Raw genomic sequence first — 915,903 nt, 5'->3', positions numbered from 1 at the left:
TCAGCGCCGATGGTACTGCAGGGGGGACCCTGTGGGAGAGTAGGACACCGCCGGACACCATTCACGATGGCCACCCAGACACTGGGTGGCCATCGTTGTTTAACCACCCGGATCCGCACTCGACGAGGAGTCTGCGGCGCTTCGGACAGACGCTCGAGACAGGCGAAGGCGAGGACCGATGACGGGCCAGGACGAGAACGCGGAATCGGCGGCTGACGGACTGGTTGACCGACTCGCGGTCATCGAGGATCAGCCGCTCGAGTCCAGGGCTGCCTCCTACGCGGAGCTCCAGGAGCGACTGCGAGCGCGACTCGAGGGCGCGGACTCCCCCCGATGACGGAGCCGGACGGCGTGCGTCTCGACACCGCTCTCGCCGAGCGGGGTATCGCCCGCTCCCGGACTCACGCTGCGCGGCTCATCGCCGACGGGCGCGTGACGGTCGCGGGGGCGCCGGCCCTCAAGGCCTCCCTCCGGGTGCGCGCCGATCAGGAGGTCGCCGTCGCCGGGCTCGACCACTACGTGAGCCGGGCCGCCCACAAGCTGCTCGCGGCGCTCGAGAGCTTCCCGACCGTGCGGGTGTCAGGCGCGCAGGCGCTGGACGTCGGCGCGTCGACGGGCGGATTCTCGCAGGTGCTCCTCGAGCGGGGGGCCGCCTCCGTGATCGCACTCGACGTGGGCCACGCGCAGCTCGCACCTCGGATCCGGTCGGACGACCGCGTGCACGTCGTCGAGGGCTTCAACGCTCGCGACATGACCGCGCAGTCGCTCGCCGCGGCCTCCGGAACGGCGGTTCCACCGGACCTGGTCGTCTCGGACGTCTCGTTCATCTCGCTCACGATGGTGCTGCCGGCCGTGGTCGCCTCCGTGTCGCCGACGGCGGACTTCGTCGTGCTGGTGAAGCCGCAGTTCGAAGTGGGTCGCACGGGTGTGCGCGAGGGGATCGTGCGGGACCCGGAGTTGCGCAGGGAGGCTCTCTCGGACGTCCTCTGGTCGGCGTGGGACGTCGGCCTCGGGGTCGTCGGACTCGCCTCCTCCCCATTGCCCGGAAGCGCTGGGAATCACGAGTATCTGGCGCACCTCCACCGCGACCGCGGAACGATTCCGACAGAATGGAGGGACGCGGTCACCGCGCTCACCACCGGATGACGCGACCGTGTCCGCCGCCATCGACCACCACCGGTCGACCAGTACTGAAGGACACCTCCTCGATGCAGTCCCCTCCTGACGAGCGCAACATCCTCGTCGTCGCCCACACCGGTCGGGCGGACTCCCTCGAAGCGGCGATCCTCGTGGTCGAGCGCCTCCGCGGCTCCGGGGCCCGCCCCGTCCTCTGCGCCGACGACAAGGACGTCATCGTCGCCTCCGCTCCCGGCCTCTCGGACGTCCCCGTGCTCGGCGGCGACATCCCGCTGTCGTCGATCGAGCTGGTGTTCGTGCTCGGCGGCGACGGCACGATCCTCCGGGCGGCCGAGATCGCGCGCACCGGCACGGCTCCGCTGCTCGGCGTGAACCTCGGCCACGTCGGGTTCCTCGCCGAGAGCGAGCGCGACGACCTCGATGACGCTGTCGCGCGCGCCCTCGACGGCGACTACCGGGTCGAGGAGCGCCTGGCCCTCCAGGTCCGCGTGAAGATCGACGATGTCGTCGTCTACGAGACCTGGGCGCTGAACGAGGCGACGGTCGAGAAGGCGAGCCGCGAGCGGATGCTCGAGGTGATGGTCGGCGTCGACGGCCGCCCGCTGTCGAGCTTCGGCTGCGACGGGATCGTCGTGTCGACTCCCACCGGCTCCACGGCCTACGCCTTCTCGGGTGGCGGACCCGTGGTGTGGCCGACGCTCGAGGCGATGCTGCTGGTCCCGCTCAGTGCTCACGCGCTGTTCGCGAGGCCGCTCGTGGTCGGCCCCGACTCGAGCCTCGCGATCGAGGTCAAGGAGCGGACCGACGGCGTGGGCGTGCTGTGGGCCGACGGCCGACGCACCTACGAGCTCCCGCCCGGCGCGCGGGTCGTGTTCCGCCGCTCGCCCGAGCCGGTGCGGTTCGCGCGTCTGCACGACGCCCCGTTCACGGACCGCCTCGTGCACAAGTTCGGTCTCCCCATCCGCGGATGGCGGGGGTCGGCCGAAACGGAGTAGCACCATGCTCGAAGAACTGCAGATCCGCGACCTCGGCGTGATCGCCGAGGCGACGCTGCCGCTGGGACCCGGGTTCACGGCCGTGACGGGCGAGACCGGCGCCGGCAAGACGATGGTCGTGACCGCGCTCGGGCTCGTCCTCGGCGCGCGCTCGGACGCGTCGGCAGTGCGGGCGGGCAGCGCTCAGGCCTGGGTGTCCGGGCGCTGGCTCGTCCCGGAGGACGGCGCCGTCGCCGACCGGGTGCGGGACGCCGGCGGCGACCTCGACGGCCCCGAGCTCCTGCTCGCCCGCTCGGTGTCGGCGGAGGGGCGCGGTCGGGCCGTCGTCGGCGGTCGCAGCGCACCGGTCAGCGTGCTCAGCGAGCTCGCCGACCAGCTGGTGGTCGTGCACGGCCAGTCGGACCAGATCCGCCTGCGGTCCGCTGCCGCGCAGCGCGACGCGCTCGACCGTTTCGGCGGTGCCGAACTGGCGGAGGCGCTGCGCGACTACGCGAGCGCCTTCGAACGCTGGCGCGCCAACCGCGAGGAGCTCGGCGAGCTGACCACGGCGCGCGAGGCGCGGGCGAGGGAGGCGGAGCGCCTCCGGAACGCCCTGGCCGAGATCGAGGTCGTCGCGCCGCAGCGCGGCGAGGACGCGGAGCTCGCCGCCCAGTCGGAGCGGCTCGGCAGCATCGAGCAGCTGCGGGTCGCGGCAGGGGAGGCGCGCGAGGCGATCTCGTCGGAGGAGCTGGACGGGCGCGACGCGCTCGGCCTCCTCGACTCCGCCCGCCGCGTGCTCGACCGCGCCGCCGAGCACGACGCCGCCCTGCGGCCGACGGTGCAGACCCTCGACGAGGCCTCGGTGCTGCTGGTCGACGCCGCGGGGAGCCTGTCGTCGTACCTCGCCGAGCTCGACCTCGACGGCGCGCACGACCTCGAGCTGATCGAGAGCCGGCGTGCCGAGCTCTCGGCCCTCACCCGGACGTACGGGCCCACGCTGGACGACGTGCTCGACCTCGTCGACTCCTCGGGGCTCCGGCTGCTCGAGCTCGACGGCGACGACGAGCGGATCGCGGCGCTCGAGTCGGACACCGCGGCCGACGCCGATCTCGTCGACCGTCTCGCGACCCGCCTCACCGAGCTGCGCACGGCGGCGGCACTCGACCTGGGGGAGCGGGTGAGTGACGAGCTGACCGCCCTGGCGATGGCCGACGCGCGACTCCGGGTGCAGGTCACCGGTACGGGCGAGCCCGCGGCGCACGGCCGGGACTCGATCGAGATGCTGCTGCAGCCGCACAGCGGCGCGACTCCGCGGCCGCTCGCGCGCGGCGCCTCCGGCGGAGAGCTCTCGAGGGTGATGCTCGCGATCGAGGTCGTCGTCGCGGCCAACGATCCGGTGCCCACCTTCGTCTTCGACGAGGTCGACGCCGGAGTGGGAGGAGCCGCGGCGATCGAGATCGGGAGGCGCCTCGCGAAGCTCGCGGAGACCTCGCAGGTGATCGTCGTCACCCACCTGGCACAGGTCGCCGCCTTCGCGACGAACCACCTGCGCGTCGAGAAGGGATCGGACGGCTCCGTGACCTCGAGCGCGGTGACTCAGCTCGAGGCCGAGGAGCGCGTCTCGGAGATGGCGCGGCTGCTGTCGGGTCTGACGGACTCGGCCAACGCCCTGGCGCACGCGCGCGAGCTGCTCGAATCGAGCCGCCGGAGCTGAATGCAGCGCCGCCTGCGAGCCGCCCCGGAACTGCTGTTAGGGTGGAAGCCCGTGGTGGACATTTCGAACTCGGGCCCTTCTTCTTCTCCTGACAGTTCTTCCCAGGACCGCTCCTCGCTGGAGCGCCGCGGCGGCGGCTCCTCGAAGGTCACGAAGCACATCTTCGTCACCGGCGGAGTCGTGTCCTCGCTCGGCAAGGGACTCACGGCCGCCAGCCTCGGCAACCTGCTGACCGCTCGCGGGCTGCGCGTCGTGATGCAGAAGCTCGATCCCTATCTCAACGTGGATCCCGGGACGATGAACCCGTTCCAGCACGGCGAGGTCTTCGTGACCGACGACGGGGCCGAGACCGACCTCGACATCGGGCACTACGAGCGCTTCCTCGACATCAACCTCAATCAGGCCGCGAACGTCACGACCGGCCAGATCTACTCCCGCGTCATCGCCCGCGAGCGCGCCGGCGAGTACCTCGGCGACACGGTGCAGGTCATCCCGCACATCACCGACGAGATCAAGCGGCGCATGCGCCTCCAGGCCGAGGACGACCCTCAGCCCGACGTGATCATCACCGAGATCGGCGGCACTGTCGGCGACATCGAGAGCCAGCCGTTCATCGAGTCGGCGAGGCAGGTCCGCCACGAGCTCGGTCGCCGGAACGTCTTCTTCGTCCACGTGTCGCTGGTGCCGTTCATGGGCGCCTCCGGCGAGCAGAAGACCAAGCCGACGCAGCACTCCGTCGCAGCGCTGCGCTCCATCGGGATCCAGCCGGACGCGCTGGTGCTGCGGAGCGATCGACCGGTCTCGGAGTCGAACAAGCGCAAGATCGCGCTGATGTGCGACGTCGACGAGCAGGCTGTCGTCAATGCGAAGGACGTCGCCTCCATCTACGAGATCCCCGAGATGCTCAACGAGCAGGGGCTCGACGCCTACATCATCGACCAGCTCGGGCTCCCCGCGGGCGAGGTCGTCTGGGACGGCTGGTCGAAGCTCCTCGAGGCGGTCCACGAGCCCAAGCACGAGGTCACCATCGGCCTGGTCGGCAAGTACATCGACCTGCCGGACGCCTACCTCTCGGTGACCGAGGCGCTGCGCGCCGGCGGATTCGCGCAGCAGACGAAGGTCGCGATCCGCTGGATCGCGTCGGACGGACTCGAGGATCCGGAGGCGGCGTCGAAGGCGCTCTCGGAGCTCGACGGGATCTGCGTGCCGGGAGGCTTCGGCATCCGCGGCATCGAGGGCAAGCTCGGAGCACTCCGCTTCGCGCGCGAGAACGGCATCCCGACCCTCGGGCTGTGCCTCGGCCTCCAGTGCATGGTCATCGAGTACGCGCGGAACGAAGCGGGACTCGAGGGCGCCTCCTCCTCCGAGTTCGACCCGGAGACGGCCTTCCCCGTCATCGCGACGATGGCGGAGCAGGTCGAGATCCTCGCCTCCGGCGACATGGGCGGGACGATGCGGCTCGGACTGTACAACGCCTCTCTCGCCGAGGGGTCGATCGTGGCCGAGGTGTACGGCGCCCCCGAGGCGGCCGAGCGCCACCGCCACCGCTACGAGGTCAACAACAGCTACCGCGACCGCATCGCCGAGGCGGGACTGTGGTTCTCGGGCACGTCCCCCGACGGCCACCTCGTCGAGTACGTCGAGCTGCCCCGCGACAAGCACCCGTACTACGTCGGCACCCAGGCGCACCCCGAGCTGCGCTCGCGGCCGAACAACGCGCACCCGCTCTTCCGCGGGCTCGTGTCGGCGGCGCTCGAGCGCCAGGAGGCGTCGCGCCTGTTCCCGGCCTCGGAGGCGGGCGCCGATGAGTGACCGGGAGCTCGCGGACGAGCTCGTCGAACCCGAGATCCTCACGAGCGAACGGGTCTTCGACGGGATGGTCTGGGGCGTCAGGGCCGAGACCTTCCGCTACGGCGACGGCGAGCTGCGCCGCGAGTTCCTCGATCACACGGGAGCCGTCGCGGTGCTCGCGCTCGACGACGAGGACCGCGTCGCGCTGATCAAGCAGTACCGGCACCCGGTCAGGGCCCGCGAGTGGGAGATCCCTGCAGGCCTCCTCGACATCGAGGGGGAGGACGCTCTGGTGGCGGCCCAGCGGGAGCTGGCCGAGGAGACCGACCTCCGGGCCGACCGCTGGGACCTGCTCTCGGAGTTCGCCACCTCGCCCGGTGGCAGCGACGAGGCGATCCGCATCTACCTCGCGCGCGACCTGTCCGCGACCGACTCCGTGTTCGACCGCGAGGCGGAGGAGGCCGACATGGAGCTGCGCTGGGTCGATCTCGACGAGGCCGTCGACGCCGTGCTCGCGCGCCGCGTGCAGAATCCGTCGCTGACGATCGCCGTGCTCGCCGCGCACGCCTTCCGCTCGCGCGGATGGGTCGGCCTGGGCGACGCCTCCTCGCCGTGGACACGGCACCCCCGGGTCCGCCACCCCCGGGGGTGAGCCCGCGGGCCTGCGCCGACGCCTTCCTCCGGCAGGCGAGCGTCGAGAGAGGGCTGTCGGCGCACACGATCGCCGCCTACCGCCGCGATCTCGAGCTCTACCTCGGCTGGCTGGCCGAGAAGGGGGTCGACGATCTCGCGACGCTGCGGCGCGCGGACGTCGGCGCGTTCGCCTCGTGGCTCGCCTCCCGCGTCGAGCGGCCGCTCGCGCCGAGCTCGCGGGCGCGGATCCTGTCGAGCGTGCGGGGACTCCACCGCTTCGCCCTCGAGGAGGGGATCGTCGCCGACGACGTCGCCCACGACGTGGTGCCGCCCAAGCTCCCGATGACCCTCCCGAAGGCGATCACGGTCGAGCAGATGGCCGCGCTGCTCGACGCGGCGCGGGGCGAGGAGCTCGCGGATCTGCGCGACCGCGCGCTGCTCGAGCTGCTCTACGCGACCGGTGCCCGCATCTCGGAGGCGGTCGACCTGAACGTCGACGACGTGTTCGACGCGGAGGTGGTCCGGCTGACCGGCAAGGGCTCGAAGCAGCGGATGGTGCCGCTCGGGCGCTTCGCGCGGGAGGCGGTGGACGACTACCTCGTGCGCGCTCGACCGGAGCTCTCGCGGCGCGGTCGTGCGACACCGGCGCTCTTCCTCGGCGTCCGCGGGAGTCGGCTCTCGCGGCAGAGCGCCTGGCTGGTGATCCGCGCCGTCGCGGAGCGGGCGGGGCTCGACCGCGAGATCTCGCCGCACACCTTCCGGCACTCCTTCGCGACGCACCTGCTCGCGGGCGGGGCGGACGTGCGCGTGGTCCAGGAGCTGCTCGGGCACGCGTCGGTCGCGACCACCCAGATCTACACGCTGGTCACGGCGGACACGCTGCGAGACGTGTACACGACCGCGCATCCGCGAGCCCGGCGCTGACGGCGGGCGCACTCTGTCGGCGGGTCTCGAGACGCCTCCCGAGGGCGGCTGCCCGACCAGCAGGTCGGACGGCGGGGCGACGCGGCGGCGGGACGGGCCGCCGGTACACTCGGTGCAGGCCGCGCGGGAGCGCACGCCGACAGGGAAGCGAGGCGACGCAGGTGACACGCAAGACGGACGACACGGCCGAGCTCACCGGTCTCGAAGCCCCGGTCCTCGGCCCCACCGGACGCCCCCTGCGCGACTTCCCGCTGCCGGTCGAGCTGACCGGGCACGGCCCCGCGCGCATCATCTCGCTCTGCAACCAGAAGGGCGGCGTCGGCAAGACGACGACCACCATCAACCTGGGCGCGACCCTCGCCGAGTACGGCCGCCGCGTGCTCGCCATCGACTTCGACCCCCAGGGCGCGCTCTCGGCCGGCCTCGGCGTCGCGACCTACGACGCGATCACCGTCTACGACCTCCTCCTGGGGACCGTGAAGGACCCGGCCGAGGCGATCCAGTCGACGAACGTGCCCGGCCTCGACATCATCCCCGCCAACATCGACCTCTCGGCCGCCGAGGTGCACCTCGTCAACGAGGTCGCGCGAGAGCAGATCCTCGCCCGCGTGCTGCGCAAGGTGAGCGCCGACTACGACGTGATCCTCATCGACTGCCAGCCCTCGCTCGGGCTGCTCACCGTGAACGCGCTGACCGCGAGCCACGGTGTCCTCATCCCGCTCGAGTGCGAGTTCTTCGCCCTGCGCGGGGTGGCGCTGCTGATCGAGACGATCGACAAGGTGCGCGACAGGCTGAACCCGGTCATCGAGCTCGACGGCATCCTCCCGACCATGTACGACTCGCGCACCCTGCACTCGCGCGAGGTGCTCGACCGCGTCGTCGACGCCTTCGGCGACAGCGTGCTCGAGACGGTCATCGGGCGGACGGTGAAGTTCCCCGACGCCAGCGTCTCGGGGGTGCCGATCACCCAGTTCGCGCCCGAGCACGCCGCCGCGAAGGCGTACCGCAAGCTCGCCAGGGAGCTGATCTCGCGTGGCGCGGTCGCCTGAGGCCGTGCTGGTCGAGGAGGCGGCGGTCGCCGCCTCCGGACCGGAGCCCGGCTTCCGCGTCGCGCTCTCGAACTTCGAGGGCCCGTTCGACCTGCTCCTCAGTCTGATCGCGAAGCAGCAGGTGGACATCACCGAGATCGCCCTGAGCGCGGTCACCGACGAGTTCCTCTCCTACCTGCACGGGATCGACACCGCGGAAGGGCTCGATCGGGCGTCGGAGTTCCTGGTGGTCGCCGCGACCCTCCTCGATCTCAAGATCGCGGGACTGCTGCCCCAGGGCGAACTGGTCGACGCGGAGGACGCCGCGCTGCTCGAAGCGCGGGATCTGCTGTTCGCCCGACTCCTGCAGTACCGCGCGTTCAAGCAGGTGTCGAGCTGGTTCGCCGAGCGGATCGACGTCGAGACGACGCGGCACGTCCGTCAGGTGCCGCTCGAGGAGGAGTTCCGGGCGAAGAAGCCCGAGCTCGTCTGGACCCTGTCGGCGGAGGACTTCGCGGCCCTCGCCGCCTTCGCGCTCGCGCCCCGCGAGATCCCCACGGTCGGGCTCGACCACCTGCACGCGCCCCTGATCAGCATCCGGGAGCAGGCGGCCTACGTGGTCGGCGTGCTCCGCGAGCACACCACCGCGACCTTCCGCGAGCTCATCGCGAACGCCCCCGAGAAGGGAGTGGTCGTCGCGCGCTTCATCGCCGTGCTCGAGCTCTACCGGCACGCGGCCATCGCCTTCGAGCAGCCGGAGCCGCTCGGCGAGCTCACGCTCCAGTGGGTCGCGGAGTCGTGGAGCGACGCGAACCTGGCGCATCTCGGAGCCGACTATGACAGCTGAGCCGTCCGTCGCGTCTCCCGGAACGGTCGCCTTCGAGATCGACCGGGCGGTCGAGGCGATCCTGATGGTCGCCGACGAGCCGCAGTCGCTCGTCGCGATCGCCACCGCGCTCTCACGGCCGATCGCGGTGGTGCGCCAGTCGATCGAGCGGCTCGTCGCCGACTTCGACGGCGAGGACGGCGGCGTGCGGCGCGGATTCGAGCTGCGCGAGGTCGGCGGAGGGTGGCGGGTCTACGTCCGCCGCGAGTACGACTCCGTGGTCTCGGACTTCGTGCTGACCCAGAACCCGACGAAGCTGTCGCAGGCGGCGCTCGAGACGCTCGCGGTCATCGCCTACAAGCAGCCCGTCTCGCGCGGGCAGGTCGCCCAGATCCGCGCGGTCAACGTCGACTCCGTCGCGCGCACCCTCCTCGGCCGCGGCCTGATCGCCGAGGTCGGCAACGACCCCGAGACCGGAGCGATCCTCTACGGCACCACCGAGCAGCTGCTCGTGCACCTCGGCCTCACCTCGCTCGATGAGCTGCCGAAGATCTCACCACTTCTGAGCGACGGACGGGACGGATTCGATGAGCACCTCTGAGCACGCGCCGGAGGGCGAACGACTGCAGAAGGTCCTCGCGGCGGCCGGGGTCGCCTCCCGTCGCGTCGTCGAGGAGATGATCGTCGCGCGGAGGATCCGCGTGAACGGCGAGGTCGCCGACGAGCTCGGCCGCCGCATCGACCCGGCCTCCGACCTGATCGAGGTCGACGGAGTCGCGGTGCAGCTGGACACGTCCCGGCGCTACGTGATGCTGAACAAGCCGATCGGCGTCGTCAGCTCGCTCGCCGACGAGAACGGCCGCCCCGATCTCAGCACCTACACCCAGAACTTCGAGGAGCGGCTGTTCAACGTGGGCCGTCTGGACGCCGAGACCTCCGGGCTCCTGGTGCTCACCAACGACGGCGAGCTGGCGCACGTGCTCGCGCACCCCTCGTTCGGAGTGACCAAGACCTACATCGCGAAGGTCCACGGACAGGTCCTGCCGCAGACCATCGCCGCGCTGACCGCCGGGATCGAGCTCGAGGACGGGCCGGTCGCCGCGGACAAGACCCGCCTGCTCGGGCGGCCCGAGGGCCGGTCGAACGCCTCCCTCGTCGAGATCACGCTGCACTCGGGACGCAATCGCATCGTGCGCCGCATGATGGCGGCGGTGGGTCACCCGGTGCTCGAGCTCGTGCGCCGGCAGTTCGGTCCGCTCCACCTCGGCACCCTGCGCTCGGGCGATCTGCGCGACCTCACCCGCGACGAGCTGGGCGCGCTGCTCACGATCTCGCGGCAGGGCGGGGAGAAGCCGGACGACGCCCGCCGTGCCGGGCCCGACGCGGGCGGCACCTCCGGAGCCGAGCGCCGCGAGGCACGACCTGCGCGCACCGAGGCGCCGGGCCGCCGGCCCTCGCCCCGGACCTCGTCGTCGACGGATCGGCGGGAGGCGCCTCCTCGTCGCACCGGGCGCGACAAGCAGCGACGACCGGATCGGTAGGCTGTCGGGGTGAACGAGCTCCTGCACCCCGCACCGCCCGCGATGCGGACGACGGGGACGGTGCGGGTTGTCGGCTCGGGACTCCTCGGTGCCTCCATCGGACTCGGACTCGCCTCTCGCGGGGTCGACGTCGTCCTCGACGACGCCTCTCCGGCCAGCCTCTCGCTCGCCGTCGACTACGGGGCCGGCCGCACCGCCTCCGACGACGACCGACCGGCGCTGATCGTCGTCTGCGTCCCGCCCGACGTCGTGGCGAGCGTGGTCGAGCGCGAGCTCGCCGCGTACCCCGACGCCGTCGTGACCGATGTCGCGAGCGTCAAGATGCAGCCGCTCCGCGAGCTGCGCGAGCGCGGGATCGACCTCGTCCGCTACATCGGCTCGCACCCCATGGCCGGGCGCGAGCGCGGCGGCCCGGTCGCGGCCCGTGGCGACCTGTTCGTGGGTCGGCCGTGGGTCGTCTGCCGCGACGGCGAGACCGCGCCCGACGCCCTCGCCCGGGTGGAGGCGCTCGCCCTCGACCTCGGTGCCGCGATCGTCGAGATGGACCCGGAGGAGCACGACCTGTCGGTCGGTCTCGTCTCGCACGCGCCGCAGGTGATCTCGTCGCTGCTCGGTCAGCGCCTGCTCGACGCTCCCGATGACGCGCTGCGGCTGGCGGGCCAGGGCGTGCGCGACGTCACCCGTCTCGCCTCCTCGGCCCCCGAGCTGTGGGTGCAGATCCTCGCCGCCAACCGCGCCCACGTCGTCGCTGTGCTCGACGCCTTCCGCGACGACGTGGCGGCCGTGGCCGACGCGCTGCGCGAGCTCGACGCGCCGGGTGCGCGCCGCCTCCTCGCCGAGCACCTCGCCGCCGGCAACGCGGGCGTCGCCCGCCTGCCGGGCAAGCACGGCCAGGCCGAGCGGTTCTCGACCCTGATCGTGCTGATCGACGACGTTCCGGGAACCCTGGCGCGCCTCCTCGTCGAGATCGGCGAGGCCGGGGTCAACCTGGAGGACGTGCGCCTCGAGCACGCGGAGGGGCGCCGCGTGGGCCTCGCCGAGATCTCGGTGGTGCCGGAGGCGGTCGCACCGCTGACCGACGAACTGACCGCACGCGGCTGGAGGATCGCCGGATGAGCACCGAGCAGAGCGCATGAGCACCGAGCAGAACAGACAGGACGGCGGCCTGAACCGCATGACTCCCGCGCGCCGCGCGCAGCAGAGCATCCCGGAGGACGGGGGCGCCGCTCCCGAGCGCTCGCGCGGACCGCGGACGGAGGGCAGCCAGGACTTCGGCGACGTCCTCGTCGTCGCGGTCGACGGGCCCGCCGGCAGCGGCAAGTCGAGCGTCTCGCGGGAGGCCGCCCGCCGGCTCGGCTTCGAGTTCCTCGACACGGGCGCCGCCTACCGGGCACTCGCCTGGCACGGGCTCGACACCGGGCTCGACTTCTCGGACGAGAACGCGATCGTCGACGCGCTCGACGGCTTCGACTACTCGATCGGCACCGACCCCGAGACCTACTCGGTCTGGGTCGGCCGGACCGAGGTCACGGCGGCCATCCGCGAACCGCGGGTGACCGCGCAGGTGTCGGCCGTCGCGAAGGTGCCGGAGGTGCGCCGCAGGATCACGCTCCTCTTCCGCCGCATCATCGGCGAGACCCGGCAGGCGGGGATCATCGTCGAGGGACGCGACATCACGACCGTCGTCGCTCCCACCGCAGCGGTCCGGATCCTCCTGACCGCGAGCGAAGAGGCTAGGATGGCGAGGCGTTCGCGCGAGGTCACCACGCAATCCGCTGAGGCGACGGGTCAGGCACTGCGGTCGAGGGACCGCGCCGACTCCCAGGTGGTCGACTTCATGAACGCCGCAGAAGGAGTCACTCTTCTCGACTCCACTCATCTCGACTTCGAGCAGACCGTCGATGCGGTCATCGCCGAGGTCCGAACTTCGAGAGCAAGGGCCGATCATGGCACAGGACACGCGCGTCGGTGACGACGAGCTGAACTTCCCGGACGACGATCTCGTCGAGCGTCTCGGCGACGTCGACGAGCAGCTCGCCGCCTCCCGCGCACAGGCGCTCCGCAGCGGACTCGAGGACTACGACCTCGACGAGGAGGACCGCGACCTCCTCGAGTTCGCGACCGGCGACTCCGACGAGGTGCGCTACCTCCCGGCGCTGCCGGTCGTGGCGATCGTCGGCCGCCCGAACGTCGGCAAGTCGGCTCTCGTGAACCGCATCCTCGGTCGCCGCGAGGCCGTCGTCGAGGACACGCCGGGCGTGACCCGCGACCGCGTCTCGTACAAGGCGGAGTGGATCGACCGGGCGTTCACCATCGTCGACACCGGCGGGTGGGAGCCGGATGCGCGCGGGATCGACGCCTCCGTCGCCATGCAGGCCGAGATCGCGATCGATCTCGCCGACGCCGTCATCTTCGTGGTCGACGCGAACGTCGGGGCGACGGCGACCGATGAGCACGTCGTGCGGCTGCTGCGCAAGACGAAGAAGCCGGTGTTCCTCGCCGCGAACAAGGTCGACGACGTGCGGCAGGAGCCGAACGCCGCGTCGCTGTGGTCGCTCGGACTCGGCGAGCCCTACCCGGTCTCGGCCGTCCACGGTCGCGGGGTCGCCGACCTGCTCGACACGGTGCTCGCGAAGCTGCCGCTCGAGTCGGCCGTCGCCAAGCGCGAGGTCGGCGGACCGCGCCGCGTCGCGATCCTCGGACGCCCGAACGTGGGCAAGTCGAGCCTCCTGAACAAGGCTGCGGGGGAGGAGCGCGTCGTCGTCAACGAGCTCGCCGGCACCACGCGCGACCCGGTCGACGAGCAGGTCGAGATCGCGGGCAAGGTGTGGCGCTTCGTCGACACCGCCGGCATCCGCCGCCGCGTGCACCTGCAGCAGGGCGCCGACTTCTACGCGTCGCTGCGCACCTCCACCGCGCTCGAGAAGGCCGAGGTCGCGGTCGTCGTGATCGACGTCTCGCAGCCGATCTCGGAGCAGGACGTCCGGATCATCGACCTCGTCCTCGAGTCGGGCCGTGCGCTCGTGCTCGCCTTCAACAAGTGGGACCTGCTCGACGACGAGCGGCGACGCTACCTCGAGCGCGAGATCGAGAAGGACCTCGCGCACGTCGCCTGGGCACCGCGCGTCAACATCTCGGCCCGCACCGGCCGGCACCTCGAGAAGCTGGTGCCCGCTCTCGAGCTCGCCCTCGAGTCGTGGGACACCCGCATCCCGACCGGCAAGTTCAACGCGTTCCTCGCCGAGCTCACCGCGGCGCACCCGCACCCGCTGCGCGGAGGCAAGCAGCCGCGCGTGCTGTTCGGCACCCAGGCGTCGTCGCGCCCGCCGACCTTCGTGCTCTTCACGACCGGGTTCCTCGACCCGGGCTACCGTCGCTACATCGCGCGGCGCCTCCGGGAGATCTACGGGTTCGAGGGCTCGCCGGTGAACGTCAACATGCGCGTGCGCGAGAAGCGCGAGCGCTAGGCGCTCCGGCTCGTCGTTCCGCCTCCGGCTCGCGGGAATCCTCGGATCCCGCGAGCCGGACGTGTCTGTGCGAGCCGGAGGTGGCGGCGGGCGGTTCGGTTCTAGGCGAACGGCCACCACGGCGGCAGCAGCCGTCGGTAGGCGGCGAGGTAGGTCTCGGGGCGGCGGGGAGCCGGGAGGCGCAGCCACGCCTCCATCAGGCCGGTGGATCCGGCGGCGAGGTAGGCGGCCGTCCCGTCCGCGAGGAAGGCCCCGAGCCCGTCGTCCTCGGGGATCTCGAGCATCCCGGTCTCGATCGTGGCGACGACCGAGAAGCGGAAGTGGACGGTCAGCATCTCGCGCAGGCCCGAGTCGCCTCCGGCTGCATCGAACGCGCGGAGGTAGAGCTCGCGGTGGCCCTCGAGGTGCCCGAGGATCCTGGCGGTCCCGGTGCGGATCGTCGCGGCCGTCGTGGCTCCCGCCCGGAGCTCGGCGAGGTACCCGTCGCGAATGGTGTCGAGCTCGGAGCGGAGCGCCGCGCAGAGCAGCTCGGCCGCCGACGCGGCGTGAGCGTAGAAGGTCGAGCGGTTCACCCCTGCGCGATCGGTGATGTCGGAGACGGTGAGCGTCGAGACGTCGCGGGCAGTGGCCAGGTCGATGATGGCTGCGTGCAGTGCCGTCTGCGACCGTCTCTGCCGTGCGTCCACTGCTTGGCCCTTCTCGTCCCGGCGCACCCCGTGCGACCCTGCTCTGCGCCGCTCGGCGCCCCGCGAGTCTACGGGCGCCGAGCACCGGTCGTTTTCACTTCCGGAGGCGGGATCCGCTAGGGTAGTCGAGTTGCCCGGACCTCGGTCCGGACTGCCACGGGCTGTGGCGCAGCTTGGTAGCGCACTTGACTGGGGGTCAAGGGGTCGCAGGTTCAAATCCTGTCAGCCCGACAGAAAGCCCTGATGAGACGCTGTTCTCATCGGGGCTTCGTCATGTCTGCGGCCGGTCTGGACTTCTCTGCGCGGCAGGACGCGCCGCTTCCGGCCGCTCCCGAGGGCATGTCGCAGATCGATGCCGCAGGCGCCTCGAGCAGCGCGGGTGTCCGTTCCGGGTGCCTCCTCGTGCTGCGGCCGTGCCCGACCGGGCCCCGCGGACGAGGCCGCGGGACTAGCCTTCGAGCATGCACAGGATCTTTGCGACGAGCGTCGCCTCGGTGTACCCGCACTACGTCGCCAAGGCGGAGCGGAGGGGGCGGACGCAGGCCGATGTCGATGCGGTCATTGCGTGGCTGACCGGATACTCGGACGAGGAGCTGCGCGAGCACCTCGAGAGCGGCACGACCTTCGAGGAGTTCTTCGCTTCGGCGAGGATGAACCCGAACGCTGAGCTGGTCACCGGAATGATCTGCGGGGTGCGGGTCGAGGAGGTCGAGGATCCCCTCATGCAGAACATCCGCCGACTCGACAAGCTCGTCGATGAGCTCAGGACGAGCCGGTCGATGGAGAAGGTGCTGCGCGCCTGACCCATGGTGCCCGGAGCTCCTCAGCGCTTAGCCCCCCACCGGGGGTGATCAGGCGTCGGGTGCCTCGGCCCCGCTGCTCTGGGGAGGACGGGGAGGGCCGCGGCGGCGCCGGATGGCGACGACGATCAGGGCGACGACCCCGACCACGGCGAGCCAGGGGAGCAGGAAGCCGATGCCGATCAGCGCGCCGTTCGCGGCGGCGATCAGGCCGTTCCAGCCGGCGAGGAGACCGTCGATGAAGCCGGCGGGCTCTGCGGAGGTGGGGGGCGACTCCGGCACCGCGGTGACCGTGAGCGAGGCGAGGGAGACCTGACTCTCGAGTGCCGTGAGCTGCTGCTGGTAGGACTCGAGGGAGGCCTGGCGGTCGGCGAGGGCGGACTCCGCGGCCAGGAGATCGGCGAGGCTGCCGGCCTGGGCGACGAGCTCGGTCAGCCTGTCGACCGAGGCCTGCGCGGAATCGACCCTGGCGCGCAGGTCGATCGCCTGCGTCGTGACGTCTTGGCGGCTGATCGAGGTCGCGGTCACCGCCCCCAGGGAGGCGAGCGATCCGCGTGCATCGGCGAGGCGATCGGCGGGCACGCGGATCGTGATGACTCCGGCCCCGTCGGGCAGCGGCTGGAAGAGGTAGGGATCGACAGCCATCGAATCGGCGCTCATCGAGTCGGCACCCATCGCGCCCGTGCCCGTCGAATCGCTGCCTGTCTCGAGTGAGGACGTGGTCGAGCTCTCGACGTAGCCGCCGAGCTCGGTGGCGGTGGTCGTGAGGGCGGCGAGCGCGTCGGCGACCGAGTCGACCTCGACGGTGGCCGACGCGCTCGAGACGATCTCACGGGTCGATGCCGCGTCGCCGGACGCATCACCCGCCGCGCTGTCGGCCGACTCGGGGGCGACCTGCGGGTTCGAGACGGCGCCGCTCTCTCCGGAGACCGCGGCCCCGTCGGCGGCCGAGCTGCCCGCGCTCGAGGACGCGCCGAGGCCCGCGCCGCCGACGAGCGGACCGATGACCACCGCGACGACGAGGAGCCCGGCGGCGACCCCTCCGAGAGCGGCCGCCCGCCGGCGTCGGGTCGCTCGTGCTGCGCGGGAGGCGGCGATCGAGCGGAAGACCCGCGCCTCGAGGGCGGAGACGCGCACGTCGTCGAGCGGGGGGAGGGTGAGGGGTTCTGTCATGGCTGCTCGGCTCCTCGGAAGTCGTCGACCACCAGGCGGAGGCGTCGTCTGACGCGCGAGAGGCGGTTGCGGACGGTGGCGTGCGAGACGCCGAGGGCGGCCGCTGCCTCGTCGTAGGCGCGGCCCTCGGTGGCGCAGAGCCGGAAGATCGCCCGGTCGAGCTCGGCGAGCCCCTCCGTCTCGCGGAGGATCGCCTCGGTGAGTGCCGCCGTCACCATCTGCTGCTCGAGGTCGTGCGGGGAGGCCAGGTCGTCGTCGGCCTCGACCGTCTGCTCGCGATCGCGCCGGCGGGAACGGGCCCGGTTCGCGGCCTGGAACCGGCAGATCGTGGCGAGCCACGGAAGGATCGAGTCGCTCACGAGGTCGAGGTCGCCGAGCTTCCTCCAGGCGACGACGAACGTCTCTTGAGCGACGTCCTCGGCATCGCCCGCGTCGTGCAGCAGGCCGTGCGCGAGCCAGTAGACCGGGCGGATGTAGGCGCGATAGAGGGTGCGGAAGGCGACCTCGCTGCCTGCCGCGGCTCGCCGCACGAGCTCGGCGTCGGACTCCTCGACGATCGTCACGGCCGCACCTCCTCCCGCTCTCACTCTGACAGTGTCGCGAGAGACGCGATCGTCTCACCGTGATCCGGATCGGGGCACCCGGCCCCGTCGCCTCTCGGTACCTGGACAAGTCGGCCACCCAGGAGGAGACTCCAGCTGCCCCTCGTCCGGCGCTCAGCGCCGGATCGCACGCGTCGCCGACGATGCCGCCTCTCCGGCCGCCGACCACGGCGTGCTGCCGGAAGAGATCGTCAGCGGATCCCGCACCGCCTGCGCGTGCGGGTCGACAGGGTGCGCTCGGCGCGCCCGGAAGGGCGGGGCGGCATGCCCGCACAGCTCGTCGCAACAGACTTCACCGAGATCGTCGGACTCGACTACTCGGAATCACGGCAGGTGGTCGTGGTGCTCGAACGGTCGGGTCGCGTGAGCGTCGTCGATCTCCTCCGGGAGGAGGACGGGCTCTACGAGACCCGGTCGATCGGCTCGGGCTACACCGCGCCGATCGGGGTCGCGGTGCACGGGCCGAGTCGCCGGGTCGCCGTCGCGGCCGGCGACGGGCTCTGGCTCGGCAGACTGTCGGGGGCCGACCGCGCGGCGGCGACGGGCCTGCCCGAACCGGCCGGGCCGGTGCGCGCCCTCGCCTTCCTCCGCGACCCCGAACCCGATCCGGGACTGGCCGTGCTCTCCTCGGGTGGGACGCTCCTCGAACGTCTCGCGATGCCGCCGGCGGCCGGATCGGCGGTCCTGGTCCCGGGTCTCGACGGCGTCTCGGCTCTCGCCGTGGACGCTGCGGCGACGACCGTGCATCTGCTGGTCCCCGTCGCAGGAGGCGTCCACGTCGACGTCGCGGACCTGGGCGCGGCGACGGTGCGGCGTGCGACGCAGGCGCCGCTGACGTTCGGCCACCGCATCGCCGATCTCGGAACCGGCTGGTGCCTGGTCGTCGGCGCTGGGGGCGAGGTCGCGGCGGTCTCGGACGCGGGACTCGTGCGGAGTCTTCCTCCGATCGGCGCCGGCGCTCCCGTCACCGCCGCGATCGCGCTCGGCCCGGACCGCGCGATGATCGCGGCCGGTGGATCCCTCTTCGACTACCCGGTCCCGCTCGGGACGACCGACCCCGTCCGTCTCGTCATCGATCCGGCTCCGCTGTTCCTCGGCGCCTACACGCCCGTCCGGCTGGAGCTCCTCGGCAGTGGACTGTCGGTCGACGACGTCGTCCTGAGCGTCGAGGACGAGGACCACGGCTCCGTCTCGCCCTCGCGGGACGACACGTTCGATGCCTCCGACCCGCACCTCCTCCTGCTCGCCGGCTGGAGGCCGGGCGAGTCGACGGTGATCGCGACCGACAGCTCCACCGGCGAGACCGTCGGCCGGGCCCGCTTCTCGGTCGACGACCGGTGGGCGGATGCGACGGCCGGTCCGTCGTTCAGTGTCACGGGCGCGGTCGACGCACCCGTCGTGCGCCACGCCTGGGGAGGGGGGAGCGCGGGACCGCAGAACATCGGCGTGTACCCCGTCGGCCCGGTCTGGCGGGTCGGCATCGTGCTGGTGGACACGACGACGGCGACCTATCCCGCGGCCGACCTCTCGGCGATCAGGAAGGACTGGAAGGACGCGATGGTGGACGGCGTGACCCTGGGAGGCGTCACCCGGTCGGTGTCCGATTACTTCGCCGAGACGTCCTACGGCAAGCTGTCCGTGCGCCTGGTCGGGAACGCGATCGCCGGGCCCCTGCACACGACCGGCCCCTGGGAGGACTACTTCGAGGTCGAGACCGAGCCGGATCCGGCGAACCCGGGGATGACGCGACCCCGGCGATGGAACCCGAAGCCCGACACGTGGAAGGCCTTCGCTTCCCTGGTCGCCCAGGCCAACGCCGACGCCGCCTCGGCGACTCCGCCGAGGCCACCGGTGCTCGACCTCTCGAAGACGGATGCCGTCGCGTTCGTGGTCCGCACGGCGAGCGCGCCGGACGGCACCGTCTCTCCGCCGACTCCGATGAGCATCGGCCGCTACGTCTGGCCGCAGCAGTCGACGCAGACGGTCAAGCTCGACGGCGTGGACCGCACGATACCGCTCCTGTTCATGCCGGCCGACTGGACGGCACTCGACGGCCGTCAGCTGTACGAGACGCTCGCCCACGAGCTCGGGCACACCCTCGGGCTGCCCGACCTCTACCTCTACCCGTGGATGAACGCCGGCAACGCCGAGCGCGCGCTGCGGGACTGGGATCTGATGCATCGAGACCGGGGTCTGCCGCAGCTCAGCCTGTCGATGCGGATGGCGCTGGGGTGGATAGCACCCGCCGAGATCCGCTCGTTCGACTTCGCCGCCGCCGGAGGCGCCCCCGTCCTGCAGCCCGTGACGCTGCAGGCGCTGCAGACGAAGACGATCCCGCCGGGGTCGCTCCGGGGGATCGAGGTGCGCATCGCGAACGGCCGCAACTACTACTTCGAGTACCGCAGCCGACAGGGCGCCTCGCTCGGTGACGCGCAGCTGCCGATGAACGAGGTCGTCGTGGGAGTCGACGTCGTCTCGCCGATCGGCGGGCAGAACTACGACTCGAGACCGATGACGCTGAGGCTGTACGACGATCCGGACGCGATCGACGACACCGACGGGATCCTCCGGCAGGGCGCGTTCCTCTCGCCCGGCGACGACTACCGCGAGAAGGACTTCACCGAGGGAGCCCCCAAGGACTTCGTCGCGAAGGTCGTCGCCGTAAGACCCGACAGCGCCGACCTGCAGATCCGCTACGACTCGGAGGCGCGCCCCGAGCTCTCCATCCGGCCGTGGCCGAACGGCGACAAGCAGTGGCAGAGCCCTGACATCGAGGTGCGCAACGCGAAGAGCGACGCGGACGCCCGGTGGCTGAACGTCCCGTGGGGCGGCAACCCGAACCGTCTGGTCGCCCGTGTGCGGAACCGCGGGGGTGTCGACGCCCGCGACGTCCGCGCCTCCTTCTCGATCAAGAACCTGACCACGAACGGCACCGACGCTCCGCCGCCGGCCCTGGAGCCGCTCGGCGTCTCCGATCCGGTGACCATCCCGGCGGGGCAGGTGCGAGAGCTCGGGATCACCTGGGTGGCGCCGGGGAGCGGGCACCACTGCATCGTCGTCGACATCCCGCTCTACGAGGAGCCCGGCGACCCGGCGATCCACGAGAGCAGCGACCGCGACAACACGGCGCAGTCGAACTACGACCGGTTCTGGTCGGAGAGCGCGTCTCCTTCGGCGCGCAAGCGCTTCACCGTGAGGCTCGAGAACCCGACCGATGAGACGGCGATCGTCTACCCGCGCGTGAGGCAGACGTCGCCCTTCTACCGCACCTACCTCGAGCACGCCTGGCTGTCCCTCCCCGCGCGGCAGTCGCGTGAGATCGAGGTCATGACGGAGTCGCTCGACGGCGACCCGGTCTGGCAGGGGTTCGTCGAGCAGCATCGCGGCCTGATCTGGGAGCAGTCGAACGTGCTCGAGATCTCGGGGTGGGTGTCCGGCGTGTGCGCTGCGCTCTGCACCGGGGGCGCCACCCTCGAGGTCGACTCCGGCCGGGCCACCCGCATCGAAGACGTCGCGTTCTTCGCCGAGCCGGGCGCCTCCGGGGTCGTGCTGCGAGCCGACGGGAAGCCGGCCGACAACGGCACGGTGCTGATGACCGCCCTGGCCGAGGGCGAGGAGCTCGATCGGCAGCGCACGGCGACGTCGGAGGTGAGCGCGGACGGCTCCTTCTTCGTCTTCCTCCGGAGCCTCGAGCCGGGAATGGCGGTCACGCTGCACTTCCTCGGCGGGTACGGTGTCGCGCCGACGGAGGCGGGGCCGTTCCGAGCCGAGTTCTGATGCCGTCCGGCGGCCCGCGATCCCGGGCCGCCGGCAGGCTCAGCTCGGGTACACGATCTGCTGGAGCGCCCAGGTGTTGCCGTCGGGGTCGGCGAAGTACACGAACTCGCCCCACGGCTGGGAGTCGATCTCGGACACCGGCGCGCCGCGGCCGAGCAGCTCCTCCCGGGCCTGCTCGGCGTTCTCGACCACCATCTGCAGTCCCTTCTGCGATCCCGGCTCCATCTCGGTGATGCCGACGCCCAGCACGATCGAGCAGGCCGAGCCGGGCGGGGTCAGCTGCACGAAGCGCAGACCCTCGTTCACCACGTGGTCGTGATCGGCGACGAAGCCGATCGAGGTCACGTAGAAGTCCTTCGCGCGGTCGACGTCCGTCACCGGCACGGGGACCAGCTCGAGCTTCATGTCCATGGGTCTCTCCTTCTCGTCGTGATCCCGGAGCCGATGACCGCCTCCGCGTCTGGTCATGACCGTAGAGGTCCATCAGGTCGCTTCCTGTCCTGATTGCCGAGCAGAATCGACACATGTCCGAGACCACCTCGCGCGTCCTGTCACTGCTCGACCTGCTGCAGACCCACCAGCAGTGGTCGGGACCCGCACTCGCCTCGCGGCTCGGGGTGACCGAGCGCACCCTCCGCCGCGACGTCGAGCGGCTGCGGAGCCTCGGCTACCGGGTGCTGGCGGCCAGGGGCGCTGCCGGCGGCTACCGGCTGGAGGCGGGAACGCGCGTCCCGCCGCTCCTCCTGAGCGACGACGAGGCGGTGACCGTGGCGGTCGGGCTCCGTCTCGCGGCGGACGAGGGTCTGGTGGACGGCGAGCGCACGACACTGAGCGCTCTGGCGAAGTTCGAGCAGGTGCTCCCGGCCGCCCTGCGCGAGCGCGTCGCCGCCGTCAGCGGCCTGCAGCGGTGGGGGCGCCGCCGCGAGGCGGTGGTGCCGCAGGAGCTTCTCGGGAGGCTCGCGCTCGCCTGCCGCGACCAGGAGCGGATCCGGTTCCACTACACGGCGGCGGACGGCACCGAGACCGATCGGCTCGTCGATCCGCACGCCGTGGTGTCCACCCACCGCACGTGGGTGGTCGTCTGCTGGGATCTGCGCCGCGAAGGGTGGCGGACGTTCCGGCTCGATCGGATGAGCCGTGTCGTCGGCACGAGAGTGCGTTTCGAGGCGCGCGTGCCGCCGGACGCGCAGACGGACGCGGGGCTCGACGGGCGGTTCCGCCTCGACGTGGTGCTGTCGCTCCCGCTGCGGGAGGTGATCGAGGTGCTCGGTCGGTGGTCGGCCGGAGCCGAGGCGCTGGATGCGAGTCGGACGCGGTGGCCGGTCGAGTCCGAGACGGTGGAGGGCCTGCTGTCCGCCCTCGTCTGGATCCCGACGGAGGTCGACTACCGGCTGGACGGCGAGCCGGCGGTGCTCGACGGCCTGTCGACCGCGGTGGAGCGCGTGCGGGGAGCGCTCGACTCGGCCGGAACCGAGCCGAGGGGCGCCCGGAGGAGCTGACACGCTCTCCTCCCCAGGCGGCGAGCGAAGCACTCCGTCCACGGATGCTGCTGCGCGCTCCCCGCCGGTGGCACCGGTGGAGGACGGTGTCCGCCATGACCAGAACCGAGCACCCCGCGTCAGGCCCCTCCCACCGAGTCCCCGATCGAGAACCCGAGCTGCTCCGTGCGAGCGGCTTCGAGGATCTGCTCTCGGCCGTCCCGTCGATGATCGGGATGCGACCCGAGAACTCGCTCGTCGTCGTTCCGTTCCTCGGCAGGAGAGCGAGTGGCGGCTTCCGGATCCCGCTCCCGGAGCGCCTCCGACGAGCGGAGATCGAGGAGCTGGCGCGCGGGTGCGTGCGCATCATCCGGTCCGTGCCGCACGCCGGCTCCGTGCTCGCCGTGGTCTACACCGCGGCCTCGTACGAGCAGTCGGGAGGCGTCCCGATGCTGGAGCTGGGCCGGGCGATCCTGCGACGGGTCGAGCGCACCGACTTCGGGATCGTCGGTGTGGCCTGGGTCGCAGACGACGGCTGGGGGCGCTACACCGTTCCCACGGAGACCCGGCGTCCGCGGCCGCTCTCCGAGATCGAGACCAGCGAGACGGGTCTCTTCGCCCGTGCGGCGACTCCGGAGCCGCTGGACGTCGTCGCCCTCGCCTCGCTGCCCGCGGTGGACGACGACGACCGCGCCGTCGTCGCGGCGGTCCTCGCGCGAGGTGCGGTGGATCGGGAGCGGAACGTGATCCCGACGGTGGAGCGCTGGCTGGAGGGCGGGGTGACGCCGCAGTGGGAGGCGCGGATCATCCGGATCCTGCAGTCGCCGCCCCTGCGCGACCAGCTGACGATCCAGATCGCGCTCGGGCGGGAGGCGGCGGAGGAGTCCCGTCGCCGGCAGCGCCGGTTGGAGGCGGTGCAGGCGTTCACCGGCGAGACCATGGACGAGATCGTGGAGCGCGAACTCGCATCGGAGGACGCGGACGCGCATGACATCGCGGCCGCGGCGCTCCTGATGGGGACAGGCTCCGGGCCCGATCGCGACAGGATCGGTCCGGCCACCGACGCTCTGGCTCGGCTGGCCGCGCTCGCTCCCCTCGAGTCGCGACCGGCGGTCCTGACCGTGCTCGCCTGGTGCTGGTGGTCTCGCGGTGTGGCCTCACTGGCCGCGGTCCACCTCGACTCGGCGCTGCGGATCGACCCCGGCTACTCGATGGCTCAGCTCTACACCTCGGTCTTCAACTATCGATCCCTCCCGGACTGGGTGATCGACGAGGCGTCGCGATCACTCGTCTCGGCCTCCGAGCGCCCCTGAGGCGGAGTGGCACCGCTCGAGAAGCGCACCATCACCGTTCTGGACTCCGTGCAGGACGCCGTCGATCTCTCCAAGGGCCAGATCGACGCGCTGCCGCGGAGTGAGGAGTGCCGCCGGCCGAGACTGAGCGGGCACCGACCGCCGAGCCTATCAGGCCTGAGCGGAGGAACTCGGAGCGCCCGGGGTCAGCTCCGCGGCATACGCGGCTGCCGAGCGCTGGTAGCGGGGGAGGGTGGGAACGAGCGCCTCGAGCGCGGTGCGGAGGGCGTCGTCCGGTCGGCCGGCGCTGTGCAGGGCGAGCGCCAGGAAGAACTCGCGGGCAGGGCCGATCGCAGGGTGAGGAGGAGCCGACTCGAGGAGGACGACCGCCTCCTCGGTGCGACCCAGGTTGCGCAGCGTGGAGGCGAACTGGATCGTGAGGCGCGCGCGACGCTCGTCGTCGAGGCCCGCAGCGAGCGCCAGCGCGTACTGCTCGGCCGCCTCCTCCTCGTGGCCGGCGCTGTCGAGTGCGCCGCCCAGCTCGAAGTGGGCGGAGCCGTCGGTGCCGGGGAAGCGGGCGGCGAGGATCCGCATGCGGTCGACGACGTGCTCGGGGTCCTCGTGCTCCCACAGCCGGTCGACGGCGCGCTGCCAGAGGTCGGGGGTGTCAGGATCGGCGGAGGTCATGCTGCGACGGTAGCGGGCGGGCGGGTCCCGATACGCCCCCGCGGCGACTGCTCGACCGCCGGCCGCGACCGTGTGCCTCAGGCGGTGCCGTCGGCGGCGGAGGTGGGGGAGTCGGGCGAGGTGAGGGTCTCGCTCGCGGTGCCCTCCTCCGGAGCCGCGGCGGCGCGGCGGCCGGCCTCGATCGCGGCGGTGGAGGCGGCGGCCCCGGCGACCAGGGCGATCAGCGCCCAGCCGGCGCCCCACTTCTTCTTGCCGAGCAGCCCGTCGAGCGACAGGGCGCCGGGGCCGTCGGCGACGATCGCCGTCGTCACCGCGACCAGCACGCCGTTGAACTCCCAGCCGCCGCCCGCATTCCACAGGCCGTTGCTCCAGTGCACCTTGCGCACGGCCGTGATCATCGTGGCGATCAGGCCGGCTGCCGCGAGGGGCGTCACCGCGCCCAGCGCGAGAGCGGCGCCTCCGGCCGTCTCGGTGACCGCGGCCGCGACGGCGTTGCGTCGGGGCGGGTGCATCTCGAGGCTCTCCATCATCTGCGCGGTGCCCTCGAGACCGGGGCCGCCGAACGAGCCGCGGAGCTTCTGCAGTCCGTGCCCGACGAAGAGTCCGCCGACGGCGAGACGGAGAACGAGTGAGCCGACCTTCATGGTGACCTCCGGGAAGCGAGTGGTGTGGGACGAGTAGAGCGAGCGTGGCGGCTCGGCGAGGGGCCGGTCAAGGGGTCGCGGAGGGGGAGCGCTCGTGCCGCGGACGAGAGCTCCGACGAGCAACGCGCCGCGGAACTGGTGCGGTCAACCGGTTCGCCTCCTAGGATCGGTCCAGATCGACTCGAAGGAGAGCACACATGACCGGACGTCTCACTGGCAAGACCGCCCTCGTCACCGGAGCCGGCTCCGGCATCGGCCGGGCCGTCGCGGAGCGCTTCGCCCGGGAGGGTGCACGCGTCGCCTTCACCGACCGCGACCTCGCCGCGGCCGAGAGCGCCTCCTCCGCCTTCGACGGATCCGTGGCGGTCGCCCTCGACATCTCGGACGAGACGAGCGTCGAGGAGGCCTTCGCCCGTCTCGCCGCCGACGGCCTCGCGCCGGACGTCGTCGTCGCGAACGCCGGAGTGCAGCTCTTCGGGCAGGACGCGAAGATCGCCGACCTCTCGCTCGAGGCCTGGCGCCGGACGATCGACATCAACCTCACCGGCACGTTCCTGACCGTGAAGCACGCCGTGCGCGCACTGCTCGGCCGGGGAGGGTCGATCATCCTCACCGGCAGCCCGACCGGTCTCAACGGCGAGGGTCAGGACTTCACGGCCTACAGCAGCTCGAAGGCCGGGATCCACGGCCTGGCGCGCACCGTCGCCGCCGCCTACGCCCACGAGGGCATCCGGGTCAACACCGTCGTGCCGGGCTACACCGAGACTCCGCTCGTCACCGCGATCTCGGGCGACGCCGAGGCGCGCGCGGCGATCACCTCGCGCATCCCGCTCGGCCGCCCCGGATCGGCGGAGGACGTCGAGGGGATCATGGTCTACCTCGCCAGCGACGAGTCGAGCTACGCGACCGGCGCCCTCTTCCGCGTCGACGGCGGCATGACGACACTCTGAGCATGACCTCGATCCGCCTCGTGCCGTCGGCCCCCTCCGTCCCCGACGACCTCCTCCAGCCCTCGGAACGCGACGAGCGGCTCCTCCGCGCGGGCGACTGGTCGATGCGCCTGTCCGACGGCCGCATCGACGACATCCGGTTCGGATCGGCGCGGATCCTGCGGGGCGTGCGCTTCGTGGCGCGCGACCGCGACTGGGGCACGCTGCCGACCACCCGCAGCAGCGCGGTGGCGGCGGGCGGAGGCCTCCTGATCGAGGGCGAGAGCTCGGACGGCGCGGCGCGGATCCACTGGACCCTCCGCGTCGGCGTGGAGGACTCGGCGCTCACGGTCGCGCTCGAGGCGATCGCCGTCTCCTCCTTCCTCCGGAACCGGCTCGGCCTGATCGTGCTGCACGGTCCGGAGTCGGCCGGTGCGCCGCTCGAGGCGCGTTGCACCGACGGGGTCACCCGTTCGCTCGCCTTCCCCGAGCGCATCGCCGCCCACCAGCCCGCCCGCGACCTCGCGGGGCTCGCCTGGGTCGCCGACGCGGTCCCGGTCTCGCTGGCGTTCGAGGGCGACGTCTTCGAGATGGAGGACCAGCGCAACTGGACCGACGGCTCGTTCAAGACCTACTCCACTCCGCTCGACCTGCCCTTCCCCGTCGCGGTCGACGAGGGCGAGACGATCCGCCAGAGCCTCCGCCTCGAGTGCGGCCGCGGGGCGTCGCGCTTCTCCGCGGCCGAGGAGCCCGTTCCCGAGGTCGCCACCGCGGTGACGATCCGCACAGGGGAGGCGCGACACCCGCTCCCCGAGATCCTCACGGCCGCGTCGAGCGCACCGGAGGCCGAGCGCCCGGTTCGCACCAGCAAGCTCGGACTCCTGGTCGAGTGCGATCCACGCTGGACAGGGTGGCGCCGGGCACTGCGCCGAGCGCTCGAGGACGCTCCGGGAGCGGTCGACCTGCGCATCGTGGCGGCGACCCCCGACGACATCGCGGTCGTCCTGGCCGAGGCGGGCGACGCGCCGCTGCTGCGGCTGGGGGCCTTCGGCGCGCAGAGCCACCTCAGCGAGCCGCTTCTCTTCGAGGAGGCGCGTCGCGCGGCGGGGGAGCGGGGCATCGTCGTCGTCGGCGGCGTCCGTGCGCACTTCACCGAACTCAACCGGGGGGCGGAGGCACTCGCTCCGGTCGACGCCGCGCTCGCCTTCAGCATCACCCCGTTCATGCACGACCGATCGGGGCACCAGCTCGTCGAATCGCTCGCGGTCCAGCGGACCGTGGTGCGCGACGCGCGCGCGATCGCAGCCGGACGGCGCCTCCACATCGGCCCGGTGACGCTCGGCGCGCGAATGAACGCGGTGTCGACCTCGCCGTTCGATCCGGGTGATCCCGATGTCGACGGCGGAGGCTACGGGCCCCAGCACGTCTCCGGGGCGACGGACGAGCGCCAGGAGGCGCCGGCGCTGGCCGCCTGGGTGGTGGGCAGCCTCGATGCGCTCGCGGTCGAGACCGTCGACTCCCTCGCCTACTTCGAGCAGTGGGGTCCGCGCGGAGTCGTGTCACGGGGCGGAGCGACGGCCGCCGGCCGCGTCCTCGAGTGGGCGGCGGAGCTCAGCGGGTCGGCCCGCCTCGACGTCGACGCCCCCGGGCTCGCGGCGATCGGCGGGACGCACGCCGGGAAGCGCGTCGTGCTCCTCGGCAACCTCGGTGGCGAGGCCGTCGACGTCGCGACCGACGGGGTGGTGCGGTACCGGCGGGCGAGCGTCGAAGCTCCGGACGGCGGGCCGCTGCGGCTCGCGCCGGGTGACGCCGTGCGCCTGGAGCTCGCACCCGGGCCGAGCCGGGCGTCCCGGTAGAGGGTCCGTGGGCCGTCGCGCGCCCGGGTCAGCTCCCGGTGTCGGCGAGGCGGCGGGAGGCGGTGCTCATGTGCGCCTCCATGGCCCGCGCGGCTGCGGCGGGGTCGCGCGCCTCGATCGCCTCGAGCACGGCGCGGTGCTCGGTGAACGCGTCGAGCGCCTGCTCCGGGCTGCTCAGTGCCCGCTCGACCCAGAGCCGCAGCAGGGAGCGGATGGTCTGCAGCAGGTCGCGCAGGACGACGTTCTCGGCGCTGAGGGCGATCTGCAGGTGGAAGCGCACGTCGGCGTCGACGAAGGCGCTGATGTCGTCGAGATGCGACTCCATCGCCGCGAGATGCGCGCGCAGCTTCTCGAGTCCCTCGTCGTCGATCCGGATCGCGGCCAGCATGGCGGCCTGGATCTCGAGTCCGCCGCGGACCTCGATGAGCTCGGCGGTGCGTCCGGCGGACAGCATCAGGCCCCAGCTGAGCGTCGTCGGCAGGAGCTCGGAGGTGCTGTCGCGCAGGTAGGTCCCCGAGCCGGGTCGCACCGTCACGATGCCGAGGATCTCGAGGGCGGCGAGCGCCTCGCGGACGGCCGAGCGGCCGACTCCGAGGCTCTCGGCGAGCTGGCGCTCGGGCGGCAGCCGCGAGCCGGGCACCAGGTCGCCGCGGGTGAGGAGGGAGGTGAGCTGCTTGGCCACCTCGGCGACCGCGGTGCCGCGCGGCAGCGTCTGCAGCTCGAGGCGCACGAGGGACGGGTCGTCTTCGGGGTACGCCGGCATGCTCCGACGCTAGCAACCGCCGGAGCCCGCGGACGCCCGCGACGCGAGACCCGAACCGGTTGACAGGAGATCGGCGGAGGAGCATCATCTAATTGGTCAACCGGTCAGCCAATTCTCGCCGATCGGGCCCCAACACAGTCGTTGACATGGATCAGGAGATCGACGTGGACCTTCCCCCTCAGACCGGCACGCGGCCGGCGGCCGACGCCGCCGTCGAGAAGAGTGCGATCAGGAAGATCTCGGTGCGCCTCGTGCCGTTCGTCGCCCTGATGTTCTTCATCAACTACCTCGACCGCACCGCGATCGGCTTCGCCGCTCCCAACGGCATGGAGGCGGACCTCGCCCTCTCGGCCGCCCAGTTCGGCTTCGCCTCGGGCGTGTTCTTCATCGGCTACATCCTCCTCGAGGTGCCGAGCAACCTGGCGCTGCACCGCTTCGGCGCCCGCCGCTGGCTCGCCCGCATCATGGTCAGCTGGGGCATCGTCGCGCTCCTGTTCACCTGGGTGCAGAACTTCGAGCAGCTGGTCGCCCTGCGCTTCCTCCTCGGAGTCGCGGAGGCCGGCTTCTTCCCCGGCGCGATCCTCTTCCTCAGCCTCTGGGTCCCGGCGAAGCACCGCTCCAAGATCCTCGCTCTCTTCTACCTGGCACAGCCCCTCACCACGGTGATCGGCGCCCCGCTCGCGGGCCTGCTGATCGAGCAGGACGGCATCTTCGGTCTCGAGGGCTGGCGCTTCATGTTCCTCGGCGTCTCGATCCCCGCGATCCTCGTCGGCGTGATCGCCTGGTTCTACCTCAAGGACAAGCCCTCCGACGCGAAGTGGCTGACCCGCGAGGAGCAGGTCTGGCTCACCACCGCCCTGCAGCGCGAGGAGGACGTCAAGACCAAGGGCGTCACCACGCACCCCAGGATGTCGTCGGCCTTCACGAGCGGCCGCGTCTGGATGCTGAGCTTCGTCTACTTCGGCTTCATCTACGGCCTCTACGCGCTCGCGTTCTTCCTCCCCACGATCATCGAGGGCTTCCAGGAGCAGTACGGCACCACCTTCGGCATCTTCGAGAAGGGGCTGATCACCGCGATCCCGTACGTGCCCGCCGCCATCGCGCTCTACCTCTGGTCGCGCGACGCGACCCGCCGCGGAGTCCGCACCTGGCACATCGTCATCCCGGCGATCGCCGGCGGCCTGAGCATCCCGCTCGCGCTCTTCGCCGGCTCGCCGGCGGCGACGATCGCGGTCATCACCGTCACCGCGATGGCGATCTTCTCGGCGCTGCCCAACTTCTGGACCTTCCCGACGCGCTTCCTCACCGGAGCAGCGGCGGCCGCGGGCATCGCGCTGATCAACACGGTCGGCAACCTCGCCGGCTTCTCGGCGCCGTACATCACGGGTGCGCTGAGGGACGCGACGGGGGGCTACGAGGTGCCGATGTTCTTCGTCGGGTTCTTCCTCCTGCTCTCGGCCGTGCTGATGTCGCTGCTGGCCCGCAAGTACAAGGACGCACCGCTGGACGCGCCGAGCGTCGACGTCATCGCGCACTGAACTCGTCGCGCACCGACGCCCGAGCGCACTGACGCCCGAGCGCACCGACGCCCGCCTCCCGACACCGCACCGAACAGGACTGAACGCATGACCCGGCTCTACAACGACCCGTCCGACTTCGCCGACGAGATGATCGACGGCTTCGTCGCCGCGAACCGCCGCTTCGTGCGGCGGGTGCAGGGAGGCGTGGTGCGCTCGACCGCGAGCGAGCCCGGCTCGGTCGCGCTGGTCGTCGGCGGCGGCTCGGGTCACTACCCGGCGTTCGGCGGGCTGGTCGGTCAGGGGCTCGCGCACGGGGCGGCGATGGGGAACCTCTTCGCCTCCCCGTCGGCGCAGCAGGTGCACTCGGTCGCGAAGGCGGCCGAGCACGGCGGAGGCGTGCTGCTCAGCTACGGCAACTACGCCGGGGACGTGCTCAACTTCGACGCGGCCGAGCGCCGCCTCCGGTCGGAGGGGATCGACGTGCGCACCGTGACGGTGACCGACGACATCTCGAGTGCCGCACCGCACGAGAAGCACAAGCGCCGCGGCATCGCGGGTGACCTCACCGTCTTCAAGGTCGCGGGAGCCGCGGCCCAGGAGGGTGCGTCGCTCGACGAGGTCGAGCGGATCGCCGCCCTCGCGAACGAGCGCACGCGCTCGTTCGGCGTCGCGTTCTCGGGCTGCTCGCTGCCCGGAGCGTCGGAGCCGCTGTTCGAGGTGCCGGAGGGTCGCATGGCGGTCGGCATGGGCATCCACGGCGAGCCCGGCATCCGCGAGGACGACGTCCCGTCGGCCGACGGCCTCGCCGGGCTGCTGGTCGAGTCGCTGCTCGCCGAGCGGCCCGACGACGTCGAGTCGCTCGACGGCGCCCGCCTCGTGGTGATCCTCAACGGGCTCGGCTCGGTCAAGTACGAGGAGCTGTTCGTCGTCTACTCGGGCGTCGAGCGGCGCCTGCGCGCGCTCGGCGTCGAGGTGCTCGAGCCCGAGGTCGGCGAGCTCGTCACCAGCTTCGACATGGCAGGCGTCTCGCTCACCCTCTTCTGGGTCGACGACGAGCTCGAGCGGCTGTGGGCGGCTCCGGCCGAGACCCCGGCCTACCGCAAGGGCGCCGTCCGCACCGCGGCCCCGGCGGTCGACACCGCGGAGGAGACCGCGGGGCCGGTCGCGATCGCAGAGGCGTCCGACGACTCCCGCGCCGCCGCCGCCACCGTCCTCGCCGCCCTCGAGGCGACCGAGCGCGTCATCGACGAGAACGCCGACGAGCTCGGCCGCATCGACGCGGTCGCCGGAGACGGCGATCACGGCATCGGGATGCAGCGCGGTGTGCACGCGGCCGTCGCTACCGCTCGCGCCGCGCTCGAGGCCGGCGCGGGCTCGGGAACGGTGCTCGCCCACGCGGGCGACGCCTGGTCCGATCGCGCGGGCGGCACCTCCGGGGCCCTCTGGGGCGCTGCCCTCGACGCCGTCGGAGCGGCGCTCGGCGACAGCGAGCGGCCCAGCGCGGAGTCGGTGCTCGCGGGAGTCGAGAAGGCGCGGACCGCGATCCTCGGGTTCGGCGCGACTCCGGGCGACAAGACCATGGTCGACTCCCTCGTGCCCTTCGCCGACGTGCTCGGCGCAGAGATCGCCGCAGGCGCACCGCTGGCCGACGCCTGGCGCACCGCCGCCGTCGCCTGCACCCGGGCCGCCGCCGCCACCGCGCAGCTGCTGCCGAGGATGGGCCGCGCCCGTCCGCACGCCGAGAAGAGCCTCGGCACCCCCGACGCCGGCGCGCACTCGCTCGCCCTGATCGTCACCGCGATCGGCGCGGTGCTGGTCGAGAGCGCCTCCCGTACCGGCGCGTAGCGTCGACACCGCCCCTATTCCACGAGCACGAGGAGAACATCCATGAGCGCACCGTTCCGTCTGGTCGTCGGCTCCGACGACGCCGGCTTCGACTACAAGCAGATCATCAAGGCCGACCTCGAGAAGGACCCGCGCGTCGCGAGCCTCGTCGACGTCGGAGTCGACGCCGAGTCGCACACGCCCTACCCGAGCGTCGCCATCGCGGCCGCCGAGATGGTGGCGCGCGGCGACGCCGACCGCGCGATCCTGATCTGCGGCACGGGACTCGGAGTCGCGATCGCCGCGAACAAGGTCGCGGGCATCCGCGCCGTCACGGCGCACGACTCGTTCTCGGTCGAGCGCTCGATCCTCTCGAACGACGCGCAGGTGCTCTGCATGGGCCAGCGCGTGGTGGGCATCGAGCTGGCCCGCCGTCTCGCGAAGGAGTGGCTGGGGTACGAGTTCGACACCTCCTCCGCCTCCGCCGAGAAGGTGCGGGTCATCGAGGCCTACGAGGCCGGGCACCCGGCCGATTCGGCAGCCTCGCCGAGCTCGTGCTGACCACTCCGGCCGGACCGGCGCCGGCGTTCACGATCGGCGTGAGCCTGAAGATGTACTTCGGTCACGCGCGCACCCTCGACTGGGCGACCAGCGTCTCGGAGCTGGCGCGGACGCATCCGGCGATCACCTCCGGCGCCGTCGAGCTGTTCGTCGTGCCGACCTTCCCCTCCCTCGTGCCCGTCGGCACGCTGGCGGCCGAGGCGGGCATCGCCGTCGGCGCGCAGGACCTGTTCTGGGAGGACGCGGGAGCGTTCACCGGCGAGGTCAGCGGCGCCGAGCTGCGAGAGGTCGGCTGCCGTCTGGTCGAGATCGGCCACGCCGAGCGCCGAGCGCTGTTCGGCGACGACGAGGAGCGCATCCGGCTGAAGGTCGCCGCCGCGTTCCGCAACGACCTCGTGCCGCTGCTCTGCGTCGGCGAGACCGAGCGCGGCAGCGTCGAGGACGCCGTCGAGCTGGTGCTCGCGCAGATCTCCGCCGCACTCGAGGCGGCCGACGACGCGGGAGCCCTCGGGCCGATCCTCGCGGCGTACGAGCCGGTGTGGGCGATCGGAGCGCCCGAGCCCGCCGAGCCCGCGTTCATCGCCGGAGTCGTCACCGCCCTCGAGGTGGCGCTCACGGCGCTCCCCGGCCGAGCGGGCAGTCGCGTGATCTACGGAGGAAGCGCCGGGCCGGGCCTGCTGACCGCGCTCGAGGGCCGCGTGCCCGGGCTCTTCCTCGGCCGCTTCGCGCACGATCCGGAGGCGGTGCGCACGATCCTCGACGAGGCGCTCGCGCTCGCGGAGGCCAGGCCGTGAGCGGCAGGAGCAGCATCGGACTCAGCAGCTACGCCTTCTTCTGGCGCTCCTCCGACCGCGTCCCCGAGCCGCTCGGCATCGAGGACATGGTGCGCGAGACCGCGGCGCTCGGCGTCGGGCTGCTGCAGCTGTGCGACACCCCGGCCATCGAGGAGTTCGACGCGGAGCGACTCGAGGCGCTGCGCCTGCTCGCCGCCGCGGAGGGCGTCGCCCTCGAGCTCGGGACGCGCGGCACCGACCCCGCGCACCTCCGGCGCTACCTCCACCTGGCCGCGGCCCTCGACGTGACGCTGCTGCGCAGCATGTGGACCTCGGGGGAGGACCGGCCCGACCGAGACGAGACGCTGCGCCGCCTCCGCGAGATCGGGCCGGAGCTCGAGGAGGCGGGGGTGACCCTCGCCCTCGAGACCTACGAGCAGGTGAGCACCGGGGATCTCGTCGACGTGGTCGCGACCCTCGATCACCCGCGGATCCGGATCTGCCTCGATCCCGCCAACACCGTCGCGAACCTCGAGCTGCCGGCCGACGTGACCGCGCTCTGCGCCCCCTACGTCGCGAACTGGCACGTGAAGGACTTCGACTTCAGCCGCAACCCCGGCTGGGTCGGCTTCGTCTACACCGGCACCGCGCTCGGCGACGGCCGGCTCGACTACGACGGCATGCTCGCGCTGCTCGAGCCCGAGGCGCGCGGCATCACCCAGATCATCGAGTTCTGGCTCCCCTGGCAGGACTCCGTCCCGGCCTCGGAGCAGGCACTCGTCACCACCCGGCTCGAAGCCGAGTGGGTCACCACCACTCTCGACCATCTGAGGAGAAGGAACCCATGACCGACACCACCGTCACCACCCCGGGCACCGCCGCCCACTCGCTCACCGTCGCCGTCATCGGCGCCGGGGGGAAGATGGGCATGCGGGTCTCGAACAACCTGCAGAAGTCCGACTACACCGCGCTGTACAGCGAGGCCTCCCCGGCCGGCCAGGAGCGCACCCGCGAGGCGGGCCGCGAGATCACCTCGACCCCGGAGGCGGTCGCCGCTGCCGACGTCGTCATCCTCGCCGTCCCCGACGTCGTGCTCGGCGCGGTCTCGGAGGACGTCATCCCGCAGATGAAGTCGGGCGCGATCATCCTGACGCTCGACCCGGCGGCCGCCTACGCGGGCCTGCTGGCGAAGCGCGACGACATCCACTACGCCGTCGCGCACCCCTGCCACCCCTCGGTGTTCCTCGAGCGCACCACTCCCGAGGAATGGGCCGACACGTTCGGCGGCATCGCGGCCCCGCAGGAGGTCGTCGCGGCCCTCGAGGAGGGCGACGACGAGGTGCGGGCCATCGCCGAGGGCGTCATCTCGACGATCTACGCGCCCGTCATCGCCGTGCACTGGGTGACCGTGAAGCAGCTCGCCGTGCTCGAGCCGACCCTCGTCGAGACCATCGCCTGCATGATCGGCGAGTTCCTCAAGGAGGCGCTCGACGAGACGGTCAACGGCGTCGGCGTTCCCTACGAGGCGGCGCGCGCGATGCTCTACGGCCACACCTGGATCGCGCTGACCAACGGCCTGCGCGGCTCGAACCCCTTCTCGGAGGCGTGCCACATCGCCATGGGCTACGGCCGCGAGGCGCTCATCAAGGACGACTGGAAGAAGATCTTCGACGACTCCGAGCTCGACTCGGTCATCGCGAAGATGCTGAAGATCGACGCCGTCAAGCGCTGAGTCCTTCTCGGCGAGGCGTCCCCGGACCGTTGAGACAGCCCGGTGCAGCCGGCCGTCCCGACCGTCCGGGGACGCCTCACTGTCCGCCCTACAGGCGGACGACCATCTTGCCGGTGTTGGCGCCGCGCATCATCGAGAGGAACGCGTCGACGGCGTTCTCGATGCCGTCCACCACCGTCTCGTCGTAGGCGATCCGGCCCTCGGCGAACCAGCCCGCCATGTGGCGGTTGAACTCTGCCGCGTGATCCAGGTAGCCGCTCAGCGTGAAGCCGCGGAGGGTGAGCCCGCGCGTGATGATGTTCGCCATGTTGTCGGGGCCGGGCACGCTCTCGGTGCTGTTGTAGCCGGCGATGGCGCCGCAGAGCGCGGCACGCCCGCCGTCGCGGAACGCATCGAGCGCGGCCTCGAGGTGGTCGCCTCCGACGTTGTCGAAGTAGACGTCGATGCCGTCGGGCGCCGCCGCCGCGAGCTGCTCGCGCACGGGAGCCGCGTGGTAGTCGAACGCGGTGTCATAGCCGTACGTGCCGGTGAGCAGTGCGACCTTCTCGGCTGAGCCAGCGGATCCGATCACGCGGGAGGCCCCCAGCAGGCGCGCGATCTGCCCGGCGGCCGAGCCGACCGCTCCTGCGGCGCCCGAGACGAAGACGGTGTCGCCCTCCTTCATGCCCGCGATCGCGGTGAGCCCGACGTAGGCGGTGAGCCCGGTCATGCCGAGGACGCCCAGCCGGAGCGAGAGCGGCGCTCCGGGGATCTCGTCGACGACCCGGAACTGCGAGGCCGGTCCCTGGGCGATGTCGCGCCAGCCGCGCTGGTGCAGCACGACGCTGCCGACGGGCACGGCGGGGTCGGCGGAGGCGGTGACCCGGCCGATCGCTCCGCCGGTCATGGTCTCGCCGAGAGCGTAGGGCGGGGTGTAGCTCTTCACGTCGTTCATGCGCCCGCGCATGTAGGGGTCGACCGAGAGGAACGCGTTCTCGACGCGGACCTCTCCGTCGGCCGGCTCGTCGTACGGGACTTCGACGGTGCGGAAGTCGTCGTGGACGGGCCAGCCGTCGGGGCGGCGGACGAGCTGGATCTGAGTGCTGGTGATCATGAGACCTTTCGGGATGGAGCGGCGGTTCAGGAGGCGAGGAGGCCGATCGCGAGGGCGAGGACCGCGAGCAGACCCGGCGTCATCTGGGTCAGGGCTGCGCGCCGCTTCGCGGGCGAGGAGAGCAGCAGGACCAGCCCGGCGGCGACCATCGAGCCGGTGCCGGTGAAGACCAGGGCGGCGCCGACCGCCGTCCCCCCGGAGGCGAGCGCCACGACTCCGACGATCGTCACGATCGCGAGGAACAGGTTGTAGAAGCCCTGGTTGAACGCGAGCTGCTTCGTGATCTCGGCCTCGCTCGGCGTCGTGCCGAAGGTCGAGCGGGCGCGCGGAGTGGTCCAGAGGAGCGACTCGAGAACGAAGATGTAGACGTGCAGCAGGGCGGCGAGAACCGCGAGCACGAGTCCGATGACGATCACGGGAGCCTCCTGATTGTGTAATGGTCGGTCCAGAACATACTGGATCGAGCGTTACACAACCGAGGAGGCGCGATGGGTCGGCTGCAGGGCTTCGAGACCGGTGCGGTCGTCCGGGCCGCGCGCGCCGTCTTCTGGGAGCGCGGCTTCGAGGAGGCGTCCCTCCCCGAGCTCGAGATCGCCACCGGCGTCGGCCGCTCGAGTCTCTACCACGCGTTCGGCAGCAAGCGCGGGCTGTTCGACGCTGCGGTGCAGAGCTACCTCGACGAGGTGGTGCGGCCTCGGCTGGCGCCGCTCGTGACGGGAGAGGTCGCCTCCGGAGCGCTCGAGGACTACTTCACGGGGCTGCGCGGCGCACTCGCCGACCGGGCCTCGATCTCGGCGCGGAGCGGCTGCCTCCTGCTGAACGCGGCCGGCGCGCCGATCGCGCGCGACGACGCGGTGCGCGAGGTCATCGCCGACTACCGCGCCGAGCTGCTGGCCGCGATGCGCGCGGGGGTCGCCTCGCGCTGGCCGAGCGCCGACTCCGACTGGCGGGCGCAGCAGGCCGACGTGCTGGTGTCGCTGCTGGTCGCGGCGCTGGTGCTGGCGCGCGTCGACTCCGCGCAGTCGGTGGCGACGGTCGACGCGGCGCTGGCCCTGCTGCGCGAGTCGCGCGACTCCTGACCCACCTCCGGCGCGCGGAACCGCGATCGGCTCGCTCAGTCCGGCGACTCCTGCGAGCCGAACGTGTCTCTGCGAGCCGGAGGTGCGGATCGACCCGCGCGTGCACGACAGAAGCCCCCGTGCACGCCAGACTCCGAGGAGCGGCGTGCACGGGGGCTTTCGGCGTGCAGGGTGTCAGTCGGTGCCGGCGTCGAACGCGGCGCCCTCGGAGGCGAGGTCGGTCGCCCGGCCGAGCGCGTCGGCCGCGGCGGAGCCGCCACCCTCGGTGATCGCCTCGCCCTCGCCGATCTCGAGGTGCCCGACCAGCTCGGCCGTCGAGCCGCCGACGAGGCCCGCGGCGGCGTACTGCTCGAGACGCGAGCGCGAGTCGGCGATGTCGAGGTTGCGCATCGTGAGCTGGCCGATGCGGTCCTCGGGGCCGAACGCCGCGTCGCCCACGCGCTCCATCGACAGCTTGTCGGGGTGGTAGCTCAGCGCCGGTCCGGTCGTGTCGAGGATCGTGTAGTCGTCGCCTCGGCGCAGGCGCACGGTCACCTCGCCGGTGACGGCCGAGCCGACCCAGCGCTGCAGCGACTCGCGCAGCATGAGCGACTGCGGGTCGAGCCAGCGGCCCTCGTACATCAGGCGGCCGAGGCGGCGGCCCTCCGCGTGGTAGCTGGCGAGGGTGTCCTCGTTGTGGATCGCGTTCAGCAGGCGCTCGTAGGCGAGGTGCAGAAGGGCCATGCCCGGCGCCTCGTAGATCCCGCGGCTCTTCGCCTCGATGATCCGGTTCTCGATCTGGTCGGAGGAGCCGAGGCCGTGGCGCCCGCCGATCGCGTTCGCCTCGAGGACGAGGGCGACCGCATCCGTGTACTCGGTGCCGTTGATCGCGACGGGCCGGCCGGCCTCGAAGCGCACGGTGACCACTTCGGAGGCGATCTCGACGTCGTCGCGCCACGACGCGACTCCCATGATCGGCTCGACGAGCTCGATGCCGCTCGAGAGCTCCTCGAGGCGCTTGGCCTCGTGGGTCGCACCCCAGATGTTGGCGTCGGTCGAGTACGCCTTCTCGGTGGCGTCGCGGTAGGGGAATCCGCGGGCGACCAGCCACTCCGACATCTCGGTGCGGCCGCCGAGCTCGTTGACGAACTGCACGTCGAGCCAGGGCTTGTAGATGCGCAGACGCGGGTTGGCGAGCAGTCCGTAGCGGTAGAACCGCTCGATGTCGTTGCCCTTGTAGGTGGAGCCGTCGCCCCAGATGTCGACGCCGTCCTCGCGCATCGCGCGCACCAGGAGCGTGCCGGTGACCGCGCGGCCGAGCGGGGTGGTGTTGAAGTAGGTCCTGCCTCCGGAGCGGATGTGGAAGGCGCCGCACTGCAGGGCGACGAGGCCCTCCTCGACCAGAGCGCTCTTCGCGTCGACGAGACGCGAGATCTCGGCGCCGTACTGGGCGGCGCGCGAGGGCACGCTCTCGATGTCGGGCTCGTCGTACTGGCCGATGTCGGCGGTGTAGGTGCAGGGGATCGCACCCTTCTCGCGCATCCAGGCGACGGCGACGGATGTGTCGAGGCCTCCCGAGAATGCGATTCCGACACGCTCGCCCACGGGCAGACTGCTCAACACTTTCGACATGGCTCCGATTTTAGGAGACTCGCGGACCCGCTCCGCGCCAGTCGCCCCGAGCGCTGCGGGGCCTGCCCGGATCCGCCGACGGTCGGGGACCGCCGCCGCTCGGTCCTCGGCGGTGCTCGAGGGGACGCGGTGGTTCTACTCAGGAGGGATGGACCGTCGCGACGAGCGCGTGCCAGGCTCCGCATGCCGCCCGATGACGAGCGGCGATCGCCCCCACCTGCACCGTGAAAGGGCCCCCCGTGCCACAGCTCCACCACCGCCGCCTCGCGGCGCTCACTCTGGCCTGTCTCCTCGCGACGGGAGGTGCGGCGGCCCTCGCTCCGAGCGCCTCGGCTCTGCCGTCCGTCGTCGCCCCGACCGAGAGCCCAGAGCCTACCCCGACGGCGACGGCGACACCGACCGCCGAGCCGACGGCGACCGCGACGCCGACCGCCGAGCCGACGGCCACCCCGACTCCGACGCCGACGCCGACTCCCACCCCGACTCCGACCCCGACGGCCACCCCGACGCCGACCCGGACGCCCACGCCTCCGCCGGCCGTGCGGAGCGACCGCCTCACCGCCGGTCAGTCGCTCACCCCGAACCAGAGCATCACGTCGACCAACCGCTTCTTCCGCTTCACCCTGCAGTCCGACGGGAACGCCGTCGTCTACGACGACACCCTCAACGCGCGGTGGAGCACCGGCACCGCGGGCTCGGGCGGTTCGCGCATCGTCATGCAGAGCGACGGCAACCTGGTGATCTACACGCCCACGAGCCGTCCGGTGTGGAGCTCGGGGACGGGCGGCAACCCCGGCGCCTACCTGGTCATGCAGAACGACGGCAACCTGGTGATCTACCGCAGCAACGGCACCGCCGCCTGGGCGTCGTCGAACTCGACCCCTCCGGTGGTCAGCGGAGACACTCTGCGCGGGGGATCCGAGCTGCGCTCCGCTCAGCAGATCCTCTCGACCGACGGAGACTCGCGCGCCGTCATGCAGTCCGACGGGAACTTCGTGGTCTACCGCGGCGACTCCGTCCGCTGGAGCGCCGGGACCTCCGGAGCCGACAACCGCCTCGCGATGCAGACCGACGGCAACGCGGTCGTCTACTCCTCGGGCGGCGGCGTCCGCTGGCAGTCGGGCACCTCCGGAAACCCGGGCGCGCGGATGGTCGTGCAGAACGACGGCAATCTGGTGATCTACTCCGCCTCGGGTCGCGCGCTGTGGTCGAGCTACACGCCCCCGGCGCCTGTCCTGCGCGACGTGCTCTCGGGAGGCGGTGAGCTCCGCTCGGGCCAGCAGCTGCTCTCGAGCGACGGCGGTTCGCGCGCGGTGATGCAGGGCGACGGCAACTTCGTCGTCTACAGCGGGAACTCCGTGCGCTGGAGCGCCGGCACCTCGGGCGGAGGCAACCGCCTCGCGATGCAGACCGACGGCAACGCGGTGGTCTACTCCTCGGGCGGTCGTGCGCTGTGGCAGTCGGGGACCGGCGGCAACGGCGGCGCCCGCATGGTCATGCAGAACGACGGCAACCTGGTGATCTACTCGGCCTCGGGTCGCGCACTCTGGTCGAGCTACACGCCGCCGGCACCGCCTGCTCCCGCCATCGAGGACACGCTGTTCTCGGGCAACGAACTCGGCTCGGGTCGCAGCCTCCGCTCGACCGACGGCGGCAGCGAGGCGGCGATGCAGACCGACGGGAACTTCGTCGTCTACAGCGGCGGATCGGCACGCTGGAGCGCCGGCACCTCGGGTGGCGGCAACCGCCTGGTGATGCAGACCGACGGCAATGCGGTGATCTACTCCGCTAGCAATCAGGTCAGGTGGCAGTCGGGCACCAGCGGCAACGGAGGCGCCCGCATGGTCATGCAGAACGACGGCAACCTGGTGATCTACTCCGTTTCGGGTCGACCGCTGTGGCAGAGCAATCAGCCGGCGCCGGCGCCGCAGCCGGGTCCCGGACCAGCGCCTGCTCGGCCCGCTGATGTTGACTGCCCCGATTTCGATAGCCAGGCGGAAGCGCAGAACTACTTCCTCTACTGGGGGCAGTGGTACGGCGACTTCGCCCGGCTGGACGGAACTCCCGAGAACGGTCAGGCCTGCGACTCGTACGACTACTGACGTGACTGCGTAGCGAAGGCCCGCCTCCCAGTAGGAGGCGGGCCTTCGCCCGTCCGCTGAGCCTTTCGATGCCACTGCGTCGAAGGACGCAGCATCACTCCCCGCTGCGCAGCCCCACCGCGGGCAGCAGGATGTCGTCGACGAGCGAGACGAGGTAGGCGCGGTCGACCGGCTCGCGGAGGAGCAGGACGCGGTAGGCGACCATCGACGGCGTGAGCAGCGCCAGCAGCTCGATGTCGATGTCGCGCGTGATCTCGCCGCGCGAGACCGCCCGGCGAAGCAGGAAGGCGTTCGCTCGCGCGCGCGGCTCGACGATCGCGGCCCGCACGGCGTCGGACAGCTCGGGCGACTTCGTGATCATGGCGACGACTCCGGCCATGATCTGCAGCTTGCGCTCGGCGTCCTCCATCGTGCGCGGCTTGATCAGTGCGACGAGGTCGCCGCGCAGGGTGCCGGTGTCGGGGAGTGCGTCCTCCGAGAGGTCGGCGCCCTTGAGGCAGGCGAGGGCCTCGACGACAAGCTCGGCCTTCGAGTCCCAGCGCCGGTAGAGCGTGGCCTTGCCGGCGCGGGCTCGGGCGGCGACCATGTCGATGGTCATCCCGTCGTAGCCGGTCTCGGCGAGCACGTCGAGGGCGGCCGTGAGGATCTCGACGTCGCGCTGGGGATCGCGGCGACGGCCGGGGCGCGCGGGCGCCTCCGACTCGAGGGAGGGGGAGGGGGGCGGCGTCATCGCGGCTTCTCCTGTCGGTCTCTCGGCCGCCCGGATGACGGCCTGTGTGAATTCTACGACAAATACTGAACTACGCAGTTCCGAAACTCGCGAGTCTCGTATATGGTCTCCCTCATGTCGCAGACCTCCTCACTGCCGGTAGTCACCGCCCCCGCGGTCCCGGCCCCCTCGAACCGCCGCTGGTGGACGCTCGTCGCCGTCGGACTCGCCCAGCTCATGGTGGTGCTCGACTCGACCGTCGTGAACATCGCCCTCCCCGCCGCCCAGGCCGACCTCGGCTTCTCCGACGGCGATCGCCAGTGGGTGGTCACCGCCTACTCGCTCGCCTTCGGCAGCCTCCTCCTGCTCGGCGGGCGCCTCTCGGACCTCATCGGCCGCAAGCGCACCTTCGTGATCGGCCTGATCGGCTTCGCCATCGCCTCCGCCCTGGGAGGCGCCGCACCGAACTTCGAGCTGCTGATCGCGGCTCGCGCGCTCCAGGGCGTCTTCGGCGCCCTCCTCGCACCGACCGCCCTCGCGGTCCTCACCACGACCTTCACCGTTCCGAAGGAGCGGGCGCGCGCGTTCGGCGTCTTCGGCGCGATCGCGGGTGCCGGCGGCGCCGTGGGCCTGCTCCTCGGCGGTGTGCTGACCGAGAGCTTCGACTGGCGCTGGAACCTCTACATCAACGTGATCATCGCCGTCGTCGCGGTGATCGGCGCGATCGTCTTCGTCCCGGCCATCGACCGCACGGGCCCCCGCCCGAAGCTCGACGTCCCCGGCACGATCCTCGTCTCGGCCGCTCTGTTCGGCCTGGTCTTCGGCTTCGCGAACGCCGAGACCGACGGCTGGGACTCGCCGATGACCTGGGTCCCGCTCGCCGCGGCGGTCGTGCTGCTCGTCGGATTCGTGCTGCGCCAGCGCACCACCGAGCACCCGCTGCTGCCGCTGCAGATCGTGCTCGACCGCGATCGCGGCGCCGCCTACCTGTCGGTGCTGATCGCCGGTGCCGGGATGTTCGGCATCTTCCTCTTCGTCACCTACTTCCTGCAGGTGTCGCTGGGCTACTCGCCGATCCAGACCGGGCTCTCCTTCCTCCCCATGATCGGCATGCTGGTGCTCGCCGCGCAGCTGTCGACGAACCTGCTCCTGCCCCGCTTCGGTCCGAAGATCATGGTGCCGTTCGGCATGGTGCTCGGCGTGATCGGGATGCTGCTGCTCACCCGCCTCGACCTCGACAGCGTCTATGCGGCCGATGTCCTGCCGGCGCTGATGGTGCTCGGCTTCGCGATGGGCTCGATCATGCCCGGCTCGATGCAGACGGCGACCCGCGGGGTCGACATGCGCTTCGCCGGAGTCGCGTCGGCGATGGTCAACACGAGTCAGCAGGTCGGCGGATCGATCGGCACGGCGCTGCTGAACACGCTCGCCGCGACGGCGGTCACCGACTACCTCGCCTCGCACGCTCCCGCGACCGCCACGACAGCGGCGGAGGCAGCGGTGCAGAGCTACGCGGTGGCCTACGGCTGGGGCGCGGGCTTCTTCGCCCTCGGCGCGGTGCTGTCGGTGCTGCTGTTCCGTCGGAAGTCGGACGCGATCGCGCCGACAGCAGGGGCGGAGCCGGTCGTCGCGCACTGAGCCCCACCGTGGGAGCGGGAGCGGACGGGATCCTCGGGGGTCCCGTCCGCTCCCGCGTCGGCCGCGTGGTGGATGGCACGCAGGCCCGCAGCTGTGAGGATGAGGGGCCCGCGATGACGCGGTCCACGCACGAAGGGGGATCTTCATGACCTTGTCCACCCGCAGCCGCATCGCGGCCGCCGTCCTCGCCACCACGCTGAGCTGCGGAGTCGTCGCAGCGCCGGCGCTCGCGGCTCCCGCCACCCGGGTCTCGACGGAGGCCGCATCCGCCGCCGTGGCCGTCGGTGATCGCCTCGAGGTCGGAGGAACTCTGAAGGCCGGCGAGCAGCTCGTCTCTGCCGCGGCGAACGAAGGGGGCACGTACACCTTCGCCCTGCAGACCGATGGCAACGCCGTCGTCTACAACCCGAGCGGTCGGCCCGTCTGGGTCAGCTCGACCCAGGGCGCGGGGAACACCCTGACTCTCCAGAGCGACGGCAACATCGTGATCTACTCCGCGCAGGGCGCAGCACTCTGGTCCAGCGGCAGCGCCGGGCGCGGCGCGCCGGCCTTCCTCGCGATCCAGAACGATGGCAACCTCGTCTCGTACTCGGCGTCGGGTGCAGCTCTCTGGGCGAGCCGCGGCGAGGACACCCTGCTCGACGGCCGCCAGCTCGATCGAGGGCAGGCACTCGTCTCGGCCGACGGTCGATACCGCGCCGTGTACCAGAACGACGGGAACTTCGTGGTCTACGCACCCTTCGGACTGAGCTGGAGCGCGGGCACCAGCGGGGGGACGAAGCTCGTCCTGCGGGCGGGCGACCTGGTCAGCGTCGCCGGGCAGGGCGCCGTCTGGTTCACCGGTACCTCGGGCTACAACGAGGACCGCCTCGTGATGCAGACCGACGGCAACCTCGTCCTCTACTCCAGAACCGGCCAGGCAATCTGGTCGACCCAGCAGTTCCCGCCGGCGCCGACGTACCGCAACGCGCTGGCCGCCGGGTCTCAGCTCGTCGCCGGTCAGTCGCTGACATCGCTCGACAGCTTCCTCTTCGGAGCGATGCAGAGCGACGGCAACTTCGTCGTCTACACGAGGGGGTACCCCGGCAACCCGCAGCGCGCCCTCTGGAGCACCGGCACCAGTGGGGCGGGCAACCGTCTCGTCATGCAGGCGGACGGCAACGCCGTCGTCTACAGCGCCGGTGGCCGCGCGCTGTGGTCGACCGCGACGGGAGGCAATCCGGGTGCGGTCCTCGTGCTCCAGAGCGACGCCAACCTCGTCGTCTACAGCGCGAACGACCGGGCCCTCTGGAACCGGCAGCCGAGCGGTTACGTGGCTCCCTCCGGCGCCTGACCTCGCGGCAGCTCGATCCTGCAGCGAGAGCGTCGAGCGGACGAGATCCTCCGGGGTCTCGTCCGCTCCTGCATCCGCGGCAGATGTCGGCGTGTTGCGGCGGCGACCTCGGCGAGCGAGGGCCCTCAGTACCGTCGGGGGATGCCCGAGACCCTCGACATCGTCCACCTGCGCACGCTCGTGGCGATCGCCGACTGCGGCGGGTTCGGGCGGGCGGCCGTCGCGCTGCACATCAGCCAGCCGACGGTGTCGCAGCACGTCCGCACCCTCGAGCGCCGGCTCGAGCGCACCTTCATCGAGAAGGTCGGGCGGAGGGCCCGCTTCACCCCGGCCGGCGAGCGCCTCCTCGTGCAGGCCCGGCGCATCCTCGCCGTGCACGACGACGCGCTCGAGACCCTCGACGCGGCGAGCGAGAACCCGCTGGCCCTGGGCCTGACCGAGCCGGCCGCCGAGCAGCTGCTGCCGCGCCTCCTCGAGACCCTGCGCCGCGCCTTCGACGACCGGCCGCTGACCTTCTCTCTCGACCGCTCCACCCATCTCGCGGAGGCGGTGGCCCGCGGGGTGCTCGACCTCGCGGTCATCCTCGGGGTCGGCGGCGATCTGCCGGGCCGCCAGGTCGCCACGCTGCCGCTCGACTGGTACGCGGCGCCCGGCTGGCTGCCTCCCGAGGGCGCCCCGATCCCGCTCGTCGCCTACTCGGAGCCGTGCGGGATGCGCCAGCGCGCCCTGCAGCAGCTCGGCGCGTTCGGGCACGAGGTGCGGGTCGTCGCCGAGTCCGCGGGGCTCGAGGGGGTGATCGCCGCGGCGAGAGCGGGCGTCGGAGTCGCGGTCCTGCCGACCTCGCACCGGGGCTCCGTCGCCGACGGACTCGAGGTGCGGCGCGACCTGCCCGCACTGGGCTCGGTGAACCTCCGCCTGGTCTCGCGGCGGGGCCTCGCGCCGGACGTGGAGGACACGGCGCTCACTGCGCTCGCCGAGCTGTTCGGCCCCGCCCGCCCCCGGACTCCGCTCCACGAGGTCCGTTCGTGATGCCCGTGCGACGCGAAGATGACGAAGTCTTACCAACGATCGGGTTCGCCGATCGGAACGCATCCGGAATCATCGTTGGACGCCCGAGCGGCCCCGACCGTAGCGTCGACGACATGACCTCCCCGCGTGCCCTCGTCTCGACTGCGCCCTCCGGCGCGGTCCGAGCGGTGCGCGTCGGAGCCCCGGCCGGGCGAATGCTCCAGCGTCGAATGCTCCTGGGCGGGAACCGCTTCGCGTCGGTGCGCGGATGTTCCTGTCCGGCCCCTCGCTGACTCTCCGGCGCTGACGCCTCCGCGTCGCCCGCACTGACACGGCGCCTCCCGCCGCACGCGACCCGCGCTCCTCGAGCAGCGCCGTCGACTCCCTCCTCCGGGCTGCTTCGCCGCGCCCGCGCACCATCTCCGCGCCCTCGCGCACCTCCCTTCGAAAGGACCACCACCATGGCCGTCGAGTTCATCTCCGCGATCAACGTCAACAGCTCCAACGAGGTCAACGGCCTCGCCCAGCCGGGCATCGACGTCGCCTACCTCCGCCGCTACTCGCGGATCCTCGAGGACGGCGGTTTCGACTACACGCTCGTCCCCTACGGCTCGGCCGGGCACGACCCCTTCACCATCGCCTCGGCGCTCACGCAGTACACCGAGCACCTGAAGCCGATCGTGGCGCTGCGGCCGAACACGGTCTACCCGACGGTGGCCGCCAAGGCGCTCGCCACCCTCGACCAGCTCTCGAACGGCCGCGCCGTCGTGCACCTCATCGCCGGTGGCAACGACCACGAGCAGGCGCGCGAGGGCGACCGCCTCGGCAAGACCGAGCGGTACGCCCGCCAGGAGGAGTACATCCGGATCCTGCGCCGGGTCTGGTCGGCGACGGAGCCGTTCGACCACGATGGCGCCTACTACCGCTTCGAGGACTTCGTCTCGCGGGTCCGGCCGGTGCGCGGGAGCATCCCCGTCTCGGTCGGCGGCTCGAGCGACGAGGCCTACCGCCAGGGCGGCGCGCTCGCCGACATCTTCGGGCTCTGGGGTGAGCCGCTCGCCGACACCCAGCAGCAGATCGACCGGATCGCCGACGCCGCCCGCGAAGCCGGCCGCCCCGACACTCCGCGCACCTGGGTCACCTTCCGGCCGATCATCGCGCCGACCGAGGAGCTCGCGTGGGAGAAGGCGCACCGGATCCTCGGGATCCTGCAGAGCCGCTCGGCGACGACCTCGAACCCGCGGAAGGGCGAGAAGGGCCTCTGGGTGCAGACGCCCGACGCGGAGGGACCTGCGAACGTCGGCTCGCAGCGTCTGCTCGACATCGCGCGCCGCAAGGATCTGCACGACCGCGCCCTCTGGACGCCGACCGCGACCGCGACCGGCGCGCAGGGCGCCTCCACCGCCCTCGTCGGCACGCCGGAGACCGTCGCCGCGGCGATCCTCGACTACGTCGACCTCGGCGCCGATCTGATCTCGATCCGCGGCTACGACAACCTGAACGACGCTGTCGACTACGGGCGCTACCTCATCCCGCTGGTCCGGGAGGAGCTCGCGCACCGCGAGGCCACCGGCCGCCGCGGCGAGATCGTCGCGCAGCCGCCGCTCGAGAGCACCGAGCTGGTCGGAGCGATCGCGTGACGCTCCTCGACGCGCCCGCCCGCCTCGTCCCCGACCTCTCCGACCGGGCGCTCGGCCGGCTCACCGCCCGCCTCGCCGAGACCGCCGAGCATTACGACCGCACCGCCGAGTTCCCGTGGGAGGGGATCCGCGCCGTCCACGACGCCGGGCTCCTCACCGTCGCGGTCGGCTCCCGCTACGGCGGGACCCCGCCCTCGACGGTCGATCTCGTCCGGATCTTCGAGGCGCTCGGTCAGGGCGACCCGGCCGTCGCGCTCATCTCGGCGATGACCGTTCTGCAGCACGCGGCGCAGGACCGAGGGGCGACTTGGCCCGACCAGCTCTACCGCACCGTCCTCGCCGACTCCGCCGAGCGCCCGGTGCTGCTGAACGCGGTGCGGGCCGAGCCCGAGTGGGGCGCGCCCGCCCGCGGCGGACTGCCCGCCACGACGATCCGCCCCGACGGCGACGAGTGGGTGCTCGAGGGGCGCAAGGGCTTCGCCACCGGCTCCGAGGGGCTCGCCTACCACCTCGTCTGGGCGGTCGACCTGCAGGGCGCCTCGGGCGAGCCCGAGCTCGCGCACGCGATAGTGCCGGGAGACGCTCCGGGTGTCCGCATCGAGAAGACCTGGGACCACCTGGGCCAGCGCGCCTCGAGCACGCACGACGTGGTCTACGAGCAGGTCCGCCTGCCGCTGGAGCACTTCCGCGGCACCCCGCGCTCGCAGCTCGCTCCGGAGGCGGGGGCGGGCGGAGGATTCGGCCTCGCGGTCGCGGCGCTCTACGTCGGTATCGGGCGGGCGGCGCAGAGCTTCTTCGTCCAGTTCGCGAACGAGCGGATCCCGACCTCGCTCGGACGCCCGATCGCGACGACGGAGCGCATCCGCTCGGTCGCCGGCGAGATCGAGGCGCAGCTCGTGCAGGCCGAGGAGGTGCTGCTCTCGCTCGCCGCCCGCGTCGACGCGGGAGATCCGCGGGCCGCGGAGCGCCTCGTCGTCGGCAAGCTGCTCGCCACCCGCTCGGCGGTCGCGGCGGTCGAGACCGCCGTCGCCGCCCTCGGCAACCCGGGGCTCACGCGGCACAACCCCCTCGAGCGCCACCTCCGCGACGTCCTCGCCTCGCGGGTGCACCCGCCGCAGGACGACGCCGCCCTCCTGATCGCCGGCACGCGCACCCTTGCCGCGTTCTGACCCTCTCTTCTTAGGACACACAGCCATGACTCATCGACGATCCCGCTGGGCCGGCGCCGCCGCGCTCACCCTCGCCGCCTCCCTGGCCCTGACCGCCTGCTCCGGATCCTCCGACGCGGGCACCGCCTCCGACGACGCGACCCCGGTGGCCGGTGGCCGCCTCTCGCTCGCGTTCTTCCCCGACAACGCCGCGTTCTCGTGCGTCGACCCGTTCCAGACCTACTGGATCGAGCACCGCACCGTGATCCGGAACGTCGCCGACTCCCTGACCGACCAGGACCCCGAGACGGGCGAGATCGAGCCCTGGCTCGCGACCGACTGGAGCGTCAATGACGAAGGCACCGAGTACACCTTCGATCTGCGCACCGACGTCACGTTCTCGGACGGCACCGCCTTCACCGCCGACAGCGTGAAGACGGCGTTCGACAACGACGAGGCGACACTCGAGCAGCTGCCCGCGGCCTACGGTGGCGTCTACCTGGCCGGCTACTCGGGCACGGAGGTGGTCGACGCCGACACGGTGAAGGTGACGTTCTCGACGCCCAACGCCGCGTTCCTCCAGGGCACGTCGACCACCAATCTCGCGATCCTCGCCGCCTCGTCGTACGAGAAGACGCCCGAGGAGCGCTGCCTCGGGGCCGTGGTCGGCTCCGGGCCCTTCACCCTCAGCGACTACACGCCGGGCACCGGCATCACCCTCGACAAGCGCGCCGGCTACGCCTGGGGCTCCGGCCTCCGCGACAACCCGGGGGAGGCGTACCTCGACGGCATCGACGTCACCTACGTCGCCGAGGACAGCGTCCGCGTCGGCCAGCTCACGAGCGACGAGATCGACATCGCCTGGGGCCGGAACCCGATCTCGGAGAACGACCAGGCGGTGATCACCGGCAACGGCGACACCGTCGAGAGCCGGTCGCTGCCGGGCCCCGCGAGCGACTACTACCCGAACGTCTCCGAGGGGAAGATCCTCTCGGAACAGAGGGTGCGCGAGGCCGTGCAGAAGGCGATCGATCGCGAGACCTACGCCTCGACGATCTTCGGCGCCGACTACCCGGCCGTGACGAGCGTCTACAACACGACGACGCCCTTCTACCAGGACGAGTCCTCGAAGCTGGCCTTCGACGCCGACGGAGCGGGCGAGCTGCTCGACGAGGCGGGCTGGGCGCTCGGCGACGACGGCTACCGCTACAGGGACGGGCAGAAGCTCACCCTCTCGGTGCCGATCGTGGCGCAGTTCGGAGCGGGCGACCAGCTGATCCAGGACCAGCTCAAGCAGGTGGGCATCGACCTCGAGCTGAACGTGATCACGAACGCGCAGCGCGCCGACGTGCTGAACAGCGGTGACTACGACCTGATCTCGACCTACTACACGCGTGCCGATCCGGGAGTGATCCAGTGGATCATCGACTCCCGGTACGCCGGATCGAAGGCTCAGGCGGTCAACAACTTCACCGCCGAGCAGGCGACCGAGGTGCAGGCGCTGCTCGACGAGGGCGTGCAGACTGTCGACACGACGGCGAGAGCGGCGGTCTACGCCGAGCTGCAGGACTACCTGCTCGACAACGCGCTGGTGTTCCCCTTCGCCGAGCGCGTGCAGCTCGCGGGCGTGTCGTCGGCGGTGCACGGCTTCCGCTTCACCTCGGAGGCGTTCGGCGACTTCGCCGGGACCTGGATCCAGCCGTGACGACCCTCGCGACCGCGGCGGCACCGGGGAGGCTGGGCACCCGCTCGGCCCCCTCGGGCCTCGGCCGCTACCTCGCCGGCCGGCTCGGGCAGGCGGTGCTGGTGCTGTGGGCCGCCTACACCGTGACCTTCGCCGTGCTGTGGCTGCTGCCGAGCGACCCGCTCGCCCTGCTGCTCTCGGCCAACAACGTCGAGCTCGACTCCCTGACCCCTCAGCAGCTCGCCGAGGCGCAGGCGCGCTACGGGCTCGACCAGCCGGTCTGGCAGCAGTACCTGCACATGCTCGGCAGTGCTCTGCGGGGAGACTTCGGCACCTCCATCACCAAGGGGATCCCGGTCACCGAGCTGATCGCCGAGAAGCTGCCGGGAACCCTGCAGCTCAGCGCCCTCGCGATCGGGCTCGCGCTCGTCGGCGGCACGACGCTCGCCTACCTGGCGGCGTACGTGCGGTGGCGTCCGCTCAAGGTGGTGCTGAGCCGGCTGCCCTCCGCGGGCGTCGCGTTCCCCGGGTTCTGGATCGGCCTGCTGCTCATCCAGTTCTTCGCCTTCACCCTGCACCTGCTGCCCTCCACGGGCAGCGCGACGCCGGCGAGCCTGATCCTGCCGGCGGTGACGATGGCGATCCCCACCTCGGCGATGCTCGCGCAGGTGCTGACCCGCAGCTTCGCCGACGTCGAGCGGGAGGCGTACATCACCACCGCGCGCGCCACGGGGCTCTCCCGCGGTGCCGTCCAGTGGCGGCACGCGTTCCGCAACGCCTCGCTGCCGACGCTCACGATCCTCGGCGTCCTGGCCGGCAACACCGTCACCGGCGCGATCGTCGCCGAGACGATCTTCGCCCGGCAGGGCATCGGCACGCTCGCCCAGGAGTCGGTGCTCACCCAGGACGTGCCGGTGGTGCAGGCCGTCGTGGTTCTGGCCGCGGCCGTCTTCGTCGGGATCAACCTCCTCGTCGACCTGCTCTACCCCCTCCTCGATCCGCGCATCACCACGACAGCGAAGGCGAGCCGGCCATGACGCTCGAACTGACCCGCGACGAGACAGCCGTGACGGCCGCCTCCCCGCCCCGCGAGCGCGCCGCGCACGGGAGGAGCGCACGGCGCCTCAGAACGCTCCGGCTCCTCCTCCGCCGCCCCGGATTCGTGATCGCGCTCGCCTTCGCCGTCTTCGTGCTGGTGTCGGCGATCGCCCCAGCGCTGTTCACCGGCTACGACCCGTACGCGACCGCGCCGGCCGACAAGCTCCAGGCACCCGGCGCCGCCCACCTCTTCGGCACCGACGAGCTCGGCCGCGACCTGTTCGCGCGGGTCCTGCACGGCGGGTCGCTGACCATCCAGGCCACGGTGATCGCGATCGCGATCGCCCTGGTCGGCGGTCTCGCGCTCGGGGTGGTCTCGGGCTACGCGGGCGGAGTCGTCGACGCGGTCGTCATGCGGATCGTCGACGTGCTGCTCGCGATCCCCGGGCTGCTGCTGGCGCTCGCGATCGTCACCGCGATCGGCTTCGGCACGCTGCCCGTGGCACTCGCCGTGGGCATCGGGATCCTGCCGGGCTTCGCGCGGACCACCCGCGCCGAGGTGCTGCGGGTGAAGACGCTGCCCTACGTCGAGGCCGCCCGCACCGGAGGCGCCACCCGCCTGCGCATCCTCGCGCGGCACGTGCTCCCGAACTCGTGGGGCCCGGTCGCCGTGCTGGCGGTGCTCGACCTGGGCACCGCGATCATCGCCGTGGCCGCGCTGAGCTTCCTCGGCTTCGGAGCGGCGCCGCCCGCCGCGGAGTGGGGCACGCTCATCTCGAGCGGCCGCAACTACCTGGTGACCAGTCCGTGGCTCTCGCTCCTGCCCGGTCTGTTCGTCGGCCTCCTGGTGTTCTCGCTGAACCACGTGGCGAAGACCGTCGAGGAGGTGCAGCGATGAGCGCGCTCGTGCGGCTCGACCGCCTCTCGGTCGCCTACGACGCGCAGATCGTCGTCCGCGAGCTGTCGCTCGAGATCGCGCCGGGCGAGATCGTCGCCGTGGTCGGCGAGTCGGGGTCGGGCAAGTCGACGACCGCGAACGCCGTCCTGGGGCTCCTGCCCACCGCCGGGCGCATCACCGGAGGCTCGATCGAGATCGCCGGCGACGACGTGACGCGCGCCTCCGAGAAGGAGCTGCGCCGCCTCCGCGGACGGTTCGTCGGCCTGGTGCCGCAGGACCCGATGGTCGGGCTCGATCCGACCCTCCGGATCGGCGCGCAGATCGCCGAGGCCGTGCGCCTGCGCGGCGTCGACCGCCGCTCGGTCGACGCCGAGGTGCTCGAGGCGCTCGGGCAGGCGGGCATCGACGATCCGGAGCTGCGGGCGCGGCAGTACCCGCACGAGCTCTCCGGGGGCCTCCGCCAGCGCGCGCTGATCGCGATCGCGCTGGCGGGGAAGCCGCGGCTGATCATCGCCGACGAGCCGACCTCGGCCCTCGACGTCACCGTGCAGAAGCGGATCCTCGACCACCTGCAGTCGCTCGTCCGCGACCAGGGGATCGCGCTGCTGATCATCACGCACGACCTCGCGGTCGCGGCCGACCGGGCCGATCGCGTGCTGGTGATGCGCGCGGGCGAGGTGGTCGAGCAGGGTCCGCCCGCCGAGATCCTCGTCGCGCCCCGGCAGGAGTACACGCGCGCCCTCCTCGCCGCCGCCCCCGGCCTGGGGCACGGCGGGAGGATCGTGCCGCGATTCGAGCACGTCGAGCCGGCTCCCGAGATCCTGCGCCTCGAGAACGTCGAGCCGGCTCCCGAGATCCTGCGCCTCGAGAACGTCGTCAAGGAGTTCTCGCTCCCGGGACGGCGCGCCGACTTCCGGGCGCTCGACGACGTCTCGTTCTCGGTGCGCGCCGGGCAGACGCTGGCGCTGGTGGGGGAGTCGGGCTCGGGCAAGACGACCGCGCTGCGCATCGCGCTGGGCCTCGAGCGCTCCACGAGCGGCCGGGTGCTCGTCGAGGGCGCCGACCTCACCACGGCGCGCGAGAAGCAGTGGCGGCCGCTCCGGCGGCGCATCCAGCTGGTGCACCAGAACCCGTTCGCGGCGCTCGACCCTCGCTTCACGGTGCTCGAGTCGGTCGTCGAGCCGCTCGTGTCCTTCGGCGTCGGCGACCGCGTCGCCCGCCTCGCCCGCGCCCACGAGCTCCTCGACCGCGTCGGGCTGCCCGACTCCTTCCTCGCGCGCCTGCCCGCCGAGCTCTCGGGCGGCCAGCGGCAGCGCGTGGCGATCGCCAGAGCGCTCTCGCTGGGCCCCGACCTGGTGCTGCTCGACGAGCCGGTGTCGGCGCTCGACGTGTCGGTGCAGGCGCAGATCCTCGAGCTGCTGGTCGAGCTGCAGCGCGATCTCGGCGTCGCCTACCTCTTCGTCTCGCACGACCTCGCGGTCGTCGCCGAGGTGTCGCACGAGATCGTGGTGCTGAACCGCGGCAGGGTGGAGGAGGCGGGCAGCACCTCCCGCGTCTTCCGCTCGCCGGAGGCGGAGTACACCAGGGCGCTCCTGGCGGCGATCCCCGGAACCTCGGCGGTGGCCTCGTGAGCGGGCGATTCCTCGTCATCGGCGGCGGGGCGGTGGGCTCGGTCGTCGCGGCGCAGCTGCACCTCGCGGGGGAGGACGTCGTGCTGATCGCGCGCGGCGAGCACCTCCGCCTGGTGCGCGAGAACGGGCTCCGCCTCCGACGGCCGGCGGGCGACGAGATCGTGCGCGTGCAGGTCGCGAGCGGGCCTCTCGAGGCAGCGCCGCGGCGCGGAGACGTGCTCGTCCTCACCGTGAAGGCGCAGGACGCCGAGACGGCGCTCGCCGAGTGGGCGTGGACGCCGCTGGCCGACGGGGGAGCGGGCAGCGAGCTGCCGGTGCTCACCTTCCAGAACGGGCTCGCCGCCGAGGACCTGGCGCTCCGCCGCTTCGCCGACGTGTTCGGCGTCTCGATCGGCATCGCGGCCAGCTTCCTCATCCCCGGCGAGGTCGTGTCGCCGTCGTTCCCGACCGTCGGCGCGCTCTGGATCGGCCGGCACCCCGACGCCGACGACGCCCTGGCTCCGGTGCTCGCCGCGACGTTCCGCGACGCGGGCTTCGCGGCCCGGGCCGTGCCCGACATCGGCGCGTGGAAGGCGCGGAAGCTGCTCGCGAACGCGGTCAACGGCCTCGACCTCTTCACCGGCCCCGACGACGAGCGGGCCGCCCTGCGCGAGCTGCTCGTCGCGGAGGCGCGCCTCGCGCTCACCGCGAACGGCCGCACGATCGCCGACGACGACGGCACTCGCCTCCGGGTCGAGCCCGTCACCGGTCACACCGCCGGCCGCCTCTCGACCTGGCAGAGCTTCGCCCGCGGCGCCGGCAGCGAGGTCGACCACCTCACCGGCGAGGTCGTGCTGCTCGCCCGCCGAGCCGGCGTCCCCGCTCCCGTGAGCGAGCGCCTCCAGTACCTCCTCGGGCTCCGCGGGCGGGAGGCGGCCGCCGCGCCGCTCCCGCTCGCCGAGCTCTCCGTCCCCTCTCCCGAAGGAGTCCCCGCATGACCGTCACCACCCCTGTCCTCCTCGCCCGCAGCTTCGACGAGCCCGAGGGCATCGCGCCCCGCGGCACGCTGATCGTCCTCGGCGGTCGCGGCGAGACCCCCGCCGTCTACGAGCGCTTCGGCACCCGCCTCGCCCGCGACGCCTACCGCGTCCGCGCCCTCGGCGACGCGACGGCCGAGGTCGTGCGGGAGGCGGCGCTCGACCTCCTCCGCGACCCCGCCGCGGTCACGCCCGTGGTCCTCGTCGGCTCCGACGCGGGCGCGGCCGTCGCCCTCGAGATCGCCGCCACCCACCACGACGCGGTCGACGCCGTGATCGTCGCCGGTCTGCCCGTCCGCGCAGAGGGAGGCGAGGGCATCGCCGAGCGGACCGCCTGCCCGAACCACGCGGGGGTGCTGGCGCGCGAGACCGACGCGGGTGCGCGCGACGCGGTGCTGCCTCCGGAGCTGCTCGCCGTCGCGGCGAGCGCCGTGCGCGTGCCGCTGCTCGCGCTGCACGGAGGGGCCGACGCGATCAGCCCCGTCGCGGAGGCGGTGGCCCTCTACCGCACTGCCCCGCGGGCCGAGATCCACCTCGTCGCCGACGGGCGGCACGACGCCCTGAACGACGCGACGCACCGCTCTGCCGCCGCGACCGTGGTGCTCTTCCTCGAGCGGGTGAAGGCGTCGGCGGCGACCGCGCCGATCATCACGCGGGTGGAGGCGTGAGCGCCGCCGCGCCGACCATCGCCCCCGTCGTCGCCCGCGCCGACCGCTCGGGCTGGTCGCCGGCCGGCGAGCCCGTCGGAGTCGTGCGCGCCCGGGATGTCGACGAGGTCCGCGCGACGCTCGCCTACGCCTCCGCACACGGGATCCCCGTGGTGACCCGTGGTGCCGCCTCCGGACTCGCGGGCGCCGCCAGCGCCGGGGAGGGGGCGATCGTGCTCGACGTCTCGGGGCTCGACCGGATCCTCGCGATCGACGCCGTCGACGGCATCGCGCGCGTCGAGCCGGGAGTGATCACCGCCGACCTCGATCGCGCCGCGGCCCGCCACGGCCTCCTCTACGCCCCCGACCCCGGCAGCGTCGAGATCTCGACCATCGGCGGCAACATCGCCACCAACGCGGGCGGCCTGCGCGGCGCCAAGTACGGGGTGACCCGCGACGCCGTGCTCGCCCTCGACGTGGTGCTCGCCGACGGCTCCCTCGTGCACCTCGGGCGCGACACCGTGAAGGGCGTCGTCGGCCTCGACCTCACCGCTCTCGTCGTGGGGTCGGAGGGGAGTCTCGGCGTCGTCGTCGGCGCGACACTCCGCCTCCTGCCGCGCCCCCGCGTCACCGCGACCGCCGCGGCGTTCTTCGCCGATGTCGCCGCGGGAGCCGAGGCGGCGGTCGCCCTCGGGCTCGCCGGGCTCCGCCCGAGCGTCCTCGAACTCGTCGACGACCGCACCCTCGAGGCGATCGACGCCCTGCGCGGCTCCGACCTCGCCTCCCGCGGAGGCGCGTTCCTCCTCGTGCAGACCGACGGCTTCGGCGCGGCGGAGGAGATCGAGGCGGTGCGCGCCGTGCTCGCGCTGACCGCCACCGGTGTCGAGACCACGCTCGACGCCGCAGAGGGCCTCGCCCTGGCCGCCGCTCGCCGCGACGCCCTGCCGGCCATCGAGGCGCGCGGCCGGGTCCTGATCGAGGACATCGCGGTGCCCCGGTCGAGGCTCGCCGAGGCGATCCGCCGCATCCACGCGATCGCCGCCCGCACCGGAGCCGACGTCTACGTCTTCGCGCACGCGGGCGACGGCAACCTGCACCCGATCATCCGGGTGCGAGACGAGTCGGAGGCGGCACGCGCCCAGGCCGACGCCGCGGCCGAGGCGGTCTTCGCCCTCGCCCTCGAGCTCGGCGGCACCGTCAGCGGCGAGCACGGCGTCGGCGGTCTGAAGCGCGAGTGGGCCCGGCGCGAGCTCGGCCCCGACGTCGTCGCCCTGCAGCGCGCGGTGCGGCGGCTCTTCGATCCGCAGGGCATCCTGAATCCCGGAACCGCGCTGTGAGCGCACTCGAAAGGACGGACATGACCGACACTGCTTCCTCCGACACCGACATCCCCGACGAATCCGCCATCCCCGATCGCAGCGACGTCCTCGTGACGCCCGACGAGCTGGAGGCGGCGCTCGCGTCGCCCGAGCCGCCGCTCGTCCTCGACGTGCGCTGGCGCCTCGACCGCCCCGACGGCCGTCCCGCCTACCTCGAGGGGCACCTCCCCGGTGCCGTCTACGTCGACCTCGACCACGAGCTCGCGGCGCACGGCGACCCCGGCGACGGGCGGCACCCGCTGCCTCCGATCGAGGCGCTGCAGGAGGCGGCGCACGGCTGGGGCCTGCGCCGGGGCCAGGCCGTCGTGGTCTACGACGACCTGAAGAACCTCTCGTCGGCCCGCGCGTGGTGGCTGCTGCGCGCGGCCGGAGTCGCCGACGTGCGCCTGCTCGACGGATCGCTCCGCGCGTGGACCGGCTCCGGTCGAGCGCTCGAGACCGGGCCGGTCACGCCCGCGCCCGGCGACGTCGAGCTCGCCTACGGCGCGCTGCCGGTGCTCGACATCGAGGAGGCGGCCGAGTTCCCCTCGCTCGGCGTGCTGCTCGACGCGCGGGCGCCCGAGCGCTACCGCGGCGACGTCGAGCCGATCGACCCGCGCGCCGGGCACATCCCGGGGGCGCTGAACGCGCCCGCGACCGAGAACGTCGGCTCGGACGGGCGCTTTTTGCCGTCGTCGGAGCTCCGTGCGCGCTTCGAGGCGGTCGGCGTCCGGGCCGACGCTCCCGTCGGCGTCTACTGCGGCTCCGGAGTGACGGCCGCGGCCGACGCGGTCGCGCTCACCCTCGCGGGCTTCGCGCCGGCCGTGTACCCCGGCTCGTGGTCGCAGTGGTCGAACACCCCCGGCCGCGCCGTCGCGACGGGCGCGGAGGCCTAGAGTCCGCTCGGCGTGCGGGCGCGGGCACCCTCGCTCCCGCCCGGTCCAGAACGCAGGAGTTGTCGCACTCGATGGTCGAGTGCGACAACTTCTGCGCACTCGCGGTCCCGCCCGTGGCGGACGGGCCGCCCTGAGCGACTCCGGGTTCGCGACAACGCGAAAGTTGTCGCCGTCGACGTCGAGTGCGACAACTTCTGCGCATTCGCGGTCCGACCTTGGCGGGGACGGGCCGCCTGAGCGACTCCGGGTTCGCGAAAACGCAAGAGTTGTCGCGGTCGTGGTCGAGTGCGACAACTTCTGCGCATTCGAGGTCCCGCCCGTGGCGGACGGGCCGCCCTGAGCGAGCCCGGGTTCGCGAGAACGCGAAAGTTGTCGCGGTCGTGGTCGAGTGCGACAACTTCTGCGCACTCGCGGCCCGAGTGGGGCGGGGACGGCGCGTCCTCAGCGACTCCGGGTTCGCGAGAACGCGAGAGTTGTCGCCGTCGACGTCGAGTGCGACAACTCTTGCGCGGTCGACGCGGTCGCGGACGGCCGGGCGTTCAGCTCAGGCGGGAGTGCTCGCCGAGGTGGTGCCAGGTGCGGTTGTGGTAGACGAGCGGGGCGGTGGCGTCGGAGTCCTCCGGCACGTGCGCCTCGAGCGCGTGCACCGCGACGATCGTCGACGAGCCCGCCTCCATGCGGTTGATGACGGTGCCGCGGATCCACGCCGCCGCGTTCGGGAAGTAAGGCTCGCCCGTGGGCAGTCGCGACCAGATCGCGGTGTCGGCGAAGCGATCGATGCCGCTGGTCGAGCCGAGGCGGGCGAGATCGAGCTGGCCGGCCCCGAGGAGGTGCACGACGAGCGTCTCGGACGCCTGGATGGCCGGCGAGCTCGACGAGGCGGAGGAGAGCGAGAAGACGAACAGCGGCGGCTCCGCGCTCACCGAGAAGACGGAGGTGGCGGTCAGCGCCACGGGACCCGTGCCGGGGTCCGCGGTGATCAGAGCGACGCCGGCGGCGTGGTTGCGGAACGCGAGCTTGAACTCCTCCGGGGACAGCCCCGCGAAGGCGCGCGGGCGGGACTCGTCCGAGACGTCGGCACTGGTGGCGAGATTCTCACGGCTCATCGGAGACTCCTGATCGTTGGAGGGTGCGGCTCGGGAAGGGCCCGCCTTCGCGCCGCAGCACGGCCCCTCCAGCCTGTCGTACCGCCGGTCGGGCCTCCGCCGCATTGCGGAGTATGACACCGCCGGCTGCGAATGCGGCGTCCGTCCCGCCTCCCCTGCTCGGAGGCGGAGAGTGATCCCGGAGGCGGAGCGCGAGCCGGAAGGCGGGGTGTGCGATTCGCAGGAGTCGCGCGCCGGAGTCTCCGCCCCGTCGATCGGTGAGGAGTCGCACGATCTCCTGCAGACCGCACCGTCTCCTGCGGACGGCACCGCCTCCTGCGGATCGCACCGCCCCCTCCGGATCGCCCACAGCGCAACCCGTCGCGCCTCCCGACCCGCGCGCGCAGACTCGACGTCATGGCCCACCGCGTCCGCGAGTCCTCCGCCCGCCCCGAGAACAAGACCTGTGCCTCCTGCGGTCGCGAGATCGAGTGGCGCGCGAAGTGGGCGCGCGACTGGGAGAACGTCCGCTACTGCTCCGACGCCTGCCGCCGTCGCGGCGTCGGTCCGGAGGAGGCGCGGCTCGAGGAGGAGATCCGCTCGGTCCTGCTCGCGAGGGCCGCCTCGTCGACGGCGTGCCCGTCCGAGGTGGCCCGCAAGGTCGGCGTGGACGACTGGCGTCCCCTCATGGAGCCGGTCCGCCGTGCGGCCCGCCGGCTCGTCGACCGCGGCGAGATCGACATCGTGCAGGGCGGGCAGATCGTCGATCCGTCGCGCGCGAAGGGCCCGATCCGCCTCCGCCGCCGCCCCGGCGGGCCCCTGTCGCCCGGCGGCACCGCGGGATAGCCTCACAGGATGCCCAGCAGCGACGCCGTCGTCCTCACCGTCCCCGGTCCGCACGGTGACCGGGAGGTGCGGATCTCGAGTCCGGGCCGGGTGCTGTTCCCGGAGCCGGGCATCACGAAGCGCGAGGTCGCCGAGTACCTGATCGCGATCGGCGAGGCGTTCGTCGCCGCCAACGGCGACCGGCCCGTGTCTCTGCAGCGGTTCTCCTCCGGGATCGACGGCGAGCAGTTCTTCTCGAAGAACCCGCCGAAGGGGGCGCCGGAGTACGTGCGCTCCGTCCCCGTGACCTACCCGAGCGGTCGGGTGCATCCTCAGCTGGTCATCGACGAGCCGGCCGTGGCCGTGTGGGCCGCGCAGATGAACACGATCGTCTTCCACCCGTGGGCGTCGAAGGCCGGCGACCCCGACCAGCCCGATCAGCTGCGCATCGACCTCGACCCGCAGCCGGGCACCGACGTCGCCGACGCGGTGCGGGCGGCGCACTCCCTCCGCGAGGTGCTCCGCGAGGCCGGGCTCGAGTCGTTCGTGAAGACCTCGGGCAACCGCGGCCTGCACGTCTTCGCGCCGGTCGTCCCCGAGCACGAGTTCCTCGAGGTGCGGCACGCGGTGATCGCCGCGGCCCGCGAGCTCGAGCGGCGGATGCCCGAGCAGGTGACGACGGCCTGGTGGAAGGAGGAGCGCGGCGAGCGCATCTTCGTCGACTTCAATCAGGCCAACCGCGACCGGACCATGGCGGGCGCCTACAGCCCCCGCCCTCTCGCGCACGCACCGGTGTCCTGCCCGCTCGAGTGGGACGAGCTCGACGGAGTCGACCCGCAGGAGTTCACCATCCGCTCGGTCCCCGACCGACTCCGCTCGCAGGGCGACCCGTGGGCACGGATGCACGACTCTCCCGGGCGCCTCGACGCGCTCCTCGGCTGGTGGGAGCGGGACGTGGCCGACGGACTCGGTGAGCTGCCCTTCCCGCCCGACTTCCCGAAGATGCCCGGCGAGCCGCCGCGCGTCCAGCCGAGCCGGGCGAAGAAGCCCGCCGCCGAGTAGCGCGGCGTGGTCAGCCGAGCACGTCGTCGAGGTCGTACGCCGCGGGCTGCTCGAGCTGCTCGAAGGTGCACGAGCGGGCCTCCCGGTCGGGACGCCAGCGCTCGAACTGCACCGTGTGGCGGAACCGGTCGCCCTCCATCTGGTCGTAGCGCACCTCGAGCACCCTCGTCGGTCGCAGCCGGACGAAGGAGGTGTCGCGGCCGCCGGAGAAGCGGCTGCGCTCGCCGTCCCCGCGCACGGGATCTCCCGCCCCGTCGCGCTCGACGACGTCGGCGAGCTCCTCGATCAGCTCGACGCGGCGCACGTCGGTGAAGGCCGAGGCGCCGCCGACCTGGCGCAGTGCACCGGCGGCGTCGTGGAGCCCGAGCAGCAGGGAGCCGACTCCGGGCTTGGACGTGTGCTCGCGGTAGCCGATCGCGATCACGTCGGCCGTGCGGTGGTGCTTCACCTTGAGCATCGACCGCTTCCCCGGGGCGTACGGCGAGGCGAGCGGCTTCGCGACGACTCCGTCGAGACCTGCGCCCTCGAACCGGTCGAGCCAGTCGCGGGCGAGGGCCTCGTCGGAGGTGGTGCGGCCGAGATGCAGCGGATGCGGGACGCCGTCGAGGAGGTCGGCGAGCGCCGCTCGACGCGACGAGTAGGGCTCGTCGAGCAGGCTGCGGCCGCCGACGGCGAGCAGGTCGAAGGCGACGAGCATCGCGGGGGTCTCCGCGGCGAGCAGGGCGACCCGGCTCGCGGCCGGGTGGATGCGCTGCGAGAGCAGCTCCCAGTCGAGGCGCTGTGCTCCGGGCTCCCCGGTCGCGAGCACGATCTCGCCGTCGAGGACGCATCCGTCGGGCAGCAGGCGCAGGAACGCCTCGACCAGCTCGGGGAAGTAGCGGGTCAGCGGCTTCGATCCGCGGCTCCCGATCTCGCACGCACCGCCCGAGACGGACACGATCGCGCGGAAGCCGTCCCATTTCGGCTCGTACGAGAAGCCGCCCGCCCCGCTGTCCTGCGCGGGTACCGAGGGCACGGCCTTGGCGAGCATCGGGGCGATCGGGAGCGCGAACGGGAGGTCCATCCTCCGATCATCCCGGGCGCGCGGGGGAGCCGCACCCCCTTGCCCGACGTCCGCCGCGGAGGCGACACGCCGGTTCCGCGCGCGAAGAGCGTTCGTCTCGCGCCACCGCACCCAGGAGACTGGGGCCATGGACAGGTGGGGACGACGTTCCGGATCGTATGACGGACCAGACCGGACGGCCGGGGGGCTCCGAAGAGCAGGTATGACCTCTTGCAGTCGGCGCGCGCGCGGACGGAGCTCGCGCTGATGGCGCGGGGCACCGCCGGCGTCGGGCGACGACTGCTGGGGCTCGGCCGTCGTCGGGACATCGCGGAGGAGCAGCACGAGGTCGACGACCTCCCCGTGCGGGAGGCTCCGGCACGCGAGAGCTCCGGCGCTCCGGCGCCCTCAGCGGCCCACGGGCCTGCCGATCCGTTCCTCCGCACGGTCGAGGTGCTCGCGCCCTCGATCGGCGAGTACTGCGAGCTCGATCCGGACGCGATCGAGTTCCCGCACCCCGGAGTCGCCGACTTCGTCCCTGACCTCACCCGGCACCGCGGGTCCGGCGCCCGCTCCACTCCTGCGCCGCGCGTCGAGCGCGCTCCCGCTGCGCCTCCGCTCGTGCCGCCGGCCGGTCCGCCGGCCCCCGTCTCGGCCCTCGCTGCCGTGTCCGCGCAGGAGCGCACGGCTGCAGCGGACCGCGCCGGCTATCTCGATCGTCTCGCCGAGGAGGAGCGCGCCGAGGCTGAGCGCGTTGCGGAGGCTGAGCGTCTCGCCGAGGTCGAGCGGGTCGCGGAGGTGGAGCGTGTTGCGGAGGCTGAGCGCCTCGCTGAGGCCGAGCGTGTGGCGGAGGCTGAGCGTCTTGCTGAGGCTGAGCGTGTCGCGGAGGCTGAGCGTGTCGCTGAGGCTGAGCGTGTCGCTGAGGCTGAGCGTGTCGCGGAGGCTGAGCGTGTCGCGGAGGCTGAGCGTGTCGCGGAGGCTGAGCGTGTCGCGGAGGCTGAGCGTGTCGCTGAGGCTGAGCGTGTCGCGGAGGCTGAGCGTGTCGCGGAGGCTGAGCGTGTCGCGGAGGCTGAGCGTGTCGCGGAGGCTGAGCGTGTCGCTGAGGCTGAGCGTGTCGCGGAGGCTGAGCGTGTCGCGGAGGCTGAGCGTGTCGCGGAGGCTGAGCGTGTCGCGGAGGCTGAGCGTGTCGCGGAGGCTGAGCGTGTCGCGGAGGCTGAGCGTGTCGCGGAGGCTGAGCGTGTCGCGGAGGCTGAGCGTGTCGCGGAGGCTGAGCGTGTCGCGGAGGCTGAGCGTGTCGCGGAGGCCGAGCGTGTCGCGGAGGCCGAGCGTGTCGCGGAGGCCGAGCGCCTCGCGGAGGCCGAGCGCCTCGCGGAGGCTGAGCGTGTGGCGGAGGCCGAGCGTGTGGCGGAGGCCGAGCGTGTGGCGGAGGCCGAGCGTGCGGCTGAGGCTGAGCGCCTCGCCGAGGCTGAGCGTGTCGCGGAGGCGGAGCGCCTCGCGGAGGCTGAGCGTGTCGCGGAGGCGGAGCGTCTCGCGGAGGCCGAGCGCCTCGCGGAGGCCGAGCGCCTCGCCGAAGCCGAGCGCCTCGCCGAAGCCGCGTGGATCGCCGAGGCCGCCCGTCGTGTCGAGGCCGAGCGCGTCGCGCGGGCCGAGCGGCTCGCGGAAGCCGCGCGTGCCGCAGAGGACGCGCGAGTCGCCGAGAACGAGCGGCGCGTCGAGGCCGAACGCGTCGAGAGGAGTCGGCGTGCAGCCGGGATCGAGCGCTTCGAGCGCGCCCGGCGCGCAGCCGAGGTCGTCCGTCTCGCCGAGGCGGAGCGGGTCGCGGAGGCTCAGCGCGCAGCAGAGGCTCGGCGTACGGACCGCGCTTCCGAGGCGGAGGACGCCCCCCGGAACCGGCCCGACGCCGCCGAGCCCGCCCGACCCACCGCCTTCGAGCGCAGCGCCGCTCCCGTGGCCCCCGTCGCCTTCGCGACGGTGCTCGGACTCGCTCCGGCGATCGGCGAGATCTGCACCCTCGATCCCGATGCCGTCGAGTTCCCCCACCCCCGCGCGGCCGCCTTCGTCCCCGAGGCCGAGCCGTCCGCCGCATCGGAGGCGGGCCACGCGCTCGCGACCCATCCCCGCCACTCGGACCGGAGCGAGCCGCCCGCCGACCTCCGCGGCTTGGACGACGCCCGCTCGGCCACCGCTCCGCCGTTCCCGGGGATCGTCCCGGTCGACGTCGAGCCCGACGACCGTGACGACGCCGACCTCCCCCGCTCGCGGCGCGGCCTCCTCGCCGTCGGCATCGGCATCGGAGCGGCGGTCCTCGTCATCGGAGGAGCGCTCGTCGCCGTCCCGCTGCTCTCGGGCGGAGGCGCCGACGACGCACCGGCCGCCGACCCCGGGACGACCACCGCGGCCGTCGCGTGGATCGCCTCCTCCCTCGACCCCGCCTCAGTGCTGGTCGTCGAGGACGGACTCGTGGACCAGGTCTCCGAGGCCGGCTTCCCGGCCGACACGATCATCCCTGAGTCGACGCTCGCCGCCGCGGCGCCCGACTCGGCCTGGCGAGCGGCCGACTACCTCCTGGTGACCCCTGGGCTGACCGACTCGGCGTCGGGCGAGGTCGAGACCGCGCTCGCGAACTCGCAGCCGGTCGCCGCCTTCGGCAGCGGCGACTCCTCGATCGAGGTGCGCCGCGTCCTCGATCAGGGCACGGAGGCGGCCGCCGCGTCCGCCGCGGTCCTCACCGCCGCGCGGGCCTCCGCCGGCGGCCAGCTCGCGGGCAACCCGGCCCTCACCACCACGCCCGCCGCCCGCGCACTGCTCGAGGCGGGCCAGGTCGACGCGCGGCTGCTCCTGCTCCTCGGCCAGCAGCTCGCCGCCGCACCGCTCTCGGTCACCGACTTCCCCGCCGGCGCGAACGAGACGGAGGGAGTGCGGCACCGCCTGCTCCTCTCCGGCTACAACGGCGCGAGCGTTCCCGCGGATGCGGTCGCGACCACCGAGGCCACGGCCTGGCTCGGGAGCCAGACCGGCGACTTCGTCCCCACCTCCGTCGAATCGACCTCCGCGGGCCTGCTCGTGACGTTCGACCTCGACGAGCCGTCCGGGCTCCTCCCGGACGCGCCGTAGACCACCCACCCGAAGGACGCACCATGGACCCGATCACCCGCTCCGCCCGCCCGCTCCGACGGCTGCCGCGGGCGGCGATCGCGCTCGCGGCCGTCGCCGCGCTGGCCGCTCTCGGCGCGGCACCCGCGTCCGCCGAGGAGGCGGCTCCCGCGACGGGCTGGGTGCGGGTCGCTCACCTCTCTCCCGACACGAAGTCGGTCGACGTCTCGCTGACGGCGCTGGCCGGCGGAGGCGCAGCCTTCGAGCTGGACGACGTCGCCTACGGCGCGGTCTCTCCCTACTGGACGCTGACGCCGGGCACCTACGTCGTCTCGATGGTCCCCTCCGATGCTCCGGAGGGCTCGGCGCCCGTGATCCAGCAGTCCGTCGATGTGACCGCGGGCACCCCGCTGACCGTCGCCGCGCTCGGCCGGAACGCCGTCCTCAACACCACCGTCTTCACCGACGACCTCACCCCGCCGGCCGACGGCCAGGCCAGGGTGCGCGTCATCCAGGCCTCCACCACCGCCTCTCAGGTCGACGTCGTCACCACGACCGGTGCGATCATCGCCAGCGGTGCGCAGCAGGGGAGTGCGACGCCCTACAAGAACGTCCCGGCGGGACCGTGGACCCTCGACGTCAGCACGGCCTCGGCCACGGCGAAGGCCGATCTCGACCTCGCGGCCGGCTCGGTCGCGTCGCTGTTCGTGCTCGACGACGCCGCCGGCGGACTCGTCGTCTCGCCCGTCCTCGACTCCGCCGCGGTCGGCGACCTGCCGACCGGCGGCATCCAGACCGGAGGCGGCGCGACGGCGGTCCACGTCGGCTCGGCCGGGGCGCCGCTCGTCCAGGGCTTCGTCGGCATCGGCTCGGTCGTCGCCCTGCTGCTGGCCGGGGTCGCCTTCTTCGCGCGTCGCCACGCGGTCGGCGCTCGACGCGCCGGCTGATGCGCGCGGTCGCGCGCGTCGGCGTCGCTCTCGCAGTGGCCCTGACGCTGACCGGGTGCTCGACCGCGGCACCCGTGCCGACGAGCACCGGCTCGGCTGCTTCGGAGAGCACCCCCACGAGCGCCCCCACGAGTACGCCGACCGCGGCGGCCGCTGCCGCAGGGCAGCTGCAGGACCCGGTCGCCGCCGACGCGAGGAGCCGCTCGACCGTCGTCCCCGAGCGGGTGGTCATCCCCGCGCTCGGCGTCGACTCGACGCTCGAGTCGCTGACCCGCGACGAGACCGGCTGGATCCAGCCTCCCGTGCTCGTCGACGAGGCCGGCTGGTACCGCGACGGAGTGGTGCCGGGCGACATCGGCCCGTCGGTCATCGCGGGCCACGTCGACTCCCGGATCGGTCCCGGCGTCTTCCTCCGACTCTCCGAGCTCGCGCCGGGCGACACGGTCGACGTCATGCTCTCGGACGGCAGCACCCGCACCTTCGCCGTGACCGGCTCCGTCACGGTGCCGAAGGAGGACTTCCCGACGGAGGACGTCTACGGGCCCACGCCCACGGCGCAGCTGCGCCTCATCACCTGCGGGGGCGTGTTCGACGACTCCTACGGCCACTACGTCGACAACGTCGTCGTCTCGGCCGAGCGCATCGCCTGACGCCAGCGCCCGGATCGGGTGATTCGCAGCCGCCTCGGCGTTTCGGCGCGTACCCTCCCGGGGTATGAGCACCTCTTGGAAGCGCTGGACCCCGTTCGCCGCCGTCCCCCTGGTCGTCGTCGCCGCGGCCGTCGCCCTTCCTCTCTCGGCCAGCGCCGCGGGAGACCTCCCCGAGAAGTCCGCCGCGGACCTTCTGAGCTTCGTCGCCGAGAGCGACGTCACGGCTTTCTCCGGCGAGATCGAGCAGTCCTCCGACCTCGGCCTCCCCGATCTCTCCGCCCTCGGCGGCGGCTCCGCGTCCGGGTCGACCGACTCCGCGTCGCCGACCGACGCTCTGCTCGAGCTGGCCACCGGATCGCACCAGGCCCGGGTGTTCGTCGACGCCGAGAAGGGCGCGCGCCTCCAGGTCCTCGACCGGCTCGCCGAGCGCGACATCGTCGCTGCGAAGGGCGAGGGAGTCTGGGTCTACGACTCCTCCGAGAACACGGCCACCCACTTCCTCGCCCCCACGGGCGAGACGGAGGAGCCGGCGCCGATGACCGACGTCCCGACCCCGTCGAGCATCGCCGAGCAGTTCCTGTCGTCGATCGACCCGACGACGACGGTGGCCGTCGGCTCCGACGTCCGGGTCGCCGGACGCGACGCCTACGAGCTCGTGCTCACGCCCCGCAGCTCCGACACCCTCGTCGGCTCCGTCACCGTCTCGGTCGACGGTGAGACCGGTCTGCCCCTCGGCGTCGCCGTGACCGCGAGCGGAGCGACCGCTCCCGCCTTCAGCGTCGCCTACTCGAGCATCGACTTCTCCGCGCCCGACGCCGGCATGTTCGCCTTCACGCCCCCCGAGGGCGCCGAGGTGACCGAGGAGGCGGCGCCCACCCACGAGGGCACCGCACCCGAGACCGCGACTCCCGACGGTGCGACTCCCGACAGGGCCGCGCCGGCCGACGACTCCGGCGTCACCACCACCGGCACCGGCTGGAGCACCGTCGTCGAGGTCGCCGCCGGAGACGCGGAGTCCCTCGCCGCTCTCGACGCCGTCACCACTCCGGTCGACGGTGGCCGCGTGCTGTCCTCCTCGCTGCTCACCGTCCTGTTCACCGACGACGGGCGCGTCCTCGCCGGCGCGGTGCCGACCAGCACCCTGCTCGACGCGGCTGCCGGGCGGTGACGACGGGCGAGCTCGCGGTCGAGACCCGCGGTCTCACCAAGCGCTTCGGGCGGCAGGAGGCCGTGTCGGGTCTCGCCCTGGCCGTCCCCCGGGGGGCCGTGTTCGGGTTCCTCGGCCCGAACGGCTCCGGCAAGACCACGACCATCCGGATGCTCCTCGCCCTCGCGGCGCCGACGGAGGGGACGATCACCGTCCTCGGGTCCGCCATGCCGCGGCGGGCGGCCGACGTGCTGCCCCGGGTGGGCGCCCTCGTCGAGGGGCCGGGCTTCTACCCGTTCCTCTCGGGGGCCGCGAACCTCCGCCGCTTCGACGCCGCCGAGCCGGGGACGTCGTCGCGGACCAGGGACACCCGGGCGAAGGAGGCCCTCGCCAGGGTCGGCCTCTCGGCGGCGGCCGGCAAGCGCGTCGGCTCCTACTCGCTCGGCATGAAGCAGCGGCTGGGCATCGCGGTGGCCCTCCTGTCCCCGCGCGACCTGATCGTGCTCGACGAGCCGACCAACGGTCTCGACCCGCAGGGCACCCGCGAGGTGCGCTCGCTCGTCCGCGGGCTCAACGAGGACGGGACGACGGTCCTCGTCTCGAGCCACCTGCTGGCCGAGATCGAGCAGCTCTGCACGCATGCCGCCGTCATGCGCGCCGGTCGCCTGGTCGCGCAGGGCGGGCTGGACGAGCTGCGAGGTGACGCGGCCTCGGTCGAGGTGCTGACGCCCGATCCCGAACGGGCCTCGCGAGAGCTCGCCGGCAGGGGCCTCGTGCCGCGGACCGTCGCGGCGCCCCATCCGACCGATCCGCCCCTCGTCGCCGCCGACCTGCCGCCGGGCACGGCTCCGGAGGCGATCGTCGCCGCGCTCGTGGCCGCAGAGGTCCGCGTCCGCGGCTTCGCCGTCCGCCGTCCGTCGCTCGAGGAGCGCTTCGTCGAGCTGACGGGGGAGGGCTTCGATGTCGAACGCTGAGACCTCGGCCCGCCGACGGGGAGGCGCGGGATCGCTCCTGGCCTCTGAGCTCGCCCTGCTCTTCCGTCGCCGGCGCACCTGGGCGCTGCTCGCCGCACTCGCGGCCATCCCGATCCTGCTCGCCGTCGCGGTGCGACTGTCGAGCGGAGACGGCGGTGGCCCGTCGTTCGTCGGCCAGATCGCCGGGAACGGGCTGTTCACCGGATTCGCGGCGATCACCGTCGCGATCCCGCTCTTCCTCCCGCTGACCGTGGGAGTCGTCGCCGGCGACGCCATCGCGGGGGAGGCGTCGCTGGGCACTCTCCGCTATCTGCTGGTCACCCCGGTCGGGCGGATCCGGCTGCTGGCGGTGAAGTTCGCGGCGTCGCTCGCGTTCTGCCTCGCGGCGGCGCTGACGGTCATGGTGGTCGGCGTCCTGATCGGGCTCGCGCTGTTCCCCGCCGGCCCCGTGACGCTCCTGTCGGGCAGCACGGTCCCGCTGGCCGACGCGATCGGGCGCGCTCTCGGGATCGCCGTCTACGCCGCGCTCTCGCTCGCGGGGCTCGCCGCGATCGGACTGTTCATCTCGACGCTGACCGACGTGCCCGTCGGCGCGATGGCGGCGACGGTCGTCGTGTCGATCGCCGCGCAGATCGTCGGCTCGCTCTCGCAGCTCGACGCCCTGCACCCGTTCCTCTTCACCGACCGCTGGTTCGACTTCGCCGATCTGCTGCGCGACCCGATCGCGTGGGGCTCGTTCGGCGAGAACGCGCTGCTCCAGCTCGCCTACGTGGCGGTCTTCGGCTCGCTGGCCGTCGCGCGCTTCACGACGCGCGACGTGCTGTCCTGATCCGCGATTCGAGCTGATCCGCGGCCCTGACGACGGAGGCCGCCCTCCCGCTCGTGCGGTGAGGGCGGCCTCCGTCGGGCGCCGAGCCGTCAGCCCTGGGGAGCCACGCCGAAGCTGACCGATCCGCCCTCGTCGACCTGGGCGTCGAGCACCTTGTCGCCGAGGGCGACGGAGGCGGCGACGTCGAGGAACACGCGCGCACCGTCCTGCTCGACGACGGCGTCGGTGATCTCGGGGGCCGCCACGACCGCGACGGCGAAGTTGCGGGCGTCGAGGTCGTCTCCGGTGATGCGGAGCCCGCCCTCGACCGGGGTCTCGGTCTGGCTGGCGATGGTCTTGACGACGGTGCTGGCGTTGTCGGTGAGTGTGAGCATCGGGTCGTTCCTTCCGTCCGTGATCGATGAGGGGGCCACGCTTCCGAGATCGCGCTCGCACCGCAAGCCGCTCCGCCCGACGCGGAGGGAACGCACACCTGGCCGCCGCCGCCCCTTGCCGGTCGGGCAGCCCCTGTCGACGGCGGATCGAGCCCCCTCGCCTGCCGCGTCGCGCTGCACCCCGGCAAACTTTGCCTTGACGCAGAAATTTGCCGCAAGTAGCGTGATACCGGCGCCCGGCCTTCCCCCTGCCCGCCGGCCGACACGCCGCTGAGAGGACCGCCTCGTGAGCTTCCCCTCCCGCCGCGTCACCCTCAGCGACGTCGCCGCCGCGACCGGAGTCTCGATCGGCACCGTCTCGAAGGCTCTGAACAACCGCGGGCAGCTCCGCGGCGACACCCGGGAGCGCATCGTCGCGGCCGCCCGCGAGCTCGGTCTCGTCCTGCCCTCCGCCGTCGAGGCGACTCCGGTGGAGCGTCGCGTGCTGACGATCGGACTCGTCACCTCCGACGACATCGGACGCTTCAGCATCCCCGTGATGTGGGGGCTGGAGGACGCGTTCCCCGCAGAGACGGCCTCGGTCCTCCTGAGCAACTCGCGCGGCGACCGGGTGCGCGAGCGGCACTGCATCGACATCCTCGCCGCGCGGGGAGTCGACGCGATCGTCGTCATGACCACGCTCACCGGTCCGCGGCCCGCACTGCCGGCGTCGAGCGTCCCGATCGTCTACGTGATGGGCTCCTCCGACGACCCGGCCGACATGTCGGTCGTCGTCGATCAGACGCAGGGCGTCCTCCTCGCTCTCGAGCACGTCGCCGCGCTCGGCCGTCGCGACATCGCCTCGGTGGCGGGCCCGCGGCTCGACTACTCCGCCCGCGTCCGCGCCGAGGCCGTGCAGGAGCACGCGCCGGCCTTCGGCCTCCGGCTCGTCGGCGACCGCTCGCTCTACGGCACCTGGTCCGAGACCTGGGGGCGCCAGGCGGCGCAGATGCTGCGCCAGCGCGTCGAGCCGATCGACGCGGTGATCTGCGGCAGCGACGAGATCGCCCGCGGAGTCGCCGACGGCTTCCGCGAGGCCGGCATCGTCGTCCCGCACGACGTCGCCGTCGTGGGCTTCGACAACTGGGCGGCCGCCGCGCTCAACTCGCGCCCTGCGCTGACCACGATCGACATGAACCTCGAGGAGCTGGGCCGCGCCGCGGGCGCACGCGCGCTCGAGGCGATCGAGGGCCGCCCCCGGCCGGGGATCGAGGCGCACCCGTGCCAGCTGATCGTCCGCGACTCCACCTGACGGCCGACCACGTCCTCCGCCCGCGTCGACACCCCACGGCCTGAGAGGTCTCCCGATGACTGCGATCCACCGCTTCCCGCTCGACACCGTCCGGCTGCTGCCCAGCGCCTTCGCCGACGCGCAGGCGACCGGTCTGCGCTACCTGCTCGAGCTCGATCCCGACCGGCTGCTCGCCCCGTTCCTCCGCGAGGCGGGGCTGCCGACCGGGCCGGGCTACGGCAACTGGGAGTCCGGCGGACTCGACGGTCACATCGGCGGGCACGCGCTCTCGGCGAGCGCGATGATGGTCGCCGCGACCGGTGATCCCTCCGCGCGGGAGCGGATGGAGACCCTCCTCGACGGCATGGAGCGCGCCCAGGAGGCGGTCGGCACCGGCTATCTCGGCGGTGTGCCGGGCGGCCGGGCCCTCGGCGAGGAGCTCGCCCGCGGAGAGGTCGACGCCGATCTCTTCAGCCTCAACGACCGCTGGGTCCCGCTCTACAACCTCCACAAGACCTTCGCCGGGCTCCTCGACGCGGCGCATCACGGCGGCTCCGCGCGCGCACTCGGCATGGCGGTGCGGCTCGCCGACTGGTGGCTCGGCGTGTCGGCGGGACTCGACGACGAGGCCTTCGAGGCGATGCTGCACGCCGAGTTCGGGGGCATGAACGACGCCCTGGCCGAGCTGGCCGAGGCCGTCGACGACCCCGCGCGGGCCGCCGCCTACCGCGCCGAGGCGCGCCGCTTCTCCCACCGAGCCCTGCTCGACCCTCTCCTGGAGGGCCGCGACGAGCTCGACGGGCTGCACGCGAACACGCAGATCCCCAAGGTCATCGGCTATGCGCGTCTCGCCGGCGAGCTGCTGCCCGCCGCCCGGTTCTTCTGGGAGTCCGTGACCGGCGGCCGCACCGTCGCCATCGGAGGCAACAGCGTGCGCGAGCACTTCCACCGCGCCGTCGACTCGGCGCCGCTGGTGATCGACCGCGAGGGACCCGAGAGCTGCAACACCTTGAACATGATCGAGCTGAGCGGCAGCCTGTTCGAGCACAGCGGCGACGCCCGCTACCTCGACTACATCGAGCGGGCGCTCTACAACCACATCCTCTCGTCGCAGCACCCCGACGGCGGCTTCGTCTACTTCACGTCCCTGCGTCCTGCGCACTACCGCGTCTACTCGACTCCGGATGAGTCGATGTGGTGCTGCGTCGGCTCCGGGCTCGAGAACCACGCCCGCTACGGCGAGTTCGTCTACGGCCGCGCCGGCGACGATCTGCTGATCGGCCTCTACCTCCCCTCGACCCTCGACTCGGCGGAGTCGGGGATGCGAGCGCGCATCCACACCGGCTTCCCCCACTCCGACGAGGCGGCGATCACGGTCGATCTCGCGCGCTCGGGGGCCGTCCGGCTGCGGCGGCCGTCGTGGGCGGAGTCGTTCGCGGTGACCGTCGACGGGCGCGAGATCCGCGACCAGGCCGTCGACGGCTTCCTCCGGGTGGCCGACCTCGCGCCCGGGCGTCATGAGATCCGCGTCCGGCTCGGGATGGGCCTTCGCGCCGAGGCGCTCCCGGACGGGTCCGCCTGGTCGTCCTTCTCCTACGGGCCGATCGTCCTGGCTGCCCGCGCGGGCACCGACGATCTCGACGGGCTCCGCGCGGGCGGCGAGCGGATGGGTCACGTCGCCGCGGGACCGTTGCGCGATCTGGCCGACACCCCCGTCGTGACCGCTCCCCGGCCCCTCGACGCCGTCGCTCTCGTCGATCGCTCCGTGCTGACCGCCACCCTCACGACCGACGCAGGTCCGGTCCTCCTCGAGCCGTTCGCCGGGATCCACGACAGCCGCTACACCGTCTACTGGCCCCTCGGTGCCGATGCCGACGTGCGCCGGGCGGAGCTCGCGGCGGCCGACCTGATCGCCGGGGCCGCTGCCGCGGTGATCGACTCGGTCGCTGCGGGGGAGCAGCAGCCGGAGTCGGACCACTCCTTCGCCGGGCGGGGCACCCGGGCCGGCGGCGCGGACGGTGTGCACTGGCGCAGCGCCCAGGGCCCCGACGGCTGGTTCGGCTACACCCTCGTCGATCCGGAGCAGCTCGCCGCGGTCCTCCGGGTGCGGCTGCGGGCCGTCGCGCAGGGGCAGCAGGAGTTCCGGATCGACGACCGTCCGCTCGGTGAGCCGATCGCGTCCCGCGACAGCGACGGAGCCCTCGAGCTCGACTTCGCCGTCGAGCCGGAGCCCGGCCGCGACGGGCGGGTCGTCTTCTCGGTGCACGCCTCGGCGGCGGGGCCCACCGGCGACGTCCTCGGCGTCGCCCTGCTGAAGGCCGCTCCGTAGCGGGCGCGGGCGCCGGCGGTCCCTGCCACACTGACCGGATGCATCCCGCCGACGCCTGCCCCTGCGGAAGCCGCCGCCACTACGCCGACTGCTGCCGACCGGCTCACCTGGGCGAGACCCCGTCGCCGACGGCCGAGCGGCTCATGCGCAGTCGCTACAGCGCGAACGTCCTCGGCAGCGCCCCCTACCTGCTCGCCAGCTGGCACCCGTCGACGCGTCCTCCGCGGGTCGATCTCGACGACGACATCCGCTGGCGCCGCCTCCAGATCGTCGACACGGCGCGGGGCGGCGTCGACGACCAGGAGGGCCTCGTCGAGTTCCGCGCGTCCTACCGGTCCTCCGGCGGGCCCGGCCTGGTGCACGAGCGCAGCAGGTTCGTCCGCGAGGACGGGCGCTGGTTCTACGTCGACGGCGACGTGCTCGGCGAGGACGACTGAGGTCGAGCTTCTCTCGGCACGCCCTCCCCGCGCGGTTCTATCGTGGAGTCATGACCAAGGACTTCCGACGGGCCGACGACGCGTCGCGCTACGAGCTGCACCTCGACGGGGCGCTGGTGGGCGTCCTCGACTACCACGAGAACGGCGAGAGCGTCTCGCTGGTCCGCTCGTTCACCACTCCGCCGTTCCGCGGTCGCGGGCTCGCCGGCGAGCTGGTCGCCTTCGCCGTCGACGACATCGAGTCCTCCGGGTCGCGGAGCGTGGTGCCGATGTGCTGGTACGTCGGCCAGTGGTTCGAGGAGCACCCCGAGAAGGCGCACCTGCTCAGCCGCGCCGCCACGGCGTGACGCGGGGCGCGGTCAGACCGAGACGAGCGGATCGACCCCCGCGAGGTCGGGACCGAGCCCGATGTCGATGAGCCGGATCCTGCCCGCGTAGGAGCCACCGGGCGGGAGGAGCAGACCCGCCTTGATGGCGCCGAAGGTGACCGTCACGTCGGCCCGCAGCACGGTCGGATCCGGCACGGAACCGTCGTCCGGACCGATGCCGCTGGGCAGATCGACGGCGACGACGACCGGCGGGACCTCGCGCCGGCGGACGGCCTCGATGACCGCGGCCACCACGTCCCTCGGGCGGCCGCGCAGCGCCGGCTCCGCGGTGCCGATGCCGAGGATCCCGTCGACGACGACGTCGGCGCGGGAGACTGCGGCGGCCAGCGCCGCCGGATCGTCGGCGCGCACCGTCCCGCAGCCGTCGTCGAGGGCGACGGCGAGTCCGCGCTGGTGGGCCTTGCCGGCGGTGAGCACCAGGTTCACATGGCTCCCGGAGGCGGAGATCTCGGCCGCGGCGTAGAGAGCGTCGCCGCCGTTGTTGCCCGGGCCGACGAGCACCAGCACGTTCCCCGGACCGCGGCGGTCCGGTCGGGCGGCGAGCACGGCGCGCAGCTCGCGCGCGAGACCGTCCGCCGCCCTCTGCATCAGCGGTTCGCGCCGCGCGAGGTGGGGCGCCTCAGCGGCCCGCACCTGCGCGGAGGAGTATCCCTCGGCCATCCCTCCACTGTGCGCCCCGGCCGCACCATCGGCAAGCCCGCCGGCCACGCGCGCAGCGGACCCGAGGGTCTGCGTCAGGTCGCCTGCACCGCCGCGTCCGCCTCCTCGACGATCGCGCGCATGGCCTCCTCGGCGGCGCGCCCGTCTCCTGCGGCGACGGCCGTCGCCACCGCACGGTGCAGTCGCACCGCCTCCGAGTCGGCCTCGCGCGGCATCAGGGCGTTCCGCGTCCGCCCGGCCAGAACCTCCGCGACCAGATCGGCGAGCCCGGCGAGCAGCCGGTTGCCCGAGGCCTCCAGCAGCGCGCGGTGGAACGCCGTGTCGTGGCCGAGGTACCCGGCCTGATCGGCCGTGCGCGACTCCACCGACATGCCCCGGACCGCGTCGAGGAGCGCGGCGCGCTGCTCGGCGGACGCGTGCTCGGCCGCGAGACGGGCGGCGAGCGGCTCGACTCCCAGCCGCAGCTGGCTGAGCTGGTGCAGCTGCCGCTGGCGGTCCGGTCCGTCCAGGCTCCAGGCGACGACGCGGGTGTCGAGCGCGTTCCAGAGCTCGGGAGGCTCCACTCGCGTTCCGGCGCGGCGGCGCGACGTCACGAGGCCGAGGGACTCGAGCACCCTGACCGCCTCCCGCATCACCGACCGCGACACTCCGCGCTGCTCGGCGCGCTCGTCGGCGCTGAAGGTCGTCCCCGGAGGCAGCTCGCCGCGCACGATCTGCGCGCCGAGCTCGTCGAGCACCGACAGGTGCAACGAGTGCGGAGCGGTCTCTCCCATGCCGTCAGTATTTCGGAGAGGGCTCGCGGACGCCTCCCCGGATCAGACATAATCGTCCGGAACGCCGATTATGTCCGACATATAGATCCGCCAGGAGTCCGCCGATGCCCGAGCAGCCCGCCCCCGTCCGCGCCGTCGTCGTGATGGGCGTCTCCGGCAGCGGCAAGTCGACCGTCGCCACGCTCCTCGCGAGCCGCCTCGGCTGGGACTTCCTCGAGGGCGACGACGTGCACCCCGTCGCCAACGTCGAGAAGATGGCGGCCGGCATCCCGCTCACCGACGACGATCGCGCCCCGTGGCTCGCCGCGATCGCCAGCGCCGTCGACGAGCGCATCCGCTCCGGCGCCTCGGTCGTCGTCACCTGCTCCGCACTGCGCCGCCGCTACCGCGACGTCCTCCGCCGCGACGACCTCGTCTTCGTGCACCTCGCGGGCTCGCGCGAGACGGTCGCGGGCCGCCTCTCCTCCCGCGTCGACCACTTCATGCCGAAGGCCCTCCTCGACTCGCAGTTCGACACCCTGGAGCCGCTGGGCGCCGACGAGCGCCACGTGACGATCGACGTCGGGCGGCCGCCGGAGGAGGAGATCGCCGAGATCGTCGACGCGCTGGCTCTGGACTGAGCGGCCGCGTCAGGCCAGGAGCGACGCGAGGCTCGCGACCGGCAGATCGAACGCCGCTGCCACGGCCTCGTTGACCACGCGTCCGTCGTGGGTGCTGAGGCCCTTCGCGAGCGCGGCGTCGGCGGCGAGGGCGTCCTTCCAGCCGCGGTCCGCCAGTGCGACGACGTAGGGGAGCGTCACGTTGGTGAGCGCGCGGGTCGAGGTCTCCGGCACGGCTCCCGGCATGTTGGCGACGCAGTAGTAGACGCTGTCGTGCACCGCGAACACGGGATCGTCGTGCGTGGTCGGGCGGGACCCCTCGAAGCAGCCGCCCTGGTCGATCGCGATGTCGACCAGCACCGAGCAGGCCTTCATGGTCGCGACCATCTCGTCGGTGACGAGCTTGGGAGCCTTCGCCCCGGGGATGAGGACCGAGCCGATCACGAGATCGGCGTCGGCGACCTGCGCCGCGATCTCGTAGGTCGAGGAGGCGCGGGTCTGGATGCGTCCGTCGAAGCGGTTCTCGAGGTCGCGCAGCCGCGGGATCGAGAGGTCCACGACCGTGACGTCGGCGCCCATGCCGAGGGCGTTCGCCGCGGCGTGCTCGCCGGCGACGCCTCCGCCGATCACGACGACCTTCGCCTTCGGGGTGCCGGGGACGCCGCCGAGGAGGGTGCCTCGCCCACCGGCTGCCCGCATGAGGTGGTAGGCGCCGACGGTGATCGACAGGCGGCCGGCCACCTCGCTCATCGGCGAGAGCAGGGGGAGCTGCCGGTTCGGCAGCTGCACCGTCTCGTAGGCGATCGCGGTCGTGCCCGCGGTGAGCAGCGCCTCGGTGCAGGGGCGCGACGCGGCGAGGTGGAGGTAGGTGAAGAGCACCTGTCCCGACCGCATCCGCGGGTACTCGGCCTCGATCGGCTCCTTCACCTTCAGCACGAGGTCGGCCTCGCGCCAGACCTCGTCGGCATCGGCGGCGATGCGCGCGCCGGCCGCGCTGAAGTCGTCGTCCGACAACCGCGAGCCCAGGCCCGCTCCCGACTGCACCAGCACCTCGTGCCCGCGGCGCACGAGCTCGTGCACCCCGGCCGGAGTCGCGGCGACGCGGTTCTCGTTGTTCTTGATCTCGGTGGGGATGCCGATGCGCATGACGACTCCTTCGCTCGAGCCCGCCCGCGGGCCTCTGCGCCGATCCTGCGCCGGCGCTGCTCCTATCGTGCGAAGATCGTGTTTCCTGCGCGTGACAGTCCGCAGGATCGCGGGAACCAGAACGCTTTTCCGCAGGATCGTCGATCCGGAAGGCAGTGACGCGCATGAGACCGAAGGATCTGCACGACCTGGGCGACCTCGACCCGGTCGATCGCACCCTCGTGCGCCTGCTGCGCGCCGATGCCCGCACGCCGAACAGCCGCCTCGCCGAGCAGGCGGGGATCGCTCCGTCGACCTGCGTCTCGCGGGTGCGATCGCTCGTCGACCGCGGGATCATCACGGGCTTCACCGCCGAACTCGACCCGGCGGCGCTGGGGCTGACCCTGCAGGCGCTCATCAGCGTCAGCATCCGGGTGGGTCAGCGGCAGGCGATCACCCGCTTCGCCGACGAGATCCGCGCACTTCCCGAGGTGGTGCAGCTCTTCTTCCTCGGCGGCTCGGAGGACTTCATCATCCACGTGGCCGTGCGCGACTCGAACGACGTGCGCGACTTCGTCGTGTCGAACCTGTCGGCGCATCCGGCCGTCGCGTCGACCCGCACGAGCATCGTCTTCGACCACCACCGCAAGGGGCCCGCGGTTCCGGAGTAGTCGCGTTCCGTCCGCGGAGCGGGACGCCAGAGGAGGGGGATCGCCGCAGATCCCGCGCTTCCGCGCGATCGGCCTTCCTGGTGGAACCGATTCCGGGAGTCAGTGCGCTCCGGGGCTCAGATCGCCGCCGCCGCGCTGCATCAGGCCGGGGATCCGCTTCGCCAGGCCCGGGATGCTCGCCTCCGGGATCTCGATGCGCGTGTCGCGCAGCCGCTGCCGCAGGAGCGCTTCGACGTCCTCCTCCGGCCGCAGCTGGGAGTCGCCGGCGACCTGCAGCAGCACGCCGCGCAGCTTCTCGTCGAGGAGGGCGTCGTCGCTGCCGTGCTGGATCGGGTGGTCCTGGGATGCGTTCGTCATGCCTCCATGCTCACACTCGGCCCGAGCGACGGCGAGACCTTGCGGTGGCGGCGCGACCCACCCCGCGAGGGCAGGATGGAGCCATGCCCTTCACCCGCGCGGAGCTCGCGTCGTACCGCGACCGCACCGTCGAGGACCTCCTCGGCGGCGACGTGCGGCTCCTGTTCGTCGGCATCAACCCGGGTCTCTGGACCGCGGCCACGGGCGCCCACTTCGCGCACCCCGGCAACCGCTTCTATCCCGCCCTGCTCGCCGCCGGCATCCTCGAGCACCCGCTGCGCGTCTCGGAGGGGATGAGCGCGGCCGACCGCCGCATGCTGATCGAGCGCGGCGTCGGCATCACCAACCTCGCCTCGCGGGCGACCGCACGGGCCGACGAGCTCGCGCCGGAGGAGCTGCTGGCGGGTGCGCAGCGCCTCGTCGCCACCGTGGAGCGGGTGCGGCCCCGCGCCGTCGCGATGGTCGGCATCACCGCCTACCGCGCGGCGTTCGGCCGGCGCAGTGCGGCGCAGGGACGCCAGGAGGAGGGGATCGCCGGGGTCCCGCTCTGGGTGCTGCCGAACCCGAGCGGCCTGAACGCCCACGACACCGTCGCCTCGCTCGCCCGCGCCTACCGCGAACCGGCCGTCGCCGCCGGGATCGTCCCCGAGGAATAGCCGACGACCGCAGGAGGTTGCAGAAGTCCATGAGTACGCATGAAATCAAGTTCGGTGTCGACACCTTCGGAGACGTCACGGCGGATGCCGACGGCACCCCGCTCCCGCACGGACAGGTCCTCCGCGACGTCGTCGAGGAGGGCGTCCTCGCCGATCAGGTCGGCCTCGACTTCTTCGGAGTGGGCGAGCACCACCGCGCCGACTTCGCCGTGAGCGCCCCCGACGTGGTGCTCGCCGCGATCGCGGCCAGGACCGAGCGCATCCACCTCGGCTCGGCGGTCACCGTCCTCTCCTCCGACGACCCCGTGCGGGTCTACCAGCGCTTCGCCACCCTCGACGGCATCTCGAACGGCCGCGCGGAGGTCATCCTCGGCCGCGGCTCCTTCACCGAGTCGTTCCCGCTGTTCGGCTTCGACCTCTCGCAGTACGAGCTTCTCTTCGAGGAGAAGCTCGAGCTCTTCCACGCCCTCGTCCAGGGCGGCCCCGTCACCTGGCAGGGGAAGACCCGCCCCGCGCTGACCGAGCAGAACGTCTACCCCACGGTCGAGAACGGCCCGCTGCGCACCTGGATCGGCGTCGGCGGCAGCCCGGAGTCGGTGGTCCGCGCCGCGCGCTTCGGCTTCCCGCTGGTCCTCGCGATCATCGGAGGCTCGCCCGCACGGTTCCGTCCCTACGTCGACCTCTTCGGCCGCGCGCTCGACCAGCTCGAGCAGCCGCGCCTCCCGGTCGCCGTGCACTCCCCGGGCTTCATCGCCGACACCGACGACGAGGCGCGCGAGCTCTACTACCCGCACCACAAGGCGATGATGGACGCCATCGGCCGCGAGCGCGGCTGGTCGCCGATGACCCGCGACCGCTTCGACGAGGAGGCGGGCCCCGACGGCGCCCTGCACCTCGGCTCGCCCGAGACGGTGGCGCAGAAGATCGCGAGCACGGTCGACGCGCTCGGCATCGACCGCTTCGATCTGAAGTACAGCGCGGGCACGCTCCCGCACTCCGCGATCATGCACAACATCGAGCTCTACGGGACGCGGGTCGTCCCGCGGGTGCGCGAGCTCCTCGCGGCTCGCTGATCCGGAGTCGATGACTTCGCTGGCCCCTCGGCCGGTTCCGAGCGTCCGTGGTGCTCGCTCCCATCGGGCGCTCGGAGGGCTCCGATACACTCGAGGACCCGGTGCCCGCACCGCCCTCGACCCTCCGGAAGCACATGCCAGACAGTCACGCCGCCCGCACTCCCTACGAGGTGCTGGGCGTCGCCGCCACCGCGTCCGACGACGAGCTGCGCCGGGCCTACCGCCGCCTCCTGCGCGAGACGCACCCCGACACCGGAGGCGACGCCGCCTCGTTCCACGCGGTCCAGCTCGCCTGGGAGCGCATCGGCAGCGCGAACGCCCGCAACGACTACGACCGCGGTGCTCCCGCCGCGGGCCCGCAGTCGCCCCAGCAGCCCTACACGGGGTCGTCCCGCCCGACGGCGTCCGCCGTGCGCGCCCGCTCCTACGGCCACCCGGGAGGCGCGGCCCGCGAGTACTACCTCCGGCTGGTGCGCGAGTGGGCCGGTCGAGGTGTCGAGCTCGAGGATCCGTTCGACCCGGCTCTCGTGCGCTCAGCCCCCCGGGAGGTGCGCTCCTGGCTCGCGAAGGCCCAGGCCGAGGAGGCGACGGCCGCCCTGGTCGGCGCGCTCGGCATCGCCTACACGATCTGGAACGACGTCGCCGTGGGCGACGGCGGTCTGAAGATCGACCACCTGGTCCTCGGCCCGTCCGGCCTCCTCGCGCTCACCTCCGCCGACTGGGGCGATGCGGTGCGCCTGCGCAAGGGCGAGCTCGAGGGCCCGGGCATCGCCGAAGACGAGAAGCCCCTCGCCTCCCTGTCGAAGGCGGCCCGCCGCCTCGGCCGCGAGCTCGGCGTCCGCTTCTCGGCGAGCGTCGTGGTCGTGCCCGACGACGCGCTCGACCAGCCCTTCGAGCAGGTCGAGCGCGGGCGCCACCAGGGAGCGGTCGTCATCCGCCGCTCCCTGCTGCCGCAGCTGCTGCGCTCCGGCACCGACGACCCGAGGCTCGGCGGCTACGGCGAGTCGTTCGAGGTGCGCACGCGCGTGCAGAGCCGCGTCCGCTTCGTCTGACGCGCGGATAGCCTCGCCGCCGCGTCACTGCAAGGGGTACCCGCCCCCGACTCCGCCGCCGACCATGGTCGAGTGCCCACCGGCACCCACCGACGAGCGGAACGAGGACGGACCATGGTGCGCATCGGCTACATCCTGATGACCGAGCAGAGCGGCCCCAAGCAGTTGGTCGGCTACGCCGTCGACGCCGAGAGGCTGGGCTTCGAGTTCGCGGTCTCGAGCGATCACTACTCGCCGTGGCTGACGGAGCAGGGGCACGCCTCCTACGCCTGGACGATGCTCGGCGCCGTCGCGCAGGCCACGTCGACGATCGACCTGATGACCTACGTCACCGCGCCGACCGTCCGCTACCACCCGGCGGTCGTCGCGCAGAAGGCGGCGACGCTCGCGATCCTCTCGGACGGCCGCTTCACGCTGGGGCTCGGTTCGGGGGAGAACCTCAACGAGCACGTCGTGGGCGAGGGCTGGCCGGTCGTATCGGTCCGCCAGGACATGCTCGAGGAGGCGGTGCACATCATCCGCGCGCTGCACACCGGCGAGCTCGTCACCTGGGAGGGCGCCTACTTCCGCGTCGACTCCGCCCGCATCTGGGACCTCCCCGACGCGCCCGTCGAGATCGGACTCGCCGTCTCGGGCGAGAAGTCGATCGAGCGCTTCGCCCCGCTCGGCGACCACCTCGTCACCACCGAGCCCGACGCCGACCTGATCGCGCAGTGGACTGCGGTGCGCGGGGCCGACGCCGCTCCGTCGCGCACGATCGGCCAGATCCCGATCTGCTGGGCTCCCGACAAGGAGCAGGCGGTCGCACTCGCGCACGAGCAGTTCCGCTGGTTCGCCGGCGGCTGGTCGGTCAACGCCGACCTGCCGACCCCCGCCGGGTTCGCGGGAGCGAGCCGGTTCGTCCGGCCCGAGGACGTCGCCGAGCAGATCGCGTGCGGCCCCGATCTCGACGAACTCGCCGAGAGCTTCGTGCCCTACCTCGAGGCCGGATTCACCGACATCGCCCTGGTCCAGGTGGGCGACGCCCTGCAGCAGCGCTTCCTCGACGAGGTCGCGGAGGACCTGCTGACGCGAGTCCGAGCGCTCGCGCCCTGACGTCAGAAGCCGCGGAGCCTCTCGATGTCGCGACGATCACGCTTCGTCGGCCGGCCGGCGCCGCGGTCGCGCGCGATCACGGCGGGAGCGGCCTCGCGCGGCGGGGGCGGGGGAGTGCGGTCCTCGAAGCACTCCGCGGCGACCGGTGCGCCGACCCGCTTCACGACCAGACCGCGGACCACGAGCTCGCGATCGAACCCGCCGATGCGCGCGCGCACCTCGTCGCCGACGCGGACCGTCTGCGCGGCCTTGGCCCGCTCGCCGTTCACCCGGATGTGGCCCGCACGGGCCGCGGCGGTGGCGGCGGACCGGGTCTTGTAGATCCGGATCGCCCACAGCCAGGCGTCCACCCGCGCCGCGCCTGTCACCGGGATCTGCATCCCGACAGTCTACGAAGCACTCTCGGGGCGGGACACGCCCCGGGTGCCCACACCACGCGGTCCTACACTGGCCGCCGACAAGGAGGTTCCACCATGAACGAGGTCTCAGCATGAGCGACGTAGGCATGACAGCGGACGGCGACCCCGGGATCCCCACCCGCGGCGCCCCCGAGCACAGCGGCTCGCCGTCCGAGCTCCGGCCCACCGCCTTCGATCGCGCGGGGACGGAGTACTCCCTGGTGCCCTCCGCTCACGAGGAGTGGACGATCCGTCACCCCGACGGTCGCTCCGTCGGCGTGCTGGCGATCATCTCCCACTCCGGCGAGGAGTCGGAGGCGGTCTTCGTGACCCGCAGGATCGGCTCCGACGACGCGGTCGCCGAGGGAACCGACTGGCGGGGCCTGGTCACGGCCGTCATCAACGACGAGGCCGCCGACCAGCGCGAGGGCGTCCAGCTCGATCCCACGGTCCAGGAGGTGCGCGGCGGCCTGATCAGCCGTGGCCCGGCCGACGTCGACGGACTCTCCTGACCGAGGTCCTCCAAGCGGGATGCCCGCCCGCAGGGCGGTGCGTCCCGCTGGTCGCCGTCAGCGGCCGAGCAGCGCCGCGTTGATCCGCGCCGAGAGCGCGGAGTCGACGGCGCGCGGGCGGCCGTCGACCTCGCGGATCGGCGCCGCGTTGCGCGCGCTCGAGACGAGCCACGCCGACTCCGCGGTCTCCAGATCCCCGGCGCGGACGGGCCGGTAGGCGCTGCCGAGGCCGAGCCCTCCGGCCAGCGCGAACAGGTCGGCCTGGGTGGTTCCCGGCAGGAGCCCGAGGGTCGGCGGCGGAGTCACGAGCGCGCCCCCGAGCAGCAGCACCAGGTTCGAGGTCGGCCCCTCCAGGAGGAAGCCGTCGGTCGAGACGAAGAGGGCGTCGTCCGCTCCCCGTCGCACCGCCTCCCTCGACGCCGCCCTGTTGACGGCGTACGAGAGGGTCTTCGCGCCGGCCAGGAGCCAGGGCGAGGTCTCCTGCACGTCCGAGCGCAGCCCGCGGTCCAGCAGCACGATCCGCACGCCGTCCCGCCGGGCGGCCGTGAAGTCGGGGCTGGTCTGCACGAACACCAGGCCCGTGGGCCGGTCGTCCCCCTCGACACCGCGGGTCAGGACGGTCTTCACCATCGCCTCCGGAACGCGCGGGTGCTCGGCCACCGCGAGCCCGATCGCGTCGAGCCACGCCGCGCGGTCCGGTCGGGGCAGCTCGAGCATCGCGGCCGACCGCTCGAAGCGGTCCAGGTGCGCGTCGAGCGCCTGCAGGCGGCCGTCGACGAGGTTGATGGTCTCGAAGACGCCGTCGCCGCGCGTGAAGCCGAGGTCGGTGGCGTCGATCCCGCCGGTGCCGCTCGGATCGAGGGTCGACCCGGAGGCGGCGTCGTCTCCGCCGGCGTCGAGGGAGGGGCGGGCGAGTCGGACGAGGGTGTCAGCGGGCATGGTCGGTGCGGTCCTTCCGGAGGGCGAGTCGGGGGAGCAGGGCAGCGGTCAGTGCGGCGCCCACCAGCGATCCGAGTCCGTTCGAGATCAGGTCGCGGACGTCGGCGACGCGCGAGGGCAGGAGGAGCAGCTGCGCCGTCTCGATCAGCACCGACACGCCGAGGCCGATCACGGCAGCGAGCAGCCGGCGCCGCGCGGGCAGCTGCGCGGCGAGCAGCGCTCCGAGCGGCACGAACATCAGCACGTTCGCCGTGAACTCGGCCACGTCGTAGTCGAACCACGCGGTGAGCGGAGTCGAGCCCAGGAACGCGATGATCGCGCGGACGATCGCGGAGGGCTCACCCGGCGGGTACGGGGCCGGCGTGAGCGTGATCAGCGCGATCACGACGAGGTAGGCGAGCGTCGCGAGGGGGAGGACTCTCGAGCGGCGCATCGTCCGATTCTGCCATCGGAGCCGACGATCGACGGTCCGGCCGACCCGGCCCGGTGTGGGAGGCTGGAGGGCATGACGGGCGACGACACCGGCGGTGACGCCGTGTTCCCGCGCCCGCACTTCGACCCCGCTCTGGGCGACGGCTGGGTCGAGATCGGCGACGGGCGCCGGTTCTGGGGCCGCTTCGGAGCCGCGGGACTCCTGCTCCGCGACCCCGACGGCCGTGTCCTCCTGCAGCACCGCGTGAGCTGGAGCCACTTCGGCGACACCTGGGGGCTGCCCGGCGGTGCCCGGCACCCCGGCGAGTCGGCGTTCGAGGCGGCCCTCCGCGAGTCGGCGGAGGAGGCGGGCGTCCCCACCGCGCTGATCCTGCCGCTGGTCGCGAGCGTCGTCACCATCGCCCCGTGGAGCTACACGACCGTCCTCGCGGAGGCGCTCGAGCACTTCGAACCGCGGATCACGGACGCCGAGAGCCAGGAGCTGCGCTGGGTCGCCCCGGACGACGTCGACGCGCTCCCGCTGCACCCCGGCTTCGCCGCCGCGTGGGCCGGTCTCCGCCGGCTCGACGACGACCTGCCCGTCCTCGTCGTCGATGCGGCGAACGTCGTCGGCTCCCGGCCCGACGGCTGGTGGCGCGATCGCGCGGGAGCCGCCCGGCGCCTCCTCGAGTCGCTCGGCCGTCTCGCGGCGACGGGTGTGCCGGGCGCCACCCTGGGCGTGGCCGTCGACACCGTCTGGCCGCGCATCGTCGTCGTCCTCGAGGGGCAGGCGCGCGGAGCGGATGCGGTGACGGCGATCGCGTCGGCTCCGAGGGGCCGCCTCGCGGTCGAGTCGGCGAGCGGGTCGGGCGACGACGCGATCGTCGACCTCGTCGCGGCGCTGGACGCTCCCGCCCGCGTCGTCACCGCCGACCGCGGACTGATCATCCGGATCGAGGCGCTCGGCGCCTCGGCTCTCGGCCCCCGCACGCTGCTCGAGCTCCTCGACGGGGAGCGGATCCGCGGGGAATAGCTCGCGCTCCGGCCCGGTTGCACCCCTCATGGCCACGACCGCGATGACTCTCGACTCCCACGACCAGACCGTCTCCGACGGCATCGTCCTCATCGACTTCTGGGCCGCCTGGTGCGGCCCGTGTCGTCAGTTCGCCCCCGTCTTCGAGGCGTCGAGCGAGAAGAACTCCGACATCACCTTCGCGAAGGTCGACACGGAGGACCAGCAGCAGCTCGCCGCGAGCTACGGCATCTCGTCGATTCCGACCCTCGTCGTCTACCGCGACGGCATCCCCCTGATGGCGCAGCCCGGCGCTCTGCCCGCGCCGGCGCTCGACAACCTCATCGAGCAGGTCCGCGGCCTCGACATGGACGACGTCCGCCGCCAGTACGAGGAGGCGAAGGCCGCCCAGGAGGCCGGCGCCCCGCAGACCTTCGACGACGGCGCCCAGATCTGACCCAGGAGCCCGATACGACGGAACCCCCGGCAGCCGCACAGGCCACCGGGGGTTCCGTCGTTCCGGGGGCGCCGATCACCCCGTGTTCTGCAGTCCCGCCGCCACGCCGTTGACGGCCAGCAGCAGCAGCCGCTGGTTCTGCTCGGTCCCCGAGCCGCCCGGGTCGGTGCGGAGGGCCCGCAGGGCCCGCAGCTGCAGCAGCGACAGCGCGTTGACGTAGGGGGTGCGCAGCCGTACGGCGCGGCCGAGCACGCGGTGCCCGGTCAGGAGGCTCTCCTCGCCCGTGATCGAGAGGACCCAGCGGCGGGTCAGCTCCATCTCGTCCAGCACCAGCTCGGCAAGGTCCTGTCGCGAGTCGAGCGCGAGGTAGCGCCGGGCGATCCCCTCGTCGGTCTTCGCCAGCGACATCTCGACGTTGTCGATCATGGTCGTGAACAGCGGCCAGGAGGCGTAGGCGGCCTGGAGCAGCTCGAGGTCGCCGACGGCGTCGAGCGCGGTGCCGAGACCGAACCAGCCCGTCAGATTGACGCGCGCCTGCGTCCACGCGAAGACCCACGGGATCGCGCGCAGGTCCTCGAGCGACTCCACCGAGAGCCCGCGACGCGCCGGGCGCGAGCCCAGAGCGAGCAGGCCCACCTCCTCCTGCGGCGTCACCCTGGCGAACCAGGGCGCGAAGCCGTCGGCCTTGACGAGCTCGAAGAAGCGGCGGCGCGACTCCCGGTCCATCGTCTCGGCGACGTCGCGGTAGCGGTCGGCGGCCGAGGCGTTCCGCTCGCCGACCGAGGGCGAGGAGGCGAGGAGGGTCGCGCCGGCGACCTGCTCGATGTGCCGCGTCGCGATGTCCGGGTTGCCGTAGCGGGCGAAGATGACCTCGCCCTGCTCGGTGAGCTTGAAGCGGCCGTCGACCGATCCCGGCGGCTGCGCGAGGACCGCCCGGTTGGCCGGCCCGCCGCCGCGACCGAGGGCGCCGCCGCGGCCGTGGAAGAGGGTCAGCACGATGCCCTCGTCGGCCGCCCACTTCGCGATCCGCGCCTGCGCGTCGTAGAGCGCGAGGGTGGCCGACACCGGGCCGACGTCCTTCGACGAGTCGGAGTAGCCGAGCATCACCTCGAGCCGGTTCCCGGTCGCCTCCAGGCGCGCGCGCACCTGGGGGAGCCTGATCATCTCGGTGAGGATGTCGACCGAGGCGTCGAGGTCGGCGAAGGTCTCGAACAGCGGGATCGCGTCGATGATCGGCGGGTGCCCGTCGGTGGCCGCGTCGGCGAGCTCGAACACGGTCCGCAGGTCGTCTGCCGACTGCGTGAACGAGACGATGTAGCGCCGCGCCGCCTCGGTGCCGAAGCGCTCCTGGACGGTCGCGATCGCGCGGAACACCGAGAGCACCTCGGCGCTGCGCTCGTCGAGCTCGCCGCCGGCCCTGACCGCGGCGATGGTCTCGCGGTGCACCTTCGAGTGCTGGCGCACCTCGATCTCGGCGAGGTGGAACCCGAAGGTCTCGACCTGCCAGACGAGGTTCTGCAGGTCGCCGTAGGCCGAGCGGACGTCGCCCGCGGCGACGAGCGACTCCTGCAGCGTGCGCAGATCGGCGAGCAGCTCGGCGGCCGATCCGTAGGCGAGGGCGCCTCCGGAGCGGGTCGCCGCGAGGCGGTCCGCCGTGAAGAGCAGCACGCGGCGGTGCGTCTCGCTGGGCGAGCGCTCCGCGATCACGGAGGCGAGCCCCGCGTCGCGCTCGCTGCACGCGGCCCAGAGCGCCTCGACGTCGGCCGAGGGGGGAGTGGTTGCCGCGTCGAGGGTCAGCGCGCGACCCACCCGGCGCGCGACGCGCTCGAGCCCGATCAGCACGTGCTCGGAGGCGATGTCGACGGCTTCGAGCGTGGTGGCGGCGGTGACGAACGGGTTGCCGTCGCGGTCGCCGCCGATCCAGGTGCCCAGGCGCACGAAGGCCGGCGCGATCGGCGTCCTCGTCCCGGAGGCGTCGCCCAGCAGTGCGTCGTCCAGGCGCCGGTAGACCCGCGGCAGCACCGAGAAGAGCGACTCGTCGAACACGCTCATCGCGGTCCGCACCTCGTCCAGCGGCGAGGGCTTCGACTCCCGCAGCGGTGCGGTGCGCCACAGGGTGTCGACCTCGGCGAGGAGCCGGCGCCGGTTCTCGACGAGGACGACGCCGCCCATCCGCGGGTCGTCGCGCTGCTCGAGGAGCGCACTGATGCGGCGGATGGTCGAGGCCACCGCGCGACGCCGCGCCTCCGTCGGGTGCGCGGTGAGCACCGGGCGGAACTCGAGCCGCGAGAGGCGCTCGAGGGCCTCCTCCTCGCCGAGCTCGTCGGTGAGCCTCGTCATCGACGCGGTGATCGAGTCCTCGGGCGACTGCGCGCCCGCGTCCGCCTCGCGGCGGCGGAGCACGCGCACGCGGTGGAACTCCTCGGCGACGTTCACGAGGTGGAAGTAGCAGGTGAAGGCGCGGGCCACCTCCTCGGCGCGATCGAGGGTCAGCGACGCGACGAACTCCTCCGCCGTCGCCATGTCGGCCGCCTGCTCGCTGTCGTAGGCGCTGATCGTGAGGGCCCGGAGCCGCTCGACGTCGTCGTAGAGGGACGGATCCCCCGATTCGCGGAGGACCTGGCCGAGGAGCTCGCCCAGGAGATGGACGTCGCCGCGGATGCGGTCGTCCATCGGCGGAGCGACGGTCCCGTCGGCGGAGGGGACGGGTGCTGCGGGCGCGTCTGACGCGTCGGAGAACGGAGGCACCCGACAGACTTTAGCGATGCTGTGTATCCGGCGGATGACGCGGCCGTCATGATCCGACCACCGCCGCGAGCCACCACCTCCGGCGGGCGACCTGGGATGATCGACGCGTGACCGTGACTCCCGCACCCCCCACGCCCGCAGTCCAGACCGAGCAGGCCGCGCCCCACGTCGTGGTGCTCTTCGGCGCGGTCGGCGATCTGTCCCGTCGGAAGCTCATCCCGGGCATGGCGCACCTCGCGCTCTCCTCGCTCGCCCCCGATCTCCAGATCGTCGGCACCTCGCTCGAGGAGCACGACGACGAGTCCTTCCGCGCGTTCGCGAAGCTCGCCTACGACGAGTTCGGCAGCCGCTCGCTGACCCCCGCGCAGTGGGACGAGTTCGCCTCGAAGCTGCGCTACGTGCCGCAGTCGGCGGGTCCGGCCGCCCTCGCCGCGGCGGTCACCGACGCCGAGAAGGTGCTCGGGCCCGACGTCAGCCGCCTGCACTACCTCAGCGTCCCGCCCAAGGCGGCACTCTCGGTGGTGCGGATGCTCGCCGAGGCCGGCCTGGTCGAGCGCTCCCGGATCATCATGGAGAAGCCGTTCGGCGTCGACCTGGCGAGCGCCGTGATCCTCAACGCCGAGCTGCACGAGACGTTCGACGAGGAGCAGATCTTCCGGATCGACCACTTCCTCGGCAAGGAGCCGGCCCAGAACATCCTGGCGTTCCGGTTCGCCAACGGCCTGTTCGAGCCCATCTGGAACCGCAACTTCATCGATCACGTCCAGATCGACATCCCCGAGAAGCTGACCCTCGACCGCCGCGCCGAGTTCTACGAGTCGACCGGCGCCTACAAGGACATGGTGGTCACGCACCTCTTCCAGGTCCTGGCGTTCATGGCGATGGAGCCGCCGACCGCGCTGGAGCCGCAGGCGATCAGCGAGGAGAAGAACAAGGTCTTCCGCTCGATGCGGCTGCTGAACCCCGAGAACGTGGTGCGCGGCCAGTACATCGGCTACCGCGAGGAGCCGGGAGTCGCGCCCGACTCCGAGACCGACACGTTCGTCGCCCTCAAGTGCGAGATCGACAACTGGCGCTGGGCCGGAGTGCCGTTCTACCTCCGCACCGGCAAGCGGATGGCCGAGGGGCAGCGCATCATCTCGATCGCGTTCCGCGAGCCCCCGAAGAGCATGTTCCCGCAGGGCTCGGGAGTCGGTGCCCACGGACCGGACCACCTCACCTTCGACCTGGCCGACGCCTCCAAGGTCTCGCTCTCCTTCTACGGCAAGCGGCCGGGCCCGGGGATGCGCCTCGACAAGCTGAGCATGCAGTTCGCCCTGCAGGAGACGGATCGCGCGGGCGACGCCCTCGAGGCCTATGAGCGCCTGATCCTCGACGCGATGCGCGGCGACCACACCCTCTTCACCACCGCCGAGGGCATCGAGCGCCTGTGGGAGGTGTCGGCGCCGCTCCTCCAGGACCCGCCGCCCGTGCGCCTCTACGCTCCCGGCTCGTGGGGACCGAACGCGATCCACCAGCTGATCGCACCGCACGCCTGGCGGCTGCCCTTCGAGCGCGTCTGGCGCGACAAGCGCTGAGGCCCCGCTCCCGAGGCGCCCCGCTCGCGTCGCGCGCCGGTCGCGCACCGCGGGGCGGCCGTAGGCTGACGGCATGGTGCGTGCGGCGGAGGATCGGATCTGGACGGTCCCGAACATCCTGAGCATGGTGCGGCTCGCGCTGGTCCCGGTGTTCCTGGTGCTGATCATCCGCGGCGAGGACGCACTCGCGCTGGTCACCCTCGTCGTCTCGAGCCTCACCGACTACCTCGACGGCTGGATCGCCCGCCGCTTCGACCAGATGACGCGCCTCGGCCGCGTGCTCGACCCGGCCGCCGACCGCCTCTACATCTTCGCCACCGTCATCGGACTCGCGTTCCGCGACCTCGTCCCCTGGTGGCTCGTGGCGGTGCTCGTGGCGCGCGACCTGCTTCTGGTCGTGCTCGCGGTGATCCTCGCGAACCACGGCTACGGACCGCTGCCGGTGCACCACCTGGGCAAGTTCGCGACGTTCTGCCTCTTCTACGCCCTGCCGCTGATCATGCTGGGTCAGGCGTTCCCGGCGCTCGCCCCGGCGTCGCTGCCGATCGCCTGGGCGTTCGCGCTCTGGGGAGCGTTCCTCTACTGGTGGGCCGGGATCGTCTACGCCGTGCAGACGCGCGATCTCGTCCGGGGGGCGCGCGGCGCGATTCCGGCGTCCGGGCACCCCTCCGATTCGGATACGCTGGACCGATAGGAGGTACGTCTTGGTCGAGCCCGTGCGTGGAGCATCATCCACCGAACCGCTGAAGTCCGAGTCCGTCGAGCCCTCGACAGACACGACGCTCACGTTCACCGACGACATCGGCGCGCAGCTGGCTGCGCTCGACAACCGCGCCTCCCGCGAAGAGGCCGAGGCGGTCGGAGCGCTCCCCTCGGGGTCCGCGCTTCTCGTCGTGCGCCGCGGCCCCAACACGGGCGCGCGCTTCCTCCTCGACATCGACTCGACGACCGTCGGCCGGCACCCCGACGCGGGAATCTTCCTCGACGACGTGACCGTCTCGCGGAGGCACGCCGAGTTCGTCCGCCGCGGCACGTCGTTCGAGGTCCGCGACCTCGGGTCGCTCAACGGCACCTACTTCGACGGGGTCCGGATCGAGTCCGCGCTCCTCACCGACGGCTCCGAGGTCCAGGTCGGCAAGTTCCGCCTCACCTTCTACGCGTCCCGCGCCGACCTCGTCGCCGCTCCGGACGCGTAGACCGTGGGCCGTACCACCGCGAGGGCGCTCCCGTCCGGCTCGGCCGCACTTCTGAGCATCGGGCAGGTCCTGTCCCGGCTCACCTCCGAGTTCCCCGACGTCACGCCGTCCAAGCTCCGATTCCTCGAGGAGCAGGGGCTCGTGTCTCCCGCTCGCACCGACTCCGGGTACCGCAAGTTCTCCGCGACCGACGTCGAGCGGCTCCGGATGATCCTGGCGCTCCAGCGCGACCACTACCTGCCGCTCAAGGTGATCCGCGGCTACCTCGACGACGTCGACGCCGGGCGCGAGCCCTCCCTGCCGGCCGGGGTGGGCGGAACGGCGACGTCGATGCTCGCCCCTGCGACCAGGCTCACCCGCGATCGCCTCGCGACAGAGTCGGGTGCCAGCGCTGCGCTCGTGGCCGAGGCGATCGCCGCCGGGCTCGTGCGCGGTGGCGAGTTCTTCGGCGACGAGGCCGTCACGACCCTGAAGGCGCTGGTCGAGCTCGGGCGCTCGGGTATCGAGCCGAGGCACCTCCGGCCGCTGCGTGTGGCGGTGGAGCGCGAGATGTCGCTCATCGAGAGCGTGGTCGCGTCGAGCGCGCGCCGCGGCGACGCCTCCGGTTCGGCCGGCGCCGCCGAGACGGCGATGGCGATGGCCGCGCAGCTCGGCACGATCCGCGGCGCGATGGTCCGCAGCGCTCTCACCCGCCTGTCCCGCTCGTGAGAGGGCCGACGCCCCTCGTCCGACCGGCGGCGGCGAGCGGACGACACGCCGCGGCCTCGGAGCGGATGTCGTTTACTCGGCACCCGCGGGTGAGTACCGTAGGGAGCGCGTTCGGAGGATCCGGCGAACGGAACCGAGAGGCAACGGAATGAGAGAAGTCAGCCGCGACACCAGCGGCCAGCGCGACCTCGTCCTGTTCACCGACGGACTCCCCGATCTCGACGCGAACGCCGGCTACCGCGGCGCCGTCGCCGCACGAGCGGCGGGCATCACCTACCGCCAGCTCGACTACTGGGCTCGCACCGAACTGGTCGCCCCCACCGTCCGCGGCGCCTCCGGCTCGGGGACGCAGCGGCTCTACGGCTTCCGCGACATCCTCGTGCTCAAGCTCGTCAAGCGCCTCCTCGACACCGGCATCTCGCTGCAGCAGATCCGCACCGCGGTCAACCAGCTGCGCGAATCGGGAGTCGACGACCTCGCGCAGACGACGCTCATGAGCGACGGGGCCAGCGTCTACCTCTGCACCTCCAACGACGAGGTCATCGACCTCCTCAGCCGGGGTCAGGGCGTCTTCGGCATCGCCGTCGGCAAGGTCCTGCGAGAGGTCGAGTCGAGCCTCGTCGACCTCGACCACCAGTCGGTCGACCCGATGGACGAGCTCGCCCAGCGCCGCGCCTCCCGCAAGGTCGGCTGACCGCACCCTCCGTCCGCACGCAGGATGAGGTGGATCTCGTTGAGTCCGCTGCGCGGGTCACTCGATCAGCGGGCTGCAGCGCCTGCCGCGAGCCTGCTGGTCGGATAGCCGCCGCAGGAGGCGTGCCGAGGCCCGTCTCGCGACGAGCGTCGGTCCCGTACCCGTTCCGCGGCGGCCGCACCCTCACGACGCCGCGAACGACGACGGCGCCGCGGCTCCCGCCGCGACGCCGCCCGATGCCGTGCGTGCTACTTGGCCGCCGTCACCTGCTCGCCGATGCGACCGGTGCGGATGACGCGGTCGAGCAGCAGATCGAAGTTGTGCGCCATCTCCTGGGCGCTCTCACCCGGCCAGACGTGCACGGGCTTCGCCGCCCCCTGCGCCTGCTGCAGCGAGGTGCGCTCGGGCAGCTGGGGGCTCAGCACGAGCGGGCCGAACATGTCGCGCAGCTCCTTGATCCGGAACTGGTGCTCGAGGGACTGCACTCGGGCGCGGTTGACGATGATGCCGAGAGGCTGGAGCCGGGGACTGAGGCCGCGGCGGATCTCCTCGATGGCGCGCAGCGCGCGGTCGGCGGCCGCCACCGAGAACAGGCCCGGCTCGGTCACGACGGCGACGCGGTCGCTCGCCGCCCACGCCGTGCGCGTGAGGGCGTTCAGCGACGGTGCGCAGTCGATCAGGACGAGGTCGTAGTCGGCCTCGACGCTCGCCAGCGCCTCCTCGAGCTTCCAGATGTCGCGGATGCTGGGGTGCGGTCCGTCGAAGTTGATCGCGGAGGGACTCCCGATCAGCACGTCGATGGTGCCGTGGTGCTCCTTCGTCCAGCCGGAGGGAGCGATCGCCGAGCGGACGATCTTCTCCTTCGGCGACGTCAGGACGTCGGCGATGTTCAGGTGACCGGCGACATTGATGTCCATGCCGGTCGAGACGTCCGACTGCGGATCGAGGTCGACGACCAGCGTTCGCAGACCCTTCGAGAACGCCGCGGAGGCGAGGCCGAGGGTCACCGTCGTCTTGCCGACGCCGCCCTTGAGGGAGCTCACGCTGAGTACATGCATGGCTGACTACTTTACGTTCACTAGGGTGGGAGAACCTAACCGTTCCCTGCGTGCCTGCCCGGCCCGGGATGCGGAAGCGGGGCTCGCACCGTCGCGACTCCGGCTCCCTCGTCGCCCGCGGAGGACCGACCCGAAGGACTGCCATGTTCTCGAAGATCCTTGTGGCCAACCGCGGCGAGATCGCGATCCGGGCGTTCCGCGCCGCGTACGAGCTGGGGGCGCGGACGGTCGCGGTCTACCCCTACGAGGACCGCAACTCGATGCACCGCCTGAAGGCGGACGAGGCCTACCAGATCGGCGAGCGGGGCCACCCGGTCCGCGCCTACCTCGACGTGTCCGAGATCATCAGGGTCGCGCGCGAGAGCGGCGCCGATGCGATCTACCCGGGCTACGGCTTCCTCTCCGAGAACCCCGAGCTGGCGCGCGCCGCCGCCGACGCCGGTATCGCCTTCATCGGCCCGCCCGCCCGGGTGCTCGAGATGGCGGGCAACAAGGTCACCGCGAAGGAGCACGCGGCGGCGGCGGGCGTCCCCGTCCTGCGCTCGACCCCCGCGTCGCGCGATCTCGACGAGCTGCTCGCCGGGGCCGAGGCGATCGGCTTCCCGATCTTCGCGAAGGCCGTCGCGGGTGGGGGCGGCCGCGGGATGCGCAGGGTCGACGTCCCGGAGGATCTTCGTCCGGCACTCGAGGCGGCCATGCGCGAGGCCGACAGCGCCTTCGGCGACCCGACCATGTTCCTCGAGCAGGCGGTCGTCCGCCCCCGGCACATCGAGGTCCAGATCCTGGCCGATGCGACCGGCGAGACCGTGCATCTCTTCGAGCGCGACTGCTCCGTGCAGCGGCGCCATCAGAAGGTCGTCGAGATCGCCCCGGCTCCCAACCTCGACGAGACGACGCGGCAGGCGATGTACCGCGACGCCATCGCCTTCGCCCGGTCGATCGGTTACGAGAACGCCGGCACGGTCGAGTTCCTGCTCGACACCGCGGGGGAGCGGGCGGGCGAGCACGTCTTCATCGAGATGAACCCCCGCATCCAGGTCGAGCACACGGTCACGGAGGAAGTCACCGACGTCGACCTCGTCGCCAGCCAGATGCGGATCGCCTTCGGCCAGACCCTGGCCGAGCTCGGCCTGACCCAGGACCGGCTGCGGCTGCACGGCGCGGCGCTGCAGTGCCGGATCACCACCGAGGACCCGTCGGCGGGGTTCCGGCCCGACACCGGCAAGATCACCACCTACCGCTCGCCGGGCGGCGGCGGGATCCGTCTCGACGGCGGCACGATCAACCCGGGCGCGCAGATCAGCCCCCACTTCGACTCCATGCTCGCGAAGCTCACCTGTCGCGGCCGCGACTTCACCGCCGCGGTGGGGCGGGCGAAGCGGGCACTCGCCGAGTTCCGGATCCGCGGCGTGTCCACGAACATCCCCTTCCTCCAGGCCGTGCTCGACGATCCCGCCTTCGCGGCGGGCGACCTGAGCACCTCCTTCATCGACGAGCGGCCGGGGCTGCTCGCGGGCCGCGAGTCGCGCGACCGCGGCACGAAGCTGCTGACGTGGCTCGCCGAGGTGACGGTCAACCAGCCGAACGGCGCACGTCCTCCCGGACTCCCGCCGCTCGAGAAGCTGCCCGCCTTCGACCCGGCGTCGCCGGCGCCGGCCGGTTCGCGCCAGCGGCTCCTCGAGCTCGGCCCCCGAGGCTTCGCATCGGCTCTCCGAGCGCAGACCGCGCTCGCCGTCACCGACACCACGTTCCGGGACGCCCACCAGTCGCTGCTCGCGACCCGGGTGCGCTCCCGCGACCTGATCGCGGTCGCTCCGGCCGTGGCGCGGCTGACTCCGGAGCTCCTCTCGGTCGAGGCCTGGGGAGGCGCTACCTACGACGTCGCGCTGCGCTTCCTCGGCGAGGATCCGTGGGACCGCCTCGCGGCCCTGCGCGAAGCCCTCCCGAACATCGCCGTCCAGATGCTGCTGCGCGGGCGCAACACCGTCGGCTACACGCCGTATCCGACCGGGGTGACCGATGCGTTCGTCCGCGAGGCGGCCTCGACGGGCGTCGATGTCTTCCGCATCTTCGACGCCCTGAACGACGTCTCGCAGATGCGACCCGCGATCGATGCGGTCCTCGAGACCGGCACGACCGTCGCCGAGGTCGCCGTCTGCTACACCGGCGATCTGCTCGATCCGGCGGAGGAGCTGTACACCCTCGACTACTACCTCCGCCTCGCCGAGCAGATCGTCGAGGCGGGGGCGCACGTGCTCGCGGTCAAGGACATGGCCGGACTCCTGCGTCCCTACGCCGCGTCGAAGCTCGTCTCCGCCCTCCGCGAGCGCTTCGACCTCCCCGTGCACGTGCACACCCACGACACCCCGGGTGGCCAGCTGGCCACGCTGCTGGCCGCGGCAGAGGCGGGTGCGGACGCGGTCGACGCGGCCTCGGCCCCCATGGCCGGCACCACCAGCCAGCCGTCCCTGTCGGCGCTCGTCGCCGCTCTGGCGCACACACCGCGCGACACCGGGCTCAGCCTGGCGGCCGTCTCCGACCTGGAGCCCTACTGGGAGGCCGTGCGGCGCCTGTACCGGCCCTTCGAATCGGGACTGCCCGGTCCGACGGGACGGGTCTACCGGCACGAGATCCCGGGCGGGCAGCTCTCGAACCTGCGTCAGCAGGCGATCGCCCTCGGTCTCGCCGACCGGTTCGAGGTGGTCGAGGACCTCTACGCGGCGGCCGACCGGATCCTCGGGCGGGTCCCGAAGGTGACTCCCTCCTCGAAGGTCGTCGGAGACCTGGCGCTGCACCTCGCCGCTGTGGACGCCGATCCTGCCGACTTCGCCGAGCACCCGCAGAACTACGACATCCCCGACTCGGTCGTCGGCTTCATGGCGGGCGAGCTGGGCGAGCTGCCGGGCGGATGGCCGGAGCCGTTCCGCTCGCGCGTGCTCGAGGGCAGGGACGTCCGCATCGGAGTCGCCGAGATCTCGGCGGAGGACGCGGGGGTCCTCGGCGGCGACGACTCCGCGGCACGCCGCGCGACCCTCAACAGGCTCCTCTTCCCCGGACCGGCCGAGCAGTTCCTCGGCGTCCGCGAGACCTACGGCGACGTCTCCGCCCTCGACACCGCCGACTACCTCTACGGTCTGCGTCAGGGCGAGGAGCACGTCGTCGAGATCGCCCGCGGTGTCCGCCTCTACGTCGGCCTCGAGGCGATCGGCGACGCCGACGACCGCGGCATGCGGACCGTGATGACCACCCTGAACGGGCAGCTGCGCCCCGTGTTCGTGCGCGACTCGACCATCGCCGTCGACACGGTGAGCGCCGAGAGGGCGGATCGCTCCGATCCCGGCCAGGTGGCGGTTCCCTTCGCGGGCGTCGTCACTCTGAAGGTCGCCGTCGGCGACCGGATCGCGGCGGGCGCGGCGGTCGCCACCATCGAGGCGATGAAGATGGAGGCCGCGATCACCTGCCCGGTCGCCGGAGTGGTCCGGCGCCTCGCCGTGCCCGTCACGCAGCAGGTCGACGCGGGGGATCTGCTCGTGGTGATCGACCCGTCCTAGCAGCACGCCCGGCGGGGCTCCAGCCCACGGGGACCGCCGGACGGCCGTCGATAGACTGACCATGAGCGGAAGGAGTCTCGTTCGCATGGATGAGCGCAACGACGAACAGCCCGACACCGACACCGGCCCCACCCCGAGGACCGCGCTCGACGCGGCCCGGGACTCGGTGCAGTACGAGCCGCGAGCGAGCGACACCGCGCCCACTCCGATCCCGGAGGGGATCCGCCTCGATCCGCCGGCACCGCGACGCTCGACCGCGCCCGCACCGCTCGACGAGGACTCCGTCGATGTCGGTCGCCTCGGGATCCCGTCGACCCGACCGGTCTCGATCGTCCCACCGGAGCCGACTCCCGCCGACGTCCCGGGGGCGATCCGCCCGGTCTCGGCCGGCTACAGCTCCCGCGACGACGTCTCGGTGCTGCCGGAGGACTCGGGGGAGCGGCCCCGGGGCCGCGGCGAGGGACGTCAGCCGGAGAGCGTCGAGACGGAACCGACACCCGGCGCGACGAGGCGGGACCGCCTCCGGGCAGAGTCCGGCGCCGTCACCGGCTCCTCGTCGCCCGAGTCGTCCTCGATGCTCACTCCCGACCGGCTGCTCGAGATCAACCGCAAGACCCGGCCCGCGCCCACCGGAGGCTGGAACCGCTTCGTCTACGGCCTCACCTTCCGCACCGTGAACCTCGGCGACTCCGCCAAGGTGCGGGCCTGGAAGGCCGTCGACGAGCGGATCGGACGGCAGTTCGAGGGCGGGACGCGCTTCGTGCCCGTGATGACCCGCAAGGGCGGCGTCGGCAAGACGACGGTGACGACCCTCCTCGGCATGGCCCTCGCCGACTCGCGCGAGGACCGCATCATCGCGGTCGACGCGAACCCCGACCGGGGAACGCTGGCCGAGCGCGTGCCGAAGCAGACCCGCTCCACCGTCCGCGACGTCGTCAACCGCGCCTCCGGCGTGGCCGGCTTCACCGAGTTCTCGACTATGGTCTCGCGCGACGAGACCCGCCTCGACGTCCTCGCCTCCGACACCGACCCCCAGCTCTCGGAGGCCTTCGACGAGGACGACTACAACGTCGTCGCCGACCTCGTCGAGCGCTTCTACTCGATCATGCTCACCGACTGCGGCACGGGCATCGTCCACTCGGTCATGCGCCCGACGCTGCAGCGCGCGGACACCGTCGTGATCGTCTCCGGAGGCAGCATCGACGAGGCCCGGCTCGCCTCCGAGACGCTGACCTGGCTGGACGCCAACGGCTACGGGTATCTCGTGAAGAACGCCGTCGTCGCGCTCAACACGGCGACCGAGGGCACCAGCCTGGTGAAGCTCGATGAGATCGAGTCCCACTTCCGCTCCCGGGTCCGCGACATCGTCCGGATCCCGTACGACCCGGTGCTCGCCGCCGGTTCGGTGGTGAGGTGGGAGCAGCTGCGCCCCGGGACGAAGGAGGCCGCGCGCCTGCTGGCCGCGCTCGTGGTCGAGGGCATGCCGGTCAGACGTGCCTGAGGTCCTCGACGCGACGGTCGGGCCGGAGACCGAGGAGCCGCGCGCCTTCGACCTCATCGTGATCGGGGCCGGCTCGGGTAACTCCATCATCGGGCCGGCGTTCGACGGGCTGCGGGTCGCCCTGCTCGACGACGGGGAGTGGTTCGGCGGGACCTGCCTGAACGCCGGCTGCATCCCCACCAAGATGTTCGTGCACGTGTCGGACGTGGTGACCGATGTCGATCAGGGAGACCGGATCGGCGTGCACTCCCGACCGCAGCGCCCGTCGTGGGCCGAGGTCCGCGACCGCGTGTTCGGCCGGACCGACTCGATCAGCGAGTCGGGGCACGACTACCGGGCGCACCGCTCGCCCAACGTGACGCTCTTCCGCGAGAGCTTCGGCTTCGAGGCACTCGGAGGAGAGGACCGGCCGCACGTGCTGGCCAGCGCGAGCGGCGCCCGGATCAGTGCGCCGCGTGTCGTCATCGCCGCGGGATCGAGGCCGCGGCCCCTCCTCGCCTCGTACGAGCCCGATCCCGACATCCACGACTCGTCCTCGATCATGCGCGTCGACGAGCTCCCCGCTCGCCTCGTCATCCTCGGGGGAGGCGCGGTGGCCGTCGAGTTCGCCCACATCTTCTCGGCGTTCGGCACGGCGGTGACGGTCGCCGTGCGCAGCGACCGCCTCCTCCGAGCGCTCGACGAGGACATCGCCCGGCGGTTCACGGCTATTGCGAGCGACCGGTGGGACGTCCGCACCGGAGTGTCGGCCGAGAGCATCGACCGCACCGCGAGCGGTCTCGTCGTCACCTTCGACGACGGCACGACGGTCGAGACCGACACGGTCCTCGTCGCACTCGGGCGCGACCCCAACAGCGACACCCTCGCCGCAGCCTCGGTCGGCATCGACCTGCACCCCGACGGACGAGTCGCGGTCGACACCGAGCAGCGAGTGCTCTCCGTCGGACGCCCGGTGCCCGGGCTCTTCGCGCTCGGCGACGTGTCGTCCGAGTGGCAGCTCAAGCACGTCGCCAACCACGAGGCCCGGATCGTCGCGCACAATCTCCTGCACCCGACCGAGCTGCTCTCGAACACGCTCTCGCCCGTGCCCTCGGCGATCTTCGCGCATCCGCAGCTCGCCTTCTTCGGCTTGACCGAGAAGGAGGCGGGGGAGGCGGGCATCGAGACGGTCTCGGTCACGCAGGAGTACGGCTCCACGGCCTACGGCTGGGCCCTCGAGGACGACTCCAGCGTGTGCACCCTGGTCGTCGGGCTCGACGGGGAGCTGCTGGGCGCCCACATCATGGGGCCGCAAGCGAGTATCCTCATTCAGCCGCTCGTCCAGGCCGCCAGCGCCGGAGTCGGCATCCGCGGACTCGCCCGCAGCCAGTACTGGCCGCATCCCGCAGCGAGCGAAGTCGTCGAGAACGCCCTCCTGTCAGCGGAGGAGGCCCTGAGGGAGCGCACCACATGACCGAACGCCAGATCCGAATCTTCGGGGACCCGGTGCTGAAGACGCCGTCCGATCGCATCGACGCCGTCGACGACGGAGTCCGCGGGCTGGTCGAGGACCTCCTGGACAGCGTCCGCCCCTCCGGTCGGGCGGGCGTCGCCGCACCGCAGATCGGCGTGAACCTGCGCGCCTTCAGCTACAACGTCGACGGGGTCATCGGCTACATCCTCAACCCCGAGATCGTCGAGCTCAGCGGCGAGCCCGAGCCCGTCGACGAGGGCTGCCTCTCGGTCCCGAACCTCTGGTACCCCGCCATCCGCTACCCGCACGCGAAGGTGCGCGGCACCGACCTCGACGGTGCCGAGGTGGTCCTCGAGGGCGACGGTCTGATGGCCCAGGCCCTCCAGCACGAGTGCGACCACCTCGACGGCCGCCTCTACCTCGACCGCCTCTCGAAGGAGGACCGCCGGGCCGCCATGAAGGACGTCCGGTCGCAGCCCTGGTTCTGAGTTCGTTGCTGAGCCGGTCCCTGCCCGGCTCAGCGCAGTCGGCTTCTCGAGGTGGTCGCGTTCCTGGGAGCGGGTTGCGTTCGCCGACGGGAAAGCGCTCGGACGCGCTTTCCCGGATACGGCTTGTGCGGTTCGTTTCTGCGCCGGTCCCTGCCCGGCTCAGCGCGGTCGGCTTCTCGAGGTGGTCGCGGTCGAGGGAGCGGGTTGCGTTCGCCGACGGGAAAGCGCTGGGACGCGCTTTCCCGGATGCGGCTTGGGAGGTTCGTTGCTGAGCCGGTCCCTGCCCGGCTCAGCGCGGTCGGCTTCTCGGGGTCGTCGCGATTTGGAGAGGGTGTTGCGTTCGCCGACGGGAAAGCGCTGGGACGCGCTTTCCCGGATGCGGCTTGGGCGGTTCGTTGCTGAGCCGGTCCCTGCCCGGCTCAGCGCGGTCGGCTTATCGGGGTGGTCGCGCTCCCGGGAACGTCGAGCGTTCCGGATACAGCTCCCGCTACCGCAGGCTGATGCCCTCGGTGGCCGGCGCCGCGGAGTAGACCGCACCGATGGTGTCCGCGAAGTCGGCGAGGATCACGTTCCGCTTGATGCTCATCTTGGGGGTGAGGTGCCCGCTCGCCTCGGTGAACTCGGTCGGGAGGATCACGAACTTGCGGATCGACTCGGCGCGCGAGACGTGGGCGTTGGCGGCGTCTACCGCGCGCTGCACCTCGGCCAGCACCGCCGGGTTCACCGCGGCGTCCTCGAGCGAGAGTCCCGAGTCCTGCCCGTTGTTGCCGAGCCAGGTCGGCAGCATCTCGGGATCGAGTGTGACCAGAGCCGCGATGAAGGGGCGCTGATCCCCGACGACGACGACCTGGCCGACGAGCGGATTGGCTCGGATCGGGTCCTCGAGAGCGGCGGGCGCGACGTTCTTGCCGCCCGCAGTGACGATGATCTCCTTCTTGCGGCCGGTGACGCGGAGGTAGCCGTCCTCGTCGAGCGTTCCGAGGTCGCCCGTGCGGAACCACTCGCCGTCGAAGGCCTCGGCCGTCGCCGCCTCGTTGTTCCAGTAGCCCCCGAACACGTCGATGCCGCGGACCTGGATCTCACCGTCGTCGGCGATGCGCACCGAGACTCCGGGCATCGCGGGGCCGACCGTGCCGATCTTGAATCGCTCGGTCCGGTTGACCGTCGCGGGCGCCGTCGTCTCGGTCAGGCCGTAGCCCTCGAGGATCTTGATGCCGAGGCTGTGGAAGAAGTGACCGAGCCGATCTCCGAGAGGCGCGGATCCGGAGACGGCGAAGCGGACGTTGCCCCCCATCGCCGTGCGGAGCTTCGAGTAGACGAGGCGGTCGAACAGGAGGAACTGCAGCTTGAGCGCGAGCGGGACGGAGCCCGCCTCCACGGCGATCGAGTGCGCCACCGCGACGTCCGCCGCCCTGCGGAAGATCTTGCCCTTGCCGCCCGCCTCCGCCTTCTGCTCGGCGGAGTTGTAGACCTTCTCGAAGACGCGGGGCACGGCGAGGAGGAAGGTCGGCTGGAACGATCCGAGGGAGGGCAGCAGCTGCTTCGTGTCGGCCTGGTGCCCGACCTTCACCCCGCCGTGGACGCAGAGGATCGCGATGAAGCGGGCGAACACGTGCGCAGTCGTGATGAAGAGGAGCGTCGACGCACCCGGCTGGTGGATGAGCTCGGTGAGGGCGACGGCCGAGTTGCGGCTGAGCTCGACGAAGTTGGAGTGCCGGATGATGCAGCCCTTGGGGCGGCCCGTCGATCCGGAGGTGTAGATGATCGTGGCGATGTCGGAGCCGGTGGCGAGGGACCGGCGGCGCTCGATCTCCGCGTCCGGCACGTCGACTCCGCGCGCGGCGAGCTTGTCGAGGTCGCCGAGCCCGATCTGCCAGGCCGAGCGGACGTCGGGCAGGTCGGCGCGCACCTCGTCGAAGCGTGCGAAGTGGTCGGCCGTCTCGACGATCACGGCGTGAGCGCCGGAGTCGGCCAGGTTCCACTGCACCTGGGCGGGGGAGGACGTCTCGTAGACCGGGACCAGCACGCCCCCTGCGAACCAGACGGCGAAGTCGATCAGCGTCCACTCGTAGCGGGTCTTGCAGATCAGGCCCACCTTCTCGCCGGGCTCGATGCCTGCGGCGACCAGGCCCTTGGCGAGCGCGGTGACCTGGTCGAGGAACTCGCGCGCGGTGACATCGCGCCAGCGTCCGCCCTCCGGCAGGGCGAAGAGGGGCCGATCGGGCGTCTCGCGCACGCGGTCCAGCAGGAGCGCCGTCGTGTTCGCTTGAGGGTCGGGCGCCACCACGAGGGGTGAATCGAACTGTTCCACGGCAACTCCTTCGGTACCTGAACGAACGTCGGATCCACTCTACCCGTGGGGCCGAAGCTGTAGATCCACTCAGGGTGTGAATCGGGACAGAGGGATGGATCCCCTGCGGTGCGGGACCGGAGGACGATCCACCATCGCTCCTGCCGGGCGGTGCGACGAGGCCGCTGGGGCCGCCGGTCACTACACTCGTTGTGGTCGCCGATCAGGGCGGATCGACGGCGCCCGGGCGCCGACGGCGAGGGAAGGGCGGTTCGCGTGCACGCGATCGGGATCGACATCGGCGGCACGAAGATCGCGGGAGCACTCGTCGACGAGTTCGGCGGCATCCTCCGCGAGGACCGGCAGCCGACCCCCGCCGGTCATCCCGAGCTGATCGTCGACGTCGTGGTGGACATGGTCGAGCGCCTCCGAGAGGGTCTGGCACCGGGCGAGGTCGCCGCGGTCGGAGTGGCCGCCGCCGGCTTCATCGACGCCTCGCAGTCGATCGTCTACTACGCCCCCAACATCAACTGGCGCAACGAGCCCTTTCGCGAGAAGCTCTCGGCTCGGATCGACCTGCCCATCATCATCGAGAACGACGCGAACGCCGCCGGCTGGGCGGAGTTCCGCTACGGCTCCGGCCGCCTCGTCAGCGACATGCTCATGCTGACGATCGGCACGGGCGTCGGCGGCGCCATCGTCATCAACGACCGCCTCCTGCGCGGCGGCTTCGGCGCGGCGGCCGAGATCGGGCACATGCGCGTCGTGCCGGGCGGCCTCCCCTGCGGGTGCGGTGCACGCGGCTGCATCGAGCAGTACGGCTCCGGTCGCGCTCTGCAGCGCTTCGCGGGCGAGCTGGCCGACGCGGGCGGGATCGGCCAGGGCATCGCCGACGCGCGCGCCCGGAACGGCGGCCAGCTCGACGGACGCATCATCTCGGAGCTCATCACGGGCGGCGACCTCGGCGCTCTCGCCGCGCTGCGTCAGCTCGGGCACTGGCTCGGCGAGGCCGCCGCGAGCCTGAGCGCCGTCCTCGACCCGCAGATGTTCGTGATCGGAGGCGGGGTCGCCCAGGCGGGCGAGCTGCTTCTCGAGCCGATCCGCCAGGCGTATCTCGACAATCTCCCCGCCCGGGGGTACCACCCCGAGCCGGAGTTCCGCATTGCGGAGCTGGTCAACGACGCCGGAGTCGTGGGGGCGGCCGACCTGGCCCGCCTGCACGCGAGCACTCTCTGATCGCGGCTCGGGAGCCGGTTCGAGATGATGTCCAGAGAGATTCGCTGAGGAGTCGACCGTTGTTCTACTGGTTCATGAAGCACATCGTCGCAGGACCACTCCTGAAGACGATCTTCCGCCCCTGGGTCGTCGGCGCCGACCGCGTGCCCGCCACCGGAGGCGTCATCCTGGCGAGCAACCACCTCTCGTTCATCGACTCCGTCTTCCTGCCGCTCGTGATCGAGCGCAACATGGTCTTCCTCGCCAAGAGCGACTACTTCACCGGCCGGGGCCTCAAGGGCTGGGCGACGAAGCTCTTCTTCACAGCGACCGGCATGCTGCCGATCGACCGCTCGGGCGGCAAGGCCTCGGAGGCGTCCCTCAACACGGGCCTGCGGGTCCTCGCCCGAGGCGAGGCGCTCGGCATCTATCCCGAGGGGACGCGCAGTCCCGACGGGCGGATGTACCGCGGCCGGACGGGCGTCGCCCGGATGGTCCTCGAGGCACGGGTGCCGGTCATCCCCGTGGCGATGATCGACACCGCGCGCATCATGCCGATCGGCAGCAGGCTCCCGAAGCTCGGGCGGATCGGCATCGTCTTCGGTGAGCCGCTCGACTTCAGCCGCTTCGAGGGCATGGAGGGCGACCGCTTCATCCTTCGCTCGATCACCGACGAGATCATGTACGAGCTCCTCGCCCTCAGCGGCCAGGAGTACCTCGACGTCTATGCGACGTCGGTCAAGGAGAAGCGCGCCGCGCTCACTCGCTGAGCGCCCGCCGAGCGCCTTCCCGCGCGACCCGGGGAGGGCCCTCCCGAGGCGATAAGCTCGTCAACCGCTGCCGTCCGTCCGGGTGGCACCGCTCCCGCGCCCCGCGCGCCCGTCAGAACCAGGAACCCTCGTGGTCATCGATCCGAACGAACCGTACGTCCTCGCCGCCCCCTCCGTGGTCGCCGGCCTGGACTATTGGCGCGAGCTCGAGATCAAGCAGCAGCCGCAGTGGCCCGACCGCGAGGCGGTCGCCGCCGCGTCCGCCGAGATCGCGGGGCTTCCTCCCCTCGTCTTCGCCGGCGAGGTCGACCAGCTGCGCGAGCACCTCGGCAACGCGGCGCGCGGCGAGGCGTTCCTCCTCCAGGGCGGCGACTGCGCCGAGACCTTCGCGGGGGCCACGGCCGACCAGATCCGCAACCGCGTGAAGACGGTGCTGCAGATGGCCGTCGTGCTCACCTACGGCGCGAGCATGCCCGTCATCAAGATGGGCCGGATGGCCGGCCAGTTCGCCAAGCCCCGCTCGAGCGACCTCGAGACGCGCGGCGACGTGACGCTGCCCGCCTACCGCGGCGACATCGTGAACGGCTACGACTTCACCCCGGAGTCGCGCGCGGCGGACCCGCGCCGCATCGTGCAGGGCTACCACACGGCCGCCTCGACGCTGAACCTCATCCGCGCCTTCACGCAGGGCGGCTTCGCCGACCTCCGGCTGGTCCACTACTGGAACAAGGGCTTCACCGAGAACCCGCAGAACCAGCGCTACGAGCAGCTCGCCCGCGAGATCGACCGTGCGGTCAAGTTCATGATCGCCTGCGGTGCCGACTTCGAGGCGCTCCGCCGCACCGAGTTCTACACCGGTCACGAGGGCCTGCTCATGGACTACGAGCGCCCGATGACGCGGATCGACTCGCGCACCGGCACGCCGTACAACACGTCGAGCCACTTCATCTGGATCGGCGAGCGCACCCGCGACCTCGACGGCGCGCACGTCGACTTCCTCTCGCGCGTGCGCAACCCGATCGGGGTGAAGCTCGGGCCCTCGACGACGCCCGAGACGATGCTCGAGCTCATCGAGAAGCTCGACCCCGACCGCGAGCCCGGTCGCCTGACCTTCATCACCCGGATGGGTGCTGGGAGGATCCGCGACGCGCTTCCCCCTCTGCTCGAGGCGGTCAAACGGAGCGACGCGCTCCCGCTGTGGGTCACCGACCCGATGCACGGCAACGGCCTGACGACGCCGACCGGGTACAAGACCCGTCGGTTCGACGACGTGGTCGACGAGGTGAAGGGCTTCTTCGAGGCTCACCGCGCGGCGGGCACCCACCCCGGAGGCATCCACGTCGAGCTCACCGGCGACGACGTGACCGAGTGCCTCGGCGGCTCGGAGCAGATCGACGAGGCCACCCTCGCCACCCGCTACGAGTCGGTGTGCGACCCGCGCCTCAACCACATGCAGTCGCTGGAGCTCGCGTTCCTCGTCGCCGAGGAACTCAGGCAGCGCTGAGCTCGATGGTGGAGGGGGCGCGAGCGCCCCCTCCACCGCGGTCGGCTCCAGGGGATGGTCGCGCTGAGAGGAGCGTCCTGCGTTCGGCTAGGGCGGATCGCTGGCACGCGATCCACCCGTTCGCCTCCGAGAGGCGCGGCTGGTCCGGCAAGTTGCTCGTCGGGTGGCCACGGAGCGGCGTCTCGCGACCCTGGCTCACGACGGAACGCGGTTCCCCTCAGACCGGAGCGTTCCGTCTCCGGACCGCCCGTTACCTCCGAGGCGAACGGGCGGATCGCGTCTCAGCGATCCGTCCTGGCCGACCGCAGGACGCTCTCGAGAACGCGACCGTGCCGACAGCCGACCGCGGCGGAGAGGGCGCCCGCGCCCTCTCCACGAAGGGGCACAGCTACGTCGTGATCGTGATCGAGAGCTGGATGGTGGTGCCGCGCTGCACGGGGTCGCCCGCCTTGTTCGACTGGTTGGTCACCTTCGTGAGCTCGTCGGGGGCGGCGTCGATCAGCGGCCCGAGGGTCGAGAGGGAGTAGCTCCAGGTCAGATCGACCGCGTCGAGCGCCGCCTTCGCCTGATCACGGGTCATGCCGACCACGTTCGGGACGGCGACCGGCTCCGGTCCCTTCGAGAGCACGACCGAGATCGTGTCACCGGTCGTGGCGGGCGCCTCGGGATTCGCTTGGGTCAACACGATCCCGGCGGCGACGCTGTCGCTCCAGTCCTCGCCGCTGCTGTCCAGGGCGAGCCCTGCTGCCTCCGCCGCGACCGTCGCGTCCGCCTCCGAGAGCCCCACGACGTTCGGGACGGCGCCGAGGCTGACGACGAGATCGATCGTGCTCGTCTCGGGCAGGACCGCGGGCAGCTCGCCGCCGTCGGGGAGGGACGCCGAGATCACCCGGTCCCTCTCGACGTCGGCGTCGAAGATCTTCGTCGTGCTGCCGACCGTCAGAGCCTGCGTGGCGATCGCCGCCGTCGCCTCGCCCTCGGTCAGCCCGGTGAGCGCGGGCACCTCCATCTGACGGGGCCCGCTCGAGACCACCAGCGTCACGACGGAGTCCTTGTGGATGCCGGCGTCCTGCGGTGGGTCTGAGCTCATCACCGTGCCGGCGGGCACGGTGAGGTCGGGGGTCTGCTCCGTCTCGGCTCGCAGGCCACTGGACTCGAGGAGCGCGGTCGCGTCGTCCTGCGAGAGGCCGACGACCGTCGGGATGGTGCGGATCGCGCCCGGGCCCTCGCCGAACCACCACGCGGTGCCTCCGCCGAGCAGCGCGAGCAGGAGGACGACCACCGTGAGGATCACACCGCGCCGGCGGCGGACGCGTCGCCGAGCCTTGAGGAGCGCCACCGCGTCGTCGTCGACGACGGCCTCCCCCGTGTCCGCGCCCTCGAGCACGGTCGTCTGGCCGGGCGTCGCGGGGTCGAAGAGGGCGGCGGTCGCCGGCGCCGAGTCGGGGAGCGGCGCGATCGCCTGGGTGTCCCCACGCCGATCGGTCGGGGTGATCCCCATCAGGCGCTCGGCCTCGAGGAGCTGGGAGAGCATGACTCCGGCGTCGCGGGGTCGCATGTCCGGGTCCCGCTCGGTCGCCCACAGCACGAGCTCGTCGAGCGAGGTCGGGACGGACGGGACCTTCGCGCTCGGATACGGCACCGAGTCGTTGGCGTGCTGGTAGGCGATCTGCATCGGCTGCTCACCCGTGAAGGGCTGCTCGCCGGTGAGCATCTCGTAGATCATGATGCCGATGGCGTAGATGTCGCTGCGTGTGTCGGCCGTGCCGCGAGTGACCAGCTCGGGGGAGAGGTAGGCGATGGTCCCGAGCAGCGCCTGACCGGAGGCGGTGTTCGCGGTCGCCGCGCGGGCGAGGCCGAAGTCGCCGATCTTGATGCGGCCGTCGTCGGCGAGCAGCACGTTCTCGGGCTTGAGATCGCGGTGGAGGATCCCCGCCCGGTGCGCCGCGGCCAGCCCGGACAGGACGGAGTGCATGACGTCGACGACCTGCTGGGCGGTCAGCCTGCCGCGCTCCTTCAGGAGGTCGCGGAGCGTGATCCCCGGGAGGTACTCCATGACCAGATAGGCCATGTCCGAGTCCTGACCCTGGTCGAAGACGCTGACGACGTTCGGGTGCGCCAGGCGGGCCGCCGATCGCGCCTCCTGGACGAAGCGGTTCTTGAAGGTCTGGTCGTCGGAGAGGTGACCGTGCATGACCTTGATCGCCACCCGGCGCTCCAGGCGCTGGTCGTTCGCGAGATACACCGTCGCCATGCCGCCGCGCGCGATCCTCGAGCGCACCTCGTACCGGCCGTCGACGAGACGGCCGAGGAGGGGGTCGAGCTGGCTGGTGGTCACGCGATGAGTCTAGGCAAGAGCGTTCCGGGAACCGGTGAGCAACGCGGGCGGTGCCGGCTCGGAGCCCCAGCCCTCGTGCGGCGTGTTGGACGGCCTCGGCCGCCGTGGCAGTCTTGACGGGTGACCGACTCGTCCGCTGCCTCCGCCTCCTCGTCCGCCTCCGAGATCGAGTGGCTGACGATCCCCGATCTCGTCGAGCGGACGGGGCTGACGGTCAGTCGCGTGCGCCGCCTCCTCGACGAGCGCCACCTCATCGGCGCGCGCAGGGGCGGGATCATGATGGTTCCCGCGCTCTTCCTGCGCGACGGCGAGCCGATGACCGAGATCCGCGGCACCGCCATCCTCCTCGGCGACTCCGGCTTCACCGACGACGAAGCGGTCGAGTGGCTCCTCTCGGACGAGGAGAGCCTCGGGACCAGCCCCGTCCTCGCGCTGCGAGCGGGGCGCAAGGCCGAGGTCCGTCGCGTCGCGCAGGCGCTCGCCTGATCGGCCGCTCCTCGGGAGGGGCCGCAGGAGTCCCCGCCGAGAAACGCCCCGCAGAGAGCCGCCGGCTCAGGCCGCGCGCACGCTGACGCGGTCCGCGAGCTCTCGCAGCTCCTCGGTGCCCTCCTGGCGCAGCGGCGCGTCGGGCAGCACCGCGAGCGCGCTCTCGACCTCGCGGAGGATGCGCTCCTCGAGCCGGTCGAGCGCACCGCTGGCCGCGACGATCTCCTGGGCGCGGGTGATGTCGGCGGTGGAGGCGTCGCTCCGGCCGATGACGGCGTCGAGGGCCGAGCGGTCGGTGTCGGAGGACGCCGCGCGGGCGAGGCCCAGCAGCACCGTCCTCTTACCCTCGCGCAGGTCGTCCCCGGCGGGCTTCCCCGTGACGGCCGGGTCGCCGAACACCCCGAGGACGTCGTCGCGGAGCTGGAACGCGACACCCAGCGGCAACCCGAAGCGCCGCAGAGCGTCGAGCTGCTCGTCGTCGCCGCCGCCCAGCGAGCCCCCGATCGCGAGGGGCGCCTCGATGCTGTACTTCGCGCTCTTGTAGACGACGACCCGCTCGGCCCGGGCGAGGTGCTCGTGCTCGGGGTGGCCGACCCACGCACCCTCCTCGAGGATGTCGAGGTACTGGCCGAGGGTCACCTCCGTGCGCATCAGGTTGAACTCGGCCCGCGCGCGAGCGGCGCCGGCGCGGTCCTCGAGGGACCACTCGGCGTCCGCGAACAGCTCGTCCGACCACACCAGGAGCAGGTCGCCGAGGAGGATCGCGGAGGACCGCCCGAACTCGTCGGAGCTGCCCGCCCACCCGCCGGTGTCGTGCAGGCGGGCGAAGCGTCGATGCGCAGCGGGAGCACCGCGACGGGTGTCGGAGTTGTCGATCACGTCGTCGTGCACGAGGGCTGCGGCGTGGAAGAGCTCGAGGCTCGCTCCGACCCGCGCGACCGGGTCGGACCCGCTCGGATGCGCCTCGCTCGCGACCGCTGAGACCGCCGTCCAGCCCGCCTCGCAGAACCGTGCCCGGAACCGCTTGCCCCCGCTGAGAAAGTCCCGCGAAAGGTCGCCGAGGGCGGAGACGTCCTCTCCTATGGAGCGCAGAATTGGCGTGCGCCCGGTGAGGAATTCATCGATTCGGAACTGGACGCGATCGACCAGACGGGTGCTGTCATTCACCAGACCAGCCTATGCATCTGCGGCGCCTAGCGCCCGTGCCGGGCTCGGTCTACACTGAAGCGCCACCCGCCGGGTCGTGACCTGCACTGTCCACGCCACAGCCCGCTGACGCTACACCTTGCCGACGCCACACCCTGAAGGGGTCACGATGCCGCTTTCGGAACACGAGCAACGGCTCCTCGACGAGATGGAGCGCAACCTCTATCAGAACGACGCCGATTTCGTGGCGGCGGTCAGCAAGGGGCGCGGCGGCACGAACTACCGGGCCCTCGTGCTCGGCATCCTCCTCGCGATCGTCGGCCTGGCCGTCCTGGTGACCGGCGTCGCCGTGCGGCAGCCCCTCGTCGGGGTGGGCGGCTTCGTGCTGATGCTCGCCGGCGTCGTGGTCGCGATGCGCCCGGCCGCCGGAGCGGCGGAGGGCTCGGGTCTGCCGACCGCGGGTCGCCCGGCGAAGCCCCGCTCCTCCTCCGGCCGCCAGGGCTCCGGATTCATGGACCGTCTCAACGAGCGCTGGGACAACAGGGGCGACGGACGCGGCTAGCCCCACTCCGCACCATCCCCAGGGTCGATCCTCACGGATCGGCCCTTTTTTTTGCGTCCGGACGCTCCCTGGGGCGCCCTTCTCCCTCCACTCCGCTCCACCGGCGCCGATCCGCGGAATCTCGCGGATGACCGGGCCCGATGCGGCGCGCCGCAAGCGCGCCTGGGGTTGTGAGTGGGGCGAAGTGGAGTACTGTGGAGGACACACCATCCTTGGCCGGAAGAAGTGGGGGGCAGCCTGTGTTCCTCGGCACCTATTCCCCCAAGCTCGACGAGAAGGGCCGCGTGATCCTCCCCGCCAAGTTCCGCGACGAGCTCTCCTCCGGAGTCGTCGTCACGCGCGGCCAGGAGCGGTGCCTCTACGTGTTCAGCCAGAGCGAGTTCGAGGTGATGCACGAGAAGATCCGCCAGGCGCCGGTGACCAGCAAGCAGGCCCGCGACTTCCTCCGCGTCTTCCTCTCCGGCGCCAGCGCCGAGACCCCCGACAAGCAGAACCGGGTCACCCTCCCGGCTCCGCTGCGCGCCTACGCCGGGCTCGACCGTGATCTCACCGTCATCGGTGCGGGCAATCGCGCCGAGATCTGGGCGCAGGGCGCCTGGGAGAGCTACCTGCAGGAGCAGGAGTCCGTGTTCTCCGACACCCAGGAGGAGGTGATCCCCGGACTGTTCTAGCTCCTGCCGCGCGACTCCCAGCCACTCGGCGCCCGGACGCACCTTCCCCGGTGTCCGGTCGCGAGATGGATGGGGATCGGACGGCAGGAACCGGAACGGCGGGACCGCCATGACCGACGACTCCGAGAAGAACCGGGTGCGACCCACGGAGGAGCGCCACCTCCCCGTGCTGCTCGAGCGCTGCATCGAGCTGCTCGGACCAGCGCTGCAGCGCGACGGCGCCGTCGTCGTCGACGCGACCCTGGGGATGGGCGGGCACTCGCTGGCCCTCCTCGAGCGCTTCCCCGGGATCCACCTCGTCGGCCTCGACCGCGACCCCGAGGCACTCGAGCTCGCGGGGGAGCGGCTCGCCGCGCACTCCTCGCGCATCGACCTCGTGCACGCCGTCTACGACGAGCTGCCCGACGTGCTCGACGAGCTCGGCCTCGACGAGATCGACGGCGCCCTGTTCGACCTCGGCGTGTCCTCCCTCCAGCTCGACGAGACCGAGCGCGGCTTCTCCTACTCGAAGGACGCACCGCTCGACATGCGGATGGACGCCACGGCCCCGCTCACGGCGGCGACCGTGCTCGCCGAGTACGACGAGGCGTCGCTGCGCCGCATCTTCCACGAGTACGGGGAGGAGCGCCTCGCCCCCCGCTACGCCAAGCGCATCGTCGAGGCGAGGCAGCAGGCGCCGATCGAGCGCTCGGGCCGGCTGGTCGAGATCATCCAGGCGGCCACCCCGGTGGCGATCCAGCGCAACGGGCACCCCGCCAAGCGCGTGTTCCAGGCGCTGCGCATCGAGGTCAACCAGGAGCTGTCCGTCCTCGAGCGCGCGATCCCCGCAGCTCTCGACCGGGTCGCCGTCGGCGGACGGATCGTCGTCGAGGCCTACCAGTCGCTCGAAGACCGCATCGTCAAGCGCGCCCTCCAGGCCGCCTCCTCCTCGACCGCTCCCGAGGGGCTGCCGATGGAGCTGCCCGAGCACCGACCCGAGTTCCGACTCCTGATCCGCGGCGCCGAACTCGCCTCGGACACCGAGAAGGCGAACAACCCCCGAGCAACACCCGTGCGCCTGCGTGCGGCCGAGAGGATCAGGAGGACCGCATGAGCGCCACAGCAGTCATCGAACCGGCAGTCGTCGAGCACGCGAGGCCCGCCCGCCCGGCCGGTCCCGCCGACCCGGGGTCCCGGCCCCGCATCGAGGCCGTCCCGGAGAGCGCGAGGGCCCCGCGTCCCAAGCTCGTCTACGGGATCGTCGCGGTCGCGGGCCTGTTCGCGATCATCGTCATCCAGCTGCTCGTGAGCGTGGGTCTCTCGCAGGGCGCCTACCAGATCGCCGCGCTGCAGACCGAGCAGAAGACCCTCACCCGCAGCAACGCCGAGAAGCAGGACGCGGTCGACGCGCTCAGCTCGCCGCAGAACCTCGCGACGGCGGCCCAGGGACTCGGGATGGTGGCCAACACGGCGCCCGTCTACCTCCGCCTCTCCGACGGCGCCGTGCTGGGCGACCCCGCGTCGGCCTCCGCGAGCGAGGTCGGCACCGCAGCCGCCTCCTCGCTGGTCCCCAACGCCCTGATCCAGCCGGCGGCTTCCGACGGCGCAAGCGCGTCCTCCGGGGCCCCGTCGACCACCGCCGTACCTTTGCAGGGCGAGCTGCCGGCTCCGATCACCCACTGATCGGCTCGGCCGCCCCGGCCGTCCGACGACAGGCCGGACACGACGAAGGACGGCAGAGCCGCCCGGAGGAAGAAGGACACCGCCGCCGTGAGACACCACCGCTCCAGCAGACGCCGCACCGCCGTCACCTTCGTCATCATCATCGCGGTCGTCGGACTGTTCATCGGCAAGCTGGTCGACATCCAGATCGTCCGGGCGAACGAGCTGACCGACGAGGCGGCGCAGAACCAGTCGAACAGCGTGGTCACCTACGGCACGCGCGGGACGATCGTCGACCGCTCCGGAACCGTCCTGGCGGACACCACCACGCGCTACCGGCTGACGACCTCGCCGAAGAACGTGGCCGAGTTCCTCCGCGAGATGCCCGACGGTCAGGAGGTCGTGGTCAGCGTCGAGCAGGCCGCCTCCGAGATCGGCGCCGTCACGGGGCAGACCGTCGAGCAGATCACGACCGCCGTCTCCGGTGCTCTCGCCGCGGACGCGAAGGCCAACTACCTGATCCTCTTCGAGGGTCTCGACCTCGAGGCCTACCAGAAGCTCCTCGCGCTCGACATCCCGTGGGTCTACTTCGAGACGCAGCAGGGACGCACCTACCCCAACGGCGCGGTCGCCGGCAACCTGATCGGCTACGTCGGCGCCGACGGCGCAGCCCAGGAGGGGATGGAGTACGCCGAGAACACCTGCCTCGCCGGCACGAACGGCTCGGAGAGCTACGAGCGCAGCGCCGACTACGTCCGCATCCCCGGGAGCACGGTGTCCGAGACGCCCGCGGTCGACGGCGGGCAGCTGCAGCTGACCATCGACTCCGACCTGCAGTACTACTCGCAGCAGGTCCTCTCGGACCGCGTGGCCGAGGTCGGCGGGAGCTACGGGATCGTCGTCGTCCAGGAGGTGAAGACCGGCAAGCTCCTCGCGGTCGCCGAGACGCCGACGGTCGACCCCAACGACGTCGAGGCCAGCCCCGCGGACGACCGCAGCTCGCGCGCCTTCCGCGCGCCGTTCGAGCCCGGCTCGACCTTCAAGCCGATGACGGCCGCGATGCTCATCGACCAGGGGCTCGCGACGCCGACCACGCAGGCGGTCATCCCCGACACCTTCGAGAAGGACGGGGCGTCCTTCAGCGATGACTTCGCGCACACTCCGACCAACTACACGCTCACCGGCATCCTCAAGGACTCCTCCAACGTCGGCATCGCGACCCTCGGGTCGAAGCTCTCGGCCGAGACCCGCTACGACTACCTGAAGAAGTTCGGGCTCGGCACGCCCACCGCCTCCGGGTTCCCCGGGGAGGAGGGCGGCCAGCTCGCCGACTACCAGGACTGGGACAACCAGACGAACTACACGACGATGTTCGGTCAGGGAGTCTCGGCGACCGCCATCCAGGTCGCCAGCATCTACCAGACGCTGGGCAACGGCGGAGTCCGCCTGCCGTCCCAGCTCGTCGAGGGCTGCACGACGTCCGACGGCTCGGTCGTCGACGTCCCCGACTCGACGGGGACCGAGGTCGTCTCGGCCTCGGCGGCGAAGGACGTCGTCGACATGCTGCAGACCCACTACACCGACGGCTGGCTGGCCGACTACATCCACGTCGACGGCTACAACATCGCGACGAAGACCGGAACGGCGCAGCAGCCGGACGGCAACGGAGGCTACTCCTCCAGCTACACGGTGTCCCTCGCGGGTCTCGCTCCGGCGGAGGACCCCGAGTACGTCGTGACGGTCACCATCGCCGATCCGGTTAAGATGAACACGTCCCAGGCGACAGCCCCCGTCTTCCAGCAGGTCATGACCCAGGTGCTGAAGACGAACAGGGTGGAGCCGTCGACGGTACCTCCCGTGGAGTACCCGACCACGTGGTGATCGCACCCGGCAGGGCGCACCACGGACACGACGTCGGAGCACACGACCGCGACGCGCACGAACCAGAACCACACGCACCGGAACGAGAGAAAGAGCGGGCATTGCACGTCACTCGCCCGCAGTCCTCCCTCCGACCGGAGCATCCGGTCCCGCGCTCGCTCTCGCAGCTGGTGTCCGAGTTCTCGCTCGACCAGGTGCGCGGTGTCGAGGGGGTCGAGGTCAGCGGAGTGACGCTCGACTCGCGTCAGGTCGAGGCGGGCGATCTCTACGTCGGCCTGAGCGGGCGCCGCGTGCACGGCGCGGCCTTCGCGTCCGACGCGGCCGCGTCCGGCGCCGTGGCCGTCCTGACCGATCCGGACGGAGCCGCGCTCGCGGCGTCGTCGGGGCTGCCCGTGCTGGTGACTCCCGATCCCCGAGCGGCCCTCGGCGATGTCGCCGCCTGGATCCACCGCACCCGCGAGGACGTGCCCACGCTCTTCGGCGTCACCGGCACGAACGGCAAGACCAGCGTGGTGTACATCCTCGACGCGCTCCTGCGCCGCCTGGGCGTCGTCTCGGGCCTCAGCTCGACGGCGGAGCGGCGGATCGGCGACGTCGCCGTCACCAGCTCGCTGACCACCCCCGAGGCCAGCGAGCTGCACGGCCTGCTCGCCCGGATGCGGGAGTCGGCCGTCAGGGCCGTCTCGATCGAGGTGTCGGCGCAGGCGCTCAGCAGGCACCGGATCGACGGACTCGTCTTCGACGTGGTCGGCTTCACCAACCTCAGCCACGACCATCTCGACGACTACGCCGACATGGAGCACTACTTCGAGGCCAAGGCCGACCTCTTCCAGCCCGAGCGCGCCCGCCGCGGCGTGGTCACCGTCGACAGCAGCTGGGGGACGCACCTCGCCGAGCGCAGCCGGATCCCGGTCACGACCCTCGCCAGCTCGCGCGTGGTCGGCCGCCCGCCCGAGGCCTCGGCCGACTGGTCGATGACCGTCGTCGACGGCTCCTCCGACGGCACGAGGTTCCGCCTGGACGGGCCGGAGAACCGCTCGGTCGAGGTGAGCGTCCCGCTGATCGGCTGGTACATGGCCGCCAACGCGGCGCTGGCGATCGTGATGCTGGTGGAGTCGGGCTTCGACCTCGAGGCGATCACGCACGCTCTCGAGGAGAGCCGGCTCGACGTCTACATCCCCGGCCGCGCCGAGCGCGTGTCGGGCGATCGCGGACCGCGCTTCTACGTCGACTACGGCCACACCCCCGACGCCTTCGCGAACGCCCTCGAAGCGCTGCGGGCGCTCACTCCCGGACGCCTGATCATGGTGTTCGGTGCGGACGGCGACCGCGATGCGACGAAACGCGCCGAGATGGGCGCCATCGCGTCGCGCCTGTCCGACGTCGTCGTCGTGACCGACTTCCACCCGCGCTGGGAGGACCCCGCGGCGATCCGCTCGGTCCTCATCGCGTCGGCGGCGTCGGCCGTCCCCGACCGGGAGATCCACGAGATCGCCGACCCCCGCGCCGCCGTGCGCGCCGCCATCGCGCTCGCGCGCGAGGGAGACTCGATCCTCTACGCCGGACCCGGCCACGAGGACCACCAGGAGATCGCAGGAGTGCACATGCCGTATTCGGCCAGAGACGACGTCCGTCAGGCCCTGCACGAGGCGGGCTGGCTCTAGATGATCGCCATGACCCTCGCCGAGATCGCCTCCGCCGTCTCCGGCCGCCTCCACCTGGCGGGCGCCTCCTCGACCGCGACGAGCGTCGTCGACGGCGCGACCGAGACCGACTCGCGGGAGATCGCGCCCGGCGGCATCTTCGTCGCCAAGCGCGGCGAGCACACCGACGGGCACCTGTTCGCCCCGGTGGCCGTCGAGCGCGGCGCCGCGCTGCTGATCGTGGAGCGCCCCCTCGACCTCGACGTGCCGCAGGTGCTCGTCGACGACTCCGTCGAGGCGCTCGGCGCCCTGGCGACCGAGGTCGTCCGGCGCGCCCGTGCCCTCGGAGGCCTGACCGTCATCGGCGTCACCGGCTCGAACGGCAAGACCACGACCAAGAATCTCCTGCGGACGATCCTCGAGCGCGTGGGCGAGACCGTCGCCCCCCGCGGGTCGTTCAACAACGAGGTCGGCGCCCCGATCACGATGCTCCAGGTCTCGGAGACGACGAGGTTCCTCGTCGCCGAGATGGGCGCCAGCGCGGTGGGCGAGATCCGCCGGCTGGTGCGGATGGCGAAGCCCGACGTCGGTATCGTCCTCGCGGTCGGACTCGCTCACGCGGGCGAGTTCGGCGGCATCGAGCGGACCCTGGAGGCGAAGACCGAGATGGTCGCCGACCTCACCGCCGACGACGTCGCCGTCCTCAACGCCGACGACGGTCGCGTCGCCTCGATGCAGACCCGCACCGCCGCGCCGGTCCTCTGGTTCGGCCGCGGCGAGCGTGCCGACGTGCGCGCGGTCGACGTCGAGTCCTCGGCCGACGGCACGCGCTTCACGATCGAGGTCAGCGCCGGTCGAGGTCTCGCGGGCCGCGAGCGCGAGGCCGCGAGCGCCGAGCTCTTCCTCCGCGTCCTCGGCGAGCACCACGTCATGAACGCTCTCGCGGCGACCGCCGCGGCGCTCTCGGTCGGCGTGCCGCTCGAGGACGTCGTCGCGGCGCTCTCCACCGTCACCCTCGCCGAGCGGTGGCGGATGCAGGTCCTCGGCGGCGACGAGGTGACCGTCGTCAACGACGCCTACAACGCGTCCCCCGACTCCACCGCCGCCGCGCTGCGGACCCTGGCCCAGATCAACCGGCCCGGCGGTCGCACGGTCGCGGTGCTCGGCGAGATGAGCGAGCTGGGAGAGTGGGCCGACGAGGAGCACGACCGCATCGGCCTCCTCGCCGTGCGCCTGAACATCGCGCAGATCGTCGTGGTCGGCGCCGGAGCGCGGCGCATCCACGTCGCCGCCGAGCGCGAGGGATCGTGGAGCGGGGAGTCGGTCTTCGCGGAGTCGGCCGACGACGCCTACGAGTTCCTCGAGGGCTATCTGCAGAGCGGTGACACCGTCCTGGTGAAGTCGTCCAACTCGGCGGGTCTCCGGTTCCTCGGCGACCGACTCGGGGAGCGTCACCGATGAGAGCACTCCTGCTGGCCGGCGCCTTCTCGGGCGCCTTCACCCTCCTGCTGACGCCCCTGTTCATCCGGCTCTTCCACCGGCTGCAGTGGGGGCAGTTCATCCGCGAGGACGGACCGAAGTCGCACCACGTGAAGCACGGGACGGCGACGATGGGCGGCATCGTCATCATCATCGCGACGGTCGCGGGCTACTTCCTCGGGATGCTCTTCGGCAACCGGGCGCCCGCTCCGTCGGCCCTGCTCGTCATCTTCATGATGGTCGGCCTCGGATTCGTGGGGTTCGTCGACGACTTCCTCAAGACCCGGAACCAGCGCAGCCTCGGCCTCGGCGGATGGGCGAAGATCGCCGGCCAGGTGATCGTCGCGGCCGCCTTCGCCGTGATCGCGATCATGGTGCGCGACTCCAACGGTCTGACGCCCGCCTCGACCTCGATCTCCTTCATCCGCGATCTGCCGTTCGACTTCGCGACGCTGGGCTGGGTCGGCATCGGCCTCTTCGTCCTGTGGATCTGCGTCATCGTCACGAGCACGTCGAACGGGGTGAACGTCGCCGACGGTCTCGACGGACTGGCCACGGGGTCCTCGATCCTGGCGATCGGCTCCTACGTGATCATCGGCTTCTGGCAGTCGAACCAGTGGTGCTTCGACGCCCAGCTCAATCCCGAGGTCGCCGACAAGTGCTACCAGGTCAGCGACCCCTTCGATCTCGCGATCATCGCCGCGGCGATCTCGGGCGCCCTCGTCGGATTCCTCTGGTGGAACACCTCCCCGGCGCAGATCTTCATGGGCGACACCGGGTCGCTCGGCCTCGGCGGGGCGCTCGCGGCTCTCGCGATCCTCACCCGCACCGAGCTCCTGGTCATCCTGATCGGTGGCCTCTTCGTCATCGTCACCGGCTCGGTCATCGTCCAGCGGATCTACTTCAAGCTCACCAAGGGCAAGCGGATCTTCCTGATGAGTCCGCTCCACCACCACTTCGAGCTCAAGGGCTGGGCCGAGATCACGGTCGTGGTCCGCTTCTGGATCATCGCAGGGATCTTCGTCGCGGCCGGAGTCGGGCTCTTCTACCTCGAATGGCTCTCACTGGCATGACCGATCCCGCACTCGCCGCACGGCTCGACTCGCTCCGGAGCTGGCACTCCGACTGGAAGGGCCTGCGCGTCGCGGTGCTCGGTCTCGGGGTGACCGGGTTCTCGGTGGCCGACACCCTGGCCGAGCTCGGCTCCGACGTCCTCGTGCTCGCCGACCGCGCCGACGAGCAGCGGGAGCGCCTCCTCGAGGTGATCGGCGCCCGCCTGCACCGGGCCGAGCACCTCGACAGCGTCCCGGACGAGCTGACGGCCTTCGACCCCGAGCTGGTGGTCGTCTCGCCCGGGTTCCGTCCGACGCATCCCGTCGTCGAGTGGGCTCTGAGTTCGGGTGTCGCGCTCTGGGGCGACATCGAGCTCGCCTGGCGGGTGCGCGACAAGGTGACCCGGCCCGACGGCTCCCCGGCCGACTGGGTGGCGGTGACCGGCACCAACGGCAAGACCACCACGGTCCAGCTCACCGCGTCGATGCTCGTCGCGGGTGGACTGCGCGCGGCGCCGTGCGGCAACATCGGCGTCCCGGTGCTCGACGCGGTCCGCGACCCTCAGGGCTTCGACGTGCTCGTGGTCGAGCTCTCGAGCTACCAGCTGCACTACCTCGGCGCCATCGAGCCGCTCGCGAGCGCGTGCCTCAACATCGCGGACGACCATCTCGACTGGCACGGCTCGTTCGAGGCGTACCGGGAGGCCAAGGCGAAGGTCTACTCGAACACCCGCGTCGCCTGCGTCTACAACAGGGCGGACGCCGTGACGGAGCAGATGGTGGTCGACGCCGAGGTGATCGAGGGCGCCAGGGCGATCGGCTTCGGCCTCGGAGTGCCCGGCCCGAGCGACTTCGGCATCGTGGACGGGATCCTCTGCGACCGCGCTTTCCTCGAGGACCGTCGGACGAGTGCGATCGAGATCGCCACGGTCGACGAGCTCGCCGCCCGGGGTCTCGCCGCCCCGCACATCGTGCAGAACGTCCTCGCCGCCGCCGCGCTCTCGAGGGCCTGCGGCATCGAGCCCGGCGCGATCCGTCGAGCCCTGGCGGGTTTCGAGCTCGATGCGCACCGCATCCAGGTCATCGCCGAGAGCGCCGGAGTGACGTGGGTCGACGACTCGAAGGCGACGAATCCGCACGCCGCCGACGCCTCCCTGCGCTCCTACCCCTCGGTCGTCTGGCTGGTGGGCGGGCTGCTCAAGGGGGTCGACGTCGACTCGCTCGTCGCCTCCCACGTCGCGCGCCTGCGCGGTGCCGTGGTGATCGGAGTCGACCGCGTCGCGGTCCTCGAGGCATTCCGGCGACACGCGCCCGCGCTCCCCGTGACCGAGGTGGTCCCGGACGACACTGGTCCGGTGATGCAGGCGGCCGTCGAGGCGGCGGCCGCGCTCGCCCGTCCCGGCGACGTCGTCCTGCTCGCACCCGCCGCGGCGTCGATGGACCAGTTCCGCGACTACGCGGAACGGGGCCGCTCGTTCGCGGTCGCGGTGACGACGTATCTGGGAGGAGGGGCCGATGACCGCTCCGACGACGAGCAAGGCCCCGAGCCGCTCCCGCTCTGAGCCGCGCGAGAAGGATCGCGGGGGAGTGCGCACCGCGAGGATCGTGCTCTCTCGGGTCTTCGCCTCCGAATCGCCCAACTTCTACCTCCTCTTCGGCACCACGCTCTTCCTGGTGCTCTTCGGGCTGACGATGGTGCTGTCGTCGTCGTCGGTGACGTCCTACGTCAGCAGCGACGACTCGTTCGGCGGGTTCTACCGTCAGGGGGGCTTCGCGCTCCTCGGCGTCCCGCTCATGCTCGTCGTCTCCCGTCTCCCGATCGCGTTCTGGAAGCGGGCGACACCGCTGCTGCTGCTCGCCGGGTGCTTCCTGCAGGTGCTCGTCGTCTTCACGCCGCTGGGCTACTCCGTCGGCGGCAACACCAACTGGATCCTCCTCGGCGGGTTCACGATGCAGCCCTCCGAGATCATCAAGCTCGGCCTGGCGCTCTGGCTCGGTCTGCTCCTCGCCCGCCGCTACCGCGGTCCGAAGGACTGGAAGGACGCGCTGATCCCGGTGCTGCTGGTCGGCGGTGCGTCGATCGGGCTGGTCCTCCTCGGCGGCGACCTCGGGACCGTGGTGATCATGGCCGGGATCGTCCTCGCGGCGCTGTTCTACGCGAACATGCAGCTGCGCGTCATCGTGCCCCTGGTGCTCATCGGCGCTGTCGGAGCCGTCCTCTTCGCCGTGTCGAGCGACAATCGGCTCACCCGCATCCTGTCCTTCCTCGGCGACTGCTCGAACATCGAGGACTACCAGAACTCGTGCTGGCAGCCGGTGCACGGCACCTGGGCCATGGCGTCCGGCGGCATCTTCGGAGTCGGCCTCGGCAACTCCAAGGCCAAGTGGTCGTGGCTGCCCGCGGCCGACAACGACTACATCTTCGCCATCATCGGCGAAGAACTCGGCCTCATCGGCGCGATCGTCGTCCTCGCCCTGTTCGTCGTCCTGGCTGTGGCCTTCTTCCGGGTCATCCACGCCTCGACCGACCCCTTCGTCCGCATCAGCACCGGCGCCGTGATGGTGTGGCTGATCGGCCAGGCGTTCGTCAACATCGGCGTGGTGCTCGGGGTGCTCCCGGTGCTCGGAGTGCCCCTGCCCCTCATCTCCTCGGGCGGCACGGCACTGGTCAGCTCGCTGATCGCGATCGGCGTGGTGCTCTCGTTCGCCCGGACGCAGACCACGGGTCTGCCCGGCGCCCCGAGCGACAAGCCGGTGCGCGCCTCGTGACCCGCTTCCTGCTCGCCGGCGGAGGCACCGCCGGTCACGTGAACCCGCTGCTCGCGACGGCCGACGAGATCCGATCCCGGCGCGCCGACGACGAGGTGCTCGTGCTGGGCACAGCGGAGGGTCTGGAGGCGCGGCTCGTCCCCCTCCGCGGCTACGAGCTGTCGGTGATCCCGCGGCTGCCGTTCCCGCGCCGTCCGAACGCCGCAGCGCTCCGCTTCCCCTCCGCGTTCCGCGCGACCGTCGACGGGATCGTCGCCACGATCCGCGACCGCGGGATCGAAGCGGTCGTGGGATTCGGGGGATACGCCGCCGCTCCCGCGTACCTCGCGGCCCGCCGTGCCCGGATCCCCTTCGTCGTGCACGAGGCGAACGCGCGGCCGGGGCTCGCCAACCGGCTCGGTGCCCGGACGACTCCCTGGGTCGGCGTCGCGTTCGACGGAACGCCGCTGAGGCACGCCCGCACCGTCGGGATGCCGCTCCGGCGCGAGATCGCCCGGCTCGACCGGGCCGCGGTCCGCGAGGAGGCGGTGCGCGCCCTCGGTCTCGACCCCTCCCGCCCGACCCTGCTGGTCACCGGCGGGTCCCTGGGGGCTCGGAGGATCAACGCCACGGTCCACGCCGCCGTCGCCGACATCGTGGCGACCGGCTTCCAGGTGCTGCACATCACGGGCGACCGGGCCGAGATCACCGATCCCGGAGTCGAGGGCTACCACCTGCTGTCGTACTGCGACCGCATGGATCTGGCGCTGTCCGCGGCGGACGTCGCCGTGTCCCGCGCGGGAGCGGCGACGGTCAGCGAGCTCAGTGCGCTCGGTCTGCCGGCGGTCTACGTGCCCTACCCGGTCGGCAACGGCGAGCAGCGCTTCAACGCCCGCGGGGTGGTCGAGGCCGGAGGCGCGCTGCTCGTCGACGACGCCGCCTTCGTCCCCGAGTGGGTGCGGAACTCGCTCGTCCCGCTCCTCGAGGACACCCCCCGGCGCGAGGAGATGGGTCGGCGCGCCGCCTCCGTCGGCGTCCGCGACGGCTCGGAGCGACTCGTCGACCTCATCGAGCTCGCCCTGCGGTCGCCCCGGTGATCGACTCCCGCGCGCTGCGGATCCGGCCGCCTGACCACCGTCTACACTGATCCGGCGCACGGCGCGCAGCACCTCGCGCGCCCCGTCGACCACCCGAAAGCGAGAGCCCCGTGATCAAGCCCGACCTCGGCATCACCGTCCCCGACGAGCTCGGCTCGGTCCACTTCATCGGCATCGGCGGGTCGGGGATGAGCGGGATCGCGCGCCTCTTCCACCACGCCGGCCACCGCGTCACCGGCTCGGACGTCCGCGAGTCGCACCCGATCGAGCAGCTGCGCGAACTCGGCATCCCCGTCGCGATCGGGCACGACGCCGCTCACCTCGGCGACGCCGAGGCCGTCGTCGTCACGTCCGCTCTCTGGCAGGACAACCCCGAGTACCTCCTCGCGAAGGAGCGCGGTCTGCCCGTCCTGCACCGCTCGCAGGCGCTCGCCTGGCTCGTCCGCGGGCACAGGCTCGTCGCCGTGGCCGGAGCGCACGGCAAGACCACCTCGACGGGGATGATCGTGACGGGTCTGCTCGGCCTCGACGCCGACCCGAGCTTCGTCAACGGCGGCATCATCGAGAGCCTCGGCACGTCGTCGGCCGCCGGCGCGGGCGAGGTCTTCGTGGTCGAGGCCGACGAGTCCGACGGCAGCTTCCTCCTCTACGACGCCGCGGTGACCCTGATCACCAACGTCGACCCCGACCACCTCGACCACTACGGCTCGCTCGAGGCGTTCGAGGAGGCGTTCGTCACGTTCGCCTCGAACGCCGGCGAGCTCGTGGTCATCTCCTCCGACGATCCCGGCGCCGTGAGCGTGTCGAAGCGGCTCTCCGGCAAGCGGGTGCTCAGCTTCGGCGAGGCGGAGGGCGCCGACGTGCGCGTGGTCGATCTCGAGCTCGTCGGACCCGTCCGCTTCACGCTCGAGTACGAGGGGCACCGGTACTCGGCGCGACTGCGGATCCCGGGCCGCCACAACGCCGTGAACGCGGCGGGGGCCTTCGCTGTCCTGGTCGGCCTCGGCTTCGAGCCCGCCGCCTCGCTCGAGGCGATCGCGTCGTTCGGCGGGACGGAGCGGCGCTTCGAGCTGCACGGCTCGGTCCGCGGCGTGAGCGTCTACGACGACTACGCGCACCACCCGACCGAGGTCGCCGCGGCCCTCTCGGCGGCGCGCACCGTGGTGGGCGAGGGCCGGATCATCGCCGTGCACCAGCCCCACCTCTACAGCCGGACCCGCCTGTTCGCCCGCGAGTTCGCCGAGACCCTCGAGCGCTACGCCGACGAGACCGTCGTCCTCGACGTCTACGGCGCGCGCGAGGACCCGGAGCCCGGCGTGACCGGCGCCCTCGTGAGCGGCAAGTTCGCCGACCCGTCGCGGGTGTCGTTCCTCGCCGACTGGGACGAGGCGGCCCGCCGGACCGCCGAGATCGCTCGGGAGGGCGACTTCGTGATCACGCTCGGCTGCGGAGACGTCTACCGGATCATCCCGCAGCTGCTCGAGTCGCTCCGCGCGAGCGAGGGCGCCGCGGTCGCCCGATGACGGTGACGCCGAGCGCTCGTCCCAGCGGGCCCCTCCCGTGAAGCGACCGGACGGGGTCCGCACCCCGCGGTCACCGGGTCGCGCCGGGCGCGGACCGGAACCGGCGGGTCCCCCCGCGGGCGGTGAGCCGACGGAGCCCATCAGCATCGTCTCGACGCTCCGCGTGCGGTCCGAGTCCGCTCCACGCCCTGACCCCTCCGAGACGGGCGGTGCCGGCAGAACGGCGGACGCCGATCGCGCGGGAGAGGGTGCGGTGTCCCGCGCGGCGGCTGCTCTCGGCCGCGTCCGCCTCCCGGGCGGGGAGCGCCGTGCTCTCTCCCGGGCCGCGAAGGAGCGGCGGCGCTTCGAGCGCGGCGAGGTCAGGCGCTTCACGAAGCGCGCTCGACGGCGCAGGACCATCGCCCTGGTCACGGCCGGCTCGCTGGTCGTCCTCGCGCTGGTCGTCGCGATCGCCGCGTACTCGCCCCTGATGGCCGTCCGCACGATCGAGATCGTCGGGACGCAGCGGGTGAGCGCCGAGGACGTCCAGGCCTCCCTCTCCGACCAGCTCGGGGTGCCCCTGACCCTGGTCGACCGGTCGGCCGTCGGAGCCGTCGTCGGCGAGTACCCGCTCATCCAGAGCTACTCGGTCCAGACCCGGCCGCCGAGCACCCTCGTGGTGACCGTCGTCGAGCGCACACCTCTCGCCGTCATCGCGAACGGGAGCCGCTTCGACCTCGTCGACGCCGCGGGGGTCGTCATCGAGACGGCCGACGCGCCTCAGGCCGGCTACCCGGTCGTCACCACTCCCACAGGAGGCGCCACCGGTGCCGCTTTCCGCGTGATCGGGGAGGTGCTGCGCTCCCTGCCCGACGACCTCGCCGGCCAGGTCGTGGCCGCCAGCGCGACGACCGGGGACGACGTCTCGGTGACTCTCTCCGACGGCGCGGTGGTGATGTGGGGCGGCGCCGACGACTCCGCCCTCAAGGCCGTCGTCCTCGACAAGCTGATGGCGGCGACCGATCCCGCGACGGTCGCGTCCTACGACGTGTCGTCGCCCCAGGCCGCGGTGGTCGCGCCCCGATGAGCACGTCGCCGAGCGGGCTGCGCGCGGATCCGTCCGGTTCTTTCTCGAATGCGGGCGTGTCAGCTGGGGGCGGCGCCGCACTCCGCTTACCGTCAGACGAACCCCAAATGCATACTCAGCATAACTTTAAGCCTCAACTACAGGTTTAAGGTTCAGCCCGGAGGCCGGACACGTGACTTCAAACCAGAACTACCTCGCCGTGATCAAGGTCGTCGGCATCGGCGGAGGCGGCGTCAACGCCGTCAACCGCATGATCGAGCTCGGCCTGCGAGGCGTCGAGTTCATCGCGATCAACACCGACGCCCAGGCGCTCCTGCTCAGCGACGCCGACGTGAAGCTCGATGTCGGCCGCGAGCTGACCCGCGGTCTCGGCGCCGGTGCCGACCCCGAGGTCGGCCGTCGCGCCGCCGAGGACCACGCGGAGGAGATCGAGGAGGTGCTGGCCGGCGCCGACATGGTCTTCGTCACCGCGGGCGAGGGCGGCGGCACCGGCACCGGTGGCGCCCCGGTCGTCGCTCGCATCGCGAAGTCCATCGGTGCGCTCACGATCGGTGTCGTCACGAAGCCGTTCGGCTTCGAGGGCCGACGCCGCCAGACCCAGGCCGAGGCGGGAGTCGCGACCCTCAAGAACGAGGTCGACACCCTCATCGTCGTGCCGAACGACCGGCTGCTCGAGATCAGCGATCGCGGCATCTCGATGCTGGAGGCGTTCGCGACGGCCGACCAGGTCCTCCTCGCCGGTGTCCAGGGCATCACCGACCTGATCACCACTCCGGGCCTGATCAACCTCGACTTCGCCGACGTGAAGTCGGTCATGCAGGGTGCGGGCTCCGCGCTGATGGGCATCGGCTCGTCGCGGGGCGCCGACCGCGCGATCAAGGCGGCCGAGCTCGCCGTCGCCTCCCCGCTGCTCGAGGCCAGCATCGACGGAGCGCACGGCGTGCTCCTCTCGATCCAGGGTGGCTCGAACCTCGGCATCTTCGAGATCAACGACGCCGCCCGCCTGGTGCAGGAGGCGGTGCACCCCGAGGCGAACATCATCTTCGGTGCCGTCATCGACGACACCCTCGGCGACGAGGTGCGCGTCACCGTCATCGCCGCGGGCTTCGACGGCGGGGAGCCGGGAGCGCAGGCGCCGGCTCAGGTCGCGCAGCCCCGGGCGCAGCAGAGCCTCCCGGCGGAGGCCGCGGCCGAGCCGGCCCCCGCCCCGGTCGCCGCTCCCGCCGCCGGCTCGATCTGGTCGAGCACGCCCGTCGCCGCACCCGCTCCGGTCGCCGACCCGTCGTTCGACGACGACGAGAGCGACCTCGACATCCCCGACTTCCTCAAGTAGTCGTGGCCGGTCCGGAGCTGGCCGAGCGCTGGGCCTCGGTCTCCGCGCGGGTCGCCGACGCGGCCCGTGCCGCCGATCGCGATCCGGAGTCGGTGACGACGATCGTCGTGACGAAGTTCCATCCCGTGTCGCTCCTGCGCGAGCTGCTGGACCTCGGTGTCGCCGACTTCGGCGAGAACCGGCACCAGGAGGCGCAGGAGAAGTCGGTGGAGCTCGCCGGCACAGCCGCGCGCTGGCACTACATCGGACAGCTCCAGAGCAAGAAGGCGCGGCAGGTGCGCCGCTATGCGAGCTCGGTGCACTCGGCTGACCGGCTCGCGCTCGTCCCGCTCCTCGACACGGGCGAGGAGGCTCTCGACGTGTTCCTCCAGGTCAACCTGACGGACGATCCGGAGCGCGGAGGGGCCGTGCCCGACGACGTGGACGCCCTCGCGGAGGCGATCGTCGCGGCCGGGAGTCTCACTCTCCGCGGCGTGATGGCGGTCGCACCTCTCGACGAGGAGCCCCGCCCCGCGTTCGCACGACTGCGCCGGATCTCGGAGCGCGTCCGCGCCATCGACCCGGCAGCGTCCGCCATCTCGGCGGGCATGTCGAACGACTTCGCGGAGGCGATCGCCGAGGGTGCGACACACCTGCGAATCGGTTCGGCAATCACCGGCAATCGGCCCGCCCGCACGTAATCTCGTCGTGACCCACCTGCGCACGATCCACCAGTGCCGGTCCACCAGTGGGAGCGACGACAACACGGAGGATACTGATGGCCAACCCGCTGAAGAAGACGATGGTCTACCTCGGACTCGCTGATGAAGAGATCGAGTACGAGCGTGCCGACACCGTCGAGGCGGCTCCTGCCACGGCCCACCGCGCGCCGGTCTCCCCGGTCCAGCCCGTCCCGCCGGTCGAGCACCCCGCTCAGCCCCGCGCGACCGTCACCCCGCTCCGCAAGCCCACCCCCCAGACTCCGAAGGCGACGGCCCACGCCGAGATGAACGAGATCCTCACCGTCCACCCCAAGCAGTACCGCGACGCCCAGGTCATCGCCGAGAACTTCCGCGACGGCATCCCCGTGATCATCAACCTCTCGCAGATGAGCGACGCCGACGCCCGCAGGCTCATCGACTTCGCGAGCGGTCTGTCGCAGGGTCTGTACGGCCGGATCGAGCGCGTGACGAGCAAGGTCTTCCTGCTCTCGCCGTCGCACATCACGGTCGCCGGCGATTCGGCCTCCGCCGAGAGCGACGCCGATGCGTCGTTCTTCGCGAAGTCCTGATCCCGGGAGCACTGTTCCGCGGTGAACATCATCTCGCTCCTCGCGAGCGTCCTCTACTTCGCCCTCCTGCTGTACTTCTTCGCGATGTGGGGCAGGTTCGTCCTCGACCTGGTCAGGGTCATCCGTCGTGACTGGCGTCCTCGCGGCGTCGGCCTGGTCGCGGCCGAGACCGTCTACACGGTCACCGACCCGCCGATCTCGTTCTTCCGCCGTCTGATCAAGCCGGTGTCGATCGGCCCGATCGCGCTCGATTTCGGCTGGAGCCTCACGATGCTCTGCGTCATCGTGGGCATGTACGTCGCCACCTGGCTCCAGCGCGCCTGACGCGCGCCGGGCTCCCGCCGTACCTGTATCGTTGGCGGCGACCGGACGTTCTCCGTGGCGCTCGCACTGCGCCGCGCGCTCGAAGTTGCTAGCTTTAGTCGAACGTTAACAAACGTGTACCTACTTGAAATCGAAGGTGGAAAGCCATGGCGCTCACTCCCGAAGATGTTGTCAATAAGCGGTTCCAGCCGACCAAGTTCCGCGAGGGATACGACCAGGACGAGGTCGACGACTTCCTCGACGAGGTCGTGGTCGAGCTGCGTCGTCTGAACCAGGAGAACGAGGAGCTGCGCCAGCGCCTCTCCGCAGGCGACTCCCGGATCTCCGACCTCCAGCGCGACGGCGGAGCAGCCGCAGCGCCGGCTCCGGTCGTCGACGAGGCACCCGAGCCCGAGCCCACTCCGGAGCCCGAGCCCGAGCCCACCCCGGCACCCGCTCCCGTCGCTGCCCCCGCCGCCTCGCAGTCCGCGCCGGTCGATGAGGCCGAGAGCTCCAGCGGGCTCCTGCAGCTCGCCCGCCGTCTCCACGAGGAGCACGTGCGCGAGGGCGCCGAGAAGCGCGACGCGCTCGTCGCCGAGGGTCGCGCCACTGCGGCCCGCATCGTCGCCGAGGCCGAGGCCAAGCAGCGCCAGCAGATCGCCAAGCTCGAAGAGGAGCGCGCGGCGGTCGAGGAGCGCATCGACGGTCTCCGCACCTTCGAGCGCGAGTACCGCCAGAAGCTGAAGAGCTACATCGAGGGCCAGCTCCGCGATCTCGACGCCCAGCCGGTGTCGGCCGAGGCGTCCTCCTTCCCCGGTTTTGGGGCGTAGCACCACCGCAGCGAACGTCAGGCCGAGGGTGCTGGTCACCCTCGGCCTCGTTGCGCTCGCGGTGTTCGCGATCGACCAGATCGCGAAGCACCTGGTCACGACGACCCTCGTCCTCGGCGAGGACGTCCACATCCTGGGCGACGTCCTGATCTTCCACTACGTGAAGAACCCGGGAGCGGCCTTCTCGCTCGCGAGCGGCTCCACCTGGATCTTCTCGATCATCGCCGCCTGCGTGGTCGTCGCCGTGATCTGGTTCTCGCGGCGCATCCGCTCGACCGCCTGGGCGATCTTCTTCGGGCTGCTGCTCGGAGGCACCCTCGGCAACCTGTTCGACCGGCTCTTCCGCGAGCCGTCGTTCGGGCTCGGACACGTCGTCGACTTCATCTTCACTCCGTGGCTCCTGCCCGCCATCTACAACGTGGCCGACATCTCGATCTGCAGCGCCATGGCGATCTTCGTGATCCTAAGCCTGCGCGGCATCGGCCTCGACGGCACCCGAGCCACCCGCGGTTCCGACGATCGGGAGGCCTCCGACACCGTCGGCGAGCAGCAGGCGAGTCCGACGGCTTCACCCGGTGCGGCCTCGACCGAGCGCGTCTCCCGCGACGACGATCCCCGCGGCGTCCTCTGATGGTCCAGTCCCGATCCCTTCCCGTCCCCGACGGGCTCGAGGGCCTGCGGGCCGACGCCGCCGTCGCCAAGCTGCTCGGCTTCTCGCGGACCTTCGCTGCCGAGGTGGCCGAGGCCGGGGGAGTGAGCGCCGACGGGCGCGTGCTCGACAAGAGCGACCGCGTCTCGGCGGGCGCCTGGCTGAGTGTCGAGTGGACTCCGCGCGAGGAGCCCCGCATCGTGCCGATGTCGGTCCCCGACCTCGGGATCGTCCACGACGACGACGACATCGTCGTGATCGACAAGCCAGTCGGAGTCGCAGCGCATCCCGCAGTAGGATGGGAGGGGCCGACCGTGCTCGGCGCTCTGGCCGCCGCCGGCTTCACGATCGCCACCTCCGGAGCCGCGGAACGCGCGGGGATCGTGCATCGCCTCGACGCGGGCACGAGCGGCCTGATGGTCGTCGCGAAGTCGGAGCGGGCCTACACGCACCTGAAGCGCGCGTTCCACGACCGCACGGTCGAGAAGGTCTACCACGCCGTCGTGCAGGGGCATCCCGATCCGCTCGCCGGGACCATCGACGCTCCGCTGGGTCGCCATCCCTCCTCCGACTGGAAGTTCGCGGTCAGAGCCGACGGCAAGCCCTCGGTGACGCACTACGAGACGATCGAGGCGTTCCCGTTCGCGTCGCTCCTCGAGATCCACCTCGAGACCGGGCGCACCCACCAGATCCGGGTGCACATGGCCGCTCAGCGCCACCCCTGCGTCGGCGACGCCATGTACGGCGCCGATCCGACGCTGTCGAAGCGCCTCGGGCTGACCCGCCAGTGGCTCGACGCTGTCCGTCTCGGCTTCACCCACCCCGGGTCGGGGGAGTGGGTCCAGTTCGAGGCGTCCTACCCCGACGACCTCGCCCACGCGCTCGAGGTGCTCCGCGGCGAGTGATCCAGGCGTGCTCGGCCGGGTCGCCCCCTCGCGCGGTTAGACTTTCTGCCGCTGCCGTGTCGACTCTCCCCGGGTCCGCGGCCCCCTCGCCCGCAGTCCGTCGGAGGCGCATCCTTGCCGAGTAACGATTCCTTCGTCCACCTCCACGTGCACAGCGAGTACTCGATGCTCGACGGTGCTGCGCGGGTTAAGCCGCTCATCGACGCGGCGGTGGAGGAGGGGATGCCCGCGATCGCAGTCACCGACCACGGCAACGTCTTCGGCGCCTTCGACTTCTGGCGCACCGCCACGGCAGCCGGGATCAAGCCGATCATCGGCACCGAGGCGTACCTCAGTCCGGGCACCCACCGCTCCGACAAGACGCGCATCCGCTGGGGTGACGGCGGTCAGGACGACGTCTCGGGGTCGGGCGCCTACACGCACATGACCCTGCTCAGCTCGACCACGACGGGGATGCACAACCTCTTCCGGCTGTCCTCGCGCGCCTCGATCGAGGGCTACTACTTCAAGCCGCGCATGGACCGCGAGATCCTCGCCGAGCACTCGGAGGGCCTCATCGCCACCACCGGCTGCCCGAGCGGCGAGGTGCAGACGCGCCTCCGACTCGGGCAGTACAAGGAGGCGCGCCAGGCCGCCGCCGACTACCGCGACATCTTCGGCAAGGAGAACTTCTTCGCCGAGATCATGGACCACGGGCTCGACATCGAGCGTCGCGTGATCGGAGACGTCATCCGGCTCGCGAAGGACCTCGACCTCCCGCTCGTGGCGACCAACGACCTCCACTACACGCACGCCCACGACGCGACCTCGCACGCGGCCCTGCTCTGCGTGCAGTCGGGCACGACGCTCGACGACCCGAAGCGCTTCAAGTTCGACGCCGACGAGTTCTACCTCAAGTCGCCGCGCGAGATGCGGCAGGTGTTCCGCGACCACCCCGAGGCCTGCGACAACACCCTCCTGATCGCCGAGCGCTGCGACGTGCAGTTCGACACCTCCGCGAACTACATGCCCCGCTTCCCCGTGCCCGAGGGCGAGACCGAGGACACCTGGTTCACCAAGGAGGTCGAGCAGGGGTTGCTCGAGCGCTACCCCGGAGGCGTCACGCGCGAGGTCCGCGAGCGTGCGGACTACGAGATGGGCGTCATCCGTCAGATGGGGTTCTCGGGCTACTTCCTCGTGGTCGCCGACTTCATCAACTGGTCCAAGCGCAACGGGATCCGGGTGGGTCCCGGCCGCGGCTCCGGAGCGGGCTCGATGGCCGCCTACGCGATGAGGATCACCGACCTCGACCCGCTGCACCACGGCCTCATCTTCGAGCGGTTCCTCAACCCCGACCGCGTCTCGATGCCCGACTTCGACGTCGACTTCGACGACCGTCGCCGCGGCGAGGTCATCCGCTACGTCACCGACAAGTACGGCGACGAGCGCGTCGCGCAGATCGTGACCTACGGCACGATCAAGGCCAAGCAGGCGCTGAAGGACGCCTCGCGGGTGCTCGGCTTCCCCTTCGGCATGGGCGAGAAGCTGACGAAGGCGATGCCGCCGGCGATCATGGGCAAGGACATCCCGCTCACGGGCATCAACGACCCCGAGCACGCCCGCTACAAGGAGGCGGTCGACGTGCGGAACGTCATCGCCGAGGACCCGCAGGCGAAGCTCGTGTTCGACACCGCCCTGGGCCTGGAGAACCTCAAGCGCCAGTGGGGCGTGCACGCCGCGGGCGTGATCATGTCGAGCGATCCGCTCAAGGACATCATCCCGATCATGAAGCGGGAGCAGGACGGCCAGATCGTCACGCAGTTCGACTACCCGGCCTGCGAGTCGCTCGGACTGATCAAGATGGACTTCCTGGGGCTGCGCAACCTCACGATCATCGACGACGCCCTCGACAACATCCACGCGAACCGGGGCGAGGACCTCGTGCTCGAGGATCTGACGCTGGACGACCCCGCCGCCTACGACCTGCTCGCCCGCGGCGACACGCTGGGCGTGTTCCAGCTCGACGGCGGTCCGATGCGCGGGCTCCTGCGCCTGATGAAGCCCGACAACTTCGAGGACATCTCGGCCGTCCTCGCGCTGTACCGGCCGGGGCCCATGGGCGCCGACTCCCACACGAACTACGCGCTCCGCAAGAACGGCATCCAGCAGATCACCCCGATCCACCCCGAGCTCGAGGAGCCGCTCGCGGAGGTGCTCGGCGGGACCTACGGCCTGATCGTGTACCAGGAGCAGGTGATGTCCATCGCGCAGAAGCTCGCGGGGTTCACGCTCGCGCAGGCCGACCTGCTCCGCCGCGCGATGGGCAAGAAGAAGAAGTCCGAGCTCGACAAGCAGTTCGAGGGCTTCTCGGGGGGCATGACCGCCAACGGCTACTCGATGGCGGCAGTGACGACGCTCTGGGACATCCTGCTGCCCTTCTCCGACTACGCCTTCAACAAGGCGCACTCGGCCGCCTACGGAGTCATCTCGTACTGGACCGCCTACCTCAAGGCGCACTACCCCGCCGAGTACATGGCGGCGCTGCTCACCAGCGTCGCCGACTCCAAGGACAAGATGGCCGCCTACCTCAACGAGTGCCGGCGCATGGGCATCAAGGTGCTGCCGCCGGACGTCAACGAGTCGATCGGCTTCTTCGCCGCCGTCGGGACGGACATCCGCTTCGGACTCGGGGCGGTGCGCAACGTCGGCTTCAACGTCGTCGAGGGCATCCGGGCCGCCCGTGAGGAGAAGGGCCGCTTCGAGAGCTTCCACGACTTCCTGCGGAAGGTGCCGCTGCCCGTCGCCAACAAGAGGACCATCGAGTCCCTCATCAAGGCGGGGGCGTTCGACTCGCTCGGATCGACCCGCCGAGCGCTCGTCGAGGTGCACGAGGACGCCGTCGAGGCCGCCGTCGGCGAGAAGCGCAACGAGGCGAACGGGCAGGTCGGCTTCGACTTCGACAGCTTGTGGGACGAACCGCAGGCGGCGATCCAGGTGCCCGACCGCCCGGAGTGGGCCAAGCGCGACAAGCTCGCCTTCGAGCGCGACATGCTCGGCCTGTACGTCTCCGACCACCCGCTCGCCGGACTCGAGACCGAACTGGCGAAGCACTACAGCACGACGATCGTCGACCTCCTGGGCTCCGACACGATCGGCGACGGCGAGACCGTCGTCGTCGCCGGACTCGTCACGAGCGTCCAGCACCGGATGGCCAAGACCTCGGGCAACCAGTACGGCCTGATCCAGGTCGAGGACTTCGGCGGCGAGATCACCGTCATGTTCATGGGCAAGGCCTACCAGGAGTTCGCGCCGGCGCTCACGAACGACTCCATCGTCGTGGTGCGCGGCCGCGTCAGCATGCGCGACGACGGGATGAACCTGCACGCGTTCAGCCTCTTCGCGCCCGAGCTGAACCAGGACGGCGACTCCGGACCCCTGACCGTCTCTATGCCGGAATCGCGAGCCACGACCGACACCGTCTCGCAGCTCAGCGACGTGCTCATCCGCCACTCCGGCCAGACCGAGGTGCGCCTCAAGCTCATCAAGGGAGACACCGCCCGCGTCTTCGAGATCCCGTTCCCCGTGCGCATCACCCCCGACCTCTTCGGCGAGCTCAAATCGCTCCTGGGGCCGAACTGCCTGTACTGAGCTTGTTTTCGAGCCCGTCCCGGCCGGGCTCGGCGCGGTCGGCTTGTGGAGGTGGTTGCGCGGGTGGAGCGGGTCGCGTCCGGCTACGCCGATCCGCTGGGACGCGGATCGACGGTTCGCCGGTGCTTCTTGCCGAGCCCGTCCCTGCCGGGCTCGGCGCGGTCGGCTTGTGGAGGTGGTCGCGCGGGTGGAGCGGGTGGCGTCCGGCTACGTCGATCGGGCGGTGCCTGTTCCGAGCCCGTCCCTGCCGGGCTCGGGGCTGTCGGCTTCGCGAGGTGGCCGCGCGGGTGGAGCGGGGTGCGTCCGGCTACGTCGATCCGGCGGTGCCTGTTTCCGAGCCGGTCCCTGCCCGGCTCGGCGCGGTCGGCTCGTGGAGGTGGTCGCGCGGGTGGAGCGGGTCGCGTCCGGCTACGTCGATCCGCTGGGACGCGGATCGACGGTTCGCCTCGAACGTGGCGCTCGCGCCAACCCTGTTGGTCGAGTAGCGCCGCAGGGGCGCATCGAGACCCATCTCCCGACGACGCCGGGGCGGGAGGTGACCCGTCCGACTCCTTCGGGCGGGAAGGGGACGGCTCGGGCGACGGCCGGGACGCCGCCGGGGTGGCGACGGCGGGCCGGTAGACTGGGGCGGCCATGATCCAGACCCTCGACCTCCGCGGCCGCCGTCCGTCCACCGCCGAGCTGCTCGCGCTCGTGCCCCGCAATCCCGGCACCTCCGCGAACGTCGGGCCCGTGGTCGCCGAGCTGATCGCCGATGTCCGCGCCCGCGGAGCTGAGGCGCTCCTCGAGCAGTCCGAGCGGCTCGACGGCGTCCGCCCCCCGCACCTGCGGGTCCCGGAGGAGCACATCGCCGACGCGGTCCGCGATCTCGACCCCGCGATCCGGCGGGCCCTCGAGGAGGCGATCTCCCGCGTGCGCCGGGCGAGCGCCGCCCAGATCCCCCCGGCGCGCACCACCGTGCTCGAGGACGGCGCGACCGTCACCCAGCGCTGGGCGCCCGTCGCCCGCGCGGGCCTCTACGTTCCCGGCGGCAAGGCCGTCTACCCGTCGAGCGTGATCATGAACGCCGTGCCCGCGCAGGCGGCAGGAGTCGCCTCCATCGCCCTCGTCTCCCCTCCGCAGAAGGCGTTCGGCGGCGCGGTCCACCCCACGATCCTCGCCGCGGCGGGGCTCCTCGGCATCGACGAGGTCTACGCCGCCGGAGGAGCGGGCGCCGTCGCCGCGCTCGCCTACGGGGTCGAGTCGATCGGCCTCGAGCCCGTCAGCATCGTCACCGGACCGGGCAACATCTGGGTGACCACCGCCAAGCGGCAGGTCCTCGGACAGGTCGGCATCGACTCCGAGGCGGGACCGACCGAGATCCTGGTGATCGCCGACTCCAGCGGCGACCCGCGACTGATCGCAGCCGACCTGGTCAGCCAGGCCGAGCACGACGAGTCCGCGTCCGCCGTCCTCGTCACCGACGACGCGGCCCTCGCCGCTGCCGTCGAACGAGAGGTCGAGCAGCAGGCCGCGCGGACCCACCACGCCGAGCGCGTCGCGATCGCGCTCTCGGGCCCGCAGTCGGCCCTCGTGATCGTCGACGACCTCGAGGTCGCCTGCGCGTTCAGCGACGCCTACGGCCCGGAGCACCTCGAGCTGCACACATCCGACCCGGAGGCGACCGCCGCCCGCATCCACGACGCCGGCGCGATCTTCCTCGGCCCGACGTCGCCGGTGAGCCTCGGCGACTACCTCGCCGGCTCGAACCACGTGCTGCCGACGCTCGGGCAGGCGCGCTTCTCCTCCGGACTCGGCGCCTACACCTTCCTGCGGGCGCAGCAGCTGATCTCCTACGACCGCTCAGCCCTCGAGCGCGTCGCACCGCACATCCGCGCCCTCAGCGACGCCGAGGCGCTGCCCGCGCACGGCGACGCCGTCGACGCGCGCTTCGCCTGACCTCGAGAGGCACCCTGCGATGTTCTGCCCGTTCTGCCGGCACCCCGACTCCCGCGTCATCGACTCCAGGACGAGTGACGACGGTCTCTCGATCCGCCGCCGCCGCCAGTGCCCGTCGTGCGGGCGCCGCTTCTCGACGACCGAGACCGCGAGCCTCGTCGTGATCAAGCGCAGCGGAGTCGTCGAGCCGTTCAGCCGGGAGAAGATCGTGAGCGGGGTGCGCAAGGCGTGCCAGGGTCGACCGGTGACCGACTCCGACCTCGCCGTCCTCGCTCAGCGGGTCGAGGAGAACATCCGCTCGACCGGCGCCTCGCAGATCGACGCGAACGACATCGGACTCGCCATCCTCGCCCCGCTCCGGGAGCTCGACGAGGTCGCCTACCTCCGCTTCGCCAGCGTCTACCAGGCGTTCGACTCGCTCGACGACTTCGAGGCGGCGATCACGCTCCTCCGGGCGGAGCGCTCGAGCGTCGCGCAGATCGTCGACGAGGTCTGACCCCGTGTACCCGCTGCTGTTCTCGACCCTCCTGCGCCGGATCGACCCCGAGCGGGCTCACCACCTCGCCTTCCCCGTCATCCGTGCGCTGGGTGCGATCGCTCCGGTCGTCCGCCGCTTCACCCTCCCGAGGGCCGATCTCTCGGTCGAGGCGCTCGGTCTGCGGTTCGAGACGCCCTTCGGAGTCGCTGCGGGCTTCGACAAGGACGCCACGGCGGTCCTCGGGCTCGGCGCCCTGGGTTTCGGTCATGTCGAGGTCGGCACGCTGACGGCTCAGCCCCAGCCGGGGAACGACCGGCCGCGTCTGTTCCGCCTGATCGCCGACCGGGCCGTCATCAACCGGATGGGGTTCAACAACCACGGGGCTCGCGCCGCCGCCGGACGGCTCGCCCGGCTCCGCAGCGCGCGGGGGCGGCCCGTCATCGGGGTCAACATCGGCAAGAGCCGAGTGGTCTCCGTCGACGACGCGATCGACGACTACCTCGTCAGCGCGCGGATGCTCGCTCCGCTGGCCGACTACCTCGTGGTCAACGTCAGCTCTCCGAACACTCCCGGGCTCCGAGGACTGCAGGAGATCGACAAGCTCGAGCCTCTGCTGGCCGCCGTGAAGGACGCCGCCGACACGACCCCGCTCCTGGTGAAGATCGCCCCCGACCTCTCGGACGACGAGGTGGAGCGCGTCGCTGAGCTCGCGGTGCGACTGGGCCTGGACGGCATCATCGCGACGAACACGACTCTCTCCCGCGACGGCCTCCGCACCGATGGCGCCGTCGTCGATCGCGCAGGGGCGGGCGGACTCTCGGGAGCACCCCTCGCCCCGCGCTCCCTCGAGGTGCTGCGCGTCATCCGCGCGGTCGTCCCCTCCGGCTTCTGCGTGATCTCGGTCGGCGGAGTCGAGACCGCCGCCGACGTCGAGGAGCGCCTCTCCGCCGGTGCCACCCTGGTCCAGGGCTACACCGCCTTCATCTACCGCGGCCCCCTCTGGGCCCGCGAGATCAATCGCGGGCTGCGCTCCCACTGAGCCGTCGGCTCGCTGCGCGTGCACACGCTGCTCGTGCCGACGCCGACGGGCATCCGGTCCGCAGGGCCGGGTCCGCGACCCTTCCCGCTGCCTGCTGCAGCCGGCGGGGCCGGGTCTCAATGCACCGCTGCGCGGCTGGTCGACCGGCAGGGGGAGCAGACGCGCGGGCGCGGTCGCGAGGGGGGAGCCGAACGCCTGAACCGCGTGTCAGCGATTCCGGCCAGGCAGACACACGACGCTCTGCGGTGCGCCACCACCCCGGGGAGCCGCCCGCGCTGAGCCCGACAGGCGCGGGCTCAGGAGTCAGCTCGGGTACGCGCGGCGCTTGACCTGCGGCTTGGGGAGGCGCATCACGCGCAGCTGCAGCGCGCGCATCGCTGCGTACCAGCGGATGCCCTTCTCGACCTTGTCCGCACCGTAGCGCTCGGCCAGCTTCCTCCGGAGTCGGAGGCCCAGCAGGATGCAATCGATCACCGCGAGGGCGAAGAACACCCAGAGCAGGATGAGGGTGGCGTACTGCAGCTCGGGCTGCGGGAAGAAGCTCAGCAGGAGCACGACGACCATGACGGGGATGAGGAACTCGCCCAGGCTGAAGCGGGCGTCGACCCAGTCGCGCACGAACTTGCGCTGGGGGCCCTTGTCGCGCAGCGGCAGGTAGCGCTGGTCGCCGGCGGCCATGCCGACGCGCGCCTGCTCGCGCTGGACCGCGGCCTTCTCGCGGGCATCCTTCGCCGCCTGCTTGCGATCGGTGACGACGAGCGGACGCTTGCGAGCGAGCTCCTGCTCCCGCCGCGTCGGCGTCGGCCGCCCCTTGCCGATCGCCGAGGGCTCGGCGTCGTCGGGGCTGTCGGTTGCGATCGGGTGCTTGGCCACGGGGAACGTCCTTGGAATCGGGGGTCTCTTAAGATTACCTCCATGCCTCTCGACGCTCCGACTCCGTCCGCCACACTGTCCGCGGGGGAGGAGGCGATCCTCTCCGCCGTCCGCGACAACCTCCCGCGCTCGCTCGCCGAGCTCGGACGTCTGGTGCGGATCCCCTCCGTCTCGTGGGACGGCTTCGACGCCACCCGCGTCGCTGCGAGCGCGGACGCGATCGCGGAGCTGGCCCGCGAGACCGGCGTCTTCGACGACGTGTCCGTCCGCCGGTCGACCATCGGCGACTCGGGGATGCTCGGGCAGCCGGCGGTGCTCGCCACCCGGGCGGCGCGCAACGGCGCCCCCACCGTCCTCCTCTACGCCCACCACGACGTGCAGCCGCAGGGCGCGGAGGCGTCGTGGGAGACGCCTCCGTTCGAGCCGACCGTCCGCGGCGACCGTCTCTACGGCCGGGGCGCGGCCGACGACAAGGCGGGAGTCGTCTCGCATCTCGCGGCGGTCAGAGCGCTGCGCGAGGTGGCCGGCGACGACCACGATCTCGGCCTGGTCCTCTTCATCGAGGGCGAGGAGGAGTTCGGCTCGCGCTCGTTCCCGACGTTCCTCCGCGAGCACCACGACGCGCTGCGCGCCGACGTGATCGTCGTCGCGGACAGCGACAACTGGGACATCGACACTCCCGCGCTGACGGTGGGCCTGCGCGGCAACGTCACGTTCACGCTCACGGTGCGGACGCTCGACCACGCCTCCCACTCGGGCATGCTCGGCGGAGCCGTGCCGGACGCGATGCTCGCGACCGTGCGACTGCTCTCCACTCTGTGGACCGAGAACGGCGAGGTCGCCGTCGAGGGTCTCCTCGAGCACGACGGAGTCGTCCCCGACGTGCCGGAGGAGGAGTTCCGCCGCGACGCCGGTGTCCTCGACGGCGTCTCGCTGATCGGCGACGGCCCGATCCTCTCGCGCGTCTGGTCGAAGCCCGCGATCACCGTGACGGGTATCGACGCCCCGAGCGTGGTCGACGCCTCGAACACGCTGAGCCCGTCGATCAGGGTGAAGATCAGCGCCCGCATCGCTCCCGGGCAGCCCGCCTCCGAGGGTTTCGCTGCGCTCGAGCGGCACCTGCTCGCGAAGGCGCCCTTCGGCGCTCGAGTCGAGATCGACGACGTCGACACCGGAGACCCGTTCCTCGTCGACACCTCGGGGTGGGCCGTCGGCCTGGTCAAGGACTCGATGGCCGACGCCTGGGGGCGCGAGCCCCTCGAGACGAGCGTCGGGGGGAGCATCCCGTTCATCGCGGACCTGGTGAGGGAGTTCCCCGCCGCGCAGATCCTCGTCACCGGGGTCGAGGACCCCGACTCGCGCGCCCACAGCCCGAACGAGTCGCTGCACCTCGGCGTCTTCAAGCGCGCGGCGCAGACGGAGGCGCTCTTCCTCCTCCGCGCGGCCGCGCACCGCGACTGACCGCGGATCCGGAATACCCCGGTGGATCCCCGGGTTGCCCCCGTAGAATCTGATCTTCAGACGTCCGATCCCGCCCGTTCCCCCGAGGAGTGACATGTCCGACACGACACTGACAGCCGAGAAGACCACGGCGGCCGAGACCGCGGCAGCCGATCAGGCGGCTGCGGCGCACGGCGTCTCGATGACCCCGACGGCCGCGGCGAAGGTCAAGAGCCTCCTCGAGCAGGAGGGACGCGACGATCTGCGTCTGCGCGTCGCCGTCCAGCCCGGTGGCTGCTCCGGCCTGATCTACCAGCTCTACTTCGACGAGCGCACGCTCGACGCCGACGCCGTGGTCGAGTTCGAGGGAGTCGGCCTGGTCGTCGACAAGATGAGCGTCCCCTACCTCGACGGTGCCTCGATCGACTTCGAGGACACCATCCAGAAGCAGGGCTTCACCATCGACAACCCCAACGCCGGCGGCAGCTGCGCCTGCGGCGACAGCTTCCACTGAGAAGGCGCGGCCGCGGGCCGCACCACTCGCGCGACACGGCGCCCGACACCCCCTGAGACGAGGGAGTCGGGCGCCGTTCCGCGTCCCTGGCACCCCTCGGGCCGCAGGTCAAGAGCGGGGTCGATGCACCGGGGCCAGGAAGCGGCGAGGTAGGCTGGGGCCGGTCTAATACAGTTTCGTGTGAACTGGTCCCCAGTCTTCCGAAAGGTCACCGGTGCGCTTCAATCGCCGAATCCGCAGATGGGTCGCTGTACCCGTCGCAGGAGCCCTCAGCCTCGTCCTCGCGGGCTGCACGCAGGAGCAGCTCCAGGGCTGGCTCCCCACCGAACCCGGCACGACGAACAACGTCGACCGGGTCATCGGACTCTGGGTCACCTCCTGGATCGTCCTGCTCGCCGTCGGCGTGGTCACCTGGGGTCTCACCATCTGGGCGGTCGTCGTGTACCGCCGTCGGAAGGGCCAGACCGGCCTCCCGGTGCAGCTGCGCTACAACATGCCGATCGAGATCTTCTACACGATCGTGCCGCTGATCCTCGTGATCGGCTTCTTCGCCTTCACCGCGCGGGACCAGGCGGCCATCGAGGAGCCCTACGCCGACCCGGACGAGACCATCCAGGTGTACGGCAAGCAGTGGGCGTGGGACTTCAACTACGTCGACGAGGACGTCTACTCCGCCGGCATCCAGGGTCAGTACGAGTCCAGCGCCGACGCCGCCGGCTCGCTCGTCGAGTCGGAGGTCCCGACCCTCTACCTGCCCGTCGGCCAGAAGATCCAGATCCAGCTCGACGCGCGCGACGTGATCCACTCCTTCTGGGTCGTCGACTTCCTCTACAAGAAGGACATGATCCCCGGCAAGACGAACTTCATGTACGTCACGCCGCTCAAGGAGGGGACCTATGCGGGCAAGTGCGCCGAGCTCTGCGGCGAGTACCACTCCGCGATGCTCTTCAACGTCAAGGTCGTCTCCGAGGGCGAGTACCAGGACTACATCCAGTCGCTCCGTGACGCCGGCCAGACCGGACAGCTCGGCGCCGAGTACGACCGCAACAGCAACCTGCCCGGCACCGACGCGCCGGCCCGCACCGAGAACGAGGAGTAAGGGAGCATGAGCACCGCCACAGCACCCGCCCCGTCACGCGCCTTCGGCACGCCGCCGGTCGAGCGCAAGGCGAACGTCCTCGTTCGCTGGATGACGTCCACCGACCACAAGGTCATCGGGTACATGTACCTGATCACCTCCTTCATCTACTTCTGCATCGCGGGAGTGATGGCGCTGGTCATCCGCGCGCAGCTCTTCGAGCCCGGACTCACGGTCGTCGAGACGCGGGAGCAGTACAACCAGCTCTTCACGATGCACGGCACGATCATGCTGCTGATGTTCGCGACGCCGCTCTTCGCCGGATTCGCGAACGTCCTCATGCCGCTGCAGATCGGCGCCCCCGACGTCGCCTTCCCGCGGCTGAACGCCTTCGCCTACTGGCTCTACAGCTTCGGCTCGCTGATCGCCGTCGCCGGCTTCGTCACGCCCCAGGGCGCCGCCTCGTTCGGATGGTTCGCCTACGCGCCACTGTCGAGTACGACGTTCTCTCCAGGGTTGGGCGGGAACCTCTGGGTCTTCGGCCTCGCCCTGTCCGGGTTCGGCACGATCCTCGGCGCCGTGAACTTCATCACGACGATCATCACCATGCGCGCGCCCGGAATGACGATGTTCCGCATGCCGATCTTCACGTGGAACATCCTCGTGACGTCGATCCTGGTGCTGCTCGCGTTCCCGGTCCTCGCGGCCGCCATGTTCGCGCTCGGTGCCGACCGCGTCTTCGATGCGCACATCTACGACGCGGCGAACGGCGGAGTGCTGCTCTGGCAGCACCTGTTCTGGTTCTTCGGGCACCCCGAGGTCTACATCATCGCGCTGCCCTTCTTCGGCATCGTCTCGGAGGTCTTCCCGGTCTTCAGCCGCAAGCCGATCTTCGGCTACAAGACGCTCGTGTACGCGACGATCTCGATCGCCGCCCTCTCGGTCACGGTGTGGGCCCACCACATGTACGTGACGGGGTCCGTGCTCCTGCCGTTCTTCTCGCTGATGACGATGCTCATCGCGGTGCCCACCGGCGTGAAGATCTTCAACTGGATCGGCACGATGTGGCGCGGCTCGGTGACGTTCGAGACTCCGATGATCTGGGCGATCGGCTTCCTGATCACCTTCACGTTCGGCGGACTCACCGGCGTCATCCTGGCGTCGCCGCCGCTCGACTTCCACGTCTCGGACTCGTACTTCGTCGTCGCGCACTTCCACTACGTCGTCTTCGGCACCGTCGTCTTCGCGATGTTCTCGGGCTTCTACTTCTGGTGGCCGAAGTGGACCGGCAAGATGCTGAACGAGACGCTCGGCAAGTGGCACTTCTGGCTCCTGTTCATCGGGTTCCACACCACCTTCCTCATCCAGCACTGGCTCGGCGTGGTCGGCATGCCCCGCCGGTACGCGAGCTACCTGCCCGAGGACGGCTTCACCTGGATGAACCAGCTGTCGACGATCGGCGCGATGATCCTCGCCGTCTCGTTGATCCCGTTCTTCCTGAACGTCTACATCACGGCCCGCAAGGCGCCCAAGGTCACGGTCAACGACCCGTGGGGCTTCTCGCGGTCGCTCGAGTGGGCGACGTCGTGCCCGCCTCCCCGGCACAACTTCACCTCGATCCCGCGGATCCGGAGCGAGGCCCCGGCCTTCGACCTGAACCACCCCGAGGCCGGCATCCCCGTCGGAATCGGTCCGGCGAAGGACGCCCCGGACGCCCCCACCTACGACAAGTCGGAAGGAACGGTGAAGTAGCCGGATGCGCGCCAACACGAACATCTTCTGGATCCTCTCCGGGTTCTTCCTCCTCGCCGACATCGTCTACGTCGTCTGGTCGCTGCTGGACACCGGCCAGGTGGAGTGGGTCGGCGGCGTCGGGATCTTCCTCTCGGCCGTGCTGGGGGCGTTCATCGCCTTCTACGTCGGCCGCGTGCACAAGGCGCAGGGCGCCGAGCTGCCCGAGGACCGTCTCGACGCCGACATCGACGACGGCGACCCCGAGCTGGGCTTCTTCAGCCCGTGGAGCTGGTGGCCGCTGATCCTCGGAGGGTCTGCCGCCCTGGGGTTCCTCGGGCTGGCTGTCGGCTTCTGGATCACGTACATCGCGGTCGGGCTGTTCCTCGTCGCGATCGCCGGCTGGGTGTACGAGTACTACCGCGGGTACTTCGCCCGCTAGACACGACGCACGGCCTCGAGGGCCGGGTGCAGAGGATCCACTCCTCCTGCACCCGGCCCTCTCCTCGTTGCCCAGGGGCGCTCCTCCGGGACTGCCCGCGGGTACGAGGCCGCATCCGCACGCGACGGTGACGGCATGCCTGAGTAGCCTCGGTGCATGACCGACCGTGCCGCGCCCAATCTGCCGTCCCGCGACCTCGACGCCACTGCGGCGTTCTACGCGGCGTGCGGGTTCGTGCCGGGCTACCGCGACGACGGCTGGCTGATCCTGCACCGAGACGGAGTCGAGCTCGAGTTCTTCCTGTTCCGCGATCTGGATCCGGAGACGAGCTCGTTCCGCTGCAGCCTCCGGGTCGACGACGTCGACGAGCTGTACCGGCGGATCCTCGACGCCGGCGTCGAGGAGGGGACCGTCGGTCGTCCGCGCCTGCACCCCGTGCGGAGGGAATCGTGGGGACAGCGCGTGGGCTACCTGATCGACCCCGACGGAACCCAGCTGCAGCTGATCGAGAACAGCCCCGCGTCGAGCCCGCCGTCACTGCACGAGCGGCCCCGCGGTGCGGTTCCCTACCTGTTCCTCCCCGGGTCCGCTCGCGAGGCACTGGGTTTCTACAGCAGCGTCTTCGGCGGCGAGCTGGAGCTGCACACCCGCGCCGGGTTCGGGCGCGAGGACGGATCGCCGGAGGCGATCGCCCACGGTGCTCTTCACGGCCCGGTCCCGCTCTTCGGCGCGGACGAGGACACGTCTGCACCGATCCGGACGGGCGGAACGGTGCTCTCCCTGCTCGGGGCGGCCGACCCGGAGACGACCGAGCGGTGGTTCTCGCGGCTGTCGGAGGGAGCGATCGAGGTGGACCCGCTGCAGCAGCGCGCCTGGGGCGACCACGACGGGCAGGTGACCGACCGGTTCGGCGTCCGCTGGTTGATCGGCTACTCGGCCTGACCGGCGGAAGCGGGGAGAGGGCGAGGCATCCGACCTCCGCGAGCTGGCCGACGCGGTCTGCACGACGGAGGTGTCGCTCGTGACCTGCGCGGTCCGCAGCGACCGTATGCGAGGTGCGGCGCCCAGCACCTCGCCTTCGACGAGATCGGACGTTCAGGGCGCCTGTGGCGCGCGGAGAGCGCCCGTCGCTCCTTCGGGGGCCCCGGGTGCGCGGCGCAGACGATGATCGACGAGGCGGTCGCGCAGCTGCTGAGCCCGCCCCACGAGCGCAATGCGGGCGTCACGTCGCCGGGAACGCCGAAGGGCCCGGATGACGGATCGTCCGGGCCCTTCGGCGAGAGGGAGTGTCAGTGCTCGCTGTGCGAGCTCTCGAGCTCCTTCTGGGTGACGGGGGTGATGCGGTCCTCGAAGAACCAGCGGGAGAGACCGGCCCTGACGCGCTGCGGGGCGGTGATGCGCCCGCGGGAGTCGGGGCGGATCATCAGCGGCTGGTACTCGTCCTGGCTGACCAGCTTCCAGCGCTCGTACTCGTCGAGCTGCTGGTGCACCTCGATGAACTCGCCGCCGGGGAGGCGGACGATGCGACCGGATTCGAAGCCGTGCAGGGCGATCTCGCGATCCTTCTTCTGCAGTGCGAGGCAGATGCGCTTCGTGATGAAGTAGGCGATCACCGGGCCCGCGAACAGCAGGAACTGGAGCGAATGGATCACTCCCTCCATCGTGAGGTGGAAGTGCGTCGCGATGATGTCCGACGAGGCCGCGGCCCAGAGGACGGCGTAGAAGGACACTCCGGCGGCACCGATGGCCGTGCGGGTCGCGGCGTTGCGCGGGCGGTCGAGCAGGTGGTGCTCGCGCTTGTCACCGGTGATCCACGCCTCGATGAACGGGTAGAACATGACGGCGGCGATGAACCCGCCGAGCACGGCGAACGGGATGAGGATGTTGAACGAGATCGTCCCGAGACCCGGGATCGCCCACTCGAGCCCCGGCGGCACGAGGCGCAGGGCGCCGTCCGCGAAGCCGATGTACCAGTCGGGCTGGGTGCCCGCGGAGACGGGGGAGGGGTCGTACGGGCCGTAGTTCCAGATCGGGTTGATCGTGAACAGCGAGGCGATGAGGACCACGACACCGAAGACGATGAAGAAGAATCCACCGGCCTTGGCCGCGTAGACCGGCATGACCGGGTAGCCGACGACGTTCTGCTCGGTCTTGCCGGCTCCGGGGAACTGGGTGTGCTTGTGCACGACCACGAACACGAGGTGCAACGCGATGAACGCCAGCACGAGCGCCGGGAGCAGCAGGATGTGCAGGGTGTAGAGGCGGCCGACGATGTCGGTGCCCGGGAACTCTCCGCCGAAGAGGAGGAAGGAGATCCAGGTGCCGACGATCGGGATGCCCTTGACCATGCCGTCGATGATGCGGAGGCCGTTGCCCGAGAGCAGGTCGTCGGGGAGGGAGTAGCCGGTGAAGCCCTCGGCCATCGCGAGGATGAAGAGGACGAACCCGATGACCCAGTTCAGCTCGCGCGGCTTGCGGAACGCGCCGGTGAAGTAGATGCGCAGCATGTGCAGGCCGATGGCGGCGATGAACAGCAGCGCGGCCCAGTGGTGGATCTGCCGCATCAGCAGTCCGCCGCGGATGTCGAACGAGATGTCGAGCGACGAGGCCATCGCCGCGGACATCTCGATCCCCTTGAGCGGGAGGTAGCTGCCCTCGTAGTCGACCTCGACCATGGAGGCCTGGAAGAAGAACGTGAGGAACGTGCCCGACAGCAGGATGATGACGAAGCTGTAGAGCGCGACCTCGCCGAGGAGGAAGGACCAGTGGTCGGGGAAGATCTTGCGGCCGAACTCCTTGACGACCGCGGCGATGCTCGTGCGCTCGTCGATGTAGTTCGTGGCCGCGCCGACGTACCCCTTCTGCAGCTTGCCGCTTCCGAGGATGACGCCGTCGCCGGGCTCCGCGGGGGAGGCTGCCGGGCGGGAAGGTGTGGTGGTGGACATGTGTGTCATCGCTCCCAGAAGGACGGACCGACGGGCTCCGTGAAGTCGCTTCGCGCGATCAGGTAGCCCTCGTCGTCGATGGTGATGGGCAGCTGCGGAAGCGGGCGCTTCGCGGGTCCGAAGATCACAGCGGCTTCGCGCGTGATGTCGAACTGCGACTGGTGGCACGGGCACAGCAGGTGGTGGGTCTGCTGCTCGTACAGTGCCACGGGGCAGCCGACGTGCGTGCAGATCTTGGAGTAGGCGACGATCCCGTCATAGCTCCAGGTCTCGCGACCCTCGCTGATGATGAGATCCTCCGGCTTCAGCCGCATCACGAGGACGGCGGCCTTGGCCTTCTCCTCGAGAACGTGCTCGGACTCCTCGAGTCCCTCGGGGATGACGTGGAAGGCGGATCCGAGGGTGACGTCCGACGCGAGGATCGGAGCACCTGAGGGGTCCAGGGTGAGTCGAGTCCCCTCGCGCCACAGCGTGGTCTTGAGGAGCTCGACGGGATTCTCGTCCTGCGGGCCGAGGCCCCGGAAGAGGATCACGGCGGGCAGCGGGAAGACGAGGAGCGAGGCGAGGAGGCTGTTGCGGACGAGCGAGCGGCGGCCGAAGCCCGACTCCTTGTTCGACTGGTCGGCGATCTCGAGCGCGCGGGCCCGGGTCTCCTCGGAGCTGCGGACGGGGTGGCGGATGTCGATGCCCTCGTGATCGGACATGAGCTGCTTGCCCCAGTGGACCGCGGCGATGCCGATCCCCATCAGGGCGAGCGTCATGCCGAGGCCGATGAAGAGGTTGTTCAGCCGGACGGACTCCGGGTCCTCCGTGATCGGGAAGGCCATGTACGCGGCGACCGCGAAGATGGACCCCGCGAAGGAGAGGTAGAAGAGCGTGTACACCGTGCGCTCGGCACGCTTCTCGACCTTGGGGTCGAGGTCGGTCATCCGCGGACGGTGCGGCGGGAGGCCCGGGTCCTGGACGCGGCCCCGCGTCACGACCGCGGTGCCGGCCTTCGCCGACCCGTGCCCGGTCGCCGACGAGGTGGCGAGGTCCGTGCCACCCTCATCGTGCTCTGCCATGGTTCTCCTTTTCGCGCCTGATCGGCACCGCTCGGCGCCGGGGGATTGTCGCGCCCGTCGGGGCGCCGGTGTTCGCTAGTTCGATCGGGCGGTGATCCACACCGTCAGCGCCACGATGGCGCCGAGACCGAAGATCCAGAGGAAGAGGCCCTCCGCGACCGGCCCGAGGGAGCCGAGCGCGAATCCGCCGGGAGACGGGTTGGCCTCGATGTACTTGAGGTACGAGATGACGTCGCGCTTGTCCTCGGGCGAGATGTTGAGGTCGTTGAAGACCGGCATGTTCTGCGGGCCGGTGACCATCGCCTCGTAGATGTGCTTCTCGCTGACGCCGTCGAGGGACGGGGCGAACTTGCCCTCGGTGAGGGCACCGCCGGCTCCCGCGACGTTGTGGCACATGGCGCAGTTGATGCGGAACAGCTCGGCGCCGTTGGCCGTGTCGCCCTCGGCGTCGAGGACCTCGCCCTCGGGGATGGCGGGGCCGGGAGCGAGGGACGCGACGTAGGCGGCCAGCTCGGCGACCTGCTCGTCGGTGAACTGCACCGGCTTCTCGAGGGCCTGCGGGCCCTGCATCTGCATCGGCATGCGGCCGGTGCCGACCTGGAAGTCGACCGACGCGGCTCCGACCCCGATGAGGGACGGAGCGTTGTCGGTGCCCGCGGCGTCGAGGCCGTGGCAGGTGGCGCAGTTGGCCGAGAAGAGCTTCGAGCCCTCGTCGATCGTCTGCTGGCTCGTGGCGGAGGTCTCGGCGGAGGCCGAGGTGGCGACTCCGACGGCCGCGTAGGTGCCGCCCGTCAGTCCGAGGCCGATGGCGATCAGGGCCAGCGTGGCCAGAGGGTGACGGCGACCCTTCTTGGCGCGGCTCTTCGTCTTCGGGGAGGCCATCGAGGCAACCTTCCTGCGGGGTTCGGGGGAGTGGTGGTTCATCGGCGCGCCGGTCACTTGAGGAAGTAGATGACGACGAACAGGGCGACCCAGACGACGTCGACGAAGTGCCAGTAGTAGGAGACGACGATCGCGCTGGTCGCCTCCTTGTGGCCGAAGTTCTTGACCGCGAACGCGCGGCCGATCACGAGGAGGAAGGCGATGAGGCCGCCGGTGACGTGCAGGGCGTGGAATCCGGTGGTGATGTAGAACGCGGAGCCGTAGGCGTTGCTCGAGAGGCTCACGCCCTCGGAGACGAGGGTCGCGTACTCGAAGACCTGACCGGAGACGAAGATCGCACCGAGGGCGTAGGTGAGGAAGAACCACTCGACCATGCCCCACTTGGTCGGGCTCAGACCGGTGGCCCGCGACTGCAGGCGCTCGGCCGCGAAGACGCCGAACTGGCACGTGAAGGAGGAGGCGACCAGGATGATCGTGTTCACCGTGGCGTAGGGGACGTTGAGGATCCCCGTCTCGGCCGCCCACAGCTCGGAGGACGTGCTGCGGAGGGTGAAGTAGATCGCGAAGAGACCCGCGAAGAACATGACCTCGCTGCCCAGCCAGACGATCGTTCCGACCGCGACCGGGTTGGGTCGGTTCACTACGGGCGCGGTGGCCGTGGGGGAGAGAGAGGTGCTCGTCACGTAGTCCATTATGGACGATGGCAAGGGGGCGAACTCGCACTTCCCGTGGGGCTGTCGTAGTCGCATAATCTGAGAGCCATGTCGGAAACCCTGTCCTGGCCGCGCATTCTCGGCTCGCTCCTCGAGTCCTCCGATATGAGCGTCTCGGAGGCCACCTGGGCCATGGAGCAGGTGATGCAGGGGGCCGCGACCCCCGCGCAGCTGGCCGGACTGCTCGTCGCCCTGCGGGCCAAGGGCGAGACCGTCGACGAGATCGTCGGATTCCGCGACGCGATCCTCGAGCACGCGCTGCCGCTCGACGTGGATCCGATGGCTCTGGACATCGTGGGCACGGGGGGCGACCGCTTCGGCACGGTCAACATCTCCTCGACCGCGTCGATCATCGCGGCCGCCGCCGGCACCCCTGTGATCAAGCACGGGAACCGCGCCGCCTCGTCGGCGTCGGGATCCTCCGACGTGCTCGCCGCGCTGGGGGTCGACCTCACGCTGTCGGCCGAGCGCGTCGCCGAGGTGTTCCGCCGAACCGGGATCGCGTTCGCCTTCGCGGCGATGTTCCACCCGGGGTTCCGGCACGCCGGGGCGGTCCGCGCCGAGCTCGGGGTGCCGACCGTCTTCAACTTCCTCGGCCCGCTCTGCAACCCGGCGCGCCCGGAGGCGTCGGCGGTCGGCGTCGCGCAGCTGGACCGCGTCCCTCTCTTCGTCGGGGTGTTCCAGACCCGCGGGGCGACGGCGGTGGTGTTCCGCGGCGACGACGGCCTGGACGAGCTCACGACCACCGGCCACAGCCACATCTGGGAGGTCTCGCGCGGGTCGGTCGTCGAGCACGACCTCGACCCGCGCGATCTCGGGCTGCGCCGCGCCGGCATCGACGAGCTCCGCGGGAGGGACGCCGCCTACAACGCGGGTGTGGTGCGCTCCGTGCTGGCGGGCGAGGAGGGGCCGGTGCGCGACATCGTCCTGCTCAACGCGGCGGCCGGGCTCATCGCGTTCGATCTCGCCCGGGATCCGTCGCTCATCCGGACCGCGATCCTCGACCGTTTCCGTGACGCGATGGCGCGAGCGGCCGAGGCGGTCGACTCCGGCGCCGCGACCGCGAAGCTCGAGCAGTGGGTGCAGGAGACGCGGCGCGTCGACTGAGCACGACGCGCCGCGAGGCGCCCGACGACTCCTGCCCGCCGAGGGGCCCAGGGCGTAACGTGGGAGCGCTGTCCGCGACGGTGCGGACCGCGCTCCACCACCCGCAGGATCGCCCGCAGGACACGGGACGCCCGAGTGGTGGCCGGACCCTGGAGGAGACCTCGATGAAGAAGCTCATCAACGACCCGAAGAACGTCGTCACGGAGTCGGTGGCCGGATTCGGCCTCGCGCACCCCGATCTGGTGCGGGTGGAGACCGACCCGCTGTACATCGTCAGGGCCGACGCCCCCCGACCGGGCAAGGTCGGCATCGTCAGCGGAGGCGGCAGCGGGCACGAGCCCCTGCACGCCGGCTTCGTCGGGTTCGGGATGCTCGACGCGGCCGTGCCCGGCGCGGTGTTCACCTCGCCGACGCCCGACCCGATCGTGGCGGCGACGCAGGCGGTCGACGGCGGAGCCGGCGTGCTGCACATCGTGAAGAACTACACGGGCGACGTCCTCAACTTCGAGACGGCCGCCGATCTCGCGGGCGCTGAGGGCGTCGAGGTCCGCGCCGTCGTGATCGACGACGACGTGGCCGTGAAGGACTCCCTCTACACGGCGGGGCGTCGCGGGGTCGCCGGCACCGTCCTCGTCGAGAAGATCGCCGGAGCGGCTGCGGAGCGCGGCGACTCCCTCGACGAGGTCGCGGGGATCGCCGAGAAGGTCAACGCCAACGTGCGCTCGATGGGCGTCGCTCTGACGCCCTGCATCGTCCCGCACGCGGGCGAGCCGAGCTTCGAGCTCGGCGAGAACGAGATCGAGATCGGCATCGGCATCCACGGCGAGCCGGGTCGCGAGAAGATCGCCCTCGAGCCCGCCGACCGGATCGTGGACCGGATCCTCGGTCCGATCCTGGAGGACCTCCCCTTCTCCTCCGGCGACGACGTGCTGCTGTTCGTGAACGGGATGGGCGGGACTCCGCAGATCGAGCTGTACATCGCCTACCGCCGGGCTGCCGAGGTCCTCGCCGAGAGGGGGATCCGGGTGGTCCGCAGCCTCGTCGGCAACTACGTCACCTCGCTCGAGATGCAGGGGTTCTCGCTCACGGTGCTGAAGCTCGACGACGGCCTCACCGAGCTCTGGGACGCGCCCGTGCAGACGGCTGCGCTGCGCTGGGGACGATGAGCGGCATCGACGCCGGTACCCGAGGAGAGGACGCCGACGCGCACGCGCCGGCAGGAGGAGGAACCAGGATGCAGGACGGACAGGGAGCTCGAGCGCTCGACGGGGCGTGGGCGACGGACTGGATGCGCCGGGCGGCGGCCTCGATCGCGGAGCACCGCGTGGAGCTGATCACCCTCGACCGGGCGATCGGTGACGGCGACCACGGCGAGAACATGGACCGCGGGTTCCAGGCGGTGCTCGCCAAGCTCGACGCTGCTGCGCCGGCCGCGACTCCGGCCGAGGTGCTCAAGCTCGTGGCGACCACCCTGATCTCGACGGTCGGCGGAGCCTCGGGGCCGCTGTTCGGCACGGCCTTCCTGAAGGCGTCGGGCGCCGTGACGGGCAAGGAGGCGCTCGAGGGCGCCGACGTGGTCGCTCTGCTGACGGCGGCTCGGGACGGCATCGTGCTCCGGGGCAAGGCGGAGACCGGCGACAAGACGATGGTCGACGCGTGGTCGCCGGCCGTCGACGCGGCCGGGGCGGCCGCCTCCAGCGGCTCGACCCCCTCCGCGGTGCTCGAGGCCGCCGTCGCGGCGGCGCAGTCGGGCTCCGAGTCGACGGATCCGCTGGTCGCGCGGAAGGGGCGGGCGAGCTATCTGGGGGAGCGCGCGATCGGCCACCGGGATCCTGGGAGCGTCTCGACGGTCCTCCTCCTGCGCGCCGCCGCCGAGGCCGCCGCGTGAGCGTCGGGCTCGTGCTCGTCTCGCACAGCACCCTGATCGCCGAGGGGCTGGTCCAGCTCGCCGCGCAGATGGCCCCGTCGGTCGCGCTGATCGCAGCCGGCGGGACGGACGACGGGGGGATCGGCACGAGCTTCGACAGGATCACGGCGGCACTCGGCGAGGCCGACTCCGGGGACGGCGCCGTGGTGCTCTGCGATCTCGGCTCGGCGATCATGACGGCCGAGACGGCGGTGGAGTTCCTCGACGACGAGGCGCGCGAGCGGGTGCGGATCGTCGACGCGCCGCTGGTCGAGGGAGCGGTCGCGGCCGCGGTCGCCGCAGGGACCGGCGCGGGACTGGCCGACGTGGTCGAGGCGGCGGAGTCGGCGAGGGGGTCGTTCACGGCGCCCGCGGCCGCCCCGGTGGAGCAGGTCGACGCCGCGCGCCGCAGCGTGCGGCTCATCAATCCGAACGGGCTCCACGCGCGCCCGGCGGCCGACTTCGTCACGCTCGCCACGACGTTCGACGCGCGCATCGATGCGAACGGCAAGGATGCGACGAGCCTGCTCGGGGTCATGTCGCTCGGGCTGAACCGCGGTGACGAGGTCGTCATCTCGGCGACGGGCCGCCAGGCCGAGGAGGCGGTCGGCCGACTGGCCGCCCTGGTCGAGTCGGGCTTCGGCGAGGCCTGATCGCCCAGCCTCCGCGAGTGGAGTGCCCCTCCAGCGGGGGCACTCCGCGGCGGTCGCATGGCACTGTGGGGGCATGGCACTGCGCGGAACCCGACACCCGACCGTCCTGCTCCGGCGCATCCTCGCGATGCCGCGGGCGGTGCGCCGCATCGACGCGCGGGCGGCGCGACGGCTGAACGCGCGCCGGTCGTCCGCTGCACTCGACGGGCTGCTCGTGGGCGCCTCCCGAGCCGCCGACCACGGCGTGCTGTGGTTCGGGCTCGCCGCGCTGCTGGTCGTCGCCGGGCGCCCGCGGGCGGCCGTCCGCGGTGCCGCCTCGCTGGCGGTCGCCAGCGCGCTTGCGAACGCCGTCGGCAAGAACGTCTTCGGAGGCGTCCGGCCGCTGGTCGTCGACGTGCCGGTCGGGCGTCGCCTCGCTCGGGTCCCCTCCTCACCGTCCTTCCCCTCCGGGCACGCGGCGAGCGCCGCGGCCTTCGTCGTGGGAGTCGCCCTCGAGTCGCCGCGGACCGGTGCCGCCCTCGCGCCGCTCGCGGCGACCGTGGCCTTCTCGAGACTGCACGTCGGGGTGCACTGGCTCTCGGACGTCGTCGGGGGTGCGGCGCTCGGCGCGGCCGTCGCGGTCGTGGGCAGGGTCGTCGTCCCGGCGGCGCCCCGGCACGTCCCGGTGTCGGAGCGGGCGAGCCGGCCTCCCGTCGACCGCAGGCCTCTCGGTGACGGCGCGGAGCTGCTCGTCGTGCTCAATCCCGGAGCGGGTCGCGACTCGCACCGTCCGGACCCCGAGCCGCTGATCCGCGAGCGGTTCCCCGCCGCGACCGTGCACCGGCTGACGGAGGACGAGGACCTGGGCGAGGTGGTGCGGGCGGCCCGGGCCGGCGACGGGGCGCCCCGGGTGCTCGGGATCTACGGCGGTGACGGCACGATGTCGGTCGGCGCGGCGCTGGCCCGTGCCGAGGGGATGACCCTCCTCGTGCTTCCCGGCGGGACCATGAACCACTTCGCCAAGGCGCTCGGCCTGGTGACGCTCGAGGACGCGCTCGACGCCGCGGCGGTGGGCGAGCGGCGCGACGTCGACATCGCGGAGGTGGTGGCCGGCGACCGGGAACCGGTGACGGTCCTCAACACGGTGTCGATCGGCGTCTACCCGGAGTTCGTGGCGGCGCGCGAGAAGCACGAGAAGTCGATCGGGAAGCCGCTCGCCTCGGTGCTCGCCGCGTTCCGAGTGGTGCGCGGGACGGACCCCTTCGAGCTGCGCCGCGACGGGCGGACGGAGAAGGTGTGGTCGTACTTCGTCGGCGTGAACCGCGAGCACCCGAAGACGGCCGCGCCGCTCGCCCGGCGCCGCCTCGACGACGGACACCTCGACGTGCGCATCCTGCATGCCGGCCGGACCCCGCGCACGCGCGGAGCGTTCTCGCTCGCGCTCGGCCGCACGGCCACGTCGGTGGTCGGCCGGGTCCCCGGGTGGCGCAGCCCCGTGGTGGAGTCGTTCTCGACTCCGGAGATCGCCGTGCAGGCCCGCCGGCCCGACGGCGAGGACCCCGGGTGGGCCCACGACGGCGAGACCGAGGTCTTCGACGGAGAGCGCGACGGCTTCGAGCGGGCGAGCGTGCGCGTGGTGCCGCTCGGGCTCCGGGTCTACTCGAGCGCCGACTGACGAGCCCCTCGATCCACGCCCCGCCGCCCGTGTAAAGCCCCCCGCCGATGTCGGGATCGGGGCGGGTCGGCAATGGAGCGCGTGCGACTCTGGAGTGCAGGCGGGAGCGGATCCCACCGCGGAGGAGGCAGCTCATGAGACGCATCCACTATGCGGAGGAGAGCATCGTCACGGGGGACGACATCGCGTTCGCGGTGATCGAGTACGCCCGCATGCTCGCCATGACGTCCACGGCCGACACGGTCGAGGTTCCGACGCTGCACGACGAGGCGGTGCGGCGGGTCAGGATGCTGCTCGGGCCCGCGAGCCAGATGCTCGTCTCGGAGGAGCACACGCCCGCCGTCGAGATCGTCGACGAGACGCTGGTGGCCGATCTGCGCTCCCGCGCGAACCGGCTCAACGGTCCGTCGCCGGTGTACACGGCGGACGACGTCTCGGTGCCGCTCGCGCTGGTCGACGGGGAGCTGTACTGACCGCTGAGGTTCGGAGCACCTCCGGCTCGTCGGAGGCGTCTCCGCCTCAGTCGGCGAGGGCCTGCTCGAGGGTGTCGAGGGCGGGCAGCTGGCCGGCCACGATCAGGTCCCGCGCCTCCGCGAGCGGCAGCCAGCGCGCGGTCTCGATCTCGGGGTAGGCGCGGACGACGCCCGATCCGCGCGGCCACTCCAGCTCGAACGTGTTGCTGGCGACGAAGGCGACCCGCTCGTCGCCCGCTCCGGTGAAGACCGTGACGAGCTTGCCCGAGCTCTGACGGAAGGTGCCGAGCAGCGCGTACTCGACCGCGGGCGGCGGCGCTCCGATCTCTTCCTCGAACTCGCGGCGGGCGGCGGCGAGCGGCGGCTCCTCGGGCGTGTGCAGCCCCTTCGGGATCGACCACGCGCGCGGTCTGCGGACCCAGAACGGGCCGCCCATCCGGCCGAGGAACACCTCGACACCGGCCGGACCGCGACGGTGCAGGAGGATCCCCGCGCTGGTCGCCGCCGTCACCGCCTCCACCCGCTCACGGGTCCATCCTGCACCGGCGGCCGTGGAAGGATCGGAGGAAGCGACCGCGAGCCTCCGGAGTGGACATGACGAGCACCGAGATCCTGCGCGAGCTGAGCGAGGAGCTCGGCTCCGCCGTCGTGGTGGAGGGCCCGGAGTTCGAGGCCGTCCACACCGACAAGTCGGGCTGGACGAGCGCGGAGCGGGCACTCGCGCTGGTGCGGGCGCGCTCGGTCGAGGACGTGCAGGCGGCCCTGCGGATCGCCACGAGGCACCGGGCGCCGGTCGTTCCCCGCGGGGCGGGGACGGGACTCGCCGCAGGGGCCGTGGCCACCTCCGGAGCGATCGTCGTGTCCACCGCCGCGATGAACCGCATCCTCGAGATCTCGCTCGAGGACGAGCTCGCTGTGGTCGAGCCCGGCGTGCTCAACCAGGCGCTCTCGGACGCGGTGGCGGCCGACGGCCTGATCTTCTCGCCCGACCCCGCCAGCAAGGCGATCTCGAGCATCGGCGGCAACATCGCGACGAACGCGGGCGGCCTCCTCTGCGCGAAGTACGGGGTCACCAGGGAGGCGGTGCTCGGCCTCGCCGTCGTGCTGCCCGACGGCCGGCTCGTGCGGACCGGCGGGCGCAGCGTCAAGGGCGTGACCGGGTACGACCTCACGGCGCTCCTGACCGGCTCGGAGGGGACGCTCGGCGTGATCGTGGAGGCGACGGTGAAGCTGCGCCCGATCCCCAGCGGCACGGTGGTCACCCTGGGCGCATACTTCCCGAGCGTCGTGGCGGCGGCCTCGGCCTCGGCGGCGATCATGGCGGCGCGACTGCGCCCCGCAGTGATGGAGCTGATGGACGAGGCGTCGCTCGCGGCGATCTCGCGCTGGACCGGAACCCCTATGGATCGCGGGAGCGCCTACCTGCTCGTGCAGACCGACGGCGGGGGAGCGGCGGAGGAGGCGCGGCGCGTGATCGAGATCGTGACCGCCTCCGGGGGCGACGCCGAGGCGACCGACGACCCCGTGGCCGGCGAGGCGTTGCTGGCGGTGCGGCGGGCGTTCCACCCCGCGCTCGAGGCCGAGGGCGAGGTGCTGATCGAGGACGTCTGCGTGCCGCGCTCGGCGCTTCCCGCGATGTTCACCGCGATCCGCGGCATCGAGGAGCGGACGGGCCTGCGGATCCCGACGGTCGCGCACGCGGGCGACGGCAACCTGCACCCCAACTTCGTCCTGCCCGCGGGGTCGACCGCGGTGGGCGAGGAGGTCTGGGAGGCGGCCGCCGAGCTGTTCCGCACCGCCGTCTCGCTCGGCGGGACCCTGACCGGCGAGCACGGGGTGGGCCTGCTGAAGCGGCGCTGGCTGGCGGAGGAGCTGGGGGAGGACTCCCTCGCGCTGCAGCGCGGGATCAAGGCGGTCTTCGACCCGCTCGGGATCATGAACCCCGGGAAGGTGTTCTGACGGCGCTCGCGGGCCGGTGGTCTCCGTGAGCGTCAGGCGAGCTCAGCGGCGACGACGGACGCCGTGAGCACGATCGTCGCCGCCGACATCAGCCAGTAGAGGACCGTCTCGCGCCAGGAGCCGGCCGAGCCGAGGACGGGGATCGCCGCGTAGCCTCCGGAGGTCCAGAGGTGGCGCAGCGGCGTGCGGCGCACCCACCGCGGCGAGCGCAGGCGGAGCGGCCAGAGCCAGTTGATCCCCTCGGTCGTGAGGGCGTCGCCGGCGACGTGCACGAGGTAGCCCAGTGTCGCGGCGACCCGGAGCCACGCCCAGGTGCCGTCGGCGAGGGCGATCAGCAGGACGGTGACGACGCCCGCACCGGCCCAGGCGACCGGCCACGACGGCGCTGCACGGACGGCTCTCGCGGCGAAGGCGAGCGCGGGGAGCGTGAGGAGCGCCGCGACGGAGACGGGGCCGACCACGGGTACCGGGAAGCGGAGGTCGGTCAGGACGGGGACCAGTGCCCAGACGATCGCGACCGCGAGGAGCGAGTGCATCCCGTGACGGTGCCCGCCGCTGATGCGCCCGGCGGTCGCGGTGAGGATCGAGGCTCCGGGTGCCGAGCGGGAGACGGTCGCCCGCGCGTGATCGGCGTCGGGAACGAGCGCCCACCCGGCCGCGACGCCGAGGCCGACCAGGTGGAGATCGAGGGGCAGCTCCGCGATGCCCAGCGGTCCCGCGAGCGCGGGGACGGAGGTGGCGACCGCCCAGGCGAGCGCGCCGGAGACGGCGTGGGAGCGGCCCATCATCGCGGGTTCGACCCTCCGGCGGCACGAGAAAACCCCCGGCGGGAGGCCGGGGGTGCGGGTGGGCGATACCGGACTCGAACCGATGACCTCTTCCGTGTGAAGGAAGCGCGCTACCAACTGCGCCAATCGCCCAGAAGGCCGTCTTGTGGACGACCCGAGTGACGATCGTAGCGGATCCGGCGGGGCGTCGTGGACGACCGGTGGGCGCCACGCCCGGGTGAACGGCGTGTGTCCGGCCGGTTTCGCACGGAAAGACGGGGCCGGTGCGACGGAGGTCGTCATCGGGGGCCGTTCGATTTGGTTTCTCGTGCGGCGGTCGGATACAGTCTTCTAGGTCGAGCCGGGGAGCGAAAGCGCCGGGGCACGACAGATACAACACAGGAAACACACAACACAGTTCGACAGAAGTGCAAGCACGACCTACATGCGGATGTGGCGCAGCGGTAGCGCATCACCTTGCCAAGGTGAGGGTCGCGAGTTCGAATCTCGTCATCCGCTCGAACACCGGTCTCACGGCCGGCGTTTCCAGGAGGACCCCTCGGGAGTCCTCCTACCTGGTCGGCCCTCGGGCCGCCGACACCGAATCCCGTACACGGTGGATTGGCCGAGAGGCGAGGCAGCGGCCTGCAAAGCCGTATACACGGGTTCGAATCCCGTATCCACCTCGATCGTTCACCGAACGAGGCGCTCCCCACGGAGCAGCGGGCGATTGGCGCAGCGGTAGCGCGCTTCCCTGACACGGAAGAGGTCACTGGTTCGATCCCAGTATCGCCCACCACCTGGAACCCCCGGCCCTCGGTCGGGGGTTCCGTCGTTCCCGGGCACCCGAAGGCTCTCCGCGGACCCCCGGATCCTCGGCCGACTCGTCTGCACGGCGAGCAGGAACGGAGAAGCGCCGACCGCGACCGCGCCCCTACGGTGGTCGCAGGGCGGCCGGATCGACCGTCCCGGCAGAAGGGACGCGCCGTGCTCGGACGCAAGGACTACGACCGCTCGGAGCTCGAGGCCGCACGGGCGGCGATCTCGTCGCAGCTCGCCCACTACCGAGCGCTGGAGTCGGCGATCGGCGACAGCGGGGCGAGAGCCGCCTTCGACGCGTTCTCCCCGGGCTTTCTGCGCGGCCTCCTCCTGCAGCTGGACCGGTACTTCGTGCACCGGGTGCGGCCCGTCTCGGGGAAGGACACCAACCCGCTCACCGAGCTCGAGCTGCTCGTCGACGCCCTCCTGCTGAACGACGGCGTCCTGCGCACCCTCGGCGCGATCCGCTACGACCCGTCGAAGGCCGTCCTCGGGCTCCGGCCAGGGGACACCGTCGCACCGTCTCCGGAGGACCTCGAGCGCTTCAGCGCGGCGTTCTTCGCGGTGCTCGAGGAGCGATTCGTCGGGCCGGACGCGGGCTGAGCCCGACCGGGTCTCGTCGCTCGCGGCCCTGCGGGCTACTGTCGGTGCGATGCCCGTTCCGATCCCCGTCGACGACTCCACGACGCTCCGCCTGGTCGCCCGCGGCGACGGGCCCGCGCTCGCGAGCGCCTACCGCCGCAACCGCAGGCACCTCGCGCCCTGGGAGCCGCTGCGCTCGACGCGCTTCTTCGAGGCGGGAGGTCAGACCGACGCGATCGCCGACGTGCTGTTCGCCTACCGCGCCGGCACGGTGCTCCCGCTCGTCCTCGAGCGCGGCGGCGAGATCGTCGGGCGGCTCACCCTCTCGAACATCGTGCGCGGCGCCTTCGACAGCGCCGACCTCGGCTACTGGCTCGACGCCTCGCTGCAGGGTCGCGGTCTGATGACGAGATCGGTCGGAGAGGCGCTGCGGATCGCCGGGGAGGAGCTGCGTCTGCACCGTGTGCAGGCGGGCACCCTCCTCCACAACGTCGGATCGCAGACGGTGCTCGAGCACAACGGGTTCGAGCGGATCGGGACGGCCCGCCGCTACCTCAGGATCGCGGGGGAGTGGCAGGACCACCTGCTCTTCCAGGTGCTGCTCGAGGGCGGCCCGCCGGCTCCGCTCGACCCACCGGAACCCGTCGGGTCGCCTCCGATCGGGCTCGTCTAGGGTGGGCGGCGCCGACGACCGATCGGCGCCGACGGCCCGGAGGGACGACTGGACGATGACGCGCAGCATCGGCGGACGCGAGTTCGACTTCGATCGGCAGGTCGCCGTGATGGCGGTCGTGAACCGCACCCCCGACTCCTTCTACGACAGGGGGTCGACGTTCGCACTCGACCGCGCGGTCGCCGCGTCGGTCGCCGCCGCCGAGCTCGGCGCCGACTGGGTCGACATCGGCGGGGTGCCGTTCGGCCGGGGGCCGGCGGTCTCGCTCCAGGAGGAGATCGACAGGGTGGTCCCGGTGGTCGCCGGGATCCACGAGCGGAGCGACGTGGTGATCTCGGTCGACACGACGCGTGCCGAGGTGGCCCGCGCGAGCATCGCCGAGGGCGCCTCCGTCGTCAACGACACCAGCGGGCTGCACGACCCGGAGATGCTCGACGTGGTCGCGGGGTCGTCGGCCCAGCTCGTGATCACCCACAGCGTCGGTGCCCCCCGGAGCGGGCCCTCGCGCCCCGAGTACGACGACGTGGTCGCGACGGTCGTGGGCTTCCTCCGCGACAGGGTCGACCGGGCTCGCGCGGCGGGGGTGCCCGGCGAGCGCCTCATCGTCGATCCGGGGCACGACCTGAACAAGAACACGCTGCACACCCTCGAGCTGACCCGCCGGCTCGGCGAGGTGGCGGCACTGGGGTACCCGGTGCTGGCGGCGGTGTCGAACAAGGACTTCATCGGCGAGGCGCTCGACCGGCCGCAGGGGCAGCGGCTCGAGGGCTCTCTCGCCGCCGCGGTGATCTGCATCCTGAACGGCGCGCGGATCGTGCGGATGCACGACGTGCGGCAGGCCGTCGACGCGGTGCGGCTGACAGAGGCGGTGCTCGGCTGGCGGGCACCCGCCTACCTGCGGCACAACGTGGAGGCGGACGCGTGAGCACCGTGATCGACCTCGTGCACCCGGCACCGCGATCGGCGCTCGACGACGACGCGCTGCTGGCGCTCTACTCCGAGGGCGCCGCCGAGCGGTGGCTGCGGGTCAACTTCGTCTCGAGCATCGACGGCGCGGTCACCCGCGACGGGGTCTCCGGCGCGCTGGGCGGCGAGGCCGATCTGCGCGTCTTCGACCTGCTCCGGCGACTGGCCGACGTGGTGCTCGTCGCGGCGGGCACGGTGCGCACGGAGGGCTACGGGCCGATGGTGCTCGGTGACGACGCTGCGGCGGCGAGAGCGGCGGCGGGCCTCCCTCCGCACCCGGTGTTCGCCGTCGTGTCGGGCTCGCTCGACCTCGATCCGCGTTCGCGGCTGTTCACCGAGGCGCCGGTGCGACCGATCGTGGTGACCACCGGTGCGTCCGACCGGCGGCGGCGCGCCGAGCTCGCCGAGGTCGCCGACGTGCTCGTCTGCGGCGAGGAGGCGCTGGACGCTTCTCGGATGCGGGACGCGCTCGCCGAGCGCGGGCTGACCCGGGTGCACTGCGAGGGCGGCCCCGGGCTGCTCGGCACGCTGCTCGCCGCCGACGCCGTGGACGAGCTGTGCCTGACGCTCAGCCCGACGCTGGAGGCGGGCGCGGCCGGACGCATCGCGCGCGGAGCGCTGCCCGAGGGCCGGCAGCAGCGCCTCGCGCACGTGCTGGCCTCGGGCGACACGCTGCTGCTGCGCTACCTGCGCGACCGCTGACGTCTCCGCGCTCTCAGTCGGCGCGGGCGAACTGCGGTGACACGGCCCGCGGCGCCAGCCGCTGCAGCTGGGTGACGTGCGCCGGGGAGAGCTCCTCGAGCGAGGTCACGCCCAGGAGGCGCATGGTGCGCGTGATCTGATCGGAGAGGATCTCGATCATGCGGTTCACGCCCGCCTCCCCGCCGGCCATCAGACCGTAGAGGTAGGCGCGGCCGACCAGCGTGAAGCGGGCGCCGAGGGCGACGGAGGCGACGATGTCGGCCCCCGACATGATCCCGGTGTCCAGGTGCACCTCGGTGTCGGAGGACTCGAGCTCGCGCGCCACCTCGGGGAGCAGGTGGAACGGGATGGGGGCCCGATCGAGCTGGCGGCCGCCGTGGTTCGAGAGCACGATGCCGTCGACGCCCAGCTCGGCGACGCGGCGGGCGTCGTCGACCGTCTGGATGCCCTTGACCACGACCTTGCCCGGCCACTGGTCGCGGATCCAGGCGAGGTCGTCGAAGCCCACCGTCGGGTCGAACATCGTGTCGAGCAGCTCGCCGACGGTGCCCGACCAGCGGTCGAGGGAGGCGAAGGAGAGGGGCTCGGTCGTGAGGAAGTCGATCCACCACCACGGGCGCGGCATCGCGTTCACGACCGTGCCCAGCGTCAGCTGCGGCGGGATCGAGAAGCCGTTGCGCTTGTCGCGCAGGCGCGCGCCGGCGACCGGCACGTCGACCGTCACCAGCAGGGTGTCGAAGCCGGACGCGGCGGCCCGGTCGACGAGCGCCATCGAGCGGTCGCGGTCCTTCCACATGTAGAGCTGGAACCAGTTGCGGCCGTGGGGGTTCGCGGCCTTCACGTCCTCGATCGCGGTGGTGCCCATCGTCGACAGCGAGAACGGGATGCCCCACTTGGCGGCGTTGCGCGCGCCGGCGATCTCGCCCTCGGTCTGCATCATGCGCGTGAAGCCCGTCGGCGCGATGCCGAACGGGAGCGAGACGGGTGCGCCGAGAACGTCCCAGCCGGTGCGCACCTCGGAGACGTCGCGCAGGATCGCCGGATTGAACTGGATGTCCTCGAAGGCCTCGCGGGCGCGACCGAGCGAGATCTCCGCCTCCGCCGCCCCCTCGGTGTAGTCGAAGGCCGCCTTGGGCGTGCGCCGGCGCGCGATGCGCTGCAGGTCGTGGATCGTCAGGGCTCGATCGAGCCGGGCCTTCTTGAGGTCCAGCTCGGGCTTCTTGAACTGCATCAGGGGCGCGAGATCGCGCACCTTCGGGATTCGACGCTCGACCATGGTCAGTCCTTCTTCGTGGGGGCGGTGAGGTGGGTCTCGGCGTAGTAGCCGGAGATGTGGGACTCGACGAGCGCGCGCGCCCGATCGGGATCGGCGGCATCGAGGGCGGCGACCAGGGCGCGGTGCTCGCGCCGGAGCCGGTCGCGCGTCGCCGGCCAGTCGGGCAGCGAGCGGGCGGCGCGGAGGACGTAGCTCTCGACCGCGTCGCGCAGGCCCGCGGTCATGGCGGCGATGACCGCGTTGCCGGAGGCCTCGGCCAGCGAGAGGTGGAACTGCTGGTCGAGGGCGAGGAACGCGTCGTGGTCGAGACGCTCCCCGTCCATCGCATCGAGCAGTTCGCGGCTCTCGTCGAGCGGCCGGTGCGGGGTGCGGGCGAGATCGTCGACGACCGCCGTCTCGAGTACGAGCCGGGTGCGCACGACGTCCTCGACGGCGAAGCCGCTCGCCGCGACCTGGAGGCGCAGCAGGGCGCTCATCCCGCCGGTGGGCCGGGCGACGATCACCGCGCCGGCGGACGGGCCGGAGCCCGCCCTCGTGCGGACGAGCCCCATCACCTCGAGGACGCGCACGGCCTCGCGGACGGAGGAGCGGCCGACTCCGAGCTCGAGGGCGAGGGTGCGCTCACCGGGGAGGCGGTCGCCCGGCGCGAGAGCACCGGTGAGGAGGAGGCCCTCGACATGCGCGAGGACGCTCTCCCAGGCCCGATCACCGTCGCTCACTCCCGCACCTCCCTGTGGTCTGACCACACCGTACCCTGTGGTCCGACCACAGGCAAGACCGGGTCGTAGGCTGGCCCGATGACCGGACCCGACCTCTCGCGGCAGTACTCGCTCGAGGGCGTCGCCGTCCCCGCGGTCGCGGTGAGCCTGAACGGCGGAGTCCCTCCGGCGCTCGTCTGGCGGAACCAGCTCGACGGGCTCACCTTCCGGGTCGCGGACGGCTACCTGAAGTGGAGTCCCGACTCCGCGGGAGTCGATCTGGAACGCGAGGCCCTGCGGCTCGACTGGCTCGCGGGCCGGCATCCGGCGCCCCGGGTGCTCGGGACCGGCGAGGACGGGAGCGGGCAGTGGATGCTCACCGCCGCGCTCCCGGGCCGGAGCGCGGTCTCGGAGGAGTGGCTCGCGCGTCCCGTCGTCGCCGTGCGCGCGATCGCCGCGGGGCTCCGGGCGCTGCACGCGCTGCCGGTGGCGGAGGCGCCCGACTCGATCCGCGGGGACTCGTGGTTCGATCGACGACCCGCGGCCCTCGGACCGCCTCCCGCGGTCACCGACCCCGTCGTGGTGCACGGCGACGCCTGCGCGCCGAACACGCTGATCGACGAGGGCGGCGCCTGGAGCGGGACGGTCGACCTCGGCGACCTGGGCGTCGGCGACCGCTGGGCCGACCTCGCCGTCGCGGCGATGAGCCTGGCCTGGAACTTCGGAGAGGGCTTCGAGCCGCTCCTGCTCGAGGCGTACGGCATCGACCCCGACCCGGAGCGCGCGGCCTACTACCGGGCGCTGTGGGCGGCGGAGTCCTGAGCGGTCAGCTCGAGCGCGCCTCGTCGTCGTCCTGCGCGGTCGCCTCGGGGGAGCGGTTCTCGTTCGCGAGCCGCAGCCAGGTGCCGTCGCGGACGTCCTGCTCGTGCACCGCCTGCTTCTTCTCGCTCGCCGCCGTGTCGCGCGGCGGGAGCTGGAGGGTCTCCTCCGCCTCGATGCCGGCCTGCAGCTCCCGGCCGCGCTCGAGCTCGGAGTCGAACTCGGCGCCGAAGAGCAGGGCGATGTTCGTGATCCAGATCCACAGGAGGAACACGATCACGGCACCGAGCGACCCGTAGGTCTTGTCGTAGTTCGAGAAGTTCGCGACGTAGAAGCCGAAGCCGACCGAGGCGATCAGCCAGATCGCGAGGGCCACGATCGAGCCGGTGCTGATCCAGCGGAACTTCGGCTGCCGGATGTTGGGCGCGAAGTAGTAGAGGACCGCGATGATCACGACGGCGATCACGAGCAGCACGGGCCACTTCGCGATGTTCCACACGGTGAGCGCCGCGGGGCCGAGGCCCACCACGTCGCCGACGGCCGACGCGACCGGGCCGCTGAGCACGAGGATCAGAGCCGCGACGACGATCATGAGCACGATCGAGACGGTGACGCCGAGCATCGTCGGGCGGAGCTTCCAGAAGGGGCGGCCCTCGTCGATCTGGTAGATCCGGTTCATCGCGCGGCCGAACGCGCCGACGTAGCCGGAGGCCGACCAGATCGCGCCGACGATGCCGGTGACGAACGCGACTCCGGCGGCGGGGGAGCTGGTGAGCGACTCGATCGGGTCGCGGAGCAGGTCGACGACCTGCGGGGAGGCGAGACCGCCGATCAGCTCGAGCACGGTGTCTGTCGTCGCCTGCGCCTGCCCGAACAGGCCCAGGACGGAGACGATGGCCAGGAGGGCGGGGAAGAGGGCGAGCACCGCGTAGTAGGTCAGCGCCGCAGCGAGGTCGGTGCACTGATCGGCGCCGAACTCGCGCACGGTCTTCTTGAGCACGTAGAGCCACGAGCGCTTGGTGATGTCGGTGATCTCATCGGGCTTGCGGGAGTCGTCCGGCTCGGGTGCGGTCTTCTCACGGGTCGTGCTCTTCTCGGCCATGCCGACACGCTACGGCCAGGCCGCTCGGCCGGACGAGCCCTTGACGTCGGGAGCGCGCTCGGTCCGGCGGGACGCGTCAGACGCGCCGGCCCTGACGGGCGGCGGCGAGCACGCCGAAGAGGAGGAAGGAGCAGGTCGCGCCGAGGACGACCGCGAGCGGGGCGTCCCACCCGCCGCTGGCGTCGTGGGCGACTCCGAGCACGGTGGGAGCGGTCGCGGCCACCGCGTAGCCGATGCCCTGCACGGTCGCCGAGAGGCGGGAGGCGTGCGCGTCGGACTGCGAGAGCCGAACGACGAGGACGAAGACGACCGTGAATCCGCCGCCCTGGGCGATGCCGCCGAGGATGCACCACAGCGCCCACAGCTGCGGGGCGATCAGCAGACCGGCGGGCACGGTGCACCAGAGCGCGCCCACGAGCACGATGCTGCCGAGCGGACGGAGCCGTCGGACCACGAGCGGGACGCCGATCGCGCCGACGACCGCGGCGAGCTGGAAGACGGAGGAGCTGGCTCCCGCGGCCTCGACCGAGAAGCCGTTGCGATCGACGAGGAGCGTGGGCAGCCACGCCGTGACTCCGTAGTAGGAGAACGCCTGGCTCGAGAAGCAGACGGCGAGGGCCAGTACGGTGGCGCTCCGCCAGATCCTCGGGGCGGGTCCGGCCGGACGGTCGCCTCTCGTCGGGCGCGGCGCCGGCCGGAGGGCCCGCGACGGACCGACGGCGAGCAGCCAGCCGAGCAGTGCCAGGGCGTTCAGCACCAGCCACACCAGCAGTGCTCCGCGCCAGCCCACGGCGAGGGCGAGCGGCGCGGTGCCCAGGGAGGTGATCGTCGACCCGATGTTGAGCGCTGCGGTGTAGACGCCGGTCGTCAGATCGACGCGGTCGGGCGAGACGTCGCGCCGGATGACGACGGGGACGACGACGTTGCCGATCGTGATGAAGACGCCGATCACGACGGTCCCCGCGACCACGGCGACGACATCGCCGGCCGAGCGGAGGATCGTGCCGAGCGCGACTCCGACGACCGTCACGACCACGGCCGCGTCGGGGCCGGCACGGCGGATCACCACGAGGGCGAGCGGAGTCGCGAGCGCGAAGCACAGCACGGGGATGCTGGTGAGGATCCCCGCCTGGCCGGAGGACAGCGCGAGGTCGTCGCGGACGGCGTCGATGACCGGCGCCACGGCGACGATCGGCCCGCGGAGGACGAACGCGACGAGGGCGACGGCGACGACGAAGAGCCAGGGGGCGCTCCGACGCGACGTCATCGTCGCATCAGGGGCACGGCGCAGGAGCTGCCGCGCACCGGATTCAGCCGGTGAGCCCGGCCAGGCCGGACAGGTTGCCGAGGAAGGTGATCGCACCGGTCACGATGCCGATGATCCCCGTGACCAGGCCCGCGGTCGCGAGACCTCGACCGAGGCCCACGGCCGCCGCCACCGCTCGGCCGCGCACGCCGAAGACGATCGCGAGGATGGAGGGGACGAAGAGCGGGTTGATCAGGATGCTCAGGATGCCGAGGACGAGGCTCGCGACCGCGAGGGGGTTCCGCCCCGCGGCGGTGGGGGCGAGGTAGGGGTTCGGCTGCTGCTCCCCGGGGACCTGCCCGTAGGCGGACGGCGGGGTCGGAGTGCCAGAGCCCTCGGGCGTGCCGTAGAGCGGGACCGAGGGAGCCGGGGGAACGGCCGGGCGCGACCGGTCGGTCCACGCCGCGCCGTCCCAGTAGAGCTCGGCCCCGATGTCGGCCGGGTGGGGGTACCAGCCGGGCGCGGGAAGGGGAGCGGAGTCGTCGGGCATGCGCCGATTCTAGGGGCGGCGCTCCGCCTCCGATCACCGCGGGGCAGCTCGCTCCGACTCCGGCCACCACCGCCACGCCGCCCAGACGCTGCCCCGGTCGGCGATGCCGTTCTCGGTCCGCAGCTCGTCGGTGTCGTAGTCCTCGGGGATCACGCCGCGGGCGGCCAGCTCCGCGAGCTCCGCGCGCAGATCCTCGACGCGCCAGGCGGCCTTCGTCTGCTCGTCCTTCGAGCCGACAGTGCTGGTGGTCACGGTGAGGCGGGTGCCTCCGGAGGCGTAGGCGATCGCCGACTCGCTCTCCTCGAGGATCTCGAGTCCGAGCGTGCCGGCGTAGAAGGCGCGGGAGGCGGCGAGGTCGGTCGTCAGCAGGACGGGGCCGAGGGGGTGGTCGGAGAGCACGGGATGCCTTTCGTCGGAGGGAGCGCGAGGGGCGCGCCTCCAGCGAAGGCCTCGGGCGGGCGGTCGGCAAGGGGTTGCCCGGGCGATCGGGGAGACTGGTGCCCGGTCGCCGTCGAGCGATCGGGACATCATCGGATCGGCAGGAGAGGCGGAGGACGGCGGATGAGCTGGAGCATCGAGGAGGTCGACTGGACCCACCCGGCGGCGGAGGCGCTCCGGGCCGCGCAGCGGCGCGAGCTCGACGAGCGCTACGGCCGCGACGACCACGAGCCGGGAGCGAAGCCCTCGGCGGCCGACGTGCCGGTCTTCCTCCTCGCTCTCGACGAGGCGGGGGAGGCGGTGGCCTGCGGCGGGCTCCGCCCGCTCGGCGAGGACGTCCTCGGGCCGGGGGTGATCGAGGTGAAGCGCATGTTCGTCGCCCCGCACGCCCGCGGGACGGGCGTCGCACGGGCGGTGCTGCGAGCGCTCGAGGAGCGGGCGCGCGAGCGGGGCGCCGTGCGGCTGGTGCTCGAGACCGGCACCCTGCAGCCGGACGCGATCCGCTTCTACTCGCGCGAGGGCTACGCGCCCGTCCCGCTCTTCGGGGCGTACGCGGGGTCGGACATCTCGGTGTGCTTCGGCCGGGACCTGTAGCGCGCTCCTCCGGGAGTGGCAGGCCGTGACCGGCCGGTGGGACACTGCCGCTATGCCCGAGGAGACCGCCCGCATCCACCCGTCCGCCGACGTCGACCCCCGAGCGCAGGTGGGGGACGGGACGCTGATCTGGCACCTCGCTCAGGTGCGGGAGGACGCGCAGGTCGGCCGGGACTGCGTGATCGGCCGCGGCGCCTACCTCGGGCCGGGCGTCGTCGTCGGCGACCGCTGCAAGATCCAGAACCACGCGCTCGTCTACGAGCCGGCCGTGCTCGGCGACGGCGTGTTCGTCGGCCCGGCCGTCGTCTTCACGAACGATCTGCGGCCGCGAGCCGTCACCCCCGACGGCGCGCTGAAGTCGGCGGACGACTGGCACGCCGTCGCGGTGACGGTCGAGGAGGGAGCCGCGATCGGCGCCCGCGCGGTCTGCGTGGCTCCGGTGCGGATCGGTGCGTGGGCGATGGTCGCCGCGGGGGCGGTCGTCGCCTCCGACGTGCCCGCCTACGCCCTCGTCGTCGGCGTGCCGGCGCGGAGGGTCGGCTGGGTCGGTCGCGCGGGCGCCCGGCTCGAGGCGACGGGCGAGAGCGGTCGGTGGCGGTGCCCGGAGTCGGGGGACGAGTACCTCGAGCGCGACGGCCTGCTCGAACCGGCCTGAGCGCCGCGGGCCGCTCTCACCGGCGGGTGAACGCCAGCGCGCGGCGCCGGTCGGCCGCCGAGGGCCTCCTCCTGCCGGGGGCGGGCGGAGCGACCGCCACGGTCGGGGTCGGCGGTGCGGGCGGGACGATCGCTGCCGGCGCGGTCGGGGTCGCCGGCCCCTTCCTCCGGCCCTCGATCGACCGGGCGATCGACACGGCGGCGAACAGCAGCACGAACCCGCCGACTCCGACCATGATCACCGCGCGAAGCCTGTCCGAGATCTGCTCGGTCGCCCTCTGGGGCGTCTGCACCTCGAGAGCCGTGAAGAGGTAGCGGTCGTCGGCTCCGTTGACCGTCTGGATGCTCCTCAGCGTGTCGACGAGCATGCCCCCCAGCGCCGCGGTCGTCGCGAGCGACTGGTCGGCCGTCGGAGCGTCGGAGGTGACGCTGAGCAGGAGGCCCTGCCCCGACCAGGCCGACCGCTCGACCGCGAACTCGGTGCTGAGACCCTGCGCGAGCAGTGCATCGGCCGTCTCGTCGCTGTTCAGCACCGTCACCAGGACCTGCGCCGCCAGGGAGTTGTCCGAGGAGCGCAGGTAGGGATTGTCGGAGTTGAGCGCCCGCAGACCCGCATCGAGCTCGAGCTCGGCGCTGGTCGGGACCTGCGGATTGACGAGGGCGTAGGTCGCGGTCGACGCGTAGGTGCGAGGAGAGAGCACGAGCACGTAGGCCATGCCGACGACGGTGAGCGTCAGCACCACGGCCGCGAGGAGGCGATGGCGCCAGAGAGTGCGGAGAACGGAGACGGGGTCCATCAGGACTGCCTTTCTGAGGAGTGGTCGATCTCGCCGCTGCGTCGGACGGGAGCGTCCTGGCGCAGGGCGGAGGGGAGCCCGAGCTCGGCGCGGACGAGGAGCCAGCAGCTCCCCGAGAGGCCGAGCACGAACGGGAACAGCAGGGCGAACACCGGGAAGCCCAGTGAGTCGAAGGTGACGGAGGCGACCGCGGCGACGGTCGCGGCAGCGGCGACGCTCCCGGTCAGTGCGCGCAGCCGGGGGTCGCGGGCGAACTGGGCGGCGATCAGTCCGAAGACCGCCGGCACCCCGAAGTAGGCCACGACGGCCGCGGCCCCCAGCAGGCCGAGCGTGATCGCCGAGCCGAGGTACTGGTTGTCGAGGATGAGCTTGGCGCTATCGGGCAGGTAGGTTCCGGGACCCGTGCCGAGCAGCGGGTGCTCGGCCACCAGCGCGGCGACACGGGGGTAGTTGTCGAGCCGGTTCACGATCGAGGTGTCGGCCGTGCCGGCGCCGATCGAGCCGGTGAGGGTCCCGAGCAGGCCGGGGGTGACCACGAAGAACGCCGCCACCGCGACCGGAGCCAGCACGTACCCCCACCGGCGCGCGGCCCTCGGGAGGAAGACGAGCGCGACGCCCATCCCGACGACGAGGGACAGCACCCCCGATCGCGAGACGGTGAGGGCGACCGCCGAGAGCAGCAGCACGCACGAGCCGACGCGCAGCAGACGCGGGGCCGTGCGGTCGTAGATCAGCCGCCAGACGGCGAGCGGCAGCAGCATCGCCGAGACCACGGCCAGCTCGATCGGGTGGAAGGTGGTGCCCGCCACCCTGGTGAGCCCGTCGCGCTCCTGGAACGGTGTGCTGCCTCCGTTGTCGACGAAGCCGACCATGACGCTGCGGATCAGCTCGACGGGATCGGTGTGGGTCGTGAACTGGATCACGGCCACGACGGCGCAGAGGGTGGCGGCGTTCACGAGCGAGCCGATCAGCACCCGCGCATCGTCGAGGGTGCGGACGCTCTGCGTCGTGACCAGCGCGATCCCGGCCGAGGCGAAGAGCAGCAGCAGCCACCGGTCGGCGCTCAGCTGCCCCTCGCCCGTGCGGGTGATGGTGTCGCCGCTCGTGTAGCGGACGTAGGAGACGATGCTCGCCCCGAGCAGCAGTGTCAGTGCGAGCCGGCCGGGGTGCCGCATCGGGACGGGATCGTGCAGCCCGAGGAGCGCGGAGGCGAGCCAGGCCACCGCGAGGAGGAGGGCGAGCACCATCGCGACGGAGCCGGACGCGCCGAGGGGCGCCAGCACCTGGTCGGCGGGGGTCAGGAAGAGCGCGTAGGCGCTGAGGCGCAGGAGGGTCGGCGGTCCTGTCCTCTCGATCGGCGAGTCCACGGCTCACGCCCCCCTGCGCTGCGCCGGGCGGGGGGCGGCGACGCGGGTCGTGTCGTCCCGCGTCCACCCCGTCGACCGCCCGGTCCGCACGCGACTCGCGAGGGCGAACCCGGCGTAGACGACCGCGTCGGCGAGCTCGAGCGGGCCCTGCGCCGATCGCGCGAGGTCGACGGCGGTCGTGCTCGAGCGGCGCTCGCCGACGCCTGAGCTCTCGGCGAGCTGGACGGTGCCGCGGTGCGACCGGCGGAGCACACCCGCGAGGCTGGCGGCCGTCCGCGGCACCCGGACGACGGCGGGGGCCGTCGCCACCACGGCGCGCTCCGACTCGGCGAACCGGCCGTCGACGTACTCGTCGTCGGCGACGAGCGAGGGGAACGACCCGATCCGGTCGTGGCCGGACCCGCTCACGGCGTACCCACCCGCTCCCCAGAGCGAGGTGTGCAGGGAGGGGATGCGCGAGCGGGCCCGGTAGTACGCGCGGACCAGCGGGTCGGCTCCGGTGACGTCGTAGACGGCGGTCGGACGCGCCGCGAGCAGTCCGCCGCGGGTGAGGGCGTCGAACACGGTCCAGACGGCCTCGGGCGTGACATCCACGTCGGCGTCGAGGTAGAGCCGCGGCCAGGTGGTGGCGATCGCGTCGCCCGCGTTCAGGGCGGCGGTCTTCGACGCCTCCTCGATCTCGACCACGGTGACGCCGGCGAAGGAGCGGGCGACGTCGGCCGTGGCGTCGGTGCACGCGTTGCAGACGACGATCACCTCGAGGGCGCCGGCCGCGGCCGCCGGCGCGAGGGGCTCGAGGGTGCGCTCGAGCACGGCCGCCTCGTCGTGCGCGGGCACGATCACGGAGCCGCGCGGGTGGGGGAGGGTCGTCGCCGTCGAGACCGCGGCGGAGGGCACGCCGGCCCGTCCGCCTCCGAGAGCGAGGGCGGCCGCCGCTCGGCGGTGCCCGCGGCCGCGCTCGCCCGGCAGCACGCACCTGACCGCCTCCGCGGCCAGGACGACGAGACGGAACGTCGCGGAGTAGAGGGTGCCGTGGAACTTCTCGACGTAGCGGACGCGGTTCACCGCGAGCAGCGCCGCGAGGGCGCTCGACTGCCCGGAGCCGCCGCCCTCGTGCACGACCTGGGCGGTCGGCTCGAACCACGCCTCGGCGCCGAGCTCGCGCGCCCGCCGGAAGTAGTCGGTCTCTTCGGAGTAGAGGAAGAAGCGCTCGTCCCAGTCGCCCAGCCGCGCCGCGACGAGGGAGTCGATCAGCAGCGCCGCTCCGGTCGCCCACTCGATCGCATGGGCGTGCCGGTAGCTCTCGGGGTCGCTGTCGGTCTCGCTCGAGAAGGCGGGCCGGTCGAGCACCCGGTCGCCCAGGATGGCGTCGCCGAGCGCCCGGAGCCGGGTGGGCTCGCGGCGGAGCGAGCGCGCGGGCTCACCGGAGGCGTCGCGCAGGAGCGGCACCACGATCCCCGCCTGCGAGGCGTCCCTGCGGGCCAGGAGCCGAGAGACCGCCCCGGGGAGCACGACGAGGTCGGGGTTGAGGACGAGCAGCGCACCCGCGTCGCCGGCGTGCCGGCGGGCGATGTTGAGGGCGGCGGCGTAGCCGACGTTGCCGCCGGCGTCGATGGCGACGACATCGGAGTGGGCGGCGGCGACGGCGAGGGAGCCGTCGTCGGAGGCGTTGTCGACGACCACCACTCGGAGGCGCACCCCGCCCCGCGCCTCCTCGCGGAGGCTCGCGAGGAGGCGCTCGAGGCTCTGCGCCGAGCGGTAGCTGACGACGAGTGCCGCGACGTCGGCGCGCTCGCCCGGCGCGGCGAAGCGGCCCCGCTGGTCGATCGGTGCCGGTGCGAGGGCCGGGAGCCGCGGAGCGCGAAGACCCGGGCTCCGATCGGGAGTCGTCGTGCTGTGCATCCGCAGCCGGCCGTAGGCCAGGGGCCCCTCGACGAGATAGCGGCGCGCGAGCCTGCGCGGCTCCAGCGCGAGTCGCCACAGCCACTCGACGCCGCGGTCGGCGACCCACTGAGGCGCCCGGCGGACCGAGCCGCCCAGGAAGTCGACGGCCGCTCCGAAGGCGAGCAGGACGCGGGCTCCGGTCTGCGGCCCGTTCTCGTCGATCCAGAGCTCCTGGCGGGGCTTGCCCAGCCCGACGATGAGCAGATCCACCGCTGCTCGGCGGATCGCGTCGACGAGACCCGCGTTCGCCTCGGGGTCGGCGAGCTCCTCGCGGCTCGGCGACCACAGGCCGGCCAGCACCAGGTCGGGGCGCTCCTCGGCCAGCCGCTCGCGCAGCCGCTGCTGGGCCGCGACCGAGCCGCCGAGGACGCCCACGCGCACCCCGTCGACCGCGGCGCGGTCCAGGAGCGGGCCGATCAGGTCGCTGCCGGCCAGCCGCGGCCAGCGCGTGCCGGTCAGGCGCCGCGCCTCGGAGGCGATGGGGGAGCCGTCGATGAGCGACAGCCATTCGACGGGTCGTCGCTCGGAGCGTCCGTCGGGTGCGGTCGCAGGCGCGTCCGTCCACTCCGGAGCGCGACCGGGGACGAGCACGAGTGTCCGCGGGCTCGGGGCGTCGGGGTCGCCCTGGTCGGACGGACGCCGGTCGAGGACGTGCTGCCATCGGGCGCCGTGCCCGAAGTGGTTGACGTGGTCGACGTTCACCGAGAGGACGCCCAGTGGCGCGTGGTCGGTCGACAGGGCGCGATCCGCGATGGTGCGGACCGCCTCCTCGTGCTGCGCGAGGTCGACGGGGGTGCCGCCGAGGACGACGCGCCGGTTCTGCTGCGGGGACATGCTTCAGTTCTCCAGTCGAGCGAAGGTGGGTGCGAGGGGGCGGCCCGCGGGCCGGCGGAGCTCGTCGAGCACGACCCGCTCGACCACCTCCTGCGCCGGCGCCCAGCCGTGGCGGACGCCGGCGGCGATCTCGCGGCCGGGTCGGGCCGCGTCGACGGCCCGCCCGAGCGCGTCGGCGATGCCCGCGGGGGTGGGCGCGGCCCAGGCGGCGCCCGGGTGCGGGAGGTCGGCCCGCGCGTCGACCGAGTCGTTGACCACCGCGACCGTGCCGCAGGCCAGGAGCTCCTCAGCGACGAGCGAGATGTTCGTGAACGACAGGGCGATGCCCGCCGAGCATCGGTTGTAGAGCGCGGCGAGATCCGTCGGCGCCAGGGTGCCGTGCTCGATCACCGGGACGTCCCACGCCTCCGGAGCCGTCCCGTAGACGTGGATCGGCACCGAGGGGCGGGCCGCGTGGAAGAGCGACAGCGCCCGCCGGCCGAGGAGGTAGCCGCGCCGGTCGGCGGAGGGCTTCGCGTAGAAGACGATGCCGGAGCGCTCGCCGTCGGGGTTCTCGAGCGTGTAGGTGCGGGTGTCGCAGCCGAACGGTGCGAGGTCGCTCTCGACGCCCAGCTCGTCGAGGTGGCTCTGCACCATCTCGCCCAGCGCGATCGTGCGGAAGCCGAAGCGGTAGCTGTCCTCCGCGAGGGCGGCCAGGGTCCCCCTCGGGTGGAAGAACGGCTCGTAGTCCTGCACGAAGTACAGGCGCGCCATCGGGGCTGCTCCGCGGGTGGCGAGGACGTGCGCCGTCTCCCACGAGGTCGCGACCGCCGCGTCGACGCCGACGATCCCGCCGTCGGCACTGCGGATCTCGACGTCGAGCCAGGGCCAGGAGTCGCGGATGATCGCCGCGCGCCGCTCGAACTCGGCGCCGTGCCGGTCGTAGAGGAAGAGGACGCAGCGGTGGCCGCGTTCGACGAGCCCCTGCACCATCCGGAACAGGGTCGTGTGACCGCCCGAGCCGCGGTCGGGCGGCGTGCAGACGAAGCCGATGGTCGCGGGTCCGTCCACCGGAGCCGCGGCGGGCGCGAGATCCAGCAGAGCGGAGTCGGCGATGTCTGCGGCGAGCAGAGGCGTGTCGAGCTCGCCGACACCGACCCGGTCGCCGAGCACGCGGACCGCGCGCTGCAGCAGGTCGCGGCCGCCGGTCGTCCGCAGCCGGCGGACGAGCTCGCGGGGGAGGCGATCGGGGCGCATCAGAAGCTCCCCTCGCGGTGCCAGCGCCGCCAGGAGCGGTCGGTCCGGAGGCGCCGGGCGACGCGTTCCGCCAGGAACCGCGGGGCGAACCGGCCGCCGGGCTCCGAGGACAGCAGTCGCGACTGCAGCCGCTCCCACTCGGGCAGCCACCCGGCCTCCCGGTGCACCGACCGGGCGAAGGCGAGATGCTCCTCGAGCTCGGCGCTGCTCGCACCGCCGCTGTCGAAGCGCTGGGCGCCGGCCTCGAGCGCGCCGCGGGCGAGGGCTCGGCGTGCGAGCTCCTCGAGCTCTCCGGCCCCGGTGAGAGGCCCCCCGGGAGCCGCGAAGAAGGTCTCGAAGGCGAGGAGTCGCTCGCGCAGATCGCGCAGCGGAGTCACGACCTCGGAGCGGCTGCCCGGGTGCTCGCGGTGCCAAGCCTGATCGACTCCCCGGATGTAGGCGACGTCGGCCGCTGCGGAGAGCCTCAGCCAGAGCTCGAGGTCGTAGGTGTGCGGCAGCGGGCGCGGCCAGCCGACCCGGTCGAGCACCGACCGGCGCACGAGGACCTCGGGGGAGGTGATGACGTTCACTCCCGTGCGGCAGCGCTCGTGCAGCCAGTCCTGCCCGCGCCAGAGGATCCACGCGGAAGGGACCGTCCGGGCCTCGGGCAGGGGAGAGCCGTCGGTGAAGTGCAGGGGGTGCCCGTAGACGAGACCGACCGACGGATGCGTGCGCGCGACGGCGACCGCGCGAGCCAGGGCGCCGGGCGTGATCACGTCGTCGGCGTCGAGGTACCACGAGAACTCGCCGGTGGCGGCGGCCAGTGCCACGAGCACGCTGCCGACCGGTCCGCGATTGCGGGGACTCGCGATCACCGTGACCCGCGGGTCCTCGGCGGCGAGGGCCAGGGCCACGTCGAGGGAGTCGTCGGTCGAGTGGTCGTCGACGATCACCAGCTGCACCGAGACGTCCTGCTGGCCGAGGGCGCTCGCCGCGGCCTCGCGGAGGTAGCGGCCGTAGTTGTAGAGGGGGATCAGCACCGAGACGGTCGCCGGAGCGGTGTCCGCGGTCGCGACGGGGACGACGCGCCCCGCGCGCGCCTGCGTGTCGGGAGGAGAGGCGGAGCTCATCGCAGGGCTCCGACCCGGAGGGCGCCCACGAGCGCCTCCGCCACGTACTCCTGCTGAGCCGCCGTGATGCCCGGGAACAGCGGCAGGGTGAGCAGCTCGCCGGCGAACGCCTCGGCGGTGGGCAGCGCGCGCGGGCGGCCGGACTCGGGCAGGAAGGGAGCCATCAGGTGGACCGGCGCGGGGTAGTGGACGCCGGTCGCGACTCCCGCCCCGCCGAGTGCGGCGCGCACGCGGTCGCGCTCGGGGGTCCGCACCACGTAGAGGTGGTGCACGTGCTCGTTGCCGGGCGCCGTCCGCGGGAGGGTGAGGCCTCCGACGCCGTCCAGGAGCTCCGCGTAGCGCGCGGCGGCGTCCCGGCGCTGCTGGTTCCAGTCGTCGAGGTGGGCGAGCTTGGCGCTCAGCACGACGGCCTGCAGCGAGTCGAGGCGGGAGTTGGTGCCGAGCACGTCGTGCCGGTAGGCGGTGAGGCCGCCGTGATTGCCGAGGCGGCGGACGGCCGCGGCGAGCTCGTCGTCGTCGGTCATCACTCCGCCGGCGTCGCCGTAGGCTCCGAGGTTCTTCCCCGGGTAGAAGCTCGTCCCCGCGATCGTGCCGAGCGAACCCGCCCGGGCGCCGAACCGCCGTGCCCCTTGAGCCTGCGCCGCGTCCTCGACGATCGTCACGCCGGGGCCGAGCGCGGCAGCCAACTGCTCGACGGGAGCGCACTGGCCGTAGAGGTGCACCGCCATCACCGCGCGAGTGCGGGGGGTGACAGCGGCCGCCGCGGAGGAGACGTCGATGAGGTAGTCGTCGTCGCAGTCGACGAACACCGGGCGCGCGCCGGCGCGGACCACGGCCTCGGCCGTCGCGACGAAGGTGTTCGCGGGCACGAGGACCTCGTCGCCGGGCCGCAGGTCGAGGGCGAGCAGGGCGAGCTCGAGGGCGTCCGTCCCGTTGCCGACGCCGACGGTGTGGCGCACGCCGCAGTAGTCGGCGAACTCCCGCTCGAAGCGCGCCACGTCGGGCCCCCGCACGAACGAGGAGTCGGCGAGGACGCGGTCGAAGCCCTCTCGGATCACGTCGGCGACGACGAGGTGCTGCAGGTGCAGGTCGGCGAGCGGGACGATCGGCTCGGAGCTGATCGGCTCGGTGCTGGTCGGCTCGGTGCTGGCCGATGCGGTGCTGGTCGGCTCGGTGGTCATGACGGGTTCCTTCGGTCGGAGGCGGAGAGTTCGCGGACGCGGCGCAGCAGCCAGGTCCGCAGGAGGAGGAGGTAGACGAGGGCGCCGAGTGCGCCACCGCCGACGAGTGCGAGCCAGTCGGCCTCGAGGCCGGCCGCACCCAGGGCGACCGGGACGAGCGCTGCGGCTCCGGCCGCGGCGGTGGCGGCGAGCGCCGGCGGGAGGAGCGAGCGGCCGAGCGCGGCCAGATCGGTGCCGATCGTGCGCAGCAGCCAGACGAAGACCGGGCCCACGACGAGCGCCGCGACCGCGATCTGCGCCCAGGCGGCTCCGACGAAGCCGCCGAGGAGGACGCCGGGGATCAGGGCGAGGGTGAGCGCCGCGAACCACACCCCCTGCACGATCGCGACCCGTCCCGACCCGCCCTGCGCCAGAGCCGCCGAGCTGAAGAGGTCGTAGACGACCCGCAGCGCGCCGACGAAGCCCAGCAGCGCGAGCGCGCCGGCCGCGGGAGCCCAGCGCTCGCCGTACACGAAGCCGACCAGCGGCCCGGCGAGCGCCGCGAGGAACGCGCCGAGGGGAGCGGCCAGCGCCCAGGTGAGTCCGGCCGCCGCGGGCACCGGGAGCGGCCGCCCCTCCTCGTGCGCGCGGGAGAACGCGGGCAGGGCGACCGAGCGCACCACCTGCCCGACCGCGGTCATCGGCCAGGTCGAGATGTTGAAGGCGAGCACGTAGTAGCCGAGCGCGACCGGGTCGATCAGGCCGGCGATCACCACCTTGTCGGTGCCGAGCACTCCCCACGAGATCAGGTTCGCGATCGCCACCGGCAGCCCGAAGCGGAGCGCGGAGGGGGCGACCGAGCGGTCCCAGCCGAAGCGGGGCCGCTCGCGCGCGGCGACGAAGAGGAGGACGAGCGTGCAGATCTGCGCCGCGACCCGCGCGATCGCGAGCGCGATCACTCCGGTGCCCGCAGCGAGCAGCGAGAGCGTGATCGCGGTCGAGACCGCGAAGTCGACGGCGGCGATGCCGAACAGGGGCCGCTGCGCGAACCGCCGCTGGAGTGCCGCGTACGGGGCGACTCCGGCACCCGCGAGCGGCAGCGTGATCGCGAGCACCGCGATCACTCCTGCGGTCTCGGGCGAGCCCGCGAGGGAGGCGACGACCGGTGCCGCCGCGGCCATCGCCGCGCCGAGGGTGGTGCCGATCACCAGCGCGAGCACCGACACCGTCGGGGCGCGGCGCTCGGGCTCCGTCGAGCGGATCAGATCGGTGCTGAGCCCGAAGTCGGACAGCGCCATCAGCACCGACTGCACGGTGAGCGCGAGCGCGTAGACGCCGAAGGCCTCCGGCGCCAGGATCCGCGCGAGCACGATGCCGAGCCCGAGGCTGCTGAGCCGGAGCGCGATCGTGCTGAGCGCGCTCCAGCCCAGTGCCGAGGCGACCGTCCGCCGACCGACGGCGACCGGAGGCGTCTGCGTCGCGGTCACGAGTCCGCCCTCCGCCACGGCAGAGCCGCGCGCACCCGGTCGGCGCCGAGCTCGAGCGCCCGCCGCGACGGCGTCTGCTCGCGTTCGCCGCGCCGGACGAACCGGCGCCACTCGCGGGAGTCGACGACGCTCGGCCAGCACTCGGCGGCGACGGAGGCGAAGCGCGCGCCGTCCGCGCGCTCCCCGGGGTCGGCCGAGGCGCGGTGCAGGAGCGCCCAGCCCATCGCCTCGTGCGCCAGCGCCCGCGCCGCTCGCTCGCGGCGGTCGCCGCCGTGGGCCGTGCGCCCGCTCGAGTCGTGGCCGAAGCCGGTGAAGAACTGCTCGATCGTGTCGTGGCGCTCGCGCAGCTCGGTGAGCGGGTCGCCGGAGGGAGCGGGGCGGCACGCGGTCTGGGCGACGCCGTTGACCCGCGCGATCCCGCTGATCGCGGCGAGCCGGAGCCCGTAGTCGAGATCGGCCGTGCGCGGGAGGTCGGGCGCGTACCCGCCGAGCTCGTCGGCGACGCTCCGCCGGACGAGCGCGGCGTGATCGACCAGGGGGTCGGCGCCGTGCCTGCTCGTCCGCTCGATCCAGTCCGATCCGCTCCAGAGGGTCCAGTCGACGCGCGAGGGCACCGCTCGACCCGCCTCCTCCGAGACCTCTGCCCCGCCGTGCACGGCGCCGACCCACGGGTGGGCCTCGAGCACCGCGGCGGCGCGCTCGAGCGCACCCTCGGTCAGCACGTGGCTGGAGGGGAGGACCATCACGGCCTCCCCGCGCACCAGCGCGAGCCCCGAGTTGCGCGCCGCGACGGTGCTCGTACCGGCGGCGACCGCGAGGACGCGGACGCGCGGGTCGTCCGGAGCGATGTGCGCCGCCGCCCCCCTGACGGTCACGACGACCACGTCGAGGTCGACGCCGCGCTGTGCGAGTGCGCTCGAGAGCGCGGGCCCCGGCTGCTCGTCCTCGACGGCCGTGATCACGACCGAGACGACCGGACGGGTGCTCAGGGCGACGGCCGCGGTGCGGTGCCCGCGTCCGGCGCTCATGCGCTCGCTCCCTCGAGTGTCGTGCCGGCGCGCGAGAGCGGCGCTGGTCCGGGGCGAGCCGCCGCGGGCACGCCGATCCAGGTCTCCCCGGCCGGCTGGTCGCGGAGGAGGACGGCACCCATCCCGAGCGTTGCGCGGCGGCCGATGCGGGCCCGCTCGCGCACCGACGCGCTCATCCCCAGGTACGCCTCCTCGCCCACCCGCACTCCTCCGCCGAGGGTGACCCCGGCGCAGAGAGTGGCGAAGGAGCCGATGCGGTTGCCGTGGGTGAGGGTGACGTTGGGCATCGCGACGACGTGGCGCCCGAGGGACACGTCGGCGGTCAGCACGACGCCCGCGAACAGGATGCTCCCGGCGCCGATGCGGCAGTCGTCGGGCACGTGGACACCGGGGTGCACCAGGCGCGCGTAGCGGGAGTCGACGACTCCCACGGCGCGCAGCCGGTCGACCAGGCGGGCCCGGGCACTGCCGTGGCCGACGCACACCACGATCTCGGCGCGGGGGTGCTGGTGCACGGCGTCGAGCCCGCCGATGACGGGCACGCCCGCCAGCTCGGACCCCCAGCGGGCCGCGCCGTCGTCGACGACGGCCACCGGGCGGTGGCGGCCGGCCGCCGCGATGAGCGCGAGAGCCTCGCGAGCGAGTCCGCTCGCGCCGACCAGGATGAGCTCAGGCATGCGCGGGCGCCTCCGTCAGGCGGGCCGGCGCGAGGACGGCGTCGATGACGCGGTCCTGCTCCTGCTCGGTGAGGGCGTGGAAGAGCGGCAGGATCAGCGTCCTGTCCGTCAGGCGCTCGGTCGCGGGCAGCCGATCGGCGCCCGGGTGGCCGCGGTACGGAGGCTGGCGGTGGGCCGCCATGATGCCCCTCCGGGCCGAGATGCCGCGCGAGGCGAGCTCGGCCATCAGGGCATCGCGATCCAGCGGGTACTCCTCGCCGACCTCGATCCAGAACGACTGGACGTTGCCGGTCCCGTGCGCGGGATCCGCGACCGTCCGGAGCCCGGGGACGCCGGAGAGCGCCTCGGTGTACCTCGCTGCGAGGGCGCGGCGCCGCTCGACGAGGGCCGGCAGCCGGCCGAGCTGCACGAGGCCCAGGGCCGCCTGCAGGTCGGTCATCCGGTAGTTGAAGCCGACCTCGTCGTAGTGCTCGGGCGGCGCGAGGACGCTGCCGTGGCGGTCCGCGGCCGAGACCGACATCGAGTGCTCGCGGAGGCGCCGCGCACGGGCGGCGAGAGCCGGGTCGTTCGTCGTGAGCATTCCGCCCTCGCCGGTCGTCAGGAGCTTGCGCGGGTGGAAGGACCACGCCGTGAGCACCGCCCCCGCACCGACGCTCCGGCCCCGGTAGCGCGACCCCGCGCCACAGGCCGCGTCCTCGAGGACCACGATCCCGAGCGGGTCGCACAGCGCGCGGATCGGGTCGAGATCGACCGGCACCCCGCCCTGGTCGACCGCGATGACGGCGCGGGTCGCGGGTGTGATCGCCGCCGCGATCGTCTCGGCCGTCACGTTGCCGGTGACCGGGTCGACATCGGCGAAGACGGGTCGGGCGCCGGCGTGCACGACGGCGTTGGCCGTGGCGATGAACGAGAAGGAGGGGACCACCACGTCGTCGCCGGCCGCGACGCCCGCGACGACCAGACCCAGGTGGAGGGCCGTGGTGCAGCTCGACAGGGCGACGGCGTGGGCGACGTCCATCGAGGAGGCGAACGCCTCCTCGAAGCGCGCGACCCGCGGGCCCTGCGCGATCCAGCCCGAGGCGACGACCTCGGCGAGGGCGTCCACCTCCTCCTGGCCGAGCCACGGCCGCATCACGTCGATGCGTGGCAGCGCGTCGATCGCCGGGCTCATCGGGCGACTCCGGTCAGCGTCGGCGCGTCGGTGCGCTCGCCGCGCCACCAGTGCACGAGCGAGCGGAGGCCGCTCTCGAGATCGACGTCGGCGGCGAAGCCGAGCTCGTCCCTGGCGGCGCGCGTGTCGGCCAGGCGCCGGGTGACGCTGTTGACGGTGCGCGCGGGCGCGAACTCGACCTCGAGGTCCGACTCCATGACGTGCAGGAGCGTGCGGGCGAGGTCGAGCAGGCTGGTCTCGACGCCCGAGCCGATGTTGAAGGCCCCGTCGCGCCCCGCGGTGGCCGCGATCACATTCGCGCGCGCCACGTCGTCGACGTGCACGAAGTCCATCGTCTGGCTGCCGTCGCCGAGGATCAGCGGAGGCACCCCCGACTCGATCCGCTCCATCCAGCGCACGAGCACCTCGGTGTAGAGGCCGTGCACGTCCATCCGAGGTCCGTAGACGTTGAAGTAGCGCAGCGCCGTCGAGGGCAGTCCCGACATGGCGCCGAAGCTGGTGAGCATGCCCTCGTTGAACGCCTTCGCGGCGCCGTAGATGGTGTCGTTCGCGTAGGGGTGGTGGCGCTCGTGGGTCGGGAAGCGGGTCGCGAGCCCGTAGATCGACGCGCTCGACGCGGCGACGACGCGGCCGACCCGGTGGGCGGCGGCCGCCTCGAAGACGGTGAACGATCCCTGCGCGAGCACGTCGAACGCGAGGCGCGGATCCTCGGCGCACTGGGTGATGCGGATCGCCGCCTGGTGGAACACGACGTCCTTGCCGCGCACGAGAGCGTCGACGACCTCCCGGTCGCGGATGTCGCCCTCGATCAGGCGCACGCGACCGTCGGCCAGCGCGCCCTCGAGGTTCTCGCGACGGCCGCGGACCAGGTTGTCGAGCACGTCGATGCGGTTCACGCCGGTCGCCAGGAGTCGGTCGACGATCGTCGAGCCGATGGTCCCCGCGCCGCCGGTGACGAGCACGTCCGCTCCGTGGAGCGAGTCGAATGAGGGGGTCAGCTCAGCCACGACGCCTCCTCGAGACGGAGCGCCGGAGCGCTGGTGCGGCTGACCTGGCCGGCGTCCTGGAGTCGGTCGCTGACCTGCTCCAGCACGCTGAGCACGCGGAGCGCCGCGCGTCCGTCGGTGCGCGGCGCGCGACGCTCCGCGATCGAGGTCGCGAACTCCGTGACCATGTCGGCCAGCGGCTCCCGCTCGGGCAGCGCCGGCGACCACGTGTCGCCGAGGCGGTACGAGATCGCGGCGTCGCGGCGCGAGGCACCGGCGCGGAGCGTGGAGTTCAGGTCGACTCCGCGGTCGAACACGCTCAACCGCTGCTGCGGGTTCACGTCGTCCCAGACCAGGGTGCGCTTCGAGCCTCCGATCACCATGCGGCGGATCTTGGTGGGGCTCAGCCAGTTGACGTGCACGTTCGCGATCGCTCCGTCGCCGAGCGGCACGGTCAAGTAGCCGACGCACGAGCGCCCGGAGCCGAGCGGGTCGGAGCCCTGCGCCGCGACGGCGCCCTCGCGAAGGCCCCCGGGGATGATGAAGTCGAGGATCGACAGGTCGTGCGGCGCGAGGTCCCAGAACACGTCGACATCGGGCTGGATCAGGCCGAGGTTGATGCGGACCGCGTCGACGAAGAGCACGTCGCCGAGTGAGCCGGCGGCGATGAGCTCCTTCATCTTCAGCACCGCCGGCGTGTAGCAGTAGGTGTGGTCGGCCATCAGCACGACTCCGGCACGCTCCGCGGCGCCGACCATGTCGATGCCGAGGATGCTGGAGTCGGCGAGGGGCTTCTCGACGAGCACGTGCAGACCCGCGGCGATCGCGGCCATCGCGATCGCGTAGTGGGTCCTGGCGGGGGTCGCGATCGCGATTGCGTCCAGGCCCGGCAGGTCGAGGACGTCCGAGAGCGAGCAGAGGACGGGCACTCCGCCGTTCGCCCGGGCGACGTTCTCCGCCCGGATCGGGTCGAGGTCGCAGACCGCTGCCAGCTCCCAGTCGGGACTGGCGGCGAAGTTGCGCGCGAGGTTGGGACCCCAGTAGCCGGCGCCGACGAGCGCGACGCGGAGCCTCCGGGAGGGGATGGTGGTTGTCATGGCGGGTTCCTTCGGGTGAGGAGGGTGGCGCGCGGGCGCGCCGAGGGGACCGCGCTCCCCGACCAGGGAGAGGGGGAGCGCGGACGGAGGGGGACGGCGCGGCGAGCGCGCCGGAGACGACGCAGGGCGTCGGGGGAGGAGGGACCGGGAGGTCCGCGGGATCGGAGGGAGGCGGGTGCGGCGTCAGTAGGCGCCGACGGGCCGCAGCATCACGCGCAGCGTCCGCCAGAGGATGAGCAGGTCGCCGGTCAGGGACCAGTTCTCGACGTAGTAGAGGTCGAGTCGGATCCCGTCCTCCCAGTCGAGCTCGGAGCGGCCGCCGGTCTGCCAGAGTCCGGTGATGCCGGGCTTGATGTACAGGCGCCGGTTGACGGTGTCGTCGTAGCGCGCGACCTCTGCCGGCAGGGGCGGCCGGGGTCCGACCAGGCTCATGCTGCCGCGCAGCACGTTCCAGAACTGGGGGAGCTCGTCGAGCGAGTAGCGCCGGAGCACCCGGCCCAGCGGTGTCACCCGCGGGTCCTCGCGCAGCTTGAAGAGCAGCCCCGCGCCCTCGTTCGCCGGTTGCAGCTCGGCGAGCCTCGCCTCGGCGTCGACGGTCATCGACCGGAACTTGAGCATGGTGAACGTGCGACCCGCTCGCCCGACGCGCTGTTGGCGGAAGAGTGCGGGCCCGGCGCTGTCGCGACGGATCAGCACCGAGAGCACGACCAGCAGCGGCGAGAGCACGACCAGCGCGGCGGAGGCGACGATCACGTCGACCGCCCGCTTGAGCGCGTGCCTCGGGCCGGAGTAGCGCGGCGGCTCCACCCGCATCAGCGGCAGTCCGTCGACCGGTCGCCAGTGGATGCGCGGTCCCGCGACGCTGCTGAGCCCCGGTGCGAGCACGAGCTCGACCGCGAAGGGCTCGAGTGCCCAGCAGAGGTGTCGGAGGAAGGCGTCTCCGCCGTCGACCGGTCCGGCCACGACGACCGCGTCCGCACGGCGCTCGTCGACCGCGTGGGCCACGTGCTCGACCGCGCTGACGATCGGGATCGAGCGTCCGTGCACGGTGATCGAGCGCTGGTCGCCCGCGCCGGCCACGGCGACGCCCACGACGTCGTACTCGACCCGTCCGCGCCGGCGGTCGATCTGCGAGACGACGTGCGCGACGTCGCTCTCTCGACCGAGCACGATCACCCGGGACAGGGCGCGACCGGCCCGACGCTCCCGCGCCAGGTGACGTCGGCTGAGGGCGTGCGCGGCGAGCATCCCGCCCAGCCCGATCGGCAGGGCGACCAGGACGTGCAGCCGGGGCAGGTCGATGCGGGTGAGGACCGAGGCGACCGAGGCGATGCCGAAGGTCAGGATCGTCGCCGACAGGAGGCGCCGGAACTCGTCCGCGCCCTCGCCGATCAGGTGGGGGAGGCGGCGCTGCGCAAGCAGGACCGCTCCGGTCCAGAGGGCGGCGAGGAGTGCCGCGACGGCGAGATCGGTGCTCAGCGACTCACTCGAGAACCGCAGTGCTGCGGCGAGCGAGACCGCGCCGAGCACGATGAAGACGTCCGCGGCCAGGACCCTGCGCGAGTAGCGCCGTCGCCAGCTCGATGCCGCGGCTTTCGGCGCGGGGACGAGGACGAGGTCGCCGGGGTCGCGACGGGGGGACCGGGCCGCGGTGGAGACGGCGGTCACCGCCGGCTCCTGCTCTCACCGCCGCTCGTATCTCGGGTCGCCGGGGGGTGGCGACGGGGAGTCGAGGGTGGACAGAGCCGGGGGGAGGGCGCGCCGAGGAGGCGCACCGATGGTGCGTACACGTGGATCAACCTGCATTTCGGGTTTACAGGGAAAGGGGTTTCTCGGGTGGGCGCGGATGGCACCTCGGCTTCGGGGCCGTAGTGCGTCGTTGCCTCGTCGACCTCATGCCGATCGTCGTGCTCCCAGGAATGAGCAGGACGTGCGGAATGCTGCCTCGTGTCGGTCGGCGGCTCCGCGTCAGGGTTCGCGGGCTCCGCCGGATCCGGTGGTCCGGTAGTGCTCTGCTGAACATAGCGGTAGAGATGTCGCGCGCTGCGACCCCACTACGAGGGTCACACTTTCTGGGACACAGTGGGCCGCGCTCTCGGCTCGCCTCCGATCTTCTAGAATCGACTCGGGGTCGGTCGCGCGATCGGGTCGCGCGTCGGCGTCGAGGGTTCCCGAAAGCCCCCGACCGCCAGGAATCGAGACGGAGCCTCAGGGAGCCCGGCGCGGTTCGGAAGGTCACCTTCCGAACCGCGTTCTCCTTTCCGAGGCCGAGTCCACGTCTTCTCCGGCGCTGTTCCGCCACGGAATCGAAGCGCTTCCGCGGTGCCGGTCCCTCGGGTCCCCGGGCGGCGGTACGAGCGCAGACGGGCCGCCTGATCAGGATCTTCCCGTAATCCGAGCTCGAGAGGGTCCTCCCATGGAATTCCTCGAGAGATCTCGATGCGATCCTCGCGACAGACGGCCGCTCGGCCGTTCGTCCCGCTTATCGGAGAATCCCCGGAAGTGCCGGCTGATATCTCCTCCTCTCCCGATCGGCAGTCCCGCGGCACTCCTTCCGGCGTGCCGCCGACTCTCCCCGCACGCGCGTCCGGCCGCGCCGCGCGGGCGACTAAAGTCGAGGGGTTGGCGAAGCCTGAGGAGTGTCCGCGCGTGTCGAACGAATCGTCGAATCCCCCCGAGAACGAGTCGTCCCTCGAGGTGACCGAGGCCGGAACGGGGTTCACGCACTTCACCGACCGGGCCGTCGTCGCCCTCCGAGTCAACGGGGAACTCCGCGATCTGGCCGCCGATGTCGTTCCCGGCGACCGGATCGAGCCGGTGCTGATCTCCTCGCCCGACGGGCTGGACATCCTCCGCCACTCCGCCGCGCACGTGCTCGCGCAGGCGGTGCAGCAGACCAACCCGGAGGCGAAGCTGGGCATCGGCCCGCCCGTCACCGACGGCTTCTACTACGACTTCGACGTCGAGGAGCCCTTCACGCCCGAGGCGATGAAGGCGCTCGAGAAGGCGATGGACCGGATCATCCGGCAGGGCCAGCGCTTCGTGCGCCGCGTCGTGACCGAGGACGAGGCCCGCGCCGAGCTCTCGGCCGAGCCCTACAAGCTCGAGCTGATCGGGCTGAAGGGCGGCGGCTCCGACGGCGAGTCCGTCGAGGTCGGCGGTGCCGAGCTCACCATCTACGACAACGTCGACCCGCGATCGGGCGAGACCGTCTGGAAGGACCTCTGCCGCGGCCCGCACCTCCCTAACACCCGGATGATCGGCAACGGCTACGCGCTGACGCGCAACGCCGCCGCCTACTGGCGCGGTTCTGAGAAGAACCCGCAGCTCCAGCGGGTCTACGGCACCGCCTGGCCCACGAAGGACGAGCTGCGTGCGCACCAGGCGCGCCTCGACGAGGCGGCCCGCCGCGATCACCGCAAGATCGGGCACGAGCTCGACCTCTTCTCCTTCCCCGACGAGATCGGCTCCGGTCTCGCGGTGTTCCACCCCAAGGGCGGCATCATCCGCTACGAGATCGAGCAGTACATGCGCGAGCAGCTGCTCGCGCACGACTACGAGCTCGTCTACTCGCCCCACATCACCAAGGGCGACCTCTTCATGACGAGCGGCCACCTGCAGTGGTACTCCGAGGGGATGTTCCCCCCGATGCACCTCGACGAGCTGCAGGACGAGGACGGCACGATCACCCGTCAGGGCCAGGACTACTACCTCAAGCCCATGAACTGCCCCTTCCACAACCTGATCTTCCGCTCGCGGGGGCGCAGCTACCGAGAGCTGCCGTTGCGCCTGGCCGAGTTCGGCACCGTGTACCGCTACGAGAAGAGCGGCACGCTGCAGGGGCTCACCCGCGTCCGCGGCCTCACTCAGGACGACGCGCACATCTACGTCGCCCAGGAGGACGTGGCGGCCGAGCTCACCCGCAACCTCGAGTTCGTGCTCCAGGTCCTGCGCGACTACGGCCTCGACGACTTCTACCTCGAGCTGTCGACGAACGAGGAGGGCAACCCCAAGTTCGTCGGCGCGGCCGAGCAGTGGGAGGAGGCGATCGAGTCGCTCCGGGCGGTGGCGGTCGCGTCCGGCCTCGAGCTGGTTCCCGATCCGGGCGGAGCCGCGTTCTACGGTCCCAAGATCTCGGTCCAGGCCCGCGACGCCATCGGCCGCACCTGGCAGATGTCGACCATCCAGCTCGACTTCAACCAGCCCGAGCGCTTCGAGCTCGAGTACACCGCGTCCGACGGCACCAAGAAGCAGCCGGTGATGATCCACCGCGCCCTCTTCGGATCGATCGAGCGCTTCTTCGCGATCCTCACCGAGCACTACGCCGGCGCGTTCCCGGTCTGGCTCTCGCCCGTGCAGGTGATCGGCATCCCGATCGCCGACGAGTACCTGCCCTACCTCGAGGGGGTCATCGGCGAGCTGAAGAAGTCCGGCGTCCGCGCCGAGATCGACTACTCGAGCGACCGCATGCAGAAGAAGATCCGCAACGCCACGCTCCAGAAGGTGCCCTTCCAGCTCATCGTCGGCGAGAAGGACCGCGACGCCGGAGCCGTCAGCTTCCGCTTCCGCGACGGGACGCAGGAGAACGGCATCCCCGTCGCCGACGCCGTCGCCCGCATCCGCGAGGCGATCGCGACGAAGGCGCAGGTCTGATGCTCGACGAGCCGGGCGCGGACGAGCAGATCCCCGAGGGCGCGGAGGGATCCGCTCACCTCGCGGGGGTGCCGGACGAGTTCCAGCGGCTGTGGACCCCGCACCGGATGGTCTACATCCAGAAGGGCCAGCCGGGCGCCCACGACTGCCCCTTCTGCGTCGCCCCCACGCTGAGCGACGAGGAGGCGCTCATCGTCGCCCGTGGCACCCACGCCTACGTGCTCCTGAACCTCTTCCCCTACAACTCCGGTCACCTGCTGGTCTGCCCGTACCGCCACATCCCGCTGTACGACGAGGCCACCCCCGAAGAAGTGGCCGAGATCGGCTCCCTCACCCAGACCGCGATGCGGGTGATCCGGCAGGTCTCGAACAACGACGGCTTCAACCTGGGCATGAACCAGGGCGCGGTCGCCGGAGCCGGGATCGCCGCGCACCTGCACCAGCACGTGGTTCCGCGCTGGGCGACCGACGCGAACTTCTTCCCGATCATCGCCCGCACGAAGGCCCTCCCGCAGCTGCTCGGCGACGTCCGGACGAGCATCGCCGCGGCCTGGCCCGCCGGCTAGACCCCCGGCGCCCCGCCTGTCCAGAGCCGCGGGCATCCGGCGCCGTCTCGTAGACTCGTGGCTGCCGTCGGCGGAAGACGCCGCACAGAACAGGACACTGCGAACATGACTGACACCACCACTTCGTCCTCGTCCGCCCCGGAGCAGTTCGGCTCGAGCCGCGTCAAGCGCGGGCTCGCCGAGATGCTCAAGGGCGGCGTCATCATGGACGTCGTCAACGCCGAGCAGGCCCGTATCGCGGAGGACGCGGGAGCGGTCGCCGTGATGGCGCTCGAGCGCGTCCCCGCCGACATCCGCTCGCAGGGCGGCGTCGCGCGGATGAGCGACCCCGACCTCATCGACGGCATCGTCGCTGCCGTCTCCATCCCGGTCATGGCGAAGGCGCGTATCGGCCACTTCGTCGAGGCGCAGATCCTGCAGGAGCTCGGAGTCGACTACATCGACGAGTCCGAGGTCCTCTCGCCGGCCGACTACGTGAACCACATCGACAAGTGGAAGTTCACCGTCCCCTTCGTCTGCGGTGCGACCAACCTGGGCGAGGCGCTGCGCCGCATCACCGAGGGCGCGGCGATGATCCGCTCCAAGGGCGAGGCCGGCACCGGAGACGTCTCCGAGGCCACCAAGCACATCCGCACCATCTCGGCCGAGGTCAACCGCCTGAAGTCCCTCACCCACGACGAGCTCTACGTCGCGGCCAAGGAGCTGCAGGCGCCCTACGACCTCGTCGCCGAGATCGCGCGCACCGGCAAGCTCCCCGTCGTCCTCTTCACCGCCGGCGGCGTGGCGACCCCGGCGGACGCGGCGCTCATGATGCAGCTGGGCGCCGACGGCGTCTTCGTCGGCTCCGGAGTCTTCAAGTCGGGCGAGCCGGCCAAGCGCGCGGCCGCGATCGTCAAGGCGACCACGTTCTTCGACGACGCGAAGGTCGTCGCGGAGGCGTCGCGCGGGCTCGGCGAGGCCATGGTCGGCATCAACGTCGCCGACGTGCCCGCGCCGCACCGCCTCTCCGAGCGTGGCTGGTAGCGCCGACGCGCCCGTCGCGGGAGCCGGCGAGACGCGCGAGTCCCTCGAGGGGCTCCGCGTCGGCGTCCTCGCCCTCCAGGGCGACTTCCGCGAGCACGCGCACGTGCTGCGCGAGCTGGGGGCCGAGGTGGTGCTCGTCCGCCGCCCGTCCGAGCTCGCCTCCGTCGCCGGACTGGTGATCCCCGGAGGCGAGTCCACGGTGATGGACAAGCTCTCGCGCCTCTTCGGCCTCGCCGAGCCGGTCGCGGAGGCGATCGAGGCGGGACTCCCCGTCTACGGAACCTGCGCCGGGCTGATCATGCTGGCCGACCGGGTGCTCGACCGCATCGACGGCCAGTCGAGCTTCGGCGGGCTCGACGTGACCGTGCGCCGCAACGCCTTCGGCAACCAGCTCGACTCCTTCGAGACCGATCTCGACATCCCCGTGATCGGCGACCCGCCGATGCACGCGGTCTTCATCCGCGCGCCGATCGTCGAGGAGTTGGGGGAGCGGGCGACCGCCCTCGCCTCCGTGGCCGACGGCCGCGTCGTGGCGGTCGAGCAGGGCAACCTCCTCGGCACGTCGTTCCACCCCGAGATCACGGGCGACTACCGCTTCCACGAGCTCTTCCTCCGCAAGGTCGCCGCGACCCGCTTCGGCGCCTAGCCGCGGCACACTCCGCCAGGGGTGGACGGTGTCGGAGGCGCGGTCCACAGTGGTCGCATGCCCGAACTCCCTGAAGTGCAGGCGCTCGCGCGCGACCTCGATGAGCGCTTGGGCGGCCGCGTCCTCGAGAGCCTCAGCGTCTACGCCATCTCGGCGCTCAAGACCGTGGCGATCCCGACGTCCTCCCTCGCCGGGCAGACGATCCACGGAGTCGCGCGGCACGGCAAGTTCCTCGATCTCTCGATCGGCGACGCCCACGTCCTCCTGCACCTCGCGCGCGCCGGCTGGGTGCGCTGGCGCCCGGAGCGGCCCACCGCGCCGGTCAAGCCGGGCCGCGGACCGCTCGCGGCGCGCCTGGTCCTCGACGACGGCTCCGGGTTCGACATCACCGAGGCGGGCACGAAGAAGAGCCTCGCCCTCTCGATCGTCGCCGACCCGCGCGACGTCCCCGGAGTCGCCCGCCTCGGGCCCGATCCGCTCGACCCCGCCTTCTCCCGCGAGATCCTCGGTGCGATCCTCGCGACGGCCGGTCGGGCCCAGCTCAAGGGAGTGCTCCGCGACCAGTCGCGCATCGCCGGCATCGGCAACGCCTACTCCGACGAGATCCTCCACGTCGCCCGCATGTCGCCGTTCAAGCCGGCCACGCTCACCGACGACGAGCTCGACCGGCTCTACTCCGCCCTCCGCTACACGCTCGAGGAGGCGCTCGGGCGCGCCGAGGGGCTGCACGCCGCCGACCTCAAGCGCGAGAAGAAGCTCGGCATGCGCGTCCACGGCCGAACCGGCGAGGCCTGCCCCGTCTGCGGCGACACCGTCCGCCAGGTGATCTTCGCCGACTCCACCCTCCAGTACTGCCCGACCTGCCAGACGAACGGGAAGCCCCTCGCGGACCGTGTTCTCTCGCGGTTGCTCAAGTAGCGAACCCGCCGACGGCGGGCTCGCTACTCGAGCAACCGCGTCTGCGCCGGTCCCTGCCCGGCGCAGCGCAGTCGGCTCCCGGGGGTGGTCGCGCAGGTGGAGCGTCGTGCGAACGGCTACGCCGATTCGCTCGCACGCGAATCGTCGGTCCGCCTGTGCTTGTGTGCGAGCCGGTCATCGCCCGGCTCGCCGCGGTCGGCTCGCGGAGGTGGTCGCGTGGGTGGAGCGGGTTGGGACGGCTACGCCGATTCGCTGGCACGCGAATCGCCGGTCCGCCTCGGAGGGGGTCGCCGATCTGCAGGCTGATCTCCGGAGACCGGATGATCTTCGGAGACGTCGTGCAGCGATCGATCGGTCGAAGACGGCCCGTGTGCGCGACTCCCACGGGCCTTCTCCGACGGATCGATCGGGGCGAGCCGGCTTCGGCGGCCGACACGGCGAGGCGCGGGCGCTCGGTACCACTCGCGGCTCCGGTGGTCGGTGGTCCGCCTCGGTCATGCGGGCCGTTCGCGAAGCGAACAGGCGGATCGCCGTAGCCGGACGCGACACGCTCCACCTGCGCGACCATCTCGACAGGCCGACCGCGCCGGGCCGGGCAGGGACCGGCCCGGAAGTTAGACTGGGTCAGCTATTGGGCGGCGCCTGCGGGGGTCGCGTCGAAACAGATTTCCGAGGGAGCACCGTGTCCGGGCATTCCAAGTGGGCCACGACCAAGCACCAGAAGGCGATCAAGGACTCGCGTCGCGCGAAGTCCTTCGCCAAGCTGATCAAGAACATCGAGGTGGCTGCCAAGATCGGCGGCGCCGACCTCTCCGGCAACCCGACGCTCGTCGATGCCGTGCAGAAGGCGAAGAAGACCTCGGTCCCGAACGACAACATCGACCGCGCGATCAAGCGCGGCGCCGGCCTCACCGGCGAGGTCATCGACTACACGACGATCATGTACGAGGCGTACGGCCCGAACGGCATCGCGCTGCTCGTCGAGTGCCTGACCGACAACAAGAACCGTGCCGCGGCCGACGTCCGCACGGCGATGACCCGCAACGGCGGCACGATGGCCGATCCGGGCAGCGTCGCCTACAACTTCGCCCGCAAGGGCGTCATCACGGTCCCGCACGGCGACGGCGTCACCGAGGACGACGTCCTGGGCGCCGTCCTCGACTTCGGAGTCGACGACGTCATCGATCACGGCGAGAGCTTCGAGGTCCGCACCGAGCCGAGCGAGCTCGTCCCCGCCCGCTCCGCCCTCCAGGAGGCGGGGATCGACTACGACGCGGCCGACGTCGAGTTCGTCGCCTCGCTGCAGGTCGAGGCCGACGCCGAGACCGCCCGCAAGGTGTTCCGCCTCATCGACGCCCTCGAGGACTCGGACGACGTGCAGAACGTCTACACGAACCTCGACATCACGCCCGAGGTCCGCGCCGAGCTCGAGACCGACGAGGACTGACGCGGTGCGCCCGATCCGTCCCGGCGGGGCGCGCTGATGCGCGTCCTCGGGATCGATCCCGGGCTCACCCGCTGCGGCGTCGGCATCGTCGACGTCGCCCGGGACCGCCGCGCGACGCTCGTGCACGTGAGCGTCCTGCGCACGCCCACCGACGACCCGCTCGAGCGCCGGCTCCTCGCGCTCGGCGACGGCATCGAGGCGCTGCTCGACGAGCACCGTCCCGACGCGGTCGCGATCGAGCGCGTGTTCGCCCAGAACAACGTGCGCACCGTGATGGGCATCGCGCAGATCAGCGGAGTCGCGCTCGTCGCGGCCGCTCGGCGGTCTCTTCCGGTCGGCATGCACACGCCCTCCGAGGTGAAGGCCGCGGTCACCGGCTACGGAGCCGCCGACAAGCGACAGGTCACCGCGATGATCCAGCGCGTCCTGCGCCTGGACACCCCGCCGAGCCCTGCCGACGCCGCTGACGCCCTCGCCCTGGCCGTCTGCCACGCCTGGCGGGCGCCGCTCGCCGCCGGACCCGCCGCGGGCGGCGACGAGACCCCTGCTCAGCGTGCGTGGCGCGCCGCGGAGGCCTCCACTCGAACGCCTGTTCGAGCACCTAGACTGACGCGGTGATCTCCTCCCTCCGCGGCACCGTCCTCTCCGCCCGCGGGAGTCTGGCCGTCGTCGACGTCCACGGGGTCGGCTTCGCGGTCAACGTCACCCCGCAGCACGCGCTCGAGCTGCGGGTCGGCGACGAGACGACCCTGACCACGACGATGATCGTGCGCGAGGACTCGCTCACCCTCTACGGCTTCCCCGATCAGGAGCAGCTCGAGATCTTCGAGCTGCTGATCGGAGTGACGGGGGTCGGCCCCAAGTCCGCCCTCGGCGTCCTCGGGGCGGTCGAGCCCGACCGCATCGCGCAGGCCGTCGCCGACGAGGACGACGCGGTCTTCCGCAAGGTGACCGGCATCGGACCCAAGACCGCCAAGCTCATCGTGCTGAGCCTCGCCGGCAAGCTCGCCGTCCGCCCGCGCGCCGCCCGCGGCACCGGTCCCGGCGCGACCGCCGCGCAGAGCGTGCTCTCAGCCCTCGTCGGCCTCGGCTGGCCCGAGCGCACGGCGGCCGAGGCGGTCGACGAGATCCTCCTCGACGCGCAGGCGTCCGACGCCGCGAGCGTGCAGGCGCTGCTCCGCCTCGCTCTCGCCCGTCTCGGCCCGGCGGCGCGCTCGTGAGCGACGACGTCCTCGGCCCCGAGGTCGCCTCCGAGGCCGAGATCGCCTTCGAGGGGGCCCTGCGCCCGAAGAGCCTCAGCGAGTTCGTGGGGCAGCGCAAGGTCAGGGGCCAGCTCGAGCTGCTCCTCAAGGCGGCCGCGATGCAGGGCCGCACGCCCGACCACATCCTGCTCGCCGGCCCGCCCGGGCTCGGCAAGACCACCCTCGCGATGATCGTGGCCGAGGAGAGCTCGTCGCCGCTGCGCCTCTCGAGCGGCCCGGCGATCCAGCACGCGGGCGACCTCGCGGCGGTGCTCTCGTCCCTCCTGCCCGGCGAGATCCTCTTCATCGACGAGATCCACCGCATGGCGCGCGCCGCCGAGGAGATGCTGTACCTCGCGATGGAGGACTTCCGCATCGACATCATGGTCGGCAAGGGTGCCGGAGCAACCTCGGTCCCGCTCGATCTCGCCCCGTTCACGCTGGTCGGTGCCACGACCCGTTCGGGTCTGCTGCCCAATCCGCTGCGCGACCGATTCGGATTCACGGCCCATCTCGAGTTCTACGCCGAGGACGAGCTGCGGCAGGTCCTGATGCGTGCCGCGCGCCTGCTCGATCTCGACATAGACGGCGAGGCGATCGCCGAGATCGCCGGCCGCTGCCGGGGCACTCCGCGCATCGCCAACCGGCTCCTGCGGCGCGTCCGCGACTTCGCCCTCGTCCACGGCGGGCGCGCCGACGTGACCGCCGTCCGCGCGGCACTCGAGCTCTACGACGTCGACTCGCTCGGACTCGACCGTCTCGACAGGGCGGTCATGGACATCGTCCTGACCCGCTTCGACGGCGGCCCGGTCGGTCTCAACACCCTCGCGGTCTCGGTGGGGGAGGAGGCGGACACCGTCGAGTCCGTCGTCGAGCCCTTCCTGGTGCGCATCGGTCTGCTGACGCGCACGCCGCGCGGTCGCGTGGCGACCCCCGCCGCCTACCGGCACTTCGGGATCGTTCCCGGCGGAGGGGCGGTTCAGAGGGGGGCCGAGGCTCCGTCCCAGCAGTCGCTGTTCGGAGATGACCTATAATCTTCAAGGCCCGACAGGCCGCTCGATCCACTCGCGCCGGGGCTGACGCCACGTGGGGGATCACCACCCACTCCGGAAGGCTCACCCATGGATCCGACGATCATCCTGCTCGTCCTGCTTCTCGCCGTGATGATCATCTTCATGTTCCGCAACAACAAGAAGCGGCAGCGCGACGCCGAGAAGATGAAGAGCGGTCTCGTCCCCGGGGTCGAGCTGATGACCGGCTCTGGTCTGTTCGGCACCGTGGTCTCGATCGATGACGACGAGAACAAGATCGTGATCGAGTCGACCCCCGGCACGCTGCTGACGATCCACCGCCAGGCGATCGCCCGGCTGATCGACCCGGCCGAGAACGCCGTCGCCACCGACGACTCCGAGACCGAGACCGTCGCCGCCGTCGAGTCGCCCGCGTTCGGCGAGCGCGACGCCGCGCACCAGGCCGACCCCGTGGTCGACCCCCTCGAGCGCGACCGCAAGCCCGACGCGCAGTAGTCTCCGGGGCGGGCCGGGCGCGCGAGCGCCTCGCCCGCCCTTCCACGTCCGGGGCACGACTCCCGGGCCGATCATCGTCGAACGAAGAGAAAGCTGAGCCCTGGGTGGCCGCATCAACCCCCGTCCGCAAGGCCCGGCGCTCTCTGAGCTGGCTCGGTGTCCTGATCCTCGCACTCGTCGGACTGAACACCGCGGCCGTCCTCTGGGGCGGCGGCTCCTGGACCCCGAAGCTCGCCCTCGACCTCGAGGGCGGCACGCAGATCGTCCTGCAGCCGCAGCTCACCGACGGTGAGAGCGTCTCGTCCGAGCAGCTCACCCAGGCCGTCTCGATCATCCGCCAGCGCATCGACGCCTCCGGAGTCTCCGAGGCCGAGATCACCACCCAGGGCTCGAGCAACATCGTCGTCTCGATCCCCGGAACGCCCGACGACGAGACCCTGCAGCGCATCGAGGCGTCCGCGAAGCTCGACTTCCGCCCCGTGCTGGTCGCCAGCCAGGCGACGAACTCGTCGGTCGGCGGCGACTCGACCGCGTCTCCGACGCCGACCCCCGTCGACCCGTCGCTCTCGACCGAGCCGACCGCGTCTCCGACGAACGCGAGCGATCTCGCCTACATCACGCCGGCGCTCGAGGCGCAGTACACCTCGTTCGACTGCGCCTACCTCAGCAGCCAGGACCCGAACCTCGCGCCCGCCGACGAGCCGCTGATCACCTGCGACGACACCGGGACGGTCAAGTACATCCTCGGTCCGGTCGAGATCACCGGCGAGGACATCGCCGACGCGTCGAACGGCCTGATGACCACCTCCTCCGGCGCCAGCACCGGCACCTGGGCGGTCAACCTCTCGTTCGACGACCAGGGCACGGAGGCGTTCGGCGCCGTCACCTCGCGCCTCGTCGCGCTCAGCGGCTCGCAGAACCAGTTCGCGATCGTCCTCGACGGCCGCGTCATCTCGGCTCCCTCGACGAACGCCGCGATCACCGACGGCAACGCGCAGATCTCGGGCTCCTTCACGCAGGAGTCGTCCAAGACGCTCGCCGACCAGCTCAAGTACGGCGCGCTGCCGATCGGCTTCCAGGTGCAGAGCTCCGACAGCATCTCGGCGACCCTCGGCTCGACGCAGCTCGCGAGCGGCCTGCTCGCGGGTCTGATCGGCCTGATCCTCGTCGTCGTCTACTCCATCGCGCAGTACCGCGTCCTCGGCGCCGTCACCATCGCCTCGCTCATCGTCGCGGCTGTCGTGACCTACCTCGTGGTGACGATCCTGTCCTGGCGCGAGGGGCTGCGCCTCTCGCTCGCGGGAGTCGCGGGCCTGATCGTCGCGATCGGCATCACGGCCGACTCCTTCATCGTCTACTTCGAGCGCATCCGCGACGAGCTGCGCGACGGGCGCGGGCTCGAGTCGTCCGTCGAGGCCGGCTGGAGGCGCGCCCTGCGCACGATCTTCGCCTCGGACATGGTCAACCTGCTCGCGGCGGTCGTGCTCTTCGCCCTCGCGGTGGGCAGCGTCCGCGGATTCGCGCTCACGCTCGGCATCACGACCCTCATCGACCTCGTGGTCGTGATCCTGTTCACACACCCGATGCTGCAACTGCTCGCCACGACGAAGTTCTTCTCGGAGGGGCATCGCGCCTCCGGCCTGGACCCGCGTGCCCTCGGAGCCGTCTACCGCGGTCGGGCGGCGTTCCGTCCGCAGGACGCGGTCGCCGCGGGCAAGGGCTCATCGGCCGCGCGGGAGGCCGCGAAGCGTCAGACCATCGCCGAACGCAAGGCCGCCGAGGCGGCCCGGGCCTCCGGTTCCAACGACTCGAACGGGAAGGACGCGTGATGGCCAGCTTCTCGCAGTTCGGAAACGACCTCTACACCGGCAAGCGCTCCGTCGACTTCGTCGGACGGCGACGCACCTGGTACCTGATCTCGATCGCGATCATCCTGCTGACCGTCCTCGGGACGGCCGCGCGAGGAGGCTTCAACTTCAGCATCGAGTTCACCGGCGGCTCCGAGTTCACGGTGACCTCGCCGTCGAGCCTCGACCAGAGCACGGCGACCGACGCGGTCACCTCGGTGTCGCCCGAGACCGTTCCGCGCGTCTCGATCGTCGGCGACGACTCCATCCGGGTGCAGACCACCCAGCTCTCGACCGACGAGTCGACCGCCGTGCGCAACTCGCTCGCCGAGGCGTACGGCGTCGCGAACGACCAGGTCGCCTCGTCGTTCATCGGCGCGGCGTGGGGATCCGACGTGACGCAGCAGGCGGTCCGCGGCCTGATCATCTTCGTGGTCCTCGCGGCTCTGGCGATGTGGGCCTACTTCCGCACCTGGAAGATGTCGCTCGCCGCGATCGTCGCGCTGCTCCACGACCTGGTCATCGTCGCCGGCGTCTACGGCATCACCGGCACGGAGGTGTCGCCCGCGGCGGTCATCGGCCTCCTGACCATCCTCGGCTACTCGCTCTACGACACGGTCGTGGTCTTCGACAAGATCCGCGAGAACACCGCGGAGGCGCTCGGCAGCACCACCCGGACGTTCTCCGAGACCGTCAACCTCGCCGAGAACCAGACCCTCGTCCGCTCGATCAACACGTCGATCGTCGCCGCCCTGCCGGTCGCGGCGATCCTGGTGATCGGAGCGTTCGTGCTCGGCGCGGGTACCCTGCGCGACATCTCGCTCGCGCTGCTCATCGGCATCATCGTCGGCACCTACTCGACGATCTTCGTGGCGGCTCCGCTCTACGCCCAGCTGCGCAGCCGGGAGCCCGAGGTGTCCAAGCACGACAAGCGCGTCGAGTCGGCCCGCGTCCGCGCGACCACTCCCGTCGTGCAGGGCTCCTAGGAGGCGTCGTGGCCGACTACGCACAGGTCACCGCCGCCGATGCGATCGGCCTCGTCCAGCGCGACGAGGTCTGGCTGCTCGACGTCCGCGAGCCGCACGAGTGGGCACTCGGGCACGCTCCGTCGGCGCACCACATCCCGATGGGGGAGCTCGGAGCGCGCCAGGACGAGCTGCCGGACGATGCGCCGATCCTCGTCGTCTGCCACTCCGGCGTCCGCTCGGCGCGGGTCGTCCAGGCCCTGGACGGCGCGGGCTACGAGACCGCGAACGTCGAGTCGGGCATGACGGCGTGGGCGGCGGCCGGCGGCGAGGTCGTCGACGGGAGCGGCCTCCCCGGACGCATCGACTGACGACCGAGCGCGGCCGCTCGACGTCCACGACGGGTCCCGCTCCGTTCGCCTCCGGCGGAGCGGTCACGGGCGCCCCTCGCACGGGCGATAATGGGGCGATGGAGATGCCCGCGTGACGGAGACCACGACCACGTCCTCGACAGCCGCGCTGCGCAGACTGGTCCCCCGGATCTTCTCGCGCGCGCAGCCGTCCGGTGCGGTCGACACTTTGGTGCGCACGGTGCGGATGCACCACCCCAAGACCGACATCGCCCTGATCGAGCGGGCCTACTCGGTCGCCGAGCGCGCGCACACCGGTCAGAAGCGCCGGAGCGGCGAGCCCTACATCACGCATCCGCTCGCGGTCGCGCAGATCCTCGCCGATCTCGGCATCGGCTCGAAGACGATCGCCGCCGCCCTCCTCCACGACACCGTCGAGGACACGGAGTACACGCTCGACGAGCTGCGCGCCGACTTCGGCGACGAGGTCGCGATGCTCGTCGACGGCGTCACCAAGCTCGACAAGGTCAAGTACGGCGACAGCGCCCAGGCCGAGACGGTCCGCAAGATGATCGTGGCGATGTCGAAGGACATCCGCGTGCTGATCATCAAGCTCGCCGACCGCCTCCACAACGCCCGCACCTGGGGATTCGTCCCCGCGGAGTCGGCGGCCCGCAAGGCGACGGAGACGCTCGAGATCTACGCCCCGCTCGCGCACCGCCTCGGCATCCAGGCGATCAAGTGGGAGCTCGAGGACCTCTCCTTCGCGGTCCTGTACCCCAAGATCTACAACGAGATCGAGAACCTCGTGAAGCGCCGCACCCCGCAGCGCGAGGAGTTCGTCCAGAACGTCATCGACCTGATCTCGGAGGACCTGCGCGCGGGCAAGATCCGCGGGCGGGTCGTCGGCCGCCCGAAGCAGTACTACTCGATCTACCAGAAGATGGTCGTGCGCGGTCGCGAGTTCGACGAGATCTACGACCTGGTCGGCATCCGCGTCCTGGTGAACTCGGTCCGCGACTGCTACGCCGTCCTCGGCTCGATCCACGCCCGGTGGACGCCGATGCCCGGTCGCTTCAAGGACTACATCGCGACCCCCAAGTTCAACCTCTACCAGTCGCTGCACACGACCGTGGTCGGCCCCAAGGGCCGCGCCGTCGAGATCCAGATCCGCACGAACGAGATGCATCAGCACGCCGAGTTCGGCATCGCGGCCCACTGGAAGTACAAGGAGCAGATGGCCACCGGCAAGGTGCCCACCGACGGCTCGAACGACACCGACCTCGCCTGGCTCGCGCACCTCTCGGACTGGCAGTCCGAGACGACCGACCCGAACGAGTTCCTCGACTCCCTCCGCTTCGAGATCGGCGCGAAGGAGGTCTACGTCTTCACGCCGAAGGGTCGCGTGATCGGCCTGCCCACGGGCGCGACTCCGGTCGACTTCGCCTATGCCGTGCACACCGAGGTCGGCCACCGCACCATGGGCGCGAAGGTCAACGGCCGCCTCGTCCCGCTCGAGTCGGCGCTGACCACGGGTGATGTTGTCGAGGTCTTCACGTCGAAGAACCCCGACTCCGGCCCGAGTCAGGACTGGCTGCACTTCGTCCAGAGCCCGCGGGCGCGCAACAAGATCCGCCAGTGGTTCACGAAGGAGCGGCGCGACGAGGCCATCGAGCAGGGCAAGGACTCGATCGCCCGCGCGATGCGCAAGCAGAACCTGCCACTCCAGAAGCTGATGAGCCAGGACACGTTCACCGAGGTGGCGAGCCAGCTGCGCTACAACGACGTCGAGGCGCTCTACGCGGCGGTCGGCGAGGGGCACGTCTCGACCCAGTCGGTGCTCGAGAAGGTCGTGGCGTCGATCCAGGGCGACCCGGAGTCGGACGAGAACGAGGTCACCCTCCCGCGCTCTCCGCGCCCCCGCAGCCGCAGCAGCGAGTCGGGAGTGCTCGTGAAGGGCGCGCCCGACATCCTGGTGAAGCTCGCCAAGTGCTGCACGCCCGTGCCCGGTGATCAGATCGTCGGATTCGTGACGCGCGGTGCGGGCGTCTCGGTGCACCAGGCCAACTGCCACAACGTGCAGGAGCTGCTGAAGGAGCCGGAGCGGATCGTCGACGTCGAGTGGGCGCCCTCCTCGAAGAGCATCTTCCTGGTGCAGATCCAGGTGGAGGCGCTCGACCGCTCCGGGCTGCTCAGCGACGTCACCCGCGTCCTCTCGGAGCACCACGTCAACATCCTCTCGGCCACCGTCTCGACCTCGAGCGATCGGCTGGCCATCAGCCGCTTCGTCTTCGAGATGGGCGACACGACCCACCTCGACCGCGTGCTGAACGCGGTCCGCCGGATCGACGCCGTCTACGACGTCTACCGGGTCAACGCGGGCTGATCCGCGCCCGCGCGCTCCGTCGTCTGCGCGGCGGAGAGCGCGGTCGTCAGCCGCTCGAGGGCGATCCTGCGCCCCGCGACGACGGGCCGGGCGGGCTCGAGCCGGAGGAGGAGCTCCTCGAGCGACGTCTTCGTGACTCGCGCGAGGGAGCGGAGCAGCTCGTCCTCGCACTCGTCCCGCGTCCGTGCGAGGTCGATCAGGGTCCGCACGGGCGAGGTCACCGGGCAGCCGCCCCGGGTGACCGTGTCGCCGGGGCCGAGGCGCACCTCGTGGAAGCGCAGTCGCGAGAGCAGCGGCGGGTGCAGCCGGTTCCGCCGGTCGATCGACGCGCTGTGCACGGAGGGTGGATCCGCCGTGGCGCCGTGGACCCAGGCCGCCGACCGCCGGTCGGCGACGGTCCCGCTGGGGAGGACCGCGAGCAGGGCCGCTCCTCGCTCGGCGGGCCCGAGTGGCAGATCGGCGACGAGGAACGCCTCGTCGAGGGCGATCAGCTCGCCGTCGAGGCGGGCGGCGCAGAGCTCCGCGAGCGGGAGCTCACCGGGGAGCAGAACAGAGGGGAGGCGCGTCATCCACTCATCGTGGACGAGGCGCCTCCCCTCTGCGGTGCCGACGGCCGACCTGTGGAGGGATCGGCCGACGGCGGTGGTCGTGAGGCGTCAGCCCAGGGCGTCGAGCCAGACCTTGCGGGCGTCGAGCGCCTCCTGGGCCTGCGCGATCGCCGCGCGGTCGCCGCGCTCCTTCGCCTCGTCGAGCTCGTCCTGCAGCTTCTGGATCGCGGCCGTCAGCTGCGAGGCGAGCCCCTCCGAGCGCGCCTTGCGCTCGGGGTTGCTGCGGTTCCAGTGCTCCTCGTCGAGCTTGCGGACGTGGGCCTCGACCTTGCGCAGGCGGTCCTCGACGGTGCGCACCTGCTCGCGGGGAACCCGGCCGATCGCGTCCCAGCGCTCCTGGATCCCGAGCAGCACTCGCTTCGCCTTCTCGCGGTCCTGCTCCTCCAGGAGCGGCTCCGCCTCCTCGAGCAGCGCCAGCTTGAGGTCGAGGTTCTCGGTGTACTCGACGCTCTCCTGAGCGACGATCTCGGCCTTGGCGCCGTAGATCGCATCGCCGGCGGCCTTGAAGCGCGCCCAGAGGGCGTCGTCGAACCGCTTGCCCGCGCGGCCGGCGACCCGCCACTGCTCGAGCAGGGCGCGGTACTCCGGGATCGCGTCCGCGCCCCGCGACACCAGCGACTCCGCCTGGTCGATCAGCGCCTGCTTGGCCGACTTGGCCTCGCGGTGCGAGGAGTCGAGCTCGGCGAAGAAGGCCTTCCTGTTCTGCTCGATCGTCGTGCGGGCACCGCGGAACCGGCGCCACAGCTCGTTGGCCTCGTTCTTCGGGAGTCGCGGCCCCTGCTGCTGGTGGCTCTGCCAGCGCGCGAACAGGTCGTCGATCGCGGCGCTCGCCTGCTTCCACTGCGTCTTGGCCGGGTCGACGGCGGCCAGCGCCTCCGCCTCCGCGACGATCGCCTCGCGGTGGGCGAGAGCCTCGGCGAGCGCAGCCTTGGTCTCGGCGGCCTGCTGCTCGGTCAGATCCTCGACCGAGCCGCTGAGCGCGCTGACGCGGGTCTGCAGCGCCTCGAGGTCACCGACGGCGTGGGCCTCGGCGATCGCCGCGGTCAGCGACTGCACCGCGCGGGCGACATCTCCCGCCGGTGCACCGCGCTTCGCGCGCTGCTCGAGGAGCGAGACCTGCCCCGCCAGCTCGGTGTACTTGCGCTCGTAATAGGCGAGCGCCTCCTCGGGAGTCGCATCGGGGTACTGGCCGACCTCGCGCTCCCCGTCGCCGACGCGGACGTAGACCGTCCCGTCGTCGCCGACCCGTCCCCACGGCTGCTGGTCACTCATCGCTCGGAGCCTCACCTTGCTGTTCGATGTCGTGCTGTTCGGTGTCCGTGTCGTCGGCCGGTGTGGCACGACGGCCGGTCGGCCGGTGACCGCGCTCGGCCGCGAACGGGCAGTGACGATCAGCCTATTGCACTCCCCGCACCGCGGGCTCGTGCCGGTGCGCGGGCCGACTCGGCGGCGCAGCGGCTACTGGAGGGTGAGCGACGTGATCGAGACGGGCTCGGCGGGGGAGCCGTCCCCGGATCCGTCGGCCGTGCCCTTCGAGATCACGTCGGCGGTCAGAGCGTCCAGGCCCGAGGTGACCTGACCGACGACGGTGTAGCCGCCGGCGGCGTCGGCCGACAGCGTGGTGTCCTGGTAGACGATGAAGAACTGGCTGCCCTGGCTGTAGCCGTTGCCCGACTGCCGGGCCATCGCGATCGTGCCGGCCGGGTAGACGCCGTCGGCCGGTGCGTTCTCGACAGGGCCGTAGCTGTAGCCCGGGCCGCCCGTGCCGTCGCCGTTCGGGTCGCCGCACTGCAGCACGAAGATGCCCTCGGTGGTGAGGCGGTGGCACGACACTCCGTCGTAGAAGCCGGACTGGGCCAGGGAGATGAAGGACGAGACCGCCCGCGGAGCGGCGGCGCCGGTCAGCGTGATGTCGAGCGGGTCGGCGTTGACGGTCATGGTGCCGGTCCAGTCACGACCCTCCGCGAGGTCGCTCGACGGGACGTCTCCGGTGTTCTGACCGGTGGCGGCGGGCGTGGGCGTCGCGCTCTCCGACGAGGTGGGCTCGGCGACCGGGGTCCCGGGGCCTGCGGAGAAGTAGAGGAGCTGGGCCACGACCGCGAGGCCGATCACGACGACCCCGGCGACGGCGGCGACGATGTTGTCGCGGGTGCGCCGCTGGGCGCGACTCCGGTGGAGGCTCTGGCGGGCCTGGTAGGCCCGGAGCCGGGTGCGCGCCTCGCGGTCGTTCGACTTGCCCTGGGCCACGTGTTCCTCCGCCGTCGGTGATCGCGCCTCGTCCGGCGCGGCGGCCCGCGCGAGCGCGGACGGCGTCGAGCCTACGAGAAGCGCACGAGGGTCGACAAAACGCAGCGCCTGGGAGTCTCGCAAGAGTCGGCCCCACCGGCGCCCCGGCCGCTGTCGGACCGCGTCGTTACGCTGGACGCCATGACCATGCAGCAGGCCGGGCTCCGCTCCGGGGCGACTCCGCTCGCCGTCCGGATGCGGCCGCGCAGCCTCGACGAGGTCGCCGGTCAGCGGCACCTGCTGACCCCCGGTTCGCCGCTCGTGGCCCTGGCGGCCGACACGACCGGCGAGCGCGGCGCCGTGTCGGTGATCCTCTGGGGGCCGCCCGGCACCGGCAAGACCACGCTGGCGCAGGCCGTCGCCCACTCGAGCGGTCGCCGGTTCGTCGAGCTCTCGGCCGTGACCGCCGGAGTGAAGGACGTGCGGCAGGTGATGGAGGAGGCGCTCTCCACTCGCGACCTGTACGGCACCTCCACCGTCCTCTTCCTCGACGAGATCCACCGCTTCACGAAGGCCCAGCAGGACGCGCTGCTCCCGGGGGTCGAGAACGGCTGGGTGATCCTGATCGCCGCCACGACCGAGAACCCCTCCTTCTCGGTGATCGCCCCTCTCCTCTCGCGGTCGCTGCTGCTCACCCTCGAGCCGCTCAGCGACGACGACCTCGGGATCCTCGTCGACCGGGCGCTCGTCGACGAGCGCGGGCTCCGCGGCTCCGTCGTCCTCGATCCCGAGGCGCGCGCGAGCATCGTCCGGCTCGCCTCCGGAGACGCCCGGCGGGCGCTCACCGCGCTCGAGGCGGCAGCGACCTCGGCCCGCTCGGAGGCGCGGGAGGCCGACCGGATCGCCGTCGCCGCCCGCGCCGAAGGCGGGGACGAGGAGGAGGACGACGACGAGGAGGAGCGCCCGGCCGCCGAGGACCCCGCCCTCCCGCTCATCACCACCGAGGTCGTGGCACGAGCGGTCGATCGCGCACTGCTGCGCTACGACCGCAACGGCGACGAGCACTACGACGTCATCAGCGCCTTCATCAAGTCGATCCGCGGCTCCGACGTCGACGCAGCGCTGCACTACCTGGCGCGGATGATCGAGGCGGGGGAGGACCCCCGCTTCATCGCCCGGCGGATCATCGTGTCCGCCTCCGAGGACATCGGCATGGCCGACCCGCAGGCGCTGGTGGTGGCGATCGCCGCCGCCGACGCGGTGCAGTTCATCGGCATGCCCGAGGGCCGCATCCCCCTGGCGCAGGCGGTCGTGCACCTGGCCACCGCTCCGAAGTCGAACGCCTCCTACTCGGCGATCGACGCCGCGATCGCCGATGTGCGCGCGGGGAAGGCGGGCCGCGTCCCGGCGCACCTGCGCGATGCGCACTACCCGGGCGCCAAGCGGCTCGGGCACGGCAAGGGGTACCGCTACCCGCACGACGCCGAGCTCGGCGTGCTCGAGCAGCAGTACCTGCCCGACTCCCTGCAGGGCGCGCGCTACTACGCCCCGACCGAGCACGGCAACGAGCGCGACGTCTCGGCGCGGCTCGCGAAGCTCCTGCGCATCATCCGCGGATCCCGGGCGTGACGGCGGGGGCGCCGAGTGGTAGTCTTGCGAGGTTGCCCACCGCTCTGTAGCCGAGCGGCGCAGCGATCCCTCTGAATCGCGCAGTTCGCCACCGCGGTCACCCTTCCGCTCGCACCCGCGAGCGGACACGACCACGGCGGCCGCCCTCCTCCCGGAGCCGGCGGCCGAGAGCTGCGACCGAACCTCTCAGACCTTGGAAGGACCACAGTGTCGACCACCTCACGTACCCGTTCGAAGACGCGCCTCTCGCGCGCCCTCGGCATCCCCCTGACCCCGAAGGCCGCCCGCTACCTCGAGAAGCGTCCCTACGCTCCCGGTGAGCACGGCCGCTCCAAGCGCAAGGCCGACTCCGACTACGCGGTGCGTCTTCGTGAGAAGCAGCGTCTGCGCGCCCAGTACGGCATCCGCGAGAAGCAGCTCCGCATCGCGTTCCAGGAGGCGCGCCGCACCCAGGGCCTGACCGGTGAGAACCTGGTCGAGCTCCTCGAGATGCGCCTCGACGCCCTCGTGCTCCGCTCGGGCTTCGCCCGCACGACCGCGCAGGCCCGCCAGTTCGTCACCCACCGCCACATCATGGTGGACGGCAAGACGGTCGACCGCCCCTCCTTCCGCGTGAAGCCGGGCCAGGTCATCCACGTCAAGACCCGCTCCGAGGGCACCGAGCCCTTCCAGGTCGCGGCCGCCGGCGGACACGTCGACGTGCTCCCCAAGACCCCGGGCTACCTCGAGGTCGAGATCGACAAGCTCCAGGCGACGCTCCTGCGTCGCCCGAAGCGCGCCGAGGTCCCCGTGACCTGCGAAGTGCAGCTCGTCGTCGAGTACTACGCGGCTCGCTGAGCCACCCCTGACGCGGTCCTCGGCCGCCTCTCCCCGAAGGCCCCGGCACTGCGCCGGGGCCTTCGTCGCGTCTGGGGCGCCGGCGTGTGCTCGGCGAGGAGGCTCGTCCGGCCGCTGTCCGGCCGCGCGCGCGTGCGATTCGCAGGCGATCCGCCTCCTCCGCCGGCTTCCAGGCGGAGGAGAGCGTTCTCCGGCCGCGCTCGCCTGCTGATCGCACGGTCTCCTGCTGATCGCACGCCCTCCTGCAGATCGCGCGCCGGCACGGGCGGCTCGCACCCGGAGGCGCAGCCGCGGGGCCCGGGCTCCCGCCGCGGCGTCGCTAGGCTGGGGTGCCGCACTCGAGCGGCGTCGAAACGGAGGTCACCGTGTCCGGTGGAGACATCGCGGGACTCATCGCCGCTGGCGTGTTCGCGATCCTGGTCGCGATCGCGGCGATCCCCCTCTGGAAGCTCGGTCGCGTGTTCGACAGCACCAGCGAGGCGATCAAGCAGGCCAGCGACGGCCTGACCCCGATCCTCGACGAGTCGGCCTCGACCCTCCGCGAGGCGAACCAGCAGCTCGCCCGCGTCGACACCATCACGAAGGACGTCGCCGAGGTCACCGGCAACGTCAACGCGCTCGTCGCCCTCACCGCCGCCACCGTCGGCGGACCGCTGATCAAGCTCGCCGGCTTCACCGCGGGAGTGCGCGCCGTCCTCGTGGCAGGGCGAACCGCCGAGAAGGTCGGCGACTCCGTGAGTCGCGGCACCGCGAGAAGCTCCCGGCGCACCCGCAGGTCCTCCTCCAGGTAGGCCGGGGCTCGCGCTCTAGAATCGACAAGGCCCGCGCTCCCCGCCGCCGTGGAAGGAACACCCGTGAAGAACCTCGTCCTGATCGTCGTCGGGATCGGCCTCGGCTTCGCCCTCGCGCACCAGGTCGCCCGGACCGCCGCCGGCGCCCGGCTCTTCGAGGACCTCAACCGCACGGCCAAGGAGCTCGGCGAGGCCGTCTCCGACGGCTACCACCAGCGCGAGGCCGAGCTCAAGGCCGCCATCGGCGCGGGTTGACCCCCGCCTCGCCCCGACACCCGCGTCGACACCGACCGAACCGTAACGGAACCCATGCAGACCGCTGACATCCGCAACCGCTGGCTCGACTTCTTCGGAAGCCGGGGACACACCGTGGTCCCCTCCGCCTCCCTGGTGAGCGAGGACCCGAGCCTCCTCTTCACCGTCGCGGGCATGGTGCCGTTCGTGCCCTACCTCACCGGAGTGGTACCGGCGCCGTATCCGCGCGCCACGAGCGTGCAGAAGTGCATCCGCACCAACGACATCGAAGAGGTCGGCAAGACGCCGCGTCACGGCACCTTCTTCCAGATGAACGGCAACTTCTCGTTCGGCGACTACTTCAAGGAGGGAGCGATCGGCTACGCCTGGGAGCTCCTCACCGGCGCCGAGAGCGACGGCGGCCTCGGCTTCGACGAGAAGGACCTCTGGGTCACCGTCTACAAGGACGACGACGAGGCCATCGCGCTCTGGAAGAAGATCGCCGGTCTGCCCGACGAGCGCATCCAGCGCCTCGACAAGGACACCAACTACTGGTCGACCGGGCAGCCGGGCCCCGCCGGCCCCTGCTCCGAGATCTTCTTCGACCGCGGCCCCGCCTACGGCATCGACGGCGGCCCCGCCACCGACGACGACCGCTACGTCGAGATCTGGAACCTCGTCTTCATGCAGTACCTGCGCGGGGAGGGCACCAGCAAGGTCGACTTCGACATCCTCGGCGAGCTGCCGCGCAAGAACATCGACACCGGAATGGGGCTCGAGCGCGTCGCGTTCCTCAAGCAGGGCGTCGAGAACATGTACGAGATCGACCAGGTGCGCCCGGTCCTCGACCGCGCGGCCGAGCTCTCGGGCCGCCGCTACGGCGCCGTGCACGAGGACGACGTCCGGATGCGGGTCATCGCCGACCACGTCCGCTCGTCGCTGATGCTGCTCTCCGACGGCGTGACGCCGTCGAACGAGGGCCGCGGCTACATCCTCCGCCGCCTGATGCGCCGCACCGTGCGGGCGATGCGCCTGCTGGGAGTCGACACGGCCACGTTCCCGGAGCTGTTCGCGGCCTCGCGCGACGCGATGGCCGCCGCCTACCCCGAGGTGCAGGACGAGTACGAGCGCCTCTCGACGAGCGCCTTCGGCGAGGAGGAGGCGTTCCTGCGCACTCTCGCCGCCGGCACCGAGATCCTCGATCTCGCGGTGCTCAAGACCAAGAAGGCCGAGGCGGCGACGCTGCCCGGCGACACCGCGTTCCTCCTGCACGACACCTTCGGCTTCCCGATCGATCTGACCCTCGAGATCGCCGAGGAGTCCGGGCTCAGCGTCGACCGCGAGGCGTTCGACTCCCTGATGTCGGCTCAGCGCTCGCGCGCGAAGGCCGATGCGAAGTCGAAGAAGTCGGCCCTGGCCGACCTCTCGGTCTACGCCGACTTCCGCGCCCGCGGCGAGACCCTGTTCACCGGCTACGACGTCCTCGAGACCGAGTCGCGCATCGTCGGCCTGATCGTGGGCGGTCACGTCGTCACGAAGGCCGTCGCCGGCGACATCGCCGAGGTCGTCCTCGAGGCCACGTCGCTCTACGCCGAGTCGGGTGGACAGGAGGCGGACGCGGGCCGCATCGTCGGCTCAGGCTTCGACCTCGAGGTGCTCGACGTGCAGAAGCCCGTCAAGGGGCTCATCAGCCACACCGTCCAGGTCGCGAGCGGCGAAGTGGGAGTCGGCGACGCCGCCACCTCCGTCGTCGACCGCGACTGGCGTCGGGGTGCGACGCAGGCCCACTCGGGCACGCACCTCATCCACGCGGCGCTCCGCCAGGTGCTCGGCCCGCAGGCCCACCAGTCGGGCTCGTACAACAAGGCCGGCTACCTGCGCCTCGACTTCTCGTGGAACCAGGCGCTGTCGCTCGAGACCCGCACCGAGATCGAGGACATCGCCAACACCGCGATCCGGGACAACCTCGAGGTGGTCACCCGCGAGCTCCCGCTCGACGAGGCGAAGGCGCTCGGGGCGATGGCGCTGTTCGGCGAGAAGTACGGAGACGTCGTGCGGGTCGTCGACATCGGCGGTCCCTGGTCGCGCGAGCTCTGCGCCGGCACCCACGTCGGCACCTCCGCCGAGGTCGGCCTGATCAGCCTCGTCAGCGAGTCGTCGGTCGGATCCACGAACCGCCGCGTCGAGTCGCTCGTCGGCCGCGAGGCGTTCAAGGACCTCGCCGCCGAGCGCGCCCTGGTCAGCACGATCTCGTCGTCGCTGAAGACTCCGCGCGAGCAGCTGCCCGAGCGCATCAGCGAGCTCGTCGCGAGCCTCAAGGCCGCCGAGAAGAGGATCGCGGCGTTCGAGGCCCGCGCCCTCGCCGACCGCGTGCCAGCGATCGCGGCGAACCGCCGCACGATCGGAGGCGTCACCGTCGTGGCCGAGAACATCGGCACCGCGGGCTCCACCGACGAGCTGCGCTCCCTCGTCACCTCCGTGCGCGAGCGCCTGGGCCAGGAGGCGGCGGTCGTCGCCCTCGCTGCCGACGTCTCGGGCAAGCCCGCCGTCATCGTGGCCACCAACCAGGCGGCCCGCGACCTCGGCCGGAAGGCCGGCGTCCTCGCCCGCCGCGCCGCGGGGATCCTCGGGGGCGGCGGGGGCGGCAAGGACGACCTCGCCCAGGGCGGCGGCTCCGACGTGTCGGCGATCGGCACCGCCCTCGACGCCGTCGTCACGGAAGCGACCAGCTGAATGGAGCGGTTCGGCGTCCGGCTCGGCATCGATGTGGGTCGCTCCCGCATCGGAGTCGCACGCTCGGACGCCGACGGGCTCCTCGCCCTGCCGGTCGAGACCGTCGCCCGGGCGACCGACGGCTCCGACGTCGCACGGATCGCGGCGATCGCGGAGGAGTACGCGGCGGTCGCACTGGTCGTCGGCCTCCCGCTCTCGCTGTCAGGAGGCGGGACCGCCTCGACCGACGACGCGCGGGAGTTCGCCGGACGGCTGGAGGCCGCGGTCCCCTCCGCGCCGGTGCGGCTCGTCGACGAGCGCCTGTCGACCGTGACCGCGCAGAGCGCCCTGCACCTCTCCGGCCGCAGCACCCGCGGCTCCCGCTCCGTGATCGACCAGATCGCCGCCGTGGTGATCCTGCAGCACGCCATCGATTCCGAGCGCTCCTCCGGTTCCCCGGCTGGCATCGCGCTCGAACCGAACGAAGGACGACCAACCCGTGGCCGACGTCCCCCCGAGCCGCCGCGCCGCCCGCGCCGCCGAGGCCGATCAGCAGAACCCGCCGAGCCGGGAGGATCCCGTCACGTCGACTGAGGACGGGACGACGACGTCCGCCCACGATCCGCTCGACAAGCTCTTCTCGGGCCCCGAGGTGCCGGCCCCTCGCGACCGCGGCGAGGCCGTCGCGCCCGCGCATCCGGATGCCGCCGTCTCGCCGAAGCGACGCCGCCGGCAGAAGAAGCAGCGCAACCACCGCGGGCTGATCGGCGGACTCCTCGCCTTCGGCGTCTTCATCGCCCTCGTCGCTGTCGCCGTGACGATCTTCATCGAGCCGGTGCGCGCCCTCTTCGCCGAGCCGGAGCCGACCGACTTCGCCGGCACCGGCACGAGCGAGGTCGTCTTCACGATCCACCAGGGCGACGACGGGAGCGACATCGCGAACAACCTCGTCACCGACGGCGTGATCAAGTCCTACGCGCCCTTCTACGAGCTCCTGGTCTCGCAGAGCCCCGAGCCCGTGTTCCAGCCCGGCGCCTACTCGCTGAAGGCCGAGATGAGCTCGAAGGCGGCGCTCTCGGCGCTGCTCGACTCCGAGTCGACCCGGCTCGCCAACACCTTCGTCATCCCCGAGGGGACGGCTCTCGCGGCCGCGCTGCCGCTGATCGCCGACGGATCGGGAGTTCCGCTCGCCGACCTGCAGGCGGCGGCCGCCGACTGGGGCTCCTTCGGCCTCCCGGCCGAGGCGACCAGCCTCGAGGGCTTCCTCTTCCCCGCGACCTATGACATCGATCCGAGCACGTCGGCGCACGACATCCTGCAGACGCTCGTGAACCGGATGTACCAGTCGCTCGACGCCGCGGGAGTGCCCGTCGACCAGCGCTACCGCACCGTGGTCTTCGCCTCGCTCGTGCAGCGCGAGGCGCGCGTCGCGGAGGACTTCCCGAAGGTCGCCCGCGTCTTCCAGAACCGCCTCGATCAGGGCTGGCGCCTGCAGTCGGACGCGACGGTCGCCTACGGCACGGGAGCGACCGACCGGGTCACGACGACCGACGCCGAGCGCGACGACGCGAACAACCCCTACAACACCTACCAGCGGGACGGCCTGCCGCCCGCCCCGATCTCGAACCCGGGCGACGTCGCGATCGATGCGGTCCTCCGCCCCGCCGACGGCACCTGGATGTACTTCGTCACGGTGAACCTCGAGACCGGCGAGACCGTCTACTCGACGACCGACGCCGAGCACGAGGCCGCCGTCGCCCAGTGGCAGGCCTGGATGCGGGACCACCCGGAGTACCAGTGACGACGGCCGGGAACCGCCTCGCGGTCCTCGGCTCGCCGATCGCGCACTCGAAGTCGCCCGCACTGCACGCGGCGGCCTACCGGGTGCTCGGCCTCGACTGGAGCTACACCGCCGTCGAGACGACGGAGGCGACCCTCGCCGAGGTCGTCGCGGGCAGCCCCTGGCACGGGCTCTCGCTGACGATGCCGCTGAAGCACGCCGTCCGCCCCCTGCTCGCCGAGGAGGATCTCGTAGCGCGGGTGACGGGCGCGGTCAACACGGTCCTGGTCGAGCGCGGATCGGGGGAGTCGCGCCTCCTCGGCTTCAACACCGACGTCGCCGGGATCGTGCGCGCGCTCGGCGAGGCGGGAGTCGCCTCCGCCGACCGCATCGAGGTTCTCGGGGGAGGGGCGACCGCCGCCTCGGCCCTCGCCGCCGCCGCGGAGCTCGGCGCGGCCCTCGTCACCGTGACGACGCGCTCTCCCGAGAGGGCGGCGGCGCTCGAGCCGGTCGCCGCCGCGGTGGGAGTCGCACTGGCGATCCGCCCGCTCTCGGAGTGGGACCGGGGGGAGCCGCATCCGCTCGTCGTCTCGACGCTGCCGGGGGGCGCCGCCGACGCGCTCCGCGTGCCCGACCCGGTCGCCGCCTCCTCGACGCTCTTCGACGTGGCCTACTCCCCGTGGCCCAGCCGCCTCGCCCTGCTCTGGCAGGAAGCCGGCTCACCGGTCGTGTCGGGCTTCGGCATGCTGCTGCACCAGGCGCTGATCCAGGTGCGGATCTTCGTCGGAGGGGACCCGAGCCTCCCTCTACCCCGGGAGGACGAGGTGCTCGCGGCCATGCGGGTGGCGGTGGCGGAGGACCTCGCGGGCTGAGAGCGTGTGCGAGAATCGTGGGATGCTCCGTTGGCTCACGGCCGGGGAATCCCACGGTCCCGAACTCGTCGCCGTCCTCGAAGGACTCCCCGCGGGGGTCCCCGTCTCGCTCGACGACATCCGCGCCGATCTGGCCCGCCGCAAGCTCGGCTACGGCCGCGGTGCGCGCATGAACTTCGAGCAGGACGAGCTCGCCGTCTCGTCGGGCATCCGCCACGGCGCGACGATGGGCAGCCCCATCGCCCTGCGGATCGGCAACACCGAGTGGCCGCGGTGGGTCGACGTCATGTCGGCCGAGCCGCGCGACCCCGAGACCCTGCCCAAGGGCCGGGGAGCCGCGCTCACCCGGCCGCGTCCGGGCCACGCCGACCTGGTCGGCATGCAGAAGTACGGCTTCGAGGAGTCGCGGAACGTGCTCGAGCGCGCCTCCGCCCGCGAGACGGCCGCCCGGGTCGCGCTCGGCGCCGTCGCCCGCCGGTTCCTCGGCGAGCTCGGCATCACCCTCGTCAGCCACACCCTCGCCATCGGGCCGGTGCGCGTCCCGGAGGGCTCGCCCCTGCCGACCCCGGCCGACGTCGCCACCCTCGACGCCGATCCGCTCCGCTGCCACGACGCCGCCACGAGCGCGCTGATGGTCGCCGAGGTCGATCGCGCGCACGACGACGGCGACACCCTCGGCGGAGTCGTCGAGGTGCTCGCCTACGATCTGCCGCCGGGGCTCGGCTCCTACGTGCACTGGGACCGCCGTCTCGACGCCCAGCTCGCGGCCGCCCTCATGGGCATCCAGGCGATCAAGGGCGTCGAGGTCGGCGACGGCTTCCTCACCACGACGCGTCGGGGGTCGGAGGCGCACGACGAGCTCTTCGCCTCCGCCGCGGGCATCGGGCGCTCGAGCGACCGCGCCGGAGGCACGGAGGGCGGCATGAGCACCGGCACGGTGCTGCGCGTCCGCGCCGGCATGAAGCCGATCGCCACCGTCCCGCACGCGCTCCGGACCGTCGACGTCGCGACGGGGGAGGCCGCCGGCGCGCACCACCAGCGCTCCGACGTCTGCGCCGTCCCCGCCTCGGGTGTCGTCGCCGAGGCGATGGTCGCCCTCGTGCTGGCCAACGCGGTCCTCGAGAAGTTCGGCGGCGACAGCGTCACCGAGACGCGCCGCAACCTCGACGGCTACCTCGCCGCGATCCCGGAGGAGCTGCGCACCCTGCCGCTGAGCGATCCGGCGCTCGGCCTCGCATGATCCCGCGCGATCGCCGGGCGCGGGTGCGCTGATGGCGGGAGACGATACCGGCGCGGTCCGCGCGCGGGTCGTCTTCGTCGGGCCCATGGGCGCCGGGAAGACGACGATCGGCAAGCGGGTCGCGCGAGCGCTGGGGGCCGAGTTCGTCGACTCCGACACCGAGTTCGTCCGGCGGCACGGCCCGATCGCCGCCTACTTCGATCTGCACGGTGAGCCGGCCTTCCGCCGCGAGGAGCGCGCCGTCGTCGAGCGCGAAGTGCGCCGCGACGTGGTGCTGAGCCTCGGCGGCGGAGCGGTGCTCGACCCCGCGACCCGGGCCGATCTCGCGGAGGTCCCGGTCGTGCTGCTCACGACCACGGCCGAGGCCGTCGCCGGGCGACTCGGATCCGGGGTCCGCCCGCTGGTGCGCGGGGGAGTCGCCGACTGGACCCGCATCCACGAGGAGAGACGCCCGATCTACGAGGCTCTCGCCGACACGGTCGTCGACACCTCGCGACGGCCGATCACCGCCCTCGCGGCCGAGATCGCCGCCTGGGTGCGCGAGGGCCGCCCCGCGCAGACGGAGCGCCCGAGAACAGACCACGGGACCGCCGCCGGCGGACCCGCAGCGACAGGATCGGCGGCCACCACAGGCCGCCCGAGTGGAAGACAGTCATGAACGACGGCACCACCGCCATCACCGTGTCCGGAGAGAACGGCTACGACATCACCGTCGGCCGGGGGCTCCTGGACGGACTCGCCGACGCGATCGGTCCGCGCGCGGCCAAGGTGCTGATCGTGCACCCGCCGACCCTCGCCGTGCTCGCCGCCGAGATCCGCGAGAGCCTCCTCGAGCGCTACGACGTGCTGCTCGCCGAGGTGCCGGACGCGGAGGCGGCCAAGCGGGTCGAGGTGGCGGCGTTCTGCTGGCAGGTGATGGGCCAGTCCGACTTCACCCGCACCGATGTCGTCGTCGGCTTCGGCGGCGGCGCGATCACCGACCTCGCGGGCTTCGTCGCGGCGACGTGGCTCCGCGGAGTGGATCTCGTACAGGTGCCGACGACGGTGCTCGGCATGGTCGACGCCGCCGTCGGCGGCAAGACGGGGATCAACACGGCCGAGGGCAAGAACCTCGTCGGCGCCTTCCACGCGCCGCGCGCCGTCGTCGCCGATCTCGACGTGCTGACGAGCCTGCCGCGCAACGAGATCCTCGCCGGCTTCGGCGAGATCGTGAAGTACGGCTTCATCGCCGAGCCCGAGATCCTCGACATCATCGAGTCCGACGTCGATCTGTCGACCGATCCCTCCTCGGAGGAGTTCCGCCGCCTCGTCGAGCTGTCGATCGGCATCAAGGCCCGGGTGGTCGGCGAGGACTTCACCGAGCAGGGAGTCCGCGAGATCCTGAACTACGGGCACACCCTCGGCCACGCCATCGAGCACGCCGAGCGCTACCAGTGGCGCCACGGTGCCGCCGTGTCGGTCGGCATGGTCTTCGCCGCCGAGCTCTCGCGCCTCACCGGCACGCTCAGCGACGCGGTCGTCGACCGGCACCGCAGCGTCCTCGAGTCGCTGACCCTCCCGACGAGCTACCCGCTCGGCCGGTGGGAGACGCTCCTCGCGGCGATGCAGCGCGACAAGAAGTCGCGTGCCGGCATCCTCCGGTTCGTCGTGCTCGACGATCTCGCGCGCCCGAGCATCCTGCAGGGGCCCGAGACGTCGCTGCTGTTCGCGGCCTATCAGGAGATCGGCTCCTAGGAGCCCAGCGCTGCCGACCTCGCGGCCGTGTACTCGGCCTCGGTGATCGTGCCCGCGGCCCGCAGGCCCTCGAGCTCGGCGAGGCGGTCGGCCAGAGGCCGGTCGCCGCCGACGCCGTCCTTCACGAAGCGCGCGGCGACGTCGGTCTGCAGGGTGAGCGGGTTCACTCCGAGCTTCTTCGCACGGCGGACGTTGACGACGACGAGCACGATCGCGAGGACGATCACGGCGACGACGAACAGGGGCACGGCGGCGGCGACGATGCCGAAGAAGACGGGGACTCCTGGATTCGTGACGATGTGCATGGTGCGACTCCTTCACTTCCTGTCCCTCCACCGTCCCGCGGGAGAGGGAGCCGGTCAACACACTCGGATGCGGCGTCCAGGCTCGGTCGACGGCCTGCTCCGATCGCTCCCTCGGCTTCGCGGGGCTCTTCGACTACACTCGACGGGTTGGCCGTACCGGCCGAACATCGCCGTGCCCGCGGAGTCGGGCCACACGGCAGCAGACTTCCACCGAAACGGATCCCCCTTCGCATGGCCTCTACCACCGACATCAAGAACGGCACCGTCCTCAACATCGACGGTCAGCTCTGGAACGTCATCGACTTCCAGCATGTCAAGCCCGGCAAGGGCGGCGCGTTCGTCCGCACCAAGATGAAGAACGTGCTGACCGGCAAGGTCGTCGACAAGACCTTCAACGCGGGCGCCAAGATCGACACCGCCAACGTCGACCGACGCGACTTCCAGTACCTCTACCGCGACGGCGCGGACTTCGTGTTCATGGACACCAGCGACTACGACCAGATCACGGTCCCCGAGGCCGTCGTCGGCGACGCCGCGAACTTCATGCTCGAGAACCAGAACGTCACGCTCGCGCTGCACGACGGCGACCCGCTCTACATCGACCTGCCCGCCTCGGTGGTCCTCGAGATCACCTACACCGAGCCGGGCCTCCAGGGCGACCGCTCGACCGGAGGCACCAAGCCGGCGACCGTCGAGACCGGCTACCAGATCCAGGTCCCGCTGTTCCTCGAGCTCGGCACGAAGGTCAAGGTCGACACCCGCACGGGCGACTACCTCGGCCGCGTCAGCTGAGCCGGCGCTCCGATGAGTGCTCGCACGAAGGCGCGCAAGCGCGCCCTCGACATCATCTACAACGCCGACGTGCGGCAGATCTCGTTCTCGGAGTCGCTCCGCGCCGAGGCGGAGCGCGCGGCGAACGAGCCCGCCCGTGAGGCGTCGTGGCTGTACGCGCGCGAGATCGTCGACGGGGTCATCGACAACGCGGAGGAGATCGACGCGCTGATCGCGCAGCTCGCGAAGGGCTGGACGCTCTCGCGGATGCCCCTCGTCGACCGGGCGATCCTGCGGATCGGCGTCTGGGAGATCCTCCACAACGACGCGGTGCCCGACGGCGTCGCGATCGCGGAGGCGGTCGAGGCGGCCACGGTCCTCTCGACGGACGACTCCGCCGGCTTCATCAACGGGCTGCTCGCCTCCGTCGTCGAGACGCGCGCGACCGCCTGATCGGCCCAGGTCCCCATCTCGGGCTCGTGGAATCGCGTTCGGCTAGCGGATTCGGACGATTCCGGCGAGCCGGAGCTCGTCCCGCGGGCCCGAGATCTCGCCCGTGCCGAGAGCACGGTCGTACAAGAGCGGGTCGGAGCCCGGGAGGACGGGCAGCACGGGCCTCCCGCAGCCGATGGCGTCCACTCCGTCACCACGCCAAGTGGCGTCGAGGTCGCCTGTCGCTCGGCGCCCGCCTGGTGGTTGCATGGGTCCGGCAGGCGGATCCGCCGACCCTGCCGTCGCCGTCCGAGAGGCAGTCGTGGCCGTCACCGTTCTGATCGTCGTCCTGGCGGTTCTCTCCTCGATCGCGGTCGGCTCGGTCAGCCGGCGCATCCTCGGCACTCCGGTGGGGTGGCCGAGGAGCGTCGTCGTCGGGCTGCTGGTGTTCGTCGCCGGTCTGCCGTTCGGAGTCTGGGTCGCCCGGGAGACCGGGATCGTCTCGGGGGACCGCGCGACCGTCGAGAGCTCGGCCTGGGTCGCGCTCCTCACGATCCTGCTGTCGATCGGATGGGTCTTCGCCCTCGGGGTCGGCCTCCTGGTCGCCCTCGAGCTCTTCTGGCCGACCGCCTCGCTCCGGAACCCGATCGATGTCGTGCGCGGCGCCCTCCGGCAGCGCCGGCGCACGAGGCGGTACCTGCAGATCCTCGCGATCGCCTCGCGGCACGGCCTCGGCTGGGTCTTCCACAGCCGCGCCCGCATCGAGGGGGATCCGACCACCGCCGAGCAGCGCGCCGAGGCGGTCGTCGACACCATCAACGCCTCGGGGGTCACCTTCGTGAAGCTGGGGCAGGTGCTCTCGACGCGCCGGGATCTCGTCCCGGAGCCCTACCTCAGCGCGCTCTCCTCGCTGCAGTCGGGTGCGACGACGCTGCCGTGGGAGACGATCCGCGCCGAGATCGCCGACGAGCTCGGCCGCCCGATCGAGGAGGTGTTCGCCTCCGTCGACGAGACTCCGCTCGCCGCGGCCTCGGTCGCGCAGGTGCACACGGCTCGGCTCCTCGACGGCCGGGACGTCGTGATCAAGGTGCAGCGCCCGACCGCGCGAGCGCAGGTGGAGGCGGACGTCGACATCATCCTGCGGCTCGCCGAGCGAGCCGAGCTGCACACCCGGCAGGGGCGCGACCTGCGCGCCACCTCCGTCGCCCGCGGCTTCTCGAGCACCCTGCTCGACGAGCTCGACTACGGCATCGAGTACCGCAACACCGAGATGATCCGGGCCACCCTCGTCGAGATCGCCGAGCACGGCGAGCGGGACGACGTCGTGATCACCGTCCCCGAGGTGCACGCGGAGGCGAGCAGCAAGCAGATGATCACGATGGACCGCGTCGACGGGCGGCCTCTGAGCCGCGCGGACGACCGCCTGGCGGAGCTCTCGATGCAGCAGCGGGACGCGCTCGCCGTCGGGCTGATGAACGTCGTGCTGGAGCAGATCCTCGTCCACGGCGTCTTCCACGCCGATCTGCACCCCGGCAACGTGATCCTCCGCGAGGACGGCACTCTCGGGCTGATCGACTTCGGCGCGATCGGGATCGTCGAGCGCAGTCAGCGCGAGTACCTCGCCGCGCTGCTGCTCGCGGCGGCGAGCGAGGACGACATCGCCGCGACGGACGCCCTGCTGCTGATCGTCGACGTGCCGGACGGCGCCGACCTCGACGCCTTCCGCCACGACATCGGGCAGGTGCTCACGACAGTGCGCTACCGGCCGGGCAGCGACGGCTCCATCTTCACGATGATGCTCGACGTCATCCGGCAGCACCACATCGCCCTTCCCGCGACGCTGAGCTCCGCCTTCCGCAGCTTCGCGACGCTGGAGGGCTGCCTCCACGTGCTCGTGCCCGACTTCGACATGGTGGAGCGGGCGCTCGAGCGGGTGCCGAAGCTGATGAAGCGGATGCTGAGCCTGCGCCGGGTCGCGGCCTCGGCCCAGGCGCAGGCCGCCGTCGGGGCGGCGTACGCGCGCAGGATCCCGAGGCGGGTGGAGTCGCTGTCCCAGCAGCTCGAGCGGGGCACCCTGGGCGTGCGGCTGCGGACCTTCGCCGACGGCGGCGACCGCGGTTTCGTCGGCGGCCTGGTCGCCGAGGTGGTCTCGGCGCTGATCTCCCTCACCGCGGTGGTCCTGGCGATCGTGCTGGTCGTCAGCGACTCCGGGCCCTCGCTCGCTCCCGACCTGCGCCTCTTCGACCTGGGCGGGGCGTTCATCGGGCTTCTCGGATTCCTCGGGATCCTGCGCCTCGTGCGCCGTCTGCTGCGGGCACCCTGATCGCGGCCAACCTCCCGCGGCTATCTGCTCAGCCGGCTCGCGACGTCGGCTTCGGCTCGCGGATTCCGCCGGGTCCGACGAGCCCAACAAGCTCCTGCGAGCCGGAGGTGCGCCGGCCGACGCCGGCGGCGCCCCTATACTCATCGAGGCTTTTCCTTTAACAGCCGTCCAGTGAGGCGGGGAAGGAGGTCGGTGTGGCGGCACGCATCGTGCTGAACGGCGCTGACATCGCGCGTGCGCTCACGCGCATCGCTCACGAGATCCTCGAGTCGAATCGCGGCGCGCAGTCGCTCGTGATCCTCGGGATCCCGACCCGCGGCGTCGTCCTCGCCCGGCGCATCGCCGAGACGATCGCCCGCATCGAGCCGGGCGCCGGCCCCGTCTTCGCGGGCTCGCTCGACGTGACGATGTACCGCGACGACCTCTCCCGCCATCCGGTGCGGACGCCCTCGCCCACGGCCGTCCCGGCGAGCATCGACGGACGCACCGTCATCCTGGTCGACGACGTCCTCTTCTCGGGGCGCACCATCCGGGCGGCACTCGACGCCCTGAGCGACATCGGCCGCCCGCGCGCGGTGAGGCTCGCCGCGCTCGTGGACCGCGGGCACCGCGAGCTGCCGATCCGCGCGGACTTCGTCGGCAAGAACCTCCCGAGCAGCCTCAGCGAGCGGATCAACGTGCGCCTCGTCGAGACCGACGGCGAGGATCTCGTCGCGATCGAGTCGACCCCCGACGCGACGACCACGACCGAGCCCGCGACCCCGACCCCGACCGACGGGAGCCCCTCGTGAAGCACCTGCTCTCGACCCGCGATCTCGGGCGCGCCGAGGCCATCGCCCTCCTCGACATCGCGGAGGACATGGCCGACGTGCAGAACCGCGAGGTCAAGAAGCTGCCGACCCTGCGCGGGAAGACGGTCGTGAACCTCTTCTTCGAGGACTCGACCCGCACCCGCATCTCGTTCGAGGCGGCGGCGAAGCGGCTGTCGGCCGACGTCATCAACTTCAGCGCCAAAGGCTCGAGCGTGTCGAAGGGGGAGAGCCTGAAGGACACCGCGCAGACCCTGGCCGCGATGGGCGCCGACGGCGTGGTCATCCGGCACAGCGCCTCCGGAGCCCCCGCCGTGCTCGCAGCGAGCGGCTGGATCGACGCGTCGATCCTGAACGCCGGCGACGGCACGCACGAGCACCCGACCCAGGCGCTGCTCGACGCGTTCACGATCCGCCGGCGCCTGCACGGTGCGCAGGCCTCGCGGGGCAAGGGCCTCGACGGCGTCGCGGTGACGATCGTCGGCGACATCCTGCACTCGCGCGTCGCGCGCTCGAACGTCTGGCTGCTGACGACCCTCGGCGCCGAGGTGACCCTGATCGCCCCGCCGACGCTCGTGCCGGTCGACACGAAGGACTGGCCGGCCACCATCCGCTTCGATCTCGACGACGCGATCGACTCCGGCCTGCCCGACGTCGTCATGCTCCTGCGCATCCAGCTGGAGCGCATGTCGAGCGGCTTCTTCCCCAACGGCCGCGAGTACGCGCGCATCTGGGGCCTCGACGACGAGCGGCTGGCCCGGCTGGGCCCGGATACGATGGTGATGCACCCCGGACCCATGAACAGAGGCGTCGAGATCTCCTCGGCCGCCGCCGATTCGAGCCGCTCCACGGTGCTCGAGCAGGTCGCGAACGGGGTGTCCGTCAGGATGGCCGCGCTCTATCTGCTGCTGTCCGGCGAACGGGAGGTCTACTGATGAGCCAGAACCCGACAGCCGACCGGTCGCGGATCCTGATCTCGGGAGCGACGCTCGCCGACGACAGCACGGCCGACGTCCTCGTCGACGGCGGAGTCGTCGTCGAGATCGGCACGGACCTCGACTCCCGGGGCGCGAGGGTGATCGACGCCGACGGCCTGCTCGCCCTGCCCGGTCTGGTCGATCTGCACACGCACCTGCGCGAGCCGGGCTTCGAGCAGAGCGAGACGGTGCTCACCGGGTCGCGCGCGGCCGCGGCCGGAGGCTTCACCGCCGTCTTCGCGATGGCCAACACCTCGCCGGTGCAGGACACCGCGGGCGTGGTCGAGCAGGTGCAGAGCCTCGGCGAGGACGCGGGCTACGCGACCGTCCGGCCGATCGGCGCCGTCACCGTCGGGCTCGCGGGGGAGTCGCTCGCCGAGCTCGGCGCGATGGCCCGCAGCCGGGCCGCCGTCCGCGTCTTCTCGGACGACGGGAAGTGCGTCTCGGACGCCCTGCTGATGCGCCGTGCGCTCGAGTACGTCAAGGCGTTCGACGGAGTCGTCGCCCAGCACGCGCAGGAGCCGCGCCTCACCGTCGGCGCGCAGATGAACGAGGGCGCGGTCTCGAGCGCCCTCGGGCTCCAGGGCTGGCCGGCGGTCGCCGAGGAGGCGATCATCGCCCGCGATGTGCTCCTCGCCGAGCACGTCGGCTCGCGGCTGCACGTCTGCCACGTCTCGACGGCGGGCTCGGTCGACGTCATCCGCTGGGCGAAGGCGCGGGGGATCGACGTGACCGCCGAGGTCACGCCGCACCACCTCCTCCTCAGCGAGCAGCTGATCGCGGGCGGCGCCGGCGACGAGGGAGCCGTCGGGCACGCGAGCTACGACGCCCGCCTCAAGGTGAACCCGCCGCTGCGCCGCGACGAGGACGTGCTCGCGCTCCGCGAGGCCCTCGCCGACGGCACGATCGACATCGTCGCGACCGACCACGCGCCGCATCCGGTCGAGGCGAAGGACTGCGAGTGGGACGCCGCCGCCTTCGGCATGGTCGGCCTCGAGAGCGCCCTGAGCGTGGTGCACGCCGCGGTCGTCGACGACGGGCGGATGACCTGGTCGGACGTCGCCCGCGTGCTCTCTTCCGCCCCCGCGCGCATCGGCCGGCTCGACGGCTACGACCGCGGTCTCGCCGTGGGCGCTCCCGCGAACGTGGTCCTCTACGACCCCGAGGTGCAGCGCCGGTTCTCGACCGGCGACCTGCGCGGGCGCAGCGTCAACTCGCCCTACCTCGGGCGGCAGCTGCCGGGTCGCGTCGTGGCGACCCTCCACGCCGGCTACCCGACCGTGCTCGACGGCGCGCTCGTCGACCAGGAGACGGTCGCCGCGGCGGCGAGGTCGGCCCGTGGATAGGTCCGTCATCACGATCGTCTTCATCGTCTTCGTCGTGCTCGTGTTCGGCGGGATGATCCTGTCGTGGCGGGCTCGCCGACGCCGGTCGGCCGATCTCGCCCCGGAGGCGGTGCCCGCCGAGTCGCTCGGCGCCGAGACCGAGGCGGTCGAGCTGCCCTACGTCGCCACGACCCGCTTCGAGCAGCCGCTCGAGCGCGTCGTCCTCCCGGGGCTCGGCTTCCGCGGCCGCGCGACCCTGCGCCTCCACGAGCGCGGAGTCGTCATCGCCCCGGTCGGCGAGCGCGTGACGGTCATCCCGGCGACCCTCCTGCGGGGAGCCGGCGAGGGCAGCTACGTCATCGACCGCGCGGTCGAGGAGGGCGGCCTCCTCGTCGTCTCCTGGTCCCCCCGCGGGGGCGAGACGGTCGACAGCTACCTCCGGGTCGCCGAGCCGCGCCTGCGTGCGCACCTCGTCGCCGAGATCCGCCGCCTCGCCGGCCCCGATGCCTCCCCCTCCCACCCCGGGGCCGCCGACGGCGGCTCCGCTCCGACCCAGAAGGGCTCCTAGTCCGTGCCAACCACACGCCTCAGCACCGAACCCACCGCCGTCCTCGTCCTCGAGGACGGGCGACGATTCTCGGGTCAGGCCTACGGCGCGCGCGGCCGCACGCTCGGTGAGATCGTCTTCGCGACCGGCATGACCGGCTACCAGGAGACCCTCACCGACCCGTCCTACGCCGGCCAGATCGTCGTGCAGACCGCCCCGCACATCGGCAACACGGGCACCAACGACGAGGACAGGGAGTCGCGCCGCATCTGGGTCGCCGGCTACGTCGTCCGCGATCCCTCCCGCGTCGTGTCGAACTTCCGCGCCCAGCGCTCGCTCGACGACGATCTCGAGGCCGACGGCATCGTCGGGATCTCGGGGCTCGACACCCGCGCCATCACCCGGCACATCCGCTCCGCCGGCTCGATGCGCGCCGGCGTGTTCTCGGGGGAGGACCTCGCGATCCCCGCCGACGAGCAGCTCGAGCTGGTGCTCGGCGGTGCGCAGATGGAGGGGCTCAACCTCTCCTCGGAGGTCTCGACCGACGAGCAGTACACGGTGCCGGCGCAGGGCGAGCGGGTCGGCTCCGTCGCGGTCATCGATCTCGGCGTCAAGACGTCGACCGTGAACTACCTCTCGGAGCGCGGCTTCGACGTGCACGTGCTCCCCGAGTCGGTGACGGCCGAGCAGGTCCTCGAGCTCGACCCCTCCGCCCTCTTCTTCTCGAACGGGCCCGGCGACCCGGAGGCGTCCGACCGTCACGTCGAGCTGCTGCGCACCACCCTCCGCGCCGACCTGCCCTTCTTCGGGATCTGCTTCGGCAACCAGCTGCTCGGGCGCGCGCTCGGCTTCGGCACCTACAAGCTGCCCTTCGGCCACCGCGGCATCAACCAGCCGGTGCTCGACAAGCTGACCGGCCGCGTCGAGATCACGGCGCAGAACCACGGCTTCGCGGTCGACGCGCCGATCGAGGGCGAGCTCGACTCGCCGGAGGGCTTCGGCCGCGTCGAGGTCAGCCACTACAGCCTGAACGACTCGGTGGTCGAGGGGCTGCGCTGCCTCGACATCCCGGCCTTCTCGGTCCAGTACCACCCGGAGGCGGCGGCCGGTCCGCACGACTCCAACTACCTCTTCGACCGCTTCCGCGCCATGGTCGTGCAGCGCACGGCCGAGCAGGGCGGCGCGGTCCCCGCCACCACCACCACCACCGGAGAGCAGAACTGATGCCCCGCAGGGAAGACATCCAGAGCGTCCTCGTCATCGGCTCCGGCCCGATCGTCATCGGTCAGGCCGTCGAGTTCGACTACTCGGGCACCCAGGCCTGCCGCGTGCTGCGCGAGGAGGGCGTCCGCGTCATCCTGGTCAACTCCAATCCGGCGACGATCATGACCGATCCCGACTTCGCCGACGCGACCTACGTCGAGCCGATCACCCCGAAGGCGATCGAGGCGATCATCGCCAAGGAGAGGCCGGACGCCATCCTGCCGACCCTCGGCGGCCAGACCGCGCTCAACGCCGCGATCCAGCTGCACGACCTCGGGATTCTCGAGAAGTACGACGTCGAGCTGATCGGCGCGAGCTTCGAGGCGATCAACCGCGGCGAGGACCGCCAGATCTTCAAGCAGCTCGTGCTCGACGCGGGCGCCGACGTCGCCAGGTCGCACATCGCGCACACGGTCGACGAGGCGGTGGAGTACGCCGAGGACCTCGGCTACCCGCTCGTCATCCGGCCCTCCTTCACCATGGGCGGCCTCGGCTCCGGCTTCGCGTACACCCGCGAGGAGCTCGTGCGGATGGTCACCGACGGGCTGCACCAGAGCCCGACCACCGAGGTGCTCCTCGAGGAGTCGATCCTCGGCTGGAAGGAGTACGAGCTCGAGCTGATGCGCGACACGGCCGATAACGTGGTGGTCGTCTGCTCGATCGAGAACGTCGACCCGGTCGGCGTGCACACGGGCGACTCCATCACGGTCGCGCCGGCGCTCACGCTCACCGACCGCGAGTACCAGAAGCTCCGCGACATCGGCATCCAGATCATCCGCGACGTGGGCGTGGACACCGGCGGCTGCAACATCCAGTTCGCGGTCGACCCGGCCGACGGGCGGATCATCGTCATCGAGATGAACCCGCGGGTCTCGCGCTCCTCCGCTCTGGCGTCGAAGGCGACCGGGTTCCCGATCGCCAAGATCGCGGCGAAGCTCGCCATCGGCTACCGACTCGACGAGATCCCGAACGACATCACCAAGGTGACCCCGGCGAGCTTCGAGCCGACCCTCGACTACATCGTGGTCAAGGTCCCCCGCTTCGCCTTCGAGAAGTTCCCGGCGGCCGACCCCACGCTCACCACGACCATGAAGTCGGTCGGCGAGGCGATGGCGATCGGGCGCAACTACGCTCAGGCGCTGCAGAAGGCGCTCCGCTCGCTCGAGAAGCGGGGCTCGTCGTTCCACTGGGGCGCTCAGCAGCGCTCGGTGGAGGAGCTCCTCGAGATCGCGAAGACCCCGACCGACGGGCGCATCGTCACCGTGCAGCAGGCGCTGCGTCTGGGCGCGAGCGTCGAGCAGGCGTTCGAGGCGACGAAGATCGACCCGTGGTTCCTCGACCAGATCGTGCTGATCAACGAGATCGCCGAGCTGGTCCACGAGCACCCGTCGCTCGACGCGGGCGTCCTGCGCCTCGCGAAGGACCACGGCTTCTCCGACATCCAGATCGCCGAGCTGCGCGGACTCGACGAGGCCGAGGTGCGCCGCACCCGCTACGAGCTCGACGTGCGGCCCGTGTACAAGACCGTCGACACGTGCGCGGGCGAGTTCCCGGCCCTCACGCCGTACCACTACTCCTCCTACGACGAGGAGACCGAGGTCGTCGCGGCCGACCGCCGCAAGGTCGTCATCCTCGGCTCCGGCCCCAACCGGATCGGGCAGGGAGTGGAGTTCGACTACTCCTGCGTGCACGCCTCCTTCGCGCTCTCGGCGGCGGGCTACGAGACGATCATGATCAACTGCAACCCTGAGACGGTCTCCACCGACTACGACACCTCCGACCGCCTCTACTTCGAGCCGCTCACGCTCGAGGACGTGCTCGAGGTGATCCACGCCGAGTCGCAGTCCGGCGAGCTCGTCGGCGTCGTCGTCCAGCTCGGCGGCCAGACCGCGCTGGGCCTCGCGGCGGGCCTCGAGGCGGCCGGCGTGCCGATCCTCGGCACCACTCCCGCGGCGATCGATCTCGCGGAGGAGCGCGGCGCGTTCTCGCGGATCCTCGACGAGGCGGGCCTCCTCGCCCCGAAGAACGGCACCGCGACAGACCTCGCCGGCGCGCTCGACGTCGCGGCCGGCATCGGCTTCCCCGTGCTCGTGCGCCCGTCGTTCGTCCTCGGCGGCCGCGGCATGGAGATCGTCTACGCGACGGAGCAGCTCGAGGACTACTTCGAGCGGATGGCCGATCAGGGGATCATCGACGCCACGCACCCGCTGCTGGTCGACCGCTTCCTCGACGACGCGATCGAGATCGACGTCGACGCGCTCTACGACGGCGAGCAGCTCTACATCGGCGGCGTCATGGAGCACATCGAGGAGGCCGGCATCCACTCCGGCGACTCGGCCTGCACCCTCCCGCCGGTGACCCTCGGCCGCACGCAGATCGACCGCGTCCGCGAGGCGACCCTCGCGATCGCCGAGGGAGTCGGGGTCCGCGGGCTCCTGAACGTGCAGTTCGCGATCGGCCAGGGCGTGCTCTACGTCCTGGAGGCGAACCCGCGCGCCTCGCGCACCGTCCCGTTCGTCTCGAAGGCGCTCGGCATCCCGCTCGCGAAGGCCGCCTCGCGCCTGATGGTCGGCGAGACGATCGCCGAGCTCAAGGCCGAGGGGCTCCTGCCCGAGCGCGACGGCTCCGATGTGCCGATGGACTCGCCGATCGCCGTGAAGGAGGCGGTGCTGCCCTTCAAGCGCTTCCGCACCAAGGACGGCCAGATCGTCGACTCGCTGCTCGGCCCCGAGATGCGCTCGACCGGCGAGGTGATGGGGATCGACCGCGACTTCCCGCGCGCCTTCGCCAAGAGCCAGGACGCGGCCTACGGCGGCATGCCCGCGAGCGGCACGGTGTTCATCTCGGTCGCCGACCGCGACAAGCGGGCGATCGTGCTGCCGGCGCTCCGCCTGCGTCAGCTCGGCTTCGAGATCCTCGCGACCCAGGGCACCGCGGAGGTGCTCAACCGCAACGGCATCCAGGCGCGCGTCGTCCGCAAGTACAGCGAGGCGGCCGTCGACGACGCGCCCTCGATCGTGGAGCTCGTCAGCCGCGACGAGGTCGACGTCGTGATCAACACGCCCAGCGGAGGCGCCTCCCGCGCCGACGGCTACGAGATCCGCGCCGCCGCCGTGGCCGCCGACAAGCCGCTGTTCACCACGATCGCCCAGCTCGCGGCCGCCGTGGCCTCGCTCGACGCGGCCGCCGAGCCCTTCGAGGTGACCAGCCTGCAGGACTACGCGCTGCGCCGGGCGGAGCGCACGGCGTGATCGACGCGACCCGCGGCGCCTCCTTCGGCGACCGGCTCGAGCGGGCGTTCGAGGCCCACGGGCAGCTCTGCGTCGGGATCGACCCGCACGCCTTCCTCCTCGACGCCTGGGGGCTGGCCGACGACGCCTCGGGTCTCGAGGCGTTCGGCAGGGCCGTCGTGGAGGCGGCCGCCGGTCGCGCGGGCATCGTCAAGCCGCAGGTCGCGTTCTTCGAGCGCCACGGCGCGGCCGGCTACCTCGCCCTCGAGCGGATCCTCGCGGATGCGCGGGCCGCGGGTCTCGTCGTCATCGCCGACGCCAAGCGCGGCGACATCGGCACGAGCGTCACCGCCTACGCCGAGGCGTGGCTGCGCCCGGGCTCGCCGCTCGAGGCCGACGCGATGACCGCCTCCGCCTACCAGGGCCTCGGCTCGCTCGAGGGCATGCTCGAGCTCGCGGAGGAGGCGGGCAAGGGCGTCTTCGTCCTCGCCGCCACCTCGAACCCGGAGGCGGGCCCTGTGCAGCGGGCGGTCGTCCAGGACGGACCCCGCAGCGGCTCCGCCCTGGCGCGCGCGGTGCTGGAGGACGTGGCATCCTGGAACGAGGGACACGCGCACTCGTCGATCGGCTCGATCGGCGTCGTGCTCGGAGCCACGGTCGCCCTCGGCGACTTCGGCATCGACACCTCCTCGCGGCCGAGCCCGGCGCTGCCGGTGCTCGCCCCCGGCTTCGGCCACCAGGGGGCGGAGGTCGCCGACGCGACGCGGCTGTTCGGAGAGCTGGCCGCCGCCGCGATCGTGAGCGAGTCGCGCAGTGTCCTCGGCGCGGGACCCCAGGGGATCGCCGCAGAGATCGACCGCCGCGCCACACACATCCAGGAGACCCTTGTCCGCTGAATCGCTCAGCCCCGTCAGTCCCGAGACGGACGCCTCCTCCGGAGCGCTCGGACGCCGCCCCTCGCCCCCCGAGGTCGATCGGCGCGCCGCCTCGGCGGCGGCGATCGCCGCTCGACGCGCCCGTGCCGGGGTCAAGAAGGACATCGCCTCGGGCGCCCGCGCCGCCACGGCCGTGCTGGCCGCCGCGCAGGCCGACCCCACCGGGGTCGAGGGGCGGATGCGCGTCACCGAGCTCCTGCGCGCCGTGCCGGCGCTCGGCGTCGTCAAGACGCCGCGAGTGATGGAGCAGCTGCAGATCGCGCCGTCCAAGCGCCTCGGCGGTCTCGGACGCCGGCAGGTCGAGGGCCTGCGGTCCTTCCTCGAGCAGCGGGAGGCGCGTCAGCGCCGGTCCGATCGCAACCGCCTCCTGGTGCTCGCCGGTCCCACCGCCGTCGGCAAGGGCACCGTCTCGACCTACATCCGCGAGAACTACCCCGACGTGCTGCTCTCGGTCTCGGCGACGACCCGCTCGCCGCGCCCGGGCGAGATCGACGGAGTCAGCTACTACTTCGTCGACTCGGCCGAGTTCGACCGGATGATCGAGGCGGGGGAGTTCCTCGAGTACGCCACCGTGCACAACGCGCACCGCTACGGCACGCCGCGCGGTCCGATCGAGGCGGCCCTCGCCGAGGGACGCCAGGTCATGCTCGAGATCGACATCCAGGGCGCGCGGCAGGTGCGCGAGCGGATGCCGGACGCGCGACTCGTCTTCCTCCTGCCGCCCAGCTGGGACGAGCTGGTGCGCCGCCTGGTCGGCCGCGGCACCGAGAGTCCCGAGGAGCAGGAGCGCCGTCTGGCGACCGCGCGCGTCGAGCTCGCCGCGCAGGACGAGTTCGATTTCGCCGTCGTGAACAGCACCGTGCCCGAAGCGGCCCGCGAGGTCGTAGAATTGATGTCGCCTCGTGCCGACGGCGCACCCGCCGACGCGGGTCGCTGAAGCCCCGGCCACCGACCACCTCCGGGCCGACGCCCCGACCTCGACAGGGTTCCCGCCACAGGGCTCCCGACTCCGGTCGCCGCGTCCCGCAGCTCCGGAGCCGCAGATCGGCGCTGATGCGCCACGCAAGGAGACACCATGGCCAACAACCTCGGCATCATCGACCCGCCCATCGACGAGCTCCTCTCGAAGGTCGACTCCAAGTACGCCCTCGTCATCTTCGCGTCCAAGCGCGCTCGCCAGATCAACGACTACTACGCCGACCTGCACGAGGGCAGCCTGTTCGACAACGTCGGACCGCTCGTCGACTCGACCATCGACGACAAGCCGCTGTCGGTCGCTCTGCACGAGATCAACGAGGACAAGCTCGTCGCCCAGCCGCTCGCCGAGTAGCACGGCTCGCGTGCGCACCTCGCGGAAGGCCGTCCGGCGGCTGAACGTCGTCGTCGGCATCACCGGCGGGATCGCCGCCTACAAGGCCGTCGGGGTGGTGCGCGCGCTCGTCCTCGAGGGTCACGACGTCCACGTCGTGGCCACCGAGGCGGCACTGCGCTTCGTCGGCAAGCCGACCCTCGAGGCGATCTCCCGCAACGCGGTCCACACCGAGCTCTACGAGGGGGTCGCCGAGGTCCGCCACGTCGCGATCGGCCAGGCGGCCGATCTGATCGTGATCGCCCCGGCGACCGCGCACACGCTCGCCAAGCTCGCGACCGGCCTCGCTGACGACCTGTTGGGCAACACCGTGCTCGCGAGCACGGCCCCGGTGGTCGTGGCTCCGGCGATGCACACCGAGATGTGGGCGAATCCGGCGACCGTCGCGAACATGGCGACCCTCCGCTCGCGCGGGGTGCACGTCGTCGGCCCGGCGGTGGGGCAGCTCACCGGCACCGACTCCGGAGCCGGCCGCATGGAGGAGCCCGCGACGATCGTCGCCGAGGCGCTCGCGGTGCACGCCCGCTCCTCCGGTGCCCGCCGCGACCTCGAGGGCCTCCGCGTCCTCGTGACCGCCGGCGGCACCCGGGAGCCGCTCGACCCGGTCCGCTTCGTCGGCAATCGCTCCAGCGGCCGGCAGGGCGTGGCGCTCGCGCTCGCGGCCGCGGCGCGCGGGGCCCGGGTGAGCGTCCTCGCCGCGAACCTCGACATCGAGGTGCCCCGCGGGGTCGAGGTGAGTACGGTCGGCACGGCTCTCGAGCTGCGCGAGGCGGTCCTCGCCGCCGTGAAGGACGCCGACATCGTGATCATGGCCGCCGCGGTCGCCGACTACCGGCCCGCGAGCGTCGCCGAGTCGAAGATCAAGAAGGAGCAGCAGGGCGATCGGCTCGTCCTCGAGCTCGTGAAGAACCCCGACATCCTCGCCGAGATCTCCGCGGCGAAGACCGACGGTCAGCTGGTCGTGGGGTTCGCCGCCGAGACCGAGCCCGACCGCGAGGCGATGCTGGAGCTCGGGCGGGCCAAGATCGCGCGCAAGGGCTGCGATCTGCTCGTCCTCAACAGGGTCGGCTGGACCGAGGGTTTCCAGAGCGACAGCAACGCCGTCGTGGTCCTCGATCGGGCCGGCGATATAGTGATCGAGGCTTCCGGCACCAAGTCGTCGGTCGCCGATCGCGTCCTCGACGTGGTCGCGCGCTAGTCGGCACGCCGCCCTCCCGACGGGCAGGTCCGCCGGCTCCGGGAGGTCCGCGCCGCGTCGCCGAGCGGCGCGCACAGGCTCCGGTGCGTGACGACCGACTCGGGTGCTCATCGACTCCGGTGGTCATCGACTCCGCTGCCCACCGCTCGCGGTGCTCACCGATCAGGTGCTCATCGACTCCGTACGAAAAGAGACGCCAGCCATGACCACCTCCGGTCCCCTCCGCCTGTTCACCTCCGAGTCGGTCACCGAGGGCCACCCCGACAAGATCTGCGACCAGATCTCCGACCGGATCCTCGACGCGCTGCTCCGCGAGGACCCGCACAGCCGCGTGGCGGTCGAGACGCTCGTGACGACCGGTCTCGTGCACGTCGCCGGAGAGGTGTCGACCTCGGGGTACGTCGAGATCCCCAAGATCGTCCGCGACACGATCGTCGAGATCGGCTACGACTCGTCCGAGAAGGGCTTCGACGGCCGCTCGTGCGGGGTCTCGGTCTCGATCGGCCAGCAGTCGCCCGAGATCGCCGCCGGTGTCGACACCGCCCTCGAGGTCCGGACCGACGCCTCCGACGACGACGTGTTCGACCGGCAGGGCGCGGGCGACCAGGGTCTGATGTTCGGCTTCGCCACCGACGAGACCCCCGAGTACATGCCGCTGCCCAGCTGGCTCTCGCACCGCCTGGCCGAGCGCCTCGCGGCCGTCCGCAAGTCGGGCGAGCTCGACTACCTCCGTCCCGACGGCAAGACGCAGGTCACGATCGGCTACGAGGGCACGACGCCCCGCTCGATCGACACCGTCGTGCTGTCGACCCAGCACGCCGAGCACGTGAGCACCGAGACGATCCACGCCGACATCGAGGCGCACGTGATCCGTCCGGTCCTCGAGACGGTCGACCTCGACTCCTCCGCGGTGCGCCTGCTGATCAACCCCACCGGCCGCTTCGAGATCGGCGGCCCGCAGGGCGACGCCGGGCTCACCGGCCGCAAGATCATCGTCGACACCTACGGCGGCGCCTCGCGGCACGGCGGCGGGGCCTTCTCGGGCAAGGACCCGTCGAAGGTCGACCGCTCGGCCGCGTATGCGATGCGCTGGGTCGCGAAGAACGCGGTCGCCGCGGGCCTCGCCTCCCGGATGGAGGTGCAGGTCGCCTACGCGATCGGCAAGGCGGCCCCCGTCGGCCTCTACGTCGAGACCTTCGGCACCGGCACCCTTCCCGACGAGATCATCACGGAGGCGATCCGCTCGGTGTTCGATCTGCGGCCCGCCGCGATCATCCACGCCCTCGATCTCCTGCGTCCGATCTACTCGCAGACCTCGGTCTACGGGCATTTCGGCCGCGAGCTGCCCGACTTCACCTGGGAGCGCCTCGACCGCGTCGACGACCTCCGCTCAGCAGCGGGTCTCTCGTAGCGGGCGCGGCGGAGGTGGTGGTCGAGGTCGGTCGCGTCACCGCCGTCGCGCGCGTCCTCCTCGACTCACCGCTCCCGCAGCTCGATCGGCTGCTCGACTACGCGATCCCCGAGCGGATGCTCGAGGAGCTGCGGCAGGGCGTGCGCGTCCGCGTCCCGCTGCGGACGGGCGGCCGCATCGCCGACGCCTTCGTGGTCGAGGTGGGCGAGGGCTCGCAGCACGCGGGTGCGCTGAGCGAGATCGAGGAGCTGGTCTCGCCCGTCGTGGTGCTCACCCCGGAGGTGTGGGCGCTTGCCCGGCGCGTCGCCGACCGGGCGGCGGGCGGGGCGAGCGACGTCCTGCGCCTCGCCGTCCCCCGGCGGCACGTGCGCGTCGAGCGCGCCCACGTCGCCGCCGAGCCGGCGGCTCCCGCACCCCCGATCGAGCCGGGCGGCGTCTCCGGCTACACTCCGGAGGCGTTCGACCCGCTCGCGGACGGCGGCCGACTCGCCGTCGGCGCCGTCCCGACCCCGGTGCAGCTCGCCTCGGGGGAGTGGGTGGGCGGCTGGGCGCTCACCCTCGCCGAGCTGGCCCGCACCGCGCTCGCCACCGGGAGGGACGCGATCCTCGCGGTCCCCGACTACCGCGATCAGGAGCAGCTCGAGCTCGCCCTCGCCGGCACGGTTCCGGCGGAGGCCGTCGTGCGCCTGGACGCCCGCCAGAAGGGCGCCGAGCGCTACGCCGCGTTCCTGCGCTGCCTCACTCCGGGCCCGCGGGTGATCGTCGGCAACCGCTCCGTGCTCTACGCGCCCTCGTCCACCCTCGGGCTGATCGCCCTCTGGGACGACGGCGACCCCCTCTTCGCCGAGCCGCTCACCCCCTACGCGCACGCCCGCGACGTCGCCCTCGTGCGGCAGGAGCAGAGCGGCGCAGGGCTGGTGCTGCTCGGCAACAGCCGCACCGTCGAGGTCGAGCGCCTCGTCGAGATCGGCTTCGCCGCGGAGGTCGAGCCGCGCCCGGCCAGGCGGCCGCACGTGGTGCCGACCGCTCAGCAGTCCGCCGCCGACGAGCACGACGCCGCGGCGCGCATCCCGTCCTCGGCGTGGCGCCAGGCGCGCGTCGGCCTCGACACGGGGCCGGTGCTCGTGCAGGTCGCCCGCCCGGGCTACGCGCCGGTCGTCGCGTGCGCCCGCTGCCGCACCGTCGCGCGCTGCAACCGCTGCCAGGGTCCGCTCGCCGTCCACTCCGCGGGCGCGGCTCCGAGCTGCGGCTGGTGCGGGCTGATCGCGGCGGAGTGGACGTGCCCCGTCTGCGAGGCCACCTCCCTCCGTCTCGTCACCCTCGGGGCCGGGAGGACGGCGGAGGAGCTCGGCCGCGCGTTCCCGGGAGCGAAGGTGATCGTCGCCGACGGCCAGCGGCCGGTGCTCACGCTGCCCGCCGAGCCGGCGCTCGTCGTCGCGACGCGGGGGGCCGAGCCCCGGGCCGACGGCGGCTACCACGCCGTGCTCCTGCTCGACGGCGAGCGGATGCTCGCCCGCGAGAGCCTCCGCGTCGCCGACGACGCCCTGCGCACCTGGTCGAACGCCGCGTCTCTCGCCCGCCCCGGCGCCCCCGTGCTCCTGGTGGGGGTCGGCGGCCGCCTCGCGACCGCGCTGGCCACGTGGCGTCAGGCCGAGTACCTGCGCGGCGAGCTGGTCGAGCGGCGCGCCCTCCGCTTCCCGCCCGCGGTGCGGCTCGCGACGGTCAGCGGCGACTCCGCGGCCGTCGAGGAGGCGCTCCAGGCGCTCGACGAGGCCGATCGCCACGAGGTGCTCGGGCCGGTCGGGCTCGAGGACGGCACGGTCAGGGCGATCGTGCGCTTCGACTACGCTCGCGGTGCGGAGGTGGCCGCCCGCCTCCGGTCGGCGGTGATCCGCAACGCCACCCGCCGCCGCCGCCCGCCGACCACGCCGGGCCGCTTCCGGCCGGCCCCGAAGCTGCGCGTCCGCCTCGACGACCCCGACATCCTCTGATCCCAGGAGCCCCTCGTGCGCCTCGTCTTCGCCGGCACCCCGGCCGCCGCCGTCCCGACCCTGCGCGCCCTCGCCGCCACGGAGCACGAGATCGTCGAGGTGGTGACGCGGGAGGACGCTCCGGTCGGCCGCAAGCGCGTGCTCACGCCGTCACCGGTGGCGACGACGGCGGACGAGCTCGGTCTCGCCGTGATCCGCGCGAACCGTCTCGACGAGGCGGTGACCGATCGGATCGCCGCCCTCGAGCCCGACCTCGGGGTCATCGTCGCCTACGGCGGACTCGTGCGCACCCGCCTCCTCGCCGTGCCGCGGCTGGGCTGGATCAACCTGCACTTCTCGCTCCTCCCGCGCTGGCGGGGAGCCGCCCCGGTGCAGCGGGCGCTGATGGCGGGGGAGCGGACGATCGGCGCGAGCGTGTTCCAGCTCGTCGCCGAGCTCGACGCGGGCGACGTGTTCGCCGAGATCACCGAGGAGGTCGGCGACCGCTCGGCGGGGGAGCTGCTCGACGTGCTCGCGGTCTCGGGCGCCGCGCTCACCGCCTCCGTCGTCGGCGATCTCGCCGCGGGCCGAGCCGTCGCGGTGCCGCAGACGGGAGAGGTCACCCTCGCACCCAAGCTCGACGTCAGCGACGGGCGGATCGACTGGACCGCCCCGAGCGGCCGGGTCCTCGATCTCGTCCGCGGCGTCACTCCCGAGCCGGGGGCCTCCACCGCGGTCGGCGAGCAGCGCCTCAAGGTCCTCTCCGCGCGGCCGGCCGACGCCCCGGCACCGCTCGACGCAGGGCGGGTGCGCCTCGAGGCGGGGCGCGCACTGGTCGGCACGGGCGACGGCGCGGTCGAGCTCGTGACCGTCCAGCCGGCGGGGAAGAACCCCATGCCGGGTGCCGCCTGGGCGCGCGGCCTGCGCGAGAGCACGGTGCTCGCGTGAGCGCGCGCGCCTCGGTCGCGCCCGCGCGCAGGGTCGCCTACGACGTCCTCCTCGCCGTGAGCGGCTCCGACGCCTACGCCAACCTCGTGCTCCCCGCCCGCATCCGCGCCGCCGGCCTCTCGCCCGCCGACGCGGGCCTCGCGACCGAGCTCTGCTACGGCACCCTGCGGATGTCCGGCTACTACGACCGGGTGATCGCGCTGGCGGCCGGCCGCGCGGTCGAGGCGATCGATCCTCCCGTCCTCGACGCCCTGCGGCTCGGGGTGCACCAGCTCCTCGGCACGCGGGTCGCGCCGCACGCCGCCGTGAACGAGAGCGTCGCCCTCGTCGCCTCCGGCTCGTCGAGGGGAGCGGTCGCCTTCGCGAACGCGGTCCTCCGGACGGTCTCGCGCGAGAGCGCCGAGGAGTGGAGCGCGCGTGTCTCGGCCGCGGCCTCCTCCGTCGACGACCGTCTCGCCGCGCTGAGCTCGCACCCGGTCTGGATCGTGAGGGCGCTGCGTCGCGCCCTCGCCGCGGAGGGCGCGGCGGGCGAGCTCGAGGCGCTGCTCGCCTCCGACAACCTCGCCCCCCGGGTGAACCTGGTGGCGCTGCCGGGTCTCGCCGAGCCGTCGGAGCTGCCCGAGGCGACCGCCGACCGCTACTCGCCGGTCGGCGCGGTCAGCATCGGCGGTGATCCGGAGGCGGTCCCCGCGGTCCACGAGGGCCGCGCGCGCGTCCAGGACGAGGGCTCGCAGCTGGCGGCCCTCGCCCTCTCGCGGGCTCGCCCGATCGTCGCCGGCGAGCGCTGGCTCGACCTGTGCGCCGGTCCGGGCGGCAAGGCCGCGCTGCTCGCCGCGGAGGCGCGCGGCGGGGGAGCGACGCTCCTCGCGAACGAGGTGGTGCCGGGACGCGCGGGTCTGGTGCGCCAGGCGCTGGCGGCCGTGGATCCGAGCGTCGAGGTGCGCATCGGCGACGGCCGCGACATCGGCCGCGAGCACCCGGAGGAGTTCGACCGCATCCTGCTCGACGCCCCGTGCACCGGTCTCGGCGCCCTGCGCCGCCGGCCGGAGGCGCGCTGGCGCAAGACCGCCGCCGACGTCGAACCGCTCGCGACCCTGCAGGGCGAGCTGCTCGACGCGGCGCTGCAGGCCCTCGCGCCGGGGGGACTGCTCGCCTACGTCACCTGCTCGCCGCACCTCGGCGAGACGCGACGCGTGCTCGCCCTCGCCCAGGAGCGGCACGCGCTCGAGCTCCTCGACACCCCCGCGATCCTCCGGACCGTCACCCGCGAGCCCCTCCCGCTGCGCGACGGCACCTCGCACGTGCAGCTCTGGCCGCACCGCCACGGCACCGACGCCATGTTCATCCAGGTCCTGCGCCGCTCCGGCTCCTGACCGGGGCGCGCCTAGGCTGGGAGGCATGCCCGCACGGATCAACCCCAGCATCCTGTCCGCCGACTTCGTCAACTTCGAGGCCGAGCTGCAGCGGATCGCGTCGGCCGATCTCGTGCACGTCGACGTGATGGACAACCACTTCGTCCCCAACCTGACCTTCGGACTGCCGATGGTGCAGCGCCTCCAGGAGGTGTCGCCGCGCCCGCTCGACGTGCACCTGATGATCGACGACCCCGACCGCTGGGCGCCCGGCTACGCCGAGACCGGCGCCTACTCGGTGACGTTCCACGCCGAGGCGGCGCGGGACGCCGTCGCCCTCGCCCGCCGCCTCCGCGAGATCGGCGCGCGCGCCGGCATCGCTCTCAAGCCCGGCACGATGGTCGACGACTACCTCGACCTCCTGCCCGAGTTCGACCAGGTGCTCGTGATGACCGTCGAGCCCGGCTTCGGCGGCCAGTCCTTCATGGAGGAGACGATGCCCAAGCTGCGCACCCTCCGCCACGTGGTCGACCGCACCGGGCTCGACGTCTGGCTCCAGGTCGACGGAGGCATCGCCTCCGGCACGATCGAGATCGCCGCGGAGGCGGGCGCCGACACCTTCGTCGCCGGCTCCGCCGTCTTCGGCGCCGACGACCCGGAGGCGGCCATCGCCGCCCTGCGCGACACCGCCACCGCGCACCTGCACCACTGACGCCTGCCCGTGCCGTCTGCAGGTGTGCTGGTGCGACTGCACCTCCTGCAGATCGCACCGGCATCTCCTGCAGACCGCACGGCCACCCCTCCCGGCCCGCACACCGACCGAGCCCCCGCGCCCCGTATAGACTTCCCCGGTGAAAACTTTCGACGACCTCTTCGCTGAACTCGGCGAGAAGGCCGCCGCGCGCCCCGAGGGCTCGGGCACCGTCCGCGAGCTCGACGCCGGCGTGCACTTCATCGGCAAGAAGATCGTCGAGGAGGCCGCCGAGGTGTGGATGGCCGCCGAGTACGAGGGCGACGAGCGCACCGCCGAGGAGATCTCGCAGCTGCTCTACCACCTCCAGGTGCTCATGCTCGCGAAGGGCCTGTCGACGGCCGACGTCTACCGACATCTGTGAGCGTCCCCCCGGTCACCGGGCTGCGTCGCCGCTCCGCTGCGTCGCGCCCGCACACTCAGAGAGGCTCTGCGCCTCCGCTCACCGAATCCCCGTCGAGTCCCAGAGGACGTCTCACCGTGATCCCCGCTGCCACCGCCTTCCGCGCTGACGCCACCGCTCCCACAACCACCGCGCTCCTGCGCGTCGCCGTGCCCAACAAGGGCTCCCTCTCCGAGACCGCCGCCCAGATGCTCGCCGAGGCCGGCTACTCCGGACGCCGCGACCCCAAGGAGCTGCACGTCGTCGACGAGCGCAACGGGGTCGAGTTCTTCTACCTGCGCCCCCGCGACATCGCGACCTACGTCGGCTCCGGCGCGCTCGACGTGGGAGTGACCGGTCGCGACCTCCTCATCGACTCCGGCTCCGAGGCCCGCGAGATCGCCAGCCTCGGCTTCGCCGACTCCACGTTCCGCTTCGCCGGCCCGGCCGGCCGCTACACCGCGCTCGAGCAGATCGACGGCCTGCGCGTCGCGACGAGCTACCCCGGCCTCGTGGGCCGCTTCCTCCGCGAGCACGGCGTCGACGTGACGCTCATCCGCCTCGACGGCGCGGTGGAGTCGGCCATCCAGCTCGGCGTCGCCGACGTGATCGCCGACGTCGTCGAGACCGGGACCACGCTGCGCAAGGCCGGTCTCGAGATCTTCGGTCCGGTCATCCTCGACTCGACCGCGGTGCTCGTCTCGGCCGCGGCGGGTGACGCCGATGGGATCCCCGTCCTCCTCCGCCGGCTGCAGGGAGTCCTGGTCGCGCGCGAGTACGTGCTGCTCGACTACGACTGCCCCGTGTCGCTGCTCGAGGACGCCACCGCGATCGCGCCCGGCTTCGAGTCGCCGACGGTGTCGCCCCTGCACGACGCGGAGTGGGTGGCCGTCAGGGTCATGGTGCCCCGCGCCGACATGAACCAGGTGATGGACCGCCTGTACGACCTGGGCGCCCGCGCGATCCTGGTCACCTCGATCCACGCCGCTCGCCTGTAGGGGAGGAGCCATGACTCTCGCCGTCCGCGTCATCCCCTGCCTCGACGTCGCCGCCGGGCGCGTCGTCAAGGGCGTCAACTTCCAGAACCTGCGCGACGCCGGCGACCCCGTCGAGCTCGCGCGCCTGTACTTCGAGCAGGGGGCCGACGAGCTCACCTTCCTCGACGTCACCGCGACGGTCGACGACCGCTCGACCACCTACGACGTCGTCCGCGCGACGGCCGAGCAGGTGTTCATCCCGCTCACCGTCGGAGGCGGCGTCCGCGGGGTCGACGACGTGTCGCGCCTCCTCGCCCACGGAGCCGACAAGGTCGGGGTCAACTCGGCCGCGATCGCGCGCCCCGAGCTGGTCGGCGAGATCGCCGACGTCTTCGGGGCCCAGGTGCTCGTGCTCTCCCTCGACGTGAAGCGGAGCGACGCCACCGCCTCCGGATTCGTCGTCACCACGCACGGCGGTCGCCGCGAGACGACGCTCGACGCGCTCGCCTGGGCGGCCGAGGCCGTCGAGCGCGGCGCCGGCGAGCTGCTGGTCAACTCCATCGACGCCGACGGCACCAAGCAGGGCTTCGACCTCGAGCTGATCACCGCGATGCGCGAGCTGAGCACCGTCCCGGTGATCGCCTCCGGAGGCGCCGGCGCTGTCGAGCACTTCGCCCCCGCCATCCGGGCAGGGGCGGACGCCGTCCTCGCCGCCTCCGTGTTCCACAATCGGGAGCTGACGATCGGCGACGTCAAGCACGCCCTCGACGACTCCGGGATCGAGATCCGCCGATGACACCCTCCGCACTCGGCGAGGTCCTCGACCGCGCCGCCTTCGACGCGAACGGGCTGCTGCCCGCGATCATCCAGCAGCACGACTCCCTCGAGGTGCTGATGATGGGGTGGATGGACCGCGAGGCCCTCCGTCGCACCCTCACCGAGGGGCGGGTCACCTTCTGGTCGCGGTCGCGACAGGAGTACTGGCGCAAGGGCGACAGCTCCGGGCACGCCCAGTACGTGCGCGGCGCCGCCCTCGACTGCGACGCCGACACGCTCCTGGTCCAGGTCGAGCAGATCGGAGCGGCCTGCCACACGGGCGCGCACGCCTGCTTCGACGTCGACCCGCTCGACCCGGTCTCGGATCTGAGGCCGGGGGAGTGAGCGCTCGGCGCCTGAAATCCTCGGCGATCCTCGCGATCGTCGTCCTCGCCGCGCTCGAGCTGACCTCCTCCACCCAGCCGTGGTTCACGCTGGTTCTCGTCGCCGCGACCGGTGACGGGGAGCGGCTGGAGGTGGCGGGCACCGTCGCGGCGCCGGCGCTGTCGGCCCTCGCCCTGGCCGGGCTCGCCCTGGCCGCGGCCCTCGCGATCGCCGGTCCCGCCTTCCGGATCGTCCTGGGTCTGCTCCAGATCGTGCTCGGCGGATCGGTCGTGCTCGCCGCGAGCACCGCGCTCGGCGACCCGGTGCGGGCGGGCTCCTCGCTGGTGACGGGGGCGACGGCCATCGCCGGTCAGGAGTCGGTCGCGGCTCTCGTCGACTCCAGCTCGTCGACCGCCTGGCCGGTCGTCGCCCTCGTCGCGGGCGCGCTGACCTCCCTGGTCGGGATCGTGGTCCTGGTGACCGTGCGCCGGTGGCCGGATGCGCGCAGGAAGCGCGCCTCCCGGTTCGTGCCGGCCGACGGCTCCGGGCACGGAGGGACCGCCGAGCCGGCGGTCGACGCCGCGGACGGCGAGCGCCCGATCGACCCCGTCGTCTCGTGGGACGAGCTGTCCCGCGGAGACGATCCCACCTCGGGCCGCTGACCCGCGTCCCGGCGGGGCTCCCGGGCACCGCACGCTAGACTGCTGGGGTCCCGATGCACGTCCAGGAGGAGACCCATGAGCACCGAGCACGACGACGACAACCACGGCCACTCGCCTGCAGCGTGGACGGCCGTCGTCATCATGCTGGTCGGCTTCACGATCGGCACGGTCGCGTTCTGGTTCGACGTGCCCCTCGTGGTCTGGCTCTCCGCCGGTCTCGTCGTCGTCGGCCTCCTCGTCGGCATCGTGCTCGCGAGGCTGGGCTACGGCGTCAACGGCGCGAAGGCGAACCCGAAGGCGCGCGCGTAGAGTGCTCGCCGATCTGACCGCGGGCGCGCTGGCCGATGCGGCCCGCCGCCGCGAGAGCGTCCCCCTCGAGATCCTCGAGCGCCGAGCGATCGAGCGCACTCCCGCGCTCGATGCGCTGAGCGCGCTCGCGCCCGCGGACCGGGTCCGCATCATCGCCGAGGTGAAGCGCTCGAGCCCCTCCCGGGGCGCGCTCGCCGCGATCCCCGATCCCGCGCTGCTCGCGGCCCAGTACGAGCTCGGCGGTGCGAGCGCGATCAGCGTCCTCACCGAGGAGCGCCGGTTCAAGGGCTCGCTCGCCGACCTCGAGGCCGTGCGCGCCGAGGTCTCGATCCCGGTGCTGCGGAAGGACTTCGTCGCCGAGCCCTACCAGGTGCTCGAGGCGCGGGCCGCCGGCGCCGATCTCGTCCTGCTCATCGTCGCCGCGCTCGAGCAGAGCGTGCTCGCCGAGCTGCACGAGCTCGTCCTCCAGCTCGGCATGACCCCGCTGGTCGAGACGCACTCGGGCGACGAGCTCGAGCGCGCCGCCGATATCGGCGCCCGCCTCATCGGGGTGAACGCCCGCGACCTCTCGACCTTCGAGCTCGACCGCGACCTCTTCGGGCGCCTCGCCGACCGCTTCCCGTCCGATGCGGTGAAGGTCGCCGAATCGGCGGTCCTCTCCTCCGACGACGTCGCCCACTACCGCCGCTCCGGCGCCGATGTCGTCCTCGTCGGCGAGGCGCTCGTCACCGGCGGCGACCCTGTTTCCACCCTCGCCGGCTTCCTGGCGCACTGATCACTGTTTGGCGGTATCCCCATGGCTCTCCGAGATGAACTCGGACCCTACTTCGGCGACTTCGGCGGGCGCTACGTCCCCGAGTCGCTCGTGGAGGCGCTCGACGAGCTGAGCGCGGAGTACGAGCGCACGAAGGTCGACCCGGGGTTCCAGGCGGAGCTGGCCGAGCTTCACCGCAGCTACACCGGCCGCCCGTCGATCATCACCGAGGTACCCCGGTTCGCCGAGCACGCCGGCGGTGCGCGCATCATCCTCAAGCGCGAGGATCTGAACCACACCGGCTCCCACAAGATCAACAACGTGCTCGGGCAGGCGCTGCTGACGAAGCGGATCGGCAAGACCCGCGTGATCGCCGAGACCGGCGCCGGGCAGCACGGCGTCGCCACGGCGACGGCCGCCGCACTCTTCGGGCTCGACTGCGTCGTCTACATGGGCGAGGTCGACACCGAGCGCCAGGCGCTCAACGTCGCGCGGATGCGGCTCCTCGGCGCCGAGGTGATCCCGGTGACGACCGGCTCGCGCACGCTGAAGGACGCGATCAACGACGCCATGCGCGACTGGGTCACCAACGTCGAGACGACCAACTACATCTTCGGCACCGTGGCGGGCCCGCACCCGTTCCCGGCACTCGTGCGCGACTTCCAGAAGATCATCGGCGAGGAGGCGCGCCAGCAGGTCCTCGAGCTGACCGGCTCCCTGCCCACGGCCGTCACGGCCTGCGTCGGCGGCGGATCGAACGCGATGGGGATCTTCCACGCCTTCCTCGACGACCCGGAGGTGCGCCTCGTCGGCTTCGAAGCGGGCGGCGACGGCATCGAGACCCCACGTCACGCGGCGACCATCAGCAAGGGCCGCCCCGGCGTCCTGCACGGCGCCCGCACCTTCCTCCTCCAGGACGAGGACGGGCAGACGACCGAGTCGCACTCGATCTCGGCCGGCCTCGACTACCCCGGAGTCGGTCCCGAGCACTCCTGGCTCGCGAGCATCGGCCGCGCCGACTACCGCGCCGTGACCGACGCCGCCGCCATGGACGCCCTCATGCTCCTCAGCCGCACCGAGGGCATCATCCCCGCCATCGAGTCGGCCCACGCGCTCGCCGGCACCCTCGAGCTCGGGCGCGAGCTCGGCCCCGAGGCGACCATCCTCGTCAACCTCAGCGGTCGCGGCGACAAGGACATGACGACGGCCGCCCACTACTTCGGTCTGATGGACCAGGGCGCGGTGCAGTCGTGAGCGGGATCGGACCGAGCGTCCTCGACACCGTGCGGCGCCGGAACGACGAGGCGGCGGGCGCGCTGATCGGCTACCTCCCCGTGGGCTTCCCCGACCTCCCCACGAGCATCGACGCCGCGGTCGCCCTCGCCGAGAACGGCGTCGACGCGATCGAGCTCGGTCTGCCCTACTCCGATCCGGTGATGGACGGCCCGGTCATCCAGGAGGCGACGCAGGCCGCGATCGCCGGTGGGTTCCGACTCCGCCACGGCTTCGAGGCGGTGCGCGAGATCCGCGCACGCGTCGACGTCCCCGTGCTCGTGATGACCTACTACAACCCCGTGCTGCAGTACGGGGTCGAGCGCTTCGCCACCGATCTCGCCGAGGCGGGGGGATCGGGTCTGATCACCCCCGACCTCATCCCCGACGAGGGAGCCGAGTGGATCGCCGTGTCGGAGCGCCTCGGCCTCGACCGCGTCTTCCTCGCCGCGCCGTCGTCGACCGACGCTCGCCTCCGCCAGACCGTGGGGGCGAGCCGCGGTTTTGTCTACGCGGTCTCGACCATGGGCATCACCGGTGCCCGCGCCGATGTCGACCGCGCCGCCCGCACGCTCGTCGAGCGTCTGCGCGGAGCCGGCGCCGAGAGCGCCTGCGTGGGAGTCGGCGTCTCGACCGGCGCGCAGGTCGCCGAGATCCTCGCCTACGCCGATGGAGCGATCGTCGGGTCGGCCCTCGTGCGCGCCCTCGCCTCCGGAGGGGTCGACGCGGTCGCCGAGACCGCCAGGGGCCTCGCCGAGGGCACGCGCCGCTGATCGGCGCGCCGACCAGCTCCCACTACAATCGGGATGCCCGCCGGGGCGCGGCAGCGCCGTGCCCCAGGGAAGCCCCCTCTGAAAGGTCGACGTACCGGTGTCCGTACCGCTGAGCATCCCGAGTCCGCCCGAGGCGTGGAGTCAGTACGACTTCTCGCTGTTCGGCCTGACCTTCTCGATCCACACCTACGCCGTGTGCATCCTCCTCGGGATCGTCGTCGCCACGATCATGACGAACGCCCGCCTGGTGCGTCGCGGCGCGGAGCCGTGGGTGGTCCTCGACATCATCATCTGGGCCGTCCCGCTCGGCATCGTCGGGGCTCGCATCTTCCACGTGCTGACCCACCCCGGCGACTACTTCTACTCGGGCGCGGATCCGTGGGAGGTCGTCCGGATCTGGAACGGCGGCAACGCGATCTTCGGCGGACTGATCGGCGGAGCCGTCGGCGCCTGGATCGGCTGCCGTTGGACGGGAGTGCGCTTCTGGACCTTCGCCGACGCCCTCGCCCCCGGGATGCTGGCCGCGCAGGCGATCGGGCGCATCGGCAACTGGTTCAACCACGAGCTCTTCGGTCTCCCGACGACGCTGCCGTGGGGGCTCGAGATCGAGTCGAGCAATCCCGCCTTCCCCGTCGGCCTGCCCGCGGGGACGCTGTTCCACCCGACGTTCCTCTACGAGATCGTCTGGAACGTCATCGGCATCGCGGTCATCCTGCTGCTCGAGCGCCGGCTGAAGCTGCAGTGGGGAACCGTCTTCGCCGCGTACCTGATCTGGTACGGCGTCGGCCGCACGTGGTTCGAGTCGATCCGGATCGATCCCAGCGAGATCTTCTGGGGCATCCGCACGAACGTCTGGGCGGCGCTCGTCGCCGTCGTGATCGGACTGCTGCTGATCGTCATCCAGCGCCGCGAGCACACGGGTGGCGAACCCTCGCCTTACCGGCCCGGACGCGGGTGGACGCCCGCCCCGGCTGCGGTAGAATTCGAGGACGTCGACTCCGATTCGGCCGAACCCACCACTGCAGATTCCGGCGACGACGCCGAGAAGACGACGGTCTCCCGCACCTGACGGAGGCCACGGGAGAACCCGTGACCCCCGCCCGATGCCCGACAACCGCACGGTCGACCCTCGGGGCCGGCGCCACAAGCGCCGACCCGGGTCCTGGCCACGCGGGCGCGCCCGACGGCGCGCGATGCTCACGCCGTGCCACCCACGACGCCAGCTGCTTCACGGAACGGCACGACACGGCCCTCGCGATCGGGGAGCCGCTCCCCATCACCACCGCGGGCCAGCGACGTCCCGATCCGCCACAACTCTCGTGAGGACGGTTCCCATGGCACCCGCCCAGCCCTCGCCCCGTGTCCCCGCCGTGCCGTTCCTCGGCACCCCGGCGGCCCAGGGGATGTACGACCCGTCCGCCGAGAAGGACGCGTGCGGCCTGGCGATGGTCGCCACGATGCGCGGCACCGCCGGACACGACATCATCGACCTCGCACTCGAGGCGCTCCGCCACCTCGAGCACCGCGGCGCCGTCGGCTCCGACGCGGGCACGGGTGACGGGGCGGGCATCATCACGCAGATCCCCGACGACTTCCTCCGCGCCGTCGCCCCGTTCGACCTCCCGGTCGTCGGCCGGTACGCGGTGGGCAACGCCTTCCTCCCGGTCGACGTGTTCGAGCGCGAGCGGGTCAAGTCGACCATCGCCGAGATCGCCCGCGAGGAGAACCTCTCGGTCCTGGGCTGGCGGTCCGTGCCCGTGCAGCCCGACGAGATCGGCACCCTCGCCCGCGCCGCGATGCCGGCGATCGAGCAGCTCTACGTCATGAGCGAGCTGACCGACGACAGCGGCTCGCCGCTCGCCTCCGTGCGCCTGGACCGGCTGACCTTCCGCCTCCGCAAGCGCGTCGAGCGCGAGCTCGAGGTGTACTTCATGTCTCTCTCGAGCCGCACGATGGTCTACAAGGGCATGGTGACGACCCTCCAGCTGGAGCCGTTCTACCCCGACCTCTCGGACGAGCGCTTCGCGTCGAAGCTCGCCCTGGTGCACTCGCGCTACTCGACGAACACGTTCCCGTCCTGGCCGCTGGCCCAGCCGTTCCGGATGATCGCGCACAACGGCGAGATCAATACGGTGCAGGGCAACCGCAACTGGATGCGCGCCCGCCAGTCGCAGCTGAAGAGCCCCGCCCTCGGCGACCTCTCGCCGCTGTTCCCGATCGTCTCGCCCGGTCGCAGCGACTCCGCCTCGTTCGACGAGACCGTCGAGCTGCTCAACCTCGCCGGCCGCTCGCTGCCGCACGCGATCATGATGATGGTCCCGGAGGCGTGGGAGAACCAGGCCGCCGCCATCGACCAGAAGCGCCGCGCGTTCTACGAGTACCACTCGATGCTCATGGAGCCGTGGGACGGCCCGGCCGCCATCGTCTTCACCGACGGCGAGCTCGTCGGCGCCACCCTCGACCGCAACGGCCTGCGCCCCGGCCGCTACGTCGTCACCGACGACGGCCTCGTCGTGCTCGCGAGCGAGATCGGCGTGCTCGACATCGACCCCGCGAAGATCGTCCGCAAGGGGCGCCTCCAGCCGGGGCGCATGTTCCTGGTCGACACCGAGCAGGGCCGCATCGTCGAGGACGAGGAGATCAAGGCGCAGCTCGCCGACTCCGCGCCCTACGAGAAGTGGCTCGACGACGGCCGCATCAACCTCAAGGACCTGCCCGAGCGCGAGCACATCGTGCACACCCCCGCCTCGGTCAACCGCCGTCAGCGCACCTTCGGCTACACCGAGGAGGAGGTCCGCCTCCTCCTGCTGCCGATGGCGAAGGCCGGAGCCGAGCCGCTCGGCGCCATGGGGTCCGACACCCCGGTCGCCGTGCTGTCCAAGCGACCGCGCCTGCTCTTCGACTACTTCACCCAGGCGTTCGCGCAGGTCACCAACCCGCCGCTCGACTCCATCCGCGAGGAGGTCGTCACCTCGCTGCGTCTCGGCCTGGGGCCGGAGCGGAACCTCCTCTCCTCCGGTGCCGAGCACGCCCGCCAGGTCGTCCTCGACTTCCCGGTGATCGACAACGACGAGCTCGCCAAGATCCAGCACATCGCGCCCCGCCCGCTGAGCCACATCACCACGACGATCCGCGGGCTCTACCGCGTCGACGCCGGCCCCCGCGCCATGCAGGACCGGATCGACGAGATGTGCACCGAGGCCGACGAGGCGATCGCGGCCGGTGCGCAGTTCCTCGTGCTGTCCGACCGCGACTCCACGAAGGACCTCGCGCCGATCCCGTCGCTGCTGATGCTCGCGGCCGTGCACCACCACCTGATCCGCACCGAGAACCGGATGCGCGTCGGGCTGGTCGTCGAGGCCGGGGACGTACGCGAGGTGCACCACGTCGCCACGCTGATCGGCTACGGCGCCTCCGCGGTGAACCCCTACCTCGCCATGGAGACCTGCGAGGACCTGGTGCGCAGCGGCATGCTCTCGGACATCTCGCCCGAGAAGGCCGTGAAGAACGTGATCAAGGCGCTCGGCAAGGGCGTGCTGAAGATCATGTCGAAGATGGGCATCTCGACCGTGTCGAGCTACGCCGGAGCGCAGACCTTCGAGGCGGTCGGCCTCAGCCAGCAGTTCGTCGACCAGTACTTCACCGGGACCGTCTCGAAGCTCGGCGGCATCGGGATCGACGTGGTGGCCGAGGAGAACGCCGCCCGGCACCGCGCCGCCTACCCCGAGGACGGCGCCGTCATCGCCCACGAGCGGCTCGCCGTCGGCGGCGAGTACCAGTGGCGCCGCGACGGCGCACCGCACCTGTTCAACCCCGACACGGTATTCCGCCTGCAGCACTCGACCCGCAACCGTCGCTACGACGTGTTCCGCGAGTACACGAAGATGGTCGACGACCAGTCGACGTCGCTGATGACGCTGCGCGGCATGTTCGCGCTCGACACCGCGGGCCGGACGCCGATCCCGATCGACGAGGTCGAGCCGGTCGAGGCGATCGTCAAGCGCTTCTCGACGGGGGCGATGAGCTACGGCTCCATCTCGCCGGAGGCGCACGAGACGCTGGCCATCGCGATGAACCGCCTCGGCGGCAAGTCGAACACGGGCGAGGGCGGCGAGGACACGGAGCGCCTGCTCGACCCCGAGCGCCGCTCCGCGATCAAGCAGGTCGCCTCCGGCCGCTTCGGCGTCACCAGCATGTACCTGACCCACGCCGACGACATCCAGATCAAGCTCGCGCAGGGTGCGAAGCCCGGCGAGGGCGGTCAGCTGCCGCCGACGAAGGTCTACCCCTGGATCGCGCGCACCCGCCACGCCACCGCGGGCGTCGGCCTCATCTCGCCGCCCCCGCACCACGACATCTACTCGATCGAGGACCTCAAGCAGCTGATCTTCGACCTCAAGCGGGCGAACCCCTCGGCGCGCATCCACGCCAAGCTCGTCAGCCAGTCGGGCATCGGAGCGGTCGCCGCGGGCACCGCGAAGGCCCTCGCCGACGTGATCCTGGTCTCGGGCCACGACGGCGGCACCGGCGCCAGTCCGGTGAACTCGCTCAAGCACGCGGGGACCCCGTGGGAGCTCGGACTCGCCGAGACGCAGCAGACGCTCATGCTCAACGGCATGCGCGATCGCGTCGTCGTGCAGGTCGACGGGCAGATGAAGACCGGTCGCGACGTCGTCATCGGCGCGCTCCTGGGCGCCGAGGAGTTCGGCTTCGCGACGGCTCCGCTGATCGTCGAGGGCTGCATCATGATGCGCGTCTGCCACCTCGACACCTGCCCGGTGGGCGTCGCGACGCAGAACCCGGAGCTGCGCAAGCGCTTCTCGGGCAAGCCGGAGTTCGTCGTCAACTTCTTCGAGTTCATCGCCCAGGAGGTGCGGGAGTACCTCTCGCAGCTCGGCTTCCGGAGCATCGACGAGATCGTCGGCCACCGCGAGCTGCTCGACGTGAACCAGGCGATCGAGCACTGGAAGGCGAGCGGTCTCGACCTGACGCCGATCCTCGTCGGCCCCGTCTTCTCGGCCGAGGAGCCGCGCCGCCACGGCCGCGCTCAGCAGCACGAGCTCGAGCACCACTTCGACAACGAGCTGATCCGGCGCGCAGCGAACGTGCTCGACCACCGCGGCACCGTCGTGATCGAGCGCGAGATCAGGAACACCGAGCGCGCCGTCGGCACGATGCTCGGGCACGAGGTGACCGTCCGCTACGGCGAGAACGGGCTGCCGGCCGACTCGATCACGGTGATCCTCCGGGGCTCCGCCGGTCAGTCGCTCGGCGCTTTCCTGCCCGCGGGGATCACGCTGCGGCTCGAGGGCGACTCGAACGACTACGTCGGCAAGGGGCTCTCGGGCGGCCAGATCGTCGTGCGGCCCGACCGTCTCAGCACGTTCGACGCGTCGGCCAACGTCATCGCGGGCAACGTCATCGGCTACGGGGCGACCCAGGGCACGATGTTCATCCGCGGCATGGTCGGCGAGCGCTTCCTGGTCCGCAACTCCGGAGCGACCGCGGTCGTCGAGGGCGTGGGCGACCACGCGCTCGAGTACATGACGGGCGGTCTCGCGGTGATCCTCGGGGCGACCGGGCGCAACCTCGGCGCCGGCATGTCCGGTGGCACCGCCTACATCCACGACCTGCAGCGCGAGCTCGTCAACCGCGACGCTCTCGCGTCGGGCGAGCTGACGCTCTCGGAGCTCGGCAGCGCCGACGTGGAGATCCTGCGCGACCTGCTCGAGCGGCACGTCGCCGAGACCGAGTCGACCCTGGCCCAGGGGATGCTCGACGATTTCGACGGAACCGTCTCGCGTTTCGTCAAGGTACTGCCCCGCGACTTCGCGGCGGTGCTCGCTACGCGGGCATCGGCGCTGGAGGAGGGGCTCGATCCCGACGGCGAGGTCGTCTGGGGACGGATTCTGGAGGTGACCGGTGGCTGATCCCAAGGGATTCCTGAAGGTGCAGGACCGGGAGCTGCCCAAGCGGCGCCCGGTGTCCGTCCGCCTGATGGACTGGAAGGAGGTCTACGAGCAGGGCGACTCCGCCGTCCTGCGTCGGCAGGCCGGCCGCTGCATGGACTGCGGCATCCCGTTCTGCCACAAGGGCTGCCCGCTCGGGAACCTGATCCCCGAGTGGAACGACCTGATGTGGCGCGGCGAGGGCCGTCAGGCGATCGAGCGCCTGCACGCGACGAACAACTTCCCCGAGTTCACGGGCCGGCTCTGCCCGGCCCCGTGCGAGTCGTCGTGCGTGCTGGGGATCAACCAGCCGGCGGTCACGATCAAGCAGATCGAGGTCTCGATCATCGATCAGGCCTTCAACAACGACTGGGTGCAGCCGCACCCGCCGGAGCGCCTCACCGGCAAGACCGTCGCCGTCGTCGGCTCCGGGCCCGCCGGTCTCGCCGCCGCGCAGCAGCTCACCCGCGCCGGGCACACCGTCGCGGTCTACGAGCGCGACGACCGCATCGGGGGCCTCCTGCGCTACGGGATCCCCGACTTCAAGATGGAGAAGAAGCACCTCGAGCTGCGTCTGAACCAGATGAAGGCCGAGGGCACGCGCTTCCGCGCCGGCGTCGACATCGGCTCCGACATCACGTGGGACGATCTCCGCGCGCGCTACGACGCCGTCGTGGTCGCGACGGGAGCACTCGTGCCGCGCGACCTGCCGATCCCGGGGCGCGACCTCTCCGGAGTGCACTTCGCCATGGAGTACCTGGTGCAGTCGAACCACGCCATCGCCGGCGACCGGGTGTTCGAGCAGATCTCGGCCGAGGGCAAGCACGTCGTGGTCCTGGGCGGAGGCGACACCGGAGCGGACTGCATCGGCACCGCCCACCGCCAGAAGGCCGCCTCCGTGACCAACCTCGCGATCGGCAAGCAGCCGCCGTCGGAGCGCCCCGAGGGCCAGCCCTGGCCGATGGACCCCACAGTGTTCGAGGTCTCGAGCGCCCACGAGGAGGGCGGCGAGCGGATGTTCCTCGCCTCCACCGTCGAGTTCCTCTCCAACGAGGTGGGCGAGGTCCGCGCGGTCCGCGTGGCCGAGACCGAGTACCTCGACGGCCGACGCGTCCCGAAGGCCGGCACCGAGCGCGAGATCCCGGCCGACCTGGTCCTGCTCGCCCTCGGCTTCACGGGACCGGAGTCGCACCAGCTCTCCGGTCAGCTCGACGTGCCCTTCACCGACCGCGGCAACGTCGACCGCGGAGCCAACTTCGAGACCAGCGTCCCCGGCGTGTTCGTGGCCGGCGACGCCGGTCGCGGGCAGTCCCTGATCGTCTGGGCGATCGCCGAGGGCCGCTCCGTGGCGGCCGAGGTCGACCGCTACCTCGAGGGCACGACCCAGCTCCCCGCACCCGTCGGCCCGAACGACCGGGGCTTCACGCTGTAGTCGCGGGGACGCGATAGTCTCTGCCCGCCAGCATCCAGCTCACCCTCCCCGCTAACGACGCGCCTCCGGGCGCAGAACAACGGAGCACCCCCTCAATGAGACGAGCGAAAATCGTCGCCACCCTCGGCCCGGCAACGTCGTCGTACGAGACCATTCGTGCGATCATCGACGCCGGCGTGGACGTGGCCCGCATGAATCTCAGCCACGGCAGCTACGACGTCCACGAGGCCGTCTACCGCACCGTGCGCCAGGCGGCCGACGACGCCGGACGCGCCGTCGCGATCCTGGTCGACCTCCAGGGTCCCAAGATCCGCCTCGGCAAGTTCGAGGGCGGCCCCTACCCCCTCCACGAGGGCGACGTCTTCACCATCACCACCGAGGACGTCCTGGGCACCAAGGAGCTCTCGGGCACCACGTTCAAGGGCCTGCCCGACGACGTCAACCCGGGCGACATGCTCCTCATCGACGACGGCAAGGTCGCGGTCCGCGTCACCGCCGTCGAGGGTCCCCGCGTGATCACCGAGTGCGTCGTCCCCGGCAACATCTCGAACAACAAGGGCATCAACCTGCCCGGAGTCGCCGTCAACGTCCCCGCGCTCTCGCAGAAGGACGAGGACGACCTCCGCTGGGGCATCCGCCTCGGCGCCGACATCATCGCGCTCTCCTTCGTGCGCAACGCGAGCGACATCGTGCGCGTGCACGAGATCATGGCGGAGGAGGGCCGCAAGGCACCCGTCATCGCCAAGATCGAGAAGCCGCAGGCCGTCGACAACCTGCAGGAGATCATCGACGTCTTCGACGGCATCATGGTCGCCCGCGGTGACCTCGGCGTCGAGCTGCCCCTCGAGGCCGTCCCGATCGTGCAGAAGCGCGCCGTCGAGCTCGCCCGCCGCTGGGCCAAGCCCGTCATCGTCGCGACCCAGATGCTCGAGTCGATGATCGAGAGCCCGCGCCCCACCCGCGCCGAGGCCTCCGACGTCGCGAACGCGATCCTCGACGGAGCCGACGCGGTCATGCTCTCGGGCGAGACCAGCGTCGGAGCCTGGCCGGTCGTCACCGTCCAGACCATGGCCCGCATCGTCGAGTCGACCGAGGAGCACGGCCTCGAGCGGATCCCCCCGCTCGGCAGCAAGCCGCGCACCCAGGGCGGCTCGGTCACGCTCGCCGCCGCCGAGGTCGCCGAGTTCGTCGAGGCCAAGTTCCTCTGCGTGTTCACCGAGTCGGGCGACTCCGTCCGCCGCATGACGCGCCTGCGCCACGGCATCCCGATCATCGGATTCACGCCCGAGCCGGCGGTCCGCCGCCGCATGGCGCTCAACTGGGGCGTGCAGTCCTTCGTGACGCCGCGCGTGAACCACACCGACGCGATGTTCGCGCAGGTCGACGAGGTGCTCCTCCGCGAGGGCCTCGCCGAGCCCGGCGAGACCGTCGTCGTCGTCTCCGGATCCCCTCCCGGACGCGCCGGCACCACGAACGACATGCGCGTGCACGTCGTCGGCTCCTCCACCTCGGTCGAGCCCGTGGAGAACTGGGACCACTGAGTTCCTGCAAAGGGCCCGGCCGCACAGCGGCCGGGCCCTCTGTCGACGGGCTCCTCGCTGCGCTCGTCGCCCGTCGCGCGGTCGGCTCCCCGGGTGGTTGCGCTGCAGAGGGCGTCCTGCGTTCGGCTAGGTCGAATCGCTGGGACGCGATTCACCCGTTCGCCTGAGAGGTGGTCGGCTGGTCTGCCGATCGACCTCTTCGGGTCGGCAGCTGCGCTGCGAGGCCGTGGGGGGCGGCTCCTCGCTGCGCTCGTCGCCCGTCGCGCGGTCGGCATCCCCGGGTGGTTGCGCTGCAGAGGGCGTCCTGCGTTCGGCTAGGTCGAATCGCTGGGACGCGATTCACCCGTTCGCCTGAGAGGTGGTCGGCTGGTCTGCCGATCGACCTCTTCGGGTCGGCAGCTGCGCTGCGAGGCCGTGGGGGGCGGCTCAACAGCTGCACCCGGGGCCGAGCGGCGGGTACGGAGTGCTTCCGGGTGGAGTGAGGGAGGATCTCCCGGGTGAGGATCGATTCGTCACGAACGGCTCCCTCGAGCGAGATGAGGGAGCCAACTGTGACGGGTCGACTGGGCCGGACGAGCGCACGCGGTGACCTTCCGCGGAGATTCCGCCTGCCTGCGAGCGTCGATCCCTTCACCGACCGGCGCTGACGCCGATGGTGCGCGATCGGAAGGCTCCGCCGGCTCAGCGCCCCGGGTAGAAGCCGGACTCGATGTCCTCGAGCAGGGTCGGACCCGTCGGGGTCCAGGCGAGCGTCTCGCGGGTGAGGGTGCTCGAGGCGGCGGCGTCCATCCCGAAGAACGTGCCGATCCAGCCGAAGTGCGCGGTCGCCTCCGCGGGGTCGATCGACCGCACGGGGACGCCGAGGGCCGCGCCGAGTGCTTCGGCGATGCGCCGCGTCTCGACGCCCTCCTCGGCTGCCGCGTGCACGGCGGACCCGGCGGGCGAGGACTCCAGAGCCAGTGCCACGAGGCGGCCGGCGTCACTGCGGTGCACCGCGGCCCACCGGTTCCCGCCGTCCCCGACGTAGCCGGCGACACCCGTCGCCCTCGCCACGGCGGCGAGCGTCGCGGTGAATCCGTGGTCGCCCTCCCCGTGCACGGTCGGTGCGAAGCGGAGGCGGACGGTGCGGACTCCGCGCTCCGCGTACTCCTGGGCGAGGCTCTCGCCTCCGCCGCGCGGCGCATCCGGCCCGCTGAACGGTGACGCGTCCTGCTCGGTCGCCGGCCGCCCGCTCGTGATACCGGCGAGCCCGGAGGCGAAGAGGAGCGGCCGATCGGAGCCGACGAGAGCGTCCCCGAGGGTCGTCATCGCGGCGCGCTCGGTGCGGCCGGCACCGGCGTAGTCCGAGAAGTCGTGCTTGAAGGCGAGGTGGATCACGCCGTCGGCGCCCTGCGCCCCGGAGCGCAGGCTCTCGAGATCGTCGAGGCTGCCGGGGTGGGGCGTGGCACCGGCCGCGAGGAGAGCGTCGGCTGAGGCCTGGGAGCGGGCGAGGCCGATGACCTGGGGGCCCGCTCCGAGCAGTTCGGGGACGACGGCGGAGCCGATCCATCCGGAGGCACCGGTGACGAAGACGCGCATGAGGACTTCCTTCCGTCCGAAGACCCGGACTATGTCAGTGAATGACATGACCGTACACCCTGATGACTGCCTCTGACATCACTAGACTCGGAGAATGGGACGATGGCAACCCGGAGCGCGGGGCCGGCTGAGTGCGGCTGCCCTCAAGCTCTACAGCGAGCGCGGCTTCGACGAGACGACGGTCGGCGACATCGCCGAGCGGGCCGGTGTCACCGAGCGCACGTTCTTCCGCTACTTCGCCGACAAGCGCGAGGTCCTGTTCGGGACGTCGGCACTGCTGCAGTCCACTGTCATCGAGGCGATCGCGGCAGCGGATCCCTCGTCATCCCCCCTCGAGACGGCGATGGTCGGGATGGACGAGGCCGCCGCGATGGTGGGGGAGAGTCATGAGCACGGGCGGCGCCGCGCCGCCGTGATCGCCGGCCACAGCGGCCTCGAGGAGCGGGAGCTGCTGAAGATGGCGCGCATCGCCCAGGCCGTCGCCGGCGCGCTGCGCGACCGCGGAGCCTCCGCTTCCGGAGCTCGTCTCGCCGCAGACCTAGCGGTGCTGGCATTCACCACCGGCTGGAACCGCTGGGCGACGGCGACGGATCCGGACGACCTGCGCGCGGTCGTCCGCGCCACGTACGACGAGCTGCGCGAAGCCGTCTCGACGGCCTGAGGCTCCTCGCCGGCGCGGGGCGCCGCGCCGCCCGCGCTAGCGTGGGCGCATGCGACTCGGCGTGCTCGACATCGGCTCCAACACGGTCCACCTGCTCCTCGTCGACGCTCACCCCGGTGCCCGGCCCGTGCCGTACCGGTCGCACAAGCGCAGCCTCGCGCTGGTCGCCTACCTCGACTCCTCCGGCGACATCACCGAGGAGGGGCAGCGCGAGCTGATCTCGTTCGTCGCCGAAGCGCACGAGGTCGCCCGCCAGCACCGCGCGGAGGACCTGCTCGCGTTCGCCACCTCCGCCATCCGCGAGGCGGGCAACGGCGCAGCCGTCCTCGAGCGGGTCCGCGCGGAGACGGGCGTGCACCTCCAGGAGCTGGGCGGTGAGGCCGAGGCGTCGGCGACCTTCCTCGCGGTGCGGCGCTGGTTCGGCTGGGGAGCGGGCACGATCCTCGACCTCGACATCGGCGGCGGCTCCTTCGAGCTCTCGATGGGAGTCGACGAGGTCCCCGAGCTCGCCGTCTCCGTGCCCCTCGGTGCGGGCCGCGTGACCCGCGACCTCCTCGTCGGCGATCCTGCCTCGGCGACCAGCGTCAAGGCCGCCCGCCGTCACGCGCGCGACGTGCTCGCCGAGCCGGTGCGCGCCTTCCTCGCTCTCGGCCGCCCCAATCTGGTCGCCGGAACCTCCAAGACCTTCCGCTCGCTCGCCAGGATCGCGGGCGCCGCCCCCAGCGCCGCGGGGCCGCTGGCCCGGCGCGAGCTGCACCTGGTCGACCTCCGGCTGTGGTCCTCCCGACTCGCCGCGATCAGCGCCGCCGACCGTTCTGCGCTGCCTGGAGTGTCGGCGCTCCGCGCCCCGCAGCTGCTGGCCGGCGCCCTCGTCGCCGAGGCGGCGATGGACGCCCTCGGCGTCGAGACTCTCGTCATCTGCCCCTGGGCGACCCGGGAGGGGCTCATCATCCGGCGCTTCGAGCTCCTCGACGCCCGGCTGCAGCGCGAGGACCTTCAGGCGAGCGTGATGCTGTAGGCGAAGGCCCGCTGCTCGCCGGGGTCGAGCACGAACTGCCCCGGCTTGTCGACGATGTCGCCGTCCCAGCCAGCGGGCGTCGGGATGCTCCGCCACGGTTCGATGCAGACGAAGGGCGCCCCGACGGGCTTCCACACCCCGACGACGTCGAAGTCCCCGGAGTCTACCTCGATCGAGCGCGCCCCGTCGGCCTCGAGCCGCAGGGTCCTTCGACGCCGCTCGTCGAAGATCATCACGCCGTCCTCGAAGTAGCTGTCGTCGACGGCGAGCACTCCGTCCGTCAGCGGGGCGGGGTGGCGCTCCTCGATCAGCAGGTTCTCGGGGGCGCGGCGGAACCCCTCGGGCTCGGGCTGGGCGAAGCGGATGCGGTGCTCGCCGGTCGCCCCGGGGAGCGGCAGCGCGAAGGCCGGGTGGTTGCCGACCGACGCCCCGAGCGGCGCCCGGCCGCGGTTCTCGACCGTCTGGGTGATCCGCAGGGTCGATCCGGTGACCGCGTAGGCGATCAGCAGCGTCCAGTCGAAGGGGAACACCGCCCGGGTGGCGTCGTCGCTGCGCAGCCGGAACACCGCCTCGTCGCCCGAGACACCGGCCAGCTCGAAGACGCGGTCGCGCGCGAAGCCGTGCTGCCCCATCCGATGGTCGACCCCGTCGTGATGGAGGGTGTCGCCGGGGAGGCGCCCGATGATGGGGAAGAGAACGGGTGCGTGCCGACGCCACTCCGGGCCGGCCTGCCAGAGGTACTCGCGACCGGCGTCGTCGCGGAGCGAGGTCATCTCGGCGCCCGCGGTCGTCAGGGCGACGCGGAGGCCGCCTCCGCCGATCGCGAGGACAGTGGGTTCGGGGGAGTCGCTGCTCGTCATGCTCCGATTGTGCCCCTCCCGGCCCGCGCCGACCGAGGCGTCCGCCGTGTCGGAGGGTCGTGACAGCATGGACCGATGCCCCCCGATCCGACCCCGTCCGCCTGGCGCGCCCGCGTCGGCGAGCTGAGCGGGGGAGCGGAGTCCGCGGACACCCCTCCGCTCACCCCGATCGGTCTGCAGTTCGAGCTCCGCAGGCTCGTGCGCCGGGCCGACGATCCGTGGCGCGCCCCCGCGAGCGAGCGCGTGACGGCGAAGGGCTACGACCCGGCCGACCGCGACGACCACCGTCTGGCCACCCGTCCGGTGGTAGCCGGGCGCGGCGGGGCGTGGAACCGCACCACCCTCACCTGGAAGTCGCTCAACCACCAGACTCACCGGCTCTCGCTCGATCCCGTGCACCAGCGCTGGTTCGCGGAGTACGCGGCCCTCCACCGGGCGACGCGGACAGTGCATCTCGGGCAGGATCCCGACTGGATCCACCTCGACGACTACGAGAGCCCCCTGCTCTGGCAGCTGCTCGAGCAGGCCGAGGCCCTGCGCATCCCGCTGCTCGCCCCCGACAAGGGGAGCATCGCCGTCGGCTCCGCCGCCCATCTCGCGCTCGTGGCCTCGAGTGACGCCGGATCGCTCGAGCTGCGTCCCGCACTCTGGGCCGACGGCGCGGAGCGCCCGATCGAGTCCGCCCGCCCCATCGCGCGCCACGGCGTCTACGTCGTCGAGGCGGGCGACCCGTCGTCGCTGCTTCTTGCCCCGATGCGCCGCGCCCTCGACGACGAGGAGCTGCGGCTGCTGCGCCACCCCGAGCGCACGCTCGTGCCCGGAGACGACGTCGAGGAGTTCCTCCGCGACCACCTGCCGAGCCTCCGCGGTCGCGTCGCGGTGCGCGCCGACGGCTCCGGTATCGAACTGGACGAGCCGGAGCCGCCCCAGCTGATCTGCACGGTCTCGTTCGAGCCCCGGCGGGTCGTCCGCGTCGCGTGGCACTGGCGGCGCACCCCCGATCGCGCGAGCGAGCTCGACGGTGTCGGCGACGAGGGGCTCGAAGCGTCGATCCTGCGCCGGGCGCGCACCGTCCTGGCCGAGGCCGGCTCCTCCGTCGTCCCCGATCCCGGGAGCCCCGCCGTCCTCCGCGGCGCGGACGCCGCCGTCTTCGTCGTCGAGCAGCTGCCCCTCCTGGGGGCGGTGGGCGGGGTCCGCATCGAGCGGGAGGGAGTGCCGCCCGACTACCGCCTGCTCACCGGTCCGCTCACGCTCACCCTCACTGCGGTCGACACCGAGAGCGCCGACTGGTTCGATCTCGGCGTCGTGGTGAGCATCGGCGACGCCTCCGTCCCGTTCGGCCCTCTGTTCCGGGCCCTGGCGTCCGGCGGCACCAGGATCCGCCTCGTCGACCACTCCTACCTCTCCCTCGACCATCCGGGACTCGACCGTCTGCGCGAGCTGCTGAACCGCGCCGACGAGATCGACGAGTGGGAGACCGGAGCGCGCATCGGCCGTCATCAGACCGCCCTCTGGGACGAGCTGGAGGAGCTCGCCGACGAGACCGTCGCCTCCGATGCCTGGCGGACGGTGCTCGAGACCGCGCTCACCGCCGGCGCGCCGGAGCCGGTGCCGCCACCCGCCGGGCTCGTCGCCGAGCTGCGCCCCTACCAGGCCGAGGGCTACGCCTGGCTCGTGCACCGGAGGCGGCACGGGCTGGGCGGGATCCTCGCCGACGACATGGGGCTCGGCAAGACCCTGCAGGCCCTGGCGATGATGCTCGAGGCGGTCGAGGAGTCGCGCGCGAGCGGCGAGCGGCGCCCGCCGTTCCTGGTCGTCGCCCCGACCTCCGTCGTCCCGGGCTGGGTGTCGGAGGCGGCGAGGTTCGCTCCGTCCCTCCGCGTCCACGCCGTCACCAGCTCGCGGGAGGGTCGCGGATCGACTCTCGACGCGATGCCGCCCGGGACCGACGTGGTCGTGACCAGCTACGCCGTGCTCCGACTGGCGGCGGAGGCGTGGGGCGGCCGCGAGTGGTCGGCGCTCATGCTCGACGAGGCGCAGTTCGCGAAGAACCCAGGCTCGCAGACGCATCGCGCGGCGCGGAGCGTGGGCGCGCCCATCACGCTCGCCCTCACCGGGACCCCGCTCGAGAACTCGCTCGACGAGCTGTGGGCGATCCTCGCGCTGGTGGCGCCGGGGCTGCTCCCGCCGCTCCGGCGCTTCAGGGAGGAGTACACCCGACCGTTGCAGCACGCCGACGCGCCGGTCGGGATCGCGTCGCCGGATCACTTCGAGGGCCGGACGGTGCCGCAGAGCGTGGGCGCGCGTCGGCGGCTGGAGCGGCTGCGGAGCCGGATCCGCCCGTTCCTGCTGCGGCGCACGAAGGAGGCGGTCGCGCCGGAGCTGCCCGAGAAGCAGGAGCAGACGCTCGAGGTCACCCTCGCACCGGCTCACCGCGTGCTCTACGACACCTACCTGCAGCGCGAGCGCCGCAAGCTGATGGGGCTGGTCGAGGATCTCGACCGGCAGCGCTTCACCGTGTTCCGCTCGCTGACGCTGCTGCGCCTGCTCGCCCTCGACGCCTCCCTCGTCGATCAGGCCTACCGGCACGTCCCCTCGGCCAAGCTCGACGCGCTGCTCGAGCACCTCGACGACGTGCTGGCCGAGGGGCGGCGTGCGCTCGTGTTCAGCACCTTCACCTCCTATCTCGAGCGCGCCGCCGAGCGGTTGCGGGCGCGCGGCATCCCGTTCGTCCAACTCGACGGGTCGACGCGCGACCGGGAGGCGGTGATCGCGTCGTTCCGCGCCGGCCGCGCTCCTGTGTTCCTGATCAGCCTCAAGGCGGGAGGCACCGGCCTGACGCTCACCGAGGCCGACCACGTCTTCATCCTCGACCCGTGGTGGAACCCGGCCGCCGAGGCGCAGGCGGTCGACCGCGCGCACCGCATCGGGCAGGAGCGGAGGGTCAACGTCTACCGGCTCGTCGCGAAGGACACGATCGAGGAGAAGATCGTGCGGCTCAAGGAGCGCAAGTCCCGCCTCAGCACCGCCGCTCTCGACGAGGGCGAGCTCTTCGCCCAGGCGCTGACCGCCGACGACGTGCGGGAGCTGCTGCGGGAGTGAGCTCGCGGCCTGGCGAGCCCCCTACGAAGGGGGACGCCAACGACCAGCCCCGACCCAGGATCCGGGCGCACACTGAGCGGATGAGCCAGCGCCGCCCCCGCCCCCGACCCGACTGGGTCGCCGCCCTCGAGACGGGCGAGGACGCAGGGCTGTTCGGTCCGGGAAGCGCCGTCTGGGCGGTCAACGGCGGAATGCCGACGATGGTCGCCGGCGTCCGCGCGCTGCTGATGCAGACGCTGCACGCGGGTGCGATGGCAGGGGTGCACGACCACTCCCGCTACCGCGAGGACCCGATGGGGCGCCTCGACAACACCGTGCGCTGGGTGCTCACCACGAGCTTCGGAGACACGGCGGCCGCGAGCGGGGCGGCGCGCTGGGTGACCGGCGTCCACGAGCGCATCGTCGGCTCCTACGAGGACGCGGCGGGCGCCGAGCGCGACTACTCGGCGCAGGATCCGCGGCTGCTGCTCTGGGTCCACGACGCGTTCACCGACGCCTTCCTCGGTGCGCACGAGATCTGGGGCCGGGCGATCCCTGGCGGCGCCGACGCCTACGTCCGCGAGTGGGCCGCCTCCGGCCGCCTGCTCGGCGTCGACGACCCTCCGGAGAGCCTGGCCGAGCTGCGCGAGCAGCTCGCGGGATTCGCCGACGAGCTGAAGCCCGACGAGCGCGTCCACGCGGCCGTGCAGTTCCTCCGCCGGGTGAAGCTGCCGGGCCAGGCCGGCCTGGTCTATCCGCTGCTGTTCGCCGGAGCCGTCGCCTCGCTCTCCCCGGAGGTGCGCCGACTGCTCGGGCTGCGTCGCGCCTGGTGGCCCGCCATCACCGCGACCCGCGTCCTGCTGCGCTCGCTCGAGGTCTACCTCGGCCGCGTCTCACCGAGCGAGCAGGCCGCTCTGAACCGCCTCGCCCGTCTCCGGGGAGCTCCCGCCGAGGCCGTCTGATCCTCCTTCTCGTACACCTGTCCGGGAAGTGCTATACTCTCCTGGATGACTTCCGCTCGCCTCGTCTCCCTGCACGGAGCGGATCCGCACCTCGCCCCGAATCCGGGGGATCCCCGCGCCCGTCGCACCCGCCGCCGCGTCTTTGACGCCGTCGAGCGGCTCGTGATGCAGGCCGAGGGCGAGCGCGCTGAGGGCATCGCCGTGAGTGACATCGTGCGCGAGGCGGGCATCAGCCGCAGCTCCTTCTACGCGCACTTCGACGACGCGGCCGCCGTCGCCTCCGCGCTGCTCCGCGAGGATCTCGTCGTCGCGGACGTGGCCGAGGGAGACGCCGAGGACGCCACCGGCGCCGTCGCGCTCCGCCGCGGATACGCCCGCCTCGTCGAGCGCCTCGTCGACCGGCACGCGTTCCACGCCCGACTCCGAGCCCGCGCCTCCGCGCGCGTGGCCTCGGACGACGCGGTCCTCGACACCGTCCTCGCCCTGCACCGCGAGGTGCTCGCCCGCGTCGACGCTCCAGCCTCCGTCGACCCCGAGCTGACCGCGACCTTCGCCGCAGGCGGCGTCCTCGCCGTCGCCGGCGCCTGGCTCGCCGGTTCGATCGACGGCACCGACGAGGAGCTCGTGGAGCACCTCGTCGCCCTGCTCCCTCCGTGGCTCGCCGAAGCGCCGCTGAGGACACCGGATCCCACCACAGGCCCCACGAGGAAAGGCACGACATGATGACATTCGAGGTCGGCGAGACCCTGGTCTACCCGCACCACGGAGCGGTGACGATCACCGGGCTCGAGAAGCGCTCGGTCAAGGGCGTCGAGAAGACGTTCATGACGATGAACGTCCACACCAGTGAGCTCACGATCACCCTGCCCGTCGAGAACGCCGAGCTCGTCGGCGTCCGCGAGATCATCGACGACGCCGGTGTCCAGGCGGTCTACGACGTCCTGCGCAGCGACGTCGCCGAGGAGGCGAGCAACTGGTCGCGCCGCTTCAAGGCCAACCAGGAGAAGATGGCCAGCGGCAGCGTCTACCGCGTCAGCGAGGTCGTCCGCGACCTGTGGCGCCGCGAGCAGGCGGGCGGAGTCTCGGCCGGTGAGAAGCGGATGCTGCTCAAGGCCCGCCAGATCCTGGTGTCCGAGCTCTCGCTCGCCCTCAAGGGCACCGACGAGGAGGCCTCGGCCAAGCTCGACGAGGTCCTCGCCTCGGCGATCTGATCGACCGTCGCGGCGTGCACGGTCACTCGGCCCTGCACGCCGCGACGACCCGTCGCGCGACCTCGTCCTGCGCGGCGCTGCCGTCGATCCTGACCACGAGTCCGGAGTCGGCGTAGACCTTCTCGAGCGGCGCGGTCTCGCGCTCGTAGACCGCGATGCGGTGACGGATCACCTCCGGGTCGTCGTCGGCGCGGTTCTGCTCGGCCGCTCGCGCGAGCAGCCGCTCGACGACCACGTCGGTGTCGGCCGCGAGCATCACGACCCGCTCGATCCGCGAGCCCCTCGCCTCGAGCATGCGGTCGAGCTCGTCGACCTGCGCCAGCGTGCGCGGATAGCCGTCGAGGATGAAGCCGTCCCGAGCATCCGGCTCGTCGAGCCGTTCGGCCACGAGCGCATTGGTCATCTCGTCCGGCACGTAGGCTCCGGCCTCCACGATCGCGCGGAGCCGGGTGCCCAGCTCGGTGCCGTCGGCGACGTGCGCCCGGAAGAGCTCCCCGGTCGAGATCGCGGGCACTCCCAGGGCCTCGGCCAGGACGGCCGCCTGCGTCCCCTTGCCCACGCCGGGCGGCCCCATCATGATGACGCGCATCGCGTCCTCCCTCAGTGTCGTCAGGTGATCGTAACGGTGCCCGGCGGGCAGCCGCGGCGATTCCGGACCTGCGCGTCACCCGTTCTAGGCTGACGTCGACGGACCGAGGAGAGAAGATGACCGAGTCGCGTGACGCGCAGCACGCGTCGACCCGAGTGGCCCTCCTGCTCGCCGATGTGTCCGCGGAGCTCGTCCGCCGGGGTGTCGACGATCAGGCACTCGCGGAGCTCCGCCGACCGCGCGCCTTCCTCGGCTTCCGCCGCGCACCCGTGATGGCGCCCGTGACGAGGGCCTGGCGGCTCGGCGTCCTGCTGCTCGAGCGCGACGGGGGACTCTTCGCGACGGGGTCGGTCACCCGCGCCGTCGCTCCCCTCCATGCGAACAACCAGTCCGAGTCGCAGGAGGCGCGGAGGGAGATCCGGCGCGCGGCCTTCGACGGACCGTTCCGCGAGGGCGAGATCGTGAACTACGGCTGGCGCCGACTGTCGATCGACGCCGAGGGCCTGCTGGCCGGTCAGGAGCCGCTCGCGCTCCGGGGGAGCGAGGTCCTCGTCCGCTGGGCGCCGGGCCTCGGAGACCAGGGGCTGATGCCTCTCGACCGCTACCTCGCCGATCGGATGGAGCTGATGGGCGCCCGCGAGGGCTAGCGACCGCTCGCGGTCACTCCTCCTCGGCCACCGGGTGGAACCACGGCGGGTAGACCGCGACGCGCGGCGACGCGGGGCTGTCCTCGAACAGCGCCTTGACCTTGTTTCGGGCCGTGACCGACGGCACGCCGACGACGGCGATCTCCTCGAGCGGGAACCGGTCGGGCACGAGCGCCTCCGCGCTGCGCAGCGCCGGCTCGTCGACGAGGAGTCGCGCGAAGGTGCGCACGAGGGCGTCGCCCTCGGTGAAGCGGGTGAGGACGTGGGAGGCGTCGCCGTCGCTCAGGACGGGAGCCGAGGCCAGCGAGCCGACGAGCACGACGTACTGCGACGCGGTGGTGCCCTGCGCGCGGGGGGACCAGTGCGGCGCGACCCGCTCGCCGCGCAGGTCGGCCCACAGAGCGGCGTCGGGGGAGAGGAAGAAGGGCACGAAGGCGGCGACGCTCGCGCCGTCCTTGACCTGCACCGCACGCCGGTGCTCGCGGGTGGTCTCGGCGCTCACGTCGATCGCGGGGCGCTCGGTCAGGTGCTGGTCGGCGATCAGGGCGCCGGAGGCGACGATCGCCGCGAGGTTGTCCATGTGGGTCACGTGGTAGATGCGCTGCGCAGCGATGTCGACCTTGGGCAGGGGCTTCTCGCGCGCCGTGCCCCTCGCCGCGGCCCTGGCCGTCGCCGCGCGGGAGGTCCCGGGGACGCGCGCGGGGGTGCGCGTGCTGCGCCCCACGGGCTCGGGGAGCTTGGCGGGGGAGCAGACGTCGCAGAGCGCGATGTCGAGGCCGTGGATGCATTCGGTGGGCACTCTGGATTCCTTCTGCGCTCGGTCTCGGGGTTCCGGCGCAAGAACGACGTTACGCGACCACGGGGTGCTCGCGCGGTTCAGGCGGCGATCCGCGGACCGGGGACCGGGAGCCGCCGGGCATCGGCTGGGAGCGGGGCCGGGGTGCGGGGGCGCCGCGTAGCGTGGACGGCATGAAGCGCGCAGTGCCCGCCGAGGGCCAGGAATCGGTCTGGGACTACCCGAGGCCGCCGAGGGTCGAGCCGACCTCCGAGCACGTGGTCGTGCGTCTGGGCGGCGTGGTGGTCGCGGAGTCGCGGGCCTCGTTCCGCGTCCTCGAGACCAGCCATCCGCCCGTCTACTACCTGCCCCGCGGCGACTTCGGCGACGGCGTCCTCTCGCCGGCGCCCGGCCGCAGCATCTGCGAGTTCAAGGGTGCGGCGTCGTACCTGTCGGTCCAGGGCGGCGGGGTCGTCGCCGAGGCGGCCGGATGGATGTATCCGGAGCCTCTGCCCGGCTTCGAGATCCTGCGCGGCACGATCGCGCTGTACCCCGGGCGGATGGACTCGTGCACCGTCGACGGCGAGCCCGTGGAGCCGCAGCCCGGCGACTTCTACGGCGGCTGGATCACCTCCCGTGTCGTCGGCCCGTTCAAGGGCGCGCCGGGCACGATGTTCTGGTGACGCCCGCGGGCCCGCGCGCGATCTGAAGGCTCTCGTGCGGTCTGCAGGCGATCGAGGGTCACCGCCGACGATCCGGCGGAGGAGAGCGCTCTTCCGTCGGCATCGCCTGCGGATCGCACCTCCGCCGCCGTCGTAACGCCGGGTAACGCCCCACCGGCGCGTCCTCCTCCCGTGCCACTGTGGTGCGCGCCGGAGACCGGCGGCGAGGAGGCGGATGACCATGGACGCGGACGACGCGCGCGACGAGAGCCGGTGGGGCTTCTCGACCCGGCAGCTGCACGCGGGAGGCGCGGAAGACCCTCTCCAGGCGCGGCGCACCCCGATCTACCTCACCGCGGGCTTCAGCTTCGACTCGTTCGACCAGGCCCGCGACCGCTTCGCCGGCGCCGACGGCTACACCTACACCCGGGTCGGCAACCCGACGACGGAGGCGGTCGAGCGCCGCATCGCCGCGCTCGAGGGCGGGCGCGACGCCCTCCTGGTCGGCAGCGGGCAGGCCGCCGTCTCGGTCGCGCTCCTCACGCTGGCCTCGGCCGGCGACCACGTGGTCGCCGCCGCGAGCCTGTACGAGGGAACGCGGAACCTCCTGCTCGAGAACCTCGCGCGGCTCGGCATCACGACGACCTTCGTCGAGGAGGCCGACGACGCGCAGGCCTGGGCCCGAGCGATGACGCCGCGCACCCGCGCCGTGCTGGTCGAGTCGATCCCGAACCCGCGCAACGACGTCATCGACGTCCGCCTGGTCGCCGAGGTCGCCCACAACGCGGGCGTCCCGCTGGTCGTCGACAACACCTTCGCCACGCCCTACCTCCTCCGGCCGATCGAGCACGGTGCCGACGTGGTCGTGCACTCGGCGAGCAAGTTCCTCGCCGGTCACGGAGCCGTCATCGCCGGTGTGGTCGTCGACGCCGGCCGCTTCGACTGGCGCCAGCCGGGCGAGCGGTTCCCGCATCTGGCCGGGGTGGCCGGCGACGGTGCCTTCCTCGCCTACGCGCGCGACGTCGTCGCGGGGCGGATGGGTCCGACGGTCTCGCCACTGACGTCCTTCCTGCTCGAGCAGGGACTCGAGACGCTCTCGCTGCGGGTCCGCCACCAGTCGCGCAGCGCGCTCCTGATCGCGCGCTGGCTCGAGGGCCGCCCTGAGGTCGAGAGCGTCGACTACAGCGGACTCGCCTCGAGCCCGTCGCACGCGCTGGCGCAGCGCTACCTGCCGCTCGGCCAGGGGTCGGTCTTCTCGTTCACGCTCCGCGGCGGTGTGGAGGCTGCGCGGCGCTTCTCGGACGCGCTCCGGATCTTCACGCGGATGACGCACCTCGGCGACGTCCGCTCGCTCGTCCTGCATCCGGCCTCGACGACGCACACCGGGCGCACCTCCGAGCAGCTGGCGGCGGCGGGCATCGGCCCGGGACTCCTGCGGTTGTCGATCGGCATCGAGGATCTCGAGGATCTGCTGGCCGACCTCGAGCGGGGCCTCGCCGCCGTGTCCGCCGTCGGCCCGCTCGAGCTCGCGGAGGCGTCGTGAGCCGGCCGCAGCACTTCGCCTGGTTCCTCTCGCGCGGCTTCGGCCCGCAGGCGTGGGGGCAGCCGAACTGGGACTGGGACCGCTCGTGGACCGAGCCGGAGCTCTACCGCCAGAGCGCACGCGAACTCGAGCAGGCCGGCTTCGACCTCGTGATCATCGAGGACGCCCTCTCGCTCGGGAACGCGAGCACACTCGACCTCCGGGTGCGCAGAGCCTACGGCGGCCCCAAGCACGACCCGATGATGCTCGCTCCCTACCTCTTCGAGGCCACGCAGACGCTGGGAGTCGCTCCCACCGTGAATCCGATGGCCTACAGCCCCTACCAGGCGGCGCGCCAGTTCGCGACGCTCCAGCATCTCAGCGGAGGGCGCCTCGGGCTCAACGTCGTGACCGACGTGGGCAGCAGTCGTCACTTCGGGTTCGAACCGCTCGCCCACGACGCCGCCTACGATCGCGCGCACGAGTGGCTCGACTCGATCCGAGAGCTCTGGCACAGCTGGGACGACGGTGCGCTGATCCGCGACGCGGCGTCGGGGCGCTTCGCCGACGGCACCCGACTGCGACCGGTGCGGCACCGCGGTGCGCACTTCGTCTTCGACGGGCCGTTGAACGCCCTGCCGTTCGAGGGAGGCGATCCCGTCATCGTCTCGCCCGGAGGATCGCCTCGCGGGATCGACTTCGCCGGCGCGCAGTCCGAGATCCAGCTGGCACTGGCCTCGCTCGACACCGCCACCGTGCGCTCGTACCGCGAGCGCGCCAGGGCGGCCGCGGCCGCTCACGGCCGCGACCCCGACGACCTCACGATCCTGTTCGTCGTCAAGCCCGTCGTGGTCTCGAGCAGGGAGGAGGCCGAGCGCCTCGTCGCCGCCTCGGCCCATCCCGACGAGGAGGCGCTGCTCGCCATCGCCGCCGCGCAGTCCAGCGATCTCGAGACCGACCTGACCGCGCTCGATCTCGACCGCCCGATCGACCCCTCCGTCTTCGGCGAGCACGTGTCGCGCGGCAGCATCGCCGGTCTCTACGGCGGAGCGGACGCGGACGCCCCGCTGCGCGAACTACTCACGGCGAAGGCGCGGCTGGGGTTGATCGCCGACCGACGCGGAGTCGTCGGCACGGCGGAGGAGGTCGCCGACTTCGTCCAGGAGCTCGGCGACGACGCCGACAACGACGGCATCGCCTTCTCGGGCGACTTCCATCCGGTCACGCTGCACCGGATGCTCGACGACCTCGTGCCGATCCTCCGGCGCCGGGGGATCCTCCGTCGCGACCACCCGGGCGGCGGGCTGCGAGGGAGCCTGGCGCGGTTCTGACCCGTCAGACCGGAGCAGGCGGCTCGAGTGCCGCGCGCGCCGCCTCGACCCCCTCGACCTCGAGCGACCAGTCGGGTCGGCGGAAGTCCGCGGCGCTCAGTCGGAACCGCGTCTCCTCCACAGCCGCGCCGTCGGCTCCGACCGTGCGCTGCGTGCCGTTCGGCCGGTAGCCCAGCGCCGTCGAGACACCGATCGAGGCCGTGTTCCACTCCAGTGCGCTGCTCTCCGCCACCTCGGCGCCGAGGTGGTCGAAGGCGAACACGAGCACGGCGGCACGCATCTCGCGTCCGAGCCCTCTGCCCTGCGCTCCGCGCGTCAGCCAGGAGCCCGACGACACCGTGCGGGTCGCCGCGAAACGGTCGGCGACGAGGTCCTGGCAGCCGATCACGGCTCCGTCCTCGAGGATCGCGAAGGCGATGCGCCAGGAGTCGGCGGTCGTGGCAGCGCGCAGCGACCAGTGGTAGCGCGCGAGGTCCGCGGGGAGCCTCTCGGGCGGCGCCTCCGCCCAGGGAGAGGGGAACGGCGAGCGCCCCGGCTCGTGGATCCCCGCCGAAGCGGCGGCCGCCAGAGCGGGCAGATCGTCGTCGCGGACCGGATGCAGTTCGAGCCGCGGGGTGCGCAGGACGAGCGAGAAGAGGGGCCAGACACTCGAGGGATCGCTCATCCGACGACGCTAGCGAACCGGATGCCGTCGCCGCGTCGGCAGCTGTGCCGGTGGCGGGACTCGAACCCGCACGCCCTCTCGGACAGAGCATTTTGAGTGCCCCGCGTCTGCCATTCCGCCACACCGGCGCACAACAAGCCCGTTGAGAATACCGTAGGCTCTCCGGCGTGACAGACCAGGAACCCACGTCGACCGCACCCCGCCGGGTCGTCGTCGCCGAAGACGAATCGCTCATCCGCATGGACATCGTGGAGATCCTCCGCGACAACGGCTTCGAGGTCGTCGGTGAGGCCGGAGACGGCGAGACGGCCGTGGCCCTCGCCACCGAGCTCCGCCCCGACCTGGTCATCATGGACGTCAAGATGCCCCAGCTCGACGGCATCTCGGCCGCCGAGCGTCTCTCGAAGGCGCACATCGCCCCGGTCGTCCTCCTCACGGCGTTCAGCCAGAAGGAGCTCGTCGAGCGCGCCAGCGAGGCCGGTGCTCTCGCCTACGTCGTGAAGCCGTTCACCCCGAACGATCTGCTGCCCGCGATCGAGATCGCGCTGTCCCGCTACGCCCAGATCATCACCCTCGAGGCCGAGGTCGCCGACATGGTCGAGCGCTTCGAGACCCGCAAGCTCGTCGACCGCGCCAAGGGCCTGCTCAACGAGAAGATGGGCCTCACCGAGCCCGAGGCGTTCCGCTGGATCCAGAAGGCGTCGATGGACCGTCGCCTGACCATGCACGACGTCGCTCAGGCGATCATCGAGCAGCTGAGCCCCAAGAAGTAGGTCCGTTTCAGCGGATCACGGCCAGAGGCGGGTGCGCTCCCACGCGGAGGCGCCCGCCTCCGTCGTTCCCGGGCGGTACTCGAGCCGGACGTGGTCCTGCTCGGCGGCTGTCGAACCCTGCCAGAACTCGATCCGCTCGGGGACGACGCGGTAGACGGCCCAGTCGCGGTCCAGCGTCGCGGGCGAGCAGCCCACGGCGACGCTCGTCTGCAGGGTGACCAGGCCGAAGTCGGCGGAGCTGCGCATCGGCTCGCTCTGGCGGCCGACGAGCAGGGCGGTGCGCGCCGCCTCGGACCGACGGCGGAAGTCGTCGGCCGATTCGTCGGCGGTGCCCCTCTCGGCGCGGCCCTCGACTCGGACCTGGCGTCCCTGCACAGGCCAGAAGAACGTGAGCGACGCGTGCGGGTTCTCGGCCATCGCCCGGCCCTTCGGGCTGGAGGCGTGCGTCGAGAACGCCCAGCCGCGCTCGTCGACGTCGCGCAGCACGAGCACGCGCGCCGTGACGTCCCCCTCCTCGTCGGCGGTCGACAGCGTCGCGCCGTGGGGGAGCAGCTGCCCGGCCGCCGCCGCCTCCTCGAGCCACTGCGAGAACAGCTCGACGGGGTCGGTCGGCGCCGCCTCCGCGTCGAAGGCGGGCAGCTCGGACGGCATGGACGGCATCGAACGCAGCAGATCACGGAAGGTCACGTCCCGAGCCTAGGTCGCCCCCGACACCCCGTCCCGGGCTTGCGCACTCAAGAAATCACTGTCGCCGACGATCCATCCGAATCCGAGCGTGCGCCGTCACACCAGCCGAGTTCCACGAGGCGAACCGGGAGAACGCGTGTCAGCGTTCTCCCGTAGCCGTTCGCGACCCGCTCCACTCACCGCAACCACCTCGCACAGCCGACTGCGCCGCGGCGGGCGGGCACCGCCGCGTCCGATGGCGCCGCGACTGCGCCGCGGCGGGCGGGGACCGCCGCGTCCGATGGCGCCGCGACTGCGCCGCGGCGGGCGGGGAGCGCCGCGGTCAGCGGCTCCGGATGATGTTCGTGATGCGGACCGTCGAGAGGCGGCGCCCCTCCTCGTCTCGGATCACGATCTCGTGGGTGACGAGGGTCGAGCCCAGGTGGATCGCGTCGCAGGTGCCGATGACGAAGCCCGAGCGGGTCGAGCGGCTGTGACTCGCGTTCAGCTCGATGCCCATCGCGATCCGGCCCTCGCCGGCGTGGACGTTCGCGGCGATCGAGCCCATCGACTCCGCGAGCACCACGTGCGCGCCTCCGTGCAGGATGCCGAACGGCTGACGGTTGCCTTCGACGGGCATCGAGGCGACGGAGTGCTCGGGGGTGAGCTCGTGCCAGACGATGCCCATGGTGTCGGCGAGCTCGCCTCCGCCGCGGCCTATCGAGGCGACCAGATCGAGCGCGGGCGGGCGGCTCCAGACGGTGTCGCGGGGCTCGGGATCGGTCACGGTACTCCTTGTTCTGGAGCCTCGCGCGGGCCTCGGCCAGCGGGTGCAGCGGGCCGGATCCCGTGTCGGAGGCGCTGTGTAGTCTGGCCCTGTGTCAGATCCGGATCAGCCTACCCTCCTGCTCGTCGACGGTCATTCGCTGGCCTTCCGGGCGTTCTACGCGCTTCCGGTCGACAGTTTCCAGACCCGTGACGGGCAGCACACCAACGCGATCCACGGCTTCCTGTCGATGCTGATCCTGCTGCTCAAGAACGAGAAGCCCACGCACCTCGGCGTCGCCTTCGACATCTCCCGCTACTCCTTCCGCACCCGCGAGTACCCCGAGTACAAGGGCACCCGCGGAGAGACCCCTCCCGAGTTCAAGGGCCAGGTCCCTCTTCTCGAGGAGGCGCTGCACGCGATGAACATCCGGACCGTCTCGAAGGAGGACTTCGAGGCCGACGACATCCTCGCGACACTGGCGAAGCAGGGCGCCGAGGCCGGGTTCCGGGTGCTCGTCGTCTCGGGAGACCGCGACACCATCCAGCTCGTCACCCCCGAGGTCACCCTGCTCTACCCGTCCACCCAGGGCGTCTCGCAGCTCACCCGCTACGACCGCGACAAGGTGTTCGAGAAGTACGGTGTCGAGCCGCACCAGTACCCCGAGATCGCCGCCCTCGTCGGCGAGACCAGCGACAACCTGCCCGGAGTCGACAAGGTCGGCCCGAAGACGGCCGCCAAGTGGGTCAACCAGTACGGCACCGTGGCCGACATCATCGCCCACGCCGACGAGATCAAGGGCGTCGTCGGCGAGAAGCTGCGCGAGCAGAAGGAGAACGCGCTCCGCAACCGCCGACTCAACCGCCTCGTCACCGACGTCGAGCTGCCGCTGGGTCCCGCCGATCTCGATCGCCGCCCGATCGACGTCGACGCCGTCCGCGAGATCTTCAGCCGACTCGAGTTCAAGACTCTGCAGGAGCGGGTGCTCACGATCGCAGCCGAGGAGGGCGTCGAGGGTGCGGCCTCCGCGCTGGCCGGCGACACCGTCGTGACCGCCGCTCCCGCCGTGCGCACCCTCGTCGACGAGGAGCTCGCGCACTGGCTCGACCGCGTCTCGACCAGGGGGACGACGCCGGTGGCCGTGCAGGTGCAGGTCGGAGTCGACGGGCTCGACGGGCTCGGCCTCGCGACCGAGACCGAGTCGGCATTCGTCCCGTGGGCCGCCGGCCGCCCCGACTACACCGCGCTCGAGGAGTGGCTCGCGAGCGAGGCGCCCAAGGTCTTCGCCGACGCCAAGCCGCAGGTCAAGGCGCTGCGCCGTGCCGGGCTGAGCGTCTCCGGTCTCGCCTTCGACACGAGGGTCGCGGCCTACCTCCTGCAGCCCACCGGTCACGCGGCGACCCTGCCGGCGCAGACCGCGCAGTACCTCGACGAGACGATGGCCCAGGGCGACCCCGATCAGCTCGTGCCGAGCGTGGAGCCGATCGGTCCGGCGACCGAGGCCTGGTACGCCTTCCGTCTGGTCGCCCCGCTCACCGAGCTGCTCGGCGAGGGCATGCTCTCGGTGCTCGTCGACATCGAGCTGCCCATCGTCCAGGTGCTCGCGACGATGGAGCTCACGGGCGTCGCGATCGACTCCGCGGTGCTCGCGCGCCTCCGGGGCGAGCTGACGACCACCGCCGCCGAGCTGGCGAGCCGGGCGTTCGCCGAGATCGGGCACGAGATGAACCTCGGCTCGCCGAAGCAGCTGCAGCAGGTGCTCTTCGAGGAGCTCGCCATGCCGAAGACCCGGGCGACCAAGACCGGGTACACGACCGACGCCTCCGCGCTCGCCGATCTGCAGGACTCGCATCCGCACCCGTTCCTCGGCCTCCTGCTCGAGCACCGCGATGCGACGAAGCTCAAGCAGATCATCGAGACGCTCGAGAAGTCGGTCACCGCCGACGGGCGGATCCACACCAGCTACGACCAGACCGGGACGGCGACGGGACGCATCTCGTCGAACGACCCGAACCTCCAGAACATCCCAGTGCGCAGCGAGGTCGGCCGCCGCATCCGCACCGCCTTCGTGCACAGCCGCGAGGCGAGCACGCTGCTCACGGCCGACTACTCGCAGATCGAGATGCGGATTATGGCGCACCTCTCGGGCGACGCCGGTCTCATCGAGGCCTTCCACAGCGGAGAGGACCTGCACCGCTTCGTCGGTGCCCGGATCTTCGGCGTCGAACCGGCCGATGTCACCTCGGCGATGCGCAACAAGGTGAAGGCGATGTCCTACGGTCTCGCATACGGCCTCAGCGCCTTCGGGCTGTCGAAGCAGCTGCGGATCTCGAGCGCCGAGGCCAAGCAGCTGATGACCGACTACTTCGTGCGCTTCGGAGCGGTGCGCGACTACCTGCGCACCGTCGTCGAGGAGGCGCGCGAGACCGGCTACACCGAGACGATCTTCGGGCGCCGCCGGCCCTTCCCCGATCTGCAGAGCGCCAACCGCGTCCTCCGCGACAACGCGGAGCGGGCGGCGCTCAACTCTCCCATCCAGGGGTCGGCCGCCGACATCATGAAGCTCGCCATGATCGGTGTCCAGGCCGACATCGACGAGCAGGGGCTCGGCTCCCGCATGCTCCTGCAGGTGCACGACGAGCTCATCTTCGACGTCGCACCCGGAGAGGAGGAGGCGCTCGAGAGCGTCGTGCGCGGTCGCATGGCCGGTGCGGTCGAGCTCCGCGTCCCCCTCGAGGTCCAGGTCGGCCACGGCGCCGACTGGGACGACGCCGCGCACTGACCCCGCGCCGAGTGGGCCTGGCTAGGCTCGGGCGCATGACCTCCGACACCCCCCGTCAGCCGACCGCCGTCGATCTCGTCGCCGAGCGCTGGGTCGACACGCTGGTCGAGCTCGACCCCACCATCGGCACCTACATCGGGCGGGTGGAGTCGAGCGGTCGCCTCGGCGATCTGTCACCGGAGGGTCGCGCCCGGTCACGGGATGCGGTGGCGGCCGCGCTGACCGAGCTCGAGAGCGCGGTCCCGGTCGACGCGGTCGATCGCGTCACGGTCGCCGACCTCGGCTCGGAGCTCCGCCTCACGCTCGAGGCCCACGACGCCCAGCTGCCGCTGCGCGATCTCAACGTCATCGCCTCCCCGCCCCAGGAGCTGCGCGACGTCTTCGATCTCATGCCCACCGACGAGGTCGCCGACTGGGAGGCCGTCGCCGACCGGCTGCACGCCGTCCCCGCCGCCGTGGCGGGCTACACCGAGACGCTGCGGGAGGGCATCCGGTCGGGAGTGGTGCCCGCCGTCCGCCAGGTGCGGCTCGTCGCCGAGCAGTCCGACGCCATCGCGGCGCCGCGCGGTTTCTTCGCCGGCCTCGCGGCAGAGGCGGCGCCCTCCTCCGGCTCCCTGCCCGCCTCGCTCGCCACCCGACTCGAGGAGGGCGCTCGTCGTGCCGGTGCGGCCTACGGGGGCCTCGCGGCCTTCCTCCGCGGCGAGCTCGCCCCGGTCGCGGGCACGGAGGACGCTGTCGGCCGCGAGCTGTACGCCCTGCAGTCCCGCCGCTTCCTCGGCGCCGTCGTCGACCTCGACGAGACCTACGAGTGGGGGATCGAGGAGCTCGCGCGGATGACCGCCGAGCAGGAGGCGATCGCGCGCGAGATCCTGCCTGGGGCGTCCGTCGCCGAGGCGATCGCGCACCTCGACCGTGATCCGTCCCGCACGCTGCACGGAGTCGACGCGCTGCAGCGGTGGATGCAGGAGACCAGCGACCGGGCCGTCGCCGAGCTCGCCGGCACCGCCTTCGACATCCCCGCCGAGCTCCGCCGGCTCGAGTGCCTCATCGCTCCGACGCACGAGGGCGGGATCTACTACACCGGGCCGAGCGACGACTTCGCGCGACCGGGGCGGATGTGGTGGTCGGTCCCCGAGGGCGTGACCGAGTTCGCGACCTGGCGCGAGCTGACGACGGTCTACCACGAGGGCGTGCCCGGCCATCACCTGCAGGTGGGGCAGGCGGTCGTCAATCGCGCGCGGCTGAACACGTGGCGTCGGCAGCTCGCCGGCAGCTCGGGGCACGCCGAGGGCTGGGCGCTCTACGCGGAGCGGCTGATGGAGGGCTTCGGCTACCTGGACGACCCGGCCGACCGGCTCGGGATGCTCGACGGCCAGCGGATGCGCGCCGCGCGCGTCGTGGTCGACATCGGCGTGCACCTGCGCAAGCGCCTGCCCGGCTCGACCGAGGTGTGGAGCGCGGAGTCCGCGCTGGCGTTCATGCGCGCGAACGTGAACATGGACGACGCCTTCATCCGCTTCGAGGTGAACCGCTACCTGGGCTGGCCCGGTCAGGCGCCCTCGTACAAGATCGGGCAGCGGATCTGGGAGGAGCTGCGCGACGAGGCTGCGGCCCGCGAGGGCGCGGCGTTCTCGCTCGCGGGCTTCCACCGCCGGGCGCTCGACCTCGGCGGGGTCGGTCTCGACACACTGCGGGCGAGCCTCGCGAGCTGAGACCGGGCGCGGCGGGAACCGCACGAGCGACGCCTCCGATCGGGGCCCGCGGAGATTGCCACCACCCTCCCGGGTTAGGTAGTCTTGAACGTCACGTTCGTGGCGCCGCCGTGCCCACGGTGAGCGACGAGGCCCCGGATCACAGCCCGGGGCGTCCGAGTGTCACCCTCTGCCCCGGCACATCCCCTCACCTCCGCGGTGATCCCCATCAGGCATGCCTCACGGCCCGCCGGTGGTCGCCGCCCGACATCCATCCATCCTGGAGCATCCCTTAATGACAACCGCAACGACCGAAAAGGCAACCAAGCAGGTCGCGATCAACGACATCGGGTCTGCTGAAGACTTTCTTGCCGCGGTCGAAAAGACTCTGAAGTTCTTCAACGACGGAGACCTCATCGAAGGCACCGTCGTGAAGATCGACCGCGACGAGGTCCTCCTCGACGTCGGATACAAGACCGAGGGCGTCATCCCCTCGCGTGAGCTCTCCATCAAGCACGACGTCGACCCCTCCGAGGTCGTCAACGTGGGCGACAGCGTCGAAGCCCTCGTCCTGCAGAAGGAGGACAAGGAGGGTCGCCTGATCCTCTCGAAGAAGCGTGCGCAGTACGAGCGCGCATGGGGCGACGTCGAGAAGATCAAGGAGTCCGACGGTGTCGTCACCGGTTCGGTCATCGAGGTCGTCAAGGGCGGGCTCATCGTCGACATCGGCCTCCGCGGCTTCCTCCCTGCCTCGCTCATCGAGCTGCGCCGGGTCCGCGACCTCACGCCGTACCTCGGCCAGGAGATCGAGGCCAAGATCCTCGAGCTCGACAAGAACCGCAACAACGTGGTCCTGTCGCGTCGCGCGCTCCTCGAGCAGACGCAGTCCGAGAGCCGCACCACGTTCCTGAACAACCTGCACAAGGGTCAGGTCCGCAAGGGTGTCGTGTCGTCGATCGTCAACTTCGGTGCGTTCGTCGACCTCGGCGGCGTCGACGGTCTCGTCCACGTCTCCGAGCTCTCCTGGAAGCACATCGAGCACGCCTCCGAGGTCGTCGAGGTGGGCCAGGAGGTCACCGTCGAGATCCTCGAGGTCGACCTCGACCGCGAGCGCGTGTCGCTCTCGCTCAAGGCGACCCAGGAGGACCCGTGGCAGGTCTTCGCCCGCACCCACGCGATCGGTCAGGTCGCACCGGGCAAGGTCACGAAGCTGGTCCCGTTCGGTGCCTTCGTCCGCGTCGCGGACGGCATCGAGGGCCTCGTCCACATCTCGGAGCTCTCGGGGAAGCACGTCGAGCTCGCCGAGCAGGTCGTGTCGGTCGGTGAAGAGGTGTTCGTCAAGGTCATCGACATCGACCTCGACCGCCGCCGCATCTCGCTCTCGCTCAAGCAGGCGAACGAGAACATCGACCCCGAGGGCACCGAGTTCGACCCGGCGCTCTACGGCATGGCCACCGAGTACGACGACCAGGGGAACTACAAGTACCCCGACGGCTTCGACCCGGAGACCAACGAGTGGCGCGAGGGCTTCGAGTCGCAGCGCGAGGCCTGGGAGCAGGACTACGCCGCGGCGCAGGCCCGCTGGGAGGCCCACAAGGCTCAGGTCGCCAAGTCGCAGGAGGAGGCGGCCACCGTCTCCGAGGGCGTCTCGGTCGGCGGCGGCTTCACCAACGAGTCGACCGGAGCCGGCACCCTCGCCGACGACGAGTCGCTCGCCGCGCTCCGCGAGAAGCTCTCCTCGAGCAACTGATCGAGTGCACGCACACGAACGGCCGGTCCCCTCGGGGGCCGGCCGTTCGGCGTTCCCCCCTCCGGCACCCCGGCTGAGTAGGGTGTGCGCGTGCATCTCGTAGCCCTGACCGGAGGCATCGCCTCCGGCAAGTCGACCGTCGCCCGCCGTCTCGCCGAGCACGGAGCGGTGGTCGTCGACGCCGACGTGCTGGCCCGCGAGGTCGTCGAGCCCGGGGAGCCGGCCCTGCAGGCGATCGTGGAGCGGTTCGGCCCGGCGATGCTGCGAACCGACGGGTCCCTCGACCGGGCGGCCCTCGGCACGGTCGTCTTCGCCGACGCCTCTGCGCGGGCCGATCTGAACGCGATCACGCATCCGGCCGTGGGGGAGCGCTCGAAGCGGCTGTTCGCCGAAGCCGAGGAGGCCGACCCGGACGCCGTCGTCGTCTACGACGTCCCTCTGCTGGCCGAGGGACGCGGAGCGGAGGAGTTCGACGAGGTGGTCGTCGTGCACGCGCCGGAGTCGACGCGCGTCCAGCGCCTCGTGGCGCTGCGAGGCATGTCCGAGCCGGAGGCGCGCGCCCGCGTCGGCGCGCAGGCGACCGACGAGCAGCGGCTCTCCCTCGCCGACGTCGTCGTCGACTCCTCCGGAACCCTCGACGAGACGCTGGCCCGGACCGACGCGCTCTGGGAGCACCTGCGCGGGTCCTGAGGGACTGGGGCCGACGATCAGCAGTCGTCCGTAGGGTAGGGAGTCGCGTCAGGGACACCCAGGAGGATGACCGCATGAGCCCCCACGGACCTGGTAGGCCCGCCTCGGATTCGCGCCGGATCCTCCTCGCAGCAGGCGCCGGCGCCGTCCTCGGAGCGGGCGCCCTGGCAGCCAGAGGCTCTTCGCCGATACCGGATCCGATCGTGCGACCAGCCGGGACGTCCCGCGTCGTGGACGTCCACGACTACATCGACCCCTCGGCACCGCCCGGCGCCGCGCGGGACACCGCTGCGTGGAAAGCGGCGCTCACCGCGGCAGCGATTCCGGATGAGGGCGTGACCCCGGAGGAGCACCACGCTGTCGTCACCGCGTACGGAGGAAGCTTCACCGTCGAGGAGACGCTCTCGTGGGACACGCGGATCAGCATCGACGGGCACTGCGAGATCGTGAACTCGGGTCCCGGCTTCCTCCTGGAGACGACCAGCCCTGTCGTGCAGAAGACCGGCGCAGGATTCACACGGCAGCATCAGACGGTCCTCAGCAATCTGCATCTCGTCGGCGATGGCACGAACAGCGGCGTCGCCATCGGCGCGGAGCCCCACCTCCGTCAGCCCGGACCGAAGCCCGCCTACCTGACGCTGGTGAACGTGGTCCTCCGCTCCTTCGACACGGCGGTGGAACTCGGATCGCACGCCTACTTGCTCGAGTTCCGCTCATGCTCGATACAGGGGAACCGGATCGGCATCGTGGCGACAAGGGATGCCGTCGACTCCGGCGAGCGGATCTCGATACAGAGCTGCGATCTCACCAGCAACACCCAGAGTGCGATCGAGATCCACGGGGACCAGGAGTTCTTCGTGAACCAGTGCTCGTTCGACACCTTCTCGACCAATCAGAGCCGAGTCGTGAGTGTCGCCCTGGGTCAGATCTACTTCACGAACTGCCATTTCGAGATGCAGATCCCCGACCGCAACGGCTGGTTCGAGCTCACGGGGTGGGGGGCTCTCGTGACACTGACCGACTGCCGATACCTCGTTCGGGGACGAGTGGAGGTCTCGACCGAGGCGCAGTGCGGGCTCATCGAGTTCTCGGGCGCACGAGGACAGCGTGCGGTGATCAGGGGCGGCCAGTTCCAGGGCGGCACGTCGCTCCTGCCTTTCCTCGCTCGCGGCGACGGGACCCTCACAGTCTCCGAGACCTCTTCGCTCCCATCGACCGCGCTCCGCCCTCATTCGGGGGAGCGCGAGCGTGGAATCCTCGATCCGGACGGCGACCGTTCGTCGCTCGCGGACGACTGGGTCACGACCGGGAAGGCGACGGTCAGCGGTGGGGAATCGCCGGTGTCGGGCGTGCGCGCGTTCTCCGTCGGAGACGACACAGGAGTGGGCGCGGTGTACCTGTTCGTGCCCATCGAGCGGGGCGCACGAGTACTGGTCGGGTTGGAGGCGCTCTTCGCCGGGGAGGGCACCGCCGCGGTTGATCTGGGCTTCTCGACAGCTCGCCGCTCGGGCGGACTCGGCAGTCAGTGGTACTCGCGGACGGAGATCGCGGCGTCGGAGAGGTTCGAGTCCTTCCGGCTCGACGGCGCGTACTCGCTGCCCGCACCGGACTGGGCGGTCTTCGTCGTCCTCAGAGTGCGGACCGCGGGGATGGCCGCCGCCGACCGGCTCTTCCTCCGCGATCTGCGGTTCTCGCGACTCTGATCGCTCGTTCGCGGCCAGCGCACGCCGGGTTCCGTGTCGGTGGTCACAGCTACGCTTCGAGCATGGAGCCCACCCGTGCCGTCCACCCCTTCGAGGTCGTCAGCGAGTACAAGCCGAGCGGCGATCAGCCGGCGGCGATCGCCGATCTGAGCGCGCGCATCCGGGCCGGCGAGGCCGACGTGGTGCTGCTCGGCGCGACCGGCACCGGCAAGTCGGCGACCACCGCCTGGCTGGTCGAGGCGGTGCAGCGCCCCACGCTCGTGCTCGCGCACAACAAGACCCTCGCCGCGCAGCTCGCGAACGAGTTCCGCGAGCTGTTCCCGAACAACGCCGTCGAGTACTTCGTCTCCTACTACGACTACTACCAGCCCGAGGCCTACGTCCCCCAGACCGACACCTTCATCGAGAAGGACAGCTCGGTCAACGCCGAGGTCGAGCGGCTCCGGCACTCCACCACGAATTCGCTGCTCAGCCGGCGAGACGTGATCGTCGTCTCCACCGTCTCGTGCATCTACGGCCTCGGGCAGCCCGAGCAGTACCTCGAGGCGATGGTCGCCCTGCAGGTCGGCCAGCGCGTCGACCGCGACCGGCTGATCCGCAAGTTCGTGTCGATGCAGTACGCGCGCAACGACGTCGACTTCGCCCGCGGCACCTTCCGGGTCAGGGGCGACACGATCGAGATCATCCCCATGTACGAGGAGCTCGCGATCCGGATCGAGATGTTCGGCGATGAGATCGAGGCGCTCTACACGCTGCACCCGCTCACGGGCGACATCGTGCGCAAGCTCGAGTCGGTCTCGGTCTTCCCCGGCTCCCACTACGTCGCGAGCCAGGACGTCATGCACCGGGCGATCGACACGATCCAGCAGGAGCTCGAGGTGCGGCTCGCCGACCTCGAGAAGCAGAACAAGCTCCTCGAGGCACAGCGGCTCCGGATGCGGACCACGTTCGACCTCGAGATGATGCAGCAGATCGGCTTCTGCTCGGGCATCGAGAACTACTCGCGCCACATCGACGGCCGGGAGTCGGGCGAGGCGCCGCACTGCCTCCTCGACTACTTCCCCGACGACTTCCTGGTCGTCATCGACGAGTCCCACGTCACGGTCCCGCAGATCGGAGCGATGTACGAGGGGGACGCGTCCCGCAAGCGCACCCTGGTCGAGCACGGCTTCCGCCTGCCCTCGGCCATGGACAACCGACCGCTCAAGTGGGAGGAGTTCAAGCAGCGGGTCGGGCAGACCGTCTACCTGTCGGCGACGCCCGGCCGCTACGAGATGGGCATCGCCGACGGCATCGTCGAGCAGATCATCCGCCCCACCGGTCTGATCGACCCCGAGATCGTCGTCAAGCCGACGAAGGGCCAGATCGACGACCTCCTCGAAGAGATCAAGCGCCGCACTGAGCGCGACGAGCGCGTCCTGGTGACCACTCTGACGAAGAGGATGGCCGAGGAGCTCACCGACTTCCTCACCGAGGCCGGCGTCCGCGTCCGCTACCTGCACTCCGACGTCGACACACTGCGGCGCGTCGAGCTGCTGTCCGAGCTGCGCGCGGGCGTCTACGACGTGCTCGTGGGCATCAATCTCCTCCGCGAGGGCCTCGACCTCCCCGAGGTGTCGCTCGTGGCGATCCTCGACGCCGACAAGGAGGGCTTCCTGCGCTCCTCGACGTCGCTGATCCAGACGATCGGACGCGCGGCCCGCAACGTCTCCGGCGAGGTGCACATGTACGCCGACAAGGTGACCGACTCGATGCGTCTCGCCATCGACGAGACCGACCGTCGGCGAGAGAAGCAGGTCGCCTACAACCTCGAGCACGGGATCGACCCGACTCCGCTGCGTAAGAAGATCGCCGACATCACCGATGCCCTCGCCCGCGAGGGGGCCGACACGGCGAAGCTCCTCGCCGGGCGCGACTCCAAGAAGAAGAGCCCGACCCCCAACCTCCGCCGGCAGGGGCTCGCGGCCAACGGCGGCAACGACCTCGAGGCGATCATCTCCGACCTCAACGGCCAGATGCTGCAGGCGGCGGGCGAGCTCAAGTTCGAGCTCGCGGCGCGCCTGCGCGACGAGGTCCAGGAGCTCAAGCGGGAGCTGCGCCAGATGGAGAAGGCGGGCCACCTCTCCTGATCGCCGCGGGAGCGGCCGCCCGCGACGGGGGCGGCGCCGGGGCCGGAGGAGCGTCCGATCCGCAAGGGCGAGCCGCCGGGATCAGCGCCCAGCGAACGGCCCGGGCGATGTCGGTGGCTCCGCATACACTTTCGAGGTGTCGATCGTGAATGCCGTGACGGACCCGTCTCCCGCCCCCGCTCCCTCCTTCCACCGCTTCGTCTCCTCGCTGGACGAGTCGGTCTCGAAGCTGGTGGTCAGCGGCGCCCGGGTGCACAACCTGCGCAACGTCGACCTCGAGATCCCCCGCGATTCGATGGTCGTCTTCACCGGTCTCTCGGGGTCGGGCAAGTCGTCCCTGGCCTTCGACACGATCTTCGCGGAGGGGCAGCGCCGCTACGTCGAGTCGCTGTCCGCCTACGCCCGGCAGTTCCTCGGGCAGGTCGACCGCCCCGACGTCGACTTCATCGAGGGCCTGAGCCCGGCGGTGTCGATCGATCAGAAGTCGACCAACCGCAACCCGCGCTCGACCGTCGGCACGATCACCGAGATCTTCGACTACATGCGCCTGCTCTGGGCCCGGATCGGCGTCCCGCACTGCCCGATCTGCAGCGAGAGGATCTCGGCGCAGACCGTGCAGCAGATCGCCGATCAGCTGATGGAGCTCGAGAGCGGCACCCGCTACCAGATCCTCAGCCCGGTCGTCTCGCAGAAGAAGGGCGAGTTCGTCGACCTCTTCAAGGAGCTGACGGCCGGAGGCTACTCGCGGGCGATGGTCGACGGCTCCCTCATCCAGCTCAGCGACCCGCCGACCCTCAAGAAGCAGTACAAGCACGACATCTCCGTCGTGGTCGACCGCCTCGTGGCGGGCCCCGACATCCTCGGCCGGCTGACCGACTCCCTCGAGACGGCTCTGCGCCTGACCGACGGCATCGTCCAGATCAACTTCGTCGACGGCGAGGGCGAGGGAGCGTGGACGACCTTCTCCGAGAAGCTCTCCTGCCCCAACAACCACCCGATCTCGCTGACCGAGATCGAGCCGCGCACCTTCTCGTTCAACGCGCCGTTCGGCGCCTGCCCCGAGTGCTCCGGCCTCGGCACGCGCATGTCGGTCGACGACGAGCTGCTCCTCGGCGACCCCGACCTCAGCATCGCCGAGGGCGTCATCATCCCCTGGACCACCCAGGGCAAGGGCCTCTTCCAGTACTACGAGAAGCTGCTCGACGGGCTCTCCCGCGACCTCGGCTTCAAGCTGACGACCCCGTGGAAGCGCTTGAGCTCCGAGGTGCAGCAGGCCGTGCTCCACGGCGACAACTTCGAGGTCAAGGTCAAGTGGAAGAACCGCTACGGCCGCGAGATGAGCTACACCTCGGGCTTCGAGGGCGTCGTCCCCTACATCGAGCGCCAGTACGTGCAGGCCGAGACCGACGTGCAGCGCACCCGCTGGTCCGAGTTCCTCCGCGAGATCCCGTGCCCGGTCTGCAAGGGCTCGCGTCTCAAGCCCGAGGTCCTCGCGGTCCTCGTGCACGGGGCCAGCATCGCCGACGTCGCCGACCTGAGCCTCGGCGACGCCCAGGACTTCATGAGCCGTCTCGAGCTGACCGACCGCGAGGCGCACATCGCCGCACAGGTGCTGCGCGAGATCCGGGCGCGCCTCGACTTCCTCATCGAGGTGGGGCTGAACTACCTCAACCTCTCCCGCGCCGCCGCCTCGCTGTCCGGCGGTGAGGCGCAGCGCATCCGGCTCGCCACGCAGATCGGCTCGGGACTCACCGGCGTGCTCTACGTGCTCGACGAGCCGAGCATCGGGCTGCACCAGCGAGACAACCGGCGTCTCATCGACACGCTGCTGAAGCTGCGCGACCTCGGCAACACGCTGATCGTCGTCGAGCACGACGAGGACACCATCCGCACCGCCGACTGGATCGTCGACATCGGGCCCGGAGCCGGCGTCAACGGCGGCAAGGTCGTGCACTCGGGCTCCTACGACGCGCTCCTCGAGAACACGCACTCGCTCACCGGCGACTACATCTCGGGGCGCCGCTCGATCGACATTCCGAAGAAGCGGCGCAAGATCGACCGCAAGCGGATGATCAAGGTCATCGGAGCGAACGCCAACAACCTGCGCAAGGTCGACGCCGAGTTCCCGCTCGGCACCTTCGTCGCCGTGACCGGCGTCTCGGGCTCCGGCAAGAGCACTCTGGTCAACGACATCCTCTACAGGGTGCTCGCCAACCAGCTCAACGGCGCCCGCAAGGTGCCGGGCAAGCACACCCGCGTCACGGGCCTCGAGAACCTCGACAAGGTCGTCCACGTCGACCAGAACCCGATCGGCCGCACCCCGCGGTCGAACCCGGCGACCTACACCGGCGTGTTCGACCGCATCCGCACTCTCTTCGCCGAGACGACGGAGGCGAAGGCGCGCGGCTACCTGCCCGGGCGCTTCAGCTTCAACGTCAAGGGCGGCCGCTGCGAGGCGTGCTCGGGCGACGGAACCATCAAGATCGAGATGAACTTCCTGCCCGACGTCTACGTCGCCTGCGAGGTCTGCGGGGGAGCGCGCTACAACCGCGACACCCTCACCGTCCACTACAAGGGCAAGAGCATCGCCGAGGTCCTCGACATGCCGATCGCCGAGGCGGCCGACTTCTTCGAGCCGATCACCTCGATCCACCGCTTCCTCAAGACGCTGGTCGACGTCGGTCTCGGCTACGTCCGACTCGGGCAGAGCGCGACGACCCTGTCCGGCGGAGAGGCGCAGCGCGTCAAGCTGGCGACCGAGCTGCAGCGCCGTTCGAACGGCCGGAGCGTCTACGTGCTCGACGAGCCGACGACCGGCCTCCACTTCGAGGACGTCCGCAAGCTGCTCCTCGTGCTCAACGGGCTCGTCGACAAGGGCAACACAGTCATCACGATCGAGCACAACCTCGATGTGATCAAGTCCGCCGACTGGCTGATCGACATGGGCCCCGAAGGCGGAGCAGGCGGCGGTCAGGTCGTGGCCGTCGGCACCCCGGAGCACGTGGCGAAGGTCGCGGGGAGCCACACGGGCGGGTTCCTCGCGGAGATCCTCGGGTGATCGCGCGAGCTGACGAGCGAACGGCATGACGCAGACACTCGACTACCGGCCCAAGGCCGGCGAGATCCCGACCCTCCCCGGGGTCTACCGGTTCAGGGACGCGCGAGGCCGGGTCCTCTACGTCGGCAAGGCGAAGAACCTGCGGGCGCGCCTCAGCAACTACTTCGCGCCCCTCCCGAGCCTGCACGAGCGGACGAGGCGCATGGTCACCTCGGCGGCGGGAGTCGAGTGGACCGTCGTCGGGACCGACGTCGAGGCCCTGCAGCTCGAGTTCACCTGGATCAACGAGTTCGACCCGCCGTTCAACGTCAAGTTCCGCGACGACAAGTCCTACCCCTACATGGCGGTGACCCTCGGAGACGAGGCACCGCGGGTGATGGTGACGCGCAACTCGAAGATCCGCGGGGCGCGCTACTTCGGCCCGTACCCGAAGATCTGGGCCATCCACGAGACCATCGACCTGATGATCAAGGCCTTCCCGATCCGCACCTGCAACGACTCCAACTACAAGCGCGCGATGCAGAGCGGCAAGCCCTGCTTCGCCTCGCAGATCGGTCGCTGCGGCGGCCCGTGCTCGCACCGGGTCACCTTCGCCGAGCACCGCGAGATGGTCGATCGCTTCGTGGCCTTCATGGGGAGCCACGACCGGAGGATGATCGGCGAGCTCGAGAAGGAGATGCGCGAGGCCGCAGCGGCGATGGAGTACGAGCGCGCGGGCAAGCTGCGCGATCAGGCCGCGGCGCTCGACGCCGTGCTCGCGAAGAGCGCGGTCGTGCTGAAGGACAACGTCGACGTCGATCTCTATGCGATCGTGCACGACGAGCTCGCCGCGTCCGTGCAGCAGTTCCGCGTCCGGGGCGGTCGCATCCGCGGCGAGCGAGGCTGGGTGGTCGACAAGGAGCTCGACATGACCACCGCGGAGCTCGTCGACACCGCGCTCCAGGCGGCCTACGAGAACGGCGACATCCCGCCCCGCGAGGTCGTCGTCCCCGAGCTCCCGGAGGACAGCGAGGCGCTCGAGGAGTGGCTCTCGAGCATCCGCGGGGCGAACGTCCGTCTGCGCGCGGCGCAGCGGGGCGACAAGGCTGCCCTGCTCGAGACCGCGACGCAGAACGCCGGGCACTCGCTGATGCTCTACAAGACCCGGCGCTCCGCGGACTTCACCGCGCGGACCCAGGCGCTCGAGGACATCCGCGACGCACTCGGCATGGCCGAGGCGCCGCTGCGGATGGAGTGCTACGACGTGTCGCACCTGAGCGGCACGAACATCGTCGCGTCGATGGTCGTCTTCGAGGACGGTCTCGCCCGCAAGGACCAGTACCGGCGCTTCACGATCGCCGAGTCGACCGACGACACGGAGTCGCTCCACCAGGTGCTCACGCGCCGCCTCGCCTACCTCCGCGAACCCGTCGAACCGGCGGAGGTCGACCCCGAGACGGGCGAGGCCAAGCGCCGCAAGTTCGCCTACCCGCCGAACCTCCTCATCGTCGACGGCGGGCAGCCCCAGGTCGCCGCCGCCCAGCGTGCGCTCGACGAGTCCGGCGTCACCGGGATCACCCTCTGCGGCATCGCGAAGCGGCTCGAGGAGATCTGGCTGCCCGACTCCGACTTCCCGGTGATCCTGCCCCGCAACAGCGACGCCCTGTTCCTGTTCCAGCGCATCCGCGACGAGGCCCACCGCTTCGCCATCACCCATCAGCGCCAGCGCCGCAAGCGCGACATCTCGTCGCAGCTCAGCGAGATCCCCGGCCTGGGGGGCACCCGCGTCCGCGATCTCCTGAAGCACTTCGGGTCGGTCGCGCGGCTGCGCGAGGCCGCCGCCTCCGAGATCGCCGAGGTCAAGGGGATCGGGCCGACGCTCGCCGCCGCCGTCCACGGCCATCTGCACGCCGACGATCGGCCGCGCGAGACCACGCCCTAGGCTGGAGACCCGGCCCTCGAAGGAGGGATCCGAGACCGAGACACGAGCACGGAGAACCCATGAGCACGGAGAGCGAGCAGCAGGACGTGCTGATCGTCACGGGAATGTCCGGCGCCGGGCGGTCCACGGCCGCCAATGCACTGGAGGACCTCGGCTGGTACGTGGTCGACAACCTCCCGCCGCAGATGCTCCGACCCCTGGTCGACCTCGCGCAGCGCGCGGGGGACACCCTCCCCAAGATCGCGGCCGTCGTCGACGTCCGCGGCCGCGACTTCTTCGCCGATCTCGGCGAGATCGTCCGCGAGCTGCGCGCGGGGGTCGACCTGCGCGTCGTCTTCCTCGAGGCCACGGATGCGGCGCTGGTCCGCCGCTTCGAGCAGGTCCGTCGTCCCCACCCCCTCCAGGGCCGGGGCACGCTGCTCGACGGGATCTCGGCGGAGCGCGGGCGTCTCGCCCAGCTGCGCGAGTCGGCGGACATCGTCATCGACACCTCCGACCTGAACATCCACCAGCTCGCGACCACGATCACGGAGCGGTTCGCCGAGGCGGGTCGAGCCGGGCTGCAGATCACGGTGATGAGCTTCGGCTTCAAGTACGGGCTGCCGACCGACGCCGACATGGTCGCCGACGCGCGCTTCCTCCCGAACCCCTACTGGATCCCCGAACTGCGACCACACACGGGGCTCGACGAAGAGGTGAGAGAATACGTGCTGGCCCAGCAGGGTGCGGAGGAGTTCATCGACTCCTACTCGCGTGCGCTCCGGCCGGTGCTCGACGGCTACCAGCGCGAGAACAAGCGCCACGCGACCATCGCCATCGGATGCACGGGAGGCAAGCACCGCTCGGTAGCGGTCGCCGGCCGCATCGCGGCCCGACTGGCCGAGCTGCCCGGAGTCGCCGTCAACGTGGCGCACCGCGACCTGGGCCGAGAATGAATCCCGCGCGCTCCGCCGCGCACCCGACGTAAGGAAGACTCCGTGGCCCTCACCGCAGACGTCAAGGGCGAACTGGTCGCGATCGTCTCGCGCAAGAACACCGTCCGTGCCGCTGAACTGGCGACCGTCCTCCGCTTCTCCGGCGGACTGCACATCATCTCGAACCGCCTCGCGGTCGAGGTCGAACTCGACTCGGCGCCGCTGGCGACCCGGGTGCGTCGAGACCTCGCCGAGCTCTACGGCGTCCGGAGCGAGGGGACGATCGTCTCCGCCGGAGGCTCTCGTCGGACCACGAGCTGGCTCGTCCGCGTCGTCGAGGGCGGCGACACCCTCGCCCGCCAGACGGGGCTCCTCGATCAGCGCGGCCGTCCGGTGCGCGGCCTGCCCAACCGCCTGACCACCGGCTCCCGGGACGAGCTCGCCGCCGTCTGGCGGGGCGCCTTCCTCGCTCAGGGGTCGCTCACCGATCCCGGCCGCTCGGCTGCTCTCGAGATCGTCTGCCCCGGAAACGAGGCCGCGATGGCCATCGTCGGCGCGGCCGGTCGCCTCGGTGTCCAGGCCAAGTCGCGGGAGGTGCGCGGCGTCCACCGCGTCGTCATCCGCGACGGCGAGAGCATCAGCGCGATGCTGACGCTGATGGGCGCCACGTCGACCGTCGCGAGCTGGGAGGAGCTGCGCCAGCGCCGCGAGGTGCGCGCGACGGCGAACCGGCTCGTCAACTTCGACGACGCCAACCTCCGTCGTTCGGCTCAGGCCGCGGTCGCCGCGTGCTCCCGGGTGGAGCGGGCGATGGAGATCCTCGGCGACGACATCCCCGAGCACCTCCGCTACGCCGGGACGCTCCGCCTCGCGCACCGCGACGCCAGCCTCGACGAGCTCGGCCACCACGCCGACCCGCCGATGACCAAGGACGCGGTCGCGGGCCGCATCCGACGCCTCCTCGCGATGGCCGACAAGCGCGCCTCGGACCTCGACATCCCCGGCACCGACGCGAACCTGCCGGCGGAGCTCCAGGACCTCTGAGCCGGCGCGGCCACCGCCGGGCGCGGTGGGGACGCGGCGTCTCCGGTGACGGCTGCGTGTCCGGCGACGGAGAGTCTTCTGCGAACGCTGAGTGTCTGCTGGTTGAACGGGGGAAACCCTCCGAGCGCGAAGGGGGCCCCTCACTAGACTGGAAAGGTCGTTCAGGACACCCCGGCAGCCGCTCCACCGCCGTGCGCGGACGCGGATCGAGTCCGGTGGGACGCCTGAGACCGACGACCACGAACAGGAGATCGCACATGGCTGACTACACGCTCGCCGAACTGCCCTACGACTACTCGGCTCTCGAGCCGAACATCAGTGGGCGGATCATGGAGCTCCACCACGACAAGCACCACGCCACCTACGTCGCGGGCGCGAACACCGCCCTCGCCGCGCTCCAGGAGGCCCGCGACAGCGAGAACCTCGCGAACGTCAACAAGCTCCAGAAGGATCTGGCGTTCAACCTCGCCGGTCACGTGAACCACACCGTGTTCTGGAACAACCTCTCGCCCGACGGCGGCGACAAGCCCGTCGGCGAGCTCGCTGCGGCGATCGACGACAACTTCGGCTCGTTCGACAAGTTCCGCGCCCACTTCACCGCCTCCGCGCTGGGCATCCAGGGCTCCGGCTGGTCGATCCTCGCGTGGGACTCGCTCGGCGAGAAGCTCATCATCGAGCAGCTGTACGACCACCAGGGCAACCTCGCCGCGGCGACCGTGCCGGTCCTCCTGCTCGACATGTGGGAGCACGCCTTCTACCTCGACTACGTCAATGTGAAGGCCGACTACGTCAAGGCTTTCTGGAACATCGTCGACTGGGCGGACGTCTCGGCGCGCTTCGAGAAGGCCCGCGAGAAGACTTCGGGCCTGCTGCTACTGTCGTAGCGATCTCGGCGTCCCGGGCTCCGTGCCCGGGACGCCCGGACCGGGTTCCCGGTCCTCTGCGATCCACCCCTCCACTGCACCGTCGAGGTGCCCTTCCTCATCAGGAGATATCTGTGTCCGTCAAGATCGGCATCAACGGCTTCGGTCGTATCGGCCGTAACTTCCTCCGTGCGGCCCTCGCCAAGGGCAGCGACCTCGAGATCGTCGCGGTCAACGACCTCACCGACAACAAGGCGCTCGCGCACCTCCTGAAGTACGACTCCATCACCGGCCGCCTCGACGCGACGGTGGAGCTCGACGGCGACAAGATCGTCGTCAACGGCAAGCCGATCATCGTGCTCGAGGAGCGCGACCCCGCGAACCTCCCCTGGGGCGAGCTGGGCGTCGACGTCGTCATCGAGTCGACCGGCCGCTTCACCAAGTCGGAGGACGCGCGCAAGCACATCACCGCCGGCGCCAAGAAGGTCATCGTCTCGGCCCCCGCGAGCGGCAGCGACGTCGCGACCATCGTTCTCGGCGTCAACGAGGGCACCTACGACCCCGAGGTCCACGACATCGTCTCGAACGCGTCGTGCACTACGAACTGCCTCGCGCCGCTCGCCAAGGTGCTGCTCGACAACTTCGGCATCGAGCGCGGTCTCATGACGACGGTCCACGCCTACACCGCCGACCAGAACCTGCAGGACGGCCCGCACAGCGACCTCCGTCGCGCGCGCGCCGCCGCCGTCAACATCATCCCGACGTCGACCGGTGCAGCCAAGGCCCTCGGCCTCGTCATCCCCGAGCTCGTCGGCAAGCTCGACGGCTACGCCCTCCGCGTGCCGGTCCCGACCGGCTCGATCACCGACCTCACCGTCGAGCTGACGAACCCCGCCACCGTCGAGGAGATCAACGCCGCCTACAAGGCCGCCGCAGAGGGCGACCTCAAGGGGATCCTCAAGTACACCGAGGACCCGATCGTCTCGAGCGACATCGTCACCGACCCGCACTCGTCGATCTTCGACTCGGGCCTGACCAAGGTCATCGGCAACCAGGTCAAGGTCGCCTCCTGGTACGACAACGAGTGGGGCTACTCCAACCGCCTCGTCGACGTCGCCGAGCTCGTCGCCGGCAAGCTCTAGGCCTGACTCCGTGACGTTCCGCACTCTGGACTCACTGGGTCCCCTGTCGGGCAAGCGCGTCGTCGTCCGCTGCGATCTGAACGTCCCCCTGAAGGACGGTTCGATCACGGACGACGGCCGCGTGCGCGCGTCGGTGCCCACGCTCCAGCGGCTGACCGCCGAGGGCGCCCGAGTCGTGGTCGTGAGCCACCTCGGGCGCCCCGACGGGGAGCCCGACCCGAAGTACAGCCTCGAGCCGGTCGCGAAGCGACTCGGTGAACTGATCGACGCGCCCGTGTCGTTCGCCGGGGACACCGTCGGCGACGAGGCGTCCGCAGCGGTCGACGCCCTCGCCGACGGCGAGATCGTGGTGCTCGAGAACCTGCGCTTCAACGCCGCCGAGACCAGCAAGGACGCGGACGAGCGCCGCGCCTTCGCCGAGAAGCTGGCCGCCTTCGGCGACGCCTTCGTCTCGGACGGCTTCGGCGTCGTGCACCGCAAGCAGGCGAGCGTCTACGAGCTCGCCCAGCTGCTGCCCAGTGCCGCCGGCACCCTGATCGCGGCCGAGCTCGAAGTCCTCGACCGCCTCACCGAGAAGCCGGAGCGCCCCTACACGGTCGTCCTCGGCGGCTCGAAGGTCTCGGACAAGCTCGGCGTGATCGAGCACCTCCTCCCGAGGGTCGATTCGATCCTCATCGGCGGCGGCATGCTGTTCACCTTCCTCAAGGCCCAGGGCCACGAGGTCGGGGCGAGCCTGCTCGAGGCCGACCAGGTCGACACGGTGCTCGGCTACCTCGCGAAGGCGAAGGAGCTGGGCGTCGAGATCGTTCTGCCGACGGACGTCGTCGTCGCCTCGAAGTTCGGAGCCGACGCGGAGTACGAGACCGCGCCGGCCGACGCGATCGAGGGCACTCCCTTCGGATCCTCCGGTCTCGGCCTCGACATCGGACCGGACACCGCGAAGCGGTTCGCGGAGATCGTCGCCGCGTCGAAGACCGTGTTCTGGAACGGGCCGATGGGCGTCTTCGAGCTCGAGCCGTTCGCGGCCGGAACGAAGGCCGTCGCCCAGGCCCTCACCGAGGTCGACGGGCTCAGCGTCGTCGGGGGAGGCGACTCGGCCGCGGCCGTCCGCGCCCTCGGCTTCGAGGACGGCCAGTTCGGCCACATCTCGACGGGAGGCGGCGCGAGCCTCGAATTCCTCGAGGGCAAGCGACTCCCCGGACTGGAGGTCCTCGGATGGCAGTAGACAGCACGGGAGGCGTCCCCTCCTCGCTCGAGCGGACGCCGCTGATCGCCGGCAACTGGAAGATGAACCTGGACCACCTCCAGGCCATCGCCTTCGTCCAGAAGCTCGCATGGAGCCTCAAGGACGCGAACCACGACTTCGACGGCGTCGAGGTCGCGGTGTTCCCGCCCTTCACCGACCTCCGGCCGGTGCAGATCCTCGTCGACTCCGACAAGCTGCCGCTCAAGTACGGCGCGCAGGACCTGTCGAAGTTCGACAGCGGGGCCTACACGGGCGAGATCTCGGGTCAGTTCCTGAAGCAGCTCGACTGCGACTACGTGATCGTCGGCCACTCGGAGCGTCGCACGCTCCACGGCGAGACGGATGCGGACATCGCGGCGAAGTCGGCCGCGGCGGTCAAGCACGGAGTCGCACCGATCATCTGCGTCGGTGAGACCGCCGAGGACCTCGAGAAGCACGGCCCCTCGGCCGTTCCCGTCGGCCAGCTGAAAGAGGCTCTCACCGGCCTTCCCTCGGACGCCGACCTCGTGGTCGCCTACGAGCCCGTCTGGGCGATCGGCTCCGGACAGGCCGCGACGCCCGACCAGGCGCAGCAGGTCTGCAAGGCGCTTCGCGACGTCGTCTCCGAGGTCCTCGGAGCCGACACCGCGGCGAAGACCCGCATCCTCTACGGCGGCTCGGTGAAGTCGGGCAACATCGCCGGCTTCATGCGCGAACCCGACGTCGACGGCGCCCTCGTCGGAGGCGCCAGCCTCCAGGTCGAGGAGTTCGCGGCGATCTGCCGGTTCCGCAATCACGTGGGCGTCTGAGTTCCTGCGACGAAAGGGCGGGCCCGTCGGGCCCGCCCTTTCGTCGTCCACGCCGCTCCCCGCGCGGCGTGGCGCAGTCGGGCTGTGCTGTATCCATGCCGCTCCCCGCGCGGCATGGCGCGGTCGGCTTCTGGGGGTGGTCGGATTCCGCAGAGCGTCCTCCGTCCGGCTACGTCGATTCGCTGTCACGCGAATCGCCGGTTCGCCTCATCCCGAGTGGCGATCTGCAGACTGACCTTCAGGAGACGTTCCGCAGCCTGCCTGCTGGTCGAGTAGCCCCGGCGAGCCCCACCCGCATCAGGGGGGCGGTGTGGAGGCGGCCGTGCTGGCGGTGGGGGGGATCTCCATCCTCCCTCTGCGAGGGCTACTCGATCAGCAGGAGGCCACACGGCCGCGCTCCGGCTGCTCGGACGCCATCCGGCGCCGCCTTCCCCGTCTCCGCCGTCCTCCGGACGCGGGACGGGAGGGGTGGCCTCGTCGCAGCGCCTGGCTCGGGTCTGGCGGGCACCGCGCAGCGGTGCGGGATGGCGCTGTGACGAGGCCACCCCTCCCGTCCCTCTCCAGAGCGCCACGTCACCATTCGCCGCGTATACCGCCGCACCAAGAGGAGGCGTGGTTTCGTCGGGGGATTCGCAGGCGCCCGTTATACTCGACGGGGCGCGCAACGCGTCAGAACTTCGAAAGGTACCGCGTGGACATCCTCCAGGTCGTGCTCCAGGTCGTCCTGGGCATCACGAGCCTCCTGCTCACCATGCTGATCCTGCTCCACAAGGGGCGCGGCGGCGGTCTGTCCGACATGTTCGGCGGTGGGGTCACCTCCAACCTCGGCGCCTCAGGCGTCGCGGAACGCAACCTGAACCGCATCACCGTGATCCTCGGACTTGTCTGGGTCGCCAGCATCGTGGTTCTCGGTCTCATCACCAAGTTCGACACCGGAGCATAGGGGTACACGGAATGGCATCAGGCGGCAGTGCAATCCGCGGTTCGCGCGTCGGCGCGGGACCCATGGGCGAGCAGGACCGGGGCTTCCACGCGGAGCGCGTCGCGGTCTCCTACTGGGACGCCCTCGGCAACGAGACGGTGCGCCACTTCTCGGCGGCCCTCCCCGAGGACGAGATCCCCGAGGTCATCGACTCTCCGCAGTCCGGCCTCCCGGCCGGTCGCGACCGGGCGAACCCGCCGCAGGTCGCGAAGACCGAGCCCTACAAGACGCACCTCGCCTACGTGAAGGAGCGCCGCACCGAGGCCGAGGCCGCGCAGCTCCTCGAGGAGGCGCTCCAGCAGCTCCGTGCCCGGCGCGGAACCGCGACCCCGTCCTGATCAGGCATCGCTGACGAGCGAAGGGCCCGACTCCTCTGCAGGAGTCGGGCCCTTCGTTCGTGTGGGCGCCTCAGTAGCTCGGGGCGATGAGCGCCTCGGGGACCTCGGCCGCGGCCTCCTGGTCGACGAAGAACACGGTCCGCTTGCGTCCGAACGCTCCGGACGCCGGCACCTCGTTGGTGCTCGCTCCGGCGAGGGCGAGGCCGAGCGCCGAGGCCTTGTCCGCGCCCGCGAGGACCATCCAGATCCGGTCGGACTGGTTGATCAGCGGAAGCGTGAGGGTGAGGCGCTCCGGCGGCGGCTTGGGGGAGTTGCGCACCGGCAGGACACCGGGCTCGGGGTTCCTGATCGCGGATCGCTCGGGGAAGAGGGAGGCGATGTGGCCGTCGGGTCCGACCCCGAGGAACGTGATGTCGAAGCGCGGGTAGTCGCGCCCCTCCGTCGCGTGGGCACGGAGCTCGGCGTCGTAGACGGCCGCGGCCGCATCGAGGTCGATCCCCTCGTCGGAGGCGGGGTAGGAGTGGACGTTCGCCGCCGGCACGTCGAGCCGGGTGAAGAGGTCGCCCGCCTGCACGTCGTTGCGGTCCTCGTGTCCGCGGGGGACCCAGCGCTCGTCCCCCCACCAGAAGTGCACGCGCGACCAGTCCACGTTGCCCGCGGCCGAGGAGGCGCCGATCTCCTGCAGAGTCGCCGCCCCCATCGTGCCTCCGGTCAGCACGACGTTCGCCGAGCCCAGATCGTCGAGGATGTCGATCGTCTTCGTCAGGAAGCGCGCGGCCACCGAGCCGGCGAGGGTCTGCTTGTCACGGTGGACGAGCACACGACGTTCAGTGGTCATGCAGGGTCTCCTTCAGGTGGTCGCCGATCGGCGGGTGCTCGACTCCGGTGAGGAAGCGCCGGTCTGCGCTGCAGGCCGGTGTGGATCAGGACGCGCTGCGCGCCTCGGACTTCTCCGAGAGCATGTCCACGCCGCGCGAGATCACCTCACCGTACAGGTCATCCGGGTCGAGTCTGCGCAGCTCCTCGGCCAGGCAGTCCCGCAGGCTCCTGCGCGGGAGGGAGATGTCGTGAACGGGCTGATCCGGCTGGGTCAGCGTCGCCACGTTGGGAATCGAGCGCTCGAGCTCGATCACTCCGGACTCCCGGAACAGGCGCACCCCGTGGATCCCGGAGGACCCCGTCGCGCTGATGGTGAGCTCGTGGTCGACGGGGATGTCGAGCTCGAGCTGCAGCCACGCGGCGAGCAGGATCGTCGAGGGGGAGTCGGGGGCGCCCGACACCTCGACCGCGTCGATCGACTCGTACGGCGGCTGGTCGAGGACCGCTGCGAGCTGAGCCCGCCAGAGCGTGAGGCGGGTCCAGGCGAAGTCGGTGTCGCCGGGGGCGTAGGTGGAGGCGAGGTGGTGCAGCGCCTCCGCCGGGTTGGACTGCGCGGAGGCGTCGGTGATGCGACGCGTCGCGATCCGCCCGATGGGCGACTGCGAGGCGCTGTCGGGGGCGCTGTTGGGCCACCAGGCGACGACGGGAGCGTCGGGCAGGAGGAGACCGGTGACGAGGCTCTCCTCGTCGCTCGCGGCGTCTCCGTAGGGGCGGAGGACGACGACCTCGCTCGCGCCGGCGTCGCCGCCGACCCGGATCTGCGCGTCGAGGCGGGCGGTCGCGTCGACGGAGACGGTCGTCAGTCCGTCGTCCTTCGAGACGACGATCACGCGCATGGGGTGCTCGCGGGAGGCGTCGTTCGCGGCGTCGATCGCCTCCTCCTCGTGACCGCGCGAGGTCGCGATGATGAGGGTGAGGACGCGGCCGAGGGCGACGGCGCCGCCCTCCTCGCGGATCTTGACGAGGGTCTTCGAGACCTCGCTCGTCGTGGTGTCGGGCAGATCGACGATCATGGGCGCCTCCAGGTGCGGCCGTCGCGGGCGAGGAGCTCGTCGGCGGATTCGGGGCCCCAGGTTCCGGGGCGGTACTGCTCGGGCTGGCCCTGCGTGCTCCAGTACTCCTCGATCGGGTCGAGGATCTTCCAGGACAGCTCGACCTCCTCGTGCCGCGGGAACAGCGGCGGCTCGCCCAGCAGGACGTCGAGGATGAGGCGCTCGTACGCCTCCGGGCTGGCCTCGGTGAACGCGTGGCCGTAACCGAAGTCCATCGTCACGTCGCGCACCTGCATGCCGGCGCCGGGGACCTTCGAGCCGAAGCGCATGGTCACTCCCTCGTCGGGCTGCACGCGGATGACGAGCGCGTTCTGACCCAGCGAGGTCGTCTGGCTCTCGGCGAAGAGCTGCTGGGGAGCGCGCTTGAAGACGACGGCGATCTCGGTCACGCGGCGGCCGAGGCGCTTGCCGGCGCGCAGGTAGAAGGGGACGCCCGCCCACCGGCGGGTGCCGATGTCGAGGCGCATCGCGGCGAAGGTCTCGGTCGTCGAGGTCGGGCTCATCCCGTCCTCCTCGAGGAACCCGAGGACCTTCTCCCCGCCCTGCCAGCCGCCCGAGTACTGACCGCGGGCGGTGATGGTCGACAGATCTTTCGGCAGTCGGACGGCGGCGAGGACCTTCTCCTTCTCGGCGCGCAGGTCGGCGGCGTCGAACGAGATCGGCTCCTCCATCGCGGTCAGGGCGAGGAGCTGGAGGAGGTGGTTCTGGATGACATCGCGAGCGGCGCCGATCCCGTCGTAGTAGCCGGCCCGGCCGCCCACTCCGATGTCCTCGGCCATCGTGATCTGCACGTGGTCGACGTAGTTCGAGTTCCAGAGCGGCTCGTACATCATGTTGGCGAAGCGCAGCGCCAGGATGTTCTGGACGGTCTCCTTGCCGAGGTAGTGGTCGATCCGGAAGACGGAGTCGGGCGGGAAGACCGACTCGACGACGCCGTTCAGCTCACGGGCCGTCTTGAGGTCGCTGCCGAAGGGCTTCTCGATGACGACCCGTCGCCACTGCCCCTCCTTCTGCTCGGCGAGCCCGGAGCTGCGCAGCTGCTCGGTCACCTGCGGGAACGACTTCGGCGGGATCGAGAGGTAGAAGGCGAAGTTGCCGTTCGTCCCGCGCTCGCGGTCGAGCTCGTCGACGGTCGTCTTGAGGCGGGCGAAGGCGTCGGGGTCGTCGAACTCGCCCTGCACGAAGCGGATGCCCTGCGCCAGCTGGGTCCACACCTCCTCGTGGAACTCGGTGCGCGCGTACTTCTTGACGGAGTCGTGCACGACCTTCTCGAAGTCCTGGTCGTCCCAGTCGCGCCGGGCGAAGCCGACGAGGGCGAAGCCCGGAGGGAGCAGACCGCGATTGGCGAGGTCGTAGACCGCCGGCATCAGCTTCTTGCGGGAGAGGTCGCCGGTGACTCCGAAGATGACGAGGCCGCTGGGTCCCGCGATCCGGTTCAACCGACGGTCGAAGCTCAACCGCAGGGGGTTGAACTCGGGGGTGATGTCCACAGACATGTGCAGTGTCCTTCTGTGTGCCGGGCGGGCCGGCGCACTGCGATCGGTGACGAGGGGGAGGAGGCGCCGCGCCGGCCGGGATCGGAGGACGCGGCGCTCCTCCGCAGAGGGGTGACGGACGACGGGCACGCCCCTCGCCGCCGTGACGGCGGGAGGGACGTGCCCGGCGGATCAGGTGTTGAGCGCCTCGAAGAGCGCCTCGAGGTCGGCCTCGGGGTCGGTCAGCGTCAGCGTGAGCACGGGACGGCCGTGCTCGGCGAGCACGCTCGCGTCGCCGGCGGCCTGAGCGAGGATCAGCTGGCCGAAGGTGAACGGGCTCTCGGGGATCTCGAGGTCCACGCTCGCGCGCTCGGTGATCTGGAGGAAGACGCCGGTCGGCGCTCCGCCCTTGTGGTACTGCCCGGTCGAGTGCAGGAAGCGCGGGCCCCACCCGAAGGTGACCGGGCGCTGCGCCTGAGCCGCCAGGAGGTCGCGGACGCCCTCGAGCTGCGGGAGCGCGAGGCGGTCGACGTAGGCCTGGATCGACACGTAGCCGCCGTCGCCCAGCTGGGCGAGGAGCAGGTCGACGGCCTGCGCGACCGTCGTGGCGCCCTCGGTCACGGCGGGCGTGCCGGTGACATCGATGCCGGCGTCCGTGAACGCCGGAGTTGCCGGCTCCGGACGCTTCTCGAGCAGAGCACGGGTCGCGATCTTCGCCGACTCGACGTCGGGCTGGTCGAACGGGTTGATCCCGAGCAGTCGACCCGCGACGGCCACGGCGTACTCCCACGTGAGCATCTGCGCACCGAGCGAACCGGAGAGGAGGATCTCGCCCTCGTGCCGGTCGCGCGGGAACAGGTGCAGGGCGCTGGCGTCGTCCACGAGGCGGACGACCTGCACGTCCGGCAGGTCCTCCGACAGCTCCGGAGCGAGCGTCCCGAGGACGACGGGGAGGATGCCCGTGCCGTCCTTGCCGGTCGACTCGGCGATCAGCTGCTCCGCCCAGTCGGCGAAGCCCACGATGTGGGTGCCGTCGGCGACGATCGCGAGCTTGTCGCGGCGCGGGCTGGTAGCGGCGATGGCTGCTCCCAGGATCAGTCCCGGGTTCTCGGGGGAGTCGACGGCCAGGCCGAGCGACGCCTCCGAAGCCTCGTCGAGGAGGGCCTCGATGTCGGCACCCGCGAGCCCGGACGGCACGAGACCGAAGGCCGACAGCGCCGAGAAGCGGCCGCCGATGTTCGGGTCGGCGTTGAAGACGCGGTAGCCGGCCTCGCGCGCGGACGTGTCGAGCGGCGAGCCCGGGTCGGTCACGATCACGATGCGGTCCAGCGGGTCGATGCCGGCCTCGGTGAAGGCCTTCTCGTACGCCTTCTTCTGGCTGGCGGTCTCGACGGTGGATCCCGACTTCGACGAGATCACGACCGCGGTCGAGGCCAGCCGGTCGTTCAGGGCGGCGAGCACCTGACCGGGAGCGGTCGAGTCGAGCACGGTGAGCTCGACGCCCGCGGTGCGCGTGATGACCTCGGGAGCGAGGGAGGAGCCGCCCATGCCGCCGAGCACGATGTGATCGACGCCCTTCGCGTGGAACTCCTCGCGGAGCGCGACGATCTCGGGGATCAGCGGGCGGGAGACGGTGGTCGACTCGGTCCAGCCGAGTCGCTTGGCCGACTCCTCCTCGGCCTCGGCGCCCCAGAGCGTCGGGACCTGCGCGGTGATGCCGGAGGCGACCTCGTCGGCGACGAGATCGGGGACGACGCGGTCGACGGCCTTCTCGGCGTCGCCGCTGACGTGGATCTGGATCGCCATGCTCAGGCCTTCGCCTTCGCGCCCTCGAGCGCGCCGGTGACGGTGTCGAGCAGCTCGTTCCACGAGACGACGAACTTCTCGACGCCCTCCTTCTCGAGGAGCTCGGTGACGTCGGCGTACGAGACGCCCTGGGCGGCGACGGCGTCGAGCACCGCGTTCGCCTCGGCGTAGGAGCCGGTGACGGTGTCGCCGGTGATCTCGCCGTGGTCGAAGGTCGCCTCGAGGGTCTTCTCGGGCATCGTGTTGACGACGCCGGCCGCGACGAGCTCGGTCACGTAGAGGGTGTCGGGCAGGTCGGTCGACTTGACGCCGGTCGAGGCCCAGAGCGGGCGCTGGCGGTTCGCTCCCGACTCCTGGAGCAGCAGGGCGCGCTCGGTGGCGAACGCCTCGACGAACACCTCGTAGGCGAGCTGCGCGTTGGCGACGCCCGACTTGCTCTTCAGAGCGCGGGCCTCGTCGGTGCCGACGGCCTCGAGGCGCTTGTCGATCTCGGTGTCGACGCGCGAGACGAAGAACGAGGCGACGGAGTGGATCGTCGACAGGTCGATGCCCGCCTCCTTGGCCTTCTCGAGCCCTGCCAGGTAGGCGTTGATGACCGCGCGGTAGCGGGCGAGCGAGAAGATCAGGGTGACGTTGACCGAGATGCCGGAGCCGATGACCTCGGTGATGGCCTCGAGGCCCTCGACGGTCGCCGGGATCTTGATCATGGCGTTGGGGCGGTCGACCTTGGCCCAGAGGGCCTTGGCCTGCTCGATCGTGCCCTGCGCGTCGTGCGCGAGGCCGGGCTCGACCTCGATCGAGACGCGGCCGTCGTAGCCGTTCGTCGCGTCGTAGACGGGGCGGAAGATGTCGGAGGCGGCGGCGACGTCGTCGGTGGTGATCTCGAAGACGGCGTCGGTCACCGAGGTGTCGGCGGCGGCGAGCTCGCGCACCTGGGCGTCGTAGGACTCGCCGTTGGCGAGGGCGGCGGCGAAGATCGTCGGGTTGGTGGTGACTCCGACGACGTTCCTCTCCTCGATCAGCTTCTGCAGTCCGCCGGACGAGATGCGGGTGCGAGAGAGGTCGTCGAGCCAGATGCTGACGCCGGCGGCGGAGAGCTCTGCGGTGGGGGTGTTCTCAGTCATGTCTCTTCTTCTTCGTGCGTAGGTGGTGCGGGTCGTGGGGGGAGTCGTCGGGCTGACGGCGAAGGCCGCGTCCGTGGTGGACGCGGCCTTCGGGGTCAGGAAGCCTCGATCGACTCCTTCGCGGCGGTGAGTGCCGCGTCGGTCGTGATCCCGAACTCGCGGAACAGGGTCTTGTAGTCGGCGGAGGCACCGAAGTGCTCGATCGAGACCGAGCGGCCGGCGTCGCCGACGTACTTCTGCCAGCCGAGGCTGAGGCCGGCCTCGATCGAGACGCGGGCCTTGACGGAGGAGGGGAGCACCTTCTCGCGGTACTCGGCGTCCTGCTCCTCGAACCACTCGAGCGACGGCGCCGACACGACGCGGGCGTTGATGCCCTCGTCCTTCAGCAGCTGGCGCGCCTCGACGGCGATCTGCAGCTCGGAGCCCGTGGCGATGAAGATAACGTCGGGCGTGCCGTTCGGCGCCTCGGCGAGCACGTAGGCGCCCTTGGCGACGTTCGAGGCGTGCGCGAAGGTCTCGCCCTCGGCCTCGCCGTCTCCTCGCTCGAACACCGGGATGTTCTGGCGGGTGAGCGCCAGGCCGGCCGGGCCCTCGCGGCGCTCGAGGATCGTCTTCCAGGCGTAGGCGACCTCGTTCGCGTCCCCGGGGCGGACGATGTCCAGTCCCGGGATCGCGCGGAGGGCGGCGAGCTGCTCGACCGGCTGGTGCGTCGGGCCGTCCTCGCCGAGAGCGACGGAGTCGTGGGTCCAGACGTAGATTGCGGGCGCCTTCATGAGCGCGGCGAGACGGACCGCCGGGCGCATGTAGTCCGAGAAGATCAGGAAGGTGCCGCCGAAGGGGCGCGTGTTGCCGTGCAGCACGATGCCGTTGAGGATCGAGCCCATGGCGTGCTCGCGAATGCCGAAGTGCAGCACGCGGCCGCCCTTCTTGCCGGTCCACTCGTGGGTCGAGAACTCGGTGGGCACGAAGGAGCCGGCTCCCTCGATCGTCGTGTTGTTCGACTCCGCGAGGTCGGCGGAGCCGCCCCAGAGCTCGGGCACGACGCCGGCGAGGGCGTTGATGACCTTGCCGGACGCGGCGCGGGTCGACACCTCCTTGCCGGGCTCGAAGACGGGCAGCGCCTCCTGGACGCCCTCGGGCAGCGCGCCGCTCAGGACGCGGTCGAGGAGGACCTTCTTGTCGGGGTTGGCCGACGCCCAGGCGTCGAACTGCTCGTTCCACTCGGCGTGCGCCGCCTGGCCGCGCTCGACGGCCTTGCGGGTGTGCTCGATGACCTCGTCGGCGACGTCGAAGGTCTTCTCCGGGTCGAAGCCGAGGACCTCCTTGAGGCCGCGCAGCTCGTCGGCGCCGAGCGCCGAGCCGTGGATCTTGCCGGTGTTCTGCTTCTTCGGCGAGGGCCAGCCGATGATCGTCCGCAGGATGATGAGCGACGGCTTGTCGGTCTCGCCCTTCGCGGCCTCGATCGCGGCGTGGAGCTCGGCGACGTCCTCGTGGTACTCGCCGGTCTTCTTCCAGTCGACGACCTGCACCTGCCAGTCGTAGGCCTCGTAGCGGGCCCTGACGTCCTCGGTGAAGGCGATGTTGGTGTCGTCCTCGATCGAGATCTGGTTGGAGTCGTAGATGACGACGAGGTTGCCGAGCTTCTGGTGGCCCGCCAGCGAGGAGGCCTCGCTGGTGACGCCCTCCTGGAGGTCGCCGTCGCCGGCGATCACGTAGACGAAGTGGTCGAAGGGCGAGGTGCCGGCGTCGGCCTCGGGGTCGAAGAGGTCGCGCTCGAAGCGGGACGCGTAGGCGAAGCCGACGGCGGAGGCGAGGCCCTGGCCGAGCGGGCCCGTCGTGATCTCGACGCCGTCGGTGTGTCCGTACTCGGGGTGCCCGGGGGTCTTGGAGCCCCAGGTCCGCAGAGCCTTGAGGTCGTCGAGCTCGAGTCCGTAGCCACCCAGGTAGAACTGGACGTACTGGGTCAGCGAGGAGTGGCCGACCGAGAGGATGAAGCGGTCGCGTCCGATCCAGGTCGCATCGGAGGGGTCGCGGCGCATGACCTTCTGGAACAGGAGGTAGGCGGCGGGCGCGAGGCTCATGGCGGTTCCGGGATGGCCGTTGCCGACCTTCTCGACCGCATCCGCGGCGAGGACCCTCGCCGTGTCGACTGCCTTCTCGTCAATGGATTCCCATTGCAGTTCTGACACTTGGTACTGACCCTTCTCGAGACGTGGGGCAGACGGGGACCGTCCGCCCTCTCGCATGGTGGAGCACGCCGCATGACGACTTCGGCACGATGCTCCGGCGACGGCCCTCTCGGCCGCGTAGGACCGATCGGTCGGACGGGCTCGGGTGCGTGCCGGGCGCTCTGGCGAGCAGTACCGATCCTACCGACGGGAGGGTCCCGCCCCGCGGGGGTTGCGGCTTCGCATATGTCGGCGCTCGTTTGGGCAAGCGTGCACTCGCGGCTCCCGTGCGGCGACGGCGCATTACACTCGTTCGGGATCATCGATCGTTAGAGGAGCAATGGACGTAGCCGTAGAGACCACCGCCGTCGAGCGAGGCGGACCCTCGCGGTCGGCGCTCTCTCGCAAGGTCAGGGCGTTCGTCTCGTTGACCAAGCCCCGGGTGATCGAGCTGCTCCTCGTCGTCACGGCGCCGACGATGATCCTCGCGCAGGGCGGCATCCCGGACCTGCTCCTCGTGCTGAACGTCCTCATCGGCGGAGCGCTGAGCGCCGGGTCGGCCGGCGCGTTCAACTGCTACTTCGACCGCGACATCGACCGCATCATGAACCGGACGAAGAACCGGCCCCTCGTCACGGGCGAGATCTCGGATCGCGCCGCGCTGGTGTTCGCGACCACGATCGGCGTGCTGTCGATCCTCTGGCTCGGCCTCACGGCCAACTGGCTCGCGGCCGCCCTCTCGCTCGCGGCGATCCTCATCTACGTCGTCTTCTACACGCTGTTCCTCAAGCGCCGGACGCCGCAGAACATCGTCTGGGGCGGGATCGCGGGCTGCATGCCCGTCCTGATCGGCTGGGCGGCGGTGACGGGCTCGCTCGACTGGGCGCCGGTCATCCTGTTCTCGGTCATCTTCCTCTGGACGCCGCCGCACTACTGGCCGCTCTCGATGAAGTACCGCGACGACTACCAGGCCGCCGGTGTCCCGATGCTGGCCGTGGTGCGCGGGCGGACGATCGTCGGCCTCCAGGTGATCCTGTACGCCTGGGCGACCGTCGCCTGCTCGCTCCTGCTGATCCCGATCGCCGGGATGGGCGTCGTCTACACCGTGGTGGCCCTTGCGAGCGGAGTGTGGTTCGTCGCCGAGACGCACCGGCTCTACAACCTCGCCATCCGCCACGAGCACGTGTCGCCGATGCGCGTGTTCCACGGCTCGATCGGCTACCTGACGCTGCTGTTCCTCGCCGTCGGCATCGACCCGCTGCTGCCCTTCTGATGGTGACGCCGTTCTCCCTCCTCGCCGAGCGCGTCACGCTGACGCCCCGGGCGCTGCGCTGGGGCACGACCGCCGCTCTGGTGGCGAGCATCCTGATCATCTTCTTCGGGGGAGTGGTGCGGCTCACCGGCTCGGGTCTCGGCTGCCCGACCTGGCCGGCCTGCGAGGCGGGGTCGTTGACCTCGACGCCCGAGCTCGGGATCCACGGGTTCATCGAGTTCACCAATCGCGCCTTCACCGGCGTCCTCATCGTCGCCGTCGGCTGGGCGATCACCGCCGCGCGGCTCCAGAGGCCGCGCGACCGGACGATGACCCGGCTGGCCTGGTCGCAGTTCTGGCTCGTCGTGGCCAACGCGCTCGCGGGCGGCGCGACCGTGCACTCGGGTCTGAACCCGTACATCGTCGCGGGGCACTTCGTCCTGGCGATCGCGCTGCTCACGACGACCTCCCTGACCTGGCACCGGGCGCACCGCTCGCAGTCGACGTCGTTCGAGCCCGACGCCCTGACGCGCGGCATCAGCATCGCCGTGGTCGTCGCGACCCTGCTCGTGATCCTGGTCGGCACGCTCGTGACGGGCACCGGTCCCCATGCGGGCGACTCGGCGGAGGTGCCGCGCATGCAGTTCCACTGGGAGAGCGTCACCGTCGTCCACGGGATCCTCGGGACCGCCTCGCTCGTGCTGGGGATCGCCCTCTTCGCGCTGCTCGCGCGCGCCCCGGGATCGGAGCTCGCACGACGCCGGGTGCTGACCTTCGTGATCGTCGTCGTCCTGCAGGCCGTCGTCGGTGTCGCGCAGTCGCTGCTCGCCCTCCCGGAGGCGCTCGTCGCCGTCCACCTGCTCGGATCGGCGCTCGTCTGGGTCGGTGCCGTCCGGGTGCTCCTCGACGTCAACCCGCGGCTCTTCACCGTGCGGTCGCAGCGGCGTCAGGCCGCGGAGGAGCTCCAGCCCACGCGCTGAGCGTCACCCGCGGCTCGACGTGTGCAGGTGGTGCCGGAGCCGGAGGAGCGCCATCGGCAGCGCGCGGCCGGGCAGCTCCCGGGCGAGCGCCTCGGCGAGGTGCGTGAAGACGGGCGCCTCGTCGCGCGCGAGGCGCAGGCGCGTCAGCGCGATGAGGAGGCGAGGGAGTCGGGGGAGGCGGTCGTCGTTCTGCATGGCTGCACTCCACCACGGACCACTGACACGCGTATGGCCATGCGCGTCTGACGTCGCGACGCGCTCTACCCGGCCGACACCCAGGTGCGGAGGTTCCGCTCGGCTCGCACCGTCCGTAAGATGAGTAGCTGGTTCAGGTTCGGCGCGGGACGCGCCCTCCGCGCAGATCGCGGGAGCCGGGACCGACGGCCCGATGGAGCGCCGCAGCACGCCTCAGGACATCCCAGGGACGCACATCACCCGCTCCGCGCATCTCTCCGATCGCGCGACCGGCCGGAACGCACCTCACGGGTCCACCCCGGGGGAATGACTCCGGAGCCCGACCGGTTAGCAGTGGGTAGGAAACGAGGTACACATGTCAGACATCCTGATCGACCGCCCCGAGCTCGAGAGCCTCGGCGTCTACGAGTTCGGCTGGTCCGACTCGGACTCCGCCGGTGCGTCCGCGCGCCGCGGCATCTCACCCGAGGTCGTCTCCGACATCTCCGCGCTGAAGAACGAGCCCGCCTGGATGCGCGAGCGCCGGATGAAGGCGCTGAAGCTCTTCGAGCGCAAGCCCATGCCGACGTGGGGAGCCGACCTGTCGGCCATCGACTTCGACAACATCAAGTACTTCGTGCGCTCGACCGAGAAGCAGGCGCAGACCTGGGACGACCTCCCCGACGACATCAAGAACACCTACGAGCGACTCGGCATCCCGGAGGCCGAGCGTCAGCGACTCGTCGGCGGCGTGGCCGCCCAGTACGAGTCCGAGGTCGTCTACCACCAGATCCGCGAGGATCTGGAGGAGCAGGGCGTCATCTTCATGGACACCGACACGGCGCTGCGCGAGCACCCCGAGATCTTCCAGGAGTACTTCGGGACCGTCATCCCCGCCGGCGACAACAAGTTCGCGGCTCTGAACACGGCGGTCTGGTCGGGCGGCTCCTTCGTCTACGTCCCCAAGGGCGTCCACGTCGACATCCCGCTGCAGGCCTACTTCCGGATCAACACCGAGAACATGGGCCAGTTCGAGCGGACGCTGATCATCGCCGACGAGGACAGCTACGTCCACTACATCGAGGGCTGCACCGCGCCGATCTACAAGTCGGACTCGCTGCACTCCGCCGTGGTCGAGATCATCGTGAAGAAGAACGCCCGGGTGCGCTACACGACGATCCAGAACTGGTCGAACAACGTCTACAACCTGGTCACCAAGCGCGCCATCGCCCACGAGGGCGCGACGATGGAGTGGATCGACGGCAACATCGGCTCCAAGGTGACGATGAAGTACCCGTCGATCTTCCTCGTCGGCGAGCACGCGAAGGGCGAGACCCTCTCCGTCGCCTTCGCCGGTCCCGGTCAGCACCAGGACGCCGGCGCCAAGATGATCCACATGGCTCCCTACACGCAGTCGTCGATCGTCTCGAAGTCGATCGCCAGGGGAGGCGGGCGCGCCGGGTACCGCGGTGAGGTGCGGGTCGATGCGAACGCGCACCACTCCGCCAACACCGTGCGGTGCGACGCTCTGCTCGTCGACACCATCTCGCGCTCGGACACCTACCCCGCGATCGACATCCGGGTCGACGACGTCCAGCTCGGCCACGAGGCCACCGTCTCGAAGGTCAGCGAGGAGCAGCTCTTCTACCTGATGTCCCGCGGGATGCCCGAGGACGAGGCCATGGCCATGATCGTCCGCGGCTTCATCGAGCCGATCGCACGCGAGCTGCCGATGGAGTACGCCCTCGAGCTCAACAAGCTCATCGAGATGGGGATGGAGGGGAGCGTCGGTTGATCGCTCTCCCCGTCTCCACCGGGGCGCCCACCAGGGGCGCCCTGCACACTGCGAAAGGAACCACCGCCTGATGACGGTCCCCACGAGCGCCGAGACGACCCCCGCGGTCGACGGCGCGGACGCCGCTGCGCGCCTGGGCATCACCGCCCACTCCGACGGGGCGTTCACGCCCGTGCAGACGCGCTCCGAGCGCTTCGCCTCGACGGACGTCGACGCGTTCGAGACGGTCACCGGCCGTGAGGTCGCCTGGAAGCTGACGCCGGTGGCGCGGCTAGGCGATCTGATCGGCGGCGACCTCGACGGCTCGGCCACCCCGCTCGAGACGGCCCCCGTCGAGGGAGTCGACGTCTCGTGGGTCGGGCGCGACGACCAGCGGATCGGCACCGCCGGTCTGCCCGAGGACCGCGCGGCGGCGAACGCCTGGTCGCAGTTCGAGCAGGCGCTCGCGATCCGCGTGAGCGGCGAGGACGAGAAGGTCGCGACGCTGATCCGCTCGGGCCTCGGCTCCGGGCCTCGCGCGGCGCACACGATCATCGAGGCCGCTCCCTACGCGCGCGGTGTCGTCGTCCTCCAGAACGAGGGTGCGGCGACGCTCGCCGAGAACGTCGAGATCCTCGTCGGCGAGGGCGCGCAGCTCACCGTGGTGACCCTCCAGGAGTGGGACGACGACGCCCGGCACCTCGCCAACCACTTCCTCCGCATCGGCCGCGACGCGAAGGTCAAGCACATCGTCGTCACGCTCGGCGGCTCGGTCGTCCGCGTGAATCCGTCCGCCCACCTCGTCGAGCGCGGAGGCGACGCCGAGCTCTTCGGCCTCTACTTCGCCGACGGCGGTCAGCACCTCGAGCAGCAGGTCTACGTCGACCACGACGCCCCCGACACCCGCAGCCGGGTGACCTACAAGGGTGCCCTGCAGGGCGAGGGAGCGCGCACGGTCTGGATCGGCGACGTCCTCATCCGCAACCGCGCCACAGGCACGGACAGCTACGAGCAGAACCGCAACCTCGTCCTCTCGGACGGCACGCGCGCCGACTCGATCCCGAACCTCGAGATCGAGACCGGCGACATCGCCGGTGCCGGCCACGCCTCCGCCACCGGCCGCTTCGACGACGAGCAGCTCTTCTACCTGCAGTCCCGCGGCATCGCCGAGGACGAGGCGCGCCGCCTGGTCGTCCGCGGGTTCCTCAGCGAGATCGTGCAGCAGATCAAGGTCGCCGAGCTCGAGGACCGCCTCCAGCTCGCGATCGAGGCCGAGCTCGCGAACAGCGCCGGCCAGACCGGCTCCCGCCCGTCGGAGGTCTCGGCATGAGCAACGCCGCCATGATCTGCTCGGTGTCCGAGCTCGTGCCGAACCAGGCCATGCGCGTGGAGGTCGACGGCGTCGCCATCGCCGTCGTCCAGGACTCCGCCGGCGAGATCCACGCCATCGGCGACACCTGCACGCACGGCGAGATCTCGCTGTCCGAGGGGTTCGTCGAGGGCGAGACCCTCGAGTGCTGGGCCCACGGGTCGCAGTTCTCGCTCCGCACCGGTGCCCCGCTCAACCTGCCGGCCTACGAGCCGGTCCCCGTCTTCGCCGTCGAGATCATCGACGGCGACGTCTACATCGACCCGACCGTCACGAAGGAAGTCTGAATGTCCGTTCTCCAGATCAGCGATCTCCACGTCAGTGTCGAGACCGAGCAGGGGACCAAGCAGATCCTCCGCGGTGTCGACCTCACCATCAACCAGGGTGAGATCCACGCGATCATGGGCCCGAACGGGTCGGGCAAGTCGACGCTCGCCTACACGATCGCGGGTCACCCCAAGTACCACGTCGACGGCGGCTCGATCACCCTCGACGGCGTCGAGGTGCTCGACATGACGGTAGACGAGCGCGCCCGCGCGGGTCTCTTCCTCGCGATGCAGTACCCGGTCGAGATCCCCGGAGTGACGAACACGAACTTCCTCCGTACCGCGAAGACCGCGATCGACGGCGAGGCGCCGGCGATCCGCACCTGGACGAAGGACGTCAAGTCGGCGATGTCCAATCTCAAGATGGACCCCTCCTTCGCCTCGCGCAACGTGAACGAGGGCTTCTCGGGCGGTGAGAAGAAGCGCAACGAGATCCTCCAGCTCGAGCTGCTCGCGCCCCGCTTCGCCGTCCTCGACGAGACCGACTCCGGCCTCGACGTCGACGCGCTCAAGATCGTCTCGGAGGGCGTGAACCGCGCCCACGCGACGACCGGACTCGGCGTGCTGCTGATCACGCACTACACGCGGATCCTGCGCTACATCGAGCCCGACTTCGTGCACGTCTTCGTCGCCGGCCGCGTCGCCGAGCAGGGCGGCAAGGAGCTGGCGACCCGACTCGAGGACGAGGGCTACGACCGCTTCCTCATCCCGGCGACGGCCTGATCATGGCCGTCACCACACTCGAGCCCAAGCTCTTCGACCAGGTCGAGGAGGCGCTCAAGGACGTCATGGATCCCGAGCTCGGGGTCAACGTCGTCGACCTCGGCCTCATCTACGACCTGGGCTGGGACGACGAGAACGACGCGCTCGTCATCCACATGACGCTCACCTCCGCCGGCTGCCCGCTCACCGACGTGCTCGAGGAGCAGACCGCCGAGTCGCTCGACGGGATCGTCGAGGCCTTCCGGATCAACTGGGTCTGGATGCCGCCGTGGGGCCCCGAGCGCATCACCGAGGACGGCCGCGACATGATGCGCGCTCTCGGCTTCTCGATCTAGCCACGCGAACGACGAAGGGCCCGGAGGCGAACCTCCGGGCCCTTCGTCGTTCGCTGCGCCGCGATCAGCGAGTGCGTCGCGAGAGCAGGGCCCAGCCGGCGGGGAGCAGCGCTGCGGCGAGGAGCGCCTTGAGCAGGTCGCCGACGAGGAACGGCACCAGACCGGCGTTCAGCACCGAGCCGAGGTCGGCCGGGTAGCCGAGCGAGCCGAGCGCGGTGGCGAGCCAGGGAAGGCCGACGAGGTAGATCGTGGCCGTCCCCGCGAGGAAGGTGACCAGGGTGCCGACGACGCGGCGGTCCCACTCGCGCTGGGCGAGCCAGCCGGTGACGACCGCGGCGAGGAGGAAGCCGACGATGTAGCCGCCGGTCGGCCCGGCGATGACGGACCAGCCACCGGAGGCCTCGGTGAAGATCGGAGCGCCGAGCGCACCGACCAGCGCGTAGACGAGCATCGACAGCGCGCCGCGGAGGGCTCCGAGGGTCGTGCCGACCAGCAGCACCGCGAAGGTCTGCCCGGTGAACGGCACGGGCCACATCGGGATGTAGAGCTGCGCCATGGCGGCGGTGAGGCCGGCGCCGGCGACGACGAGGATCAGATCGGTGGCGATCGAGCGCGCGAACAGGCGGTCCGCGAGGACCGGACGCGACGGAGCGAGCGAGTAGTCGGACATGTCTGTTCTCCCAAGACCGGGTCGCCCGAGAGCGAGGATCGAATGCGTCCGCGGGAAGCGGACGTGAACCGGCCCCGCGGCTCAGGAAATATACTAGGGGGCTGCCGCATCGCGGCCTCTTGCCCCACACCTCCCGAACGGACCGCCATTTCTTGGCGAGAACGGACAGCACAGTGCTCAGCGTGCACGACCTCGAACTCCGAGTCGGCGCCCGACTCCTGATGGAGAACGTCTCCTTCCGGGTCGGCGACGGCGACAAGGTCGGCCTCGTCGGCCGCAACGGAGCCGGGAAGACGACGCTCACCAAGGTGCTCGCGGGTGACCTGATCGCGGCGAAGGGAACCGTCGACCGCGGCGGCGAGATCGGCTACCTCCCGCAGGACCCGCGCTCCGGCGATCCCGAGGAGCTCGCGCGCACGCGCATCCTCGACGCCCGCGGTCTCGGTCAGCTGGTCCTCGGCATGCAGGAGGCGACCGTCGCGATGTCGAGCGCCGACCCCGCCGAGAGCGAGGCGGGGATGAAGAAGTACGGCAACCTCACCGATCGCTTCCTCTCGCTCGGCGGCTACGCGGCCGAGGCCGAGGCGGCGTCGATCGCGAGCAACCTCAACCTCCCCGACCGCATCCTCGACCAGCCGCTGAAGACGCTCTCCGGAGGTCAGCGCCGACGCATCGAGCTCGCGCGCATCCTCTTCTCCGACGCCAGCACGCTCATCCTCGACGAGCCGACCAACCACCTCGACGCCGATTCCGTGGTCTGGCTCCGCGAGTTCCTGAAGGGCTACCGCGGCGGCTTCATCGTCATCAGCCACGACATCGAGCTCGTCGGCGAGACGGTGAACCGCGTCTTCTACCTCGACGCCAACCGCCAGGTCATCGACGTCTACAACATGAATTGGAAGAACTACCAGCGCCAGCGCGCCGCCGACGAGGAGCGCCGCAAGAAGGAGCGCGTCAACGTCGAGAAGAAGGCGGGCGCCCTCCAGCTGCAGGCGGCCCGCTTCGGCGCCAAGGCCTCCAAGGCCGCCGCGGCCCACCAGATGGTCGCCCGCGCCGAGCGGATGCTCAGCGGGCTCGAGGAGGTGCGCGCGGTCGACCGCGTCGCCAAGCTCCGCTTCCCGACGCCCATGCCGTGCGGCCGCACGCCGCTGCAGGCCGAGAACCTCTCGAAGAGCTACGGCTCGCTCGAGATCTTCACGGCGGTCGATCTCGCCATCGACCGCGGGTCGAAGGTGGTGATCCTCGGGCTGAACGGTGCGGGCAAGACCACGCTGCTGCGCATCCTCGGCGGCGTGGACGCTCCCGACACCGGCTCGATCGAGGCCGGCCACGGGCTCCGGATCGGCTACTACGCACAGGAGCACGAGACGATCGACGTCAAGCGCTCGGTGCTCGAGAACATGGTGTCGGCGAGCCCTAACCTCACCGAGACCGAGGCGCGCCGGGTGCTGGGCTCGTTCCTCTTCACGGGCGACGACTCCCACAAGCCAGCCGGCGTGCTGTCGGGTGGCGAGAAGACCCGCCTCGCGCTGGCGATGATCGTCGTCTCGGGGGCGAACGTGCTGCTGCTCGACGAGCCGACGAACAACCTCGACCCTGCCAGCCGCGACGAGATCCTGGATGCGCTCGCGCACTACGAGGGCGCGGTCGTGCTGGTCAGTCACGACGAGGGCGCGGTCGAGGCGCTCAACCCCGAGCGGGTGCTGATCATGCCCGAGGGCACCGAGGACCACTGGACCGCCGACTACCTCGACCTGATCACGCTCGCCTAGCTGTACTGCCTGTTCCGGGCTCGCGGAAGCCCGTCCGGCTCGCCGGATCGGCCGATCCTCGCGAGCTGACCGCGGTTCGACGAGCGGGAGGTGCCCCGGGCGTCAGCGGGACGCGTCGAGCAGCTCGTCCTCGATCTCGGCGTCGGTGCGCCCGCGGCGGAGTCGTCGCTCCTCGCGGCGCTCCTCGGCAGCGATGACGTCGGGGTCCTCGGCGTTGCGGATGCGGTACTCGTGCCGGATCGCCCAGCCCAGTCCGCCGAACCCCATCAGGGCGAAGAGGACCCACTGGATGGCGTAGCTGATGTGCAGCCCCTCGTCTGCGACCGGCTTGATCGCGGCGAGCGGAGGCGCGTCGACGGGTGCCGGCTCCTCCGCGACGAGGAGGCCGTAGGCCGATGTCCTGATCGGCTCGTCCAGCTGCGCCGAGAGGTCGTCGAGCTGGATGGTGGCGATCTGACCGGCGGGAGCGGAGCGTCCCTCGATCCGACCCTCTCCGGGCTTGAGGCGCACCGTGACCGTCACCTCGCCCTCGGGCGGAGCCGGGATGACGTCGGGGGAGTCCTGCTCCGAGCCCACGGGCACCCAGCCGCGGTCGACGACGAAGACGCTGCCGTCCGCCAGGCGGAGCGGCGTGAGGATCTCGAAGCCGGGGTTGCCGTTGTAGGGCCGGTTGCGCACCAGCGTCTGGTCGTCGGTCTCGTACTCGCCGGTCACCTCGACGAGGCGGTACTCGAAGGCGTCGTCCCAGTCGGCGTCCGCGCCGAGGAGGCTGTCCAGCTGCACCGGATCCGCGGTCCAGTTCGCACTGACGAGCCGGTTCGTCGACGAGGCCTCGTCGAGACGCGCGACCTGCCAGCGGCTCAGCAGCACACAGGCGACGGCGAACACGACGGTCAGCGCGAGGTAGCCGAACCAGCGGCGCGAGAAGGCGAACCGCCAGGACGCCTTCGGCGCGACCCCGCTCACCGGGCCGTGCCCTTGTCGAGCGTGTGGAGCGGCTTCACCTCGAGCGGGAACTCCCGCGCGGCGAGGAACTCGCGGAGGTAGTCGAGGTGCTCGCCGCAGGCGAGCCAGGTCTTGCGGCGGTCCTCCGTGTGGATCCTGGGGTTCCGCCACTCGAGGGCCCAGCTCGCGATGAGGGTGCATCCCGCCCGCGAGCAGGTCTGCGCCTCCGGCTGCGAGCCGAGGGAGATCATCGCCGGCCCTCCGCCGGATCGCCGCCCCGGGCGGAATCCGCCGATCCGTCGGCGCGGGGTTCGCCGCCCGTCGGGTAGCCCGGCATCGGCGGGACCGGTCGAGCCAGGACGACGGCGCCCGGTCGCTCGACGTTCCCGCTCTCGCCCGAGCTGCCGACATTGGCGAGCACGACGGCGAAGTAGGGGAGCACGATGGCGCCGAGTGCGAAGAAGAGCAGCCACCATCCCTGCGCGAAGATGAGGCAGAACACGCAGATCATCCTGATGCTCATCGCGATCGAGTACTTGATCAGGCGGGAGCGCCTCTCGGCGGTCGGTGACGGCGGGAGAGTGGTGAGCGATTCGCGGGGTTTCACAGCCCTGCAAGCCTACGTCGCCGGGCAGGGCACGAGGCCCGCCCCCCGGCTTCCCGGAATCTGTTGCGCGAGGCGCCTCTAGGATGTACGGGTCGTCCGGCGCTGCCCGTGTGCCGGCAGGAGGGACACCATGACCACGCCGCGCACCGTTCTCGTCACCGGAGGCAACCGAGGGATCGGCTACGCCATCGCCGAGGAGTTCGTGGCGGCGGGTCACCGGGTGGCGGTCACCGCGCGGTCCGGCTCCGGCCCTGCGGGCTCGCTGACGGTCGTCGCGGATGTGACGGACACCGCCTCCATCGACGCGGCGTTCACCCAGGTCGAGGCGGAGCTCGGCTCGGTCGAGGTCGTCGTCGCGAACGCGGGGATCACCCGCGACACGCTCCTGCTGCGGATGTCGGAGGAGGACTTCACCTCGGTCATCGACACGAACCTCACCGGGGCCTTCCGCGTGGTGAAGCGCGCATCGAAGGGCATGCTCAAGCAGCGCTTCGGCCGGATCGTCCTGATCTCGAGCGTGGTGGGGCTCTACGGATCGCCCGGTCAGATCAACTACTCCTCCTCGAAGGCGGCGCTCGTCGGCTTCGCCCGCTCGCTCACCCGGGAGCTCGGCGCCCGCAACATCACCGCCAACGTCGTGGCCCCGGGATTCATCGAGACCGACATGACCGCGGAGCTCTCGGCCGAGCAGCAGGCGGAGTACCGCTCGAGCATCCCGCTCGCCCGCTACGGCACGGCCGCCGAGGTCGCTCGGGTGACCCGCTGGCTGGCGGGGGAGGAGGCCGACTACATCTCCGGCGCCGTCATCCCCGTCGACGGCGGCCTCGGGATGGGTCACTGACTCGCCTGGACGCTCGCGTCGGCCTTCGGAGACCGAGCGTCAGCCGCGCAGGCCGAGGACCGGCAGCAGCTGGCTGAGGTCGATGCCCCCGACGACGAGGTCGGCGCTCGCCCGCACGACGGGCTTCGCGTTGAACGCGACCGAGAGCCCGGCGACCGCCATCATCTCGAGGTCGTTGGCGCCGTCTCCCACCGCGATCGTCCGTCGGAGGGGGACGCCGGCCCCGCTCGCCCACTCCCGCAGCGCGGCGGCCTTGGCGGAGGCGTCGATGACCGGTCCGTCGACTCCTCCGGTCAGGCGGCCGTCGGTGCTGGCGAGGCGGTTCGCGCGGATGTGATCGAGGCCGAGCTCCCCGGCGACCGGGTCGAGGACCTCGTGGAAGCCCCCGGAGACGACTCCGATCCTGCCGCCCGCCGCGTGCACACCCGCGACCAGCTGCTCGACGCCCGGCGTGACGCGGACGTCGCCGCTGACTCCCGCGCAGATCTCCTGCGGCAGACCCGCGAGGGTCGCGACGCGCTCGCGCAGACTCTCGCCGAAGTCGATCTCGCCGCGCATCGCGCGCTCCGTCACCGCGGCGACCCTGGCCCCCGACCCGGCGTGAGCGGCGAGGAGCTCGATCACCTCGTCCTGCAGCAGGGTCGAGTCGGCGTCGAGGACGACGAGGAAGCGGGCAGGCGCCAGAGGACGCTCACTCATGGGCGGGCCAATCGGTCGGTCCGCGTCGCCGGCGCGCGGACGCGGTGCTCCCGGAGGAGCGGTGCTCTCGGCCCGCGGGGGTGCTACGGGCGGACGACGACGCCCTTGCCGACGACGGTGATCCCCGACTCGGTGACGGTGAACCCGCGCTCGCGGTCGTGGGCGTGGTCCACACCGACACGGGCACCGGGCTCGACGACGACGTCCTTGTCGAGGATAGCGCGCACCACCAGGGCGTCCGGGCCGATCCGCACCTTGTCGAAGACCACCGAGTCGGCGACGGTGGCGTTGGACTCGATGACGGTCCACGGCCCGATCACGCTGCGCTCGATGTGCGCTCCCGAGATCACGGTTCCGAGCGAGACCACGGAGTCGACGGTCGAGCCCATGTTGCCGCGGCCGTCGCGCACGATCTTCGCTGGAGGCGAGTTCAGCTGCGACGAGAAGATCGGCCACTGCTGGTTGTAGAGGTTGAACACCGGCAGCGCCGAGATCAGGTCCTGGTGCGCCTCGTAGAACGAGTCGATCGTCCCCACGTCGCGCCAGTAGTAGCGGTCGCGATCGGTGGAGCCGGGGACCTCGTTGAGCTTGAGGTCGTAGACGCCCGCCTCGCCGCGCGCGACGAAGTCCGGGATGATGTCGCCGCCCATGTCGTGGTCGGAGGTCGAGAGCTCGCCGTCGCGGATGACCGCGTCGATCAGCGCGTCGGCGTCGAAGACGTAGTTGCCCATCGAGGCGAGGACCTCGTGCGGGGAGTCGGCGAGCCCGACGGCGTCCTTCGGCTTCTCGAGGAACTCCGCGATCTTCGTCGGGACGATGCCGTCGCCCGCCTCGTCGCCCGCGAGCTGGATGACTCCGAACTGGTCGGCGAGCTCGATGGGCTGGCGGATCGCCGCGACGGTCGCCTTGGCGCCGGAGGCGATGTGCGCCTGGATCATCTGCGAGAAGTCCATGCGGTAGACGTGGTCGGCGCCGACCACGACGACGATGTCGGGCTTCTCGTCGCGGATGAGGTTGAGGCTCTGCAGGATCGCGTCGGCGGATCCGCTGAACCAGCGCTTGCCCAGGCGCTGCTGCGCGGGCACCGACGCGACGTAGGAGTTGAGCAGCCCCGACAGGCGCCAGGTCTGCGAGACGTGGCGGTCGAGCGAGTGCGACTTGTACTGCGTCAGCACGACGATCTGGGTGAGCCCCGAATTGATGAGGTTCGACAGCGCGAAGTCGATCAGTCGGTACTGCCCGCCGAACGGGACAGCGGGCTTGGCCCGGTCGGCCGTGAGGGGCATGAGCCGCTTGCCCTCGCCGCCGGCGAGGACGATGCCGAAAATCTTCTTTGACTGCATGGCTCAACAGTAGGGGTGCCGACCCTCCGCGCGAACCCGGGTATCAGCCGTCGCGGGGCTGTACTACGGTTCGGATGTGCGAGTCGATCTGCTGACCAAGGAATATCCGCCCGAGGTGTACGGGGGAGCCGGCGTGCACGTGGCCGAGCTCACCAAGGCGCTGCGCAGCGACATCGAGGTCGTGGTGCGCTGCTTCGGCGCACCTCGCGACGAACCGGGCGCGTTCGCGTACCCCGTTCCCTCCGAGCTCGCTCACGCCAACGGCGCGCTGCAGACCCTCGGAGTCGACCTGCAGATCGCCCAGGACACGGCGGGTGCCGATCTGGTCCACTCCCACACCTGGTACGCGAATGCGGCGGGCCGGCTCTCGCAGCTGCTGCACGGCATCCCGCACGTGGTCTCGGCGCACAGCCTCGAGCCGCTGCGCCCGTGGAAGGCCGAGCAGCTCGGCGGAGGCTACCGCGTGTCGAGCTGGATCGAGCGGGAGGCGTACGAGAGCGCCGACGCGGTCATCGCGGTCTCGGGAGGCATGCGCGCCGACATCCTCCGCTCGTACCCCGCCCTCGATCCGGCGAAGGTGCACGTCGTCTACAACGGCATCGACCTCGACGCCTGGCACCCCGTCGACGACGAGGCCGTGCTGCACGAGCTCGGGATCGACCCGTCCCGTCCGTCCGTCGTCTTCGTCGGCCGCATCACCCGCCAGAAGGGTCTGCCCTACCTGCTGCGCGCGGCGGCGACCCTGCCTCCGGAGGTGCAGCTGGTGCTCTGCGCCGGCGCGCCCGACACCCCCGAGATCATGGCCGAGGTCACCGCCCTGGTGCGCGGGCTGCAGGAGGAGCGCACCGGCGTGGTCTGGATCGACCGCCACCTCCCGCGCCATCAGCTCTCGGCGGTCCTCACCGCGGCGACCACCTTCGTCTGCCCGTCGATCTACGAGCCGCTGGGCATCGTGAACCTCGAGGCGATGGCGTGCGGCGCCGCCGTCGTCGGCACGGCGACCGGAGGCATCCCCGAGGTCGTCGTCGACGGCGTCACCGGCCGGCTGGTGCCGATCGAGCAGGTGACGGACGGCACCGGGACACCGGTGGACCCCGATCGCTACGTCGCCGACCTCGCGGCGGCCCTCGCGGAGGTCGTAGCCGACCCCGCCGCGGCCAAGCGGATGGGCGCCGCCGGGCGCGAGCGCGCGCAGAGCGACTTCAGCTGGACCCAGATCGCCCGCGACACCCGCGCGATCTACGCCTCCCTCGTCTGACCCGGCCGCTCGTCCGGCCGGGTCACTCCCTCCGCTTAGGATTGGACGCATGCCCAGCGTTGTCTCGTTCGTCGATGTGTCCTTCGTCCGGAACGGCAAGCGGATCCTCGACCACGTCGAGTGGGCCGTCGCCGAGGAGGACCGCTGGGTGATCCTCGGCCCCAACGGCGCCGGGAAGACCTCGATCCTGCAGATCGCGGCAGCGCAGAACTACCCCTCGACCGGGCAGGCGCACCTGCTCGAGGAGACGCTGGGGCGCGTCGACGTCTTCGAGCTGCGCCCGCGCATCGGCTACGCGTCGACCGCGATGGCCCGGCGGCTGCCCGCGGGCGAGTCGGTGCTCGATGTCGTCATGACGGCCGCCTACGCCGTGACCGGACGCTGGAACGAGGGCTACGACGAGATCGACGAGCGTCGCGCCCGTCGCGTCCTCGCCGAGTGGAAGCTCGACCACCTCGCCGACCGCACCTTCGGCACCCTCTCGGACGGCGAGCAGAAGCGCGTCCAGATCGCCCGCGCGATCATGACCGACCCCGAGCTGCTCCTGCTCGACGAGCCCGCCGCGAGCCTCGACCTCGGGGCCCGCGAGGAGCTCCTGCAGCTGCTCGGCGGCTTCGCGAAGGACCCCGCCTCGCCCGCGATCGTCATGGTCACCCACCACGTCGAGGAGATCCCCGACGGCTTCACGCACGCGCTGCTCCTGCGCGACGGCGCCGTCGTGGCGGCCGGACCTCTCGACGAGGCGCTCACGGAGGCGACGCTCGCCGAGACCTTCGGGCTCGACATCGCGCTGACCCGCGAGAACGGGCGCTACTCGGCCCGCGCGCGCGGCTGACCTCGTCGGCCGCTCCTTTCCGCGGGGCGGACGATCTGGTATCCTCGATAGTCGGTTCGGGCCCGTTCTCCGTGCGCCCACCACACTTCCACCCGTTCCCGTCGACGACAGGTGCGGTTCAGGACCATTCAGCGACAGGAATCCATCATGAAGTCCGACATCCACCCCGTGTACGAGGCGATCGTCTTCCGAGACCTCGCGTCCGGTGAGACCTTCCTCACCCGTTCGACGGCGAAGAGCAGCAAGACCATCGAGCTCGACGGCGTGACCTACCCCGTCATCGACGTCGAGATCTCCTCCGCCTCGCACCCGTTCTACACGGGCAAGCAGCGCATCATGGACTCGGCCGGCCGCGTCGAGAAGTTCAACAGCCGCTACAAGAACTTCGGCAAGTAGCACGCCTCACGAAGGGCCCTCGACCTCGCGGTCGGGGGCCCTTCGTCGTTCCGGCCTCCGAGCGGCCGGGCCGCGGGAGCCGGGCGTTCCGGTCGGGGAGCCGGTGCGGTAGCGTCCGGGCATGGTGTCCTGGGCCGACAAGCCGATCCTCCCGTTCGTCACCGCCGACGAGTGGGACGCGTATCTCAGCGGCGATCCCGACCCCGGGGGAGTCCGCCTGAAGATGCGCAAGAAGAACGCGGTCGACCCCGGCATCACCTACGCCGAGGCGCTCGACGTGGCGCTCTGCCACGGCTGGATCGACGGGCAGGCCGGCGCGTTCGACGAGCAGTTCAGCCTGCAGGCGTTCACGCCCCGCCGGAAGGCCAGCCCCTGGTCGCAGGTCAACCGCGAGCACGTCGCGCGCCTCATCGAGGAGGGGCGGATGCGGCCGGCGGGCCACGCCGAGATCGAGCGCGCGAAGGCCGACGGGCGCTGGGACGCCGCGTACCGCCAGAAGGGAGCCGAGGTGCCCGCCGATCTGCGGGCGGCGCTGGACGCGAACCCCGCGGCGTCGGAGTTCTTCGCGAGCCTCGGCGCGCAGCAGCGGTTCGCGTTCCTCTTCCGCCTGCAGCAGCTCAAGCGCCCGGAGACGCGGACCCGTCGGATCCAGGAGTACGTCGCCATGCTCGCCGAGGGCCGCGGCCTGGTCTGAGAGCCGTGGCGCGCGCGGCCACTGGTCAGTGGCGGACGGGCCAGCCGCCGTCGGCCACGAAGCCCTCGTCGCGGACGCGGCGCATGTACTCCTGGAACGACTCCGCCTGGGTGCGGGACCACTCGACCTGGAGCCCGTGCAAGGTGGGAGCGTCGACTTCGAGCTCGTCGGCGTAGGCCCTGCCCAGCGCCTGCGCGAGACGGCCGGCCGCCACGGCGTCGGCTCCGGCGTCGTGCGCCTCGGTCAGCGAGACGCCGTAGTGCTCCGCGGCGTGCACGAGGGTGCGCTTGCCCCTCCGGTAGCGGTCGAGCGCCTTGTCGATCACGAGCGGATCGATGATCGGGCAGGGGTCGAGCAGGACGGGCACGCCCCAGCGGCGGGACTCGTGGGCGAGGAGCGAGAGGTCGTAGGGGGCGTTGTAGACGACCACGGGGATCTCGCGCGCGAGGAGGGAGCGCAGCGCCTCCGAGACCTCGGCGACGACCTCTCCGGCCGGCCGGCCGTGGGCTCGCGCGTACCGGGTGGTGATGCCGTGCACCGCGCTCGCACCCTCGGGGATCTCGACTCCGGGGTCGGCGAGCCACGTGGTCGACTCGACGGGCTCGCCGGCTGCGTCGAGGACCCCGACGTGCGCGGTGACGATCCGGCTCGTGCGGACGTCGATCCCCGTGGTCTCGAGATCGAAGACCGCGAGCTCGTCGAACCACCGCCGGCCCGCCGGCTGCTGGAGGACCGGATCGGACGTCAGCGCACGGCCGAATCCGGGGTCGAGATCGAACAGGGTCGGCTCCGCGCTCGCTTCGGTGATGCTCACCCGATCAGAGTAAGCGGGGCCTCCGACATCGCCAGGAGGCCCCGCGGTGCACGGCGGATCCGGTCGTCAGCGGGACTGGGGCGCCTTCGCGACGTGCAGCCAGAAGAAGCCCTGCGTGCCCAGCGTCATCGTGAGCGACCCGTCGTCCTGGAAACCGGGGAAGCGTCCGCCGCCGAAGAGGTCGGTGAGGGTCGAGCCGCCGTTCTCGGGGTCGGTGATCGTCACCGAGACCGGGTTGTGGTTGAAGCTGAAGACGCAGAGCACGTCCTCGGGCTGGTCGCCCATCGCGCTGCCCGAGCCGGCGTACTCGCGGACGAAGGCGAGCACCGACTCGTGGTCGGTCTCGAGGACCCGCATCGAGCCGAGCCCGAACGCGGGGTGACCGCGCCGCACGTGCAGGACGTTGCGCATCCAGTGCAGGAGCGAGCGGGACTGCGCGAGCTGCGCCTCCACGTTGACCTGGTTGTAGTGGTAGACGAGCGACTGCACGACCGGCTGCACGAGCTTGCCGGGGTCGGCGGCCGAGAACCCGGCGTTGCGGTCGGGCGTCCACTGCATCGGCGTCCGGGAGGCGTCGCGGTCGTTGAGCCAGATGTTGTCGCCCATGCCGATCTCGTCGCCGTAGTACAGGAACGGGCTGCCGGCGAGCGAGAAGAGGAGGGCGTTGATCAGCTCGAGCTCGGCGCGCGAGTTGTCGAGGAGGGGGGCGAGCCGGCGCCGGATGCCGATGTTCGAGCGCATCCGCGGGTCGTAGGCGTACCAGCCGTACATCGCCTGGCGGTACTCCTCCGAGACCATCTCGAGGGTGAGCTCGTCGTGGTTGCGGAGGAAGACGCCCCACGCGGCTCCCGAGGGGATGTCGAAGGTCTCGGAGAGCACCTTCTTCAGCTCGTTCGCCGTCTGCGCGCGGAGCGAGTAGAAGATGCGCGGCATCACGGGGAAGTCGAAGGCCATGTGGCACTCCGGCTCCTCCTCGGTGCCGAAGAACGCGGCGACCTCGCGCGGCCACTGGTTCGCCTCCGCGATGAGGATGCGGCCCGGGTAGTCGCGGTCGACCATCGTGCGCAGGTTCTTGATGAAGTCGTGCGTGGGCGGCTCGCCCTCTCCGTTGCCCTCGTCGGACTCGTAGAGGTAGGGGATCGCGTCGAGCCGGATGCCGTCGACTCCGAGGTCGAGCCAGAAGCGGACGATGTCGTGGATCGCCTCGTGCACGGCCGGGTTCTCGAAGTTCAGGTCGGGCTGGTGCGAGAAGAAGCGGTGGAAGTAGAACTGGCGGCGCTCGGAGTCGAACGCCCAGTTCGAGTCCTCCGTGTCGACGAAGATGATGCGGATGTCGGGGTATCTCTCGTCGGTGTCGTTCCAGACGTAGAAGTCGCCGTAGGGCCCCTCGGGGTCGGAGCGGGACTGCTGGAACCACTCGTGCTGGTCGCTCGTGTGGTTGAGCGGGAAGTCCATCACGATGCGCATGTTGCGCTCGTGAGCCTTCCGCACCAGGTCGCGGAAGTCCTCCATCGTGCCGAACTCGGGGAGGATCGCCTTGAAGTCCGAGACGTCGTAGCCGCCGTCGCGCAGCGGCGACATGTAGAAGGGCGGCAGCCAGAGCGCATCGATCCCGAGCCACTGGAGGTAGTCCAGCTTGGAGGCCAGACCGTTGATGTCTCCGGCACCGTCGCCGTTCGAGTCGACGTACGTCCGGATCATCACCTCGTAGAACACCGCCCTGCGGTACCACTGCGGGTCGAGGGCGAGCCCTGGGAGTTGGATCGGCGACGTGAAGCTCACGGTGCTCCTTCTGCTGCTTCCTGAGCGGATGACCGTCATGGGGACGGGGCGGTGCGTCGCGGCGCGAGCGCGTCCTCATGCTCCCGGGTGGGATCGGGTGAGGCAAGGCGTTGCGGCGAGAAGTTCACCGGGCGGTGCCTACGATGGGGAACGCCATGACCACTGCCTCACCCTATGCGGACGACCTCGCACGCCTCGCCATCAGCGAGGGTGTCGTGAGCGTGTCCGGGGCGACCACCGCCTACTGGACCTACGGGTCGCCGTCGGCGAGCACGGTGCTCGTGCTGGTGCACGGCTTCCGCGGCGAGCACCACGGCCTCGAGCCGGTGATCGCGCGGCTGCTCGCGGGCGGCGCCGACGTCCGTGTCATCGCTCCCGACCTGCCCGGGTTCGGCGCCTCGCCGCCCATGACGGCCCACGCCCACGACGTCGACGGCTACGCGGCGTGGCTCGGCGAGTTCCTCGACGCCCTGGAGCTGCGAGGGCGCGCGGTGGTGCTGGGACACTCCTTCGGTTCGATCGTGGCGGCCGCGGCCGTGTCCGGTGGCCTGCCGACCCCCCTCCTCGTCCTCGTGAACCCCATCGCGGCACCCGCTCTCGCGGGGCCGCGGGGTGTTCTGACACGGCTCGCGGTGCTCTACTACCGGCTCGGAGCCGTGCTGCCCCGGGTGCTGGGCTTCGGCCTGCTCCGCGATCGGCGCATCGTGCGCGTGATGAGCCTGTCGATGGTGAAGACGAAGGACCCGGCCCTGCGCCGCTTCGTCCACGACCAGCACGACCGCTACTTCAGCGCCTTCGCCTCGCGGGACACGGTCCTCGAGGCGTTCCGCGCCTCGGTGTCGCACGACGTGAGCGAGTACGCGAGCCGGATCGAGGTGCCGACCCAGCTGATCGCCGCCGCGCAGGACGACATCACGCCGCTCCCCGCTCAGTACCGGCTCCTCGAGCAGCTGCCGCACGGGCGTCTGCACGTGATCGACGGAGTGGGTCACCTGATCCACTACGAGACGCCGGACGAGGCCGCCGCGGTGCTGCGTGCGGCCCTGGACGAGGGGATCGACCGATGAGGATCGTCGTCGACTGCCGATACACCCGCCTCGAGCGTCACGACGGCATCAGCCGCTACACCGCCGAGCTCGTGCGAGAGCTCGCGGCGCTGCACGACGTCACGATGCTGATCAGCGATCGCCGGCAGCTGGCGATGCTGCCCGCGCTGCCCTGGGAGAAGGTGACCGGCCCCACGAGTGCGTTCGAGCCGTTCGTCGCGCTCCTCGTCAACCGGCTGAAGCCCGACGTGGTCTTCTCGCCGATGCAGACGATGGGCACGCTCGGCCGCCGCTACCGTCTGGTCCTGACCGTGCACGACCTCATCTACTACCGCCACCGCACCCCGCCGCGGGATCTGCCGGCTCCCGTCCGCGGGCTGTGGCGGCTGTACCACCTGGCCTGGTGGCCGCAGCGGAGGCTGCTGCAGCGCGCGGACGCCGTCGTGACGGTGTCGGAGACCACGCGCGGCCTCCTCCGGAGCCACCGCCTGACGACGCGGCCCGTCGTGGTCGTGCCGAACGCCGCCGGAGCGCCGGACGAGGCGAGCGCGGCGCTGTCCGCGACGCTCCCCGACCGCTCAGGGGCGCGCACGCTCGTCTACATGGGCTCGTTCATGCCGTACAAGAACGTCGAGACGCTGGCGCGCGCCATGCGGCTGCTGCCCGACTACGAGCTGCATCTGATGAGCCGTGCGAGCGAGGAGACAGTGGAGACCCTCCGCTCGCTCGCGCCGACGGCGAAGCTCGTGTTCCACCAGGGCGCCGACGACGCGGAGTACCGCGCCGTGCTCGCCAGGGCGACCGCGCTGGTGACCGCGAGCCGGGACGAGGGATTCGGCATCCCGCTCGTCGAGGCGATGGCGCTCGGCACACCGGTCGTCGTCAGCGACATCCCGATCTTCCGCGAGATCGGAGGGGACGCCGCCGTCTACGTCGATCCGTCGAGTGCCAAGGCGGTCGCGGACGGGGTCCGCGCTCTCGAGGAGCCGGGGGAGTGGGCGGAGCGGTCCCGCCGGTCGCGGGAGCGGGCGTCGGCGTACTCGTGGCGCGACTCCGCCCGGGTGCTGCTCGACCTGCTGCTCGAGGTCGGTCGGCGCTGACCGGAGGCCGGTGCTGGCAGGAGGCGGAAGGGGCTCGGCCCCGCCGCGTCTCAGCTGCCGGGGACCGGGCTCAGCACGTCCTCGAGGTCGTCGTCGGCGACGACCACGTCTCCGGAGCCGTCGAACGCGACGATCTGCAGCCCGCCGTCGACGATCGAGAAGTCGTGCCGGGAGCCGTTGCCGACGGTGATGCCCTGCGGCGGCAGCTCGTCGGCGCTGAGGAAGCGCAGGAGGCTGCCGATGACGGCTCCGTGGGTAGCGACGATCACCCGCGCGCCGGGGAAGCGATCGGAGACCTCGAGCAGCGCCGCCGTCGCGCGCTCGACGACCTGGGCGCGGGTCTCGCAGCCGGGGACGCCCTGGCCCTCGATGCCCCCGGGGAACAGCTCGCGCAGATCCGCCGCCGTCATGCCCTCGGCCTCGCCGTAGGCGCGCTCGGCCAGCCCGGGGACGACCAGGGGCTCGTCGAGGCCGAGTCCCCTCGCGATGATGGCCCCGGTCTCGTAGGCGCGTCCGAGGGGACTCGCGACGACCGCGTCCCACTCGCGCTCGCGGAGGAGGCGCGCAGCGGCCCTCGCCTGCGAGCGCCCGATCTCGTTCAGGGGGATGTCGCTCGCGCCCTGGATGCGGCGCGCGGCGTTCCAGTCGGTCTGTCCGTGTCGGACGAGGGTCAGCTGGGTCACGGGGGCCTCTCGGGTGACGGGAGTCGGGGCGCGGGCGGTCAGAGCGCGGGCAGGCGGTCGGCGAGGGTGCGGAGGACCTCGCTGGTGCCTCCGTCGATCTTGATGCTCGCCCGGGAGTCGCCCTTGGTCGTCCCGCGGTTGACGATCACGATGGGCAGCTTGCCGCGGCGGGCGATCTCGAGGAATCGGATGCCGGAGTTCACGACGAGAGACGAGCCGGCCACGAGGAGGGCGTCGGCACCGGCGACGATCGCCCGTGCCTCCTGGAACTTCTCGGTCGGGATGAACTCCCCGAAGAAGACGATGTCGGGCTTGAGGATCCCGCCGCAGACCGTGCACTCGGGCACGATCATCGCCGAGACGTCGTGCACCTCGGCGTCGCCGTCGGGGTTGAGGGAGGAGATGTCGGGGTCGTCGAGCCAGGGGTTCAGGCTGTCGATCCGTTCGGCCACGGCATCGCGGGCGAAGTACTGCCCGCAGGTCATGCAGCGGACGCGGTCGGCGGAGCCGTGCAGGTCGACCACGCGGCGCGACCCGGCTCGGACGTGCAGGCCGTCGACGTTCTGGGTGACGACGCCCGCCAGCACGCCGCGCTCCTCGAGCCGGGCGAGCGCTCGGTGGCCGTCGTTCGGCAGCGTGCTCGTGAAGCGGCGCCAGCCGAGCTGGCTGCCCGCCCAGTAGCGACGGCGGTAGTCGGGGTCGGCGACGAACTGGGAGTAGGTCATCGGGGTGCGCACCGGGGCACCCGCTCCGCGGTAGTCGGGGATCCCGGAGTCGGTGCTGACGCCGGCGCCCGTGACCGCCGCGACCCGGCGCCCGCCGAGCAGCTCGACGGCCTGCTCGATCGCCTCGGCCCTCGTGCCGTCGGCGACCGGTGTCGGACTCGACTCCATCCGCGCCTCCCGTCAGGAGGGCCTCCGCGAGCGGGCGGCCCCCGGACGAGTTTAGTGCCGCCCGAGCGGGTGCCGGACGAGCGCGGCGAGCCCGGTGCCCTAGGGTGCCGGGATGCCGATCGTGCACATCGAGGACCTCGACCACCCCCTCCTGGCCGACTACCACCGTCTGACCGACGTCGCCCTCCGCCGTGTGCTCGAGCCCGAGGGCGGCCTCTACATCGCGGAGTCGGGGAAGGTGATCGGGCGCGCGCTCGACGCGGGGCACCGGCCCCGCTCGGTCCTCGTGCAGGAGAAGAGGCTGCCCGACGCCGCCGCAGTGCTCGAGCGGTTCCCCGACGTGCCCGTGTTCGTAGGGCCGGATGCGGTGCTCGAGGAGCTGACCGGCTTCCATCTGCACCGGGGCGCCCTCGCCTCGATGCACCGGCCCGCGCTCCGCGCGATGGGCGAGCTCCTCGTCGGCGCCCGCCTGGTCGTCATCCTCGAGGACATCGTCGACCACACGAACGTCGGCGCGGTCTTCCGGGCCGCCGCCGGCATGGGGGCGGACGCCGTACTGGTCACGCCGCGCTGCGCCGATCCGCTCTACCGCCGCAGCGTGAGAGTGAGCATGGGGACGGTCCTCCAGGTGCCGTGGACGCGGATGCCCGAGTGGGCGCCTGCGCGGGCCGAGCTCGTGGCGGCGGGCTTCTCTCTCGCGGCGCTGGCCCTCTCTCCGGAGGCGGTGCCGCTCGACGAGTACGCCGCCTCCCGACCCGAGCGGGTCGCGGTCGTCCTCGGGACGGAGGGGGACGGCCTGTCGCGGGCTGCGCTCGATGCGGCCGACACGGTCGTCACGATCCCGATGCTGCACGGCGTCGACTCGCTGAACGTCGCGTCCGCCGGAGCGGTGGCGCTGTGGGCGCTGACCCGCCCGCCCCTCGCCGCACGCTAGCGAGCCGCTCGGATCCTCCCTGGGCGCCGCCCTACGATGACCGGGTGACCTCTCCGACGCGCCCCGACGCCTCGCCGCTCGACATCTTCGGCGTTCCCGAGTCGGAGTCGCCCGCCGCAGCGCCGAGACGGCGGAGCCGGCGGCCCGCCGTGATCGCCGCCGTCGTGGCCGGTGCGGTGATCCTCAGCGCAGGAGGCGCCTACGGGGCGAACGCGGCGACCGCCGAGCTGCCGGCGGCGAGCGCCGTCGTCGAGGAGACGGCCGGCACCGTCCTCGACGCCCCGGTGCTCGCGTGGCCCTCCTACGGCTCGGGCGCCGTCGCCGCCGTCGGCCTCGACGGGGCGGGGGAGGGGGGAGTGCTCGCGAGCTACGGGTCGACGGATCCGGTGCCGACCGGAAGCATCGCCAAGGTCGTGACCGCTCTGGTGGTCCTCGCCGCGAAGCCGATCGCCGAGGGCACCGACGGTGAGACGATCACCTTCACCAGCGCCGACGTGGGCTACTACGACGAGTCGGTCGCCGAGAACGGCTCGGTCGCCCCGGTGTCGGCGGGCCTCGAGCTGACCGAGCGCCAGGCGCTGACGGTCCTCATGCTCCCCTCGGCCAACAACTACGCGAAGTCGCTCGCGATCTGGGCCTACGGCTCCGAGGACGCCTACCTCGCCGCCGCTCGCGCGTGGCTCGACGGGCAGGGACTCGTGCGGACCGTCGTCACCGACACCAGCGGGCTCTCACCGGACACGGTGAGCACGACGGCCGAGATGGTGCGGCTCGGCGAGCTGCTCGTGGCCGACCCGGTGCTCGCCCCGATCGTCGCCCTGCCGTCTGCCGTGATCCCCGGAGTCGGGCTGATCGAGAACACGAACACGCTGCTCGGCAGCGGGGGAGTGGACGGGATCAAGACGGGCACGACCGACGAGGCCGGCGCGTGCCTCCTGTTCTCGGTCGACACGACCGTGGACGGGCAGCCAATGACGCTCGTCGGGGTGGTGGTCGGTGCCCGCACGCACCCGCAGCTGGCCTCCGATGTCCTCACGCTCCTCCCGACCGTGGAAGAGGGGTTCCACACGGTCCCCCTCACGACGGCGGGGCAGGACTACGGCTCGTACACGAGCGCGTGGGGCGAGTCGGCCGTCGCCGAGACCGAGGAGGCGCGGTCGGTGCTCGTCTGGGGCGCGGTCACGACGAGCACCACCGTCGCCCTCGACCCCGTCGAGGTGGTCGCCGACGGCGCGTCGATCGGCACGGCGACGGTCGACGTCAACGGCACTCCCTACGAACTGCCTCTCGTCGCGGACGGGGAGATCGAGGATCCGGGCTTCGGCTGGCGCGTCTCGCACCCGGCCGAGCTGTTCGGCTAGCGCTTCGACCCGTCGTCGACGACGATCCGCACGCCCGCCGTGGCGATGTCGGCGGCGACCTGCTCGGGGGTGGCGTTGCCCTCGACAGCGGTGCCCGGCTCGCTCTGGGCGAGGTACGGCTCCGCGGACGGGCGCTTGGCGGTGATGAAGTCGCCCGACGACTGGTGCCGGACGCGGCGGACGACCCACGGCACCAGGTACTGCCTCGCCCACTGCAGATCCTCGGTGCGGGCGGATCGCCAGGTCGTCTCGTGGAGCGGCTCGGGTGCGAGAGGCCGGAGCGAGTTCTCGACGCCCAGCGCGTCGAGCACCATGCGCGCCACCTCGTGGTGGCCGTGCGGGTTCAGATGCAGCCGATCGGGCGCCCACATCCGCACGTCCTGGATCTCCTGGAGCGACCACTGGTCGGCGACGACGCAGTCGTAGCGCTTGGCGAGGGCGCGGAGGTTCTCGTTGTAGATGGCGACCTTGCCGCGGATCCGGCTGAAGACGGGCGAGAACCCGACGTCGACACCGGTGAAGAGGACGACCGTCGCCCCGCCGGACCGCAGCCGTGCCAGCCCCTCCTCGAAGCGCGCGGCGATGTCGTCGGGGTCGGTCCGCGGGCGGATGACGTCGTTCCCTCCGGCCGAGATGGTGATCAGGTCGGGTCGGAGCGCGAGGGCCGGCTCGATCTGCTCGTCCACGATCTGCTGCAGCAGCCGGCCGCGCACGGCGAGGTTCGCGTAGGTGAAATCGTCGTTCAGGCCCCCGAGCACCTCGGCGACGCGGTCGGCCCAGCCGCGATGACCGCCGGGGCTCGCGGGCGCCGGATCGCCGATGCCCTCGGTGAACGAATCGCCCAGGGCGACGAAGCGGGACCACGGATGAGGCTGATCGACCATCCCTCCATTCTGCTCCCGGGATCGACCGCGGGGATCCGTCGGAAGACCGATCACGACACGCCGGTGCCCCCGCGGCGGCGTGCGGAGGAGGGCCCCGTGTCGGTGGTGTCGCGTAGCCTTGGCCCACGTGAACAGTCCCTCGAGCTTCGGTCATCCGGTCGGCACCTCCGCCGCCGAGCACCTGTCGCCGTCGTTCCCGGGCCGCGCCCCCTGGGGCACCGCCGACAAGCTCCGCGCCTGGCAGGCCGAGGCGCTCGAGGCCTACTTCCAGCACGAGCCGCGCGACTTCCTCGCTGCCGCGACACCCGGTGCGGGCAAGACGACGTTCGCCCTCCGGCTCGCCGCCGAGCTGCTGCACAATCGCACCGTCGACCGCATCACGGTGGTGGCGCCGACCGAGCACCTCAAGCGCCAGTGGGCCGAGGCGGCGCACCGCGTCGGCATCCGGCTCGACCCGACCTTCACCAACAGGATGGGGCGGCACGCCCGCCACTACCACGGCGTCGCGGTCACCTACGCGCAGGTCGCCGTGCGCGCCGAGCTGCACCGCGAGCTGACGCTCTCGGGCCGGACCCTCGTGATCCTCGACGAGGTGCACCACGCCGGCGATGCGATGAGCTGGGGCGACGCGGTGCGGGAGGCGTTCGAGCCGGCCGTCCGCCGCCTCTCGCTGACCGGGACGCCGTTCCGCTCCGACACCGCGCCCATCCCCTTCGTGAGCTACCTGGCCGACGACGAGGGGATCCGCACCTCCCTCACCGACTACGCCTACGGCTACGGGCGGGCCCTGGCCGACGGAGTGGTGCGGCCCGTGCTGTTCATGGTCTACGCCGGCCAGATGCGCTGGAAGTCGAAGGCCGGCGACGAGATGGAGGCGCGGCTCGGCGAGGGCAACACGAAGGACATCACCTCGCAGGCCTGGCGCACGGCGCTGGACCCGAAGGGGGACTGGATCCCCTCGGTGCTGCGGGCGGCGAACACGCGCCTGACGGAGGTGCGGCGCGCGATCCCGGATGCGGGCGGGCTGGTCATCGCCACGGACCACTACAGCGCTCGCGCCTACGCCGCCGCGCTCCGCGAGATCAGCGGAGAGCCCGTCACCGTCGTCCTCTCGGACGAGAAGGAGGCGAGCGACCGGATCGAGTCCTTCGCGAAGGACACCTCGCGCTGGATGGTCGCCGTGCGGATGGTCTCGGAGGGCGTCGACGTGCCGCGACTGGCCGTGGGCGTCTACGCGACCTCGGCCTCGACTCCGCTGTTCTTTGCCCAGGCGATCGGGCGCTTCGTGCGGGCGCGCCGCCGCGGGGAGACCGCCTCGGTGTTCCTCCCGAACGTCCCCGGCCTGCTCGCGCTCGCCGGCTCGATGGAGCTCCAGCGCGACCACGCCCTCGACCGGCGCACCTCCGACGACGAGGAGTACCCCGAGGCCGATCTGATGGCCGATGCCGAACGGAGCGAGAAGGCGTCGTCCGAGCTCCTCGACGAGGGACGGTTCGAGTCGCTCGGGTCGGAGGCGACGTTCGACCGCGTCGTCTACGAGGGCGCGGAGTTCGGGATGGAGGTGGAGGTCGAGAGCGAGGAGGAGCTCGACTTCATCGGGCTCCCCGGGCTCCTCGAGCCCGACCAGGTGCGGGAGCTGCTCCAGCACCGGCAGCAGCGCCAGGCGAAGCGCGCCGGCGCGCGCTCCGCCTCCGAGGCGCCGGGAGAGCCGAAGGCGAGCGAGATCCCGGCGCCGCTCTACCGCACGCTCAAGGAGCAGCGGAGCCTGCTCAACTCCCTCGTCGGTCTCTGGGCGCGCAACACCGGCGAGACGCACGGAACGGTCCACTCCGAGCTGCGGCGGCTCTGCGGCGGCCCGGCGGTCGCGCAGGCGAGCGTGACGCAGCTGCAGGCCCGCATCGACCTGCTGCGCAGGCGCCTCGGCTCGCACTGACCGCAGGGTGCGCCGGTCGGCGGGTCCTACCCGATCGGCACCGCGCGGCGCCAGCCCTCCCGGCGCGATCGGGCCCTCCGTACTGTTCGAGCGTGACGGCGTGGAGCCACCACGTCGCTCCCGCCCGCCCCGGCGACGGCCCTCCCCGAAGAGGGGCCGAAGCCTGCCGCCGCAGTACACCCGTTCGGCCGTGAGGAAGCCCCGCCGGAGATCACGGAGACGGCTCTCGCTAAGCTGGGCAGTCGGTCCGTCGCCCAGGCGCTGGACCATCACCCCCGACGTCGGGCATCCGCAGACCGCACGACGGCCTCCCACGGATCGCCCGAGACCAGAACCCAGAGGAGTCTCGTGGAGACCTGGCCCGGAACCGCCTACCCCTTGGGCGCCACCTTCGACGGAAGCGGCACGAACTTCGCTCTCTTCAGCGAGATCGCCGAGCGCGTCGAGCTCTGCCTCTTCGAGGAGGACGGCACCGAGATCCGCGTCGACGTGCTCGAGTCGGACGCGTACGTCTGGCACTGCTACCTCCCGCAGGTCCAGCCGGGCCAGCGCTACGGCTACCGGATCCACGGGCCCTACGACCCCGAGGCGGGTCAGCGGTGCAACCCGAACAAGCTGCTGCTCGACCCCTACGCGAAGGCGGTCGCGGGAGAGATCGACTGGGACCAGTCGCTGTTCTCGTACACCTTCGGCGACCCCGACTCCACCAACGACGAGGATTCGGCGCCGCACATGATGATGGGCGTCGTCATCAACCCCTTCTTCGACTGGGCGGGCGACCGGCGCCCCCGCACCTCGTACGACAGCACGGTGATCTACGAGGCGCACGTGAAGGGGCTCACCAAGACCCACCCCGACATCCCGGAGGAGCTCCGCGGCACGTACGCGGGCGTCGCCCATCCGGCGGTCATCGCCCACCTCAAGCACCTCGGCATCACGGCGATCGAGCTCATGCCGGTGCACCAGTTCGTCAACGACTCCACGCTGATCGACAAGGGCCTCTCGAACTACTGGGGCTACAACACCATCGGCTTCTTCGCCCCGCAGAACACCTACTCCTCCACCGGGGATCACGGCCAGCAGGTGCAGGAGTTCAAGAGCATGGTCCGGGCGCTGCACGCGGCCGGCATCGAGGTCATCCTCGACGTGGTCTACAACCACACGGCGGAGGGCAACCACCTCGGCCCGACCCTGTCGTTCCGCGGCATCGACAACGAGGCCTACTACCGCCTCGTCGACGACGACAAGCGCTACTACATGGACTACACCGGCACCGGCAACACGCTGAACGTGCGTCACCCGCACTCGCTGCAGCTGATCATGGACTCCCTCCGCTACTGGGTGACCGAGATGCGCGTCGACGGCTTCCGCTTCGACCTCGCGTCGGCCCTCGCGCGCGAGTTCTACGACGTCGACCGCCTCTCGACCTTCTTCGAGCTCGTGCAGCAGGACCCGGTGGTCTCGCAGGTCAAGCTGATCGCCGAGCCGTGGGACGTCGGTCCCGGCGGCTACCAGGTCGGGAACTTCCCGCCCCAGTGGACGGAGTGGAACGGGAAGTACCGCGACACCGTGCGCGACTTCTGGCGCGGCGAGCCGTCGACGCTGGGCGAGTTCGCGTCGCGGCTGACCGGGTCGGCCGATCTGTACGCCCGCTCCGGCCGCCGTCCGGTCGCCTCCATCAACTTCGTGACCGCTCACGACGGCTTCACCCTGCGCGATCTCGTGTCGTACAACGAGAAGCACAACGAGGCCAACGGCGAGAACGGCAACGACGGCGAGTCGCACAACCGCTCCTGGAACCACGGGGTCGAGGGGCCGACGGACGATCCGAAGGTCCTCGGGCTGCGCGCCCGTCAGCAGCGGAACTTCCTCGCGACGATGCTGATCTCGCAGGGCGTGCCCATGATCCTGCACGGCGACGAGCTGGGCCGGACCCAGGACGGCAACAACAACACCTACGCCCAGGACAGCGAGCTGACCTGGATCGACTGGTCCACCGCCGATCGGCCCCTCCTCGAGTTCACGGCCGCGCTCATCCGGCTCCGCGCCGAGCACCCGACGTTCCGCCGCGGCCGCTTCTTCGACGGCCGGCCCGTTCTCCGCGGGTCCGAGGAGCCGCTGCCCGACATCGTCTGGTTCAAGGCGGACGGCACCGAGATGACGCCGTCCGACTGGGACTCGGGCCTGGACCGCTCGGTCGGCATCTACCTCAACGGCAACGGGATCCGCGAGCGCGACGAGCGCGGCCAGCCGGTGATGGACGACAGCTTCCTGCTCTACTTCAACGCCGACGACGTCGACGTGGAGTTCACTATCCCGAGCGACGAGTACGCGCTCGAGTGGGCCGTCCTCGTGGACACGGCAGGAGCCGAGGCCGACTCGATCCCCCGCCCCGCCGGCGCGATCCTCACCGTGCAGGCGAAGTCGCTCGTGATCCTGCAGGAGCACAGCGCTCCCGAGCCCGAGGTGGACCACTCCGTGGCCGCCTCCCTCGCCTCGCAGGCCGCCACCTCGGCCATCCCGATCATCACCAGCCACATGAGCCCCCACGCGGAGTCGACCGACGCCGCGACCGCCCCTTCGACAGGAGCCTGACGTGCGACTGCCCGCTTCGACCTACCGACTCCAGATCCGCTCCGGCTTCGATCTCGACGAGGCGGCGCAGATCGCCGACTACGTGCGCTCGCTGGGCGCGGACTGGCTCTACTTCTCGCCGCTGCTGCGTGCGGAGCCGGGATCGGACCACGGCTACGACGTCGTCGATCACGACCGGATCGACCCCGACCGCGGGGGTGCCGAGGGACTCGCGCACGCCTCGGCGGCCGCGAAGGCCGAGGGCCTCGGCGTGCTGATCGACATCGTGCCGAACCACATGGGTGTCGCGACGCCGATCGAGAACGCGTGGTGGTGGGACCTGCTCGAGAACGGGCGCTCCTCCCGCTACGCCACGTCGTTCGACATCGACTGGGAGGCCGGAGGCGGCCGCCTGCGCGTGCCGATCCTCGGCGACGGGGCGAGTGAGGGTGACAGCGACAGCGAGCTCGACGCGCTCGAGGTCGTCGGCGACGAGCTGCACTACTACGACAACCGGCTGCCGATCGCGCCCGGGACCGCCGAGCCCGGCGACTCCGGCCGCACGGTGCACGCGCGCCAGAGCTACGAGCTCGTCAACTGGCGCCGCGCCGACGCCGAGCTGAACTACCGCCGGTTCTTCGCGGTGAACACGCTCGCGGCGATCACGGTCGAGCGCCCCGAGGTCTTCGACGCCTCGCACCGCGAGATCGTGCGCTGGTTCACCGAGGGGCTCGCCGACGGCCTGCGGGTGGACCACCCGGACGGACTGGCCGACCCGGGCGGGTACCTCGACGACCTCGCCCGAGTCATCGGCGGCGCGCCGGTCTGGGTCGAGAAGATCCTCGAGGGCGACGAGCAGCTGCCCCCGCACTGGGCGACGGTCGGCACCACGGGGTACGACGCTCTGGCCGACATCGACCGGATCCTGGTCGACCCGGATGCCCGCCCCGTGCTCGAGGGCCTCGACGCGGAGCTGAGCGGCGGCGGCTCCCCGGTCGTCTGGGCCGATCTCATCCACGACACGAAGCGCGGGATCGCCGACGGCATCCTCCGCTCCGAGGTCCTCCGGCTCGCTCGACTGATCCCCGAGGTCGACGGAGCGGACGACGCGCTGGCCGAGCTCCTCGCGACCTTCCCCGTGTACCGCAGCTACCTCCCGGTCGGCGCGGAGCACCTCGAGCACGCGCGGGTGGACGCCGTCCACCGCCGCCCCGAGATCGCCCCGATCATCGACCGGGTCGCGGAGCTGCTCGGCGAGACGGGCACACCGGTGTCGGTCCGCTTCCAGCAGACGTCGGGCATGGTGATGGCGAAGGGCGTCGAGGACACCGCGTTCTACCGCTACAGCCGACTCACCTCGCTCAACGAGGTCGGTGCCGATCCGGACGAGTTCTGGATCGACCTGGACGAGTTCCACCGTCGCCAGTCGGTCCGCCAGGCCTCCTTCCCCGCCTCGCTGACCACGCTGTCCACCCACGACACGAAGCGCGGCGAGGACACCCGCGCGCGCATCACCGCGCTGGCCGAGGACCCGGAGGCCTGGGCGACGACGCTGCGCTCGCTCCACGGGCTCGTCGGCTTCGGCGACGGCCCCGTCGAGCACCTGCTCTGGGAGGCGATCGTCGGATCCTGGCCCGCGTCCCGGGAGCGCCTCCACGCCTACGCCGAGAAGGCGTCGCGCGAGGCGGGCAGCTCGACGCGCTGGACCGCTCCGGACGAGGCGTTCGAGAAGCGCATGCACGCCGCGGTCGACGCGGCCTTCGACGAGCCTGCTGTGCGCGGTCTGATCGTGGACACCGTCGAGCGGGTGAAGGCCACCGGGTGGTCGAACAGCCTCTCGGCGAAGCTCGTCCAGCTGACGGCTCCCGGCATCCCCGACGTGTACCAGGGGAGCGAGCTGTGGGAGACCTCGCTGGTCGATCCCGACAACCGGCGTCCTGTCGACTTCGTCGAGCGCCGGGCGCTGCTCGAGCGCCTCGACGGCGGATGGCTGCCCCCGATCGACGAGGAGGGGGCGGCGAAGCTGCTCGTCACCTCGCGGGCGCTGCGTCTGCGCCGTGATCGGCCGGAGCTCTTCACGCGCTACGCCCCCGTCACTCCGGTCGGACCCGCCGCCGAGCACATCATCGCCTTCGACCGGGGCGGCGTCGTGAGTGTCGCCACGCGCCTGCCGGCGGGCCTGGCTGCAGCCGGCGGCTGGGGCGACACGCTGATCGTGCTGCCGGGGCACCCCCTCGAGGACGTCCTGACCGGGCGCACCTTCGGGGGCGGACCGACCCCCGTCTCGGAGATCCTCGTCGATCTGCCCGTCGCGCTCCTCGCGCCGGTCGCCTGACGCACGTCCTCCCTCTCGCTCCCACCTGCACCAACGACCCTGGAGACCGCCGTGAAGAGCACGACTCCCTACCGCTACGCCCTGCCGACCTCCGGACCCGAGCGCTTCGACGTCTGGGCACCCGAGGCCTCGTCGGTCGAGCTGGTGATCGGCGGCGGTGCCGCCGTCCCGATGGCGGCCTCCGAGGAGGCGGGCTGGTGGCGCGCCGCCGGCCCCGTCGCCGGGACGGGCGAGGTCGACTACGGCTACCGGATCGATGGTGCCGGGCCGTTCCCCGACCCGCGGTCCCGGCGCCAGCCGGCGGGAGTCCACGAGCTGTCGCGGACCTTCGACCCCGCCGTCCACACCTGGACCGATGAGGAGTGGACCGGTCGTCAGCTCGCGGGCGCGGTGATCTACGAGCTGCACATCGGCACCTTCACTCCCGAGGGCACCCTCGACGCGGCGATCGGGAAGCTGGGACACCTGCGCTCGATCGGAGTCGACTTCGTCGAGATCCTGCCGGTCAACGCGGTCAACGGGACGCACAACTGGGGCTACGACGGAGTGCTCTGGTACGCCGTCCACGAGCCGTACGGCGGACCGGAGGCGTACCAGCGCTTCGTCGACGCCGCGCACCGGGCGGGAATCGGCGTGGTGCAGGACGTCGTCTACAACCACCTCGGCCCGAGCGGCAACTACCTGCCCGAGTTCGGCCCCTACCTCAAGAGCGAGAAGGCCAACACCTGGGGCAGCTCGATCAACCTCGACGGTTCGGGCTCCGATGTCGTCCGGGGCTACATCATCGACAACGCGCTGATGTGGCTCCGCGACTACCACGTCGACGCGCTCCGTCTCGATGCGGTGCACGCGCTCTCGGACGAGGGCGCGGTGCACGTGCTCGAGGAGATGGCGGGCGAGGTCGCCGTTCTCTCGGCGCACGTGGGGCGGCCGCTGACCCTGATCGCGGAGTCGGATCTGAACGATCCGAAGCTGATCACTCCGCGGGAGGCGCGAGGCTACGGACTCGACGCCCAGTGGAGCGACGATTTCCATCACGCGGTGCACGTCGCGCTGACGGGCGAGACGACCGGCTACTACGAGGACTTCGCGCCGCTCGGCGCACTCGAGAAGGTGCTGACACGCGGCTTCTTCCACGACGGCACGCTCTCGACCTTCCGCGGTCGCCACCACGGCCGGCCGATCGACCTCGAGCACCTGCCCACCTGGCGGCTCGTGGTCTGCAGCCAGAACCACGACCAGATCGGCAACCGAGCGATCGGCGACCGTCTGACGGCGACCCTCGACGAGGGCCGACTCGCGATCGCGGCGGCGCTGACCCTGCTCAGTCCGTTCACGCCGATGCTCTTCATGGGCGAGGAGTGGGCGGCGTCCACTCCCTGGCAGTTCTTCACCTCGCACCCCGAGAAGGACCTCGGCGAGGCCACCGCGAAGGGCCGGATCGCGGAGTTCGCCCGGATGGGCTGGGACCCCGAGGTCGTGCCCGACCCGCAGGATCCGGAGACCTTCACCCGCTCCCGCCTCGACTGGTCGGAGGTCGAGGAGGGGCGTCACGCCCGCATCCTGGAGGTGTACCGCGAGCTCGCCGTTCTGCGTCGGCGCTTCCCCGAGCTGACCGACCCGCGGTTCGGTTCTGTGCGGGTCGCCTTCGACGAGCAGGAGCGCTGGCTCACGCTCGGACGCGGCCGTGTGACGATCTCGATCAACGTCGGCGACGCCGCTGCGCGAGTGCCTCTGCCCGAGGTCTCGGAGTCGCTGCTCGGCGTGGGCGAGTACGCGGTCCAGCCGGGTGACTCCGAGGTCGATCTCGGTTCCTCGTCGCTTCTGATCACGCTCGCCGCCGGCGCCTGAGGCACCCGCACCTCCGGCGGTCGCCTCCTCACCGCGCGGCCGTCGCGTACTCCGATGCGGCGATGATCCGGACGCCCTCGTCGTGGACGAGCAGGAGGGCGCGGAGGGGGATCGCCCGCCGGTGGCAGGCGGCGGCGAGGTGCCGAGCGAGGACGCGGTCGGTCTCGCCGAGGAAGGCGCGACCCGGGCGCTCGAGAGCGAAGGCGAGCGCTCCCACGTCCTGGTGGGCGACGGCCTTGGCGAGTGTGGCGACGATGCGCTCCGTCTTCTCCTCGTCCGGGTGGACGGGGAGCCCGTCGACCGGGTAGAGGATCGGCAGCTGGACTCCCTCGCGGTCGAGGAAGATCGGCCACAGTGCTCGCCGGTAGGCGGGTCCGATCAGCGAGGAGACGCGGTCGCGCAGCTCCTTGTCGTCGAGGAGGGGTGCGTCGAGGGGCGAGGGAGGGGCGGCGTGATCGGTGTGCGTCATGGGTGTCGCTTTCTCGTGGGTGGATCGTCCGGCGGAGCGGTGGACCCCGGTGATCATCGGAAGTTGCGGGAGGTGGTGCGCGCGTTGACCGTGAGGGCCTCGAAGCGATCGGCGAGCAGGTTCGTGACTCCCTCGTCCGAGCGCTCGAGGATGCCTCTGATGAGCAGTGCCGGAGCTTCGCGGGCGACCCGCCGGTAGCGGTTCCATACTCCGACGGAGCAGATCACGTTGAGGATCCCGTGCTCGTCCTCGAGGTTCATGAAGGTCACTCCGCCGGCTGTGGAGGGACGTTGGCGGTGGATCACGACCCCGCCGACCTCGATCCGGGTGCCGGAGGGTGTGCCCAGGAGGTCGGCCGTGGAGCGGGAGCCCCGGGCGGCGAGGCTCTCCCGCAGGTGCCGCATCGGGTGGTCGTCCGGCGAGATCCCGGTGGCCCAGAAGTCGAAGACGACCCGCTCCTGCGCCGAGAGCATCGGAAGCAGAGGAGGCTGCACGGCGACCACGGAGCCGGGGAGGAACTCCTCGCGGTCCGCCGACGCGGTCCCCGCCTCCCACAGGGCCTGGCGGCGCTCGAGCCCGAGCGAGTCGAACGCCCCGGCCGCCCCGAGCGCCTCGAGCTGACCCGCGGTCAGCCCCGCCCTGCGCGAGAGGTCGGCCATGCTCGTGTAGAGCCCGCCGCGCTCCCGCTCGGCGACGACGTGCTCGGCGAGCGCCTGCCCGATGCCCTTCACCTCGGCCAGCCCCAGGCGCACCAGGAAGGCGCCGTCGCGCCGGTGGTCGTCGGTGTCGAAGTGCTCCGAGCGGTCGAAGAGTCCGGTCGGGGGCTGGTCGGCGGCGAGGCATGCGTCACGACCCGCGGGTGCGCCTCCGCGGGGGGAGGCGTCGCCGAGCGGTTCGAGCCCGGGGTGGGAGAGGGACAGGTTGACGTCGGGGGAGCCGATGCGCACGCCGTGGCGGCGGGCGTCGGCGACCAGCGTGTGCGGGGCGTAGAAGCCCATCGGCTGGGCGCGCAGCAGGGCTGCGGTGAAGGCGGCCGGGTAGTGCAGGCGCAGCCAGGCGCTCGCGTAGACGAGCAGGGCGAAGCTGATCGCGTGGCTCTCGGCGAAGCCGAAGTTGGCGAAGGCCTGGATCCTCAGGTAGATGTCGTCGGCGACATCGCCGGTGATGCCGTTGCGGGCCATGCCCTCGTAGAGGCGCTCGCGCAGGGTCTCGATCTTCTCCGTGCCCCGCTTGGACCCCATCGCCCGGCGGAGGAGGTCGGCGTCCTCCGCGTTGCAGTCGCCGACCGCGACCGCGACCTGCATGAGCTGCTCCTGGAAGAGCGGGACGCCGAGCGTGCGCTTGAGAGGCGTGACCAGCAGGGGGTGCTGGTAGCTGACCGGCTCCTCGCCGAGCTTGCGCCGGATGTAGGGATGCACCGCGCCGCCCTGGATGGGTCCCGGGCGGATCAGGGCCACCTCGATGACCAGGTCGTAGAAGCGCCGCGGCTGGAGTCTGGGCAGGGTGCCCATCTGGGCTCGGCTCTCGACCTGGAACACCCCGATGGAATCCGCTCGGCACAGCTGGTCGTACACGCCCTTCTCCTCTCGGGGGATCGTCGAGAGGTCCCATTTCTCGCCGACGTGCTCGGCGACGAGGTCGAAGGTGTACTGCAGGGCGGCGAGCATCCCGAGGCCCAGGAGGTCGAACTTGACCAGGCCCATCCACGCGCAGTCGTCCTTGTCCCACTGCAGGACGGTCCGCTTCTCCATCCGGGCGGGCTCGATCGGGCAGACCTCGCCCACGGGACGGTCGGTGAGCACCATCCCGCCGGAGTGGATGCCCAGGTGACGGGGTGCACCGAGCACCTGCGTGGCCAGCGCGATGACGTCGTCGGGGATGTCGTGATCGGTGCTCTCGGTGATGGCGCCCCACCTCTCGATCTGCTTCGACCAGCCGTCCTGCTGGCCGGCGCTGTAGCCGAGGGCCTTGGCCATGTCTCGCACGGCGAACTTCGGCCGGTAGGTGATCACGTTGGCGACCTGAGCGGCGTTGAGTCGCCCGTACTTCTCGTAGACGTGCTGGATGACCTCCTCGCGCCGCTCGGAGTCGAAGTCGACGTCGATGTCGGGCTCCTCGTCGCGGATGCTGGAGAGGAACCGCTCGAAGGGGAGGTCGTAGAAGATCGAGTCCACCGCGGTGATCCCCAGGACGTAGCAGACCGCGGAGTTGGCGGCCGAGCCGCGCCCCTGGCAGAGGATCCCCCTGCCTTTCGCGAAGTGGACGATGTCGTGCACGATCAGGAAGTACCCCGGGAAGTCCTTGGCCTCGATGACCGCGAGCTCCTTCTCGAGGCGGTCGAGGACGTCGGAGTCGGCGTCGGGGTACTTCGCCGGTACGGCGCGCCCGACCAGCTCGCGGAGCCAGCTCATCGGCGTGTGACCCTCCGGGACCTCCTGCCGGGGCAGTCGCGGTCGCACGCGACCCAGCTCGAAGGCGATCTCGTCGGCGACACGGACCGTGTTCTCGACCGCGCCCGGATAGCGCGCGAAACGCTCGGCCATCTCGGCGCCGGAGCGCAGGTGCGCCCCGGCCGCCGCGGGGAGCCAGCCGTCCATCTCGTCGAGGCTCCGCCTCGCGCGGACGGCGGACAGCGCCGTCTGCAGCGGACGGTCCTGGGGTCGGGCGTAGTGCACGTTGCCGGTGGCGACGAGGCGCAGGCGCAGGCTCCCGGCGATCTCGGCGAGCAGGTCGTTGTGCAGGGAGGCGAGCGGGTCGCCGTGGTCGTAGAGCTCGACGAGGACGTTGCCCGCTCCGAACAGGCTCACGAGCTCGCGCACCTCGGCCTCGGCCGCTGCTCGTCCTCCTGCGACCAGGGCGCTGCGGACGCGTCCCTTCCTGCAGCCCGTGAGCACGATCCAGTGCCCGCCCGCCGCACGGGCGAGCTCGTCGAGGTCGTAGCTGGGCTTGCCCTTCTCGGCTCCGGCGAGCTGCGCCGTCGTGATCGCCCTCGCCAGCCGGTGGTAGCCCTCCTCTCGGCGCGCGAGGACGAGGAGGTGGGATCCCTCGGGGTCGGCGACGCCGTTCTGGGGCGCGCTGAGGCCGAGCGAGAGCTCGGCACCGAAGGCGGTGCGCACGCTCTGGCCCTGCGCCGCCTCCGCCATCCTCACGATCCCGTAGAGGCCGTCGTGATCGGTGAGGGCGAGGGTGTCGATCCCGAGGCGGACCGCCTCCTCGACCAGCTGCTCCGGCCGGTTGGCGCCGTCGAGGAAGCTGAAGTTGGAGTGGGCGTGCAGTTCGGCGTAGGGGACCTTCTCGTCGGGCGGCCGGACGTCGTCGCCGGGGGAGTAGGCGGGGCGCTTGTGCGACCAGGCGGGGCTGTCCCCGCCGTCGCCGCGGACGACGGTCCCGTCGCCGCGGCGGCCGGTGGAGAGGCGCCGTTCGAACTCCGACCAGGGGATCGGCGGGTTGTTCCAGCCCATGAGGCTCCTTCGGTCGTCGTTCGGCGTCGCACCGGTTCGTGCGGTTCGTGCGGATCGTGAGGTGAGGGACGTGTCAGGAGAGGACGCCGTGCGGTCAGTCGTAGCGGGCCTCGGCCGCCCACTCGCCGTCCAGGCAGAGCAGCAGCCAGGCGACCCCTCCGGAGTCGACCACCTGGAAGCGGTCGTAGCGGACGGCCGTCCGCGCGTCCCACCACCGCTCGTCGATCGGCCAGGGACCGGCCCAGCCCGCCACCGGCTCGAGGCGTGCCTGGGAGGTGCCGGGAGTGAAGTAGGCGGGGACCGAGGTGAGCGTCCCGCGGTCGTCGACCGAGACCGGTTCGCCCCGCGGCCCCCGCACCAGCACGGCCGCGGGCTCGGGGAAGACCGTCGGCGGCAGGGGCGGCGGCAGGGAGCCGGGCCACGGCAGCCCCCGCGGGCGGGAGTCCCCGGGTTCGCGATCCCCCCACGGGACCAGGTGCTGACGGTCCCGCAGGGCCCGCCCTCCGCCGACCGACGCCGTGACCACCGCCTCGTGGCCCAGCATGCTCTGCACCCGGCTCAGACCGTGGTGCACCCGCTCCTCGGGGGCCGTGCCCCACAGACCCTGCTCGTGGTTGCCGATGGCGTCCACGGCCTCCGGCTCGACGCGGATGCGGGAGAGGGGGGAGCTCAGCCCGGAGTCGACGGCTCCGCTGCCCTGGAGCTGCCAGCGCACGCGATCGAGGACGTCGCCCGGGGTGAACCAGCGCGGATGCAGCCAGCTCCGGGACGAGACCTCTCCGCTGTCGCTCGTGACCTCGATGCGAATGGCGGTGGCCACCAGCTGGGCGCGGGTGAGCCCGTCGACGAACTCCTCCGCAGGGACGCGGAAGGCGAAGGCCGCCTGATCGATCCGATCCAGCGGCGGCTCGAACTCGAGTTCGCGATCGAGCCGCTCGGGGGGGAGCCGCGGGACCACCGTCTCCGTCTCGGCGCCCGAGGCGAGCAGGTGCGCGCGGGCTCCGTCGGGACCGAACCTGGCGGCCACGTCTTCTCGGGGGAGACCCGCGAAGGCTCCGAGCGTGCGCACACCGAGTCGGCGCAGGAGGGTCACCAGGTCTTCTCCTCTGACCGGTGGTCGTGTCCTCATCCCGACGGCCTCGGTTTCGAGAGCGTCGAGGGGGAGGCGGGAGAGGAACTCCGCCGTCCGGCCGGCGGGCACGATGGCGAGGGACTCGCCGGAGTGCTTCGCCGCGAGCTCGGAGGCGAAGAGGCCGTCGGCGATCCCGATGCGCGCCCGCGCGACACCCAGCTCGGCGAGGCGGTGCAGCACGGCCTCCGCTGCCGACTGCTCGCTCCCGTAGTAGCGACGAGGACCTCTGGCCCTGAGCGCACACAGGCCGGGACGGATCAGCTGGACACCGGGGGTGATCTCCTCGAGCGCCTGGATCAGGGGCTCGAAGGCGCGGTGATCGAGCACCGGGTCGTAGGGGAGCACGGTGAGACCGGTGCAGCGCGACTGGGCCTCGCGGATCCGCATCCCCCGTCGCACTCCTTCGCCGCGCGCCGACGGGGAGCAGGCGAAGACCCTGCTCTTCTCGGTGAGGGCCAGCGGGGCCTCCGCGGCGATCCCCGCAGCAGCCGCGGCCGCCGAGGACGGCCAGTCCGGGCACCAGACGAGGATGGTCCGCCGCAGCTCGGGTGCGCTCGTCATCTCACACCGCCCGTTCGTGCAGCCGCGAGCGCTCGTCGAGGACCCCGAAGGCGCCGGCCGTTCCCGGCATGCTCATCCGGACCGTGCGGACCCTGGTACCCGCGCGACCCACGACGTCGACGAGCGCGTCCCTGGTGCGCAGATAGCCGTGTCCGGCGCCCAGCCCCTCCCACCGGCTGCTGCGCAGGCTCAGGCGCGCCTCGGCCTGCGGCCACTCGCCGAGCACGATGAGGGCCGCCCCCCGCTGCCGCAGCCGAGCACTCAGCCGGGAGACGTCGGCCGAGGAGACGGAGGCGGGCGGGCGGGTGAGCACGACGGTCAGGACGTCGACCAGTGCGGCGGTGACCGTGAGCCAGTGCTCGGCGGGGGAGGGGACGAGGACCAGCCTCTCGAGATCGATCCCCATGTCCGCCGCCGCCTCGGCTCCGAACTCGGGCACGCCCACCACACCGCACCACGCGCCGTCGGCGGAGGGGCCGGCGAGCAGGCCCATCGCGAGACTCATCGAGCCCTCGACCGAGTAGGCGGCGCCCTGCTTCAGAGATCCTCCCGGGAGGGCGGAGGCGAAGGCCGGCAGGGTCGCCATGCTCTTCGTCTCGAGCGTGGTCGCCTGCATGTCGCGAATCCGGGACTGCAGCTCCTTCACCGACGCGAGCTGCCGCAGAAGGGGTTCTGCAGCCTCGGCCGTCCCCGCGGAGAGGGGTGGGGAAGGGGGGCTCATCTGCCCATGTTCGAACATGTGTTCGAGTATGTCAATCGCCACCGACATCCGCCGCGAGCTCTGCTCGCCCCCGGGGAGGAACCCCTGTCCAGGCGGCTGTGGAGGACCGATCCGCCTGCTGACCGGCCTCCCGGCCGACCCTAGATCGTGAGCCCGTGACCGAAGTGGAACAGCGGATCCGCGGTGTCGAACGGGACGTCCGGCCGTCGCTCCGCCGCCGCCGCCATCGAGCGGGGCAGATCCATCGGAAGCCTCCCACGCGCCGCCGACATCCCGAAGACCACGTCCAGCAGTGCGGCTCCCGAGGCCCCGAAGTCGCCGAGCAGAGCGGCGACGCTCCCGACGAACGGAGTCAGGATCGCGGGCCGGTCCAGGAACACGTCGACGACCGTCGGGACCCTCTCCGCCACGGCGGCGACGTGGTCGAGCACCTCCTCGGGGAAGTCGAGAGACCCCGCGTGGAAGAAGCTCTCGAACGCCGTCTCGCGCTGCTCGAACGGCGCCTGGAGCCGGACCACCGCCAGATCCGCCTCCTCCGGCGAGTCGACGACCGTGCCGTAGGCGGAGGCGGTCACCGGGTCCACTCCCTCCACGTAGAGCCGGAGCCCCCGACGCGCCGGCAGGACACCGTCGTTCGCCAGCACGGTGATCGCCGCCCGCTGCGCGTCCTCACCCGCTGCGCGGAACTCCGCCGAGCCGACCACGGCCTCCGCCGCCTCGGGGTCGACGATCCGCTCGTCGAACAGCCCGAGCACGAACTTCTCGCGCAGCAGCCGGCGCACCGAGACGTCGAGCCGCTCCTCGGCGATCGTCCCCTCCTCGACCAGCGCGATCAGCACCTCCGGGATCGCCTCTCCGCCGAACTGGTCGACACCCGCCCCGATCGCCTTCGCCATCCGCTCGGGGACCGACAGGTGCTCGACCCCCCAGGCGCGCGCAGGATGCAGGTCGCCCATGATCCAGGCGTCCGAGAGGAGCCCCCAGTCGGTGCAGACGATGCCGTTGAAGCCGAACCGCTCGCGCAGCAGGCCCGTGATCACCGAGCGGTTGAAGCCGAAGCCGACCTCCTCGAGCGAGGTCCCGACGGGCATCCCGTAGTACGGCATGATCTGGCTCGTGCCCGCTTCGAAGGCCCGCTCGAACGGCGTCAGGTGGTACTCGGCGTTCCCGCCCGGGTACACCTGCTCGCGGCCGTAGGGGAAGTGGGGGTCCTCGCCGTCCTTCTGCGGGCCTCCGCCCGGGAAGTGCTTGGTCATCGTGGCCACGGACTGCGGACCCAGCGTGTCGCCCTGGAACCCGCGGATGTAGGCGGCCCCCAGTCGCCCGGTGAGCTCGGCGTCCTCGCCGAAGGTGCCCACCTGCCTGGCCCAGCGCGACTCGGTCGCCAGGTCGATCTGCGGGTGCAGCGCGACGCGCAGTCCCACGGCGAGATACTCCCGCCGGGCGATGTCGCCGAACCGCCGGACGAGCTCCTCGTCGCCGATCGCGCCGAGTCCGAGTGGCTCGGGCCACTGCGAGAACGCCGCCGACTGCGCGCCGGTCCCCGGGTTGTCGGTGAAGGAGTGGCGCGGGTCGGTCGAGAGGGTCACCGGGATCCCGAGCCGGGTGGAGGAGGCGAGCTCCTGCAGTCGGTTGTGCCACTCGGCGATCTCGCGGGCCGTGGCCGTGGCGCCGCCGAGGAGGTTGAAGTGCGACATCCGCTTGTCGAGGACCATCGCCGAGGTCGACGGGAGCCCGAAGGCTCCGTCCGCTCCGGCGAGCGCGCCGCCCTCGCCCATCACGATCATCGTCTGGAAGAACAGCCCTGCCTTCTCCTCCAGCGTCATCTGCGCGAGGAGGATCTCCACCCGTTCCGAGGTGGAGCGCAGCGGATCGAGGTAGCTGCGGTCGACCGAGGGGCCGGTGTCCGAGGGTGCTGACGACGGTGTCATGGGGTTCCTTCCGGGGCGGGAGCCCTCGTCGGCTCCACAGGCAGGGTACCGCCAAAACCGATCGACACTCGGTAATCGGTGACGGGCTCCGGCCGGCCCCGACCGCGCCTCTACCATGGGAGCCATGCCCGACGCCCTCCCCGACTCCGCCGAGCCCTCCACGCCGCGGCGGCGGACGCTCGTCGTGAAGATGGGCTCCAGCTCGGTCACCAAGCAGTCGGGGCCCGATCCCGTCCTGCTCGCGAGCGCGCTCGAGAGCGCCTTCACCGCCCGCGACCTCGGCTGGGACGTCGTCCTGGTGTCCTCCGGAGCCGTCTCCTCCGGGCGTGCCCTCTTCGCCCGCTCCCAGGACGCGCCGATCAGCCCCCGCCTCGCCGCGGCGGTGGGGCAGACCGTCCTGATGGGCTTCTACCGCTCGGTCGCCGAGCTCTCGGGCGAGCTGGTCGCTCAGATCCTGATCGGCGAGTCCGACCTCGCCTCTCCCGCGCAGATGGCGCACGTCGCGGAGGCGATCCGTCACGCCCTCGACGCCGGAGTCGTGCCGATCGTGAACGGCAACGACACGATCGACTCGGCGGGTTCCGACAACGACGCGGTAGCGGGAGCCCTCGCGATGCTCCTCGGTGCCGACCTGCTGATGCTGCTGACCGATGTGCCGGGGGTCTTCGCCGGCAGCATCGCCGAGGGCGTCCACCTCGAGGAGCTCGGGATCGCGCAGCTTCGCGGCATCGGGGTCCAGAAGGGTGGAACGGGCCGCGGCGGCATCCGCTCGAAGCTCAGGGCCGCCGAGCTCGCCGCCCACAACGGCGTCTCGACCAGGATCGCGGGGTCGCGGACTCCCGAGGTCATCCTGGGAGCCCTCTCCGACCCCGGTCCGGGCACGCTCGTCCGAGCGGTCCACACGCACCCCGCGGTCGAGCAGCGCTGGATCTCGGGTGTCGCGACCGCCCGCGGGCGCGTCGAGATCAACCTCGAGGCCGAGCGCAGCATCGGCTCGGGGTCGAGCCTGTTCGCGTCGGGGATCAAGCGCGTCTCGGGCGACTTCGTCGGGGGCGACGTGATCGAGGTCCGCGCGCTCAGCGGCGAGCTGCTCGCGCGGGGTGTCTCCCGGGTGTCCTCGCGCCTGCTGACTCTGGTCCGAGCGCTCCGCGTCGACGAGATCGCCCGGGTGTTCGTCGCCGTCCTCGCCCACGCGGCCGACTCCGGGTCGGCCTCCGCCCCGACCGACGGGGAGCGCCCGCAGCTGACCCGCGCGATCGAGTACGCCCACGGGCTCTCCTTCGAGCACGCTCGAGCGGTGGCGATGGAGATCGTCGGCCTGTTCCCCGCCGAGAGCATCGCAGCCCTGGTCGGCCAGGCGTCGGAGGAGTCGGAGCTCGTCGAGCGCTACACGCGGCTCGTGCGCACGCTCGCGATCGTCGAGAACGAGCAGCTCGCCGTCTTCCGCGACTGACCTCGCCGCAGCGGCACACTCGCGCCACCAGGAGGGTGCATTCCGCGCCAAAGCGTCATGAACACCCGCCCCGCATGTCTCTCTGGGGACGGCGCCGACCCCGGGCGCCCCGATGGATCGGAACATGATGAGCATCCACGCCCCCGCCACCCGCCACCCGTTCGACGACCGCATCACCGTCGAGACCTTCGAGTCCGATCGGCTCGCACGTCGACTCGCGCTGCTCGAGGAGTCGATCGCCGAGGGGGAGCGGGCTCTCCGCGGCTTCGTCGATCCGCGATCCGGCGAGATCGTCCCCCCTGCTCGCGGCGGCCACCGCGAGCAGGTGCTCAGCAATCTGGTGGTCGAGCGCGTCCTCGCCGAGCAGATCAGGAGCTCGATCCGCTCCCCGCGCTGACGGAGCCGGATGCGGCACGATGGAGCGATGGTCACCATCACCGTCTCCGGTCTCGCTCAGCACTTCCTCCCTGCCGAGCGGGGAACCGTCCGCCTCGAGATCCGGCGCGAGTCCCGCTCGCGGTCGCAGGCGCTCTCCGAGGTGACCGCGGAGCACGGGAGGGTGCGCGGCGAGGCGGCCGCAGAGCAGTCCTCCGGAGTCGCGACCTGGTGGTCGGCCGATCAGGTGTCGGTCTCGACCGTCCGCCGCTACCTCAAGGACTCCGACGTCACGGAGCTCTTCCACGTCGCCGCGGCGTCCGTCCGCGTGAAGTACCGCGACTTCGACGCGCTCGGCCGCTGGGTAGGGTCGGTCTCCGAACGTCCGGGCGTGGTCGTCGCCGGAGTCGACTGGGACGTCACGGCCGCGCGCCGCGCGACCGCCGAACGCGAGGTGCGGATCGCCGCGGTGCGCGATGCACGGGAGCGTGCCGCCGCCTACGCCGCGGCTCTCGGCCTCGGCGACGTGCGCGTGCTGACGCTCTTCGAGCCCGGACTCCGGCCTCACACCCGGATCGAGGGCGGCGCGGCGCTGATGAGCCGTGCCGCGAAGTTCGGCGGGCAGGAGGAGCTCGCCCTCAAACCCGAGGACATCGAGGTCTCGGCCGCGGTCTCCGCCGACTTCGAGGCCGTCTGAGCTGCTCCGCTAGAGGCCGTGCGCCGTCGCCCAGATGCGGCCGGGCAGCCCGAAGAGATCGATGAACCCGGTCGCGCTGCCCTGATCGAACGTGGAGCCCTCGCTGTAAGTGACCAGGTCGCGTCGGTACAGGGGAGTAGGCGCCCCGCGCCCGACCACTGTCGCCGACCCCTTGAACAGGCGCAGCCGAATGGTCCCGTCCACGTACCGCTGGGTGAAGGAGACGAACGCGTCGAGCGCTGAGCGCAGCGGGCCGTGCCAGAGCCCGTCGTAGACGAGCTTCCCGTAGAAGAAGAGGTGTGCCTGTCCGAGGGAAGCCGCCGGACTACTTGGGCGAGCAGGCCGACACCCGTTCCTTCGTCGCGGTGAGAGTCTCGGACGACCTGCCCGGCCACTCCGCTCCGGCCGCCGATCAGTCGGTGGACGAGTGCCGCACCGACGAGCGCTCCCCGGCAGTTCTCGGCGCGCTCATCCCGCCACCGCTATCGTGACGACGGCACCGGAGGCGAGCGCCAGGCCGGCCCACTGGCCAGGCCCGAGGCGCTCGCGAAGTACGACCACGGCGAGGCTCACGGTGACGGCGGGGTAGAGGGCGATGAGCACGCTCACCAGCGAGAGCATGCCGTCACGGAAGGCGTAGAGCATGCCGATATTGGCGACGACGTCGAGAAGCCCGACGCCGACGGCGAGCACGAGGAGCCGCCCGCGGAGCGGTGCCGTCCGCGTCGTCCGCATCGTCGCGACCGCAACCAGGTAGGAGGCGACCACCCGCGCGGCCACGAGCGCCCAGAGCCCTGAGCTCTCGTCGATGCGGTCGGTGAAGACGAAGCTCAGTGCGAAGCAGGTGCCCGCTCCGAGGGTGAGTCGTGCGACCCGCGGCGTGAAGCGACGCGCGTCTTCGGGTGTCGACGTCTCGCGGCTCACGAGGACGATCGCAGTGACGGCCAGGAAGATGCCGATGAGCGAGACCGGGGACGGCCGCTCGCCGAGAGCGACTCCCACTACGACCGGCACGCCGGCGACCATCACGGCCGTCACCGGCGAGACGATGGTCATGGGACCTTCGGCGAGGGCCAGATAGAAGCACCACATGGCCACGGCCATCACGGCGCCCGAGGCCGCTCCCCACAGCAGCGACGGCGTGTCGAGGCGACCCCCGGCGAACGGCGCCAGAGCGGCGATCACCAGGGCCGAGACGGGGTACGAGACCAGGACGACCCGGAGTGCGGCGACCCGACGAGAGGCGAGCCCCCCGAGGAAGTCGCTGACACCGTACGCGGTGGCGGACACGAGGGCGAGCAGAAGAGCGGCCATGGGATTCGATCCGATCGTTCGACCCGCGGAGCGCGGCTGGGAGGCAGGAGGCGCGGGATCCGGACACCATACGGGTATCGAACGGGTCTCGACTGGTCTGTCACGGAGCGTCTGCGTGCGGAAGACGGTAGGAACCGCGGGGGAGCCTCCGGGGTCGAAGAAGCGATCTGTGGACGATTAGCCTGATGTCGGCGTTGTGGAGGAGCCTCCGCGGGAATAGCACCGGCCACCGCGACGCTGACCTCCACATGGTCTCGCGCATCGGCTTCCTCTCCTTCGGCCACTACCAGGCGGTGCAGGGCTCCCTGACGCACACCGCCCGGGACGTCCTCCTGCAGACGATCGAGCTCGCCGAGGCGGCGGAGGAGATCGGCATCGACGGCGCCCACGTCCGCGTGCACCACTTCGCCCCGCAGCTCGCGTCCCCCTTCCCGCTGCTCGCGGCCATCGCCGCCCGCACGCGCCGCATCGAGATCGGCACGGGAGTCATCGACATGCGCTACGAGAACCCCCTCTACATGGCGGAGGAGGCGGCGGCCACCGACCTGATCTCGGGCGGCAGGCTCGAGCTCGGCGTGAGCCGGGGGTCACCCGAGACGGCGCTGCGCGGCTCCGAGGCGTTCGGCTACGTGCCCGAGGAGGGCACGACCGACGCCGATCTGGCTCGCCGCAAGGTGCAGCTGTTCCGTGAGGCGCTCGCGGGCGCTCCCGTCGCCCAGTCGGACCCGGCCATGACCCGCCAGGCGATCCCGCTCGCGATCGAACCCCGCTCGCCCGGTCTGGAGGACCGCATCTGGTGGGGTGCCGGCAGCTTCGCGACCGCGCGCTGGGCGGCAGAGCAGGGGATGAACCTGCAGTCGTCCACCCTGCTGCTCGAAGAGGAGGGGATCCCGTTCGACGAGCTGCAGGCGCGCCAGATCCGCGAGTACCGGACGGCATGGGCCGACGCCGGCTGGGAGCGCACCCCGCGCGTCTCGGTCTCGCGGAGCGTGCTGCCGATCACGAGCGACCTCGACCGCCTCTACTTCGGCGGCCGCGGCGAGCGCGACCAGGTCGCCTCCCTCGAGGGCGTCCGCGCCCGCTTCGGCCGCAGCTACACGGGCGAGCCCGACGTGATCGCCGCAGAGCTCGCGGCGGACATCGCTGTGCAGGAGGCGGACACGCTGCTGCTCACCGTGCCGAACCAGCTCGGCGTCGACTACAACGCGAGGCTCCTCCGGACCGTCGCGGAGTCGATCGCTCCCTCGCTCGGGTGGTCGTCGGCGGCGCTGACGCCCGCCTCCTGACGGAGGAGCGACCACTTCTCGGCGAGACACCGCCTCCGGTGCGGTGTCCCGCCGAGATCGCGTTCCCCGGGCGACGCGGGACGCCGCCGGAACACGAAGAACCCCCGCACCTTCTCACGAAGATACGGGGGTTCTGATCTGTGTCCGAGGGGGGACTTGAACCCCCACGCCCTATACGGGCACTAGCACCTCAAGCTAGCGCGTCTGCCATTTCCGCCACCCGGACAGGTGTTGCTCCGGCCTGCGTTTCCGCGGCCGAAGAAGACATTAGCACGCTTTCAGAGCCCCGGACGACGCCGGAGAGGGGCCGCAGGAGCAGTGCCCCGACCGGGTGCATCGACCCGCCGCGGTACCGTTGCTCGCATGACGACGCCCGACCGCGACGACCTCCCCGAGCTCGACGAGACCGCGCTGATCGCGCGCGACCTGATCCGCTTCGACACGAGCAACTACGGCGAGGGGCGGGCCGAGCCCGAACGCGAGGCCGCCGAGTACGTCGCCGCGCATCTGCGCGACCTCGGCCTCGAGCCGCTCCTCGTCGACTCCGATCCCGGCCGGACCAGCGTCGTGGCGCGGGTGGCGGGGGAGGACCGCGACCGCGGCGCGCTGGTCGTCCACGGGCACCTCGACGTGGTGCCCGCCATCGCGGACAACTGGAGCGTCGACCCCTTCGGCGGTGTGATCAAGGACGGCATGCTCTGGGGCCGCGGCGCGGTCGACATGAAGAACATGGACGCGATGATCCTCGCCTCCCTCGGCGACATCCTCCGCTCAGGGCGGAAGCCCTCGCGCGACCTGGTCGTCGCGTTCTTCGCCGACGAGGAGGCGGGCGGCGTCCGCGGCTCGGGCCATCTCGTCCGCACGCAGCCGGAGCTCTTCGCCGGCGCCACCGAGGCGATCAGCGAGGTCGGCGGCTACTCGATCGAGCTCGGCGGCAAGCGCGCCTACCTCGTGCAGACCGGGGAGAAGGCGCTGATGTGGCTGACCCTCCGCGCTCACGGCACCGCCGGCCACGGGTCGCAGATCAACAGCGAGAACGCCGTCACCCGCCTCGCCGAGGCGATCGCGCGCATCGGCAGCGAGGAGTGGCCGACCCGGCTCACCGACACGACCCGTCAGCTCCTCGACGAGGTCGCGCGCATCCTCGGCCACGACCCGCAGCGCAGCACACCGGAGGAGCTCGCCCTCGCCACGGGGACGGCCTCCCGCTTCATCTCCGCGACGCTGCGCACCACCGCCAACCCCTCGATGCTGTCGGCGGGCTACAAGGCGAACGTCATCCCCGACACCGCCGAGGCGACGATCGACGTCCGCGTGCTGCCGGGGGAGGAGGACTCGGTGCTCGAGCGCATCAGGGTCCTCGCGGGCGAGCACGTCGAGATCCTGGTGCAGCACCGCGACATCGGCCTCGAGGTCCCCTTCGCCGGCCCGCTCGTCGAGAGCATGGCCGAGTCGCTCCGCCGCTTCGATCCGGAGGCGGAGGTGCTGCCCTACCTGCTCTCCGGAGGCACCGACAACAAGGCCCTCTCGACGCTCGGGATCACCGGCTACGGCTTCGCTCCGCTGCAGCTCCCGGGCTCGCTCGACTTCCCCGCGCTGTTCCACGGGGTCGACGAGCGGGTTCCGCTCGACGCACTAGTGTTTGGCAGGAAGGTCCTGACGGACCTCCTCCTGCGATCCTGACGCCCGGATCCGACCCGCCACCGACCGCCTGCTGGCCGACGACGCCCCAGCCCTCCTCGAAAGTGACGCATGGGCCTGCTCGACGCGCTGATCCTCGGACTCGTCCAGGGTCTGACCGAATTCCTCCCCATCTCCTCCAGCGCCCACCTCAGGATCGTCAGCGAGCTGCTGCCGAGCCTCGACGGCCGGGACACCGGGGCGGCGTTCACCGCCATCACGCAGCTGGGCACCGAGACCGCGGTCATCATCTACTTCTGGCGCGACATCGTGAAGATCGTGTCGAACTGGGCCCGCTCGCTGGTCGGCAGGGTCCCGCGCACCGATGCGAACGCGCGGATGGGCTGGCTGATCATCATCGGCAGCATCCCGATCATCGTGCTGGGCCTCGTCTTCCAGGACGCCATCGAGACCACCCTCCGCTCGCTCTGGGTCGTCGCGACGACCCTGATCGTCTTCGGCATCCTCCTCGGCATCGCCGACGCGGTGGGCGCGAAGAAGCGCCGGCTGCGCGACCTGAACGTCCGCGACGGCCTGATCTACGGAGGCGCGCAGGCGCTCGCCCTGATCCCCGGAGTGTCCCGCTCGGGCGGCACCATCACCGCCGGCCTCTTCATGGGCTACGAGCGGAAGGCCGCGGCGAGGTACTCCTTCCTCCTCGCGATCCCGGCGGTGTTCGGCAGCGGCCTCTACCAGCTGTACAAGAGCATCAGCGACCCCGAGGTGCTGCCGAACCAGATCCAGGTGGGCGGTCTCGAGACGCTCGTCGCCACGATCGTCGCGTTCGTCGTCGGCTTCGTCGTGATCGCGTTCTTCATGGGCTACATCTCCCGGCGCAGCTTCCTGCCGTTCGTGATCTACCGGATCCTCCTGGGCGGCGTCCTCATGGTCGCCCTGGCGACCGGCGCCATCGCCGCCTAGATGCGAGCCTGGCCCGCGCCCTCCGTCCCCGTCCTGCCCGGCCGCGGAGCCGCGCCCCGCGTGCACGACACCTCCTCGGGTGACCGGGTCGAGCTGTCCGGCACCGACGGCGTCGCCCGCCTGTACGTCTGCGGGATCACCCCCTACGACGCGACCCATCTCGGCCACGCCTCGACCTATCTCGCGTTCGACACCGTCCAGCGGGTCTGGCTCGACGCGGGCCTCACCGTCGACTACGCCCAGAACGTGACCGACGTCGACGATCCGCTCCTCGAGCGCGCCACAGCGACGGGCGTCGACTGGCGCGCGCTGGCCGAGGAGCAGGTCGAGCTCTTCCGCGGCGACATGGCCGCGCTGCGCATCCTGCCGCCCGCGCACTACGTCGGCGTCACCGAGACCATCGCCCCGATCGCGGAGGCGGTCGCCCGCCTGGAGCGCGACGGCATCGCCTACCGCGTTGCCGCCCCCGATGCCGCGGTCGCGGGAGCCGAGGACCTCTACTACGACATCGCGGCCGCCGAGGGAGCGGTCTGGCACCTCGGCGCCGAGAGCGCCCTCGATCGCGAGACGATGGCCGAGCTGTTCGCCCTCCGCGGCGGAGACCCCCAGCGGGCGGGCAAGCGGCACCCGCTCGACCCGCTGCTCTGGCGCGCCGAGCGCGCGGGCGAGCCGGCCTGGGACGCCGGCGTCGGCCGCGGCCGTCCCGGCTGGCACATCGAGTGCTCGGTCATCGCCCTCGATCGTCTCGGCCCCGACTTCACGCTCCAGGGCGGAGGCAGCGACCTGGTCTTCCCGCACCACGAGTTCAGCGCCGCACACGCCGCCTCCCTCTCGGGGCGGCCGCTCGCAGGCGCCTACGCGCACGCCGGCATGGTCGCCTACGAGGGCGAGAAGATGAGCAAGTCGCTCGGGAACCTCGTCCTCGTCTCCCGCCTGCGCGCCGACGGCGCCGACCCGCGGGCGATCAGGCTCGCCCTGCTCGCCCACCACTACCGGAGCGACTGGGAGTGGCTCCCCACCGATCTGCCCGCGGCCGTCGCGCGCCTCGCCGAGTGGGAGGCGGGCCTCGCCGCTCGCGGACCGGAGTCGGCGATGGACGTCCTGACGCGACTCCGGGCCGCTCTCGCCGACGATCTCGACACCCCGGCCGCACTCAGCACCCTGGATTCCGCGGTGATCGAGGGCGTGGACGACCCGGCGCTGCTCCGCGACGCCGTCGACGCCCTCCTGGGCGTCCGGCTCTCCTGACGAGGCGAGGGACAGCGACCCGGACGCGTCAGGGGCGCCAGGGCTCCTCGCCCGAGCGCCCGTCGCCGCGACGGCGGAGGTAGCGCTCGAACTCCTGCGCGATGGCCTCTCCGCTCGCCTCGGGCGAGTCGACCGTGTCGCGCGCCTGCTCGAGCTGGGCGATGTAGGCAGCCATCTCCTCGTCGTCCGCGGCGAGCGCGTCGATGCCGCGCTCCCACTCCTCGGCCTCCTCGATGAGCTCGCCGCGCGGCACGGTCAGGCCGACGACCTCCTCGAGCTTCTCGAGCAGGGCGAGCATGGCCTTCGGCGACGGGGCGTTGTGCACGTAGTGCGGCACGGAGGCCCAGATCGAGACGGCGGGGATGCCCACCTTCTGCGCGGCCTCCCCGATGACGCTGAGGATGCCGACCGGACCCTCGTAGCTCGAGCGCTCCAGCTCGAACTCGCTGCGGAGCTCGGCGTTCTCGCTCGAGGCGAAGATCGAGATCGGCCGCGTGTGCGGGACGTCGGCGAGCATGGCGCCGAGGAACACGACGGTCGAGATGTCGATCGCGAGCATCGCGTCGACGACCTCGGCGGCGAAGCTCTTCCAGCTGCGCGACGGCTCGGTGCCGATCATCACGTAGAGGGCGCTCTCGGCGTCGACGGAGGTGTCGGCGGGGCCGAAGATCTGCGTGCCGGGCCACGACAGCGTGCGCCGGCCGTCCTCGCCGATCGAGAGCATCGGCCGGGTGTACTGGAAGTCGTAGTACTGCTCGGCGTCGACGGCGAAGAGCGGCACGTAGTCGCCGTCGTCCTTGACCAGGCGGACGGCTCCGCTGGCTGCATCGCCTGCGTCGTTCCAGCCCTCGAAGGCCACGACCAGGACGTTCCCCTTGATCACGTTCATAGGCACGGTCTCCGCGTTCGGCTCGGTGTCCGGGGTGCGCGGGCTGCGCCCGCCCCGTCGGTCCAGGATAGGACCCGGCCTCCGACCGCTCCGCACGGCCCCCGGCCTTTCCGCTGTCCGCGTACGGGGCCGCCGCACCGGGGTCCCGGTACCATGGTCGCTCGTGACTTCCGACGCCTCCGCTCCGACGACCAGGGACCGCGCCTCCACGACGGAGGGGGCGAGCGTCCCCGCCGCGGTCCTCTGGGACATGGACGGCACCCTCGTGGACACCGAGCCGTACTGGATGGCCTCCGAGCACGCGCTGGTCGCCTCCTTCGGCGGAGTGTGGACGCACGAGGACGCGATGAGCCTCGTCGGCTCCGGCCTGCCCGCGTCGGCCCGCATCCTCCAGGGCAAGGGGGTGGATCTCCCGGTCCAGGCGATCATCGACCGGATGACCGACGAGGTCGTCGCGCAGCTCGCCGGCGGTATCCCGTGGCGGCCGGGTGCCCTCGAGCTGCTCTCCGCGGTGCGGGAGGCCGGAGTCCGCCAGGCACTGGTCACGATGTCGATCGGGCGCATGGCCCGCGCCGTCGTCGACCGCCTCCCGTTCGCGGCGTTCGACGCCGTCGTCAGCGGGGACATGGTCGAGCGCAGCAAGCCCGACCCGGAGGCGTACCTCCTCGCCGCGCAGACGCTCGGCGTCGACATCGCGGACTGCGTGGCGATCGAGGACTCCCACGCCGGCCTCGCGTCCGCCGTCGCGGCCGGAGCCGCCGTGATCGGCGTCCCGCACCAGCTCGAGCTCGTCGTCGACGGACCCTACGCCCACTGGCCCACTCTCGCGGGCCGCACCGTCGCGGATCTCGCGCAGGTGTCCATCGACCACCGCGGCTCCCGGCCGCACCCCACCGAGACGGAGGCCCGCCGATGACCGGTGAGGCACTGCAGCATTCCGGCCCTTTCCGCGCGGGCGACCGCGTTCAGCTCACGGGGCCGAAGGGGCGGATGAACACCATCACCCTCGTGCCGGGCAAGGTCTTCCACACCCACCGCGGCGGTATCGAGCACGACACGGTGATCGGCCTGCCCGACGGCTCGGTCGTCGAGAACACGGTGGGAGTCGAGCACCTCGCGCTCCGCCCGCTGCTCGCCGACTTCGTGATGTCGATGCCCCGAGGAGCAGCGATCGTCTACCCCAAGGATGCGGCGCAGATCCTCGCTCTCGCCGACGTCTTCCCCGGCGCGCGCGTCGTCGAGGCCGGTGTCGGATCCGGAGCGCTGTCGCTCTGGCTCCTGCGCGCGGTCGGCCCCACGGGTCGTCTCTCGTCCTTCGAGCGCCGCGAGGAGTTCGCGGAGGTCGCGCGGGGCAACATCGAGACGTTCCTCGGCTACACGCCCGACAACTGGAGCGTCACGGTGGGCGATCTCGTCGACGCCCTGCCGGAGGCGGTCGCACCCGGAGAGGCCGATCGCGTCGTCCTCGACATGCTCGCTCCCTGGGAGTGCCTCGACGTGGCCGCTGATGCGCTGACTCCGGGCGGCGTGCTGCTCTGCTACGTCGCGACGGTGACGCAGCTGTCGCGGACGGCCGAGGCGATCCGCGCCTCCGGGCTCTTCACCAACCCCGCGTCGAACGAGACGATGGTGCGCGGCTGGCACGTCGAGGGTCTCGCGGTGCGTCCCGACCACCGGATGATCGGGCACACCGGCTTCCTGATCACCGCGCGCCGGCTCGCCCCCGGCGCTGTGCTGCCCGAGCTGAAGCGCCGCCCCTCGAAGAGCGACTTCAGCGACGAGGACGTCGAGGCGTGGACGCCCGGTGCCCTCGGCGAGCGGGTGGTCAGCCCCAAGAGCCTGCGCAAGCGGGTGCGCGAGTCGGCGACGAGCGCCGAGCTGTCCCGCGCCCGCGGCTTCAGCGAGGGCGAGGCCGCCGCACCCGGCGACGACGAGGGCATCGTCTAAGCTGAATCCGGCCCTCGGGCCTCCTCCCGATCGTCTCGCACTCGGGCCCCACCACTCCCACTCCGACGAATAGAGGACCCGTGCGCAGGACCGTCGCGCTCATCGCCAGCATCGGCATCGTGGCCGCACTCGCCGGATGCACCGCGTCGTCCTCGGTCGCCGACTGCGACGCGCCCTACGGCCCGGGTGACTCCTCCGCCGCCGTCGATGCGACGGGCGACTTCGGCTACCAGCCCGACGTGACGGTCCCCACCCCGTTGAACGCCGACGGAACGCAGGTCAGCACTCTGATCGAGGGCTCCGGCGACCCGCTCGAGAAGGGCCAGCTGGTCACGATCGACTACACGCTGGTCAACGGCGCCGACGGGACCGTCCTCGAGGCGTCGCCCTACGACGGCGAGAGCACCGCGCGCTTCACCGTCGGCGGTGCCGGCCTGATCGGCCTCAACGAGGGCCTCCTCTGCACGCAGGTCGGCTCGCGGGTCGCCATCGCGATCGCCCCGGAGGACGGCTTCGGAGACGCCGCGTCCCAGCTGGGCATCACGCCCGAGGACACCCTCGTCCTCGTCGCCGACGTGCAGAGCGCCTCGCTCGCCCGCGCCGACGGCGACCCGCAGCCGGCGCCGAACGGCTTCCCGATCGTGACCCTCGACGAGAACGGCACCCCCGGTCTCGCCAAGCCCTCCGGAGACGCCCCCACCGACCTCCGGATCGCGCAGCTCAAGAAGGGCGACGGCGCCGTCGTGGAGGAGGGCGACCAGGTCGTCGTCAACTACACCGGCTGGCTCTGGAGCGACGGCAGCGTCTTCGACTCCAGCTGGGAGAACGGCGCGCCCGCCGTCTTCACCGCGGCCGACGGCAGCACGACCCAGGGCGGCGTCATCGCCGGCTTCGCGGAGGCGCTGATCGGTCAGCCGGTCGGCTCCCAGGTGATCGCGATCATCCCGCCCGAGGACGGCTACGGCGACACTGCGCAGGACGGCATCCCCGCCGGCTCCACCATCGTCTTCGTGGCCGACGTGCTCGGGATCGCCTGACCGGGCCCGGCCCTAGACTGGAGAGCGTGCCTGCAGACGTCTCGTCCTCGAGCCGCATCCCGGCCGAGGAGCGTCTCTTCAACCTCGTGCTCGCGCTCGTCGCAGCCGAGAACGGGCTGACGAAGAGCGACGTGCTCTCGACGGTGCAGGGCTACCGCCAGCGGTCCGACCGCGGCGACCGCGCCTCCCTCGAGCGGCAGTTCGAGCGCGACAAGGACGACCTGCGCGAGCTCGGCATCCCGATCGAGACCGTCGACTCGCCCGGTGACCCCGGCAACACCCAGACCGTGCGCTACCGCATCGCCAAGCGCAGCTACGACCTCCCGGCCGACATCTCGTTCGACCCCGAGGAGGTCGCGCTCCTCCGCCTCGCCGGCGCCGTCTGGCGCGAGGGGACGCTCTCGGCGGAGTCCCGCCGCGCGCTGATCAAGCTGCGCTCGATCGGCGTCGAGTCGGTCGATCCGGTCATCGGAGTCAGCCCGTCGATCCGCGTCCGCGAGGCGTCGTTCGAGCCGCTCAGCGCGGCACTCGACCGCGGCCAGGTCGTCCGCTTCCCCTATCTCAAGCCGGGAGGGGAGCAGCCGCGGGTGCGCACCGTCCACCCGCGCGCTCTCGTGAACCACCAGGGCCGCTGGCACCTGCACGCCTGGGACGAGAAGGCGGAGGGCACCCGCACCTTCCTCCTCGCCCGGATCGTCGGCCCGGTCTCCTCGACCGGCCGGACGGCGCCGATCGAGGAGGGCGACCACGCCGCGACCGCCCTCGCGCAGCTCGACGAGATCCTGCGACGCAACTCGGCGCTCCTCCGGGTCGCCGTCGACTCCGACGCGGCGCTGCGCCTCGGTCGCCGGGCGGAGGCCGAGGGGGAGGGGGCGCACCTGCTGCGCCTGCACTTCACCGACGCCGACATCCTCGCCGATGAGCTCGCCGGCTACGGTCCCGAGGTCGTCGTGCTCGAGCCCGCGAGCCTGCGCCGCAAGGTCGTCGACCGCCTGCGCCGCTCGCTGTCCGACCACGGAGGAGCTCTCGATGGCTAGACCCCGCTCGCTGCAGGCGCGCGACCGACTCGCCGTGCTGCTCTCCCTCGTGCCCTACCTCCTCGACCGCGGTCGCGTCGGGGTCGCCGAGGTCGCCGAGCACTTCGACATCGCCGAGGAGGAGGTCCGTCGGGCCGTGCGGCTCATCGCCGTCTCCGGCGTGCCCGGAGAGACGGCGCAGTACCAGGCCAACGACCTCTTCGACATCAGCTGGGACGACTTCGAGGAGAACGACCACATCGTCCTGACCCAGCAGGTCGCCATCGACGACTCGCCGCGCTTCTCGGCGCGGGAGGCGGCGGCCCTGATCGCCGGGATGCAGTACCTCGCCGCTCTCCCCGAGAACCAGGGCAACGACCGCATCGCCGCGCTGATGGGCAAGCTGTCCCGAGGCGCCTCCAGCGCTCCGAGCGCCGTCGCCGTCGCGAGGGGCACCGGAGCCGACGAGGCGGTCGCGACGATCCGCACCGCTCTCTCCGCGGGGACGCAGCTCGCCTTCGACTACCGCAGCGGCCGTGGCGAGACGGAGGCGCGGGTCGTCGACCCGTTCCTGCTCGAGTCGGTCGACCGCGACTGGTACCTCCGCGGCTGGTGCCACCTGCGCGAGGGCGTCCGCACCTTCCGCGTCGACCGGATGCGCTCGCTCGCCGACACGGGTGCGCCCATCGTGCGCAGGCGCAACGAGGTCACCCTGCCCGAGCGGCTCTTCGAGGCTTCGGCCTCCGACCTCGTCGTCGATCTGCGGGTGGCGCCGAGCTCCGTCGCCCTCCTCGGCGACTACGCGGCCGACGCCGAGTTCCCGCCGGTGGCGTCGGGGGAGGAGTCAGTCGTGGTCCGCATCCGCGTCGCGCATCTCGAGGGGCTGACGCGACTGGTCGCCTCCCTGCCCGGACTCGTCGCCGTCGTGGCTCCCGACGGGGCGAGGCGCGCCGTCGCCGAGTGGACGCGCGCCGCCCTGCGCGCCAACGACGAGGAGGCCTGATGACCTGGTGGTCGTGGATCCTGATCTGGCTCGGCCTCGCGCTCGCTGCCGTGGGCGTGCTCGTGCTGTTCGCGCTCTCCTACTGGCGGAAGGGCCGAGTCCTGCTCCGGCAGCTCGACGAGCTCACCGCGCAGCTCGACGCGATCCAGCCCGCATCCGACCTGCCGGTGGCGCCCCGTCCTCCGTCCTCCCTGTTCGCCGATCGCGACGACGTGAGACGCGCACACGAATCGCGGCGCGACTCCTGCCGCGACAGAGCTGAGGATCGACGGTCAGCCCGCGTCGAACGAGGTAAGCTCCTCGTACACCGCAACCGACAAGTGAAGTGAGTCTGCAATGTTCGCTGGCCTCCAGGGGTGGCACCTCCTCATCATCCTCGCCGTGATCCTCCTCCTGTTCGGTGCGCCCAAGCTCCCGCAGCTCGCCCGCAGCGTCGGGCAGTCGATGCGGATCTTCAAGAGCGAGGTCAAGACCATGAAGGACGAGGACGGCGCTGAGCGCAAGGACTCGACGGACGGCACGGTCACCGGCACCGGTACGACCGCGACCGGGACGACGACGTCCAGCGCGACCACGCCGCCCGAGACCCCGATCAAGTAATGACCTCCGTGGCAGCGAAGAAGCCACGGACGAAGCGCTCGAAGAAGGACCCCGAAGGGCGCATGTCGCTCGGGGCCCATCTGATCGAGCTTCGCAATCGGCTCTTCATCTCCGCCATCGCGATCGCCATCGCCTGCGTGGGCGGCTGGTTCCTCTCCGACTGGGTCTTCGAGGCGCTCAAGGCCCCGATCGCCGTCGTCGCGGCGACGCAGAACAAAGAGGCCGTCCTCAACTTCCCGACGATCACGGGTGCCTTCGATCTCAAGCTCCAGATCGCCATGACGATCGGCGTCGTCATCGCGAGCCCGGTGTGGCTCTACCAGGTCTGGGCGTTCCTCGTTCCCGGGCTGACGGGCAAGGAGAAGCGCTACGGGATCGGCTTCATCCTGACGGCCATCCCGCTGTTCCTCGCGGGCTGCCTGTCCGGCTGGTTCGTCTTCCCGCACATCGTCGAGCTCCTCACGGGCTTCACGGGAGGCGACGCGGCGAGCTTCCTCGATGCGAAGGTCTACTACGACTTCGTCCTCAAGCTGGTGCTCGTCGTCGGCATCGCCTTCGTCCTGCCGGTGTTCCTCGTGCTGCTCAACTTCGTCGGCATCCTCCCGGGGATGACGATCCTGAAGTCGTGGCGCGTGGCCATCATGGTGATCGTCCTCTTCACCGCTATCGCGACCCCGGCCGCCGACCCGATCTCGATGTTCCTGCTCGCGATCCCGATCATCATCCTGTTCTTCGCCGCATGCGGCATCGCGATCCTGCACGACAGGCGCGTCGCCAAGCGCCAGGTGGTCTTCGACGGCACCCCGTCCGACCTGCCGGCGTGATCGAGCAGTCACCCGCCGAGCGCTTCGCTGCGTTCCGCACGCGCCAGGGGCACGCCAGGGTCGAGACGTTCCGCTCGACCCTGGCGTTCGACCTCGACCCGTTCCAGTACGAGGCGTGCAGCGCACTCGACGACGGGCGGAGCGTCCTCGTCGCGGCGCCGACCGGCGCGGGCAAGACGGCGGTCGCCGAGTTCGCGATCCACCTCGCCATGCAGGACCCGGCGGCGAAGGTCTTCTACACGACGCCGATGAAGGCGCTGAGCAACCAGAAGTTCCAGGAGTTCGTCGCCGAGTACGGGGCCTCGGAGGTCGGGCTGCTCACCGGCGACTCCAACGTGAACGCCCGGGCCCGGATCGTCGTGATGACGACCGAGGTCCTGCGCAACATGCTCTACGCCGACTCCGATCTGCTCCGCGATCTCGCCTACGTCGTGATGGACGAGGTGCACTACCTCGCCGACCGCTTCCGCGGAGCCGTCTGGGAGGAGGTCATCATCCACCTCCCGCAGCGGGTGCGCCTGGTCTCGTTGAGCGCGACGGTCTCGAACGCCGAGGAGTTCGGGGACTGGCTGCAGACCGTCCGCGGCGAGACCGAGGTCATCGTCTCGGAGGAGCGGCCCGTCCCGCTCGATCAGCACGTCCTCGTGGGCGGCAAGCTCCTCGACCTGTTCGACTCCTCCGGACGCGCCGCGACGAACCGGGTGAACCCGGAACTGGCACGACTGGCCCAGGGCGGTACCCGCGTCGAGCGCGGCGGTCGCGGTTCTCAGCGCGGTGGTCGCGGTGGGCGTTTCCACGAGTCGCGGACCGAGGATCTCGTCCCGCGGTCCGAGGTCGTCGAGATCCTCCGCGGCAAGAACCTGCTGCCCGCCATCTTCTTCGTCTTCAGCAGGGCCGGCTGCGACCAGGCCGTGCGGCAGGTCCTCCGCTCCGGCGTCCGGCTGACCGAGCGGCACGAGCGCGACGAGATCCGCGCGATCGTCGAGGAGCGCTGCCGGACCATCCGCGACGAGGACCTCGCGGTCCTCGGCTACTGGGAGTGGCTCGACGGCCTGCAGCGCGGCGTGGCGGCCCACCACGCGGGCATGCTCCCCGCGTTCAAGGAGGTCGTGGAGGAGCTCTTCCTCCGCCGTCTCGTCCGGGTGGTCTTCGCCACCGAGACCCTCGCCCTCGGCATCAACATGCCCGCGCGGACCGTCGTGCTCGAGAAGCTCGAGAAGTTCAACGGCGAGGCGCGCGTGCCGATCACGCCCGGGGAGTACACGCAGCTGACCGGGCGCGCCGGTCGACGCGGGATCGACGTCGAGGGCCACTCCGTCATCCAGTGGCGCGGGGGGATGAATCCGCAGGCGGTCGCCTCCCTCGCCTCCCGCCGCACCTACCCTCTGAACTCCAGCTTCCGCCCCAGCTACAACATGGCGGCGAACCTGATCGAGCAGTTCGGCCGGACCCGCACCCGCGAGATCCTGGAGTCGTCCTTCGCTCAGTTCCAGGCCGACCGCTCCGTCGTCGACCTCGCCCGCCGGGTGCGCCAGCAGGAGGAGTCGCTCGAGGGCTACGTCACGGCGATGCAGTGCCACCTCGGCGACTTCGAGCAGTACGCGGCCATCCGTCGCGAGATCGGCGAGCTCGAGCGCCGCGGTGCCGTCCGCAAGGAGTCCGCGTCGCACAGCGAGCGCGAGAAGCGGCAGGGCGAGCTGAACACCCTCCGGCGCCGGATGAAGGCGCACCCCTGCCACGCCTGCAAGGACCGCGAGCAGCACGCGCGCTGGGCCGAGCGCTGGTGGAAGCTGCGCCGCGAGACCGACGAGATCGAGCGCCAGATCCGCGCGCGGACAGGCGCCGTGGCGCGGATCTTCGACCGCATCACCGAGGTGCTCCTCGAGCTCGGCTACTTCCGCCGCGACGACGCCGGGGAGCTCTCGCTCACCCCGAACGGACGCACCCTGCGCCGCATCTACGGCGAGCGGGACCTCCTGATCGCGGAGTGTCTCCGCAAGCAGGCCTGGACCGAGCTCGACCCGGCGGGGCTCGCCGCCATGGCGTGCTGCCTGGTCTTCGAGCCGCGACGCGAAGAGGGGACCATCGGCGAGAAGTACCTGCCCCGCGGCACCTTCCCCGAGGCGCTCGAGAAGACGCAGCTGCTCTGGGCGAAGCTCGACGACGTCGAGCGCGATCACCGCCTCCCGGGCAGCAACCCGATCTCGACGAGCCTCGCCCTCGCGATGAACATGTGGGCACGCGGGATGCCGCTCGATGCGGTGCTCCGCGAGGCCGACATGGCGGCGGGCGACTTCGTCCGCTGGTCGAAGCAGACCATCGACCTCCTCGACCAGCTCTCCGTCGTGGCCGACGGCAAGGTCGGTCGCGCCGCCCGGACCGCGCTCGAATCCGTCCGCCGGGGGATCGTCGCCTACTCCTCGGTCGCATGAGGGACCTGATCGCACCGCCCGCGGGGCGGATCGCTCCGCTGTGGCTCGCGCTCCCTCTCGCGGCTCTGGGCGGCGCCGTCCTCGACCAGGGCTTCCCCGACACCGACGTGTGGCCGCTGGCGATCGTCGGCGCGGCCGCGATCCTCCTCGCGCTCGCCGGTCGCTCCTTCTGGAGCGGCGCGCTCGTCGGGCTCGTCGGCGGAGGCGTGTTCTGGGGTATCCACATCTCGTGGCTGACGCTCTACCTCGGCCCGATCCCCTGGCTCGCCCTCGCCGGTCTGCAGGCGATCTTCTTCGCCGTCTCGGCCGGAGCGATGGCGGTCGTGTCGACCCGCGGGAACCGCGTGTGGACGGGTCCGCTCGGCCGGATGGTGGGCATCCCGGCGCTGCTGGCGGCTCTCTGGGCCGGTCGCGAGACGATCACGAGCGTGTGGCCCTACGGAGGGTTCGCCTGGGGGCGTCTGGCGCTCTCGCAGTCGACGGGGCCCCTCGCCGACCTCGCCGCCTGGGTCGGCTTCACCGGGCTCAGCTTCGTCGTCGCGTTCCTGGCGGCCCTCCTGGCGCAGGCCGTGCGGGTGGTGTCCGTTCCCGCGACCGCGCGGATCGCCACGGTCGCGGGCTTCGCCGTCGCGGCCCTCGTCTTCCCCGCCTGGCCGGCACCGACCGAGGGCGGGACCCGGATCGCGGCCGTCCAGGGCGACTCCGATGCCGGCCTGTTCTCACAGAGCTACCGAGGCCAGATCCTCGAGGACCACACCTCGGCGACGCTGCCGATCCTCGACGAGGACGTCGACATGGTCGTCTGGCCCGAGAACGGCGTCGACATCGACCCGACCCGCAACGAGCAGTCAGCCGCGGTCCTCGACTACCTCAGCCGCGAGATGGACGTGCCCTTCATCGTCGGGACGATCACGAATCCCGAGGAGGACGTGTTCTACAACAGCTCGCTGCTGTGGAAGGCGGGGGAGGGAGCGACCCAGATCTACGACAAGGTGCATCCGGTCCCGTTCGCCGAGTACGTCCCCGATCGCTCCTTCTGGCGGATGTTCGCACCGGACCTCGTCGACCTCGTCAGCCGCGACTACTCCATCGGCACCCGCTCGAACGTCTTCGACATCGACGGCGTCCTCGCCGGGATCGCGATCTGCTTCGACATCTCGGACGACGCCCTGACCAACGCGATGGTCGACGGGGGCGCCCAGGTGATCCTCGCTCAGACCAACAACGCCGACTTCGGGCGGACCGACGAGAGCGTCCAGCAGCTGGCGATCGCGCGGCTGCGGGCGATCGAGACCGGTCGCAGCGTGGTCAACATCTCGACCGTGGGGACGAGCGCGATCATCGGCCCCGACGGCGGGACGATCGACTCCCTGGAATGGTTCGAGCCGGGTGCCATGGTGGACGAGGTTCCCCTTGCATCCACCACGACCCCGGCTCTGGTGTGGGCCCGTGACCTCGGCTGGTACTTCCTCGCCGCCGGTCTCGTCGCTCTGGTCTCGTTCGTCCTCCGGACGCGCGAGCCCCGACGACGTCGGGTCCGCTGACCGACGCTAAGCGCCGATCTTGTGCTCACCGCGCCGCGCGCGGAGGAAGGCGAGCCGCTCCTCGAGCAGCTCCTCCAACTCGGCGCGGGTGCGTCGTTCGAGCAGCATGTCCCAGTGGGTCCGGACGGCCTTCTGCTCGCCCCGATCCACGACGACGGGCTTCGAATCCACCATCAGGATGGCTTCGTGGCCGCAGGAGCGGCACTCCCAGGTCTCCGGCGCCTCGGCGTCGGCTGAGAACACCATGTCGGTGTCGTATCCGCAATTCGAGCAGTGGTACTCGTACGTCGAACGCGGTGAGAAGACGACGCCTTCTTCGCTCTGCAGGCTCTGGGATCCGAGCCTCATGCCGCGCAAGCTTCGATCTGCCATTGTGTGGTCTCCTCTCGCTGTGCTCCGACCAGTGTCGACCGCGTACCTGGAGGTGGTCCCGGGCGCCCTGCCTTTGCCAGAGAACCCTCAGGTCGCGGCCGATTTCCGTGCGCGTCGTGCGGTCGCGCCGGTGCCGCTCCGGAGGTCGTCGACGGCCTCGCGAGCGAGGTCGGTGCGGTCGGTGATCAGGCCGTCGACACCCAGCCGGAGGAGCTCCCGCATCCGGTCGGGATCGTTCACCGTCCAGAGGTGGATCTCGCAGCCGGTGGAGCGCAGCCGTCGGAGGATGCGCGGCTCCGCGACGGCCAGACCGAGCACCCGTTCCGGGACCTGCAGGGCGTCGATCCCGTGGAGGGCGTACTCGATCAGGGGCGTCGCTCCGAGGTGGGCGGCGACCAGTGCGAGGACGAACCGGAGCGCCGAGGCGGACGTCGCTGCTCCGGGGAGGGCGCGCAGGGTCCGTGCTCGGCGCGCCTCCGAGAAGGAGGCGACGAGCACCCGGTGCTCGGCGCGTGCCTCCCTCACCGCGCGGACCGTCGGCGCGATCGCGTCGGCCGACTTCACGTCGAGATTGAACCGGGCCAGGGGGAGGAGGCGCAGGGCGTCGGCGAGCGAGACCGGGTGCTCACCACCGACGAGTTCCAGCTTCGAGAGCTCCTCCGCACGCAGGCGGTCGACGCGGTGACGGCGACCGCCCCGCTCGACGATCTCGCCGTCGTGCTGGAGGAAGGCGACCCCGTCGACGGAGCTGCGCACATCGGACTCGAGCAGGTCGGCACCGGCGTCGAGCGCGCGTCGGAAGGACTCGAGCGTGTTTCCCGGCCCGTCGAGGTCGAAGCCCCGGTGGGCGATCACGCGGGGCCGCGGCCCCGACAGGTAGGGGACGCGGCCCGGGTCGCTCATCGAGGGTGGGAGCGAGTCAGAACGACGGAGTCGGGGGAGTGGTCCCGGCGTCCTGCTGGTCGGTCGGTCGGGGAGCGGCGTTCTGCCCGAACGCCTGGCCGACGCCCTTCAGCGCCTCCGTCAGCTCGCTCGGGACGACCCAGAGCTTGTTGGCGCTGCCCTCGGCGATCTTCGGGAGGGTCTGCAGGTACTGGTAGGCGAGCAGGCCGCTGTCGGGGCGTCCGTCGTGGATCGCCTGGAAGACGGTCGTGATCGCCTTGGCCTCACCCTCGGCCCGCAGGACCGCGGCCTTGGCCTGGCCCTCCGCGGCGAGGATGGCCGCCTGGCGCTGACCCTCGGCGTTCAGGATCTGCGACTGCTTGGTCCCCTCGGCGGTGAGGATGACGGCGCGGCGATCGCGCTCGGCGCGCATCTGCTTCTCCATCGAGTCCTGGATCGAGAGGGGCGGGTCGATCGCCTTGAGCTCGACGCGTCCGACGCGGATGCCCCACTTGCCGGTGGCCTCGTCGAGGACGATGCGCAGCTGGCCGTTGATGTTGTCGCGCGAGGTGAGCGCCTCCTCGAGGTTCAGACCGCCGACGACGTTGCGGAGCGTGGTGGTCGTGAGCTGCTCGACCGCTCCGAGGTAGTTGGCGATCTCGTAGGTCGCGGCGCGCGCGTCGTTCACCTGGAAGTAGACGACCGTGTCGATCGAGACCACGAGGTTGTCCTCGGTGATCACGGGCTGCGGCGGGAACGAGACGACCTGCTCGCGGAGATCGATCAGGGGGCGCACGCGGTCGACGAACGGGACCACGAGGTTCAGACCCGGGAGGAGCGTCTTGTGATACTTGCCGAGGCGCTCCACGACGCCGGCGGTGGCCTGCGGGATGATGCGGATCGAGCGGAAGAGCACCACCAGTGCGAAGAGCACGATGGCGGCGACGATGACCGTCGTCACGATGGCGGAGGTGTTCACGAAGAGCTCCTTTCGGCAGGGACGACGACAGCGGTCGCGCCGTCGATGGCAGTGACGACGACGCGCTCGCCGACTCCGAGCGGGCGGTCCTCGACGAGCGGCGACAGCCGCGCGGTCCAGGTCTCGCCGTTGGCGAGCTTGACCTGGCCGGGACCGGAACCTGCGATCACGACGCTCCCGGCGAGTCCGAGGAGGGCGTCGGAGCCCGACGGAGTCGGATCACCGCCGCGCTTGAGGAGCCGGAGTAGCGAGGGCCGCACCGTGAACAGCAGCAGGGCCGCGAGCACGGCGGCGAACGGGACCTGGACCCAGAACGGCGCGCCCACGAGGCCGGTCAGCAGACCGCCGACGCTTCCGACGGCGAGCATCAGGAAGGTGAATTCGAGAGTGATCATCTCGACGATCACGAAGATCAGAATGAGCGCGAGCCAGAGGATCCACGCGTACTGGGTGACAGCATCCATTGCCGTTGCTCCTTCCCCACGATGAGCGACTTCACCGTAACAAGGCCCGCCGCGAGCGGGCTGGGAGGGGGAGCGCTAGGCTCCTCAGTCGGGCTGTCGCCCGTCATCGTGCCCGTTCCGGACCAAGCGCCGGCGTCCTGGAGGAACTCCTCGTGTCCAACCCCCTCGCTCCCGGTTCGCTCGACGGCAAGCGGATCCTCGTGACCGGCTCCTCGCGCGGCATCGGCGCCGACACCGTCCGCTACTTCGCCGAGGCGGGTGCCCGGGTGGTCGTCAACTACCGCTCGAAGGCGCCGCGCGCGAACAAGCTCGTCGATCAGATCGTCGCGGCCGGAGGCTCGGCCTTCGCGGTGGGCGCCGACCTCACCGATCCCGCGTCGCGCTCCGAGATGTTCGCGCGCATCGAGCAGGAGCTCGGCGGACTCGACGTCCTCGTCCTCAACGCCTCGGGCGGCATGGAGAGCGCCATGGGGGAGGACTACGCGATGGTCCTGAACCGCGACTCGCAGGTCGCGACCCTGGAGGCGGCGCTCCCGCTGCTCGGCGCCGGCTCGCGGATCGTCTTCGTGACCAGCCACCAGGCCCACTTCATCCGCACCACGCCGACGATGCCCGAGTACGAGCCGGTCGCCCTCTCGAAGCGCGCCGGCGAGGACGCCCTGCGCGAGCGGATCGCCGAGCTCTCGGAGCGCGGGATCGAGTTCGTCGTCGTCTCGGGCGACATGATCGAGGGCACGATCACGGCGACGCTGCTCGAGCGCTCCAACCCGGGCGCGATCAGCTCGCGCCGCGAGTCGGCGGGCAAGCTCTACAACGTCGGCGAGTTCGCGGCGGAGGTCGCTCTCGCGGCGGTCGAGCCAGTGCCGGCGGACAACACCCGCCTGGTCGGCGACACCTCGGACTTCGTCGCCGAATAGCGGGGAAACGCTCGGCGGGCGGCCCGGCACGACTCAGCGGCGACCGGAGTCGCCCGCCTGCGCAGGAGCGGCCGGGGTGCTGCCTCCGTGGCCCGTCGTCCCGGCGGGACGGTCGGGCGGCTCTCACGACGCGATGGGCGCCGTCGACTCCCGGACGATGAGCGCGGAGGCCAGCCGCACGGTCGGAGTGTCGACCGCTTCGCCGGCCGCGAGCTTGAGGAGGAGCCGGGTGGCCTCGGAGGCCATGCTCGCGAGCGGCTGGCGGACGGTGGTCAGCTGCGGACTGACCCACCGGCAGAGATCGACGTCGTCGAAGCCGACGACCGACAGGTCCTCGGGGATGCGGATGCCGCGATCCCGGGCCGCCAGGTAGACACCGTAGGCCTGCTCGTCGGAGCCGCTGATGATCGCGGTGGGGCGGTCCGGAAGGTCGAGCAGCTCGCCGCCGTACCTCTGACCACCGCTGATCAGCGAGTCGCCGTGTCGCACCAGATCCTTCTGCGGCGCGACATCGGCGCGACCCAGCGCGCTCATGTACCCGTCGAGACGGTCCTGGTGGCACTCGAGCTCCATGGGCCCGGTGACGAACCCGATGCGCCGATGCCCGAGGGCGAGCAGGTGCTCGGTGGCCTCTCGACCGCCCACCCAGTCGGTCGCTGAGACGGTCGCGAACGACTCGGTGTCGTTCCCCAGCGGGTCGATGGCCACGACGGGCAGCTTGAGCTTCGCGAGTCGCTTCCGCGCGTCCGGCGTCCACTCCGACACGACGAGCACGATGCCGTCCGATCCGCGGGAGGCGATGCGATCGATCCAGTCGGGCGCGCCCGCCGGCGTGCTGTGCGTGACGTTGAGCACCATGTCGACGCCCGCGCGCGCCGCCTCGGCCTGAGCCCCCCGGAGGAGCTCCGTCGCCCACTGGGTCTCGAGGCTGGAGACCACGAAGTCGATCAGCGACGCCGTGCGCTTCGTCTTGCGCCGGGCGTAGCCGAGATCCTCGATCAGCTGCTCGATCTCGTTGCGCTTGAGGGGGGAGATGCCGGGCTTGCCGTTGAGGACACGCGACACCGTCGGTATCGAGACGCCCGCGGCCTCGGCTATCTGCGCGAGTGTTGCGCCGGAATCAGCCACGAGACCCCCCTTGCTCCGCGTTCGTCCTGGTCTTGACGATGAGCTTCACGCTACTTTACACTGCAAACCGTACGCAAGTTGCGTTGTAACTTGCAGGTAAGTTGATCGCGAGTCACCCGAGGCGGGGACTCCGCACCTGTATCCCATGAACACTCCGCGACGACGCGGAGCTTGGAGGAGTAGCTCGATGTCGAAGAAGACGTTCGGACGGCAAGGCGGTCTCGCGATGGTCGCGGCCGGCATCCTGGCGGTGTCGCTCGCGGCCTGCAGCGGTGGAGGAGGCACGAGCGATCCCGGCTCCGCCACAGAGGGATCGATCACCTGGTGGGGGTGGACGCCGGACAAGCCGCTGGCGGACAAGCTCATCGCCTCGTTCAACGAGGAGTACCCGGACATCGAGGTGGAGTTCGTCTCGAAGCCGATCGACAGCTACGACTCGGTCCTCGGCCCGGCGATCACCTCCGCGGACGGCCCGGACGTGTTCAACGTCGCACCGGGCTCGGCCAACGGCGGAGTGGAGACGTTCCAGGCGGGTGCCATCGATCTCGCTCCCGCTGTCGAGGCGGAGCTGGGGTCGGACTGGAAGGACAAGCTCGCGGCGTCGGGCGTCGAGGGCCTCGCCGTCGACGACAAGGTCGTCGGCCTCTCGGCAGGTGCCGTCTACTCCGGGAGCATCTGGGTCAACCAGGACATGCTCGACGAGGTCGGCGTGACGGCGCCCACCACCTACGACGAGTGGCTGCAGGCGTGCCAGGCCCTGGAGGCCGCAGGCAAGGGATGCTTCGTCCAGGGCGCCGGTCAGTGGGCGTTCGACATGGACACCTTCGAGGCGATCATGCAGAACATCGAGCCGGGCGCCTACGCGAAGGCCTCCCTCGGCGAGATGGACTACACGGATCCTGCTTTCGAGCAGGGGATGGAGATCTGGAAGAGCCTCTTCGACGACGGCATCATGCAGGAGGGGGCGATCGGGCTGCAGCAGTACCCCGACGCGAACAACGCCTTCATGTCCGAGAAGTACGCGATGATCATGATGGGCAGCTGGTACACGCAGTACACCGTGCGCGACGCGATGGTCACGGCCATGGAGGCCGCAGGCGTGGCGAACCCCGAGCCGTTCACGATGGTCCCGATCCAGTTCCCCGACGTCGCGGGCACCGGGAACGTCGGCGAGATGTTCGGCGACGCCGACTACGGACTCGCGGTGAGCACGAAGTCGGACGCGCAGGCAGCGGCCACGACCTTCGCGGTGTGGCTGACGACGTCCGAGGCCGGCCAGACGGCGGTAGCGAACACCCTGAACGACATCCCGTCTCTGACGGGAGTGCAGCCCGACTGGGACAGCATCGACCTCGTCGCCCCGGATGCTCAGCTCGACGCGCTCAAGGAGTACACGGCGACGGCCAGCGAGGCCACCGACCCCCGCTTCGCGACGGTCAGCGCCGATCTCAACACGGCCTTCCGGGACGCGCTCATCGGCGTCGCCTCCGGTGACAGGACCGTCGATGAGGCCCTCGAGGGCCTGCAGTCCGTCTCGGACGCCCAGAAGTAAGACCCACCGCGTGCCGTGGGTGGTCCGTGCGGATCACGTCCGAGCGGACCACCCACGGCACGGCATCAGGCAATGGAGCTGACATGACAACGGCCATCGCGAGATCCGGCGCGGGAGCGCCCGACAGCGCCGCTCGAGGCGTCGAGCCCTCCCCGGGGCGACCGCGGAAGAGGGTGATCTTCGGCCCCGGGATGATCTGGATCCTCCCGGCGATCATCCTGGTGCTGGGCATGATCTACTTCGCGATCGGCTACACCGGCTACGTCTCGACCCTCGACTGGAACGGATTCATCCTCAGCCCGTCGGAGTCGGTGGGCGCGGCCAACTTCGTGCAGATGTTCCAGGACGACGTCTTCTGGCGCGCGATCTGGCACACGGCGATCTTCTTCGTGGTCACCTTCGCAGTGCAGACGGCGATCGGCTTCACCTTCGCGGCGATCATGCACTCGAGGATCCGTCTCGCGCCTCTCTACAAGGTGCTGATCTTCGTGCCGACCGTCCTCGCGCCGGCGTCCATGGCCCCGGTCTTCCGAGCGATCTTCGATGTCGAAGGCCAGTTCAACTCGATCCTGCGCACCGTGGGACTGGGCGATCTCGCCCATCCCTGGCTCGCGGATCCGGCGACCGCGATGCCCGTCGTCATGGCGATCACCGTCTGGCAGTGGACCGGACTCACGTTCATCCTCTTCTACGCCGCGATGGCCCAGATCGAGCCGGAGGTCCTCGAGGCGGCCCGCATCGACGGTGCGAGCAACTTCCGCTCGCTCGTCTCGATCGTCTGGCCGATGTGCAAGGGCACCACGATCGCTCTCGCCACGCTGGGCATCATCGGGGCGCTCAAGACCTTCGACGTGCCCTACCTCGTGACCAAGGGCGGTCCGAATCACGCGACCGAGTTCCTGGGCACGTACATCTACCAGACGATGGTCGCCGAGAAGCACTTCGGATACGCCGCCGCCATCTCGATCGCTCTCCTCGTCCTCGCGGTCGGTGGCGGAGTGCTCATGAACCTCCGGCGCCGCGCCGACGAGAGCTGAGGCCGTCGTGTTCGAACTCCGATCGATCCGCTCCCGCATCGGCGTGCAGCTGCTCGCGACCGTCATCGTCATCCCCTACCTCTTCGCCCTCGTGGCGATGGTCCAGGGCTCGCTGGCCGGACAGGGCTGGGGAAACTACGTCAAGGTCTTCGCGACCGGTGTGGTCCCCGTCTACTTCCGGAACTCGATCATCGTGGCGGCCTCCACCGTCGCGCTGGTCTACGTCTGCACCATGCTCGCCGCCTTCGGGTTCGCCAAGCTGCGCATCCGCGGCAAGGAGGTGTGGTTCTGGCTCCTGATCGCCGCTCTGACGATGCCGGAGGCGGTGCTGCTGACGCCCCTGTTCGTCACGGCGTCGACGCTCGACGTGTACAACGAGCTCATCGCGGTGATCCTGCCGCTGGCCGCTCTCCAGATCCCCTTCACGGTCCTGCTCGCGCGGAGCTTCTTCGCCGGGATCCCCTCGGAGCTGATGGACGCAGGGCGAGTCGACGGAGCGGGCATCGGGAAGGTCTTCTGGTACATCGTCCTGCCGCTGACCCGGCCGATCGCCGGCGCGATCGTGGTGCTCACGCTGATCAACAGCTGGAACGCGTTCCTCCTCCCGCTGCTCATGCTCAACGACCCGGACAAGCAGGTCGTCACGCTCCTGCCCTCGTTCTTCACCAGCCAGTACACGAACGACCAGACCGGCGTCCTGGCCGCAGCGGTGATCACCGCTGTGCCGGTCATCGTCGCCTACCTCCTCCTCCAGCGCTCGTTCGAGCGCGGCCTGGCCGCCGGAGCGCTCAAGTGACCGCGGCGAGCGGGAGCCTGAGTGGGAAGCTGGCCGTCGTCACCGCCGGTACCGCCGGGATCGGTCGGGCCGTCGTACTCCGCCTGGTCGCTGAGGGGGCCGACGTCATCGCGACGGGTACCAGTGCGGAGCGCGCGGAGGCGCTCCGTCGCGAGACCGACGGCTCCGTGCGCACCGTGGTCGGAGACGGCTCGCGGCTCGAGCATCTGGAGTCGCTGGCGCGGGCCGTCGGCGAGGACGGTCGCGGAGTCGACATCCTCGTCGTGAACGCGGGACGGGACGTCGAGGCGACGCCGATCGTCGACACGACGCCGGAGATGTTCGACCACGTGAGCGATCTGAACTTCCGCGGGGCGTTCCTGACCTCCCGCGCCATCGTCCCGCTGATGGCGGACGACGGGCGCATCGTCCTCGTCTCCTCGATCGCCGCGCACAACGGCGGTGCGGGACACGCCGTCTACAACGCGACCAAGGCCGCCGTGCGCTCCCTGGCGCGCACGCTGACCGCAGAGCTCGCCGACCGTCGCATCCGCGCCAACGCGGTGAGTCCCGGCCCGATCGCGACCGCCGGCTTCGACAGGTTCACCGGAGGCTCCGTCGCCGTCGAGCAGGCGGTCGCCTCGCAGATACCGGTGGGGCGCATCGGCCGGCCCGAGGAGGTCGCCGCAGCGGTCCTCTTCCTCGCGAGCGACGAGTCCAGCTTCGTCGCCGGCGCCGAACTCGTCGTCGACGGCGGGATGAGTCAGATATGACCACCCGTTCTCCGTACCCCTGCACGATCCCGTCCACGAAAGAGAAGGTCCGAGATGACTGAGCCCGTGAAGTTCGCTGTAGTGGGGACGGGGTGGCGGTCGGAGTTCTACCTCCGCCTGGCGAACGCTTCGCCCGCGAGGCTGCAGGCGGTCGCCGTGGTGGCGAACTCCGCCGAGGCCGAGGCGCGGATGTCTGCGAGATGGGACGCTCCTGTCGTCCGGACCCTGGAGGAGGCGCTCGCCCTCCGTCCGGACTTCGTGATCGCCGCCGTCTCGTGGTCGTCGATGCCGACCGTCACCACTCGCCTCGTGGAGCTCGGGATCCCGGTGCTCGCCGAGACTCCGCCCGCGCCGACGGCCGACGGGCTGCGCGAGCTGTGGTCGGCCGTCGGCTCGTCGGGCCGCGTGCAGGTGGCGGAGCAGTACATGCTGATGCCGGGTCACGCGGCACGGAAGTCGGTGATCGACAGCGGCGCCATCGGTGCTCCGACAGCCGTTCAGGTGGCCTCCACGCACCTCTACCACGCGACCAGCCTGATGCGCGGGTTCCTCGGAGCAGGCATGGCGGAGGCCGTCGTGAGCGCACGCGCCTTCACCGCTCCCCAGGCCGACCCGCTGACCTTCGACGGCTGGCGCGAGGACCCGACACCGGAACCGCGCACCACCACCATCGGCACGCTCGACTTCGGCGACGGTCGGATGGGCCTCTACGACTTCGTGGACAACCAGTGGTGGAATCCGCTGCTGAGCCGGCGGATCGTCATCAGGGGCTCGCTGGGCGAGATCTCCGACGACACCGTCACGCACCTCACCGACGAGGGAGTCGTCGTCTCCCCGATCTCCTACCGCCGCACCGGCGTCGACATGAACCTCGAGGGCAACGAAGTGGTGTCCGCCTCCTTCGAGGGCCGGTTCGTCTGGAGGAACGCCTGGATCGGCACACGACTCTCCGAGGACGACCTCGCCGTCGCCGACTTCCTCGAGGCGACGGGGCGGTGGGCCCGCGACGCCGGGCCGGAGCCGTACCCGCTCGCGGAAGCCTGCCAAGACCACCTCCTCGGTCTCGCGATCGAGGAGTCCGTACGAACCAGCGCCGATGTGCGCGTGAGCAAGGAAGCGTGGGCCTGATGCCTCTCGTCACCATTGAAGTAGCCGACACCGTCTCGGTGGAGAAGAGGTTCGCCTACGCGGAGGCCGTCAACGCCGGTCTCGTCGAAGGCCTGGGCATGGATGCGGAGGACCGCTTCCAGGTCATCCACCCCCTGCCCGCCGACCACATCATCGCCGACGCCCACTACCTCGGCGGGGACCGGCGGGACGTGGTCTACGTCCGCGTGCTGATGGTCCGCATGTACGACCAGGAGGCGAAGTCGGCGATGTTCGAGGCCGTGGCCCGGCGGCTCGAGGCGGAGGGGGTGCGCCCGGACGACGTGTTCATCGCGATCACCGAGAACACGCTCGAGGACTGGTACCCCGGGGCGAGGGGCGAACGATGACGGTCGCTCCGCCGCACGACGCGACGACGCGGAGGTTCATCCGTGCCTGATCTCTGCCATCGCACCCTCACGACGGACGTCCTCGTCGTCGACGACCAGGGCCGGCCCGTGCCGGACGTGGCCGTGACGACGACGCAGCTCGCTCACGCGTTCGGCTTCGGCAACATCGGATTCGACTTCGTCGACTGGCTGGGAGGCCCTCCGCTGGCCACCGGCGGCGACGCGTCGCAGTTCTTCGGCGGCCGGCTCTCGTCCGACCCCCGGATGCTCGCGGACGCGTGGCTGGAGGTGTTCAACACGGTGACGCTGCCCTTCTACTGGCGCGGGTTCGAGCCCGAACGGGGGCGTCCCGAGACGGCACGCCTGAAGAAGACGGCGGAGTGGTTCGCCGAGCGGGGGGTGCGGGTGAAGGGACATCCGCTCGTCTGGCACACGCTGGCGCCCGAGTGGCTGCTCCCGCTCGACGACGCGGAGGTCGAGGAGGTCCTCCGGGCCAGGATCCGCCGCGAGGTCGCGGACTTCGCCGGGATCGTGGACCAGTGGGACGCCATCAACGAGACCGTGATCATGCCGCGCTTCACGGCGGAGGCGAACGCGATCACCGGTCTCGCGACACGTCTCGGACGCGTCGGGATGGTCGCGCTGGCGTTCGAGGAGGCGCGCTCCGTCGGAACGGCGGGCCGCTTCGTGCTCAACGACTTCGACCTCTCGAGCGACTACGAGCACCTCATCGAGGACTGCCTCGACGCGGGGATCCCGATCGACGCCATCGGGCTTCAGACGCACATGCACCAGGGGTACCGGGGGGAGGACCGGATCAGCGAGGTCCTCGAACGGTTCTCCCGCTTCGGGCTCCCGTTGCAGATGACGGAGACGACCCTGCTCTCCGGTGATCTCATGCCGAAGGAGATCGAGGACCTGAACGACTACCAGGTCGAGTCCTGGCCCAGCACCGAGGACGGCGAAGCCCGTCAGGCGGACGAGCTCGTCCGCCACTACCGGAACGTCCTCGCGCATCCCGCGGTCGAGTCGCTGACCTACTGGGGTCTCACCGACGACGGCGCCTGGCTGGGTGCTCCGTCCGGTCTGCTGCGGCGCGACGGGAGCAGGAAGCCCGGCTACGACGCGCTGCACGACCTCATCCGCCGCCAGTGGTGGCACGACGGGACCACCGCGAGGACCGGAGCGGACGGGCGGGTGCCACTGCAGGGGTTCGCGGGGCGGTACCGCATCGCGGCCGGAGGCGCCTCCTCCGAGGTGGAGCTGGCGGCGGGCAGCGGTCCGATCACGGTCGTGGTGGAGCGATGACCATCGAAGCGCACGAGGAGCTCGTGCACGCCGCCGCCGGCACGCGCATCGTCGAGGACCGCGTCCTCGCGGCTGCGGGTGCGGTGCCGGCGGCGCTTGCGTCGTCCAGGGCCGAGCGCGCGCGCTGGCTCACGCGGATCGCTCTGCGGCTCGACGAGGCTCGTGACGACCTGGTCGCGGTGGCGGAGGGGGAGACGCACCTGGGTGCGGACCGGTTGAGAGGCGAGGTGGCGCGCACGAGCGGCCAGTTGCGCCTGTTCGCCGAGGTCGTCGAGGAGGGCTCCTACCTCGAGGCGTCGGTGGACGTCGCCGGCACGATCGGCGGCGACGGCTCGCAGGAGATCCGACGGTACCTGCGCCCCCTCGGCGCGGTCGCGGTGTTCTCGGCCTCGAACTTCCCGTTCGCCTTCTCGGTCGCCGGCGGCGACACGGCGTCGGCACTCGCGGCGGGCTGCCCGGTGGTCGTGAAGGCGCATCCCGGGCATCCCGAGCTCTCGCGACGGACGGCTGCCGTCGTCGATCGGGCGCTGGAGGAGGCGGGTGCACCGCGCGGCGTCTTCGACCTGGTGGAGGGGCGTGCGGCCGGGCTGGCCCTCGTCGCCGACCCGCACGTGCGCGCCGTCGCCTTCACCGGCTCGCTCCGGGGCGCCGAGGCGCTGATGAGCGCGATGTCCGAGCGCGAGGAGCCGATCCCGTTCTTCGGAGAGCTCGGCAGCGTGAATCCCGTCGTGATCACCCCCGGAGCGGCGCACAGCCGCACGTCCGAGCTCGCCGCGGAGCTCGTCGCCTCGTTCACGCTGGGCGGCGGGCAGTTCTGCACGAAGCCCGGCGTGGTCTTCGTCCCGGCGTCGTCGACGTTCGCCGATGCGGTGACGGAGCGGGTCGACGCCCTGCCGAGGATGACGCTGCTGACCGAGCGCATCTCGGAGTCCTTCACCGAGTCCACGCGCCGGGTGGAGTCGGCGGGCGACGTGCGTGCTCTCGCTCGCGGATCGGCGGACGGGGTGCTCGCGCAGTCTCCGGTGGTCCTGACGACGACGCTCGACGACTTCCTCGAGCACAGCGATCTGCTCCTCGAGGAGTGCTTCGGGCCGTCGACCCTGCTGGTGGAGTACCGCTCCCCGGACGACGTCGTCGCGGCGCTGGCGCGGGTGAGCGGCTCCTTGACCGCCACGGTGCACAGCGAGCCGGGCGAGGACATCGACGGGCTGGTCGCGCTGATGGCGGAGCGCTCCGGCCGCGTCGTCTTCGACGGGTGGCCGACCGGTGTCAGCGTCACCTGGGGGCAGAACCACGGGGGACCCTGGCCGGCCTCGACCTCGCAGCACACCTCGGTGGGAGCGACCGCGATCCGCCGCTTCCTCCGACCGATCGCCTACCAGGGGGCGCCCCAGCGCGTCCTGCCGGCGGATCTCACCGACGCGGGCCTCGCCCGCCTCCCTCACCGCCGCGACGGCAGACAGGTCCCTCGATGAACGACCAGGGCTCCACACCTCCGTCCGGCCTGGGCCCGGTGATCAGGACGGGCCGACCCGTCCGCAGCGCCCAGTGGTACGGCGGCGACGACCGGAACACCTACCTCCACCGGGCGTGGATGCGGCGAGGCACTCCCGACCACGCGTTCGACGGCCGGCCACAGATCGCCATCGCGAACACCGCCTCCGACCTGTCGCCGTGCAACTCGCACCTCGACGAGGTCGCCCAGAGTGTGAAGAACGGCGTGTACGAAGCCGGCGGCATCCCCTACAACCTTCCCGTGATCTCCCTCGGAGAGACGACCGTCCGGACCACGGCGATGCTGTGGCGGAACATGGTCGCGATGGCTGCGGAGGAGCTCTTCCGGGCCAACCCCGTCGACGGCCTGGTGCTCCTCGGCGGGTGCGACAAGACGATCCCCGCGCTGCTGATGGCCGCCGCCAGCGTCGGGATCCCGGCGATCGTCGTCCCCGGAGGTCCGATGCTCAACGGCACCTTCCGCGGCAGCCCGCTCGGCTGTGGCACCGACGTCTGGCGGCTGAGCGAGGAGGTGCGGGCGGGCCGGCTCGACAGCGACTACTTCGTGCAGTCGGAGTCGTCGATGATCCGCAGCCGCGGACACTGCAACACCATGGGAACCGCGTCCTCCATGGCGTGCGTCGCGGAGGCTCTCGGCATGACGCTGCCGGGTGTCGCGGGGGTCCCCGCCTCCGACAGCCGGCTGCTGCAGTTCGCCCACGCGACCGGGAACCACATCGTGACGATGGTGGGGGAGGAGCGGACGCCGGCGGACGTCATGACCAAGGCGGCGTTCCACAACGCGATCGTCGCTCTCGCGGCGATCGGCGGTTCGACGAACGCCGTGGTGCACCTGCTCGCGATCGCGGGCCGGCTCGGCGTCGACCTCGACCTCGAGGACTTCGACCGCATCGGCGCCGACGTGCCGCTGCTCGTCGATCTGCAGCCGGCCGGTGCGCACCTCATGGAGGACCTGTTCCGGGCGGGCGGGTTCCTCGCCGTCATGAACGAGGTGAGGGCGATGCTCGACCCGACCGCCGTGACGGTGCTCGGCCGGCCCTTCGTCGAGGAGCTCGCCGGGCACGAGGTCTGGGACCGCGAGGTGATCCGACCGGTCGATCAGCCGCTCCTCGCCGCCGCCGGGATCGCCGTGCTCCGCGGGAACCTGTCGCCCACCGGCTCGATCATCAAGCCGGCCGCCGCCACCGCGGCCCTGCTGCACCATCGAGGCCCGGCGGTCGTCTTCGACTCCGTCGAGGACATGCACGCGAGGATCGACTCGCCGGAGCTCGACGTCACCGCCGACTCGGTCCTGGTCCTGCGCGGGTGCGGCCCGCGCGGGTACCCGGGCATGCCCGAGGTGGCGAACATGCCGCTTCCCAAGCGCCTGCTCGACGCAGGCGTCCGCGACATGGTCCGCATCTGCGACGGACGCATGAGCGGCACGGCCTACGGCACGATCGTGCTGCACGTGACCCCGGAGTCGGCGGTCGGCGGAGCCCTCGGGCTGGTCCAGGACGGCGACCTCATCGAGCTCGACGTCGCGTCGCGCTCCCTGACGCTCCTCGTGGGCGACGAGGAGCTCGCCTCCCGTCGGCAGCCCGCCGCCACCGTCGCCGCGTACGCGACACCCGTGCGGGGCTGGGAGCGGCTCTACGTGGACCACGTCGAGCAGGCCGAGCGGGGAGCCGACCTGGACTTCCTGACCGGCTCGACCGGTCCCGACGTGATGCGCGAATCCCACTGAGCCCGTGAGAAGACCGAGCTGTGAGAAGGAAGAGACGATGACGCGGACGACCAGACGGGGACCCCGATGAGCACCCGGGCGCGCGCAGCGGTGCTGCGGGAGTTCGGAGCGCCGCTCTCGGTGGAGGAGATCGACATCAGCGACCCCGGTCGGGGCGAGCTCCTGGTCGAGATCGAGGCGGCGGGCGTCTGCCACTCCGATCTGCACTACCTCCGCGGCGATCTGCGCTGTCCGCTGCCGGTGGTTCCGGGCCACGAGGGTGCGGGGCGCATCATCGGCCTCGGGCCCGATGTCCGCGAGGGATTCGAGGTGGGGGACCGGGTGGCGCTGCTCTGGCGCCCCAACTGCGGCAGGTGTCGGCAGTGCGTCGCGGGCAGGCCGATCATGTGCGAGTCCGGCCCGATCCAGGCGGCGTCCGGTGGCCTCCTCGACGGCACGAGCCGCCTCAGCCGGGACGGCGAGACCATCCACCACCTCCTCGGGGTGTCGTGCTTCGCCGAGCAGGTGGTCGTGCCCGAGCGCAGCGTGGTGCGCGTTCCCGACGACGTCCCCGCGGAGATCGCGGCGATCGCCGGCTGCGCGGTCATCACGGGAGTCGGGGCGGTGCTGAACGTGATCGGCGCGTGCCTCGGCGATGCGGTCGTGGTGATCGGCGCCGGCGGTGTCGGCCTCTCGGCCGTCATGGGCGCCCGAGCCGCGGGCGCGAGCACCGTCATCGCGGTCGACGTCGACGACAGTCGGCTCGCGCTCGCGACCACACTGGGTGCGACGCACGTGGTCGACGGCGCTCGAGGCGACACGGCCGAGCAGGTCCTCGCCCTCGTGCCCGGCGGGGTGCCGTGGGTCGTGGAGGCGGTGGGCCGGGCGGAGACACTGGCGTCGGCCGTGGCCGTGCTGCAGCCGGGAGGAACAGCGATCGCCGTGGGACTGGGCCGGGTCGGGCAGCGCTTCGACATCGGCATCAACGATCTCGTGCAGAAGCAGAAGCGCGTGGCCGGGTCGCTGTACGGGTCCTCGATCCCGCAGCTGGACCTCCCGAGGATCTTCGACCTCTACCGCAGCGGCGCACTGCCCCTCGATCTCCTGATCGGCGAGCGGTTCACCCTCGATGCCATCGACTCGGCCTTCGACGCGCTGCAGCACGGCAGCGTCGGGCGCTCGATCGTCATCCCCGCCCAGGGCGCGACCCGATGAGCTCGTACGCCATGTACCCGAGCCTGGTCGACAGGACGGTGGTCGTCACCGGCGGCGCCTCCGGCCTGGGCGCCGAGTTCGTCCGCCAGTTCGTCGCTCAGGGGGCGCGGGTGGGGTTCGTCGACCTCGACGCCGAGCGGGGCGAGGATCTCGCTCGCGAGCTCGGCGAGGGCGTGCGGTTCGAAGCGTGCGACGTCCGCGACGTCGCGGCCCTCGAGCGCGCCGTCGGGCGGCTCACGGCCGATCTCGGCGCCGCCCATGTGCTCGTCAACAACGCGGCGAACGATGCGCGCCACACGATCGAGGACCTCGATCCGGAGTACTGGGACGACCGCATGGCCGTGAACCTCCGGCACCAGTTCTTCGCCGCGCGACTGGTGTCACGGCAGATGCTGCGCGCCCGGGCGGGCTCGATCATCAACCTCGGGTCGATCAGCGCCCACATCGACCTCGTCGACCTGGTCGGCTACATCACGGCCAAGGCCGGGATCGAGGGCATGACGCGCGCTCTCGCGCGCGAGCTCGGTGCCGGGGGAGTGCGCGTCAACTGCGTGATCCCCGGGTGGATCATGACCGAGCGGCAGCTGCGGCACGTCGTCACCCCGGAGGCGGAGCTGCACATCGACGAGAGCCAGTGCCTTCCCGGCCGCCTCGTGCCGGAGGACGTCGCGCGTCTCGTCCTCTGGCTCGCCGCGGACGACTCCGCGATGTGCACGGCGCAGAACTGGGTCGTGGACGGCGGCTGGCTCTGAGCCGGCCTCAGTTGTACGCCACGTCACGAGCCGTCGCCCGGGGAGCGTTCTCGGGACGGTAGGAGAGAGCGACCGTGCTCGAGTCCTTCCAGGTGCGCACTCCGAGCAGCGTGAGGTCGATCCGGGGGAGTCCGGTGAAGGCACGGGCGTCGCCTGCGACGATCTTCGGCCCGACGAGCAGGTGCATCTCGTCCACCAGGCCGTGAGCGAGCAGGTCCGTCCAGAGGGTGCGGCTGCCGAAGACGAGGATGTCCTCGGCCTCGGTCTCGCGCAGCCTCCTCAGATGGGCGTGCGCCTCCGGGCGCGAGACGATCTCGGTGCGGTCGCTCCACACGGTGACGTCGGCGCGGGTCAGGCTGTCGGACACCACGGTGATGCCGAGATCGGTCGCGTACCGGGAGGCGATGTACCGGTCTTCGGGGATCGCCTCCTCGTTGTCGACCTGGTGGGGCCAGTACTGCATCATCCCGACGTAGCTCCTCGCTCCGAACAGCAGACGGCTCGCCGAACGGACCCGGTCGGCGTTGTGCTCGGCGAACGCGAGGTCCATGGGCATCTGCGACACGTCACCGCCTGAGCCCTCGGTGAAGCCGTCGATGCTCACCATGCTGCTGACGACGATCTTCCCCATCTGATCCTCCTGGTCCGCCGAGAACGCCGGAGACTCCGGCTCCACCCAGCGTCGCGCCTCCGGGGGATCCGATCAACAGTGCCCCTGCGCCGGCCGGCTTCCCGTCGAGCAGATCGCATCGACGGAGGGTTCCCCAGGTGGTGGCGGCAGCGCGGAGTGGAGTGGGCGAGGAGGCGATTCCTGACAGTTGTTCCGAGGTAGACCGGCCGATCCAGTTGCCGTCCTTGTCGAACAAGAATTCTTCATTGGGTCGTCGCCGAAACGCCAGCGGTCCTTTTCTGCCGCTAGCGATAGGCCTCCGATATGAGCAAGATACGTCGGTTCGAAGCTGGTATGTTCGCACGAGGTGCGACCCGTTCAGATACAGCGATCAGATTCACACAGAGGCACGGTGTCTGAGGTGCGTGCCCTCCCGCGGGGCCTGGTATGCGCTGCGATCGTGGGCGCATGCTCATCAATTCGAGATATTGCTCTGGTAGTGCAAGTGACCCGACGCTAGATTGGCGCAGATCAAGCCGAGCACTTGGGACAACGAACACTCAACAGAAGCGGGTTCACTCTCAACTCGCAAGAGTACATTTCAATACCGAAAGCAAGATATCAAGGCGGCAAGAGCAAGCGCCGGTCGAACATCTCGACCGGGATGCACCACGCGAGATTCATGTCCCGAATCGACACCTTTCGACAGGTTCGAGCCGGGTGCGGATCACACAAGATGGAGGAAGCCCGATGGCGACACCGAAAGAGCAAGCACAGGCCGCACTCAGGCGACTTGAGGGAGAGCTCAGCGCTGCTAGAGCGGTTCTCGGCGTCCATCTCAAGACCGAGAAGGAAGACCTGGCGAGGGGCTTCGACAAGGTGGGACCGGCGCGGTCAGCCGTCAAGAACGCGAAGCGCGCTGTCGACATCGCCAAGGACGATCTCCGGCGTCTCAGCTAGTCGAGAAGAACGCTCGGCGGGCCGTCTGAGCTTCGACGTGACCGGCGGTGGCGGCGAGACCCCCTCTCGGCATATCCGATAATGCACATTATGTCAATTCGCGGACTGGCGGCATTCATCCCTGGTGTCTTCTGCACTTACGCGGACTCCCGCTGAACGAGGTGGGTGGCCAGGATCGGCTGCCGGTCCACCTCGCGTCCGTGCAGGATCGCGACGACCGTTTCGGCGGCGACGCGGCCCATGTCCGCGAGGGGCTGCCGGATGGTGGTGAGCGGTGGATTCGTGGTGATCGCGATGGCGACGTCGTCGAATCCGACGACCGAGACATCGGTCGGCACGTGCCGTCCGGACGCCTGGAGGGCGTGGATCGCGCCGTTGGCCATGAGGTCCGAGGAGGCGAAGACGCCGTCGAGGTCGGGGTGGCGCTGCAGGAGACGCACCATCGCCGACAAGCCGCTCTCTATCGTGAACGCGCCGTGCACCAGCGGCGTGTAGTCGATGCCCAGGTGCACCAGCTCGTCGCGCCAGCCGCGCAACCGTTCGCGTGCCGGCTTCATGTCATGGGGACCGGCGATGATGCCGAGTCGGCGACGGCCGGATTCCGCCAGTGTTCGCGCGGCGAGCCTCCCGCCCCCGTAGTTGTCCGCGTCGACCACGATCGCGTTCTCGGCGAGACCGACGCGCGGCCGTCCCACCCAGGCGATCGGGGCGGAAGAGTTCGCGAGCGTCTGGGTCACCTCCGTCATCTCGTTCTGGAGAATCACGATCGCTCCGTCGATCGCGCGCGAGCGAAGCAGCCGAGACACCCGTCCGCTGTCGTTGTGATCGGCAGGCAGCAGGATGGGTTGAATTCCCTGGGCGTGGAGGGACGCAGCGGCGCCCTTCAGGACAGCCGTGAGGATGGTCCCGGGCAGACGGTCGAGATCGTGGAAGGCCACGATCAACGCGATCGAGTCCGCGCGTCCCCCGCGCAGCATCCTCGCGGCACCGTTCGCCTCGTAGCCCAGTTGCTTCGCCGCGTGCTCAACGGCCGCGGTCATACCGGCATCGACGTTGGTTCTGCCTGCAAGAACTCGAGCGGCGGTCGCGCGAGACACCCCGGCGACTCGCGCGACGTCCACGAGTGTCGGTTCCGCCATCAGGAATCCTTCTCTTGAGGAAGAGCGCCCCCACCGCGGTGGCCGACGCCTCTGCCCGGGCTCGCTCCTACGGGCTTTCGGGAAGCGCCAGGAGACACGTTCGGGTGCTCCCTCTGACACAGGATGCCAGAGTCTGCGCAGCTCGCGGTGAGGCCGCTGGGTCGTCGGCGGCTGAGCTTTTCGCGGCCCGTGCGATGTCGGTGTACACGGTCAAACGGCACGAGACGTTCTCCTTCCACGTGTTCACCAGTCGTGATGCCCGCGCTAGGGACAAGCCGAAGAATTGATGGGTTCCGCTCGAACCTGTCGCCACCTGAGTCGACCGCAGGCGCCGTACACCTCGCCGCTCCCCCGACTGATGGACCGCTCGTCGGAGGGCTACGTCGCCGGTCTGCTCGGCGGTGCCCTGAAGTGATCGGACCGGCCATCGCGACGGATGTCGCCGTCCCGCTCCCGCTCGCGGCGGGACCCCGACCTACGCCGCGTGCGGCTCGGTGCGGAGGAAGAAGCTCGCGACCGCAGCACCGACGATGAGCACGGCCGCTGTACCGAGGCTGAGCTGCAGGCCAGGGACGAAGGAGTCGCTGTCGGCGATGAAGGCGCCGAAGACGGCGATCGCCACCGCGCCTCCGACCTGACGGAAGGTGTTGAACACCGCGCTGGCCGTTCCCGCCCGAGCGGGCGGGACGCTGCTGAGCACCACCGAGGTCACCGGCGGCATCGTGACCGCGCCTCCGAAGCCGGTGAGGCAGACCGCCGTCCCGACCAGCACCGGCGAGGCCAGGGGCGCCGTGAGGACGGCGAGGACGAGACCGGACGCCATCAGGACCAGCCCCGAGACGATCGGCACGCGGGTGCCGAAGCGGTTGGCCAGCGTTCCGCTGAGGACGTTGCCGAGGATGCTGAACCCGGCTCCGGGGAGGAACACGAGACCGGCGAGGAGCGGTGGCAGGCCGAGCTGCTGCTGGAGGAAGAGGCTCAGGACGAAGACCGTGCCGAAGTTGCTCACCATGAAGGCGAAGCCGACTCCGAGCGAGATCCGCATGCCGCTCGAGCGGAACAGGTCCAGCGGCATCATCGGGTGCGGGACTCGCGCCTGGATCGCGAGGAAGAGGGCGATCGCGGCGACGGCAGTGACGAGGCTCGCGAGGACGAGCGGTGCAGTGAATCCGACTGCACCGCCCTCGATGAGGCCGAAGACCAGCGCGGTCAGCCCGACGACGGAGGCGACCTGACCGGCCCAGTCGAACGGCGAGCTGTGGACCGGGGATCGGCCCACGGCGCGCAGCAGGACGAGCATCAGTGCGCAGACGGGCAGGTTGATCGCGAACACGAGCCGCCAGTCGCCGGAGGTGAGAGCACCGCCCAGGACCGGGCCGACGGCGGTCGCCACGGCGCCGCCGACGGCCCAGATCCCCAGCGCCCTCGTGCGTTCGCGATCGTCGTCGTACGCCTCGCGGATCAGCGCCATGGAGGCCGGCAGCATCACAGCGGCTCCGGCTCCCTGGACGGCACGGGAGGCGATCAGCAGCTCGATGGAGGGAGCCGTGGCGCACGCGATCGACGCCGCGGCGAACAGGATGATCCCGATCCGGAAGGCGCGCTTCGCGCCCAGGCGCTCGGACAGGTTGCCGGCGAGGAGCAGCAGGGCCGCGAACACCAGCGTGTAGCTGTCGATGGTCCACTGGAGGGCGACGGTGTCACCGCCCAGATCGCGGCCGATGGCGGTCAGAGCGACGTTCACGATCAGGATGTCGAGCGTGATCAGGAAGAAGCCGGACGAGCACAGCAGCAGGGTCAGTCGATGACGCCGCCGCGGCGACGCCTCCGTCACGAGGTGCGCGAACGGTCGGACCGCTCCGATCGGGCCGTCCGGAGTGCGGAGGGCGGCACGGTCGGCGACGTCGCCGCCCAGCTCGCGAGCAGGCGCAGCCGCTCGGCGGTGGCCGATCCCGCTTCGGCGCTGTAGATCAGGAAGTTCAGACCCGGCGAGTCCATCGGCTCCATGGCCTCGTAGACCAGGTGCAGGTCGCCGACGACCGGGTGGCGGAAGTGCTTCTGACCGGCGACGTGGTGCCGCACGTTGTGCGCGCCCCACCGCGTCCGGAACTCGTCGCTCCTGGTCGAGAGCTCTCCGACGAGGTCCTGCAGCTGCCGATCGTGCGGGTTCCGGCCGGCCTCCGTCCGGAGGATCGCCACGGTGATGTCGGCTGCCTGGGACCAGTCGGGGTAGAACTCCTCTGCGCGCTCCCGGTGCAGGAACACGTAGCGCGCGAGGTTGACCGGGCGCTCGGGCGACCCGTACATGTCGGTGTAGAGGGCGCGGAAGAGAGCGTTCTCGGCGAGGACGTCCATCCGGCCGTTGCGGACGAACGCGGGTGCCGCAGTGACGGCGTCGAGGACGAGCTGCATGCTCGACCTCAGCTTCTTCGGCGCAGCGCGCCGAGTGCGCAGGGGCGACTCGTTCGCGGCGCGCGAGAGGTCGACCAGGTGAGCGCGTTCGGCGTCGTCCAGCAGCAGCGCCGACGAGATCGCGGCCAGAACAGTGTCGGACACCCCACCGAGATCGCCGCGCTCGAGACGCGAGTAGTACTCCACGCTCACGCCCGCCAGCATCGCGACCTCGCTCCGGCGCAGACCCGCCACCCGACGGTTCGGGCCGCCCGGCAGCTGCACCTGCTCGGGTTGCACGCGAGCGCGACGCGAGGTCAGGAACTCGCGCACCTCGTTCCGGTTGTCCATGACGGACACGCTACGGCCGCACCCGGCCGCCCGGGGTGCTCCTGCAGGACACCTCTCGCCGGAGCGCCTCGGGGAGCGGGTCTGTGCGCGGACCGTGTCGCGGGATGCTCTGGTGAGAGGTGTCCGGGCAGAGCACCCCGCGATGCCGACGGAGACCCTACGGTCGATCGTGAACCGCAACGGCGAGACGAAGGAGTTCCCATGCATCTGCGCACACTCGGTGACGGCCTGCGGGTGTCCGCGATCGGTCTCGGTGCGATGGGCATGTCGCAGAGCTACGGTCCCAATCCCGGCAGCCGCGACGACATGATCGGCGTGCTCCGCGGCGCGGTCGAGGTGGGAGTCACCTTCTTCGACACCGCCGAGGTGTACGGGCCCTACGAGAACGAGGAGCTCGTCGGGGAGGCCCTCGCCCCCGTCCGGGACCAGGTCGTCATCGCCACCAAGTTCGGGTGGGACATCCGGGACGGGGTGAGCACGGGCCTCGACAGTCGCCCGGAGCAGATCCGCCGCGTCGCCGAAGCGTCCCTCGCCCGCCTGCGCACCGACGCGATCGACCTCTTCTACCAGCACAGGGTCGACCCGGACGTGCCCATCGAGGACGTCGCCGGGACCGTGGGCGGGCTCATCGAGGAGGGCAAGGTCAGGCACCTCGGGTTGTCCGAGGCGTCCGCCGAGACGATCCGCCGTGCGCACGCCGTGCACCCGGTGGCGGCCGTCCAGAGCGAGTACTCGCTCTGGACGCGCGATCCGGAAGCCGAGGTGCTTCCCGTCCTCGCAGAGCTGGGCATCGGCTTCGTCCCGTTCAGTCCTCTCGGCAAGGGCTTCCTCACGGGAGGCGTCACGGCGGGAGCGTCCTTCTCGGCGGACGACATCCGTCGCCGGGTCCCCCGCTTCGAGGCGCAGAACCTCGCCGCGAACCAGGCCCTCGTCGATCACGTCTCCGCCCTCGCGGCCTCGAAGGAGGTCACCCCCGGGCAGATCGCGCTGGCCTGGCTGCTCCTGCAGCAGCCCTGGATCGTGCCGATCCCCGGAACGCGACGCGCCTCGCGCGTGCAGGAGAACGCCGACGCGACGACCGTCACCCTCTCCCCCGACGAGCTCGCCGACCTCGACGGCCTCGCCGACCGCGTCGGCGTGCACGGCGACCGCTACAACGCCCAGCACATGGGCTACCTCGACCGATGAGCACGGCACGAGAGCCCTGCCAGGCGGTCGCCCCTCCCAGCATCCCGATCGGCGAGGACGCCTTCGTGGACGACAGCGGCACCACTCTGCGGTGGCTGGGGATGGCCGGGTTCCTCCTCAACGCCCGAGGAACCACGATCCTGATCGATCCCGTCCTCCACAGCTTCGACATGCCGTTGCTCGTCGACATCCCTCTGCGCGTCGCAGACGTTCTCCGGGTGGACGCGGTCCTCGTCACCCACGGGGACAACGATCACTTCAGCGTCCCGACCTGCCGGGAGCTGGCTCCCGTGACGGCCGCCTTCCACACGACTCGGTACGTCGCGTCCGTGATGGCGGACGAGGGCGTTCCCGGGACCGGTCACGACATCGGCGACGACTTCTCCGTCGGCGGGCAGGTCCGCGTCACCGTTCTCCCCGCCGATCACGCCTGGCAGAACGCCCAGCCCGGCTACCACGGCCGCAGGTTCGCCGACGAGGACAGCTGCGGCTTCTGGGTCGAGACCGTCGACGGAGTCGTCTGGGCACCCGGCGATTCCCGCCTCATCCGCGCTCACCACCTCACGAGGCCCGCGCCCGACGTCCTCCTCTTCGACTTCTCCGACAGCGAGTGGCACTTCGGGCTCGACGGCGCCGTCGAGATGGCGAACGCCTACCCCCGCGCCGATCTGGTCCTCCACCACTGGGGTTCGGTCGACTCGCCCGAGTTCGCGCCGTTCAACGGCGACCCTGCTGTGCTCTGGTCGCGCATCGTGAATCCGTCCCGGATCCGCGTCGTCGCCCCCGGAGAGGCGTTCACCGTTCGCTCGCGGTGAGGCCCGGCTCGGCGCTCAGGAGCGGTCGCTGGCGCGGGCGAGGTGCAGCGCCATGACGTCGCGGGCGGTGGTCCAGGCGATCGGCCCGTAGCGGTCGTTGTCGATGTGGTGCAGCTGACCCTCCCCGCTGAACATGGTGACGACGTACTGCATCCCCTGCCACGCGGGGAAGGCACTCGTGGTGTCGCGCGACGAGGCACGGAGCACTCTCGTCAGCTGCGAGAGCCCGCCGACCGTCCCTGCCCACTGCAGCCGATAGGAGTCGCCCGTCAGCTCGGACATCGTCCGGGCCAGGCCGCGCGCCGTCACCCTGTCCCCTGCCACCTCCACAGCCCGCGGCGCCTCCGGGTCCAGCGCGACGAGCGCGGCGACCCGCGCGGTGTCGTCCTTGGTGGTGAAGTCGAGGACCTGATCCGGGTGCGACCAGAAGAGGACCCGGCGCAGTCGCGGCAGAATCAGCGGGGCCTGGCCGGTCAGCAGATCGGTGAACGCCCCGTTGAAGACGGAGGTCGACCGGAGGGGCGCGGCATCGAGAGCACTCGCGAACTCGCGGCGCAGTTCCAGGTTCCGATTCGTGCCCGGCCTGATGGAGCGGTAGTCGGCGGAGTAGTCCGAGGGGATGAACCGCGGAACGCCGGCGGCGACCGCCGCATCCAGCAGAGCGCGCTGGGCGTCGATGATGACGGGGCGCGCTCCGCTGAGTGCCGAGACGACGACGTCAGCGCCGGTCACCGCACGGCGGAGAGCCTCCTGGTCGCTGTAGTCGGCCTCGACGAACTCGACGTCGTCTCGCGTCGATGTTGATCCGCCTCCCCCGGACCGCGTCAGTACCCGGACGGTCGCGTCGCGATCCCGGAGACGGTCGACGATCCGAGCGCCCAGATCTCCCCTGCCACCCGCCACCACTACCGTCGCCATCAGGAGGCGCTTCCGGCACGGGAGGGGACCCGTTCGGCTCGCGCGAGGATCGAGATCGACAGCGCACGGTCGGCGAGGAACGCGGGGAAGGCGATGCCGTACGCGAATCGGTCGAGCGCTGCAGTCGCACGAGCCTCGAGCACGGCGTCCGGGTCGAGGTCGGCGACCACGAGGTCCACCGGAGCCGCGATGCCCTTCACGGTGAGTGAGCCGTGGACCAGCCATCCGTCCGCGGTGCGGTCGGCAGCGGTGGACCGGTACAGCGCGCGCGGGTGGTTCTCGACGTCGAGGACGTTCCTCTTCGCGACCGCTCTGTCCCGGGCGCGGCTGCCCGAGTCGAACGTCCGCATGTCGAGCTCCGCCTCCAGCGAGAGCAGCTCTCGAGTGCCGGCGACGACGTCCACTCCCCCGGAGGCGAGCTGAACAGTACCGGCGACCTCACCGAGCCCGAAGAGGTGCCGGGTGCGGAATAGAACGGTCGTCGCGGCCGGGAGAAGCCGGTAGCGCTCGACGGTCCCGTCCCTGTCGATGCGGTGAGCGGGGGGCCCGGGTTGGGTCATGGTGTCCTCCTGTGTCTAGGACAGCGACATTACCTGTTGTGCACAGCTATCTCCGTGAAGCGGCCCGATTCTCAGGGTTCTGACTCTTGCGATCCGGGTAGGGTCTACCCGGACTTGAGATCAGGAAGACTACTGTCGGAGGCAGCTGATGAGACCGGAGACGCGGACACCACAGGGCGTCGCGGCGAGTGAGCCCGCGGTCGAACCGCTCGACTTCGGTCCCCTCAGCCAGGCGATCATCCGTCTGGGACGCGCGCATCGAGCGCTGGCGACCCAGCTGATGGGCGAGGTGGGGCTCCATCCCGACCAGGGCGCTCTGATGATGTACCTCTGGTCGGTCGGACCAGTCCGGCAGACGGTGCTGGCGACACGATTCGGGAAGGACTCGGCATCGACGACCCGCACGGTGCAGCGACTGGAGCACGCGGGATACGTCCGGCGACGGGTCGATCCGACCGACCGACGCGCCACCCTCGTCGAGCCCACGGCGGCGGGCAACGCTCTCCGCGACCGGGTCGAGGCGATCTGGGGACGACTCGAGGCGATCGCCGACGACGGACTCACCGTCGAGGAACGGGAGCTGGTGCTTCCGCTCCTGCTGAAGATCGGGGACGCCGTCTCGGACGCGCTGACCTCGGAGCCGTCCCCGTCCCTGCGGGACATCTAGCGGCCGACGGGCGTCGAAGCCGACCGCGCTCGTGCCATTGACTCCGAGCGTCCGCACTCCTCAGGGAGATTGAAGCGATTCAGGCTCTTGCCCTGACCTCCCCCACGATCCTCGGCGCATCGGGTGCCAGCGCTGTGGTCGCCGCCGACTGCTCGACGGTCGCCTGGATGGATGCCGCGAAGACGCCGGAGCAGCGGGCCGATGCCCTGCTCGCCGCGAGCTCGCAGCACCAGAAGTACCGCTGGCTCGTGGAGCAGCCGGCCGATGCACCACAGCAGACGGACTTCGAGGGCGTGGTCTACCTCGCGCAGCTCCCGTGCACGCCGCAGGTCACCTACACCGACGGACCGGACGGCGTCCGCTTCACCGAGGGAGTCACCGCCTTCCTTACCGTTATGTCGGCTTCTGAACGCGTGCATCCAATCCGCGTTCATCGCGTCGAGAACGTGCCCGATCTCACGCTCGAGGCGGGGAACCTTTGTCCGCCTCGCGCGCGCCGCACAACCGTGTCGATTCCTATCGACGTCTGAAGAGGTACAGCGCAACGACGAGCGTCGAGATCCCGACGGCGGCCGCTGTCACGCCACCGACAATCCACCCTGCTCGCACATCGGGCGCCACCGCTAGGCCGACAGCGACACCGACGAAAGCGACGGCGAGGGGAACAAGACCAACGCCGACCACTCGCTGCGCATTCAACCCCATGCGTTCAGCGTACGGATTCCCGGCTGATCCCCGGCACGCACGAACCTCGTGAGGAAAGTTTCTCGGCACCTGAAGAGCATGTTTCTCCGGATGGCAGACGCGAGCGGCCGCCGACGTGGTGCCGGCGGCCGCTCAGTCGATCAGAACGGTCAGGCGCAGCGGGCGAGGTACTGCTTCACATCGGCGCGAGTGAGGTCCTTCAGCGCCCCGAGTTCGGGGTGGCTGCGAAGGTAGGCGCGGGCGGCGGCGGTGGCCTTTGCGACGGTCAGCGTCGAGCGGTCGAGGCAGGGGGCGGAGTCGAGCGGGTTCGTGCTCGGGGTGGCGCGGAGGTCGGCGTCGATCCCGGTGACGGCCTGGCCCAGGCTGGTGATGACGATGGGCTGGGCGTCGTCCTGGTTCGGCGTGTTCGGCCACCACTGCTGCGGGTCGCCGGTGCGGTCGTCGAAGGACACGGTGTAGGTGCCGAGGTCGAGTCCACGGATCGTGTAGTCGCCGTCCGCATCCGTCACGGTCTCGACGTAGTAGAAGGGCTGCTGAGCGGTGACGGGAACGGACGCACCGTCGTCGGTCTCGACGTGGCCGCTGATGGTCGCGCCCAGCGGCAGCACGTACTCGGGAAGGAGGAGCGTCTCGCCGGCGGCGACCGTGAAGACGGTCCCCGAGTCGGTGCGTGTGGTGCCGCCGAGGCTGCGGGGCACGTGCACGCCGTCCTCGACCTGCGCGAGGACGGTGTAGTCCTCGTCGGCCACGACCTCGGCGCTGAAGTCGCCGTCGGCGTCCGTCGTCGCGATGACGGTGGGAGTCGCGTCGCTCACGGTCGCTGGGAGCAGGTACACCTCCGTGCCCGCGGCGGGAGGAGCGTCGGGAGTGCCCTCGAGCAGGAACCGGCCGCTCATCGTGCCGGTCTCCTCCAGCGTGTCGGCGTAGGCGGGGGTAGCGAGCGCGGAGCCGACGATCAGGACGGCCGCGACAACGGCGAGCGACCGCCGGGCGGCGCCGCGTGAGAACAGTGACATGAAGATCCCCTCAGCGGGAGCGCAGTGCCCCCATCGATCCCGACACTAGGGGGCCCCTGTGAACGGGCGCTACACGCCTTGTTGTGCGGAGCAATCGAACTCCAGTCTGCGGAAGGACGGCCGACCAAGGCGAGCGCGGAGAGCAAAGTGAACGGTGCCAGCACTCACTGCTGCCCGTCCCTCCTGCGGAGGCGCTGCGCTCGTCGGACGAAGAAGACGACTCCCCAGGCTGCGACTCGAGCCGCGATCGACCGCTTCTCCCCGGGAACCGGGGAGCTGCTCGGGGGCACTCCCTCGATCATCGCCGGTTTCGAGGCCGACCTGCGAGCCTCCGGGCTCGTGGACACCGTCCATCGCGTGGCCGGAGTCGACCGGCACGACACCAGCCGTCTTCTCAACGACCGTTTCCCGCCGACGGAGTTCACCGACGTCGTCTATCTGGCATCCGCGACGAACTTCGCGGATGCCCTGGCTGCCGGGCCGGCGGCGGCCGACCATGGCGCCCCGCTGTATCTCAGCGAGCCGACCTGCATCCCGCAGGCCACCCGCGCGGCGCTGCAGGAGCACGACCTCGATCACGTCACTCTGCTCGGCGGGTTCCCACCCTCGGACCGGCCCTCGAGTCTCTCGGAACCTGCTAGCCACGCCCCGGCGCTGCGTGCTGCCCTGAGCGTCAGCGGTCGGCTCCTCCCGGCGCCGCCCGCCGCCCGGCACCCGCGACCGCAGCCTCGTCGTCGTCCCGGCCCTGATCGGCGAAGCCGAACAGCACCTCGGCACCTCGGCTGCGCCCTCGAGAACGGCGCCCGGCTCCACCGGTATCGCGCGCGTCAGGACGTCCGCGCTACGGTGGCCCCAGCAGGGCCAGGTCGCGGATCCGTTCCGCCCGTACTGTCTCCCCGTGCCGATCTCCGCTGCGCACCCTGAGGGAAGGGCGATCCATGCTCGCAGAACCGCTGGTCACTCTCGACGTCCCCTACGGGTCGACCGCCTCGGACTCGCGATCGGTCGACGTCTACAGCCGGAGCGTGTCGGCTGAGGCGGATGCGTCGAGAGCAGCCGTCGTGCTCATTCACGGGGGCGGCTGGTTCCGCGGTGACAAGAGCAAAGGAGCACGCACTGGCGATGATGCTGGTCGAGGCCGGCTACCTCGTCTTCGCCCCGAACTACCGGGAGGCACCGGCGTCCACGTTCCCCGCCAGCCGGGACGACGTGCTGGCGGCCGCTGAGTGGGCGCTCGCCTCGGAGTGGGCGTTCGATCGCACGAAGGTCGCGTTCTTCGGCGGGTCGGCCGGAGGGAACCTGGCTGTCGAGGCGAGCATGGCCACCGGTCGACCGGCCGTCAGCTGGTCCGGGATCTTCGATCTCCTCGCCATCGTCGAAGCCACCGATTCGCTTCCCGCGACGACCACGACCCAGGACGTGGACGCCATGAAGAGCGCCGACATCAACCAGACCGGGCGGGACGACGCCTTCCTGCGGTGGACCATCCTCGGAGAGGTCGGCGGCGACCGCGGTCTCCTCGCCGCCGCCTCGACGACGCGCCGCGCTTCTGCGCAGTGCGGGCCGGTGTTCCTCGCGAACTCGCTCGCAGAGTTCGTCCCGGTCAGCGATCCGGTGTCGCTCCAGTCCGCCCTCTCCGCTGTCGGTGTGGCCAGCACGCTTCAGCTGATCCCCGGGACCCGTCACGCGGAGGGGTACACGCAGCACGCCATCGGGCCGTCCCTCGCGTTCCTGCAGTCGGCGCTCGCAGCGGATCCGGCATGAGCGGACCACCGACTGCCGGAGTGGGCAACGTGTTCTCCTTCGTCGACGACCTCGACGCCGCTGTCGAGTGGTACACGGCCCGGCTCCAGCGCGAACCCGCGGTGCGCGGCGGAGCGCTCGTCGCCTTCGACCTCGGAGGTACGAGGCTCACGCTGCATCGGACAGACGCACTGAACACACCCGGCCCTGCAGGCGCGAGTCCGTACTGGACGATGCCCGATGTCGACGTCGTCGTCCAGGAGTGGACCTCTCACGGGGCGACGGCTCATCGCGGCCCGAAGACCGTGTTCACCGGGGAGAGGCTGTGTCAGCTCCTCGATCCGTTCGGCAACCTCTTCTCGGTGCGGGAGGAGCCTCGCGGTGACTGACGCCACGACGCCGGCGCCCGAGCCGGCCGACGCGAGTGCACTGCCGACGGCGGACGAGGCTCTCGAAGCGCTGTCGGACCGTGCAGGAGCGTTCTACAGCGCCCTGCTGACCGAGCACTTCGTGCTCGAATCGGCGCGGGGCATCACGGTGAGCGAGGCCAGCAGCCGCGCAGCCCTCTACCTCACGACTCTCTCCAGCGCTCTGGTCGCTTTCGGCTTCCTCGCGCAGACCGACTACGCCCTCGGCTTCCTGACCGTGATCATCCCGGTGATCGTGCTCCTCGGGATCTTCACCTACGAGAGGCTCGTCGAGACGTCCCTCGAGGACGTCGCTGCACTCGATGCCATCCAGCGCATCCGAGCGGTCTACTCCGCGACTCTTCCGGGCGCCGCGAAGTACTTCCCCCGACCGAGCGGGCCGCACGCTCCGAACGAGATGCTGCCGATCGGGCGTCGCGCGAGCTGGATCGGCGTGTTCTTCACGACGTCCACCGCGATCGCGATCGTCAACTCCATCGTGGCGGGCGCCGGAGTGGCGATCATCACCGTGCAGGCCTCGGGTGAGGCGTCACCGGCCGTCCTCGCCGGACTGGCCACGGCCGTGCTGCTCGCCGTGCTGCACGGGGTCTATCAGGAGCGCCGTTACTCCTCGCTGCGCGAACTCCTCCGCTCCCAGGAGAGGTGAGCTCCGGGCCGACGCCCTCCTGTCGGCCGTCGACCCTCTGTCGAACGAGGGAGGCGTGAGCGACGCCACGCGCGTCTCTCCGCCGCCGTACCGCGGGTCGCACGCAGCGGTTCCCCCTCTTTGGGTGTCGCAGCTGCGGAGCTTCAGTTCAGGCGGCCGTCCGTGACCTGGCGGCCGATAGCGTCACACCAGGCAGCCGCGGGTCAACCCCCTCGGCGTCGGCGGCCGTCGGGACCGTCGTGGCGAGAGCTGCCGAAGCTGCGGCCCGCCGGCGCTTCGAACCCGTGACCGTCACGATCAGAGGACTCGACCGCCCGCAGCACCATCGTCTCCGCCCCTGATTCACAGCATCAGAGGTGGGCGACGTCCCGCACGATCCGCCCGGAACGCAGTGACGCGTAGGCCCGCGGTCCACTCCCCTCGTGGGAGCGGTGCCGCTCCGCCACCCGCTTCGAGCCTCCCGCCGCGACGCGTCCCGGGCACTTCCCTCCCCCGCAGCACGAGTCGATCGGAAGACACCCCATGGCCAGAGCCACTCCCTCCCGCACCTCACCGCCCCGGACTCTGAGCGCGGAGGTCGCGCGGCGTGCGAGGAGGACCTTCGTGCGGGTCCTCGCGGTCACGGCCGCCGTGGGGATCGCCGTGACGGCGACGTCCATCCTGGAGGCGCCGCCCGCGTCCGCCGCCGTGGGCAGCTCGACCTACGGCCCGGACGGCACGCACTACCCGTCGGACACCCCCGACATCCGCTCCGAGCGCTCCAGCTACACCGTCGTGGACGTCGCGGCCTCGGGCACGGCGATCCGGAAGGCGCTCAACGCTCTCAAGCCGGCCGAGATCGCGGCGGGAGCGGTCATCCGCGTGGCGCCGGGGCACATCGCCGACCTCTCCGCCCTCAACGGGTACAAGAACGCCGGAGGCACGAAGGTGCTGATCACGGCGCGCGACGGCTTCCAGTCGGTGACCGGCGGCAGGTGGGCCCTGAAGTCGGTCACGGGCATCACCCTCATGCGCTTCGACGTCGAGTCGATCGATGTGAAGGGGGCGACGCACTCGTCCTTCGCCTGGCTGCGGGTCAGGGGGAACTGGGTCGGCCTCGCCGCCATGACGAACGTTCCGGTGCGCGACGTGGAGCTCATCGAGGTCGTCGAGCCCGAGTCGAGGCTGCAGAGCGGCGACTCGTCGCAGATCAAGGCGTACGCGCCCAACGTGATGAGCGATGTGCTGATCGAGGGCGGCTACATCGCCCCGTCGTACTACGTCGACGCGCGGTACGGCGGCTCGAACCCGCCGCGCCCTCACACCGACAGCCTCCAGATCGAGGGCAGCGGGGTCACCGGCCAGGTCACGGTCAGGGACACGGTCGTGTTCGGCTCGAACAACACCGCCGTCATCATCGGCGGCGTCAGGAACGTCGCGTTCGACCAGTCGCTGATCGTCGGGAGCACCGTCACCGCCAAGCGCTACCCGTTCCTCAAGGGCGGTGCCGGATACCCCGGAGCGATCAACAGCGCGGGCAGCCTCAGCGCCGTCCAGGGCTCGGGCGGTGGCAACGTCGACGCGTCCGGCTCGACCTTCATCGGCTCCCTGCAGCCGACGTGGGACGCCGTCTCGAACTCCCGCACGAACATCCCCGGCAAGGTGGCGCGATCGGGTGGCTTCACGCTCGACCCGACGCTCAGCTCGATGACGGCCGACGACCTCGACGCGCTGAGCACGCGGCCGACGACGGCCTATCTCGCCGACATCTGGGACGACGTCGAGTGGGCGAGCGTTCCGGCGCCCGCGCCGACCGCAGTGCCCACCCCGAGCGCGACGCCCACGTCCACGCCGATCGCAGAGCCCACTCCGACCGCGACGCCCACGCCCACTGCAACGCCGACGCCCACTGCGACGCCGACCGCGACCCCGGAGCCGACCCCGGCTCCCGAGGCGCCGGACGAGTCCGAGGAGCCGGACGAGCAGCCGGAGGCGCCCGTCGCCGACACGACCGCTCCGACGGTCGCGATCACCTCACCGCAAGCCGGCGCCGTGCTCAGCGGCATGACCACCGCCACCGTCACCGCCGCCGACGACACCGCCGTGACAGGTGTGACGTTCTTCGTCGGCAGCTTCCCGGTCGGCGACGCCGTCCGGACCGACGCGTCCACCTGGTCGCTGACCACGAGCACGACGGGCCTGCGCGGAACCTTCCCGCTCACCGCCCGCGCGACCGACGCGGCGGGGAACACCACCGTGAGCACTCCCGTGACGGTGACCCTGAAGTAGCGTCTCCGGCCCGCGCCGACCCCCCTCTCCGTGCTCGGCGGGAGGGGGGCGGCGTCGTCAGCACCCCTCCCCGGGGGCACCGGTCGGTGCAGAAGCGTCGGTGACGAAGGCGGCAGAGCGCCGCGCACTCGCCCGTGTCAGCCGCAGGGCCCGTCGGCCCGGGACCGCTCGCGGAGCGTGTCCGGACTCTGCGATCTACCGGAACCGCGGGGTCGACGGCCGTGCCGGCTCACCCATCCCTGCCCGACCGCAGTGGCCCGGATCCGCTGCGCTCGTCGCACGAGAGCGGCGTTCATGCCGGTTCGGCCCAGCCCCGGTAGGCGCGGAGGAAGGCCTCTGCGCCGGCTCTCGCGGTGCTGTCGATGGTCGCGCTGCTCGGTCCTGCGGCGTCGAAGAGCGCTCGATCCAGAGTGGCCCCCAGGACGAGGTAGGCGAAGTGCTCCGCAGCTCTCTCGGAGTCCGCGACTCGCAGCAGACCGAGTGAGTCGTACCGCTCGAGGCGTTTCGCGATCGCGTGCATGACGGCGGTGGGCACTCGGTCGAAGTAGTCGACCGCGAGCTCAGGGAAGCGGTGCGTCTCACCGATGAGCAGCCGCCGGGTGGCGAGCACCCGCGGAGCGAGCACGGCACGAGCATGAGCCAGCGCGAGCTCGTGGATCTCGTCCTCCACGTCGCCGGCACCGATACCGGGGTCGACGTGCACGGCCACGAACGTCTCGGCTGTGGCAGTGGCGCGCTGGACGACGGCGCGGAAGAGGTCTTCTTTGCCGGGGAACAGGTTGTAGACCGTGCGCTTGGCGAGCCCGGCCTCCGCAGCGATGCCGTCCACGGTCGCGGCGGGATAGCCCCGCGCGAGGAAGTGCGCGAGCGCCGCGTCGAGGATCACGGCACGCGAGCGTGCGGGGCGGGGGTCAGGGGTCCGCTCCGAAGCGGTTCTTGCCGAGAAGGACGCCACCCTGCGATTATGCACCGGGGAGTGCAGAAAGTCGCGGACACAGCGACGGCCCCCGCAGAGGAGGCACCGTGACGGATGCACAGAGAACCGGGCTGGACCGCGGTGCGGCCGTGTCCCGCTCACTGCTGGGCTGGGGAGTCGTCGCCGGGGTGTTCTACCTCGTGTTCGGGCTGATCCTCGCCGTCACCCGGCCCGGGTTCGACATCACCCGGGATGCGCTGAGCATCCTGCTCCTCGGAGACCTCGGCTGGCTCCAGGCCCTCAATCTGATCCTCTCGGGCGTGATGACGATCACCGCGGCCGTCGGGCTCGCCCGAACCCCCGACATGAGCCGCGCAACGCCCGCGCTCGTCGGCATCTACGGCCTCGGACTCGTGCTCAGTGCGTTCGCCGCACCCGACCGCCCCGGAAGCGGCACCGGCACCGTGGGCGGGATCCTCCACCTCGCCTTCGGAGGACTGGGATTCCTCGCCCTCGCTGTCGCAGCCCTCTCGGCGGCCGGATGGTTCCGCCGACGAGGCTCGGGCCGCGGACGCGCGCTCTCGATCCTCGCGGGCAGTGTCGTACTCCTCGCGTTCCTCGCCGGCGGCGCGCTCTCCGCCGGTCCGGCCGGCGTGGCACTGCTCTGGCTCGCCGTCGTCGTCGGCTGGGCATGGCTCGCCGGCACGAGCGTCGCGGCGTACCGCGCCGTCCCGCATCCGCTGTACTCGCGGCGGTGATCTGAGCGAGGTGCCTGACGCTCTCTCCGTCCGGGAATCCGCGGCGGAGGGCCGGTGCGGTCTGTCACGCTGGGGGCGTGATCACTCTGCTCTCCGCGCCGAGCAACCTCGGACTACGACCTCCCGTCGGCGGCGGCGTCCCGGGCACGAGCAGAGCCCCGGAGGCGCTGCGCGACGCCGGTCTCCACGAGCGCTTCGTCAGCAGGGGAGCTCAGGACGCGGGAGTCGTTCGTGCGGGTCGCTACCTCGACGACGATGCGACTCGTCCGAGCGGGCGTCTCCGCAACGAGGCGACGATGATCGCGCACGCTCGTCTCCTTGCCGCTCGCCTCGGAGCGGTCCTCGACCGCGGAGGCTCCCCGCTGGTTCTGGGCGGCGACTGCAGCATCCTCCTCGGCATCGGTCTCGCGCTCGCGAAGTGGGGCCGGACAGGTCTCGTGCACATCGACGGTCACACCGACTTCCGCCGACCCGCGACAAGTGACGACTGCGCAAGTGTTGCCGGCGAGGATCTCGCGGCCGCAGTCGGGCTGCACGTGTCGGCGATCGCTGACATCGAGGGCGCCGGCCCGTACTTCCACCCGGCGCAGGCCGTGCTCATCGGGCACCGCGAGAACGATGAGTACGCCGCCGACGCTCGGGACCATCTCGGCCTCCTGATCCCGGCGAGCGAGGCGGTCATCGAGGGAGCGGCCTCGACAGCGGGTCGCGCGCGCCGCGTCGCGGGGAGCGGCTACTGGCTCCAGCTCGACGTCGACGTCCTCGACCCGACGATCATGCCGGCGGTCGACAGCCCCGATCCGGGCGGGTTCGATGCGGGCCAACTCGTCGACCTGCTCGGCTACCTGGCCCCGGCCGCCATCGGGGCCTCGGTGACGGTCTTCGATCCCGACCTGGACCCGTCCGGGGACTACGGACGGCTCCTCACCGAGATCCTCGCGACAGGCCTCGCTGAACTCGGCTCCGGAGTCGCAGGCGACCGAGGGAGGAGTGAGACTTCGTCTCGAAGGGCAGAAGACCCTTGGAAGGAGCGCTAGGAGTGCCGCACCGCGATCCCCGGATAGTCCACGATCAGGCCCGTGACGTCGTATCGCAGCTCACACTCGAAACCGAACGTCGACGACTCGTAGTGGAACACGATCCCTTGGCACGTCTCGCCCACGAGGGTGTACGTCTGCTCCAGACGCTCGACCCTCAGATCCTCTGCGCGCACGAACGCCGCCGGCACGTCGACCGGTTCGCCGGGCGTGAAATCGAGGCGGTGGATCGGGAGTGTGTTGGTCACGGCCGACGACTCGAGGTCGGCGTCGACGCAGCCGTCGAGATCCGCTCGGACGTCGCCGTTGACGCTCCAGGAGCTCTCTGACCGGCGGATCAGCACGAGTCGTGCGAGTCCGCCCGGGCCGAGAGTCGTGGCTCTCACACTCCGAGTCGCCCACGTGCTCTCGAGCGCGACGTCGTAGCCCGTGGACCAGGAGGAGGAACCTTCTACCGCAGTGGTGTGGCCGGTCATACGGTGGCCGCCACTCGATTCCGCGAAGAACGCCACCTCGAATCCCACGCGGGCGCTCCGATGGATCCAGCTCGCGGCCCCTGGCAGAGAAGAAAGCCTCACAGTGCGAACAGTAGCCCTCAGCGCGAAGCGCGCGAGAACTCGCTCTCGATGGCGTTCTCGGTTCTCGGGGCTCGTGGCGAGGACCTCAGGACGAGCCTGATCGATCGCTCGCGTCGAGATCGACGAGGAGCTGGTCATCGAGCTCTGACACGCCCCCTCGAGACGCGGGAGGCCCCCGCGACCGCAGTGGTCGCGGGGGCCTCCCCAGGCAGCGCTTCCGATCAGAAGTCGAACTCGGCGATGTTGTCGGCGTCGAACACGAACGGGTCGCCGAGGAGCACGGTCGCGTCCTCGCCCACCTCGAAGGTGCCCAGGTCGCCGGCCTCGAACGAGTCGCCGGTCTCGCCGGTGATGTCTCCGTCGATCAGGGCCTTCGCGGCGTAGGCCGCGAGGTAGCCGAGGTCTCCCGGGTTCCACAGCGCGAACGCGGTGACGGTTCCGTCCTCGACGTACTCGCGCATCTGGTTCGGCGTGCCGAGACCGGTCAGCGCGACCTTGCCCTTGTAGTCCGAGGTGGACAGGTAGCGGGCGGCCGCCGCGATGCCGACCGTGGTGGGCGAGACGATGCCCTTGAGGTCGGGGTGCGACTGCAGCAGCGCGGCGGTCTTGTCGAACGAGGTCTGGTCGTCGTCGTCGCCGTAGACGGTGTCGACGAGGGTGACGTCGGGGTGGTTCGCCTCGAGCTCCTCCTTCATCAGGTCGATCCAGGTGTTCTGGTTCGTCGCGTTCGCCGAGGCCGACAGCACGGCGATCTCGCCCGAGTCGCCGATCTGCTCGGTGATCAGGTCGACCTGCGCCTTGGCGATGCCCTCGGCGGTGGCCTGGTTGATGTAGAGGTCGCGGCAGTCGGCGTTCGTGTCGGAGTCGAACGTGACGACCTTCACGTCGTTGTCGCGCGCCTCGTTCAGCGCGTCGCAGATCGCCTTGGGGTCGTTCGCCGAGACGATGATCGCGCCGGCGCCCTGCTGGGTGAGGGTGTTGATGTAGGAGACCTGGGCGTCGGGGGTCGCCTCCGACGGGCCGACCTCGGCGTAGGTGCCGCCGAACTCGCCGATGGCCTTCTCTCCGCCGGCGTCGGAGGTGTCGAAGTACGCGTTGCCGAGGTTCTTGGGAAGGAAGGTGATCGCGTAGTTCGCGTCGCCTCCTTCGCCGCCGCCCGAGCCGGAGTCGCTGTCGCCGCCGGCGGAGCAGCCGGTCGCGACGAGGGCGAACGCCACCGCCGCCGCGGTCACTGTGCCGAGGCGCCGGAGCCCGCGGCCCTTCGTGGAACTGTGGCAGCGAGCATCCGCGATGTCGCGCAGCACGCGGGAGTGTCCGTCGGCACCGTGTCGAACGTCCTCAACCGTCCCGACGAGGTCTCGGCTGAGAACCTGGCGCGGGTGAACCGCGCCATCGAGGAGCTCGGCTACGTGCGCAACGACGCCGCGCGCAAGCTCCGCAACGGCGTGAGCTCGACCGTCGGCTTCGTGGTGCTCGACGGGCGCAACCCGTTCTTCGGCGACGTCGTGCACGGCGCGGTCGACGAGGCCTCCCGCACCGGGATCGCCGTCCTGCACGGCAACACCGATGAGGACGTCGCACGCGAGCGGCTCTACCTCGACCTCTTCGAGGAGCAGCAGGTGCGCGGCGTGCTGATCTCGCCGCACGGAGACATCACCCGGCGTCTCGAACGGCTCCGGGAGCGCGGGATCCCCGCCGTGCTCGTCGATCGCTTCAGCGGCGACGGCCGGTTCAGCTCGGTCTCGGTCGACAACGTCGCCGGCGGGCGGATGGCCGTCGATCACCTGATCGCCACGGGGCGGCGGCGGATCGCCTTCGTCGGCGGGCCGTTCGAGATCCGCCAGGTCACCGATCGACTCGCCGGCGCCCGCGTGGCCGCGGAGGACAGCTCGCCGCCCGTCGACATCGAGGTCGTGGCGACCTCGGCCCTGACTGTCGCCGAGGGGGTCGCGGCGGGTGAGCGCCTCCTCCTGCGCCCGCGACGCGACCGCCCCGACGCCGTCTTCGCGGCGAACGACCTGCTCGCCCTCGGGCTCCTCCAGTCGCTCACGGTCGACGGGCGGATGCTCGTGCCCGCCGAGATCGCGCTGATCGGCTTCGACGACATCTCCTTCGCCGCGGCCGCCGCCGTCCCGCTCTCGTCCATGCGCCAGCCGAGCGTCACCATCGGCCGGACCGCGCTGCGGGTTCTGCTCGAGGAGGCCGCGGATCCTGGACTGATCCCTCGACAGACGGTCTTCCGGCCCGAGCTCGTCGTCCGACGATCGACGTCCGCGGGCCCTTCACGGTCGATCTAGGGCATCGGGTCCTCCCGGACGACGGACGCCGGCACTCTCGTGACGTGCGCGGCCGTCGTCGCCCGGGTCTGCTCGTGCGCTGGGGGCCGGGTCTGCTCCGTCGCGCACGCGCGATCAGCCGCGCGCCCGACCCGCGCCCGCTCCGACGGGAGGAGCGCCTCGGGGTGTCGGCCGCCTCCATCGGTCGCACCGGGGCCGACCGCCAGATCGTCCATGGTCTGGGAACGTCGGCGTGCGGCCGCCTCCGGTAGAACAACATCTGATCACCTCCGCGAGACCGCGCAGCCCGCCGATGCGGGCGCCGCGGCCGGAGCTCGCCACCCAGCGTTTCGTCCAGGAACTCCGCCAGATCGGCCATGGGCCCGTACCTGTCCCTCTCCTTACGCTGACCCCATGCTCATCGACGAGTACGACTCCCGCATCCAGCCCGTGCCGCTCGCACCTCAGGTTCCGGACCGTCTGACGATCACCCTCTGGGACTTCTCCTGGTACGTGCGCACCGGCCCGGGAGAGCCTTTCGAGGATCTCGACGCCGCCTTCGCCGGCGCCCTCGAGCGCGGCTACAACACGATCCGCATCTGCGCGATGCCTTTCCTGCTCTTCGGCACCGACCTCGACACGAGCGCCCTGGAGCTCGGCCCCCTCGGCGGCGGGTACGCCCAGCGCGTGCGCTGGTACGACGTCGATGCCCCCACCGTCATCGACGCGCGGCGGCACCTCCTCGCCCTGTTCGAGGCGGCGAAGAGGCACGACGTGTTCGTGATCGTCTCGTCCTGGGAGTACCAGCAGTCCTCCTCCTTCGCCGCGGATCGCGCCTGGTTCGACGCGCTGATGGCCGTTCCGCCTGAGGAGCGGGCCGAGCGCCTCGCCGAGGCGCACGCAGGGCTGGTCGCCCTCCTCCGCGAGCACGGGCTCGACGACCGCATCGCCTTCGTCGAGCTGCACAACGAGGTGCAGGCCGGGCACCTGACCGAGGGACTCGACTACGACCGCTCCGACCTCGACGCCGCGACCCTCGCGCTCCGGCCGCGGCTGACGCGAGGCATCGACCGCTTCCACGAGCTGGCGCCCGGGGTGCCGTGCTCGGTGAACTACGCGCACGTGCCCGTGGGCGGCATGCGCGGGATCCCGTGGAACTCCGACGTCCTGGTCGTGCACCCCTACATCTACGGAGTGCTCGACGACTTCATCCGCGACTTCGCGCTGCGGCGGCCGATCGACGAGTTCGAGCAGGAGGCGGCCGGGCGGACCTTCCTGCTCGACGGGGCGCCTCCGATCGCGGAGTGGACGCTGCCGCCCCAGGCGCAGTGGAAGCTGACCGCGACCATCGTCGGCAAGGGCGAGATCTACGCGCACGACTGGGGCGACGCCGAGAAGATCGACCGCTTCCTCTACGAGCACTACGGCCGCCACCAGCTCGAGATGGAGGCGACGCTGCGGACGTGGATCGCCGTCGCGGCCGATCACGCGGCGATGCGCGGCATCCCGCTCGTCTTCGGCGAGGGCTGGGTCGGCTACACGCCGCTCGAGGGCCGCTTCGAGGAGGGGCCCGTGGGCGCCGAGTACTGCCGCCTCGCCATGCGCGAGTCGCGGCGGGTCGGCGCGCGGGGCTCGATCGTCTGCTCGAATGCGGCTCCGCAGCACCCGATGTGGGACGACGTCGCCCTCCAGCTCGAGTGCAACGCCATCTTCTCCGGCGAGCGCTGAGCGCCCCGACAGCACCAGCACCCGGCATCATCACCGCACGGCATCACCACCGCGCAGCATCACCGAAGCACAGCATCACCACCGCGCAGCATCACCGAAGCACAGCATCACGGAGTCGAGGAGGACACCATGACCACCCAGCAGCAGCAGTTCCCGCATCTCACCCGCAGAGGCTTCCTCTACGGAGCCACCGCGCTCGGCACGACCGCCGCGCTGACGGCCTGCATGAGCGGAGGAGGCGGAGGCGCGAGCGGGGGCGGCGGCATCGTCCTGCAGTCCTCGCTCTCCGACCCGGCTCCGAAGGCGGCACTCGAGGCGCTCGTCGAGAGCTACTCCGAAGGGACCGTGACGCTCAACACCGTCGCGATCGAGCAGTTCCGCGCGCAGCTCTCGACCTACCTCACCTCGGGCAACCCGCCCGACGTGCTCACCTGGTACGCCGGCTCGGTCGCCCGCGACTACGCGAGCCAGGATCTGCTGCTCGACCTCTCCGACATGTGGACGGGCGACGGAGCGGCGGCGAACTACTCCCCCGCGCTCAAGGACCTCTCGACCGACGGCAGCGGCAAGCAGATCTTCCTGCCGACGAACTACTACTGGTGGGCCGTCTTCTACCGGAAGTCCGCCTTCGAGGAGTGGGGCGTCGAGGTGCCGACGACGTGGGACGAGTTCATGGCGCTCTGCGAGACGCTGCAGGGCAAGGGCATCGTCCCGCTCTCGAACGGCATCGGCTCGACGCCGTGGATGGCCTCGGGCTGGTTCGACATCCTCAACCTCCGCGTCAACGGCGCGGACTACCACAAGGAGCTGCTGGCGGGGAACTCGTCGTTCGACTCGACCGAGGTCAAGAACGTCATGAAGTACTACGCCGACATCGTCCCCTTCATGGACCCGAACGCCCCGTCGTACGCCTGGCAGGACGCGGTCACCCCGCTCGTGCAGAAGAAGAACGCGATGTACCTCGTCGGCGCGTTCATCAGCCAGAACATGCCCGAGGGCGAGGGCGACGACCTCGACTTCTTCTCGGTCCCGGTGATCGACGCGTCGATCCCGACCGCCGAGGAGGCCCCCACCGACGGCTACTTCGCCAGCGCGAAGACGAAGGACGCGGAGGCGACCAAGGCGTTCCTCGCCTACCTCGCCGGCGCCGAGAGCCAGTCGGCCTACATCGCGGCGTCGCAGTCGTCGAACCTGCCCACCTCCCCCGACGTCGACACCTCCGGGTTCTCGCCGCTCGTGCAGAAGGGCGTGGAGCTGCTCTCGAGCACCGATCAGATCACGCAGTTCTTCAACCGCGACTCCTCCGACGACCTGCAGACGACCGCCGACGCCGCGCTCACGAAGTTCATCGCGCAGCCCGGGGAGGTCGACAGCATCCTGAAGGAGTGGCAGACGGCCGCCGACAAGGTCTTCAACCCGTGACGACGCCGTCGCAGACCGCTCCGGCGCCGCAGTCGGCGGCGCCCGGCGCGGTGCCGGAACGGACGACCCCCCGCAGGCCGGTCCGTCCGCGCGGCACCCGGCGCATCACCCGGGTCCCCCTGGCCGTCTGGCTGTTCCTGCTCCTCCCGCTCGCCGTCGAGCTCGCCTGGGTGTTCTGGCCGGCGATCAACTCCTTCTACCTCTCGCTCACCCGCTGGAACGGCATCGGCGACCCCGAGTTCATCGGCCTCGACAACTTCGTCGATCTCGGCTCCGACCCGATCTTCGCGACCGCGCTCGTCAACAACGTGATCTGGGTGATCGGCTTCGGCGGGCTCTCGGTCGCGATCGGCCTCGCGCTGGCCGTCGCACTCAACAAGCCCCGTCGCGGAGTCGGCTTCTACCGCAGCGCGATCTACCTGCCGATGGTGTTCTCGCTCGCCGTCACCGGTCTCTTCTGGCGGGTGATCTACCAGCCCGACGGAGTCGTCAACAGCTTCCTCGGCGTCGTCGGGCTCGGCGATCTCGAGCGGCAGTGGCTCGCCGATCCGACGCTGGCCCTGTACGCCGTCCTGGTCGCGGCCGTCTGGCGGCAGTGCGGCTACATCATGGTGCTCTACCTGGCGGGTCTGAAGGGCGTGGATCCGACGCTCGAAGAGGCGGCCGCGGTCGACGGCGCCTCCCGCAGCCAGCGCTTCTGGCGCATCGTGATGCCGCAGCTCAAGGGCGTGAACGGAGTGGTGTTCGCGGTCACCGTCATCGACTCGCTGCGCACCTTCGACATCGTCTGGGCGATGACCAGGGGCGGGCCCTACAACTCGACCCAGCTGCTCTCGACCTACATGTTCCAGGAGAGCTTCACCGTGCTGAACCTCGGCTACGGCTCCGCGATCGCCGTGGTGATCTTCCTCCTCGCGATCGTCTTCATCATCACGTACCTCGTGCGTGCCACGAAGGAGGACTGAGATGGCCGTCATCGCGCCGATCATCCCCGCCGGTCCCGACGCCGCGCCCGCGGCGAGCTCGCGGCCGCGCCGGGTGAAGGGCTCCTGGATCTTCCACGCGGTCATGGCGCCGATCGCGGTGCTGTGGGTGCTGCCGATGGTCTTCGTGCTCTTCGTCGCCGTCCGCAGCTTCGACGACATCACGAGCAACGGCCTCGGGGCGCTGCCGTCGAGCTTCTCGCTGGACGGCTTCGTCACGGTCTTCACCGCCGGCCTCGTCGGCGAGGCCCTCGTCAACAGCGTCATCGTCACCGTCTTCACGGTGCTCCTGTCGCTGCTGCTCGCCTCGTGGGCCGCCTTCGCGCTCAGCCGCTTCGCGATCCCGTTCCGCCGCGGGATCCTCCTGCTGATGCTGGCCGGCAACCTGCTGCCTCCGCAGATCCTGCTCATCCCGGTGTCGCGGATCACCGAGAGCCTCGGGATCTACGACACCCTCTTCGCGCTCGTCGTGGTGCAGGTCGGCTTCGGGCTCGGCTTCTACACGTTCGTGCTGCACGGGTTCATGCGCTCGATCCCCGCCGAGATCTTCGAGGCGGCCCAGGTCGACGGAGCCGGCGCGATCCGCACCTACTGGCGCATCATCCTGCCGCTGTGCCGCCCCTCCCTCGCGGCTCTCGGGGCGCTCGCGACGACCTGGATCTGGAACGACCTGATCTGGGCCGTGACCGTGCTGCGCACGGAGACGAACTTCCCCATCACGGCGGCGCTGCTCAACATCCAGGGCGGCTACGTCAGCCAGTGGAACGTCGTCGCCTCGGGAGCGGTCGTCGCCGCGATCCCCACCGCGATCGTCTTCTTCGCCTTCCAGAAGCAGTTCGTCTCGGGCCTCACGCTCGGGTCGGGCAAGTGACGGGGGCCGGCGGATGACCCAGTGGCGCCTCCGCACCGCGTCGACCCTCTACGTCGTCTCGCTGCTGCGCGACGACGACGGGAGCGGCGACGGACTGGCGCTCGACTACTGGGGCGCGGCGACCCCGGAGGCGATCCCGGAGTGGAGCGAGCCCGAGCGGTTCGCGGGGTTCGCGACCGCCGCCGACGCCGCTCCCCTCGAGTACGCCTCCGCGGGTCAGCGGCACGTCGCCTTCAGCGAGCTGCTCGTCGACCGCGGAGAGGGGCGGACCGGTGCGCGCTGGCGGGTCGTCGCCGACGAGGTGCGGCAGACGGAGGCGTCGCTCGGCGTTCCGTTCGTCGACGAGACCGGGACGCTCCGCCTGACGCTCCACTACGTCGTCTCGGACGCGCACGACGTGGTGCGGCGCTCGGTGACGCTCACCAACTCCGGCCCGACGACGATCGAGCTGCGTCGGGCGTTCTCGGCGGGGTGGAACGTGCCCGTCGGGCAGTCGGCCCGGATCGACTACCTCGCCGGGGCCTGGGCCTACGAGACGAACCGGCGCTCGGTCGATCTCGAGTGGGGCACCTTCGGCCTCGGCAGCCGGCAGGGAGTGACGGGCATGACCTTCGCGCCGACGATGACGCTGACGGCGCGGCCGGGCGGCGACTCCTTCAGAAGGCCCCCGGGCGAGGCCTACGGCGTCGCGCTCGACTGGAGCGGATCGTGGCGCCTCCAGGCCGACTCCACGCCGCTCGGCCAGAGCATCCGCGTCTCGGGAGGCGTCGACGACGACACGACCGTCGTGACGCTGCTCCCCGGCGAGACCTTCACCGCTCCGGACGCCCTGGGCGTCTTCAGCGCGGGCGGCGCTCAGGGCGTGTCCGACGCGTGGCACGTGTTCCAGCGGACCCTCGCCAGGAGCCTCACGCCCGAGCACCGGCCGATCGTCTACAACTCGTGGATGGCGACGCGGTTCGACGTGCGCGTCGAGCACCAGGCGCAGCTCGCCGCGCTCGCGGCCGAGATCGGCGTCGAGGTGTTCGTCGTGGACGACGGCTGGTTCGCCGGACGCGACGACGACGACGCAGGGCTGGGCGACTGGCGACCCGACCCGGCGAAGTTCCCCCGCGGCCTCACCGAGCTGTCCGACCGGGTCCTCGCGGCGGGGATGCGCTTCGGTCTGTGGATCGAACCGGAGGCGGTGAATCCCGACAGCGACCTCTACCGCGAGCATCCCGACTGGGTCTACCGCGCCGCCGATCGGTCGCCGATCGCGATCCGCCACCAGTACGTGCTCGATCTGGGGCGGCCGGAGGTCGTCGACTGGATCTGCGCGACGCTCCGCGAGCTCCTGACGACGACTCCGATCACCTATCTCAAGTGGGACATGAACCGACCGGTCACCGACGGCGGCCGCCCCGGGGACGTGCACGGCCGGGAGTGGCCGCTGCAGCACACCCGCGGCTACTACCGCGTGCTCAGGATGCTGCGGGACGAGTTCCCCCGGGTCACCGTCGAGGCCTGCGCGAGCGGAGGCGCGCGGATCGACACCGCGGTCCTCGCGCTGGCCGACGTGGTCTGGACGAGCGATCAGGTGGGCGCCCGGGATCGCCTCGTCATCCAGGACGGCTTCCTGTCGGCCTACCCGCCGCACGTGATGAGCTCGTGGGTATCGGACGACCCCGGGCATCGCGACCGCTCCCCCGTCTCGCTCGGCTACCGCTTCACCGTCGCCATGGGCGGCGTGCTCGGCATCGGCTCCGATCTGCTCGCCTGGACGGCGGACGAGCGCGAGGAGGCGGCGTCCCGCGTGGCCGCCTACCGCGGGATCCGCGACGTGGTGCTGACCGGCGACGTCACGGTGCACGGCGACCCCACCGCTCCCCTCTACTCGACCGAGTACGCCGGCGCCGACGGCCGCATCGTCGTCTTCGTCTTCGACCGCGATCGCGATCGCCATCGCGATCGGGAGTCGCCGCGGGTGTTCCCCACCCGCCTCGCTCCGGGCGTCCGCTACCGCCTCCGCGGCACCGACCTCGTCGTCAGCGCCGAGACCGCCCGGGGAGTCGGGCTGCCGGTCGCCTTCGCGTGGGCTCCCGACGCCGACGTCCTCGTGCTCGAGCCGCAGGACGGGTGAGGGCGCTGTCAGCCCTTGCGCTGCCTCCGGTACCGGATCGGCGGGACGCCGTGCACCGACGTGAACTGCCGCGCGAAGTAGAAGGGATCGGCGTAGCCGACCCTCGCGGCGATCTGCGCGACGGGCAGATCTGTGGTGTCCAGCAGCTCCCTCGCCCGCGACATGCGCAGCTGGGTCTGGTACTTCAACGGCGACGACCCGGTCTCCTGGCGGAAGCGCGCGGCGAAGTGCGACGGGCTCAACCGCGCCATCCTCGCGAGCTCGTCGATCGAGACGTGGTCGGTGACGTGCTGACGGAGGTACTCGATCGCCTGGTCGATCGCCGACACGCGGGGCGCCCCCGTGGTGCGCTCGGAGCAGAGCAGGGCCATCAGGTGCCAGGCCGCTCCGGAGGCGGCGAGCGTGCTCGCGAAGGTCTGGTCGCGCTCCATGGCCTGCACCACCTCCTCGACGAGGGCGACGATGCGGTAGGTGTCGGACAGCTCGCGAACCGGTGCCGCCGCCGTCACGCCCGCGACCCTGAGGAACTCCGCGAGGTCTCGGCCGACGACGTGCAGCCACCACAGCGTCCAGGGAGTGGCCGTGTCGGCACCGTAGGTGTGCGGCGCGCCCGGCGGCACGATGACCACCTGACCCGCCCGGACGGGGTGCCTGACGCCGTCGACCTCGCACCATCCGGAGCCGCGGGTGCAGACCAGGATGACGCACTGCGCGACGCCCTCCCGCCGCGTCATCCCGTGTGCTCGCGCCTCGGGGAAGTAGCCGGAGTCGGTGACGACGAGGTGGGAAGTACCGGGGCTGGCGAGCGCCGACCGCACTCTCGGGCGCGGCATCACCAGCAGCCGCTGCCCGGGGAATCCGTCCTCGACCACCATCCGGCCAGCCTGCCGGATGATCATCGTTTCGTCCAGGCTTGTCGCCGGATCGGGCGTTCCGCCCCCCGTGACCCTGTTCCTACGATGTGCGCATGCTCAACGCCGAGTCGAAGCTGATCCTCCCTCCCGTGCCCGCCGACCAGGCCGACGCCGCCGTCGCCGTCTGGTCGGAGCCGCTCGTGATCGACACGTACCTGCCGGGAGAGCCGGACCGCTATCCCGCGTTCCTCGACTCCCGCGTCTACCAGGGATCGTCGGGACGGGTGTTCCCCCTCCCCTTCCACGAGCGGATCGCCGCCGAGAAGTCGCCGCACCCGTGGGACGCGGTGCATCTCGAGAACCGCTGGCTGCGTCTGGTCGTGCTCCCCCAGCTCGGCGGCCGGCTCCACATCGCTTACGACAAGAGCGCCGAGTACGACGTCTTCTACCGCAACAACGTCATCAAGCCGGCCCTGGTCGGGCTCGCGGGCCCGTGGATCTCGGGAGGGATCGAGTTCAACTGGCCGCAGCACCACCGGCCGGCGACCTTCCTCCCCACCGACGTCTCGATCGAGCACGAGGCCGACGGCTCGGTCACGGTGTGGTGCTCCGACCACGATCCCTTCGCCCGGATGAAGGGGATGCACGGCATCCGCCTCCGTCCCGACTCCTCGCTCATCGAGGCGCGGGTGCGCCTGTTCAACCGCAGCGACGAGACGCAGACGTTCCTCTGGTGGGCGAACGTCGCGGCGGCCGTCAACGACGACTACCAGTCGTTCTTCCCGACCGACGTCGAGTACGTGGCCGACCACGCCAAGCGGGCTGTCGTCTCCTTCCCCCGGGTCGAGGGCGAGTACTACGGCGTCGACTACCCGTCGCGGGTCGACGCCGAGCATCCGGATGCCGACCGGCTCGACTGGTACCGCAACATCCCCGTGCCGACGTCGTACATGGTGACCGAGACGGCCGACGCCTTCTTCGGCGGCTACGACCACGGGCGCCGCGCCGGCTTCGTGCACTGGGCCGACCGCGCGATCTCACCCGGCAAGAAGCAGTGGACGTGGGGCGACGCGCCGTTCGGCCACGCCTGGGATGCGAACCTCACCGACACCGACGGGCCGTACGTCGAGCTGATGGCGGGCGTCTACACCGACAACCAGCCCGACTTCTCGTTCCTGGCGCCCGGAGAGACCAAGGCCTTCAGCCAGTACTGGTACCCGATCACCGAGATCGGACCCGCGCAGCAGGCCACCCGCGACGCCGCCCTGCGCCTCGACCTCGTCGACGAGTCGGTGCTGCGGATCGGCGTCGTCGTCACGGCGGTCCGCACCGGCCTCGAGATCGTGGTCCACGGCGCCTCCCCTGATCGCTCCCTGCACGACGCGGAGCCGGGCTCCCCCGTCGTCGTCGACCGCGAGCTGCCGCCCGGCGTCCGGCTCGCCGATCTCGTCGTGGAGGTGCGGCACGGCGGGCGCCTGCTCGTCGCGCTCCGGGGATCCGCGGTCGACCGCGCCGAGCCCCGCGGCGAGGCCCCGGCGCCCGCGGTCGCGCCGCCGGCGCCCGCCGAGGTCGGCACGACCGAGGAGCTCTTCCTCATCGGGCAGTACCTGCAGCAGTACCGCCACGCCACGCGCTCGCCCGAGCCGTACTGGGAGGAGGCGCTGCGCCGCGACCCCTCCGATGTGCGCAGCAACGTCGCGCTGGCCGCCCACCGCCACTCCGCCGCCCGCTACGACGAGGCGCGAGCCCTCCTGACCACTGCGCTCCAGCGCCAGCTCGCCTGGGCGCCGAACCCCGCCGACGGCGAGGCGCTCTTCCGCCTCGGGCTCGCGCTGCGGCGGCTGGGGCGCGCACCCGAGGCGTCGGAGGCGTTCGCGAAGGCCGCATGGAACGCCGCCTGGTCCGGTCCCGCCTCGCTGGCCCTCGCGCGACTGGTCGGCGCCGCCGACGCCGCCCGCACCGAGGAGCTGCTGCGCACCGTGCTGAGGCACGACGCCGAGAACCTCCAGGCGCGGGATCTGCTGGTGCTCGCCCTCCGGGCCCTCGGCCGATCGGACGAGGCGGGGCGCCTCCTCGCCGAGACCCTCGCGCTCGATCCGCTCGACCAGTGGGCGCGGCACCTGGCCGGTGAGTCGATGACCGCCGATGCCCCGACACTGCTCGACATCGCTCTCGAGTACGCGTCGGCGGGCTGGGACGAGGAGGCGCTCGAGGTCCTCGACCGCGCCGAGAGCGCCGCCGCCGCGACCGCGCCCGGCCAGGTGAACGTCGGCCCGCTGGTGGGCTACCACCGCGCGTCGCTGCTCGCCCGGTCGGGGCGGGCATCGGAGGCCCGGGAGGCGAGAGCGCGGGCGAGCCGCAGCGACGCCACCCACTGCCTCCCCTCGCGGCTCGACGACGTCGCGGTGCTCGAGGAGGCGGCGCGCCTGGATCCCCGCGACGGCCTGGCCCGGTCGCTGCTGGGCAGCTGGCTGTACGACCGGGGCCGGGGCGGCGAGGCGATGGAGGCGTGGCGGTCGGCGCTCGACGCCGGCCTCGACGACTCCCGCGCGGCGCTCGTCGAGCGGAACCTCGGTGTCGCCTCCTACAACGTGCTGCACGACGCCGATCTCGCCGCCCGCTACTACGCCTCCGCCCGCACGCGCCTCCCCGACGACGCCCGGCTGCTCTTCGAGGCCGACCAGCTGGCCGAGCGCCGGGGAGAGAGCCCCGCGGCACGTCTCGCGACGCTCGAGGCTCGCCCGGCCCTCGTCGAGGAGCGGGACGACCTGAGCGTCGTCTCGGCGCGGCTGCTCACGGCCGTGGGCCGTCACGGCGAAGCGCTGCGCGCGCTCGCGTCGCGGCGCTTCCAGCCCTGGGAGGGCGGCGAGGGGGAGGTGCTCGGCGCGTGGGACGACGCCTCGCTCGCGGCGGCTCGACACGCCCTCGCCTCCGGGGATCCCGACACGGCCCGGTCCGCGGTGCTGGCCGCGCTGACGCCTCCGTCGACTCTCGGCGAGGCCAGGCACACGCTCGCCACGACGGCCGAGCTGCACCTCGCGCTCGGCGACGCGCTCGCGGCTCACGGCGACTCCGAGGGGGCGCGCGCGGCGTGGAGGGAGTCGTCCCGCGCCACCGGGGACTTCGCCGGCATGGCGGCGCAGCCCTTCACCGAGCGCAGCGCGGCGGCGATCCTCGCTCTCGCCCGCCTCGGCGACGCGCGGGCCGCCGGCGAGGTCCTCGACCGCTTCGAGGCCTACGTCGACGACCTCGCCGCCGCGCCCGGCGAGGTCGACTACTTCGCGACCTCGCTGCCGGCGATGCTGCTGTTCCACACCGACCCGCAGCTGCTCCGCGACGAGGAGGTGGCTCGGCTGCGCCGCGTCGTCGCCGAGCTGCGCGCCGCGCTGCCGGCCGCCGTTCCCGACGCCTCGTGAGCATCGTCGTCGAACGGCGCGGCAGCCCGGAGCTGCCGCTGCTGGCCGTGACGACACCCGAGCTGGCGCTGGTGTTCGCGCCCGCCTGCGGCGGCCGGCTCCTCTCTCTGAGAGCCTCGGGGCGCGAGCTCCTCTGGCAGAACCCCGAGCTGATCGACGCAGCGCTCGGCCCGGCCGTCCCGGTGGCCGCCTGGCCGGCGGGGACGGGCGGCATGTCGACCTGGGCGAATCCCGGCGGCGCGAAGACCTGGCCGGCTCCCCAGGGCTGGTCGGGGCCGGACGAGTGGGCAGGGCCCCCCGATCCCGTCCTCGACTCCGGCGAGTGGTCGGCGGAGTGGACGCGCGAGCCGCACGTGGTCGAGGTGGTGCTGACGAGCCCCGACGATCCCCGCTCCGGGCTCAGGGTGACGCGGCGCTTCAGAGTCCCCGCGACGGGCTCGTCGTTCCTCGAGCGCGTGACGTTCGAGAACGTCTCCGCGCTCGACCGGAGGTGGGCGATCTGGGAGGTGTGCCAGGTCGCGACCGCGCCGGAGGGCCGTCCCGTCGAGGGTGCCGCCGTCGTCGTTGCGCACGATCGGGATCCGCTCGAGCTCGACCTGGGCTCCTACGAGGGCGCGGTCTCCTCGCACACCGAGGGGCAGGACGTCCTGCTCCCCCTGGGCACCGGAGTCGCGAAGCGCGGCTACCCGCGAGCCTCGGGATCCGCGGAGTACCGGGAGCCCTCCGGCGCCTCCCTCCGGCTCGCGACCGACCAGGAGGCCGGCGGCGAGTGGCCCGACGGCGGCTCGATCGTGGAGGTCTGGCTGCAGCGCCCCACCGCCGCGCCGATCGACGCGCTCGCCGGCCTGCACCCCTCGGCCCACCTCGTCGAGCTCGAGGTGCTCGGGCCGCTGACCGCGCTGCCGCCCGGCGCCCGCAGCGAGCTCGAGATCACCTGGACCGCCTCCGGCCCGCGCTCTCCCGCCGGAGGCCGATGACCTCGCAGGGCCCTCGTCGGTCGGGGCTGCGGGCGCGATACAGTGCGTCGATGCCCCGCTCGAGACAGCTCCCCCGATGACCGTCCGCTTCGTCGCGATCGGCGATTCCTTCACCGAGGGCGTGGGCGACGAGCTGCCCGACGGCACGGCCAGGGGATGGGCCGACCTCACCGCGCAGGGCTGGGCCGACGCCACCGGCGAGCGCCTCCTGTACGCCAACCTCGCGATCCGCGGGCGCCTGATCGGGCCGATCGTCGACGAGCAGCTCGAGCCGGCCCTGGCACTGAAGCCGACGCACCTGTCGTTCAACGGCGGAGGCAACGACATGCTCCGGCCGCGGGCCGACATCGATCGCATCGCCGACTCCTACCTCCGGGTCCTCGAGCGCTGCGACGAGGAGGGCGTGACGCTGATCGCCCTCGCGGGTGCCGACCCCTCGGCACGGCTCCCCCTGGGCCGCCTGATCAAGAGGCGCGGCGACGCACTCACCACCGCGGTCCTGCGCCGGCTCGATCAGCGGACCGACGTCGTCGTCGCCGACAACTGGAACGATCCGGAGTTCGCCCGGCCGGAGCTCTGGTCGGAGGACCGCCTGCACATGGGCCCGCGCGGCCACCACCGGGTCGCGTCCCGCGTGCTGTCCTCCCTCGGCCTCACTCCCCCGGCCGACTGGCGCGACGCCCCCGCTCAGACGGCGGCGGCCAGGGGAGGCTCGGCCGAGTACTACCGGCGGCACGTCGCCCCCTGGGTCAGGAGGCGCCTGACCGGGACCTCCTCCGGTGACGGCCGGACGGCGAAGTACCCCGGCTTCGTGCCGATCGATCCGATCGGCTGAGGTCAGCGGCACCCGTGGCGGTCGGAGAGTCCTCGGAGCGCGCCGACGAGCCGCCCGCGATCGCGTCCCTCAGTAGCGCACGAACGGACCGGAGCCGAGGGAGAGACCGTACTCGTCCATCAGGCGACCGGCCTGCGCGAAGATCTCCTGCTCGCTCGCGCCCCGATGGGCGTCGATCCACGTCTGGAACGACCTGCGGAAGTCCTCCAGGTGCTTGCCCTTGCCGTGGATGACCTTGTGGGTCTCCCGATCGATCTTCAGTGTGTACTCGTCGATCGCGATCCCCTTCGATGCGAACCACTTCCGCTCCTTGTCGGGGAACACGTGGTGCTTCTCCGCCTTGCCGACGAGCCCGCCGCGTGTCTTCGAGACGGCGGTGCCCAGGTCCTCGACTCCCTTCCACGGCGACTTGTAGGCGCCCGCGATCGTCGCCGCGCCCGCGACGACGTTGCCGAGGCCTCCGACCGCGACTGCGGCGGAGACGGCGACGACCGGCACCCCGATCGCCGCGCCGGCGCCGGTGAAGCTGAGGCCGGTGCCCACGAAGGCGCCGCCGACGGAGGAGACACCGAGGTAGAACCCCCCGATGATCTGGCCCACGCCCTTGCTGACCTGGGCGGCGCGCGTTCCCCGTGAGACCACACCGGTCTCGGTCGCGACGAGATCGGCGTCAGCGCCGAACGGCATCACTCCCTCCCCCACGCCGACGAGGAGTCCGACCGCGACCTGCACCGGCAGGCTCTCCCGCCAGGGAGCGTCCTGCTCCTCGGGATCCTGCGGCGCGGCCTCCGGGCCCGAGTCCTCCTCCTCCGTCTCCGGGTCCACGGGCGGCTCAGGCGTCGGCGGAGGGGGCAGCGGCCGAGCTCCCGCCTCGGGAGCGGGCGCCGTCGCCGCGGCCGGTTGCGCGCCGGGCCGCGGCTCGGGGTCGACCCGCTCCTGCAGGACGAAGTCGCCCGCGAAGGTCGAGTACTGGCGGTACCGGACACCGTCGATCGTGACGATCCCCTGCAGCACGAGATCGTCGGCGCCGACGCTCTGGCGCCCGTTGCCGTCGGTGCGCGTATGCGGTGCTCCCCGCGCGTACGCGAACCGGTTGGTGCCGTCGGAGATGCCCGCCGGGTCCGCGCTCGCCCAGCGGCCGAGCCACGGAACGAGCAGCCGCTCCCCCAGCCTCGCCAGTCCGGTCTCGTCGTCGCACTCGCGAGCGAGGAACCGGTAGCGCTTCCGGCCCGCCCCGGGCCGAGCGGAGGCGTAGGCGGTCGTGCCCCACGGATGGAACTCCTCCCGAGTGAGCGGCGCCCCCGCGTCGTCCACCTCGATCGAGGCCGAGCCGAGATGGTCGGGAAGCTGGTACCGCACCACCCTCCGCGCGACGACGCCGTCGTCGCGGTAGCTGCGCTCGAGCACGGCCGTCACCGCACCGCCCGCGTCGATGCGCAGCGCGCTCTCCTCAGCGGGGGGCCCACCCCCGCTCCGGACCGAGACGGTCTCGAGTGCACCGACGATGCGGCGCTCCTCGCGGCGCCCGGCCGCCACCAGCAGCGTCCGGGTGCGGTGACCGGCGGCGTCGACCCGGTAGTGCGCCGTCAGCGACCCGCTCACGACTGCGCGCTCGAGCACGTCGGCTGCGCCCCAGGTCAGCTCGCGGGCGCCGAGCCGGGTGATCCGACCCCGGCGGTCGGTGGAGACCGGCTCCGACGCGCCTCCGACGATCGTGGCCGAGACCCTGTTGGCGGATGCCTCCGCCGCGATCTCCCGCGTCCAGGACGCGCCGCCGAGCACCTCCTGCACGTGCGTGATCCTGACCAGGGAACCCGAGTCGTCGTGGTCGTAGCGCTCGCGGTACCGCACGACCACGTCGCCGTCGGGATCGGGCAGATCTCGCAGACCCGGATGCCGCCTGCTGTCGGCGGTCGTGTGATCGGTCCCCGGCGCCTCCCGGCCGGTCGCCTCGACGAGGCGCCCGAGACTGTCGGAGCGGTACTCCCGGTCGGCGGTCACGACCGAGTTGGCGAAGAAGCGGGTCGGCACGGCCGCATCCGTCACCCCGATGACGATCCCGCGCACGTCGTACCGGATGGTGAGCCGCTGAAGGGTCGTGGCCGCGCCGGTGCTGGTCACCTCGACGACGCGCTGAGTGAGCGGATCGACGTGCCACTGCGTCTCTGCAGCGCCCCCGCCCGGCCCGCAGCGCACCAGCTCGCGCCGCCCGTGCGCGTCGTAGCGCGCGGTGTCGAGCACGGTCAGCGGCGCATCGCCCGGAGTCGTCACGGTGACGGAGGCGACCTGGTCGCGCGGTGTGTAGCGGGTCGCGATGACGGATCCGTCGGGCGCGGTCGCCGAGACGACACGGCCCAGAGCGTCCGTCGTCGTGCGAGAGACGGCCTCGCCCGCCTCCAGCAGCCCGGCCGCCGCGCTGACCGCATCGGGAGCGGCAGCGGCGGCCGACCAGTCCGGGCGCGCGGTCGCATCGACCGCGAACCGGCGGGCCGTCTCGATCGGCCGTCCGCGCTCGTCGCAGCGCTTCACAGTCGCGAGCCCCGAGCCGTCGAGCACCCGGTCGGCGAGCCCGAGAACGCGCCGCGCCCGGCCGCTCACCGGGTCCTCGTCGCCGTAGAGGGTGACGACGGAGCAGCGCGCCGCACCGTGCTCCGTGTGCCACAGCTCGCGTTCACGCCCGAGTCCGTCGCGGACGATGCGGCTCTCGAGCTCGGCGTCGGGCCAGACGCCGACACCCGCCCACGCCCGCAGCACGCGCCCGGCCGCATCGCTGGCCACTCGGGAGTCGCCCGAATCCGCGCTCGCCTCGCGCAGCGGCCGGCCGAGCAGGTCGAGCGTGCGCTCGAGAACGGTCGCTCCGCGCGGATCCACGACCGCGACCACCCGGCCCTGCACATCGTGACGCAGGGTCGTCGAGAGCACGCGCCGGCCGGCAGTCGTTCCCAGGATCTCCACCGCCACCGTGCCTCGGCCCAGCGCGTCGAGGAGGGTCGTGCTCGGCGTGCCGGCGTGCGCGGCGCTCGCCACGGCCTCCGGAGCCGCCGGGTCGCGCGCGGCGTACCAGTCGCTCTCGAGAACGGTGTCCGAGCGGTCCTCCACCACGACCGACCAGGGCGCGTAGGTGGTCCGCTCGAACGACCCGTCGGCGAAGACGATGCGGACGGGCCGACCGAGCGGGTCGTAGTGCAGCTGCGCCGGAGCCCCCTGCTGCACCAGCGCGGGGTCGACGTCGTAGCGCTCATCGGGCGCGAAGTACGGATCGAAGCGGGACACGGGGCGGCCGGCGCCGTCGAAGACCGCCCGGCCCGTGCCGACCCAGCGGCCGTCGGTCTCGCGCCGCTCGGGGCGGCCGTCCGGCGTGCGGGCCAGGGACCCGTCCACCGAGTAGAACGACGACGGTCCCGCCTCGGCCTGCACCTTGACGAGCACCTCCCGACCGTGTCCGTCGAGGTGCGACACCGAGCGGATGCGCTCGGTGTCGCTCACCCGGCGCGTCACCTCGACGCGCAACGGCGCCGAGACGAACGGACCGAGGTCGACGGAGTGCTCCGCATCCCACGAGTCGGCCGGCCCGCCCTCGCCGTTCTCCCCGCGGACGCGCGAGCGCACCAGCATCCCGAGTGCGTCGTACTCCGCCTCGGTGACCGTCCCGTGCGGGTCGACCAGCCGACGCGGGAGGGAGCACCGCTCGTCCCAGTGCGCGCGCACCCGGTTCCAGGCGGGCGCGGCGGGGTCCGGGCGGAGGTCGTCGGTGCTGAGCGTCGCCAGCACCGCGGCGGGCAGCCGCGAGAGAGCGTCGTACTCGACGAAGGTGCCGCGGCCGAACGCGTCCACGAACGCCACGGGCAGGAGGAAGCGATCACGGTCGGGCCGCACGACGCCGCCCGGCGCCCACAGCAGAGGGCCGCCAGGACCGTCCTCGACCCGATAGCCGCCCTCCGCGGTCAGGGTCCCGGAGCCGAGCAGCGGTTCGAAGAACGCAGCCTGACCGGCGGTCAGCGCGGCGTCGAGCTCGCGGCGGGCGTAGCCGCGCCTCCCCACCTCGCCCTGCGGCAGCTCGCCGTCGAGGGCGTCGTCCCAGTACCGCGTGCGGGTCGCCGTGAGCAGCCGTCGCGCCGGTCCGGCCGGGGCCGCGGCGTCCGGAGCGATCATCGGCGCCGTCTCGACCAGCGAGAGGAACGCGTCGCCCGGTGGAACGGCGGGAACCGGTGCTCCGATCAGTTCGAAGACGCGCTCCTCGACCGCAGCGGCGACCACGAGCACAGCGGGGTCGTCCAGTCGATCGACCGCGTCGGACTCGACGACGAGCACCGCGCCCGTGCGCTGCGTCTCGTGGGCCCCGCCGTCGGTCCGGCCCCAGGCGATCGCGACCGACCGCTCAACGCGCCCGAGATCGGAGACGCGGGTGACCGCCTCGTACCGCACCCGCATCGGGTCGAGCGGGTCGACGGTCTCGGCGAGCACCCGATGCTCGGGATGGTGGAACCCGGGTGGGCAGGGGACGCGTTCCACCGTCCACGCCAGCGTCTCCGCCGGCAGCGCGGCGCAGACGACGCCACCGGCGTCTCCCTCGGCGAGCACCCGCACCCGGCGGCTGACCTCCGTCACGGCGTACGGCCGGTGCGCCCGCTCGCCGTCGTCGAGCGCGTACACCGCGGTGCGGACGAGCGTGCCGCGCAGTGCGCGCAGGGCCTCCCGGTAGTGGCTCTGCGCGCCGCCCTCGAAGCGGTCGCGGAGTGCGCCGTCGGGAGCGGTCGCGGTCGGGGCGCCCGTCCGGTACCAGGAGATCGACGTGGAGAGCCGGCCGTCGCCGACGTCGTCGTGCTGGGTCGTGTCCACGCGCGCGAAGCCGCGGAACTCCCGGTCGTCGGTGTCGAAGTACCCGTCCCGGTAGCCGTAGCTCCGGCGGGTGCGGACCCCGGTGACGAGATCCGACTCCACGGTCTCGGCGACGACGTGCACGGGGACGGGCAGCGGTGTCGACCACGGCCGGCCCGCCGCCCGCGCGGCCACCGCCTCCCGGGCCGAGGTGCTGTAGCCGAGGACGACCTCGCGCCCGCGACCGTTGGTCGCCCGCCTCAGCAGATCGGGCTTGCCGTCGGGGCACAGCTCCACCATCCGCATCGGCGGTCCGCCGGGCAGATCGCTCGAGATCACCAGGCAGGCGGTCCCTGAGCCGAGGACATCGACCAGCTCCACGGAGTCGACCTCGGTCGCGAGCACCGACGTGTCGATCAGGCGCGACGGCCCCCATCCGTTGCCCGAGAGGTTCTGCCAGCAGCGCACCCCGTCGTCGCCGAGGTAGAGCAGATCGCACGGGCCGCTGCCGTCGGTGTCGCCCAGGAGCACTCGGCGGGGGTCGAACCTCCCGCCGAGCTCGGGCGGATGCTCCGTCACGACCGGACCGGCGAAGCGGCCGTGCCCGAGGGCGGGCCAGTAGACCACCGAATCCGAGCGGACCACGACGAGGTCGTCGAGGCCGTCACCGGTGAGGTCGGCCGAGAGCACCGCGGCGGTCGGATCATCGAGCGCGACGCGCGGTCCGTCGTCCGCGAGGACGCGCCGTCGCTCGGGGGCGAAGCCCTCGGGACCGAGGAACCGGTTCCACGCGATCGTGTCACCGCGGTGCTCGACCGCCTCCGCCAGACCGTCGCCCTCGAGGTCGATGCTGAGACGTCTGCCGCCGCTGCCGACCGGGACCGCGTCGAAGTCGTACCAGGTGTTCCACTCACGGGTCAGCGGGTCGCGCACGGCGTAGCGCACCGCGCCGTCCGCCGTCGTGGCGACGAGGCGGCCGTCGCCGAACATCGCACCGACACGGACCGCGCCCGCGGGAGCGGAGGAGACGGTGCGGCTGGCAGCGAACCGGCCGTCTCCGAGATTGGAGGCGAAGCTCCACGCCACCTCGGACGCGCTGAGCAGTCCGGGCGCGCCGACGGCGTCGAGGTCGGCCCACTGCACGCCGTGCCTGGTGCCGGCGGGAGCGTCGGCGAGGCAGGCGCTGTCGACGGGACGCACCGGGCCGGGTGCGCTCGACGGGGTGTACTCGAAGTCGAGAGGAGGCAGCGCCCGCTCCGACCCGTCAGCAGCGGAGCCGCGATAGCGCGCTCGGACGAGCAGCGACGACGTCGGGCGATCCGCGTAGGTGAGCTCGGTCGCCCCGACGAGCGTCCACTCGACCTCGTCGACGTTCCGCTGGAAGCCCAGCACCCGCGAGCACCGCCGCTGCGTGCGCACCTCGAAGCCGGACCGGTGATCGGAGAACCGATCGGGTCGCGCGGTCCAGGTCCCCGACCCCTCCAGGAGGCCGTCGGCCCGCTCGCCGTGGTCGAAGGCGAGCGCACGGTGGAAGGGGGCGCGCCAGCCCGCTCCGGAGTGGTCGATCGGAGCGGCCGCGAACCGGTCGGGCACCGGGTCCCGCACCAGATAGAGGATCTCGCTCAGCACCCGCTGGGCGGGCTCCGCCCGGTGCGCCTCCGACACGGTCCGGGGTACACCGGACCGGTCGTCCGACACCCAGCGGTAGTGCATCCGCTCGCCCGCGCCGTCGAAGACGTCCTCCAGGAGCCACACGGCGACGCGGGCCGGGTCCCCCGGGTCCGCGATGCGCGCGGACGCACTCCGCCCGAAGACGGAGAGCACGTCGGTGGAGTCGAGCACGCTCCAGAAGACGGAGCCGTCGGCCCGGGTGTGCCGCTCGATCCGGGCGTACTGCGTCTCGGTGCGCGGACGGTACCGGTCGGTCACGACCGGCGGGCCGGAACCGCCCCACGGCGCCGGGCGCTCCCCTCGCGACACGCGGACGAGATCGTCCGCGCCGTCGAGGAAGGCGGTGTCGCCGCCCGCGTACTCGGGCACACCGCGGTCGGTGCGCAGGCGGACCGCCGGCAGCCCGAGCGACCAGCCCAGTCCGAACGGTCCGTTCCCCTCGCCCGAGGAGTAGCGCAGGGCGAGGTCGGGCTGCAGTCGACGGCCGTCCGGCGCCCGCAGGGGCACCTCGAAGCCTGCGGTGCCGTGCAGCGAGACCGGGGTGAGCGCCTCGCCCATCCCCCGGAGCGACCCACCCCCGCTCGGGATCTCGAGCGTGGGCGGTTCGGCGAACGAGCGCGGACCGGAGGGCGAGGCTCCGAGCGAGAACGACGACCGTGTCGTGCCTCCGGCCGCGCCGGAGCCGGTCGTCTCCTCCTCGCGCCCGGTCATCTCGCATCCCCTCCGCGCGCTGTTCTCACGCGTGCAGCACGATGCGCACGTCACTCACCGAGGCGAGCGCTCCGCGGGGACCGGCGAGCGTATGCGTTCCGACAGCCGAGCGGGCCGCCGGCAGGGGAACGGAGGCGCGCACATCGCCCGTCTCCGGGTCCGTGGTCCAGGCGGCGAGGACGCCGTCGACACGGAGGGCGGGCGGCGCCCCGCTCGGTGCCACGAGCGAGAGCTCGATGCGCGAGACGGGCAGATCCTCCTCGGCGAGGAAGTACGGGAAGTGCCGCTGCGCGACGGTGAGATCGGCGGTCACCTCTCCTGCAGGCCCGTCGGTCCTGGTGAGCTGCGCGAGCGCCTCCGGGAAGTCGCCGCGCAGGCTGAACGTCTTCGTGAAGCCGCCGGCCGCGACCACCTTCGACAGTTCGGCGCGGATGCCCGCCTCCACCGCCTCGGCGGCGAGCGCGTCGGCCTTCGCGGTGTACTCGTAGGTGAGCAGCGCCTCTGAGATCGAGTCGTAGTCGAAGGAGCGGACCGCCTGCGGGAAGCGGATGGTCACGGTGCTGTCGACGGCACCGAGACCCTCGAACGGGCGATAGCGCTCCTCGGGGACGCCGCTCTCGAGCCGTCCGTCCTCGCCCGGCCCGCCCGCGCCGCCTCCCCGGCCGCTGGTCGAGATCGACGCGGTGATCGCACTCGGCACGGGGCGCGCCGTCGCGGGAGCACCCGGATATGCGATCGGCGGATCCAGCCGCACGGCACCGCTCTGGTAGCTGAGCGTCGCCGCGATCGAGGTGTGCGGGCCGGCGAGCCCGGGCGTCGCGAGCCGGATCCCGCGAAGAACGCGGTGGTAGTGGCCGGGGTGCACGATGTCGAACAGCAGCTCGGGGATCGTGATCGTGCAGCTGCCGGTGCGACGCAGGCGCTCGAGCGCGTCGCCGAAGAGCGAGAGGGGGAAGGTCTGCGTGATCTCGCGGCGGCGTGCGTCGCGGTCGAGCGCCGCGTCCTCCATCATGGTGACCTGCAGTCGCAGCCGGGCGGCCGCTCCGACGCCGAGGCGCGCGGCGTCCCAGCCGTCGGGCGTCACGAACACGGTCGAGTCGTCGTTCTCGAACGCGTACGCCTGCTGCAGCTTCTTCGCCCTCGCCATCGCAGCGGTGTACGCCTGACGGTGCAGCGTCGAGAGCGCCTGCGCCTGGTAGGTGTACAGGCCGAGCCCCGTGAGCTTGCCTCGGAGGAACTCGTCGAGCTCCTGCGCGAGCTCGATGCCTCTGCGGTGTGCGGCAAGTTCCCGCTCGGCGGCGACCACGCGCCGTCCGGCGGCGGCGGCCGTCGACGTCAGCTGGTCGAGGTCGCCCTGCGACCGGGCGAGCTGCTGCCGCCACTCCTCGAGTCGGCGGAAGCGGGAGGCGGTCAGTGCGGCAGAGAGCGCCTCGCCCTCCTTGGCGTTCGCGTTCGTGTCGTTCACCCCGGCGGCGGCGGACAAGGATCCGCCGAGCTGCTGGCCACCGAAGGTCATCGCCAGCGGAGAGCCGACCTGCGGGATCAGATAGGCGATGACGGCGCTGACGCGGAAGACCTCTGCGGTCGCGCGCAGGCTCCGTCCCTCCGCGCGCTTGTCGACCTCCAGGTCCTCCTCCGCGAGCAGTCCCGCCGTGATCCGCTCGGTCAGTGCGTCGACGGACGCCCGGGCGGTCGCCTCCGCGGAGAGCGCCGCCGCCTCGTGCAGCTGGGCCTCCTCGAGCTGCCGTTCGCGCACGCTCGTCGCGAGCCCCTGCAGCGTGCGCTCGTGGGTCGAGCGGAGCAGGGCGAGCTCCTCTCCGTCCTTGCGCTCGAGTGCCTGCAGCAGCTCCGACTCGAGTGCGCCGACCGCCGCGATGGCCTCCTTCACCCGGGGCAGAAGGGCAGCGAAACGGTGCACCGGCACCTCGGCACCCGAGACCGCCGCAGCGGCCTGCGCCGTGGACAGTCCTGCAGCTCGTGCGCGGACGAGCGCCATCGGGTCGATCGGCGGCCCGAACAGCGGGACGTCGCTGCGCTGCCCGGTGATGTCGAGGCCGTTGCGGATCTTGTGGAGCCGGTCGTCGATCCGGTCCCAGAGCGCGAGCAGAGTCTCGTCGACAGGCAGATGGAAGGCGAGAGTCTGCTCGAGCAGGCCGGCCGCCACCGAGGGCGGCGTCGGCGACCCGGTCAGCGTGCCCAGCCGCTCGGCCAGGGCGTCGGTCGCCGCGACGGCGGACGCTCCGTCCGCGAGCGCCGCGGCGGCACCCGGAGCGGGCGACTCCGCCAGCACGTTCTCGAGCACGACCACCACGTCCTCGTCGTCGTCGATCTGCGCTTCGAGATGCTCGTAATCGAACGGGTCCGGCGGAGGCGGGCACGGCGCCCCCTCGCGCGGCCGCTCCCCCGCGATCTGCGAGGCCAGCGTGTACCACCGCAGCGCCTCGCGGACGTCCTCCTCCGAGGAGACCGACGAGAAGGCCGCGTCCCCGGCGTCGAGGCACAGCGTGATGAGGTGCCGGTAGAGGGCCTTCTGCACAGCGACCGGACGCACCGCGGCGATGGCGAAGGGATTGAACGGGTCCGAGCGGTACACGGCCACCGCCCTCGGATCGGTCAGGGATGCGAGGAGGGAGTCGGCGGTGAGACCGCGGAGGCCGATGAAGCGCCACGGCCGCTCGGGGTCCGCGGGCGCCGCGAACGGGTCCACCACTCGCCGGGCCCACCGCAGCGCCTCGGTGTAGAGACCTGCGGCGCGCAGGGTGTCCGAGATCAGCCAGGGTGCGTCACGGAAGACCTCGCGGTAGTAGTCGCCGAGAGACCCCTCCAGGTCGAGCCGATCCGGTGTCTGCGGGGGCGCGAGCACGGCCGCGTCGGTGAAGGCGACCGGCACGCCGTCGACTCCCGGGGGCGGCTCCTTCGCCGCGAGCTGCGTCGCGAGGTCGAAGAGCCCGTCGAGCCCGCGCGCAGCGAGAGCCTCGCCGAGCCGGTCGGCGGTCGTAGCGGTGAGCCGGACCATCTCGCTCGCGCGCACGTCCCGCACGCCGAAGGACACCGGAGGGTGGCGGACCGCCGCGGCGTCGACGGCGGGACGGACGAGGCTCGGCTTCTCGGCGACGACGAGACCGAGACCGGGGCCGAGGGGGCGTGTGGAGGAGACGTTCAGCGATGCGGTCAGCACCGGACCGCCGACGACGGCCGACTGCTGCCAGACGCGCACGTCGCCGAACATCGGAAGCACCGACGGAGGCAGCGCGGCGACCGTCGCCTGCTGCAGCGCGGAGGTGCTCGCCGTCGCCGGATCGACGTGCGTCGCCGCCTCGGCGAGTGCCGCAGCGACGAGGTCGACCCGCTCGTGCACGGCGTGATCAACGACGATCCACGGGTCGATGCGGGTGGCGGCACGGCCGAGGGAGTGCAGGAGGTACTGCTGGTCCCCGACAGTGATGACCGTCTCCAGGTCGCCGCCGTGCACGACCTCGACCAGGTCCGTGACGGGTCGCCCGACCGGGTGGGCCCACGTCCCCGTCACCGGATCGTCCTCGGTCGATGCGGGGCGCAGATCGAGCAGCGCCGACGAGCGCCGCATCGGATCGACCACGAGGCGCGCCTTCCCGTTCCGGCCGGAGAGCCGGATCGCCTGCGCCTCGCCCGTCATCGCGAAGTCGACGGCCGGCAGGAGGACCCGCCGCCAGAGGTCGAGACGCTGTCGGACGACGGGAGGGTCGGCCCACGGGGTCAGGTCGAAGAGCGGATCGACGGTGTCGATCAGGATCCGTCCGGCCGAGGCCCGCGGGTAGGCGCGCCAGAGGGCTTTCAGGCCCTTCGACGCCTCGCGGTCGACGGACGGCGGGATCGCACGGCTCGCCGAGCCGTCGAGGGGCAGCAGCCCGCGCACGCGCTGCGGTGCCGTCCATCCGCCGTCGGCGGTGCGGGAGGCGAAGACCAGCGCGACGTCCACCGTCGAGAACGCCTCGTGCTGCGACCCTCCCGAGATCGTCGAGTTCTTCGTGATCGTCGCATCGGTCCAGAACACGTGCAGCCGACCGGCCGAGGTCGCGAGCGAGACGGCGGGGGCATCGATCGGCAGGTCGAGTCGACGCCAGGGCGACCACGTCGTCCCGTCCCACGACCGCAGGTGGTGCACCGGCGGATCGTCCGTCGTGCGCCCGACGAGCCAGTAGACACCGTCGGGGTCCTTGTGCGCGCCGACGATGCGCAGGTGCGCGAGTTCCGAGAGGCCGCGGAGGTAGCGCAGGAGAGCATCCGTCATCCGCTCCTCGGTCACCTCTCCCTGCAGGATCTCGGCCTCGAGCTGCTCGAAGAGCGGCGTCTTGCCGACGCGCAGTCCCGGCAGCATGAAGGCGTCGGGGTGCAGGAACGCGCTCACCGCGGCCGAGTCGATCCGGAACCGCCCGATGCGGGCCCACTCCTCCTCCGGGATGCGGGTCGGGGACACGGCGTCGGTGCCGTCGGCCGAGCGCTCGTAGCCGGTGCGGACGCGCTCGCCGTAGTGCTGCAGACTGCCGATGGCGCACGAGACGGGCGACGTCGTGACGATGCCCTGCGTCCTGAGATCGAGCAGGTAGTAGCTGAAGAGATCGTCGAGGGAGCCGAAGCCGCGGCCGGAGGCGTCGATGAGGAAGGCCGCGAGCACATCGCGGCGGATCTCGGCCAGTCGATCGTGCATCCGCTCGGCGTCCTCGGGCGTCAGCGTCCCGCTCTCCGCCGCGGCGTCCACCGCTCCGACGGCGAGTTCGGCCGCCGCGGGGACCTGCGCGGGGTCGCCGATGATGCTCGCCTCGGCGGGCGAGGTCCCCAGCCGCGTCGCGAGCTCCGCGAGGCGATCGACGGCGACGAGCGCGGTGAGCGGATCCGCGGCCGGAGCGGGCAGCACCGCGGCCGCGGCCGACGGCTCCCAGCCGAAGAGCGCAGCGACGTCCTCGGCCGCGGAGTCGGGCAGGCCCGCTCCGCCTGCGGCACCCGCTGAGAGCAGCAGGCGGCGGATCACGACCGCGGCCGGGTCGCCCGCACCGGGTTCAGTGATGCCGTGCACCCCCGTCGCCGGCGGGCGGGCACCGAGCCGGCCGAGGTGCCCGAGGGCCAGCACCGCGCGGCGGTCGAGGACGCGGCCGGGCAGGCCGAGCAGAACCGGGTGCGCGGTCGCGAAGACCAGTGCAGCGTCGTCGAGGCCCGCCGTGTCGACCAGGAACGCGATTCGTTCCACCGCGCGGAGCAGGTCCCTGACCTCCAGGCGGAGCGCGTCCCGCCCCGCGTCGTCAGCGGGAAGCATCACCGTCGCGGTCGCGATCGCCGCGGCTCGCGCGTCGGCGTCGCCCCAGGCGAGGCACGCCCGCAGGGCGGTCGAGGAGAGACCGAACCCGCGCTGGAGCGCGTCGTCGAGGGCTGGCCTCGCCGCCGCGGAGGGGTCGGTCGCCGATCGCACTGCGGTGAGGACGGACTCGAGGGCGGTCTCGGCCACGTCGAGGGTGGAGGAGAAGCGCACCGACGCGCTCTCCACGCCGTCCGCGGCGAAGAGCACCGCCTCCGCACCGAGGCCGGCGGCGCCCACCTCGTCTGCTGCGTCCTGCGCGGCCGCGAGCCCGGCCGGATCGATGCTCGCCGCGAGCCCGAGGACGACCGCCGGTGTCAGCGCGTCCGCCCGCGCTGCCCGGAGGAACGGACCGACGGCGGCCAGGACGGTGTCGAGGTCTCCGCCGTTCGTCGACTCGACGAGGGAGATCGTCTCGGGCAGGCCCCAGCCGAGGGCACGGCCGAGGCGCACGAGCCGGTGCAGGCGGTCGGCGAGGTCGGCCGTCAGTCCGTGCAGAGTCTCGGCGCCGGTGATCGGATCGACGGTGATCGTCAGCGCCGCGAGCAGCGGATCCGCCGTGGTTCCGCTCCACTCTGTCCGGCTGAGCCGCGCGCGGTCGAGGATCGTGGTCAGCGGCACCGGGTCGAGGGCGACGACGCCGAGGCGGGCTGCGGCGCTGCCCGGATCGGGCGTCGTGATCAGAGCGGCGTCGATGTCCGGCACTCCCGAGTCGGAGACGTCCGTGCCGCGGCCGAGCATCCGGTACACCTCGGGCGGGGTGAGACCGAAGCGGGCGAGGGCGGCGACGAGTCGCCGGGAGGGGTGGTCGGCCGGCAGCTCGAACGAGGACGCCGCGGCTCCCCCCGCGCCGCCGATGGCCGCGTAGACGTCGGCGATCGTGCCCGCACCGCCCGGGAGGTGCTCGGCGGCGTCGGCTTCGAGCACATCGCAGGCGATGTCCAGGTAGCGCACCCGGTCGTTCGTGTTCGCGCAGTCGAGGCGCAGCCGGCGGATGTCGGGTCGACGCACTCGCAGGCTCAGCGGTGACGACGCTCGCGCTCCCGTGAAGACGGCGTCCGTCACGCAGCGATCGAGGAAGCGCAGCAGGCGGACGAGGTAGGCCGGAGCACCGAGGACCGTGCGGCACTCCGGGCAGCGGTGGAACGACTGGTCGCCGAACAGCTCCGCGTAGCCCTGCACCTGGAGGAGCTCGGTGCGGGCCGTGGCGGTCGCGGCTGTGGCGGCGAGCGCTGTCGGCATCGATCCGCCCAGGAGGTCGATGCCCGCGCCGAACGCCGTTCCCGCGGCCAGTCGGAGCCGGGTGGCCTTCGCGTAGACGGTGCGCGCGACTCCGAGCCTGAGCTCGGAGCGCACCACGAAGGCCTCCTCCGAGAGCGCCGTGATCGCTCGAGCAGAGGTGAACCCGGTGCGCAGCAGCGTCGCGCGGGTCTCGGCGGAGTCGCCGAGAGCGATCACCCGCTGGATGCCGCGCATCCGCCGGAGCGTGCCGGCGCGCTCGACCTCCGGCACTGCGCCCCAGTCGAAGGCGACGGGCGCGCCGTCGCGCAGGACGGCGGTCGCCAGCTCCAGCTGGGGATTCGCCGCCAGCACCGCGGACACCGCCGGCGTCTCGTCCGGGGTCCCCGAGAGCCGGGCCTGCAGCGCCGCGGTCGGATGCGCCCGATCCAGGGCCGTGACGATGCTGCGGACGTACGCCTCCCGGGTGGAGCCGCCCGGGAGTGCACCGTCTCCGATCGCGTCCGCCCACCGCTCCGGTGACCATCCGGCCAGCGCCCGGTTGTCGGTCGCGTGCGCATCGGCAACGGCACGGACGAGCGGGAGATGGTGCCCGAGTGCGGTCGACACCTCGCGGACGGCGCGGAGGCGGGTCACCGACCCTTCGTCGATCCCGCTGTCGCGCATCCGGCGCTCCGCCAGGGCCGGGCGGGTGAGCAGCGACTCCGCCACAGCCTCGGCGACCAGCACCTCGTCACCCGACCAGCCGGCCGTCTCGGCCAGCGACCGTGCGATCGCGGGCTGCACGACGCGCGAGAGCAGCGGATTGTCCTGCACCCGCTTCTCGAGGGAGAGCAGTTCGGCCACCGTGCGGTCGTCGGCCCTTGTCGTCCCGGCAGCGGCGAGCGCCTCGCCGGCGACGGTGGAGTCGTCGCGCAGGCCGCGCAGAGCCGCGACCACGACCTCGGTGAGGGTCGTCCCGGCCGCACGATCCGCCCGCGCACGCGGGACGCGCGCCGCGAGCGCCGCGGCGAGACGCGGCGATGCCTGCGGCACACTCGCCAGGACCGCGGAACGCAGGGCCGCGTCGAGCGCGTCGTCCACGGCGAGCGCTTCGGCCACGGCCGTCTCGGCGAAGAGCACGTCCGGTTCCGCGACCGGGGAGCTCCGATCACGATCCCGCGCGGCGGCGTCGCGGGCGGCGGTGACCACCCGCTCGGCGATCGCGGAGGCGTCGGCGCGGATCCTCTCGGGAACGGCGGCGTCGTCGACGGCGCTCTCGATGTCGGCGGTCAGCCGCGGGACTCCGCGGGCGGCGACCACCGACGCCGCTCGTGACGCGGCCCCGGGCAGCGCGTGCGCCAGGGCGTAGCAGCCGACGATCGGGACGTCGGCCGCGATCGCGTCCGCCAGCGCTACGCCCCCGAGCAGGGTGTCGACGAGACGCTCCGGGAGGCGCGTCTCGCCCAGGAGGAACGTCCGCTCCTCGGGGAGGATCGTGCGCAGGCTCTCCTCGTCCGCCGACTCGAGCAGCGGCAGCACTGCCGCGACGAGGCGCTCCCAGTCGGAGCCGAGGAGCTCCCCGCTGACGACGACGAGGTCGACCACCTCCTCCTCCCCCGCGTCGAACAGGATCGGCGACGCTGCGACGACCTCCCCCTGTGCCCCGAGGGCACGGATCTGCAGGTCGGCGCCGCCCCTCTCGGCGCGGCTGACCGACGACGGCGCGTAGGAGATCTCGTACCGCCCGTCGGCCGCCGTCCGAGTCTCCTCCCGGAAGTCAGGAGCGAGAGGACCGAGCGGTGTCTCGCTGCGCAGATCGCGGTCGACGGCTCGCACGACGACGCCGCGCAACGGTCTGCCGGCCGTGTCGGTGACGATCCCCCGGACGACGCGCTGCCCCGACGTCTCCGGAGCCGGCCGCTCGACCAGGTCGACCGGCGGCCGCAGCTCTCCCTGGGCGTCGGCGTCCGCCACCAGAAGCGCCCGGCGCATCCGGCGCGGATCGTTCGACCAGGCGCGGACCCGCCCGTCCTGATCCGCGAGCACGAGAGAGAGCAGCGACAGCAGGCGCTGGTCGTCGACCTCGATCGCGAAGGCGCCGTCCTGGTCCGGGTGCGTCCCCGACAGGATCTCCGGCGGTGCTCCGTCGTCCCAGGTGAGGGCGTGGACGGACCACTCCCGCGGATCCTGTCCGGCCGGCACACGCACCGAACCACGAGCCACGAGCACGGCCGACTCCCCCCAGCTGTGGGACGGACAGACTCGACGCCGGGCCTGTCGAGCGGCATTCTAGGCCCGCTCGTCGTCGAGGTGCACGTCCTGATCGGGGGACAGATGCCGGATCGGAGGTCTCCGGTCTGCTGAGGTCGGCGGTGCCGTCACGTCGCCGACGATCGCGGGTCAGCGCCAGCCGTAGCGCTCCGCGATCTCGCGGGCCACGACGTCGAACCGCGGCCGATCCAGAGCGGCTCCTTCGCGGCGCATGCCGGCGGGATGCACGCGGAACACGCGTTCGGGATCGACCCAGCTCGGTCGTCCCTCCTGGTCCCAGGGTCCCGTGCCGATCGGGAGGTAGCCGTCGTGCTCCTTCGAGCTCAGGCGCACGGCGAGCACGGTCCCGGCCTTCTCGACGGCGAGCACGAGGACGGGGCGGTCCTTGCCCCGGCCGTCGTCCTCCTCGTAGGGGACCCAGGTCCAGACGATCTCCCCGGGGTCGGGATCCCCGTCCGAGGAGGGGGCGTAGCCGAGGTGGACTCCCCTGACGCGCCCCGGATCGATCTCGGCGGTCCGCCCGACGCCGCTGGCGCCCGGAGTCGTCGCCGTCGTGGTCAGGTACGGCCGCCGCGGGGCCTGGACCGGGTCGGGTCGCGACGCGCTCGCGCGACCGAGCAGTCGGAGGAGCAGGGACGCGACCGAGCGTGAGGAGGGCACTCCGGAACCCTAGCCCGGGCGGGCGGCCGGAGCGTGGACCGCGGAAGGGGTGCCGGCTCCGAGGAGCCGGCACCCCTTCCGGTGCTGTGGTGTGCTGCGAGTGCTAGTCGGCCAGGACGTAGCCGTTCTCGCCGTGGATCGCGGTGTCGATGCCCGCGACCTCGTCCTCGTTCTTGACGCGGAACCCGATCGTGCGCTGGATGATCCAGCCGATCGCGTAGGTCAGGACGAACGAGTAGATGAGGACCGAGAAGGCTGCGATGGCCTGGCGGCCGAGCTGCTCGAAGCCGCCGCCGAGGAACAGGCCGACGTCGGTGCCGAAGAAGCCGATGTAGAGCGTTCCGATCAGACCGCCGACCAGGTGCACGCCGACCACGTCGAGCGAGTCGTCGTAGCCGAGCTTGTACTTCAGGTCGATCGCCAGGGCGCAGACGGCACCGGTGATGATGCCGAGCACGATGGCCCAGAACGGCGAGAGGCTGGCGCAGGCCGGGGTGATCGCGACCAGACCCGCGACGGCTCCGGAGGCGGCGCCGATCGAGGTGGGCTTGCCGTCCTTGATCTTCTCGACGACCAGCCAGCCGAGGATGGCGGCGGCGGGAGCGGCGATGGTGTTGAGGAAGGCGATGGCCGCGAAGCCGTCTGCCGCGAGCTCGGAGCCGGCGTTGAAGCCGAACCAGCCGAACCAGAGGAGACCGGCGCCGAGGAGGACGAACGGCGGGTTGTGCGGCTGGTGCGCGCCCTTGGTGAAGTTGACGCGCTTGCCGAGGACCAGGGCGAGGGCGAGGGCCGCCGCACCGGCGTTGATGTGGACCGCGGTTCCACCGGCGAAGTCGATCGCGCCGACGGAGTAAGCGATCCAGCCGCCGTCGGTGACGCCCTCCTCGCCGAGGGTGAAGTTGAAGACCCAGGAGGCGACCGGGAAGTAGACGATCGTCGCCCAGACCCCGGCGAAGACCATCCACGCGCCGAACTTGGCCCGGTCGGCGATGGCGCCCGAGATCAGCGCGACGGTGATGATGGCGAAGGTCGCCTGGAAGGCGGCGAAGGCCAGCGTCGGGAACGCGGTCTCGATGTCGCCCTGAGCCTCGGCGTAGGCGCCGGCGAGGCCGAGCTGGCTGAGGTCGATGCCGAGGATGCCGTCGATGCCGACGAAGTCGCCCACACCCGCATTGGAGAAGGTGATCGCGTAGCCGTAGAGCACCCACAGCACGCCGATGAGTCCCATCGCGCCGAAGCTGAGCATCATCATGCTGATGACGCTCTTCGCACGAACGAGTCCGCCGTAGAAGAAGGCGAGCCCGGGGGTCATGAGCAGGACCAGCGCCGCCGCCAGGAGCAGGAACGCGGTATTGCCTTGATCCATAGTTGAACCTCTCGTGATTGTGCAGGTCGTGATTGTGCAGGGATGAACCCGATGCGGGAGTGCTGGAGGCGCACATCCCAGAGACACGCGGGTGTCGGGTCACCTCGGGTAGCCCACAGTCTGGCGGCGTGAGGTTTCGTCTCGTGCGGCACGAGGTTTCGCGCAGGTTACGAGCGGACCGGCTGTGTAAATAGCGCGTTACAGCGCGCTGCCGATCACCCCGGTGCCCGCCGACCGATCGCCGTGTGCCCGCTCCCTCAGGCGCGGAACGTACGAACGCCTCGGATCAGGCGGTGGCGAAGGGCGTCATCGAGGTGAGCGCGATGAGACGCGACATCGAGCGGAGGTACTTCTTGCGGTAGCCGCCGCTGAGCATGTCGCCACCGAAGACCTCGTCGAGCGGCACGCCGGTGGCGAGCACGGCGATCTGCGCGTCGTAGACGCGGTCGATGAACGCGACGAGGCGCAGCGCATCGGTCTGGTCGGTGAGCGCCGTGACGTCGCGGAGGACGATGGCGTCGACGCCCTCGATGACCTTGATGTAGCGCGAGGGGTGGACGGTGCCGAGGTGGTCGACGGCCGAGCGGAAGGCGTCGTCCGTGACGACGGCTCCCGCGGGGGCGGCAGCGAGGAGCTCGCCGATCTCGTCGTCGCTCCGCGAGAGCGCATGCCCCTCGATGTCGCGGCGACGGTAGTCGGTGCCGTCGATCCGCATCGTCTCGAAGTGCTCGGCCATCGCGTGGATCTCGCGGAGGAAGTCGGCCGCGGCGAATCTCCCCTCGCCCAGAGCATTCGGGGGCGTGTTCGACGTCGCGGCGATGCGCGTCCCGGAGGCGACCAGCTCGCCGAGCAGCCGGGTCATCAGCATGGTGTCGCCCGGGTCGTCGAGCTCGAACTCGTCGATGCACAGCAGCGCGGAGCCCTTGAGGAGCGAGACGGTCGCCGCGTAGCCGAGCGCGCCCACGAGGGCGGTGTACTCGATGAAGGTGCCGAAGTAGGTGCGGCCGGGCACCGCGTGCCAGATCGCCGCGAGCAGGTGGGTCTTGCCCACTCCGAAGCCGCCGTCGAGGTAGACGCCCGGCTTCACCTCCGGAGCCTTCTTGCGGCCGAACCCGAAGAAGCCGCCGCCCCCGCCCCGCGAGCCGCCTCCCGCAGCGAAGGCGCGCAGCGCCTCCACCGCCTCGGCCTGCGAGGGGTACTCCGGGTCGGGGCGGTAGCTCTCGAAGGTCGCCCCCTCGAACTGCCGCGGCGGGACGAGCGTCGATGCGATCTCATGACCGCTGATCTGCGGCGAGCGCGTCGTGAGACTGCTCGTGGATCGGACGTCGTCGGGGGTCACGCGCACCTCGCATCATGCGTCCGGAGAGGGCCGGCCACGGGGGTCTGACAGTGTGTCGAACTCTTACGCCGCCTTCCGTGCACCCGCGCTCGCGGGCGCGTACTGTCGCTGAAGGGCGGGCTCCAGCGTAGCCCGCCCAAGGAATCACGCCTGCGCTCCGCGCACCACCCTGGAGGTCCTCCTTGTCCGTTGAACTCGATCCGTCGCCGAAGTTCGCCGCTTACGCGCACCCCGAACGACTCGTCAGCGGTGAGTGGCTCGAACAACGACTCGGCACGCCCGGTCTCGTCGTCGTCGAGTCCGACGAGGACGTCCTGCTCTACGAGACCGGCCACATCCCCGGCTCCGTGAAGATCGACTGGCACACCGATCTCAACGACCCTGTCGAGCGCGACTACATCGGCGGCGAGGCCTTCGCCGCGCTGCTCGGCGGCAAGGGCATCGCCCGCGACACCACCGTCGTCATCTACGGCGACAAGAACAACTGGTGGGCCGCCTACGCCCTCTGGGTGTTCACGCTCTTCGGCCACGAGGACGTCCGCCTCCTCGACGGAGGCCGCGACAAGTGGATCGCCGACGGTCGTCCGATCACCACCGACGCCTCGAGCCCGGAGCCGGTCGAGTACCCGGTCGTCGAGCGGCGCGACGGAGACATCCGCGCGTTCAAGGAGGACGTGCTCGCCCACTTCGGCAGCCCCCTCATCGACGTGCGCTCCCCCGAGGAGTTCTCGGGCGCGCGCACGACGGCGCCCGCCTACCCGGAGGAGGGCGCCCTCCGCGCCGGCCACATCCCCAGCGCGCAGAACGTGCCGTGGGGCAAGGCGGCCGCCGAGGACGGCACCTTCCGCCCGCTCGACGAGCTGAACGGCATCTACCGCGACGGCGCGGGGCTCGAGGAGGGCGACTCGGTCATCGCCTACTGCCGGATCGGAGAGCGCTCCTCGCACACCTGGTTCGTCCTGACCCACCTGCTCGGCTTCGAGGGCGTGCGCAACTACGACGGCTCGTGGACCGAGTGGGGCAGCGCGGTGCGCGTCCCGATCGCCACCGGCGCCGAGCCCGGCGAGGCACCCGCGCCCCGGTGAGGACGAGGCCGGAGGACCTCGGGCGCCCAGCGTCCGGGGTCCTCTCCTCTGAGAGGATGACCGTGATGACTTCCGCCGAACTCCCCTCCGCGCTCCGCGACATCCGTGACGAGTTCCTGGCTCTCGACAAGCCCGAGCGGCTGCAGCTGCTGCTCGAGTTCTCGAACGAGCTGCCCGAGCTGCCCGAGCGCTACCGCGACCACCCCGATCTGTTCGAGCGGGTCGAGGAGTGCCAGGCACCGGTGTTCATCGTCGTCGACTTCGACGGCGACCTGGTGCACCTGCACGCGACCGCTCCCCGGGAGGCGCCGACCACCCGCGGGTTCGCCTCGATCCTGGCGCAGGGGCTCGACGGGCTGACCGCCGAGCAGGTCCTCGCCGTGCCGGACGACTTCCCCCAGACGATCGGACTCTCCGAGGCCGTCTCGCCGCTGCGCCTGCGCGGGATGAGCGCGCTGCTCGGCCGCACCAAGCGGCAGATCCGCGCGCACCTGGCCGCGTGATCCTCCAGCCCCTGCTCCCCGTCGGCGATCGCGTGCGCCTCGGCGACGACGGGGCGCGGTCGGTCATCGAGGACGCCTACCGTCCCGATGTCGCGGTGCGGGTGCGACTCAACATGATCGCGAGCGTGAACGGCTCGAGCATCGGCTCCGACGGCACGAGCGAGACCCTCACCAATCGGGTCGACCGCACGATCCTCGGCGTCATCCGGGCCCAGGCCGATGTCGTGGTCGTGGGAGCGGCGAGTGTCCGCGCCGAGGGCTACCGGGTTCCGAAGCGGGTGCCGCTGGCGGTCGTCTCGGCCTCGGGCGACCTCGCCGGTCATCGGCTGGAGCTGCAGGAGGGCGCCCGAGTGCTGCTCCTGGTGCCGGAGTCGTGGCGGGAGGGCCACTCGCTCCCCCGCGGTGTCGAGATCGTCCGCGTCGCGGCCGACGGCGATCGCCTGAGCGTCGACGCGATCCTCGATGCGCTCGCCGGGCTCGGTCTCGAGCGGGTCGTCTGCGAGGGCGGTGCGACGCTCTCGGGCCAGTTCCTCGCCTCCGGCCGGGTCGACGAGATCTGCCTGACGACGGCTCCGCGCGTCGTCCTCCCCGGGCTCCCGGTCGCCCTGGCCGACAGGGCGGTCGACGACCGCTACTCCCTGACCTCGCTCGCGGTCGACGACTCCGGATTCACCTATGCGCGCTGGAGCCGGAACGGCTGAGGCCCCGCCGGGCGAGCCAGAGCTCGACCGACGACTCCCACAGCAGGCGGTCGTCGTTCCACAGCCGGGTGTGCCGGGCGCCGCGGAAGAGCACGAGCTCGACCAGGTCCGGCCGGGCGGCGGCCAGCGCCTCCGAGGGGCCGCTGGGCACGAAGTCGTCGTCGACGCTGTGCATCAGCAAAATCGGCGTCTCGAGCTCTGCAGCGCGGGCGACGAGATCGAGCCCGGCCAGCGGGATCGGCGTGCTCTGGCCGGTGAGGGCGGTCGACCACGGGCGCTGCATCACGGTCATCGCGAGGGCCGCGACGACCGGCGGGATGCGCCGCAGTCGCGCCTGTCCGCGCAGGGTCTCGAACCAGTCGATCACGGGCGAGTCGAGCACGAGCCCGGAGACGACGCCGCGTCGGGAGGATCGGAGGACGGTCTGCAGCGCGATCGCACCGCCCATGGACCAGCCGACCAGGACGACGGACCGCGCGCCGCGCCGCTCGGCGAACCGGATCGCGGCGTCGACGTCGCGCCACTCGGTGTCGCCGAGGCCGTAGCGGCGGTCGGGGCTCGCCGGCGCATCGCCGTCGTTCCGGTACGAGACCACCAGCGAGGTCAGACCGGAGCGGTGGAAGGCGTCGATGCCGCGCAGCGTCTCCTCCCTCGTCGTGCCGCGGCCGTGCACGTGCACGGCCCAGACGTCGGCGTCGGGGTCCTGCGCCGGGAAGAGCCAGGCCGGGGCCGCTCCGAACTGGGTGGGCACCTCCTCCGCCGAGAAGGGGAGGCCCCTTTCGCGCGGGCTGAGGAACAGCCAGCCGTTGATCCTCGCCCGCACGCCCGCGCGGAGCCGGCCGCGGTCGACAGGTCCGAGCTCGCGCACGACGCGTCCGGGCCCGGTGGCCAGCAGCCGACCGACCCGCGCGTGCCCGCGGCCGCCGTCGAACCACAGGCTGAAGGAGCCGCGCACCGAGGAGTCGGCGTCGGCCGCGAGGACGATCTCCCCCGCCTCCTGGCGCACCGCGAGGACACGGGAGTCCTGCGAGCGGCGCGAGGGCGGGATCACCACGCCCCGCACGAACGCCGTGACCAGCGCCGAGGCGCCGACCGCTCCGGCGAGCACCAGGGCGGGGATCGAGAGGATGCCGACGAGGAGGAGGCCGGCTCGACGCCCGCCTTCCGCGGCGTGCCTGCGGGCTTCGGGCATGCGGGAACTCTAGTCTGCGGACGTGTCCGATTTCTCAGCACCGTCTCAGCTCCCGGAGGCGTTCCGGGCCGCGACGGAGTCGATCCGCGCGGTCTCGACGCGATCCGAACTGACGGTCTCCGAGATCGCCTCGCCGACCGGGCTCGCGCCCTGGGCCCTCGCGCTCTCGGGCGACGTGTCACCGCGGGCGCACGGCCGCGACTCCGAGCTGGGCACCGGCCGGTTCATCCTCCTCTACGACCCGGAGGAGCCCGAGCAGTGGGGCGGACCGTTCCGCGTCGTCTGCTTCGCCCAGGCTCCCCTCGAGATCGAGATCGGCACCGACCCGTTCCTCGCCGAGGTCGCCTGGTCGTGGCTGATCGACGCCCTCGAGGTCCGCGGGGCCGCCTACGCGGCGGCGTCCGGTACAGCGACCAAGGTCCTCTCCACGGGGTTCGGCGAGCTCGCGGCGCAGGGCGACGGCGCGCAGATCGAGATCCGTGCCTCGTGGAGTCCCGAGGATGCGCAGCTCGCCGCACACGTGGAAGGCTGGGGAGAGCTGTTGTGCATGCTGGCGGGCCTCCCGCCCGTGTCGGGCGACGGCGTGACCTCACTCGCCTTCCGACGGAACAACCGTGACTGATTACCGCGTCCTCTCCACCCCCTCCGAGTTCCACGCCGCTGTCGACGCCCTCGCGGCGGGTCACGGCCCGGTGGCCGTGGACGCCGAGCGGGCGTCCGGCTTCACCTACTCGCAGCGCGCCTATCTCATCCAGATGTACCGGCGGGGGTCGGGAGCGTTCCTCTTCGACCCCCCGGCGATCGGGAGGATGGACGCCCTGCAGGACGTCATCGGCGACGAGGAGTGGGTGCTGCACGCGGCCAGCCAGGATCTGGCGTGCCTGCGCGAGGTCGGTCTCGACCCCTCCCGGATCTTCGACACGGAGCTCGCGGCCCGTCTGCTCGGTCTGCCCAAGGTCGGTCTCGGCGCCGTCGTGGAGGACCTCCTGGGCATCCACCTGGCCAAGGAGCACTCGGCCGCCGACTGGTCCACCCGTCCCCTGCCGCAGAGCTGGCTCGTCTACGCGGCGAAGGACGTCGAGCTCCTGGTCGATCTGCGCGACCGCATGGAGGAGATGCTCGTCGAGGCCCGCAAGACGCGGATCGCGCGGGAGGAGTTCGAGGCGACGCTGCGCCGGCAGCCCAAGGTCGCTCCCCCCGACCCGTGGCGCCGCCTCTCCGGTGTCCACTCGCTGCGCGGGCTCCGGCCCCTCGCCGTCGCCCGCGAGCTCTGGCTCGCCCGAGACGCCTTCGCGCGCGAGCGCGACATCGCTCCCGGGCGGCTGATCCCGGACGCCTCGATCATCGCCGTCTCGCGCAACATCCCGACGAGCGTCAGCCAGCTCTCGGGGCGTCGCGACTTCACCGGGCGCGCCAGCCGAGGCGAGGTCGAGCGCTGGTGGGCCGCGATCGAGCGCGGCATGACCACGGAGGATCTGCCGACGGCGGTCCGTCCCGCCGCGGACACGCTCCCTCCTCCCCGCGCCTGGGGAGACCGCAACCCGGCCGCCGATGCGCGCCTCAAGGCGGGTCGAGCGGTGGTGGGCGAGATCGCCGAGCTGCTCTCCCTCCCGGTCGAGAACCTGCTGACCCCCGACCTCCTCCGCCGTCTCGCCTGGAGCCCGCCCGAGCCGCTCGACGCCGCGTCGATCGCCGCCGACCTCGAACGCGGCGGCGCGCGGCCCTGGCAGATCGACGCGACCGCCGGCTCGATCGCGACCGCGTTTGTGGAAGCAGCCCAAGCGCCCGCGGAGAGCACGGAAACCGCTTCGTAGGAAGCGGCAAAGGATTCAGGTCCCCTCCGTCCCCTTCCTACGATCGACGGCGACCGTGAGTTCCTGGGAGGCATTGTGGCCGAGAGATCCGAAGTCGTTTTCGTCGATGGAGTCCGTACTCCGTTCGGTCGAGCCGGTGAGAAGGGCATGTACTGGCAGACCAGAGCCGACGACCTCGTCGTCAAGGCGATGATCGGCCTGCTCGAGCGGAACGCGGCGCTGCCGAAGGACCGGGTCGACGAGGTCGCCATCGCCGCGACGACGCAGCAGGGCGACCAGGGGCTCACGCTGGGACGCACCACCGCGCTCCTGGCGGGCCTCCCCCGGTCGGTGCCCGGCTACGCGATCGACCGGATGTGCGCCGGAGCGATGACCTCGGTCACGACGACCGCCGGCGGTATCGCGTTCGGCGCCTACGACGTGGTGATCGCGGGCGGAGTCGAGCACATGGGCCGGCACCCGATGGGCTTCAACGCCGACCCGAACCCGCGCTTCCTCTCTGAGCGGCTCGTGAGCGAGGACGCGCTCAACATGGGCAAGACGGCGGAGCGCATCCACGACCGCTTCCCCCAGCTCACCAAGGAGCGCTCCGACCGCTACGCGCTGCGCAGCCAGCAGAAGCTCGCGGCCGCGTACGAGTCGGGGCTCGTGCAGCCCGACCTGGTGCCGGTGGCGACGCGCAGCGGCTCCGGGTGGGGTCTCGCGACCGCCGACGAGGCACCGCGACCCGAGACGACCCTGGAGGGCCTCGCGGGCCTGCGCACCCCGTTCCGGCCGCACGGGCGGGTGACCGCCGGCAACTCCTCCGGACTGAACGACGGAGCCGCGGTGTCGCTGCTCGCGAGCGCGGACGCCGCGAAGGAGCTCGGGCTCACCGAGAAGATGCGCCTCGTCAGCTTCGCGTTCGCCGGTGTCGAGCCCGAGATCATGGGCATCGGCCCGGTCCCCTCCACCGAGAAGGCTCTGCGGAAGGCGGGGCTCGGCATCGAGGACATCGGCCTCTTCGAGCTCAACGAGGCGTTCGCCGTGCAGGTCCTCTCGTTCCTCGACCACTTCGGCATCGATGACGACGACGCCCGCGTCAACGAGTACGGAGGCGCGATCGCCGTCGGCCACCCGCTCGCCTCCTCCGGCGTGCGGCTGATGATCCAGCTCGCACGGCAGTTCGAGTCGCACCCCGAGGTGCAGTACGGCCTCACCGCGATGTGCGTGGGGCTCGGTCAGGGCGGCTCGGTCATCTGGGAGAACCCGCACTTCGACGGCAAGCGCGCCAAGCGGAAGGGACGCTGACTCATGCTCGACGGATTCGAGAACCTCGTCGATCTCGCCGAGGGCGAGGTCGTCACCCACTCCTACGTGCGCGACGTCCCGCTCGCCAGCGGCCGCGTCATCGCTCTGATCACCCTCGACAACGACCGCGACCACACCCGGCCGAGCACGTTCGGGCCCGCGGGTCTCTTCGAGCTGGCCGACGTGCTGCTCGCGCAGAAGGCGAGGGCCGCCGCCGGAGAGATCCAGGGCGTCGCCGTCACCGGCAAGCCGTTCATCCTGGCCGCGGGTGCCGATCTGAGCAAGGTCGGCAGCATCCCGAGCCGTGAGCTCGGCCGCCAGCTCGCCCGGCTCGGGCACCGCACCCTCGGCATGCTGAGCGAGCTCGGCGTCCCGTCGTTCGTCTTCATCAACGGCCTGGCGCTCGGCGGCGGCACGGAGATCGCGCTGAACGCCGACTACCGCACCGTCGACTCCTCGATCGCGGCTCTCGGACTGCCCGAGGTCTTCCTCGGCATCATCCCGGGCTGGGGCGGGGCGTGGCTGCTCCCGAACCTCATCGGCATCGAGAACGCCCTCAAGGTGGTCGTCGAGAACCCCCTGAAGAACAACCGGACCCTCAAGGGCCAGGACGTGTTCGATCTCGGCATCGCCGACGCGATCTTCCCGCCGGCGGCGTTCCTCGAGGACTCTCTGCGCTGGGCCGACGGCGTGCTCGGCGGCTCGGTGAAGGTCGAGCGCCCGAACGCGCCGGGCAGGCTCGAGCGTCTCGTGAAGTGGGACGTCGCGATCTCGATCGCGCGCAAGCAGCTCGAGTCGAAGATCGGAACGGTGGCGGCATCGCCGTACCGCGCCCTGGATCTGCTCAAGGCCGCGAAGAGCACGACCCGCGAGGAGGGCTTCGCCGCCGAGGACGAGGCCCTCGCCGATCTCGTCTCGGGCGATCAGTTCCGAGCGAGCATCTACGCGTTCGATCTCGTGCAGAAGCGCGCGAAGCGGCCGGCCGGCGCTCCCGACAAGGGGCTGGCGAAGCCCGTCTCGAAGGTGGGAGTCGTCGGAGCGGGTCTCATGGCCACTCAGTTCGCGCTGCTCTTCCTCCGCCGGCTGCAGGTCCCGGTCGTGATCACCGACCTCGACCAGGAGCGCGTCGACAAGGGAGTCGCGACCATCGTCCGCGAGATCGATTCGCTGCTCTCGAAGGGCCGGATCTCGACCGACGAGTCGAATCGGCTCCGTGGACTGATCACCGGGACGACCGACCGCGCCGACTTCGCCGACGCCGACTGGGTGATCGAGGCGGTCTTCGAGGAGCTCGGCGTCAAGCAGGAGGTCTTCGCCGACATCGAGCGCTACGTCTCGCCCACCGCGGTGCTGGCGACCAACACCTCCTCCCTCTCGGTCGAGCGGATCGGCGAGCGTCTCGCGCACCCCGAGCGGCTCGTCGGCTTCCACTTCTTCAACCCGGTCGCGGTGATGCCGCTGATCGAGGTCGTCCGCACGCCGCACACCGACGACGAGACGCTCTCGACGGCGATGGTGACGGCGGCGAAGCTGAAGAAGAACGCCGTGATCACCCGCGACACGCCTGGGTTCGTCGTCAACCGTGTCCTCGCCAAGGTGCTCGGAGAGGCGATGCACGCCGTCGACACCGGCACGCCCTTCGAGGTGGTCGAGCAGTCCCTCGCGCCGTTCGGCCTCCCGATGACCCCCTTCGAGCTCCTGGAGCTGGTCGGGCTCAAGGTGGGCGCGCACGTGCTCGACACCCACCACGCCGCGTTCCCCGACCGCTTCTACGACAGCGCGAACCTGCACCGGCTCGCCGAGCTGGGGCACGTCTTCGAGCGCGACTCGAAGGGGCGGGTGAAGGGAGTCGACAAGCGCGCGGTCGCGATCGTGTCGGGAGGCACCGAGCCGATGACGGCGGACGAGCTGCGCCTGCGTGTCGAGACCGGTCTCGCCGACGAGGTGAAGCGGATGCTGGACGACGACGTCGTGCACGCCGCCGAGGACATCGACCTCTGCCTCATCCTCGGAGCGGGCTACCCGTTCCAGATGGGCGGGCTCACCCCCTACCTCGACCGTGTCGGGGCGAGCGAGCGGGCCTTCGGCGACACGTTCCACCACCCGGTCATCCGCGGCGTGGCCTGAGGACTCCCGACCTCCGGTCGTTCGGCGGGTGCCGGTTCGGTTCGCAGGAGTCGGTGCGGTCTGCAGGGACCGCGCCGACTCCTGCAGCTCGCACCGCAGCGGACGCCTTCGTCGTGTCGGTGGTGCGATGGGGGCTCCACCCCGCGGGTATGACTCGCACCGTGTACGACGTCGGGTCCTCGCTCGACGTCCTCATCGCCGATGAGGAGGCGCCGATCTGCGCCTCGCCTCCGAACTGCTCCCCGCGATCCTCGAGAGCGCCTCCGGTCGCGATGTCCGGGTGGTCGGCGGCGGAGGCGTCGCGGCCCGGTTCGCCGAGGTGCCCGCTCTCGACGAGCTCCGCGTCACGGTGATGCCCGTGGTGCTCGGGAGCGGACGGCCGCTGCTCCCGTTCCGACGTACGGCTCCGCTCGCTCTGATGGGGACGACGACGTTCGGCGGGGGTGCGATCGAGCTGGCGCACAGACTCTGAGGCGGCTCGATGCCGAGGCCGGTCCGCGCCCGACGGAGTTCAGCGTCCGATGCCCGTCAGCGCGCGACGCGGATCAGTCGCTCCGCGCGTCGTCGCGGGCGCCGACCTCTTCGGGAAGCGGCCGGGCGACGGGGATCTTGCTGCCGAGCACCTGCGCCACGACGTCGCGCGCGATGTGCTGCGGGGTGAGCCCGACGTCCTCGAGGATCTCCTCGCGGAGCGCGTGGTCGAGGAACTGGTCGGGCAGGCCGAGCTCGGTCACGGCCGTGTCGACTCCGGCCTCGCGCAGATCCTGGCGGATGCGCGTGCCGATCCCGCCGACGCGGACCCCGTCCTCGATCGAGACCACGATGCGGTGGTCACGGGCGAGCTCGATGACGCTCTTGGGGACGGGGACGACCCAGCGCGGATCGACGACGGTGGCGCCGATCCCCTGTGCTGCGAGGCGGCGTGCGACGTCGAGGCCCATCGTGGCCATCGGGCCGACGGTCACCAGGAGCACGTCCTTGCGCTCGGCGCGCGACAGCACGTCGACCCCGTCCTCGAGGCGCTCGACCGCGTCGATCTCGTCGCCGACGTTGCCCTTCGAGAAGCGCACGACCGTGGGCGCATCGGTCACTCCGACCGCCTCCCTGAGCTCCTCCCGGAGCCGGACCGAGTCGCGCGGCGCTGCGAGCCGGATGTTCGGCACCACCTGGAGGATCGCGAGGTCCCACATGCCGTGGTGGCTCGGACCGTCCGGACCGGTGACGCCGGCGCGGTCGAGCACGAAGGTCACTCCCGCACGGTGCAACGCCACATCCATGAGGATCTGGTCGAAGGCGCGGTTGACGAAGGTCGCGTAGAGCGCGACGACGGGGTGCAGCCCGCCGAAGGCGAGGCCGGCCGCCGAGGTGACGGCGTGCTGCTCGGCGATGCCGACGTCGAAGACGCGGTCGGGGTACTTCTCGGCGAGCCGGTCGAGCCCGACGGGTCGGAGCATCGCGGCGGTGATGCCGACGATGGTCGCGTCCTCGTCCGCGAGCGTGACGATCTCCTCCGCGAAGACCGAGGTCCACGAGCGGGCGCCGCTCGCGCTCAGGGGTTCTCCCGTCTCCGGGTCGATCTGCCCCACCGCGTGGAACTGGTCGGCGAGGTCCTGGACGGCCGGACCGAAGCCCTTGCCCTTCTGCGTGATGGCGTGGACGATGACCGGCTGGCCGTAGTCCTTCGCCTGCTGCAGCGCCTCCTCCATCGCCGTCACGTCGTGACCGTCGATCGGGCCGAGGTACTTGATGTCGAGGTTGGAGTACAGGGCCTCGTTGTTGATGAAGCGGCTGAGGAACCCGTGCATGCCTCCGCGCACGCCGCGGTAGACGGCCGCGGCCGGTCCGCCGAGACGCTCGGAGACGGCCCGCGACCCGCGGTGCAGGGTGCGGTAGGTGCGGCGCGTGCGCACGCCGTTGAGGAAGCGCGCCATGCCGCCGATCGTCGGGGCGTAGGAGCGGCCGTTGTCGTTGACGACGATCACCAGGCCGCGCGCGTTGTCGTCGCTGATGTTGTTCAGCGCTTCCCACGTCATGCCCCCGGTGAGGGCGCCGTCTCCGACGACGGCGACGACGTGGCGGTCGGTCTGCCCGGTCATGGTGAACGCGCGCGAGATCCCGTCGGCCCACGAGAGCGAGCTGGAGGCGTGCGAGCTCTCGACGATGTCGTGCGGCGACTCCGAGCGCTGCGGGTAGCCGGCGAGCCCGCCGCGCTGCCGCAGGCCCGAGAAGTCCTGGCGGCCGGTCAGCAGCTTGTGCACGTACGACTGGTGCCCGGTGTCGAAGATGATCGAGTCGCGGGGCGAGTCGAAGACCCGGTGGATCGCGATCGTCGTCTCGACGACGCCGAGGTTCGGCCCGAGGTGGCCGCCGGTCTTCGACACCTCGCGGACGAGGAAGTCGCGGATCTCCTGCGCCAGGGTCTCGAGCTCGGCCTTGGTCAGGCGATCGAGATCGCGCGGGCCGCCGATGGTCTCGAGAACAGCCATTCGCGCCGCCTTTCCTGGTCGAGGGAGGGTGTGATCGTCTCCCGAGTCTACGCACGGAGGCGCGCAGGAACGCGTGTGCGCCTCCCCCTTGCGGGAAGGCGCACACGCGTGTCGGGATCAGACGAGGGAGCGGAGGACGTACTGCAGGATGCCGCCGTTGCGGTAGTAGTCGGCCTCGCCGGGCGTGTCGATGCGCACGACCGCGTCGAACTCGATCGGCTGCCTGCCCTCTGCCGAGTGGGCGGTCGGCACCGCGACGACGTGGACCGTCTTCGGGGTGACTCCGTCGTTCAGCGCCTCGATGCCCGAGATGCTGATCGACTCGGTGCCGTCGAGACCGAGAGACGCCCAGGACTCGCCGGCGGGGAACTGCAGCGGGATGACGCCCATGCCGATGAGGTTCGAGCGGTGGATGCGCTCGAAGCTCTCGACGATGACCGCCTTGACGCCCAGCAGGCTCGTGCCCTTGGCCGCCCAGTCGCGCGAGGACCCCGAGCCGTACTCCTTGCCACCGAGGATGACGAGCGGGGTGCCCTCGGCCTGGTAGTTCTCGGAGGCGTCGTAGATGAACGACTGCGGCGCGTCGGCCTTCGTGAAGTCGCGGGTGTAGCCGCCCTCGACGCCGTCGAGGAGCTGGTTCTTCAGCCGGATGTTCGCGAAGGTGCCGCGGATCATGACCTCGTGGTTGCCGCGACGCGATCCGTAGGAGTTGTAGTCCTTGCGGTCCACTCCGTGCGCCGCGAGGTACTGACCTGCCGGGCTGTCGCCCTTGATCGAGCCCGCGGGGCTGATGTGGTCGGTCGTGACGGAGTCGCCGAGCTTGGCGAGCACGCGGGCATCGGCGATGTCGGAGACGGGCGTGGTCTCCATCGTCATGCCGTCGAAGTACGGGGGCTTGCGCACATAGGTCGAGTCCTCGTCCCACTCGAAGATCGAGCCCTCCGGGGTCTGCAGCGCGCGCCAGCGCTCGTCGCCCTCGAACACGCCGGCGTACTGGGTGTCGAACATCGACTTGTCGATCGAGGAGTCGATCGTCGCCTGGACCTCGGCGGCGTCCGGCCAGATGTCCTTCAGGAACACGTCGTTGCCGTCACCGTCGGTGCCGAGCGCGTCGACCTCGAAGTCGAAGTTCATCGAACCGGCGAGGGCGTAGGCGATGACCAGCGGCGGGCTCGCCAGGTAGTTCATCTTCACGTCGGGGTTGATCCGCCCCTCGAAGTTGCGGTTGCCCGAGAGCACGGCGGTGACGGCCAGATCGTTGTCCTGGACCGCCGCGGAGATCTCCTCGAGCAGCGGGCCCGAGTTACCGATGCAGGTCGTGCAGCCGTAGCCGACGGTGTAGAAGCCGAGGGCCTCGAGCGACTCGGTGAGCCCCGCCTTCTCGTAGTAGTCGGTGACGACCTTCGAGCCCGGAGCGAGCGTGGTCTTGACCCACGGCTTGGCCTTCAGGCCCTTCTGCGCCGCGTTGCGGGCGAGGAGGCCCGCCGCGAGCATGACCGACGGGTTCGAGGTGTTGGTGCAGGAGGTGATGGCCGCGATCGCGACGGCGCCGTGGTCGATGGTGAAGGTCTCGCCCTTGTCGCCGAGCTCGACCGTCGTGGGCTTCGAGGCCGTCGACGGCGCGTGCGAGCGGTGGATGTGCTCGTGCGAGCTGTGCGCGTCCTGCGGCTGCAGCTCACCGGGGTCGGAGGCGGGGAACGACTCCGAGATCGTCAGGTCGACGATGTCGTGCGAGACGTCGGCGTAGTTGTTCAGATCGGACTCGAACTGCGTCTTCGCCGAGGTCAGCTCGATGCGGTCCTGGGGACGCTTCGGGCCGGCGATCGACGGGACGACGGTGCTGAGGTCGAGCTCGAGGTACTCGCTGAAGACGGGCTCGACGTCGGCGTCGTGCCAGAGCTTCTGCAGCTTCGAGTACTGCTCGACGAGCGCGATCTGCTCGTCGCTGCGGCCGGTGAGGCGCAGGTAGTCGAGCGTGACGTCGTCGATCGGGAACATGGCCGCGGTGGAGCCGAACTCCGGGCTCATGTTGCCGATGGTGGCGCGGTTCGCGAGCGGGACCTCGGCGACGCCGGCTCCGTAGAACTCGACGAACTTGCCGACCACGCCGTGCTTGCGCAGCATCTCGGTGATGGTGAGGACGACGTCGGTGGCCGTCACGCCCGTCGGGATCGCGCCGGAGAGCTTGAAGCCGACGACCTTGGGGATGAGCATCGAGACGGGCTGGCCGAGCATGGCCGCCTCGGCCTCGATGCCGCCGACGCCCCAGCCGAGGACGCCGAGTCCGTTGACCATCGTGGTGTGCGAGTCCGTGCCGACGCAGGTGTCGGGGTAGGCGCGCAGGACGCCGCCGACCTCGCGCGTCATGGTGACGCGGGCCAGGTACTCGATGTTGACCTGGTGGACGATGCCCGTTCCGGGCGGGACGACCTTGAAGTCGTCGAAGGCGGTCTGGCCCCAGCGCAGGAACTGGTAGCGCTCGCCGTTGCGCTCGTACTCGAGCTCGACGTTGCGCTCGAGGGCGTCCTCGGTCCCGAACAGGTCGGCGATGACCGAGTGGTCGATCACCATCTCGGCGGGGGCGAGCGGGTTGATCTTGTTCGCGTCGCCGCCGAGGGCCGCGACGGCCTCGCGCATGGTCGCGAGGTCGACGATGCAGGGCACGCCGGTGAAGTCCTGCATCACCACGCGTGCAGGGGTGAACTGGATCTCGGTGTCGGGCTCCGACTCCGGGACCCAGTCGCCGAGGGCGCGGATGTGGTCGGCGGTGATGTTCGCGCCGTCCTCCGTGCGGAGGAGGTTCTCGAGCAGCACCTTGAGGCTGAACGGGAGCTTCTCGTGACCGGGGACCCGGTCGATGCGGAACACCTCGTAGTCGGTCGAGCCGACCGTCAAGGTGTCCTTGGATCCAAAGCTGTCTACCGCGGACATGTCGCCCTCTCCTTCGCTGACGTCGCTCCGCCGACGGGCGGACCCACGTATCCGTCTCCATCTTGGCGACCGCGCATCGCGACCTGCCACCAAGGAGGACCTAACACCTCGACGCCGTCGCACGGCCGGATCCGCCCCGGGAGGACGGGTGGGCAGGCGTGCTATTTATCTCGACGTCGAGACAATTCTACGCACGTCCGGCGGTCGGTCCCTCGTCGGCGCGCTCCGCCGCGCCGCGGTACTCGGAGCGGACGGCGAGAACCGTCAGCACGAGCAGCGGCGCATAGAGAGGGAGACCGAGCACCAGCTTCCACGTGCCCAGTGCGGTCGTGTCCTCGGCGAGGAAGAGCGGGTACTGCACGGCGAGACGGAGGAGGAAGAGGCCGGCCCAGGCGAGGGTGAGCGCCGAGAACAACCGGCGCTTGCGCCGGTCGGCGCGCCACTGGGTGCCGTCCCCCATCAGGTAGCCGGCGGCGACTCCGATGAGCGGCCAGCGCACGAGCACCGAGACGAGGAACACGAGTCCGTAGGCCAGGTTGGTGATCAGCCCGGGCACGAAGTTGTCCACGGCGCGGCCGGTGAACAGCGCGAGCGCCGCCGAGACGACGACGCCCAGGAGGCCGCCGACCGCCTGGACGACTGGGGTGCGCCCGAGGATCCGCGCGACGGTGAAGAGAACCGCCATGCCGACGGACGCCACGAGGGAGAGCACGAGCTCTCCCGTGATCGTGAAGAGGAGGACGAAGGCGATCCCGGGCACGACGGCCTCGAGGATCCCCCGCACACCGCCCATGGTCCGCAGGAGGGCCCGCCCGTCGAAGGGCTCGCCGTCGGCGACCACGCCCAGCCCGGAGCGCCGCGCCGCCTCGGCTATCGCCTCGCCCACCTCGGGGCGGGCCGGCTCCTTCTGGCTGTCCCCGCGCTCCGGCGGGCTCGACTCCATGCGGTCAGCTCGCGCTCTGCTGGGTCTGGCCGCCGGTCGGCACCTTGAGCGGGATCAGATCCCGCGGAGGCATCGGACCCGTGCCGCGCACGACGACGATGCTCCGGAAGAGCTCCTCGACGGCGGCGGCCGCCTGCTCGTCGACCGCGCCCGCCCCGGCGATGACACCCCGGAGGAACCAGCGCGGACCGTCGACCCCGACGAAGCGCGCGACGCGGGTCTGCCCGCCGACGATCGGCAGCTCGGCGACGAGCTCGGGCCCGAACGTCCCCTCGCGCTCGGCGGTGGTGCCGCCCTGCTTGGCGATCTGATCGGCGATCTGGCCGCGGATCTCGTGCCAGAGACCCGACGACCGCGGCGCGGCGAAGGGCTGCACCTGGAGGGTCGAGCCGGCGTAGTCGAGGCCGACGGCGATGACGCGCTTGGTCCCCTCCTCGACCTCGAGGCGGATGTGCATGCCCTCGCGGGGCAGCACCTTCACTCCGCCGAGGTCGATGTAGGGACGGACCGGGTTGGCCTCGCGCTCGTCGAGGGGGCCGGCCTCTGCCCGGTCGTCGGGGGCGGACTTCTCGAAGTCCTGCTCCACGGGCTCGGCGGACGCGTCGGTCGTGCCCGCGGGCTGGATGTCGCTCATGCGGTCTCCTCAGTGGTACTGGCCTGGTGGGTGCCCGCCGTCCCCGCGACGACGTCGGCGGAGTACCCGGTCGAGCCGAATCCACCGGCCCCGCGGGCGGAGTCGGGGAGCTCGTCGACGGGGACGAAACGGGCGCGGACGACGGGGACGATCACGAGCTGCGCGATGCGGTCGCCCGCGGCGATGCGGTAGCTCTCGCGGGGGTCGGTGTTGAGCAGGGCGACCCGGATCTCGCCCCGGTAGCCCGCATCGATCGTGCCGGGTGCGTTGACGATCGTCAGACCGTGCTTGAAGGCGAGACCGCTGCGCGGGACGACGAAGCCGACGTGGTCCTCCGGGAGTGCGATCGAGACTCCGGTGCCGACGCTGACGCGCTCCCCCGGGGCGAGCACCACGTCGTCGGTGGAGCGCAGATCCGCCCCCGCGTCACCGGGATGCGCGTAGGACGGGAGCTGCTCCGCACGGATCGGGACGTCGACGGATTGATTCACGTGACGAGGGTAGTCCAGTTGTCTGGTGCAATAGAGCTATGCAGTCCTACCGGGAGAGGCTGTGGCCCGCGCCCTGGCTCTTCGTCTCCACAGCCCTCGTGATCCCCGCCAGCATCCTCGTCTTCGCGCCGATCGACCTCGTCGTCGGCGTCATCGTGGCCGTGGTGCTGTACGCGGGCTGCGTGGTGTCGCTGCTCACCCTGTCGCCGACGATCGAGATCGTCGACGGAGAGCTGAGGGCCGGACGCGCGCACATCCCTCTCGAGCTGGTGGGCGAGCCGACGGCGTACACGGGCGAGCGCGCCTTCGCGCAGCGCGGACCGCGGCTGGACGCGAGGGCGTTCCTCGTGATCCGGGGCTGGGTCAAGGACGTGGTCAAGATCCCGATCGAGGACGCGCAGGACCCGACCCCGTACTGGCTGCTGTCGAGTCGTCGCCCCAACGACATCGTCGCCGCGATCCGAGGATCACGGCGACGGAGCGGTCGTCCTTCCGAGCGAGGAGACGCCTAGGCGGCGCACTCCAGGCAGATCGGTCCGAGCTTCTCCTCGTGGTCGATCTGGGAGCGGTGCTTCACGAGGAAGCAGTTGACGCACGTGAACTCGTCCGCCTGGGGCGGAAGGACCACGACGTCCAGATCGAGGTCGGAGAGATCGGCGCCGGGCAGTTCGAATCCGCCCGGGTTGTCGGCGTCATCGACGTCGACGACTCCGGACATCTTGTCGGGGACTCGCTCCTTCAGGGCCTCGATCGACTCGGAGTCGTCATCGGTCTTGCGGGGGGCGTCGTAGTCCGTAGCCATTCCCATTCCACTTCTTATTCAGCTGTTCGAAAATTCGGCGGGGTCAGTGTGCATCAAGACGTATCGATTCGCAAACCGCATCGACGCGGTCTTGACAGGCCCTTCGGAGCACCGGTGACGGGCTCCGCGGAGCACTCCCCGACGAGGTGCGGCGCACCTCCCCCGAGGGGGTCGGCGACGCCTTCCTTCCGCCCCAACTTTCGACCCGCCCGGTGTATTCCCGGGCATCCGGCCGATCGCGTGCGATCCTTGCCCCGTTCGCGTCCAGAAGGAGGTCCAGCACGATGATGGAACTGAAGGTGATCGGCGTCGAGAGCGGATCGCTCGTCCTCGTCTCGGACGGCGGCGAACGGTTCTCGGTCCGGATCGACGAGACGCTGCAGAGCCAGCTCCGGCCCCGCGTGCACTCCCTGCCCGCCCGCGAGAAGCGCGTGTCGCCGCGGGAGATCCAGGCTCACATCCGCTCCGGCCTGTCCGCGGACGAGGTCGCCGAGCTGACGGGAGCCGCGCTGGACTACGTCGAGCGCTTCGAGGGCCCGGTGACCGCCGAGCGCGAGCACATCGTCGCCTCCGCCCTCGCCGTCCGCGTCTACACGAGCGCCGATCCCGATCCTCTCGAGGAGGGCACTCCCTTCGGCGACGTCATCCGCGAGCGCCTCGCGGCCCTGGGCGCCGAGGGCGAGCAGTGGTCGAGCTGGAAGGAGGACGAGGGCTGGGTCGTCAAGCTCCTGTTCCGCTCCGACGAGATCGACCACGACGCACGGTGGCGCTTCGATCCGAAGAAGGCGGTGCTCTCCCCGCTCACCGCTGAGGCGACGACGCTCTCGCAGCAGGGTGAGATCCGGCCGACCCTCATCCCCCGCCTGCGAGCGGTCATCCCCGCCGCCGTCGACGAGCTCGCCACCCGCTTCGACACCGACGCGTTCGCGAAGCCGGCGCCCGACGCCCCGCGCGCGCCGCGGTCCGAGCATTCTGCGCCGGGTCGTCCGTCAGCCGTACGCCAGCACTCGCGGCCGGCCGCTGTCCGTCAGTCGGACACCGAGCCGCAGCCCGCGCTGTCCGATGCACCGCGCCCCGTCTCCACGCTCCCCCGTCCGGTCTCGAGCACCACGGAGCAGCGCGAGCGCAACCTGAACGACACCGCGGATCTCCTCGACGCGCTCCGCCGCCGACGGGGCGAGCGCGATCACGCCTCGACCCTGCGCGTGCGCGAGGATCCGGAGCGCGAGGCCCCGGTCGTCGAGAAGACGCCCGAGCCCGAGCGGCCCACTCCCCCGAACGACCACCCGGCGGCCGGCTTGCGCACGGGCCTTCGCAGGGGTCGCGCGGCGATGCCGAGCTGGGACGAGATCGTCTTCGGCGCACGCAGCGACGACTGAGCCGTGTCCCGCCTCCCTGGCCGACGCTCGGGAGGCGCGCAGGCGTTCAGACGCCCGCGAGCGCCCCGAACCCCAGCAGTGGCACCTGGATCTCCTCCGGGGTCAGCGATCCGTGCTGGCCGATCATGGAGCGTCCGGAGGCGTCGTCGGCCGAGTAGTACGCGATCGCCTTCCGGGCGGCGACGAAGAGATCGCCCATGCGGTCAGCCGCTGCCGGCCCGGTGGTCCCGAACCAGCCGCTCGCCCTGACCTCGTCCCGGGTCGCGATCCACGCCCGCGAGCCCTCGGACTCGATCCATCGCGCGGCGATCGCGTCGACGTCGGCTCCGGGCTCGAGGTGGAGCTGCAGGCAGCGCGGCTCGCCGGCGAGGTGCCGCACGCCATCCAGCAGCGCGCCCTGCCCCACCAGCACGTGCGAGGACGCCGGCACGTCGAGCACTCCGTGATCCGCCGTGACGAGCGCTGCCTCTCTCGCCGAGAGACGGCGGGCGAACGCCGAGAACTCGCCGTCGAGGAGCTCGAGCGCGGCGGTCCACTCCGGTGACTCCCACCCGCGGGCGTGAGCGGTCATGTCGAGCTCGGGGACGTAGAGGTAGACGAGCTGCCGTCCGCCTGCGTCGAGGGCGTCGCGGGCCGCCGCGAAGCGCTCGGCGATCGTCCCCGCCGGCCGGTAGTCGGCACCGCGGAGGATCGCACGCGTCAGACCGGACCGCGCGTACCGGGCCGGGCCGATGACGCTCGCACTCACCCCCTCGTCGCGGGCGCGCTCGAAGACCGTGGGATGCGGCTGCCACTCCTCGGGCACCATGCCCGCGTCCCAGCCCGAGAGCTGGTTCACCAGCCGGTCCGAGGCGCGATCGAGGACGCGGTAGCCCACCATCCCGTGCTCCCCCGGGCGGAGGCCCGTCGTGAGGCTGGCCAGTGCCGCGGCGGTCGTCGTCGGGAATCCGGAGGCGAGGGTCGACGCCCGGGTCAGAGCGGGCGCGAGGGTGCGGGCGTGGCCGGCACGCTGACGCAGGCTCGAGGCACCGAGACCGTCGACCAGGACGACGACGATCCGCTCGACGCGGGGGGAGCCGAAGACTCCGGGTCGACCGAGGACGGCATCGAGGGCTCCGGGCAGGACATCGGCGAGGCTCCGCCGCCCGGCGGGGGCGACCGGTAGCATGTGGGTCATCGCGCCCAGTGTCGCACGGTGCTCCGTTCCGCGGGGCGAGCCCCGCTGCCGCGGGTCTCGAGAGATGAGCGCTCCGGCTCCGCCCAGGGCCGCCGGTCCGGTGGTGGAGAAGGCCCCGGCCGGCCGCCGCCGTCGGACCCGCGTGCGACGGGCCGCGGAGAAGAGGCGCCAACCCGTCGCCGTCGCCCTGCGCCCGCCATCGAAGTGAGTCATGAACGCTGCAGCCCCCGCCTCCGGATCCTCCCTGACCGAGCGCATCGAGGACGTCGACGTCTCCGCCGAGATGGAGGGGTCGTTCCTCGAGTACGCCTACTCGGTCATCTACTCCCGCGCCCTGCCCGACGCCCGCGACGGCCTGAAGCCCGTCCAGCGGCGCATCCTCTACATGATGAGCGAGATGGGGCTGCGGCCCGATCACGGTCATGTGAAGTCGGCGCGCGTCACCGGCGAGGTGATGGGCAAGCTCCACCCGCACGGCGACGCCTCCATCTACGACTCGCTGGTGCGCCTCGCCCAGCCGTTCACGATGCGCGTCCCCCTCGTCGACGGGCACGGCAACTTCGGCTCGCTCGACGACGGACCGGCGGCCGCCCGCTACACCGAGGCGCGCCTCGCTCCGGCGGCTCTGGCGATGACCGAGCACCTCGGCGAGGACGTCGTCGACTTCGTGCCCAACTACGACAACCAGCTGACGCAGCCGGAGGTGCTGCCGTCCGCCTTCCCGAACCTCCTGGTAAACGGCGCGAGCGGCATCGCGGTCGGCATGGCGACGAACATGGCTCCGCACAACCTGGTCGAGGTCATCGGCGCCGCCCGGCACCTGATCAGCAACCCCGACGCCTCGCTCGACGACCTGATGTCGTTCGTGCCCGGCCCCGACTTCCCGAGTGGAGGAACGATCGTCGGCCTGGCGGGGGTCCGCGACGCCTACGCCACGGGGCGCGGCAGCTTCAAGACACGCGCACGGGTCTCGGTCGAGAGCATCACCGCGCGCAAGTCCGGCCTCGTCGTCACCGAGCTCCCCTATCTCGTCGGGACCGAGAAGGTGATCGACAAGATCAAGGACGGCGTCCAGAGCAAGAAGCTCAGCGGCATCTCGGATGTCACGGACCTGACCGACCGCGACAACGGCCTCCGCCTCGTCATCGGCATCAAGACCGGCTTCAGCCCGGAGGCGGTGCTCGAGCAGCTCTACCGGTACACGCCCCTCGAGGACACGTTCGCGATCAACAACGTGGCCCTGGTCGACGGCGGACCGCGCACGCTCGGGCTCAAGGAGCTGCTGCAGGTCTACGTCGGTCACCGCGTCCAGGTGGTGACGCGCCGCTCGCGCTACCGGCTGCGCAAGCGTCAGGACCGCCTGCACCTCGTGGAGGGTCTCCTGGTCGCGATCCTCGACATCGACGAGGTCATCCAGCTGATCCGCGGCAGCGACGACACCGCCGCCGCCCGGGCGCGCCTGATCGAGGTCTTCGACCTCAGCACCGTGCAGGCCGACTACATCCTCGAGCTCCAGCTGCGACGGCTCACCAAGTTCTCCCGGATCGAGCTCGAGGCCGAGCGCGACACCCTCCTCGCCGAGATCGCCGAGCTCGAGGCGCTGCTGGCGAGCCGCGCCCGCATCGAGGAGCTCGTCTCGGACGAGCTCGACGACGTCGCGCAGCGCCTCGGCACGCCGCGCCGCACGCTGCTGACCGAGGCCCGCCCCTCCGTGGCGACGACCGGGCGCAAGACGGCCGCGGTCCTCGAGATCGCCGATGCCCCGTGCCGGATCCACCTCAGCACGACCGGTCGCATGGTGCGGGTCGACCGGGATCCGGAGGCGGCTCCCCACCCCGAGCGCGCCTCCCGCCGCAGCAAGCACGACGCGGTGCTCAGCGTGATCGACACGACCACGCGCACCGAGATCGGAGCGGTCACGTCGGCCGGGAGGCTCCTGCGCTTCTCCCCGGTCGACGTCCCGGCCGTCCCGTCGACCTCCGTCCAGCTGGGGGCCGGGGTCAGGATGGCCGACTACCTCACCCACCTCGGAAAGGACGAGCGCGTCCTCGCGCTCGTCTCTCTCGAGGACCCGCGGCCCGTCGCGCTCGGCACCCTCCAGGGCATCGTGAAGCGCGTGTCACTCGCCGACCTGCCCGATCGTCCCGACCTCGAGCTGATCGCCCTCAAGCCGAAGGACGCGGTCGTCGGCGCCGCGCCCGCCGCCGACGAGGACGAGCTCGTCTTCGTGACGGGAGAGGCGCAGCTGCTGCGCTTCAGCGCCTCCTCCGTGCGCCCTCAGGGGCGGACCGCGGCCGGGATGGCGGGAGTGAAGCTCGGCGAGACCGACGAGGTCGTGCACTTCGCCGTCGTCCCCGAGGCCGATCGCGACGAGGCGGTCGTCGCGACGGTGGCGGTCGACAGCTGGGCGCTCTCCGGGACCGACACCGGGAGCGCGAAGGTCTCGGCGTTCTCGGAGTTCCCGGCCAAGGGGCGCGCGACCGGCGGCGTCCGGGCGCAGCGGTTCCTGAAGGGCGAGACGGCGCTCGGAGTCGCGTGGGTCGGCCCGGCGCCGGCTCACGCCCTCGAGGCGAACGGCGCCGTCGCCGCCCTCCCCGAGTCCGGGATGAAGCGGGACGCCTCGGGAGTGGCCCTCGCCGCGCCGATCGCCAGCATCGGAGCAGCTCCCGAGCTGCTCTGATCGTCACCTCGCGGGAGTGGCGCTCCGAGCGACTGCGGTGCGTCGCCGTGCGATCTGCAGGGGGTGCAGCGCCTTCCTGGGGTTCCGTCGCGGAGGACGGACTCTTCGTGCGCCAGCACCCGCAGATCGCACCAACAACTGCAGAGCGCGAGCACCTGCAGATCGCACGAACACCTGCAGAGCGCCCGCGGACCTGCAGAGCGCACCGGCACCCGCGGGGTGCTGAGCCCTACACGTCGATGCGGTCGCGCGAGAGCGTCTCCGAGCCGCGGACGATGAACTCCTTGCGCGGTGCGACGTCGTTGCCCATCAGGAGCTCGAAGACGCGGCCGGCGTTCTCGGCATCGGCGACCCGCACCCGGCGGAGCGTCCTGCGCGAGCGGTCCATGGTCGTCGTCGCCAGCTGGTCGGCATCCATCTCGCCGAGACCCTTGTAGCGCTGGATCGGGTCCTGGTAGCGCCGGCCCGCCTTGGCGAGCGAGGCCAGCACCCCGGTGAGCTCCTTCTCGGAGTAGGTGTAGATCGTCTCGTTCGGCTTCTTCCCCGCGTTCATCACGACGACGCGATGCAGCGGCGGTACCGCCGCGAAGACCCGGCCGGCCTCGACCAGCGGGCGCATGTAGCGGAAGAAGAGGGTCAGCAGGAGCGTGCGGATGTGCGCCCCGTCGACGTCGGCGTCGCTCATCAGGATGATCTTGCCGTAGCGCGCGGCCGACAGGTCGAACGATCGGCCGGACCCGGCTCCGATGACCTGGATCATCGACGCGCACTCGGCGTTCGAGAGCATGTCGGCGATGCTCGCCTTCTGCACGTTCAGGATCTTGCCGCGGATGGGCAGGAGTGCCTGGTACTCGCTGTTGCGGGCGCTCTTCGCGGTGCCGAGGGCGGAATCCCCCTCGACGATGAACAGCTCGCTGTTCTCGACGTCGTTGCTGCGGCAGTCGACGAGCTTCGCGGGGAGGGAGGAGGACTCGAGGGCGTTCTTGCGCCGCTGCGTCTCCTTGTGGGCACGTGCCGAGATGCGCGACTTCATCTCGGCGACCAGCTTCTCGAGCAGCTGCGACATCTGCGCCTTGTCCTCGCGCTTGGTCGAGGAGAAGACCGCGCCGAGCGTCGAGCCGATGGTCTGCGCGACGATGGCGCGCACCGCCGGGGTGCCGAGCACCTCCTTCGTCTGGCCCTCGAACTGCGGTTCGGGGAGCCGGACGGTGAGCACGGCCGTCAGGCCGGCGAGCATGTCGTCCTTCTCGAGCTTGTCGGAGCCGACCTTGAGCCGACGCGCATTCGCCTCGACCTGCGAGCGGAGCAGTTTCAGCAGGCCCTGCTCGAAGCCGGTCTGGTGGGTCCCGCCCTTGGGAGTCGAGATGATGTTCACGAAGCTGCGCATCACGGTCTCGTAGCCGGTGCCCCAGCGCAGGGCGATGTCGACCTCGCACGTGCGCTCCACCTCGGTGGGCACCATCGCGCCGCCCGGCGTCAGCACCGGGACCGTCTCTGTGAAGGCGCCCGAGCCCGAGAGCCGGAGGACGTCGGTCACCGCCGAGTCGGGCGCCAGGAACTCCACGAACTCCGAGATCCCCCCGTCGTAGCGGAACATCTCGGCACGCCGCTCGTCCTCGCGGTCGTCGACGATGTCGATCGTGAGCCCCGGGACGAGGAAGGCCGTCTGCCGAGCGCGGGTCACGAGGTCGTCGGTCTGGAACGCCGCGCCCTTCGTGAAGATCTGCCGATCGGCCCAGTAGCGCACGCGCGTCCCCGTGACGCCCTTCGCGACCTTGCCGACGACGGCCAGCTCCGACCCGTTCTCGAACGGAGTGAACGGAGCATCGGGAGTGGGCTCGCCCGCGTCGGCGAAGCGGCCGGGCTCCCCGCGGTGGAACGACATGCGGTAGGTGCGACCGTCGCGGTCGACCTCGACGTCGAGCCGCTCCGACAGGGCGTTCACCACCGACGCGCCGACCCCGTGCAGTCCGCCCGACGCCGCGTAGGAGCCGGAGCCGAACTTGCCGCCCGCGTGGAGCTTCGTGAAGACGACCTCGACGCCGGTCAGTCCGGTCTTCGGCTCGATGTCGACGGGGATCCCGCGCGCCCGGTCGCGCACCTCGACGCTGTCGTCGGAGTGCAGCACGACGCTGATCTCGGTGCCGTGCCCCGCCAGAGCCTCGTCGACGGAGTTGTCGATGACCTCCCAGAGGCAGTGCATGAGTCCGCGGGAGTCGGTCGATCCGATGTACATGCCCGGGCGCTTCCGGACCGCCTCGAGACCCTCGAGGACGGAGAGGTGTCGAGCGGAGTAATCGGAGGAGGCCATTCCTCCAGTTTACTTTCGGGGGCTCCTCTCCCCGTGCGCGACGCGGCGAGCGTGAACGCGCATGCCGTCCAGTACCACAGAGCGCCTACGCGCACAGCGAAATGCCGCTCGATCGTCTCTGTGCGGAAACATTCGCGTGCTTTGATGGTTCCACTAAGCAGAGATCGAAGACCGAGTGCAGGAGGCCAAGTCATGTCGACCACAGCAACCCAGAACGGCGTGGACGAACTCGCTGGCGTCCACCAGCTCTCCGCCGCCGACCGCTGCGACAGCTGCGGCGCCCAGGCGTACATCCGAGTCGTGGTGAACAACGGAGAGCTTCTGTTCTGCGCCCACCACGGCAAGAAGTACCAGGAGAAGCTCTCGAGCATCGCACAGAGCTGGCACGACGAGTCCGCGCGACTCTTCGAAGAGCAGCGGCCCTGAGCCACGGCGAGACGTCGGAGCGTCGCTGAGACGCCCTACCGAACGACACCGAGCCGCTTCGCGATCACCTCGCGGGCGGCTCGTGCCGTTTCATCGGACGCCCGGATCCGCTCGTCCGTCGCCGCGTACGCGAGACCGTGGCGATCGGCCGTCCTGCGGAGGATCGCGTCGGCGAGTGCAGGATTCTTGGCCAGGACCGGTCCGTGCAGGTGCGTGCCGAGCAGCGAGCCGCTCCGGTACCCCTCGACGCCGTGACCGTCGCCGACTCCGTGCAGCACTCGCCCGAGCGCCGAGGTGGTGTCGAAGCCGTCGATCCGGCGGACGTGGTTCTCGAACCCGACGAGCACGCCGTCGGTCGACTGGACGACGAGGTCCCCGGTCGTCCGCTCACCGGTCACCGCTCTGCCCGGGAAGACCCCGAGGCCCTGCACGACCCCCGAGGGTGTCTCGAAGGACTCGGTCAGCAGTTCCCAGCCGGCTCCGACGGCCACGATCTCGACGCCGTCACCGACCCAGCCGCGGAGCTCGTCACCGACCTCCTGCAGGAGGTCGAGGACGGCCGGGAGATCCTGATCGGCGCCGGTGCCGGCCACGAGCACATCGGGTCGGACGGCGAAGTCGCCGGCGGAGCGCAACTGCACCGCCTCGGCGTCGAGACCCGCCCACCGGGCCCGAGCCACGAGGACCCGCGCGTTCGCCGCGTCGCCGTTGCTGTCGAGAGCCTCCGGCGCGAGCACGCCGATGCGGAGAGTGGTCACGAGTCCTCCTCGCGGTTGGAGGCGAGCTGAAGGTGGGCGCGGGTGCGGCGCATCGAGTCGGCCGAGAAGACGATCGTCTTCCTGCCAGAGACGGGTGTGGGCAGCGCGAGGAAGCTGTCGAGAGCTCGACCCAGATCCTCGTCGACCGCGTCGATCGCGACTCCGTCGTAGCGCAGCTGCAGGGCGGCCTCGTGGGCCTTCGACCCCGAGACGACGCGCACCCGACCGAGGCCGGAGGTGTCGACGGGCCAGAAGTAGGAGGGATCGCGCACGTCGGAGCCGATCGCGAGCATGATCTGCTCGGTGCCCTGCGGGATCTCGGCCAGGTTCAGCCGGTAGCTCGCCGGGTTCTGCACCAGCACGAACTCCACCTCCTGGCCGCGGACGGTGACCACCTCGCCGCGTCCGAAGACGGGATCGATCGAGGAGAGGGCCGCGGAGGCGACATCGGCGTCGAAGCGCTCGCTGAGAACCGCGCGCGCGGCCGAGACCGCTGCTGCGGCGTCGACGGCGTAGTGGACGCCGCGCGCCGGCAGGCGCACGTCGAGCGTGTCGCCGTCGCTCACGATCCGAGCGCTCGCGCCCGAGGTCGACTCGACGACGGTCGTGGCCCGCTCGGCTCCGCCCTCGGCCGCAGCGGCGTAGCCGAGCCCGCCGACCGCGTCCTCGCGCACCGGAGCGGACACGCCGTACCAGCGGACGCCGTCCTGCGGCAGCGCGGTCGCGATCTCGGCGACGTGGCGGTCGTCCGCGTTCAACACGACCGGGCCGGTGGCCCGCTCGGCGATGGTGCCGAGCATGCGGGCGACCATCGCGGGGTCGAAGAAGCGGTCGATCTGATCGACGACCACATTCGTCAGCAGCACGACTCTCGGGCGCATGCGCGGCGCGAGCCGAGCGCCGTGCCCTTCGTCCATCTCGAGGACGGCGATGTCAGCGTCGATCCGGCCGCGGAGGTCCGAGCGCTCGAGGAGGGCCGAGGTGAGCCCCTGTGCGATGTTGGCGGTCGAGGGATTCGTGAACACCCGCAGCCCATGTGCTCGGAGCACCGCGACGAGCATCTTGGTCGTCGTCGACTTGCCCGCCGACCCCGTGACGACGACGAGCCCCTCGGCGAAGCCCTCGAGGACAGCCGGGAGGAATCCGGGCGCGAGGCGGTTGACCACGAGTCCGGGGACGGCGGAGCCCCCGCCGGGCTTCCGGACACGCGCCGCGAAGCGGGCGGCCCTCCCCAGGAGGACCGCCGGCGCGTAGCGGATCACCGGCCTACTCGAGGTAGTCGCGCAGCGACTGCGAGCGGGAGGGGTGGCGCAGCTTCGCCATCGTCTTCGACTCGATCTGACGGATGCGCTCGCGCGTGACGCCGAACGTGTCGCCGATCTGGTCGAGGGTCTTCGGCATGCCGTCGCCGAGACCGAAGCGCATGCGGATGACTCCGGCCTCACGCTCCGACAGGGAGTCGAGGAGCGACTCGAGCTGCTTCTGCAGCATCGTGAAGCCCACGGCGTCGGCCGGCACAACGGCCTCGGTGTCCTCGATGAGGTCGCCGAACTCGCTGTCGCCGTCCTCGCCGAGCGGGGTGTGCAGCGAGATCGGCTCGCGGCCGTACTTCTGCACCTCGATGACCTTCTCGGGGGTCATGTCGAGCTCGCGGGACAGCTCCTCCGGAGTGGGCTCGCGGCCCAGATCCTGGAGCATCTGCCGCTGGACGCGGGCGAGCTTGTTGATGACCTCGACCATGTGGACCGGGATGCGGATGGTGCGCGCCTGGTCGGCCATGGCGCGGGTGATCGCCTGACGGATCCACCAGGTCGCATAGGTCGAGAACTTGAAGCCCTTGGTGTAGTCGAACTTCTCGACGGCGCGGATGAGGCCGAGGTTGCCCTCCTGGATGAGGTCCAGGAACTGCATGCCACGACCCGTGTAGCGCTTCGCGAGGCTGACGACGAGTCGGAGGTTCGCACCGAGCAGGTGGCTCTTCGCCCGCTGCCCGTCCTTCGCGACCCAGCGGAGCTCGCGGACGAGCTCCGGGCTGAGGTCGCTCGTGTTGGCGAGCTTGTCCTCGGCGAAGAGGCCCGCCTCGATGCGCATCGCGAGCTCGACCTCCTCGGCCGCGTTCAGGAGCGCGACCTTGCCGATCTGCTTGAGGTAGTCCTTGACGGGGTCGGCGGTCGCGCCGGTGATCGCCGTCGAGTAGACGGGGACCTCGTCGTCGTCGCCGCCGAAGGACAGGACGAGGGCGCCGCTCGGGAGCGGCTCCGCCGGCGCAGCCACGGCGACGGCAGGGGTCTCGGGGGTCTCGGTGTCGTCCTTGGCGTCGGCCTCGGGCTCCTCGACGACCGTCTCGGTCTCGTCGTCCTCCGTCACCTCCGCCTCGTCGGGCTCGGGCGCGTCGGGAGTCTCCTCCTCGGCGGCCGTGGCGGGCGCAGCGGTCTTCGCGGAGGCGCGGGCGCGCGGGGTCTTGGCGGCTGCGGGCTTGCGCGCGGCCGGCTTCTTGGTCGTCGTCGCGTCGTCGTCGACGGCGTCGAGCGTTGCTGTCTTGGTAGCTCTGGTGGCCATGGCGGCACCTCTCCATCCGTTGCGTCCCGGTAGCGCACGTCGCCGGGAGGGCGTCGTCCGTCGGTGGGCATTACGAGGACCCATGTCAAGTCGAGGACGTCGCACGCCCGACGTGGGCCTGGTGCTCCTCGACCCGAACGGGTCCTATTGACAATTATTGCACGCCTGAGTAGTGGGATCGCGCCGATCGGCGGGTGGCGAGCACGGATCTCCCGATCCGATCCTCACGACTCCCCTCGCGGGCGGGACATCGTGCGCGGGGCGGAGCCGAAGCGGCGGTCAGCGTCCCGAGCGCCCACGACGGAGCCGGTCACTCAGTGCAACCCAGAGAGGGGCCACCATTATTCCCTCGTCCTCGGCGAGACGGCGCCGGGTCCGCCGACGGGCGCTGACGAGTCCCACGACTCCCGCGCCCACCACGATGTACTGCACGCACCACGCGAGCCGGAAGCTGTCCATCGAGTAGAGGCGTGCCGAGTCGGCGCCGGGGCCCGCGAGCGCGTCGAGGAGGAGCCCCATCGCGAACATCATCGTGAAGGTCGCGAGGAATCCGCCGACGTTGACCACGCCGTTCGCCGCACCGAGGCTCCGCTGGGGGTTGAAGGTCCTCGCGAAGTCGAATCCGATCATGGAGCCGGGCCCGCCCGCGCCGATCACGATGAGCAGGAGGACGATCAGCCAGTACGGCGGGACACCGGGCCAGAGCAGGACGACCGTCCAGGCGACGGCCATGGCCGACACGATCCCGATCACGAGGTTGCTCCGCCGCATCGGATGCCGCGCGGTCAGCACTCCGAGGACCGGACCGACGATGATCCCCGCGACCACGACGATCGTCAGCGTCGGAGCGGCGGAGCTCGGAGGCAGGCCGATCGCGTAGACGAGGAACGGGTAGCCCCAGAGCAGCGTGAAGACCGTTCCCGAGGACTGCGTCACGAAGTGCGACCAGAAGCCGAGCTGCGTACCGGGTCGCCGGAGACTGACCACGAGCTGCGCGATCGTCGCCCGCAGTGTCGGCGGCACGATCACGATCGGCTCCGTGCGTGGAGGGACGTCGCTGATCAGGAGGAGCACGCCCAGGAAGGCGACCGCTCCGAGCCCCGCCGCGCTGAGGAACGCGGGCGTCCACCCGACGGAGTGCAGGAGCGCCGCGAACGGGAGCGCCGAGAGGATCTGCCCGATCTGGCCGATGTTCCCGATCCACTGCGAGAGCTGCGGGACGGTCGGCCCGCTGAACCAGGTCACCGTCAGACGGATGACGGAGGTGAAGATCGCCGCGTCACCGGCCCCCACGAGGACCCGGCCCAGGACGGCGATCCCGATCGAGGGGGCGACCGCGAGCACGACCTGGCCGATCATCATCAGAGCGGTACCGCTGAGGATCAGCGTCCTGGGCCCGAAGCGGTCGATCAGGATGCCGACCGGGATCTGCATCCCCGCGTACACGATGAGCTGGACGACGGCGAGGGTGGAGAGGACCGCGGCGGCGACTCCGAACCGCTCGGCGGCGTCGATCCCCGCGACACCGAGGGTCGTGCGGTTCAGGACCGCGACGAGGTAGGCGAACGAACCGGCACCGAAGACGAACCAGGCTCGACGAGATCGCACTCGCCCGAGCCTAGCAAGCGGGCCGAGGGGCTCAGGAGGCGGCGGGCTCGTCCCCGGGTCGGCGGATCGCGAGGAACTTCTCGAGCTCCGCGGCCAGCGCATCGGCACTCGGGACGAAGCCGTCCTCGTCCGTCAGCGGCGAGCGCAGGCTCGTCCCCTCCATGTAGGTGTCGTGCCGCGACTCGAGCGCCTGCACCAGCTTCTGCAGCTCCTCGTTGCCGGCGACCTGCTCGTCGACCTTCGCGAGGAACTCGCGACCGCTCTCCCGGAGGCGGTCGGTCGGGAAGATGAGGCCGGTCGAGGCGGAGATGCTCTCGAGCGCGGCGACGGCGGCCTGGGGGTACTCGGTGTCCGAGAGGTAGTGCGGGATGAGCAGGGCGAAGCCGACCGCGGGCGTCCCGCGCTCGTACAGCCGGTACTCGAGCAGGTGCAGCACGTTCGAGGGGACCTGCGTGTGCGGCTTCCAGACCGACATCGCGTCGATCAGGTCCTCGCGGTTGCCGCTCACGGTCACGCCCACCGGCCGGGTGTGCGGGACCGGCATGGGGATCGCGTGCACCCAGGTGGTGCCCGCGACCTCGAGCCGGTCGATCAGCGAGACCACGGCGCGTGTGAACCGCTCCCACTGGAAGTCGGGCTCGAAGCCGGTCAGCAGGAGGAAGGGCTGGTGCAGCTCGTCGTAGGCGATGGAGAGTCGCAGCGTCGCCGGGCGGTAGTCGGTCAGGTGGTCCTGATCGAAGGTGATGATGGGTCGACGAGCCCGGTAGTCGAGCAGCTGATCCTGGTCGAACGAGACGATCGGCCGGTGCTGGAGGGTGTCGAGCAGGTACTCGCCCACCTGTGCGACGGCACCGCCGGCATCGGCGAACCCGGTGAGCCCCGCGACCAGGTGCAGCCCGCGCGGAACCTCCGACAGGTCGCCCTCGATCTCGAACAGCTCTTCCGGATCCAGCATGCGATCAACTGTAGACGGCGCCCGTCCAGCCCCTCGGCGGCGGCGCTGAGCCCTGAGCGAACAGCGCCTACGATTGCGCGCATGCCCCTCTCCTCTCTCGAGTTCTCGACTGTTCCGGCCTCCGACATCGACTCGGACGCCCTCGTCCTCGGGGTCGCGCCGGGACCGGACGGTCCCCGTCTGGTCGGCGTCGAGGGCTTCGACGAGCTCGTGAGCGCCCTCCCTGCGCTCGGTGCCACCGGAGCGGTCGAGACCCTGGTCCGCGTCCCGTCCCCCGTGCGCGCCGGCGTCCTCGTCCTCGTCGGTCTCGGCTCGTCCGAGCCGTCGGCCACGGTCCTCCGAGCAGCCGCGGGCCTGGCCGTCCGGTCGCTCGCGGGGAGCGCCTCCGTCGCTCTCGCGCTGCCCGCCGGCGCCGACGGCGCGCTCGCCGCGGTCGCCGAAGGTGCGGCACTCGGCGCCTACTCCTTCTCGGCCTACCGCGGCAGCACCGCCGACTCGGTCAAGCGCCCGGTCCAGGACGTCGTCCTGCTCGCGCCCGAGGGCGGCGACACCGCGATCCTCGAGCGCGCGCTCGTCATCGGCCGCGCCGTCTCGACCGTCAAGGACCTCGTCAACACTCCCCCGTCGCACCTCTACCCCCGGACGATGGCCGAGGCGGTCCAGGAGGGATCCGCCGGGCTCCCCCTCGAGGTGACGGTCTGGGACGAGGAGGCGCTCGAGGCCGAGGGTTTCGGCGGGATCCTCGGCGTGGGCAGCGGCTCCTCCCGGCCGCCGCGACTCGTCAAGGTCGCCTACTCGCCCGAGGGCGCGACGGCGCACCTCGCTCTCGTCGGCAAGGGCATCACGTTCGACAGCGGCGGACTCTCGCTCAAGCCGCCGGCGTCGATGATCGGCATGAAGTACGACATGACCGGCGCCGCAACCGTCTACGCGGTCGTGCGCGCGGCAGCCGAGCTGAGCCTCCCGGTGCGGATCACCGCGTGGCTCTGCATCGCCGAGAACCTGCCGTCGGGCACGGCCATCCGACCCAACGACGTCCTCACCATCCGAGGAGGCACGACCGTGGAGGTGCTCAACACCGACGCCGAGGGACGCCTCGTGCTCGCCGACGGGATCGTCGCCGCGAGCGAGGAGCAGCCCGACGCCATCGTCGACGTCGCGACGCTCACCGGTGCGGCGATGGTCGCGCTCGGCAACCGCTACGTCGGCGCGATGGGCGACGACGAGCTGATCGGCACGGTGATCGAGGCGGCGACGGCAGCGGGCGAGACCTTCTGGCACATGCCGCTCCCTCCGGAGCTGCGTCCCCTGCTCAACTCGGACATCGCCGACATCGCGAACGTGAAGCCGGGCAACACGGCGGGCGGCATGCTGATCGCCGGGCACTTCCTGAAGGAGTTCGTCGGCACGCGCGGCGAGGGCGAGGACGCCACCACGATCCCCTGGGTCCACCTCGACATCGCGGGCGCCGCCAACAACTCCGGCGGGGCGCACGGCTTCACGGCAGGGGGGCCGACCGGAGTCTCGGTGCGGGCGCTCCTCGTGCTGGCCGAGGGCTTCGCGAGCGCGTAGTAGGGTCGACGGGGCGGGAGATCCCGCCTCGTCCCCCCTCCGCAGGCCTCGTGCGCACCGCGCCGGAGCCGCTCAGGAGGCGAGGGGACCCGCGTCGCAAGGGAGTCACTCCGTGTCGGAAGAGCGCTACGACCTCGTCGTGCTCGGTGGTGGCAGCGGCGGCTACGCGGCGGCCCTCCGTGCGGCCCAGCTCGGGATGAGCGTCGCGATCGTCGAGCGGGACAAGCTCGGAGGCACCTGCCTCCACCGCGGCTGCGTGCCGACCAAGGCCCTGCTCCACGCCGCGGAGCTGGCCGACGGCGCGAAGGACGCGCAGAAGTACGGCGTGCTCGCCGAGTTCCGCGGCATCGACATCGCCGGAGTCACGCGCTACCGCGAGGGAGTGGTCGCCGGCAAGTACAAGGGTCTGCAGAGCCTCGTCTCCGCGCGCGGCATCACCGTCGTCACCGGGGAGGGCCGGCTCACGGCACCGGGCACGGTCGTCGTCGGAGAGCACGTTCTGCACGGCGGCACCGTCGTGGTCGCCACCGGATCCTCCTCCAGGACACTGCCGGGCATCGAGATCGGCGGTCGCGTCATCACGAGCGATCAGGCGCTCGAGCTCGATCACGTCCCCGACCGCGTGGTCGTCCTGGGCGGAGGAGTCATCGGCGTCGAGTTCGCGAGCGTGTGGCGCTCGTTCGGGGCCGAGGTCACGATCGTCGAGGCGCTTCCGCACCTGGTCCCCAACGAGGACGAGAGCATGAGCAAGCAGCTCGAGCGCGCGTTCCGGAAGCGCGGGATCGCGTTCACCCTCGGGTCGCGCGTGTCGTCCGTCTCGCAGACGGACGCCGGGGTGACGGTCTCGCTCGAGTCCGGCGCGTCCGTCGAGGGCGACATCCTGCTCGTCGCGGTCGGGCGGGGCCCGGTCACCGCCGGAATCGGACTCGAGGAGATCGGCGTCCGCCTCGACCGCGGCTACGTCGTCACGGACGAGCGCCTGCAGACCTCGGTCCCGAACGTCTACGCCGTCGGCGACATCGTCCCCGGGCTCCAGCTCGCCCACCGCAGCTTCCAGCAGGGGATCTTCGTCGCAGAGGAGATCGCCGGACTCGGCCCGCAGACCGTCGCCGATCTGAACGTGCCGAAGGTGACCTACAGCGATCCCGAGGTCGCGTCGGTCGGTCTCACCGAGGCGAGGGCGATCGCCGAGTACGGCGCCGAGCGGATCGCCAGCTACGACTACGGCCTGGCGGGGAACGCCCGGAGCACCATCATCGGCACCGCGGGCTCGGTGAAGGTCGTCCGAGTCGTCGACGGTCCCGTCGTCGGCGTGCACATGATCGGCGCCCGCGTGGGCGAGCTGATCGGCGAGGCCCAGCTCATCGTGAACTGGGAGGCACACCCGGAGGACGTCGCACCGTTCGTGCACGCCCATCCCACTCAGAACGAGGCGCTCGGCGAGGCGCACCTCGCACTGGCCGGCAAGCCGTTGCACGCCCTGTAGAACCACCGGGAGCGGCGACCCGCTGCTCCCGCTTCACTAAGCTGAAGATCGAAACAACGCGTCTTAAGGAGACAGGCTCATGAGCGAATCCGTCAGCCTCCCGGCACTCGGAGAGAGTGTCACGGAAGGAACGGTCACCCGCTGGCTGAAGAACGTCGGGGACCGCGTCGAGGTCGACGAGCCCCTGCTCGAGGTCTCGACCGACAAGGTCGACACCGAGATCCCGTCGCCCATCGCCGGTGTCATCGAGGAGATCCTCGTCCAGGAGGACGAGACGGTCGAGGTCGGCGCCGAGCTCGTCCGGATCGGCGACGGCTCCGGTGCAGCAGCGCCCGAGCCCGAGGCTCCGGCCGAGGAGGCACCCGAGGTCGAGGCGGCCGAGGCCGAGCCCACCGACGTCGCGACGCCCTCCGTCGACTCGGACAGCGACGACGAGGCGCCCGCGCCCGCCGAGCCCGAGCCGGCACCCGCTGCCGAGAAGCCCGCAGCGCCCGAGGTGTCGGCTCCCGCTCCCTCGGTGCCCGCGCCCGCCGCGGCAGCGCCTGCGGCCGCTCCCGCTCCCGCAGCGACCCCCGAGCCGACCGACTCGAACCCGGGCTACGTCACGCCTCTGGTGCGCAAGCTCGCGAGCGAGCACGGCATCGACCTGGCCGGTCTCACCGGCACCGGAGTCGGCGGTCGCATCCGCAAGCAGGACGTCCTCGACGCGGTCGAGGCGGCGAAGTCCGCCCCCGCTCCAGTGTCGGCTCCCGCCGCGGCTGCTGCCAAGACGGCACGCACCCCGCTCGAGACGTCCCCGCTGCGCGGCACCACGCAGCCGATGTCGCGCCTGCGCAAGGTCCTCGCCCAGCGCGCGGTCGAGTCGATGCAGTCGAGCGCTCAGCTCACCTCCGTCGTCGAGGTCGACGTCACCGCAGTGGCGCGCTTCCGTGATTCGGTGAAGAAGAGCTTCCAGGAGAAGACCGGCGCCAAGCTGTCCTTCCTGCCGTTCTTCGCCCTCGCCGCCGCCGAGGCGCTGAAGGCCTACCCGGTGATCAACTCGACGCTCGACGGCGACTCGATCGTCTACCCCGACCACGAGAACATCAGCATCGCGGTCGACACCGAGCGCGGGCTGCTCACGCCCGTGCTGAAGAACGCGGCCGACCTCTCGCTCGCCCAGATCGCGTCGACGATCGGCGACCTCGCCGAGCGCACTCGCAACAACAAGCTCAAGCCCGACGAGCTGGCCGGCGGCACCTTCACGCTGACGAACACCGGCTCCCGCGGTGCTCTCTTCGACACTCCGGTCGTCTTCCTCCCGCAGACCGCGATCCTCGGCACCGGCATCGTCACCAAGAAGCCGGCCGTGGTCCAGGTCGACGGTCAGGACGCGATCGCGATCCGCTCCACCGTCTACCTGGCGCTGTCCTACGACCACCGCACGGTCGACGGCGCCGACGCGGCCCGCTTCCTGGTCGCGATCAAGCAGCGCCTCGAGGAGGGCTCGTTCGAGAACGACCTCGGCATCTGACGCCTCCGCCGACTCCGCGCGCTAGTCGCGGCCGTCGGCGAAGACGTCGCGGATGAACCAGCCGGCCTCCGTCCTGATGATCAGGACGGAGGCCGCTGTCGTCGTGTCGCCGGAGACCAGCCTGACGAGAGCGGAGGCGCCGTTCTCGTCGGCCAGGACGGCGTCGATCGCGGCCCCGGCCGGGAGCAGCTCCTGGACCCGTTCGGCGCCGCCCGTGCGGAGCGGCGAGTCGGCCGTCGTCAGCGCCTCGGCGCAGGCGTCGAAGCCGCCGGTGCAGTTGCTCGCCGACTCGACGAGCCCTCGGGCCGCTGCCTCCGGAGAGGAGTCGGGCGGAGGACGCTCGACGACCTCCGACGCCGACGACGGGGGACCGGACGAGCCGGCCCTGGTCGGCTGCGGGGCGGGCCCGTCGGCGGAGGGGCCCGCGCTCACTCCCGAGGCGACAACGGAGCCGAGCAGGATGACCGCCGCCGCTGCCAGAGGTCCGCGATGGCGCTTCATCAGAGACACCAGGCGCGACTGCCAGCCGTCGAGGGGATGCCCCCTGCGATGACGAGCCGGCGGGGCGGACGCCTCCGACGACGGGGCACTCGGCAGTGCCGGCCGGGTCGCCGGTCCACGCTCACCCGCCGCCCTCGGCATTCGGAGCCGGGACGAGGCCTGACGCCGCGGCGGCGCCTCGGTCGGCTCGAGCACGGGCCGAGGTCGGGCCCGGAGGAGCGGCCCGAGTGGCAGCGGCGGCGCCGTCCGGTAGAGGAACGCCTCCAGCTCCTCGAGCCCCACGTCCTCGCCGAGGACGACCAGGGGGTCGGCGCAGTGCTCGGCGCAGCGCACGATCAGGGAGCGGAGCGCCGAGGCGGGCGACTCGTCGGCCGCCGCCGAGCGGCCCCCGCTGAGCAGCAGCACCGGTGCCCCGTCGCCCGTCAGGCCGACCTGCGAGGCGTCGACGGCGAGGTCGACCCCGGAGGCGGCCGCGTCGCGGATCGCATCGGCGATCGGCGCGAGCACGGTCACGAGGTGACCCGGCGACAGCGGGTGACCCGAGTCGAGGACGCGTTCGAGCGTGGTCACCACGGGAGGCGCGGTGACGAGGACCGGACCCTCGCGGCCCACCGCGACGTCGACCAGTGTCTCGCGATGCTCGTGGTGCGGGAGTCGGGCGAGCCCGTCTCGCAGCGCGGCCGCTGCACGCTCCCGCGAGAGCACCACCGCGGAGGCCGTCTGCCCGGTGCCCGTGCGCACCAGGGGCCCTCGGAAGGTCGCTCCGACGACCTCGAAGCCCCCGAAGCGCTCCGCCTCCTCGACTCCCCCCTCCCGCGCGGCGCTCCCGGATTCCATGCCACGAGCCTGCACCCGGCCCTGCTCCCGTCGAGCGACGCGTGCTCGATCGGTGGACGGAGCCGCGGATCGACGCCTGAGGAGGAGTGCCGCTGGTCCGATCCTGACCTCCGGTCCTGCTCCCGGGGTCCGCTCGGTATCCTTGACCTCATGGCACGCAGCACGGAACCGTCGACGAAGGCGGTCAAGGAACCCGGACGTCTCAAGCAGATGTGGCAGGTGTTCCAGATGACCCGCCGCTACGACAGCAACGCGGTGTGGATCATCCTGCTCGCCGCGCTCCTGCCGGTCCTCCTCGGCGTCCTCCTCGGTGTGCTGCTCGGAGACGGCAACGGCTTCGTCATCGCCCTCTGGGTGCTCGTCGGGATCCTCGCGGGAATGGTGGCGGGCCTCGCCGTCCTCTCCCGTCGCGCCGAACGCGCCGCCTACGGTCAGATCGCCGGCCAGCCCGGAGCCGTCGGCGCGGTGCTGCGCAGCGGACTCCGCGGGACGTGGACGGGCGGCGAGATGCCGGTCGCCGTCAACGGCAAGACCCAGGACGCCGTCTACCGCGCCGTCGGCCGCGGCGGAGTCGTCCTGATCGCGGAGGGCCCGACGGGGCGGACGAAGCGGATGCTCGAGGACGAGCGGCGCAAGGTCACGCGGATCCTGCCGAACGTGCCCGTCACCTTCGTGCACGTCGGACCGGACGCGGACGCCGTCCCCCTGCATCGCGTGCCGCGCACGCTCGCGAAGACCAAGAAGGTCCTCACGAAGGCCGAGGTGCTGGCCGTGAAGAACCGCCTCGCGTCGCTCAACACCTCGCTGCCCATCCCGAAGGGCGTCGACCCGTTCAAGGTGCGACCGCAGCGCTCCCGCTGAGCCACGTCGACCTCCGCGCGAAGAGCCCGTGCCTCCGGGCACGGGCTCTTCGTCGTTCGCGGGCGGGACGGAGTCAGTAGCGGACGAGCACCGTGCCGGCGACCTTGTCGTGGAAGCCCCGCTGGTCCGAGTCCCAGACGAGGGCGGGGACGAGCACGGCGAGCATCACGGACCGCACCAGCGGCCGCCAGACGCCCACCCAGCCGCCGCCGAGCCGCACGACCCTCATGCCGAGCAGCCGGTGCCCGACGCTGCCGCCGATGGTGGGGATGAAGACCGCCTGCAGCACGATGAAGAGCACGAGGCTCGCCCAGCGGTCGTAGTCGAAGAAGGCGAGCGAGAGCAGCGCAGCCACCGCGAGGTCGACGGCGAGGGCCGCGAACCGCCGGCCGACCCGTCCGACGGACATCCGACCGTGCTCGGGGAGCCCGAGGCGCTCCCCCGGCCACGAACTCGGTCCGACATCGGCGAAGGTCCTGCGGTCGGCTCCTGGCATCCCGCGATCCTATCGGCGTCGCCCCGGAACGTCCCGTGAGCCGGAGCGACCGCTGCCCGGCCCCGTAACACGCCGGAAACAAAAGGGACACGGGAGGGAAACCCCCTGTCACTACCCTGAAACGGCTGCGCTCTGCAGCAACCCGTTATGCCATTGGAGACCTTTGCATGTTTAAAGATTCTTCCGAGGTGCTCAAGTTCATCAAGGACACGGACGTCAAGTTCCTCGACATCCGGTTCACCGATCTCCCCGGTGTCCAGCAGCACTTCAACATCCCCGCCTCGACCGTGGACGAGGAGTTCTTCTCCGTCGGCCAGCTCTTCGACGGGTCCTCGATCCGTGGATTCGCGAACATCCACGAATCGGACATGCAGCTGATCCCTGACGTGACGACCGCCTACGTGGACCCGTTCCGCGTCGAGCGCACGCTGATCCTGGTCTTCGACATCTACAACCCGCGCAACGGCGAGATCTACTCGAAGGACCCTCGCCAGGTCGCCAAGAAGGCCGAGAAGTACCTCGCCTCCACCGGCATCGCCGACACCGCGTTCTTCGCCCCGGAGGCGGAGTTCTACATCTTCGACGACGTCCGCTACGAGGTCACGCAGAACGCCGCGTTCCACGTCGTCGACTCCGTCGAGGGTGCGTGGAACTCGGGCCGCGTCGAAGAGGGCGGCAACCTCGGCAACAAGACGCCCTACAAGGGCGGCTACTTCCCCGTCAGCCCCGTCGACAAGCAGGCCGACCTGCGCGACGACATCTGCCTGAAGCTCATCGACGCCGGCCTCATCCTCGAGCGCTCGCACCACGAGGTGGGCACCGGCGGCCAGGCCGAGATCAACTACCGCTTCGACACCATGGTCCACGCGGCGGACGACATCCTCAAGTTCAAGTACATCGTGAAGAACACGGCCGAGCAGTGGGGCAAGACCGCCACGTTCATGCCGAAGCCGCTCTTCGGCGACAACGGTTCGGGCATGCACACCCACCAGTCGCTCTGGAACGACGGCACTCCCCTCTTCTACGACGAGAACGGCTACGGGGGCCTCTCGGACCTCGCCCGCTGGTACATCGGCGGCCTGCTCAAGCACGCCCCGGCGGTCCTGGCCTTCACGAACCCGACGGTCAACTCCTACCACCGCCTCATCCCGGGCTTCGAGGCGCCGGTGAACCTGGTCTACTCGGCGGGCAACCGCTCCGCGTCGATCCGCATCCCGATCACGGGCACCAACCCGAAGGCCAAGCGCATCGAGTTCCGCGCTCCGGACGCGTCGGGCAACCCCTACCTGGCGTTCGCCGCGCAGCTCATGGCCGGCCTCGACGGCATCAAGAACCGCATCGAGCCGCACGAGCCCGTCGACAAGGACCTGTACGAGCTGCCCCCGGAGGAGGCCAAGCTCATCCCGCAGGTTCCCGCGTCGCTCGGCGAGGCGCTCGACGCCCTGGCCGCCGACCACGACTTCCTGCTGCAGGGCGGCGTGTTCACGCAGGAGCTCATCGACACCTGGATCGAGTTCAAGCGCGAGAAGGAGATCAAGCCGCTCGCACAGCGTCCGCACCCCTTCGAGTTCGAGCTCTACTACGGAGTCTGATCCTCGGAACCACTGCAAGGGCCGTCCCTCCTCGGAGGGGCGGCCCTTCGCCGTGCGGCGCGTCGGCAGTGCTGACTGGTCTGGCCCGCGATACCAACCCGTCGGGCTCGGTCGTCTTCTTCGCCGACACGGGCTCACTGCCGTTCGTGCCCGAGGAGGGGCCGATCGCGAGGCGAACCGCTCAGGCCGCGACATCCTGATCGACTGCGCGACCGAGCTGGTGCAGCTGGGCGAGGACGTGCGCTGCGAGCCCGGGATGGACCGCTCCGGGGTCGAGCAGTGCGGCGCGAAGCTCGCCTGCGGTGAGCGCGACCGCGTCGGACGGTGAGGAGATCGCTGATGTCGTACGGGAGTGGTGGTTCATCACGTGCTCTCAGTCTGCGGGGTTCGGGTCCCACCCAGGGTTGAGGAGAAGCGAAAAGCATACGTGCGTATCGAACCGAAAGGTTCTCGGCAGGCCGATCCGGACGCGTCCCTCAGGAGTAGAGGTGGTTGGTGCGCGCGCACGCGGAGGAGCAGAACGGGCTCGGACGCACGGCTGGAGACGCACCGCAGGCCACGCACCGGCGAGACGGGACGAGTGCAGCGAAGAAGGAAGACATGGTCACCCCAGGGTGTCGGCGCCGCGACCGCCGTGTGGCTGCGAGCTTCGGGTGCTCACGGGTCGCTCGAAGGCGTCGTATCGATTCGTCAGCCTGCGGCGTTCGGATTGGCGAACGCCGGATCGGGGTTGCTCGAGAGCTGGAGTCTCGTCATCGGTGGACCGCACCCGCAGGCTTCCAGCTCCGTCGACTCCGCGGCACGGCGCGTGCATCGGGACCGACCACAGCACCCAGGGAGCTCTGCCACCGAGTCAAATCGTCGGAACCACGGCGCAGGTCGGCCGCGCGGCGACGGGGTCAGCGGTAGGTCGGCTGCTCGCCCTCGGCCGGGCCGTAGAAGCGGCGCTCGAAGACGGCGCGGGCCCGGCGGGTGACTCCGAGGTAGTCGTCCTCGAGCCGAGTGGCGGAGCCCGCGGGGTACTCGAGGAGGCGCGCGATCGCGTCGAGCTGCCGTCTGTCGGTCGGGAGGACGTCGCTCGTGCGGTTCGTCCACAGGGTCATCGCCGAGCGCACGCGGGAGGAGAATCGCCAGGCCCTGCGCAGACGGTCCGCATCCGGGGCAGTGATGAGGCCCGCCTCCTCCGCGACTCGGAGCGCGGTGACGGTCGAGGTCGTGCGCAGGGCGGGCACAGTGCGGGCGTGCTGGAGCTGCAGGAGCTGCACGAGCCACTCCACGTCGCTCAGCGACCCCCTACCGAGCTTGATGTGCCGCAGCGGGTCGGCTCCCTGCGGGAGGCGCTCCTTCTCGACGCGCGCCTTGATCCGCTTCACCTCGCGGATGTCGCGGTCGGAGATCGCGGAGGGATACCGGACGCCGTCGGCGAGTGCCTCGAAGTCGGTGATCAGCTCCTCGTCGCCGGCGACTCCTCGGGCGCGGAGGAGGGTCTGGGCCTCCCAGGTCAGCGACCACCGCGCGTAGTAGGCACGGTAGGAGTCGAGGGAGCGCACGAGCGGGCCGTTCTTGCCCTCCGGTCGGAGGTCGGCGTCGAGGTCGAGCGGGAGGCGGGAGTCGTCCGTGAGCCGGACGAGCTCGGCCACCAGATGCTGCGCGTACAGCTGGGCGTCCCGCGGCTCGCCGGACACCGGGCGCTGGACGTACATCACATCGGCGTCCGAGCCGAAGCCCAGCTCCGCTCCCCCGTAGCGCCCCATGCCGATCACTGCGAACCGCGCGTCGGCCCCCGGCCGGCCGGCACTCGATCGGCGCACCGCGCCGAGCACTCCGGTGAGCAGAGCGGTGATGATGTCCGTGAGGCTCTGCGCGGTCTCCTCGATCGTGTTCAGACCGAGCACGCCCCCCATCGCGGTCCGCAGCACCTCGCGTCGGCGCATCGCTCGGAGGACCGCGGCCACCGCCTCCGGGGTGTCGTGGCGCGCGAGCACGGCCCTGACCTCCTCGCCGAGGGCGGAGGCGCTCCGGGGACGCAGCGCGTCGTCGTCCTCGAGCCAGGCCGCCGACTCCGGGATGCGGTCGAGCAGCTCGCCGACGAAGCGCGACCCCGAGAGCACGGTCGTCAGGCGCTTGGCCGCCCCGGAGGAGTCGCGGAGCATCCGGAGGAACCACGGCGTCCCGCCCAGCGTGTCGCTCAGGCGCCGGAACGCGAGGAGGCCGTAGTCGGGGTCGGCTCCGTCGGCGAACCACTGCAGCATGACGGGAACCAGGTGACGCTGGATGGTGGCTCGACGCGACACGCCCGTGGTCATCGCCGCGATGTGCCCGAGCGCTCCGCGGGAGTCGGTGAAGCCGATGGCGGCGAGACGCGCCTCCGCCTGGCCGGTCGAGAGCTCCGCTCCCCCGTCGGACAGAGCGGCCACGGCCGAGAGGAGCGGACGGTAGAACAGCTTCTCGTGCAGACCGCGCACCCGGTGCTTGATCCCGTTCCAGACCACGAGCAGCTCGTCCGCGTTCGTCGCGAGGCCGCTCGAACGGGCGAGGGTCCGCAGCTCGTGCTCGTCCCGCGGCATCAGGTGGGTGCGGCGGAGCCTCCGCAGCTGGAGGCGGTGCTCGAGGAGCCGGAGGGCGCGGTAGTCGCGGGAGAACTCGTCGGCGGCCGACCGGCCGATGTAGCCGCGGTCGGCGAGGGCCCCGAGCGCGAGCAGCGTGCCCGGCATCCGGATCTCATCGTCGGTCTGACCGTGCACCAGCTGGAGGAGCTGGACCGTGAACTCGATGTCGCGCAGCCCGCCCGGTCCGAGCTTGATCTGGTAGTGCACGTCGTTCTGCGGGATGTTCTCGGTGACGCGCTCGCGCATCCGCTGCACCGACTCGACGAAGTTCTCGCGCGACGCGCTCGACCAGACCTTCGGGGCCACGGCGTCGACGTAGGCGCGCCCGAGCTCGGAGTCGCCGGCGAGCGGTCGCGCCTTCAGCAGCGCCTGGAACTCCCAGCTCTTCGCCCAGCGGTCGTAGTAGGCGATGTGCGAGTCGAGGGTCCTGACCAGGGCCCCCTGCTTGCCCTCGGGACGCAGGTTCGGGTCGACCTCCCACAGCTCCGGCTCGAGGGCGAGAGCCGACGTCCCCCGCATCAGAAGCACCGCCAGCCGGGTCGCGATGTCGATCGCGCGCGCATTCGAGAGCTCGCGCTCCGGATCGCCCTCGGCGACGAAGATGACGTCGACATCGCTCACGTAGTTCAGCTCGGAGGCACCCGCCTTGCCCATCCCGATCACGGCGAACCGAGTCGCCTCGACCTCGTCTCGCGTGAAGCGGCCCGGGCCGGAGCCGTGCACCAGATCGGCGCGTGCGACGGCGAGGGACGCCTCGAGGGCCGCACCCGCCAGATCGGCGAGCGTGCGGCTGACGCGGTCGATCGCCGCGACCGGATCGAGCTGGCTCAGATCGTGGACGACCACGCGGGTCAGCAGCCGGCGGTACCGGGTCCGCAGTGCCGTCCAGCCGGCCTCCTCGCCGAGGGTCGCGAAACCCTCGACGGCGCCGACCGAGTCGAGGAGCTCCTGCCGCAGCTCGGCCCGCCCGGGGAGGGTCGTGACGGCGTCGCGGAAGGTCTCGAGCTCGGCCGGCCGCCGGTGGAGGAAGTCGGCCAGACCGGAGGACGCGCCGAGCACCAGCAGGAGGCGGGTGAGCGCGGCGTCGTCGTCCAGGACGACGTCCATCCGGTCGCGATGACTCCGCAGCAGGTCGATCAGCGCGCGGAGTGCGGCGTCGGGATCGGCTGCGCGCGCGAAAGCGGGATCGAGGTGGTCGAGCGACCGGCCGGCCAGCTCCTCCGCCTCGGCGAGACGCGCCCCGGCCTCGCCGAGCTCAGCGAAGCCGAGGCGCGCGAAGTCGCTGAGAGTGCGGTCGCGGGCCATGGGAGGGACGGGTCAGAGCATCTCGAGGTTGCTGCGCAGCTCGTACGGAGTCACCTGCGCGCGGTACTCGGCCCAGTCCTTCCGCTTGTTGAGCAGGACGAAGTTGAACACCTGCTCGCCGAGGGTCTCGGCGACGAGCTCCGACTCCTCCATCAGCGAGATGGCGCGATCCAGGCTCGCCGGCAGAGGGCTGTAGCCCAGCGCGCGACGCTCCGCGTCCGAGAGCGACCAGACGTTGTCCTCGGCCTCGGCCGGGAGCTCGTAGCCCTCCTCGATGCCCTTGAGGCCCGCTGCGAGGAGCAGCGAGTAGGCGAGGTAGGGGTTCGCCGCGGAGTCGAGTGCGCGGTACTCGATGCGCGACGACTGGCCCTTGTTGGGCTTGTAGAGCGGCACCCGCACGAGCGCCGAGCGGTTGTTGTGGCCCCACGAGACGTAGCTCGGCGCCTCGTCGCCGCCCCACAGGCGCTTGTAGGAGTTGACGAACTGGTTCGTGACCGCCGTGATCTCGGGCGCGTGCTTGAGCAGGCCCGCGATGAACTGACGGCCGAGCTTCGACAGCTGGTACTGCGCACCCTGCTCGTAGAACACGTTGATGTCGCCCTCGAACAGCGAGAGGTGGGTGTGCATGCCCGAGCCGGGGTGTCCGGAGAGCGGCTTGGGCATGAACGTCGCATAGACGCCCTGCTCGATCGCCACCTCCTTGATCACGGTGCGGAAGGTCATGATGTTGTCGGCCGTCGTCAGGGCGTCGGCGTAGCGGAGGTCGATCTCGTTCTGACCGGGTCCCGCCTCGTGGTGGCTGAACTCTACCGAGATGCCCAGATCCTCGAGCATCCGGACGGAGCGTCGGCGGAAGTCGTGGGCCGTCCCTCCGGGGACGTTGTCGAAGTAGCCCGCGGAGTCGACCGGCTCGGGGCCCTCGGCACCGAAGGTCGAGGACTTGAGCAGGTAGAACTCGATCTCGGGGTGCGTGTAGAACGTGAAGCCGCGCTCGGCGGCCTTGGCGAGCGTGCGCTTGAGCACGTTGCGGGGATCCGCCACCGCCGGCTGGCCGTCGGGGGTCGTGATGTCGCAGAACATCCGCGCGGTCGGGTCGATCTCGCCGCGCCACGGGAGGATCTGGAAGGTCGACGGATCGGGGTGGGCGAGCACGTCAGCCTCGAACGAGCGCGTGAGGCCCTCGATCGCGGAGCCGTCGAAGCCGAGGCCCTCGGCGAACGCGCCCTCGACCTCTGCCGGCGCGATCGCGACCGACTTGAGCGTGCCGACGACGTCGGTGAACCAGAGGCGAACGAATTTGATCCCTCGCTCTTCGATCGTGCGAAGAACGAAGTCCCGTTGCTTGTCCATCAAGGCCCTTCCTGTTTCGCCCCTAAGGCTAGTGGCTCCGCCCCGGGGCCGCTGGGAGCCGGAGGCGCCCCCCGCCGCCCCGGCACGGCGCGCATAGACTTGCGGCCATGTCAGCGCAGCCCGTGAAACGCGTTCGAACCCGTCACTTCCAGAACGCCAAGGAGTCCGGGGTGCGCATCACCGGACTCACCAGCTACGACCAGCTCACCGCTCGGATCTTCGACGAGGCGGGCATCGACTTCCTGCTCGTCGGCGACTCCGCCGGGAACAACGTGCTGGGCTACGACACGACGCTGCCGGTCACCGTCGACGAGCTCATCCCCTTCGCCCGCGCGGTCGCCGGAGCCGTCGAGCGGGCCTTCGTCGTCGCCGACATGCCGTTCGGCTCGTACGAGTCGGGTCCGGACGACGCTCTGCACACGGCGTTCCGCTTCATGAAGGAGACCCACGCGCACGCCGTGAAGCTCGAGGGCGGCGTGCGCTCGGCCGAGCAGATCCGCCGCATCGTCGACGCGGGCATCCCCGTCATGGCGCACATCGGCTTCACCCCGCAGAGCGAGCACGGTCTGGGTGGCCACATCGTCCAGGGACGCGGAGACGGGCTCGAGCAGCTGCTCGCCGACGCGCGTGCCGTGCAGGAGGCGGGTGCCTTCGCCGTCGTGCTCGAGATGGTGCCGAGCGAGGCGGCGCGTCAGGTGACGGAGGAGCTGAGGATCCCGACCATCGGCGTCGGAGCTGGTCCGCACGTGGACGGTCAGCTGCTGGTCTGGACGGATTTCGCCGGCTTCACCACCGGACGGGTCCCGCGCTTCGTCAAGCAGTACGCGGATCTGCGCGGAGTGCTGACGGGTGCCGTCACCGCGTACCGCGACGACGTGGAGTCCGGCGCCTACCCGGCCGCCGAGCACAGCTACGAGTAGCGGGCACGAGCAGGACCGGAGTCAGCGGTCCTCCGCCGCGTCCTCCTCGGCCCACTTGCGACTGTTCTCGCGCAGTTTGTCGAGCGCGTGCTCGGCGTCGACGCGCGACGAGAACGGGCCCACGCGGTCGACGGACGGGGACACGAACCCCTGCTCCACCGCGCCGGACGAGAGGTTGTACCACCAGGAGTTCGCGTCACCGTCAGACATGCGGCCGATCATACGCCGACGCCCGCGGCCGGTCCCGCCCCCGTTCTGCGTGACCCCGCTTCGCTAGCATGACCGGTATGACTGCTGCGACGACCGCTATCGGAATCGACATCGGGGGGACCGGCATCAAGGGGGCACTGGTCGACCTCGAGGGAGGGACCCTCCTCACCGACCGGATGAAGGTCGCGACCCCCGAGGGCGGCCGTCCGAAGGACATCGTCGACACGGTCCAGCAGATCCTCGCGATGCTCCCGGATGCGGCTGCGGACACCCCGGTCGGGATCTGCTTCCCGGCGGCGGTCGTGCACGGTCGCACCATGTCGGCGGCGAACGTCTCGGACGAGTGGATCGGCCTCGAGGCCGAGAAGCTGTTCGAGGACGCCATCGGGCGCGACATCTTCTTCGTCAACGACGCCGACGCGGCGGGCTACGCCGAATCGCGCTTCGGCGCCGCGAAGGACAAGAAGGGCCTGGTCATCATGACCACCCTCGGCACCGGCATCGGCACCGCACAGATCTACGACGGCGTGCTCATCCCCAACGCCGAGCTCGGCCACCTCGAGATCAATGGCGGGGACTACGAGAAGAAGGCGTCGTTCGCCGCGAAGGAGCGGGACGACCTCGACTACAAGCACTGGGCCAAGCGCCTCCAGCGCTACTACTCCCACCTCGAGGCGCTGCTCTGGCCCGACCTGATCATCGTCGGCGGCGGCATCTCGAAGCACTACGACGAGTTCCTGCCCCTGCTGGATCTCCGCACCCCGATCGTGCCCGCCGAGCTGCGCAACAACGCGGGCATCCTCGGCGCCGCGGCCCTCGCCGGAGGCGGCGTGCGGCGCTGAGCCCATCCCGCGGCGGTCCCCGCCCGCCGCGGCGCAGTCGGCCCTTTGAGGTGGTGCGCTCCGCAGAGCGGGTCCCGTCCGGCTACGACGAAACGCTGGCACGCGTTTCGCCGGTTCGGCCGATCCGATGGTGCGGCGGTCCCCGCCCGCCGCGGCGCAGTCGAGGTGCCTGTTCCCGCGGCGGTCCCCGCCCGCCGCGGCGCAGTCGGCCAGATGGGGGCGGTGGCGTTCGGTAGAGCGTCCTGCGTTCGACTACGACGAAACGCTGGCACGCGTTTCGCCTGTTCGTCTTGCAGAGGGCGGCGGGTCCGACAGTGCGCCGCTGGAGAGACGGATGGTCTTCCGCTCGCCAGCCTCAGGGTCGGCCTCCCCTCCTCTGCTGGTCGAGTAGCCGTGAAGGGCCGTATCGAGACCCGCCATCGTCGGCAGGTCACGTCCGGACGTGTCCTGCCCTGACGCCGGCGTATCTCGATACCCCCGCTCCTCGGGCTACTCGACAGCAGGCAGAGCCCGCCCCATCAGCATGCCGCTCTGCGAGGAGTCGATAGCACAGCCGAGCCCGCAAGGAGTCGACGGCGGAGCCGAGCCCGCAAGGAGGTTCGATGGCGCAGCCGAGTCCGTAGGGAGTCGACGGCGGAGCCGAGCCCGCAAGGAGGTTCGATGGCGCAGCCGAGTCCGTAGGGAGTCGACGGCGGAGCCGAGCCCGCAAGGAGGTTCGATGGCGCAGCCGAGCCCGCAAGGGGTCGACGGCGCAGCCGAGCCCGCAAGGGGTCGACGGCGCAGCCGAGCCCGTAGGGAGTCGACGGCACAGCCGAGCCCACCTGCGAGGGAGGCCTTCACCCTCAGGGTCGAGGCGAATCGAGAAAACGCGTGCCAGCGTTTTCTGGGAGCCGGCCGCAGGACGCTCTCCGGAACGCGACCACCTCACGAAGCCGACCGCGCCGCGGCGGGCGGGGACCGCCGCGGAAGAAGAACACTCAGCCGACCCCGAAGCCCCAGAATGCCCCGCCGAGGCGGGGCATTCTGGGGCGAAGGGGTCGGCTGATACGCCGGGTTCTGTTCACGCCGCGCCTCTCGGCGGGCGCTGGACGGCCATCTCTCTCGGAGTCACGTTGCCGTGACCCTCCAGCGGTCTACCCGAGGACCCGACGAGCAGCCGCATCGTCCTCTGTCTGACCTTGCTCCGGGCGAGGTTTACCGAGCGGGCAGGATCACTCCTGCCCCTGGTGGTCTCTTACACCACCGTTTCACCCTTACCGCGGGCCGGGGCCCGTGGCGGTCTGCTTTCTGTGGCACTGTCTCGCGGGTCGCCCCGGGTGGGTGTTGCCCACCGCCCTGCTCTGCGGAGCCCGGACGTTCCTCGGCGCCGGGGCTCTCGCTCCGGCGACGCGACCGTCTTGCCGGCCCGTTCGCCCGTTCAGTGTAGGGCCCGATCAGGCGAGCGTCGACTCGTCTCCGCGGACGAGGATGCATCCGCTGTCGGGGCAGAGGACGACCTCGTCGGGTGCTGCGGCGCGGATCCAGGACAGGTCGGACTCGGTGAGGGCGACTCCGCTGCCCTCGGACACCTTGCCGCGCAGGAGCGCTGCGCCGATCCCGTAGCGGCTGCGCTGCTTCTCGTAGAGCTCGACGAGGTCCTCCGGGATCGTCGCGACGAGCGAGGCGCGGTCGCGGGCGAGCGCCTCCTGCTTGCCGGCCAGCTTCTCGGCCTGCGCGTCCTTCTCGTCGGCGAGGGTGCTGAGGGCGGCGACGACGTCGTCGCGCTCAGCCTGAGCGGCGGCGACCTCGGCCTCGATCCCCTCGATGCGCTCCATCAGGGTGAGCTCGATGTCCTCGAGATCGCTCCGGCGCTTGATGAGCGAGGTGATCTCGCCCTCGAGGGCCGCGATGTCCTTCGACGATGACGCGGTCTGCAGGCGCTCCCGGTCGCGCGCGAGGCGCTTCTCGACGACGGTCACGTCGGACTCGATGCGGCCCAGCTCGGTGCGCACGTCCTCGAGGCGGCCGACCCGCTCGGCCAGCGTCCGTCGGGTCTGGCTGTCGCGCGCCTGCATCGCCTGGATCTTCGCGATCTGCGGCAGGGTCGCGATGGCGTGGCGCAGCTGCGCGCCTCGCGTGTCGAGACTCTGCAGGGTCAGGAGTTCGCGCTGGTCTGCGGGGCTGGCTTTCACGTCGCGGTCCTCGTTCCCGGCACGGAGGGTGGCGTGCCGCGACCATTCTCCCGTGCCGGCGGGCGCCTAGTGGACGATCGCGAAATCCCACGGGTCGGTGCGGGTCTCGCTCACATCGATGGCCAGCGTCGGGAGTGCCCGCCGGAGTGCGGCGGCGGCGACATCGAGCCACAGCCACTCGCTGGCCCAGTGCGAGACGTCGATGAGTGCGGGACCGGTCCCGTGGAGGGCCTTCTCGCGCGCCTCCGAGGCCGGGTGGTGGCGCAGGTCGGCGGTGAGGTAGACGTCGCTCGTGCGGACGCCCGGAGCGTCGAGGAGGGAGTCCCCCGCGCCACCGCAGAGCGAGACCCGCCTGACGGGCGTCTCGTAGTCTCCTGCGACGCGCACTCCCCCGGCCGTCGCGGGCAGCAGGTCGGCCACGGCGCGGGCGAGGCGTCCGAGGGGCACCTCCTCCGGGAGGTCGCCGACTCGTCCGAGACCGACCGACGGGTCCTCACCCGGCACGATCGGAGTCGTCCCCGAGAGTCCCAGTCGGGTGGCGATGACGTCCGAGACGCCGTCGGCGACGATGTCGGCGTTGGTGTGGGCCGAGATCACCGCGCACCGGCCGCGGATGAGCTCGGCGAGCAGACGGCCCTTGTAGCCGTCCTCGGCGATCGTGGTGACCCCGCGCAGCAGCAGCGGGTGATGGGCGAGGAGGAGCTGGTACCCGCCCTCGACCGCCTCCGCGACGGTGTCCGAGACCACGTCGACCGTGAGCAGGATGCGCTCGACGGAGGCGTCGGGATCGCCGGTCACGAGACCGGGAGCATCCCAGCTCTCCGCCGCTCCCTCGGGCCAGAGTCGGTCGATGACGGCGTGGACGTCGCGGAGGCTGGGCATGGTTCCAGGGTAGGGGCGGTCAGTGTGCGTGGTCGGTCTCGACGGCGCGGATCGCGGCGTCGGCGACCGAGGCGTCGTCCTCGAGGTCGGCGGCCAGGTAGTCCTCGGACTCGGGCAGCCGCACCGTGATGCCGCCGTACTGCTCGACGGCGAGCTCACCGTGCAGTCCGGAGGCGGCGAGCACGTGGCCGCCGACCGTCCCGCTCCCGTCGACGAAGTGCGTGTGCAGACCCGCGACGCTGATGCCCTGGAACGGCCTCGGTCCGATGAACCCGATCAGGGTGCCCTGCACCCCGGTCAGGTGCATCTCGCGCTGATCGTGCATCGCGTCGGCGAGCCGGAGGTACGGCTTGACCTGGGCGATCGGCTGCCGGAGCGTCAGTCGGTCGAACCGCCCGCGCACCCGGACGCCGACGAAGACGTTCGGACTGGGGATGATCCGTCGCACGGCCTCGAGCAGACCCTCGAGGGAGGCGGTGGCATCGAGGTCCGCCGTCGCGTCCGGCGTGAACAGCGCGATCTCGGCGAAGGCGATGGTGTCCTCCGGCGCGAGGACGCGGACCGATCCGTCCCCGCGGAAGAGGCGGTGCACGCCGTCCAGGACAACCAGCTCGCCGTCCATGTGGTCGCCGCAGCCGAGCCCGAAGTCGCCGGCGAGGTCGGCCTCGGACCGTGAGACGACTCCGTCGAAGAGGCCGGCGAGCAGGGCGTCGACGATCGAGAACTGGGTGATGAGGCCGCGCGGGGCGGTCGGAGTCGGCATGGACTCAGTCTGGCGGAGGAGATCCGGGCCGCCGTGGCCCCTCTTCGTGCGCAGGGTTCGGGTGAGGCGCTCAACGAGAAGAAGCCGCCCGCGGGCGGCTTCTTCATCTCGGTGGATCCGAGGGGATTCGAACCCCTGACCCCCTGCATGCCATGCAGGTGCGCTACCAGCTGCGCCACGGACCCTCGTCGTCGTCGGATCTCACGATCCGGTCCTCCGCCCGGCGGAAGCAACTCGAACAACTTACAACACCGAGCGCGCCGGAGGAAATCGGTCGGCGTCGCCGGGCGTGTTCGTCAGTTGGACGGTGCCGCGGAGTCGACCCGGACGGGATGGTCGACGGTGAACGGCACGACCGGGCAGTCCTTCCAGAGCCGCTCGAGGGAGTAGTACATCCGGTCCTCCTCGTGGAAGACGTGCACGACGAGGTCGCCGAAGTCGAGGAGGATCCAGCGGCCCTCTGCTCGACCCTCGCGGCGGAGGAGCTTGGCCCCGGAGTCGTGGAGCCGATCCTCCACCTCGTTGGCGATCGCCACGACGTTGCGCTCGGAACGACCGGTCACGAGGAAGAAGATGTCGACGAGCGGCAGCGGACCGGAGACGTCCAGTGCGACCAGATCCTCCCCGCCCTTGGAGTCGGCGGCGGTTGCCGCGATGTCGAGCAGTGCGCGGGCGGAATCGGTCGCAGTCATGAAGCCTTCAGAGTCGGTGATGGGTCAGAAGATGTTGAGGACGAAGCCGCCGATGAACAGCGCGATCGACGCCACCAGGAGGACGGCCGCCGTGATGGCGAGCACGACCGGAGTGCTGATGCCGCGCCGCTTCTGCGGGGCGATCATGGCGGTGCCCGCGGCGTGCGTCGAGACGGCGCTCGACGCACGGACGGGCTCGGAGTCGGCGGCGGGCTGCTCCCGGTCGATGCGGTCGACGTAGCGGTCGACGTCCGGGGAGTCGTAGAGGTTGGGGTGCTGACCGGTCGAGCCGAGGCTGCGCGGGAGGTCGAACGAGCCGGTCACCAGCACCTCGCCGGTGTCGGCCTTCGCGTCGCCCGAGGTCGGGAGGATGAGCGCGTTCGTCGTGGTGACCGCCCCGGTCGAGGCGACGCCGCTCGCGATCAGCGAGTCGAACGACGCGTCCACCTCCTCCTTCGACTTGCTGTCGAGCTCGTCGGTGATGGCCAGGTGCTCGATCGGCGGGTGGAAGCTGCCGGTGATCTCGGTCGCCTTCTCGTCGGCGATGTCGAGGGAGCCGCCGACCGTGGCGAAGAGGGCCGTGTTGAGCTTGGGCTGCTCGACGACCACCGCCTCTGCGACGGGGCCGGTGGCGGGGAGCGACGAGGCGCGACCCAGTGCACGCTCGACCTCGGTCTGCTCGCGCTCCTCGGCCCCGTCGGAGGGAACCGGCTCGGGACCGTCCGCCCCCGGCGCAGTGGAGCTCGGCCCGGAGTGGTCGGCCGGAGCCGGCGCGGCATCGACCGCCGGAGTCGCGGCGACCTGCTCGGCCTGCTGCTTGGCGAGCAGTGCGCGCAGCTCGCGACGGGTGAGGGGGCGCTCACCGTCGGCACCGACGATGTCGATAGACGACGTGCGCAGCTCCGGCTCACCGGCGGGAGTGGGCTCGACCGCGGTGATCCGGATCGCCTGGGTCGCCGTGAGGACGGGCATCTCGCCTGCGGCGGTGACGGTCGCCGTCGCGGCCCGCCGGGAGGTCGTGGGCACGGCGGCGGGGGCGGCACCTGCCTCACGTCGCTCGCGCTCGCGGATCTCGCGCCGGGTGAGCGGCTTCTCCTCGGGCTGAACTGTCATGACGTACTCCGATACAGGTGGTGCTTCGAGATGTACTGGACGACACCATCGGGAACCAGATACCAGACCGGATGACCCCGGTTCACGCGGCTCCGACAATCCGTCGAGGAAATCGCTAGCGCCGGAATTTCCAACAAGGATACGTCCTGGGCCGGCAAACCCGAAACGTTGAGCACGTGGCCGGGGCGGCTGACCGCGACGAAGTGCGCCAGCTCCCAGAGCTCGTCGTAGTCCTTCCAGCTCAGGATCTGGGCGACGGCGTCCGCTCCGGTGATGAAGAAGAGCTCGGCGTCGGGATGCGCCGCATGGATGTCGCGCAGCGTGTCGATCGTGTAGGTCGTGCCGATCCGGTCGACGTCGACCCTGCTGACGGTGAAGCGGGGGTTGGCCGCCGTCGCGATGACCGTCATGAGGTAGCGGTGCTCGGCCGAGGTCACCGTCTTCTTGTGCCAGGGCTGGCCCGTGGGGACGAACACGACCTCGTCGAGGTCGAAGGACTGGGCTACCTCGGAGGCGGCGACGAGGTGCCCGTGGTGGATCGGGTCGAACGTGCCGCCCATCACGCCGATGCGGGGACGCCGCGGGTCACCGCTGACGGCGGACGTCACGATCGCGGGGCCGCCGGACTAGTGGCCGTGGCCGTGCTGGTCGTGCGAGGCACCGGCGGTCTTGTGGGAGTGGCGGTTCGCGACGTCGCGGTAGCTCCACGTGACGAAGCCGAGCGCCGAGAAGGCCACCACGGCGATCAGGCCGAAGACGAGGGCGGGGAACGGCAGCTCGACGTGCGTCGAGGCCTCTGCGAGGACGGTCGTCGCCAGGGACATGCTGTGCTCCTTGAAAGTCGGGGGTGCCCGCGCGGGGCTTCGACGAGTCTACCCGGACGCTGTCGCGCTAGGCGCGGACCTGGCCCGCGCCCCGCAGGAGCCACTTGGTGCTGGTCAGCTCGGGGAGGCCCATCGGGCCTCGGGCGTGCAGCTTCTGCGTCGAGATGCCGACCTCGGCGCCGAAGCCGAACTCGCCTCCGTCGGTGAACCGGGTGGAGGCGTTGACCATGACCACCGCGGAGTCGACCTCGGCGAGGAAGCGCTCGGCGCTGCCGAGGTCGTTCGTGACGATCGACTCGGTGTGGTGGGTCGAGTAGCGCGCGATGTGGTCCATCGCGGCGTCGAGGTCGTCGACGACGGCCACCGCGATGTCGAGCGAGTAGTACTCGGCCGACCAGTCCTCCTCCGTCGCGGGCACCGCGTCGGGGAAGAGTCTGCGGACCCTCTCGTCGCCGTGCACCGTCACTCCGGCGCGCACGAGACGGCCGAGGACCGGCGGGAGCAGCCTCTCGGCGGCTGCGCGGTGGACGAGGAGCGTCTCGAGAGCGTTGCAGGTGCTCGGCCGCTGGGTCTTGGCGTTGTGGACGATGTCGATCGCCCATCGCTCGTCGGCGGTCTCGTCGAGGAAGACGTGCACCACTCCGGCGCCCGTCTCGATGACCGGAACCGTCGACTCGGTGACGACGGACTCGATCAGGCCGGCGCTCCCCCGCGGCACCAGGACGTCGACGTAGCCGCGGGCGCGCATCAGCGCCCTCGCCCCGTCGCGCCCGTGGTCGTCGACCGTCTGGATCAGCTCAGCCGGGAGGCCGACGGAGGCGACGGCCTCCTGGAGGAGCTCGACGAGGACGCGATTGGTGTTCTCGGCCGCCGAGCCTCCCCGGAGGACGACGGCGTTGCCGCTCTTGAGAGCCAGCGCCGCGATGTCGATGGTGACATTGGGTCGCGCCTCGTAGATGGCTCCGACGACGCCGAACGGCACGCGGACCTGGGTCAACGAGGCGCCGTTGGGGAGGAGGGAGCCGCGGACGGTCTGCCCGACCGGGTCGACCAGGCCGGCGACGGCGACGACCGCATCGGCGAGGGAACCGAGCCGCGCCTCGTCGAGACGGAGCCTGTCCTGGAGGCCGGCGCTCATCCCGCTCTCGCGTCCGGCGGCCAGGTCGAGGGCGTTCGCGGGGACGATGCGGTCGGTGCCTGCGCGCACGGCGTCCGCGATGGCGAGGAGAGCGCGGTTCTTGAGGTCGGTCGTGGCGCTGCGGAGAGAGCGCGAGGCCAGACGGGAGGCGGCGAAGCGCTCGGTCAGTTCGGCGCTGCGGTCGAGGGTCGTCTGCGGCATCGGACCAGTGTATTCGGTGCCGAAGGCGGGCGGCGGAGGTGCGATCTGCAGGCGATCAGGCTTCGCGGAGCGAGTCCTGGCCGGTGGCTCGATCGCCGGCGAAGCCTGCAGATCGCGCAGGCACCTGCTGATCGCGCAGGTGCCTGCTGACCGCACCCGGACCGGCAGATCGCCCAGGTGCCTGCTGATCGCTCGCGGGCCGGGTCAGTCTTCGGAGGGCTCGCCCTCGTCGGCCACGCGCCAGACGCCGCCCTGGCGCTCGCGCTCCAGCTCGGCACGGGCCGCGGCCTTGGCGTCCATCCGCTCGAAGTAGTCCTCGCGGCGCTCGTTGCGCGTCTTGCGCTGGTTCTCGTCGAGACGCATGTCGGTGCCGCGCGGTGCGCTGATGAGCTCGGCGGTCGAGGTGAGCGTGGGCTCCCAGTCGAAGACGACTCCGTCGCCCTTGCCGATGACGACGGTGGAGCCGGCGACGGCGCCCGCCGAGAACAGGCCGTTCTCGACACCCAGCTTCGCCAGGCGGTCGGCCAGGAAGCCCACCGCCTCGTCGTTCGTGAAGTCGGTCTGGGCGACCCAGCGCACGGGCTTGGTTCCGAGCACGCGGTAGACGTTGCCGTAGGAGCCTCCCTCGACGCGGATCTCGAAGTCCTTCTCGTCGACGGCGCGCGGACGGATCGTGATGCGCTCGACCTTGGGGACGGCGGCGAGCTCGAGGCGGTGCTGCTCGACGATCTCGCCGAGGGCGAAGGTGAGCTGGCGGAGGCCGGAGTGGCTGACGGTCGAGATCTCGAACACGCGGTACCCGCGGGCCTCGAGATCGGCGCGCACGAAGGCCGCGAGCTCCTGCGCCTCGGGAACGTCGACCTTGTTGAGGGCGATGAGCTGCGGGCGCTCGATGAGCGGGACCTGGCCGTCGCCGACGGGATAGGCGGCGAGCTCGCCGAGGATCACGTCGAGGTCGGTCAGCGGGTCGCGGCCGGGCTCCAGCGTCGCGCAGTCGAGCACGTGCACGAGGGCCGTGCACCGCTCGACGTGGCGGAGGAACTCGAGGCCGAGGCCCTTGCCCTCGCTCGCGCCCTCGATGAGACCGGGGACGTCGGCGACCGTGTAGCGCGACTCCCCTGCCTGGACGACGCCGAGGTTGGGAGCCAGCGTGGTGAACGGGTAGTCGGCGATCTTCGGCTTCGCGGCCGAGATCGCGGCCACCAGGCTCGACTTGCCGGCGGAGGGGAAGCCCACCAGGGCGACGTCGGCGACCGTCTTCAGCTCGAGGACGACATCGCCCTCCCAGCCCGGGGTGCCGAGGAGAGCGAATCCGGGCGCCTTGCGCTTGGTGGTGGCCAGCGAGGCGTTGCCGAGCCCGCCCTGCCCGCCGGGCGCGATGATGTAGCGCAGGCCCGGCTCGTCCATGTCGATGAGCTCGTCGCCGTCGGGCGACTTGACGACCGTCCCCAGCGGGACGGGCAACTCGAGGGTCTCGCCGTTGCCTCCTGCGCGGTGGTCGCCCATGCCGGGTCCGCCGTTGTCGGAGGAGCGGTGGGGGTGGCGGTGGTAGGCGAGCAGCGTGGTGGTCTGCGGGTCGGCGACGAGGACGATGTCGCCTCCGTGACCGCCGTTGCCGCCGTCGGGGCCGGCCAGAGGCTTGAACTTCTCGCGGCGGACGGAGACGCAGCCGTTCCCGCCGTGGCCGGCACGCAGGTGCAGCGTGACGTTGTCGACGAAGGTGACCATGGTTGTGAATTCCGTCCGATGTGATGTGGTGGCGTCGGGGTGCCGAGCGCCGGGAGGCGAGTCGCGGCTGGAACGCGCAAGGGGCGAGCCGAAGCCCGCCCCTTGCGTCCTGTGCCTGCTCGGCCGAGGAGGTCGACCCTGACTACTGGGCGGCCGCCACGATGTTGACGACCTTGCGGCCGCCCTTGCTGCCGAACTCGACCGCGCCGGCCGAGAGGGCGAACAGCGTGTCGTCGCCGCCGCGTCCGACGTTCGCGCCGGGGTGGAAGTGGGTTCCGCGCTGGCGGACGATGATCTCGCCCGCGCTCACGACCTGACCGCCGAAGCGCTTGACGCCGAGACGCTGCGCGTTCGAGTCGCGACCGTTGCGAGTGGAGCTCGCGCCCTTCTTGTGTGCCATTTCTCATCTCCTCGAGACCGGGGGGCCGCAGCCCCGTGCTGGTGTCCTGCGGGCGATGGCTCGCTCCGCAGGTCAGCTCTTGTGCCTGGACGGCACGGTGTGCCTGACGGCGGGGTTACTTGATGCCTGTGACCTTGACGCGCGTGAGGTCCTGACGGTGCCCCTGGCGCTTCTTGTAGCCGGTCTTGTTCTTGAACTTCTGGATGATGATCTTCGGACCGCGGAGATCCTCGAGCACCTCGGCCGTGACCGAGACGCTCGCGAGGGCCGCTGCGTCGGAGGTGATCGACTCACCGTCGACGAGGAGCACGGCAGGAAGCTGCACGGTGCTGCCCTTGCCGGCCTTGATGCGGTCCATCGTCACGATGGTGCCGATCTCGACCTTCTCCTGCCGACCGCCGGCGCGCACTACTGCGTAAACCACTTCTCGTACCTGTTTCTCGTCTGGACGGGCGCATGGGCCATCCGGGGGCTTGTATGGACGGGGCGGAGCCCCGGTCTTCCGATTCGTTCCCGTCTCCCACACGACACGAGGGAACCGGCACCGCGGCCCGTCCTCCCGGAGGAGACGAGCGACGACGGAAATCTGCGTGAGCACATGGATCGCGCCACACCAACGGTCAAGAGTACGGGATGCGGGGCCACCGGTCAAACGCGGCGGGATGGCCACGGGATGCCGGGAGGTCTTCGCACTCGCGAACGGACGACCCCGTCACGATAGTCGAGGAGGCGCGGCCGTGGTCTGCGGCGCGCCGCCTACGATCGACGGATGGCGATCCTCCTCGACGCGGCGCGCTGGCCGGCCCACGACACGCTCTGGGCGCACCTGGTGAGCGACACCTCGCTGGAGGAGCTGCACGCCTTCGCCCGTCGCGTCGGCCTCCCCGAGCGCAGTTTCGACCTCGATCACTACGACGTGCCCGAGGAGCGGCGTGCGGCGCTGATCGCGGCCGGGGCCGTTCCGGTCGGCGCTCGCGAGCTGGTGGAGCGACTCCGGGACAGCGGACTCCGGGTCAAGGGGCGGGACCGCGAGAGCGAGAGGGCCCGGCGCCGGCTCTCGCCGGGCGCCGGGCCCCACTGAACGCTCCGGGCTGATCGCTCCGGGCGTGCGCTACTGCTGCTCGGCGCGGCGCGGCGTCTGCTCGGGGATGACGGCGACGCCGGTCAGGGCGGCGGTCGTCACGCGACGGCTCTTCGCGCGCCCCTGACCCGGCTGCTTCGGCGCCGGAAGGGCGTCGAGCACTGAGTCGAGCAGGTGCTCGGCGACCTCGCTCGGCACCCGACGCTCGACGGGCGCAGCGGGCGTGAGAGGGATGTCGAGGATGGGGACGGCGGCGGGCTCGACCGGCGTCGGCGCGGCCTCCTCCTCGGCGGGGGCGTCGGTCGCCTCGGCACGCGGCTCGCGGTCGCGTCCTCGCCGACGGCGCTCACCGCGGGCGGGGCGGTCACCTCGCCGGCTCGAGGGCTCGCGCTCGGCGCGCGGCGCCCCCTCGGACTCGTCGGCAGAGGGTGCAGACGGTTCGGCCGTCGCGGTCTCGTCCGTGAGCGACTCGGCCGCGTCGTCGACGAGTGCCACCGCCTCCTCCGCGACCTGCCGGACGGCCGGCGGGTGGATGGTGCTCGCGGCGATCTGGGCGAGCGCGTTCTTGGCGTCGTCCGTGATCGCGTGCGTGCTGACCGACTTGACGCCTCCGGAGCCGTTCTGCCCGTTCGAGCGGCTGGACCCGCCGGACGGAGCCTGGTCGCCGGACGCGGGCTTGCCGCGGCGGCGCTCCTGCTGCGGCGCCGCGGTCGAGCGGTGCTTGAGCACGGGGTCGTGGTGGACGATCACGCCGCGGCCGGCGCAGACCTCGCAGTTCTCGCTGAAGGTCTCGAGGAGGCCGAGGCCCAGCTTCTTGCGGGTCATCTGCACCAGACCGAGGGAGGTGACCTCGGCGACCTGGTGCTTCGTGCGGTCACGGCTCAGGCACTCCACGAGGCGGCGGAGCACGAGGTCGCGGTTGGACTCGAGGACCATGTCGATGAAGTCGACGACGATGATGCCGCCGATGTCGCGCAGACGCAGCTGCCGGACGATCTCCTCCGCGGCCTCGAGGTTGTTCTTGGTGACCGTCTCTTCGAGGTTGCCGCCCGAGCCGACGAACTTGCCGGTGTTGACGTCGACGACCGTCATCGCCTCGGTGCGGTCGATCACGAGCGACCCGCCGCTGGGCAGCCAGACCTTGCGCTCGAGGGCCTTCTCGATCTGCTCCGTGATGCGGAACGCGTCGAACGCGTCCTCCTCGCCGGCGTAGATCTCGACGCGCTCGAGCAGATCGGGGGCGACCTGGCTGAGGTAGAGCTCGATCGTCTCGCGGGCGTCGTCCCCGGCGATGACCATCTTCTCGAAGTCCTCGTTGAAGACGTCGCGGACGATCTTGATGAGCAGGTCGGGCTCGCTGTGCAGGAGCGCGGGAGCCTGCCCGGTCGCCGCCTTCTCGCTGAGCGCCGTCCACTGCGCGGTGAGGCGCTCGACGTCGACGGTGAGCTGCTCCTCGGTGGCGCCCTCGGCTGCCGTGCGCACGATGACGCCGACGTTCTCGGGGAGGACCTCCTTGAGGATCTTCTTGAGGCGCGCCCGCTCGGTGTCGGGGAGCTTGCGCGAGATGCCGTTCATGGAGCCGTTGGGTACGTAGACCAGGTAGCGGCCCGGGAGCGAGATCTGGCTCGTCAGGCGGGCGCCCTTGTGCCCGATCGGGTCCTTCGTGACCTGCACCAGGACGCGGTCGCCCGGCTTCAGCGCGAGCTCGATGCGGCGGGGGCCGCCGGCGTTGTTCGCCGCGTCCCAGTCGACCTCTCCGGAGTAGAGCACGGCGTTGCGACCGCGCCCGATGTCGACGAAGGCCGCCTCCATGCTCGGCAGGACGTTCTGCACCCGGCCGAGGTACACGTTCCCGATGAGGGACGCCTCCTGCGAGCGGGCGACGTAGTGCTCGGCGAGCACGCCGTCCTCGAGGACGCCGATGCGGATGCTGTCCTGCTTCGAGCGGACGACCATGACGCGGTCGACGGCCTCACGACGGGCGAGGAACTCGGACTCGGTGACGACCGTGCGGCGACGACCCGCATCGCGACCGTCGCGGCGGCGCTGCTTCTTGGCCTCGAGGCGGGTCGAGCCCTTGATCCGCTGGGGTTCGGTGATGAGCTCCGGCTCGCGGGGCTCCCTCTGCTCGCGGGGCTGGCGGACCCGGACGACGGTGTTCTCGGAGTCGTCCGCTCCGCTCCGATCACCCTCGCCGCTGCGGCGACGGGTCCGGCGGCGGACCGAGCCCTGCTCCTCCACCGGCGCGTCGCGCTCCTCGCGGACGCCCAGCGGCGCACCGCGGGGCGGGAGGGGCGCCAGCTCGACGTAGTCGGGGAGCTCGGGCGCCTGGAAGAGGAGGGACGTGCTCGGGAGGGCCGGCCTGCTCGGCCGCCCGTCCGCCTCCTGCGTCGCCAGCGGCGGCAGAGCGTTGAAGAACACGGCACCCGTCGACGTCGACGGCTCGTCGGCCGCCTCTGCGCCGGGAGTCCCCTGCTCGGTCTGGTCGGTCTCGTCGGTATCGATGATCGTTCCCCCTGTCGCTGGCGCGCTCGACTCGGTCCGCCGGGTCGCCCGACGGCCACCGAAGAGGCGGCTGATCTTCCTGGCCCCGCTGCGGGGCTCGTCGCGGTCCGGATCGGATCCGCTCGTGTTGTTCTCTTCCACCATTACTGGTGCACTCCTCGGCCGGGTCGTCCGCCGCGCCTTCTCACCCGGATGCTCTTGTCGTGCGAGCGGACCGCCTGGGGCCCGTCGCGAATCCTTCCGCTCCCCCGGTTCCGTCGCTCACGTGGCGCGGACTCTGGGTGCAGCTTCACTCTCGGAACTGACTATCCGACACGTGCCCCGCCGCGGTGCGACCTCGGTCGTCTCGCGGAGGAGCTCTGATCAGTCACGTCCATTCGCGGAACGCTGTCGATCTTCTGTGGCCCGGTGCTCGCCCGGTAAACCTTCTTCTCGTCGGAGCGGGATCTCCCTGACCGACGGAACCGATTATCGCACGCATTCCCAGAGCCGCCGATCCGGCGCATGCCATAATCCCCCGGTGTCCAGCGATCCCGCGGTGCCCAGCACCGCCACTCCCCCTCGCCCGACCGTGTTCGCGGTCCTGCTGATCGTGCTCGGAGCCGTGGGCTGGACCGCGGCGTTCGCGCTGACCATCGACAAGTTCACCGCCCTGACCGACCCGACGACGGGCCTCGGGTGCGACTTCAGCCTCCTCGTGCAGTGCAGCGCGAACCTGAACTCGCCGCAGGGCGCGGTCTTCGGCTTCCCCAACCCGCTCATCGGAGTCGCGGCCTGGATCGCGCCGATCGTGGTCGGCGCGGGTCTGCTCGCGGGGGCCCGCTTCGCCCGCTGGTTCTGGGCGCTGTTCACTCTCGGCTTCGTCTTCGCGCTCGGCTTCGTGATCTGGCTGATCGGCACGAGCCTGTTCGTGCTGGGTACCCTCTGCCCCTGGTGCATGCTCACGTGGGCAGTCGTGATCCCGAGTTTCTGGCTGGTGACGCTGCGCACGCTCCGCGACGGCCTGTTCCCGGTGCCCGCAGCGGTCCGCCGCGCGGCCGGAGCCGCCTACGGCTGGATCCCCTTCATCACGCTCGTCTGCTACCTCGCGATCGCCGTGCTGGCGCAGGTCCGCCTGGACGTGCTGTCGTACCTGTGATCCTGTGCACCGCGGCGATCCGCGGTGCCGCGGCCGGCTTCCCGGCGTGGCCGCGCTCCGTCGTGCGTCCTGCGTGCGCCGACAGGACCGCGCGGGAGGCGCTCTCCCGCACATGCCTCGGGCGTGGCCGGTGGCCTCGGAGCCGAGCGCCCGGCTGAAGCGGTCGACTGTCCAGAAGTTGTCGTACTCGGCACACGAGTGCGACAACTTCTGAGGTCTCGGTCGCTCTGCGACCGGACCAGCGCCTCGATGACGCGCGGAGCACCGACGGGTGCGCGCGACTCCGGCCACGAGAGTCCAGAAGTTGTCGTAGTCGCCACTCGAGTACGACAACTCCTGGACACTCGACCCAGAGAACGGCCGCGGTCAGTTCTCCGCCCATGTGTCACTCTCCAGAGTCGGTGACCAAGTCGGAGGCGTATCCGGGAAAGCGCGTCCGAGCGCTTTCCCGTCGCCGCACGCAGGACGCTCTCGGGAGGGCTACCGCCTCGGAAAGACGACCGCGGCGCCGCGGATCACCGCGGCGCGAAGAGGAACGGCGTATCCGGGAAAGCGCGTTGGAGCGCTTTCCCGTCGCCGCAGGCAGGACGCTCTCTGGAGCGCTACCGCCTCGGAAAGACGACCGCGGCGCCGCGGATCACCGCGGCGCGAACGAGCTCAGGCGAACCAGAGTGAGAGCTCGCGCTCCGCGGATTCCACACTGTCGCTCCCGTGCACGAGGTTCTGCTGGACCTTCAGGCCCCAGTCGCGGCCGAGGTCGCCGCGGATGGTGCCAGGGGCCGCGGTGGTGGGGTCGGTGGTGCCGGCGAGGGAGCGGAAGCCCTCGATGACGCGGTCTCCCGCGATGCGGAGGGCGACGATGGGTCCGCTTTCCATGAACTCCACGAGGGGCTCGTAGAACGGCTTGCCCTCGTGCTCGGCGTAGTGGGCGGCGAGCAGCTCGCGGTCGGCCTCGACGAGCTTGATGTCGACGAGCGAGTAGCCCTTCGCCTCGATGCGGCGGAGGATCTCGCCGGTGAGGTTGCGGGCGACGCCGTCGGGCTTGACGAGGACGAGGGTCTCCTGGATGGCCATGGTTCAGCGGTCTCCTTCGATGGGGTCGGTGGTCCCGGCCGCCGGTGGGCGGCCCTGGGCGTCGAGTCGGGCGCCGGTCACCATGCAGTACGCCCACAGCGCGACGAACGCCGCGCCGATGAGGAACATGATCGGGACGAGCAGGCCCGTGGCCACGATAACGAACTGGAGGACCCAGCCGATCCGGAATCCGATCGGCCGGTTCAGCAGGCCGAGCGTCGCGACGAGGGCGAGGCAGAGGACGGCGCCGCCCACGAGCACGACGACCGGGTCGGCGGTCTTCAGGCCGAAGGCGACGAGGGTCGCCAGGAACACGATGACCGTCTCGAAACCGAGCACGATCGAGCCGAGGCTCTCGCGGACCGTCCTGCTGCGCCGCGGTCGCCCCGCCCTCACGAACCGAGCCAGTTCTCGTCGCGGGAGACGGTCAGGGTGGTCCCGACCAGGGTGATCGATCCGGTGACGATCAGCGCGCCCTTGTCGGTGCGCGCGGCGAGGAGCCGGCCTGCCGTCAGCGCTGCGTGCGGGTCGTCGGCGACGTGCACCGCCTCCTCCGGGAACACCGTGCGGGCCAGGGCGGCGAGATCGGCCGAGGGGAGCGCCCGGGCGCTCGGCGCCGTCGTGATGATCAGCTCGTCGACGACGGGCCGGAGCTCGCGGAGGATCCCCTCGGCGTCCTTCTCGGCGAGCACTCCGAGAACGGCGGTGACGCGGTCGAAGTCGAAGTAGCGGCCCAGAGCGGCGGCGAGGGACGCCGCGCCGTGCGGGTTGTGGGCGGCGTCGACGATCGTGCGCGGCGACAGGCCGACCAGCTGCAGGCGGCCGGGCGAGGTGGCGGAGGCGAAGCCCTCGTCGAGGACGTCGCCGGTGAGCTGCTGGGTGCCTCCACCCAGGAACGTCTCGACGGCGGCGACCGCCACGGCCGCGTTCTCGGCCTGGTGATCACCGAAGAACGGCAGCAGCAGCTGCTCGTAGGAGGTGACGAGTCCCCGCACCGAGACGAGCTGTCCGCCGACGGCGACGGTGGTCGAGGAGACGTCGAAGTCGGCGCCCTCGAAGACGATCGTCGACTCGGTCGCGGACGCGGCGTTCCGCAGCACCGCCTCGGCCTCGGCGGTCTGCTTGGCCGAGACCACGGACGCCAGCGGCTTCACGATCCCCGACTTGGTCCGCGCGATCTCCTCGATCGTGGAGCCGAGCCGGTCGGTGTGGTCGAGGGCGATCGGAGTGAAGACGGCGACCTGCGCGTCGGCCACGTTCGTCGAGTCCCACTCGCCGCCCATCCCCACCTCGACGACCGCCACGTCGACGGGAGCGTCGGCGAAGGCGGCGTAGGCGAGCACGGTGATCGCCTCGAAGAACGAGAGCGGAGTCTCGCCCTGCTCCGCGAGCTCGGCGTCGGTCATCCGGATGTAGGGCTCGACGTCCTGCCAGTTCGCGACGAGGCTCTCGTCGGAGATGGGCTCGCCGTCGATCACGATGCGCTCGTTGAAGCGCTCGAGGTGCGGACTCGTGAACAGGCCCACCCGCAGACCGTGCGCGCGCAGGAGGCTCTCGATCATGCGGCTGGTCGACGTCTTGCCGTTGGTGCCCGCGATCTGGATCACCGGGTAGGCCCGCTGCGGGTCGCCGAGGATCTCGACGGCGCGCCGCGTGGGGGCGAGGCGGGGGCGGATGCTCGCCTCGCCGAGACGCTCCAGGAGCGTCGCGTAGACGGCGTCGGCAGCGCGCCGATCGCCTCCGTCGTCGAAGAGATCAGACATCGGCTCCCTCGACCTTCTCGATGCGGATGATGGCGGTGCCGGCGGGGCCGAAGGTCACTGCTCCCTCGCCGCCCTCGAGGGGGACCGTGAGCGGGGCGAAGGCGAAGCCGGTCGCGAGAGTCTCGTCGGCGATCCACACGGCGTGCGGTTCGAGCGCGGCGAGGCTCGGCTCGTCGAGCACGATCTCGAGGACGATGCGGTCGCTCACCTCGAGGCCGGCCGCCTTGCGGGCGTCCTGGACCGCGCGGACGAGGTCGCGGGCGAGTCCCTCGGCCTCGAGCTCGGGGGTCGTCGCCGTGTCGAGCAGCACGAAGCCCCCGCGCGGGAGCAGCGCGATGGCGCGGTCGTCGGCACCGGAGCCCGAGACCTCGAGGGTCAGCTCGTACTCGCCCTCGACGAGCTCGACGCCACCGGCGGTGACCACGCCGTCGGATTCGCTCCAGTCGCCCGCCTTGGCCGCCCTGATGACGGTTTGGACGCCGCGGCCCAGGCGCGGGCCGGCGGCGCGAGCGTTGACCGAGAGCCGCGAGGTGACGCCGTAGTCGGCGGCGCTGGAGTCGACCAGCGGGACCAGTGCCACCTCCTTCACGTTCAGCTCATCGCGGAGGATCGCCTCGAACGGGGCGAGCTCGTCCGCCTCCGCCACGACCACCGTCAGGCGGGCGAGCGGCAGCCGGACGCGCAGCCCCGCCTGCTTGCGCAGCGAGAGCGCCGTCGACGAGATGGCGCGCACCGCGTCCATCGCGTGTACCAGCTCCTCGTCGACGGGGAACTCGGACGCGTCGGGCCAGTCGGCCAGGTGGACGCTCCGACCGCCCGTGAGGCCCTGCCAGATCTCCTCCGAGATCAGCGGGAGCAGCGGTGCCGCGACCCGGCAGACGGTCTCGAGGACCGTGTACAGCGTGTCGAACGCCTCGGAGCCGCGGCCCTCGTCGTCGACGCCCTGCCAGAAGCGGTCACGCGAGCGGCGGACGTACCAGTTGGTGAGCACGTCGGCGAAGTCGCGCAGCGCGGCGGCCGCGAGCGTGGAGTCGAGCGCCTCGAGGTGCCCGGTGACCGTCTCGACGAGGTCGTGCGTCTTCGCGAGCAGGTAGCGGTCGAGGACGTCCTCGGAGTCGGTGCGCCGAGCCGCGCTGTAGCCGCCCGACCCGGAGGCGTTGGCGTAGAGCGAGAAGAAGTACCACGTGTTCCACAGCGGCAGCAGCACCTGGCGGACGCCCTCGCGGATGCCCTCCTCGGTCACCACGAGGTTGCCGCCGCGCAGCACCGGGCTCGACATCAGGAACCAGCGCATCGCGTCGGAGCCGTCGCGGTCGAACACCTCGGCGACGTCGGGGTAGTTGCGCAGCGACTTCGACATCTTCTGGCCGTCGTTGCCGAGGACGATGCCGTGGCTGACCACGTTGCGGAACGCCGGCCGGTCGAAGAGCGCGGTCGAGAGCACGTGGAGCGTGTAGAACCAGCCCCGCGTCTGCCCGATGTACTCGACGATGAAGTCGGCCGGGTTGTGGGTGTCGAACCAGTCCGCGTTCTCGAACGGGTAGTGCACCTGCGCGAACGGCATGGACCCCGAGTCGAACCAGACGTCGAGCACGTCGGTGATGCGGCGCATCGTCGAGCGGCCGGTCGGGTCGTCGGGATTGGGCCGCGTGAGCTCGTCGATGAAGGGGCGGTGCAGATCCTCCGGACGAACGCCGAAGTCGCGCTCGAGCTCGTCGAGCGAGCCGTAGACGTCGATGCGCGTGTACTCGGGGTCGTCGCTCTTCCAGACCGGGATGGGCGAGCCGAAGTAGCGGTTCCGGCTGATCGACCAGTCGCGGGCACCCGAGAGCCACTTGCCGAACTGGCCGTCCTTCACGTTGCCCGGCACCCAGGTGATCTCCTGGTTGAGCTCCTCCATCCGGTCGCGGATCGCGGTGACGCGGACGAACCAGCTCGAGACGGCCTTGTAGATCAGCGGATTGCGGCAGCGCCAGCAGTGCGGGTAGGAGTGCTCGTAGCTCGCCTGGCGCAGCAGCCGGTGCTCGGCGCGCAGCAGCTGGGTGAGCGGCTTGTTGGCCTCGAAGACCTGGAGGCCCGCGACCTCCTCGATCTGCGGGAGGAACCGGCCGCCGTCGTCGACGGAGATGATGACGGGGATCCCCGCCGCCTCGCACACCTTCTGGTCGTCCTCGCCGTAGGCGGGCGCCTGGTGCACGATGCCCGTGCCCTCGCTGGTCGTCACGTAGTCGGCGACGAGGATGCGCCACGCGTTCTGCGTGCCCCAGACCTCGGTGTCGGCGTAGTGGTCCCAGAGGCGGTCGTAGCTGATGCCCTCGAGCTCGCGGCCGCGATGGGTGCGCGAGACGGCGGCGAGCGCCTCCCGGGTGTCGGCGTAGCCGAGATCCTTCGCGTAGGCGCCGACCTGGTCGATGGCGACCAGGTACTCGGCGGCGAGCTCGCGCTCCTCCGGCTCGCCCTTGCCGTCGGCGGCGCCGTTCGGGCCGGCCGGCACGACGGCGTACTCGATGTCGGGACCGACAGCGAGGGCGAGGTTGGTCGGCAGGGTCCACGGGGTCGTGGTCCAGGCGAGCGCGCGCACGGCGGTGAGTCCGAGCGCCTCGGCGGTCTCGCCGACGAGCGGGAAGGTCACGGTGACCGTCTGGTCCTGACGCATCTTGTAGACGTCGTCGTCCATCCGCAGCTCGTGGTTCGAGAGCGGGGTCTGGTCGCGCCAGCAGTAGGGCAGGACGCGGTAGCCCTCGTAGGCGAGGCCCTTGTCGTAGAGCTGCTTGAACGCCCAGATCACCGACTCCATGAAGGAGGGGTCGAGCGTCTTGTAGTCGTCGTCGAAGTCGACCCAGCGCGCCTGACGGGTGACGTAGTCCTGCCACTCCCCCGTGTAGCGCAGCACCGACTCCTTCGCCGCGGCGTTGAACGCGGCGATGCCCATCTCCTCGATCTGGGACTTGTCGGTGATGCCGAGCTGCCGCTCCGCCTCGAGCTCGGCGGGGAGCCCGTGGGTGTCCCAGCCGAAGCGGCGGTGCACCTGCTTGCCGCGCATGGTCTCGAAGCGCGGGAAGACGTCCTTGGCGTAGCCGGTGAGCAGGTGCCCGTAGTGCGGCAGGCCGTTGGCGAACGGCGGGCCGTCGTAGAAGACCCACTCGGGAGCTCCCTCGCGGGCGCGGATCGACTCCTGGAAGGTGTCGTCGGCCTTCCAGTAGGCGAGGACGCCCTCCTCGATCTTGGGGAAGCGCGGCGAGGCGCTCACCCCGCGGCCGAAGGCGGAGTCGCCGGCGTCGCGGCGGGCGGGCGGGGTCAACGGATAGCTCACGTGCGTTCTCCTGGCAATGATGCTGGTCTGCACGAGGACGGCCCGCCCGGATCTCTCAGCCCGGGCCGGGTCGCGGTACCACCTCGCTTGGTCCGCTCAGCACAGGCTGCGGCGTTCCCACTCGATCGGCTGTCACGGGCCGTACCCGTCCGGTTCTACTGGGCCTCGGCCGGAGCCGGAGCCGTTCTTCCGGAGACTCGCCGGTGATGGCCGGGTCGATGTCGTCCAGCCGATATCCTAGCGCGTCGGCGGAGGCGGGGCAGGAGCGGTCATGGCGCGAGCGGCAGCACGGGGACGGCCCCGCGCCTCCTCGAGATCCATGCTCGAGGACGCGGCGCTCGACCTCTTCGTCGAGCAGAGCTACGCCGGCACGACGGTCGAGCAGATCGCCCAGCGGGCTGGGGTCTCGCGCAACACCTTCTTCAACTACTTCGAGTCCAAGAGCGACGTCTTCTGGGTCCTCGTCGACGACCGCCTCGCCGAGCTCCCGGGGGCGCTCGCGGCGGCCGATCCCGCGCTTCCCGTGATGGAGGCGCTCCGCGGGGCGCTGCTGGCGGTCGGCGCGGGGTTCGGTCCGTCGACCGTGCCCTGGGCGCTGACCCAGTCGGAGCTGATCGGCAGCGTGCACGAGCTGCAGGCGTCCGCCCTGTCGCGCCTGGTCCGGCAGGCCGCGGTGGTCGCGGCGTTCGTCGAGCGGCGGTCCGCGCATCCGCTCCCCTCCCACCTCACGCGGGCGGTCGCCTACGCGAGCGTCGGGGCCGCTGTCGCCGCCGTGCAGGCCTGGGCGTCCGCGGGGCCGACCCGGGGAGAGCTCGTGCCCTATCTCGACGAGGCGCTCGCTCCGGTCTGCAGCGGCTTCGCGCCGGTGGTCGGCTGACGGTCGGCTCGATCAGCAGGGGAGGCGCCGCTCGACACGCAGCGGCTGTCGAGCAGTCGCGGGAGACGGCGTCTCGAGACCCACCCCGCCCGGACACCGTCCGCGCCCGCGCCCCGTAGAATCGATGCGGCCCGAGAGAGATCCGCTCCAGAGCCCCCATCCAGGCATCATCACCACCGACACGGTGCCGCCCATATCGAACCGGAGAACCATGACCGTCGCCGCGCACCTCCCCGCCAAGCCCGCCCTCGAGGGTCTCGAGAGCAAGTGGGGCCTCGTCTGGAAGACCGACGGCACCTACCGGTTCGATCGCACCGGGCTCACGCGCCAGGACGTCTACTCGATCGACACCCCGCCCCCGACCGCCTCGGGGTCGCTGCACATCGGCCACGTCTTCTCGTACACGCACACCGACGTGGTCGCCCGGTTCCAGCGGATGCGCGGCCGGAGCGTCTTCTACCCGATGGGCTGGGACGACAACGGCCTGCCGACCGAGCGCCGGGTGCAGAACTACTACGGGGTGCGCTGCGACCCGACGCTGCCCTACGAGGCCGGATTCACGCCTCCCTTCGAGGGCGGCGACAACAAGAGCAGCAAGGCCGCCGACCAGAAGCCGATCTCGCGCCGCAACTTCATCGAGCTGTGCGAGCGGCTGACCGTCGAGGACGAGAAGCAGTTCGAGGACCTGTGGCGCACACTCGGCCTCTCAGTCGACTGGTCGCAGAGCTACCGCACCATCGGCGAGGAGTCGCAGGCCGCCTCCCAGCGTGCGTTCCTGCGGAACCTCGCCCGCGGCGAGGCGTACCAGGCGCAGGCGCCGACACTCTGGGACATCACGTTCCGCACCGCGGTCGCGCAGGCCGAGCTCGAGGACAAGGAGCAGCCCGGCGCCTACCACCGCATCGCGTTCCACCGCGACGGAGCCGACGACGTCTTCATCGAGACCACGCGCCCCGAGCTCCTCCCCGCCTGCGTCGCGCTCGTCGCGCACCCCGACGACGAGCGCTACCAGCCGCTGTTCGGAACCACGGTGCGCACCCCGCTCTTCGACGTCGAGGTGCCGGTGCTCGCGCACCACCTCGCGCAGAAGGACAAGGGCTCGGGGATCGCGATGATCTGCACGTTCGGCGACGTGACCGACGTCGTCTGGTGGCGCGAGCTCGACCTCCCGAACCGCGCGATCATCGGCTTCGACGGCCGCATCGTCTCGGAGGCCCCCGCCGCGATCACCAGCGACTCCGGCCGCGCGGCGTACGAGCAGCTCGCGGGCAAGACCGTGTTCTCGGCGAAGCAGGCCGTCGTCGCGCTGCTCCAGGAGTCGGGCGAGATGGTCGGCGAGGCGCGTCCGATCACGCACCCCGTCAAGTTCTTCGAGAAGGGCGACAAGCCCCTCGAGATCGTGTCGACCCGGCAGTGGTACATCACCAACGGCGCCCGCGACGCGGCGCTCAAGGAGCGCCTGCTCGAGCTGGGCCGCGACGTGCGGTTCGTGCCCGAGTTCATGCGTGTCCGCTACGAGAACTGGGTGAACGGCCTCTCGGGTGACTGGCTGATCTCGCGCCAGCGCTTCTTCGGCGTGCCTATCCCCGTCTGGTACCCGCTGGACGGCGACGGCAACCCCGTCTTCGACGAGCCGCTGGTCCCCGACGAGTCGGCGCTGCCGGTCGACCCCTCCTCCGATGCGGCACCCGGCTACTCCGAGGACCAGCGCGGAGTCCCCGGCGGCTTCCAGGGCGAGCTCGACGTCATGGACACCTGGGCGACCTCGTCGCTCACCCCGCAGCTCGCGGGCGGCTGGGAGCGCGACGACGAACTGTGGAAGCTTGTCGCGCCCTACGACCTGCGCCCGCAGGGTCAGGACATCATCCGCACCTGGCTCTTCTCGACCCTGCTGCGCTCGCAGCTCGAGGACGGCCGCGCTCCCTGGGGGAACGCGACGGTCTCGGGCTTCATCGTCGACCCCGACCGCAAGAAGATGTCGAAGTCGAAGGGCAACGTCGTGACTCCCGCCGGGATGCTCGAGCAGCACGGCTCGGACGCAGTCCGCTACTGGGCCGCCTCCTCGCGCCTGGGCACCGACGCGGCGTTCGACCCGCAGAACCCGACGCAGATCAAGATCGGGCGCCGCCTGGCGATCAAGGTCCTCAACGCGGCGAAGTTCATCCACGGCTTCCCTCTGCCCGAGGGCGCGCAGGTCACCGATCCTCTCGATCTGAGCATGCTCGCCACCCTCGACGCGGTCGTGGCCGAGGCGACGACTGCTCTCGAGAACTACGACCACGCCCGTGCGCTCGAGAACACCGAGGCGTTCTTCTGGACCTTCTGCGACGACTACCTCGAGCTCGTCAAGGAGCGCGCCTACGGCGAGGACGGCGCCTCCGCGGCCGCCGCGCTGCACCTGGCGCTCGACACGCTCCAGCGGCTCTTCGCCCCGTTCATCCCGTTCGCGACGGAGGAGACCTGGTCGTGGTCGCACGACGGCTCGGTGCACGTGCAGCCGTGGCCGGTGGCGAGCGGGCTGGGAGGCGACGCGACCGTTCTCAGCGCGGCCAGCGCGGTGCTCACGGCGATCCGCCGCGCGAAGACCGATGCGAAGGCCTCGCAGAAGACCCCGGTGCGCTCGGCCGTCGTGACGGCCCCCGCCGAGGCCGTCGCGCCGCTGCGGCTCGCGGCGGGCGACCTCGCGGCCGTCGGCCGCATCGCCTCCCTCGACGTGGTCGAGGGGGCGGCGCTGGCCGTCGCGATCGAGCTCGAGACCGAGAGCTAGAACCGGAGGCGGGCCGCGACGACACCGCGCGGCCCGCCCTGACCAGAGGAGCCCCTCATGCAACTCGGAACACGCTGGCCTCTCGGCCAGCAGCCGCCGCAGACCCTGCCCGAGATCGTCGTGACCGCCGTCCGCGACGTCGAGGAGGAGCTGGTCTCCTCCGGGACCGACACCGCCCAGTGGCGCTGGCAGCTGACCTGGCTCGAGGGCAGGCCGGTCGTCGAGCTCGACGACGGCACCACCATCACCTACCGTCCCGACGAGGATGCGGCGTACATCACGCAGCCGCAGGGCCGCGTCGAGGGTGAGGACGACGACGACTGGGGCTGACGGCGGCAGGGCCGCCGTCGCCCCTAGGCTCGCAGGATGAGCGCCTCCGATCCCGTCGCCGTCCTGCTCGAGCCGAGCACTCTTCCGCACGGACTGCCCGACTTCGCGGCGGTCGACCCGAACGCCTACCGCGGCGCCTTCACGGAGGCGCTGCGCCGGCACCGCGCCGAGGTCGAGGCGATCGCCGGCTCGCCCGACGAGCCCACCATCGAGAACACCCTCGTCGCGCTGGAGAGATCGGGCCGCGCCCTCCGCCGGGTCAGCGCCGTCTTCTTCACCGTCGCCGCCTCCGATCGCACCGAGCTGACCGACGCGCTCGAGGAGGAGCTCGCCCCGCTCCTCTCGGCGCACGACGACGCCATCACCCTCGATCCGCGTCTCGTGCGGCGCCTCCGCAGGCTCGCCGACACGGCGGCGGCGCTCGACCTCGGCGCCGAGACCGCCTACCTCCTCGAGCGCGTCCTCTCGCGCTTCGAGCGCGCTGGTGCCCTGCTCGACGACGACGGGAAGGCGCGTCTGAGCTCGCTCAACGAACAGCTCTCGACCCTGACGACCCGGTTCGAGAAGAACCTCCTCGCCGAGACCAACGAGCGCGCGGTCCTGCTCGAGTCGGCCGCCGACCTCGACGGCCTCGACGCGTCGGAGATCGCCGCCGCCGCCCGCGCCGCCGAGGATCGGGGCGCCGACGGCTACCTCGTCACCCTCCCCCTCTACTCCGGGCACCCCTGGCTCGCACGTCTGCGCGACAGAGCCGTCCGCGAGCGCATCCTGCGCGCCTCCGTCGGTCGCGCGGCGGAGGGAGGACCGCACGACAACCGCGGAGACCTCCAGCGGATCGCCGCTCTGCGGGCCGAGCGGGCGCGACTGCTCGGCTTCGCGTCCCACGCCGAGCTCGTCGTCTCGGGGCAGACCGCGGGCTCGCCCGAGCGCGTCCGCTCGCTCCTCGAGGAGCTCGCCGTCCCGGCGTCGCGCAACGTGCGGGCCGAGCTCGAGCGCTCGCAGGAGCTCGCCGACGCCGAGCAGGACGCGGCCGGCGGGCCGCGCTTCGCGCTCGAGGCCTGGGACCGCGCGTTCTACGAGGAGCGCGTGCGTGCCGCGAGCTACGCCGTCGACTCCAGTGCCCTGCGCCCCTACTTCGAACTCGAGCGGGTGCTGCGCGACGGCGTGTTCGCTGCTGCCGCCGGTCTCTACGGAGTCCGCTTCGAGGAGCGGAGCGACCTCGTCGGGTACAGCGCGCACGTCCGCGTCTTCGAGGTGCTCGAGGAGGACGGCTCCGCCCTCGGCCTCTTCCTCTTCGACCCCTTCACTCGCGATTCAAAGCGCGGAGGCGCATGGATGAACTCGCTCGCGACGCGGACCACCCTTCTCGGCGACTCCGCCGTCGTCGTCAACAACCTGAACCTCTCGGACCCCGGTCCGGGGGAGCACGCGCTCCTCAGCCTCGACGAGGTCGAGACGCTCTTCCACGAGTTCGGCCATGCGCTGCACGGCCTCTTCGCGACGACGCACTACCCCCGCTTCGGCGGGACGAGCGTCTTCCGCGACTTCGTCGAGTTCCCGAGCCAGGTGAACGAGATGTGGGTGCGCTGGCCGTCGCTCCTGCCCGAGTACGCCCGCCACGTCGAGACCGGCGAGGCGCTCCCGGCCGAGATCATCGAGCAGCTGGAGGCCGCGGCACTCTGGGGCGAGGGCTTCGCGACGAGCGAGTACCTCGCCTCCGCCCTGCTCGACCTCGCCTGGCACGAGCTGCCGGCGCCGGTCGAGGAGCGCGACGTCGCCGAGTTCGAGACCCGGGTGCTCGGCGAGGTCGGTCTGCTCCTCCCGGCCGTCCCGCCGCGGTACCGGAGCAGCTACTTCGCCCATGTCTTCTCCGGCGGCTACTCGGCGGGCTACTACTCCTACATCTGGAGCGAGATCCTCGACGCGGACACCGTCGAGTGGTTCGCCGAGAACGGCGGGCTCGATCGCGCCGCGGGCGAGCGCTTCCGCAGGATGATCCTCGGGATCGGCGGCTCCCGCGATCCCCTGGCGGCGTACCGCGAGTTCCGCGGGCGGGAGGCGCGCACCGAACCGCTCCTGCGTCGTCGCGGCCTCGTCTGAGGCGGCCGGGCTCAGACTCGAGCCGCGCGGCGCGGCAGCAGCCACGCGAGGAGGACGAGGCCGACCACCAGGCCCCAGAAGGCCGAGCCGATCCCCGCGATCGAGGTCCCGGAGGCGGTGACCAGCAGGGTCGCCGCGGCCGGGAGGCGCAGCCGGACGTCCTCGACCGCCGCCTGGACGGCCGAGACGAAGACCCCGAGGAGCGCGAGTCCCGCGACGGCCTCGATCAGCAGGGGGCTGGCAGAGGAGACCAGCGCGGTCGCCGCGCCCGCGACCCCTCCGAGCACCAGGTAGGACGCGCCGGCGCTCACCGAGGCGATCCACCGTCGCTCCCGGAGCGGTGACGCCTCCGGACCGGCGGTGAGCGCCGCGCTGAGCGCCGCCAGATTCACCGGCACTCCCCCGAAGACCGCCGCGACGCCCGAGAACGCTCCCGACGAGACGATGGCCGGCCGGGAGTGGGACTCGTAGCCGAAGCTCGAGAGGACGGCGATGCCCGGGATGTTCTGCCCGGCCATCGTGACCACGTAGAGCGGCAGGCCGATCCCCACGACCGCGCCGAACTCGAACACCGGAGGGACGAATTGCAGCGTCGGCAGCAGCGGCGCACCGGCGAGGGCTGCTCCGTCGGTCACCAGGAGCAGGACGACGGCCAGCGCGATGGCCGCCGGGACCGCCCAGCGCGGGAGCAGACGCAGGAGGATCAGCCAGAGCAGGATCACCGGCAGGGCGAGCATCGGGATCTCGACCGCCGCCGTCACCGGGGCGAGCACGAGCGGGAAGAGGATCCCCGCGAGCATGGCGTTCGCGATCGGGCGCGGGATGCGTGCGACCAATCGGCCGAGCGCCGGCCACAGGCCCGTGACGACGAGCAGGGCGGACGCGACCAGGAACGCGCCGACGGCGCGGTCGAATCCGCCGGGCAGCGTCGCCGTCGCGGCCAGGAGGGCTGCCCCGGGCGTGCTCCAGGCGAAGGTCAACGGCACCCGGTAGCGGACGCTGAGCACGATGCAGAGCACGCCCTGGAGCACGCAGACCGCGAGAAGACCCGACGCGGCCTGCTCGTCGGTGGCACCGACGGCCACGACACCGGCCAGGACGATCGCGAACGAGCTCGAGAAGCCCGTCAGCGCGGCGACGATCCCGGCGAGGAGCGGCTGGACGATCACGAGGCCTCCGGTCGCTGCTTCCGCTCGGATCACCCGGCGGGCGCCCCTCCGGGGGCGCTCAGCCAGAGTAGGGAACGGGGACTGCGCCCTCCGACGATCGAACGGGCCAATCCGACCCGATTGGCGGATCGGTCAACGGCACCGGCCCGATCGGGTCAGGCGCTCTTCTCCTGGCGTCGGGGGGCGTGCGGGACGATCGTCGGTGCCGCGTTGTCGAGAACGGCCGCACGGGTGACGACCACTCTCGCGACCTCGTCGGAGGACGGGACCTCGAACATGATCGGCCCGAGGACCTCCTCGAGGATGGCGCGGAGTCCGCGGGCACCGGTCTGGCGAAGAACGGCGAGATCGGCGATCGCCTCGAGGGCACCGCGGTCGAACTCGAGCTCGACGCCGTCGATCTCGAACATCCGCTGGTACTGCTTCACGAGCGCGTTGCGCGGCTCGGTCAGGATCTGCATGAGGGCGTGCTGGTCGAGCTGGGTCACCGTCGTCACGACCGGGAGCCGGCCGATGAACTCCGGGATCAGGCCGAACTTGTGCAGGTCCTCGGGGAGCACCTCGCTGAAGATGTTGATCTCGTCGTCCTTGTTGTGCAGAGGAGCGCCGAAGCCGATGCCCCGCTTGCCCGCCCGCGACGAGATGATGTCCTCGAGCCCGGCGAACGCTCCGGCGACGATGAACAGCACGTTCGTGGTGTCGATCTGGATGAACTCCTGGTGAGGGTGCTTGCGACCGCCCTGCGGCGGAACCGAGGCGACCGTTCCCTCCAGGATCTTCAGCAGCGCCTGCTGCACGCCCTCGCCCGACACATCCCTCGTGATCGAGGGGTTCTCGGCCTTGCGGGCGATCTTGTCGACCTCGTCGATGTAGATGATGCCGGTCTCGGCGCGCTTGACGTCGTAGTCGGCGGCCTGGATGAGCTTCAGGAGGATGTTCTCGACGTCCTCGCCGACGTAGCCCGCCTCGGTGAGGGCCGTCGCGTCGGCGACCGCGAACGGCACGTTCAGCCGCTTGGCGAGGGTCTGCGCGAGGTAGGTCTTGCCGCACCCCGTCGGGCCGATCAGCAGGATGTTGCTCTTGGCGATCTCGACCTCGTCGTGGATCGCATCGGCGGCCGTGATGGTGTTGCGGGCCCTGACCCGCTTGTAGTGGTTGTAGACCGCGACCGCGAGCGACTTCTTCGCCGCCTCCTGGCCGATGACGTACTCCTCGAGGAAGCCGAAGATCTCCTTCGGCTTCGGGAGGTCGAACTCGTGGCTCGTCTCCTCGCTCGACTCGGAGAGGCGCTCCTCGATGATCTCGTTGCAGAGCTCGACGCACTCGTCGCAGATGTAGACGCCGGGCCCGGCGATGAGCTGCTGGACCTGCTTTTGGCTCTTGCCGCAGAACGAGCACTTCAGCAGGTCGGCGCTTTCGCCAATACGTGCCACGGGAATGCCCCACTTCCTTGTCGTGCGTCGGTGTCGTCGTGCCTCGGCGTGCGTCGGGGCCCGCGGGCTCCGGCAGAGACGCCGCGGGTCCCCGGGACCTCGGATCTCTGGGTCGAGCCTAGCCGCTGAGCCGCGGGGGCTCGGCAGGCGGGCCGGATTCCCCCGTCTTCGCTCGTGCGGCGAAGGATCGCCGCTGTCCCGCGGCTCGTGTCCACGGCCGGTGCCGCGGACACGGAAGGGCCGGGAGGCGGATCACTCCGCCTCCCGGCCCTTCCTGATCGTCGACTACGCCGTGAGAGCGGGGAGGCTCTTGCGGCTGGTCAGGATCTGGTCGATCAGACCGTACTCGAGCGCGTCGTCCGCGCCGAGGATCTTGTCGCGGTCGATGTCCTTCTTGACCTGCTCCGGAGTGCGGTTCGAGTGGTGGGACAGCGTCTCCTCGAGCCACTCGCGCATGCGCATGATCTCCGCCGCCTGGATCTCGATGTCCGAGGCCTGGCCTCCGCCCTGCTGCACGGCGGGCTGGTGGATGAGGATGCGCGCGTTCGGGAGCGCGAGGCGCTTGCCCGGGGTGCCCGCAGCCGTCAGCACCGCTGCGGCCGAGGCCGCCTGACCCAGCACGACCGTCTGGATGTGCGGGCGGATGTACTGCATCGTGTCGTAGATCGCCGTCATCGCGGTGAAGGATCCACCGGGCGAGTTGATGTACATCACGATGTCGCGGTCCGGGTCCTGGCTCTCGAGCACGAGGAGCTGCGCCATGATGTCGTCGGCCGACGCGTCGTCGACCTGGACGCCGAGGAAGATGATGCGGTCCTCGAACAGCTTGGCGTAGGGGTCCTGGCGCTTGTAGCCGTAGGCGGTGCGCTCCTCGAACGTGGGGAGGATGTAGCGCGAGGAGGGAGCGGCTCCGGAGCCGAAGGCCGTCCCGCCGAAGGTGGGTGTGTTCATTGTCAGTTCCTGATCTCTCGGCGCGTCTGTGTCATCCGTCGGTGTGGGGGTCAGTCGTCGATGGCGGTTCCGCCGCCGCCGGCCACGTCGGTCGCGGAGGCTCGGATGTGGTCGACGAAGCCGTAGGCGAGCGCCTCCTCGGCGCTGAACCAGCGGTCGCGGTCGCCGTCCTCGTTGACCTGCTCGACGGTCTTGCCGGTCGCCTTGGCGGTGATCTCGGCGAGGCGCTTCTTCATGTCGAGGATGAGCTGCGCCTGGGTCTGGATGTCGGACGCGGTTCCGCCGAAGCCGCCGTGCGGCTGGTGGAGCAGCACCCGGGCGTTCGGGGTGATGTAGCGCTTGCCCTGGGTCCCCGCGGTGAGCAGGAGCTGACCCATCGAGGCCGCCATGCCGATGCCGACCGTCACGATGTCGTTCGGGACGAACTGCATGGTGTCGTAGATCGCCATGCCCGCGGTGATGGAGCCGCCGGGCGAGTTGATGTAGAGGAAGATGTCCTTCTCGGCGTCCTCGGCCGCGAGCAGCAGCAGCTTCGCCGCGATCTCGTTCGCGTTCTCGTCGCGCACCTCAGAGCCGAGCCAGATGATCCGGTCCTTCAGCAGGCGGTCGAAAACACTGTTGGGCATAACCATGTCGGCCATGTGTCGCTCCGTTTCAGTTGTCGCTTCGGAGGCGAATCTATCGGACGGTGCCGACGCGACCCGGCCGTGTTCGCCGGGGGCGGAGCGGGAGGGGCCGGTGTTCGCCCGGGGCGGATCCGCGGCGGTGCCGCGACGCAGAGGAGCCGCCCCCGACGGATCGGGGGCGGCTCCTGTGCGTGCGGTCGGTCGCCTACTCGGCTGCCGGCGTCTCGGCGGCGTCGGCCTTCTTCTTGGCGGGCGCGCGCTTCTTCTTCGGAGCGGGCGCGGCCTCCTCCTCGACGGGGGCGTCGACCTCGGCCGCGGGCGCTGCCTCGACCTCGTCGGTCGCGACCTCGTCCGCCTCGACCTCGACGGTCGCGGCGTCGTCGTCGGTGGCCTCGTCCTCGCCGGGGACGGCGGTGAAGTCGGTCAGGTCGACCGGGTTGCCCTCGGTGTCGACGACCGTGGCCTTGCCGAGGACGATCGCGAGCGCCTTGTTGCGGGCGACCTCGCCGACCATCTGGCCGATCTGGTTGTTCTCGGACAGGATCTTGATGAACTCGTTCGGCTCCATGCCGTACTGCGCCGCACCCTGGATGAGGTACTGCGTGAGCTCGTCCTGGCTGACCTGGACCCCCTCCTGCTCGACGACGTGGTCGAGGAGGATCTGGGTCTTGAAGGTCTTCTCGCTAGCCTCGGTCACCTCGGCGCGGTGCTCGTCGTCCTCGAGGCGGTTCTCGCCCTCGAGGTGGCGGTGCACCTCGTCCTCGACGAGCGACGCCGGCACGGGGACCTCGACGAGCTCGAGGAGCGCCTCGACGAGCTTCTCGCGCGCCTGTCCGCCCTGGCCGAAGGTCTTCTGCTGCGCCGCCTGCTCCTTGAGCGACTCGCGCAGCTCGGCGATGGTGTCGAACTCGCTCGCGATCTGGGCGAAGTCGTCGTCGGCCTCGGGGAGCTCGCGCTCCTTGACGGCCGTCAGCGTGACCGCGATCTCGGCCTGCTCGCCGGCGTGGTCGCCTCCGAGCAGCGGAGCGGTGAAGGTCGTGCTCTCGCCCGCGGTGAGCGAGTCGAGCGCCTCGTCGATGCCCTCGATGAGCTCGCCGGAGCCGAGCTCGTAGGAGATGGCGTTGGCGGTGTCGACCTCGACGCCGTCGATCGTCGCGATGAGGTCGATCTGGGCGAAGTCGCCCGTGGTCGCGGGGCGGTCGACCGTGACGAGCGTCCCGAAGCGGCTGCGCAGGCGGTCGAGCTCGGCGTCGACGTCGGCGTCGGTGACCTCGGCGGCGTCCACCGTCAGCTCGATGCCCTCGTAGTCGGGGACGGTGATCTCGGGGCGCACATCGACCTCGATGGCGAGCTCGAGGTCTCCGGTGAAGTCCTTGTCGCTCGGCCACGCGACGATGTCCGCCTGGGGGCGGCCGAGGGGGCGCACCTCGCTCTCGCGGACGGCCTCGCGGTAGAAGCCGTCGAGGCCCTCGTTGACCGCGTGCTCGAGCACGGCGGCCTTGCCGACCCGCTGGTCGACGATGGCGGGCGGGACCTTGCCCTTGCGGAAGCCGGGGACGTTGATCTGCTCGGCGATGTGGCCGTAGGCGTGCTTGATGCTGGGGCCGAGCTCGTCCGGGGTGACCGAAATCGCGAGCTTCACGCGGGTTGGGCTGAGCTGTTCTACCGTGGTCTTCACGTGAGGGGATCTCCTGTGCTGGTTGGTGTCGGCGCCGTGTGACCGGTCGTCACGGGTCGAGGTCGTCACGATGAGTACTCGTGGTCGGGGCGACAGGATTCGAACCTGCGACCTCCCGCTCCCAAAGCGGGCGCTCTAGCCAAGCTGAGCTACGCCCCGGATGCCCGGGCCGGTGGACCGTGCCGTGAGGACTCTCGTCGAGCCCTTCCCGCACGTCCGCTCGCGCGACACGCCGAAATGGCCTTCGCAAGTGTACTGCACGGCGGCTCGAGCGTCCGGAACGCCTCCCCGGGGACGCGCGGAGGCAGGCGTCGACCGTGGCGCCCGGCATGTACTACGCTGACGTGGTGCTCGACGGTGGTCTCCCGCCGGCGGGCGGCGAAGCGCAGTACCGGTCCTCCGGACGCTGCGATTCGGGGCTGTAGCTTAGTGGTAAAGCCTCTGTCTTCCAAACAGATGATGCGAGTTCGATTCTCGTCAGCCCCTCCGTTGCTCGTTCACTCGTGAGACCCTCGCGTTCCTGAGGCCCTCGCGTTCCCGAGGCCCTCGCGTTCCCGAGGCCCTCGGTGCGCCGGGGCCCTCAGTGCCTCTCCCTGCGAACCCGAAGTGTCGCCGGGCACCGGGTCCGCTCAGCGGACGGTGACGGTCACAGCAGGGCTCGTCGAGGCGTTGCCCGAGCGGTCGACCGCCTTCGCGACGACCGGGTGCGGCCCCTTCGCGAACCCGATCGTCGACACCGTCAGCCTCCACGTGCCGTCGGCGGCCTGCTTCGCGGTGCCGATCCTGATCGAGCCCGTCCAGTAGACGACCGAGGCGGTGTCGGAGTCGGAGGCGGCGACCAGCGTGACCGTGCCGGACACCGTGCTGCCGGAGGCCGGGCTGGTGATGCGCACCTGGGGCGCGGTGGTGTCGCGGGTGGGAGTGGGTGACGCCGTTGCGGTGCCTGTCGCTGTCGGCGTAGGCGCTGCCGTCGGTGTCGGCGTCGGTGTCGTCGGTGTCGGCGCTGTCGTCGGCGGCGGAGTGCCGGTCGGCGACGCCGTGGGGGTGGCCGACGGAGTGGGCGACACGGTCGGGGCAGGCGACACGGTGGGAGTAGGCGTGGCGGACGGAGGAGGCGTCGCAGACGCAGCGGGGGTCGGGGACGGGGTAGACGTCGGCGACGCGCTAGGGGTCGGGGTCGCAGTGGGGGTCGGGGTCGCAGTGGGGGTCGGGGTCGCAGTGGGGGTCGGGGTCGCAGTGGGGGCAGGGGTCGCGGTGGACGACGGGGTCGCGGAAGGCGCTGCCGACGGAGTGGGCGAGACCGTCGCAGTGGCCGACGCCGACGGAGAGGGCGTCACGGTCGGGGTGGGCGACGCCCACGGGGACGGCAGCGCGGTCGGGGTGGGCGACGCCGACGGAGCCGGCGACACGGTCGGAGTCGGCGACTCCGAAGGAGTCGGAGTCGCGGCCGGCGTCGGCGACGCGGACGCCTCCGGCGAAGGGGTCGCCGTCGCAGACGCAGACGCCTCGGGAGTCGGCGCGCCCGACGGCCCCGGAGTACTCGATGCCGTCGGCGAAGCGGTCGGCGAAGCGGTCGGCGTCGGAGCGCCTCCGGGCACTGCCCACGCCGGCACGGCCTCGGGACCCCAGAGCACGCCCGCGATCAGCGCCTGGCCGCGGACGTTCGGGTGGAACCAGTCGACGGTCGACACGATCTCCGGCGGCAGCGGCGTGGCCGTGAGCGCCCCTCCGTCCCAGACGCACCGCGGTCCGACCGACGCGCAGGCGGCCGCGAGAGCGCCGTTGTACTGCCGGGTCCGCTCCGCCGCTGCGGCCACCGACGCGGCGTACGCGTCGCCGGTCAGAGCGACGCCTTCAGGCGTCACACCGCGCGTCGTCCGGCACAGCTTGCCCTTCGACCACTCGGCATCAGCGGGCCCGCCCCGCAGTCCCGCCCACTCCGAGGCCACGTCCGGTGTCGAGCTGAGGAGGATCGTCGCGGTCGGCCAGGTGGTGCCGATCTGCCGCAGAAGACTCGACGCCGATGCGGTGAACGCCGTCGAGGGCGTCATCGTGTAGCCGTCGGACGCCGCCCTGATGTCGCGGTGGCAGAGGTCGTTGCCGCCGACCAGGACGGTCACGTAGTCGGCCTCGATACGAGCGGCGGCGGCGGTGGAGACCATCGCGGAGACCGCGCGGATCATGCTCCCGGCCTTGGCGTAGTTCGCCGTGGTGACGACGCTTCCCGGATTCACCTCCTGCAACCGCTGGGCGATCGAGCGGACTGCGGGGGCCGACCCGGTCGCCCAGGAGTTGACCGGGCAGTCCGCCCTCGAGGTGCAGCTCGCCGTGCCGCGGGTGACCGAGTCACCGAACGACACGACCGAGATCGTGCGCGGTTCTGCGGCGACGGGCACCGCGACTCCCCCGGCGAGCACGAGCAGCGCGAGCACCGCGACCAGCGGGCGGAGGACCGAGCGAGGGGGTCTGTCGGCCATGTCACTGCTCTCGGGATGCGCGGAGGGCGCGAGCGGAGTGGAGATCTGGGTGCCTGTGGACGGAGGCGGGGATCCGAGCGGGCGGCGGGGGCCGTCGATCGAGAGGGGGTGCCGGAGACCAGGGGGCGGTCAGCACGAGTGTGACGCGATCGGATCGCCGCGGCAAGTACCCCGCGGTCGTCAGTCGGCGGCGCGGGCCTCCCGGTGCAGCTCGGTCAGCTCGAGGTAGGAGGCGGCGTTCCGGCGGATGCCGGCGCGCTCCTCGTCGGTCAGGTCGCGGCGGACCTTCGCGGGGACTCCGGCGACCAGCGAGCCGGGCGGCACCACCGTTCCCTCCAGGACCACGGCGCCCGCCGCGACGAGCGATCCCGTGCCGATGACCGCTCCGTTCAGGACCGTCGCGTTCATGCCGACGAGCACGTCGGACTCGAGCGTGCAGCCGTGCAGCACCGCGTGGTGCCCGACGGACACGTCCTCGCCGATCGTGGCGTCGAAGCCGGCGTCGACATGGACGACGACTCCGTCCTGGAGGTTGCTGCCGCGACCGAGCGTGATCCTGGCGTTCTCGGCACGCAGGACGGCGCCGTACCAGACGCTCGACCGCTCCCCCAGCTCGACGGATCCGACGAGAGTCGCGCCGGGCGCGACCCAGGCGGTGGTGGCGATCACGGGTGCACGGCCGCCCGGCAGGGTGAGCACGCGCGCGCCGTCGGATCCGCTGGTCGACATCGTCGGTCCTCTCGTCGCAGGTCGGGTCGACTCGATCCTGGCAGCTGCGACCGAGGCGCGCACGAGCACAGCCTGCCGGCCGCAGGTCTGCGGACCGCCTCCGAGAGGCCGATCGGATGTCACCGCCCGAGGCACGCGCGGCGGCAGCCGGACGACCTAGGCTGTCCCCGTTACGGGGGATCCCGTGGGGGCGGACGGGGCTGGCGATGACGCGCACGACGAAGGACGGCTCCCGAGGGCGGCGGACGACGCTCGCAGCACTGGCCGGCCTCCTGCTCCTGTCGCTCGCCGTGGGATCGACGGGAGGCTCTGCGGTCGCCGCGACGGACACGACCAAGCCGGTCGTCCGCATCACCGCTCCGACTGCGGGATCGACGGTGACGGGAACGACCGTGCTGCGCGCCTCCGCCACGGACGGCACCGGGGTCAGCGCCGTCTCGTTCTGGGAGGGATCGCGCCGGCTGGGCTATGCCGCCGCCGACTCCGGATCGTGGCGGCTCGACCTCGACACCCGCTCGCTGCAGGAAGGACCCCTGGTGCTGACAGCGAAGGCGCGTGACGCCGCGGGCAACATCGGCACCAGCAGCGCGGTCAGAGTCGTCGTCTCGCACGCGGGCCCCACGCCGGGACCGACCGCGACGCCTGCACCGTCACCGACTCCGACGGCGACTCCGACGCCGACCCCGTCGGCGACCGCGACTGCGACGCCCACCGCACCGGCACCCACGCCCTCGGGGACCCCGCGGCCCGACACGAAGAAGCCCACCGCCGTCATCACGGCGCCGAGGAGTGGAGCCACGGTCTCGGGGAGCACGACGTTCATCGCGACGGCGACCGATGACGTGGCCGTGACCGCGGTCTCGTTCTGGTCGGGATCGACGCGCCTGGGCAACGCCGTTCAGCGCGACGGCGGCGACTGGGTCCTCGTCACCTCGGCGCGGGCGCTCGACGCCCGGTCCCACACGATCCTCGCGAAAGCCCGTGACGCCGCGGGCAACATCGGGAGCAGCGCGGCGATCACGATCGTGGCCGTCGCGACCGCGTCCCCGACGCCCACCTCCAGCCCGACCGCGACGCCCGCTCCGTCGGTGACGCCGACGGCCACTCCCACTCCGGCACCGACCGTCTCCCCGACGGCCACGCCGACCCCGACACCGCAGCCCCCGACTCCGGGAGTGCCGGTGCCTCTCGCGCAGTGGGACTTCTCGGAGGCGGCCGCGCCCTACCGGACGACCGTCGGCGACCTGCCTCTCACCCAGGCGGGCCGGACGGCCGCACTGTCGACGACGACTCCCTGGGGAACCGGCATCCGGATGACCGGTACGAGCTATCTCCGCATCCCCGCGGCGTCGACCGGACGGCTCACCGTCGGGGCGACCGGGAACGCCGTGACCGTCGCCGCCTGGGTCGACATGACCGACACGAACGCCGGGTTCATCGCGGGACCGTGGAAGGAGAACTCCGCGAATCCGGGTCGCTCCTACGGCCTCTTCTACGACCTGAGCATGTACGGCGGCGACGAGCGCGCGAACTTCCACGTCTCCCGGACCGGCGGACCGACCCCGGGCTACCCCTACTCGCGGGATTACTCGGCATCGGGCCAGAACTTCACGCGGAACGTGTGGCAGCTGCACGTCGGGACCTACGACGGCACTCAGGCCGTCTCGTACCTCGACGGCGCCGCGGTCGCGATCCCGCGTTTCGTCGACAACCAGAAGAACGTCTACGCCAAGAACCCCTACCTGTTCCCCGACGGGCTGAACCCCACGCCGGGCGACTTCACGGTGGGAGCGGTCGAGCTCTCGACCGGTCCGGGCAACTACGCGCAGGGCACCTTCGCGAAGCTCCGCGTATGGGACAGGGCGCTCACGGCCGACGAGGTCCGCGCGCTCTACGAGGCCGAGCGGACCGCACTGGGCTGACGCGCCGTCATCGACCGGCGCGCAGCCAGGCGAGGACGGCGAGGACCCGGCGGTGGTCGGACCCGGAGTCCTCGAGCCCGAGCTCCTGGAAGATCGACGTCACGTTCTTCTCCACCGCTCCCACCCCGACGAACAGGGCGGAGGCGATGCCCGCGTTCGTGCGGCCCTGGGCCATCGCCTCGAGGACCTCGCGCTCGCGCGGCGTCAGGGCCGCGAGCGGATCGCGATTGCGCTGGAGCAGCAAGGCGACGACCTGCGGATCGAGGACGGTGCCGCCCGCCGCGACCCGCTCGACGGCGTCGCGCAGCTCGTCGACCGACGCGACGCGGTCTTTGAGGAGGTAGCCCATCCCACCCTCCCCCGAGCCCAGGAGCTCCTGCGCGTAGGTGACCTCGACGTACTGACTCAGGATCAGGACGGCGACGCGGGGATGCCGCCTGCGGATCTCGAGGGCCGCCCGGACGCCCTCGTCGCGAAAGGTGGGCGGCATCCGCACATCGAGGACGGCGACATCGACGGCGTCCGGGGCGCCCTCGAGGGACGCGAGGAGCCCCTCCGCATCGCCGTGGGCTCCCACCGCGTCGAACCCGGCGTCCTCGAAGAGGCGGACCAGGCCCTCGCGCAGCAGGACGGAGTCCTCGGCGATGGCGACGCGGAGAGGAGCGGAGGCGGGCACGCCCTCAGACTAGGCCGCGGAGGCGGGAGCCCCCGGATCCACGGGGTCCGCCGGTGCGGTGGGGCGGAACGGCACGTGGACGCCGATCGTCGTCGGCCCGCCGCGCGGCGACTCGACCGTGAGGAGTCCGCGGAGCCCCCTGACCCGGCCCGCGACCCCTTCGAGGCCGTGCCCGGCGACCGGAGCGGCGCCGCCGACTCCGTCGTCGATCACCCAGGCGTCGAGCCAGCGCTCCCCTGTCGAGCCCGCGTCGCGCACATCGAGGTGCACCCGCACCGTCTGCGCCGATGCGTGCTTCGACGCGTTCGCGAGCAGTTCCGCGACGACGAAGTAGACGCTGCGCTCGACCTCCGGGGGGACCCCCTCGACGGGGTGCTCGGTCAGAACCTGGACCGGCACGGGGCTCATCGCCGCGAGGGAGTGCACGGCCGCCTCGAAGCCGCGGTCCTGCAGGATCGGCGGCGCCACGCCGCGCGAGAGGGCGCGGAGCTCGTCGAGGGCCGCCCGCACGTGCTCGCGTGCCTCGTCGATCAGGGCCGCCGCCGCCTCCGGATCGGAGCCCACCCGGCTCTTCGCCGACCCGAGGTCCATCTGCACCCTGATCAGCCGCTGCTGCGGGCCGTCGTGGATGTCGCGCTCGAGCTGGCGGAGCGCGCGGTCCTCGGCCGCGACCGCCGCGCCGCGCGAGGCGCTCAGCTCGGCGACCTCGCGCTGGAGTGCCTCCGACCCCCAGGGACCGAGCAGCAGCCGGTCGACGAGGTAGCGCGCCAGCGTGAGCCCGCGCGTCGCGAACGGGAGGGTCGACACGAACAGCACGATCATCGCGACGGCAGCGAGGGCGACGAGCGCCGGGGGCGGGTCGGGCAGGCCGAGCAGCGTCGTCGCTCGCTCCACGACCCACTGCACCGCCGTCGTCGTCCCCCCGGCCGTGCCGCCGAGCACGGAGACGAGCGTGCCGAGACCGGCGAGCGTCCAGCCGAGCAGGACCGCCGCGAAGACCGTCGAGAGCAGCGGTGCGACGACGAGGGTGTGCAGGAGGGCGAGCCAGTAGTGGCCGTCGATCACCGGCCCGTACAGGGAGAAGGTGGCCGGAGTGACGGAGGCGGGCGCGCGGCGCCACTGCGGCTCGGGGATCACCGGGCGACCGGCGAGCAGGTCGAGTGCCCTCGCCGCTCGGCCGAAGAAGCGTGCGATCACCAGGGCGAGAGGCAGGAAGACGAGGCCGATGAGGACGCCGATGAGACCGAGCGCGAGAGCGAGAGCGGCGCCCGCGGCGAAGGCGCCCGCCAGGCTGAGCGGCACCGCGATCACCAGCGCCAGCGCCTCCCGGGGCAGGTCGCGCCAGAGCCGGAGGTAGGACCGGGTCGCCTCGCCCAGAGCAGACGGTGCAGACCGTGCAGGCGGAGCAGACGGTGCGGCGCGCATCCGCCCCTCCTCCCGGCGCGCGAGCGGTCGCCCGGCGCCTCGTCGAGCGTAGCCGCGAGCGCTCGCCGGGGCCCGGGGGCAGACCCCCGTCCCGACCCGTGCGATCACCCGCCGGCTCAGGCGAGGCTCCCCTTCGCCCGCGTTAGCGGAGCCTCTGCTTCCTTGCGGTCGCTGGGCTGCGGCGTACAGTTGACGATCAGTCACCCCCTCTCGAAAGGACCCGATGATGTCCACCGCATCCGTCACGTCGCTCACCTCGTCGAACCCGGATGTCGCATCCGGAGTCGCTCAGTTCCTCAGCCCGGTCGTCATCGAGATGACCGCCCTCGCCGTCAACGGCAAGCAGGCGCACTGGCACGTCCGCGGCGCCAACTTCATCGGCGTGCACGAGCTGCTCGACGCCATCGTCGGTCGCGCGATCGAGTGGGCCGACCTCGCCGCCGAGCGGGTCGTGGCCCTCGGACTCCCCGTCGACGCGCGCATCCAGACCGTCGCCTCCGCGACGCGGTCGGCGCCGCTCACCCCGGGCTTCCAGCGCTCCGAGAACGCGATCGTCGAGATCATCAACCAGATGGACGTCGCGATCACCACGGTCAACACCGCGATCGCCGAGCTCGCCGACATCGACGCGAGCAGCCAGGACGTCGCGATCGAGATCGGCCGCGGACTCGAGAAGGACCGCTGGTTCCTCTTCGCGCACGTCAGCGAGAGCTGAGCGCACTCCCCCTGACGGCCCGCTGGATCCCCGGATCCTGCGGGCCGTCCGTCGTTCCCCGCCCGTCACTCCGCTGATCGATGGTGGACCGACGCCCGCGACCCTGCTGGTCGAGCAGCCGCGCGGGGGCGTCTCAAGACCCGCCGATCACCGAGGCGGTTCGCGAGCACACGAGAGCGTTCGCCCCCCGGCCCGGAGGGACGTCACGCCTCGTGGGTGAAGCGCCCCGAGAGGAGGGTGGCGGCGACCGGCATGGTCCGCAGCTCCTCCGGATCGGCGGCGAGCGGGTCGCGGTCGAGCACGACGAGGTCGGCCGGATCGCCCCGGCGCGGCCTTAGGCGGCGCGTCCTGGTCGAGGCGGAGATCGCCTCGGCCGTGCTGAGGCGCTGCTCGGGGTGCCACGGCTCGTCGCCCTCCCGCGCGCGCGAGACGGCGGCGGCGATCGCCACCCACGGGTCCAGCGGAGCCACGGGCGCGTCGGAACCGAGGACGACCGAGGCCCCGGAGTCGATCAGCGAGCGAAGAGCGAACGCCCGGCCGGTCCGTCCCGGCCAGTAGTGCTCGGCGACCTCCCGGTCATCCAGGGCGTGGGCCGGCTGGACTCCGGCGACGACCCCGAGCTCGGCGAACCGGGGGATGTCGGCTCCGGCGAGCAGCTGCGCGTGCTCGATCCGTCCGCCGCCGACCCGCGCGAGGGCGTCCAGCGCGATCGTCGCCGCCGCGTCGCCGATGGCGTGCACCGTCGACCGGATGCCCGCTCCCGCCGCCCGGGCGAGCAGGGCGTCCAACTCGCCGGGGTCGACGGTGAGCACCCCGCGACCCGCGCCGTCGCCCGGGTACGGATGAGCGCAGTACGCGGTCCTGGTGTTCAGGGACCCGTCGATCAGCACTTTCAGCGGCCCCATCCGGAGGAGCCCCTCGCCGCCGACGAGGTCGTCCCCCGTCCGCAGACCCTCGGCGATCGCCCGCTCCAGGTCGTCGCGGTAGACACCCGTGTCCACGCGCAGCGAGCGGTTGCCGCCGTGCACGCGGCGCTGCCAGTCGCCGACGTTCCAGCGCATCTCGAGATCCACGACGCCGACGACTCCGCGTGCGGCAGCTCGCCTAGCGGCCTCGTCGACGAGGCCGTCGAGCTCGTCGTCGCTCAGCGCGCTCAGAGCGGTGACGAGCTCGAAGCACGGGTCCTCGCGCAGGATGCCCTCGCGTTGCGCGAACCCGTAGCGGCGGAGGGCGGCGGAGTTGACCCAGGCCGAGTGCAGGTCGCCGCTGACCAGGACCACGGGACGCTCCGGCGCGACGGCGTCGAGCAGTGCTGTCGTCGGGAGGTCCGGCCACAGGCCGTCGCGGAACCCGAAGCCGACGAGCGTCGCGGCGGAGTCGGCGGTGGAGGCGAGGCGCCCGCGCACCGCCTCGACCACCTCCCGGGCCGACTGCGCCGCCGAGACATCCAGGCGCGGCGCCGTCATCGCCCACTGCGAGAAGTGCACGTGCTCGTCCCAGAGCCCCGGGATCAGCCATCGACCGTCGAACTCGCGGACGGTGTCGGCTTCGAGCGACCCGTCGGGACCGATGGCGGCGACGCGACCTGCGTCGAGCAGGATCGAGACGGGCTCCTCGGCGCCGAGCAGTCGGGCGCCGCGGAGGAGGAGGCCGCCGCTCACCGGTCGCCCGGTTCCCGGCGGGCGCGGCGCATCTCGCGGGCGAGTGGCGCGGAGGAGTACGGCCCGTCCCCGTCGAGTTCGGCCAGGACGCGGTCGACGATCGCGGCGGGCTTGTTCTGGCTCATCTTCCGCTTCGCGACGATGCGGGTCGGTCGCAGCCGGAAGCCGACCGTTCCGCTCGAGATGCGGGCCGCGTAGGCGGCGTCCTCGGGAGTGCCCTCCATCCGGCGCGGGTCGGGCAGCACCTCCTCGAAGCGGTCGACGAGATCGGCGAGCGCGCGGAGGTTCTCCGTCGGCGACAGGATCTCCGGCGTCCCGGACAGATGAACGGTCACGAAGTTCCAGGTCGGGACGGCCGGGTCGGCGTCGTACCAGCCCGGTGAGATGTAGCCGTGCGGGCCCTGCACGATCATCAGGATCTCGTGCTCGCCGAGCTCGTGCAGCAGATCGTCGGGGCGGCCGACGTGGCTGAACACCACGACGTCCTCCTCGTTCTCGTCGAGGACCACCGGGTAGTGCGACGCGACCAGCTCCCCCGACGACGTCGAACTGACGATCGTCGCCCACGGGTTCTCGCGGATCAGCTGCTTGATGTCGTCCCTGTCGCTCAGCAGGAAGCTCGGGTTCTGGCGCATCGAATCCTCTCGTCGATCAGGTCGTCAGGACTGGCAGACCGGGCACCAGTAGAGCTTGCGCGCACCGATCTCCTCGAGCAGGACGTTGGTCCCGCAGACCCGGCACGGCAGGCCCTCGCGCTTGTAGACGTAGTTGCGCTCGGCGCGGCTCCTGACCGCCTTCGAGCGCTCGGTCGCGGTCAGGCCGCGGCGGGTGATCATCATCCCGGTGCGGATGCCGTCCTCGAGCAGCAGCGCCCAGTCGTCCCAGAGCTCGCGCGCCAGCTCGAGCGGCACCTGCTTGCCCGGCGTGTGCGGGTCGAGTCCGGCACGGTAGAGCAGCTCCGCGCGGTAGATGTTGCCGATCCCGCTGACCACCGACTGGTCCATCAGCACGAGGCCCACCGGGGTCGCGGTCTTGCGCAGACGGTTCACGAAGCGATCGCGCGCGGCGTCGGAGGCGTCGGCGGCCGGATCGGGGCCGAGTCGCGCGAGCAGCGCCTCGACCTGGGAGGGGTCCATCACCTCGCAGGCGGTCGGTCCGCGCAGATCGGCGACGGTCTCCTCCGTCTGGATGCGCACGCGCACGGCGCCGATCGGAGGCGGCGGGAACTCGTCGAGGTCGGTGTCGGTCTCGTGCTCCGTCTCGGACAGCCGCACGGCCCGGCGGCGACGGGGCGCACCGATGCTGCTGCCCGCCTTCCCGTCGGGGAACAGCGGGGAGACGCGGCCGAGGAAGTCCCACGCGCCGTAGAGGCCGAGGTGCACGTGCAGCGTCGCGTCGCCCTCGAACCGGAGGAGGAGGTGCTTGCCGACCGCGGTCGACTCGAGGACCGTGCGACCGTCGAGCAGCGCCGCGCCCTCCGTGAAGCGGCCCTGCGGACTGCTGGTGGCGACGGCGTGCCCGACGATGTCGCGCTCGAACTGCAGTGCGATCCGGTGGACGGAATGCCCCTCCGGCACTCAGCGGCCGTCCGCGGCGGAGTCGACGACGCGCCCGGCGATGTCGCCGGTGGCCTCGTACTCGGCCAGCTGGGCGATGCGGCGGACGTGCCGCTCCTCGAACGAGAAGGGCTCGGCGACGAAGGCGTCGATGAAGCCCGTCGCCTCCTCGACCGTGTGCTGGCGGGCGCCGATCGAGATCACATTCGCGTCGTTGTGCTGGCGGGCGAGGACCGCCGTGCTGAGACTCCACACCAGCGCCGCGCGGACGCCCGTCACCTTGTTCGCGGCGATCTGCTCGCCGTTGCCCGAGCCGCCGAAGACGATGCCGAGCGCCTCGACCCCCGCCTCCTGATCGCGGACGACCGCGGCGGCCGCATTGATGCAGAAGGACGGGTAGTCGTCGAGCGGGTCGTAGGAAGTGGGACCGTGGTCGACGACCTCGTGGCCGGCGGCGCCGAGGTGGTCGATCAGGTGCCGGCTGAAGTCCAGCCCTGCGTGGTCCGTTGCGATGTGGATGCGCACGCGCTCGTCCTCCGGAAGTGCCGTCTGATGCCCGTGGAGCCGGGGCCGGATGTCAGGGTACCGCCCGCGCGGCGGGCGCCGGTGCGGTCAGTCGAAGATCGGATCGCGGGTCCGCGAGCGCTTGAGCTCGAAGAATCCGTCGTAGGACGCGGCGGCCACGATGCCGTCCCAGAGGGTCAGCGCCTGCTGGCCGCGGGGAGTCGGTGAGAGGACGGGGCCGAAGAAGGCGACGTCGCCGATCGCGATGACCGGAGTCCCGACGTCCTGCCCGACGCGCTCGATGCCGTCGAAGTGCGAGGCGCGCATCGGCTCGTCGTACTCGTCGGTGTCGGCGTACGCCGCCAGCTCGGCCGCGAGGCCGAGCTCCGCGAGCGACTCGGTGATGACCTCGTCGACATCCTTCCGCCCCCCGACGTGGATCCGCGTGCCGAGCGCGTCGTAGAGCGGCTTGACGTGCTGCTGCCCCTCGCGCTCGGCGACCGCCGCGACGAGGCGGGTGTAGCGCAGGGCGCGCGGGAAGAAGGCACGGTAGGAGTCGTCCACGTCCTTGTCCTCGTTGAGGACGGCGAGGCTCATGATGTGCCAGCGCACGTCGAGCTCGCGGGCGGGAGTCACCTCGTCCACGAACCGCGAGGTCATCCAGGCCCAGGGGCAGGAGGGATCGAACCAGAAATCGACGGTGGTCATGGCTCCACGCTACGCCGCTCGGGGCCTCCCGCCGCTCACCCCCCAGGCGGCTCTAGGGTAGATCGGTGGCGCCGGCACCCCGGTGCCGACGGCCGCGCCCGAGACGAACGGATGGAGCACCACGTGCCAGGAGACAACCTCACCCGGAGCGAAGCGCAGGAGCGCGCCTCACTGATCCAGGTCATCGACTACGACGTCGCCCTCGATCTCACCCGGGGCGCCGAGACCTTCCTCAGCTCGACGACCGTGCGGTTCACGGCGACCGAGGGAGCGTCGAGCTTCATCGACGCGATCACGAAGACCGTCCACTCGGTGACGTTGAACGGCGCCGACCTCGACCCCTCCGAAGTGGCCGACGGAGTGCGCATCCGCCTCGACTCGCTCGCGGCCGACAACGAGCTGACCGTCGTCGCCGACGCGCTCTACACGAACACCGGAGAGGGCCTGCACCGCTTCGTCGACCCGGTCGACGGCGAGGTGTACCTCTACTCGCAGTTCGAGGTCCCGGATTCGCGGCGCATGTTCGCGGTCTTCGAGCAGCCCGATCTGAAGGCCGCCTTCCGCTTCACCGTGACCGCACCCGCGGCCTGGCAGGTCGTCTCGAACCAGCCCACGCCCGAGCCGGTCCCGGCGGGCGACGGGATCGCCACATGGAGCTTCGAGCCGACTCCGCGCATCTCGTCCTACATCACCGCGCTCATCGCGGGGCCCTACGTGGTCGAGACCGACTCCCTCGTCTCCTCCGACGGCCGCACCGTCCCGCTCGGAGTCTTCGCCCGCGCCTCCCTCGCTCCGTACCTCGACGCCGACTACGTCTTCGAGAAGACCAAGCAGGGCTTCGCCTTCTACGAGGAGAAGTTCGGTGTCCCCTACCCGTTCGACAAGTACGACCAGCTCTTCGTCCCCGAGTTCAACGCCGGGGCGATGGAGAACGCGGGGGCCGTCACCTTCACCGAGACCTACGTGTTCCGCTCGAAGGTCACCGAGGCGGTCAAGGAGCGGCGGGTCGTGACGATCCTGCACGAGCTCGCGCATATGTGGTTCGGCGACCTCGTGACGATGAAGTGGTGGAACGACCTCTGGCTCAACGAGTCGTTCGCCGAGTACGCGTCGACGCTCGCGACCGCGGAGGCGACCGAGTGGACCGAGGCGTGGACCACCTTCGCCGCCATGGAGAAGAGCTGGGCGTACCGCCAGGACCAGCTGCCCTCGACCCACCCGATCGTCGCGACCATCAACGACCTCGAGGACGTGCAGGTCAACTTCGACGGCATCACCTACGCCAAGGGCGCCTCGGTGCTCAAGCAGCTGGTGGCCTGGGTCGGCGAGGCGGAGTTCCTCGCCGGCGTGCACGAGTACTTCGTGAAGCACGCCTTCTCGAACACCGAGTTGCGCGACCTGCTCGTCGAGCTCGAGAAGACCAGCGGTCGCGACCTCACCGAGTGGTCGTCGCTGTGGCTCGAGACGGCCGGGGTCAACACGCTCCGCCCCGAGATCTCCGTGGACGAGTCGGGAGCGATCGCCTCCTTCGCGATCCTGCAGACGGCCGTCGAGGAGTACCCGACCATCCGCCCGCACCGCCTCGCCATCGGCCTCTACGACTTCGAGGGCGACCGTCTCGTGCGCGTCGACCGGCTCGAGCTCGACGTCGACGGCGAGCGGACAGAGGTCCCCGAGCTGATCGGCCGCACGCGCCCCGCTCTCGTGCTGCTCAACGACGACGACCTCGCCTACGCGAAGATCCGCCTCGACGAGGAGTCGCTCGCCGTCGCGATCGAGCACCTCGCGAGCATCGAGAGCCCGCTCGCCCGCTCGCTCGTCTGGGGCTCCGTCTGGGACGCGACCCGAGACGCCGAGTCCGCCCCGCGCGACTTCGTCCGCCTCATCCTGGGCAACATCGCGACCGAGACCGAATCGACGACCCTCCGCACGGTGCTCAACCAGCTGGTCGCGACGGCCACCCAGTACGTCGCGCCCGAGCACCGCACCGAGGTCGTCGGCGAGGTCGGCGACCGGCTCTGGGCGATGGCCCGGGAGGCGGAGGCGGGCAGCGACGCGCAGTTCCAGTTCGTCAAGTTCTTCGCGGCCGTCTCGTCCACCTCCGAGCACCTCGACGCGGTGCAGGCGCTGCGCGACGGCGCCACGACGCTCCCGGGCCTCGAGATCGACACGGATCTGGCGTGGGAGCTGCTGATCGCGCTCGTCGCGGGAGGTCGCGCGGGGGCCGCCGAGATCGACGAGGCGCTGGCGGCCGACAACACGGCGACCGGAGCGCAGTCGGCCGCGAGCGCTCGCGCCGCGATCCCGACTCCGGAGGCGAAGCGCGCGGCCTGGGACTCGGTCACCACCGACGACTCGGCGCCGAACACGATCGTCCGCTCGACCGGTCTCGGCTTCCAGCGCGCCTCCGATCCCGCGGTGCTCGACGCGATGGTGCCGGTCTACTTCGGTGCGCTCCGCGAGCTCTGGGAGAGCAAGAGCTACAAGATCGCCGAGTACCTCGTCGTCGGCTTCTACCCCGCCGCGACTCCGACGACGGCGATCGTCGAGGCCACTCGCGAGTGGCTCGCCGCGAACCCGGAGGTGCCGGCGCTGCGCCGTCTCGTCATCGAGAACCTCGCGGGTGTCGAGCGTGCCCTGCGGGCGCAGGAGCGCGACGCGCGAGCCTGAGTCGACGGGTCTCGAGACGCCGCTCAGCGACTGCTCGACCAGCAGGCAGTGGACCCTGCTGGTCGAGCGGCCGACGCAGGCCTCTCGAGACCGACCTCCTAACAAAGCCACGCCTCCCTCAGACCGCCAGCATCACCGCGCCGGCACCGCCCGCCGCGCGGGTCCGTCGTACGCGGACAGCGGTCGGATGAGCGCGTTCGACGCCCGCTGCTCGCGCACGTGCGCTGTCCAGCCCACCACCCGGGCGGCGACGAAGAGCGGCGTGAAGATCTCGGTGTCGAACCCCATCAGGCGGTACGCGGGCCCCGACGGGTAGTCCAGGTTCGGCAGGATCCCGGTGCGCTCCGCCATCGCCTCCGCCAGTGCGTCGTAGAGCTCGACCATCTCGGCGGCGCCCTCGTACTCCGCGACGCGGCGCATCGCCGCCTCCATCGTCGGGACCCGCGAGTCGCCCGACTTGTACACGCGGTGGCCGAACCCCATCACCTTGCGACGCTCGCCGAGCGCCGCCTCGAGCCACTCCCTCGACCGCGTCGGCGCCTCGGGACCGAGCCCGATCTCGTCGAAGACGTGCAGCACCGCCTCGTTCGCGCCACCGTGGAGCCGTCCCTTCAGAGCCCCCACGGCCGCCGTCACTGCGGAGTAGACGTCCGAGAGCGTGGAGGTGACGACCCTCGCCGTGAAGGTCGACGCGTTGAACGAGTGCTCGGCGTACAGGATCAGGGACACGCGGAACGCGTCGACCACGATCGGGTCGGGCACCTCGCCGAACGTCATCCAGAGGAAGTTCTCGCAGTAGTCGAGGTCCCTCCGCGGCGAGATCGGCTCCTGGGCGCGCCGCCGCCGCTGCGCGTAGGCGACGATCGCGGGCAGGGCCGCCCAGAGCCGCATCGACCGGTCCAGCACCGCCTCCGGATCGTCCGCGTCCGGCTCGGGGTCGAGCGCGCCGAGCACGCTGACGGCGGTCCGGACGACGTCCATCGGGTGCGCGCTCGTCGGGAGGACGTCGATCACCGACTTCACCTCGGCGGCGAGGCCGCGGTGCGAGCGCTCGAACGCCGTCAGCGACGCCCGTTCGGCGGTGGTCGGCAGCTCGCCCTGCCACAGCAGCCAGGCGACCTCCTCGAAGGAGCGGTCCGCCGCGAGCTCCTGGACGGGATACCCCCGGTACAGCAGCGAGTTCGACTCCGGGTCGACCTTCGAGATCGCCGTGGTGTCGACGACGACGCCCACGAGTCCCTTCCGGATGTCGTGATCGGTCGTGCTCATGTCCGCTCCTTCGCGAGATGGGCTGGTGCGCAGGGGTCTGCGCGGAGTCGTCAGGCGCCGTGGTGCTCGGCGAGGCTGAAGTCGAAGACGCCCTCGTCGAAGCGGCTGTAGGACGCGTAGTCGAGCAGCTCGTACAGCTCGGCCCTGGTCTGCATCCCCGGCACCTCGGCACGGAGGGAGCCGTCGGCCTTGAGCGTGTCGAGCGCTCGCATCGCGGCGCCCATCGCGATGCGCAAGAGCGAGACCGGGTAGATCACGATGTTCACGCCGACGTCGGCGAGCTGGCGGGCCGTGAACAGCTCGCTCTTGCCGAACTCGGTCATGTTCGCGAGCACCGGCACATCCACCGCCGCGCGGACCGCCTCGAACTCGCCGAGGTCGCGCATCGCCTCCGGGAAGATCGCGTCGGCTCCGGCGTCGACGAGCCGCTTGGCGCGGTCGATCGCCGCGTCGAGTCCGTCGATCGCCCGGATGTCGGTCCTCGCCATGATCACCAGGCCCGGATCGCGGCGCGCGTCGACCGCCGCGGCGATGCGGCGGACTGATGTGCTCTCGTCGACGACGGCCTTCCCGTCGAGGTGGCCGCAGCGCTTCGGATTGACCTGGTCCTCGATGTGGAGACCTGCGACTCCGGAGTCCTCGAGCATCTGCACGGTGCGCGCCACGTTGAGCGGCTCGCCGAAGCCGGTGTCCGCGTCGACGAGGACGGGCAGATCGGTCATGCGCGCGATCTGCTGCCCGCGCCCCGCGACCTCGCTGAGGGTCGTCAGGCCGATGTCCGGGAGGCCCAGCTCGGCCGACAGCACGGCGCCCGACACGTAGACGCCGTCGAAGCCCTTCTCCTCGATGAGGCGGGCCGAGAGCGGGGTGAACGCGCCCGGCAGCTGCAGCAGCTCACCCGTCGCGAGCCTCTCGCGGAAGAGTCGGCGCTTGTCGGCGGGAGTCCGGGTGGAGTGGAGCATCGGGGTCCTTCCCCTGAGGGCGAGGTCTGAGAGCTGCGGGGCGTGAGGCCCTCGTCGAATCTATACGCGCCGGGCCCGGGCCGGACGAGCGCTGGGAATCGGAGCTGCGGACCCCTCGGGATCGGCGGAGCCGGCCCGACCGCCCGCGGAGCGTCCCTTAACCTGGAACGGTCATGCTGCTTCTCGAGACCTCCACCCCCGATCCCGTGGCCGCCACCATCTCGTTCTTCGACTCCGACGCGTTCTGGACGATCATCCAGGTGGTGAGCATCATCGTCGGCGCCCTCGTCGTCCGAGTGATCGCGCACTTCGTGATCGGCCGCGTGGTCGATCAGATCGTCTCGGGAGTCAAGAAGCGCCAGCGCGTCGAGGACACTCAGGCGATCGCCGCGTCGCCGCTGGCCGCGGTCAGGGTCGTGCAGCGGACCAGGACGCTCGGGTCGATCCTGAACAACATCACCTCGATCCTCATCGTGATCATCGCGCTGGTGATGCTCGTGGGCGCGATCAGCCCCGATCTGATCAGCTCCTTCGCCCTGCTCACCGCGGCCCTCGGCGCCGGTCTCGGCTTCGGCGCCCAGAACATCGTCAAGGACGTACTGAACGGGCTCTTCATGGTCGCGGAGGACCAGCTCGGCGTCGGCGACGTCGTCGACACGGGCCAGGCGACCGGAGTCGTCGAGTCGGTGGGCGTGCGCATCACCCAGATCCGAGACGTGAACGGCACGCTCTGGTTCGTGCGGAACGGCGAGATCATCCGGGTCGGCAACATGTCGCAGGGCTGGTCGCGGGTCATCATCGACCTCGCCGTGCCCTACGAGACCGATCTCGAGACGGTCCAGTCGGCGATCCTGCAGACCGCCAACGAACTCGCGGCGAGCAGCCGCTGGCGGGCGCGCATCATCGACAAGCCGGAGCTGTGGGGCCTCGAGTCGATCGCGGACGACGCCCTGGTCATCCGACTCGTCCTGAAGACGCGGACGACGGCCAGGGACGACGTCGCCCGCGAGCTCCGGATCCGCCTCAAGCGGTCGCTCGACGCGCTCGATGTGAAGCTCCCCTCCCTCTCGGCGGTCGTGCTGAGCGGGTTCGAGGGGGCGGCGAGCGTCGGAGGCGCGAAGGGGCCGCGCACGACTCCGTCGCCCACCATCACCACCGAGCACGGCAAACCGGTGCGACTCCCCCGTGCGCTCCGCAGATCGAAGGAGCCGAGCCCGCCGGCCGACGGCGCCCCCACTCCTCCGGCTCAGGGGCCGCGCTCGTGAGCGGCCTGCAGATCGGCGGGACCCCTCCGCTGCGCAGCTTCTGGGAGCACCTCGGCGGCCGACCCACCTTCGAGCGGCTGGTGCGCCGCTTCTACGAGGGCGTCCGCGAGGACGAGGTCCTCTGGCCGATGTACCCCGAGCACGACCTCGAGGGCGCGATCCAGCGTCTCACCGGGTTCCTCGAGCAGTACTGGGGCGGCCCCAGCACCTACAGCCAGGAGCGGGGGCACCCGCGACTCCGGATGCGCCACCAGCCGTTCCGCGTGAACCCCGAGGCGCGGGACCACTGGCTCCAGCACATGCGGGTCGCGGTCGACGAGCTCGAGCTGGCGCCGGCCGACGACGCGATGCTCTGGGACTATCTGGAGCGCGCCGCCCACGCGATGGTCAACACCTTCGAGGAGTAGCCGGGACGCGCGCGCCGGCCGTCGGTGCCCGAACGGGGGAGGCGCGGGCCCGGATGCTCAGGAAGGGGTGCGCACGAGGACGTGTCCGCGCTTGGACGTCAGTCGGCGCCACGCCCCGCTCTCGAGCAGGGCGACGGGGTCGTCGGCTCCGAGGAAGCCGAGCGCGAAGAGCGCGAACGCCGCGCCGGCGGGGACGTCCTCGAGGCCCTCGAGCGGTCGTCCCCACACCGACGAGCGCACCCTCGAGACGATCTGCTCACCGGTCTGGGAACCGACCGCCGCGGCGATCTCGTCGATCCCCTCCCGGGCGACTCGCTCGAGGAAGACCGGATCGATCGGCTCGCGCCGGGTCCATCCCCCGCGCGGCGGGGCGATCCCCGCCCAGGCGCCGGCGGTCGCGTCGTCGCCGTCGGGAAGGGTGACCGGCTTGCCATCCGCGCCCCCCGGCTCCCACTGCAGCCGCGCGAGTCGATCGGAGAGCGCGCGGATGGGGACGACGCGGTCGAAGGAGGTCGGCTCGTCGAGCGCGAAGACCCGGAGACCCAGGACCGTCGAGGAGCGGTCGAGGATCCCGCGGGGCTGGAGGATGGCCGTGTAGGCGGCGAGGATCCGGTCCTGCGCCAGGAGCCGTACGGCGCCGTCGTCGACTCGGGCGGACCTGCCGAGGAAGACCCGCAGATCGGACAGGCTCGGAGGATCCGCGAGCGAGAAGGACGCACTCATCGCGTCGATAAACTTACCCGCAGCCGGTCGCGAGATCGGTCGACACCCCGGAGGTACCGTGCCCGATCCCCTGTCCTCCTTCCTGGCCGCGCTCGATCTGACGGACACGGGTGCTCGGACCAGCGAGGACATCTTCACCGGCCCGTCGCAGTGGATGCCCGAGGGACGCGTCTTCGGCGGACAGGTGCTCGCGCAGTCGCTGATTGCGGCGGGGCGCACGGTCGAGGAGGGCCGGAGTGTGCACTCGATGCACGGCTACTTCCTCCGGCCGGGCGACGTCGCCCACCCGATCACGTTCTCGGTCGATCGGATCCACGACGGGCGCTCGTTCTGCACCCGGCGGACCCAGGCCTACCAGAACGGAGCGCCGATCCTCTCGATGATCGCCTCGTTCCAGACCGACGACGAGGGCCTCGACCACCAGACGCCGATGCCCGAGGGGGTGCCCGATCCGGAGTCGCTGCCCAGCACCGCGGAGGTGCTCGCCGGCGTCGACCACCCGGTCGGCAGCTTCTGGGCGACCCAGAGGCCGTTCGACGTCCGCCACGTCGAGCAGCCCGTGTACCTCCGCGCCGATCCGCAGCGCATCGCGCACCAGAGCGTCTGGATGCGCGCGCTCGGCCCGCTGCCCGACGACCCGATGCTGCATCGCGCGGCGCTCGCCTACGCGAGCGACTACACGATCCTCGAGTCGGCGCTCCGCCGTCACGGCGCGGCCTGGATCACGCCGGGCCTGCGGATCGCGAGCCTCGACCACGCCATGTGGTGGCACCGGCCCGCGCGGGTCGACGAGTGGCTGCTGTACGTGCAGGAGGCGCCGAGCGCCTCGGGTGGGCGCGGCCTGTCGCTGGGCCGCATCTACTCCCGCGACGGCGTGCTCGTCGCGAGCGTCGCCCAGGAGGGCATGGTGCGCGTCCCGCGCGCCTGACCTCCGGCTCGCAGGACCGCCGCCCGGCTCACCTCCGCCTCGCGGAACCGCGTCCGGTTCGCAGGAACCCGTCCGGCTCGGAGAAGTCCGCCGTTCAGCCCCGCTTGGAGAACGTCACCGGCTCGTCGACGTAGGGAGCCCAGATGCTCCGGAGCTCCTCCGGGATCCGCTCCGGCCGCCCGGTCGCGGCGGTGACCATGACCAGCGTGGTCGCGGCCTTCGTGTAGAGCACCCGCGGCGCCACGCCGACGGGCGAGTAGAGCTCGTAGCAGACCTCGAGGCTGGCACCGCCGATCCGGCCGATCCACAGCTCGATGTCGATCGGAGCCCGCATGTACGGGATGGGGGCGGAGTACTCGATCTCCTGCCGGGCGATGAGGCTGATCGTGCGAGCACCGGGGCGCGCGTCGAGCACCGCCGTCGCCATCCCACCGGCCTCCGGCGAGTCCGGCCGCCAGAAGGCCTGGATGCGCGCCTCCTCGAGCAGGCGCAGCATCTCGGCGTTGTTGACGTGCGCGTAGGCGTCGAAGTCCGACCAGCGTAGCGGGATGGCGACGTGCAGGCGCATCAGTCGCGGGTGAGCTTGCGGTAGGCGGAGCGGTGCGGCTTGGCGGCGTCGGGGCCGAGGCGCTCGATCTTGTTCTCCTCGTACGCCTCGAAGTTGCCCTCGAACCAGTACCAGTTGGCCGGGTCCTCCTCCGTGCCCTCGTGCGAGAGGATGTGCGTCGCGATCCGGTCGAGGAACCAGCGATCGTGGGTGATCACCACGGCGCAGCCGGGGAACTCGAGCAGGGCGTTCTCGAGGCTGCCGAGGGTCTCCACGTCGAGGTCGTTGGTGGGCTCGTCGAGCAGGAGGAGGTTGCCGCCCTGCTTGAGCGTCAGCGCCAGGTTGAGGCGGTTGCGCTCTCCACCCGAGAGCACGCCGGCCTTCTTCTGCTGGTCGGGGCCCTTGAACCCGAACTGCGACACGTAGGCGCGCGAGGGGATCTCGGTCCGGCCGACCGTGATGTAGTCGTGGCCGTCCGAGACGACCTCCCACAGGTTCTTGTTCGGATCGATCCCGCCGCGGCTCTGGTCGACGTAGGAGATGTCGACCGTCTCGCCGATCTTGAGGTCGCCGGAGTCGAGCGGCTCGAATCCGACGATCGTCTTGAAGAGGGTGGTCTTGCCGACGCCGTTCGGGCCGATGACGCCGACGATCCCGTTGCGCGGGAGGGTGAAGCTGAGGTCGTCGATGAGCACCCGCTCGCCGAACGACTTGTGCAGCTTCTTGGCGTCGATGACCTGGGCGCCGAGGCGGGGGCCCACGGGGATGACGATCTCCTCGAAGTCGAGCACGCGGGTCTTCTCGGCCTCCGCTGCCATCTCCTCGTAGCGGGCGAGGCGCGCCTTCGACTTCGCCTGACGGCCCTTGGCGTTGCTGCGCACCCAGTCGAGCTCGGTGGTGAGGCGCTTGGCCAGCTTCGCGTCCTTCTTGCCCTGGACCTCGAGGCGAGCGCGCTTCTTCTCGAGGTAGGTCGAGTAGTTGCCCTCGTAGGGGTAGAGGTGTCCGCGGTCGACCTCGGCGATCCACTCCGCGACGTTGTCGAGGAAGTACCGGTCGTGAGTGACGGCGAGGACGGCGCCCGGGTACTTCGAGAGGAACTGCTCGAGCCAGAGCACGCTCTCGGCGTCGAGGTGGTTGGTGGGCTCGTCGAGCAGCAGCAGGTCGGGCTTCTGCAGGAGGAGCTTCGTCAGGGCGACCCGGCGCTTCTCTCCTCCGGAGAGGTTCGTGACGAGCGAGTCGCCGGGCGGGGTGCGCAGGGCGTCCATCGCCTGCTCGAGCTGGGAGTCGAGATCCCAGGCGTCGGCCGCGTCGATCGCCTCCTGCAGGACGCCCATCTCGGCGAGGAGCGTGTCGAAGTCGGCGTCGGGGTCGGCCATCGCCAGCGAGATCTCGTTGAAGCGGTCGATCTTGCCCTTGATCTCGCCCACGCCCTCCTGCACGTTCTCGAGGACCGTCTTCGTCTCGTCGAGCTCCGGCTCCTGCATGAGGATGCCGACGGAGTAGCCGGGGCTCAGCCGCGCCTCTCCGTTGCTCGGGGTGTCGAGCCCGGCCATGATCTTGAGGATCGTCGACTTGCCGGCACCGTTCGGGCCGACCACGCCGATCTTCGCGCCGGGCAGGAACGACATGGTGACGTCGTCCAGGATCAGCTTGTCGCCGACAGCCTTGCGGGCGCGCACCATCGAGTAAATGTATTCAGCCACTTCAGTCCCTCAACCGCTCGTACGTTCTCGGAGCCCCGCAGTCCGCCGGGCACGTCCCGGTGATCGGGAGGCCCTCGGCCGGATGCTGCCGTCTGCCGACCGCTCTGCCGCTCGAGAGGAGCGGGCGGTCCGGTGTCCGGGGCCGGTTCGAGGATACCGGCTGACGGCTGCGAGCGGGTCAGCCGTCGAGTGCGACGGTGCGGCCGACCAGGCAGGCGCCGGTCGCGATCGGAGCCGCGACGATCACGTGGACCCCGCCGCTCTTCGGCCCGTACTGGCCGATGAGGCACGCGTCCGACATCTTCACCGAGACCTGGACCGAGTCGGCCTCGAGGCCGACGGAGGTCTCGTCGGCGGTGAGCTGCATCGACTCCTTCGCGAAGCCGTTCGCGACGAGCGCGTCCACGACGCTCAGTCCCGGTGCCTCGGGATCGGCGTCCACGACCCCTCGGAGCACCTGCTCGAAGAACGGACGGTTCTCGTCGGCGGTCCCGCCGGGGACGAGGGCGATGGGGGCCGCCGGCGCCTCGGATGCGGTCTCGGCCGACGCCGACGAGGAGGCCGAGGCCGACGGCTCGGACGGCGCCGGCTCGGTGCAGCCCGAGAGCACCAGCAGGGACATCAGTACCGCCGCAGCGCGAGACATCGTGTGGCCGGCCGTCGCGGTCCGTGTCGTCACAGCGCTCCTTGCGTCAGGGCTCGTGCCGGCGGCAGCGGATCCCGCGCCGGACCCCCTCAGAACGGAGTGTCGATCGATTCTAACGACGGCTCGGCGGGCGCGATGGACACGTCGGACGGACCGGGCGACGCCGCTCCCCAGTCTCCGGAGGCCGAGGAGTCGGCCGAGGCCGGAGCATCCTCGCTCCATCCCGGCTCGGCGCTCGGGGCCGCCGGCGTCGTTCCCCGCCCGACCGTCCTGCTGTAGTTCGTCGTTCCCCAGGCGAGGTCGTGCCCGATCCCTTCTGCGGTGAGCGCCACGTCGGTCCCCGTCTTGCCGCCCGCCTCCCAGGCGCGGACGGTGAGTCGCCCGGTAACGATGATGCGATCGCCGCGCGCCAGCGAGGCGAGGGCGTTGCCCGCGAGCGAGTTGAACGTGTTCACGGTGTACCAGTTGGTCGCCCCGTCGACCCAGCGCTGGGCCGCGCGGTCGTACCTGCGCTGGGCGGACGCCAGGCGGAAGGTCGTCATCGCCGTGCCCGTGGTGGTGTCGATGCTGCGCGGATCGGTGCCGATGACTCCGATGACGGTCAGGGTGTCGGTCATTGTCGTGTCCTCTCGTCGGTGATCGCGAGTGCGATCGAGGCGGCGCCCGGGCGGAGGGGGCTGGTACCACCCGGGCGCCGCAGGAACAGTGTCACGACGAACGGCCCGCCTCCGGAGGGAGTGCGGGCCGTTCTGTGGACGGCGTCATGACGACGACGCCTGGGGAGGAGAGCTACGACGCCGTGATGTAGCGCGAGTAGGACTTGCGGATCTTGTTCACCTTCGGGAGCGCCACGGCGAGGCAGTAGCCCTGACCGGGGTTCTTCGCGAAGAAGTCCTGGTGGTAGTCCTCGGCCTCGAAGTAGACGCCCAGGGGCGAGATCTCGGTCACGATCGGACCCTCCCACCACTCGGCGGCGCGGTCGCGGGCCTCCTCGAAGAGCTCCTTCTCCTCATCGGTGGAGTAGAACATCGCCGAGCGGTACTGCGTGCCGACGTCGTTGCCCTGGCGGTTCAGCTGCCGCGGGTCGTGGAGCGTGAAGAAGACGTCGAGGATCACCGACTCCGGGATCACGTCGGGGTCGAAGGTGACCGCGACGGCCTCCGCGTGCCCGGTCCGACCCGTGCAGACGGCCTCGTAGGAGGGGTTCGGAGTGGATCCGCCGGTGTAGCCGGAGACGACGTCGGTGACGCCGTCGAGGACGCGGTAGACGGCGTCGAGACACCAGAAGCATCCTCCGGCGAGTACGAATGTGCGCATTGCGTGTGACTCACTTCCTGTCGCATCGACGCAGCCGGGGCGCCGGATGCGTCACACGAGTCAACACCCTGGCGGGTCCGCGCATTCCGCGGGGCGGAGCCGCTGGAATAGAGTCTGCGCGTGAGCTACGACGCCGCCCCTGACCGCTACGACCGCATGGACTACCGACGCGTGGGACGGAGCGGGCTGCTGCTGCCCGCCCTCTCCCTCGGTCTGTGGCACAACTTCGGTTCCGACCGCCCGCTCGACACCCAGCGCTCGATCCTGCGCCGCGCGTTCGATCTCGGGATCACGCACTTCGACCTCGCGAACAACTACGGCCCCCCGTACGGTGCGGCGGAGACCGCTTTCGGGAGGATCTTCGCCGAGGACTTCCGCCCCTACCGCGACGAGATCGTCCTCTCGTCGAAGGCCGGCTACGACATGTGGCCGGGACCCTACGGCGACGGCGGCTCGCGCAAGTACCTGCTCTCCTCGCTCGACCAGAGCCTCGAGCGCCTGGGAGTCGACTACGTCGACGTCTTCTACTCGCACCGACCCGATCCGGCGACCCCGATCGAGGAGACGATGGGTGCGCTCGCCTCCGCGGTGCAGCAGGGCAAGGCGCTCTACGTCGGCATCTCGAACTACGACCCGGAGCAGACCCGCGCCGCCCAGGCCGCGCTCGCGGCGACCGGGGTGCCCCTGCTCATCCACCAGCCCCGCTACTCGATGTTCGACCGGCACATCGAGGACGGCCTCTTCCCCGTCCTGCAGGAGCTCGGAGCGGGCTGCATCGTGTTCTCCCCGCTCGCTCAGGGCCTGCTGACCGACCGCTATCTCGACGGCAGCGTCCCGGAGGGGTCGCGCGCGGCCACCTCGCGCTTCCTGTCCTCCGACCGGATCGACGAGGTCTACCTCGAGCGCGTCCGGGGTCTCGCGGCGATCGCCGAGTCCCGCGGGCAGTCGGTGGCGCAGCTCGCCCTCAGCTGGGTGCTCCGATCTCCCGCGGTCACCAGCGCCGTCATCGGAGCCTCGAGCGTGCGCCAGCTCGAGCAGAACGTGGCCGCTCTCGACGCGGGCCCGCTCACTGCGGAGGAGACCGCGGCGATCGAGGAGTTCGCCGTGCACGGGACGGCCCTCTGATCCGGCCCGGGAGGCGTTGAGCCGACCCGTCAGCGCTCAGCCGACCCGTCGGGAACGCGGTGTCGGTGGTCGCTCGTAGTCTGCGAAGGCACTCGGCCGGCGGGTGCATCCGAGCACTCGAGCAGGAGGTACCGATGTCCCTGTCCACTCTCCACGCCACGCGGGTCCCCCCGACTCTGACGCGGGTCAACGCCCGCCTCTGGCGCGTGAGCACCTCGTCCGGCGCGGTCGTCGGCCACATCGAACTGGTCGACGATCCGCGCGGCGAGAAGTTCCGAGCCCGCCTCCTCCGCGCGGGGATGCCGTCGGGCGCCGAGATCGGCGAGTTCTGGAGCGTCGACGACGCCGTCGAGGTCTTCCGCGTCGCCTGACGAGGGGCGCCGCGCCGATCGTCGACCGGTCGGCGCGTCAAGCCGCCGCTCCGGCCGCTGCGGGCTAACGTTCCGCTCATGCAGTGGTGGAACGAATTCGTGACATGGGTCCAGACGACCGACGGGCACCGATCGGTGTTCCTCGCCGTGATCATCCTGCTCGCGGTCGTGATCGGGGTGGTGGTGACCGCCGCCGTCTTTCGCGCCTCGATCGCGCGCCTGATCCGTCAGCAGGAGCACGAGCGCAAGAACGCGGTGATCGCGACGCTCATCGACGCCGCGGTCGACGCGTCCGCGTGGAACGTGCTCAGCCAGTCCGAGCGCATCCTGAGCGACCGTGCGGCCGCCCAGGCCGAGACGCACCTCCGTCTGCTCCCGATCAAGGGGTCGGGCGTCGCCGCGAACTGGGCGGCGCACGAGCTCGCCGAGCTCAAGCACACCTCCTCGACCGGCGGGTACCAGACCCAGGCGAGCGTGGGCGAGTTCCGCGACCGTCTCGTCCAGTGGCGCGACAAGCCGAACCGGGCGCGGAAGCTGTTCCTCGCCGATCTCGAGCGCTGGCGCTTCTCCGAGACCTCGCGAGGCGAGACGCGTCCGGCACCCGCCGGCACCGAGTCGTCATCGACCGACGGCTCGTCCGCCGAACGCACTCCGGAGCCGGCGGCCCCGTCCCCCGCGCAGGCCGGCCCGGTCGTGGTCGGCACCGGAGCGAGCGACTCGGACGACTCCTACCAGCGCCCCTCGACGCCGACCATCGTTCTCCCGCCCGCGCCGGCGGGTTCCTCCCACGACGAAACGCGTCAGCTTCTCGACGACGTCGACCGTCTCGACGTGCCCTCCCGCGAGCGCACCGTCGAGGAGCTGCCTCCCGTCGACAGCACTCCGACCGCGTCGGAGGGGGACGCGGACGAGGAGCGGGCCGAGTCTCCGAAGACGGCGACCGCCGTGCGCACGGCCGACTGACCACCGTTCACGCAGAGAAGGCCCCGACCGCTGGTGCGGTCGGGGCCTTCTCCGTGGTGCGGGTGGTGCGGGTTGTACGACTCAGACGTGTGCATCACGTGCACGAGCGACTCGGCCGACCAGCACGGCGAGGGGCGCCGCGACGATCGTCCACGCGACGGCGATTCCACCGAGAATGGCGAGGAGCAGCATGGTCATACCTCCGTTCCTTACGTCGTTGTAATTCCGGACACCCCAAGACTAGGTGCCTGATTCACAGTGGAGTCGCCGTTCCTCCGAAACACGCCGGTGTTGCCTCGAAATTGACGGTGTGTTAGGGGATTCCGAGTGCATGCGCGGCTCCGGCGACCCGGCGCCCGGACCTCGGCTCCTACCGCTAGTACGGTGCCCCCGGCAGGAATCGAACCTGCGGCCAAGAGATTAGAAGGCTCCTGCTCTATCCGCTGAGCTACGGGGGCGTCGGGCAACCAGAGTACCGGGCGCGGGCCGCCCGGGCCGGAGCGACTCCGCAGGCCTGCCGAGGAGTCGTCACGCTCCTCGGACGAGACCGACGACGCCGACGACCAGCGACACCGCGGCGAGAGCGAGGGAGACGCCGATCAGGATCGTGTGGACGCGGAGGAACGCCGTCGCCCTCCCGCTCGCGTCGCGGGCCCGCGGATCCTTGCGGATGCGCCGGAGGAACGGCGGCCAGACCACCGCGTTCCACACGGCGTTGGCGATCAGGATCCAGCAGACGAGCGTCATCACGGTGTGCCAGTGTAGGTCGGCGGCTGGCGGGCGCCCGGAGCGTGTCGGCTCCCGCGGATAGACTTCGGGCATGAGTAGCGCGCCCGACCGTCTTGTCTGGATCGATTGCGAGATGACGGGGCTGGACCTCGCTGTCGACGAGCTCGTCGAGATCGCCGTCATCGTCACCGACTTCGAGCTGGAGCCCCTCGACGAGGGACTCTCGATCGTGATCCGGCCCGATTCCTCGGCACTCGAGAACATGGGCGACTTCGTGCGGACGATGCACGAGACCTCGGGGCTCCTCGACGAGATCCCCTCGGGCAAGAGCGTCGCCGAGGCCGAGTACGAGGTGCTCGAGTACGTCCTCAAGCACGTCCCCGCCGAGCAGCACGCGCCGCTCGCCGGCAACTCGATCGGGACCGATCGCTCCTTCCTCGTGAAGTACATGCCCAAGCTCGACTCCCACCTGCACTACCGCAACGTCGACGTCTCCACGGTGAAGGAGCTCGCGCGACGCTGGTTCCCCCGCGTCTACTTCAATGCTCCGGCCAAGAACGGCGGGCACCGCGCCCTGGCGGACATCCTCGAGAGCATCCGCGAGCTGCGCTACTACCGGCGTGCCGCGTTCATCGGCGAGCCGGGCCCGACGACGGCCGAGGTGCAGGCCGTGTCGGCCGCCGTCGTGGACGAGTTCGCTTCGCGGATGTAGTACTCTCGTACAGTTGCTTCGCGGGGTCAGCCCCGCGGAACGCGATCCTGGTGGGTATAGCTCAGTTGGCAGAGCGCCTGGTTGTGGTCTAGGAGGTCGCGGGTTCGAGCCCCGTTACTCACCCCAGTTATCAGGAGCACCGGCATCAGGAGCACGGGCATCAGGAGCACCGGCCGCGTCGCGGATCAGTGTTCAAGAGATCGGTGTCCAAGAGATCAGTGTCCAGAAGATCGGTGCTGCAGAGTAGGTGCCGGCGAGAGGCCCGGAGTCGAAGGACTCCGGGCCTCTCGCGTTCCGTCACTGCCGTCAGAGGAGGAGGGCGTCATGCTCCAGCTGGACGAGGCGGCCTTCGAGGCCCTCGTCGTCGCCGAGCTCGACGCGCTCCCCGACGACATGGTCGACGGGCTCGACAATGTCGTGTTCGTCGTCGAGGACCGGCCGGAAGACGGCTCGCTCGATCTCCTCGGGATCTACGACGGGGTCGCGCTGACCGAGCGCGAGAGATACGGATTCGGCGAGATGCCCGATCGCATCGTGCTCTTCCGCGAGCCGCACCTCGCCGCCTGCGACGACCTCGACGAGCTGCGGGACGAGATCCACGTGACCCTCGTGCACGAGATCGCGCACTTCTACGGGATCGACGACGACCGCCTCCACGAGCTCGGCTGGGCCTGAGGCTCAGGCCACGACGCCGCTGGTGTCGAGCACCAGGTCGGCACCAGCACGGGGATCCTCCCGTTCGCTGTAGCGCCGGAACTGGCCGTCCCAGTCGTCCCAGTGCGCCTCGAAGAGCGCGCCGTCGCGGGCGAGCGCGCGCCGCCTCCGCTCCTCCTCCCCCGCCTCCACCCACAGGGTGAGCCCGGCCCTGGCGCGATTCGCGACTCCCGCGGCCCCGCACCCCTCGAGCAGGAGCAGCGGCGCCCGCACCACTCGGGAGCCCGCTGTCGTGCCCGCCGCCCAGTTCCACGGCTGCCAGTGGGCCGGGAGCCCGAGCGAGTGCGGACGCACGAGCTGCCGGTGGCTGGCGTCGACGGCTCGGTCGAGACCGGACCACCCCGGGTAGAGATCGTCCATCCGCACGAGGGCCGCCTCGGGGGCGCCCGGTGTCGCCCTCACCTGGCGCAGGAGCTCGACCGCGAGCGTCGACTTCCCGGAGCCGCTCGGCCCGTCGACGAGGATCGTGCGCACCCTGCGGTCGACGACTCTGCGCGCCAGAGAGCGGAGCACACGGGAGGCGGGTGTCGCGCCGCCCGCGCCCGGATCAGACATCGAGCAGGAAGCTCCAGGTGCCCGCGAGCACCGCTGACGCGACCGCGAGACCGGCGACGACGACGCCGCCGAGGATCAGGAGCAGGTCTCCCGCACGCAGGCGCGACTCCCGCGCCCAGGTGCGGGGAACATCCGACCCGAAGCCCTTCGCCTCCATCGCCGTCGCGAGCCGGCTGCCGCGACGGATCGCGAGCACCAGGAGGGAGAACGCGCGGGACGCGAGACTCCGCAGTGCGTGGACCGGACCTCTGCCGTCGGCGACCCCGCGAGCGCGCCGGGCCATCGCGAGCGTCCGCCAGTCCTCGACCAGCAGGCCGACGAGCCGCATCCCGGCCAGTCCGCCCAGGACGAACCGGGACGGCAGCCGGAGGATCTGCGCCAGGCCGTCCGCGAGGTCGGTGGGATCGGTCGTCGCGATGAGCACCACGCTCGGGAGCCCGATCGCGAGTACCCGCAGTGCGACCGCGGCGCCCAGGGCGACCGACCCCTCCGTGACGCTGACGATGAGGAACTGGGCGAGAACCGCTCCCTCGTCGCGCCCGTAGAGGACCGTCGTGGCACCCGCCAGCGGCGCGGCGATCCACAGCGGCGCCGTGCGCCGGAGCAGGTCCGGCAGACGGAGCCCGGCGAACGGCAGCACCAGGAGCTCGAGGGCGAGCGCTGTGGCGGCCGACACCGCGTCGACCGTCAGCACGAGGACGACGGCGATCACGAGGCTCGCGAGGAGCTTCGCGACGGGGTTGGCGCGGGCGATCGCGCCGCGGGCGGGGACCGCGTCGAGGAGGGTCATCGCGGTGCTCCCGCCGGAGCGCCGATCAGGACGGTCGCATCCGCGAGGGCCGCGACCAGGTGCTCGTCGTGCGTCACGGTGAGGATCGCGCGGCCGTCGTCGCGCAGTTCGGCCAGCAGATCGACGAGGACCTGCCACGTGTTCCGATCCTGCCCGAAGGTCGGCTCATCGAGGACGACGGCCAGCGGGCGTCGGACGAGGGCCGACGCGACCGCCAGCCTCCGCTTCTCCCCTCCGGAGAGGGTGAACGGGTTGGCCTCGGCCAGAGCGTCGAGCCCGAGCCGCTGCAGCACCTCGTCGGCGCGCCGCCGCTCGGCGCCGTCGCGTGCGCCCAGCTCCAGCTCGTGCCGGACGCGGGCGGTGAGGAACTGGTGCTCGGGCTCCTGGAAGACCATTGCGACACGATCGGCGAGCTGCGCCGAGCTCCAGCGGTGCGGATGGCCGGAGGCTCCGTCGGCCAGTGCCGCCGACGCGCGTACCTCGCCCGCGACCGGCGGGAGGAGCCCGGCGAGGGTGAGCGCGAGCGTCGACTTGCCCGCTCCGTTCGGTCCCAGGACGGCGGTCACCCTCCCCGAGTCGATCTCGACGTCGAGGCCGGAGGCGACCGGTGCCGGACGACGACGGCCGAAGACGGGCCGCGCCACCGCCAGGGACTCGGCGACCAGCGCGGCGGGTGCCGGACACCCCGTCGCCGCCCGCCGCTCGGGAACGTCGCCGGGCAGCCACACACCCGCAGCGACGAGAGTCGCTCGGGCTCCGGCGAGCACCGCGTCGGGTGCACCGTCGGTGAGGACCGAGCCGTCCGCTCCGAGGACGACGATGCGGTCGACCAGGTCGATCCACACGTCGACGCGGTGCTCGACGACGACCAGCGTCGCTCCGGACCGACGGGTGCTGCGCTCGACGGCCGCGCGCACCTCCTGCACGCCCACCGGATCGAGATTGGCCGTCGGCTCGTCGAGGAGGAGGAGGCGCGGCTGCATCGCGAGCACGCCCGCGAGAGCCAGCCGCTGCTTCTGCCCGCCCGACAGGGCCGACGTCGAGCGGTCGAGCGGCACGTCGAGCCCGACGTCGTCGAGTGCCCGGCGCACGCGCTCGGGGATGTCGCCGCGAGGGACCCCGAGGTTCTCGCAGGCGAAGCCGACGTCGTCGCCGACGCGTGCGAGGACCGCCTGCGTGTCCGGGTCCTGGAGGACGAGGCCGGCGGTGCCCCGTCGATCCAGCGGCGAGGCACCGTCGAGCGACAGCTCACCCGAGGATGCACCGTCCTCCTCGCCGCCGAGCACGCCGGCGAGGGCGTGCAGGAGGGTGCTCTTGCCCGCTCCGGAGGGCCCCAGCAGCAGGATCCGCTCCCCCGGGCCGACGTCGAGATCGAGGCCGGTCACCGCGGTGCTGGAGCGGCCGGCGTGCCGCCAGCTCCAGCCGCGGGCCCGGATCGACGCGCCCGTCATCGAGAGCCGACGCCCGCTCCCTCGACCACGCGGCCCTCGCGGCCCGATGCGAACCGATCGAGTGCTCCGGAGGCGGCGAGTGCGCGGACCGCGAACCAGGGCAGGAGACCGGCCAGGACGACTCCGGACACGATCGACGAGACCACGTAGACGGTCGCGAAGAGACCGTCGACGCCGGGGTAGTAGACGATCAGGTCGTTGATCGCGAGCGCGAGACCTGACGCGGCGCCCGCCAGCATCGCGACGATCGGGCGTCCGCTGCGGTACAGGAAGAGGGCGAGCACGATCTCGGCGCCGAGGCCCTGGACGAGGCCGGACAGCAGCACGAAGAAGCCCCACTGCGTGCCGATCAGGCCCGAGACGAGGGCAGCGACGAGCTCGGTGAAGAGGGCGGCGCCGGGCTTCCTGATGATCAGGCCGCCGAGCACACCGGCGAAGAGCCAGCCGCCGCCGAGGATCCCGCCGAGGCCGGGGAGGAAGTCGAAGGCGATGCCGAGGACGTTCGTCGCGAGGCCCCAGGCCCAGAAGACGATGCCGCTCGCGACGGCGATGACGCTCGCGACCACGATGTCGACCACCCTCCAGCGGAGGGTGCGACCGGAGCGGCGCGGAGAGGAGGAGGAGACTGCTGTGTTCTGCACTGACGTGCCCTTTCGTGTGAGCGAATGGAGGGCACGGGTATCAAGAGGAGATCGAAACGTTCCTTCGCTGGCATGACCCAGATCAGGTTCGACGGTCGAAGGCTGCGTGCCTTCCTCTCAGCCCGGTGCACCGGACTCCCGTGTTCGTCAGCAATCATAGACAGCATGTCGTGGTCGGTGGTGCTCGTCCTCGCAGCGGTGCTCCTCGTCCTGCTGCAGGCACTGCTCTGGCAGCGGAGGCGGCGGATCCGGCGAGAGCTGCTGACCTACGGCACCTGCGTACCCGGACGCGTCCTCGCGCACGACCCCGCGCGCGGTGATCGAGCGGCGGCCGCCGAACTGGGCAGGCTCCTGGTGGAGTACCGGCTCGACGACGGGCGCGAGCGCCGTGCTCTCAAGGTCCCGCAGAGGCGGGGAGACGCGTGGATGGCCGGCGAACCGGTCGCGGTGATCTACGACCCGCGCCGCCCGGACGACGTCGAGCGCCTGATCGTCGGATTCGGGCGCACGCAGAAGAAGTGGTTCACGGCCCGCCAGCAGCGCGTGCGCTGAGCGGCCGCGCTACTTCTTGAGAGCTCGGATGATGCGGGCGAGCGCCTTGCCGGTCACCCAGACGAAGGGGATGCCCACGGCGAGCACGGAGACCACGTTCGGCTGGAAGCGCAGGCCGAGGTCGTCCTTGATGTAGGCGCCGATCGGGACGACCGCGCCGCCTCCGCCACCGCCCCCGCCCTCCTGGCCGTCCTCCGAACCGCTGCCTCCGCCGAAGCCGAACCAGCGCAGGGACACCGGGACCAGCGACACGCCGTCGACCGTCACGGGCTCCCCGTAGATCGTCGCGGCACCCGCAGAGGTGACTTTGTCGGCCAGGGACACAGCGATGTTGGGCATGTCCGAACGCTACTCCGCGCCTCTCCGGAGCGACAAGCGCCGGGCCGACCCGCACAGGACTCCCCCACCCCTGGCGCCGTGCCACCGGTCATACTCGACGGATGCCTCCGCGCGCCCGCCGCCCCCGCCCCGCCCGCACCGCGGGCGTGGTCGTGGTGAGCGCGGTGCTGAGCGCGTTCCTCGCGTTCCACCGCGTGCTGTCCGACGCCGCCGGCTGGCTGTCGGTGCTCGAGACGGCGATCCCGTGGACGGGGCTCGCCGTCGTCCTCCTGATGGCGGGCGCGGTGGCGCTGCGCTCCCGCATCGCCGGAGCGGCCGTGACCGTTCTCGCCACGGTGTACGGCGTCCTCGTCCTCCCCGTCGCGGTCCCGGTGGACGACGTGCGGTCGGGCGCGTTCACGATCGTCAGCCAGAACCTCGGGGCGAGCGAGGACGCCGGGCCCCTCGTGGCCGAGCTCGCCGCTCGTGGACCGGAGGCGATCGCACTCCAGGAGCTGACCGGCGAGGCCCGCTCGGCGGTCGACGCCGAGCTGTCCGAGGCCTACCCCTACTCGTACGTCGTCGGGACCGTGGGCATCTGGAGCAGCACGGAGCTCTCCAGCGGCACTCCCCTCGACCTCGGTCTGGGCTGGGACCGCGCTCTCGCCGTCGACGTCGACACCCCGATCGGACCGACGCGCCTGCTGGTGGTGCACCTCGCCTCGTTCCGGCTGGGCGACCACGGGGAGCGGGACACCATGCTCGGCGGGCTCGCCGGAGCGCTCGCCGAGGACGACTCCGAGCGGACCGTCGTCGTCGGGGACTTCAACACGGCCACCGACGACCACCTCCTCGCGCCGGTCCTGGCGGAGGCGGGGCTGGTCCGCACGTCGGGTGTCGGCTTCCCCGCCACCTGGCCGGCGCTCCTGCCGCTCGTCCCGCTCGACCACGGGCTCGCCGACGGCGTCCCGGCGGCCGCGCTGCGGGTGCTGCCGTCGAACGGCTCCGACCACCGGCCGATCAGTCTGACGATCGGTTCCGCGTAGCCAGAGTGTCGCTGATGTCGATGCCCTTGGCCGACTCGGGAGCCGATCTCGCGATCAGCGAGGCCGGGCGCACGGCACCGCTGCCGAAGCGCGCGGCGACGCCGTCGACCGCGAGCTCGGCGTCGCGCCAGTCGTCGGAGTCGCTCCAGAGCGAGAAGGCGACGTCGTCGCCGTCGACCAGCTGCTCGCCGCGCACCCCGATGAGCCGCACCGGGCGTCGGAGCGGATTCGCCGACTCCAGGAGCGCTGAAGACGCCTCGTAGAGGACCCGGGCGACGTCGGTCGCCTCGGGGAGGGTGCGCGATCGCGTGAGGGTGCTGAAGTCGCCGAAGCGGACCTTGACCGCGACCGTGCGGCAGCGCACCCCCGACCGCCGCATCCGGACGGCGACCTTGTCGCACAGCCGGAGGAGCTCGCGGCGCACGAGCTCGGGATCGCCGACGTCGTCAGCGAAGGTGATCTCGTGCCCCGCGCTCTTCTCGACCTGACGCGTGTCGACCGGGCGCGGATCGACTCCGTTCGAGAGAGCGTGCAGACGACGGCCCGTCGCCTCGCCGAGAGAGGACATGAGCACCGGCAGCGGTGTCGCGGCGACATCGGCGACGGTCCGCAGCCCCCTCCGCAGCAGCGCCTCCTCGGTGCTGGCCCCGACTCCCCAGAGCGCGCTGACCGGCAGCGGGTCGAGGAACGCCCGCACGCCGTCGGCCGGAACCACGAGGAGCCCGTCGGGCTTGGACCGGCCGGAGGCGAGCTTGGCCACGAACTTGGTGCTCGCGATGCCGACGGAGCAGGTGAGCCCCAGCTCGGACTGGACCCTCCGGCGGATCTCGGTGCCGATGGCGAAGGGCGATCCCGAGATCCTCCGGGCGCCCGCCACGTCGAGGAACGCCTCGTCGATGCTGAGTCGCTCGACCAGGGGCGTGAAGGAGTCGAAGATCGCCATCACCCGTCGGGACGCCTCGCGGTAGCGGTCCATGTGCGGCTCGAGCACGATCGCCTGCGGGCAGCGGCGCAGGGCCACGGCCATCGGCATCGCGGAGTTGACGCCGTAGCGCCGGGCCTCGTAGGTCGCGGCGGTGACCACCGAGCGCGACCCGATGTGCCCGACGATCACCGGGCGCCCACGCAGCTCGGGATGCTCGAGCAGCTCGACGGAGGCGAAGAACGCATCCATGTCGATGTGCATGATGCTCGCGCGGGGGTCGTCGAAGGGCTCGGTCGTGACCTGCCGCCCCGTACCGTCCTGTTTGCTCACGCGCCGTCCTGCTCGCTCACGTACCGCCTCCGCTCGCATCGATCGTCGCACGCACCACCGACACGAGGGGCCGGAGCGAGGGAATGGCCGGGCGCCCACCGCGGTTGACCCGAGCATCGACGACGACGCTCCGGAGAAGACATGACGCACGAGCAGCCCGCCACCCCCACCGCCATCGAGATGAGCCGCTGGCTCGACCTGCAGGAGCGGGCGCACGCCGCGTTCGACGCCCGGCTCGCCCTGGTCGCCGACTGGTCGGCACCGACACCCGACACCGAGTGGGACACGCGGGCCCTCGTCCTGCACGTCGTCCGTGAGCAGCAGCGGGCCTACACCCTGCTCTCCGGCGGGGACGAGTCGCCGATCCGGCTCGAGCCCGTCGGCGCCGACCTGCGCAGCGAGTGGCGCCGCGTGACGGACCGAGCGCGGACCGCGGCGCAGGCGGTCGACCCCGAAGCGGTGCTGCGGCTCGGACGCGACTCCGTCACGGCACTCGAGTTCATGCGCGAGTGCGTGTCCGACGTCACCATCCACGCCTGGGATCTCGCGCGGGCGACGGGCGGCGACGAGACCCTCGACGAGGAGCTGGTCGCAGCGGTCTGGGAGCTCTTCGCCCCCCAGGAGGCGACGCTGCGCGCGAGCGGGCTCTACGCCCAGCCCGTGCCGGTCGACCAGCAGGCGCCTCTGCAGAGCAGGCTCCTCGCGATCACGGGTCGCGACGACCGCCTCGCCGCCTAGGTGCGGGCGGCTCTGAGCCGCCCGACCAGCCGAACCCGAGCCTCCTGCGGCTTGAGCCGCCTCCCATCCGCCGTCGGCAGGATGGACCCCTGCGGTCCCCGCGCACGACGCGGGAGCCGCACCCGCCATCGACGAGAGGAACCAGCCATGACACGCGTCGCCGTCATCGGAGCCCACGGCAAGATCGGACAGCGGATCCTGCACCTGCTGTACGACGCCGGACACGACTCCGTCGGGGTGATCCGCAATCCGGATCACGCCGAGGACATCATCCGACTGGGGAGCGAGCCCCTCGTGCACGATCTGGAGTCGTCCACCGCGGCCGACCTCGCCGCAGCGCTGGAGGGTGTCGACGCCCTCGTCTTCACCGCCGGGGCGGGCCCGGACTCGGGCATCGAGCGCAAGCGCACCGTCGACCTCGGCGCCTCGGTCCTCAGCCAGGAGGCGGCGGCGATCGCCGGGATCCGCCGCTTCGTGCAGATCAGCGCGATCGGCGTCGACGAGCCGCTCGCCGAGGACACGGACGAGACGTGGCGCGCCTACGTCGAGGCGAAGCGCGACGCAGACACCGCACTGCGCGGCACCGACCTCGACTGGACGATCCTGCGCCCCGGCGCCCTCACCTCGGACGAGGGCACCGGCGCGATCGCGCTCGGCGACACCGTCGAGCGCGGCAGCATCCCGCGCGCCGACGTCGCGGCGACGGTCGTCGCGGTGCTCGAGGAGCCCGCATCGATCGGCCGGACCTGGGAGCTCGTCTCGGGGGACGTGCCGATCGCAGAGGCAGTCTCGAGCGCGTCCTGACCTGGTCCCGCCGACGTCGGCGGTGCTGAGGGGTGCACCTAGAGTGGGGCGGGTGAGCACTCACCCGCCCCGTCCCTGGACCAGGAGCTACGCACCCGGAGTGCCGACCGACCTCGAGCCTCCGACGGGCTCGCTGGTCGACATCGTCACCGAGTCGGCCGCGCGCTATCCCGAGAAGGTCGCCCTCGAGTTCTTCGGCCGGTCGACCAGCTACTCGCAGCTCGCCGACGACGTCGAGCGGGCCGCGGAGGGTCTGCGCCGTCTCGGAGTCAGCGCCGGCGACCCCGTGGCACTCGTCCTGCCGAACTGCCCGCAGCACGTCGTGGCCTTCTACGCGGTGCTCCGGCTGGGAGCCGTCGTCGTCGAGCACAACCCGCTCTACACGCCGAGGGAGCTCCGCCACCAGTTCGAGGATCACGGCGCCCGCGTCGTCATCGCCTGGGACCGCGTCGTCCCGACGGTCCAGGACCTCCCCTCCGATCTCGGCGTCGAGACGGTCGTCGCGGTGGACCTCACCCGGGCCATGCCGGCGCCGATGCGCGCTGCGCTGCGCCTCCCCCTCAAGAAGGCGCGGGAGTCGCGCGCCGCGCTGACCGGCCCGGTGCGCGGCGCCGTCGACTGGGAGTCGCTCCTCCGTCGCCGCCTCGACCCCGCCCACCCGCGGCCCGCCGCCTCGGACCTCGCCGTGATCCAGTACACCAGCGGGACGACGGGCACCCCCAAGGGGGCAGAGCTCACCCACGCGAACCTGACCGCGAACGCCGCGCAGTCGCGCGCCTGGGTCCCTCAGGTCAGGCGCGGGGACTGCGTCGTCTACGCCGTCCTGCCGATGTTCCACGCCTACGGCCTGACCCTCTGCCTCACCTTCGCGATGAGCATGGGCGCACGTCTCGTGCTCTTCCCCAAGTTCGACCCCGATCTGGTCCTCACAGCGATGCGCAAGCATCCGGCGACGTTCCTGCCGGCGGTCCCGCCGATCGCCGAGCGGCTCGCCGCCCGGGCCCGCGAGCGCGGCGCCTCGCTGCAGGGAATCGAGATCGCCATCTCGGGCGCCATGCCGCTCGACCCCGCCCTGGTCGAGGGCTTCGAGGAGCTGACCGGCGGCACACTGGTGGAGGGCTACGGCCTCTCGGAGACGTCGCCGGTGCTCATGGCCAATCCGGTCAGCACCGCGCGGCGGGCGGGCACGGTCGGGCTGCCGCTGCCCGGCACGGACGTCCGCATCGTCGACCCCGAGAGCCCCGAGACCGAGGTGACGCCGGGTTCCCAGGGCGAGCTCGTCGTGCGAGGGCCTCAGGTGTTCCGCGGGTACCACCGCAAGCCCGAGGAGACCGCGGCGTCCTTCACCGCCGACGGCTGGTTCCGCACCGGCGACATCGCCACCGTCGACGACGACGGCTTCGTGCGCCTGGTCGACCGCATCAAGGAGCTGATCATCACGGGCGGCTTCAACGTGTCGCCGTCGGAGGTCGAGGAGGTTCTGCGTCGCCTGCCCGCCGTGCGGGACGCGGCCGTCGTCGGGCTCCCGGACGCCCACAGCGGTGAGTCCGTCGTGGCGGCCGTCGTGCTCGAGCCGGGCGCGTCGTTCGACCCGGCAGAGGCGCGGGCGGCCGTCCGGGAGGCGCTCACGCCCTACAAGGTCCCGAAGCGGATCGTCGTCGTCGACGAGCTCCCGACGAGCATGATCGGCAAGGTGCTCCGCCGCCAGGTGAAGGCGATGCTGCTCGACGACTGACCGCTCGCGCGCCCACGGAGAGGCCCCGGTCCCCCGAGGGGAACCGGGGCCCGCGGCTCACATGTCGAAGCCGCCGCCGAAGTCGCCGCCACCGCCGAAGTCGCCACCGCCACCGAAGTCGCCGCCGCCACCGTCCGCTCCCCAGTCGCCGCCCCCGGAGTCGGCACCCGAGTCGGCACCGGCGTCACCGGACTCGCCGCCCCCCTCGCCGCCGTCGGCCGAAGCGGTCTCGCCTCCTGCATCGGGGAGGAAGGCGTCCGCGATCGCGGATCCGATCACGAAGCCCGCGATCGTCCCCAGCATCGAGGAGGCGAGCACACCGCCGAAGCCCATCCCGCCGCCGCCGCCCGAGAACCGCCGCTCCATGAAGCCGGGCTGCCGGAGCTCGCTGCGGGTCGCCGACTGGGCGAGAGCCTGCGGATCGTCACTCCGCGGGGCGTCGCCGGCGGGTGCTCCCTCGCTCAGCTCGCGGAACACCTGCTGGCGCTGCTCCGGCGTCAGCTGCTCGAACGCCTCGCGGTGCACCTGCTCGATCGCCTCGGGCGGCGCCGTCTTCAGCAGGTAGCGGTAGCGCTCGATCGCGATCTCGTCCTCGCTGCGCGCCGATCGCCCGGGTGGCGTGCCGTAGGCGGGGCGGGGCGCTCCGCCTGACGGTGCGCCGTAGCCGGACGCGGAGCGCCCGTCGTCGGGGCGCTCCTCGCGCCCCAGCAGTCGGTCCAGGAATCCCATGATCTCCTCCTCGGCGCCGCAGGACGCGCGCGCACAGCGCAACGCTATGCCTCCCTCCGCCGCGCGCGCTGAAGGTTCTCTCAGAGCGGCCGGAGAGTCATCGACCGGCGGGCCCGGGCCTCAGGCCGATTCGCGGACGATCAGCTGGTGCCCCACGGTGCGCACGACCTCGGGGCCCGACCTCGGCAGCTCCCCCGCGATCATCTCGATCGCGAGCCCGAGCGCGTGCTCGGCCAGCTCGTCGAGGTCGACCGCGAGGGTGGTGAGGGCCGGTGCGAGGAGTCTGCCGAGTGCGAGACCGTCGATCCCGACGACGCGGACCTCGCGGGGCACGTCGACCCCCGCGCGCCGGCAGGCGGACAGGACCCCGATCGCGCACAGGTCGTTGAACGCGACGATCGCATCCGCGGTGCGGGGCCGCGCGACGATCCGCTCGGTCGCCTCCGCCGCCGCTTCGGCCGTCGCCGTCGACGCCCGCACCACGGACGCCTCGAGTCCGTGCTCGGCGAAGGAGTGCACCAGCCGCCGGGCGCGCGGGCTCGCCGCCGGCCCCGAGGCGACGTCGAGGACCACCGGGTGCCCCACTCCGGAGCGCACGAGGTGCTCGGTCAGCGCGTCGATCGCCTCGGAGGGGTCGAGCAGCACAGCCGCGCGCTCCGGGGCCGCCGGCGGGTCGAGCTCGACCACCGGGACGGAGCCGAGATGCCCGACCCACTCGGCCGCCCGTCCGCCGAAGGTGCCGATGACGGCGTCCGACTGCGCCCCGAGCGCCCGCACCAGGCGGTCCGAGTCGCCGGTCGAGCTCACGTCGGCGAGGGACACGTTCCATCCCCTCGCCGCCGCGAGCCGGACGACCGCGGACGCGAGCTCGGGCGACCATGGGTTGCGCAGATCGTCCACGACGAGACCGAGCTGGCGGTCGCCTCCGGTGACCAGGCCGCGACCGAACCGCGACGGCCGGTACTGCAGCTCCTCCGCGGCGTCGAGCACCCGCTGCTTCGTGGCCTCGCTGATGCCGGGCATGCCGTTCATCGCCCGGGTCACGGTCTGCCGCGAGACACCGGCCGCCGCCGCGACGTCGCGGATCGTCGCTCGACCGGACCCGTCGGAGCCGCTCAGCCTCGCAGATCGAGCCACGCCGTCTGCTCCGGAGTCAGCTGGATCGACAGGCCCCGCATCGAGGAGCGGACCTCGGTCAGGGTGCGCGGACCGAAGAGCGGGAACGTCGGGAACGGCTGCGCGAGGACGTACGCGAGGGCGATCGCCGTCGCACCGACTCCGTACTCGGCGGCGAGCTGCTCGGCCCGGCGCAGGCGCTCGAAGTTCTCGGGTCCGTAGTAGCAGCGCACCAGTTCGGCGTCGCTCGTGTCGTCGGGCCGGGCCCGCCCGGTGAAGAAGCCGCGCGCCTGCGACGACCACGGCAGCAGAGGGATCTGGCGCTCCATCAGCCACGCCTTCGACGCCGGATCGGTCACGTGCACGCAGCCCTCCCACGGCACGTCGTACGCCTCGGCGAGACCGAAGTGGTCGCTCAGAGCCTGGAACCCGGCGCGACCGTTGGCCCGGGCATAGGCCTGCGCCTCGTCGAACCGCTCGGGAGTCCAGTTCGAGACGCCGTAGGCGCGGATCCGCCCGGCACGCTGATGCTCGTCCATCACGTCGACGAACTCGCCGACCGGCACGGCCGGATTGTCGCGGTGCATCAGGTAGATGTCGGCGTAGTCGGTGCCCTGGCGCTCGAGGCTCTCGAGCAGCTGCCGGGTGAGCGAGTCGGGGTCGCAGTACGGCGTGTGCGCACCCTTGGTGATGACGACGACGTCGTCGCGGATGCCGCGGTTGCCGATCCACCGACCGAGGCGACCCTCGAGCTCGCCTCCGCCGTAGATGTAGCCGGTGTCGAAGGCGTTGCCGCCCTGCTCGACGAAGAGGTCGAAGATCGCGGACGCGTGCGCGAGATCGGGCTGGTTGTCGACTCCCATCACGAGGCGGGACATGCGCTTGCCGACACCCGGGATCTCGCCGTAGAGCATCGGGGCGTCGTCCGCCGCGTGCAGCGCGCGCCCCGAGACGGTGAGGATGTCGGCGTCCTCAGCCTCGAAGGGATAGCGGAGGCCGATCTCGGCGCGCCAGCGGTCGAGCGTGCGAGCGGTCGCGAGCGTCTCGTCGAGCGTCATCCTCGGGTCGTCGACGGCACCGGCCGCGAGAGCGTCGGTCGTCGCGTCGGCCTCCCTGGCATAGGGATCGGAGGAGGCGAAGCTCAGCGAGCGCGGCTCCTCCCCCACCACATCGATCTCGATCGTCGACTCCGCGCCGAACCAGGGATCGCGCAGGCGGAGCCGGCCGCGCGAGCCCAGGACGATGAGCTCGTTCGCGTCCTGCAGCCCCACACCGGTGCGGAGGGTCGCCGTGATCCCGCCGCGATACGTCAGGCGTGCGACGCTCCACTCGTCGACTCCCGTGGGTCCGATGCTGCCGCTCGCCTCGAGCTCGACGGGCTCGGCCACCGAGACGCCCGTCGCGGCCTGCACGACGGCGGCCGCGGCGGTGACCGTGTAGCCGCCGACGTCGAGGATCCCGCCGCCGGCCGTTGCGACGTCGTACAGCCGACCGGTGCGGGAGCCGGTGCGGAACGAGAAGGAGGCGTCGATGTGGAGCACGTCGCCGATCGCGCCCTCGCGGAGCAGGTCGACGAGCGCCGCCGTCTGGGGGTGGAACCGGTACATGTAGGCCTCGACCAGCGGCAGCCCGGCCCGGCGAGCCGCGTCGACCAGCACCATGGCCGTGCCGTGATTGACGGCGAGCGGCTTCTCGCAGAGCACGGCCTTGCCCGCCTCGAGTGCCTGGAGCACGAGTGCGGCGTGGCCGGTGTGCACCGTCGCGATGTAGACCGCGGTGACGCGGGGGTCGGCGAGGGCCGTGGCGTAGTCGCCGCTCGTCACCTCGGTGTAGGAGAGCTCGGCGGCCTCCGCGGCGAAGGCCTCCGCGCGCTCCGGGTCGGAACTGCCGACGGCGACGAGTCGCGCACCGCGCTCGCTCGCGGGCAGCTGCGACAGGAACCGGCGCGCGATGCCGCCGGGACCGAGTACGGCCCAGCCCGTCTCGGTCGTCGTGGGGGTGGTGTCGGTCATCTCGGCCTCTCGCATCGTCGTCGACGTGAACGTTCACGCAGGACGATACGAGGGAGTGACAGGAGGCGTCAAGCTCGCGGGCGGTGCGGACCGTGAACGTTCACGTCGCGCGCGAGCGCCTCCCTCGCCGTCCGGTCGGTCGACCACGGGCGAGGGAGGCGCCGCGTCACCTCTGCTTGGGGATCAGGATCCACATCACGATGTACGCGATGATCTGCGGCCCGGGGAGCAGGCAGGACAGCACGAACAGGAGCCGGACCAGGAAGGGGCTCCAGCCGAAGCGGTGGGCGAGTGCGGCGCAGACGCCGGCGATGATCTTGCCCTGACGAGGGCGGACGAGAGTAGCCATGGCTCTACTCTGACGGAACCTCGTCGACGACGGCATCGGGGGAACCCCCTAATGAGGGCTGGGGCTGGCGGCGATGCTTCGCGGGAACTCGGCGGCCCGCTCGGCGTCCTCCCGCGGCCAGACCAGCACGAAGCGCTCGAACACGACGTCGCCGATCCCGTCGGGCGCCTCCCTCGCGAAGTAGCGGCGGTGACCGGTGAGCCAGGCGTCACGAGAGCGGTCGCCCTCGCCCTCCGCCCGGGCGAAGTCGTCGTCGACCGACTCGAGCGATCCGATGCGGACGTCGACGGTCCGAAGGACGACGCGCGCCACTCCCGCCCCGTCGCAGACGATCCAGTGATCACCGGGATCCGGGATCGGGTCCGGCCCCACGAGGGAGGCGGTCGCCGTCTTCACTCCGCGGCGCACGAGCGCGAGGAGCTCATCGGCCATCTCGACGCAGTCGCCGAAGGACTCGACCGGAGGCGGTGCCTCCGGCGCGTCCGCAACCGCGCGGTACTCCGCCCACAGTCGGTCGACGCTCCCGGCGTCGGGAGCCGGGAGCGGCGTCCGGTCGGGCTGCTCGGGCAGGAGGGGCACCAGATTGGCGCCCGCGATCGCGGCCGGATCCTCCGGGTGGTTGTCGGGCGTGTCGATGTCGTCGAGCGACCAGCGCAGCCGCAGCCACTGCCTCGCGTAGGCGTCGAGCTCCTCCTCGAGGCGCGAGGCCTGCAGCGAGGGGACGACCCACCACGACACGACAGCTGCCCCGCCGTCGACGGGACGGACGCTGAGAGCGCCGAGCGCCTCGGTCCATCCGGCGTCGACGAGGAGGTAGGCGAACGCGGACCCGGCGCGCGCCGCCTCCTCGAGGAGGGCGAGCGCGCGGAGGTCGTCGCCGGGAGACGCCGACGGCAGCGCGCTCGGGTGCCCCTCCGGAAGCAGATCGGCCAGCCATGCGCGCTGCTCGCCGAGCGCGGGGTGCAGCAGCTCGAGATCGCTCGTGACGAGCGGGCGGAGGAACGCGCCGCCCGGGAGGTCGAGCCGCGCGGGGACGGAGTCGGGAGGAGTGCCCACGTCGATCCGTCCCCGCGCACCGGCTCAGCCGGCGGCGCGCTCCAGCACGAGCTCGCGGACGCGGGCCGCGTCGGCCTGGCCCTTCATCGCCTTCATCACGGCGCCGATGACGGCACCGGCCGCCTGCACCTTGCCGTCGCGGATCTTCGCGAGGACGTCGGGCTGCGAGGCCAGAGCGGCGTCGATGGCCTCGATGAGCGCGCCATCGTCCGAGACGACCGCGAGCCCGCGGGCGTCGACGACCTCCTGCGGGGTGCCCTCGCCGGCGATGACGCCCTGGAGCACCTCGCGTGCGAGGCGGTCGGTGAGCACGCCCTTCTCGATCAGGCCCGCCAGCTCGGCGACCTGCTCCGGGGTGACGAGTGCCGCGGCGTCCTGCCCGGCCGCGTTCGCGAGCCGCGCGATCTCTCCGGTCCACCACTTGCGTGCGGCCGGCGGAGTCGCGCCCGCGGCGACGGTCGCGGTGATCTCGGCCAGCAGGCCGCTGTTCGCGACGTCCTGGAACTCGAGATCGGTGAAGCCCCAGTCGGCCTTGAGGCGACGGCGGCGGACGGCCGGCTTCTCGGGCAGGGCTGCGCGCAGCTCCTCGATCAGCTCGGGGCTGGGCACCACCGGCAGGAGGTCGGGCTCGGGGAAGTAGCGGTAGTCGTCGGCGTCGCTCTTGGGGCGGCCCGCGGAGGTACGGCCCGTGTCCTCGTGCCAGTGGCGCGTCTCCTGCGTGATCGTGCCGCCTGCGGCGAGGATCGCGCCCTGACGCTGGATCTCGTAGCGGACCGCGCGCTCGACCGAGCGGAGCGAGTTGACGTTCTTGGTCTCGGTGCGGGTGCCGAGCTTCTCCTGGCCGATCGGCCGGAGCGAGACGTTGGCGTCGCAGCGCAGGTTGCCGCGTTCCATCTTCGCGTCCGAGATGCCGAGCGCGAGAACGATGTCGCGGATGGTGGCGACATAGGCCTTCGCGAACTCGGGAGCGCTCTTGCCGGCTCCGTAGATCGGCTTCGTGACGATCTCGACGAGCGGGACGCCGGCGCGGTTGTAGTCGACGAGCGAGTACTCGGCGCCCTGGATGCGGCCGGTCGATCCGCCGACGTGCGTCAGCTTGCCGGCGTCCTCCTCCATGTGCGCGCGCTCGATCGGGATCTCGACGAGCGTGCCGTCGGCGAGCTCGACCTCGACCGAGCCCTCGAACGCGATCGGCTCGTCGAACTGCGAGATCTGGTAGTTCTTCGCGAGGTCGGGGTAGAAGTAGTTCTTCCGCGCGAAGCGGCTCGACGGCGCGATCGAGCAGCCCAGCGCGAGGCCGAGGCTGATCGAGTAGCGGACGGCCTGCTCGTTGACGACGGGAAGCGAGCCCGGCAGCCCGAGGTCGACGGGGGTGACGTTCGTGTTGGGCTCGGAGCCGAACTCGTTCGGCGCGTCCGAGAACATCTTGGTCTTCGTGTTGAGCTCGACGTGCACCTCGAAGCCGAGGACCGGCTCGAAGGTCTCGAAGACCTCGTCGTAGTCCATCAGCTCGGGGGCTGACGTGTGCGCGGAGGCCATCAGACGGCACCTTCCTCGGTCGCGGAGAGCACGGAACGGGACAGATCGGGCGCCTGCGCGAGCAGCGGGTGTCCCCACTTCTCCTCGAGGAGCGCCTCGAGCGCCGCGCCGACGGTGTAGAGGCGGGCGTCCTCGCGCGCGGGCGCCAGGAACTGGACGCCGACGGGCAGCCCGTCCTCGTCGGCGAGACCGGCGGGCACCGAGACACCGGGGATCCCGGCCAGGTTGGCCGGGATGGTCGCGATGTCGCCGCGGTACATCGCCAGCGGGTCGTCGAGCTTCTCACCGAGCCGGTAGGCGGTGGTCGGCGCGGTCGGCGAGGCGATCACGTCGACGGAGGCGAACGCGGCGTCGAAGTCGCGCTGCACGAGGGTGCGGACCTTCTGTGCGCTGCCGTAGTAGGCGTCGTAGTAGCCCGCCGAGAGGGCGTAGGTGCCGAGGATGATGCGGCGCTTCACCTCCGGGCCGAAGCCCTGCTCGCGCGTGGCCGCCATGACCTGCTCGACGGTGCCGCCTCCGGGAGGGGTGACCCGCAGGCCGAAGCGGACCGAGTCGAACTTGGCCAGGTTGCTGGACGCCTCCGCGGGGAGGATCAGGTAGTAGGCGGCGACCGCGTGCTCGACGCTCGGCGCGCTGACCTCGACGATCTCGGCGCCGGCGCCTTCGAGGATGGCGAGCGCCTCGTGGAAGCGCGCGAGGACTCCGGGCTGGAAGCCCTCGCCCCCGTCGAGCTCCTTGAGCACGCCGATGCGCAGCCCCGTCACGTCCGCACGGCGGACGGCCTCGGTGAAGGACGGCCACTCGTCGCGGAGGGAGGTGGAGTCGCGCGGGTCGTGCCCGGCGATCACGTCGTGGAGCATCGCGGCGTCGAGGACCGTCCTCGAGACGGGGCCGATCTGATCGAGGCTCGAGGCCAGGGCGATCGCGCCGTAGCGGGACACGCCTCCGTAGGTCGGCTTGACGCCGACGGTGCCGGTGACGTGCGCGGGCTGACGGATCGATCCTCCGGTGTCGGAGCCGAGCGCCAGCGGCGCCTCGTAGCTCGCGACGGCCGCGGCGGAGCCTCCGCCGGAGCCGCCGGGGATCCGGTCGAGATCCCACGGGTTGTGGGTGGGACCGTAGGCCGAGCGCTCGGTCGTCGAGCCCATCGCGAACTCGTCCATGTTGGTCTTGCCGATCGGCACGAGCCCGGCCGCGCGGACCTTCTGCATCACGGTCGCGTCGTAGGGCGGGCGCCAGCCCTCGAGGATCCGGGATCCGCTCGTGGTGGGCATGTCGTTCGTGACGATGACGTCCTTGACCGCGAGCGGCACACCGGCGAGCGGGTGCAGGGCCTCTCCGCCGGCCCTGCGGCGGTCGACGGCGTCAGCGGTCTCGATCGCCGCGTCGCCCGCGACGTGCAGGAAGGCGTGCACCGCTCCGTCGACAGCGGCGATGCGGTCGAGGTGGGCGCGCGTCGCCTCGACCGAGGAGACGGATCCGTCGGCCAGCCGCTCGGAGAGCGCCGAGGCGCTGAGACGGACGAGCTCGTCGCCGTGCGCGCTCACTGCTCCTCCCCCAGGATCGCGGAGACCTGGAAGCGGCTGCCGTCGTGCTCCGGCGCTCCCGAGAGCGCCTGCTCGCGGGTCAGCGTCTCACCGACCACGTCGGGCCGGAAGACGTTCTCGAGGGGGATCGGGTGGCTGGTCGCGGGGACGTCGGGGGTGGCGACGGCCTGCACCTGGCGCACGGAGTCGACGATCTGGCCGAGCTCCCGGGTCATCGTCTGGATCTCCTCGGGTGAGAGGTCGATCCTGGCCAGCTGGGCCAGATGGGCGACCGTGTCGGCCGTGATCTCGGACATGCGTCTCCGTCTGGTGGTTCGTGAGGATTCGGCGACCAGTCTACTCGGGGCCTCTCCACCGGACGCCGCGCGGGGACCCGCTCGCGCCCTCCCGCGGAGGGGGTCAGGGCGTGGGGGTCGGGGTGGCGGAGATGCCGAACAGACTCGTCCCGTGCTTCAGCAGTGCGTTGTAGGCGCCCTCGTAGGTGGTCGGCAGCTCCTCGCCCGGCTCCCCGTAGCGCGCGAGCAGCAGGCCCATCAGCCCGAGTGCCGGCGGGCTGAGCGGCTTGTCCCGGTTCGCGTTGGCGGGGTGCGGAGGCGTCGCCTCCGGATTCGGCGGGAGGTACTGCGGCACCGTGGTCGGCCAGTCGCCGATCTGCCGGGGCGCATCGAGCGTGACGGCGCCGAAGAGGTCGGGGGCCGAGGCGTCGCGCTCCGTCAGCGGCTCGAGCCCGTGCAGTCTGCTCAGGGTGCGGATCAGAGCGCCGTGGTGCATCTCGTCGTGCAGGATCGTGCCGGCTCGGGTGTACGCCGAGATCGCGATCGCGGGGACCCGGCAGCCCAGGCGGTCGAAGCCGAAGCCCATCTCGCCCTCGCGGCCGTCTCCGGGCGGCGTCGCCGAGGGAGGCGGCACGTGGTCGTAGAGACCGCCGTGCTCGTCGAAGGTGACCAGCAGCAGGGTGTTGATCGCGTTCGATCCCGTCTCGCTCGCACTCTCGCGGATCGCCGAGTAGACCTGGTGCAGGAGGAGCTCGCCCGCCCGCACGTCGGACAGCGCGCTGTCGTAGAGCGGCCGGCCGTCGAGCTCGTCCTCGTGGAACGACCCGGTCGGCGGGTGCATGTCGTTGTGGTCGAAGACGAGCCGGGGCTCGATGAAGGCGTAGTCGGGGAGCTCTCCGTTCGCGACATCAGCGGCGAACTGCTCCATCGTCGCGAAGTTCGTCGTCCAGTACTTCTCGAGGACCGGTGCGTGCAGGAATCCCGTGTAGGAGACGACCTGCAGGGCGTCGAAGTAGACCCGCCAGCTCTTCCCCGCCTCCTCGAGCCGGTTGAAGACCGTCGGAGCATCGGCGAGATCGTCGGCGAGCCACTTCTCGTAGCCGCCGCCGTGCTTGTTGGTGACGAAGCCGTGCGAGGTTGAGGCGTGGAAGAACGAGCGGTTGCAGAACGTCTGCGACGGGACCGCGGCGAACCAGTGGTCGAAGACGGCGAACTCCCGCGCGAGCGTCGAGAAGACCGGCAGCATCTCGGGCGAGAAGCCGCCCATGATGGTGCCGTACTCCTCCGCCGTGGGCTCGTGGCCCTTCTTCATCGCGCGGAGGTTCTGGATGTAGTCCTCCAGGAATCCCTCCATCGTCGGGGCGGAGTCGTCGGCCGGGGCGTTGAAGGGTGCCGTCATCTCACCGACCCCCTTCCCGGCGTTCGAGGGCGGATCGATCGTGCCGAAGAGCTGGGTGTTCACGTGCGGGTACTCCTCCCCCGGGTCGGGGTCGGGCTGGCGCATCACCGTGTCGGTGGCCCCCTCGTAGACGTGAGCGGCCACGGTGTCGCCCGCGGCGCTCGTGTTCGAGTGCTCGCCGGTCTCGAGCCCCTCGAAGCTCTCCCCCGCCGGCAGATCGCCGTCGGCGTAGAGGCGGCCGAGGATGTTGTCGAACGAGCGGTTCTCGAACATGACGACGACGACGTGGTCGAAGCCGGGCTCGCCCCTCTCGGGCAGGGGCGACTCCTCGTCGCGCGCCCGGCCGGAGGCGACGGCGGCGCCGATCGCACCTCCCGCGAGAGCGCCCGCCGCGACCCCGCCGGCCACGGCGCTCCCGGCCAGGAAGCGTCGGCGGGACGGCGATCCGGACGCCCTACCCGGCTCGGAGCGGGGCGCGTCGTCCCCGGAGCGGCCGCCCTCCGGCGTGCCGTCGGTATCGGTGCTCATGCTGTCCGTCCTCTCCGCGTGTCGCGCGATCGCTCCCGCCGGGGGTGCACCGTGGCGCCGGGAGAGGCGGCTCGGAGCCGGTCGAGCGCCTCGTCGACGCTCTCGTGGGCACGGGGGTCGCCGAGTCCGGCGCGCAGGAGCGCGGCGTGCAGGCGGGGCGGGACGCCGCCGCCGCGCGACGACGGCAGGAAGGCCGGGGAGGTCAGCGGCCAGCGGGACAGCGGCCGGAGCGGAGCGCTCAGCGCCTCCGCGAGCGCGAGGACTCCGGGGTCGGCCAGGGCGCGGGGATCGCGGGCGAAACGGGCGCGGACGAGGTGCGGGAGCGTCGACGGGCCCAGCGGCGTCTCGATCCGGGAGGCGGCCCGCACGCCGGACGCGATGACGAGCACCGGGACCTCACCGGGATCGGCCGCGCTCCCGCGCCCGACGACCACGAGCAGCATCCGCCGGCCGGAGCGCTCGCCGACGCGCACCGCGCTGTAGACGGTGTGGAGCAGCTCCTCGGCGGCGCGCGCGTCGGCACCGCGGGCCTCGCCGAGCTCGACGGCGGAGGCGAGATCGGCGGGATCCACGAGGGAGCGCGGCTCGACGAGGACGACCGGCGGGAGCGCACCGCCGAGGACCCGGTCGTGGAGCTCCCCGAGCGGCACGAGCTCCCCGCCCTCGCGTTCGACGGAGTGCGGCTCGTCGACGGGCCGGCCGGCTGCGAGGAGGGTCGTCGAGACACCCTGCCGGTCGTCCACGACGAGTGCCCACGGCGTGCCGGCGGTGCGGGAGGCGGCGATGAGGTCGACCAGCGGATCACGGCCGTCGGCGCTCCAGTGGCCGGCCCGCGCGAACGCGAGCGCGAGAGCCGTGTGCACGGGGAGCATCTCGGGAGCGAAGCGCCCGTCGGCCCGGTCGTCGGCGGCCCGAGGGGTCATCACCTCGTCGGTGCTGCCGTTGAAGTCGATCCCCTGCTCGCCGTCGAGGGCGCCGAGCACCTGCCTGCGGCCTCGGTCGGCGAACCCGAGGACGACGAGGTGGTCGACGCCCGCGACGACCTCGGCCGCCGCGCGCCTCCGGGCGGCCTCGTCGGAGCGGCGCGCGATCGCGTCGAGCGCGCCCGAGGCGGCCTCGGCGAGGGATCGGCGCAGGAACGCCCGGCGATCGCGGCCCGCCGGATCAGGCGTGGTCGTCGGCGGTCTCCTCCGTGCTCGGGACAGGATCGCCCTGACCCTCGTGGGGCTCCGCGTCGGCGGACACGGAGTCGGCGGACTCCTCGACGGCCGCCGGCAGCGCGATGGCCTCCGGACCCTCCGTCACCAGGAGGTGGAACTCGGCCGCCGTGATGATCCGCACCCCGAGCTGCTCGGCCTTGCCGAGCTTGCTCCCCGCGCCCGGGCCCGCGGCGACGTAGTGGGTCTTCTTCGACACGCTCGAGCCGGCCTTCCCGCCGGCCTGGAGGATCGCCTCCTGCGCGCCTTCCCGGGAGTAGCCCTCGAGGGACCCGGTCGCGACGACCGTCAGCCCGGCGAGCACGCCCCCTGCGGCATCCGCGGCTCCCGGACCGGGGTGGCCGGGCGTCGTGAACTGCACGCCGGCCGCCGCCCAGCGCTCGACGATCTCGACGTGCCAGTCGACCTCGAACCACGCGAGGACAGCGTCGCCGATGATGCCGCCCACGCCGTCGACGGCGGCGAGCTCGTCGCTCGTCGCCGCGCGGATCGCGTCGAGCGAGCCGAAGTGGCCGGCCAGCGCACGGGCGGCGACGGGGCCGACGTGCCGGATGCTCAGCGCCACGAGGAAGCGCCAGAGCGGGGAGGTCTTCGCCTTGTCGATGTTCGCGATGAGCTGCAGTCCGCTCGTGGAGGGGACGTACTCGGCGTCGCCGGAGAACACCGCCGCCTCGGGATCGAAGGGGCCGTCGCGCTTCTGCCGCTTGCGCTTGAACGGGCCGACGACCTTCGCCTCCCCGCGCTCGTCGAGCTTCTGCAGGCCCGTCTCGCTGTCGCGGACGACGACCTCGATGGGGAAGACGTCCTCGATCCGGAGCTCGAAGAGCCCGGCCTCGGTGACGAGCGGAGGCTCCGCGGGCACGAGCGGCTGGGTCAGCGCGGCGGCCGTGACCTCGCCCAGCACCTCGATGTCGAGAGCACCGCGCCCGCCAATGTGCTCGACGCGTCCGCGCACCTGCGCCGGGCAGGAGCGTGCGTTCGGGCAGCGCAGATCGACGTCGCCCTCCTTGGCCGGAGCCAGGGTCGTCCCGCACTCGGGGCAGACGGTCGGCATGACGAACTCGCGCTCCGAGCCGTCGCGCAGCTCGACGACCGGGCCGAGCACCTCCGGGATGACGTCGCCGGCCTTGCGGAGCACGACCGTGTCGCCGATCAGCACCCCCTTCGCCTTGACGACGTCGGCGTTGTGCAGCGTCGCCTGGCGGACCTCGGACCCGGCGACCTTCACCTTCTCCATCACCGCGAACGGGGTCGCCCGACCCGTGCGCCCGACGCTCACCACGATGTCGAGGAGCTTCGTGTGCACCTCCTCGGGCGGGTACTTGTAGGCGATGGCCCACCGCGGTGCGCGGCTGGTCGCCCCGAGCTCGTCGTGGAGCTCGAGCTCGTCGACCTTGACGACGACTCCGTCGATCTCGTGCTCGACGGAGTGGCGCTCGCGTCCGTAGCGCTCGACGAACGCGAGCACCTCGTCGACCGACTCGGAGACGCGGTTGTGCGCACTGACCGGGAGCCCCCACGAGGCGAGCAGGCTGTAGACCTCGGACTGCGCGGCGACCGGCGGGTCGGGCCAGGCGCCGATGCCGTGCACGTAGAGCGCGAGGGAGTCGACCCTGGCCTCGCCCGCCCGCAGATCGAGGCCTGACTTCTTGTCGAGCTGCTGGCGGAGGCCGCCGCTCGCGGCGTTCCGCGGGTTCGCGAACGTCGGGAAGCGGCGCAGGGCGCTCTCTCTCGCCCGCTCCTCGTCGAACGGCTTGCGACCGGCCTCGGGCCGGGACGACCAGCGGGCCCGCGCCTCCTCGACCGCGTCGTCGCGGAGCGACTCCTGCAGGCGGTTGAGGGCGGCGAACGCCGCGACCGGGATGAACACCTCGCCGCGGACCTCGACCAGGGCCGGGTGGCCCTCGCCGGAGAGCTCGAGCGGGATGCCCGCGACGCGCAGGGCGTTGACCGTGACGTCCTCGCCCGTGCGCCCGTCGCCGCGGGTGGCGGCGGTGACCAGGTGCCCGTGCTCGTAGTGCAGCGAGATCGCGAGACCGTCGATCTTGAGCTCGGTCAGCCAGCGGATCGGGCGGGCCGCTGAGGCGACGGTCTTCTCGCACCACTCGCGCAGCTCGTCGGCCGAGAAGACGTTGTCGAGCGAGAGCATCCGCTCGGAGTGGTCGATCGGCGCCAGGCCCGCTCCGACGATGCCGCCGACCGTCTGCGTGGGCGAGTCGTCGCTCGCGAGCTCGGGGTGGGCGGCTTCGAGATCGGCCAGCTCGCGCACCAGAGCGTCGTACTCGGCGTCGGCGAGCGGCGAGGCGTCTGCGGCGTAGTAGTCCTCGCTCGCGGATCGGATCCGCGCACGGAGCTCGTCGACGCGGGCCTCGTCGACCCCGGCGCTCTGCCCGGCCGCCTGCTCGGCGGTCATCGGAGCACCGCGGCGAGCTCGGCGTCGGAGGAGACGGTCCGATCGATCGTGCACTGACCGAGCACGCGGGTGCCGAGATAGACGACGGCCGTCTGGCCGGGGGCGACGCCGTCGAGCGGCGAATCCGGAGTGATCACGAGCTCGACTCTGCCATCGACCTCCGACACCACGGCCGAGGCCGGGACCGGGTCGGCGTGCGCACGGATCTGGACCTCGCAGCGGAACGGACGGGTCGCCTCCAGCGGCGCCGCACCCGCCCAGGTGAAGCGCGATCCGGCGATCTCGCCGATCCGCAGCGCCTCCCGCGGCCCGACCACCACCTCGTTCGTCTTCGGACGCACCTCGAGGACGAAGCGCGGCCGACCGTCCGGTGCCGGCACTCCGAGGTGCAGGCCCCTGCGCTGCCCGACGGTGTAGCCGTGGGCGCCCTCGTGGGCACCGACGACCGCGCCCTCGCGGTCGACGATCGCGCCGGCCGCGGGCGCGACCCGCTCCGAGAGCCAGCCGCGGGTGTCGCCGTCGGGGATGAAGCAGATGTCGTAGCTGTCCGGCTTGCTCGCGACGCTCAGGCCCCGGCGCGCCGCCTCGGCCCGGACGATCGCCTTCGACGGCGTCGAGCCGAGCGGGAACATCGAGTGCTCCAGCTGCTGCGTGGTGAGCACCCCCAGGACGTACGACTGGTCCTTCGCCTCGTCGCTCGCCCGGTGCAGCTCGGGACCGCCGTCGGGGCCCGTCACGAGGGAGGCGTAGTGACCGGTGCAGACGGCGTCGAAACCCAGGTCGAGGGCCTTCTCGAGCAGGGCCGCGAACTTGATCCGCTCGTTGCAGCGCATGCAGGGGTTGGGTGTCCGGCCGGCCGCGTACTCGGCGACGAAGTCGTCGACCACGTCGAGCTTGAAGCGCTCCGAGAAGTCCCACACGTAGTAGGGGATCCCCAGCACGTTCGCCGCCCGCTGCGCATCCATCGAGTCCTCGATGGTGCAGCAGCCGCGACTCCCGGTGCGCAGCGTCCCCGGCATCCTGCTCAGCGCCAGGTGGACGCCGACGACCTCGTGGCCCGCCTCCACCGCGCGCGCGGCAGCCACCGCCGAATCGACACCACCGCTCATCGCCGCCAGAACCTTCACCGTCCGAGTCTACGAGCGGCCGGGGGAGGCGCCCAGCCCCTCGGACGACGACCGGCCCCGCGGACGGCAGAGACGAGCCGATCAGGCGGGGAGGACGGCCCTGCTCGAGAGCCCGGCGCGCGCGGCGCGGGTGTAGGCGGCGGGCAGCGCGGCGACGATCGCGTCGACCTCCTCGGCGGTCGTGGTCCGGCCGAGGGTCAACCGCAGCACCCCGCGCGCCTCGTCCTCGCTGCGACCGAGCGCGAGGACGACGTGGGACGGCTCCGGGATCCCCGCGGTGCAGGCCGAGCCGGTCGAGACCGAGAAGCCGGCCGTGTCGAGGAGGAAGAGGAGCGAGTCGCCCTGCGCGCCCGGGAAGGCGAGGTGGGCGTTGTTCGCGACGCGCCGGCCGGAGTCGACGGCGGGCCCGGTGAGCGTGGCGCCGGGGATCGCGCGGAGCACCCCCTCGACGAGACGGTCGCGCAGGCCCGCGAGCCTGGTCGTCTCCTCCGGCATCTCGCGGACCGCCTCAGAGACGGCCGCCGCGAACGCCGCCGCTCCCGGCACGTCCTGCGTGCCCGAGCGCACGCTCCGCTGCTGTCCCCCGCCGTGCAGCACCGGGACGACTCTGGCGTCCCTGGCCAGGACGAGCGCGCCCGTCGCGATCGGCGCGCCGACCTTGTGGCCTGAGACGCTGACGGCGACGAGACCGGCTCCGCCCCGCGACCCGGAGGCGCGGCGGACGTCCCCGATCGCGAGGGGGACGTGGCCGAGGGCCGCGACCGCGTCGAGGTGGAGCGGCACTCCGGCCCTGGCGCAGACGGCGGCGAGCTCGGCGACCGGGGCGATGGTGCCGATCTCGTTGTTCACCCACAGAGCGCTCACGAGCGCCACGGAGGCGGGGTCGCGGTCGATCGCCGCGGCGAGGACCTCGGGGCGCAGCGCCCCCTCCGCATCGAGAGGCAGCAACTCGATCTCCGCGCCCTCGTGCGCCGCGAGCCACTCGACACTGTCGATCGTCGCGTGGTGCTCGCCGCCCGGGACGAGGAGGCGGGTCCGCGCGGGATCCTCGGCGATGCGCTGCCAGAAGAGCCCCTTGAGGGCGAGGTTGATCGCCTCCGTACCGCCCGCGGTCAGGACGACCTCGATCGGCTCGCAGCCGAGGGCCGCGGCGATGTCCGAGCGGGCGTCCTCGAGGCGCCGTCGCGCCTCCTGGCCCGCGCCGTGCACCGACGAGGGATTGCCGGGGTTCGCCGACGCCTCGGCGAAGGCCGCGAGGGCGGAGGCCCGGAGCGGGGTGGTGGCGGCGTGGTCGAGGTAGATCACGGCAGCCCCCGTCCCACGTCCGGGGCGCGGAGGAGACCCGCGCCCGTTACTACTGTAAGTCGCATGACTTCTCGCGACCCCCTGGCCCGGCTCGGCGTCACCGTGGACGCGGACGGCGGCGAGCTGCGCGTCTGGTCGGCCCATGCGAGCGCGATCGACCTCCTCCTCTACGACGAGAAGGATCCGACGTGGATCGCGCGGACGGTCCCGCTCGAGCGCGACGGAGACGGAGTCTGGTCGGCGCGCTCCCCTCAGCTCTCGCCCGGTCGCCGCTACGCCGTCCGCGTCGACGGACCGACCGGCCCGCGCAACCGCTTCGACCCGCGCACCGCGCTCCTCGAGCCGTACTCGCGGGGCCTGCACCGGGTGGCCGAGAACGAGTGGCGCTCGGTCGTCGTCGACGACGCGTTCGACTGGGGCGCCTCCGAGAAACCGGGGACGCCGCTGGACCGGACGGTCGTGTACGAGGCGCACGTGAAGGGCCTCACCAAGCTGAACCCCGCACTGCCCGTCGAGCTGCGGGGCACCTACGCCGGACTCGCGCACGAGTCGACGGTCGCCTCCCTCCTCGACCTCGGGGTCACGGCCGTCGAGCTGCTGCCGGTGCACGCCTTCGTGTCGGAGCAGCGGCTGCTGCGCCAGGGGCTCACCAACTACTGGGGCTACAACACCCTCAACTTCTTCAGCCCCCACGCGGCCTACGCCTCCCCCGCCGCCCAGCGCGGCGGCCCGACGGCGGTGCTCAGGGAGTTCAAGGGGATGGTCAAGCTGCTGCACGAGGCGGGGCTGGAGGTGATCCTCGACGTCGTCTACAACCACACGGCGGAGGAGGGCCCGTGCGGTCCTCGCTCGAGCCTGCGCGGCATCGACGACGCGAGCTACTACCGCCAGACCGACGAGGGCCGCTACATCGACGTGACGGGCTGCGGCAACACCGTCGACTTCGGCCACCCGGTCGCGCAGCGGCTCGCCCTCGACTCGCTGCGCTACTGGTCGTCCGAGGTCGGGATCGACGGATTCCGGCTCGACCTCGCAGCGACGCTCGGGCGCGACGAGATCGCGCACTTCCGCTCCGACCACCCGCTGCTGCGGGCGGCGGTCGAGGACCCGGCGCTCGCGGGGGTGAAGATGATCGCGGAGCCGTGGGACGTCGGCATGGGCGGGTGGCAGACCGGCAACTTCCCCGACGGCTGGTCGGAGTGGAACGACCGCTACCGCGACCGGGTGCGCAACTTCTGGCTGTCGGACATCGACTACTCCCGGCGGGCGGGCACCGCCCCCGTCGGCGTGGGCGGTTTCGCCACCCGCCTCGCGGGCTCGTCGAACACCTTCTCGGCCGAGCGCGGACCGCTGGCCTCGGTCAACTTCGTCACCGCGCACGACGGGTTCACCCTCGCCGACCTCGTCTCGTACAACGTCAAGCACAACATCGGCAACGGGGAGTCGAACCGCGACGGCGCCGACAACAACCGCTCGTTCAACCACGGCTTCGAGGGGCCCTCCCCCGACGAGGCGATCACGCTGGTGCGACGGAAGGCGATGCGGAACCTGCTGGGCACCCTCCTCCTGTCGGCCGGCGTGCCGATGATCACCGCCGGAGACGAGTTCGGTCGGAGCCAGCGCGGCAACAACAACGCCTACTGCCAGGACTCCGACCTGACCTGGCTGCGCTGGGAGGGCCTCGGCGAGTGGCAGCTGCACCTGCGCGCGCACACCCGCACGCTCCTCCGACTCCGCCGCGAGCACCCCGCCCTGCGCCCCGCCCGGTACGGCCGCAGCGGCGAGGTCACCCCCGGCGCGAGCAGCATGCGCTGGTTCGACGCGCACGGGCACGGCATGTCCGACCACGACTGGACCTCGGCCGAGAACCGGACCCTGCAGTACCTCGCCTCCTCCACCCCGGAGTCCGAGGCGTTCGACCGCATCCTGCTGGTCGTCCACGGCGTCGAGCACGAGACGAGCGTCGTCCTCGCCGAGAGCGACGGTGTGACGGGCTACACCCGGCTCTGGAGCAGTGCCGAGCCCGAGCCCCTCGAGCACGGGGAGTCGTTCGAGCCGGGCCAGGTCATCCGCGTCGCCGGAACCTCGATGCAGCTCTTCGCCGCGCACGGCACGGAGCCGGGCGATCCGCCCGGGGACGGCACGCTCTGATGTCGACGCGGCAGGGCCCCGGCACTCCGGCGACTCTCGCCCTCGCCTCCGCCGGGATCGCGTTCGTCCCCCGCGAGTACCGGCACGATCCCGCCACCGCGAGCTACGGGACCGAGGCGGCCGAGGCGCTCGGCGTCGAGCCGGAGCGGGTCTTCAAGACCCTGCTCGTCGACGTCGACGGCGAGCTCGTCGTCGGCATCGTGCCGGTGACGGGGTCCCTCGGACTCAAGGAGCTCGCGGGCGCGGTGGGCGGCAAGCGCGCGGCCATGGCCGATCCGGCGCTCGCGCAGCGGCGGACCGGCTACGTCCTCGGCGGGATCTCGCCGGTGGGGCAGAAGACCCGGCACCGCACGGTGCTCGACGAGACGGCCGAGCTGTTCGACACCGTGCTCGTCTCGGGCGGCCGGCGCGGCTTCGACATCGAGCTCGCACCGGCCGACCTGATCGCGGTGACCGGCGCGATCCTCGCCGACATCGCCCGCTGACCGGCCCGACGTCGATCGACGGCTCGCCGGCCCTCCGTCCTCTGTGCCGGATCCCACCCGGATGCGACGGGGTCAGCGGTTCGGGAGCACCCGGTCCAGGAACGGTCTCAGCAGCCGGACGCTCTCCTCGAACCGGGTCTCCAGGATCCAGTGCCCGGCGTCGAGAAGATGGAGCTCCGGGAGGTCACGCAGATAGGCGCGTGCGGCGGGCTCGGGTACGCAGCAGTCGTGCGGGCTCCACGACAGCAGGGTCGGGACCGGAGCGCCCGCTGGTCGATCGCCGCGCGGTGCAGTTAGCGCGCGGGGGTCAGTGCTGATGTGAGCGCTGAGACGAGCCGCGGCAGCGCGGTGGGGTCCGAAGACGCGTGAGCCGGGTCGAGCTGTCCGAGCGAGAGACCCAGACAGTCGGGGGCCTGGAGGAGTTCGGAGAGGGCGCGCTCGAGGACAGCGATCGTGGGTCCGCTGTTGCGTCCGTTGACGTTCTCGGCGATCGGGGCATCGAGGAAGTCGAGGACGTCGACGTCGAGGTGCACGATGAACGGCCCTCCGGCGACCCCGTCACGTGCGTGCCGCGCCGCGCCGCGCGGGTCGTCGCAGAGCGCCGCCTGGTCGATGATCGCGAGACCGAGCGCTGCGGCCTGGTCGCGTTCCCACTGCGTCGCCCTCGTCGGGTCGGCTCCGAGGAACACGAGATCCGCCGGCTGCAGCAGCGGCGGGCCGCCTGACGCTCCCGCGAGCTCCGGTGCAGCGCCTTCCAGAGCCAGAGCGTGAGCCATGCCCATCCAGCTGAGCGAGCCTTCGGTCGTCGAGTGCGGAGTGTTGAGGTCCAGGTGCCGGTCGATGTAGACGAGACGAGGTCGTTCCCCTCGGCGCCTCATCGCCGCGCACAGGCCCACGGCGACCAGGCAGCTGCCGCCGAGCACGAGCAGCCGATCACCCTCTGCGAGCAGCTCGGCCGCAGACACGGACAGCTCGAGCATCGACTCCGCTTCATCGCCCAGGTTCTGCGCGAACGGACTGTCCCGGTCAGGGCTCCACAACCGCGTGGTCAGATCTCCTGCGTCGACGACGTCGACGCCGGCAGAGAGCAGCGACTCGACGAGCCCCGCGTCCCGCAGAGCTGCCGGCGCTCGCTCCACACCGACGCAGTACGCCCCGGTACTGCTCGGCACGCCCAGCACAGTCACCTTCATGAGACTCCCCTCTCGCGGATCCGCACTCCGACCCGCCCTCCACACTCGTCGCGCGCACCCTCCTCCTGCAACCGGGCCGGGCCTCGCGACGTCCGTCTCCGGCGCTGCACATCTCGCGCCGGTCCGGGAGTGAGCTCACGAGCATCCTCCCCGATTCGCACTGCATCGACGGTCCGTGTCCGACGGGCGATCAGGAGAACGTCCCGCGTCGGCGCTCGACGGAGTACTGCGCGATCAGCACTCCCGTCGTCGTGGCGACACTGCGCTGCAGGACCAGATCCGCACGTTCGGACTCTCCGAACAGACGCTGCCCCGAACCGAGGAGGATCGGGTGGATCTGGAGGATGTACTCGTCGACGAGGCCCGCGCGGTGGAGGTCGCGGAGGAGCGCGCCGCTACCGAGGACCGTGAGGTCTCCGTCGAAGGACTCGTGGAGAGCGCCGACCGTCTCCACCGCGTCGCCCGCGAGCAGCGTCGAGCCCGGGTACGTGAGCTCCGTGCCGGCCGAGCGGGACACCACGAACTTCTGAGCGTGAGTGAGGTAGTCGGTGAAGGGGTTCGGCGTCGCCGTCGTCGTCCAGAAACCGAGGAGATCCTCATAGGTTCGGCGACCGAAGAGCATCGCTCCCTCACCGGTCATCCCCTCGGACACGAAGCGCATCGACACGTCGTCCTGGTAGCCCTCACCCCACCCGCCGTGGGCGAAGTCGTCGCGAGTGTCCTCGTCCGGGCGTCCGAGTCCCTGCATCACTCCATCGAGGCTGATGCTCTCCATCGCGCTGATCCGTCCCACGGTCCTCTCCTTCTTCCTCGTGATGAGTGCGTGCCTCGACCGTGGACTGCCCGCGATCCAGCGGCGGATCGGAGTCAGGGCACCAGGTCCGATGCCGCCAGCGGCTTGCGCAGTTCGACCTCGACGTAGTGGCGGCCGTGGATCTCGCCGTTCCGCCGCTCGCCGGTGGGCGTGTAGCCGGCGGCGGCGTAGACGTGCTGAGCGCGGGTGTCGGCGTCATGGGTCCACAGGAAGACCTCGTCCCGTCCGCGAGCGCGGAGATCCTCCTCCGCGGCCGCGAGCAGACGTCGCCCGATCCCCCGCCTACCGGCAGCGGGATGGACGAAGAGCACGTACAGCTCACCTGCTTCGCCGTGGGTACCGGAGTATCCGACGACCCGCCCGTCGATCTCGGCCACGAGCAGTACGTCCGCCGGTCCCGTCTCGGTCGCGGCCTCAACCCAGAACTCCGGCGGGAACATCGGCACGATCTCCTCGACGTGCTCCAGGTGCGTCCACCCCTCGAGCACCGCCGCATCGAAGACTTCACCCAGCGCCGGTGCGTCGCTCGCGACTGCGCTCCTCACCACTGCGCCACCGTCGATCACCATGCCTCGACGCTACGACGGTCGCCGAACAGGCGCCACCTGCACGGGGGACTCCGGCGCTGCTCACGCCGGGATCCCTCGACATCACGGGGACCGGATCGTAGATGGGGCGAGCACGACGGCGGCGGCCCGGAGTCTGGAATCGGGCGAGGTGGACTCGCTAGCGTCGGGGCATGAGCAGACTCGTCGTCTCCGTCCTCACCTCCCTCGACGGCTACTACGAGGGCCCCGATCACGACCTCTCGACCCTCCCGTTCGAGGACGCGTTCAACGACCACAATCTCGCTCTGCTGAGACGGGCGGGCACTCTCGTCTACGGGAGCCGCTGGTTCCGCGACAACTGGGACAGCTGGAGCGCCGTCGCCGCCGACGACTCCGCGGGCGACCGCGATCGCGAGATCGCCCGCCTCGTCACCACGCTCGACTCCCTCGTCATCAGCGACTCCCTGTCCCACGAGGCCGGCGCCGCCTGGGCCGCGAGCACCCGGATCGTCCCGCGCGAAGGCGCAGCCGCCGAGATCCGCGCGCTGAAGGCGGCCGGCGACCGCGACCTCCTGATGTTCGGCAGCGGGACGACCTGGAATCCTCTCCTCGAGCTGGGACTCGTCGACGAACTGATCGTCCTCGTCGGAGCCGGGCTCGCCGGCGGCGGGTCGCCTCTCTACTCCGGCCCACCGCATCCCGGACTCACACTCCTCGACGCCGCCGCTCTCCCCGGGTCCGAACTCGTCCGGCTCCGCTACGACGTGAGCAGCCGATGACGGCCACTGACACCTGGGACGTCTTCTCCACGCTCGACGGCTACGGTTCCTACGACACGGGCCCGGAGGGCGTGGACTGGGGCGGCTACTGGTCTCAGCAGGGTCCGGAGTTGCTCGAGTGGCGGGCGGGGCTCTTCGCCGAGCCGTTGCGCATGGTCTACGGGGCGACGACGTTCCGTGAGGTCGCAGGGATCTTCGCCGCGGGTATCGACCCGAACGCTCTCGACGAGTGGAACCTCCGGCTGCACTCGATGCCGACGACAGTCGTGTCCTCGACACTGCACGACACGCTGGGATGGCGCGACGCGACGATCGAGTCCGGTGACGCGGTGGAGATCATCGGACGACTCAAGGAGTCCTCGGATCTGCCGCTCCGGTCTCAGGCCAGCCTGTCGCTGAACTGGTCGCTCCTCGCCGCCGGCCTCGTGGACCGCATCGAGGTGACAGTCTTCCCGGTCATCACCGGCCGCACCGGGGTGAGCCCGATCTACGCGGGACTGGCCGACCACGACCTCGAGCTGCTCGACACGCGCACTCTCGACTGGCGGACGGTGGTCCTGACCTACCGGCCGTCGCCGCACACCTAGCGCGCGAGATCGGGGTGGAGGCGTCGCAGTGCCGATGACGCCGGCGGCTCGAAGCCGAGGGCGCGGTAGATCCGTTCAGAGTCCGGAGTGGCATGGAGATCGACGACCTCGCATCCGGTGAGATCGAACCAGTGCAGGGCGGCGCGCACGAGTTCCGTGCCTCGCCCGACTCCGCGGTGAGGGAGCTCGACGTAGACGCTCGAGAGCTCCCCCGAGAGGCCCGTCGAGAAGCCGGGCCCGGGCAGGCGTCCGATCAACTGAGCGACCGCGCAGCCGATCAGTCGCGGGGAACGGGAATCGGGATCGTCCACCACGAAGGCAGCGAGGGAACCGACGCCCATCCGGGCCGCGAGCTCGCGTTCCGCGGCCCCGTACCACTCGGTGCCGTCGACCTCCCGCGGCCGTGCCGCGGAGCCGGTGCCCGCCATGTCTCGGAACATCGCATGGCGCAGCCGTACGAGCTCGCCCGCGTCGCGACCTGTCGCAGCGCGAGGGGAACCTCGCGGAGCCTCCGCAGCACCCATGTCGCCTCCTCTTCGGTCAGCAGTCCGACCCGACCTCTCCTCGGCCACCGAAGCGATCGCAGACCGCTGCTCCGGACGGGACACCTGTACTGACCGGTGCGCCCGCAGAGCTCGGATCAGGTCGCGGCCGCGACCAGACCGAGCTCCGCCGATCGCGCGAGCAGCGGGTGCTGCGGCACCACCCGCACGGTGTAGCCGAACGAGCCGCTGCGGTCGAGCGTGACCACGCCCGCGTAGGGCACCCGCCCCACCGAGTCCGCGGGGACGACGCCGCCCGCCGACTCGACCACCTCGAGCTCCTGGTGCCGCACCTCGGTCAGCGTGCCGTCGGAGGCGGGAGTGCCGTAGACGACCTGCACGGTCACGTCCTCCGGGCGCAGATCGCCGAGGAGGACTCCGGCCCGTAGCGCGAGCCGGTCGCCCCGCTGCGGCACCGCGTCGATCCCACCCGACTCGACCGAGGGGACGGAGACACCCGGCCAGCCGGCGCGGACCCGCGCCTTCCACGCCGAGAGCTCCTTGGCGGGCTCGAAGTGGTCCACCGCGACCGAGCGCCCGGCCTCCGCCGCCGGACGGTACAGCGTCTCGACGTACTGCCGCACCATCCGCTCGGCCGAGAGCTCGGGCGACAGCGTCGCGAGCGTGTGACGGATCGAGCGCACCCAGCGGCGGGGGACGCCGTCGTGATCGCGCTCGTAGAAGCGCGGGACGACCTCGGTCTCGAGCAGCTCGTACAGCGCGTCCGCCTCGAGGGTGTCGCGCGCCTCCGGGTCGAGCGCCCGGTCGGAGGAGGGGATCGCCCAGCCGTTCTCGCCGTCGAAGTACTCGTTCCACCACCCGTCGAGGATGGAGAGGTTGAGCGAGCCGTTCAGCGCGGCCTTCATCCCGGAGGTGCCGCACGCCTCGAGAGGCCGGAGCGGGTTGTTCAGCCAGACGTCCGTGCCCGGGTAGAGCAGCTGGGCCATGGCGATGTCGTAGTCGGGGAGGAAGACGATGCGCCGCCGCACGTCGGCCTCCTGAGCGAAGCGGACCAGCTTCTGGATCAGCCGCTTCCCCTCCTCGTCGGCCGGGTGCGACTTGCCCGCGATCACGATCTGGATCGGGTGCTCGGGATGCGTGAGCAGGGCGCGCAGCCGCTCCGGGTCGTGCAGCATCAGCGTGAGGCGCTTGTAGGTGGGGACGCGCCGGGCGAAGCCGATCGTCAGCACCTCGGGGTCGAGCAGCTCGTCGAGCCACCCCGGCGCGAGTCCTCCCGGGTTCTGCTCGCGCCACGACCGCGCCGCCCGGCTCCGCGCATCGCGGACGAGCTGCTCGCGCATCGTCCGCCGCGCCTGCCAGATCTCGCCGTCCGAGAGCGCGCCCGACGCCCAGTCGGCCTGGGTCGTGTCGTCGGTGCCGAGCCGGTCGCGCGCCAGGGCGGTGAGGACGGGATCGGTCCAGGTGGCCGCGTGCACGCCGTTGGTCACCGAGCCGATGGGGACCTCGGTCGTGTCGAAGCCCGGCCAGAGCGCCGAGAACATCGACCGGCTGACCTCGCCGTGCAGCTTCGACACGCCGTTCGAGCGCTGCGCGAGCCGGAGCCCCATGAACGCCATGTTGAAGACCTGGTCCGACCCTCCGGCCGACGCCTCGGAGCCCAGGGCGAGCACGTCCTCGACCTGGACGCCCGGGAGGAGCTCCGTCGAGAAGTACTGCTCGATCAGCCCGCGGTCGAAGCGGTCGATGCCGGCCGGAACCGGGGTGTGCGTCGTGAAGACCGTGCTCGCCCGCACCACCTGCAGCGCCTGGTCGAAGTCGAGACCCGCGCCGATCAGCGCCGAGATGCGCTCGAGACCCTGGAAGCCGGCGTGCCCCTCGTTGGTGTGGAACACCTCCGGGACCGCCTTGCCCGAGACCTCGGCCCACAGCTCGAGGGCCCGCACACCGCCGATGCCCAGGAGCAGCTCCTGCAGGAGACGGTGCTCGCCACCGCCCCCGTAGAGGCGATCGGTGACGGAGCGCAGGCCGTCCTCGTTCTCGCGGATGTCGGTGTCGAGGAGGAGGAGCGTCACGCGCCCCACCTCGGCCCGCCAGACGCGCGCGTAGAGCGCTCGCCCGTCGGGGAGCGCCAGCACGATCCGCGCCGGAGAGCCGTCGGCCAGGCGCACGACCCGCAGCGGCAGGCCGTCCGGGTCGAGCGAGGGGTAGGACTCGAGCTGCCAGCCGTCGGCGGAGATCCCCTGCGAGAAGTATCCGGAGCGGTAGAACAGTCCGATTCCAGTGAGCGGGACGCCCAGATCGGAGGAGGCCTTGAGGTGGTCGCCCGCCAGGATGCCCAGGCCGCCGGAGTACTGCGGTAGCGCCGCGGCGATCCCGAACTCGGGCGAGAAGTACGCGATCGACCGGGGCGCCGACTCCGGGAGCGACTGGTACCAGCGGGGCTCGGTGCGGTAGCGCTCGAGCTCGTCGCGGAGTCGCCAGACGTCGTCCACGAAGCCCTGATCCCGCGAGAGCTCCGCGAGGCGCTCGGGGCTGACCGCGCCGAGCAGCGCCGTGGGGTCGGCTCCACCGCGCTGCCACAGCTCGGGATCCACCCGCTCGAAGAGGCGGCGGGTGGGCTCGTGCCAGGCCCATCGGAGGTTGCCCGCGAGCTCCCCGAGCGCCGACAGCTCGGGCGGCAGGACGGACCGGACGGTGAAGCGGCGGATCGCCTTCACGGCACTCCTCGACTCTCTGCGGACCCCGGCGGACACAGGCGCGGAAGCGCCGGGGCGGTCGCGCGAGCACACCCTAGCGGACGGCGTCGACGGGCGAGAGCGCTCGTCGCCGGTCGTTTGCACAGGCCCGCTCGCGGGCGCAACCGGCGTGCCAAAGGCACCGGCGGTCGCTACTGTCGAGACGTGGCTCAGACACCTTTCGGCAAGGCTCCGCACGGCAACGACGCACGAGGGACGGAGCGCGGGCGACCCGCGCCGGAGGAGGTGTCGACGCCTCCGGAACCGGCTCTCCCGGCCTCCCTTCCCGATTCCGCGGCGACCCCCGCGGCGGGCAGCGGCTACCGCGCCCGCGCCGAGCGCATCCCGATCATCGACCCCCAGCCCCGGCTCGAGGACGACCGCTGGCCGGCGAAGGCCTTCGTCGGCGAGGTCGTGCCGTTCGCGGCGACCGCGTTCCGCGAGGGACACGACCTCATCGGGGTCGATCTCGTCCTCACCTCCCCCTCCGGCGCCGAGTCGTCGCACCGGATGTCGCTGCTCGCGACGGGGACCGACCGCTACGGCCGCCTGGTCCTCCTCGATGCCGAGGGCGCCTGGAGCTACCGCATCCGCGCGTTCGCCGACGACTGGGAGACCTGGCTGCACACCGCCGAGGTCAAGATCCCGGCCGGGCTCGACCTCGAGGTGACCTTCGCGATCGGCCAGGGGCTGCTCCGCACCGCCGCCGACGACGAGTCGCGCACGGCGGAGGAGCGCACGCTGCTCGCCGAGACGGCGACGCGCGTCGGAGACGGCTCGCTCGACCCCGCCGAGCGCCTGAGCGCGGCGACCGACGCCGCCGTGCACGGAGCGTTCACCGCCCGCCCGGTGATGAGCCTCGCCAGCCTCTCGGAGCCGCGCATCGTGCACGTCGAGCGCACCCGCGCGGGCGTGGGCGCCTGGTACGAGTTCTTCCCCCGCTCGGAGGGAGCCGTCCGCCACGAGGACGGCTCCGTGACCAGCGGCTCGTTCCGCACCGCCACGGCGCGCATCCCCGCGGTCGCGGCGATGGGCTTCGACGTCCTCTACCTCCCCCCGATCCACCCCATCGGCCGCGCCTACCGCAAGGGCCCGAACAACACGCTGAACGCAGCCGAGACCGACCCGGGCTCGCCCTGGGCGATCGGATCCGCCGAGGGCGGCCACGACGCGATCCACCCCGACCTCGGCACGGTCGACGACTTCCGCGCCTTCCACACCGCCGTCACGGACGCCGGGCTCGAGCTGGCGCTCGACTTCGCCCTCCAGGCCTCCCCCGACCACCCGTGGGTGACCAGCCACCCGGAGTGGTTCACGACTCTCCCCGACGGCACGATCGCCTACGCCGAGAACCCGCCGAAGAAGTACCAGGACATCTACCCGATCAACTTCGACAACGACCCGGTGGGCATCCGCCAGGAGTCGCTGCGGATCCTCGAGTACTGGATCTCGCTCGGCGTGACGATCTTCCGCGTCGACAACCCGCACACGAAGCCGCTCGACTTCTGGGAGTGGGTCATCCACGAGGTCAACGCGAAGCACCCCGAGGTGGTGTTCCTGGCCGAGGCGTTCACCCGCCCGGCGATCATGCGCGCTCTCGGCAAGGTGGGCTTCCAGCAGTCGTACTCGTACTTCACCTGGCGCAACACCAAGGAGGAGCTGGCCGAGTTCTTCACCAGCGTCTCGCAGGACACGGCCGACTACATGCGGCCGAACCTCTTCGTGAACACTCCGGACATCCTCACCGAGTACCTCCAGTACGGCGGCCCGTCGGCCTACAAGGTGCGGGCGGCGCTCGCGGCGACCGCGTCGCCGCTCTGGGGCGTCTACGCCGGATACGAGCTGGTCGAGAACGTCGCGCGCCCGGGCGCCGAGGAGAACATCGACAACGAGAAGTACGAGTACAAGACGCGCGACTGGGCAGAGGCGGAGGCCTCCGGCCGCTCGCTCGCGCCCTACATCACCCGTCTCAACGAGATCCGGCGGGCCCACCCCGCCCTCCGCCAGCTCCGCAACCTGCTGGTCCACGGCAGCGACGACGAGGCGATCCTCGTCTACTCGAAGCACCTCCAGGCGCCCTTCACCGGGACGGGCTCGGCCGACACGATCATCGTCGTCGTCAACACCGACCCGCACTCCGCGCGCGAGACGACCGTGCACCTCGATCTGCCCGCGATCGGGCTCGACTGGGGCGCGAGCTTCGAGGTCGAGGACCTCGTCACGGGCGCGGTCTGGACCTGGGCGAGCGACAACTACGTTCGTCTCGACTCCTTCGTCGAGCCGGTGCACATCCTGAGCGTGAAGGCGGACGAGCGATGAGCGGAACTGTTCCCGAGAACGACGCGACGACCGGCGCCGCCGAGTCCGCCGGCCTGAGTCCGCGCGTCGAGACGGTCGTCACGACCGGCACGAGCGCGGCGACGACCACCGGCACGGCGCCCCGCCACGCGGCGTCCGACGTGGCCGAGGCTCCCGCCGAGGAGGCCGAGGCTCCCGCCGAGGAGGCCGAGGCTCCCGCCGAGGAGGCGGCCACCACGGCGGCGACCCCGCCGGTCGAGGGCTCGGCCGCGATCGATCTGCCCGAGATCCCGGAGTGGATCCTGCAGCAGATCGCCACCGGCAGCAACGCGCTCCCCCACGACGTCCTCGGACAGCACGTGGTCTCCACCTCGGGTGTCGCCGACGAGATCACGGTGGTGCGCACCCGCCGCCCGCTCGCCGAGCGGGTCGTCGCCGTGCTGTCGACGGGAGCCCGCGTCGAGCTCGCGCACCTGCGCGACGGCATCTGGCAGGGCTTCCACATCCTCGGCCCGCAGGCCTACATGATCGAGGCGAGCTACGGCGACGGCGGCTCGTGGACGGCGGAGGACCCCTACCGGTTCTCGAAGACCGTCGGCGACTTCGACCTCTACCTCATCGGCGAGGGCAGGCACGAGCGGCTCTGGGAGGCGCTCGGTGCTCGGCACCGCGAGCACGAGGGAGTCTGGGGCACCTCGTTCTCGGTGTGGGCACCGCACGCGCAGGCCGTCCGCGTCGTGGGCGACTTCAACGAGTGGAGCGGCGAGGGCCACTCCCTCCGCAACCTCGGCGTCACCGGCGTGTGGGAGATCTTCGTGCCCGGCCTCGAGCCCGGCGCCTCCTACAAGTTCGACCTGCTGTCCCGCGACGGGCGGTGGGTCCGCAAGGCCGACCCGATGGCCCGGTCCACCGAGGTCCCGCCCGCCACGGCGTCGCGCATCCCGGTCTCGCACCACCACTGGAACGACTCAACGTGGATGGACCGGCGCGCCTCCGTCGACCCGCACACCCAGCCGCTGAGCGTCTACGAGATCCACCTCGGCTCGTGGAAGCCGGGACTCGGCTACCGCGACATCGCCGACCCGCTGATCGAGTACATCACCGCCCTCGGCTTCACGCACGTCGAGTTCATGCCCCTCGCCGAGCACCCCTTCGGAGGCTCGTGGGGCTACCAGGTGACCGGCTACTTCGCCGCCTCCAGCCGCTTCGGCACAGCCGACGATCTCAAGTACCTCATCGACCGCCTGCACCAGGCCGGCATCGGCGTGCTGGTCGACTGGGTCCCCGGTCACTTCCCCAAGGACGACTTCGCCCTCGCCCGCTTCGACGGCGAGCCCCTCTACGAGCACCCCGACTGGCGCCGCGGCGAGCAGATGGACTGGGGCACCTACGTCTTCGACTTCGGTCACACGCAGGTGCGCAACTTCCTGGTCGCGAACGCGCTGTTCTGGCTCGAGGAGTTCCACGTCGACGGTCTGCGGGTCGACGCCGTCGCGTCGATGCTCTACCTCGACTACTCGCGCAAGGAGGGCGAGTGGCTGCCGAACGAGCACGGCGGGCGCGAGCACCTCGAGGCGATCAGCTTCCTGCAGGAGGTGAACGCCACCGCCTACAAGCTCTACCCCGGCATCATGATGATCGCCGAGGAGTCGACGAGCTGGCCGGGCGTCACCCAGCCCACCGCGTCGGGCGGGCTCGGCTTCGGGCTCAAGTGGAACATGGGCTGGATGCACGACTCGCTCGACTACATGGCGAACGACCCGCTCTGGCGGCAGTACCACCTGGGCGAGATCACGTTCTCGTTCGTCTACGCCTTCAGCGAGAACTTCGTCCTTCCGATCAGCCACGACGAGGTCGTGCACGGCAAGGGCTCGCTCATCAACAAGATGCCGGGCGACCACTGGCAGCAGCTGGCGAACGTGCGCGCCTACCTCGCCTTCATGTGGGCGCACCCCGGCAAGCAGCTGCTGTTCATGGGGCAGGAGTTCGGGCAGTACTCCGAGTGGAGCGAGGAGCGCGGCCTCGACTGGTGGATCCTCGACCAGCCGAGCCACCGCGGGCTCTGGAGCCTCGTCGGCGAGCTGAACCGGGTCTACCGCGAGTCGCCGGCGCTCTGGGAGCTCGACAGCGACCAGGCAGGCTTCGAGTGGATCGACGGCGGTGCCGCGGCACCGAACGTGATCTCGTTCCTCCGGAAGGACCGCGAGGGACGCCCGGTCGCCGTGATCGCGAACTTCTCCGGCTCGCCCGTGCACGGCTATCGCGTGAGTCTTCCGACGGCCGGTCGGTGGGAGGAGCTCGTCAACACCGACGCCGAGACCTACGGCGGCAGCGGTGTCGGCAACTTCGGAGCCGTCGAGGCGCGCAACGAGCCGTGGGCGGGCCGTCCGGCCTCCGCCGAGCTGGTGCTGCCTCCGCTCGGCGTGCTGTACCTGCGCCCCACCGACTGACGCCCGAGGGAACCCGGACCGTCGAGTCCGCCCGTCGGTCCGGGGCTCCCTCACCAGTTCGGGTTCCTCCACCCGATACACGAGACTGTCGACGAGTGGATGCGACGTCTCCGCCGCTTCTCAGCGCGCGAGGCAGACAGGTCGTCCGTCACCGTCCGGTCAGTCGCACCTGGGGTAGGAGGCGACGGTGAGAAACGCGTTCCAGCGTCTCTCACGAGCCGGACGCGACCCGCTCCTCGGTACGCGACCCGTCGTGAAGCCGACCGCGGCAGGGTGAGCGCTCGCGCTCACCCTGCCGAACAACTCAGTAGAGCAGCCCCGTGAGGCGTGCCCTGGCCTTGTTCACGCGGGGGTCGGTGGTCCCGACGATCTCGAACAGCTCGAGGAGCCGCGCTCGCACGGTCGCCTTCCCGTCGGCGTCGAGCCGCGGGAAGATCGACAGGAGGCGGTCGAACGCGTCCTCGACGTGACCGCCGGACACGTCGAGGTCGGCGACCGACAGCTGCGCCTCGAGGTTCGAGGGCTCGGCCGCGGCCGTCGAGCGCACCTCGTCGAGCGTCTTCCCCTGGAGTCGCTGCAGGAGCTTCACCTGCGCGAGACCGGCGACGGCCAGATCGTCGCGCGGATTCTGCGCGATCGCGGTCTCGTACTCCGAGATCGCGGCGGAGTAGTCGCCGCGATCGATCGCGTCGTACGCCTCCTGGTGGTGCGGCGGCAGCGGTGCGGGTGCCGGCTCGCCCTCCGGCGCCTCCGCGTCCACCGGGATCGAACCGGTCACGCCGTTGGTGGCCGCGAGCTGGAGCACCTGCTCGAGCAGATCGCGCAGCTGGTCCTCGGCGATGAGCCCGCTGAACAGCGGGACGGGTCGGCCGCCGATGATGGCGGCGATCGTGGGGACGGACTGCACCTGGAAGGCCTGGGCGAGCTGCGGGCTCGACTCGACGTCGACCCCGACGAGGACGAACGCGCCCGCGTACGAGACGATCACCCGCTCGAGGAGCGCGGTCATGCTCGTGCTCTGCTCGGCCCACGACCCGCGGAGATCGACGATCACGGGAACGCGCGAGGAGAGCTGGACGATCTGGTCGAACTCCGCGTCACCTGCGGTCAGCAGCAGCGGGTTCGCGGCGGGCGCTCCGCCGGAGGCGTCGGCGCCCGCGGGGGCCGACGGAGCGGGTGCCGCCCGCCGGTTCACGAGGGAGGACAGGTCGATTGCGCCGCGGAGGTTTCCGGGCAGGGGCGGGACGGTGCTCACGGCAGCTGCACCACCGAGACGAGTCCCTGGCTCCATCCGAGCATGACGATCTTCTCCTCCGATCCGACGGGCGGAACATAGAACAACAACTGATAACCGTAGGTGGTCTCGATGCCCGTCGTGGACTTGTCGGTCCCGAGCAGGGTCTGCGAGGCGCCGGAGGTCGACACGGTCGATCCCTCGGCGGTCGGGCGCACCGTCGACACCTCGGCGATGCTCGCGGCGACGAGGGCGCCGGAGTCGTTCGTGGCGAGGGCGATGGTGGACGACGTGCCCGCCTTGTTCGAGAACTCGATCGACGCGGTGTCGGGCAGGGCCTCGCGGTCGGCGTTCTTCTTGTCGATGCCGACCTGCCCTCGGAGCGTGTCGCCGTCGGCCGAGAACGTCTCGGCGTACTGGCTCGCGTCGCCGTTCGCGAGGATGTCGGCGTAGGCCGAGCCGACCTCCTCCGGAGCGAGCTTCATCAGCTTCGAGTCGGGTGCGACGATCGAGGTGCCGACGGTGACCGGGGCGACGTCCGGGATCCGCGCGTTGGCCTCGAGCGAGATCGCGTAGTCGACCTTGTAGTCGACCCGCGGGCTGGCCTGGCTCATGACCAGGGCGATCGGCGCCTGCGTCGAGTCGGCCGAGTTCTGCACGACAGCGGTGACCAGGCGCGGCCAGGACTCGGTGTCCTGCGGGAGGACGAGGCTCACGGGCGAGGCCGGGATGGTCTGCGGCGGGTCGATGGTGCCGCCCTTGACCACGACCTCGTAGTTGGTGGTGCGCTCGGTCAGGGCCTCGCCCTGGAACCGCTCGGCGAGGGCGGTCGCGTCGTGGGCGGCGTCGGCGGCCGAGGCGACGTCGGCGATCGAGGCGATGATCGCCTCCGCCTGCTGGGTCGTGACCACCGGAGTCGCGACCTCGGCGGCGGGCTCGGCGGTCGAGGTCTCGGAGGCGGTCGGCGTGACGGTCGCTCCGGCGGCCAGATCGGGCCAGTAGTCGGAGCTGCAGCCCGAGAGGAGCAGGCTCGCACCGACGACCGCCGGGAGCACCAGGAGGCCGCGGCGGCGGGCGGGGCGCGGGGCGGCGACGGAGGCCTGGATGCCGGCGCGCGCTCGCGGCCGGCGGGCCCCGCGCGGGATCTTGCCCTGCGGACCCTTCCGCCTCGGGCCGTGCTGCCGGCGAAGGTGCAGGAACGCCCAGATGTAGAGCGCGATCCCGATCAGGAGGAAGACGGCGCCCCCGAGCAGGAGCGGGCCGGCCAGCGGAGTCGCGGTGTCGACCGGCCAGCTGACCCGGACGTCGCTGGCCGCCGGAGCGGTCCCGTCGCTCGCGATGAGGATCGAGACGTCGTCGGGCACGTCGAGGGCGACGGTGATGCTGCCCGCCCCCTCGAACTGCTCGAGCCAGAGGTCGGAGCCGCGCGGGTCGGTGACCGCGGCGTCGGCGGTCGCGACGTCGGCGGACAGGTCCAGGGCGGTGCCGGTGTCCTGCGAGGCCGTCAGCGCGGCGGGCTCGGGCTCGCTCCGGTAGCCGATCTCGTCGTACTCGGATCCGCCGACCCAGCCCATCACGTCGGTGGTGCGGGCGTAGGCGAGGACCAGGTCGCCGTCGCCCTCGACGGTGATGGTCTGCCGTCCGGGATTGGCGTCGAGGGTGCTCCCGTCGATGACCGCGTACGGCGCCCCCGACTCGAGAGCGGTCTCGGCGGTGAGGGACTCGGGGGGAGCCCAGACCGTCCGTTGACCGATGCCGAGCACGATCATCGCTGCGGCGATGACGGTGGCGATGATGGCGAAGACGAACCGCACGAAAGAACTCCTCCTGCGTTGCCGGATCAGGGTGGCGGCCTCAGCCGGTTCGGGTGACACGGCCGGACCGGGGCGCGACGGCAACAGACAAAGACAGTCCACGATAGCCGATGGCCCGAGTCGATCCCAGGGGATCCACCGAGAGGCGCGCCCGGCCGCGCCGGGTGCGGGTGTCGCCCCGGGCCGGGAGGCCCCTGCTGACTAAACTTCCCGGAGTGCGGCGACCCCAGCGCACACCCATCCCGGAGGAGACGACGTGGCAAGCGACGAGGCCGAATTCACCCAGGTGTTCCGTGGCTACGACCGGGACGAGGTCGACAAGGCCATCCAGGGGCTGCGCCGCGAGCTCATCCACGCGAACACGCAGGCCTCCGAGAGCACTCGCGAGGTGAAGCGGCTCTCCTCCCGCGTCGAGGGCCTCGAGAAGGAGCTCCAGCAGGTCGGCACGCCCACCTACGCCGGGCTCGGCGCGAAGCTCGAGCACACGCTGCGCGTCGCCGAGGAGCAGTCGGAGCGCCTGATCGCGCAGGCCGAGAACGACGCGTCCGCTCTGCGTCGATCCACGCGCGACGAGGGCGACCGCATCCTCCAGGAGGCGCGCGACGAGGCCGAGCGTCTCGTGACCGAGGCCCGCCGCCGAGCCGACCGCACGCGGGAGGAGTCGGAGGCGCAGGCCGCCGCGACGCTCGGGAAGGCGGCGGACGACCGCGACGTGATGACGCAGGACGCGGTGCGCGAGGCCGCGGCGATCCGCGGCACCGTCGCCACCGAGGCGGCGGAGACCCGCGCGACCGCGAAGCGCGAGGCGGCCGCGATCCGCTCGGAGGCGGAGCGCGAGGCCGCCGAGATGCGCGCCGTCGCCGCACGCGAGATCGAGGTGGCCCGCGCCGAGGCCGCGCGGCTCGCCCAGAGCAACGAGCTGCTGCGCGCCGAGGTCGCCTCGGAGGTCGACCGGCTGCGTGCGGCCGTCGCGGCCGAGGTCGCCGAGGCCCGCTCGGCCGTCGAAGCCGAGATCGTGGCGGCGCGGGCCGATCTCGATGCCGAGCTCGCCGGCGGGCGCGCCGACGCCGCCCGGGAGCTCGCCGACCAGCGCACCCGTCTCGCTCACGAGCGTGCGGAGGCGACGGCCCTGCTCGACGCCGAGCTCGCCGGACTGCGAGCGGCCGCGACCGATGAGGCCGCAGCGCTGGCCAGGGAGGTGGAGCAGGCGCGCATCGACCTGGTCGTCGAGCTCGCCGCCCGCCGCGAGGAGGCGGACCGCGAGGATCTCATCCGCCACCAGGAGGCCGTGGCGCAGACGCAGCGCTACCTCGACGAGTCGAATCTGCAGCTCGCCGACGCCATCCGCCGCGCCAACGACAAGCGGCTGGAGGCCGACGAGCTCCGCAGCGACGCCCTCGACGAGACGACGCGACTGCGGCGGAAGGCGCAGGACGAGTCCGACGCCCTGCTCGACGATGCGCGCGAGCGCGCCCAGGCGATGACCGCCGACGCCGAGCGCCGGACGCGCGAGCTCGTCTCGTCCGCCGAGAGCCGGCTCGACGAGATCCGCACCGAGCGCGACGCGATCGCGGGCTACGTGACCGGCCTCCGCGGCCTCATCGGCCACATCGACGGGATGTCGGAGGACTCCTCGACGTCCGAGGACTGACGACGGGGCCCCCGAGCGGCGGCTCAGCCGAGCTCGCCCTCCCACTCGGTCGGCAGCGGGGACGACTCCGGCGCCACCACACGGACGATCTCGTCGAGCACGCGCCGCGTCTGCGCCTCGCCCACCCAGAGGTGCTTCCCGCCCTCGACGGGGACGAGCTCGAGCTGCGGCACCGCGGCGAACCGCTCAGCCGCTTCCGCGGGTCGGAGGTACTCGTCGAACTCGGGGATGAGCGCCACGATCGGGCGGCCGTCGCCCGCCCAGGCCGCGACCTCCTCCGCTGTGGCGCGGTGGAGCGGCGGCGAGAGCAGGATCGCCCCGTCCACGGGGTGCTCCCTCCCCCACTTCAGCGCCAGCTCCGTGCCGAAGGACCAGCCCACGAGCCACGGATGAGGCAGCCCGCGCTCGGCGACGAACGCCATGGCGGCGGCGACGTCGGCGCGCTCGTCGACTCCGTGGCCGAACTCCCCTTCGCTCGTCCCCCGCGGCGAGCTCGTGCCGCGGGTGTTGAACCGCAGGACCGCGAGGCCGGCCAGGGCGGGCAGCCGGGCGGCGGCCTTCCGCAGGATGTGCGAGTCCATGAACCCGCCGTGCGTGGGCAGCGGATGCAGCGTCACGAGCGTCGCCACCGGCTCGCGCTCGAGCGGAAGAGCGAGCTCGCCGACCAGCACCAGGCCGTCGGAGGTGCGCAGCTCGATGTCCTCGCGTCGGGCCGGGAGGACCACTCCGCCGCGGATCTCGGTCGTCATCGTGCTCCTTCGATTCTCCAGCAGTGGGTGTGCCAGTGCCGTCGACCGGCGAGATCCGCCGCGTCGCCGAGCGCTCCGTCGGCCCGCCAGACGACGAGGTGGGGCATCCCGATGTCGATCGTGAGGCCGCAGCCGGGGCAGAGGTAGTTCTTCACGGCCCGGGCGGCGGAGACGGGCTGCACGTTCCACTCGCGGCCGCCGTGCGACTCGGTGCGGCGCCAGCCGGCGAGCATCTGCGAGAGGTCGCGCTGCTCGTCGCCGTCGTCGTCGCGCCTGCTCCCCCGGGGTCTGTTGCTGCGCGGCATCGCACCAGTCTAGGAGCCGCTCGAGTCGCCGAGCCGCGCGCTCCGACTGCGTGCGCGACGACTCCGTGCGCCACGACTCAGTGCGAGCTGTCGTCCATCTCGAGCCGGGTCTCCTCGGCGTCGAGCATCAGCTGGGCGCGGCGGACGATCCGCGAGGAGTAGATCCCGCGGCCGCGCGCCTCCAGGAGCGCCTCCCTCTCGGCGAGCAGCACCGCGCGGCGCAGGTGCAGGTACTGCGCCTGCGGACCGAGCGGAGCGTCGTCGTGGCGCTCGACCTGCTCCCATGCCACCTGCGACCGCGTCAGGGTGTCGCGGCGGACCCGCTCGAGCACCCGCGGTGCGACGCTCCCCTCCGGCAGCTCGGCCACGGCTCCCGGGAGCGCCTGGATGCCCGTCGCCGCCACCTCGTCGAGCAGGGTCGCCAGCTCGCGGCGGTCGGTCTCGCCGTCGCTGCCCTGGATCCCGGTGAGTCGGATCAGCGCCGGGAGCGTCGCCCCCTGCAGCAGCAGCGTCACGACGGCGACCGTGAACGCGATCAGGATCAGCTGCTCACGGTAGGGCGTCTCGCCGGGCAGCGACTGCGCGGCCGCGAGCGTGACCACGCCGCGCATCCCCGACCACGAGAGGATCACGCCGCCCCGCCAGCCGAACTCCTCGTTGGAGGTCGCGGCGAGGTCGGACTCGCGCCGCTGGTACAGCCGCTCGGCGCGCACCTGCCGACGGCGGAACCTCTCGTCGCTGGAGGCGCTGTTGCGCAGCCGCATCACCCCGACCGCTAGCCGCCGGTTGATGCGCTCGGCGCGGCGACCGGAGTTGCGCAGCCACAGCAGGAGGGGCCAGACGAACAGGGTCCGCAGCGCGACGAGGATCACGACGGTCACGAGCCCCAGGAGCACCGCGGTCTCGGCGCCGAGCTCGTCGGACTCGACCTCGTCGACGATGAGCTTGATCTCGGCCCCCATCACGAGGAACACGCCGTTCTCGAGCAGGAACTGCGCGGTGCGCCAGTTGATGCGCTCGCTGAGGCGCGACTGGGGGCTGAGGTACCGAGCGCTGTTGTGCCCGGTGTAGATGCCGGTGACGACGACGGCGAGCACTCCCGAGGCCCCCAGCTCCTCCGCCGGGATGTAGGCGAGGAACGGCACCGCGAACGAGACCGCCGTGTCGAGCACGGGGTCGCTCAGCTTCGAGCGCACGAAGACGGTCAGCACGCCCATCACCAGGCCGAGAGCGATCGCCATCACCACGGAGTAGATGAAGAGGACGCTCACCTCCCCGATGTCGATGGCGTCGGCCGTCACGGAGGCGCCCACCGCTGCGGTCGCGGCCGTCGCGGCCCGCAGCAGCACCAGCGCCGACGCGTCGTTCACCAGGCTCTCGCCCTCGAGCACGGTGACGAGGCGCGGAGGCAGCCCCAGCTTCTTGCCGATCGAGGTCGCGGCCACCGCGTCCGTCGGGCTGACGACCGCGCCCAGGGCGATGGCGGCGGGCAGGCCGAGATCGGGGAGCACGGCGTAGAGGAACAGGCCTACCACGAGTGCCGTCACCACGACGAGGAGCACCGACAGCCCGAAGATCGAGCGGAGGTTGCGCCGGAAGTCGGTCAGCGGCACCTGGATGGCCGCGGAGTAGAGCAGCGGCGGCAGGACCCCCGCGAGGATCAGCTCGGGCTCGACCTCGATGGCCGGGACCCCGGGCAGGTAGGAGGCGCCGATGCCGACGACCACGAGGATGAGCGGAGCGGCGATACCGAGGCGGCCCGAGAACCGCGCGACGGTGACGACGGTGATGATCCCGGCGACCCCGAGCAGCGCGTAGTCCACGGCACCAGGGTAGCGAGAGGGTCAGTCCGCGCAGTCGGGCCGCGCGGCCGGGCTCAGTACCAGCCGACGGCCTCGGAGTGGGACCACGCGCCGCACGGCGAGCCGTAGCGGCCCGAGATGTAGCCGAGGCCCCAGGTGATCTGAGTGCTGGCGCTGGTGGCCCAGTCTCCGCCGGCCGTGGCCATCTTGCTGCCGGGCAGGGCCTGCGGGATGCCGTAGGCACCGCTCGACTTGTTCTCGGCGTAGACGTTCCAGCCGGACTCGCGGTTCCAGAGGAGGACGAGGCAGTCGTACTCGCTGTCGGCCCAGCCTCGCTGCACGATCATGTCGTAGGCGATGGCCTTGGCCGAGCCGGGATCGGGAGCCGCGGCCCGCGCGACCGGAGCGGCCACCTCGGCCGACTCCGTCTCCTCCTCCTCCGCCTCTTCGGTCTCGGTGGGGGTCGGCGTCGGAGTGGGCGTCGGAGTCGGCTTGGCCTGGGCGTCGAACGTGTCACGCTGAACGGTGCGCTCGACGGCGCCGGCCACGACGAGACGCTGCGCGGGATCGCCGTCGAAGCGGGCGGGAGCCTGGTAGTACGGCGAGGCGATCGCTCCGCTGGAGGGATCGACGACGTTCACCATCACGAATGCGAACGACGCCGCGAAGGCGAGGACCGCCAGAGGCACCCGGGCGCGGGAGCGAGGCACAGGGGGGCGGGATCGGACCGGAGACACCGCAGCCGAGGGCCGCGAAGCGGGTGGCTGGGTGTTGGAACGTTCTTGATGCATACCCACGATTACGAAAGCATAACGGACGAAGGCCTGATCGGCCAGGAGATCGGCTCGTGCGTCAGCGCACGGCCAGCATCACGTCGACGACCGTGTCGAGAACGGCGTCGACCTGGGGCTCGGAGTAGCCGCCCCGCTGAGGAGCGAACGAGACCGTCCTCACGTCGTCGACGGTCAGCACCGAGCCGTCGCGGAAGTAGCCGGACACGCGGTCGGCGAAGGCGTCCACCTGACGGACGTTGTAGCCGGTGGTGAGGGCGCCGGCCCTGTCGAAGCGCTCGCGGGCCGGACGGGCGAGGCGGTTGACGATCTCCTGCGCCGTCTGCCTGGCGCCCCGCAGCCACGCCTCCTCGCCCTGATCGGCGATCGCGTACTGCCGCTCGCGCAGCGCGAACGCGTCCTCGAGCCGCTCGAGCGCGGCGTCGACGTGGGGAGCGGAGTAACCGCCCTTCTTGAGCGAGAACGCCCTGTGCCGGAGATCGGCCGCCCGCAGATCGGCCGGACCGCCCGAGAGCTGGGCGTACGCCTCCCGCGCCGAGGCCAGGAACGCGTCGACCTCAGCGGTGTCGTAGCCGGGCCGGGACTCGCGCGCGTAGGGGAAGGGAGCGTCCATCCCGCCATTCTGCCAAGACCGGCGCGGAGCGGTGGACAGCGGCGAGTCGCCGCCAGCGCCCCGTCCTCAGTTCGCGAACACGAAGTAGAGGACGTAGGCGGCGGCCGCCGACGGGAGGATGGAGTCGAGCCGGTCGAGGAACCCGCCGTGCCCCGGCAGCCAGGAGCTCATGTCCTTGATCCCGATGTCGCGCTTGATCAGCGACTCCGCCAGATCGCCGACGGTCGCAGTGAGAAGGATCACGACTCCGAAGACGGCACCGACCCACCAGGGCTGCCCGAGCAGCAGGACCGCGAGGAGGACGCCCGCCAGGACGCCGGCGACTCCCGCACCCGCGAAGCCCTCCCACGTCTTCTTCGGGCTGATCCGGGGCGCCATCGGGTGCTTGCCCCAGGTGAGCCCGCTCGCATAGGCGCCCGTGTCGACGACGATGGCGAGGGCGAGGAACGAGAGCGCCCAGAGCTGGCCGTCGGGCTCGGCCACGAGGCGGATCGCGAAGGCGCCGAGGAACGTGACGTAGGCCTGCACGAACGCGCCGAGACCCAGATCGAGGAGCAGATCGCGACGGCTCGACGAGGTCTTCTCGAACAGCTGCTCGGCGAGGCGCCAGAGGCCGACGAAGACGGAGCCGCCGAGGACGGCGAAGAAGCCGCCGGAGATCCCGCCGTAGTACGCCGCCGGAACGGCGACGACCGCGACGATCCCGGTCGGGATGCGCGGGATGTCCCTCCCGGCGTGGCGAAGCGCCATCGACAGCTCGAGGGCGGCGAAGAGGACGAGGACCCCGGCGAGCACCATGAAGAGCTCTTTGATGACGAGGAGGCTCACCAGCATGACGCCGACGCCGACCAGGCCGATGAGGGTGGCCGAGACCAGGTTGCGGCCCGACCGCGCGTTCAGGCGATCGTTCGTCGCCTCCAGCTGGGCCCGGGTCGCCTCGAGCTGACGCTCGACGTCGGCCCGGCCCTGCTGGGCGCGCGCGCGCAGAGCGTCGCGAGTGACCATCCGCGACCCCCGGGCACCCGGGACATGCGGACCGGGCTGCTCCTCGCCGCCCTCGGGGTCCCCAGGGTTCTCTGCCACGGCCGACTACACCTCGAGGAGTTCGGATTCCTTGCGCTTGAGCGCCTCGTCGATGGCGTCGACGTGCTGCTTCGTGAGCGCCTCGAGCTCCTTCTCACCGCGCGACAGCTCGTCGTCGCCGATGTCGCCCTTCAGCGCGTCGAGGTCGTCCTTCGCCTTGCGGCGGATGTTGCGGACGGCGATCTTCGCATCCTCGGCCTTGGTGCGCACGACCTTCACGAACTCCTTGCGGCGCTCGGTCGTCAGCTCGGGGAGGGTGACGCGGATGAGCGAGCCGTCGTTGGTGGGGTTCGCGCCGAGGTTCGGCATGTCCCGGATGGCCTGCTCGATGTCGCGCAGCGAGCCCTTGTCGTAGGGCGTGACGAGGAGGGTGCGCGCCTCCTGGTTCTGCATCGAGGCGAGCTGCGACAGCGGGGTCGGCGTGCCGTAGTAGCTCACCAGGACCTTCTGGAACATGCCGGGGTTCGCGCGGCCGGTGCGCACCGACGAGAAGTCCTCCTTGGCGACCTCGACGGCCTTGCCCATCTTGGTCTTCGCGTCGGCCAGTACATCCGAGATCACAGGGGACTCCTTAAGAGAGGGAAGTGGTCAGTCTAGTTCGAGACCAGGGTGCCCAGCTGGGCCCCCCGGATGGCCTTGGCGACGTTGCCGGCCGGTTCCATGCCGAAGACCTGCATCGGCATGCCGTTGTCCATGCACAGGCTGAATGCGGTCGAGTCGACGACCTTGAGTCCGCGCTGCAGCGCCTCCTGGTAGGTCAGCGCATCGAGCTTCCGGGCGTCGGGATTCGTCCGCGGATCGGCGTCGTAGACGCCGTCGACACCGTTCTTCGCGACGAGGACCACATCGGCGTGGGTCTCGAGAGCGCGCTGCGCGGCGACTGTGTCGGTCGAGAAGAACGGGAGTCCGGCGCCGGCGCCGAAGATGACGACGCGGCCCTTCTCCATGTGCCGGATGGCGCGACGCGGGATGTAGGGCTCGGCGACCTGCGTCATGGCGATGGCCGACTGGACCCGCGTCTCCGCTCCGGCCTGCTCGAGGAAGTCCTGCAGGGCGAGGGCGTTCATGACGGTGCCCAGCATGCCCATGTAGTCCGCTCGTCCGCGGTCCATCCCGCGCTGCGAGAGCTCAGCACCGCGGAAGAAGTTGCCGCCGCCGACCACCACCGAGATCTCGACCTCGGTCGCCGCGTCGGCGATCTCGCGCGCCAGAGCGCTGACGACATCGGGATTCACGCCCAGCGTCCCGGCTCCGAATGCCTCCCCCGACAGCTTCAGAAGCACCCTGCGGCGCTTGCCCGTCGTCATCGCATCCGTCTCCGTCATCGACGTTTCCTCCCGTAGACCCGTACAAACCTATCCCGCGCGGGTCATGCCCGCGACCACGCCCGGAGCACCCGACTCCGGGCAGAGCGAAGGGAGTCCGGGTCGACTGAACGACCCGGACTCCCCTGCTGTGTCTTACGCGCCGACCTTGAAGCGGGCGAAGCCCGAGACGGTCAGACCCGCGTCGCTCAGGACCTTGCTGACGGACAGCTTGTTGTCCTTCGCGTAGTCCTGGTCGAGCAGCGCGACCTGCTTGAAGTAGGCGTTGACCCGGCCCTCGATGATCTTCGGGAGGGCGGCCTCGGGCTTGCCCTCGCCGCGGGAGATCTCCTCGACGATGCGGCGCTCGGTGTCGACCTCGACCTGCGGCACGTCCTCACGGGAGAGGTAGGTCGGGTTGGCGAACGAGATGTGCTGAGCGACGGAGCGAGCGGTCTCGGCGTCGTCCCCCGAGTAGCCCACGACCACGCCGACCTGCGGGGGCAGGTCCTTGTTGGTCTTGTGGAGGTACACGGCGAAGTGCTCACCGGTCACGGAGGCGACGCGGCGGAGCTCCACCTTCTCGCCCAGGATGGCGGCCTCGTCATTGATGATGTCGGCGACGGTCTTGCCTCCGGCGGGGGCCGCGAGGGCCTCCTCGACGGTCGTCGCGCCCGCGGCGACGACGGCGGCGAGCACTGCGTCGGCGAGAGCGATGAACTTGGTGCCCTTGGCGACGAAGTCGGTCTCGCAGGCGAGCTCGATCATGGTCGCGACTCCGCCGTTCTCAGCGGCGGCGACGAGGCCCTCGCTCGTGGAGCGGTCGGCGCGCTTCGCGTTGCCCTTGGCGCCCTTGAGGCGGAGGATCTCGACCGCCTTGTCCAGGTCGCCGTCGGCCTCGACGAGAGCGTTCTTCGTGTCGACCATTCCGGTACCGAGCTGCTCGCGCAGCGTCTTGACGTCAGCGAGGCTGAAAGTAGCCATAGTTCTGCGAACTCCTCTGTGGTTCTGCGGATCCGGTCGCCGTCTCAGCGGGCCGGTCCCCCAGCGATTCTGTTACGTGGATGTCGTGCTCCTACCGAACGGGGGCCGAACGTTCTGCATCCGCAGTACGTCCGACCCCCGGTTCAGGAGGTGGTGTCAGGCCTTGGCGGTCTCGTCGGTCGAGGCCTCGGCGGGCGCGTCGTCGGTCGACTCGGCAGGAGCCTCCGTGACGGTCTCGTCGGCGGCGGTCTCGTCGGCAGCGGCCACGTCTGCCGGGGTCTCGGCGGCGGCGACGGCCTCGTCGATCGTCTCGGCCTCGGCGTCGGCGACCTTCTCGGTCTCCGCGCCGGCCTGCTCGTTGGGCTCCTCGACGTCGGCAGCCGGGGCGCCCGACGTGAGCAGCTCCTTCTCCCACTCGGCGAGGGGCTCGACGGCCGAGACGTTGCCCTCGGCCTCGGGCTTCTGGTGACGCTGGATGAGGCCCTCGGCCGCGGCGTCGGCGACGATGCGGGTGAGCAGGCTCACCGAGCGGATCGCGTCGTCGTTGCCCGGGATCGGGTACTGGACCTCGTCGGGGTCGCAGTTCGTGTCGAGGATGCCGATGACCGGGATGCCCAGCTTCTTGGCCTCGTCGATCGCGAGGTGCTCCTTCTTGGTGTCGACGACCCAGAGGGCCGACGGCGTCTTCGAGAGGTTGCGGATCCCGCCGAGCGACTTGTGCAGCTTGTCGAGCTCGCGCTTCTTGATGAGGAGTTCCTTCTTCGTGAACCCGCTCTTGGCGGTGTCGTCGAAGTCGAGCTCCTCGAGCTCCTTCATGCGCGCGAGGCGCTTGGAGACCGTCTGGAAGTTGGTCAGCAGACCACCGAGCCAGCGCTGGTTGACGTAGGGCTGGCCGACGCGGGTCGCCTGCTCCGAGATCGCGTTCTGCGCCTGCTTCTTCGTGCCGACGAAGAGGATGGTGCCGCCGTGGGCGACCGTCTCCTTGACGAAGTCGTAGGTCTTGTCGATGTAGGCCAGCGACTGCTGGAGGTCGATGATGTAGCTGCCCGAGCGCTCCGTCAGGATGAAGCGCTTCATCTTCGGGTTCCAGCGACGGGTCTGGTGCCCGAAGTGGACGCCGCTGTCGAGCAGCTGGCGCATGGTGACGACTGCCATGAGTCGTTCTCCTTGTCTCGGGGCCCGGGCGCACGACGGCGCCGAACTCCCGTTCGGTTGTCTGCGACGGCCGGTCGGCACGTCGCCCTGGCGCCCGGCGTGCTCCCGCCTCGCCCGCTGATGCAGGAGAGGACCGAGGGGAGCGGAGGCCGAATGGGCGCGCGTAGTCACCCCGACGAGCGAGGTGCTCCGAAGATCTTAGCACCGGGGCGGGGTCTGCGACGGCGGACGCTCGAGCGGGTTCCCCTGCCCCGCGCACGCTCGGCTCGCAGGAACACGTCCGGCTCGCAGGAAATCGAGGATTCCGACCAGCCGGGCGTCGCTCTGCGAGCCGGAGGTCGGCCCGCGAGGAGGCTACTTGCGCGCGGACTTCATGACCGTGCGGATGTGCAGCGTGTCCATCTCCTCCAGTGAACGGCCCTTGGTCTCGGGGACGAACATGAACACGAAGACGAACGAGAGCGCAGCGAAGGTCGCGTAGAGACCGTAGGCGAGGGTCAGCGAGACGTCCTGCGAGAGGATCGGGAACGTCACGGTGATGGCGAAGTTCGCGATCCACTGGGCGGAGGCGGCCAGGCCGAGCGCCGCGGCGCGGATCCGGTTCGGGAAGATCTCGCCGAGGAGCACCCAGACCAGCGGTCCCCAGGTGGCGCCGAAGAAGACGACGAAGGCGTTGGCCGAGACGAGGGCGATCGGGCCCCAGGCACCGGGCAGCGAGACGTCCTCGCCGCTGATCGTCGACTGGCTGAACGCGATCGCCATCAGCGCGAGCGAGATCGCCATGCCGGCGGAGCCGACGAGGAGCAGCGGCTTCCGGCCGACCTTGTCGACCAGGAAGATCGCGACGAAGGTCACGACCACGTTGACGACCGAGGTGAACACCGAGATGGCGAACGAGTTCGACTCGTCGAAGCCGACCGCGCTCCAGAGCGAGGTGGAGTAGTAGAAGATCACGTTGATGCCCACGAACTGCTGGAACACCGACAGCAGGATGCCGACCCAGACGACCGGCAGGAGCCCCAGCGCCGGGCCGCGGAGGCTCGACTTCTGCGCGTTCTCGGCGTCCTCGTCGATCTTCTTCTGGATGTCGTCGAGCGCGTCGTCCACCTCGTCACGGGGCGTGACGGTCGCGAGGACCTTGCGCGCCTCCTCCGACTTGCCGCGGGTCGCGAGGTAGCGCGGCGACTCGGGGAGGGTGAGTGCGAGCAGACCGTAGATCACGGCCGGAACGGCGCAGGCGATGAACATCCAGCGCCAGGCGGCCACGCCGAACCAGTAGGGCTCGGAGGCGCCGTCGGCCCCGTTCGCGATCAGGGTGTCCGAGAGCAGCGCGGCGAAGATGCCGAGCGTGATCGCGAGCTGCTGGAGCGAGGCGAGAGCGCCGCGGATCGCCTTCGGAGCGATCTCGGAGATGTAGGTCGGCGCGATCACCGAGGCGATGCCGATCCCGAGTCCGCCGACGACGCGCCACAGCACGAGATCCCAGACCGCGAAGGCAGCGCCCGCGCCGATCGAGGAGACGAGGAAGAGGACGGCACCGAGCAGCATCACCTTGATGCGACCCCAGCGGTCGGCCAGGCGCCCCGCGAGGTAGGCGCCGAGTGCGCAGCCGAGGAGCGCGGAGGCGACGGCGAAGCCGATGAGCGCGGCCGAGAGCTCGAACTCGCCCTGCACGGCCTCGACGGCTCCGTTGACGACGGAGGAGTCGAAGCCGAAGAGGAATCCACCGACCGCCGCCGCGATCGCGAGGCCGATCACCTTCCTCCGCAGTCTGGCCGCCGAGGGGTTCGGGGTGGTGTCAGATCGTCCGCTGGTCATGGTCGTCTCCGATTCTCGCCGCCGGTGGGTGCGCTGGTCTCGCCCCGCTCCGGATCACAGGCACGTTACTCCCGGCTGCGAGAATCCCGGGACGGGTTGTGCCCGCGCGGATTCTCAGTCCCTCCTCCCCCGCCTTCTCTCCTGCCTGCTTCTCCCCCGATCGGGCCGCCGGTCCACGGACGGCCGACCCCGATCGCCAGGGTGGGCGGATGACGTCACCGCTCCTCCCCCGCCCGGGCGTGTTCCTCGTGATCGCGCTGCTCGCTCCGACGCTGTGGACTCCTCCGGTGGGCGAGTTCTCGGTGGTCGCCCCGTGGGCCGCTCCGGCGCACCGCTATGCGGCCGGCCACCGCGGCATCGATCTGGCGGCAACGCCCGGCACCCCCGTCGTCGCGGTCGCTGCCGGGACAGTGTCGTTCGCGGGGCGCGTGGTCGATCGCGGGGTGGTGAGCATCGCGCACGCCGACGGACTGGTGTCGAGCATCGAGCCGGTCGATGCGACGGTCTCGGAGGGGCGGACGGTGACCGCGGGCGAGGTGATCGGGGTGGTCGGGGCGGGCGGCCACTGCGACGGCGCGTGCGTGCACCTCGGTGTGCGGGAGCACGGCGAGTACGTCTCGCCGATGCGGTTCTTCGGCGGGATCCCCCGGGCCGTCCTGCTGCCGATGGACGACCTCGCGTCAGGCGCGCGGGTGCGCGAGCCGATAGGCCTCGCGGATGCGCTCGGTCGAGACGTGCGTGTAGATCTGGGTGGTGCCGAGGCTCGCGTGGCCGAGCAGCTCCTGGACCGCCCGCAGGTCGGCTCCGCCGTCGAGCAGGTGGGTCGCGGCCGTGTGGCGAAGGGTGTGCGGGCCGGAGGGGCCGGAGCCCTGCCCGCCGTCGAGGAGCCGGGCGACGACTCCGTAGACCGTGCGCGGGGTGAGCCGGGCGCCACGCCGTCCGAGGAGGAGCGCGCCGGTTGGAGCGGAGGACGACGCGAGGAGGGTCGGCCGGGCCTTCTCGAGGTAGGCGACGAGCGCCTCCTTCGCCGGCACGCCGAAGGGCACGACCCGCTGCTTCGATCCCTTGCCGGTGACGAGGACGGTCAGACGGGACAGGTCGAGGTCGCCGACATCGATCGCGACCAGCTCCGAGACGCGGATCCCGGAGGCGTAGAGGAGCTCGATGATCGCGAGGTCGCGGATCGCGACCGGGTCGTCGGTCGATCCGCGCGCCGCGACCACGTCGATCACGTGCTCGGCCTGCGGCTGCGTGAGCACCCGCGGCAGCGTTCGCCCGGCCTTCGGTGTGCGGAGGCGTGCTGCGACGTCGGTCGGGATCCGCTCGGAGCGCAGCGCCCACGACGAGAAGGAGCGGACGGCGGCCGTGCGTCGAGCGAGCGTCGCCCTCGCGACTCCGGTCTGCGCCTCGTGCCAGAGCCAGTCCCGGAGCAGATCGAGGTCGAGCTGCTCCAGCCGGTCGGCGTGCCTCGTGCCCGCGAACGCGACCAGGGTGGTGAGGTCGCCGCGGTAGCCCTTCGCGGTGGCGGGTGAGAGCGAGCGCTCGTCGAGGACGTAGCGGAGGAAGTCGTCGACGGCGGCGGCGAGGGACTGCGAGGACATGGTCAGGCGTCGCCGGAGGGCATCCGCGACCAGAGGTCGATGCGCCCCTGCTCGTCGAGCGCTTCGAGTCGCTCGATGAGGTCGGTGCCGAAGCGGGTGGCGAGCGGAGCCGTCGCGGTCGGGACGAGCGAGGTCGCGACGGTCTCGGGGTGCACGTGGACGAGTGAGAAGCTCTGGGCGCCGTCGATGCCCGCGAGCTCGCGCTCCGGGGCACCGAGATCCATCGTGTAGCTGGTCGCGCCGGCCACGAAGACGGGAGCACCGGCGAAGGTCGCGGCCGTCGGGTAGTGCAGGTGGCCGCCGAGGATCGCCCGGACGTCCGTGCCGCGGACGACCTCCTCGAGCCGGTCCATGCCGCGGAGCTCGAGCACCGTCATCGCTCCGAGCGGAGTCGGCAGCGGCGGGTGGTGCAGGGCGAGGACGGTGCCGAGCCGCGCCGGGGTGGCGAGCTCCTCGGCGAGATTCTGCAGCTGCTCGTCGGTGAGAGCACCGTGGTGATAGCCGGGCACGGCGCTGTCGAGCGCGATGACCCGCAGCCCGTCGAGGTCGACGACCTGGTCGAGGGGTGTCTCGGAGTCGCTGTCCGTGTCGAGCAGGACGCGCCGGAACGCCCGACGCTCGTCGTGGTTGCCCATGACCCAGACGATCGGGCAGCCGAATCGGTCCGCGAGCGGGTCGAGAGCGGCGCGCACTCGCCGGTAGGCGTCCTCCTCACCCCGGTCGGCGACGTCGCCGGTGACGACGATCGCGTCGAGGGCTCCCCCGCGCTCGACCAGGCGCTCGATGGCCTGGGCGAGTCGTGCGACCGTGTCGACCCGTCCGTAGAGGGGAGCACCTCCCGCGAGGAGGTGCGTGTCGCTGAGGTGGGCGATCACGCGATCGGCCGGCGCGAAGCGGCCGAGCCGCGGATGCCCCGCGGTCGCCGCCGTGTCGTCGCTCATGCCACTCCCCCTGCCGATGCGTCGCCGGCCCGTGCCGAATCGTCTTCAGAGTAGGGCCGACCGCCGACAGCGACCGCGCCGGTCGCGGCGCGCCCGGCATCAGCGCCTCACTGCCTCCCACCCGCCGTCGTCGGTCCGGTGGACGTGGCCGTCGGCGAGCAGGGCCCCGAGCACCGCGAGCGTGTCGGCGACCGAGCAGCCCGAGTGCCGGGCGACGGACTCCGAGTCGTGCGGCCCTCTGCCCCGGAGCGCATCCATCACCCGGGAGGCGGGTCCGAGCGGCTCCGAGTCCGCGACGGGGGTCTCGGCGAGTCCGAGCAGCTCGAGGACGTCGGAGGTGGAGGTGACGCACGTCGCGGCGTACTCGCGCAGCAGGCGGTGGCACCCGGCGGAGGAGGCGCTCGTGACCGGCCCCGGGACGGCGCCCAGCGGTCGCCCGAGTGCCGCAGCGTGTCCCGCGGTGTTGAGCGAGCCGGACCTCGCACCCGCCTCGACGACGACCGTGACCGCGGTCGACGCCGCGATCAGCCTGTTGCGCTGGAGGAAGCGCCAGCGGGTCGGGGTCGTGCCCGGTGGCACCTCCGTCACGACGGCGCTGCCGGGGGTCGCGATGATCCGGTGGAGGAGGTCGGAGTGGGCGGTCGGGTAGAGGCGGTCGGCGCCTCCGGCGAGGAACGCGACGGTGCGGCCGCCCGTGCCCAGGGCGGCGCGGTGGGCGACGGCGTCGATCCCGAAAGCCCCGCCGGAGACGACGAGCGCGCCGCGATCGGCCGCCCCGGCCGCGAGCTCGGCTGCGACGTGCTCGCCGTAGCCCGTGGCGGCCCGCGCCCCGACCACGGCGACGCGGTGACGAGCCGAGAGTGCGGAGGGATCGCCGCGGATCCAGAGGACGAGGGGCGCGTGCGGGCCGAGGTCGTCGAGCGACTCCGGCCAGCCTTCGGATCCCGGGATCAGCAGGCGGGCGTCGAGTCGACGTGCGATCTCGACGCGGCGCCGCAGCAGCGCCCGGTCGACCCGCGGGCGCCAGCGCTCGAGGCCCGCTGCGAGAGTGGTGAGCTCGTCGGCCGACCCCTCGATCTCGGCGAGGATGTCGGCGGCCGACGAGGAGCGGATCACGTGCGCGAGTGCCGCGGGCGCGCCCACGCTGTCGATCAGCGTCGCGGCGACCGCGTCCCCCGGCTCCGCGAGCGAGCTCCACGCGGCTCTGGCCAGCGCCTCGAGCGGATCCGCCTCGTCCGCGAGCAGGGGCCGTGCCGCGCGGAGCTCGGTGCGGTCGAAGAGCTCCGAGGTGCGCATCACGCGGCACCTCCGCGGAGCACGAGTGCACGCCCGAGGTGCGACGCAGTCGGGCGGTCGACACCGTCGAGGTCGGCGAGCGTCCACCCGAGACGCAGGACGCGGTCGTACCCGCGCATCGTGACCAGCCCCCGCTCGAGGGCCCTGTCGAGCGTGCGCGACTCGGTCGGGGTCGGTCGGTACTCGGCGGAGCGGAGCCAGCTGCCGGCCACCTCGGCGTTGGTGGACCAGGGTGTGCGGCGCAGTCGGTCGGCCGCGCGGGAGCGCGCCGAGACGACGCGCGCCCGTGCCTGCGCCGTCGACAGCCCCGGTTCGTCGCGGCGAGCGGCCAGCTGCGCCGCCCCGATCCGGCGGACCGTCAGTCGGATGTCGACGCGATCGAGCAGCGGGCCGCTGAGCCGCGCCAGATAGCGACGGCGGAGGCTCGGCGCACACGTGCAGGTCTCTCCCGGGATGCCGTGCCGACCGCACGGGCAGGGATTCGCCGCGAGCACGAGCTGCACCCGTGCCGGGAACTCGGCGACAGCGTTGGCCCGGTGGATGCGGATCACCCCCGACTCCAGCGGCTGCCGGAGTGCGTCGAGTGCGACGGCCGAGAACTCGGGCGCCTCGTCGAGGAACAGGATCCCGCGGGTGGCCCTGGCGACCGCGCCCGGTCGGATTCGTCCGCTGCCGCCCCCCACGATCGCCGCGGCGGACGCCGAGTGGTGCGGGCTCTCGAACGGCGGCCTGCGTACGAGGTCGCCCCCGGTCGGAGCGCCCGTGAGCGAGCGCATGCAGGTGGCCTCGAGTGCGGCCTCGTCATCGAGGTCGGGGAGGATCCCCGGCAGTCGGGAGGCGAGCATCGTCTTGCCTGCTCCGGGCGGTCCGAGCAGGAACACGTGGTGACCGCCCGCCGCCGCCGCGATCATCGCCTCCGCCGCCTCCTCGTTGCCGATCACATCGGCGAAGTCCAGTCGCGACTCCGGCTCGACCGGGGTGATGCGCGTCGCCGCAGGCTCGGGCAGCACCGGCACCTCCCACTCCGCGCCGTGCCAGACCGCTGCCGCCGCGAGCGACGAGACAGCGATCACCTCGACCCCCTCGACCAGCTCGGCCTCGAGCCGGTCCTCGGAGGGGACCATCACCCGCCTCCGCCCCTCGCGCGCCGCCGCGAGCACCGCGGGCAGCACCCCGGGCACCGAGCGCAACCGACCGTCGAGACCGAGCTCGCCGACGTGCACGACGGACGCGACCGACTCGCCGTCCACCTCCCCCAGGGCCGCCAGCGCCGCCAGCCCGATGGCGAGGTCGAACGCCGACCCGTGCTTGGGCATCGCCGCCGGCGACAGGTTGACCGTGATCTTGTACTCCGCGATCACGCTGCCGGAGTTGATCGCCGCCGAACGCACCCGCTCCTTCGCCTGCGACAGCGCCGCATCGGGCAGACCGATGATCATCACGCCCGGCGTGCCGTCAGCGGAGTGAGCCTCGACTCCGACGAGCGCGCCCGCGAAGCCGACCAGCCCGACCGAGGTGGTTCTCCCAATGCCCATCACGCCACCGCTCGCAGATGCCGCACCTGCGTCGGCACGCCCTCGGGCGCGATGATCCCGACCGCGTCGATCCGCAGATGCCGCGACTGCTGATGATGCTCGTGCGCCCACGCGTACGCCAGCCGCCGCAACCGCTGCGCTTTCGCCCGCGTGATCGCCTCGACCGGCAACCCGAACCGCGTCGACGACCGCGTCTTCACCTCGACCACCACCAGCGCCACACCCTCGCGCGCCACGATGTCGAGCTCGCCCTCGCGCACCCGCCAATTGCGATCCAGGATCTCGAAACCGTGCGCCCTCAGATGCGCCGCCGCGATCTCCTCGCCCCGCCGCCCCAACTCGTCCTTGTCCATGCAGAACCTCCCGCACGCACCCTGACGGAGTGCTTCAGGGCGTGGCGGGTGCCCCTGCAGTTCTCGGGAGAGATCGTCGGAGCTGCGCTTGTGGAGGAGCACCATCTCAAGACAAGAGCCGCAGGCGCACGCCGGGAGCGCCTCCAGATTGCTCCTGAAGAACGAAGCGACCACTCGATGATCAGACGGTGACGACACCCTGCTTGCCGACGACCGACCGAACGGGCGCGGAGGAGGCAGCCAGGAATGCAGGGACGGAGCAGCAGGGTTGCTGGAGTCGTACTTCGCCCTCATCCCCGTCTGTGTGGCCGCGGAGACAGGAATCGTTGCGTCAGAGGTCTTGTCGACGACGTCGAGGCCGACGTCGGCCGTGGAGAGGCCGACACGGAAGAGGCGGCCGACGTCGGACTTCAGTGCGGTGTCAGGCGGGACACCAGGAGATTTCTGGCTCCCGACCGTGATCGTCTCGATCTGCGTCCCGTCGACGCTGACGACGTCTTCGAGTTCGCGGAGTCTCGTTATCCGGTTCGGCATTCAGGATACTGCTCATGTGCCTGCAGGCCGAAGTAAGGCGACCTACGCCGTAGTGAAAGACCTTGAGACTGCGATCAGGCGCGGAACATGCGCTCGACTCCGTTTCTGATCGCGTCCTTCAGCGGAACTCCTCCATAAGATGTCACAAGCTTGTCATCGAAGAAGACGAGCCCGATCGAATCGCCGTTCGTCATCTGAACAGCGACCTCTCTCGGTTCGAGATGACCTTCATCATCGAGCATGGTATGAAGATGGTTCTCGCTCACGAACGTGAACGGCAGGGATATGGGCTGCTGAGCCTGCCACCCCAGATACCAGACCCCGTTCTCATCGAGGAATACATTCCAAGGGTTCTCGCCGGCCGTCTCCACGTCGATGTACCAGACTCCGTCATAGCGGACGGGCCTCCGATCCGACACCCACCGCTTGGCGATCTGTTGCACTCCGGCTCTACTCAGCGCCGTTGCGAGCTCTCTGCCGAGATCGGCGAACTCCGAAGAAGCTGCTTGAAGTCTGGGCCTCAACACCGCAGACACCTTCGCCGACTTATCGCCGTCCGAGAGCTTCTTATTCTGCAGAGACGCGATCAGGTCATCCCACTCGTTGGACACGCGGCCATACTATGGCCTCGGATCACGGTGACGGATCAGGAACTGCCTCCCGTGGCGTGATGACGGTTCGCGATGGCGACCTGAAGCCCAATGGGCGTCCTCCCCCTGCGAGCACCCGGTTCGCTCGAGCAGGGGGTGGGGGCGTTCGGAGGAGATCGCCGGTTCGACGACCGCGAAGCGCGACTAGTCCTCGAGGACCCAGAGCGCGGGAACTCCGAAGGAATCGTCCGACTTCACGGTCGCCCCCGACTCGAGTCGGACGGTGATCCCCTCGTCATTCCACTCGATGTAACGGACCACCTCAGCTCGGAAGCTGTTGCCTCTGCCGATCAGGATCGGCTTCCCGACATTGAGGATGGAGAGCTCCGACCACTCGATTCGTCTCTGGTTCGCCACGACGGGCACCATACAGGAGGTCCAGTTCCGATGCGCCGAAGGAACGGCGAGTCTGCTCGGGCGACGGACTCACCGAAGCCGGAGACGGACGGAGCGCTACTCGTCGAGCGCGAGCTCCTTGGGCAGCTCGAACTCCTTGCGGGAGAGCTCCTCGACGTTGACGTCCTTGAAGGTCAGCACGCGCACCGACTTCACGAAGCGGTCGGAGCGGTAGACGTCCCAGACCCAGACGTCGCGCATGGTCAGCTCGAAGTAGAAGTCGTGCTCGGTGTCGCGGCGGACCAGCTCGACCTCGTTCGCCAGGTAGAACCGGCGCTCGGTCTCGACGACGTACGAGAACTGCGAGACGACGTCGCGGTACTCCCGGTACAGTGCCAGCTCGACCTCGCGGTCGTAGTCCTCGAATTCGTCCTCATCCATCGTCCGTCAATCCTACGCCGGTGCGGAGGCGCCGGACGCCGATGAGGAGAGCTCCTCCGAGGGTTCCGCGACGGCCTCGCGCGAGCGCGACAGCCAGGTCACCCTGTGCAGCGGGGACGGACCCACACGGTCGAGACCCGACCAGTGAGCGGCGCTCCCGTAGCCCTTGTTGCTGTCCCAGGCGTAATCGGCGAAGTCGTCGTGGTGTCGCACCATCTGCCCGTCGCGACCGACCTTCGCCAGCACGGAGGCGGCCGAGACGGAGGCGCAGTCGCGGTCGGCCTTGATCCGGGTCACGATCGTCAGCTCCGCCGCCCAGGGCCCCAGGGCAGGGCTGAGCCAGTCGTGCTTGCCGTCGAGCAGGACCACCGACGTCGCGAGGTCGACGCCCTGGTCGACGAGGCGCTCGATGCCGCGCGAGGCCGCTCGACCGAGACCCGCGATGATCCCGGAGTCGTCGATCTCGTCGGCGGACGACTCGCCGATCGCCCAGCCGGAGACCCACTTCACGACTCCCGGGAGCAGCGCCTCGCGCCGAGCGGGTGCGAGCAGCTTCGAATCGCGCAGTCCCTCGGGGAAGCGGCCGCAGCGGGAGCCGATCGAGACGACTCCGACCGAGACGGGGCCGGCGATCGCGCCGCGCCCGACCTCGTCGCACCCGATGACGCTCTCGTAGCCCTGGCGGAACAGCCGCCGCTCCATGGTCAGCGTCGGATCGGCGACGACCACCTAGCCCTCGCCGCTCTCGGTGTCGTCGAGGCTCTCCTGTGAGGTGTCGGTCTCGACCCCGCGGAACACCGAGGGGTAGTCGTCGAGCCAGGCCCACTGCTGGATCGGCCAGGTGACCAGGATCGCGCGACCGACCACGTTGTCGATCGGGACGAAGCCGTCGCCCGGCTTATCGGTGTTGTAGCGCGAATCGGCGGAGTTGTAGCGGTTGTCGCCCATCACCCAGAGCGAGCCCTCGGGGACGACCACGTCGAACGGGGTCGCCGAGACGGCCGTCACTCCGTCGGGCAGCTTCACGTAGGGCTCGTCGATGGGGTTGCCGTTGATCTCGATCTGGCCGAGAGGAGTGCAGCACGTCACCCGGTCGCCGGGGAGGCCGATGACGCGCTTGATGAGGTGGTCGTTGCTGTCGGGAGCCGTGAGCCCGACGACCGCGAGGGCGGAGTCGACGGCGGCCTGGAAGGCGGGGACGTCGGGCTCGCTGCTGGGCGAGAGCCATCCGCCCGGGTCGCGGAAGACGACGACGTCGCCGCGAGAGAGGGGCATCACGTCGGGGACGAGCTCGTTCACGAGGATCCGGTCGTTCTCGACGAGCGTCTGCTCCATCGAGGAGGACGGGATGTAGAACGAGCGGATCAGGAACGTCTTGACGAGGAAGGACACCAGGACCGCCACCACGAAGATGATGAGCACGTCGCGGAGGAAGAGCAGGACGCCGCGTCGCCGACGCGGGCGGCGGCCCTCGCCCGGCTCGGCGGAGTGGCGGGCGTGCTCGCCGTCGCCGGGGAGGCGGACCGGCGTCGTGCTGTCTGTCATCGCGTGCGGTCGCCCCTACTGTGCATCACCGGGGCCGGAACCCCCGGAGAGGGCCGGAACCCTCGATGGGTCGGCTCCCGGAAAAGGGTCGGACCCCGGTCCATCATAGATGGGCCGGGGTCCGGGAAGAGCTGAGCGGAGTGCGCCCTAGGAGCGCTTCTCCTTGATCTTCGCCTTCTTGCCGCGGAGGTTGCGCAGGTAGTAGAGCTTCGCGCGGCGGACGTCGCCACGGGTGACGACCTCGATGTGGTCGATGACCGGGGAGTGCACCGGGAAGGTGCGCTCGACGCCGACCTGGAAGCTGACCTTGCGGACCGTGAAGGTCTCGCGGACGCCCTCGTTGGAGCGGCCGATGACGACGCCCTGGAAGACCTGGATGCGCGAGCGCGAGCCCTCGACGATGTTCACGTGGACCTTGACGGTGTCGCCGGCTCGGAAGTCGGGGATGTCGGTCCGGAGGGACGCCGCATCGACGGAATCGAGGATGTGCATGATGTATCGCTCTCCGTGCCCGCCACAGGTCGAGCACCGTTTCGTTGATGGGAGTCGGTGCGCGCCTCGCGTCGTCGCGGCTCCCCTGTGGCAGAGCCTGCGCCAGGCACAAGCGCTTATTCTGTCATGCCGCGCGAGCCCGCGTCAAAGCAGACCGTGCTCGGTGGTCCGCCCCGGGCAGAGACGGGTCAGAGGACGATCGTTTGACCGTCCTGCGGACGCTCGGGGTCGAAGCCGTCGCCCGCGACCGGGCGTGGACCGCCGGCCCCCTGCACGGAGGTCGCCTCCGCGAACGCGAGGAGCGTCGCTCGCGCGTCGGTGACGAACCGCCAGGTGGAGTGCCAGAACGCGACGAGACCGAGGACCATCGAGAGGAGCCCGATCGCCCAGGCGCCGGGAGGGAAGAACCCGAACGCGAGGAGGGAGGCGTGCCACGCTCCGACCGCCGCGACGTCGCCCCACGCGGGAGTGCGCGTCGGCCGCACAGTCACCCGGAAAGAGACGATCGCGGCCACCACGGCGAGGCAGACCGCCAGAATGGGGAGGGCGACGACGAGACCGAGGACGGTCCACCCGCTCGATCCCCCGAAGAGTCCGTACCCGAGGAGGATCCACAGGGGCAGGACGATCGCCGCAGGATACTGCCAGGAACCGAAAGCCCGTCGCGTGCGCATGCACCGACCGTACCCACCACCGCTGAACGACGCCTCAGCGGATGCCGAGAGGATCAGCATGATCGAGCTACGCACCCCCGCCGAGATCGAGGAGATGCGCCCCGCCGGCCGCTTCGTCGCGGACGTGCTGAGGGCGACGTCCGCGGCCGCCGGAGTCGGTGTGAACCTCCTGGAGCTCGACCGCCTCGCCCACGACATGATCCGCGAGGCGGGCGCCGAGTCGTGCTACATCGACTACCACCCCTCCTTCGGAGCCAGCCCGTTCGGCAAGGTGCTCTGCACCTCCGTGAACGACGCCGTGCTGCACGGTCTGCCGTTCGACTACCGACTGCGCGACGGCGACCTGCTCACCCTCGACTTCGCGGCGTCGGTGAACGGCTGGGTGGCCGACTCCGCCGTCAGCATCGTGGTCGGCACGCCGCGCCCCGAGGACCTCGCGCTGATCGACACCACGACCCGCGCGCTGGACGCGGGCATCGCGGCCGCCCGGCCCGGCGGGAAGATCGGCGACATCTCGGCCGCCATCGCCGCCGTCGCGCGGGCCGACGGCCTCTCGATCAACACCGACTTCGGCGGGCACGGGGTCGGGCGCACCATGCACGGCGATCCGCACATCGCCAACGACGGACGGGCCGGGCGCGGCTATCCGCTCCGGCCGGGGCTCGTCGTCGCGATCGAGCCGTGGTTCCTGCAGTCGACCGACAAGATCTTCACGGACAAGGACGGCTGGACCCTCCGCAGCCGCGACGGATCGCGCGGCGCCCACATGGAGCACACGATCGCGATCACGGAGACCGGCGTCGAGGTGCTGACAGCGCGCAGCTGACTCTCCGGCTCGCGGAGAGCGATTCGGCTTGCAGGAATCCGAGGATCCTGCGAGCCGCACCGGTTCGTCCGGGCCGAACGCTCCGGTGTGCTGGACAGCGGCACTATCAGATAGCCATACTCTCCACATGCGCATCTCCGAGCTCAGCGACGCCAGCGGCATCAGCGTGGCGACGATCAAGTACTACATCCGCGAGGGGATCCTCGCCCCGGGGGTCTCCTCCGGCCCGCAGCGGGCCGACTACGGCGACGAGCATCTGGCGCGACTGCAGCTCCTGCGTGCACTGATCGAGAGCGGCGGAGTCGGCATCGCCGGCGCCAAGCGCATCACCACCGTCCTCGATCGCGGTGATCCCCCATCGGTCGCGTTCGAGGTCGCACAGGACGTGGTCTCGGCGAACGCCGACTCCGCGACCCCCGCGTCGCCCGAGTCGATCGGGCGGATCCACGCCCTCGTCGGCGAGACCGTCTGCGAGCACCCCGCGGTCGCCACTGCGGCTCGCGCTCTCGACGCGCTCGAGGTGTCGGGCGGTGCGATGACCCCGGCGTGGCTCGAGAGCTACGCGGAGGCGGCTCGCCTCGTGGCCCGCGCCGATCTCGACGAACTCGAGGCGCGCAGCAGCGTCAGCGAGCAGGCGTCGATCGCCGCCGTCGGGACGGCGCTGGGCGACGTGGTGCTGCAGTCGCTCCGCCGCATCGCCCAGGCGCGCGAGACGCAGACGCGCTTCGAGGCGGCACGATGAGCGCCACCACCGAGGACCGCGCGACCGCCCGCGAGTCCGAGCGGCCCGCTCCGCACCGACCGCTCCTGGTCCTCGCGGTCGCCATGGCCGTCGGCGCCGCCCTCTGCGTCGTCGCTCTGATCATCGATCCCCGCGAGCTCGGCGGACAGCCGCTCTGGGCGAAGCCGCTCAAGTTCTGCCTCTCGATCGCGGTCTACTCGGTGACCCTCGCCTGGCTGATCGGCCTCCTCCCCCGCCGCCGGCGCCTCGCCTCGGCTCTGGGCAGTATCGCCGTCGCCGGCCTCGCGACCGAGATGGTGATCATCGCCGGCGCGGCAGCCTTCGGAGTCACCAGCCACTTCAACGTCTCAACGCCCCTCCACACCGCGCTGTGGGGCGCGATGGCCGTCTCGATCGTGGTCGTCTGGCTGGTCACCCTGGTGATCGCGGCTCTGCTCGTGCGAGTGCCGCTCCCGGATCCGGCCCTCGCTCTGGCAGTGCGCGCGGGGCTCGCCATCGGACTCGTCGGCATGGCGCTCGCGTTCCTGATGACGGGTCCAACGGCGTCGCAGCTCTCGGACTACCACGGCATCGTCGGTGCGCACGCGGTCGGCGTCGCCGACGGCGGAGCCGGGTTGCCCCTCCTCGGCTGGAGCACCAGCGGCGGCGACCTCCGCATCCCGCACTTCGTCGGCATGCACGCGCTGCAGGGCCTGCCGCTCCTGGCGATCGCGCTCGACCGCCTCGCACCCGGGGTGCGCGCGCTGCGGGATCCGGCCACCCGCCTCCGTCTGGTCGCGATCGCCGCGATCGCGTGGGCCGCCGCGGTCGCGCTGACCTGCTGGCAGGCGCTGCGCGGTCAGTCGATCGTCGCTCCGGATGCGCTCACGCTCACGTTCGGCGGAGTCGCGGTCGCGCTGCTCCTCGGCGGCACGGTGGTCACGCTGACGCGGCGAGCGGAGGCGGCACGATGAGCGCGTTGCGCCGCGGCTGGACACCGCTCGCCCTCGTCTACCTCGTGCTCGCGATCGCCGGCCTGATCGGGACGTGGTCGTGGAACATCCGCGCCGTGCTCGAGAGCGTCGACTTCCTCGGAGATCTCTCGGGTGGCGGCCCCGCGGTGTCGTCGATCACGACCGACCTGCTCGTCGTCGCGATCGCGGCGGTCGCGTTCATGGTGGTCGAGGGGCGCCGGATCGGGATGCGCCGGGTGTGGATCCTGGTGCTGCTCGCGCCGCTGGTCGCGCTCGCCTTCGCGTTCCCGCTGTTCCTCGCGCTGCGCGAGCGGCATCTCGCGCTGAGGAGGAGCCGCGACGACTAGGGGAGCAGCTCGGGGCGCACGCGGCGGGTGCGCTCGACGCTCTGCTCGTGCCGCCAGGCGGCGATGGCTCCGTGGTTGCCGCTGAGCAGCACCGGAGGAACCTCGAGACCGCGCCACGAGGCGGGCTTGGTGTAGCTCGGGTACTCGAGCAGGCCGTCGGAGTGGCTCTCCTCGACCAGGCTCGCCGGGTTGCCCACGACGCCGGGGACGAGTCGCCCGATCGCCTCGATCATCGCCATGACGGCGACCTCTCCCCCGTTGAGGACGTAGTCGCCGAGGCTGATCATCCGGACGCGCGCTCGCTGCGCGGTGTGGTCGATGACGCGCTGGTCGATGCCCTCGTACCGGCCGCAGCCGAAGACGAGGGACGACTCGAGAGCGAGCTCCGCCGCGGTCGCCTGCGTGAAGAGCTCGCCGGCGGGCGACGGGAAGACGACCACCGGATCGGCCTCGGGGACGACCAGGGCGTCGAGCGCCTCGCCCCACGGCTCCGGACGCATCACCATGCCGGCGCCGCCGCCGTAGGGAGTGTCGTCGACGGTGCGATGCCGGTCGTGGGTGAACTCCCGCAGGTCGTGCACGCCGAGCTCGATCAGTCCGCTCTGCCGGGCGCGCCCGAGCAGGCTGATGTCGAGCACTCCGAAGAACTCGGGGAAGATCGTGACGATGTCGATCCTCACGACCGGGGCTCCTCCTCGGAGGAGTCGGGCTCGGAGTCGATCGACGAGGCGTCGGGCTCCGCGCCGGTCGCCGGGGCGTCACTGTCCGCGTCGGTCTCCGGCGCGACCGGCTGGCGCGCGCTCAGCGCCGGATCTGCGAGATCCACGCCCGAGAGGTCCACCTCGGCCGGCTCCTCCTCGGGCGCCTCCTCGAAGAGCCCCACCGGAGGCGTCACCGTCACGACTCCCGCGACGGGGTCGATCGACGGGACGATGGCGTTCACGAACGGCACCATCACCTCTCCGGCGGGCGTCGCGACGATGAGGAGGTCCTGCGCGGGGAAGTGGTCGACGCGCCGGACGGTGCCGACCTCGACGCCCTCGCGGACGACCTTGAGGCCGACGAGCTGGTAGTCGTACCAGCTGTCGTCGTCGCCCGGCTCGGTCTGCACGTCCTCGTCGATCCAGAGGATCGCCTTGAGGAGCGTCTCGGCCGCGCTGCGGTCCTCGATGCCCTTGAAGAACGCGACGGCGTGGCTGTTGTACCAGCGCAGCTCGACCAGCTCGAGCTTCTTCCCGTGCCACTCGGAGGTGCGGGGCACCTGCAACGTGAAGGCGGCACCGGGAGTGAAGCGCTTGTCGGGCTCATCGGTGTAGAGCTCGAGCTTGATCGCGCCCTTGAGGCCGTGGGCCTTGGTCAGTCGGGCGACGCGGAGCTGCGTCGTGCCCGGTTCGGGGATCGACACCTCTACTTGTCGGTGTCGACGACGTCGACGCGCACGCGGCGACCGTCGGCGAGGGCGGCGACCAGGGTGCGGACGGCCTTGGCGGTGCGACCGGAACGTCCGATCACGCGGCCGAGGTCCTCGGGGTGCACGCGCACCTCGAGGACCTCTCCGCGTGGGGAGCTCGTAGCCACGACACGGACCTCATCGGGGTTCTCGACGATCCCCTTGACGAGGTGCTCGACGGCAGGAGCGAGCATGGACTACGCCTCGGTGGAGGTCTCGTCGGCGGCGGCCTCGGGCGCGGCGGCCTTGGCGGGAGCCTCGGACTTCGGCTTGAGGACGGGCTTCTTCTTCGCGTCGACGACGAACGGAGCCTTCGGCTCCTTCACCTTGACGGTGCTGACGGCGTCGGCGTCGCCCTTGAAGCGGCCCCAGTCGCCGGTCAGCTTGAGGATCGCCGCGACCTGCTCGGTCGGCTGCGCGCCGACTCCGAGCCAGTACTGCGCGCGCTCCGAGTCGACCTGGATGAACGAGGGCTCCTCGGTCGGGTGGTACTTGCCGATCTCCTCGATCACGCGGCCGTCGCGCTTGGTGCGCGAGTCGGCGACGACGATGCGGTAGTAGGGCGCCCGGATCTTGCCGAGGCGCTTCAGACGAATCTTGACAGCCACAATTCTCCTGTGTGGTCGTTGACCATGAGTGGTCGAGATGGATGAACTGAGCCGTGAGCGTGGGGGCACACCCGGCGGAAGCTCGAGGGGGTTTCGTCGGCGGTGAGTAGAGGGTCGACCGCCTCGGACCCGACGGATCATTCTGCCAGAAAAAGTCCCGGTCCGCGGGCTCGACACCCAGTCGGTTCGTTCCGGCGCGCCTCCGGACGCCCGGGAGGGCCGCTGGACGAGCGCGGGGGCGCGTCCCGGACGCCGGTCCGGCGCCGGATGCGAGGATGTGGAGGCGCGCTCCGATCCTCCGGGCGCCGGATCGACGAGGACGCCGTCATGGAGATCAGCTTCGCCACTTCCGACCGCTCGACCCTCGGGATCGAGTGGGAGGTCGCCATCGTCGACCGGCAGACGGGCGACCTCGCCAACGTCGCCGACGTCGTGCTCGAGGCGCTGCGCGACGACGACGGCGCGCCGCACCCCCACATCACGGGAGAGCTGCTGCGCAACACGGTGGAGCTGGTCTCCGGTGTCCACCGAACGGTGCGCGACGCCGTCGCCGATCTGCAGAACCAGCTGCGTCAGGTGCGCGAGATCACCGATCCGATGGGCCTGGACCTCGTCTGCTCCGGGACCCACCCCTTCGCGCAGTGGTACGACCAGAGCATCACCGACAAGGAGCGGTACCACCGGCTCATCGACCGCACGCAGTGGTGGGGTCGCAACATGATGATCTGGGGCATCCACGTGCACGTGGGCATCGAGGACCGCGACAAGGTCCTGGCCATCCTGAACTCCCTGCTCGACTACTACCCCCACCTGCAGGCCCTGTCGGCCTCGAGCCCGTTCTGGGGCGGAGTCGACACCGGCTACGCGTCGAACCGCGCGCTGATGTTCCAGCAGCTGCCGACGGCCGGCCTGCCGCCCCAGTTCGGCGCCTGGGCGAACTACGAGGAGTACGTCGACGACATGATGCGCACGGGCGTCATCGACGACCACACGGAGGTGCGCTGGGACATCCGCCCCTCGCCGCAGTGGGGCACGCTCGAGATGCGGGCCTGTGACGGGCTCTCCTCTCCGGAGGAGATCGGCGCGGTCGCCGCCCTCATCCAGTGCCTGGTCGAGCACCTGTCGTCGCGGCTGGACGCCGGCGAGGCCCTGCCGACGATGCAGCCCTGGTACGTCCGCGAGAACAAGTGGCGCGCGGCGAGATACGGCCTCGATGCCGAGATCATCCTCGACGCGACCGGTGCGGAGCGGCTGGTCACCGACGACATCCGCGAGCTGCTGCAGACGCTGGCTCCCGTCGCCGAGCGGCTGGACTGCGCGAAGGAGCTCGCCGACGTCGAGCTCATCCTGGTGGCGGGCGCGAGCTATCAGCGGCAGCTGCGGATCGCGGCCGAGAACGACGGCGATCTGAAGGCCGTCGTCCGCGCACTCGCGGGCGAGCTGCGGGACGGACTCCGGGACCCGAGGGCATGAGACGGGCGGCTCCGCCCCTCGTCGCGGCGGCCGGCGTCGTCGTGGCCCTGCTGCTCTCGGGGTGCTCCTCGGCCGACGCACCGGACGGCGAGGGAACGTCGGCGCCTCCGGTCTCTCCGTCGGAGGCGATCACCGCGGACCCGGCCCCGCTGGCGCTCGGGGGCGCCGTCCCCGTCGGCGCCCGCGTCACCTTCGTCGGCGACAGCATCGTGCGCGGGTACGGGCTCGAGGCGGAGGCGGCCTGGCCGGTCCTGGCCGGAGACGCGTTCGGCTGGACGGTCACCAATCTCGGCTGCGACGGCGGCGGCTTCGTCCGACCCGGCGCCTGCGGTGAGCCGATCGGCGAGCGGGGAGACGACATCGCCGAGACCGAGCCCGACGTCGTGGTGGTGATCGCGAGCAGCAACGACCTCGGGTCTCCGAGCGACGACGTCACCGCGGCGATCCCCCCGGCGATCACGGCGATCCGGGAGGCGGTGCCGTCGGCTCAGCTCATCGCGCTCGACTCGGTCTGGGGACCGGATCCGCGGCCCGACGATCTGGACGCCTACGACGCGGCGCTCGTCGAGGCCGTGACGGACGCGGGAGGGGCGGCGCTGGAGTACCCGGACCCGCTGCGCACCGACGGCCTCCTCGCCGAGGACGGGGTGCATCCCACCGAGGCGGGGCAGCTGGCGCTGGCGGAGGCGTTCGCCCTCGCGGTCGAGAAGGCAGGGCTCGCGCAGTCGGCCCCGACCGACGTGCGGGCGACGGACGCGCCGGACTGAGGGGTGCGGAGAGCGGCGCCGGGCGGGTCTCAGACGCCGCTGCGCGGCTACTCGACCGGCAGCGCGTCCCGGGCCCGCAGCGTGCGGACCCGGGAGCGGCACGGGGCCGCGATCAGGCGTTCTTGCCGTCGCGCCAGGAGAGCAGGTCGCGCACCGGGGCGAGGTCGATGTCGGGGCCCGTGATGCCCAGGGTGAAGAGGGTGGCGCCGAGGTCGAACTGCTCGTCGAGCACGCCGAAGGAGGCGTCGCCGACTCCCCCGCGCACGCTCGCGCCGGTCGAGATCTCCATGGCGGCCCGGTCGCGGTCGACCCTGCCGCACCACTCCGACAGCACGCCGAGCTTGCGCTCGAGGGTCGGCACGTCCGAGAAGCTGTGCCAGATGTCGGCGTGCTCGGCGACGATGCGCAGCGTCTTCTTCTCGCCACCTCCGCCGATCATCACCGGGATGTCGCGGGTGGGAGCGGGGTTCAGCTTCTCCCAGCGGCTGCGGATGCGCGGCATCGCCTCCGACAGCTCGTCGAGCCGCGAGCCGGCGGTCCCGAACTCGTAGCCGTACTCGTCGTAGTCGCGTTCGAACCAGCCCGAGCCGATGCCGAAGATGAGACGACCCTCCGCACCCTTCGCGCTGATGTGGTCGACCGTGCGCGCCATGTCGGCGAGCAGATCGGGGTTGCGGTAGCTGTTGCAGCTCACGAGCGGCCCGAACTCGATGCGGCTCGTCTGCTCGGCCCAGGCGGCGAGCATGCTCCAACCCTCGAAGTGCAGGCCGTCGGGCTCGCCGGAGAGGGGGAAGAAGTGGTCCCAGTTGAAGGCGATGTCGACGCCGATGTCCTCGAGCTCGGCGAGCGTGTCGCGGATGACCTCGTAGGGGACGTGCTGAGGGGCGATCTGGACGCCGATGCGGACGGGGCGCGCGGGTGCGGTTGTCATGCCTTCACGCTAGCCCTCGCCGATGGCGTCGCGGTGGAGCGGAACCGCCCCTACTCGCCGGCGGGGTCGGGCGCGGCGGTCGGCGCCTCGTCGGTCGTCGAGCGTGCGAGCTTGACGGTGGTGGCGCCGGCGTCGTCGAAGAGGCGGAGGCGCCCTCCGTCGATCGAGGCCATCGCGGAGTCGGTGAAGATCGTGGGCAGAGCGACTCCGTCGCAGGCGATCTCCGTGCTCATGCCCGCCTCGACCGTGAGACCCCCCTGCTCGTCGATCGACCACTCCCCCTGGGCGCCGTTGCAGCCGTCGGACCCGGTCCAGGTGCCGTTGTCGGCGATCAGGAGGAAGGGCACCTCCGGGGAGTCGTAGGACAACCCGGTCACCCAGCGGCCGACGAGCTCGTCGGGCGCGGGCGCCGACGCCGCGTCGACTCCCGAGCCCTCTGCGCAGCCCGCGAGCCCGAGCACGACGACGAGTGCCGCGGCGGCACCGAGCACCCGCCGCGTCGGCCGGGTCATCGGCCGAGGAGCTTCTGCAGCTGCTCCAGCTCTTCGGGAGTGGGCTGCGCCGCGCCCTTGCCGGCACCGCCGCCCAGGCCGAAGCCCGAGCCGCCGGCTTCGGTCGGACGCGCACCCGCGGTGAGCGCGGCGTTCTCGGCCGCGCGCTTGGCCGGGTTGCCCGACTTCGAGCTCTTCTTCTTCTGCGGCTTCGGCTTGCCGCCGTAGCCCGCCCCGGGGACCGGACCCATGCCGGGAACGTTCGGCATGCCGCCCTTGGCGACCGTCTTCATCATCTTGGCGGCCTGGTCGAAGCGGATCACGAGCTGGTTGACGTCGGTCACGGTCATGCCCGAGCCCCGGGCGATGCGCAGGCGGCGCGAGCCGTTGAGCAGCTTCGGGTTCTGGCGCTCGGCCTTCGTCATCGACTGGATGATCGCCTCGGTCCGCACGATCTCGCGCTCGTCGAACTGGTCGAGCTGCTCGCGCATGCCTTTGGCACCGGGCAGCATGCCGATCATCTTCTTGATCGAGCCCATGTTGCGCAGCTGCTGCATCTGGCTGAGGAAGTCGTCGAGCGTGAAGGAGTCGCTCATGATCTTCTCGGCGACCCGGCGCGCCTCGTCCTCGTCGAACGCGGACTGCGCCTGCTCGATGAGGGTCAGCACGTCGCCGAGGTCGAGGATGCGGCTCGCCATGCGGTCGGGGTGGAACTGCTCGAAGTCGTCGAGCGACTCGCCCGTGGACGCGAAGAGGATCGGGCGGCCGGTCAGCGAGGCGACCGACAGGGCCGCGCCTCCGCGGGCGTCGCCGTCGAGCTTCGAGAGCACGACTCCGGTGAAGTCGACGCCCTCCTGGAACGCCTTCGCGGTCGCCACCGCGTCCTGGCCGATCATCGCGTCGATGACGAAGAGCACCTCGTCGGGGTTCGTGACGCGGCGGATGTCGGAGGCCTGCTTCATCATGTCGGCGTCGACACCGAGGCGTCCCGCGGTGTCGATGATGACCGTGTCGTACTGCTTGTCGGTGGCGTAGCGGATCGCCTCCTGGGCGACCTTGACAGGGTTGCCGACCCCGTTGCCGGGCTGCGGGGCGAACACCGCGACTCCGGCCTGCTCGCCGACGACCTGCAGCTGCTGCACGGCGTTCGGGCGCTGGAGGTCGGCCGCGACCAGCAGCGGCGTGTGGCCGTCCTTGCCGAGGTACTTGCCGAGCTTGCCCGCGAGGGTCGTCTTGCCCGCGCCCTGGAGGCCGGCGAGCATGATGACGGTCGGCGGGCGCTTCGCGAACTCGAGGCGGCGCGACTGACCGCCGAGGATCGCGACGAGCTCCTCGTTGACGATCTGCACGACCTGCTGGGCCGGGTTGAGCGCCTTGTTGACCTCGTCTCCGAGGGCGCGCTCGCGCACCTTGCCGGTGAACTCCTTGACGACCTCGAGCGCGACGTCTGCGTCGAGCAGCGCGCGACGGATCTCGCGGACGGTGCCGTCCACATCCGAGGCGGAGAGCTTGCCCTTGGTGCGGAGGTTCTTGAACGTCTCGACGAGTCGATCGGAGAGGGTGCCGAAAGTAGCCATGATGCCCGGAATTCTACCGGAGCCGCGGACCGGCCCGATCGGCGTCGAACGCCGCCGATTAACTGTACCGAGTGCAGGAATGTCACTAGGGTGGCCCCGTGATCGAGACTCTCGTAGCGGGCGACTCCGCAGAACCCCTGGACTACCGAGACGGCTGGCAGCTGCAGCGCCGCCTGCACGCCGAGATTGTCGCCGGCGCGCGGCCGAGCACCCTGGTGCTGTGCGAGCACGCCTCCGTCTACACTGCGGGCAGGCGCACTGAGCCCCACGAGCGGCCGAGCGACGGCTCACCCGTCGTCGACGTCGACCGTGGCGGACGCATCACCTGGCACGGGCCGGGCCAGCTGGTGGGGTACCCCCTCGTGCGGCTGCGCGAGCCGGTCGACGTGGTCGCCTACGTCCGGTCGCTCGAGGGCGTGATCATCGAGGTGCTCCGCGATCTGGGCGTCGAGGGCGGGCGGGTCGACGGGCGCTCGGGGGTCTGGGTCCAACGCGATTCCGGAGCCGACAAGATCGCGGCGATCGGGATCCGCGTCGCGAGCGGAGTGACGATGCACGGCTTCTCGCTGAACGTGTCGAACAGCCTCGAGCCCTACACGCGCATCGTGGCGTGCGGCATCGCCGACGCGGGCGTCACGACGATCGAGCGCGAGCTCGGCAGTGCACTCCCGATGGCCGTGGTGCGGGCGCGGGTCATGGCGAGGTTCTCGGAGGCGGCACCCGCCTTCGCCGCGGACGTCAGCGCCTCCGAGGGGCTCGCCGCGTGAGCGCCGACACCGGTGGGCGCAAGCTGCTGCGCCTCGAGGTCCGCAACGCCGAGACCCCGATCGAGCGGAAGCCGCCGTGGATCCGCACGAAGGCGACGATGGGCCCCGAGTACCAGAAGCTGCAGTCGCTCGTGAAGAACGAGGAGCTGCACACCGTCTGCCAGGAGGCGGGCTGCCCGAACATCTTCGAGTGCTGGGAGGATCGCGAGGCGACGTTCCTGATCGGCGGCGCGCAGTGCACACGGCGCTGCGACTTCTGCCAGATCGACACCGGGAAGCCGGCCGACTACGACGCCGACGAGCCGCGACGGGTCGGCGAGTCGGTGGCGCGGATGAACCTCCGCTACGCCACCGTCACCGGGGTCGCCCGCGACGACCTGCCCGACGAGGGCTCCTGGCTCTACGCCGAGACGATCCGGCAGATCCACGAGCAGTCGCCGGGCACGGGCGTCGAGATCCTCGTGCCCGACTTCACGGGCCGTGCCGAGCACCTCCGCCGCGTGTTCGACGCGGAGCCCGAGGTGTTCGCGCACAACGTCGAGACGGTGCCGCGGATCTTCAAGCGGATCCGGCCGGCGTTCCGCTACGAGCGCTCGCTGGAGGTGCTGACCCAGGGGCGCGAGGCGGGGCTGATCACGAAGTCGAACCTCATCCTCGGCATGGGCGAGGAGCGCGAGGAGATCTCGCAGGCGCTGCAGGATCTGCACGACGCGGGCACCGACATCGTCACGATCACGCAGTACCTGCGGCCGACGGCGCGGCACCTCCCGGTCGACCGCTGGGTGCATCCGGAGGAGTTCGTCGCGATCAAGGAGGAGGCGGAGGACATCGGCTTCCTCGGCGTGCTGTCGGGGCCGCTCGTGCGCTCCTCCTACCGGGCGGGGCGGCTGTGGGCGCGCTCGATGGAGTCGAAGGGACTGCCGGTGCCGGAGCACCTGCGGCACCTGGCCGACGCGGCCCTCGGGTTCGCGCAGGCGGTCTGACGCCTTCCGCGAGATGCCGCTTCGGTACGCCTCCCGCAGCGTGTCGCGCACCGGAGAGGCATCTCGCGGCGGGGGAAGCGGCCCGGGTCAGCCGACGAGCTGCTGCGCGAAGACGTGGGGCGTGAAGCCGGTGAGATCGCCGATCTTCTCGCCCTGGCCGACGAGCTTGATCGGGATGCCGGTCTTCTCCTGCACGGCGAGGACGAAGCCGCCCTTCGCCGAACCGTCGAGCTTCGTGATCACGAGGCCGGTGACGCCGGCGTGCTCGATGAAGGCCTCCGCCTGGCTGAGGCCGTTCTGCCCGGTCGTCGCGTCGAGCACCAGCAGGATCTCGGAGATCGGGGCCTGCTTCTCGATGACGCGCTTGATCTTGGTCAGCTCGTCCATCAGACCGCCCTTGGTGTGCAGGCGGCCGGCGGTGTCGATGATGACCATCTCGATGCCGTTGTCCTTCGCGAACTGGACGGTCTGGAAGGCGACGGACGCCGGGTCCTGGCGCTCCTGCTGCGGGCGGACGATCTGCGCGTCGGCGCGCTGGGCCCAGGTGGCGAGCTGGTCGACGGCGGCCGCGCGGAAGGTGTCGGCTGCTCCCACCACCACGCTGCGATCGAAGTTGCGGAGGAACCTGGCGAACTTGCCGATGGTCGTCGTCTTGCCGACGCCGTTGACTCCGACGACGAGGATCACCGCGGGGCGCTCGCTGAGCTTGAGGGTCGTGTCGTACTTCGACAGGCGCTCCTCGAGCGACTCGCGGAGCATGCGCTGCAGGTCGCGCGGGTCGGTCGTGCTGTAGCGCTCGACCTTGGCCCGCAGGTCGGCGACCATCTCCTCGGTGATGTCCGGACCGAAGTCGGCGGTGATCAGAGCGGTCTCGAGGTCGTCCCACGTCTGGTCGTCGATCGTGCGCTTCTCGAACAGGCCGCGCAGTGCGCGACCGAGCGACCAGGAGGTGCGTTCAGCCATGCGCCCAGGGTACCGGCGCGCGGTGGGCGAGCTGCGGCGCGGGCCGGGTGCGGGCTGCGGGAGGGTGCGGCTGGGGGCGTGGTGTGCGATCTGTAGGGGTATGCGGATTCTGCAGGGAATGTGCGACCTGCAGACCTGGGTGTGCGATTCGCAGGGGTTGGGGGCCATCCAGGGCACGCGAGGCGGAGGAACGCCTCCTCCCCGTGCGATCCCCTGCTGATCACACACGCAGGCCCTGCCGATCCGGGCGGATGTCTGATCATCGGCCTCGGCGGTCGGGCGGAACGATTCGTCGACGTCGCCTCGCACAGCGCGGCCGCGGTGCGGTCGATGGTCCACCACATCGGCACGCGGTCGCGGGCATCTGCGATGAACCGAGCGAGGTGCGACGAGCCGAAGGGTGACCGAGGCGGGCACCCGCACCTCCCCTACGCCGCGCTCACCGACACCTCCACGACCGCCCACGACAGCGCGGGCAGCGCCAGTGTGAGGACTGAACCGTCGACCACCACTCCCGCGAGCGGCACGAGCCCGACAGCATCCTGCGCGTCGAGCGTGTTCGCCGTGTGGCGCGTGCCACCCGACGGCACCTCCAGCAGTTCGGCGCGCAGCACCCGGCCGCCCGTGAAGCCGCGCAGCGAGATCGAGACGGCCGATGCGCCGTCGAGTCCGCGGTTGGCGAGGAAGAACGCGACGACGCCACGGTCGGCGTCGTAGGTCGCGGAGACGTCGACCTGGTCGGCGTCGCCGAACGTTCCCGCGTCGACCTTGTCGGAGGTCACTGCCGTGCGCAGGATCTGCCCCTGCGCGAGCGCCGCCATACGGGCGAACGGCCAGAAGATCGTCTGCTTCCACGCCGGCCCGTTCTCCTCCGAGCGGATCGGCGCGATGACGTTGACGAGCTGCGCCTGGTTGGCGATCGACACACGATCGCCGTGACGCAGCAGCGAATTGAGCAGGGTGCCGACGACGACGGCGTCGGTCACGCTGTACGTGTCCTCGATGAGGCGGGGATGCTCTCGCCACGACTGCGAGACAGCGCTCGGCTGGTCGTCGGTGTCGAGCCCCGACTGATACCAGACGTTCCACTCGTCGAACGAGAGGTTGATGTACTTCTTCGCCTTGCGCTTGGCCCGCACCGCATCGCAGGTCGCGACGACCGACTCGATGAAGTAGTCCATGTCGACGGAGGAGGCGAGGAATGACGCCGCATCGCCGTCGTGCTCCTGGTAGTAGGCGTGCATCGACATGTAGTCGACCTCGTCATAGGCGTGCGAGAGGACGGTGTGCTCCCACGAGCCGAAGGTCTCCATCCCCGAGTTGGACGATCCGACGGCCACGAGCTCGATGGACGGATCGACGAAACGCATGGCCTTGCCGGCCTCCTGAGCGAGCCGACCGTACTCGTCGGCTGTCTTGTGGCCGATCTGCCACGGGCCGTCGAGCTCGTTGCCGAGGCACCAGAGCTTGATGTCGAACGGATCCGCGGCGCCGTTGGCGATGCGGCGATCCGACAGGGCGGTGCCGCCGGGGTGGTTGGCGTACTCGACGAGCTCGCGTGCGGCGTCGACGCCGCGGGTACCGAGGTTGATGGCCTCCATGATCTCGACGCCGGCCTCTTTCGACCAGTCGACGAACTCGTGGAGCCCGAAGGCGTTGCTCTCCACCGTGTGCCAGGCGCCGTCGAGGCGGCGGGGGCGCTCCGATGCGGGGCCGACGCCGTCCTCCCAGTTGTAACCGGAGACGAAGTTGCCGCCCGGGTAGCGGACGACGGTGGCGCCGAGCTCCTTGACGAGTTCGAGGACGTCCCGGCGGAAGCCGCGCTCGTCAGCCTGCTCGTGGCCGGGCTCGTAGATGCCGGTGTAGACGCAGCGTCCCATGTGCTCGACGAACGAGCCGAACAGGCGACGCGGCACCGGCCCGATCGTGAAGTCGCGGTCGATGACGATGTGTGCCGTGGGCATGGAGTTCCTAACGTAGGTGTGAAGGAAGATTGCGCACCCACCCGCAGGCGGGGGTGCGGAGGTCAGCCCTTGAGGCCCGAGCCGGTGACGCCTTCGACGATCTGACGCTGGAACGCCAGGTACATGATGATCAGCGGGAGTGCCGCCAGCAGGGCGCCGGCCTGGATGTCGGCGAAGCGCTGGCCGAACGAACCCTGCACGGTGGCGAGGCCGACCGGGATGGTCATCAGGTTCGGGTTGGAGAGCACGAACAGCGGCAGCAGGAGGTTGTTCCACACCCCGACGAACGTGAGGATCACGACGGCCGCGATCACGGGGCGCGAGAGCGGCATGATGACCGACCAGTAGATCTTCCACAGGCCGGCGCCGTCGATGCGGGCGGCCTCCTCGAGTTCCTTCGGGATCCCGTCGAAGAACTGCTTGAAGATGAACACCGCGATCGCGGCGGGAACCTGCGGGAAGATCACCGACCAGTAGGTGTTGAGCAGGTCGAGGGCGCCGAGCTCCTGGAAGATCGGGATGATCAGCACCTGGCCGGGGATCATGATCCCGAACAGGATGAGCAGCAGCACGACGTTCGAGCCGCGGAACGTCAATCGCGACAGCGCGAAGGCCGCCATCGAGGCGAAGAGGACGGTCAGCACGGCCGTGACGACCGAGGTGATGCCCGAGGCGAGGTACCAGTTCCAGATGTCGCCGGCTTGGAAGAGCGTGGCGTACGAGTAGAGGGTGGGGTTCAGGTCCTTCATGATCTCCGGGGCACCGAGCGCAGCCACCCCGTTCGCAGTCAGCGACGTCTTGAGCGCGAACAGGCTGGGGATGAGCCAGATGATCGCGAAGACGATGAGCACGGTGGCCGAGACGATGCTGAAGGTTCGGTTGCCCGTGCCCACGCGGGCTGCGGTCGGCCTGGCCAGAGGAGCGGCGCCGGAGATCGGCGACTTCGTGGCGCGAGGAGCGTCGGTGATGGCCATGATCAGGCCGCCTTTCGGGTGGCAGCGCGGTCGATGTACTGACGGATCAGCGCGATGGCGACGATGACGATGAGGAGGAGGACCGATGCGGCGGAGGCCGCGCCCAAGCGGTTGTCGGTGAAGCCGACGTTCGTGACGAGTCCGAGTGCGACCTGGGTCGAGATGCCGGGGCCGCCGGACGTCATCAGGTAGACCTGGTCGAAGATCTTCAGGGACGCGATGATCTGCAGCAGGATCACGAGCGTCGTGGTGCGGTTCAGCAGCGGCAGCGTGATGAAGCGGATCTGCTGCCAGGGCGTTGCCCCGTCGATGGCCGCGGCTTCGTACAGCTCACGCGGGATCTCCTGGAGTCCGGCGAGGTAGAGCACGAAGTTGAAGCCGAGAGTCCACCAGACGGTGGCGACCGCGATACCGATCATCGCGGTGTTGGGGTCCGCCAGCACGCCGGTTGCGCCGGTGATACCGAACCAGCCCTGCGCAGTCGCCCACAGGCCCGTGCCCGGCGTGAAGATGAACAGCCAGATCAGCGAGATGGTCGCCGACGGGAGGATGTACGGCAGGAAGAACGCGAGGCGGAAGAACCACTGCCCGTGCCGAACCCGGTTGGTGAGGATCGCGAAGACGAAGGCGATGATCACGAGCGGAGGCACCGTGTACAGCGTGAACTGGAGCGTGTGCCACATCGCGCTCCAGAAGTCGGCGCGCGAGAGCATCTCGGTGTAGTTCGCGAAGCCGGCGAACGAGCCCAGGCCCGTTCGCACTGTCGAGGTGTTGAAGAAGCTGGAGATGGCCATCCAGACGGCCGGCCCGAGGAGGAAGGCCAGATAGAAGAGTCCGAAGGGAGCGATGAAGAGCCAGGCTCCCCGGCTCTCGCCGCGGGTGCGGCGGGATCCCGTGGTGCCGCGACTCGATGGCGATGTCGGGGCGGGGCGGATGAGTGCAGGTGCGGCGGTCACGTCGTTGTACCTCCAGGGGTCAGCGGTCGAGAGCGGGTCAGAGAGGGCTGGGGGTGTTCGTGTAGATCGCGAGCTGATCCTTGATGGCCTTCAGGGCACCCTCGGGCGACAGCGACAGCTGCTGGACGAGTGCGAGCTGCGCGCCCACGGTGACCTCGAAGGTCGATCCTGATCCGCCGTACCAGGCCGGGTCGTCGTAGACGGCGTAGTCGGCCGCGGACGAGTAGTCGGCTTGAGGCTCGAGCGCCTTGTAGTCGGCGCTCTCGAGGGTCGGAAGATACGCGGGCACGTGGCCGCCCATCGCCCAGGTCTGGCCTTGGTCGAGCATCGACTTGATGAAGCCCATCGCCTGCAGGCGCTGCTCCGGGGTGCGGTCCTTGCGAGGCAGAACGAAGGTGTGGGAGTCGGCCTGCACGGCCGGTCTGTCGAACAGTTGCGGAACCGGCACCATCCCGAAGGTGAGGCCCTCGATCGACTGCGCCGTGGTGATCTCCCACTCCCCCTGGAGGAAGATGCCGGACTGTCCCGTGAACATCGCCGTCTGCGCACCGGCGTAGTCGAGGCCCGTGTTCAGCCAGCCCTTGTTCACCCAGTCCTGGATCTTCGTGGTCACCAGGAGGAAGGCATCCTCGTCGACCGAGATCGTCGCTCCGTTGTCGGAGAGGAACGGCGTCACGCCGTCGATCTGGTTGTAGAGCGTCCAGAACACACGCCAGGGAGTCGCGGTCTCATTGACGTTCCCGAAGGTGATCGCCGTGCCGCCGGTGACCCTGGCGATCGCGTCGAGCGCGGATTCGAACGTCTCGAGGCCGGTGAGGTCTTTCAGCTTCCCGTCGGGATCCAGCAGCCCCGCCTGGCCGCAGATGTCGGAGTTGAAGAACATCACGAGCGGGTGGGTGTCGAGCGGGATCGCTATGTTCTTGCCGTCTGTCTTCTGGGCGTCCCAGGAGGCCGGGTTGAAGTCGGTGGAGGACATGCCGACCGATGCGAGGTCCTCTTCCGTGATCGGGTCGAGGATTCCGCCTTCGTACAGCGGCTTCGCCCGCGTGAGGTGCGCGACCGCGACGTCCGGCGGCTTGTTGCCTACGGTGGCGAGCGTCAGTTTGGAGTAGTACGGGTTGCCCCACGCGAAGACGGTGGACTGGAGCGAGCCGGGGCCGCCGTTCTCTTCCGCGTAGCCTGCCTCCATCTCCTGCATCCGGCTGCCGTCGCCGCCGCCGAAGAGGCTCCAGAAGATGAGCTGTTCGGGGTTCAGCGGGCTGCCGAAGAGCCCGGCTCCGACCGGACTGCCTGCGCAGCCGGCGAGCGCAAGAGTGCTCGCCGCGGCGAGAGAACCGCCCAGAAATGCCCGTCGGGTGAATTGTGACACCATGTCGACCTCCTCGTCGTGTGGCAGCGCGAGTGACGGAACTGTGTTCGACGGCCCGCGAGCGAGTCGGTCATAGCGCTTGATCAGCAGCGTTACATCGTTGTAACGGGAGGTCAAGGACTTCTTGCGAAACTCCTCGCAGAATCAATCCGTGGCGGCTCAGTCCGTCGCGGTGGACGCCCGCGCGATGATCTCGTGCGGGATGAAGATCTGGCGCGGTGGGAGGGACCGGTCGGCGATCCGCTCCGCAAGCATCGACAGCGTGGTCTCAGCGAAGGCGCGCTTGTCGAAGGAGACCGTGGTCAGCGGCGGGGAAGCGAAGCGGCCGCCGCGCACGTCGTCGAAGCCGGCGACGGCGATCTGCTCCGGCACCCGGATGTGCCGAGCGAACAGGATGCTCAGAACTCCCACCGCCATGGAGTCGGTGAAGCAGAAGACGGCATCCATCTCGACTCCCGCGTCGAGCGCGCGGGCGAACGCTTCCCCTGCCACGCTCGGAACCCAGTCCTCCGTCATGATCTCGAGGGCCCGGTCGTTCGGCACACCCGCGGCCGCCAAGGCCTCGCGGTAGCCCTGCGTCCGCGCTCGCGCTGACGCCCGATCGGAGTCGGGGCCGTCCGTTCCGACGACCGCGATACGCCGATGGCCGCGCGCGAGGAGGTGCTCGGTCATCTCCCGAGCGGCGGCGACGCTGTCGACGGCGACCCTGTCGACGAGATCCTGCTCCACCTCGCCGATCACGACGATCGGTGGCAGCTCGGCGGTACCGACGATGGCGCTCAGTCTCAGGCTGACCGGGTTGAGGATGAGGCCGTCGATGAGGTGCTCGCGCGCACGCGAGAGCAGTTCCCCTTCGCGGTCGGGACGCCTGCCGGTCTGCTCCATCTGGATCGACCACCCGCGCTCATGGGCAGCCTCGACGAAATTGTCGAGCATGGCGGCGGAGTACTCGGTGGTCAGGTCGGGGAACGCGAGGGCGACCGCACCGGTGCGGCCGTTGCGCAGACCACGCGCGCTGAGGTTGGGCACGTAGTGCAGGTCGGCGATGGCGGCCTCGACGCGCTCCCGGGTGCCGGGCCTCACGAAGACGACGCCGTTGATGACGTTCGAGACGGTCTTCGGGCTCACCCCGGCACGAGTGGCGACGTCCCGGACGGTTGCGCGCATGCGGCCCAGATTAGCGCGGCGCTCGGCCCGGACGCCGCGGCGGAGAGTGCATCCTCGTCGGACTCGACTCGGCGGGTGCGGAGGATGAGGGAGAGCTGAGCACGCTCGCGCGGCCGGTGTCGGTGCGGGTCGTGATCTGTTCGTCCGCTCGGCGAGCTCGGCTTGGTAGCGGGACAGTCTCGCGTACTCGTTGACGCCCCAGATCCCCGGGACAGGTCAGACAGGCTCGTGCCTGCACACCGCACAGGCACCTGCGAGCCTCACAGACCTGCACAACCGCACGGGTGCCCGCACACCGCACGTGCTCCGTCAGCCCGCCGGCGCCTCCACCCGCTGCCCGACCACGGCCGACACGCCGTCCTGGCGCATCGAGACGCCGTAGAGCGCGTCCGCGATCTCCATCGTGCGCTTCTGGTGGGTGATCACGATCAGCTGACTCGAGGTCCGGAGGTCCTGGAAGATGCTCAGGAGGCGCCCCAGGTTGGCGTCGTCCAGCGCCGCCTCCACCTCGTCCATGATGTAGAACGGGCTCGGCCGCGACTTGAAGATCGCGACCATGAAGGCCACCGCCGCGAGCGAGCGCTCGCCTCCCGAGAGCAGCGACAGCCGCTCGATCTTCTTGCCGGCCGGGCGCACCGCGACCTCGATGCCGGTGGTCAGCAGGTTGTCGGGGTCGGTCAGCCGGATGCTCCCCGTGCCGCCCGGGAAGAGCACCGGGAACACGTCGGCGAAGGCCGCCTGGGTGTCGTCGAAGGCCGAGGCGAACACGGTCTGCATGGTCTCGTCGAGCTCGTCGATGATCGTCAGCAGATCGCGGCGGGTGTCGGTGAGGTCGGTGAGCTGCTCCGTGAGGAAGAGGTGGCGCTGCTCGAGTGCGGCGAACTCCTCGAGGGCGAGCGGATTGACGCGGCCCAGCTGCGCGAGCTGCCTCTCGGCCTTCTCGAGGCGCCTGCGCTGCTCGTCGCGGACGAACGGCCGCGAGGGCGCCTCGTCGTCGGTCTCGTCGGGGACGGCCACCTCGGGGCCGTACTCGGCGACCAGCACGTCCTCGACCAGACCGAGCTCCGACCCCGCCCGCTCGAGCAGACCGGACAGCTGCAGGCGCTTCTCGTAGATCTGCAGCTCGAGTCCGTGCACGCTCTCGGTCACCGACTGGAGGCGGTCGCGGAGCGCCCCCTCCTCCCGCCGCAGCGCGTGGAGCTCCTCGTTCTGCTGCGACCGCGCGGCCTCGGCCTGCACCAGCTCGGCGCGGGCCTGCTGCACCGAGCGGTCGACGGAGGCGAGCACGGCCGGGATCGCGCCCGTCACGTCCGTGGCGGCCTCGAGACGACGGCGGCGGACCACAGCGCGTCGGGCGGCCTCGTCGGCGGCGGCCCTGTCGGCGGCGAGCTGGCGCTCGAGCGCCTCGCCGCGGGACTGCTCGGCCCGCACGCGCTCCTTGGCGGTCTCGACTCCGAGTCGCGCCTCGATCTCGCGCTCGCGAGCGGCGTCGACGTCGCGCTGGAGTCCGTCGCGCGCGCTCACGTCGAGGATCGGCCTCGGACGGGAGCGCGCGACGTCGAGCTCGCTCTTCGCCTTCTGGGCGGCGCGCTCCGCATCGCCGACCCGCTCGGAGGCGATCGCGAGCGCCTTCTCGCCGCGTCCGTGCTCGCCGGCCGCCGCCTCGAGTTGAGCGCGCACGCGCCCGAGCCGCTCGGTGTGCGCGGCTCGCGCCGCGTCGTGCTCGCGCAGCGCCGAGAGGGCGGCGCGCGACTGCTCCTTCGCCCCCGTGAGCGCCCCCGTCTGCTCGGCGAGCTCGAAGCGGAGGCGGTCGATGCTCCCCTCGACCTCGTCGAGTCGGCGCGCCGCGGAGTCGCGATCGGAGACGAGCTCGAGTCGGCTGCGCTGGCCGCCGGATCCGCCGCTCAGGACGACGTCGGAGAGCACCGCGCCGTCGCGGGTGACCACGGTGACGGGGTGGGCTCCTCCGGCGAGCGCCGGCCAGACCCGTCGCGCCGCGTCGAGATCGTCGACGACGACGATCTGCTCGAGGAGCGCGAGAACGCCCGCCGGGGCGGTGACGACGTCGCCCGCGCGGACCGCGCCCGCCGGCACGGCCAGCTCGAGCGGTCGACGCGACGCGTCTGCGATGAGGAGCTCCACCCGGCCGAGCTCGCGTCGGGCCGCCTCGTCGAGCGCGGCCTCGGCGGCGTCGGCGGTGAAGGCGAGGACGGCGTCGGCGGCGGCCCCGAGCGCTGCGGCGATCGCGGCCTCGTAGCCGGCGCGCACCTGGATGCGCTCCGCCACGCGCGCGCCGATGCCGTCGAGTCGGAGGCCCATGAGCTCCGCCGACCCGTCGGAGACGTCGAGGGCGAGCGAGAGCGCGCTCCTGCGCGCGGCCAGCGCATCGCGCTCGCGCTCGAGCGTGTGCAGCTCCTCGCGGAGCCGCTCGATCTCGCCCTCCGCCTCGAAGACCGCCGACTGCGCGAGCTCGTAGCTCTCGTCGAGGGAGGCGTCCGTGCCGCCGCCTGCCTCCCCGATCTCGTCCTCGAGGGCGTCGAGCTGCCGCTGGGCCGACTCCCTGCGCTGCACCGCGGAGTCGAGCGTGTTCTGCGCGCGCAGGACCTCGCCGCGGACCGCCGCCAGCCGGGAGGCGGCCGTGTCGGCCTGACCGGTGAGCTTCGAGATCTCGAGGTCGTGACGCGAGACCAGGGCCGACTGCGCCGAGATCTCCTCGTCGACGGCGTCCAGCGCCCGTCGGGCCCGGAGGGTCGCCTGCTGCGACGCGGTCCACGCCGCCTCGGCGTCGAGCACGGCCTGCCGCAGCCGGTCCAGCTCGTCGCGCGCCTCCTCGAGCATCGCCGGGGTGACGCGGGGCTCTGCCGACGGCCGCTCCTCCTCTGCTTCGAGCAGGGCGAGGCGCTGGCCCGCGAGTGCGGAGAGGTTGCGCAGCCGCTCCTGCACCGACTCGAGCTCGAACGTCGTGCGCCGGGCGTCGTCGACCGCGTCGCCGACCATCGCGGACTCGATGCGCGCCATCCGCAGCGTCGACTGCTCGAGCCTCTCCTGCAGCACGATGCGCTCACTGTGCCGCTCGCTCTCGGAGCGGGCGAAGCCGTCGAGCGCGGTGCGGAGGGTCACCACGTCGTCGGCGAGGAGGCGGGCGCGCGCGTCGCGGACGACTGCGGCGATCGTCTGCGCCTGGCGTGCCACCTCCGCCTGCCGCCCCAGGGGCTTCAGCTGGCGCCGGATCTCACCGGCGAGATCGGAGAGCCGCGTCAGGTTCGCCTGCATGGCGTCGAGCTTGCGGAGGGTCTTCTCCTTGCGGCGGCGGTGCTTGAGGATCCCGGCGGCCTCCTCGATGAAGCCGCGGCGCTCCTCCGGGGTCGCGTGCAGCACCGCGTCGAGCTGGCCCTGTCCGACGATGACGTGCATCTCGCGGCCGAGCCCGGAGTCGCTCAGCAGCTCCTGAACGTCGAGGAGCCGGCACGAGCGGCCGTTGATCGCGTACTCGCTGCCGCCGTTGCGGAACAGCGTGCGCGTGATCGTCACCTCGGTGTACTCGATCGGCAGGGCGCCGTCGGCGTTGTCGATGGTGAGCGCGACCTCCGCACGGCCGAGCGGCCCGCGGGTGGAGGTGCCGGCGAAGATGACGTCCTCCATCTTGCCGCCGCGGAGGGTCTTCGCACCCTGCTCCCCCATCACCCAGGCGAGAGCGTCGACGACATTGCTCTTGCCCGAGCCGTTCGGGCCCACGACGCAGGTGACTCCGGGCTCGAAGGCGAACGTGGTCGGCTGAGCGAAGGACTTGAACCCCTTGAGGGTCAGGCTCTTCAGATACACCCGCCCGCCTCGCTCCCGGTCGAAAACGCTTCCTACGGTAGTCGACGGTGCCGCTCCGGCCCGGGAGGCGGGCGCGCTCTCCTCACGGCGACCGGTCGATCCGGCACGAACGCCCCGACGGACGGAGTCGAGCGGGCCGTCTGCGCCAGATCGATCGGCCGGTCGGCGTGCAGACTGGACGGGTGACTCGCACCCCGCCGCTCCGGATCCGCGCTCTCGCGATCCCGGAGCGCCCCGGCGCCGCCGGCTGGGACGACTTCGTGGCACTGACCGCGATCGGGAACGCCGTCGAGGCCGAGGGCACGGGGACCGACGAGCTCGGCTATCCGCCCGAGACGAACCTCGGGGAGTGGCAGCAGCTCGACTTCTCCCCCCGGCGCGCGTACCTGGCCGAGGCCGGCGGGCGCGCCGTCGGCAGCGGCGAGCTGCACTGGAGCGCGGAGCCGGGGGACGACGCCGCGTGGCTGTCGCTCGCGGTGCTCCCCGACGAGCGCCGTCAGGGCGTCGGCACAGCGCTGCTCGAGCGGCTCAGCGCGGACGCCGTCGGGCTCGGCCGGCGGGTGCTGCAGACCTGGACGGCGCACCGGGCCGACGCGCCGGGCGACCGGCTCGAGCCGCTGTCGGGTGCCGGCTCCGTCCCCTCCGACGACCCCGGCACGCGCTGGCTCGTGGCGCGGGGGTGGGCGCTCGAGCAGGTCGAGCGCGTGAGCGTCGTCCGGCTCCCCCTCGATCCGATCGAGACCGAGGAGCGGCGCCGCGCGGCCGTCGTGCACGCCGAGGGCTACGAGGTGCTGCACTGGCACGGCGCGACTGGGGAGGAGTGGATCGACGACCTGCTCCGCCTCCGCTCCGCGATGTCGATCCAGGCGCCGACCGCCGGGCTGTCGGTGACGGAGGAGACCTGGACCCGCGAGCGCCTCCTCGCCCACGAGCGCGGCGCCGCTGCCGGTGGGCGGATCGAGCTCGTCTCCGCCGCCCTGCACCGTGCCAGCGGCCGGCTGGCGGGCTACTGCACGATCGACGTGCTCCCCGGCCGGCCCGCTCTCTGGGGCGACACGCTCGTCGTGCCGGAGCACCGGGGTCACCGGCTCGGGATGCTCCTCAAGCTCGACGCGCTCGAGCACCTCTCGGCGACGGCGCCCGGGTGCCCGGCCGTCTACACCTGGAACGCGGAGGAGATCCGGCCGATGCTCTCGGTGAACGAGTCGGTCGGGTTCACCGCCGTCGCCCTCGAGGGCCAGTGGAAGAAGGTCCTCTCATGACGACGCCGACCGAGCCCGGGGCTCCCCTCGATGCGCACGAGCGCGAGCGCTTCGCCCGTCAGATCCGGCTCTCGCCGTTCGGGGAGGCGGGGCAGCGTCGGCTGCGGAACGCTCGGGTGCTGGTGCTCGGAGCGGGCGGGATCGGCTCGCCGGTGATCACGGCGCTCGCCGCTGCGGGAGTCGGGCGGCTGGGGATCGTCGACTCCGATGTCGTCGAGCCCTCGAACCTCGCCCGGCAGACCGCGCACGACAGCGACTCCCTCGGGCGGTCGAAGGCGGAGTCCGCGGCCGACACCGCGCGCCGCCTCTCGCCCGGGATCGACGCGCGCGCCTACTCCGTCGCGTTCACCTCGGCGAACGCCGACGAGCTGGTCTCGGGCTGGGACGTCGTGGTCGACGGGTTCGACACCTTCGGGTCGCGCTACCTCGCGTCAGACGCGACCACCCGCGCCGGGGTGCCGCACGTCTGGGGGTCGGCGCTCGGCTTCGACGGGCAGCTCTCCACGTTCTGGTCGGACGCTCCGGGCGGAGGCGTCACGCTGCGGGCCCTGCATCCCGAAGCGGAGGACTCCGCCGACAGCTGCGCGAGCGTCGGGGTGCTCGGGACGCTGTGCGCGACCATCGGGTCGGCGATGGCGAGCGAGGTCGTGAAGCTGGTCACCGGCGTGGGCGAGCCGCTGTTCGGGCGGGTCGTGGTGCACGACGCCCTCGACGGCAGCTGGGCCACGCTGCCGCTGGCCCGTTCGGTTCCTCCCGTTCCGCGCGTCGCCGCCGCGGCCGGGTCCGTGACGGCGGCCGAGCTGCGCGAGCGGCTCGCGGGGCCGAATCCGCCGACCGTCGTGGATCTGCGAGAGGACGACGAGGACCGCACGACCACCGTGCCGGGGGCGGTGCGGATGCCGATGTCGCGGTTCGACCCGGCGTCACTGCCGGCGGGGCCCCTGGTGCTGCACTGCGCCTCCGGGGTGCGCTCGCGGATCGCGGCCGATCGTGCGGCGGCGGCGGGGATCGCGGCTGACTCGCTGGTCGGCGGAGCGGCGGCCTGGGGGCGCTGACCGCGTCGCTTCGTGGGGAGGTTGCGGTCACTGCAGTGCACGTGCGCCGACCCGTAGTGGCGAGCGGTGAGCCTCAGCCGCCCGCGAACGGAGGCAGCACGTCGACCGCGGCGTCCGCGGCGAGCGGCGTCGCGCGGTCCGTCGTCGACACTCCGCCCACGAGGTAGGTGCACCGGGCGAGCACGTCCTCGGCGCCGGGCGCGGAGGCGACCAGTCGCGCCTCCAGATCGGCCACGTCGGTCACGCCCTCGAAGTCGTCCGACGCGCGGCCGAGAGCCGCCTTCGCCGCGGCGAAGTAGCGGACCCGCACGCTCATCCGCCGATCGCGCTCATGGTGCGATCGGGCTGCACGAAGCCGACGCGGTTCATCTCGTGGCCGGCGGGCTTCGCCCACATGGCCCCGCGCCACAGCTGCGCGACCTCGTGGTCGTCGGCGCCGGCACGCATCGGTCCGAGCAGGTCGGTCTCGTCGTTCGAGAAGAGGCAGCTGCGCACGCCGCCCTCGGCCGTCAGTCGCGTGCGCCGGCAGTCGTCGCAGAACGGCTCAGTGACGGAGGCGATGATGCCCACCTGGCCGAGGACCGGCCCGTCGGGCGCTCCCGCCTCGCGCACGTCGAACAGCTCAGCCGGGGCGCCGTCGCGGGGGGCGGGGTGCGCAGTGAGGGCGAAGCGCTCCGAGAGGATCGCGCGGATTCCCGCGGCCGTGATCATGGTCGAGCGGTCCCAGCCGTGGTCGGCGTCGAGGGCCATCTGCTCGATGAAGCGCAGCTGGTGGCCGCCGGCGAGCGCCCACGCGAGCAGGTCGGGCGCCTCCTGGTCGTTGATGCCCGGGAGGAGCACCGCGTTGATCTTGGTCTGCGCGAGGCCCGCGGGCCCGAGGGCGTCGATGCCGGCGAGCACGCGATCGAGGAACGGCCGGCGCGTGACCTTCGCGAAGGTCTCGGCGCAGATCGAGTCGAGCGAGACGTTGACGCGGTTCAGGCCCGCCGCGGCGAGCGCCTCCGCACGGCCCGAGAGGCCGATCGCGTTGGTGGTCAGCGAGATCTCCGGGCGCGGCACCAGCGCGGCGACGTCGCGGATGATGTCGACGAGGTCCTTCCGCAGCAGCGGCTCGCCGCCCGTGAAGCGGATCTGGCGGACGCCGAACTGCTCGACCGCGATCCGCGCGAGGCGCACGATCTCGTCCCGGGTGAGCAGCGAGGCCGGAGGCAGGAACGGCAGTCCCTCGGCCGGCATGCAGTAGGTGCAGCGCAGGTTGCACTTGTCGGTGAGCGAGATGCGCAGGTCGTCGGCGACGCGCCCGTAGGTGTCGAGCAGCAACGGCGTGGCCGGTCGATCGGCGGGGAGGACGGAGCCGGACTGCCGGGGCCGGAAGCCGGGGATCCCGAGTGCTGTGCTCATCCCGACAGACTACGCGCCGGATCGGCGCGCGACCCGGCAGGATGGACACCGGTCCCGCCTCCCGTCGGGGCGAGCGCCGGAGAGGACGCGATGACGTCGATCGACATGCACGCCGCCCGGGTCCGCGCCCTCCTCGCGCCTCTCGCGGAGCGCGGCGCTCACGAGACGCTGCCGCTGGACCCGTCGTCGGTCGCGGCGGATCCCGGCGCCTACGACCGCCGCGTGCTGGCGCGGTCGGTCCCTGCCCCGCTCGACCTGCCCCGCTTCGACAACTCGCAGATGGACGGCTTCGCCGTGCGGGCGGCCGATCTCGACCGGGCGGCGCCCGATGCGCCGGTCGTGCTGCCGGTCGTCGCGCCGATCCCCGCCGGCGACCGGGCACCGCGGCTCGAGCCGGGCACCACTGCTCCGATCATGACCGGCTCGCCCCTCCCCTCCGGTGCGGACGCCGTCGTGCCCGTCGAGCGGGTCGACCCGCCGCGGTTCCCCGGCGCCGACGCCGCCGACGCCCGGGTGGCGTTCTCGGGCCCCGTGGTCGCCGCGACGTTCGTGCGCGCCCGCGGCAGCGACGCCCGGAGCGGCGATCTCGTACTTCCCGCCGGCACGGTCCTGCGCGCGGCGCACTACGGCCTCCTCGCCTCCCTCGGGCTCACCGAGGTCGAGGTGCTCCCCCGACTCCGCGTGCTCGTGGTCCCGACGGGCCACGAGATCCGGCCTGCCGGAGCCGTCCTCGAGGACGCGCAGATCTACGACGCGAACGGCTCCCTGCTCGCCGAGGCCGTCCGCGAGGCCGGAGCCCTCCCGATCGTCGCGCCGTGCACGAGCGACCGCGCCGAGGAGCTCCTCGCACTCCTCGAGGAGCACGCCGCGGAGGCCGACCTGGCCGTGACCGTCGGCGGAGTCAGCGCGGGCGCCTACGAGGTCGTTCGCGACGCCCTCGGGCCGGCGGGCTCGGAGTTCGGCCACGTCGCCATGCAGCCGGGCGGCCCCCAGGGGCTCGGCCTCGTGCGCATGCCCGACGGCGCGCACCTCCCGATCGTCTCGCTGCCCGGCAACCCGGTGAGTGCGCTGGTGTCGTTCGAGGTCTTCCTCCGCCCTGTGCTGCGCTCGCTCGCCGGCCGATCGCCCGCCGAGCGTCCGCGGCTGCGGGCCCGGCTCGGCGCGGCTCTCGACTCCCCTGCGCACCTGCACCAGATCCGCCGCGGGGTCCTCGACGACGAGGGCCTCGTGCATCCGGTCGGGGGGCCGAGCTCGCACCTTCTCGCGTCCTACGCACGGTCCACCGTGCTCATCCACGTCCCGGTCGGGACGGAACGCGCAGCGACCGGCGACACGGTCCAGATCTGGAGGATCGATGACTGAGGGCGGCGAACTCACCCACGTCCGCGGCGACGGGGCCGTGCACATGGTCGACGTCGGGGGCAAGGAGGTGACCTCGCGCACCGCCGCGGCCGAGGGGTTCGTCGTGACGACGCCGGAGGTCGTGCGGCTGCTCGCGCAGGGCGAGCTGCCCAAGGGCGAGGCTCTCGGAGTCGCCCGCATCGCGGGGATCATGGGCGCGAAGGCCACCTCGACGCTCATCCCGCTCTGCCACCCGCTCGCCCTCGACGGCGTCGACATCGATCTCGAGCCCCTGGGCGACCGGGTGCGGATCGAGGCGCGGGTGCGCACCAGCGGTCGCACCGGAGTCGAGATGGAGGCTCTCACCGCCGTGACCGTCGCCGCTCTGACCGTCTACGACATGCTCAAGGCGGTCGACCGCTCCGCCGTGATCACCGAGGTGCGGGTGCTCGCGAAGTCGGGCGGACGCAGCGGTTCGTGGAGCGCCCGGTGACGCGGCGGGCCGTCGCGGTGGTCGCCTCCACCCGGGCCGCCTCCGGCGTGTACGAGGATCGCACGGGGCCGGCCCTGCTGACCTGGTTCGAGGGCCGGGGCTGGAGCGGCAGCGTCGTCGTGGTCGCCGACGGCGATGCGGTGGGCGAGGCGATCTCGGACGCGATCGCCTCCGGAGTCGACGTGGTGATCACGACCGGCGGGACGGGAGTCGCTCCGAGCGACGTCACGCCCGAGCAGACGGCGCCCCTGATCGAGCGCGTCCTGCCGGGGCTGGCCGAGGCTATCCGGGCGAAGGGCGCGGCGCACGTGCCGACCGCCGTCCTCAGCAGGGGCACGGCCGGAGTCGCCGGCTCGAGCGTCGTGGTGAACCTCCCGGGCTCGCCCGGCGGGGTCCGCGACGGGATCGACGTGCTCGATCCGATCATCGGGCACCTGCTCGACCAGCTCGGAGGCGGCGATCATGCCCGCTGATCCGGTCGCCCTCGCGCGCCTCTCGGTCGAGCCGATCACGGTCGACGAGTGCGAGCACGCGGTCGACTCCCCCGCGCACGGCGCCGTCGTGACGTTCGCCGGAGTCGTCCGCGATCACGACGAGGGGCGCGGGGTGGTGCGGCTGAACTACGAGGCGCACCCGGACGCGCCCGCCGCGCTGCTCGCCTCCGCCCGGCGGATCACGGAGCGCTTCCCGGAGGTGCGGGTGGCCGCGGTGCACCGGGTCGGCGATCTCGTGGTCGGCGATCTGGCGCTCGCCTGCGCGGTCGCCTCCCCGCATCGCGCGGCCGCCTTCGAGGCGTGCGCGGCGCTCGTCGACGACATCAAGGCGACGGTGCCGATCTGGAAGGAGCAGTCGTTCGTGGACGGCAGCTCGGAGTGGGTCGCGTCGCTCGGCTGACGACCGGCGGGCGAGGCGACCCGGTGCGGCACTGGCGGATCCGCCAGCGTTCCGACGCCTCCGAGTGGGATGCGCCGAGCACGGGTAACACGGGCGTCACACGTGTGGGGTTCACTGGAGGGGCGCGCCGTTCGCGCGCACGGTCGAGAGGTGCGGCATGGACCTGAACACGATCCAGCGCGTGCGGGTCGTGCGCGAGCGCGCCGAGCTGGCCGCGATGGGCGAGCGCACCGCGGTGATCGGAGGCGGCTCCTGGGTCTTCTCCCTCCCGCACGACCACCTCGACGAGCTGCTCGACCTCCAGGGGTTCGGCTGGGAGCCGATCGTCGAGTCGCCGGAGGGGCTCTCCGTCGCCGCGACCTGCACGCTCGCCGAACTGGCGGGGATGCGCGACAGCGGCAGGCCGTCGCACCCGCTCTTCTTCCAGTGCTGCACGGCGCTCCTGGGCTCCTTCAAGATCTGGAACACGGCGACCGTCGGCGGCAACATCGCCAACGCCCTCCCGGCCGGCCCGATGATCAGCCTCGCCTCCGCGCTCGACGCCCGCGCGCTGATCTGGCGCGCCGACGGCTCCGACGAGCTCGTCCCGGTGGCCGAGCTCGTGACGGGCGACATGACCACGACCCTCGGGCACGGCGACGTGATCCGCTCGATCGAGTTCCCGCTGCGGGCCCTGGAGGCTCGGACCGCGTTCCGCAAGATCGCGCTGTCGCCGCTCGGCCGCTCCGGAGCCGTCGTCATCGGGCGACTCGACGTCGACGGGGCGTTCGTCCTCTGCGTGTCCGCAGCGACCGTCCGGCCCGAGGTGCTGCGGTTCGCCGCGGCACCCACCGCCGACGAGCTCGCCTCCGGCATCGACGCCGTCGCGAGCTGGTTCACCGATCCGCACGGCGCCGCCGACTGGCGTCACGGGGTCGTGCTCGTCCTGGCCGAGCAGATCCGCCGAGAGCTCGGAGGGAGCGGCGCATGAGATTCACCGTCAACGGCGAGCAGGTCGACGCGTCCCCGCGGCCCGGTCAGGTGCTGCGCACGCTGCTGCGCGACCACGAGCACTTCGAGGTCAAGAAGGGCTGCGACGCCGGCGACTGCGGCGCCTGCGCGGTGCTCGTCGACGGCACGCCGTTCCACTCCTGCATCTACCCCGCCCACCGGGTCGAGGGGCGCGAGGTGACCACCGCCTCCGGCCTCGGCACACCGGAGGAGCCGGGCGCCGCCCAGCAGGCGTTCGTCGACTCCGCCGCGTTCCAGTGCGGCTTCTGCACCGCGGGCATGGTCGTCACGGCCGCCGCGATCGAGGGGGCGCGCCTCGAGGACGTCCCGCGGCTGATGAAGGGCAACCTCTGCCGGTGCACCGGCTACCGCCCGATCCGCGAGGCGGTGACGCGGGTCGCCTGCGAGCACCCGCCCGCGCCGAGCGGTCTCGCCCCCGTGCGCCGCACCGGTCGGCCCACCGCCGAGGAGTCGCGGGTCGGCCGCTCGCTCGGCGCCCCCGCCGGTCGGCGCATCGTCTCGGGCCGGGAGCCCTACACGCTCGACGTCGCCGTCCCCGGCCTGCTGCACCTGAAGGTCCTGCAGAGCCCGCACGCCCACGCGCGGATCCTCTCCATCGACACGCGGGCGGCCGAGCGGCTGCCCGGCGTCGTCGCGGTGCTGACCGCCGCCGACGTCCCCGACATCCTGTACTCGACGGCCCGCCACGAGTCGCGACTCGACGACCCCGACGACACCCGGATGCTCGACACGGTCGTGCGGTTCCGCGGCCAGCGCGTCGCCGTGGTGGTCGCCGAGTCGGTCGGCCAGGCCGAAGCCGCCTGCCGCGCGATCGACGTCGAGTACGAGCTGCTGCCCGCCGTGTTCGACCCGGAGCTGGCGCGCACAGCAGGCGCCCCCCTCCTGCACGGCGACAAGGATCCGATCGCCTCGCGCATCGCGAAGCCGGAGTCGAACGTCGTCGCCGAGCTGCACGGCGAGTACGGCGACGTGACCCGCGGACTCGCCGAGGCCGACGTGGTCATCGAGGGCCGGTGGTCGACGTCCCGGGTCGCGCACACCGCGCTCGAGACGCACGGCACCATCGGCTGGCTCGAGGGCGACGAGCTCGTGCTGCGCACCTCGACCCAGGTGCCCTTCCTCGTCCGCGACGAGATCGCGCGCATCTTCGACCGCGACCCCTCGACGGTGCGGGTCTTCACGGCCCGGGTCGGCGGCGGTTTCGGCGGCAAGCAGGAGATCCTCACCGAGGACGTCGTCGCGCTGGCGGTGCTGGCCACCGGGCGACCGGTGCAGTTCGAGTTCACCCGCAGCGACGAGTTCACGATGGCGCCCTGCCGGCACCCGATGCGGGTGGGGGTGACGCTCGGAGCCCGCCGCGACGGACGGCTGACGGCGATGAGCGTCGACGTCCTCTCGGACACCGGCGCCTACGGCAATCACGGCCCGGGAGTCATGTTCCACGGCACCTCGGAGTCGGTCGCCACCTACTCCGCCCCGAACAAGCGCGTCGACGCCCAGGCGGTCTACACGAACAACATCCCCTCCGGCGCCTTCCGCGGCTACGGCCTGGGGCAGGTGATCTTCGGCATCGAGTCGGCGATGGACGAGCTCGCCGGGAAGCTCGGCATCGACCCGTTCGAGCTGCGGCGGATCAACGCCGTCCGCCCGGGCGACGAGCTCGTCGTCACACACGTCGAGGGCGACGACATCGGCTTCGCCTCCTACGGACTCGACCAGTGCCTCGATCTGACCGAGGCGGCGCTCCTGCGCGGGCGCGCCGAGGCGACGCCCGACGGGACCGACTGGCGAGTGGGAGAGGGCATGGCGGTCGCGATGATCGCCACGGTCCCGCCGCGCGGCCACTTCTCGGAGGCGACGGTGACGGTCGACGCGGAGGGCCTGCTCACGATCGGGGTCGGCACCGCGGAGTTCGGCAACGGCACGACCACGGTCCACACGCAGCTCGTCGCGAGCGCGTTCGGAGCCTCGGCCGACCGGGTGCGGATCCGCCAGTCGGACACGGACGCCGCCCGCTACGACACCGGCGCCTTCGGCAGCGCGGGCACGGTGGTCGCGGGGAAGGCGGTCTACAGCGCGGCGGTGCGCCTGCTCGCCGAGCTCCGCTCCCTCGCCAAGCGGATCACCGGGCACGACGGCGGCGAGTTCGAGCCCGACGACGAGGGACTCGTCGCCGAGGACGGGACCCGGGTGTCGTACGGCGACCTCGCCCGTGCGGCCGGGGGCCCCATCACGGCCACCGGGACCGAGGACGGCGCTCAGCGCTCGCTCGCGTTCAACGTGCAGGGGTTCCGCGTGGCGGTGCACGTGCCGACGGGCGAGATCCGGATCCTGCAGTCGGTGCAGTCGGCCGACGCCGGCTTCGTCATCAACCCGGCCCAGTGCCGCGGCCAGGTCGAGGGCGGGGTCGCGCAGGCGATCGGCTCGGCTCTCTACGAGGAGATGATCCTCGACGACGAGGGCACCGTCACGACGACGATCCTCCGCAACTACCACATCCCGCAGATGGCCGACGTGCCGACGACCGAGGTGCTCTTCGCCGAGACGGCCGACGAGCTCGGGCCGTTCGGCGCGAAGTCGATGAGCGAGGCGCCCTACAACCCGGTCGCGCCGGCCCTGGCCAACGCCGTCCACGCCGCCATCGGCGTGCGTCCGCACGAGCTGCCTCTCTCACGCGACCGCATCTGGCGGCTGCTGCACCCCGACGCGGCGCCGATCCGCACGGTCCCGGCGCAGGCACCGCAGGGCTGAGCGGGCGGACCGGACCGAAGGAGTCGCGCGGCGGCGAGCCGACGGTGGATCTCGAGACGCCCGCTCCGCGGGCTGCTCGATCAGCGGCCCGCTCCCCTGCCTGCTGGTCGGGCAGCCGTGCAGCGGCGCATCGAGACCCGCCGTCAGACCCGCGACGCGAGCTCCGCGCTCGCGCTCGCGACCTCGCGCGCGATCGCGTCCTCGTCGGCGTTCACGAGCCGCCCCTCCGACACGGCGGGCCGCCCGTTCACGAGCAGCAGCGTGAGCGGCGGCTGCGAGCCGAGCGCGAGCGCGGCGACGGGATCCGCGATGCCCGCGTGCTCGATCCCGTCGACCCTCCAGAGCGCCAGGTCGGCGAGCTTGCCGACCTCGATCGAGCCGATCTCGTCCTGCCGTCCGAGCACCCTGGCGCCTCCGATCGTGGCCACCGAGAGCGCCTGCCGAGCGCTCATCCTGTCGGCGCCCGCGCGCAGCCGGTTCATCAGCACCGCCTCCCGGATCTCGATGCCGAGCTGCCCCGACTCGTTCGACGCCGAGCCGTCGACGCCCAGCCCGACCGGGGCACCGGCCGCGAGCAGCTGCGGGATGGGGGCGATGCCCGCCGCGAGCCGGCCGTTCGACGACGGGCAGTGCGCGACTCCCGTGCCCGTGGCCGCGAACTTGGCGATCGCGTCGTCGTCGAGGTGCACGCAGTGCGCCATCCAGACGTCGTCTCCGAGCCAGCCCAGCGACTCGAGGTAGTCGGTGGGCGACATCCCGAACGCCTCGCGGGTGTACGCGTCCTCCTCGATCGTCTCGGAGCAGTGCGTGTGCAGTCGCACGCCCAGCTGCCGGGCCAGGACCGCCGACTCCCGCAGCAGGTCCGGCGTCACCGAGAACGGCGAGCACGGCGCGATCGCGACCCGCACCATCGACTCGAAGGAGGCGTCGTGGTAGCGCTCGACCGCCGCGGCGCTCGCCTCCAGGGCCGCACCGGTCGTCTCGACGGCGAAGTCGGGCGGCAGGCCGCCCTGCGACTCGCCGAGGTCCATCGAGCCGCGGGTCGCGTGGAGGCGGAGCCCCAGGGTCGAGGCCGCGTCGACGATCCCGCCGACGATGTCGCCGGAGCCGCGCGGGAAGACGTAGTGGTGGTCGCCGACGGTGGTGCAGCCGGAGCGCGCGAGCACTCCCATGGCGCCGAGCGAGGCGGACCGGGTGAGGTCGGCGTCGATCCGCGACCAGGCCGGATACAGCGCCACCAGCCAGTCGAAGAGGATCGAGTCCTGCGCCCAGCCGCGCGTGAGCCACTGGTAGAGGTGGTGGTGCGTGTTCACGAGGCCCGGGGTCAGCAGGTGGCCGCGCCCGTCGACGCGGACGACCGTCACGGGTTCGGTCGCGGGGAGCCCCGTGGGCGCCCGCCCCTCGAGCGCCCAGGCAGGAGGCGCTCCCGCGCCGACCGCGGTGATCAGGTGGTCGTCGACGACGACGTGGCCGCCGGAGTGCTCGGTCCCTGCCGCGTCGACGGTCGCGACGTGGGCCCCGGTGATGATGTGACGCTGCATCCCCCGAGCATGCCAGCGCCGTGTTTCCCGGCCGTTTCCGACTCAGGGACGCGGTCGAGCGGGTCAGCCCGCCGCGTGGATCGGGCCGGTCCTGCCGGCGAGGGGGCTGCCCGACGCTCCCGCGCGCACCGCGAGCACCTCGGCGAGGATCGACACCGCCGTCTCCTCGGGGGTGGACGCGCCGATGTCGAGGCCGATCGGCGAGTGCAGCCGGGCGAGAGCCTCCTCGGCGACTCCCGCCTCCCTGAGGAGCCGCAGGCGCCGCTCGTGCGTGCGGCGCGACCCCATCGCCCCGACGTAGGCGACCGGCAGCGTGAGCGCCACCTCGAGCAACGGGATGTCGAACTTCTCGTCGTGGGTCAGCACGGCGATGACCGTGCGGGCGTCGACCGGGGTGACGCCGAGGTAGTCGGAGGGCCACTCCACCACCACCTCGTCGGCGGCGGGGAAGCGCTCGGCCGTGGCGAAGACGGGCCGCGCGTCGCACACCGTCACCCGGTAGCCGAGCAGCGACCCGGCCGCGCAGAGAGCGGCCGAGAAGTCGACGGCGCCGAAGACGATCAGGCGCGGCCTCTCGGCGGTCACGATGTAGGTGACCTCGAGTTCGACGCCCTGGCAGGTGATCTCGACGCTGTCGGAGCGGCCGGACAGCATGCGCGCCGCACGCTCGGCGAGGATCCTGCGCACCGTGTCGTCGTCGAGGAGCGGTCCGACCACGTCCTGCGCCCGCGTGGCGCCGGTGAGCACGAGCCCGACGAGCAGCTCCGGCCCGCCGACGATCATCGCCAGCCCGGCGGGTCGCCCCGCTCGCGCGGCGCGCAGCTCGGCGAGCACCGCGCCCGAGGTCGCGTCGACCGCGTGCCCGAAGACCCGCAGCTGCCCCCCGCACGACAGCCCAGCCGCGAACGCCGCCTCGTCGTCGAAACCGAAGTGCTCCGAGGCGCTCGCACCCGCGCCGAGCACCTCCTGCGCGAGCGCATAGGCCTGTGCCTCGACGCAGCCGCCCGAGATCGAGCCGATCGCCGCCCCCTCGACGTCGACCGCCATCGACGACCCGAGCGCCCGGGGCGCCGACCCGAAGACGTGCGTGACGGTGACGACCGCGACGCGCTCACCCGCCTCGACGCGCTCGAGGATCGGCACGGCGAGTTCGAGCACGGCGGCCTCCTCACGGGGCGGGCGGGAGGCGTCGCTGCCGGGGGCGCTGGAGCGGCCGGCGGGCGCTCACACGCAGGAAACATGCCGAGTATAGGGTCGATCCATGCCTTCCGACGCCCCCTCGCTCGACCTCGTGATCCGCTCCTCCGCCGTGCTGACCGAGAACGGCTGGCAGCCGGGCAGCGTCGCGATCGCGGAGGGGCTCATCGTGGCGGTCGGCGAGTTCGACGCCCCGTGGCAGACGGCCGAGGAGGTCGTGCTGCCCCAGGGCCAGGTGCTGATCCCCGGGGCGGTCGACACCCACGTGCACGTCAACGAGCCGGGGCGCACGGAGTGGGAGGGCTTCGCGTCGGCGACCCGCGCGGCCGCCGCCGGTGGGGTCACCACGATCATCGACATGCCGCTGAACTCGATCCCGCCGACGACCACCGTCGCGGGACTCGAGGCGAAGCGCGCGGCCGCCGCACCGCAGGCGCTGGTCGACGTCGGCTTCTGGGGCGGGGCGATCCCCGAGAACCTGGGCACCCTCCGCGAGCTGCACGACGCCGGCGTCTTCGGCTTCAAGTGCTTCCTGTCGCCGAGCGGTGTCGACGAGTTCCCGCACCTCAGCACCGAGCAGCTGTTCGAGGCGATGCGCGAGATCGCCGCCTTCGACGGTCTGCTGATCGTCCACGCCGAGGACCCGGGCGAGCTCGAGTCCAGCGCGAACGACGGAGGCGCCTCCTACGGCACCTTCGTCGACTCGCGTCCGCCCGCCTCCGAGAAGAGCGCGATCCTGCACGTGATCGAGGCGGTCCGCGAGACCGGAGGGCGGGCGCACATCCTGCACCTCTCCTCGGCCGACGCCCTCCCGCTGCTGCGCGAGGCGAAGGCCGAGGGGCTGCGGATCACGGCGGAGACCTGCCCGCACTACCTCACCTTCGACGCCGGATCGATCCCCGACGGCGCCACCGAGTTCAAGTGCTGCCCGCCCATCCGCGACGTGCGCAACCGAGAGCTGCTCTGGAAGGGGCTGCTCGACGGCGCCATCGACATCATCGCCTCCGACCACTCCCCCGCCACGGCCGAGCTGAAGTTCGCGCACGACGGCGACTTCGGGCTCGCCTGGGGCGGCATCTCGGGCCTCGAGCTCAGCTTCCGGGCGATCTGGACGGGGGCGCAGGAGCGCCGCATCCCGCTCGAGCAGGTCGTCGCGTGGATGTCGACCGGCACCGCCGCCTTCGCCGGGCTCGGCCAGAAGGGGCTGCTGCGCGCGGGGGCCGACGCCGACCTCGTCGCCTTCGATCCCGATGCGGAGTCGCGGGTCGACGTCGACGCGCTCGCCCACAAGAACAGGGTGTCGGCCTACGACGGCCGCGTCCTCCGCGGTGCCGTCGTGGCGACCTGGGTCGGCGGAGTCGCGGTGACCGCCTCGACGCAGGCGCCCGTCGGCCGCCTCCTCGACCGCCCCGCTCTCTGACCGCTGCCGCGAGAGGCCGCTCCGGCCCGCGGCGCACCGCCGGACGCGTCCCGGAGACGCGTCTCGAGAGTCGTGTTCCGGGCACGTTTCGGGTGTGTGAACTCGCGCGCTCCGCGGCGCTCGGGCGGGCGGATCGCACAAGACTGGCGGAGCGGCGCCGTCGTCTTCGGCGCATCGGGAGGCGCGGGCGGTGCACCCGCCGCGGCATCCTGGCAGACGGGCGACCGGACGCCCACCACCACCCGGACAGGAGCGGACATGTCGATCATCCTCGGAGACCACCAGTACGGGAAGGCCGAGAACCGCGTCGTCAGGATCTACCGCGACAGCCCGCGGCACGAGATCCACGACGTGAACGTGTCGACGGCGCTCCGCGGCGACTTCGAGGCGGCGCACCTCGAGGGCGACCAGTCGGCGGTCCTGCCCACCGATACGCAGAAGCAGACCGCCTACTCGTTCGCGAAGGAGAAGGGGCTGCGCTCGATCGAGGCCTACGGTCTCGAGCTGGCCCGCCACTTCGTCGACGGCTACGCGCCTGTGCACGGCGCCCGCATCGAGATCGAGGAGTTCGCCTGGGAGCGCGTCCTCGTCGACGGCGAGGAGCACGACCACACCTGGGTCCGCAAGGGCCAGGAGGTGCGCATCGCCTCCGTCACGGTCGAGGGCACCGGGGACGAGCAGCGCGTCTGGGTCACCGGCGGCTTCAAGGACCTGACGATCCTCAAGTCGACCGGCAGCGAGTTCCACGGCTTCCTCACCGACCCCTACACGGTGCTGCAGCCCACCAACGACCGGGTGATGGCGACCTCCCTGGTCGCCAAGTGGCGCTTCGCCCTCACCGAGGAGGAGCTCGCCGCGACAGACTGGGAGGGCCTGTACGCCGGGATCAAGGCGCTGATGATCAGCCGCTTCGCGACGGTGCACTCGCTCGCCCTGCAGCAGACGCTCTTCGAGATGGGCCGGGCCGTGCTCGAGCAGTTCCCGCAGCTCGTGGAGATCCGGCTCTCGGCGCCCAACAAGCACCACTTCGTCTACGACCTCTCGCCGTTCGGAGTCTCGAACGACAACGAGGTGTTCCACGCCGACGACCGCCCCTACGGGTTGATCCAGGCGAGCGTCACGCGCGACGACGCACCCGACGCCGGGCCCGCCTGGTACGCCTACACGGGTCTGGTGTGATCGCGGGCGGGCCTCGAGGGGTCCGCCGCGCGATCGCCGCCACTCCGGCGAGGGCTCGCGTGCGTGATCTGCAGGGGTCGCGGGTCCGATGTGCAGGGGTCGCGTCCGATCTGCAGGTGTTCCGGAGGGGAAGACCCTTTCCGCCGCTGGCGCGACGTGCGGTCGAACGGGCAGCAGCACCTGCAGATCGCGCGAGCACCTGCAGATCGCGCGAGCACCTGCAGATCGCGCGAGCGCCTGCAGATCGTGCGCGCGCCTGCAGATCGTGCGCGCGCCTGCAGATCGCGCGCGCGCCTGCAGATCGCGCGCGCGCCTGCAGATCGCGCACCGACCTGCGAGTCGCGCGGGCACCTGCACGGCGCGCGCCGCGCCTCCCGAACTCAGCGCAGCTGCAGCGCCAGGAACAGGTCCGCCCGGTCCGACGTGTTCGACAGGTCGCGCTGGGTCAGCTCCTCCACCCGCGCGATCCGGTAGCGGACCGTGTTGAGGTGCAGGTGCGTCTGCTCCGCGGTGCGGACCCACGAGCCCCCGCAGTCGAGGAACGCCGAGAGCGTCGCGACGAGCTGGGAGTTGTAGCGCGCGTCGTGCTCGATCAGCCGGCCGAGGACGAGCTCGACGAAGACCGTGCGGAGGTGGTCGGGCACCGCGGTCAGCAGCTGCACGGCCGACGTGACCTCGCCCGCGTCGCTGATTCGCACGGCCGCGCCGTCGCCCGGAGCGCCGGGCAGCAGCATCCCGTAGCGCGCCGACCGGAGGGCGCCGCCGAGTGCCGAGACCGAGCTGGCCGCGCTGGTCCCCACCCACAGCACCGGGCCGCTGAGCCCTGCGCCCGCCCGGCGCAGCGCCGAGGTGACGACCGCGAGCGGATCGGCGCCGACCGGGATCGACGCGGACGCGTCGCCCTCCACCGGCACGATCGCCACCACGCAGCCCTGCGCGTCCCTCCCCACGACGGCCCGGCCGAGGTGGGAGGCGGCGTCGGTCAGCAGCCAGCGCGCCAGCTCGGAGGCGGTCGGGTCGTCGCCGGCGAAGCCCGCGACGATCACGGCGCAGCGTCCGGCGCCGCCGAGACCGAGCTGGCGCAGGTACACGGCCGTCTCCGGCTGCTCGCTGTCCTCCTCGATCAGCTCGAGGAGGCGGTCGGCGAGGGCCGAGTCGGCGAGCATCGCGGCGTCGCGCTGCAGCCGGTAGAGACCGACGACTCCCGTGAGCTCGGTGACGGCGTCGAGCAGCGAGGGGTGCCACTCGTTCCAGTCGCCCGCGACGACGACGAACCACGAGGTCGCCCGGTGCTCCTCGGCCCCGGCGACGACGAAGACCGAGAGCACTCCGCCGTGGGAGTCCGGCACCGTCACCGGGTTCCTCCGCGCGGTCAGCCCCGCGCGCACGATCCGCTCGACGTCGGCCAGCCCGAGCGGCGCGGCGGAGGCGGCGGCGCGGCCGGTCGCGGTCAGCACGCGGACGCGTCGCCCGAGCTCGGTCGACGTGCGCGCGATCAGCTCGTCGAGCAGCTGGCCCCGGTACACCTCGGCGAGGAGCTCGCGCTGCCGGGCGAGACCCGCGGTGAGCCGGGCCACGCGGTCGCCTGCGAGCGTGTTCGAGAGGTGCGCGGTGATCGAGGCGAACGAGACGTCGGCGGGCACCGCGAACAGCGCGACTCCGTGGGCACGGCAGGCGGCGATCACGTCGTCGGGGACGAAGCCGTAGAGGCCCTCGCCGGCGAGGAGCGCGACGGCCCCGGCCTCGGCGACCGCCGACACGAACGTCTCGCTGTCCTCGGGCGTCCGGCGCCAGACCATCCCGGTGAGCACGAGCTGGTCGCGCGCGAGGTAGCGGCGCGGGTCGAGCAGATCGGTCGTGAAGGTCCAGTTCACCGGTCGCGCGAGCGCCTCCGGTGTCGTGTAGACGGCGCGGATCCGGAGTTGCGGCGCGTCGAGGACGTCCTGGAGCTGCACCGTCAGCTCCCGCGGTAGGTCGAGTAGGCGAACGGGCTGAGCAGCAGCGGGATGTGGAAGTGCGCGGTCACGTCTTCGAGGCGGAAGGCGACGACGACCTCGGGGTAGAACGAGTCCGTTCCCGAGCGTTCGAAGTAGGCGGCCGTGTCGAAGACGACACGGTAGACCCCGGCGGGCAGCGCCTCCGGGCCGAAGGCGGCCACGCGCCCGTCGGCGTCGGTGCGGGCCTCGGCGACGGGCTCCCATCCGGAGGCGGTGCGCGCCTCGAGCGCGACCGGGACCTCGCGCGCCGGCCGCCCGAGCACCGCGTCGAGGACGTGGGTGGTGACGTGGCTCGCGTGCGCGCTCACGACCGCGCCTCCGCCGTGATCGCACCGGTCTCGGGGCCGAGCGCCCGCACCCGCAGCACCGTGATCTCGCGGAGCTGGTCGGCGACGACGGCGCGCTCCGTGTCGTCGTCGAGTCCGAGCCGGCGCTCGAGCTCGGCCACGATCTGGGCGCGGTCGCGACCCGCGGCGCGGATCAGGAAGACCCTCCCGAACCGCTGCTCGTAGGCGCGGTTCCCCTCGAGGAGCCGCTCCGCGAGGGCTTCGTCGGGCGACAGGCTCGCGGCCTGCTCGGCGGCCGAGAACTCGGAGGAGCGACCGGTGCCCGCATGGCGCTCGCCGATCCTCGGGTGATCGGCGAGGGCGGCCTCGACGTCGTCCGCGCTCAGCGCGCGGACGGCCCGATCGGCGGCGTCGGCGAGAGCGTCGGTCGAGGCGTAGGGGGCGCCGGCGGCGACCTCGTCGACCCAGCGCGGAACGGCGAGGCAGGCGAGCAGAGCATCGCGAAGGGCAGTGGGGGCGGGCATGGTGTCTCCTCGTCGAGCGGCGGGGTGGTGCACGATGGGCTGATGGAGGCGAGAGCGGTGACCGGCGTGGTGCTCGCGGCCGGCGCGGGCCGGAGGGCAGGCGGGCCGAAGGCGCTGCGTCGCGACGCGGACGGCGTGCCCTGGCTCGAGGCGGCGGTCGCCAGGCTCGAGGCGGTCGGCTGCGCTCGGGTGCTGGTGGTCCTGGGCGCCCGGGCGCAGGAGGCGCTCCCGCTCGTTCCCGGCGGCGCCGACGTCGTCGTGGCGGAGGACTGGGCCGAGGGGCTGTCCGCCTCTCTCCGGGCTGCTCTGCTGGCGGTCGACGGCGACACCGTGCTGGTGACGCTGGTCGATCTGCCCGACGAGCCCGTCGCCGTCGGCGCGCGCGTGCTCGCCGCCGCGCCGATCTCGGCCACCGCCCTGGCCCGCGCGGTCTACGACGGTCGGCCGGGTCACCCGGTGCTGATCGGCTCCGCGCACTGGGAGGCGGTGCTGACCAGGGTGACGGGAGACGCCGGCGCCCGCGACCTCCTCCGCGAGAGGGGCGCGATCGAGGTCGAGTGCGGCGACCTCTCGCGCGGCCTCGATCACGACGGACCCGGCTGAGCGGTTCATCGGAGCTCCGCCTCGTCGAGGGCTCCGAGCAGCGCCCGCCAGGCGAGCGTCGCGCAGACCGAGCGGACCGGGTTGCCCGCCACGGCGAGCAGCGCCGACTCCTGACCGAGCACCGGATCGGTCTCCCGTCGGGTCATCGCGCCGAGGAACGCCTCGACCCGCGCTCGGATCGCTCCCGCCGCGAGACCGTCGAGCTCGTCGGCCAGGAGCGACGCCGACCCCTGCGACACCTCGCAGCCGCGGCCGCTCCACGCGATGCCGACGCTGTCGGCCCCTCCGACGACCCGCACCTCGAGGCGGTCGCCGCAGGTCGGGGTGATCAGCTCGCACCGACCCGCGACGGCCCCGGAGGCGTCCGCACGCCCGACGGGATGCCGCGCGTGGTCGCGGATCAGCTCCGCGGCTCCGATCGCGGCGGTCACGGCCGGTCCTCGATCTCGGAGAGCTCGGCGTAGGCCGTGCTGATCCCCGCGATCCGCTCCCTCGCCTCGCGGGGCGACGCCCCGAGCACGCCCGACGCGAGCAGGGCCGCCGCGCTCATGGCCGACGCGTAGCTGTCGAAGGCCGCATCGCTGTCGACCGGGCACTCGAGCCACACCGCCGCGCGATCGGCGAAGCGCCGCGCCTGCGAGTCGGCGACGAGCACCACCGGCACGTGCCGTGCGGCGAGGGTGTCGACGAGCGCGGTGAAGGAGGCGGGGCGACGGCGGAAGCCGATCAGGACGACGGCGTCGCGGGGACCGAGCCCGGCGAGCTCCTCCCCCAGCGACTGGCCGGGCTGCGGGGCGATCCTGACCCGTGCGCGGGCCTGCGCGAGCTGCTGCCGGAGGTGCAGGGCGACGGGGTAGCTGTTGCGCATCCCGATCACGACGACCTCCTCCGCCTCGGAGAGCAGCCGCACCGCGGCCTCGAGACGGCCGTCCGAGAGCGTCGCGGCAAGGCGGAGGAGGTTCGCCCGCTCGCTGTCGAAGTGCGCCGCCAGGGCGTCGCCGGGGTCTCCCGCCGGCGAGGCGGGACCGACGGGGACGCCCGAGCTGCGGAGGGCGCGGGCGTGCTCGCGCACCTCCTGCGAGTTCGAGAACCCGAGTCGGCGGTACAGCCGCGACACGGTGGCCTTCGACACTCCGCTGTGCTGGGCGAGCTCGGTCGCGGTGTAGATGGCCAGGTCGCCGAGGTGATCCAGGATGAAGTCCGCCGCCCGCTGCTCCTGCCGCGACAGCGAGGCGTAGCTCGCGTCGATCCGGTGCCCGATCGTGGGCGTCGGAGCCTCGGAGGCGGTCATCGTCACGCCCGGCTCTCCTGGGCGGCGGCGAACGCGTGGACGGCGGCCTCGAAGGCGTCGAGCGCGGTGGCCACGTCCTCCTCCGTCACGTTCTCGTCGGGGTGGTGGCTGACACCGCCCTCGCAGCGGACGAAGAGCATCGCGTACTCGGTGAGGTCGGCGATCGCCATCGCGTCGTGGCCGGCCTTCGAGAACAGCACCATCGGCTCCGGGTCGCCCGTCGAGCGGATGCCCTGCCGGACGACGTCCTGCAGCCAGTCGGCGGCGACGACGGCCGGAGCCTCGTGGGTCTCCTCGACCGTCAGCACGAGGCGGCGCCGGCGCGCCGACTCCGACATCGCGTGCTGGATCTCGTCCCAGACGCGATCGCGGACGTCGTCGAACTCGGCGCGCAGGTCGAGGCTGAACTCGACCCGGCCGGGGATCACGTTCACCGCGCCCGGGAAGGCCTCGAGCCGGCCGACGGTCGCGATGCAGCCGTGCTCGCGGGCGATGCGCTCGACGGCCAGGACGGCCTCGGCGGCACCCGTCAGGGCGTCGCGGCGACGGTCGAACGGGACTCCGCCGGCGTGCCCCGCCTTGCCCGTGAGGGTCAGCGCGAAGCGGCGCGCGCCCGCGATGGAGGAGACGATGCCGAGCGCCCGGTCGGCCTCCTCGAGGTACGGTCCCTGCTCGATGTGCGTCTCGAGGTAGGCGAGCACGTCGGCCGCGTCGCGCGCCGCCGTCGTGATGCGGGACGGATCGAGCCCGAACTCGTGGAAGGCCTCGACGAGCGTCGTCCCGTGCGCGTCCTCGAGCTCCCACCAGTGCTCGTCCCAGGTCCCTGCGACGGCGCGGGAGCCGAGCAGGGCGGTCCCGAACCGGGTGCCCTCCTCGTCGCCGAACGCGACGACCTCGATCGCGAACGGCAGGCGCGTGCCGGAGGCGTTCAACCGCGAGACCACGGCGATCGCGAGCACGACGCCGAGGATCCCGTCGTAGCGGCCCGCGTTGGGCACGGTGTCGAGGTGCGAGCCGAGCAGCAGCGCCGGGAGGCCGGCCGTCGCGCCCTCGTAGCGGCCGCACTGGTTGCCCGCGGCGTCGTGCCACGTGCGCATGCCCGCCTCCTCCATCCATCGCGCCGCCATCGCGTTGACGCGGGCGTGCTCGGGAGAGAGGTAGACGCGCTCGATCGCCCCACGGGTGCTCGAGACCGCCGCGAGCTCGTCGCAGCGCGCCATGATCTCGGCCGCGGTGGTCATGCGCCGACTCCGCGAGCGGCGTCGTAGACCCCGTAGGCACCGGCGACGCCGCTCCCCGCAGTGACGGAGGCGCCGGCTCGGCGCAGCACCGCCTCCAGGGCCGCGAGCGTCGTCAGCACCGCGTCGGTGCGGGCGTTGTAGCCCATCGTGCCGATCCGCCAGACCTTCCCGTGCAGGGGGCCGAAGGAGGTGCCGATCTCGATGCCGAAGTCCTCCAGCATCGCGCCGCGCACCGCGTCGCCGTTCACTCCCTCGGGGATGTGCACCGCGACGACGTTGTTCATCTTGTGCGCGACGTCGCCGAAGACCTCGAGCCCGAGGCCCCGCACGCCCTCGAGCATCGCCTCGCCGTGCAGGACGTGCCGGGCGACGGTGTTCTCGAGGCCCTCCTCCACGATGATGCGCGCGCACTCACGGGCGCCGAACAGCATGGTGGTCGCCTCGGTGTGGTGGTTGAGGCGGCGCGGGCCCCAGTAGTCGAAGATCATGCCGAGGTCGAAGTAGTTGGAGCGGACGGGGTGCGCGCTGACGGCGTCGCCCTCGTCGCGGATGCCCGCCTCGATGCTCTTGCGCGCCTCGATCACGGCGACCGCCCGCTCCGAGAAGGTGGCCGGGGCCGAGCCCGACGGCCCGCCGAGGCACTTCTGCAGGCCCGCGGTGACCGCGTCGAGCCCGAGCTCGTCGGTGTGGAAGTCGTTGCCGGCGAGCGACGCGGTGACATCGGTGTAGAAGAGCACGCCGTGCTTCTCGCAGAGCGCGCCGAGCTCCTCGAGCGGCTGCGCCATGGTCGTCGAGGTGTCGCCGTGGACCACGGCGAGCACCTTCGGTCGCACCCGCTCGATCGCCTCGGCGATCACCGACACCGGGAACACCTGGCCCCACTCCGCCTCGATGACGTGCACCTCGGCCTGGCAGCGCTCCGCGATCTCGCGGAGGAGGTGGCCGAAGCGGCCGAAGACGGGAACGAGCACGCGGTCGCCCGGCTCGAGCATCGAGACGAGCGCCGCCTCGATCCCGGCGCGACTGGTGCCGTCGACGAGGAGCGTCTTCTCGTTCGCGGTCTGGAAGACGCGGCGGTACAGCTCCTGCGTCTCGTTCATGTAGGCGGTCATCGCCGGGTCGTACTGGCCGACCAGCTGGGCCGACATCGCCCGGAGGACGCGGGGGTCGGCGTTGATCGGGCCGGGTCCCATCAGCAGGCGCGGCGGCGGGTCGATCGGGAGGAACATCGAGGGCGCGGTCGGGCTCGGCATGGGAACCACCTCTTCACAGACGGACGGCAGGAGAAATCCCTGTTTCAGTGAGTCATCCTACGCAACAGACGTTTCTCCGGTGTTTCGGGATCGACGCGCGACCGGGGCGGATCTCGATGAGCCCGCTGTGCGAGGTACCCGATCAGCGGGCACGCGTCCGCCTGCTGGTCGAGCAGCCTCGACGGGGCGCATCGAGACCCACCATCGTCCGAGGGTGGCTCCGAGGACCCCGCCTCCCGCAGGACGTCACTCCTCCCGGGAAGTGCTCACTCCTCCGGAGCGGACAGCGAGACGAGGGCGCGCAGGTCCTCCGCAACGCCTCCGAGGTCGCCGCCGAACCGGTGCCCGCCTGTCAGCGTGCGCGTCAGCGCCTGCGGGATCGCCGCGGCGTAGAGGTCGCGATGCGCGAACGGGACGACCTCGTCGTCCTCGGCGGCGTAGAGGAGCACGCGCGCGCCGCTCGGCAGTCGGTCGCCCAGATCGTCGGGCAGATCGAAGCCGTCGAAGGTCCAGTCGTCGTCCCCGCCCGGGAAGGGCGCTGCGAGGATGCCGATCGCGAGGATCCTCCGGTCGACCCGCGCCGTCGCCAGGTGCTTGAGCAAGAGGTACCCGCCGGCGGAGTGGCCGACCACCGCGAGCGGGCCCTCGGAGCCCGCGAGAGACGCGCCGATCGCGTCGAGCCAGCGCTCGTCCGCCGCGTCGTCCTCCGGCAGGCGCGGGTAGGCCACGCGGAAGCCGTCACCGAGGTGCGCCACCAGGCTCTCGACGAGCGCCGCGTCCTCGTCGTGAGCACCGTCCCCTGCTCCGTGGAGGAAGACGACGTCGACGGTCACGACCTCGTCCCCGTTCCGGTCGACGGAGCGGGCAGAGCGGCGGCGAGGTCGACCAGCGCGAGATCCGATCCGCGGGGTCCGACGAGGCACAGACCCACCGGGCGGCCGCCGACCGCGAGCCGCGGCACCGACAGCGCGGGATAGCCGCCGATCCCCGCGAGGCAGGTGATGCCGAGCGTCGCGGTCCGTGCCGCATCGATCTCCTCCGGAGAGGCATCGAGGGCCGGGGCGACCGACGAGGCGGAGGGGACCAGCAGCACCCGGCCGTCCAGCACGGCGTCGAGGCGGGAGCGGTACGCGGCGACCCGCTCCCGCGCCGCCCGCTCGGTCGCCGCGTCGACCCGCGATGCGGCGTCGAAGCGCGCCTGCACGTCCGGCGCGAGCACCCCGGGGTGCGCCGTGACCCACTCGCCGTCCGAGTCCCACGCCTCCGCCGCCTGCACGAGTCGGAACGCCTCGAACATCTCGGTCACCGGCGGGAGCTCGATGCGCTCCGGGGCGGCGAGGGCACCGGAGGCGACGAGTTCGTCGACCGCGGTCGCGAACGCGGTGCGCACGGCCGGCTCGACCTGCGCGAGCAGTGCCTCCGCGACGACGAACCGAGGGTCGACGCTCACTCGGGGAGCACCGGTCAGCCCGACCTCCGCCACCCGCAGCAGGGTCTGCGGGTCCCGGGTCAGCCAGCCGACCGTGTCGAAGCTCGGCGCGAGCGGCAGCAGCCCCACCACCGGCACGGCGCCGTGCGTCGTCCGGAGGCCCCACAGCCCCTGGTAGGAGGCGGGCACGCGGATGGACCCCGCGGTGTCGGTCGCAAGACCCACGGCGGCCTGCCCGAGCGACACCGCGGTGGCGGGACCGCTCGAGGACCCGCCGGGGATCGCTCCCGGAACGGCGGGGTTGGGAGGGGTGCCGTAGCCGGAGTTGCGCCCGGCGATGCTGTAGGCGAACTCGTCGGTCTGCGCGATGCCGCGTACCGATGCGCCGGCGTCGAGCAGCATCCCGACGGCGGGGGCGGTCGCGGTCTCGATCGGAGCCTCGGCGAGGCGGACGGGCAGTCCGGCTCCGATCCGCTGCCCCTCGAGGGCGAAGAGGTCCTTGACCGCGACGTCGAGCCCGTCGAGCACCCCGGAGGCGGTGGCCGGCACCAGCGGCGCACCGACCGCACGCCAGACCCGCGGGTCGAGCGCGGGCGCGGGAGCCTGCACCTGCGCAGCGCGCACGCGCCACACTCCGCGGTCGCGCGACCAGAGCTGCGTGACGAGCCCTCGCCCGCCCCGCGCAGGCAGGTTGACCGTCACGACCAGCGCCGTGAGCTCATCGATCACCCGAACGTGCAGCTCGGCGATCGCCCGCGGAGGCGTCCCTCCGCGCCTCCCGCGGAAGCCGGTGATCGCCTCGTGCCCGACGAGGAGCCCGGAGGCGTCGCCCCGCAGCGTCGTCGGCTCGCGGACGAACGCCTCCGCGAGGGCCGCCACGTCGTCGGCCGCGAGCGCCGCCTCGTAGGCCTCGACCGCGTCGACGAGCCCGTCGGGCAGCTCCCCCTCGAGCGAGCTCACGCGCGGATCAGTCATCGAAGTCGCCGATCCGGACGCGGGCGTGCACGCCTTTCACCAGATCGACGACCTGCGAGATGTTGAAGTCGGTCGCGGCGCTGAGGTAGGCGTAGGCGAGGCTCGCGTCCATCCCGAAGCGCGCCTGCAGCAGCGCGATCGCCGCTCGCACGCAGTTCTGCACCGCTACGTCGAGGTCCTCATCCATCCCCGTCGGGACGAGGAACTCGGTCGTCTCACCGAGCGGCCCGACGAGAGCGCCGAACGCCTCGAGCGCCTCCGCCTGCGGCACGACCTCGAAGCGCACCCGCACGCGCAGGCTCGCCTCCATCGCCGTCAGCGCCACCTCCCCGTCTCCCTGCGCGAAGTGGGGGTCGCCGACGTAGGCGAGCGCGCCCTCGACCTGGACGGGCAGGTAGAGGCTCGTCCCCTCGGTGAGGAGCGAGATGTCGATGTTGCCGCCGTGCGCGCCCGGGGGCACGGAGTGCGGCCGGACGTCGCCCGCGACCGCGACCCCCATGATCCCGAGGAACGGGTGCAGCTCGAACCGCGCCGAGCGCCCGCCGCCGGCGACCAGGGGCAGGACGCCGCGTTGGACGCCGTCGGCACCCTCCTCGACGCTCGCGAACGCGCTGAACGTGCCCTCGTGGAGTGGGTACTCGCCCGGGAGCGCGCCACGGCCGTGCCGGTTCGAGATGACTCCGTAGGGCACGCGAGGCTCGGCCTCCAGCAGTGTCATCCGCAGCAGGTCCCCGGGATGCGCTCCCCTGACCGCGATCGGACCCGTGACGACGTGCGGCCCGTCGACCGCGGGATCGCGGAAGGGCCCGGAGGAGGCGAGCTCGATCGCGTCGCGCAGCACCGCCTCCGGAGCGACGCCGTGACCGCCGAAGAACGCGAGCGGATCCCGACCCTGATCCTCCAGCACGCCCTCGTGGCTGAGGGTGTCGATGACCACCTCGGCACCGGAGTCGATCGTCAGCGCCGGCCGATCGGCCCCGCACGGGAGCCGCCCCCACAGCACCGACTGCGGGGTCGCCGCCAGGTACTCGACGCCCTCCGGAACCGCTTCTCCGGGCTGGATCGCCCACTCCGCCTGCCGCATCCGCGGACCGCCTTCCCGCGCGGGAGCGCCCCGCGATCGCTTCGAGGCTACCGGCGCCGTGTTTCGGCGCCGTGGCGCATCCATGGCAGGATCGGCGGCGCACACCCCGGTCACCACCGGCATCCCGCGAGCCCCCTCCCCTCCGACGACAGGACTCCCGTGTTCCGACGCCTGCGCACGCGCCCCGACAACGTCCACCTCGGGCTCATGCTCGCCCTGACCTTCTCGACGGGCATCATCGATGCCGTCGGCTACCTCGGGCTCGACCGGGTGTTCACGGGCAACATGACCGGCAACGTCGTCATCCTCGGCATGGCCCTCGCCGGTGCGGACGACCTGCCCGTGGTCGGCCCGATCATCGCGCTGCTGGGCTTCATGCTGGGTGCCGCGATCGGCGGTCGCGTGCTGCGCCCGGTGAAGGCGGGATGGACGACCCGCTCGACCTGGCTCTTCACCGTCGTCGGCCTCGTGATGGCCGTCCTCGCGGTCGTGCTCGCCGTCGTCCCCGAGCATCCGGAGCCGCTCGCCCTCACGGTCACCGGCGTCCTCGGCCTCGCCATGGGACTCCAGGCAGCGACGGCGCGGCACATCGCGGTGAAGGACGTCACGACCGTCGTCGTCACCTCGACCATCACCGGTCTCGCGGCCGACTCCTGGCTCGGCGGCGGCAAGGGCCAGCCCTGGTTCCGCCGCCTGGCCGCCGTCGTGCTGATCGGCGCCGGTGCGGGGGTCGGCGCTCTGGCCCTGAACGTCGGGCTCTGGCTCGGTCTCGCGATCGCCGCCGTGATCACCCTGATCGCGTCCCTGTTCGGCCACCTCGTGGCACACGCGAAGCACGCCCCCGTCGCAGAGACGGTGACTGCCACTCCGTAGTGCCGAGGGAACCCGTTCGCGCCGAGACACCGCGCAGGAGGCGGTGTCTCGGCGGCAACGGGTTCCCCCGCGGCCGACCACTCAGCGCGGCAGCTGCTGGCAGTGCGGGCAGAGGTGCGACGAGCGGTTCATGAACGGCACCCGCACGACCGGCTCCCCGCAGCGCGGGCACGGCTTGCCGGTCTGCCCGTAGGCGTTCAGGCTGTGCGAGAAGTAGCCCGACGCGCCGTTGACGTTCACGTACTGCGCATCGAAGCTCGTCCCGCCCTCGGCCAGCGCGCGCTCGAGCACCGAGCGCACCTCGGCGAAGAGCCGGCGGATCCTCGCCTCACCGAGCGACGAGCTCGGCCGCTCCGGATGCAGCTCGGCCGCCCACAGCGACTCGTCGGCGTAGATGTTGCCGATCCCGCTGACCAGGGTCTGGTCGAGCAGAGCGCGCTTGATGCCGCTCGAGCGTCGCGAGAGCGCCGAGACGATGCCGGAGAGATCGAAGGAGGGATCGAGCGGATCGCGGGCGATGTGCGCGACCTGCGAGGGGACCGACCGCAGCCAGTCGCCGCCGTCGGCGTCGTCGCCCGCGAATCCGCCGGGTGCTCCGTCGCTCGTGGGCACCAGGGCGTCGACGGCCATCGAGCCGAAGATCCGCTGGTCGACGAAGTGCAGGGCCAGCTCCCCGTGGTCGGGGTTCTCGATCGCGATCCGGATGCGCGTCAGCCGCGCGAGCGGCGCGTCGGCCGTCCGCAGCAGCACCTGCCCGCTCATCCCGAGGTGCACGAGCAGCGCCTCCTCCCGCCCCGCGGGCAGCCAGAGGAACTTGCCGCGCCGCACCGCACCCTGCAGCCGTCGCCCGACCAGCAGCCGCTCGAACGGGTGCGCGTGCACGTGGCGCTTCAGCGAGCGCTCGTCGACGATCTCGACTCCGGTGACGAGCGCACCGGTGACCGCGGGAGCGAGGCCGGCGCGGACCACCTCGACCTCGGGGAGCTCCGGCACCGTCAGTCCCCGGAGGCGGCGGCGTCCGTCGCGGAGGCGGCGTCCGACGCGGCGCCGGCGGTGGAGCCGTTGACCGCGTCGCCGGGCGCGGTGGCGGCGAGCCGCGTCCAGGCGTCCAGAGCGGCGGCCATCTCGGCGGCCTTCTTGCTGGTGCCCTCGCCTCGGGCGGTGACGAGTCCGCCGACGATCACCGTCGCCACGAAGACCTTGTTGTGGTCGGGCCCCGTCGCCGCGATCTCGTAGCGCGGAGCCGCCGCACCGCGCTCGGCCGCCGCCTCCTGCAGGCTCGTCTTGGGGTCCATCGAGACGCCGAAGCGCAGCGGGTCGGCGCGGAGGGGGGCGATCAGGCGCAGCACGAGGTCGCGCGCCGCGTCCGGCCCGGTGCCGAGGTAGACGGCACCGATGATGGCCTCGACGGTGTCGGCGAGGATCGACGCTTTGTCGCGCCCGCCCGTGAGCTCCTCACCGCGCCCGAGGCGGAGGTGCTCGCCGAGCCCGATCCCGCGGGCGATCTCGGCGAGGGCCACGGTCGAGACCAGGCTCGCCCGCCTCTTCGCGAGGTCGCCCTCGCTGAGCGAGGGGTACTCGGTGTAGAGCATCACGGTGACGGCCTGCCCGAGGATCGAGTCGCCGAGGAACTCGAGGCGCTCGTTGTGCGGGAGTCCGCCGTTCTCGAAAGCGAACGACCGGTGCGTCAGGGCGAGCTCGAAGAGCTCGCTGTCGAGGCTCACGCCGAGCGTGGCCTCCAGACGCGACCGGTCGTCGCTGGAGGGTGGTGCGGAGGTCTGCTTCACCATGGATCGCACGGCATCCGTCACGGGGCGTCGAGACGCCGCCGGAACGGACGGCACGGCAACGGGATCAGACGTCGGCGACCTTGCGGCCCTTGTACTCGAGGAACAGCGCGGTGCCCGCGGCGTCCTCGACGACCTTGGCGCGGTGGGGGAGGCTGTAGACGACCTTGCCGTTGGGCTCGATGGTCTTGACCAGGGCGGGAGCCGTGGCCTTCCACTGCGAGCGGCGCATGTGGGTGTTCGCGCGGGACTTCTTCCTCTTGGGAACAGCCATGATTCTCTCTTCTCTACCTAGTCAGTCTTGGTCGGTTTCGGTGCGGGCGTTCGTGCCTGCTCCGCTGTCTGCGGAAGCTCCGGGCGCTGTGGCCCCACCGGTCCCCGCGTCACCCAGCCCGGCGAGCGCGGCCCACCGGGAGTCGCGCGGCGCCTCGGGCTCGGGCGCAGAGGATTCGGCCAGCCGCTCCCCCGTGACGGGGTCGAGGCCCGGACAATCCGGCCGGCACACCGGCTGGAACGGCAGCGACAAAACCACCGCATCCCTGACCAGAGGTTCAAGATCCACGTGGTCGTCGTGAACCTCATAGTCGAAAGCTTCGTCAGAAGAGTACGCGAAAAGTTCCTGGAACTCGACTTCGACAGGCAGGGAGATGTCGATGAGGCACCGGCTGCACTCGCCGACAGCCTCGGCCGACACCTCGACCGAGGCGAGGATGCCCTCGTGCACCGACTCGAGGCGGACGTCGAGATCGAGTGCCGCTCCCTTGCGCAGAGCGACGATCCCCTCGCCGAACTGCTCCGGCGCGTCGAGGTCGAGACGGTGCTCGCGCATCTCCCCCGGGCGGCCGAGGAGGTCGCGCACGTTCACAGTGAACGGCGTCTTCTTGAAAGTAGTCACGAGGATCCAGCCTACTCCCCCGGACTGAGCCGAGACGGGGCGGTGCGCGATCCGCAGGCGCCGGTGCGATCTGCAGGAGCTCGTGCGATCCGCAGGAGGTCAGAGGAGGAAAGCCTCTCCATCCGCTCGGGCGGCACGGATGCCGGGTCGACACCTGCCGACCGCACCAGCACCTGCAGACCGCACCACCTCCTGCCAACCGCACGACACCGCCCCGGGACGACCGGAAGCCGCGGTGGACGTGACAGCCCACCGCGGCTTCTCGAGGTCGGTTACCGGCCGCCGCCCGGAGGCGCGTCAGGCGCCGCCCTCCTGCAGGGTCACCTCGATCGGCTCGTAGTCGGCGCCGCTGGTGTCCACGCCCTCGTCGGCGAGCTCCGAGAGCGCCTGCTCGACGTAGTCGTTCGAGTAGGCGGTCGCGGGCGGGTCCTCGCTGATGATGGTCGCGCCGGTCTCGTTGGTCGTCTCCTTGGCGATGTCGACCGTCTGCTGCCATGCGGCCTCGTCGATCATGCCGACGCCGTTCGTCGAGGGCCAGATCAGCTTGTTGACCTCGTTGGTCATCCAGAGCTGGTGGCTGGTGCCGAGCGTGGAGCCGGCGGCGGTGACGATGTCGGCCGCCTCCTCCGGGTTGTCCTTCGCATAGATCCAGCCCTTGATGGACGCCTTGATGAAGGCCACGGTCTGGTCGGCGTAGGCCTCGTCGCTCTCGAGCTTGTCGGCGTCGGCCCAGATCGCGTCCTGGAGCATCGCGGTGCCGACGTCGTTCCAGTTGATGACGTTGAGGTCGTCCGGCTGGTACAGCTCGCCGGTGTCCGGGTTCACCGTCTCGAGCACCTGCGCGTACTCGTTGTAGGTCATCGCCTGCGCGGCGTCGATGTCACCGGCGAGGAAGCCGTTCATGTCGAAGAGCTGCGTGACGAGCGAGATGTCGTCGAGGTCGACTCCGTCCTTCTGCATGCCGGCGAAGAGCTCCCACTCGTTGCCGTAGCCCCAGCTGCCGACCTTCTTGCCCGACAGATCCGCCGGCGAGGTGATGTCCTTGTCCTTGAACGAGATCTGCGTGGTCGCGCTGCGCTCGAAGATCTGCGCGACGTCGGTGATGTTCGCGCCCTGCTCGATCGACCCGAGCACCTTGGGCACCCACGAGATCGCGTAGTCGGCGTCTCCGGAGGCGAGAACGTCCTGCGGGACGATGTCGCCGCCTCCCTCTGCGATCGTCACATCGAGGCCCTCGTCCTCGTAGTAGCCCTGGTCGACGGCGGCGTAGTAGCCGGCGAACTGGGCCTGGGCGACCCACTGCAGCTGCAGGGTCACGGGGGCGAGGTCTCCCGACGAGCCGGAGCCCTCGGAGTCGCCGCCGGATGCGCTGCATCCGGTGAGCGCGAGTCCGACGGCGGCGAATCCCGCCGTGGTCGTCATCGCGATGCGCGTGCGTCTGTTCACTGTTCCTCCTGGTGCGGTGTGGTGCAGGGATGTGCCCGGTTCGGGCGGTGCTGTGGAACGGGCGGTGCTGTCGATCGGGCGGTGCGGCCGGGAGACCCGGGTGGTGCGGCTGGAGAAGTCGAGGAGCGGCGCGGAGGGATCAGCGCGCGCGACTGCGGCGGAGCGCGACGGCCTCGAGGCCGGCGGTGACGCAGTAGAACAGGAGCCCGACGATCACGGAGCCGAGCACGTAGGCGTAGGCCAGGGCGTAGTCGCTCCCCGAGGCCGCGGTCGTGATCGACTTGCCGAGGCCGCCGACCGGTCCGCCGAAGTACTCGGCGACGAGCGCCGAGATGACGGCGAGCGAGGAGGCGATGCGCAGTCCCGTGAAGAAGAACGGCACCGCGCCAGGCAGCGTGATCATCCGCGTCGTCTGCCAGGGCGATGCAGCGTAGGCGCGCATCAGGTCGCGGTGGACGGGAGCCGCCTGGCGCAGACCTCGCAGGGTGTTGATGTACACGGGCACGAAGACCGCCAGTGCGGCCACGAGCTGCCGGGCCGTCTCGACGCTCGCGCCGAACATCGTGTACAGCACCGGCGCCAGAGCGACGATGGGCACGACGGCCGCTGCGGCGACGATCGGAGCGACGAGCCCGTCGAAGACGCGCACCAGCGCCGAGAGCCCGGCGACGAGCACCGCGACCACCGCACCGGCGATCAGTCCGACGAGTGCGTTCCGCCCGGTCACGATGCTCCCGGCCACCACGGAGCCGAGGTTGCCGCCGAACTCCGTCCCGATCGCGACCGGCGACGGGAGGACGAACGGCTTCACGTCGAGCGCCGTCACCCCCAGCTGCCAGAGCAGGACCGCCGCGATCCCCAGCAGGAGCGGGGCGAGGACCGTCCGGGCGAGCGCCTGCGTGCTCACCGGTTCTCCACTCCGCGCGGCACAGCGGCCGCGTCGCCGTGCAGCAGCTCGCGCACGGCTCCGACGTCGCGGAAGAACGCCGTGTCCTCACGGACTCCGGCATCGCGCTCGGAGGAGTCGGGGAGCGCGATGTCCAGGACGTCCCGGATGCGACCCGGCCGCGGCGACATCACGACGACGCGGTCCGAGAGGAACACCGCCTCCGGGATCGAATGGGTGACGAACACCACGGCGGCGCCGGTCTCGCGCCGAATGCGCAGGAGCTCCGTCTGCATCCGCTCGCGCGTCATCTCGTCGAGGGCGCCGAAGGGCTCGTCCATCAGCAGCAGGCGAGGGCTCTCGGCGAGAGCGCGGGCGATGGCGACGCGCTGCTGCATGCCTCCGGAGAGCTGATCGGGGTACGAGTCGGCGAAGTCGCCGAGGCCGACCAGCGCCAGGAGCTCGTCCACCCGGGTCCGCCGGGCCGCGGGGGCGACACCGTGCAGCTCGAGCGGCAGGGCGATGTTCGCCCGGATCGTGCGCCACGGCAGCAGACCGGCCTGCTGGAAGGCGATGCCGTACTCCTGGTCGAGGCGCGCCCGCCTGGCTGTCTTGCCGAAGACGGTGATCGCGCCCGAGCTCGGCTCGTCGAGATCGGCGATGAGGCGCAGCAGGGTCGACTTGCCGCACCCGGAGGGTCCGATCAGCGACACGAACTCGCCGGGAGCGATCTGCAGGGAGACGTCCTGCAGCGCGGTGACGCTCGCCGCCTTCTTCGTGGCGAAGGTCTTCGTGACGGCGTCGACGACGACCGCCGGTTCTGCGGTGCTCGTACGGGCTGCCGTGCTCATGCGGGCTGCTCCCCTCGACGGAACGGACGGAGGGCGGTGCCGATCAGCGCGACGGCTCCGGCGGCCGCGAGACCCACCAGCACCGCCCCGAGGATCGGGGCCCAGGGCTTGGCGGGATCGCCGCCGGCGGCGGAGGCGAACTCGATGATCATGCGGCCGATCCCGCCGCGCAGGCCGATCGAGACCTCGGCGACGACCGTCCCGACGACCGCGCTGACCGCGCCGAGGCGCAGCGCCGGGATCAGGTAGGGCACGCTCGCCGGCAGCCGGAGGCGCACGAGGGTCTTCCACCAGCCGACGCCGTAGACGCGCATCAGCTCGACCTGGTTCGTCGTCGGAGAGCCGAGACCGCGGAGCGCGCCGATCGAGACGGGGAAGAAGGCGAGGTAGGAGGCGATCAGCGCCACCGACATCCAGTTCTCCCAGGTGAACGCGCCGAGTTCGAGCTGCGAGCCCCAGCGGCGCACGAGCGGGGCGATCGCGATGAGCGGGACCGTCTGGCTGAGCACGATCCACGGCAGCACGGCCGACTCCGCGGTCCGGAAGCGCTGCATCAGCAGCGCGAGCAGCAGCCCCACGGCGACTCCGACGACCCAGCCGACGGCCGCGACGCCCAGCGAGAACGCGCTCGCCTGCAGCACCGCGAGCCACAGCGCGGGAGCTCCGCGAGCGCCGGTCACCGGCTCGACGAGCCGACCGGCGATCTCCCAGAGGTGCGGCATGGCGATGGCGCTGGTGCGCGGGAGCACGGTGACGCCGCCGACGACCACACCGGCCTCGGGACCCAGCGCCTTGTACGCCTCCCAGATCAGAGCGAGCAGGAGCAGACCGGCCGCGCCGAGGAGGACGCTGCGCGTCGCGGTCCGCGAGATCATGCCTTCGCCACGATGTGGTCGGCGAGCGCCGGGATCACGGCCTCGCCGTACACCCGCAGCGTCTCCTCCTTGTTGTCGTGCTGGAGGTAGCCGGCGAACTGCGTGACACCGATCTCGGCGAGCGCCTTCAGCTTCTCGATGTGCTCGTCGGCGGTCCCGAGCACGCAGAAGCGCTCGACGATCTCGTCGGGCACGAAGGCGGTGTGCGTGTTGCCGGCCCGCCCGTGCTCGTTGTAGTCGTATCCCTCGCGCCCCGCGATGTAGTCGGTCAGGGCCTGCGGCACGGCCCCCGAGGTCCCGTAGCGGCCGACGATGTCGGCGACGTGGTTGCCGACCATCCCGCCGAACCAGCGGCACTGGTCGCGCATGTGCTCGCGGTCGGTCCCGATGTACATCGGCGCCGCGACGCAGAACTGCAGCGACTCCGGGTCGCGGCCGACGTTCGCGGCCGCCTCCTTGACCGTGCTGATCATCCAGCGCGCGATGTCGAGGTCGGCGAGCTGGAGGATGAAGCCGTCGCCGACCTCGCCGGCGAGCTTCAGGGCGAGCGGCCCGTAGGCCGCGACCCACATCTCGAGGGACGAGCCGCGGCTCCACGGGAACTGCAGGGTCGAGCCGTTGTACTCGACAGAGCGGCTGTTCGCGAGCTCGCGGATGACGTGGATCGACTCCCGCAGCGTCTTCAGCGTCGTGGGGGCGCCGCCCGTCACCCGAACCGCGGAGTCGCCCCGCCCGATCCCGCAGACCGTGCGATTGCCGTACATCTCGTTCAGCGTCGCGTGCAGGGAGGCGATCACCGTCCAGTCGCGGGTGGCCGGGTTGGTCACCATGGGGCCCACGGTGATCCGGTGGGTCTTCTCGAGGATCTGCGAGTAGATGACGTACGGCTCCTGCCAGAGCAGGTGCGAGTCGAAGGTCCACGCGTAGTCGAAGCCGTAGGTCTCGGCCAGGACGGCGAGGGCGACGGTGCGCGACGCGGGCGGGTTGGTCTGGAGGACGACTCCGAAGTCCATGGGGGTTCCTTTGCTGCAGGGGGCTTGCGGATCGCCTAGATCAAATACTGAGAGAGGCCCCGCTTGATGTACTTGCCGTCGCCCTTGGCGCCGATGTAGTCGCCGCCGTCGACGACGACCTTGCCGCGCGAGATCACCGTGTCGACGTGCCCGTCGATCTCGTAGCCCTCCCAGGCCGAGTAGTCCATGTTCATGTGGTGCGTGCGCCCCTCGCCGATGCCGATCGAGGTGTGGCCGTTCGGGTCGTAGACCACGACGTCCCCGTCGGCGCCCGGCTGGATCACGCCCTTCTTCCCGTACATCCCGAACATCCGCGCAGGAGTCGTCGACGTGAGCTCCACCCACCTCGGCAGCGTGATCTGCCCCGAGACGACGCCCTGGTACATCAGATCCATGCGGTGCTCGACGGAGCCGATCCCGTTCGGGATCTTCGAGAAGTCGCCGAGGCCCATGTCCTTCTGGCCCTTCATGCAGAAGGGGCAGTGGTCGGTGGAGACCATCTGGATGTCGTTGGTGCGCAGCGACTGCCACATGTGGTGCTGGTGCCCCTCCGCCTTCGAGCGCAGCGGAGTGGAGCAGACCCACTTGGCGCCCTCGAAGTCGCCCCACTCCTCGCTGGACGCGCCGAGCTGCTCCTCGAGCGAGAGGTAGAGGTACTGCGGGCAGGTCTCGCCGAACACGTTCATCCCGCGGTCGCGCGCCGCCGCGATCTGCTCGACCGCCTGCTTCGCCGAGACGTGCACCACGTAGAGCGGAGCGCCCGTGAGATCGGCGATCATGATCGCCCGGTGGGTCGCCTCCTCCTCGGCCTGCCACGGCCGGGTGAGCCCGTGGAAGTAGGGCGAGGTCCTGCCGGCGGCGACCGACTGCTTGACCAGCTCGTCGATGATCGCGCCGTTCTCGGCGTGCATCATCATCATCGCGCCGTTCTCGGCGCCCTTCTGGAACGCCCGCAGGATCTGGCCGTCGTCCGAGAGGAACACGCCCTTGTAGGCCATGAACAGCTTGAAGCTGGTCACTCCCTCCGCGATCAGCTCGTCCATCGCGACGAGCGACGAGTCCTGCACGTCCGACAGGATCTGGTGGAACCCGTAGTCGATGGCGCAGTTGCCGGCGGCCTTCTCCTGCCACGCGCCGTAGCGCTCGACGACGCTCTCGCCCGGGTACTGCACGGCGAAGTCGACGATGGAGGTGGTGCCTCCCCAGGCCGCGGCCCGCGTGCCGGTCTCGAAGGTGTCGGAGGCGTTCGTGCCGCCGAACGGCATCTCCATGTGCGTGTGCGCGTCGATCCCGCCGGGGATGACGTACTTGCCGGTCGCGTCGATCACGCGGTCGACGTTCGCGGCCAGGTCGAACCCCAGCAGGGTCGAGCCGGGCGCGAGCACCGCGGCGATCGTCTCGCCGTCGATCAGGACGTCGGCGGTGGCGGTGCCGGTCGCGTTGACGACCGTGCCGTTCGTGATGAGGGTCTTCATCGATGCTCCTCGGTTCTCGCGGCTCGTCGTCAGGGCTGGGGGATGCTGGTGTACGACTCGGGACGGCGGTCGCGGTAGAACTGCCAGTCGTCGCGCATCTGCTGCACCATGTCGAGATCGAGGTCGCGGATCACGATCTCCTCGCTCTCCCCCGACCCCTTCTCGCCGACGAAGTTCCCGCGCGGGTCGATGACCTGGCTCGTCCCGTAGAAGTCGACGGCGAGCTCGCCGTACTCGTTGTCCTCGCGCCCCACGCGGTTGGGCTGCAGCACGAAGTAGCCGTTGGCCACGGCGGCGCACGGCCCCTCCACCTCCCACAGGCGGTTCGAGAGACCGGGCTTGGTCGCGTTGGGGTTGAAGACCAGGTGCGCACCGTTCAGGCCCAGCTCGCGCCAGCCCTCCGGGAAGTGCCGGTCGTAGCAGATGTAGACGCCGACCTTGCCGACGGCGGTGTCGAAGACCGGGTAGCCGAGGTTGCCGGGCCGGAAGTAGAACTTCTCCCAGAAGCGGTCGAGGTGCGGAATGTGGTGCTTGCGGTACTTGCCGAGGATCGTGCCGTCGGCGTCGACCACCACGGCCGTGTTGTAGTACACGCCCGTGATGTCCTCCTCGTAGATCGGGAGGATGGTGACGAGGTTGAGCTCTTTCGCGAGAGCCGCGAAGCGCTGCACGATCGGTCCGTCGGCGGGCTCGGCGTAGCGGTAGTACTTCTTGTCCTCGGTGATCCCGAAGTACGGGCCGTAGAACAGCTCCTGGAAGCAGATGATCTGCGCCCCCTGCGCCGCCGCGTCGCGGGCGAACTGCTCGTGCTTGTCGAGCATCGACTCCTTGTCGCCGGTCCACGTGGTCTGCGTGATTGCCGCTCGGACGATGGTCATCGGTACCTCCATGCCTTGGGCGACCCGGCGCGGGTCTCCGCGGTGCTGTCATGTGCGGATGCGGAGCCGAGGGGCCGTGGTCCCACTGTGGTCCGCGGTCGGCCCGAAGGCAATCGCGGTCCCCGTCCGACTCCGTGGACAGGGGTCCATCGTCGTCCTCCGACGTTTCCCGGGTGTTTCCGGCGGAGATCCGCAGCATTAAGGCATCGAGAACAAGGAATCCGTCGCGGGGCACTGCTCGCGGTACCGTGACCGGATGCGCATCACGATCCTGGCCGGCGGCGTCGGCGGCGCCCGTTTCACCTCGGCCGTGCGGGAGCACCTCCGCGATCTCGAGGCGGCGGGAGGCGAGACCTCCGAGATCACGGTCGTCGCGAACACCGGCGACGACATGTGGCTCGCGGGCCTCAAGGTCTGCCCGGACCTCGACTCCCTCACCTACGCCCTCGGGGGCGTGAACGACACCGAGCGGGGCTGGGGCCGCGCGGGCGAGACGGAGCGGGTCTCGGCCGAGCTCGCGGCGTTCGGCGTCGGCTGGCCGTGGTTCACCCTGGGCGATCTCGATCTCGGCACGCACATCGCCCGCACCTCGATGCTCCGCGACGGCCTGACGCTGTCGGAGGCGACCGCGCGCATCACCGCCCGCTGGCCGCTCGGCGTCCGCCTCCTGCCGATGTCCGACGACGACGTCGAGACCCACGTCGAGGTCGACCTCCCCGGCGAGGGGATCCGCGAGCTGCACTTCGAGGAGTGGTGGGTGCGGCTGCGCGCCTCCTCCCCCGCCCGCCGCTTCGTCCAGACGAACGTCGAGCGGTCGCGCCCCGCCCCCGGCGTCCTCGAGGCGATCGCCGACACCGACGCCGTCCTCGTCGCCCCGTCGAACCCGGTCGTCTCGATCGGCACGATCCTGGGGATCCCCGGCATCGCCGAAGCGGTCCGCCGCACGGCGGCCCCGGTCGTCGGCGTCTCGCCGATCATCGGCGGTGCGGTCGTCCGCGGAATGGCCGACGCCTGCCTCCCGGCCATCGGAGTCGAGACCTCGGCCGAGGCGGTCGGCCGCCACTACGGATCCCGCACCGCGGGCGGCCTGCTCGACGCCTGGCTGGTCGGCGAGGAGGACGCGGCCTCGGTCCCCGCACTCGAGTCGACCGGCCTCCGGGTGCACTCCGTACCGCTCTGGCTCCGCGACCGCGCGACCTCGGTCCGTCTGGCGGCCGACGCCCTGGCGGCCGCTCGCGCCTGACCCGCGTCCGGCGGGGTCGGGCGTACGATAGTGCGCTATCCATCGGAGGAGCCCGGATGCAGATCTCAGAGCTGGTGAGCCGATCGGGCGTCACGCTGGCGAGTGTCAAGTTCTACCTGCGCGAGGGGATGCTGTCGCCGGGCGAGGCCGTCCATGCGCGACGAGCCGAGTACGGGGACGCTCACCTCGAGCGGCTCCTCGTCATCAAGGCCCTGACGACGGTCGCCGGCCTCCCCCTCGCGCGGACCAAGAGGATCCTGCAGGTCCTCGACCACCCCGACGGCGCTCTCACCGAGCTGCTGGCGGAGGCGATCGGGGCCACTGCCGACGACCGGGACGACGTGATCGTGGCCGAGGAGGACCTCGCCGAGGAGTACCCCCGTGCGTTCCGGGCGACGGCGATGCTGGGGCCGGTCTTCCGTCCCCGGATGCCCGCGGTCGCGCAGCTCGATCGTGCGCTCGAGGCGGCGGAGGAGGCGGGCTTGGCCGCGGTCGAGGAGAGGGCCCGCTCCTACGGTCCGTCGATCCAGGCCATCGCTGAAGCGGAACTCGCCGACCTGCCGGCCGATGATCCGGCTGCGGCGGTGCAGTACGCCGTCCTCGGCACGACTCTCTACGAGCCGGTCCTCGCAGCGCTGCGCCGGCTCGCACACCAGAACATCGTCTCGACGCGGCATCAGGTCTGAGGGATCGTCTCCCTGCGTGCCCCCGGCGGGGCCGATCCGGGGCAGATCCGACGAGCGGCGCCCCCGGATCCCTTGTACCGTCGTCGTCTGACGGACCCGGACCCGACCCGCCCGTCAGGAGGACTCATGGAGCTCAGCACCGAGAAGATCGAGCCCGACATCGTCGTCGTCCGACCGGTGGGGCGACTGGATCTGTCGACCGCGCCCGAGTTCGAGGCCGTGGTGCTGCGGGCCGTCACCGACGGAGACCTGCGCATCGTCATCGACCTCGCCGGGATCGAGTTCCTCGACTCGTCGGGTCTCGGCGTGCTGGTGGCGTGCCTCAAGGAGGCCCGTCGCGCCGGCGGTGACCTGCGGGTCGCCGCGCCCGCCGAGCAGCCGGCCATGGTGCTCGAGCTCTCGAACCTCGACCGTCTCCTCGGCACGGCCGAGAACGTCGAGGACGCCTACCGTGTCTGAGCGCTCGTTCGTCATCCGCACGCCCCCGGACGACGGGCTGACCGCGGTGCACGAGGCCCTCGGCGAGATCTGGGCGGAGTCGCCCGGCGTGGGCTCCTGGGATCGGATGGCGTTCGAGACCGCGCTCTCCGAGCTGACCTCGAACGTGGTCCAGCACGCGCGCTCGACCCGGCACGTCATCTGCCTCGTCGAGATCAGCGTCGACGACCGGGAGCTGCGGGCGGTGCTCAACGACTCCGCGTCGGCGCCCGATCTCGACGTGACCGCACCGCGCGACATGCCGGACGAGTGGGCGGAGGCGGGGCGCGGCATCCCCTTCATCCAGGCGCTGGTGACCCGCTTCGAGTACAACCGGGTCGACGGTCAGAACATCTGGTCGATCGTGCGCGAACGGCGCCGGTCGTGACGGACGAGCGCGAGCGGGTCCGCCTCGCGGCCGTCGCCTCCCTCGACTTCTCCGGGTCGGGACCGCAGGAGCGCTTCGACCGCATCACCCGGGTCGCCCGCCAGCTCCTGCGCGTCCCGTCGGCCGAGATCAACATCATCGAGGAGTCGACGCAGTACACGAAGTCGCCGCAGCGGCCGCCGCTGACGAGCCGGATCCCCCGGGCCGACTCGATCTGCGACGTCACGGTCCAGCAGCCCGACCTCCTGGTGATCGAGGACGCCTCCGCCGACGCCCGCTTCGCCGATCGCGGATCCGTGACCGGCGACCCGCACCTCCGCTTCTACGCCGGTCGACCGCTCACGGTCGGCGACGGCGTGCGGGTGGGCACGATCTGCGTCTACGACCAGGTCCCGCGCGACTTCACGGAGGAGGAGGGCCGCGTCCTCGAGGAGCTCGGACGGTGGGCCGAGAGGGAGCTGCGCGAGATCGCGTCGTCGAGCCGGGCCGCGGAGCTGCAGCGGCGGTTGAAGCCGGCGGCACTCGTCCTGGACGACTGGAGCGTCGCCGGGTCGACCCTGCCCGCGCAGGACGTCGCCGGCGACTACGCGTCGTGGCGGTTCAGCGGAGACCGCCTCGCGCTCGAGGTGGTCGACGTGATGGGCAAGGGGACGGGAGCGGCCATCATCGCCTCGGCGATCCGCTCGGCCTTCCAAGCGCGGCCCGACGCGGCTCCGGCCGAGGCCGTGTCCGCGGTGAACAGGCAACTGCTGCAGGACCTCACCGCGACAGCGACGTTCGCGACCGCGTTCATCGCCGGGCTCGACACGGTCGACGGCCGGCTCTCCTTCGTCGACGCGGGTCACGGACTGACGATGCTGCTGCGGGCCGACGGCTCCGTCGAGCGGCTCACCACGGCGGGTCTGCCGATCGGGATCGCCGACGACGTCCAGTGGGAGGAGCACTCCCGGATCCTCCAGCGGGGCGACACGCTGTTCTCCTGCAGCGACGGGGTCCTCGATCTCTACGACGGCACGCTCGCGGCTCTCGACCGCCTCGCCGAGCTCGTCCGCCACCTCGACGACGAGGCGCTGTTCGAGCACCTCGCCGCACTCGCGCTCAGCGCGGGGGCCCAGGACGATGTGACAGCGTTGGTGCTGCGGCGGCGCTGACCGCGACCGCCCCAGACACCTGCACTGATCGAAAGCGCCCGTACCTATCGAAAGGAACGTCCATGCCCGGAGCCCTCGTCCTCGCCGGTGGCGGCCTCGCCGGAATCGCCTGGGAGCTCGGCATCGTCCGCGGCATCTCCGACGCGTCACCGGAGGCGGCACGGCTCCTTCTCGACCCCGCGACCACGTTCGTCGGCACCTCGGCGGGCTCGGCGGTCGCCGCTCAGCTGAGCACCGCGGTGGGCCTGGACGAGTCCTACGCCGCCCAGCTGCGCGAGGAGTCGGCCGAGATCGGCGCCGACGTCGACTCCGAGAAGCTGCAGGCCCTGTTCGCCGCGGCCGTCGAGGGCGCGACGTCGCCCGAGGACGCGCGCAGACGGATCGGCACCCTGGCACTCGAGACCGAGACCCTGACCGAGGACACCCGGCGGGCCGTCATCGCCGCCCGCGTAGCGGAGGCCGACTGGCCCGAGCGCCGCCTCCTGATCACCGCGGTCGACACGGCCACCGGCGCGCTCGCGGTGTTCGACCGCACGAGCGGCGTCGAGCTCGTCGACGCGATCTCGGCGAGCTGCGCGGTCCCCGGAGTCTGGCCGCCGGTCACCATCGGCGGCGTCCGCTACATGGACGGAGGCGTCCGCTCCGGCAGCAACGCCGATCTCGCCGCGGGTGCCGACTGGGTCCTCGTCGTCACGCCTCTCTCCGGCGTCGGTGCCCCCGGGGTCGGGACCATCCCGAACGCCGAGCTCAACGCCCTCGGCGACTCCCGGGTCGAGGTCGTCTACGCCGACGGGGCGTCCGTCGCGGCCTTCGGACCGAACTCGCTCGACCCCTCGGTCCGCCGGGCATCCGCCGAGGCGGGCCGGGCGCAGGGCGCGCGGATCGCTCCCCTGATCGCCGAGCTGGTGGGTGCCGTCGCTCCCGGTCAGCGCCTGACGGCGTAGCGGAGGTAGACGGTCCCGTCGGCGAAGCGGCGCTCCTCGCGCAGGTCGAGCTCCAGTCGGAGCCCCCTCGGGAGGAACGTCGTCCCTCCTCCGACCGTCACCGGCAGGACGAACCAGCGGATCTCGTCGACGATCCCCGCATCGAGCGCCAGCGCCGCGAGGCCAGGTCCTCCGATCGAGACGTCCTGCTCGCTCTCGCGCACCAGCGCCGCGACGGCGATCGGGTCGAACTCGCGCTCGAGCCGCGTCCGTCGTGTGCGCACGGAGGGGAGCGTTCTCGAGTAGACGATCTTGTCCGCCGCCTGCCAGTGGCTCTGGAAATCGCGGATGAAGGCGAACTCCTTCGCGAGGTCGTACTCCGTGTCCCAGCCGCTCATGGTCTCGTACATGCGCCGCCCGTAGAGGAAGGTCGCGACCGACGCCTCGCTCTCGTTGATGAAGCGGTGCACCGCCGGGCGGGGCTCCGCCCAGGCGAAACCGCCCGACTCGTCGACCGTGTAGCCGTCGAGCGACGCGAGAGCGCTGTAGACGAGCGCGCCCATGTGGGCCTCCTCTGCGGCCGGCTTCGGGTTCCGCCCACGCCGCGAGAGTAGGACTGAGAGCGCTCTCCTACAAGGTCCCCCGAACGAGGAGTCGGGAATGGACGGCCTCCCCCTCTGCGGGGCGGGCGCCGCGACCGCGTACGGTGGAGGCGCCGCAGAGCGCGGCCGGTGGAGGATTCCGGATGAAGATCAGTCAGCTGCGCCACTTCGTGGTGGTCGCCGAGGAGCTCCACTTCGTGCGCGCCGCCGAGAAGCTCGGCATCTCGCGGCAGAAGCTCGACTCCTCCGTCGAAGCCGTCGAGCTCGACGACGGACGCGTGCTGTTCGAGCCGGGAGCAGCCGCGACGACCCTCACCGCGGCGGGCCGTCAGCGCCTCGCCTCGGCACGCGAGGAGCTCGCCGCCCTCGGCGACGAGGAGGCGGCACCTGCGAAGACCGGAGGCAAGGCCAAGGCCTCGAAGGGCACCGGCCGCGCCCCGATCGTCAAGGGCCAGCCGAAGCCCTACAAGCGCCGTCAGTCGCGCTGACGCGACACCGTCCGGCGCGTGAACTGCGGCAGAGCGACGAGCGTCTAGGCGGGGCCCCGCGCCTCGGGAACCGGGTGGGCCCTACCGGGCTCGAACCGATGACATCCACGGTGTAAACGTGGCGCTCTACCAACTGAGCTAAAGGCCCCCGCCGCGGCCGAGCCACGAACGATCGCCTCGATCCTACGACACGGCCGTTCCCCTCCGACCCGCCGCGAACCGCGCCCTGCTCGGAGCGGGAGGACCCGTGCGGGGGCAGGGGCCGCACGCCGGCGGCGCTACTCTCGGCACATGGCCGACAGCAGCGACGAGGGCACCCGCGCCAGGCGCCGAGCCGAATCCCGCTGGCCGGCATCGGCGGCCATCATCGTCGCCGTCGCCCTCAACGTGGTCGGGCACACCGACGACACCTCGGTCGTGCGGCTCGTCGCCGCGGGCCTCACGCTGGCCCTCCTGGTGCCGCTGTTCATCGTCAACCCGCACCGGCTCGACTCCGAGACCCGGTGGTCGCGCGGAGTGTCGATCGCACTCGCGGTCGTCCTCGCCGCCGCCAACCAGGTGAACGTCGTCTCGGTGATCATCGCGCTCGTGGACGGTTCGACCGACGGTCCGCTGCTCCTGCTCACGGCGCTGCAGGTCTGGGTGACGAACGTGGTCGCCTACGCCCTGCTCTTCTGGGAGCTCGACCGCGGGGGCCCGCTGGCCCGAGGCACGCTCCCCCGGGCTCAGCTGCCGCCCGCCGACTTCGCGTTCCCGCAGGACGCCTACCGGGACACGGTCGCGGAGGTGTCGGTCACCTCCTCCGAGCGCGCCGACTGGCGCCCGGGCTTCGTCGACTACCTCTACGTCTCGACGACGAACACGATGGCGTTCAGCCCCACCGACACGATGCCGCTGTCGAGCCGGGTGAAGCTCCTGATGTCGCTCGAGGGCGTCACGGGGTTCGTCCTGCTCGCGCTGGTCATCTCGCGCGCGGTCAACATCCTGAACTGACTGCACGGGACGCCCTGCGAGCGCGCCGGTCGACTCCTGCCGAAACGGCGTCCCGACTGTTCGTCGAGGTGGCGTCAGGCGTGCGCGGGAGCGAGAGCGTCGATGGCGGCGCGGTAGGCGTCGATGGAGCGCGCCTCGCCCGGAGCCGTGATGAACGTCTCGCGGATCACGCCCTCCTTGTCGATGAGGAACGTCGCGCGCGTGGCGTAGCCCTTCCCCTCCAGGAACACCCCGTACTGCTTGGCGACGTCGCCGTGCGGCCAGAAGTCCGACAGGAGGGTGAAGTCGTAGCCCTGCTTCTCGCCCCAGGCGCGCAGGGTGTGCTTGGAGTCGACGGAGATGCCGATCAGCTCGACCTCCGCGTGCTCGAAGAGAGCGAGGTTCTCGCGCAGGACGCAGAACTCACCGGTGCAGGTGCCCGAGAAGGCCAGGGGGAAGAAGACGAGGGCGACGTTGCGCCGCCCGTGGAAGTCGCCCAGCTGGATGCGCTCGCCGTACTGGTTCGCGAGTTCGAAGTCGGGAGCCAGTGTGAGCTTCTCGAGAGCCATCGGTCCGATGTCCTTCCGTGCGCACGAGAATCGAGCGAGCACGAGGGGCAATGCTAGACCCGCTCCGGGCATCCACCAAGGGAAGCAGTGAACCGGGCCGGCAGTGGTGAATTCCCACAGTGACCTGAGGGTTCGCTCGTGGATCGTCACAGATCGCTGGAATCGCTAGGCTGATCCAGGTGCCCGCGCGCGGCTCGTCATCCGAGCCCTGCACGTGCGGATCCGCACCGCTTCATGAGAGTGATGTCTCGGGCACGATCTGCCCCCAGAGAGAGGTCGAGGGTGACTGTTAACGATCAGGACCCGTATTCCGTCGGTCACGTGGACTCGGACCCCGAGGAAACGTCGGAGTGGAACGAGTCGCTGGACGCGCTCGTCGAGGAGCGGGGGGCGGGCCGCGGACGTGACGTCATGCTCAGCCTCCTCAAGCGCTCCAAAGAGCTGCACCTCGGTGTGCCGATGGTCCCCACCACGGACTACATCAACACGATCGCTCCCGAGAACGAGCCCGAGTTCCCCGGAGACGAGGACATCGAGCGCCGCTACCGCGCCTGGATCCGCTGGAACGCGGCCATCCTGGTCCACCGCGCCCAGCGGCCCGGCATCGGCGTCGGCGGCCACATCTCGACGTACGCGTCGAGCGCCTCGCTCTACGAGGTCGGCTTCAACCACTTCTTCCGCGGCCAGGACCACCCGGGCGGCGGCGACCAGATCTTCATCCAGGGCCACGCCTCCCCCGGTCCCTACGCTCGCGCCTTCCTCGAGGGACGCCTGACCGAGCACCAGCTCGACGGGTTCCGCCAGGAGAAGTCGCACCAGGGCGGCGGGCTCTCGAGCTACCCGCACCCGCGCCTCATGCCCGAGTTCTGGCAGTTCCCGACCGTGTCGATGGGCCTCGGTCCGATCAACGCGATCTACCAGGCGCAGGCGAACAAGTACCTCACCAACCGCGGCATCAAGGACGCCTCCGACCAGCAGGTCTGGGCGTTCCTCGGCGACGGCGAGATGGACGAGGTCGAGTCGCGCGGTCAGCTGCAGGTCGCGGCGAACGACGGCCTCGACAACCTGAACTTCATCGTCAACTGCAACCTCCAGCGCCTCGACGGACCGGTCCGCGGCAACGGCAAGATCGTGCAGGAGCTGGAGTCGTTCTTCCGGGGTGCCGGCTGGAACGTCATCAAGCTCATCTGGGGCCGCGAGTGGGACGACCTCCTCGCGCGCGACACCGAGGGCGCGCTGCTGGATCTGATGAACAAGACGCCCGACGGCGACTTCCAGACCTACAAGACCGAAGACGGCGCCTACGTCCGCGAGAACTTCTTCGGCCGCGACCCGCGTGCCAAGAAGCTCGTCGAGGACTACACCGACGAGCAGGTCTGGGGCCTGCGCCGAGGTGGTCACGACTACCGCAAGATCTACGCCGCCATGAAGGCCGCGAGCGAGCACAAGGGCCAGCCGACCGTCATCCTGGCGCACACCATCAAGGGCTACGGTCTCGGCCGCAGCTTCGAGGGACGCAACGCGACCCACCAGATGAAGAAGATGACGCTCGACAACCTCAAGGGCTTCCGCGACACCATGCGGATCCCGATCACCGACGCGCAGCTCGAGGAGAACCCCTACCTCCCGCCGTACTACCACCCGGGTCAGGGCGACGAGGCGATCGAGTACCTGCAGGAGCGCCGCCGTGCGCTGGGCGGCTACGTCCCGGAGCGACGGACGAAGTACACGCAGCTCAACCTGCCCGACGACTCCGCCTACGCCATCGGCAAGAAGGGCTCCGGGACGCAGGAGGTCGCCACCACCATGGCGTTCGTCCGCATCCTCAAGGACATCCTCCGCTCGAAGGACTTCGGCAACCGCGTCGTCCCGATCATCCCCGACGAGGCGCGCACCTTCGGCATGGATGCGTTCTTCCCGAACGCGAAGATCTACAACCCCCGCGGGCAGCACTACACCTCGGTCGACCGCGAGCTGCTGCTCGCGTACAAGGAGAGCCCCCAGGGGCAGATCCTGCACGTCGGCATCAACGAGGCGGGCGCCCTCGCGGCGTTCACCGCGGTCGGCACCTCGTACTCGACGCAGGGCGAGCCGCTCATCCCGGTCTACGTCTTCTACTCGATGTTCGGGTTCCAGCGCACGGGCGACGCGATCTGGGCGGCGGGCGACATGATGACCCGCGGCTTCATGATCGGCGCCACGGCCGGGCGCACGACGCTGACCGGTGAAGGCCTCCAGCACGCGGACGGCCACTCGCCGATCCTCGCGGCGACCAACCCGGCCGTGGTCAGCTACGACCCGGCGTACGGCTACGAGATCGCGCACATCGTGCAGTCCGGTCTCGACCGCATGTACGGCGGGAAGCACCCCGACCCGAACGTCATGTACTACATCGCGGTCTACAACGAGCCGATCGTGCAGCCCAAGGAGCCCGAGGACGTCGACGTGGACGGCATCGTCCGCGGCATCCACCGGATCTCGTGGGGTCAGTGGGACGGGCCGAAGGCGCAGCTGCTCGCCTCCGGAGTCGCCGTGCCGTGGGCGATCGAGGCGCAGAAGCTCCTCGCCGAGGACTGGGGCGTCTCGGCCGACGTCTGGTCGGTGACCTCGTGGAACGAGCTGCGGCGCGACGGCATCAAGGCCGAGCACCACAACTTCCTCCACCCCGAGGACGCGGCGCAGGTCCCGTACGTCACGCAGAAGCTGGCCGACGCGAAGGGCCCCTTCGTCGCCGTCTCGGACTTCTCGCACCAGGTCCCCGACCAGCTGCGCCAGTTCATCCCGGGCGACTTCGCGACGCTCGGAGCGGACGACTTCGGCTTCTCGGACACCCGTGCGGCCGCGCGGCGCTTCTTCAAAATCGACGGACCGTCGGTCGTGGTGCGCACGCTGCAGCTGCTGGCCAAGCGCGGCGAGGTCGACCCCTCGCTCGCCGTCCAGGCGATCGAGAAGTACCGGCTGCTCGACGTCAACGCCGGCACCACCGGCAACGCGGGCGGCGAGAGCTGACGGACGGCGCGGTGCTCTCCTCCGACGACGCATCGTCGGTCGCGCGAGATCTGCCCTCGGAGCGCTCGGCCCCCCGGCCGGGCGCTCCGAAGACCAAGGAGCAGACGCTCGCGTGGCTGCGCACGATCGCGGGCGAACTCGCGACGCAGACCATCAAGCGCCTCGAGGACACGCTGCCCTGGTACGGCAGCATGCCGCCCGGGCGCCGCTCCTCCGTGGGGCTGGTCGCCCAGGCCGGCATCACGTCGTTCATCTCGTGGTTCGACGATCCGTCGGCCACGGCGTGGATCGCGGCGGACGTGTTCGGCGCGGCTCCGCGCGAGCTGCTGCGCTCGGTCTCGCTGACCCAGACGCTCCAGCTCATCAAGGTCACCGTCGAGGTGGTCGAGGACCGCGTCAAGAACGGCGGAGTCGACCTCCGCGAGGCGATCCTGCTCTACTCCCGCGAGATCGCCTTCGCTGCGGCCGACGTCTACGCCCGCGCCGCCGAAGCCCGCGGCCTCTGGGACGCGCGCCTCGAGGCCCTCGTCGTCGACTCGATCCTCACGGGAGAGGCCGACGACGAGCTTCCGAGCCGCATCGCGGCGCTGGGCTGGCACGGCCACGGCGAGGTGGCGGTGCTCGTCGGCACGGCGCCGAAGATGCTCGACGTCGACCAGCTGCGCCGCACGGCCCGCCACATGGCCGCCGATGTTCTCATCGGCGTCCAGGGCAGCCGCCTCGTCCTCGTCATCGGCCGGGCCGAGCCGAGTGAGAACGCGACGGAGGAGACCGGCCCGCCGGTCGCCTTCCTCGAGATCGCGGAGGCGCTCGAGCCGGGATTCGGCACGGGTCACCTCGTACTCGGCCACGAAGTCACGACCCTCGTGGAGGCATCGCGCAGCGCCCGCGCCGCGCTCGCCGGCTTCGCGGTCGCCCGCTCCTGGCGCAACGCCCCTCGTCCCGTCAGCGCCGATGACCTTCTGCCCGAGCGAGCCCTCGCCGGCGACCCCCTCGCTCGTCAGAGCCTGATCACCCAGATCTACCGCCCGCTGCAGAAGCACTCGACCGAGCTCCTGACGACGCTGTGGGCCTACCTCGACAACGGGCGCTCCCTCGAGGCGACGGCACGGGAGCTGTTCGTGCACCCGAACACGGTGCGGTACCGCCTCAAGCGCGTCGCCGAGGTCATCGGCTGGGACGCGACGGGGGCGCGCGAGGCGCTCATCCTCCAGTCCGCGCTCATCCTCGGATCGATGAGCGATCCCGACGGAGCCGTCCGCAGGCGTCCCGCCCGGAAGTGAGTCCGTTGTAGAACCGCCACAAGCTCTTTGTGGTTTGTCAGTACCTCAGCGCGCCGCACTCCGCGGCGCAGATCGGAAGACTGATTCTGTGATCGTCGTCGTCGCCCCGGGTCAGGGCTCCCAGACCCCCGGATTCCTCGCACCCTGGCTCGCCGACCCCTCGGTCGCCGAGCAGGTCGCCGCGCACTCGGAGGCGGTCGGCATCGATCTCGCGGCGCACGGCACCGAGTCCGATGCAGATACCCTGCGCGACACCGCGGTCGCCCAGCCTCTGATCGTGTCGGCCGGGCTCGTCACGCTCTCCCTCCTCCTCGAGGGCGGTCGCCGCGACCGCATCGCCGGCATCGCCGGCCACTCCGTCGGCGAGATCACCGCCGCCGCCGGCGCGGGAGTGCTCAGCGAGTCCGACGCCCTCGTCTTCGTCCGCGAGCGCGCCCGGGCGATGGCCGCTGCGGCCGCCGAGACCCCGACCGCGATGAGCGCGGTCCTCGGCGGCGACGAGCAGGCCCTCCTCGCCCGGCTCGACGAGCTCGGCCTCGAGTCCGCGAACTACAACGGCGGCGGGCAGATCGTGGTCGCGGGATCGACGGAGGCGCTGCAGGCGCTCAAGGACGAGCCCGTCCCCGGCACGCGGGTCATCCCGCTGCAGGTCGCCGGCGCCTTCCACACCCGCTACATGGCGCCGGCCCGCGACGAGCTCGCCGCCGTCGCCTCCCGGATCACGCCGGCCGACCCGAGCCTCCGCCTCTGGACGAACCGCGACGGCTCCGTCGTCACCTCCGGCCCGGCGTTCCTCGACCTGCTCGTCGGGCAGGTCGCCTCCCCGGTGCGCTGGGACCTGTGCATGGCGGCCTTCGCGGAGGCGGGGGTCACCGGCCTGATCGAGCTGGCGCCCGCGGGCGCCCTCGTGGGTCTCGCCAAGCGCGGCCTCAAAGGCCTCCCGACCCTCGCGGTCAAGACACCCGACGACGTGGACTCCGCCCGCGCCTTCCTCGACGAGCACGCCGCCTAGCAGGAGAGACAGATGACCACCCCCACCCTCACCCAGTCCAGCGGCAGCGCCTACACCCGGATCCTCGGTCTCGGCGCGGCACGGGGCGACCTCGTCGTCCCCAACGACGACCTCGTCGGCCCGATCAACTCCTCCGACGAGTGGATCCGCCAGCGCACCGGCATCATCGAGCGCCGACGCGCCTCGGCCGACGTCCAGGCCGTCGACCTCGCGACCACCGCCTCCCTCGAGGCGATCGAGAAGGCCGGCATCCGCCCCGACCAGATCGGCGTCGTCCTCGTGTCGACCATCAGCAACACGGTGCAGACGCCGTCGCTGGCCGCGCTCCTCGCCGACCGGATCGGCGCGAACCCGGCTCCCGCCTACGACATCTCCGCCGCCTGCGCCGGCTACACCTACGGCATCGCCCAGGCCGACTCGTTCGTCCGCTCCGGCCTCGCCGAGTACGTCCTCGTCGTCGGCACCGAGAAGCTGTCCGATCTCGTCAAGTCGACCGACCGCAGCATCTCCTTCCTCCTCGGAGACGGCGCGGGCGCCGCGGTCGTCGGGCCGAGCGACTCCGCTGGCATCTCGAAGACGGTCTGGGGCTCGGACGGATCCAAGTGGGACACCGTCGGCATGGACAACCCGCTGCAGGCCTACCGCGACGGCGTCGCGGAGTGGCCGACGCTTCGTCAGGACGGCCCGTCTGTGTTTCGCTGGGCGGTCTGGGAGATGGCGAAGGTCGCGAAGCAGGCGCTGGCGGAGGCGGGCGTCGAGCCCGAGGACCTCGCCGCATTCATCCCGCACCAGGCCAACATGCGCATCATCGACGAGCTCGCCAAGCAGCTGAAGCTGCCCGAGACCGTCGCGATCGGCCGCGACATCGAGACGACCGGCAACACCTCGGCCGCCTCCATCCCGCTCGCCACCCACCGCCTGCTCGAGGAGCACCCCGAGCTCAGCGGCGGACTCGCCCTCCAGATCGGCTTCGGCGCCGGACTCGTCTTCGGCGCGCAGGTCGTGGTGCTCCCGTGAGGGTCGCGACCCCACCCCTAAACTGACCACGGTCACACGACGAACACCTGTTTTCGACGAACGCCCGAAACACACCCTCAAGGAGAGAACCATGGCACTGTCCACCGAAGAAGTCCTCGCCGGCCTGGCCGAACTGGTCAATGACGAGACGGGCATCGCGACCGATTCCGTCGAGATGGACAAGTCGTTCACCGACGACCTCGACATCGACTCCATCTCGATGATGACGATCGTCGTCAACGCCGAGGAGAAGTTCGACGTGAAGATCCCCGACGACGAGGTCAAGAACCTCAAGACGGTCGGCGACGCGGTCACCTTCATCGTCAACGCCTCCGCGTAGCCAGCGCCCGCGCTCCCCGCCCTCGAGGCGGACACCCCGGCCCGGGCCAGAGCCCGGCCGGGGTGCGCCCGGCACCCACCCGTCACGGAACAGAGATCGTCGTCATGAGACCCAAGAAAATCGTCGTCACCGGCATCGGCGCCAGCACTCCCCTCGGAGGAACGGCCAGGGAGTCGTGGACCGCACTCCTCGCCGGCGAGTCGGGTGTCAGCACCATCGAGGCCGACTGGGTGTCGGAGCTCGAGATCCCGGTCACCTTCGCCGGGCAGGCCAAGGTCCGCCCCGAGGAGGTCCTCTCCCGTCCCGAGGCCAAGCGCCTCGACCCGTCGAGCCAGTTCGCGCTGATCTCGGCCCGCGAGGCGTGGGCCGACTCCGGCATCACCGACGTCGACCCGCTGCGCGTCGGAGTCGACTACTCGACCGGCATCGGCGGGCTCTGGACCCTCACCGACGCGTGGGACACCCTCCGCGAGCGGGGACCGCGCCGCGTGCTCCCCATGACGATCCCCATGCTGATGCCGAACGCCGCCGCCGCGGCCGTGAGCATGGCGATCCCCTCCCGCGCCTTCGCCCGCACCGACGTCTCGGCCTGCGCCTCGAGCACGGAGGCGATCGCCAACGCCTACGAGCACCTCCAGCGCGGCCTCGCCGACGTCGTCCTCGCCGGCGGCACCGAGTCGGTCGTGCACCCCCTGCCGATCGCCGCCTTCGCCTCGATGCAGGCCCTCTCGCGCCGCAACGACGACCCCGCCCGCGCCTCCCGCCCCTACGACGTGTCCCGCGACGGCTTCGTCCTCGGCGAGGGCGCAGCCACCCTCGTCCTCGAGACCGAGGAGCACGCTCTCGCCCGCGGCGCGCGCATCTACGCCGAGCTCGCCGGCGGAGCCGTCACGAGCGACTCGTACCACATCACCGCACCCGACCCCGAGGGCTCCGCGGCCGCCCGCGCCATGATCGAGGCCCTCGAGCAGGCCGGAGCCGCGCGCACCGACGTCGTGCACGTCAACGCCCACGCGACCAGCACCCCCGTCGGCGACATCGCCGAGTACCGCGCCCTCCTCCGGGTCTTCGGCGACCACCTCCCGAACATCGCCGTCTCGGCCACCAAGGCGGCCACCGGCCACCTGCTCGGAGGCACCGGCGCCCTCGAGGCGATCTTCACGGTCCTCGCCCTCCACGAGCGCATCGCCCCGCCCACGATCAACCTCACCGAGCAGGACCCCGACATCCCCCTCGACGTGGTCACCACCCCCCGCCCCCTCGGCGACGGGCCCCTCGTCGCCCTCTCCAACTCGTTCGGGTTCGGGGGGCACAATGCTGTTGCCGCGTTCAGGTCGGTGTAGCGGGGCGTAGCCCCGCTCCACCGAGCTGAACGCGGGCTGCGCCGCGCATCGCGCGGCGCAGGCGCGTCCGCTTCATGGGGGGTTGCGTTCCGCAGGGCCGGTCGCTGTCCGGCGACGTCGATTCGCTGGAACGCGAATCGCCGGATACGCCTCCTACCGCGAGGGTGGTCGTCCACCCCGACACCGAGGATCAGGGCGCACCGCACCTCGAGGATCGTGGTGCGGGTGCACGTCGCTGATCAGGTCGCGGGCTTCGCCGCGTTACTCGCTGGTCAGGTCGCGGGCTACGCCGCGTTACTCGCTGGTCAGGTCGCGGGCTACGCCGCGTTACTCGCTGGTCAGGTCGCGGGCTACGCCGCGTCGCTCGCTGATCAGGTCGCGGGCTACGCCGCGTCACTCGCTGGTCAGATCGCGGGCTACGCCGCGTGGCCCGTTGGTTGACGGGTGGGTGCTTTCGGCTCGTGAGGACGAGTTGAGCTCGTTGGATCGGCCGGAATCCGAGAGCCAGGGCGGGTTCGGCGAGCCGGAGCGGCCACCGGCGGACCTCCGACCTCGGGCTCACACCCCGCAGGGGGGAGGCGTATCCGGCGATTCGCGTTCTAGCGAATCGGCGTCGCCGACCGCGACCCGCTCTACACGACGCGACCATCCCGATAGGCCGACCGCGCGATGCCTCGCACAGCGAGGCATCCAGACGAACACCGCACTGCTCAGCCGACGCCGTGGAGCCAGACGACCGGCGCGAAGTCGCTCGCGGCGCGGAAAGGCTCGAGCTCGTCCTCCCAGGCCTGGCCGAGGGCGAGGCGGAGTTCACGATGGAGCTCGATGGGGTCGGCGCCCGCGTTCTCCATGGCGGCGCGCACACGATCCTCCGGGATCACCGTGTTGCCCACGCTGTCGGTCTGCGCGAAGAAGATGCCGAGGGCCGGGGTGTGCATCCAGCGTCCGCCGTCGGTGCCGGGCGACGGCTCCTCCGTCACCTCGTAGCGGACATCGGCCCACCCCCTGAGAGCGGAGGCGATCGTCGCGCCGGTACCGGCCGGGCCCTCCCACTCGAACTCCGCCCGCTGCGTGCCTCGGAGAACAGGCTGCTCGATCCATGGGAAGTTCACGGCACGACCGAGAGCGCGTCCTGCTCCCCACTCGAGGTGGGGGCAGAGCGCGCGGGGGGCGGAGTGCACGAAGAGCACACCCCGAGTCTGCTGCGCCACCATGCTGTCCTCCGTTCGTCCCGGTGCGTCTTCCCCAACGACCCGGACCACGAAACGACTAGCGGTGCCTTATTCGATTAGACGGTGGACGAGCCACCACGACGAATTATGCAGGAGGCCCCTCCCCTCGACAAGACGGCTCGCCGCGCCGACCGCCGGTGGGCCCGGATCCCCTGTTTATACTCGGGATCGTCCGTGCCGCCCGCGATCCTGTGCTCCCGCGGATCCGTCCGAGAGGAGCTCCGTGTCGGTCCGTGACGGCCTGCTCGCCCTCCTCACCCTCGGTCCCGCCTACGGGCTGCAGCTGCACGCCGAACTGCTCGACCGAGCCGCGCACCGGCGACGGGTCAACGTCGGTCAGATCTACTCCACGCTCGAGCGCCTCCGCGAGCGGGGACTGGTCGCGGGCGCGGGAACCACCGACGACGGTCTCCCCCTGCACGCCCTGACCGACGAGGGCCGCGCCGAGGCGACCGCATGGCTGAGCGGCGACGGCGCCTCCGCCGAGGAGGACTGGGACGACGTCCTCGACCGCGTCCTGCTCGCCTCCAGCCTGCCGGGCGCCCACCTCGGCACCGTCCTCGACGCGTACGAAGCGGCGTCGGTGGGCGCGGCCGACCCCGAGCTCGACGACGAGCACCCCCAGCGCCGGCTCGCCGCCCGCGCCGTCCTCGTCCGCGAGGAGGCACTGCGCAGCCTCCTGTCCGCCGCGCGCGAGGAGCTCTCGGGCGGTGCGACCACTTCGGGGGTGCGCGGGTTCGCTCTCGAGCGCCCCCGCCGAGGCCGTCGGGCCGTTCCGCGAGACGAGACAGGGACAGGAGCCGTCGCTTAGGCTGGTCCGCATGTCCCGCTCCCCCTTCGGCGTCCGCGCACCCTCGCGCGCGCGTCGACGCCTCGTCGCGGCGGGTGCGGGCACTGTTCTCGTGCTGTGCGCCGCGCTGGCCTCCCCCCTGACCGCGTCGGCCGCCTACGATCCCTCCGACTACCCGTCGTGGTCGGATGTGGAGGCGGCGAAGTCGAGCGAGAGCGCGACCGCCGCCGAGGTCGACCGCATCACCGCGTTCCTCGCGGATCTGCGGGACCAGGCCGCGACACTCACGGACGCCGCCATCGCCCGCGCGGCCGAGGCCGATGCGGCCCGGAGCGCTCTCGACGAGGCGACGCAGCGCGTGAGCGCCCTCGAGGAGCGCGCCGATGCCGCACGTGCGGACGCCGACGCCGCCAAGGAGCAGGCGGGGCGCCTCGCCGCTCAGCTGTACCGCAACGGCGGGACCGACACGACACTGAACCTCCTCATCGGCGGACAGGAGTCCGACGAGCTCCTCTACCGTCTCGGCACGATGAGTCAGCTCACCCTGCAGACGAGTCGCCTGCAGACCGCGGCGGAGTCGACCGAGAACGAGGCGGGCTCGCTCGCCGCCCAGGCCGAGCAGGCGCGCAGCGAGCGGGTCTCGCTCGCGACGGCGGCCGAGGACGCCCTCGCGACGGCGCAGGAGGCGCAGGCCGCGGCCGACGCGAAGGTCGCCGAGCAGGAGCAGTACAGCTCACAGCTGTACGAGCAGCTCGCCTCTCTCAAGGACACGACGGCGGAGCTCGAGGAGGAGTACGCCACCGGCCAGGAGGCGAAGGCCGCGTTCGAGGAGCAGGAGCGCCTGTCGCGCCTCGCCGCCGAGGACGAAGCCCGCCGTCAGCAGGCCGCGAACGCCCCGGCGCCGGCCGCCGGCCCCGCACCCGCCGCGCCGGCCTCCGGAGGCGGACCGGTCGAGCTCGGCGACGACGATCAGAGCGGCAAGGACAGCACGGCCAAGACGATCGCAGCGCTCAGTACCTACGCCGGTCGCACCGACGGCATGTCCCCCGCGCAGGCGCAGTCGTACGCTCGCTCGGCGATCGGCCGCTACGGCTGGGGCCAGGACCAGATGGACGCGTGCCTCGTGCCGCTGTGGAACGGCGAGTCGGGGTGGCGCTGGAACGCGCTGAACCGCTCCTCCGGCGCCTACGGGATCCCGCAGGCGCTGCCGGCGAGCAAGATGGCGGCCTACGGCTCGGACTACCAGACCAACGCCGCGACCCAGATCGACTGGGGCCTCGCCTACATCGCGGACCGCTACGGCTCGCCCTGCAGCGCGTGGTCGTCGTGGAACTCGAAGACCCCGCACTGGTACTGATCCGCACGATCGCCGCACCGGTCGCGGCCGTGCCGGTCACTTCGCCTGGTCGTAGGAGTCGACGACGACGACGGTGACCGGAAAGTCGACCTCGGAGTCGCCGAAGAGCGCTCGACCTGCACGCACGGCCGACTCGCGCACGATCCCGGCGACATGCTCCGCCGCCTCCTCGGGCGCATGCACGATGACCTCGTCGTGCAGGAAGTAGACGAGGTGGGCGCGGGCCACGGGGTCCGCGCTCGCGCGCAGTCGGGCCCGCAGCTCCCCCATCCAGCAGAGCGCCCACTCGGCCGCCGTGCCCTGCACGACGAAGTTCCGGGTGAAGCGGCCCCACTCGCGGGCGCGCTGGCCGCTCTTGGCGTCGGCCGGGGTGTCGACGTCGATCGCGGCTCCCGGAGGCGAGCTGCGGCCGAGCCAGGTCGACACCGGCTCCCCCCGCTCACCGGCGCGAGCGGCGGCCTCGACGTGGGCGACCGACACCGGGTAGGCGCGCGCCAGCCTCGGGAGCAGGCGACCCGCCTCCCCACTCGTCGCGCCGTACATCGCGCCCAGCATCGCGACCTTCGCCCGCGCGCGGTCCGGGACGACACCGGCGTCGACGATCCCCTGATAGAGGTCGCGGCCCCTTCCCGCCGCAGCCATCGCCGAGTCGCCCGACATCGCCGCGAGGATCCGCGGCTCGAGCTGGGCCGCGTCCGCGACGACGAGCTTCCACCCCGGATCCGCGACCACCGCGGCGCGGATCTGCCGCGGGAGCTGGAGCGCGCCACCTCCGGAGGTCGCCCAGCGCCCGGTGACCACGCCGCCCACCACGTACTCGGGCCGGAAGCGGCCGCCGTGGACCCACGCGTCCAGCCACGCCCAGCCGTTCGCGGTCAGCAGCCGCGAGAGCTTCTTGTACTCCAGCAGCGGAGGGATCACGGGGTGATCCAGCGCTTTCAGCTCCCACGAGCGGGTCGACTCGACGGCGAGCCCCCCGCGGCGCAGCGAGCGGATCAGCTCGGCCGGCGAATCGGGATTCAGCTCCGGAGCCGCCAGCTCGTCGCGGATGCGGTTCGCCAGCGCCTCGAGCCGCTCGGGGCGCCCGCCGAAGAACGGTCTCGGCCCCAGCGCCTCGGTGAGGACGCGATCGTGCACGTCGGCCCGCCACGGCAGGCCGGCCGCGGCGATCTCCCTCGCGATGAGGGCGCCGACGGATTCCGCTGCGAGGAGCAGCCGCAGACGGCCGGCCTCTCCCGCGCGGGTGAGCGCCTCCTCCTGGCGGGCGAGCTCGGCGAGCGGGTCGAGCGCGCCGACGTCACCGGGCGCCTCCTCGAAGCCCAGCAGGGTGTCGCCGGAGGCGGGAGGGGCGGCCTCCGCGTCCCACGCGTCGCGCGGCGCCCGCGCGAGCTCGGATCCGGCCGCCGCGACCGAGCGCCGGAGGATCGCCCTGGCCAGGCGCAGGTCGTGGCAGCGCGCGACGGGGACGCCCTCCGCGAGCAGCGCGGGATACCAGCGCGCGGTGTCGTCCCACACCCAGCGCGGTCGCTCCGCCTCCCGACCGCGCACGAAAGCGGCGAGATCGGCGGATCCCCGTCCCCCTGCCACCACCGACCCGGACTCGACCGCCACGGCCGTCCACTCCCCGGTGGGGCCGCCGGTGAGCGCGAGGAGCATCCGTCCATTGTCCTCCGCACGAGCGGGCTCCGGCGCCGCCGTCGACGTGATCACGATGCCGTCTGAGACGGCGGATAGCCCGGGAACGGCTTCTCCTGGGCGGTCGGCGGCTGCCGCTCCCAGAGAGCCTTCGCGATCGTCTCCATCGAGGGCGAGTAGCCGACGAGGTCGCGACCGCTCGGCTCGGCCGACCAGGTGACGGCCCTGAACCAGGTCTCGCGGTAGGGGCCCATCTCGATCCGGCGGACGAGACCGATCCGGCCCGTCCGCATCGCGTCGACCATGACCCACTCGTCGGGACCGCTGCTGCGCAGCATCTGCAGAGGACTCCACTCGATCATCGCGCCTCCTGCCCGTTCGATCCGAGGCCGTGGCGAGCTCGATCACCGCGGCGTACACTCGCAGACTATCGAACACATGTTCGAACGACCAACCGGTGCGGCGGGTCGAGCGGAGCGAACGGGAGCGCGACGATGGCGGTGATCGACGAGACGGCTCTGGTGTCCACCGACGACGACGGCGTGCCCGTCGCACTCGAGTGGAGGGGGAGCCGCTACCGCGTCTCGGACCGTCCGACGGTGTGGACGTGCACGAGCGAGTGGTGGGCGCCGCTCGAGGGCTTCCCCCCGACCTTCGGAGGCGCGCCCGTCAGCATCGGCGGCTGGCGGTTCCAGGCGACCGATCTCGAGACCGGTGGGGCCTTCGTGCTCGACGTCGTGGCGTCGACGGAGCCGTGCTGGAGCGTCGTGCGGATCTACGAGTGAGGGCCGACCGGCCGCTCGCTACTTGTCCGACCAGGGCGACTTCGTCATGGCGATCAGGGCGGCGGTCCCCGAGACGATGCCGACGCCTGAGATGGCGGCGATGACGAGCCAGAGCACGAGTTCCATACGACGAGTCTACCGAGCCCGTCGAGCCCTCATTCCATACCCCGGCTCTGCAATAGCGTGGGGGGAATGACCGACGCCCCCACCCGCGCGAGCGTGGGACTGCGCTCCGAGCGCGGTCCCGTCCTGCTCGCCCTCATGATCTCGACCGCTCTGGTCGCCCTCGACGCCACGATCCTCTCGACGGCGGTCCCCTCCATCGTCGAGGACCTGGGCGGCTTCGACCAGTTCCCGTGGCTGTTCTCGATCTACCTGCTCGCCCAGGCCGTCTCGGTCCCGCTCTACGGCAAGCTGTCGGACGTGATCGGGCGCAAGCCGATCATGCTGATCGGGATCGGCCTGTTCCTCGCCGGCTCGCTCCTGTGCGGCCTCGCCTGGAGCATGCCCGCCCTGATCGCGTTCCGCGCCCTGCAGGGCCTGGGTGCCGGAGCGATCCAGCCGATGGGCATCACGATCGCGGGTGACATCTACACCGTCGCCGAGCGCGCGAAGACGCAGGGCTACCTTGCGAGCGTCTGGGGCATCTCCTCCGTCGTCGGTCCCACGCTCGGCGGGGTGCTCTCCGATCTGGGCGCGTGGCGGGGCATCTTCCTCGTCAACATCCCGCTGTGCCTCCTCGCGGCGTTCCTCCTCATCCGCAACTTCCGCGAGACCACCCGCGGCGAGCGCCAGCCGCTCGACGTCGGCGGTGCCTGCGTCCTGGCGGTCGGGACCGCCCTCCTGATCCTCGGTCTGCTCGAGGGCGGGAACGCCTGGCCCTGGCTCTCCCCCGCCGGCGTCGGCGTCTTCGTGCTGTCGGCCGTCACCTTCGCGGTCTTCGTCGCCATCGAGCGCCGCGCCGTCGCCCCCGTGCTGCCCCTCTGGGTCCTCTCGCGCCGGCTGCTGCTCTCGACGAGCCTCGTCTCGGTCGCCGTCGGAGCCATCACTCTGGGCGTGACCTCCTACTTCCCGACCTTCGCGCAGGGGGTCCTCGGCAGCTCGGCACTCGGCGCCGGTTTCGCCGTGGCGGCGATGACCCTCGGCTGGCCGGTCGCCGCGAGCCTCTCGGGGCGGCTCTACCTCCGGATCGGATTCCGCAACACCGGATTCCTCGGGGTGGGACTCGTGGTGATCGGGACGGCCCTGACGATCCTGCTCGGCGCCTCCTCGTCGCTCTGGGAGATCGCGGGGTACTGCGTGGTGATCGGCGCGGGCATGGGGCTGGTCGCGACCCCGACGCTCATCCGCGCGCAGTCGAGCGTGGAGTGGAACGAGCGCGGCGTGGTGTCGTCGACGAACTTCTTCGCCCGGAACATCGGCAGCGCCGTCGCCGTGGCCGTCTTCGGCGCCATCGTCAACGCGGCTACCGGCGACGGGACTCCCGCGGCCGCCGACCTCGCGGCGGGCACCCGCTCCGTCTGCATCGCCTTGACGGTGCTCGCTCTGGGCATGCTCGCCGCCGTCTGGGCGATGCCGAAGGAGGAGCGGCCGACCGGCTCCTAGTCCGATCGGCCCCGTCGCGCGGCCGCGAGGCGCTGCAGACGATCGCGCCGCACCCGTCGGACACGGTGGGTCCAGCGCTGCACGGGTCGACCGAGCCCACCATGGCGCCGGAGGGTGTGCAGCGCGCGATCGAGGCGCCTCAGCATGTCGGCCGGCGCACCGAACGGACGCGCCGAGATGCCGACCTCGAGGTGCCGGTCGAGAACGATCCGGTGCCTCAGCCCGAGGTGGACGCTGATCTCGATGTCGTCGTGGACGTAGGGGTCGTGGCGGTGCATCTCATCGGCGATCTCCTCCCACGCCGAGCGGCGGACGGCGCAGTTCGAGCCGAACAGCGGCCAGTTCGCCAGAGCGGAGCCCATCAGGGCGAAGTACGCGTCCATGTAGACCAGGCGTGCGGCCGCTCTGGCGACGGAGCCGAGCTCGACGAAGCGTCCCGGCCCGGTCACGGCGCCCACGGAGGGGTCGGCGAAGTGCCCCGCCACACGGGCGACCCAGTCGGGCCCCGGCTGCGAGTCCGCGTCGAGCCGGGCGAGCACCTCGCCCTCGGCGACGTCGAAGCCGTGGGCCGTGCTCGCCGGGATCCCCGCGCCGGCGTGCACGACGACGCGGGCACCGGCCGCTCGCGCGATGTCGGCGCTGTCGTCGGTGCTGCCGTCGTCGACGACGACGATCTCGAAGGGGGCGAGGGTCTGCTCCTCGAGGAGGGCGAGCAGCCGCTCCAGGTGCCGGGCGTCGTCCTTGACGGGGACGACGACCGAGATGCGCCGGTGATCCATCCGCACAGTCAACGCGATGGAGGTGCCGCGAGCAGAATCCGCCACGCCGACCGGCAGGTGCCGCGACGCCTGCGCACCCGACCGTCGGACCCTCCCGACCGGTACTCTCGAAGGGGTGTTCCGGCGAGCGGGGCGCCGTGCTCGGGATGTAGGTGACGCGCGTGTGGTTCCGCCGTCGACGCAGGTTCAAGATGGAGCCGTTCGATCCCGATGAGAACCCCGTCCGCGACCCGGTCTCGGTCGAGGAGGCCGCGGAGGAGGGGCTGATGCTCGCCCAGTACGCGAGCCGCATGGCCGTCAAGAACCGCGTGCTGATGGACGGACTCACCGCCGACGTCCCGTTCGACGTCGGGCACTACTCGGTCGTCGCAGCGGCCGAGCTGGAGAAGCTCGCGGCCGAGTCCGAAGCGGCGGCGGCCCGACTGAGCACCATCGCCGCCGATGTCACGTATGTCGACGGCCGCTCCGACCACGTGCACGACTACCGCTCCGCCGACATCGACAACCTCGACCATCGCGAGAAGCTCTCGCTCGCCGTCGCCGACGCGCTCCGCCGACGCGCACAGGACGCGGAGTACCTGGCGGGCCTCGTCGACGACGCGCGCCTCGACGCCTGGCGGGAACTCGCTCAGTCGATCGAGGAGACGCTCGACCGCGCGCCGCGGATCGACGCGGACGATGAGGAGTACCGCCGCGATCGCTCCGTGCGGATGGCGCTCGTCATCGTCGATGACCTCGCGCGGCTCGCCGAGGAGCGCGGCGTCGCCCTCGACGACTGAGACCGGAGGCGGTCAGGCCCAGCCGGCCCTGAACGACTCCGTGGCCTCGGCCGAGCGCTCCCGGACCGCCACCAGCATCTCCTCCATCGACGTCGCGCGGAGGAAGGCGAGACGGTCGAGCTCGTTGACCGGCGCGACCCCCGCGAGCTGCCACGCGTGGGCGGCCGGGTCCTCCGCGAGCTCGACGACGGCACCGTAGCGCTGCTCGACGAACTCGCTCGCGACCGCGAGCGCGGTGCGGACGGCGGACTCCGCCGCGTCGAGCTCGCCACGCAGCTCCGGGTCCCACTCGAGCGGCGGGAGCAGGCGCACCTCCGCGCGCGGATAGGGATCGTCCTCGTGCCAGCGGACGACCTCGAAGCGGTCGTCCCCCACCGAGTCGAGGGTGATGAACGACTCCTCGCCGTTGATGTTCAGGATGCGCGCGACGGTCCCGACCGTGAAGCGCTGGTCGCCGCCGCCGACCTCCTGGCCGCGCTCGATCAGGACGACGCCGAACGAGGGGGCGTCGTCCTCGAGGACGTCGCCGAGCATCCGCAGGTACCGCGGCTCGAACAGCCGGAGCGGGAGCGGCATGTGCGGCAGGAGCACGGAGCCGAGCGGGAACATCGGAAGGTCAGGCACGAGTTCAGGCAATCACGTCCGGCAGGGTGCAGCCAGTACGGGCATCCGGAGGTCGGACGTGCTAGCGATCACGCCTCCGGCGCTGTCGCCTGCCCGAGCACGACCGCGATGAGTTCCCGGGCGTCCGCGAGGTAGCCGGCCAGCGTCTGCGCGTCGCGGGCCGCAGCGAGCTCGGCGACCGTCGGCGACACGAACACGCCATCGGCGGGGTCTCGGAGGAGGATCCCCCCGCGGGCCAGCGCCACCGCCGTCGCCTCGTCGAAGCACCACGCGTTCACGCCGGTCGTCTGGACAGTGTCGTCCTCGGTGCGGCGGCGACCGCCTCCGCGGCGACTCGGCGTGGGAGCCACGGAGCGGACCGGCAGCGGCGAGACCCTCAGGTCGCCCCGGTTGACGGCGCGCGTGACGGCGTCCGACAGCGTCCGTCTCGCCAGTGCGTGCAGCGTCGAGGCGAGCTCCATGCGATCCACGTGGTCCTCCGTCGTCCGTCTCGACCACCGGAGGGGAGGCGACGCGGCCGTCTCGTCGCCCGCCGTCGTCGTCCGCCGCGAGGTCGTCGTGCTGTGCGGCCGAACGCACCGTCGCATTCGGATCAAGGGTAGGCAGTGCCTCCCCGTCGCCGCGCCCCCACTAGTGGACTCAGCAGCGCGTCAGGGATTCTCGGAAGCTCTCGCTGCACCTGCTGTTAACCATTCGGGTGCATGATCCCGAGGTGGCTACCGAAGTGAACCTCGACGAGATCGCATCCGAAGTGTCGGCGCGCCTGAAGGGCCGCTTCCCCGACCTGTCCGCCGAGGAGGTCGAGTCGGTCGTCCGCGCCGAGCTCGACTCGCTCGCCGACCGCCCGGTGCAGGACTACCTCTCGGTACTGACCGAGCGCGCTGCGAAGATCCGCCTCAAGAAGGCGCACCGCGACGACTGAGTCCGTGAGTCGGCGGTGCGTCCCGTGCCACGGGAGCGTCTCACGAGATCCGGGTGATCGACAGCGCGACCGAGCCGCTGTTGTTCCCGTACATCAGCCGGGCGTCGTTGGCGAAGCACAGCAGCGGGCCGCCGTGGGCGCACAGCCAGGTCAGATCGCTGCCGATCAGGAACGCCGCCCGCTTCCTCCGCTCCGTCGCACCCAGGAGAGCGAACCAGGGCAGGTCTCGGCGCCTGCGCACCCACGGGAGGAGCCGGTGGATCGCGGTCAGCTCGTCGAGTCCGTCGGGCCCCCCGGGGCTGCGAAGGTCGAGCCAGCGCCCCTCCGCGACGAAGCGGTAGCTGCCGCCCGCCTCGACGTCGATGCCGGTGTCGTTCCAGACCCGGTCGGCCTCGACGGTGGCGACCGCGGTTCGGCCGATCGCGAGCGTGGTCCGAGCCGTCGCGGCCGTCACGTCAGCCCCAGCCACTGCGTCAGCTTCTCGGTGACCTCGCGCTGAGCGAAGTAGGCCGAGTGGTCGATCGACCGGTCGGTGGTGAAGCAGTACGGGTCGACCGGGGCGAACTCCTGCAGGGACGGGATGACGGAGACTCCCTCGGTCGGGACGACGAGGTCGTTGTCCGCGCCGCCGAAGACGACGTCGAGTCCGGCGTCGCGCGCGATCCGGCCGAACGGCGAACCCGGTGCCGGTTCGAAGTCGGAGGCGATGGTGTGGAAGACCGTGCTACCCACCGACTCCGGGACGTTCAGAGTGGCGAGGTAGTTCCCCGCTTCCGGCGCCTGCATCGCGGTCAGGCCGGTGAGGCCGTCCGACACGCCGACCGCGAGATGCTTGACGACGGTGAGGATGATCGCGAGCACGTCGCCCGGTCCCTCGATCAGGGAGACGAGGTTCGCCGCCCGATCCACCCAGTGCGAGAGGTTCTCGAACTCGGCGAGTGCCGTTCCGGCGTTGGGCGTGGCGACGAGCGTGACCGAGCGGATGCGGACTCCCGGACCGAGACCGACTCCGGTGACCTGCCTGCGCACCAGCTCTCGCGCGACGAGACCCCCGCGCGAGTGAGCGACGATGTCGAGCTCGACGTCGAGGCCGTCGGGCACGAGCTTCTCGAAGGCGGCGGCATTGCTGTCGGGAGCGACGGAGACAGTCGGGTGATCGAAGGCGAGGATGCCCGCGTAGCGCCTGGCCATCGCTCCGACGATGCCGGGCGGGAGCCCGCGGAAGGCTCCGGCCGTCGTGCTGAACGTGCCGTGCAGGAGCAGCAGTGCGCGTCTCCCGTCGATCGCCGCCCATTCGGGATGATCCGCCCCTCGGACGTTCGGTGCGTCCTCGCTGTCGTAGTCGTCCTCCGTGACCGTACGGAGGCGGTGCAGCGCGTGCGTCGACTCCCACTCCCTCGCGAAGTACCCGCCCACGGAGCGGAGAGCCGGCCGGAGCGGGAAGAAGACGATCTTCAGCAGCTTCGCCGCGATCCGACTGCCCCACCGTCGCGTCTGGTCGCCCCGATCCCGACCCGCGGCAGTGGAGGCGACCAGTGCCCGCGGCACGCGGTAGACCGTGCGACCGGGTGCTCGGAGGTCGTCGCCGATGCCGGAGTCGTCGGTCGGCTCCGGGAAGTGGAAGGACACGACGTCGTCCTCCGACACGTAGACGAGGAACTCCCCGTAGGTCGATGGAGGCGACGGGACGGAGACGTCGATGGTCGGTGCCGCCGCGACGCGGGGAGCGCGGGAGTCGCCGTCCGCGTTCGGACTCGTCGCGCGGAGGCCGTCGAGGACGATCGTGTACTGGTGCTCGGCGCCGACGGCCTCCAGTGCCCGAGTCAGACGGAGTGATCCGTCGAGGGACCGACGCTGCCCGCCCGCACCCGTCGCCACCACCGTCTCGATCGTGCCGGTCATCCCCGGAGTCGTGATCCTCACGTTCCTGTACTGGACGGTGCCCGTCGGTCGCAGAGGCGCGCTCATCGCCGTGCGCCCGCCGAGTCGGAGGCGGATCGCCGCAGTCGGAGATTCGGATGCCCGAAGAGGACGTACGCCAGAAGCGTCGCGCTGGGCGAGACCCCGGTCTCGGGGTCGGCGACGTAGCGGGCGCGGACACGGCGGAGGATCTCGCCGGCCGTCAGTCCCTCCTCGGCCTGCTCGTAGAACGTCGTCGAGATCTCGCGCGCCACCGAGTCGGTCACGTCCCACAGAGTGCCCACCACGCCCGACGCCTCCGCCGAGATGAACGCGGGAGCGATGCCGTCGGCGGATCCGAGTGTCATCGACGTGCGGCCGAGCTGGCAGGCGTTGACGAAGACGAACGGGTGGGACCGGAACTCCTGTCCCCGGATCCAGTTCGCGGTGAGCGGCGACGGGAGCACCCCGCCCGGCACGTTCGGATCGGATCTCGCGATCAGGATGCCGCTCTCCTCGACACTCACCTCCGCGGATCCGTGCAGAGCGAAGTGGAGGACATCGGCGTCCAGTTCTTCGAGAGCCCTCGTCACCGCGTCGTCGATCGGATCCACGTGCTCGAACGGGAGATATCTCGTCGCCATGATCTCCACCTCCTTCTCGCCCTCCAGGAGCCGGTACTCGCTCCACCCCTCCGCTTCGAGCCGGGTCGACACACCGACGGTGAAGGAGACGGTCTTCACGGCGACCGGTCTGCGACGCTGCGAGCTGGGCACCGGCCATCGGCCGATCGCGGCGTGGGCGCCGAGGAACCGGGGCCGCCGGTCGCCGATGCGGTCGTCACCGCGGAGGACCGCGAGCTCCCACGGGATGCTCGGCTCGTCGGTCAGGACGAGGATGCTGGGTGCGGGGCGGTCGTCCGGCGCGCGGTCGGAGTCTGTCACGATGCGCTGGATCGCCCGGCGGATCGCGGCGGGGATCGCGTCGCCGATGAGCTTGCCCCGTCCCTCCATCGCGCTGATCGCCCGCAGCTGACCGGAGTCGGTCTGGAAGCCGGCGACGAAAGACGCGATGTCGGTCAAGTCGAAGGTCAGCGCCGCCGACGCCACCACGGGGGCACCGAGCGACTCGTCGCGGGGGAACGCGCCCCACATGTAGGTCCGGGCTCCCTCCGAGGAGCCCAGATACACGGTCAGGAGGAGATCGGGCGCGTCCTCGTCGAGCAGCGGTTCGAGGTCGATCGGCTGACTGCCACCGGTCGACGTGCTCAGCACCTGATGCGACCGGATCCCGGCTCGCCCGATCGTCACCTCCCGGATCGCGATGGCCCTCAGCTGGTGGTCGACGAGGAAGTGGGCCGCGATGCTCCGGTTCAGCGGACGGCTCCCCGCTGCCGCCGGATTGCCGTTGTCGTGCCGGGGCGTCAGAGGGAAGTCGATCGACGGGTAGCGATCATCGGGAGACATCGTCATCGTGCGGACGGCGGGTCCGCGGAGATCGAAGGAGTCGCTGTCGTAGGCGAGGGCGACGTCGATCTCCATCGACCGCCCGGTGTAGGTGATCGAGCCGCCGGCGAGCTGGTCGGGACGGTTCTCGGCGAGGCCGACGGTCACGAGGAACTCCTCGCCGGGGAGCAGGCTTGTCTCGGGGAGCGTCACGACAGGGAAGACGGCGGTCTGCGGCGGCGGAGCAGCATCGTCGTGGGGTCGGGCGAGCAGGGGCGGACGGGTCACCGCGAGGCGCCGGACCGCGCCGTCGGGATCCGCCCAGATCTCGCGCTGGTAGGCGTCCGCGACCGCCGTGGCCGGATCGAGCGGGCCATCGTCGACGAGGACGGTGGAGAGGTCATCCCCGCGGAAGAGGGACGCGCCGACCGACCACGGGCTCGCAGCGGGCCAGCCCCCGTCTCCGGCCGGGGCCACGATGTACCTCGCCGGCCCCGAGGTCGGAGGATCGTCGAGCAGCTCACCGAGGACGCGGAAGGCGATCGGCTCCTCGAGACTCGAGAACCTGAGCGGCACCGAGAGCACGTTCCGTCCCGACTCGAACGCCTCCAGGAGCAGTCGCACCGTCTCGACCTCGGTCAGCCACCTGCTCCCGCTCGGCGAGTGCGCGATCACGCTGACACCGAGCACGTCGTCGATGGTGGTGCGGGGCGCCTCCGCGACGTGATTGAGTGCGACGAGGGTTCGCAGCCGCTCCGGCAGAACACCACGCGCCGCCACCGCATCGTCCGGTACGTCGAGGACGATCAGCCCCGGGATCCCGCTCTCCCGACGACCGACGACCGTCGACTGCGCGCCGAACGCCGCGACGACCTCGTCGGCGTCGTCCGAGCGGGTGAGGAGCTCCAGTGGCACGAAGTGGACGGGCGGCCCGCTCGACTCGACGAGAGTACGGAAGAACGTCTCCATGGTCACCCCAGCGTGGTCGTGGCGGCGCGCGACTGCGCCTGTGCACGATTTCTACACCCCTGGTGCTCTGCGGGATAGGTACACCTGAACCGCTGCGGCGAAGCCGACGCGGTCGACCCGGGTTCGGCCTAGCGCTCACTGCCGGCTGCGTCGTGGCACACCGGGGTTCGACTGATGTGTAGGGCGTACGGGACTTGAACCCGTGACCGACGGATTATGAGTCCGCTGCTCTGACCGGCTGAGCTAACGCCCCGCGGCGATCGCGGGGACGGGATCCGTCAGGAGGCGGATCGGCCGGCCGGAGCGGACGCTGCGTCGGCGGCCGGATCGGCCACCGGCTCCCCACGATACAGGCTCTCGAAAGTGCTGATCGTGCGGTTGATGTCGTGCGCGGCGACGATCCGGAGGGAGGCGCGCTTCATCGATTCGAGGGTCTCGTCGTCGGCCGTGAGGACGTCGGTGAGCCGGTCGGCCAGGGCCTGGGCGTCTCCCGGTGCGAACAGGTAGCCGTTCTCGCCCTCGTGGACGAGGTGCGGGAGCGCCATCGCGTCGGCGGCGACCACGGGGAGGGCCGAGGCCATCGCCTCCATGGTCGCGATGCTCTGCAGCTCGGCGATCGACGGCATGGCGAAGACGGTGGCCCGCGTGTACGCCTCCTTGAGCTCGGCGTCGGAGACGTAGCCCGTGAAGTGCACGCGGTCGGCGATCCCGAGGGTCGACGCGAGCTGCTGCAGGTTGCGCATCTGGTCGCCTCCGCCGACGATCTCGACCTTCGCGTCGAGCGAGGGGTCGAGCAGGGAGACCGCGCGCAGCAGGACGTCGATGTGCTTCTCGCCGGTCACCCGACCGACGAAGAGGATGCTGTTGCCGGCGCGCACCGAGAAGTCGGGGTTGTAGTTGTCGGCGTCGATCCCGCACGAGATCGCCTGGACACCGCGGAGGCCGGTGTACTTCTCGAGGAACTGGGCGGCCTTGCGGGTGGGCGTCGTGACCGCCTCGGCGCGACCGAACGTGCGGCGAGCCGCGCGCCAGGCCATCTGGATCGCCTTCGCCTGGACGGCCGTCGGGAGGAGCGTGAACTCGAGCAGGTTCTCGGGCATGAAGTGGTTGGTCCCGATGATGCGGATGCCGCGCTCGGCCGCTTCGATGCTGAGACCGCGGCCGACGATCATGTGCGACTGGAAGTGCACGACGTCGGGCTTCACCTCGTCGAGGATCCGCGCGCTGTTCTGACGGATGCGCCACGGCATCGCGAAGCGCAGCCAGTCGTGCGGGAACCAGCGCCAGCTGTAGAGGCGGTGGACGATCATCCGCTGGCCCTCGTGGGTCTCGACGCGGGTTCCGCTCCAGCCGTCGGCAGACGGTGCGACGACGTGGACCTCGTGGCCGCGCTGCACCAGACCCGCGGCGAGACGCTCGGCGAACTTGGCGGCTCCGTTGACGTTCGGCGCGAAGGTGTCGCAGCCGATCACGACGGTCAGAGGTCTCGCATCGGCACTCGTCGGCGACGCTGGTCGTGACGCGTCGCGGGGATCTGACACGGAGTGATTCCTAACGGGTCGTGCCGCTCCTGACAGGGAGAGAGGAGCGATCGGCTTCTGGTCGGTGTCGTGGCGTCTCGGCGCGGGCCCAGTGTACCGAGCGGGTTGGCGGGATCAGGGATTGGCGGCGGGAGGCGTCCCGCGCCCCCGCGTCTCAGTGCGCCTGCGGGTGGTGCTTGGCGAGCAGGAAGACGCCCCAGATGGCGACGACGCCCGCCAGGATGAAGAGCGGGATCGCCCAGGGAGCCGCGTACTGCGCCTCCCCCAGCACGATGATCCCGATGGCGACGGCGACGAGCGGGTCGATGACGGTCAGGCCCGCGACGACGAGGTCGGGCGGGCCGGACGAGTAGGCGTTCTGCACGAAGTAGCCGCCGAGTGCGGTGCCGGCGACCAGCGCGACGATGCACACGACGGTCAGCGGATCGAACTCGCCGAACTTGATGCGGTTGAGGACGACCTTCGCGAGGGTCGCGACGAAGCCGTAGACCACTCCGGCGCCGAGGATGTAGAAGATGGCCCGCGCGCGCTTGCGGAAGACGCCGAACGCCACGCCGAGGACGACCAGCACGACGGCGAGGATCACCAGGATGGTGATGAGCTGCGAGGTCTGGATCGACCTGTCGACCGCGTTGAAGGCGGCGACGAGGACGAAGGTCCCGACGCCTCCGACGCACAGCATGATCGCCCGGATCGACGCCTTGTTGAGGCGCACCTTGCTGACCCGCGCGTTCACGACCGCGGTGATCACGAGCGCGACGGCACCGAGCGGCTGGACGACGATCAGCGGGGAGAAGCCGAGGCTCGTGAGCTGGAACACGATCGCGAGCGCGAGCATCAGGGTGCCCACGACCCAGGAGGGGCGCGAGAGCAGCGCGAACAGCTGCCCGCCGCTGAGCCCGGAGGATCCGGACCGCTTCGAGAAGCGCTCGACCTTGACGACCCCGCGGTGCTGGAACTGCGCACCCAGAGAGAGGAACACCGCGCCGACGAGCGCGATCGGGATCCCGATGAACTGCGCCGGATCGAGCGTGAACTGCTCGGTCAGCTCGGCGAGGTCGGAGGACATGGCCTCGACCCTACCCAGATTCGATCGGGGGGTCCTCCGACGCACGGGTGACGCTCGAAGACCAGCGGATGAGCGTCCGGACGGCCCGCGCGGAGCCCCGCGATACCCTGGAGACCATGGCCGTCCTCCCCATCCGCATCGCCGGCGACCCCGTCCTCCACTCCCCCGCCTCGCCCGTCACCGACTTCGGCGAGACGCTCCGGACCCTGGTCGCGGACATGTTCGAGACCATGGACACCGCTCCCGGAGTCGGGCTCGCGGGGCCGCAGGTCGGCGTGCCGCTGCGGCTCTTCGTCTACGACTACGCCGACGACGACGGCACGCCCCGGCGCGGCGTCGCCATCAACCCGGAGCTGTTCGTCACGCCGACGCCGCTGGGCGAGGCCGACGAGGACACGGAGTCGGAGGGATGCCTCTCGTTCCCCGGCGAGCGGTTCCCGCTGCGGAGGTCGGAACGGGCGATCCTCCGCGCGGTCGACCTCGACGGCACGCCGTTCGAGATCGAGGCGTCGGGATGGTTCGCCCGCGTCTTCCAGCACGAGTTCGACCACCTCGACGGGATCCTGTACATCGACCGCCTGGAGCACGACTACCAGAAGCCGGTCGCGAAGATCACCCGCAAGCGCGGGTGGGGGGTCGCCGGCGTGTCGTGGACGCCCGGGATCGAGCACCTGGAGGACTGAGGGCCGGCCGGGTTGCGGCGGTCTCGACACGCCGCTGCGCGTCTACTCGACCACCGGGTTCCGAGCGACGGTTCAGCGGCCCGGTCGTCAGGCCAGGTCGACGCCGTGCACGCCGTTGTGGTGGCGGATCGCCGGGAACGAGGCCGTGACCGCGCGGCCGATGCCGGGCGTCCTCTTCTCGGCGATGTCGCCTCCGAACAGGGCGGCGCGCTCGCGCAGCTCGGCGAGCGCAGGGCTGTCGATGCGCTCGGTGAGCGCGCGGAGGTCGGCGTCGACGGCGTTCTCGTCGGTCTCGGCACCTCCGTGGCGCTCGCGGTCGTCCTCGACCTCGACCCGCAGGCCCGTCGTCGTCCAGCGCGAGCTGACCCGCAGCTGCGTCCCGGTGCCGCCGGCGGACAGGGCGGAGTCGAAGGCGTACTCGAGCACGCGCAGGATGGCCACCTCTGCTCCGTCCTGGAGCGGGAACGGCTCGCCGAAGGTCTCCTCCGCGATCACGAGACCGCGCTCGCGAGCCTCCTCGATGAGCGGCTCGGCGCCTCCGGTCACGGGCAGCTCGCCCGGGTCGACCGCGGCGACGGTCGCGATGCGGCGCAGCTGGGCGAGCGACGCCTCCGCCGCGCGCACAGCACGGGTCACAGAGCGGGACGCGGCACCGGGATCGCGCTCGAGGGTCAGTCGGATGCTCTCGGCCTCCTCGACCACCCGGGAGGCGCTGCGGACGGCGAGCTGCTCGAGCTCGCCGACGATCCGGAGTCTCGCCTCCTGCTCGCCGACGATCATCTCGAGCCGCGCGGTGCGAGCCGCTGCGGCGCGCTCGGACTCGACGGCGCGACGCTCGGCCGCGAGGGAGCGGCGCCAGAGCACGACGGCCGCCACGGCGGCGATCAGCGCGAGGACGAGGACGACTTCGAGCACGACGGCCTCCTTCGTGAGTCGGGGAGATCGGCGCTGGGGACGCCGGAGAGCGATGGTACTCGGGACCGGCAGGCGGCGCCTGACGGGCGGATGGGGCTTGCGGTCAGCGGCCGAGAACGCGGGTGGACCGCGTCACGGTGAACTTGCGGTCCCGCGCGAGGACCGACGTCGGTCCGACGGAACGGCGCAGCTCCGCCGGGTGGGCGAGGTGGGAGTTGAAGACGGTGACGAGCTGTCCCCCCGGACGAAGGAGGCGACCGGCCGCGCGGATCATCCTGCGGGCGACGAGGTCGGTGACGGCTCCGTCGGAGTGGAAGGGCGGGTTGCACAGCACGACGTCGACCGAGCCGTCGGCGAGCGTGGACGCGTTGTCGTCGCGGAGGACGCGCACCCGATCGGCGAGTCCGTTCGCGGCGGCCGTCGCGCGGGCCGACTCGACGGCGATCCGCGAGGAGTCGGTGGCGATGACGTCGAGGTCGGGGCGCGCCCGGGCCAGGAGCGCGGCCAGGACGCCGGTTCCGCAGCCGAGGTCGACGGCGGTGCCTCCCGGCAGCGTCGCGAGGTCGAGCGCCGCGACGAGCGCCCGGGTGCCGAGGTCGAGACGGGCGCCGGAGAAGACGCCGGGGACGGCCACCACCTCGAGATCGAGTTCGTCGAGCCTTCGCCGTTCCGCCTCCGGTGCGGGGGGCTGATCGGCGCGGGCGGCACTCGCGAGGAGGGCGCGGGACTTCTGCCGGGCGAGGCTGACGTCCACGCGCTCGTAGCGGGCGCCCAGCACGTCGTTCATGCTGTGCGACATGTGCTTGATCCGGCCGGCGCCGACGAGCACGGCGTCCGGTGCGGCGAGGGCGGCCTCCGCCGCGATCGACGCCAGAGCATCGAGCGAGCGAGGCAGGCGCAGCAGCAGCACCCCCGCTACCCGGGCCGCCTCTCCGACGGAGTCGACGAGCTCGAAGGGCGCGAGCTCGACGCCCGCCTCCCGGACAGCTCCGGCGTTGGACTCGAGGGCGCGCTCGGCGGTCACCGTGTCCTGGACGACGCGGACGGCCGCTCCCTCGGCCGCGAGAGCGAGGGTGAGGGCGCCGTAGGCGTCGCCGACGACGCCGACCGGGCGGTGCTCGCCGACCAGATCGAGCAGGAGGCGGTCGGTCGCGTCGACCGCGACCAGGGACACGCCCTCGACATCGGGCCGTCGGCGGAGGAGTGCGAGGACGTCGTCGCGCATCGCGTCTCCGTTCGGTGTCGACGTAGCTCAGGGTCGACGTAGCTCAGGGTCGACGTGGTTCGGGGTCGAACTGGTCCGGTGTCGACGTGGTCGATGCCCGCCTCGACCGGTGCCTGCACGACAGGCTCGCGGGCCGCATCCGGGCAAAGAAAAAGGGCCCGAGAGTGGAGTCCCAGGCCCTTCGCTCCCCGACTTGGACTCGAACCAAGAACCTACCGGTTAACAGCCGATTGCTCTGCCAATTGAGCTATCGAGGATCATCCGCCCACCCGGAGGCGAACAGCGCTCCACTACTTTAGCAAAGTCTGCGCCCAGACCAAATCGACGCGGTGCCTCCGTGAGACGTCGCACGGGAGGCACGAGACCGCTCGGGACCGACGCGGAGCGCGCTCAGTACCCGGCCGACGGGTCGACCAGCCCGACGAGCTCCTGTCCCGCTGCGAACGCAGCGACGTTCCGCCGCACCCGCTCGGCGAGGAGCGGCGCCGTCATCTCGGGGGTGTCGGCGGTGTGCGGGGTGATCAGGCACCGCGGCTCGGCCCAGAGGGGATGGCCGTCGGGCAGCGGCTCCGGGTCGGTGACGTCGAGGGCGGCTCCCGCGAGGCGACCCTCGGCGAGGGCCGACACGAGGGCGTCGGTGTCGACGAGGCTCCCCCGGGCGATGTTCACGAGCACGGCGCGGTCGGGCAGCGTCTCGAGCAGCGCCGCGTCGACGAGTCGCGACGTGCTCCCGGTCGCCGCGGCCGCGAGGATCAGCACGTCGGCGTCGCGGACGACCTCGCCGAGACGGTCGGCGGTGACGGTGCGCGCGGCACCCGTCATCGGCTCCGCGGTGCGCCGCACGACGGTGACGTCGGCGTCGAACACGCCGAGCAGCCGGAGCAGCTCCCGGGCGATGCCTCCCGCGCCCACGATGACGACGCGCGAGCGATGCAGGGTCGCGGCCCGCTTCTCGCCCCACGACTGCGCCCGCGCGCGCTCGGGTAGCGAGCGCAGCAGGGCCAGGGTGAGGGCGAGGGCGTGCTCGGCCACCGGCTCGGAGTAGGCGCCCTTCGCGCTCGTCCAGCGAAGGCCCGGCCGGTCGGCGCTGCGGAGGATCGACGCGAACGCGTCCACTCCGGCCCACGGCAGCTGCACCCAGCGGATACCGGGGTGCGCGGCGAGCACGTCGCCGAGCTCGTCGGTGCGGCCGTACGAGAGCCAGAGCACGCCGTCCGGCGCGTCGTCCAGCTCGACGACCCTCCCCCCTCCCGACTCGATCGCGTCGGTGAAGATCTGCTTCGGTCGCGGCAGCACGGCGATCCGCGGGACGCTCACGCCTGCTCCGGGCCGGGGGTGACGCGGAGCGCGCGCGAGGCGTCGAAGCGCTCGTACTCGGCGAAGGCGGCGCCGAGCTCGCGCACGTAGGGGTGGCGCGCCTCCGTGAGCACCTCGAGCAGCGGGCCGTAGGCGACCACCTCGCCGGCGACCAGGACCGCGATGCGGTCCGTCGCGCGGTTCAGCACGTCGATGTCGTGGCTGACGACCACGGCCGCGAACCCCTCCTGGCGGCGCAGATCGGCGAGGAGATCGACGATCGACTCGCGGACGGTCGCGTCGATCCCCGAGGTGGGCTCGTCGGCGACGAGCACCTTCGGCCCGAGCACCAGCGCCCGGGCGATCGCGACGCGCTGGCGCTGCCCGCTGGACAGCTCGTACGGGAAGCGGTCGAGCAGGAACAGCGGCAGGTGCACGGAGTCGAGCAGGGTCGCGACCCGCACCGCCGCGCTGCGGGGGTCGTAGTGACGGTCGCGGAGGAAGATCGGCTCGGCGATCAGCTCCGACACGGTCAGCTCGGGTCGCAGGGCCGCACCCGCGTCCTGGGCGAGGGAGGCGACGTCGAAGGTGAACCGCTTGATCTCGCGCGCCGGCAGATGGCGGAGGCGGTGCCCGGCGACGGTCGCGTCTCCCCCGACGATCACCGGGCGGGTCCTCGCCGACTCGCCTGTCAGGCCGTCGCCGCCGAGGACCCTGGCCAGGGTGGACTTGCCGGAGCCGCTTCCGCCGAGGATCCCGAGGACCTCACCCGGCTCGACGCGGAGGCTCACCCCGCGCAGAGCCGTCCAGCGCCCGCTGATCCCCCGCGGCGGGTACTCGACGCTGAGATCGTCGACGACGATCGGCGCCGCCTCCGCCGTGCTCACGCGTCCCGCTCCGCGTGCGTGATCCTGCGGAGCAGCTCGCGGCGCTCGGCCTGCTCGCCGGGGTCGGGCACCGGGAGGGAGGCGAGCAGACGCTGCGTGTAGGGGTGCTTCGGCGCCGAGAGCACCTCCTCGCCCGTCCCCTCCTCGACGAGCTCCCCGCGGTAGAGCACGGCGATCCGGTCGGCGAGGAGGTCGACCACGGCCAGGTCGTGGCTGATGAAGAGCGAGGCGAACCCGAACTCCCGCTGCAGCTCGGAGAAGAGCTCGAGCACACGGGCCTGCACCGACACGTCGAGCGCCGAGGTGGGCTCGTCGGCGATCAGCAGCTTCGGCTCGAGCGCCAGCGCTCGGGCGAGGCTCGCACGCTGACGCTGACCGCCCGAGAGCTCGTGCGGGTAGCGGTCGCCGTAGGAACGGGGCAGCTGCACCGCCTCGAGCAGCTCGTCGACGCGGTTGCGGGCGGTGCCGGCGTCGCGGGAGCGCCCGTGCACGATCAGCGGTTCGGCCACGCACTCGGCGATGGTCAGCAGCGGGTTGAAGCTCGACGCCGGATCCTGGAAGACGAAGCCGATGTCACCGCGGACCGGGCGGAAGCTCCGCTCGCGGATCCCCCGCATCTCCTTGCCCAGCACCCGGAGCGAGCCGCCGGTGACGGTCGTGAGCCCGGCGATGGCGCGCCCGATCGTGGTCTTGCCCGACCCGCTCTCGCCGACGAGGCCGAGCACCTCGCCCGCGCGGATCCGGAACGAGACGCCGTCGACGGCGACGAACCCGGGCCGGCCGAGGCGCCCGGGGTACTGGATCCGCAGGCCGTCTGCCTGGACCAGCGTCTCCGCCTCCGGCGCGACCGCCCGCGCTATCGCCCGGTCCTTCGCCCTCGCCACTCCCTGCCCCACGTGCGGCACAGCGGCGAGCAGCTTCTTCGTGTACTCGGCCTTCGGCGAGGCGAAGAGCTCGGCGACGGGCGCCTGCTCGACGAGCTCGCCCTGGTACATCACCGCGACGCGGTCGGCGAGGTCGGCGACGACTCCCATGTTGTGGGTGATCAGCACGATCGAGGTGCCGAAGTCGTCGCGGCAGCGGCGGAGGAGGTCGAGGATCTCGGCCTGCACGGTGACGTCGAGCGCGGTCGTCGGCTCGTCGGCGACGATGAGCCCCGGATCGAGCACGAGCGCCATCGCGATCACGACGCGCTGCTTCTGCCCGCCCGAGAACTGGTGCGGGTAGTAGTCGACCCGCTTCTCCGGATCCGGGATGCCGACCGTGCGGAGCACGTCGATCGCGCGCGCCCGCGCCTCCTTCTTCGAGACCGAGCCGTGGGCGCGGATCCCCTCGGCGATCTGCCAGCCGACGGTGAACACGGGGTTGAGCGCCGTCGACGGCTCCTGGAAGACCATGGCGACATCGGTGCCGCGGATCTCGCGCAGGCGCGACTTCGGCACCGAGACGACGTCGGTGGAGGCGCTCCCGTCCTTCTTCGAGAGCAGCACGACGCCCGAGGCGGTCGCCGTCTCGGGCAGGAGGCCGAGGATCGTCTTGGCGGTCACGGTCTTGCCGCTCCCCGACTCGCCGACGATGGCGAGCACCTCGCCGCGTTCGACCCGGAGGCTCACCCCCGCGACCGCGCGCACCGCCCCGCGGTCGCTCGCGAAGGCCACTTCGAGATCGGTGATGTCGACGATCGGGCGCTGGTCGCTCATCGCGTCTGCTCCGTTCCGGCGCTGGGATCGTGTCCCGGCGTCTCCAGGCCGTCGGCGACGAGGACGCCGCCGGGGACGACGGACGTCGCGGCGATGTCGCCCGCTCCGGCGGCCACCGCGCGGCGGCCGCGCAGGCGCGGGTCGGCGAGGTCGTTCAGGCTCTCTCCGACGAGGGTGATGCCGAGCACGACGAGGACGATCGCGAGACCGGGGAAGACGGAGGTCCACCAGATCCCGCTCGTGACGTCGGACAGGGCCTTGTTGAGGTCGTAGCCCCACTCGGCGGCCGAGGTCGGCTCGATGCCGAATCCGAGGAACCCGAGACCCGCCAGCGTCAGGATCGCCTCGGACGAGTTGAGCGTGAAGATCAGCGGCAGAGTGCGGGTGGCGTTCCGCAGAACGTGGCGGAACATGATCCGCGGGGTCGAGGCTCCGATGACCTTCGCCGACTCGACGAAGGCGTCCCCCTTGATCCGCACCGTCTCGGCGCGGATGACCCGGAAGTACTGCGGGATGTAGACGACGGTGATCGAGACGGCGGCGGCGAGGATGCCCGCCCACAGGTCGGACTGGCCGCCCGAGATGACGATCGACATGACGATCGCGAGAAGCAGGGTCGGGAACGCGTAGATCGCATCGCAGATCACGACGAGGACGCGGTCGAGCCAGCCGCCGAGGTAGCCGGAGACGAGGCCGAGGAAGACGCCGAGGAAGATCGAGAGGACGACGGCGACGACGATCACGAGGAACGCGGTCTGGGCGCCCCAGACGACGCGGGACAGGACGTCGTAGCCCCCGACCGTGGTGCCGAGCAGGTGCTCGGCGCTCGGGGGCTGCTGCGCGCCGAACGCGTCGTCGCCCGAGCGCAGCTGCGAGTAGCCGTAGGGCGCGAGCAGCGGCGCGAACAGGGCGACCAGGAGGAACGCGCCGGTGATCACGAGGCCGGTCACGAGCATCCCGCGCTGGAGGCCGACGCTCTGCCGGAGCTGGTGGACGACCGGGAGCCGGTCGACGAGGCGGCGGCGCGGGCGCGCCGGAGCGGTGGTGTCGCTCATGATCAGTACCTCACTCGCGGGTCGATGAGCGCCGCGATGACGTCGACGATGAAGTTGGTGAGCGCCACGATCACCGCGAGCAGGGCGACGATGCCCTGCACCGCGACGAAGTCGCGCGCCTGGAGGTACTCGGCCAGCTGGAAGCCGAGACCCTTCCACTCGAAGGTCGTCTCGGTGAGGACCGCGCCGCCGAGGAGCAGCGCGATCTGCAGGCCGATGACCGTGATGATCGGGATGAGCGCAGGACGGTAGGCGTGGGTGCGCACGAGGCGGAACTCGCTGACACCGCGCGAGCGCGCCGCGTCGACGTAGTCGGTCCCGAGCGTGCCGATGACGTTGGTGCGGACCAGGCGGAGGAAGATGCCGGCGGTCAGCAGACCCAGGGCGACGGCCGGGAGGACCGCGTGCGAGAGCACGTCGGCCACGGCGGCCGGATCACCGGTCTGGATCGCGTCGATCAGGTAGATCCCCGTCTTGTTCTCGAGGAACTGCAGCGAGAGCTCGGTGCCGGTCGACGCGCGCCCGGCGACCGGGAACCACTTGAGCCACACCGAGAAGACGAGCTTGAGCAGCAGGCCCGCGAAGAAGACGGGGGTCGCGTAGCAGAGGATCGCGAAGATGCGCAGGATCGCATCCGGCGTGCGGTCGCGGTGGTAGGCGGCGAGCATCCCGAGCGGGATGCCGACGAGGAAGGCCACGATCAGGGCGTAGAACGCCAGCTCGACGGTGGCCGCGCCGTAGGTCAGCAGCACCTCCGTGACGGGGCGGTTGTCGCTGAGCGTGGTGCCGAAGTCGCCGGTCAGCAGCTGACCGAGGTACTCGAAGTACTGCACGATCAGCGGGCGGTCGTAGCCGGCCTCGGCGACGCGCTCGGCGAGCTGATCGGCGCTCAGGCGCCCGCCGAGCGCCGCCGTGATCGGGTCGCCCGTCGTGCGCATGAGGAGGAACACCATCGTCACGAGGATGAAGACGGTCGGGATGATGAGCAGGAAGCGGACGAGCAGGTAGCGCCCGAGTCCGCCTCCTGAGCCGCTCGTGCGCCGGGTGGGCGCCGTCGCCGCAGCCGTCGTGGCTGTCGTCACGTGATGCCTTTCGTGGAGAAAGGCCGGCGCCCCCCCGCGAGGGGAGGCGCCGGCCCCGGGGTGGATCAGCCCTTGCTGAGCGCTCCGTAGCGGAACTTGAACGAGGCGTCGAGGGTGTCCTCGGTGCCCGTCACCGTGCTGCCGACGACCGCGACCTGCGAACCCTGGAGGTAGGGGACGGTCGACAGCTGGGCCGCGACCTTCTCCTGGATCTCCTCGATGATCGCGGTGCGCGCGTCGGGATCGGTCGTCGAGACCTGCTCCGCGATCAGCGACTGCACCTCGGCGTCGTCGAAGTGGTTGGCGAGGAAGTTCTCCTTGATGAAGAACGGCGACAGGTAGTTGTCCGCGTCGGAGTAGTCGGGGAACCAGCCGAGCTGGTACGCCGGGTAGACGTCGCTCGAGCGGTCCTTCGAGTACTGGACCCACTCCGTCGTCTGCAGGTTCACGGTGAACAGGCCCGACGACTCCAGCTGGTCCTTGATCAGCGCGTACTCGTCGCCCGAGGACGGACCGTAGTGGTCGTTCGAGTACTGCAGGTTCAGCGTCACCGGACCGGTCACGCCGGCGGCATCGAGGGTCGCCTTGGCCTTGTCGGCGTCGGGGCCGCCCTCGCCGTCGCCGTAGAGGCTCTTCAGCGGTTCGGTCGCACCGGTGAGGCCCGCGGGGACGTAGGAGTACAGCGGGGTGTAGGTGCCCTTGTAGACCTGGTCGGCGATCTCGTCGCGGTCGATCAGGTCGGCCACGGCCTGGCGCACGGCGAGCGACTTGGTCGCGTCCGCCTCCGGGGTGGTCGCGCCGAACGGCTGCGTGTCGAAGTTGAAGACGATGTAGCGGATCTCGCCGCCGGGGCCGTCGACCACCTTGACGGAGTCGTTGCCGCGGAGGTCCTCGACGTCGGTCGCGGAGAGGCTCCGGAACGCCACGTCGATGTTGCCCTCCTGGATGTCGAGCTTGAGGTTCGACGAGTCGGCGTAGTACTTGACGTTGATCGTGCCGGTGCGCGCAGCTCCGAGCACGCCCTCGTAGCCCTCGTACGCCTTGTACTGGATCAGGTTGTTCACGTCGTAGTTCGTGATCGTGTACTGACCCGCGAAGGCGTCGCCCGCGACGATGTCGGCGTCGGAGGTGAGCGCGTCGGCCGAGAAGACGTCCTCGTCGACGATCGGTCCGGCAGGGCTCGAGAGGATCTGCGGGAAGGTCTGGTCGTTCTCGGACTTGAGCGTGAAGACCACGGTCGTGTCATCGGGAGCCGCGACGCTGTCGAGGTTCGCCAGGAGCGAGGACGGGCCGTTCGCGTCGGCGATCGCGAGCTGGCGGTCGAAGGAGAACTTGACGTCGGAGGAGGTCAGATCGTTGCCGTTCGCCCACTTCAGTCCCTCCTTGAGGGTCACCGTGTACTCGGTCGGCGAGCTGAACTCGGCCGACTCGGCGATGTCCGGCTCGACGTCGGGAGTGCCGTACGGCGTGTTCATCAGGAACGGGAACACCTGGTTCATCACGGCGAACGAGCCGTTGTCGTACGAGCCGGCGGGGTCGAGCGTCGTGATCTTGTCGGTGGTGCCGATGGTGAGCGTGCCCCCGGCGGCGCTGTCGCCCGACGAGTCGTCACCGCCGGCGGAGCAGCCCGCCAGCACGAGCGCGACCGCGGCGAAGCCTGCGGCCGCGGCCAGTGCGCGTGTACCCCGGGTGGATGCGGATGTCATCTCCGTCTGCCTCTTCCTGTAAGGGATCGGATGCGGGCGCGCATCTCGCGCAGGGCGTCACGGCGCACAGGTGTCCCGTGCTCCGCCACGCTGCGGCGCCGGGCGCCCGCATTGCTGTTCCTCAGTCGTAACACAGTCGGGAGCGCTCTCAGCACCGGGAGCGGGCGGCCGCCGAATTCTTCACACGACCGCAACACGCACCCGGGCGTCGGTCACTCCGTCCGCAGTGCGCGCTTCTGGCGCTCGAGCTCGACCAGTCTGACCTGCACGGCGCGGGACATCACCGGGTCTGCGGACGCTCGCTGGAGCGCGCCCCGCAGCTCGGCGATCTCGCGGAGGAGGTCGCGCTCGATGAGCGAGATCGCGACGTCGCGGGCGTACCTCGAGAGTCCGGCCTCGTCGGCCGCCGGGATCGGCGCCACGGCGAGCTGGCGCACGAGGGAGGCGAAGGGCGCCGGCACGTCGGCCGCGACGTGCTCGACCCAGTCGCGGTCCTGCGCGCGCTCGAGGTTGGCGACGACGGCGTCGCGCACGACGCGGAGGGTCTCGTTCGTGACGGCCGCGTGCGCCGCCCGCGCGAGCAGATCATCGCCCATCATCTGCGGGAGCTGCAGCATCGCCATCAGCGCCTCGCGCTCGATGCGCGTCACGACGTCGAGCGGGAGGTCGGCGAGCCGGGCGCCCGCCGGAGCCTCCGGCGCGGCGGTCTCGGCGTCGCGCTGCTCCGGTCGAGCCGCGGTGGGGCGCGAGCGCGCGCCGGCCGAGCGGACCGCGGAGTTGACCTCGGCCATGTCCAGTCCGAGCATCCGAGCGAGCTCGCGCGAGTAGCCCGGGCGCAGCGCGGGGTCGCGGATGTCGGCGACGACCGGCGCGGCGGCGCGGAGTGCGGCGATCCGGCCCTCGACCGTGTCGAGGTCGTAGCGGGCGAGGAGCTGCCGGATCACGAACTCGAACATGGGCTTCTTGTCGTCGATCAGCCTGCGCACGGCGTCGTCGCCCCGGTTGAGGCGGAGGTCGCACGGGTCGAGACCCTCGGGTGCGACCGCGACGAACGTCTGCGCGGCGAAACGGTGCTCCTCCTGGAACGCGCGCATCGCGGCCTTCTGACCCGCCGCATCGGGGTCGAAGGTGAAGACGACCTCGCCGATCCCGGTGTCGTCGCCGAGCACGCGGCGCAGCACCTTGATGTGGTCGACGCCGAAGGAGGTGCCGCACGTCGCCACCGCGGTGGTCACGCCCGCCAGATGGCAGGCCATCACATCCGTGTACCCCTCGACCACGACGACCTGGTGCCCGCGCGAGATGTCGCGCTTGGCCAGGTCGAGCCCGTAGAGCACCTGCGACTTGTGGTAGACGGGCGTCTCGGGGGTGTTGAGGTACTTGGGGCCCTTGTCCTCCTCGAGGAGGCGCCGCGCGCCGAAGCCGACCGTCTGCCCGGTGACGTCGCGGATCGGCCAGACGAGCCGACCGCGGAACCGGTCGTACACGCCTCCGCGGTTGCTGCTGCTGACGAGCCCGGCCGCCGTGAGCTCCGGCTCGGTAAAGCCCCTGCGCTTGAGAGCGGTGGTGAGGCCGTCCCAGCCGTCGGGGGCGAAGCCGACTCCGAAGCGGTCGGCCGCCGCGCGGTCGAAGCCGCGCTCGCCGAGGAACCGGCGCCCGACGTCGGCGCCGGGAGTGGCGAGCTGCTCGCGGAAGTACTCCTCGGCCGCGTCGTTCGCCGCGAGCAGGCGGGCGCGTCCGCCGGTCTCCGGCGCCTGACCGCCGCCCTCCTCGTACTGGATGGGGAAGCCGATCCTCTGAGCGAGGCGCTCGACCGTCTCGCTGAACGAGGTGTGGTCCATCTTCATGATGAAGCTGTAGACGTCGCCCGACTCCTGGCAGCCGAAGCAGTGGTAGAAGCCGGCCTGCGGGCGCACGTGGAAGCTCGGGCTGCGCTCGTCGTGGAAGGGGCAGAGCCCCTTCAGCGAGCCGACGCCGGCCGACTTGAGCGTGACGTACTCGCCCACCACGTCGCCGATGTTCACTCGGGCTTTGACCTCTTCGACATCTTGTTGTCGGATCCGAGGCATGGGGACCATCGTATCCGCGGCGATGAGCCCACCGGCCGGGTGCCCGATCTTCGGCACGCAGAGCCGCAGCGAATCGCCCTAGGAGCTCAGCCGCTCATACAGCGCGAGCGCGCTCTGGTCGGTGAGGTTGGCGACCTGGTCGACGACGACGCGGCGGCGGGCTGCGTCGGAGGGGGCGGCGTTCCAGTCCTCGGCGAAGCCCGGTTCGAGGGCGCCGGGGCCGCGGTCGAGGAGGGTGTCGGCGAGGCGGGTGAGCACCTCGCGCTGCTGGGCGTAGATCGGCTGGCGGGTGTTGCGCGACATCACGAAGGTCGCGACGATGCCCTTGAGCACGGCGATCTCGGCCTGCTGCTCGCGGGGCACGACGACGTGGCCGCCGAACCGGACGAGGTCGGGGTGCGCGTAGGCGTCGCGGGTCGCCTCCGTCGCCGCCCCGGCGAAGCGGCCGATCAGCTGGCTGGTGAGGTTCTTCAGGCGTGCCTGGTCGCGGCGGGAGCCGTCCCAGGAGTCGACCCACACCTCGAGCGAGTCGAGGCGGTCGAAGGCGGCGACGAGCTCGTCGTGCGCGATCTCGCCTCCCACCCAGGCGTGCATCGACTCGACGAGGTCGTCGTGGTCGACCCGTGAGCCGAGGGCTTCGACGTCGATGTAGCCCGAGAAGACCGCGTCCTCGAAGTCGTGCACCGAGTAGGCGATGTCGTCCGAGAGGTCCATGACCTCGGCCTCGATGCAGCGCACCCCCTCGGGTGCACCCTCCCGCATCCATGTGAACGCCGGTGCGTCGTCGTCGTAGAACCCGAACTTGGCCCGGCCGGACGGATCGGCGACCGAGCGCGTGTCGGGCCACGGGTACTTGCAGCTCGCGTCGAGGCTCGCGCGGGTGAGGTTGAGCCCGTAGGGGCGGGAGTCGTCGCCGAAGACCTTCGGCTCGAGGCGCGTGAGCAGACGGAAGGTCTGAGCGTTACCCTCGAAGCCGCCGATCCCCTCGGCCCAGCTGTTGAGCGCTCGTTCGCCGTTGTGACCGAAGGGCGGGTGGCCGATGTCGTGGGCGAGGCAGGCGGTGTCGACGACGTCGGGATCGAGGTCGAGGCTCGTCGCGAGCTCGCGGCCGATCTGCGCGACCTCGAGCGAGTGCGTGAGGCGGTTGCGGGCGAAGTCGACGCCTGAGGTCGGGCTCAGCACCTGGGTCTTGGCGGCGAGGCGGCGGAGGGCGCTGGAGTGGAAGAGCCGAGCTCGATCGCGGGCGAAGTCGGAACGGCGGGTGGAGTGGTCCTCCGGGAGGAATCGCTCGACGTCGACGAGCGAGTACCCCCAGAGCGCACGGTCATCCACCGCTGTGGTGGATCTCGGCGGCCGAGACGGCGTCGCGCTGGGCGGCGTTCAGCTCTCGGGACTCGAGCCAGCGGTCGGGCAGCGACGGCACCTTCGGCGAGCCGGCGCGACCGCGCTGACCCTCGGCGTCGACGCCGGGGTAGGGCACGTCGGGGTCGAGGGTCGCCAGCAGCTCGTCGAGCTCGGCGAGCGTCACGACCGACGCCATGCGCGCCCGCAGGTCGCCGCCGACCGGGTAGCCCTTGAAGTACCAGGCGACGTGCTTGCGGATGTCGCGGCAGCCGCGCTCCTCGCTCTCGAAGAACTCGACGATCAGCTCGGCGTGCCGGCGGAAGGCCGAGGCGACCTGGCCGAGGGTCGGCCGGAAGCGCTCGTCGGATCCGGCGAACGCGGCGGCGAGGTCACCGAAGAGCCACGGACGACCGAGGCAGCCGCGCCCGACGACGACGCCGTCGCAGCCCGTCTCGCTCATCATCCGCAGTGCGTCCTCGGCCGACCAGATGTCGCCGTTGCCGAGCACGGGGACGTTCGTCACCGCCTCCTTCAGCGTCGTGATCGCCGACCAGTCGGCCTGACCGCTGTAGAACTCGGAGGCCGTGCGCGCGTGCAGCGCGATGGAGGCGACTCCCGCGCCCTCCGCCGCCCGGCCTGCCTCGAGGTAGGTGAGGTGGTCGGCGTCGATGCCCTTGCGCATCTTGATCGTCAGCGGCACCTCCCCCGCGGCCTTCACGGCCCCCTCGACGATCGAGCGGAACAGGGGCAGCTTCCACGGCAGCGCGGCGCCCCCGCCCTTGCGCGTCACCTTGGCGACGGGGCAGCCGAAGTTGAGGTCGATGTGGTCGGCCCGGTCCTCCGCGACCAGCATGGTGACGGCCTCGGCGACCGTGCGCGGGTCGACTCCGTAGAGCTGGATCGACCGCACGGATTCGCTCGGGTGGTGGCGGATCAGGCGCATCGACTCGGGCGTCCGCTCGACGAGGGCGCGGGAGGTGATCATCTCGCTCACGTAGAGCCCGGCGCCGTACTCGCGGCAGAGGCGGCGGAACGCGGTGTTGGTGATCCCGGCCATGGGGGCGAGGACGACGGGAGCGTCGAGTTCGAGGGGGCCGATGCGCAGCGCCGGAGCGGTCTGCGCGCGAGGGGCGGCCGTGAGAGTGGAGGACATCGGTAACGATTCTCCCAGATCCTGTGTTGGGGAAGGCGAGTCGAGCGGAGAGGGTGGAGCGATGGACGCGATCGATCGTGTGGAGGACGGACCGGAGCGGTTCGAGGCGGACGCCGCGGCGCGAGGTCTCGAGGTCGAGATCGTCGAGCGCCCGGAGGCCGGGAGCCTGGCCGAGGCGGCCGGCCTGCTGGGCATCGATCCCGGCGACATCGTGAAGTCGCTGGTCGTGAAGCGCCACGACGGCGAGTACCTCTTCGCCCTCGTGCCCGGCGGCCGGCAGATCTCGTGGCCGAAGCTCCGCGCGGTCGTCGGCGTCAACAAGCTGCGCCTGCCCGACGAGACGGCTGCGCTCGGGGCGACCGGCTACCGACGGGGAACCATCACCCCGATCGGCTCGACCACGGCCTGGCCGATCGTCGCCGACGAGCTGATCGTCGGTCGACGGATCGCCATGGGCGCCGGTGCGGGCGGTCGCAGTGCGTTCGTCGACGCGGACGCGCTGATCTCCGCCTACGGAGCGACGGTCGCCGACATCACCGTCGAGGAGACTCCCCGCTGACGGGAGCCGCCGGAGGCACGACGCACACTCCGTCCTCGCAGACGGGCACGTCGGCGGCACCGAGCATCTCGAACTGCGTCACGAGGCGGCCACCCGCTGGGTGAGCACGTGCTCGAGGACCTCCGTGAAGGCCGCGGGCTCCTGGGCGCCGGACACGCCGAAGCGGCTGTCGAGCACGAAGAACGGCACGCCGTTGATCCCGTACTCGCGCGCCTGGGCGATGTCGGACTGCACGTCGCCGAGGTGGCGCTGCTCGTCGAGGACCCGCCGGGTCTCGGCGGCGTCGAGACCGACCTCGCCGGCGAGCGAGGCGATCACCTCGGGGTCGGCGAGGTCGCGTCCCTCGACGAAGTAGGCGCGCAGCAGGCGCTCCTTCAGCTCGAGCTGCAGTCCGTTCGCCTTCGCGTGGTGCAGAGCCTGGTGCGCGGTGACGGTCTTCACGTGGCGGACCGTCTCGAAGTGGTAGTCGAGTCCGACGCTCGCGGCAATCGTAGTGACGGAGTCGAGCATCTGCTGCGCCTGCGCCTCCGGGATGCCCTTGTGCTCGGCGAGGTAGGCCGCCTCCCCGCCCCGGTAGTCCTCCGGGGTGTCGGGTGAGAGCTCGAAGCTGCGGTACTCGACCGCGACCTCGGGGGCGTCGGGGTGGGCGAGGCGGAAGGCCTCGAGCCCGCGTTCGAACTTGCGCTTGCCGATGTAGCACCAGGGGCAGGCGATGTCCGACCAGATGTCGACGGTGATGGGGGTCTGCGCGTCACTCACTCCAACGACAACCCGGACGGGCCGCGACTATTCCCCGAGGACCCGGACGAGCTCGTCGACGTCGGAGGCGTCGTTCCAGACGTGGAAGGCGACCCGGAGGCGTCCTCCGCGACCCGAAACTCGCAGCCCGGCCGCCGTCAGGCGGGCGAGGTCGGCTCCGTCGGGATCCGGCCAGGAGACGAGCGCGCGGTGCTGGGGCTCACGACCGAGGCGCTCGCTGAGCTGGTCGCCGAGGCCGGAGGCGTGCTCCCAGACGGACTGGAGGTCGAGCGAGCGGAACAGCTCGAGCGAGGACTCCGCGCCGACGAACGCCTGCCAGGCCGGCGAGACGTCGAAGCGGCGCGCGGTCTCGGCGAGGTGCATCGCCGGTCCGTAGCAGGAGGACCACACGTCCTCCCCCGAGTACCAGCCGGCCTGCACCGGCACCAGCTCCGCGGCGTAGGAGGGCGACACGGTGAGGAACGCGACTCCGCGCGGCGAGCAGAGCCACTTGTAGGCGTGGGTCAGGGTGGCGTCGAAGCGCGACGCGTCGACGGGGAGGACGCCCGCGGCCTGCGTGAGGTCGCAGGCGGTGCGCACCCCGTGGCGGGAGGCCGCGTCGAGGACCGCGTCGAGGTCGGCGAGGGCGCCGCTGCTCGACTGCACGGCCGAGAAGACGACGAGGTCGTCGCCCGGCCCGACGGAGTCGGCCAGCGCGTCGAGCGCGACGCTGCGGACCTCGACGCCACGGTGCGCCTGCGCCAGGAAGGGGAACACGATCGAGGAGAAGTCGCCGTCGACGCAGAGCACCCTCGCGCCGTCGGCGAGGGACGCCGCGAGGACCGCCGCCATCGCCGAGGTCTGCGAGCCGATGGCGACCTGCGCGACGGGCACCGAGACGATGTCGGCGAAGGCAGCTCGCGCCCGCTCCGCGACGGCGCCGTACCCGGCCGCGGTGTTCTCTCCCGCCGACCAGCTGCCGAGATCGGCGCGGAGCGCCTCGACCGTCTCGCGCGGCGGCAGTCCGAGGGTGCACGCGTTGTGGTAGCCGCGCGCACCGGCGAAGCGCTCTCGCAGCTCGGTCGGGCTCAGGGGGGCGGTGTCCATGCTTCGAGGATCCCGCGGGTCGCGCCGATGGCCAAGAGCGCGCCGCGGTCGGGCGCGTCGCCCCGGCGCAGCGCCTCAGCGGGCGGCCAGGGCGTGCGCCTGCTCGATCACGGCGACGACCGCTCGGGCGTCGCGCACGTCGACAGGAGGCGCCGCGCCCTCGAGGAGCGAGCGGGCGACTCCCGCGGCGAAGGCCGAGTAGCGGCCTCGCTCGCTCGGAACGCTCCGGCTGCCCTCGTCATCGGTGAGGACGCCGTCGGCCTCGCCCGGGACGACGCCGAAGCCGGGATCATCGGGGCGCGATCCGCCGTGCCGGAGCGCTCCCTCCTGCGGGTCGAGTCCGTCGACCGAGAAGGCGGCGCGAGTGCCGAGCACCCTGAACCGCGGCCCCGTCGATCTCGCGACCCGGCTCATCGCGAGGTGCGATCGGACTCCCCCGGCGTGCAGGAGGGAGACGAACGCGTCGTCCTCGCTCGCGCCTCCGGGGTGCACGACCCGCGTCTCGGCGGCCGTCACGGTGGCCGGTCCGAACAGGACGAGCACCTGATCGACGAGGTGGCTGCCGAGGTCGAACAGGATCCCGCCGCCCTCGTCGGCGCCGATCGTCGTCTGCCAGCGGCCCGTCTTCGGTGCGCTCCAGCGCTCGAACGACGACTCGAAGCGGATGACGTCGCCCAGCGCCCCGTCGCGGAGCAGCCGCTGCACGGTCAGGAAGTCGGCGTCCCAGCGCCGGTTCTGGAACACGAAGACGGGCGCTCCGCCGGCCTCGGAGGCGGCGATGATCGCGTCGGCGTCGGCGACGCTCGGCGCGAACGGCTTGTCGATGATCACCGCGACGCCGACGCCCAGCACGGCCTCCGCCTGCGCGCGGTGCACCGAGGGAGGCGTCGCGAGCACGACGAGGTCGGGCCGTTCGGCCAGCACCCCGTCGAGGTCGGGCACGACCCGCGCCGCGGGGTAGGCGGCGGAGGCGGCCCCTGCACGCCCCGGGTCGCCGGTCGCGATCGCGACGATCGAGAACGACGGATCCGCGGCCAGGAACGGCGCGTGGAAGACACTGCCCGCGAGCCCGTAGCCGAGGATCCCGACCCTGATCACGACGACGCGCCCGGCACGTCGACCGCGGCCCCGAACCGGCGCGTGCGACCGGCGTAGTAGTCGATCGCCTCCCACAGGTCGGTGCGGGTGAAGTCGGGCCAGAGGCGGTCGAGGAAGACCATCTCGGCGTAGGCGCTCTGCCAGAGCAGGAAGTTGCTGGTGCGCTGCTCGCCGGAGGAGCGCACGAAGAGGTCGACGTCGGGCATCTCGGGGACGTAGAGGGCCCGGGCGATCGTCTTCTCGGTGATCCCGGAGGGCTTCAGGCGGCCGGCCGCGACGTCGACGGCGAGCCGCTGCACGGCGTCGGCGATCTCGGTGCGGCCGCCGTAGTTGACGCACATGGTGAGGGTGAGGACGTCGTTGCCCTCGGTCAGCCTCTCGGCGAACTGCAGCTCGTTGACGACCGACGCCCAGAGCCGCGGCTTCCGCCCCGCCCAGCGGATCCGCACTCCCCACTCGTTCAGCTGGTCGCGGCGCCGGTGCAGGACATCGCGGTTGAAGCCCATCAGGAAGCGCACCTCGTCGGGCGAGCGCTTCCAGTTCTCGGTCGAGAACGCGTAGACGCTGAGGTGCTTCACGCCGATCTGGATCGCCCCCGCGACCACGTCGAGCAGCGCCGCCTCGCCGCGCTTGTGCCCCTCGACACGGGTGAGGCCGCGGGAGTTGGCCCACCGGCCGTTGCCGTCCATCACGATCGCGACGTGCCCGGGCACGGCCTTGCGCGGGAGGTCGGGCGGGTGCACGCCCGTCCAGTCGAGAGGGCGGTAGGGCTCGGCGTCCTTGTGGGTGAAGGGCTTCATCGGGTGACGTGCTCCAGGGATCTCAGTCCGCGTTCGAGGTGGAACTGCGTGTAGGCGGCCACCACTCCGCTCGCCCGCGACCGGGTCGAGGGCTCGGTCGTCTCGGCGTGCCCCCAGTCTCCCGTGAGCAGCGCGCCGAGCAGGACGACGACCTCGGGCGCGACCCTCGGGGCTCCCGGCGGCGTGCAGTCCGGGCAGACGACTCCTCCGAGCTGCACCACGACCGCGCCGTGCGGACCGGGAGCGCCGCAGCGCGCGCAGTCGTCGAAGCTCGGGGCCCAGCCCGCTATCGACAGCGCGCGCAGCAGGTAGGAGTCGAGGGTCAGCACGGGCTCGTGCTCGCGACGCGAGAGCGAGCGCAGCGCCCCCACGAGCAGGAGGTACTGCTGCAGGGAGGCGTCGGCGTCCGTGAGCCGATCGGCCGTCTCGACCATGGCGTTCGCCGCGGTGTAGCTGTCGTAGTCGGCGGCGATCAGGGCACCGTAGGCCCCGATGGACTCGGCCTGCGTGACGATGTCGAGACTCCGGCCCTCGTAGAGCTGGAGGTCGGCGACCATGAACGGCTCGAGCCGGGAGCCGAACTTGGAGCCGGTCTTGCGGACGCCCTTGGCCACCGCGCGGATCTTGCCGTGCCCGCGCGAGAGCATCGTGACGATGCGGTCGGCCTCGCCCAGCTTGTGCGTGCGGAGCACCACGGCTTCGTCGCGATAGGTGGGCATGCGCTCGATTATCCTCCCCGCCACCGACACCGGCCTGGACGCGGGGCCGGTCGACTCCGGGGCGTGGAACGATGAACGGGTGGCAGCGTCCCTCTTCGTGATCCCGGCCTGGGCCGATCTGCTCGCGATCGCCATCGGCTGCCTGCAGGGCGCGATGTTCGCGGGCGAGTTCCGCGACCGCAGGATCGATCTGCTCGGCGTCACGATCATCGGCACGGCGACCGGCCTCGGCGGCGGCGTGCTGCGCGATCTGCTCCTCCAGACGCCGCTCGCCGCGCTGCACACCAACGCCTACCTGCTGGTCGCCGTCGCGGCGTCGCTGCTCGGGATGCTGCTCCAGCACGTGCTGAACCGCGTCGACGGCACGATCACCGCGCTCGACGCCCTGACCCTCGGGCTGTTCGGCGCGATCGGGACGACCAAGGCGCTGTCGCTCGGCGTGCCGGAGGTGCCCGCCGTGTTCGTGGGAACCGTCTCGGCCGTCGGCGGATCGGTCGTGCGCGACGTGCTCCTCAACCGGCCGATCGCGCTGATGCACGTCGGCTCGCTCTACGCGATCGCCGCGACCGCGGGCACCGTGGTGCTCGTGACGGGCCTCCGGTTCGGCATGGTCATCGACTACGCCGCGCCGCTCGCCGTCGCGGTGACCACGGTGATCCGCCTGCTGGCGGTGCGCTACGGCTGGAGCCTCCCCGAGCAGCGGGCGCTCAGCCGGGTGCCGCGCCTGCGCTGGCGCCGCTCCTCCTGACGCCGCGGCCGCCGAGGGGACCCGCGCCCGTCGAGGGAGCCGCGGAATCGTCGCTCCCCCGACGGTCCGCGGCTCCCTCGCCGGAGGGTCAGGCGGAGGCGGTGGCCAGCTCGGCGACGGGCGTCTCCTCGCGGATGGCGCGGTTGACGGCCGAGACGATCGCCTTGAGCGAGGCGGTCGAGATGTCGGCGTCGACGCCCACGCCCCACAGGGTCCGTCCGTTCACCGAGCACTCGACGTAGGAGGCGGCCAGCGCGTCGCCGCCGGCGCTGAGAGCGTGCTCGACGTAGTCGAGGACGCGCACGCCGACTCCGTGCTGCGCCAGCACGGACTCGAAGGCGTTGATCGGGCCGTTGCCGGAGGCGCTCGCGGTCACGGTCTCGTCGCCCACCCGCAGGACGGTGTCGAGCGCGATGCTGCCGCCCAGGTCGCTCGAGGTGCTGGTCCGGGTCAGCTCGAACCGGCCCCACCTCTCCTCGGAGCGGTGTGCCGGCGCGGGCAGGTACTCGTCCTGGAAGATCGCCCAGATCTGCTCGCTGGTGACCTCGCCGCCCTCGGCGTCGGTCTTGGCCTGCACGACTCCCGAGAACTCGATCTGGAGGCGGCGCGGCAGGTCGAGCGCGTGGTCGGTCTTCAGCAGGTAGGCCACGCCGCCCTTGCCCGACTGCGAGTTGACGCGGATGACCGCCTCGTAGGAGCGGCCGAGGTCCTTCGGGTCGACGGGCAGGTACGGCACGGCCCAGGTCAGCTCGTCGACGCTCCGGCCGGTGCGCTCGGCCTCGGCCTCCATCGCCTCGAAGCCCTTCTTGATGGCGTCCTGGTGCGAGCCGCTGAACGCCGTGAACACCAGGTCGCCCGCCCAGGGGCTCCGCTCGGGGACGGCCAGCTGGTTGCAGTACTCGGCGGTGCGCTTGATGCCGTCCATGTCGCCGAAGTCGATCTGCGGGTCGATGCCCTGCGTGAACAGGTTGACGCCCAGCGCCACCAGGTCGACGTTGCCGGTGCGCTCGCCGTTCCCGAAGAGGCAGCCCTCGATGCGGTCGGCGCCGGCCAGGTAGCCGAGCTCGGCGGCAGCGACGGCGGTGCCGCGGTCGTTGTGCGGGTGCAGCGACAGGATGATGTTCTCGCGCTGGGCGAGGTGGCGGCTCATCCACTCGATCGAGTCGGCGTAGACGTTGGGAGTCGCCATCTCGACCGTCGCCGGCAGGTTGATGATGACCTTGCGGTCGGGGGTCGGCTCGAACACCTCGACCACGCGGTCGCAGATCTCGAGGGCGAAGTCGAGCTCGGTGCCGGTGTAGCTCTCGGGCGAGTACTCGTAGTAGACGGTGGTGCCGGGAACCGACGACTCCATCGAGCGGCACTTCCGGGCGCCGGCGAGGGCGATGTCGATGATCCCCTGGCGGTCCTTCCGGAAGACGACCTCGCGCTGCAGCACGCTCGTCGAGTTGTACAGGTGCACGATCGCCTGGCGCGCGCCGCGGATCGACTCGTAGGTGCGCTCGATCAGGTGGTCGCGGGCCTGGGTCAGCACCTGGATGGTGACGTCCTCCGGGATCGCCCCCTCCTCGATGAGGCTGCGGACGAAGTCGAAGTCGGTCTGGCTGGCGCTGGGGAAGCCGACCTCGATCTCCTTGTAGCCCATCCGGACCAGCAGGTCGAACATGATGCGCTTGCGCTCCGGGCTCATCGGGTCGATGAGCGCCTGGTTGCCGTCACGCAGGTCGACGGCGCACCAGCGCGGCGCCGCGGTGATGCGCTTCGTCGGCCAGGTCCGGTCGGGCAGCTCGACGGTGATCTGCTCGTGGAACGGCGTGTACTTGCCGATCGGCATGGGCGACGGCTTCTGGGTGTTCTTCATGGGGTGCTCTCCTGCGCGGGGACGCGCGTGTCTGTGCTCGCCCGTGTCCGGTCTCGCGGGGATCCGGATGCGGATCCGACCTCGCGGGCGAAGATGTGTGGTCAGCCGACGACGAACACCGCGACGAGGGAGGCCTGAGGATCAGATCTCGTCGCGGCGGCTAAGAAGGAGCAGACCGGAACGCACGGAGCCAGGGTAGCACTGCCCTCCCGGCCCGCGTCGTCAGGCGACGAGGCCGTTCTCGTAGGCGAAGACCACCAGCTGGACGCGGTCGCGCAGGCCGAGCTTGCCGAGCGTCCGGCTGATGTGGGTCTTGACGGTCGCCTCGCTGAGGAACTCGGCGCGGGCGATCTCGGTGTTGCTGAGGCCGCGCGCGGCGAGGTGGAAGATCTCGCGCTCGCGGTCGGTCAGCGTCCCGAACGCCGCCGGCGTCTCGCGACCGCTGCCGGGCGCACCGAAGTGCTCGAACAGCTCGCGGGTCGCGGAGGCGGCGACCACCGCGGTCCCGGCGTGGACCGTCCGCACCGAGGCGAGCAAGAACCCCGGCTCCGTGTCCTTGAGCAGGAACCCGCTGGCGCCGGCGCGGATGGCCCGCGCCGCCGCCTCGTCGAGATCGAAGGTCGTCAGGACGAGGATGCGCGGGGGCTCGACGCCGGCCTCCGCCGCATCCGCGAGGATCCGCCGGGTCGACTCGATGCCGTCGACTCCCGGCATGCGGATGTCCATGAGCACCACGTCGGGTGACACGCGACCCACCAGTGCCGCGCCCTCTGCGCCGTCGGACGCCTCGCCGACCACCTCGAGGTCGGGCTGGGAGCTGAGGAGCATGCGGATGCCGGCGCGGAAGAGCGCCTGGTCGTCGACGAGGACGATGCGGATGGTCTCGGTCATGCGGGGCGGCCTCCAGAGGCGACGGGCAGTGCGGGGGCCGGCGACGACGGTGCCGGGCCGATGATCGGGACCGGCGACGTGGCGCCGGCCGGAAGGCGCGCGTCGACGACGAAGTCCTCGCCGTCGGGGCCCGCGAGGAGGACACCGCCGACGAGAGCCGCCCGCTCGTGCATGCCGACCAGTCCGTGCCCCTCCCCCGGCTCGGCGTCCGCGCCGACGTCCCCGCACCGGGCGTTCCTGACGGTCAGCACGATCTCGCCGGCGTCGCGCCGGAGCGCGACGTCGAGCGGTGCTCCAGGCCGACCGTGCCGGAGCGCGTTCGTCGTCGCCTCCTGCGCGATGCGGTAGAGGGCGATGCCGGTGGCGCGAGGGACCGAGTCGAGATCGACGTCGAGCTCGGCGTGCACCTGCGCGCCCGCTCCGGACACGCTGTCGAGCAGCGCCGGCAGGTCGTGGGCGGCGGGCTGCGGTCCGTCGCTCTGGCTGTGCCGCAGCTGCGCGAGCAGGACGCGGACGTCGCCGAGAGCGTCTCGCGCGACGCTCGAGATCGTGAGCAGCGCCGCATCCGTCTGCTCCGGGCTGGACGCCCCGAGGTAGCGGGCGCCGTCGGCCTGGGCGATGACGACCGCCAGGGAGTGGGCGACCACGTCGTGCATGTCGCGCGCGATCCGGTTGCGCTCCCCGACCGCGTCGAGCTCCCGCTGTGCGCGAGCCCGCTCGCGCTCGGCCTCGGCGCGGAGGCTCTGCCCCTCGCGCGCACGGCGGACGGACCGCGACAGGAGGCCGACCGTCCAGGACAGGCCGAGCGTCGCGAGCAGCCCGCTGAACGTCGCCGTGACGGTGAGGACGACGTCGGTCGTGTTCGCGACCAGGTCGAAGGCCAGCACGAGGTAGGCGACCGCCACGACGGAGCCGACGACCGCCGAGACCGCGCCGGCGGTCCTGACGCGCCGCGACTCCGCAGCCCCGGTGCCGAAGAGCACCACGAAGATCGCGAGGTCGGCGAACCCCGGCGGGAGGACCAGCGCCATCTGCAGGATCGCGCCGATCCAGGCGACGCCGAGTGCCACGGCTGGCGCTCGGCGGTGGAGCACGAGGGCCACGGAGAGCACGCCCGCGACGAAGACCTGCAGGGAGCCGTCGACGACGCTCAGCGGCACGCAGGCGATCGCGAGGAGGAGGACCGCCTGGCCGCCGGCGGCACCGACGGCGAACGGGTCCTGCGGCCCGGCGACCCGGACGAGGAGCGCGTCGATCGGGTCGTCCGGCCCGACGGGTGAGCGGATCCCCAGGACCCAGGCGAGCACGAGCAGCCCGCCGAGGACCGAGGCGACGAGCAGAGCGGCGAGGGCTCGCACCAGCAGCTCCACCTGGCCCGACGCCGCGCTCGGGTCGAGCGCGCCCGAGAGCTGCGACGCGACGACGAGGCCGCCGACAGCGGAGAGGAGGAGAGCGGCGGCGAGTGCCAGCGAGCGCGTCCACGGGCCGAGTCGCCGCGCGGTCGACCAGAGGACGACCATGCCGACGACGACGCCGTCGACGGGCACCCCGACGATCGTGAGTCCGCCGCCGGTGATCACCGCGAGGGCGACCAGCGACGGAGCGACAGCGGGGAGGAAGCCGGCGACAGCGAGGGCGAGTCCGAGCAGCAGCCCTGCGGGGAGCGCCTCCGTCGGCAGCAGCCCGGCGCCGCCGCCGGCCAGGTACCCGACCGCGAGGGCCGCTCCCGCGACCGGGAGGGTCGCCGGTCGATCCAGGAGCGCACGCATGCCTCCCACGCTAGAGGCCCCGCCGCCCGCTGTCGTCGTCCTCCGGAGTGATCGCCCTCACCCTGCCCGGGTACGGCGGCGGGCCCGGGAGCCCGTGATCAGAACCCGAGGCGGCCGAGCATCTTCGGGTCGCGCTGCCACTCCTTGGCCACCTTGACGCGGATCGAGAGGAACACCTGGCGGCCGAGGAGGCGCTCGATCTGCTCGCGCGACACGGCGCCGACCTCGCGCAGCCGCTGGCCGCCCTTGCCGATGATGATGCCCTTCTGGCTGTCGCGCTCGACGAAGACGTTGGCGTAGATGTCGATCAGCGACCCGTCCTCGCGCTCGACCATGTCGTCGAGGGTGACGGCGAGGGAGTGCGGGAGCTCGTCCGAGACGCCCTCGAGCGCGGCCTCGCGGATGAACTCGGCGATGCGCGAGAAGAGGTCCTCATCGGTGACGGCCTCCTCAGGGTAGAGGGCGGGCGAGACCGGCATCAGCGCCAGCAGCTCGGAGGCGAGCACTTCGAGCTGCTCGGACGTGACGGCCGAGATGGGGACGATCGTGTCCCACTCCCGCAGCTCCGACACGGCGAGCAGCTGCTTCGCGACGGACTTCTTCGAGGAGAGGTCGACCTTCGAGACGATCGCGACCTTGCGCGCGCGGGGGAACGACTCGAGCTGCTCGTTGATGAACCGGTCGCCGGGGCCGATGGGCTCATCGGCGGGGAAGAGCATCCCGATGACGTCGACATCGCCGAGGGTCGAGGTGACGAGGGAGTTGAGGCGCTCTCCCAGCAGGGTGCGCGGACGGTGGATCCCGGGGGTGTCCACCACGATCAGCTGCCCGTCCTCGCGGTGCACCACTCCGCGGATCGCGCGCCGCGTCGTCTGGGGCTTGGAGCTCGTGATCGCGATCTTCTCGCCGACGAGAGCGTTCGTCAGGGTCGACTTGCCGACGTTGGGGCGGCCGACGAACGACACGAATCCCGCCCGGTAGGGCGTCGGGGTGCTGCTGGTGTCGGTCATCGTGCGTCCTCGTCCTGTGGCTTCGTGGTCTTCGACTTCGTCGTGGAGGTCTTCGTCGTGGAGGTCTTCGTCGTGGAGGTCTTCGTGCCGGAGTTCTTGGTGCTGGAGGTCTTCGTCGGTCCGGTCTTCGCGGCTCCGGTCTTCGCGGCGTCCGCCTTCGCGACGGCCGTCTTCTTGCCCGCGGCCCCGTCGGTCGGCGATGTGTCGCTCGCCGGTGACGTCGACGACCTCCCACCGGCCTTCTTGCCGCGCGGCTTCTCCGAGGTGGTCGCGCCGCTCGGTCCGGAGCCGGCCTCGACATCCCCGGTCGGCTCCGCGGAGCCGAGCCTCGGGCCCTCGTCGTCCTGCGGTTCGCCGCTCTCGTCGATGACGACGATCGGTCCGGTGGTCGGCTCCCGCGTCGGGTCGTAGTCGGGGTCGCGCCGGACGATCACCGTCGAGATGGTGCCTCGCCGCGGGTCCGCCTGCTCGGCCTCGAGGATCACGCCGTCGATGCGCGCCGTCGCTCCGCGCTCGGGGAGGCGGCCGTAGGCCTTCGTCAGCAGGCCTCCGACGGAGTCGACGTCGTCGTCCTCGAGGTCGAGCTCGAACAACTCGCCGAGCTCGCCGACGGGCAGTCGGGCCGACACGCGGTAGACGCCGGGCGCCGTCTCCTCGAAGAGGTCGACGTCGCGGTCGTACTCGTCCGAGATGTCGCCGACGAGCTCCTCGATCAGATCCTCGAGGGTGACGAGCCCGGCGATGCCCCCGTACTCGTCGACCACCATGGCGAGGTGGTTCGACTCGAGCTGCATCTGGCGCAGGAGCTCATCGGCCTTCTTCGACTCCGGGACGAAGAGCGCGGGGCGGGCGAGCTCGGCGACGGCATCGGCGTCGTCGGGGCGCTCGTAGGTGTGCCGGGCCACGTCGCGCAGGTAGAGGACGCCCACGACGTCGTCCGCGCCGTCGCCGATGACCGGGAGGCGCGAGATCCCGCGGCTCAGCAGCAGACCCATCCCCGCGCCGACCGAGGCGGTGGACTCGATGGTGACCATGTCGGTGCGGGGCACCATCACCTCGCGGACGAGTGTGTCGTTGAACTCGAAGATCGAGTGGATGAGCTCGCGGTCGTCCTGCTCGAGGACGTCCTGCTCGGTCGCCTCGTCGACCATGCTGAGCAGCTGCTCCTCGGACGAGAACCCCGCCGACCGCCCGGTACCGGGGGTCACCCGGTTGCCGAGGGCGACCAGGCCGTGCGCGACCGGACCGAGTGCGACGCGCAGGACGTGGACGGCCGAGGCGCTGGTGCCGAGGACGGCGCGCGCGTGGGCCCGACCCACGCTGCGCGGGCTCGAGCCCACCAGCACGAACGAGACGGCGGCCATGATGAGGATCGCCAGCAGGAGGGCCAGCCAGAGCTGGTCGACGACGACCACGAGGACGGCCGTCACGAAGACCGCCGCGGTCGTCTCGGCGGCGATCCGGGAGAAGTTCACGACGTTCACGTGCGCGCTCAGGTCGCCCGCGATCGCCCGGAGTGCGTTGGCGCTCCTGGAGTGGTTCGCCATGTCGAGCAGATCGCTGCGCGAGAGCACGCCGAGAGCGGCATCGGTCGCGGCGAGCCACCCGCCGACGGCGACGAGGGCGAGCGCGGCGATGAGCAGCTGGACGGTCAGCACGCGCGGGCCCTAGCGCCGTCGTTCGCTGATGTGGAAGCCGACGAGGATGTCGCGCTGGATGCCGAACATCTCGCGCTCCTCGTCGGGCTCGGCGTGATCGAAGCCGAGGAGGTGCAGGAGTCCGTGGGCCGTGAGCAGCTGGAGCTCGTCGAGCACCGAGTGACCCGCCGCCTCGGCCTGGGTCTGCGCGACCTGGGGGCACAGCACGATGTCGCCGAGCAGGCCCGCGGGGGTCTGCTCGTCCTCGGTGCCGGGGCGCAGCTCGTCCATCGGGAAGCTCAGCACATCGGTGGGGCCCGGCTCGTCCATCCACTGCACGTGCAGCTGCTCCATCGCGCCCTCGTCGACGAGCACGATCGCGAGCTCCGCATCCGGATGCACGTGGAGCGAGTCGAGCGCGTAACCGGCGAGGCGCAGAAGCGCCGCCTCGTCGACGGGGACGCTCGACTCGTTGTTGATCTCGATGCTCACGGGTGGCTGTGTTCCTTCGGTGGGGAGGGGGCGGCGGTCAGCCGCGCGGGCGCTTGGGCAGGGGGTCGCCGGCGGAGCGGGCGGGAGCGCCCCTCCGCTCGGCGCGGTTGGCGAACTCGCGAGCCTGCTCGCGCTCGAAGTGCTGCGCCTGCTTCTGCTGGTCGTACTCGGTGTAGGCGTCGACGATCCGGCCGACGAGGCTGTGCCGCACGACGTCCTCGCTGCCCAGACGCGAGAAGTGGATGTCGTCGATGCCGTCGAGCACGCGCGTCACCAGCCGGAGCCCGCTCGCACCGGTCGGCAGGTCGACCTGGGTGATGTCGCCGGTGACGACCATCTTCGAGCCGAAGCCCAGACGGGTGAGGAACATCTTCATCTGCTCGGGCGTGGTGTTCTGCGCCTCGTCGAGCACGACGAACGAGTTGTTCAGCGTCCGCCCGCGCATGTAGGCGAGAGGAGCGACCTCGATCGTCCCCGCCGCCAGCAGCTTCGGGACGTTCTCCGGGTCCATCATCTCGTTCAGCGCGTCGTAGAGCGGCCGCAGGTAGGGGTCGATCTTGTCGGTCAGCGACCCGGGGAGGTAGCCCAGCCGCTCCCCCGCCTCGACCGCCGGGCGGGTCAGGATGATCCGGTCGACCTCCTTGCGCTGGAGGGCCTGCACCGCCTTCGCCATCGCGAGGTAGGTCTTGCCCGTGCCGGCCGGACCGATGCCGAAGACGATCGTGTTCTCGTCGACGGCGTCGACGTACTCCCGCTGCCCGAGCGTCTTGGGCCGGATGCTCTTGCCGCGAGCGGTGAGGATCGCCTGCCCGAACGCCTCGGCCGGGCTCACCGGTCCGCCGTTCTGGAGGATCCGCGCGGACTCGCGGACTCCCTCGGGATCGAGGTCGTGGCCGCCTGCCGTCATGAGCACCAGTTCTTCCACCAGGCGCGCCGCCGCGGCGACGGGGTCGCGCTCGCCGTCGAGCGTCACCTCGTTGCCGCGCACGTGCACCCGGACATCGGGGAATCGTCCTTCGACCGCTCGGATGAGCCGGTCCTGAGGTCCGAGGAGGCGCACCATGGCGACTCCGTCGACGGCGATGACGCGGTGCGTCGCGCCGGTGGGCGTCCCGGCTGCGGTCGAGCCGGGCGCGGTCGAGCCCGCTGCGGTCGAGCCGGCGGGAGAAGTGCTGGAGGAGGGTAGCCCGCCGGAGTCGGCGGGCGTCGGAACGGCGGAGCTGTCGCCCGCGTGGTCAACCGGTGGCAAGGGAGCCTTCCGTCAGGTGTCCGCCCAGGACGTGGGCGTGGACGTGGAACACGGTCTGGCCGGCCTCTTCGCCCGAGTTGAAGACCAGGCGGAACTGGCCGCCCGAGTGGGCGTCGGCCAGGGTCTGCGCGACCTGCACGATCTCGGCGAGGAGGGCGGGGTCGGCAGCGGCGAGGGCGGCGACGGTCGCGTACTCCTGGGTCTTGGGGAAGACCAGCAGGTGGACCGGCGCCTTCGGCGCGATGTCGGTGATGGCGAGGACCCGTTCGTTCTCGAACACCACGTCGGCAGGGATCTCGCCCTGGACGATGCGGGTGAAGACGGTGGGTTCGCTCATGCGACCATCGTAAAGGCGGGCACCGGCACTCGGGCGCGCCGTTCGCCGAGGGCGCTCGCGGGGACGACGCTCACCAGCGCCCCAGGCGGGCCGAGAGCACGGCGATCGCCGCCGGTCCCGCCGTCGAGGTGCGCAGGACGGACTCGCCGAGCGAGACCGCCTCGGCCCCCGCCTCCACGAGCCCGCGAAGCTCCTCGGGGGCGATGCCGCCCTCCGGACCGACGACGAGGACGATGTCGCGCTCGTCGGGCACGACGGCGCTGAGGCGCGCCGCGGCTCCCGGCTCGAGCACGAGCACCCGGTCGGCGGAGGCGCGCTCGACGAGAGCGCGCAGGGCGGCCAGCGGAGACACCTCCGGCACGCGGGCGCGCAGCGACTGCTTGCTCGCCTCGCGGACGATGCTGCGCCAGCGCTCGCGGCCCTTCTCCTCCTTGCCGCCCGACCAGCGGGAGACCGAGCGGGCCGACTGCCACGGCACGACCTCGTCGACGCCGAGCTCGGTGGCGGCCTGGATCGCGAGCTCGTCGCGGTCGCCCTTCGCGAGGGCCTGCACGAGGACGAGCCGCGGCGAGGCGGCGGCCACCTCCTCGACCGACGAGACGAGCAGCACGACCCGCGACGCCTCCGAGCTCTCGACGACCGCCGTCGCGACGCGGCCCCGACCGTCGCCCACCCGCACCGTCTCGCCCGCGCGGATCCGGCTCACGGTGGCGGCGTGGCGCGCCTCAGCCCCGGTGAGCGCGAGCCGGCCGCCCGCGACGAAGTCGCCGGAGTCGAGCGACTCGTCGATGTAGTGGTGCGCCATCGAGAGCCCGCGCTCAGCCGAGGAAGCGGTCGCGGAGCTTCGAGAACAGCCCCTGCTGGAAGTGGGTGAGCGCCGGCTTCTGCGGCTTGTAGTGCTTCGCGAACTCCTGCACGAGCTCGCGCTCGCGGTGCCCGAGCTTGGTCGGAGTGACGACCTGGATGCCGATGCGGAGGTCGCCGCGGCCGTTCCCGCGCAGGCGCGTGACTCCGCGGCCCTTGATCGTCACGATCTCGGTGCTCTGCGTGCCCGGCTTGACCTCGATCTCGATGTCTCCGTCGAGAGCGGCGAGCGTCGCGGTCGAGCCGAGGATCGCATCCGTCATCTGCACCTCGAGGGTGCAGAGCAGGTCGTCGCCGTTGCGGCTGAAGACGTCGTGGTGCTTGACCTTGATCTCGAGGTAGAGGTCGCCGTTCGGGCCGCCCGCGGGGCCCACCTCGCCGCTGCCGGGCATCTGCAGGCGGAGCCCGGTGTCGACGCCCGCGGGGACGTCGACCGGGATCGTCCGGCGCGCGCGGACGCGGCCCTGGCCCTGGCAGGTGGAGCACGGGGTGGCGATGACGGTGCCGTAGCCGCGGCAGGTGCCGCAGGGGCTCGCGGTCATCACGTTGCCGAGCAGCGAGCGGACCGTGCGCTGGATCTGACCCGAGCCGTGGCAGATGTCGCAGGTGACAGGCGAGGTGCCCGGCTGGCAGCACGAGCCCTGGCAGGTCTCGCAGAGCACGGCCGTGTCGACCTCGAGGTCGCGGTGGGTGCCGAAGATGACCTCGTCGAGCGAGACCTCGACGCGCAGCAGCGCGTCCTGTCCGCGCTCGCGGCGCGACCGCGGACCCCGCGACGAGCCCTGACCGCCCTGGCCGAAGAACGTCTCGAAGATGTCGCCGAACCCGCCGAAGCCCTGGGCTCCTCCGGGGAAGCCCTCCTGCGGGCCGCGGTCGTACTGCTGGCGCTGCTGCGCGTCGCTCAGGACGTCGTAGGCGTGGGTGACGAGCTTGAACCGCTCCGAGGCGTCGGCGCTCGGGTTGACGTCGGGGTGCAGCTCGCGCGCGAGTCGGCGGTACGCCTTCTTGATCTCGTCGGCGGAGGCGTCTCGATCGACGCCCAGCACTTCGTAGTGATCGGCCACAGGGGGCTTCGTCCTTCGTTCGTGGGTCGGTGCACCGGACGCGACGGACCGGGCGGGAGCCGGAGCGACCGGCGGAGGTGGGGCCTATTCCTCGCCGAGGAGGCGGGAGAGGTAGCGGGCGACGGCGCGGACCGCCGCGATGTTGCCGGAGTAGTCCATCCTGATCGGCCCGAGCACCCCCAGGCGCGACACCTGGCCGCCCGCTGTGTTGTAGCCGCTGGTGAGGACGGAGGTCTCCTGCAGGCCGAAGGGTGCGTTCTCGCGACCGATGCGGACGGAGATGCCGCGCGGATCCGGGGACATCTCGGCGAACAGTCGCAGAAGCTCGACCTGCTCCTCGATCGCCTCGAGAACGGGGTAGATGCTGCCCGAGAAGTCCTCCTCGGTGCGCACCAGGTTCGCGGCGCCCGCCATCACGAGGCGGTCCTGCCGGTTCGCGCCGACCTGCTCGAGCAGCGTCTGGACGATCGGTGCGAGGGTCTCGCGCCGCTCCGGAGCGAACTGCTCCCCCGCGCCCTGCAGCGTCTCGGCCGCCGCCTGCAGGCCCAGGCCGAGCACCGCGGTGTTGAGCTTGGCCCGGATCTCGCCGAGGAGCTCGTCGTCGACGTCGGACGGGGTCTCGAGCACGCGCTGATCGACGCGACCGGTGTCGGTGATCAGCACCGAGAGCAGGCGGCGCGGGGCCAGTGCGACGAGCTCGACGTGGCGGATGCGCGCGGCACCGAACGAGGGGTACTGCACGAGGGCGACGCTGTTGGTGAGCTGCGAGAGCAGCCGCACCGTCTTCACGAGGACCTCGTCGAGGTCGGGACTCTGGCCGAGGAACGTCTCGATGGCCTGCCGCTGCGCGGCGGTCAGCGGGCGCAGGTCGGTGAGCTGGTCGACGAAGAGGCGGTAGCCCTTGTCGGTGGGGACGCGACCGGAGGAGGTGTGCGGGGCCGCGATCAGCTCCTCCTCCTCGAGCTGCGCCATCTCGTTGCGGATGGTCGCCGCCGACACCCCGAACGCGTGACGCTCGACGATCGACTTCGAGCCCACCGGCTCCCGGTGAGCCACGTAGTCCTGCACGATCACGCGCAGGACCTGCAGACCGCGCTCCGTCACCATGCGATCGACCTCCCGCGGATCCGTGTGCCTGCGGCACGACCGACGGCGCTCGCGCGCCGGGCGGAGCCTGGCACTCCGCAACATTGAGTGCCAATCATAACCGCGACGGAGGGAGGCGGACGGGGTTGCGCACGGATCGGCGTGGTGCTCCGATGCGGACGCAGGCGAGGAACTCTCCCGCCGGGCCGAGCCGCGTGCCACGATGGACGCCGAGCGCACGGGGGTCGCCCGGGGCGCTGACATCCGGAACGGAGACCATCATGTCGGCCACCCCTCCCCCGCCCCCCGCCTACGGAACCGCCGCCCCGCCGCTGAACCCGGCCGACGAGAAGACGTGGGCGATCGTCACGCACGTGCTCGGCATCTTCTTCAGCTTCCTGCCGTCGCTGATCGTGTACCTCGTCTTCAAGGGCCGCGGCCCGTTCCTCGAGGCGCACGCGAAGTCGGCTCTGAACTTCCACCTGACGACGCTGATCGCCTACGTCGCGGGGACGATCCTGACGTTCGTGTTCGTCGGCATCATCGTCTTCTTCGTCGTGCCGATCCTCGTCATCATCTTCGGGATCATCGCCGCGGTGCGGGCGAGCGCGGGCGAGTACTACACGTACCCGCTCAGCATCCCGTTCTTCAAGTAGGGGTGGCCGCACAACTGAGGCTGGAAGCCCGGTTCTCGCAGATTCCTCGCGATTCGCAGCTTCCAGCCTTCGTTGCGCGACTCACCCGTCGGTGAGGCGGCGGACGACCGCGTCGGCCAGGAGCCGCCCGCGCAGCGTCAGCACGATGCGGCCGCCGAGTGCCGACCTGCCGTCGACGAGCCCGTCGGCGATGAGTCCCGCGACCTCGCGCCGGTACTCGAGATCGATCGCGTCGAGCGGGAGCCCGTCGGAGAGCCTCGACCGCAGCAGCACGTCCTCGACCCGGCGCGTAGCCGCGTCGAGAGTCTCGCGCCCGGCGGCCGGCGAGGCACCCGCCCGCAGGCGGTCGGCGTACGCCGCGGGATGCTTGACGTTCCACCAGCGCACCCCGCCGACGTGGCTGTGCGCGCCCGGCCCGACACCCCACCAGTCGTGCCCCAGCCAGTAGGACAGGTTGTGCCGCGAGCGGTGCGCGTCGTCGCGCGACCAGTTGCTCACCTCGTACCAGGAGTATCCGGCGGCGGCGAGGCGCGCATCCGCCAGCTCGTACATGTCGGCCGTGAGGTCGTCGTCGGGAGTCGCGACCTCGCCCCGGCGGATCTGGCGGGCGAGCTTCGTGCCGTCCTCGACGATCAGCGCGTAGGCCGAGAGGTGGTCGGGGCGGTTCTCGAGCGCCGAGTCGAGCGAGCGCTCCCAGTCGGCGAGCGACTCCCCCGGGGTGCCGTAGATCAGGTCGAGGCTGACCTGCAGCCCCGCCTCGCGCGCCCACTGCACCACGAGCGGCACGCGCTCGGGGTCGTGCGTGCGCTCGAGCGTCGCCAGCACGTGCGGGACGGCCGACTGCATGCCGAAGCTGACCCGCGTGAAGCCGGCGCCCGCCAGCCTCTCGAGGTAGGCGGCGTCGACCGAGTCGGGATTCGCCTCCGTGGTGATCTCTGCGCCGTCGGCGACTCCGAAGGTCGAGCGCAGCCCGTCGAGCATGCGCACGAGGTCGTCGGCGGGCAGCAGCGTCGGGGTGCCGCCTCCGAAGAACACCGTCGCCGCCGGCCGGCGGGGCAGCCCCGCGCGCTCGAGGACGGAGGCGCCGAGCACCATCTCGCCGATCGCCTGGTCGGCGTAGTCCTGCTGCTTCGCCCCGCGCAGCTCCGTCGCCGTGTAGGTGTTGAAGTCGCAGTAGCCGCAGCGCACCCGGCAGAACGGCACGTGCACGTAGAGACCCAGGTCGCGCTGCTCGACTCCGTCGACGACGCCGGCGGGCAGGAGGCCGTCGAGCGGGGCGGGATCGGCGATCGGGAGGGCGCTGCCCACGTCAGCTGACGCGCGCCGGGAGCAGCGCGCGCAGGTACTTCTTGACCTGGCGCTTCTGCACGGCGCGGAGCACCGGCGTGCCGAGGCGGTAGAGAGCCGAGGAGGGGCGGGAGAAGACGCGGATGACGAGCCAGACCGAGTCGTCGGCGCGCTTCTCGACGACGAACGACTCCTCGCCGCTCTCGGGGTGGCCCTCGAGGGTGCCGTAGGCGAAGCCGACCTGGTCGGGTTCGTCGACCACGTAGACCACGCGCACCGGCGCGTCGACCGTGCGGCCCAGGAGGGTGATCTTGAGCACGGCGGTGACGCCCGCGGTGATGTAGGGGGTGCCGTCGGGCGCGAAGTGCTCCTCGGTGGGGCGGCTCGCGAGGTCGATGGGGGTGCCGGCGGAGTCGAAGTTGACGCCGGTGTACTGCACGCCGCTGCCGCTCGTGATGTCGGTGACCGCGATGCCGCTGCCGCGCTGCACGCCCCAGGTCATCAGCGACGCCGTGGTGATCGCGAAGCGCTCGGCTCCGGAGCCGAGGCGGGCCTCGAAGCGCTCGGCGGTGAAGCCGTCGGGCGGGTACTCGAGGAGGTCGGGTGCGAGGGTGCCGCCGACGGCCGCGTAGGTGACCTGGGGCTGGCCCTCGAAGCTGGAGCGGCGGATGCTCATTTCTTGTCCTTCGTCTCGACGTCGCCCGAGAGCGCGGCGATGAACGCCTCCTGGGGGACCTCGACGCGGCCGACCATCTTCATGCGCTTCTTGCCCTCCTTCTGCTTCTCGAGGAGCTTGCGCTTGCGGGTGATGTCACCGCCGTAGCACTTGGCGAGGACGTCCTTGCGCATCGCGCTGATCGACTCGCGGGCGATGATGCGGGCGCCGATCGCGGCCTGGATCGGCACCTCGAACTGCTGCCGCGGGATGAGCTTGCGCAGGCGCCCCGTCATCAGCACGCCGTAGGCGTAGGCCTTCTCGCGGTGCACGATCGCGCTGAACGCGTCGACCTGCTCGCCCTGCAGCAGGATGTCGACCTTGACCAGGTCGGCCTCCTGCGAGCCGGCGGGCTCGTAGTCGAGGGAGGCGTATCCCGCGGTCTTCGACTTGAGGTTGTCGAAGAAGTCGAAGACGATCTCGCCGAGCGGCATGTGGTAGCGGATCTCGACGCGGTCCTCGCCCAGGTACTCCATGCCGATCAGTGTGCCGCGACGGCTCTGGCACAGCTCCATGATCGTGCCGACGTAGTCCTTCGGCGCGAGGATCGCGGCCTTGACGATCGGCTCGGTGACCGAGGCGATCTTGCCGACCGGGAACTCGCTCGGGTTCGTGACGGTGACGGTCTTCTTGTCCTCCGTCGTCACCTCGTAGATGACCGAGGGCGCCGTCGTGATCAGGTCGAGGCCGAACTCGCGGTCGAGGCGCTCGGTCACGATCTCGAGGTGCAGGAGCCCGAGGAACCCGCAGCGGAAGCCGAAGCCGAGAGCGACGGAGGTCTCGGGCTCGTAGACGAGCGCGGCGTCGGAGAGCTTGAGCTTGTCGAGCGCCTCGCGGAGGTCGGGGTAGTCGCTGCCGTCGATCGGGTAGAGACCCGAGAAGACCATCGGCAGCGGCTCGGTGTAGCCGGGCAGCGCCTCGGTCGCGGGCTTGGACGCCGTGGTGACCGTGTCGCCGACCTTCGACTGGCGCACGTCCTTCACGCCGGTGATCAGGTAGCCGACCTCGCCGACCCCGAGGCCCTTGGTCGACGTCGGCTCGGGGTTCGACACTCCGATCTCGAGGATCTCGTGCGTGGCGCGCGTCGACATCATCTGGATCTTCTCGCGCGGCGAGAGCTGACCGTCGATCATCCGGACGTAGGTGACGACGCCGCGGTAGGAGTCGTAGACCGAGTCGAAGATCATCGCGCGGGCGGGGGCGTCCTTGCGGCCCTGGGGCGCCGGGACGAGCTCGGTGACGCGGTCGAGCAGCGCCTCCACTCCGACACCGGTCTTGCCCGAGACGCGCAGCACGTCGGAGGGGTCGCCGCCGATGAGGCTCGCGAGCTCGGCCGCGTACTTCTCGGGGTCGGCGGCGGGCAGGTCGATCTTGTTGAGCACAGGGATGATCGCCAGGTCGTTCTCGAGCGCCAGGTAGAGGTTCGCGAGGGTCTGCGCCTCGATGCCCTGGGCGGCGTCGACGAGGAGGATCGCGCCCTCGCACGCGGCGAGCGAGCGGCTCACCTCGTAGGAGAAGTCGACGTGGCCGGGGGTGTCGATCATGTTCAGGGCGAAGGTCCGGCCCTCGTGCTCCCACGGCATGCGGACGGCCTGCGACTTGATCGTGATGCCGCGCTCGCGCTCGATGTCCATCCGATCGAGGTACTGCGCGCGCATCGCCCTGTCCTCGACCACGCCGGTGATGCCGAGCATCCGGTCGGCGAGCGTCGACTTGCCGTGGTCGATGTGGGCGATGATGCAGAAGTTGCGGATGGACGCCGGATCGGTCGCGGCGGGCTCGAGGGCGGTGTGTGCACGTGGGGACATCGTGGGTCCAGTGTCCCATGCTCCGGCCGGGCCGCCCCGCGGAGAGGGGCTAGAGGTCGAGGCCGTAGGTGCGGGTCGGCTCCACGCCGGGCGGGTTCTCGCGCTCGGGGAGGCGCACGAAGCCCATCCGCTCGTAGAGGGCGTGCGCCGTCGTCATGTCGCTGCCGCTGTTCATCACCACGCGCTCGAGGCCACGCTCGGAGGCGAGCATCACGACGAACCGGGTGAGGAGGCGGCCGAGACCGCGCCCCCGCGCCTCCGGAGCGACCGCGAGCAGGCGCCAGTCGAGCTCGCCCGGCCGGCCGAGCTCGTAGAGGTTGCGGCCCGAAGCGGCGGTGGTCACGGTGGCGACGACGCGTCCGTCGCGATCCTCCGCGACCCACACCTCGCCCTCGCGGTCGTGCCGGGCGACGTCCGCGACATCGGCGGCGTACTCCTCCCCCAGCTCGTAGTCGTGCGCGTAGGCTCCGAGACGGAGGCGGGACACCTCGTCGTACTCGCTCGCCCGCACCCGGCGGACGAGGACGTCGTCGGTGCTCACGCGGGCGCGGGGAGGGTTCGGAGGCCGTGCTCGATGTCGGCCGGGTCGGCGGCGAGGCAGATGCGGATCCAGCCCTCCCCCGTGCGGCCGAACGCGCTGCCCGGCGCGACGGCGACCAGGGTCTCGAGGAGGAACGCCTCGGCCCAGCTCGCGACGTCGCCGTCGCTCGCGTGCGAGACGTCGACCCAGAGGTAGAAGGCGCCCTCGGGCTCGCGGAAGCGGATGCCGCGCTCGTCGAGCAGGGCGGTGGCGAGCCTCAGGTTCGCGAGGTAGTGCGCGGAGGCGGCGGCCACCGCGTCCTGCGGCCCGGTCAGCGCCGCGAGGGCCGCGCGCTGGTCGGGCGTCGCGACGCAGCTGATGGCCGCCTCCTGCACGGTGACCATGGTCTTCGTCATACCCGGAGGCGTGACGAGGTAGCCGACGCGGACGCCCGTCATCGCGTAGGTCTTCGAGAGCGAGAAGACGCTGAAGACGCGGTCCTCGTCGTGACCGAGCTCCTCCGCGAGGGCCGCGAGACTCACGTGCGGGCGGCCGTAGGTGAAGTACTCGTAGACCTCGTCGCTGATGACCCAGAGGTCGTGGCGGCGGGCGAACTCGAGGAGGCGCTCGAGGAGCGGGCGCGGGAAGACGACTCCGAGCGGATTCGACGGGCTGTTGATGATGATGACGCGCGTGCGGTCGGTGACGATGCGCTCGAGCTCGTCGAGATCGGGGAAGAAGCCGTTCTCCGGCCGCAGCGTGTAGGGCACGGGGACGGCGCCGATCATCCGGGCGTTCATGGTGAAGGTCGTGTAGCCGGGATCGGGGAGGAGGACCTCGTCGCCCGCGCCGAGCGTGAGGGTCATCGCCTGGTAGAGCGCCTGCGTGCCGCCGATCGTGAGCCAGACCTGCTCGACGTCGACGTGGACGCCGTTGTCGCGGGCCAGCTTGTCGACGATCGCGCGCCGCAGCTCGAGGATGCCGCCGTTCGGTCCGTAGTTCGTGTCGTCGGCGGCCCACGCTGCGCGCGCCGCCTCGATGATGTGCGGAGCGAGCGGCACGTCGGGCTCGCCGACAGCGAGGAAGGTGACGCCCTCGAGGCGGAGGGCGATCTCGAAGAGTCGGCGGATGCCCGAGGGCGGCACCGCGGGGATGTGATCGGCGAGTCGTGGCATCGCTGGCCAGAGTACTGCGGGCGCTCGTGCGCGGGACGCCTCACGGGTGCGCCCCCGCCCGCGTGTCGCGTCCCGGAGCGGCCGCTCGCGGAACCGGCCGTGGCACGAGCACGATGCAGTTGAAGGGCGGCCCCGGGTGCGCTAAAGTTCCTTGTTGGCTTGCGCTCCCCTCCGGTCTGCCGGAGTCGTGGAGCGATCAGAAGCCGGCGACCTCCAGTCGCACCGCACGGCGATCGATCCGACGCCTGCGGAAGGGGCACTCCGTCGAGTAGCCGGCTGCACACACGCACATCCGAGAAGAAGGTAATCCACGTGGCAAACATCAAGTCGCAGATCAAGCGCAACCTCACCAACAAGAAGGCGAACGAGCGCAACAAGGCCGTGAAGAGCGAGCTGAAGACCGCCGTCCGCGCGGTCCACACCGCCATCGCCGCCGGCGACTCCGAGAAGGCCGCCACCGCGCTCGCCTTCGCCGCGAAGAAGCTCGACAAGGCCTCGAGCAAGGGCGTCATCCACAAGAACCAGGCCGCGAACCGCAAGTCGGCCATCGCGAAGCAGGTCGCGGCGCTGTAATACTGCGCGTCACTGCGACGAAGAAAGGGTCCGGCCTCTGGCCGGGCCCTTTCTTCGTCTCCGCTCCGCGTCGACGGACTCCTCGTTCCTCGTCGTCCGTCGCGCAGTCGGCTTCCCGGGATGGGGCGTTGGCAGGAGCGGGGTGCGTACCGGGTACGACGATCCGCTCACACGCGGATCGCCGGTGACCCGGCGTTTCCGTCGACAGGCTCCTCGTTCCTCGTCGCCTGTCGCGCAGTCGGGCTGTGCTTCGTCAGGACCGCGCTGCGCACGGTCCTGACGAAGGGCTCCTCGTTCCTCGTCGTCCGTCGCGCAGTCGGCTTCCAGAGATGGTCGCGCGGGGAGGAGCGGGGGTGCGTACGGGTACGACGATCCGCTCACACGCGGATCGCCGGTGACCCGGCGTTTCCGTCGACAGACTCCTCGTTCCTCGTCGCCTGTCGCGCAGTCGGCTTCCCGAGAGGGGCGCGCTGGCAGGAGCGGGGTGCGTACCGGGTACGACGATCCGCTCGAACGCGGATCGCCGGTGACCCTCGACCTTTCGGTTGAGCATGCTGGTCGAGTAGCCCCGCGTCGGCGGAACTCGATGCGTCGCTCCGTGGGCCGCTCGATCAGGAGGCACCGGACGACCGGCAGCTAGACGCCGCGGGCGGAGACGACCGAGACCATGCGCTCGAGGGCGTAGACGGGGTCGCGGGTGGCGCCCTTGACGTTGGCGTCGGCGTCGGCGACCGTCTCGATGGCGGTGCCGAGGCCGTCGCCGGTCCAGCCCTGCAGGTCGCGGCGGGCGCGGTCGACCTGCCAGGGGGCGAGGCCGAGCCGGGAGGCGATCTGCCCGGAGCCCTCACGGGAGCCGGCGACCTTGGCCATGGTGCGCAGCTTGCTGGCGAAGGCGGCGACGATCGGGACCGGGTCGGCTCCCGAGGCGAGCGCGTGGCGGAGGCCGAGGAGCGCCTCCCCGTGCCGACCGGCGATCGCGGAGTCGGCGACGCTGAACGCGGTCGTCTCGACGCGGCCGCCGTAGTACTTCGCGACCGTCGCCTCCGTGATCTCGCCCGCGGCATCGGAGATGAGCTGCTGACAGGCCGAGGCGAGCTCGTCGAGGTCGTCCGAGAAGGCCGAGACCAGGGCGCGGATCGCGCCGGTCGTCGCCGTGCGGCCCGCGGTGCGGAACTCGGCGACCGTGAAGTCGATCTTGTCGCTCTCGCGCTTGAGCTCGGCGCAGACGATCTCGACGCCTCCCCCGCTGCCCGCCCGGATCGCGTCGAGGAGCTTCTTGCCCCGGTTGCCGCCGCCGTGCCGGAGCACGAGGGTCGTGCCGTCGGCGGGAGTGGCGAGGTAGTCGAGGGTCTCGAGGAGGAACGCATCGGTGCACTTCTCGACGTTCGAGACGCGGATGAGGCGGGGCTCGTCGAAGAGGGACGGGCTGGCGAGCGTGATCAGCTCGCCGGGCGCGTAGCCGCCGGCGTCGATGTCGCTGACCTCGAGACTCGGGTCCTCTGCGCGGAGGAACTCGCGGAGGAACCGCAGCGCGCGGTCGGCGAGGAACTGCTCGGGGCCGGTGATCAGCACGATCGGGGCGGGCCTGGTCTCGTTCCACGCGAGTTGCGGGATCGCGGCCTTCGAGGGCGCCGCCTTCGCGCGCGCCGGTGCCCTGCCTGCCATTCGATCGTCCTTCCGTGCCCTGCCGCTGCGTCCGCGCTCACACCCTACGGTCCGCCGGCGACCGCGCGTCTCGCACCGCTCGGCACGACGCGTCGCTCATCGTCTACCGCGAGAACGACGGTACCGCCGACGTCCGACAACGACTCCGTGGTCGAAGGGGGACGCCTGGGGCCGCCGGTCACGGCCGCAGCGGAGCGGAGCCCCGACGGCGGACCCCTGGACTCGATCGTCGGGCCGCAGGAGGCGCGAGGCTGCGGCAGAATCTCGGGAGAACGACCTCCGCGGATCCGGCGTGCTCCGCGCGCTCCGAGCGATGGCGGAGGTCTGCACGCGAGCGACGGACGACGGGGGACGCAGATGACACCGGTGGACTGGGCAGAACGGCGGGCCGCCTACGACGCGTCGTCCATCGACTGGGGTCGTCTGAGGACGTATGCGGCGAGGGTGGCCGGAGAACTCCGAGCTCGGGACCCGCAGTCCGGCGACTGGCTCCTCGACAGGAGGCACTGGACGAAGACCGAGAAGAACCGCCACTTCACCGAGGTCAGCACGACGCGCACGTCCTACCTCCTGACGACCGGTGGTGAGCTCGTCGGCGAGATCGAGTCGTGGACGGAGCATCACAGCCCCGGGTGGAGCACGACGCCGCACGAGACCCGTCGCTTCCCGCTGGACGAGTGGGCCGTGACCCTCTTCGACTTCGATCGGCGGAATCATCGCTCGAGGAGCGGCGCCGTCGAGGTCGAAGCGAACGACGGCCGGAGCGAGAAGCTGCTCGTGAGGGCGAAGGGCGTGGGCCTGTCGATGCGGCTCAAGAAGCTGCTCGACGGCTGAGTCACGGGTCGCTCGACCACACGGTCACTCCGTCGCCGCGCGAGGACAGCGCGACCGTGCCCTCCACATCGGTCCTCAGCGTCTCGACTCCGCGCTCCTCGAGCAGGGCCAGCAACGACGGGTTCGGGTGACCGTAGTCGTTGTCCGCACCCACCGAGATCAGCCCGATCCGCGCGCCCAGCGCGTCGTACAGCGCCGGCGCCTGGTCCGAGGATCCGTGATGGGCGACCTTGACTACGTCGACCCGTCCGACGTCGAGGCGGGCGACCCGGCCCTGCTCCTCGGCTCCGAGATCGCCGAGCAGGGCGACGGAGAGGGGCGCACCGACTCGGTCAGCGTTGATGTCGACCCGGAGGGTGACGCTCGCCGGATTGCCGGTCAGCGACGTCCCCTGCTCCGGCCACTCCACCCTCCAGCGCAGTGAACCGAGCGACCCCGAGTCGCCGCGCACCGCCTCGCGCACGGTCGCGCCGCCCCGCTCGAGCGCACTCCGGTCCCCCTCGTCCTCGGCGTCGGAGGACGGGCCGACGAGAGCCGTGTCGACCCGCCCGACGGCCGCATCGAGTCCGCCGACGTGGTCGAGGTCGTAGTGCGTGAGGATGAGGAGCGCGACGCGGTCGACGCCGAGGAGCCGGAGGCAGACGTCGAGCGGCTCCGGGAGCGGGCCCGTGTCGACGAGGAGCACGCCGGCGTCTCCGCGGAGGAGCAGCGCGTCGCCCTGCCCGACATCGCACATCGCGATCCGCCAGTCGGCGGGGACGGCCGCCGACCGCAGGAGGGGCGTCGCGACCGTCGACGCTCCCCCGACGACCAGCGCGCCCGCGAGCGCGAGCGCCGCCACACGACGCAGCGGCGCCCCTCGGGGCGATCGCGTGACGAGGAGCAGCGCGAGCACCGTCAGCACGCTCAGCGCCAGCACCCCTTCGGCGCCCGGCCACCAGGCGAGGCGGGGCGAGGGCCAGGAGGCGACCGCGCGCGCGATCGACGCGATCCACCAGGCGGGTACCGCTGCGAGGCCGATCGCCACGTCGGCCGCATCCGGCCACCACGGCGCGAGCAGGCAGCCGATGAGACCCAGTCCGGTCGCCGCGGGAGCCGCCGGCTCGGCGAGCAGGTTGGCGAGGACTCCGTAGACCGGCACCGAGGGGTCGACCAGCAGGACCACCGGCTGGCAGACGAGCTGCGCGGCCGTCGGCACGGCGATGAGGAGGGCGAGCGGTCGCGGCAGCAGATCGCCGAGACGACGCGCGATCGGCTCCGCGAACAGGAGGAGCCCCGCCGTGGCCAGGACCGACAGGACGAAGCCCAGCCGTCCCGCGATGCTCGGATCGAGCACCACGAGCACGACGACGCTCGCGAGGAGCGAGGGGACGGCCGCTCCTGACCGGCGACCGAGCCGAGCGAGCAGGACCACCGTCGCCATGGTCGCTGCTCGCACGACGCTCGGCTCCGGGGTGACCAGCACGACGAAGGCGCCGAGCGCCAGGAGCGCCGCCCAGGTCCGGAGGCGGCGACCGGCCCCGAGCAGCGCCGCGACGACCCAGCCCGCCACGACCACCACGGCGCAGTTCGCCCCCGACACGGCGGTGAGGTGCGTCAGCGACGCCGTCCGCATGTCCTCCTCGAGGCCTGCGTCGAGGGCGGAGGTGTCTCCGGTGGCGAGCCCCGGCAGCAGTCCCGCGACGTCGCCTCCGAGCCGGCCCGCGCGCTCGAGGAACGTCGACCGCAGCAGTTCGGCGACGGCGGAGACGCCCGTCGGCGGCGACCGCTGAGCGACGGTCGAGGCGGTCAGCAGCGTGCTCTCGCCGACCAGGCGCTCGTCGGCACCTCCCCCGTCGGCCCTCGCCTCGAGCACCAGTTCGGAGGCGACCGGCAGTCGTCCGCCGGGGTCGGCGAGGAACACGCGCACCGGCGCGTCGATCGGGTCGCCGTCGATCCGGAGTGCCGTGGCGTCGAACCAGACCCCGCCCGTGGCGAGCGGCCGCGCCGCCGTCTGGACGCGGACCACCGCCGTGAACTCCGCTCGAGACTCCGCCGCCTCGACCAGCGACTCGGGATGCCGGTGCTCGGTCGACAGCGAGACGGCGCTGACCGCGAGAGCCGCTCCGGCGAGCGCGACGACGGCGGCCGCGAGGATGCTCGACGCTGCCCGATGACGCAGCGCGACGGCCGCGCCGAGCATCAGCGCCACGGCCAGCCAGCCCGCACCGGCGAGTGCGACGCCCCACTCGAGAGCCGCCGAGATCGGGAGGAGCCCTGCCAGAGCCGCCGCGGCCCAGGTGGTGAGAGCGGCGGGCAGGAGGCGGAGGTCGTGACTCCGGATCCCGGTCACGGCGCGACCATATCGCGGAAGGCCTCGAGCGTCTTCTCGCCGATCCCCGGCACCTCGAGCAGCTGGTCGACGGAGGTGAACGGGCCGTTCGCCTCGCGGTAGGCGATGATCTTCGCCGCGGTCGACGGACCGATCTCGGGCAGCTCCTCGAGCTGCGCGGCCGTCGCGGTGCTGAGACTGACGACGGAGCCCGCGCCTGCTCCGGCCCCGCCCGGCACAGCGCCGGCCGCCGGCGCCGCCCCCTGCGCCGGCACCAGGATCTGCTCGCCGTCGACCAGCCGCCGAGCGAGGTTCACCCCGGCGCGCTCTGCGCCGTCGGTGAAGCCCCCCGCGGCGGCGAGGGCGTCGGCGACCCTCGCGCCCGCATCGAGCAGGTAGAGGCCCGGGGTCGCGACCTCGCCCGCGACGTGAACGTAGAGCATCTCGCCCTCGGCGCCCTCGCCGCCGGCACCCTCGCCATCGCCATCGCCACTCTCACCGCCGGCACCCTGCACCGTCGGAGCTGCCGTGCTGCCCTCCTCGGCCGGCGCGAGCACCCTCGTGCGCCCGCTCGCCTGCGCCCCCGCGAGCAGCACCGCGACGACCGCCGCGGCGAGGACGAGCACGACGGCGGCGCCGAGTGGGAGGCGCCAGCGCGGTCGGGACCGGCGCGAGCGCCGCACGAGCGCGGGAGGCACCTCGGTCCCGGTCCCGCCCTGCTGCTGCATCCGAGAACGGTAGGAGGCGCAGGACCGCACCCGCGGACGGCGGCGCCCGATCCGTGGACGCCGAAGGGGCCCCTCCGCTGTGGAGGAGCCCCTTCGGGACCGACTACGCCGGCTTCGTCACCAGGTTCACCAGGCGCGGAGCCCGCACCACGGCCGTGACGACCTCGCGGCCCTGCAGCGCGCGAGCGACGCCGGCCGCCGCCCGCGCTTTCTGCTCGAGCTCGTCCGACGAGATCTTCGGCGACACCTCGAGGCGGTCGCGGACCTTGCCGTCGACCTGGAGGATCGCGGTGACCTTCTCCTCGACGAGGAGCGACGGATCGGCCTTGCGCCACAGGACGTGCGCCACCGTGCCCTGGTAGCCCAGGCGGCTCCACATGTCCTCGGCCGTGTACGGCGCGAACAGGTTGAGCGCCATGGCGATGACCTCGGTCGCCTCGCGCACGGCGGGGTCGCCCGCGCCGGCTCCGGAGTCGATCGTCTTGCGGGTGGCGTTGACGAGCTCCATCAGGCGCGCGACGACCACGTTGAACTTGAACGCCTCGATCAGCGACGGCGACTCGGCGAGGAATCGGTGCGTCTGGCGGCGGAGAGCGGCGTCGCCGTTCTTCCACTCGACGTCGGGCTTCGAGGTGACGTCCTTCGCGAGGCGCCAGGCGCGCGCGAGGAACTTCGCGCTGCCCGAGGGCGACACGTCGGCCCAGTCGATGTCGTCCTCCGGCGGGCCGGCGAACGCCATCGTCAGGCGCACGGCGTCGACGCCGAACTCGTCCAGCTGGTCCGACAGGCGGACGATGTTGCCCTTCGACTTCGACATCGCCGCGCCGTCCATCTGCACCATGCCCTGGTTGAGCAGCGCCGTGAACGGCTCGGTGAACGAGACGTAGCCGAGGTCGAAGAGCACCTTGGTGATGAACCGCGCGTACAGCAGGTGCAGGATCGCGTGCGTGACGCCTCCGACGTACTGGTCGACCGGTGCCCACTTCTCGGCGAGCTTCGGGTCGAACGCCTGCGAGTCGTCCTTCGGCGAGAGGAACCGGAGGAAGTACCACGACGAGTCGACGAAGGTGTCCATCGTGTCGGGGTCGCGGCGGGCCGGCGTGCCGTCGTTCGGGTTCGTGACGTTCACCCAGTCCTCCGCCGCACCCAGCGGCGACGAGCCCTTCGGCTGCAGGTCGAGCCCGTCGGTCGAGGGCAGCACCACCGGCAGCTGATCCTCGGGGACCGGGATCAGCTCGCCGTCGGCACCGTGGATGATGGGGATCGGCGTTCCCCAGTAGCGCTGACGCGAGATCAGCCAGTCGCGGAGGCGGTAGTTCTTGGCCGAGCGGCCGCGACCGCGCTCCTCCAGCAGCTTGATGACGCGCTCGATCGCGGTGCGCTTGGAGAGCCCGTCGAGGGGGCCCGAGTTGATCAGGCGGCCGTCGCCGGTCAGCGCCTCGCCGGTGACGACGGGGTCGACGGAGTAGCGCTTCTCGAGCTCGGCGAGCTCCTCCGGATCCTCGGGGATCACCGGGATCGCGCCGGTGACGGGAGCCGTGGTGTCGACGACGACCCGCACGGGAAGGTCGAAGGCGCGGGCGAAGTCGAGGTCGCGCTGGTCGTGCGCGGGCACGGCCATCACCGCGCCGTGGCCGTAGTCGGACAGCACGTAGTCGGCGGCCCAGATCGGCAGGCGCTCGCCGTTGACCGGATTCACGGCGTAGCGGCCGAGGAAGACGCCGGTCTTCGGGCGGTCGACCGTCAGCCGCTCGATCTCGCTCGACTTCTGCACCTTCTCGAGGTAGGTGCGGAACGCGTCGCGCACGTCCGGCTCGGCGTTCTCGACGAGCTCGGACGCCAGATCGGAGTCGGGAGCGACGACCATGAAGGTCGCCCCCCAGAGCGTGTCGGGACGGGTCGTGAAGACCGTGACCCGCTCGTCGCGGCCCTCGATCTCGAACTCGACGTCGGCGCCGATGGAGCGGCCGATCCAGTTGCGCTGCATCGCGATGACCTTCGACGGCCAGGAGCCCTCGAGCTGGTTCAGGTCGTCGAGCAGGCGGTCGGCGTAGTCGGTGATCTTGAAGTACCACTGCGTGAGCTTCTTCTTCACCACGACCGCGCCCGAGCGCTCGGAGGTGCCGTCGGCGAGGACCTGCTCGTTCGCGAGGACGGTCTGATCCACCGGGTCCCAGTTGACCCAGCTGTCCTTGCGGTAGGCAAGGCCCTTCTCGTACATCTTGAGGAACAGCCACTGGTTCCACTTGTAGTACTCGGGGTCGGAGGTGTGCAGGACGCGGTCCCAGTCGAAGGAGGCGGCGTAGCGCTTCATCGAGCGCTTCTGCTGCTCGATGTTGTCGTAGGTCCAGGAGACGGGGTTCAGGCCCCGCTTGATCGCCGCGTTCTCGGCGGGCAGGCCGAAGCTGTCCCAGCCGATCGGGTGCAGGACGTTGAAGCCCTGCTGGCGCCAGTAGCGGGCGATCACGTCGCCCAGCGCGTACGCCTCGGCGTGACCCATGTGCAGGTCTCCGGAGGGGTAGGGGAACATGTCGAGCACGTACTTGCGGGGGCGCTTGTCGCCCTCGGCGTCCGTCGCGAACGGGCGCGTCTCCTCCCAGATCGGGAGCCACTTCTCTTGGAGCGCTCGGAAGTCGTAGCGGTCCTCGTCGTGGGCGCCGGTGTGCGGGGAGGTCTCTTCTGCCACGGGTGTGTCTCACTTCTGAAGGGTGGGGATGGACGCGCGCGACACGGCGCCGGCGTCCGACGAACCACCCTACTGGCCTCTAGCGACCGGGCGACGAATCCTCCGCGTGCTCGGTGGCGACTCCGAGGACGGCGAGCAGAGCGCGGGCTTTGAGGCGCGTCTCCTCCACTTCCTCGAGGGGGTCGGAGAGGGCCGTGATGCCTCCTCCCGTGCCGATGCGGGCGCGATCGGAGTCGAGCACGAGGGTGCGGATGGTCATCGCGAGATCGAGCGATCCGTCGGAGCCGAGGCGTCCGAAGGCACCGGAGTAGACGCCCCGCGGTCCTCCCTCCCACTCGCGGAGCAGCTCGACGGCGCGGCGCTTGGGCGCCCCGGTCATCGAGCCGGCGGGGAACAGTGCGGCCAGCAGGTCCCCGACACCGACGCCGGCTCGGCGCCGCGCCGACACCTCGCTCACGAGCTGGTGCACGTGCGGGTAGCTCTCGATCTCGAGGAGGCGGTCGACCCTGACGGTCGACGGCTCGGCGATCCTCGCGAGGTCGTTCCGCACGAGGTCGACGATCATCACGTTCTCGGCCCGCTCCTTGACGCTCGCGAGCAGCTCCGCCCGCAGCCGGGCGTCGTCGTCGGGATCGCTCCCCCGCGGTCTCGTGCCCTTGATCGGATGCGTCGCGACACGTCCGTCGGTGTCGCCGCTCAGGAACCGCTCGGGCGACGCGCTGACGAGAGCCAGGTCGCCGACGCGGATCAGCCCGCCGTGGTGGCTCGGGCTCGACCGCCGGAGCCTGCGGTAGCACTCGGTGGGATCGAACCGCCCCTCGACCACGACCTCGGTGGTCAGGCACAGCTGGTAGGCGTCACCGGCCCGGATCGCGCGCTGGCAGCGGGCGATCAGGTCGGCGTAGTGAGCGGAGTCGTGGCGCCAGCTGACCTCCCCCGCCTGCTCGGCCGGCGCGGGCGACGCCGGGGCGTCGTCGGACGCGGCGAGCGCCGTCACCGCGTCGGCGAGGCGGTCCGCCTCCTCCCGGCGCTCCGCACTCGCCACGAGGCGCACGGTGCGCGCCGCGTGGTCGAACTCGAGCACGGGATCACCCCGGAGGAGCACCAGGGCGGGCGCGACCGCCCCCTGCACGGCCGGGAGGGCGACGAAGGTCGAGCCGGCCTCGTAGGACAGGAAGCCGTAGCGGCCGAGCGCGCGGTCACGGCCCGTCGACTCCGCCTCGACGAGCGCGAGGGCAGCGGCGGGATCGTCGCCCGCCCCGACGACGAGGGCCTCCGTGAGAGAGCTCGCGCCGAGGTAGGAGCGGCCCGCTGTCGCATCGATGCCGGAGTCGAGCCAGAACGAGGCGTCGCAGTCGCGGAAGAGGGCGAGGTGGACCCGCTCCGGATCGATCCACGGAAGGGGGACCTCGTGCGGGCCTTCCGGGAGTGCGCCGCCGACCACTGGGCTAGCGTAGGCCGTCGTGGACGGCGAGCAGGTGCGGGAGTGGAACGGGCAGCTGCTCGGTCCGCCTCTCGAGCCCGAACCGACTCCGCTCCTGGCCGCCGACTCCTGGCTGGTGACCGAGGGCCGCGTGCGCGGGCTCGATCTGCACCGCGAGCGCTTCCTCGCCGCGGTCTCAGCCGCGGACGGCCCGTCGGACGCGGGCACCTTCTTCGACGCGGCGGTGGCGGCACTCCCCCGGCAGGGCGATCTCTTCCCCCGCGTCGAGCTCGACGCCTCGGGTCTGCGCCTGCGGCTCCGGCCCGCTCCGCCGCGTTCGCGCACCGTCGTCCTCTGGACGAGCCCCGTCGATCCCCGGCGCGTTCCCGCGCACAAGGGTCCGGACATCGCGAGGCTGGCGCTCCTGCGCTCGCGGGCGATCGCGAACGGCGCCGACGAGGCCGTCATCCTCGACGGCGAGGGCGCGATCCTCGACGGGGCGACCAGCGCCGTGCTGTGGTGGCTCGGCGACTCCCTGGTCGTCCCGCCTCCGACGAGCACCCGGGTGCCGAGCGTCACGGCGCGCACGATCTCGGTCCTGGCCGGGGCGATGGGCGTCGACGTCCTCGAGGCGCCGACCGCGCCGGAGTCGCTCGACGGACGCGAGGTCTGGGTCGTCAACGCCCTGCACGGCGCCCGCCTGGCCACCTCGTGGGTCGGCGGACCGGCGCTCGCCGCGGAGCCCGGGAGGCTCGATGCGTGGCGCCTGCGCCTGGATGCGCTGCGGCGTCCGCTGCCCTGAGCAACGAACGGGACACGATGTCCGCCGCCGCCCCTGCCTCGTCCTGAGCTGTGGAAGAGTCCGGGAGACTGCTCCACCGACTCCCGAAGGACCCGCGATGACCCTCCTCCCCTCCGCCCGCTCCGTCGCCTCGGGAGCCGTCGCGCTCCTCGCGACCAGTGCCCTGCTCCTCGGCGCGACACCTGCGCTCGCCGAGGAGTCGTCGCCCGGCCCGCTCTCGTACTCGCACGACGCACCCGCGGCACAGGCGACCAGCGACTCGCCGGCCGTCGCCGAGGCGGAGGCCCAGCGAGCGGCCGAGACCTACTACAACGCACTCGCCCCGGGCGAGGAGCTCGCCGGTGGCGAGAGCATCGTGTCGACGAACGGCGCGTACACGTTCGTGATGCAGACCGACGGGAACGCCGTCACCTACGACCTGAGCGGCCGCGCGACCTGGAGCACCGGCACCCAGGGACGCGGCGATCACCTCGCGATGCAGACCGACGGGAACGTCGTGATCTACAGCGGCGAGGACCGCCCGGTGTGGAGCACAGGCACCGACGACGATCCGGAGGCTGTCCTCACGATCCAGGACGACGGCAACCTCGTCGTCTACCGTGCGGACGGATCGCCTGCCTGGGCGAGCAGCGTCGGGCGCACCATCGCGCCTCCGGCAGTGCGGAAGCTGGAGCCGGGGCAGACCCTGACGGCGGGAAAGCAGCTGACGTCGAACGACGCCGTCCACCGCGCGGTGATGCAGCGCGACGGCAACTTCGTCGTCTACGGCCCCGGCGGCGCTGTCTGGTCCTCGAAGACGTCGGGTGAGGGCAACCGGCTCGTCATGCAGAGCGACGGCAACGCGGTCATCTACCGAGCGAACGGCTCCGCGGCGTGGTCGTCCCGGACGGGTGGCAGCATCGGCGGGATCCTCGAGCTCCAGGACAACGGCAACCTGATCGTCTTCTGGGGTGACGCGCACATCTCGTGGAGCAGCCGCTCCGAGCTGCGCTTCGACACCCTGTACTCCCCCGACAGCCTCTACGCCGGCGAGCAGCTGACCTCGGCGGACGGATCCTGGCGCGCGGTGATGCAGGCGGACGGCAACTTCGTCGTGTACGGCTCCCGCGGGCCCACCTGGTCCACCGGGACCGGAGGGCTGCCCACCCAGCCCGACAGCTGGTCGCCGACCTTCTCCCTCGATGAGCGCGGCACCCTGAGTACCGCCAGCGCCTCCTTCTGGATCGCATCGCCGCGGTACTTCGTCAACGACGGACCCGCGGTCGCCCCCTTCCGGCTGGTGATGCAGAACGACGGCAACCTCGTCGAGTACGACGGCCGCGGTCGGGCCGCATGGGCCAGCCGCGGGCTCTGACCCTTCGACGCGATCGCCGGGATCCCCGGGCCGCTTCCGGGCCCGGGGATCCCTCCGTGTGTCGCCCCTCATCGCCGCCCCGGACAGGGGGCCCGGCGCGCCGCCGAACGCGGTGCGCCGTTCGCCGACTGCAGGAGGCGCCCGTGAGACCATTCCCCCAGATCCTGCTTCGGCGCTGCCGACCTCTCGAGAAAGACCTGCGATGACGCCTCCCTCCCCCCGTTCGCTCGCCTCCGGGCTGGTAGCACTCGTCGCGACAGGGGCTCTGCTCCTGGGCGCGACCCCGGCCCTGGCCGAGGACACCACGCGAGCGCCGCTGTCCACCTCCCGGGTCGCACCCGAGCCGCCCGCGCTCACCGACTCGGCCCCGGCCGAGCAGTCGCAGATCGCGCGCGCACCCGAGACCTACTACAACGCGCTGATCGGAGGCGAGGAGCTGGCCGGTGGCGAGAGCATCGTCTCGACCAACGACGCCTACACCTTCGTCATGCAGACCGACGGCAACGCCGTCACCTACGACGCGAGCGGACGCCCCGTCTGGAGCACCGGCACCCAGGGCCGCGGTGACCACCTGGCGATGCAGACCGACGGCAACCTCGTCATCTACTCCGCCGAGGACCGCCCCGTGTGGAGCACCGGGACCGGCGACGAGCCGAACGCCGCCGTCATCATCCAGGACGACGGCAACCTCGTCGTCTACCGCGAGAACGGCTCGCCCGCGTGGGCGAGCAGCGTCGGCGGCAGGATCGCCGAGCCCGCGATCGACACCCTCTTCGCCGGTCAGACCCTCCGCGCCGGACACCAGCTCACCTCGGCCGACGGACGCTTCAAGGCCGTGATGCAGACCGACGGGAACTTCGTCGGCTACGGGCCGTACGGGGTCGTCTGGAACACCGGCACCCGCGGCAGCGGCAACCGCCTCGTGCTCCAGGAGGACGGCAACGCCGTGATCTACGGGCCCGACGACTCCGTGAAGTGGTTCTCGGGCACCTCGGGCAGCGACCTGCGGCTCGGCGTGACGAACGTCGGCTCGCTGATCATCGTCGAGCAGGACGACACCGTCCTCTGGACGAGCCAGGCCGAGCTCCCCTCGAGCACCCTGTGGGCCGCGAACGGCCTCGCGGCGGGCAGCCTGCTCCGCTCGGCGAACGGCGTCTACCGCGCGGTGATGCAGGCCGACGGCAACTTCGTCGTCTACGGCCGCACCGGTCCGATCTGGTCGACCGGCACCTCGGGCGCCGGCAACTCGTTCAACCTCTACGACGACGGCTTCCTCGCGGTCGTCTCGAGCGACGGCTACGGGAAGTGGACCGCCTCGTCCCGTGCCGTCGCCACGCCGACGTACCGCCTGGTGATGCAGGACGACGGCAACCTCGTCGAGTACGACGGTCAGAACCGCGCCAGCTGGTCCAGCCGCTGACAGACCGGGACGCCCGGGCCGCTCGCCGGCCCGGGCGTCCGCTGTTCCGGGGGCCGGCGCGCTCGTCCGCTCCGCTCGGCGGGACCGGGATCGTCCAGCCCTTCCGCCTCGTGATGCAGGTCGACGGCAACCTCGTCGAGTACGACGGACGGGGCCGACCCGTCTGGGCGAGCCGCGGCCTCTGACCCGCTGAGGCCGGCGTCTCGACTCCGGACACCCCGGCACGCCCCATGATGGACGGATGAGCGACGCCGGCGACTTCATCCGCGCCGCGCTCGAGTACGAGGGCGACGTCTGGCGCGCGCAGGACGTCGGAGACAGGCTCGGCCAGGGCCTCGGTGCGACCGGCGCGTCCGTCGGCGCCGTCCGCGGGACGGTCCGCGACGCTCTCACGAAGTTCTCGGCGCTCGGCCACGACGAGATCACCGCGCTGTCGTCGGAGCTGTGGACGCCGCCCGTGTTCGAGCCGCGCCTCGCCGCCGTCGTGCTGCTGCAGTCGCGGGTCGCACTGCTGCGCGCCTCGGATCTGACCCGGCTAGAGGGCTTCGTCCGCGACTCCCGCGTCGATGCGCTGACCGACCCGCTGGCGCACGACGTCGTCCGGCCGCTGCGCGCGGGCGTCGAGGGCAGGGCCCGGTCGCGCGTCGACTCCCTGCTGGATCGCTGGACGGTCGAGGGCGGCCGTCTCGCCCGTGCCGCGGAGATCGTCAGACGCTGACGGCCGTGCCACCGCCGACCGCGATCGTGCGGTCGAACACGAGCGACGGATCCACGCGGTGCGCGATGAGGACGATCGTGCGCCCGCCTGCCGCCCGCAGCAGATCGGCGAGCAGGGCGTCGGCCACCGGGGCGTCGACCGACGCCGTCGGCTCGTCCAGGATCAGCACGTCGAAGTCGGCGAGCAGCGCACGGGCGAGGGCGAGCCGCTGCGCCTGGCCGCCCGAGACGAGAGCGCCGCGCTCTCCGACGCGCGCGTCGAGACCCCCGCGGGCGGCGGTCCAGGAGGCGAGACCGACGCGGCCGAGGACGTCCTCGAGAACCGCATCGTCCGCCTCCGGGCGCGCGAACAGCAGATTCTGGCGGATCGTGTCGTCGAAGAGGTAGGGCTGCTGCTCGACGAGCCCGACGAGGCGGCGGACCTCGGCCTGGGGCAGCGTCCGCGCCTCCGCTCCCCCGATCAGGTAGGAGCCCGAGTACTCGAGGAAGCGCACGAGCACGTGGGCGAGCGTGGTCTTGCCCGAGCCGCTGCCGCCGGTCACGAGGACGCGGGCGCCCGCGGGCAGCTCGAGGGTGACGCCGTCGAGAGCCGGCGACGCCGCTCCCGGCCACCCTGCGGAGAGGTCGCGGAGGACGACGTCGCGCCCGCTCGGCGCCGGCGCTCCGGGGTCGACCGCGTCGTCGGTCGCGAGGGCCGGCGAGGACGCCTCCCGGTCGAGGTCGGCCAGGCGCTGGGCGCCGGAGAGGGCGGTGCGGGCCGACTGGACGGCGAGCGGAGCGGCGGCGACGACCTCGAACACCGCGAGCGGCACCAGCACGATCACGCCGAGGGCAGGACCGCCGAGATCGGCGATCGACGGCACTCCGAGAGCGAGGGCCGCCCAGACCGCGCCGCCCGAGCACAGGGCGAGGACGGCCGCCGTGAGGCCCGCCGAGGCCGCTCGCCGGCGCGCCGTGCGAGTGAGTTCCGCCTCCGCCTCCGCCACGCCGGCGAGCGCCTGCTCGGCGGCGTCGAAGGCGATCAGCACGTCGAGCCGCGTCACGAGCAGGTTCACGCGCTCGGCCAGCTCGCCGCGCAGCGGTGCCAGCTCGCGATCGGCCCGCGCCGACAGGAGGCCCGCCCCCGCGGCCGACCCCGCGAAGCCGAGCACGAGCAGCACGAGCAGCACGAGACCCATCGCCGGGAGGAGCAGCCACACGCCGACCACCGCTGCCGTCGCCACGACGCCCGAGACGATCAGCGGCTGCACGACCCGGAGCGGCACGTCCTGCTGGGAGTCGACGTCGGCGATCACCCGCGAGACGAGGTCGCCGCGGCGCACCCGCCCCAGGCCGTCGGGGGCGACCGGCACCAGGCGCTCGTACACCCCGACCCGCAGGTCGGCGAGCGCGCGGAACGCCGCGTCGTGCCCGCTGAGCCGCTCGAGGTAGCGGAAGAACGCCCGCGCCAGCGCGAACGCGCGGACGCCGACCACGGCCATCGAGAGGAAGAGGATCGGCGGCTGCTCCGCGGCCCGCACGATCAGCCACGCCGAGCACGCGAGCAGCGCCACGACGGAGGCGGAGGAGAGCAGACCGAACGAGAGCCCGGGGAGGAAGCGGCGCGCCGGCGGCATCGCGGCGCGGAGGACGTCGGCGCGCCTCATCGGAGCACCGCCTCGACGGGCTCGAGCGAGATCGTCGCGTCGGCCGCGGCGAGGGTCGCCGGGCGGTGGGTCGCGACGATCACGATGACTCCCCCGTCGGCGAGGGTGCGCAGGCCCGCGAGCAGGGCGCGCTCCGACTCGGCATCGAGCGCGGCGGTCGGCTCGTCGAGCGCCAGGACGCGGCAGCCCCGCTCGAGCACTCGGTGGATCGCGCGCGCCGCCGCCACGCGTGCGCTCTGCCCGCCCGAGAGACCCGTCCCCTCCGCGTCGACCCGCCGGTCGGCGTCGACGTCGGCACCGGCGAGCGCGAGGGCCCGCGCGATGCGGGCCGGATCCGGAGAGCGGGCGCCGAGCCCGACGTTCGAGGCGACCGTGCCCGGCAGCAGGTCCGGGCGCTGTCCCGACCACGCGAGCCAGTCGCGACGGCTGCCGGGGAGGACTGCCGCGCCTCCGAGGGTCACCGCACCGGACGCCGGCACGAACCCGGCGAGGGCGGCGAGCAGGGTCGACTTGCCGGCTCCGCTCGGCCCGGCGATCGCGGTGATCGAGCCGGGAGGGAAGACGGCGTCGACCGGAGCGAGCACCCGCCCGGCGCCGTCGTCGACCGCGAGAGCACGGACCTCGAGGGGTCCGGCTCCCGACGGTGGCGGAGTCGACGCGGGCAGCACCGCGGCACGCTCGATGATCGCGAACGCCTCGCCCGCGGCCTGCACCCCGTCGGCCGCCGCGTGGAACTCGGCGCCGACCTGGCGCACCGGCAGGAACACGTCGGGCGCGAGCACGAGCACGAACAGCCCGACCGCGAGGCCGAGGGAGCCGTCGACCAGCCGCAGCCCGATCGAGACCGCCACCAGCGCGACCGAGAGCGACCCGGCCAGCTCGAGCACGAACCCGCTCACGAAGGTGACCCGCAGCACCTTCATGGTGTGCACCCGGTACTCCTCGGTCAGCGCCCGGATCCGCGCCGACTGCCGCTCGGCGCGACCGAAGATCTTGAGCGTCGCCAGCCCGCCGACGGTGTCGACGAATCCGGAGGCGAGCGCCTGCAGCCGCACCCACTGCCGCTTCTGCACGGCCTGCGTCGCCCAGCCGATCAGCACCATGAAGACGGGGATGAGCGGCAGAGTCACGATCAGGAACAGGGCGCTCAGCGGATCCGCGAGGAACACGACGACGGTCAGCACCGGAGTCGCGACGGCGGTCGCGATCAGCTGCGGCAGGTAGCGCGCGAAGTAGCCGTCGAGGGCGTCGAGCCCGCCGCCGACCAGCGCCACGGCACCGCCCGACCCGCCCGCGGCGCGACCCGACGGCCCGAGCGCGACGAGCGCCTCCAGAACCGCGTGCCGCAACTGGGCCTTCGCACCGACTCCCCCGCGGACCGCGGTGACCTCGGTCGCCCACGCCAGCGCCGCGCGGGCCGCGACGACGGCGAGCAGCGCGGCCAGGAGCGGAGCGAGCTCCGCCGCCCCGCGCCCCGCGATCGCCCCCGCCACGAGCTGCGCGACGAGCCACGCGAACGCGACGATCGCGAGCGTGCGCGCCAGTGCCAGCGCGCCGCCCAGGGCCAGGAACAGCCGCGCGGAGCGGGCGTAGCGGAGCAGTCGCGGATCGAGGGGCTTCACGTCGGTGGGCGTCGACGTCAGTGCGCGTCGACCGGGATGTGGGTCCGGGTGATGCGCTTGCGGAAGATCCAGTAGGTCCAGGCCTGGTAGCCGACGATGAGCGGCACGAACACCAGCGCTGTCCAGCTCATGACGGTCAGCGTATACGGCGTGCTCGAGGCGTTCTCGATCGTGAGGCTGTTGGCGACGTCGTTCGAGGCCGGCATGACCGCGGGGAACAGCGTCGTGAAGAGGGTGAGCACCGCGAGTGCGATGGTGACCGCGAGCAGGGCGAAGGCGCGGCCCTCACGGCCGCTGACGACGGCGATCCAGGCGAGCACGAGGGCCGCCGCCGCCGCGATCGAGAGCGCCCAGGAGGCGGGCGTGCCGTTCGCCAGATTCGTCCACGCGAGGAAGACCCCGGCGACCGCGACGGCCAGGAGCCCGGCGCGAGCAGCGAGCCTCCGCGCCCGCCCGCGGATCTCCCCGTCCGTCTTCAACGACACGAAGACCACGCCGTGGGTGAAGAAGAGGAGCAGCGTCGTGGCCCCGCCGAGCAGCGCGTAGGGGTTGAGCAGGTCGAACACGGTGCCGATGTAGTTGTGATCGGCGTCGAGCGGCACGCCCTGCACGATGTTCGCGAAGGCGACGCCCCAGAGGAAGGCCGGAAGCGCCGAGCCGACGACGATCATCGTGTCGAACCGCTTCCTCCACGCCGCCTCCGGCCGCTGGTGCCGGTACTCGAACGACACTCCCCGGGCGATCAGCGCCAGGAGGATCACCAGCAGCGGCAGGTAGAAGCCGCTGAACAGCGTCGCGTACCACTCCGGGAACGCTGCGAACAGCGCGGCTCCCGCGACGATGACCCAGGTCTCGTTGAGATCCCAGACCGGGCCGATCGTGTTGATGAGCACCCGGCGGTCGGTGTCGTCCCTGCCGAGGAACGGCAGCGACATCCCGACTCCGAAGTCGAAGCCGTCGAGCACGAAGTAGCCGATGAAGAACACGGCGACGATCCAGAACCAGAGCGTGGCCAGATCGAGATTCAGCGCGAGATCCATGTCGGGCCCCTCCTCAGTAGACAGTGCCGACGAGCTGCGGGCGACCGCTCTCCTCGTCGATCTCGGGGGCGTCGTCGGGTCCGGCCTGCGCAGCCTTCAGGATGAGCCGGAACTCGACGACCGCGAGGGTGCCGTAGATCAGGGTGAACGCGACCAGCGAGATCAGCACCTCGAGACCGCTCACGCCGGGCGAGACCCCGTCCTCCGTCCGGAGCAGCCCGAAGACGAGCCAGGGCTGGCGGCCCATCTCGGTGAACACCCAGCCGACGATCATCGCCAGCAGCGGCAGCGGAGCGGCCCAGATCGCGACCTTCCACATCCAGCGCTTCGGCTCGCGGCCCTTGCGGGTGAAGAACAGGCCGGCCGCAGCGACGCCGATCGCCAGCACGCCGAGCGCCATCATCCAGCGGAACGACCAGTAGGTGATCCAGATGATGGGCGTGTAGTCGCCGGGACCGTAGACCTGCGTGTACTGGGCCTGCAGGTCGTTGATGCCCTCGACGGTGCCGGTGAAGGTGTGTGTCGACAGGAACGACAGCAGGTAGGGGATGCGGATCGAGAACAGCTCGCTCGAGCCGTCGGGCGTGCCCCAGGTGAAGATCGAGAACGAGGCGTCGGCGCCCGTCGACGTCGTGTAGAGCGCCTCCGCTGCAGCCATCTTCATCGGCTGGGTGTCGACCATCGCGAGGCCGAGCGAGTCGCCGGTGAACAGGGTCAGTCCGCCGCTGACGATCATCATCCAGGCGCCGAACTTCAGCGCCGGACGCATGGTCTCGAGGTGCTGGTTGCGCGAGAGGTGGTAGGCGGCGACGCTGATGATGACCGCGGCCGAGACCATGAAGCACGCGAAGATCGTGTGCGGGAACGCGGCGAGGGCGACCTTGTTCGTGAGCAGGGCCCAGATGTCGGTGAGCTCGGCGCGACCCTTGGCCTCGTTGATCTCGAAGCCGACCGGATTCTGCATGAACGCGTTCGCGGCGATGATGAAGTAGGCCGAGAGCGTGGTGCCGAGGGTCGTCAGCCAGATCGTGGCGAGGTGCACCTTCTCGGGGAGCTTGTCCCAGCCGAAGATCCAGAGGCCGATGAACGTCGCCTCGAGGAAGAAGGCGAGCAGGCCCTCGAAGGCCAGCGGGGCGCCGAAGACGTCGCCGACGAAGCGCGAGTAGTCGCTCCAGTTCATCCCGAACTGGAACTCCTGGACGATGCCGGTCACGACTCCCATCGCGAAGTTGATCAGGAAGAGCTTCCCGAAGAACTTCGTGAGCTGCAGATAGTGGACCTTCCCTGTGCGCACCCAGGCGCTCTGGAAGATCGCGACAGTGAGTGCCATGCCGATCGTCAGGGGCACGAAGAGGAAGTGGTAGATCGTCGTCAGACCGAACTGCCACCTCGACAGCAGGAGCGGATCCAGGAGTTCGTTCACGGCCCCGAGCATAGGTCTGCGCGAGGGGCGGGAAGGCCTCCGATCCCAGCACTGGGGCGGATGTGCGGTCATCGACGACCTCGCCGCGACACCCTTCGAGGGGGGCGTGCCGAGCGCCTCAGGACCCCTGCCGGCAGCGACTCGCTCGACGTCGAGACAGTCCGTCTCGACGTCGAGGGACCCGGGCGCGCCGCAGCGCCCGAGCAGGGCTGCGCGGCGGCGGAGGCGCGTCGACGATCCTCTCGACGCCGAGCCATCGGCGACCGTCCGGATTCTGAGACCTTCGCGGCGGTATGCACAGTGGATTCTCAGTGAGCGACGTGCGTCGGGGGTGGCCTGGGAATCCGTCCCGCGTCGCGGTCCCGTCTCCCGCCCCGGTCCGCTCCTAGCTCGCGGCCACGTACGATCGACGCATGCCGAGCAAGGGGAGCTACGCCAAAGGGGTCGCCAAGCGCGAGGAGATCCTCCAGACCGCACTCGAGGTGTTCTCCCGGCAGGGGTACCGCAGGACCTCGCTGCGCGAGATCTCCGAAGCGGTCGGCCTGACGCAGGCCGGGCTGCTCCACTACTTCGACTCGAAGGAGGAGCTCTTCGCCGAGGTCCTCCGCAAGCGCGACGAGACCGACCGCGCGAACTACGACATCGACCAGACGGGCGATCGGGCGATCGAGGAGCTCGTGCGGCTGATCCGCCACAACAGCGACGTACCGGGTCTCGTCCACCTCTACGCGACGCTCTCCGCGGAGGGGACCGACGAGGCGCATCCGGCCCACCCGTTCTTCGTCGAGCGCTACCGGACCGTCGCCGACGTGCTCGCCGCACGCGTCCGCGACGATCAGCGCGAGGGTCTGATCGCGGAGGACATCGACCCGGAGACCACCGCGCGGATGATCATCGCCCTGTCCGACGGGCTGCAGATCCAGTGGCTCCTCGACGATGCGGTCGAGATGGGCTCGATCGTCGAGACGTTCTGGGCGCTCCTCAAGCGCGTCCGCTGAGGCATCCGCCGTGAACGACGCGCTGACCGGGATCCTCGACTTCGTCGTCGGAGTCCCGCCTGTCTGGCGGACGCTCCTGGCGGGCCTCGCCATCTTCTTCGAGACGACGATCCTCGCCGGTCTCATAGTGCCGGGTGACACGGTCGTCATCGTCAGTGCGACCGGCGTGACGACTCCGCTGCAGTTCGTGGCGCTGGCGGTCACCGTCATCGTCGGAGCGCTCTGCGGCGAGTCCGTCGGGTTCTATCTCGGCAGGTGGTTCGGACCGCGCATCCGCGCCTCCCGCCTCGGCCGCCGCCTGGGCGAGAAGAACTGGCTGCGCGCCGAGCGCTACCTCGCCCGCCGCGGCGGGATCGCGGTGTTCCTCTCGCGGTTCCTCCCCGTGCTGCACTCGCTCATCCCGCTGACCGTCGGGATGAGCGGGATGCGCTACCGCACCTTCATCGCCTGGACGACTCCGGCGTGCATCCTCTGGTCGTTCGCCTACGTGGGAGTCGGTGCCGCGGCCGCCGGCGGCTACCGCGAGCTGTCCGACAGCCTGCACTACGCCGGCTACCTCTTCGTCGCCGTCATCGTCGTGTTCGCACTCCTCGTGCTCGCCGGCAAGAAGCTCGTCTCACGAGCGGAGGCGCGTCACCTCGATGAGTGACGCGCCTCCGGGTGCTGCGGCCGGGCTCAGCTGAGGAGGCCCGCCGAGGTCAGCCACTCGGTCGCGATCGCCGCGGCCGACTTCTGCTCGTTCACACTCTCGGAGTTGAGCGAGACGAGGTCCTCCGCGGTCAGCTTCGCGCTGACCTCGTTGAGCACCTCCGCGGCGTCGTCGGTCACCTTGTCGGAGACGATCGGCACGACGTTGTCGGCGACGAACAGGCCGTCGGGATCCTCGAGGGCGACGAGATCGTTCGACTGGATGTTGGGGTCGGCCGTGTAGATGTTGGCCAGCTGGATCTGGTTGCTGGTCAGGGCGTTGACGGTCGTCGATCCGCCGCTGTCCTCGATCGCCTGGAACGTCGTGGTGATGCCGTACTTCTCCTGCAGGGCGTCCGGGCCGTAGGGGCGCGTCTGCAGCTCGGAGTTGCCGCCGAGCACGATCGGGGTGGTGACGTCGGCGAGCGACGCGATGTCGGTGAGGCTCCACTCGTCGGCGAAGGCCTGCGTGACCGTGTACGAGTTCTGGTCGCTCGCGTCGGCCGCGTCGAGGGCGCGCAGGCCGTCGGGCAGCGCCTCCGTCAGTGCCGAGTAGACGTCGTCGGCCGTGGTCGCCGTCGTGTCGGGCTCGAGCGCCTGGAGGAGGCTGCCGTCGTACTCCGGGAAGACGTCGATCGAGCCGCTCTCGATCTCGGGGAGGTAGATCTCGCGCTGGCCGATGCGCAGGTCGCGCTCGACGGTGAAGCCGTCGTTCTCGAGCGCCTGAGCGTAGATCTCGGCGATGATCTCGTTCGAGTAGTAGTCCTGCGAGCCGACGACGATGGTCTCGCCGCCCTCGGAGGAGCCGGAACCCGATCCCTCGTCGAGCGGATCGCTGGAGGAACACCCTGCCAGCGCCACGACGGCACCGACCGCGAGTGCGCTGAGCGCGACACGGCCCTTCTTGGTTGCTGTGAGCATTGCTATTTCCCTTCGTCGATGGGGATTCCCACCACCGCGCGTCGTCGGGGCGACGACGAGCGGAAACCTGAGCGCCCGGAGGAGACGCGCCCGAGACCGAGCACTACGCCGCGCGGCACGGCGACCCACTGCAGCACGGCGAACAGCACCTCGCTGAGCAGCGTGAGCACGATGACGATGATCGACCCGGCCAGCATCTGGGGGTAGTCCCCCGCCTTCACGCCCTGGAAGATGTAGCGCCCGAGACCGCCGGCGCCGATGTAGTCCGCGAGGGTCGCCGTCGCGATGATCTGGAGGGCGGCGACGCGCAGCCCTCCGAGCAGCAGGGGCAGCCCGAGCGGGATCTCGACCTTCGCGAGGATCTGCCACTCCGTCATGCCCACGGAGCGCGCGGCGTCGACGGTCCTCCGGTCGACCGCCTCGAGGCCGGAGTAGGCGCCCGCGAGCACCGAGGGGATCGCCAGGATCACCAGCGCGATCAGCGGAGCGCCGAGACCCAGCCCGAGGCTCATCGCCGCCAGCACGAGCACGCCGAGCGTCGGCAGCGCGCGCAGCCCGCCGGCGACGGGCACGGCGATGCCCTTGCCACGCCCCGTGTGCCCGATCAGGTAGCCGAGGGGGATCGCGATCGCGGACGCGAGGACGAGCACGAGCAGGCTGATGCCGAGGTGCTGGGCGACGCGGGTCGGGATCCCCTCGAGGCCGGTCCAGTGCGCCGGATCGCCGATCCAGGCGAACGCCTCCAGGATCAGGTTCACGTCGTCACCGCCTTCTCGACGCGCGCCGTCCGACGCGTGGCGCGTGGCCGGTCGACGGCGGCCCAGGGCATCAGGAGGCGGCCGAGCAGCACCAGGAGGGCGTCCAGCGCGAGCGCCAGGGCGATGGTCAGCACGATGCCGGTGATGATCTCGCCCGAGATCCCCCGCTGGAAGCCGTCGGTGAAGAGCAGGCCGAGACTCTGGATGCCGAGCACGGCGCCCACCGTCACGAGGCTCACCGTGCTCACCGTCACGACGCGGAGCCCCGACAGCAGCACCGGTCCTGCGAGCGGGAACTCGACGCGCCAGAACCGCGCCCACCCGGAGTAGCCCATCGCCGTCGCGGACTGCGTCACGTCCTCCGAGACGGCCGAGAACGCGTCGGCGCTGGTGCGCACCATCAGGGCCACGCCGTAGAGGGTGAGTCCGATGATCACGTTGGCCGTCGAGCGCAGCGGGATGCCGAGGACGACGGGCAGCAGGATGAACATCGCCAGGGACGGGATCGCGTAGAGCACCCCGAGCCCGGTCAGCAGGGTGCCGCGACTCCAGCGGTAGCGGTTCGCGAACCAGCCGAACGGGAGGGAGATCACGAAGCTCAGGATGATGGGAGGCACCGACAGGAACAGGTGCGCCACGAGGTTCGTGACGATGGAGTCGACGTTGTTGACGACCCAGTTCACGCGTCGCCGCCGTCCTGCGCGCGCAGCACTCCGGTCGGCCGACCGTCGGCGTCGACGACGATCCGCGCCCCGTCGCGCTCCTCGATCCGGAGGGAGCGCTTGCCGCGGTCCGCTCCGATGAAGCCCGCGACGAAGTCGCTCGCCGGGGCGGCGAGGATCTGCGACGGCGATCCCTTCTGCGCGATCCGGCCGCCCTTCTCGAGGATCACGACCTGGTCGCCGAGCAGGAACGCCTCGTCGATGTCGTGGGTGACGAAGACGACGGTCTTGTCGAGCTCGCGCTGCAGGCGCAGCGTCTCGCGCTGCAGATCGGCGCGGACGAGAGGGTCGACGGCGCCGAACGGCTCGTCCATCAGCAGGATGTTCGGGTCGACGGCGAGCCCCCGCGCGACTCCCACCCTCTGCTGCTGCCCGCCGGACAGCTGACTCGGGTACCGCGTGGCGAGCGAGCGGTCGAGGCCGACCGTGTCCATCAGCTGGAGCGCCCGGTCATGGGCGGGCTTCTTGGCGACGCCGTTCAGCCGCGGCACGGTGGCGATGTTGTCGATGACGCGCCGGTGCGGAAGGAGCCCGGAGTTCTGCATGACGTAGCCGATACGGCGGCGGAGCGAGACCGCGGGCAGCTTCGAAATGTCCTCGCCGTCGATCTCGATGGTGCCGCCCGTGGGCTCGATCATCCGGTTGATCATCCGGAGGATCGTGGTCTTGCCGCAGCCGGACGAGCCGACGAACACCGTCGTCTGCCGTGACGGCAGGACCAGCGAGAAGTCGTCCACCGCGCGGGTGCCGTCCGTGTACTGCTTGCTCACTCCGCGGAATTCGATCACGGTCCTGCTCTTCCTCTAGGTCCCGTGGTCCCGATCAGAACCTCTGCGACAGCCAAACACCATTCGGAGACGGCTGCCAACCCGGATGGCGCAGTGTTGCGACGGAACCCGCGAACGACTAGGGCCTTGACGCCGCCCTCGGTACAACCGTCGGGCGCGCCGTGGATTCCCGCGGGAGGCTGCGCTCCCGACCCGCTTCACCCGCCCAGCCACCCGGAGAGCCGACCGCGCCGAGCCGCGCAGGGAGCGGCCGGGCGACGCGAGGCGAACAGCCGATCCGCGTCCCAGCGGATCGCCGTAGCCGATCGCGACCCGCTTCACCCGCCCAGCCACCCGGAGAGCCGACCGCGCCGAGCCGCGCAGGGAGCGGCTCGGTCATGAGCTCAGCCTTCGACGGGCCCGTAGTGCATGGAGAGGTAGTTGCGCAGGAGTGCGCGGCTCTCGTCGATGAAGCGCTGGTCGCCGTTCGGGTCCATCAGGAACGCGCGGGTGAGCATCGCGTCGGCGACCTCGACGGTGACCTCGAGGCGGAACGAGAGCTGAGCGCCTCCGGGCAGTCCGTACTCGGAGGCGAGGATCTCGGCGAAGCGGCGTGCGAAGAAGCCCGCCTCGAACGCCTCCCCCGCGACCTCGGGCGCGTGGATCGTGTCGACGAAGCGGATCGACCGGAAGCCGGGCTCGTTGCGGTGCATCTCGCAGAACGCGTCGACGGCGCAGTCGACGGCGCCCCACCAGTTGTCGGGGTGGGTCTCGCGGATCTCGGTGATGACCTTCTTGCGGAAGCGCTCGAGCGCCCGCTCGCGCAGGGCCTGGAGGACGGCGATGCGGTCGGGGAAGTAGCGGTAGACGGTGCCGATCGCGGCCCCTGCGCGCTCGGCGACCATGGCGGTCGTCAGACGGTCGAACCCGACCTCGTCGACGACGGCGGCGGCGGCATCGAGGAGGGAGGCGAGGCGCGCAGCGCTGCGGACCTGCACCGGTTCGTTGCGGACCTGGGGGGATTCGCCGAACGGTCGGTCGACGAGGTTTCCTAGAGGCACGGCGGACTCCTTCGGTGTCGGTTCCTACAATCGTACGCACGCGGACCCCGCTCCGCGTCCATTCGCCGAACGTCTCTCGTGTTCTGCGCCCCCGAACGGGCGGCGGGTGCGCGGGTGCCGCCCACCCGCTCCAGGAGGACCCATGTGCGGACGCTTCGTCCTCTCGCAGACCACCGCCGATCTCGTCGCGCTCTTCGACATCGACGACATCGGCGCCGACCTCCCGGAACCGTCGTGGAACATCGCGCCGACGCAGCGGATCGCCGTCGTCGCCGAGTCGATGAAGGGCGTCGAGGAGGGCGAGCCTCCCCGCCGCCGACTCGCGGCCGCCCGCTGGGGGCTCGTCCCCCGCTCGGCCGCCGACCCCTCGGCGGGCGCGCCGCTGTTCAACGCGCGCATCGAGTCGGTCGCCGAGAAGCCGTCGTTCCGCGAGTCGTACGCCGCGAGGCGCGCCATCGTCCCCGCGTCCGGCTGGTACGAGTGGCGGGTCGGCGCCGACGGAGCGAAGTCTCCGGTGTTCGTGTCTCCGGGCGGCGGTGCGCTCGTGCTCTTCGCCGGCATCTACGAGTGGTGGCGCTCCCGCGAGCCCGGGTCTCTGTGGCTCCTCTCGGCCAGCATCCTGACGCGCCCCTCGGCGGGAGCGGTGACCGACGTGCACGAGCGGATGCCGGTGCTCCTGGCACCGGAGCTGATCGAGGACTGGCTCGACCCGAACGCGGAGGCGGACGGCTCCCTGCTGCGCGCCGCGGCCGACGGAGCCGCCGAGCTCGCCGAGGAGCTCGAGGTCAGGCGGGTGGGCGAGGCGGTCGGGTCCGTCCGCGTCGACGGTCCCGAGCTGATCAGCGGGATCGACTCCTGACATCGACCCGGTGGACACCTGCGCGCCGCCCCGGCGCCTCCGAGCGTCTGCAAGACTGTGCGGATGCCGCTGACGCCTGAGAGCAAGCCGATGAGCGCCGGGGCGGCGGAGGTCATGCACCGTGCCGCCCGCCTCGAGGACCGCCTCCACGCGTTCCGGATGCGGCGCGTGAGACGCAAGGGCTACGTCGCCCGCGTCATCCCCTACACCGGCTACGGCACGACCGAGCAGCTGAGGGTGCTCGCGCGCGTGCTCTACACGCGTCCGACGCCGCCCGGCGCCGAAGAGGTGCGTCCGGTCGAGGGCGTGCGCGGCTGGCGGAGCTTCACCAGCGTCTTCGTCAGCGGAGCGAAGGTCTCGGTGCAGGTCGACGGTCAGCGCCACGAGATCGTCGCCGACCGCGGCGGCGTGCTCGACGCCGACATCCCGATCACCCTCGAGCCCGGGTGGCACACGATCACCTTCACGACCTCTGGTGCGTCGCCCGTCGAGGCGCCGGTGTTCATCGCCGAGCCGGAGGCGCGGATCGGCCTCGTCTCGGACGTCGACGACACCGTCATGGTCACCGCGCTCCCCCGGCCGTTCATCGCCGCGTGGAACACCTTCGTTCTCGACGAGCACGCGCGGATGCCCACCCCGGGGATGGCGGTCTTCCTCGACCGCTTCGCCAGAGGCCACGAGGGCTCGCCGGTGATCTACCTCTCGACGGGCGCGTGGAACGTGGCGCCGGCTCTCACGCGATTCCTCTCGCGTCACCTCTACCCGGCGGGAGCGCTGCTGCTCACCGACTGGGGACCCACCCACGACCGCTGGTTCCGGAGCGGCAAGCAGCACAAGGAGTCGAACCTCCGCCGTCTCGCGGTCGAGTTCCCCGACGTGCGGTGGCTCCTCGTCGGCGACGACGGGCAGCACGACGAGGAGATCTACTCGGACTTCGCGGCCGAGCACCCCGACAAGGTCGCGGCGATCGCCATCCGCCAGCTCTCGACCGGCGAGGCGGTGCTGGCGGGCGGTCGCTCGAAGGCGGCGGACCGCTCCGAGACGAGCGGCACGACCTGGGTGTACGCGCCCGACGGCGCCGGGATCTCGGAGCAGCTGACGGAGCTCGGGATCCTCTGACCCGGGCTGCCGCGGGGTATCCGCGACCTCCGGCTCGCAGAACCGCGTTCGGCTCGCCGCGGACGACGAAGCCGCCCGCACCCGGAGGGGTGGGGCGGCCTCGGTCGGACGCTGCGGGCTACGCCTGGTGCGCGGCCTGCAGGTCGAGGGTGATGGTGACCTTCTCGCCGATGAGCACGCCACCGGTCTCGAGGGCGGCGTTGTAGGTGAGACCGAAGTCGGTGCGGTCGATCGTGGTCTTGGCGGTCAGACCCGCCTTGTAGTTGCCGTAGGGGTCGGAGCCGAAGCCGCCGAACTCGACCTCGAAGGTCACGGGCTTGGTGACGTCCTTGATGGTCAGCTCGCCGTCGACGAGGAAGTCGTCGCCGTTCGCGCGGACGGCGGTCGAGATGAAGTGGATCTCGGGGTACTTCTCGGCCTCGAAGAAGTCGCCGGTGCGGAGGTGACCGTCGCGGTTCGGCTCGTTCGTGTTGACGGAGGCGACCTCGGCGGTCGCCTCGACCTTGGAGTCGAGCGGGTTCTCACCGGTGGTGAACGTCGCGGTGAAGCGCTCGAACTTGCCCTTGACCTTGCTGATCATGAGGTGACGGACGCTGAAGCCGACCTCGCTGTGCGTGGGGTCGATGACCCAGGTGCCGGCCTTGTAACCGGGGATGGTGATCGTGTCGGTCATGGTTTCTCCTCGAGAGTCGTCGTCATGGGGAGTTCTCCCCGTCCGATACATGCAAGCGTATCGACGATTCGAGTATTCCATGTAGCGACAACCTTTTTTGGTGACATCTGCGCGACGCGCAGATGTCACCGCGGTCGGCTGTCGCAGGTGGTCCGGACTCGTAGAGCGGGTTGCGATCGGCTAGACCGAATCGCTGGCACGCGATTCGGCCGTTCGCCTCCGGGGTGTGCGGCTGGTCTGACAGGTGCGCGGGCTTCGCCCGCGGCATGGTCCAGGCGGTCGGGGTCGACAGTCCACGTTGCGACGGAGTGATCGGCGAGCCCGCCTGCGGAACTGGACTCGATCAGGTGTCGGTGTGGCAGGGAGCGCGGCCAAGGCCGGCGGTGCTCCCACTCCGCTCGAGGTGATCGATTCGGCGGAGATGTACCGTTGCGGGCGGCCGGACGGTGATTCTGTGACGGACCGGGCCGGTCAGGCGCGCGGCGGGTTGCGGATGCCGACGAGGGAGACGATGCCGCCGGCGAGGAGGAGGACAGCGGTCGCCAGGGCGGCGCGGGCGAAGCCGCCGGCGTCGAGGGTGTCGCCGACGATGAGCGACGTGGCCGCGATCGCGACCAGCCCCGCGATGCGCGACACCGCGTTGTTCACGGCCGAGCCGACTCCGCTGTGCTCGCTCGACACGGCACCGAGGATCGTGGAGGTGAGCGGCGCGACGGTCACCGCGAGGCCCAGCCCGAACAGCACGATCCCCGGCAGCAGCCGCGTCAGGTAGTCGCCGGGCTCGCTCGCCCCGATCATGAGGAGGAACCCGCCGCTCGCGACGAGCGGGCCGAGCCCCATGAACAGCCGAGGGCCGAAACGCGCCGACAGCGAGCCCGCGTACTGCGACAGCAGGAGGAGCAGGACCGTCGGCGGCAGGGTCGCGACTCCCGCGAGCGTCGCCGAGAAGCCGAGGCCCTGCTGCAGGAAGAGCCCGAGCGAGAAGAACCCGAACGAGAGCGCGGCGTAGATGAGCGCGGTCGCGATGTTGCCCACCGTGAAGTTGCGGGTCGCGAAGAGCGACAGCGGCAGCATCGGATGCGGTGCGCGACGCTCCCAGAGAACGAACGCGATCAGGGCCGCCACTCCCCCGATGAGGGCGGTCAGCACGAGCGGATCGTCGAAGCCGAGGCGCTCCTGCTCGATCAGCGCGAAGACGGGGCCGCCGAGGCCGACCACGCCGAGCACCGCGCCGATCCCGTCGATCGGGACCCTGGTGCCGGCGTCGACGTGTCCGAGCCGTCGCAGCAGCACGAGGGTGACGACGATCGGCAGGACGTTCAGCGCGAAGACGTACCGCCACGACCCCGCATCGACGAGGACGCCTCCGATCACCGGGCCGGCGATGGTCGCGGTGCCGGTCCACGCCGTCCAGGCGCCGATCGTCTTCGCCTGCGCCGCCCCGCGCACCGTCGCGATGATGAGGGCGAGCGAGCTCGGGACGAGGATCGCGCCCGCCGCTCCCTGGAGCATCCGCGCGACGATGAGCACCTCGGCCGAGGGCGCCACCGCGCACAGCAGCGACGTCACCCCGAATCCGATCAGCCCGATCGTCATGCTGCGGGCGCGCCCGATGCGGTCGGCGAGCGAACCGGCGACGAGGATCAGCGCGCCGAGGGTGATCAGGTAGCCGTCGACCACCCACTGCTGCGTGACCAGTCCGCCGCCGAGCTCGCGGGAGATGGCCGGGAGCGCGACGTTCACGACGGTGCCGTCGAGGAACGCGACGAAGGAGGCGAGGACCGCCACGACGAGCACGGCGCGGCGGCTCTTCTCGGCGGGGTCGGCGGAGGCTGTCACAGTCGATCCCGGGTCACCCGCTCACCGTACTCCGAGACTCCACGGCGCGAGGCGGCACCGGGGATCCAGACTCGTCGCCTACTCTCGTAGCCATGTCTGCGCAAGGAACCGCCCGCGGCGGCGTGCTCGCCCGGGTTCTCGGCATCGTCGGAGCGAGTCTCGCCGGCGGCCTGCTGATCACCGTCGGCGTCACCCCCGCCCTCGCCGTCACCGGTCTCGCCGAGAACAATCCGATCGGGCTCTTCGAGACCGTCCCGGAGTACCTCGAGCTCGGCCAGCTCGCTCAGAAGACCGAGATCTACGCGAAGAACGCTGACGGCTCCGACGCGCTGCTCGCCTCCTTCTATGCGCAGAACCGCGAGGAGGTGGCCTTCGACCAGGTCAGCCAGTTCGTGAAGGACGCCGCGGTCGCCACCGAGGACCCGCGCTTCTACGAGCACGGCGGCGTCGACCTGCAGGGGACGATCCGCGCGGTCCTCAGCAACGTGTTCGGCGGCGACCTGCAGGGCGGGTCCTCGATCACGCAGCAGTACGTCAAGAACGTCCTCGTGCAGAAGGCGGAGTCGCTGAGCGACACCGACCCCGCCGCCTCCGAGGCCGCCTACGCCGAGGCGACGGCGACCACCCCCGAGCGCAAGCTCAAGGAGATGAAGCTCGCCGTCGACCTCGAGAAGAAGTACAGCAAGGACGACATCCTGCTCGGCTACCTCAACATCGCCGGCTTCGGCGGCCAGGTGTACGGCATCCAGGCGGCGGCCGAGTACTACTTCACGACGACGGCGGCGAACCTCACGCTCGCCCAGTCCGCCAGCCTCATCGCCACCGTGAACAACCCCAACGGTCTGCGCATCGACGTGCCCGAGAACATCCCCGAGAACAAGGTCCGCCGCGACTACGTCCTCGACCAGATGCTCCAGGAGGGGAAGATCTCGCAGGCCGACCACGACGCGGCCGTCGCGGAGGAGGTCGTCCCCGCCATCACGCAGACCCCGACCGGGTGCCAGACGGCGGGCAACGCCGCCTACTTCTGCGACTACGTCACCTGGGTGATCCGCAACGACCCCGCCTTCGGCGACGACGAGAACACCCGCTTCGCGAACTTCCAGCGCGGCGGCTACAAGATCTACACGACGCTCGACCGCGATCTGCAGGATGTGGCGACGGCCGCGACGAACCAGTGGGTCCCGAAGACCCCCGTCGACGACGTCAACATCGGCAGCGCGACCGTCTCGATGGAGGTCGGCTCCGGGCGCATCCTCGCGATGACGCAGAACAAGGACTACGACGCCGCGGGCTCGGTGAACGGCGAGAACTTCTCGGCCATCAACTTCAGCACCGACACCGCCTACGGCGGCTCGGCCGGGTTCCAGGTCGGCTCGACCTACAAGGTCTTCACCCTCGCCCAGTGGCTCGCGAACGGGCACACCATCTACGAGACGGTGAACGGCCGCGAGCGCACGTTCGACGACTTCCCCGCCTCCTGCGCACCGGGCGGCGAGTGGAACGGCGAGTTCGAGGTCAACAACGACGACAGCGAGAACGGCACCTTCAGCGTCCTGCAGGGCACGATGCGCTCGATCAACACCGTCTTCGTCGCCATGGCGCAGCAGCTCGACCTCTGCGCCATCCGCGACCAGGCGGCCGCCTTCGGAGTGAAGACCGCCTCGGGCGCCGAGCTCAGCTACTTCCCCTCGGCGATCCTCGGCTCGGCCGACCAGATCTCGCCGCTGTCGATGGTGACGGCCTTCGCCGGCTTCGCGAACGACGGCACCGCCTGCAGCGCGATCGCCATCGACTCCATCACCGACTCGGCGGGCGCCGCGGTCCAGCCCCCGGTCACGGCCTGCAACCAGGCGCTCTCGCCCGAGCTGACCGCCGTGGCGACCGACGCCCTGCAGGACGTGGTGACGGGCGGCACCGCCGCCGCCTCCGATCCGGACGACGGCATCGAGCACATCGGCAAGACCGGCACGACCGACGAGGCGGTGCACACCTGGATGGACGGTGCGTCGAAGCGGGTCGCGACCGTCGTCTGGGTGGGCAACATCACCGGCGAGGCCTCGATGCGGAACGTCCTCGTGCGCAACACCGAGACGGGCACGCGCGCCTACGCCTCGAACCTGCGCCACTACATCTGGAACGCGGTGATGACCCGCGCCGACGAGAAGTACGGCGGAGACGACTTCGCCGAACCTTCGAGTGCACTGCTCAACGGCCGTCAGGTCACGGTCCCGGACGTGACGGGTCGATCGGTCGACGACGCGACGGAGACCCTGGAGGACCTCGGCTTCGATGTCGAGGAGGGCGCGACCGTCGACTCGGCGGTCGCCGCGGGCACCGTGGCCGGCACCGATCCCGGAGCGGGCACCGCTGCGCCGAGGTACTCGAGCATCACGCTGCTCGTCAGCAACGGGGCCCTGGTCCCGGCGCCCGCGACGCAGGCTCCGAGCGCCGATCCGACGGCTGCGGCGACGGCGGAGGCGACACCGGCCCCGACGCCGACCGCCACGCCGACACCGACACCGACTCCCACGGCGACCGAGGAGGTCGAGGAGTGAGCGACCGGAGTGACGTGAGCGCGGAGCGCGACAGGAGCGCCCGGAGCGGTTTCGACCCCGGCTTCCTCGGGCCCCTCGCCCCAGCACCTGCACCGACGGACGGGCGGGAGACGCGGCTGCTCCCCTACACGCACTTCGAGGTGCTGCTCGACCCCGAGCGGCGGCTGGCGATGTCGACCGCCGTGAACATCGACGGCGACCGGCTCCTCGATCTCGGCCGAGGCGACGACTGGCACCTCGACGATCGGATCCCCGCCTCCGAGCAGACGGGGCCCGAGGTCTACTCGCGCAACGACCTCGACCGAGGGCACCTGGTGCGCCGCCGCGACCCGGTCTGGGGCGAGGCGGACGAGGCGCGGGCGGCCAACGTCGACAGCTTCTGCTACACGAACGCGGCGCCGCAGGCGAGCGGCTTCAACCAGTCGAAGGAGCTGTGGCTCGGCCTCGAGACGCTCGTCCTCGAGTACGCGCAGACCTGGCGCACGCGGCTCAGCGTCTTCACCGGGCCGGTCCTCGCGGAGGGCGATCCCGTCTACCGGGGCGTCGGCATCCCCCGGCGCTTCTGGAAGATCGCCGCGTGGAGCCCCGACGGCGAGACGCTGGCGACCAGCGCCTACCTCCTCGATCAGACCGATCTCATCGACCCCGTTGGCGAGGGGATCGTGCCGCTCGGCGGGTTCCGCACGTTCCAGGTCGCGGTCGCGGCCATCGGAGAGCTCACGGGCCTCGACGTCGACGCGCTCGCGGCGGCGGACGTGCTCGGGGCAGCCGGCGCCCGCGCGGAGGAGTCGCGACGGGAGCTGGTCACGCCCGACGACGTCGCCGCGGGGCTCCGCACCCGCTGACCTCAGCCGGAGGTCCAGGATGGGGGTCATGAGCACACCCGTCCTGGTCGAGATCGACGACTCCGGAGCCCCCCTGCTGCGCGACCCGGGCGCAGGACTCGTCAGGGTCGACGAGCCCGGCTACCTCCGCGGGGACGGAGTGTTCGAGACCCTCGCGGTGATCGGGGGCCGGCCGCACGGCCTCGACGAGCACCTGGAGCGCCTGCAGGCGTCGGCGCGCGCCGTCGCGCTCCCCCTGCCCCCGGCGGCGACCTGGTCGGCGGCCGTCGCCCTCGCCGTCGCCGAGCACGACGACGGCGACGACCTGTCGGTCCGACTCGTGGCGTCGCACCGCGACGGCGGTAGCGCCCGCTGCACGGTCCGCGTCGAGCCGACAGCCGACTCCGGTGATCTCCGCGAGCGCGGTATCGCCGTGGCCGTCCTCGACCGCGGCTACTCCCGCGGTGCGACCGACGCGGCTCCGTGGCTCCTCGGAGGCGTCAAGACCACCTCGGGAGCGGTCACCCGCGCCGCCCTGCGCGAGGCACGACTCCGGGGTGCCGACGACGTGATCTGGCGCACCAGCGACGGCTGGCTCCTCGAGGGGGCGACCTCGAGCCTCGTCCTGCTCCTCGACGGCGTGCTCACCGCGCCCTCCGCGGGCAGCGGGATCCTCGACGGGACCACCGTCTCGAGAGTGCTCGCCCTCGGCGCCGAGCGGGGCCTCGACTCCGCGCGCCGCGAGCTGCCGGTGACGGCGCTGACGGGGGCGACGGCCGGCTGGCTCGTCTCGAGCACGCGGCGGGCCGTGCCGATCCGCGCGGTCGACGGGGCTCCCGTGGCGGTCGACCGCGAGCTCACCGCCGCCTTCGAGGCGGGCCTGCTCGCGGGCTGACGCCGGACGAGCCCGGTCTCAGGCGGCGGCCGCGAGAGCCGACGCGGTGCTGGCCCCCACGCCGACCGCCTGCGCCTCGCGCAGATCGTCGACGGTGTCGACGTCGAGGCGGAGGGTCGAGTGCCTCGGCAGCTCGACGACGGAGCAGCCCGCGGCTCGGTGGCGGGCGAACGAGTCGGGACCGAACGCGGGTGGGAGCACAGTCTGGGCGTCGACGAGGAGGGCCGTGGTCCCCGTTCCTGCGCGATCCGGGACGACGGCCGGGAGGGGGCCGGCGACCGCCAGCGCCCCGTCGAGATCGCCGGAGGAGAGGGCCGGCAGATCGCCGGTCAGGGCGACGACGGGCGAGTCCGGCCTCGCGAGGAGGGCGTGCGCGATGCCCGCGGAAACCGCCGCGTTCAGTGCGCCCGGGTCGGCCAGGACGACGAGAAGCGGGTCCGCCGCGACGGCCCGCGCGGCCGCCTCCGCGTCGGAGGTGACGAGCACCAGGGTGGCGACCTCCTCCGACTCGCGGACGGCCGCCAGCGTGTCGAGCAGGAACGCCTCCGCGAGCGCGGCGCGGGCGGAGAGCGCCAGCCGCGTCTTCGACGAGCCGCGCCCCTTGAAGACGACGACCGCGCTCCAGCGGGGGCTCACCTCTCCCCCGATGCCGGTGCCGGTGCTGATACCGGTGTTGCTCCCGATGGCTCCGCGAGGCGGCCCGCCGCGAAGCCCTCGGCGTAGGCCTCGTCGGCGCCGAGACGGAACATGTCGTCGGGCCCCGTCCGGGTGAGCGTTCTCGCCCCCGGGGCGTCGAGGCCGGTGACGAGCCGTGACAGGCCGCGCACGACGGCGACGGGCCGTCCGCTGGACTTGCCCTTCACCAGGTCGCCGAGTCCCGCGATCTCGTCGGCCACGGCCGGCATGGTGACGCCGAGCGTGCGTCCGAGGGCGTCCGTCGCTCCGCGCAGGTCGTCGATCACCACCAGGCCCGCGGCACCGATCGCCGCATCGGTCTGGCCCACGCGCCACGCCCGCCCGAGGGTGTCGCTCACGATCACGGCGACCGTGGCGCCGAGCCGGTCGCGCAGCCCCGCGCAGAGGCGCCGGGCCGAGGCGTCGGGATCCTCGGGGAGGAGCAGGACGGTGCCGTCGGCGACATTGCTCGAGTCGACTCCCGCCGCCGCCTGGACGATGCCGAGGCGGTTCTCGACGATGCGGGTCACGCCGTGGTCGTGCGCGCGCGTCGCGACCACGCGGACCGTCTCGGCGGTGATCGCGTCCTCGCGGTCCTCGGCGGCCACGAGGCGCCCCTCCGCCTTCGAGACGATCTTGCTGGTGACCACGAGGATGTCGCCGTCCGCCGGCCGGTCGCCCTCGGGAGCCGAGGCGACCGAGGCGAGGATGAGCTCGAGGAGGTCGTCGCCGGGCGCCACCTCGGGGATGCCCTCGAGGGTCCAGGCCTGCACTCGCGGTGTACTCACCCTTCCATTCTCGCGGGCGGGCGGAGCGGCGACGCGCACGCGCTGCCGCTCCTCGTCCGTGGGACGCGGACACCCGCGGCGGCGACGTGTCCGACCCGGGGGGGTCTCAGGAGGTGAGGTAGGCCGCGACGGCCGGCGGCACGTAGGGCGAGACGTCGCCACCGAGTCCGGAGACCTGCCGGACGAGCGAGCTGGAGACGTGCGCGTGAGCGGGATCGGGCAGGAGGAAGACGGTCTCGACGTGCGCGAGGTTGCGGTTCACGATCGCCATCGGCGTCTCGTAGGCGACGTCGATCTGGGAGCGGATGCCCTTCACGAGGATGCTCGCACCGACATCGGTGCAGTAGTCCACGAGCAGGCCCATGCTCCACGAGGCGACGACGATGCTCCCCTCGATGCCCGCCTCCGCGATCGACTGCTCGATCAGAGCGACGCGCTGCGTGATCGGCAGCAGGGCGGTCTTGGACGGGTTGTGCACGACGACCACGTGCAGCTCGTCGACGAGGCGCGCAGCACGCTCGATGACATCGAGGTGCCCGAGGGTGACGGGGTCGAACGAGCCGGGTACGACGGCGATACGGGCCATGTCGAAAGCGTAGCGGCCGACGCCTGAGGGACTCCGAGCGCCCGTCCACCCCCGTCTGGGCAGGCCTGCGGCATCAGCTCTTCGCCAGGAACTCGCGGTCGCGCTCCTGCACTCGGCGCTCGAGCGCCGCCCGGAGGCGGTCGTGCGCCGCGAGCTCGGGGTCCTCCGCCAGGAGGCTCTCGGCCAGAGCGCGTGCCTCGACGATCACGTGCGCGTCCTGCACCACCCGCAGCAGGCGCAGGGACGACCTGCCGCCCGACTGGGAGTCGCCCAGCACATCGCCCTCGCGCCGCAGCTCGAGATCGACCTCGGCCAGCTCGAACCCGTCGAGCGTCGCGGCGACAGCCTCCACCCGCTCGCGCGCGATCGTGCCCGCCTCGGCGGCGGTGACGAAGAGGCAGACGCCCGGGACGCCGCCCCGGCCGATGCGCCCCCGGAGCTGGTGGAGCTGCGAGACGCCGAAGCGCTCGGCGTCGAGGACGACCATCATCGACGCGTTCGGGACGTCGACGCCCACCTCGATGACGGTGGTCGACACGAGCACGTCGATCTCGCCCGCCGCGAAGGCGCGCATGACTGCGTCCTTCTCGTCGCTCGACATCCGCCCGTGCAGCGCGGCCGAGCGCCGCTTGCCGAGCAGCGCGTGCGCGCGCACCCCCTCGATGGTGGCCGAGACGGTCGAGAGCGGCGTGGCGGCGGGCCCGTCGTCGGCCGCGACCGCGCCCTCGGCGACCTCGCCGGGCTCGATCGCCGGGCAGACGATGTAGATCTGGTGACCCGCGCGGATCTCCTCCTCCGCCCGCTCCCACGCCCGGGCGATGAGCCCGGGGCTGTCGGTGAGGGACACGACGTGGCTCGTGATGCCGGGGCGCCCGGCCGGGAGCTCGCGGATGGTCGAGGTGTCCAGATCGCCGAACACGGTCATCGCGACCGTGCGCGGGATCGGCGTGGCGGTGAGCACGAGCACGTGGGGCGGGCGGGCGCCCTTCCTCCGCAGGGCGTCGCGCTGGTCGACTCCGAACCGGTGCTGCTCGTCGATGACGACGAGCGCCAGATCGTAGAACGAGACCTTGTCGCCGAGCAGGGCGTGCGTGCCGACGACGATCTTCGCCGTGCCCGAGACGATGCGGAGCAGCGCGGAGCGACGCTCGGCCGCCCCCAGACCGCCCGTCAGCAGGGTGGGGACGAGCTCGGTCGAGAGCTCGGGGCCGAGGGTCCGCACGATCGAGCGCAGGTGCTGGCCCGCGAGCACCTCGGTCGGGGCGAGCAGGGCGGCCTGGCCCCCGCTCTCGGCCGCGGTCAGCATCGCCCGCAGCGCGACGAGGGTCTTGCCCGACCCGACCTCGCCCTGCACGAGCCTCGACATCGGGCTCTCCGTCGCCAGGTCGGCACCGATCTCGGCGCCGACGTCGCGCTGGTCGCCGGTCAGCGAGAACGGGAGTGCGGCGTCGAAGCGCTCGAGCAGACCGCCCGGCGACGGCACGCGAGGAGTCGCCGGCGTCGCGCGGGCCGCCGCTCGACGCTCGAGCAGAGCGAGCTGCAGGAGGAACGCCTCGTGGAAGCGCAGCGTCTCGCGCGCCTGCGCCTCCTCGCCCTCGCGCTGCGGACGGTGGATGAGCTCGAGGGCGTCGCCGAGCGGCAGGAGCGAGCGGCCGGCGCGCACCGAGTCGGGCATCGGGTCGGGGACGTCGCGCAGGCCGTCGAGCAGGACGGCGATGGCGGCCTGCAGCTGCCAGCTCGAGATCGTGCTCGTCGCCGGGTAGATCGGGATCGGCCGCTCCGCCCAGTCCTTCGCGAGAGCAGCGCCTCCGCTCGCCTCGGTGGCGGCCGCCTCCTCCTCGTCGAAGAGGCGGTAGTCGGGATGGGTGAGCTGCAGGGTGGTGCGGAACTGCGAGACGGTGCCCGCGAAGATCCCCCTCGCGCCGCGGTGCAGCTTCGCCGCGCGCCAGGGCTGCCCGAAGAAGGTGAGCGAGAGAGTGCCGGTGCCGTCCGAGATGATCACCTCGAGGAGCTTCCCGGGGCGGTTGCGCATCGGCCGCTCGTGCACCTCCCGCACCTCGGCGACGATGGTGACGCTCTCGCCGACGGGCAGCCGCGACAGCTCGGTGAGCTCGCCGCGCTTCGCGTAGCGCCGCGGGTAGTGGCCGAGGAGCTCGCCGACGGTGCGGTAGCCGAAGGCCTTGGTCACCGCGCCGGCGGTTCGCGGCCCGATCAGCGGCGCGAGCGAGGCGTCGAGAGGGTCCGGGATCACCCTGAGATCATAGGTCGGACCTCGGACGGCGGATCCTCGTCAGTGCGCCGAGAGCGGATCGCGGCAGCACCGCGGCGAACAGCCGGCGCGGGGCACCGGCGTCGGCGCGCAGGGCGGCGACGACGCGCGACGCGGCGACCCAGGCGGAGTCGCTGCCGCTCGCCTGCGGTGCGTACCGCACGCGTTCGAGCGTCCGGCGGAGTCCGCGGAGCTCGCCGCGCGCCTGCTCGTCGCCTCCGATCGCCTCCGCCACGAGAGCCTCCTGGGCCCGGGGCGTGCTCGTGGCGTCCACAGGAACGCCGAGATCCCGCGCACTCGCGAGGAGCTCCGACCATGCGGCCTCCGTCGAGCCCTCCGCGGAGGCCCGCCGTCTCGCGGTGCGCTGGACGACCCGCAGCAGCCAGGGCACGAGGAGCAGGAGCACGAGCAGGATCCACGCCGTGACCACCGGGGCCGACGCCGTCCCGGTCGCTCCGGCGGCTCCCGCAGCGGCGGAGGAGGTCGGCGCGGTCGCCGTGGGGGCGGCGCTCGCCTCGGGAGTCGCGCCAGGAGCGGTCGTGGCCGCGGCTCCCGGCGTGCTCGAACCGGTGGACGACGTCGCGCTCGGGAGCGTGTAGGACGCGGGCGCCCCGCGGCTGGGCGTCGGCTCGAACGGCAGCCAGCCGACACCCTCGAAGTAGAGCTCGGGCCAGGCGTGCAGATCGGAGGACATCACGCGGTAGCTGGTCAGATCGCTGGACTGCGACGGCACGACGGAGCCCGGCTGGTAGCCGATGGCGAGGCGCGAGGGGATGCCGATCTCGCGCGCCATGACCGCCATGGCCGACGCGAAGTGCACGCAGTAGCCCTCGCGGACCTCCAGGAACGCCTCGAGCACCCCCACCCCGTCGCCGTCGTAGCCCTCCTCGGCCGGGGTGTCCTCCGAGTAGGTGAACTCCGAGGATCGGAAGAAGGACTGCAGCGACCGGGCACGGTCGTAGGCGTTCGTGTCGTCGGCGGTCACCTCGGCCGCCGTGGTGCCGACGATCGCCGGCACATCGTCGGGGAGCGTCAGATACTGATCGACTCCGGTCGCCGCCGGGGCGTCGAGGAGCTGCTGCGGGTCGGGCTCGAGGCGCAGGGTCTCGACGTCGTAGTCGTCGCCGACGCGAGTGGTCGCGTCGCCGCGGATCGACCCGTCCTGGACGTCCTGCAGCCAGCCGTCGCCGACCCCGTCGAGCGCAGCGACGGGGTAGGGGACCGGGAGCCACTGGCTCCGGAGGGTCTCGATCGACACGTCGACCTCCTCCGTCGTGCGCGGGACGCTCTCGGCCAGGCCCTCCGGAGCGATCGGCGCGTCGATCGGAGCCGTCTCCTCCGTGTCGCTCGGTGCCCAGTTCTCGCCCTCGAAGTCGGAGACGGTGAGCACGCGCAGGTACACGGGCAGATCGGAGTCGGTCGCGTAGCGCAGGACCGTCACAGGGTCCGGCCGGCGCAGGTCGGCGCCGAGTGCCACCACCGGGTCGATCGAGCCGTTGAAGAGCGTCCCCGAGACTCCCGAGGACGCCGACGTCCGCACGTATCCGGCGGCCGATCCCGAGAGGATCGCCGCCGCGAGCACGACGACGCCGACCACGGCGATCGACGGAGCCGCCGAGGCGAGGGTGGGTCGGGGCCGCCGCTCCGGGCGGGCGCTGACCGCGAGGATCGCCGCGTAGACGAGCACCGTGACGACGAGGCTCGACCACGAGACCTCGGCCGGATCGATCACCGCGGGCACCGCGAGCAGGGCCGCCGAAAACAGGCCCGCCAGCGCCGGGAGGCGCACGGAGAAGGCGAAGAGGTCGGTCGCCCAGGCGAGCACCACGACCCCGCCGACGAGGAGGAAGGCGATGCCGTCGTCGGCGATGGCTGGCAGGCCCTGCTGCGCGATCGAGGTGAAGCCCGACTGGGCGAGCCGTTGCGCCTCCGCCACCGCGCCCGGGGTGGGGATGAGGAAGAGCAGAGCGCGGGAGGGAACGAACATCGCGGTCACGACCACGACGGCCGTGAGGCTCGCGAGAACCGGCGGGAGCACGGGATGCGCCCGGAGCGCGCGCGCCGCCGCCGGCACCGCGAGGACGAGCCCGACGGCGAGGGCGAGCTGGACGAGCCAGCCGAACCCGGTCAGCAGGCGTCCCGTCCCGGAAGCGGCGGCCACGATCGCGAGCCACAGCAGGACGGACAGCAGGACGGAGCCCGCGCGCGGGTCGCGATCGGGCCGGCGGGTCACGCGACCACCCGGAGCGCGAGGGCCTCGGCCCACGCCTCCTCGATCGGGGTGCGGGTCGAGACCGCGACCGCGTACCAGCCGAGGGCCGCAAGGGCGGCCTCCTCCTCCGGTGTGCCCTCGACCACGAAGGCGATCGCCGGCCTGGCCTGGGCGGCGAGGGAGGCGAGCGGGCCGAGGTCGTCCTCGCGCAGTCGGGAGAGCACGGCGAACACGGGCCGCACTCCCCCGGTCTCGCGCATCTCGCCCGCGATCCGTCCGACCGCCTCGACCGCCTCGGCCGCCGGCTCGATCTCAGCGAGGCGGAGGAGGACGTCGTGCGCGACCTCCCGCTCGTCCTCCGACCGGCCGAGCTCATCGGCCGACCCCGTCTCGACCAGGTGCGTCTCGAATCCACGCTCGAGGAGGTGCACGGCGAGGGAGGCGGTCATCGAGACGGCCCACTCGAGCCGGTCGTCCGCTCCGCGGCCGCCCTTGTCGAGCACGCGACTGGCCCGGGTCTCGAGCAGGATCCAGGCGTGCGGGTCGGTGTTCTGCTCGTCCTGGCGCACCTTGAGCTCGCCGGAGCGCGCGCTGGCACGCCAGTGCACCCGTCGCATCGCGTCGCCGGGGCGGTAGTCGCGCGGGATGACGTCGTCGGTACCGGCACCCGCGGTCGCGTGCGCCACCGGGCTGGATCCGCCGGCTCCGTGGGCGTCGAGCACGTCGCTCTGCAGCGGGACGGCGCGGGGGGTCACGACGAAGGGCTGCGCGGCACCCGCGACGGTCTCGCGGAGCGCGAGTCCGAGCGCGTCACCGCGCACCAGCCGCAGCGGACCGATGCGGTGGATGCCGCGACGACCGGCGGGGAGGCGGTACCGCGCCCGCACCCGGCTCGACCCGGTGCCGGCGGCCGGGACGGGCGGGAGGCCGAAGCCGCCGTGGGCGACGACGCGCCCCGAGGCCTCTCCGCGCTCGACCCGCTCCAGCCGGTCCTCCGCTCGGGCGCCGCCGCGGAGCGGACCGCCGCGGTTCTCGAGCAGCACATCGACGTCGACCACGTCGCCGACCGCGACGACCTGGGGGGCGAAGCGCCGCTGCACCTGGAGCACCGGCGCGCCGGCCGCGAGCGAGACGACGGCTCCGAGCGGCAGTCCGAGCAGCACGAGGCCGAGGAAGAGCAGCTCGCGGAAGCCGAGCAGCGGGGCGAGGACGATGGCCGCTGTCCCCAGGACGACGAACGCCCACCCGCGCAGGGTCAGGGCGACGCCCGCGAGGGCCGGGAGCGCTCCGATGCGCGTCGAGGGCGCCTCGCCCCCGTGAGGGTCAGGCGCCACGACCGCTGAAGGGCACAGGAGTGGAGGCGACGATCCGCTGGACGATCTCGGACACGGAGTGCGAGGCGCTCGTGCCCGATCGTCCCGGCAGGCGCGTCGCGGGCAGCAGACGGTGCCCGAGGACGGGGACGGCGAGGGCGTCGATGTCGTCGGGGACGACGAAGTCCCGGTCGCTGATCGCGGCCAGCGCCTTGGCCGCCGCTATGAGCTGGAGCGTGGCGCGGGGGCTCCCGCCCAGCCGCAGCTCGGGATCGATGCGGGTGGCCTGCATGATGGCGACGACGTACTCCTGCACCGGCGGCGCTACGTAGACGGACTGCACGTAGTCGATCATCCGCTCGAGCTCGTCGCGCGTCACGACCGGCCGCAGCTCCTCGAGCGGGCTGGCCGAGTCGCGGGTCCGGATCATCTCGAGCTCGGCGCGCTCGTCGGGGTAGCCGAGCGAGAGCCGGGCCATGAACCGGTCGCGCTGCGCCTCGGGGAGGCTGTAGGTCCCCTCCATCTCGACCGGGTTCTGGGTCGCCACGACGGCGAACGGCCGAGGGAGCAGGTGGGTGATGCCGTCGACCGAGACCTGCCGCTCCTCCATGCACTCGAGCAGGGCCGACTGCGTCTTCGGGGAGGCGCGGTTGATCTCGTCGCCGATCAGGACGTTCGCGAAGACCGGCCCCGGCTTGAACTCGAAGTCGCGGGTCGCCTGGTTGTAGACCGACACTCCGGTCACGTCCGAGGGCAGGAGGTCGGGGGTGAACTGGATCCGGGAGACGCTCCCGCCGACCGAGGCGGCGATCGACTTCGCGAGCACCGTCTTCCCCGTTCCCGGCACGTCCTCCATCAGGAGGTGGCCGCCCGCGAGGAACACCGTCAGGGCCATCGACACTTCGGCGTCCTTGCCGTCGATCACGCGGGTCAGGTTCGACAGGATCGCCGCGCAGTGCGCCGTGAACTCCTCCCGCGACATCGGCGACCCCGGTGCCGCACCCCGGGCGGAGAGGCCGACGGTGGAGGGGGTGGGATCGAGGGACGTCATAGTTGTGGATTCTCGCAGGGCAAGCCGGAAAACGGCTCAGGGTTCGCAGGGGTCTCCCGGGCGAGCGGGGCGCCCTATGCTCGGAACGGTGACCAGGATCATCGCCGGCTTCGCAGGATCCCTCACCCTCCGCGTGCCCCGCACCGGCACCCGCCCGACGAGCGACCGGGTCCGCGAGGCGGTCTTCTCGGCCCTCGAGGCGCGCGACGCTCTCGACGGTGCGACGGTCGTCGATCTCTACGCGGGTTCCGGTGCGCTCGGCCTCGAGGCCGCGAGCCGCGGCGCGAGCGCGATCGTCCTGGTCGAGCGCGATCCGAAGGCGGCGCGCACGGCCGGCGAGAACGCCCGAGCGATCGCGGCAGCGGCGGCGTCGAACCGGCTGCCACGGCCGAGCATCGAGGTCGCGACCGCATCGGTGCGCTCCTTCCTCGACAGCGCACCCGCGCTCAACGTCGACACGGTGTTCCTCGATCCGCCCTACGACCTGGGCGAGGACGATCTGGCCGCCGACCTCGCGGGCGTGCTCCCCCTGCTGCGCGACGACGCGGTCGTGGTCGTGGAGCGGAGCTCCCGCAGCCCGGAGCCTCGGTGGCCGAGCGGGCTCGCTCGCGAGAAGCGCAAGGACTACGGCGAGACCACGATCTGGTGGGCGTCTCCGGCGGACGACGGTGCGGCTCAGCCCGCCGCGCCGTCCCAGCCGAGGTAGGGGTCCCAGCCCCCTCGCTCCTCCAGGGCGGTGCCGTCGAGCCGCACCTCCGGCTCCCCCTCGCGCACGACTCCGAGCACCGTGAATCCCGGAGGCGTCGCGACGCCCGCGGGGAAGCAGGCGAGCATCGCGTGGTCCTCCCCTCCCCCGAGCACAAGCGTGCGGGCGAGCGCCAGGTCCACCCCGTCGACCCACGTCAGCGCCTCCGCGTGCGCGTCGACCGCGGCCGCGTCGAGGTCGATCACGACGCCGCTCGCCCGGGCGAGGCGCCGGGCATCGAGCACGACGCCGTCCGACACGTCCATCATCGCCGAGGCGGTTCCGCCTGCCGCGATCCCGGCCGCGATCGGTGGCGTGGGCCGCAGCTGCGCGTCCAGCACCTCCGGGAACAGCGTCCGCAGCTCACGGGCGAGCACCGCCGACGGCTCCCCCTCGGCCCTCGCCCGCTCGAAGAGGAGCCGGAGACCGAGGCCCGCCGCGCCGAGCGGGCCGGCCGCGGCGACGACGTCTCCCGGTCGGGCGCCGCTGCGCAGCACGGGCGCGCGGCCGTCGAGGGAGCCGAAGGCGGTGATCGCCAGAGTCAGCGTCGAGGAGGCGGAGAGGTCGCCGCCGACCACGGCGCACCCCGGCGCCATCGCCGAGCACCCGGCGGCGAGGCCGTCCGCGATGCCCTCGAGGACGTCGACTCCCAGATGCTGGGGAGCCGAGATGGCCACGACCATCGCGGTCGGCCGGGCGCCCATGGCGGCCACGTCCGAGAGGTTCGAGGCCGCAGCCTTCCAGCCGAGGTCGAACGGCGTCGACCAGGCGAGCCTGAAGTCGGGACCGTGCACCATCATGTCCGTCGTCACGACGAACCGGCCGTCGGGGGCGCGCAGCACGGCGGAGTCGTCGCCCGGCCCGACGAGCGTCTCCGATCCGGAGGCGGTGCCGAGCCTGTGCAGGACCCTCGCGAGGACCTCGCCCTCGCTGAGCTCGGCCAGGGTGGGGCTCGGATCCGGTGCCATGGTTGACACGCTAGCGTTGCGCCCGATGTCCTCCCGTCGCCTCCTCGCCCCGTTCGCCGCGATCGCGGCGGTTCTCCTGCTGTCCGGATGCTCGGCGACGGTCGCTCTCGAACCGGCCGCCGACGCGACGGACGTCGCCTGCGCCGAGGTCTCCGTCCGCCTCCCCGACGTCGTCGCCGAGCAGCCCGAGCGCGAGACGAACGCGCAGGGGACGGCCGCCTGGGGAACCCCGTCGGCGGTCATCCTGCACTGCGGAGTCGAGCCGCCCGGCCCGACGACCGACCTCTGCGTCTCGGTGAGCGGCGTCGACTGGGTCATCGACGAGACGCGGGCCGACGAGGACATCTACACGCTGACCACCTACGGTCGCGAACCGGCCGTCGAGGTCACGGTCGACCAGAGCCGGGCCTCGGGCACCTCGGCCGTCGTCGATCTGGCCAACGCCGTGTCGTACCTGCCGAAGACGGGCGAGTGCACCGACGTCTCCGACACCGACACCCTCGACCCCGAGGGCACGCCGACCGGCTGAGCCTGCGCGCCCTGTCCGCAGGCGCTCGTCCGATCTGCAGGCGTTACGCCGCTGAGAGCGTTCTCCTCCGCCTGAGACGGGCGGGGTCGCTGCGATCTCCTGCAGATCGCAGCGCGGCGAGCGGGATCCGCTCAGACGCCGAGCGACGCCCGCGCCACGCGCAGCGCCTGATCCGGCGTCGCACCCAGCGCCCGCGCCCGCTCGGCGAAGGCCGACGCCGCGAGCTGCAGCTCCCGCTCGACGCCCTCGACGCCGCCCGTGACCACGGTGCCTGCGCGTCCCCGCGTCTCGACGACGCCCGCGGCCTCCAGCTCCTTGTAGGCACGCGCGACGGTGCCCGGCGCCACCCCGAGCAGCTCGGCGAGGGACCGCACCGGAGGAAGGCGCGCGCCGACGTGCAGCCCGCCGGCCGCGACCCGCGCAGCGATCTGCTCGCGGATCTGCGCGAACGGCGCGACGGAGCCGCCCGGGTCGATCGTGATCCCGAGCGGAGCCTCGCTCACCGGACCGCCACCGGGACCCGAGCGAGCGCCAGGTCGATGAGCTCGCCGATCAGATCCGGGTACGCCACCCCGCTCGCCCCCCACATCCGCGGGAACATCGAGATCGGCGTGAAGCCCGGCATCGTGTTGATCTCGTTGACCACGAAGCCCTCGAGCGTGAGGAAGAAGTCGACGCGAGCGAGTCCCTCGGCGCCGATCGCCTCGAAGGCGCGCACCGCGAGCGATCGCATCTCGGCGAGCTCGTCGGCGGTGAGGTCGGCCGGGCAGATCAGGTCGACGCCCTCGGCCCCGAGGTACTTCGCCTCGAAGTCGTAGAAGCCGCGCCCCGACACGACGACCTCGCCGGCGACCGAGGCGCGCGCCGACTCGCCTGCGCGCGCGCCGAGCACCCCGATCTCGACCTCGCGGCCGACGATCGCGGCCTCGATCAGCACGCGCGAGTCGTGGGCGAACGCCTCCTCGAGCGCCGCGTCGAGCTGCGAGGGGTCGTCGACGCGGCTCACGCCGACGCTCGAGCCGGCGCGGGCGGGCTTCACGAAGACGGGCAGCCCCAGGTCGTCGAGGGCGGCGGAGGCGTCGCCGGGGTCGACGCGCCACTCCGCCTCGGTCACCGTGTACCAGGGTGCGACCGCGATGCCGGCGGCCCGCAGGACCGTCTTGGTGAAGTGCTTGTCCATCCCGAGCGCCGAGGCGAGGACCCCGGACCCGACGTACGGGAGGCCGATCAGCTCGAGGAGCCCCTGGACGGTGCCGTCCTCTCCCCACGGACCGTGCAGGATCGGGAACACCACATCGACGTCGCCGAGCGAGCGGACGGCGCCGTCGGCCCCGGCGACCGTGAGCTCGCGCGACAGGGCCGACTCCGGCCAGCGCACCCTCGAGCCGTTGTCGACGACCTCGGGCAGCGCCGCCGCGTCGAGGGCGAACTTCTCGGGGCGGTCCTCCTCGAGCACGAACGCGCCGTCCCGGGTGATCCCGACCGGGATCACCTCGAAGCGGTCACGGTCGATCGCCCGCAGCACCCCCGCCGCCGTTGCGCAGCTGATCGAGTGCTCGCTTGAGCGCCCCCCGAACAGAACGGCCACCGCGCGCTTGCTGGTCATCGAGGTTCCTCTCACCCTGTGGCTCGTCCGAATCCGTGGTCAGGTGCGGCGCGATGTCCTTCGGGTCGAGGGTACCGGCGAGCACCTGCGACACCTGCTGGACGATGGGCATGTCGACTCCCCTGGCACGGGCGAGCTCGAGCACCGGCGCCACGGAGGAGAGCCCCTCGGCGGTCTGCTGCATCGTCTTGACCACATCGGTGAAGCTGTAGCCCTGCCCGAGGAGGCGGCCCGCGGTGTTGTTGCGCGAGAGCGATGAGCTCGATGTGGCGATCAGGTCGCCGAGACCGGCGAGCCCCGACATCGTCTCGGCCTTCGCCCCGTAGGCGACCGCGAAGTCGGTCATCTCGGCGAGGCCGCGGGTCATGATCGACGCCTTGGTGTTCTCGCCGTAGCCGACCCCGTCGACGATCCCGATCGCCACCGCGATCAGGTTCTTCAGCACCCCGCCGAACTCGGTGCCGATCACGTCGGTGTTGACGAAGGAGCGGAAGTAGCGGTTGGTCGCCGCCAGCGCGACCTCCTGCGCCGTGACGAGGCTCTCGGAGGCGATGACCGCCGCGGTGGGCTGCTCCTTCGCGATCTCGAGGGCGAGGTTGGGCCCGGAGGCGACCGCGATCCGGTTCGGCGAGATCGGCAGCACCTGCGAGATCACCTCGCTCATCCGCTGGCCGCTCCCCTTCTCGACGCCCTTCATCAGGCTGATCAGGATCGTGCGCTCGGTGAGGAACGGTGTGATCGCCTCGAGGTTGCCGCGGAGCGTCTGCGACGGGATCGAGAGGTAGACGTGCTCGACCCCCTCCAGCGCCTCCTCGATGCGGGGGGTCGCCCGGATGTTGCGCGGCAGGTTGATGCCGGGCAGGTAGTCGCTGTTGCGCTTGGCCTCGGTGATCTCGCGCGCGAGCTCGGCACGGCGCGCCCACATGACGACGTCGGACCCACCGTCGGCGAGGATCTTGGCGAAGGTCGTGCCCCAGCTGCCTGCTCCGAGGACGGCGACGCGACGCGCGACCGGGATGGGCGTCGAGCGCCGCTCGCCCCTACTGCTCGGACTCAAAGCGCCCCGTCCCCTTCTGGTTGTGCTCGGCCGGGTTCCAGCGCTTCTCGGGCGCGGTCTCGCCGCGGAGCTCCTCGAGGAGCGCCGTGATCGCCGCCATGACGACCGCCGACGCCTCGTTCAGCGTGGCGGAGTCGAGGCTCCGGCCGCGGAAGGCCGACAGGTCGACGGGATCGCCCACCAGAACGTCGACCCGCTTCCGGCGGAAGAGGGTGATCTTCTTCGAGTAGCGGCCCATCAGCTGCTGGGTGCCCCAGTGCGCGACCGGGACGACGGGCAGGCCGTACTGGAGGGCCATCCTCACCGCGCCCGTCTTGCCGCGCATGGGCCACAGCTCGGGGTCGCGGGTGAGCGTCCCCTCCGGGTAGATGATCACCGAGCCGCCCCGGTCGACCAGCTCCTTGGCCGTCTTGAGCGGCTCGCTGCCGCGGACCGACCCGGCGCGCTCGACGGGGATCTGCCCGGAGGCGCGCAGGACGGCGCCGACGACGGGCACCGTGAACAGCGAGGCCTTGGCGAGGAAGCGCGGCGCACGACCGGCGCGCCAGAGGGTCCACCCCGTGATGAACGGATCGATCTCGCTGTAGTGGTTGGGCGCGAAGACGAACGCGCCGGAGCTCGGGATCTTGTCGATGTCGCGGACCCGCAGGTCGACGGAGGCGGTCATCGTGGGGATCACCGCTGCCGCGAGGAACCAGAAGATGGACGGACGGCTTCGTTCAGACACCCGCCCATCCTCGCATCCCCGGGCGGGCACCCCGACTGCCCGCGCCCGCCCGGGCATCCCCGGATCGACCGCACGGGTCGCGCCGGCGCCTACGCGTCGAGCGAGAAGTCGGCCCCGAGCAGCTCGAGCTTGGTGAGGAAGTTCTCGTAGCCGCGGCTGATGATGCCGACGTTCGAGACCGAGGAGGTGCCCTCGGCCGAGAGCGCCGCGATCAGGTGCGAGAAGCCGCCGCGCAGGTCCGGCACGACGATGTCGGCGCCGTGCAGCTTCGACGGACCGGAGATGACCGCCGAGTGCATGAAGTTGCGCTGTCCGAAGCGGCAGGCCTGCCCGCCGAGGCACTCGCGGTGGATCTGGATCGTCGCGCCCATCTCGACCAGCGCGTCGACGAAGCCGAAGCGCTGCTCGTAGACGGTCTCGTGCACGATCGACACGCCCTTGGCCTTGGTCAGCGCGACGACGAGCGGCTGCTGCCAGTCGGTCATGAAGCCGGGGTGCACGTCGGTCTCGATGATGACCGGCTTCAGCTCGCCGCCGGGGTGGTAGAAGCGGATGCCGTCCTCGGCGATCTCGAACGCGCCGCCGACCTTGCGGAAGACGTTGAGGAACGTCGTCATCTCCTGCTGGCGGGCGCCGCCGACGAAGATGTCGCCGTCGGTCGCGAGCGCCGCAGCCGCCCAGGAGGCGGCCTCGTTGCGGTCGAAGAGGGCGCGGTGGGTGTAGCCGGTCAGACGGTCGACGCCCTCGATGCGGATCACGCGGTCGGTGTCGACCGAGATGATGGCGCCCATCTTCTGCAGGATGTTGATGAGATCCATGATCTCGGGCTCGATCGCGGCACCCGAGAGCTCGGTGATGCCCGAGGCGCGGACCGCGGTGAGCAGCACCTGCTCGGTCGCTCCGACGCTCGGATAGGGCAGCGACACCTTCGCGCCGTGCAGGCCCTCGGGCGCCGACATCCGGATGCCGGAGGGCAGCTTCTCGACGATGGCGCCGAAGTTGCGCAGCACCTCGAGGTGGTAGTCGATCGGGCGGTCGCCGATGCGGCAGCCGCCGAGGTCGGGGATGAACGCCTCGCCGAGGCGGTGCAGCAGCGGTCCGCAGAACAGGATCGGGATGCGGCTCGAACCGGCGTGCGCGTCGATGTCGGCGAAGTGCGCCGACTCGACGTTCGAGGGGTCGAGGATCAGCTCGCCCACCTCGGGACCCTGCTTCACCTTGACGCCGTGCACCTCGAGGAGGCCCTTCACGACGCGGACGTCGCTGATGTCGGGCACGTCGCGCAGCGTCGACGCGGTCTCGCCGAGGAGCGCGGCCACCATCGCCTTGGTGACGAGGTTCTTCGCGCCCTTGAGCTCGATCCGACCCTTCAGCGGGCGTCCGCCGTGGATGGTGATCCGCTCGGTCGTCATCCCGACACGGGCTCCCGACGCCTTGGCATCCTGCAGCGCCGCCTTGGCGTCCTGGAGAAGTGTGTTCACGCTATTTCACCGGCAATGTCTTGGGCCGCCAGCTCTCGCGACGGGTCTCGAATTCGGAAATGAGCGCTTCGTCGCGCAGGGTCAGGCCGATGTCGTCCAGCCCCTCGATCAGGCGCCAACGAGTGTAGTCGTCGATCTCGAAGGAGAAGGTCTCGCCACCGGCGGTGACCGTACGGGCAACCAGATCGACCGTGAGTTCTATTCCCGGCTGCGCGTCGATGATCGCCCAGATGCGCTCGATGTCGTCCTCGGCGACCGCCGCGGCGAGCAGACCCTGCTTGCCGGAGTTGCCGCGGAAGATGTCGCCGAAACGCGAGGACAGCACGACACGGAAGCCGAAGTCGCGCAGCGCCCAGACCGCGTGCTCGCGGCTGGAGCCGGTGCCGAAGTCGGGCCCCGCGACCAGGATCTGCGCCCCGAGGAACGGCCCCTGGTTGAGGACGAAGCCCTCCTCCTGGCGCCAGCCGTGGAACAGCGCGTCCTCGAAGCCGGTCTTGGTTACCCGCTTGAGGAACACGGCGGGGATGATCTGGTCGGTGTCGACGTTGCTCCGCTTCAGGGGCGCGGCGATGCCGGTGACGGTCTCGAACTTGTCCATGATCAGGCCTCCACCAGTTCTCGAGCGGGCTCCAGATCGGACGGGCTGGAGAGGGTGCCGCGCACGGCCGTCGCCGCGGCGACCAGCGGCGAGACGAGGTGGGTGCGTCCTCCCTTGCCCTGCCTGCCCTCGAAGTTGCGGTTCGAGGTGGAGGCGCAGCGCTCGCCGGGCGCGAGCTGGTCGGGGTTCATCCCGAGGCACATCGAGCAGCCGGCGAACCGCCATTCGGCGCCGAAGTCGGTGAACACCTTGTCGAGGCCCTCGGCCTCGGCCTCGATGCGCACCCGCGCGGAGCCCGGCACGACCATGACGCGCACGCCGGGAGCCTTGGTGCGTCCCGCGATGACCGAGGCGAAGGCCCGGAGATCCTCGATGCGGGAGTTGGTGCAGGAGCCCATGAAGACGGCGTCGACCGGGATCTCCTTCATCGGGGTGCCCGCCTCGAGGTCCATGTACTCGAGCGCCCGGCGAGCGTTGGAGCGCTCGTTCGGGTCCTCGATCGCCTCCGGGTCGGGGACCGCCTGCGAGAGCGAGACGCCCTGGCCGGGGTTCGTGCCCCAGGTGACGAAGGGCTCGAGGGTGTCGCCGTCGAGGACGACCTCGGCGTCGAACTCGGCTCCCTCGTCGCTGGGCAGGGTGCGCCAGTAGGCGACCGCGTCGTCCCAGTCCTGGCCCTCGGGGGCGTGCGGGCGCCCCTTGAGGTAGGCGAACGTCGTCTCGTCGGGCGCGACCATGCCGGCTCGCGCGCCCGCCTCGATCGACATGTTGCAGATCGTCATGCGCCCCTCCATCGAGAGGGCGCGGATCGCGGAGCCGCGGTACTCGAGGACGTAGCCCTGACCGCCTCCGGTGCCGATCTTCGCGATGACGGCCAGGATGATGTCCTTCGCCGTGACGCCGTCCTTCAGGGTGCCGTCGACGGTGATCGCCATCGTCTTGAAGGGCTTGAGCGGCAGGGTCTGGGTGGCCATCACGTGCTCGACCTCGCTCGTGCCGATGCCGAACGCCATCGCGCCGAACGCGCCGTGGGTCGAGGTGTGCGAGTCTCCGCAGACCACCGTGATGCCGGGCATGGTCAGACCCAGCTGGGGGCCGACGACGTGCACGATGCCCTGCTCGACGTCGCCCAGCGAGTGCAGGCGCACGCCGAACTCGGCGCAGTTGCGACGCAGGGTCTCGATCTGGGTGCGGCTGGTGAGGTCGGCGATCGGACGGTCGATGCCGAGCGTCGGGGTGTTGTGGTCCTCGGTCGCGATGGTGAGATCGGGGCGGCGCACGGGGCGGCCCGCCAGGCGGAGCCCGTCGAAGGCCTGGGGGCTGGTCACCTCGTGCACGAGGTGCAGGTCGATGTAGATCAGGTCGGGCGTGCCGCCGTCGCCCTTGGCGACGAGGTGGTCGTCCCAGACCTTCTCGGCGAGCGTGCGGGGCCGCTCGCCACTCGGGTGTGCAGCGGCGTCGGTCGGACTGTCGTTCATGACGGTGGATTCTCTTCCTCAAGAAAGGTGGTCAGCCCACGAGAGACACCGCGACGAGAGAGGCCTGTCAGATCGAGGTCTCGTCGCGGCGGAGAAGAAGGAGCCGGCCGAACAGCATGGACCGAGCGTAGCACCGAGGCGACGGACGACCCCCGGCCTCGCGACGGCCTGTCGCGCGGTCGCGACGACTCAGGAGGTGACCAGCATGGCGATCAGAACGGCCGGCACCACGAGGAGCGCGGCCGCCCCGACGACGACCCCTCCGACGACGAAGACGGCCGCTCCGGCGGCTCCGGCCATGCCGACCAGCCCTCCACGTCGCTTCACCGGGACCGCCTCGTGCTCGAACCACTCGCCGTCCAGCGGATCGGGCGCCTCCTCGTCGCGTCGCGCCGCCTCCTCGAGTCTCTGCGGGAGCTCCGCGAGCATCCGGGCGGCGTGCGGCGACTCCGAGGCGAGTTCGAGCGGCTGCACGAGGGCGCGCTCGGCCAGCTCGAACGGATCCTCGTCGGTGCTGACCAGCGCCTGCTCGAACGCGTGCAGCTCCTCGGGGGCGGCGCCGCTCTCGACGAGGTAGCCCCAGCGGCCCGCCTCGATCAGATCGCCCGAGCGGCGGTAGAGCTCCGAGAGGAGGATGCGCGGATCGAGCCAGGTCGGATCGGCGGCGACGCAGCGCTCGAGCAGTGACACGGCACCGCGGACGTCTCCCTCTGCGAAGCGCACCTTTGCGCGATCCAGAGCTTCAGCGACATCCATCCCTCCAGTATGCCCATCCACAGCCGGGCTCTGGAGTTCTCGGGGGCACGAAGGTGAAACCCGTCCGGGGGTCACTTCGGGCGGGGAACGGTCGCGGCTCAGGCGCGCGGGTCGAGAACCGCGTCGACCACGACGACCGTGACGTTGTCGCGACCCCCGGCCTCGACCGCCTCGTGCACCAGGGACTGCGCGAGATCGACCCGGGCGATCCTGCCCGCGTCGCGCTGCTCGAAGAGGTCGGCGATCCGCTCGTCCGAGAGCTCCCGCGTCAGGCCGTCCGAGCAGAGGAGGTAGCTCGCCCGGGGCACGATCGGGAGCGTCCACACATCCGTCTCCACCTCGTCGTCGGCCCCGAGAGCACGCGTGACGATGTTGCGGTCGGGGTGCGTCTCGGCGAGCTCGCGGGTCAGCAGCCCCGCCGACACGAGCTCCTGGACCGCCGAGTGATCGACCGTGAGCTGCTCGATCCCGGAGCCGTCCCACCGGTACACCCGCGAGTCGCCCACGTTGAACAGCGCCCAGCGAGCGGGACCCTCGTCCGGCCGGACGAGCGTGAGGCCGGTGAGGGTCGTGCCGCAGAGGGCGCCGCCGACATCGAGACCCCTCACCGCGGCGTTGGCGGCCTCGACGAGGTCGAACACCGCCTCCACCGGTCCGATCGTCGCCGGTGCGTTCGCCCGGAGCGCCTCGACCGCGGTGGTGCTGGCGAGATCGCCGCGGGCGTGACCGCCCATGCCGTCGGCCACCGCCAGGACGAGGTCGTCCGCGAGGAGCGCGTCCTCATTGACCCGCCGCACGGATCCCACGTCGGTGCTGCTCGTCACCGACAGCCGCAGCACTCCCTGCGGCAGCTCGATCAGCGTCGGCGTCATCCCGGGGTCACTTGTCCTCGGCGCCCGTGCGGGTCGCGTCGCTGTCGGCCACGACCTCCGGGTGCCCGTCGTGGAGCTCGATGTGGCTGTGCTCGCGGCGCATCTTGAGCAGGCTCGCCGCGGTCGCGACGGTCATGCTCACGACGATCACGGCGAGCGACGTCCAGGTGTCGATGTCCCAGACCGGCACGGGCTCGCCCCCGTTGATGAAGGGGAGGTCGTTCTCGTGGAGGGCGTGCAGCACGAGCTTCACGCCGATGAAGGCGAGGATGAACGCGATGCCGTACTTGAGGTACTCGAGCTTGTCGATCAGGCCGCCGAGCAGGAAGTAGAGCTGGCGGAGCCCCATCAGCGCGAAGATGTTCGCCGTGAAGACGATGAACGGGCTCTCGGTGATGCCGAAGATCGCCGGGATCGAGTCGAGCGCGAACAGGAGGTCGGTCGAGCCGATCGCGAGGAACACGATCAGCATCGGCGTGAAGTAGCGCGTGCCGTCGATGGTGGTCCGGATCTTGGAGCCGTCGAACTCGTCCGAGATCTTCACGCGGCGCCGGAGGAGCCGGATGAGCAGGTTGTCGGTCCCCTCGCTCTCGTCCTCCTTGCCGAAGGCCTGGTTGTAGGCGGTGTAGACGAGGAACGCGCCGAAGAGGTAGAAGATCCAGCTGAAGCTCTCGATGAGCTGAGCACCGAGCAGGATGAAGACGCCGCGGAAGATCAGGGCGATGATGATGCCCACCATCAGCACTTCCTGCTGGTACTTCGGCGGCACCGCGAAGCGCCCCATGATGATGACGAAGACGAACAGGTTGTCGATCGAGAGGCTGTACTCCGTCAGCCAGCCCGCGAGGAACTGGCCCGCCGTCTCGCCGTCGCCCAGCACCAGCATCGCCAGAGCGAACAGCAGGGCCAGGGTCACGTAGAAGCCGACCCACAGGCCCGACTCCTTCAGGCTCGGCACGTGCGGTCGCTTGTAGACCAGCAGCAGGTCGGCGGCGAGGATCAGGCTCAGGACGACGAAGGAGCCGACCACGAACCAGACGGGCAGATCGATCATGGGCACTCGGCCTTTCGAGAGGAGGGTGGGGGTCCGGCGGTCGTGCCGGGATCGGTCTGTCACCCCGGACATCGGACCGCGGTCGCGGTCCGCGTCACCCGCACCGCCCCGGCGACGCGAGCCCGGAACGCGGCCTCGCGACGAGTTCTGCCGAGGGGTGCTGAAGCTGTGCCGAGGAGAGGCGGTCGCGCCCTCCTCGCGGATGCGATCCTATCGTCGCGCGCGGGCCGCGACCGGCGTTAAACGAGAAGAACCCCCGGTCAGACCGGGGGTTCTTCTCGTGTTGCCGTGGTGACCCCAGCGGGATTTGAACCCGCGTTACCGCCGTGAGAGGGCGACGTCCTAGGCCGCTAAACGATGGGGCCGCGTTTTTGCAACTCGAAGAGTGTCGCACACAGGCCGACACGGGTGCAAATCGGCGGCCGCCCGGGGCTCCGCTCACTCCGGTGCGCCTTGCACCGCGCGGGGGCCCGCGCTTAGCTCGGAGTCATGCGACTGACCAAGCTCGAGCACGCCGCCGTCCTCGTCGAGGAGGCGGGCTCCCGCCTCGTGATCGACCCCGGCTCCTTCACCCGCCCCGTGGAGGGGACGCCCGGCACGGTCGCGGTCGTGATCACGCACGAGCACGCCGACCACTGGACCTCCGAGCAGCTGGAGCGGCTCCGGGCGGCGAATCCCTCCCTCCGCGTCTTCGGGCCGGCCGGCGTGGCCGCCGCCGCGGTCGGCTTCGACGTCGAGACCGTCGCCGACGGGGACACGGTCGAGGTCGGGCCCTTCGAGCTCCGCTTCTTCGGCTCGCGTCACGCGGTGATCCACCGCTCGATCCCGGTGATCGACAACGTCGGCGTCCTCGTGAACGGGCGCTTCTACTACGCCGGCGACTCCTTCACCGTGCCCGAAGGCGTCGACGTCGAGATCCTCGCCGCTCCCTCCGGCGCCCCCTGGATGAAGATCGCGGAGTCGATCGACTACGTCCTCGAGCTCGCACCACGGCACGCGTTCGCGACTCACGAGGGCGTCCTCTCGGAGGCGGGTCAGAAGCTCGGCCACGACCGTCTCGGCTGGGCGACGCGCGAGGGCGGCGGCGAGTACCACGCTCTGGGCGCCGGCGACTCGCTGGGGCTCTGAGCGCACCACCGACGGGAGAAGGGACCCGAACGGAGGCCCCGCGGGTCATCCCCGGTCCTGCACTCCCCCACCACTCCACCCGGGTGCGTCGGAGGCGACGACGCTCGCCAGATCGGACCCGAACTCGAAAATCCACCGGGCGGAGTCGCCCGAGGCGAGCACGGCGGGCAGCCAGAAGCGCGCGTCGTCCCACATCGACGAGTAGGGCACGTCTGCGATCGGCACGAAGTCTGCCGCGAGCTCGCTGGAGGCGACGACGACGCCCGACCAGCGCCGGCAGACGAAGACGTGCGAGCGCTGACTCCACGCCGGGCGATGGGGGAAGTGGTAGTCGAGCCGGCCGCGCGGCTCGAGATCCCGCTCGTCGGCGATCAGCCCGACCTCCTCGGCGAGCTCCCGCACCGCCGCCCGCTCTGCGGACTCTCCCGGTTCGAGCTTGCCGCCGGGAGCGACGACCCGCCCCTGGCCGAGACCGCGGCGCTTCTCACCGAGCAGGACCTCGACTCCGCTCGGCGATTCGCGCAGCACGTACACGACGCACACCTCGGGGAGACCGCTCACCGGCACCTCCGCTCGCGGCGGCCGGGGGCCCGGAACCGCCGTCGTAGGCTAGCCGGGTGACGACGACCGCGCTCGAGCGCTTCCAGGCCCTGCTGCGGGTCGACACGGTGTCGCACTCCGATGAGACCGACACCGACTGGAGCCGCTTCCGCGTCTTCGTCGAACTGCTCGAGCAGCTCTACCCGGCCCTGCACTCCTCTCTCGAGCGCGAGATCGTCGCCGAGCACTCGCTCCTGTGGCGCTGGCGGGGAAGCGAGCAGGGCCACCCGTCCGTCCTGATGGCGCACTACGACGTCGTCAGCGTGACCCCCGAGGACTGGTCGAGCGCGCCCTTCGGCGCCGACACGGTGCTGCGGCCCGACGGGCGGACCTCCGTGATCGGCCGGGGCGCCCTCGACGACAAGGGCTCGCTGGTCTCGCTGCTCGAGGCCGTCGAGGCGGCCGTGCTCCGGGGCGAGCGCCCGCGACGCGACGTCTACCTCGTGTCGACCCACAACGAGGAGACCGCCGGCGACGGCGCTCCCTCGGTGGTGGCCCTGCTGGCCGCGCGGGGCGTCCGGCCGCGCTTCGTGCTCGACGAGGGCGGGAACGTGCGGCGTGGGATCCTGCCGGGGGTCACCACTCCGATCGCCGTCATCGGCGTGACCGAGCGGGGCATCATGAACCTCGAGCTGACCTGCCGCGATGTCGGCGGTCACGCCTCCGCTCCCCCGCCGCCCCCCGGAATGCTCGCGACCCAGCGGCTCGCGAGGGCCATCCACCGCCTCACCGAGAACCCCTTCCCCTCCACTCTCCCCGAGCCGATCGCCGAGCTCGTGCGCGCGGCCGCGCCTCACGCCGACGCCGCGCACGCAGTCTGGTACGCGCACCCCCACGAGCACCCGGAGTCGGTCATCGGCGCGCTCGCCTCGCACTCCAACCGGTCAGCGGCGATGCTGCGGACCACCGTGGCCGTCACCCAGCTCCGCGGGAGCACCGGGGCGAACGTCCTCGCGTCGACCGCGAGCGCGGTCGCGAACGTGCGGATCAACCCGGGCGGGACGGTCGCCGGAGTCGTCGAGCGCATCCGCGCGGTGATCGACGACCCGGAGGTGGAGGTCGAGGTGCAGGTGGCGCACGAGCCCTCTCCCGTCTCGCCGACCGGGGAGCCCGGCGACGGAGGACCCTACGACGTGCTCCGCGCCGTCGTCCGCGAGGTGTTCCCGGAGGCGATCGTCGCGCCCTACGTCCAGACCGGCGGCAGTGACGCCCGCCACTTCCACGCGATCAGCGACGGCGTCTACCGCTTCATCCCGTTCGAGATCAGCCCGCAGCAGCAGCTGGGCATCCACGGCGCGGACGAGTCGATCGAGGTCGACCAGTTCGAGCGCGCGATCGTGTTCTACGCGCGACTGCTCACCCGACTCTGAGCGCGGCGGCACCGGATCGCGCCTGATCCTGGGAAAAGCGTTCGATGACGCGCCGGGTCGTGTTGGCCGCTCGTTCACCCCGGGATGATGGACTGACGCTCGCGGGTGCACCTCTGGATCCCGCGGAGAAGCTCCGCTAGTGTCGATGCTGAAACATCCGATTCAGCTCCTGCAGATCGTGAAACTCGAGGATCATGACCGTCCGTCAGGCCGAGTACCCCCGGCCCAACCACTTCATCCTTCACCTCAGCGACACGCACTTCATCGCAGGAGACGGCGGCCTCTACGGCTCCGACGTCGACAGCGAGGCCCAGCTGCGCCGGCTGTTCGACGAGCTCGAGGAGTCGGGCGGGCGCCCGGAGGCGATCGTCATCACCGGCGATCTCGCCGACAAGGGCGAGCCGGAGGCGTACGCCAAGCTCCGCGCCGTCGTCGAGCCGGCCGCCGCGCGGCTCGGCGCCGAGGTCATCTGGGTGATGGGCAACCACGACGACCGGGGCGCGTTCCGCTCCGGCCTGCTCGACCAGCTGCCGACCACGCAGCCGATCGACCGCGTGCACGACGTCAACGGCCTGCGCATCATCGCTCTCGACTCGACCGTGCCCGGCGCGCACTACGGCGAGATCTCGGACGCCCAGCTCGACTGGCTCGCCGAGGAGCTCGCGAGCCCCGCGCCGCACGGCACGATCCTCGCTCTGCACCACCCGCCGGTCCCGAGCGTGCTCGATCTGTCGGTTCTCGTCGAGCTGCGCGATCAGCCGGCGCTCGCCGAGGTGCTCGAGGGGTCGGACGTCCGGAGCATCATCGCCGGGCACCTGCACTACTCCTCCACCGCGACGTTCGCCGGGATCCCCGTGTCGGTCGCTTCCGCCACCTGCTACACGCAGGACCTGAACGTGCCGGTCGGCGGGACGCGCGCCCGCAACGGCGCCCAGGCGTTCAACCTGATCCACGTCTACGACGGAACGGTGCTGCACTCGGTCGTGCCGATCGGCGCCTCCACCGAGGTGTCGTACGTCTCGGCGAACGAGACGCAGCGCATCCTCGCCGACCACGGAGTCGTCATCGCGCCGGCGACGGCCGCGCCGGTCACCCGCGACGAGGCGCTCTACCCGCCGGTGGAGCAGGTGGGCGTCAGCGCCTAGTCGTCGCGCGACCCTCGCTCCGGCGAGTCGGGTGTGCCCGGAAGGCCTGCTGCATGCGATCTGCAGGCGAGGCGGGTGCGATCTGCAGGAGATCGCGGGCGGAAGGCCCTCTCCCCCGCAGAAGTCGGTCGCAGACAGCCCTCATCGCCTGCAGACCGCACCGGCACCTGCAGACCGCACCGGCACCTGCAGACCGCACGGGGTATCACCCCGGCGGCGGAGTCAGCGGCGGGGACGGTTCCGGGCCCGATCCTTCGCGAAGAGGTGGCCGGAGAAGGCGAGCGCGGCGCCGAGCGCGATCCCGACTCCGATGCCCGCGCCCACGCCGATCCCCGGGAAGACGAGCGAGCTCGCCACCCCGAGCAGCAGCCCGAGCACTCCCCCGACGACGGCCCAGAGCACGGTCAGTCCTCGCGCTCCCAGGGAGCCGGGATCGGGTAGTACTCCTCGAGGAACCCGATGACCGCCTTGGTGCGCGCCTCCGCCGAGATCTCGGGGAAGCTGCCGTCGTTCAGGCAGAAGAAGTCGACGCCGCGGTTCTTCAGGAGCTTCTTCATGTCCTTCAGGCCCTGCAGCATCGTCGTGTCGACGTACTTCACCAGCGCGTTCTCCTGCACGACCGCGCGCCCCGTCATCAGCGCGTAGTAGTGGTAGAGCGAGTTGGTGACCGAGACGTCGCTCGACGAGCGGAACCGGCTCGCGGCCGTCGCCGTGAACTCCGGCTCGAACTCCGCCTCGAGCTCGGCCATCACGCTCTTGCGCAGCGGTGTCGCCGCGTGCTCGAGGTGGCGGGTCGTCATCGCCCCGAAGCGCTCGCGGAGCAGCCGCCGGTTCACCCGCGCCGCGTTCTCGAACCCGCTGCGGGCGGCGTTGGAGTCGCCCATGCCGATGCGGGTCGTCGCCTCGATGAACTTGGTGATGCCTCCGGGCGAGAAGAAGATCGACGGGTCGACCGGACGGCCGAAGAACATGTCGTCGTTGGAGTAGAGGAAGTGCTCGGCCAGCCCCGGGATGCGGTGCAGCTGGCTCTCGACCGCGTGCGAGTTGTGCGTCGGGAGCACGGACAGGTCGCGGAAGTGGTCCTCGCTGCGCACCAGCGTGACGTCGGGGTGCTCGGCGAGCCAGCGCGGCCGCGGGGAGTCGGTGACGATGAAGATCCGGCGAACCCACGGCGCGTACATGTAGACGCTGCGCAGCGCGTACTTGAGCTCGTCGATCTGGCGGAAGCGCGCGGGTGCGTCGTCACCCTCGCCGACGACGTAGCTCGACATCCGGGCGGCGCGGGCTCGCTGGAACTCGAGGTCGGTGCCGTCGACCCACGAGAACACCATGTCGACGTCGAAGCGGATGTCGCTGACCAGCGGCTCGAACATGCCCTCGAAGGTCGGCCAGGTGCGGCCGTACAGCTCGACGTGCGCGTCGATGGCCTCGGTCACGGGCAGGCTGTTGCGCATCAGGGCGTTCTCGGCCGGAGTCATGATCTCCTCCTCGCCGACCTTCCAGAACTCCAGGCGCACGCCGCTGCGAGCGCCGTAGCGCAGCGAGCCGTTCGAGGAGACGCGGGGCCGGAAGAGCGAGAAGACCCGGGCTCGCGGGAAGAGGGCGAGCATCCCCTCGGCCAGCAGCTGCGGCGTCGCTCCGCGCTTGTCGAGAGTCTTCGCGTAGAACGGCTCGACGGCGAAGGCGCGTGCGAGCAGCGTCGCGAGCTCGGTGCCGAGCGAGCGGTCGATCGCGAGGAAGGGCGAGCCGTCGTTGCCGCGGATGAGCCGGTAGGGGAACTCGGCCTCGTCCAGCACCTCGCCGATCGCGATCAGGTCCTCCGTCCACGCCGCGCGAGGGGTCGTACTCGAGTTCACCAGTGAGAACAGGCCGGCATGGACCACGACGTCGTCGCGGTCGAAGTGGCGCGGACGCAGGAGGGGTGAAGGCAGAGCGCGGACGGAAGGCATGCCTCACATTATCCGCCGCCGGGGTTTCCCCTGTGTCACCGGCGGTTCACCTTGACAGGGAGTGCAGTCGCGAGAGGGCCGCGTCGGACGCCGCCGTCGCCTCCTGAGCGCGATTCCCCTCGTCGGCGAAGACGATCCCGAGCACGAAGGCGGACTCGCCCCGCTCCGCCGCCGCGACGGCCGAGGCGAGGACCACCTCGCGCATCGCGATCGCGTCCCGCTCCTCTCCCAGTGCGTCGGCGACCTGCTTCGCCGCCGACTCGAGAGCGCGGTGCCGCGGCCGGACGGCGTCCGGGACGACGGAGGACCACGCCTGCACGAGGTAGCGGAGGCGCTTGGCCGCCTTGCGGATCTCGTGGCGAGCGGCGACGGCGTCCTCCGACTCCGCTCCGCGCGCCTCCTCGACCCGCGCCAGCTCCTTCGCCAGGGAGCGGCGCACCAGCTTCTTCGCGCTCGACTCGGCACCGCCGGTGCGCGGCGGATCGGCGAGGAGCGCGTCGAGCGAGGACAGCAGACCGAGGTAGCGACGGCCGTGCAGGGCCCGATCGACCCTGATGAGCGCCGCGGCGTGCCTCTGCTCGCCCTCGTCGAAGATCCGGGAGCCGACGGACAGACCACGGGGGACGCCCTCGCCCGCCGATGCGAAGGCGGCGTGCAACCGCTCGGCGAGCACCTCCTCGTCGCGCGCCGAGCCGAGCACACCGGCGAGCCAGCGGAGCTCGTCGCGGATCGGGTCGGTCACAGCTCGATCGAGCACCGAGCGCGAGCCGGCGAGTACGGTGCGCAGGCGCCGGGTCAGCACCCGCATCCGGTGCAGCGCGTCGTCGGCCTGGAGGCGCACCCGGGGGTCGATCGCGCGCAGGTCGCGCAGGAGCTCGCGGATCGCGGCGAGCGCCGCCTCCCCGCCGTCGGTGGGCGCGGGCACGGAGTCGTCGATCGGCCCGCCGGTGGCCCGGGCGAGCTTGGAGGCGCTCTCGGCAGGGCGAGCCCCCGCGGCGAGGAGCCGCTCCTCGATCGCGTCGAGCACCGCCTCGCCCTCGTCGCCGTGGGCGTCGACCAGCTCGACCTCCCACTCCCGCCAGCGGCGCTCCTCCCCGGTCCGGGCGTCGCGGGCGATGACCAGGTCGTCGGCGACCTCGGCGAGCTGACGGCCGTCGGCGTCGCTGATCCGGGTGATGCCGCGCACCGTCTCGAGCAGCGCGAGCGGTTCGAGCGGCTCGCGGCCGACGTAGCCGAGAACGGGGCGGCGGACCGCGGCGGGCACGGTGCTCGTGGTCGTCAGCGGCGCGTGGATCTCGGTGCGCCCGGCCGATCCGGGGAGCTTCACGTGCCAGCCCTCGTCCGCGCCGCCCTCGCGACGGCGGAGGGTGATCCGGCCGCGGGAGAGCGCCCTGTCGGCCGTGTCGAAGTACTCGGCGCGGAGCGTCACCGGCTCCTCCCGGTCCTCCGCCGCGGCCGGGCCGGCGCCGACCAGCTCGGGAAGCTCGGCGCCGGCCTCGACGTCGTACTTGCGCTCGACCTCCGTCTGCACGCGCTTGCGCTCCTTCGCGCTCCGTCGGGACTCCGTCGTCGTCTTCGCGTCATCGGGCATGCTCCATTGTGCGCACGCCCGCGGGTGCGCGCACACCGCGCAGTCCGGTCGCCGCGAGCGCCGCCTAGGCTGGAGGGATGACCGTGCCCGTCCCTCCCGTCGCCCGTCGTGTCCCGCTCGAACGCCGTCATCACGGCGATCTGGTGGTCGATCAGTACGAGTGGCTCCGCCAGAAGGAGGACCCCGAGGTGATCGCGCACCTCGAGGCCGAGAACGCCTACACCGACGCGCTCCTCGAGCCGCTCGCTCCGCTGCGCGAGCGCCTCTTCGACGAGATCCGCTCGCGCACGAAGGAGACCGACCTGTCGGTGCCGGTGCGCGAGGGCGCGTGGTGGTACTTCTCGCGCTCGTACGAGGGCCGACAGTACGCCGTGCACTGCCGTGCCCCGATCACCGGCCCCGACGACTGGACGCCTCCGTCGATCGCCGAGGGCGGTCCACTCGAGGGCGAGCAGGTCGTCCTCGACGGCAATGTGGAGGCGGAGGGTCACGACTTCTTCGCGCTCGGCAGCTTCGACGTGTCCAGCGACGGCCGGTACCTCCTCTTCGGCACCGATGTCGAGGGCGACGAGCGCTACACGCTCCGGATCCGCGACCTCTCGACCGGCGAGGACCTGACGGACGTCGTCGAGGGGACCGGCGGCGGAGCCACGTTCGGCGCCGACGCCCGCTTCGTCTTCTACCCCACCGTCGACGAGTCGTGGCGCCCCGACACGATCTGGCGCCACGAGGTCGGCACCGACTCCTCCGCCGACGAGGTCGTCTTCTCGGAGCCCGACGAGCGGTACTGGATCGGGGTCGGCCTGACCCGGAGCCGCCGGTTCCTCGTCATCGAGATCGGCTCCAAGATCACGAGCGAGTGCCTCCTGCTCGACGCGCACGACCCGACCGGCTCCTTCCGCTCGGTCTGGCCCCGGCGGGAGGGCGTCGAGTACGAGATCGAGCACGCCGTGGTCGACGGTCGCGACCGCCTCCTGATCGTGCACAACGACGGCGCCCTCGACTTCGAGGTCGTCGAGGAGCCGGCCGATCTCGACCGCAGTCCCGAGGAGCGGGCGCGCGAGCGACGGATCGTCGTTCCGCACCTCCCCGGCCGCCGGATCGAGGGCGTCGACGCCTTCGCCGGCCACGTCGTCGTCTCCTACCGGTCGGAGGGTGCGACGCGCCTCGGCCTGCTCCGCGAGGGCGCACTGGAGTCCGTCCTCGACGAGATCGTCTTCGACGAGCCGCTCTACGACGCGGGCCTCGCGGGGAATCCGGAGTGGGAGCAGCCGGCGCTGCGCCTGGCCTACACGTCCTTCGTGACGCCCTCGACGGTGCTGACGCTGGATGTCGCGACCGGCGAGCGGACGGTGCTCAAGCAGCAGCCGGTCCTCGGCGACTACGACCCCCAGCGCTACATCCAGCGCCGGGAGTGGGCGACAGCGGCCGACGGCACGCGGATCCCGCTCTCGCTCGTCTGGCGCCGCGACGCCGCCGATCCCGAGGCGAGCCCCGCGCCGCTCCTGCTCTACGGCTACGGCTCCTACGAGGCGAGCATCGACCCGGGCTTCTCGATCCCCCGGCTGTCGCTGCTCGACCGGGGAGTCGTCTTCGCCATCGCGCACGTGCGCGGCGGAGGCGAGATGGGCCGATCCTGGTACGAGAACGGCAGGACGCTCACCAAGCGCACCACCTTCACCGACTTCGTCGACGCGGCGCACCACCTCGTCGAGGCGGGCTTCACCACTCCGGAGCGGCTCGTCGCCCAGGGCGGCTCGGCCGGCGGCCTGCTGATGGGCGCGGTCGCCAACCTCGCTCCGGAGTCGTTCGCCGGGATCCTCGCGCAGGTCCCCTTCGTCGACGCCCTCACCTCGATCCTCGACCCGTCGCTGCCGCTGACGGTGATCGAGTGGGACGAGTGGGGCGATCCGCTGCACGACCCCGAGGTGTACGCCTACATGAAGTCGTACTCGCCCTACGAGAACGTGCGGGAGGGAGTGCGCTACCCGAGGATCCTCGCCACGACCAGCCTCAACGACACGCGGGTGCTCTACGTCGAGCCCGCCAAGTGGGTCGCCCGGCTGCGCGAGGTCGGGGCACCGGCGCTCCTGAAGATCGAGATGACGGCCGGCCACGGCGGGGTCAGCGGCCGCTACGAGCGCTGGCGCGAGGTCGCGTTCGAGTACGCCTGGACCCTCGACGTGCTCGGACTGTCCTGACGACGATCGACCGGATCCGAGGGGCGCGCCGCAAGCCCCAGCCGCACGACTCCCGCCCCGCGTAGGGTCGGGGTGCCGACGAAGGGGAGAGCCGACCAATGAGCGCAGGCCTATCGATCGACCGGGCCACGGCCTGGGTGGCGGAGCAGCGGTGGTACGCGAGCAAGGGGCGGCGCCCCGAGCTCGAGATCCGCGGGGAGTGGCTGCTGCACCGCGACGGCGGCGACGTCGTCGTGCACCTCGTGATCGACCGTGCGGGGTCCGCACCCGTTCTGTACCAGATCCCCGTGACCGTGCACTCCTCGCCGGTCAGCGGGCTCGAGGACGCGCTCATCGCGGCCGAGGGCGACCGGTTCGTCTACGACGGACCGCGCGACCCGTTCTTCGCGCGCGCCCTGCTCGAGATGATCGCGGAGGGCGGATCCTCGGACGCGGAGGGTGCCCTCGGCGGCGCCCGCGCCGACGGTCACCGGCAGCCGGGAGCGACGATCGGGTCGTTCGCGTCGTCGCGGATCCTGAGCGGCGAGCAGTCGAACACCTCGATCATCGTGCAGACCACCGCGGAGGACGGCTCGGCCGGCACCCCCGTGATCGTGAAGGTCTTCCGTGCGCTGCACCACGGCGAGAACCCCGACGTGACCGTGCAGTCGGCGCTCAACGCGGCCGGGAGCGCGCTCGTCCCGCCGGTGATCGGCAACGTCACCGGCGAGTGGGACGACCGCGGCGAGCAGACGGGACGCGCCTTCGGCCACCTCGCCTTCGCGCAGGAGTTCCTCCCGGGAGTCGAGGACGCGTGGCGCGTCGCTCTCGAGGCTGTCGGAGCCGACTCCGACTTCACCGGCCCGGCACGAGAGCTCGGGATCGCGACCGCGGAGGTGCACGCCCTGCTCGCCGAGGTCCTCCCGACCGAGGAGGCGTCGGCCGAGGTGGTCGAGCGCATGATCGCCTCGATGCGCCGCCGCCTCGCGATCGCGTCGGCCGAGGTGCCTGTCATCGCCGAGGACGCGGAGGCGATCGACGCGGTGTTCCGCGCGGCCGCCGCCGAGCCGTGGCCGGTGCTCCAGCGCATCCACGGCGACTACCACCTGGGTCAGGTGCTCTCGGTGCCCGGCCACGGCTGGGTGCTGCTCGACTTCGAGGGCGAGCCGCTCCGGCCGATGCACGAGCGGCTGATGCCCGACGTCGCTCTGCGCGACGTCGCCGGGATGCTGCGCTCGTTCGACTACGCGGCGGGCGCCTCCGAGCAGGCCTCCCCCGGGAGCTCCCGGGCCGAATGGGCCGCGGCCACCAGGGCGGCGTTCCTCGAGGGCTACACCGAGCGGGCGGGCGACGCCGTGACGGCGCACCGCGCCGTGCTCGACGCCTTCGAGCTCGACAAGGCCGTGTACGAGGCGATCTACGAGGCCCGCAACCGTCCGGGCTGGCTGTCCATCCCGGTCGCCGCGGTGCAGCGGCTCGCCGGACGCTCGTAGGGTGGCAGCATGAGCGATCGCGAGCAGACCCCGAACGAGAAGCCCCTCGATCCGCTGAGCGACTTCTCCCTCCCGGGCGACGCCGATCTGCACGTCGAGGGCGATGCCTCCGGGGCCGACGGGGCCGAGGTCGAGGAGCCGGGCGACGAGGACTGACGCGGCGGCAGCCTCCCGGCGCGGCGCCCCTCGTCCCTGCGTCTGGTTCGACTGAGGATGGAGCCGTCCGCCCGCGTCCGGAGGAGGCCCCATGGGTGAGCTCGTCGTCCAGCAGTTCGTCACCGCCGACGGCTTCGCTGCGAGCCCCGGCGGCGCCTTCGACGTCTTCGAGGGCGTCGGCACCGAGATGGCCGACTTCGAGGAGCGGAACACGGCGCGGATGCCGGGCGTCGGATCGATCCTCCTCGGCCGGGCGACCTACGAGATGTTCGTGCAGTACTGGCCGACGGCGGTGTCCGATGGCGAGCTGATCGCCGACGCCATCAACCTCACTCCGAAGCACGTCGTCTCGTCGACGCTCACCGAGGCTCCGTGGGGCACGTTCGATCCCGCCTCCGTCATCGGGATCGACGACGTCGCCGGTGTCGTCGAGAGACCGGGCGACACGCTCGTCTGGGGCAGCCTCACGCTGACGCAGCACCTGTTCGCCGCGAACGCCGTCGACCGCGTGCGGCTCGTGGTGCTGCCCACGGCGATCGGCCGCGGGATCCCGTGGTCACCGGAGGGAGTCCCCCTCGCGCTCGAGCTCCTCGACGTCGCGCGCTTCGCGAACGGCATGGTCGAGACCGAGTACCGCGTCGCGAGGCGCTGAGAGACCGCACGCTCCCGGTCGCCGCCGCCGGGCCGCCGGTCAGCCCCGCGGAGCCAGCCGCGTGACGGCGGGTCCCTCGAGCACCGAACCGTCGGCGGAGAAGCGCGAGCCGTGCAGGGGGCAGTCCCAGCTGCGCTCGGCGTCGTTCCAGGTGACGACTCCCCCGAGGTGCGGGCAGACCGCCGAGACCGCGCAGCGGCGGCCGTCGACCGTCGAGACGGCGATCGGCCGAAGCCCGTCGCGGGCGAGCTCGCCGCGGCCCTCCGCGGGGATCACCGACTCCGATCGCGGTGCCCGCATGGCGCTCCACCAGCCGCGCGCGGCCCAGGCGCCGACCGCCGCGCCGGCGCCGAGGCCCTCGACGACCACGCGCGGGAGGGTCGGGCGGCGGTGCAGGGTCTTCGCCCACGGCGGCGTCTCGCCCCGCGCGTCGCCCACCAGCGTGAGAGCGGCCTGCACTGCGTTGGTCATCCCCCACTTGTCGTAGCCGGTGGCGAGGAAGATCCTGCCCCTCCCGCGCGGGAGCCAGCCGACGAAGGGCACGCGGTGGAAGGCCTCGTAGTCCTGGGCACTCCAGCGGGCGACCGGCTCGGCGCCCGGGAAGTAGCGGCGCGTCCAGGCGATGAGGTCCTCGACCGCCTCGAGCGTCTCTCCGCGGCGCCCGACGGTGTGGCCGTTGCCGCCGATCAGGAGGAGCCGCTCGCCGTCGCGCTCGACGTCTCGGACCGACCGGGACGGCTCGTCGATCGACAGGAACATGCCGTCCGGGATCCCGTCCGCGCCACGGAAGGCGACGGCGTAGGAGCGCAGGGCGACGAGCTTGGCGAAGTACAGCCCGCGGTCGAGGATCGGCGTGCCGGTCAGCAGGTACGCCCGCTCCCCCGTCACCGAGCCGAGGGCCGTGCGGACGCTGACCGGCTTCGACGCGCGGACGCCCAGTGCGCGGACACCCTGCACCAGGACCCCGCCCGCCGCGCGGAAGTCGGCCGCGAGAGCCGTCAGGACGTCCATCGGATCGAACTCCGCCTGGTCGTCGAGGGCGACGGCCGCCGTGCTCGGGAACGGAGCCCCGAGGTCGCCGACCAGGCGCGTGCCGAGCCCGAAGCGCCGCGCTGTCCTGTGCTCCTCGAGTACCGCGGCGACTCCGTCGGGGGTCTGCGCATAGCTGTACGCCGTGCGGCGCTGCACGGGTACGCCGGCCTGGTCGAGGTAGTCGAGGAGCCAGGCGAAGCCGGCGAGATTCGCGGCGACGTAGGCCTCGGTGACCGACGCCGTGTTGCGCGCCGCGATCGTGGAGAGGTGCGCACCCTGCAGGAGGCTCAGCTTCGCCGTCGTGTTGCCCGTCGTCACCGACCCGGCCACCCTGGCCTCGAGGACGAGGACGCGGCGGCCGCTTCGCTGCAGCAGCAGCGCCGTCACGAGACCGGACAGGCCCGCCCCGACCACGACGTCGTCGTAGTGAGCGCCGCCGACGAAGGGATCGCTCGGGATCGGTGCCGCTCCGGCCCGCCAGATCGACTGCGACGGCGGCATCCGGACATCGGTTCGCTCCATCGGGCACACTCCGCTCGACCGCGCGGCGGCGGCTCGCGATCGACGCTACGCGCGGGTCCTGCGGCCGTCAGGGTGTTGACAGCGCCGCATCCGGACGACCGTCCCGACGCTCAGAGCCAGCCCCACTTCTTGAACAGCCGGTGCAGCACCACGCTGGAGGCGAGCATCGCACCCAGCGCAGCCGGGTATCCCCACGCCACGTGGAGCTCGGGCATCACGTCGAAGTTCATGCCGTAGACGCTCGAGATCATGGTCGGTGCGAAGAAGATGGCCGCCCACGCCGAGATGCGCTTGACCTCGTCGTTCTGCTGGTTGCCCGCCTCCGCCAGCTTCTTCATGTCCTCGTTCTGCCGCTGCGCGACGAGCGTCGCGTTCACCGCGAGGATCTCGCGCAGCGTCGTCCGGAAGCCGTCGACGCGCTCGTTCACGACCGCGACGTGGTCGGCGACGTCGCGGATGTAGCGGCGCAGCTCGACGTCCGACTGGAAGACCTCGAAGTCGGTCACGAGGCGGCCGAGCATGCCGACGAGCGGCGAGACCGCGCGCTGGAAGTCGAGCACCTCCTGGCTGAGCTCGTAGATGCGCCGGGACACCGCCGGGTCACCCTCGAAGACCTGCGCCTCGATCTCGTCGATGTCGTTCTCGAGGCCCGCGACGACCGGCGAGTACTGGTCGACGACCGCGTCGAGGATCGCGTAGAGCACCGCGACCGGGCCGACCCGCAGCAGCTCGGGGTCGGCCTCCATCCGGCGCCGCACGAGCGAGAGATCGGGCTTCTCGGAGTGGCGGACCGTGACCACGAAGTTCGGGCCGACGAAGAGGTGGAGCTCGCCGAAGTCGACCTCCTCGCGCTGGTCGGAGTAGCTGGCGGCCCGCAGCACGACGAACATGTCGCTGCCGTAGCGCTCGAGCTTGGGGCGCTGGTGCGCGCTGATCGCGTCCTCGATGGCGAGGGGGTGCATCGAGAACTCGTCCTCGAGCGACGAGAGCTCGGCCTCGGTCGGCCGGTAGAGGCCGATCCACGCCATCGCATCGGGGAGCTTCTGGAGCGCGGCGAGCGCCTCCGGGATGCTCCTCGGCGACACGATCCGGCGGCCGTCCTGGTAGATGGCGTTGTCGACCGTGCTGGTGCGCGCGGGCTCCTCCTCGGGGAGGATCCGCTGGATCGGGCTCGTGTCCTCGGCGACGGCGCGGGTCCGCGAGCCGATGCCGAGGATCGTCGAGGGGACGCGGGGCAGCTTCACGACGCACCTCCTCTGTCTCGACCGACGACCCATTCTGCACCCGCGGGTGAACGGGAGGTGACGGCGACCGGGAGTGCCGCGCGCCGGGTGTCGGAGGGGCTCACTAGCCTGGAGGAGCACGACAGGGGGCGACCCCGCGCTCCCTCGAAAGGACGGCTGTGAAGCTCCTCCACACCTCCGACTGGCACATCGGCCGCACCTTCCACGGCCACTCGAGCGTCGGAGCGCTGGGCGTCGTGCTCGAGGCGCTGGTCGAGACCGTGCGGGCCGAGCGGGTCGACGCGGTCCTCGTGGCGGGCGACGTCTTCGACTCCGCGGTGCCCGCGGCCGAGCACTACACGCTCCTCACCCGCACGCTCGAGGCGATCCGCGGAGCGGGCGCCGAGGTGGTGCTGATCAGCGGCAACCACGATTCGCCGGCGCGACTCGGGTTCCAGGCCGGGCTGCTGCGCTCCTCCGGCGTGCACGTGCTGACCGATCCCGACGCCTACGACCGCCCGGTGGTGCTGCGCGATGCGAGCGGCCTCGAGGTCGGCGTCTACGGCATCCCCTATCTCGAGCCGGCGCTCCACCGGCACCGGCACCCGGAGGAGTCGCTGCGCCGCCACGAGGACGTCCTCGCGTTCGCGATGCGCCGGGTCCGCGCCGATGCCGAGCGTGCCGGGCGGCCGTGGGTCGTGCTCGCGCACTGCTTCGCGGTCGGCGCTCCCGCCGCGACCCTCGAGCGCGACATCACCGCGGGCGGCCTCGACTACGTCTCGGTCGACCACTTCGCCGAGGCCGGCTACGCGGCGCTCGGGCACATCCACGGCCGGGCGACGCTGCTGCCCCACGTCCGCTACTCCGGCGCTCCCCTGCACTACTCGTTCGGCGAGGCGGCGAAGCCGCGCGGAGGCTGGCTGGTCGACATCGGGCCCGAGGGGCTCGGCGAGGTGCGCTGGTCGCCGCTGCCCGTCCCGCGGCGCCTGAGCCTCATCGAGGGGCGCCTCGACGATCTCCTCAGCGACCCCTCGCTCGCCGAGTACGAGCCGGACTGGGTGGCGGCGGTGATCACGGACGAGGTGAGGCCGCTCGACGCGATGGCGCGCCTGCAGTCGCGGTTCCCCGGCTGCGCGACCCTCGAGCACCGCCCGCCCCGAGCCGAGTCCGCCGAGGTCCGCTACGCCGAGCGCGTCCGCGGGCGCAGCGACGTCGAGGTCGTCGACGACTTCCTCGCCCACGTGCGCGGGGGCCACGGAGCCACCGAGACCGAGCGCGCCCTCGCCCTCGACGCCCTCGCCGCGGTCGACGCCGAGGCCGCGCGGTGAGGATCCACCGACTCGCCTTCGCCGGACTCGGCCCGTTCCGCACTCCGCAGGAGATCGACTTCGATCGCCTCGACGACGTCGGCATCTACCTGATCGCCGGGCGGACGGGAGCCGGCAAGTCCACCGTCCTCGACGCGATCAGCTTCGCGCTCTACGGCTCCGTGCCCCGGTTCGACGGAACGGCGGCACGGCTGCGCAGCGATCACAGCGGACCCGAGGACGAGACCTGGGCCGAGCTCGACTTCGAGGCGGCGGGGCGGGTCTACCGCATCCGCCGCTCCCCCGAGTACGAGCGTCCGCGCAAGCGCGGCGGGGGCACCACGACCCAACCGGCCAGGGTCGAGCTGCACGAGCGCATCGACGGCGCGTGGACGGGCCTGTCCTCGAGCGCCAAGGAGACGGGCGTCGAGATCGGCCGCATCATCGGGCTGACGAAGGACCAGTTCCTGCAGGTCATCCTGCTCGCGCAGAACCGCTTCCACGAGTTCCTGCTCGCGAAGAACGACGACCGTCAGCGGCTGCTGCGCACCCTCTTCGCGACCGAGCGGTACGAGCTGCTGCGCCGTCGCCTCCTCGCGCAGCGGCACGAGAGCGGCGCCGCCCTCGAGGAGGAGCGCGCCGCGATCGCCGCTCTGGCCGACGAGGCGGGTCGGCTCGCCGACGACTCCCCCGCGCCCCGCCCCGACGCAGTCGACTCCGAGTGGTTCGCGGGTCTGGTCGCGCGGATCCGGCTGCCGCTCGAGACTTCCCGCTCTGCGGTCGAGCGCGCCGACGACGAGGCGCGGGAGGCGCTCGACGCACTCGACGCGGCACGATCGCTCCGTCGCGCGCAGGAGCGCCGCGCCCGCGCCCTGCGCGATGCCGAGGAGCTCGCCGTGGCGGAGTCGGTCGTCATCGAGCAGCGCGAGCGGCTCGAGGCGTCGCGGCGGGCCGACGGGGTCGCGCCGCTCCTGCGCGCCGCGCGGACCGCCGACGACGCCGCCGACGCCGCCGCGACGGCGCTCGAGCGAGCGGCCGCGGCCTACCGCTCGCTCTTCGGGATCGACCCCGACCCCGCCGCCGCCGGGGCGGAGCGCGAGAGCATCGACGGGCGCCTCGGCGCGCTGGCCGACGCCCTCGCCGAGGAGGGCCGGATCCCGGAGGCGACCCGTCTCGCCGAAGCGGCCGACAGGGACCGCGATCGGGCAGCCGCCGCGTCGCGCCGACTCGAGGAGGAGCTCGCAGGACACCCCGTCCGGATCCAGGCCGTGGAAGCAGAGGAGTCGGAGCTCTCCGCCGACGCTGCGACGGTCCCCCTGCGGGTCGACGAGCTCGCGGGCGTCGAGCGGAGGCTCGCGGCGGCCGAGGAGCGCGAGACGGCGGCCGCGAGTCTCTCGGGCCTGCGCGCCGCCTACGCCGAGGCGGTCCGCGCGCACAGCGGGAGCGCCGAGGTGCACGCCGATCTCGTCGCGAGGCGGTTCGCGGGTTACGCCGGGGAGCTGGCGACCGCGCTCGTCCCCGGCGATCCCTGTCCGGTCTGCGGATCCCGCGAGCACCCTGTGCCCGCCCGGGACGACGATCTCGCGCCGGTCTCGAACGACGACCTCGAGCACGCCCGCGGGGCTGTCGAGCGTGCGGCGGCGGCGATGGACTCGGCTCGCGATCGCGAGAACGAGGCCGCCCTCCGTCTCGCCGCGCTCGAGGAGCGGGCGGGCCGCGAGAGCACGGAGGAGCTCCGCCTGCGGCGCAGCGAGGTCGAGCGGCTGCTCCGGAGCGCGCTGAGCGCCGCCGCGCGCATCGAGGAGCTCCGCGGCGAGCGGTCAGCGCTCCGAGCCCGGATCGAGGAGCTCGCGGCCCGCCGCGACGTGTCGCGAGCCGACCACGACCGGCTCGCGCGCGAGGCCACCATCGCCTCCGAGACGCTCCGGCACCTCCGCGAGCGGGTCGACGCCCACCGCGACGGCGCGGCGAGCATCGGGGCACGCGTGGAGGCGCTCTCGCTGCGGCGCCGGGTCGCCGACGATCTGGTCCGCGCCGACGAGGTCGCGCGGATCCGCGGCGAGGCGGTGGCCGCAGCCGAGGACCAGCTCGCCGGGACGCTGGTCGAGAAGGGCTTCCCGACCCGGGAGGCGGCGGAGGCGGCCGCCCTCACCTCCGGTGAACGCGCCCGAGCAGAGGCCGTGGTCGCCGAGCACGAGCGCCGCCGGAGCGCGGTCGAGGCCGTCCTCGCCGAGCCCGAGCTGCACGGGCTGCCGACCTCTCCCGTCGACCTCGCCGGGGCCGAGGAGCGCGCAGGAGCCGCCTCGTCCCGCCGCGACGAGGCCCGGTCGCTGCTCTCGGTGCTCGAGCACCGCGCCGCACGGCTGAGCGAGCTGGCCCTGCTCGCCGACGAGCGCCTCCTGGCGCTCGAGGGCCGGCTCGAGCGGCACCTGGAGCTGCGCGCGCTCGCCGAGACCGTCGACGGCCAGAACTCCCGGCGCATGGACCTCGAGGCGTTCGCCCTCGCCGGCCGCCTCGAGGAGATCGTGGGCGCGGCCAATCTGCGTCTGACGGCGATGACGAGCGGCCGCTACACCCTGCTGCACGACGACTCGCTCGCCTATCGCGGAGCCGCGTCGGGTCTCGGCATCCAGATCCTCGACGCGTTCACGGGTGCGCGCAGACAGGCTGCGTCTCTGTCGGGAGGCGAGACCTTCCTCGCCTCCCTCGCCCTCGCTCTCGGCCTCGCCGACGTCGTCACGATGCAGTCGGGCGGCATCACGCTCGAGACGATGTTCATCGACGAGGGCTTCGGCTCACTCGATGCCGAGACGCTCGAGACGGCGCTCGGCACCCTCGATTCGCTGCGCTCGGGTGGCCGCACGATCGGGTTGATCAGCCACGTCGACGCGATGCGCGAACGGCTCCCCATCGGTCTGCGCGTCGTGGTCGGCGACCGGGGTGACAGCACGATCGTCACCGACTGACGCACACCGCCGCACTCGCGCACCTCCGGCTCGCGGGGACACGGTCGGCTCGCAGAACCGCGTGGATTCCACGAGCCGAACGACGTCTCACGAGCCGGACGTGCAGCGGGCGCCGAGCGGGCGGGTCAGCCGATCGCCTCGCGGAGCACGTGCATGAGGGCGTCGAGCTGGACCGTGTCGGCCGAGGCGGTCTCGGCGTCCGCCCCGTCGAGCGCGCGGGCGGCGAGACCGGCCTTCGCGTCGATGAGCTCGGCGATCTTGGCGTCGATCGTGTGCGCCGCGATGATGCGCCAGGCCGTGACCGGCTCCTCCTGCCCGATGCGGTGCACGCGGTCGATCGCCTGGGTCTGCTCCGCGGAGGTCCACGAGAGCTCGGCGAGGACGACGTTCGAGGACGCCTGCAGGTTGACGCCGACTCCCGCTGCGGTCAGCGAGCAGACCGCGACCGAGACGTCGGGGTCCTCGTTGAACGCGTCGATCTGCGCCTGCCGGAAGGTCGCCGTCTGGTCGCCGCGGATCGAGACCGAGGTGAGGTCGCGCTTCTCGAACGTGTCCTCCGCCTGGTCCATCACGTCGACGTGCTTGGCGAAGAACACGACCTTGCCGACGGAGCGAGCGAGCTGGGAGGCGTAGTCGGCCGCGAGCGCCGCCTTCGCCTGACCGATGCGGCGCACCATCGTGAACACGTTCTCGCCGGTCTTGGCCGACTTCGACTCCTCGAGCTCGCTCTGCGCGACGATGCGGATGAACCGCTCCTGCTCGGTGTCGTCGAGCTCGTGCGTGATCGACGCGGTGACGGCGCGGAACCGCTGCAGCATGCGGGCTCCGAGCTCGCGCTCGGCCTTCTGGATCGAGCGGCCGAGGTCGTCGTCGAGCTCGACGGGCAGATCGACGATCCGCTTGGAGGGCAGGTCGGCCGCCACGTCGATCTTCTTGCGACGGACGATGCCGAGATCGATCACGGCCTCGCGGGCCTCGGGATAGAAGCCCGTGTCGGCCGGCGTGAGTCCCGTCTCCTCGAGCTGGCGCATGAGCTCCGGCCCGGGCTTGGTCTCGTCGATCCAGCCCAGGAAGCGCCAGATCGCGCGGAAGTCGTCGACGTCGTTGATGAGCGGTGTTCCCGTGAGGGCGATCATCAGCGGGTCGTGCCCGGGGGTCGTCTCGCGGATCTTCGCCGCGAGCGCGAGGACGCTCTGCGAGCGCTGCGAGCGCAGGTTCTTGATGAAGTGCGCCTCGTCGACCACCATGCCGCGGAACCCGAGGTTCCCCAGCCAGCCGATGTGCCGGTCGAGGATGTCGTAGTTGACGATCACGACGTCGGCGAAGGCGTCGAGCGTGCCGCCGTCGCCGTGGATGACGGTCGCGCGGCGCTGCGGTGTCCAGTGCTCGACCTCGCGCGCCCAGTTCATCTTGACGACGTTGGGGACCACGGCGAGCAGCGGGTACGACCCGGTGACGGAGGCGGCGAGGAGGCTCTGGGCCGTCTTCCCGAGGCCGGGCTCGTCGGCGAGGAGGAAGCTGCGGTGCCCCTCCCGCGCGCTCTCGATGAAGCGCGCCTGGTGCGGCATCAGCTCGCGCCCGCGCGGCGTCACGCGGTCGATGGCAGGAGGGTCCGGCAGCTCCATGCTCGCGGCGCGACCGCCGGCGCCGTACTCGAAGGCCTTGAAGAGCGGGCCGAGCAGCTCCCAGTCGTCCAGCCGGCGGCGCGGTGCGGGTGCCGGTGCCGCGATCGAGAAGTCCGGAGGGAGGAACGGGTTGGCGAGCTGGCGGGCGCGGACCGAGGGCGGGACCACCTGGTTGACGGGCACCTCCGGCTTGGGCTCGGGCTCGGTGACGATGAGCAGCTCGTCGGGGCTCAGCTCGGCTCCCGCCTCGAGCAGCCAGTCGCGGCGGAGCTTCTGCGCGGCGGGGGTGATCCCCGCCTCCGACTCGAGCAGGGCGATCAGGCTCGTGTCCCGCGCGGCGGTCTTCGCGAGGATCGTCGCGATACCGTCGAGGCGCTTCATCTCTTCTGCACGCTGCGAGTCCGAGAGCTCGGTGTCGACCTTGACCCGCTTGCGCTCCTCACGCATGAGGAGGGCGATGACCAGGAACTTCGTCCGGTTGGTCGGCCCGACCTTGCCGGTCTGCGCCTTCGCCTCGACCTCCCGCACCCGGCGGGCGAGGATCGGGATGATCCCCGAGTTGTCGACTCCGCGCGCGCGCGATCGGGGCCGGGACCCGGCCGCGTTCGTGGTTCGACGCGTCTGACCGGACTGACGCTGGCCGCTGCGAGCCATGCTCCTCCTCGACGTGTGACGGGGGCGGAGGAGGGATTCCCGCGCTCTACCGTCGCATTGCACTGCACTGTCTTGCACAGGCCGCGTCGCCTCCGCTGAGGTGACGGGCATCGGTGCGCCCGGTGGCCGTCGGGAGCTCCGAGCAACGGGTCTGAGACCCGGTCGCAGCATCCCCGGCGCGCGGGTGCACCCCGAGTGTACTCCCGGACGGGGGTCCGGCGGGGCTCACTCGGGGACGGGGACCTTGATGAGCAGTCCCGCTGCGACCACGACTCCCACCGCGGCGAGATGGAGCGAGGACCAGACCGCGTCCGGGAACGAGAAGGGCAGCACGGGGTTCCAGAGCAGCACGATCGGGACGAGACCCGCCAGCCAGTAGTAGGCCCTCCCCTGGATCGCGAACCACCCGATCACGGCCGCGAGGATCGCGACCGGATAGCGGATGAAGTCGTAGGCGTCGCCCCCCACGAGCGCGAGGCCCGCCACGAGGATGATCGCGGCCAGGATCCCCGGCGCGAGTGCCATCTTCGACGTGGATCGGGAGGGGTAGCGGTCGGCGACTCCTCCGCGGGGCGGGGGGCCGGCTTTCTTGGCATTCACTCTCCGATGCTACGGGCCGGATACCCCGCCCGGGTATCCCGGCCGGCGGCGTAGGCTGGCCGCGTGATCGAGGACCTCAAGAAACGCTCCCTGCACCGAGCCCGCATCCTGGGGGGCCAGATGCGCGGGCTCGAGAAGATGATCGAGAACGAGGACTACTGCGTCGACATCGTCACGCAGTCGCTCGCGATCCAGAAGTCGCTCGGCTCGCTGAACAAGCTGATCGTCGAGAACCACCTGCGCACGCACATCACCGACATGTTCGAGGAGGGCGGCGACGCCCGGGAGGCCGCGATCGCGGAGTTGGTGAAGATCTTCGAGCTCTCGAACAACCGCTCCTGATCCCGGCCGCCGGAGCGGCGGCGGCACCCCGTCCCGCAGGACGGCGGATCCCCGGAGAGACGCCCGCCGCCCACGGCCTGCTGGTCGGGTAGCCCCGCAGGTCGAGACCCGCGAATCGCAGACGGCAGAACGCGCACCCGATCGGGTGCGCCGGGTGCGATGCTCGAAGCAGCGCCCGGAGGGGCGCGGAGGAGGCACGATGACCACGCTCACTGCCGTCCGCGGCGACATCACCCGCGAGGACGTCGACGTGATCGTCAACGCCGCGAACTCCTCCCTCCTCGGCGGCGGAGGGGTCGACGGCGCCATCCATCGCGCCGGCGGCCCCGAGATCCTCGAGGCGTGCCGGCGCCTCCGCGCGACCGAGCTCCCCGACGGTCTCCCGGCCGGGTCCGCCGTCGCCACCACCGCGGGCAGGCTGCCCGCGCGCTGGGTCGTCCACACGGTCGGCCCGGTGTTCTCGACGCGCGAGGACCGCACCGCCGTCCTCGCCTCCGCCTACACGGAGTCGATCCGCAGCGCTCGCGCACTCGGTGCCCGCACCGTCGCGTTCCCCGCCGTCTCGGCGGGCGTCTACGGCTGGCCGATGGACGACGCCGCCCGCGTGGCCGTGTCATCGGTGCGCCGAGCGGTCGCCGAGGACGGCCCGACGATCGACGAGGTGCGCTTCGTCCTCTTCTCGACGGAGGCGCTCGACGCGTTCCGCGGGGAGCTCGGCTAGCCCCCGTCAGCTCGTCGTCGCTCCGGACGTGTCCGTCGTGCCGGAGTCGCCCGTGCCGCCCGTCCCCGAGTCGCCCGCGCCGGGCCCTCCGAACCCCGGCTGACCCCCGCCCGGGAAGCCGCCCTCGGGCATCTCGCCCAGCTGCGACGGATCGAAGCGCACCGCGGAGGAGGAGCCGACCGCGTTGCCGACCGCGTAGCCGATCCCGTAGCCGCCACCCAGCAGGAGCAGACCCGCGACCACGGCGAGGGCGATCACCCGTGACCGTCGCCGCCACCAGCGCCGCCGCGGTTCGACCGCGGGAGCCGATGCCGTCGAGGGGTTCGGCGGCGGCCATCCCGTCGCCTCCGCCGCCCGCCCGCGTTCGTCGTTCTCGACCGTGTAGCCGCTCATCGCGCCTCCGCCTCTCGTCCTCCGCCCCGTCCGGGCGCAGTCCGAGAGTGCTGGCGAGTGCTGTGGGGAGGGTGTGGAGGGGCGCTCAGCGCCCTCTGAAGCCGGCGCCTACGCCGTCTTCGGGCGGGCGAACTCGTCGAACGGCAGCGTGATGGGGCGCGTGCGGGGAGGCATGCGCAGGACCGCGCCGAGCGCCGGTCCGAGCGCCTCCCGCCATGCGGCGTAGCCGTCCTCGTTGAGGTGCAGCCCGTCCGGGGAGTACTGCGGAAGGATCCCGCCGTCCTCGCCCGCCAGTACGGGCCAGAGATCGAGGTAGCCCGCGTGCGCCGTCGGGGCGAACTGCCAGAGGTGGCGGTTGATCTCGCGGATCTGCGGCGCGAACTCGTGCCCGCGCGGCAGCACGGAGATCACGAGGATGCGCACGTCCGGGAGGTCGCGCCGGAAGGTCGCCACGACCGTCTCGATGTTGCGGACGATGTGCTCGGTGGTGCGGTGCCAGGCGAGGTCGTTCGTGCCGACCAGCAGCACGATCGTGTCCGGCGCCTGCTCGATCAGCTCGGGGAGCCGTGCCACCACGTCGGCCGTGGTCGCCCCGCCGACTCCCTCGTCGACCACCGTCGAGGCCGAGAGCCACTCGTCCCAGCCGCCCCCCTGGATGATGCTGTCCCCGATGAAGAGGGTCTTGCCCAGCTGGAGATCGCGCCCCGCGTCCGTGTCCGACCGTTCGCTCATCGTGCTCCTCTCGGTTGCGTCCGGGGCGGCGTCGCCGCCCGCGGACCCTCCCATTGTCACCTCTGCTCTCCGCGCCCGCCAGGGGACCCCTCATCGGCCGAGTCGCGGAGCCCCGCCGCGGTCGCCGTGATCCGGTTCGCCATCCCGTTGAAGATGACTCCGTGGAAGGGCAGGACGGCGAACCAGTACAGCCGTCCGGCGAGCCCCTGCGGGAAGAAGACGGCGCGCTGGGTGTAGACCGAGCCGCCGCCGTCTGCGGGCTCCGCGCGCATCTCGAGCCACGCCCCTCCCGGGACCTTCATCTCGGCGCGCAGGCGCAGCAGTGTGGGCCGCTCGATCGCCTCGACCCGCCAGAAGTCGAGCGCGTCGCCGGCGTGCAGGCGCTCGGAGTCGCGCCGGCCGCGCTGCAGTCCCACTCCCCCGACGAGCTTGTCCATCCATCCCCTGATCGCCCAGGCGAGCGGGAAGGAGTACCAGCCGTTGGTCCCTCCGATGCCCTCGATGACCCGCCAGAGCCTGGCCGCGTCGGCGTCCGTCCGACGGACCTTGCGGTCGACGTAGACCGTGTGGCCCGCCCACTCGGGATCGCTGGGCAGCGGATCGCTCGGGGCACCGACGACCTCGGAGTTCTGCCAGCTCGTCTCGATCTCGCCGGACTGCATCTTGCCCAGCGCCAGCCGCACCGATCGCCGGTACCCGGTGAGCCCGCCCTCGGGGTCGGGGATCAGCTCCCGGATGTCCTGCTCGCGCACGATGCAGTCGTACTGCAGGGAGGCGATGATCGGCACGGCGAGAGAGCGCGGGATCGGAGTCACGAGATTGACCCACTGCGAGGCGAGCCACGGAGTGAACACGGGGAGCGACGCGATGGGCCGCTGCGGGAGACCGGCCTCGACCGCGTAGCCGTTCATCATCTGGCCGTAGCGCAGCACATCGGGTCCGCCGATGTCGAAGGTGCGGTTGATCGAGCGGTCCTCGAGGGAGGCGGCGCCGATGAGGTAGTGCATCACGTCGCGCACCGCGATCGGCTGGATGAAGTTGCGCACCCACTGCGGCGCGGGCATGTAGGGGAGGATGTCGGTCAGGTGGCGCACCATCTCGAACGACGTCGAGCCCGAGCCGATGATCACTCCGGCCTGCAGCGCGATGGTCGGCACTCCCGACTCCATCAGGATGCGGCCGACTTCGGCGCGCGAGCGCAGGTGCTTCGACAGCTCCTCGCCGTCGGGGTGCAGGCCGCCGAGGTAGACGATCCGCTCGATCCCGGCGGCCAGTGCGGCCTCGGCGACGTTCGTCGCGGCGCGGCTCTCGATCTCCTCGAAGCGGGCGTGGTCGGCGCCGGAGCCCATCGAGTGCACGAGGTAGTAGAGGACTCCGACGCCCTCGAAGGCCGCCGCGAGCGACTCCGGGTCGGCGAGGTCGCCCTGCGCCACCTCGACCTGGTCGGCCCAGGGGACCTCGGCGAGCCTGCGGGGGTCGCGCACCAGCACGCGCACGCGGAATCCGGCCTCGAGGAGCCTGGGGGTGAGGCGACCGCCGATGTAGCCCGTCGCTCCGGTGACGAGGGCGAGGGGGCGCGACGGTGCCGGTGACGATTCGCTCATGCCGGCCACGCTACGCCGAGCGGGGGCGCGCCTCCCCTGCTGGTGCGCGGCCCCGCCCGCTGCTATGCCCGCGGCACCGGAACGGCCCGGCCGGGGGCTCAGGAGAGGCCGAGCACCGTCCGGATGCGACCGACGTCGTGGTTCATCTGCCGGATCAGCGGCTCGACGCCCTCGTAGGCGACCTGTCCGCGGATGCGCGAGACGAAGGCCACATCGACCACGCGATCGTAGAGGTCGAGGGTCTCGTCGAGGACGAAGGCCTCGACCTGCTTCGGAGGCACGCCCACGAACGTCGGGTTGCTCCCGACCGAGACCGCGGCGGGGTAGGTGCGCCCCTCGACGGTGAGCCGCCCCGCGTAGACGCCGTCGGCGGGGATCAGCCCCTGCGACTCCGGGGACAGGTTGGCGGTCGGGAAGCCGAGCTCGCGGCCCCGCTTCGCTCCGTGCACCACGACTCCGCGCACGACGGGCTCGTGACCGAGCAGCCAGGTCGCGTGCTCGACGTCGCCCTCCGCGAGCAGCTCGCGGATCCAGGTCGAGGAGACGCGGCGCCCGTGCTCGGGCCGGACGTCGTCGATCAGCTCGACGTCGAAGCCGTGCGTCTCTCCGAGGGAGCGGAGCATCCCGACGTCTCCGGCCCCGCGCGCGCCGAACCGGAAGTCGGAGCCGACGAGCACGATGCGCGCCTCGAGGGCGTCCACGAGCACCTGCTGCACGAACTCCTCGGGGGTCAGCGAGCGGAACGCCTCGTCGAAGGTCAGCATCAGGGTCGCGTCGACCCCGGTGCCGGCGAGGAGCTCGAGCTTCTGCTCGTTGCCGACGAGCGCGGGAGGGCACTTCTCGGGTGCGATGACGCTCAGCGGATTGCGGTCGAAGGTGACGACGACGGCGGCGAGCCCCCGCTCCCGCGCACGCTCGTGCAGGGTCCCGATGACGGCACGGTGGCCGGAGTGCACGCCGTCGAACTTGCCGATCGTCACCGCGGAGGGGCCGATCCCTGCAAGGTCCTGCGGACTGGTCTCGACGCGCATCACGCGGGTCCGGCGGCGTCGCGGCGGCTCTGCACCCGGAGCCACCACAGCCCCAGAACCGGCAGGACGAGCGGGATGAGGAGGTAGCCCGCGCCGAACGCCGACCAGACCGTGGACTGGCGGCCGAAGGGGTCGACGCTCGTGAGGCCGAGCAGCTGCGGGGCGAGCACGCTGATCGCACCGACGACCAGCACGCCGATCAGCTCGAAGGTGATCGTGACCCAGGCGACGCGCTGCCAGAGGCGGCCGGGCGCGACGAGCGCGACGGTCGCGACGATGTACACGACGGCCGACAGCGCCGAGAGCGAGAACGCGAGGGGCGCCTCCTCGAAGCGGTCGATGATCTGGAAGACGGAGCGCCCGGTGGCCGCGAGCGCGAGGATCCCGTAGACCACCACGAGCAGGCTGCCGATCCCCCTCGCTCGTCTCGAGCGGACGGGCTGGGTCCTGGTGCTTCGCGGGGTGGTCGCCCGTCGGGGCGCATCGCTGGCTTGATTCGACATCGCAGGGTCAATGGTAGGCGCTCGGCACGAGCCGCCGGGCGGCGGCCGCTGGGCTCAGGCGACCTGGAAGAACCAGATCTGGTGCATCCGGTAGACCATCACCGCGATCGAGAGGCAGACGACGCCCAGGATGACCGTGCTCCACCGGCTGCGCTCGATCAGCGCCCAGAAGCCCGCGACGACCGGGAGGATCAGCGCCGAGATCAGGTAGACGTAGTACTCCGGCAGGCTCCCCGACGGCGAGTTGCCGACCAGCGGAGAGACGATCGCCACCGCGAGCTGGACGATGAGCAGGAGCTCGACGATCGCGGTCGCCCCGACCGAGACGTCGGAGGGGCGCCGACCGAGGAGCCCGAGCACGAGGCACAGCAGTCCCGCGACGACGGCGACGCCGACCTGCAGCGTCGTGAACCACTCGATCACGGCGCAACCGCCCGCAGGTGCTCGGTGGGGAAGTTCACGACGCTCGTGAGCAGCCGGCCCCGGCGCTCGGCGAGGCCGATGAGCCGCCCGGCCGGGTCGACGGCCGCGAGCAGTCCCTTCGCGGCCAGCGCCGCCTCCGGAGCCGCGATGCGCTTGCCGTTGGCGAGATCGACGGACGCCTGGGCGTCGAGGTGCAGCAGCGGGAACAGCTCCCCCGCCACCGCGGTCGGGGTGAGCATGGCGGAGGCGACGTCCACCTCGTCGATGTCCCCCGCCGCATCGACGGAGAACGGGCCCACCGCGGTGCGCCGCAGCGCTGTGAGGTGCCCGCCGACACCGAGCGCCGCGCCGAGATCGCGGGCGAGCGCGCGGATGTAGGTGCCGGAGGAGCACGCGATGCGCGCCTCGAGATCGAGGAACCCGTCGACATCGCGGCGGGCGAGGACGTCGAAGGCCGAGACCGTCACGCTCCGGGCCGCCAGGACGACCTCCTCGCCGTCGCGCACACGAGCGTAGGCGCGGCGGCCGTCGACCTTGATCGCGCTGACCGAGCTCGGCACCTGCTCGATCGCGCCCGTGAGCGCGGCGACGACCTCGTCGACCGACTCCGGAGTGATCGACGCGACGCGACCCGGCTCCGACCTCTCGAGCAGCTCGCCCTCGCGGTCGTCCGTGGTGGTGGCGGCGCCCAGGCGGATCGTCGCCTCGTAGACCTTGTCGAGACCGACGAGGTAGGTGAGCAGCCGTGTCGACGGGCCGAGGCCGAGGATCATCAGACCCGTCGCCATCGGGTCGAGAGTGCCGGCGTGGCCGACCTTGCGAGTGCCGGCACGGCGACGCGTCCGCGCGACGAGGTCGTGGCTGGTGATCCCGCCGGGCTTGTCGAGGAGGAGGATCCCGTTCGGCGCCGTCGCTGGGTCACCGGGGGTCTCGAGCACGGGTGCGAGGATACACGCGCCGTTCGGGAGTCGGCTCCGCGCGCGACCCGCGGATCGGGTCGCCCTAGGCTTGCCGGATGAGGATCGCAGTACTCGGAGCGGGCGCCGTCGGGGGCACGATCGCCGCGCTCCTGGATCGCGCCGGACACGACGTCGAGGTCACGGCCCGGGGTGCCAACCGCACCGCCGTCCGCCGCTCCGGCATCCGCCTCGACGGCGCCTGGGGCCGGCACACCGCCTGGGTGCGCAGCGGCGAGACCCTCGACCTGGTCCCCGAGATCGCCTTCGTCTGCACCAAGGCCCAGGATGCGGAGGACGCCCTCCGCGCCAACCGCCGCACCGTCGACGGGACCCTCGTGGTCGTCGTGCAGAACGGGTTGGACGGCCTCCAGGCGGCGCAGCGACAGGTCCGCGACGCCCGCCTCGTCGGGGCGCTCGCCCTGTTCGCCGCCAGCCACCTCGAGCCGGGGCGGGTGAGCGTCACCGCGCCGGCCACCACGACCCTCGGAGTGCCCGGTCGACCCGCCGACGACGACGTCCGTCGCGCGGCCTCCGTGCTCGGGGAGGCCGTTCCGACAGCGACCACGGACGACTTCCTGGGTGCGCAGTGGACCAAGCTCCTCATCAACGAGGTCAACGCCCTCCCCGCGATCACGGGCCTCTCGGTGCAGGAGACGATCGCCGATCCGGGCCTGCGCCGTCTGCTCGCGCGGGCGATGAAGGAGGCGGCGCGCACCGGGATCGCGTCCGGCGTGAGCTTCGGCGCGCTCCAGGGTCTGACCGACGCCCGGGTGCGGGCGCTCGCGGCGGCGCCGCTCACGGTGGTCGAGCTGCTGCCGCGGCGGATGGCCTCGGGCATGGGGTCCGTCCCCAACCCGGGCTCCACGCTGCAGAGCGTGCGCCGCGGCGTCCCGACCGAGATCGATCATCTCGCCGGAGCGGTGGTGCGCACGGCGAGCCGTCTCGGACGTGAGGCGCCGGTCAACCAGCTGCTCGTCGACCTCGTCCACGAGGTCGAGCGCACGGGCGCCTTCCTCGCGCCGGCCGACGTCGTCCGGCGCGCCTCCTCCCTCTGATCGGGGCGGATCGACGGAGGTGCCGCGTCAGCAGGAGTCGGCGAAGATGCGCCGCGGATGCTCGGGGTCGCGGATGTCGACCAGCACGGGCGCCAGACGGCGCGGGTCGGTGCTCGCGCGGTAGGCCGCGTCCACCGGCGGCTCCTGGGTGTCGAGCCGGATGCTGAGGTTCCAGGCGCCGCGGAGCTCGGGCCGCAGCGCGAACTCCCCGTCCACCAGCAGCACGGCGTCCCGGCCGGCGGTGCGCCACTTGGGCTGCCGCGCCTCGTCCCGCACGGCGTCGAAGCCCGCGAGCACGAAGCCGGTGCTCCCGCCGAGCTTGAAGGGATCGAGCAGCACGCGCCGCAGCAGCTCGTAGTCGTAGCGGCCGAGGTAGGCGCGCTGCGCCTCCGGGAGCGCCGCGTCCTCTCGGTCGGCCCGAGACCGCTGGAAGTCGACCAGGTGCGCGGTGAACGCATCGTGACCGGCCCTGCGGAGGGCGTCCGCGAGATCGGCGGAGAACGCCGCGCTCACCTCGGGGTCGTCCGCGTCGATGCCGACCGCGACGCGCCCGCGCGCGTAGTTGTGCAGCACCTCCGCCGCGAGAGCGTCGAGCACATCGGCCTTCTGCGGAGCCCACTTGGTCATCCCCTCACGATACGCGGCACCCCTTAGGGTGAGCCGATGCCCGCACCCTTCTCCCCCGAGATCGTCTCCTGGTTCCGCGCGAGCGCGCGCGACCTCCCGTGGCGTCGCGAGGGCTTCCCGGCCTGGGGAACGCTCGTGAGCGAGTTCATGCTGCAGCAGACCCCGGTCGTACGGGTCGTCCCCCGCCTCGAGGAGTGGCTCCGGCGCTGGCCCACCCCCGCCGATCTCGCGGCCGTCCCGCCCGGAGAGGCGGTCAGGGCCTGGCAGTCCCTCGGGTACCCGCGACGCGCGCTCCGCCTGCACGCCTGCGCTCTGGCGATCGCCCAGGAGCACGGCAACGTGGTCCCGGAGGACGTCGACGTCCTCCTCGCCCTGCCCGGGATCGGCGACTACACGGCTCGGGCGATCGCCGTCTTCGCCTACGGCCACCGGCACCCGGTCGTCGACACCAACGTGCGCCGGGTCATCGCCCGAGCCGTGGCGGGAGCCGCAGAACCCGGCCCGCCCCGGTCAGCGGTCGACCTGGCCGCCATGGAGGCGCTCCTCCCCGTGGGTCTCGAGGACGCCGCCGCGTTCAACGCCGGGATGATGGAGCTCGGAGCGATCGTCTGCACGGCGCGGGCGCCGCGCTGCGACGACTGCCCGATCCGCGAGGCGTGCCGCTGGCGGGCCGAGGGGTATCCCGCTCACGACGGCCCCGTGAAGGCACGCCAGAAGAGGTTCGAGGGCTCCGATCGCCAGGTGCGGGGCCTCATCCTCGCCGAGCTGCGCGCCGCCCACACGCCGGTGACCGAGGCCGAGATCGACTCGCTCTGGCCCGATGCCGAGCAGCGTCGTCGCGCGCTCGCCGGCCTCCTCGCCGACGGACTCGCGGTCGGCGACCCGGCTGTCGGCTACCTCCTCCCCCACTCCTGAGTGCAGCCGCGCAGACCGGGCCGGGCGTCGGAGGCGACGGGTAGCGTGGCGCCGTGACCGATCGCCGCCTCCGCCTCCCCCGCCCCGACGACGACGTCGCCCGGGCCCTCGCCGCCGTGCGGGTCGAGCACGAGCTGCCCGGCCCGTTCCCTCCTGCCGCGCTCGCCGAGGCCGAGGAGGCGGATCGGCTCGCCGACGACGCCGGGCGCCTCGATCTGACCGCCGTCCCGTTCGTGACCATCGATCCGCCCGGCTCCCTCGACCTCGACCAGGCACTCCATCTCGAGCCCACCGCGTCCGGCGTCGTCCTGCGCTACGCGATCGCCGACGTGCCGGCGGTCGTCCGGCCCGGCGGAGCCCTCGACACCGAGACCCGCCGGCGCGGCCAGACCTACTACCTCCCCGATGGCCGCGTCCCGCTGCACCCGGATGTGCTCTCCGAGGGCACGGCGTCCCTGCTCCCCGGGCAGCCTCGACGCGCCCTGGTCTGGACGCTCGAGCTCGACGCGGGTGCCGAGCCGCGCTCCGTGCGCCTGGAGCGCGCCCTCGTGACCAGCATCGCCCGTCTCGACTACGAGACGGTCCAGCGCAGCGTCGACGCGGGTCGGCCGCATCCGTCGATCGAGCTCCTGCCCTGGTTCGGGAGGGAGCGCCTCGCCCGCGAGGCCGAGCGCGGTGGAGCGAGCCTGACCCTCCCCGAGGAGGAGATCGTCGCTGCCGACGGCGGCTACCGGGTCGAGCGTCGCGCCCCCCTCGCCGTCGAGGCGTGGAACGCGCAGGTCTCGCTCCTGACCGGCATGTCGGCGGCGGCGATGATGCTCGACGCCGGCGTCGGGATCCTCCGCACCATGCCGGCCGCAGACCCCTCGACCGTCGCCGCCTTCCGCACCCGGGCCGAGGCGCTCGGCGTCCCCTGGCCGACGGACGAGACGTACGGCGCCTACCTCCGCCGGCTCGACACCGCAGAGCCCCGGCAGCTCGCCGTCATGTACGCCGCAGCCTCGCTGTTCCGAGGAGCCGGTTACACCGCCTTCGACGGCACTTCCCCCGAGCATCCCGAGCAGGCGGCCCTCGCCGCTGCCTACGCGCACGTCACGGCACCGCTGCGCCGCCTGGTCGACCGGTTCGGACTCGCCGTCTGCCTCGCGATCTCGACGGGCGAAGACCTGCCCGACTGGCTCCGGTCAGCACTGCCCGAGCTCCCCGCTCTCATGGCCTCGAGCGACCGGCGCGCCGGAGCGGCGTCACGCTCGGCGACCGCGGTCGTCGAGGCGGCGATCCTCCGGGGTCGAGAGGGCTCGGTCTTCGAGGGCGTCGTCGTCCAGACCGCGAAGACCCGCTCGTCCGTGCAGCTGCTCGATCCCGAGATCACCGTCGACGTGCAGACGCCGCTCACGCCGGGAGCCCGTGTCGACATCGTCCTGGTCTCGGTCGATGTCGCCACGGGCTCCGCCGTGTTCAGGCTCGGCGACTAGTCCTCGTCGTCGTCCTCACGGGGCTTCACGTAGGGGTCGGCGTCGCCGGCGTAGTCCGCCGTCGCGGCGAGGGTCTGCACCTGCGAGTCCTGGTTGCGCGCCGCGGCGAGGAGATCCTCGATGTGCTTCGCGTTCTCGGGAACCGCGTCGAGGATGAACTCGAGCGACGGGGTCAGCCGGGCGGTGATGTTCTTGCCGACCTCGGTGCGCAGCATCCCGGTGGCCGCCTTCAGAGCGGCAGCCGAATCGGCGCGCTCCTCGTCGGTGCCGTAGACCGTGTAGAACACGGACGCGTGCTGCAGGTCGCCGGTCACCTGCACATCGGTGATGGTGACGAAGCCGAGCCGCGGGTCGCGGAGTCCGCGCTCGAGTCGCTTGGCGACGATCACCTGAATCCGTTCGGCGAGCTTCCTCGCCCGTGCCGGATCTGCCATGGCTGGTCCTCACATCTCTCTCGACGCGCCTCTCGGCTCGTCATCTAATCACTGTTCCGGCAGCTGCCGGGGGCCGTTGCTGGGGCTCTCGAGGGCTCCGGATCAGGCGGGGTGCCTCGTCACGGCTCCCTCCCGAGCGCCTGCGGCGCTCCCGCCAGACCCGAGCCAGGAGCCGTGACGAGGCACCCCACCTGATCCTCCTGCTCAGAAGCGCTGAGCTCTTCTGAACTGAAGCGGAGGGAGGGTGCTGTCGTCCTCTCGCGCCTGGCTCGGGTCTGGCGGGCGCCCGCAGGGCGCGGGATGGCGCGAGAGGGCGACAGCACCCTCCCGATCCCCCTCTGAGCGTCCCCAGCTCTGCTGTGAACACACCACCGGGAAAGCCGGAAGGCCCGGGCGGACCCGGGCCTTCTGGTGAGTCGGGATCAGCCTCGCGGCTTCTCCTTCATCTCGATCGTCTCGATCTCGTCGCCGATCTGGATGTCGTTGTACTTGCCGAGACCGATACCGGCCTCGTAGTCCGTACGGACCTCCGTGACGTCGTCCTTGAAGCGACGCAGCGACTCGATGGCGAGGTTGTCGCCGACGACGACGCCATCGCGGATGACGCGCGCCTTCGAGTTTCGGGTGATCGTGCCGGAGCGGACGATGACACCCGCGATGTTGCCGAACTTGGAGGAGCGGAACACCTCGCGGATCTCGGCGACACCCGACTGGACCTCTTCGAACTCGGGCTTGAGCATGCCCGTGAGCGAGTTCTCGACCTCTTCGATCGCGTTGTAGATGACCGAGTAGAAGCGGATGTCCACTCCTTCTCGAGCAGCGCGCTCGCGGGCCTTCGGGTCGGGGCGGACGTTGAAGCCCACGATGATCGCGTTGTCGATCGTCGCGAGGTTGACGTCCGACTCCGTGATCGCACCGACACCGCGGTGGATGATGCGCAGCTGCACCGAGTCGTCGACCTCGATCTTGACGAGCGACTCCTCCAGCGCCTCGACGGCACCGGACACGTCGCCCTTGATGATGAGGTTGAGCGACTCGACCTTGCCCTCTTCGAGAGCACGGGTGAAGTCCTCGAGCGAGATGCGCTTGCGGGCCTTGGCCAGCAGGGCGTTGCGCTGAGCGGCTTCGCGCTTCTCGGCGATCTGGCGGGCGGTGCGGTCCTCCTCGGTGACGAGGAAGGTGTCGCCGGCCCGGGGCACGGACGAGAGTCCCTGCACCTGGACCGGTCGCGACGGCACGGCCTCGAGCACGGCGACGCCGTTCTCGTCGGCCATCGCACGGACGCGGCCGTAGGCCGTTCCCGCGACGATCGCGTCGCCGACCCGCAGCGTTCCCGACTGGATGAGGACGGTCGCGACCGCACCGCGTCCCTTGTCGAGCTTCGCCTCGATCGCGACGCCGCGAGCCTCCTTGTTGGGGTTGGCTCGCAGGTCGAGACCGGCGTCGGCGGTGAGCAGCACGGCGTCCAGGAGGTCCTGGATGCCGGTGTTGGCCCGCGCCGACACGTCGACGAACATGACGTCTCCGCCGTACTCCTCGGCGACCAGACCGAACTCGGTCAGCTGCTGACGCACCTTGGCCGGGTTGGCGTCGGGCTTGTCCACCTTGTTGACCGCGACCACGACCGGCACGTTGGCCGCCTGGGCGTGGTTCAGCGCCTCGATGGTCTGCGGCATGATGCCGTCGTCCGCCGCGACCACGAGGATCGCGATGTCCGTGACCTGCGCACCGCGGGCTCGCATGGCGGTGAACGCCTCGTGACCCGGGGTGTCGATGAAGGTGATCGGGCGCTCGACGCCCTCGTGCTCGGCGACGACCTGGTAGGCACCGATGTGCTGCGTGATGCCGCCCGCCTCGCCGGCGACGACGTTGGCGTTGCGGATCGCGTCGAGCAGGCGCGTCTTTCCGTGGTCGACGTGGCCCATGACGGTGACGACCGGAGGACGGATCTCGAGATCCTCGTCCGTCTCGTCGTCGAGCTCCTGCTCGAGGTCGAGACCGAAGCCCTCGAGGAGCTCCTTGTCCTCGTCCTCGGGCGAGACGACCTGGATCTTGAAGCCCAGCTCGGAGCCGAGCACCTCGAAGGTCGCCTCGTCGAGCGACTCGGTCGCCGTCGCCATCTCGCCCAGGGCGAAGAGCACGGTGACCAGGTTGCCGGGGGGCACCGGAACACCGGTCATGGCCTCGATCTTGTCGGCGAAGTCCGAGATCGACGCGCCGCGGCGCAGACGGATGATCGTCTTGCCGTCGCCGCGGGGGACGCTGACGCCGCCGAGCGACGGAGCCTCCCTGAGCTCGAACTCCTGACGCTTCGTGCGCTTGGACTTCCGGGCCTTGCTCTTGCCGCCTCCGCGACCGAACGCGCCTGCGGTGCCGCCACCGGGGCCGCGACCGCGACCGCCGCCGCCACCGGGGCGCGGGGCGAAGCCGCCGCCTGCACCGGGGGCGCCGCCGGGACGCTGGAAGCCGCCGCCGGCCGGACGACCGGGGCCGCCGGGACGACCGGCTCCTCCGCCGCCGGGACCGCCGGGACGCTGGCCGAAGCCTGCGGGACGCTGACCCATGCCGGGTCCGCCGGGGCGCGGGGCACCGGGGCGGGGAGCGGCGGGACGCGGGATGTTGCTGGGAGTCGGACGCGACCCCATGCCCTGCGAGCTGGCGAAGGGGTTGTTGCCGGGCCGGGGCGCAGCGGGACGCTGACCCATGCCCTGGTTGCTCGCGAACGGGTTGTTGCCGGGGCGGGGGGCGCCACCGGGACGGGTCGAGCCGCCCGCGCCGCCGGAGCGGGGCGGGGTGGCAGCCGCGGGAGCCGGGCGAGGGGTCGCCGGCTTCGGGCCACCGGGGGTGGGTCCGCCTGCGGGCTTCTCCGCCGCGGGGGCGGAGGGCGTCTCGGCGGGGGCCGGGGCGGCAGCGGCAGCGGGGGTCGCCGGAGCCGGAGCCTCGGCGGGCGCGTTGGCGGCGTCCTGTGCACGCTGGGCGGCTGCTGCCTCCTGCGCGGCCTGAGCCGCGACCTGACGCTCGGCGACCGACATCGGCGGAGCCGGTGCCGGAGCGGGCGGCTTGGCCGGGCCGGGGGTCGGCGCGGAGGGGCGGACACCCGACGGTCGCGGGGCGCCCGGACGGGCGGTGGTGGTGCCGGGCGCGGCCGGAGCGGACGCTCCGGTGCTCGTACCGGCCTGGCCCTGGAGGGCCTGACGGAGCTTGCGAGCCACGGGGGGCTCGATGCTCGAGGACGGTCCCTTGACGAACTCGCCCAGCTCTTTCAACTTCGCAAGTGCGACCTTGCTATCGACACCGAGTTCCGATGCGATCTCGTGCACGCGTGGTTTAGCCACTTCTCTCCTGTCTTGGGCCTGCACCCAAGACGGGGCAGGCGTCACAAACGGACGGGTCTCATTTCGAGCCGCTCATCAGTCTTCGCTCATGATCAGTTCACGGGCCGTTCTGCCTGTTCTCTCGATGGTGCGATCCGCTGCGCCGGCTCCTCGGGACGAGGGGCCGAGCCGGTCGGATCGCGGGTGATGTACCGCTCCAGTTCGCTCGCGTCCACGCTCTCGCGTGTCCGGAACGCCCTGCTGAACGCTCGGCGCTTGACCGCGCGTTCGTAGCAGTCCTTCGCGTCGTGCAGCCACGCCCCCCTGCCCGCAGCAACAGCACGCGGATCGACCGCGAGGGTGTTGGAGTGGAGGACGATCCTCAGAAGAGAGGATCGCGGGGCGCGCAGACGGCAGCCGACGCACGTTCTGACGGGATCCACTCTACTCCCTCGTTCCCGGGAGCGCCTCCCCGCGGGGCGGACGCTCGGGGATCACTCCCCGTCCATCACCGAATCGGGCTGGATGTCGATCTTCGCTCCGGTGAGCTTCGCGGCGAGCCGGGCGTTCTGGCCCTCCTTGCCGATCGCGAGCGACAGCTGGTAGTCGGGCACCAGGGCGCGGACGGCCTTGATGCTCTGATCGATCACGAACGCGCTGGTCACCTTGGCCGGCGAGAGCGCACTCGCGACGAAGGTCGGCAGATCGGAGGAGTAGTCGACGATGTCGATCTTCTCGTTGTTCAGCTCCGCGGTGACGGCGCGGACCCGCTGCCCGAGCTCGCCGATGCAGGCGCCCTTGGCGTTCACCCCGGGCTCGGTCGCGCGCACCGCGATCTTGGTGCGGTGCCCGGCCTCGCGGGCGAGCGACACGATCTCGACGACTCCGGAGGCGATCTCGGGCACCTCGAGGGCGAACAGCTTGCGGACGAGGGAGGGGTGCGTCCGCGACACCTGCACCGAGGGGCCCTTGGGGCCGCGGCCGACGCTCGTCACGTAGACCCGGATCCTGCGGCCGTGGCTGTAGTCCTCGCCGGGGACCTGCTCCTCGGGAGCGAGGATCGCCTCGATCGAGCCGAGGTCGACGTGGATCATCTTCGGGTTCGGCCCCTGCTGGATGACTCCGGCGACGATGTCGCCCTCACGGCCCTTGAACTCGCCGAGGACCTTCTCGTCGCCGATGTCGCGCAGCCGCTGGTTGATGACCTGCTTGGCGGCGAAGGCGGCGATGCGGCCGAAGTCGCGCGGGGAGTCCTCGGCCTCGCCGACCACCGCGCCCTCGTCGTCGTACTCGGGCACGAAGACGGAGACGTGCCCCGTCTTGCGGTCGAGGTGGACGCGGGCGTCGACGGCGGTCGCCTTGTCGGCGTCGTCGGCCTGGCCGATGTGCTTGAGGTAGGCGGTGAGGATCGCCTGCTCGATGATCTGCACGAGTTCCTCGAAGGGGATCTCGCGCTCGCGTTCCATGAGGCGCAGAACGCTCAGGTCGATGTCCACGGGCGGGCCTTTCTCTCTATTAACTTGGTGTCGCGCACTGCGACGATGTCGAAACCGGTCCGACGTCAGGCGGGTCGGGGGCCTGGGCAGAGGCGCGGAGCCCGCGCGTCGGAACCATTGATCCTACCCGAAGGATCGACGGTCGGAGCCGTCAGGAGGCTCCGAGGCGAGCGAGGGCCTCGGCGGCGGGCAGCTGCTCGCGCTCGCCCGTGCGGCGGTCCCAGAGCTCGACGATGCCGTCGGGCGCACCCCGACCGGCGATCACGATGACCGGGACGCCGATCAGCTCGGCGTCGCCGAACTTGACTCCCGGAGAGACCTTCGGGCGGTCGTCGATCAGCACGTCGCGGCCGGCGGACTCGAGGGCCGCGCCGACGGACTCGGCGAGCTCGAGGGCGGAGGGGTCCTTGCCGGTCGCGATGACGTGGACGTCGAACGGCGCCACGTCGGTCGGCCAGATCAGTCCGCGGTCGTCGTGGTTGCTCTCGGCGATGATCGCCAGGATCCGGGTCACACCGATGCCGTAGGAGCCCATCGTGACGGTCACGAGCTTGCCGTTCTCGTCCAGCACCTTGAGGCCGAGGACCTCCGCGTACTTGCGGCCGAGCTGGAAAACGTGGCCGATCTCCATGCCGCGCGCGGTCTCGATCGGACCGGAGCCGTCGGGTGCGAGATCGCCGGCGCGCACCTCCGCGACCTCGACGACGCCGTCGGCGGCGAAGTCGCGACCGGCGACGAGGTCGAGCACGTGCTGGCCGGCGGAGTTGGCACCGGTGATCCAGGCGGTCCCGTCGACGACCCGCGGGTCGAGCAGGTAGCGGATGCCGGTCGCCGACTCCGCGCCGAGCACGGCACCCTCTGCCGACCAGGGGCCGATGTAGCCCTTGACGAGACCGGGGTGCTTCGCGAAGTCCGCCTCCGTGGCCGCTTCGATCTCGGCGGGCGCGAAGGCGACCTCGGCGCGCTTGAGGTCGACGTCGCGGTCGCCGGGCAGGCCGATGACCACGAGCTCCCGCGTGCCGTCGAGCGCGGTGAGTGCGAGGACGACGTTCTTGAGGGTGTCCGCTGCGGTCCAGGCCCGGCCGTCGTCGCGCGGCTGCCGGGCGTTCGCGAGGTCGACGAGCGTCTGGATCGTCGGAGTGTCGGGCGAGTCGAAGACGCGTGCCGCAGCGAGCCCCTCGATCGGCAGCGCGTCGGGCACCGGAGTCCGGTACGCCTCGACGTTGGCCGCGTACCCGCCGGCCGAGCGCACGAACGTGTCCTCGCCCACCGGGGTCGGGTGCAGGAACTCCTCGCTGCGCGAGCCGCCCATCGCGCCGGCGTCGGCCTGCACGATCACGTACTCGAGGCCGAGGCGGTGGAAGATCCGCTCGTAGGCGTCCCGCTGGAGCTGGTAGCTCGCGTCGAGGCCGGCGTCGGTGTAGTCGAAGGAGTAGGCGTCCTTCATGGTGAACTCGCGGCCGCGCAGGAGACCGGCGCGGGGGCGGGCCTCGTCGCGGTACTTGTCCTGGATCTGGTAGATCGCGAGCGGCAGATCCTTGTACGAGGAGTAGAGGTCCTTCACCAGCAGGGTGAAGAACTCCTCGTGGGTCGGCGCCAGCATGTAGTCCGCGTCCTTGCGGTCCTTCAGGCGGAAGACTCCGTCGCCGTACTCGGTCCAGCGTCCCGAGAGCTCGTAGGGCTCGCGGGGCAGCAGCGCCGGGAAGTGCACCTCCTGCGCACCCGCGGCCTCCATCTCGTCGCGGATGATCCGCTCGATGCGGCGCTTGACGCGGAGGCCGAGGGGCAGCCAGGCGAAGACGCCGGGCGCCTGCCTCCGGATGTATCCGGCGCGGACGAGGAGGCGGTGGCTCGCGACCTCGGCGTCGGCCGGATCCTCTCGGAGGGTACGGACGAACAGGTGCGAGAGACGGGTGACCACGAGGGACGATCCTATCCGGAGTCCTCGGGCGACCCGCTCCCGCCGCGGCTCAGTTGGCGACGGTGACGACCGGGGAGCCGGTCGAGGTGTCGTCGGCGGGCATCTCCGCGGCGAGCCGGTTCGCCTCCGCGATCAGCGTCTGCACGATCTCCGACTCCGGGACGGTCTTGACGACCTCGCCCTTGACGAAGATCTGGCCCTTGCCGTTGCCGGAGGCGACGCCCAGGTCGGCATCGCGGGCCTCACCCGGCCCGTTGACGACGCAGCCCATGACGGCCACGCGGAGGGGGACGGTCATGCCCTCGAGACCGGCGGTGACGTCGTTCGCGAGCGTGTAGACATCGACCTGCGCGCGCCCGCAGCTGGGGCACGAGACGATCTCGAGCTTGCGCTCGCGGAGGTTCAGCGACTGCAGGATCTGCAGACCCACCTTGACCTCCTGCGCGGGAGGGGCCGACAGCGAGACGCGGATGGTGTCGCCGATGCCCTCGCCGAGGAGGATGCCGAACGCGGTCGCCGACTTGATGGTGCCCTGGAACTCGGGGCCCGCCTCGGTCACGCCGAGGTGGAGCGGCCAGTCGCCGCGCTCGGCGAGCTGACGGTAGGCCTTCACCATGATCACCGGGTCGTTGTGCTTGACCGAGATCTTGAAGTCGTGGAAGTCGTGCTCCTCGAAGAGGCTCGCCTCCCAGACGGCGCTCTCGACGAGCGCCTCGGGAGTCGCCTTGCCGTACTTCTGCATCAGGCTCGGCTCGAGGGATCCCGCGTTGACGCCGATGCGGATGGAGACTCCGGCGGCCTTGGCGGCTGCGGCGATCTTGCCGACCTGGTCGTCGAACTTGCGGATGTTGCCGGGGTTCACGCGGACCGCGGCGCAGCCCGCGTCGATCGCCGCGTACACGTAGTTGGGCTGGAAGTGGATGTCGGCGATGACCGGGATCTGGCTCTTCTTCGCGATGATCGGCAGCGCCTCCGCATCGTCCCGGCTCGGGACGGCGACACGCACGATGTCGCATCCGGAGGCGGTGAGCTCTGCGATCTGCTGGAGCGTCGCGTTGATGTTGGTCGTCGGCGTCGTGCACATCGATTGCACGCTCACGGGGGCGTTGCCGCCCACGAGCACCTTGCCGACCTTGATCTGACGGGACTTGCGGCGGGGGGCGAGGGTCTCGGGGACCTTGGGCAAACCCAGATTCACTGCTGGCACGCGCTCCATCGTACGCGCGCCGTCCGCCCGTCCACCGTCCGGCCCCTCCCCGTTCAGCGACCCGCCAGCCAACCCGCCCCTCCGACGGTCGCCGCGCCGCCGCGGGCAAGCCCTGCGACCCACTCCGCAGACCTCGCCCCTCTTGCTGGTCGAAGAGCCCCAAGGGGGCGCATCGAGACCACCTTCGTTCGATCAGCGTGCTGTCGCCCCCTTCGCGTGCCGAGAAACCACCGGCGACCACCCCCGAGGCGAACGCACGAATCGCGTCCCAGCGATTCGCGCTAGCCGACCGCACCACGCTCCACCCACGCCACCTTCCCGCCAAGCCGACCACGGCGCGCCGGTCAAGGACCAGCGACCACCCCGAGGCGAACGCACGAATCGCGTCTCAGCGATTCGCGCTAGCTGACCGCACCACGCTCCACCCACGCCACCACCTCGCCAAGCCGACCGCGGCACGCCGGGCAGGGACCGGCGTGCAGATCAAAACAACCGGATCGGCTTCACGATGTCGGCGTAGATGAGCAGCGCGCTCATGCTCCCGAGGATCAGGACGACCACGTACGTCAGCGGCAGCAGCTTCGCGATGTCGACCGGGCCCGGGTCGCGCTTGCCGAAGAGTTTCGCGAGGCGGCGTCGGAGCCCCTCCCAGAGCGCGCCGGCGATGTGCCCGCCGTCCATGGGGAGCAGCGGCACGAGGTTGAAGACGAGCAGCGCGACGTTGAGCGAGGCGAGTACTCCGACCATCGTCTGCACTTTCGAGACCACGGGAAGCTGGTCGGAGGCGGCGATCTCGCCGGCGATCCGTCCGACGCCGACGACGCTGATGGGTCCGTTCGCGTCGCGCTCCTCGCTGCCGAACGCCGCCTGGGCGACGTCGTAGAGGCGTTGCGGGAGGTTCAGGATCACGTGCGCGACGCTCGTGATGTTCGTCCACACCGTCTCGGGCACGGCGGTGATCGGCTGCTGGACGAGGGCTGTGGTCGGCGAGATGCCGATGAATCCCACGGTCTGCGTCTCGGTGGCTCCGGTCGAGTCGGTGACGACGGCTCCGGAGGCGTCGGTGACGGCCACCTCGTTCTCGACGGGGGTGATGGTGAGGGTGCGGCTCTCGCCGTCGCGCTCGACGACGACGCTCAGGGGGGTGTTCGCCGACTCCCGGATGAGCGGCGTCAGGTCGTCCCAGGACGAGACGGGCGTGTCGTCGATCGACGTGATCGTGTCGCCGGGGAGGATGCCCGCGGCCGCGCCCGGGGCGAGCGGGTCGTCGGCGCTGCAGCTCTCGGTGCTCGTGTCGGTGGCGGGCACGACGCACTGCGACACGGTGGAGATCGTCGAGGTGCTCTGGGCGACGCCGATCCCGCAGAGCAGGACGGTGAACAGGACCGTCGCGATCACCAGGTTCATGAACGGCCCGCCGAACATGATGACCACGCGCTTCCACACGGCCAGGCGGTAGAAGGCCCGGTGCTCCTCGCCCTCGCCGACAGTCTCGGCACTCGCGGCGCGGGCCTCGTCGATCATCGAGGTGCGGGTCGTGGATCTCGCGTCGGAGGGCTGCGCGCCGATCCCCTTGAACATGCCGACGGCCGACTCCGTCACGGGATCGCCCTCGTGCTTCGGGGGGTACATGCCGATCATCGCGATGTAGCCGCCGAGCGGGATGGCCTTGACCCCGTACTCGGTCTCGCCGCGACGCCGGGAGAAGAGCGTGGGCCCGAAGCCGATCATGTACTGGGTGACCTTGACCCCGAAGAGCTTCGCCGGCACGAGGTGGCCGACTTCGTGGAGCGCGATGGAGAGAGCGACGCCGACGGCGATGATGACGACGCCGAGGACGAAGAGCAGCACGGATTCCACCCGGTCACTGTAGGCCGCGGTCCGGCCGGCCCGCTGGGCTGCGGCTGGACGTCCTCGATGAGTACGCCGGAGCGGCCCATCGGCCCGGCGCGTCCCTCACGGGCGGTCGAGCGGTCGCCTCCCAGGAGCTCGTCGGATCTCAGGCCGCGGCGATCCGCGCGTCCGCGGTCCGCCGCGCCCACTCCTCCGCCTCGGCCAGCGACTCGCGGGTGAGCGCGCCGTCGACGGTGTGCGCGTCGACCACGCTCTCGACCGTCTCGAGGATGTCGAGGTAGCCGATGCGTCCGGCGTGGAACGCCTGCACCGCCTGCTCGTTCGCCGCGTTGAACACTGCCGGGTACGACGCCCCCGCCGCACCCACCCGCTTCGCGAGGCGGACGGAGGGAAACGCCTCCTCGTCGAGCGGTTCGAAGGTCCACGAGTGGGCCCGCGTCCAGTCCAGCGGCTCCCCCACTCCGGCGACCCGGTGCGGCCAGTCGAGGCCCAGCGAGATCGGGAGGCGCATGTCTGGTGGCGACGCCTGCGCGATCGTCGAGCCGTCGATGTACTCGACCATCGAGTGGATGACGGACTGCGGGTGCACCGTCACGTCGATCCGGTCGTAGGGGACGTCGAAGAGCAGGTGCGCCTCGATGACCTCGAGCCCCTTGTTGACGAGGGTCGAGGAGTTGGTCGTGACGACGAGTCCCATGTCCCAGGTGGGGTGCGCGAGCGCCTGCGCGGGCGTGACGTCCCTCAGCGACGCGCGATCGCGCCCTCGGAACGGGCCCCCGGAGGCGGTCAGCACCAGCCGGCGCACCTCACGGTGCTCCCCCGCCAGCAGCGCCTGCGCGATCGCCGAGTGCTCGGAGTCGACCGGCACGATCTGGCCGGGAGCCGCGATCGAGGTGACCAGCTCGCCGCCGACGATCAGCGACTCCTTGTTGGCGAGCGCGAGCGTCCGACCCTCCTCGAGAGCGGCCAGCGTCGGGCCGAGCCCCACGGAGCCGGTGATGCCGTTGAGGACCACGTCGGCCTCGACCGACCGGACGAGCTGTTCGGCCTCCCCCGCACCGAACGCGAGGTGCTCGACCCCGAACGCCCGGGCCTGCTCGGCGACCACGGCGCGGTTCGACCCGGCTCCGAGCCCGACCACCTCGAACCGGTCGCGGTGGGCGTCGATGACGTCGAGCGCCTGCGTGCCGATGGACCCGGTCGAGCCGAGGATGATGACCCTGCGCATCCGCCCATCCTGGCACGGTGCGCCCGCGGTGCTCCGGGTCAGCTCACCGCGAGGATGTCGATCACGAAGACGAGGGTGTCGGTGCCGCTGATGCCGGCGTCGGCGTTCCCCGCCTCTCCGTAGCCCTGAGCGGGCGGGATCACCACGAGCACCTGCGAGCCGACCGTCTGGCCGACGACGGCCTGCTTGAAGCCCTCGATGACGCCGCCCGTGCTGAACGACGCCGGAGTGCCTGATCCCCAGCTCTGGTCGAAGACCTCGCCCGTGCCCCAGACGACGCCCTGGTACTGCACGATCAGCGAGTCGCCGTCGACGACGGCCTGTCCGTCGCCCTTCTTGAGCACCTCGAGCTGCAGCTCGGCGGGGGCATCGGTCTCGGGGATCGTGACCGTCGGCGTCCCGTCGTCCGCGAGGGCGACGGTCGGCAGCCCGTCGACGGGAGCCTGGGGCTCGCCGGTCGCCGTCGTGGGGACGATGCTCTCGACGTCGATGACCATGACGATCGAGTCGGTCGCTGCGATGCCGAGATCGGTGCTGCCCGCGTCTCCGAAGGCGTCGGCCGGCGGCACGACCGCGACGACCCGCGAGCCGACGGTCGCGCAGTTCACGGCCTTCACGAGGCCGGCGAGGTACTGCTCGGTGTCGACCTCGAAGGCCGCACGACCGCCCGACGCGTAGCTGCTGGCCGAGAACTCGGCCCCGCTGGTGCCGTTGTAGAGGGTGTAGTCGACGAGCACGGTGTCGCCCTCCGCGACCTCCTCGCCCGTCCCCTCGATCACGGTGGCCCGCTCCGTCGCGTCGACGCTCATCGGCGTCGGGAACACGGTGACGGGCTTCGTCGCGAAGTCGCCGCTGGTCTGGACGGCGGCGGTGGCGTCGCCCTCCGAGACGCACGAGAGCGGGGTCGCCGAGGCGCTCGGCTCCGCCTCCTCCGCCGTGCCGGTGCAGGCCGTGAGGCCCAGGGACGCGGCGACGACAGCCAGGATCGCGAATGTTCTGCGCACGGCGCACCTTTCCTCTCCGGCGGGGCCGGATACCTACGGGGAAGAGGCCATCGTCGTCGATCCGCCTTTGCGGTGCCTGGACGCTGTGCCGTCACAGGGTCCTCGGACCCCGGCGCCTAGCATGGGGGAATGCGTGAATTCTCGGTCCCCCAGTCCCGCGCGCTCGTCACCGAGCTCCCCGGCCCGCGCTCGATCGCCCTGCAGGAGCGACGCGTCGCGAGCGTCTCGCGGGGCGCGGGCACCCTCGCGAACATCTACATGGACCACGCCTCGGGCGCGGTCCTCGTCGACGTCGACGGCAATCGCCTGATCGACCTCGGCTGCGGCATCGGAGTCACCACCATCGGCCACGCGCACCCGGCGGTCGCCGCCGCGGCCGCCGCTCAGGCCGACAAGCTCACGCACACCCTCTTCACGGTCACCCCCTACGAGAACTACGTCCGCGTCGCCGAGAAGCTCGCCGAGATCACTCCCGGCGACTTCGAGAAGCACTCGATCCTCGTCAACTCCGGCGCGGAGGCGGTCGAGAACGCCGTCAAGATCGCCCGCAAGTACACCGGTCGCCGCGCCATCGCCTCGCTCGACCACGCCTTCCACGGGCGCACCAACCTGACGATGGCGATGACCTACCGGCCCTGGCCGGAGCGCGCCGGAATGGGCCCGTTCCCCGGCGAGATCTACAGCCTGCCGATGAGCTACCCCTTCCGCGACCCGGAGGGGATGACCGGCGCCGAAGCCGCCGAGCGCTCGATCGACTACATCCGCACCCACATCGGAGCCCAGGAGCTCGCCGCGCTGTTCGTCGAGCCGATCCAGGGCGACGGCGGCATCATCATCCCCGCCCCGGGGTACTTCGAGCGACTCTCGGAGTTCTGCACCGAGAACGGCATCGTCTTCGTGGCCGACGAGATCCAGGCGGGCATCGCGCGCACCGGCGCCTGGTACTCCATCGAGCACTGCGGCGTCGTCCCCGACCTGATCACGACGGCGAAGGGCATCGCCGGAGGCTTCCCGCTCGCCGCGGTCACCGGTCGCGCCGAGATCATGGACGCCGTGCAGCCCGGCGGCATCGGCGGCACCTTCGGCGGCAACCCCGTCTCGACGGCCGCCGCGCTGGCGACGTTCGAGGCGATCGAGTCGGAGGGTCTGCTGCAGGAGGCGCAGCGCGTCGAGCGCGCGCTCCTCGCCCGCATCGGCGACTGGGCCGAGCGGTTCCCGGTGGTCGGCGAGGTCCGCGGCAAGGGCGCGATGTTCGGGGTCGAGCTCGTGCACCCGGGGACGAAGCGCCAGAACCCGGAGGCGCTCGCGGCGGTCCTGAAGCACGCCACCACGAACGGCGTGATCGCGCTGGACGCGGGCAGCTGGGACAGCGTGCTGCGGATCATGCCGAGCGTGGTCATCAGCGAGGAGCTGATCGACGACGCGGCGACGGTGCTGGAGGAGGCGCTCTCGGCGCTCTGCTGACCGCTCGACACCACATGACCGCGCGGGCATGCGTCCGCCGGTAGCCTCGTCCGGATGCGGACCGACGACGATCACGAGAGGCCGACCCCGCCCGGGATCGGCCTCTCGGCGCGTGTGGCGCGATTCACGATGAGCCGCGTCGGACGGATGGTCTACCGCCCGATCGTCGAGGGGCGCGACAACGTGCCCACCACCGGCCGCGTCATCCTGGCCAGCAACCACCTCTCCTTCATCGACTCACCGGTGCTGACCCTGCTCGCACCCCGGCCGGTGCAGTTCCTCGCGAAGGCCGACTACTTCACCGGGACCGGTGCTCGCGGCGCCCTGTCCCGCTCCTTCTTCACGGCCGTCGGGGCCGTGCCGGTCGAGCGCGGAGCCGGTCAGGCTGCCCAGGAGGCGCTCGATCTCGGACGCGCGATCCTCGAGCGCGACGAGGCCTTCGCCGTCTACCCGGAGGGGACGCGATCGCGTGACGGCCGACTCTATCGAGGACGCACCGGGGTCGCCTGGCTCGCGCTCACCACGGGAGCGCCCGTGGTGCCGGTCGGACTGATCGGCACGCAGGAGCTGCAGCCCGTCGGGTCGAGCATCCCGCGTCTGCACCGGATCACCGTGCGCTTCGGCGCGCCCCTCGATCTCTCGCCGCACGGCTCCGCCGACTCCGGCCGCGCCAGGCGTCACGCGACCGACGAGGTGATGACGGCCATCCACGCCCTGTCGGAGCAGGAGGCGGCGGGCGTCTACAACGAGTCGCCGCCCGCGACGGCCGTCGAGCGCCTCAAGCGCGCCCTGCCGCACGAGCGGCTCTGACTCACTCCGTCGAGGCGTCTCCGGCCACGGTCGTCGGCTCGTGGCCGACCGGGAAGCTCACCGAGTTGGCGATGAAGCACAGGCGCGACGCCTCGGCGTGCAGCGTCTGCGCGATCTCGATCATCGACTCCTCGGCCACGCGCACCCGGGGCCGGAGGGTCACCGAGACGAAGCGGCCGCCCTCCCCCTCCTGCACCATGCGCCCGACGGCGTCGTCGGCGTAGCCCGTGACGACGACTCCGTTCTTCACGGCGACATGGAGGTAGGACAGCAGATGGCACTGCGCCAGCGCCGCGAGCAGCAGCTGCTCGGGGTTCCACCGGTCGGTGTCGCCGCGGAAGGGCTTGTCCGCCGAGGCGAGGATGGACTCGGGGCCCTCGGCACTCAGAACGGTCTGCCGCCCGTACTCGCGGTAGCCGCTCGTTCCCGTCCCCCGATCGCCCTGCCAGACGACGGAAACCGCGTAATCGTGCTCGGCTCTCAACGGAATGCTCCCTCTCGTCGGTGGATCAGGCCGGTCTCGACCGTCTGGACCCCTGGCTCCGCAGGGCCCGCCGATAGACTCGACGGACCATGACAGACACGCTCGCCCCCCAGGTTCCCACGTCGGCAGTCCCCCAGGAGCGGCGCCTCGCGACCGAGATCCCCGGTCCGCGTTCGCGGGCTCTGCACGAGCGTCGCCTCGCAGCGGTCCCCTCCGGAGTGGGCACCGCGCTGCCCGTGTACATCGATCGCGCGCACGGCGCGATCCTGGTCGACGTCGACGGCAACCAGTTCATCGACCTCGGAGCCGGCATCGGCGTCACGACGATCGGGCACACGGACGACGCCGTCGTGGCCGCCGCGACCGAGCAGCTCGGCCGCCTCACGCACACGCTCTTCACGGTCACGCCCTACGAGCCCTACATCCGCGTCGCGGAGCTGCTCGCCGAGCACACGCCCGGCGACTTCGCGAAGAAGACCGTGCTGGTCAACTCCGGTGCCGAGGCGGTCGAGAACGCCGTCAAGATCGCCCGCAAGCACACGGGTCGGCCGGGAGTGGCCGTTCTCGACCACGCCTACCACGGCCGCACCAACCTCACCATGGCGATGAACTTCAAGGCGCTGCCCTACGGCCTCGGCTTCGGCCCGTTCGCGAGCGACGTGCACCGCGCCCCGAGCTCCTACCCGTACCACGACGGCCTCTCGGGTGCCGAGGCCGCCGAGCGCACCGTCTCCTACCTCGAGAAGACGGTCGGCGCCTCCGCGCTGGCCTGCCTCGTGGTCGAGCCCGTTCAGGGCGAGGGCGGCTTCATGGTCCCGGCGGACGGTTACCTCCCGGCGCTGCAGGAGTGGTGCACCGCCAACGGGATCGTCTTCGTCGCCGACGAGATCCAGTCGGGCATGGCCAGGACCGGAGCCTGGTTCGCGAGCGAGCACTTCGGCCTCGTCCCCGATCTGGTGCTCTCGGCCAAGGGGATCGCGGGTGGGCTCCCGCTTGCGGGTGTCACCGGTCGCGCCGAGATCATGGATGCGGCGCAGGCGGGCGGCCTGGGCGGCACGTTCGGAGGCAACCCGGTCGCGGCAGCCGCCTCGGTGGCCGTCTTCGAGCGCATCGAGCGCGACGGTCTGCTCGCCGAGGCCGACCGGATCGGCGCCCGGCTCGGCGCGGCCCTCCGCGATCTGCAGACGCGCTACGACATCATCGGCGACGTTCGCGGTATCGGAGCGATGATGGCGATCGAGCTCGTCCTCGCGGGCACGGCCTCGACGTCGAAGACGCCGAACACGGCCGCCGTGACCGCCGTCATCGACTACGCCGCTGCACACGGAGTGCTCGTCCTGAGCGCCGGGACCTACGGCAACGTCGTCCGGTTCCTCCCGAGCCTCGCCCTCACCGACGAGCTGCTCGACGACGCCGTCTCGGTCCTCGCCGACGCCTTCGCGACCCTGTAGCGCACCAGAGGGAGCGGCCGCGCGCGGCGAGCGGCGGGCCGTCGGGCAAGATGGAGGGATGCCCGCAGGAACCTTCACCGTCGCCGAGTCCGTCGAACTGGCCGTCGTCGAGCGCTCGGGATTCATCGAGTCCCGGCATTCCGGCTCTGCCGTCGTGCTCGACTCCGACGGTCGCGTCACCCGCAGCCTCGGCACGCCGTCGGCCCCGATCTTCCCGCGGTCGTGCCTGAAGCCCTTCCAGGCTCTGGCGGTGATGACGGCCGGCGTCGAGCTGAACGGTGCGGAGGCGGTCATCGCGACCGCGAGCCACGCCGGCATCCCGCAGCACGTCGCCCTGGTGCAGAACCTCCTCTTCCGGGCGGGGCTCGACCACACCGCCCTGCAGTGCCCGGCCGACTGGCCCTCCGACTCCGCGAGCCGCGCCAAGCTGCTGCGCGGCGGGGCGAGTGCCGACCCGCTCTACATGAACTGCTCGGGCAAGCACGCGGCGATGCTGCTGGCGTGCGTGCAGAACGGCTGGAGCACCGAGGACTACCTCGAGCGGTCCCATCCGCTGCAGCAGCACATCGTCGACACGATCGAGCGGCTCACCGGCGAGCGGATCGTCGCGTCGGGCGTCGACGGCTGCGGCGCGCCCGTGCACGCGCTCCCGCTGACCGCGCTGGCCAAGGGGATCTCTCGGATCGTCTCCTCCTCCCCCGCGTCGCCGTTCGGGCTCTACCGTCAGGCCGGCCTGCTCACGAACGCCGTCCTCGAGAACGCGTGGGCCCTCGACGGGCCGGGGCGCGACAACACGGTGGTGATCGAGCGCCTCGGTCTCGTCGCCAAGCTCGGCGCCGAGGGTGTGCTCGTGATGGCCGCGACCGACGGCACCACGGTCGCGCTCAAGATCCTCGACGGCAGCCTCCGAGCCGCGACGGTGGTCGGCCTGAAGCTCCTCGTCGAGGCGGGCACGGTCGATCGCGCGGCCGCGAACGAGGTGCTCGTCCGGCTGAACCCCGTGGTCTCGGGAGGCGGGCGCCCCGTCGGCGCGATCCGCGCCTCCTACGTCTGAGCCGCTCGTCCGCGTGCCGCCCGTCGTGGCGTCACCTCGTCCGGCTCGGCCTCACTGGGTCCGGGCGATCCGCTTCGCTCGAGCCGCCGACGACACCTGGGTGATCACGACGATCAGGATCGCCAGGAGGAACACTGCGGAGGCGATCACGTTGGCCTCCGCGGGGATCCCGCGTGCGGCCGCGATGTAGATGTACTTCGGGAAGGTGGTCACCGAGCCCGAGTTGAAGTTCGTGATGATGAAGTCGTCGAAGCTCAGCGCGAACGAGAGCAGGGCGGCCGCCAGGATGCCCGGCAGCAGGAGCGGGAAGGTGATTCGCCAGAAGACCTGTCCGGGCGACGCGTACAGGTCGCGCCCCGCCTCCTCCAGTCGCGGATCGAGACCCGCGACGCGGGCCTTCACCGTCACGACGACGAAGCTGATGCAGAACATCGTGTGGGCCAGGATGATCGTCACCAGACCCTTCTCGGCTCCGACCGTCAGGAACTGGGCGGCGAGCCCGGCGCCGAGCACCACCTCCGGAGTAGCCATCGGGAGGAACAGCAGCAGGCTGATCGCGGAGCGGAACCGGAACCGGTACCGCACGAGGGCGAGGGCGATCATCGTGCCGAGCACGGTCGCCAGCACCGTCGCGACGGCTCCGACGAGGAGGCTGTTGCCGAAGGCGGTCATCACCTCTTCGCTGGTCCACGCCGAGACCCACTTCTCGAGGGTGAAGCCGCGCCAGGCGAGGTTGCTCTTCACGGAGTCGTTGAACGAGAAGACGAAGGTGTACCCGATCGGGATGAGCAGGAAGATCAGCGCGAGCGCCGTGTAGATCCCGAGGCCGAGGCCCGTGAAGCGGCGCGGCCCGGTGACGGGCGCAGGTGCCGGGGCGCCGAGCGCCTCCTGAGCACTCGCGACGGGCCGGTCGGTCGTGGCGGTCACAGCAGGTCCTCCGTTCCACTGCGCTTCACGTAGAAGCCGACGATGACGAGGATGACGGCCATCAGGACGATCGAGAGCGCGGCGGCCGCCGGATAGTTCTCGAGGGTGAGGAAGTTCGCCTCGATCGCGTTGCCCACCATCGAGGTCTGCGACGATCCGAGGAAGTCCCGGCTGGCGTTGATGTAGTCGCCCGCGGCGGGGATGAAGGTCAGCAGCGTGCCTGACACGATGCCGGGCATCGAGAGCGGCACCGTCACCTTCCAGAACACCGACGCCGGATGGGCGTAGAGGTCCGACCCCGCCTCGAGGAACCGCGTGTCGAGCCGCTCGAGCGTCGTGTAGAGCGGCAGCGTCATGAACGGGATGAAGTTGTAGGTGATGCCGAAGATCACCGCGAAGGGCGTCCCCGTGAGGTGGCCGTCGGCCGGGAGGATCGCCACGGTCTTGAGGGCCTGCACGAGCGGGCTCTCGTCGGCGAGGATCTGCTTCCACGCGAGCGTGCGCAGCAGGAAGCTGATGAAGAACGGCGCGATGACCAGGGTGAGCAGCAGGTTCTGGAGCAGCGGCCACGGGCGCGCCTTCACGCCGATGAAGTAGGCGAGCGGGTAGCTGATCACGAGCGCGAGGACGGTGGCGATGAGCGCGTACCCGAACGAGCGCAGAGCGTGCGGCCAGTAGTCGGCCATCACGACGAGATAGTTCTGCCAGGCGAAGCCGGGCGCGTACTCGCCGATGTCCCCGTCCGGGATCTCGACCTGCAGCGAGGTCAGGACGAGCGACACCAGCGGAGCCAGGAAGAACAGGAGCATGTAGGCGATGCCCGGCAGCAGCAGCACCAGCGCGATGGTCGACTTCTTGGTGACCGGCGGCTCGAGCGGGTCTGCCGTGCTCGAGGCGAAGGCGGCGAAGGCCATGCCTACGACCCCCCGGCCCGTCCAGCGAGGAGTCCCCGCTTCTGCAAGGCGATCGCACGGGTGGAGTCGTCGGGATCGAAGCGCGGCACCGTGCCCGGCTCGTCCGCGAGTCCGAAGCCGTGCTCGATGCTCCAGCTGACCCACACCTCGGCGCCCTCGCCGACGACGGGCCCGAAGACCATGTTCTGCGCGAAGACCACGACCGGGCCCAGGCTCGGGATCTCGATCGTGTACTGGGTGCTCACTCCGCTGAACGAGACGTCGATGACGCGACCCGGTCCGAGGACGTTGCGGTCGGGGGCGTCGACCGGGGCTTCGGTGAGCAGGAGCAGCTTCTCGGGTCGCACCCCGATGGTCATCTCGCCGGAGTCGCGCGCGGACCGAGCCGTCGGGATCACGATCCGCTGGCCGCCGACCTCGACCGTGAGCGCCGCATCGGTCGAGCCGACGACCTCCCCCGTGAAGAGGTTCGACTGCCCGAGGAAGTTGGCGACGAAGGCCGTGCGCGGGAGCTCGTAGAGCTCCTCCGGAGCGCCCATCTGCTCGATGCGGCCCTTGTTCATCACAGCCACGGTGTCGGCCATCGTCATGGCCTCCTCCTGGTCGTGCGTCACGTGCAGGAAGGTGAGGCCGACCTCCTCCTGGATCGACTTCAGCTCGACCTGCATCTGCCGACGGAGCTTGAGGTCGAGCGCTCCGAGCGGCTCGTCGAGGAGCAGGAGGGCCGGGCGGTTGACGATCGCCCGCGCGAGGGCGACCCGCTGCTGCTGGCCGCCCGAGAGCTGGGCGGGCCGCCGCTGGGCCAGATGGTCGAGCTCGACGAGGCGGAGGGCCTCGTGCGCCTTGCCGACGGGGTCGTCGATCTTGCGGCGCTTGAGGCCGAAGGCGACGTTCTCGAGGACGGACATGTGCGGGAAGAGGGCGTAGGACTGGAAGACCGTGTTCACAGGGCGCTGGAAGGTCTTCGTCGCGGTGACGTCCTCGCCTCCGATGAGGATGCGCCCGGCCGAGGGCTCCTCGAGCCCCGCGACGAGGCGGAGCGTCGTGGTCTTGCCGCAGCCCGAGGGCCCGAGGAGCGCGAAGAAGGATCCGGCGGGGATCGTGAGATCGAGCGAGTCGATGGCCGTGAAGCCCGGGTACTGCTTGCTGATCCCGACCAGCTGGAGGTCGGCGCCGCTCTCGGCGAAGGTTCCGGTCGCCATCAGATGCCCAGCAGCACTTTCTGGAACTCGGCCTGGTAGTCCTTCTCCTCGGACGCGGTGAGCGTGCGGAAGACGTGCGCCTGCGAGAGCGTCTCCTCGTCGGGGAAGATCAGCTGGTTCTCGGCCAGGTCCGGGTCGATGCTCTCCATGGCTTCCTTCGCTCCGTCGACGGGGGTGATGTAGTTGACCCAGGCGGCCACTTCCGCGGCGACCTCCGGCTCGTAGTAGTAGTTCATGAGGGCTTCGGCGTTGGCCTTCCGCTGCGAGCCCATCGGCACGACGAACGTGTCGTTCCAGAGGGTCCCGCCGGAGTCGGGGAGCGCGAACTCCCACTTGTCGCCGGCCTCGGCGTTGATGAGCGTGATGTCGCCCGACCAGCAGATCGCCGCGAGGGTGTCCTCGTTCTGCAGGTCGTTCAGGTAGGCATTGCCCTTGATGTTGCGGATCTGCCCCTCGTCGACCTGCTCCCGGAAGACGTCGATCGCGTTCATGAACTCGCCGTCGCCCCAGGTGCCCGCGATGTCGGTCCCCTGCGCCAGCATGATCAGGCCGATCGTGTCGCGCATCTCGCTGAGGACCCCGACGCGCCCGCGCAGCGCCGGGTCCCACAGGTCGTCGATGCTCTCGAGACCGTCCGGCAGCTTCTCCTTGTTCCAGCAGATGCCGGCGAACCCCGCCTGCCAGGGCAGCGAGAGGTGGCGACCGGGGTCGAAGTCGGGGTTCGCGAGGGAGGGCGCGAGATTGGCGATGTTCGGGATGTTCGCGTGGTCGAGCTCCTGGATGAAGCCGCGACGCGCCAGCCGCGAGACCATCCACTCGGTCAGGCAGACCGTGTCGGCTCCGATGTACTGGCCGAGCGCGAGCTGGTCCTTCACCTTGCCGTAGTAGGAGTTGTTGTCGTCGACGGCGACGTTGTAGGTCACCGAGATCCCGCTCTGCTCCTCGAAGGCGAGAAGCGTGGGGTAGGCGCCGTCGTCGTCCTCGTCGAGGTAGGCGGGCCAGTTGTCCCACACGAGCCGCGGGTCGGACGCCGAGCCGTCTGCAGCTGCGGTGGGAGCGGGCCGGCTCACCGGGGCGCACGCGGCGAGCGCCAGCGCTCCCGCCCCGAGGCCGATCCCGCCGAGCACCGCGCGCCGCGACAGGACCGCTCGGCGCTCGCGCTCGCGCGACCGGGCGACGGCGATGGCCTCGCGGAGGACGGGATCCCGCGGGAGGGGACGGCTCATGCTGCGACTCCTGTCTGCGTCGGTGCTCGGGCCCACCGGCGTGAACGTGAGGAAATACTGGCACAGCGCCCATCCCGTGTCGACGCCGGACTGACGAGATCGCGCATCTGGAAACACGATCGTCACGAAATCCGTCTTCCGGGCGCCCTCAGACCGCGGATTCCTCCCGTCCGAGGTCCTCGGATGAGGGCCATCGGGCTCGGTGGAGGATGCCGTCCCGCTCGAGCAGGACGCGGTCTCCTGAGGAGAGCGGTGCGGGGCCGAGCGGGCCGAGCAGGACCCGCGCCTCGCCAGGTGCCACGTCGACCACGACCGGAGCCGCTCGGCGCATCCCGAGCAGCAGAGCTCGGGCCGACGACCACTCGAGGACCGAGCCGAGCACGGCCGTGCCCTCTGCGAGGGGATCCGCCGTGAGGGCGGCCTCGACGCTCATCGAGGCGACGCCGACCGCGGCCAGGCGCGCGCGCACCGCCGCGCTGCGATTCGTGAGGACGGCGACGGGAGCTGCACCTAGGGGGACCTGCCGAACGGCCGTCGGACCGTCGACGTTCGCTTCATCGCCCGGCAGGAAGACCTGGAGCCGTTCACCGCGCCACCAGCCGCCGCCGGGCGGCAATGCCGCCACGTAGGGCTCTCCCGCGACCGCGAGCAGCTGGTGCTCCTGCCGACTCGCGGCGCGCAGGAGGAGCACGTCGTCGACGGCGTCGCGCAGCGCTGCGAGTCCGTCCGTCGGGCGGCGCGCAGTCAGCACCAGTCGACGGACCCCCGAGCGGACCTCGGTCAGCAGGGCGTCCAGCAGCCGCCGGCGCTCGTCATCGGAGCACCGACGCAGCAGCAGGTCGAGATCATCGACGAGGAGGATCCCCCGTGCCGCCGCGGGCTCGATCACCGCGTCCCATGCCGCCTCGGCGTCGTCCGCCCCGACGATGCGCGCACGATCGGACTGCTCCGCGATCGTCCGCAAGACGCCGGTCCGTCCGGAGCCCGCCGCCCCCAGGACGAGCAGCGACCGCCCCTCGAACGCGACGGCGCACTGCTCCTGCTCGTCAGGCCGGTCGACGCGACCGAGCAGGATCGACCCGCTCGATCCGGGCCGCGTGAGGACCGACGGCAGCGGATCGAGCCAGGGGCGATGAACGGCCACGGCAGTGTCCTCCGGGCGGACGGCCGCCTCGAGGTCGCCGTCCTGCGCGATCGCCGACTGAGCGAGCTGCTCGCGACCTCCGACCGCCACGATGCACCGACCCGGGGCGCCGTGCGGGATCCGTGCTGCGGCGTCGGATCCGATCAGGGCTCTCGAGTCGGCCGGGTCGTAGACCCGCAGGGCGATGCGGAGCCCGCAGTTGGCGGCGACGGCGTCGCGCACGACCCCGACCGGTCGCTGCGTGCAGAGGACGAGGTGGATCCCGAGGGATCGCCCGCGAGCGGCGATGTCGGCGAAGGTTCGATGCAGCTCCGGGGCCCGCTCGAGCACGAATGCGCACTCGTCCACGACGAGGACGAGACGGGCGAGCACCCCCGGCTCGAGGCGGGCGATGTCGGGCACGCCGTGCTCCGCGAGGACGACCTCGCGGCGCCGGAGCTCGGCCGCGATGCTGGCGAACGCCCTCGCGGCGCCTGTCGGATCGAGATCCGTGATCACTCCGGTCACATGAGGGAGGTGGGCCAGCGCCGAGAAGCCCGCCCCGCCCTTGAAGTCGGCAAGGAGGAAGGTCACCGAGGACGGACCGTGTCTCGCGGCCAGCGCGAGGATCCACGCGATGAGCAGCTCGCTCTTCCCGCTGCCCGTGGTGCCGCCGATGATGGCGTGCGGACCGTCCCGGACGAGGTCGATCTCGAGCGGACCGCTGGTCGTGCGACCGAGCGTCGCGGGCAGTCCGACCTCGTGCCCGCCGCGCCGGAGCGACCCCAGGTCAGCGAGCCGCACCGTGTCGGGGAGCGCCTCCCCCGCACCCTCGCCGAGCGCCTCGGCGAGAGCGACGGCGTACCCGCGAGCCTGCTGCACCGAGACGTAGTCGACGCTCAGCTCCTCCTCGACGCCGCTCTGCGCCCTGCCGATCACCCGATCGCCCTCGGCGCCGCCCAGGATCACCACGCATCTGCAGCCGGACGGGAGGTCGTCGGGTCCGTCCGCGAGGACGACGACCGGATCGCTCCCGCCCGCCCGATCCCGGGCGCCGCTGCTCTGCTCGAGGATCCGCAGACGGAACGGCGCCGAGGCGCGGTTCGCATGCGGGAGCGGGCGGAGGCAGTCCCAGGCCGGACCGGGCGGTAACTCGAGGGCGAGCGCGTCCGAGGGGACGAGTTCCGCGCACTGCACGAGCAGCCCGCGCACGAAGGCTCTCGTGAGCACCCGCGGTCCGACCACTCCGATACCGGCCGTCAGAGCAACCTCCAGCGGCGCGTCCGCGAGGATCGCCCCCGCGAGCGGCCCGCTCCGAACGGACTCGCGCCACCCCCGGCCGATCATCAGCCGGAGCCCGGCCGGATCGCGCCGCCAGCGGGCGTCGGCAGGGAGCGTCCTCTCGAGGACGGCGAGCGGATCGGGCGTGGCGAGACTCAGCGCGATCAGCTCCCGGCGTCTCGCCTCGACGAGTGACGCCTCGTGGTCGGCCAGCAGAAGCTCGTGTCGCTCGGCGTCGAGCCGAGCCGAGCGACGCCGCACCCGGGCAGCGTCGAGGTACGACGCGACGGCGACGACGGGCCCGAGGGCCGCGAGCGCGAGCGTGTAGGGCGAGGACGTGAGCGCATAGAGGACGACCGCCGAGAGCACGGGCGCGAGGGCGGCGATCCAGGGGAACGAGGAGCGGGGTGCCACGGCCGGCGGCACCGGTTCGCGCAGCGGTGAGGCGGTGGCCGGGAACGTCATGCGTCCACCTCAGCCGACCCGGCCGCCCCGTGGGGTCTCAGCGGGTGATCGGTGGACGGCGGGAGCCTGTGGAGGAGCCGTCCACCCGCTCGACCGCCATCTCGACGCTCGAGAGCAGGAGCCGGCTCCCGATCTTCGCGCGGTAGCGCCGTCCGGCCTCGAGCGGGAGGGGAGCCTGGGTCGGGGCGACCAGGACCGATCCGTTCGCCGACCACCGGTCGCGGACCCAGAGGCCGCCCTCGTCGAACCCGAACTCGAGATGCGTCTTCGAGAGCGACCTCGAGGCGTCGAGGATCGCGAGGATGTGCCGGAAGGTCTCGCCCGGGTCGGGCAGCGGCTGCCTGCCGATGAGACCGTTGCCCGTCACGATGGCGTGCTGCCCGGAGGCGAAGCTGAGACGGACGAGGCCCTGCGCAGGTGGGGCCATCGGCGCGCCAGGAGCGGGGCGGCGGTGACGCCCGGGGGCGAGGCCGGGGAGCCAGGCGCGCCGGGAGGGATCGAGGACCGTCGTGTCGCCGACGGTCGCGGGACGGGATGCGCCGGGAGTCGCGTGGGACGCCACCGAGGAACCGCACTCGCCGCAGAGGATCGCCCCGGAGGCGAGAGTGGAGCCACACGTGCTGCAGATCACCGAGAACGCCCTTCCGTCCTCCATCGTACCCAGGGCCCGCCGGGCCCCTCCCGGATCAGAGGGATCAGCCCGGGTCGCCCGTCACCGAGAGCACGTCCACCACGATGACCGTGATGTTGTCGCGCCCGCCGTTCTCGAGTGCCGCGTCGACGAGGGCGTCGACGGCGTCCTGCGCGCTTCCCGCCGAGGCGAGGGCGTGCTCGAGCCCGGCGTCGGTGAGCTCCTTCGTGAGACCGTCGGAGCAGATGAGCAGCCGCGACGGCGCGATCACCGGCACGAGCCGGTAGTCGGGCACGGGCGCCTCGTGGAAGCCCACCGCACGGGTGATGACGTTGCTGTGCGGGTGCACATCGGCCTCGTCCCGGGTGATCAGCCCGGCATCGACCAGCTCCTGGACGATCGAGTGGTCGACGGTCAGCTGGACGAGAGAACCCCTGATCCAGAGGTAGACCCGCGAGTCGCCGATGTTGAAGACCGACCAGTAGGGCTCTCCGCCGACCGTGGTGAGTGCGGCCCCGGTGACCGTCGTGCCGGTGCCGCCGTCGGCTTCGCCCGAGTGGCGGGCGATGTCGTCGACGGCGTCGCGCAGTGCTCGATCGATCTCCTCGGCACCGACGGTCGCCCCGGTCGCGGCGCGGGACAGCCTCGAGACGACGGCCTCGCTCGCGACCTCACCGGCCGCGTGGCCGCCCATGCCGTCCGCGACTGCGAAGAGCGGCGTCTTGGCGAGGTAGCTGTCCTCGTTCGCGCTCCTGACGAGCCCCGTGTGCGTTCGTGCAGCCCAGCCGATCGTCACCTCGGCCGACGGAGTGTCGGAGGTCCACGCGGAGACGGGGACGGTGACGGACGCGCGGCTCCTGCCGATCTGCGTCATCGCGCTCCTCGCTCCTGCTCCACTCCGCGCCGGCGGGCCGGAAGAACCTTCCGATGGTAGCGGCTGGAGGGGCTTCGGCGGCGAAAGGCCGGGACCGGGGGCGACGACCGGCGGTTCCACGTCGCCCGACGCGCGGCGTCTGCTCCACCGGACTGCGGATTCCGCCTCCACCCACCCCCGTGGCATGCGGATTCACTTGCTGGGCCCCTCCCCGACTGTCAGAATCGTCGCATGAGCCCTTCCCGCCCTCCCACCCAGCGCCCGATCCAGCTCGACGACGTGTCGAAGGCGATCATCGAGCAGCTGCAGGCCGACGGGCGGCGCTCGTACGCCGAGATCGGCAAGGCCGTCGGTCTGAGCGAGGCGGCTGTGCGACAGCGGGTCCAGAAGCTCACGGAGTCGGGGGTGATGCAGATCGTCGCCGTCACCGACCCGATGCAGCTCGGCTTCTACCGCCAGGCGATGATCGGAGTCAGGGTCACCGGTGACACGCGCGACGTCGCCGACCGACTCGCGGCGATCCCCGCGGTGGACTACGTGGTCCTGACCGCCGGCACCTTCGACATCCTCGCGGAGGTCGTCTGCGAGAACGACGACGACCTCATCGCGCTCCTCAACCAGGAGATCCGCTCGCTCCCGGGCGTGCTCTCGACCGAGACCTTCGTCTATCTCAAACTTCACAAGCAGTTCTACAACTGGGGAACGCGGTAACCGATGACCGATACAGCATTTTCAACGGCCGGCCTCGAGGTCGGCGAGACGGTGCTCGGCACCGACTCGACGGCCGGAGTCGATGACGCCGATCTGCAGAAGAAGGCCAAGGACCACCTGTGGATGCACTTCACCCGCCAGTCGGTGATGGACTCCGGCGCCGGAGTCCCGATCATCACCCGGGGAGAGGGCCACCACATCTGGGACAGCACGGGACGCAAGTACTTCGACGGGCTCTCGGGACTCTTCGTGGTGAACGCCGGGCACGGCCGGAGGCGCCTCGCCGAGGCCGCCGCGAAGCAGGCCTCCGAGCTCTCGTTCTTCCCACTCTGGTCCTACGCGACCCCGTCGGCCATCGAGCTCGCCGACCGACTGGCCGATCACGCTCCGGGCGACCTCAACCGCGTCTTCTTCTCGACGGGTGGAGGCGAGGCGGTCGAGACCGCCTTCAAGCTCGCGAAGCACTTCTGGAAGCTGCAGGGGAAGCCCGGCAAGCACAAGGTGATCTCGCGCTCCATCGCCTATCACGGCACTCCGCAGGGAGCGCTGGCGATCACGGGCATCCCCGGGATGAAGGCGATGTTCGAGCCGATCGTGCCCGGCGGCTTCCGGGTCCCCAACACCAACTTCTACCGCGCGCCCGAGCACGGCGACGACCTCGAGGCGTTCGGCGTCTGGGCGGCGGACCGCATCGAGGAGATGATCGAGTTCGAGGGCCCCGAGACGGTCGCCGCCGTGTTCCTCGAGCCGGTCCAGAACTCGGGTGGCTGCTTCCCGCCTCCTCCCGGGTACTTCCAGCGCGTGCGCGAGATCTGCGACCGCCACGACGTGCTGCTCGTCTCGGACGAGGTGATCTGCGCCTTCGGACGCATCGGCCACATGTTCGCGTGCGACGAGTACGGCTACGTCCCCGACATGATCACCTGCGCGAAGGGGATGACGAGCGGCTACTCCCCCATCGGGGCGACGATCGTGAGCGACCGGATCTACGAGCCGTTCCGGCACGGTCAGGTGTCCTTCCCGCACGGCTACACCTTCGGCGGGCATCCGGTCTCTGCTGCTGTCGCTCTCGAGAACCTCGACATCTTCGAGGAGGAGAAGCTCAACGAGCGCGTCCGCGAGAACTCCCCCGTCTTCAGGGCCACGCTCGAGAAGCTCCTCGATCTGCCGATCGTGGGAGACGTCAGGGGTGCCGGATACTTCTTCGGGATCGAGCTCGTCAAGGACAAGACCACGAAGGAGACCTTCGACGACGACGAGTCCGAGCGACTCCTGCGGGGGTTCCTCTCGAAGGCGCTCTTCGACGCAGGTCTGTACTGCCGAGCGGACGACCGGGGCGACCCCGTCGTCCAGTTGGCGCCCCCGCTGACCATCGGTCCGAAGGAGTTCGACGAGATCGAGCAGATCCTGCGCGGGGTCCTGACCGAGGCCTGGTCGCGGCTCTGACCCGGAGGCGAGCCACGGCCTAGGCTGCACGATCCGCACGAGTCGGCTCCGAGCGTTCGGCGGTGCCGTGGAGGGCTGCCTCCAGCATCCTCGCGCCGAGATCGTGCGGATCCGACCTGGTCGCCCACGCGGCGAGCTGAACGGCGTCCTCCCTGAGACCCGCCGACCACCTCAGTCCTGCGAGGAGCACCAGCACCGGGACGCGCTCGGTCGCGGGCGAGGATGCCGCGGCGACTGCGATGAGCTCGAGCAGATCGTCCGACGGCGATGGGGCCGTCGTCGCCACGAGCCTCCTGGCGTGCTCGATCCACTCCGGCCTCTGCGCGCAGACGATGAGGGCCGCGAGCTGACCCGGTCGGTGCTGACCGCCGCGTCCGGAGGCTGCTCGCCGCAGGAGAGCGTCGACACTCGATCGCACCTGCGCACCCAGGTCGGCGCGCGGGTGCCTGTCGAGGAGCACGTCGACCTGGGCCGCGATGGCGAGCGCGGTCTCGCGGCGGACGACGGGGAGCAGTCCGCCGGTCCGTTCGGAGCGCGCGGATCCGGTCGGTCCCGGATCGGAGGACCGACGCGCTCCGAGCGCTCGATCCACCATCCGCTCGGCGGGACCGACCACGACCACGTCGAATCCGCGGAGGCCCACCCGCCTCGCGCGAGCGAGCAGGGCGCCCTCGAGCTCGCTCGACCAGGAGCGCGGGGAACGGTCGCTGTAGATCACCGCGAGCGCGGCCTCGGCGCGTCCGAACCGTCCGAGCGCCCCGATGTAGGCCCGTACGCAGGGCTCGGGGTCGTGGTCGGGCAGATCGAACCGGAGGGCACCGGTCGCTCGACCGCCCCGCATCGGGACCAGCACGAGGCTCTCCCGAGGCTCGTGGCCGACGAGGAGGGGGACGGAGCGGAGGACATGGTCGGAGGAAGGGCTCGTCTCGAGTGCTGTGAGGGTCATGCGGAGATCGTGGCGCGGCCGGCCGTCGACAGTGCCCGGTGACGACGCCCGCTGGAGAGAGCTCGCGCGGGTCCCGCCTGTGGAGGCGGCTACGCGATCTCCTCGGCTGGAGCAAGTGCTGGGACGTGTGCGCAGAACGGCTCTACCCTCGGAGGACGACGAGGGGAGATCCGATGAGCCGACGGGGCGCGCAGCTCGATTCCGGAAGAGGCACCGGCGAGACTCGCCGGAGTTCGACGGGCGCCGGACCTTCGAGCGGAGTCGCCTCCACCCTCGTCCTCGTCGCGTTCCTGGCGATCTCCTTCGCCGTCGCCGCGTTCGGGACCCTGTCCACCCTCCAGAACGTGGACGGCTGGTACGCGACCGCCGCGAAGGCGCCCTGGTCGCCGCCGAACATCCTCTTCGGGCCGGTCTGGACCGTGCTCTACACGCTGATGTCCGTCGCGGCGTGGCTCGTCTGGCGGCGCCGGACCGAGCAGGGGTCCCGCCGTGCGCTGACCCTGTACGTCGCGCAGCTGGTGCTGAACTGCCTCTGGACGCCGGTCTTCTTCGGCGCCTATCCCTTCATCGGGGCGCCGGCTCTCTGGATCGCGCTGGCGATCATCGTGGCCCTCGACATCCTGGTCATCCTCACGCTGCTCGCTTTCTCCCGGCACTCCAAGCCCGCCGCGGCGCTGCTCGTCCCCTACCTCGCCTGGGTGCTCTTCGCGACGACACTCAACGCCGCCGTCGCCGTCCTCAACAGCTGATCCCTCCCCAGGGAGGCGTTCACCGGCGTTCTGCACCGGTGTCCGATTCCCGCCAGGGACACCCTCTCGCCGCGGATACCCTCGTGGCATGAGAACGATTCCCCTCCACGTCCGCCGGACGACGAGCCCGCTCGGACGCATCCAGATCGGCAGCGACGGCGAGTCGATCGTCTCCCTCGACATCGAGAAGGAGGGCGTGCTCCCCCACGATCATCTGCCTGACGCAGACCTCCCCGTCCTCGAGGCGGCAGTCGCGCAACTCGGCGAGTACTTCGACGGCGCCCGACGCCGCTTCGACCTCCCGCTCGTTCTCCGGGGCACCGCGTTCCAGCTCGAGATCTGGGAGGAGCTCCAGCGGGTCGGCTGGGGCGAGATCACGTCCTACGGCGCACTGGGCGCTGCGACGGGGAGACTCCGGTCGGGCCGACCGATCGGCGGTGCGGTGGGTGCGAACCCCATCCCGATCATCGTCGGCTGCCACCGCGTCCTGGCGGGCGACGGACGCATCACGGGCTTCAGTGCCGGCGAGGGCATCGCTACCAAGGCCTGGCTGCTCGATCACGAGGGGATCGCGCATCGATGAGTCCCGCAGAGGGCCTCGTTCTCGGAGAGGACGGCCGGACCAGGTGCGCGTGGAGCGGTGACGACCCCGAGTACCGGCGCTACCACGACGAGGAGTGGGGCATCCCCCTCCACGGCGATCGCGAGCTCTTCGAGAAGATCTGTCTCGAGGGGTTCCAGGCCGGACTGTCGTGGATCACGATCCTGCGCAAGCGCCCGCGCTTCCGCGAGGTCTTCCACGGCTTCGACCTCGAGATCGTCTCGCGGATGGACGAGGAGGACGACGACCGGCTGATGGACGATGCCGGCATCATCCGGAACCGGGCCAAGATCCTGGCCACCATCGGCAATGCACGGGCCGCCCTCGTCCTGCTCGCGGAGGAGGGCGACGGCGCGCTCGATCGTCTCGTGTGGTCGTTCCGCGACTCCCCGGTGACAGAGCGGATCGTGCGACAAGGCGACATCCCGACCTCCACTCCGTCATCCCGCGAGCTGTCGAAGGCACTGCGATCACGGAGGTTCCGCTTCGTCGGGCCCACGACGATGTACGCCCTCATGCAGTCCGCAGGCCTCGTCGACGACCACCTGACGGGGTGCTTCCGCGCCGCCTCCGCACGGTGAGAGCCGTCAGCTCTCCTGCACGACCAGATCGAGTTCCGCGGTCTCGGCATTCCGAGACAGCTCGAAGCCGCGCGTTGCCGCCCACTCGGAGACACCCTCGAGCGAATCGCCCGCGAAGCCGTCCTCGACGAGCGCGCGGACGAAGTGTCCTTTGCCCTGCTTGTTGAAGTGGTTCAGGTTCCGCAGCCGACCTGCGGAGTCTCTCGACCGGACGCGGACGAAGTGCCTCCCCTCGCCCGGTGCGAGCGGGGCGAGAGCCGCGTAGGCCTCGCTCCGCAGATCCAGCACCAGACCCGGGAGCGCTGAGATGACGGCAGACGCGTCAGCAGACCACCAGCGCTTCAGGGGGAATCCCGGCACTCGCGAGTCGTGCGACAACCGGTAGGCGGGGATCCCGTCGAGCGCACGGACCGGTCCCCAGAGCGCGGACTGGATGATCACCGTCCGTCCGAGCACGTCCCGGGCGCTCGGGTCGAGGGTGGCAGCGTCGAGCGCGTCGAACAGCACCCCGTCGAAGCGGTCGACCGCCGCCATCGCGGGCGCCGTGAGGAGTGCGGCGTTGCGGTCGACCTCCGGCAGCTGCCGCGGACCGAGCTTCAGGGCGCGTGCAGAGGCGTCCGTGTCGCCGGCCAGCTCGACGAGCGCGTCCCGGAGGAGGAGGCGGCGCTCGGTCAGTTCCGGGAACGCGAGCGACGCCAGGTGGAAGGTCGACGAACCGCCGTCGCGTTTCGTCTCGGACGGCGGCAGCAGGACGTGCACGGATCTCCTCGCATGGTCGTACGGGATGGGGACGACGAAGGGGCCGGACGATCGTGGTGATCGCCCGGCCCCTCCGGATGCCGCTGAGCGGCGGTGACTCAGGCGAGCGCCGCCTCGCGGGCGACGACCGTGACGACGTCGTTCTCGACTGAGAGGAATCCGTCCTCGGCCTGCGCGGTGATGCGCGTGCCGTCCACCGACGTCACCCGGACCTCACCCGAGGCGAGGATCGCGAGCAGCGGCTCGTGACCCGGGAGGATCCCGATCTCGCCCTCGACGGTGCGAGCCGTGAGCTGCCTCGCCTCGCCCGCCCAGACCTCCGCGTTGGCGGAGACGACGCTGACCTTCAGGGTGCCGGCCATGGTCAGCCGTTCTCCTTCTGGATCTGCGCCCACTTCTCCTCGACGTCCGAGATCGAGCCGACGTTGAAGAACGCCTGCTCGGCCACGCTGTCGAACTCGCCCTTGCTGATCGCGTCGAACGACTCGATCGTGTCCTTCAGCGGAACGGTCGAGCCCTCGACACCGGTGAACTTCTTCGCCATGTAGGTGTTCTGCGAGAGGAACTGCTGGATCCGGCGCGCGCGCGACACCGTGATCTTGTCCTCCTCCGAGAGCTCGTCGACACCGAGGATCGCGATGATCTCCTGCAGCTCCTTGTTCTTCTGGAGGATCTGCTTGACGTTGGTCGCCACGCGGTAGTGATCGGCACCCAGGTAGCGGGGGTCGAGGATGCGCGACGTGGAGGTCAGCGGGTCGACCGCCGGGTAGAGGCCCTTCGACGCGATCTCGCGGGAGAGCTCGGTCGTCGCGTCGAGGTGCGCGAACGTGGTCGCCGGCGCGGGGTCGGTGTAGTCGTCGGCCGGGACGTAGATCGCCTGCAGCGAGGTGATCGAGTGTCCACGGGTCGAGGTGATGCGCTCCTGGAGCACACCCATCTCGTCGGCGAGGTTCGGCTGGTAGCCCACCGCGGAGGGCATGCGGCCCAGCAGGGTCGACACCTCAGAGCCGGCCTGCGTGAAGCGGAAGATGTTGTCGATGAAGAGCAGCACGTCCTGCTTCTGCACGTCGCGGAAGTACTCCGCCATCGTCAGCGCCGACAGCGCGACCCGGAGGCGGGTTCCCGGCGGCTCGTCCATCTGACCGAAGACGAGGGCGGTCTTGTCGAAGACGCCCGCCTCCTCCATCTCGGCGATGAGGTCGTTGCCCTCACGGGTGCGCTCGCCCACACCGGCGAACACCGAGACGCCGCCGTGGTCCTGCGCGACGCGCTGGATCATCTCCTGGATGAGGACGGTCTTGCCGACGCCCGCTCCGCCGAACAGGCCGATCTTGCCGCCCTGCACGTAGGGGGTGAGCAGGTCGATGACCTTGATGCCGGTCTCGAAGAGCTCGGTCTTCGACTCGAGCTGGTCGAAGGCCGGCGGCTTGCGGTGGATGGGCCAGCGCTCGGTGATCTCGAACGACTCGCCGTTGATCTTGCCGTCGGCGTCGGCGTTGAGGACCTCGCCGATGACGTTGAAGACCTTGCCCTTGGTCACGTCTCCGACGGGGACCGAGATCGGCAGGCCGGTGTCGTGGACCTCCTGACCGCGGACGAGTCCGTCGGTCGGGTTGAGCGAGATGGCGCGGACGAGGTCGTCGCCGAGGTGCTGCGCGACCTCGAAGGTCAGCTTGCTCGAGACGCCCTCGACCTCGACGTGAGTGTAGAGCGCGTTGTAGACCTCGGGGATCGCGTCGTGGGGGAACTCGATGTCAACGACGGGGCCGGTGACGCGGGCGATACGGCCGACGGCCCCGCCCGGAGTCCCGGTCGCCGCCTCAGGTGCGGTCAGTGTCATTGCTTCTTCCTTCTGGGTCTCACCGCTCCCGGAGGGCGGAGTCTTCATGTCTGGGGAGGAGAGCCGTCTACTTCTTGGACGACAGGGCGTCGGCGCCGCCGACGATCTCGGCGATCTGCTGCGTGATCTCGGTCTGGCGCGCGTTGTTGGCGAGTCGCGTGTAGGTCTTGATGAGGGTGTCGGCGTTGTCGCTCGCCGACTTCATCGCCTTCTGCCGCGCCGCGTGCTCGGAGGCGGCCGACTGCAGCATCGCGTTGAAGATGCGGCTCTCGACGTACACCGGCAGGAGCCGGTCGAGGACCGTCTCCGGGTCGGGCTCGAACTCGTACAGCGGGTAGAGGTCGCTGTTCTGATCCTCCACGCCCTCGACGACCTCGAGCGGCAGCAGCCGGACGACGGTCGGCTGCTGGGTGACCATGCTGACGAAGCGGTTGTAGACGAGGTGGATCTCGTCCACGCCACCCTCCTCGTCGTCGAGGTTGTACGCCTCGACGACCGCGTCCGCGATCTCCTTGGCCGTCTCGAACACGGGCTGGTCGGTGCCGCCGGTCCAGATGCGCACGCTCGGACGCTTGCGGAACGAGAAGTACGCGTTCGCCTTGCGACCGACGAGGTAGAAGACGACCTCCTTGCCCTCGCTGCGCAGCAGCGCGGCGAGCTCCTCCGCCTCCTTGAGCACGCTCGACGAGAACGCGCCGGCGAGGCCGCGGTCGGAGGTGAAGATCACGATCGCGGCCGTGTCGAGCTTCTCGCGCTCGGTCGTGAGCGGGTGCTCGACGTTCGAGTAGGTCGCGACGGCCGACACGGCACGCGTGATCGCGTTCGAGTACGGCGCAGCGGCGGCGACGCGGTTCTGCGCCTTCTGGATGCGCGAGGCCGAGATCAGCTCCATGGCCCGAGTGATCTTCTTGGTCGTCTGGGCCGAACGGATCTTCGACCGGTAGACCCGAAGTTGCGCTCCCATGTGTCTCCTGTAGTCCTTGTGTGACGAATCGCCGGGGCGCCGCGGTTAGCGGCGGCCCTTCACGATCTTCTCCTGGCCGACCTCGTCGGCCGAGATCGCCTGGTGCTCCTCGCGTCCGACCGAGGCGAGCGGCTTGCCCTCACCGGTCTGGAACTCGAGCTTGAAGCCGTCGACGGCGCGGTTGAGCTCGGCCACGGTGTCGTCCGAGAGGACGTTCGTGTCGCGGAGCGTCGAGAGCACCTGCGTGTTGCGACCCAGGTAGTCGAGCAGCTCGCGCTCGAAGCGCAGGACGTCCGAGACGGGCACCTCGTCGAGCTTGCCGTTCGTGCCGGCCCAGATCGAGACGACCTGCTCCTCGACGGGGTACGGCGAGTACTGCGGCTGCTTGAGCAGCTCGGTGAGGCGTGCGCCACGGGCGAGCTGACGGCGGGAGGCCGCGTCGAGGTCGGAGGCGAACATCGCGAACGCCTCGAGCGAGCGGTACTGCGCCAGCTCGAGCTTCAGCGTTCCCGAGACCTTCTTGATCGACTTGACCTGGGCGTCACCGCCGACCCGCGAGACCGAGATGCCCACGTCGACCGCGGGACGCTGGTTCGCGTTGAAGAGGTCGGACTGGAGGAAGATCTGGCCGTCGGTGATCGAGATCACGTTGGTCGGGATGTAGGCCGAGACGTCGTTCGCCTTGGTCTCGATGATCGGGAGCCCGGTCATCGAGCCCGCGCCGAGCTCGTCGGAGAGCTTCGCGCAGCGCTCGAGCAGGCGGGAGTGCAGGTAGAAGACGTCTCCGGGGTACGCCTCGCGTCCCGGCGGGCGGCGCAGGAGGAGCGACACGGCGCGGTAGGCCTCGGCCTGCTTCGACAGGTCGTCGAAGATGATCAGGACGTGCTTGCCGCCGTACATCCAGTGCTGGCCGATGGCCGAACCGGTGTAGGGAGCGAGGTACTTGAAGCCGGCCGGGTCGGAGGCGGGGGACGCCACGATCGTCGTGTACTCCATCGCTCCCGCGTCCTCGAGCGCGCCCTTCACCGAGGCGATGGTCGAGCCCTTCTGGCCGATGGCGACGTAGATGCAGCGGACCTGCTTGTTCGTGTCGCCCGACTCCCAGTTGGCCTTCTGGTTGATGATCGTGTCGATCGCGATCGCCGTCTTGCCGGTCTGGCGGTCGCCGATGATCAGCTGACGCTGGCCGCGGCCGACGGGGATCATCGCGTCGATGGCCTTGATGCCGGTCTGCAGCGGCTCGTGCACCGACTTGCGCGACATGACTCCGGGCGCCTGCAGCTCGAGAGCGCGACGGCCGTCGGACGCGATGTCGCCCAGGCCGTCGATCGGGTTGCCGAGCGGGTCGACGACGCGGCCGAGGTAGCCGTCGCCGACGGGGACCGAGAGGACCTCGCCCGTGCGGGTCACCTCCATGCCCTCCTCGATGCCGGAGAACTCGCCGAGCACGACGACGCCGATCTCGTTCTCGTCGAGGTTCTGGGCGAGACCCAGGACGCCGTTCGAGAAGCGGATGAGCTCGTTGGCCATGACGCCGGGGAGACCCTCGACGTGGGCGATGCCGTCGGCGGCGTCGATGACGTAGCCGACCTCGGTGGTGGAGGCCTTGCCCGGCTCGTACGACGAGACGAAGTCCTTCAGCGCGTCGCGGATCTCATCCGGGCTGATGGTGATATCTGCCATGGGAATTCCTATTCGTTGGGTCCGTGCGAGCCGAAGCGGTCGTCGGGGCCTGACCTGGATGGTGCGGGGTCGGAGGCGGCGCGAGCCGCTCCCTGAGGATACGTGCGCCCGTCAGGACGCGAGCTGGAGCTTCAGGTCGGAGAGCCGCGCGGAGACGGTTCCGTCGATGACCTCGTCGCCGACGTGCAAACGCATGCCGCCCAGCAGGGAGGGATCGATCAGCACGTTGACGGAGACGGGGCGGCTGTACTGGCGCGAGAGCGCCGAGCGGAGCCGGTCGAGCTGCTCGGGGGCGAGCGGGGCCGCGACCGAGACCGTGGCGATGGTGAAACCGCCCTGGTCGGCGACGACGCCCGCTGCGAAACGGACCAGCTCGGGGATGCGGCGGCCGCGCGGGTGCGCGACCAGCTGACGGAGGATCGCCAGCGTCTCGGCCGACGCCTTGCCCTCGAGGAGGCGCTGCACGAGCGCCACCTTGGAGTCGGCGGCCGCAAGCTTGCTTCCCAGCGCCAGCTCGAGCTGGGCGTCCGAGGACACGACCGCCCCGAAGGCCTGCAGCTCCGTCTCGATCGACACGTCGGGAGCCGCGGCGGTCGCGATGGCGCGCACCCCGACCTCCTCGATGCCGGCGACGAGATCGGCGGGGCTCGACCAGCGGTGCCCGACGATGACCGTCAGCAGCCGGACGGCCGCGACGTCGAATCGCGCGAACACGCGGGAGACGAGCGCGCGCTTGGTGCCCGCATCGATGCTCGGGTCCGAGAGGGCCGAGCGCAGTTGCGCCTGACCGTCGATGACCCGGGCGGCCTCGAACAGCTGCTGCGCCGCCTCCAGCGGCACGTGGCCGTTGAAGGCGGAGAGCTCCGCCTTCGCGGCCGTGAGTGCCTGCCTTGACGCGCTGCCCATCAGCTGTTCGCCTTCTCCGAGGCCTCGAGGTCGGCGAGGAAGCGGTCCACGATCGCGGACGCCTTCGCGTCGTCGTTGAGGCTCTCGCCGATGACGCCGGAGGCGAGATCGATGGCGAGGGTTCCGACTTCGGAGCGCAGTGCGACCACGGCCGCCTGGCGGTCCGCCTCGATCTGAGCGTGCGCGTTGTGCAGGATGCGCTCGGCCTCGGCCTGCGCCTGCTCCTTCTTCGCCGCCACGATCGCGTTGCCGTCGGCGTTCGCCTTCTCGCGGATCACTCCGGCCTCGGCGCGAGCCTCGGCCAGCTGAGCGGTGTACTTCTCGAGAGCTGCCTCAGCCTGACGCTGAGCCTCGTCCGCCTTCGCGATGTTCCCCTCGATGGCCGCGGAGCGGTCGTCGAGCAGCTTCTGGATGCGCGGCAGGACCAGCTTCCAGAAGAAGAACAGGAGGATGAGGAAGATCACCCCCGACCAGAAGAAGTCGTAGAACTCCGGGATCAGGATGACCTCGGGAACGTCACCTTCTTCCGCAGCGATGTTCACAGCGGTGCTGAACACGACTACGCCGCGAAGATGAAGTAGGTGGCGAGGCCGATGAGCGCGAGCACCTCGGTGAACGCGATGCCCAGGAACATCGTGGTCTGGAGGCGGCCGGCCATCTCGGGCTGGCGCGCCATCGCCTCGACGGTCTTGCCTGCGACGATGCCGACACCGATGCCGGGGCCGATCGCTGCGAGGCCGTAACCGACCGTCGCGATGTTGCCGGTGAGTTCGGCGAGAACGGTGACTGAGTCCACGAGTGGGTCCTTTCAGTGGGGTGATCGTGAGAACGGGCGGGAGCCCGTGAGTTGAGGGGTCAGTGCTCTTCGGCGACGGCCAGCTGGATGTAGACCGCGGTGAGGAGGGTGAAGATGTACGCCTGGAGCACGGCGACGAGGAGCTCGAAGAGCGTGAACGCTCCGCCGAAGCCGAAGGTCAGGATGCTGAAGAGCTTGAAGCCGGGATCGACCTGCGAGCTGAAGAGGAAGAACTGCGTCGCCGAGAAGCACAGCACCAGGAGCAGGTGGCCGACGATCATGTTCATCAGGAGCCGCAGCGCGAGCGAGAGCGGACGGATGATGAACGTCTGCAGCAGCTCGATCGGCGTGAGGATGAAGTAGATGAGGACCGGGGCGCCGGGCGGGAACAGAGCGTTCTTGAAGAAGCCCATCCCGCGGTCCTTGATGCCCGCGTAGAGGAAGGTGACGTAGGCGACCAGGCCGAGGAACAGCGGCATCCCGGCGACCGAGGTCCCCGCGATGTTCAGGAACGGGATGATGCCCGTCAGGTTCATCGACAGGATCGCGAAGAAGATCGTCACGAGGATCGGGAGGAACCTACGCGCGTCCTTCTCGCCGAGGATGTCCTTGGCGATCGTCACGCGAACGAAGTCGAAGGCCATCTCGACGATGCTCTGGAAGCGGCCGGGGACGACGCGCATCTTGCGCGTCCCGAGCCAGAAGAACAGCATCAGCGCGGCGACCGCGATGAAGCGGACCAGCATGACGCGGTTGATCTCGAACGGGGTTCCCTCGAAGAGGAAACCGGGCGGGAAGAACTCGGAGATCGACGGGGTGTGGAAGTCACTCTCACCGGTCGAGGACGAGACCAACAGGGTCACAGCGTTAGCAAACAGCGCTAGCTCCTGGAATTCGGGGCGTGGCACGTTGCAGCCGACCGAATCGAATCATTCGGACGCAACGCTCTCGCGACGACGAAAGGTGGGGTTTTTCCGCGTGATCGGCGTTCATGCTCGACGGCCGACATCAACGATGAGACGATCTGAGGGCACGTTCGCCTGCGGGATTCGTCCCTACTGTAGCAAGAGAACGGCCTGAGAGCCGAATCGTGTTGTTCTCAGAAAGCGCACGGCGGGCGTTCACCGAGCGATGTCGCTGACGTTCGGCATGCGGGACCGCGAGACGACGACGACGTCGATCACGAGCGATCCGAGCACCGCCACGATGATGGTCACGAACATCGCCGTGCTGTTCAGCCACGGCTGATCGCGCAGCACGACGGCGGCGATGACGAAGAGGACGAACTTCGCCAGCCAGGTGCCGAGCACGACCGCGAAGAAGCCGCCGATGTCGAGTCGGTTCGCGACCAGGATGCTCGCTGCGGTGAGCGCGAGCATCACGCCTCCGACGACGGCCCCGAGCAGCGCGCCGATCGCGCCCTCGGCTCCCGCGGCGAGCGCGCCGACGATCGCGCCCACCACGGCCAGACCGAGGATGAAGGCTCCGCCGATGACCAGCGTCCTCCGCAGGACGGGCACCGAGGCGGGCTGGGGACGGGTCGCGGCCGGGTTCTCTCCGGTCATGATGCTTCTTTCCGCGCCGGTGACGGCGCTGTCGTGTCGCGACCGAGCGGCAGCTCGGCGGACGGCCGACCGGGCTCCGAGGAGGAGGCGCGATCGAGGGGGTCGAGGACGGGGGACGCCTCGGCGAGCTGAGCAGCCGCCTCGAGGCGCTTGCGTCGGCTCAGCGGGGCGAGCGTCGCGATAGTGCAGACGAGGAGGCCGACGGCCAGGAAGACCAGTGGCACCCAGAGGACGTCGACCACGAACATGAGGAGGCAGCTGAAGGCGATGACGGCTGTCCAGGCGTAGAAGATCAGGACGGCGTGCAGGTGCGAGTGCCCCATGTCGAGCAGGCGGTGGTGGAGGTGCTTGCGGTCGGCGCTGAACGGCGACTTGCCGGCCCGCAGCCTCCGGACGACGGCGAGACCGAAGTCCATCAGCGGGACGACCAGGATCGCGAACGGCAGGATGATCGGGATGAAGGCGGGCAGCAGCTCCTTCGCCGCCAGCTGGGCCGGGTCGATCTGACCCGTGACGGCGATGGCCGAGGTCGCCATCAGCATCCCGACGAGCAGCGCTCCCCCGTCGCCCATGAACATCTTGGCCGGCCGCCAGTTGATCGGCAGGAAGCCGGCGCAGGCCCCGACCAGGACGACCGCGATCAGGGAGGCGAGATTGAAGTAGTCGGTCGGCGAGGTCTGCTGCACGAGCAGGTAGCTGTAGAGGAAGAAGACGCCGTTGGCGATCAGGGCCACGCCGGCGACGAGCCCGTCGAGGCCGTCGATGAAGTTCAGCGCATTGGTGACCGCCACGATCGCGAGCACCGTGATGATGAGCGACATCCACGGCGACCCGACCGTCAGCCCGCCGATCGGCAACGAGACGATCTGGACGCCCTTCCACGCGATCAGGCCCGCCGCGATGAGCTGACCCGCCAGCTTGGTCGTCCAGTCGAGGTCCCAGATGTCGTCGGCCACGCCGATCAGCACGATCAGGAGGCTCGCGCCCAGGATCGCGAGGATCGGCTCCGGATTGGCGAACACCAACCGGAAGTACGGCAGCTGCGAGGCGATGCCGAATCCGACGAGGATCCCGAGGAACATCGCGATCCCGCCGAGCCGGGGAGTCGGACGCGTGTGCATGTCCCTCACCCGGATCTTGGGGTAGAGCCGGTACTTCAGGCTCAGCTTCCAGATCACGAAGGACAGCGCACCGGTCACGATCGCGACCGCGAGCGAGACGAGGGCGAAGGTGATCATCGGCTACTCACGCGGGGCGGAGTCGGAGCTCGCGGCTCCGCTCGCCGCCGGCTCGTCCTGCAGCTGCGCGCCCGAGGCCCAGTCGGGTCGCGCAGTGGGCGCCGGCTCGTCGGGGGACGGCTCGTCGGACTCCTGTTCGGTGAGCGAGGTGTCCTTCGACGCGTCGTATGAGGCGCCCTCCTGCGCAGGTGCGGCGGCATCCTCGTCGGGGAGGAGGTCGCCGACGACCTCGCGGATCCGCTCGGCCGAGACGACACCGTGGCGGAGGATCCGCAGCGTGCCATCGTCGAAGCTGAGCGCGGTCGCGTCGACGATGGTGGACGACTCGCTCGCTCCTGCCGGTCGGTCGCTGTACCGCGAACCGGCGACGCCCGCGTCGAGGTAGACGTCGACCGCGTCGCCGAGCTGCTCGAAGGCCTCCTGCGCCGTGGTGGCCGAGGCCTGCCCTGTCTTGTTCGCGGACGACACGGCGAGCGGTCCGGTCTCGGCGAGGAGCTCGATCGTGACGGGGTTGTCGGGCATGCGCAGGGCGACCGTGCCGCGGGTCTCCCCCAGATCCCACACGAGCGAGGGCTGCGCGTGCAGCACGATCGTGAGGCCGCCGGGCCAGAACTCCTTCGCCAGCTCGCGGACGGCATCGGGAACGTTCTCGGCGAGGGCGTCGAGCGCTGCCAGATCACCGATCAGCACGGGAGGCGGCGACTGGCGCGTGCGCCCCTTCGCGTCGAGCAGCCGCTGCACGGCCGCTGCGTCGAACGCGTTCGCCGCGATGCCGTACACGGTGTCGGTCGGGATCACGACCAGCTCACCGCGACCGATTGCAGTTCGAGCGAGACGGGTGCCGGTCAGGAGGTCCGTGTCGACGGAGCAGTCGTAGATGCGAGCCATAACGACGCAATGGTACCGGGCCGAGGACCGCAGACGTCGGGGCGGGCCGACGCCCTCTGCAGCGGACTCGCACGCAGCGCGATCAGAGCAGACGAATCCTGTCGCTTCTCCGTCATGCGGCCTAACCGTGCACCGAATGCCGAAACGGCAATTATCACGTTCGGGGTCTCGACGGCGGAGCCATCCGGTGCAGCCGACTCGACCTGACCGCAGACCGGTGTCGAGCGACTCCCACGCCCCACCGCAAGCACGTCGCCGGACGGTCGCGCACCGCGTCTGTCGATCAGCCGCACTCCGAGCTCGACCTTCTAGGGCATCGGATGGTGGACCAGCGCTGCTAGCCCCGAAGGAGCGACCCAGCCATCTCTACGAACTCCGGCCCGCGTGCTGAGACGAACGTTGCGGTGAGGTGGTGTGCGTCCCTGTAGACGAGTGTGTCGCCGATGATCGGCCCACATTCCTCGGTGCAGTAGAGCGGAGTCGGATCGAGATAGAGAGAACCGGACGATGCCACAGCCTCGGCTTCGAGCCTCACACCCTCCTGGTCGATCACGGACGCCCTGGGAACAGTGCACGTAGTCAGATCACTGCGATGCGCGACGACGCACTCGGCGGGAGACTCCGTGTTGAAAGGTGTGTCGGCGATCACGATGGTCGTAGGCGTGATCTTCTCCAGTGACCTCTCGACGGCATTCGCCCGCTCCTCAGCGGGAAGTACCGCACCGTCAGCATCGCGGACGACATGCAGACTGCTCGCGAGAACGACATCGACATCGCCGGCATTCAGGCGTTCGATCGCGTTCGAACGCCAGTCGACGCAGAACTGATCGATACTGCCGTCCTTGTAGGGCGCGATGTCGCTGTAGGAGCACCCCGCCTTGATGAGAACGATGAGCCGAGCATCAACAGATTCTGCGAGCGCGAGTGCGGCCGGAAACCACTGCGCGGCGTGGGAGTCGCCGAAAAGGGCGTACGTCGTCTCTGCATCGGGGTCGCCGTACTCGCAGACGACAGGCGCGGACTCGTACCGATCGGGACCGCAGCCCTCTCGAGAAGCGAGTGGCAGGTCGTATTTGGCCCGGTCGGGCGTCGGCGTGATGTTCACCGGAAGCCAGTTCGTGAAGACAGGGCCGTCGACGTCCGCGATCGGCAGCGCAGCAGGACCTGAGATGTCCAGAGCGCGAGCCTGCAGGAGAGGTCCGGTGACCAGGCCAGCCGATCCGATGGCGACAACGACGCACAGGCTGGCGACGATGAACCGTCCGCTCGGCAGACGCTTCAGGAAGCCCGAGTCTCGGACCGGATTCTCAACGAATCGATAGGTCAGGTCGGCGAGAACCAGCGAGAGCGCGGCGAGTAGAAGCTGGAAAGGCACTGACAGGTCGCGCACGGCGAGCGGAAGGATGATGACGGGCCAGTGCCACAAGTACCAGGAGTACGAACGATTGCCGATCCACTGCGCAATCGGGTGGTTGAGCACGCGAGCCGGTCCGGACTCGTTCTCGGGTGTGCTCGCGAAGATGACGAGCGCGGTCCCCAATGTCGGCACCAGCGCACGCCATCCCGGGTAGGACTCGGATGCGTCGAGAAGGACGCCGGCGAGCAGAACGCTGGCGAGACCGAGCCAACCGAGGGCTGCGGCGAGTGCTGGGCGGGAGTGCACCCGCGTCGCGAGAAGTGCAGGCGCCAGGGCGACGATCGCGCCGACAGCGAACTGCCACGCTCGTGTCGGGAGGTTGAAGAACGCGAGGATCTCGAAGGACGGGGTGAACACCACGCAGGCTGCGAAGGAGAGGATCAGCAGCGCTGCGAGCACCCCGCGCACTGCCGACCACGACTTCCGAGTCGCGGACCATACGAGGATCAGGAGCAAAGGCCAGATCAGATAGAACTGCTCTTCGACACCGAGCGACCAGTACTGCTGGAACGGCGAGGGATCGACGTCGGCGAGGTAGTCCGTCCCCGTGACCGAGAACCAAATGTTCGGGATGTATACCGCGGTCGCTGCCGCGTCCCGGCTCACCGCCTCGAACCTCAGAGGAGAGAGAACCAGGTAGCTCGCGACCAGCGTGACGATGAGCACAAGCAGCGCGGCGGGTACGATCCGACGAATGCGTCTGGCATAGAAGTCTCGCAGCCTCAGCCTTCCGGCTTGCAGCTCCTGCGCGAGGTGGGAAGTGATGAGGAACCCGCTGATGACGAAGAACACATCGACGCCGACATACCCGCCCCCGAGGACCGGGACTGATGCGTGATAGAGAACGACGAGCAGCACAGCCACGGTTCGAAGTCCCTGGATATCCGCGCGGAAGCGAGGGTTCGCAAGCCGTTCGAGCGGATCAGCCCGTCGCGTCCGGTTCATATTCGTCACGGTGAGCGACTGTAGCCGAGTAGCGAGACTCGGCGATCCTGTCCGACGGAGGCGTAGCTGGACGCGGCGCTTCGCTCGATAGAGAGCGCGCGGCCTGTCCTCGCTCCCTCGCGATGCGATCGACAGGGTCGTGAAGGACGGATCGCGCTCGGCTCGTAGTGCTCGGGCCGAATGAAGCGACCTCCGCGCGTCGTGATCGACCGCACGCATGCGACGCGCGTGGATCCGACTCGGCATCGTTGCGTCCCTTCTATTGGGGGTGTCTGCATGTCAGCCCCCATCGAGTGGCAACTGCCGTTGTCGCGGATCGTGGCGGGAGGACGTCGCCACGGCATTCAGTGCCGTTGAAGCGGTCCTGGGGACGGCGGTCTTCGCCGGCGATCCCGCGGTCGCGACGAAGCGCGACCGCGGATCTGCTGCAACTGGAGCGGGAGAGCGCACGAGCGATGACCCTGTCCGGTCGAGATGACCCTGTCCGGTCGAGATGACCCTGTCCGGTCGAGAGGAGCTTCGGCCGTAGACGGAGGATCTGCATCGCCCGGCCACCGGCGTGGGAACGCATTGCCCAGCGTCGTCCGGAGCGACTGCGAAGTATGTGCCTACCACCGAATGGAGCCTCGGATGAAGATCACTGCACGTTTGTCGGGGGGGACGGTGGAGGGAGGACACCCTCGGTCGAATCTCAGCCTCGATGTCGCCACCCCCTGTTCAGTGGGGCCGGGCTGGAGTCTGACGGCCGTGCGATACCGTCGACGCTGAGAGCCTTCGCCTCCCCTTCGGTCTTCCCCTTCTTCTCTCTCGAACCAGCAGGAGTAATCGTGCGAATCCTCGTCACCGGCGGCGCCGGCTTCATCGGCAGCAACTTCGTCCACCTGACGCTCCGTGAGCGTCCCGAATCGCAGATCACCGTCCTCGACAAGCTCACCTACGCCGGCAACCGTGATTCGCTCGCACAGGTAGCAGACAGGGTCGCTCTCGTCGAGGGTGACATCTCCGACGCCGAGCTCGTCGACCGTCTGGTCGCCGAAGCCGATCTCGTCGTGCATTTCGCGGCGGAGTCCCACAACGACAACTCCTTGAACGACCCCACCCCTTTTCTCGAGACCAACATCATCGGGACCTTCACACTGCTGCAAGCGGTGCGTGCGCACGGTGTGCGCTACCACCACATCTCGACGGACGAGGTCTACGGCGACCTACCACTGCACGATCCGGCGAAGTTCACCGAGCAGACCCCGTACAACCCTTCCAGTCCCTACTCCTCCACCAAGGCCGGAAGCGACCTTCTCGTCCGCGCCTGGGTGCGCTCGTTCGGCGTGCAGGCCACTATCTCGAACTGCTCGAACAACTACGGTCCCTACCAGCACGTCGAGAAGTTCATTCCGCGCCAGATCACCAACGTGATCGACGACATCCGTCCGAAGCTCTACGGAGCCGGCGAGAACGTCCGAGACTGGATCCATGTCGACGACCACAACAGCGGAGTCTGGGCGATCATCGACCGCGGTCAGATCGGCGAGACGTACCTCATCGGAGCGAACGGGGAGAAGAATAACCTCGAGGTGGTGAAGCTCATCCTCGATGAGTTCGGTCTGCCCGAGACGGCCTTCGACCACGTCACCGACCGCCCTGGCCACGACCTCCGCTATGCGATCGATTCGACCCGCCTGCGCACAGAGCTCGGTTGGCAGCCCCGTTACACCGACTTCGAGTCAGGACTTGCCGCGACAGTGAAGTGGTACCGCGAGAACGAGTCGTGGTGGCGCCCGCAGAAAGCGGCGACGGAAGCGAAGTACGCGGCGCAGACGGCGAATTAGCCGACGACATGCCGGAAGGAACCGCCCGAAGGAGCAGTGCATCGAGGATGCTCACTAGGCACCGATGGACGTCGTCCGCGACGGCCCCACTGATCGTCCACTGGAGTGTCCTCGTGGTGGCGATCATCGCCGTGAATCCTCTCGGCCTCACCATGCCGGCCGCTCTCAAGACGCTCGCATCGACGGCAGGTCTACCGGTTCACGCGGTCCCGACGGCGTTGATCCTCGGGTTCGTCACCGGATGCGCCGCGGTCGCTTTCGGTTGCGCCAGAGCCGTCGCCACCACCACTCGTCGACGGTGGAGGATACGCAGCCTGGTCGCGGCACTCGTCCTCCTGTCGATCCTCCGCGCGTCTGTCGCCTCGTCTTCCGGCGGTCAGAACTCCTTCGAGGGCTCGCTTCCGGCAGCGATCGGTGCCGTGGTGGGATACGGCCTCGGCTTCGCGTTACTCCGATCGAGAGGCAGGAAGCGCACCTCCGCTTCAGCGCAGGAGTCGCCCGAGTCGACGAGGCGCGATCCAGGAACCGCCCCTCGACGGCTGCTCGGGGCACAGATCGCCGTCGCCGTGACCTGTGGTCTCGTGGCCGTCGCGGGGCTCCCGGTACTCGTTTTTCCTTCGGTCGACCCTCTCGAGCGCTCCGATGTCGCAGTCGTTCTAGGACCTGCGACGCCGGAAAGAGTTGCACTCGCGCACAGCCTCGTGACGGACGGCACGGTCTCAGGGATCGTGATCTCGACTGTGGGCGACGAGGACGCGCGTCCGATCGAGTGCCGGCCCCCCGGCTCCGGTATCGTCTGCATCCACGCAGTCCCCTTCACGACTCGCGGAGAAGCAGACGGCATCAGGCTCCTGGCGAGCGAGAAGGGCTGGAGGAGTCTCGTCGTCATCACCAGTACGCCGCACATCAGTCGTGCCAAGGTCGTTTTCGATTCCTGCACCGAGCAGCGAATCTCTATGCTTCCGGTCCCGACCGGCCTCAGTGCCGCCGAATGGGTGTACGCCTACCTCTACCAGGGCGGAGCGTTTCTGAAGATGCTGGCGGTGCCCCCATGCGCGCCGGGCCAAAAGCCGCCCAGCGGGACGCAGAAGTCCGCATCGCCCGTGCACCGTGCATCGGAACGCCAGCACCGGCCTCCTACTGTTCCCGATCATCGAAACGTCAGCTCCTTCTTTCAACCCACTTTGTCAAGTTAGGTCGCGCCGTGAAAGTCCTTCTCCTCCGTGCAGATAACCAGTCGCCCAACCTGGGTGTCCGCGTCCTCGCTGAAGGAACGACCGCACTGGTGCGGGCGGCGTGGGGCGAGGACTGCATCGTGCACCTCCAGAACTACGACGGTGGCGACACCGGGGTTTCGTTCAACAAATCCGCCGTGATGCGCGATGTCCTTAGCAGGAACGGTCCGATCCGATCCACCCTCCGCAAGTACGACGTCGTAATCGACGTCTGCGGTGGTGACAGCTTCACGGACATCTACGGAATGAAGCGGCTCGCCCTCATTCTGTACTCGCAGCGTACGAGCCAGAAGTTGGGTGTCCCCACCCTTCTCGGACCGCAGACGATCGGACCGTTCACAGGACGGATCTCGCGTGCTCTCGCGGCGCGATCACTCAAGGGCATGTCACTCGTGCTCGCGCGGGACCGGGCCAGCCAAGCGGAGGCGGCAGGACTGGGACGCCCCGTCGACCTCTCGGCGACGGATGTCGTCTTCGCTCTGCCGGTACCGGAGGTGTCAAAGACCCGAAGCGTGGTGATCAACGCCTCCGGTCTTCTCTGGAACCCGAACAAGCACCTCGACCACGTCGGCTATCGTGACAACACACGAGCCCTGATCCGCGAGATGCTGTTGCGCGGTCACGACGTGTCGGTCATGCCTCACGTGCTGGACAGTGGCAACAGCGACAACGACGTACCGGTCGCGCGGGATCTTGCCGCCGAATTCGGCACCAGCATCGAAGTGATCGAGCCGAGCAGCCTTGCCGAGGCGCGTCGGATCACCGCGTCCGCGCGTCTCCTCATCGGGGCGCGGATGCACGCATGCCTCAACTCGCTCTCCACGGGCACCCCGGCGATTCCGTGGGCCTATTCCCGGAAGTTCGCACCGCTCCTCGACGACATCGGCTGGTACCACGTGGTCGATCCGAGGACCGACGACGACCCGGTGGGCAGCACGCTCGCGATCCTCGATCAGAACGGTGATCTGGACGGTTTGGCAGAGGAGGCCTCGGGGGTGCGCGCTCGTGCGACCGAGCGACTCGACGAGGTGGTGGCTATGCTGCGGACCCTCTCCGTCGAGGGGGTCTCGACACGATGAGGACCTTGGGGAACTCGATCGCTCGCGTCGTCGAGAACGGGAACTGCTCCGGCTGCGGGGCGTGCGCACTTCTCTCGGACCGCGTGTCTATGGTCTACTCCGACGACGGATGGATGCGTCCGACGATCGATCCGGACAGCATCTCCCGTGAGGAGGAGCGCCGTCACACCTCCCTCTTCGAACAGGTCTGTCCCGGCAGTCGAATGCGCCGTCAGGAGCGAGGAGACCGGAAGGACCACGAGACCTTCGGTCTGCATGTCTCCGCATGGCGCGCGTTCGCAGCGGACCCCGCGGTGCGAGACGCTGGAAGCAGCGCCGGCGTCCTGACGGCATTGACGCAGCACATCGTAACGGCGGGCATAGCGTCGACCGTCATCGGTGCCCGCTCGGATATCGAGACGCCCCGCCGCACCGTTCCGGTCCGGATCACCACCCGTGAGGAGGCGCTCGCATCGAGTGGCTCACGATACGCTCCGGTATCCGCCCTCTCGGGCTACCTCGACTCCTCAGACAGAGCTGCCCTCGTAGGCAAGCCCTGCGAGGCTACGGCCGCACGCCGCCTGCATCTCGAGAGCGGGAAATCCGAGGCGGACCTGCCGATCCTCCTCTCCTTCTTCTGCGCGGGGACTCCCAGCCAGCGCGCCACCGATCGCCTCATCGAGAAGCTCGGGGTGGTGCCGGATGACGTGACATCGCTGCGGTACCGCGGGAACGGGTGGCCCGGGCACTTCGTCGCCGAGAGCCCCTCCGCCTCGGGCAGTGTCACCTACGACGATTCCTGGGGGAAGCACCTGGGTCGGGACCTCCAGTGGCGGTGCAAGATCTGTCCGGACGGCACCGGGGAGGATTCGGACGTCTCGGTCGGTGACTTCTGGAAGGCCGATGAGAAGGGGTACCCCCTCTTCGACGACGCCCAGGGGATGTCCGTGGCCATTGCTCGAACGGATCGGGGTCACGCACTGCTGCTCGCTGCAGCGGCAGCCGGACTCATCGTTCTGGAGCCGGTCGACCTCGACGAGGTCGCTCGTATCCAGCCGCTTCAAGTGAACCGCCGTCGCACCCTTGCGGTGCGCCTGGCCGCTCGTCTCCTCGCCGGCAAGCGCATCCCCCGGTTCGAGGGCTACAGTCTCGTCCTCAGGTCCGCCAGACATCCCCGGCTCGCAGCGAAGACCTTCCTCGGAACGCTCGCCCGCTCGTGGCGGTCCCGATGACCTCATCTACGAAAGGGCAGCACATGTCGGAAGCGGGCTTCACGATGACGACCGATCCGTTGGCCGCATGGCTCGCGAGGCACTACGCCGTCCTCCCAAAGAAGTCGGCGGCACTACGGGTCATCACCTCTCGGGAGAACGGCGCAATGTACTCGAACAGTCTGCGGGAGGTGCTGAGGTCGGCCTACGGCGTAGACGTCGGCGCATACAGCTACGGATCCCTTCTCACTCCTGGATCAGCAGATCGGCACACGACGATCGGCCGGTACGTCTCGATCGGACCGAACGTCCGGCGATTCGGAGCATCTCATCCGATGGACCACCTCAGCCTCCACCCGATCTGGTACAACCCGCGGCTCTCTTACGTAGACGCCGGTGCCGACGTCGAGCGGACTCCCTGCGAGATCGCGGATGAGGCCTGGCTCGGCGCGAACGTCATCATCGTGCCCGGCTGCCGGCGCATCGGTGTCGGCGCCGTCGTCAGCGCGGGCGCTGTCGTCACGAAGGACGTGCCGGACTTCGCCGTCGTCGGCGGCAGCCCTGCGAAGCTCATCAAGATGCGTCTCGAAGAGCCCGTGCGTCAGGCCCTCCTGAAGGAGCGACCATGGGATCTCGACCCCGCGGAAGCCGACGCCCTTCTCAAGGAGATCGCGAAGAGGTTCGACGCTCCGAATCTGCATTCCGGACGCTAGGGCCGACGCCTGGAGCTGCTCCGACGGATCAGTGAGCGCGCAGGGTCAGCGCGCTCGGACGACCGCCTCGACCGCCCCCGACGTCGCGAGTAGCCGGAGGAAGACGGCCACATCAACAGCCATGTCCTCCTCGTCGACGCCGAAGCGATCGGCCAGCGCGCCGACGATGGCGGCCTCCTCGACCTCGGACCCCGATGCCAGCTGGTCCCAGACCTCGAGTGCTGTTCCGGTCAGGAGCATCGGGACCGCCGAGGGAGAGGCCACGTCGAGAAAGACGACTCGGTCCTGCGATTCGACGCTCGCCACCCGGCGTCGCCGCCAGGCGGTCACCCGACCGCCCTCCGGAGACGTTCGACGAGGTCCGCTCTGGCTTCTGCTAGTGAGCCGACGGCCTTCCCCACCGAGGACCAATACTCGGAGGGATCCTCGGTCAGTTCTGCGACCTGCGAGAGAATCAGGTCCGGCTCGAAGTCGAACACGTTGTGCACGTACTTGCTGATCCCAAGATCGTCGTATGCCCCGAATCCCTTCCGCTCGTAGCTGAGATGAATGCTCGGCACCCCGCTGCGAATGGTCTGGATCGAACCGTGCAGGCGAACGGACACCACGACCTGAGGCCGGCTCTCCGATTCTCTCGCCACGGCTGCCCGCAACGTGCGAACAGGTGCGTCGAAACCGAGAGTGCGATAGAAGGACGGGTCGTCGTTCCCCCGCGCCGTGGCTTGGGCAAGCAACTCGAACCCCGGAGAGACGGCCAGTTGCCCGATACGGGATCGGTACCGGCGAATGCGAGCCGGCGTCGAGGAGAGCTCGCGAGCGACCAGACCGATGGGCGTGCCGTTCGAGGGGGCGACGACTCCCGACGCGTCCCATTCCGACGGGAGGCCGAGGAGAGCCATGTCCGGCCTGCGGATGACGTTGTCCGAGGCGAGTTCAGCCACAGTGCGATCGTCACGGCCGACCACCAGAGTGGCGTTCCGCAGCCGTGCCGCTACCAGACGCTTGGAACCGAATCGAAGTGGTCCGATGCTCTGTGGCAGGTAGATGAAGGGAGTGCGGTCCTTCGCCCTCGGCATCTGGAGATAATGGGCAAAGATCATCTTCGCCGCTTCAACCGGGGACTTCCCTCGCAGGTAGCCTCCGCCGACTGCTACCACGAGGTCCGACCCGGCGATGATGGCCTCCAGCGGTGCGGCGCGGCGTCCGGTGGCAACCAGAGCTGCACCTCGAAGCAGAGCTTCGACGCGGCTGACGCCGGATGATCCACCCGTGGCGGGATGCAGCACAGCGGCGAAGCGATTGCCGTCGAAGCTCTGCGGATCCGTCGCGACAAGCGTGATGACCGCAGTCGGGAAGGCGTCCCGGACGAGTCCTGCAGCTTCCTCGACCAGCAGGCCGTCGCCCGAATTCGTCGAACTATAAGCGTGCACGAGCGTGATCCTCACCGGCTAGCCTCCTTGAACACCTCGGCGTGGGCGGAGATCGATTCATGCCACTGGAAGCGGGCGGCATTCGCGATCCCCCTCCTTCGCAGCTCGCCGGCGAGACTCGGCTCGTCGAGAACCCGGAGCATCTCGCGCGCAATCGATGGGCCGTCGAGCTCCTTTACGATCAGCGCGGAGTCACCGGCGATCTCAGCGAGAGAACCGCGGTCACTGCAGACGACGGGAGTCCCGCACGCCTGCGCTTCGACCACGGGGAAGCCGAAGCCCTCGTACGTCGAAGGGAAACAGAACGCAGTCGCAGCGCGGAGGAGGGGCAGCATCGCCTCGTCCGACACACGACCCAGGTATCGGACACCCGGTGTGGTCGTGATGGTCTGCATGATCGCGTCGCTGTCCCATGCCGGTGCACCGGAGATCAGAAGCGGGATACCTGTCTTCTGATGCACGATCTGCGCGGCGCGGCACAACTCGACCAGATTCTTCCGAGGATCGAGGTTCCCGAGATAGAGGAAGTAGGGACCGTCGATCTGGAGGCTCTCGAGTTCCGCCGCATCGGCTGATCCTTCCTCGGGCCGGAATTTCCCGTGGTCGATCCCGTGCAGGATCTTCACGATCTTCCCCGCCGCCTCGGGCGCGACCGAGGCTATGTCCCGCGCCGATGAGTCGGAGATCGTGATGATCCTCGTCGCCACCTTGGCCAGACGCATGACTCGATATCGCCAGATTCGATCGGCAGAAGCTGTCCGCACATGGGGAACGTGGAGAGTCGCGAGCCCGTGAATCGTGCCGACCAGAGGGACGCTCGCGGAGAGCAGCGCGCCCGTGTCTGCGGGGAAGTGCACCACATCCACGTCCTTCGGCGGCCGGAGCGGCAGGAAAACCCCCTCGTACGCCGCGTAGACGGCGCTCCGTGGAATTCGAGGGATGCGCGGAGGGCGGCCGAGGATGTGGTCGACTCCGAACTCGGACAGGCCGTCGTAGAGCGTCCTTGCATACCGGGTGTTGCCGCCGACCTGCTTGTCGATAACGCGTGCTGAAACGAGAACTCGAGTCATCTCATTGCCCTTTCTTGGAAGCCGGGACGCCGTCGTATATCCGACGCAATGCGCGCGCCTGGCCTGAGTCCGAATAGTCGGCGAGCACTTGTCTCGACTCCTGGACCAGACGGTTCCTCACGGCGGGGTCGATCAGTTCCGACCATCTCAGGCGGAGGTCTGTCGGGTCGTCGACTTTGACAGGAAGGGCTACGTCGTCGAACGCCGGAATCGCTCGCACAATGGTCGGGACGCCGAGCGCTACGGACTCCAGAACAGCGACGGGGAAGCCCTCCCAGCGGGCTACGTGCAGATAGAGGTCGGCGGTGACGAGGATCTCTAGCGCTGATTCTCTCGGCAACCATCCCGTGACGCGGACTCCGGCCTGATCGAGCAGACCCTGGATCCTGTCGTCTCTCCCTCCGCCGATCCACAGCGCATCTAGATCGTGTCCTGCGGCCCGAAGATCGGCCACTGCGGCAGCGAAGAACTCCGGCGCCTTCTGCGCGCCGAATCGGCCGGCCCCGACGACTCGGAGTGACCGCTCACTGTCCTCCGGGGCGAAGGCGCTGCGGGGCACGAGGTGGCGGGGTGGCACATTCGGAACGAAGACAGCTTTCCGCCGTCCGAGCGGCCACTTCGAGAGCGTCTCCTCGCGTCTCGAGCAGGCAGCATAAGCGGAGGTGTTGAAGGAGAGCGCGAACTCCACGGCGCGGTACGCGACTCTCCACAGCGTGGAGATGTCCCTGCGCTCGAAGGCGTAGCAGTGCGGTGTGTAGACGATCGGGCATGACGATTTCGCCCGCAGCGCCAACCTGGTGTACGCCCCGCCGAAGCTGGAGTGTGCGTGGACGATGACGTCCGGCAGGGAGGACACCACGCGCCGGATCGTTCTGATTCGTGCGAGGAAGCCGAGCGGCAGCGGCGTCACCGTTGCGAAGTCTTGAAGCTCGGACCCCGAAATCGGGGCATCCGAGCGCTGCGCGAAGATGAGGTGATGCGATCTCTCCGGCGTGTTCCTCATGTAGTCCTGGATCGCGACAGAGACTCCTCCAGCAAAGCTCTCGGCGATGTGCACCACCGCTTTACGCCCACTGAGGATGACGGTCGGGTCCGAGGAACTCCGGGCGTCATCTTGTAATCGTGACGACGCAGAAGGCACGTCATCCTCCTTATCTCGTCGGTCCGCCGCATGCTCATCGACTCCGCTCACCGGCTCCGCCTCCTGCCTTGCTCGTCCTCGGTCCACCGACGCGCGCGCGAACGCCGGAAGGCGGCACGGCTACGTCGGATCCCGCGGGCGTGAAGCCGCAGGCTTCTCACTGTCTCGGTCCAGCTCACTTCTCCTCTGACGAGAGCCGTCACAATAGGCCGGAAGGCTTTCACAAGGATACGGGGCCGCCTCGCCCACGGCCCTTTCGTCAGAGCGACCCACCAGTGGAAGGCCGTCGTCCGCTCGTTGGCAGTGAGGAGCAGCCAGGCCTCGAGCTCATGAGAAGTCAGGTCCTCGGGAAGAGGGCCGATCCCCGGCAGTCTTCGGAGAAACGGGCGCAACGTCGATCGCGCGCGGAGTCGTTCCGCAAGCTGCAGGACGTCTTGCATGTCACCGGAGTCGTTTACCAGGCGAGTCTCGAGGAGCGCGAGCTCCGAGATCGAGCGCGGGGCCTCTGGGTCGCGGAGCGCGTGAACCGCGAGGATCAGACCGCTCGCGATGCGGTCCGGCACCTCGACGTCCACGCCTGCGAGGGCGACGGACGTCCGTCGCGGCCACAGTACGGCGAAGGCCTCGCCAGGAGCGGCGAAGAAGCCCGGATACTGGTGATGCACATCGATGTCGCAGGGCCAGGCAGGGTGCGAGTAGGTCTGAGAATGGCGGGGGAAGAATCTCGGCGCATCCGATTCCACCCGGGCCTTCCATCCGCGCCGAACAAGCTGATCGACGAAGGCGTCCCACTGCGCGGGGTCGACCAGGACGTCGACATCGCTGGACACCCGAGGCTCTCGGAGCCCGAGGATCGCGGCGCTCGGGCCCTTGATGCACAGGAGCCGAATCCCCTCGGTTCGGGCGATCTCGGCTGCGAGCGCTGAAGCGAGTGGCACCGCCTCTGCGAGGAGGAGTGTCGGAGTCACGATCCACCGCCCGTGCGGTGAGAGGGATGCATCGCGGGAGCGAGGATCAGCGGGACTGTGTTCGCGCGCATCATCCGCGCTCGAGGAAGGTCTTGAAGGCCGGCCGCACGTCTCGCGGCCGCGGAACGACGGCGAGTGGGGAGATGCGAAGCGCGAAGAGCGCGAAGGCGAGCGTCACCGCATAACCCAAGGAGGAGGCCGTGGCAGCGCCCATCGGACCCCATACCGCGCCCAACGGATACAGGGCCGCGATCCCGACGGCGAGACCGATGACCTGCATGGCAGTCATGCTCATCCCCTGCTTGCGAGAGACCAGCGCCGTGACTGCGATGTAGTTCCCGACGATGAACTGGCAGCCGATGAGCGTGATCCACGCTACGGGGACCGACTCGGAGAACCTCTCGCCAAACAGCAGAGGTACGACCCAGACCGCAGCGACCCCCAGCACGATACTCACGGCGGAGGTCACGACGAAGATGTGGCGCAGTGCGGTGACGACGAGGTCCTTCGAGTCGGATCGAGCGAAGCCCTGGAAGACGGCTGCTCCGAGACCGACAGCGAGGCTGAAGGGCAGAGTTCCTATTGTGACTGCGATCGAGTAAATGCCTGTGGCAGAGGCCCCGATCACTGGAAGCACAAGCAGCTGGTCCAGCCGATAGCTCGCGATCTCGGCGGCCTGACTCCCCCACATCGTCGCACCCTCGCGGCACAGGGAGCCGAGACCACGGACCTTTCCTGCACCGGCGCGGACCCAAAACCGTCCCAGGGCGAAAGCGGCGACGGTGCCGGCCACAAAGGCGAGCAGGACGCCACCCACAGTCAGGGCCCCGAACGCCCAAAGGCAGACGATCACTGCGAAGTACACGACCGTCTGGATGGAACTGAGGCTGACGATGCGGAAGTACATCTTCTCAGCGACGAAGACATTCGCGTCTATGGTCCACAGAACGGTCAGCGCGCCCGACGCCATGGCGATGAGGAAGATGACCGAGTCCACCGGTCCCAGGCCGCCCAGGAAGAGAAGGAGGCAGGCGACTCCCACTGCCGCAGCGGGAACTGCGGTGAACCAGCCGAACAACCGCGCGGTCCGGATCAGATCTGCACGATCCGACTCCTGAACCGATCTGCGTCGAACGGCGAGCGGGACTCCCATACCGGCCGCGATGCCAATGATCTGTATCGCCGCCAGGGACCCGGCGGTCAAGCCGCGCCCCTCCGGGCCGATCGCATGAGCGATGATCGGCGCCGTCACAAGAGAAAGGGCGGCGGTGAAGACCCGGGAGAGGCTGATTCCCGCCGGGGTGTTCATGACTCGATGGATGCGCCGAAGCGGCCCCCTCATGGAGTCCGCTTCCGAGCGGACCGCGAAGCCCACTCGACCGGGTCAAAGCGGGGCGCCTCCCTCTGGACGCCCCAGCGGCGGATCTCCGGGAATCGAGCCGCACGAGCACGCCACACCTGCCCTCTGAGCAGGTTCGTCAGCACTCCGGCGGCCGTGGAGATCGTGTACTCGAGACGGGCGACCAGGGCGAACGGCAGTGGTCGGTGATGCGCGAGCAAGCGGAGATGCGCGTCGGTGCGCGCCGCTTGGACGAGTTCCGATGCTCCCTCCGAGGAGGTCCCTGCGTCGTGGTCGATGACGGCAGTGGGCACGAGGATCAGGTCGTACCCGCGGGCGCGGGCACGGAGCGAAAAGTCAACGTCTTCGCCGTACAGGAAGAAGGACGCGTCGAACGGCCCGACCTCGAGCAGGTCCGCCCGCCGGCCGAAGAGGCCCGCGCCGCAGAGACGAGGGACCGGAACCGGGATCGAGGTCTCGATCCACTCGTCAAGACGACGAGAGAAGGAGGCTTTGCGGGCGAGCAGTTCGAGGGACGACCACCAGAGATTGAACGCATGGACCTGAGCCCGCCCGTTCGTGATCAGGAGCGACCCGAAGAACGTACGAGTGGAAGGCCGAGCGTGCCTCAACAGCGACTCGAGCAGCTCCGGGCGCGCCCGCGAATCCGGATTCATCATCAACACCCATTCGCCCGACGACATCTGCACGCAGTCGTTCACCGCGTCGCCGAAGCCGACGTTGCGCCCGGCGCCGACGACTGCGGCCCGCCCGGACAACGCATCCGCATGCTGCGCCGCTCCACCGTTGTCGGCGACGAGGATCTCGACGTCGGCTCCGGCGACCTCAGCGGCACGCTCGACCGATTCGATGCTGTCCATGATCATCGCCAATGGCGTGTGATAGGCGACGTAGATCACTGTGACGGCAGACAAGAAGGCCTCTCGGTCGTTGGCGGAAGATGCAACAGGCCTCGACGTCGACACCGGGAGCGGGGCGACAATTACGCTACCGGTTCTGAGGGGTTGCGAGCACGGCCCACGACAGGGGGCGCTGTGGCGCGCGCCACTGTCAACTTCGCGCCTGGTTGCGGCACGGGGAGGCGAGTCCGACGACGGGCTACACTGACCGCGATGACCGGCCCAGACGCGAGACGAGATCGTTCAATGAAGCCTCAGGCGCGCTCGGGGGGGCTCCAGGTGCACTCGGGCCGGAAGTCCCTGACCCTTGCTGAACTCTGCCTCTTCCTCACCGTGGCGTTCGTCCCGTTCCAGCAGGTCTTCACCGTCTCCGTCGGTTTCCCGCTCAAGCTCAGCGAGATCTTCGCCGGCCTCGGTTGCTTCTTCTGCGTGGTCGGCGGAGCTCGAGCGCGATCCTCCTTCGCCGGCTGGCCCCTCCTCGCTGTCTTCACCGTGATAATCGGCGCGTCCACCCTCATCGCCGCCCTCACGCCTCTGCCGGTGGCCTCGGCGCCCGGCTACAGCCTGGGCTTCACGCTCGACCTCCTCCAGTACACGGCGTACGCGATCCTCGTGATCGCTACTGCTTATCTGATGGCGACGCGCATCGGAGCGGATGTCATCGTCCGCGCCACGTCAGTGGCGGTCCGACTCGCCGCCCTGTACGCCCTGGTGCAGATAGGCCTGTGGCTGGCGGGCTCGAGCAGTGTACTGGCGATCGTGAACGGCAACATCCAGTTCGGTCGCGCGTTCGGCACGAATCTTCCGAGGAACGGATCCTTCCTCGAGGGCAACTACCTCGGCTTCTTCGCCGCGTTCGCGTTCTTCACCTCATTGCGAGGAGCGACGGTGAGACGCCGCACCGTCGACTGCTTCCTCGCCGTCGCCCTGTTGCTGTACTCGCAGTCGACCTCCGCTCTCGCCGGTCTCATCGTCGGCATCGGGGTCATGCTCATTCTCCGGCCCGATGTCAGGGCGGGTACAGCACTCGTGGGCTCGGTCATCCCGATCCTGGGTCTGGCGTTCGCCTTCGTCCCTTCCGTCACCGCGTACGCCGATCACCAGCTCGGCAAGCTGGGGCTCGGGCCGGCTGCAGCGGCGGGCGACAGCATCTCGTACTCGTCCCGGACTCGCACTCTCAACGCCGACGCCGGGATCGGAATGGGCTGGGATCATGCAGGGGCCGGAGTAGGTGCAGGCCGGTTCGGCGTCTACCAGCCGTCGTACGCGGACTTCAGTACCGTCCCGGCCGGCTACAGCTCCGGGATCCGTCCGATCACCCCGTCAGCCTTCGTGCAGATCTTCGCCGAGCACGGACTCTTCGCCTTCCTCGCCTTCACTCTGCTGCTCGTCGCGCTCGCGTGGCGCGTCCGGCGAATCAACCGACTCGACTTCGCTCTGGCCGTCTTCCTGTTCGTCGGGCTCAACGCGACACCTTCGTGGACGGTGATGACGATCTGGATCGCCATCGCCTATCTCGCCGCCCGTGCCGGCGAAGGGCGGACCCCGTCGTCCGAACCGCTGACCAGCATGTCGGCGCGGCCCGAGCGCTCGAACCGCGTGACGCGCGGCAGCTCCGTCCGCAACTCCCGACCGCGTTCGCTCGCCGCTTCGCAACATCGCCCGACGTGAGACCGGGGGCGCGCGATCGCCGGTCGACGTCGAGATCAATCACCTCAGGAGGTCCAGGAGTGTCCATCGCCTCGAAAGTCCGGAAAGAACTCTGGATCATCTCCCGCGACGTGGTGCTGAACAGAGTCGCTGCATCGTCGCTCATACCGATCTCGTTCCGGTGGCGGGTGCTGCGTTTGCTCGGCCTCGACGTCGAGAAGTCACGCCTCTGCGCGGGTATCTGGATAGGGAGCCGCGACATCAGCATCGGGGCTGGTTCGTTCGTCAACTATCGATGCATCTTCAACTCGGCCGGCGGCATCCGGATAGGGCGCAACTGCGACATCGCGATGGACGCCTCGTTCATCACCAGCTCCCATGCACCCGGTGACTTTCGTCGCCGCGCGGGAGCAGCGACGACGGCGCCCATCGTCGTCGGGGACGGTTCCTGGATCGGCGCCAGGGCGATCATCCTCCCCGGCGTCACCATTGGACGAGGCGTCGTCATCGCCGCGGGGGCGGTCGTGACTGAGGACTGCGAGGACGACTCGGTGTGGGGAGGCGTCCCGGCCCGCCGCCTGAAGTCACTATCAGGGTCCTCGCAGCCCGACCGCTCACCTTGATCTTCCTCCGCGTGATCGGTCTACTATCAGGGGCAATCGTCAGTACCGCCGCGAGCCGGCGACGATGACATCCTCTCGGCCCGAGTCCGAGATTACCTCTCGTCCGGACATCCCCGATCGGGGCTCACGACCCCTCACCGGCGGAGGAGTGCCTGGCATACCGTCGCCACCATGACTGATACCAGCAGCGGCCTTTCGCCGAGCCGACGGCTCCTAATCAAGACGTCGGCCGTCAGCGGACTCGCTGCGGTGGCGGTGACGGTCGCAGCCCCGCCAGCAGTTGCAGACAATCCTGCTCGGCGGACCGAGAGCCTCTTCAACGTCCTTCAATTCGGCGATGAAGGACTCACCGACGAGCAGCGCCTCCGTCTCGGTCTCAAGTACTTCCCGGACAACAAAGTCCAGGGAACGCTGATCATCTCGCGCGGGCTCACCCTCACGTCACCGGTCGACATCGATATTGCTTGGGTCTCACTGGAGATGACAGGTGGCGCTATCGACTGCTCGACCATCACGACCGGCCCTGCTCTCCGATTCCTCAACAGCAGCAGCTCGGGCTACCCGTACACTCGAAATTCATACCGAGGCCTTCGACTCACAGGACCGGGCGAGGGGACTGCGAGCGTCGGAATCCGTTTCGACTCCCCGACCTATCCCGTTCGCGGCGTGGGTTTCTACGGCCTCGAGATCTCCGACTTCGGCACCGGAGTCGAGTTCTTGAACAACGCCTACCTCTTCAACTTCTTCTCCTTCTCGATCACCGATTGCGGCACCGGAGCATCGATGCCCTCCGGTGCCGCGAATTACGGCGAGAACATCAAGTTCATCGGTGGAGAGATATCTGCTTGCGGTCGAGGTATCCACAACAACAACTCGAACGGCAACATCCACGTAACGTCGACCAGGTTCGAGGACTGCGGTCAAGCGGTTCGAGTGGAGAAAGGCGGCGTGTTCCTTTCCGAATGCGAGGTCGAACTCGGCGATCGAGCGGCCTCTACGAAGCTTCCTCCCTTCTTCACGGGGACGTCGACCGATGCGAAGGTGCAGGTGATCGGGGGGCGGCTGACAGCGTCATCGGTCTGCACAGCGGCTTCGTTCTTCGAGACCCAGAACCCGAGCTGGGGATGCGGGATCGTCGTGGTCAACTTCGCGATCGGCACTGCGCGCACGACTACCGGATACCTGATCGGAGGAACTGGCAACGTTCGACTTGATCAAGTCGTACTGGAGGACAGCCCGAGCAGCGCCTCCAACAGCGGAAGCCTCCTCACGTCCCCCAAGAACAACAAGCTGATCGACGGTTCCTTCGACCTCGCCGTTGTGGCCGATGCCTTCTTCACCGCGCCGGCCTCGACGTCGAGGACAGCTGCAGGTGGGGCGACGCTGACGACGTCGGCGGGAAAGCTCATCGTGACGAGGACGTCCGCGAGCTCACCCGTGGTCGTCGCCTTCGACGTCCCCTGCGTAGCCGGCAAGGTGTACGCCAACTCCCTGACCGTGTCAGGAGGGACCTCGAGCGGAACCTTCACCTACTCCGAGACGTTCATAGCAGTGATCGGTCAGCCGACAGCCTCAATCCCCAGCGCGGCGAAGTCGGACGTCCGCGAATCCATCCAGGTGTCCATGGACGAACTGAAGACCAGGCTGCCCGCTGCGCTCAGCTTCACAGCACCATCCTCGACCCGTGCCGCCCCGGCCTGGGCGACGCACTTCAGGTTGTCCCTCGACATCTCGCGGCTATCCGTCGGAACAGTGGAGATCTCGGACGTGATCGTCACTGAGGTGTGATCTTCCGGGCGAGACCGGCCGCAACTCCGGTATTACCCTGACCTCGACTTGAAACAGTGAGGAACCGTCCGATCGAGCCGTCCGCCATTGGGGGGGTACCGGGAAACGGGTCTCTCCTCGATGCGGTTTAGCCTTCTGTCATGAGCAGATATTCCTCGTCGAAGGAGCCGACTCGCCGGAATGTCTTCGCTCTCTCGGGTATTGCCGGGGTCGCAGCGGCGTCAGCGTCCGCAGCTCCCACCGCGTCAGCCGACGACGTGACGCATCGAACCGACAGTATTCACAACATCCTCGAATTTGGGGATGCCGGCCTGACGGACGAGCAACGCCTTCTGCTCGCGATCAAGTATTTTGTCTCCAACAAGGTCGAGGCGACGCTGATCATCTCGCGCGGATTCCGCATCAACGCGACCGTGGAGATCGACATCGCGTACATCTCCATAGAGATGACCGGTGCGAACATCAATTCATCCGCCGTTCCGAACGGCCCAGCGCTTCGATTCTTCTCCAGCGCCCCAGCAGGCGGAACGCAGGCGCGGACGACCTACCGGGGTCTTCGACTGATCGGGCCGGGTAAGACGTCGCTCGGTAGTTCTGCACTGCAATTCGACTCCAGTGTCGGTGATGTCGCCGGCATCGGATTCTTCGGCCTCGAAGTGTACGGCTACCACACCGGACTCGAGTTCAAGAACCGTGGTTCGGGCATCTCGTTCTTCGCCTTCCACCTCTACGGTTGCGCAACTGGCGTCGCTCTCCGCAGTGGATTCGCCGATTCCGGCGACGACATCCGTTTCATCGGTGGCGGAATCGGCACATCGGACACCGCCGTGCTCGTGACGAACTCCGATGCGGAAGTGCATTTTCACTCCACTTCGTTCGACTGGTGCAAGCAGACGATCAAGGCCGAAGATGGATCGGTCTCACTCTCACAGTGTCACTTCGAGATGAGTTCCGCCTCAGCCCAGTCCGGTCTACCGCCGTTCTACTCCGGCGCCTCTCCGAACGCGAAGATCACGATCGTGGGCGGGGATCTGATCTATCTGACGCCGGCTACGACGGCACACCTCTTCGAGACCGCGAGCACCAGCTGGAGTGGGGGAATCAGCGTCAATTCCCTGTCCATGATGAACACCACGACCACCTCCGGCTACCTGGTCGGCGGAACCGCAAACGTCAAGTTCGACAACATGATGCTCGTCGACGGCAACGGATCCGGATCCGGAGCGGGAGCGGTTCTGACGCACAAGTCAGCCAACAAGCTCATCGACGGAACCTTCAACCTACCGACGCCCGTCGACGTCTTCTCAATCTCCAGTGACGCCACGAGTCGAACCGACAGTCCCGGTCTCGCACTGACGACCTCGGGCGGGAGACTCGTGCTGACCCGGAACGCAGCGAAGCCCTGGGCTGCCATCGCGATCGACGTCCCCTGCACCGCGGGTAAGTTCTACGCGAGCGAGATCACCTTTGCCGGCGGCACGGCGGGCGGGACGTTCACGTACATCGAGTGCTTCGTCGCGAATCAGGGCTTCACCCGGACGACGACGCCGGTGACGCTGAAGACCAACGCGCGAGGAACCACGAACATCTCGATGACCGACGTGAAGAGCGTGGCGTCCTTCAAGAAGACGTTCGGCGCGACGTCGTGGAGCAGGATCGCCCCACCCTGGGCCACGCACTTCAGGATCAAGATGGGCTTGAATTCTGTCACCGGTGGCACCATCAACGTCGCCGAGATCATCGTTACAGAGCTCTGAGCCGCGCCCCTCCTCCGCCGGTTTTCACGACGCTCAGCGCACCGCCACCGTCGCCCGGTCACGCCCCGTCAAATCCCTCTGAGTGGCCGCTCCCCGCCACCCCGACACGGTCAGCAAGGCGCGCATCTCTGCCCCCTGCGACTCCCCGTGCTCGATGACGAGCACTCCCCCGGGCCGCAGCAGGCGGCGCGCAGTCGCCGTCAGTCGACGCACGACGTCGAGTCCGTCGTCACCGCCGTAGAGCGCGGACGGAGGGTCGAACAGGCGCACCTCGGGATCGCGAGGAATCGCGTTCGAGGGAATGTACGGCGGGTTAGACACCACGACCGAGACAGCGCCGTCCAACTCCGGCAGTGCCTGAGAGAGGTCGTCGAAGACGATCCGCGCATTGTCGAGGCCCAGTCGATCGCGGTTGCCGCGCGCCCAGATGAACGCCTCGACGGCGTTCTCGACGCCGATCACGCGGGCGTGCGGCACCTCGTGCGCGAGCGACAGGGCGAGGGCGCCGCTCCCGGTGCCGAGATCGACGGCGAGTGGCGACGGATCGGCCACGGAGCGCAGCGCGTCGATCGCGATCTGCGCGACTCCCTCGGTCTCGGGGCGCGGGACGAAGACGCCCGGGCCGACGGCGAGTTCGAGCGAGCGGAAGGGCGCGACGCCGGTGATGTGCTGGAGGGGCTCGCGAGAGGCGCGCCGTTCGATCATCCGGTCGAAGGCGTCCAGCGCGGACTCCTCGACCGGCAGACCGGTGATCATGCGCGCCTGCAGCTGTCCGCGACCGAGACCGAGCAGATGCCCGAGCAGCAGCTCGGCATCGACGTCGGGGGTCGGCACGTGGGCTCGCGCCAGACGGATGACGGCGTCGGCGAGCAGCGCGCGCGCGTCGACGGCGGTGGACACGACGCTCACGACTCCTCGTTGCCGATGTCGGCGAGGCGGGCCTCTTCGTCGAACTGGATCGCGCTCTCGATGACCGGGTCGAGGGCTCCGTTCATCACGCCGTCGAGGTTGTAGGCCTTGTAGCCGGTGCGGTGATCGGCGATCCGGTTCTCGGGGAAGTTGTAGGTGCGGATGCGCTCGGAGCGGTCCATGGTGCGGATCTGCGTCTTGCGCGCGTCGGAGGCCGCCGCGGCGATCTCCTCCTGCTGACGGGCGAGGATCCGGGCGCGCAGCACGCGCATCCCGGCCTCGCGGTTCTGCAGCTGGCTCTTCTCGTTCTGCATCGACACCACGATCCCTGTCGGGAGGTGGGTGATCCGCACGGCGGAGTCGGTGGTGTTGACCGACTGGCCGCCGGGCCCTGACGAGCGGTAGACGTCGATCTTGAGGTCGTTCTGGTTGATCGCGACCTCCTCCGGAGCATCCACCTCGGGGAACACGAGGACGCCGGTCGTCGAGGTGTGGATGCGGCCCTGCGACTCCGTCACGGGAACGCGCTGCACGCGGTGGACGCCACCCTCGTACTTCAGGTGGGCCCAGACGCCCTGCGACGGGTCGGTCGCGGTGCTCTTGATGGCGACCTGCACGTTCTTGTAGCCGCCGAGGTCGGACTCGTCGCGATCGAGGATCTCGGTCTTCCAGCCTTTCGCCTCGGCGTAGTGGAGGTACATGCGGAGGAGGTCGGCGGCGAACAGCGCGCTCTCGGCCCCGCCCTCGCCGCCCTTGATCTCCATGATCACGTCGCGGCCGTCATCGGGGTCGCGCGGGATGAGGAGGCGGCGCAGCTTCTCCTGCGCGACGCGGAACGACTCCTCGAGCTGCGGCACCTCCTCGGCGAAGGCCTCGTCGTCGCGCGCGAGCTCCCTGGCCGCCTCGAGGTCCTCCCCCGCCTCGACCCACGCGGCGTGCGCCGCCTTGATCTGGCTCAGCTCGGCGTAGCGACGGTTGACCTTCTTCGATCGCGCGGGGTCCGCGTGCAGCTCGGGGTCTGACAGCTGCGTCTGGAGATCCTCGTACTCGGCGAAGAGGACGCTGACGGATTCGAACATGAGGGGCCTGGCTTCCGGGTGTTCGTCGTGGGGTGGGTCTCGATGCGCCCGCTGCGGGGGCTGCTCGACCAGCAGAGTCTCGGCCCGCAGAAACGGGCGAGGGAGGTCGGCTGCGGACCGGGAACGCGAAAACGTCCGCGGTCGCCCCGGGTGGGGGCGACCGCGGACGTCGGGGCGCTAGTGGTGGCCGTTGCCGTGACCGGCGGTGGTCGGGCCGACGGCCGACTTCGAGACCTGCATCAGGAACTCGACGTTCGAGGACGTCTCCTTGAGGCGGGACAGGATGATCTCGAGCGCCTGCTGCTGGTCGAGGCCCGCGAGGGCACGGCGCAGCTTCCAGGTGATCTTGACCTCGTCCTGGCTGAGCAGCATCTCCTCGCGACGGGTGCCCGACGCGTTCACGTCGACCGCCGGGAAGATCCGCTTGTCGGCCAGGTGGCGCGAGAGGCGGAGCTCCATGTTGCCGGTGCCCTTGAACTCCTCGAAGATCACCTCGTCCATCTTCGAGCCGGTCTCGATGAGCGCCGTCGCGAGGATGGTGAGCGAGCCGCCGTTCTCGATGTTGCGCGCGGCGCCGAAGAACTTCTTGGGCGGGTACAGCGCGGAGGCGTCCACTCCGCCCGAGAGGACACGGCCGGAGGCCGGGGCGGTCACGTTGTAGGCGCGACCGAGACGGGTGATCGAGTCGAGCAGCACGACGACGTCGTGGCCCAGCTCGACGAGGCGCTTGGCGCGCTCGATGGCGAGCTCGGCGACCGTGGTGTGGTCCTCCGCCGGCCGGTCGAAGGTCGAGGCGACGACCTCACCGCGCACCGTGCGCTGCATGTCGGTGACCTCTTCGGGCCGCTCGTCGACCAGCACGACCATGAGGTGGACCTCGGGGTTGTTCTGGACGATCGCGTTCGCGATCTGCTGCAGCACGATCGTCTTGCCCGCCTTGGGCGGAGCGACGATGAGGCCGCGCTGGCCCTTGCCGATCGGAGCGACGAGGTCGATGATCCGCTGGGTCAGCTTGCCCGGCTCCGTCTCGAGGCGCAGTCGCTCCGTCGGGTAGAGCGGGGTGAGCTTCTGGAACTCGACTCGAGCGGCGGCCTCCTCGACGGTCTGGCCGTTGATCGAGTCGACGCGGACGATCGCGTTGTACTTCTGGCGGCCGCCGCCCTCACCCTCGCGGGGCTGACGGATCGCGCCGACGACCGCGTCGCCCTTGCGCAGGTTGTACTTCTTGACCTGGCCGAGCGAGACGTAGACGTCGCTGACGCCGGGGAGGTAGCCGGTGGTCCGGACGAACGCGTAGTTGTCGAGGACGTCGAGGATGCCGGCGACCGGGATGAGGACGTCGTCCTCGCCGATCTCGGGCTCGAAGTCGTCACCGACCGCGCCGCCGCGGCGCTTGCGGTCGCGGTACCGGCTGCGACGGCCGTCCTCGCCGTCGGCCTGCTGGCCGTTCTGGGGCTGGCCGTTGCCGCCCTGCGCGTTCGACTGCTGGTTGCTCTGGGCGTTCTGGTTGTTCTGACCGTTCTGGCCCGACGTGTTCTGGTTGCCGGCGTTCTGCCCGTTCGCGGGCTGGCTGCCTCCCTGACCGTTCTGGCCCTGGTTGCCCTGACCGTTCTGCTGGCCGCCGTCGTTCGCCTGGCGGTCGTCACCGCGGCTGCGGTTGCGGTTGCGGCGGTTGCGACCTCGGCCGGAACTCTGCTGGTCGTTCTGGCCCTGCTGGTCGCTTTGGCCCTGCTGGTCGTTCTGGCCCTGCTGATCGCTCTGGCCCTGCTGGTCGTTCGAGTCCTGCTCGGCGGTGTCCTGCTGCTCTGCAGGCGCCTCCGCCTCGGGGGCCTCGACGGCGTCGTCGGACGCAACCTCTGCGGTGTCGGCCTGCTCGGCGCTGCCGCCACGGCTGCGGCGGCGGCCGCGACGCTCGCGCTGACCGCCGTCGCGGGAGGAGTCGCCGGTCTCGGGGCCGTTGGGCAGCTCGATGTCGATGACCGTCCTGGGAGCCTGGTCGGCTTCGGCGGCCGGCTCGATGACCGGGAGGTCGGGGATGAGCGACTCGACGCCGCTCCCGCCCTCGATGTTGACGTGCTCGCCCGCGGCGACAGTGCCGCTGGAGGCGCGACGAGACGCACGACGGCGCGGAGCGCGCTCGGCGGCAGCAGGCGTCTCGATGTCGGCCGGGGCCGACTCGACGGGAGCCGATTCGGGAGCCGACTCGATGGGAGCCGACTCGACGGCCGCCGGCTCGGCGGGTGCGGGGTCGACCTGCGCCGACTCGACAGGCGCGGCGTCGGCGTCGGGCGCCGGCGCCTCCTCGGCCGTCGGGGCGGCCTGCTCGAGGACGTCGGCGGTGTCGGCCTCGGACGTCTCGGTGGGCGACTGCGGCGACTCGACGGGCGCGTCGAGGACCGGCGTGCTCTGCTCGATCACATCGGCCGGCTCGGCCTCGCTGCCGGCTGCGTCGACGGCGAGCACGGCCTCAGTGGGCACTGCCTCGGCGGCCGCGACACCGTCGCGGAGAGCGGAGATCGCCTGCACGAGCTCGCCCTTGCGGAGCTTGGAGGCGCCGCCAAGGCCGAGGCTCGTGGCGAGCGCCTGGAGCTCCGCGACGCGGAGGGCCGAGAGATCGGCGCTGGAGTCCACGGCCGGGCCGTGGGTGTTGACATCTGTCACTGGAGAGGGTTCCTTCCCTCCGGGAGCGAGTGCTCACCGGGAGAGCTCATCGACCGTGCGGTTCCATCGCGTGTTCTGATCCACGCGATGCTCTCGGTTGTTCCCGCCGCAGGCCGCGAAGAGCGCGGAAGAAGCCGGACAACCGGACGCCGATCTGCAAGAGGAGCAGGACGGGCGCCCTTCACACGATTCGATGGCCGTGGTTATCGGGACGATCCTTCGGACAGATTCCGCTCGTTACGCGGTTCCTCAGGATGCGATCCCCACTGTAGCACCCTTGAAGTCGACGGCCAGCATGTGGGCGCGCCACGGTGTGCCTGCCTCTTTCTCGACGAGATCGGCGGCGGCGAGACGCTGCGCGGGGTCGCTGCACAGCACCAGGACGCTCGGTCCCGCCCCGGAGACGACGGCCGCGTAGCCGTGCGAGCGCAGCAGGGCGATGAGCTCCGACGTCTGCGGCATCGCCGCCGCTCGGTAGTTCTGGTGCAGCTTGTCCTCGGTGGCCGCGAACAGCAGCTCCGGGCTCTGGATCAGGGCGGCGATGAGCAGCGACGAGCGCGAGACGTTGAAGACCGCGTCCTCGTGCGGCACGCTCTGCGGCTGCAGGGACCGCGCGAGCTTGGTGGACATGGTGTGCTCGGGCACGAAGACGACCGGCGACACTCCGCGGTGCACCATCAGCCGCTTCGATCGCGGGCGGAGCGGAGTCTCGGCCGTCCCCGCCGCATCCGGTTCGACCCACGCGATGGTGAGTCCGCCGAACAGCGCGGGCGCGACGTTGTCGGGATGCCCCTCCATCTCGGTGGCGATGCGGAGGAGGTCGTCGGCGTCGAGCGAGACGATCCCGTCGAGCAGGCCCTTGGCAGCCATGATCCCCGAGACGATCGCGGCTCCGGAGGATCCCATCCCGCGGCCGTGCGGGATGATGTTCCGCGCGATCACCTCGATGCCGGGCATCTCCTGGTGCTGATCCTTGAAGGTGTAGATGATGGCCTGGACCACCAGGTTCGTCTCATCGGTCGGCACCTCGCCCTCGCCCACTCCGTGCACGGTCACCCGGGCACCGGAGGCGGCGACGGCGGTCACGTCGAGCTCGTCGTAGGACGAGAGCGCCAGCCCGAGCGTGTCGAACCCGGGGCCGAGGTTCGCCGAGGTCGCGGGGACCTTGACGTGGACGGTGCGGCCGACGGGAACCGCCGAGGTCATGCGCCGGCCAGCCCCAGCACGCCCGCGATCGCGGTGGTGTCGACGGGGACGACGGTCGGCGTGATGTCGGCGCCGTCGGCGGTGCGGAGGGCCCACTGGGGGTCCTTCAGGCCGTGGCCCGTGACCGTCAGCACGACGGTGGCGCCCTTCGGGATCGCGCCCGCCTCCGAGCGCTCGAGGAGGCCGGCCACACTGATGGCGGAGGCGGGCTCGACGAAGATGCCGACCTCTCCGGCGAGGAGGCGGTAGGCCTCGAGGATCTTCTCGTCGCTGATCGCGCCGAAGTACCCGTCGCTCACGCTGCGCGCGTTCAGCGCGAGCTCCCACGAGGCGGGGTTTCCGATGCGGATGGCGCTCGCGATCGTCTCGGGGTGGCGGACGGGGGCTCCGTGGACGATCGGGGCCGACCCCTCGGCCTGGAAGCCGAACATGCGCGGGAGGCGCGTCGTCGCGCCGCGCTCGAGCTCCTCGGAGTAGCCGCGGAAGTAGGCGGTGTAGTTGCCCGCGTTGCCGACGGGGACGATGTGGAAGTCGGGGGCGTCTCCGAGAACCTCGACGACCTCGTAGGCGGCCGTCTTCTGGCCCGCGATGCGGTCGGGGTTCACCGAGTTGACCAGGTGCACCGGGTAGTTCTTCGCGAGGTCGCGGGCGATGTCGAGGCAGTCGTCGAAGTTGCCCTGCACCTGCAGGAGCTGCGCGTTGTGCGCGATCGCCTGGCTCAGCTTGCCGAGCGCGATCTTGCCCTCCGGCACCAGCACGGCGGCGGTGATGCCGGCGTGCGTCGCGTAGGCGGCGGCCGAGGCGGACGTGTTGCCGGTCGACGCGCAGATGACGGCCTTCGCGCCGTGCTCGACGGCCTTCGAGATCGCCATGGTCATGCCGCGGTCCTTGAAGGATCCGGTCGGGTTCATGCCCTCGTACTTGACCCAGACCGTGGCGCCCGTGCGGGCGGAGAGGGCCGGAGCCGGGATGAGCGGCGTGCCGCCCTCGCCGAGCGTGATGACCGGCGTCGCCTCGGTGATGTCGAGGCGGTCCGCGTACTCGTGCAGGACTCCGCGCCACTGCTTGGCCATCTCAGGCTCCTTCAACTCGTAGAACAGACGTCACGGCGCCGACGAACTCGTGGGAGTGGAGGGCGGTGACGGTGGCCGCCAGATCGGACTCCGCCGCGGCGTGCGTGCCGATCACCAGGGTAGCGGTCGGCTCGCGACGCTCCGGACCGGCCGGGGCGTCGTCGAGCGGATCGACGGAAGGCGGCGTCTGCACGAGCGTCTCGACCGAGACGAGGTGGTCGGCGAACACGCCGGCGATCTGCGCGAGCACACCGGGGCGGTCGAGGACCTCGAGCGTCACCTGGTAGCGGGTCGTCACATGACCGATCGGCAGGACGGGGAGCCCGGAGCTCGCGCTGGTCACGAGACCGGGACCGCCGACGACGTGGCGGCGCGCGGCCGAGACGACGTCGCCGAGGACGGCCGAGGCGGTCTCGATCCCGCCGGCGCCCGCTCCGTAGAACATCAGGCTGCCGGCGGCCTCGGCCTCGACGAAGACCGCGTTGTTCGCGCCGTGGACGGCGGCGAGCGGGTGGGAGCGGTGCACGAGCGCCGGGTAGACGCGGGCCGAGACGCCCTCCTCCCCCGTCTTCGCGTCGACCAGGCGCTCGCAGATCGCGAGGAGCTTGACGACGTAGCCGCTGTCGCGGGCCTGGTCGATCTGCTGCTTGGTGATCCCGGTGATGCCCTCGCGGTGCACGAGGGTCACCGGTACGTCGGTGTGGAACGCGAGGCGGGCGAGGATGGCCGCCTTCTGGGCCGCGTCGTACCCCTCGATGTCGGCGGTGGGATCGGCCTCGGCGTAGCCGAGCTCGGTCGCCCGAGCGAGGGCGTCCTCGAGCGAGGAGTGCTCGGTGTCCATCCGGTCGAGGATGTAGTTGGTCGTGCCGTTCACGATGCCGAGGATTCGGTGCACCCGGTCACCGGCGAGGCTGTCGCGCAAGGGGCGGATGATCGGGATCGCCCCGGCCACGGCCGCCTCGTAGTTCAGCTGCGCGCCCACCTGATCGGCCGCCTCGAACAGCTCGTTGCCGTGCGCGGCGAGCAGCGCCTTGTTGGCGGTGATCACGTCCGCTCCGGAGGAGATCGCCTTCAGGATGTAGCTGCGCGCCGGCTCGAGCCCGCCGATCAGCTCGACCACGATGTCGGCACCCAGGATCAGCGCCTCGGCGTCGGTCGTGAGGTACTCGCGGGGGATGTCGGCGGTGCGCGGTGCGTCGAGGTCCCTGACGGCAACACCGGCGAGCTCCAGCGGCGCCCCCACGCGCTGGGCGAGCTCGTCGCCGTGGTCGAGCAGGAGGCGCGCGACCTGGGCACCGACGGATCCGGCGCCCAGCAGGGCGACTCGGAGGCTGCGGTACTCGATCATCGGAGGATGGCCTTTCGTTCGATGCCGGCATCGCGGCGGAGGAGGTCCTCCTCGGTCTCGCCGCGCACGATCACGCGGGCGACGCCGTCGCGCACGGCGACGACGGGAGGACGACCGAGGTAGTTGTAGTTGCTCGAGAGCGACCAGCAGTAGGCGCCGGTCGCGGCCACCGCGAGGAGGTCGCCGGGCTGCACGTCGGCCGGGAGGAAGTCGTCGTGCACGACGATGTCGCCCGACTCGCAGTGCTTGCCGGCGACGCGCACGAGCGCGGGCTCGGCGTCGGAGGAGCGGTTCGCGATCCGTGCGGTGTAGTCGGCACCGTAGAGAGCGGGCCGGGCGTTGTCGCTCATCCCGCCGTCGACGCTGACGTACCGGCGCACGGCCGTCGCTCCGGCTCCGCCGACGACGACGTCCTTGATCGTGCCGACCTCGTACAGCGTCAGTCCCGACGGGCCGATCAGCGAGCGACCCGGCTCGATCGCGATGTGCGGCACAGGGATCCCCCGGCGCGCGCACTGCTCGGAGACGGCGTCGGCGATGGCAGCGGCGATCTCGTCGATCGGGGTGGGGTCGTCGACGCTCGTGTAGGCGATGCCGAAGCCGCCGCCGAGGTTCAGCTCGGGGACGTCGCCGTCGGCCAGCAGCGCGGCGTGCACGTCGAGGAGGCGCGACGCCGACTCCGCGAACCCCGCGGACCCGAAGATCTGCGAGCCGATGTGGCAGTGCAGGCCGAGGAAGCGCAGGCTCGCGTGCGAGCGAATGTGCGCGACCGCGTCCGGGCAGTCGGCGAGCGCGAGGCCGAACTTCTGGTCCTCGTGCGCGGTCGCGAGGAACTCGTGAGTGTGCGCGTGCACTCCGCTGTTCACGCGCAGCCGCACCGCCTGGACGCGTCCGAGGCGTTCGGCGGCCGCGGCGACCCGCTCGATCTCGATCGGGCTGTCGAGGACGATCGTGCCCACTCCCACCTCGACCGCGCGCTCGATCTCGGCGAGCGACTTGTTGTTGCCGTGCAGGCCCGTCCTGGCCGGATCCACACCGGCGGCGAGCGCGACGGCGAGCTCGCCTCCGCTCGAGAGGTCGATGCTCAGACCCTCGTCGCGCATCCAGCGGGCGACCTCGGTCGAGAGGAACGCCTTGCCCGCGTAGTAGACGGTCACTCCCGTTCCGATGCGGGCGAGCTCGCGGGCGAACGCGTCCCGCATCGCGGCCGCTCTGCGACGAGCATCGTCCTCGTCGAGGACGTAGAGAGGAGTGCCGAACCGCTCGGCGAGATCGGAGGCCGCGATGCCCGCGACCGTCAGGGCACCCTCGTCGTCGCGCACCGTCCCGCCCGACCAGACGCCGTCGACGAGCGCGTTCGCATCGTCGGGCGTGAGGAGCCAGTCGGGCGCGAGCGGATGACGCGGGGCGCGGACGGGCGCGTCGTCGTTTTCCACGGGTGAGACCTCACAGGAGAGAGTGGGAGCGTCACTGCGTGGCGAGCGAGTCCGGATTGACCCCTGAAGCCAGCAAGTTCGTTGAGGGTGCTGTCAGTGTTCGTCCAGCGCAGACCGCCGGCACAGGTCTCCGATCCTACCGGTCGAGTGCGGAGGGCCGGGTCAGGGGCAGGTGCCCGTCTCCTGCTGCGCGGGATCGCTGAGGAAGGTCGGCGAGAGCGCGAACACGGTGTCCAGCGACTCCGCCGAGACCGTGGCCTCGGTGAGCGAGAGCCCCCGCGGGATCGAGTCGGCGATGCAGACCGAGCGCGGAGAGAGCAGGCCGTCGGCAACACCGCCGAAGCGCTCCTCGACGTCGGCCGCGGTCAGAGTCGTGCCGGCGACCGTGACCTCCGACGGGGTGAGCTCGATGGCGCCGTCGGCCGCTCCGAGCTCGATCCCCACTCCCGCAGCGAGGGTCAGACCGAGGACCTCGACCGAGGTGTTCACGCGCACGAGCGGAGGGTCGAGCGTCACGCCGTCGATCGGCACTTCGCTGCGCGCAGCCACCAGGTCGCCGACGGAGGCGGCGTCCAGGGCGACGGACGCCGTGCCGGAGTCGAGCGGCCCGGTGCCGCTGGCAGGCACGCCCTCGAGGGTCGCGTCGACGTCTCCGGTGAGATCGCCGAAGCCGACCGCGTCGCTCCGGACGTCGAGCCGGTCGAGGCGGCCCGCCAGCAGCTGCGGCAGCACCGCCCAGCCGGCCACGTCGACCGAGACCGGGTGGTCCTCGGGCAGCGAGAGCGCCTCCCGGATGCTCGCCGCGGCCTGATCGGCGACGGCCCGCCGGGCCACCGCGTCGCCGACGACCGCCGCCACCACGAGCAGCACCAGGACGATCGCGGCGATGATCGCGATCCGGCGCCCGCGACGGGGGCGTCCCGCGTCCGCGGTGCTCACATCCGGTCCGGAGCGGTGACGCCGAGCAGCGTGAGCCCGTTGCGGAGCACCTGACCGGTGGCCTCGTTCAGGCGGAGGCGGGTCGAGTGCACGGCCTCGATCGGATCGTCCCCCTGCGGGACCACCCGGCAGTTGTCGTACCAGCGGTGGTACAGCCCGGCGATCTCCTCGAGGTAGCGGGCGATGCGGTGCGGCTCGCGCAGCTCCGCGGCGTGCGCGATGATCCGCGGGAACTCCTGGAGGCCCCCGAGCAGCGCCGACTCGGTGGGGTGCACCAGCGTCTCGGGCGAGAAGGGCTCGCGGGGAACACCGGAGCCCAGGGCCTTCGCGGACACCTGGCGGGTGCGGGCGTGCGCGTACTGGACGTAGTAGACGGGGTTGTCGTTGCTGCGCTTGGTCAGCAGGTCGAGGTCGATGTCGAGCGTCGAGTCGGCGGAGGAGCGCACCAGCGAGTACCGCGCGGCGTCGACCCCCACCGCCTCCACGAGATCCTCCATCGTGACCACGGTGCCCGCGCGCTTGGACATCCGCATCGCCTGACCGTCGCGGATCAGGTTCACGAGCTGCCCGATGAGGATCTCGAGGTTGACGCCGGGGACGTCCCCGAAGGCCGCGCACATCGCCATCATTCGGCCGATGTAGCCGTGGTGATCGGCGCCGAGCATGATGATGGCCCGGTCGAAGCCGCGCTCGCGCTTGTCGAGGTAGTAGGCGAGATCGCCCGCGATGTAGGCGGCCTCTCCGTCGCTCTTGATGATGACCCGGTCGCGGTCGTCGCCGAAGTCGGTGGTGCGCAGCCAGGTCGCCCCGTCGGCCTCGAAGATGTGGCCGAGCTCGCGGAGGCGCGCGATCGCGCGCTCGACGGCCCGCGACTCGTGCAGCGAGTTCTCGTGGAAGTAGACGTCGAAGTCGACTCCGAACTCGTGCAGGCTCTGCTTGATCTCGCCGAACATCAGCTCGACCCCGATCGACCGGAAGGTCTCGTGCAGCTCGGCCTCCGGCAGCGTGGAGAGGTCGCCCGGGTACGCGGCGACGACTCGAGCGGCGATGTCGGCGATGTAGGCCCCGCCGTAGCCGTCCTCGGGGGTCGGCTCGCCGTGGTGCGCGGCGACGAGGCTGCGGGTGAAGCGGTCGATCTGGGCACCGTGGTCGTTGAAGTAGTACTCGCGGGTGACCTCCGCGCCCTGCGCGATGAGCACCCGCGCCAGGCTGTCGCCGACGGCCGCCCAGCGGGTTCCGCCGATGTGGATCGGGCCGGTGGGGTTGGCCGAGACGAACTCGAGGTTCATCCGCACGCCGGAGTAGAGGGAGCCGGTGCCGTACGACTCCCCCGCGTCGACGATGACACCGGCCAGCGCACCGGCCGCCGCCGCATCCAGGCGCACGTTCAGGAAGCCCGGGCCGGCGACCTCGACCGAGGCGACACCGTCGACGGCCAGGAGGCCCTCGGCGAGCTCGGCGGCGAGCTCGCGCGGGTTCGCGCCGGCCTTCTTGGCGAGCTTCATCGCGATGTTGGACGCCCAGTCGCCGTGGTCGCGGTTCTTGGGCCGCTCGAGCACGACGTCCGCGAGCTCGACCTCGGCGTCGCTGCCTCGTCGCTGCACGGAGTCGAGGACGAGGGCGTGCAGGGAGGCGGCGAGCTGTTCGGGAGTCACGGGGCACGATTCTACCGGCCGGTGCCCCTGCGGCCTCCCGGCGGTGCAGGGCCGCCGGGTGCAGTTGCTAGGGTGCCTCGCATGCGCCGACCCGCCGTCCTCCTCGTCGTCGCCGTCGCCGCGCTCGCGGGGTGCTCCGAGGCCCAGGAGACCGAGCCCAGCCCGAGCAGTGCGATCACGGGGACCCCTCTCGCCCTCAGCTGCGACGAGCTGGTGCCCCCCTCGGCGCTGACCGGTCTCTGGTCGGAGTTCTCGCCGAGCGAGGTGGAGCCGACCCCGGTCTCGACCGAGATCGCCGGCTACGACGGTCTCGTCTGCGGGTGGTCGGACGGCTCCGGTGCCACGCTGCAGCTCGCCGTCGCCCAGCTCGACCCCGACATCATCGAGGCGCTGAAGAACGAGTTCTACACGACGAGCAACGCCGTTCCCACCTACGGCAAGCCGCCGGCCGTCGAGGGGTACTACGAGGTCGCCTCGGGCCGCGGCGTGGCCGACGTGCTCGCCGAGCAGTACTGGCTCGAGGCCTCGAGCGAGTCGTTCGTCGAGCCGGGAGACCCCGAGCCCCTCGTGCGAGCAGCGCTCAGCGCCCTGACCGGCTGACCCTCAGCCCAGCCGCACGGGAGAGACGTGATCGTCCTCCGGCAGCTCGTCGCACTCCGCGTCGACGCTCATCGTCTCGAGGCGGAGGTCGGTCAGGTAGCTGCTGAGGAACGCCGTGTCGGCGGTGTCGCGCCCCGACGAGATCCGGAGCATCGACCCGCGCGGAGCCAGCCGCGTCGCGTCGACCACGTGCCAGGCGCCGCCGACCCATGCCTCCGTCACCGCGTGGAAGTCCTTCGGCTGGAGCGCCGGCGCGTAGACGGCGGTGACCCGAGCGGGGATGTCGAGTGCCCGGAGGAGCCCCGCGACCGTGTGCGCGAAGTCGCGGCAGACCCCCTGCCCGCTCTCGATCACCTGCGCCGCTCCCCCGGTCGCGACCGTCGAACCGTAGACGTAGGAGAGGTGGCTGTGCACCCACTCCTCCACGGCGACGAGCGCCTCGAACCCGCGGGCCCGCCCGAACTCGCGACGGGCGATACCGCCGAGCGCATCGGCCTCGGCGTACCGGCTCGGCCGGAGGTACTCGACGAGCTCCAGCTCACTGGGCTCGTCGGGAGCGCCGCGCCCCTCGACGCGCGCCCGGTACTCGACCGACATCTCGCCCCTGTTCGCCTCCACGCGGTGGATGCGCGCGCCGTGCCGGGCGTCGAGCTCCCTGACGGGCACCGGCTCGCCGTCGAGGAGCACGGTGAACGAGTCCTCGAACACGTCGCCGGTCGCCGTCGCGGCGACCAGGAAGATGAGGTCCGTCGGACCGGAGAGACGCAGGCCCAGCGAGGCGGAGACGGTGCGCAGCATGCCTCCATCGTGGCACGACGGCCGCTGCCGCCGGCGTCGGGGAGGCCCCCGCCCGGATGCTAATGTTGTGGGGCACTCCTGGCCCCCATAGCTCAGGGGATAGAGCACTGCCCTCCGGAGGCAGGGGCGTAGGTTCGAATCCTACTGGGGGCACGTCTCCTCCCACGGCCGTGAACCCCTCGAGTGACTGAGTTCGCTTCAGACACGACGCGCGCCGTGCGGCCTCGTCTCTACGAGCTCCGTCGGGCTTCAACATCACCCAGCCGTGCGGACTCTCGGGAAGCATCCGAAGCCCAGCACGGACAGATGCACGCGATCATGCTCGCTAATCGCCCTCGCAGACCCGAACTCGCTATCACGGGTTGAGGTCGAATCGGAGCGCACGTCGGGCACATGCAGACGAGCAGTAGGGCTCCACATTCGGTGTCGTCGCCCCGCAGTACTCGCAGGGACGTCGGACGACGTGTCCGGCCAACCGTGACAGCACGGACGGTCTCTTCGGGATCTTCATGAGCATGGGTGCTTCGCTTCCGCACGACATTTCGGGTTGCCGCGCTGTGGCGCAGCCTACGACCCCCGAATGAGGTCCGGAAAGGGGTAGAGACCGTCAATCCGCTGAACAAGACCGACGCCCCCTGTCACCGCGATCGAGAGGACGGGTCTCGTCGCGTAGCGCCCCCGACCTCCCTCGAAACGCTCTCAGGAACCGCGCGTTCCTGAGAGCCGGGTCGTAGGGTGGGCGCGTGAAGATCCTTGTCGTCGAAGACGATCCAGCCATGGGCGAAGCACTCGTGGGCGGCCTCGGAGACGCCGGCTACGAGGCCGTGCTGACCACGAACGGAGTGGACGCGCTGGTCGCGTTCAACAACGCCGAGTTCTCGGCGGCCATCGTCGACGTGATGCTTCCCGCGATGTCCGGGTTCGAGATCTGCCGCCGGATCCGCGAGCTCGGCCGGTCGACGCCGATCATGCTGCTCACGGCGCGGGACGCGATCGAGGACCGTGTCTTCGGGCTCGACGCGGGAGCGGACGACTACCTGACGAAGCCGTTCGCCTTCACCGAGCTGAACGCCCGCCTCCGGGCCCTGCTGCGCCGCAGCCCGTCGCTGATGTCGACGTCGATCGAGGTCGGGCGGATCACCGTCGACGGCTCGAGCATCCGGCGCACGGCCGACGGCACTCGCATCCACGTCAGCCCGAAGGAGCTCGAGCTGCTGAAGCTCCTCATCACGCCGGTCGGATCGGTCGTCACGCGGCAGCGGATCCTGTCGGAGATCTGGGGCGGCGGCGAGATCGTCGACAACAACATCGTCGACCAGTACGTCAGCTACCTCCGGAAGAAGCTCCCCACCGACGACACCGGAGTCACCATCGTGACCGTCCGCGGCAAGGGCTACTTCCTCCGCCCCGTCGAGTAGGGCCGTGTCCGAGCCGAGCACGGCGCCGACCACCCGGCGATCGAACGCGCTGTCGATCCGCGCGCGCATCACGATCGGCAGCGTCGCGGTCGCTACCGTGCTCTTCGCGCTCGCCGCCCTGCTCTTCTACCAGGTGGTCTCGGGCATCGTCGAGCGCAGCGAGCGGACCATCCTCGTCTCGATCGAGGACGAGATCCGCCGCGACATCTCCGCCGGGAACGTGCCCCGCGCCGAGGGCTCCTCGACCGGGCAGCTCTACCTCGCCCTCAGTCCGGAGGGGGACTCGAGCGGGACCACGATGCCCTCGCTGCTGACGAACGCGGTGGTCGAGGACCTCCGGGCCTCCCCCGCCGACGACACTCCGCGCTACGCCGAGATCAGCACCGGCTCGACCCGCTACCTCGTGCGGATCGCCGCGGTCGACGCGGACGACGGGACCTGGTCGGTCGCGACCGCCCGCGACCAGGCCGCGTCTCAGCTCGTGCTCGACGACTTCGCCCACGTGCTCGTCTACGCCGCGATCTTCCTGGTCGTGACCTTCGGCCTCGCCTCCTGGATCCTGACGGGTGCAGCGCTCGCGCCGGTCAGGCGGATGCGGGCCAGGGCCGACCAGATCGCCGCCGATCCCGGCCAGGGCGATCAGCTGCCCGTCGTGGGCACGAGGGACGAGATCGACGAGCTGGCCGAGACGCTCAACGCGTTCCTGACGAAGCAGACCGCCTCCCTCGCTCGCGAGAAGCAGATGGTGTCGGATGCGAGCCACGAGCTGCGCACGCCGCTCGCCGCGCTCTCGGCGCAGCTCGAGATCGCCCACCATCGCGTCGAGGACGCGGCGGCGGTCGACCGGGTGATCCTCGACGCGCGCAAGAGCGTCGACCGTCTGGTGCGTCTCGCCTCGGCGCTGCTGGACATCTCGCGGATCGAGAGCCGCTCGGCGCGACCGACGTCGCCGTTCGACGAGCTCGTCGACGAGCTGGTCGCGGCCGTCGACAGGACGAGGCTGCTGGCGACCGAGTCCGGAGTCGAGATCGACTACGAGATCGACGAGCGGGAACCGTCCCGGCTCTACGGAGTGGCCGCCCAGGACTTCGGCCGTGTCATCGACAATCTCGTGCGCAACGCCATCCAGGCGATCGACGGTGGAGGGATGATCATCGCGTCGCTCGGCCAGCGGGAGGGACGCCTCCTCCTCACGGTGAAGGACGACGGGCCGGGGATGCCCTCCGCGTTCCTCCCGGTCGCGTTCGACCGGTTCTCGCGCCCCGACGACTCCCGCACGCTCGCCTCGGGTGGCAGCGGGCTGGGACTCGCCCTGGTGCACACCACGGTGCTCTCGGCCGGGGGCTCCGTGCGCCTGACCAACCGTGAGCCGCGCGGGCTCGAGGTCGACATCGTGCTGCCGCCGGTGGGCGTTGCGGTGCGCTGAGTAGGCGACGGTCCTCGGGGGTGGGACTCGGTACGCCCGCTGCGCGGGTCACTTGACCGGCAGCGGCGGACATCCGCCCCATGAGCGACAGAGCGCGCGCAAGGCCGCTCGACGTACCGGGCAGGGGTCAGCGCGGGTCGTCCTCGGGGCGGACGGGCGCGGGCTCACCCGTCGCGGGCGGTGGGGCCCAGACCGCCTGCGGCGCCTCGGCGGCGGCGGCGCTGCCGTCGAGCAGGTTGCGAGCCCGGTTCACGACATCGGGGTCGACCAGCACCGAGTAGCTCGTGGCGATGACCTGCATCGTCGAGGTGAAGTCGCGCCGACGCCGGTTCACCGCATAGGAGGCGAGACCGAACAGCATCCCGAAGCCGGCTCCGAGGAGCACGGCGGCGATCAGGAACGAGAAGTCGGTCGTCGGGGAGAAGATGATCAGCAGCAGGCCGAGGAAGATACCGAACCAGGCACCGGAGGCGGCGCCCGCGAGAGCGACCCGGCCCCAGGTGAGCTTCCCGGTCACCCGCTCGACGCTCTTGAGCTCGTTGCCGATGATCGCCAGCTGGCGGACGGGGAAGTCGGCGCGGGCCAGCACGTCGACCGCGGCCTGCGCCTCCTGGTAGGTGTCGAAGGTCGCGAGGATCTCGCCGCGAGGGATGGTCGGGAAGGCCGGCCCGCGGCCGTTGAACGGCGTCTGCTGAGTCACGCGCTCAGGCTGGCACAGCCGACTTGGAGGATTCTGAGCGCTGATCGAGAGCATCCCGAGGGGCAGCCGAGAACGCTCGGC

At 71.4% G+C, this 915,903-nt stretch carries 815 protein-coding genes, 17 tRNA genes, 1 other RNA gene, 3 pseudogenes and 1 riboswitch; of the genes and pseudogenes, 424 read left to right on the top strand and 412 right to left on the bottom strand.

From position 1 onward, the window contains the following. Positions 1–333: 333 nt before the first annotated feature. The 13 genes and pseudogenes from B9Y99_RS09160 to der all read left to right on the top strand — a co-directional run bounded on the left by B9Y99_RS09160 (position 334) and on the right by der (position 14,035). Positions 334–1,146 (top strand): TlyA family RNA methyltransferase, encoded by an 813-nt coding sequence (locus B9Y99_RS09160; RefSeq protein ID WP_085476154.1) that lies wholly within the window; start codon positions 334–336, stop codon positions 1,144–1,146. Between the two features lie 62 nt (positions 1,147–1,208). Beyond that, positions 1,209–2,132, top strand: coding sequence for an NAD kinase (locus B9Y99_RS09155; protein ID WP_085476153.1), 924 nt, complete (start codon positions 1,209–1,211; stop codon positions 2,130–2,132). A 4-nt stretch (positions 2,133–2,136) separates the two neighbouring features. Further along, entirely contained in the window at positions 2,137–3,825 is a 1,689-nt protein-coding gene (gene recN / locus B9Y99_RS09150) for a DNA repair protein RecN (RefSeq protein WP_085476152.1), read from the top strand. 117 nt (positions 3,826–3,942) lie between these two features. Further along, a complete protein-coding gene (locus B9Y99_RS09145; protein ID WP_244274852.1) occupies positions 3,943–5,637 on the top strand; it encodes a CTP synthase in 1,695 nt (564 codons plus the stop codon). Continuing rightward, positions 5,630–6,268 (top strand): NUDIX domain-containing protein, encoded by a 639-nt coding sequence (locus B9Y99_RS09140; protein ID WP_085476150.1) that lies wholly within the window; start codon positions 5,630–5,632, stop codon positions 6,266–6,268. Before B9Y99_RS09145 ends, B9Y99_RS09140 begins: the two co-directional genes overlap by 8 nt. Next, the gene (gene xerD, locus B9Y99_RS09135; protein WP_244274810.1) at positions 6,265–7,173 is read left to right on the top strand and encodes a site-specific tyrosine recombinase XerD; all 909 of its coding nucleotides are present in this window, start codon (positions 6,265–6,267) and stop codon (positions 7,171–7,173) included. Before B9Y99_RS09140 ends, xerD begins: the two co-directional genes overlap by 4 nt. A 161-nt stretch (positions 7,174–7,334) precedes the next feature. After that, positions 7,335–8,222: a ParA family protein gene (locus B9Y99_RS09130; protein WP_085476148.1), complete on the top strand. Its 888-nt coding sequence runs from the start codon at positions 7,335–7,337 to the stop codon at positions 8,220–8,222. Further along, positions 8,206–9,048 (top strand): segregation and condensation protein A, encoded by an 843-nt coding sequence (locus B9Y99_RS09125; RefSeq protein WP_085476147.1) that lies wholly within the window; start codon positions 8,206–8,208, stop codon positions 9,046–9,048. Before B9Y99_RS09130 ends, B9Y99_RS09125 begins: the two co-directional genes overlap by 17 nt. Next, complete coding sequence (scpB, locus tag B9Y99_RS09120) at positions 9,038–9,628, top strand: SMC-Scp complex subunit ScpB (protein ID WP_085476146.1); 591 nt, start codon at positions 9,038–9,040, stop codon at positions 9,626–9,628. The genes B9Y99_RS09125 and scpB overlap by 11 nt, the downstream gene beginning before the upstream one ends. Next, positions 9,615–10,382, top strand: a pseudogene (locus B9Y99_RS09115) (pseudouridine synthase); the annotation flags it as partial. The gene scpB and the pseudogene B9Y99_RS09115, both read left to right, overlap by 14 nt. A gap of 228 nt (positions 10,383–10,610) precedes the next feature. After that, positions 10,611–11,684: a prephenate dehydrogenase gene (locus B9Y99_RS09110; RefSeq protein WP_085476333.1), complete on the top strand. Its 1,074-nt coding sequence runs from the start codon at positions 10,611–10,613 to the stop codon at positions 11,682–11,684. Between the two features lie 16 nt (positions 11,685–11,700). Beyond that, complete coding sequence (gene cmk, locus B9Y99_RS09105; protein WP_244274809.1) at positions 11,701–12,540, top strand: (d)CMP kinase; 840 nt, start codon at positions 11,701–11,703, stop codon at positions 12,538–12,540. Beyond that, the gene (gene der / locus B9Y99_RS09100; RefSeq protein ID WP_085476144.1) at positions 12,515–14,035 is read left to right on the top strand and encodes a ribosome biogenesis GTPase Der; all 1,521 of its coding nucleotides are present in this window, start codon (positions 12,515–12,517) and stop codon (positions 14,033–14,035) included. The genes cmk and der overlap by 26 nt, the downstream gene beginning before the upstream one ends. A gap of 101 nt (positions 14,036–14,136) precedes the next feature. Here the strand turns inward: der and B9Y99_RS09095 are convergent, their stop codons facing one another. After that, positions 14,137–14,721 carry a TetR/AcrR family transcriptional regulator gene (locus B9Y99_RS09095; RefSeq protein ID WP_165759569.1) on the bottom strand — a complete coding sequence of 195 codons (585 nt, stop codon included), beginning with the start codon at positions 14,719–14,721 and terminating at the stop codon, positions 14,137–14,139. A 157-nt stretch (positions 14,722–14,878) separates the two neighbouring features. Here B9Y99_RS09095 and B9Y99_RS09090 point away from each other — a divergent pair. Beyond that, positions 14,879–14,952 (top strand) — tRNA-Pro (locus B9Y99_RS09090). A 230-nt stretch (positions 14,953–15,182) separates the two neighbouring features. After that, positions 15,183–15,524 (top strand): DUF2200 domain-containing protein, encoded by a 342-nt coding sequence (locus B9Y99_RS09085; protein WP_085476142.1) that lies wholly within the window; start codon positions 15,183–15,185, stop codon positions 15,522–15,524. Positions 15,525–15,572: 48 nt separating this feature from the next. On the opposite strand, the gene B9Y99_RS09080 is transcribed toward B9Y99_RS09085, so the two are convergent. Then, on the bottom strand, positions 15,573–16,694 hold the full coding sequence (locus B9Y99_RS09080) for a DUF4349 domain-containing protein (protein WP_085476141.1): 1,122 nt from the start codon (positions 16,692–16,694) through the stop codon (positions 15,573–15,575). Continuing rightward, positions 16,691–17,257, bottom strand: a complete 567-nt coding sequence (locus B9Y99_RS09075) for an RNA polymerase sigma factor (protein WP_085476140.1) — start codon at positions 17,255–17,257, stop codon at positions 16,691–16,693. Before B9Y99_RS09075 ends, B9Y99_RS09080 begins: the two co-directional genes overlap by 4 nt. 303 nt (positions 17,258–17,560) lie before the next feature. Between B9Y99_RS09075 and B9Y99_RS09070 the strand changes: the two genes are divergently transcribed. Beyond that, the gene (locus B9Y99_RS09070) at positions 17,561–21,073 is read left to right on the top strand and encodes a metallopeptidase domain-containing protein (RefSeq protein ID WP_085476139.1); all 3,513 of its coding nucleotides are present in this window, start codon (positions 17,561–17,563) and stop codon (positions 21,071–21,073) included. A 39-nt stretch (positions 21,074–21,112) separates the two neighbouring features. Here B9Y99_RS09070 and B9Y99_RS09065 read toward each other — a convergent pair whose 3' ends face one another. Next, positions 21,113–21,484, bottom strand: a complete 372-nt coding sequence (locus B9Y99_RS09065) for a VOC family protein (RefSeq protein WP_085476138.1) — start codon at positions 21,482–21,484, stop codon at positions 21,113–21,115. A gap of 113 nt (positions 21,485–21,597) precedes the next feature. Between B9Y99_RS09065 and B9Y99_RS09060 the strand changes: the two genes are divergently transcribed. Further along, a complete protein-coding gene (locus tag B9Y99_RS09060; RefSeq protein WP_085476137.1) occupies positions 21,598–22,572 on the top strand; it encodes a helix-turn-helix transcriptional regulator in 975 nt (324 codons plus the stop codon). A 95-nt stretch (positions 22,573–22,667) separates the two neighbouring features. Further along, positions 22,668–23,864, top strand: a complete 1,197-nt coding sequence (locus B9Y99_RS09055) for a DUF4192 family protein (protein ID WP_165759568.1) — start codon at positions 22,668–22,670, stop codon at positions 23,862–23,864. 150 nt (positions 23,865–24,014) lie between these two features. On the opposite strand, the gene B9Y99_RS09050 is transcribed toward B9Y99_RS09055, so the two are convergent. Then, entirely contained in the window at positions 24,015–24,530 is a 516-nt protein-coding gene (locus B9Y99_RS09050; RefSeq protein ID WP_244274808.1) for a tetratricopeptide repeat protein, read from the bottom strand. Between the two features lie 77 nt (positions 24,531–24,607). Beyond that, positions 24,608–25,174 carry a DoxX family protein gene (locus B9Y99_RS09045; protein ID WP_085476135.1) on the bottom strand — a complete coding sequence of 189 codons (567 nt, stop codon included), beginning with the start codon at positions 25,172–25,174 and terminating at the stop codon, positions 24,608–24,610. Positions 25,175–25,371: 197 nt separating this feature from the next. Between B9Y99_RS09045 and B9Y99_RS09040 the strand changes: the two genes are divergently transcribed. Further along, a complete protein-coding gene (locus B9Y99_RS09040; protein WP_085476134.1) occupies positions 25,372–26,124 on the top strand; it encodes an SDR family NAD(P)-dependent oxidoreductase in 753 nt (250 codons plus the stop codon). Positions 26,125–26,126: 2 nt separating this feature from the next. Then, entirely contained in the window at positions 26,127–27,959 is a 1,833-nt protein-coding gene (locus B9Y99_RS09035) for a D-apionate lactonase family protein (RefSeq protein ID WP_085476133.1), read from the top strand. A 28-nt stretch (positions 27,960–27,987) separates the two neighbouring features. On the opposite strand, the gene B9Y99_RS09030 is transcribed toward B9Y99_RS09035, so the two are convergent. After that, complete coding sequence (locus tag B9Y99_RS09030; RefSeq protein ID WP_085476132.1) at positions 27,988–28,722, bottom strand: FadR/GntR family transcriptional regulator; 735 nt, start codon at positions 28,720–28,722, stop codon at positions 27,988–27,990. 146 nt (positions 28,723–28,868) lie between these two features. On the opposite strand from B9Y99_RS09030, the gene B9Y99_RS09025 reads away from it, so the two are divergent. From B9Y99_RS09025 to B9Y99_RS09000, 6 genes are all read left to right on the top strand, one after another. Beyond that, a complete protein-coding gene (locus B9Y99_RS09025) occupies positions 28,869–30,260 on the top strand; it encodes an MFS transporter (RefSeq protein ID WP_085476131.1) in 1,392 nt (463 codons plus the stop codon). Positions 30,261–30,347: 87 nt separating this feature from the next. Further along, on the top strand, positions 30,348–32,087 hold the full coding sequence (locus tag B9Y99_RS09020) for a dihydroxyacetone kinase family protein (protein WP_085476130.1): 1,740 nt from the start codon (positions 30,348–30,350) through the stop codon (positions 32,085–32,087). Positions 32,088–32,129: 42 nt separating this feature from the next. After that, positions 32,130–32,627, top strand: coding sequence for a ribose-5-phosphate isomerase (locus B9Y99_RS09015; RefSeq protein ID WP_085476129.1), 498 nt, complete (start codon positions 32,130–32,132; stop codon positions 32,625–32,627). Then, positions 32,621–33,421 (top strand): triose-phosphate isomerase family protein, encoded by an 801-nt coding sequence (locus B9Y99_RS09010; RefSeq protein WP_244274807.1) that lies wholly within the window; start codon positions 32,621–32,623, stop codon positions 33,419–33,421. Before B9Y99_RS09015 ends, B9Y99_RS09010 begins: the two co-directional genes overlap by 7 nt. Further along, positions 33,418–34,248 carry a sugar phosphate isomerase/epimerase family protein gene (locus B9Y99_RS09005; RefSeq protein WP_244274806.1) on the top strand — a complete coding sequence of 277 codons (831 nt, stop codon included), beginning with the start codon at positions 33,418–33,420 and terminating at the stop codon, positions 34,246–34,248. The genes B9Y99_RS09010 and B9Y99_RS09005 overlap by 4 nt, the downstream gene beginning before the upstream one ends. Then, positions 34,245–35,132, top strand: coding sequence for a phosphogluconate dehydrogenase C-terminal domain-containing protein (locus B9Y99_RS09000; RefSeq protein WP_085476128.1), 888 nt, complete (start codon positions 34,245–34,247; stop codon positions 35,130–35,132). The genes B9Y99_RS09005 and B9Y99_RS09000 overlap by 4 nt, the downstream gene beginning before the upstream one ends. An 88-nt stretch (positions 35,133–35,220) precedes the next feature. On the opposite strand, the gene B9Y99_RS08995 is transcribed toward B9Y99_RS09000, so the two are convergent. Together B9Y99_RS08995 and B9Y99_RS08990 are read right to left on the bottom strand one after the other, a co-directional pair. Continuing rightward, positions 35,221–36,225, bottom strand: a complete 1,005-nt coding sequence (locus B9Y99_RS08995) for an NADP-dependent oxidoreductase (protein ID WP_085476127.1) — start codon at positions 36,223–36,225, stop codon at positions 35,221–35,223. A 26-nt stretch (positions 36,226–36,251) separates the two neighbouring features. Then, entirely contained in the window at positions 36,252–36,641 is a 390-nt protein-coding gene (locus B9Y99_RS08990) for a DUF1304 domain-containing protein (RefSeq protein WP_085476126.1), read from the bottom strand. Positions 36,642–36,713: 72 nt separating this feature from the next. On the opposite strand from B9Y99_RS08990, the gene B9Y99_RS08985 reads away from it, so the two are divergent. Next, positions 36,714–37,304, top strand: coding sequence for a TetR/AcrR family transcriptional regulator (locus B9Y99_RS08985; protein ID WP_085476125.1), 591 nt, complete (start codon positions 36,714–36,716; stop codon positions 37,302–37,304). A 174-nt stretch (positions 37,305–37,478) separates the two neighbouring features. Here the strand turns inward: B9Y99_RS08985 and argG are convergent, their stop codons facing one another. Continuing rightward, a complete protein-coding gene (gene argG, locus B9Y99_RS08980) occupies positions 37,479–38,915 on the bottom strand; it encodes an argininosuccinate synthase (protein ID WP_085476124.1) in 1,437 nt (478 codons plus the stop codon). Positions 38,916–39,154: 239 nt separating this feature from the next. Between argG and B9Y99_RS08975 the strand changes: the two genes are divergently transcribed. After that, positions 39,155–41,017 carry a hypothetical protein gene (locus B9Y99_RS08975; protein ID WP_129587941.1) on the top strand — a complete coding sequence of 621 codons (1,863 nt, stop codon included), beginning with the start codon at positions 39,155–39,157 and terminating at the stop codon, positions 41,015–41,017. A gap of 94 nt (positions 41,018–41,111) precedes the next feature. Here the strand turns inward: B9Y99_RS08975 and B9Y99_RS08970 are convergent, their stop codons facing one another. Next, complete coding sequence (locus B9Y99_RS08970; RefSeq protein ID WP_085476122.1) at positions 41,112–41,747, bottom strand: TetR/AcrR family transcriptional regulator; 636 nt, start codon at positions 41,745–41,747, stop codon at positions 41,112–41,114. A 114-nt stretch (positions 41,748–41,861) separates the two neighbouring features. Between B9Y99_RS08970 and B9Y99_RS08965 the strand changes: the two genes are divergently transcribed. The 13 genes from B9Y99_RS08965 to B9Y99_RS08905 all read left to right on the top strand — a co-directional run bounded on the left by B9Y99_RS08965 (position 41,862) and on the right by B9Y99_RS08905 (position 57,661). Beyond that, positions 41,862–43,364: an MFS transporter gene (locus tag B9Y99_RS08965; RefSeq protein ID WP_085476328.1), complete on the top strand. Its 1,503-nt coding sequence runs from the start codon at positions 41,862–41,864 to the stop codon at positions 43,362–43,364. A 145-nt stretch (positions 43,365–43,509) separates the two neighbouring features. Continuing rightward, on the top strand, positions 43,510–44,697 hold the full coding sequence (locus tag B9Y99_RS08960; RefSeq protein ID WP_085476121.1) for a hypothetical protein: 1,188 nt from the start codon (positions 43,510–43,512) through the stop codon (positions 44,695–44,697). Between the two features lie 141 nt (positions 44,698–44,838). After that, positions 44,839–45,726: a LysR family transcriptional regulator gene (locus B9Y99_RS08955; protein WP_085476120.1), complete on the top strand. Its 888-nt coding sequence runs from the start codon at positions 44,839–44,841 to the stop codon at positions 45,724–45,726. A 440-nt stretch (positions 45,727–46,166) separates the two neighbouring features. Next, on the top strand, positions 46,167–47,345 hold the full coding sequence (locus B9Y99_RS08950) for an LLM class flavin-dependent oxidoreductase (protein WP_085476119.1): 1,179 nt from the start codon (positions 46,167–46,169) through the stop codon (positions 47,343–47,345). Then, positions 47,342–48,514: an acyl-CoA dehydrogenase family protein gene (locus tag B9Y99_RS08945; protein WP_085476118.1), complete on the top strand. Its 1,173-nt coding sequence runs from the start codon at positions 47,342–47,344 to the stop codon at positions 48,512–48,514. The genes B9Y99_RS08950 and B9Y99_RS08945 overlap by 4 nt, the downstream gene beginning before the upstream one ends. A 25-nt stretch (positions 48,515–48,539) precedes the next feature. Further along, entirely contained in the window at positions 48,540–50,198 is a 1,659-nt protein-coding gene (locus tag B9Y99_RS08940) for an ABC transporter substrate-binding protein (RefSeq protein WP_085476117.1), read from the top strand. After that, the gene (locus tag B9Y99_RS08935; protein ID WP_244274805.1) at positions 50,195–51,214 is read left to right on the top strand and encodes an ABC transporter permease; all 1,020 of its coding nucleotides are present in this window, start codon (positions 50,195–50,197) and stop codon (positions 51,212–51,214) included. The genes B9Y99_RS08940 and B9Y99_RS08935 overlap by 4 nt, the downstream gene beginning before the upstream one ends. After that, positions 51,211–52,113 (top strand): ABC transporter permease, encoded by a 903-nt coding sequence (locus B9Y99_RS08930; protein ID WP_085476116.1) that lies wholly within the window; start codon positions 51,211–51,213, stop codon positions 52,111–52,113. Before B9Y99_RS08935 ends, B9Y99_RS08930 begins: the two co-directional genes overlap by 4 nt. Next, on the top strand, positions 52,110–53,744 hold the full coding sequence (locus tag B9Y99_RS08925; protein WP_085476115.1) for a dipeptide ABC transporter ATP-binding protein: 1,635 nt from the start codon (positions 52,110–52,112) through the stop codon (positions 53,742–53,744). Before B9Y99_RS08930 ends, B9Y99_RS08925 begins: the two co-directional genes overlap by 4 nt. Next, complete coding sequence (locus tag B9Y99_RS08920; RefSeq protein WP_085476114.1) at positions 53,741–54,721, top strand: ketopantoate reductase family protein; 981 nt, start codon at positions 53,741–53,743, stop codon at positions 54,719–54,721. Before B9Y99_RS08925 ends, B9Y99_RS08920 begins: the two co-directional genes overlap by 4 nt. Continuing rightward, positions 54,718–55,428, top strand: coding sequence for an alpha/beta hydrolase (locus tag B9Y99_RS08915; protein WP_085476113.1), 711 nt, complete (start codon positions 54,718–54,720; stop codon positions 55,426–55,428). The genes B9Y99_RS08920 and B9Y99_RS08915 overlap by 4 nt, the downstream gene beginning before the upstream one ends. Beyond that, positions 55,425–56,744, top strand: coding sequence for an FAD-binding oxidoreductase (locus tag B9Y99_RS08910; protein WP_085476112.1), 1,320 nt, complete (start codon positions 55,425–55,427; stop codon positions 56,742–56,744). Before B9Y99_RS08915 ends, B9Y99_RS08910 begins: the two co-directional genes overlap by 4 nt. Before the next feature lie 20 nt (positions 56,745–56,764). Further along, on the top strand, positions 56,765–57,661 hold the full coding sequence (locus B9Y99_RS08905; protein WP_085476111.1) for a sulfurtransferase: 897 nt from the start codon (positions 56,765–56,767) through the stop codon (positions 57,659–57,661). Between the two features lie 539 nt (positions 57,662–58,200). Here the strand turns inward: B9Y99_RS08905 and B9Y99_RS08900 are convergent. Then, the gene (locus B9Y99_RS08900; protein WP_085476110.1) at positions 58,201–58,767 is read right to left on the bottom strand and encodes a flavin reductase family protein; all 567 of its coding nucleotides are present in this window, start codon (positions 58,765–58,767) and stop codon (positions 58,201–58,203) included. A gap of 396 nt (positions 58,768–59,163) precedes the next feature. Between B9Y99_RS08900 and B9Y99_RS08895 the strand changes: the two genes are divergently transcribed. Together B9Y99_RS08895 and ligD are read left to right on the top strand one after the other, a co-directional pair. Continuing rightward, a complete protein-coding gene (locus B9Y99_RS08895) occupies positions 59,164–59,592 on the top strand; it encodes a DUF2256 and DUF3253 domain-containing protein (protein ID WP_085476109.1) in 429 nt (142 codons plus the stop codon). Positions 59,593–59,601: 9 nt separating this feature from the next. Next, positions 59,602–60,633, top strand: a complete 1,032-nt coding sequence (ligD, locus tag B9Y99_RS08890; protein ID WP_085476108.1) for a non-homologous end-joining DNA ligase — start codon at positions 59,602–59,604, stop codon at positions 60,631–60,633. Between the two features lie 10 nt (positions 60,634–60,643). Here the strand turns inward: ligD and B9Y99_RS08885 are convergent, their stop codons facing one another. Continuing rightward, on the bottom strand, positions 60,644–61,696 hold the full coding sequence (locus tag B9Y99_RS08885) for an ATP-dependent DNA ligase (RefSeq protein ID WP_085476107.1): 1,053 nt from the start codon (positions 61,694–61,696) through the stop codon (positions 60,644–60,646). A gap of 387 nt (positions 61,697–62,083) precedes the next feature. Continuing rightward, positions 62,084–63,715 carry a hypothetical protein gene (locus B9Y99_RS18755; RefSeq protein WP_165759567.1) on the bottom strand — a complete coding sequence of 544 codons (1,632 nt, stop codon included), beginning with the start codon at positions 63,713–63,715 and terminating at the stop codon, positions 62,084–62,086. On the opposite strand from B9Y99_RS18755, the gene B9Y99_RS18750 reads away from it, so the two are divergent. The 6 genes from B9Y99_RS18750 to B9Y99_RS08855 all read left to right on the top strand — a co-directional run bounded on the left by B9Y99_RS18750 (position 63,647) and on the right by B9Y99_RS08855 (position 69,315). Continuing rightward, positions 63,647–64,789: a hypothetical protein gene (locus B9Y99_RS18750; RefSeq protein WP_165759566.1), complete on the top strand. Its 1,143-nt coding sequence runs from the start codon at positions 63,647–63,649 to the stop codon at positions 64,787–64,789. The two genes, B9Y99_RS18755 and B9Y99_RS18750, sit on opposite strands and share 69 nt — an antisense overlap. Before the next feature lie 23 nt (positions 64,790–64,812). Further along, complete coding sequence (locus tag B9Y99_RS08875) at positions 64,813–65,715, top strand: DUF4397 domain-containing protein (protein WP_085476106.1); 903 nt, start codon at positions 64,813–64,815, stop codon at positions 65,713–65,715. Further along, the gene (locus B9Y99_RS08870; protein ID WP_085476105.1) at positions 65,715–66,365 is read left to right on the top strand and encodes a class F sortase; all 651 of its coding nucleotides are present in this window, start codon (positions 65,715–65,717) and stop codon (positions 66,363–66,365) included. The genes B9Y99_RS08875 and B9Y99_RS08870 overlap by 1 nt, the downstream gene beginning before the upstream one ends. A 64-nt stretch (positions 66,366–66,429) precedes the next feature. Further along, positions 66,430–67,533 carry a LolA family protein gene (locus tag B9Y99_RS08865; RefSeq protein ID WP_085476104.1) on the top strand — a complete coding sequence of 368 codons (1,104 nt, stop codon included), beginning with the start codon at positions 66,430–66,432 and terminating at the stop codon, positions 67,531–67,533. Further along, a complete protein-coding gene (locus tag B9Y99_RS08860) occupies positions 67,530–68,486 on the top strand; it encodes an ABC transporter ATP-binding protein (protein WP_085476103.1) in 957 nt (318 codons plus the stop codon). The genes B9Y99_RS08865 and B9Y99_RS08860 overlap by 4 nt, the downstream gene beginning before the upstream one ends. Next, positions 68,473–69,315: an ABC transporter permease gene (locus tag B9Y99_RS08855; protein ID WP_085476102.1), complete on the top strand. Its 843-nt coding sequence runs from the start codon at positions 68,473–68,475 to the stop codon at positions 69,313–69,315. The genes B9Y99_RS08860 and B9Y99_RS08855 overlap by 14 nt, the downstream gene beginning before the upstream one ends. 89 nt (positions 69,316–69,404) lie before the next feature. Here the strand turns inward: B9Y99_RS08855 and B9Y99_RS08850 are convergent, their stop codons facing one another. Then, on the bottom strand, positions 69,405–69,689 hold the full coding sequence (locus B9Y99_RS08850; protein ID WP_085476101.1) for a hypothetical protein: 285 nt from the start codon (positions 69,687–69,689) through the stop codon (positions 69,405–69,407). Between the two features lie 286 nt (positions 69,690–69,975). Here B9Y99_RS08850 and B9Y99_RS08845 point away from each other — a divergent pair, with 286 nt between their 5' ends. From B9Y99_RS08845 to B9Y99_RS08830, 4 genes are read left to right on the top strand one after another with little or no spacing between them, the layout of a single operon-like run. Beyond that, positions 69,976–70,980 (top strand): LacI family DNA-binding transcriptional regulator, encoded by a 1,005-nt coding sequence (locus B9Y99_RS08845; RefSeq protein WP_085476100.1) that lies wholly within the window; start codon positions 69,976–69,978, stop codon positions 70,978–70,980. A gap of 55 nt (positions 70,981–71,035) precedes the next feature. Beyond that, entirely contained in the window at positions 71,036–73,288 is a 2,253-nt protein-coding gene (locus tag B9Y99_RS08840; protein WP_085476099.1) for a beta-L-arabinofuranosidase domain-containing protein, read from the top strand. Positions 73,289–73,326: 38 nt separating this feature from the next. Further along, a complete protein-coding gene (locus B9Y99_RS08835) occupies positions 73,327–73,725 on the top strand; it encodes a YchJ family protein (RefSeq protein ID WP_085476098.1) in 399 nt (132 codons plus the stop codon). A 50-nt stretch (positions 73,726–73,775) separates the two neighbouring features. Next, on the top strand, positions 73,776–74,072 hold the full coding sequence (locus B9Y99_RS08830) for a GNAT family N-acetyltransferase (RefSeq protein ID WP_085476097.1): 297 nt from the start codon (positions 73,776–73,778) through the stop codon (positions 74,070–74,072). A gap of 12 nt (positions 74,073–74,084) precedes the next feature. On the opposite strand, the gene B9Y99_RS08825 is transcribed toward B9Y99_RS08830, so the two are convergent. Both B9Y99_RS08825 and B9Y99_RS08820 read right to left on the bottom strand, forming a co-directional pair. After that, positions 74,085–74,774, bottom strand: a complete 690-nt coding sequence (locus B9Y99_RS08825; protein ID WP_085476096.1) for an NAD(P)H-hydrate epimerase — start codon at positions 74,772–74,774, stop codon at positions 74,085–74,087. 74 nt (positions 74,775–74,848) lie between these two features. Further along, positions 74,849–75,547: a FadR/GntR family transcriptional regulator gene (locus B9Y99_RS08820; RefSeq protein WP_085476095.1), complete on the bottom strand. Its 699-nt coding sequence runs from the start codon at positions 75,545–75,547 to the stop codon at positions 74,849–74,851. A gap of 104 nt (positions 75,548–75,651) precedes the next feature. Here B9Y99_RS08820 and B9Y99_RS08815 point away from each other — a divergent pair, with 104 nt between their 5' ends. Next, the gene (locus B9Y99_RS08815) at positions 75,652–76,167 is read left to right on the top strand and encodes a gluconokinase (RefSeq protein ID WP_085476094.1); all 516 of its coding nucleotides are present in this window, start codon (positions 75,652–75,654) and stop codon (positions 76,165–76,167) included. 9 nt (positions 76,168–76,176) lie between these two features. On the opposite strand, the gene ald is transcribed toward B9Y99_RS08815, so the two are convergent. After that, the gene (gene ald / locus B9Y99_RS08810; protein WP_085476093.1) at positions 76,177–77,292 is read right to left on the bottom strand and encodes an alanine dehydrogenase; all 1,116 of its coding nucleotides are present in this window, start codon (positions 77,290–77,292) and stop codon (positions 76,177–76,179) included. 164 nt (positions 77,293–77,456) lie between these two features. On the opposite strand from ald, the gene B9Y99_RS08805 reads away from it, so the two are divergent. Further along, positions 77,457–77,942 (top strand): Lrp/AsnC family transcriptional regulator, encoded by a 486-nt coding sequence (locus B9Y99_RS08805; RefSeq protein WP_085476092.1) that lies wholly within the window; start codon positions 77,457–77,459, stop codon positions 77,940–77,942. A gap of 99 nt (positions 77,943–78,041) precedes the next feature. Here B9Y99_RS08805 and B9Y99_RS08800 read toward each other — a convergent pair whose 3' ends face one another. Beyond that, positions 78,042–78,299: a hypothetical protein gene (locus tag B9Y99_RS08800; RefSeq protein ID WP_085476091.1), complete on the bottom strand. Its 258-nt coding sequence runs from the start codon at positions 78,297–78,299 to the stop codon at positions 78,042–78,044. 83 nt (positions 78,300–78,382) lie between these two features. On the opposite strand from B9Y99_RS08800, the gene B9Y99_RS08795 reads away from it, so the two are divergent. The 4 genes from B9Y99_RS08795 (at position 78,383) to B9Y99_RS08780 (ending at position 82,175) form a co-directional block, all read left to right on the top strand. Next, positions 78,383–78,955 carry a mismatch-specific DNA-glycosylase gene (locus tag B9Y99_RS08795; protein ID WP_085476090.1) on the top strand — a complete coding sequence of 191 codons (573 nt, stop codon included), beginning with the start codon at positions 78,383–78,385 and terminating at the stop codon, positions 78,953–78,955. 29 nt (positions 78,956–78,984) lie between these two features. Next, a complete protein-coding gene (locus B9Y99_RS08790) occupies positions 78,985–80,028 on the top strand; it encodes an LLM class flavin-dependent oxidoreductase (protein ID WP_085476089.1) in 1,044 nt (347 codons plus the stop codon). A gap of 134 nt (positions 80,029–80,162) precedes the next feature. Continuing rightward, positions 80,163–81,080, top strand: a complete 918-nt coding sequence (locus B9Y99_RS08785) for a J domain-containing protein (protein ID WP_085476326.1) — start codon at positions 80,163–80,165, stop codon at positions 81,078–81,080. A gap of 114 nt (positions 81,081–81,194) precedes the next feature. Further along, positions 81,195–82,175 (top strand): TIGR03557 family F420-dependent LLM class oxidoreductase, encoded by a 981-nt coding sequence (locus B9Y99_RS08780; RefSeq protein WP_085476088.1) that lies wholly within the window; start codon positions 81,195–81,197, stop codon positions 82,173–82,175. A 2-nt stretch (positions 82,176–82,177) separates the two neighbouring features. Here B9Y99_RS08780 and B9Y99_RS08775 read toward each other — a convergent pair whose 3' ends face one another. Further along, complete coding sequence (locus B9Y99_RS08775; RefSeq protein WP_085476087.1) at positions 82,178–82,555, bottom strand: RNA-binding S4 domain-containing protein; 378 nt, start codon at positions 82,553–82,555, stop codon at positions 82,178–82,180. A 110-nt stretch (positions 82,556–82,665) separates the two neighbouring features. Between B9Y99_RS08775 and B9Y99_RS08770 the strand changes: the two genes are divergently transcribed. Further along, positions 82,666–83,085, top strand: a complete 420-nt coding sequence (locus B9Y99_RS08770; RefSeq protein WP_129587940.1) for a hypothetical protein — start codon at positions 82,666–82,668, stop codon at positions 83,083–83,085. Positions 83,086–83,142: 57 nt separating this feature from the next. On the opposite strand, the gene B9Y99_RS08765 is transcribed toward B9Y99_RS08770, so the two are convergent. Then, complete coding sequence (locus B9Y99_RS08765; protein ID WP_085476085.1) at positions 83,143–84,024, bottom strand: aminotransferase class IV; 882 nt, start codon at positions 84,022–84,024, stop codon at positions 83,143–83,145. Continuing rightward, complete coding sequence (locus B9Y99_RS08760; RefSeq protein ID WP_085476084.1) at positions 84,014–84,457, bottom strand: VanZ family protein; 444 nt, start codon at positions 84,455–84,457, stop codon at positions 84,014–84,016. The genes B9Y99_RS08765 and B9Y99_RS08760 overlap by 11 nt, the downstream gene beginning before the upstream one ends. A gap of 72 nt (positions 84,458–84,529) precedes the next feature. Here B9Y99_RS08760 and B9Y99_RS08755 point away from each other — a divergent pair, with 72 nt between their 5' ends. Together B9Y99_RS08755 and trxA are read left to right on the top strand one after the other, a co-directional pair. Then, a complete protein-coding gene (locus B9Y99_RS08755) occupies positions 84,530–85,468 on the top strand; it encodes an NUDIX hydrolase (RefSeq protein WP_085476083.1) in 939 nt (312 codons plus the stop codon). Between the two features lie 28 nt (positions 85,469–85,496). Beyond that, positions 85,497–85,904, top strand: coding sequence for a thioredoxin (trxA, locus tag B9Y99_RS08750; RefSeq protein WP_085476082.1), 408 nt, complete (start codon positions 85,497–85,499; stop codon positions 85,902–85,904). 75 nt (positions 85,905–85,979) lie between these two features. On the opposite strand, the gene B9Y99_RS08745 is transcribed toward trxA, so the two are convergent. After that, positions 85,980–88,577 carry a phosphoenolpyruvate carboxylase gene (locus B9Y99_RS08745; RefSeq protein WP_085476325.1) on the bottom strand — a complete coding sequence of 866 codons (2,598 nt, stop codon included), beginning with the start codon at positions 88,575–88,577 and terminating at the stop codon, positions 85,980–85,982. Between the two features lie 188 nt (positions 88,578–88,765). Between B9Y99_RS08745 and zwf (B9Y99_RS08740) the strand changes: the two genes are divergently transcribed. From zwf (B9Y99_RS08740) to B9Y99_RS08720, 5 genes are all read left to right on the top strand, one after another. Next, the gene (gene zwf / locus B9Y99_RS08740) at positions 88,766–90,229 is read left to right on the top strand and encodes a glucose-6-phosphate dehydrogenase (RefSeq protein ID WP_085476324.1); all 1,464 of its coding nucleotides are present in this window, start codon (positions 88,766–88,768) and stop codon (positions 90,227–90,229) included. A 73-nt stretch (positions 90,230–90,302) separates the two neighbouring features. Beyond that, on the top strand, positions 90,303–90,923 hold the full coding sequence (locus B9Y99_RS08735) for a CDP-alcohol phosphatidyltransferase family protein (RefSeq protein ID WP_085476081.1): 621 nt from the start codon (positions 90,303–90,305) through the stop codon (positions 90,921–90,923). A 49-nt stretch (positions 90,924–90,972) separates the two neighbouring features. Further along, positions 90,973–91,425 (top strand): FHA domain-containing protein, encoded by a 453-nt coding sequence (locus B9Y99_RS08730; protein ID WP_244274850.1) that lies wholly within the window; start codon positions 90,973–90,975, stop codon positions 91,423–91,425. A gap of 3 nt (positions 91,426–91,428) precedes the next feature. After that, positions 91,429–92,133, top strand: a complete 705-nt coding sequence (gene ftsR, locus B9Y99_RS08725) for a transcriptional regulator FtsR (protein WP_085476080.1) — start codon at positions 91,429–91,431, stop codon at positions 92,131–92,133. A gap of 148 nt (positions 92,134–92,281) precedes the next feature. After that, positions 92,282–92,827 carry a MerR family transcriptional regulator gene (locus tag B9Y99_RS08720; protein WP_085476079.1) on the top strand — a complete coding sequence of 182 codons (546 nt, stop codon included), beginning with the start codon at positions 92,282–92,284 and terminating at the stop codon, positions 92,825–92,827. A gap of 248 nt (positions 92,828–93,075) precedes the next feature. On the opposite strand, the gene B9Y99_RS08715 is transcribed toward B9Y99_RS08720, so the two are convergent. Next, on the bottom strand, positions 93,076–93,885 hold the full coding sequence (locus B9Y99_RS08715; RefSeq protein WP_056043158.1) for a ParA family protein: 810 nt from the start codon (positions 93,883–93,885) through the stop codon (positions 93,076–93,078). Positions 93,886–94,028: 143 nt separating this feature from the next. Between B9Y99_RS08715 and B9Y99_RS08710 the strand changes: the two genes are divergently transcribed. The 4 genes from B9Y99_RS08710 to def (B9Y99_RS08695) all read left to right on the top strand — a co-directional run bounded on the left by B9Y99_RS08710 (position 94,029) and on the right by def (B9Y99_RS08695) (position 100,878). After that, the gene (locus tag B9Y99_RS08710; RefSeq protein ID WP_085476078.1) at positions 94,029–97,436 is read left to right on the top strand and encodes a pyruvate carboxylase; all 3,408 of its coding nucleotides are present in this window, start codon (positions 94,029–94,031) and stop codon (positions 97,434–97,436) included. Positions 97,437–97,521: 85 nt separating this feature from the next. Then, positions 97,522–98,937: a MinD/ParA family ATP-binding protein gene (locus tag B9Y99_RS08705; RefSeq protein WP_085476077.1), complete on the top strand. Its 1,416-nt coding sequence runs from the start codon at positions 97,522–97,524 to the stop codon at positions 98,935–98,937. Continuing rightward, positions 98,930–100,390 carry a mycothione reductase gene (locus B9Y99_RS08700; RefSeq protein WP_085476076.1) on the top strand — a complete coding sequence of 487 codons (1,461 nt, stop codon included), beginning with the start codon at positions 98,930–98,932 and terminating at the stop codon, positions 100,388–100,390. The genes B9Y99_RS08705 and B9Y99_RS08700 overlap by 8 nt, the downstream gene beginning before the upstream one ends. Further along, positions 100,387–100,878 (top strand): peptide deformylase, encoded by a 492-nt coding sequence (gene def, locus B9Y99_RS08695; RefSeq protein WP_085476075.1) that lies wholly within the window; start codon positions 100,387–100,389, stop codon positions 100,876–100,878. The genes B9Y99_RS08700 and def (B9Y99_RS08695) overlap by 4 nt, the downstream gene beginning before the upstream one ends. A gap of 487 nt (positions 100,879–101,365) precedes the next feature. Here def (B9Y99_RS08695) and B9Y99_RS08690 read toward each other — a convergent pair whose 3' ends face one another. Beyond that, on the bottom strand, positions 101,366–103,189 hold the full coding sequence (locus B9Y99_RS08690; RefSeq protein ID WP_085476074.1) for an AMP-dependent synthetase/ligase: 1,824 nt from the start codon (positions 103,187–103,189) through the stop codon (positions 101,366–101,368). Between the two features lie 255 nt (positions 103,190–103,444). Between B9Y99_RS08690 and B9Y99_RS08685 the strand changes: the two genes are divergently transcribed. The 3 genes from B9Y99_RS08685 (at position 103,445) to B9Y99_RS08675 (ending at position 106,657) form a co-directional block, all read left to right on the top strand. Continuing rightward, positions 103,445–104,404: an ROK family glucokinase gene (locus B9Y99_RS08685; RefSeq protein WP_085476073.1), complete on the top strand. Its 960-nt coding sequence runs from the start codon at positions 103,445–103,447 to the stop codon at positions 104,402–104,404. Between the two features lie 59 nt (positions 104,405–104,463). Further along, entirely contained in the window at positions 104,464–105,153 is a 690-nt protein-coding gene (locus B9Y99_RS08680; protein WP_085476072.1) for a lysophospholipid acyltransferase family protein, read from the top strand. 175 nt (positions 105,154–105,328) lie between these two features. After that, the gene (locus B9Y99_RS08675; RefSeq protein WP_085476322.1) at positions 105,329–106,657 is read left to right on the top strand and encodes a class II 3-deoxy-7-phosphoheptulonate synthase; all 1,329 of its coding nucleotides are present in this window, start codon (positions 105,329–105,331) and stop codon (positions 106,655–106,657) included. Between the two features lie 388 nt (positions 106,658–107,045). On the opposite strand, the gene pknB is transcribed toward B9Y99_RS08675, so the two are convergent. Next, positions 107,046–108,995 (bottom strand): Stk1 family PASTA domain-containing Ser/Thr kinase, encoded by a 1,950-nt coding sequence (gene pknB, locus B9Y99_RS08670; RefSeq protein ID WP_085476071.1) that lies wholly within the window; start codon positions 108,993–108,995, stop codon positions 107,046–107,048. A 120-nt stretch (positions 108,996–109,115) separates the two neighbouring features. Here pknB and B9Y99_RS08665 point away from each other — a divergent pair, with 120 nt between their 5' ends. Then, the gene (locus B9Y99_RS08665; RefSeq protein ID WP_244274804.1) at positions 109,116–109,481 is read left to right on the top strand and encodes an Rv2175c family DNA-binding protein; all 366 of its coding nucleotides are present in this window, start codon (positions 109,116–109,118) and stop codon (positions 109,479–109,481) included. A gap of 66 nt (positions 109,482–109,547) precedes the next feature. On the opposite strand, the gene B9Y99_RS08660 is transcribed toward B9Y99_RS08665, so the two are convergent. Beyond that, entirely contained in the window at positions 109,548–110,648 is a 1,101-nt protein-coding gene (locus B9Y99_RS08660; RefSeq protein ID WP_085476070.1) for a polyprenyl synthetase family protein, read from the bottom strand. Positions 110,649–110,796: 148 nt separating this feature from the next. Here B9Y99_RS08660 and B9Y99_RS08655 point away from each other — a divergent pair, with 148 nt between their 5' ends. From B9Y99_RS08655 to B9Y99_RS08540, 24 genes are all read left to right on the top strand, one after another. Beyond that, positions 110,797–111,189, top strand: a complete 393-nt coding sequence (locus B9Y99_RS08655; RefSeq protein ID WP_085476069.1) for a DUF3040 domain-containing protein — start codon at positions 110,797–110,799, stop codon at positions 111,187–111,189. A gap of 239 nt (positions 111,190–111,428) precedes the next feature. After that, positions 111,429–111,860, top strand: coding sequence for a division/cell wall cluster transcriptional repressor MraZ (mraZ, locus tag B9Y99_RS08650; RefSeq protein WP_085476068.1), 432 nt, complete (start codon positions 111,429–111,431; stop codon positions 111,858–111,860). A gap of 109 nt (positions 111,861–111,969) precedes the next feature. Continuing rightward, on the top strand, positions 111,970–112,953 hold the full coding sequence (gene rsmH, locus B9Y99_RS08645) for a 16S rRNA (cytosine(1402)-N(4))-methyltransferase RsmH (RefSeq protein WP_085476067.1): 984 nt from the start codon (positions 111,970–111,972) through the stop codon (positions 112,951–112,953). After that, positions 112,950–113,522, top strand: coding sequence for a cell division protein FtsL (gene ftsL / locus B9Y99_RS08640; RefSeq protein ID WP_085476066.1), 573 nt, complete (start codon positions 112,950–112,952; stop codon positions 113,520–113,522). The genes rsmH and ftsL overlap by 4 nt, the downstream gene beginning before the upstream one ends. Before the next feature lie 87 nt (positions 113,523–113,609). Then, entirely contained in the window at positions 113,610–115,382 is a 1,773-nt protein-coding gene (locus B9Y99_RS08635; protein ID WP_244274803.1) for a peptidoglycan D,D-transpeptidase FtsI family protein, read from the top strand. 101 nt (positions 115,383–115,483) lie between these two features. Further along, complete coding sequence (locus B9Y99_RS08630) at positions 115,484–117,046, top strand: Mur ligase family protein (protein WP_085476065.1); 1,563 nt, start codon at positions 115,484–115,486, stop codon at positions 117,044–117,046. After that, the gene (locus B9Y99_RS08625) at positions 117,047–118,486 is read left to right on the top strand and encodes a UDP-N-acetylmuramoyl-tripeptide--D-alanyl-D-alanine ligase (RefSeq protein WP_085476064.1); all 1,440 of its coding nucleotides are present in this window, start codon (positions 117,047–117,049) and stop codon (positions 118,484–118,486) included. Further along, on the top strand, positions 118,483–119,577 hold the full coding sequence (gene mraY, locus B9Y99_RS08620; RefSeq protein ID WP_085476063.1) for a phospho-N-acetylmuramoyl-pentapeptide-transferase: 1,095 nt from the start codon (positions 118,483–118,485) through the stop codon (positions 119,575–119,577). Before B9Y99_RS08625 ends, mraY begins: the two co-directional genes overlap by 4 nt. Beyond that, positions 119,574–121,118, top strand: coding sequence for a UDP-N-acetylmuramoyl-L-alanine--D-glutamate ligase (gene murD, locus B9Y99_RS08615; RefSeq protein ID WP_085476062.1), 1,545 nt, complete (start codon positions 119,574–119,576; stop codon positions 121,116–121,118). Before mraY ends, murD begins: the two co-directional genes overlap by 4 nt. Next, the gene (ftsW, locus tag B9Y99_RS08610; RefSeq protein WP_085476061.1) at positions 121,072–122,325 is read left to right on the top strand and encodes a putative lipid II flippase FtsW; all 1,254 of its coding nucleotides are present in this window, start codon (positions 121,072–121,074) and stop codon (positions 122,323–122,325) included. The genes murD and ftsW overlap by 47 nt, the downstream gene beginning before the upstream one ends. Continuing rightward, positions 122,322–123,401 carry a UDP-N-acetylglucosamine--N-acetylmuramyl-(pentapeptide) pyrophosphoryl-undecaprenol N-acetylglucosamine transferase gene (locus tag B9Y99_RS08605; protein WP_085476060.1) on the top strand — a complete coding sequence of 360 codons (1,080 nt, stop codon included), beginning with the start codon at positions 122,322–122,324 and terminating at the stop codon, positions 123,399–123,401. The genes ftsW and B9Y99_RS08605 overlap by 4 nt, the downstream gene beginning before the upstream one ends. A gap of 110 nt (positions 123,402–123,511) precedes the next feature. Then, positions 123,512–124,924 carry a UDP-N-acetylmuramate--L-alanine ligase gene (gene murC, locus B9Y99_RS08600; RefSeq protein ID WP_085476059.1) on the top strand — a complete coding sequence of 471 codons (1,413 nt, stop codon included), beginning with the start codon at positions 123,512–123,514 and terminating at the stop codon, positions 124,922–124,924. A gap of 253 nt (positions 124,925–125,177) precedes the next feature. Next, positions 125,178–125,990: a cell division protein FtsQ/DivIB gene (locus B9Y99_RS08595; RefSeq protein WP_085476058.1), complete on the top strand. Its 813-nt coding sequence runs from the start codon at positions 125,178–125,180 to the stop codon at positions 125,988–125,990. Positions 125,991–126,162: 172 nt separating this feature from the next. Beyond that, positions 126,163–127,323 (top strand): cell division protein FtsZ, encoded by a 1,161-nt coding sequence (gene ftsZ / locus B9Y99_RS08590; RefSeq protein ID WP_085476057.1) that lies wholly within the window; start codon positions 126,163–126,165, stop codon positions 127,321–127,323. 2 nt (positions 127,324–127,325) lie between these two features. Beyond that, positions 127,326–128,003, top strand: coding sequence for a YggS family pyridoxal phosphate-dependent enzyme (locus B9Y99_RS08585; protein ID WP_085476056.1), 678 nt, complete (start codon positions 127,326–127,328; stop codon positions 128,001–128,003). Between the two features lie 77 nt (positions 128,004–128,080). Further along, complete coding sequence (locus B9Y99_RS08580; protein WP_085476055.1) at positions 128,081–128,593, top strand: cell division protein SepF; 513 nt, start codon at positions 128,081–128,083, stop codon at positions 128,591–128,593. A gap of 21 nt (positions 128,594–128,614) precedes the next feature. After that, complete coding sequence (locus B9Y99_RS08575) at positions 128,615–128,917, top strand: YggT family protein (protein WP_085476054.1); 303 nt, start codon at positions 128,615–128,617, stop codon at positions 128,915–128,917. A gap of 146 nt (positions 128,918–129,063) precedes the next feature. Further along, a complete protein-coding gene (locus B9Y99_RS08570; RefSeq protein ID WP_085476053.1) occupies positions 129,064–129,726 on the top strand; it encodes a DivIVA domain-containing protein in 663 nt (220 codons plus the stop codon). A 28-nt stretch (positions 129,727–129,754) separates the two neighbouring features. Next, positions 129,755–130,357: a signal peptidase II gene (lspA, locus tag B9Y99_RS08565; protein ID WP_342097147.1), complete on the top strand. Its 603-nt coding sequence runs from the start codon at positions 129,755–129,757 to the stop codon at positions 130,355–130,357. Further along, positions 130,357–131,280, top strand: coding sequence for an RluA family pseudouridine synthase (locus B9Y99_RS08560; protein WP_085476052.1), 924 nt, complete (start codon positions 130,357–130,359; stop codon positions 131,278–131,280). The genes lspA and B9Y99_RS08560 overlap by 1 nt, the downstream gene beginning before the upstream one ends. Before the next feature lie 165 nt (positions 131,281–131,445). Beyond that, positions 131,446–134,907: a DNA polymerase III subunit alpha gene (gene dnaE, locus B9Y99_RS08555; protein WP_244274849.1), complete on the top strand. Its 3,462-nt coding sequence runs from the start codon at positions 131,446–131,448 to the stop codon at positions 134,905–134,907. Positions 134,908–135,540: 633 nt separating this feature from the next. Then, a complete protein-coding gene (gene hisD, locus B9Y99_RS08550; RefSeq protein ID WP_085476050.1) occupies positions 135,541–136,845 on the top strand; it encodes a histidinol dehydrogenase in 1,305 nt (434 codons plus the stop codon). A gap of 19 nt (positions 136,846–136,864) precedes the next feature. After that, positions 136,865–137,341, top strand: a complete 477-nt coding sequence (nrdR, locus tag B9Y99_RS08545; RefSeq protein WP_085476049.1) for a transcriptional regulator NrdR — start codon at positions 136,865–136,867, stop codon at positions 137,339–137,341. Positions 137,342–137,345: 4 nt separating this feature from the next. Next, positions 137,346–138,362 (top strand): quinone-dependent dihydroorotate dehydrogenase, encoded by a 1,017-nt coding sequence (locus tag B9Y99_RS08540; protein WP_085476048.1) that lies wholly within the window; start codon positions 137,346–137,348, stop codon positions 138,360–138,362. Positions 138,363–138,665: 303 nt separating this feature from the next. On the opposite strand, the gene B9Y99_RS08535 is transcribed toward B9Y99_RS08540, so the two are convergent. After that, positions 138,666–139,235 carry a DUF3043 domain-containing protein gene (locus B9Y99_RS08535; RefSeq protein ID WP_085476047.1) on the bottom strand — a complete coding sequence of 190 codons (570 nt, stop codon included), beginning with the start codon at positions 139,233–139,235 and terminating at the stop codon, positions 138,666–138,668. 42 nt (positions 139,236–139,277) lie between these two features. Here B9Y99_RS08535 and B9Y99_RS08530 point away from each other — a divergent pair, with 42 nt between their 5' ends. The 7 genes and pseudogenes from B9Y99_RS08530 to B9Y99_RS08500 all read left to right on the top strand — a co-directional run bounded on the left by B9Y99_RS08530 (position 139,278) and on the right by B9Y99_RS08500 (position 145,382). Next, a complete protein-coding gene (locus B9Y99_RS08530) occupies positions 139,278–140,696 on the top strand; it encodes a dipeptidase (RefSeq protein WP_085476046.1) in 1,419 nt (472 codons plus the stop codon). A gap of 94 nt (positions 140,697–140,790) precedes the next feature. After that, on the top strand, positions 140,791–141,189 hold the full coding sequence (gene erpA, locus B9Y99_RS08525; protein WP_085476045.1) for an iron-sulfur cluster insertion protein ErpA: 399 nt from the start codon (positions 140,791–140,793) through the stop codon (positions 141,187–141,189). Between the two features lie 214 nt (positions 141,190–141,403). After that, positions 141,404–142,288 (top strand): aa3-type cytochrome oxidase subunit II, encoded by an 885-nt coding sequence (ctaC, locus tag B9Y99_RS08520; RefSeq protein ID WP_085476044.1) that lies wholly within the window; start codon positions 141,404–141,406, stop codon positions 142,286–142,288. A gap of 6 nt (positions 142,289–142,294) precedes the next feature. After that, positions 142,295–144,019, top strand: coding sequence for an aa3-type cytochrome oxidase subunit I (ctaD, locus tag B9Y99_RS08515; RefSeq protein WP_085476043.1), 1,725 nt, complete (start codon positions 142,295–142,297; stop codon positions 144,017–144,019). A gap of 4 nt (positions 144,020–144,023) precedes the next feature. After that, the gene (locus tag B9Y99_RS08510) at positions 144,024–144,440 is read left to right on the top strand and encodes a cytochrome c oxidase subunit 4 (RefSeq protein WP_085476042.1); all 417 of its coding nucleotides are present in this window, start codon (positions 144,024–144,026) and stop codon (positions 144,438–144,440) included. Positions 144,441–144,596: 156 nt separating this feature from the next. After that, positions 144,597–144,953: pseudogene (locus tag B9Y99_RS08505) on the top strand (bleomycin resistance protein); the annotation flags it as partial. Continuing rightward, positions 144,936–145,382 carry a VOC family protein gene (locus B9Y99_RS08500; RefSeq protein WP_342097148.1) on the top strand — a complete coding sequence of 149 codons (447 nt, stop codon included), beginning with the start codon at positions 144,936–144,938 and terminating at the stop codon, positions 145,380–145,382. The pseudogene B9Y99_RS08505 and the gene B9Y99_RS08500, both read left to right, overlap by 18 nt. A 347-nt stretch (positions 145,383–145,729) precedes the next feature. Here B9Y99_RS08500 and qcrB read toward each other — a convergent pair whose 3' ends face one another. The 4 genes from qcrB to ctaE all read right to left on the bottom strand — a co-directional run bounded on the left by qcrB (position 145,730) and on the right by ctaE (position 150,023). Next, entirely contained in the window at positions 145,730–147,385 is a 1,656-nt protein-coding gene (gene qcrB, locus B9Y99_RS08495) for a cytochrome bc1 complex cytochrome b subunit (RefSeq protein WP_085476041.1), read from the bottom strand. Positions 147,386–147,390: 5 nt separating this feature from the next. Then, the gene (qcrA, locus tag B9Y99_RS08490; protein WP_085476040.1) at positions 147,391–148,449 is read right to left on the bottom strand and encodes a cytochrome bc1 complex Rieske iron-sulfur subunit; all 1,059 of its coding nucleotides are present in this window, start codon (positions 148,447–148,449) and stop codon (positions 147,391–147,393) included. 75 nt (positions 148,450–148,524) lie between these two features. Further along, positions 148,525–149,331: a cytochrome bc1 complex diheme cytochrome c subunit gene (gene qcrC / locus B9Y99_RS08485; protein ID WP_085476039.1), complete on the bottom strand. Its 807-nt coding sequence runs from the start codon at positions 149,329–149,331 to the stop codon at positions 148,525–148,527. Positions 149,332–149,384: 53 nt separating this feature from the next. Beyond that, positions 149,385–150,023 carry an aa3-type cytochrome oxidase subunit III gene (ctaE, locus tag B9Y99_RS08480; RefSeq protein ID WP_085476038.1) on the bottom strand — a complete coding sequence of 213 codons (639 nt, stop codon included), beginning with the start codon at positions 150,021–150,023 and terminating at the stop codon, positions 149,385–149,387. Between the two features lie 69 nt (positions 150,024–150,092). Between ctaE and trpD the strand changes: the two genes are divergently transcribed. The 6 genes from trpD to B9Y99_RS08450 all read left to right on the top strand — a co-directional run bounded on the left by trpD (position 150,093) and on the right by B9Y99_RS08450 (position 155,837). Then, a complete protein-coding gene (gene trpD / locus B9Y99_RS08475; protein WP_085476037.1) occupies positions 150,093–151,151 on the top strand; it encodes an anthranilate phosphoribosyltransferase in 1,059 nt (352 codons plus the stop codon). A 164-nt stretch (positions 151,152–151,315) separates the two neighbouring features. Then, a complete protein-coding gene (gene dhaK, locus B9Y99_RS08470) occupies positions 151,316–152,317 on the top strand; it encodes a dihydroxyacetone kinase subunit DhaK (RefSeq protein ID WP_085476036.1) in 1,002 nt (333 codons plus the stop codon). 68 nt (positions 152,318–152,385) lie between these two features. After that, on the top strand, positions 152,386–153,039 hold the full coding sequence (gene dhaL / locus B9Y99_RS08465) for a dihydroxyacetone kinase subunit DhaL (protein ID WP_085476035.1): 654 nt from the start codon (positions 152,386–152,388) through the stop codon (positions 153,037–153,039). Beyond that, on the top strand, positions 153,036–153,710 hold the full coding sequence (gene dhaM / locus B9Y99_RS08460) for a dihydroxyacetone kinase phosphoryl donor subunit DhaM (protein WP_085476034.1): 675 nt from the start codon (positions 153,036–153,038) through the stop codon (positions 153,708–153,710). Before dhaL ends, dhaM begins: the two co-directional genes overlap by 4 nt. A 73-nt stretch (positions 153,711–153,783) precedes the next feature. Then, positions 153,784–155,364 carry a bifunctional phosphatase PAP2/diacylglycerol kinase family protein gene (locus B9Y99_RS08455; protein ID WP_129587939.1) on the top strand — a complete coding sequence of 527 codons (1,581 nt, stop codon included), beginning with the start codon at positions 153,784–153,786 and terminating at the stop codon, positions 155,362–155,364. 134 nt (positions 155,365–155,498) lie between these two features. Then, positions 155,499–155,837 (top strand): hypothetical protein, encoded by a 339-nt coding sequence (locus tag B9Y99_RS08450; protein ID WP_085476033.1) that lies wholly within the window; start codon positions 155,499–155,501, stop codon positions 155,835–155,837. A gap of 46 nt (positions 155,838–155,883) precedes the next feature. On the opposite strand, the gene B9Y99_RS08445 is transcribed toward B9Y99_RS08450, so the two are convergent. Next, positions 155,884–156,348, bottom strand: coding sequence for an NUDIX hydrolase (locus B9Y99_RS08445; protein WP_244274802.1), 465 nt, complete (start codon positions 156,346–156,348; stop codon positions 155,884–155,886). A gap of 83 nt (positions 156,349–156,431) precedes the next feature. Between B9Y99_RS08445 and B9Y99_RS08440 the strand changes: the two genes are divergently transcribed. Next, positions 156,432–157,796 carry an FAD-binding oxidoreductase gene (locus tag B9Y99_RS08440; RefSeq protein ID WP_085476315.1) on the top strand — a complete coding sequence of 455 codons (1,365 nt, stop codon included), beginning with the start codon at positions 156,432–156,434 and terminating at the stop codon, positions 157,794–157,796. Between the two features lie 32 nt (positions 157,797–157,828). Here B9Y99_RS08440 and B9Y99_RS08435 read toward each other — a convergent pair whose 3' ends face one another. Then, a complete protein-coding gene (locus B9Y99_RS08435) occupies positions 157,829–158,584 on the bottom strand; it encodes a metal-dependent hydrolase (RefSeq protein ID WP_085476032.1) in 756 nt (251 codons plus the stop codon). 59 nt (positions 158,585–158,643) lie between these two features. Continuing rightward, positions 158,644–158,716 (bottom strand) — tRNA-Val (locus tag B9Y99_RS08430). A gap of 294 nt (positions 158,717–159,010) precedes the next feature. Between B9Y99_RS08430 and B9Y99_RS08425 the strand changes: the two genes are divergently transcribed. From B9Y99_RS08425 to B9Y99_RS08395, 7 genes are all read left to right on the top strand, one after another. Then, positions 159,011–159,082: transfer RNA gene (locus B9Y99_RS08425), tRNA-Gly, on the top strand. A 96-nt stretch (positions 159,083–159,178) separates the two neighbouring features. Next, positions 159,179–159,249: transfer RNA gene (locus tag B9Y99_RS08420), tRNA-Cys, on the top strand. 38 nt (positions 159,250–159,287) lie between these two features. Then, a tRNA-Val gene (locus B9Y99_RS08415) sits at positions 159,288–159,362 on the top strand. A gap of 188 nt (positions 159,363–159,550) precedes the next feature. Beyond that, on the top strand, positions 159,551–159,985 hold the full coding sequence (locus B9Y99_RS08410) for a hypothetical protein (RefSeq protein WP_085476031.1): 435 nt from the start codon (positions 159,551–159,553) through the stop codon (positions 159,983–159,985). Between the two features lie 49 nt (positions 159,986–160,034). Further along, positions 160,035–160,637, top strand: a complete 603-nt coding sequence (locus tag B9Y99_RS08405; protein WP_085476030.1) for a GNAT family N-acetyltransferase — start codon at positions 160,035–160,037, stop codon at positions 160,635–160,637. Positions 160,638–160,692: 55 nt separating this feature from the next. Next, the gene (folP, locus tag B9Y99_RS08400; protein ID WP_085476314.1) at positions 160,693–161,562 is read left to right on the top strand and encodes a dihydropteroate synthase; all 870 of its coding nucleotides are present in this window, start codon (positions 160,693–160,695) and stop codon (positions 161,560–161,562) included. Beyond that, entirely contained in the window at positions 161,559–162,305 is a 747-nt protein-coding gene (locus B9Y99_RS08395; RefSeq protein WP_244274801.1) for a pyrimidine reductase family protein, read from the top strand. Before folP ends, B9Y99_RS08395 begins: the two co-directional genes overlap by 4 nt. Before the next feature lie 13 nt (positions 162,306–162,318). Here B9Y99_RS08395 and B9Y99_RS08390 read toward each other — a convergent pair whose 3' ends face one another. Both B9Y99_RS08390 and B9Y99_RS08385 read right to left on the bottom strand, forming a co-directional pair. Further along, positions 162,319–163,581: an alpha-hydroxy acid oxidase gene (locus B9Y99_RS08390; RefSeq protein ID WP_085476029.1), complete on the bottom strand. Its 1,263-nt coding sequence runs from the start codon at positions 163,579–163,581 to the stop codon at positions 162,319–162,321. A 2-nt stretch (positions 163,582–163,583) separates the two neighbouring features. Further along, a complete protein-coding gene (locus B9Y99_RS08385; protein WP_085476028.1) occupies positions 163,584–164,300 on the bottom strand; it encodes a FadR/GntR family transcriptional regulator in 717 nt (238 codons plus the stop codon). 78 nt (positions 164,301–164,378) lie between these two features. On the opposite strand from B9Y99_RS08385, the gene B9Y99_RS08380 reads away from it, so the two are divergent. Beyond that, entirely contained in the window at positions 164,379–165,101 is a 723-nt protein-coding gene (locus tag B9Y99_RS08380) for an aminoglycoside 3'-phosphotransferase (RefSeq protein ID WP_085476027.1), read from the top strand. Between the two features lie 4 nt (positions 165,102–165,105). On the opposite strand, the gene B9Y99_RS08375 is transcribed toward B9Y99_RS08380, so the two are convergent. The 4 genes from B9Y99_RS08375 to B9Y99_RS08360 form a co-directional block, all read right to left on the bottom strand. Then, a complete protein-coding gene (locus B9Y99_RS08375) occupies positions 165,106–166,200 on the bottom strand; it encodes a YihY/virulence factor BrkB family protein (protein ID WP_085476026.1) in 1,095 nt (364 codons plus the stop codon). 76 nt (positions 166,201–166,276) lie between these two features. Beyond that, on the bottom strand, positions 166,277–167,467 hold the full coding sequence (locus tag B9Y99_RS08370; protein WP_085476025.1) for an MFS transporter: 1,191 nt from the start codon (positions 167,465–167,467) through the stop codon (positions 166,277–166,279). Between the two features lie 43 nt (positions 167,468–167,510). Next, entirely contained in the window at positions 167,511–167,996 is a 486-nt protein-coding gene (locus B9Y99_RS08365; protein ID WP_085476024.1) for a DUF4190 domain-containing protein, read from the bottom strand. Positions 167,997–168,029: 33 nt separating this feature from the next. Then, on the bottom strand, positions 168,030–168,395 hold the full coding sequence (locus B9Y99_RS08360; RefSeq protein ID WP_085476023.1) for a VOC family protein: 366 nt from the start codon (positions 168,393–168,395) through the stop codon (positions 168,030–168,032). A gap of 162 nt (positions 168,396–168,557) precedes the next feature. Here B9Y99_RS08360 and B9Y99_RS08355 point away from each other — a divergent pair, with 162 nt between their 5' ends. After that, entirely contained in the window at positions 168,558–169,028 is a 471-nt protein-coding gene (locus B9Y99_RS08355) for a GNAT family N-acetyltransferase (protein ID WP_085476022.1), read from the top strand. Positions 169,029–169,080: 52 nt separating this feature from the next. Then, on the top strand, positions 169,081–169,683 hold the full coding sequence (locus B9Y99_RS08350; protein ID WP_085476021.1) for an acyltransferase: 603 nt from the start codon (positions 169,081–169,083) through the stop codon (positions 169,681–169,683). A 16-nt stretch (positions 169,684–169,699) separates the two neighbouring features. Here the strand turns inward: B9Y99_RS08350 and B9Y99_RS08345 are convergent, their stop codons facing one another. The 13 genes from B9Y99_RS08345 to B9Y99_RS08285 all read right to left on the bottom strand — a co-directional run bounded on the left by B9Y99_RS08345 (position 169,700) and on the right by B9Y99_RS08285 (position 186,243). Then, positions 169,700–170,479, bottom strand: a complete 780-nt coding sequence (locus tag B9Y99_RS08345; RefSeq protein WP_085476020.1) for a hypothetical protein — start codon at positions 170,477–170,479, stop codon at positions 169,700–169,702. Beyond that, positions 170,479–171,846: an O-antigen ligase family protein gene (locus B9Y99_RS08340; RefSeq protein ID WP_085476019.1), complete on the bottom strand. Its 1,368-nt coding sequence runs from the start codon at positions 171,844–171,846 to the stop codon at positions 170,479–170,481. Before B9Y99_RS08340 ends, B9Y99_RS08345 begins: the two co-directional genes overlap by 1 nt. A 3-nt stretch (positions 171,847–171,849) precedes the next feature. Further along, positions 171,850–174,624 carry a WecB/TagA/CpsF family glycosyltransferase gene (locus tag B9Y99_RS08335; RefSeq protein WP_085476018.1) on the bottom strand — a complete coding sequence of 925 codons (2,775 nt, stop codon included), beginning with the start codon at positions 174,622–174,624 and terminating at the stop codon, positions 171,850–171,852. Between the two features lie 3 nt (positions 174,625–174,627). Continuing rightward, positions 174,628–175,860 (bottom strand): rhamnosyltransferase WsaF family glycosyltransferase, encoded by a 1,233-nt coding sequence (locus tag B9Y99_RS08330; protein WP_085476017.1) that lies wholly within the window; start codon positions 175,858–175,860, stop codon positions 174,628–174,630. Continuing rightward, on the bottom strand, positions 175,860–176,969 hold the full coding sequence (locus B9Y99_RS08325) for a glycosyltransferase family 2 protein (protein ID WP_085476016.1): 1,110 nt from the start codon (positions 176,967–176,969) through the stop codon (positions 175,860–175,862). The genes B9Y99_RS08330 and B9Y99_RS08325 overlap by 1 nt, the downstream gene beginning before the upstream one ends. After that, positions 176,966–178,150 carry a DegT/DnrJ/EryC1/StrS family aminotransferase gene (locus B9Y99_RS08320; RefSeq protein WP_085476015.1) on the bottom strand — a complete coding sequence of 395 codons (1,185 nt, stop codon included), beginning with the start codon at positions 178,148–178,150 and terminating at the stop codon, positions 176,966–176,968. Before B9Y99_RS08320 ends, B9Y99_RS08325 begins: the two co-directional genes overlap by 4 nt. Further along, positions 178,147–179,616, bottom strand: a complete 1,470-nt coding sequence (locus tag B9Y99_RS08315) for an oligosaccharide flippase family protein (protein WP_165759564.1) — start codon at positions 179,614–179,616, stop codon at positions 178,147–178,149. Before B9Y99_RS08315 ends, B9Y99_RS08320 begins: the two co-directional genes overlap by 4 nt. Continuing rightward, positions 179,613–180,644 carry a glycosyltransferase gene (locus tag B9Y99_RS08310; protein ID WP_085476013.1) on the bottom strand — a complete coding sequence of 344 codons (1,032 nt, stop codon included), beginning with the start codon at positions 180,642–180,644 and terminating at the stop codon, positions 179,613–179,615. Before B9Y99_RS08310 ends, B9Y99_RS08315 begins: the two co-directional genes overlap by 4 nt. Continuing rightward, a complete protein-coding gene (locus B9Y99_RS08305) occupies positions 180,641–181,321 on the bottom strand; it encodes a NeuD/PglB/VioB family sugar acetyltransferase (protein WP_085476012.1) in 681 nt (226 codons plus the stop codon). The genes B9Y99_RS08310 and B9Y99_RS08305 overlap by 4 nt, the downstream gene beginning before the upstream one ends. Further along, a complete protein-coding gene (locus B9Y99_RS08300; RefSeq protein ID WP_085476011.1) occupies positions 181,314–182,492 on the bottom strand; it encodes a DegT/DnrJ/EryC1/StrS family aminotransferase in 1,179 nt (392 codons plus the stop codon). Before B9Y99_RS08300 ends, B9Y99_RS08305 begins: the two co-directional genes overlap by 8 nt. Then, positions 182,489–183,499, bottom strand: coding sequence for an NAD-dependent epimerase/dehydratase family protein (locus B9Y99_RS08295; RefSeq protein ID WP_244274800.1), 1,011 nt, complete (start codon positions 183,497–183,499; stop codon positions 182,489–182,491). The genes B9Y99_RS08300 and B9Y99_RS08295 overlap by 4 nt, the downstream gene beginning before the upstream one ends. After that, entirely contained in the window at positions 183,487–184,575 is a 1,089-nt protein-coding gene (locus B9Y99_RS08290; protein ID WP_085476009.1) for a Gfo/Idh/MocA family protein, read from the bottom strand. The genes B9Y99_RS08295 and B9Y99_RS08290 overlap by 13 nt, the downstream gene beginning before the upstream one ends. A gap of 183 nt (positions 184,576–184,758) precedes the next feature. After that, positions 184,759–186,243 carry a sugar transferase gene (locus tag B9Y99_RS08285; RefSeq protein WP_085476008.1) on the bottom strand — a complete coding sequence of 495 codons (1,485 nt, stop codon included), beginning with the start codon at positions 186,241–186,243 and terminating at the stop codon, positions 184,759–184,761. Positions 186,244–187,272: 1,029 nt separating this feature from the next. Here B9Y99_RS08285 and thrS point away from each other — a divergent pair. The 14 genes from thrS to B9Y99_RS08215 all read left to right on the top strand — a co-directional run bounded on the left by thrS (position 187,273) and on the right by B9Y99_RS08215 (position 202,143). Continuing rightward, on the top strand, positions 187,273–189,228 hold the full coding sequence (gene thrS, locus B9Y99_RS08280; protein WP_244274847.1) for a threonine--tRNA ligase: 1,956 nt from the start codon (positions 187,273–187,275) through the stop codon (positions 189,226–189,228). Beyond that, the gene (locus B9Y99_RS08275) at positions 189,228–189,794 is read left to right on the top strand and encodes an HIT family protein (RefSeq protein ID WP_085476006.1); all 567 of its coding nucleotides are present in this window, start codon (positions 189,228–189,230) and stop codon (positions 189,792–189,794) included. The genes thrS and B9Y99_RS08275 overlap by 1 nt, the downstream gene beginning before the upstream one ends. Before the next feature lie 105 nt (positions 189,795–189,899). Further along, positions 189,900–190,817: a pyridoxal 5'-phosphate synthase lyase subunit PdxS gene (gene pdxS / locus B9Y99_RS08270; RefSeq protein WP_085476005.1), complete on the top strand. Its 918-nt coding sequence runs from the start codon at positions 189,900–189,902 to the stop codon at positions 190,815–190,817. Then, on the top strand, positions 190,807–191,463 hold the full coding sequence (gene pdxT, locus B9Y99_RS08265) for a pyridoxal 5'-phosphate synthase glutaminase subunit PdxT (RefSeq protein WP_085476004.1): 657 nt from the start codon (positions 190,807–190,809) through the stop codon (positions 191,461–191,463). The genes pdxS and pdxT overlap by 11 nt, the downstream gene beginning before the upstream one ends. 57 nt (positions 191,464–191,520) lie before the next feature. Continuing rightward, positions 191,521–192,381 carry an Fpg/Nei family DNA glycosylase gene (locus tag B9Y99_RS08260; RefSeq protein ID WP_085476003.1) on the top strand — a complete coding sequence of 287 codons (861 nt, stop codon included), beginning with the start codon at positions 191,521–191,523 and terminating at the stop codon, positions 192,379–192,381. Positions 192,382–193,063: 682 nt separating this feature from the next. Beyond that, on the top strand, positions 193,064–193,828 hold the full coding sequence (locus tag B9Y99_RS08255; protein ID WP_085476002.1) for a YebC/PmpR family DNA-binding transcriptional regulator: 765 nt from the start codon (positions 193,064–193,066) through the stop codon (positions 193,826–193,828). A 36-nt stretch (positions 193,829–193,864) separates the two neighbouring features. Further along, positions 193,865–194,446: a crossover junction endodeoxyribonuclease RuvC gene (gene ruvC, locus B9Y99_RS08250; RefSeq protein ID WP_085476001.1), complete on the top strand. Its 582-nt coding sequence runs from the start codon at positions 193,865–193,867 to the stop codon at positions 194,444–194,446. Continuing rightward, complete coding sequence (ruvA, locus tag B9Y99_RS08245) at positions 194,443–195,048, top strand: Holliday junction branch migration protein RuvA (RefSeq protein WP_085476000.1); 606 nt, start codon at positions 194,443–194,445, stop codon at positions 195,046–195,048. Before ruvC ends, ruvA begins: the two co-directional genes overlap by 4 nt. Next, positions 195,045–196,103, top strand: a complete 1,059-nt coding sequence (gene ruvB, locus B9Y99_RS08240) for a Holliday junction branch migration DNA helicase RuvB (RefSeq protein ID WP_085475999.1) — start codon at positions 195,045–195,047, stop codon at positions 196,101–196,103. Before ruvA ends, ruvB begins: the two co-directional genes overlap by 4 nt. 87 nt (positions 196,104–196,190) lie before the next feature. Continuing rightward, positions 196,191–196,595, top strand: coding sequence for a preprotein translocase subunit YajC (gene yajC, locus B9Y99_RS08235; RefSeq protein ID WP_085475998.1), 405 nt, complete (start codon positions 196,191–196,193; stop codon positions 196,593–196,595). Between the two features lie 104 nt (positions 196,596–196,699). Beyond that, a complete protein-coding gene (gene secD, locus B9Y99_RS08230) occupies positions 196,700–198,424 on the top strand; it encodes a protein translocase subunit SecD (protein ID WP_085475997.1) in 1,725 nt (574 codons plus the stop codon). Next, positions 198,424–199,428: a protein translocase subunit SecF gene (secF, locus tag B9Y99_RS08225; RefSeq protein WP_085475996.1), complete on the top strand. Its 1,005-nt coding sequence runs from the start codon at positions 198,424–198,426 to the stop codon at positions 199,426–199,428. Before secD ends, secF begins: the two co-directional genes overlap by 1 nt. A gap of 8 nt (positions 199,429–199,436) precedes the next feature. Next, a complete protein-coding gene (locus B9Y99_RS08220) occupies positions 199,437–199,778 on the top strand; it encodes a rhodanese-like domain-containing protein (protein WP_085475995.1) in 342 nt (113 codons plus the stop codon). Between the two features lie 112 nt (positions 199,779–199,890). Next, a complete protein-coding gene (locus tag B9Y99_RS08215) occupies positions 199,891–202,143 on the top strand; it encodes a RelA/SpoT family protein (RefSeq protein WP_085475994.1) in 2,253 nt (750 codons plus the stop codon). Here the strand turns inward: B9Y99_RS08215 and B9Y99_RS08210 are convergent. From B9Y99_RS08210 to B9Y99_RS08200, 3 genes are all read right to left on the bottom strand, one after another. Further along, a complete protein-coding gene (locus B9Y99_RS08210) occupies positions 202,122–202,712 on the bottom strand; it encodes a type IV toxin-antitoxin system AbiEi family antitoxin (protein WP_085475993.1) in 591 nt (196 codons plus the stop codon). The genes B9Y99_RS08215 and B9Y99_RS08210 overlap by 22 nt on opposite strands. Before the next feature lie 87 nt (positions 202,713–202,799). Then, positions 202,800–204,023 carry a DUF349 domain-containing protein gene (locus B9Y99_RS08205; protein WP_085475992.1) on the bottom strand — a complete coding sequence of 408 codons (1,224 nt, stop codon included), beginning with the start codon at positions 204,021–204,023 and terminating at the stop codon, positions 202,800–202,802. 186 nt (positions 204,024–204,209) lie between these two features. Continuing rightward, positions 204,210–204,998 carry a peptidylprolyl isomerase gene (locus B9Y99_RS08200; RefSeq protein WP_085475991.1) on the bottom strand — a complete coding sequence of 263 codons (789 nt, stop codon included), beginning with the start codon at positions 204,996–204,998 and terminating at the stop codon, positions 204,210–204,212. Between the two features lie 180 nt (positions 204,999–205,178). Here B9Y99_RS08200 and B9Y99_RS08195 point away from each other — a divergent pair, with 180 nt between their 5' ends. From B9Y99_RS08195 to aroB, 11 genes are all read left to right on the top strand, one after another. After that, complete coding sequence (locus B9Y99_RS08195) at positions 205,179–206,606, top strand: replication-associated recombination protein A (RefSeq protein WP_085475990.1); 1,428 nt, start codon at positions 205,179–205,181, stop codon at positions 206,604–206,606. A gap of 207 nt (positions 206,607–206,813) precedes the next feature. Beyond that, the gene (gene rpsD, locus B9Y99_RS08190) at positions 206,814–207,443 is read left to right on the top strand and encodes a 30S ribosomal protein S4 (protein WP_068210518.1); all 630 of its coding nucleotides are present in this window, start codon (positions 206,814–206,816) and stop codon (positions 207,441–207,443) included. Between the two features lie 365 nt (positions 207,444–207,808). Then, on the top strand, positions 207,809–208,234 hold the full coding sequence (locus B9Y99_RS08185) for a DUF948 domain-containing protein (protein ID WP_085475989.1): 426 nt from the start codon (positions 207,809–207,811) through the stop codon (positions 208,232–208,234). Positions 208,235–208,297: 63 nt separating this feature from the next. After that, a complete protein-coding gene (locus tag B9Y99_RS08180) occupies positions 208,298–208,489 on the top strand; it encodes a hypothetical protein (protein ID WP_085475988.1) in 192 nt (63 codons plus the stop codon). Positions 208,490–208,543: 54 nt separating this feature from the next. Beyond that, entirely contained in the window at positions 208,544–211,201 is a 2,658-nt protein-coding gene (alaS, locus tag B9Y99_RS08175) for an alanine--tRNA ligase (RefSeq protein ID WP_085475987.1), read from the top strand. Next, entirely contained in the window at positions 211,202–211,774 is a 573-nt protein-coding gene (gene ruvX / locus B9Y99_RS08170; protein ID WP_085475986.1) for a Holliday junction resolvase RuvX, read from the top strand. It abuts the gene before it with no gap. Continuing rightward, positions 211,680–212,981: an endolytic transglycosylase MltG gene (gene mltG, locus B9Y99_RS08165; RefSeq protein ID WP_085475985.1), complete on the top strand. Its 1,302-nt coding sequence runs from the start codon at positions 211,680–211,682 to the stop codon at positions 212,979–212,981. The genes ruvX and mltG overlap by 95 nt, the downstream gene beginning before the upstream one ends. Next, positions 212,978–213,832, top strand: coding sequence for a shikimate dehydrogenase family protein (locus B9Y99_RS08160; protein WP_085475984.1), 855 nt, complete (start codon positions 212,978–212,980; stop codon positions 213,830–213,832). The genes mltG and B9Y99_RS08160 overlap by 4 nt, the downstream gene beginning before the upstream one ends. 22 nt (positions 213,833–213,854) lie before the next feature. Continuing rightward, complete coding sequence (gene aroC, locus B9Y99_RS08155; RefSeq protein ID WP_085475983.1) at positions 213,855–215,072, top strand: chorismate synthase; 1,218 nt, start codon at positions 213,855–213,857, stop codon at positions 215,070–215,072. Between the two features lie 31 nt (positions 215,073–215,103). Further along, on the top strand, positions 215,104–215,730 hold the full coding sequence (locus tag B9Y99_RS08150) for a shikimate kinase (protein ID WP_085475982.1): 627 nt from the start codon (positions 215,104–215,106) through the stop codon (positions 215,728–215,730). Then, on the top strand, positions 215,727–216,806 hold the full coding sequence (gene aroB, locus B9Y99_RS08145; protein ID WP_085475981.1) for a 3-dehydroquinate synthase: 1,080 nt from the start codon (positions 215,727–215,729) through the stop codon (positions 216,804–216,806). Before B9Y99_RS08150 ends, aroB begins: the two co-directional genes overlap by 4 nt. Here aroB and B9Y99_RS08140 read toward each other — a convergent pair. Beyond that, on the bottom strand, positions 216,803–217,111 hold the full coding sequence (locus tag B9Y99_RS08140) for an SHOCT domain-containing protein (protein ID WP_085475980.1): 309 nt from the start codon (positions 217,109–217,111) through the stop codon (positions 216,803–216,805). The genes aroB and B9Y99_RS08140 overlap by 4 nt on opposite strands. 231 nt (positions 217,112–217,342) lie before the next feature. On the opposite strand from B9Y99_RS08140, the gene efp reads away from it, so the two are divergent. From efp to pyk, 31 genes are all read left to right on the top strand, one after another. Further along, entirely contained in the window at positions 217,343–217,903 is a 561-nt protein-coding gene (gene efp / locus B9Y99_RS08135; RefSeq protein ID WP_085475979.1) for an elongation factor P, read from the top strand. 12 nt (positions 217,904–217,915) lie between these two features. Beyond that, positions 217,916–218,335 carry a transcription antitermination factor NusB gene (gene nusB, locus B9Y99_RS08130; protein WP_085475978.1) on the top strand — a complete coding sequence of 140 codons (420 nt, stop codon included), beginning with the start codon at positions 217,916–217,918 and terminating at the stop codon, positions 218,333–218,335. A 301-nt stretch (positions 218,336–218,636) separates the two neighbouring features. After that, positions 218,637–220,637, top strand: a complete 2,001-nt coding sequence (locus B9Y99_RS08125; protein ID WP_165759563.1) for an ABC1 kinase family protein — start codon at positions 218,637–218,639, stop codon at positions 220,635–220,637. Positions 220,638–220,831: 194 nt separating this feature from the next. Further along, positions 220,832–221,428: a bifunctional pyr operon transcriptional regulator/uracil phosphoribosyltransferase PyrR gene (pyrR, locus tag B9Y99_RS08120; protein WP_085475976.1), complete on the top strand. Its 597-nt coding sequence runs from the start codon at positions 220,832–220,834 to the stop codon at positions 221,426–221,428. Further along, complete coding sequence (locus tag B9Y99_RS08115) at positions 221,425–222,381, top strand: aspartate carbamoyltransferase catalytic subunit (protein WP_085475975.1); 957 nt, start codon at positions 221,425–221,427, stop codon at positions 222,379–222,381. The genes pyrR and B9Y99_RS08115 overlap by 4 nt, the downstream gene beginning before the upstream one ends. After that, entirely contained in the window at positions 222,381–223,769 is a 1,389-nt protein-coding gene (locus tag B9Y99_RS08110; RefSeq protein WP_085475974.1) for a dihydroorotase, read from the top strand. Before B9Y99_RS08115 ends, B9Y99_RS08110 begins: the two co-directional genes overlap by 1 nt. Next, positions 223,762–224,316, top strand: coding sequence for a PH-like domain-containing protein (locus B9Y99_RS08105; protein WP_085475973.1), 555 nt, complete (start codon positions 223,762–223,764; stop codon positions 224,314–224,316). The genes B9Y99_RS08110 and B9Y99_RS08105 overlap by 8 nt, the downstream gene beginning before the upstream one ends. A 3-nt stretch (positions 224,317–224,319) precedes the next feature. Continuing rightward, positions 224,320–225,519, top strand: a complete 1,200-nt coding sequence (carA, locus tag B9Y99_RS08100) for a glutamine-hydrolyzing carbamoyl-phosphate synthase small subunit (RefSeq protein WP_085475972.1) — start codon at positions 224,320–224,322, stop codon at positions 225,517–225,519. Beyond that, positions 225,519–228,809 (top strand): carbamoyl-phosphate synthase large subunit, encoded by a 3,291-nt coding sequence (gene carB, locus B9Y99_RS08095; protein ID WP_085475971.1) that lies wholly within the window; start codon positions 225,519–225,521, stop codon positions 228,807–228,809. The genes carA and carB overlap by 1 nt, the downstream gene beginning before the upstream one ends. After that, entirely contained in the window at positions 228,806–229,684 is an 879-nt protein-coding gene (gene pyrF / locus B9Y99_RS08090) for an orotidine-5'-phosphate decarboxylase (RefSeq protein ID WP_085475970.1), read from the top strand. The genes carB and pyrF overlap by 4 nt, the downstream gene beginning before the upstream one ends. After that, on the top strand, positions 229,674–230,660 hold the full coding sequence (gmk, locus tag B9Y99_RS08085) for a guanylate kinase (RefSeq protein ID WP_085475969.1): 987 nt from the start codon (positions 229,674–229,676) through the stop codon (positions 230,658–230,660). The genes pyrF and gmk overlap by 11 nt, the downstream gene beginning before the upstream one ends. 138 nt (positions 230,661–230,798) lie before the next feature. Further along, positions 230,799–231,053, top strand: coding sequence for a DNA-directed RNA polymerase subunit omega (gene rpoZ, locus B9Y99_RS08080; protein ID WP_055791825.1), 255 nt, complete (start codon positions 230,799–230,801; stop codon positions 231,051–231,053). A gap of 40 nt (positions 231,054–231,093) precedes the next feature. After that, positions 231,094–232,290 (top strand): bifunctional phosphopantothenoylcysteine decarboxylase/phosphopantothenate--cysteine ligase CoaBC, encoded by a 1,197-nt coding sequence (coaBC, locus tag B9Y99_RS08075; protein WP_085476312.1) that lies wholly within the window; start codon positions 231,094–231,096, stop codon positions 232,288–232,290. 202 nt (positions 232,291–232,492) lie between these two features. Then, positions 232,493–233,701: a methionine adenosyltransferase gene (metK, locus tag B9Y99_RS08070; RefSeq protein WP_085475968.1), complete on the top strand. Its 1,209-nt coding sequence runs from the start codon at positions 232,493–232,495 to the stop codon at positions 233,699–233,701. A 17-nt stretch (positions 233,702–233,718) separates the two neighbouring features. Then, positions 233,719–235,692, top strand: coding sequence for a primosomal protein N' family DNA-binding protein (locus tag B9Y99_RS08065; RefSeq protein ID WP_085475967.1), 1,974 nt, complete (start codon positions 233,719–233,721; stop codon positions 235,690–235,692). A gap of 15 nt (positions 235,693–235,707) precedes the next feature. Continuing rightward, entirely contained in the window at positions 235,708–236,619 is a 912-nt protein-coding gene (locus B9Y99_RS19165) for a methionyl-tRNA formyltransferase (protein ID WP_085475966.1), read from the top strand. Beyond that, positions 236,616–237,992, top strand: coding sequence for an RsmB/NOP family class I SAM-dependent RNA methyltransferase (locus tag B9Y99_RS08055; RefSeq protein WP_244274799.1), 1,377 nt, complete (start codon positions 236,616–236,618; stop codon positions 237,990–237,992). Before B9Y99_RS19165 ends, B9Y99_RS08055 begins: the two co-directional genes overlap by 4 nt. A gap of 25 nt (positions 237,993–238,017) precedes the next feature. Next, positions 238,018–238,683: a ribulose-phosphate 3-epimerase gene (gene rpe / locus B9Y99_RS08050; protein WP_085475965.1), complete on the top strand. Its 666-nt coding sequence runs from the start codon at positions 238,018–238,020 to the stop codon at positions 238,681–238,683. A 139-nt stretch (positions 238,684–238,822) separates the two neighbouring features. Beyond that, positions 238,823–239,086, top strand: a complete 264-nt coding sequence (locus B9Y99_RS08045) for a phosphoribosyl-ATP diphosphatase (RefSeq protein ID WP_056042887.1) — start codon at positions 238,823–238,825, stop codon at positions 239,084–239,086. Between the two features lie 119 nt (positions 239,087–239,205). Continuing rightward, entirely contained in the window at positions 239,206–240,102 is an 897-nt protein-coding gene (hisG, locus tag B9Y99_RS08040) for an ATP phosphoribosyltransferase (RefSeq protein WP_208856920.1), read from the top strand. A 10-nt stretch (positions 240,103–240,112) separates the two neighbouring features. Further along, the gene (gene hisF / locus B9Y99_RS08035; protein ID WP_085475964.1) at positions 240,113–240,877 is read left to right on the top strand and encodes an imidazole glycerol phosphate synthase subunit HisF; all 765 of its coding nucleotides are present in this window, start codon (positions 240,113–240,115) and stop codon (positions 240,875–240,877) included. Further along, positions 240,874–241,242 (top strand): phosphoribosyl-AMP cyclohydrolase, encoded by a 369-nt coding sequence (hisI, locus tag B9Y99_RS08030; protein ID WP_085475963.1) that lies wholly within the window; start codon positions 240,874–240,876, stop codon positions 241,240–241,242. Before hisF ends, hisI begins: the two co-directional genes overlap by 4 nt. Continuing rightward, entirely contained in the window at positions 241,239–241,883 is a 645-nt protein-coding gene (locus B9Y99_RS08025) for a Trp biosynthesis-associated membrane protein (RefSeq protein WP_085475962.1), read from the top strand. Before hisI ends, B9Y99_RS08025 begins: the two co-directional genes overlap by 4 nt. A gap of 75 nt (positions 241,884–241,958) precedes the next feature. After that, positions 241,959–242,192: a DUF6704 family protein gene (locus B9Y99_RS08020; protein WP_085475961.1), complete on the top strand. Its 234-nt coding sequence runs from the start codon at positions 241,959–241,961 to the stop codon at positions 242,190–242,192. Position 242,193: 1 nt separating this feature from the next. Beyond that, positions 242,194–242,967 (top strand): indole-3-glycerol phosphate synthase TrpC, encoded by a 774-nt coding sequence (trpC, locus tag B9Y99_RS08015; protein WP_085475960.1) that lies wholly within the window; start codon positions 242,194–242,196, stop codon positions 242,965–242,967. Between the two features lie 21 nt (positions 242,968–242,988). Beyond that, positions 242,989–244,200: a tryptophan synthase subunit beta gene (trpB, locus tag B9Y99_RS08010; protein WP_085475959.1), complete on the top strand. Its 1,212-nt coding sequence runs from the start codon at positions 242,989–242,991 to the stop codon at positions 244,198–244,200. Then, positions 244,197–244,991: a tryptophan synthase subunit alpha gene (gene trpA / locus B9Y99_RS08005; protein WP_085475958.1), complete on the top strand. Its 795-nt coding sequence runs from the start codon at positions 244,197–244,199 to the stop codon at positions 244,989–244,991. Before trpB ends, trpA begins: the two co-directional genes overlap by 4 nt. A 97-nt stretch (positions 244,992–245,088) precedes the next feature. Next, entirely contained in the window at positions 245,089–246,060 is a 972-nt protein-coding gene (gene lgt, locus B9Y99_RS08000) for a prolipoprotein diacylglyceryl transferase (RefSeq protein ID WP_425298476.1), read from the top strand. Positions 246,061–246,325: 265 nt separating this feature from the next. Next, on the top strand, positions 246,326–250,921 hold the full coding sequence (gene gltB / locus B9Y99_RS07995; protein WP_085475957.1) for a glutamate synthase large subunit: 4,596 nt from the start codon (positions 246,326–246,328) through the stop codon (positions 250,919–250,921). Then, positions 250,914–252,371 (top strand): glutamate synthase subunit beta, encoded by a 1,458-nt coding sequence (locus tag B9Y99_RS07990; RefSeq protein ID WP_085475956.1) that lies wholly within the window; start codon positions 250,914–250,916, stop codon positions 252,369–252,371. Before gltB ends, B9Y99_RS07990 begins: the two co-directional genes overlap by 8 nt. A 95-nt stretch (positions 252,372–252,466) precedes the next feature. Continuing rightward, positions 252,467–253,912, top strand: a complete 1,446-nt coding sequence (pyk, locus tag B9Y99_RS07985; protein WP_085475955.1) for a pyruvate kinase — start codon at positions 252,467–252,469, stop codon at positions 253,910–253,912. A gap of 681 nt (positions 253,913–254,593) precedes the next feature. Here pyk and B9Y99_RS07980 read toward each other — a convergent pair. Further along, positions 254,594–255,490: an SDR family oxidoreductase gene (locus B9Y99_RS07980; RefSeq protein ID WP_085475954.1), complete on the bottom strand. Its 897-nt coding sequence runs from the start codon at positions 255,488–255,490 to the stop codon at positions 254,594–254,596. Positions 255,491–255,584: 94 nt separating this feature from the next. Here B9Y99_RS07980 and B9Y99_RS07975 point away from each other — a divergent pair, with 94 nt between their 5' ends. Beyond that, the gene (locus tag B9Y99_RS07975) at positions 255,585–256,151 is read left to right on the top strand and encodes a TetR family transcriptional regulator (RefSeq protein WP_085475953.1); all 567 of its coding nucleotides are present in this window, start codon (positions 255,585–255,587) and stop codon (positions 256,149–256,151) included. A 49-nt stretch (positions 256,152–256,200) separates the two neighbouring features. Then, complete coding sequence (locus B9Y99_RS07970; protein WP_085475952.1) at positions 256,201–257,169, top strand: Ppx/GppA phosphatase family protein; 969 nt, start codon at positions 256,201–256,203, stop codon at positions 257,167–257,169. Here the strand turns inward: B9Y99_RS07970 and B9Y99_RS07965 are convergent. Continuing rightward, positions 257,148–258,029 (bottom strand): aldose 1-epimerase family protein, encoded by an 882-nt coding sequence (locus tag B9Y99_RS07965; protein WP_165759562.1) that lies wholly within the window; start codon positions 258,027–258,029, stop codon positions 257,148–257,150. The two genes, B9Y99_RS07970 and B9Y99_RS07965, sit on opposite strands and share 22 nt — an antisense overlap. Positions 258,030–258,104: 75 nt before the next feature. Between B9Y99_RS07965 and B9Y99_RS07960 the strand changes: the two genes are divergently transcribed. The 4 genes from B9Y99_RS07960 to B9Y99_RS07945 all read left to right on the top strand — a co-directional run bounded on the left by B9Y99_RS07960 (position 258,105) and on the right by B9Y99_RS07945 (position 263,283). After that, positions 258,105–261,131: a DEAD/DEAH box helicase gene (locus B9Y99_RS07960; RefSeq protein WP_085475950.1), complete on the top strand. Its 3,027-nt coding sequence runs from the start codon at positions 258,105–258,107 to the stop codon at positions 261,129–261,131. Positions 261,132–261,211: 80 nt separating this feature from the next. Then, entirely contained in the window at positions 261,212–262,072 is an 861-nt protein-coding gene (locus B9Y99_RS07955) for an oxygenase MpaB family protein (protein ID WP_085475949.1), read from the top strand. 45 nt (positions 262,073–262,117) lie between these two features. Continuing rightward, positions 262,118–262,795: a TetR/AcrR family transcriptional regulator gene (locus B9Y99_RS07950; protein ID WP_085475948.1), complete on the top strand. Its 678-nt coding sequence runs from the start codon at positions 262,118–262,120 to the stop codon at positions 262,793–262,795. Continuing rightward, positions 262,795–263,283, top strand: coding sequence for a CarD family transcriptional regulator (locus tag B9Y99_RS07945; RefSeq protein WP_068257183.1), 489 nt, complete (start codon positions 262,795–262,797; stop codon positions 263,281–263,283). Before B9Y99_RS07950 ends, B9Y99_RS07945 begins: the two co-directional genes overlap by 1 nt. Positions 263,284–263,305: 22 nt before the next feature. Here B9Y99_RS07945 and B9Y99_RS07940 read toward each other — a convergent pair whose 3' ends face one another. After that, positions 263,306–263,872 (bottom strand): adenylate kinase, encoded by a 567-nt coding sequence (locus B9Y99_RS07940; protein WP_085475947.1) that lies wholly within the window; start codon positions 263,870–263,872, stop codon positions 263,306–263,308. A 116-nt stretch (positions 263,873–263,988) separates the two neighbouring features. On the opposite strand from B9Y99_RS07940, the gene B9Y99_RS07935 reads away from it, so the two are divergent. Further along, positions 263,989–264,519, top strand: coding sequence for a hypothetical protein (locus B9Y99_RS07935; protein ID WP_085475946.1), 531 nt, complete (start codon positions 263,989–263,991; stop codon positions 264,517–264,519). Between the two features lie 13 nt (positions 264,520–264,532). On the opposite strand, the gene B9Y99_RS07930 is transcribed toward B9Y99_RS07935, so the two are convergent. Next, positions 264,533–265,318 carry a DarT ssDNA thymidine ADP-ribosyltransferase family protein gene (locus tag B9Y99_RS07930; RefSeq protein WP_085475945.1) on the bottom strand — a complete coding sequence of 262 codons (786 nt, stop codon included), beginning with the start codon at positions 265,316–265,318 and terminating at the stop codon, positions 264,533–264,535. A 170-nt stretch (positions 265,319–265,488) separates the two neighbouring features. Here B9Y99_RS07930 and B9Y99_RS07925 point away from each other — a divergent pair, with 170 nt between their 5' ends. The 3 genes from B9Y99_RS07925 to B9Y99_RS07915 all read left to right on the top strand — a co-directional run bounded on the left by B9Y99_RS07925 (position 265,489) and on the right by B9Y99_RS07915 (position 268,809). After that, a complete protein-coding gene (locus B9Y99_RS07925; protein ID WP_085475944.1) occupies positions 265,489–265,977 on the top strand; it encodes a DUF427 domain-containing protein in 489 nt (162 codons plus the stop codon). 214 nt (positions 265,978–266,191) lie between these two features. Further along, entirely contained in the window at positions 266,192–267,499 is a 1,308-nt protein-coding gene (locus tag B9Y99_RS07920) for an O-acetylhomoserine aminocarboxypropyltransferase/cysteine synthase family protein (RefSeq protein ID WP_085475943.1), read from the top strand. Further along, the gene (locus B9Y99_RS07915; RefSeq protein ID WP_085475942.1) at positions 267,496–268,809 is read left to right on the top strand and encodes an NtaA/DmoA family FMN-dependent monooxygenase; all 1,314 of its coding nucleotides are present in this window, start codon (positions 267,496–267,498) and stop codon (positions 268,807–268,809) included. Before B9Y99_RS07920 ends, B9Y99_RS07915 begins: the two co-directional genes overlap by 4 nt. A gap of 4 nt (positions 268,810–268,813) precedes the next feature. On the opposite strand, the gene B9Y99_RS07910 is transcribed toward B9Y99_RS07915, so the two are convergent. Continuing rightward, on the bottom strand, positions 268,814–269,473 hold the full coding sequence (locus B9Y99_RS07910) for a GNAT family N-acetyltransferase (RefSeq protein WP_085475941.1): 660 nt from the start codon (positions 269,471–269,473) through the stop codon (positions 268,814–268,816). A 45-nt stretch (positions 269,474–269,518) separates the two neighbouring features. Beyond that, a tRNA-Leu gene (locus B9Y99_RS07905) sits at positions 269,519–269,601 on the bottom strand. A 39-nt stretch (positions 269,602–269,640) separates the two neighbouring features. Here B9Y99_RS07905 and B9Y99_RS07900 point away from each other — a divergent pair. Then, a complete protein-coding gene (locus tag B9Y99_RS07900) occupies positions 269,641–270,246 on the top strand; it encodes an ANTAR domain-containing response regulator (RefSeq protein WP_056042832.1) in 606 nt (201 codons plus the stop codon). Between the two features lie 15 nt (positions 270,247–270,261). Here the strand turns inward: B9Y99_RS07900 and B9Y99_RS07895 are convergent, their stop codons facing one another. Together B9Y99_RS07895 and B9Y99_RS07890 are read right to left on the bottom strand one after the other, a co-directional pair. After that, entirely contained in the window at positions 270,262–270,933 is a 672-nt protein-coding gene (locus tag B9Y99_RS07895; protein ID WP_085475940.1) for a pyridoxine/pyridoxamine 5'-phosphate oxidase, read from the bottom strand. 322 nt (positions 270,934–271,255) lie between these two features. Then, on the bottom strand, positions 271,256–271,699 hold the full coding sequence (locus B9Y99_RS07890) for a PaaI family thioesterase (RefSeq protein ID WP_425298475.1): 444 nt from the start codon (positions 271,697–271,699) through the stop codon (positions 271,256–271,258). Positions 271,700–271,790: 91 nt separating this feature from the next. Between B9Y99_RS07890 and polA the strand changes: the two genes are divergently transcribed. From polA to B9Y99_RS07810, 16 genes are all read left to right on the top strand, one after another. After that, complete coding sequence (gene polA / locus B9Y99_RS07885; RefSeq protein WP_085475939.1) at positions 271,791–274,460, top strand: DNA polymerase I; 2,670 nt, start codon at positions 271,791–271,793, stop codon at positions 274,458–274,460. 35 nt (positions 274,461–274,495) lie between these two features. Continuing rightward, entirely contained in the window at positions 274,496–276,172 is a 1,677-nt protein-coding gene (locus B9Y99_RS07880) for a DUF885 domain-containing protein (protein ID WP_085475938.1), read from the top strand. A 274-nt stretch (positions 276,173–276,446) separates the two neighbouring features. Beyond that, positions 276,447–277,901, top strand: coding sequence for a 30S ribosomal protein S1 (gene rpsA / locus B9Y99_RS07875; protein WP_085475937.1), 1,455 nt, complete (start codon positions 276,447–276,449; stop codon positions 277,899–277,901). 90 nt (positions 277,902–277,991) lie between these two features. Then, on the top strand, positions 277,992–278,591 hold the full coding sequence (coaE, locus tag B9Y99_RS07870; protein ID WP_085476307.1) for a dephospho-CoA kinase: 600 nt from the start codon (positions 277,992–277,994) through the stop codon (positions 278,589–278,591). Positions 278,592–278,821: 230 nt separating this feature from the next. Continuing rightward, the gene (locus B9Y99_RS07865) at positions 278,822–280,294 is read left to right on the top strand and encodes a hypothetical protein (protein ID WP_085475936.1); all 1,473 of its coding nucleotides are present in this window, start codon (positions 278,822–278,824) and stop codon (positions 280,292–280,294) included. 62 nt (positions 280,295–280,356) lie between these two features. Next, the gene (uvrB, locus tag B9Y99_RS07860) at positions 280,357–282,423 is read left to right on the top strand and encodes an excinuclease ABC subunit UvrB (RefSeq protein ID WP_085475935.1); all 2,067 of its coding nucleotides are present in this window, start codon (positions 280,357–280,359) and stop codon (positions 282,421–282,423) included. A gap of 208 nt (positions 282,424–282,631) precedes the next feature. Beyond that, positions 282,632–285,481, top strand: a complete 2,850-nt coding sequence (uvrA, locus tag B9Y99_RS07855) for an excinuclease ABC subunit UvrA (protein WP_085476306.1) — start codon at positions 282,632–282,634, stop codon at positions 285,479–285,481. A gap of 25 nt (positions 285,482–285,506) precedes the next feature. Next, positions 285,507–287,402, top strand: coding sequence for an excinuclease ABC subunit UvrC (gene uvrC / locus B9Y99_RS07850; RefSeq protein WP_085475934.1), 1,896 nt, complete (start codon positions 285,507–285,509; stop codon positions 287,400–287,402). Between the two features lie 59 nt (positions 287,403–287,461). After that, positions 287,462–288,337 carry an RNase adapter RapZ gene (gene rapZ / locus B9Y99_RS07845; RefSeq protein ID WP_085475933.1) on the top strand — a complete coding sequence of 292 codons (876 nt, stop codon included), beginning with the start codon at positions 287,462–287,464 and terminating at the stop codon, positions 288,335–288,337. A 42-nt stretch (positions 288,338–288,379) separates the two neighbouring features. Beyond that, complete coding sequence (gene whiA / locus B9Y99_RS07840; protein ID WP_085475932.1) at positions 288,380–289,360, top strand: DNA-binding protein WhiA; 981 nt, start codon at positions 288,380–288,382, stop codon at positions 289,358–289,360. Between the two features lie 257 nt (positions 289,361–289,617). Next, entirely contained in the window at positions 289,618–290,244 is a 627-nt protein-coding gene (locus B9Y99_RS07835; protein WP_085475931.1) for a superoxide dismutase, read from the top strand. 113 nt (positions 290,245–290,357) lie between these two features. After that, a complete protein-coding gene (gene gap, locus B9Y99_RS07830) occupies positions 290,358–291,365 on the top strand; it encodes a type I glyceraldehyde-3-phosphate dehydrogenase (protein WP_085475930.1) in 1,008 nt (335 codons plus the stop codon). Positions 291,366–291,375: 10 nt separating this feature from the next. Continuing rightward, on the top strand, positions 291,376–292,590 hold the full coding sequence (locus B9Y99_RS07825) for a phosphoglycerate kinase (protein WP_085475929.1): 1,215 nt from the start codon (positions 291,376–291,378) through the stop codon (positions 292,588–292,590). Further along, positions 292,581–293,399 carry a triose-phosphate isomerase gene (gene tpiA, locus B9Y99_RS07820; RefSeq protein ID WP_085475928.1) on the top strand — a complete coding sequence of 273 codons (819 nt, stop codon included), beginning with the start codon at positions 292,581–292,583 and terminating at the stop codon, positions 293,397–293,399. Before B9Y99_RS07825 ends, tpiA begins: the two co-directional genes overlap by 10 nt. 691 nt (positions 293,400–294,090) lie before the next feature. Then, positions 294,091–294,342: a preprotein translocase subunit SecG gene (secG, locus tag B9Y99_RS07815; RefSeq protein WP_056042800.1), complete on the top strand. Its 252-nt coding sequence runs from the start codon at positions 294,091–294,093 to the stop codon at positions 294,340–294,342. Between the two features lie 11 nt (positions 294,343–294,353). Further along, positions 294,354–294,719: an RNA polymerase-binding protein RbpA gene (locus tag B9Y99_RS07810; protein ID WP_055791968.1), complete on the top strand. Its 366-nt coding sequence runs from the start codon at positions 294,354–294,356 to the stop codon at positions 294,717–294,719. A 70-nt stretch (positions 294,720–294,789) separates the two neighbouring features. Here B9Y99_RS07810 and pgl read toward each other — a convergent pair whose 3' ends face one another. From pgl to tkt, 6 genes are all read right to left on the bottom strand, one after another. Further along, positions 294,790–295,557 carry a 6-phosphogluconolactonase gene (pgl, locus tag B9Y99_RS07805; RefSeq protein WP_085475927.1) on the bottom strand — a complete coding sequence of 256 codons (768 nt, stop codon included), beginning with the start codon at positions 295,555–295,557 and terminating at the stop codon, positions 294,790–294,792. 85 nt (positions 295,558–295,642) lie between these two features. Then, positions 295,643–296,611 carry a glucose-6-phosphate dehydrogenase assembly protein OpcA gene (locus B9Y99_RS07800; RefSeq protein WP_085475926.1) on the bottom strand — a complete coding sequence of 323 codons (969 nt, stop codon included), beginning with the start codon at positions 296,609–296,611 and terminating at the stop codon, positions 295,643–295,645. Then, a complete protein-coding gene (zwf, locus tag B9Y99_RS07795; RefSeq protein WP_085475925.1) occupies positions 296,608–298,146 on the bottom strand; it encodes a glucose-6-phosphate dehydrogenase in 1,539 nt (512 codons plus the stop codon). The genes B9Y99_RS07800 and zwf (B9Y99_RS07795) overlap by 4 nt, the downstream gene beginning before the upstream one ends. A gap of 171 nt (positions 298,147–298,317) precedes the next feature. Then, positions 298,318–299,931, bottom strand: a complete 1,614-nt coding sequence (locus B9Y99_RS07790; protein ID WP_085475924.1) for a glucose-6-phosphate isomerase — start codon at positions 299,929–299,931, stop codon at positions 298,318–298,320. 2 nt (positions 299,932–299,933) lie between these two features. After that, positions 299,934–301,055, bottom strand: coding sequence for a transaldolase (tal, locus tag B9Y99_RS07785; RefSeq protein ID WP_085475923.1), 1,122 nt, complete (start codon positions 301,053–301,055; stop codon positions 299,934–299,936). Between the two features lie 95 nt (positions 301,056–301,150). Continuing rightward, positions 301,151–303,244 carry a transketolase gene (tkt, locus tag B9Y99_RS07780; RefSeq protein ID WP_085475922.1) on the bottom strand — a complete coding sequence of 698 codons (2,094 nt, stop codon included), beginning with the start codon at positions 303,242–303,244 and terminating at the stop codon, positions 301,151–301,153. Between the two features lie 319 nt (positions 303,245–303,563). Here tkt and B9Y99_RS07775 point away from each other — a divergent pair, with 319 nt between their 5' ends. Together B9Y99_RS07775 and B9Y99_RS07770 are read left to right on the top strand one after the other, a co-directional pair. Further along, the gene (locus B9Y99_RS07775; protein WP_085475921.1) at positions 303,564–304,496 is read left to right on the top strand and encodes a heme o synthase; all 933 of its coding nucleotides are present in this window, start codon (positions 303,564–303,566) and stop codon (positions 304,494–304,496) included. Then, entirely contained in the window at positions 304,496–305,455 is a 960-nt protein-coding gene (locus B9Y99_RS07770) for a COX15/CtaA family protein (protein ID WP_085475920.1), read from the top strand. Before B9Y99_RS07775 ends, B9Y99_RS07770 begins: the two co-directional genes overlap by 1 nt. Before the next feature lie 3 nt (positions 305,456–305,458). Here B9Y99_RS07770 and B9Y99_RS07765 read toward each other — a convergent pair whose 3' ends face one another. Continuing rightward, complete coding sequence (locus B9Y99_RS07765; protein WP_085475919.1) at positions 305,459–305,650, bottom strand: hypothetical protein; 192 nt, start codon at positions 305,648–305,650, stop codon at positions 305,459–305,461. Between the two features lie 355 nt (positions 305,651–306,005). Here B9Y99_RS07765 and sufB point away from each other — a divergent pair, with 355 nt between their 5' ends. From sufB to B9Y99_RS07740, 5 genes are all read left to right on the top strand, one after another. Beyond that, positions 306,006–307,424 (top strand): Fe-S cluster assembly protein SufB, encoded by a 1,419-nt coding sequence (sufB, locus tag B9Y99_RS07760; protein ID WP_085475918.1) that lies wholly within the window; start codon positions 306,006–306,008, stop codon positions 307,422–307,424. Between the two features lie 70 nt (positions 307,425–307,494). Next, positions 307,495–308,733: a Fe-S cluster assembly protein SufD gene (sufD, locus tag B9Y99_RS07755; RefSeq protein ID WP_085475917.1), complete on the top strand. Its 1,239-nt coding sequence runs from the start codon at positions 307,495–307,497 to the stop codon at positions 308,731–308,733. Further along, entirely contained in the window at positions 308,730–309,059 is a 330-nt protein-coding gene (locus tag B9Y99_RS07750; protein WP_208856896.1) for a non-heme iron oxygenase ferredoxin subunit, read from the top strand. Before sufD ends, B9Y99_RS07750 begins: the two co-directional genes overlap by 4 nt. Further along, the gene (gene sufC / locus B9Y99_RS07745) at positions 309,060–309,821 is read left to right on the top strand and encodes a Fe-S cluster assembly ATPase SufC (protein ID WP_085475916.1); all 762 of its coding nucleotides are present in this window, start codon (positions 309,060–309,062) and stop codon (positions 309,819–309,821) included. 2 nt (positions 309,822–309,823) lie between these two features. Further along, entirely contained in the window at positions 309,824–310,156 is a 333-nt protein-coding gene (locus B9Y99_RS07740; protein ID WP_068207993.1) for a metal-sulfur cluster assembly factor, read from the top strand. Positions 310,157–310,220: 64 nt separating this feature from the next. Here B9Y99_RS07740 and B9Y99_RS07735 read toward each other — a convergent pair whose 3' ends face one another. Further along, positions 310,221–310,826, bottom strand: coding sequence for a biotin transporter BioY (locus B9Y99_RS07735; protein WP_085475915.1), 606 nt, complete (start codon positions 310,824–310,826; stop codon positions 310,221–310,223). 173 nt (positions 310,827–310,999) lie between these two features. Between B9Y99_RS07735 and B9Y99_RS07730 the strand changes: the two genes are divergently transcribed. Then, entirely contained in the window at positions 311,000–312,598 is a 1,599-nt protein-coding gene (locus tag B9Y99_RS07730) for an ABC-F family ATP-binding cassette domain-containing protein (protein WP_085475914.1), read from the top strand. A gap of 102 nt (positions 312,599–312,700) precedes the next feature. Here B9Y99_RS07730 and B9Y99_RS07725 read toward each other — a convergent pair whose 3' ends face one another. From B9Y99_RS07725 to B9Y99_RS07715, 3 genes are read right to left on the bottom strand one after another with little or no spacing between them, the layout of a single operon-like run. Further along, on the bottom strand, positions 312,701–313,564 hold the full coding sequence (locus B9Y99_RS07725; RefSeq protein ID WP_085475913.1) for an SURF1 family cytochrome oxidase biogenesis protein: 864 nt from the start codon (positions 313,562–313,564) through the stop codon (positions 312,701–312,703). Next, on the bottom strand, positions 313,561–313,794 hold the full coding sequence (locus B9Y99_RS07720) for a hypothetical protein (protein WP_085475912.1): 234 nt from the start codon (positions 313,792–313,794) through the stop codon (positions 313,561–313,563). The genes B9Y99_RS07725 and B9Y99_RS07720 overlap by 4 nt, the downstream gene beginning before the upstream one ends. Further along, positions 313,791–314,150 carry a DUF3099 domain-containing protein gene (locus tag B9Y99_RS07715; RefSeq protein WP_085475911.1) on the bottom strand — a complete coding sequence of 120 codons (360 nt, stop codon included), beginning with the start codon at positions 314,148–314,150 and terminating at the stop codon, positions 313,791–313,793. Before B9Y99_RS07715 ends, B9Y99_RS07720 begins: the two co-directional genes overlap by 4 nt. A 130-nt stretch (positions 314,151–314,280) precedes the next feature. On the opposite strand from B9Y99_RS07715, the gene fabG reads away from it, so the two are divergent. Further along, entirely contained in the window at positions 314,281–314,991 is a 711-nt protein-coding gene (fabG, locus tag B9Y99_RS07710) for a 3-oxoacyl-ACP reductase FabG (protein ID WP_085475910.1), read from the top strand. Between the two features lie 39 nt (positions 314,992–315,030). Here fabG and serB read toward each other — a convergent pair whose 3' ends face one another. Beyond that, entirely contained in the window at positions 315,031–315,690 is a 660-nt protein-coding gene (serB, locus tag B9Y99_RS07705; protein WP_085475909.1) for a phosphoserine phosphatase SerB, read from the bottom strand. Between the two features lie 83 nt (positions 315,691–315,773). Continuing rightward, entirely contained in the window at positions 315,774–317,033 is a 1,260-nt protein-coding gene (locus B9Y99_RS07700; RefSeq protein ID WP_085475908.1) for a glucose-1-phosphate adenylyltransferase, read from the bottom strand. Positions 317,034–317,109: 76 nt separating this feature from the next. On the opposite strand from B9Y99_RS07700, the gene glgA reads away from it, so the two are divergent. From glgA to B9Y99_RS07680, 4 genes are all read left to right on the top strand, one after another. Continuing rightward, complete coding sequence (gene glgA, locus B9Y99_RS07695; RefSeq protein ID WP_085475907.1) at positions 317,110–318,291, top strand: glycogen synthase; 1,182 nt, start codon at positions 317,110–317,112, stop codon at positions 318,289–318,291. 49 nt (positions 318,292–318,340) lie between these two features. Continuing rightward, the gene (locus B9Y99_RS07690) at positions 318,341–319,126 is read left to right on the top strand and encodes an ABC transporter ATP-binding protein (protein ID WP_085475906.1); all 786 of its coding nucleotides are present in this window, start codon (positions 318,341–318,343) and stop codon (positions 319,124–319,126) included. A 147-nt stretch (positions 319,127–319,273) separates the two neighbouring features. After that, on the top strand, positions 319,274–319,522 hold the full coding sequence (locus B9Y99_RS07685) for a type B 50S ribosomal protein L31 (RefSeq protein ID WP_085475905.1): 249 nt from the start codon (positions 319,274–319,276) through the stop codon (positions 319,520–319,522). A gap of 121 nt (positions 319,523–319,643) precedes the next feature. Beyond that, positions 319,644–320,216, top strand: a complete 573-nt coding sequence (locus B9Y99_RS07680; RefSeq protein ID WP_085475904.1) for a YdeI/OmpD-associated family protein — start codon at positions 319,644–319,646, stop codon at positions 320,214–320,216. A gap of 25 nt (positions 320,217–320,241) precedes the next feature. Here the strand turns inward: B9Y99_RS07680 and B9Y99_RS07675 are convergent, their stop codons facing one another. Then, a complete protein-coding gene (locus B9Y99_RS07675; RefSeq protein WP_085476304.1) occupies positions 320,242–320,964 on the bottom strand; it encodes an exonuclease domain-containing protein in 723 nt (240 codons plus the stop codon). Between the two features lie 132 nt (positions 320,965–321,096). Further along, positions 321,097–322,812, bottom strand: coding sequence for a maltose alpha-D-glucosyltransferase (gene treS, locus B9Y99_RS07670; protein ID WP_085475903.1), 1,716 nt, complete (start codon positions 322,810–322,812; stop codon positions 321,097–321,099). Positions 322,813–322,967: 155 nt separating this feature from the next. On the opposite strand from treS, the gene B9Y99_RS07665 reads away from it, so the two are divergent. Beyond that, entirely contained in the window at positions 322,968–323,879 is a 912-nt protein-coding gene (locus tag B9Y99_RS07665; RefSeq protein WP_085475902.1) for an alpha/beta fold hydrolase, read from the top strand. Then, positions 323,876–324,958 carry a glycosyltransferase family 4 protein gene (locus tag B9Y99_RS07660; protein WP_085475901.1) on the top strand — a complete coding sequence of 361 codons (1,083 nt, stop codon included), beginning with the start codon at positions 323,876–323,878 and terminating at the stop codon, positions 324,956–324,958. The genes B9Y99_RS07665 and B9Y99_RS07660 overlap by 4 nt, the downstream gene beginning before the upstream one ends. Before the next feature lie 50 nt (positions 324,959–325,008). On the opposite strand, the gene B9Y99_RS07655 is transcribed toward B9Y99_RS07660, so the two are convergent. Both B9Y99_RS07655 and B9Y99_RS07650 read right to left on the bottom strand, forming a co-directional pair. Beyond that, positions 325,009–325,641 (bottom strand): histidine phosphatase family protein, encoded by a 633-nt coding sequence (locus tag B9Y99_RS07655; protein WP_085475900.1) that lies wholly within the window; start codon positions 325,639–325,641, stop codon positions 325,009–325,011. Between the two features lie 38 nt (positions 325,642–325,679). Further along, positions 325,680–326,534 (bottom strand): Sir2 family NAD-dependent protein deacetylase, encoded by an 855-nt coding sequence (locus B9Y99_RS07650; protein ID WP_085475899.1) that lies wholly within the window; start codon positions 326,532–326,534, stop codon positions 325,680–325,682. Between the two features lie 112 nt (positions 326,535–326,646). Between B9Y99_RS07650 and B9Y99_RS07645 the strand changes: the two genes are divergently transcribed. After that, on the top strand, positions 326,647–327,468 hold the full coding sequence (locus B9Y99_RS07645) for a TrmH family RNA methyltransferase (RefSeq protein WP_085475898.1): 822 nt from the start codon (positions 326,647–326,649) through the stop codon (positions 327,466–327,468). A 44-nt stretch (positions 327,469–327,512) separates the two neighbouring features. After that, positions 327,513–328,829, top strand: coding sequence for a D-alanyl-D-alanine carboxypeptidase family protein (locus B9Y99_RS07640; RefSeq protein ID WP_165759561.1), 1,317 nt, complete (start codon positions 327,513–327,515; stop codon positions 328,827–328,829). Here the strand turns inward: B9Y99_RS07640 and B9Y99_RS07635 are convergent. Next, a complete protein-coding gene (locus B9Y99_RS07635; RefSeq protein WP_085475896.1) occupies positions 328,826–329,713 on the bottom strand; it encodes an SGNH/GDSL hydrolase family protein in 888 nt (295 codons plus the stop codon). The two genes, B9Y99_RS07640 and B9Y99_RS07635, sit on opposite strands and share 4 nt — an antisense overlap. 127 nt (positions 329,714–329,840) lie before the next feature. Between B9Y99_RS07635 and B9Y99_RS07630 the strand changes: the two genes are divergently transcribed. From B9Y99_RS07630 to treZ, 4 genes are all read left to right on the top strand, one after another. Continuing rightward, positions 329,841–331,646 carry a DEAD/DEAH box helicase gene (locus B9Y99_RS07630; protein WP_085476303.1) on the top strand — a complete coding sequence of 602 codons (1,806 nt, stop codon included), beginning with the start codon at positions 329,841–329,843 and terminating at the stop codon, positions 331,644–331,646. Between the two features lie 348 nt (positions 331,647–331,994). Continuing rightward, positions 331,995–334,241 carry a glycogen debranching protein GlgX gene (glgX, locus tag B9Y99_RS07625; protein WP_085475895.1) on the top strand — a complete coding sequence of 749 codons (2,247 nt, stop codon included), beginning with the start codon at positions 331,995–331,997 and terminating at the stop codon, positions 334,239–334,241. Between the two features lies 1 nt (position 334,242). Next, positions 334,243–336,555 carry a malto-oligosyltrehalose synthase gene (gene treY, locus B9Y99_RS07620; RefSeq protein ID WP_085475894.1) on the top strand — a complete coding sequence of 771 codons (2,313 nt, stop codon included), beginning with the start codon at positions 334,243–334,245 and terminating at the stop codon, positions 336,553–336,555. A 51-nt stretch (positions 336,556–336,606) separates the two neighbouring features. Next, on the top strand, positions 336,607–338,406 hold the full coding sequence (gene treZ / locus B9Y99_RS07615) for a malto-oligosyltrehalose trehalohydrolase (protein WP_244274798.1): 1,800 nt from the start codon (positions 336,607–336,609) through the stop codon (positions 338,404–338,406). Between the two features lie 28 nt (positions 338,407–338,434). Here the strand turns inward: treZ and B9Y99_RS07610 are convergent, their stop codons facing one another. From B9Y99_RS07610 to B9Y99_RS07590, 5 genes are all read right to left on the bottom strand, one after another. Further along, positions 338,435–338,875, bottom strand: coding sequence for a hypothetical protein (locus B9Y99_RS07610; RefSeq protein WP_085475893.1), 441 nt, complete (start codon positions 338,873–338,875; stop codon positions 338,435–338,437). A 53-nt stretch (positions 338,876–338,928) separates the two neighbouring features. Beyond that, the gene (locus B9Y99_RS07605) at positions 338,929–342,336 is read right to left on the bottom strand and encodes an error-prone DNA polymerase (protein ID WP_085475892.1); all 3,408 of its coding nucleotides are present in this window, start codon (positions 342,334–342,336) and stop codon (positions 338,929–338,931) included. 94 nt (positions 342,337–342,430) lie between these two features. After that, positions 342,431–344,029 (bottom strand): DNA polymerase Y family protein, encoded by a 1,599-nt coding sequence (locus B9Y99_RS07600; RefSeq protein WP_085475891.1) that lies wholly within the window; start codon positions 344,027–344,029, stop codon positions 342,431–342,433. 1 nt (position 344,030) lies between these two features. Next, on the bottom strand, positions 344,031–344,645 hold the full coding sequence (locus B9Y99_RS07595) for a hypothetical protein (RefSeq protein ID WP_129587935.1): 615 nt from the start codon (positions 344,643–344,645) through the stop codon (positions 344,031–344,033). A 245-nt stretch (positions 344,646–344,890) separates the two neighbouring features. Further along, positions 344,891–346,681, bottom strand: coding sequence for a glycoside hydrolase family 3 protein (locus tag B9Y99_RS07590; protein WP_085475890.1), 1,791 nt, complete (start codon positions 346,679–346,681; stop codon positions 344,891–344,893). A 124-nt stretch (positions 346,682–346,805) separates the two neighbouring features. Between B9Y99_RS07590 and proB the strand changes: the two genes are divergently transcribed. From proB to B9Y99_RS07575, 3 genes are all read left to right on the top strand, one after another. Then, positions 346,806–348,134: a glutamate 5-kinase gene (proB, locus tag B9Y99_RS07585; protein WP_165759560.1), complete on the top strand. Its 1,329-nt coding sequence runs from the start codon at positions 346,806–346,808 to the stop codon at positions 348,132–348,134. Between the two features lie 124 nt (positions 348,135–348,258). Then, entirely contained in the window at positions 348,259–348,531 is a 273-nt protein-coding gene (locus B9Y99_RS07580) for a hypothetical protein (RefSeq protein WP_085475888.1), read from the top strand. A gap of 27 nt (positions 348,532–348,558) precedes the next feature. Next, the gene (locus B9Y99_RS07575; protein WP_165759559.1) at positions 348,559–349,206 is read left to right on the top strand and encodes an SIMPL domain-containing protein; all 648 of its coding nucleotides are present in this window, start codon (positions 348,559–348,561) and stop codon (positions 349,204–349,206) included. A 9-nt stretch (positions 349,207–349,215) separates the two neighbouring features. Here the strand turns inward: B9Y99_RS07575 and B9Y99_RS19365 are convergent, their stop codons facing one another. Together B9Y99_RS19365 and B9Y99_RS07565 are read right to left on the bottom strand one after the other, a co-directional pair. Further along, the gene (locus B9Y99_RS19365) at positions 349,216–349,662 is read right to left on the bottom strand and encodes an adenine nucleotide alpha hydrolase family protein (protein WP_085475886.1); all 447 of its coding nucleotides are present in this window, start codon (positions 349,660–349,662) and stop codon (positions 349,216–349,218) included. A 12-nt stretch (positions 349,663–349,674) separates the two neighbouring features. Then, on the bottom strand, positions 349,675–350,520 hold the full coding sequence (locus B9Y99_RS07565; RefSeq protein WP_085475885.1) for an EamA family transporter: 846 nt from the start codon (positions 350,518–350,520) through the stop codon (positions 349,675–349,677). A gap of 248 nt (positions 350,521–350,768) precedes the next feature. Between B9Y99_RS07565 and B9Y99_RS07560 the strand changes: the two genes are divergently transcribed. Then, positions 350,769–351,806: an LLM class flavin-dependent oxidoreductase gene (locus tag B9Y99_RS07560; RefSeq protein WP_085475884.1), complete on the top strand. Its 1,038-nt coding sequence runs from the start codon at positions 350,769–350,771 to the stop codon at positions 351,804–351,806. A 141-nt stretch (positions 351,807–351,947) separates the two neighbouring features. Here the strand turns inward: B9Y99_RS07560 and B9Y99_RS07555 are convergent. Further along, positions 351,948–352,032, bottom strand: a tRNA-Leu gene (locus tag B9Y99_RS07555). A gap of 137 nt (positions 352,033–352,169) precedes the next feature. Between B9Y99_RS07555 and B9Y99_RS07550 the strand changes: the two genes are divergently transcribed. The 3 genes from B9Y99_RS07550 to mshC all read left to right on the top strand — a co-directional run bounded on the left by B9Y99_RS07550 (position 352,170) and on the right by mshC (position 355,655). Further along, positions 352,170–353,489 (top strand): M20/M25/M40 family metallo-hydrolase, encoded by a 1,320-nt coding sequence (locus B9Y99_RS07550; protein WP_085475883.1) that lies wholly within the window; start codon positions 352,170–352,172, stop codon positions 353,487–353,489. Positions 353,490–353,558: 69 nt separating this feature from the next. Then, positions 353,559–354,407, top strand: a complete 849-nt coding sequence (locus B9Y99_RS07545; RefSeq protein ID WP_085475882.1) for an undecaprenyl-diphosphate phosphatase — start codon at positions 353,559–353,561, stop codon at positions 354,405–354,407. Further along, positions 354,408–355,655, top strand: a complete 1,248-nt coding sequence (gene mshC / locus B9Y99_RS07540) for a cysteine--1-D-myo-inosityl 2-amino-2-deoxy-alpha-D-glucopyranoside ligase (RefSeq protein ID WP_085475881.1) — start codon at positions 354,408–354,410, stop codon at positions 355,653–355,655. Between the two features lie 28 nt (positions 355,656–355,683). On the opposite strand, the gene B9Y99_RS07535 is transcribed toward mshC, so the two are convergent. After that, a complete protein-coding gene (locus B9Y99_RS07535; RefSeq protein ID WP_085475880.1) occupies positions 355,684–356,544 on the bottom strand; it encodes a proteasome assembly chaperone family protein in 861 nt (286 codons plus the stop codon). A 163-nt stretch (positions 356,545–356,707) separates the two neighbouring features. Here B9Y99_RS07535 and B9Y99_RS07530 point away from each other — a divergent pair, with 163 nt between their 5' ends. From B9Y99_RS07530 to lnt, 10 genes are all read left to right on the top strand, one after another. After that, complete coding sequence (locus B9Y99_RS07530) at positions 356,708–357,460, top strand: HAD family hydrolase (RefSeq protein ID WP_280157851.1); 753 nt, start codon at positions 356,708–356,710, stop codon at positions 357,458–357,460. Further along, entirely contained in the window at positions 357,457–358,491 is a 1,035-nt protein-coding gene (locus B9Y99_RS07525; RefSeq protein ID WP_085475878.1) for a tRNA (adenine-N1)-methyltransferase, read from the top strand. Before B9Y99_RS07530 ends, B9Y99_RS07525 begins: the two co-directional genes overlap by 4 nt. Positions 358,492–358,571: 80 nt before the next feature. Then, entirely contained in the window at positions 358,572–359,528 is a 957-nt protein-coding gene (locus B9Y99_RS07520; RefSeq protein ID WP_085475877.1) for an FKBP-type peptidyl-prolyl cis-trans isomerase, read from the top strand. Positions 359,529–359,554: 26 nt separating this feature from the next. Continuing rightward, positions 359,555–360,565 (top strand): helix-turn-helix transcriptional regulator, encoded by a 1,011-nt coding sequence (locus tag B9Y99_RS07515; RefSeq protein WP_085475876.1) that lies wholly within the window; start codon positions 359,555–359,557, stop codon positions 360,563–360,565. Continuing rightward, positions 360,558–361,547, top strand: coding sequence for a helix-turn-helix transcriptional regulator (locus tag B9Y99_RS07510; RefSeq protein WP_085475875.1), 990 nt, complete (start codon positions 360,558–360,560; stop codon positions 361,545–361,547). Before B9Y99_RS07515 ends, B9Y99_RS07510 begins: the two co-directional genes overlap by 8 nt. After that, a complete protein-coding gene (locus B9Y99_RS07505) occupies positions 361,547–361,876 on the top strand; it encodes an Asp23/Gls24 family envelope stress response protein (protein ID WP_085475874.1) in 330 nt (109 codons plus the stop codon). The genes B9Y99_RS07510 and B9Y99_RS07505 overlap by 1 nt, the downstream gene beginning before the upstream one ends. 7 nt (positions 361,877–361,883) lie before the next feature. Further along, positions 361,884–362,147 carry a Sec-independent protein translocase subunit TatA gene (gene tatA / locus B9Y99_RS07500; protein WP_085475873.1) on the top strand — a complete coding sequence of 88 codons (264 nt, stop codon included), beginning with the start codon at positions 361,884–361,886 and terminating at the stop codon, positions 362,145–362,147. Between the two features lie 62 nt (positions 362,148–362,209). Continuing rightward, the gene (tatC, locus tag B9Y99_RS07495) at positions 362,210–362,971 is read left to right on the top strand and encodes a twin-arginine translocase subunit TatC (protein ID WP_085476301.1); all 762 of its coding nucleotides are present in this window, start codon (positions 362,210–362,212) and stop codon (positions 362,969–362,971) included. Beyond that, entirely contained in the window at positions 362,968–365,403 is a 2,436-nt protein-coding gene (locus B9Y99_RS07490) for a DEAD/DEAH box helicase (protein ID WP_085475872.1), read from the top strand. The genes tatC and B9Y99_RS07490 overlap by 4 nt, the downstream gene beginning before the upstream one ends. Next, on the top strand, positions 365,400–366,947 hold the full coding sequence (gene lnt, locus B9Y99_RS07485) for an apolipoprotein N-acyltransferase (protein ID WP_085475871.1): 1,548 nt from the start codon (positions 365,400–365,402) through the stop codon (positions 366,945–366,947). The genes B9Y99_RS07490 and lnt overlap by 4 nt, the downstream gene beginning before the upstream one ends. A 6-nt stretch (positions 366,948–366,953) precedes the next feature. Here the strand turns inward: lnt and B9Y99_RS07480 are convergent, their stop codons facing one another. The 4 genes from B9Y99_RS07480 to B9Y99_RS07465 form a co-directional block, all read right to left on the bottom strand. Beyond that, positions 366,954–367,319: an RNA polymerase-binding protein RbpA gene (locus tag B9Y99_RS07480; protein WP_056042689.1), complete on the bottom strand. Its 366-nt coding sequence runs from the start codon at positions 367,317–367,319 to the stop codon at positions 366,954–366,956. Between the two features lie 87 nt (positions 367,320–367,406). Next, positions 367,407–368,222, bottom strand: a complete 816-nt coding sequence (locus B9Y99_RS07475; RefSeq protein WP_085475870.1) for a glycerophosphodiester phosphodiesterase family protein — start codon at positions 368,220–368,222, stop codon at positions 367,407–367,409. A gap of 16 nt (positions 368,223–368,238) precedes the next feature. Beyond that, on the bottom strand, positions 368,239–369,180 hold the full coding sequence (locus B9Y99_RS07470) for an SPFH domain-containing protein (protein WP_085475869.1): 942 nt from the start codon (positions 369,178–369,180) through the stop codon (positions 368,239–368,241). After that, a complete protein-coding gene (locus B9Y99_RS07465) occupies positions 369,177–369,644 on the bottom strand; it encodes an NfeD family protein (protein ID WP_085475868.1) in 468 nt (155 codons plus the stop codon). The genes B9Y99_RS07470 and B9Y99_RS07465 overlap by 4 nt, the downstream gene beginning before the upstream one ends. 152 nt (positions 369,645–369,796) lie before the next feature. Between B9Y99_RS07465 and B9Y99_RS07460 the strand changes: the two genes are divergently transcribed. Next, entirely contained in the window at positions 369,797–370,561 is a 765-nt protein-coding gene (locus tag B9Y99_RS07460) for an SDR family oxidoreductase (RefSeq protein ID WP_085475867.1), read from the top strand. A 123-nt stretch (positions 370,562–370,684) separates the two neighbouring features. On the opposite strand, the gene B9Y99_RS07455 is transcribed toward B9Y99_RS07460, so the two are convergent. Continuing rightward, positions 370,685–371,689 (bottom strand): LacI family DNA-binding transcriptional regulator, encoded by a 1,005-nt coding sequence (locus tag B9Y99_RS07455; protein WP_085475866.1) that lies wholly within the window; start codon positions 371,687–371,689, stop codon positions 370,685–370,687. Between the two features lie 187 nt (positions 371,690–371,876). On the opposite strand from B9Y99_RS07455, the gene B9Y99_RS07450 reads away from it, so the two are divergent. The 11 genes from B9Y99_RS07450 to B9Y99_RS07400 all read left to right on the top strand — a co-directional run bounded on the left by B9Y99_RS07450 (position 371,877) and on the right by B9Y99_RS07400 (position 383,817). Next, positions 371,877–373,241 (top strand): ABC transporter substrate-binding protein, encoded by a 1,365-nt coding sequence (locus B9Y99_RS07450; protein ID WP_165759558.1) that lies wholly within the window; start codon positions 371,877–371,879, stop codon positions 373,239–373,241. 83 nt (positions 373,242–373,324) lie between these two features. Beyond that, positions 373,325–374,278 (top strand): carbohydrate ABC transporter permease, encoded by a 954-nt coding sequence (locus B9Y99_RS07445; RefSeq protein WP_085475864.1) that lies wholly within the window; start codon positions 373,325–373,327, stop codon positions 374,276–374,278. A 7-nt stretch (positions 374,279–374,285) separates the two neighbouring features. Continuing rightward, entirely contained in the window at positions 374,286–375,074 is a 789-nt protein-coding gene (locus tag B9Y99_RS07440; RefSeq protein WP_085475863.1) for a carbohydrate ABC transporter permease, read from the top strand. Then, positions 375,071–375,826: an SDR family NAD(P)-dependent oxidoreductase gene (locus tag B9Y99_RS07435; protein ID WP_085475862.1), complete on the top strand. Its 756-nt coding sequence runs from the start codon at positions 375,071–375,073 to the stop codon at positions 375,824–375,826. Before B9Y99_RS07440 ends, B9Y99_RS07435 begins: the two co-directional genes overlap by 4 nt. 54 nt (positions 375,827–375,880) lie before the next feature. After that, positions 375,881–376,954, top strand: coding sequence for a Gfo/Idh/MocA family protein (locus B9Y99_RS07430; protein ID WP_085475861.1), 1,074 nt, complete (start codon positions 375,881–375,883; stop codon positions 376,952–376,954). After that, on the top strand, positions 376,954–377,322 hold the full coding sequence (locus B9Y99_RS07425; protein WP_129587934.1) for a tautomerase family protein: 369 nt from the start codon (positions 376,954–376,956) through the stop codon (positions 377,320–377,322). Before B9Y99_RS07430 ends, B9Y99_RS07425 begins: the two co-directional genes overlap by 1 nt. A gap of 42 nt (positions 377,323–377,364) precedes the next feature. Next, the gene (locus B9Y99_RS07420) at positions 377,365–378,630 is read left to right on the top strand and encodes an endo-1,4-beta-xylanase (protein WP_085475859.1); all 1,266 of its coding nucleotides are present in this window, start codon (positions 377,365–377,367) and stop codon (positions 378,628–378,630) included. Beyond that, positions 378,627–380,105 carry an aldehyde dehydrogenase (NADP(+)) gene (locus B9Y99_RS07415; RefSeq protein WP_085475858.1) on the top strand — a complete coding sequence of 493 codons (1,479 nt, stop codon included), beginning with the start codon at positions 378,627–378,629 and terminating at the stop codon, positions 380,103–380,105. Before B9Y99_RS07420 ends, B9Y99_RS07415 begins: the two co-directional genes overlap by 4 nt. Next, a complete protein-coding gene (locus B9Y99_RS07410; protein WP_085475857.1) occupies positions 380,102–381,871 on the top strand; it encodes an IlvD/Edd family dehydratase in 1,770 nt (589 codons plus the stop codon). Before B9Y99_RS07415 ends, B9Y99_RS07410 begins: the two co-directional genes overlap by 4 nt. A 66-nt stretch (positions 381,872–381,937) precedes the next feature. Then, the gene (locus tag B9Y99_RS07405; protein WP_208856895.1) at positions 381,938–383,065 is read left to right on the top strand and encodes a zinc-binding dehydrogenase; all 1,128 of its coding nucleotides are present in this window, start codon (positions 381,938–381,940) and stop codon (positions 383,063–383,065) included. Further along, complete coding sequence (locus B9Y99_RS07400) at positions 383,062–383,817, top strand: SDR family NAD(P)-dependent oxidoreductase (RefSeq protein WP_085475856.1); 756 nt, start codon at positions 383,062–383,064, stop codon at positions 383,815–383,817. The genes B9Y99_RS07405 and B9Y99_RS07400 overlap by 4 nt, the downstream gene beginning before the upstream one ends. Positions 383,818–383,824: 7 nt before the next feature. Here the strand turns inward: B9Y99_RS07400 and B9Y99_RS07395 are convergent, their stop codons facing one another. Further along, complete coding sequence (locus B9Y99_RS07395) at positions 383,825–384,448, bottom strand: dihydrofolate reductase family protein (protein WP_129587933.1); 624 nt, start codon at positions 384,446–384,448, stop codon at positions 383,825–383,827. 729 nt (positions 384,449–385,177) lie between these two features. Here B9Y99_RS07395 and B9Y99_RS07390 point away from each other — a divergent pair. Further along, positions 385,178–385,387 (top strand): hypothetical protein, encoded by a 210-nt coding sequence (locus B9Y99_RS07390; protein WP_085475854.1) that lies wholly within the window; start codon positions 385,178–385,180, stop codon positions 385,385–385,387. Between the two features lie 137 nt (positions 385,388–385,524). On the opposite strand, the gene B9Y99_RS07385 is transcribed toward B9Y99_RS07390, so the two are convergent. From B9Y99_RS07385 to B9Y99_RS07375, 3 genes are all read right to left on the bottom strand, one after another. Then, the gene (locus B9Y99_RS07385; protein ID WP_280158015.1) at positions 385,525–386,526 is read right to left on the bottom strand and encodes a LacI family DNA-binding transcriptional regulator; all 1,002 of its coding nucleotides are present in this window, start codon (positions 386,524–386,526) and stop codon (positions 385,525–385,527) included. A gap of 475 nt (positions 386,527–387,001) precedes the next feature. Then, on the bottom strand, positions 387,002–388,360 hold the full coding sequence (locus tag B9Y99_RS07380; RefSeq protein WP_085475853.1) for an MFS transporter: 1,359 nt from the start codon (positions 388,358–388,360) through the stop codon (positions 387,002–387,004). Next, complete coding sequence (locus B9Y99_RS07375; protein WP_085476298.1) at positions 388,357–389,268, bottom strand: helix-turn-helix transcriptional regulator; 912 nt, start codon at positions 389,266–389,268, stop codon at positions 388,357–388,359. Before B9Y99_RS07375 ends, B9Y99_RS07380 begins: the two co-directional genes overlap by 4 nt. A gap of 201 nt (positions 389,269–389,469) precedes the next feature. Between B9Y99_RS07375 and B9Y99_RS07370 the strand changes: the two genes are divergently transcribed. Beyond that, a complete protein-coding gene (locus tag B9Y99_RS07370) occupies positions 389,470–390,456 on the top strand; it encodes an aldo/keto reductase (RefSeq protein ID WP_085475852.1) in 987 nt (328 codons plus the stop codon). After that, complete coding sequence (locus B9Y99_RS07365; protein WP_085475851.1) at positions 390,453–391,271, top strand: MBL fold metallo-hydrolase; 819 nt, start codon at positions 390,453–390,455, stop codon at positions 391,269–391,271. Before B9Y99_RS07370 ends, B9Y99_RS07365 begins: the two co-directional genes overlap by 4 nt. A gap of 15 nt (positions 391,272–391,286) precedes the next feature. Here B9Y99_RS07365 and B9Y99_RS07360 read toward each other — a convergent pair whose 3' ends face one another. Together B9Y99_RS07360 and B9Y99_RS07355 are read right to left on the bottom strand one after the other, a co-directional pair. After that, positions 391,287–392,189: an NmrA family NAD(P)-binding protein gene (locus B9Y99_RS07360; RefSeq protein ID WP_085475850.1), complete on the bottom strand. Its 903-nt coding sequence runs from the start codon at positions 392,187–392,189 to the stop codon at positions 391,287–391,289. Continuing rightward, positions 392,189–392,749, bottom strand: a complete 561-nt coding sequence (locus tag B9Y99_RS07355; protein WP_085475849.1) for a YceI family protein — start codon at positions 392,747–392,749, stop codon at positions 392,189–392,191. The genes B9Y99_RS07360 and B9Y99_RS07355 overlap by 1 nt, the downstream gene beginning before the upstream one ends. Before the next feature lie 148 nt (positions 392,750–392,897). On the opposite strand from B9Y99_RS07355, the gene B9Y99_RS07350 reads away from it, so the two are divergent. Both B9Y99_RS07350 and B9Y99_RS19005 read left to right on the top strand, forming a co-directional pair. Beyond that, positions 392,898–393,416, top strand: a complete 519-nt coding sequence (locus B9Y99_RS07350) for a MarR family winged helix-turn-helix transcriptional regulator (RefSeq protein WP_085475848.1) — start codon at positions 392,898–392,900, stop codon at positions 393,414–393,416. A gap of 134 nt (positions 393,417–393,550) precedes the next feature. Then, positions 393,551–393,946: a hypothetical protein gene (locus B9Y99_RS19005; protein ID WP_208856894.1), complete on the top strand. Its 396-nt coding sequence runs from the start codon at positions 393,551–393,553 to the stop codon at positions 393,944–393,946. Positions 393,947–394,270: 324 nt separating this feature from the next. Here B9Y99_RS19005 and B9Y99_RS07340 read toward each other — a convergent pair whose 3' ends face one another. Further along, positions 394,271–395,137 carry a carboxypeptidase-like regulatory domain-containing protein gene (locus tag B9Y99_RS07340; protein ID WP_085475847.1) on the bottom strand — a complete coding sequence of 289 codons (867 nt, stop codon included), beginning with the start codon at positions 395,135–395,137 and terminating at the stop codon, positions 394,271–394,273. Between the two features lie 24 nt (positions 395,138–395,161). Between B9Y99_RS07340 and B9Y99_RS19445 the strand changes: the two genes are divergently transcribed. The 5 genes from B9Y99_RS19445 to B9Y99_RS19000 all read left to right on the top strand — a co-directional run bounded on the left by B9Y99_RS19445 (position 395,162) and on the right by B9Y99_RS19000 (position 400,222). Beyond that, positions 395,162–396,061: a cell wall-binding repeat-containing protein gene (locus tag B9Y99_RS19445; protein WP_085475846.1), complete on the top strand. Its 900-nt coding sequence runs from the start codon at positions 395,162–395,164 to the stop codon at positions 396,059–396,061. A gap of 168 nt (positions 396,062–396,229) precedes the next feature. Next, on the top strand, positions 396,230–396,901 hold the full coding sequence (locus tag B9Y99_RS07330) for an alpha/beta hydrolase fold domain-containing protein (protein WP_165759556.1): 672 nt from the start codon (positions 396,230–396,232) through the stop codon (positions 396,899–396,901). Further along, complete coding sequence (locus B9Y99_RS07325) at positions 396,898–397,269, top strand: VOC family protein (protein ID WP_129587932.1); 372 nt, start codon at positions 396,898–396,900, stop codon at positions 397,267–397,269. Before B9Y99_RS07330 ends, B9Y99_RS07325 begins: the two co-directional genes overlap by 4 nt. Continuing rightward, positions 397,262–397,954, top strand: a complete 693-nt coding sequence (locus B9Y99_RS07320) for a hypothetical protein (protein ID WP_085475843.1) — start codon at positions 397,262–397,264, stop codon at positions 397,952–397,954. The genes B9Y99_RS07325 and B9Y99_RS07320 overlap by 8 nt, the downstream gene beginning before the upstream one ends. Positions 397,955–398,557: 603 nt before the next feature. Next, on the top strand, positions 398,558–400,222 hold the full coding sequence (locus B9Y99_RS19000; RefSeq protein ID WP_129587931.1) for an Ig-like domain-containing protein: 1,665 nt from the start codon (positions 398,558–398,560) through the stop codon (positions 400,220–400,222). A gap of 292 nt (positions 400,223–400,514) precedes the next feature. Here B9Y99_RS19000 and B9Y99_RS07310 read toward each other — a convergent pair whose 3' ends face one another. After that, positions 400,515–401,108, bottom strand: coding sequence for a TetR/AcrR family transcriptional regulator (locus B9Y99_RS07310; protein ID WP_208856892.1), 594 nt, complete (start codon positions 401,106–401,108; stop codon positions 400,515–400,517). A 137-nt stretch (positions 401,109–401,245) separates the two neighbouring features. Here B9Y99_RS07310 and B9Y99_RS07305 point away from each other — a divergent pair, with 137 nt between their 5' ends. Together B9Y99_RS07305 and B9Y99_RS07300 are read left to right on the top strand one after the other, a co-directional pair. After that, complete coding sequence (locus tag B9Y99_RS07305) at positions 401,246–401,896, top strand: DUF998 domain-containing protein (protein WP_244274796.1); 651 nt, start codon at positions 401,246–401,248, stop codon at positions 401,894–401,896. A 77-nt stretch (positions 401,897–401,973) separates the two neighbouring features. Then, on the top strand, positions 401,974–402,933 hold the full coding sequence (locus tag B9Y99_RS07300; RefSeq protein WP_085475841.1) for an arginase family protein: 960 nt from the start codon (positions 401,974–401,976) through the stop codon (positions 402,931–402,933). On the opposite strand, the gene B9Y99_RS07295 is transcribed toward B9Y99_RS07300, so the two are convergent. Together B9Y99_RS07295 and rhaS are read right to left on the bottom strand one after the other, a co-directional pair. Continuing rightward, positions 402,930–403,649, bottom strand: coding sequence for a putative glycolipid-binding domain-containing protein (locus B9Y99_RS07295; RefSeq protein ID WP_085475840.1), 720 nt, complete (start codon positions 403,647–403,649; stop codon positions 402,930–402,932). The two genes, B9Y99_RS07300 and B9Y99_RS07295, sit on opposite strands and share 4 nt — an antisense overlap. An 83-nt stretch (positions 403,650–403,732) precedes the next feature. Further along, on the bottom strand, positions 403,733–404,743 hold the full coding sequence (rhaS, locus tag B9Y99_RS07290; RefSeq protein WP_129587930.1) for a rhamnose ABC transporter substrate-binding protein: 1,011 nt from the start codon (positions 404,741–404,743) through the stop codon (positions 403,733–403,735). A gap of 39 nt (positions 404,744–404,782) precedes the next feature. Here rhaS and B9Y99_RS07285 point away from each other — a divergent pair, with 39 nt between their 5' ends. The 6 genes from B9Y99_RS07285 to B9Y99_RS07255 all read left to right on the top strand — a co-directional run bounded on the left by B9Y99_RS07285 (position 404,783) and on the right by B9Y99_RS07255 (position 412,913). Next, positions 404,783–405,808 (top strand): LacI family DNA-binding transcriptional regulator, encoded by a 1,026-nt coding sequence (locus B9Y99_RS07285; RefSeq protein ID WP_085475839.1) that lies wholly within the window; start codon positions 404,783–404,785, stop codon positions 405,806–405,808. A 393-nt stretch (positions 405,809–406,201) separates the two neighbouring features. Next, on the top strand, positions 406,202–407,515 hold the full coding sequence (locus B9Y99_RS07275) for a cellulase-like family protein (protein WP_085475837.1): 1,314 nt from the start codon (positions 406,202–406,204) through the stop codon (positions 407,513–407,515). Between the two features lie 129 nt (positions 407,516–407,644). Then, positions 407,645–408,937 carry an ABC transporter substrate-binding protein gene (locus B9Y99_RS07270; RefSeq protein WP_085475836.1) on the top strand — a complete coding sequence of 431 codons (1,293 nt, stop codon included), beginning with the start codon at positions 407,645–407,647 and terminating at the stop codon, positions 408,935–408,937. Beyond that, positions 408,934–409,902: a carbohydrate ABC transporter permease gene (locus B9Y99_RS07265; protein WP_244274795.1), complete on the top strand. Its 969-nt coding sequence runs from the start codon at positions 408,934–408,936 to the stop codon at positions 409,900–409,902. The genes B9Y99_RS07270 and B9Y99_RS07265 overlap by 4 nt, the downstream gene beginning before the upstream one ends. Before the next feature lies 1 nt (position 409,903). After that, a complete protein-coding gene (locus B9Y99_RS07260) occupies positions 409,904–410,791 on the top strand; it encodes a carbohydrate ABC transporter permease (RefSeq protein ID WP_085475835.1) in 888 nt (295 codons plus the stop codon). Between the two features lie 13 nt (positions 410,792–410,804). Further along, the gene (locus B9Y99_RS07255) at positions 410,805–412,913 is read left to right on the top strand and encodes an alpha-galactosidase (protein WP_085475834.1); all 2,109 of its coding nucleotides are present in this window, start codon (positions 410,805–410,807) and stop codon (positions 412,911–412,913) included. Between the two features lie 8 nt (positions 412,914–412,921). Here the strand turns inward: B9Y99_RS07255 and B9Y99_RS07250 are convergent, their stop codons facing one another. Further along, a complete protein-coding gene (locus B9Y99_RS07250) occupies positions 412,922–413,812 on the bottom strand; it encodes an AraC family transcriptional regulator (RefSeq protein WP_244274794.1) in 891 nt (296 codons plus the stop codon). A 68-nt stretch (positions 413,813–413,880) separates the two neighbouring features. On the opposite strand from B9Y99_RS07250, the gene B9Y99_RS07245 reads away from it, so the two are divergent. The 3 genes from B9Y99_RS07245 to B9Y99_RS07235 all read left to right on the top strand — a co-directional run bounded on the left by B9Y99_RS07245 (position 413,881) and on the right by B9Y99_RS07235 (position 418,995). Next, the gene (locus B9Y99_RS07245; protein WP_085475833.1) at positions 413,881–417,183 is read left to right on the top strand and encodes a DUF5107 domain-containing protein; all 3,303 of its coding nucleotides are present in this window, start codon (positions 413,881–413,883) and stop codon (positions 417,181–417,183) included. Continuing rightward, positions 417,180–418,160, top strand: coding sequence for a hypothetical protein (locus tag B9Y99_RS07240; RefSeq protein ID WP_085475832.1), 981 nt, complete (start codon positions 417,180–417,182; stop codon positions 418,158–418,160). The genes B9Y99_RS07245 and B9Y99_RS07240 overlap by 4 nt, the downstream gene beginning before the upstream one ends. Positions 418,161–418,236: 76 nt before the next feature. After that, positions 418,237–418,995 (top strand): SGNH/GDSL hydrolase family protein, encoded by a 759-nt coding sequence (locus B9Y99_RS07235; protein WP_085475831.1) that lies wholly within the window; start codon positions 418,237–418,239, stop codon positions 418,993–418,995. A gap of 69 nt (positions 418,996–419,064) precedes the next feature. On the opposite strand, the gene B9Y99_RS07230 is transcribed toward B9Y99_RS07235, so the two are convergent. From B9Y99_RS07230 to zapE, 5 genes are all read right to left on the bottom strand, one after another. After that, on the bottom strand, positions 419,065–426,195 hold the full coding sequence (locus B9Y99_RS07230) for a SpvB/TcaC N-terminal domain-containing protein (protein ID WP_085475830.1): 7,131 nt from the start codon (positions 426,193–426,195) through the stop codon (positions 419,065–419,067). 25 nt (positions 426,196–426,220) lie between these two features. Next, a complete protein-coding gene (locus tag B9Y99_RS07225; RefSeq protein ID WP_085475829.1) occupies positions 426,221–434,947 on the bottom strand; it encodes a Tc toxin subunit A-related protein in 8,727 nt (2,908 codons plus the stop codon). Between the two features lie 198 nt (positions 434,948–435,145). Next, positions 435,146–435,676 carry a type II toxin-antitoxin system PemK/MazF family toxin gene (locus B9Y99_RS07220; RefSeq protein WP_129587929.1) on the bottom strand — a complete coding sequence of 177 codons (531 nt, stop codon included), beginning with the start codon at positions 435,674–435,676 and terminating at the stop codon, positions 435,146–435,148. Positions 435,677–435,779: 103 nt separating this feature from the next. Then, the gene (locus B9Y99_RS07215) at positions 435,780–437,042 is read right to left on the bottom strand and encodes an ammonium transporter (RefSeq protein ID WP_085475828.1); all 1,263 of its coding nucleotides are present in this window, start codon (positions 437,040–437,042) and stop codon (positions 435,780–435,782) included. Between the two features lie 286 nt (positions 437,043–437,328). Next, complete coding sequence (gene zapE, locus B9Y99_RS07210) at positions 437,329–438,381, bottom strand: cell division protein ZapE (protein ID WP_085476291.1); 1,053 nt, start codon at positions 438,379–438,381, stop codon at positions 437,329–437,331. Between the two features lie 182 nt (positions 438,382–438,563). Between zapE and B9Y99_RS07205 the strand changes: the two genes are divergently transcribed. The 3 genes from B9Y99_RS07205 (at position 438,564) to B9Y99_RS07195 (ending at position 440,670) form a co-directional block, all read left to right on the top strand. Further along, on the top strand, positions 438,564–439,466 hold the full coding sequence (locus tag B9Y99_RS07205) for a sulfurtransferase (protein WP_085475827.1): 903 nt from the start codon (positions 438,564–438,566) through the stop codon (positions 439,464–439,466). A gap of 65 nt (positions 439,467–439,531) precedes the next feature. After that, on the top strand, positions 439,532–439,969 hold the full coding sequence (locus B9Y99_RS07200) for a SufE family protein (RefSeq protein ID WP_085475826.1): 438 nt from the start codon (positions 439,532–439,534) through the stop codon (positions 439,967–439,969). Next, entirely contained in the window at positions 439,966–440,670 is a 705-nt protein-coding gene (locus tag B9Y99_RS07195) for a dihydrofolate reductase family protein (protein WP_244274793.1), read from the top strand. Before B9Y99_RS07200 ends, B9Y99_RS07195 begins: the two co-directional genes overlap by 4 nt. On the opposite strand, the gene B9Y99_RS07190 is transcribed toward B9Y99_RS07195, so the two are convergent. Then, entirely contained in the window at positions 440,639–441,862 is a 1,224-nt protein-coding gene (locus tag B9Y99_RS07190; RefSeq protein ID WP_085475825.1) for an alpha/beta hydrolase family protein, read from the bottom strand. The two genes, B9Y99_RS07195 and B9Y99_RS07190, sit on opposite strands and share 32 nt — an antisense overlap. A 22-nt stretch (positions 441,863–441,884) precedes the next feature. On the opposite strand from B9Y99_RS07190, the gene B9Y99_RS07185 reads away from it, so the two are divergent. The 5 genes from B9Y99_RS07185 (at position 441,885) to B9Y99_RS07165 (ending at position 447,565) form a co-directional block, all read left to right on the top strand. Beyond that, positions 441,885–442,484 carry a DUF3000 domain-containing protein gene (locus B9Y99_RS07185; RefSeq protein WP_085475824.1) on the top strand — a complete coding sequence of 200 codons (600 nt, stop codon included), beginning with the start codon at positions 441,885–441,887 and terminating at the stop codon, positions 442,482–442,484. Continuing rightward, positions 442,477–443,676 carry a ribonuclease D gene (locus B9Y99_RS07180; RefSeq protein ID WP_085475823.1) on the top strand — a complete coding sequence of 400 codons (1,200 nt, stop codon included), beginning with the start codon at positions 442,477–442,479 and terminating at the stop codon, positions 443,674–443,676. Before B9Y99_RS07185 ends, B9Y99_RS07180 begins: the two co-directional genes overlap by 8 nt. 75 nt (positions 443,677–443,751) lie before the next feature. After that, positions 443,752–444,966, top strand: a complete 1,215-nt coding sequence (locus tag B9Y99_RS07175) for a thiolase family protein (RefSeq protein WP_085475822.1) — start codon at positions 443,752–443,754, stop codon at positions 444,964–444,966. Positions 444,967–444,969: 3 nt separating this feature from the next. Next, complete coding sequence (locus B9Y99_RS07170) at positions 444,970–447,093, top strand: 3-hydroxyacyl-CoA dehydrogenase NAD-binding domain-containing protein (RefSeq protein WP_085475821.1); 2,124 nt, start codon at positions 444,970–444,972, stop codon at positions 447,091–447,093. 217 nt (positions 447,094–447,310) lie between these two features. Then, the gene (locus tag B9Y99_RS07165; RefSeq protein ID WP_085475820.1) at positions 447,311–447,565 is read left to right on the top strand and encodes a dihydrofolate reductase family protein; all 255 of its coding nucleotides are present in this window, start codon (positions 447,311–447,313) and stop codon (positions 447,563–447,565) included. A gap of 73 nt (positions 447,566–447,638) precedes the next feature. On the opposite strand, the gene dxs is transcribed toward B9Y99_RS07165, so the two are convergent. The 5 genes from dxs to dut all read right to left on the bottom strand — a co-directional run bounded on the left by dxs (position 447,639) and on the right by dut (position 454,578). Next, the gene (gene dxs, locus B9Y99_RS07160) at positions 447,639–449,579 is read right to left on the bottom strand and encodes a 1-deoxy-D-xylulose-5-phosphate synthase (RefSeq protein ID WP_085475819.1); all 1,941 of its coding nucleotides are present in this window, start codon (positions 449,577–449,579) and stop codon (positions 447,639–447,641) included. A 117-nt stretch (positions 449,580–449,696) separates the two neighbouring features. Further along, positions 449,697–452,510 carry an aconitate hydratase AcnA gene (acnA, locus tag B9Y99_RS07155; protein ID WP_085475818.1) on the bottom strand — a complete coding sequence of 938 codons (2,814 nt, stop codon included), beginning with the start codon at positions 452,508–452,510 and terminating at the stop codon, positions 449,697–449,699. 187 nt (positions 452,511–452,697) lie between these two features. Then, the gene (locus tag B9Y99_RS07150; RefSeq protein WP_085475817.1) at positions 452,698–453,453 is read right to left on the bottom strand and encodes a DUF3159 domain-containing protein; all 756 of its coding nucleotides are present in this window, start codon (positions 453,451–453,453) and stop codon (positions 452,698–452,700) included. A 4-nt stretch (positions 453,454–453,457) separates the two neighbouring features. Then, on the bottom strand, positions 453,458–454,087 hold the full coding sequence (locus B9Y99_RS07145) for a DUF3710 domain-containing protein (protein WP_085475816.1): 630 nt from the start codon (positions 454,085–454,087) through the stop codon (positions 453,458–453,460). Next, positions 454,084–454,578, bottom strand: coding sequence for a dUTP diphosphatase (gene dut, locus B9Y99_RS07140; RefSeq protein ID WP_085475815.1), 495 nt, complete (start codon positions 454,576–454,578; stop codon positions 454,084–454,086). Before dut ends, B9Y99_RS07145 begins: the two co-directional genes overlap by 4 nt. A 38-nt stretch (positions 454,579–454,616) precedes the next feature. Between dut and B9Y99_RS07135 the strand changes: the two genes are divergently transcribed. Then, positions 454,617–455,090 carry a DUF3093 domain-containing protein gene (locus B9Y99_RS07135; RefSeq protein ID WP_085475814.1) on the top strand — a complete coding sequence of 158 codons (474 nt, stop codon included), beginning with the start codon at positions 454,617–454,619 and terminating at the stop codon, positions 455,088–455,090. Here the strand turns inward: B9Y99_RS07135 and B9Y99_RS07130 are convergent. Beyond that, complete coding sequence (locus B9Y99_RS07130; protein WP_085475813.1) at positions 455,087–455,380, bottom strand: DUF4193 domain-containing protein; 294 nt, start codon at positions 455,378–455,380, stop codon at positions 455,087–455,089. The two genes, B9Y99_RS07135 and B9Y99_RS07130, sit on opposite strands and share 4 nt — an antisense overlap. 284 nt (positions 455,381–455,664) lie before the next feature. On the opposite strand from B9Y99_RS07130, the gene sepH reads away from it, so the two are divergent. Continuing rightward, entirely contained in the window at positions 455,665–456,759 is a 1,095-nt protein-coding gene (gene sepH / locus B9Y99_RS07125; protein ID WP_085475812.1) for a septation protein SepH, read from the top strand. A gap of 46 nt (positions 456,760–456,805) precedes the next feature. Here the strand turns inward: sepH and B9Y99_RS07120 are convergent, their stop codons facing one another. Next, entirely contained in the window at positions 456,806–457,936 is a 1,131-nt protein-coding gene (locus tag B9Y99_RS07120; RefSeq protein ID WP_208856891.1) for an alkaline phosphatase family protein, read from the bottom strand. 211 nt (positions 457,937–458,147) lie between these two features. Here B9Y99_RS07120 and B9Y99_RS07115 point away from each other — a divergent pair, with 211 nt between their 5' ends. After that, positions 458,148–460,616 (top strand): DNA gyrase/topoisomerase IV subunit A, encoded by a 2,469-nt coding sequence (locus B9Y99_RS07115; protein ID WP_085475811.1) that lies wholly within the window; start codon positions 458,148–458,150, stop codon positions 460,614–460,616. Between the two features lie 229 nt (positions 460,617–460,845). Here the strand turns inward: B9Y99_RS07115 and B9Y99_RS07110 are convergent, their stop codons facing one another. Then, positions 460,846–462,927 (bottom strand): DNA gyrase/topoisomerase IV subunit B, encoded by a 2,082-nt coding sequence (locus tag B9Y99_RS07110; RefSeq protein WP_085475810.1) that lies wholly within the window; start codon positions 462,925–462,927, stop codon positions 460,846–460,848. A 192-nt stretch (positions 462,928–463,119) separates the two neighbouring features. Between B9Y99_RS07110 and B9Y99_RS07105 the strand changes: the two genes are divergently transcribed. Then, positions 463,120–463,353, top strand: coding sequence for a DUF7455 domain-containing protein (locus tag B9Y99_RS07105; RefSeq protein WP_085475809.1), 234 nt, complete (start codon positions 463,120–463,122; stop codon positions 463,351–463,353). Between the two features lie 35 nt (positions 463,354–463,388). Here the strand turns inward: B9Y99_RS07105 and B9Y99_RS07100 are convergent, their stop codons facing one another. The 5 genes from B9Y99_RS07100 to B9Y99_RS07080 all read right to left on the bottom strand — a co-directional run bounded on the left by B9Y99_RS07100 (position 463,389) and on the right by B9Y99_RS07080 (position 469,233). Then, positions 463,389–464,111, bottom strand: coding sequence for a type 1 glutamine amidotransferase (locus B9Y99_RS07100; protein WP_165759555.1), 723 nt, complete (start codon positions 464,109–464,111; stop codon positions 463,389–463,391). Then, a complete protein-coding gene (locus B9Y99_RS07095) occupies positions 464,108–465,373 on the bottom strand; it encodes a Mur ligase family protein (RefSeq protein WP_085475807.1) in 1,266 nt (421 codons plus the stop codon). Before B9Y99_RS07095 ends, B9Y99_RS07100 begins: the two co-directional genes overlap by 4 nt. Before the next feature lie 4 nt (positions 465,374–465,377). Beyond that, the gene (locus B9Y99_RS07090; protein WP_085475806.1) at positions 465,378–466,670 is read right to left on the bottom strand and encodes an RNA polymerase sigma factor; all 1,293 of its coding nucleotides are present in this window, start codon (positions 466,668–466,670) and stop codon (positions 465,378–465,380) included. Between the two features lie 279 nt (positions 466,671–466,949). Further along, positions 466,950–468,278 (bottom strand): MFS transporter, encoded by a 1,329-nt coding sequence (locus B9Y99_RS07085; protein WP_085475805.1) that lies wholly within the window; start codon positions 468,276–468,278, stop codon positions 466,950–466,952. A gap of 31 nt (positions 468,279–468,309) precedes the next feature. Further along, entirely contained in the window at positions 468,310–469,233 is a 924-nt protein-coding gene (locus B9Y99_RS07080) for a proteasome assembly chaperone family protein (RefSeq protein ID WP_085475804.1), read from the bottom strand. Between the two features lie 81 nt (positions 469,234–469,314). Here B9Y99_RS07080 and B9Y99_RS07075 point away from each other — a divergent pair, with 81 nt between their 5' ends. From B9Y99_RS07075 to sucB, 3 genes are all read left to right on the top strand, one after another. After that, a complete protein-coding gene (locus B9Y99_RS07075) occupies positions 469,315–470,805 on the top strand; it encodes a leucyl aminopeptidase (protein ID WP_085475803.1) in 1,491 nt (496 codons plus the stop codon). A 112-nt stretch (positions 470,806–470,917) separates the two neighbouring features. After that, complete coding sequence (gene lpdA / locus B9Y99_RS07070) at positions 470,918–472,291, top strand: dihydrolipoyl dehydrogenase (RefSeq protein ID WP_085475802.1); 1,374 nt, start codon at positions 470,918–470,920, stop codon at positions 472,289–472,291. 79 nt (positions 472,292–472,370) lie between these two features. Further along, positions 472,371–473,804 carry a 2-oxoglutarate dehydrogenase, E2 component, dihydrolipoamide succinyltransferase gene (sucB, locus tag B9Y99_RS07065; RefSeq protein WP_085475801.1) on the top strand — a complete coding sequence of 478 codons (1,434 nt, stop codon included), beginning with the start codon at positions 472,371–472,373 and terminating at the stop codon, positions 473,802–473,804. Positions 473,805–473,825: 21 nt separating this feature from the next. Here the strand turns inward: sucB and B9Y99_RS07060 are convergent, their stop codons facing one another. After that, a complete protein-coding gene (locus B9Y99_RS07060) occupies positions 473,826–475,142 on the bottom strand; it encodes a hypothetical protein (protein ID WP_085475800.1) in 1,317 nt (438 codons plus the stop codon). Positions 475,143–475,292: 150 nt separating this feature from the next. Between B9Y99_RS07060 and B9Y99_RS07055 the strand changes: the two genes are divergently transcribed. Continuing rightward, positions 475,293–476,003: a DUF4191 domain-containing protein gene (locus tag B9Y99_RS07055; RefSeq protein ID WP_085475799.1), complete on the top strand. Its 711-nt coding sequence runs from the start codon at positions 475,293–475,295 to the stop codon at positions 476,001–476,003. Between the two features lie 73 nt (positions 476,004–476,076). Here B9Y99_RS07055 and B9Y99_RS07050 read toward each other — a convergent pair whose 3' ends face one another. Next, entirely contained in the window at positions 476,077–476,499 is a 423-nt protein-coding gene (locus B9Y99_RS07050; RefSeq protein ID WP_085475798.1) for an RDD family protein, read from the bottom strand. A gap of 167 nt (positions 476,500–476,666) precedes the next feature. On the opposite strand from B9Y99_RS07050, the gene glnA reads away from it, so the two are divergent. Beyond that, on the top strand, positions 476,667–478,091 hold the full coding sequence (gene glnA, locus B9Y99_RS07045; protein ID WP_085475797.1) for a type I glutamate--ammonia ligase: 1,425 nt from the start codon (positions 476,667–476,669) through the stop codon (positions 478,089–478,091). A gap of 899 nt (positions 478,092–478,990) precedes the next feature. Here glnA and B9Y99_RS07035 read toward each other — a convergent pair. Next, complete coding sequence (locus B9Y99_RS07035) at positions 478,991–482,005, bottom strand: bifunctional [glutamine synthetase] adenylyltransferase/[glutamine synthetase]-adenylyl-L-tyrosine phosphorylase (RefSeq protein WP_085475795.1); 3,015 nt, start codon at positions 482,003–482,005, stop codon at positions 478,991–478,993. 12 nt (positions 482,006–482,017) lie between these two features. Next, positions 482,018–483,355 carry a glutamine synthetase family protein gene (locus tag B9Y99_RS07030; RefSeq protein ID WP_085475794.1) on the bottom strand — a complete coding sequence of 446 codons (1,338 nt, stop codon included), beginning with the start codon at positions 483,353–483,355 and terminating at the stop codon, positions 482,018–482,020. A gap of 107 nt (positions 483,356–483,462) precedes the next feature. Between B9Y99_RS07030 and panB the strand changes: the two genes are divergently transcribed. Beyond that, a complete protein-coding gene (panB, locus tag B9Y99_RS07025) occupies positions 483,463–484,275 on the top strand; it encodes a 3-methyl-2-oxobutanoate hydroxymethyltransferase (protein ID WP_085475793.1) in 813 nt (270 codons plus the stop codon). A 21-nt stretch (positions 484,276–484,296) separates the two neighbouring features. Here the strand turns inward: panB and B9Y99_RS07020 are convergent, their stop codons facing one another. Next, complete coding sequence (locus B9Y99_RS07020) at positions 484,297–484,485, bottom strand: SPOR domain-containing protein (RefSeq protein ID WP_165759554.1); 189 nt, start codon at positions 484,483–484,485, stop codon at positions 484,297–484,299. Between the two features lie 77 nt (positions 484,486–484,562). Here B9Y99_RS07020 and ppgK point away from each other — a divergent pair, with 77 nt between their 5' ends. Beyond that, a complete protein-coding gene (gene ppgK, locus B9Y99_RS07015) occupies positions 484,563–485,327 on the top strand; it encodes a polyphosphate--glucose phosphotransferase (protein ID WP_085475791.1) in 765 nt (254 codons plus the stop codon). Between the two features lie 1,029 nt (positions 485,328–486,356). Here the strand turns inward: ppgK and rnpB are convergent. From rnpB to rplU, 13 genes are all read right to left on the bottom strand, one after another. Further along, positions 486,357–486,735, bottom strand: an RNA gene (gene rnpB, locus B9Y99_RS07010) — RNase P RNA component class A. Between the two features lie 25 nt (positions 486,736–486,760). Continuing rightward, positions 486,761–487,498, bottom strand: a complete 738-nt coding sequence (locus tag B9Y99_RS07005; RefSeq protein WP_085475790.1) for a zinc ribbon domain-containing protein — start codon at positions 487,496–487,498, stop codon at positions 486,761–486,763. A gap of 66 nt (positions 487,499–487,564) precedes the next feature. Further along, complete coding sequence (locus tag B9Y99_RS07000; protein WP_085475789.1) at positions 487,565–488,380, bottom strand: Nif3-like dinuclear metal center hexameric protein; 816 nt, start codon at positions 488,378–488,380, stop codon at positions 487,565–487,567. A 19-nt stretch (positions 488,381–488,399) separates the two neighbouring features. After that, positions 488,400–489,143 carry an acetolactate decarboxylase gene (locus B9Y99_RS06995; protein WP_085475788.1) on the bottom strand — a complete coding sequence of 248 codons (744 nt, stop codon included), beginning with the start codon at positions 489,141–489,143 and terminating at the stop codon, positions 488,400–488,402. A 112-nt stretch (positions 489,144–489,255) separates the two neighbouring features. Further along, a tRNA-Ala gene (locus B9Y99_RS06990) sits at positions 489,256–489,328 on the bottom strand. A gap of 111 nt (positions 489,329–489,439) precedes the next feature. Further along, on the bottom strand, positions 489,440–489,835 hold the full coding sequence (gene rsfS, locus B9Y99_RS06985) for a ribosome silencing factor (RefSeq protein WP_085475787.1): 396 nt from the start codon (positions 489,833–489,835) through the stop codon (positions 489,440–489,442). A 24-nt stretch (positions 489,836–489,859) separates the two neighbouring features. Next, a complete protein-coding gene (locus tag B9Y99_RS06980; RefSeq protein ID WP_085475786.1) occupies positions 489,860–490,948 on the bottom strand; it encodes a hypothetical protein in 1,089 nt (362 codons plus the stop codon). Next, positions 490,945–491,556, bottom strand: a complete 612-nt coding sequence (nadD, locus tag B9Y99_RS06975; RefSeq protein WP_085475785.1) for a nicotinate-nucleotide adenylyltransferase — start codon at positions 491,554–491,556, stop codon at positions 490,945–490,947. Before nadD ends, B9Y99_RS06980 begins: the two co-directional genes overlap by 4 nt. Positions 491,557–491,574: 18 nt before the next feature. Then, on the bottom strand, positions 491,575–491,772 hold the full coding sequence (locus B9Y99_RS06970; protein ID WP_085475784.1) for a hypothetical protein: 198 nt from the start codon (positions 491,770–491,772) through the stop codon (positions 491,575–491,577). A gap of 67 nt (positions 491,773–491,839) precedes the next feature. Further along, positions 491,840–493,111 carry a glutamate-5-semialdehyde dehydrogenase gene (locus B9Y99_RS06965; RefSeq protein WP_085475783.1) on the bottom strand — a complete coding sequence of 424 codons (1,272 nt, stop codon included), beginning with the start codon at positions 493,109–493,111 and terminating at the stop codon, positions 491,840–491,842. Positions 493,112–493,315: 204 nt separating this feature from the next. Further along, on the bottom strand, positions 493,316–494,839 hold the full coding sequence (gene obgE / locus B9Y99_RS06960; protein WP_085475782.1) for a GTPase ObgE: 1,524 nt from the start codon (positions 494,837–494,839) through the stop codon (positions 493,316–493,318). A gap of 142 nt (positions 494,840–494,981) precedes the next feature. Continuing rightward, positions 494,982–495,239, bottom strand: coding sequence for a 50S ribosomal protein L27 (rpmA, locus tag B9Y99_RS06955; RefSeq protein WP_085475781.1), 258 nt, complete (start codon positions 495,237–495,239; stop codon positions 494,982–494,984). A 115-nt stretch (positions 495,240–495,354) separates the two neighbouring features. Next, positions 495,355–495,663: a 50S ribosomal protein L21 gene (rplU, locus tag B9Y99_RS06950; protein ID WP_085475780.1), complete on the bottom strand. Its 309-nt coding sequence runs from the start codon at positions 495,661–495,663 to the stop codon at positions 495,355–495,357. A gap of 345 nt (positions 495,664–496,008) precedes the next feature. Here rplU and B9Y99_RS06945 point away from each other — a divergent pair, with 345 nt between their 5' ends. Further along, positions 496,009–496,320, top strand: coding sequence for a DUF4031 domain-containing protein (locus B9Y99_RS06945; protein ID WP_085475779.1), 312 nt, complete (start codon positions 496,009–496,011; stop codon positions 496,318–496,320). 30 nt (positions 496,321–496,350) lie between these two features. Here B9Y99_RS06945 and B9Y99_RS06940 read toward each other — a convergent pair whose 3' ends face one another. Beyond that, positions 496,351–498,969 carry an Rne/Rng family ribonuclease gene (locus B9Y99_RS06940; RefSeq protein WP_085475778.1) on the bottom strand — a complete coding sequence of 873 codons (2,619 nt, stop codon included), beginning with the start codon at positions 498,967–498,969 and terminating at the stop codon, positions 496,351–496,353. A gap of 376 nt (positions 498,970–499,345) precedes the next feature. Between B9Y99_RS06940 and B9Y99_RS06935 the strand changes: the two genes are divergently transcribed. Next, positions 499,346–499,963 (top strand): vitamin K epoxide reductase family protein, encoded by a 618-nt coding sequence (locus tag B9Y99_RS06935; RefSeq protein ID WP_244274790.1) that lies wholly within the window; start codon positions 499,346–499,348, stop codon positions 499,961–499,963. Positions 499,964–500,620: 657 nt separating this feature from the next. Here the strand turns inward: B9Y99_RS06935 and ndk are convergent. From ndk to ileS, 4 genes are read right to left on the bottom strand one after another with little or no spacing between them, the layout of a single operon-like run. Next, positions 500,621–501,037, bottom strand: a complete 417-nt coding sequence (gene ndk, locus B9Y99_RS06930) for a nucleoside-diphosphate kinase (protein ID WP_085475777.1) — start codon at positions 501,035–501,037, stop codon at positions 500,621–500,623. A gap of 3 nt (positions 501,038–501,040) precedes the next feature. Further along, positions 501,041–501,433, bottom strand: coding sequence for a DUF4233 domain-containing protein (locus tag B9Y99_RS06925; RefSeq protein WP_244274789.1), 393 nt, complete (start codon positions 501,431–501,433; stop codon positions 501,041–501,043). Continuing rightward, positions 501,430–502,800 carry a bifunctional folylpolyglutamate synthase/dihydrofolate synthase gene (locus B9Y99_RS06920; RefSeq protein ID WP_085475775.1) on the bottom strand — a complete coding sequence of 457 codons (1,371 nt, stop codon included), beginning with the start codon at positions 502,798–502,800 and terminating at the stop codon, positions 501,430–501,432. The genes B9Y99_RS06925 and B9Y99_RS06920 overlap by 4 nt, the downstream gene beginning before the upstream one ends. Beyond that, positions 502,793–506,101 (bottom strand): isoleucine--tRNA ligase, encoded by a 3,309-nt coding sequence (ileS, locus tag B9Y99_RS06915; RefSeq protein WP_129587972.1) that lies wholly within the window; start codon positions 506,099–506,101, stop codon positions 502,793–502,795. The genes B9Y99_RS06920 and ileS overlap by 8 nt, the downstream gene beginning before the upstream one ends. 283 nt (positions 506,102–506,384) lie before the next feature. On the opposite strand from ileS, the gene B9Y99_RS06910 reads away from it, so the two are divergent. The 4 genes from B9Y99_RS06910 (at position 506,385) to B9Y99_RS06895 (ending at position 512,187) form a co-directional block, all read left to right on the top strand. Then, on the top strand, positions 506,385–506,990 hold the full coding sequence (locus tag B9Y99_RS06910; protein ID WP_085475773.1) for a TetR/AcrR family transcriptional regulator: 606 nt from the start codon (positions 506,385–506,387) through the stop codon (positions 506,988–506,990). A gap of 211 nt (positions 506,991–507,201) precedes the next feature. Next, entirely contained in the window at positions 507,202–509,757 is a 2,556-nt protein-coding gene (gene valS / locus B9Y99_RS06905; protein ID WP_085475772.1) for a valine--tRNA ligase, read from the top strand. A 57-nt stretch (positions 509,758–509,814) separates the two neighbouring features. Continuing rightward, a complete protein-coding gene (locus B9Y99_RS06900; protein ID WP_085475771.1) occupies positions 509,815–510,087 on the top strand; it encodes a hypothetical protein in 273 nt (90 codons plus the stop codon). A gap of 36 nt (positions 510,088–510,123) precedes the next feature. Beyond that, entirely contained in the window at positions 510,124–512,187 is a 2,064-nt protein-coding gene (locus B9Y99_RS06895) for a M3 family metallopeptidase (protein ID WP_085475770.1), read from the top strand. 11 nt (positions 512,188–512,198) lie between these two features. Here B9Y99_RS06895 and B9Y99_RS06890 read toward each other — a convergent pair whose 3' ends face one another. The 6 genes from B9Y99_RS06890 to B9Y99_RS06865 all read right to left on the bottom strand — a co-directional run bounded on the left by B9Y99_RS06890 (position 512,199) and on the right by B9Y99_RS06865 (position 518,203). Beyond that, positions 512,199–513,356 carry a benzoate/H(+) symporter BenE family transporter gene (locus B9Y99_RS06890; protein ID WP_342097146.1) on the bottom strand — a complete coding sequence of 386 codons (1,158 nt, stop codon included), beginning with the start codon at positions 513,354–513,356 and terminating at the stop codon, positions 512,199–512,201. 155 nt (positions 513,357–513,511) lie between these two features. Further along, positions 513,512–514,789 carry an ATP-dependent Clp protease ATP-binding subunit ClpX gene (gene clpX, locus B9Y99_RS06885; protein ID WP_085475769.1) on the bottom strand — a complete coding sequence of 426 codons (1,278 nt, stop codon included), beginning with the start codon at positions 514,787–514,789 and terminating at the stop codon, positions 513,512–513,514. Positions 514,790–515,074: 285 nt separating this feature from the next. Further along, positions 515,075–515,740: an ATP-dependent Clp protease proteolytic subunit gene (locus B9Y99_RS06880; RefSeq protein ID WP_085475768.1), complete on the bottom strand. Its 666-nt coding sequence runs from the start codon at positions 515,738–515,740 to the stop codon at positions 515,075–515,077. A 50-nt stretch (positions 515,741–515,790) separates the two neighbouring features. Continuing rightward, on the bottom strand, positions 515,791–516,519 hold the full coding sequence (locus B9Y99_RS06875; RefSeq protein ID WP_280158010.1) for an ATP-dependent Clp protease proteolytic subunit: 729 nt from the start codon (positions 516,517–516,519) through the stop codon (positions 515,791–515,793). Between the two features lie 52 nt (positions 516,520–516,571). Continuing rightward, positions 516,572–518,044 carry a trigger factor gene (gene tig / locus B9Y99_RS06870; protein WP_085475766.1) on the bottom strand — a complete coding sequence of 491 codons (1,473 nt, stop codon included), beginning with the start codon at positions 518,042–518,044 and terminating at the stop codon, positions 516,572–516,574. 81 nt (positions 518,045–518,125) lie between these two features. After that, positions 518,126–518,203, bottom strand: a tRNA-Pro gene (locus tag B9Y99_RS06865). A 256-nt stretch (positions 518,204–518,459) separates the two neighbouring features. Here B9Y99_RS06865 and B9Y99_RS06860 point away from each other — a divergent pair. Further along, positions 518,460–518,530: transfer RNA gene (locus tag B9Y99_RS06860), tRNA-Gly, on the top strand. Positions 518,531–518,673: 143 nt separating this feature from the next. Here the strand turns inward: B9Y99_RS06860 and B9Y99_RS18450 are convergent. Together B9Y99_RS18450 and B9Y99_RS06840 are read right to left on the bottom strand one after the other, a co-directional pair. After that, a complete protein-coding gene (locus B9Y99_RS18450; protein ID WP_129587925.1) occupies positions 518,674–520,521 on the bottom strand; it encodes a GDSL-type esterase/lipase family protein in 1,848 nt (615 codons plus the stop codon). Positions 520,522–520,701: 180 nt separating this feature from the next. Then, a complete protein-coding gene (locus B9Y99_RS06840; protein WP_085475764.1) occupies positions 520,702–521,250 on the bottom strand; it encodes a gamma carbonic anhydrase family protein in 549 nt (182 codons plus the stop codon). 206 nt (positions 521,251–521,456) lie between these two features. Between B9Y99_RS06840 and B9Y99_RS18735 the strand changes: the two genes are divergently transcribed. Beyond that, on the top strand, positions 521,457–523,172 hold the full coding sequence (locus tag B9Y99_RS18735; protein WP_165759553.1) for an Ig-like domain-containing protein: 1,716 nt from the start codon (positions 521,457–521,459) through the stop codon (positions 523,170–523,172). Between the two features lie 7 nt (positions 523,173–523,179). Here B9Y99_RS18735 and B9Y99_RS06820 read toward each other — a convergent pair whose 3' ends face one another. Together B9Y99_RS06820 and B9Y99_RS06815 are read right to left on the bottom strand one after the other, a co-directional pair. After that, positions 523,180–523,848 (bottom strand): response regulator transcription factor, encoded by a 669-nt coding sequence (locus B9Y99_RS06820; protein WP_085475761.1) that lies wholly within the window; start codon positions 523,846–523,848, stop codon positions 523,180–523,182. Positions 523,849–523,857: 9 nt separating this feature from the next. Continuing rightward, a complete protein-coding gene (locus B9Y99_RS06815; protein WP_085475760.1) occupies positions 523,858–525,273 on the bottom strand; it encodes a sensor histidine kinase in 1,416 nt (471 codons plus the stop codon). Positions 525,274–525,496: 223 nt separating this feature from the next. Between B9Y99_RS06815 and B9Y99_RS06810 the strand changes: the two genes are divergently transcribed. Continuing rightward, the gene (locus B9Y99_RS06810) at positions 525,497–525,988 is read left to right on the top strand and encodes a Dps family protein (RefSeq protein ID WP_085475759.1); all 492 of its coding nucleotides are present in this window, start codon (positions 525,497–525,499) and stop codon (positions 525,986–525,988) included. A gap of 203 nt (positions 525,989–526,191) precedes the next feature. Here B9Y99_RS06810 and B9Y99_RS06805 read toward each other — a convergent pair whose 3' ends face one another. The 5 genes from B9Y99_RS06805 to B9Y99_RS06785 form a co-directional block, all read right to left on the bottom strand. Further along, positions 526,192–527,649, bottom strand: a complete 1,458-nt coding sequence (locus B9Y99_RS06805; RefSeq protein ID WP_085475758.1) for an amidohydrolase — start codon at positions 527,647–527,649, stop codon at positions 526,192–526,194. Continuing rightward, positions 527,646–528,284, bottom strand: coding sequence for an FMN-binding negative transcriptional regulator (locus B9Y99_RS06800; RefSeq protein ID WP_085475757.1), 639 nt, complete (start codon positions 528,282–528,284; stop codon positions 527,646–527,648). Before B9Y99_RS06800 ends, B9Y99_RS06805 begins: the two co-directional genes overlap by 4 nt. Before the next feature lie 24 nt (positions 528,285–528,308). Next, positions 528,309–529,226, bottom strand: a complete 918-nt coding sequence (locus B9Y99_RS06795; protein ID WP_085475756.1) for an Fpg/Nei family DNA glycosylase — start codon at positions 529,224–529,226, stop codon at positions 528,309–528,311. After that, complete coding sequence (locus B9Y99_RS06790; RefSeq protein WP_085475755.1) at positions 529,227–529,730, bottom strand: ribose-5-phosphate isomerase; 504 nt, start codon at positions 529,728–529,730, stop codon at positions 529,227–529,229. Between the two features lie 87 nt (positions 529,731–529,817). Beyond that, positions 529,818–530,417, bottom strand: a complete 600-nt coding sequence (locus B9Y99_RS06785; RefSeq protein ID WP_085475754.1) for a mycothiol-dependent nitroreductase Rv2466c family protein — start codon at positions 530,415–530,417, stop codon at positions 529,818–529,820. A gap of 123 nt (positions 530,418–530,540) precedes the next feature. Here B9Y99_RS06785 and pepN point away from each other — a divergent pair, with 123 nt between their 5' ends. Next, the gene (gene pepN / locus B9Y99_RS06780) at positions 530,541–533,087 is read left to right on the top strand and encodes an aminopeptidase N (protein ID WP_085476286.1); all 2,547 of its coding nucleotides are present in this window, start codon (positions 530,541–530,543) and stop codon (positions 533,085–533,087) included. 132 nt (positions 533,088–533,219) lie between these two features. Here the strand turns inward: pepN and B9Y99_RS06775 are convergent, their stop codons facing one another. Together B9Y99_RS06775 and prpB are read right to left on the bottom strand one after the other, a co-directional pair. Further along, positions 533,220–534,356 carry a bifunctional 2-methylcitrate synthase/citrate synthase gene (locus B9Y99_RS06775; protein WP_085475753.1) on the bottom strand — a complete coding sequence of 379 codons (1,137 nt, stop codon included), beginning with the start codon at positions 534,354–534,356 and terminating at the stop codon, positions 533,220–533,222. Positions 534,357–534,406: 50 nt separating this feature from the next. After that, positions 534,407–535,318 carry a methylisocitrate lyase gene (gene prpB / locus B9Y99_RS06770; RefSeq protein ID WP_085475752.1) on the bottom strand — a complete coding sequence of 304 codons (912 nt, stop codon included), beginning with the start codon at positions 535,316–535,318 and terminating at the stop codon, positions 534,407–534,409. Positions 535,319–535,491: 173 nt separating this feature from the next. On the opposite strand from prpB, the gene B9Y99_RS06765 reads away from it, so the two are divergent. Both B9Y99_RS06765 and B9Y99_RS06760 read left to right on the top strand, forming a co-directional pair. Further along, entirely contained in the window at positions 535,492–536,583 is a 1,092-nt protein-coding gene (locus tag B9Y99_RS06765; RefSeq protein WP_085475751.1) for a mechanosensitive ion channel family protein, read from the top strand. Then, positions 536,580–536,990, top strand: a complete 411-nt coding sequence (locus B9Y99_RS06760; protein WP_280157849.1) for a globin — start codon at positions 536,580–536,582, stop codon at positions 536,988–536,990. Before B9Y99_RS06765 ends, B9Y99_RS06760 begins: the two co-directional genes overlap by 4 nt. Before the next feature lie 57 nt (positions 536,991–537,047). Here the strand turns inward: B9Y99_RS06760 and B9Y99_RS06755 are convergent, their stop codons facing one another. Next, positions 537,048–537,713 (bottom strand): DUF8185 domain-containing protein, encoded by a 666-nt coding sequence (locus tag B9Y99_RS06755; protein ID WP_085475750.1) that lies wholly within the window; start codon positions 537,711–537,713, stop codon positions 537,048–537,050. Between the two features lie 58 nt (positions 537,714–537,771). Here B9Y99_RS06755 and B9Y99_RS06750 point away from each other — a divergent pair, with 58 nt between their 5' ends. Then, entirely contained in the window at positions 537,772–538,641 is an 870-nt protein-coding gene (locus B9Y99_RS06750; protein WP_244274788.1) for an acyl-CoA thioesterase, read from the top strand. 94 nt (positions 538,642–538,735) lie between these two features. Here the strand turns inward: B9Y99_RS06750 and B9Y99_RS06745 are convergent, their stop codons facing one another. The 5 genes from B9Y99_RS06745 to msrA all read right to left on the bottom strand — a co-directional run bounded on the left by B9Y99_RS06745 (position 538,736) and on the right by msrA (position 542,854). Next, positions 538,736–539,209 (bottom strand): acyl-CoA thioesterase, encoded by a 474-nt coding sequence (locus tag B9Y99_RS06745; protein ID WP_085475749.1) that lies wholly within the window; start codon positions 539,207–539,209, stop codon positions 538,736–538,738. Beyond that, positions 539,209–540,891: an energy-dependent translational throttle protein EttA gene (gene ettA / locus B9Y99_RS06740; protein ID WP_085475748.1), complete on the bottom strand. Its 1,683-nt coding sequence runs from the start codon at positions 540,889–540,891 to the stop codon at positions 539,209–539,211. The genes B9Y99_RS06745 and ettA overlap by 1 nt, the downstream gene beginning before the upstream one ends. A gap of 178 nt (positions 540,892–541,069) precedes the next feature. Continuing rightward, positions 541,070–541,570 (bottom strand): DUF6993 domain-containing protein, encoded by a 501-nt coding sequence (locus tag B9Y99_RS18730; protein ID WP_165759552.1) that lies wholly within the window; start codon positions 541,568–541,570, stop codon positions 541,070–541,072. A gap of 56 nt (positions 541,571–541,626) precedes the next feature. Further along, positions 541,627–542,154 carry a single-stranded DNA-binding protein gene (locus B9Y99_RS06730; RefSeq protein WP_085475747.1) on the bottom strand — a complete coding sequence of 176 codons (528 nt, stop codon included), beginning with the start codon at positions 542,152–542,154 and terminating at the stop codon, positions 541,627–541,629. Between the two features lie 172 nt (positions 542,155–542,326). Then, the gene (msrA, locus tag B9Y99_RS06725; RefSeq protein ID WP_085475746.1) at positions 542,327–542,854 is read right to left on the bottom strand and encodes a peptide-methionine (S)-S-oxide reductase MsrA; all 528 of its coding nucleotides are present in this window, start codon (positions 542,852–542,854) and stop codon (positions 542,327–542,329) included. A 120-nt stretch (positions 542,855–542,974) separates the two neighbouring features. Here msrA and B9Y99_RS06720 point away from each other — a divergent pair, with 120 nt between their 5' ends. The 3 genes from B9Y99_RS06720 to B9Y99_RS06710 all read left to right on the top strand — a co-directional run bounded on the left by B9Y99_RS06720 (position 542,975) and on the right by B9Y99_RS06710 (position 545,313). Next, complete coding sequence (locus B9Y99_RS06720; RefSeq protein ID WP_085475745.1) at positions 542,975–543,979, top strand: aldo/keto reductase; 1,005 nt, start codon at positions 542,975–542,977, stop codon at positions 543,977–543,979. Positions 543,980–544,113: 134 nt separating this feature from the next. Then, a complete protein-coding gene (locus tag B9Y99_RS06715) occupies positions 544,114–544,350 on the top strand; it encodes a hypothetical protein (RefSeq protein ID WP_085475744.1) in 237 nt (78 codons plus the stop codon). A gap of 99 nt (positions 544,351–544,449) precedes the next feature. Then, a complete protein-coding gene (locus B9Y99_RS06710; RefSeq protein ID WP_129587922.1) occupies positions 544,450–545,313 on the top strand; it encodes a LapA family protein in 864 nt (287 codons plus the stop codon). A gap of 385 nt (positions 545,314–545,698) precedes the next feature. Here the strand turns inward: B9Y99_RS06710 and B9Y99_RS06705 are convergent. Both B9Y99_RS06705 and B9Y99_RS06700 read right to left on the bottom strand, forming a co-directional pair. Continuing rightward, positions 545,699–545,771 (bottom strand) — tRNA-Arg (locus tag B9Y99_RS06705). Positions 545,772–545,841: 70 nt separating this feature from the next. Next, positions 545,842–546,060, bottom strand: a complete 219-nt coding sequence (locus B9Y99_RS06700) for an SCO4848 family membrane protein (protein ID WP_208856917.1) — start codon at positions 546,058–546,060, stop codon at positions 545,842–545,844. 73 nt (positions 546,061–546,133) lie between these two features. Here B9Y99_RS06700 and orn point away from each other — a divergent pair, with 73 nt between their 5' ends. The 3 genes from orn (at position 546,134) to B9Y99_RS06685 (ending at position 547,429) form a co-directional block, all read left to right on the top strand. Continuing rightward, a complete protein-coding gene (orn, locus tag B9Y99_RS06695) occupies positions 546,134–546,754 on the top strand; it encodes an oligoribonuclease (RefSeq protein WP_085475741.1) in 621 nt (206 codons plus the stop codon). Between the two features lie 50 nt (positions 546,755–546,804). After that, positions 546,805–546,880 (top strand) — tRNA-His (locus tag B9Y99_RS06690). Between the two features lie 198 nt (positions 546,881–547,078). Then, positions 547,079–547,429 carry a metallopeptidase family protein gene (locus tag B9Y99_RS06685; RefSeq protein ID WP_085475740.1) on the top strand — a complete coding sequence of 117 codons (351 nt, stop codon included), beginning with the start codon at positions 547,079–547,081 and terminating at the stop codon, positions 547,427–547,429. Between the two features lie 3 nt (positions 547,430–547,432). Here B9Y99_RS06685 and B9Y99_RS06680 read toward each other — a convergent pair whose 3' ends face one another. Genes B9Y99_RS06680 through B9Y99_RS06665 form a run of 4 tightly spaced genes read right to left on the bottom strand, consistent with a single transcriptional unit; the run spans position 547,433 to position 550,905 of the window. Further along, a complete protein-coding gene (locus B9Y99_RS06680) occupies positions 547,433–548,023 on the bottom strand; it encodes a nucleoside/nucleotide kinase family protein (protein ID WP_085475739.1) in 591 nt (196 codons plus the stop codon). Beyond that, positions 548,016–548,813 carry an energy-coupling factor transporter transmembrane component T family protein gene (locus B9Y99_RS06675; protein ID WP_085475738.1) on the bottom strand — a complete coding sequence of 266 codons (798 nt, stop codon included), beginning with the start codon at positions 548,811–548,813 and terminating at the stop codon, positions 548,016–548,018. Before B9Y99_RS06675 ends, B9Y99_RS06680 begins: the two co-directional genes overlap by 8 nt. Next, positions 548,810–550,264 (bottom strand): ABC transporter ATP-binding protein, encoded by a 1,455-nt coding sequence (locus B9Y99_RS06670; RefSeq protein ID WP_085475737.1) that lies wholly within the window; start codon positions 550,262–550,264, stop codon positions 548,810–548,812. The genes B9Y99_RS06675 and B9Y99_RS06670 overlap by 4 nt, the downstream gene beginning before the upstream one ends. Continuing rightward, positions 550,261–550,905 carry an ECF transporter S component gene (locus B9Y99_RS06665; protein WP_085475736.1) on the bottom strand — a complete coding sequence of 215 codons (645 nt, stop codon included), beginning with the start codon at positions 550,903–550,905 and terminating at the stop codon, positions 550,261–550,263. Before B9Y99_RS06665 ends, B9Y99_RS06670 begins: the two co-directional genes overlap by 4 nt. Positions 550,906–550,947: 42 nt before the next feature. Beyond that, a riboswitch (TPP riboswitch) is annotated at positions 550,948–551,056 on the bottom strand. Between the two features lie 14 nt (positions 551,057–551,070). On the opposite strand from B9Y99_RS06665, the gene B9Y99_RS06660 reads away from it, so the two are divergent. Continuing rightward, positions 551,071–551,457, top strand: coding sequence for a DUF3592 domain-containing protein (locus B9Y99_RS06660; protein ID WP_085475735.1), 387 nt, complete (start codon positions 551,071–551,073; stop codon positions 551,455–551,457). A 9-nt stretch (positions 551,458–551,466) separates the two neighbouring features. On the opposite strand, the gene B9Y99_RS06655 is transcribed toward B9Y99_RS06660, so the two are convergent. Further along, positions 551,467–551,796 (bottom strand): hypothetical protein, encoded by a 330-nt coding sequence (locus tag B9Y99_RS06655; RefSeq protein ID WP_085475734.1) that lies wholly within the window; start codon positions 551,794–551,796, stop codon positions 551,467–551,469. 101 nt (positions 551,797–551,897) lie between these two features. Between B9Y99_RS06655 and B9Y99_RS06650 the strand changes: the two genes are divergently transcribed. Then, positions 551,898–552,821: an endonuclease/exonuclease/phosphatase family protein gene (locus B9Y99_RS06650; protein ID WP_085475733.1), complete on the top strand. Its 924-nt coding sequence runs from the start codon at positions 551,898–551,900 to the stop codon at positions 552,819–552,821. On the opposite strand, the gene dinB is transcribed toward B9Y99_RS06650, so the two are convergent. Further along, complete coding sequence (dinB, locus tag B9Y99_RS06645) at positions 552,796–554,076, bottom strand: DNA polymerase IV (protein WP_085475732.1); 1,281 nt, start codon at positions 554,074–554,076, stop codon at positions 552,796–552,798. The two genes, B9Y99_RS06650 and dinB, sit on opposite strands and share 26 nt — an antisense overlap. Positions 554,077–554,217: 141 nt before the next feature. Here dinB and B9Y99_RS06640 point away from each other — a divergent pair, with 141 nt between their 5' ends. From B9Y99_RS06640 to B9Y99_RS06630, 3 genes are all read left to right on the top strand, one after another. Beyond that, a complete protein-coding gene (locus tag B9Y99_RS06640; RefSeq protein WP_244274787.1) occupies positions 554,218–554,814 on the top strand; it encodes a TIGR03086 family metal-binding protein in 597 nt (198 codons plus the stop codon). Positions 554,815–554,961: 147 nt separating this feature from the next. Continuing rightward, on the top strand, positions 554,962–555,618 hold the full coding sequence (locus B9Y99_RS06635; protein WP_085475731.1) for an SDR family oxidoreductase: 657 nt from the start codon (positions 554,962–554,964) through the stop codon (positions 555,616–555,618). A 52-nt stretch (positions 555,619–555,670) separates the two neighbouring features. Further along, positions 555,671–557,353: a long-chain-fatty-acid--CoA ligase gene (locus B9Y99_RS06630; protein WP_085475730.1), complete on the top strand. Its 1,683-nt coding sequence runs from the start codon at positions 555,671–555,673 to the stop codon at positions 557,351–557,353. A gap of 57 nt (positions 557,354–557,410) precedes the next feature. Here the strand turns inward: B9Y99_RS06630 and B9Y99_RS06625 are convergent, their stop codons facing one another. From B9Y99_RS06625 to B9Y99_RS06565, 13 genes are all read right to left on the bottom strand, one after another. Continuing rightward, positions 557,411–558,082, bottom strand: coding sequence for a hypothetical protein (locus B9Y99_RS06625; RefSeq protein WP_085475729.1), 672 nt, complete (start codon positions 558,080–558,082; stop codon positions 557,411–557,413). 120 nt (positions 558,083–558,202) lie between these two features. Next, on the bottom strand, positions 558,203–559,219 hold the full coding sequence (locus B9Y99_RS06620; protein WP_085475728.1) for a LacI family DNA-binding transcriptional regulator: 1,017 nt from the start codon (positions 559,217–559,219) through the stop codon (positions 558,203–558,205). Beyond that, positions 559,198–561,210 (bottom strand): aldo/keto reductase, encoded by a 2,013-nt coding sequence (locus B9Y99_RS06615; RefSeq protein ID WP_085475727.1) that lies wholly within the window; start codon positions 561,208–561,210, stop codon positions 559,198–559,200. Before B9Y99_RS06615 ends, B9Y99_RS06620 begins: the two co-directional genes overlap by 22 nt. 166 nt (positions 561,211–561,376) lie before the next feature. Further along, positions 561,377–561,559 carry a PspC domain-containing protein gene (locus B9Y99_RS06610; RefSeq protein ID WP_085475726.1) on the bottom strand — a complete coding sequence of 61 codons (183 nt, stop codon included), beginning with the start codon at positions 561,557–561,559 and terminating at the stop codon, positions 561,377–561,379. 48 nt (positions 561,560–561,607) lie between these two features. Further along, on the bottom strand, positions 561,608–562,615 hold the full coding sequence (locus B9Y99_RS19155; RefSeq protein WP_244274786.1) for an ASCH domain-containing protein: 1,008 nt from the start codon (positions 562,613–562,615) through the stop codon (positions 561,608–561,610). A gap of 24 nt (positions 562,616–562,639) precedes the next feature. Further along, complete coding sequence (gene gatB / locus B9Y99_RS06600) at positions 562,640–564,154, bottom strand: Asp-tRNA(Asn)/Glu-tRNA(Gln) amidotransferase subunit GatB (protein WP_085475725.1); 1,515 nt, start codon at positions 564,152–564,154, stop codon at positions 562,640–562,642. Beyond that, positions 564,154–565,701: an Asp-tRNA(Asn)/Glu-tRNA(Gln) amidotransferase subunit GatA gene (gatA, locus tag B9Y99_RS06595; RefSeq protein WP_085475724.1), complete on the bottom strand. Its 1,548-nt coding sequence runs from the start codon at positions 565,699–565,701 to the stop codon at positions 564,154–564,156. The genes gatB and gatA overlap by 1 nt, the downstream gene beginning before the upstream one ends. Further along, positions 565,698–565,997, bottom strand: a complete 300-nt coding sequence (gene gatC / locus B9Y99_RS06590) for an Asp-tRNA(Asn)/Glu-tRNA(Gln) amidotransferase subunit GatC (protein ID WP_085475723.1) — start codon at positions 565,995–565,997, stop codon at positions 565,698–565,700. Before gatC ends, gatA begins: the two co-directional genes overlap by 4 nt. A gap of 103 nt (positions 565,998–566,100) precedes the next feature. Continuing rightward, positions 566,101–567,903 carry an alkaline phosphatase family protein gene (locus tag B9Y99_RS06585; RefSeq protein WP_085475722.1) on the bottom strand — a complete coding sequence of 601 codons (1,803 nt, stop codon included), beginning with the start codon at positions 567,901–567,903 and terminating at the stop codon, positions 566,101–566,103. After that, positions 567,900–568,886 carry a hypothetical protein gene (locus B9Y99_RS06580; RefSeq protein ID WP_085475721.1) on the bottom strand — a complete coding sequence of 329 codons (987 nt, stop codon included), beginning with the start codon at positions 568,884–568,886 and terminating at the stop codon, positions 567,900–567,902. Before B9Y99_RS06580 ends, B9Y99_RS06585 begins: the two co-directional genes overlap by 4 nt. A 181-nt stretch (positions 568,887–569,067) precedes the next feature. After that, complete coding sequence (gene ligA / locus B9Y99_RS06575) at positions 569,068–571,533, bottom strand: NAD-dependent DNA ligase LigA (RefSeq protein WP_085475720.1); 2,466 nt, start codon at positions 571,531–571,533, stop codon at positions 569,068–569,070. Continuing rightward, positions 571,530–572,660 (bottom strand): tRNA 2-thiouridine(34) synthase MnmA, encoded by a 1,131-nt coding sequence (gene mnmA / locus B9Y99_RS06570; protein ID WP_244274785.1) that lies wholly within the window; start codon positions 572,658–572,660, stop codon positions 571,530–571,532. Before mnmA ends, ligA begins: the two co-directional genes overlap by 4 nt. Positions 572,661–572,741: 81 nt before the next feature. After that, a complete protein-coding gene (locus B9Y99_RS06565; RefSeq protein WP_244274784.1) occupies positions 572,742–573,965 on the bottom strand; it encodes a cysteine desulfurase family protein in 1,224 nt (407 codons plus the stop codon). Positions 573,966–574,028: 63 nt separating this feature from the next. On the opposite strand from B9Y99_RS06565, the gene glgX (B9Y99_RS06560) reads away from it, so the two are divergent. Continuing rightward, on the top strand, positions 574,029–576,116 hold the full coding sequence (gene glgX / locus B9Y99_RS06560) for a glycogen debranching protein GlgX (protein ID WP_085475717.1): 2,088 nt from the start codon (positions 574,029–574,031) through the stop codon (positions 576,114–576,116). After that, complete coding sequence (ybaK, locus tag B9Y99_RS06555) at positions 576,116–576,601, top strand: Cys-tRNA(Pro) deacylase (RefSeq protein ID WP_085475716.1); 486 nt, start codon at positions 576,116–576,118, stop codon at positions 576,599–576,601. The genes glgX (B9Y99_RS06560) and ybaK overlap by 1 nt, the downstream gene beginning before the upstream one ends. Positions 576,602–576,894: 293 nt before the next feature. Here the strand turns inward: ybaK and B9Y99_RS06550 are convergent, their stop codons facing one another. The 3 genes from B9Y99_RS06550 to B9Y99_RS06540 form a co-directional block, all read right to left on the bottom strand. Continuing rightward, entirely contained in the window at positions 576,895–577,794 is a 900-nt protein-coding gene (locus tag B9Y99_RS06550) for an arginase family protein (protein ID WP_085475715.1), read from the bottom strand. Positions 577,795–577,984: 190 nt separating this feature from the next. Then, positions 577,985–578,587: a dihydrofolate reductase family protein gene (locus B9Y99_RS06545; protein WP_208856890.1), complete on the bottom strand. Its 603-nt coding sequence runs from the start codon at positions 578,585–578,587 to the stop codon at positions 577,985–577,987. Between the two features lie 74 nt (positions 578,588–578,661). Beyond that, on the bottom strand, positions 578,662–579,177 hold the full coding sequence (locus B9Y99_RS06540; RefSeq protein WP_085475714.1) for a GNAT family N-acetyltransferase: 516 nt from the start codon (positions 579,175–579,177) through the stop codon (positions 578,662–578,664). 170 nt (positions 579,178–579,347) lie between these two features. On the opposite strand from B9Y99_RS06540, the gene B9Y99_RS06535 reads away from it, so the two are divergent. Next, on the top strand, positions 579,348–579,935 hold the full coding sequence (locus B9Y99_RS06535; protein ID WP_085475713.1) for a dihydrofolate reductase family protein: 588 nt from the start codon (positions 579,348–579,350) through the stop codon (positions 579,933–579,935). Continuing rightward, positions 579,932–580,522, top strand: coding sequence for a dihydrofolate reductase family protein (locus B9Y99_RS06530; protein ID WP_085475712.1), 591 nt, complete (start codon positions 579,932–579,934; stop codon positions 580,520–580,522). Before B9Y99_RS06535 ends, B9Y99_RS06530 begins: the two co-directional genes overlap by 4 nt. Here B9Y99_RS06530 and B9Y99_RS06525 read toward each other — a convergent pair. After that, complete coding sequence (locus tag B9Y99_RS06525; RefSeq protein ID WP_165759551.1) at positions 580,519–580,950, bottom strand: GNAT family N-acetyltransferase; 432 nt, start codon at positions 580,948–580,950, stop codon at positions 580,519–580,521. The genes B9Y99_RS06530 and B9Y99_RS06525 overlap by 4 nt on opposite strands. A gap of 212 nt (positions 580,951–581,162) precedes the next feature. After that, positions 581,163–583,742 (bottom strand): alpha-glucan family phosphorylase, encoded by a 2,580-nt coding sequence (gene glgP / locus B9Y99_RS06520; protein WP_085475710.1) that lies wholly within the window; start codon positions 583,740–583,742, stop codon positions 581,163–581,165. Between the two features lie 264 nt (positions 583,743–584,006). Between glgP and B9Y99_RS06515 the strand changes: the two genes are divergently transcribed. Both B9Y99_RS06515 and glgB read left to right on the top strand, forming a co-directional pair. Beyond that, entirely contained in the window at positions 584,007–586,079 is a 2,073-nt protein-coding gene (locus B9Y99_RS06515; protein ID WP_085475709.1) for an alpha-1,4-glucan--maltose-1-phosphate maltosyltransferase, read from the top strand. After that, a complete protein-coding gene (gene glgB, locus B9Y99_RS06510; RefSeq protein WP_085475708.1) occupies positions 586,076–588,508 on the top strand; it encodes a 1,4-alpha-glucan branching protein GlgB in 2,433 nt (810 codons plus the stop codon). Before B9Y99_RS06515 ends, glgB begins: the two co-directional genes overlap by 4 nt. A 304-nt stretch (positions 588,509–588,812) precedes the next feature. On the opposite strand, the gene B9Y99_RS06505 is transcribed toward glgB, so the two are convergent. Together B9Y99_RS06505 and B9Y99_RS06500 are read right to left on the bottom strand one after the other, a co-directional pair. Next, on the bottom strand, positions 588,813–589,763 hold the full coding sequence (locus B9Y99_RS06505; RefSeq protein ID WP_085475707.1) for a tetratricopeptide repeat protein: 951 nt from the start codon (positions 589,761–589,763) through the stop codon (positions 588,813–588,815). After that, entirely contained in the window at positions 589,760–591,556 is a 1,797-nt protein-coding gene (locus B9Y99_RS06500) for a DUF8094 domain-containing protein (protein ID WP_085475706.1), read from the bottom strand. The genes B9Y99_RS06505 and B9Y99_RS06500 overlap by 4 nt, the downstream gene beginning before the upstream one ends. Before the next feature lie 256 nt (positions 591,557–591,812). Between B9Y99_RS06500 and B9Y99_RS06495 the strand changes: the two genes are divergently transcribed. Continuing rightward, positions 591,813–593,207 (top strand): DivIVA domain-containing protein, encoded by a 1,395-nt coding sequence (locus tag B9Y99_RS06495; protein WP_085475705.1) that lies wholly within the window; start codon positions 591,813–591,815, stop codon positions 593,205–593,207. 23 nt (positions 593,208–593,230) lie between these two features. Here the strand turns inward: B9Y99_RS06495 and B9Y99_RS06490 are convergent, their stop codons facing one another. The 11 genes from B9Y99_RS06490 to B9Y99_RS06440 all read right to left on the bottom strand — a co-directional run bounded on the left by B9Y99_RS06490 (position 593,231) and on the right by B9Y99_RS06440 (position 603,811). Further along, positions 593,231–593,956 carry an alpha/beta hydrolase gene (locus B9Y99_RS06490; protein ID WP_085475704.1) on the bottom strand — a complete coding sequence of 242 codons (726 nt, stop codon included), beginning with the start codon at positions 593,954–593,956 and terminating at the stop codon, positions 593,231–593,233. Next, positions 593,953–594,261 (bottom strand): hypothetical protein, encoded by a 309-nt coding sequence (locus tag B9Y99_RS06485; RefSeq protein WP_085475703.1) that lies wholly within the window; start codon positions 594,259–594,261, stop codon positions 593,953–593,955. The genes B9Y99_RS06490 and B9Y99_RS06485 overlap by 4 nt, the downstream gene beginning before the upstream one ends. A 77-nt stretch (positions 594,262–594,338) precedes the next feature. After that, positions 594,339–596,084, bottom strand: a complete 1,746-nt coding sequence (locus B9Y99_RS06480; protein WP_085475702.1) for a cation:proton antiporter — start codon at positions 596,082–596,084, stop codon at positions 594,339–594,341. 53 nt (positions 596,085–596,137) lie between these two features. Continuing rightward, positions 596,138–596,752, bottom strand: a complete 615-nt coding sequence (locus B9Y99_RS06475) for an aggregation-promoting factor C-terminal-like domain-containing protein (RefSeq protein ID WP_244274783.1) — start codon at positions 596,750–596,752, stop codon at positions 596,138–596,140. A gap of 163 nt (positions 596,753–596,915) precedes the next feature. Next, positions 596,916–597,467, bottom strand: coding sequence for a DivIVA domain-containing protein (locus B9Y99_RS06470; protein ID WP_085475700.1), 552 nt, complete (start codon positions 597,465–597,467; stop codon positions 596,916–596,918). Positions 597,468–597,533: 66 nt separating this feature from the next. Continuing rightward, complete coding sequence (locus B9Y99_RS06465; protein WP_085475699.1) at positions 597,534–598,472, bottom strand: phosphatidate cytidylyltransferase; 939 nt, start codon at positions 598,470–598,472, stop codon at positions 597,534–597,536. An 84-nt stretch (positions 598,473–598,556) separates the two neighbouring features. Further along, positions 598,557–599,111 carry a ribosome recycling factor gene (frr, locus tag B9Y99_RS06460; RefSeq protein ID WP_085475698.1) on the bottom strand — a complete coding sequence of 185 codons (555 nt, stop codon included), beginning with the start codon at positions 599,109–599,111 and terminating at the stop codon, positions 598,557–598,559. Between the two features lie 32 nt (positions 599,112–599,143). After that, the gene (gene pyrH / locus B9Y99_RS06455) at positions 599,144–599,857 is read right to left on the bottom strand and encodes a UMP kinase (RefSeq protein WP_425298479.1); all 714 of its coding nucleotides are present in this window, start codon (positions 599,855–599,857) and stop codon (positions 599,144–599,146) included. 153 nt (positions 599,858–600,010) lie between these two features. Continuing rightward, positions 600,011–600,838: a translation elongation factor Ts gene (gene tsf / locus B9Y99_RS06450; RefSeq protein WP_085475696.1), complete on the bottom strand. Its 828-nt coding sequence runs from the start codon at positions 600,836–600,838 to the stop codon at positions 600,011–600,013. Positions 600,839–600,994: 156 nt separating this feature from the next. Next, positions 600,995–601,993, bottom strand: a complete 999-nt coding sequence (rpsB, locus tag B9Y99_RS06445) for a 30S ribosomal protein S2 (protein WP_085475695.1) — start codon at positions 601,991–601,993, stop codon at positions 600,995–600,997. 354 nt (positions 601,994–602,347) lie between these two features. Continuing rightward, positions 602,348–603,811: a sugar porter family MFS transporter gene (locus B9Y99_RS06440; RefSeq protein ID WP_085475694.1), complete on the bottom strand. Its 1,464-nt coding sequence runs from the start codon at positions 603,809–603,811 to the stop codon at positions 602,348–602,350. Between the two features lie 209 nt (positions 603,812–604,020). On the opposite strand from B9Y99_RS06440, the pseudogene B9Y99_RS06435 reads away from it, so the two are divergent. Then, positions 604,021–604,422, top strand: a pseudogene (locus tag B9Y99_RS06435) (M23 family metallopeptidase); the annotation flags it as partial. 69 nt (positions 604,423–604,491) lie between these two features. On the opposite strand, the gene B9Y99_RS06430 reads toward B9Y99_RS06435, so the two are convergent. The 12 genes from B9Y99_RS06430 to B9Y99_RS06375 form a co-directional block, all read right to left on the bottom strand. Then, positions 604,492–605,412 carry a tyrosine recombinase XerC gene (locus B9Y99_RS06430; protein WP_085475693.1) on the bottom strand — a complete coding sequence of 307 codons (921 nt, stop codon included), beginning with the start codon at positions 605,410–605,412 and terminating at the stop codon, positions 604,492–604,494. 2 nt (positions 605,413–605,414) lie between these two features. Further along, positions 605,415–606,353: a phosphodiesterase gene (locus B9Y99_RS06425; protein WP_085475692.1), complete on the bottom strand. Its 939-nt coding sequence runs from the start codon at positions 606,351–606,353 to the stop codon at positions 605,415–605,417. 99 nt (positions 606,354–606,452) lie between these two features. Continuing rightward, entirely contained in the window at positions 606,453–607,649 is a 1,197-nt protein-coding gene (dprA, locus tag B9Y99_RS06420; RefSeq protein WP_085475691.1) for a DNA-processing protein DprA, read from the bottom strand. Then, entirely contained in the window at positions 607,649–609,184 is a 1,536-nt protein-coding gene (locus B9Y99_RS06415) for a YifB family Mg chelatase-like AAA ATPase (protein ID WP_085475690.1), read from the bottom strand. Before B9Y99_RS06415 ends, dprA begins: the two co-directional genes overlap by 1 nt. Next, on the bottom strand, positions 609,184–609,537 hold the full coding sequence (locus B9Y99_RS06410; RefSeq protein ID WP_085476279.1) for a YraN family protein: 354 nt from the start codon (positions 609,535–609,537) through the stop codon (positions 609,184–609,186). The genes B9Y99_RS06415 and B9Y99_RS06410 overlap by 1 nt, the downstream gene beginning before the upstream one ends. Before the next feature lie 608 nt (positions 609,538–610,145). After that, positions 610,146–610,682, bottom strand: coding sequence for a hypothetical protein (locus B9Y99_RS06405; RefSeq protein WP_085475689.1), 537 nt, complete (start codon positions 610,680–610,682; stop codon positions 610,146–610,148). Positions 610,683–610,865: 183 nt separating this feature from the next. Next, positions 610,866–611,078, bottom strand: a complete 213-nt coding sequence (locus tag B9Y99_RS06400; RefSeq protein ID WP_129587921.1) for a hypothetical protein — start codon at positions 611,076–611,078, stop codon at positions 610,866–610,868. Between the two features lie 96 nt (positions 611,079–611,174). Beyond that, the gene (locus B9Y99_RS06395; RefSeq protein ID WP_056044100.1) at positions 611,175–611,498 is read right to left on the bottom strand and encodes a DUF2469 family protein; all 324 of its coding nucleotides are present in this window, start codon (positions 611,496–611,498) and stop codon (positions 611,175–611,177) included. 12 nt (positions 611,499–611,510) lie between these two features. Further along, entirely contained in the window at positions 611,511–612,227 is a 717-nt protein-coding gene (locus B9Y99_RS06390; protein ID WP_085475687.1) for a ribonuclease HII, read from the bottom strand. After that, complete coding sequence (lepB, locus tag B9Y99_RS06385; protein ID WP_085475686.1) at positions 612,228–613,043, bottom strand: signal peptidase I; 816 nt, start codon at positions 613,041–613,043, stop codon at positions 612,228–612,230. It abuts the gene before it with no gap. A gap of 147 nt (positions 613,044–613,190) precedes the next feature. After that, positions 613,191–613,535 (bottom strand): 50S ribosomal protein L19, encoded by a 345-nt coding sequence (gene rplS, locus B9Y99_RS06380; protein ID WP_085475685.1) that lies wholly within the window; start codon positions 613,533–613,535, stop codon positions 613,191–613,193. 188 nt (positions 613,536–613,723) lie between these two features. Continuing rightward, positions 613,724–614,209 carry a hypothetical protein gene (locus B9Y99_RS06375; RefSeq protein WP_129587920.1) on the bottom strand — a complete coding sequence of 162 codons (486 nt, stop codon included), beginning with the start codon at positions 614,207–614,209 and terminating at the stop codon, positions 613,724–613,726. Positions 614,210–614,267: 58 nt separating this feature from the next. On the opposite strand from B9Y99_RS06375, the gene map reads away from it, so the two are divergent. From map to B9Y99_RS06355, 4 genes are all read left to right on the top strand, one after another. After that, a complete protein-coding gene (gene map, locus B9Y99_RS06370; protein WP_085475683.1) occupies positions 614,268–615,035 on the top strand; it encodes a type I methionyl aminopeptidase in 768 nt (255 codons plus the stop codon). 127 nt (positions 615,036–615,162) lie between these two features. Beyond that, positions 615,163–615,777 carry a MerR family transcriptional regulator gene (locus B9Y99_RS06365; protein WP_085475682.1) on the top strand — a complete coding sequence of 205 codons (615 nt, stop codon included), beginning with the start codon at positions 615,163–615,165 and terminating at the stop codon, positions 615,775–615,777. Next, positions 615,774–616,730, top strand: a complete 957-nt coding sequence (locus tag B9Y99_RS06360) for a hypothetical protein (RefSeq protein ID WP_085475681.1) — start codon at positions 615,774–615,776, stop codon at positions 616,728–616,730. The genes B9Y99_RS06365 and B9Y99_RS06360 overlap by 4 nt, the downstream gene beginning before the upstream one ends. Next, positions 616,727–617,077 (top strand): DUF2834 domain-containing protein, encoded by a 351-nt coding sequence (locus B9Y99_RS06355; protein WP_085475680.1) that lies wholly within the window; start codon positions 616,727–616,729, stop codon positions 617,075–617,077. Before B9Y99_RS06360 ends, B9Y99_RS06355 begins: the two co-directional genes overlap by 4 nt. Here the strand turns inward: B9Y99_RS06355 and trmD are convergent. From trmD to rpsP, 4 genes are read right to left on the bottom strand one after another with little or no spacing between them, the layout of a single operon-like run. Continuing rightward, complete coding sequence (gene trmD / locus B9Y99_RS06350) at positions 617,074–617,757, bottom strand: tRNA (guanosine(37)-N1)-methyltransferase TrmD (protein WP_085475679.1); 684 nt, start codon at positions 617,755–617,757, stop codon at positions 617,074–617,076. The two genes, B9Y99_RS06355 and trmD, sit on opposite strands and share 4 nt — an antisense overlap. After that, positions 617,754–618,482, bottom strand: a complete 729-nt coding sequence (rimM, locus tag B9Y99_RS06345; protein WP_085475678.1) for a ribosome maturation factor RimM — start codon at positions 618,480–618,482, stop codon at positions 617,754–617,756. The genes trmD and rimM overlap by 4 nt, the downstream gene beginning before the upstream one ends. 2 nt (positions 618,483–618,484) lie before the next feature. Continuing rightward, positions 618,485–618,721 carry an RNA-binding protein gene (locus B9Y99_RS06340; RefSeq protein ID WP_055792605.1) on the bottom strand — a complete coding sequence of 79 codons (237 nt, stop codon included), beginning with the start codon at positions 618,719–618,721 and terminating at the stop codon, positions 618,485–618,487. Between the two features lie 3 nt (positions 618,722–618,724). Then, complete coding sequence (gene rpsP, locus B9Y99_RS06335; protein WP_085475677.1) at positions 618,725–619,135, bottom strand: 30S ribosomal protein S16; 411 nt, start codon at positions 619,133–619,135, stop codon at positions 618,725–618,727. A gap of 327 nt (positions 619,136–619,462) precedes the next feature. On the opposite strand from rpsP, the gene B9Y99_RS06330 reads away from it, so the two are divergent. Both B9Y99_RS06330 and B9Y99_RS06325 read left to right on the top strand, forming a co-directional pair. Next, on the top strand, positions 619,463–620,608 hold the full coding sequence (locus B9Y99_RS06330) for a glutamate--cysteine ligase (protein WP_085475676.1): 1,146 nt from the start codon (positions 619,463–619,465) through the stop codon (positions 620,606–620,608). Next, positions 620,605–621,375 carry an SGNH/GDSL hydrolase family protein gene (locus B9Y99_RS06325; protein WP_085475675.1) on the top strand — a complete coding sequence of 257 codons (771 nt, stop codon included), beginning with the start codon at positions 620,605–620,607 and terminating at the stop codon, positions 621,373–621,375. The genes B9Y99_RS06330 and B9Y99_RS06325 overlap by 4 nt, the downstream gene beginning before the upstream one ends. A 112-nt stretch (positions 621,376–621,487) precedes the next feature. On the opposite strand, the gene B9Y99_RS06320 is transcribed toward B9Y99_RS06325, so the two are convergent. The 3 genes from B9Y99_RS06320 to ffh are packed head-to-tail and all read right to left on the bottom strand — an operon-like array spanning position 621,488 to position 624,374. Further along, on the bottom strand, positions 621,488–622,306 hold the full coding sequence (locus tag B9Y99_RS06320) for an LLM class F420-dependent oxidoreductase (RefSeq protein WP_085475674.1): 819 nt from the start codon (positions 622,304–622,306) through the stop codon (positions 621,488–621,490). Positions 622,307–622,356: 50 nt separating this feature from the next. After that, a complete protein-coding gene (locus B9Y99_RS06315; protein ID WP_085475673.1) occupies positions 622,357–622,818 on the bottom strand; it encodes an META domain-containing protein in 462 nt (153 codons plus the stop codon). Next, positions 622,815–624,374, bottom strand: coding sequence for a signal recognition particle protein (gene ffh / locus B9Y99_RS06310; protein ID WP_085475672.1), 1,560 nt, complete (start codon positions 624,372–624,374; stop codon positions 622,815–622,817). The genes B9Y99_RS06315 and ffh overlap by 4 nt, the downstream gene beginning before the upstream one ends. 98 nt (positions 624,375–624,472) lie before the next feature. Here ffh and lipB point away from each other — a divergent pair, with 98 nt between their 5' ends. Together lipB and lipA are read left to right on the top strand one after the other, a co-directional pair. Then, complete coding sequence (gene lipB / locus B9Y99_RS06305; protein WP_085475671.1) at positions 624,473–625,141, top strand: lipoyl(octanoyl) transferase LipB; 669 nt, start codon at positions 624,473–624,475, stop codon at positions 625,139–625,141. Next, complete coding sequence (gene lipA, locus B9Y99_RS06300; RefSeq protein WP_208856889.1) at positions 625,138–626,124, top strand: lipoyl synthase; 987 nt, start codon at positions 625,138–625,140, stop codon at positions 626,122–626,124. The genes lipB and lipA overlap by 4 nt, the downstream gene beginning before the upstream one ends. Before the next feature lie 87 nt (positions 626,125–626,211). Here the strand turns inward: lipA and ftsY are convergent, their stop codons facing one another. From ftsY to smc, 7 genes are all read right to left on the bottom strand, one after another. Beyond that, a complete protein-coding gene (gene ftsY / locus B9Y99_RS06295; RefSeq protein WP_085475670.1) occupies positions 626,212–627,087 on the bottom strand; it encodes a signal recognition particle-docking protein FtsY in 876 nt (291 codons plus the stop codon). A 428-nt stretch (positions 627,088–627,515) separates the two neighbouring features. Then, complete coding sequence (gene arfA, locus B9Y99_RS06290; protein WP_085475669.1) at positions 627,516–629,051, bottom strand: arabinosylfuranosidase ArfA; 1,536 nt, start codon at positions 629,049–629,051, stop codon at positions 627,516–627,518. 62 nt (positions 629,052–629,113) lie between these two features. Further along, on the bottom strand, positions 629,114–630,025 hold the full coding sequence (locus B9Y99_RS06285; RefSeq protein ID WP_085475668.1) for a carbohydrate ABC transporter permease: 912 nt from the start codon (positions 630,023–630,025) through the stop codon (positions 629,114–629,116). A gap of 2 nt (positions 630,026–630,027) precedes the next feature. Further along, on the bottom strand, positions 630,028–630,981 hold the full coding sequence (locus tag B9Y99_RS06280; RefSeq protein WP_085475667.1) for a carbohydrate ABC transporter permease: 954 nt from the start codon (positions 630,979–630,981) through the stop codon (positions 630,028–630,030). A 37-nt stretch (positions 630,982–631,018) separates the two neighbouring features. Further along, positions 631,019–632,353 (bottom strand): extracellular solute-binding protein, encoded by a 1,335-nt coding sequence (locus tag B9Y99_RS06275; RefSeq protein ID WP_085475666.1) that lies wholly within the window; start codon positions 632,351–632,353, stop codon positions 631,019–631,021. Between the two features lie 156 nt (positions 632,354–632,509). Next, positions 632,510–633,517, bottom strand: a complete 1,008-nt coding sequence (locus B9Y99_RS06270) for a LacI family DNA-binding transcriptional regulator (RefSeq protein ID WP_085475665.1) — start codon at positions 633,515–633,517, stop codon at positions 632,510–632,512. Between the two features lie 309 nt (positions 633,518–633,826). Then, positions 633,827–637,339, bottom strand: coding sequence for a chromosome segregation protein SMC (smc, locus tag B9Y99_RS06265; protein ID WP_085475664.1), 3,513 nt, complete (start codon positions 637,337–637,339; stop codon positions 633,827–633,829). 182 nt (positions 637,340–637,521) lie between these two features. On the opposite strand from smc, the gene B9Y99_RS06260 reads away from it, so the two are divergent. Together B9Y99_RS06260 and B9Y99_RS06255 are read left to right on the top strand one after the other, a co-directional pair. Continuing rightward, positions 637,522–638,601 (top strand): GNAT family N-acetyltransferase, encoded by a 1,080-nt coding sequence (locus tag B9Y99_RS06260; protein ID WP_165759550.1) that lies wholly within the window; start codon positions 637,522–637,524, stop codon positions 638,599–638,601. Continuing rightward, positions 638,598–639,656: a HesA/MoeB/ThiF family protein gene (locus tag B9Y99_RS06255; RefSeq protein WP_085475662.1), complete on the top strand. Its 1,059-nt coding sequence runs from the start codon at positions 638,598–638,600 to the stop codon at positions 639,654–639,656. The genes B9Y99_RS06260 and B9Y99_RS06255 overlap by 4 nt, the downstream gene beginning before the upstream one ends. A 73-nt stretch (positions 639,657–639,729) precedes the next feature. On the opposite strand, the gene B9Y99_RS06250 is transcribed toward B9Y99_RS06255, so the two are convergent. Next, complete coding sequence (locus B9Y99_RS06250; RefSeq protein ID WP_085475661.1) at positions 639,730–639,972, bottom strand: MoaD/ThiS family protein; 243 nt, start codon at positions 639,970–639,972, stop codon at positions 639,730–639,732. Then, the gene (gene moaA, locus B9Y99_RS06245; RefSeq protein ID WP_085475660.1) at positions 639,969–641,057 is read right to left on the bottom strand and encodes a GTP 3',8-cyclase MoaA; all 1,089 of its coding nucleotides are present in this window, start codon (positions 641,055–641,057) and stop codon (positions 639,969–639,971) included. Before moaA ends, B9Y99_RS06250 begins: the two co-directional genes overlap by 4 nt. 90 nt (positions 641,058–641,147) lie before the next feature. On the opposite strand from moaA, the gene B9Y99_RS06240 reads away from it, so the two are divergent. From B9Y99_RS06240 to B9Y99_RS06215, 6 genes are all read left to right on the top strand, one after another. Next, positions 641,148–642,419, top strand: a complete 1,272-nt coding sequence (locus B9Y99_RS06240; RefSeq protein ID WP_085475659.1) for a molybdopterin molybdotransferase MoeA — start codon at positions 641,148–641,150, stop codon at positions 642,417–642,419. After that, on the top strand, positions 642,412–642,891 hold the full coding sequence (moaC, locus tag B9Y99_RS06235) for a cyclic pyranopterin monophosphate synthase MoaC (RefSeq protein WP_085475658.1): 480 nt from the start codon (positions 642,412–642,414) through the stop codon (positions 642,889–642,891). Before B9Y99_RS06240 ends, moaC begins: the two co-directional genes overlap by 8 nt. Continuing rightward, positions 642,888–643,364: a MogA/MoaB family molybdenum cofactor biosynthesis protein gene (locus tag B9Y99_RS06230; RefSeq protein WP_085476277.1), complete on the top strand. Its 477-nt coding sequence runs from the start codon at positions 642,888–642,890 to the stop codon at positions 643,362–643,364. The genes moaC and B9Y99_RS06230 overlap by 4 nt, the downstream gene beginning before the upstream one ends. Next, complete coding sequence (locus B9Y99_RS06225) at positions 643,354–643,785, top strand: molybdenum cofactor biosynthesis protein MoaE (protein WP_085475657.1); 432 nt, start codon at positions 643,354–643,356, stop codon at positions 643,783–643,785. The genes B9Y99_RS06230 and B9Y99_RS06225 overlap by 11 nt, the downstream gene beginning before the upstream one ends. A gap of 157 nt (positions 643,786–643,942) precedes the next feature. Then, positions 643,943–644,755, top strand: a complete 813-nt coding sequence (locus B9Y99_RS06220) for an FAD binding domain-containing protein (protein WP_085475656.1) — start codon at positions 643,943–643,945, stop codon at positions 644,753–644,755. Beyond that, complete coding sequence (locus B9Y99_RS06215; protein ID WP_085475655.1) at positions 644,752–647,547, top strand: molybdopterin-dependent oxidoreductase; 2,796 nt, start codon at positions 644,752–644,754, stop codon at positions 647,545–647,547. Before B9Y99_RS06220 ends, B9Y99_RS06215 begins: the two co-directional genes overlap by 4 nt. Positions 647,548–647,690: 143 nt before the next feature. Here the strand turns inward: B9Y99_RS06215 and B9Y99_RS06210 are convergent, their stop codons facing one another. Both B9Y99_RS06210 and B9Y99_RS06205 read right to left on the bottom strand, forming a co-directional pair. Beyond that, the gene (locus B9Y99_RS06210; RefSeq protein WP_085475654.1) at positions 647,691–649,088 is read right to left on the bottom strand and encodes an 8-oxoguanine deaminase; all 1,398 of its coding nucleotides are present in this window, start codon (positions 649,086–649,088) and stop codon (positions 647,691–647,693) included. A gap of 63 nt (positions 649,089–649,151) precedes the next feature. Continuing rightward, the gene (locus tag B9Y99_RS06205) at positions 649,152–650,246 is read right to left on the bottom strand and encodes an XdhC family protein (protein ID WP_085475653.1); all 1,095 of its coding nucleotides are present in this window, start codon (positions 650,244–650,246) and stop codon (positions 649,152–649,154) included. 103 nt (positions 650,247–650,349) lie between these two features. On the opposite strand from B9Y99_RS06205, the gene allB reads away from it, so the two are divergent. Together allB and pucL are read left to right on the top strand one after the other, a co-directional pair. Beyond that, positions 650,350–651,705 carry an allantoinase AllB gene (gene allB, locus B9Y99_RS06200; RefSeq protein WP_085475652.1) on the top strand — a complete coding sequence of 452 codons (1,356 nt, stop codon included), beginning with the start codon at positions 650,350–650,352 and terminating at the stop codon, positions 651,703–651,705. Between the two features lie 258 nt (positions 651,706–651,963). Beyond that, positions 651,964–652,884 carry a factor-independent urate hydroxylase gene (gene pucL / locus B9Y99_RS06195; RefSeq protein WP_085475651.1) on the top strand — a complete coding sequence of 307 codons (921 nt, stop codon included), beginning with the start codon at positions 651,964–651,966 and terminating at the stop codon, positions 652,882–652,884. Between the two features lie 380 nt (positions 652,885–653,264). On the opposite strand, the gene B9Y99_RS06190 is transcribed toward pucL, so the two are convergent. Genes B9Y99_RS06190 through uraD form a run of 3 tightly spaced genes read right to left on the bottom strand, consistent with a single transcriptional unit; the run spans position 653,265 to position 655,692 of the window. Next, on the bottom strand, positions 653,265–654,839 hold the full coding sequence (locus tag B9Y99_RS06190; RefSeq protein WP_165759549.1) for a PucR family transcriptional regulator: 1,575 nt from the start codon (positions 654,837–654,839) through the stop codon (positions 653,265–653,267). Between the two features lie 2 nt (positions 654,840–654,841). Further along, positions 654,842–655,189 carry a hydroxyisourate hydrolase gene (gene uraH, locus B9Y99_RS06185; RefSeq protein WP_085475649.1) on the bottom strand — a complete coding sequence of 116 codons (348 nt, stop codon included), beginning with the start codon at positions 655,187–655,189 and terminating at the stop codon, positions 654,842–654,844. Continuing rightward, entirely contained in the window at positions 655,186–655,692 is a 507-nt protein-coding gene (gene uraD / locus B9Y99_RS06180; protein ID WP_085475648.1) for a 2-oxo-4-hydroxy-4-carboxy-5-ureidoimidazoline decarboxylase, read from the bottom strand. Before uraD ends, uraH begins: the two co-directional genes overlap by 4 nt. 42 nt (positions 655,693–655,734) lie before the next feature. On the opposite strand from uraD, the gene B9Y99_RS06175 reads away from it, so the two are divergent. Further along, the gene (locus tag B9Y99_RS06175; RefSeq protein WP_085475647.1) at positions 655,735–656,295 is read left to right on the top strand and encodes a nucleotidyltransferase family protein; all 561 of its coding nucleotides are present in this window, start codon (positions 655,735–655,737) and stop codon (positions 656,293–656,295) included. 5 nt (positions 656,296–656,300) lie between these two features. Here the strand turns inward: B9Y99_RS06175 and B9Y99_RS06170 are convergent, their stop codons facing one another. From B9Y99_RS06170 to B9Y99_RS06140, 7 genes are all read right to left on the bottom strand, one after another. Further along, the gene (locus B9Y99_RS06170; protein WP_085475646.1) at positions 656,301–656,726 is read right to left on the bottom strand and encodes an iron-sulfur cluster assembly scaffold protein; all 426 of its coding nucleotides are present in this window, start codon (positions 656,724–656,726) and stop codon (positions 656,301–656,303) included. After that, on the bottom strand, positions 656,723–657,586 hold the full coding sequence (locus B9Y99_RS06165; protein WP_085476276.1) for a MurR/RpiR family transcriptional regulator: 864 nt from the start codon (positions 657,584–657,586) through the stop codon (positions 656,723–656,725). The genes B9Y99_RS06170 and B9Y99_RS06165 overlap by 4 nt, the downstream gene beginning before the upstream one ends. A 2-nt stretch (positions 657,587–657,588) precedes the next feature. Next, complete coding sequence (locus B9Y99_RS06160; protein ID WP_085475645.1) at positions 657,589–658,827, bottom strand: allantoate amidohydrolase; 1,239 nt, start codon at positions 658,825–658,827, stop codon at positions 657,589–657,591. Next, entirely contained in the window at positions 658,824–660,080 is a 1,257-nt protein-coding gene (locus B9Y99_RS06155; protein WP_244274782.1) for a pyridoxal-phosphate-dependent aminotransferase family protein, read from the bottom strand. The genes B9Y99_RS06160 and B9Y99_RS06155 overlap by 4 nt, the downstream gene beginning before the upstream one ends. Before the next feature lie 266 nt (positions 660,081–660,346). Then, complete coding sequence (locus B9Y99_RS06150; RefSeq protein ID WP_165759548.1) at positions 660,347–660,913, bottom strand: alpha/beta fold hydrolase; 567 nt, start codon at positions 660,911–660,913, stop codon at positions 660,347–660,349. Then, on the bottom strand, positions 660,910–662,484 hold the full coding sequence (locus B9Y99_RS06145) for an AtzH-like domain-containing protein (protein WP_085475643.1): 1,575 nt from the start codon (positions 662,482–662,484) through the stop codon (positions 660,910–660,912). Before B9Y99_RS06145 ends, B9Y99_RS06150 begins: the two co-directional genes overlap by 4 nt. Further along, positions 662,477–663,568: an acetamidase/formamidase family protein gene (locus B9Y99_RS06140; protein ID WP_085475642.1), complete on the bottom strand. Its 1,092-nt coding sequence runs from the start codon at positions 663,566–663,568 to the stop codon at positions 662,477–662,479. The genes B9Y99_RS06145 and B9Y99_RS06140 overlap by 8 nt, the downstream gene beginning before the upstream one ends. A 159-nt stretch (positions 663,569–663,727) precedes the next feature. Between B9Y99_RS06140 and B9Y99_RS06135 the strand changes: the two genes are divergently transcribed. After that, positions 663,728–664,441, top strand: coding sequence for a YoaK family protein (locus tag B9Y99_RS06135; RefSeq protein ID WP_244274781.1), 714 nt, complete (start codon positions 663,728–663,730; stop codon positions 664,439–664,441). Between the two features lie 81 nt (positions 664,442–664,522). Here B9Y99_RS06135 and mutM read toward each other — a convergent pair whose 3' ends face one another. The 11 genes from mutM to B9Y99_RS06080 all read right to left on the bottom strand — a co-directional run bounded on the left by mutM (position 664,523) and on the right by B9Y99_RS06080 (position 674,547). Next, on the bottom strand, positions 664,523–665,434 hold the full coding sequence (gene mutM / locus B9Y99_RS06130) for a bifunctional DNA-formamidopyrimidine glycosylase/DNA-(apurinic or apyrimidinic site) lyase (RefSeq protein WP_085475641.1): 912 nt from the start codon (positions 665,432–665,434) through the stop codon (positions 664,523–664,525). A gap of 2 nt (positions 665,435–665,436) precedes the next feature. Beyond that, positions 665,437–666,231, bottom strand: a complete 795-nt coding sequence (rnc, locus tag B9Y99_RS06125; RefSeq protein ID WP_085475640.1) for a ribonuclease III — start codon at positions 666,229–666,231, stop codon at positions 665,437–665,439. Positions 666,232–666,295: 64 nt separating this feature from the next. Then, complete coding sequence (rpmF, locus tag B9Y99_RS06120; RefSeq protein WP_056044186.1) at positions 666,296–666,502, bottom strand: 50S ribosomal protein L32; 207 nt, start codon at positions 666,500–666,502, stop codon at positions 666,296–666,298. 21 nt (positions 666,503–666,523) lie between these two features. Next, a complete protein-coding gene (locus tag B9Y99_RS06115; protein WP_425298474.1) occupies positions 666,524–667,123 on the bottom strand; it encodes a YceD family protein in 600 nt (199 codons plus the stop codon). Positions 667,124–667,420: 297 nt separating this feature from the next. Continuing rightward, complete coding sequence (locus B9Y99_RS06110) at positions 667,421–668,569, bottom strand: ABC transporter substrate-binding protein (RefSeq protein ID WP_425298473.1); 1,149 nt, start codon at positions 668,567–668,569, stop codon at positions 667,421–667,423. 139 nt (positions 668,570–668,708) lie between these two features. Beyond that, positions 668,709–669,476, bottom strand: a complete 768-nt coding sequence (locus B9Y99_RS06105) for an ABC transporter permease (protein WP_085475639.1) — start codon at positions 669,474–669,476, stop codon at positions 668,709–668,711. Next, positions 669,473–670,306, bottom strand: coding sequence for an ABC transporter ATP-binding protein (locus tag B9Y99_RS06100; protein ID WP_085475638.1), 834 nt, complete (start codon positions 670,304–670,306; stop codon positions 669,473–669,475). The genes B9Y99_RS06105 and B9Y99_RS06100 overlap by 4 nt, the downstream gene beginning before the upstream one ends. Then, the gene (locus B9Y99_RS06095) at positions 670,303–671,181 is read right to left on the bottom strand and encodes an ABC transporter permease (RefSeq protein ID WP_085475637.1); all 879 of its coding nucleotides are present in this window, start codon (positions 671,179–671,181) and stop codon (positions 670,303–670,305) included. Before B9Y99_RS06095 ends, B9Y99_RS06100 begins: the two co-directional genes overlap by 4 nt. Next, entirely contained in the window at positions 671,178–672,194 is a 1,017-nt protein-coding gene (locus B9Y99_RS06090) for a TIGR03842 family LLM class F420-dependent oxidoreductase (RefSeq protein ID WP_085475636.1), read from the bottom strand. The genes B9Y99_RS06095 and B9Y99_RS06090 overlap by 4 nt, the downstream gene beginning before the upstream one ends. 35 nt (positions 672,195–672,229) lie before the next feature. Beyond that, positions 672,230–673,669, bottom strand: coding sequence for a dihydropyrimidinase (hydA, locus tag B9Y99_RS06085; RefSeq protein ID WP_085475635.1), 1,440 nt, complete (start codon positions 673,667–673,669; stop codon positions 672,230–672,232). 29 nt (positions 673,670–673,698) lie between these two features. After that, a complete protein-coding gene (locus B9Y99_RS06080; protein WP_085475634.1) occupies positions 673,699–674,547 on the bottom strand; it encodes a nitrilase-related carbon-nitrogen hydrolase in 849 nt (282 codons plus the stop codon). Positions 674,548–674,803: 256 nt separating this feature from the next. Here B9Y99_RS06080 and cofD point away from each other — a divergent pair, with 256 nt between their 5' ends. The 6 genes from cofD (at position 674,804) to B9Y99_RS06050 (ending at position 679,436) form a co-directional block, all read left to right on the top strand. Next, complete coding sequence (cofD, locus tag B9Y99_RS06075) at positions 674,804–675,790, top strand: 2-phospho-L-lactate transferase (protein ID WP_085475633.1); 987 nt, start codon at positions 674,804–674,806, stop codon at positions 675,788–675,790. A gap of 56 nt (positions 675,791–675,846) precedes the next feature. After that, a complete protein-coding gene (locus B9Y99_RS06070; protein ID WP_085475632.1) occupies positions 675,847–676,476 on the top strand; it encodes a MerR family transcriptional regulator in 630 nt (209 codons plus the stop codon). A gap of 126 nt (positions 676,477–676,602) precedes the next feature. Continuing rightward, positions 676,603–676,935, top strand: coding sequence for an STAS domain-containing protein (locus tag B9Y99_RS06065; RefSeq protein WP_085475631.1), 333 nt, complete (start codon positions 676,603–676,605; stop codon positions 676,933–676,935). Beyond that, positions 676,928–677,341, top strand: a complete 414-nt coding sequence (locus B9Y99_RS06060; RefSeq protein WP_165759547.1) for an ATP-binding protein — start codon at positions 676,928–676,930, stop codon at positions 677,339–677,341. The genes B9Y99_RS06065 and B9Y99_RS06060 overlap by 8 nt, the downstream gene beginning before the upstream one ends. Next, positions 677,338–678,492, top strand: coding sequence for a PP2C family protein-serine/threonine phosphatase (locus B9Y99_RS06055; protein ID WP_165759546.1), 1,155 nt, complete (start codon positions 677,338–677,340; stop codon positions 678,490–678,492). The genes B9Y99_RS06060 and B9Y99_RS06055 overlap by 4 nt, the downstream gene beginning before the upstream one ends. 62 nt (positions 678,493–678,554) lie before the next feature. Beyond that, positions 678,555–679,436, top strand: coding sequence for a patatin-like phospholipase family protein (locus tag B9Y99_RS06050; RefSeq protein ID WP_085475628.1), 882 nt, complete (start codon positions 678,555–678,557; stop codon positions 679,434–679,436). Here the strand turns inward: B9Y99_RS06050 and B9Y99_RS06045 are convergent. Beyond that, positions 679,418–679,978 (bottom strand): dihydrofolate reductase family protein, encoded by a 561-nt coding sequence (locus tag B9Y99_RS06045; protein ID WP_085475627.1) that lies wholly within the window; start codon positions 679,976–679,978, stop codon positions 679,418–679,420. The two genes, B9Y99_RS06050 and B9Y99_RS06045, sit on opposite strands and share 19 nt — an antisense overlap. Before the next feature lie 182 nt (positions 679,979–680,160). Between B9Y99_RS06045 and B9Y99_RS06040 the strand changes: the two genes are divergently transcribed. Beyond that, the gene (locus B9Y99_RS06040) at positions 680,161–680,505 is read left to right on the top strand and encodes a LysR family transcriptional regulator (protein WP_085475626.1); all 345 of its coding nucleotides are present in this window, start codon (positions 680,161–680,163) and stop codon (positions 680,503–680,505) included. Positions 680,506–680,580: 75 nt separating this feature from the next. Here the strand turns inward: B9Y99_RS06040 and B9Y99_RS06035 are convergent. Beyond that, positions 680,581–680,653 (bottom strand) — tRNA-Val (locus B9Y99_RS06035). Positions 680,654–680,796: 143 nt separating this feature from the next. Here B9Y99_RS06035 and B9Y99_RS06030 point away from each other — a divergent pair. Further along, positions 680,797–681,498: a hypothetical protein gene (locus tag B9Y99_RS06030; protein ID WP_085475625.1), complete on the top strand. Its 702-nt coding sequence runs from the start codon at positions 680,797–680,799 to the stop codon at positions 681,496–681,498. A 74-nt stretch (positions 681,499–681,572) separates the two neighbouring features. Here the strand turns inward: B9Y99_RS06030 and B9Y99_RS06025 are convergent, their stop codons facing one another. Then, positions 681,573–682,046: a peroxiredoxin gene (locus B9Y99_RS06025; protein ID WP_085475624.1), complete on the bottom strand. Its 474-nt coding sequence runs from the start codon at positions 682,044–682,046 to the stop codon at positions 681,573–681,575. A 282-nt stretch (positions 682,047–682,328) separates the two neighbouring features. Between B9Y99_RS06025 and aceE the strand changes: the two genes are divergently transcribed. The 7 genes from aceE to B9Y99_RS05990 all read left to right on the top strand — a co-directional run bounded on the left by aceE (position 682,329) and on the right by B9Y99_RS05990 (position 690,491). Next, positions 682,329–685,055: a pyruvate dehydrogenase (acetyl-transferring), homodimeric type gene (gene aceE, locus B9Y99_RS06020; RefSeq protein WP_085475623.1), complete on the top strand. Its 2,727-nt coding sequence runs from the start codon at positions 682,329–682,331 to the stop codon at positions 685,053–685,055. Between the two features lie 50 nt (positions 685,056–685,105). Next, positions 685,106–686,338, top strand: coding sequence for a PucR family transcriptional regulator (locus B9Y99_RS06015; protein WP_085476271.1), 1,233 nt, complete (start codon positions 685,106–685,108; stop codon positions 686,336–686,338). Positions 686,339–686,426: 88 nt separating this feature from the next. Beyond that, entirely contained in the window at positions 686,427–687,350 is a 924-nt protein-coding gene (locus B9Y99_RS06010; RefSeq protein ID WP_085475622.1) for an ACP S-malonyltransferase, read from the top strand. 12 nt (positions 687,351–687,362) lie between these two features. After that, positions 687,363–688,367, top strand: coding sequence for a beta-ketoacyl-ACP synthase III (locus B9Y99_RS06005; RefSeq protein WP_085475621.1), 1,005 nt, complete (start codon positions 687,363–687,365; stop codon positions 688,365–688,367). Positions 688,368–688,458: 91 nt separating this feature from the next. Continuing rightward, positions 688,459–688,707 (top strand): acyl carrier protein, encoded by a 249-nt coding sequence (locus B9Y99_RS06000; protein WP_068213431.1) that lies wholly within the window; start codon positions 688,459–688,461, stop codon positions 688,705–688,707. 104 nt (positions 688,708–688,811) lie between these two features. Beyond that, a complete protein-coding gene (locus tag B9Y99_RS05995) occupies positions 688,812–690,050 on the top strand; it encodes a beta-ketoacyl-[acyl-carrier-protein] synthase family protein (protein WP_085475620.1) in 1,239 nt (412 codons plus the stop codon). A gap of 225 nt (positions 690,051–690,275) precedes the next feature. Next, a complete protein-coding gene (locus B9Y99_RS05990) occupies positions 690,276–690,491 on the top strand; it encodes a hypothetical protein (protein ID WP_129587919.1) in 216 nt (71 codons plus the stop codon). Positions 690,492–690,760: 269 nt separating this feature from the next. Here the strand turns inward: B9Y99_RS05990 and B9Y99_RS05985 are convergent, their stop codons facing one another. Then, positions 690,761–691,264: a DUF3145 domain-containing protein gene (locus tag B9Y99_RS05985; RefSeq protein ID WP_085475618.1), complete on the bottom strand. Its 504-nt coding sequence runs from the start codon at positions 691,262–691,264 to the stop codon at positions 690,761–690,763. A 241-nt stretch (positions 691,265–691,505) separates the two neighbouring features. Between B9Y99_RS05985 and B9Y99_RS05980 the strand changes: the two genes are divergently transcribed. Together B9Y99_RS05980 and B9Y99_RS05975 are read left to right on the top strand one after the other, a co-directional pair. Further along, on the top strand, positions 691,506–692,093 hold the full coding sequence (locus B9Y99_RS05980; protein WP_129587918.1) for a PadR family transcriptional regulator: 588 nt from the start codon (positions 691,506–691,508) through the stop codon (positions 692,091–692,093). Positions 692,094–692,103: 10 nt separating this feature from the next. After that, the gene (locus tag B9Y99_RS05975; RefSeq protein ID WP_129587917.1) at positions 692,104–693,429 is read left to right on the top strand and encodes an aggregation-promoting factor C-terminal-like domain-containing protein; all 1,326 of its coding nucleotides are present in this window, start codon (positions 692,104–692,106) and stop codon (positions 693,427–693,429) included. 36 nt (positions 693,430–693,465) lie between these two features. On the opposite strand, the gene B9Y99_RS05970 is transcribed toward B9Y99_RS05975, so the two are convergent. Both B9Y99_RS05970 and B9Y99_RS05965 read right to left on the bottom strand, forming a co-directional pair. Continuing rightward, on the bottom strand, positions 693,466–695,085 hold the full coding sequence (locus tag B9Y99_RS05970) for a bifunctional 3'-5' exonuclease/DNA polymerase (protein ID WP_085475616.1): 1,620 nt from the start codon (positions 695,083–695,085) through the stop codon (positions 693,466–693,468). Between the two features lie 50 nt (positions 695,086–695,135). Further along, positions 695,136–695,426 carry a hypothetical protein gene (locus tag B9Y99_RS05965; RefSeq protein ID WP_085475615.1) on the bottom strand — a complete coding sequence of 97 codons (291 nt, stop codon included), beginning with the start codon at positions 695,424–695,426 and terminating at the stop codon, positions 695,136–695,138. A gap of 138 nt (positions 695,427–695,564) precedes the next feature. Here B9Y99_RS05965 and B9Y99_RS05960 point away from each other — a divergent pair, with 138 nt between their 5' ends. Together B9Y99_RS05960 and B9Y99_RS05955 are read left to right on the top strand one after the other, a co-directional pair. Beyond that, positions 695,565–695,849, top strand: a complete 285-nt coding sequence (locus B9Y99_RS05960) for a hypothetical protein (RefSeq protein WP_165759545.1) — start codon at positions 695,565–695,567, stop codon at positions 695,847–695,849. A gap of 192 nt (positions 695,850–696,041) precedes the next feature. Beyond that, on the top strand, positions 696,042–697,454 hold the full coding sequence (locus B9Y99_RS05955; protein WP_085475613.1) for an MDR family MFS transporter: 1,413 nt from the start codon (positions 696,042–696,044) through the stop codon (positions 697,452–697,454). Here B9Y99_RS05955 and B9Y99_RS05950 read toward each other — a convergent pair. Then, positions 697,451–698,233, bottom strand: coding sequence for a glycosyltransferase family 2 protein (locus tag B9Y99_RS05950; protein ID WP_085475612.1), 783 nt, complete (start codon positions 698,231–698,233; stop codon positions 697,451–697,453). The genes B9Y99_RS05955 and B9Y99_RS05950 overlap by 4 nt on opposite strands. 191 nt (positions 698,234–698,424) lie before the next feature. On the opposite strand from B9Y99_RS05950, the gene B9Y99_RS05945 reads away from it, so the two are divergent. Then, positions 698,425–699,012, top strand: coding sequence for a hypothetical protein (locus B9Y99_RS05945; RefSeq protein WP_085475611.1), 588 nt, complete (start codon positions 698,425–698,427; stop codon positions 699,010–699,012). A gap of 12 nt (positions 699,013–699,024) precedes the next feature. Here B9Y99_RS05945 and B9Y99_RS05940 read toward each other — a convergent pair whose 3' ends face one another. Both B9Y99_RS05940 and B9Y99_RS05935 read right to left on the bottom strand, forming a co-directional pair. Continuing rightward, the gene (locus B9Y99_RS05940) at positions 699,025–699,636 is read right to left on the bottom strand and encodes an LON peptidase substrate-binding domain-containing protein (protein ID WP_129587916.1); all 612 of its coding nucleotides are present in this window, start codon (positions 699,634–699,636) and stop codon (positions 699,025–699,027) included. A 68-nt stretch (positions 699,637–699,704) separates the two neighbouring features. Beyond that, positions 699,705–700,106, bottom strand: coding sequence for a hypothetical protein (locus B9Y99_RS05935; protein WP_129587915.1), 402 nt, complete (start codon positions 700,104–700,106; stop codon positions 699,705–699,707). Positions 700,107–700,348: 242 nt separating this feature from the next. On the opposite strand from B9Y99_RS05935, the gene B9Y99_RS05930 reads away from it, so the two are divergent. Beyond that, a complete protein-coding gene (locus tag B9Y99_RS05930; RefSeq protein WP_129587914.1) occupies positions 700,349–700,558 on the top strand; it encodes a three-helix bundle dimerization domain-containing protein in 210 nt (69 codons plus the stop codon). Between the two features lie 40 nt (positions 700,559–700,598). Here B9Y99_RS05930 and B9Y99_RS05925 read toward each other — a convergent pair whose 3' ends face one another. From B9Y99_RS05925 to B9Y99_RS05900, 6 genes are all read right to left on the bottom strand, one after another. Further along, positions 700,599–701,027: a hypothetical protein gene (locus B9Y99_RS05925; RefSeq protein WP_129587913.1), complete on the bottom strand. Its 429-nt coding sequence runs from the start codon at positions 701,025–701,027 to the stop codon at positions 700,599–700,601. Continuing rightward, positions 701,009–702,460, bottom strand: coding sequence for an esterase/lipase family protein (locus B9Y99_RS05920; RefSeq protein WP_085475606.1), 1,452 nt, complete (start codon positions 702,458–702,460; stop codon positions 701,009–701,011). Before B9Y99_RS05920 ends, B9Y99_RS05925 begins: the two co-directional genes overlap by 19 nt. Positions 702,461–702,522: 62 nt before the next feature. Continuing rightward, complete coding sequence (locus B9Y99_RS05915) at positions 702,523–704,871, bottom strand: CHAT domain-containing protein (protein ID WP_085475605.1); 2,349 nt, start codon at positions 704,869–704,871, stop codon at positions 702,523–702,525. 179 nt (positions 704,872–705,050) lie between these two features. After that, positions 705,051–705,124, bottom strand: a tRNA-Ile gene (locus B9Y99_RS05910). A gap of 25 nt (positions 705,125–705,149) precedes the next feature. Then, entirely contained in the window at positions 705,150–706,412 is a 1,263-nt protein-coding gene (locus tag B9Y99_RS05905) for a glycosyltransferase (protein ID WP_244274780.1), read from the bottom strand. Positions 706,413–706,566: 154 nt separating this feature from the next. Beyond that, positions 706,567–707,481, bottom strand: a complete 915-nt coding sequence (locus B9Y99_RS05900) for a DMT family transporter (protein WP_085475604.1) — start codon at positions 707,479–707,481, stop codon at positions 706,567–706,569. Between the two features lie 116 nt (positions 707,482–707,597). On the opposite strand from B9Y99_RS05900, the gene def (B9Y99_RS05895) reads away from it, so the two are divergent. Beyond that, positions 707,598–708,164 carry a peptide deformylase gene (gene def / locus B9Y99_RS05895; protein ID WP_085475603.1) on the top strand — a complete coding sequence of 189 codons (567 nt, stop codon included), beginning with the start codon at positions 707,598–707,600 and terminating at the stop codon, positions 708,162–708,164. A gap of 87 nt (positions 708,165–708,251) precedes the next feature. On the opposite strand, the gene B9Y99_RS05890 is transcribed toward def (B9Y99_RS05895), so the two are convergent. From B9Y99_RS05890 to dusB, 12 genes are all read right to left on the bottom strand, one after another. Beyond that, on the bottom strand, positions 708,252–709,079 hold the full coding sequence (locus B9Y99_RS05890) for a sensor histidine kinase (RefSeq protein WP_085475602.1): 828 nt from the start codon (positions 709,077–709,079) through the stop codon (positions 708,252–708,254). A 103-nt stretch (positions 709,080–709,182) separates the two neighbouring features. Next, positions 709,183–710,304, bottom strand: a complete 1,122-nt coding sequence (locus tag B9Y99_RS05885; RefSeq protein WP_085475601.1) for a class I SAM-dependent methyltransferase — start codon at positions 710,302–710,304, stop codon at positions 709,183–709,185. Positions 710,305–710,488: 184 nt separating this feature from the next. Then, positions 710,489–710,561: transfer RNA gene (locus tag B9Y99_RS05880), tRNA-Asn, on the bottom strand. Between the two features lie 133 nt (positions 710,562–710,694). Beyond that, entirely contained in the window at positions 710,695–711,621 is a 927-nt protein-coding gene (locus B9Y99_RS05875; protein WP_244274779.1) for a D-isomer specific 2-hydroxyacid dehydrogenase family protein, read from the bottom strand. Further along, positions 711,618–712,487, bottom strand: coding sequence for an ATP-binding cassette domain-containing protein (locus B9Y99_RS05870; RefSeq protein ID WP_129587911.1), 870 nt, complete (start codon positions 712,485–712,487; stop codon positions 711,618–711,620). Before B9Y99_RS05870 ends, B9Y99_RS05875 begins: the two co-directional genes overlap by 4 nt. Further along, positions 712,484–714,187, bottom strand: coding sequence for an ABC transporter ATP-binding protein (locus B9Y99_RS05865; protein WP_085475600.1), 1,704 nt, complete (start codon positions 714,185–714,187; stop codon positions 712,484–712,486). The genes B9Y99_RS05870 and B9Y99_RS05865 overlap by 4 nt, the downstream gene beginning before the upstream one ends. Further along, the gene (locus B9Y99_RS05860; RefSeq protein ID WP_085475599.1) at positions 714,184–715,242 is read right to left on the bottom strand and encodes an ABC transporter permease; all 1,059 of its coding nucleotides are present in this window, start codon (positions 715,240–715,242) and stop codon (positions 714,184–714,186) included. Before B9Y99_RS05860 ends, B9Y99_RS05865 begins: the two co-directional genes overlap by 4 nt. Before the next feature lie 2 nt (positions 715,243–715,244). Then, positions 715,245–716,324: an ABC transporter permease gene (locus B9Y99_RS05855; protein WP_085475598.1), complete on the bottom strand. Its 1,080-nt coding sequence runs from the start codon at positions 716,322–716,324 to the stop codon at positions 715,245–715,247. 65 nt (positions 716,325–716,389) lie between these two features. Further along, the gene (locus tag B9Y99_RS05850; protein WP_085475597.1) at positions 716,390–718,030 is read right to left on the bottom strand and encodes an ABC transporter substrate-binding protein; all 1,641 of its coding nucleotides are present in this window, start codon (positions 718,028–718,030) and stop codon (positions 716,390–716,392) included. Positions 718,031–718,242: 212 nt separating this feature from the next. Beyond that, positions 718,243–720,099 (bottom strand): DNA primase, encoded by a 1,857-nt coding sequence (gene dnaG, locus B9Y99_RS05845; RefSeq protein ID WP_085475596.1) that lies wholly within the window; start codon positions 720,097–720,099, stop codon positions 718,243–718,245. 78 nt (positions 720,100–720,177) lie between these two features. Next, the gene (locus B9Y99_RS05840) at positions 720,178–721,431 is read right to left on the bottom strand and encodes a deoxyguanosinetriphosphate triphosphohydrolase (RefSeq protein WP_085475595.1); all 1,254 of its coding nucleotides are present in this window, start codon (positions 721,429–721,431) and stop codon (positions 720,178–720,180) included. Then, complete coding sequence (gene dusB, locus B9Y99_RS05835) at positions 721,424–722,596, bottom strand: tRNA dihydrouridine synthase DusB (protein WP_085475594.1); 1,173 nt, start codon at positions 722,594–722,596, stop codon at positions 721,424–721,426. Before dusB ends, B9Y99_RS05840 begins: the two co-directional genes overlap by 8 nt. Positions 722,597–722,657: 61 nt before the next feature. Here dusB and B9Y99_RS05830 point away from each other — a divergent pair, with 61 nt between their 5' ends. Then, positions 722,658–723,155 carry an aminoacyl-tRNA deacylase gene (locus tag B9Y99_RS05830; protein ID WP_085475593.1) on the top strand — a complete coding sequence of 166 codons (498 nt, stop codon included), beginning with the start codon at positions 722,658–722,660 and terminating at the stop codon, positions 723,153–723,155. 78 nt (positions 723,156–723,233) lie between these two features. On the opposite strand, the gene B9Y99_RS05825 is transcribed toward B9Y99_RS05830, so the two are convergent. From B9Y99_RS05825 to recO, 5 genes are all read right to left on the bottom strand, one after another. After that, entirely contained in the window at positions 723,234–723,914 is a 681-nt protein-coding gene (locus B9Y99_RS05825; protein ID WP_085475592.1) for a DsbA family oxidoreductase, read from the bottom strand. Between the two features lie 27 nt (positions 723,915–723,941). Further along, a complete protein-coding gene (locus tag B9Y99_RS05820) occupies positions 723,942–725,000 on the bottom strand; it encodes an aminotransferase class V-fold PLP-dependent enzyme (RefSeq protein ID WP_085475591.1) in 1,059 nt (352 codons plus the stop codon). 75 nt (positions 725,001–725,075) lie between these two features. Then, complete coding sequence (locus tag B9Y99_RS05815) at positions 725,076–726,098, bottom strand: Gfo/Idh/MocA family protein (protein ID WP_085475590.1); 1,023 nt, start codon at positions 726,096–726,098, stop codon at positions 725,076–725,078. Then, positions 726,095–726,898 carry an isoprenyl transferase gene (locus B9Y99_RS05810; protein ID WP_085475589.1) on the bottom strand — a complete coding sequence of 268 codons (804 nt, stop codon included), beginning with the start codon at positions 726,896–726,898 and terminating at the stop codon, positions 726,095–726,097. The genes B9Y99_RS05815 and B9Y99_RS05810 overlap by 4 nt, the downstream gene beginning before the upstream one ends. Continuing rightward, the gene (gene recO / locus B9Y99_RS05805) at positions 726,895–727,617 is read right to left on the bottom strand and encodes a DNA repair protein RecO (protein ID WP_085475588.1); all 723 of its coding nucleotides are present in this window, start codon (positions 727,615–727,617) and stop codon (positions 726,895–726,897) included. Before recO ends, B9Y99_RS05810 begins: the two co-directional genes overlap by 4 nt. Here recO and B9Y99_RS05800 point away from each other — a divergent pair. Beyond that, on the top strand, positions 727,616–728,365 hold the full coding sequence (locus B9Y99_RS05800) for a trimeric intracellular cation channel family protein (RefSeq protein ID WP_085476267.1): 750 nt from the start codon (positions 727,616–727,618) through the stop codon (positions 728,363–728,365). The genes recO and B9Y99_RS05800 overlap by 2 nt on opposite strands. Positions 728,366–728,453: 88 nt before the next feature. Here the strand turns inward: B9Y99_RS05800 and leuA are convergent, their stop codons facing one another. The 11 genes from leuA to hrcA all read right to left on the bottom strand — a co-directional run bounded on the left by leuA (position 728,454) and on the right by hrcA (position 740,646). Continuing rightward, positions 728,454–730,226 carry a 2-isopropylmalate synthase gene (gene leuA / locus B9Y99_RS05795; RefSeq protein ID WP_085475587.1) on the bottom strand — a complete coding sequence of 591 codons (1,773 nt, stop codon included), beginning with the start codon at positions 730,224–730,226 and terminating at the stop codon, positions 728,454–728,456. 222 nt (positions 730,227–730,448) lie between these two features. Further along, the gene (locus tag B9Y99_RS05790) at positions 730,449–731,117 is read right to left on the bottom strand and encodes a response regulator (RefSeq protein ID WP_085475586.1); all 669 of its coding nucleotides are present in this window, start codon (positions 731,115–731,117) and stop codon (positions 730,449–730,451) included. Then, complete coding sequence (locus B9Y99_RS05785; RefSeq protein WP_129587910.1) at positions 731,114–732,886, bottom strand: sensor histidine kinase; 1,773 nt, start codon at positions 732,884–732,886, stop codon at positions 731,114–731,116. The genes B9Y99_RS05790 and B9Y99_RS05785 overlap by 4 nt, the downstream gene beginning before the upstream one ends. Before the next feature lie 98 nt (positions 732,887–732,984). Then, positions 732,985–733,896 carry a GTPase Era gene (gene era / locus B9Y99_RS05780; RefSeq protein WP_085475585.1) on the bottom strand — a complete coding sequence of 304 codons (912 nt, stop codon included), beginning with the start codon at positions 733,894–733,896 and terminating at the stop codon, positions 732,985–732,987. Continuing rightward, positions 733,893–735,554, bottom strand: coding sequence for a CBS domain-containing protein (locus B9Y99_RS05775; RefSeq protein ID WP_085475584.1), 1,662 nt, complete (start codon positions 735,552–735,554; stop codon positions 733,893–733,895). The genes era and B9Y99_RS05775 overlap by 4 nt, the downstream gene beginning before the upstream one ends. A 9-nt stretch (positions 735,555–735,563) precedes the next feature. Next, positions 735,564–736,025 carry an rRNA maturation RNase YbeY gene (gene ybeY / locus B9Y99_RS05770; protein ID WP_085475583.1) on the bottom strand — a complete coding sequence of 154 codons (462 nt, stop codon included), beginning with the start codon at positions 736,023–736,025 and terminating at the stop codon, positions 735,564–735,566. 37 nt (positions 736,026–736,062) lie between these two features. Then, a complete protein-coding gene (locus B9Y99_RS05765) occupies positions 736,063–737,088 on the bottom strand; it encodes a PhoH family protein (protein ID WP_085475582.1) in 1,026 nt (341 codons plus the stop codon). A 172-nt stretch (positions 737,089–737,260) separates the two neighbouring features. Beyond that, positions 737,261–737,611: an HIT domain-containing protein gene (locus tag B9Y99_RS05760; RefSeq protein WP_085475581.1), complete on the bottom strand. Its 351-nt coding sequence runs from the start codon at positions 737,609–737,611 to the stop codon at positions 737,261–737,263. Between the two features lie 70 nt (positions 737,612–737,681). Continuing rightward, the gene (locus tag B9Y99_RS05755) at positions 737,682–738,416 is read right to left on the bottom strand and encodes a 16S rRNA (uracil(1498)-N(3))-methyltransferase (protein ID WP_085475580.1); all 735 of its coding nucleotides are present in this window, start codon (positions 738,414–738,416) and stop codon (positions 737,682–737,684) included. Positions 738,417–738,429: 13 nt separating this feature from the next. Further along, positions 738,430–739,539, bottom strand: coding sequence for a molecular chaperone DnaJ (gene dnaJ, locus B9Y99_RS05750; protein ID WP_085475579.1), 1,110 nt, complete (start codon positions 739,537–739,539; stop codon positions 738,430–738,432). A gap of 84 nt (positions 739,540–739,623) precedes the next feature. Next, positions 739,624–740,646: a heat-inducible transcriptional repressor HrcA gene (gene hrcA / locus B9Y99_RS05745; protein ID WP_085475578.1), complete on the bottom strand. Its 1,023-nt coding sequence runs from the start codon at positions 740,644–740,646 to the stop codon at positions 739,624–739,626. 260 nt (positions 740,647–740,906) lie between these two features. Between hrcA and B9Y99_RS05740 the strand changes: the two genes are divergently transcribed. Beyond that, positions 740,907–741,281: a DUF4870 domain-containing protein gene (locus B9Y99_RS05740; RefSeq protein WP_085475577.1), complete on the top strand. Its 375-nt coding sequence runs from the start codon at positions 740,907–740,909 to the stop codon at positions 741,279–741,281. A gap of 81 nt (positions 741,282–741,362) precedes the next feature. On the opposite strand, the gene hemW is transcribed toward B9Y99_RS05740, so the two are convergent. From hemW to B9Y99_RS05715, 5 genes are read right to left on the bottom strand one after another with little or no spacing between them, the layout of a single operon-like run. After that, positions 741,363–742,589, bottom strand: coding sequence for a radical SAM family heme chaperone HemW (gene hemW, locus B9Y99_RS05735; protein WP_085475576.1), 1,227 nt, complete (start codon positions 742,587–742,589; stop codon positions 741,363–741,365). A 1-nt stretch (position 742,590) separates the two neighbouring features. Then, positions 742,591–743,244, bottom strand: a complete 654-nt coding sequence (locus B9Y99_RS05730) for a DUF1990 domain-containing protein (RefSeq protein ID WP_244274778.1) — start codon at positions 743,242–743,244, stop codon at positions 742,591–742,593. Beyond that, positions 743,241–745,091: a translation elongation factor 4 gene (gene lepA, locus B9Y99_RS05725; protein WP_085475575.1), complete on the bottom strand. Its 1,851-nt coding sequence runs from the start codon at positions 745,089–745,091 to the stop codon at positions 743,241–743,243. The genes B9Y99_RS05730 and lepA overlap by 4 nt, the downstream gene beginning before the upstream one ends. A gap of 49 nt (positions 745,092–745,140) precedes the next feature. Continuing rightward, complete coding sequence (locus B9Y99_RS05720; RefSeq protein WP_085475574.1) at positions 745,141–745,632, bottom strand: GNAT family N-acetyltransferase; 492 nt, start codon at positions 745,630–745,632, stop codon at positions 745,141–745,143. Further along, positions 745,629–746,786: a pyridoxal phosphate-dependent aminotransferase gene (locus B9Y99_RS05715; RefSeq protein ID WP_085475573.1), complete on the bottom strand. Its 1,158-nt coding sequence runs from the start codon at positions 746,784–746,786 to the stop codon at positions 745,629–745,631. The genes B9Y99_RS05720 and B9Y99_RS05715 overlap by 4 nt, the downstream gene beginning before the upstream one ends. A gap of 312 nt (positions 746,787–747,098) precedes the next feature. Here B9Y99_RS05715 and rpsT point away from each other — a divergent pair, with 312 nt between their 5' ends. Further along, a complete protein-coding gene (gene rpsT / locus B9Y99_RS05710) occupies positions 747,099–747,359 on the top strand; it encodes a 30S ribosomal protein S20 (protein ID WP_085475572.1) in 261 nt (86 codons plus the stop codon). Positions 747,360–747,995: 636 nt separating this feature from the next. Here rpsT and holA read toward each other — a convergent pair. Then, positions 747,996–749,024: a DNA polymerase III subunit delta gene (holA, locus tag B9Y99_RS05705; protein WP_085475571.1), complete on the bottom strand. Its 1,029-nt coding sequence runs from the start codon at positions 749,022–749,024 to the stop codon at positions 747,996–747,998. 366 nt (positions 749,025–749,390) lie between these two features. Between holA and B9Y99_RS05700 the strand changes: the two genes are divergently transcribed. Next, positions 749,391–749,858 (top strand): hypothetical protein, encoded by a 468-nt coding sequence (locus B9Y99_RS05700; protein WP_129587909.1) that lies wholly within the window; start codon positions 749,391–749,393, stop codon positions 749,856–749,858. Between the two features lies 1 nt (position 749,859). Here B9Y99_RS05700 and B9Y99_RS05695 read toward each other — a convergent pair whose 3' ends face one another. The 4 genes from B9Y99_RS05695 to pabB form a co-directional block, all read right to left on the bottom strand. Next, positions 749,860–752,190 carry a ComEC/Rec2 family competence protein gene (locus tag B9Y99_RS05695; RefSeq protein WP_085475569.1) on the bottom strand — a complete coding sequence of 777 codons (2,331 nt, stop codon included), beginning with the start codon at positions 752,188–752,190 and terminating at the stop codon, positions 749,860–749,862. Beyond that, entirely contained in the window at positions 752,187–752,897 is a 711-nt protein-coding gene (locus B9Y99_RS05690; protein WP_085475568.1) for a ComEA family DNA-binding protein, read from the bottom strand. The genes B9Y99_RS05695 and B9Y99_RS05690 overlap by 4 nt, the downstream gene beginning before the upstream one ends. A gap of 103 nt (positions 752,898–753,000) precedes the next feature. Next, positions 753,001–755,583 carry a leucine--tRNA ligase gene (gene leuS / locus B9Y99_RS05685; RefSeq protein ID WP_085475567.1) on the bottom strand — a complete coding sequence of 861 codons (2,583 nt, stop codon included), beginning with the start codon at positions 755,581–755,583 and terminating at the stop codon, positions 753,001–753,003. 79 nt (positions 755,584–755,662) lie between these two features. Then, positions 755,663–757,027: an aminodeoxychorismate synthase component I gene (gene pabB / locus B9Y99_RS05680; RefSeq protein ID WP_085475566.1), complete on the bottom strand. Its 1,365-nt coding sequence runs from the start codon at positions 757,025–757,027 to the stop codon at positions 755,663–755,665. Positions 757,028–757,046: 19 nt separating this feature from the next. On the opposite strand from pabB, the gene B9Y99_RS05675 reads away from it, so the two are divergent. From B9Y99_RS05675 to B9Y99_RS05660, 4 genes are all read left to right on the top strand, one after another. Then, entirely contained in the window at positions 757,047–757,808 is a 762-nt protein-coding gene (locus B9Y99_RS05675) for an aminotransferase class IV (protein WP_085475565.1), read from the top strand. 97 nt (positions 757,809–757,905) lie between these two features. Then, positions 757,906–759,162, top strand: coding sequence for a hypothetical protein (locus B9Y99_RS05670; protein WP_129587908.1), 1,257 nt, complete (start codon positions 757,906–757,908; stop codon positions 759,160–759,162). A 202-nt stretch (positions 759,163–759,364) separates the two neighbouring features. After that, a complete protein-coding gene (locus B9Y99_RS05665) occupies positions 759,365–760,582 on the top strand; it encodes a hypothetical protein (RefSeq protein ID WP_085475563.1) in 1,218 nt (405 codons plus the stop codon). Positions 760,583–760,823: 241 nt separating this feature from the next. Continuing rightward, the gene (locus tag B9Y99_RS05660; RefSeq protein WP_085475562.1) at positions 760,824–761,300 is read left to right on the top strand and encodes a DNA alkylation repair protein; all 477 of its coding nucleotides are present in this window, start codon (positions 760,824–760,826) and stop codon (positions 761,298–761,300) included. Here the strand turns inward: B9Y99_RS05660 and cydC are convergent. Genes cydC through B9Y99_RS05640 form a run of 4 tightly spaced genes read right to left on the bottom strand, consistent with a single transcriptional unit; the run spans position 761,290 to position 767,030 of the window. Then, entirely contained in the window at positions 761,290–762,945 is a 1,656-nt protein-coding gene (cydC, locus tag B9Y99_RS05655; RefSeq protein WP_085475561.1) for a thiol reductant ABC exporter subunit CydC, read from the bottom strand. The two genes, B9Y99_RS05660 and cydC, sit on opposite strands and share 11 nt — an antisense overlap. After that, positions 762,942–764,567, bottom strand: a complete 1,626-nt coding sequence (cydD, locus tag B9Y99_RS05650) for a thiol reductant ABC exporter subunit CydD (RefSeq protein ID WP_085475560.1) — start codon at positions 764,565–764,567, stop codon at positions 762,942–762,944. Before cydD ends, cydC begins: the two co-directional genes overlap by 4 nt. Before the next feature lie 17 nt (positions 764,568–764,584). Beyond that, a complete protein-coding gene (gene cydB, locus B9Y99_RS05645; RefSeq protein WP_085475559.1) occupies positions 764,585–765,607 on the bottom strand; it encodes a cytochrome d ubiquinol oxidase subunit II in 1,023 nt (340 codons plus the stop codon). 13 nt (positions 765,608–765,620) lie between these two features. Next, the gene (locus tag B9Y99_RS05640; protein ID WP_085476264.1) at positions 765,621–767,030 is read right to left on the bottom strand and encodes a cytochrome ubiquinol oxidase subunit I; all 1,410 of its coding nucleotides are present in this window, start codon (positions 767,028–767,030) and stop codon (positions 765,621–765,623) included. Between the two features lie 413 nt (positions 767,031–767,443). On the opposite strand from B9Y99_RS05640, the gene B9Y99_RS05635 reads away from it, so the two are divergent. Both B9Y99_RS05635 and B9Y99_RS05630 read left to right on the top strand, forming a co-directional pair. Further along, the gene (locus B9Y99_RS05635) at positions 767,444–768,028 is read left to right on the top strand and encodes a TetR/AcrR family transcriptional regulator (protein WP_085475558.1); all 585 of its coding nucleotides are present in this window, start codon (positions 767,444–767,446) and stop codon (positions 768,026–768,028) included. Positions 768,029–768,038: 10 nt separating this feature from the next. Continuing rightward, a complete protein-coding gene (locus tag B9Y99_RS05630) occupies positions 768,039–768,677 on the top strand; it encodes a DedA family protein (RefSeq protein WP_085475557.1) in 639 nt (212 codons plus the stop codon). A gap of 26 nt (positions 768,678–768,703) precedes the next feature. Here the strand turns inward: B9Y99_RS05630 and B9Y99_RS05625 are convergent, their stop codons facing one another. The 5 genes from B9Y99_RS05625 to B9Y99_RS05605 all read right to left on the bottom strand — a co-directional run bounded on the left by B9Y99_RS05625 (position 768,704) and on the right by B9Y99_RS05605 (position 772,944). After that, positions 768,704–769,636 (bottom strand): ABC transporter substrate-binding protein, encoded by a 933-nt coding sequence (locus tag B9Y99_RS05625; RefSeq protein ID WP_085475556.1) that lies wholly within the window; start codon positions 769,634–769,636, stop codon positions 768,704–768,706. Between the two features lie 2 nt (positions 769,637–769,638). Further along, complete coding sequence (locus tag B9Y99_RS05620) at positions 769,639–770,394, bottom strand: ABC transporter permease (RefSeq protein ID WP_085475555.1); 756 nt, start codon at positions 770,392–770,394, stop codon at positions 769,639–769,641. Next, on the bottom strand, positions 770,391–771,077 hold the full coding sequence (locus B9Y99_RS05615; RefSeq protein ID WP_085475554.1) for an ABC transporter permease: 687 nt from the start codon (positions 771,075–771,077) through the stop codon (positions 770,391–770,393). Before B9Y99_RS05615 ends, B9Y99_RS05620 begins: the two co-directional genes overlap by 4 nt. Continuing rightward, positions 771,074–771,904 carry an ABC transporter ATP-binding protein gene (locus B9Y99_RS05610; protein ID WP_085475553.1) on the bottom strand — a complete coding sequence of 277 codons (831 nt, stop codon included), beginning with the start codon at positions 771,902–771,904 and terminating at the stop codon, positions 771,074–771,076. The genes B9Y99_RS05615 and B9Y99_RS05610 overlap by 4 nt, the downstream gene beginning before the upstream one ends. Before the next feature lie 383 nt (positions 771,905–772,287). Further along, complete coding sequence (locus B9Y99_RS05605) at positions 772,288–772,944, bottom strand: TetR/AcrR family transcriptional regulator (protein ID WP_085475552.1); 657 nt, start codon at positions 772,942–772,944, stop codon at positions 772,288–772,290. A gap of 142 nt (positions 772,945–773,086) precedes the next feature. Between B9Y99_RS05605 and B9Y99_RS05600 the strand changes: the two genes are divergently transcribed. Both B9Y99_RS05600 and B9Y99_RS05595 read left to right on the top strand, forming a co-directional pair. Then, on the top strand, positions 773,087–773,803 hold the full coding sequence (locus tag B9Y99_RS05600; RefSeq protein WP_085475551.1) for an SOS response-associated peptidase: 717 nt from the start codon (positions 773,087–773,089) through the stop codon (positions 773,801–773,803). 63 nt (positions 773,804–773,866) lie between these two features. Further along, positions 773,867–774,922, top strand: coding sequence for an App1 family protein phosphatidate phosphatase (locus B9Y99_RS05595; protein WP_085475550.1), 1,056 nt, complete (start codon positions 773,867–773,869; stop codon positions 774,920–774,922). Positions 774,923–775,040: 118 nt separating this feature from the next. On the opposite strand, the gene B9Y99_RS05590 is transcribed toward B9Y99_RS05595, so the two are convergent. After that, positions 775,041–775,595: a YceI family protein gene (locus B9Y99_RS05590; protein WP_085475549.1), complete on the bottom strand. Its 555-nt coding sequence runs from the start codon at positions 775,593–775,595 to the stop codon at positions 775,041–775,043. A gap of 471 nt (positions 775,596–776,066) precedes the next feature. Beyond that, positions 776,067–777,434 carry an MFS transporter gene (locus B9Y99_RS05585; protein WP_085475548.1) on the bottom strand — a complete coding sequence of 456 codons (1,368 nt, stop codon included), beginning with the start codon at positions 777,432–777,434 and terminating at the stop codon, positions 776,067–776,069. Positions 777,435–777,526: 92 nt separating this feature from the next. Between B9Y99_RS05585 and B9Y99_RS05580 the strand changes: the two genes are divergently transcribed. Genes B9Y99_RS05580 through B9Y99_RS05570 form a run of 3 tightly spaced genes read left to right on the top strand, consistent with a single transcriptional unit; the run spans position 777,527 to position 781,711 of the window. Then, on the top strand, positions 777,527–779,992 hold the full coding sequence (locus B9Y99_RS05580) for a transglycosylase domain-containing protein (RefSeq protein ID WP_085475547.1): 2,466 nt from the start codon (positions 777,527–777,529) through the stop codon (positions 779,990–779,992). Then, positions 779,989–780,837 (top strand): DNA/RNA non-specific endonuclease, encoded by an 849-nt coding sequence (locus B9Y99_RS05575; RefSeq protein ID WP_280157844.1) that lies wholly within the window; start codon positions 779,989–779,991, stop codon positions 780,835–780,837. Before B9Y99_RS05580 ends, B9Y99_RS05575 begins: the two co-directional genes overlap by 4 nt. Positions 780,838–780,865: 28 nt before the next feature. Continuing rightward, a complete protein-coding gene (locus tag B9Y99_RS05570) occupies positions 780,866–781,711 on the top strand; it encodes an aminotransferase class IV (protein WP_165759544.1) in 846 nt (281 codons plus the stop codon). Positions 781,712–781,729: 18 nt separating this feature from the next. Here B9Y99_RS05570 and cofC read toward each other — a convergent pair whose 3' ends face one another. The 7 genes from cofC to B9Y99_RS05535 form a co-directional block, all read right to left on the bottom strand. Further along, positions 781,730–782,347, bottom strand: coding sequence for a 2-phospho-L-lactate guanylyltransferase (cofC, locus tag B9Y99_RS18725; RefSeq protein ID WP_165759543.1), 618 nt, complete (start codon positions 782,345–782,347; stop codon positions 781,730–781,732). Further along, positions 782,344–783,174 (bottom strand): coenzyme F420-0:L-glutamate ligase, encoded by an 831-nt coding sequence (locus B9Y99_RS05560; protein WP_244274777.1) that lies wholly within the window; start codon positions 783,172–783,174, stop codon positions 782,344–782,346. Before B9Y99_RS05560 ends, cofC begins: the two co-directional genes overlap by 4 nt. Positions 783,175–783,280: 106 nt before the next feature. Further along, positions 783,281–783,760 (bottom strand): pantetheine-phosphate adenylyltransferase, encoded by a 480-nt coding sequence (gene coaD, locus B9Y99_RS05555; protein WP_085475544.1) that lies wholly within the window; start codon positions 783,758–783,760, stop codon positions 783,281–783,283. A gap of 73 nt (positions 783,761–783,833) precedes the next feature. Further along, positions 783,834–786,011 carry an ATP-dependent DNA helicase RecG gene (locus tag B9Y99_RS05550; RefSeq protein WP_085475543.1) on the bottom strand — a complete coding sequence of 726 codons (2,178 nt, stop codon included), beginning with the start codon at positions 786,009–786,011 and terminating at the stop codon, positions 783,834–783,836. Between the two features lie 7 nt (positions 786,012–786,018). Beyond that, positions 786,019–788,262, bottom strand: a complete 2,244-nt coding sequence (locus tag B9Y99_RS05545) for a transglutaminase TgpA family protein (RefSeq protein ID WP_085475542.1) — start codon at positions 788,260–788,262, stop codon at positions 786,019–786,021. Further along, entirely contained in the window at positions 788,259–789,575 is a 1,317-nt protein-coding gene (locus tag B9Y99_RS05540; RefSeq protein ID WP_085475541.1) for a DUF58 domain-containing protein, read from the bottom strand. Before B9Y99_RS05540 ends, B9Y99_RS05545 begins: the two co-directional genes overlap by 4 nt. Further along, positions 789,565–790,605, bottom strand: a complete 1,041-nt coding sequence (locus B9Y99_RS05535; protein WP_085475540.1) for an AAA family ATPase — start codon at positions 790,603–790,605, stop codon at positions 789,565–789,567. The genes B9Y99_RS05540 and B9Y99_RS05535 overlap by 11 nt, the downstream gene beginning before the upstream one ends. Positions 790,606–790,693: 88 nt before the next feature. Between B9Y99_RS05535 and rsmD the strand changes: the two genes are divergently transcribed. After that, positions 790,694–791,311: a 16S rRNA (guanine(966)-N(2))-methyltransferase RsmD gene (gene rsmD / locus B9Y99_RS05530; RefSeq protein WP_085476261.1), complete on the top strand. Its 618-nt coding sequence runs from the start codon at positions 790,694–790,696 to the stop codon at positions 791,309–791,311. Here the strand turns inward: rsmD and thiL are convergent. Beyond that, the gene (gene thiL, locus B9Y99_RS05525) at positions 791,281–792,318 is read right to left on the bottom strand and encodes a thiamine-phosphate kinase (RefSeq protein WP_085475539.1); all 1,038 of its coding nucleotides are present in this window, start codon (positions 792,316–792,318) and stop codon (positions 791,281–791,283) included. The genes rsmD and thiL overlap by 31 nt on opposite strands. A 25-nt stretch (positions 792,319–792,343) precedes the next feature. Between thiL and B9Y99_RS05520 the strand changes: the two genes are divergently transcribed. Beyond that, on the top strand, positions 792,344–792,847 hold the full coding sequence (locus B9Y99_RS05520; protein WP_085475538.1) for a DUF3515 domain-containing protein: 504 nt from the start codon (positions 792,344–792,346) through the stop codon (positions 792,845–792,847). Between the two features lie 131 nt (positions 792,848–792,978). On the opposite strand, the gene B9Y99_RS05515 is transcribed toward B9Y99_RS05520, so the two are convergent. From B9Y99_RS05515 to B9Y99_RS05465, 11 genes are all read right to left on the bottom strand, one after another. Next, complete coding sequence (locus B9Y99_RS05515; protein ID WP_208856888.1) at positions 792,979–793,350, bottom strand: GntR family transcriptional regulator; 372 nt, start codon at positions 793,348–793,350, stop codon at positions 792,979–792,981. Next, the gene (locus B9Y99_RS05510; protein ID WP_085475537.1) at positions 793,347–794,453 is read right to left on the bottom strand and encodes a D-alanine--D-alanine ligase family protein; all 1,107 of its coding nucleotides are present in this window, start codon (positions 794,451–794,453) and stop codon (positions 793,347–793,349) included. The genes B9Y99_RS05515 and B9Y99_RS05510 overlap by 4 nt, the downstream gene beginning before the upstream one ends. After that, positions 794,350–795,510 carry an NAD(P)H-dependent glycerol-3-phosphate dehydrogenase gene (locus B9Y99_RS05505; protein WP_085475536.1) on the bottom strand — a complete coding sequence of 387 codons (1,161 nt, stop codon included), beginning with the start codon at positions 795,508–795,510 and terminating at the stop codon, positions 794,350–794,352. The genes B9Y99_RS05510 and B9Y99_RS05505 overlap by 104 nt, the downstream gene beginning before the upstream one ends. Continuing rightward, complete coding sequence (locus B9Y99_RS05500) at positions 795,494–796,294, bottom strand: lysophospholipid acyltransferase family protein (protein WP_085475535.1); 801 nt, start codon at positions 796,292–796,294, stop codon at positions 795,494–795,496. Before B9Y99_RS05500 ends, B9Y99_RS05505 begins: the two co-directional genes overlap by 17 nt. Positions 796,295–796,326: 32 nt before the next feature. Beyond that, complete coding sequence (gene murA, locus B9Y99_RS05495; RefSeq protein ID WP_085476259.1) at positions 796,327–797,649, bottom strand: UDP-N-acetylglucosamine 1-carboxyvinyltransferase; 1,323 nt, start codon at positions 797,647–797,649, stop codon at positions 796,327–796,329. Positions 797,650–797,719: 70 nt separating this feature from the next. Next, on the bottom strand, positions 797,720–798,316 hold the full coding sequence (gene leuD / locus B9Y99_RS05490) for a 3-isopropylmalate dehydratase small subunit (protein ID WP_085475534.1): 597 nt from the start codon (positions 798,314–798,316) through the stop codon (positions 797,720–797,722). 2 nt (positions 798,317–798,318) lie between these two features. Continuing rightward, complete coding sequence (gene leuC, locus B9Y99_RS05485; protein WP_085475533.1) at positions 798,319–799,791, bottom strand: 3-isopropylmalate dehydratase large subunit; 1,473 nt, start codon at positions 799,789–799,791, stop codon at positions 798,319–798,321. Between the two features lie 189 nt (positions 799,792–799,980). Continuing rightward, positions 799,981–800,547 (bottom strand): DUF6584 family protein, encoded by a 567-nt coding sequence (locus B9Y99_RS05480; RefSeq protein WP_129587905.1) that lies wholly within the window; start codon positions 800,545–800,547, stop codon positions 799,981–799,983. A gap of 98 nt (positions 800,548–800,645) precedes the next feature. Beyond that, complete coding sequence (locus B9Y99_RS05475) at positions 800,646–801,419, bottom strand: PP2C family protein-serine/threonine phosphatase (protein WP_085475531.1); 774 nt, start codon at positions 801,417–801,419, stop codon at positions 800,646–800,648. Positions 801,420–801,426: 7 nt separating this feature from the next. Further along, positions 801,427–802,473: a TerC family protein gene (locus B9Y99_RS05470; protein WP_085475530.1), complete on the bottom strand. Its 1,047-nt coding sequence runs from the start codon at positions 802,471–802,473 to the stop codon at positions 801,427–801,429. Between the two features lie 289 nt (positions 802,474–802,762). Next, positions 802,763–802,838, bottom strand: a tRNA-Glu gene (locus tag B9Y99_RS05465). Positions 802,839–802,962: 124 nt separating this feature from the next. Between B9Y99_RS05465 and B9Y99_RS05460 the strand changes: the two genes are divergently transcribed. Further along, on the top strand, positions 802,963–803,601 hold the full coding sequence (locus tag B9Y99_RS05460) for an MBL fold metallo-hydrolase (RefSeq protein WP_085475529.1): 639 nt from the start codon (positions 802,963–802,965) through the stop codon (positions 803,599–803,601). Between the two features lie 45 nt (positions 803,602–803,646). On the opposite strand, the gene B9Y99_RS05455 is transcribed toward B9Y99_RS05460, so the two are convergent. After that, positions 803,647–804,162 (bottom strand): 8-oxo-dGTP diphosphatase, encoded by a 516-nt coding sequence (locus B9Y99_RS05455; RefSeq protein WP_165759541.1) that lies wholly within the window; start codon positions 804,160–804,162, stop codon positions 803,647–803,649. 56 nt (positions 804,163–804,218) lie between these two features. On the opposite strand from B9Y99_RS05455, the gene B9Y99_RS05450 reads away from it, so the two are divergent. Both B9Y99_RS05450 and B9Y99_RS05445 read left to right on the top strand, forming a co-directional pair. Beyond that, on the top strand, positions 804,219–805,571 hold the full coding sequence (locus tag B9Y99_RS05450) for a M20/M25/M40 family metallo-hydrolase (protein WP_085475527.1): 1,353 nt from the start codon (positions 804,219–804,221) through the stop codon (positions 805,569–805,571). Between the two features lie 194 nt (positions 805,572–805,765). After that, the gene (locus B9Y99_RS05445; RefSeq protein ID WP_085475526.1) at positions 805,766–806,716 is read left to right on the top strand and encodes a phosphodiesterase; all 951 of its coding nucleotides are present in this window, start codon (positions 805,766–805,768) and stop codon (positions 806,714–806,716) included. A 222-nt stretch (positions 806,717–806,938) separates the two neighbouring features. On the opposite strand, the gene B9Y99_RS05440 is transcribed toward B9Y99_RS05445, so the two are convergent. From B9Y99_RS05440 to B9Y99_RS05430, 3 genes are read right to left on the bottom strand one after another with little or no spacing between them, the layout of a single operon-like run. Continuing rightward, positions 806,939–807,118: a hypothetical protein gene (locus B9Y99_RS05440; protein ID WP_085475525.1), complete on the bottom strand. Its 180-nt coding sequence runs from the start codon at positions 807,116–807,118 to the stop codon at positions 806,939–806,941. Between the two features lie 2 nt (positions 807,119–807,120). Continuing rightward, on the bottom strand, positions 807,121–808,665 hold the full coding sequence (locus B9Y99_RS05435) for a stealth conserved region 3 domain-containing protein (protein ID WP_085475524.1): 1,545 nt from the start codon (positions 808,663–808,665) through the stop codon (positions 807,121–807,123). Between the two features lie 46 nt (positions 808,666–808,711). Next, positions 808,712–810,256: a CYTH and CHAD domain-containing protein gene (locus tag B9Y99_RS05430; protein ID WP_085475523.1), complete on the bottom strand. Its 1,545-nt coding sequence runs from the start codon at positions 810,254–810,256 to the stop codon at positions 808,712–808,714. A 77-nt stretch (positions 810,257–810,333) separates the two neighbouring features. Here B9Y99_RS05430 and B9Y99_RS05425 point away from each other — a divergent pair, with 77 nt between their 5' ends. The 4 genes from B9Y99_RS05425 to B9Y99_RS05415 all read left to right on the top strand — a co-directional run bounded on the left by B9Y99_RS05425 (position 810,334) and on the right by B9Y99_RS05415 (position 814,737). Next, entirely contained in the window at positions 810,334–812,457 is a 2,124-nt protein-coding gene (locus B9Y99_RS05425; RefSeq protein ID WP_085475522.1) for a S9 family peptidase, read from the top strand. A gap of 98 nt (positions 812,458–812,555) precedes the next feature. Next, positions 812,556–813,929, top strand: a complete 1,374-nt coding sequence (locus B9Y99_RS05420; protein WP_085475521.1) for a maltokinase N-terminal cap-like domain-containing protein — start codon at positions 812,556–812,558, stop codon at positions 813,927–813,929. A gap of 9 nt (positions 813,930–813,938) precedes the next feature. Beyond that, positions 813,939–814,085 (top strand): hypothetical protein, encoded by a 147-nt coding sequence (locus B9Y99_RS18720; RefSeq protein WP_165759540.1) that lies wholly within the window; start codon positions 813,939–813,941, stop codon positions 814,083–814,085. A 91-nt stretch (positions 814,086–814,176) separates the two neighbouring features. Beyond that, positions 814,177–814,737: a dihydrofolate reductase family protein gene (locus B9Y99_RS05415; RefSeq protein WP_085475520.1), complete on the top strand. Its 561-nt coding sequence runs from the start codon at positions 814,177–814,179 to the stop codon at positions 814,735–814,737. Between the two features lie 39 nt (positions 814,738–814,776). Here B9Y99_RS05415 and B9Y99_RS05410 read toward each other — a convergent pair whose 3' ends face one another. Beyond that, positions 814,777–816,291, bottom strand: a complete 1,515-nt coding sequence (locus B9Y99_RS05410) for an FAD-dependent oxidoreductase (RefSeq protein WP_244274776.1) — start codon at positions 816,289–816,291, stop codon at positions 814,777–814,779. 110 nt (positions 816,292–816,401) lie between these two features. Then, the gene (locus tag B9Y99_RS05405) at positions 816,402–817,535 is read right to left on the bottom strand and encodes a magnesium and cobalt transport protein CorA (RefSeq protein WP_425298472.1); all 1,134 of its coding nucleotides are present in this window, start codon (positions 817,533–817,535) and stop codon (positions 816,402–816,404) included. Positions 817,536–817,693: 158 nt separating this feature from the next. On the opposite strand from B9Y99_RS05405, the gene B9Y99_RS05400 reads away from it, so the two are divergent. Next, positions 817,694–818,842, top strand: coding sequence for an exonuclease SbcCD subunit D (locus B9Y99_RS05400; protein ID WP_085475518.1), 1,149 nt, complete (start codon positions 817,694–817,696; stop codon positions 818,840–818,842). Next, positions 818,839–821,787 carry an AAA family ATPase gene (locus B9Y99_RS05395; RefSeq protein ID WP_085475517.1) on the top strand — a complete coding sequence of 983 codons (2,949 nt, stop codon included), beginning with the start codon at positions 818,839–818,841 and terminating at the stop codon, positions 821,785–821,787. Before B9Y99_RS05400 ends, B9Y99_RS05395 begins: the two co-directional genes overlap by 4 nt. 125 nt (positions 821,788–821,912) lie before the next feature. Here the strand turns inward: B9Y99_RS05395 and B9Y99_RS05390 are convergent, their stop codons facing one another. Continuing rightward, entirely contained in the window at positions 821,913–824,066 is a 2,154-nt protein-coding gene (locus B9Y99_RS05390; RefSeq protein WP_085475516.1) for a DEAD/DEAH box helicase, read from the bottom strand. A gap of 225 nt (positions 824,067–824,291) precedes the next feature. Continuing rightward, positions 824,292–824,666 (bottom strand): DUF6804 family protein, encoded by a 375-nt coding sequence (locus tag B9Y99_RS05385; RefSeq protein WP_129587904.1) that lies wholly within the window; start codon positions 824,664–824,666, stop codon positions 824,292–824,294. Positions 824,667–824,729: 63 nt separating this feature from the next. Here B9Y99_RS05385 and B9Y99_RS05380 point away from each other — a divergent pair, with 63 nt between their 5' ends. Together B9Y99_RS05380 and B9Y99_RS05375 are read left to right on the top strand one after the other, a co-directional pair. Then, on the top strand, positions 824,730–825,008 hold the full coding sequence (locus B9Y99_RS05380) for a metal-sensitive transcriptional regulator (protein WP_085475514.1): 279 nt from the start codon (positions 824,730–824,732) through the stop codon (positions 825,006–825,008). 199 nt (positions 825,009–825,207) lie between these two features. Beyond that, the gene (locus B9Y99_RS05375; RefSeq protein ID WP_085475513.1) at positions 825,208–825,729 is read left to right on the top strand and encodes an O-acetyl-ADP-ribose deacetylase; all 522 of its coding nucleotides are present in this window, start codon (positions 825,208–825,210) and stop codon (positions 825,727–825,729) included. Between the two features lie 6 nt (positions 825,730–825,735). On the opposite strand, the gene B9Y99_RS05370 is transcribed toward B9Y99_RS05375, so the two are convergent. The 7 genes from B9Y99_RS05370 to truB form a co-directional block, all read right to left on the bottom strand. Continuing rightward, on the bottom strand, positions 825,736–826,122 hold the full coding sequence (locus B9Y99_RS05370; RefSeq protein ID WP_085475512.1) for a hypothetical protein: 387 nt from the start codon (positions 826,120–826,122) through the stop codon (positions 825,736–825,738). A 108-nt stretch (positions 826,123–826,230) separates the two neighbouring features. Next, positions 826,231–826,854, bottom strand: a complete 624-nt coding sequence (locus tag B9Y99_RS05365; protein WP_085476257.1) for a GDSL-type esterase/lipase family protein — start codon at positions 826,852–826,854, stop codon at positions 826,231–826,233. A gap of 56 nt (positions 826,855–826,910) precedes the next feature. Beyond that, positions 826,911–828,458 carry an SDR family oxidoreductase gene (locus B9Y99_RS05360; RefSeq protein ID WP_085475511.1) on the bottom strand — a complete coding sequence of 516 codons (1,548 nt, stop codon included), beginning with the start codon at positions 828,456–828,458 and terminating at the stop codon, positions 826,911–826,913. Positions 828,459–828,556: 98 nt separating this feature from the next. Beyond that, a complete protein-coding gene (locus B9Y99_RS05355) occupies positions 828,557–829,489 on the bottom strand; it encodes a bifunctional riboflavin kinase/FAD synthetase (RefSeq protein ID WP_085475510.1) in 933 nt (310 codons plus the stop codon). Further along, positions 829,489–829,992, bottom strand: a complete 504-nt coding sequence (locus B9Y99_RS05350; protein WP_085475509.1) for a hypothetical protein — start codon at positions 829,990–829,992, stop codon at positions 829,489–829,491. Before B9Y99_RS05350 ends, B9Y99_RS05355 begins: the two co-directional genes overlap by 1 nt. A gap of 54 nt (positions 829,993–830,046) precedes the next feature. Beyond that, on the bottom strand, positions 830,047–830,415 hold the full coding sequence (locus B9Y99_RS05345) for a hypothetical protein (RefSeq protein WP_085475508.1): 369 nt from the start codon (positions 830,413–830,415) through the stop codon (positions 830,047–830,049). Continuing rightward, complete coding sequence (gene truB, locus B9Y99_RS05340; RefSeq protein ID WP_085475507.1) at positions 830,412–831,353, bottom strand: tRNA pseudouridine(55) synthase TruB; 942 nt, start codon at positions 831,351–831,353, stop codon at positions 830,412–830,414. The genes B9Y99_RS05345 and truB overlap by 4 nt, the downstream gene beginning before the upstream one ends. Positions 831,354–831,430: 77 nt before the next feature. Here truB and B9Y99_RS05335 point away from each other — a divergent pair, with 77 nt between their 5' ends. After that, complete coding sequence (locus tag B9Y99_RS05335; protein ID WP_085475506.1) at positions 831,431–832,429, top strand: ketopantoate reductase family protein; 999 nt, start codon at positions 831,431–831,433, stop codon at positions 832,427–832,429. 27 nt (positions 832,430–832,456) lie between these two features. Here B9Y99_RS05335 and B9Y99_RS05330 read toward each other — a convergent pair whose 3' ends face one another. After that, entirely contained in the window at positions 832,457–833,056 is a 600-nt protein-coding gene (locus tag B9Y99_RS05330; RefSeq protein ID WP_085475505.1) for a nucleoside/nucleotide kinase family protein, read from the bottom strand. Between the two features lie 36 nt (positions 833,057–833,092). Here B9Y99_RS05330 and B9Y99_RS05325 point away from each other — a divergent pair, with 36 nt between their 5' ends. After that, positions 833,093–833,971, top strand: a complete 879-nt coding sequence (locus B9Y99_RS05325) for an HhH-GPD family protein (RefSeq protein WP_085475504.1) — start codon at positions 833,093–833,095, stop codon at positions 833,969–833,971. A 53-nt stretch (positions 833,972–834,024) separates the two neighbouring features. Further along, positions 834,025–835,446 (top strand): RNB domain-containing ribonuclease, encoded by a 1,422-nt coding sequence (locus B9Y99_RS05320; RefSeq protein ID WP_085475503.1) that lies wholly within the window; start codon positions 834,025–834,027, stop codon positions 835,444–835,446. Here the strand turns inward: B9Y99_RS05320 and rbfA are convergent. The 9 genes from rbfA to B9Y99_RS05275 all read right to left on the bottom strand — a co-directional run bounded on the left by rbfA (position 835,443) and on the right by B9Y99_RS05275 (position 847,904). Next, on the bottom strand, positions 835,443–835,880 hold the full coding sequence (rbfA, locus tag B9Y99_RS05315; protein ID WP_085475502.1) for a 30S ribosome-binding factor RbfA: 438 nt from the start codon (positions 835,878–835,880) through the stop codon (positions 835,443–835,445). The genes B9Y99_RS05320 and rbfA overlap by 4 nt on opposite strands. 422 nt (positions 835,881–836,302) lie before the next feature. Further along, a complete protein-coding gene (infB, locus tag B9Y99_RS05310; protein ID WP_208856887.1) occupies positions 836,303–839,215 on the bottom strand; it encodes a translation initiation factor IF-2 in 2,913 nt (970 codons plus the stop codon). A gap of 92 nt (positions 839,216–839,307) precedes the next feature. Next, positions 839,308–839,637 carry a YlxR family protein gene (locus tag B9Y99_RS05305; RefSeq protein WP_085475500.1) on the bottom strand — a complete coding sequence of 110 codons (330 nt, stop codon included), beginning with the start codon at positions 839,635–839,637 and terminating at the stop codon, positions 839,308–839,310. Between the two features lie 51 nt (positions 839,638–839,688). Further along, positions 839,689–840,690: a transcription termination factor NusA gene (nusA, locus tag B9Y99_RS05300; protein ID WP_085475499.1), complete on the bottom strand. Its 1,002-nt coding sequence runs from the start codon at positions 840,688–840,690 to the stop codon at positions 839,689–839,691. Positions 840,691–840,841: 151 nt separating this feature from the next. After that, positions 840,842–842,611, bottom strand: a complete 1,770-nt coding sequence (locus B9Y99_RS05295; RefSeq protein ID WP_085475498.1) for a proline--tRNA ligase — start codon at positions 842,609–842,611, stop codon at positions 840,842–840,844. A 49-nt stretch (positions 842,612–842,660) separates the two neighbouring features. Next, positions 842,661–843,818, bottom strand: a complete 1,158-nt coding sequence (ispG, locus tag B9Y99_RS05290; protein WP_085476256.1) for a flavodoxin-dependent (E)-4-hydroxy-3-methylbut-2-enyl-diphosphate synthase — start codon at positions 843,816–843,818, stop codon at positions 842,661–842,663. A gap of 483 nt (positions 843,819–844,301) precedes the next feature. Further along, the gene (locus B9Y99_RS05285) at positions 844,302–845,669 is read right to left on the bottom strand and encodes a M50 family metallopeptidase (RefSeq protein ID WP_085475497.1); all 1,368 of its coding nucleotides are present in this window, start codon (positions 845,667–845,669) and stop codon (positions 844,302–844,304) included. A 148-nt stretch (positions 845,670–845,817) separates the two neighbouring features. Next, positions 845,818–846,900 carry a 1-deoxy-D-xylulose-5-phosphate reductoisomerase gene (gene dxr / locus B9Y99_RS05280; RefSeq protein WP_085475496.1) on the bottom strand — a complete coding sequence of 361 codons (1,083 nt, stop codon included), beginning with the start codon at positions 846,898–846,900 and terminating at the stop codon, positions 845,818–845,820. Positions 846,901–846,938: 38 nt separating this feature from the next. Continuing rightward, on the bottom strand, positions 846,939–847,904 hold the full coding sequence (locus tag B9Y99_RS05275) for an FKBP-type peptidyl-prolyl cis-trans isomerase (RefSeq protein WP_085475495.1): 966 nt from the start codon (positions 847,902–847,904) through the stop codon (positions 846,939–846,941). A 129-nt stretch (positions 847,905–848,033) separates the two neighbouring features. Between B9Y99_RS05275 and B9Y99_RS05270 the strand changes: the two genes are divergently transcribed. Both B9Y99_RS05270 and B9Y99_RS05265 read left to right on the top strand, forming a co-directional pair. Then, positions 848,034–849,368 carry an aminotransferase class III-fold pyridoxal phosphate-dependent enzyme gene (locus tag B9Y99_RS05270; protein WP_085475494.1) on the top strand — a complete coding sequence of 445 codons (1,335 nt, stop codon included), beginning with the start codon at positions 848,034–848,036 and terminating at the stop codon, positions 849,366–849,368. Positions 849,369–849,422: 54 nt separating this feature from the next. Then, positions 849,423–850,178 (top strand): lysophospholipid acyltransferase family protein, encoded by a 756-nt coding sequence (locus B9Y99_RS05265; RefSeq protein WP_085475493.1) that lies wholly within the window; start codon positions 849,423–849,425, stop codon positions 850,176–850,178. A 1-nt stretch (position 850,179) separates the two neighbouring features. Here B9Y99_RS05265 and B9Y99_RS05260 read toward each other — a convergent pair whose 3' ends face one another. Further along, entirely contained in the window at positions 850,180–850,662 is a 483-nt protein-coding gene (locus tag B9Y99_RS05260) for an OsmC family protein (protein ID WP_085475492.1), read from the bottom strand. Positions 850,663–850,751: 89 nt separating this feature from the next. Between B9Y99_RS05260 and gabT the strand changes: the two genes are divergently transcribed. After that, complete coding sequence (gene gabT / locus B9Y99_RS05255) at positions 850,752–852,113, top strand: 4-aminobutyrate--2-oxoglutarate transaminase (RefSeq protein WP_085475491.1); 1,362 nt, start codon at positions 850,752–850,754, stop codon at positions 852,111–852,113. A gap of 58 nt (positions 852,114–852,171) precedes the next feature. Beyond that, complete coding sequence (locus B9Y99_RS05250; protein ID WP_085475490.1) at positions 852,172–853,167, top strand: asparaginase; 996 nt, start codon at positions 852,172–852,174, stop codon at positions 853,165–853,167. 51 nt (positions 853,168–853,218) lie between these two features. On the opposite strand, the gene B9Y99_RS05245 is transcribed toward B9Y99_RS05250, so the two are convergent. From B9Y99_RS05245 to B9Y99_RS05215, 7 genes are all read right to left on the bottom strand, one after another. Beyond that, positions 853,219–853,986, bottom strand: a complete 768-nt coding sequence (locus tag B9Y99_RS05245) for an ABC transporter permease (protein WP_208856914.1) — start codon at positions 853,984–853,986, stop codon at positions 853,219–853,221. A 104-nt stretch (positions 853,987–854,090) separates the two neighbouring features. Further along, positions 854,091–855,008 (bottom strand): ABC transporter permease, encoded by a 918-nt coding sequence (locus B9Y99_RS05240; RefSeq protein WP_085475488.1) that lies wholly within the window; start codon positions 855,006–855,008, stop codon positions 854,091–854,093. 2 nt (positions 855,009–855,010) lie between these two features. Continuing rightward, positions 855,011–856,210 (bottom strand): ABC transporter ATP-binding protein, encoded by a 1,200-nt coding sequence (locus B9Y99_RS05235; RefSeq protein ID WP_085475487.1) that lies wholly within the window; start codon positions 856,208–856,210, stop codon positions 855,011–855,013. Next, complete coding sequence (locus tag B9Y99_RS05230) at positions 856,210–857,436, bottom strand: ABC transporter substrate-binding protein (protein ID WP_085475486.1); 1,227 nt, start codon at positions 857,434–857,436, stop codon at positions 856,210–856,212. The genes B9Y99_RS05235 and B9Y99_RS05230 overlap by 1 nt, the downstream gene beginning before the upstream one ends. 148 nt (positions 857,437–857,584) lie before the next feature. After that, complete coding sequence (locus B9Y99_RS05225) at positions 857,585–860,305, bottom strand: FtsK/SpoIIIE domain-containing protein (protein WP_085475485.1); 2,721 nt, start codon at positions 860,303–860,305, stop codon at positions 857,585–857,587. Positions 860,306–860,342: 37 nt separating this feature from the next. Continuing rightward, complete coding sequence (locus tag B9Y99_RS18430; RefSeq protein ID WP_129587903.1) at positions 860,343–860,732, bottom strand: FHA domain-containing protein; 390 nt, start codon at positions 860,730–860,732, stop codon at positions 860,343–860,345. Between the two features lie 268 nt (positions 860,733–861,000). Further along, on the bottom strand, positions 861,001–861,810 hold the full coding sequence (locus B9Y99_RS05215) for a PP2C family protein-serine/threonine phosphatase (protein ID WP_085475483.1): 810 nt from the start codon (positions 861,808–861,810) through the stop codon (positions 861,001–861,003). Between the two features lie 231 nt (positions 861,811–862,041). Between B9Y99_RS05215 and B9Y99_RS05210 the strand changes: the two genes are divergently transcribed. Continuing rightward, entirely contained in the window at positions 862,042–862,521 is a 480-nt protein-coding gene (locus B9Y99_RS05210; protein ID WP_085475482.1) for an Lrp/AsnC family transcriptional regulator, read from the top strand. Positions 862,522–862,524: 3 nt separating this feature from the next. Beyond that, positions 862,525–863,967, top strand: coding sequence for an aspartate aminotransferase family protein (locus tag B9Y99_RS05205; protein ID WP_085475481.1), 1,443 nt, complete (start codon positions 862,525–862,527; stop codon positions 863,965–863,967). Between the two features lie 19 nt (positions 863,968–863,986). Here B9Y99_RS05205 and B9Y99_RS05200 read toward each other — a convergent pair whose 3' ends face one another. After that, on the bottom strand, positions 863,987–864,913 hold the full coding sequence (locus B9Y99_RS05200) for a DUF4192 family protein (RefSeq protein ID WP_085475480.1): 927 nt from the start codon (positions 864,911–864,913) through the stop codon (positions 863,987–863,989). 173 nt (positions 864,914–865,086) lie between these two features. On the opposite strand from B9Y99_RS05200, the gene B9Y99_RS05195 reads away from it, so the two are divergent. The 3 genes from B9Y99_RS05195 (at position 865,087) to B9Y99_RS05185 (ending at position 866,844) form a co-directional block, all read left to right on the top strand. After that, positions 865,087–865,662 carry a TspO/MBR family protein gene (locus B9Y99_RS05195; protein ID WP_085475479.1) on the top strand — a complete coding sequence of 192 codons (576 nt, stop codon included), beginning with the start codon at positions 865,087–865,089 and terminating at the stop codon, positions 865,660–865,662. A gap of 88 nt (positions 865,663–865,750) precedes the next feature. Continuing rightward, positions 865,751–866,245, top strand: a complete 495-nt coding sequence (locus B9Y99_RS05190) for a methylated-DNA--[protein]-cysteine S-methyltransferase (RefSeq protein WP_085475478.1) — start codon at positions 865,751–865,753, stop codon at positions 866,243–866,245. Then, positions 866,242–866,844: a DNA-3-methyladenine glycosylase I gene (locus tag B9Y99_RS05185; RefSeq protein ID WP_085475477.1), complete on the top strand. Its 603-nt coding sequence runs from the start codon at positions 866,242–866,244 to the stop codon at positions 866,842–866,844. The genes B9Y99_RS05190 and B9Y99_RS05185 overlap by 4 nt, the downstream gene beginning before the upstream one ends. Positions 866,845–866,850: 6 nt before the next feature. Here the strand turns inward: B9Y99_RS05185 and B9Y99_RS05180 are convergent, their stop codons facing one another. The 13 genes from B9Y99_RS05180 to B9Y99_RS05120 all read right to left on the bottom strand — a co-directional run bounded on the left by B9Y99_RS05180 (position 866,851) and on the right by B9Y99_RS05120 (position 879,845). Continuing rightward, positions 866,851–867,603: a YaaA family protein gene (locus B9Y99_RS05180; RefSeq protein ID WP_085475476.1), complete on the bottom strand. Its 753-nt coding sequence runs from the start codon at positions 867,601–867,603 to the stop codon at positions 866,851–866,853. Between the two features lie 98 nt (positions 867,604–867,701). Then, positions 867,702–867,965 carry a F0F1 ATP synthase subunit epsilon gene (locus B9Y99_RS05175; protein WP_085475475.1) on the bottom strand — a complete coding sequence of 88 codons (264 nt, stop codon included), beginning with the start codon at positions 867,963–867,965 and terminating at the stop codon, positions 867,702–867,704. Positions 867,966–867,967: 2 nt separating this feature from the next. Next, positions 867,968–869,443, bottom strand: a complete 1,476-nt coding sequence (gene atpD / locus B9Y99_RS05170; protein ID WP_085475474.1) for a F0F1 ATP synthase subunit beta — start codon at positions 869,441–869,443, stop codon at positions 867,968–867,970. Between the two features lie 67 nt (positions 869,444–869,510). After that, positions 869,511–870,407 carry a F0F1 ATP synthase subunit gamma gene (locus tag B9Y99_RS05165; protein ID WP_085475473.1) on the bottom strand — a complete coding sequence of 299 codons (897 nt, stop codon included), beginning with the start codon at positions 870,405–870,407 and terminating at the stop codon, positions 869,511–869,513. 45 nt (positions 870,408–870,452) lie between these two features. Beyond that, entirely contained in the window at positions 870,453–872,090 is a 1,638-nt protein-coding gene (gene atpA, locus B9Y99_RS05160; protein WP_085475472.1) for a F0F1 ATP synthase subunit alpha, read from the bottom strand. A gap of 111 nt (positions 872,091–872,201) precedes the next feature. Further along, positions 872,202–872,996 (bottom strand): F0F1 ATP synthase subunit delta, encoded by a 795-nt coding sequence (locus B9Y99_RS05155; protein ID WP_085475471.1) that lies wholly within the window; start codon positions 872,994–872,996, stop codon positions 872,202–872,204. Beyond that, positions 872,996–873,553: a F0F1 ATP synthase subunit B gene (locus B9Y99_RS05150; protein WP_085475470.1), complete on the bottom strand. Its 558-nt coding sequence runs from the start codon at positions 873,551–873,553 to the stop codon at positions 872,996–872,998. Before B9Y99_RS05150 ends, B9Y99_RS05155 begins: the two co-directional genes overlap by 1 nt. 2 nt (positions 873,554–873,555) lie before the next feature. After that, positions 873,556–873,792: an ATP synthase F0 subunit C gene (locus tag B9Y99_RS05145; protein ID WP_055794702.1), complete on the bottom strand. Its 237-nt coding sequence runs from the start codon at positions 873,790–873,792 to the stop codon at positions 873,556–873,558. A gap of 59 nt (positions 873,793–873,851) precedes the next feature. Beyond that, on the bottom strand, positions 873,852–874,655 hold the full coding sequence (gene atpB / locus B9Y99_RS05140; protein WP_085475469.1) for a F0F1 ATP synthase subunit A: 804 nt from the start codon (positions 874,653–874,655) through the stop codon (positions 873,852–873,854). A 258-nt stretch (positions 874,656–874,913) separates the two neighbouring features. Then, complete coding sequence (locus B9Y99_RS05135; protein WP_085475468.1) at positions 874,914–875,357, bottom strand: Cg1360 family ATP-synthase-associated protein; 444 nt, start codon at positions 875,355–875,357, stop codon at positions 874,914–874,916. After that, entirely contained in the window at positions 875,354–876,595 is a 1,242-nt protein-coding gene (locus tag B9Y99_RS05130; protein ID WP_085475467.1) for an MraY family glycosyltransferase, read from the bottom strand. Before B9Y99_RS05130 ends, B9Y99_RS05135 begins: the two co-directional genes overlap by 4 nt. A 3-nt stretch (positions 876,596–876,598) precedes the next feature. Further along, positions 876,599–877,483, bottom strand: a complete 885-nt coding sequence (locus B9Y99_RS05125; protein ID WP_085475466.1) for an L-threonylcarbamoyladenylate synthase — start codon at positions 877,481–877,483, stop codon at positions 876,599–876,601. A 337-nt stretch (positions 877,484–877,820) separates the two neighbouring features. Further along, the gene (locus B9Y99_RS05120; RefSeq protein WP_244274834.1) at positions 877,821–879,845 is read right to left on the bottom strand and encodes an acyltransferase family protein; all 2,025 of its coding nucleotides are present in this window, start codon (positions 879,843–879,845) and stop codon (positions 877,821–877,823) included. Positions 879,846–880,672: 827 nt separating this feature from the next. On the opposite strand from B9Y99_RS05120, the gene rfbB reads away from it, so the two are divergent. From rfbB to B9Y99_RS19360, 5 genes are all read left to right on the top strand, one after another. Beyond that, positions 880,673–881,671: a dTDP-glucose 4,6-dehydratase gene (gene rfbB, locus B9Y99_RS05115; RefSeq protein WP_085475464.1), complete on the top strand. Its 999-nt coding sequence runs from the start codon at positions 880,673–880,675 to the stop codon at positions 881,669–881,671. A gap of 113 nt (positions 881,672–881,784) precedes the next feature. Beyond that, positions 881,785–882,867: a YdcF family protein gene (locus B9Y99_RS18715; protein ID WP_165759537.1), complete on the top strand. Its 1,083-nt coding sequence runs from the start codon at positions 881,785–881,787 to the stop codon at positions 882,865–882,867. Between the two features lie 8 nt (positions 882,868–882,875). Then, positions 882,876–883,985, top strand: coding sequence for a polysaccharide pyruvyl transferase family protein (locus tag B9Y99_RS18710; protein WP_165759536.1), 1,110 nt, complete (start codon positions 882,876–882,878; stop codon positions 883,983–883,985). A gap of 5 nt (positions 883,986–883,990) precedes the next feature. After that, positions 883,991–885,196, top strand: a complete 1,206-nt coding sequence (locus B9Y99_RS05105; protein ID WP_208856886.1) for a Coenzyme F420 hydrogenase/dehydrogenase, beta subunit C-terminal domain — start codon at positions 883,991–883,993, stop codon at positions 885,194–885,196. Between the two features lie 23 nt (positions 885,197–885,219). Then, complete coding sequence (locus B9Y99_RS19360) at positions 885,220–885,888, top strand: CatB-related O-acetyltransferase (RefSeq protein WP_208856885.1); 669 nt, start codon at positions 885,220–885,222, stop codon at positions 885,886–885,888. Positions 885,889–885,933: 45 nt separating this feature from the next. On the opposite strand, the gene B9Y99_RS18705 is transcribed toward B9Y99_RS19360, so the two are convergent. The 7 genes from B9Y99_RS18705 to B9Y99_RS05065 form a co-directional block, all read right to left on the bottom strand. Continuing rightward, positions 885,934–886,152, bottom strand: a complete 219-nt coding sequence (locus tag B9Y99_RS18705; protein ID WP_165759535.1) for a PqqD family protein — start codon at positions 886,150–886,152, stop codon at positions 885,934–885,936. 62 nt (positions 886,153–886,214) lie between these two features. Continuing rightward, positions 886,215–887,333, bottom strand: a complete 1,119-nt coding sequence (locus B9Y99_RS05090; protein WP_085475461.1) for a polysaccharide pyruvyl transferase family protein — start codon at positions 887,331–887,333, stop codon at positions 886,215–886,217. Beyond that, positions 887,330–888,388: a glycosyltransferase family 4 protein gene (locus B9Y99_RS05085; protein ID WP_085475460.1), complete on the bottom strand. Its 1,059-nt coding sequence runs from the start codon at positions 888,386–888,388 to the stop codon at positions 887,330–887,332. Before B9Y99_RS05085 ends, B9Y99_RS05090 begins: the two co-directional genes overlap by 4 nt. A gap of 1 nt (position 888,389) precedes the next feature. Next, the gene (locus B9Y99_RS05080; RefSeq protein ID WP_129587902.1) at positions 888,390–889,580 is read right to left on the bottom strand and encodes a glycosyltransferase family 4 protein; all 1,191 of its coding nucleotides are present in this window, start codon (positions 889,578–889,580) and stop codon (positions 888,390–888,392) included. Next, positions 889,577–890,497: a nucleotidyltransferase family protein gene (locus B9Y99_RS05075; RefSeq protein WP_165759534.1), complete on the bottom strand. Its 921-nt coding sequence runs from the start codon at positions 890,495–890,497 to the stop codon at positions 889,577–889,579. The genes B9Y99_RS05080 and B9Y99_RS05075 overlap by 4 nt, the downstream gene beginning before the upstream one ends. A 70-nt stretch (positions 890,498–890,567) precedes the next feature. Continuing rightward, positions 890,568–891,806, bottom strand: coding sequence for a lipopolysaccharide biosynthesis protein (locus B9Y99_RS05070; RefSeq protein ID WP_165759533.1), 1,239 nt, complete (start codon positions 891,804–891,806; stop codon positions 890,568–890,570). 29 nt (positions 891,807–891,835) lie between these two features. Next, positions 891,836–892,756: a glycosyltransferase family 2 protein gene (locus B9Y99_RS05065; RefSeq protein WP_085475456.1), complete on the bottom strand. Its 921-nt coding sequence runs from the start codon at positions 892,754–892,756 to the stop codon at positions 891,836–891,838. 246 nt (positions 892,757–893,002) lie between these two features. Between B9Y99_RS05065 and B9Y99_RS05060 the strand changes: the two genes are divergently transcribed. The 4 genes from B9Y99_RS05060 to B9Y99_RS05045 all read left to right on the top strand — a co-directional run bounded on the left by B9Y99_RS05060 (position 893,003) and on the right by B9Y99_RS05045 (position 898,574). After that, a complete protein-coding gene (locus B9Y99_RS05060; protein ID WP_085475455.1) occupies positions 893,003–894,427 on the top strand; it encodes an O-antigen ligase family protein in 1,425 nt (474 codons plus the stop codon). A 59-nt stretch (positions 894,428–894,486) separates the two neighbouring features. Then, positions 894,487–895,029 (top strand): acyltransferase, encoded by a 543-nt coding sequence (locus B9Y99_RS19145; protein ID WP_085475454.1) that lies wholly within the window; start codon positions 894,487–894,489, stop codon positions 895,027–895,029. Between the two features lie 171 nt (positions 895,030–895,200). Beyond that, positions 895,201–896,817 (top strand): hypothetical protein, encoded by a 1,617-nt coding sequence (locus B9Y99_RS05050; RefSeq protein ID WP_129587899.1) that lies wholly within the window; start codon positions 895,201–895,203, stop codon positions 896,815–896,817. Between the two features lie 140 nt (positions 896,818–896,957). After that, a complete protein-coding gene (locus B9Y99_RS05045) occupies positions 896,958–898,574 on the top strand; it encodes a hypothetical protein (RefSeq protein ID WP_129587898.1) in 1,617 nt (538 codons plus the stop codon). A gap of 33 nt (positions 898,575–898,607) precedes the next feature. Here B9Y99_RS05045 and prmC read toward each other — a convergent pair whose 3' ends face one another. The 9 genes from prmC to argS all read right to left on the bottom strand — a co-directional run bounded on the left by prmC (position 898,608) and on the right by argS (position 910,880). Continuing rightward, positions 898,608–899,483, bottom strand: coding sequence for a peptide chain release factor N(5)-glutamine methyltransferase (prmC, locus tag B9Y99_RS05040; RefSeq protein WP_085475451.1), 876 nt, complete (start codon positions 899,481–899,483; stop codon positions 898,608–898,610). Further along, positions 899,480–900,562: a peptide chain release factor 1 gene (gene prfA, locus B9Y99_RS05035; protein WP_085475450.1), complete on the bottom strand. Its 1,083-nt coding sequence runs from the start codon at positions 900,560–900,562 to the stop codon at positions 899,480–899,482. The genes prmC and prfA overlap by 4 nt, the downstream gene beginning before the upstream one ends. Before the next feature lie 177 nt (positions 900,563–900,739). Further along, the gene (rho, locus tag B9Y99_RS05030) at positions 900,740–903,223 is read right to left on the bottom strand and encodes a transcription termination factor Rho (protein WP_085475449.1); all 2,484 of its coding nucleotides are present in this window, start codon (positions 903,221–903,223) and stop codon (positions 900,740–900,742) included. Between the two features lie 249 nt (positions 903,224–903,472). After that, entirely contained in the window at positions 903,473–904,429 is a 957-nt protein-coding gene (gene thrB, locus B9Y99_RS05025) for a homoserine kinase (protein ID WP_085475448.1), read from the bottom strand. Further along, a complete protein-coding gene (thrC, locus tag B9Y99_RS05020; RefSeq protein ID WP_085475447.1) occupies positions 904,426–905,502 on the bottom strand; it encodes a threonine synthase in 1,077 nt (358 codons plus the stop codon). Before thrC ends, thrB begins: the two co-directional genes overlap by 4 nt. A 1-nt stretch (position 905,503) precedes the next feature. After that, positions 905,504–906,850, bottom strand: coding sequence for a homoserine dehydrogenase (locus B9Y99_RS05015; protein ID WP_085475446.1), 1,347 nt, complete (start codon positions 906,848–906,850; stop codon positions 905,504–905,506). After that, entirely contained in the window at positions 906,847–908,286 is a 1,440-nt protein-coding gene (lysA, locus tag B9Y99_RS05010; protein ID WP_085475445.1) for a diaminopimelate decarboxylase, read from the bottom strand. The genes B9Y99_RS05015 and lysA overlap by 4 nt, the downstream gene beginning before the upstream one ends. 162 nt (positions 908,287–908,448) lie before the next feature. After that, positions 908,449–909,225 carry an LmeA family phospholipid-binding protein gene (locus tag B9Y99_RS05005; protein ID WP_085475444.1) on the bottom strand — a complete coding sequence of 259 codons (777 nt, stop codon included), beginning with the start codon at positions 909,223–909,225 and terminating at the stop codon, positions 908,449–908,451. Continuing rightward, entirely contained in the window at positions 909,222–910,880 is a 1,659-nt protein-coding gene (gene argS / locus B9Y99_RS05000; protein ID WP_085475443.1) for an arginine--tRNA ligase, read from the bottom strand. Before argS ends, B9Y99_RS05005 begins: the two co-directional genes overlap by 4 nt. A gap of 81 nt (positions 910,881–910,961) precedes the next feature. On the opposite strand from argS, the gene B9Y99_RS04995 reads away from it, so the two are divergent. Then, positions 910,962–911,480 (top strand): hypothetical protein, encoded by a 519-nt coding sequence (locus B9Y99_RS04995; RefSeq protein ID WP_085475442.1) that lies wholly within the window; start codon positions 910,962–910,964, stop codon positions 911,478–911,480. Positions 911,481–911,483: 3 nt separating this feature from the next. Here the strand turns inward: B9Y99_RS04995 and B9Y99_RS04990 are convergent, their stop codons facing one another. Beyond that, entirely contained in the window at positions 911,484–912,278 is a 795-nt protein-coding gene (locus B9Y99_RS04990) for a transglutaminase-like domain-containing protein (protein ID WP_085475441.1), read from the bottom strand. Positions 912,279–912,359: 81 nt separating this feature from the next. On the opposite strand from B9Y99_RS04990, the gene B9Y99_RS04985 reads away from it, so the two are divergent. From B9Y99_RS04985 to B9Y99_RS04975, 3 genes are all read left to right on the top strand, one after another. Continuing rightward, positions 912,360–912,431, top strand: a tRNA-Arg gene (locus B9Y99_RS04985). Positions 912,432–913,021: 590 nt separating this feature from the next. Then, positions 913,022–913,696: a response regulator transcription factor gene (locus B9Y99_RS04980; RefSeq protein WP_085475440.1), complete on the top strand. Its 675-nt coding sequence runs from the start codon at positions 913,022–913,024 to the stop codon at positions 913,694–913,696. A gap of 4 nt (positions 913,697–913,700) precedes the next feature. Continuing rightward, on the top strand, positions 913,701–915,122 hold the full coding sequence (locus tag B9Y99_RS04975) for a sensor histidine kinase (protein ID WP_085475439.1): 1,422 nt from the start codon (positions 913,701–913,703) through the stop codon (positions 915,120–915,122). Positions 915,123–915,249: 127 nt separating this feature from the next. On the opposite strand, the gene B9Y99_RS04970 is transcribed toward B9Y99_RS04975, so the two are convergent. After that, entirely contained in the window at positions 915,250–915,822 is a 573-nt protein-coding gene (locus B9Y99_RS04970) for a YflT domain-containing protein (protein ID WP_244274775.1), read from the bottom strand. Positions 915,823–915,903: the final 81 nt, after the last annotated feature.

Source organism: Rathayibacter oskolensis, from assembly GCF_900177245.1.
Lineage (GTDB): Bacteria > Actinomycetota > Actinomycetes > Actinomycetales > Microbacteriaceae > Rathayibacter > Rathayibacter oskolensis.
Note: the sequence above shows the minus strand (reverse complement) of the source record. Positions and strands in the feature narration are given on the sequence as shown.

Coding starts and splice junctions, on each gene's coding strand:
- B9Y99_RS09160 (WP_085476154.1), top strand. CDS start 334: ATGACGGAGCCGGACGGCGTGCGTCTCGACACCGCTCTCGCCGAGCGG.
- B9Y99_RS09155 (WP_085476153.1), top strand. CDS start 1,209: ATGCAGTCCCCTCCTGACGAGCGCAACATCCTCGTCGTCGCCCACACC.
- recN (WP_085476152.1), top strand. CDS start 2,137: ATGCTCGAAGAACTGCAGATCCGCGACCTCGGCGTGATCGCCGAGGCG.
- B9Y99_RS09140 (WP_085476150.1), top strand. CDS start 5,630: ATGAGTGACCGGGAGCTCGCGGACGAGCTCGTCGAACCCGAGATCCTC.
- scpB (WP_085476146.1), top strand. CDS start 9,038: ATGACAGCTGAGCCGTCCGTCGCGTCTCCCGGAACGGTCGCCTTCGAG.
- B9Y99_RS09110 (WP_085476333.1), top strand. CDS start 10,611: ATGCGGACGACGGGGACGGTGCGGGTTGTCGGCTCGGGACTCCTCGGT.
- cmk (WP_244274809.1), top strand. CDS start 11,701: ATGAGCACCGAGCAGAACAGACAGGACGGCGGCCTGAACCGCATGACT.
- der (WP_085476144.1), top strand. CDS start 12,515: ATGGCACAGGACACGCGCGTCGGTGACGACGAGCTGAACTTCCCGGAC.
- B9Y99_RS09085 (WP_085476142.1), top strand. CDS start 15,183: ATGCACAGGATCTTTGCGACGAGCGTCGCCTCGGTGTACCCGCACTAC.
- B9Y99_RS09080 (WP_085476141.1), bottom strand. CDS start 16,694: ATGACAGAACCCCTCACCCTCCCCCCGCTCGACGACGTGCGCGTCTCC.
- B9Y99_RS09070 (WP_085476139.1), top strand. CDS start 17,561: ATGCCCGCACAGCTCGTCGCAACAGACTTCACCGAGATCGTCGGACTC.
- B9Y99_RS09065 (WP_085476138.1), bottom strand. CDS start 21,484: ATGGACATGAAGCTCGAGCTGGTCCCCGTGCCGGTGACGGACGTCGAC.
- B9Y99_RS09060 (WP_085476137.1), top strand. CDS start 21,598: ATGTCCGAGACCACCTCGCGCGTCCTGTCACTGCTCGACCTGCTGCAG.
- B9Y99_RS09055 (WP_165759568.1), top strand. CDS start 22,668: ATGACCAGAACCGAGCACCCCGCGTCAGGCCCCTCCCACCGAGTCCCC.
- B9Y99_RS09050 (WP_244274808.1), bottom strand. CDS start 24,530: ATGACCTCCGCCGATCCTGACACCCCCGACCTCTGGCAGCGCGCCGTC.
- B9Y99_RS09045 (WP_085476135.1), bottom strand. CDS start 25,174: ATGAAGGTCGGCTCACTCGTTCTCCGTCTCGCCGTCGGCGGACTCTTC.
- B9Y99_RS09040 (WP_085476134.1), top strand. CDS start 25,372: ATGACCGGACGTCTCACTGGCAAGACCGCCCTCGTCACCGGAGCCGGC.
- B9Y99_RS09035 (WP_085476133.1), top strand. CDS start 26,127: ATGACCTCGATCCGCCTCGTGCCGTCGGCCCCCTCCGTCCCCGACGAC.
- B9Y99_RS09030 (WP_085476132.1), bottom strand. CDS start 28,722: ATGCCGGCGTACCCCGAAGACGACCCGTCCCTCGTGCGCCTCGAGCTG.
- B9Y99_RS09025 (WP_085476131.1), top strand. CDS start 28,869: ATGGATCAGGAGATCGACGTGGACCTTCCCCCTCAGACCGGCACGCGG.
- B9Y99_RS09020 (WP_085476130.1), top strand. CDS start 30,348: ATGACCCGGCTCTACAACGACCCGTCCGACTTCGCCGACGAGATGATC.
- B9Y99_RS09015 (WP_085476129.1), top strand. CDS start 32,130: ATGAGCGCACCGTTCCGTCTGGTCGTCGGCTCCGACGACGCCGGCTTC.
- B9Y99_RS09000 (WP_085476128.1), top strand. CDS start 34,245: ATGACCGACACCACCGTCACCACCCCGGGCACCGCCGCCCACTCGCTC.
- B9Y99_RS08995 (WP_085476127.1), bottom strand. CDS start 36,225: ATGATCACCAGCACTCAGATCCAGCTCGTCCGCCGCCCCGACGGCTGG.
- B9Y99_RS08985 (WP_085476125.1), top strand. CDS start 36,714: ATGGGTCGGCTGCAGGGCTTCGAGACCGGTGCGGTCGTCCGGGCCGCG.
- argG (WP_085476124.1), bottom strand. CDS start 38,915: ATGTCGAAAGTGTTGAGCAGTCTGCCCGTGGGCGAGCGTGTCGGAATC.
- B9Y99_RS08970 (WP_085476122.1), bottom strand. CDS start 41,747: ATGACGCCGCCCCCCTCCCCCTCCCTCGAGTCGGAGGCGCCCGCGCGC.
- B9Y99_RS08965 (WP_085476328.1), top strand. CDS start 41,862: ATGTCGCAGACCTCCTCACTGCCGGTAGTCACCGCCCCCGCGGTCCCG.
- B9Y99_RS08960 (WP_085476121.1), top strand. CDS start 43,510: ATGACCTTGTCCACCCGCAGCCGCATCGCGGCCGCCGTCCTCGCCACC.
- B9Y99_RS08955 (WP_085476120.1), top strand. CDS start 44,839: ATGCCCGAGACCCTCGACATCGTCCACCTGCGCACGCTCGTGGCGATC.
- B9Y99_RS08950 (WP_085476119.1), top strand. CDS start 46,167: ATGGCCGTCGAGTTCATCTCCGCGATCAACGTCAACAGCTCCAACGAG.
- B9Y99_RS08940 (WP_085476117.1), top strand. CDS start 48,540: ATGACTCATCGACGATCCCGCTGGGCCGGCGCCGCCGCGCTCACCCTC.
- B9Y99_RS08930 (WP_085476116.1), top strand. CDS start 51,211: ATGACGCTCGAACTGACCCGCGACGAGACAGCCGTGACGGCCGCCTCC.
- B9Y99_RS08925 (WP_085476115.1), top strand. CDS start 52,110: ATGAGCGCGCTCGTGCGGCTCGACCGCCTCTCGGTCGCCTACGACGCG.
- B9Y99_RS08915 (WP_085476113.1), top strand. CDS start 54,718: ATGACCGTCACCACCCCTGTCCTCCTCGCCCGCAGCTTCGACGAGCCC.
- B9Y99_RS08905 (WP_085476111.1), top strand. CDS start 56,765: ATGACCGACACTGCTTCCTCCGACACCGACATCCCCGACGAATCCGCC.
- B9Y99_RS08900 (WP_085476110.1), bottom strand. CDS start 58,767: ATGAGCCGTGAGAATCTCGCCACCAGTGCCGACGTCTCGGACGAGTCC.
- B9Y99_RS08895 (WP_085476109.1), top strand. CDS start 59,164: ATGGCCCACCGCGTCCGCGAGTCCTCCGCCCGCCCCGAGAACAAGACC.
- ligD (WP_085476108.1), top strand. CDS start 59,602: ATGCCCAGCAGCGACGCCGTCGTCCTCACCGTCCCCGGTCCGCACGGT.
- B9Y99_RS08885 (WP_085476107.1), bottom strand. CDS start 61,696: ATGGACCTCCCGTTCGCGCTCCCGATCGCCCCGATGCTCGCCAAGGCC.
- B9Y99_RS08875 (WP_085476106.1), top strand. CDS start 64,813: ATGGACCCGATCACCCGCTCCGCCCGCCCGCTCCGACGGCTGCCGCGG.
- B9Y99_RS08870 (WP_085476105.1), top strand. CDS start 65,715: ATGCGCGCGGTCGCGCGCGTCGGCGTCGCTCTCGCAGTGGCCCTGACG.
- B9Y99_RS08865 (WP_085476104.1), top strand. CDS start 66,430: ATGAGCACCTCTTGGAAGCGCTGGACCCCGTTCGCCGCCGTCCCCCTG.
- B9Y99_RS08855 (WP_085476102.1), top strand. CDS start 68,473: ATGTCGAACGCTGAGACCTCGGCCCGCCGACGGGGAGGCGCGGGATCG.
- B9Y99_RS08850 (WP_085476101.1), bottom strand. CDS start 69,689: ATGCTCACACTCACCGACAACGCCAGCACCGTCGTCAAGACCATCGCC.
- B9Y99_RS08840 (WP_085476099.1), top strand. CDS start 71,036: ATGACTGCGATCCACCGCTTCCCGCTCGACACCGTCCGGCTGCTGCCC.
- B9Y99_RS08835 (WP_085476098.1), top strand. CDS start 73,327: ATGCATCCCGCCGACGCCTGCCCCTGCGGAAGCCGCCGCCACTACGCC.
- B9Y99_RS08830 (WP_085476097.1), top strand. CDS start 73,776: ATGACCAAGGACTTCCGACGGGCCGACGACGCGTCGCGCTACGAGCTG.
- B9Y99_RS08825 (WP_085476096.1), bottom strand. CDS start 74,774: ATGGCCGAGGGATACTCCTCCGCGCAGGTGCGGGCCGCTGAGGCGCCC.
- B9Y99_RS08820 (WP_085476095.1), bottom strand. CDS start 75,547: ATGGGAGAGACCGCTCCGCACTCGTTGCACCTGTCGGTGCTCGACGAG.
- B9Y99_RS08815 (WP_085476094.1), top strand. CDS start 75,652: ATGCCCGAGCAGCCCGCCCCCGTCCGCGCCGTCGTCGTGATGGGCGTC.
- ald (WP_085476093.1), bottom strand. CDS start 77,292: ATGCGCATCGGCATCCCCACCGAGATCAAGAACAACGAGAACCGCGTC.
- B9Y99_RS08805 (WP_085476092.1), top strand. CDS start 77,457: ATGAGACCGAAGGATCTGCACGACCTGGGCGACCTCGACCCGGTCGAT.
- B9Y99_RS08800 (WP_085476091.1), bottom strand. CDS start 78,299: ATGACGAACGCATCCCAGGACCACCCGATCCAGCACGGCAGCGACGAC.
- B9Y99_RS08795 (WP_085476090.1), top strand. CDS start 78,383: ATGCCCTTCACCCGCGCGGAGCTCGCGTCGTACCGCGACCGCACCGTC.
- B9Y99_RS08790 (WP_085476089.1), top strand. CDS start 78,985: ATGAGTACGCATGAAATCAAGTTCGGTGTCGACACCTTCGGAGACGTC.
- B9Y99_RS08785 (WP_085476326.1), top strand. CDS start 80,163: ATGCCAGACAGTCACGCCGCCCGCACTCCCTACGAGGTGCTGGGCGTC.
- B9Y99_RS08780 (WP_085476088.1), top strand. CDS start 81,195: ATGGTGCGCATCGGCTACATCCTGATGACCGAGCAGAGCGGCCCCAAG.
- B9Y99_RS08775 (WP_085476087.1), bottom strand. CDS start 82,555: ATGCAGATCCCGGTGACAGGCGCGGCGCGGGTGGACGCCTGGCTGTGG.
- B9Y99_RS08770 (WP_129587940.1), top strand. CDS start 82,666: ATGAGCGACGTAGGCATGACAGCGGACGGCGACCCCGGGATCCCCACC.
- B9Y99_RS08765 (WP_085476085.1), bottom strand. CDS start 84,024: ATGCCCGCTGACACCCTCGTCCGACTCGCCCGCCCCTCCCTCGACGCC.
- B9Y99_RS08760 (WP_085476084.1), bottom strand. CDS start 84,457: ATGCGCCGCTCGAGAGTCCTCCCCCTCGCGACGCTCGCCTACCTCGTC.
- B9Y99_RS08755 (WP_085476083.1), top strand. CDS start 84,530: ATGACGGGCGACGACACCGGCGGTGACGCCGTGTTCCCGCGCCCGCAC.
- trxA (WP_085476082.1), top strand. CDS start 85,497: ATGGCCACGACCGCGATGACTCTCGACTCCCACGACCAGACCGTCTCC.
- B9Y99_RS08745 (WP_085476325.1), bottom strand. CDS start 88,577: ATGGACGACCGCATCCGCGGCGACGTCCATCTCCTGGGCGAGCTCCTC.
- B9Y99_RS08735 (WP_085476081.1), top strand. CDS start 90,303: ATGGTGCGTGCGGCGGAGGATCGGATCTGGACGGTCCCGAACATCCTG.
- B9Y99_RS08720 (WP_085476079.1), top strand. CDS start 92,282: ATGAGAGAAGTCAGCCGCGACACCAGCGGCCAGCGCGACCTCGTCCTG.
- B9Y99_RS08715 (WP_056043158.1), bottom strand. CDS start 93,885: ATGCATGTACTCAGCGTGAGCTCCCTCAAGGGCGGCGTCGGCAAGACG.
- B9Y99_RS08710 (WP_085476078.1), top strand. CDS start 94,029: ATGTTCTCGAAGATCCTTGTGGCCAACCGCGGCGAGATCGCGATCCGG.
- B9Y99_RS08705 (WP_085476077.1), top strand. CDS start 97,522: ATGGATGAGCGCAACGACGAACAGCCCGACACCGACACCGGCCCCACC.
- def (WP_085476075.1), top strand. CDS start 100,387: ATGACCGAACGCCAGATCCGAATCTTCGGGGACCCGGTGCTGAAGACG.
- B9Y99_RS08655 (WP_085476069.1), top strand. CDS start 110,797: ATGCCGCTTTCGGAACACGAGCAACGGCTCCTCGACGAGATGGAGCGC.
- rsmH (WP_085476067.1), top strand. CDS start 111,970: ATGACCGACGACTCCGAGAAGAACCGGGTGCGACCCACGGAGGAGCGC.
- ftsL (WP_085476066.1), top strand. CDS start 112,950: ATGAGCGCCACAGCAGTCATCGAACCGGCAGTCGTCGAGCACGCGAGG.
- B9Y99_RS08625 (WP_085476064.1), top strand. CDS start 117,047: ATGATCGCCATGACCCTCGCCGAGATCGCCTCCGCCGTCTCCGGCCGC.
- mraY (WP_085476063.1), top strand. CDS start 118,483: ATGAGAGCACTCCTGCTGGCCGGCGCCTTCTCGGGCGCCTTCACCCTC.
- murD (WP_085476062.1), top strand. CDS start 119,574: ATGACCGATCCCGCACTCGCCGCACGGCTCGACTCGCTCCGGAGCTGG.
- ftsW (WP_085476061.1), top strand. CDS start 121,072: ATGACCGCTCCGACGACGAGCAAGGCCCCGAGCCGCTCCCGCTCTGAG.
- B9Y99_RS08580 (WP_085476055.1), top strand. CDS start 128,081: ATGGCCAACCCGCTGAAGAAGACGATGGTCTACCTCGGACTCGCTGAT.
- B9Y99_RS08570 (WP_085476053.1), top strand. CDS start 129,064: ATGGCGCTCACTCCCGAAGATGTTGTCAATAAGCGGTTCCAGCCGACC.
- B9Y99_RS08560 (WP_085476052.1), top strand. CDS start 130,357: ATGGTCCAGTCCCGATCCCTTCCCGTCCCCGACGGGCTCGAGGGCCTG.
- dnaE (WP_244274849.1), top strand. CDS start 131,446: ATGCTCGACGGTGCTGCGCGGGTTAAGCCGCTCATCGACGCGGCGGTG.
- hisD (WP_085476050.1), top strand. CDS start 135,541: ATGATCCAGACCCTCGACCTCCGCGGCCGCCGTCCGTCCACCGCCGAG.
- nrdR (WP_085476049.1), top strand. CDS start 136,865: ATGTTCTGCCCGTTCTGCCGGCACCCCGACTCCCGCGTCATCGACTCC.
- B9Y99_RS08530 (WP_085476046.1), top strand. CDS start 139,278: ATGCCTCTCGACGCTCCGACTCCGTCCGCCACACTGTCCGCGGGGGAG.
- erpA (WP_085476045.1), top strand. CDS start 140,791: ATGTCCGACACGACACTGACAGCCGAGAAGACCACGGCGGCCGAGACC.
- ctaD (WP_085476043.1), top strand. CDS start 142,295: ATGAGCACCGCCACAGCACCCGCCCCGTCACGCGCCTTCGGCACGCCG.
- B9Y99_RS08510 (WP_085476042.1), top strand. CDS start 144,024: ATGCGCGCCAACACGAACATCTTCTGGATCCTCTCCGGGTTCTTCCTC.
- qcrB (WP_085476041.1), bottom strand. CDS start 147,385: ATGTCCACCACCACACCTTCCCGCCCGGCAGCCTCCCCCGCGGAGCCC.
- qcrA (WP_085476040.1), bottom strand. CDS start 148,449: ATGGCAGAGCACGATGAGGGTGGCACGGACCTCGCCACCTCGTCGGCG.
- qcrC (WP_085476039.1), bottom strand. CDS start 149,331: ATGGCCTCCCCGAAGACGAAGAGCCGCGCCAAGAAGGGTCGCCGTCAC.
- ctaE (WP_085476038.1), bottom strand. CDS start 150,023: ATGGACTACGTGACGAGCACCTCTCTCTCCCCCACGGCCACCGCGCCC.
- trpD (WP_085476037.1), top strand. CDS start 150,093: ATGTCGGAAACCCTGTCCTGGCCGCGCATTCTCGGCTCGCTCCTCGAG.
- dhaK (WP_085476036.1), top strand. CDS start 151,316: ATGAAGAAGCTCATCAACGACCCGAAGAACGTCGTCACGGAGTCGGTG.
- dhaL (WP_085476035.1), top strand. CDS start 152,386: ATGCAGGACGGACAGGGAGCTCGAGCGCTCGACGGGGCGTGGGCGACG.
- B9Y99_RS08455 (WP_129587939.1), top strand. CDS start 153,784: ATGGCACTGCGCGGAACCCGACACCCGACCGTCCTGCTCCGGCGCATC.
- B9Y99_RS08450 (WP_085476033.1), top strand. CDS start 155,499: ATGAGACGCATCCACTATGCGGAGGAGAGCATCGTCACGGGGGACGAC.
- B9Y99_RS08440 (WP_085476315.1), top strand. CDS start 156,432: ATGACGAGCACCGAGATCCTGCGCGAGCTGAGCGAGGAGCTCGGCTCC.
- B9Y99_RS08435 (WP_085476032.1), bottom strand. CDS start 158,584: ATGATGGGCCGCTCCCACGCCGTCTCCGGCGCGCTCGCCTGGGCGGTC.
- B9Y99_RS08405 (WP_085476030.1), top strand. CDS start 160,035: ATGCCCGTTCCGATCCCCGTCGACGACTCCACGACGCTCCGCCTGGTC.
- folP (WP_085476314.1), top strand. CDS start 160,693: ATGACGCGCAGCATCGGCGGACGCGAGTTCGACTTCGATCGGCAGGTC.
- B9Y99_RS08390 (WP_085476029.1), bottom strand. CDS start 163,581: ATGGTCGAGCGTCGAATCCCGAAGGTGCGCGATCTCGCGCCCCTGATG.
- B9Y99_RS08380 (WP_085476027.1), top strand. CDS start 164,379: ATGACCGGACCCGACCTCTCGCGGCAGTACTCGCTCGAGGGCGTCGCC.
- B9Y99_RS08375 (WP_085476026.1), bottom strand. CDS start 166,200: ATGGCCGAGAAGAGCACGACCCGTGAGAAGACCGCACCCGAGCCGGAC.
- B9Y99_RS08370 (WP_085476025.1), bottom strand. CDS start 167,467: ATGACGTCGCGTCGGAGCGCCCCCTGGCTCTTCGTCGTCGCCGTCGCC.
- B9Y99_RS08365 (WP_085476024.1), bottom strand. CDS start 167,996: ATGCCCGACGACTCCGCTCCCCTTCCCGCGCCCGGCTGGTACCCCCAC.
- B9Y99_RS08355 (WP_085476022.1), top strand. CDS start 168,558: ATGAGCTGGAGCATCGAGGAGGTCGACTGGACCCACCCGGCGGCGGAG.
- B9Y99_RS08350 (WP_085476021.1), top strand. CDS start 169,081: ATGCCCGAGGAGACCGCCCGCATCCACCCGTCCGCCGACGTCGACCCC.
- B9Y99_RS08345 (WP_085476020.1), bottom strand. CDS start 170,479: ATGGACCCCGTCTCCGTTCTCCGCACTCTCTGGCGCCATCGCCTCCTC.
- B9Y99_RS08335 (WP_085476018.1), bottom strand. CDS start 174,624: ATGTCCCCGCAGCAGAACCGGCGCGTCGTCCTCGGCGGCACCCCCGTC.
- B9Y99_RS08330 (WP_085476017.1), bottom strand. CDS start 175,860: ATGCGCCCCGATCGCCTCCCCCGCGAGCTCGTCCGCCGGCTGCGGACG.
- B9Y99_RS08325 (WP_085476016.1), bottom strand. CDS start 176,969: ATGAGCTCCGCCTCTCCTCCCGACACGCAGGCGCGCGCGGGGCGCGTC.
- B9Y99_RS08320 (WP_085476015.1), bottom strand. CDS start 178,150: ATGACCACCGAGCCGACCAGCACCGCATCGGCCAGCACCGAGCCGACC.
- B9Y99_RS08310 (WP_085476013.1), bottom strand. CDS start 180,644: ATGAGCGCCGGACGCGGGCACCGCACCGCGGCCGTCGCCCTGAGCACC.
- B9Y99_RS08305 (WP_085476012.1), bottom strand. CDS start 181,321: ATGCCTGAGCTCATCCTGGTCGGCGCGAGCGGACTCGCTCGCGAGGCT.
- B9Y99_RS08300 (WP_085476011.1), bottom strand. CDS start 182,492: ATGAGCCCGGCGATCGACGCGCTGCCACGCATCGACGTGATGCGGCCG.
- B9Y99_RS08290 (WP_085476009.1), bottom strand. CDS start 184,575: ATGACAACCACCATCCCCTCCCGGAGGCTCCGCGTCGCGCTCGTCGGC.
- B9Y99_RS08275 (WP_085476006.1), top strand. CDS start 189,228: ATGCTCGACGAGCCGGGCGCGGACGAGCAGATCCCCGAGGGCGCGGAG.
- pdxS (WP_085476005.1), top strand. CDS start 189,900: ATGACTGACACCACCACTTCGTCCTCGTCCGCCCCGGAGCAGTTCGGC.
- B9Y99_RS08260 (WP_085476003.1), top strand. CDS start 191,521: ATGCCCGAACTCCCTGAAGTGCAGGCGCTCGCGCGCGACCTCGATGAG.
- ruvC (WP_085476001.1), top strand. CDS start 193,865: ATGCGCGTCCTCGGGATCGATCCCGGGCTCACCCGCTGCGGCGTCGGC.
- yajC (WP_085475998.1), top strand. CDS start 196,191: ATGGATCCGACGATCATCCTGCTCGTCCTGCTTCTCGCCGTGATGATC.
- secF (WP_085475996.1), top strand. CDS start 198,424: ATGGCCAGCTTCTCGCAGTTCGGAAACGACCTCTACACCGGCAAGCGC.
- B9Y99_RS08210 (WP_085475993.1), bottom strand. CDS start 202,712: ATGACGCGCCTCCCCTCTGTTCTGCTCCCCGGTGAGCTCCCGCTCGCG.
- B9Y99_RS08205 (WP_085475992.1), bottom strand. CDS start 204,023: ATGAGTGACCAGCAGCCGTGGGGACGGGTCGGCGACGACGGGACGGTC.
- B9Y99_RS08195 (WP_085475990.1), top strand. CDS start 205,179: ATGACCATGCAGCAGGCCGGGCTCCGCTCCGGGGCGACTCCGCTCGCC.
- alaS (WP_085475987.1), top strand. CDS start 208,544: ATGCAGACCGCTGACATCCGCAACCGCTGGCTCGACTTCTTCGGAAGC.
- ruvX (WP_085475986.1), top strand. CDS start 211,202: ATGGAGCGGTTCGGCGTCCGGCTCGGCATCGATGTGGGTCGCTCCCGC.
- aroC (WP_085475983.1), top strand. CDS start 213,855: ATGCTCCGTTGGCTCACGGCCGGGGAATCCCACGGTCCCGAACTCGTC.
- B9Y99_RS08150 (WP_085475982.1), top strand. CDS start 215,104: ATGGCGGGAGACGATACCGGCGCGGTCCGCGCGCGGGTCGTCTTCGTC.
- aroB (WP_085475981.1), top strand. CDS start 215,727: ATGAACGACGGCACCACCGCCATCACCGTGTCCGGAGAGAACGGCTAC.
- B9Y99_RS08140 (WP_085475980.1), bottom strand. CDS start 217,111: ATGCACATCGTCACGAATCCAGGAGTCCCCGTCTTCTTCGGCATCGTC.
- efp (WP_085475979.1), top strand. CDS start 217,343: ATGGCCTCTACCACCGACATCAAGAACGGCACCGTCCTCAACATCGAC.
- nusB (WP_085475978.1), top strand. CDS start 217,916: ATGAGTGCTCGCACGAAGGCGCGCAAGCGCGCCCTCGACATCATCTAC.
- B9Y99_RS08110 (WP_085475974.1), top strand. CDS start 222,381: ATGAGCCAGAACCCGACAGCCGACCGGTCGCGGATCCTGATCTCGGGA.
- carB (WP_085475971.1), top strand. CDS start 225,519: ATGCCCCGCAGGGAAGACATCCAGAGCGTCCTCGTCATCGGCTCCGGC.
- rpoZ (WP_055791825.1), top strand. CDS start 230,799: ATGGCCAACAACCTCGGCATCATCGACCCGCCCATCGACGAGCTCCTC.
- metK (WP_085475968.1), top strand. CDS start 232,493: ATGACCACCTCCGGTCCCCTCCGCCTGTTCACCTCCGAGTCGGTCACC.
- rpe (WP_085475965.1), top strand. CDS start 238,018: ATGCCCGCACGGATCAACCCCAGCATCCTGTCCGCCGACTTCGTCAAC.
- hisF (WP_085475964.1), top strand. CDS start 240,113: ATGACTCTCGCCGTCCGCGTCATCCCCTGCCTCGACGTCGCCGCCGGG.
- hisI (WP_085475963.1), top strand. CDS start 240,874: ATGACACCCTCCGCACTCGGCGAGGTCCTCGACCGCGCCGCCTTCGAC.
- B9Y99_RS08020 (WP_085475961.1), top strand. CDS start 241,959: ATGAGCACCGAGCACGACGACGACAACCACGGCCACTCGCCTGCAGCG.
- trpB (WP_085475959.1), top strand. CDS start 242,989: ATGGCTCTCCGAGATGAACTCGGACCCTACTTCGGCGACTTCGGCGGG.
- gltB (WP_085475957.1), top strand. CDS start 246,326: ATGGCACCCGCCCAGCCCTCGCCCCGTGTCCCCGCCGTGCCGTTCCTC.
- pyk (WP_085475955.1), top strand. CDS start 252,467: ATGAGACGAGCGAAAATCGTCGCCACCCTCGGCCCGGCAACGTCGTCG.
- B9Y99_RS07980 (WP_085475954.1), bottom strand. CDS start 255,490: ATGCGCGTCTTCGTCACCGGTGCCTCCGGATGGATCGGCTCCGCCGTC.
- B9Y99_RS07975 (WP_085475953.1), top strand. CDS start 255,585: ATGGGACGATGGCAACCCGGAGCGCGGGGCCGGCTGAGTGCGGCTGCC.
- B9Y99_RS07970 (WP_085475952.1), top strand. CDS start 256,201: ATGCGACTCGGCGTGCTCGACATCGGCTCCAACACGGTCCACCTGCTC.
- B9Y99_RS07965 (WP_165759562.1), bottom strand. CDS start 258,029: ATGACGAGCAGCGACTCCCCCGAACCCACTGTCCTCGCGATCGGCGGA.
- B9Y99_RS07960 (WP_085475950.1), top strand. CDS start 258,105: ATGCCCCCCGATCCGACCCCGTCCGCCTGGCGCGCCCGCGTCGGCGAG.
- B9Y99_RS07955 (WP_085475949.1), top strand. CDS start 261,212: ATGAGCCAGCGCCGCCCCCGCCCCCGACCCGACTGGGTCGCCGCCCTC.
- B9Y99_RS07950 (WP_085475948.1), top strand. CDS start 262,118: ATGACTTCCGCTCGCCTCGTCTCCCTGCACGGAGCGGATCCGCACCTC.
- B9Y99_RS07945 (WP_068257183.1), top strand. CDS start 262,795: ATGACATTCGAGGTCGGCGAGACCCTGGTCTACCCGCACCACGGAGCG.
- B9Y99_RS07940 (WP_085475947.1), bottom strand. CDS start 263,872: ATGCGCGTCATCATGATGGGGCCGCCCGGCGTGGGCAAGGGGACGCAG.
- B9Y99_RS07935 (WP_085475946.1), top strand. CDS start 263,989: ATGACCGAGTCGCGTGACGCGCAGCACGCGTCGACCCGAGTGGCCCTC.
- B9Y99_RS07925 (WP_085475944.1), top strand. CDS start 265,489: ATGAAGCGCGCAGTGCCCGCCGAGGGCCAGGAATCGGTCTGGGACTAC.
- B9Y99_RS07920 (WP_085475943.1), top strand. CDS start 266,192: ATGACCATGGACGCGGACGACGCGCGCGACGAGAGCCGGTGGGGCTTC.
- B9Y99_RS07910 (WP_085475941.1), bottom strand. CDS start 269,473: ATGAGCGATCCCTCGAGTGTCTGGCCCCTCTTCTCGCTCGTCCTGCGC.
- B9Y99_RS07880 (WP_085475938.1), top strand. CDS start 274,496: ATGACCTCCGACACCCCCCGTCAGCCGACCGCCGTCGATCTCGTCGCC.
- rpsA (WP_085475937.1), top strand. CDS start 276,447: ATGACAACCGCAACGACCGAAAAGGCAACCAAGCAGGTCGCGATCAAC.
- uvrB (WP_085475935.1), top strand. CDS start 280,357: ATGGAGCCCACCCGTGCCGTCCACCCCTTCGAGGTCGTCAGCGAGTAC.
- uvrC (WP_085475934.1), top strand. CDS start 285,507: ATGACGCAGACACTCGACTACCGGCCCAAGGCCGGCGAGATCCCGACC.
- rapZ (WP_085475933.1), top strand. CDS start 287,462: ATGAGCACGGAGAGCGAGCAGCAGGACGTGCTGATCGTCACGGGAATG.
- B9Y99_RS07835 (WP_085475931.1), top strand. CDS start 289,618: ATGGCTGACTACACGCTCGCCGAACTGCCCTACGACTACTCGGCTCTC.
- tpiA (WP_085475928.1), top strand. CDS start 292,581: ATGGCAGTAGACAGCACGGGAGGCGTCCCCTCCTCGCTCGAGCGGACG.
- B9Y99_RS07810 (WP_055791968.1), top strand. CDS start 294,354: ATGGCATCAGGCGGCAGTGCAATCCGCGGTTCGCGCGTCGGCGCGGGA.
- pgl (WP_085475927.1), bottom strand. CDS start 295,557: ATGACCACTGAACGTCGTGTGCTCGTCCACCGTGACAAGCAGACCCTC.
- B9Y99_RS07800 (WP_085475926.1), bottom strand. CDS start 296,611: ATGATCGTCGATCTGCCCGACACCACGACGAGCGAGGTCTCGAAGACC.
- zwf (WP_085475925.1), bottom strand. CDS start 298,146: ATGTCTGTGGACATCACCCCCGAGTTCAACCCCCTGCGGTTGAGCTTC.
- B9Y99_RS07790 (WP_085475924.1), bottom strand. CDS start 299,931: ATGGCGATCCAGATCCACGTCAGCGGCGACGCCGAGAAGGCCGTCGAC.
- tal (WP_085475923.1), bottom strand. CDS start 301,055: ATGACTGAGAACACCCCCACCGCAGAGCTCTCCGCCGCCGGCGTCAGC.
- B9Y99_RS07775 (WP_085475921.1), top strand. CDS start 303,564: ATGGACGTAGCCGTAGAGACCACCGCCGTCGAGCGAGGCGGACCCTCG.
- B9Y99_RS07770 (WP_085475920.1), top strand. CDS start 304,496: ATGGTGACGCCGTTCTCCCTCCTCGCCGAGCGCGTCACGCTGACGCCC.
- B9Y99_RS07765 (WP_085475919.1), bottom strand. CDS start 305,650: ATGCAGAACGACGACCGCCTCCCCCGACTCCCTCGCCTCCTCATCGCG.
- sufB (WP_085475918.1), top strand. CDS start 306,006: ATGTCAGACATCCTGATCGACCGCCCCGAGCTCGAGAGCCTCGGCGTC.
- sufD (WP_085475917.1), top strand. CDS start 307,495: ATGACGGTCCCCACGAGCGCCGAGACGACCCCCGCGGTCGACGGCGCG.
- B9Y99_RS07750 (WP_208856896.1), top strand. CDS start 308,730: ATGAGCAACGCCGCCATGATCTGCTCGGTGTCCGAGCTCGTGCCGAAC.
- sufC (WP_085475916.1), top strand. CDS start 309,060: ATGTCCGTTCTCCAGATCAGCGATCTCCACGTCAGTGTCGAGACCGAG.
- B9Y99_RS07740 (WP_068207993.1), top strand. CDS start 309,824: ATGGCCGTCACCACACTCGAGCCCAAGCTCTTCGACCAGGTCGAGGAG.
- B9Y99_RS07735 (WP_085475915.1), bottom strand. CDS start 310,826: ATGTCCGACTACTCGCTCGCTCCGTCGCGTCCGGTCCTCGCGGACCGC.
- B9Y99_RS07720 (WP_085475912.1), bottom strand. CDS start 313,794: ATGATCTCCCTCGGCTCGCAGCCGGAGGCGCAGACCTGCTCGCGGGCG.
- fabG (WP_085475910.1), top strand. CDS start 314,281: ATGACCACGCCGCGCACCGTTCTCGTCACCGGAGGCAACCGAGGGATC.
- serB (WP_085475909.1), bottom strand. CDS start 315,690: ATGAGTGAGCGTCCTCTGGCGCCTGCCCGCTTCCTCGTCGTCCTCGAC.
- B9Y99_RS07700 (WP_085475908.1), bottom strand. CDS start 317,033: ATGCAGTCAAAGAAGATTTTCGGCATCGTCCTCGCCGGCGGCGAGGGC.
- B9Y99_RS07690 (WP_085475906.1), top strand. CDS start 318,341: ATGCCCAGCGTTGTCTCGTTCGTCGATGTGTCCTTCGTCCGGAACGGC.
- B9Y99_RS07685 (WP_085475905.1), top strand. CDS start 319,274: ATGAAGTCCGACATCCACCCCGTGTACGAGGCGATCGTCTTCCGAGAC.
- B9Y99_RS07680 (WP_085475904.1), top strand. CDS start 319,644: ATGGTGTCCTGGGCCGACAAGCCGATCCTCCCGTTCGTCACCGCCGAC.
- B9Y99_RS07665 (WP_085475902.1), top strand. CDS start 322,968: ATGACCACTGCCTCACCCTATGCGGACGACCTCGCACGCCTCGCCATC.
- B9Y99_RS07660 (WP_085475901.1), top strand. CDS start 323,876: ATGAGGATCGTCGTCGACTGCCGATACACCCGCCTCGAGCGTCACGAC.
- B9Y99_RS07650 (WP_085475899.1), bottom strand. CDS start 326,534: ATGGAGTCGAGTCCGACACCGGTCGCCGACGGCACGAGGGCCGAGGCG.
- B9Y99_RS07645 (WP_085475898.1), top strand. CDS start 326,647: ATGCCGATCGTGCACATCGAGGACCTCGACCACCCCCTCCTGGCCGAC.
- B9Y99_RS07635 (WP_085475896.1), bottom strand. CDS start 329,713: ATGGTCGATCAGCCTCATCCGTGGTCCCGCTTCGTCGCCCTGGGCGAT.
- B9Y99_RS07610 (WP_085475893.1), bottom strand. CDS start 338,875: ATGACGCACACCGATCACGCCGCCCCTCCCTCGCCCCTCGACGCACCC.
- B9Y99_RS07605 (WP_085475892.1), bottom strand. CDS start 342,336: ATGGGCTGGAACAACCCGCCGATCCCCTGGTCGGAGTTCGAACGGCGC.
- B9Y99_RS07600 (WP_085475891.1), bottom strand. CDS start 344,029: ATGACGAGCGCACCCGAGCTGCGGCGGACCATCCTCGTCTGGTGCCCG.
- B9Y99_RS07595 (WP_129587935.1), bottom strand. CDS start 344,645: ATGCAGGCGACCACGCTCGAGACGAAGAGCATGGCGACCCTGCCGGCC.
- B9Y99_RS07590 (WP_085475890.1), bottom strand. CDS start 346,681: ATGACACCGTCGTCAGCACCCTCGGACACCGGCCCCTCGGTCGACCGC.
- proB (WP_165759560.1), top strand. CDS start 346,806: ATGCCCGACGCCCTCCCCGACTCCGCCGAGCCCTCCACGCCGCGGCGG.
- B9Y99_RS07580 (WP_085475888.1), top strand. CDS start 348,259: ATGATGAGCATCCACGCCCCCGCCACCCGCCACCCGTTCGACGACCGC.
- B9Y99_RS07575 (WP_165759559.1), top strand. CDS start 348,559: ATGGTCACCATCACCGTCTCCGGTCTCGCTCAGCACTTCCTCCCTGCC.
- B9Y99_RS07565 (WP_085475885.1), bottom strand. CDS start 350,520: ATGGCCGCTCTTCTGCTCGCCCTCGTGTCCGCCACCGCGTACGGTGTC.
- B9Y99_RS07560 (WP_085475884.1), top strand. CDS start 350,769: ATGGTCTCGCGCATCGGCTTCCTCTCCTTCGGCCACTACCAGGCGGTG.
- B9Y99_RS07550 (WP_085475883.1), top strand. CDS start 352,170: ATGACGACGCCCGACCGCGACGACCTCCCCGAGCTCGACGAGACCGCG.
- B9Y99_RS07545 (WP_085475882.1), top strand. CDS start 353,559: ATGGGCCTGCTCGACGCGCTGATCCTCGGACTCGTCCAGGGTCTGACC.
- mshC (WP_085475881.1), top strand. CDS start 354,408: ATGCGAGCCTGGCCCGCGCCCTCCGTCCCCGTCCTGCCCGGCCGCGGA.
- B9Y99_RS07535 (WP_085475880.1), bottom strand. CDS start 356,544: ATGAACGTGATCAAGGGGAACGTCCTGGTCGTGGCCTTCGAGGGCTGG.
- B9Y99_RS07525 (WP_085475878.1), top strand. CDS start 357,457: ATGACCGGTGAGGCACTGCAGCATTCCGGCCCTTTCCGCGCGGGCGAC.
- B9Y99_RS07510 (WP_085475875.1), top strand. CDS start 360,558: ATGGCTAGACCCCGCTCGCTGCAGGCGCGCGACCGACTCGCCGTGCTG.
- B9Y99_RS07505 (WP_085475874.1), top strand. CDS start 361,547: ATGACCTGGTGGTCGTGGATCCTGATCTGGCTCGGCCTCGCGCTCGCT.
- tatA (WP_085475873.1), top strand. CDS start 361,884: ATGTTCGCTGGCCTCCAGGGGTGGCACCTCCTCATCATCCTCGCCGTG.
- tatC (WP_085476301.1), top strand. CDS start 362,210: ATGTCGCTCGGGGCCCATCTGATCGAGCTTCGCAATCGGCTCTTCATC.
- lnt (WP_085475871.1), top strand. CDS start 365,400: ATGAGGGACCTGATCGCACCGCCCGCGGGGCGGATCGCTCCGCTGTGG.
- B9Y99_RS07480 (WP_056042689.1), bottom strand. CDS start 367,319: ATGGCAGATCGAAGCTTGCGCGGCATGAGGCTCGGATCCCAGAGCCTG.
- B9Y99_RS07475 (WP_085475870.1), bottom strand. CDS start 368,222: ATGAGCGACCCGGGCCGCGTCCCCTACCTGTCGGGGCCGCGGCCCCGC.
- B9Y99_RS07465 (WP_085475868.1), bottom strand. CDS start 369,644: ATGGATGCTGTCACCCAGTACGCGTGGATCCTCTGGCTCGCGCTCATT.
- B9Y99_RS07450 (WP_165759558.1), top strand. CDS start 371,877: ATGTCGAAGAAGACGTTCGGACGGCAAGGCGGTCTCGCGATGGTCGCG.
- B9Y99_RS07445 (WP_085475864.1), top strand. CDS start 373,325: ATGACAACGGCCATCGCGAGATCCGGCGCGGGAGCGCCCGACAGCGCC.
- B9Y99_RS07430 (WP_085475861.1), top strand. CDS start 375,881: ATGACTGAGCCCGTGAAGTTCGCTGTAGTGGGGACGGGGTGGCGGTCG.
- B9Y99_RS07425 (WP_129587934.1), top strand. CDS start 376,954: ATGCCTCTCGTCACCATTGAAGTAGCCGACACCGTCTCGGTGGAGAAG.
- B9Y99_RS07415 (WP_085475858.1), top strand. CDS start 378,627: ATGACCATCGAAGCGCACGAGGAGCTCGTGCACGCCGCCGCCGGCACG.
- B9Y99_RS07410 (WP_085475857.1), top strand. CDS start 380,102: ATGAACGACCAGGGCTCCACACCTCCGTCCGGCCTGGGCCCGGTGATC.
- B9Y99_RS07405 (WP_208856895.1), top strand. CDS start 381,938: ATGAGCACCCGGGCGCGCGCAGCGGTGCTGCGGGAGTTCGGAGCGCCG.
- B9Y99_RS07400 (WP_085475856.1), top strand. CDS start 383,062: ATGAGCTCGTACGCCATGTACCCGAGCCTGGTCGACAGGACGGTGGTC.
- B9Y99_RS07395 (WP_129587933.1), bottom strand. CDS start 384,448: ATGGGGAAGATCGTCGTCAGCAGCATGGTGAGCATCGACGGCTTCACC.
- B9Y99_RS07390 (WP_085475854.1), top strand. CDS start 385,178: ATGGCGACACCGAAAGAGCAAGCACAGGCCGCACTCAGGCGACTTGAG.
- B9Y99_RS07385 (WP_280158015.1), bottom strand. CDS start 386,526: ATGGCGGAACCGACACTCGTGGACGTCGCGCGAGTCGCCGGGGTGTCT.
- B9Y99_RS07375 (WP_085476298.1), bottom strand. CDS start 389,268: ATGGACAACCGGAACGAGGTGCGCGAGTTCCTGACCTCGCGTCGCGCT.
- B9Y99_RS07370 (WP_085475852.1), top strand. CDS start 389,470: ATGCATCTGCGCACACTCGGTGACGGCCTGCGGGTGTCCGCGATCGGT.
- B9Y99_RS07365 (WP_085475851.1), top strand. CDS start 390,453: ATGAGCACGGCACGAGAGCCCTGCCAGGCGGTCGCCCCTCCCAGCATC.
- B9Y99_RS07360 (WP_085475850.1), bottom strand. CDS start 392,189: ATGGCGACGGTAGTGGTGGCGGGTGGCAGGGGAGATCTGGGCGCTCGG.
- B9Y99_RS07355 (WP_085475849.1), bottom strand. CDS start 392,749: ATGACCCAACCCGGGCCCCCCGCTCACCGCATCGACAGGGACGGGACC.
- B9Y99_RS07350 (WP_085475848.1), top strand. CDS start 392,898: ATGAGACCGGAGACGCGGACACCACAGGGCGTCGCGGCGAGTGAGCCC.
- B9Y99_RS07340 (WP_085475847.1), bottom strand. CDS start 395,137: ATGTCACTGTTCTCACGCGGCGCCGCCCGGCGGTCGCTCGCCGTTGTC.
- B9Y99_RS07325 (WP_129587932.1), top strand. CDS start 396,898: ATGAGCGGACCACCGACTGCCGGAGTGGGCAACGTGTTCTCCTTCGTC.
- B9Y99_RS07295 (WP_085475840.1), bottom strand. CDS start 403,649: ATGACCAGCTCCTCGTCGATCTCGACGCGAGCGATCGATCAGGCTCGT.
- B9Y99_RS07275 (WP_085475837.1), top strand. CDS start 406,202: ATGCTCATCGACGAGTACGACTCCCGCATCCAGCCCGTGCCGCTCGCA.
- B9Y99_RS07270 (WP_085475836.1), top strand. CDS start 407,645: ATGACCACCCAGCAGCAGCAGTTCCCGCATCTCACCCGCAGAGGCTTC.
- B9Y99_RS07260 (WP_085475835.1), top strand. CDS start 409,904: ATGGCCGTCATCGCGCCGATCATCCCCGCCGGTCCCGACGCCGCGCCC.
- B9Y99_RS07255 (WP_085475834.1), top strand. CDS start 410,805: ATGACCCAGTGGCGCCTCCGCACCGCGTCGACCCTCTACGTCGTCTCG.
- B9Y99_RS07250 (WP_244274794.1), bottom strand. CDS start 413,812: ATGATCATCCGGCAGGCTGGCCGGATGGTGGTCGAGGACGGATTCCCC.
- B9Y99_RS07245 (WP_085475833.1), top strand. CDS start 413,881: ATGCTCAACGCCGAGTCGAAGCTGATCCTCCCTCCCGTGCCCGCCGAC.
- B9Y99_RS07235 (WP_085475831.1), top strand. CDS start 418,237: ATGACCGTCCGCTTCGTCGCGATCGGCGATTCCTTCACCGAGGGCGTG.
- B9Y99_RS07230 (WP_085475830.1), bottom strand. CDS start 426,195: ATGACCGGGCGCGAGGAGGAGACGACCGGCTCCGGCGCGGCCGGAGGC.
- B9Y99_RS07215 (WP_085475828.1), bottom strand. CDS start 437,042: ATGGATCAAGGCAATACCGCGTTCCTGCTCCTGGCGGCGGCGCTGGTC.
- B9Y99_RS07200 (WP_085475826.1), top strand. CDS start 439,532: ATGACTTCCGCCGAACTCCCCTCCGCGCTCCGCGACATCCGTGACGAG.
- B9Y99_RS07190 (WP_085475825.1), bottom strand. CDS start 441,862: ATGCCCGAAGCCCGCAGGCACGCCGCGGAAGGCGGGCGTCGAGCCGGC.
- B9Y99_RS07170 (WP_085475821.1), top strand. CDS start 444,970: ATGCTCGACGGATTCGAGAACCTCGTCGATCTCGCCGAGGGCGAGGTC.
- dxs (WP_085475819.1), bottom strand. CDS start 449,579: ATGGCTGTTCTCGAGACCATCGGCGGCCCGCGCGATCTCGATCGCCTG.
- acnA (WP_085475818.1), bottom strand. CDS start 452,510: ATGTCCGCGGTAGACAGCTTTGGATCCAAGGACACCTTGACGGTCGGC.
- B9Y99_RS07150 (WP_085475817.1), bottom strand. CDS start 453,453: ATGGAGTCGAGCCCGCCGGAGCGCGGGGACAGCCAGAAGGAGCCGGCC.
- B9Y99_RS07145 (WP_085475816.1), bottom strand. CDS start 454,087: ATGAGCGACATCCAGCCCGCGGGCACGACCGACGCGTCCGCCGAGCCC.
- B9Y99_RS07135 (WP_085475814.1), top strand. CDS start 454,617: ATGCAGTCCTACCGGGAGAGGCTGTGGCCCGCGCCCTGGCTCTTCGTC.
- B9Y99_RS07130 (WP_085475813.1), bottom strand. CDS start 455,380: ATGGCTACGGACTACGACGCCCCCCGCAAGACCGATGACGACTCCGAG.
- sepH (WP_085475812.1), top strand. CDS start 455,665: ATGATGGAACTGAAGGTGATCGGCGTCGAGAGCGGATCGCTCGTCCTC.
- B9Y99_RS07120 (WP_208856891.1), bottom strand. CDS start 457,936: ATGACCCACATGCTACCGGTCGCCCCCGCCGGGCGGCGGAGCCTCGCC.
- B9Y99_RS07115 (WP_085475811.1), top strand. CDS start 458,148: ATGAACGCTGCAGCCCCCGCCTCCGGATCCTCCCTGACCGAGCGCATC.
- B9Y99_RS07110 (WP_085475810.1), bottom strand. CDS start 462,927: ATGGCCTCCTCCGATTACTCCGCTCGACACCTCTCCGTCCTCGAGGGT.
- B9Y99_RS07105 (WP_085475809.1), top strand. CDS start 463,120: ATGTCGACCACAGCAACCCAGAACGGCGTGGACGAACTCGCTGGCGTC.
- B9Y99_RS07090 (WP_085475806.1), bottom strand. CDS start 466,670: ATGGCCACCAGAGCTACCAAGACAGCAACGCTCGACGCCGTCGACGAC.
- B9Y99_RS07080 (WP_085475804.1), bottom strand. CDS start 469,233: ATGCTGGATCCGGAAGAGCTGTTCGAGATCGAGGGCGACCTGTCGGAG.
- B9Y99_RS07075 (WP_085475803.1), top strand. CDS start 469,315: ATGCCCCTCTCCTCTCTCGAGTTCTCGACTGTTCCGGCCTCCGACATC.
- sucB (WP_085475801.1), top strand. CDS start 472,371: ATGAGCGAATCCGTCAGCCTCCCGGCACTCGGAGAGAGTGTCACGGAA.
- B9Y99_RS07060 (WP_085475800.1), bottom strand. CDS start 475,142: ATGGAATCCGGGAGCGCCGCGCGGGAGGGGGGAGTCGAGGAGGCGGAG.
- B9Y99_RS07055 (WP_085475799.1), top strand. CDS start 475,293: ATGGCACGCAGCACGGAACCGTCGACGAAGGCGGTCAAGGAACCCGGA.
- B9Y99_RS07050 (WP_085475798.1), bottom strand. CDS start 476,499: ATGCCAGGAGCCGACCGCAGGACCTTCGCCGATGTCGGACCGAGTTCG.
- glnA (WP_085475797.1), top strand. CDS start 476,667: ATGTTTAAAGATTCTTCCGAGGTGCTCAAGTTCATCAAGGACACGGAC.
- B9Y99_RS07035 (WP_085475795.1), bottom strand. CDS start 482,005: ATGGCCCGCGACCGCACTCTCAGCGACTTCGCGCGCCTCGGCTTCGCT.
- B9Y99_RS07030 (WP_085475794.1), bottom strand. CDS start 483,355: ATGGACAAGCAACGGGACTTCGTTCTTCGCACGATCGAAGAGCGAGGG.
- panB (WP_085475793.1), top strand. CDS start 483,463: ATGTCAGCGCAGCCCGTGAAACGCGTTCGAACCCGTCACTTCCAGAAC.
- B9Y99_RS07020 (WP_165759554.1), bottom strand. CDS start 484,485: ATGTCTGACGGTGACGCGAACTCCTGGTGGTACAACCTCTCGTCCGGC.
- ppgK (WP_085475791.1), top strand. CDS start 484,563: ATGACTGCTGCGACGACCGCTATCGGAATCGACATCGGGGGGACCGGC.
- B9Y99_RS07000 (WP_085475789.1), bottom strand. CDS start 488,380: ATGCCCAGCCTCCGCGACGTCCACGCCGTCATCGACCGACTCTGGCCC.
- B9Y99_RS06995 (WP_085475788.1), bottom strand. CDS start 489,143: ATGCCGACTCCGACCGCCCCGCGCGGCCTCATCACCCAGTTCTCGATC.
- rsfS (WP_085475787.1), bottom strand. CDS start 489,835: ATGACTGCGACCGATTCCGCCCGCGCACTGCTCGACATCGCGGCAACC.
- B9Y99_RS06980 (WP_085475786.1), bottom strand. CDS start 490,948: ATGACAGTTCAGCCCGAGGAGAAGCCGCTCACCCGGCGCGAGATCCGC.
- B9Y99_RS06970 (WP_085475784.1), bottom strand. CDS start 491,772: ATGTCCCTGGCGACGACCGTCCTCGCAGAGGCCTCGACGCACGTCGAG.
- B9Y99_RS06965 (WP_085475783.1), bottom strand. CDS start 493,111: ATGCCGCAGACGACCCTCGACCGCAGCGCCGAACTGACCGAGCGCTTC.
- obgE (WP_085475782.1), bottom strand. CDS start 494,839: ATGGTCACCTTCGTCGACAACGTCACGCTGCACCTGCGTGCCGGCCAC.
- rpmA (WP_085475781.1), bottom strand. CDS start 495,239: ATGGCACACAAGAAGGGCGCGAGCTCCACTCGCAACGGTCGCGACTCG.
- B9Y99_RS06945 (WP_085475779.1), top strand. CDS start 496,009: ATGGCGATCCTCCTCGACGCGGCGCGCTGGCCGGCCCACGACACGCTC.
- B9Y99_RS06940 (WP_085475778.1), bottom strand. CDS start 498,969: ATGGTGGAAGAGAACAACACGAGCGGATCCGATCCGGACCGCGACGAG.
- ndk (WP_085475777.1), bottom strand. CDS start 501,037: ATGGCCATCCAGGAGACCCTCGTCCTCGTCAAGCCCGACGGCGTCGCC.
- B9Y99_RS06920 (WP_085475775.1), bottom strand. CDS start 502,800: ATGTCTGATCTCTTCGACGACGGAGGCGATCGGCGCGCTGCCGACGCC.
- B9Y99_RS06910 (WP_085475773.1), top strand. CDS start 506,385: ATGGCGCGAGCGGCAGCACGGGGACGGCCCCGCGCCTCCTCGAGATCC.
- valS (WP_085475772.1), top strand. CDS start 507,202: ATGACCGTCGCCGCGCACCTCCCCGCCAAGCCCGCCCTCGAGGGTCTC.
- B9Y99_RS06900 (WP_085475771.1), top strand. CDS start 509,815: ATGCAACTCGGAACACGCTGGCCTCTCGGCCAGCAGCCGCCGCAGACC.
- B9Y99_RS06895 (WP_085475770.1), top strand. CDS start 510,124: ATGAGCGCCTCCGATCCCGTCGCCGTCCTGCTCGAGCCGAGCACTCTT.
- B9Y99_RS06880 (WP_085475768.1), bottom strand. CDS start 515,740: ATGAACACACCCACCTTCGGCGGGACGGCCTTCGGCTCCGGAGCCGCT.
- B9Y99_RS18450 (WP_129587925.1), bottom strand. CDS start 520,521: ATGGCCGACAGACCCCCTCGCTCGGTCCTCCGCCCGCTGGTCGCGGTG.
- B9Y99_RS06840 (WP_085475764.1), bottom strand. CDS start 521,250: ATGTCGACCAGCGGATCCGACGGCGCGCGCGTGCTCACCCTGCCGGGC.
- B9Y99_RS18735 (WP_165759553.1), top strand. CDS start 521,457: ATGACGCGCACGACGAAGGACGGCTCCCGAGGGCGGCGGACGACGCTC.
- B9Y99_RS06815 (WP_085475760.1), bottom strand. CDS start 525,273: ATGCGCGCCGCACCGTCTGCTCCGCCTGCACGGTCTGCACCGTCTGCT.
- B9Y99_RS06810 (WP_085475759.1), top strand. CDS start 525,497: ATGATGTCCACCGCATCCGTCACGTCGCTCACCTCGTCGAACCCGGAT.
- B9Y99_RS06800 (WP_085475757.1), bottom strand. CDS start 528,284: ATGCGCCAGAACCCGAGCTTCCTGCTGAGCGACAGGGACGACATCAAG.
- B9Y99_RS06785 (WP_085475754.1), bottom strand. CDS start 530,417: ATGACCACCGTCGATTTCTGGTTCGATCCCTCCTGCCCCTGGGCCTGG.
- B9Y99_RS06775 (WP_085475753.1), bottom strand. CDS start 534,356: ATGAGCACGACCGATCACGACATCCGGAAGGGACTCGTGGGCGTCGTC.
- prpB (WP_085475752.1), bottom strand. CDS start 535,318: ATGCTCCACTCCACCCGGACTCCCGCCGACAAGCGCCGACTCTTCCGC.
- B9Y99_RS06765 (WP_085475751.1), top strand. CDS start 535,492: ATGCTGCTTCTCGAGACCTCCACCCCCGATCCCGTGGCCGCCACCATC.
- B9Y99_RS06755 (WP_085475750.1), bottom strand. CDS start 537,713: ATGAGTGCGTCCTTCTCGCTCGCGGATCCTCCGAGCCTGTCCGATCTG.
- B9Y99_RS06745 (WP_085475749.1), bottom strand. CDS start 539,209: ATGCGCCTGCACGTCGCCATCCCGCTACGCTGGTCGGACTTCGACGCC.
- B9Y99_RS06730 (WP_085475747.1), bottom strand. CDS start 542,154: ATGACCGACACCCTGACCGTCATCGGAGTCATCGGCACCGATCCGCGC.
- msrA (WP_085475746.1), bottom strand. CDS start 542,854: ATGCGCACATTCGTACTCGCCGGAGGATGCTTCTGGTGTCTCGACGCC.
- B9Y99_RS06715 (WP_085475744.1), top strand. CDS start 544,114: ATGTCCCTGTCCACTCTCCACGCCACGCGGGTCCCCCCGACTCTGACG.
- B9Y99_RS06700 (WP_208856917.1), bottom strand. CDS start 546,060: ATGACGCTCGTCTGCTGGATCCTGATCGCCAACGCCGTGTGGAACGCG.
- orn (WP_085475741.1), top strand. CDS start 546,134: ATGAGTAGCGCGCCCGACCGTCTTGTCTGGATCGATTGCGAGATGACG.
- B9Y99_RS06685 (WP_085475740.1), top strand. CDS start 547,079: ATGCTCCAGCTGGACGAGGCGGCCTTCGAGGCCCTCGTCGTCGCCGAG.
- B9Y99_RS06680 (WP_085475739.1), bottom strand. CDS start 548,023: ATGTCTGATCCGGGCGCGGGCGGCGCGACACCCGCCTCCCGTGTGCTC.
- B9Y99_RS06675 (WP_085475738.1), bottom strand. CDS start 548,813: ATGACCCTCCTCGACGCGGTCCCCGCCCGCGGCGCGATCGCCCGCGCC.
- B9Y99_RS06670 (WP_085475737.1), bottom strand. CDS start 550,264: ATGACGGGCGCGTCGATCCGGGCCCGCGGCTGGAGCTGGCGGCACGCC.
- B9Y99_RS06660 (WP_085475735.1), top strand. CDS start 551,071: ATGTCGTGGTCGGTGGTGCTCGTCCTCGCAGCGGTGCTCCTCGTCCTG.
- B9Y99_RS06655 (WP_085475734.1), bottom strand. CDS start 551,796: ATGCCCAACATCGCTGTGTCCCTGGCCGACAAAGTCACCTCTGCGGGT.
- B9Y99_RS06650 (WP_085475733.1), top strand. CDS start 551,898: ATGCCTCCGCGCGCCCGCCGCCCCCGCCCCGCCCGCACCGCGGGCGTG.
- B9Y99_RS06640 (WP_244274787.1), top strand. CDS start 554,218: ATGACGCACGAGCAGCCCGCCACCCCCACCGCCATCGAGATGAGCCGC.
- B9Y99_RS06635 (WP_085475731.1), top strand. CDS start 554,962: ATGACACGCGTCGCCGTCATCGGAGCCCACGGCAAGATCGGACAGCGG.
- B9Y99_RS06625 (WP_085475729.1), bottom strand. CDS start 558,082: ATGGGATTCCTGGACCGACTGCTGGGGCGCGAGGAGCGCCCCGACGAC.
- B9Y99_RS06615 (WP_085475727.1), bottom strand. CDS start 561,210: ATGACCGACACCACCCCCACGACGACCGAGACGGGCTGGGCCGTACTC.
- B9Y99_RS06610 (WP_085475726.1), bottom strand. CDS start 561,559: ATGGCTACTCTCGTCCGCCCTCGTCAGGGCAAGATCATCGCCGGCGTC.
- gatB (WP_085475725.1), bottom strand. CDS start 564,154: ATGGCCTCCGCGCACACGTCAGCCCCCGAGCTGATGGACTACGACGAG.
- gatC (WP_085475723.1), bottom strand. CDS start 565,997: ATGTCCGAGATCACGGCCGACACGGTCGCCCATCTGGCCCAGCTGGCC.
- B9Y99_RS06585 (WP_085475722.1), bottom strand. CDS start 567,903: ATGAGCACCGATACCGACGGCACGCCGGAGGGCGGCCGCTCCGGGGAC.
- ligA (WP_085475720.1), bottom strand. CDS start 571,533: ATGACCGCCGAGCAGGCGGCCGGGCAGAGCGCCGGGGTCGACGAGGCC.
- glgX (WP_085475717.1), top strand. CDS start 574,029: ATGACTTCTCGCGACCCCCTGGCCCGGCTCGGCGTCACCGTGGACGCG.
- ybaK (WP_085475716.1), top strand. CDS start 576,116: ATGTCGACGCGGCAGGGCCCCGGCACTCCGGCGACTCTCGCCCTCGCC.
- B9Y99_RS06550 (WP_085475715.1), bottom strand. CDS start 577,794: ATGAAGGTGACTGTGCTGGGCGTGCCGAGCAGTACCGGGGCGTACTGC.
- B9Y99_RS06540 (WP_085475714.1), bottom strand. CDS start 579,177: ATGGTGATCGACGGTGGCGCAGTGGTGAGGAGCGCAGTCGCGAGCGAC.
- B9Y99_RS06535 (WP_085475713.1), top strand. CDS start 579,348: ATGAGCAGACTCGTCGTCTCCGTCCTCACCTCCCTCGACGGCTACTAC.
- B9Y99_RS06530 (WP_085475712.1), top strand. CDS start 579,932: ATGACGGCCACTGACACCTGGGACGTCTTCTCCACGCTCGACGGCTAC.
- B9Y99_RS06525 (WP_165759551.1), bottom strand. CDS start 580,950: ATGGCGGGCACCGGCTCCGCGGCACGGCCGCGGGAGGTCGACGGCACC.
- glgB (WP_085475708.1), top strand. CDS start 586,076: ATGAGCGGAACTGTTCCCGAGAACGACGCGACGACCGGCGCCGCCGAG.
- B9Y99_RS06490 (WP_085475704.1), bottom strand. CDS start 593,956: ATGACGACCGAGATCCGCGGCGGAGTGGTCCTCCCGGCCCGACGCGAG.
- B9Y99_RS06485 (WP_085475703.1), bottom strand. CDS start 594,261: ATGCCGCGCAGCAACAGACCCCGGGGGAGCAGGCGCGACGACGACGGC.
- B9Y99_RS06470 (WP_085475700.1), bottom strand. CDS start 597,467: ATGGACGCTCCCTTCCCCTACGCGCGCGAGTCCCGGCCCGGCTACGAC.
- B9Y99_RS06465 (WP_085475699.1), bottom strand. CDS start 598,472: ATGGTCACTCGCGACGCTCTGCGCGCGCGCGCCCAGCAGGGCCGGGCC.
- pyrH (WP_425298479.1), bottom strand. CDS start 599,857: ATGACGACGGGCAAGCGCCGCAGGGTGCTTCTGAAGCTGTCGGGGGAG.
- tsf (WP_085475696.1), bottom strand. CDS start 600,838: ATGGCTACTTTCAGCCTCGCTGACGTCAAGACGCTGCGCGAGCAGCTC.
- rpsB (WP_085475695.1), bottom strand. CDS start 601,993: ATGGCAGTCGTCACCATGCGCCAGCTGCTCGACAGCGGCGTCCACTTC.
- B9Y99_RS06440 (WP_085475694.1), bottom strand. CDS start 603,811: ATGACCAGCGGACGATCTGACACCACCCCGAACCCCTCGGCGGCCAGA.
- B9Y99_RS06430 (WP_085475693.1), bottom strand. CDS start 605,412: ATGTCCTCGCAGTCCCTCGCCGCCGCCGTCGACGACTTCCTCCGCTAC.
- B9Y99_RS06425 (WP_085475692.1), bottom strand. CDS start 606,353: ATGAGCGACGACACGGCGGCGACCGCGGGGCATCCGCGGCTCGGCCGC.
- dprA (WP_085475691.1), bottom strand. CDS start 607,649: ATGCGCACCTCGGAGCTCTTCGACCGCACCGAGCTCCGCGCGGCACGG.
- B9Y99_RS06415 (WP_085475690.1), bottom strand. CDS start 609,184: ATGGGCATTGGGAGAACCACCTCGGTCGGGCTGGTCGGCTTCGCGGGC.
- B9Y99_RS06410 (WP_085476279.1), bottom strand. CDS start 609,537: ATGGACAAGGACGAGTTGGGGCGGCGGGGCGAGGAGATCGCGGCGGCG.
- B9Y99_RS06395 (WP_056044100.1), bottom strand. CDS start 611,498: ATGGATGAGGACGAATTCGAGGACTACGACCGCGAGGTCGAGCTGGCA.
- lepB (WP_085475686.1), bottom strand. CDS start 613,043: ATGACAGACAGCACGACGCCGGTCCGCCTCCCCGGCGACGGCGAGCAC.
- rplS (WP_085475685.1), bottom strand. CDS start 613,535: ATGCACATCCTCGATTCCGTCGATGCGGCGTCCCTCCGGACCGACATC.
- B9Y99_RS06375 (WP_129587920.1), bottom strand. CDS start 614,209: ATGCGCACGCGACGGGCTTTCGGTTCCTGGCAGTATCCTGCGGCGATC.
- map (WP_085475683.1), top strand. CDS start 614,268: ATGATCGAGCTACGCACCCCCGCCGAGATCGAGGAGATGCGCCCCGCC.
- B9Y99_RS06365 (WP_085475682.1), top strand. CDS start 615,163: ATGCGCATCTCCGAGCTCAGCGACGCCAGCGGCATCAGCGTGGCGACG.
- B9Y99_RS06360 (WP_085475681.1), top strand. CDS start 615,774: ATGAGCGCCACCACCGAGGACCGCGCGACCGCCCGCGAGTCCGAGCGG.
- B9Y99_RS06355 (WP_085475680.1), top strand. CDS start 616,727: ATGAGCGCGTTGCGCCGCGGCTGGACACCGCTCGCCCTCGTCTACCTC.
- B9Y99_RS06340 (WP_055792605.1), bottom strand. CDS start 618,721: ATGCTCGCTCCTGCCGTCGAGCACCTCGTCAAGGGGATCGTCGAGAAC.
- B9Y99_RS06330 (WP_085475676.1), top strand. CDS start 619,463: ATGGAGATCAGCTTCGCCACTTCCGACCGCTCGACCCTCGGGATCGAG.
- B9Y99_RS06325 (WP_085475675.1), top strand. CDS start 620,605: ATGAGACGGGCGGCTCCGCCCCTCGTCGCGGCGGCCGGCGTCGTCGTG.
- B9Y99_RS06320 (WP_085475674.1), bottom strand. CDS start 622,306: ATGACAACCGCACCCGCGCGCCCCGTCCGCATCGGCGTCCAGATCGCC.
- B9Y99_RS06315 (WP_085475673.1), bottom strand. CDS start 622,818: ATGACCCGGCCGACGCGGCGGGTGCTCGGTGCCGCCGCGGCACTCGTC.
- ffh (WP_085475672.1), bottom strand. CDS start 624,374: ATGGCTACTTTCGGCACCCTCTCCGATCGACTCGTCGAGACGTTCAAG.
- ftsY (WP_085475670.1), bottom strand. CDS start 627,087: ATGGCTGAACGCACCTCCTGGTCGCTCGGTCGCGCACTGCGCGGCCTG.
- arfA (WP_085475669.1), bottom strand. CDS start 629,051: ATGCCCACGGCACACATCGTCATCGACCGCGACTTCACGATCGGGCCG.
- B9Y99_RS06285 (WP_085475668.1), bottom strand. CDS start 630,025: ATGGCCATCACCGACGCTCCTCGCGCCACGAAGTCGCCGATCTCCGGC.
- B9Y99_RS06275 (WP_085475666.1), bottom strand. CDS start 632,353: ATGGTGTCACAATTCACCCGACGGGCATTTCTGGGCGGTTCTCTCGCC.
- B9Y99_RS06270 (WP_085475665.1), bottom strand. CDS start 633,517: ATGCGCGCAACCGTCCGGGACGTCGCCACTCGTGCCGGGGTGAGCCCG.
- B9Y99_RS06255 (WP_085475662.1), top strand. CDS start 638,598: ATGACGACGCCGACCGAGCCCGGGGCTCCCCTCGATGCGCACGAGCGC.
- B9Y99_RS06250 (WP_085475661.1), bottom strand. CDS start 639,972: ATGAGCGTGCGGGTCCGCTACTTCGCCGCGGCGAAGGCGGCTCTCGGC.
- moaA (WP_085475660.1), bottom strand. CDS start 641,057: ATGAGCACAGCACTCGGGATCCCCGGCTTCCGGCCCCGGCAGTCCGGC.
- B9Y99_RS06240 (WP_085475659.1), top strand. CDS start 641,148: ATGACGTCGATCGACATGCACGCCGCCCGGGTCCGCGCCCTCCTCGCG.
- moaC (WP_085475658.1), top strand. CDS start 642,412: ATGACTGAGGGCGGCGAACTCACCCACGTCCGCGGCGACGGGGCCGTG.
- B9Y99_RS06225 (WP_085475657.1), top strand. CDS start 643,354: ATGCCCGCTGATCCGGTCGCCCTCGCGCGCCTCTCGGTCGAGCCGATC.
- B9Y99_RS06220 (WP_085475656.1), top strand. CDS start 643,943: ATGGACCTGAACACGATCCAGCGCGTGCGGGTCGTGCGCGAGCGCGCC.
- B9Y99_RS06215 (WP_085475655.1), top strand. CDS start 644,752: ATGAGATTCACCGTCAACGGCGAGCAGGTCGACGCGTCCCCGCGGCCC.
- B9Y99_RS06210 (WP_085475654.1), bottom strand. CDS start 649,088: ATGCAGCGTCACATCATCACCGGGGCCCACGTCGCGACCGTCGACGCG.
- allB (WP_085475652.1), top strand. CDS start 650,350: ATGCCTTCCGACGCCCCCTCGCTCGACCTCGTGATCCGCTCCTCCGCC.
- pucL (WP_085475651.1), top strand. CDS start 651,964: ATGTCGATCATCCTCGGAGACCACCAGTACGGGAAGGCCGAGAACCGC.
- uraD (WP_085475648.1), bottom strand. CDS start 655,692: ATGCCCGCCCCCACTGCCCTTCGCGATGCTCTGCTCGCCTGCCTCGCC.
- B9Y99_RS06175 (WP_085475647.1), top strand. CDS start 655,735: ATGGAGGCGAGAGCGGTGACCGGCGTGGTGCTCGCGGCCGGCGCGGGC.
- B9Y99_RS06165 (WP_085476276.1), bottom strand. CDS start 657,586: ATGACCGCCTCCGAGGCTCCGACGCCCACGATCGGGCACCGGATCGAC.
- B9Y99_RS06160 (WP_085475645.1), bottom strand. CDS start 658,827: ATGACCACCGCGGCCGAGATCATGGCGCGCTGCGACGAGCTCGCGGCG.
- B9Y99_RS06155 (WP_244274782.1), bottom strand. CDS start 660,080: ATGCCGAGCCCGACCGCGCCCTCGATGTTCCTCCCGATCGACCCGCCG.
- B9Y99_RS06145 (WP_085475643.1), bottom strand. CDS start 662,484: ATGACTGATCCGCGCGTGAGCTCGCTCGAGGGGGAGCTGCCCGACGGG.
- B9Y99_RS06140 (WP_085475642.1), bottom strand. CDS start 663,568: ATGCGGCAGGCGGAGTGGGCGATCCAGCCCGGAGAAGCGGTTCCGGAG.
- rnc (WP_085475640.1), bottom strand. CDS start 666,231: ATGGTGAAGCAGACCTCCGCACCACCCTCCAGCGACGACCGGTCGCGT.
- rpmF (WP_056044186.1), bottom strand. CDS start 666,502: ATGGCTGTTCCCAAGAGGAAGAAGTCCCGCGCGAACACCCACATGCGC.
- B9Y99_RS06100 (WP_085475638.1), bottom strand. CDS start 670,306: ATGAGCACGGCAGCCCGTACGAGCACCGCAGAACCGGCGGTCGTCGTC.
- B9Y99_RS06095 (WP_085475637.1), bottom strand. CDS start 671,181: ATGATCTCGCGGACCGCGACGCGCAGCGTCCTCCTCGGCGCGGCCGGT.
- B9Y99_RS06090 (WP_085475636.1), bottom strand. CDS start 672,194: ATGGACTTCGGAGTCGTCCTCCAGACCAACCCGCCCGCGTCGCGCACC.
- hydA (WP_085475635.1), bottom strand. CDS start 673,669: ATGAAGACCCTCATCACGAACGGCACGGTCGTCAACGCGACCGGCACC.
- B9Y99_RS06080 (WP_085475634.1), bottom strand. CDS start 674,547: ATGACCATCGTCCGAGCGGCAATCACGCAGACCACGTGGACCGGCGAC.
- cofD (WP_085475633.1), top strand. CDS start 674,804: ATGCGCATCACGATCCTGGCCGGCGGCGTCGGCGGCGCCCGTTTCACC.
- B9Y99_RS06070 (WP_085475632.1), top strand. CDS start 675,847: ATGCAGATCTCAGAGCTGGTGAGCCGATCGGGCGTCACGCTGGCGAGT.
- B9Y99_RS06065 (WP_085475631.1), top strand. CDS start 676,603: ATGGAGCTCAGCACCGAGAAGATCGAGCCCGACATCGTCGTCGTCCGA.
- B9Y99_RS06050 (WP_085475628.1), top strand. CDS start 678,555: ATGCCCGGAGCCCTCGTCCTCGCCGGTGGCGGCCTCGCCGGAATCGCC.
- B9Y99_RS06045 (WP_085475627.1), bottom strand. CDS start 679,978: ATGGGCGCGCTCGTCTACAGCGCTCTCGCGTCGCTCGACGGCTACACG.
- B9Y99_RS06040 (WP_085475626.1), top strand. CDS start 680,161: ATGAAGATCAGTCAGCTGCGCCACTTCGTGGTGGTCGCCGAGGAGCTC.
- B9Y99_RS06030 (WP_085475625.1), top strand. CDS start 680,797: ATGGCCGACAGCAGCGACGAGGGCACCCGCGCCAGGCGCCGAGCCGAA.
- B9Y99_RS06025 (WP_085475624.1), bottom strand. CDS start 682,046: ATGGCTCTCGAGAAGCTCACACTGGCTCCCGACTTCGAACTCGCGAAC.
- B9Y99_RS06005 (WP_085475621.1), top strand. CDS start 687,363: ATGACCACCCCCACCCTCACCCAGTCCAGCGGCAGCGCCTACACCCGG.
- B9Y99_RS06000 (WP_068213431.1), top strand. CDS start 688,459: ATGGCACTGTCCACCGAAGAAGTCCTCGCCGGCCTGGCCGAACTGGTC.
- B9Y99_RS05995 (WP_085475620.1), top strand. CDS start 688,812: ATGAGACCCAAGAAAATCGTCGTCACCGGCATCGGCGCCAGCACTCCC.
- B9Y99_RS05985 (WP_085475618.1), bottom strand. CDS start 691,264: ATGGTGGCGCAGCAGACTCGGGGTGTGCTCTTCGTGCACTCCGCCCCC.
- B9Y99_RS05975 (WP_129587917.1), top strand. CDS start 692,104: ATGTCCCGCTCCCCCTTCGGCGTCCGCGCACCCTCGCGCGCGCGTCGA.
- B9Y99_RS05970 (WP_085475616.1), bottom strand. CDS start 695,085: ATGCTCCTCGCGCTCACCGGCGGCCCCACCGGGGAGTGGACGGCCGTG.
- B9Y99_RS05965 (WP_085475615.1), bottom strand. CDS start 695,426: ATGATCGAGTGGAGTCCTCTGCAGATGCTGCGCAGCAGCGGTCCCGAC.
- B9Y99_RS05955 (WP_085475613.1), top strand. CDS start 696,042: ATGACCGACGCCCCCACCCGCGCGAGCGTGGGACTGCGCTCCGAGCGC.
- B9Y99_RS05950 (WP_085475612.1), bottom strand. CDS start 698,233: ATGGATCACCGGCGCATCTCGGTCGTCGTCCCCGTCAAGGACGACGCC.
- B9Y99_RS05945 (WP_085475611.1), top strand. CDS start 698,425: ATGGAGCCGTTCGATCCCGATGAGAACCCCGTCCGCGACCCGGTCTCG.
- B9Y99_RS05920 (WP_085475606.1), bottom strand. CDS start 702,460: ATGACCGGCACGATCGAGACGGTGGTGGCGACGGGTGCGGGCGGGCAG.
- B9Y99_RS05915 (WP_085475605.1), bottom strand. CDS start 704,871: ATGGAGACGTTCTTCCGTACTCTCGTCGAGTCGAGCGGGCCGCCCGTC.
- B9Y99_RS05900 (WP_085475604.1), bottom strand. CDS start 707,481: ATGTCCTCCGACCTCGCCGAGCTGACCGAGCAGTTCACGCTCGATCCG.
- def (WP_085475603.1), top strand. CDS start 707,598: ATGGCCGTCCTCCCCATCCGCATCGCCGGCGACCCCGTCCTCCACTCC.
- B9Y99_RS05885 (WP_085475601.1), bottom strand. CDS start 710,304: ATGCGCGACGACGTCCTCGCACTCCTCCGCCGACGGCCCGATGTCGAG.
- B9Y99_RS05865 (WP_085475600.1), bottom strand. CDS start 714,187: ATGAGCGACCAGCGCCCGATCGTCGACATCACCGATCTCGAAGTGGCC.
- B9Y99_RS05860 (WP_085475599.1), bottom strand. CDS start 715,242: ATGAGCGACACCACCGCTCCGGCGCGCCCGCGCCGCCGCCTCGTCGAC.
- B9Y99_RS05850 (WP_085475597.1), bottom strand. CDS start 718,030: ATGACATCCGCATCCACCCGGGGTACACGCGCACTGGCCGCGGCCGCA.
- dnaG (WP_085475596.1), bottom strand. CDS start 720,099: ATGCCTCGGATCCGACAACAAGATGTCGAAGAGGTCAAAGCCCGAGTG.
- dusB (WP_085475594.1), bottom strand. CDS start 722,596: ATGTCCTCCACTCTCACGGCCGCCCCTCGCGCGCAGACCGCTCCGGCG.
- B9Y99_RS05830 (WP_085475593.1), top strand. CDS start 722,658: ATGGACGCGATCGATCGTGTGGAGGACGGACCGGAGCGGTTCGAGGCG.
- B9Y99_RS05820 (WP_085475591.1), bottom strand. CDS start 725,000: ATGGACACCGCCCCCCTGAGCCCGACCGAGCTGCGAGAGCGCTTCGCC.
- B9Y99_RS05810 (WP_085475589.1), bottom strand. CDS start 726,898: ATGAAGCCCTTCACCCACAAGGACGCCGAGCCCTACCGCCCTCTCGAC.
- B9Y99_RS05800 (WP_085476267.1), top strand. CDS start 727,616: ATGCGCTCGATTATCCTCCCCGCCACCGACACCGGCCTGGACGCGGGG.
- recO (WP_085475588.1), bottom strand. CDS start 727,617: ATGCCCACCTATCGCGACGAAGCCGTGGTGCTCCGCACGCACAAGCTG.
- leuA (WP_085475587.1), bottom strand. CDS start 730,226: ATGAAGAACACCCAGAAGCCGTCGCCCATGCCGATCGGCAAGTACACG.
- B9Y99_RS05790 (WP_085475586.1), bottom strand. CDS start 731,117: ATGACCGAGACCATCCGCATCGTCCTCGTCGACGACCAGGCGCTCTTC.
- B9Y99_RS05785 (WP_129587910.1), bottom strand. CDS start 732,886: ATGCGTGCGCTCCTGGATCGACCGGCGACCCTCCCGGTCGCGGGAGCG.
- era (WP_085475585.1), bottom strand. CDS start 733,896: ATGACCGACACCAGCAGCACCCCGACGCCCTACCGGGCGGGATTCGTG.
- B9Y99_RS05765 (WP_085475582.1), bottom strand. CDS start 737,088: ATGGTGCGCCTCCTCGGACCTCAGGACCGGCTCATCCGAGCGGTCGAA.
- B9Y99_RS05760 (WP_085475581.1), bottom strand. CDS start 737,611: ATGAGCGAACCCACCGTCTTCACCCGCATCGTCCAGGGCGAGATCCCT.
- B9Y99_RS05755 (WP_085475580.1), bottom strand. CDS start 738,416: ATGGCGCACCACTACATCGACGAGTCGCTCGACTCCGGCGACTTCGTC.
- hrcA (WP_085475578.1), bottom strand. CDS start 740,646: ATGGTGACGGAGCGCGGTCTGCAGGTCCTGCGCGTGATCGTGCAGGAC.
- B9Y99_RS05740 (WP_085475577.1), top strand. CDS start 740,907: ATGTCGGCCACCCCTCCCCCGCCCCCCGCCTACGGAACCGCCGCCCCG.
- B9Y99_RS05730 (WP_244274778.1), bottom strand. CDS start 743,244: ATGAGCATCCGCCGCTCCAGCTTCGAGGGCCAGCCCCAGGTCACCTAC.
- lepA (WP_085475575.1), bottom strand. CDS start 745,091: ATGTCCCCACGTGCACACACCGCCCTCGAGCCCGCCGCGACCGATCCG.
- B9Y99_RS05715 (WP_085475573.1), bottom strand. CDS start 746,786: ATGCCACGACTCGCCGATCACATCCCCGCGGTGCCGCCCTCGGGCATC.
- holA (WP_085475571.1), bottom strand. CDS start 749,024: ATGGCAGGCAGGGCACCGGCGCGCGCGAAGGCGGCGCCCTCGAAGGCC.
- B9Y99_RS05690 (WP_085475568.1), bottom strand. CDS start 752,897: ATGCAGCAGCAGGGCGGGACCGGGACCGAGGTGCCTCCCGCGCTCGTG.
- B9Y99_RS05670 (WP_129587908.1), top strand. CDS start 757,906: ATGACCCTCCTCCCCTCCGCCCGCTCCGTCGCCTCGGGAGCCGTCGCG.
- B9Y99_RS05665 (WP_085475563.1), top strand. CDS start 759,365: ATGACGCCTCCCTCCCCCCGTTCGCTCGCCTCCGGGCTGGTAGCACTC.
- B9Y99_RS05660 (WP_085475562.1), top strand. CDS start 760,824: ATGAGCGACGCCGGCGACTTCATCCGCGCCGCGCTCGAGTACGAGGGC.
- cydC (WP_085475561.1), bottom strand. CDS start 762,945: ATGAGGCGCGCCGACGTCCTCCGCGCCGCGATGCCGCCGGCGCGCCGC.
- cydB (WP_085475559.1), bottom strand. CDS start 765,607: ATGGATCTCGCGCTGAATCTCGATCTGGCCACGCTCTGGTTCTGGATC.
- B9Y99_RS05635 (WP_085475558.1), top strand. CDS start 767,444: ATGCCGAGCAAGGGGAGCTACGCCAAAGGGGTCGCCAAGCGCGAGGAG.
- B9Y99_RS05625 (WP_085475556.1), bottom strand. CDS start 769,636: ATGCTCACAGCAACCAAGAAGGGCCGTGTCGCGCTCAGCGCACTCGCG.
- B9Y99_RS05600 (WP_085475551.1), top strand. CDS start 773,087: ATGTGCGGACGCTTCGTCCTCTCGCAGACCACCGCCGATCTCGTCGCG.
- B9Y99_RS05595 (WP_085475550.1), top strand. CDS start 773,867: ATGCCGCTGACGCCTGAGAGCAAGCCGATGAGCGCCGGGGCGGCGGAG.
- B9Y99_RS05590 (WP_085475549.1), bottom strand. CDS start 775,595: ATGACCGACACGATCACCATCCCCGGTTACAAGGCCGGCACCTGGGTC.
- B9Y99_RS05580 (WP_085475547.1), top strand. CDS start 777,527: ATGTCTGCGCAAGGAACCGCCCGCGGCGGCGTGCTCGCCCGGGTTCTC.
- B9Y99_RS05570 (WP_165759544.1), top strand. CDS start 780,866: ATGAGCACACCCGTCCTGGTCGAGATCGACGACTCCGGAGCCCCCCTG.
- coaD (WP_085475544.1), bottom strand. CDS start 783,760: ATGGCCCGTATCGCCGTCGTACCCGGCTCGTTCGACCCCGTCACCCTC.
- B9Y99_RS05535 (WP_085475540.1), bottom strand. CDS start 790,605: ATGACGTCCCTCGATCCCACCCCCTCCACCGTCGGCCTCTCCGCCCGG.
- thiL (WP_085475539.1), bottom strand. CDS start 792,318: ATGGCACCGGATCCGAGCCCCACCCTGGCCGAGCTCAGCGAGGGCGAG.
- B9Y99_RS05520 (WP_085475538.1), top strand. CDS start 792,344: ATGTCCTCCCGTCGCCTCCTCGCCCCGTTCGCCGCGATCGCGGCGGTT.
- B9Y99_RS05510 (WP_085475537.1), bottom strand. CDS start 794,453: ATGACCAGCAAGCGCGCGGTGGCCGTTCTGTTCGGGGGGCGCTCAAGC.
- B9Y99_RS05500 (WP_085475535.1), bottom strand. CDS start 796,294: ATGCCCGGGCGGGCGCGGGCAGTCGGGGTGCCCGCCCGGGGATGCGAG.
- murA (WP_085476259.1), bottom strand. CDS start 797,649: ATGACGACCGAGCGGATCACCATCCACGGCGGACGCCCGCTGAAGGGT.
- leuD (WP_085475534.1), bottom strand. CDS start 798,316: ATGGACAAGTTCGAGACCGTCACCGGCATCGCCGCGCCCCTGAAGCGG.
- leuC (WP_085475533.1), bottom strand. CDS start 799,791: ATGAACGACAGTCCGACCGACGCCGCTGCACACCCGAGTGGCGAGCGG.
- B9Y99_RS05480 (WP_129587905.1), bottom strand. CDS start 800,547: ATGGATGTCGCTGAAGCTCTGGATCGCGCAAAGGTGCGCTTCGCAGAG.
- B9Y99_RS05475 (WP_085475531.1), bottom strand. CDS start 801,419: ATGACGCCGACGCTGATCGAGCTGCCGCAGGGAGTGCTGCGGCTGTCG.
- B9Y99_RS05470 (WP_085475530.1), bottom strand. CDS start 802,473: ATGATCGATCTGCCCGTCTGGTTCGTGGTCGGCTCCTTCGTCGTCCTG.
- B9Y99_RS05460 (WP_085475529.1), top strand. CDS start 802,963: ATGCGACTGACCAAGCTCGAGCACGCCGCCGTCCTCGTCGAGGAGGCG.
- B9Y99_RS05445 (WP_085475526.1), top strand. CDS start 805,766: ATGACCGTCCGTCAGGCCGAGTACCCCCGGCCCAACCACTTCATCCTT.
- B9Y99_RS05435 (WP_085475524.1), bottom strand. CDS start 808,665: ATGCCTTCCGTCCGCGCTCTGCCTTCACCCCTCCTGCGTCCGCGCCAC.
- B9Y99_RS05430 (WP_085475523.1), bottom strand. CDS start 810,256: ATGCCCGATGACGCGAAGACGACGACGGAGTCCCGACGGAGCGCGAAG.
- B9Y99_RS05425 (WP_085475522.1), top strand. CDS start 810,334: ATGACCGTGCCCGTCCCTCCCGTCGCCCGTCGTGTCCCGCTCGAACGC.
- B9Y99_RS05420 (WP_085475521.1), top strand. CDS start 812,556: ATGAGCGCAGGCCTATCGATCGACCGGGCCACGGCCTGGGTGGCGGAG.
- B9Y99_RS18720 (WP_165759540.1), top strand. CDS start 813,939: ATGAGCGATCGCGAGCAGACCCCGAACGAGAAGCCCCTCGATCCGCTG.
- B9Y99_RS05415 (WP_085475520.1), top strand. CDS start 814,177: ATGGGTGAGCTCGTCGTCCAGCAGTTCGTCACCGCCGACGGCTTCGCT.
- B9Y99_RS05410 (WP_244274776.1), bottom strand. CDS start 816,291: ATGGAGCGAACCGATGTCCGGATGCCGCCGTCGCAGTCGATCTGGCGG.
- B9Y99_RS05390 (WP_085475516.1), bottom strand. CDS start 824,066: ATGGCTCGCAGCGGCCAGCGTCAGTCCGGTCAGACGCGTCGAACCACG.
- B9Y99_RS05375 (WP_085475513.1), top strand. CDS start 825,208: ATGACCACGCTCACTGCCGTCCGCGGCGACATCACCCGCGAGGACGTC.
- B9Y99_RS05370 (WP_085475512.1), bottom strand. CDS start 826,122: ATGAGCGGCTACACGGTCGAGAACGACGAACGCGGGCGGGCGGCGGAG.
- B9Y99_RS05365 (WP_085476257.1), bottom strand. CDS start 826,854: ATGAGCGAACGGTCGGACACGGACGCGGGGCGCGATCTCCAGCTGGGC.
- B9Y99_RS05360 (WP_085475511.1), bottom strand. CDS start 828,458: ATGAGCGAATCGTCACCGGCACCGTCGCGCCCCCTCGCCCTCGTCACC.
- B9Y99_RS05355 (WP_085475510.1), bottom strand. CDS start 829,489: ATGCGCGTCGAGACCAGTCCGCAGGACCTTGCAGGGATCGGCCCCTCC.
- B9Y99_RS05350 (WP_085475509.1), bottom strand. CDS start 829,992: ATGTCGAATCAAGCCAGCGATGCGCCCCGACGGGCGACCACCCCGCGA.
- B9Y99_RS05335 (WP_085475506.1), top strand. CDS start 831,431: ATGAGGATCGCAGTACTCGGAGCGGGCGCCGTCGGGGGCACGATCGCC.
- B9Y99_RS05330 (WP_085475505.1), bottom strand. CDS start 833,056: ATGACCAAGTGGGCTCCGCAGAAGGCCGATGTGCTCGACGCTCTCGCG.
- B9Y99_RS05325 (WP_085475504.1), top strand. CDS start 833,093: ATGCCCGCACCCTTCTCCCCCGAGATCGTCTCCTGGTTCCGCGCGAGC.
- rbfA (WP_085475502.1), bottom strand. CDS start 835,880: ATGGCAGATCCGGCACGGGCGAGGAAGCTCGCCGAACGGATTCAGGTG.
- dxr (WP_085475496.1), bottom strand. CDS start 846,900: ATGCGCAGGGTCATCATCCTCGGCTCGACCGGGTCCATCGGCACGCAG.
- B9Y99_RS05270 (WP_085475494.1), top strand. CDS start 848,034: ATGCGTGAATTCTCGGTCCCCCAGTCCCGCGCGCTCGTCACCGAGCTC.
- B9Y99_RS05265 (WP_085475493.1), top strand. CDS start 849,423: ATGCGGACCGACGACGATCACGAGAGGCCGACCCCGCCCGGGATCGGC.
- gabT (WP_085475491.1), top strand. CDS start 850,752: ATGACAGACACGCTCGCCCCCCAGGTTCCCACGTCGGCAGTCCCCCAG.
- B9Y99_RS05250 (WP_085475490.1), top strand. CDS start 852,172: ATGCCCGCAGGAACCTTCACCGTCGCCGAGTCCGTCGAACTGGCCGTC.
- B9Y99_RS05240 (WP_085475488.1), bottom strand. CDS start 855,008: ATGGCCTTCGCCGCCTTCGCCTCGAGCACGGCAGACCCGCTCGAGCCG.
- B9Y99_RS05235 (WP_085475487.1), bottom strand. CDS start 856,210: ATGGCGACCGGAACCTTCGCCGAGAGCGGCGCCGACCTCCAGCTGGTC.
- B9Y99_RS05230 (WP_085475486.1), bottom strand. CDS start 857,436: ATGAGCCGTCCCCTCCCGCGGGATCCCGTCCTCCGCGAGGCCATCGCC.
- B9Y99_RS05225 (WP_085475485.1), bottom strand. CDS start 860,305: ATGACGTTCCCGGCCACCGCCTCACCGCTGCGCGAACCGGTGCCGCCG.
- B9Y99_RS18430 (WP_129587903.1), bottom strand. CDS start 860,732: ATGGCCCCACCTGCGCAGGGCCTCGTCCGTCTCAGCTTCGCCTCCGGG.
- B9Y99_RS05215 (WP_085475483.1), bottom strand. CDS start 861,810: ATGACGCAGATCGGCAGGAGCCGCGCGTCCGTCACCGTCCCCGTCTCC.
- B9Y99_RS05210 (WP_085475482.1), top strand. CDS start 862,042: ATGAGCCCTTCCCGCCCTCCCACCCAGCGCCCGATCCAGCTCGACGAC.
- B9Y99_RS05205 (WP_085475481.1), top strand. CDS start 862,525: ATGACCGATACAGCATTTTCAACGGCCGGCCTCGAGGTCGGCGAGACG.
- B9Y99_RS05200 (WP_085475480.1), bottom strand. CDS start 864,913: ATGACCCTCACAGCACTCGAGACGAGCCCTTCCTCCGACCATGTCCTC.
- B9Y99_RS05195 (WP_085475479.1), top strand. CDS start 865,087: ATGAGCCGACGGGGCGCGCAGCTCGATTCCGGAAGAGGCACCGGCGAG.
- B9Y99_RS05190 (WP_085475478.1), top strand. CDS start 865,751: ATGAGAACGATTCCCCTCCACGTCCGCCGGACGACGAGCCCGCTCGGA.
- B9Y99_RS05185 (WP_085475477.1), top strand. CDS start 866,242: ATGAGTCCCGCAGAGGGCCTCGTTCTCGGAGAGGACGGCCGGACCAGG.
- B9Y99_RS05175 (WP_085475475.1), bottom strand. CDS start 867,965: ATGGCCGGCACCCTGAAGGTCAGCGTCGTCTCCGCCAACGCGGAGGTC.
- atpD (WP_085475474.1), bottom strand. CDS start 869,443: ATGACACTGACCGCACCTGAGGCGGCGACCGGGACTCCGGGCGGGGCC.
- B9Y99_RS05165 (WP_085475473.1), bottom strand. CDS start 870,407: ATGGGAGCGCAACTTCGGGTCTACCGGTCGAAGATCCGTTCGGCCCAG.
- atpA (WP_085475472.1), bottom strand. CDS start 872,090: ATGGCAGATATCACCATCAGCCCGGATGAGATCCGCGACGCGCTGAAG.
- B9Y99_RS05155 (WP_085475471.1), bottom strand. CDS start 872,996: ATGGGCAGCGCGTCAAGGCAGGCACTCACGGCCGCGAAGGCGGAGCTC.
- B9Y99_RS05135 (WP_085475468.1), bottom strand. CDS start 875,357: ATGACCGGAGAGAACCCGGCCGCGACCCGTCCCCAGCCCGCCTCGGTG.
- B9Y99_RS05130 (WP_085475467.1), bottom strand. CDS start 876,595: ATGATCACCTTCGCCCTCGTCTCGCTCGCGGTCGCGATCGTGACCGGT.
- B9Y99_RS05125 (WP_085475466.1), bottom strand. CDS start 877,483: ATGGCTCGCATCTACGACTGCTCCGTCGACACGGACCTCCTGACCGGC.
- B9Y99_RS05120 (WP_244274834.1), bottom strand. CDS start 879,845: ATGAACCGGACGCGACGGGCTGATCCGCTCGAACGGCTTGCGAACCCT.
- B9Y99_RS19360 (WP_208856885.1), top strand. CDS start 885,220: ATGTCGGAAGCGGGCTTCACGATGACGACCGATCCGTTGGCCGCATGG.
- B9Y99_RS05085 (WP_085475460.1), bottom strand. CDS start 888,388: ATGACTCGAGTTCTCGTTTCAGCACGCGTTATCGACAAGCAGGTCGGC.
- B9Y99_RS05070 (WP_165759533.1), bottom strand. CDS start 891,806: ATGAACACCCCGGCGGGAATCAGCCTCTCCCGGGTCTTCACCGCCGCC.
- B9Y99_RS05060 (WP_085475455.1), top strand. CDS start 893,003: ATGAAGCCTCAGGCGCGCTCGGGGGGGCTCCAGGTGCACTCGGGCCGG.
- B9Y99_RS05050 (WP_129587899.1), top strand. CDS start 895,201: ATGACTGATACCAGCAGCGGCCTTTCGCCGAGCCGACGGCTCCTAATC.
- B9Y99_RS05045 (WP_129587898.1), top strand. CDS start 896,958: ATGAGCAGATATTCCTCGTCGAAGGAGCCGACTCGCCGGAATGTCTTC.
- prfA (WP_085475450.1), bottom strand. CDS start 900,562: ATGTTCGAATCCGTCAGCGTCCTCTTCGCCGAGTACGAGGATCTCCAG.
- thrB (WP_085475448.1), bottom strand. CDS start 904,429: ATGACCTCGGCGGTTCCCGTCGGCCGCACCGTCCACGTCAAGGTCCCC.
- thrC (WP_085475447.1), bottom strand. CDS start 905,502: ATGGCCAAGCAGTGGCGCGGAGTCCTGCACGAGTACGCGGACCGCCTC.
- B9Y99_RS05015 (WP_085475446.1), bottom strand. CDS start 906,850: ATGATCGAGTACCGCAGCCTCCGAGTCGCCCTGCTGGGCGCCGGATCC.
- B9Y99_RS04995 (WP_085475442.1), top strand. CDS start 910,962: ATGCGCCGACCCGCCGTCCTCCTCGTCGTCGCCGTCGCCGCGCTCGCG.
- B9Y99_RS04990 (WP_085475441.1), bottom strand. CDS start 912,278: ATGCTGCGCACCGTCTCCGCCTCGCTGGGCCTGCGTCTCTCCGGTCCG.